Source organism: Bradyrhizobium sp. USDA 3650, assembly GCF_054057395.1.
In genome coordinates this window covers 7229053-8128840 of sequence record NZ_JBSRZG010000001.1, presented here as the reverse complement: position 1 = coordinate 8128840, position 899788 = coordinate 7229053, and the positions used below count along the sequence as shown (strand labels likewise).

Genomic DNA, 899788 nt, shown 5'->3' with positions numbered 1-899788 from the left:
GCAGCGGCTCTATGAAGGCATCGACATCGGCGGCGAGACCACCGGACTCATTACTTATATGCGTACCGACGGTGTGCAGATCGACCCGTCCGCGATCACCCAGGCCCGCAAGGTGATCGGCGAGGATTACGGCAACGCCTATGTGCCGGACGCGCCGCGCCAGTACCAGGCCAAGGCCAAGAACGCCCAGGAAGCCCACGAAGCGATCCGGCCGACCGACATGTCCCGCCGCCCCGACAGCATGAGCCGCAAGCTCGAGTCCGACCAGGCGAGACTCTATGAACTGATCTGGAAGCGCACCATCGCGAGCCAGATGGAATCGGCCGAGCTGGAACGCACCACCGTCGACATCACGGCGAAGGTCGGCGGCCGCACGCTCGACCTGCGCGCCACCGGCCAGGTCGTCAAGTTCGACGGCTTCCTCGCACTTTATCAGGAAGGCCGCGACGACGAGGAGGACGAGGACTCCCGCCGCCTGCCCGCGATGAGCCCGAATGACGCGCTGAAGCGGCAGTCGCTCGCCGTCACCCAGCACTTCACCGAGCCGCCGCCGCGCTTCTCCGAAGCCTCGCTGGTCAAGCGCATGGAAGAGCTCGGTATCGGCCGGCCCTCGACCTATGCCTCGATCCTCCAGGTCCTCAAGGACCGCGGCTACGTCAAGCTCGAGAAGAAGCGCCTGCACGGCGAGGACAAGGGCCGGGTCGTGGTCGCGTTCCTCGAAAGCTTCTTTGCCCGCTACGTCGAATACGACTTCACCGCCAATCTGGAAGAGCAGCTCGACCGCATCTCCAACAACGAGATCTCCTGGCAGCAGGTGCTGAAGGATTTCTGGACCGGCTTCATCGGCGCGGTCGACGAGATCAAGGATCTGCGCGTAGCCCGAGTGCTCGACGTGCTCGACGACATGCTGGGACAGCACATCTATCCGGCCCGCACCGATGGCGGCGACATCAGGCAATGCCCGAGCTGCGGCAACGGACGGCTCAATCTGAAGGCCGGCAAGTTCGGCGCTTTCGTCGGCTGCTCGAACTATCCGGAATGCCGCTACACCCGTCAGCTTGCCGCCGACGGCGAGGCCACGGCCGATCGTTCGCTCGGCCAGGACCCCGATACGGGTCGCGATGTCTGGGTCAAGGCCGGCCGGTTCGGCCCCTACATCCAGCTCGGCGAGCAGAAGGATTATGCGGAAGGCGAGAAGCCGAAGCGCGCAGGCATTCCGAAGGGGACTTCCCCTGGAGATGTCGAGCTCGACCTCGCGCTCAAGCTGCTGTCGCTGCCGCGCGAGATCGGCAAGCATCCGGAAACGGGTGAGCCCATCACCGCAGGCCTCGGCCGCTTCGGGCCGTTCGTGAAGCACGAGAAGACCTATGCCAGTCTCGAGGCCGGCGACGAAGTGTTCGACATCGGCATCAATCGGGCGGTGACGCTGATCGCGGAGAAGATCGCCAAGGGCCCGAGCCGCCGCTTCGGCGCCGATCCCGGCAAGGCGATCGGCGATCATCCCAGCCTCGGCACCGTCACGGTGAAGGGCGGCCGCTATGGCGCCTATGTCACGGCGGGCGGCGTCAACGCGACGATCCCGAGCGACATCGAGAAAGACGCCATCACGCTGCCGCAGGCGATCGCGCTGATCGACGAGCGCGCGGCCAAGGGCGGCGGCAAGAAGCCGAAGAAGGCAGCCAAGCCGGCCAAGGCCAAGAAGGCTGCGGCGAAAGCCGCCGACGGCGATGACGCCGCGCCAAAAACCAAAAAGCCGGCCGCGAAGAAGGCGGCCAAACCCAAATCCGAATCCACCAGCAAGGCGCGCGCCGCCGTGTCGTCGACGGCCGAGACTTCGGCCATCAAGACGTCGCCGACCAAGGCAGCTGGCGCCAAAGCTCCGGCCAAGAAAAGTGCCGGCACCAAATAGAGGCTAAGTGAAACGCAAGAATGACCGTGGCTTTCCCGACAGGGCAGCCATCGTCGCCTTCATCAAGGCAAATCCCGGAAAGGTCGGAACCCGCGAAATTGCGCGCGAGTTCGGCCTGAAGAACGCCGACCGCATCGAGCTCAAGCGCATGCTGCGCGAGCTCGCCGACGACGGGCTCGTCAAGAAAAAGCGCCATACGATTTCGGAGCCGGACAGCCTGCCGCCGACGCTGGTCGCCGACATCACCGGCCGCGACGCCGACGGCGAGCTGGTCGCCTCCCCGACCGAATGGGACGAGGTCGAAAGCGGCGAACCGCCAAAGATTCTCATCACGATGCCGCGCCGGCCGAAACCCGGCACCGCGGCCGGCGTTGGCGATCGCGCGCTGCTGCGCGTCGAGCGCTCCGACGAGACCGAAGGCCCGGCCTATCGCGGCCACATCATCAAGGTCTTCGACAAGACCAAGAGCCGCATCCTCGGCGTCTTCCGCAGCCTGCCCGAAGGCGGCGGACGGATCATCCCCGTCGACAAGAAGGCCGCCGACCGCGAGCTGAACATCGCGCCGACCGAGACACACGGCGCGCAGGATGGCGATCTCGTCAGCGTCGACATCATCCGCTCGCGCGGCTTTGGGCTAGCGTCAGGCCGCGTCAAGGAGAAGCTCGGCTCGGTCAAGTCGGAGAAGGCGATCAGCCTGATCGCGATCTACGCGCACGACATTCCGATGCAATTCCGCCCCGCGGCGGAGCGCGAGGCCGAAGCGGCGGAGCCGGCCAATCTGAAGGGGCGCGAGGACTGGCGCGACGTGCCGCTCGTCACCATCGATCCGCCGGATGCCAAGGATCACGACGACGCGGTGCACGCGCAGCCGGATCCTGATCCCAACAACAGAGGCGGCTTCATCGTCGATGTCGCCATCGCCGACGTGAGCTTCTACGTGCGGCCGGGCACCGCGCTCGACCGCGACGCGCTCGATCGCGGCAACTCGGTCTATTTCCCCGACCGCGTCGTGCCGATGCTGCCGGAGCGCATCTCCAACGATCTGTGCTCGCTGGTACCGGGCGAGCCGCGCGGCGCGCTCGCGGTGCGGATGATCATCGCTCCCGACGGCCGCAAGCGTTCGCACAGCTTCCATCGCATCCTGATGCGCTCCGCAGCCAAGCTGAACTACGCCCAGGCGCAGGCCGCGATCGACGGCCGGCCGGACGACACCACCGGGCCCCTCCTCGATCCGATCCTGCGGCCGCTCTATGCCGCCTATGCCTGCGTCAAGCGCGCGCGAGACGAGCGCGATCCGCTCAATCTCGATCTGCCCGAGCGCAAGATCTTGTTGAAGAGCGACGGCACGGTCGATCGCGTCGTCGTGCCCGACAGGCTCGACGCGCACAAATTGATCGAGGAGTTCATGATCCTCGCCAACGTCGCGGCAGCCGAGATGCTCGAGAAGAAATCGCTGCCGCTGATCTACCGCGTGCATGACGAGCCGACCCTGGAAAAGGTCCACGCGCTCGCGGAGTTTTTGCAGACGCTCGACGTTCCGTTCGCGAAAGGTGGCGCGCTGCGTCCCGCTTTGTTCAACCGCGTGCTGGCGCAGCTCGAAGGCCACGACCATTTTCCGCTGGTGAGCGAGGTCGTGCTGCGCGCCCAGGCGCAGGCCGAATATTCCTCGGAGAATTACGGTCATTTCGGCCTGAACCTGCGCCGCTACGCGCATTTCACCTCGCCGATCCGCCGCTATGCCGACCTCGTCGTGCACCGTGCGCTTGTTCGCGCGCTCGGGCTTGGCGAAGGCGCGCTGCCCGACACCGAGACGCCGGAAACCCTGAGCGAGGTCGCAGCCCACATCTCGGTGACCGAGCGGCGGGCGATGAAGGCGGAGCGCGAGACCGTCGACCGCCTGATCGCGCACCATCTCGCCGACCGCATCGGTTCGAGCTTCCAGGGCCGCGTCTCCGGCGTCACGCGCGCCGGCCTGTTCGTCAAGCTCGCTGAAACCGGCGCCGACGGCCTGATCCCGATCCGATCCCTCGGCACGGAATATTTCAACTATGACGAGGGCCGCCACGCCCTGGTTGGCACGCGCAGCGGCACCATGCATCAGCTCGGTGATGTCGTCGACGTCCGCCTGATCGAGGCAGCTCCGATCGCGGGCGCGCTACGATTCGAGCTGTTGTCATCGTCCGGCGAGACCGCGCCGCGCGGCCGCAGGGGATCCGGTCCGCAACGCCGCCCCTCGTTCAAGGCGCATCCCGGCCGCAGTCCCGACAAGAAGCGCAAGCCGGACAAGCCGAAGCCCGGCAAGGGGAAAAAGGTCAAAGGAAAAAGCAAGGGCAAGGGTCGGAAGGGTAAGGCATGGTGAGCACAGCCCCGAAGATCTGGACCCGCGAGACTGGCCTCGTCGAGAAGCGCGACGTCTTTGCTGCCATGAAGCGCGGCTTTCGCGGCCGCTGCCCCCGCTGCGGCGACGGAAAACTGTTCCGCGCCTTCCTGAAGACCGCGGACAATTGCTCGGTCTGCGGCCTCGATTTCACCCCGCATCGGGCCGACGATTTGCCCGCCTATCTCGTCATCGTCATCGTCGGCCACATCGTGGTGCCGGCTGTTCTGTGGATCGAGACCAATTACACCACGCCGGTCTGGATCAGCTTCGCGGCCTATCTGCCCTTCACCTTCGTCGCCTCGCTGGCACTGCTCCAGCCGGTGAAGGGAGCCGTGGTCGGATTGCAATGGGCTCTGCGCATGCACGGGTTTGACGAGAACCCGACGGATGGTATTCCGCCTGTGTAAGCAAAATAAGCAAAAGTAGCTCGGGTGAGGACATGACGGATACGGCGCAGGCGGAAAAGGCAAAAATCCACGAGGGCAAGGAAGCCGACCATCATCCCTATTTCCGCCCGCGGGATGCGGCGACACTGATCCTGGTCGATCGCAGCGGAGCCATTCCAAAGGTCCTGGTCGGCAAGCGCCACGACAAGGTGGTGTTCATGCCCGGAAAGTTCGTTTTCCCCGGCGGCCGCGTCGACAAGGACGATTATCGGGTGCCATGCGCGGCGCCTGTAACCGCCGAGCTTGAAGCCAATCTCGCCAAGGGCAGCCCGAAGACGCCGGCCTCGCGCGCCAAGTCGCTGGCGATTGCCGCGATCCGCGAGGCCTGCGAGGAAACGGGTCTCTGCCTCGGGCGCAAGGCCGAAGGCAGGGCGAAACTCGAGGGCCCCTGGAAGCCGTTCGCCGATGCGGGCCTGTTGCCCGATCCCTCCAGCCTGTTCCTGATCGCGCGGGCGATCACCCCGCCCGGCCGCGTCAAGCGGTTCGACACGCGCTTCTTCACGGCGGACGCCTCCGCGATCGCCCATCGCGTCGACGGCGTGATCCATGCCGATGCCGAGCTTGTCGAACTGGTCTGGGTCGAGCTCGGCTCGAAGCCGCTCGCCGATCTGCATCCGATGACACGCAACGTGCTCAACGAGCTCGACGCGCGCCTCGCGACCGGCCCGCTCCGCCATGATGCACCGGTGCCGTTCTTCCATTTCTATGGCGGCAAGATGCAGAAGGATATTTTGAGCTGATCAGTTCGTGACGTCCGCATCGTCCGCATCAGGCTCGGTGCCGACATAGTCGCGCGCGGGAACGTTCAGCACTCGCCCGAGCTCGCTGGCGAACCGACTGGCTTCCTCGCGCTTGGTGAAGCTCATCAGCGTGATCGGCTCGGTCCCTTTGTTGCCGCAGAGATTGACATCGTATGTCGTCAGCTCCGGATCGTCCTCGTCGGTAATGCTGATGAAATGATAATCGGCGAGATCGCGATGGTTGCGAAAATTCAGCGGGCCGAACTGCCTGGTGATGACGATCTGGCGCAGCGTCTCGTTCAGCACGACGAAGGTGCGGAAGGTGAGCAGGATGATTCCGGGGATGCCGACGAGCAACCCGAGTCCCGTGAACACCAGCACCGGCATGAGATCATCGGCGAGCCGGCCAAAACCGGAGAAATCCTGCCGCAGGCCGAGCGCGACATTCCACAGCAGATAGAAGCTCGCCGCCAGCAGCGGCAATGACAGCAGCCGCCCGACCCAGGGCATGGGCCGGTCGATGCGGACGATGCGCCCGTCCACGGTCATTGCACCTGCCATCGAAGATCTCCTTGGGAGCGAAAGTCATGGCTTGGTCGGAGTGAGCCGTGGATCGGTTCGATGGGACTCCTGCGTCATTCCGGGCGCGGCCCGGGATGACGCGAATGTGCTGAGAGCGTCGCGAAAAACAAAATAATCTTCCCGCCTCCCCCAATGGCGGAGTTCCGCGGCATGCCTATGTCTTCCGGAACGACACCAAGAACGGACACCGGGCGATGGCACAACGGCAACTCAAGCTTGGCGCGTTCATGCGCCCGATCAGCATCCACACCGGCGCCTGGCGTTATCCCGGGGCCTGGCCCGACGCCAATTTCAACTTCGGCCACATCAAGACGCTGATCCAGAAGCTCGAGGCCGGCAAGTTCGACGCCTTCTTCATGGCCGATCACCTCGCCGTGCTGAACATGCCGGTCAATGCGCTCAAGCGCAGCCACACGGTCACCTCGTTCGAGCCGTTCACGCTGTTGTCGGCGCTGTCGGCCGTGACCGAGCGGATCGGCCTGATCGCGACGGGCTCGACCACGTTCGACGAGCCCTATCACGTCGCGCGGCGCTTCGCCTCGCTCGACCATCTCAGCGGCGGCCGTGCGGGCTGGAACATCGTCACCACCTCGAACCCGGATGCGGCACTGAATTTCGGTCTCGACGACCACATGGAGCACGCCGAGCGCTACAAGCGCGCCCGCGAGTTCTACGACGTGGTCACCGGCCTCTGGGATTCCTTTGCCGACGACGCCTTCGTGCGCGATGTCGACAGCGGCGTGTTCGTCGATCCCGCGAAGATGCATGTGCTCGACCATCAGGGCAAATATCTGAAGGTGCGCGGTCCCCTCAACATCGCCCGCCCGGTCCAGGGCTGGCCGGTGATCGTGCAGGCCGGCGCCTCCGAGGACGGCAGGCAGCTCGCGGCCGAGACCGCGGAAGCCGTCTTCACCGGCGGCGGCAGCCTTGCCGACAGCCAGAAACTCTATGCCGACATCAAGGGCCGCATGGAGAAGGTCGGCCGCGACCCTGAGCACCTCAAGATCCTGCCCGGCGCCTTCGTCGTGGTCGGCGATAGCGTCGACGAGGCCAAGGAGAAGCGCGCGCTGCTCGACAGTCGCGTGCATTACGACAGCGCCATCGCCTCGCTCTCGGTCGTGCTCGGCACGGATGCCTCCGGCTTCGATCCGGATGGACCGCTTCCCGAAATCCCCGAGACCAATGCCAGCAAGAGCGGCCGCCAGCGCATGGTCGACCTCGCCGCGCGCGACAAGCTCACCGTGCGCCAGCTCGCCCAGCGCGTCGGCGGCTACGGCGGTCTATCGTTCGTCGGCACGGCCAAAACCATCGCCGACCAGATGGAGGAATGGCTGGTCGGGCGCGGCTCCGACGGCTTCAACATCATGTTCCCGTTCCTGCCCGCCGGCCTCGACGATTTCGTCGACAAGGTGGTGCCGGAGCTGCAGCGCCGCGGGATTTTCCGGAAAGAGTATGAAGGGCCCACTTTGAGGGAGAATCTGGGCCTGCCGCGGCCCAAAAACCGGTTCTTCGAGGCCTGATCGGGCCGATTTGAGCGGTTTTCGACCCCTAAAATCTTGACATCAGGCCGTTTCTGGCTAGGTTGCCGGCCAACGCGGGCCATTTGGCCGGCTCCAGATTCCCTTCATTCCTGAGGTACTGAACATGGCCAAAGCGGTCACCATCAAGGTCAAGCTCGTGTCCTCGGCCGACACCGGCTTCTACTACGTCGCCAAGAAGAATTCGCGCACTATGACCGACAAGCTGGTCAAGAAGAAGTACGATCCGGTCGCGCGCAAGCACGTCGAATTCCGCGAATCCAAGATCAAGTAAGAAGATCAAATCAGATCGCGGAACGTAGAAGACTTTTGCGGGGCCCTTTCGGGCCCCGTTTTATTTTGGCCCCTCTCTCGTGTCCCGGACGCGCAGCGCCCCGTGGACGTGACGCTACGCTGCGACCTGGGCACGAGGGCTGAGCTCGGCACAGCGAGTCATCGCCAGATATTCTCTCAACCCCCGGTTGCTCGCTTCCGAATGTATGTTACCGTGCACTTGCCGGGCGGAATGTCCGTGCCGGATTTGGAAGGACATGGTCATGAGATTCTCATCAAGCCTTGTCGTGCCTTCAACCATCGCTGCCTTGTCAACAATCTTGCTGTGCGCGCCGGCAGCGTCGCAGATCCCAACCGGCTCCGCCGCCACGATTCCCCCCGTCACGGTCGACGCGCCGAAACAGGTCGCAAGGCCACACGTGTCGGAGCGGGGAGCAAACACAATTGCGCCGCGTCGGACTGCGTCAACAGCTCCAACGTCAACCGCGCGCACGCCTTCGTATGCGCCGGGTTCTGTGATGGGGAGAATTGCCAGCCTGGAGAAAGTCGCAAGCAGCTGCAACGGTGGCTGTGCATCAAGCTTCCCAAGCGGCAAGGATCCCTGGGTGGGATGCAGCCTGTCGGGCGGCAACATCGACTACGGTCCTTTCTCGCCAACCTGCCGCGACACCATCACCCACAAATCCTACCTGGATTGCGTCGACACCAGAACGTTCCTGGGCGACAACCGAAACAAGGCCCACTGGTTGTGCAGCAGCCTGGCCGCCGGCAACAGGTTTAAGGTCGCCGATCTCAAGCGGTCAGGACGCACGCGTTAGTCCATCCTCTCCGCAGTCCTTCTGTTGCGATCGAGCTTCAGCTCACTCGTGTCCAGACCCGGACGCAGCGCGTGGCGTTGCGTCCGGACATGAGAGCAGGGTTACGTGACTAACTCAAAGATCCCGCGCATTTCGACCACGACGGACCAAGTGTGACCCACCTCGCAGAGCGCCTTCACCGGCTCCAATATCTCCAGCGGGATCGTTGCATGAACCTGGTCCATTCGCGTGAAGAGCCATTTGCCGTTGCTGGATCCGCTGCGCTTCGCCGCCGCCCTCGGCGTCGCCATGTTCCACCAGATGTTCTGGTCCTGGGCCTGGACCTCGATCGGCGTCCCGGGTTTCGAGCGCACCGTCGCCGCCGATGTTCTCTACCCGTCCGCCGCGCCTTACACGTGGTTCGGCTGGGTCGGCGTCGAAATCTTCTTTGTCATTTCCGGTTTCGTCATCGCGAATTCCGCGAGCACATCGTCGCCGGGCGAGTTTCTTCTTGGCCGCGCCCTCAGGATTTATCCGGCGGTCTGGGTTTGCGCGACCGCGACCTTCCTCGTTCTGCTCCTCTTCGGGAGCGGACCGGCATCCGAACTCATTCTGCCCTACATCCACGCCATGCTGATGGTCCCCAAGGGAGTCACTGGTCAGTGGCTTGACGAGGTCTATTGGACGCTGGCAGCCGAGACCGCATTTTATGGTCTGGTGTTTTGCGCGATGCTCACCAAGAAGGTCACCCTGCGGCACCTGGCCTGGGGCCTCACCATCTACAGCGCAATATTCAATGCCGTCGCGCTGCTCGTGCTGTCTTGCACGACGCCGTCCGACTTGCCCTATCTTATCGTCCTGATGTTTCGGGTGCCGTGCGCGGCATTCCTGCTGACGCATGGCTGCTTCTTTGCGCTGGGGATCTGGCTGTTCATTTCCGCGAACAGACAATTGACGGCGCTCGAACAGCTCGCAATCGCCATCACTTGTCTTTCGGGCGCAGCGGAAATCTACTTTTTCGCCTCGTTCTTCTTGACGTCCATCCCCGCCATCGCGGATCAATCGGCCCTCATGCCGATCATGGTCTGGGCGGCGGCAGTGCTCCTCATTGCCATTGCCGCGAACCGGAGCAGGCGCTCTGCGGGCAAAGCTTCTCCTGAAACGCCAGCCTATTTGAGAACGCTCGGACTGATCACCTATCCGCTCTATCTCACGCATAACGTCATCGGCACCGCGATCATTCGTGCCCTGGTCGACGCCGGCTGGGATGCCACCTCGGCCGTCTGGATCGCGCTGGGCCTGCTTGTTCTGGTCTGCTGGTTCATTTGCGCCAAGACCGAGCCCGCCGTCAGATCCGCGCTGATGCAGGCCCTCTCGCATTTCGGAAAGCTGCCGAAGAGACAGCCGGCATCGCGCTATCAGGCTTCGGCCCGCGAGCTGCGCCTTCCGCTGCCCGTGTCGGTCAAGGTGAATGTCGCGGTGCCCTTGAGCGCGATGAGATCGGAATGAACCGTCCCCGCGCTTTGGCGTCTGCTCGCTATTGCAGTCCCAGCCCGCTGCAATACCATGCCATGTCTTCGTGTCTCCAGCCGCGCTTGACGCCTGATTCCTTGCATTCGTTGTAGCTCTTGAAGTTTGCGCCGTTTCGGCAGCCTGCCGGATAGGTCCCGAAGCCTCCACCAGACGTGGAACACGCGACCGAGCTGACCTTCGTTTCGGAGATCGAAGCGGAAGCGCCCTTAGGGGCAGCGCTGGCTGCGCTGACCGACAGAATGGTCAAACCCGCAAGAAGAGAAACCGAAGCTCTCATCGTCTTCTCCCCAATAGTGGATCGCTTCAATGCTATCTCAGGATGCACGATAGCAAATACTACAACCATTGCCAATGCGTCACCCCCGGTCGGCGCGAGATCAGCGTCATCCTCTGGACTTGACTCCGGCGAGCACACCCTCGCCTACGCCGTCCGCAACACCGGCGCCGGTGGTTGCGATGGTCGGATCAGCGCGAACGCTGTCGAAGGTCCCTGCAGGTTGAAACGCGATCATGATCTCCGGCTGCCCTTCGCGACGTGAAGGGTTCCTTTTTTCTCGCCGCCGGTGTTTCATCTGCACGGCGGAGAACGGGCATGCGGGGATCGCTGGGGGAAAAGATCGGTGAAGGCGCCTTCTCCGAGGCCTACGCCTGGGCGCCCGGTCAGGTCGTGAAGCTGTTCAAGGCCGGCGTCTCTCATCTGCTCGGCCGACACGAGGTACGCATGATCCGCGCCGTGCGGGCCGCCGGCGCCCCGGTGCCGGTGGTATTCGGCGAGGTGACGCTGGATGGGCGCTTCGGCATCGTGCTGGAGCGCCTCGACGGACCGACCCTGTTGCACCTCTCGCGGACCGGCGCGGTGACGTTCGAACAGGCGGGCGCGATCGTCGCGGCGCTGGCCATGACTCTTCACAAGACGTCCGCGCCGCCGGAGCTCCTCTCCATGCGCGCGTATATGGAGAGCGAGTTGCGGCACGACGACGGCAAGGTCCCGAAGCACATCGCCACCGATATCCTCGCCCTGATCGATCGCCTGCCGACCGGCGACGGGATCTGCCATTGCGACCTTAGCCCCGGCAACGTGATCATGACGGCGGAAGGCCCAAAGCTCGTCGACTGGACCTTCGCGATGCGGGGGCCCGCCGCCCTCGATCTTGGGTTCTTGCATGTCATCCTGTCCGAGCTCGCCCCGGAAATAGCCGACAATCCGGAGCGGCCGCGCGCGACCAATGCGGCGGCGCAATCCGAATATGCGCGGCTGGCCGGCATGTCTCTGGCGGAGCTGAGGGCGGCAATGGAGCCTTATCTGCCTATCGTCCGCACCTTCGTCGTCCTCGGAAACGTGGTGCCTGCGCTGCGGGAGCAACTGATCCAGCGCATCGAAGCGGGGCTGCGCTCGAAAGACTGAACCGTCCGCAATCCAGAATCCTGTTCGCCCCTCTCAAGGCGCTCTCGATCACCGAGCAAATCTCGGCAGCCAATGGAGCCGTTTGGCACAATCGAGTTGTATCGGGAGGCGGCCGTCGCGCTTGGTACAGCCAAAATCGGCATTCTTGGTACTGTTTTATAGCCGGGCGCAACGCATCTAATCGCTGACACCAGCGACCGGAGCGATCCCGATCCATCAGGATGAGTGGGAGCCCCGGTCAATGCGGACAGCGGAGATTGCGGACACGGAGACAGGCGTTCCACACGGCCCGGCATTCTGTGGATAGCCGCTGCGTCCCCGCTCTCTGCATTATTCGACCAAGAGACAAATGACCGAGGAGATAATTCCCATGAAGGCGATCGTTGTAACGGACCAGGCCGCAGGAACGGCCGGGATGAAGCTCATGGACCGGCCCGAGCCGCAGGCAGCGATAAACGACGTCGTCGTTCAGGTTCATGCGTCGGGATTTGTACCGACTGAGCTGGCGTGGCCATCGACCTGGACCGATCGCCTCGAACGTGACCGAACACCGTCGATCCCTGGGCACGAGCTAGCCGGAGTGGTCTCCGCCCTCGGATATGGCACGACGGGGCTGTCAGTGGGACAGCGGGTGTTCGGCCTCGCGGACTGGTATCGCGACGGCACACTGGCCGAGTATGTGGGGATCGAGGCACGCAACCTTGCACCGCTGCCGGGCGACGTCGACTTTACGGTGGGTGCGAGTCTGCCGATCTCGGGCCTGACGGCGTGGCAAGGGCTGTTCCAACACGGCCGCCTTCAGGCGGGGCAAAGCGTCCTCGCACACGGCGCGGCCGGCGCAGTCGGGTCGATGGTGACGCAACTCGCACGAGAGGCCGGCGCCTACGTCATCGGCTCTGGACGCGCCGCCGACCGTCAGACAGTGCTCGACTTCGGCGCGAAGGAGTTCGTCGACCTCGACAACGACACCTTGGGGGACGTGGGCAAAGTCGATCTGGTGTTCGATGTCATCGGCGGTGACATCCAGAAGCGATCCGCAGCACGGATCCGAGCCGGAGGAACATTGGTGACAATCGTGGGGCCGGCCGAGACGCGGCCCTCCGATGGCCTGGCGGTCGACTTCGTCGTCGAGTCCGATCGTGCCCAACTGAGTGAGATCGTCCAGCGGGTGCGGGACGGACGACTGCGGACGAACATCGGCAACGTCGCGAATCTCGACGATGCCGTCGCCGCATTAAATCCGACCAAGCGACGCAAGGGGAATACGATTATCAACATTCGTCCCTGAGAGACGCACGCTCATCGATGCACGCCGCCAGCCGGCGGTCACGCCAAGCAAGCGCAGCGTCCGCTGTAGACTCCAAAGCGGACGCTCATGAGCATACGTCCAGCGCGCCGACCATCTCGCCGAAAGGCGCTCTCTATCGGCCGCGACCGAGACGCTCGACTGTCGGGCTGAATATCCGAAGCGGCTGCCGACCTTAACCACAAACCTCCAGCATTGCCTTAGGCCTACCATCGCCAGAAGGCAGACTCGAGCCGCCGGGAACCAGCTTGCAGCCGGACCGTACGGGCCTGCACCCTGCTCCGTTGCAAAACATCTGGCCGGTCGCCTGCGGCTTGGCCGGGGCGGACTCGACCTGCTTGCGCTGCTCGTCTCGCCTGTTCGAGTCATCTCTTGTAGCAACGGGCTTTTTCTCCGGAATCTTCTCGCATTCGTTGTCGTCGTTGACGCGATAGCCAGAGCGACACGCGATTTTCACGCAGGCATCGCCGTCGGCCTTGAAGCCGCGATCGCACACCAGAGGACAGACCCGACCCGGCTTCGCCTTGATCGCGTCCAGGGCGTCGAAGCTTGCAAGCTTGGCGTCGAACTTGGTGCCGGCGTACTTGTTGAACAATGTCAGCGAGCGCTGCGACGATGCACTCCAGTCTCCATCGGCAGCCGCTGCGAAGCATCCTACCCGGCGCAATTCCGATTGCAGCAACTTCGCCGTCTCCTGCGCAGACATGCCGGGCTGCGATGCGGCCGGGGCGAGAGCGGCGATCTTCTGTTCACCGTCTGCCTGCGTTTTCCTTTCCGCCGCCTGTTTGGCGGCGAGCTCGGCCGCAGCCTTGTCGGATGCAATCTTCTCGGCAAGCGCCTTTTCGGCGGCGAGCTTGTCGGCCAGCGCCTTGGCAACAGCAGCCTCGGCTTCCTTGCGCCGCTGCTCGGCAGCGGTCGCCTTCACTTCCTCGGCCTGTTTGGCCTTCTCTGCGGCGAGTTTGGCATCCTCGGCCGCCTTGGCTGCGGCCGCCGCCTTGTCCTGCTCGGCCTTCCTGCCGCGCTCCGTAGCAAGCCGGGCCTTCTCGTCCTCGGCCTGCCGAGCCTTGTCGGCCGCGGCGGCGCGCGCTTCCTCGGCCGCAACCCTGCTCAACTGTCCGTTGGCAAGGCTGGCATAAAACCCATCGGGATACTGAGCCAGGAAAGCCGTCCAGACCTCTCGGGTGCCGATCTGCATCGCCAGCTCATAGTCCCGGCGGATCGCGTCCTGCGGGTTCGGCTGCGGTCCAACCGTGACCGGCTTGGCGGGGACCAATGAGACATCGTTGCCACCCAGCGAGCCGTACACGTAAGGCTCCTGCTTGTAGCCGGTGCTCTTGAGAACGTCGTCGCGGACGAATCCGAAGGCCTTGCGCAGATCGAGCCCCGGCGTCGGCAGCCGCTCGACCAGAGCTGCGGCAAACGGGCTGTTTTTGGCGTCACCATCCGAGGCCGTCGAGCCCGCCTTTGCGGCAAACGCGATCATGGTGTTGGGGCTCGTCGGCTCGATCTTGGCCAAACCACGACCGACGGCGCGCGAAGCCACAGTGCGCTTCATCGTCCTAGCAAACGGATTGTCGCGGCAGGCGTCGAGTATGACAAGCCGAAGCTGCTTCGCAGACTCGACGGCAAACAGCGCACGATCAAGCGCTACCGTCTCGTCGAGCACATCGCCGTCCGTTTCGAGCGTCGCATCGATCGGGATCAGATAGTTGTTTCCGTCCAGCTCGATACCGTGCCCGGCATAGTAGATGACGGCGACATCCGCATCGCGCGTTCGGTTGGCAAACTCGCGCAACGACCTGCGCATCTCGGCAGCACTTACATCAAGCTTGACGTCGATGCTGTCGAAGCCGGCCTTCTTGAACATGCCGCCGACCAGCGTCGCATCGTTCACGGGATTGGAGAGAAGCGGCGCGCTCTTGTAGGCCGAATTGCCAATGACCAGGGCGACGCGACGTTCGGCGTGCGCGACTCCGCCCAACCCAAGCAAAAGGATCAGACATGTGACGAGTCTGAATGCGCCCATCGTAGCCCCGCGAAAGCACCGGGATAAAGTAGTATCCAGAACGTTCGCGAAGGCAATACAGCTCTGTGACTTGGGTCACTCGGCGTTCGAACAAAGAGGCCGACGAGATTCGCAGTGATGCCCTCGACGCGCCCTGTGCCGCGGCCGACAACCGACCCGTCGTGTTCCGACAGGATCCGAAAAAAGCCAGCGCCTCTGAGGTCGGTACCCCGCTACGCCGTCCGCAACACCGGCGCCGGCGGCTGCGACGGCCGGATCAGCGCGAAGGCGACCTGGATGATGCCGCCGGCCAGCCCCAGTGCGACGCCGATGCGCCAGGCCATCGTGTACGAGCCGAGCGCGTCGTAGAGCACGCCACCTCCGTAGGCGCCGAGGAAGCTGCCGATCTGGTGGCTCATGAAGGCGAGGCCCTGGATCATCGCCTGCCAGCGCAGGCCGAACATCTCGGCCACCGCGCCCGCGACCAGCGGGCCGACACCCATCCACAGGAAGCCCATGATCGCGCCGAACAGCAAGGTCGAGGCGGGTGTGGCCGGCAGCGTAAAGTACCAGGCGAGCGCGAGTGAGCGGAAGACGTAGATGCCGCCGAGCAGTGCGAGCTTGTTCCAGCGCTGGCCGGCCCAGCCGAAGAACAGCGAGCCGAGCACGTTGAAGCCGCCGATCATGCCCAGCGTCTGCGCGCTCAGCATCGGATCGAGGCCGCAGATCGCGAGATAGGACGGCAGGTGCGTGGTGAGAAACACGAGCTGCATGCCGCAAACGAGATAGGCGCAGGTCATCACCACGAACGACGCGTTGCCGAAGGCGGTCTTCGCGGCAATCATCGCCGTGGCATCGACGATCTCGTCAGTCGCGGGCTTCGGCAGCGGGACCGCGTCGACGCGTCCGGCATACCAGGCCGCCGGGATCATCAGCACCGACATCACGACGAAGCCGGCAAGCCCGACGCGCCAGCCAAAACCCTCGTTGAGCATCTGCCCGATCGGCGCCGACAGCAGCGCGCCGAGCGAGCCTGCGCCGGAGACGATGCCGAGCACGGTGGAGCGCACCGTCGCGGGCACCGCGCGCGCCGCCACCGACATCGCGATCGCAGCCGCCGTGCAGGCCAGCGACGTCCCGATCAGCACGCCGGCGCCGATCATGATGGCGACGAGACCGTTCGCGGTTGCCATCAACACGAGGCCCGCGATGTACATGAACGAGCCCGCGATCATGATCGGACGGAAGCCGTAGCGCGTGGTCATCGCGCCGGCGAGCGGCTGGAGAAAGCCCCAGGCGAGGTTTTGCACGGCGAGCGCCAGTGTGAAGTCGGAGATCGACAGATGGATGTCGTGGGTCAGCGGCTGCATGAAGATGCCGAGGCTCTGCCGCAGCCCCATGCTCAGCGTCAGCATGATCGAGGCGCCGATCAGGATGGGCAATGTCGGGCGCAGGATCTGCAACAGGGGCATTTTTCTTCTCCCTCATCGGCGCGGCGCGGGCGCCGTCGTCTGCAATATCAGTTGATTTTGGTTACACAGACCTGTGCACTTAGGCTATGGTTAGCGCGCGCTGTCAAGCGAACAGGACATTCACCGCCGCATGGCTCCCCCGCCCGCCCCACAGACGATGAAAGAGCGGATCCTCGAGACCGCCGACAAGCTGTTCTATCTGCAGGGCATTCGCGCCATCGGCGTCGACACCATCGCGGCCGAGATCGGCATCTCCAAGCGCACGCTCTACAATCACTTTCCCTCCAAGGACGCGCTGATCGCGGCCTATCTGGACCGCCGCTTCGTGCAGCCCCGCCCATCGGACAAGCCCGCGGCGGAGCAGATCCTCGCCACCTTCGATTCGCTGGAGCGCCGCTTCGCCGCCAAAGACTTTCGCGGCTGCCCGTTCGTGAATGCCGTCGCCGAGCTTGGCCCGGCGGACCGCGCCGTGAAGAAGATCGCCATCGCCTTCAAGGAAAGCCGCCGCATCTGGTTTCGCGACCGCCTGAACGAGCTCGGCGTTGCGAACGCGGAGGCGCTCGCAACGCAGCTCGTGCTGCTGGTCGACGGCTCGATCGCCCAGGACCTCGTCCGCGACGACCCCGCAATGGCGCGTGCCGCGAAGGAGGCGGCGACGGTGTTGTTGCGGAATGCGGGGGTGGACGTGGGAGACGAGGCTGCGGTGAAGCGAGGCAAGCGGTCGGCCCGGCATCCCTGACGCAGCTGAAGGGTCAACGCGATTCCGCTCGCCGCAAGAGGGCGGATGGGAGAGCACGCACCGCAGTCTCCACCCCAGTTTGCCATGCTTCACCTTCGACCTCTCCAAGAGAGCGCGCCGATATCGCTGAGGGAGTGCACGCGGCGCAGGTTTCCATGCGGGAACTTTTGTGCACTTTTACACTTATCTGTACTGTCGCGATGGTGCGCGACAGAGGGTGGGGCCGGTGCAAGATAGCCAATTGTTGCTAGTCCTCATTGTAGAGGACGAAGCTCTCATCCAAGAGATGGTGGGCGAGGCCCTCGTAGACGGTGGATTTCAGACCGAGATTGTTTCATCAGGCGAGGACGCGGTTGCCCTGCTGAAAGGCGACCCCACCAAATACCGCGCGTTGCTCACCGATGTTCATTTGGCCGGTAAGCTCACCGGCTGGGACGTTGCAAAGCAAGCCCGAGAGATCAATCCAGAGATGCCGGTGGTCTATATGACCGGCGCTGGAGCCGATCAGTGGCCCTCTCACGGCGTGCCCAATAGCGTTCTGCTGAGCAAGCCCTTCGCGCCCGCCCAGGTCGTTACGGCAGTATCGCAGCTGCTCAACCAAGTCCCACCTTCGCATTGATCTAGTCTTGATCAAAGTCGGCTGCCGAGGGACAGCTGGGGTGACGCATGAGCGATGATCCACCGACGTCCGAGCCAGAAGTGAAAGTGCGCGAGAGGGATGAGAACCATCGAAGAGTATGCCGCGAACGTCCGCGAATTGATCAGGAAGCTCCGCTAGAAGCTGAACTCCTGAAGCGAGTGGAGGAAAAGGAACCATCGTCATTTCGGCGTAGTTGACCTTCTTTACACTGGAGAAGGTCATGAATCGAAAATCGCTTCTTCTTACTGCCGTCCTGTCCTTCGCTGTTGCCGCTCCCGTCTTCGCACAAGGCGGCGGAGGTGGTGGTGGTGGTGCCGGCGGAGGCGCGGGTGGCGCGGCCGCGAGCGGCGGAGCGTCCGGATCATCCGCGAGCTCAGGCGCAGGCACTGGCACGTCTGGCGCCGCTAGTGGAGGCCCCTCGGCGCCATCAGGCATGGGCACAAACGGAACCTCGACTGGCGCTCACACCAACAACTCTCCAACCAATCCGAACGTTCAGCCCCCGACGCCGAACGGCAACACCGCGAGCACACCGGCCGCACCGGGCAGCTCGGGCGCGGGCAACACCGCGTCCGGGTCGACGCAGACGGGCACGCCAAACGGGACCGACAGGTCCGGCATCACGGCCACCAACGGTGCCAACAGCGACAACAAGGGGCAGATGAGCCCCGCGGAACAAGCAAGAACCGGGGTCAAGACGCTTCCACAGGATCAAACTCCAGGAGCGGTCAGTGCGCCCGGCGTTGGCGTCGGTCATGCGGCGAATGGTTTGCCGATCGGCACGCCCGGCTCGGGGACCAGCAACGTCGATCAGAAGTGACCCGGACTTTCTCCATCTCCACAGGGCCCGCTACGGCGGGCCATTTTTGTGACGTCCCGAAGAGGGCTGCGAGAGCGAAAAACGGGTAAACTTGGCATCAGGCGGCCCTGCCGATACACTGGTTTCTTTTTGGGGCGTGCCCATGATTAGATTGTCGTCGTTGCTGCTAATTTCATTCCCGATCATCTGCACCCCGGCCGCGGCTGACGAGATGAAGATCCAATTCACGTTTGGACCTCCGCGGCCCTGCACCACCGTCTTTCCAAATCCCGAAATCAAGATGAAAAGTGTTCCGCCCGGCACGCGCACGATCGTCGTCAAGTTTCGCAGAGAGAAGAACTACGAGATGGGCGGCCAGGAGATCCCATTTCCTTCAGACAACATCGTGAAGCCGGAGAGCTTACGAACCTGGGGCCCCTGCAATTCCGGCCTGTACACTTACGAGATCATCGCAAAGTCCAGCACCGGCGCGGCCCTGGCCAAGGCAGAATGGTCGGAGCCGTATCCTCCCTGACTTGAAGAATGGATGCCCGCTGGTCCGCCGTGGCGTGCCGGATTCCTCGCCTGCGCGATGACAGCGAAGTTCGTGGGATGTTCGGGATGCTAGCAGGATGCTCCTGTTTTGCCCGACGAGTCAAACGGCATTGCCGTCTGCATCAGCCGTTTTGCGGCCGACGTAAGCTATTGATCCGACTAGTGTCGGCTACTGTGCATGGGGTTGTTTTCGCGTTTTTTTTTGCGCCGGCCTGTGCAATCGGCCTCACGCCGCGTGCGACACCACGCGATTGCGGCCGTCGTGCTTGGCGCGGTAGAGCGCGGTGTCGGCGCGCTTGAGGACGTCGCCAACCGCCTCGCCCTTCTGCTCCAGCGTGGTCAGGCCGATCGAGATCGTGACCTCGATGCGCTTGGTGCCCTTGTGGATCGCAAAGGGCTCGCCGGCGATCGAGCGGCGCAGGCGCTCGGCGACCATGCCGGCGACGTGGAGATCGGTCTCCGGCATCACGATGACGAATTCCTCGCCGCCGTAGCGGCAGGCAAGGTCGATGCCGCGGATCGACTTGCGCACCCGCACGGCGAATTCGCGCAGCACGTCGTCGCCGGCGTCGTGGCCGTAATTGTCGTTGATCGACTTGAAGTAGTCGATGTCCAGGATCATCAGCGCCAGCGGCTTGCCGCGGGTTGCGGCCTGCTCGGCCAGCGTCGCGAGATGGCTTTCCATGTAGCGGCGATTGTGCAGCCCGGTGAGCGCGTCCGTGATCGCCATCTCGATCGAATTCTGCACGTTGTCGCGCAGATGGTCGGTGTAGCGGCGGCGGCGGATCTGGGTGCGGGCACGCGCCAGCAGCTCGATCTTGTCGATGGGACGCAGCAGATAGTCGTTGACGCCGATCTCGAGCCCACGCAGCAGCCGCGTCGCGTTCTCGGGGTCGGCGATCGCCAGGATCGGCACATGCCGCGTGCGCTCCAGCGAGCGCGCCTGGCTGCACAGCCTGAGGCCGTCGAAATTGTTGAGGTCGAGCGAGACGATCAGCAGATCGTAATTGCCCTCGGCGGCGTGGAACAGCGCCTCCGTCGGGTTCGGCTCGACGTCGATAGTGTGCTCGGCGGCAAGGATCGTCGCCAGCCGCTCATAGGAGGACTGGCGGTCGTCGACCAGCAGGATGCGGCCGCCCTTGCCGGTGTCGGAGATTGCACTGCGCTCGGGCGCCTGCATGCCGATCTCGAGCGAGGTGATGGCGCGCATGCGCAGCTCGTCGGTCATCATCTTCAGCCGCGTCAGCGAGCGCACGCGCGCGATCAGCACGACGTCGGAGACGGGCTTTGTCAGGAAATCATCGGCGCCGGCTTCCAGCCCGCGGTTGCGGTCGGCCGGGCTGTCGAGCGCGGTGACCATCACGACGGGAATGTGGTGCGTGGCCGGATTGGTCTTGAAGCGGCGGCAGACCTCGAAACCATCCATGTCAGGCATCATGACGTCGAGCAGGATGATGTCGCATTCGGCGCGGGCGCAGATCGCCAGCGCCTCGGTGCCGTTCGCGGCGGTCATCACGTCGAAATATTCGGCGGACAGGCGAGCTTCGAGCAGCTTGACGTTGGCAGGGACGTCATCGACGACGAGGATACGCGCGGACACTGTAAACTCACTTCCTATCCGATGAAACGTCGGACCGTCTCAATGAATTTGCCGACCGAGATCGGCTTGGACAAATAGGCCTCGCAGCCGCCCTCGCGGATGCGCTCTTCGTCGCCCTTCATCGCGAACGCCGTGACGGCGACGACGGGAATATTGCGCAGCTCCGGATCGTCCTTGATCCAGCGCGTCACCTCCAGGCCCGAGACCTGCGGCAATTGGATATCCATCAGCACGAGGTCGGGCCGCATCTTGCGAACGAGGTCGAGCGCCTCGTAGCCGTTGCTGGTGCCGGTGGTCTGGTAGCCGTGCGCCTCCAACAGGTCGCGGAAGAGCTTCATGTTGAGCTCGTTGTCTTCCACGATCAGGACGGTCTTAGCCATCCCGCCCTCCTGATTGGTCCGCAGACCGATGCATGTGACGCCTCAGGCGCCGGTCGCCGGCGCTTCGAAAACTGGATTCAAACTAGCCTCGAATTCGCTTGAGTTTCGTTAAACCCGAGGGCCAACTTTCTGCGATGTGGTTTCCAGTTGCTTGTCGGGGGTCGCAAGACTTGAGCAAGAGACTTGGGCAAGAGACTTAGGAACGAGACTCGGGCATGGTGGCCCCAAAGTAGACACCTAAAGTTAACGGAAAGGCAAACCGGCCACGTGAAAAAGCCTGTTCACAACCCGCGCGAAGTCGCTGAAATCGTTGCGCTTCAGGCGCTGTCTTTCGTCGCGGGCGAGCCGGAGCGGCTGGGCCTGTTCCTGGCCGAGACAGGTGTCGGCCCGGAGATGCTGCGCAAGGCCGCCTCGGACCCCAATTTCCTGCTCAGCGTGCTCGATTTCGTGATGCGCGATGACGCCACCGTGAAGGCCTTCGCCAGCACTGCGGAACTGCATCCGACCAACGTTGCCGCAGCGCGGCAGGTTCTCGGCGACGCGCTCGGCGACCCCAATTGGGAGCGCGACGTGCCGTGACCTCCCTGGAGACGGCCGGACCCCGCTGCTTCTGCCGGGATTGTTCGGCCGATCTGGATATGGGCGTGCGGCGCTGTTCCGCCTGCGGTTCCCCCCGCCTCGCCCGCCACCGCGCGCTCGCAAGCCTGACCATCGCCCATATCGACTGCGACGCCTTCTACGCGACCGTCGAGAAGCGCGACAACCCCGACATCGCCGACAAGCCCGTCATCATCGGCGGAGGCAAGCGCGGCGTGGTGTCGGCCGCCTGCTACATCGCGCGCACCTACGGCGTGCGCTCGGCTATGCCGATGTACAAGGCGCTGGAAGCCTGCCCGCATGCGGCCGTGATCCCGCCAAACATGACGAAATATGTCCGGGTCGGGCGCGAGGTGCGCCAGGCCATGCAGGCGCTGACGCCGCTGGTCGAGCCGCTCTCGATCGACGAGGCTTTCCTCGACCTCTCCGGCACCGAGCGGGTGCACGGCATGATCCCGGCCAAGGTGCTGGCGCGGTTCGCACGCAACATCGAGCGCGACATCGGCATCAGCGTCTCGGTCGGCCTCTCCTGCAACAAGTTCCTGGCCAAGATCGCCTCCGACCTCGACAAGCCGCGCGGGTTTGCCGCGCTCGACCAGGAGGAAGCGCGCGAGATGCTGGCCGACAAGCCGGTCGGTTTCATTTTCGGCGTTGGGCCTGCGACCCAGGAGCGTCTGGTGCAACGCGGCTTCCGCATCATCGCCGACCTGCAGAAGGCCGACGAGATCGAGATGATGCGGCAGTTTCCGAGCGACGGTCGCAGGCTGTGGCGGCTCGCGCGCGGCATCGACGACCGCCGCGTCGAGCCCGATCGGGGCGCCAAGACGATTTCGAGCGAGACGACGTTTGAGACCGACATCCGCGACTTCGCGGCGCTGGAGAAGATCCTGTGGCGGCTGTGCGAGAAGACGTCGTCTCGCCTCAAGAGCAGTGAGCTCGCCGGCCTGACCGTCACGCTGAAGCTGAAGACCGCCGATTTCCGCCAACGCACGCGCTCGCAGTCGATCACGGCCCCGACGCAGCTTGCCGCAAAGATCTTTTCGATCTGCCGCGAGATGCTGGCGAAAGAGATCGACGGCACCGCCTTCCGCCTGATGGGTGCCGGAGTCAGCGCCCTGCGCGAAGGCTCGGTTGCCGATGACACCGACATGCTCGACCGCCGCGCCGCCCACGCCGAGCGCGCGGTGGACAGCTTGCGCAAGAAATTCGGCAGCGCCGCCGTGATCCGCGGCATCGCCTACGAGGGGCCGGAAAAGGCGCAGGAGTGATGACAGGCGAACGCGATCTCGACGCCCTGCTGAGAGGCATGAAGCCGGATCGGCGGCCAGGCATCTTCGTGTTCTGCACGATCCCGACAGGCCAGTCGATTCCCGCAGCGCTCAGCCCCTTGCTGACGTTCCGCGAGCAGGAAGGAACGACACTCGTGATCCCTCGCGACGAGGCCGAAGCGGCGGGACTACGCTACGCATTTGCATCGTGCCTGATCACCCTGACGGTCCACTCCGCACTCGATGCGGTCGGTTTCCTGGCGGCGATCACGGCACGTCTCGCTGGAGCCGGCATCAGCGTGAACGCCGTTTCGGCGTTCCACCACGATCATCTGTTTGTGCCGGCTGACAGGGCGGACGACGCGATGGTTCTTCTGCAAGAGATGTCCAAGGCTGCGCACTTGTAGCCCGGATGGAGCGCAGCGCAATCCGGGACTGCACATCTGCGGACACAGCTTCCCGGATTGCGCTTCGCTCCATCCGGGCTACGGGATTAATCCGCGACCGCCACCGCCTCGATCTCGATCATCCATTCCGGCGCGGCGAGCGCCGAGACGCCGACGAGCGTGCTGGCCGGCGGCTCCATGCCTTCGAAGAAGGCCGAGCGGGCCTTGCCGATGATCGGGCGCAGCTCCGGCTTGTAGTTCACGACGAAGGTCGTGATCTTCACGATGTTGGCGTAGCTCGCCCCGGCTGCTTTCAGCGCGTGCCCGAGATTCTGCATCACCTGCGTGGTCTGCGCGGCGATGTCGCCCTCGCCGACGATCCGCCCCTCCTCATCCACCGACACCTGGCCGGAGATGTAGATCGTCCGCGCCCCCGTGGCGGTGACGACATGCGAATAGGCGGGATTGTGATGCAGGCCGCTGGGGCGAAGATGATCGAGCTTGGGCATGGTGAGCCTCCCGGATGTTTGTGGTTGGGAGGAGCGTAGCCAGAGACCGCGTTGCAGGCCAGCCCTCAATTGCAGGGCTTGCTGTCCTTCGCGTCGAACTTGCCCATCGCGCCCGAAATCACAAAGTCGTTGTAATCGAGCACAAGCTGGCGCGAGACACCGTTCTCGTAGAGCTCGAACGCCATCGCGTAGACCGGCGTTTGCTCGCCTTCCTTCTGCTGGGCCTCGCGGTCGAAATAGCTGACGGTGACGGGCCAGCGCTTGAGCGACTTCATGTGTTCATCGGATGTTGAGGGATCGGGCGAACCTTCGCGCTCGGCCGGGATCGGCTGGCCGATCACGGTCAGCGTGTTGTAGACCTTCTGGCCATCGTCGGAGCCGTCATAGACGGAGAGTTCGAGCAGCGACTTGCCGTCCTTCGCGGCGGAAATGATGCGCTGGATCTGTTCGGTCGGAAACACGATCTTGCCGTCGAGCGTAAAGCTCTTCGGTGCCGGCAGCTTCAGCTTAACGTTGATGTGGTCGCCGTCGCGCTCCGCCGAACCGTCGACCCGGCCGGCGTCAGCCTCGTTCATCCGCGTCTCGATCTTGAAGCGGTAGCTTTTACCGCCGGCGTCCTCCCAGGAATTGGAGCGGAGGTCGCTGAGCGTGACCTTGCCCTCCCCGCTGTCGAGCTCGGAGACCTGGCGGAATTCGGACGTGTAGCCCTCGCACGAACTTCCGGTGAAATTGTAGAGGATGCGGCCGCGCGCGCTGTTGATCGAATTGGAGCGCGATTTCACCAGGCTCAAATCATAGAGCGCCTGGTGCGCGAGGAACGGACCGTTCGCGGCCAACGCCCCGCCTCTGGGGGCGAGAGCGGCCGCCGCGAGCGCCGTCACACCGAGCGAAGTCCGGAAAAGGTGCAGCATGTCTGGTCCCTTGGGGAAAGCGCAGATTCGACATTTTAATGAACGTTCCATTGCGTCGCAACTGAGGCCGTTTCACGTAAAGTTGCGGCCCCCGCGTTGAACCTCCTGCCCTGCCTCAACAAAATCCCACCCCGAGGGTTGCTTGCATGTGGCGGCACGATGGGCGAAACAGGGCCCGCCCCCGGCTGCATCGGATGCGCCGGGGCGGATGGATTTTTGGACAACGAGGTCGGACATGGCGGGAACGGTCGAGCAGAAGCTGGCGGAGCAGGGCATCAAGCTGCACGAGGCCCCCACCCCCGTGGCCAATTACGTTCCGTTCGTGCGCACCGGTAATCTGCTGTTCGTCTCGGGGCAGGTTTGCTTCGATCCCGCCGGCAAGCTGATCGCCAAGGGCAAGCTCGGCGCCGGCGTGACCATCGAAGAGGGCGCGGCGGCCGCCCGCGGCTGCGCCGTCAACCTGCTGGCCCAGGTCAAGGCGGCGCTTGGCGACCTCGACAAGGTCGTGCGCGTGGTGCGCCTCGGCGGCTTCATCAACTCGGCGCCGGACTTCCTGGACGGGCCTAAGGTGCTCAATGGCGCCTCTGACCTGATGGTCGCCGCCTTCGGTGACAAGGGCCGTCATGCCCGCACCACCGTCGGCGTCGCCTCCCTGCCCGCGGATGCGGCGGTCGAGGTCGAAGGCGTGTTCGAGGTCGCCTGAGGCGAATGCGCGCTCCTGATTGGCTGACAGCCCGCCCGGTCGCCCATCGCGGCCTGCACGACATTTCCCGCGGCATCGTCGAGAACATGCCGGGCGCGGTACAGGCTGCGATTGCGGGCAATTTCTCGATCGAGGTCGACATCCAGCTCTCCGCCGACGGCGAGGCCATGGTGCATCACGACCATGCGCTCGGCCGTCTTACCGAGGCTACCGGCCCGCTGGTCGAGAAAACCGCCACCGAGCTGAAAGCGCTCACGTTCAAGGACACCGCCGAGCGGATGATGTCGCTCAGCGACCTCTGCGCCCTTGTTGGCGGCCGCGTGCCGCTGGTGATCGAGGTCAAGAGCCATTTTGACGGCGACCGCAAGCTGGTGAGGCGGATGGCCGAGGTCCTGGCGTCCTATGATGGCCCAGCCGTCGGCATGTCCTTCGACCCGGACCAGGTGCTGGCGCTGCGCGAGCTGTTGCCCTCCCGTCCCCGCGGCATCGTCGCGCAGCGGAGCTATGGGGACGAATACTGGGCCTACCTGACCCAGGAGCAGCGCGACAGCATGCTGTACCTGCGCCACGGCTTCCAGACCCAGCCGCATTTCGTCGCCTTCAGGGTCGACGACCTGCCCGCCCCCGCCCCCTGGATCGCCCGCAATGTGTTCGGCTGCGCCCTGCTTGGCTGGACCGTGCGTACGACCGAGCAGCGGACGCGGGTCGCGCAACATGCGGATCAGATGATCTTCGAAGGCTTCGTACCGTAGGCTTGATGTTTCCCACTCTTGAAGTCGCTGCTGCAATGCACGATCTTGGGCATGATGGCACCATCCGAAATCACCCTTGAGGCCGTACCTTCCATTGGCGAAGTATCGCCGGACGACTGGGACGCCTGCGCCAATCCCGGCAAGTCTTGCAACGGGCATGACAGGGGAACCGCATCCGGGCTTCCAGGCGATTCTCTCGGCCTCTCAAAGCCTGCCTATAACCCCTTCGTCTCCCACGCGTTTTTATCGGCCGTTGAGAAATCAGGTTCGGCCACGATCCGTACCGGCTGGGGGCCGCGGCATCTCGTGGCCAAGATCGACGGCCGCGTCGCCGGCGTCGTGCCCTGCTATCTGAAATCGCACTCGCAAGGCGAGTATGTCTTCGACCGCGGCTGGGCCGATGCCTATGAGCGCGCAGGCGGGCGCTACTATCCGAAGCTGCAAGTTTCGGTTCCCTTCACGCCGGCCACGGGACCGCGGCTGCTGGTCCGCGACGGCGTCGACCGCGAGCGCATCATGGAGGCACTGGCGAGCGGGCTGGTGGCGCTGTGCGGCGTCAGCAAGGCTTCCTCGGTCCACGTCACCTTCGCCCGCGAGGCGGAGTGGAAGCTGCTGGCCGAGCACGGCTTCCTCCAGCGCACCGACCAGCAGTTCCACTGGCACAACGAGGGTTTTGCAAGTTTCGACGATTTCCTGGCGACGCTGAACTCCCGTCACCGCAAATCGATCAAGCGCGAGCGGCGCGATGCGCTGGCAGCCGGGATCACCATCCACTGCCTCACGGGCAAGGACATCACCGAAGATGCCTGGGACGCCTTCTTTCAATTCTACATGGAGACCGGCTCACGCAAATGGGGCCGGCCTTATCTGACGCGGGAATTCTTTTCGCTAATCGGCGAGACCATGAGCCAGGACGTGCTGCTGGTGATGGCCCGTCGCAACGATCGCTGGATCGCGGGCGCCATCAACTTCATCGGCTCGGACACGCTGTTCGGCCGCAACTGGGGTGCGGTCGAGCATCATCCATTCCTGCATTTCGAGGTCTGCTATTATCAGGCGATCGACCTCGCCATCAAACGCGGCCTGGGGAATGTCGAGGCCGGCGCGCAGGGCGAGCACAAGATCGCACGCGGCTACCTGCCGCGAACCACCCACTCCGCTCACTTCATCGCCGATCCGGGCTTGCGCCGCGCCATCGATGATTACCTCAAGCGCGAGCGCGCCTATGTCGCGGAAGCCGGACGGGAGCTGGCCGAGCTCGGACCGTTCCGCAAAGGCGCCGACGAGGCGCCTTGACGGTTCGTTGCGGCTGGTGACAGTAAGCGAAAATTCCAGGGAGCCGCCGCCATGACCGCCTACGACCCCAACAACATTTTCGCGAAGATCCTGCGCGGTGAATTCTCCTGCCACAAGGTTTACGAGGATGAGCACGTCCTCGCCTTCCTCGATATCATGCCGCGGGTACCGGGCCACACCCTGGTGATTCCAAAAGCCCCTGCCCGCAACATCCTCGACATCAAGCCTGACGACTACGCCCATGTCGCCCGCGGCGCGCACAAGATCGCTGCCGCAGCGATGACGGCGTTCAAGGCCGACGGCATCACCGTGCAGCAGTTCAACGAGGCCGCCGGCGGACAGGTGGTGTTTCATCTCCACATGCACGTGATGCCACGCCACGACGGCGTGGCGATGCTTCCGCCCGCCAGCCGCAAGGAAGACGTCAAGGTGCTGGAAGAGAACGCGACCAAGCTGATCGCGGCGTTGAAGGCGGGCTGAGTCTCAGCTGCCGTAGCCCGGATGGAGCGAAGCGCAATCCGGGATCGTTCCCGCATTCCGCTGCGCTCCATGCGGGCTACGATGGCCGCCTCTCACTCCGTCTGGAAATCCCCCGGCTGCGGCGCAGCCAGCGGCGTGAACTCGCAACGATCCGGCTTGATGTCGATCAGCGGCGTGTTGTCGAGACAATCGAGCCCTCGCACCAGAATCGCGTTGCCCTCGATACCGACCAGCTTCACGATCGACGTGCCGATCGGATTGGGGCGCACCGGCGAGCGCAGCGAAAACGTGCCGCGGGTCTTCTCGTTGTTCTTTGGGCTTTGCAGGACGATGTCGCGGCGCGACTTGTCGAGCCAGTAGAGCACTTCGAGATTGCTGTAGAAGTCGACGCCCTTGATCGCCGGCACGAACGGCTCGAAGATCTCGAGGCGGCATATCGGGCCGTCATGCCGGCCCTGGCGCGGGGTCTCCAGCCGCGAGCTCCAGGGCGTGCGGATGCGCCCGATGAAGACGAGGCCGGCATCCTGCGTCGGCGGCAGCTCGATGGAGACTTCACCCTCGCGGAGCTCGTTTTCGCGAACCATATTTCCAATTCCCTGCTGTTCGCCGGCGGTTTTAGCCCAACCACCACTTGCCGGCCAGCATGAAGACTTCGCCCGCGACCACGCCCGCGAAGATCGAGCGGCGGGTCAATAGGAAGACGACGAGGCCGGCGCCGACCGCACCGTAGCGCAAGGCATCCGGCACGCTCGCAAGCGCCCCGGGCGGCTCGACCACGATCTGGGCGATGACGCCGGCCAGGATCGCGGTGGCGACCGCCCGTACCCAGACCAGAAGCTCGGAGCCCTCGTCGATGCCGCCGCCGAACCACAGGCCGAGCATGCGCCATATCTGGTTGGGAACAACGCCGGCCACGAACAGCACCGCCAGCGCGTGCCAGTCGCCAATGAGCTGCGCAAAGCTCATGCGCGCACCTCCCGCCACCAATGCACGCCATAGGCAATCGTGCCGGCCACGAGGCCGCTGACGAGGATGTCGAGGCCGGAGTTTATCTTCGCGGCCAGCGGATAAAGCAGAACCCCGAGCGCGAGTGCGACGACATCGGCGACCTCGCGGCTGTTGCGTGCGGTCGAGAACAGGAAGGACAGCGGCGTCAGCAGCAGGATCGCCGCCCCAAGCGTCTGGGTCAGATTCGCGGCAAGGAAATAGCCGACCGTGTTGGCGGTGAGACACACCGAGACAAGACCGAAGCCAAGTCCGTTGACAAAGGCGATCCGGCGTTCACGCGGCACCTGCGGCAGGAAGCGATGGCATTCGACCCACAGCGTCACGGCCGTGAGGTGTGCGGCGAAAAACAGCTCGCGCCGTTTCGTCGTCGGCGTGCGCATCAAGGGCAGCACCGAGACCACCATCGGAAACAGCCGGATCGCACTGACGGTGACCGCGATCGCCGACTGGATGATCGTCGCGCCGGAGCCGAGCGTGGTGATCAGGATGATCTGCGCCGGCCCCGCCCAGACGAACAGCGTCGAGCAGAGCGCCCAGAGCAGGCTGAAATGGGTGTCGTGGGCGAGCGCGCCGATGCCGAGATAGGTCGCGAACAGCACGAGGGTGAGGATCGTCTGCGTGATCGAGCTCAGTCCCCACGCAAAGGCGCGCCAGGGACTTTGCCATTGAGGTGAATCGAGCGGAGGAAGCGCCACGGGAGTCTTGGCCGGATGAGGAATCGTGCCTGCATAACGGGCAATGCGGCGCCTCGCGTCAAGGAAGCGCGCGGCGGGGCTGGCATGCACGCTGGGACAGATGCCCTATCCGCTCACACCGCGATTCTTCAGCACGAAGCATGCCCCGCCGGCCTTGCGGATGCGACCGCAGAGTTCATCCGCCTCGCTCCGCGTATCGGCGCCGATGCGCACCTGGTAGAAGGCGCGCGTGCCGCGGCTGCGCATCACTGAGCTCAGCAGGCTCGGATCACGTTCGCCGATCACGGCGCTCAGCCGCGTGACCGCGCGGGAATACATCGCCAACGCCCGGTTGCGGTCAAAGCCCGCGGCGAGCTGCACGCCCCAGATCTTTGCAGCCGCAAGCTCCACATGCTGCTCGAGCTCGGCGACGAAGGCATTCGGCGCACGCTTCAACAGCGCCATCAGATCGCGGCAGCTCGTCGGCGGCGCGCTCGGCGGCCCCTTGCCGGTCGCGCCTGCCTTAGCCCACGCATCGACGCTCGTTCCAGTGATGGCAAGAACGTAATTGCGAGTCTGCTCCGGCATGCCGCCGGTGCCGGCGAGCCATTCCTGCACCCGGCGCGGCCCGGCATTGTAGGCGGCGGCGGCCAGCCCGAGATTGCCAAACTGGTTGCGCAGCTCGTTCAGGAATTCCGCCGACTTCGGCAGCGCCTGCACCGGATTGAAGGGATTGAGCAGCCCGCGCTCGCTCGCGGTGCCCGGCATGAACTGCGCGATCCCCTGCGCGTGTTCGCCGCTGCGCGTCATGGGCCCCACCGCATCGGCCTGGAAGCGGCTCTCCTGCCAGATCACGCGGGCGAAGAACTCCAGCGGCAGATTGGCATCGCGCGCCGCGGCCTCGACGATCAGGCAGATCGATTCCCGCGTGTCGCTCTCGCGCGCATCCGCGGGCTTCGCCGGCGGCGTCGCGAGCTCTTCGACGCTGGGGACGGCGACATCGGTCTTAGCGGGCGAACTATCCCCCGCCGCGGCCTGGGTCGCCGAGACGAGCAGCGCGGAGATGATGCACATCGCAATCTGCACCCATCGCGTGCAGGCATGGCGGTGGCGCGCCGCAGCGCGGCATGCGACAGTGTGATCTGCCATGTTGTGGCATCGTGCCATGGTTCGACGAGTCGCCAATATTATGCTGCCTACCCTGCTTCTCCCAATGCGTTACCCCGCCAAACGGATCCGCGCGATCCTTGTCCTCGCCGCGCTCATCCTGAGCGTCGCGCCAGCCGCCGCGCAGGTGGCGTCTCAGGACGCGTCTCAAGTCACATCCCAGGTCACTTGGCGGATGACCACGGAATACCCCGAGAATAACATCTCCGGGATTGGACTCGCGACTTTCGCCAGCCGCGTCTCCGACCGTACCCACGGTTTCGTGACCGTGACCAACGCCTTCGACAACCAGCTCAAGATCAACTCGGGCGAGATGCCGCGCGCGGCGCTGGACGGCCGGATCGCGGGCGGCGATGCCTTCGCGGGCGCGCTCTCGGGCCTCGATCCCGTGCTCGGGCTGTCCACCCTGCCCTTCCTGGTGCAATCGGTGGATCTCGCTCGCGCCACCAATCTGCGGGCGCGCCCGCTCTACGAGAAGGCGCTCGCGGCGCGCGGCCTCAAGCTGCTCTATGTGACGATCTGGCCGGCCACGGGCCTCTGGTCGGAGCGGTCGCTTGAAGGTGCCGACGATCTGCCGAAACTGAACTTGCGAACCTACGATGCCAATTCCACCGAGGTCATGCGCGCGGCCGGCGCGAACGCGCAATTCCTGCCGATGGACGCGGCGCTTGCCGGCCTGAAGGAACACCGGCTGAATGCCTTCCTCACCTCCGGCGACGGCGGCGCGGGGCGCAAATTGTGGGACTTCCTGCCGCATTTCACGGCCATCAACTACGCGATGCCAATCTCGATCGCCTTCGTCCGCAGCGACGCCTTTGCCGAGCTGTCCGAACCGATGCAGCGCGAGGTGCTGGCCGCGGCGGCCGAGACAGAACAGAGCCAACTCGCGCTACTGACCCACCGCACCATCGAGAACTATGCGCGCATGCGCGACAATGGCGTCCATATCGCCGAGCCGGCGCCAGCGTTCCTTGTCACGGAGTTGCGGAAGGCAGCAACGAACGCGGTCACCGCCTGGGAAACCCGGGCAGGCGCGGAGGCGACCGCCATCGTCGAATGGGCGAGACAGCAATGAGGGAGCGCTAGCGGCATCAGCAATGAACGCTCCGCTGGTGTCGCTGCCTACTGCCTTAGTTTTTGACCGGAACCGGGATTTCGCCTCGGATGGCGCGGTCGAGGGCATCGATCAGCGCCTGGATCTCGATAAACTTGTTGCGCGCGCGCTCGGCCGTGTCGCGCACAAAGGGAGCGGCCAGCACTTTCGCATGCGCGTCCCTGTCCTCGATCATGCGATCACGGGCCTTCTTCAGAGTTTCAAGTCGCTCGCTCATCCGGCCTCTCCTGGAAAATTGTTTCGATCCTAGTCCGGGTTCGCCGATCAACGAGAACGCGGCGGACGAGCACCTCTCAACAGCCGCGACAGATGTTCTTCAGCTTCGCTGCGGTTCTGGCCTCTTCCACTACGAACGGGTCCTTGTAAGCGGCACGGGACCCATCGTTCTCCGCAGCAGCGGGCTTTTTTTCCTTCGGAGGAAACGCAGCATCGTAGCAGGCGAGACGTCCGCTCGTGCTTTCGATCGCCCGGCAGTCCGGTCCTGCCGCGACAGCGCCTTGCGACAGTGGGCCAAGTATCAATGTGCCAAGTATCAATGCGACAAGAACCGCTCTCCGGCGGATCCAGTCGACCAGACGAAATCGAGTCATGCACGCTCCTGCTCAGTCGGCGGGAGCGCTGGTGACCCTCAGTCACCGGTCGATGCCAATGGAAGGCGGTGATGGCGCGACTCTACGCTTCCCTCCCGCAAATAGCGAGCTTTAAGGAATCCGCCGTATCGGGAAGGCGATTTTCGGCGTGGCAATGGTTGCGCGTTTGCCTTGGTCCACGGCCTCGTTTAGGTCTGGCATAGACGGCGGTAGCAACACAGGCGCGGCAACATGGTGACGATCTATTTCGACCTCGACGGCACACTGACCGACCCGAAGCCCGGGATCACGCGCTCGATCCAGTACGCCCTTGAGCGGCTCAACGTCGCGGTGCCGAGCGAGGACGAGCTGACCTGGTGCATCGGCCCGCCGCTGCATGCCAGCCTGCAAAAGCTCACGGGCAGCGCGGAACTCGCCGACCGGGCGCTGCTGCTCTATCGCGAGCGCTTCAGCGATGTCGGCCTGTTCGAGAACGAAGCCTATGCCGGTATCGTGGACACGCTGACAACGCTTGCCGCGACAACACCGCGCATGTTCGTGGCGACCAGCAAGCCAGCGGTCTACGCCACCCGTATCGTCGAGCATTTCGGCCTGAAACCGTATTTCGAACGCGTGTTCGGCTCCGAGCTTGACGGCACGCGTGTCGACAAGCGCGACCTGCTGCGCTACGCGCTCGACGAAGCCAAGGTCGATCCCGCCAGCGCGATCATGATCGGCGACCGCAGCCATGATGTGGTCGGCGCCCGCACCAACGGCATGACCGCGATCGGCGTGCTCTATGGCTACGGCAGCGAGGCCGAGCTGCGTGACGCCGGGGCGCATCACATCTGCGCCGCGCATCCCGAGCTGCTCGGTCATTGCGTGATCTAGCCGATCAAGCGCTGACGGTCTCCACCGCCGCCAGCATGCCGGTCCTGGCGTGACAGTTCAGATATTCGAAGAACTGCTCGTCGGCAGCCGCCACGGTGACCTCGTGGTAGAGCCGCAATTTTGCCGAGGGGCCGAGCGTCGAGAGGTACTTCATTGCGGCGCCGAATATCCTGACATGGGTCGGATGCGATTCCGCCCACCGCTCCAGCGCTGCCAGGCTCTTCCACCAGCTTTGACCGTAGGACTTTTCACTCGCGTCCCCGTCGGCTGCAAGCACGCGCATGTAACGGTTGGCGTAGCAGCCGATGCCGAGGCCGTCATCGCGCAGGAAATCCATGCCCTCGCGCAACACCGGTTCGACGTCGTCGAGATAGAGCTTTCGCTCCGAGGTCTCGGTATCGCTCCAATCCTGGCCTGATCGGATCAGGCAGAGATTGTCGTGCGCCTTCACGCGCAGCCGCGCGCCGTCGCGGATCAATTCGGGATTGCCCCCCGGCGACATCGGATCGGTCTGCGACAGCGGGATGCGGTCGCGCATGCCGCCCCAATAGGCGTGCTCCTGCACCTCGCCGCTCATGCCCTGCGCAATCACCGCGACGCCCTCGGGCCGGTCGAGCGAGGAAAACAGCGTCTCGTGCCGCGCCACAATGGGGCGCAGCACCTCGATGAACGTGCCAATGCCCTCGCGCTGCGTTCCGGTCCAGGCCTCGCGCGCCGGTGCAAACCATTGGTCGAACCGCGCAATGTCGTCCCAATAGGCCACCGAGACGACGTTCTCATAGCCGGCCTGATCAACATATTGGGCGCGATCCCAATGCGAGGGCCCGCCTTCCGCGGCAAACCGCGCCGCGATGTCGGCGAGCGCATCCGTCGCAGCCGCCGGCGCCGTGCCGCGACATTGCAGGCCGAAATAGGCCATCACGACGCGGTTCACGGCGGGCTTTTAGCGCGCCACGAAGGACGGGTATGGCGGCTGGTAATCGTCCGGCACGCGCTTGTGGCGCGTGCGTGGGGTCTCGAGATGCAGAGGAATTGCGGATTCCATGAGCGTGCCTCCCCTCAATTCCGGCGATCAGCTCGCCGCCGCGGCAATGTCCGTGGGCTCGACAGTGTCGACCGGCAGCGCAAACTGCTCGACGCGCTGGTATCGCTTCTTGTTGAGCAGCAGCCGCGTCACGTCGGGGCGCGAATAGTGCCCGGCTGGATCAGCGGCGTTCTTGGCGACGCCGATGGCGCCAAGATCGATCTCGGCGATCAAGAGGCCCTCCTGGTCCGGCGCGAGCTTGTCGCCGATCTGGCTGCCATCGGGGCCGTAGATCGCAGCGAAGCCACCGCCGGCATGCAGCAGCGCATGCTTGTCCGGCCGATCACAGAGTTCGTCGATCATCGCCTGCGAGACCGTTGCGCAAGGCGCCAGCACGAAGCAGGAGCCCTCGACCGCATAGACGCGCGAGGCGGCGTTGTTCACCTCGGCGCCGAGCGCCGGCGCGAAGGGATCGTAGAGCGAAAAGCTCGGCCAGGCCGCGACATGGACCTGCTCGTTCTGGGCGTACATCGCGTATTTCGACAGCGGTTGGAGATGCTCCCAGCAGCACAGTGCGCCGATGCGGCCGATGTCGGACCGCGCGTGCACGGCGAGATCGCTGCCGTCGCCCTCGCCATAGACCGTGCGCTCGGCATGGGTCGGCCGCAGCTTGCGGCGCTTTGCGATGGTCTCGCCGTCAGGCCCGATCAGCCATTGCGCCAGATAGAGACTGCCGCCATCGCGCTCGGACAGACCGAGCACGGCAGTGAGCTTGGCCTTGCGCACGGCGACGCGCAGCCGCTCGGCCTGCGGACTGTCATAGGACAGCGAATTGTCGAAATAGCGCTGCACGAAGCCGCGGCCGATCGCCCAGGCCGGCGAATCCATCCAGATGTGCCAGGGGTAGCCGGGGATGAAGGCTTCCGGAAAGGCGATCAGCTTGGCGCCCTTCTCGGCGGCCTCCCTGATCAAGGCGATCGACTTGTCGATCGAGGCATCGAGATCGAGCCAGGCGGGCGCCGCCTGCACCACCGCGACCTTGTATTTCGGATGTTCGATGCCCATTGCCACCTCCCTTGCCGGTTGATCGGAAGCCAGGTCCGATGCAGTCTATTTGCCCAAGCCGGGCGGCGGGCGCTCGACCACGGCGGAACAAAAACTCGACCGGACGGAATCGCCGGCCCGGTACGGGATTTGCCTCCGTCAGTGGGGACCTGCGCCGACACGCGATGTTGCGGGATGTGAAAGGGAGGCTCTGCAGATGCCAATCCAGTTCACCACGGACGACAGCCCAGGCCACCGTCGGCTTGCGCTCTGGCAGGATATCGTCTGCGACGTCTTCGTCGGACTCGACTGCAGGTCAGATCTTGGCAGCGCCTTTCGCGGCTCGGTCACCCGGGCGCCGCTGGGCAAGGCGGAATGCTCCGAGGTCTGCTCCGACCGTCAACATGTGTTGCGCACGCCCTCGCGCATCGCGCGCTCGGACCAGGATTTCATCCTGATCGCGCTCGGCAATCGCGGCGCCGGCGCCGTGGTGCAGGACGGCCGCGAGGCCGTGGTCAATCCGGGAGAATTTGCGCTCTATGACACCACCCGTCCCTACGAGCTGAAATTCGATGGCATCTTTACGCAGACCATCTTCAAGGTGCCGCGCGAGATGCTGCAGCGCCGGCTCGGCGCGACTGAAACCCTGACCGCCAGCGCTTTCGGACCAGACTCGCCGCTGCAGAGGATCGCCTACGATTTCATCTACCGGCTCTGCCAGAGCGCGGATCAGATCGATCCGCACCACGCCGCCGCTCTGTCGGAACAGGCCGTCGATGTCCTGGCGATGGCACTAGGCGAGCGGCTGGGCAAGACGCCGCTGCCGTCCTCGACCCATCGCTCTGCCCTGCTCTACCGGCTGAAGGCGCATATCCGGGCTCATCTTGCCGATCCCGATCTCTCGCTGTCCGAGACCGCAGCGGCGCTCGGCATCTCGTCCCGCTATGTCAACGATCTCCTCGCCGACGAGGACACGTCGTTCCAGCGCTACGTCCTCAGTGAGCGCCTCGCTCAATGCAGGCGCGACCTCGCCTCCCCCGTGCTCGCTCACCGCCACATCAGCGAGATCGCCTTCGCCTGGGGCTTCAACGACCTCTCGCATTTCGGCCGCGTCTTCCGCGAGCATTTCGGGATGTCGCCGCGCGATTTCCGGCAGAGCCAGTCGCGGCATTGACGCAAGGTCTGCCGAGAGCGTCGCCTACGGCACAAGCGCATCGCTGGGAGATGCGACGCGGGCCTTCATCGCTTCGCTCATCGGAAGCTGGAGGTTCTGCCCTTTCGGCGGAATCGGCGACTCGAACCACTTCGCGTAGAGCCTCCCGAATTCACCGGATACCATCTTCTCCTTGATCACGGCATCGACGACGGCCTTGAACTCGGGATCTTCCCTGCGGGTCACTAGCCCATAGTAAGAAGGCGCATAGGTGGCCGCCAACATCCGGAAAGCCCTGGGATCGGAGGCGTTCGCGACGAGACCGGCAACCAGGATATCGTCCTCGAACCACGCCGTGGCGCGACCCGTTCCCAGCATGAGGAGCGACTCGGCGTGGTCCTTGGCCTGCACGATCGTCACATTCAGCTTCTGGTCATCGAGGAGCTTCTTGGCGACCCCGAAATTCAGCGAGCCCTGCGTGATGACGACCGTCTGCCCGTCAAGTCCTTTCGGCTCCATCAGCTGCGACGAGGCCGACACCAGCCAGCGCGGCGATGCCACATAGGTCGCAACGGAGAATGCCACCTGCTTTTGCCGTTCGGCCGTATTGGTCGTGCTGCCGCACTCGACGTCGATGGTACTGTTCTGGAGCAGCGGGATGCGATTGGACGCATTCACCGGAACATATTCGACCTCCAGCTCAAGCCGCTGCAACATGACCTTGACCTTGTCGGCCACTGCGGCACAGAGGTCGAGTGAGAGCCCGGTCGGTTTCTGATCTGCGCCGAGATAGGCGAACGGAATCGACGCCTCGCGGTAGCCGAAGGTGATCTTGCCGACCTCCCTGATCTTTTCCAAAGTCTGACTCGCCGCTTGCGCGGCCCCCATCTCGAGCAGCGCAAGTGATGCGGCGGCAATGGCGAGCTTCGGCGCGTGTACGCGGATCATGTCAGCCTCCAACCAGTTGCTAAGCAGTGGGATTTCGCGACAGCTCGTCGAGACTTTCTCTCAAAGCCCGATCAAGGATCTCAACGGCGCGGTCGATCTCCTCGGTCGAGACGGTCAACGGCGGCGCGATACGCCACACCGATCCGCGCTCGGGGCGGCGGCGGATGTTCATGCTCAGCCCGTACTCGAAGCACTTCTTCGTGGTGAGGCCGCCAAGCTGGTGGGCTGGGCGTCGGCTGTTGCGATCACTGACCAGCTCGACGCCAAGCAGAAGGCCCATGCCCCTGATGTCGCCGATCTGCTCGTATTTCTGCTGGAGCCCTTCGAACCGACCTCGCAGGTAGGCACCCATCTCGTTGGCGCGTGCGACAAGTTTGTCCTCAGTGATTACGCGCAGCACCGCGAGCCCGACCTCGGCTAGCAAGGGATCGGAGACGTGGCTGGTGTAATAAGTAAAGTGATCCTCGTGGAGCTTGCTCTCGATCGCCTCGGTGGTCGACACCGCCGCAAGCGGAAGCCCACCGCCGAGCGTCTTCGACATGGTCATGATATCCGGAACGACCCCGAAATATTCGGATCCGGTCTTCCTTCCGATACGCCCGAAAGCGGTCTGGGCCTCGTCGAAGATCAGCAGCATGCCGCGCTCATCGGCCGCCTTTCGCAGGGCCTCCATGAACGCCTTCGGCGGCACCAGCACGCCGCCGGCGCTGATCACGGGCTCCGCGATGATCGCAGCACCCCTCCCGCTCGACTGCATGTCGAACATCTTCAGGGCGAGTTCGAGATTGGCGAGCGCAGACTCGTCCTCGCTGCCCTTTGCGATGTAGGGCCGGTAGGCGTTCGGCTCCGGGATGACGAACACGCCGGGCGGTGGCACGCCATATCCCTTGCGGTCGCTCGCCATCGAGACCGATGCGGCACCGCCGGTGATGCCGTGCCACGAGCCGCCGAGAACGAGCACCTCGTAGCCGCCGGTGTACATCTTGGCCATCCGGAGCGCGACTTCGGTTGCTTCCGAACCGGTATTGATGAAGATCGAGCGTTTGAGATTGCCGGGCAGCCAATCCCTCGCCAGCACCTGGGCGAGCTCGGCGACCACTTCGGGGATCATCCCGCTGAAGAGATGGAAGGCCTTCTTCCCCGCACTCTCCACCGCCGCGACGATAGCCGGATGGTTGTGGCCGATGGTCGCGCACATCTGGCCCGAGGTGAAATCGAGATAATCGCGCCCGTCGCTGTCGGTCACGATCGTCCCCTTCGCCGAGGTGAAGAGGTTCGGAAACACGTCTCCGCCATAGCGGACGAGGAATTCGTCGGCGGCCTGCATCAGCGCTGAAGTCATGGGTTCTCCTCGGGCAAGCGGCATCCGCCGCACAGCCGTGCGGTGTGGCGATGCACTCGCCGTTGTCGGGTCGGTCTTTTGGGGCACGAAGCTGTTGCTTCAGGGCGTTTGCGGTACAAGAATTGCCTGAGCAACGGATAAATTCGTACCGGGCAGACATGATGGGCGCCAGTTCAAAAAACTCAGCAGCCGATGAGGTGGAGTCAACACCGCGGTCGCGAATGCCGCCGCTCAAGGCGCTGTCGGCATTCGAAGCCGCTTCGCGCCACGGCAGCTTCAGCCGCGCCGCAGAGGAGCTCGGGGTCACGCCCTCCGCGATCAGCCACCACGTCCAGAAGTTGGAGGACTTCCTCGGCGTTCGTGTTTTTTCGCGGCACGCCGGCCGCGCGGTGCTCACCAATGCCGGCCGCGTCTATGCCGCCGAGATCGAGCGCGCCTTCGGAATGATCATGGGCGCGACGCGGCTGGTCGCGCCGCAGTCGCAGCGCAATCATCTGTTCATCGCGAGCGGCCCGAGCTTTGCCGCCAAATGGCTTCAGCCGCGGATCGGGAATTTCATCGGCGAGCATCCGGAGATCGGGATCAGGCTATCAACTATCGCCGACTTGCGCGACCTCGATACCATTCGCTTCGATCTCGCTATCGCCTATGGACGCCCGCCCGTCGTCAACGACCGGCAGATCGAGCCGCTTCTGGCTGAGCGTCTGCGTCCGCTCTGTAGCCCGCTTCTGATCGAGCAACTCGGACTTCACGAGCCCGGCGATCTTGCCCGCGCCACGTTGATTCATTCGTCGAACGCGCTGACCTGGACCGACTATCTGCGAAAGGTCGTCGGCACGACGATCAAGGCACACCACGAATTGTGGTTCGATCGGTCCACTATGGCCATCGACGCCGCTGTCGAAGGTCTCGGCGTCGTCCTGGAGAGCGAGATCCTCGCCGCCGACGAGCTGGAAAAGGGCACCTTAGTCGCGCCGTTCCATCAGCCCCAATTCGAGGTCGAGACCGTGTCTTATTATCTCGTGCGATCCTCCGAGGCCAAAGGCCGCAGCCATGTCGACGCGTTCGAAGCCTGGCTGCGCGCGAAGATCACGGCTGCGAATTTGAAGGGGACAATCGTGGCGTAACGCGTGCGGCGCCGGCAGAGCCGCTATGTGAGCACGCAATAGGACACGGCGCGTGCTTGCTCTACCATCCGGCACCGGGTCGCGGGGATCAATCAGCGGCCAGCCGAGGAGCAAATCGATGGAATACCGACGCTTGGGCCGCTCGGGCCTGATGGTGCCCGCCTTGAGTCTTGGGACCGGTACCTTCGGCGGCGTTGGCCGCCTCGCTGCGTGGGGCACCACTGATGCGACCGAAGCGCGGTGCCTTCTGGATATCTGCCTCGATGCCGGCGTGTCGATGTTCGATACCGCGAACGTCTATTCGCTCGGCGAATCCGAGCGCGTTCTCGGCGAGGCCATCAAGGGCCGCCGCGACAAGGTCTTGGTCTCGACCAAGGCGACGTTCCGCTTCGGCGACGGCCCCAACGACATCGGGTCGTCGCGACAGCATCTGCTCACAGCCATCGATGCTTCGCTGAGCCGGCTCGGCACCGATTACATCGACCTGTTCCAGCTTCACGGCTTCGACGCCTTCACCCCGCCTGAAGAGGTGCTCGCGACACTCGACGTGCTCGTGCGCGCCGGCAAGATCCGCTACGTCGGCGTCTCGAATTTTTCGGGCTGGCACCTGATGAAATCGCTTGGCGTTGCCGACAAGCACGGCTTCCCCCGCTACGTCGCCAACCAGACCTACTATTCACTGATCGGGCGCGACTACGAATGGGAGCTGATGCCGCTCGGCCTCGACCAGGGCCTCGGCGCGGTGGTCTGGTCGCCGCTCGGATGGGGACGCCTCACCGGAAAGATTCGCCGCGGCCAGCCAAAGCCTGAATTGAGCCGCCTGCCCAAGACGGCCGAGTTCGGCCCACCCGTGCCGGACGAGCACGTCTATCGCGTCGTCGATGCGATCGACGAGGTCGCCAAGGAAACGGGCAAGAGCGTCTCGCAGATCGCGCTGAACTGGCTGCTACAGCGTCCGACCGTCTCGACCTTGATCATCGGCGCGCGCAACGAGACGCAGCTGCGCGAAAATCTCGGCGCGGTCGGCTGGTCGTTGACCAAGGACCAGATCGCAAAGCTCGATGCGGCGAGCAAGGTGACGCTGCCTTATCCCTACTGGCACCAGCGCACGGCCTTCACCGACCGCAATCCGCCGCCAGTGTAGCGACCGCGCGCGGCGCAGTCCGGCTTGAGCTGCATCAAGCCGGCCCGCGCCGACAGTGGCATCGTGCGCTCCCGCGAGGCTCCCGATGCGCCGATTTGCGATGAAGGCCCTGTTCACCGCTCTCAATCTCAACCGCGCCGAGCGGAGCGGAATCGATTGGGACCGCACCATCCTGATCGTCTCGACCGCGGTGACGATTGGGCTCGTCGCGCTCTATGTGTTTGGGAAGTCGACCTCGCGCTGGTGAGCCCCGCGAATGCCGTCCCGACCCATGCCCGCGGTGCCAGGAGACCCGCGCCCGGCGCAGGAACCGTCCGTATCCTGCCGGGTTGCGATGCATCTCGCAATTTCCTAATCCGGAGACGAACCACGGCTCGAATCAAGCACGCCGCCATCATGTCGCCAGCCCTCATGGAGCACGCCGACGGCCTGCCGCAGCCGCAGCGGGGCCAGGCGGTCCTGACCATTGCGCTCGGCATCATCATGGCAGTGGTCGACAGCGCCATCGCCAACGTCGCGCTGCCGACGATCGCGGCGGACCTCGACGCGAGCCCGGCGTTCTCGATCTGGATCGTCAACGGCTACCAGCTCGCGATCACGATCTCGCTGCTGCCGCTGGCTTCGCTCGGCGAGATCGTCGGTTATCGCCGCGTCTATCTGGTCGGGCTGGTGCTGTTCACGCTTGCCTCCGCATTCTGCGCGCTGGCGCACACGCTGCTGCTGCTCACGATTGCACGCATCGTGCAGGGGTTCGGCGCGGCCGGCATCATGAGCGTCAACGCAGCGCTGGTGCGTTTCACTTACCCCCGCAGCCAGCTCGGCCGCGGCATCGGGCTCAATGCCCTCGTCGTCGCCTTCTCGGCCGCGGTCGGTCCGACGCTGGCCGCCGGCATCCTCGCGTTCGGCAGCTGGCCCTGGCTGTTCGCCATCAACGTTCCGCTCGGCGTGGTGACACTGGTGCTGGGCCTGCGCAGCCTGCCGCACACCAGGCCTGCGAGCCGTTCCTTCGACTGGCAGAGCGCGGGGCTGTCCGCGATCACTTTCGGCGTCGGCATCGCGGCCGTCGATAGCGTCGGTCATGGCGAAGCCGCGATCACCTGCCTCGTGCAGTTCGCCGTAGCTCTCGTCGCCGGCGCGCTGCTGATCTACCGCGAGACCCACATGGCCTCGCCGCTGCTGCCGATCGACCTGTTGCGCATCCCGGTGTTCGCCCTGTCGATTGCGACCTCGATCGCCTCGTTCTGCGGGCAGATGCTGGCCTTCGTTGCGATCCCCTTCTATCTCCAGAGCCGCTTCGGCTATTCGGCGGTGCATATGGGCCTCTTGATCACGCCGTGGCCGATCGCGGTGGCGTTCGCAGCCCCCCTCGCCGGCCGCCTGGTCGAGCATTATCCGGCCGGCCTGCTCGGCGGCATCGGGCTCACGCTGTTCGCAAGCGGCCTCGCTGCACTCGCCTTGCTGCCGGCGGCGCCGACGCCGCTCGACGTGATCTGGCGAATGGCGCTGGCCGGCGCCGGCTTCGGCCTGTTCCAGACCCCCAACAACCGCACCATGATCGCAGCCGCTCCGCGCGAGCGTGCCGGCGGCGCCAGCGGCATGCTGGGGACGGCGCGACTGCTTGGGCAGACCACTGGCGCAGCGCTGGTCGCGCTGTTCCTCGGCCGCTATCCGATCGAGGGAACCAGGATCGCGTTGCTGACAGGCGTCGGCTTCGCGCTCTGCGGCGCGGCGCTGAGCATGTTGCGGCTGTCGCCCGCGGGCGCGCGCGGCGCCGAGCATGTTCGGGTGCAGGACGACCAGCGCCTGCGCGGCGAATAGCGCGTGACCATTTGGGGAGGCCGATTTCGGCTGCGTCCGCCCCTCCTCACATCTTCACCATCTCGGTGCGATATTTCGGCAGCAGTGCTGCAATCAGCTTGCCTTTCTCGGCCATCTCTTCCGGGGTCGGCTTCGGTGGTGGCGACGCGCGGCCTTCGACGGGAAAGCCAACCGCCAGGAAGAATTCGTCCTGTCCCGCTGGCGTGCACATGCAGAGCATACGGGCCGTCTTGCCGGACACGTTCTTGAACGCGTGCGGCGCGTTGGCCGGAACGTTGACGGTCGACCCCGCACTTACGGTGTGGGACTTACCGCGAAAGGTGAATTCAAGTTCGCCTTCGAGCAGCGTGAACATTTCCTCGAAGTCGTGGCGGTGTGGCGGGGGCCCGCCGCCGGCGGGCACCAGCATGTCGACCAGGCAATAGCGTCCTGCGGTCTGTGCGCCCGACACCAGGACCGTGTAGGTGCCGCCGGCCACAGAGATATGCGGCACGTCAACGCCGTCGGGATCGGCGACCGTCAGGGCGCGTGCGGGATCGTCGGCGGGGATCGAGGAAGCTGACGACGAGTTTGCAGAAGGCGTGTTGGTCATGTCGGATCTTCTTGCTTATATTTGGCTGCCAATAAGAAAGGCCGGCTTTTCAGCCGGCCTTTTCAATTCATCGCGTGCGGATCAAGCCTTGACCAGCGGGCTCTTGGTCGGCCCCTTCGAGCCGCCGGGGCCACCGGGTTTGGACTTGCCCGGCGGGCGCTTGCGGGCCCCCGGGAGCTTCTCCTGCTTCGGTGTGACCGGACCCTCGACGAACTCGAAGCCGATCTTGTCCTTGGTCTCGTCGGCCTCGTCCTTGACCAGAACGACGCGGACATGGCCGCCGCCCTTGAGCTTGCCGAACAGCACCTCGTCGGCCAACGGCTTCTTGATGTGCTCCTGGATCACGCGAGCCATCGGACGTGCGCCCATCTGCTCGTCGTAACCATGCTTCACCAGCCAGGTCTTGGCGGGGTCGGACAGTTCGATGGTGACATCGCGATCGCCGAGTTGCGCTTCGAGCTGAAGCACGAACTTCTCGACCACCGTACCGATCACCTCGACGCTGAGATGGCCGAACGACACGACGGCATCGAGACGGTTGCGGAATTCCGGCGCGAACTGCCGGTTGATCGCCTCGTGGTCGTCGCCTTCCCGCTTCGAGCGCGTGAAGCCGAACGCCTGCTTGGCGAGATCGGACGCGCCCGCATTCGTGGTCATGATCAGGATCACGTTGCGGAAGTTGACCTGCTTGCCGTTGTGGTCGGTGAGCCGGCCGTGATCCATGATCTGGAGCAGCACGTTGTAGAGATCGGGATGCGCCTTCTCGATCTCGTCCAGCAGCACCACGCAATGCGGATGCTGGTCGACGCCGTCGGTGAGCAGGCCGCCCTGATCGAAGCCGACATAGCCGGGAGGCGCGCCGATCAGGCGCGACACGGTGTGCCGCTCCATGTATTCGGACATGTCGAAGCGCAACAGCTCGACGCCGAGCGACGCCGCGAGCTGTTTCGCGACCTCGGTCTTGCCGACGCCGGTCGGACCCGAGAACAGATAGCAGCCGATCGGCTTCTCCGGCTCGCGCAGGCCGGCACGCGCCAGCTTGATCGAAGCGGCGAGCGACTCGATTGCCTTGTCCTGACCGAACACGGTGCGCTTCAGGGTCTGCTCGAGATGCTTGAGCACCTCGGCGTCGTCCTTCGACACGCTCTTCGGCGGGATCCGCGCCATCGAGGCGATCGTGGTCTCGATCTCCTTGATGCCGATGGTCTTCTTGCGCTTGTTCTCGGCGACCAGCATCTGCGCCGCGCCGGATTCGTCGATCACGTCGATCGCCTTATCCGGCAGCTTGCGGTCGTGGATGTAGCGCGAAGAGAGCTGCACCGCAGCCTCGATCGCCTCATTGGTGTATTTCAGCCGGTGATAGTCTTCGAAGTACGGCTTGAGGCCCTTGAGGATCGCGATCGCGTCCTCGACCGTCGGCTCGTTGACGTCGATCTTCTGGAAGCGCCGCACCAGCGCGCGGTCCTTCTCGAAGTGCTGCCGGTATTCCTTGTAGGTGGTCGAGCCCATGCAGCGGATGGTGCCGGAAGCGAGCGCGGGCTTGAGCAGGTTCGAGGCATCCATCGCCCCGCCCGAGGTCGCGCCCGCACCGATCACGGTGTGGATCTCGTCGATGAACAGGATGGCGTTGGGATGCGCCTCGAGCTCCTTCAGCACCTGCTTCAGGCGTTCCTCGAAGTCGCCGCGATAGCGCGTACCGGCGAGCAGCGTGCCCATGTCGAGCGAGAACACGGTTGCAGCAGCCAGCACCTCCGGCACCTCGCTGTCGACGATGCGCTTGGCCAGGCCCTCCGCGATCGCGGTCTTGCCGACGCCGGCCTCGCCCACGAACAGCGGATTGTTCTTCTGCCGGCGGCACAGCACCTGGATCGCGCGGTTGATCTCGGAATTGCGTCCGATCACCGGATCGATCTTGCCGTCGCGCGCCTTTTTGTTGAGGTTGACGCAATAGGTCTCGAGCGCCTCGCCCTTCTTCTTGGCGTCCTCGCTGCCCTTGGTCTCGGTCTCCTCGTCGACGCCGCGCACCGGCCGCGCCTCGGAGACGCCCGGCCGCTTGGCGATGCCGTGGCTGATGTAGTTGACGGCGTCGTAGCGCGTCATGTCCTGCTCCTGCAGGAAATACGCGGCATGACTCTCGCGCTCGGCAAAGATCGCGATCAGCACGTTGGCGCCGGTCACCTCTTCGCGACCGGACGACTGCACGTGGATCACCGCGCGCTGGATCACGCGCTGGAAGCCTGCAGTCGGCTTGGCGTCGTCGGCGCCGTCCGTCACCAGGTTCTCGAATTCGGTCTCAAGATAATTGACCAGGCTCGTACGGAGCTTGTCGAGGTCGACGCTACAGGCGCGCATGACGGCGGCTGCATCGGAGTCGTCGATCAGGGAGAGCAAAAGATGCTCGAGCGTCGCGTATTGGTGATGACGCTCGTTTGCGATCGCCAGTGCACGATGCAGGGATTGTTCAAGGCTTTGGGAAAAAGTCGGCATTCGCGTCCTCTATGGCCCCCACCATCATGATCGCCATCGCCCGGTCAGGCAACAACAACCTTTGTCACATATAGTTATACAAGATCGCGGCGAAAGACCGGTTCCGCGACTCAGGCGGCTGCACAGCTGCGGTATTTTTCGATGCAAAACCCGTTCCGGTTTGGGTACGATCGGCACCGGTCCGAAATTCCGTAGTTTTGCCGTCTGCAACGAACATCGCGCGCAGACATCACGCGGCAATCACACTGCGGCATGCACAAGCCGGCTTCGAACGCGCCGTAACGTGTCGTGTCTTACTTCTTTTCCATCACGCATTGCAGCGGATGCTGGTGCTTGCGAGCGAAATCCATCACCTGCGTCACCTTGGTCTCGGCGATCTCGTAGGTGAACACGCCGCACTCCCCGATCCCGTGATGATGAACGTGCAACATGATCTTGGTTGCCGCCTCGGCGTCCTTCTGGAAGAATTTCTCCAGCACATGAACGACGAATTCCATCGGCGTGTAGTCGTCGTTCAGGATCAGCACACGGTACAGGTTCGGCCGTTTGGTCTTCGGCTTGACCTTGGTGATGACGGACGTGTTTGGCGCGGAGGGACCGCCGGAACGGTTCTCGTCGTTGCTCATCTGGGCAGCGTGGGCGGCGGCGGCCGCGGACGGATCTGGTCTGGAAGACAGTTGCGGCATGGCTCAGGCGTTCAAATTCCCCACGGAAGCGTATGACGGTTTGCCGCGCGGCCCCGGCCTTTGGAGCTTCGCACAGGCGCACCGCCTTGTTGGATCGCCGCTTCCAGCCGGTCCGGTCCAAGCCGGATCGACCTCACCGAATATGGGCCTGCCCCCGGCTCGCCGCAAGCGTGCGACAGCTCGGCCGAGGCGGCCATGGCGGTCCCGATTCCCGGTCCGGGCGATCCTTGCCAAGGTTAATCAATCCGGACTGATTTGACAAAAGCTTCCGCCCCGCCCGTTTAGAAGATGTTGACCAGGAACCCGGCCGGTAACGCGGCTGCGGCGGTTTCGCGCGGGCTATCTCCGGTTTTCTACGGACCGATTTACCCTGCGTTCAATGGCGTGGCGCGAAAACGGGCAAAGTCACAGATTTCCGGGAATCGTCATGTCTCGCCTGCCATTCGCCAGCCGTATTGGTCGACACCTCGCCCGGTTTGCTGCGGCCGAACAAGGCAATATCGCCGTGATCTTCGCCATCGCGCTGCTCCCGGTTCTAGGCTTCGTCGGAGCTGCAATCGATTACAGCCGCGCGGCCCAGGCTCGTTCCGCAATGCAGGCGGCCCTCGATTCGACCTCGCTGATGGTCTCCAAGGATCTGTCGTCCGGCACCATCACGACGTCGCAGATCGGCATCAAGGCGCAGGCTTATTTCAACGCCCTGTTCACCGCCGCCAATGCCCTGCCGTCGGTCAACATCGCGGCCACTTACACCGCAAGCACCAGCATGGGCTCCACCATCCAGGTCACCGGCACCGGCACCTACACGACGACCTTCATGAAGGTCGCAGGTTTCCCGACACTCGACGTCGGCGCCAATTCCACCAGCGCCTGGGGCCTGGTGCGCATGCGCGTGGCCTTGGTGCTCGACAACACGGGGTCGATGGCCGACGACGGCAAGATGGCGGCGATGCAGACGGCCGCGAAGAGCCTGGTCGACCAGCTCAGCCCACTCGCCAAGACCAATGGCGACGTCTACATCTCGATTGTTCCGTTTGCCAAGGACGTCAACGTCGGCGCCAGCAACTTCAGCAAGTACTGGGTCGATTTCAGCGATTGGGACGCGGCCCGCGGCACCAGGTCCGCCAACCACAACACATGGACGGGATGCGTGGTCGACCGCGACCAGGACTACGACACGAAGAACACGACGCCCACGAGCGGCAACGCGGGAACGCAGTTCCCGGCCGAACAGTACTCCTACTGCGACCCCGGCAGTTCGTCCTTTCTGCAGCCAATCATGCCGCTGAGCTACGACTGGAGCTTACTCAAGAGCCGGATCGACGCCATGAAGCCCACCGGCAACACCAACCAGGGCATTGGCCTCGCCTGGGGCTGGATGACGCTGTCGGGTGGCGATCCCATGAACGCGCCGGCCAAGGACCCCAACTACACCTACAAGGATGCGATCGTGCTGCTCTCCGACGGTCTCAACACGCAGAACCGCTGGTACAGCAACGCCTGGCAAATCGACGCGCGGCAGAAGAAGCTGTGCGACAACGCCAGGGCGGCGAACATCACGATCTATACGGTGCAGGTGAACACCGGCAGCGATCCGACGTCCAGCGTGCTGCAATATTGCGCGAGCGGAACCGACAAGTTCTACCTGGTGACGAAGGCAGATCAGACCGTCTCGGTGTTCAAGGACATCGGCACGTCGTTGTCAAAGCTGCGCGTAGCGCGCTGAGATCGACACGCCACGACAAACAAAAGCCCGGCTGCTTCAGCCGGGCTTTTGATTCCAGGACGTCGGGAAACGTTAGCTGGCGGCCGGAGTGAACTTCGACACGATGGTCTCGACCGGCTTGAAGGCCTGCTTGGCGAGGTCGCCGTAAAGGCCGGCGATCTTCTGCGATTCCGCGACGAAGGACTCGTAGGCGGAACGGGCGAATTCGGTCTGCGCTTCGACGGCCTTGTCCAGCGACTTCACGCCGGAAAGCTTCTCGACGAAGGACTTGGTGTCTTCGAACGACTTCTTGGTGTAGTCGCCATAGGCGCTGGCGATCGCCTGAAGGCCGTGCTGCATCGAGGTCGCGGAGGCGACGTACTGCTCGAAGTGCTCTTTCCCGTAGCCTTGAAAGTCTTCAACCTTGAACATTCGGAATCCTTTTCCCTAGCTCTCGTCGGGAAGCCCCGGCTCCCTGACTCTGCTCACAATTAGTGCAACGCACAAAAAAGTCAACAATTTTGTGCGTCGCACAATAATGCACGCGAATTTACCGAGATTCCCGGGTTTTCCCGCAAGGGTTCCTTAAGCTTTTGGAAACCGCAGCGCCCTACCTTGATTCCCTGGACGTGTTCAACTTCCACAAGCGGCCAAAAGCCGTTGGAGAACATCACCTTAGCCAGAACAGCGGCTCAGGCCCAACGTCCCCCGCGGCGAACACCTGCGGAGGGACAGCCTGAGCAGGTAATGATCCCGGGTCCGTTGGGCACAATTTCGCCTCACGAGCCGGTGATCAAGTCAGAAACGGGGACGGGGTTTCATGCTTCGTAAAAACTTGTCTTCCTCGCGCTTGGCGCGGGTTGGCGTTTTTGGGCTTCTTGCGGTCACCAGTGCGGTCATCTTCACCACAGATGCTGCCGAGGCGCGGCGCCACCGTCGTCACTACGCGCACCACCGCGTGCAGCGCGATGTGTCCGAGAGTTCCAGCCCGAAATTCGCGTCGATCATCGTCGATGGCAATTCCGGCTCCGTGCTTCAGGCCACGAGTCCCGACGGGATCCGCCATCCGGCCTCACTGACCAAGATCATGACGCTCTATCTGCTTTTCGAGCGTCTCGAGTCAGGGAAGATGAAGCTCGACACCGAGATGCCGGTGTCGCAGCACGCCGCCGATCAGGATCCGACCAAGCTGAACCTGCGTGCCGGCCAGACCATTCGCGTCGAGGACGCAATCAAGGGTCTCGTCACCCGCTCCGCCAACGACGCAGCCGTTGTGATCGCGGAAGCGATTGGCGGCGACGAGGACGACTTCGCCCAGATGATGACGCGCAAGGCGCGTTCGCTCGGCATGTCCAGGACGGTTTACCGCAACGCCAACGGTCTTCCCAACGACGAGCAGGTCACGACCGCGCGCGACCAAGCCACGCTCGGCCGCGCCATCCAGGAGCGCTTCCCGCGCTACTATCGCTATTTCGCGACCTCGACGTTCAACTGGCGCGGACAGTCGATCCGGAACCACAATCATCTGCTCGGGAATGTCGAGGGCGTGGACGGCATCAAGACTGGCTACACCCGCGCCTCCGGCTTCAATCTCGTGACCTCGATGCGCCGCGGCAACCGCCACCTGATCGGCGTGGTGCTGGGCGGCCGCAGCGGCGGCTCGCGCGACGCCATCATGCGCAACCTGCTCGCGGAGAACCTCGACAGGGCCGCGACCACCCACACCGTCGCCGCGGTCACCGAGCGCAACGGCTCCGACGCCGCTGCCGAAGTCGCTGATGCGTCGGATACCCCGGCCCGCTCCGCTCCGCAGGTTCAGGCTGCCCCTGCTCCCGAAGCAGCCCCGTCGCGTCTCGCCGCGCGCCTGTCGACGCTTGCGGCTGCGACTGCCGCGGTGCCGCCGGCTCAGCCCAGATCTGAAGCCAACAAGCCTGAAGTTCGGTCGATTGAATCCAAGATCGAGCCTGCGCCGCTCACCAATGGCGTGATCTCGAGCCAGCCCCTCTCGATCATTCCCGGCTCGTCCGAGCCGATGAAGCCGGTCCGGGTCAAGACCGTGCAGGTCAAGGCCGGCGCCGTGAAGGTCGCCTCCGCCGCCCCGGCTCAGATCGCACCGCAGGTCACGAGCACGATCGCGTCGCGCTCCGACGTCGCCGAAACCTCCGGCGCCGTCGTGGCCCGGGCAGACCTCATCAACAAGCCCGAGGTCGCCAGCCAACCGGAGGCGCCGAAGGCCGAGATCGCCCGTACCGAGCTGCCGCGTCAGCCGGCGGGCTTCGGCACCGGCAATGGCATCCTCGGCGTATTGCCGGCCGCCACCGCCGCCGCACCCGCCCCGGCTGCTACGAAGCTTGCGTCAGCCGACCCGGCGCTGCAGCCGGTCCAGATGAGCGCCACCACGAAGCCGGTCGTCACCCACAGCGGCTGGATCGTCCAGGTCGGCGCGCTCGAGAGCGAGAACGAAGCCCAGCAGCGCATCGACGCGGCGCGCAGCTCGGCTCGCGGTCTGCTCAGCAAGGCCGATCCGTTCACCGAGCCGGTCGTCGCGAAAGACAATCGCAAGCTCTACCGCGCCCGCTTCGCCGGGCTCGACCGCGACCAGGCGGAAGCCGTCTGCCGCACCCTGAAGCGCGCCGATATCTCCTGCATGACCGTCCGCAACTGATCTTTTCGCGCCGTTCCAATCAAATGCCCGCGCCTTGCGCGGGCATTTTCATTTTCGGGACGCGGTGACCGACGAGGCTGTTCCACGACAACCTCTCGTCAAGGATTTACGGTTAAAACTTTACGCAAGGGATCGACCACGCCGACAATGGCGGGCATCGGGGCGACGGCAAACAGAGCAAGCGGGGCTCACACGGGACGAGCGTTTGTAGCGTGGTGCCGGAGTTAGCCGTTATGCGTGCGAAGCAGAGTATCCTTGGCCTCGTTTACCCGGGCAGCGAGATACGTCGAGCCCCCCTGGTCGGGATGCAGTTTCTTCATCAGGGACTTGTGAGCCCGGCTGATGTCGTCACGCCCCGCCCCCGGCTGCAAGCCAAGGATCTGATAGGCCTCCTCCGTCGTCATTTTGCCGGTCGCCACCGTGCGGCGCTGCCCCCCTGCCGCGTCGCCCTGCGCGTTCTGACGCCAAGCGGGAAACCGGCGGTCCAGATAGCTTTCAAGTAGGGCCACGCTCTCGGCGTCGAACGCCGGGACCATTGCCAGCAGAGCCGCGAGATCGAACTCATCGAGATCGCGCCCGGCGTGAGGCCCGGCGACGATCCGGCCTCCGAGCTGGCCGGAATCGTGATCGAGCCGCATGTCCAGAAATTGCGAGCGCACGCGCGAGGCCTGACCGGTCGGGCGCGTCGCGCCGGCACCGAACAGCCCGCCGATATTGCCGAAGCCGGCGTTTGCCATCGGTGTCCAGCCCAGGAGCCCGGCGCCGAACATCCCGAGCGGGATCGCCACCACCAGTTCGCCCTTCAATCCCGTGAACGCTGCGACAGCCAGCGCGACCACGCCGCCACCGAACCTGATCGCGCGTGCCAGCACGGCCGGATTGGCCGAACGGAACATCTGGAGCAGCAGATAAAGGGTGATAACAGCGATAGCACCGGCAATCAGGGTCATGGCCGGAATATAGTCGGCCTATCGCCAAAAAGCATCGAGTCCTTGCGCCTCCGCCGACCGCGCGCCACCGCTACTTCATCTGGCCGATCAGCCTGGCCGCCCCACTGGCGGTCTTCGCCAATTGCAACAGCGCCTCGCGTCCGCCGGCCGCGTAGGCGGCGGCTGCGCGCAACAGCTCGCGCAACTGCGCCGCCGCGCCCGGATCGAACCGGCACCAGGCGCCGCCGGTCAGGCGCGCGATCTCGCGAAAGGCCTGCTCGGCCACCGCGTCATGGCCTTCCTGAAATACGAACACAGGCACCTTGAGCATGCCGAGCTCGCCGGCCTTGGCGCAGAGCTCGTCGACGTTCTCCTCCATGGCGTCGCCCACGAAGACAACGGCGCGCACGCCGGATGCGACCGCCTCGCGCCGCGCCTCGCTCAGCACCTTGCCGATCTGGGTATCGCCGCCACGGCAATCGATCTTGCCCATTAGCGTCGCAAGCCTGGCGCTGTCGGAGATCCATCCCGTGGCGCGGCACTCGTTGAAGCCGCGATAGTAGACGAGCCGGATGTCGAGACTGCCGAGTGCGGCGGTCTCACGGAACATGTCGGCCTGAAGCGCGCAGGCCATGTCCCAGGTCGGCTGCCGACTCATCGTCGCATCCAGCGCGAAGATCAGCCGTCCCTTCGCACCGGGCGCATGCGGTGACAGCGCGCGCGCGTTTGCGACGAAGGCGGCGATGTCGTCCGAGGTCGAGGTCCCCGCCTGCGGCACAGCGCCGCCTGGTTGCGTCGAGACGGCATCGCGGCCGCGCGGTTTGATGGGTTCGCCCGACATTCCTTGACCTTAGCGTGAACGGCTAATGTGGTCAGCCCCTGCAGCCCGGTCAATGTGCAAAGCCCCCGCAGGCGGAAGCCGGCGGAGGCTTTGATAATCGGTATCGACGACGAGGACGGCGTCAGCTCTTGGCAGGCGCCATCAACGCGACCGGCCCGGGCTCGAGAATTTTTGGCGGGGACGATTGCGTGTCGACCGGCGCCACTTCACTGTCGGTCGCGCTCAGGAACTTGTCGAGCATGCCCTGGATCGAGTTCTTGGCCGCGTCCGGACCGGTGTCGCGCATGTCGTTGTGCTGGAATTCGGTCTTCACGACCTGGATGCCGGCCTTCTCGCATTCCTCGTCGGTCGGGATCACGCCCGCATCGGCCTTGAACTGCGGATCGGTGGAGCGGAACGACAGGATCTTGAACTTGCCGGCGGTGACGAAGGGCACGCGAAGATTGTCGAGTGTGACGACCTTCTTGACCTCATCCGGATACTGCTTGGCGAAATACATCGTGATGTCGCCGCCCATGGAATGGCCGACCATCGTCACCTTGTCGTAGTCGGCGTTGGGCTGAACCTTCCTCATCTCCTGCATGGCGAGATGTATATTGGCGACGCCGCGCAGGATCTGCGGCAGCCGGCCGACATAGATCTCGCCGGGCTTGGTCACCATCGGAGGATCGGTCGGCAAATCATGCTGCGGGCTGACGACGAGGTAGCCGCGCGCAGCGAAAATGTTGGCGAGGAAGCCGTACTCGGTGTTCTTGACGGTGTTGCCGTGGTTGATCACGGCGACCGGCATCGTGATCATGCCGGCATTGGCCTGCATTTCCTTGTCACGACGGATCGCGATATCGACGGGCACCGCACGGTTGTCGCGCGAGGCATCGTAGAAGGTGATGGTCTCGTGCCTGATTGCCCACTTGCTCGCCGTGAAATAGGCGACGCCACAGAGGGCACTGACCGAAACCAGAACGGCAATTCCACGCTTCATTTTCGTCCTCAGCCTCAGGCTCTTGCGGCCTGAATCCCTGTTGAAAATCGTGTTCTTCCGAGGCTCTTCGGCCCCTGGTCGCCTATTCCCTAATATATGTCACAGCCGCGTGACAGGAAGGCTAAATATTGTGAACCATCAGCCCTTTCATTGTGCGGCGCACACGTTTGTTGGGCACCTCGCTCTCATACGGCTACGTCAGGGTGCACGTCACCTTCCGACGCAACCTGTCTCGATCGGGTTCAATTTCGCAGTAAACGCGGGGTGAAAACGGTTCAGCGCGGGCTCGGTTCCCACGGGAACCGGCCGCTTTGATCGACCGGAAGTAGCGCTATACCGCCGCCTCAGGCGCCGAGGATGTCGTGGACCTCGAGCGGCTTGTCGACCTGGTTGAACCACTCGGCGCGGTTGGCCGCGCGGCGGCGTCCGCGCTCGTCGAGCGGAAGCTTGAGCTGGCGGAGCAGGCTCGTCACCTCCTCCCGCGCGGTGAGATGGCCGAGATTGGGCCGCATGCCGAGGGTGGCCTCATCGATCTCGTCCAGCGCGGTCAGGCCGCGCGGGAAGAACTCGCGATAGACGACGCGTTCGGCGAAGCCGTCGACGTAGCGGAAGCCGAGCCGCAGCGACAAATCCTTCAACCCCTCGGCAACGAGTTGCTTGTTGCGGGAGCCGAGCATCGACAGTCGGTTGCGCACGACGATCCAGTCGGTGGTCGCGCCGTCGAGCTGGCGGCGCTTGCGCCTGACATCCCGCACCATCTCGGCGTAGTGGCTCTCGCCCGTCACCGCGTAATTGGCGGGGTCGACGGTGCCGAGCACATCGAAATCGAGGAAGCTGTCGTTGATCGGGGTCACCAGCGTGTCGGCCATCGAGTGCGCAAGCCGCATCAAATAGCTGTCGGTGCCGGGCGTATCGATGACGATGAAGTCGAAGCTGCTCTCGACCGCCGAGACCGCTTCCATGAACTGAAGGAACTCCGAATTCTCGTTCTCGGCGACCTGCATGGTTTCGCCGAGCTTGATGCAGCGATGCAGCGGCAGTTCGAGGTCGAGCTTGGTACGGCGCGCCCAGGCGGAACGGTTGTTGATGTAGTGAGTAAAGCTCTGCTGACGGCAGTCGAGGTCGATGGTGGCGACACGCTGGCCGGCTTTCAGAAGCGCGACTGCGATGTGCAGGGCGGTCGTCGACTTGCCGGAGCCGCCCTTCTCATTGCCGAGCACGACAACATGCGCCGAGCCGGACTGGCCTTGGCTAGCTTGCACAAGCATCGCGATCCTCAACACCCCTAACGAATATCTTCGAGTTGGCCGCGTCTGCGGTCAAGTGAAATGCGTGACAGGCAATACAAATCGCGGCGCGCCGTCCTTCATCATGAATCGCCGCGCCGCTTCGCGTCTGTGATCCAGCCCACAATGTCGCGACCTCTTGCGCGGCTTTGCGCGGGTGCTGTGCCGCATCCGGATGCGTGGCGTCCATGGTCGCCGCTTGTTAAGGTTAGCCCGCCGGGCGCCGGGACGTGCCCGCCGATTCCCAACCCCGTCGAGTTCTGATGTCACGCAGCCCCTTGATCGCCCGCACGGTCCCCACCTTGCGACGCGCCGTCGACAATCTTCGCAAGCGAAAGGCCACGATCGCGCTGGTCCCGACCATGGGAGCGCTCCATGACGGCCATGTGTCGCTGGTGCGCCTGGCCAGGCGGCGCGCGAGCCGCGTCGTGGTGTCGATCTTCGTCAACCCGACCCAGTTCGCGCCGACCGAGGATTTTGGCGCCTATCCGCGAACCTGGAAGGCCGATCTTGCCAAGCTCGCCGCCGAGGACGTCGATATCGTCTGGCATCCCGGCGCCGAGGTCATGTATCCGGAGGGCTTTGCCACCCGCATCGTGCCGGAGGGACCGGCGCTGGCCGGCCTCGAGGACCGCTTCCGCCCGCATTTCTTCGGCGGCGTCGCCACCGTCGTCGGCAAGCTGTTCACGCAGTGCCGGCCTGATGTCGCGATCTTCGGCGAGAAGGATTTTCAGCAGTTGCGGGTGGTGGCGCAGATGGCTCGCGACCTCGACCTCGGGGTCAAGGTGATCGGTTCCCGCACCGTGCGCGAGCGCGACGGGCTCGCGATGTCCTCGCGCAACGTCTATTTGTCACCACAGGAGCGGCAGACAGCAACCACGCTGTACCGCGCCATGAAGGAGAGCGCCGGGCGCATCCGCGCCGGCGAAGCGGTCGCGGCCGCAATGGCGCGCGGTGCCGCGATCATCACGGCGGCCGGCTTTGAGCTCGACTATTTCGAGGTGCGCCATGCAGCGACCCTGGCGCCTGTCACCTCGCGCAAGGACGGCCCGTTGCGGATCCTGGTCGCGGCCAAGCTCGGCACGACCCGACTGATCGACAATATCGCGGTGTAACCGCCAAGGTTGATCTTGCACCTTTGCTCGCCCGGATGGATGATCGGCGCGAGGAAGCGAGCCGACTGGCGGGGCATGTCGTCCATCAGCGTGAGGATCGTGAGCTGCGTGCTGGCGCTTGTTGCCGCAGGCGCCGTACAGGCACAACAGCGTCCGCCGATCGGCGCCTTCGGCTCGCCGCCCGACGCCATGATCTTCTACGTCGCCCATGGCCCGGCCGATGCCTGCGGTCCGGGGTGTTCGGACTGGATTGCCGCCGAAGGGGCTGTGCAGTGGGACAGCTACAAGCGGCTGATCGCGATCCTCGACCGTCAGACGGGCCGCAAGCTGCCTGTCGTGATCCATAGCTGGGGCGTATCCAATCTCAAGGTCGCAAGCAGCCTCGGCCGCATCCTGCGTGACCGCGGCCTCGACGCCACGGCCGGGACGACCGAGGTCACAGCCTGCGCCGGAAAGCCGGACGCCGAATGCTTCACGCTGAAGCGTCCGGGCGGACCGCTCGATGCAAGATTGTCAGTGTCGAATCTGATTTGCGATTTTGCCTGCGTGCTCGCGCTGGCGGGCGGCGTGCATCGCAGCCTGCCGCCGGGCACGAAGGTTGTGCTGGGCAGCCGCTCCGTCCGTAACCGGCTCGCGCCCAACATCCCGGCTGAGCAGCGCGAGAGCCTCACGGAGTATTTCGGCGAGCAACACCGGAAATATCTGAACGAGATGGGCATTGCGCCCGATCTCATCGACATCGTGGATGGCATCGGCGAAGGCGGGCGCCCCGTCGTCATACCGCCGTCCGACTGGGCGCGGCTGCACATCGTGACGCCTTCGCAGTGACGCCTTCGGAGTAGCGGCTACAACAGCCCGAGATCGCGCAGCTCGCGCCGCATCGGCTCCGGCATCGCCGCGATCGAGCCGGCGGCGGACTTGCCGAGATCGGGCGGCACCGAATCGTCGGCGAGATAGCGCCAGCCCTGGAACGGGCGCATCGGCCGCGGCGACACCGGGATTACCTTCGGCTGCATCACGATCCGGCAGCGTCCGATGCCGTCCTTGTCGCGGAACGGCTCGATGCCGATGATCTTTTCGCGCGCGGCGACCTCGCCCTTGATCACCCAATAGAGCGACCCGCCCGACAGGATCTCGGAGTCGCGCTTGGGCACCAGGCGGGTGATGTGGATGTGATGTTGCGGCAGACCCTTCTTCTTGGCGGTCTGCATCCGTTCGGCGGTCCACTCCTTCAATTCCTTGACGGATTCGCAGCCGACGGCGAGCTTGATCAGATGTAGTGGCATGCCCCCAGCATTAGCCGGGCAGCCACGCATTTGGAATGCCGATCTACTCGTTATCCGCAGCCGGGGGAGCCGCGGCCGGCGGCGTGAGCGGAACCGGTGCTGCCGCCGGCGCCCGCGCAGCCTTCGGCGCAGGCGGCTTCTTCGCGGCGGGGGCTGCGGCCTGTGCCGAGGCCGCTGCCGGGGCGCGCGGAGCCGCTGCGTTCGCGGCGGGCGCAGCCTGGCGCGTCGGCGGCTCCGGATTCATGATGCTGACCGGCGGCGTCGACGAGGCACTCGGGAACTCCGCACTGGTCGGCTTGCCCGTCGGCATCGACGGCGGCAGTCCGGCAAGCGCGGCAGTGGCCGGCAACGATTGCGCCGTTGCAGGCGCATTCCAGGTCGGCGCGTGGCGCGCGACCAGCGTGTCGTAGAGATGGGAATCCATGTTGGCGGCGACCTGCTGCTGGTCGGTCAGCGAGCGGAAGGCCGCACAGTCGAACTGCGTGCAGCCGTCGCGCACGACCAGCACCTGCGCGACCAGGCCGTAGCGATCACGCTCCAGCGACTTGCGCAGCACCTTGATGTCGGGCGTCAGGCTCTTCTCGGCGGTCGCGGCATCGCCGAGCGCCGTCAGCCGGTCGATCCTGGCCGCAATGGTGGAGACGGCCGCAGCCGCCACGTCAGGCGCGCCGAACAGCGCCTTCTCGCAGCCAATGGCCACGGCATCGCCGGCGAGATCGTCGAGACAGGAGAACGCCGGCAGGCTCGCGGTCATCGCGGCCTGCGCGCGCGCCTCGGTCGGCGTGGTCTGCCCCGCCGGTCCATCGACGCGCACGACGGCAGCCAGCGCGATGGCAATGGCGAGCAGCGTAACGACGGCCAGCGCACCGTTGGCGACCGATCGCTCGGCGCGCAGCAGCGTGACCAGGAGGATCAGTCCGAAGAAGCCGGCAGCCGCCAGCATCATCCACATTGGAAAGGCCGGCGAGCGCCAGATTTGGTCGAGCGACGAGGCCCATGGCCAGTTCATGCGCGACGTCCCCTCACGCGAGCAGAGAGCGAATGGTCAAAGCGAGCACCGAGAGTCGGCAACTGCCCCCGGTCCCCCTTTTGAAGGTGAAGCGGGCCTTTTGACGGCGGCAGAATACAAATTCCCGGGAACGCGCCAATGCGCGGGTAGCGTCGGCCTTCAGGACAGCGCGAGCTGGCTTTCCTTGGCGACGCGTTCGAAGGCTTCGGTCGAGCTCTTGATCCGGTACTGACAGTCGTCACCATCCGTCGGCAGGAGGCGGATGACCTCATACGAGCCGCTGGCAGCGGGGCGTGCGACATTGCTGGCGGTGAACAATACGCGCGCGCCAATAGGGAATTTGTGCTTCAACACCCTCTCCATCACTCAAACAACGCCTGCCACGCCCATGGTCCCACTGCGTCGGCCGGCCGGAAACCCGGGCGTGGTATAGCATGCGGCGGGCGTTTTTGGCCAGCAGTATGCAACATGGCAAACGTGCGAATTTTGCAGTTATTTCAGAGTGATGCCGCCAGCCGATGATACCGCTGGAACCGGTCCTTCAGGCGCTATGGGGCAAACGGCCGTCGGGCTTGCGTGATCCACCGCCTTGGGCGGTTCCCGGGCCGTGAGGTCCCTCTCCTTGCCGACCACTCGGGCGATCGAGCGCCGCCGGCTTGCTGCGAGAAGCGAGGCCCGATCGCAACCACAGATTACACGGCCTCGAACTTTTCGATGACGAGCGTTTCGGCGAGCCCGTCCCGGGTCCATTCCTGGAACGCCGGCAGCGCCAGCATCGTGTCCATGTAGGCCCGGGTCTCCGGCGTGACCTCGATCGCGTAGGTGCGGAAGCGGTGCACGACCGGGGCATACATCGCATCCGGCGCGCCGAAGCGCCCGAACAGGAACGGTCCATTGGCGCCATACCGGGTCCGGCATTCGCGCCAGATCTCCTGCACGCGCGCGATATTGGCCTCGGCGTCCGCCGACAGCGTCACGGGACGCACCGGGCGGTGCAGGTTCATGCCGCATTCGTTGCGAAGGGCCATGAAGCCGGAATGCATCTCGGCGCACACCGAACGGGCATGGGCGCGGGCGGCGGCGTCGTCCGGCCACAGCTTCACTTCCGGGTAGCGCTCGGCGACGTATTCGATGATGCTAAGCGAATCCCACACCGTGATGTCGCCGTCGACCAGCACCGGCACCTTGCCGGCGCGGCTGAACGAGATGATCTGCTCCTTGTCCGCGGGATTGTCGGTGTAGAGCGGGATCAGGGTCTCCACGAACGGGATGTCGTTGGCACGGAGCGCGAGCCACGGCCGCATCGACCATGACGAGTAATTCTTGTTGCCGATTGCGAGTTTCAGCGCAGCCATGTCATCAGTCCTTCTCGATCCGCCTTGAAGCGAGCCGCTTTTAACGCCATCGCCTGCCGCCAATCAATCGTTGCTGCACCTCGCCATGCGTGGCAAGCGTTGCGATCCTCGCCAGGAGACAGACATGAGCAGGCATTGGGTCGACATCACCGCCGTCGGCTTCTTCATCATCGAGTGGCTGGTCTACGCGCTGACGCTGGAGCATTCGGCCTATGGCCGCGACAGCCTGTCGGCGCGCATGAACCGCTACCGCGAAGTGTGGGTGCGCCGGCTGCTCGACCGCGACGCGCGCATGGTCGATATGCAGATCATGGCCTCGCTGCAGAACGGCACTGCCTTCTTCGCCTCCACCAGCCTGATCGCGCTCGGCGGCGCCCTGGCGCTGCTGCACGCGACCAATGACGCGATCACGATCTTGAGCAAGCTGCCGATCGATCTCAGCACCTCGCCGGCCATGTGGGAGCTGAAATGCGTCGGCCTTGTCCTGATCTGCGTCTACGCCTTCTTCAAATTCGCCTGGTCGTATCGCCTGTTCAACTATGTCGCGATCCTGTTCGGTGGCATGCCTGCGGCCTCGCAGCGTGACACGCCGGAGGCCGAAGCCCATGTGATCCGCACCTCGCGCCTGTTCGAATCCGCCGGCCGCCATTTCAACCGCGGCCAGCGCGCCTTCTTCTTCGCACTGGGCTATCTCGGCTGGTTCGTCAGCCCCTGGGTGTTGTTCGTGACCACGGCCGCCGTGGTGATCGTGACCTGGCGGCGGCAATTCGCCTCAAGCGCGTGGGAGGCCATGGCGCCGGAGGTGGTGGATGGCGAGGAGATGCGGAAGCGCGGTCGTTGACGCGCTTGTGTCCCAGACGAGTTGCAGCGCTCTTGCGCTGCGTCCGGTACGAGAGCGGAGTGTGGCGGACAAGTCGCTGCGCTCGCATTGACGCAGTATGAGGCGGCAGCGCCACTTTTCCAGCTCGCATTTTGAATTGCAGACATAGCTTCGCACTCTCGCGGCGCATTTCGCCCGTATCTTTGCCTGGTCACTTCCCCCCTTATCCAAGGGCACAGGGAAGCCTGCGATCATAATCCTAAGCCGGCGTCTCGGCCTGTGCAGCGATTGCCTCATGGGAACTCCTGAAGTCGCTTTGATCTATCTCAATTCTCTGACTTGAGCGGGCATCAGTTTGAGGGAGTCGCGTCCATCGCTTCGCCGCGCCGGCCGGGCGGTTGGGCGCTTCCAGGGAGCTCGATATGATCAAGTCGCTCGGAATTGCCACGTCCGCCTTCTTCTTCGCAGTATCGGCTCAGGCGATGACACCTGCCCCGATTGCACAGCCCGAAAGCCTGATTACGGAAGTCGCTGCTGCCTGCGGCGTCGGTAGGACACGTATCAACGGCGTGTGCGTGGCACGGACCACCGTCCGGCATACCCGTCGGGCGGTTCGCAGGTGTGTGAGAGGGACGACGTGCTGATTGGTTGTCCTCAAGGACAATACGCAGATTGGTGCGTCGCGATTAGAGTTCTGGAGTACCGACCCCAACGGTACATCGACGCCCCCACCGGCCTCAGTCTTTCCAGACTGAGGCCGTCTTGCGCCTGAAAGGTTGGACGGACCTGGTCACCTTGTGGGATTTATCGACGCGGGGAACAACTCCAACTGCAAAGCTGATGCCGGCACGCCAACAATCAGCCTTCGAGAGCCGGTCATCGTCAACCGACGAAGCCGACGATGCAGATGAATAGCGCAGACACAAAAAGCAAATGTTTACGCAATTTACCCCGCGACCATCAACGCGATGGTCTTCATTTTCCCGTCTGATAATTGCCTTGCGCGCCTTGTTTGGTCGGATGCTCGGAGTGGTCCTGTCGTAGCGGAGATGGCCGGCATGTCCGAAATGGTGGAAGTCCTCGCCGGAACGAGTTTATTTCTACTCGCCTTCTCGCTGCTGATATTCGACATACCCCGCTACACCTTATCGTTGGTGTCTCTTGCTCTGTTCAGCTCGAAGCGGCGAAGCGCCGGTGGGACGGTTTGCCAAGCGACGGTAAGCGTGATTATCCCGACGTTCAACGGCGGCTCCGGGCTTGCTCCTTCGATCAGCTCGCTGCGCCGGCAAACCCTGCGACCTGTCGAAATCATCGTCGTCGACGACGGCTCCACCGACGCAACACGCGCGGTCGCGGAGCGGGCGAGAGCGCAGGGCCTGGTTGACATGGTCATCTGCCATGGGACCCGCTGCGGCCGCAGCGCTGCCATCAACGCTGCAGCACGGTTTGCCCGCGGCGATCTTCTCTTGACCGTAGATGCCGACACTGTCTTCGAACCGAACGCGGTTGAGCGCCTCGCGGCTGCGTTCGGCGATCCGCTCGTCGCCGGCGCAAGTTGCAGCATCGCGATCAGCAACGAGCGCGACTCGATATGGACAGGACTTCAAAGCGTCGAATACCTGATGTCGATCACCGCGGGGCGGTCGATCCTAGACGTGGTGGATGCGATCGCGTGCCTGTCCGGCGCCTGTTCCATGTATCGCCGGGATATTTTCGCGCAGCAGGGCGGGCTCGACGTCGGCCCGGGAGAGGATATGGAGTACACCTTGCGGCTCCGGAGACTCGGCTATGTCATTCGGTTCGTTTCCGACGCCTGGGCGGAAACAGCCGGCCCCGCAAGCGGCATAAGTCTGTTGCGCCAGCGCGCACGCTGGGATCGCGATGCTCTGCGCATCCGCTTCATGATGTATGGCGAGCTGAGTTTTCGCCATCCGCTAGAGCGTTTACCGGACACGATCCAACGGCTGGACTTCATCGTCTTTGATCTCGTTCCGACGCTCAGCCTGCCATTCTACTTGGCCTACATTGTGCTGTTGTTCGGCTCGGATGCCGTGTTGTTTCTTTCGGCGATATACGTGCTGCTGCTCTGGATCTCGGTCTTCAATATGGCGCTTGTGTTCGCCCTGTTCCATCGATCCGTCGGAACCTTGGGCTGGAAGATGGCTCTTATCTTTCCCTTTTACCAGGGTGTCTATCTGAAGTGCGCGCGGTTCTTTTCCTACACTTCGGAAATCATTTTTGCCTCGTCGCGGAACGATGATTTCGTGCCGCCGCGCGTTCGCCGTGCACTATTCGGCGATCGGACGAAGGAAGTGGCCAAATGACCGTCACCCTAACACGACTCGATCCCCATATCCCCGATCCCATCGAGAGCCGTCGGCGTGCGGCCGGACGGGTCGTCCGCGCCGCCTATGCGACAATCGTATTCGGCATACTCGCATTCTTTGTCATCTATTTCGGGAGGCCAATTCTTTATCTCGGCGGCCCGGGCAGCGTGTCCTCACCAAGATATTTGGTTTCAATGCCTTACATCGTGCAGATCAACAGCATCACCGTGCTGAGAGGTGCATCGGTCAAGGCCGGCGACGAAATCGGAAGGGTTCGGTCTCCGCAGCACGATGAAATAGTCGCCACCTATATGCGCTCGCTCGCGGACATCGCCGGTCGCAAAGCGGAACTGCGCGTCAAGGCCCGGGTTGCGCGCGAATCTCTCGACGCGGCGCGCTCACATCTGCGGCTTGCTGAGGAAGCTGTCGAACTTATCGCAAACTCATCGGCCGCGAGCCTGAATTACCGCATAGACATGTCCCGGGAGCGCGCCCTGGCTAACAAAGCCGTGGTCTCGCAGGAGGCGGAAGCCGCCGAGGCCAGCACTCAATTGGCCGCTCTCGACGAATTCGGCCGGCAACTCGGTGACCGCCTCGAAAAGGTTGAAAGCAGCTTTGCAGACGGGAGAGTCTTCGCACCCATAGCTGGAATAGTCGCGAACAATCCTGCGCGCGCCGGCCAATCGCTGGTGGCGGGCACTCCGATCGCAGAAATTCTCGACCCCACGGATGTCTTCGTCGACTGGTACGTTCCCAACGAACGCCTGTCCGATCCAAAAGTCGGCAACGAAGTCTTTGTGCTGTTCGGCAACCGACGAATTCTGGGCAAGATCGCGGAAATCCTGCCGGTGTCAGATGTGTACCCGGGACCGGGCTCGTCAGTGATGCGCGAGCGTACTGCCTCGCAAATCGCGCGAATCAGGTTCAGCCCAGGCGCGCATTCCCCCGCGCTGAACTCGGCCGTCGACGTTCACATGCACTACACGCAACTCAGCGCGCGGATCGCTTCCATGCTGGTGGGACTATTCGGGCTCGACGAGCTGTGAGAGGGAGCGAAGTGCAGCATGCAGATCGAAGGGACTCAAACGAATTGCCCGGCTTGCGGCTCATCCGCTCTGATCTCGTTTCCGGTATTCCACCACATGATCTGCGCCTATGTTGGTCCGGAGTATGACTTCGCACCGAACATCGCGGGATATACGTGCCCGAAGTGCTGCCGCGACATTGTGTCGGCTGACCCAGCTTGCGAGATCGTGGGCACTAGCGCGCGGTGCACAAGGTGTTGGGTTGAGATGGTGGTGTCTCCAGCGTGTGCTCCGGCTGGTTTGTAAGGATTGGCGGCGATCTCGACTTGTCCGTCGCCAGACGCAAAGTTGGACGTACGGTCATTCTATGCGCTGAGCAGCAAGTCCGGATGGAGCGCAGCGGCGTAATCCGGGAAGGTGCCGAATGCCGGGCGAGCGCTCCTGGATTGCGCTTCGCTCCATCCGGGCTACATGATGACCTGCTACCCGCCAAAATCCCGTGGGCTGAACGGCAGGTCCATCACCTTCCATTCCCCGTATTTGTCGGCCGGCAGCATCTTGTAGGGCTGGCAGGCCTGAAGCGCGCTCATGGCGGACTTCACGAGCGCCACGCCCTTCGCGGACGGCGGGGCTTCGATCAGGATCGGCTCGCGCGCCAGCGTGCCGTCGGTCGCGAGCACGGTGCGCAGCTTGATGTTGACGTTGTCGGTCGGCGCGACCCCAGCCGGCAGTTTGGCGCAGCTTCGCAAATGGCGACGCAGCTCGGCGATGATTTCAGCCGGCAGCTTGGCCGCGATTGAATCCTTGGCATCGCCGCCATCGTCCTTGGGGGCGTCCTTCGGCAGCTCCGTCGGCAATTCCGGCGGCAGGCCCAGCATGACGCCGTACTTGACGGTGACGTCGGGCTCCGGCGCCTGATAGGCCGGCGGCGGCGCGGCCTCTGGCTGCTGCATCGCTTGTGGCAGGAGCTGCGGCGCCGGAGGCTGCTGCGTCGCCTGAGGCGGCGGCGACTGCGATGGCTGAGGCTGTGGCTGTTGAGGCTGCGGTTGCGTTTGAGCATTTGCCTCGCGCTGCTGCTGCTGCGTCGGTGAAGGCTGCGGCTGCTGCGGCTGTTCGGGCGAGGCCTGCTGCTTCGAGGCCTGCTGCTTCGAAGACGGCGCTGCGGTCTGCTGCTTCGCCTCGGGCTTCGGCGCGGCGGCCGCCTTGTCCTTGTCGGTGAAATCCAGCTTCGGCAGTTTCAGGTCAGGGGTCGGCTCCGGCGGCTTCGCCTTGAGTTTTTCCTCGGCCTTCTCCTCGGCCTTGGCCTCCTCCTGTTTCACCTGCTCCGGCGTCACGATGCTGACGGAAACCGATTCGGGCGGGCTGGCGTGAAACGGATGGACTTCGCTGATCACGATGATCAGCGCGACCAGCGTCAGATGGGCGATCGCCGACGCTGCAATGTCCGTCCGTATGATCTTCCGCAGTTCCATCGCCTGACTTCAGGTTGCCAAGCTGGTCCTAGCATACGGCAGCCCCCTCTCAATCCCATTTTGGCGCGAAGCCGAAATCGGTCAGGCGGCCCCTGGGACTGGCCAGCGCGGCGATTTGGGCCATCTCGTCGTCCGAAAGCTCGAAATCGAATATCTCGATGTTTTCCGACAGGCGTTCGACGCGCGAGGTGCGCGGGATCGCAGCGACATTCTGTTGCACCAGCCAGCGCAGGCAGATCTGCGCCGGCGTCTTGTGATGCAGACGCCCGATCTCGGCGAGCGTCTGGTCGCTCTTGATCCGCCCCCTGGCGATCGGGCTGTAGGCGACCAGGGCGAGCCCGTGCTGATCGCACGCCGCCCTCACCTTCGCCTGGTCGAGATAAGGGTGGTATTCGACCTGGTTGCAGGCCAGCGGCTCCGGCGACAACGCCCCCGCCTGCTCGATCAGCGCGACGGTGAAATTGGAGACGCCGATGTGGCGGGTCAGGCCCATGCGCTTGGCATGCGACAGCGCGCCCAACGTCTCCTCCAGCGGCACGTGCGAATTGGGCCAGTGCAACAGCAAGAGATCGACGGAGGGAAGCCGCATGCGCACCAGACTCTCCTTGACCGAGCGTTCGAGATCGTGGGGCGCGAAATGGTTGGTCCAGACCTTCGTCGTCAGGAAGATGTCGTCGCGGCGCACGCCGGAGGCGCGCAGGCCGTCGCCGACCTCGCGCTCATTGTCGTAGACCTGTGCGGTATCGATGTGGCGATAGCCGAGCCGCAGTGCCTGCTCGACCACACGGGCGCACATGCGCCCGCTCAGCTCCCAGGTTCCCAGCCCGATCGCCGGTATCCTTGCGCCATTGGTCTCGACGAACAGCATGAGGAATCCTCTCTGTCGCGGTCGCCCCAAATCATCATCCAGGCGTCATTATGAACCCGGCTGGCGACACTGCCAACGGGCGACACCGGCCGCCGAGCCGGATCTTGCGCGCAATGCTAACGGGAGGTTCGCGCCAAGCCCTGACGTCAAGCCGTGACGTCAGGCTTTGAGCTCAGGCTTTGGCGAGCGCCTGGAACACGGTGTCGGGCGCATGCGCGATCACGGCGAGCAGCGCGCGGGCGGGTCCCCGCGGGGCCCGCTTGCCCTGCTCCCAGTTGCGGATGGTCTCGACGGGAACGCCGAGCTTGGCCGCGAATTCCATCTGGGTCAGGCAGGCGCGGCGACGCAAATCGCGCACGGCGAGCGAGCTGGCTTCGGCCGGCGCTGCGTTAGGTACGGGCTGGATTGGAAACGGCTGGACCGGAAACTCCTGCCCATCCCGCAACTCGACGATCCGTCCGTCCGACTTCAGCCGCACACGCATGCTCATTCCCCCAAGCAAGGCGATGATGCGGCAGCTCGCTTAAGTTCGGATTAAAGATGATGCCAGTAGCCCGGATGGAGCGCAGCGCAATCCGGCGCGTCTCTGGAGCCGACGCAGCGGCCCCAGATTACGCTTCGCTCCATCCGGGCTACGGATTTCGACAGCTTCTACCTGAGCCCGAACCACAAGGTCGCAATTCCCAGGAAGGAGAAGAAGCCGACGACGTCGGTAACCGTTGTCACGAACGTGCCTGACGCCACCGCCGGATCGGCTCGCACACGTTCGAGCGCCATCGGGATCAGGATGCCGCCGAGCGCGCCGGCGAACAGGTTCACGATGATGGCGAGCCCGATGACGAGGCCGAGGCCCGGGATCCTGAACCAGGCCACCGCGGCAACGCCCGTGATCACGGCAAAGGCGAGACCGTTGACGAGGCCGACCAGACCCTCGCGCACCACCACGCGCCAGGCGTTGGAGGAGCCGAGCTCGCGCGTCGCCAGCGCGCGCACCGCGACCGTCATGGTCTGCGTCGCGGCATTGCCGCCCTGGCTTGCGACGATCGGCGCCAGCACGGCGAGCGCCACCATCTTCTCGAGCTGGCCCTCAAACAGGCCGAGCACGGAGGATGCCAGAAAGGCGGTGGCGAGATTGACCAGCAGCCAGTTGAACCGCGCGCGTGCAATAGTGAACACGGTGTCGGACAGCTCTTCGTCGCTGTTGACGCCGCCGAGCGCCTTGAGGTCCTCGTCCGCCTCTTCCTCGATGACGTCGACGACGTCGTCGACGGTGATGACGCCGACGAGGCGGTCCTGGGTGTCGAGCACCGGGGCTGCGACGAGGTTGTACTTGCCGAACATGCGCGCCACCTCCTCCTGGTCCTCCAGGACGGAGACGCGGCGGCGATCCTCATCGGTCAGCTCGGCAAGCGCCACCGGGCGGCGGGCACGCAGCAGCACGTCGAGCGAGACCGCGCCCTGCCAGTGCTGCTCCTTGTCGACGACGTAGATCTCGTAGAAGCGGTCGGGCAGATCCGGCGTCTCGCGCATGTAGTCGATCGCCTGTCCCACGGTGAAATCCTGCGGCACGGCGATGAACTCGGTCTGCATCCGGCGGCCGGCGGAGTTCTCCGGGTAAAGCAGGCTGCGCTCGAGCACGACGCGCTCCTTGAGCGGCAGCTTCTCGAGGATCTCCTCCTGATCGGCCTGATCGAGGGTTTCCAGCAGTTCGACCGCGTCGTCGGATTCGAGCTCGCGCACACCTTCCGCGACCGTCTGCGGCGGCAGTTCCTCGAGGATCTCCTCGCGCACGCCCTCGTCGAGCTCGTTCAGCGCGGAGAAGTCGAAATCGCGCCCGGTCAGTTCGACCAGGCGGACCCGATCGTCAGGCTCGAGAGCCCCAATGAGATCGCCGAGATCGGCCTCGTGCAGCTCGGCAACGCAGGCGCGCAGCGCGGCGCTGTCGCCGGCCTCGATCGCATGGGCAATTTCCGCGACGAATTCGTGACGAATTTCGCCGTCTTCATTGCGCATCGGCACGTGGTCGAGTACCGATTCCGCGGCAAACGCGGCACCGTCCAGATGTTCATCCATGGCGCGCCTCGCCGTCCGACAGGTTGGAACGAGTGGTCTGAGCTGTTGGTTCAGGCAATACCCACAAGGCGACTCCGAGCGCAATGACAAAGATGCTTCGACTGAGGTGGACCTCGATGTCGGCAGGCGCAGCCCTCGCCGCCCTCACCGGCATCGCCTCGACTGAAGCCGCCGAGTGCCCGCGCAAGGACGCGCTCGGCACCTCCCGCATTCTGAGCGTCGACGCCAAGACCACGCCGCGCGTCGGCCTGAAGAGCTTTCCGCAGACATTGGCGCTCGCCGATCGCGAGGTCGTGCTGACCTTCGACGACGGACCGCATCCGCCGACGACGTCGAAGGTATTGGCGGCGCTGGCGCAGGAATGCGTGCGCGCGACCTTCTTCCTGATCGGCCTGCACGCCTCCGAACACCCTGACATGGTCAAGCGCATCGCGCGCGAGGGCCACAGCATCGGCCACCACACCTTCTCGCACCCGTTCATGGCGCGGATCCCGCTCGACAAGGCGAAGAGCGAGATCGACCGAGGCATTGCCGCCGACGAGATGGCGCTGCACGGCACCTCCACGACGACACCCTCGACGCCGTTTTTCCGGTTTCCCTATTTCGAGGCCACGCAAGCCGAACTCGACCTGCTCCAGTCCCGCGGCATCGTGGTGTTCGGGGCTGACCTGTGGGCCAGCGACTGGAACGAGATGACGCCGGAGCAAGAATTGAAGCTCGTCACCGAGCGGCTCGCCGCCGCCGGAAAGGGTATCATCCTGTTCCACGATCCCAAGGCGCGGACGGCCGCGATCATGCCGGCCTTCCTGCGGTATCTGAGGGAGAACGGCTATCGGGTGGTTCACGTCGTCCCGGCGGGCACATCACAGAAGAACGCCGATACCCGTTGATGCCGGAATGTCACGCCGGCGCAAAATGGGGTGATTTGGGTCCTATTAACAATCCGTTCATGATACGCCGTGCAAGTACTGAGGCGGGCTCGTCATGGGAAGGTTCCGGTAGCCTGAACCCTTTCCTGATGTCTCCGACCTACTATGGCGGTCATCGCATCTGAGGGCAGACGGGATTCATGATCGGAAGTAGCGTTGTTGTCCGGACGCGATCGTGGATCGTCCTCTGTTTGGGATTGCTGACCGTTGGCGCGCCGGCGGCCATGGCGGCCGAGTGCCCCGGCCATCCGGACGCGCTCGGGACCTCCCGCACGCTCGTGGTCGACCCGCACGAGCATCCCCGCATCGGCACCATGCAGTACCGCGAGACACTGCCGCTGAAGGACCATGAAGTCGTCCTGACCTTCGACGACGGTCCGTTGCCGAAATATTCCAACCAAGTGCTGCAGATCCTCGCCGAGGAGTGCATCAAGGCGACCTTCTTCATCATCGGCGAACAGGCCAAGGCGAACCCGGAAGGCGTGCGCAAGCTGGTGGCGGCGGGCCATACCGTCGGCACCCACAGCATGAACCATCCGCTCACAATGGACCGGATGCCGCTCGACAAGGCCGAGGCGCAGATCAATGGCGGCATCGAGTGGACATCGGCCGCGATGACCGATCCGTCCAAGCTCGCGCCGTTCTTCCGCATTCCCGGCCTGATGCGCGCCGACGGCGTCGAGAACGTTCTGATCTCGCGCGGGATCCAGGTCTGGAGCGCCGATTTCCCGGCCGACGACTGGCGCCATGTGTCGTCCGATCGCGTCTATCAGCTCGCGATCCAGCGGCTTGAGGCCAAGGGCAAGGGCATCCTGCTGCTGCACGACATCCAGGCCCGCACGGTGGCGGCGCTGCCGAAGATCATCCGCGACCTCAAGGCGCGCGGCTATCGCATCGTGCACGTGGTGCCCGCGACCCCCGAGCAGCCGGCGACGCCGACAACGCCAGTGGAATGGCTGCTGCATCCGCCGACCGAGACCACACCGATCGCGCGCTGGCCGGCCGTGCCGAACTTCGTGTTCGCGCAGACCAAAACGCTTCCGGCACCCTCGCTGGCCGACCTCAATGCGCAGACCGCGCATCAACCGCTGCTGCCGCGCAAGACCATGGCACTCGCCAATGTCGCGGCCACCCTGCCCGTGCCCGCCCGCGATCTCTTTGCGATCCCCGAGGGCTCGGTCGAGGTGCTGCTGTCGACGTCCTTGTCGCGGCGCGCCGCGACGCGCCTGGCAATGGCGGCCGAGACGCCCCGTGCGGCCAAGGGCAAAGCCGGCAAGTCGCACGCGCCCCGCACCGCGCGCGCTGCTCATGGCACACCGAAGCATGCCGCGGAGACCGAGGGCACTGCAGCCAAGGGCGCTAAGAGCGCCGCGCCCAAGAGCACTGCGCCGCGCCCGACCCGTGTGGCGAGCCTGAAGAAGCGCGCGTAGCGGAGCCTATTGTCGCATGATGTTGGCGACGCAGAGCAAGACGATCAGCGCCAGGAAGAACAGGTCCATATAGGACTTGACCTCGCCGTCACGCCGCAGCCGGGCGACGTCAACCACGACCTGCTTGCGCACACTCGTTCCGCCAGCGCCGTCATTGAGCGGAGCCTGAAGGCGCTTGGTCTCGGCTTCCAGCTTCTCGATCTTCTGGTAAAAGTAGAACGCCCGCAGCGTCGAAGCTGCGCGCATGCCGGTATAGACCAGCACCAGGATCGCGATAATCGCCCGGTTCTGGTACTTCTCCATGAAATTGAGGCTGAAATAGACCATCGCCATGAATGCGAAGTTGGTCACGAAGCGATAGACGAAGCTTAAAAAGACCATGCGGGCTCAAGCCTTGAAGGGTGGCGCAACCGGACCGTGTTGCAAATGCGGGGATCAGGAGCCCAGACCGGAACAGCCGGCCTGAATGCCATGCCGGCCCGTCTACGCCAACTTTGTTTCAACAAAGATACTATTGCCCCTGCAATGCCGCCTTTTAGCCACGCCCGGCCATAATGCAAGCCGGAGCACGGCCGCCGGTCCGGTCCGCGTGCCGCCCGGCTGGAACGGCTCCTTGGAGATTTGGCGGAAGTCCCGATAGACTGGGTTACCACATCTGGGGTCTGCCGATGCCGAAGAAGGGAATCACCGGCCACGACGACTGGGTTCTGACCGAGGCGCTGGCGACTGCCTTGGTCGCGCTGGAACAGCTCGACACCAAGCACCAGCCGAGCGCGCATATGGACGACATCCGCAAGATGCTCTCGAACGGCAAGGAGCCGGCGGCGGTGAGCCTGCATCTCGCCCAGGCCAAATGCCGGCTGTTTCCCGACCTCGATCCGCTGGAGATCTACCGGGAATACGGCATCGGCGAAGAGTATGGCTGAGAGCGCCGTTGACGGCCGGACCTAAGGCCCGCCGGCGACCGATCCAGCGATCACCATGACCAGCGCGGCCAAGTCGATCTTGCCGTTGACGATCAGCTCCTCCGAGGCTTTCGCGTCGTCCGCCCGTTCGACCTTCAGCGATTGCGGCCGGTTCGCCGCCTGCCGCTTCAGCTCCTCGACGATGGCTTCCGTGAGTTTCTCTTCCAGCATGGGCTTGTCCTCAGGCCGCCATCGCACGGCAGGATTGTGCGCAGGAGCGGCACATGGCGACGCACTCGTCCATGCCACCGACCCGCTCGCAATCCTCGGCGCATTCGCTGCAGATTTCGGCGCATTCGCCGCATGTGTGCCGGTGATGCGGCGTGTTGATCAGCATGAAATGCGCCGCCGTCCGGCACATTTCGGCGCACGCCATCATCAGGCGGAAATGCTTGGGCTCGACGTGCTTGCCGCCGGTCTCGAGGCAATGGTTCATCGCGGTGCCGAGGCAGGTCTGGTAGCAGCTCATGCAGAGCGCGATGCAGCGCGTCATGTCTTCGGATTGAGCCATCCGGTTTCTCCAATGCTCGCCCCCTGCACCGGTCAACCAGGGGGATGTTGTGATCGTTCCTGCCCTCGTGCCGATTATGACGTCCAGGGAACCTCGCAAAGCTAGCCGTAACGCCTCGCGCGCACCGCCCGGTAGCGAGCATCGGTCTGCGGCTTGATGAACAGCGCCGCCACGCTTGGATGGCGTTTGCGTATCTCGTTCTCGATCGCAACGACGCATCGCTCGATGTCGTCGGCGCGCTTGTCATCCGCAAATTCGATGCTGAGGGCCGCAACGATTTCGACCGGCGACAGCTGCACCGTCAGCAGGCCGTTGGCCCTGAGCACGCCGGGCGACCGCCTTGCGATGTCGAGGATCGATCGCGCAAGCTCCGGATCGGCAGGCTCGCCGATCAGCAGGCTCTTGCTCTCGCGCGCGAGACCGATCGACACGATCGCCAGCAAGATCCCGATCAGGATCGAACCGATCCCGTCCCAGACCGGCTGGCGCAGCCATACGGCGGCCGCAGTGGCCGCCGCGGCAATGGCGATGCCGACCAGCGCCGCGCTATCCTCGAGCAGCACCATAAATGCCGGAGGATCCTTGCTGCGAACGAAAGCCTGGTAATATCCGAACCGTCGGCCGTCCGACCGGAAGCGCCGCAGCGCAACCAGCCAGGAGCCGCCTTCAAACAGGAACGACAGCCCGAGCACCACGAAGCTGACGATCGGACTTTCGATCGGCTCGGGTGCGGCGACATGCAGAATGCCCTGATACAGCGAGACGCCGGCGCCCAGCGCGAAGATCAGCAGCGCAACGATGAAGCTCCAGAAATACAGCTCGCGCCCATAGCCGAGCGGATGGGATTCGTCGGGCGAACGGCTCGCGCGCCGGTAGCCGTAGAGCAGCAGGATCTCGTTGGTCGTGTCGACGAGCGAATGCACCGCTTCGCTCGTCATGGCCGAACTTCCCGTCCAGGCGGCGGCGCCGATCTTCGTGACCGCGACCAGGACATTGCCGAAGAGCGCCGCATAGACCGCGGTCTTCGAGGATGATTCTGTTGCCAATGTCCGATACCCCATTCCTCATGCCAGCCGCCGCGGAAGGCTGTTATGGATCGTGCAGGCGGCGAGCGCGGCGTGGCCGAACGCGACCGAGATCTGGTGCAGGTCGGTGACGACGTCGCCGATCCCGTAGAGCCCGTCGACCGAGCTGCGCTGATGGTCGTCGACTTTCAGATGGCCGTCTGCGGTGTGTTCGGCCCCCAGCGTCACCGCGAGATGCGAGCGCACCTCCGCACCCATCACCGGGTAGACCATCTCGAATTGCGCCGTCCGGCCATCGGCGAAGACGGCTTCGACGCCGTGGTCTTTCCGCCTCAGGCGCAGGCCGGGCGCGACGACGATCTCGACGCCCGCTTCATTCAGCTCCGGTGCCGCGGCCTTCCCGTCATCCTCGCCCGTTGCCAGCAACGTCACGTCGCGCGAGTAGCCGCGCATGAAGAGCGCCTTGCCGGCGGCGCGGTCAAGCGGACCGACGATGCCGATACGGCGGTCGATCGCCTCGAAGGCATCGCAGACGGGGCAGTAGCGCAACAGCCCGTCCGCGACCGCTGCGCGCCATTCGTCGAATGGCGGATGGGTGTCGACGATGCCGCAGGCAAGGATGACGGTGGCGGCCGTATGCGCGCCGCCGTTCCAGATCGCCTGAAAACCGTGATCGTGTCGTCGCAAGCCGGTGACCTCGGCATCAACGCGCGTGACCGCGAGCTCGCCCAGTTGCGCGGACATGCGCGCCAGCAGGTCGGTACCGGACAGGCCGTGGACGAAGCCCGGCACATTGTGACTGCGCGGGATCAGCGCCGCCCGGCTCGCGCCGGCGTCCACGACACAGACGCGGCGCCGAAATCGCGCGAGGTAGATCGCAGCCATCAGCCCGGCCGGGCCGCCGCCGACGATCAGGCAATCATACGGCTGATCAATCGCCGTCATTTGGGGTTTGGATCCGACAGGCCCGCACCGGGCTCGCCAAGCTTCCCGCTCCGCGCCAGGCGGACCGCATTGCCGAGCGCGCGCGCGACGTTCTGCACTTCTGTCTGGAATGCCCTGTCGTCATCGAGGTCGCGGTGCGAGGTGGCGTATGGCTCCATGTAGCCGACATAGCCATCGAGCTCGGCGAAGCGGCCCGCCGAGATCAGCTGCATGTCGGTCAACCAATCCGACAAGGCCCGGCGCACGCCCTCGGCACCGACCGCATCGCCGTGAACGACAAGGCCGAAATGACGGCCGGCGAGATGGCGGGGATAAGACCAGCCCTTCAACTCCAGCGCCTTGGCTTCGTCCGCCTTCTTGCCGTGGGTCGAGGTCGGATCGGGATTGCCGCCGTCGGCGCAGACCATGCGATCCATCATCGCCTTCAGTCCGGCGGGCACGTGATACCAGTTCACCGGCGTCACGATCAGGATGCCGTGCGCGGCGACCCACAGCGGATAAATATCGTTCATCCAGTCGTCGGTCTGCCCCAGCGAATAGTTCGGATAGCAGCTGCACGGCCAGTGGCAGAGCGGCATCGCGGTTCCGACGCAGGATTTGCAGGGATGGATCGTCTTGCCGAACTCGGAAGTCAGACGCGACAGATCGAGGATGTCGACGGCAAAGCCAAGCTCGGCAAACACCGGCTCGGCGAGCTCGACCAAGCGCCAGGTCTTGGACATCTCGCCGGGACAGGTGTGCTCGCTGCGGGCCGAGCCGTTGATGATGAGGATGCGCGGCGTCTCGTCCGCGTCGTCATGGCGTCGCTGCGCTGCCAGGATCTTCGCGCGCGCATCGAGCCAGTCGATGGCGATGTCGTAGTCGGGATCGGAGAATCCCACGCCCGCCTTTCGCGTCAGCGGGGCCTTGCGTGAATTGCTGTAGGCATCCCAGGCCGCGCCGACGATGGCGTCGAGCTCGCGCTGGAGCGGTGCAAAGGCGGGATCGACGAACCGGCTCCGGTAGCGGCGCTCGAAGGCCTCGCGCGAGAGCTTGACGGGCGGCATCCCCTTGCGAATGTCGGCTTCCGTCATGCTGGCTCCTCGCGAGGTCGGTACAGTCCGACCAACCCGGGGCGCCGCGCGCGGTTCCTTCTCGCTCTCGTCTCCCTGCTCTACTGGCGGACAACTTCCGGAGGCACATCGAACTGCGCGATGCGCTGGTCCAGCCGCCACAATTCGATGCGGTGCACCAGCACGAGCGAGGCGGCCTCGCGCTTGGCCTGCTCATCATCGTCGCAGACCAGGTTGATGCATCCAAACACATGCCCGTCCGGATCGATCTGGAACGCGCGGTAGTGCTTGATGCTCCGCATCGTCACCCTCCCCGTCTCGGGTAGACAGGTTCGCTCAGCCAGTCCGTCAGGTTCGAGGTCACCTCGTTCTGCATGGCGCGCTGAAGCAGCATGTCGCGCTCCTTGCCGGGCGGCAGGCTGCGCGCACGCTCGCGAGCGGTTTGGGCGAATGCCGCCAACCGCTCCTGGAGCGATTGGGTCTGTTTCCTGCGGTTGCGTTTCGCGGTCATTGTACTTTCACAAAGCCCTTCAGATGGAAGGAATTGGGATGGGAGGAATTGGCCCCGGCGGGAGGTCGGCGCCGGGGCCAGAGTTTCGTGCCGGTTGGGGCGGCCCAGCCCGGCAGTGTTGGCAGCTTCGGCCGCAACCGCAGGTTCCGGCATTTCAATAAGTTAACGGTGCGTGATTTTGCCGGTGCGAAACGAAACGGCCGAGCAGCGACGGATGCGCGCCTTCCCTTCGCGCCGGCGCAGCTTCGACTACGCCGGAACCGAAATGCTGATTCGCTGATTGATGAAGGACTTGAAGGAGGATCATCATGGCGAAAGCAGCATGGAAACGGCCGGGTTCACCGATCGGCCGCAAAGGCCCGCGCAAGGCTAATCCCGCGTACAAGCGCCGGGCGCGCGAACGGTGGACACCTGCGGATGTGAGCAAGCTGAAGCAGCTCGCGAAAGGAAACACGCCCACGGGCGTCATGAGCATCAAGCTGCAGCGCCCGGTCGCGGCCATTCGCAGCAAGGCGCAGCGCGAAGGCATTTCGCTCAAGCCCGTCAACCGCTCGCCTTACAACAGGCGATCCAAAGCAGCGAAGCGGCGTTAAGTGGGACGCCCATCCCGGCGCATGCTGCACGTTGGTGTCGTCGGCTCTAGTCCGGCGGCACGCGGTGTCTGAGACCCTGCTCTTCCCGGTCGTCGCGAAGGGCCTTGAGCTCCGAGCGCAGCATCGCGCTTTCCATCACCACACGGCGCACCTCGCGCGTGGCGTCATCAAGCTGATCCGCGACCGCTCTGCGCTGCGCCCGGAGGGCGCGGCTTGCTTCGATCGCGCGCTCAGCGCGGGCAAGCAGGACGTCGTTCATGGAGCGATGATAGAAGATTCGGGACGAAACTGCCTTTACGTAAGTTACGTCGATTACTCAAAACCAGCCATCCGCTCAAAAAACATTCGCGAACGCTAACCTGGATCAAGTACGGCGTTCCGCAAGCCGAGCAAACGCTTAGCTCCGTCGATAGAGTTGCAGATAGCTCGGCGAGAACAGCGCCGCATCCTTGAGCGCATCGAGATCGGTGATGGTCAACGTGCGATCGCGCAGCACGATCAGGCCGGAGGCACGCAACTCCTGAACCGTGCGGTTGAGATGGACCACCGACAGGCCGGTGGCGTCCGCAAGATCCATTTGCGTCACCGGCATCACGCAAGAATTGCCCTCGACCATGCCGACGGGACGCAGCCGCTCGATGATCTCGCAGAACAGATGGGCCACGCGTTCGAAGGCCACCCGGCGGCCGAGATTGATGGCCCATTCGCGCTGGATCGCGTTGTTGACGAGCGTCTCGCACAAGAAAGCTTCCGCCAGCGAGTGGTCGCCAGCCACCAGACTCTCGAACCGCGCGCGCTTGATTTCGGTGTAGACGACCGGCGTCATCGCCGCGATGGAATGATCCATCACCGGCAGCAGGAACGCGTGCGCGTCGCAACTCTCGCCGGGAAAAAGGAAATTGACGATCTGGCGTCGGCCGTCCTCGAGCGTCTTGTAACGGCAGAGCCAGCCCGACAAGACCAGGCGGACGCTGTCGACCGGATCGCCTTCCGAGATCAGATCCTCGCCCGACCCTGCGCGCTGGAGTCCCTCGAGCATTGCGTATTCGAGCGAGGTGCGGGCCTCAGTCGACAACGGCCTCAGCACGTTCAGCCGGCGAATGACCGGGTCCACTTGGCTGCGATCTAGCGTCGACAAGGGCATCAGTTGGCCACCGCCGGTGTATGAAACGCCCGCTTGCTGAGAGGAATGGTGATCGTGCATTCCAATCCCCTGGGATTGAACGCCATCGTGGTCTGCCCCTTGAACTCGAACGCGAGTGTGCGCTCCAGGAGCTCGGTCCCAAATCCTTTATGCGGCGGCGGCGCAACCGGCGGCCCGCCGCGCTCCCGCCACTCGAACACCAGCTCCGCCGGGTCGGTGCCCTGCTCGAGGCGCCAGGAAATCTCGATGCGACCGGTCGGCCGGCTCAGGGCGCCGTATTTGAGCGCGTTGGTTGCGAGCTCGTGAATGGCAAGCGCAAAGGTTTCCGCGGCCTTCGAATGGAAACGCACCGTGGGGCCGCTGACACGTACCTGCTCGCCTTCCCTGGCATTATAGGCCAGCAGCTCCTCGACGGCGAGATATTCGAGATCCACGCCGCCTTCGGGATCGCGGGTCACCAGCGCCTGGGTACGGGCGAAAGCGTTGAGCCGGCCATCGAGATGGGAGGCAAACTCCTCGACCGTCGAGCTCGTATCGGCCGTGCGACGAGCGATCGAGCGCACCACGCCGAGCGTGTTACGGACCCGATGCTGGAGCTCCGCCAGCAGCAGGCGCTGCCGCTCCTCGGCGCGGGTAATGGCAGTGACGTCGACGAACGTGATCACGACGCCGGCGATGAAGTTGTCGATGCTGCGATAGGGCAGGATGCGCACAATGTAGCGCGTGCCGCTGTCCGGCGCCCTCAGCTCGCGCTCGGCGATAACGAGCGTCCGCAGCACGCCGCGAATGTCGTCATAGAGGTCCTCGATCGGGATGCGCGCCTTGATGTGCGCGATGGGGCGGCCTCTGTCGGTTTCGACGAGATGCAGGACCTGCGTAATCGCCGGCGTGAAGTTCATCACGCGCAAATCGTTGTCGAGGAACACGGTCGCGATCTGCGTGCTCTCCAGGAAGTTCTCGAGGTCGCTGGTGGCGCGCGTCAATTCCTGGACGCGGTGAGCCAGCTCGCCGTTTACGGTGGTCAATTCCTCGTTGACCGACTGCAGTTCCTCGCGTGAGGTTTCGAGCTCTTCGTTCGCGGACTGAAGCTCTTCATTGAGCGACTGATATTCCTCGTTCGAGGATTTCAGCTCCTCGTTGGTGCTTTCGAGCTCTTCGATGGTTGCCTGAAGGCGCTCCCGCGTCGCCCGCAACTCGCCTTCGATACGCTCGACATGCTCGGTCTGCACCAACGCATTGGGCTTGCCTGCGTCGGCATCGATGGCGCGCACCGGACCGTCCTTGAACAGGACGACAAAATTGCGATCGCCGCTGCCGCCCTCCTGGATCGGCTCCACCGTGATGTCGACGGGAATGTGCTGGCCGTTGGCGCCGAGCTGCACCTGCTCGGCATGGGCCGGCTCGTTGGTCTCTGACGCGCGGCTGAGCACTGCGCGCAGGTCGAGGCGGAGATCGCGGTGGACGAGTTGGAGCAGATCGAGGGTGGCGGCGCCCGCCGTCGGCTCGATGTAGCGGCCGGTGCGCCCGGAGAAGTGCAGGACCTGAAAGTTGCTGTCGGCGATGACATAAGCGGGCGCATAGCGCTCCGCGATCCGTTGCGCGCGGCGCTCCAGCCCGATGTCGGGGCGGAAGGAGCGCGCCGGCGCCACCTCGAGGTTTGCCCTCCCTGCGGAGGTCGTGATCGGAAATTCCGGCGGCAGCCGCGTTCCGGTCTCGAGCTTCTTGAAGATACGGGCGCGGCGGTCGATCGGCACGAACAGTTTTGGATGCCGCGTCACGTTCTCGGAATTGCCGAGGAACAGGAACCGATCCGGCAGAAGCGCGAAGTGGAATAGCGGAATCACCCGGTTCTGCAATTCGGCATTCAGGTAGATCAGCAGGTTGCGGCAGGAGACGAGATCGAGCTTCGAGAACGGTGCGTCCTTGATGACATTGTGCTGCGAGAAGATGCACATCTCGCGCAGCTCCTTGACCACGCAATAGGTATCACCCTCGCGCACGAACCAGCGCGCCAGGCGCTCGCTGGTCATGTCCGCCTCGATCTTGGTGCGGTAGCGGCCGACGCGCGCGGTCGCCAGCGCCCGTCCGTCGATGTCGGTCGCGAAGATCTGAACCTGCGGCGCGGAGTCCATTTTGGCCATGTGCTCGCGCAGGAGGATACCGATCGAATAGGCCTCCTCTCCGGTGGCGCAGCCGAGCACCCAGACCCGAACCTGCTGGCCGGCATCCTTGCCTTCGAAGAGCCTCGGGACGATGTGGCTCTCCAGCACGTCGAATTCGCGCTTGTCGCGGAAGAATTCGGTGACGCCGATCAAGAGGTCGTTGAAGAGGTGCTGGGCCTCGTCCTCGTCGTTGCGCAGGAAATCGACATAAGCCGAAATCTCGGCGATCTGAACCACCTGCATCCGCCGCTGCACGCGACGCAGGAAGGTGTTCTGCTTGTAGCCGTGGAAATCATTGCCGGTCCTGCTGCGCAGGATGTCGGCGATGCGCGACAGCGAGGTCGCCGCAGCGGCCAGCACCTCGTCGAACCCCTGCTTCTCCTCCAGCCGGCGCAGATGACGGGCATAGACCTGGATGTGCTCGGCGATGTCTTCCGCGGTCAGCACGTAGTCGGCGATCGCGGCCGGCGTGTCGGCGTCCTTCAGATGATCCGCCTCGTCGCTCGCGCCTTTTTCTGCGATGGCAAGGCCACCGTGATCCTTCAGTGTCGCGGTACCCAGCGTGCCATCGCCGCCGATGCCGGACAGGATCACGCCGATCGACTGCTCGGCGCGTTCTTCCGCCAGCGACACCAGGAAGCTGTCGATCGTAGCCCGTTCTCCGGGCGCCTGCTCGGCCTCGCGGACCGCGAAGCGACCGTCCTGGATCGTCGTGATCATCGCCGGCGGGCACAGATAAATCGTGCCACCCTCGATGGTCTGGCCGTTACCGACGTCGGAAATCTTGCCACCGTGGGAATTTCGCACGATCTCGCGCAGCCGCGGCTCGTCGAGGGCCTCATGATGCTGGAACGCGAGCACGACGGCTTGGTCGGCACTTACGGTCAGCCTGGAAAAGAACCGCTCGACACTATCCAGAGCTGTCGGCGCGGCACCCACCCCGATGATCAGCGGAGACCTGGTCTGGCGCTCTCTTTCGACCGACTGGTCGCCGATTTCATGCATGGTCTCGGTAGCTCTCATTCATCGGCGTGAAGCGGGACGCCCGCTCGCGGCAATAGCAGAAATGATGTTATCCCAATAGATGGAAGGCGGAAACGTCGCGCTGCGTTCCATACGGCGAACATCGTTGTCAATTGCCGGCCAGAGATGTAGGAGCTCGCGATGGAGCTCAGGCGGCGGCTACCCCCGGATCACTCCGGACCGACTTGCTGCCGGAGATAGCTAATCCGCTGCTCGATCAGGATGCGGTGGCGGAGCCATTCCGTCAGGGTCTGCTTCAGCACCTCGACCAACCGCTCCGCCTGGCCTGCGTCGTGGCCACCGGCACTGAGTTCGCGGATCCGATCCTCCTGATCGCGGATGCGCTGGCAACCCTCCTCGATATCCCGATCAGCCTTTATCAGATGGCGGCGCTCGGTATCGAGCTGCTCGGTCCATTCGGCGAGGGAAATGGTCATGGCGACCCTCAAGTCTCCCGTTTGCGAACCGGAGGATCGAGCGATTTTAGCACAACGCGCCGGATCCTGTCGGCATATTCGCGATATTCGGCAGCGCGCGCCTGGTACATCTCGGCCACCGCAGGCCGGCCGTTGCGCCGGCCGTCGGCGGCCATGCGCTGCACCAGCTCGGCCCGCTCCTCGATAATGCGCAGTGCGACCCGCAGGGCTTCATCCACTTGCCCCTCCTGCTCTTTTGCGAGGACGTCGGCGGCAAAGGCGTGGCCGACCTGGCACCGGAAGCGCATCGGGTGCGATTCCTTCATCTCGGACAGTACGCCCCCGCAGGCGGGACAGGTCAGCGCAACCGGATCGGCCATCGAGACGAGACTGTCACTGCCGATCCGTTCGCCGGCCGCGATCTCGACCTCGAGCCGGATCTCCGGCGGGACCGGCAGTGCAGCACCCGCAATCTCCCTGGCGAGATCGGACAGCACGTCGCCCATTCCGGCGCCGGGGACGCAAAGATCGATGATGGTCGCCTCAAGGGCGCTCCTTGGCATTTCATCGGCGATGGCGTCCAAGGGGTCCTGAACCACCGAAATCCCGCCGCAACGCTTGATGGCGTTGAGACCAGCCGAACCGTCGGACAACAGGCCGCTGAGGAGCACACCGATCACGCGCGGGCCGTAATTGATGGCGGCCGAGCGGAACAAGGCGTCGATGGCCGGCCGGACCATGTTCTCGCGCGGGCCGCGCCCGAGGAACACGCGATCGTCGGACAGCAGCAGATGATGGTCCGGTGCGGCCAGATAAACCTGGCCGGGCTCGATTTTCATGCCGTTCTCGGCCTGCCGGACCGGCAGCGGACCGGCGCTGCTGGCCACCGTCGAGAGAATGCCGATGCCCTGCGCCGGGATGTGCAGCACGATGAACACCGCCGCGGGCAGATCCGGCGGCAGCCGGCCGAGGATCTGCTTCAGCGGTGCGGTCGCGCCGGCCGAGCCACCTATGACGATGATATCGCGGTTGCTCATGGAACCCGCTTTCGGTTGTATGGTTATACCAAGGCCAGTCACCGCCTGATGTTCCTAGGGACCGGAAGGAAGCCACGGAAGCGCCATGGCGATAGCGCCCACATTGTCAGATCCGCAGTCGCCGCTCACGGGGCGCCGGATCTTCGTCGTCGAGGACGAATATTTTCTCGCCGATGACATTGGCAAGGCATGTCAGGCGCTCGGTGCCGAGGTCGCGGGGCCAGTCGGCGATCTCAATGAAGCACTCAGGATCCTGCATGACGGCGGCATCCTGGATGCCGCCGTGCTGGACGTGAATCTCCACAGCGAGATGATCTTTCCGGTGGCACGCGAGCTGAAGGCACGGAACATACCCTTCCTCTTCACCACCGGATACGACAAGGTCACGATCAGTCCGGAATTCCACGACGTGCCGATCCTGGAGAAACCGATCGATCTGCCGGCGATGGCCCACAGGCTGGCCGCACTGATCGCCGATCCGCACGGTTGAGCCGGACGGCGATCAGAGCAGATGTGCGAAAGCGAGCCAGGCGGTCACCGCCAGGCACAGGAGCACCGCAGCATAGGGCAACGCGATCCGCATCAGCAGCCCTCCCCGCCGTCAGCCCATCATCATCCAGACGATCGCCGCCATCATGATGAGAAAGCCCGTGATCGCCGTTGCGACAAAGGCCTGTTCGACGCGATCCATCGGCATCACAAGCCCCCTTTTCTCCAGCCCAACCAGTCTGAGGGCTCGGGGAGCTTTGCGCATTAGGCTATGTGAATCGGCGTGCTCCTTTGTCGGTCCGCGGGATCGGCCGCACCGCCCAGCAGAGATTGCGAGGGCATTGTCCTACGACTTCGCCGTGCCCGGCTCCGCCATCTTGCGATGCTGCTTGGCCAGCATCTCGTTCGGCGTGACGTTGGCGATGGTGGTCTGAAGCTTGTTCTTCATTCCGGTTACGATGTCGGACTCGCCGCGCAACATGGCGTCGAAGCCGGCCTTCGCGACGTCGTAGGCACTGTCCTTAGGCTCGGTGCCGACCTTGGTGTCCATCATGTCGGCGCGGCGGAAGAACTCGGTTTCGGTGGCGCCCGGCATCAGACAGGTGACGGTGACGCCGCTGTCGCGCAGCTCCTCGCGGAGCGCGAACGAGAATGAATCGAGGAAGGCCTTGCTGGCGTTGTACACCGCCTGAAAACTGCCAGGCGTGAATCCCGCGATCGAGCCCGTGATCAGGATGCGCCCCGAATTGCGGCGGAGCATCTCGTTGCCGGCGCGATGGATCAGATACAGCGTACCGGTGATGTTGGTGTCGACCAAGTGCTTGATCCTGGCAAAATCCTGGTCGAGGAAGGCCTTGCCGAGGCCGACGCCGGCATTGGCCAGCAGCGCGTCGATCGGCCGGTCGCCGACGGCGGCGCAGAGCTTGTCGACGCCTTGCGTGGTGGCGAGATCGGCCTGGACCGGCTCGACGCTGGCACCGAGCCTGCGGAGATCGACAGCAACCCTCTCGATCTCGGGCTCATCCGCCGCGATGACTAGGTTGAACCCTCCTTGGGCGCAACATCTGGCGAGTTCCAGGCCGATGCCGGTGGAGGCGCCGGTGACGACGGCGAGTTGATTGGCGGCCATGAGCGTATCCTTCGCTTGTCCTTGAGATGGGATTGATGACGCTCCAATCGCCGCGGTGGCCGCTCGTTCCTATCGGGCCGCACGCCGCTGCGGCGCAAAGATTTTGCACCGCGCGATAGCAACCATCGTTCGTTGTTCGACTTGGATGCCTCGTAGCTCGCGGGAGAACTGAGATGAAGGCGCTAGTTTGGCACGGCAAGGAAGACATACGCTGCGACACCGTCACCGATCCTGAGATTCAGGACCCGCGCGACGCCATCATTAAAGTCACGAGTTGCGCCATCTGCGGCTCGGACCTGCACCTCTTTCACAACTACATTCCGGGCATGCTGCCCGGCGACATCATGGGCCACGAGACCATGGGTGAAGTGGTCGAGGTCGGCTCCGGCGTCGACGGCAAGCTGAAGAAGGGCGACCGCATCGTCGTGCCCTTCACGATCATTTGCGGCGAATGCGATCAGTGCAAACGCGGCAATTTCTCGGTCTGCGAAACCACCAATCGCAAGCGCCATTTGGCAGACAAGGCGTTCGGACACACGACAGCCGGCCTGTTCGGCTACACGCATCTGACCGGCGGATATCCCGGCGGCCAGGCCGAATATCTACGCGTGCCGTTCGCCGACGCCACCCATATCAAGGTGCCCGACGGCATACCCGACGAGCAATTGCTGTTTCTCAGCGACATCTTCCCGACCGGCTGGCAGGCCGCCGCGCAATGCGACATCGAGCCGACCGACACGGTCGCGATCTGGGGCTGCGGGCCCGTGGGACAGATGGCGATCCGCAGTGCCATTTTGCTCGGCGCAAACCAGGTGATCGCGGTCGACTGCCTGCCCGAGCGGCTCAGCATGGCGGAAGCCGGCGGCGCCACCACCATCAACTTCGAAACCGAAAGCGTCCTGGAGCGGCTCGAGGAGCTCACCGACGGCAGAGGCCCCGAAAAATGTATCGATTGCGTCGGGATGGAGTCGCATGTGATGGCCTCCCTGCCCGACACGCTGCTCGACCGCGCCAAGCAGATGGTGATGGTGGAGAGCGACCGACCGCACGTGCTGCGCGAGATGATCTATGTCTGCCGCCCCGGCGGCATCATCTCGGTGCCGGGCGTGTATAGCGGATTCTCCGACATGCTGCCGATGGGCGCCTTCATGAACAAGGGCCTGCAGATGCGCACCGGCCAGACCCACGTCAACCGCTGGACCGACGACCTGCTCCGCCGCATCGAGGAAGGCCAGATCGATCCGTCCTTCGTCATCACCCACACCGTCCCGCTTAGCCAAGGCCCCGAGATGTATCAGGTGTTTCGCGACAAGCGCGACTCCTGCGTCAAGGTCGTGTTGAAGCCCTGAGGAGCAAAACCATGTTTCATTTCTCCAACATCGTTCGCACCAAGGGCGACCCCAAGATCGTCGCGGGCGGCCCGAGCCTGAAGGGACCCGCAGACCAGCTCGCGCGTGCGCTCGGCTGGTTCAGCATCGGTCTTGGCGTCGTGGAATTCTTTGCGCCGCGGCGCGTCACGGAAACGCTGGGCATGGAAGGCCATGAGACGCTGGTCCGCGCCTTTGGGCTGCGGGAGATCCTGGCGGGGATCACGACGCTCTCGGTCGAGAAGAACGCCGGCTTGTGGGCCCGCGTCGGCGGCGACGGCCTCGATGCCGCCGCGCTGCTCTCGGGGCTGACCGCGGACAATCCCAAAAAGGGCAATATTGCACTGGCGCTGCTGATGGTCGGCGGAATTGCAATGCTCGACTACCGCGCCGCGCAGGACACCAAGCCGCGGCGGCCGCCGCGCGACGCACGGCGCAAGCTGTATCCGAACCGCAGCGGCTTTCCCAAGGGCATCGAGAGCGCCCGAACCGCGGCCAAGCAGATTGCAGCGCACGCCACGGCGGGGCGGACCTGAGGAAGCACGACGAGGTAATGCAAAGCAATGAACGAGGCGTCCCGTAACGAAGGTGCGTGGTGGGAATCCGCCGTCATCTACGAAATCGCACTGATCTCGTTCCAGGACTCGGACGGCGACGGCAAGGGTGATCTCGCCGGCCTGACATCACGGATCGACTATCTGAAATGGCTCGGCGTCGACGCTGTGTGGCTGACGCCTATCTACAAGAGCCCGTTCCGCGATCTCGGCTATGACATCTCCGACTACTGCTCCATCGACCCTGCGTTCGGCAGCCTCGAGGCGTTCGACCGCCTGCTCAAAGCCCTGCACGCGGCCGAGATCCGCCTCATCCTTGATCTCGTGCCCAACCATACTGCGAACGATCACGCATGGTTCGTCGAGAGCAGCAGCTCACGGAACAGCGCGAAGGCCGATTGGTATATCTGGGCCGACGCGGCCGAGAATGGCGGCCCGCCCAACAATTGGCTGAGCCGCTTCGGCGGCAGCGGCTGGGAATGGTGCGAGGCGCGACGGCAATATTACTATCATTCCTTCCTGGTCGAGCAGCCCGATCTGAACTGGCGCAACCCACAGCTGCGCGCCGCAATTGCCGATGTCATGCGCTTCTGGCTCGATCGCGGCGTCGACGGCTTTCGCGTCGACGCCAGCGCCGTCCTGATCAAGGACGCGCTGCTGCGCGACAATCCGCATAACCCGCAAGCGAAAGGCAAGCCGCCGCCGCAGCGCCAGACGCCCATCTTTACCGACGATCGGCCGGAGACGATGGATTGCATCGAATTCATCCGCGAGGTGATCGACTTCTATCCAGGGCGGATGTTGTGCGGCGAAGTCCAGGGCAAGACCGACCGCATCGGCCACTTCTACGGCAACGACCGGCCGCGCCTGCATCTGCCGCTCAATTTCGCGCTGCTGGACTCGCAATGGGACGCGCTGTCCCTGCAAGCAACGATCGACGCGTATTACAACGCCATCCCGGATCATGCATGGCCGGTCTGGGTGGTCGGTGGCCACGACAAGCAGCGGATCGCGAGCAAAATCGGGGACGCGCAGATGCGGGTGCTGGCGATGCTGCTGATGACGCTGCGGGGAACGCCGTTCTTCTTCATGGGCGACGAGATCGGCCGCAAGCGCGTTCCCATTCCGCCCGACCGCGTCCGCGATCCCTTCGAGAAGCTCGTGCCAGGGTATGGCCTTTGCCGCGATCCCGAACGCGCGCCGATGCGATGGGATGACAGCAGCAACGGCGGCTTTACCACCGGCGATCCATGGCTGCCGCTGGAGCCTCCCGACGGCGCGGCCAACGTGGCCACGCAGCAGCGCGACGGGCGTTCGATCCTGGCGCTGTTTCGCGCGCTGATGACACTGCGGCGCGAGCAGGCGTGTCTGCGCCACGGCGGTTACGCGCTGCTACGCTCGCAGAATGACGTTCTTGCCTACAGGCGGACGGATGGCGGCAGCGACATTCTGGTCGCGCTCAACATCGCCGGCGAGCCGCGGAAATGGCACTGGCAAGGTCGCGGCCGCCTGCTGATGTCCACCCATCTCGACCGGTCGTCCGAGCCGTTGCCGGACGCCTCCATCCTGCTCCGCGGCAATGAAGGCGTGATCATTGCACTCGAGCCACGATGACGGCCGAGGAACCATCCGCGCGTCAGAGAGTCTCATTCAACGCTTCCGACGCCCCCTGCCGGAGGCTGAATAGACGAAACCGCGGCCCTGGCGCTCATCCCCCTTCAAGCGCCGGGGTCACGGCGTGAGCCTGGAGGCGGACCATGAGCAAGACCAAGGGCCTCGGTCAGCGGATCGCTGGCAAGGCGAAACAGGCCGTCGGCGAGATCGTCGGCGATCAGGATCTCCATGAGGAAGGCAAGGAGCAAGCGGAGCGCGGCCGGGACGAACAGAGCAAGCCGAGCGAGCTCAATCCGTTGAAGAAACTCAATCAGCTGACGTGAACGCCGCCGCGCCGTCAAGCATTTCCAGTCCAATTCGCCCCGGTGATGAAGGCGCCTCACGGCGACGCTCGCGCTGGGTCGCCGCTGCCGAACTCGGCCTGATCAGCAGCACCTTCTCGACGATCGTCAGCCAGCTCTTCGCCGCGCGCATCGGACGCGATGCCGCCGTCGACTGGATGACGGTCGCCGCCATCCCGGCGCGCGACTGGGCGATCAGCGCAGAGCCGTCGTGGAGTGCGATCCTTGCAGGGATCGCCTTCCACCAATGGGCCGACTTCTCCTGGGCGCTGGTGTTCTTCGGTGTGCTCGGGCGCTGGACCGCCGACCTGCGTCCGCTGACGATCCTGCTGCTCGCGCTGCCCTGGGCCGTGTTCTCGTCGAGCATGGAATGGTTCGTGCTGGTGCCGCTGTTTCCGTTCTGGCAGCCGCTGTTCACGCTGCAGCAACCCTACTGGATCGGCCTGCTCGTCCACGGCTCCTCGGCCGTGATGTACCCCCTGTTCGCCCGGTTGCGCTGGAGGCGAGGCGCGGCACCCGCGCGCGATGTTCGCTTCACCAATGCCTGGATCACCGGCGCGCTGGCTTTGATCGCACTGCTCGGCGCGACCGCGTTGTTCGGCAGCCATGGTTACGAGCCGCCATGGATGGGCCGCGACAGGGACGCGGACCAGACTTACATCCGTCACATGACCGCGCACCACGCCCAGGGCATCGCGCTGGCGCGGATCGCCGCGGAACGCGCACAGGACCCGCATCTGCGAAAGCTGGCGATGCTGATGGTCGCAAGCCAGACCGGCGAGAACCGGATTTTCGAGACGTGGTGGCTGAGCTGGTTCGACACCGAGATGCCCGATTGCAGCACGGACGAACGTGCCGCCATGCCGGGCTTCCTGACACAGGCCGAGATGCGGCAGGTCAAGGCCGCGCCGGCGGATCAATTCGACACGCTGTTCGTCGAAACGATGAGCAAGCATCACGCCGGCGCCGTCAGGATGGCCGACCAGATGTGGCATAGCGGCGGCGATCTGCGCCTGCGTGTGATGGCCCACGCCATCCGTCACGAGCAGCAGGGCGAGATCGCGCTGATGCACGGCGCCAGCGGCATTGCCGCCGTCGCCACCGCCTTCCACAACATGCTCGGCGACAATGTCAATTGAGCGGATCGTCCCCTACTCCCGCCAGAACTCCGCCAATTCCTCGGCGGTCATCAGGTCGACCTGGCCGTGAAAGCGGGTGCGGTACATCGTCATCAGCGCATCATGGCCGACGTCGGACGAGCTGCACAGCGCATCCTCGACGATGACGACCCGAAAGCCGAGATCGACGGCGCTCAGGACCGTCGAGAGCACGCAAACGTCGGTCTCTGCGCCCGTGATCACGACCGTACCGACGTTCTTGTCGATCAGCAGGCCGGCGAGGCCGGGATTGCTGAACGCCGAATAGGCCGGCTTGTCGATGACGGCAGCCGGCGGAACGAACTGGCTCAGGGCCGGCACGAGTTCAAGACCGGATGGCGGCAGATGTTTGCGGGTCGCTTCGCGCCAGCGACGAAAATAGCTCTGCCATTGCCCCGGACGATCTTCCGGGTCCTCGGGTGTGATGAATCGCGTGAAGATCGTTCTGGCCTGATGGCGCGAAACGATCGAGGCGATCGTCGGCAAGACTCTCGCCATCCATGGCGTCTCCCAGAGACCGCCCGGAGCGAAGATGTTCTGCATGTCGATGCACAAGTGAACGGCGTCGCTGATGTCGGTCACTTCCGACGCGCTGTCTCTCATCGTCCTTCACTCCTGTGGGCGTGATCGACGGCGCTCACGACGCCGAGATCGGAGTCTCTCCGCTCTCGACGATCTCTGGAAGAATGTCCTTGAACAAACGCACCGGAATGGATTTCGCCGCAGGGACCTTGCTGCCCTCAGCCTGATGCCAGAGCGGAATGAGCACGTTGCACTCCGGATAGTAAGCCGCAATGCTCCTGCGTGGGATGCCATAGGGGACGATTTGGAGCTCGCTCAAGCTGCGCATGACGCCATCGCCCGCCTCCGTCACCAGCGTGACGGTATCTCCTGCTTTCAACCCGTCTTCCTCCATGTCAGCGGGATTCATGAACACGACGTAGCGGCCCCCTTCGATGCCGCGAAAGCGATCGCCTTCGGCGTAGATCGTCGTATTGAACTGTCCGTCGGCGCGCAGTGTCATCAGCTCATAGACCCCGTCGGTCTCGCGGGGTGGCGCGAAGGCCGACTTTGGAACGGTGAAGTTCGCCTTGCCGTTCGGGGTCTTCCACTTCCGCTCGCGCGCCGCGAGCGGCCGCGCAAAACCGCCAGGCTGAAACATGCGCGCATTGAAGTCCTTGAATTGTTCGGGATAGGTGCGCTCAATGGCGTCCCGAACCCGCGAATAATCGGCGACCCAGGCGTCCCAATCGATCTTGGGATTGGGCTTCAACGTCGCCTTCGCCAGGGCGGCGACGATCGCCGGCTCCGACAGGAGGTGGTCGGCCACCGGTTTACGCTGGCCGCGCGATCCGTGAATGCAGGTGGTGGAATCCTCCATCGACACCGCTTGTTCGCCGCTGGCCTGCCAGTCGATCTCGATCCGGCCGAGACACGGCAGCAGATAGCTGACCTCGCCGGGCACGAGGTGAGTCCGGTTGAGCTTGGTCGCGATCTGCACCGACAGGCGCAGGCCCGACCACGCGGGCTCCATCAGGGACCGCTCCGGAACGGCGCGCAGGAAATTGCCGCCGAGGCTGACGAAGCCGCGAACGTCGCCCTTCAGAATGCCGTCGCAGGCGTCGACGGTGGACAGTCCGTCCCACCGCGGCGGCTCGAAGCCGTAAAGCTCCGCAAGCTTGTCGAGCGGCACCAGCTTGGTCTTCTCGGAAATGCCGACGGTGCGCTGGCCCTGCACGTTGGAGTGGCCCCGGATCGGCGAAATGCCCGCGCCGGGCTTGCCGATATTGCCGCGGAGCAGCAGCAGGTTGACGATCATCTTGTTCGTCTCGACGCCGTGCTTGTGCTGGGTGATGCCCATGCCGTAATTGGCGATCACGGCCTTGGCCTCCATATAGGTGTTCGCGGCCTCGCGCAGGGCCCCGCGCGAAAGCCCCGAGGCTCGTTCGATCTCGTCCCAATCCTGCGCGCGGCAGAATGCGGCGAACTCCTCGAAGCCCGCGGTGTGCTGCCGGATGAATTCGACATCCACCACGCGCGGACTTTCATTCTCCCGCGCGAGGTCGTCCGCCTCGATCACCCATTTGCAAATCCCGATGATCGCCGCCGCGTCGCCGCCGACCCGCACCTGATAATATTGCGAGCTGATGCGCGTGCCGCCAGCGATCATCTGGACCGGATTTTGCGGATTGACGAAACGCTCGAGGCCGCGCTCGCGCAGCGGGTTGAAGGTTATGATCGGCACGCCGCGCTGCGCCGCCTCCTGGAGCGGATGCAGCATGCGCGGCGCGTTGGTGGTGGTGTTGTGGCCGAAGAAGAAGATGCAATCGGTGGTCTCGAAATCCTCCAGCAGCACCGTGCCGACCGGAACTCCGATCACCTCCGGCAGCGCCACCGACGTGGTCTCGTGGCACATGTTCGAGCTGTCGGGGAAATTGTTGGTGCCGTACATGCGGCCGAACAATTGGTACATGTAGCTGGTTTCGAGCGAGGCACGTCCGGACGTGTACATCACGACAGAATGGGGATCGAGCCGGTTCAGCTCGGCGCCGATATCCGCAAAGGCCTCGTCCCAGTCGACCGCTCGATATTTGTCGCTTGCCCGGTCGTAACGCATCGGCGTCGTCAGGCGCCCCTGCTCCTCCAGTTGATGATCGGACCAGGTTCGTAGTTCAGCCAGCGTATGTTGCGCAAAGAACTCCGGTGGCACGGTCTTGCGCGTAATCTCCCAGGCGGTCGCCTTGGCGCCGTTCTCGCAGAACTCGAATGGACGTGGCTTGGCCGGCTTGGCCCAGGAGCAGCTCACGCACATGAATCCGTCGGGCTTGTTCTGCTTGAGCAGGATCTCGCTGCCGAGAATGGCGACCTCTTCCTGCGTCAGGATGCTTGCAACGGCTTTGAGTGAGCCCCAGCCACCTGCTGGCGCATCATTGTTCTCGACCTTTGCCTTTTGCCTCATGGCGTTTCCTTCAACCGCAAGCCCCGCACGCAAAACCCAAGATGCGATGGCAAGTTCCAAGCGTTGGGAACCTTGCTCCGGTTTGTGCGTCGATGAATCGACGTAGGACGAACACCCATGCACGGCTCTCGATCCGGCGCACCCGATCGCGCATCCATGCCCACGGCATCCGTGAGAATGCCCCGGCTCACGTCGAGCGGGACGCAGGATGAGCGGATGCTGGCCGAGGAATGTCCCGTGGCACTCGTCTACGACGGAACGACCGTCGCCGTTGTGATGGCCACTCCCGCCGATCTGACCGACCTTGCTGTGGGATTCAGTCTGACCGAAGGGATCATCGGCGACATCGGCGAGATCGAGGAGCTCACGGTCGTTCCCGGCCCCGACGGGATCGAACTGCGGCTATGGCTGCGACCGAACGCCGGGCGACGGCTGAAGGAGCGACGGCGACATCTGGTCGGGCCGACGGGTTGCGGCCTGTGCGGCATCGACAGCCTGCGCGAAGCCGGCCGGATCGCTCAGTGCGTCGAGCAACCGGCGAGCCTCACGCCGGAGCAGATCAGCACGGCCATCGCGGCCCTCACCGAGTCACAGATCCTCAACCACAAGACACGTGCCGCTCACGCCGCGGGTTTTTTCCGGCCAGGCAGCAAGACCATGATGGTGCGCGAGGACGTGGGGCGCCACAACGCCCTCGACAAGCTTGCCGGCGCTCTCGCCATCGAAGGCGCATCCGGCGGCGCCGGCGCCGTCATCCTCACCAGCCGGATATCGGTCGAGATGGTGCAAAAAACCGCCGCGATCGGCGCCGGCATCGTCGTTGCCATGTCTGCACCGACCGCGCTTGCGGTCCGAACGGCGGAGGCCAGTGGCATCACGCTCGTCGGGATCGCACGGGGCGACGAATTCGAGATCTTCAGCCATCCGGCGCGGGTGTTTATGCCCGCGGCCACCCAGATCGAGCCGGAGTTTCGACCGCAGGCAAACTAAGGGAACCCGGGCGTGAGGATAGCAAACTTCGCCACGCTCACCTTGCTTGACGTATGTCGATGGTGGAATCGGCTTGCGGTGCTTCCTCACGAAGCGTAATTTTCAACTCTACGTAGCTCATTCGAAAGCATCTATCGGGTTCGGCCAAGCGGGAGACAGCAATGGCGGATGTCCCATGGCACCTTTCCGGTGACTATTTCGAGAATTGCAATTGCAGCATCGTGTGCCCCTGCCTGGTGTCGGCGGCGCCGCCGTTGACCGCGCGACCGACCGAGGGCTTCTGCAACGTACCGCTGATCTTCCACATCGAGACCGGCCGCTATGGCGATATCGCGCTCGATGAGCTGAATGTGCTCGTCATCCTCCACGCACCTGGCGTCATGGCAGACGGAGACTGGTCGGTGGCCGCCTATATCGATGAGCGCGCCAACGATGACCAGACCGGGGCCCTGGCTGCAATCTTCACCGGCGGTGCCGGCGGTCCCATGGCCGCGTTCGCGCCGCTGATCAGCAAGAACCTTGGGGTGCGCAAGGTCCCGATCACGTTCCGGATCGAGGGCAAGACGCGGTCCGCGGAAATCCCGGGCATCCTGCACATGTCCGTCGATCCACTACCGACCATGCATCCGAGCGGCGAGATGTGGGTGAACATCGGCCATCCGGTCAGCCCCGACGCCATGGTGATGGCCGTCGGCGCCGCCGGCAATACCTTCAGCGATCATGGCATGCGCTGGGATAATTCCGGCAGAAACGGCCTCTATGCGCCGATCCGCTGGTCGAACCAGGCGTGACGTAAACTCCAGATACCGGCCTGGATCGGCGGCCGGCAACATCGATCGCACAACATCGATCGCAAATGACGGACAGCCCCCTGGAAGCCGTGCTGCGGCGCGATCGCTGGATCGTCGGCGGCACGATCGTCCTCATGGTCGCGCTGGCGTGGAGCTATGTGCTCTGGCTCGCCAACGACATGGACATGGGCGGCATGGACATGACCGAGTTCCGCATGATCCCGGCTGGGATCGGAATCATGCTGCCAGCCGACGAGCCGTGGCAAACAATCGAGTTCGCCTATGTGTTCCTGATGTGGGCGGTGATGATGGTCGGAATGATGGCCCCTTCGGCCGCGCCCATGATCCTGATGTACGCCCGCGTAGGTCGACAGGGCAAAGCGCAAGGCAAACTATTCGCAGCGACCGGCTGGTTTGCCGCCGGCTATCTCCTGGCCTGGTGCGGCTTTTCGCTGGCAGCCACCCTGCTCCAATGGGCGATCGAGCGGGCCGCCCTGCTGGATTCCCGGATGGCGATCGCGAGCAACCTGCTCGGCGGCATCGTGCTGATCGCGGCGGGCGTCTATCAATGGACACGGCTCAAAGACATCTGTCTCGCCCAATGCCAGTCGCCGTTTCTGTTCCTGATGCGCCACGGCGGCTTTCGCAGCGACCTGCGAGGCTGCTTGCTGCTGGGTTTTCGGCATGGAGGCTATTGTGTCGGCTGCTGCTGGGTCTTGATGGCGCTGTTGTTCGTGGGCGGCGTGATGAACGTGCTCTGGATTGCGCTTTTGTCGTTGCTTGTACTTTTGGAGAAAGTCACGCCGGTGGGACGCTGGCTCGCGCGCGCTGCCGGCATCGCCTGTGTGGCCGCGGGCGCGTGGCTTCTGCTGACCTTGCCGAAGTGATTGCGAGGCGCGGACGACAATCGCGCCGACTCTCGGCCGCGAGATCGAACATCGAAGGCTTGGGGATGCCTCGTTCCAGGGTCCGCAGCGCGAACACGGCGGGCACCGAAAATCGCGAAACAATCTTTCGCGTGTCTGTTTGCTTGGTGCGCTCGGAGGGACTCGAACCCCCACGATTTTACTCACTGCCACCTCAAGGCAGCGCGTCTACCAATTCCGCCACGAGCGCTTTTGGGGATGCCGGCTTGAGGCTTTGAAGGCCAACCGGATCAACGGCGCCGATCTAACAAATCCATCAGAGGGGTACAAGCCTCCAAGGGCCCTGAATTCCACAAGCTTGGCGGGAAAGTTCCGGCTCCTTGCGCCGGGATCGGGCTTTTCCGCCTGCCCGGGCCGCTACCGCGTGCCCAGGCCGCTACCGCGTGCCCGGGATACGGGGCAGCATCTGCTTGACCTCGACCGCGATCCGGTTGCGGTCGACCAGCACGACGCCGGAGGCGACCGGCAGATTATTGGCCAAAACCTTGACCTCGTCGGCCTCGGTTGCGTCCAGCTCGATGATGGCGCCGCGGGAAAGACGTAATACTTGATGGATCGGCATGGTTGTCGTCCCGAGGACGACCATGAGATCCACGGTGACTTTGTCGAGAGTCGGCACTTCAGCACCACCGCAACTTGGGACTAGGACTAGGGACTTGGTATTTGCGCCTGGGATCATCACCCGGTTATGGTTAGCCAATGGTTAATTCACCCCAAAACCCCCGCCAAGAGCTCGATTTGACGTCGTTTTCCGCCTCCTCCGGCGAGCCCGTGGAGTGGCGGATTTCGGACGCGCCCGTGCCCTATCCGGAGGCCGTGGCCGAAATGGAGGCGCGCGTCGCGGCGATTGCGGCGGATGAAGCTCCGGAGCTGGTCTGGCTGCTGGAGCACCCCCCGCTCTACACGTCCGGCACCTCCGGCAAGGCCACCGACCTGCTCGATGCCCGATTCCCGACCTTTGCCACCGGGCGCGGCGGCCAGCTCACTTATCACGGGCCCGGCCAGCGCGTGGCCTACGTCATGCTCGACCTGAAGCGCCGCCGGCCGGACGTGCGGGCCTATGTCGCGAGCCTGGAGGAGCTGATTCTGCGGACGCTCGCCGCGTTCAACATCCGTGGCGAGCGGCGCGAGGACCGGGTCGGCGTCTGGGTCAAGCGGCCCGACAAGGGACCCGAACACGAGGACAAGATCGCGGCGATCGGCGTCCGGCTGAAGCGCTGGGTCTCGTTCCACGGCATCGCCATCAATGTCGAGCCGGAGCTGTCGCATTTCGACGGCATCGTGCCCTGCGGCGTCGCCGATCCCCGCTACGGCGTCACCTCGCTGGTCGACCTCGGCCAGCTCGTGACGATGAGCGATGTCGACGTCGCGCTTCGGCAAGCCTTCGAGGAGCTGTTCGGGCCGACCCGGGCGCTGATGCCGGAAGCAGCGGCCTAGGCGGGCGCCGGTGCGTTCGCCGTCAAGTCCTGGCTATCCGATTCAAGGCCGCAGTCATGCGGCCTTCTAGATAGCTTTTGGCGACGCTCAATGGAGTGAACACAGCTGCATCGGTCACCGACTTGTCGTGCTCAGACCGCCAGTCGAACCTCGGTCGCTCGCTGTCGGGTACCGCGAGTTTGGCTACCCCCCAATCTTCCTGTTTCAACTCACTCTGCTCAAAGATACCTCGATACAAGCAGGCTTGGGTCACGAGAATTCGCCAGAATATGGGCCGTGAACGCGGATGGAACTCGTCGATAAGGAAGCTGATCTCATCGAACTGCTTTCGCACACTGCTTGCTTTCTTCGCGTAGGCCGCCTCGCATTCCGAATAGGACAGCAGACGCATCTTGCCGTCCTCCGCAATGAGAAGAGCTTCGATTGCGCCCTCGATGGCCCCGAGCGGCAGACCTTGTCGGTAGTATTTTTCAGGATTTGCCCTGGCCTTTTGATCCGCGTCCTCGTCGAAAGGATTGTAGTCGAGCGTCGGATCGAGCTTTGCCAGCGAAAACTCTGCGCCGAATGCAAAGAAGGCTTGTCGCGCGAGGGCATACTGCCGCCAGATCAATGCATCCAAAGACAGATCCACAGACGTGATACTGCGCTGCAATAACTTCAGCGTCGCGGAGGGAGCCAAGAGCCGATAGAGTGTGGACGTATGATAGTATTCGTCACGCAAAAACGAATCCTCATCGTTGGGCTCTAGGTTGCCGGACTTCGCCGTCTCGGCAAGACCAACGATCCTGAAATATGCCGCCTCGCAATGCTCGACCAATTGAAAAAGGATCGGGCCACATTGCTCGTAAAGCCGTTTGCGCGCCTCATATTCGTAGTCGCGCTTGGCGTCTCTTTCGGCTTTTTCGCTGCCAATCTTATCCCGAAGCTCCTCGATGGCGACCTGGTTCCTGCGAGTGAAAAACTGTGAGATCACCGCAATGACGAGTGATGCTGTAGCGGCAACCAACGCAACAACTATCGATGGCTCGATCTTCACACCTATTATCCCCAAGCAATGCGTTACCGCTCAAATCATCAATCGCAGGCTGGATGGGCCGGCGCTTAGTGTCAATCAGTCGGGCCGGCGAACTTTTGGCCTCGCCCGCGAAATAGCGCCGCAGGTTAGGACGGTACGATCGCCTCGCTGTTCGACTCACCCGGCTCGTGACTATGGTCGATTTTGACACCGCGGTAAGGCCTTTGAGGAGCTGTTCGGGCGGACCCGGGCGCTTGTGCCGGAAGCAGCGGCCTAACTTCCGGTCTCCCTCATTCTCCGCAAACCCGGAATCAGCTACGCTTGATCTTGGTGTCGCCCACGCCTCCCCCCTCCGCCGGGAAAGTAGATGTCATGCCGGGCGAATTGACCGTCGGACCGACTGTTCGAGCGCCAGGCATAAGGAGGGGTTGCGTTTCAGCTCGCAATGGGAGGTTTTTGCGATGAGACTGTCTGCGCCCATTTATCATCTGAAGCGAAGAGCGAAGCGCCTGTCCCGCGAGGAAGGCATTCCGCTGCACGATGCGCTCGACCGCATCGCCGCGACGGAAGGCTTTTCCGCATGGAGCATGCTCGCGGCGAAAGCTGCCGCAGCGACGCCGGCTAACCGGCTTTTCCCGCAATTCCAACCGGGTGATCTTGTGCTGGTTGGCGCGCGTCCCGGCCAGGGCAAGACCCTGATGAGCCTCGAGCTTGCCGTGGAGGCGATGCGGTCGGGCCATCACGCGGCGTTCTTCTCGCTGGAATACACCGAGAAAGACGTCTTCGATCGCTTTCGGGCGATCGGCGTGGACCTGGCGCAATTCGAAAAGCTGTTCGAGGTCGATTGCTCTGACGCCATCAGCGCCGATTACGTCGTCAAGCAGATGGCCGCGGCACCGCGCGGCACGGTCGTGGTGATCGACTATCTGCAACTGCTCGACCAGCGGCGGGAAAATCCCGACCTCACCCTTCAGGTGCGCGCGTTGAAATCTTTCGCGCGCGACAAGGGATTGATCGTCGTCTTCATCTCGCAGATCGACCGTTCCTATGATCCCTCGCTCAAGCCTTGCCCTGACCTGGACGATGTCAGGCTGCCGAACCCGCTCGACCTGAAGCTGTTCGACAAGACTTGTTTCCTGAACAAGGACGAAGTTCAGTTTCGAATAGCGGGCTGACGATCAGGAGGCCCAACCGGTTCAGGCCGCGGGTGCGGTTATTCACCCGCGGCCTCCCTCCTCACGCCTTCTCGGGCGAAACCTCGAGCTTGCCGGCGATGTAGCGCCGCTCCTGGGTCAGGCCGCCAAAACCGTAGGCATCGCCCTTGACCTCGTCGACATGCAGATAGGTCTCGTGATGCAGCGGGCCCAGGATCCCGGCCATGCGCTGGAACATCGCGGCGAGATAGGCGGCCTTCTCGTCCTTGGTGTTGGTGCCTTCGCTGACATGGATGTCGATCCAGTAGCTCGCGAGCTTTTGCTCTGCGAGCGACTTGCCGCCGGCGAACCAGTCGGCCGCCTCCACCGACTTCACGATGATGGCGGTGACCTCGGGGTCCTTGTGCAGGATTTTTGCGGTGAGCTCGGACACGGCGCTCGCGATGTCGGCCTTCAGCGAGGGCGACTGGCGGGAGGTGGTGTAAGACACGGTGATCAGCGGCATGGTCGTTCTCCTCGGATGTCGCGCAGGTGTTGCGCGGCGTTGGGGAGAAGCTAGACCCACCCTCGACATTTTGGTATCTTATCTCTGTTGATACCAGTGATAAGATATCATAATGACAGCAACGCTCGACATCGCCACTGTCCAGGCCTTCCTGCTGGTCGCCGACCTCCAGAGCTTTACGCGGACCGCCGAAGCGCTTGGCACGACCCAGGCGGCGGTCAGTCTGAAGCTGCAACGGCTGGAAACGCTGCTCGGCAAGCGCCTCGTCGAGCGCTCGCCGCGCGCGGTCCGGCTCACCGCAGACGGCGCGACATTCCTCGAGCGCGCCCGCGCGCTGATCGCGGCGCATGATCGCGCGCTGTCGGGCGAGGCCTCAGTCGCGCAGTCGCTCTCGCTCGGCATCTCCGACCATGCCGCGGGCGCCGAATTGGTACCCCTGCTCGAACGCCTGCATGCGATGTCGTCGAACCTCACGCTCGCCGTCACCATCGGCTTCTCGCGCGAGATGCAGGAGGCCTATGATTCGGGCCAACTGGATGCGGTGATCGTGCGCCAGGAAGGCAGCCGGCGCGGCGGCGAGAAGCTGGCCGAGGACGAGTTCGGCTGGTTCGCGTCACGACGCTTCACGGTGCCAAAGGGGCAGCCTTTGCCGCTCGCGACGCTCGCCCCGCCCTGTGGGGTCCGCGCCATCGCCGTGCGCGCGCTCGACAAAGCCGGCCTGAAATGGCGTGAGCGCTTCGTCGGCGGCGGCGTCACCGCCGTGGTTGCAGCCGCGCTCGCCGGACTTGCAATCGCGCCGCTGGCGCGACGGATCGCGCCCCCCGGGCTGGTCGACATCGGGCCGACCCACAAGCTGCCGAAACTCGGCAGCTCGAAGGTGATGCTACATTCGAAGGTCAGCGATCCCGCCAAGCTGGCGGCGCTGCGCGCGGTGGCAGCGACGTTTCGGAGTGCGGCGGCGGTCTGACGCCGCACGGCCCTACAAGATCGCTTCAAACGCGCTGCGCAGCGTCTCGTGCCGGAACACAAAACCGCGGCTCAGCGCCTTGTTGGGCAGCACGCGCTGACCGCCGAGCAGGAGCTCGTCGGCGAAACCGCCGCCGATCCGGCGCAGCAGGCCGCCGGGAATCCGGAACACCGCAGGCCGATGCAGGCGGCGGCCTAGCTCCTCGCTGAACTTTGCGTTGGTGACGGGGATCGGCGCGGTGGCGTTGACGGGACCGGCGAGATCGGGCGTCGCCATCACATAGGCGATCAGCCGGATCAAATCGTCGCGCTCGATCCAGGACATCCACTGCCGCCCGTTGCCGATGGGACCGCCGAGCCCGAACTCGAACGGCGTCAGCAAGCGCGTGATGAAGCCGCCTTCGGTGCCGAGCACGAGGCCGATGCGCAGATTGACCACGCGAACGCCGAGCTCCTCCGCCGGCCGCGCCGCCGCCTCCCAGGCCGCACACAGCTCGTGGCTGAAGCAGGCGTGCGACTTCGCCGATTCCGTCAGCACCTGGTCGGCCCACAGGCCATACCAGCCGATCGCAGAGCCGCTGACGAGCACCTCGGGCTTGCGTTCGAGCCGCGCGATCAGCTTGACGATCTCGCCGGTCATGTCGATGCGCGAGCCGAGAATCTTCGCGCGCTTCGCCTCGGTCCACAGGCCGTTGCCGATGGGCTCGCCGGCGAGATTGACGATGGCATCGATAGGCGTGTCCGAGGCGAGCTGATCGAGGCTCGTGATCAGCGTGACCGGCGGCGGCAGCATCTCGGCCTTCGCGGGATTGCGGATCAGCGCGATGACGTGATGCCCTGCTCCGCTGAGGCTCGCTGCGAGGCGGCTGCCGATGAAGCCGGTGGCGCCTGATATCAGCACCGTCTTGCGGCCGGACAGCTTTTCGACGAGCCCATGCGCGGGAACGCTTTTCATGCGGCTGAGCCGGCGCATCGCCGCAAAATCCCTGACACCGCACAGTGCCGCGCCGACCGCACACGCCGTCGCGGCAATGCTGAGCAGGCCCTGATACACGACCATCACGCCGAGGGGCTGCGCGGCCCAATCGATCAGCACCGGCAACAGCAACACCAGGATGGCGCCGTAATTGATCGCGAGCAGCGTGTGATTGATCCGCTCGCTCGGCGGCAGTTTTCGGCTGAGATCCTCCTCGACGAAATCCATCAGCGTGATGACGATCTCGGCAACCAGCACCGCGACGATCAGCAGCGCCAGCGCGCCATGGACTTCGAGCCAGCCGAGCACGAGGAACAGCAGCGCATAAAGCATGTTGCGAATGCCGTGCAGCTTCAATTCGAAACGCTGTGACGGACGCCAGGCCAGGCGCTCGGTGAATTCGTGGTGATAGAAGGTGTCGAACACGCCCATCACGATCTGGATGGCGATGAGCGTCCACATGAGCTGTGTCATGACACGGCCTCCCTGAACATGGCGGACTGGTGGATCAGCGCGCCGTAACGCGGATGAATGACATCGAGGGTAAAGCGGAAGGCGCCCTCGCCGAGATCGCTGTGTGTCACCGTGAGATCACCCGGCGTCAGCCATCGCGGCAGCGGAATCCACACGCGTCCAAACTGGAGCCCGTAGCCGGCGCTGCGAAACGTCAGCGCTTGGTCCTCGACGGTGATGCGGAGCGCCATCGAGACGCCGAAGCCGACATATTCTTCCAGCCCGGTCGGGCCGGCAAAACGTTTGGCGGAATGGATCACTTGCGGAAAGCCGCGCTTGCGCGCGCAGATGCGGGTCCAGGTCTGGCCGCCGCCGCCGGCGTCTTCGGTCACCGTGACGATGATGGGGACGCCGGTGTCGCGGCCGGTCGGCAGCGGACCGCCGATCAGGCGCGCGGCTTGGGCGAACCACCAGCCGATGTCGCTGAAGCCGATCTCGTCGACCACACCGACATAGACGACGCTGTCGCCGTCGGCAACGCGTTTCGAAAAACGTCGCCACGTCGCCAGCGGCAGCCGGCCCCAATCCTCGTCCGACAGCAGCGCGCGGAAACGGCGATCGTCGAGCAGTTTCGTGTGAGCGAAGGTCGATGCGTTGGAGCCTGATAATCTTGCCGACGTCATCGCACCCTCCTCAAACCTATTTGGCCTTGCCCAGCGGCAGCAGATTGGCGATCTTCTCACCAAGCCGCATCAAGGCGGCCAGCCGCGGCCGCGGCACCTTCAGCATTTGCATGAACCAGTGGTCGGCGAGCTCTGTGAAGGCGAGCATCTCCTTCAGCCGTTTGCTCGCGACCGGATTGATGGTCGGATCGTCCGCGGCATCGGACACGCAGGCTCTGAGCGCTGTGATCGCCGGATCAAGCTCCCGCTCCTTGCGCCGCGCCGCGATCCTGGCCGCGACCTCCCAGATGTCGGTCTCGGCCTCGTAATGGTCGCGGCGATCGCCGAGAATCGGGACGCGCCGGATCAGGTTCCAGGCGAGCAGCTCCTTCAGCGAGTTGGAGACGTTGGAGCGGGCCATACCGAGGGTGTCGGCGATGTCCTCGGCCGTCATCGGCGCCTCGGCCAGATAGAGCAGCCCGTGGATCTGGCTGACCGAGCGATTGACGCCCCACTCGTCTCCCATGTCACCCCAATGCAGGATGAAGCGCTCGACGGCGGCCGGGAGTTTCTTTCTTCCGGTTGTTTCTGTCATAACAGAAACATCTGACGGACAGGATCGGGTGTCAAGAGCCTTTGCTTGCTGCGTACGGGCTCGCAATATTGCCTAAAAAGGTTCCAAACTCCCGGGAACAATCCGCCACGTGCTGCGTTTGCCCCCGTTGAGGCAGGGTCCGGGAATGGTCGAGAAGTCTAGTCAGCAGAGGGACTTGTTCGAAAGCGAACGGAGTTTCCGCCTGTTAGTTGAAGGAGTTGCCGACTACGCGCTCTACATGCTGGATCCCACCGGGATCATCACCAGCTGGAACATCGGCGGCGAGCGCATCAAGGGCTATTCGCCCGGGGAGATCCTCGGCCAGCATTTTTCCCGTTTCTACACCGAGACCGACCGCGCCAACGGCAAGCCCGCCCGTGCGCTCGGCATCGCGCGGGACAAGGGCCGCTACGAGGAGGAAGGCTGGCGCGTCCGCAAGGACGGCACCTTCTTCTGGGCCAGCGTCGTGATCGATCCGATCTACGAGGACGGCAAGCTGGTCGGCTTCGCCAAAATCACCCGCGACATCACCGAGCGCCGCAATACCCAGATCAAGCTCGAGGCGATGCAGAAGCAGCTCGCCGAATCCCAGAAATTCGACGCGCTCGGCCAACTCACCGGCGGGGTCGCCCACGATTTCAACAACCTCCTGATGATCATCAGCGGCAGCCTCCACATGCTGAAGCGAGGGGCCCGACGACGAAGCCAAGCTTCAGCGCGCGATCTCGGCCATCGAGACCGCCACCAGGCGTGGCGCCGCGCTGACCAACCAGCTCCTCACCTTCGCACGGCGGCAGAGCGTCAATCCGCAGGCGATCGACTTCGCCGATCGCATCGCGGCGATCCGCGAGGTGCTCGATGCCGGCGTCGGCAGCTCCGTGCGCCTGGCTTTCGACGTCAGCGGCGACGTCTGGCCGATCAGGACCGACGTTTCCGAGCTCGAGACCGCCCTGCTCAACCTCGTCATCAATGCCCGTGACGCGATGCCCGACGGCGGCACGGTGACGATCGCAGCGCGCAATCTCGTGCTCGACGAGGATCCCCTCGTGGGCGAATTCATCGCGATCGACGTCAGCGATACCGGCCTCGGCATTCCCTCCGACGTTCTCGACAAGATCTTCGAGCCGTTCTTCACGACCAAGCCGATCGGAAAGGGCACCGGCCTCGGTCTCTCCCAGGTGCACGGCTTCGCCCATCAGGCCGGCGGCACGATCCGGGTCGCGAGCGCGCTCGGCAAGGGCACGACGTTCACCATCCTCCTGCCGCGCGGAGAAGACGAACCATCGCGCGAGGCGGCAGGAGAACCGGCGTTCCAAGGCAGCGGCACGGTACTGCTGGTCGAGGACAATCCGGACGTGGCCGCCGTCAGCATCGGCCTTCTGGAGCAGCTCGGCTATCAGGTGCGCCGGGTCGCGGACGCCGAAGCCGCCTTGAGCGAGATCGAGAAGAACGGCGTCGACTTCGTCTTTTCGGATATCGTCATGCCTGGCAAGATGGACGGGCTCAGCCTCGCCCATCACCTTCGCCAGATCCGCCCCGGCCTGCCGATCCTGCTCGCCACCGGCTACAGCGAAGTCGCCGCAGGCGTGCGCGGCGATTTCCCGATCCTGCGCAAGCCCTACGAGATCCACGAATTGAGCGAAGCGATCGCCAAGCTGCCGCGGTAATTCTTCAGCTACACCGTCGGCAACACCGAAAACGCCTCCCCTGCCCGGCGCAAGTTCAGCTCATCGACGTCGGCCGTCTCGCTGGTGACGCTGTCGACGCGCGAGGACGGCGGGCCGTGGCGGCACAGCGCCACCATGTCGGCGACGTGCTTCGGCGATCCCGCGAACAGCGCTTCGACGCTGCCGTCGCGGCGGTTGCGGACCCAGCCTTCGAGACCGCATGTCGTCGCCTGATGCTCGAGCCAGGCCCGGTAGCCGACGCCCTGTACGCGGCCGCGGATCACGACCTGGAGGATCGCCCGGCTCATTGTTTCAGTCCGAGGACAAGGGCGCTGCGCGCCTTGACGTCGGCCTCGCGCGTGAGGCGGCTGGTCAAGTCCGATGACGGGAGGCCTTTGAGATTCTTCGGCGCGATGCCGTCGCGCAACGCCTTGTGCGTCTCGTAGACGGCCTGCGTTGCGGCCGCGATCGGCGCGTGGCCCTGAAGCGCGATGCGCACGCGCTGGCCAGCGAGGTATTCGAGCACGTTCAACTCCTCCGGCGCGCCGCCGAGCACAATCGGCAGGCGCGTGGCGGATGCGACCGCCTCGAGCTCGGTGCGCGACTTGATGCCGGTGAAGAACAGCGCATCGACGCCGGTAGCCTCATAAGCTCTGGCGCGGCGGATCGCATCCTCGATCGAGGTGATCGAGGCCGCACCGGTGCGGCCCATGATGACGAGCGAAGGATCGCCGCGGCCGTCGAGTGCCGCCTTCATCTTGCCGACGCCCTCCTCCAGCGAGATCAGCTGCGTCTTCGCTTCGCCGAAGCCAGCCGGCAGCAGCGTGTCCTCGATGGTGAGTCCGGCGGCACCCGCCATCTCCAGCTCCTGCACCGTGCGGCGCACGTTGAGCGCGTTGCCATAGCCGTGATCGGCATCGACCAGCACCGGAAGTGCCGCCGCACGCGACATCCGCCGCATCTGTTCGGCAAGCTCAGTGAGCGTGATCAGCGTGATGTCGGGATCGCCGAGCACCGCGAGCGAAGCCACCGAGCCGCCGAACATGCCGAGCGGGAAACCGAGATCCTCGGCGATGCGGATCGAGATGGCGTCGTAGACCGAGCCGGGATGGACGCAAGTCCCGCCCGACAGGATCGAGCGCAGTTTTTCGCGGCGGGAACGAAAGGCCATGGTGATGTCTCGGTTAGTGCGAATTGCGTCCCCGCCGTCGTCCTGGCGAAAGCCAGGACCCATTACCAAATTGGATATGGTGGCAGAAAATGACGGCCACCATCGCCGTCAACAACTACTCCCTGGGGTAATGGGTCCTGGCTTTCGCCAGGACGACATTGGGTCCTAAGCAAACTCCAAAATCAGCGCATCCACCGCGAGCGTCGCGCCAGCGCTGGCGTGGATCTTCTTTACGGTGCCGTCCTGCTCGGCGCGCAGAACGTTCTGCATCTTCATGGCTTCGACCACCGCGAGCGTCTCGCCGGCCTTGACCTCCTGCCCTTCCGTCACCGCGATCGAGACCACGAGACCGGGCATCGGACAAAGCAGCTTCTTGCCGGTGTCGGCAGCCGTGGTCACCGGCATCAGTCGCGCCGAGGCTGCTTCCGCTTCGGTCCAGACATAGACCGGCACCTCGACGCCTTGATGCGCGAGGCGGATGCCGTTCGCGATCGGGCGCACCTGCACCGCGACGACGTGGCCGTCGATGGTGCCCTGCCAGACCGGATCGCCCGGCTTCCACGGCGACTGCAACAGATGCGCATTGCCGGCCTTGCCGTCGGCATCGACGAAACGCACCGCGACCGCCTCGCCCTCGCGCGCGATCTCCAGCAGGATTTCCTGGCGGTCGAGCCAGACCGCACGGCGACGCTCGCGCTGCACGATGCGGCCGCCCATCTGACCCGAGATCTGCCGCTTGCGCTCGCCCAGCACGTGATCGATGGCGGCGCCGACCGCGGCAAGCCGCCGTGCGATCTCGCCTTCCGGCACGCGCACGGCAAAGCCCTTGGGGAACTCCTCGGCGATGAAGCCGGTGGAGAGCCGGCCTTCGCGCCAGCGCGGATGATGCATCAGCGCCGACAGGAACGGGATGTTGTGGCGGATACCGTCCACGTAGAACGAATCCAGCGCGGTGGCCTGCGCCTCGATCGCGGCCGCGCGCGACGGCGCGTGGGTGACGAGCTTGGCGATCATCGGATCGTAATGGATCGAGATCTCGCCGCCCTCCTGCACGCCGGTGTCGTTGCGCACGGTGATGCCGTCCTGGCTCGCTTCCGCCGGCGGTCGGTATTTCACCAGGCGCCCGATCGAGGGCAGGAAGTTGCGGAACGGGTCCTCGGCGTAGAGGCGCGACTCCACTGCCCAGCCGGTCAGCGTGACGTCCTTCTGCGTGATCGCGAGCTTCTCGCCGGCGGCGACGCGGAGCATCTGCTCGACGAGGTCGACGCCGGTGACAAGCTCGGTGACCGGATGCTCGACCTGGAGGCGCGTGTTCATCTCCAGGAAGTAGAAGCTCTTGTCCTGCCCGGCGACGAATTCGACGGTGCCGGCGGAGTCGTAATTCACCGCCTTGGCGAGTGCGACCGCCTGCTCGCCCATCTTGCGGCGGGTGGCTTCGTCGAGCAGCGGCGACGGCGCTTCCTCGATGACCTTCTGGTTGCGGCGCTGGATCGAGCATTCGCGCTCGCCGAGATAGATCACGTTGCCGTGCTTGTCGCCCAGCAGCTGGATCTCGATGTGGCGGGGGTCGACGATGAACTTCTCGATGAAGACCCGGTCGTCGCCGAATGAGGCCTTGGCCTCGGCCTTGGCGAGGTTGAAACCCTCTGCGACCTCGGAGGTCGAATGCGCGATGCGCATGCCCTTGCCGCCGCCGCCGGCGGAGGCCTTGATCATCACGGGATAACCGATCTCGTCGGCGATCTTGACCGCGTGCGTGGCGTCCTCGATGACGCCGAGATAGCCGGGCACGGTCGAGACTTTTGCCTTCGCGGCGGCCTTCTTGGATTCGATTTTGTCGCCCATCGCTGCGATCGCGCCCGGGTTGGGGCCGATGAAGACGATGCCGGCCGCCTCCAGCGCGCGCGGAAACGCCTCGCGCTCGGACAGGAAGCCGTAACCGGGATGCACGGCCTCGGCGCCCGTCTTACGGCAGGCCTCCACGATCTTCTCGATCACCAGATAGCTCTCGGCCGCAGCTGGCGGCCCGATCAGCACGGCCTCGTCGGCCATCTCGACATGGAGGGCGTCGCGGTCGGCCTCGGAATAGACCGCGACCGTCTGAACTCCCATGCGGCGAGCGGTCTTGATGACCCGGCAGGCGATTTCGCCGCGATTGGCGATCAGAATGCGTTTGAACATGCTTTTCTTGAGTCTCGACCTTGGGCGGGACCCTTCCCTGGCCGTTGGAGCCTATGGGAGGGCCGTGTGGCTCCCGTGGTACATCAAAATAGGCCGGAGGCAACGGTCAAAATCCGGGTCCTCTGGCGTACCAGCGCAAGACCGAAGCAAGACCAAAACGGCCCTGGCAGGCCCGCCGACGGCCTACGGCTTCCCGGCCTTGCCCACGTCCCGGACCAGGCCGTGAATGAAGCCGAGCTTCGCGACGACGACCGGCGAGAGGATGAACGGATAGAGGTCGCGCATGCCCATGGCGCGGTTGACGCTGTTCATGGCGAAGGTGAAGGGCAGCCATGCGTTGACGATCGCCTCGACGTCCCTCGCTTCGTAGGGGTTGAAGCGGATGCGCGCCGTCAACTCCCCGTCGCGATCCACCTTGGGCCGCACCTCCATGCCGAACTCGCTGGCCATCTCCAGGGTGTCGACGATGTGAAGATAGTGCGCCCAGGTCTCGGCGAAATCCTCCCACGGATGCGTCGTCGCGTAGGCAGAAACGTAGTTCTGCTGCCAGTCCGGCGGGGCGCCTTCGGCATAGTGGCGCTGCAAGGCCTGGCCGTAATCGGCGGAATCGTCGCCGAACACGGCACGGCATTCGTCGAGCTTGCCGCCGTCGCGCACCAGTACGTCCCAGAAATAGTGCCCGACCTCGTGGCGGAAATGCCCGAGCAGCGTCCGGTAGGGCTCGCCCATCTCCAGCCTGCGCCGCTCGCGCTCGATGTCGTCGGCCTCGGTCAGCGCGATCGTGATCAGGCCGTTGTCGTGGCCGGTCAGCACCTTCTGCCCGCTCTGCGGATCGTCGGCGAGGAAATTGAAGATCAGGCCATGTTCGGGATTGTCCTGCCGGGTCTGGAGCGGCAGCTTCCAGCGGATCAGGGAATAGAACAGCCGGTGCTTCGCCATCTCCAGCTCGCGCCAGCCAGCGAGTTGCGCCTGATCCGACAGGTCCGGCACGACGCCGTTATGGCGGCAGGCGCGGCAATAGCCGGTAGTGTCGCCCGCGTCCGTCAGCCAGTTGCAGGCATCATGCTCGGCATTGCTGCACAGCATGCGGCTTTCGCCCTCGGTGGCCAACGTCCGCCAGGTCCCGCCTTGAGCCTCTCCGTCGGGTTCGATCGCCGACATGGTCTCCTTCTCGGGCAGGAACGCGACACGATGGCCGCAGCGTTCGCAGGCGCGGTTCTCGAAATAGATGACGTTGCCGCAGGCCTGGCAGACAAAAAGCTTCAAGATTTAGCCTCTTCGGAAAGCGAGTTTTTATGAATGAAAGTTGTGGCGCCTCGCGGATACGCGCGCGGAGGGCTCATCGTTCCAAGGTTCGGAACAAATAGCCAGACCCGGCGTTCTTTCATGCCCGCCACACTGCATTCGGCGGCGCCTTTCTCTCCATATACCCTTTGGGCAATGGCCATCACGCTTCGTCTGTGTGAATATCCGTCCGCCACGTGCGCTCTCGCATCACCCCGGCCAATGCCTTGAACGATCCTTTGCCCGAGACCATCGCCGCCGAAAGGCTGCGCCAGCACCTGGAAGACGTCGCGCGCGAGCGCGACAACGCCTATCGCGCGCTCCAGGAACGCGAAGCCGAGCTTGCGCGCATCCAGCGCATCGGCAAGGTCGGCGGTCTCGAGGTCGACTTCCGCGAAGGCTTCAAGAACCGCCGTTCGCCGGAATATCTGATGCTCCACGGCCTGCCGCCGGAAGCCGCCGACGAGTCGCACGAGGACTGGATCAATCGCATTCATCCCGACGACCGCGACGCTACGGTGAAGCACTTCATCGATGCGCTGTCCGGCTGCAGCGAGGACTACACCGCCGAATACCGCATCATCCGCCCCAGCGACGGCGAGACCCGCTGGATCCGCGTCGTTGCCAAGATCGAGCGCGACGGTGGCGGCCGCGCCCTGCGCCTCATGGGCGCCCATATTGACGTCACCGACCAGATGCTGGTGCGCGAGACCCTGCGCGAGAGCGAGGAGCGCTTCCGGCTGATCGCCGACAGCGCGCCGGTGCCGATCTGGGTCACCAAACTCGACCGCACACGGTCCTTCGCCAACCAAGCCTATGTCGATTTCGTCGGCCTGCCTTACGACCAGGCCATCTCCTTCGACTGGCGCAAGGTGCTGCATCCGGACGACCTGCCGCATGTGCTGCAGCAATCCGTTCAGGGCGAAGCATCGCTCAAACCGTTCGTGCTGGAAGCCCGCTACAAGAATGCCGACGGCGAATGGCGCTGGCTACGTTCGGAATCGCAGCCGCGCTGGGATCCGACCGGCAGGCATATCGGCTTCATCGGTGTTGCCCATGACATCACGGTGGCCAAGCAGGCCGAGATCGAGCTGCGGCAGCTCAACGAGACGCTGGAAGAACGCATCGTCGAGCGCACCGCCGAGCTCGAATCCAACGAGGCGCGGCTGCGCGCGATCCTGGAGACCAGCAACCAGTACCAGGGCCTCGTCAATCTCAGGGGCGAGCTGCTTTACGCCAACACGACCGTGCTCGACGCCATCAAGGCGAGCCCTGCGGACGTGATTGGAAAGCCGTTGTGGCAGACGCCCTGGTTCAGCACGACGGAGGGCATGAGCGCGCGGGTGCGCGAGGCCTTCGACACCGTGCTCAAGGGCGAAGCCGTGCGGCTGGAGATGCGCCTGCGCCTTCCCATCGGCGAGCGCGATTTCGAGTTCGGCATGCGCCCGGTGCTCGACCGCCATGGCAACATCACCGGCGCAGTGCCCGAGGCTGTCGACATCACCGAGCGCCGCCGCGGCGAGGAAGCGTTGCGGCAATCGCAGAAGATGGAGGCGATCGGCCAGCTCACCGGCGGCGTCGCGCACGATTTCAACAATCTGCTCACCATCATCCGCTCGGCTACCGATTTCCTGCGCCGCCGCGAGCTGCCGGAGGAGCGGCGCCGCCGCTATGTCGATGCCATCTCCGACACCGTCGAGCGTGCCTCCAAGCTGACCGCCCAGTTGCTGGCGTTTGCGCGCCGGCAGCCGCTCAAACCGCAGATCTTCAACGTCGGCAGCCAGGTTGAAGGCGTCGCGCAACTGGTCCGGCCGCTGGTCGGTGGCCGCATCGAAATCGCGGTCGAGGTTCACGATGGCGACTGCTTCACGGTCGCCGATATCGCGCAATTCGAGACCGCGCTGATCAACCTCGCCATCAACGCCCGCGACGCCATGGGCGGCGAAGGCCGCCTCACGATAGCGGTCCGGAAAGTCCAGGGCATCCCTAACCTGCGCGCGCAATCGGCGCGCGGCGGCGACTATGTCGCGATCTCGGTCGCCGACACAGGCAGTGGCATCGCGCCGGAAAACATCGAGGCCATCTTCGAGCCGTTCTTCACCACCAAGGAGGTCGGCAAGGGTACCGGCCTCGGCCTGAGCCAGGCCTTCGGCTTCGCAAAGCAGTCGGAGGGCGACATCGCCGTGACGAGCACGCATGGTGAAGGCGCGACCTTCACCATCTATCTGCCGCGGGCGCATAGCCCCGCGACAGCTCAAGAAGCCGCGGCGCTGACCTATGAGGCCGCGGCCACCGGGCGCGGCTATCGCGTGCTCGTGGTGGAAGATGACGACGAGGTCGGCCGCTTCTCCACGGAGCTGCTGGAAGACCTCGGCTATGTCGTCCGCCGCGCCGCCAACGCCAATGCGGCGCTCGCCATCCTCGGCGAGAACGAGTTCGCGGTCGACCTCGTCTTCTCCGACGTCATCATGCCCGGCATGAACGGCGTCGAGCTCGCCGGCATCATCCGCGAACGCTATCCGGGCCTGCCCGTCGTGCTCACCTCTGGTTACAGCAACGTTCTCGCCGAGAACGCCGATCGCGGTTTCGAGCTGATCCAGAAGCCGTATTCGGTGGAATTGCTGTCGCGCATCCTGCGCAAGGCGATCACGGCAAAGCCGTCGGTGACGCGGTGAGTGCTATGATTGCACGAAGCTGGCACAAACTCCGTCATTGCGAGCGCAGCGAAGCAATCTATCTTTCCGCGGGAACAGTCTGGATTGCATCGTCACTGCGCTCCTCGCAATGACGGCGCTCGCGCCCCCTCCAGCCCAACAGGCTTTTGAACAAATTGTGGACTGAAGCTCGGGCCCGAGACGCGGCAAATCACAGATGGCGGTCCGCGCCCGCAGGGGAAGACATCGGCAACGGCTTCCGCTATCGCTGCCGAATGAACCGACACATCTCAGGGATCGAACGTGCCGTCTGACGCCATCCTGGCCTGGAGCATCATCGTCGCCGCGACAGCAGGTGTCATCATCCGGCCCTTTCGCCTGCCGGAGGCGATCTGGGCTGTCATCGGCGCCAGCGCACTGGTGCTGCTCGGCTTGCTGCCGTGGCGGGATGCGCTCACGGGCATCGAGAAAGGCGTCGATGTCTATCTCTTCCTGATCGGCATGATGCTGATCGCCGAGCTGGCGCGGCTCGAAGGCTTGTTCGACTATCTCGCGGCGCTCGCCGTGGAATATGCCAGCGGTTCGCCGCAGCGGCTGTTCCTGCTGATCTATATCGTCGGCACGCTCGTCACCGTCCTGCTCTCGAACGACGCCACCGCGATCGTGCTGACGCCCGCCGTCTACGCCGCGACGCGCGCCGCCGGCGCCAAGCCGCTGCCTTATCTCTTCGTCTGCGCCTTCATCGCCAACGCCGCAAGCTTCGTGCTGCCGATCTCCAACCCGGCCAATCTCGTCGTGTTCGGGGCGCATATGCCCGAGCTCACCGAATGGCTGCGCCTGTTCGCCCTGCCCTCGGCGGCCTCGATCCTGCTGACATACGTCGTGCTGCGGCTGACCCAACACCGCGCCCTCAAGGAAGAGACGATCGCGCGCAGCGTGCCGCATCCAAAGCTCGGCCGCGGCGGCAAGCTGGCGGCTATCGGCATCGTGGCGATCGGCGTCGTGCTGGTCACGGCCTCCGCGCTGGACAAGCAATTGGGCCTGCCGACCTTCGTCTGCGGCGTGGCGACGGCCGCCATCGTGCTGCTGCTCAGCCGGCAATCGCCGCTCCCCGTGCTGCGCGGCGTCTCCTGGAGCGTGCTACCGCTGGTCGGCGGGTTGTTCGTGATGGTGGAAGCGCTGATCAAGACCGGCGTGATCGGGCAGCTCAGCGCGCTGCTGCACGAAGCTGTCGGGCAATCCGTGACGAAGGCGGCCTGGAGCGTCGGCATCGCCACCGCGATCGCCGACAATATCGCCAACAATCTTCCCGTCGGCCTCATTGCAGGCTCGGTCGCCGCCAGCGATCATTTGCCCGCACCGGTCGTCAGCGCCATCCTGATCGGCGTCGACCTCGGGCCGAATCTGTCGGTGACCGGTTCGCTCGCCACCATCCTGTGGCTGGTGGCGCTGCGGCGGGAGAAGATCGAAGTCGGCGCCTGGCCGTTCCTGAAGCTCGGACTGCTGGTGACCCCGCCAGCCCTGATCGCAGCATTGGCTGCCGCGATCAGGTAACTCGCGAGATCAATCGTTCTCGTAGCCATAGACTTCCGGCAGGATGAAGATCGCGGCGAGCAATCCGATCAGCGGGAAGATCGCCACCATCAGCGTGGCATTCGCCTGCCCGATCGCAGCGAACACCGTCGGGAACAGGAAGATCGCCAGGAACGACGGCAGCTTCACGAACATGTAGGCGAAGCCGCTGGCGGTGCCGCGATATTTCGGCTTGGCGACCATGGTCGGGATCGTCATGCAGTTCGACGCATCCCAATAATGGCCCCACAGCATCGCGGCAGCCGCGAACGGCAGCAGGATCTTGTTATCGGTGTAGAGCGCGAAGGCCGCGACCAGCAGCGAGACCAGCACGATCGAGAAGCCCGCGATCGAGATACCGCGATGGCCGATCTTCGGCGTCAACAGCGGACCGACCCAGCCCGACACGGCGGCGAACGAGAACAGCGCCATCGTCACCAGATTGATGCCGAGCACGCTCGACACGCCGACCATCACAAAGAGCACCGGCAGGTAGAACGCGAAAGTCGAGAACTCGCTGGCTTGCGCGAAGCAGGCGATCCAGCCGTAGATCGTGGCGCGCCAGCGGATCGGATCCTTCTTGAGGTCGGCGAGGAACGCGCGGGTGGAGACCTTGGGCACCTCCACGTCATGGTCCGGCAGCATGGCGAGATCGTCGTTGAACATCTCGCGCGCCACCTGCTTGGCCTCGCGGTAGCGTCCCTTCTGCACCAGCCACACCGCCGTCTCAGGCACGTCGTGGCGCATCACCAGGATGATCAGCGCCGGAAGCGCGCCGAGGCCGAGCGTCACCCGCCACAGCGTCTCGTGGTGAATGTCGAGCAGCAGGAAGATCACGATGACGCCGATCGTCAGGACCTCGCCGACCGCGAACATGAACTGCCAGCGGTTGCCCATGACTTCGCGCTCACCCTTGGCCATGGATTCCATGATGTAGGTGTAGCCGGTCGAGATGTCCGAACCGAGCGGAATGCCGAGCAGGAAGCGGATCACGACGAGCCAGCCGACGCTGGGCACGAAGGCCTGCGCCAGCGCCAGCACGATGAACAGCACCATCGTCACCAGGAACATGACGCGGCGGCCGATCTTGTCGGAGAGCCAGCCGCCGAGCAGTGCGCCGATCATGGCGCCGCCTTGCGTTCCAGCCGCGGCCAGGCCCAGCATCAGCGGATCGGGATTGAACTGCTCCTTGATGAAGATCAGCACGAAAGCGATCGAATAGAGGTCCCAGGCTTCGACCAGGATCGAGGCCATCATCAGCCAGCCGACCTTGTTGCCCTTGGGACTGTAGTTCGTGATGAGGTAGCGGACCGCGGCTTCGCTCGCGGTCGGTTGTGGCATCGCCATCGTCGACATCTTTGGTCCTCTCTTCAAAACTCTCTAAAGCGCGATGAGATCAGGATCGTCAACGCGCTTTGGCTTCATTGTTTGAGCATGATCTCTTCGGAAAACCGCTACACACTTTTCCGGATCATGCTCTACGTGCCAAGCAGCGGCTCGATGCTGCAATCGAGCAGGCGCGGGTCGATCCCCACCTCCATGCCGGTGAACATCTCGCCCATGTAGTCGATCAGTGCATCGCTCGCCTTCACCCCATCCTCGACACGACGATTGGCAACCGCATTAAGAATAGCCAGATGATGGTCGATTGTTCCTGACAGTTCGGCCTGTCCGGGCATGAACCGGTGGTGGATGTAGCCGATGCGCCGGTACAGCGTGTGCAACGGCCGCAGCGTGTGCACCAGAAACGGTTCGCCTGCAGCCTCCAGTACCAGCGCGTCGATGCGGCGGTCGATATGATTGAACTCATCGAGGGTCAGAGTGGTGCGGCGCTCGCGCAAGAGTCGCTCGATATGCAGCGCCTGATTGCGATGCGAGAGGCTGGCGCGATCGGCCGCAAGCCGGATCACGAAGCGCTCCATGTCGCGGCGCAAGGCCAGCAGCATGCGCTCGCGTGCCAGATCGATCGGCGCAATGCGCAGACCGTGGCGCGGACGGATGATGATCAATGTATCGGCGGAGAGACGATTGACGGCGTGATGAACCGGCGTACGGCCGAAGCCGGTGATGTGCTGCAATTCCAGCATCGTCATGAACTGGCCGGGCTTGAGCTCGCAATGGACGAGCAGCTCTTCGATCCTCTGATAGGCGAGCTCAAAGAAGTTGAGACGATTGCGCCGGGAGGGCTTGCCCTCGCCGTCGTCGTTCCTCACCACCTCGAGCGCGCGCTTGCGCGTTGCCATCTCGTCTCTCCCCTCAGCCCGCGCCGTCGTTGAAGGGCGCGCCTTGTTGGTGATATCCCTAAAACATGTTGTGATATATTACAAGCGGGCGTAAGACTCCGCCCGTGCCCGCACCATGCTGCGGTGCAGAATGACAACAAGACGGCGCTGCGCGCGCCTGCGATTGGAGGAGTATTGCCGTGAAGATCACGTCGATCGAAACGCTGCGCACCGAAGAATTCTCCAACGTCATCTGGGTGCGCGTCCACACCGACACGGGCATGATCGGTCTCGGCGAAACCTTTTACGGCGCCGGCGCAGTCGAAGCCCAGATTCACGACACCTTTGCCGGCCGCCTGCTCGGCCGCAATCCGCTGCACATCGAGGCGATCCATCGCGACATGCTGAACCTGCCGATGGCGCAGTCGTCCACCGGCGTCGAATATCGCGCGGCTTCGGCAATCGACATCGCGCTATGGGACCTGTTCGGCAAGGTCTGCAATCAGCCGGTACACCAGATGCTCGGCGGCCTCTGCCGCGACAAGCAGCGCATCTACAACACCTGCGCCGGCACGCAATATGTCCGCTCGACCAATATCAGCCCGGTCGCGAATTGGAATCTCGGTGGCTCCAAGGGGCCCTACGAAGACCTCGACGGCTTCATGAACAACGCCGATGCGCTCGCCGAAAACCTGCTGGAGAGCGGCATCTCCGCCATGAAGATCTGGCCGTTCGATCCGGCGGCCCAAGAGAACAAGGGTCTCTACATCTCGGCCGCGCAGATGAAGCAGGCGATCGAGCCGTTCGAGAAGATCCGAAAAGCGGTCGGCGACAAGATGGAGATCATGGTCGAGCTTCACTCGCTCTGGAACCTGCCGACCGCCAAACAGATCGCGCGCGCGCTCGAGCCCTACAAGCCGACCTGGTACGAAGATCCGATCCGGATGAACTCGCCGCAGGCGCTGGCCGAATACGCCCGCTGCACCGACGTCTGGGTCTGCGCCAGCGAGACGCTCGGCTCGCGCTTCCCGTACAAGGACATGCTCGACCGCGACGCCATGCACGTGGTGATGGCGGATCTGTGCTGGACCGGCGGCCTCACCGAGGGTCGCAAGATCGCGGCGATGGCCGAGACCTATCACCGGCCCTTCGCGCCCCACGACTGCATCGGCCCGATCGGCTTCATCGCCGCCATCCACATGTCGTTCAGCCAGCCCAACACGCTGATCCAGGAATCGGTGCGCGCCTTCTACAAGGGCTGGTACAATGAGCTCGTGACCACCATGCCCACGATCAAGGACGGTTTTGTCTATCCGATGGAAGGCCCCGGCCTGGGCGTCGACCTTCTGCCTGCCGTCTTCGACCGCTCCGATCTGACCGTGCGCCGTTCCAACGTCTGAGGATTCTTGAGATGAGCACCGCCCTCTTCGACCTTTCCGGCCGCACCGCGCTCGTGACCGGCTCCTCCCGCGGTCTCGGCCGCGCCATCGCCGAAGGCATGGCCAAGGCCGGCGCCAGGATCATCGTCAACGGCGTCGATCCCAAGCGCGTCGAGCAGGCCGTCGCCGAGTTTCGCGCCGCCGGACATCAGGCCGAAGGCGCCGCTTTCAACGTCACCGACGAGCCCGCGATCGTCGCCGCCTTCAACGACTTCGACAACAAGGGCATTGCGGTCGACATCCTCGTCAACAATGCCGGCATCCAGCACCGCAAGCCGCTGGTGGAGTTCACCACCGACGAGTGGCGCAAGGTGATCGAGACCAACCTCACCAGCGCCTTCGTGATCGGTCGCGAGGCGGCCAAGCGCATGATCCCGCGCAAGCACGGCAAGATCATCAATATCGGCTCGCTCGGCAGCGAGCTCGCGCGTCCCACGATTGCGCCCTACACTGCCGCCAAGGGCGGCATCAAGAACCTGACCCGCTCGATGGCGGTGGAATGGGCCCAGCACGGCATCCAGGCCAACGCGATCGGCCCCGGCTATATGTTGACCGACATGAACGAGGCGCTGGTCAACAACACCGATTTCAACACCTGGCTGATGGGCCGCGTTCCCTCCAAGCGCTGGGGCCGACCGGACGAGCTGGTGGGCGCTGCGATCTTCCTGGCGTCGGAGGCCTCGACCTATGTCAACGGCCAGATCATCTATGTCGATGGCGGCATGATCGCTGCGATGTAAGCCGCGAAACGCTGAGGGAGCCAACCATGCGCGCCGTCGTCATTCACGCACCGAAAGATCTGCGGATCGATCTCTATCCGGATGCAGCGCCCGGCCCGGGTGAAGTCCGCGTCAAGATCGCGAACGGCGGCATCTGCGGGTCCGATCTGCACTACTATCATCACGGCGGCTTCGGTGTCGTGCGCATCCAGCAACCGATGGCGCTGGGGCACGAGATCGCCGGCGTGGTCGCAGCCGCCGGTGACGGCGTCACGAACGTGAAGCCGGGCACCCGCGTCGCCGTCAATCCGAGCAAGCCGTGCGGCCGCTGCCTGCATTGCCAGGAGGGTATGCGCAACCAGTGCCTCGACATGCGCTTCCTCGGCAGCGCCATGCGCTTTCCCCATGTGCAGGGCGGCTTTCGCGAATTCATCACGGTCGATGCGGCGCAGGCCGTTCCGATCGCCGACAAGCTGTCGCTGGCGGAAGCCGCGGTCGCCGAACCGCTCGCGGTGTGCCTGCATGCCGGCAAGCAGGCCGGGCCTCTGCTCGGCAAGCGCGTGCTGATCACCGGCTGCGGTCCGATCGGCGCGCTGATGATTTTGGTCTCGCGCTTCGGCGGCGCGGCCGAGATCGTGGTCACCGACGTCGCGGAGGCGCCGCTTGCCGTCGCCAGGAAGCTCGGCGCCACTCACGCCATCAATGTCGCGGCCGACGCCACGGCGCTCGATCCGTGGCGCACCGGCAAAGGTGTGTTCGACACGCTGTTCGAAGCCTCGGGCAACCAGGCCGCACTGCGCACCGCACTCGACGTGCTCAGGCCCGGCGCCATACTGGTGCAGCTCGGCCTCGGCGGCGAGATGACGCTGCCGATCAACTCCATCGTCGCCAAGGAATTGCAGCTCCGCGGCACATTCCGCTTCGATCCCGAATTCGAGCTGGCGGTGCGGCTGATGGGCGAAGGCCTGATCGACGTGAAGCCGCTGATCACGGCGACCATGCCGTTCGAGAACGCGGTCGCGGCGTTCGAGCTCGCCAGCGACCGCTCGCAGTCGATGAAGGTGCAGCTGACGTTCTGAGCCAGGTGACGTTCTGACTGAGGCCGTTGCTATTGGTTCTCGATCAACCGGTCGCTGACCAACCGCACCGCGCCCCGTTTCCACGAATAGTCCGCGCCCAGGCGCAGGCCGCTGTCGCCGCGTGCCAGCACCGCGCCGGTCCTGGCGTCGCGCACCTGGAAGCCCAGCGTGTATTCGGTGCGGCTGACCCGCCGCACCACGCCGATCAGCGACTGGTCCGCGCCGAGCTTCTGTGCAATCGCCGCCTCGCAGCCGTCGCAGTCGCGCAACGCACGCGCCTTCAGCGCCTCGCCGCCGACATCGACGATGCGGTAACGGCCGGATCGACCCAGCGCCTCGCGCACGCTGCCGGTGGCCTCGGCCAGATATGACGCATCCGATGTGGCCGACGCGCCAGCCGAAGCGGCGGTCGTATCCTCCAGCTCGAAATCGAAGACGGCCATTGCAATCGGCGCAGGCGTGGCGAGTGCGGCCATGATCTCCCGCGACACGAAGATCTCGGCGCGCTCCCATGATTCATCATTGTCGCCGCGGAAGGTGTAGAGCTTGTCCATCACGACCTTCCTGGCGCCGACGTCGATCACGGCGATCTTGGCCCATTGCACCAGCGTGCTCGTCTTCTGGATGCCGCCGATCACCTTGAACGCCGCGCCGTCCTGGGCCGACGGCACCAGCCGGTAGCGCCGATCTCCGCCGATAATTTGCCGGAGCGCGGCCATGAAGGCCGCCAGCCGTCGCTCGTGGGCGGCGGTCTGGTTGGCGGGTTCAGCCGACGTATCGGTATAACTGAAATCGTCCATGGCGATGCCGATGGCGGTCTCGGCGCCGCCCAGCGCGTGAGACGCCGGGAGAAGGAGGAGGAGACAAGCAGACAAGATCAACCGGCGCAGGTGCATAATGTGCCTCGTATGACGGAGCGGCGCGCCAATCTGGACGGCGCAATCAGGGCTCGCAGCAGCGCCGGTCCCGGCGATGACCGGGAAATTTTCACGACGGTGCACCGCACTCACGCATGGCGGCTTTGCGCCGGATGCGTTCTGCCGTTTAATGCGGTCGCGACAACCCGTTCGCACCAGGTGCCCGCCGATGTGGAACCGCCCGAGGTTCGATCTCAAAGTCCGTCTGACGTTGCGCGTGGCCGCGATATCGGCCGCCTGCTTCGCCGCGATCTCCGCCTATTTCCTGATTACGGCCGACCGCGCGGCGCATGCGCGCCTCGACGATATCGCCGCCATCGTGGCCAAGACGCTGGAGCTTCAGCAGGGCAAGATCCAGTGGGTCGCCAGCCCGCGCTCGGACTTTCCCAACCTCGACCCCGTTTCGGCTTATGTGATGACGCCCGGCCTGTGCCTGGCGTTCCGCGGCACCAGCGGCGACGTCCTCCAGCGCTTCTGCAGCGGCGCGCCCGTTCCGGCGAACCCGCCGCCGCAAGCGTTCACGGCCTTCTATCGCGGCTTGTTCGACCCCGGCCGAGAAGCGGCACGGCCGGTAATCGTGCGCGGGACGAAGCTCGGCGAGGCCGTGGTCTCGGTCGAGCCGGCCGTGCAGACTGCGGAGGCCTGGCACGAGGCCGGCCGCCTGATGCTCGCGCTGGCGATCGCGCTGCCGCTGCTCTGCGCGCTGGTCTACGCCGCGCTGGCACGCGCGCTGCGCCCCACCCGTATGATCCGCACCGGCCTCGAGCGGATTGCCGCCAACGATCTCACCACGCGGCTGCCGCCGTTCGACCTTGCCGAGCTCTCCGCGATCCGCGACGGCTTCAACCATCTCGCCGAGAGCCTCGAGACCGCGCTTGCCGAACGCAGCGAGCTGACGCGGAAGCTGATCGCGCTCCAGGATGAGGAGCGCCGCCATCTCGCGCGCGAGCTGCATGACGAGTTCGGCCAGTCGCTCGCCGCCATCCGCGCGCTCGCCTCCTCCGCCCGCCAGACCGCCGCGCAGGACTGCCCTTCCCTGCTTGGCGAATGCGACGGCATCGCACGGACCGCAACCGGCATGATGGAGACATTGCGCGGCACGCTATTCCGGCTGCGGCCGCCCGATGTCGAGGAGCTCGGGCTCGTCGCCAGCCTCGAAGGCCTCGTCGCGGGCTGGAACGGGCGCAGCCGCGGCGAGACGCGCTTCTCGATCCGGTTCGACGGCGCATTCGAGACCCTGCCGGCCACGATCAGCGCCAGCCTCTACCGGATCGTGCAGGAGGCGCTCACCAATGCTGCCAAGCATGCCGTCGCCACGCGAGTCAGCCTGGAATTGACGATGGGGGCGAGCGAGATCGCGCTTGCGATCGACGATGACGGACGCGCGACCGATTCCGTCGCGAAATCGGGAATGGGCCTGCTCGGCATGCGCGAGCGCGTCGCGGCTTTGCGCGGCCAATTGAGCTTCGAGGCCGCGCCGAACGGCGGTTCCGCACTGCGCGTGGTCATTCCGCTCGCAGCCGCCGATCGGCCGCCGCTGGAGCACGCCGCATGAGCGCGGCCGATGCCACCATTCTGCTGGTCGACGACCATTCCGTCGTCCGCGAGGGCTACCGCTCCGTGCTCCAGAAGCAGCCGGGACTACGCGTCATCGCCGAAGCCGCCGACGGCGCGGAGGCCTACCGTCTCTACAAATCGGAGGCGCCCGACCTCGTCATCATGGATCTGAGCATGCCCGGCATCGGCGGCATCGAGGCGGTCAGGCGCATCAGGCAGTGGGACAAGGGCGCGAGAATCCTCGTCTTCACCATGCATGAAAACGCCGGCTTTGCCGTGCAGGCGATCCGCGCCGGTGCCAGGGGCTACGTCACCAAGACCAGTCCGCCAGAGACGCTGGTGCGCGCCGTGATGGACGTGCTCGCCGGCAAGATCGCGATCAGCCCCGACATCGACCATGAGCTGGCGCTGAGCCGGCTCGCCGGCGAAAGCTCTGCCGCCGACGTCCTCACGCCGCGCGAGTTCGAGGTGCTGCGGCTGCTGCTCGCCGAGAACACGACAGAGGAGATCGCCGAGACGCTCCATGTCAGCCCCAAGACGGTGGCGAACCTGCATTCCATGATCAAGGACAAGCTCGGTGTCGGCTCCGACATCGAGCTGGTCCGGCTGGCGCTGCGTCAGGGAATATTGACGGAGGTCGATCTCGGCGAGGCCTGATCGCTCAGGCCAGATAGCGCGTGAGATAGCCTTCCATCGCGTAGAGCGCACAGAGGGCGAGGCTCGACCACACGGCGGCGGTGAAATACAGGAACATCCAGGTCAGCTCGCCCTTCCAGTGCGCAATGTCGTGGGTCACAACCCAGCGCGTCGAAACGTCATGCAGGCCTTCGAGGAAGCCGAGCAATCTGTTGCCCTCTTCATGCCCTGCCCGCCAGCGGCTGAGATACATCGGCACGTCGACGGTGACGAGGAAGGCCAGGAAGCAGGCGATGCCGACGATGCCGGCAATCAGCGCCCAACGCACCGGCCCCTGGAATTCCGGCATCAGCCGGCACAGCGCGATGCCCGCAAGGAAGAATGTCACCGCCCACAGCGAGTTCTCGATCGCGTTGAAGAGGAAGTTGGTCGTCACCACCGCATACCAGGAGAAGCACTCCGCGATGATGATGATGGGCACGATCACCCACGCGATGTTCACGACCGTCTCGGCGCCCGTCATGGTCCCGAGCTGATGCAGGATGACCGCCCATTGCGCGGCGAAGCACAGTTCGGCCACGGTCGCGACGGTGCGGCCGACGAAGACGCTGGAGAGCCAGGTGTCGAACAGACAGATGCGCTGCACGTCGGCGCGCGGCAGGAACGAGCGGAAGGCGCAGCCGAAGACATAGCCGGCGCAGAGCAGGAACATCAGCCCGATGTCGGAGCCGCCGCTGATGCTGCCTGAAGGCGTCGGGTAGAACTCGCGGTACAGCATGAACCAGACGAGAATGTTGGCAGCACTGACCAGCGTCAGGGACCCCCACCACCACGCGAGGGGATTTGTCCGCGCCTGCCACTGCAACATGAATCGCTCCGCTGTAATCGATATGACATTCAGTCGTAATAATCCTGTCACAACAAGCCACGGAATCACGACGAAAATCTGTGTGCGGCGGAGCTCTTCGCGCATATTTTATTCCCCTCCGCCAAGCGGCCGTACGTCCGGATAGTGGACATAAAAGTCCGTTTCCTGAATCTATTGGACAACGGGCGGGACCAGGTTCATTAAAAGCCTGCATGGCCAAAACCGCGTCCAAACCGATCCGCGCCTCCTCGTCCGCCGCCGCCGTGCTGGCGGACAGCGTCGACGACGCTGCGTTCGCGACGACGCTCGCAAAAGGCCTCGTGGTGCTGGAAGCGTTCAAGGCGGGGGCGACGCAGCTCGGCAACATGGAGCTGTCGACGCTGACCGGGATTCCGCGCCCGACGGTGGCGCGGCTGACGCATACGCTCGCCGAGCTCGGCTACCTCCGCTACGATGCTGAACGCGCCAAATATCGCGTCGGCGCGCGCGCACTCCGCATGGCGCATCCGCTGCTCGCCGACATGCAGTTCCGCCAGGTCGCGCGTCCGATGATGCAGGAGCTGGCACAAAGCGTGCGCGGCACGGTCTCGATCGGCCTGCTCGATGCGACCTCCATGATCTATGTCGAGACCGCGCGCTCCGGCGACGTCGGCCCGCACGTCCCCGACATCGGCATGCCCATTTCCGTGGTGATGACGGCCATGGGCCGTGCCGCGGCGGCGACCTTGCCGCAGGCCGATGCCGCGCTGCTCGAAGAGCGCATTGCAAGCGAGGATACCGAGCTGTGGTCGGCCTTCCGCGAGACCTACCGCGCCGGCCTCGCACAATGCGCCAGCCGCGGCTTCTGCACCTGCTTCGGCGAGTACATCGCCTCGATCCATGCCGTCGCGGCGCCGCTGTTTCATGCGCGTGAGGCGAAGCAGGCCTTTTCGATCAATTGCGGCATTCCTGCGTTCCGGCTCCAGCCCGGCCAGCTGGAGGGCGAGATCGGCCCGCGCATTGCCGCTCTTGCCGACAGCATCCGCACCATGATTGGGGCGGCGCCGGCCACCGAAACACAAAAGCAAAACAAGAAGAGCGCCAGGCGATGAACAAGACAATCGGCGCTCCGCCACCGGGAGGCCACCATGACCGTCACACGGCGAACATTTTTGGGCACCCTCGCCCTTTCGCTATCCGGACTTCCATTCGCCGCACGCGCTGAGGACGCCTGGCCGTCGCGCATGGTGCGGCTGATCTCGCCTTACGGGCCCGGCGGCTCCAACGACATCTCGCTGCGGCTGCTCGCCGAAGAGTTCGGCCGCAGCCTGCACCAACAGTTCATCGTCGAGAACAAGCCGGGCGCCGGCACCCGCATCGCCAACGACACGGTCGCGCATGCGCCGGGCGACGGCTACACGCTCCTCTATGTCGCGGCGCCCTACGCCACCGCCGAAGCCCTGTTCGGCAAGCTGACCTATGAGCGCAAGGACCTGCAGCCGGTCGCGATGACGGTGATCGCGCCGCTGTTCCTGATCATCAGCGCGGACGCGGCGTTCAAGACGCTCCCCGAATTGATCGCCTACGGCAAATCGAAGCCGGATGGCCTGACCTTCGCCTCGCCCGGCGCCGGCTCGCAGCCGCATCTTGCCGGCGAACTCCTGTTCAGGGATGCCGGCGTCAAGGGGCTCAACATTCCCTTCCGTGGCGATGCGGCGTCCTACACCGAGCTGCTCGCCGGCCGCGTCGATGCCACGCTGACGGCACTGCCGACCGCACTGCCCTACATCCAGAGCGGCAAGTTCATCGTGCTCGGCGTCGCATCAGCCGAACGCAGCGCGCTCTATCCCCAAGCGCCGACCCTGCGCGAGCAGGGTTTTCCCAACGTGGCCGCGGCCGGCTGGTACGGCTTCATGGCGCCTTCGACGACGCCGCGCGCCATCGTCGACAAGCTGCAGGCCGAAGTCTTGCGCGCGCTGGCCGAGCCGGCGATCAAGGACAAGCTGACCGCCCAGGGCCTCGAAGTGCGCGCCGGCACCGCGGCCGAATTCGGCCAGTTCATCGACAACGAAACAAAAAAGTGGACCGGGCTGATCCGCGAGGCCGGCCTCAAGGGCGAGTGACAGTCACGAACAGGGAATGGGAATGAAAAAACTACGTCTCAAACGTGTCGCGGCAGCCGCGATTACTCTCGCGCTATCAATCCCGGCGGCACAGGCGCAGAAGAAATACGATCCCGGCGCTTCCGACACCGAGATCAAGGTCGGCCAGACAGTCCCGCTCAGCGGGCCGGCCTCGGCCTATGCCATCATCGGCAAGACCCAGGCCGCCTACATGAAGATGATCAACGATCAGGGCGGCGTCAACGGCCGCAAGGTCAATCTGATCCAGTATGACGATGCCTATTCGCCTCCGAAGACGGTTGAGCAGACCCGCAAGCTGGTCGAAAGCGACGAGGTGCTGCTGACCTTTCAAATCATCGGCACGGCGCCCAATGTCGCCGTGCAAAAATATCTCAACGCCAAGAAGGTCCCGCAGCTCTTCGCGGCAACGGGCGCGGCGCGTTTCACCGATCCGAAGAACTTCCCCTGGACCATGGGCTTCAACCCGTCCTACCTCGTCGAGGGCCGGATCTACGCGCAATATCTTCTGAAGAACCATCCGAACGCCAAGGTCGGCGTGCTCTATCAGAACGACGATCTCGGCAAGGATTACCTCGCCGGCTTCAAGGCAGGTCTCGGTGACAAGTCGAAGATGATCGTCGCCGAGACGTCCTACGAGATCACCGAGCCGACCATCGACTCGCAGATCCTGCGGTTGAAGGATGCCGGTGCCGACGTGCTGTTCAGCGCCACGACGCCGAAACAGGCCGCGCAGGCGATCAAGAAGGTCGCCGAGATCGGCTGGAAGCCGCTGCACATCATCGACATCAACGCCTCCTCAGTCAGCGCGGTGCTGAAACCCGCCGGACTCGATAACGCCAAGGGCGTCGTCAGCGTCGGATATGTCAAGGATTCAGCCGATCCGGAATGGAAGGACGATCCCGGCATGAAGCGATATCTCGCTTTCATGGCCCAATACTACCCGGAGGGCGACAAGGATTCGAACCTGAACGTCTACGGCTATATCACCGCACAGCTGCTGGTGCAGGTGCTGAAACAATGCGGCGACGATCTCACGCGCGAGAACGTGATGCGCCAGGCCGCCAGCCTGAACAACATCACACTCGACCTGACGCTGCCGGGCATCTCGGTGACGACGACGCCGACCGACTACCGCGTCAACAAGCAGTTCCAGATGGTGCAGTTCGACGGCCAGCGTTGGCAGAAACTCGGCGACATCGTCACGGACGAGGCGAAGGAATGAAGCCGCCCCTCGTCCTGAGGGGCGCGCGCCTTGAAGAAAAAGGCCTCACCGATGGTCCTCGTGCATCGAGGCGGCCGCTCCGCGGCCTCCTCGATATGAAGGAGGAAGGTAGCTGCCCGCCCTACCTCTTCATCCCGCCCACATAGGCCGCGAGCTTGTCGAGCGTCTGGTAGCCGTATTCGACGGCACCGAAGCTGATCATGCCGTCGCGCTGCGCCGTGCTCGAGGCCAGCTGCCGCATCATCAGAACCGTCTTGCCGTTGCTCTGTTCGGCAAAGGTGATTGTGAAACGGAACATTCCGGGATCCTCATCCTGGTCGTCGCCGTGATCCATCTCCATCAGCGACGGTCGCTCGATGCGGCGGAAGCGCATGCGGTTCGGGTAGACCGTGCCGTCCGGGCCGATCATGTTGAAGCGCCAGACGCCGCCGACCCGCACGTCGATCTCGAAGGTCTCGAGCTTGAAACCCTTCGGCCCGAACCATTGCGGCAGGTGCTTCGGGTCGGACCACGCTTCGAACACCAGATCGCGCGGCGCGTCGATCACGCGCGACATCACGATCTCGCGGTCGAGCGACCATTGCGACAAAGCGGGATTGGCAGAATTCGTCATCGTCAGGAACCTTTCCGTTTGGTTGTCTTGCCGGTCGTCTTGTTACTTGTCTTGGACGGCCGCTTGGCAGCCGCCCTGTCTTTCTTCAGCTTCATCACATAGGCTTCGAAGCGATCAAGCCGCGCCTCCCAGATCGCGCGCTGATGCTGGAACCAGTCCTCCGCAGTGAGGAGCGCGTCAGGACTGAGGCGGCAGGTGCGCACGCGCCCCGATTTCTCAGATAGGAGGAGACCGCTCATCTCCAGCACGTGGATGTGTTTCATGAAGCTCGGCAGCGCCATCTCGAAAGGATCGGCAAGCTCGCCGACCGACGCCTCGCCGGCGCAGAGCCGCATCACGATCGCCCGCCGGGTGGGATCGGCAAGCGCCGCGAAAACCTGATCGAGTCGGGATAATTGGTTAGCCATGGAGCTAACTATAGGGTTGCCGCCATCCGGCGTCAATAATTGTTAGCCAATTAGCTAAGTTAAATTTTGCCGACGGGTAGCCTGGATGGAGCGAAGCGTAATCCAGGAATCTCTCCGTGAGGCGGTAACCCGGATTGCGCTTCGCTCCATCCAGGCTACGAACCATTCGCGCGGAACCCACCACGCGCAATCGTGAATAGGGAGGCACCGCCCTTCCCGCTACAAGAGACCGGGGGCGCATCGAATCCTGCGCCAGAGCCGTGCCGTCTGTTGTCACCTCATCATACCTCACCCGACGGGCGCTCGCCCGGGCTGCGCTCGTTCCCCTCGCGCTTGCCTGGCCGCGCGGCGCCGCGGCGGATTCCGACATGATCGCGCAGATGCGCGACATCGTCGCGACCGAGTTGGCGCCGACTGCGACGCCGGACCAGCCGGGCGGTCTCGCCGCCGCGCTTTATGCCGGCAGCCATGTCGAGTTCTTCAACTACGGCTTTGCCGACGACGCCACGCAAAGGCCGGTCACGCCGGACACCCTGTTCAACCTCGGTTCGCTACGCAAGCCGTTCGAGGCGACGCTGGTCGCGCTCGGCACCCTCCGCGGCGAGCTACGGCTCGACGATCGTCTGGCGAAATATCTCCCGGAGCTCACCGGCGACTATGTCCGCCGCATCACCGTCGGCGAACTCGTCACGCACACCTCAGGCATGCTGCTGCCGACCGACCATCCGCCCTGGCCAAGCGACATTTTTTCCCGCGCGCAGCTCATCGACATGTTCAACAGCTGGAGACCGCAAGCCGGCGAAGCGCCCGGCAAGCAGCGCGTCTACAGCCACGCCGGCTACGTGCTGCTTCAACTCGTGCTCGAGCGCTGTTACGGCGCTCCGATCTCGACCCTGTTCGAACAACGCATCTTCAAGCCGATCGGCATGAATGCGACCTCCGTGCCCGAACGCGGCGAAGACAGCCGTGCCGTCATGGACGAGGCCTGGATGCAGCGCGCGGTCCAGGGCTACTCGGATCAGGGCATGGCGATCGGCCCCATCGGCAACCAGCAGAGCTATTTTGATTTCCCCGGCACCGGCCAGATGTTTTCCCCGCCGCGGGATCTCGCCGCATTCGTTGCTGCGTGCGTTGACGGGCGGTCGATCGAGCCTCACTTGCGCGAGGCGTTGCGGATGACGCAGCACGAGATCTTCCGCGTGGACGACAAGTTCGGCCAGGGAATGGCCTGGGAGACGGTGCGTCTTCCAGGCGTCGCCGTCGTCGACAAACCGGGCGGGCTCAACAATGCCTCCGGTTATATCGGCCTCGTGCCGGCGCAGCGGATCGGGATCGTGCTGCTCGCCAATCGCGGCGAATATCCCCACGAGATCGCGCGCTACAGGATCCTGCCGGCGTTGGCGAAGCTCATGGGCCCGCACTGAACGCATCCTTGAAAACAGAAAGCCCCAGCTGAGCCGGGGCTTTCCACGCCAGATCAGGAATGAAGCTCAGTACCTGGCGACGATGGGTCCGCCAAACTTGTAGTTCACGCCCACGCGCGCGATGTTCGATTTGAGATCGACCGAATGGGTGAAGACGTTGGTCGGAAACGCGCCGCCAAGCAAATTGGTGCTGGTCACGGTGCTACGTCCGAGATCGACGTAGAGATATTCCGCCTTGAGCGACCAGCCGCCGCCGACGGCATATTCGGTGCCCACACCTGCGGTCCAGCCGAGCCGCGTGTCGCGGATCGCGGCCGACTCGGTCGCGGCGGCGAATGTATCGGTGAAATTGAAATTGCCCTTCACCTCGGCGATGGCCGCGCCGCCGGTGGCGTAGAGCAGCCAGGTCGGAGCCGCGAGGAAGCCGATGCGGCCGCGGATGGTGGCGAGCCAGTCGGCCGAGACCGAAGATGACACCGTGAAGCCGGTCGGGGCGCAACAGGGATAGAGCGCCGACCCGGACGCGCTGCCCTTGAAGCCGAAATGGTTGATGTCGCCCTCTAGGCCGAGCACGGCATTGTTGACCTGCCAGTTGTAGCCGGCGGTGAGACCGCCCGTGACGCTGGAGCTGTTGACGCGCTGGGCGCCGACCGCAGCAATCGCAGTGACACTAGTGTCCGCGAAATAGCCGAAGGGAGCAACCGCGGTCGAGCTGGCGGGATTGGCGCTGCCCCATTGTCCGCCGACATTGCCGCCGACGTAAAAGCCGGTCCAGTTGTAGGCCGTCGCCATCATCGGCGCCTTGGTGTAGTGCGCCGCGAGGTCGGCCGCCTGCACGGATGCGGAGCCCAAGACAACCGCGGCAACCGCCAGCAAAAACTTCTTCATTCCAGTCTCCTTGCCTCACGCGATTGATCTCGCGTTTCGAATGCGCGCGGGCGGAAGTTGTCCGGCGCAGATCGGGCATAGGGCGTGGACTGCTTGCCGTCTTGGGCTGCAGCGAAGTTCATAGGGACTGTGACGTAGTGCGGGCCGTGCGGCGCGCGAACGCGCGACGGGTGTGACCGAGGGGCCACGCGTCATCCCTGCTCCGTGGCGCACGACGCACGTCCGCGTCGCATCGCGACAAGGGCGCGAAACGCGATTCGAATCCCTGCCTCTCAGACCGAACGCGTCAGTCCGCCGTCGACACGGATGTTCTGTCCCGTGATGTAGGCCGCGCCGTCGGACGCCAGGAACGAGATCGTCGCGGCGATCTCCTCGACCTTGCCGTAGCGCCGCATCGGCACGCTGTCGCGGCGTGCATCCAGCTGCGGCAGGCTGTCGATCCAGCCCGGCAGCACATTGTTCATGCGGATGTTGTCGGCGGCATGGGTGTCGGTGAATATCTTCGTGAAGGCGGCAAGGCCAGCGCGGAACACTGCAGAGGTCGGAAACATCGCGCTCGGCTCGAATGCCCAGGCGGTCGAGATGTTGATGATGGCGCCGCCCTTTTGCGTTTGCATGATTGGCATCACCAGCCGGGTCGGACGGATCACGTTGAGCAGATAGGTATCGAGGCCGGTGTGCCATTGCTCGTCGGTAATCTCTGTGATCGCCGCGCGGGGGCCATGGCCCGCGCTGTTGACGAGCACGTCGATGCATCCCCATTTGGCCATCGCCCCGTCGACAAGTCGCCTCAGATCATCGTTCGACTGGTTGGAACCGGTGACCCCCAATCCGCCCAGCTCGGCTGCCAGCGCCTCGCCCTTGCCTGAGGAGGACAGGATGGCGACGCGAAAGCCGTCGGCTGCGAGCCGGCGCGCAGCCCCTGCCCCCATGCCGCTGCCGCCGGCGGTCACGAGCGCGACCTTCTCTGCTGCCATCTCTGCTGCCATGACCGATCATCCTCTGTGATATCGTGGAGGCGAGCCGCGCGCCCGGCCTATCATGAGGCCTTCTACCGCCGGACCGGCCGGAAGGTCCACCGTCGAAAGCGACTTGAAACATGAGCGATTTGCAGATCCGCAATTTGCGCCCCGAGGAGATCGCCATCGCCGTCGAGTGGGCCGCGGCGGAAGGGTGGAATCCGGGCCTGTCCGACGCGGACTGTTTCTCGATTCCGGACGCGCATGGCTTCTTTGTCGGCGAGATCGACGGCGAGCCGGTCGCGACCGTCTCCTGCGTCAACTATGACGATCGCTTCGCCTTTCTCGGCTTCTACATCGTGCGATCGGGTTTACGCGACAGAGGCCACGGCCTGCGCATCTGGAACGCGGCGATCGCGCATGCTGGCACGCGCGTGATCGGCCTCGACGGCGTGGTGGCGCAGCAGGACAATTACAGGAAGTCCGGCTTCCAGCTGGCTTACGCCAATATCCGCTATGGCGGCAACGTCGCCGCCCCACCGAGGCCGCCCGCCGATGTCGTTGCGCTCGACACGATCCCGTTCGCGCTCGTTGAAGCCGACGATGCAACGCTGTTCCCGGCTCCGCGCAGTGCCTTCCTGCGTGCCTGGATCGGCACATCAGGACATATCGGTCGCGCGCTGCTGCGCGACGGCAAGCTCGCCGCATGGGGCGTGATCCGGCCGTGCCGGGCCGGCCGCAAGATCGGCCCGCTCGTCGCCGACGACCGCGCGGCGGCGGAGGCGATCGTGCAGGCCTTGCTGGAAAGCGCAAACGGCGAGATCTTCCTCGACGTCCCCGCCGTCAATCGCGAGGCGATTGCACTTGCGGAATCGCTGGGGCTGAAGCCGGTGTTCGAGACGGCGCGGATGTACACGGGACCGATCGCGCCGCTGCGGATCGACCGCGTCTTCGGCGTGACCAGTTTCGAGCTGGGCTAGCTCAGTAGCAGCGCATGATGTTGACGGTGTGCTCGCCGCCGCCGCGGCCGGGCACAGTCACCTGCTCCGTCGGACAGCTCGGCACGTAGGGCCGGTCGGACGGCACCACGTTCGGCGGGAAGCGATGCGTCCAGTCCCAGGGAACGTCGTACGTATAGGTGTAGCGCACGTCGTTCGAGACGGGCTGGGCGGTCTCGGCGAAAGGCTGACCGTAACCTGCATTGTCGTAGTAGAACCCGCCGCCGCCCGGCCAGTAGACCCAGGGCGTGTTGCGACCACGGAACCTGGCCCCCGGCGCAATCGGCGGACGCGCCGCCGAACCGGAAGGCGTGGCGGCATGCGCGACGGCGCCGCCGGGTCGGGCAAAACTATCGCCGGGGGCAAGGAGCAGCGCGGCTGCGCTGAGCGAGGCGAGCAACGCCCCAAATGATCTGGACATCATGATACGCACCAACTCGTTTGGCTTCGCGGATAGCGGCTCCCCACGACACGCTAGGCCGGGCTGTCGCCCACCCGCAAACGTATAATTAATTATTGGTTAAGGCACGGGTTTAACAGGGAACAGGCTGCGGCAAGACGCCCGGTATTCCGGCTGATGTCGCCTTGTTCCGTGGACGACGGACCTCATAACCAGTTGATCGGAGTTGATCGCTTCGGCCGATAACGCCCGGAACGCTCCCGCACTGCGGTCGTTGGCTCCCGACACAAGCAAGGAGCATCTCCAATGCAGAACAAATCGAAACTCCTCTGCCTGATCACGGCTTCACTCGTCGCGGGCACGACGGCCGCCTCGGCCCAGGGCTATGATTGGAACGGATCGCGCGCGGGCTGGGACCGCACCGCCCCCGCTTACCAACCGGTTCAGCCCCGCGCGTACTATCCGGATGTCGCTGGACCATACGGTGCACTCAACGGCACCAACCATCCTGCGCCGAGCTCAACGCAGGGCGATGTCGGCCCGGAGGGCAACAACAACGGCACGCTGACCGGCGTCTATCGCAGCTGGTAACGCCCGCTCACGATCTGGCCCATCGTCCATCGCGGACGGTGGGCCTTCGTGCGTCAACGGCCCTGCTGCTTGCGCAGCCAATCCAGCATGTCCTGCGCATTTCCGGTGCCCTGCGTCACGATGGCGGTGTTGCCACCGCTGCGGCGATAGACCGTGGTGCGCCCAGGCTCTTTCTCGATCTTGACCTCGGCCTGCGCCGGATCGCCGCTCTGGGTGATGACGGACGTGCCGTTCTCGTCCTGAACTACGGTCGTGTGGCCGTCACCTGACTCGCCGGCTCCGGCCGGCCCCGCTGCCATTGCCATCATGATGCTCATTCCTGCTGCGAGCGCGATGAACCTCATATTGCACCTCACCTTCTCGATCACCGGCTGAACTGAAATATCGACAGCCAGTTGAAGCGCCCGAATTGTCGCACCGTTCCCGTGTTCATATCTCCGATCTGGAGCAGGAGAGCGTTGGTGGAATTGCCGACCTGGGTGATGTCGGCAATGTTGCTCACGCCCGACTGACCGATCGCCACATTGGTTGTGCCACCCACCTGGATCACATCGACGTAATTTCGCGTGCCGTTCTGGATGATCGTCGCATCGACCGTCCCCGTGCCGCCGATCTGGATGACACGCGCGATATTGATGCGGCTGTTCTCTTCGATCGTGACCGGCTGGACATTGTTGCCGAACTGCACGACCGTTTCGATGCTCACGTTCCGGTTCGTTACGCCGCGCTGGACGGATCCGGCGGATGCCTCGGACGCGACGCTGACGGCGAACAATGCCGCCAATGCCAGGAGTAGCCTAGCGCATTTCATCGCTTGCCCCCATTACATTTCTGACGACGAGGTCGCGCCCGGCTCAATGGCTATTCTGGACAACAGTCGCCGAGTTGAACGCACCGAACTGGGACAGGAAACTGCTGGTCGACTGGCCGGCCTGGCCGACAAACGCAAGATTATTCACGCCCGTCTGCCCGACCGATGCCGACGTCGTCCCGCCGAATTGCAGGATACCGGTCGCGTTGTTCGTGCCGTTTTGAGTGACGGTCGCGCTGGTGCTGCCGCCGATCATGAACACGCCCGCCATGTTGAGCTGGCTGTTCTGGTTCAGCACGACGGGCGGGCCGCCGAGCGACACGATGGTCTTGATGTCGGCGGTCTGGGCACCGGCCGATCCGGCGCCTATGCAACACAAGGTGAGGAATGCGCCACAAGCGGCGCCGGAAACATGTCTCATGACTTGCCTCGCGACTGAAAATGGATTTGCGATCAAGGAGTCTGCTGCAAAATCGTCGATCCGTTCAGGATTCCGAGCTGTCCGACGGCCGCCGCGTTGTTCGCGCCGATCTGGCCGATCAGGCTCGAATTGGAGCCACCGGCCTGGCCGAGTAACGCGGTGTTGGACGCCGTCGCGGTCGTGCCGCCCTGTCCGATCACCGAGGTGTTGACGGTGAGGAGCGAGCCCGTCTGCAACGTGGTCGCAGTATTGGTCGCGCCGAATTGCATTGTGGTGGCGCTGTTGTTGGTGCCGCCACTCTGCGAGATGTAGGAGTTGTTGGTGGTGCCGAATTGCAGCACGCTGGCCGAGTTGCCGGCCTGGGCATCGACGGCGGTCAGCAAGCTGAACGCGACGATCGTGGCAACGAGATATTTTTGATGCATGACATTTCCTCCGCGAAAGTCGGCGGACAAGCTCTCACCGAGTCGTCCGGCCCGAGGCGGTGCTTTCAAGGATGGCGCGGACGCGCCGCAGTTGACGCGTCCGGCCAAACGGGGCTGGCTTAGTGCGCCGTCTGCGAGACGGTGCTGCCGTTGACGCCGAACACGCTGAGCTGTCCGACGGCGGCGGCGTTGTTCTGGAGCGGGGCAGGCCCGAACGAGTTCTGGGTGATCGCGCTGCCGTTGTTGCCGAACGCCACCTGGCCGGTCGTCGCCGAGTTCTGCACGCCGACCTGGTTGACCGTGCTGCCGTTGTTGAGCGAGGCCGCGCTGGTGCCCTGCATCGTGGTCGCGCTGTTGATGATGCCGAGCTGGCTGGTCGACGAGGTGTCGTTGGTGAGGCCCTGCTGCGAGACGCTGGAACCGTTCACGACACCCACTTGCACCGTGGTCGAGGTGTTGGCGGCCTGCGCGGCGGAGGACAGGGCGAGCACTGCAACGGAAGCAAAAAACAATTTGCGCATGGAATATCCTTTCTGGCTAAGATCTCTGACTGGGGTTCGGATGCCGTCTTGGAGGAGGCCGACATCGCAGGACAGACTTTGAACCGATCGTGCTGCGTGCGACAGACTGCAGTTCATGCTAATCGGTACGGACTAGACGTTGCGCGATGCCTTGGTGCCCACGGCACTAGCTGTAAGGTTGTCCCGTGCCGGTTCGTGCCGTCTCTTCTTCGCGTCCCATGCTGTCGACCAACCGCACCACCTCGATCGGCGAGCGAAGCTCCAGTTTTCGCATCATCCTGGTGCGATGGACCTTGGCGGTCACTTCGCTCACTCCAAGCCTCGCCGCGATCTGCTTGGCGACGAGACCTTCGGCCATCAACAGCATGATCTCGCGCTCCCTCGCCGTCAGCGTCTCGACGCGCTGGCGCGCTTCGCGCACACTGTCTTCGCGTTCGAGCCGCCTGCGGTCGCGCTCGATGCCGTGTCTGATCGCGTCGAGGATCTCCTGCTCGCGAAAGGGTTTTGGAAGAAATTCGACTGCGCCGCGCTTCATGGCCTCGACCGAGACGCGGACGTCGGAATGGCCGCTGATGAACACGATCGGGATGAGCACGCCCGTCTCGGCGAGCCGGCGCTGAAGCTCGAGGCCGGTCGGCGCCGTGCCGGGAAAGCGGACGTCGAGCACGAGGCATGAAGGTCCGCTCGAAATACTGTCAGCGACGAACTCGTCGGTCGATGCAAACAATTTTACCTGATGCCCGGTCTCCTCGCAGAGACTTCCTATCGCAGTTCGAATCTGAATTTCGTCGTCAATGATATAAACTGTAGCTTGACCTGAACTCATGGCAACGGGCTCCCCGGCTTGGGGCTCGATGAACAAGCAACGAGCCATCCATTCTTCTTGCAAGCGAGATCAAGGTGCTTGGATGAATTCGCGGGGACCGGGCGAGTCGCTCCGATCCGCCGCTTCGACGTCTTAGGGCCAACACCCGTTCAAGACGAGTGAAGGTGTTCACACATCGGGTTTCGTGATTACGGGGATTCGCCCTCGCGAGCTGCGGCATCATGGCGAGGCGCGATATCGACAATGCGGCGATCGGGAATACGACGACCGGGAATACGACGATCTGGCGTCGGAACTTCGGTATCGCTGGCTGCGTCATGGCGTCGCCACCCACGTGCCGACTTGAACGCCAGGCGCTGGCCGCTTCGGCCAGAGCAGACGGGACGTTCAGTCAGCTTGTCGAGTTCGATACCGCGCGCATCATATCGATACGCTTCGTATGCATTTCCGGCAAGTCACGAAAGATAGCACCCCGCAGACTTTACTTCTGGATCATCAAGCGCGCCCGACCGTCGCCCCGGCAACAGCGACACACTGACGATCGACTGCGTTTTCTGAGATTTACAACCATAGCGCGATCTTTCTCCGTGCCGCCAACGATGCCATTTCAAGAGGCGGAGTTTTTGATATGCGATTTGTGCCAGTTATTGCCTTGCTCGGAACTGCATGTGGCCTCGCCACGGTCTACGCCGCGGGGCCGGCCGTCATCGGCGACACGGCCGGGGCCGCGGCGCAGAAAGCGGCCCGCGCCTACGAATCGACCCAACGGCTGCTCAAACCTGTCGGGCCGGAAGCACGAAGCTTCGGATCGGACGCCCCCGTATTCCGCTATGCCTCGATTCAGCGCGGCAGCATCGAGCAGACCATCACCGTCACCGGCGCCCTGCAGCCGGTCAAGACGATCGAGGTGGGTTCCCAGCTGTCCGGGCAGCTCGCCCGGGTCTATGTCGATTTCAACGACACCGTCACCAAGGATCAACCGCTCGCCCTGATCGATCCGCGCAGCTTTGCGGCCAAGGTCGACGAAGCCAGGGCGGCGGTGGCGGTGGCGAACTCCTTTGTCGACATCGAGCGGGCCAAGCTCGATCGCGCCAGGATCGATCTGCAAAACGCCAGGGGCAGCAAAGACGTCCTCGTGGCCAAGCTCGACAGCGCGCAGGCGGTCAAGGCGTCGGCGCAGAAGACCTTGCAGCGAAAGCTGGCTCTCCAGTCACAAAACGTCGTGGCGGTAACGGCGGTGGATGACGCCCAGACGGAGTTCACCGCGAGGCTTGCCCAAGAGCGCGAGGCCGAAGTCCTCATGTCCCTGAACGCCTACTCAGTCGAGGGCGCGCAGGCCGATATCCGCCGGATCGAGGCGGAATTGCAGCAGGCACGAATGGCCGTGCCGGAGAAGGCGGCCGTTCTCGCTGCGGCCCAGGCCGATCTCGACCGCACCGTGATCCGCTCGCCGATCGACGGCGTCGTCGTCGGCAGGTTCGTCAACGAGGGCCAGACGCTCGCGGTCGGACTGGAATCGCGCACCACGTTCGTGGTCGCGCACCGACTCGAGGACATGGAAATTCACGCCCAGGTCGACGAAGCCGATATCGGGCGCATCGCCCCCGACCAGCGCGCCCATTTCACGGTGGACGCCTACCCGGACCGCCGTTTCGAGGCGGTGGTGCGGCAGGTGCGCAAGGCGCCGCAGAACCAGCAGCACGTCGTGACCTACACCGTTGTCCTGGCGACTTCCAATCTCGACGGCGCGCTGCTGCCCGGCATGACGGCCCTGGTGAAGATCGTGATCGAGCGGCAGGACGACGTGCTGAAAGTGCCGCTTGCCGCTTTGCGCTTCCAGCCCTCCGGCACGCAGCCGGATGCCGCGGCGCGCAGCGGAGTGTGGGCACGCACCGCAAGCGGCTCACTCCGGCGTATTCCCGTCACCGTCGGCGCAGCCGGCACCGAACAGGTCGCTCTCAGGAGCGGAGACCTCGTCGAGGGCAGCCAGGTCGCCGTGGGTCAGGCCATCCGGCCGGCCGGCATGGAATTTCTCGGCATCAGGTTCGGATCATGACAGCCCACCCGCCCCTCATCAGCCTGCAGTCGGTCTCCAGGACCTATCGCGCCGACGGCGTGGCGGTGGCCGCGGTGCGCAATGTCAGCTTCGACATCGAACGAGGCGAGATCGTCGCGGTGATGGGACCATCCGGCTCGGGAAAATCGACGCTGATGAACATGATCGGGCTGCTCGACCTGCCGAGCGAGGGCGCGCTCTATCTCGAGGGAGCGGACGTCGCCGATCTCTCGGAAGACCACCGGTCGTCCCTGCGCGCCCGCAGCATCGGCTTCGTATTCCAGTCCTACAATCTGCTCGCGCGCCACAATGCGATTGAGAACGTCGCGCTGCCCCTGGTCTATTGCGGCATCGGCCGCAAGGAACGTCTGGCCCGCGCCGAACAGAGCCTGGAGGCCGTCGGCATGGTGCACCGGGCCCACCACTTCCCGCGGCAGCTCTCGGGCGGCGAGCAGCAGCGCGTCGCGATCGCGCGGGCACTGATCGCCTCCCCGCTGATCGTGCTCGCCGACGAGCCGACCGGCGCGCTCGACAGCCGTACCGGCGCCGAGATCCTGGCCCTGTTCGCCGCGCTCAACCGGACCGGCCAGACCATCGTGATGATCACGCATGATCCTGGGATCGCGACCCACTGCCGGCGCACGATTCGCCTGCACGACGGCGAGCTCGTCGCTGACGAAACGCCGGCCCCGATCCTGCCGAAACGGAGCGCTGCGCCATGACGATGCTCCAGGGCTTTCAGATCGCTTTGCACGCCTTGCGCCTCAATCCATTGCGCAGCATCCTCACCATGCTCGGCATCGTGATCGGCGTCGCCTCCATCGTGACCGTGTTTGCGATCGGATCCGGCGCGCAGCTTCGCCTCCAGGAGCAGATCCGCTCGATCGGCGCCAATGTGCTGATGATCAACCCCGGCGCGGTGTACCAGGGCGGCGTGCGTCTCAAGGATGGCAGCAAGCTGACCATGACCGAGAGCGACGTGCAGGCGATCCTCGAGCAGATCCCCGAGATCCAGGCCGCGGCCGGCTCGATTGCCGGAACGGCCCAAATCATCCACGAGAGCAAGAACTGGAACACGACGATCAACGGGACGACGACCGGGCACTTCATGGTGCGCGACTGGCAGCTTGCGACCGGGCGCTATTTTTCCGGCACCGAGGAGGCCGGCGCCGGCAAGGTCGTGATCCTCGGCAGCACGGTGGCGCATGAGCTGTTCGCGCCCGGCGAGGACCCGATCGGCGCACAGATCAGGATCATGAAGGTGCCGCTCGAAGTGGTCGGCGTTCTCGATCGCAAGGGACCGGCGCAGGATGACGTCGCCTTCGTGCCGCTCACCACCGCCAAGCTGCGCTTCCTCGGCAGTGCAAGCAACATCAACCGGGATTCGGTCGCCTACATCATCGCCAAGGTGGCTGCGGACGGACAGATGGCCGGGGCGCGAACCGAGATCGAAAACCTGCTGCGGCAGCGCCACCGTATCCCCGCTGGGCAGGAGGACGACTTCAAGGTCCAGGATCCCGCCGCCGCCATGGAAGCGCAGCAAGGAGCGATCCGCACCGTCGCGCTCCTGCTCGTCGCCATCGCCTCGGTCTCGCTGCTCGTTGGCGGCATCAGCATCATGAACGTCATGATCGTGTCGGTCACAGAGCGCACGCGCGAAATCGGCATCCGCCGCGCGCTTGGCGGGCGGATGCGGGACATCCGTCTTCAGTTTCTCTGCGAGGCGCTCGTGCTCTGCCTGCTCGGCGGCGCGATCGGCGTCGGTGCCGGCGTCACGCTCTCGATGACGGTCGCTCGCATGGCAGGATGGATCACCTCGATCGACGGCCAGGCGATCGGCCTTGCCCTCGCCTTCTCGATCGCGACCGGCCTGATCTTCGGTTTTTATCCTGCACACAAGGCATCCAAGCTCAGTCCGATCGAGGCACTCAAGACGGAGTGAGAACATGCTGGAGTGTTCGCATCGACCAAAGGCCACGGAGGAGCAGTCATGAGTCCGGATCCGAAAAATTCGATCACACCAACGCCACGCGAGCGTGACCTGATGATGCTGATCGCACGCGGAATGCAGAACAAGAACATCGCCTACGAGCTCAAGATCTCGGAGAACACGGTGCGGGCGCATATCGGCAACATCATGCGCAAATACCGCCTCCAGAACCGGACCCAGATCGCGATCATCTTTGCGCTGCAGGCGGCGCCGCCATCGCTTCGCCGCAACCTGGCCAATGGCGGCCGCAATCCCGCGACGACCGCGCCGGCCAAGGCAGTCGTGCAGAATACGCCGGTGCCGACGTCGCCGGATTGACCGCGCCCGCCACAATCCCTTGCGTCATTTCGGGCGAAACACCCAAGTCCGGGGTCAACGGACCGGCGACAAAATATTTCTCTTTATTAGAATTCGGATTTTTGTTAGCAATTCCTCACTCCGGCCCAAGGAAGAGAGGCGTATCGCGATCGTCACGAACGCGGGCCGGACGGCGGTGGACGTTAGTCACATCGGCGCGAAGGCTTCGCAGGGCGGGCAACCGTGAGCGAGAGTGTCGCGCACACGACCGGTGTGATCGGCGTACGGCAAAATCGTGTGGTCCTGACGCCCGGGGTCTGTGCGTCAAGCGTTGCGGTGATGTGATGGCTCAAACGGGCCCGCGCGTCAGCCATCCGCAAGGCGACGGGGGCAATAGTGCATCGCTCCCCGGGGAGAGCGCGACATAAGCCGTAAAGCCACTGCGCAGGGAAGGCCGTGTGTTGGGCTTCACCTGTATGCCGCTGTGCATTGTTCTTACGACAATCTCGCACAGTGGACCGTGGGTGCCAGCCGGCACCCGGTCTTCCCTGCGCCCTCTTTCAATTGAGGGTGAGACGACGAAGCAAAGCTCGGGCGAACAAGCCGCGAGATGGCGAAGGTGTGTCTGCGAGTGAGATGCGAATTTAAAGAGCGACGCGCTTGCCTACACTCCGTCATTGCGAGCGCAGCGAAGCAATCCAGTCTGCCGCCGCGGAAAGATTTTGGATTGCTTCGCTGCGCTCGCAATGACGATGCTGAAGCAGCTGCCCGCCAAAACTCCTGTCTCGTGCCCCGGACGCTGCGCAACGACTCTTGGCCGTGCGCTGCAGCGCGTCCGGGACACGCGGACCGCCCCTGCCCTTCTTTGCATGGCGCTCCGCTCTTGTAACAAAACCGTCATGCAGCGAAACTAAACGGAGCCGGGGGCCGCGGTTGGCGGCCAAGCCGCTCGCAGGGAGAGATTTTGATGCGCCGTTCACTAGTGTTGCTGTCAGCCGGACTGACAGTGTTGTCCGCCGGACTCTCGACCGGACCTGCCTCCGCCGAGAACAACACGCCCCGCAACCTGATCCTGTTCATTCCGGACGGTCTGCGGGCGCTGAAGGTCACCCCCGAGACCGCTCCCGCAATGGCCGAAATCCGCGACAAGGGCGTCAATTTCAAGAATTCGCACTCGCTGTTCCCGACCTTCACCATGGCCAACGGCTCGGCGATGTCGACCGGCCATTATCTCGGTGACACCGGCGTGTTCTCCAACACGATCTGGACCAACTACACCTCGGTGCCCGCAGGCGACACCGTGGTCCCCTTCATCGAGAACGACGCCGTGCTCGGCGACATCGACGAGCATTTCAAGGGCAACTATCTCACTGAGGACACGATCCTGAGGCTGGCCCGCGACAAGGGCTACAGCACCGCCGCGCTCGGCAAGCATGGTCCGACCTATCAGTTCGACCACACCGACAAGCCCGAAAAGGCCGGCCTGCATTCGGTCGTGTTCGACGACGCCACCGGCGGCAAGAACGGCGTGGCGCTGTCGGACGAGATCAAGGCCGCTCTCACCAAGGCCGGCCTGCCCCTCGCCACGCCGCCGCGCGGCGACAACTCCAAGGCGGGCGATGCCAAGACGCCCGGCACCACGGCGGCCAACGTCGCGCAGCAGGCCTATTTCGCCGACGTCGCCGCCAAGGTCGTGCTGCCGATGTTCAAGGCGCGCAACAAGCCGTTCGTGCTGGTGTTCTGGTCGCGCGACCCCGACGGCAGTCAGCACAACACCGGCGACAGCCTCAACCAGATCATGCCCGGCATCAACGGGCCGACCTCGATGGCCGGCATCAAGAATGCCGACAATAACCTCGCCCAGCTCCGCAAGGCACTGGACGAGCTCGGCCTTGCCGCCAACACCAACATCATGGTTCAGGCCGACCATGGCTTCTCGACCATCTCCAAGGAAAGCAAGACCAGCCCCTCGGCCAAGCTCAGCTATGACGACACCCCGAAGGACTTTTTGCCGATGGGCTTTCTGGCGCTCGACCTCGCCAAGGCGCTCGACCTGCCGCTGTTCGATCCCAACGACAAGAACGCCAAGGTCGAGGGCAACAAGCATCCCAAGGCCGGCAACGGCGTGCTCGGCAAGGATCCGGAAAAGCCCGATCTCGTCGTCGCCACCAATGGCGGCTCCGATCTGATCTATCTGCCGAACAAGGACAAGAAGCTGGCGGCCAAGACCGTCAAGCTGCTGCTCGAGCAGGATTACGTCTCCGGCCTGTTCGTCGATGACTCGCTCGGCCGCTTCCCCGGCACCCTGCCGCTGTCGAGCATCAACCTGCGCGGCAAGGCGGCGACGCCGACACCGGCGATCGTCGTCAACTTCCGCTCCTATGCCAGCGATTGCGGCGAGGCGCCGACCAACTGCTCGGTGCAGGTCGCCGACACCGTGCTGCGCCAGGGCCAGGGCATGCATGGCAGCTTCAGCCGCGGCGACACCATGAACTTCATGGCGGTGATCGGCCCGGACTTCAAAGCCGGCTATGTCAGCAATATTCCGGTCAGCAATGCCGACGTCGGCATGACGGCCGCCCAGCTCCTCGGCCTGCGCAGTTCGCAGAACGGCGGCCTCGTCGGCCGCGTGATGTCGGAGGCCTTGCCCAACGGCGTCGTGCCGAAGGCGTACAAGGGGGTCGAGAAGTCGAAGAAGTCCGAGAACGGCCTGCAGACTGTGCTGAACTTCCAGCGCGTCGGCAGCCAGCGCTATTTCGACACCGCCGGTTTCCCGGGCCGCACGCTCGGGCTGGCGCCGGATGCCGGCAAACAAAAAACGGCGGGGAAATAACCCCGCCGTTCAAATGCGTCCTCGTGAGAGGCGCAGAATTTTACATGCCCAAAATCTTACATGCCCAAAATCTTACATGCCGATGTCGAACACGTTCGGCAATTGGCCCGCCAGAGGCAGCGCGGTGGCGCCCAGGAAGGTCGCCACCATCGCCATCAGGCGACGGTTGTTGTGGCGCTTGCCGCGCATCTGGCCGGCGATCCACTCCAGCATTTCGCTGTTGACCTTGGAGGCATAGGACGGCGCCCAGCCCTCGATATCGGACTCGGCCGACAGCGCGACGCTGCGCGGCGGCACCTTCAGGCCGGAGGCGCTCGCCGCATAATGGGCGACCGCCTTGGCCAGCAAATCGTCGAACCGGCCACCATCGGTGCGTTCGGTCGCGGCTTCGTTGATCTCGAACAGCACTTCGGCTTCAGCACGGCTGACCGGCTGGTCGTTCACGGCTGTGGCGGTGAGAATGCGGGCGCACCACGCGGTGTCATCGGCATCGAGCGAGCGGGAGAAATGCACCCTTCCCTTGGTGGTCGGGCCTTCGCCCGTGATGACGCCGTCGCGCACGATGGTCAGTGCATGGGCCGAGGTATCGCGGCAGGACGGTTCGAGGGACGGCGACTCAACAGACTTATGCGCAGCGGCAGACATAGTTCACTTCCAGATTTCTTCTGATCGGCCAGCATTTTCATGCCGGCGTAAAGGGGTGGTTAATGATTCGGTACGGGGAGCGCGACTTTTTGAGATAGTTGCCAATTGGTCGCTGTCAGGACCATTTCGGTTCTGGGAAGCGACGGGCGAGCGTGATGGAAGTCATAAAAGGCTTTCTCGGGGCAATCGCGCCCGTATAGCCCCGGTGGAGATGTTTCGCCGCAGGCGCGGCTGTAACAAAAAGGTGCTAGGAAATCAGGCCTTCAAAGAAGGAATTCACATTTTACTTGAAGCGGTTCAGTTAGCGTTCACTTGGGATCGCGGAGACCCTATAATGGTCACGACGGTCAAAGATGAATTCGCAAGTAAATTCAATAACATGAGGTAGAACCATGACACTTCCGATCGGCGCCACCGCCCCCGACTTCGAAGCCGAGACCACCGAAGGGAAGATCAAGTTCCACGATTGGATCGGCAATAGCTGGGCGCTGCTGTTCTCGCACCCGAAGGACTTCACGCCGGTTTGCACGACCGAGCTCGGTGCGCTCGCCAAGCTCAAGCCGGAATTCGACAAGCGCGGCGTCAAGCTGATGGGCCTCTCGGTAGATCCGGTCGATCGCCATTCGAAATGGTCGGAGGACATTAAGGAGACGCAAGGCGCAGCGCCGAACTTCCCGATGATTGCTGATACCGACTACAACGTCTCCAAGCTTTACGGCATGCTGCCGGCTGCCATCTCAGGCGATCCCCTTGTCCGCACCGCCGCCGACAACCAGACCGTCCGCAACGTCTTCGTCATCGGGCCGGACAAGAAGATCAAGCTGGTGCTGGTCTATCCGATGACGACGGGCCGGAACTTCCAGGAGATCCTGCGCGTGATCGACTCGCTCCAGCTCACCGCCAAGCACCGCGTCGCAACCCCGGCCGACTGGTCGCAGGGTGACGACGTCATCATCGCGGGCTCGGTCTCCAACGACGAGGCCAAGACGATCTATCCGCAAGGCTGGAAGGAGCCGAAGCCCTACATCCGGATTGTGCCGCAGCCGAAATAACGGAACTGTCATTCCGGGCGATGCGTCAGCGCCGCCCGGGATGACGATGTTAGCTCTTACGCCGCGCGCACGCGTTCGAGGAAGCCCTCGACCTCGGCCTTCAGGTGCAGGCTATCGCCCGACAACGCCTGGGCGGAGGCAAACATCCGGCTGGACGTCTCACCCGTCTCGTTCGCACCCTCGGCGGCCTGACGGACGTTGACGGCGACATCGGCCGTGCCCGATACCGCCGCGCGAACGCTGGCGACGATGTTCTGGGTCGCGCTCTTCTGCTGCTCGACCGCCGCCGAGATCGAGCCCGCGATGCCGCTGATGCGCTCGATGGTCTGGCTGATCGCCTTGATGGCGACAACCGATTCCTCGGTCGCAAGCTGCATGCTGGCGATCTGGTTCGATATCTCGTCGGTCGCCTTCGCGGTCTGGCCGGCGAGCGTCTTGACCTCCTGAGCCACCACCGCAAAACCGCGGCCGGCATCGCCCGCGCGCGCGGCCTCGATGGTCGCGTTCAGTGCCAGCAGGTTGGTCTGCTCGGCGATCGAGGTGATCAGCTTGACGACATCGCCGATGCGCGCGCCCGCCTCGGAGAGCTGGGCGATGCGCTGATCGGTTGCCTCGGCCTGCCGCACGGCCTCGGCGGAAATGACGTTCGATTCCTGAACCCGCCGGGTGATTTCGGAGATCGATTGAGACAGTTCGTCCGAGGCCGACGCCGCCGAACGCACGTGCTCGGAGGCGTTTTCGGAAGCTCCCGCCGACCGCGCCGACAGATCGGCGGTCGAGCGCGCGGTGTCGGTGAGCTGCCGCGCCGCGCGCTCGAATTCGCCTGACGATGTCAGCACCTTGTCGAGAATGCCGCCGACACCGCCGCGGAACTCCTCGACGAAATTGCGCAGGTCGGATTTGCGCTGCTCGGCGGCTGCGGCCGAAGCCGCCGCCTGCTCGCTGCGCATCCGCGCCCGCTCCTGCGAATTGCTCCTGAACACAGCGACCGTGCGGGCGATCTCGCCGATCTCGTCGGCGCGATCCTCGCAATCGATCTCGACGTCGCTCTGGCCTTCGGCGAGCGCCGTCAGCGAGCGGGTGACCGAGGTGAGCGGTTTGGTGACACGGCGGACGACCAGCAAGGTCAGGACCAGCACCAGCAGCGCGGCGAGCCCGGCGGCGATCGCCATACTTTCGATGGTGTGGGCCAGCATGCTCTCGAACTGCGCCATCGGGATGCCGACATAGAGGATGCCGGCGACCTTGCCGCTGGCGTCGGCGACCGGGAAATAGGCGGTCATGAAGGACTTGCCGAACAGGGTGGCCGGGCCCTTGTAGGCCTCGCCACGACGCAGCAGCGCCTGCGCCGGATGATCGGCGGCAAGCTGGGTTCCGACGGCGCGGTCGCCATTTTCCTTTTTCACATTGGTCGAGCGCCGCACGAACTGCCCGCTCGCATCGTCGAATACGAACAGGGTGGCGTTGCCGCCGACATAGGACACCGCGCGATCGACGATGGCGTGATCCCTAAACTCCGGCATCTTGGGAATGTCGGCGCGCGCCACCGCGCCATCCCGCATCGTGATCTTCGCATCGGGAACGATCTCGGCGAAGGCCAGCGCCAGCGTGCGCAAGCTCACCTCGATGTCGCGCAGCGCACGATCGTTGAAAGCGGAGCTGAGCGACCAATAGCCGGCGCCGACCACGAGCGCCGTATTCATGGCGATCAGCAGCACCGCGCACAGGAGCGCCTTGGTGCCAAGTTTGAATTGCGGCAGAAACTTCGCCGTTGCTCGTCCGTACATGAATGGAATGACTCCTGTAATTCCTGCATATTCGTGCAATCGGCTTACGGCCGCATTAACGCGGTTCCCATCGCGGCATGCTTTCCAAATCGTTAACGAGGACACCCCTGACCACGCCCAGAACGACGCCAAGGACCACGCCAAGCGCTCCGCCCATCATCGTCTGGTTTCGCGATGACCTCCGCCTGTCCGACCACCCCGCCCTCCACGCTGCCGCCAAGAACGCTGCGGAGACCGGCGCGCCGGTGATATGCCTCTATGTGCTGGACGAGGCGGCCGGGCGAGCGCCGGGCGCCGCGGCGCGCTGGTGGCTGGCGCAGTCGCTGCGGGCGCTCGGCGCCGACATTGCCACGCGCGGCGGATCGCTGATCCTGCGCAAGGGGTCGGCGGCCAGGGTGATCGCGGAGGTGGCGCGTGAGAGCGGAGCGCGTTCGGTCTACTGGAACGGGATCGCACAGGCGCCGCATCAGGCGATCGAGCGGCAGCTCGAAGCGGCACTGGCAAAGAGCGGCGTGGACTCGCAAAGTTTCCCGGGCGACTTGCTCGTTCCGCCTGCGGCAATCCGCAACAAGGAAGGCCGCGGCTTGCGCGTGTTCACGCCGTTTTGGCGGCGCGTGCTGGCGCTCGGCGATCCGCCGAAGCCCCTGCCGGTACCGAAGGAGCTGCGTCCTGCGCCGACGGTCGCCAGCGAGGCGCTGGAGACCTGGAAGCTCGAGCCGGGCAAGCCCGATTGGGCCGGCGGCCTGCGCGAGACATGGATGCCCGGCGAAGCCTCCGCCCGCACCCGCCTGCGCGACTTCCTCAAGCACAGCGCACAAGGCTATGTCGGCGATCGCGACCGCCCGGAACGCGAGGGCACCTCACATTTGTCACCGCATTTGAGGTTCGGCGAGCTCAGCCCGCGCCAAGTCTGGCACGCCGCGCGATTCGCCGCGGCGGAAAATCCCGCGATCGGATCCGGCATCGACAAGTTCCTGAGCGAGCTCGGCTGGCGTGAGTTCTGCCGGCACCTGCTGCACGACCATCCCAACCTCGCCACCGAAAACCTGCAAGCGAACTTCGATGGCTTTCCATGGAAGCCCGACGTCAAGGCGCTCGCAGCCTGGCAGCGCGGGCGCACCGGCTATCCCATCGTCGACGCCGGCCTCCGCGAGCTCTGGCACACCGGCGTGATGCACAACCGGGTGCGAATGGTGGTCGCCTCGTTCCTGGTCAAGCACCTCCTGATCGACTGGCGCGACGGCGAGAGCTGGTTCTGGGACACACTGGTCGATGCGGATGCCGGCAGCAATCCCGCCAACTGGCAGTGGGTGGCCGGCTGCGGCGCCGACGCGGCGCCCTATTTCCGCGTGTTCAATCCGGTGCTCCAGGGCGAGAAGTTCGACCCGGATGGAGCCTATGTGCGGCGCTGGGTGCCCGAGCTAAAGGACGTGCCGGCCAAGTTGATCCACAAGCCCTGGGAGGCCACGCCGATCGAGCTTGCGAGCGCCGGCGTCACGCTCGGCAAGAGCTATCCGCAGCCGATCGTCGATCATGCCAAGGGACGAGAGCGCGCGCTCGCCGCCTACGCCAAGATCCGCAAAGGTTGAGCGTTGCTTTGACACAATTATGAAACGCGCTATCGTCATCGCTCCATGCAAACCGTGGGGGACACTATGGACGACGACAAGCCGATCACCGAACAGGCGATGGACACGATCACCACCGCCGTGGAAGCGACCAAGGACGCCGCTGTCACTGCGGTGAAGAAGGTCAGGAAAGCCGCCAAGAAGGTCGCGAAGAAAGTAGCGCCGAAGAAGGCTTCCAAGAAGAAAGCCAAGAAGGCTGCGAAGAAAACTTCGAAGAAGGCCGCCAAGAAGACTTCGAAGAAAGCTGCAAAGAAGTCGTCGAAGAAGGCGGCCAAGAAGACCGCAAAGAAGGCGACGAAGAAAGCTGCCAAGTCGAAAAAGAAGGCCAAGCGCTGATCGGAACGCCGAGATCTCCGGGGGCGGACGCGCCCGGAGACCTCCAGCGATGCCCTACCCCCGCCGCTTGGCTGCGCGCCGGCCCGGGTGATGCTCGCCCTGCGGATCGCGAAATTCGCTGCGATGGCCGCGCCGGTCCTCGGCGTCGAAGCGCCGCCGTTTCTCGGCCGAGCCGAACGCCTTGATCACCTTCCTGCCGTTGACCTTCTTGATGACGTAGCCGCCCTCGGTCATCGAGAACGGCTCTTTCAGCGTTCCCTTGTGGTCGAACTTGGTGCCCGGGCGGTGCTTGAACGGTTCGAACCAGGACGGATAGACGAAGTTCGACATCTCAAAGCCGGCCACGAAGAAGGTGTCCTCTTCCACGGCGTCGCAGACCTCATAGGCATATTGGGTGTTCCGGTTTTGGTCGGCCCAGAGATTGGCCATGGGATCGAGCACCATCTCGAACAGCTCGTGCGAGGCCGCCACGCTGACCGGCTCGTCGCCCAGCGCCTTGACGAAGATCTTTGAGATCGGCTGGCGGCGATGCGTCAGCTCATGGCGGCCGAGCATGTTCTTGTGGGAGGCCTCGTCAAAATAGACCAGCTGCCACTCGCCCGGCTTCGGCTTTTCGCTGACATAGAGGTCGACCGGATAGCCCCACACCGGCAGGAAGTGCTTGTCGTAGCATTTCTGGAGCGCCGCTGTGAGCCTGGCCATCTTGCGGCCGCTGATCGTCGGCTCCGCGTAGTTGATGCAGGCAATCCGGACCGGCTTCAAGGACCTGCCAAGCAATGCGCGTCTCGCCTTTTTCATGGAAATCACCTGTGAAAGGGCCACTGAAATGCGCCGACCCTAGCACGATCTTGCCGCGCACGTCAGGGATGTATTCCGGCGGCCCGGCTCGCCGGTCCTAGAAGCGCCGGTTGACCACGAACACCGCGGCCGCGCACATCACCATGCCGGCGATCGCCAGCGCATCGAGCTTTTCTCCAAACAGCAGATAAGCCATCAGCGCCGTCACGGCGGGCACCAGATAGAACAGGCTTGCAACAGACGTGGCGGCGGCATGGCGGATCAGCCAGTACAGCAGCCCGATCGACCCGATCGAGAGGGCCACGGCGAGCCAGGCCAGCGCGAGCATGAACTCGCGCGTCCAGTGCACCACGCGGTCCTCGAACAGGAAGGCGCCGATCGCGAAGAAGATCGTGACGGACACGTACTGCACGAGATTGCCGGCGCGCCAGTCGATGTGGTTGCAGTAGCGGCGCTGATAGAGCGTGCCGAGCGTGATGCTGATCAGCGAGACCACGGAGGCGAGCCAGCCGAGCCCGGCTTCGCCGGTCATGGGACGGCCGTGCAGGATCAGCACGACGCCGCCGAGGCCAAGGACGAGCCCCGCCCATTGCACCGGCGTCACCTTCTCCCCGAGCCAGCGGTTGGCGATGGTCGAGGTCAGGATCGGCTGAAGGCCCGGAATGAGCGCGGAGAGCCCGGCCGGAATCGAGTGTGCGATCGCGATTGCGGTGCCGCCGAGATAGAAGCCATGGACGAGTATGCCCGCGACCGCGCTGTGCGCGATGCCGATACGGTCCGGCCATTTCGGTCGCGCAATCGCGACGATGATCGCCATCAGACCGACCACGAACGCCATGCGGATGGCGAGGTAGGTCAAGGGATCGGCATTGTTGACGACGTATTTGGTGCCGATGAAGCCCGTGCTCCAGAGCAGGACGAACAGGATCGGCGCGGCGCGGGCGGTCAGGGTTTCTTGATTATGGTTCATTGCCGCCTCATTGCCCCACCGGGGGCCAATGCGGCAATGCGAATTTCGGCCAATGTCGTCCGGGCGATGTTGCGCTGCGACGGACCGGGCGGCTCAGCTGCTCACCATTCGTCCGGACAGGGATCAATGATCTTCCAGAGCTCGACGCCGTTCTTGATCTTTTTCATGTCGGTGGTGAGCCCGCCATTGCGGCGGATCCAGTCCTTCACCGTGTCGGGGTAATAGGCCATCAGGTCGGACGTCCCCTCCGCGCTGGTGACCTTAATGCCGAAGGTGAAGGCCTTGTCGTAGTAGGCTTGGTGGAAGCCGAGGCTGGCGCGCGGCGTCACGCAGATCTTGTTCATCGGCACGATGCCGAGCACCAGGGTGCAGGCCGAGTTGCAGATGCCGTCGATGATGACGCGCTCGCCCTTCTCGCGGACGCGCTTGTACTTGGCCTTGTACTCCTCGACATAGCCGCCGTGGTCGCGGGTAATGTGCAGCTCGGCCCGCGCCGGCATGGCGGCGACGACCGAGAGCAACAGCAGGCTCAGAAGCGTGATGCGCATGGCGAGGTGACGGCGAAAGCCTTCAGGAATGGACCGGCCTATGGACCCCAAGAAGCCGGCAACAGGAGTCTTGAGCTAATTCTCTTTGGTCACACTTGTGTGGGGAATTCGTTAAGCATCTCGAAAAGGCCAAAAATGGGCAAGTCCGGACCACAGAACCGGCAATTCTGTCACACCCACCCGGGAATCTGCGGGATTGGCCCCGATTTCCGGGCTGCAGACGGGTGTTCCGGCCGCCCGAACTGGCTATAAACGGCTGACCTATTCGTGCGGGTTCCGGAGATTCGAGATGAGCAAGTTGAAGCTTGTAGCCGCGATTGCTGCCCTGTCGGCCGCAATCCTTGCCCCTGGCCTCGCGGAGGCACGGGGACATCACCGGTACCACCGCTATACCACGAACCCGCTGCCCTACCCGATCAGCTATCTCCACAATTACGGGCCCGGCATGACTCCCGGGACGTTCGCCTTTTACGACGGCCCGTCGACCAACCATTGCTACCAGAGCGCAGCCGCCTATGTCGGCCAGGACCGCCGCCGGCACCCCTGCTACTGAGTGGCGCAGGCGCGTCCCGGGGGCCGCTAATTGGCGGCGCCCGACAGCAGCAATTGCTTCTCGATTTCGTAGACTGGCAGTTTGACGAGGTCCTTGCCGACCTCGCCCTGGAGTGCCTTGCGCACCACATCCGAATAGTCGGCGCGGATCATCCCAAGCGCACGCGGCGAGGCTACCATGGTCAAGGCCGAGGTCTCGCCTGAGCTGACGGCGGCATCGAGCCGTCCGGCCAGGCTGCGCAGGAAGGCGCGCTCGGCCTCGTCGTGCCAATCAGTCTGCTCCACCGAGCTGCGCGCGGTGCCGGCCGCGCCATGGAGCCTGCCCGGCGCGTCGCTCCCTTGCGCGCTGGTCGACGGATTAGGCTGCTCGTGCACCTCCCTGGTGTGGAGGTTCGGAAACATCTCGTCGCCGAGGTTTTCCAGAATGAGCGCCTTGCGCCCGTCGCACACGACCAGCCAGTCACCCTTTTCGATTCTCATTTTGTCCATTTGCACAGCTCCAAAGCGACCTCGCGAGCCTGCTCTTCGAATTGCTCGAAAGGCTGGCCACAAGGCTAGCTTAGGGACGAAGCCGCGTCGGAGAATTGCGCGGGATCAAGGATGGCGGCGATGTCCTGCGGGGCGCAAACGCAAGCACAGCATTAGTCAAGAGCGCGAACCTGGGATAGTCTGGCGGAGCTAAAGGTCAGGCCTGCGGCGGGCTGGCTGAAGACCTGTTCATCAGCATTACATTTCGCCCCCGCCACAATTTGATCAGAACAAACTTCGATATCCCTGTATTGCGTAAGCGGAGAAAGACATCATGAAGCTTAGAATTGGCCTCGTCGCCGCGTCCCTGCTGGGTGCGTTGGTCGCATCACCGGCGGCGTTCGCCATGCCCATCGCGCCTGCTCCTGCGACGCCGCAGGTTTCCGACGTCGAGCAGGTCCGCATGGTCTGTGACGCCTGGGGACGCTGTTTCTGGCGCCCGAACTACTATGGATACTACGCGCCGCGGCCCTACTACGGTCCCCGGTATGCACCGCGCTTTTATGGCGGGCCTCGCTATTACGGACCACGCTATCGCCGCTGGTGATTCTAAAGGGGCCCTCCGGGGCCCCTTCGCTTTTGCGAGATCAAGGATGTTGGTCTGGAGTCATTCCAAAACTGATCTAGATCAAAGACGAAATCCGCCACGCCGTCATTCTCCGATGATGGTCGATTTGATCGTTTTTCGATGTCCCCAGACGGGCATGAATGTGCAGACACATTTGGAGAAGCAACAGAGACAGGAGGCACAGAGCTTTGCCTCCTTCGCCTGTCCCGCCTGCACGCGGCTGCATTTCATCGATCTCGCCTCCGGCCAGCCGATGACTCGAGACCGTTGACGACGACATCGATCCGCCGGCTTGATGCCATGATGTCCGCAATACTACGGCCCGGAATCCGGTTTACTGAAGCGCGATGTTTCGCCATTGATGGCGATGTACTGACGTTCATTTGATTGTCACATTGCGACAGCCGGCCACACGTATGTTGTTCGACGCCCTCGCCCCTTCCTCGGCGCTTCAATTGATCGGCTTTGCCGACGTCGATGCGTTTCGGCCGATCGAGTCGATGGAGGATGCGAGAAGCATTCCGCTCGACGTCCGGAATTTCGCGGCGGCTCGCGCTATCGTCTCCCTGCCCGGCTGCCGCATCGTCATGATGCGCTCGTTCGCGCGCATCCTCGACGGCGCCTATCGGATGCCGGGCGGGATGGTGATCCTGCCCATGACGGACGACCTTCAGGTCAATTCCAAGGGCATGGATCTGGACGCGCGTTTCTTCATCGCGCTCCGCGGCAGCGATGAATGCCATTTCGTCGAGCGCCGGACCAATCATCATGCGATGATCATCTTCTCACCCGGCATGAGCGACCGGGGCTGGTTCGATCGGGCGGACGATTTGCGAGCCTATGGCGCGAACCGCCCCGCTTTGCTCCACATACGGCAGCTCCTGCTCGACATTCTGCGAACCGCGTCGGTGCAGCCGGCCCTGTTCGAAACGACCGAGGTCGCCGCCCATCTCCAGGAAGGCCTGCTGCTCGCGCTCGACGATCTGTTTCGTATCGATTCGCTCTCGGACCGGAGTGCCTCCGTCCGGGGCGAGCGGTCGATCAAACTTGTGCAACGGATCGACGATTACGTCGCAGCACATCCGACTGCTCCGATCTATACCGCCGATCTCGCCGGCGAGTTTGGCGTCTCGATCCGGACGCTCGGCGGCGCCGTCAGCAAAGTGCGTGGCATGAGCCTGCACCAGTACATTCGCCTGAAAAAATTGTGGGAGACCCGGTCTCGCCTTCTCAAGGGCAGCGGCGCCACCGTCGCCACATGCGCGCGCGCCCAAGGCTTTCACCATTTGGGAGAGTTTTCCGCAGCTTACCGCGCGATCTTCCACGAAGCGCCGTCCGACACGCTGGCACGAGGCCGGCAAGCCGGTCCGACGGCTAGCTGACGGGGGCAGGCCGCTGCGGCGGTCGTTGTTGTCAGCGCCCTCTTCGGAACATTTCCGGAATTGGCGCGCTCGGAGAGATTCGAACTCCCGACCCTCGGAATCGAAATCCGATGCTCTATCCAGCTGAGCTACGAGCGCCCTGGCCCAGACGATGGGCCGCAACCGAGACGCCCCCGATCGCTGCTGGCGGGCCAGCAGGCCGGACGACGTTCGGATGGGTTCGAATTAGCAGAGAGGCCGTCCAATAAAAAGCCCTTCCCGCCCCAATTCGAGCCGGGTCAGACCCGCCCTCACCAGGTGCTGTTGAAGAAGCCGAAATGCGGCTGCTGCGCCATCACCATCATCGGGCGACCCTGCTGCGGCACCGGATGCGTTCTGGCGACCTTGCGCTTGGGCTGCTGCGCCGAGATCTGGGAGGATTGGGTCTGAGCGGGCTGGGCCTGCAGAATCTGGGCTTGCACCTGAATCTGCGTCCTGGCTTCGGTCTTCTTGACCGCAGCGGTATCGGCCTTCGCAGCCGGCGTGAATTGGGCGAACGTCTCGCGGACCCGCGCCTTGGCTGATATCTCGGCCAAAGCGGGTGACATGCCCTCCACGGGCGGCTGGGGAGCCGCGACGGCGGCGACCTTCACCGCAGGGGCGGCAAGCGTCGGCTGACTGGTGTCGAGTACGACACGCTCCGGCAGGTGGCGATCGGACCGGATCCGAATCAACGGCTGTTCGTTGCTTGCGGTTGCGATAGCCTGCGTCACAGGCGAAGTCGGCAGAACGTAGTTCGCCGCGAACAGCAGTGCGAGCAAAGCTCCACCGACAAAGAAGAAATACCGAAAGATGGGCATTGGCCACGCTCCGCCCGCCGCATCCCCGCGTGGGCTCTCCGCCTTAACAGGCGATCATTTAATTGGTTCCTGGCCCAGCCGTTCGGTTCAAATGGCGACGCCAAGTTTTTCGGCCAAGCCCCCAGGACAGTAACTTTTCCGCTACCCGGCACTGCCGGCCTTATGTCCGATGTGCTGCCACAAGCGAGCACTTTGCCTGATCGGCATTCACGTTGACGAAGCCGACAGGAATGCGCGCAAAAGTCTTGCGGCTCTTCATGCTGACCGGATCCGCCAGAACGCGGGCGCGGTCGGTGAGATGACTGCCATCGCGCCGCGCAAAAGCGCAGACGATCTCGACATCCTTTACGGCATAGTCGTTGTCGTTGCGCAGCGTGAGCGTCACCAGCGCCTTCGAGCCAAGGCCGCCGCGGCGCCAGGTCTGAGATGAAATCCTGATCCGGCCGAGTTCTGCCATTGTCGGAATCGAAGCTTCGGAAGGCGGCGACACGGCGGTCGCATCGGCCGAAGGCGCCGTCTCCACCGCTGCCACGTCAGATCTCACCGGTTCGGCGCTGTTGCCTTTGGCAAGAGGGAGCAGCATCCAGATGCCGCAACCGACGATGATGGCCGCCAACAGCCACAGCAGGCCTCGCCCAAATGAAACGCTCGCGATCGTCACCGCCCTCGCCAGTCGCTCGCCGGTTCCGGCGAGACGCCCTATCCCGATGCGGTCAAACCCAGCGCTCATGGTTGCCTCACCGATCGCGGCGGAAGCACGTTCGACAACGGATTCGGCCACTGCTTACCTTAATCCGGAAGGCGAACTAAGGTTCCCGCGCAGCTGCCGAGTCGGCAAGAGCGGTGGCGGTCACGGGCCGAGGCCGCTAACATGCGCTGCAACATCAAGATCCGTCGGGAGAACACGAAATGCCAGTCGTCACTTGGGATCACGTCCATCTGCGCAGCCCCGATCCGGAGGCCACGGCGGCCTGGCTGCGGGACATCCTCGGTGGCGAGATCGTGCAAGCGCCCGGACGGATCGACGTGAATCTCGGCGGCGCAAGGATCTTCATTGCGCCACTCGAGGGCGACAATGCGGTCAACCCGCCGCCGCCGCACCCGCATCAAGGCCTCGACCATTTCGGTCTCACGGTGAAGGACATCGACGCCGTCGCCGCCGAGATCAAGGCCAAGGGCGTCACCTTCACGCGCGAGCCGACCACGATCCGCCCCGGCGTGCGCATCTGCTTCATCCGCGGCCCCGAAGGCATCTCCATCGAGCTGCTCGAGCGCGACAAGAAATACACCTGACACGGCACGCGCCGCATTGGTTCGCCGGGCGACGTGCCGCCCGGCGTGCCTAAGTCATGCTGCCGGGCATGAAGCAGCGGACGGCGACGCCCATGTAGCCGTAGATCGGCCAGACCATGGTGCGCCCCACCCGGTTCGGCTCCGAGATCACGGCCTCCTCGGGCACGTCGACCCAGACGAGCTCCTGCGGTCGGCCGTCGATCACGTAGCCATAACGCGGGACGCGGACCCGATAGTGCCCGTCCTTGCTGTCCCAGTCGGTGTCCGAGAGCGCCGAGCCGTCGGCATCGGAGCAACAAGGCCCCTTGCCGCTTCGCAGTCCGTCGAACCAGGCCTTCAATTCGGCATTGGTGTTGACGAACTGGCCGCGGTCGCGCGCGTGGCCGAAGGGGGCCGCGAGTGCGATCAGGGCCAGGACGCATGCGAGGCTCGCCACGGTTCGCCAGCGTGCTGCGCCGCCGATCCGCCGTTGTCGTGTTTCGCAAATCGTGGGACGCACACTGTACAGACGCGGCTTCTCGCCGCCGGAATCGATCCAGTTGCTCACGTTTGTCTTGCTCCAGCACCCCGCGGCCAGTGCAACAATGGTTATGCATTTCGCGGGCCAACTTGATTCGCAACGACTGGCCTCGCTTCATGATCAGACCGTCATGGCGGTGTCACAGACAAGCCGGGACAACTACGGCTCACGGGCAGGCTCGCAAGGTCGGCGGCCAAACTGCCGCGTTGCGTGGGCGCATGCGCTTTGGCATAAATGCCCTACCGGTTACGCCATTGGGCGATGGCGGCCGGCCTCGGGACGTTATGAAGAACGGCCTCTATTCGATTCACGTGAACCTGCTCGATGGTCGGGTCGGCAAGGGCAGCGGCGTGATTCTGTTTCGCGACGGCAAGATTCTTGGCGGCGATGCCTACCTCTATTACACCGGCAGCTACACGGTGAAGGACAACACCTTCAAGGGCGAGGTGCTGGTCCAGCGTCACACCTCGCCGCGGGGGTGACGACAATCCGCTGTTCGGCGGCCCTGCCGCGGTCGGCATCGGCCTCAGCGGCACCTTCACGGAAACGCGCGGCGACATGACGGGCACCGCACTGGTTGGAAAGGCCAGCCAGATTTTCGGCGCGACGCTGCACAAGCTCGCAGAGGCCGACTAGAGCTTCGGTTCTGATTGAATCAGAACTGAAGCTCTCAATTGTTGTTTCGACGCATTTTCTTCACGCGAAGCCGGCATCCACTTCGCTCGAAAACGCGTGAGCTATTCCGCGGCCTGCTCGAGCGGCGCCACGCGCGGCAGGATGATCTGGATACGTGTGCCGCTGCCCGGTTCGGAATCCAGATCGAGCCGTCCGCCAAGCCTGTTCGTGACGATGCTGTAGACGATGTGCAGCCCGAGACCGGTGCCGCCCTGGTCGCGCCGCGTCGTGAAGAACGGATCGAAGGCACGGCGGCGGACATCGAGCGACATGCCGCAGCCATTGTCGGAGAAGATGATCTCGACATTGTCCTTGCCGGACTCGCGCACCTGGATGTCGATGGTCCCCGGGCGGCCGTCCGGAAAGGCGTGCGCCACCGCGTTGAGAAACAGATTGGTCAGCACCTGGCCGTACGGTCCGGGATAGCTGTTCATGGTCAGATCAGGCTGGCACTCGACATTGAGCGTGAGATTGTGTTTGCGAAGGCCCGGCCGCAGACTCATCACCACCTGCTCGGTGAGGTCACCGAGATCAAAGCTGCGCTGGTCCGAATAGTTGCGGTCGGCGGCGACCTGCTTGAACGACTGGATCAGCTCGGCGGCGCGATTGAGATTGGAGACGAGCTGCGAGGACGCATCGCGACTGGTGTGGAGAAAGTCGTTGAGCGCAGAGCGGCGCAGCTCGCCACGCTCGACCTCGGCGGTGAACATCGCGGTCTTGCGTTCCAGTGCGGAGGCGACCGTGAGGCTGATGCCGACAGGATTGTTGACTTCGTGCGCGACGCCGGCGACGAGGCGTCCGAGCGCCGCCAGCTTCTCCGCCTCGATCAGCGAGGCCTGGGTCTCGCGCAGATTACGCAGCGCGGTCTCGGCGGATTCCTTGGCTTTCCGCATCTCCTGCTCGCCGCGCTTGCGCTCGCCGATGTCGAGCGCCACGGTGACGATCCGCTCGATCTCGCCTTCGGCATCGAGCAGCGGCAGCTTGTTGACGAGCCATTGCCGCATGTGGCCGGACGAATCAATGTACTCCTCTTCGTAGAAGCCGAGACCTTTTCGCAGCGTCAGCACGCGCTTGTCGCTCTCGTCGGACTTGGCCGCGCCGTAGCGCGACATCAGGTCGGCCGTGGTGCGGCCGAGCGCATCGCCGGGCTCGATGCCGAAGATGCCGGCCATGTAGCGGTTCATCAGCACGTAGCGCAGGTCGCGGTCCTTGACGTTGATGACCGCGGGCACGGTGTCGATGACCTGCTGGAGCAGGCGCCGCCCTTCGGCGATGGCGTCTTCCGCCCGCTTCTGGTCGGTGATGTCGCGCAGCGTGCCCTCGTAGCGGACGATGTTGCCCGCCTCGTCGCGGACGCCGGTGGCACTGTCGGACAGCCACAGGATGTCGCCGCCGCGCTGGCGCACCTGGTATTCGAACTCGCGCACCATGCCGTCGCGGGCCATCAGCCGCTGATATTCGACGCGCGCCTCGGGATTGAGATAGATGGTGTGGGCGATGTCGTTGATGCTGTCGATCAGCTGCTGCGGACTGTCATAGCCCATCATCCGCGCCAGCGCCGGATTGGCGTTGAGGAGGTCGCCGGCCGGCGTCGTGACATAGATGCCGTCGACCGAGCCCTCGAACAGTTTCCGATAGCTCTCTTCGGCGAGGCGCTGCTCGGTCAATGCGCGCACCGCCGCCTCGCGTGCCGTGTCGGCCTCCTCCAGCGCGCGGCGGAACACTTCGGCTGCGCGTGCGATATCGCCGATCTCATTGTCGAGGTCGGCGGACGGGATCGAGGTGTTCTTCTCGCCGGCTGCGAGCGCGCGGATCGATCGCGCGATCTGGGCGAGCGGACGGACTGTCCGCCGCACCACGAAGCCAGCCGCGAGAATGCCGATCAGTACGCCGATGGTGCCAAGCACGATGCTCTGCCAACGCGCCTCCGTCAGCGTGCGGGCAAAGTCGCGCGACAGCACGTGACCGCGCCGGGCACTGACCTCGCGCAGCAATTCGGTGACGCGGCCAATCAGCCGGCCCTCGGTTCCCAGCACCTCGCGATCGATATCGGCGATCTGCCGTTCACGGACCGCGACCGCGATGATCGCCTCGGCGTAATTGTTGACGGCCGATCTGAGATTGGGATCGGCGACGCCCATCGCCCGCATGCTTTGCGCCGCCTGCTCGGCCGCGGACGGGTTGCGCGCAAGCAAACCGAGCGCGATCCGGCTCTGCGCTTCCGACAGGCGGGACGCCAGCTCTCGGTCCCCGGTGCCGGAGACAGCCGCGTCGAACTGGTCGCGGAGCGGCGGCAGGCCGGCAAGCAGCTCGGCGCGGCGGTCGATCAAGGTCGAGATCCGCTCCAGGCCGCTGCGATAGGTCGCAAGCCGCTCGCTGACCCCGTCGATCATGTCCTGCTGCTCGGGCACGAGCTCGATGCGGGTCTTCTTCAGGATGTCACTGAGCGTCGAGGCCGCCTCGCCCACCTGCTTGAACTGGATGCCGGCGCCGGGATCGGTGACGAAGTCGCGCGCGGCGAGCCGCAGCTCGTTCATACGGCGGTCGATGTCCTCGGCGAGGTCGCCGACGCTCTGGAGCCGCTGCAGCTCGGCAAAGGTCGTGTCGATGTGCCGGATCGCGATCACGCTCGCGGTCGAGGTGACGATGATCACCGCCAGCACCAGAAGGAAGCTGCCGAACGTGAGCTGGCCGATGGAGAGCGAGAATGTTCGCTTTTTCTCAGGGGTCGGCGTCAATTCGGCGGACATTGGTGATGTGAGGACCGGGCTATTGGAGCTCCAATATACGACGTATTGCGGTCCCGGGGGAACATGCGTCTGGTCGCCGAATATCCTTAATATCTGCCCTCCTTGGCTCCGGTTTTATGACGTTTTGACGCCGGCCGGCCGCCGGGACGGGATGGTCATGGCGGCGACGCCGAGGACGACGCAGGCAAGCCCGATCCAGGCGGTCCGGCTCAGGCTCTCGCCGAGGAAGGCGACGCTGATGGCAACCCCGATCGGCACGCGGAGATAGGCCTGCGCGGTGGTGCCGACCGAGCCCAGGGTCTGGATCAGGCGGAAATAGATCACGAAGGCCGCGGCGGTCGAGAAGGTCGCCAGCGCGAGCAGCGCCAGCACGGAACTCAGCGAGGGCGACAGTGTCCAGGGCTGCTCGACGATGAGCGAGGCCGGGATCAGCGCCGCCGCCCCCGCCAGCAGCGAGCCGGCCGCGGGCGCCATGGGATCGAGGCCCTTGAAGCCGCGACCGAAGATCGCGGCGCAGGCGTAGCAGATGGTGGCGGCAACGATGGCGGCCTCCGCGACGAGGCCGCTTCCGACATCATGGACGGCATCGACGCCGACGATCAGCAGGATGCCGGCCATGCCGGCAACCACGCCGACCAGCTTGCGCGGTGTCGTCGCCTCGTGACGCGTCACGACCGCCGTGAGCAGGAAGGTGAAGATCGGGCCTGCCGAGTTGAGGATGGTCGCAAGCGCGGCATCGACGTGGCGCTCACCCCAGGCGATCAATGTCCAGGGGATCACGCTGTTGAGCACGGCCTGGAATGCGAAGCGTTGCCAGGTCGCGGCATCATTCGGCATCCTGATGCCGCGCGCCCACATGATCGCGAGCAGCAGCAGGCCCGCAATCGTGGTGCGCGCCGCGATCAGCGTGATCGGCGGAATGGTGGCGACGCCGAGCTTGATGAAGGTGTAGGAGCCGCCCCAGAGCGTTGCGAGTGCGAGCAGCAGCGCCAGCTCGACGGCGACGTTGTTGTCCTGCCGGTTGTCCATGTCGCGCGCCTCGTCCTGTTGTCAGGGACGGAACCTAGCGCGTCTACCCTCGCCGATACTTCGTTGTGTGTCGAAGTGTCCTAGCCGACCGCCCCGACCTCGAACACTTCGCCGTCATAGCCGGCCTCGCGGGGAATGCGGAGCTGACGGCCGGTTTCGGTCTTGGTCATGACAGGCATCACCGTCACGACGGACATGCCGCGGGCGTGCTCCAGCGCGGCACTCACGCTCGACTGCTTGGCGAGCCGGATCAGATTGCGCGTGGTCGGGAACGGCAGCTTGAAGCGGCCGTTCTCGCCGCCCTCCACCGCCTCGCGCGGTGAGACCCAGATCGAATCGGTGGATTCCCGGCCGTCATGCGCGCCGAGCTGGTCGGGCGGTGCCGCCGCAAGGAAGAACCAGGTATCGAAACGTTTTGGCATGCCCTCGGGCGTGATCCAGTGCGCGTAAGGTACCAGCGTATCGAGCGCGAGCTGGAGGCCGTTATCGGCCAGAATGCTCAGGAAGCTGATCTTGTGCTCGTTGAGCGCGACGCGATGCGCACCGGCGATCTCGCCGGCGCGCCTGGCATCAACAGGCGTGCCCGAATCCCTCGACCGCGCCAGCAGGATGCCGCTTTCCTCAAAGGTCTCGCGGATCGCAGCGATCCGAAAACCGCGGTCCGCTTCGCTCAAGCCCTCGCCGCCCGAATACAGATCGGAGCGGGCGACGATCTCCTGATCGCCGGCATCGACGCTGCCGCCGGGAAACACCAGCGCGCCCGAGTTGAACTCGATCTGATGATGGCGCACCATCATGAAGACTTCGATTTCCTTTGCGGCGCCGTCGCGCAGCAGAAGGATCGTCGACGCAGGGCGTGATGCTGATGCCTCGGCCATTCAACTAACCTGCGGCGCTGGATTGCGGGCCGAGATTGGCGCGCTTGTCGACGCGGGCCACGCGCGACAGCAGGTACTCGACCTCCGCCTTCGCCGTCGGCGTGATGGTGGCGCCGGGCTTGCGCTGGGCGCTGGAGGCGATGATGCCGCGCTTCTGCAGCACGTATTTGCGCACGGCAAGGCCAGCGCCGGGCTGCTGCTCGTAGCGGATCAGCGGCAGATGCGCGTCGAACAGATCGTGGGCGGCGTCGCGCTTGCCTTCCTTCGAAAGTCGCACGACGTCGATCAGAAGCTCGGGGAAGGCATAGCCGGTCATGGCGCCGTCGGCGCCGCGCTCCATCTCGAAGTCCAGAAAGAGCCCGCCATTGCCGCAGAGGATCGAGAGCGGCCGCAGCGAGCCGTCCTTCTGGAAGTTGCGCAGCGTCGAGATCTTCTCCAGCCCCGGCCAGTCCTCGTGCTTGAGCATCACGCAGTTCGGATTGTCGGTGACGATCTTGCGGATCACGGCGGGAGTGAACACCACCGACAAGGTCAGCGGATAGTCCTGGAGCACCCAGGGTACGTCGGGGCCAATCGCCTCGGCCGCTTGCTTGTAATAGCCGATAATCTGGTCGTCGGTCCGCAACGACGGCGGCGGTGCGATCATCACACCGGCCGCGCCTGCCTCCATGGATGCCTTCGCCAGCGAGCGCATGGTGGCGAAACCGGGCGCGGAGACGCCGACGATCACCTGCATTGTCTTGGCGCGCTTGACGAAGCGTACCGCCACCTGCTCGGCCTCGGCGGCATCGAGCTTCGGCGCCTCGCCAAGAATGCCGAGCACCGTGACGCCGTCGCAGCCGACCTCCTCGTAGAAATCGGTCAGGCGGTCGATCGAGCGCTCGTCGATCCGGCCGTCGTCGTGGAACGGCGTCGGCGCGATTGCGAAGGTGCCCTTGGCGTCGGCGGTGAGTTTCATCGTTGTCCTTGTTTCTCTCTGTCGATGGCTAAAACCGCCGCGCTCCCATCTTGATCTGCTCTTCGGAGAAGAAGATCTCCTTGGCATGATCGGCGATGTCCTGGGCCTTCCAGCCCGTGTGCGGCGGCTTCCAGCCGTCCATTTCCATCATCCGCATCTCGCGCACGCCGCGGGGCCCGGACACGCCCAGCACCTTGCCGGTCTGGTCGCCGGACAAGTCGCTGACCATGTATAGCACGGCCGGCGCGATGCCGTCCGGCCCCAGCGCCGCACCGGGGTTCTCCTTATAGCGGGGCAGGTCTGCGGTCATGCGGGTCAGCGCGCCCGGCGCAAGCGTCCAGATCCGGATGTTGTATTTGCGGCCCTCGATCGCCAGCACGTTGGACAGGCCCCAGATGCCGCCCTTGGCCGCGCCGTAATTGCTCTGGCCGAAATTGCCGATCAGGCCCGAGGTCGAGGAGGTGTTGACGATGACGCCGCCGCCATTTTCCCGCATCCAGCGAAACACCGGCATGGTGCAACAAAAGGTGCCCTTCAGGTGCACCTTGATGACCTTGTCCCAGTCCGACTCGCTAGCCTTGGCGAAGGTCTGGTCGCGCAGAATGCCGGCATTGTTGACGAGGATGTCGGCGCGGCCGAAATGCTTGATGGCGTCGTCGAACACCGACTGGCCGCCTTCCATGGTGGAGATGTCGGCGCCGTTGGCGACCGCCTTGCCGCCTTCGGCCTTGATCGCATCCACCACGAGCTGCGCCATCGATGTGTCGGCGCCGGAGCCGTCACGGGGGCCGCCGAGGTCGTTGACGACGACGGACGCCCCTTCCCGCGCGAACAGCTTTGCGTAGGCCTCACCAAGCCCCCCGCCCGCGCCGGTGATCAGCGCAACCTTGCCATCGAGTAGTCCCATGGTGGCGTCTCCCTGTTTTGTTTTTTACTCGCCCCGCTTGCGGGGAGAGGTCGGATCGCCCTTGCGATCCGGATGAGGGGTACAGGTCCCTATACCGTCTCGGCTCGTGGTGAGAGCCCCTCACCCCACCCTCTCCCCGCAAGTGCGGGGCGAGGGAGACCACGGCCGTCGCGCGTTGCTAACCCAGCACCGTCTTGCCGTTCTTGATCACGGTGACGCCGCGCGACTTCACCTTGGCCTCGAACGAGATCGTGTTGCCGTCCTTCCAGAGGTCCATGGTCACGGTCTCGCCGGGATAGACCGGCGAGGAAAACCGCGCGACGTGCTGGCGGAAGGCCGAGGCGTCGTAGTCGGCATAGGTCTGCAGTACGCCGCGGCAGGTGATGCCGTAGGTGCACATGCCGTGCAGGATCGGACGCGGAAAGCCGGCTTTCTTCGCGAACTCGGGATCGGAGTGCAGCGGGTTGCGGTCGCCGCAGAGACGATAGACCAGCGCCTGGTCGGGGCGCGTGACGATGTCGATGGTCGTGTCGGGTGCGCGCGAAGGGATCTTGTGGGGATCCGGCTGGGTCAGGTTCGGCCCGCCAAAGCCGCCATCGCCGCGGGCGAAGCGGGAGGCGACCAGTGTTGCCAGCTTCTCGCCCTTCTCGTTCTTGAGCACGGTCTGGTGGCTGATGACGACGCCCTTGTCCTTGCCCTTGTCGTAGACTTCGACAACGGAGGAATCGGCGGTGATGTGCGCAGCCACCGGCAGCGGCTGGTGGAAGGTGATGTCGCGCTCGCCGTCGACCACCATCACCCGGTTGAGGTTCATCTCGCCCGGACCCGCGCCCCACGCCGCGACGGAGGCGAAGGTCGGCACCACCTTGAGCGGCCGCGGCGTCAACGTGCCCTCGTTGACGAAAGCGAGCTCGTTCTCGTCCATCGGATCGGCGCCGAGGCCGATACCGTAGGCGTAGAGCATCACTTCGCGATCGGTGTAGGAATATTTCTGGCCGAGGTTTTTGAGGCCTTTGAGTTCGTCGTATCTGGCGGACATTTTTGTTGTTTCCTCCCGGCAGTTTCAGCGGATGGCGGCGCCCATTGATGCGCCCTCTCCCCTTGCGGGAGAGGGCTACAAGGTGCTCGCAATGCACTCGTTTGGGTGAGGGGTTCGCTCCGCATCGAACAATCTCTCTGCGGAGCGATACCCCTCATCCGGCGCTTCGCGCCACCTTCCCCCACAAGGGGGGAAGGGAAGAACTCGCCGTGCCCACTAAGCCGGCGTAAAAAACGGCAGCGGCGCGCCATCGGTTGGCTTGAACACCACTTTCACCTTCTGGCCGATCTTCAACGTCGTCAAATCGCAATCGACGAAATTGGTCTGCAGCGACGGCCCCTCCTTCAGCGTGACGTAGCCGATCGCGTAGGGGCCGGTCGGCGACTTCCGCATCAAGCTGTACGTGTAGATCGTGCCCTCGCCCGAAGACTCCTCCCACACCGTCTTGTCGGAGTAGCAGAACGGGCAGATCGCGCGCGGGAAGTAATGCGCCTCGCCGCAGGCGGTGCAGCGCTTGATCATGAACTTGCCCTGCTTGGCCGCGTCCCAGAACGCGGCCGTCTCAGGGTTGGTCACCGGGGCCGGATATTTCTTCGCTTCGCTCATCACACGCGCTCCAGAATCGCAGTCGAAGCGGCGTGGCGAACACCCAAAAGCCCGCCGGTGCCGTGGGCGATGGCGAGATCGCAGTTTTGCACCTGCACCTTCGGATGCGCCTCGCCGCGCAGTTGCCGCACGGCTTCGAGGATCTTGGTCATGCCGCCGCGGTTGACGGGATGGTTGCTGCAGAGACCACCGCCATCGGTGTTGAACGGCAGCTTGCCGACGCCCGAGATCAGATTGCCGTCGGCGACGAACTTGCCGCCCTCGCCCTTCTTGCAGAAGCCGAGGTCCTCGAGCTGCATCAGGACGGTGATGGTGAAGCTGTCGTAGATCGAGGCGTATTTGATGTCCTTCGGCGTGATGCCGGCTTCCTCGAACGCACGCGGGCCGGACCAGATGCCGGCGGAGTATGTGAGGTCGAGGTCCTTGCCGCCGCGCGGACCCTTCATCGCCTCGCCGTGGCCGATCAGTCTGACCAGCGGCTTGTTCAGGCTCCTGGCGATCTCGGGCGTGGTCACGATCAGCGCACCGCCGCCGTCGGAGACGACGCAGCAATCCATGCGGTGCAAGGGATCGGAGATCATCGGGGAGTTCAGGACGTCCTCGACGGTAACGACGTCCTTGAGCATCGCATGCGGATTGTATTGCGCGTGGTGCGAGGCCGCGACCTTGATCCAGGCGAGCTGCTCGCTGGTGGTGCCATAGTCGTGCATGTGGCGCATGGCACACATGCCGTAGGCATTGTGCGTGGTCGCACCGTAAGCCGTCTCGAAATCGGCCTCGGCGCCGGCCGCGCGCGGCGGCATCGTCCCGGTGCGCGGCTTGCCGGCCAGCGTGATCAGCGCGATCGAGCACTTGCCCGCGGCGATGGCTTCGGCGGCATGGCCGAGATGGATGATGTAGGAGCAGCCGCCGGTCTCGGTGGAATCGACATGGCGGAGTTTCTTGGTGTTGAGGCCCAGATAATCGACCATCGGCCAGGCGCCGCCCGGAGCGTCGCCCGCGCAGAAATAGCCGTCGACATCGTCCTTGCTGAGCCCGGCATCCTCGATCGCGCCCTTGGCGACCTCGGCATGGAGCTGCGCGGTGGATTTGTCCGGCGCGTGCCGGGTCGGGTGTTCGTAGATCCCGGCAATGTAGGCCTTGCCCTTGATGGTCAAATAAGGTCTCCGCTGGCGTTTCTCACTTCCGGTTTTTTCTGAACCGCTGCCGCCCTGTTGGCAAGCGCGGAAATATTCCGCCGGGCGAGAGGGCAGCGGGTTCGCGCAAATCGCCGAGGTGCGGTGGGAGTGCCTCTGCTTCCGGAATCGTCATTGCGAGCGCAGCGAAGCAATCCAAGAATCTTTCCGCGGACGCATTTCTGGATTGCTTCGCTGCGCTCGCAATGACCGGGGCGACGGGCAGAACCCTAAAGGTGTTTTGCCCGACGGCACAAGCGGTTTCGTTTTATCGAAAAACCCTTTTCTGCGAAAACAACCCCATGCACAGTAGACCGATGGTTGATTTCAAACAGGAATTTGGTGGGTGGATTAGCGAACCCCACCCAACAAATTCTACTCCGCCGCGATCTGCCTTGGTGCCGGCGGCGGGTTGGCCAGATCGGCGGCGAACTGGGCGTAGCGGGCCTTGGCGTCCGCGACGGCCTTCTCCTTCACCGGGCCGTAGCCGCGGATGCGATCGGGCAACGACAGCAGCTCCACCGCGGTGTCGATCGTGAGCGGCGACAGCAGGCCGAGCACGGTGGCGACGTCCTTCTCGTAGCCGGCGATCAGATCGCGTTCGAGCTTGCGGTCGGCGCTGCGACCGAAGATATCGAGCGGCGTACCGCGCAGGAATTTGAATTTTGCCAGCACGCGAAATACCGGAAGCATCCACGGGCCGAACGCGCGCTTCTTCGGGCGGCCGAGCGCATCAACGCCCCTGCTGAGGATCGGCGGTGCCAGGTTGAAGTTGAACTTGAACTCGCCCTCGAACTGATCGCGGAGCTGCTTTTCGAACCCGCCGTCGGTGTAAAGGCGCGCAACCTCGTATTCGTCCTTGTAGGCCAGCAGTTTTGCGTAGTTGACCGCAACGGCGCGCGTCAGCGCCTCGTCATAGCCGCCCTGCCTGGCGGCGTCGCTGACCTGGTCCACCAGCTTCCGGTAGCGCTTGGCCAGCCGGCCGTTCTGATAGGCCGTAAGATGCTTGGCGCGGTGCTCGATGAGTTCGTCGAGCGTCATCGCCTCCAGCGTCTTCGGTGCGACGACCTCGTCGGTCCCCTTCAGCATGTCTACCAGGCGCTGGGGGTCGGCGACCGCGAGCCGGCCGAGACGGAAGGCTTCCTTGTTCATCTTGATCGAGACGCCGTTGACCTCGATCGCCTGCTCGATCGACTCCGCCGACAACGGCAAGAGGCCCTTCTGATAGGCGTAGCCCATCATCATCATGTTGGTTGCGATGCTGTCGCCGAGCAGCTGCTCGGCCGGCTTGGTGAAGTCGAAGAACACCGAGTCCTTGTGCAGCGCGGTTTCCAGCAACCCGTTCAGCTTGCGGGTCTGGAAGTTGAAATCGCGGTTGAGAACGAAGTCGGCGGTGGGAATGACGTGGCTGTTGATGATGCCGTGGGTGCGGCTGCTGTCGCAGAGCGAGATGGTGTCCTTGGCAACCGCGACCACCTCATCGGCTGCGAGCACCACATCGGCCGTGCCGGTGACGATGCGCGAGCATGTCACCTCCGCCGGATGGTCGGACAGGCGGACGTGGCTCAGCACCGCCCCACCCTTTTGCGCCAGGCCCGACATGTCGAGGATCATCGAGGCCTTGCCTTCGATATGGGCGGCCATGCCGAGCAGCGCGCCGATGGTCAGCACGCCGGTGCCGCCGACGCCGCCGACGGCGATGTTGTAGGGCTTGTCCAAATTGGGGCGCGACGCCGGTTCGGGCAGCGCGCCAATATCGCCGACGCCGGCCGGCGCGCGCTTGCGCATCTTGCCGCCGTCCACGGTGACGAAGGACGGGCAAAAGCCTTTGACGCAGGAATAATCCTTGTTGCAGGTCGACTGGTTGATGGCCCGCTTGCGGCCGAACTCGGTCTCCAGCGGCTCGACCGAAATGCAGTTCGATTGCACCGAGCAATCGCCGCAGCCTTCACACACCGCGGGATTGATGAGCACACGGCGCGCCGGATCCTCCATCGTGCCACGCTTGCGGCGGCGGCGCTTCTCGGCGGCGCAAGTCTGCACGAACACGATCGCGGACGCGCCCTTGACCTTGCGCAGCGTTTTCTGGACCGCGTCGAGCTCGTCACGATGCGCTGTCTTGACGCCGGGCGCGATCTCGTTCGCGGGATAGGCGTCGGGATTTTCGGAGACCAGATAGATCTCGCGGATGCCTTCGCTGTGGAGCTGGAAGGTGATCTGCTGCGGCGACAATTCGCCGTCGACATGCTGACCGCCGGTCATCGCGGTCGCGTCGTTATAGAGGATCTTGTAGGTGATGTTGGCGCCGGAGGCGATCGCCTGGCGGATCGCGAGGCTGCCGGAGTGGAAATACGTGCCGTCGCCGAGATTGGCGAACACGTGCTCTTCCTTGGTGAAGGGGGCAACGCCGACCCACGGCACCCCCTCGCCGCCCATGTGGGTGAAGGTCTCGGTGGAGCGGTCCATCCACAGCGCCATGAAGTGGCAACCGATGCCGGCAAAGGCGCGACTGCCTTCGGGCACCTTGGTCGATGTGTTGTGCGGGCAGCCGGAGCAGAAATACGGGGTGCGGGCGACAGGCGCGGTCGCCTGCATTTGCGACGCCTGGCGACCGTTGAACCAATCGGCCTTGGCGCGCAGCATCGTTGCAATTTCGGGATTGAGATCAAGTCGAAGCAGGCGCTCGGTGAGCGAACTGGCCAGCGAGGCGACGCTGAGCTCTTCGGCAAAGGGGAGGAAGCGCTTGTCGTGGTCGTCCATCTTGCCGATGATCCGGGGACGGACATCGTCGCGCCAATTGAACAGCTCCTGCTTCACCTGATTTTCGACGATCTCGCGGCGCTCTTCGATGATGAAGATTTCCTCGAGGCCCACGGCGAACTGCCTGACGCCTTCCGGCTCCAGAGGCCAGGGCATGCCGATCTTGTACAATCGAAGTCCGATCTTGGCGGCGACCTCGGGCGTGATACCAAGCTCGCGCAGCGCCTGACGGATATCCTCGTAGCTCTTGCCGGACGCCATGATGCCATAGCGGGCATTCGGCGAGTCCATGGTGATCCGATTGACCTTGTTGGCGCGCGCAAAGGCGATCGCGGCAAAGCCCTTGTAGTCCTGCAAGCGGCGGTCCTGGGCGAAGCGGTCGTCGGGCCAGCGCAGATTGAGGCCGCCTTCGGGCATCTCGAAATCGGTCGGGATCACGAACGGCGTCATCTCGTCGGTGAGGTCGATCTCGGCGGTGGTCTCCACGGTCTCGGTGATCACCTTCATGCCGACCCAGCAGCCCGAGTAGCGCGACATCGCGATACCGAGAAGGCCCATCTCGATCATTTCGTGGACGCTCGAGGGGTAGAGATAGGGCATCAGCGCCGACATGAAGGCGTGGTCGGACTGATGCGGGACCGTCGAGGATTTTGCGCCGTGGTCGTCGCCGGCGAGACACAAGACGCCGCCGTTTTTGGCGGAGCCGGCGGCATTGCCGTGGCGGAAGACGTCGCCGCAGCGATCGACGCCGGGGCCCTTGCCGTACCAGATGCCGACCACGCCGTCATACTTGGCGCCGGGCGAGAGGTTGAGCTGCTGCGAGCCCCAGACCGCGGTCGCGGCCAGGTCCTCGTTCACGCCGGGCTGGAACTTGATATTGTACTGCTCGAGATGTTTTCGCGCGGCGAACAACTGCTGGTCGTAGCCGCCGAGCGGCGAGCCGCGATAGCCGGAGATGAAGCCGGCGGTGTTCAACCCCGCCGCACGGTCGCGCCGGATCTGGGCCATCGGCAGCCGGACCAGGGCCTGAATGCCCGTCGTGAAAATATGTCCGGTGTCCTGGGTGTATTTCTGATCGAGACTGATCGGACCCTGGTTGATGCCCATTATGTCCTCTTCCGCCCTTTTTGAGCGCTTGGCTGCTTAAGCCGTTGCCTGCCCGTTGTTTTTAGCTAGGGCGCGCCGACCATTTCCGCCACTCTATGTCGGATATTTCACGCTCCGCATCACAATTCTGGACCAAAGCCAGCGCCGGGTAAAAATCGCAATTTCGTGGCTGCATTGGCATCCGCGATTTTCATTTTGTGTCACCATACCCCCGCCGTCGCGCAACGAATTGACGCCTGGTCATGCGGGACGGCGTCGATGGGTCGCAGGAGAGGCTTTCGATGCGGACGATTCTGGCTGGCCTGGCTCTCGTGGGTCTGGCGTTGTGCAGTGCGGTTGCGAACGCGGCCGTCGCTGCCGAGCCGTCGCCGGAGCTGATCGCCACCGGCAGGTCGCTGGTGGAGGCCGGCGACTGTGGCGGCTGCCACACCGCCGATCCCGCCAAACCGTTCGCGGGCGGAAAGCGTATCGACACGCCGTTCGGCGCGATCTACGCGCCGAACCTGACGCCGGACCGCGACACCGGCATCGGCGCCTGGACCGATGCCGACTTCACCCGCGCCGTGCGCACCGGCGTCGCGCCCGACGGCTCCAATTATTACCCGGCGTTTCCCTATCCCTACTTCACGCGAATGACGAAGGACGACACGCTGGCGATCCGGGCTTATCTCGGAACGCTCGCGGCCGTCACGAGCCGCAACAAGCCGCCGGAACTGCGCTGGCCCTTTAGCTATCGCGGCCTGATGCGGATCTGGAACATGGTGTATTTCAAGCCCGGCCTGTTCGAGCCGGACCAGAGCCAGAGCGCGGCGTGGAATCGGGGCGGTTACCTCGTCACCGGGCTCGGTCATTGCGGCGCCTGCCATACGCCGAAGAACTACTTTGGCGCGGACAAGCAGGCGCAGGCCCTCGCGGGCAACGAGGTCGGCGGCTGGTACGCGCCACGGCTCGATGGCGCCACTCGCACCGGGCTGAAATCGTGGAGCGTCGAGGACGTCACGGAATATCTTCAGAGCGGACGCAACGCCAGGAGCCATGCCAGCGGGCTGATGGCGGAGGTCGTCGTCAACTCGACCTCGAAGATGAGCGATGCCGACGTGCGCGCGATCGCAGTTTACCTGAAGAACCTGCCGCCGGCGCGGCGTGAGACGATCGTGACGCCGCCTGACGATGCCGAGATGAAGGCTGGCCAGGCCGTCTACGCCAAGCTCTGTATCGCCTGCCATGAGGCCGACGGCACAGGTGCACCGCGCATCTATCCGCCGCTGCCGGCCAACGCGCTGCTGCAATCGGTCAATCCGTCCTCGACCTTGCGCATCATCCTCGACGGCGCCCACACCATGACGACGCCGCGCGCGCCCAACACCGGCGAGATGCCGGCCTATTCCAACCAGCTCTCCGACCAAGAGGTCGCGGCGGTGACGAACTACATCCGCAATTCCTGGGGCAATGCCGCGCCGCTGGTGACGCCGGCGCAGGTGGCAAGGGCGCGGAAGCAGGCGCCGTAAAGAACGAACCTAGCGCCGCGGCGACGGTACGCTCCCTCGCTCCGTTCTTACGGGGAGAGGGTTGGGGTGAGGGGCTGCTTCGGCGAAAATCGTGAGAGTTGGACTCGCGGAGAGCCCCCCTCACCCGCCACGCTTCGCGCGTCGACCTCTCCCCGCAAGCGGGGCGAGGTAAGAAAGAAGATCTACCGCTCCTCCTCTTCCGTGAAGACGAATTTCGGCATCTCCCATTTGTAGCGCACCGCGAGAAGACGGAAGCTGATGCCGAGGACGAACGTCAAAATGGTCCAGAGCTCGGCGTTCAGCTTGAGGCCAAAGGCGGTCGCATAGAACAGTCCCGTCATTACCGAGACGCTGGCGTAGAGTTCGGAGCGGAACAGCAGCGGCACGTCGTTGCAGAGCACGTCGCGCAACACGCCGCCGGCGCAACCGGTCACCATGCCGGAGACGATGACGATCGGCAGCGTGGCATCCATCTGCCAGGCGATGTCGCAGCCGGTCATGGTGAAGACGACGAGGCCGATGGCGTCGAGCACGATGAAGGCCAGTTTCAGCCGATGCACCAGCCGCGCCATCAGAATGGTGAGGAAGGCGGCGCCCCCGGCCATTGCGAGGTAGATGGGGTTTTGCACCCAGGCCAGCGGATAGTGCCCCAGGAAGAGATCGCGCAAGGTGCCGCCGCCGAGCGCCGTGATGCAGCCGAGGAAGCAGACGCCGAGCCAATCCATGCTGCGGCGACCGGCAGCGAGCGCCGCGGTCATGCCTTGCGCCGCGACTGCGACCAGCGACAACAGATGCAGCACGCTGTCGCTCGGCGGCAAGCTCCACATCGCTTTGTTCCCTTCCGTCAGCGGAGCTTACGCTTCAGGTTCCCCAGCGAACAGGTTCCCGATTCCCGCCGCGGGCGCAACATACGACGAAAGCAGTAAGGAGGGCGGAACAGAAGCTCTCATCTATGGGTTGTCCAGCCGCAATAATCGAGGAGAACCAATCGATGGCTGACGACCGTTTTACCAACGATCCGTACCGCCCGAATCTCGCCGATGATGAGTATCGTAATGCGGCGCGACGGGATGCCCAGCTTCAGGTCGACCCTGAGCTTGGCGAAGGCCCCGCCTCCAGCGGCAAAGTAGCCCTGTTCGCAGTGGCCATTGCCTTGGTGCTGGGTGCCGTATTCTACGGCCTGAACAACACCGGCACCAGCAACCAGGCCAGCACTACGCCGGCGACGCAGACCGCGCAGCAGGCACCGGCTACCAATCCGGCCGCACCTCCCGGCATGCGCGACGTGACGCCGCGCACCAACACCGGACCGGGCGTGACCACGGGCGCCGCGCCGAGCAAGCCGGCACCGGACACGCCGGCACCTGCTGACGGCGCGAAGTAACGAATTGCAACAATATGCGACAGCGGCGGGACTCCCATCCCGCCGCTTTCGTTTGTCTTAGCTGAACATCTTGTTGAGCTCGCCGCCGGGATAGCCGCTTGCGAGTTCCGCGAAGGTGCCCTTCTCCGCCATTTCCTTCGCGGCCCGCATGAAGCCGCCCCAGGCGGCGCGAGCGAGTGAACCGCCGACGCTGATCCGGCGCACGCCGAGATCGGCAGCTTCCTGCAATGACAGCCCGGAACCGCCGATCAACAGGTTGAACGGTTTGGGTGCGACAGCCTTCACCACCGCGGCGATGTCCTCGCGGCTCTTCAGGCCCGGCGCGTAAAGGCAATCGGCGCCGGCATCGGCGTAAGCGGCGAGCCGGTCGATGACGAGCTTGAGGTCGGTCACGCCCCACAGATAGGCCTCGCAGCGGCCGACCAAGAGCACGCCGCTATCGCCGATCGCCTTGCGCGACGCCTGGATGCGCTCGACTGCGAGCGCGCGCTCGTAGATCGGCTTGTCCTTGTCGCCGGTGGAATCCTCGATCGACAGGCCCGCAACGCCGGTGCGCACACAGCGCTCGACGTTGTCCGCGACCTTGTCCGGCTCGACCGCAAAGCCGCCCTCGAAATCCGCGTTCACGGGGATGTCGACGGACGTGCTCAATGCCGCCAGATGCTGACAGACGTCCTCGACGGTGACGTGGTTGTCGGCTTTGCCGATGGTCCAGGCAAAGCCCGCACTCGACGACGCGAGTGCCTTGAAACCGAGATGCTGCAACGCTTTCGCGCTGCCGACGTCGACCGGATTGGGCAGGATGAAGCAGCCGCTCTCGTGCAGCTTCCTGAAGGTCGCGCGCTTGTCAGCAGTTGTCACGTGCATGTTTCTCTCCCTTGTTGGCCGCGCAGAGATGGGGACGTGCCGCCGCGCGCGCTAGTGCGCGTCGTGCACCGCGCGGCTGTCCTTTGGCGCCTGCTCGCGATCATTCATGCTGTAGTCGCGGATGACGCTGGCGATACGCAAGTGATAATCGGCGAAGATTTTTGCGCGGCCCTTGGCCTGGGTGCGGCGGTGCTCCATCGTGTTGCGCCAGGCTTGCACGGCCAACTCGTCCCGCCAGAACGACAGCGACAAGATCTTGCCCTTGTCGGTCAGGCTCTCGAAACGCTCGACCGAGATGAAGCCGTCGATGGTTTGCAGGATCGGCTTGAGGTCGGCCGCGAGGTCGAAATAATCCTGGCGGTGTTCCGGCTTCGGCCAGACCTCGAAGATCACGGCGATCATGGGCATCTCTCCTGTCGTTGATGGCTACGATACCACTTACAAAACCACTTGGCGCAGAAACGTGCGCTCTTCCGCGAGGATGAATTTGTGCTCCTCGGCGAAGTGGAAGTTCGCCATGCCTTCCGTATCCTGACGCAGCCGGGCGCGATAGGCCTCATACGCAGCCAGACTCTCGAAGGTGATCAACGCAAACGCGATATTGTTGGTGCCCTCGTGCGGCATGAAATAGCCGATCAGATCGCCGCCGCATTTCGGGATGATGGTGAGCCAGCGCTTTGAATACTCCTCGAACTGCGCGCGCTTGAAGGGATCGAGCTGGTAGCGGATGAAGACGGTGATGGGCATGATGGGCTCCTGATTTATCGTTGCGAAACGCGTGAGCGACACCGCCGCCGCTAAAGCACTGGATTGCTTCGCTTCGCTCGCAATGACGTGTTTACGGGAGACACGGTACGCGCTTGCCCCACCGCGATGCTTCGGCTACCATCGAAGCATGAAATCAGGTCCTGACATCGCCATGATCGCCTCGCTCGTCGGCGATCCCGCACGCGCCAACATGCTCACGGCGCTGATGAACGGCCGCGCGCTCACCGCAAGCGAGCTGGCGCAGGAGGCCGGCATCACACCGCAGACCGCGAGCTCGCATCTTTCCAAGCTCGAGGCCGGTGGCCTGATCGAGCCGGAGAAGCAGGGCCGCCACCGCTACTACCGCCTCACCGACGACGATGTCGCCGGGGTGCTGGAGGGCCTTGCGGGCCTCGCCGCGCGGACCGGCCATATGCGCGTGCGCACCGGGCCGAAGGATCCCGCGCTGCGGCGTGCCCGGATCTGCTACGACCATCTCGCCGGTGATCTCGGCGTGCAGATGCTCGACACCCTGCGCGCGCAAAACCTGATCAGGCAGAAGAAGCAGGAAATCGAGCTGACGGCCGAGGGCGAGCGCTTCCTGGCCAAGCATTTGCAGATCTCGCCCGACATGCTCGCCCATCCGCGCCGGCCGGTCTGCAAGGCCTGCCTCGACTGGAGCGAGCGGCGCCACCATCTCGCCGGCACGCTGGGCGCTGCGATGATGCAGCGTTTCGCCGAGCTGAAATGGGCCGCCCGCGACGCCACGCCCGGCAGCCGCGTGGTGAATTTCACCCGCACCGGCGAGAAGCAGTTCGCCGCGTTGTTCGGTGACGGGCGGGACTAAACACAACTCCGTGTGAACGACGTCTCTCGCTTGACCCGGCCGTCCACGCGTTTATGGCCACGGTTGTCACACACAGAGACCCCCATGATCCGCCTCCTCCCGACCGTGCTCGCCGCCGTCCTCATCGCCTCTCCGCTCACCTCCACGCGCGCCGCCGACGCCGCCCCGCGCGAGCCTTACGGCATCGCACTCGAAGGCTTTGCCTATCCCTATCCCGTGCACCTGCTGCCTCTGACCAATGACGGCGAGCAGCTCAGCATGGCCTACATGGACGTGCCGCCTGCGCAGCCGAACGGCCGCACCGTGGTGCTGCTGCACGGGCGCAACTTCCCGTCGAGCTACTGGGCGCCTGTTATCAAGATGCTGAGCGAGGCCGGCTTCCGCGTCGTGGTGCCGGACCAGATCGGCTTCGGCAAATCCTCCAAGCCGATCGGCGAATTGCATTTCGACAATCTGGCGCGCAACACCATCGCTCTGCTCGATCACCTCAAGATCGACAAGGCCGAGATCGTCGCCCATTCGCTCGGCGGCATGCTGGGCGTCCGCATCGCCCGCACCTTTCCCGACCGCGTCGCCCACCTTGTTCTGACGGCCCCGATCGGGCTGGAAGACTACCGCCTCTATGTGCCGCCGACGCCCACCGAGAGGATCATCGAGACCGAGGACAAGCTCACGGCCGATGGCTATCGCAAGCAGCTCCAGACCAATTACGCCATCAAGCTGCCGCCGGACGCGATCACGCCGTTCATCGACGCCCGCTTCAACATCAAGGGCAGCCCTGATTATTCGCGCTGGCTGCGCGCCTTCGTCAGTTCCGGCCAGATGATCTATCGCGAGCCGGTGGCGCACGAGATCGCACTGATCACCGAGCCGACGCTGTTCATCATGGGCGCCGACGACCACAACGCGCCGGGCCGGCCGAACGCACCGGAGGCGCTGCGCGCGAAAATGGGGCAGAACGCCGAGCTCGCGAAAGCACTGGCCGCAAAGATGCCGAATGCGCACGCCGAGGTGATCCCGGACACCGGCCATCTCGTCTTCCTGGAGGCGCCTGAGAAGTACAAGGAGCTGGTCCTGGGCTTTCTCGGCCGCTAGCGACATTGCTGTCGCTCCGAGCCGCGTGCGGGGAATGTTCATGCCGCATTCAGGTCATGATTGGCAGATTTGGCTGGCGTCGTGTCGGCAGGTTGCGATTTTAACGTGTCGAATCGTGTCTTTTGATTCATGGTGCGCCGAAAGCGCCAAGCCCTCCTAGAACCCGCCCCAAAGCCTACCCCCCAAGGACAAGAAGGAAGATCAAATGAAATACCTGTTCGCCGCCGTGATGCTCGCCAGCGCGGTCGTTGGTTTCAGCGAGGCGGCCAGCGCCGCCGGCGGTTGCGGTCCCGGCTGGTATCGCGGCGCCTATGGCGGCTGCCGCCCGATGCGCGGTCCGGTCGTTGTCCGCCCGGGTCCGATCGTGGTTGCGCCGGCCCCTGTCGTGGTCGTGCCGCGCGCGCGCGTGTGCCCCTACGGCTTCCGCTGGTACGCCGGCCGCTGCCGCCCGTTCTGATCTCGTTTTTCGCATAGCGAAATGGCCGCGCGGCGAAAGCCTGCGCGGCCATTTTCTTTTGAGCGCCTGACGTCGCACCGGGATGTTTCGAATCAGAACGGGGACCGTGATCGCGGTCCCCGTTTGAGCCTCGCTTAGCGCGACGCTTACCAATGGCGGCGGTGCCAGCGCCGGCGATGCCAGCCCCAGTGACGGCGGCGCCAACCCCAATGACGGTGATGGCCGTGCCAGTGCACCTGCTCCGGCTTCAACTGCGCGGCTTCATCGCTGCTCGTGACTGCGGGATGAGCGTCGGGATTGCCTTGCGGCTTCCTGGGATCACCGAGCGGCTGCGGCGCCAGCGGCGCGGCCTGTGCGGCGGTCGTGAACGCGGCAGCTCCGGCCGCGACACCGATTGCAAATTTCAAAAAGTTCCGGCGCTCCATGACTTCTTTCCTCTTGGATGGTCGTGCCAGTGATGCAGAGGCGAGTGTCGCGGTGACGATATGAACCGAAGCTGAATCGCGCGTTCAGCTTCGTTGCGCAGGTGACAGGAGAATTCGCAGCGCAGTAAGCCCGGTGCTCTATTTCCCGAACTCCTGCGCCAGCACCAGCAACTCGCGCGTGCGCGTCACGTCGGGCCAATCGCGCTTGAAATCCGCCACCAGCTGCGTCAGCGCATCGCCCTTCAGCATGGCGTGCAGCGCAGCCTCGCTCTCGAACTGATACATCGCCTGATGCAGTGACGGATCGTCGAGGCTCCAGAACCGCCAGGCCTTAGCCGCACCGAACGCCTTCATCGCGTCGGGCAGATGTTCCGTCTCGTACCACCTGTCGAAGGCGGCGCGCCTGCCGGCATCGGTGACGATGGCGCGGACGACGAAGAAGGCTGACGGCATCGGATTTCCTCCTGTTGTTTGGGGGTGAGACTAGCCGGTGACGTCGCGGACAACAAAAAAGAGTGGCACTGGTGTCGGAATGTGCGCCCTTCGCTCGTCCTTTGCTTCGAACCAGGACACGGAGACAGCAAATGGCCGACCTCACCCTGACCACTTTCAATTGGGTTCCCGAACCACCGCGAGGCTGGGTGCGCGATCTTCGCGTGCGCTGGGCCCTGGAAGAAGCCGCCTTGCCCTATCGCGTCGCCAGCGTGCCGTTTGACGATCGCGGCGCTGCGCATCTCGCGCACCAGCCGTTCGGCCAGGTGCCATGGCTGACCGACGGCGACATCTCCATCTTCGAGACCGGCGCGATCCTGCTGCATCTTGGCGACCGCAGCGCGAAGCTGATGCCCAAAGACCCGCGCGGCCGCGCCGAGACGACGAAATGGGTATTCGCGGCGCTCAATTCGGTGGAGATGGCCAGCCTGCCTTGGGGAATGTCGAAGTTCATGGGACATCCGACCGACACGGCGGCCTGGAAATTCGTGGACGACTTCCTCAAGCTTCGGCTCAAGCATCTCGAGCCGGTGCTGGCGGCGCGCGAGTGGCTCACGGGCTCCTTCTCCGTCGCCGACATCCTGATGGCCGACGTGCTGCGCCTCGTCGATCATTTTGACGGTCTCACGGAGCATCCGGCCTGCCGCGCCTACGTCGCGCGCGCCACCGCCCGCCCGGCCTTCGCCAAGGCCCACGCCGACCAGATGGCGCATTTCGCTGCGGCGGACGCGGCCCGCTGACGCCGCGCCCGCGTGAGGTGTGACGTGCCTCACATAATGAATCCGGCGATGGCCGTAGGGTCACGGCCATCAAATCAACCCTGCGGAAGGTGACACATGGCCCGCATCGCATATCTCAGAGACCAGCTTGCCCGCGCCGAACGGCTGGCAAAAGCGATCCTCGACCGGCAAACCGCGGAGCAGCTTCAGGCGTTCGCAGCCGAATGCCGCGAGGAGCTGCAGGTGCTGTCGCGCAGGGCTGCGGCGTAAGGCTGCTCGGTTACACGAGCTTCATCGGCGTATCGGCGACCACACGAAGGTCGATGCGGCTGATCATTTGAGACCGAAGCGCCTCCGCATCACCGATCGCGCTCTCCGTCTGTCGCAGCGTGCTGACGTTCGAACCGAGCGAGACGATCCCGCCGAGCACCAGAGCGATCGATCCGAGCGCGGCGGTCTGGCCCATCCCGAGCAAGCCGAGGATCGTGATCAGCAACAGCGCAGCCCCGCCGCCGATCGCGAGCTTGGATGCCAGGATGTACTTCCGACATCGCTCGGCGATCTCGGCCAAAGCCTCGATACGCGCTTCGATGTCTGAAATCTCGTCAGTCGGATCGCTGTCGGTCATTCGATTTGGATCGAGGATGCCAAGTCAGAAACAGAATCTGTAGCCCGCATGAGCGAAGTGACATGCGGGAGTTGGATGGAAAACCCGGATGTCGCTACGCTCATCCGGGCTACAAGTCCGCTTACAACGGCAAATTGTCGTGCTTCTTCGCCGGTGTTTCCACCTTCTTGTCCTTGAGCATCGACAGCGCCCGCGCGATCCGCTTCCGCGTCGAGTGCGGCATGATGACGTCGTCGATGTAGCCGCGCTCGGCGGCGATGAAGGGGGAAAGGAAACGGTCTTCGTATTCCTTGGTGCGGGCGGCGATCTTGTCGGGGTCGCCGATGTCGGCGCGGAAGATGATCTCGACCGCGCCCTTGGCGCCCATCACCGCGATCTGGGCGGTCGGCCATGCGTAGTTCATGTCGGCGCCGATCTCCTTGGAGGCCATGACGTCGAAGGCGCCGCCATAGGCCTTGCGGGTGATGATGGTGACCAGCGGCACGGTGCACTGCGAGTACGCAAACAGCAGCTTGGCGCCGTGCTTGATCAGCCCGCCATATTCCTGCGCGGTGCCCGGCAGGAAGCCCGGCACGTCGACGAAGGTGACGATCGGGATGTTGAAGGCATCGCAGAAACGCACGAAGCGCGCCGCCTTGCGCGAAGCGTCAGAGTCGAGCACGCCGGCGAGCACCATCGGCTGGTTGGCGACGAAGCCGACGGTGCGGCCCGCGATGCGGCCGAAGCCGGTGACGATGTTCTTGGCAAAAGCGTCCGCGATCTCGAAGAAGTCGCCCTCGTCCACGACCTTCAGGATCAGCTCCTTCATGTCATAAGGCTTGTTCGGATTGTCGGGGATCAGTGTGTCCAAGGACATGTCGACGCGGCCGATATCATCGAAGCTCGGCCATTCCGGCACACCGTCGGTGTTGTTGGACGGCAGGAAGTCGATCAGGCGCCGCATCTGCAACAGCGTCTCGACGTCGTTCTCGAAGGCGCCGTCGGCGATCGAGGAGCGCGTGGCATGCACCGAGGCGCCGCCGAGCTCTTCGGCCGTGACGACCTCGTTGGTGACGGTCTTCACCACGTCGGGGCCGGTGACGAACATGTAGCTGGTGTTCTTCACCATGAAGATGAAGTCGGTCATCGCAGGCGAATAGACGTCGCCGCCGGCGCAGGGGCCCATGATCACCGAGATCTGCGGGATCACGCCCGAGGCGAGCACGTTGCGGCGGAACACGTAGGAATAGCCGGCGAGCGCTGCGACGCCTTCCTGGATGCGGGCACCACCCGCGTCATAGAGGCCGATGATGGGCGCCCGCGCCTTCATCGCCATGTCCTGAAGCTTTGTGATCTTCAGCGCGTGTGTTTCCGACAGCGAGCCGCCGAACACGGTGAAGTCCTTGGCAAAGACAAACGTCTTGCGGCCGTTGACGGTGCCCCAGCCGGTGACGACGCCGTCGCCGGGCACCTTGTTCTTCTCCATGCTGAATTCGGTGGAGCGGTGCTCGACGAACATGTCGAATTCCTCGAACGATCCCTTGTCGAGCAAGAGCTCGATGCGTTCACGTGCGGTCAGCTTGCCGCGAGCGTGCTGCGCCTCGATGCGCTTCTCCCCGCCGCCGAGCTTTGCGCCGGCGCGACGGTCTTCAAGGGCGTCCAGGATATTCTTCATTTGCTCCCGCCAGTTCCTAGCCTAAATGCGATTGCCGGGGTTCTAACACGGCATTTTGCGGGCCGGGAAGCGGCTTTCCGCGCCGCAGGGCTGCCTTGCCGCAGCGGGAAAGCGCAAGGAATTTCAAAGTTTTGCCTGGGAGACGAGCATGACCGAAGGAACGGCCGAGACCGGCGCTGCGACCGGCGGCGTCAACATCCTGCTGCGGCTGGAGGGCCTGACCCTGTTTGTGGGGATGGTGATGCTCTACTGGACCTGGGACGGCTCGTGGCGTGGTCTTTGCTCTGCTGTTCCTCGTCCCTGATCTGAGCTTCCTGGCATACCTGTCGGACGCAAAACTCGGCGCCATGGTCTACAACGCCGCCCACAGCTACATGGCGCCGGTCGCGCTGCTGACGCTCGGCTTCGGCCTCGCCTCGCCGCTCACCCTGTCCATCGCCTTGATCTGGCTCGCCCATATCGGCGTCGACCGGGCGCTGGGCTATGGCTTGAAATATTCGGCCGGGTTCGGCTTCACCCATCTCGGCCGGATCGGCCGGCAGAAGGATACCTGACGCAGTTGCAAATCTGGCCCTGCCCGGTTGACCGGGCGCGGCGATTCAGGCTTGCTCCAAGCTTGCGATCAGGCGCCGAATGTTGCGTGAGCTCAGTCGGTACGGCGGCGGTCATCATTTCCGGCTGCAAGCATCACCCCATGTCCGCGACGGTCGTTCCCCTGCCGCCGAACTCGTCGTCCGAAACCACCGACTTCCTGCGGCGCATGGCCAGCATGGTGTCGGGGCGGAACGGCGAAATGCTGCTGCGCGCCGCCGCGCTGATCGAGTCGCTGGCGCAACGGGCGATGTCGGCGGAACGCCTCTATCACCGGGAGCACGAAGAGAACACGCGCAACAGCGAGCTGCGCGAGGCCGGTGAGATGGCGTCCGACGCCATGGTCAAGCAAATTGACGCGCTGCGCAGCCAGCTTGCCGAGGTCACCGCGGCCGCGGCGGCCGAGCGCGCGGCGTTCGATGCCGAGCGCGGCAAGCTGCTCGGCCTGATGCAGCACGCCGAGAGCCATATCGGCCAGCTCACAAGCGAGCTGGAGACGCTGCACGCCTCGGTCGACAGCTTCAACGAGACCGCCATCTCCGTGCCGATCGAGGTGCTGCGGCTGGCGCGCACCCAGTTCGATTTCCTCTCGGCCGGCTTTGCCCGCAAGGGCGACGTGATTTCGCAGGCGATGAGCGAGATTGGCGGTTTTGCGATCGACCAGGCGCTGACGGTGAAGAAGGCCGATCCCGCCTGAGGCGAACCGCCGGCTTGCGTCAATTTGACAGCGCGCAGGCCTGTTGTTCTACTCACTGAAAATCACGGGGGAGGATCCGATGCCGACGGCATTCCGCGTCGCCATGGCGCTCTGCATTTCAACGCTGTTCGTCGGCATTTGCGCCAACGCGCAATCGCTTCCCAGGGAAGTCGCTACCCGCGCCGAGATCTACCCGATCCCCTCGCTCACCCTCTCCGACCAGCAATTCCTCAGCGGCGACGCCGCGGCCGGAAAGCCGGTGACGGTCGCCGGCGAACTCCGCGTGGCGCAAGGCAGCGGAAAACTCCCCGTCGTGGTGCTGATGCACGGCTCGAGCGGCGTCGGCGCCACCACCGAAGCCTGGGTGCACGCGTTCAACGCCATGGGCATCTCGACCTTCGTGATCGACGGCTTTACCGGCCGCGGGCTGACGGTGGTGGGGCCGAACCAGGCCCTGCTCGGCCGGCTCAACCTCGTCATCGACATCTACCGTTCGCTGGAGATCCTCGCGAAACATCCCCGCGTCGATCCTGATCGTATCGTGCTGATGGGCTTTTCACGCGGCGGACAGGCGACGCTCTATGCGAGTCTCGACCGCTTCCACAAGCTTTGGAACAAGTCCGGCATCCAGTTCGCCGCCTACATTCCCTTCTACCCCGACTGCTCGACGACCTATCAGAACGACACGGACATCGCCGCGCGCCCGATCCGCATCTTCCACGGCACGCCCGACGACTACAATCCCGTCAAGAGCTGCAAGGCTTTCGTCGAGCGACTCAAGACGGCCGGCCGCGACGTGGTGCTGACCGAATACCCCGACAGCGCGCACGGTTTTGACAGTGGGCTACTCGGCGTCAGTACCGTCGCCGTGTCCACGGGTTCGCAGACCGTGCGCAACTGCCAGATCCGCGAAGGCGACGGCGGCGTGCTGATGAACGCCGATACGAAAGCGCCGTTCACCTACCAGGATGCCTGCGTCGAGCTCAATCCGCATGTCGGCGGCAATCCAACGACAGCCGCCCAGTCGCGCAAGGCCGTGGAGGAGTTTTTGCAAGTGTTGTTCAAGCTGGCTTAGGCCAGCGCGACATACTCCGTCATTGCGAGCGCAGCGAAGCAATCCAGAATCTTTCGGCCGAGGCAGTCTGGATTGCGTCGTCGCAAGGGCTCCTCGCAATGACGGAGGCTACGGCTCGCCCGGCTTGAACGGCTCCTGCTTGTCCGGCGGCACGGTCTCCTCCGCCATTGCCAGCAGCATCGCGACCATCACGTAATTGCCGGCGACCGCGGTGAGGTCCACGATCTGCTGATCGTTGAACACCTTCTTCGCGCGCGCATAGGTTTCGTCGCCGACCTTCCTGGTCGTGGTGAGCTCGGTGACGAAGTCGTACACGACGGCCTCGTCCTCGGCCATGTTCGCAGGCCGCTTATTGGCCTTCAGCTCCGCGATGATGTCGGGCGACAGGCCCGCCTTCGCCGCCAGCGGCGCATGGGCGTACCACTCGACCTGCGAGCGCCATTGCCGCCCGATGATCAGGATCGCAAACTCGTTGAGTTTTGTCGGGACCGAAGTTTCCCAGCGCAGATAGTGGAACAGGTCGAACAGGCGCTGGCCGAGCACCGGGCTGCGGATCATCGGATTGTAGGGACCGCCGATGCCGACGCTCGAGACCTTCATGATCTGCTCGCCGAGCGGTTTCTGCTTGGCGTCGAGCTGGTCCATGGTGAGCTGCGGAAAGCGCGGCTCCTTGCTGGTGGCGGGGCCGGCAAACATCGTGGCGGCGAGCCAGCCGCCTGCGGCGGCGAGCGTCAACGACGACAGCCAGAGTGGCGTTGAGTTCATGTTGTCCCTCCGGTTTTTCTTGACCGGAGGATGCTAGTCGAGCAACGCCAGCGTGATAGCGCTAGATCGCGCCGATCTCGGCAAGGCAGGCTTGCGTCAGGGGCATGCGCTCGCCGACCAGACGCGGCTCCTTGCAGTCCATATTGAGCGCGAACACGGTGTGCGCTTCGCCCTTCTCGGCCCAGCCCACCATCCAGCCCAGCGACGGCTCGCCGCGCTCGGCGCCAAGCAGCCCGGACTTGGCGCGAATGACGCTATCGCCGACCTTGGTCACCGGCAGGATGTCAGCGACGAGATCCTGACTGCGCTTCGAAATCGGCAGCGCGCGGCGGCGCAGCCTGTCGACGAAATCGACCTGCTCGACCGGATCGATGCGCAAGGCGCCAGTGAGCCAGAACTGGTCGATGCCGCCGCCGATGTCGCGATTGCCATAGTCGAACAGATCGACATACTTCTGCATGCGCTCTTGCCCGATCCGACGCGCAATCTCCTGATAGACCGGCACCGCGCTGACGAGAATCGCGCTGCGCAGCGTGTGGTCCTTGTTCCAGGCCTCGATCGGACGCTTCACGCCATCCCAGGGAAATACATCCTTGTCGGGGTCAGTGACGACGCCAGTTTCGAGCGCGATCAGCGAGTTCGGTATCTTGAAGGTCGAAGCCGGCAGCTTGGCCTCGCCCGAACGTTCCTTGTCGCTGGCGACGATCAGATAATCCTCGACCTTGTAGCCGACGAAGGTGCCTGATGTGCCGAGGTCGGTGAAGCGCTTTGCCAGGCTGTCACGGATTTCATTTCGCGGTGGCGCGACGTGAGCGAGTGTGCGCGACGGCAGGATCGCGGTTGCGGCGAGAAGACCGAGAGTCGAACGGCGGGTGAGCAAGAGCGATGTCCGTTGAATGATAAAATGGATCCGACCATGAAGCCGTTATCGTGGTGAAACGATGACAGCTACCGCCTGCCCGACAGCCGCAGCACGAACACCAGCACTTCGGCGACGGCCTTGTAGAGGTCGGGTGGGATCTCCTCGCCGAGTTCGACCTTGGAGAGCGCACCGGCCAGGATTTCGTTCTCCTCGATCGGGATGTCGTTGGCCTTGGCGATCTCGACGATTTTTTCGCCGATCGTACCCTTGCCCTTGGCGACGACGACCGGCGCGTTGCTGCCCTTCTCGTAATGGAGCGCAATCGCAAGCTTCGACGGGTCGCTCATGTGGCGCGATCCAGGAAGTGGCCGGCGCGGGCCGGAGTGGGCTGCGGCGGGGTGCCATCGCGGACCAGGATGTCGCCGGGCTTGAGCTCGGCCCTGGTCAGGGCCTGGTTGAGCTCACCGATTCCGGCGCGAAGCTGCTGTGCGGTCGCCGGCCGCTCCGCCCACATCCGCACGAAGGTCTTGTCACCGTTGAGCGTAATCAAAGCGTGCACGGGGCCGGTCGGCTCGACATTGAGTGTGAAGCGCGCACGCCAGGCGCGCCTGGCGGGATCGGCGGATTCATTGCCGCCGTCGCGCGAGATCTCGAAATGCGCCATTGCCGTACCCTGCGGCGTTGCGAATGGAATCTCGAAATTCCACTGCGGCACAGTCGGATCGATCCTGTGACCGCTGGCGTCAGTGCGATCGGGGAGCGAAGCGACCTGGAGCAAAGTCTGGCGCGCGAGGGCGGCATCGGTGTCGTCGAGCAGGCGATGCACGGTCGCGGCAAGCGGCGTATCCGGTGCGAGTGACGGCGAGGCGATGGATTGCGGCGACGGCAGCGCGCCGCGAACCGGTGGTGGCGTCGCGCGCGCGGCGGCATCGAAAATATGTCCGTCGGGCACGGCCTTGTTCGAGCCCGGTACGTTCCCCGTCATGCGCGGCAGGTTTTGTGTGATCTCTTGCAGGAGGCTCACAGCAAGGCCCGCAGATATGGTTCGCGGCATCGCAGGTTGCGGCGCACCGCCAGCGATGTCCGCCAGCACAGCGGCCGCGAGATTGGCGCTGCGCGGCATTTGCGGTGATTGGGCGATCTCGGGTTCGGTTGCGGGCAATGCGGCCTGTGCAGCCTGCGTCTGCGCGGTCGTGACCTGCGGTGTTGCCCCGGTACCGGCTGGAAGGGTGGCACCTTGCGTCTGTGGCGCCGTATCGAGCGTTGCCAGCGTCTGCCGCAGCACCAGCAGCGCGGCTTTCAAATCCGGCATCGTGCCGGAGGACGGAGTCGCGCCTGCGGCGAGCGAGGCCTCGAGGAGCAGCCCGGACTTCTGGAAAGCGGACTCGATGTCGCCGCCTTCGAGTCCGGTGTTGAGCGGCGTCTGCTGCGCCAGCACGCCCAGCATCGCCTGCTTCAGCCCCGCCGGAAGATCGCTGCCGGTGACCACCGCGGCCAGATTGGCGAACAGCGGCGCCTGGCTGCCCTGCTTCGTCACAGCCTCGGCCGATGCTTCTGTGACGGCGACCTGCTCGGTCGGTGTGAGGGCATTGCGGGCCGCGCTCGCTGACGGCACTAGCGACGGGCTGTCCACCAGCGAGGCCGCAGCCGGCGTTAGCGTGACCTGATCGGCGGCCGCCTCGCCTGCGCCGCCCATGACGGCCAGCCGGATGGTGCCGCCGTTCTGCGACACCGCAAGCTGGAGATTTTGGCCCGGTGTCAGCGCCACCTCGGACATCACATCCATCGAGAGGCTGGCGATCGCGATCCGCACCAGATTGTCGGCGAGCACGCTGACGACTCTTGCGTCGACGACGCTGCCGGCCTGTAGCACAAGATCGGGCGTCGCCGCGTCAGCAACAGGGCTGGCGGCACTGACGGGAAGGATCGAGCTTATCGGCGTCGGCATCGCGAGGGGCCCAGGAGCGCGGGCCACCCTAACGCCTGCGTCGTAAACCTCTCGTTAAGGACCTCCGACCGCGGGTGGCTTCACCGCGGTCAAAACCGCCACGGCAGCCTCGAAATCCCGCAGGCGGGCGGCGCGGCGGCCGGCCGCTTCCTCGTCCACGCCCCATTTCTCGGCGTTCCAGTCCTCATCGACATAGGCTGCCGCCCAGACCTGGGCGGCGTCGCGCACGCCATGGGCAAGCGCCAGCGCCAGCAGCGCCGAGCCGGTCAGGGTGGTGATCACGTGGAGGGCGGCGACCGACCAGGCGTCATGGGGCAGCGCGGCGCGCGCGGCTCGGACAGCCTCATCCGGCTGCGTCACATGCATGATGCCTTCGGACAGGATGAAATGCGCCCCCAGCGTCTCCGCGGCCCAGAACAGCACGGGGTCCCAATGCGCGGCCTCGCGGGCGACAAGTCCCTCGGGATGGCCGGCGCGATAGAACAGCAGATCGGACTGGAGGTATTTTGCAAGGTCGTCCGTGACGAGATCGACGCGGTCGACGACGCCCTCGACCACACTGTTGGCGATCCGCGTCAGCGGCATGGTCATGGGCTTGATCGTCTCGTCCTGATCCGCCCACTCCGCAGCCACTGCGTCGGCCAGCGCGCGCGAAGGGATGATCACCTGGCGGCCGGACGGCGTGCGGATCGCCTTCCCGTCGAGCATGATGGCAAAACCGCCCTCAGCCTCGGCCACCCCCACCTCCTTGTAGAAGCGCTTGCGCAACGGCACGCGCGCGGCCTGGCGCACCAATTCCTGCGGATCAAGCGGGGATCGCCCCGCAGCTTCATCGAACAATTCGCGCATCTGGTTTTCGGCCCTGATCACTCAATGCTAGGCTTGTAAGGTAAGAGCGGCGACCGATAAAGCGAGCGGCAGGTATGAGGGAACTTGCGGGCATTTTGGCTCTGTTCGCCGGGTTTTGGCTGGCCGCTGCGCAGGCCGGCTTTCGGACTCCGGAATCGGTCGTCCGGAACGTCTACGCCCATTACGGCCAGGGCGCGCCGGAGCTCTCCAACGGCCTACCGCGGGATGCCGCCACCGCCCGGCAATTCTTCGACCCCTCCTTGCGCAAGGTGTGGTCCGCGCCGCGGGTCGCGCCCTACGATTTCCTGGTGCAGAGCCCGAGCTGGAAGCTCGGCCCCGTCGCGATCGCGGTCATTCGGAGGCAATACGACAAGACCTATGTCGCGGCGAATTTCGACAACCGCGGCCGGCCGGTGACTCTGAACTTTATCCTGATCAGCGGGCCCGAAGGGTGGTTGATCACGGATGTCGAGAGCCCGCACGATAGCCTGCGGATGTTTCTGGAGCAGTTTCGGAATTGAGGTAGTCTAGCCGATCTGGCGTTTCGTTCGCCGGCCGTGGATTTGCAGGAGGCAGCAATGGCTACATGCGACCATTGCAGTGGGACTTATAGAGGCTGGGCGATAAAGGACGGGCCGTATCGCTATTGTAACGGGCTTTGTCACTCAAGAGGGAAAGCATTGCTCAGCTGCCTCGACGGGTTTTCCTCCGACAAGTTGGATGCAATCATTGCGCAGGAGCACGCGGGACCGTGCCCGAATTGCGGTCAGAACCGTACTGTCGATATCCATGACTCCCACAAGATAAAGTCCTTCTTCGTATATTCATCATGGCAAACAAGTTCTTTTGTTGCTTGCCAGACCTGTGCCCGTCAGCGGCAAAGGGGAGATTTGTTGTGCTGCCTCTTGATGGGATGGTGGTCTCCAAGAGGAATTCTCACAACCCCGTTCTTTCTAGTATTCAACATTGTCGCGATGTTTCGTCGTCAGAATCCCGCAGTGGCGTCTGACCGGTTTCGTAAATTGATAAGAATGAACCTGGCCCGCCAGGTGGCAAGCCGATAGCAAACCAACTACTCTTCAGGCGCGTTCTCGATCGGATCAAACCGGCTCGCATCGAGCCCGAGCAGGTTCCATGACTGCTGCATGTGCTGCGGCAGCGGCGCGGTGGCATCGATGAAGCCGCCGCGCGGATGCGGGATGACGATACGGCGCGCGAGCAGATGCAGCCGGTTTTGCAGGCCGCCCGGCAATTGCCAGTTCTCGATGTTGAAATATTTGGGATCGCCGACGATGGGGTGGCCAATATGTTCCATGTGGGCGCGCAGCTGGTGGGTGCGCCCGGTCACCGGCTTCAGCGACACCCAGGTCAGCTTGTTGCCGGCGGTTTCGACAACCGCATAGTATGTCACAGCGTGGCTTGCGCCCTCGTCGCCATGCTGGGCGATGCGCATGATGGTGTCGTCCTCGCTCTCCTCTTTCGCCAGGAAAGTCGAGATGCGGCCCTGCTTCGGCTTCGGTAGGCCCGGCACCAGCGCCCAATAGGTTTTTCGCGCCGACCGCGAACGGAATGCGCCGGTGAGATGCGAGGCGGCAAAGCGGGTCTTGGCGACCAGGAGACAGCCCGAAGTCTCCCTGTCGATGCGGTGCACGAGGCGCGGCTTCTGGCCCTTGGAATCGCGCATCACCTCCAGCATCTGGTCGATGTGTCGCGTCATGCCCGAGCCGCCCTGCACGGCAAGTCCGGCCGGCTTGTTCAGCACGAGAACGTCGTCGTCCTCGTAAATCGTCATTTCCTTCAGCGCGGCAAGCGTCTTTTGCGCCGCCTCCGACTGCGGGTTGGGTGCCTTCGGCGTGTCGAGCTTCAGCGGCGGAATGCGCACGCTCTGGCCCTCCTCCAGCCGGTCCTTGCTGTCGACGCGCTTGCCGTCGACGCGCAGCTCGCCTTTACGAACGACGCGCTGGATGTGGGAGAACGACAGGCCGGGAAAGTGCGCTTCAAGGAAGCGGTCGACGCGCATATTGTTCTCGTCGGCCGTCACCTTGACGGTCTGCACCTTGGTCGGCAGCAATGCCTCGACGGGGGGCTTTGCCGGCGCAGCCTTTTCCGGTTCGGCTTTGGCCACACGCCGCTCGACGCGCTCGCTCGCGAAGCGCGGCGACTTCGCGCCGGGCTTGCCGCCCGGCCGCGGCCCAGCCGTCTTCGCGCTACGCGCCTTGAACGGGCGCGCCTCCTTGCGCTCGTCGCGCTCGCGGGGTTTCGGGTTCATTCTCTTGATGCGGCGGCTCATGCGGTTTTTCCAAACTTTGGTGTCGACTGCGCCGTCGCGCGGCGCGGCAGCGACGCAACCTGCGCCCCCACCTCTTTTTCCGCGAGGCGCAGCTCATATTGCTGCTGCAGGTTCATCCAGAACTGCGGGCTGGTGTCGAACCAGTGACCAAGACGCAACGCCGTATCGGCCGTGATGCCGCGCTGTCCATTGATGATGCCGGTGATCCGGTTCACGGGTACATCGACCTGACGCGCGAGTTCTGCGGCGGAGATGCCGAGTTGTCGCAGTTCTTCGGCAAGATGTTCACCGGGATGTATGGGCGTGCGGGGCATGGCGATTTCTTGGCCGGACTAGCGTGAATTACGCGTTACGTAAACCGTAAATCGAACCCTACAGCAAGCCCGAAAGGGTTAGGCCCCACCCCGCTCCTTCCGCAACTTCGCCCAATAATCCAGTCGCTTCCTGATCTCCCGCTCGAACCCGCGGTCGGGCGGGTCGTAGAAGGTCTGGCGGCCCAGCGCTTCCGGGAAGTAATCCTGTCCGGAGAAGGCGTCGGGGGCGTCATGGTCGTATTCGTAAGATGCGCCGTAGCCTTCCGACTTCATCAGCTTGGTCGGCGAGTTCAGGATATGTTTCGGCGGCAGCAGCGAGCCGGCCTGCTTTGCGACCTGCATCGCCTTGCCGAAGGCGGTGTAGACGGCGTTCGATTTTGGCGCGGTGGCGAGATAGACCACGGCTTGGGCGATCGCGAGCTCGCCCTCGGGATGACCGAGGAAGTCGAAGGTGTCCTTGGCGGCATTGGCAATGACCAGCGCCTGCGGATCGGCAAGGCCGATATCCTCGACCGCCATGCGCACGACGCGGCGGGCCAAAAACAGCGGGTCCTCGCCGGCGTCGAGCATGCGCGCGAGATAATACAGCGCGGCATCGGGATCGGAGCCCCGCACCGACTTATGCAGCGCCGAGATCAAATTGTAATGGCCGTCGGCCGACTTGTCGTAGATGGGCGCGCGGCGCTGCAATATCTCCTGCAACTGCGCGGCGTCGAAAATTTCGTCCTTGCGCGCGGCGCGCCAGACTTCCTCGACGAGCGTCAGCGACGCGCGGCCGTCGCCATCGGCCATGCGCACCAGCACGGCGCGCGCTTCCTCGTCAAGCGGCAGCTTGCGGCCCTCGACCTCCTCGGCATGCGCAAACAGCTTTTCGATCGCGGCCGCGTCGAGCGAGCGAAACACCAGCACGCGCGCCCGGGACAGAAGCGCCGCGTTGAGCTCGAAGGACGGATTTTCCGTGGTGGCGCCGACCATCACCACCGTGCCGTCTTCCATGACGGGCAGAAACGAATCCTGCTGGGCGCGGTTGAAGCGATGCACCTCGTCGACGAACAGCAGCGTGCCCTTGCCCATCTCGCGGCGTGCGCGCGCGGCCTCAAAGGCCTTCTTCAAATCGGCGACGCCGGAGAACACCGCGGAGATCTGCTCGAAATGCAGATCGGTGGCGTCCGCAAGCAGCCGCGCGACCGTGGTCTTGCCGGTGCCGGGCGGACCCCAGAACACCAGCGAGCCCAGCGTGCGCGTCTCCAGCATGCGCGTCAGCGCGCCGTCGGGACCCAGGATGTGATCCTGGCCGACGACCTCCGAGAGCGCGCGCGGCCGCAGCCGATCCGGCAGCGGATGCGGAGCCTCGTGTTCGAGCCCCGCCGCGGCGAAGAGAGTCGGCGTCTCCTGTGGTCGCTTCGGACTCATCCGCCCAGCGTGACGTTGATCTGCTGGCCGCCGCGCACCAGCGTGATGCGCCAGATGCGCTGGCGCTCGGCCGCCGCCTTTTCGAGATCGCTGGTCTTGCTGATCTTTTGGTTGTTGACGGCCAGGATGACATCGCCCTTCTGGAAGCCGACATTCGCGGCCGCGCTGTCGCCGCCGAGATCGGTGACCACGACGCCTTCTGTATCGGCGTCCAGATGCAGCTCATCGGCGAGCGCCGGGGTGATGGTCGAGACCTTCGCGCCCTGGAGAGGCGAGCGCGCGGTGATGACGAGCTCGTTGCGGCCGGCATCGGGCGCGGCGTCCAGCGCCACAGTCAGCTTGACCGGCTTGCCGCCGCGCTGCACGTCGATCTGCGCCGTGCCGCCAAGCGGCCGTGTGGCGAAACGATAGTCGAAGGCGTTGGGATCATCCACGGTCTGGCCGTCGATCGACACGATCAGGTCGGAGGATTTCAGCCCGGCCTTGGCCGCCGGTCCGTTCGGAACGACGCTTGCGACCAGCGCACCGGTCGGCGAACGCAGACCGAGGCTCTCGGCGATCTCGGGCGTCACCGCCTGCAATTTCGCGCCGAGCCAGGGCCGCTTGACCGCCTTGCCGCCACCCTTGGCGGAGGCGACGACGACGCGCACCATGTTGGCGGGGATCGCGAAGCCGATGCCCTGCGAGCCGCCGGAGCGCGAATAGATCGCGGTGTTGATGCCCGCGAGCCGGCCGTTCATGTCGACCAACGCGCCGCCGGAATTGCCAGGATTGATCGCCGCGTCGGTCTGGATGAAGAACTGGTAGTCGGTGATACCGACCTGCGTGCGCGCCAGGGCCGAGATGATGCCGTGAGTCACGGTCTGGCCGACGCCGAAGGGATTGCCGATCGCCAACACGACGTCCCCCACCAGCAGCTCGTCCGAATTGGTGAATTCGAGAGCCGGAAACTTCTCCTTGGTGTCCTTCAGCCGCAGCACGGCCAGATCGCTGCGAGAGTCCTTCAGCACGATCTCGGCCTCGAACTCACGCTTGTCCGACAGCGACACCTTGACCTGGTCGGCGCCTTCGATGACGTGGACGTTGGTGACAACGAGCCCGGAGGCATCGACGATCACGCCCGAACCAAGCGAGCGCTGCACCTGCTCCTGCTGCTGGCCGGGCACGCCGAAGAAGCGGCGGAAGATCGGGTCGTCGAGCAGCGGGTTGCGGTTCTGCACCACCTTGGCGGCATAGACGTTGACGACCGCCGGCTGCACCCGCTGCACGATCGGCGCGTAGGACAGCCGCAGTTCGGCGGGCGAGGACGGCACACGGCGGTCCTGCGCGGCGGCCGGATTGAAGTTGGCCGAAAAGGCTATGCACAGTGCCGTGACGACGGCGGTCCAGGTCGATCGAAACATTCCTACCTCTTGGAAAAGACGCCGGAATATAGGCGCGTTCGCCCCCCAATAGAAGAGCGCCGGGCGGCCTATTCGGCCCCCTTTTTGGTGTGTCCGGCCTGCAAGCTCTGCGTGCGAAATAGCAATTTGCCAAGCCTGCCGATTGGCATGATGTGCGTCATCTTGCATGGTGGTGCAAGGCGGATTCGGTTGCGGCGAATTTACACCAGTGGGAACCGCGCAACCGGGCGCAGCGTCGCGGGGCAGTCATCGATCACACCTAGGCTCTCCGCCAGCGACTTGGGGACGTTCGTCAAACGATGGAGTCATGACGTGAGCAGGACAAGAATTGCAGCCACGGCGATGGGTCTCGCCGCCGCACTGGCAGCCTCGCAGGCCCAGGCCCAATCGGCGAGCAGCAGCGACCAGGAGATCGCGCTCCTGAAGCAGCAGCTGAAGATGCTGGAGCAGAAGCTCGACAAGCTCCAGAGCCAGACCGCCGCGAATACTGCGGCCACGGCGAAGGCCAGGCTTGAGGCGAAGGCGGAGGCGAAAGCCGAAGCCCGGTCCGAAGCGAAGGCCGCCGTCGCCAACGCCAACGCGGCGATCCCGCTCAAGGGACCGGCGCCTGCCTCCGGCGTCGTCGTGACGATGCCGAACAACCGGCCGACCATCTGCACTGCCGATGGAGCAAACTGCGTCGGGATCACAGGCCGCGTGCATTGGGATGTCGGCGGCTACGACTATCGGCCCAACACGGCGGCAACCGTGCCGCAAAAACTCGACAGCGGCGAGAACGTCCGCCGCGCGCGCATCGGTCTCGCCGGCAAGTTCTTCAACGACTGGAATTTCGCGCTGGTCTACGACTTCGGCGGCTCCTCCGACGGGTTTGGCGGCGCAGCTCCGGGTTCGCTGCCCGGCGGCGGCGTCTCCGGCATCGAGAACGCCTATCTCAGCTATACCGGCCTGAAACCGTTCGGCGGCAAGATGGCCATCGAAGGCGGCATCATGGACCTGCCCTACACCCTCGATGAGGCCACGAGCTCCAACGACATCATGTTCATGGAGCGCGCCTCGGCCGGCATCGTCGCCACCAGCATCGCTGCGGGCGACTTCCGTTCGGCGGTCGGCACGCGCTGGTACAACGACGTGTTCTGGGCTGGCGCCTATGTCACCGGTCCCGCCACCGGTGCGATCCACTCAGCGTCGAGCGTTGCGCCGAACGGCACCACGGAACAATACGGCGCGGTCGCGCGTGTCGCCGGCCAGGTCGTCAGCGGCAAAGACTACTCGGTCCATCTCGGCGGCAATGCCGAATGGCTGATCCAGCCGACGCGCAATCTGGTGACGGGCGCACAGACGGTGACGCTGAGCGATCGTCCGGAACTGCGCATCGATCCCACGGCGCTGGCTACGACCGGCGCAATCGCCAATGCCTCCGGCGCGCAGGTCTACAGCGTCGAAGCCGCCGCCACCTATGGACCACTGATCCTGCAAGGCGAGTATTTCTGGTACAACATCGATCGCAGCGCCAATACCGGCCTGCCACCGCTGGGTGCGCCGAGCCTCAAATTCCAGGGCGGCTACGCCCAGGCCGGTTACGTGCTGACCGGCGAGGGTCGCAGCTATAATGCGGCGAATGCGGCCTATGGCGGCGTCAAGCCGGCGCACCCGTTCTCGCTCGAGGGCGGCGGCTGGGGCGCGTGGGAAGTCGCGGGACGCTTCTCCACGATCGACCTCAACGATCAGCTCGGGACCGCCACCGGCATCGCAGGCGGCCGGCAGACCGTCTACACGGCAGCGCTGAACTGGTATGTCAACGGCAACGTCCGTTTCATGCTGGACTATCTGCATGGCACGGTGTCGAGGCAGGCCACGCCGATCTCGAACGCCGATGTCGGCTCGAAGTTCGATGCGGTCGCGATGCGGACGCAGTTCGCGTTCTAGCTCTCGCCTGTCGTCCCGGGGCGCGCGAAAACGCGAACCCGGGACCCAGCATCTGCAACGCTATCCGAAGGAGACAAGCCATGAAGGCCGTCGGCTACAAGAAATCGCTTCCGATCGAGGATCAGGACGCGCTGTTCGATTTCGAGACCGCAAAGCCCGAGCCCGGCGGGCGCGACATCCGCGTCGCCGTGAAGGCGATCTCGGCCAATCCAGTCGATTACAAGGTGCGCAAGCGCGCCGCTCCACCCGAGGGCGAGACCAAGATTCTAGGCTATGACGCGGCCGGCGTGGTCGACGCCGTCGGTCCCGACGTCACGCTGTTCAAGCCGGGCGACGAGGTGTTTTACGCCGGCTCGATCCTGCGCCAGGGCACCAATTCCGAATTCCATCTCGTTGACGAGCGTATCGTCGGCAATAAGCCGAAGAGCCTGTCGTTTGCGCAGGCCGCCGCCCTTCCCCTCACCTCCATCACCGCCTGGGAGCTGTTGTTCGATCGGCTGGGTGCGGTGCCCGGCAAGAGTGTCGATCCACGTACGCTGCTGATCACGGGCGGCGCCGGCGGCGTCGGCTCGATCCTGATCCAGCTCGCTCGCCGCCTCACCGGGCTGACCGTGGTTGCGACCGCGACGCGACCGGAATCACAAAAATGGTGCCTCGATCTCGGCGGGCATGCGGTGATCGACCACGGCCAACCGATGAAGGAGCAGATCGAGAAGCTCAAGCTGCCGCCGGTCGCGCTGGTGGCGAGCCTCACCTTCACCGACCAGCATTACAAGGCGATCGCCGATTTGATGGCGCCGCAGGGGAAGTTCGGCCTGATCGACGATCCCCCGGAATTCACGGTTGCCGCGTTCAAGGGCAAGGCCATCTCGGTGCATTGGGAATCGATGTTCACGCGCTCCTCGTTCCAGACCGCCGACATGATCGCGCAACATCATCTGCTGAACGACGTCGCCGACCTCATCGACAAGGGTGTCTTGCGTACCACGCTGGACCAGACCTTTGGCACGATCAACGCGGCTAATCTCAAACGCGCCCACGCGCTGCTCGAGAGCGGCAAGTCGCGCGGCAAGATCGTGCTGGAGGGGTGGTAGGTCTTAGCTCGAAGCGGGCGCCGCTTTCGTCTCCGGCGGACGCGTCGCCCGCTCGATAAAGCCCTTGGCGAGCGCGTGGTAGATCCCTTCCTCGCAGATCAGCCGCGAGGTGGCATGTGCAATCAGGGCGGCGGCCATTAACGGCACCACCATGGCGTGGTTGTCGGTCATCTCGGTCACGATGACGAAGGCGGTGATCGGCGCCTGCACCACACCTGCAAAATACGACACCATGCCGAGCAACATGATCGCGCCGAGCGGAGCTTCGTGGAAGAAGGACGCGATATTGCTGCCTAGGCCGGCTCCAACGGCGAGTGACGGCGAAAAAATTCCGCCGGGTATGCCACTGATCGCCGCGAAGGTGGTGGCAAGGAGCTTGAGGATGCCGAAGTCCTGCGGCAGCGGTGCGCCCTGCTCCAGGGCCGTCTTTACCTGCTGGTAGCCTGTGCCATAGATCGTATCGCCGGAGACAAGGCCGCAGATCGCGACCGCCAATCCGCACGCGAGTGCGAACCATAAAGGGTGGCCCTTCACCGTGCGCCCGAGCGGGTGGGCGAAGCCGCGCGCCATAACGATGACGATGCGGCTGAAGACGCCGCCGGCCAAACCACCAACCACGCCGCACACCGGAACCGCTAGCCAGTCGGCACCAGGAGCCAGCGCCGTCGCACTGCTGCCGAAATAGGCGTAATTGCCCGTCAGCGCGAGCGAGGTCAGGCCGGCCGCGATCACCGCCGCGATGATGAGACTGCTGGTACGTGTCTCGAAAGCACGGCTCATCTCCTCGATGCCGAAGACGATCCCTGCCAGCGGCGTGTTGAAGGCGGCCGCGACGCCGGCGGCCGCGCCGGCCAGGATCAATCCGGGCTGACGGCGTGGCGAGACGCGTCCGAGCGCGAACATGATCGAAGCGCCGACTTGAACGCTCGGTCCTTCCCGGCCGACGGAGCCGCCGCACAGGAGGCCGAACAAGGTGAGGATCACCTTTCCGATCGCGATCCGGATCGAGACCAGGCTCTCGCGCGCCGTCTGGTCGGTCAGATGCCGCGCGGCGATCGCCTGGGGAATGCCGCTGCCCTGTGCGTTCGGGAACAACCGGGTGGTCAGATAGGCCGAGAGCATGAAGCCGAGAGGTGTCACCGCGAGCACGGCGTAGCGCGACTTGGCCAGCAGCAGCGCAAAGGCGTGCTGGGCGAGATCGGCAAGCTGCGCCAGCGCCACCGCCGCGGCGCCAACCCCGATCCCACCAAGCACAAAGATCGCCCGCCGCTGCCATCGCGCGGATGTCAGCCTGAAGAGGCGTTTATGGCGGGTCGAGAGGGGCCAGAGCATAAAGCCGAGGTTTAGCCGGTCCCGCCGCGAATTGAAGAGGCAAGCGAGCAGACCAGCTAGACTGGAACCACGCCCTCGACGAACATCAGCCGTCGCTCCAGTGCCGTCTGCCGCAGCTTTAGCGCCTCGGCGTACTCGGCCGAGGCATACCATTCGTGCGCCCGCGCCATCGATGGGAACTCCACGATGATGATGGTCTCGGGCGGCGGGCCGCCCTCCACCACCTCAGTGGCGCCGCCGCGGACGAGATAGCGGCCGCCATATTGCGCGATGGTTGCGGCAGCCAGCGTCCGATAGGCCTCCATCGCGGCTCTGTCGCGTACCTCGACCTCGGAGATCACATAGGCCGACATGCGCAGGCCTCAGGCAATCGTGTTGACGATGCCGCCTTCCGCGCGCAGCGCCGCACCGTTGGTCGCGGACGCTTCCTTCGAGGCGACATAGACGACCATGTTGGCGATCTCGTCGACGCTGGCAAAGCGCTGGAGCAGCGAGCTTGGGCGATGCTGCTTGACGAAATTGGCCGCGGCCTCATCCAGCGACTGGCCGTTCTGCTTGGCGAGATCCTTCACGAAGGTCTCGACGCCTTCCGACATGGTCGGGCCTGGCAGCACGGAATTGACGGTGACGCCGGTGCCGCGGGTGAGCTGCGCCAGGCCTCGCGCAACCGAGAGCTGCGCCGTCTTGCTCATGCCGTAGTGGATCATCTCGACGGGAATGTTGAGCCCGGATTCCGAGGAGATGAAGACGACACGGCCCCAGTTGCGCTTGAGCATGCCCTTCATATACGCGCGCGAGAGACGCACGCCGCTCATCACGTTGACCTCGAAGAAGCGGCTCCAGTCCTCGTCCGGAATGTCGAAGAAGTCTTTCGGCTCGAAGATGCCGGCATTGTTGATGAGGATGTCGACGTCTGGCAGCGCCGCCGCCAATGCCTTGCAGCCGGCGGCGGTCGAGACGTCGGCGGCGATGCCGCGGACCTTTCCGCCCGCCCCTTCCAGCTTGCGCACGGCCGCATCGACCTTGTCCTGGCCGCGTCCGTTGATCACGACGCTCGCACCCGAGCCGGCAAGACCCTTGGCGATGCCGTGGCCGATGCCGGCGGTCGAGCCGGTGACGAGGGCGGTCTTTCCGGAAAGGTCGATGTTCATGCGATGTCTCCATTGAAGCTGACGGAAATATCGTGCGCTGCGCGGGCGGGTGCAATCGCCCCTCACCGACGCGTGAGGATTTAGTTGCGAGGCGGAAGCGTCCTGAGAAACGCGACGATGGCATCGAGATCCTGAGCCGTCATGCTGGCATAAGCAGCATAGGCCATCGGCGGCTTCAGTTTATGGCCGTCGCGCGCGATGCCTTGCGTAATCGCACGTTTGATTTCGTCGTCGCTCCACCCGCCGATGCCCGCGGTTGAATCCGCGGTGATGTTGGGAGAGACGGATTCGCCCCACGGCCCCTTGAATGTCCGGCCGCCCTTGCCGCTCGCTGCGGCGAAATCGTGCACGACGGACGGGCCGTCCGGCGTGTGGCATTCCAAGCAATGGGCGATGGTCAGGAGATAGCGGCCGCGCGCAAGCCTGTCGGAAAGCTCAGCCTCGTTCGCCTGCTTGCCGGCGTAGATCGGCGTCTCCGGCTTCGGCGCGCTTCTGTATTCCGGCGGCGGCGTCGCGTGGCGTACGGCCGGCACTGAGCGCAAATAAGCTGCAAGCGCGTCGAGATCGCGGGCCGTGAGCACGGTGTAGAACGCGGTCGGCATGATCGGCGCGACCCTGGTTCCGTCCGGCCTGACGCCGCTGACGAGAAACCGCTTCAGCTCCGCGTCGGTCCAGTTGCCGATGCCGGTGTCCTTATCCGGTGTGATGTTGGAGCCAGAGACCTTGAAGGCGGGCTCGTCAAATACCTGGCTGCCGCCGGAGAGCGCGCGCAAGAGATCGAGCCCTTGCGGCCCTCGCGGCGTGTGGCAGTTGTGGCAAACCATCACGCTGTTGACGAGATAGGCGCCGCGCTCCACCAGCGTCTCACCAGAGGCCGGCGACATCAGCAGCGCCAGCGCAATCCCTGACACAATCCTCATCGAGAGCCCCCCGGTCGGAATCGCGTTCAACGAAACGATGCGCGGTATGAGATGCCGCCGCGCCATACAAAAAAGCGGCGCCTGCAGGCGCCGCTTTCTGAAAACTCTCTGCCGGTCGGCTTACGCCGCCTCGGCTTCCTTTTCCTGCACCGGACCGGAGTCCTGGCCCTTGGCATCGACATCACGATCGACGAACTCGATCACGGCCATCGGGGCGTTGTCGCCGTAGCGGAAGCCGGCCTTGATGATGCGGGTGTAGCCACCCTGGCGATCCTTGTAGCGGGGCGCGAGCGTGTCGAACAGCTTCCTGACCTGATCCTTGTCGCGCATCTCGGAGATGGCCTGGCGACGCATGGACAGGCCGCCCTTCTTGCCGAGGGTGATCAGCTTCTCGACGATCGGACGCAATTCCTTCGCCTTCGGCAGCGTGGTGACGATCTGCTCGTGCTTGATCAGCGCGGCGCACATGTTGGCGAACATCGCGCGGCGATGCTCGGCGGTGCGGTTGAGCTTGCGATGAACCTTGCCGTGACGCATTTTATCTATTCCTTGAATTTCATTCGTCGCGACGGTTCGTCGGACAGTTGCTCAGGTGGGCTGCCTGCGTTCGCCCGCTAAGGCGCGATGAATTCGCGCCTCAGCCTGTCGTCGTTCGGATCAGTAGTGATCCTCGAAGCGCTTGGCGAGCTCGTCGATGTTCTCCGGCGGCCAGCCCGGCACTTCCATGCCGAGGTGCAGACCCATCTGGGCCAGCACTTCCTTGATCTCGTTCAGCGACTTGCGGCCGAAGTTCGGAGTGCGGAGCATTTCCGCTTCGCTCTTCTGCACGAGGTCGCCGATGTAGACGATGTTGTCGTTCTTCAAGCAGTTGGCCGAACGCACCGACAGCTCGAGCTCGTCCACCTTCTTGAGGAAGGCCGGGTTGAAGGCGAGGTCCGGGATGATCTCCTGGGCGACTTCCTTGCGCGGCTCTTCGAAGTTGACGAACACGTTGAGCTGATCCTGCAGGATGCGCGCAGCGTAGGCGACGGAATCATCAGGCGTCAGCGCGCCGTTGGTCTCGATCGTCATGGTCAGCTTGTCGTAGTCGAGGATCTGGCCCTCGCGGGTGTTCTCGACCTTGTAGGAGACCTTGCGGACCGGCGAGTACAGGCTGTCGACCGGGATCAGGCCGATCGGCGCGTCCTCGGGACGGTTGCGCTCGGCGGGCACGTAGCCCTTGCCGGTTGCGACAGTGAACTCCATGCGGATCTCGGCGCCCTCGTCGAGCGTGCAGATCTGCAGGTCCGGGTTGAGCACGACGACATCGCCCACGGTCTGGATGTCGCCAGCGGTGACGACGCCCGGGCCGGACTTCTTGACGACCATGCGCTTGGGGCCTTCGCCCTGCATCTTGATCGAGATGTCCTTGATGTTGAGCACGATGTCGGTGACGTCCTCACGGACGCCCGCGATCGAGGAGAACTCGTGCAGCACGCCGTCGATGTGCACCGACTGCACCGCCGCGCCCTGGAGCGAGGACAGCAGGATGCGGCGCAGCGCGTTGCCGAGCGTCTGGCCGAAGCCGCGCTCGAGCGGCTCGGCGACGATGGTCGCGAAACGGGTCGGATCGCTGCCGGGCTGTACCTGCAGCTTGTTCGGCCGAATCAGTTCTTGCCAATTTTTCTGGATCGTCACTGTTTCACCCATACAGGCCAGTCAGACTGCTGTTGCAGGCACTGGCGTTGGAGAAAGGCCGCAGATCATTTCCGCGGCTTTGCAAAAAGTCATTGCGGGCGCCGATGCGCCCGCAATCTGGTATCAAACGCGCCGACGCTTGCGGGGACGGCAACCGTTGTGCGGGATCGTGGTCACGTCGCGGATCGAGGTGACGGTGAAGCCCGCGGCCTGGAGCGCCCGGAGCGCCGATTCGCGGCCCGAACCGGGACCGGCGACTTCGACTTCGAGCGTGCGCATGCCGTGCTCCTGCGCCTTCTTCGACACGTCCTCGGCGGCAACCTGTGCGGCATACGGGGTCGACTTGCGCGAGCCCTTGAAGCCCATCGTGCCGGCGGAGGACCAGGCAATCGTGTTGCCCTGCGCGTCGGTGATGGTGATGGTCGTGTTATTGAACGACGAGTTCACGTGCGCGACGCCGGAGGCGATGTTCTTGCGCTCACGACGACGAACGCGGGTGGCTTCCTTGCCCATAGACTACCTTTCCTGAAGATCTCAAACGCCGCCGTAATGCCAGCGGCTACACCTGTGGAACGAAAGGCGTGTGGCGAACGGGTCATCCCCGGGTCGCCACACGCCGTGATTGGATGCGAAAGCTTACTTCTTCTTGCCGGCGATGGCCTTGGCCGGACCCTTGCGCGTGCGCGCATTGGTGTGGGTACGCTGACCGCGCACCGGCAGACCGCGACGATGACGCAGGCCGCGATAGCAGCCGAGGTCCATCAGACGCTTGATGTTGATGCCGACTTCACGACGCAGATCGCCCTCGACCATATAGTCGCGGTCGATCACTTCGCGGATCTGGAGCACTTCGGCGTCGCTGAGCTGATTGACGCGACGATCCACCGGGATCTTCACCTTGTCCAGAATCTCACCGGCGATCTTCTGGCCGATGCCATGGATGTACTGGAGCGCGATCAGCACGCGCTTGTTGGTCGGGATGTTCACGCCGGCAATACGGGCCACGGCCTTCTCTCCTGTCGCCGATCCCTCGTCAGGAATCGCGCTTTAAGTGCTTGGTTTCTCGGGCAGGTGTTCACAAACGCGAACACGACGCCCACCCCTGGTCTTCCTGGGGCCCGGCATCGTTTGAAACTATCCGACTTGGATGCGGGGCTTATTAGGGGATTCAGGGGGCTTTCGTCAACCGCTGCTAGCGCTTAGCTCGCCTTTTCGTGACCTTTTTTGCGGCCTTTTTGGCACCTTTCTTGACAGCCTTCCTAGCGGTCTTTTCGGCTGCCTTTTTCTTCACGGTTTTCTTGACGGCCTTCTTGGGACCCTTCACGGCCTTCTTGGCCGCTTTCCTGGATTTGGCGGCCTTTTTGGCCGCCTTCGCCGGCTTTTTGGCCGATTTCTTCGCCGCTTTGGCTTTTTTGGACGGGGCCGCCTTGGCCGCGCGCCGGGCGGGGGCCTTCTTGCCGTGCGTCTTGGGCTCTACCGCCCCAAGCGCCAGGAGGAGGCGATGGATGGCGCGGGTGACCTCGTCGATGGCCATCATGCCGTCGATGGTCGAGAGCTTCCGCCGCTCGGAATAGTAGTGAATCAGCGGTTCCGTCTGGTTGCGGTAGCTGGCTAACCGCTTGGTCAGGACCTCCGGGGTGTCGTCGAGTCGGACCTCCTCCCCGCGCTCGCGCATCTGCGCGACGCGAGTCTCGACGCGGTTCAGGAGCGCGCTCTCGTTGACGCGGAGCTCGATCACGGCATCGAGCTTGAGGTGCTTGTGCTTGAGCAGCTCATCCAGCGCCTCGGCCTGCGGCACGGTGCGCGGGAAACCGTCGAGGATGAAACCGTTTTTGGCATCCGGCTGATCGATTCGATCGGAGATGATTCCGACCACGACATCGTCGGGCACGAGACCGCCGCTGGCCATGATCTCCTTGGCCTTGAGCCCGACCGGCGTTCCGGCCGCCACCGCCGCACGCAACATCTCGCCGGTCGAGAGCTGGACGATGCCATAGCGCTGCACCAGCAGCTGCGCCTGGGTGCCCTTGCCCGATCCCGGTGGCCCCAGAAGTATAATTCTCATCGGCGTACGCCCCCCCGATTGGTGCGCGATACGACGCGCACCTGTGTTTTGAAGTCCAGTTACAGTGCAAATCATAATCAGCGCCGCACCGCTACCCATATCATAGGGGAGCAAATGGCCGGACGCCAAGAAGCCTTTGAGATCAGTGATCGCGCTTCAGTGCGAGTGGCTCTGCCGATGCCACCGGATGGCTGGCCGGCCGCGCCCGTAGGCGCCGCGCGTTACTCGCGCGGCGAATCGGCGGCGCAATTGCGCCGCCTGAGAGGACAACGCGCTTAGCGGCGCCGGCCGCGCAGCTTCGACTTCCGGATCAGACCTTCGTACTGATGCGCCAGCAGATAGCCCTGCACCTGCGCCACCGTGTCCATGGTGACGCTGACGACGATCAGCAGCGACGTGCCGCCAAAGTAGAACGGCACCGAGGCGTAGGAGATCAGGATTTCCGGAATCAAGCAGACGATCGCCAGATAGACCGCGCCGAGCACGGTAATGCGCGACAGCACGTAGTCGATATATTCCGCGGTGCGCTCGCCCGGACGGATACCCGGAATGAAGCCGCCGTGCTTCTTCAGATTGTCCGCAGTCTCGGTCGGATTGAACACGATCGCGGTGTAGAAGAAGGCGAAGAACACGATCAGTGCCAGATACATGATCAGGAACAGCGGGCGGCCGTGGCCGAGCTGGGTGTTGATCCACTGGAACCATTCCGGCCCGCTGCCCGCGTTGAAGTTCGCAACTGTGGTCGGCAGCAGCAGCAACGAGGACGCGAAGATCGGCGGGATCACGCCCGAGGTGTTGAGCTTGAGCGGCAGATGCGAGGACTGCCCCTCGAACATCTTGTTGCCGACCTGGCGCTTCGGATACTGGATCAAGAGCCGGCGCTGGGCGCGCTCCACGAACACGATGAACGCGATCACAGCCACCGCCATCACGATCACGACGAGAATCAGGCCGGTCGACATCGCACCCTGACGGCCGAGCTCGAGCATGTTGGCGAGCGCCGCGGGCAGCTCGGCGACGATGCCGGAGAGAATGATCAGGGAAATGCCGTTGCCGATGCCGCGCGAGGTGATCTGCTCCCCTAGCCACATCAGGAACATGGTGCCGCCGGTCAGCGTGATCGCCGTGGACAGACGGAAGAACATGCCGGGGTCGCTGACGACGTTGCCGGCGCCTTCGAGACCCACCGCGATGCCGTAGGATTGGAATGCGGCCAGGATCACCGTGAGATAACGGGTGTACTGGTTCAGCAGCTTGCGGCCGGACTCGCCTTCCTTCTTCAGCGCCTCGAGCTGCGGCGAGACGGTGGTCAGGAGCTGGATGATGATGGAGGCCGAGATGTACGGCATGATGTTCAGCGCAAAGATCGCCATGCGGTGAATGCCGCCGCCGGCGAACATGTTGAACATGCCGAGGATGCCGCCCGCCTGGGAGCGGAATACCTGCTCCCAGATGTTGGGATCGATGCCGGGCAGCGGGATGTAGGTCCCGAGCCGATAAACGAGCAGCGCACCCAGGGTGAACCAGATGCGCTTCTTCAGTTCGTCGGCCTTGGCAAACGCACCGAAATTGAGATTGGCTGCCAGTTGTTCCGCTGCAGAGGCCATCTTGGACTTTCTCCCGCCGCTTATTGCGCCGTCATGCCCGCGGCCGGGCTACATTATACCGGACACCGGACATTATCTGGGGCTACGGCTTCGATAAGTCCATCGTCCCGCATGCGTAAAGGCCCGCGAGCTGCGGGCCGATGACGCAGTTGTTACGCCGCCTCGCCTTCTTCCTTGGCAGGCGCGAGGATCTTCACCGAGCCGCCGGCCTTCTCGACTGCCGCGATCGCGGTCTTCGAGGCGCCGTGCACTTCGATGTTGAGCTTGGCCTTGAACTCGCCGCGGCCGAGCAGCCGCAGGCCACCCTTGGCGCGGCGCAGCACGCCGGCCTTGACCAGGGATTCGACGTTCACGACGCTGCCGGCATCGATCTTCTTGGCATCGACCGCGTCCTGGAGCCGGTCGAGATTGATCTCGGCGAACTCGATGCGGAAGATGTTGTTGAAGCCACGCTTGGGCAGACGGCGATGCAAGGGCATCTGACCGCCTTCGAAACCCTTGATGCGCACGCCCGAACGCGCGGTCTGGCCCTTGCCACCGCGGCCGGCCTGCTTGCCCTTGCCCGAACCAATGCCGCGGCCGACGCGCATACGCTTCTTGCGCGAGCCGGCATTGTCGGCGATATCGCTGAGCTTCATCGCCCTGCTCCTTGTTTCTTGCGCATGACCTTCACCGAAAACGGGTCCCCGCTTCGGGATCGTGCGCCTTTGCTTACTTCTCGTCGACGATGCGAACGAGATGGTGAACCTTCAAGATCATGCCGCGCACCGCCGGGGTGTCCGGCAGTTCGCTGGTGCGGCCGATCTTGTTGAGCTTGAGCCCGATCAGCGTCGAGCGCTGCGAGTGATGGCGGCGGATCGCGCTGCCGGTCTGCTCGATCTTGATCGTCTTTGCGGTCGTAACGGCACTCTTGGCCATGGGCGTCTACTCCGAAAAGCTTCCGTTATTCGGCAACCGCCTCGGCGTCGCCACCGATACGGCGGGACTGGAGGGTGGACACCTTGATGTTGCGGCGGGCAGCGACCGAGCGCGGCGAATCCTGATGCTTCAGCGCATCGAAGGTCGCGCGAACCATGTTGTACGGGTTCGACGAGCCGATCGACTTCGCAACCACGTCCTGGACGCCGAGCGTCTCGAACACGGCGCGCATCGGACCGCCGGCGATGATCCCGGTACCGGCCGGAGCTGCGCGCAGGTAAACACGGCCCGCGCCATGACGGCCGGCGATGTCGTGATGCAGCGTGCGGCCCTCGCGCAACGACACGCGGGTCAGGTTGCGCTTGGCGGATTCGGTTGCCTTGCGGATCGCCTCGGGCACTTCGCGCGCCTTGCCGTGACCGAAGCCGGCGCGGCCCTTCTGGTCGCCGATCACGACCAGCGCTGCGAAACCGAAGCGCTTGCCGCCCTTGACGACCTTGGCGACGCGATTGATGTGGACGAGCTTGTCGACGAACTCGCTGTCGCGCTCTTCCCTGCGTTCACGTCCGCCGCCGCGTTGATCGCGTCCACCACGTTGTTCGCGTTCTGCCATGGTTTTTCCAGTCCTTCAGAGGCTTACGCCTCAATCCTCAAATTCTGTTAGAAGCTCAGCCCACTCTCACGCGCCGCGTCGGCAAGAGCCTTGACGCGCCCGTGATAGAGATAGCTGCCGCGATCGAACACGACTTCCTTGACACCCTTCTCCGCGGCGCGCTCGGCCAGCAGCTTGCCGACCGCCTTCGCCGCATCGATGTCGGCGCCGGTCTTGCCGCCGTCGCGCATCGACTTCTCGAGCGACGAGGCAGAGGCCAGCGTCTCGCCCTTCAGGTCGTCGATGACCTGGGCGTAGATGTGCTTGGACGAGCGGAACACCGACAGGCGCGGACGGCCGCCACCCGAGCGGCGCAGCTTCAGACGTACACTGCGCTTGCGCCGGGCATTCGTAACCTTGGCTTTCGACATGACCGGCTCCGTTACTTCTTCTTGCCTTCCTTGCGGAAGATGAATTCGCCAACATACTTCACGCCCTTGCCCTTGTAGGGCTCCGGCGGACGATAGGAGCGAATCTCGGCGGCGACCTGGCCGACGCGCTGAATGTCGCTGCCGGTCACCGTGATCTCGGTCGGCTTCGGCACGGTGATCGTGATCCCTTCCGGGATCGCGTAGACCACATCGTGGCTGTAGCCGAGCGCGAGCTGCAGGTTCTTGCCCTGCAGCGCGGCGCGGTAACCGACGCCGGTGATTTCGAGCTTCTTCTCGAAACCCTTGGTGACGCCTTCGACCAGATTCGCGACCTGGGCGCGAGCGGTCCCGCTACAGGGCCCGCGCGCGATTGGTCTCGACCCGCGGGTTCACCTTAACTTGGCCGTTGTCGAGCTTCACCTCGACGTCGTTATGGACGACGAACTGAAGCTGGCCCTTCGGCCCTTTCATCTTGACGGTCTGCCCGTCGACGGTTGCGGTCACACCCGACGGCACCGCTACCGGCCTTTTGCCAACACGTGACATGGATCAAAAATCCTTCTCAGAACACCGTGAAGAGAACTTCGCCGCCCACGTTCGCTTCACGCGCACTGTGGTCAGCCATGATTCCCTTCGGCGTCGACAACACCGAAATGCCGAGTCCGTTATTGACCCGCGGCAGGTTCTTCACCGAGGCGTAAACGCGACGCCCGGGCTTGGAGACACGCTCGATCTCGCGGATGACGGGCTCGCCGTCGAAATACTTCAGCTCGATCTCGATCTCGCTGCGGCCCGAGGAGTGCTCGAGCGTGGCGTAACCGCGGATGTAGCCTTCGCTCTTCAGCACCTCGAGCACGTTCTCGCGCATCTTCGAGCCAGGCGTGGAGACCTTGTTCTTGGAGCGCATCTGCGCGTTGCGGATGCGGGTGATCAGATCGCTGATTGGATCGTGCGTAGACATCTAAACGACCCTCCTTACCAGCTGGACTTCACGAGGCCCGGGACCATGCCCTTGGAGCCAAGGTCCCGCATTGCGATGCGGGACAGTTTGGTCAAGCGATAGTTCGAGCGCGAACGGCCCGACAGCTCGCAACGCAGACGGATGCGGGTCGCCGACGAGTTGCGCGGCATTTCCGCCAGCTTCAGGGTCGCGGCGAACCGCTCCTCCATCGGCAACGTCTTGTCGGCGATGATCGCCTTCAACCGCTCGCGCTTCGGGGCGGCGTTCTTCGTCATCCGCTTGCGCCGGTTGTTCTTCTCGACTGAACTCTTCTTTGCCATGTTTGGCTCCTGGGTATCCGCGTTTGAGAGGCTTTAGGTCAGCGTCTCACTGCCGGAACGGGAAATTGAAAGCGGTCAACAAGGCCCTCGCCTCGTCGTCGGTCTTGGCCGTGGTGCAGACGGTGATGTCCATACCGCGGGATTCCGTGACCTTGTCGAAGTCGATCTCGGGGAAAATGATGTGTTCCTTGAGGCCGAGCGAGTAGTTGCCGCGGCCGTCGAAGCTCTTCGGGTTCAAGCCGCGGAAGTCGCGGACGCGCGGCAGCGCGACCGTCACCAGACGATCGATGAACTCGTACATGCGGGCCTTCCGCAGCGTGACCTTGCAGCCGATCGGCTGGTTCTCACGCAACTTGAAGGTCGCGATCGCGACGCGCGAATAGGTCACGATCGCCTTCTGGCCGGCGATCTGGGTCAATTCCGCAGCGGCGTTCTCGGCCTTCTTGCGGTCGTTGACGGAATCGCCAACGCCCATGTTCAGCACGACCTTGTCCAGGCGCGGAACCTGCATGACGTTCTCATAACCGAACTTCTCGGTCATTTCCGTCCGGATCTTCGCGTCGTATTCCGCGCGCAGGCGCGGCGTGTAAGCGGCCTCAGCCATCGATCTCAGCTCCCGAGCTCTTGGCGATGCGGACCTTCTTGCCGTCCGCCAGAATCTTGAATCCGACGCGGGTCGGCTTCCCGTCCTTGCCGACATACGCGATGTTGGACAGTTGGATCGGCGACTCTTTCGAGATGATGCCGCCCTCCTGGGCCTGCGTCTGCTTCTGGTGACGCTTGACCATGTTGATGCCGCGCACCAGCGCCGTACCGGCGTCGGGACGCACTTCGAACACCTCGCCGGTGCGGCCCTTGTCGCGGCCGGTCAGCACGACGACCTTGTCGCCCTTGCGGATCTTCGCAGCCATCACAGCACCTCCGGCGCGAGCGAGATGATCTTCATGTGGTTCTTGGCGCGCAGCTCGCGCGGCACGGGCCCGAAGATGCGGGTACCGACCGGCTCGGACTGATTGTTGATCAGAACGGCGGCGTTGCGGTCGAAGCGGATGACCGAACCGTCGGCGCGGCGGATGTCCTTGCGGACGCGCACCACGACGGCCTTCATCACGTCGCCCTTCTTCACCTTGCCACGCGGAATTGCTTCCTTGATCGAGACAACGATGATGTCGCCGATCGTGGCGTAGCGGCGCTTGGAGCCCCCGAGCACCTTGATACACATGACACGGCGTGCGCCAGAATTATCGGCCACGTCGAGGTTGGTCTGCATCTGAATCATTGATGCACCTCGTCCTCTTCTCTTTGCGCCAGCCCAGCCGGCGCTCAACATTTACCTGAAGTCAGTCGGCTAAAGCCAACAGATCAGGCGCTTTTCTTGTGTTCGCCCCGGATCACGACCCAGCGCTTCAACTTCGAAATCGGCTTCGATTCCTCGATCCACACCATGTCGCCCGGCTTGAACTCGCTGCTCTCGTCGTGCGCGTGGTAGTTTTTCGAACGGCGGATCGTCTTCTTGTAGATCGGGTGCGTGAAGCGGCGATCGACGCGCACCACGATGGTCTTGGCTTGCTTGTCGCTGACGACCACGCCCTGCAAAGTACGTTTCGGCATCTTCGTAAGCCTCTTACTTCTTCTTCGCGCGCGTCTGCGCGGCGACGGTCTTGATCCGGGCGATGTCACGGCGGGCCTCGCGCAGGCGCGAGGTGTTCTCGAGCTGCCCGGTGGCGCGCTGGAAGCGCAGGTTGAAGCGCTCCTTCTTCAGGTTCAGGATGGCGTCATCCTGCTGATCGGGGCTCAATGCGCGGATGTCTTCGATTTTCATCTGGGCCATGGCCATTACTCCGCAATGCGCTCGACGAAGCGCGTCTTGATCGGCAGCTTGGCTGCCGCCAGGGTCAGCGCTTCACGCGCCGTCTGGGTGTTGACGCCGTCGATCTCGAACAGCACCCGGCCCGGCTTGACGCGCGCGACCCACAATTCCGGCGCACCCTTGCCGGAACCCATGCGGACTTCGGCAGGCTTCTTCGACACGGGAACGTCGGGGAATATGCGGATCCAGACGCGGCCGGCGCGCGCTTCATGTGGCGGGTCAGCGCACGGCGAGCGGCTTCGATCTGGCGCGCGGTGACGCGCTCAGGCTCGGTCGCCTTCAGACCGAACTGGCCGAAGGCCAACGTCGCGCCCGAAGACGCAACGCCGTGGATACGGCCCTTATGCGCCTTCCGGAACTTCGTTTTCTTAGGTTGCATCATGGCTTCAAGCCCTCAAATTCTCTGTGCTGGCGTCAGGCCGCAGCGTTGTCACGGCGCTGCCGGCCGCCGCGATCGCCGCCGCCACCAGTCTCACCTTCGGCCATTCTCTTGTCCTGGGCCATCGGATCGTGCTCGAGGATCTCGCCCTTGAAGATCCAGACCTTGACACCGCAGGTGCCGAAGGTCGTGAACGCGGTCGCAACGCCGTAGTCGATGTCTGCGCGCAACGTGTGCAGCGGCACGCGACCTTCGCGATACCACTCCATGCGCGCGATTTCCGCACCGCCCAGACGTCCCGAGCAGTTGATGCGGATGCCTTCCGCGCCGAGACGCATCGCCGACTGCACGGCGCGCTTCATGGCTCGGCGGAACGCCACGCGGCGCTCCAGCTGCTGCGCGATCGATTCGGCCACCAGCGTCGCATCGAGCTCCGGCTTGCGGATTTCGACGATGTTGATGACGACGTCGGACGCGGTGATGTCCGCGACCTTCTTGCGCAGCTTGTCGATGTCGGCGCCCTTCTTGCCGATCACCACGCCCGGACGAGCCGAGTGAATGGTGACGCGGCACTTCTTGTGCGGACGCTCGATCACGATGCGGGCGACGGCCGCCTGCTTGAGCTCCTTGTGCAGGATCTCGCGGATCTTGACGTCCTCGTGCAGCAGCTTGCCGTATTCCTGCTTGCCCGCGTACCAGCGGGAATCCCAGGTCCGGTTGATGCCGAGACGCAGACCGATCGGATTGATCTTTTGACCCATCGTGTTCTCCTGCGTCCCTTAAGCCGCTGCTGCGGCTTCGACCTGACGAACGATGATCGTCAGCTGTGAAAATGGTTTGTAGACACGGCCCGAACGGCCACGGCCGCGGGCGGCAAAGCGCTTCATCACGAGGCCGTTGCCGACGAAGGCCTGCGCCACGACGAGATCGTCGACGTCGAGGTCATGGTTGTTCTCGGCGTTGGCAATAGCCGATTCCAGGCACTTCTTCACGTCAACCGCGATCCGCTTGCGCGAAAACTGCAGGTCGGCGAGCGCAGCAGCCGCCTTCCGGCCGCGAATGAGCTGGGCGACCAGGTTGAGCTTCTGCGGGCTCACCCGCAGCATCCGGGCGACCGCCTTGGCCTCGTTCTCGGCGAGGCTCCGTTCGCGCTTAGGTTTGCTCATCGTTTAATCCTCAAGCCTTCTTGGCTTTCTTGTCCCCGGAGTGGCCATGGAAGGTCCGGGTCGGCGAGAACTCGCCGAACTTGTGACCGACCATTTCCTCGTTGACGGCCACCGGCACGTGCTTCTGACCGTTGTAGACGCCGAAGGTCAGACCGACGAACTGCGGCAGGATCGTCGAGCGACGGCTCCAGATCTTGATGACGTCGTGACGGCCGGACGAGCGCGCGGCATCTGCCTTCTTGAGCAGAGAACCCTCGACGAACGGGCCTTTCCAGACTGAACGAACCATGTCCGGCGTTCCTTACTTCTTCCGCTTGTGGCGGCTTAGGAGAATGAATTTGTTGGTCGACTTGTTGGAACGGGTCTTCTTGCCCTTGGTCGGCTTGCCCCACGGAGTAACCGGGTGGCGACCGCCCGAGGTACGACCTTCACCACCGCCGTGCGGATGGTCGATCGGGTTCATCGAAACACCGCGGTTGTGCGGCTTGCGGCCCAGCCAACGGTTGCGGCCGGCCTTGCCGATCGACGTGTTCATGTGATCCGGGTTCGACACCGCGCCGATCGTGGCGCGGCAACGGCCGTGCACCAGGCGTTGTTCGCCCGAGTTCAGGCGGACGATCACGTAGTCCTGGTCGCGACCGACGAGCTGGGCGTAGGTGCCCGCGGAACGGGCGAGCTGGCCGCCCTTCCCGATCTTGACCTCGATGTTGTGGATGATCGTGCCGACCGGCATGTTGCCGAGCGGCATGACGTTGCCCGGCTTCACGTCTACGTAGTTGCCGGCGACGACGGAATCACCGACGGCCAAACGCTGCGGCGCCAGGATATAGGCCTGGGTGCCGTCTTCGTACTTGACCAGCGCGATGAACGCGGTGCGGTTCGGATCGTATTCCAGCCGCTCGACCGTCGCGGGCGCATCGACCTTGTCACGCTTGAAATCGACGGTACGCAACGTCCGCTTATGACCACCACCGCGGAATCGCACGGTGATGCGACCGGTGTTGTTGCGGCCGCCAGAGGAGTGCTTGCCTTCGGTGAGCGCCTTGACCGGCTTGCCCTTGTAGAGGGCCGAACGATCGACCATGACCAGCTGGCGCTGGCCCGGCGTCGTGGGATTGAATGTCTTCAGTGCCATCGTCGTACGACCTTACAGACCGGTGGTCACGTCGATCCGGTGACCCTCTTCGAGAGTCACGATCGCGCGCTTGGAGTTCGACTGCGAGCCGAGATTGCCGCGGAAGATCTTGGTCTTGCCCTTGCGGACCAGCGTGTTGACGCTCTTGACCTTGACGTCGAACAACTTCTCGATCGCTTCCTTGATCTGCGGCTTGGTCGCCTTCGCGGCCACCTTGAACAGCACCTTGTTGTGCTCCGAGGCGATCGTGGCCTTTTCGGTCACGACCGGCGACAGGATCACGTCGTAGTGGCGAGGCTCGATGTTCTTCGTCATTTGAAGCGCGCCTCCAGCGCATCGATGGCGGCCTTGGTCAGAACAAGCTTCCGACGGCGCAGGATGTCATAGACGTTGATGCCCTGGATCGGCAGCACGTCCATGTTCGGGATGTTGCGGGCCGCAGCGGCGAAGCCGTTGTTGAGCTCGGCGCCGTCGATGATCAGCGCGTTGGTCAAACCCAGACCGGAGAAATGACCGAGCAGCGCCTTGGTCTTTGCGGCTTCCAGCGCGGCCTTGTCGATCACGATGAGATCGCCGTCCTTGGCCTTGGCCGAGAGCGCATGCTTGAGGGCGAGCGCACGGACCTTCTTCGGCAGGTCGGTGGCGTGCGAACGCACCACCGGACCGAAGGCACGGCCACCGCCGCGGAACTGGGGCACGCGAGCCGAGCCGTGACGAGCACCACCGGTGCCCTTCTGCTTGTACATCTTCTTGCCGGTGCGCCAGATCTCGGCGCGGCCCTTGGCCTTGTGCGTACCGGCCTGGCGCTTGTTGAGCTGCCACTGCACGCAACGTGCAATGATGTCCTGGCGCGGCTCGAGGCCGAAAATGGTGTCGGAAAGCTGGACCGAGCCTGCTTCCTTACCTTCGAGGGTGGTGACCTTCAATTCCATCTCACGCCTCCTGCGCAGCCGGAGCAGCGTCCGCTTCGCCAGCAACCTTGAACTTGCCGGGCTTCGGAGCTTCCTTAGGCAGCGGCTTCTTGACGGCGTCGCGCACGCGGATCCAGCCGCCCTTGGAACCGGGAACGGCGCCTTCGACGAGGATCAGGCCGCGCTCGACGTCGAGCTGGACGACCCGAAGGTTGAGCGTGGTGATGCGGTCGACGCCCATGTGACCGGGCATCTTCTTGTTCTTCCAGGTCTTGCCCGGATCCTGACGGCCACCGGTCGAACCGATCGAACGGTGCGAGACTGAGACGCCGTGGGTGGCGCGCAGACCGCCGAAGTTCCAGCGCTTCATACCGCCGGCAAAACCCTTACCGACCGAAGTACCGGTGACGTCGACGAACTGACCGACGACGAAGTGGTCGGCCAGGATCTCGGCACCGACGGGGATCATCTGATCCGCGGAGACGCGGAATTCCTCGACCTGCCGCTTCGGCTCGACCTTGGCGACCGCGAACTGGCCGCGCTCCGCCTTGGGCATGTACACGGTCTTGCGGCTGCCAGAACCAAGCTGGAGCGCGACATAACCGTTTTTCTCTTCGGTGCGGTGGCCTACGACCTGGCAATTGCCGAGCTTCAGCACGGTCACGGGGATATGTTCGCCGGCCTCTGTAAAGACCCGCGTCATCCCGACCTTTTGTGCGATCACTCCGGAGCGCATCGGCGTGCTTCCTGTTCTTTCTGTCCGCTAGTGGCGAACGTGATCCAAAAATCTTAGAGCTTGATCTCGACGTCGACACCGGCGGCCAAGTCGAGCTTCATCAAAGCATCGACGGTCTGCGGGGTCGGATCGACGATGTCGAGCAGGCGCTTGTGAGTGCGCATCTCGAACTGCTCGCGGCTCTTCTTGTCGACGTGCGGCGAACGGTTGACGGTGAACTTCTCGATGCGGGTGGGCAGCGGAATGGGTCCGCGGACCTGCGCGCCGGTGCGCTTCGCCGTGTTCACGATCTCGCGGGTCGACGTATCGAGGATACGATGGTCGAACGCCTTGAGACGGATACGAATGTTTTGGCCGTTCATTGCCGTGGTCTTTCTTCAGTGGGGTGGCGAATAGCGAATAGCGAATGTCACATTCGCTATTCGCCGATCCCTATTCTCGTAATTACTCGATGATCGAGGCGACGACGCCGGCGCCGACGGTGCGGCCACCTTCGCGGATCGCGAAGCGGAGCTTCTCTTCCATCGCGATCGGCACGATCAGGTGCACTTCCATCGCGATGTTGTCGCCCGGCATCACCATCTCGGTGCCTTCCGGCAGATGCACGACACCGGTCACGTCGGTGGTGCGGAAGTAGAACTGCGGACGGTAGTTGGTGAAGAACGGGGTGTGACGACCGCCCTCTTCCTTGGTGAGGATGTAAGCCTCAGCCTTGAACTTGGTGTGCGGCTTGACCGAACCCGGCTTGCACAGCACCTGGCCGCGCTCGACGTCCTCGCGCTTGGTACCGCGAAGCAGCGCACCGATGTTGTCGCCGGCCTGGCCCTGATCGAGCAGCTTGCGGAACATTTCGACGCCAGTGACCGTGGTCTTCTGCGTGGCGCGCAGACCGACGATCTCGATTTCCTCGCCGACCTTGACGATACCGCGCTCGACACGGCCGGTCACGACGGTGCCGCGGCCCGAGATCGAGAACACGTCTTCAACCGGCATCAGGAACGGAAGGTCGACCGGACGCTCCGGCTGCGGAATGTAAGCGTCGACCTGCTTCATCAGCTCGAGGATCGCGTCATGGCCGAGCGTCTTGTCGGAATCCTCGAGGGCGGCGAGCGCCGAGCCCTTGATGATCGGGATGGTGTCGCCCGGGAATTCGTACTTCGAGAGCAGCTCGCGAACCTCGAGCTCGACGAGCTCGAGCAGTTCCGGATCGTCGACCATGTCGCACTTGTTGAGGAACACGACGAGCGCGGGAACGCCGACCTGGCGGGCGAGCAGGATGTGCTCGCGGGTCTGCGGCATCGGACCGTCAGCGGCCGACACGACCAGGATCGCACCGTCCATCTGGGCGGCGCCGGTGATCATGTTCTTCACGTAGTCGGCGTGGCCGGGGCAGTCGACGTGCGCGTAGTGGCGGTTCTTGGTCTCGTATTCGACGTGCGCCGTCGAGATCGTGATGCCGCGCGCCTTCTCTTCCGGCGCCTTGTCGATCTGGTCGTACGCCGTGAACGTCGCGCCGCCGGCTTCGGCGAGGACCTTGGTGATCGCCGCGGTCAGCGACGTCTTGCCATGGTCGACGTGACCGATGGTGCCGATGTTGCAGTGCGGCTTGTTACGTTCAAACTTTGCTTTGGCCATTTGACTCTCCGTTCAATCGTCAGTTCGAGACCGACGACAATCAGGCAAACTTCTTCTGGACTTCTGCCGACACGTTGGCCGGCGCTTCTGCGTAGTGGTCGAACTGCATGGTAAAGGTCGCGCGACCCTGGCTCATCGAGCGCAGGTTATTCACGTAACCAAACATGTTCATGAGCGGCACCATCGCGTTGATGACGTTGGCGTTGCCGCGCATGTCCTGACCCTGGATCTGACCGCGCCGGGAATTCAGGTCGCCGATGACGGAGCCGGTGTAATCTTCCGGGGTCACCACTTCGACCTTCATGATCGGCTCGAGCAGGACGGACTTGCCCTTCTGCAAGGCTTCGCGGAATGCAGCACGCGATGCGATTTCGAAGGCGAGCGCCGACGAGTCGACGTCGTGATACTTACCGTCGACGAGCTGAACCTTGACGTCGACCACGGGGAAGCCCGCGACGACACCAGAGCCCATCACGCTGTTGAGGCCCTTTTCGACGCCGGGGATGTATTCCTTCGGAACCGCACCGCCGACGATCTTGGACTCGAACTCGTAGCCCTTGCCGGGCTCGTTCGGCTCGACCACGATCGACACTTCCGCGAACTGACCGGTACCGCCGGTCTGCTTCTTGTGAGTGTACTTGACCTCGGCCCTCTTGGTGACGCGCTCACGGAACGCCACCTGCGGCGCGCCGATGTTGGCGTCGACCTTGTAGGTGCGGCGGAGAATGTCGACCTTGATGTCGAGATGGAGTTCGCCCATGCCCTTGAGGATGGTCTGGCCGGACTCCTGGTCGGTCGACACGCGGAAGGACGGATCCTCCGCAGCGAGCTTCGCCAGCGCCACGCCGAGCTTTTCCTGGTCGGCCTTGGACTTGGGTTCGATCGCGATCTCGATGACCGGCTCGGGGAATTCCATCTTTTCGAGGATCACCGCCTTGTCGGGATCGCACAGCGTGTCACCGGTGCGCGCTTCCTTCAGGCCAGCCAGCGCGACGATGTCGCCGGCATAGGCTTCCTTGATGTCTTCGCGGTTGTTCGCATGCATCAGCAACATGCGCCCGATGCGCTCCTTGCGGTCGCGCGTCGAATTGATGACGCCGGTGCCCGACAGCAGCGTGCCGGAATAGATGCGGCAGAAGGTGATGGTGCCGACGAACGGGTCGTCCATGATCTTGAAGGCCAACAGAGCCAGCGGTTCCTTGTCGTCCGGCAGGCGAACGACCTCGTTGCCGTCTTCATCGACGCCCTTGATGGCGGGCACGTCAACCGGCGACGGCAGATAATCCACGACCGCGTCGAGCAAAGGCTGCACGCCCTTGTTCTTGAACGCCGAACCGCACAATACCGGGAAGAACGCGCCAGTCAGCACGGCCTTGCGGATCAAGCGCTTCAACGTCGCCTCGTCCGGCTCCTTGCCGTCAAGGTAAGCGGCGAGAACTTCGTCGTCGAGCTCGACGGCGGCTTCCAACAGCTTCTCGCGATATTCCTTGGCCTTCTCGACCATGTCCTCGGGAATGTCGATGTCGACGAACTTGGCGTCGAGCTTCTCTTCTTCCCAGACCACGCCCTTCATACGAACGAGATCGACCAGACCCTTGAAGTTGTTCTCGGAGCCGATCGGAAGCTGGATCGCGATCGGCTTCGCGCCGAGGCGGTCGACGATATCCTGCATGCACTTGTAGAAGTCGGCGCCGGTCTTATCCATCTTATTGGCGAAGACGATGCGCGGAACTTTGTACTTGTCGCCCTGGCGCCAGACCGTCTCGGTCTGGGGCTCGACGCCCTGGTTCGAGTCGAGCACGCACACGGCGCCGTCGAGCACGCGCAGGCTGCGCTCGACCTCGATGGTGAAGTCGACGTGGCCGGGAGTGTCGATGATGTTGAGACGCTTGCCTTCCCAGAACGCGGTGGTCGCGGCCGAGGTAATCGTAATGCCGCGCTCCTGCTCCTGCTCCATCCAGTCCATCGTCGCGGCACCTTCGTGCACTTCGCCGATCTTGTGGCTCTTGCCGGTGTAATAGAGGATGCGCTCGGTGGTCGTGGTCTTGCCGGCATCGATATGCGCCATGATACCGAAGTTACGGTAGTTCTCTATGGCATGAACGCGGGGCATGGAGTGTTCCTTAGATTCCGTGTGTCGCCGTTACCAGCGATAGTGCGAGAAGGCGCGGTTGGCTTCCGCCATCCGGTGCACGTCTTCGCGCTTCTTGACGGCGTTACCCCGGTTGTTCGACGCGTCCAGGAGCTCCGCAGAGAGCCGCTCGGTCATCGTCTTCTCGTTGCGATCGCGCGCAGCCGAGATCAGCCAGCGAATGCCCAGCGCCTGACGGCGCACCGAGCGAACTTCGACCGGAACCTGATAGGTCGCGCCGCCGACGCGGCGGGAGCGCACTTCGATCGTCGGCATGACGTTCTCGAGTGCCTGCTCGAACACGCCGAGCGGGTTCTGCTTGGTCTTGCTTTCGATGAGGCCGAACGCGCCGTAGACGATGCCTTCGGCGACCGACTTCTTTCCGGCGTACATCACCGAATTCATGAACTTCGTGACGATGATGTTCCCGAACTTCGGATCGGGAAGGACTTCGCGCTTTTCGGCAGAATGGCGACGAGACATGGACCTGGTTCCCGCTTACTTCGGACGCTTGGCGCCGTACTTCGAACGGCGCTGCTTACGGTTCTTGACGCCCTGGGTATCCAGAACGCCGCGGAGGATGTGGTAGCGCACGCCGGGCAAGTCCTTGACGCGACCGCCGCGGATCATGACCACCGAGTGCTCCTGGAGGTTATGGCCCTCACCGGGGATGTAGCCGATCACCTCGAAGCCGTTGGTCAGGCGCACCTTGGCAACCTTACGAAGCGCCGAGTTCGGCTTCTTCGGGGTCGTGGTGTAAACGCGCGTGCAAACACCGCGCTTCTGCGGCGACTGCTGCAGTGCCGGCACCTTCTTGCGCGACTTCTGCACTTCCCGCGGTTGAGCGATCAGCTGGTTGATCGTCGGCATCCTGGCATTACCCTTTGTGTTCTGCCGCGGCCCGTCACCGGGTCCGCAAATTCTTTCGAGCTACCCGCCCGACGAGGCCGCCTTGCGCGGAACAATCCGCACAAAGCGAAATCGCGCCAACCACCCATCAACGGGCGGAAAGCGCTTCGACGCCACAGAGGACCGCAGTAGTTGAACCGGTCAGCTTGAAGCTGCGGTCCGCGCACCGAGGTCATGCATCCGAATTCGATCTCGAGAGAACATGCTCACGAGACCTAAAATCGCACTGGCATTGCCTAGCTATGATCGACAGCGTTTGAGCGGCATTCGTCGAGGTTGGTGCCTGTCTTGGCGATCCCAGGGGATCAAACAGGTGGCCCGTTCCGACGTTGGCGATGCTCACCGCCTGTCGTTAAGTGAGGGGGTTCTATAAGTGGGAGTCGGTCAAGTCAAGGCGAAACGTCAGTCAGAAGCGCTTCCCGCGCCTGCCGAAATCGCTTCACGGGCCGCTCGCTGCACGTTCGCGATATGGAAACGAAGAGCGCGTTCCGCCACCTCGAATCCAATTTATACCCGGGTTAAATATACTTTTGTAACCTTTGGCTAAGGCTTTCTTTCCGGTTGGAGCGCCAATGTGCCGCCTTGGGCAGAGATTAGCACCATGCGGTACACCGACATTGCCATTATCGGCGGGGGATTGTCCGGCTCGACCGCCGCCGCGATGCTCGGCCGTAGCGGCATTTCGACCATCCTGATCGATCCGCATGAGAGCTATTCGGCGGACTTTCGAGTCGAAAAACTCAGTGGTCACGTGCAGGTCGGGCGATTCCTGCAGACGGGAATCGCCGAATCGGTGCTGCGCCGCGCGACCTTTGTGGGCGAGAACTGGATCGCGCGCTTCGGCCGCCTTCTCGACAAGGCGCCAAGCCGGCAGTTCAACATCCTCTACGATTCCCTCGTCAACGCTGTCCGCGACGAAATTCCTGCCGGCGTCGAGCGCATCTGCGCCAAGGCCGTCTTGGTCGAGACAAGTGCGGAGCGGCAGAAGGTCACTCTCTCCAACGACGAGATGGTCTCCGCCCGGCTGGTCGTGCTCGCCAACGGCCTCAACGTCGGCCTGCGCCACCAGCTGGGAATTTCGCGAAAAGTCGTCAGTGCCTGCCATTCGATTTCGGTCGGGTTCGACGTGGTGCCCGCGGGACGGGACTCGTTCGACTTCCCGGCGCTGACCTATTTCTCGGAACGGCCGAGCGACCGCATTCCCTACCTCACACTTTTTCCGATCGGGATGCGGATGCGCGCCAATCTGTTCGTCTACCGCAGCTTCGACGATCCCTGGCTGCTTGAGCTGCGCCGCGCGCCCGCCGAGACGTTGAACGCCGCGCTGCCACGGCTCAAGCGCATCACCGGACCATTCGACATTCCCGGTGAGCTGAAGATCCGCCCGGTCGATCTCTACGTGAACGACCCAAGTGGCCAACCCGGCCTCGTGCTAGTGGGCGACGCCTTCTCGACCTCCTGCCCGGCCGCCGGCACCGGCTGCGACAAGGTCTTCACCGACGTCGAGCGGCTCTGCAACCTCTACATCCCGCGATGGCTGGCCTCCGACGGGATGGATACAAGCAAGATCGCCACCTTCTACGCAGATCCGGTCAAGCGGGCGTGCGACGATTGGTCGGCGGCGAAGGCATTCGACTTCCGCTCAGTCTCCATTGCGACCAGCCCCTATTGGACGGCGCAGCGCTGGGCACGCTTCATTGCCTGGTCGATTCAGGGGCTATTGCGGCCGCTTGGAGGAGCCTTCGATCTGGAGCCGAACTTTCTCGGTCATTCCTCCTCATCGCCCTCGTCGAGCTCGGCTTCATCCTCGTCGTCATCGTCGCTGTCCTCGTCGACGTGAGCCGGCGCGCCATGCGGTTGGTGGATCTGGTCGTTCCACAGCTTGCGATAGGTGCCGTTCTTGGCGAGCAGTTCCGCATGAGAGCCGCGCTCGATCGCCCTGCCCCCTGAAATCACGATGATCTCGTCCATCTCGACCACCGAGGTCAGGCGGTGGGTCGACCAGATCATGGTGCGGCCCTTGGCAACCTTCAGCAGCGTGCGGTTGATCGCGGCTTCCGTGGTCTGGTCGAGCGCCGAAGTGGCTTCGTCCAGCAGCAGCACGGAGGGATTACGGATGACCGCGCGCGCGATCGCGATACGCTGGCGCTGGCCGCCCGACAAGGTATCGCCGCGCTCGCCCACCGGCGTGTCGTATCTTTGCGGCAGGCTCATGATGTAACGGTGGATCTCGGCCTTCTTGGCCGCCTCCTCCACCTCCTCGTCGGTCGCGCCCTCCTTGCCGAGCCGGATGTTCTCCCGGATCGACATGTTGAAGAGCATGTTCTCCTGGAACACCACCGCCATGCTCCGGCGCAGCGAATCCAGCGTCACCTTGCGGACGTCGACGCCGTCGATGGCGACGCGCCCCTCGTCCGGCACATAGAGCCGCAGGATCAGATTCAGCAGCGTGCTCTTGCCGGAGCCCGAGGGACCGACGATGGCAATGCGCTTGCCGACACTGAGCTTGAGACTGAGATTGTCCAGCACCGGCGTCTGGCTGCCTTCGTACTGGAAGGTCACGTGGTCGAAGGTGATGTCGTTGGTGATGCGCGGCAGATCGGGCGCGCCGGCACGATCGGCGCTGCGCGTGGGCTCGTCGAGCAACTCCTGCATGTGACGAATCGCGGCTGCCGAGGAGATCGACACCGGGATGAAATGCATCACATGGGCGATATTGTAGGACACCTCCCAGAACGCGCTCTCGAAGGTGACGAAGGTGCCGATGGTGATCTGACCCTTGGTCGCCAGATACGCGCCGATCGCGAGCACGACGAGATGCAGGAGCAGCACCGAGATGGTGACCGTCCGCTCCACCATGGTCGACAGGAACGCCGCCGAGGCCATCTTGTTTCGCGTCTCGTCGTTGCGGAATTTGAAGAACCCGAACATCCGGCGTTGCAGGCTGAACGCCTTGATCACGGCCTGCGCCGCCACGTTCTCCTGCACCATGCCGAGCAGCGCGGACTCATTGAGCTTCTGCTCGTAATTCGCCTGAACGGCCTTCGGCGTAAGCATGCGGGGACCGATCAGCGTGATCGGGAACACCAGCAGCGCAACCGCCGCGAGCTGCCAGTTCAGGAACACCATCAGGATGATGCCGGCGATCAACTCCAGGAACGGCAGTGCCGCACTGTTGGCGAAGGTCTTGACCGACCCCTCGAAGGCCGCGAGGTCGACTGAGAAGCGCGACAGGATCTCGCCGCGCTTGGTGCGGCCGAAATAGGCCGCCGGCAGGTCCTGGACGTGCTCGAACAGCCGTTTGCGGACGTCGGAGATGATGCACGCCGCGAGCCGCGCATCCCAGCGCTCGTACCAGACCGCGACGATCGAGGTGAAGATGCCCGCGACCGCGAGCACGCCGAGGATCTTGTACAGCGCCTGAAAATCCTCCTCGCCGAGCGCGTCGTCGATCAGGTACTTCAGGCTGAGCGGCATGATGACGTTGAAGAGCGTCTCGACGAAGACGCCGAACGCCACGAAGGACAGCATCTGCTTGTAATTGACCAGGAAGGGTTTGACGAAGCCCAGGATGGTCGCGAGCGCGCCGGCGGCCTCGCGCGCGGTAAAGACGACGAGGTCCTCGTCCTCATCGTCGTCATCGAGCTCCAGCCCGCCATCCTCCTCGTCTTCGTCGTCCTCGTCGTCCTCGTCGTCTTCGAGGGCCGGCTTGGCGATAGGGGCGAGCTTGTCGTCGAGCTCGGCCGCCTCTTCCGCGGCGAGCTTCTGTTTGTCGGGCGGGAGGGGCTTGGACGCCATGAAACCAACCGATGCTGACGGCCGGCATGACCGTAGAGAAAGAAGGAAATAGCGGAAACCGCTATTGCATCGATTCTATGCGATCAGGATGAATTCGGCAAAACAATTGGCGAAGGCGCCCGTTTCAGGCGGCTAGTCGTCTTCCTCGTCCTCGACCTTGTCGAAAAAGGAATAGCGCAGGGAATCGGCGTCGGCGTACCACTGGCCCGGCCCCTTGTTGGCGGCGAGCGTCGCCTCCCAGAGCGCATCGGTGCAGTCCTTGCGGTGCATCGACAGCTCGAAGCCGTTGCCGAAGAACAGTTCGGACCATTCCCACCAGGTGCCGAGCTTCTTGACCCCACGCAGGAGGTCGTAGCGGTCGATCAGTGCCGGCGCCATGTCCGAGGTGACCGAGCCGAACACGAGGCCGGTCTTGACCACACGGTTCAGCTCCCTGATCGCACGGACCACCTGCTTCGGGGAAACGTGGCAGAGGCTGGTCTCGAACACGAAGTCGAACGCACCGTCCTTGAACGGCATGTCGGTGATCGAACCGAGCTTGTTGTACTTCTTCAGCGCCTTCGGCGTTCTGGCGTGAATGGCGCGGTTATTCTCGATGCCGAAGGCATCGATGCCGCGGTCGCGCAGCGCGCCGACAAGTTCGCCGCTGGCCGAGCCCGCGATCAAGAGCTTCGTGCCTTTGGCCTTGCCCCAGACAATGCCGATCAGTTTTGTGAGATAGTCGGGATCGGTGAAGTGTTGCCACACTTCGCTGTAGGGACCCTGGCCGCGATAATTGTCGAAATAGTCGCGATCGATCTTGTCCGAGAGCGGCTTGTCGTCCTGCGAACGCTCGCGGCGCAGGCGCATCATCTCGGTCAAGATGATGTCGGTCGCCGCGTCCGAGGAATCGAGCAGGCCGTTCAGCGTCGAGTCGAACAGATAGTCGCCGACCACCACGATTCCGGGATGTTCCTTCGGCTCCGGCCGGTGATTGGTCATGACATCGCGCACGGGCAAGCCGCCCGGAATCGCGTTCACCGACGACAGCCAGCGGTGGATCTTGCCTTCCAAGAAATGGGCGCGCGCATCGCCGAGCGATGCCGGCAGCGATTTCAGCGCGGCATCGATCAGCTCCTGGTCGGAGAGATTCGCAAAGGCCAGCGCGTCGGAGCCCGGAATCAGCCAGTTCAGTACGCCGTGCTTGCCCACATCATGGCGCGCACCCTCGTTGTAGACACAGCAACCGCCAAAGGCTTCCGACATGAACCAGGCGCCGGCGATCTTGTCGCCCCAGAAGGGCGTGTCGAACAGGATCGAGACACGCAAATAGTGCGCGGGGCGATCGAAGTACGAGACGTGCTTGACCATCGACTTGCGGAGCTGTTCGCCCTCCCAGCCGACGGTCCCGAGCCAGGAATGCGGCAAGCAGACCAGCACAAGGTCGAAGTCGCGCGTCTCCGGCCCCTTGCCGTTCATCATCTTGAGCTGATAGCGGCCGGTCGGCGCCTTCCCGACCGTGAGGATGCGGTGATTGAGCTGGATGTCGGCATTGACCTCCGACTGGAGGCACTCGATGAGCTGCTCGTTGCCGTTCTGGATGGAATAAAGGCCGATGTAGCCGTCGACATCCATCAGGTAGTTCTTGAGCGCGTTGAGCCCGTTGGTGTTGTGGCTCTCGGTCGCGAGGTCCGAGCGTGCCATCACCTTGAAGAATCGCTTTGCGGTCTCGTCCTCGACCTCCTCGTCGAGCACCTGTTCGGCGGTCTTGTAGGCCCAGGGATTCTCGTTGTCGTGCGCGCCGACGCCCTCGTAATATTCGATCGGCGTCATCGCCTCGGCGCAGCGCTTACGGAACGCCTCGATTGCGGCTGCGGTCTTGGCGCCGTATTTGCGGCGCATCCCCGCGACGTCGTTGAGGAGCTCGCCGCCGAACTGGACTTGCTCGGCATCCATCGGAATGGTCTGCAAGCCGAAATGCTGGATCAACTCGCGCAACGGATCCGGCCCGGTCATCGAGTAGTCGTAGATCTCGGCAACGCCGGCCTCGTACATCGCGGGCGCGGAATCGAATTTGCGCGTGACGATCTTGCCGCCGAGCCGGTCGGATGCCTCGTAGATGGTGACGCGGCAGAGGTCGCCGAGCTTGCGCTTCAGATACCAAGCGCTCATCAGCCCGCCGGGGCCGCCGCCTACGATTGCGAGATCAAGCATGAGAATTCCGTGGTCTCCGGCCCGCCCCCTTCACGGGACCACCGGTCTAAGCTCTCCTAGCAGAAGCGCTTTTGCGCCTGAAGGAAAGATGAACAAAGGTTGATCCTGCACCGCAACAGGGAAACAAAGCAGCAAAAAGGCCGGCTTTCGCCGGCCTTTTCAGTGTCCTCGGTATTCCTACGGATGAACGATCATTCCGCGGGTGGCAGCGCCATCGGCTCCACTTCCGGCGCCGGCGGCACGACGGCCGCCTGCTTCTCGCGCTCGTCGAGGATCATCTTGTCGCGCTTCACGGCGACTTCGCGGATCTTCGCCATGGAGGCGCCGGTGCCTGCCGGAATCAGCCGGCCGACGATGACGTTCTCCTTGAGGCCTTCGAGCGGATCGACCTTGCCGTTGACCGCCGCTTCCGTGAGGACGCGGGTGGTCTCCTGGAACGAGGCCGCCGAGAAGAAGGAGCGGGTCTGAAGGCTCGCCTTGGTGATGCCGAGCAGAACCGGCGTTCCCGTGGCGATCTTCTTGCCCTCTTCCTTGGCCTTCGCGTTGATCTGGTCGAACTCGATCTTGTCGATCTGCTCGCCCGAGATCATGTCCGTGTCGCCCTGGTCGGTGACTTCCACCTTCTGGAGCATCTGACGGACGATCACCTCGATGTGCTTGTCGTTGATGAGCACGCCCTGGAGCCGGTAGACCTCCTGGATCTCGTTGACCAGATAGGCCGCGAGTTCCTCGATGCCCTTGACCGCCAGAATGTCGTGCGGCGCCGGGTTGCCTTCCACGATGAAGTCGCCCTTTTCGACGACGTCGCCGTCCTGAAGGTGGATGTGCTTGCCCTTCGGGATCAGGTACTCGCGCGCTTCGTCGGTCTTGTCCATCGGCTCGATCGAGATGCGACGCTTGTTCTTGTAGTCGCGCCCAAACCGGATGGTGCCCGCGATTTCGGCGATGATCGCCGCATCCTTCGGACGCCGAGCCTCGAACAATTCCGCCACCCGCGGCAGACCGCCGGTGATGTCGCGCGTCTTCGCGCTTTCGGTCGAGACACGGGCGAGAATGTCGCCCGCCTGGACCTTGGCTCCGACATCGACCGACAGAATGCCGTCGACCGACAGCATGTAGCGAGCATCGCCGCCACGGGCGAGCTTGAGCACCTTGCCGTCCTTGCCCTTGATCACGATGGCGGGACGCAGGTCCCCGCCGCCGCGCATCGAGCGCCAGTCGATGACCACGCGCTTGGCAATACCGGTGGCCTCGTCGAGCGTTTCCGAGATCGACTGTCCCTCGACCAGATCCTCGAAGCCGATGGTGCCTTCGACCTCGGTGAGGAGCGGACGGGTGTAGGGATCCCATTCGACGATACGCTGGCCGCGCTTGACCATATCGCCCTCGTCGACGTGCAGGCGCGAACCGTACTGAATACGGTGCGTCGCACGCTCGGTGCCGTCGGCATCGACGATCGCGATCACCATGTTGCGAACCATCGCGACCAGGTGGCCGTCGCTGTTGCGGGCGATGGCCTTGTTCCTGATCACGATCTTGCCGTCGAAGTTGGATTCGACGAAAGATTGCTCGTTCAGCTGCGCCGCACCGCCGATGTGGAAGGTACGCATGGTGAGCTGGGTACCAGGCTCGCCGATCGACTGCGCCGCGATGACGCCGACCGCTTCGCCGTGGTTGACCGGCGTGCCGCGAGCGAGATCGCGGCCGTAGCACTTGCCGCAGATGCCGTTGACGAGCTCGCAGGTCAGCGCCGAGCGGATCTTCACCTCCTGGACGCCGCCCTGATGGATGGCATCCAGATGGCTCTCTTCCATCAGCGTACCGCGCTTGAAGATCACCTTGCCCGTGCTATCACGCACGTCTTCGCAGGCCGTGCGTCCGAGGATGCGCGAGCCGAGCGAAGCGACCACGGTGCCGGCATCGACGATGGCGCGCATCTTGATGCCGAGCTTGGTGCCGCAATCGTCCTGCGTGATGATGCAGTCCTGCGCGACGTCGACGAGACGACGGGTCAGGTAGCCGGAGTTCGCGGTCTTCAACGCGGTGTCCGCGAGGCCCTTGCGGGCGCCGTGGGTCGAGTTGAAGTACTCGAGCACCGAGAGGCCTTCCTTGAAGTTCGAGATGATCGGCGTCTCGATGATCTCGCCCGACGGCTTGGCCATCAGGCCGCGCATGCCGGCGAGCTGGCGCATCTGGGCCGGCGAACCGCGGGCACCGGAGTGAGCCATCATGTAGATCGAGTTGATGTCGGCATCCGCCCCGCTCGCCGTCTTCTTGGTCGAGGAGATCTCCTTCATCATCGCCTTGGCGATTTCTTCCGTGGCCTTCGACCAGGCGTCGACGACCTTGTTGTACTTCTCGCCATGGGTGATCAGACCGTCGTTGTACTGCTGCTCGAAATCCTTCGCCAGCGTACGGGTGGTCTCGACGATCTTCCACTTGGAGTGCGGCACGACCATGTCGTCCTTGCCGAACGAGATGCCGGCCTTGAACGCGTTGTAGAAGCCGAGCGCCATGATGCGGTCGCAGAAGATCACCGTCTCCTTCTGACCGCAGTGGCGGTAGACCTGGTCGATGACGCCGGAGATCTCGCGCTTGGTCATCAGCTTGTTGATGATCTCGTAGGGAACACGCGGATTCTTCGGCAGCAAATTGCCCAGCATGACGCGGCCAGCGGTGGTCTCGATCCAGCGCTTGGAGATCTTGCCGGTATCGTCGATGCCTTCCCACCGGTACTTGATCTTGGTGTGGAGGTGGATGACCTTCGCGTGCAGCGCGTGCTCGAGCTCCGCCATCTCGCCGAAGATCTTGCCCTCGCCGGGCAGGCCTTCGCGCATGATGGAGACGTAATAGAGACCGAGCACGATGTCCTGCGACGGCACGATGATCGGCTGGCCGTTCGCCGGATGCAGGATGTTGTTGGTCGACATCATCAGGACGCGCGCTTCCAGCTGCGCTTCCAGCGACAGCGGGACGTGCACGGCCATCTGGTCGCCGTCGAAGTCGGCGTTGAACGCGGCGCAGACCAGCGGGTGGAGCTGGATCGCCTTGCCCTCGATCAGCACGGGCTCGAACGCCTGGATGCCGAGGCGATGCAGCGTCGGTGCGCGGTTGAGCAGCACCGGATGCTCGCGGATGACCTCGTCCAGGATGTCCCAGACCTCGGGCCGCTCCTTCTCGACCAGCTTCTTCGCCTGCTTCACGGTGGTGGACAGGCCCTTGGCGTCAAGCCGCGAGTAGATGAACGGCTTGAACAGCTCGAGCGCCATCTTCTTCGGCAGGCCGCACTGATGCAGGCGCAGCTCGGGACCGACCACGATCACCGAACGGCCCGAATAGTCGACGCGCTTGCCGAGCAGGTTCTGACGGAACCGGCCCTGCTTGCCCTTGAGCATGTCGGCGAGCGACTTCAGCGGACGCTTGTTGGCACCGGTGATGACGCGGCCGCGGCGGCCGTTGTCGAACAGCGCGTCGACGGCCTCCTGAAGCATGCGCTTCTCGTTGCGGATGATGATGTCCGGCGCGCGCAGCTCCATCAGCCGCTTCAAGCGGTTGTTGCGGTTGATGACGCGGCGGTAGAGGTCGTTGAGGTCCGAGGTCGCGAAGCGGCCGCCGTCCAGCGGCACCAGCGGACGCAGGTCCGGCGGAATCACCGGGACCACGGTCATGATCATCCATTCCGGCTTGTTGCCGGAGTGGCGGAACGCTTCCACGATCTTCAGGCGCTTGGCGAGCTTCTTGTGCTTGATGTCGGAGTCGGTCTCCTGCATCTCCGCGCGCAAGGTCAGCTCGAGCTTCTCGAGATCCATGCCCTTGAGCAGCTCGCGGATCGCTTCCGCGCCGATCATGGCGGTAAAGGAATCCTGGCCATACTCGTCCTGCGCCTTCAGATACTCGTCTTCCGACAAGAGCTGACGGTCCTTCAGCGCGGTGAGGCCGGGCTCGAGCACGACGTAATATTCGAAGTAGAGGATCCGCTCGAGATCCTTCAACGTCATGTCGAGCAGGAGGCCGATGCGCGAGGGCAGCGACTTCAGGAACCAGATGTGGGCGACGGGAGCTGCGAGCTCGATATGGCCCATGCGCTCGCGCCGGACGCGCGACAGCGTGACCTCGACCGAGCACTTCTCGCAGATGATGCCCTTGTACTTCATGCGCTTGTACTTGCCGCACAAGCACTCGTAGTCCTTGATCGGCCCGAAGATGCGGGCGCAGAACAGGCCGTCGCGCTCGGGCTTGAAGGTACGGTAGTTGATGGTTTCCGGCTTCTTGATCTCGCCGTACGACCAGGACAGAATCTTCTCGGGGCTCGCGATCGAGATCCGGATCTGGTCGAAGACCTGAGCCGGCGTCGTCGGATTAAAGAGATTCATAATTTCTTGGTTCATCGTCTTCTCCTCGCGTGCCGGTCGCCTCCGGCAGCAAATTCGAAAATCACTATGCGGGGCGCCCTGCCCTCGCGATTCGAGGACTGGGCGCCGATGCCCGGCCATTCAGGCCGGGCATGAGGGTCGTATTACTCGGCCGCTTCCGCCGTCCCCGGTCCGACCTTGGAATTGTGCAAGTCGACGTTGAGGCCGAGCGAGCGCATTTCCTTGACCAGCACGTTGAACGATTCCGGAATACCGGCCTCGAAGGTGTCGTCGCCACGCACGATCGCCTCGTACACCTTGGTACGGCCGGCGACGTCGTCCGACTTCACGGTCAGCATCTCCTGGAGCGTGTACGCCGCGCCGTAAGCCTCGAGCGCCCACACTTCCATTTCGCCGAAACGCTGGCCACCGAACTGCGCCTTGCCGCCCAGCGGCTGCTGGGTAACGAGCGAGTACGGACCGATCGAACGCGCGTGGATCTTGTCGTCGACGAGATGGTGCAGCTTGAGCATGTAGATGTAGCCCACCGTCACCTTGCGGTCGAAGGCGTCGCCGGTGCGACCGTCATAGACGGTCGACTGGCCCGAAGCGTCCAGACCGGCAAGCTTCAGCATCTCCTCGATGTCGGCTTCCTTGGCGCCGTCGAACACCGGCGTCGCGATCGGAACGCCGCGGCTCAGATTGTGGCCGAGCTCGATCAACTCGTTGTCGTTGAGCGACTTGATCGTCTCGTCCTCGCCGTAGACCTTCTTCAAGGTTTCCTTCAGCGGCCGGATGTCCTGCTTCGACAAATAGGCATCGACCGTCTGGCCGATACGCTTGCCGAGGCCGGCACAGGCCCAGCCGAGATGGGTCTCGAGGATCTGTCCGACGTTCATGCGCGAGGGCACGCCGAGCGGATTGAGCACGATGTCGGCATGCGTACCGTCTTCGAGGAACGGCATGTCCTCGATCGGCACGATCTTCGACACCACGCCCTTGTTGCCGTGGCGGCCGGCCATCTTGTCGCCGGGCTGGATCTTGCGCTTCACCGCGACGAAGACCTTGACCATCTTCATCACGCCGGGCGGCAATTCGTCACCGCGCTGAAGCTTTTCGACCTTGTCGAGGAAGCGCTGTTCCAGCCCCTTCTTCGACTCGTCGTACTGCTTCCGCATGGCCTCGATCTCGGCCATCAGCTTGTCGTTCGGCGAAGCGAACAGCCACCACTGCGACTTCGGGTACTCCTCGAGCACCGCACGGGTGATCTTGGTGTCCTTCTTGAAGCCCTTCGGACCGGCGATGCCCTGCCGTCCCTCGAGCAGCTCGGCAAGACGGTTGTAGACGTTGCGGTCCAGGATCGCCTGCTCGTCGTCGCGGTCCTTGGCCAGACGCTCGATCTCTTCCCGCTCGATCGCCAGCGCACGCTCGTCCTTGTCGACGCCGTGCCGGTTGAACACGCGCACTTCGACGATGGTGCCCTGCACGCCCGGAGGAACGCGCAGCGAGGTGTCGCGGACGTCGGAAGCCTTCTCGCCGAAGATGGCGCGCAGGAGCTTTTCTTCCGGCGTCATCGGGCTTTCGCCCTTCGGCGTGATCTTGCCGACCAGGATGTCGCCAGCGCGCACTTCCGCGCCGATGTACACGATGCCGGCTTCGTCGAGGTTCTTCAGCGCTTCTTCCGAGACGTTCGGAATGTCGCGGGTGATTTCCTCGGGTCCGAGCTTGGTGTCACGGGCCATCACCTCGAATTCTTCGATATGAATTGAGGTAAACACGTCTTCCTTCACGATCCGCTCGGAGAGCAGGATCGAGTCTTCGAAGTTGTAGCCGTTCCACGGCATGAACGCGACGAGCACGTTTCGACCGAGCGCGAGCTCGCCGAGATCGGTCGACGGACCGTCGGCGATGATGTCGCCCTTCTTGACGATGTCGCCGACCTTCACCAGCGGACGCTGGTTGATGCAGGTCGACTGGTTGGAGCGCTGGTACTTCATCAGCCGGTAGATATCGACGCCCGACTTGGTCGGATCGAGATCTTCCGTGGCGCGGATGACGACGCGGGTTGCGTCGATCTGGTCGATCACGCCCGAACGGCGCGCCGCGATCGCAGCACCCGAGTCACGCGCAACCACGCCTTCCATGCCGGTGCCGACGAACGGCGCTTCGGCACGAACCAGCGGCACCGCCTGGCGCTGCATGTTCGAGCCCATCAGCGCGCGATTGGCGTCGTCGTTCTCGAGGAACGGGATCAGCGCGGCTGCGACCGAAACGAGCTGCTTCGGCGACACGTCCATGTAGTCGACCTTGTCCGGGGTCACCGGCAAGACTTCGCCGGCGTGACGGCAGACCACGAGATCTTCGGTGAAGCGGCCCTTCGGGTCGAGCGGCACGTTGGCCTGCGCGACCGTGTAGCGGCCCTCTTCCATTGCCGAGAGGTACACGACCTCGTCGGTGACACGCCCGTCCTTGACCTTGCGGTAAGGCGTCTCGACGAAGCCGTACTTGTTCACGCGCGCGAAGGTCGCGAGCGAGTTGATCAGGCCGATGTTCGGGCCTTCCGGCGTCTCGATCGGGCAGATGCGGCCGTAATGCGTCGGATGCACGTCGCGCACCTCGAAGCCGGCGCGCTCGCGGGTCAGACCGCCCGGTCCAAGTGCCGACAGGCGGCGCTTGTGGGTGATCTCCGACAGCGGGTTGGTCTGGTCCATGAACTGCGAGAGCTGCGAGGAGCCGAAGAACTCGCGCACGGCGGCGGCCGCCGGCTTGGCGTTGATCAGGTCCTGCGGCATGACCGTGTCGATGTCGACCGAAGACATGCGCTCCTTGATCGCGCGCTCCATGCGGAGCAAGCCGATGCGGTACTGGTTCTCCATGAGCTCGCCGACCGAACGCACACGGCGGTTGCCGAGATGGTCGATGTCGTCGATCTCGCCCTTGCCGTCGCGCAAATCCACCAGCGTCTTGATGACCGAGAGGATGTCTTCCTTGCGCAGCGTGCGCTGGGTGTCGGGCGCATCGAGGTCGAGGCGCATGTTCATCTTGACGCGGCCGACCGCAGAGAGGTCGTAGCGCTCGGCGTCGAAGAACAGCGACTGGAACATCGCCTGGGCCGAATCCAGCGTCGGCGGCTCGCCCGGACGCATCACGCGGTAGATGTCGAACAGCGCGTCCTCACGCGTCATGTTCTTGTCGGCCGAGAGCGTGTTGCGGATGTAGGCGCCGACATTGACGTGGTCGATGTCGAGCAGCGGCAGTTCCTTGTAGCCCTGCTCGTTGAGAGCCTTCATCGACTTGTCGGTGATCTCTTCACCGGCTTCCGCGTGGATCTCGCCGGTCTTGGGATTGACGAGGTCCTCGGCGATGTAGTTGCCGACGAGCTCCGCATCCGACAGGCGCAGCGCCTTCAGGCCCTTCTCCTGCATCTGACGCGCACCGCGCACGGTGAGCTTCTTGCCGGCTTCGAGCACGACCTTGCCGGTATCGGCGTCGATCAGGTCGTTGATGGTCGAGTAGCCGCGGAAACGATTGGCGTCGAACGGAACACGCCAGCCCTCCTTGATCCGCTTGTACTGGATCTTCTTGTAGAAGGTGCTGAGGATCGCCTCGCCGTCAAGACCGAGCGCGAACATCAGCGACGTCACCGGAAGCTTGCGGCGACGGTCGATACGCGCATAGACGATGTCCTTGGCGTCGAACTCGATGTCGAGCCAGGAGCCGCGATACGGGATCACGCGGGCGGCGAACAGCAGCTTGCCCGACGAATGGGTCTTGCCCTTGTCGTGATCGAAGAACACGCCCGGCGAACGGTGCATCTGCGAGACGATGACGCGCTCGGTGCCGTTGACGATGAAGGTGCCGTTCATCGTCATGAGCGGGATGTCGCCCATGTAGACGTCCTGCTCCTTGATGTCCTTGACCGACTTCGCGCCGGTTTCCTCGTCGATATCGAACACGATGAGGCGCAGCGTCACCTTGAGGGGGGCCGCGAAGGTCATGCCGCGCTGGCGGCACTCGTCGACGTCGTATTTCGGCGGCTCGAACTCGTAGCGGACGAATTCCAGCATCGAGGTGCCCGAGAAGTCCGAGATCGGGAACACCGAGCGGAACACCGCCTGCAAGCCCTCGTCCGACCGCCCGCCCTGGGGCTCGTCGACCATCAGGAACTGGTCATAGGACGCCTTCTGAACCTCGATGAGGTTCGGCATCTCGGCCACTTCCTTGATGTGTCCGAAGAACTTGCGAACGCGTTTGCGACCGGTGAATGTCTGCTGCGCCATCGTGGCCTCTCATTTTCGTCGCCCGATTTGGGCGCGCCCTCCGGAACGCGGCGACCGCCGCTCCCCGGGTTGAATTTTTCGAACCCGTCTTGGGGGCCGGAGACTCAGTTTCAGGCAGGAATGTCCTGAATCTGTTCTTCAGACCTTCAAAACGCAAAACGACGCGCGGGGCGCAGGAGCGCGCCCGCCCGTCACAACCAACCTCTTCACGGACTGCAAAAGCCCGAAATAGCTTGCTCTCCCAACGGCTTACAGGGAATGCGGCATCCCTGCCCACCGCGCTTTCGTGCTGCCGACCCGATATGGGGCGACATTAGTGCAGATTCGAGGGACAAACCCTCAAATCCCCACACTTTTTCGTGTTCGGCCTGCGTCGGGTCGTTCCGTCGCACGCCTTTTGCATCTGGCCCACCCCTTCAGGGAGTGGACCGAGATCCCGGTTGCGATGATGCTGACCGGGATCTCGTGCCAGTAAGCGCTGCTTACTTGAGCTCGACCTTCGCGCCAGCCTTCTCGAGCTGGGCCTTGAGCTTCTCGGCTTCGTCCTTGTTCACGCCTTCCTTGACAGGCTTCGGCGCGCCCTCGACGAGGTCCTTTGCTTCCTTCAGGCCCAGGCCGGTGATGGCGCGGACTTCCTTGATGACCTCGATCTTCTTGTCGCCGGCGGCGGCAAGAACGACCGTGAACTCGGTCTTCTCTTCGGCCGGAGCGGCGGCGGCGCCACCACCAGCCGGGCCGGCCACGGCGACAGCCGCGGCAGCCGAAACGCCCCACTTCTCTTCGAGGAGCTTCGCGAGTTCGGCAGCTTCGAGCACGGTGAGGCTCGAGAGGTCGTCAACGATCTTCTGCAGGTCAGCCATTGTTCAGTTTCCTTGAATGTAAGTCTGGTTCGGGTTTGAGTTTTGCGAAGGGCGTCAGGCCGCTTCGCCCTTTGAGGCATAAGCCTGGATGACGCGCGCGAGCTTGCCCGCGGGCGCGTTGGCGAGCTGAGCGATCTTGGTCGCCGGGGCCACAAGCAGGCCGACGATCTTGGCGCGCAGTTCGTCAAGCGACGGCAGCGAGGCAAGAGCCTTCACGCCGTCGACATTCAGGACGGTCGTTCCCATCGAGCCACCAATGATGACGAACTTTTCGTTCGCCTTGGCGAATTCGACGGCGACCTTTGGCGCCGCTACCGGATCGTCCGAAGTGGCGATCACGGTCGGTCCCTTCAGCATGGGGCCGATGGCAACGACGTCAGTGCCTTCAAGAGCAATTTTGGCGAGACGGTTCTTCGAGACCTTCACCGAGGCGCCAGCCTGCTTCATCTGCGAGCGCAGCTTCTGCATCTGGGCAACGGTCAGGCCGGAATATTGGGCAACGACCGCGACGCTCGTGGTCTTGAAGACCCCATTGAGCTGTTCGACCGCTTCCTTTTTTGCCGCTCGTTCCACAGCAAGCTCTTTCCGGTTGGCGGTCATCGCGAAAGCGGGACCGCCGGGTTGCACCCATCGTCCCGCCCAAACCTGAACCTCAGGGCCAAACCCATCGGACACGCCGGGCAAGACGACAATTCAAAGCCTGCCCTCCGGGAGCTCGTTGGAGCCCACGGCGTGTCGAGGTCCGAACCAAACCCATTCCGCAACCGACCTTAAGGCGGCCACGACGTGAAATCCGGTCTTCACCCGTCTATGCAGGCCATGCAATTAAGCCGTTGAGAAATCGAAATTCCCCGCGGGCGCCTGCAGTCTTGGACAGGACAAGGTCAGCCGGCGAACCGCCCGACCTCTGCCCGCATCCCACACCCGACGGGTTTCCCTCCTTTTCCGGCAAATCCTCACGGACGCCCTGAAAAGGAATGATCTCCATCGCTTGTTTTCGGAATGCGTGCACGAACGCGCCAGCCGAGGCCGGCACGTCCGGAAGCGGTTCTTTAACCGCTCGGGGCCTGCTTGCCAAGAGCAAAATTCACACCAGTTCCACTCCGTTGCCGCAGGCGCTTGACCCGGGCCGACAAGGGCCGATTCAGGCTCATTTGACCCTGTAAGGCAGTGGCTTGCCTTCGAAAAACGCGGTCAGGTTCGCCAGCACGCAGCTCTGCATGGCGACGTGCGATTCGAGGGTGTGGCCGCCGATATGGGGGGCGAACACGACATTTGGGAGCGCCGTCAGCGCGTCGGGGGCGTGCGGTTCCTTGTCGTAGACGTCGAGACCCGCGCCGGCGATGGTCCTCTCGGTGAGCGCCGCCACCAGAGCTTTCTCGTCGATCACCGAGCCGCGGGAGATGTTGACGACATAGCCGTCCGCCCCGAGGCGCTTGAGGATGTCGGCGCTGACGGCATGCTGGGTCTCGGCTCCTGCCCGGACCGCAATCATCAGCACGCTGCACCAGTCGGCCAGCGCCTCCAGCGTCGGGAAATATTGATAGGGCAGATCGGATTTGCTGCGGCTGAAATAGCCGATCTCGCACTCGAAAGCGGCGCAGCGCGCTGCGATCTTGCGGCCGATCTCGCCCATGCCGTAGACGCCGATGCGGCGGCCCGGCATCCCGGCCTGCGGGCGCATCATCGGCGAGGGCTTTGACGCGGCCCAATCGCCGCTGCGGACGTACTGGTCGGCAACCAGGATTCGCCGCGTCGTCGCGAGCATCAGGGTCATCGCGATGTCGGCGACCGAGGCCGCATTGGCGCCCGGGCTATGTCCGACCGCGATGTTGCGGGCAGCCGCGGCCTTCAGGTCAACACCGTCATAGCCAGTGCCGTAGCAGACGATGGCGCCGAGCTTCGGAAACAGGTCCATCGCCTCCGCGCCCAGCGGCGTGCCGCCGGCGGTGAGCACCGCGCGGATGCCGCCGAGCTCATCGGCCGAAAACATCTCCCGCGCCGGCTTGCCGCCGGTGTCGAGCAGCTCGAACCGCTCGGCGAAGCGCGCCATCATCGTCTTGGGAAAGCGCGAGTAGATCAGGACCTTGTCAGTCATTGTTCTTGTTTCCGGTGAACGCCGTCACAAACGACGAGGGGCGGAATCGGTTGCCCAATTCCGCCCCTCGCCTCATGTCGTTTCCAAACCTTAGCCGAGAATGGTGCCCGGCTCGACCTTCACGCCGGGACCCATCGACGAGGACACCGCAACGCGCTGGATGTAGGTGCCCTTGGAACCGGCCGGCTTGGCCTTGGAGACAGCGTCAGCGAGAGCCTTGATGTTCTCGACCAGTTTTTCCTCGGTGAACGAGGCCTTGCCGACGCCAGCCTGCAGGATGCCGGCCTTTTCGACGCGGAACTCGACCGAGCCGCCCTTGGCGCCCTTCACGGCGCCGGTGACGTCCATGGTCACGGTGCCGATCTTCGGGTTCGGCATCAGGCCGCGCGGGCCGAGCACCTTACCAAGGCGGCCGACCAGCGGCATCATGTCGGGGGTTGCGATACAGCGGTCGAAATCGATCGTACCGTTCTGCACTTTCTCGACCAGGTCCTCGGCGCCGACGACATCGGCTCCGGCAGCCTTGGCTTCGTCGGCCTTGGCGCCGCGGGCGAACACGCCGACGCGGAGCGTACGGCCGGTGCCGTTCGGCAGGGTCACGACACCGCGGACCATCTGGTCGGCGTGACGCGGATCGACGCCGAGATTGATCGCAACCTCGATGGTCTCGTCGAACTTCGCTTTCGCGCGTTCCTTGACCATCTTGATGGCGTCCGCGAGCGGGTAAAGCTTTTCGCGATCAATACCTTCGCGGGCTTTGTTCAAACGCTTTCCGATTGCCATGAGCCCTTACCCCGCCACTTCCAGACCCATCGAACGGGCAGAGCCCTCGACCATCTTCATGGCCGACTCGATCGAGTCGCAATTGAGATCCTTCATCTTCTTCTCGGCGATCTCGCGCACCTGCGCTTTGGTCACCGCGCCCGCCTTGTCACGGCCCGGCGCCTTGGAGCCGGACTGGATCTTGGCAGCCTGCTTGAGGAAGAAGGACATCGGCGGCGTCTTCATCTCGAACGTGAACGAACGATCGGCGTAGATCGTGATCACGACGGGAATCGGGGTATTCTTCTCTTCCTTCTGGGTCTGGGCGTTGAACGCTTTGCAGAACTCCATGATGTTGAGACCGCGCTGACCGAGCGCGGGACCGATCGGGGGCGAAGGATTCGCCGCACCGGCCGGGACCTGAAGCTTCAGGTATCCGGTCACTTTCTTTGCCATGTATCACTCCTGTTGGGCCGGCCTGGGCCGGCGGTTTCAGGTTCGTGGTCTGGGTCGGATGCGGCTGGCAACCGCCCTCTCCCTCCCACGGCCTCTTGTTGCGCGAGACCGAAGCCTCACGCCTACCCGATCAGACCTTCTCGACCTGACCGAATTCCAGTTCGACCGGCGTGGCACGACCGAAGATCGACACCGCGACCTTCACGCGCGACCGCGCCTCGTCGATTTCCTCGACCACACCCGAGAACGAGGCAAACGGGCCGTCGGCCACGCGCACGTTCTCACCGATCTCGAACGACACCGACGCCTTCGGCCGTTCCACGCCCTCCTGCACCTGGTGCAGAATGCGCATGGCCTCGGCTTCCGAGATCGGCATCGGCTTGTTTTCCGCGCCGAGGAAGCCGGTCACCTTCGGCGTATTCTTGATCAGATGAAACGCCTCGTCGGTCAGCTTCATCTTAACCAGCACGTAGCCCGGGAAGAACTTGCGCTCGGCGTCGATCTTGCGGCCGCGGCGCACTTCCGTGACCTTCTCGGTCGGGACCAACACCAGCTCGAACAGCTCCTCGAGCCCGCGCTGCTTGGCCTGCTCGCGGATCGATTCGGCGACCTTCTTCTCGAAGTTCGAATAGGCGTGGACGATGTACCAGCGCTTGTCAGACAATTGAGCCGTTGCTGTTGCCATCAGTGAATGCCCAGAAGGAAGGTGATGAGGACGCGGATGATCTGGTCGGCGGCGAAGAAGAAGATCGAGGCCACGGCGACCATGACGAACACCATGATGGTGGTGATCGTGGTCTCGCGGCGGGTCGGCCAGGTGACCTTGGCGGTCTCCGAGCGCACTTCCTGCAAGAACTTGAACGGGCTGACTGCCATCGTTTGATGTCCAACGTCCGTCGACAGACGCGAATGAATTTCAGGGATCCGAACAGCCGCCGTTGGCCCAGCCCTCTGTCGAAGGATGAGCCGGAAATCGGGCTCGATTGTTCGGGGATTTCAAAGCCGCGCCGGAAATCCGCGTCTAACGGGCCGGCTGCGAGTGCGCGGTATCTACTGCGGATGGGACCAAAGGTCAAGATAGAGAGGCCCGCGCGGGTAAACCGACCTCCGCGGGCGACCGATTAGAGATCAGGCCGATCAAGGGCTTATCTGCCGCCTGCAAAGCGCCGCCCCAGGGCCTCAGCCGGTTCCGCGCAGAACGAGACCACCGGGGGCCCCCCTCACCTGCAGCCCCTTTCGCGACCCCTCAAGTCAGTCGGCCCGGTCGATCGTCGAAATGCCTGGCAACGGCACGACGAACTTTCCGCCCTCGGCGAAATAGCCTGCATGCTTGGCCCGGATCGGATCCACATAGCGCCAAGCGAAGACGACGACGAACGCCGGCTTGCGCTCGTAAAGGGCGGCGGGCGGCAGGATCGGGATGTCGTACCCCGGGCCGGCCATCACGTTCCCCTTCTTGGGGTCGTCGTCCACCAGGAAGTCGATCTTGGTCTCCAGGCCGAACTGCGGCAGCAGGGTCGTGGTCCCGACTGAGACGCCGTAGCCGGCCACGAGCTGGCCGCGCGCATGGGCGGCATCGGCCATTGCGACCAGCTCGTCGCGGATGGCGGCGATTCTCTTCGCATAGGGCACATAGTAGGCCGGCCGGTCGACGCCGAGCCGGTCTTCCTCGGCAATGAAGCGCGCGACCTCCGCGGACGGCTTCTTCGCGCCGCCGGCACGCTGCACGGTCACCCGGATCGAGCCGCCCTTGGTCTCGATGTGCTGGACGTCGATCAATTCCATGCCGAGCCGCGCGAAGAAGCGCGTCAGCGGCTTGATGTTAAAATACGACAGATGCTCGTGATAGACGGTGTCGAGAAGGTTCTTCTCGGTGACGTCGACGCCATACTGCGTTTCGAAAACGAACAGCCCGTCCGGCGCAAGCACGTCGCGAACCCCGATCACCAGCGGGTCGAGATTGTCGACATTGGCGATCATGTTGTTGGCGATCACGACACTGGCCGCGCCGTGGCTTTGCAGGATGCGGCGACCGATGGCATCGGTGAAGAAATCGCCGATGGTCTCGATTCCCGCTTCCGTCGCACGCCCCGCGATGTCGACGGCGGGATCGACGCCCAGCACCCGCATGCCGCGCTCCCTAAAGAAACCGAGCAACGATCCGTCGTTGCTGCCGAGCTCGACGACCAGCGAGCCCGGCGCGATGGCAAATCGGCTGACGACGTCGTTGGCATAGCCCGCGAAGTGCTCCCGCAGGCCAAGCGAGAGCGAGGTGGTATAGACGTAGTTTCGGTATTGGATCTCTGGATTGCCGACGTGGAGAATCTGCAAATGGCCGCAGTCCGCGCACAGGTGCAGCGCCATCGGCACCGCGGCCCGAAAGACGGGATCGTCGACGCTTGCGTCCGGCACCTGAAAGTTCGGCGTGCCGATGGGCATGCCTGCCATCGGGACGACAAGCTCTTGCTTGTCCGAATGACAGAGACGGCAGGTATGGCGGACGTAAAACAGGTTTTTCATCGTAGGACCGTAAGACGGAGACATGCGAGCGGGTGAGGTAATCCCACCCCGTGGTGATCAGATCGACGGCACCGCCTCAGGACGCCGGATACTCCGCGCGACCAATGATGAGGTCGATCGCGGCCATCATCCAGAACTGATGCGTGGTCTCGACGATGTTGTAGCTGCGGCTGTCGACGTAATAATTGACGTCGCCGAGATTGCGCAGCGGATTCTCCGCGTTCATGCCCGACAGCGTGATCACATCGAGCTTCATCGTCCGCGCCTGCGCGACCGCATTGAGAATGTTCTTCGAGCGTCCCGACGAGCTGATCGCGACGAGGCAATCGCCGGCGCGGGCGCTCAGCCTCACAGCGTGCGCAAGCCAGTCCTCGAAACCATAATCATTGGCAAGGCACGACATCATGCTGGCATCGCTGAAGCAGAGTGCGGGCACTGATGCGTTCTTCGCCAGATCGATTGCGAGATGCGAGGCGATGCCGGCCGAGCCTCCATTGCCGATGAAGATAACGCGGCCGCCCTGCTCGCGCGCGCGCAACCAAGCCGTGCGGGTGGCGGAAATCCTGGCGAAAACCCCGTCGTCAATCGCCGTCGCGCGATGGAGGCGTCCTACGTAGTCGTCAAGGAAAGCCTTGTGATCGGGATCGACGGACTCGGCAGGCATGGGCTCGCGGCTCGACGGCGACATGACGCCCTGATACCGGCTATCACCAGCGATTGCAAAGGTATATTACCTTCGAAGTTGACCAGCAGCCGATTCGGTTTCCACCTTCACTCAACATTGGCGGGCCTGTTTCGCTGGGCATTCGCATCACGGATGTTCCTATGAAATGCATCGTTACCGGTGGCGCGGGCTTCATCGGCAGTCACCTCGTCGACCGCCTCCTCGACGACGGCCACGAGGTCGTCGCGCTCGACAATTTCGTGATCGGACGCCCCGAAAATCTGGCCTCGCGCATCGATTCTGATCGACTGAAGATCGTGCGGGCCGACGTCACCGAGCTCGAATCGATCAAGCCGCATTTCGACGGCATCGACTGGGTATTCCATCTCGCAGCGCTGGCAGACATCGTTCCCTCGATCGAGTCCCCGATCCCGTATCACCGCGCCAATGTCGACGGCACGGTCAACGTTCTCGAGGCTGCACGGCAGGCGGGCGTCAGCCGCTTCGTTTATGCCGCGTCGTCTTCCTGCTACGGAATTCCCGACGTCTACCCGACGCCGGAGAGCGCCGAGATCCGGCCGATGTATCCCTATGCCCTCACCAAGAATCTCGGCGAGCAGTGCGTCATGCACTGGTGCCAGGTCTACAAGCTGCCCGCGGTCGCGCTGCGCCTGTTCAACGTGTACGGGCCGCGCCATCGCACCACGGGAACCTACGGTGCGGTGTTCGGCGTGTTCATGGCGCAGAAGCTCGCCGGCAAGCCCTTCACGGTGGTCGGCGACGGCGAGCAGACCCGCGACTTCACCTTCGTCAGCGATGTCGCCGACGCTTTCGTGACCGCCGCGCGCTCCGAGGTTTCGAACGAGATTTTCAACGTCGGCTCCGACAACACCTACAGTGTCAACCGGCTGGTCGAGCTTCTCGGCGGCGACAAGGTCCACATTCCCAAACGTCCCGGCGAGCCCGACTGCACCTATGCCGACATCACCAAGATCAAGCGGATCCTGAAATGGACGCCGAAGGTAAAATTTGAGGACGGGGTCGCGACGATGCTGAAGTCGATGGATCAGTACAAGGACGCCCCCCTGTGGACGGTGGACAAGATCGCGGACGCGACGAAGGACTGGTTCAAATATCTCGGGGACAACAACGACGCGGCGTCCGGCGCGCCGCAGAAGGCAAGCCAGTGAACAGGTTAGCCGGGTATCGTTGCCGCGAATCGATCAATTCCGGGCCGCCCGGCTGAGGCCGGCCGGCGCTTTGGGTTATTCATGGGCAATATTCCGACCGACACTCCCGCGTTGAACGACCAACTGGCGGCGCACGAAAAGATCAAGACGGTCGAGGAATTGGGCGAGATCGCGCGGTCCGCGCAAGCGCGGGGCCGGAAGGTTGCACTCTGCCACGGCGTCTTCGACCTCGTGCATCTCGGCCATATCAGACACATCCAGGCGGCGCGCAACGAGGGCGACGTCGTCATGGTGACGATCACCGCCGACCGTTACGTCAATAAGGGACCCGGTCGGCCGATCTTCCCCGAAAACATGCGGGCCGAGATGCTAGCCTCGCTCGCGACCGTGGATTGGGTCGGCATCAATCACACCTCCAGCGCCGAGCCGATCCTGGATACGGTTCGGCCGGACATCTATGTGAAGGGGTCCGACTACGAAAACCCCGAAGACGACGTGACCGGCAAGATCCGGAGCGAGCGCGACGTCGTCGAGCGTCACGGCGGACGCATCGTGTTCACGCGCGACGTGACATTCAGCTCCTCGTCGCTGGTGAACCGGTATTTCGACATCTACGATCCGCCGCTCCGCGACTACCTGCAAAAGGTCCGTGAAGGTGGCGGCGCCGATCGCCTGCTGAAACTGATCGACAAGGTGCAGGACATGCACGTCGTGCTGGTCGGCGACACCATCATCGACGAATACCAGTACGTCACGGCGCTCGGAAAGGCCTCGAAGGAAAATATCGTCGCCACGCTGTTCAAGAGCGGCGAGCAATTTGCCGGCGGCGTCATCGCCGCGGCGAATCATGTCGCGAGCTTCTGCAAGTCGGTGGAGGTCGTCACGACGCTGGGTGGCAACGACTACCCTGAGGAGTTCATTCGGGCGCATGTCCGCCCGAACGTCACGTTGACGCCGATCCGCCTTCAGGGCCGTCCGACGACCCGCAAATCGCGGTACGTCGAGCTGGGATATCTGCACAAGCTCTTCGAAGTCTACACCATGGACGACACGCCGCTCGACGAGGCCGATCGGAAGGAAATCGACCGTATCACGACGGAGCGTGTGCGTGGCGCGGACGTGGTGATCGCCACCGATTTCGGTCACGGGATGATCGCGTCGAGCACGATCGACGCCCTGATCGCCAACTCCAGATTCCTGGCGGTCAATGCCCAGAGCAACAGCGGCAATCACGGCTACAATTTGATCACGAGGTATCCGCGGGCCGACTACATCTGCATCGACGCGCCGGAGGCGCGCCTGGCTGCAACCGACAAGTTCAGCGACATCGCGTCCGTGATCGAGGCCGGCCTGCACGGCAAGATCGATTGCGACAACATGATCATCACGCACGGCTCCTTCGGCTGCTACCCCTTCTCGGCGAAAACCGGCGTCACGCGCGTCCCCGCCTTTACCAAGACCGTCGTCGACACCGTCGGCGCGGGGGACGCCTTCCTGACGATCACCGCGCCGCTGGTCGCCGCCGGCGGCAATATCGAGGACGTCGCCTTCATCGGCAACGCGGCCGGCGCGATCAAGGTCGGGATCGTCGGCCACCGCAGCTCGGTCGAAAAGGTGCCGCTGGTCAAGTTCGTCACCGCGTTGCTGAAGTAGCGCGACGGCAGATACTGGAGAACGACAGTGATTGGTCAAAAATGGAATGTGATGGTCACCGGTGGTGCCGGCTATGTCGGTAGCGTGCTGGTTCCCCAGTTGCTCGCTGCGGGCCACAAGGTCACCGTGCTCGACCTGTTCATGTATGGCGAGGACGTGTTCGATGCCGTCCGCAGCAATCCCAATTTGCGCCTGATCAAGGGCGACATCCGTGATGAAGCCGCGATCAACGAGGCCCTGCGCGGCAACAACGCCGTGATTCACCTCGCCTGCATCTCCAACGACCCGTCGTTCGAGCTGGACCCGGGGCTCGGCAAGTCGATCAATTACGACTGCTTCCGGCCGATGGTGCGCGCCGCCAAGAAGGCGGGCATCAAGCGCTTCATCTATGCCTCCTCGTCCAGCGTCTACGGCATCAAGGACGAAGCCGAGGTGACCGAGGACCTGTCCTGCGAGCCGCTCACGGACTACTCGAAGTTCAAGGCGATGTGCGAGACCGACCTTGCCGACGAAGCCGCGTCCGGTTTCGTCACCTGCACGGTTCGTCCCGCCACCGTCTGCGGCTACGCACCGCGGCAGCGGCTCGACGTCGTCGTCAACATCCTGACAAATCTCGCGGTCAACACCGGCCGCATCCGCGTGTTCGGCGGAACGCAGCGCCGGCCCAATTTGCACATCGAGGACATGTCAGCGGCCTATCTGTTCCTGCTTCAGCAGGATGACGCAAAAATCGACGGCAAGACCTACAATATCGGTTACGAGAACCACTCGCTGATGAAGATCGCCGACATCGTCAAGTCGGTGGTCGGCAGCAATGTCGACGTCGTCGTCGAGCCGACCGACGATCTCCGCTCCTACCACGTCTCGTCGGAGAAGATCCGCCGCGAGCTCGGCTTTGCGCCGACCCACACGATCGAGCAGGCCGTGTCCGGCCTCGTCAACGCCTTCAAGGGCGGCCGCCTGCCGAACTCGCTCAACGACCCCCGGTACTTCAACATCAAGATGATGCAGAACATCAGCCTGAAGTGAGCGGCGTGCGGATCGGCATCGATTTCGACAACACGATCATCTGCTACGACAAGGTCTTTGCCGCCGTCGCACGTGAGCGTGGGCTGGTGCCGGAAGGGTGGGAGGGGCTTAAGACCGACCTACGGGCTGATCTCCGGTCCCGTGCGGGCGGCGAGCTCGCCTGGCAAGGACTGCAAGGCTTCGTCTACGGCAAGGGAATTGGCGGCGCCGAAATCTATCCGGGAGTGCGGGAATTCCTGGCGGCGTGCAAGCAGGCCGGCTCGAAGGTCTGCATCGTCAGCCACAAGACCCGATTCGGTCATCAGGACCCCGACCGCACCGATCTGCGTGACGCCGCGCGCAGCTGGCTGCGGGGGGCCAACCTGGTCGACGCTGCGGATGCGGCGCTGGCTATCGGCGATGTCTATTTCGAGGACACACTGCCCGCCAAGGTCGAGAGGCTCGTGAGCCTGAAGCTCGACGTCTTCATCGATGACCTCGTCGACGTCTTCGAGCAACCGCATTTTCCGAAGGCCACGCGATCGATCCTGTTCACGCAGTCGCAGCCGCCCCACCCCGAACACTGCAAGCCGATCGCGACATGGGCCGATATCCGCCGCGAGGTGTTTGCGGCATGAGCGAGACCGACATCACCGCGCCGGAGGCGATGGCGATCGGCAGCCGCCTGGCCGGTGCGCGTGTTGCGTCCGCCCAGCCGGCACGATCCGGCGGCAACAACAGGGTGTTTCGGCTGGAGATGGCGGATGGACCGCCCCTCGCCCTCAAGCATTATCCGTCCGACGGACGCGATCGCCTGGGACAGGAGTATGATGCACTCTCGTTCCTGACGCGCCACGGCATCACGTCGACACCGCAGCCGGTCGCGAAGGACACAGATGCGTTCTGCGCGCTGTATCAATGGTTCGACGGCGAGGCCGCGGTGCTGCGCCCCCAAGGCGACGACGCCGATCAGCTCGCCGATTTCCTGATCGCGCTGCAGAAGCTGCGCGACGCCGAAGGCGCGCAGAATCTGCGAAACGCCTCAGCCAGCATCTTCTCGCCCGAGGCGGCCGTCGCCCAGTACGAGCAGCGCCTGGACGCACTGAGACGGGCCTCGGATGATCATCCCGATCTGTGCGCGTTCATGGAAGGCAGCCTGGTTCCCAGCATTGACGTCGCGATTCGGCAGCTCCGTCGGCGCTACGCGGAACTCGGCCGGGATCCCGCAGCGGACCTTGCGCCCATCCATCGCGCGCTAAGTCCGTCCGATTTCGGACTGCACAACGCGTTGCGCGCCGAAGACGGGCGCTTGCGATTCATCGACTTCGAATATTTTGGCTGGGACGACCCGGTCAAGCTCGTCTCCGACACCGCCATTCACCCCGGCAGCGACCTGCCGGAAGCGAGCGCGAATCGCTTGATCGAACGGCTGTCGCGCGCCTTCGAGGCGAACGATGACGCGTTTGCGATCCGACGTGACGTACTGTATCCTGTGTTCAAGGGAATCTGGTGCCTGATTGTCCTGAACGCCTATTTGCCGGACAGCCGCTCCCGGCGCGCAATCGCTGCGCAAGGTGGCGATGTTAGGATCCGCCTCGCCGGTCAGCTCGACAAAGCCCGCCGGCTTCACCAGACGATTCGCCCAACCGATTTACCGAAGTGACCCAAATCTCGCCCCACGCTGAAGCCGCCCTCACCTGCACGCTGGACGAGCGTAGCCTTTATCTGCGCCGACTGGTGCTCGGTTCTGTCCGCTCCGCGGGACGCGGACATGTCGGTCCGGCATTGTCGCTGATCGAGATGGTCCGCGTGCTCTACGATGACGTGCTGCGGATCGATCCGAACAACCCGCGCGATCCGGCCCGCGACCGCGCGATCCTCAGCAAGGGACACGGGTGTCTGGCACTCTATGCGCTCTTGGCCGATCGCGGCTTCTTTCCCTTGTCGGAGCTGGACGGCTTCTGCGGCCCTGACAGCATTCTGGGCGGACATCCCGAATACGGAATGGTGCCGGGGGTCGAGGCCTCGACGGGCGCGCTCGGACACGGCCTGTCGATCGGTGTCGGCCTCGCGCTCGCCGCGCGCATGCGCGAGCGCAGCTACCGCACCTTCGTCCTGCTCGGCGACGGCGAGATCAACGAAGGATCGGTGTGGGAAGCCGCCATGGGCGCGGCCAAGCACGGGCTCGACAATCTTGTCGCGCTGATCGACTACAACAAGCTGCAGAGCTACGGGCCCACCGATTACGTCCTGCCGCTGGAGCCGCTCGCGGACAAATGGCGCAGCTTCGGCTTTGCCGTCCAGGAGCTCAACGGCCACGACGTCGGCGCCCTGCGCAACGTCCTGAAGCAGGTCCCAGCCGTTCCGGGAAAACCCACCGCGATCATCTGCCATACCGTCAAGGGCAAGGGTCTGCCGGCCGCAGAATCCAACGCCGATTGGCATCACAAGAACAAGCTCACCGACAGCGAGCTCCACGCCATCCGCGTCGCCGTCGGGGATTTTTGATCGGGTCCTCATGCGCAACACCGCGATGAACATGGTCCACAAGCTCGCCGCGCGCGACGAGCGTGTGCTCTACATCGGCTCCGATCCCGGCGCAGGTACCCTGCGCGCGATGAGCAAGGAGTTTCCCAAGCGCCACCTGATCGAAGGCATTTCGGAAGCACACATTATCGGCATGTCAGCCGGCCTCGCGATGGAAGGCTTCGTGCCCTACGTCAACACCATCGCCACATTCCTCACCCGCCGCTGTTACGAGCAGGTCGCCGTCGATCTGTGCCTGCACAATCTGCCGGTGCGGCTGATCGCCAATGGCGGCGGGCTGGTCTACGCGCCGCTCGGCCCCACCCACCAGGCGATCGAGGACATCGCTATCATGCGGGCGCTGCCGAACATGACGGTGGTCTGCCCGTGCGATGCCGACGAGGCGGCGCGGCTGATGGAGCAAACGCTCGACTGGACCGGGCCGATCTACATCCGGCTCGGCAAGGGTGGCGACGCCGTGGTCTCGAAGGGCGAGCACGGCTTTGAGATCGGCAAGGCCATCCTGATGCGCCCGCCCGGCGACGTCGTCATGGTCACGACAGGCGTCATGCTCCAGCGCGCACTCGCTGCGGCCGACCTGCTGGCCGCGCAAGGCATTCGCGCCGGCATCCTGCACATGCACACCGTCAAGCCGCTCGACACCGAGGCGCTGCTGCAAGCGATCCGGGGCACCAGGCTGGTAGCGACGCTGGAGGAGCACGTGCCATCCGGCGGCCTCGGCGGCGCGGTCGCGGAGACGCTGATCGACAATCTCGGCTCTGGCCTGCCCGCGATGCTGCGGTTGTCGCTGCCGGACCGGTTCATGCACAATTACGGATCGCAGGACTCGCTGCTGAAGAAGCACGGACTTTCCGCCGACGCCATTGCGACCTCGATCGCGCGCGCGCTCCCCGCCTCGCACACCTCCTCTCCGCAACTTCATTCCACCTGACGGGCCCCATGCACGACGTTCGATATTCCTATCTGCTCGAGCAATTCTCCGACCCGGCACCGATCCTGGCCGAGATCGGCCGACTGGTGGCGACCGGTGACTTCACCCTGGGCAAGCCAGTCGCGGAATTCGAACGGCGCTTTGCCGAGCTGATCGGCGTGCGTCACGCCATCGGCGTCGGATCGGGCACCGATGCGCTCAAGCTGCCGCTCAAAGCGCTCGGCATCGGCCATGGCGACGAGGTCGTCACGGCCGCCAACACCTTCATCGCCACCGTCGGCGCCATCGCGGAGACCGGCGCGACGCCGGTGCTGGTCGACTGCGACGACTCCTTCTGCATGAACGTCGACTACGTCGAAGCCGCGATCACCGAGAAGACCAAGGCGATCATGCCGGTTCAGTTGACCGGCGAGGTCACCGACATGGGCAAGCTGATGGCGATCGCTCAGCGTCACAACATCCCCGTCGTCGAGGATTCCTGCCAGGGCATCCTGTCGGAGTTCGCGGGAAAACGGTCCGGCACCCACGGTATCGCTGCCGGCTTCTCCCTGCATCCGCTCAAGAACCTCAACGTCTGGGGCGATGCCGGTGTCGTCGTCACCAATGACGACGGGATGAACGAGCGGCTTCGCCTGATCCGCAACCACGGCATGAAGAATCGCGACGAGATCGCGATTCTCGGCTGCAATTCGCGGCTCGATTCCCTCCAGGCGGTCGTCGGCAACTGGCTGATCGGCCAGACCAGCGAGATCACGCGCCGCCGGATCGAGAACGCGGCCTATTACGATTCGGGGCTTGCCGGCCTGCCCGGCCTGCGGATTCCGCCGCGCCGGCCCAACGTGAAGCACGTCTACCATCTCTACATGGTGTTCGCCGAGCGGCGCGACGAGCTCTACAAATACTGCCTGGACAACGGCATCGAAGCGAAGATCCACTATCCCATCCCGCTGTACCAGCAGGAAGGCCTCAAGCACCTCGGCTACGCGCCGGGCACCTTCCCGGTCACCGACCGCCATGCCCAGGAAGTCATCAGCTTCCCCGTCGACCAGCATCTGACGCGCGCCCAGCAGGACCGCGTCATCGAGATCGTTCGGAAGTTCTGCCATGGACGCTGACACCGGCCGCCGGCGCATCGGTTACGTCAATCTTCCCGCGCAATTCGAGGAAGAGCGCGTTGAGATCATGCAGGCGGTCGAGGGCGTGTTCCGGCGCGGCGATTTCATCGGCGGCGCGGCCGTTGCGAAACTCGAAGAGGAGCTCGCCACCTATCTCGGCTCGCCGCATGTGGTGACGCTGAATTCCGGCACCGATGCGCTGATCCTGTCGTTGCGGGTGCTCAACATCGGTCCCGGGGACGAGGTGATCACCCCGCCGAATTCGTTCGTGGCGTCGACCGCCGCCATCATCGCCGTCGGCGCCACGCCAGTATTTGCGGACGTGCTGCCGGACCAGAATATCGATCCGGCCGCGGTCGAGGCCGCCGTCACGTCGCGGACCAGGGCAATCATGCCGGTGCACCTGACCGGGCGTATGGCCGACATGAACCCGCTGATGGCGATTGCGGCCAAGCACGCTCTCGCCGTGATCGAGGACAGCGCACAGGCCGTCGGCTCGACCTATGACGGACGGATGAGCGGGACCATCGGTACGTTCGGCTGCTTCTCCGCCCACCCGCTGAAGAACCTCAATGCCGCGGGCGACGCCGGCTTCGTCGTCACTGCAGACGCCGAGCTTGCCGCGAGAATTCGCCGCCTGCGCAATCACGGCCTGATCAATCGCAGTGACGTTCAGGAATGGGGCATCGTGTCACGCCTCGACACGGTCCAGGCCGAGGTGCTCCGGATTCGCTTGCGTCACCTGCCCTCCGTCATCGAACGCCGGCGCCGCAACGCCGCGCAATACCGCGCCGAGCTCGCCGGCCTTCCCCTGTTCATCCCGGTTTGCCGCAACATCGAGTTCAACACCTTCCACACCTTCGTCGTGCAGACGGACCGTCGCGACGACTTCCAGAAATATCTTGCCGACAAGGGCATCGAGACCGCGATCCACTACCCGGTACCGATCCACCTCCAGGAGGCGGCAGCGCATCTGGGTCACGGTCGCGGCGCGTTCCCGGTGACCGAGCGGCAGGCGGATCAGATCCTCACGCTCCCCATCAACCAGTTCCTCTCGGCCTCCGATATCAGCTATGTTTGCGCGACGGCCCGGGAGTATTTTGCATGACGGACACGGCTTTCCTCGAGGCCGATGAGCAGGCACTGGCGCAACGCTTCATCGACGATGGCTTCGTCACCACGCCGGCCGACGATCGCGCCGGGCTCGACCGGATCCAGCGGCGCGCCGCCGAGCTCGCGGCGGACTATCTGAAGCTGCCACACGGCAACGACCCGTACGCGATGCTCGACACCATCCACACGCGGGTGAGCGTCGATGATCTCAACGGCCTGCGGCTGCACGTCTTCAACGGTCTCAACGCCGAGCCCTGGTTCCGGCCGACCTATTTCCGTCTGGCGCGCTCGACGATCGAGACCATCGTCGGCAACGAGCTCTGCATGCAGCGCCGCGTCAATCTCAGCATCCAGCTGCCCGGAGACGATTCGTCGCTCCTCGCCACCCATTCCGACGTCTGGTCGGGCGACTCGCCGTTCGAGGTCGTGGTGTGGGTACCGCTGGTCGACGTCCACCGCACCAAATCGATGTATCTGCTGCCGCCGTCGCTGAACGGCGACATGCAGGACCGGATGGCCAGCCTGCGCAGCGCCGAGGAACTCTACCAGACCATCAAGCCGCACGCGACTTTCATCGAGATTCCCTACGGTCACGTGATGCTGTTCAACCAGACCCTGATGCACGGCAATCGCATCAACGAGGAAGCCGGCTCGCGCTGGAGCATGAACTGCCGCTTCAAGAGCATCATGTCGCCCTACGCGGACAAGCGATTCGGCGAATTCTTCGAACCGATCTTGCTGCGTCCGGCGACACGCGTCGGCATGCAATACAAGCTCCCGGGAGGCTTCCATGGCTGAGCGAGCCGGCCATCGCGGCTATATCGGCGCCCGGCCGCTGAACGGCAGCCGCACCCCGCAGCACGTCCAGAACATCGTGATCCGCGACTATGCGCGGCGGAAGAATCTGCATTATCTGCTCAGCGCCGCCGAGCACACCATGCCCGGCAGCTACATGGTGCTCGAGGACATCCTGGACGAGCTGCCGCGGTTGCGCGGCCTGATTCTCTACAGCATCTTCATGCTGCCGCCCGACGAGGCACGGCGGCGGGAGATCTATGACCGCGTGCTGAGCGAGGGCTGCGATCTGCACGCGGCCGTCGAGGAGATCACGCTGTCCTCGCGCGACAACATCCAGGCCGTCGAGGACATCCTGCTCGTCAACAAATTCGCCACCATCCTGTGACGATGCCGCGGACCGGTTGAGGACAATGGCCGAGATCAACCTGCTCCAACCGATGCACGCATCGACCAAGCGGAACTACGTTCAGCGGGTCGTCGAGCACGACAAGGCGGAATCCGCCACCGTCGCGCGGCAATGGGGACACGACTACTGGGACGGCGATCGCCGCTATGGCTATGGCGGTTACCGCTACGACGGACGATGGCGCCCGCTCGCGCAGACCCTGATCGACCGCTATGGCATCAAATCCGGGATGAGCGTGCTCGATGTCGGCTGCGGCAAGGGCTATCTGCTCTACGAATTCACCCAGCTCGTCCCCGGCCTCACCGTCGCCGGCATCGACATCTCCGACTATGGCATCGCCAACGCCAAGGAGGAGGTGCGGCCGCAATTGAAGGTCGGCAGCGCCGTCGAGCTCCCCTACCCCGATCACAGCTTCGATCTCGTGGTGTCGCTCGGCGTGCTCCACAATCTTCCGCTCGAGGACGTCTTCCGCGCCGTGTCGGAGATCGAGCGCGTGGGGCGCGGCGCCTCGAAATATCTGATGGTGGAATCGTTCCGCAACGAGCGCGAGAAGGCGAACCTGCTCTACTGGCAGCTCACCTGCCTGAGTTTCCATGGTCCGGAGACGTGGGCCTGGATCTACGACAAATGCGGCTACCGGGGCGACCATGGGTTCATCTTCTTCGAATGAAGCAACGGGCCTGCGCCGGCCGGCCTCGCTACGTGCGCAAAATCCCGAAGTGTATTATTCGGACGACGCCATCGTCACGGCAGACGACGCCACGATCGCGGAGCTGAAGCGCATCGCCGCAGGCAATCCGCGTCTGCGCAGCCGGCTGTGCACGCATCCCGATCCTTCGTCCAGCCTGCACGAGATGCTGATCGTGCATCACTGCGAGGCCTATGTGCGGCCTCACAAGCATTTTGGCAAACCTGAATCGTTTCACCTGATCGAAGGCACTGCACAGGTCGTGATCTTCCAGGACGACGGCCGCATTCGCGACGTGCTCGAGATGGCGCCGTACGGCCGGGGCGCGCTTTGCTATTACCGGATGCCCGAGCAGGTTTTTCACTCGATCCTGATCACCTCGGAGTGGCTGGTGTTTCACGAAACCACCGCCGGTCCGTTCGATCCCTCCCGCACGGCGTTTCCCGACTGGGCACCGGATGGCGGCGATGCCGCGGAAGTTCAGGTCTATGTCACTAGGACCGGTGCGCTCGCCGCGGAGCATCTGGCCCATCGCCATGCTTCACGAGCCATTCCAGCAGAGGTTCCTATTCGATGACTGATCATTGCCGCCTCTGCCATTCGACCAATTTGCGCCCGGTCATCGACCTCGGACAGATGCCGATTGCGCATCGGCTTCGGCACAGCCGCGACGAACAGGACGAACGGTATCCGTTCGAGGTGTTCGCCTGCGGCGAATGCGGCCTGCCCCAGATCGTCAAGCCGATCGATCCCGACATCCTGTACCGGCAGTTCAACTACAATTTCAGCAGCTGGAAGCCGGAGCCGCACCAGGTCGACGAACTCGATACCATCGCCAAATTCTCGGCCCACCAATCCGTGTTCGAGATCGGATGCAACGATGGCCTGTTCATGGACAGGCTTCGCGAACGCGGTGCGAAGGTTTTGGTGGGCGTCGAGCCCAACCCGGTGTCCGGCAAGATCGCCCGCGAACGCGGCATCAAGGTCTATGCCGACATGATCAGCCCGGCGCTGTGTCACGATGCGGTCGCGGAGGCCGGCAAGTTCGACCTCGTCGTCTCGCGCCAGGTGCTGGAGCACATCGTCGATTTCGAGAACTTTTTCGACTGCGTGAAAATCGCCCTGCGCGATGACGGCCTGCTGTTCATCGACGTGCCTGATTTCGCACCCGGCTCGACGGCGGGCGACCTCTCGGTCCTGTGGGAGGAGCACGTCAGCTATTTCACCGAGCCGACGCTGCTCGCGCTGCTGGCGCGCCACGGCTTCGAGGCGGTCTCGGTGAAGAAATACAATTTCAGCGGCGGCAGCCTCGCGATCGCAGCGCGACGCGCCGCGCACGACGTGACGGCCCCGCCCGCGCCGTCCGGCGTCGGCGAGAAATTCGGTCGGCGCGCCAGGGAGTACGGCGCGCGTCTTCGCCCGATCCTCGCCAAGGCCCGCGCCAACGGTGCCGAGATCGCCATCTACGGCGCCGGCTGCCGCGCCTGCACCTTCACCAATGCCCATGAACTCGTGGATCTCGTCGACCTCTCGGTCGACGACCAGAAGGAGCGCCAGGGCTTGTTCCTGCCCGGCAGCGGCATTCCGATCCGCCCGCCGGAGGACCTCGCCGGCAAGTCGGAGCCGCTCGTCTGTCTTCTGGCGGTGAACCAGGAGAACGAAGACAAGGTCGGCAGCCGGCTGCGCGAAAACGTGAAGCGTCCGCTCCACATCGTTTCGATCTTCGCGCCCTCCGATATCTGGAGCGAGCTCGATCGCCTCGGGGCCGCCGCAGGGTCGCGGCATGGCTGAGGACAAGCTCTTCAACTATTACGAACGTCAGGACGTCCTGCCGACGTTCGGCAATTTCAAATCCGTCGCCGAACTCGAAGCCTATGCCGGCCTGCGGCGCGAGTTGTTTTCCGACAAGCTGGTGCTGCCGCCGCGGTTGTTCCGCGACGCAGACGTGCTCGAATTCGGCCCTGATTCCGGCGAGAACGCGCTCGTGTTTGCGAGCTGGGGCGCAAACATGACGCTCGCCGAGCCGAACCGGCATGCGCACGCAAAAATCCAGGCTTACTTCGCGCATTTCAGCCAAGCGGAACGTCTGCGTGAACTCGTGTCGTTCCATGTCGAAGGATTTCGCAGCGATCACCGTTTCGACATCATCGATGCCGAGGGATTCATCTACACGGTGCAGCCGACCGAAAATTGGCTCGGCATCTTTCACCGGCTGCTCAATCCGGACGGTTACGCCGTCGTTTCCTACTACGAGCGCTACGGCGGCTTCTTCGAGCTCGCGCTCAAGGCGATTCATGCGGCCGGCAAGGTGCTGACGGGCCGTCCCGGACTCGAAACGGCGAAGCTGCTGTTCGACGCGAAATGGAACAGCATTCCGCACACGCGCAGCTTCGAATCCTGGCTGATGGACGTGCTCGAAAATCCTTTCGTCCGGCACCGCTACTTCCTCGACGCGGGCGCCTTGTGCACGGCGGCGCACGAGCAGGGATTCGATATCCATTCGGCGTGGCCCGCTTATCGCGACAGCCTGGACGTCTACTGGCACAAGAAGGTCCTGTCCGATGACGAGAAGCTGAGGCGCACGACGCGCCACCTCGGCCGCAGCCGTCTGAGCTTTCTCGGCGGACGGAAGCTCTATCTGGCCGGCAAGACCGAAGCGGTCGACGCGATTTCGGCTTCGATCGAGAAACTGGTTCTCGATGTCGATGCGATGATCGACGATCCCTTCGGCGACAGCCTGCCCCGTGCGATCGCGAGCCTTGCGTCGCTGCGCGAGACGATATCGGCGACAGATGTTCTCGCCGACGATGCGTCCGATATCGACGCCATCATGGCGACCCTCGACAGTTTCCATCGTATCTTTGTCGCGATCGGGCGACGGGACATGTCCACAGTCACCGCCCTCACCCAGTCCGACCAGGCGTTCATCAACACCTGGGGACAGCCGGCGCATTTCCTCGTTCTCCGGAAACGCTTCGAGGGGTCCTAGCAAGTGAGGCCAGGCATTGGCATCATCGGAACGGGCATGGTCGGCCAGATGTGCCACCTCGCCAATTTCGCCGCCAACCCCGCCTGCCAAGTTGTCGCGATCGCGGATCTCAGGCCTGATCTCGCCGCCGCAGCGGCGCAGAAATTCGACATCGCGCGGGTCTACGGCACGCACCGGGAACTGCTGGCGGATAGCGAGGTGTCGGCCGTCGTCGTCGTGACGAAGCGTCGCGCCACCGGCCCGATCGTGCTGGATGCGTTGAACAGCGGCCGCCATGTGCTGTCGGAAAAGCCGATGGCCTACACCACGGCTCAGGCCGTCTCACTGGCCGAGGCGGCGCGACGGCACAACCTCGTCTACAGCATCGGCTATATGAAGCGTCACGACGCCGGGGTGGCGCGCGCGATGGCCGAGTTGGCGCGCCTGCGAGCGGATCAATCGCTTGGACGCATTGTCGGCGCGCGCGGCTGGTGCTTCGGCGGCAACACTGGCCGGTCGCAGGACAATTTCGTCATGACCGGCGAAGTGCGGCCGGACGGGCTCGAGCTCTGGCAGGACGGCCCCGACTGGATGCCGGGCGCGATGCGACCCGGCTACGACAATTTTCTGAACGTGTTCAGCCATATCATCAACCTCGCGCGCTACGTGCTCGGATCGTCACCGACAGTTGCGGAAAGCACCGTCGAGACCTCGGGCGCGGCGACCGTGACACTCGACTTCCACGGCGTCGCCTGCACGCTGCAACTCGCGAATGGATCCGAAGGCGTCTGGCGCGAGGGGCTGAGCATCGAATTCGAGCGGGGCAAGCTGACCATCGAACTGCCCCCGCCTTTTGCCGAGCAAGAGGCGGAGGTCATCCTCGATCAGCAAGGACAACGCACGCAATTGCCGCGCGACACGAGCTGGGCGTTTCGGCGTCAAGCCGATGCATTCGTCGCCGATATGGTGGAACAGAGGACGCCGCTGGCGTCCGGCGCAGAGTCCGTGGCCGACATCGCCCTTGCGGAGGCGATCTGGCAACGGCAGATCATCGCCTAGGGCTCACGCCATCCAGCAATATCCGGCCGATGGCTGATCGCCCGTGTCCTGGGTTAAGTGATTGATTTCGCTGGCAGGAGTGGCAGGGCTCGAACCTGCGACCCCCGGTTTTGGAGACCGGTGCTCTACCAATTGAGCTACACTCCTACGGACCCTGCGTTGCCGCCCGGATCAGGCCGCTTTGAAGCACAGGGGGCGGCCGGATTGCAAGGCCGGATTGCAAGGGTGAAGCGCGCTGGCTTCGCTTGTTTGTGCCGCGCCTTCTGGGCCACAGTCTGCTCCGAACAATAATAAGCCACCGGGAGTGCCCATGACTGCCCAAGCCTCTGCGACTGCCCAATCGTCCGCGACAACCGCCCACCGCCCCCCGACCGCGCCGAAAACCCCGCCTCTGCCGGAATCCCGCCCCGAGACGCTCGGGCTGTCGCGCCCTCGCCTCCAGGCCATGTCTGAGGCCTTCAAGCGCGAGATCGACAAGGGAACCGTGCCGGGCGTCACCGTGCTGGTGGCACGGCACGGCCAGGTCGGCTGGTTCGAGGCGCTCGGCAGACAGAGCCCGACGGGCGCAGCGCCGATGGCGCATGATTCGATCTTCCGCATCTTCTCGATGACCAAGCCGATCGTGTCGGTCGGCATCATGACGCTGGTCGAGGACGGCCACCTGATTCTTGCCGATCCCGTCGCGAAATTCATTCCGGAGTTCGCCGACCAAAAGGTCGGCGTAGTCAGCGGCGGCAAGCTGGAACTGGTTCCGCCAAAACGCCCGATGACGGTGCAGGACCTGCTCCGCCACACCTCCGGCCTGACCTACGAGCACCAGGGCGACGGCCCCGTGCACAAGATCTACCAGGACTCGCGGGTGCGCAGCCGCAAGATCACCAATGCCGAGCACGCCGCCCTGGTGGCGAGCTTCCCGCTGGTCTGCCATCCCGGCGACGAGTTCAACTACAGCCGCTCCACCGACATCCTCGGGCGCATCATCGAAATCGTCAGTGGCAAGTCGCTCGGCACTTACCTCACTGAGCGCATTCTTACCCCCTTGCAGATGGCCGAGACTGGCTTTGCGACAGCCGATGCCAATGTCGGCCGGCTCGCCGAGCCGTTCGCGGCCGATCCCTGGACCGGCGACAAGGTCGCGCTGTTCAACATGCTCGAGCAGCCAATCATGGAGTCCGGCGGCGGCGGTCTCGTCTCCACCACCATGGACTACGCCCGTTTCGCGCTGATGCTGCGCAATGGCGGCACGCTCGACGGCAACAGGATCATCGGCCGCAAGACGCTGGAGCTGATGGCCTCCGATCATCTCGGACCTCACGTCGTGACCAACGGCACGCTGCTGTCGCCCGGCCATGGTTTCGGGCTCGGCTTCGCGGTGCGCCGCGAGGCCGGCATCGCGCCCTTCCCCGGCAGCGTCGGCCAGTTTTTCTGGAGCGGCATCGCGGGGACGTTCTTCTGGATCGATCCGAAGGAGGATCTGTTCGTCGTGTTCATGAGCCAGGGCCCGGGGCAGCGCGATTTTACGCGAACGCTGGTGCGGGATCTGGTGTACGCGGCGGTCGATTAAGGGCTTCGCCTGGTCGCAGCGTCGCACCTCCACACTTGCTGTCATGCCCCGGCTTGCCGGGGCATCCAGTACTCCGTGGCGGATGTGGTGAGAGCGAGCTCTCCAACGAAGGCCGCGGAGTACTGGATCGTCCGCCTTCGCGGACGATGACACCTACTGGGGCGTCAACTGATCGTCGCGCCGCCGTCGATCACCATGGTCTGGCCGGTCATGAAGTCGCCGGCCTTCGAGCCCAGGAACACCGCGGCGCCCGCGATCTCGTCGGGGATGCCGATGCGCAGCAGCGGCGAACGCGCGGTCGAGGCTTTCAAATTCTCCGGATTGTCCCACAGCGCTTTCGCGAAATCGGTCTTGATCAGGCCGGGCGCGATGCAGTTCACGCGGATGTTGTGTGGGCCGTATTCGCAGGCCAAATTGCGCGCGAGCTGCATGTCTGCGGCTTTCGAGATCGCGTAGGCGCCGAGGATGGTCGAGCCCTTCAGGCCGCCGATCGAGGAGACGATGATGATCGAGCCGTCCTTGCGCTCGATCATCTGCGGCACCACCATCGAGATCAGCCAGTTGTTGGCGACGATGTTGTTGTCCAGAATTTTCCTGAACTGATCGTCGGAGATGCCGGCGAGCGGGCCGTAATACGGGTTCGACGCGGCGTTGCAGACCAGCACGTCGATCTTGCCGAAGGCGCGGTTGCTCTCGTCGATCAGGTTTTGCAGGTTTTCCTTCGAGGAGATGTTGGCGGCGATCGCCACCGCCGTGCCCTTGCCGAACTTGTCGTTGATGCTCTTCGCGACCTGGTCGCAAACGTCGGCCTTGCGCGAGGAGATCACCACCTTGGCGCCGTGCTCGGCCATGCGCTCGGCGATCGCAAGCCCGATGCCGCGTGTCGAGCCGGTGATGACGGCGACTTTCCCCTTCATGTCGAACAAGGTCATGTTTCTCTCCCAGAGTACGTTTTGATTTCTTGAAGCTTACGCCGCATCCGCGCGACCGGGCAATTGCTCAGGCGAGCTTCTTGACTTCCGGTCCCGCGGGTTGATGCATCGCCGCATGCGCGTCGTCCGCGATCCACGGCTGCTGGTTCACCATTGGCAGCCGCCAGACGCTGCGCTCGGGGCTTGCGAAATAGTCGAGCCGCGTCACCGAGCAATTGTCGATATCGAACGCGAGCCCCCGCTCCGGCTGATTGTCGAGCGCCAGCCCCAGCGCTGCCTTGATGGTGCCGCCATGTGCGACTGCGATCACGTCCTGCCCGGCTGCCTCATTGTTGATCCGCTCGATGATGCGGCGGGCGCGATTGTAGAGGTCCATGAAGCTTTCGCCGCCCGGCGCAGGTTCGTTGATGTCGGCAAACCAGCTCGAGCCGACGGGACGGCTGGCGATGAACTCGGCGCGGTTCATGCCCTGCCAGCGACCGAGATTTTGTTCGGCGAGGTCGGATTCCCATGTCATCGATGCAGGCCTCGGGAAGCCCGCCGCCCAGATCGCTTCGGCGGTCTGATGCGTGCGCATCAGATTGCTCGAATACCAGACCGCCTTGCGTGGCAGTACCTTGGCAACAGCATTGAAGACGTAGGTATCGCTGGTGTCGCAGGCGAGATCGGACTGACCGTAGATGTTGCCGCCGTCATTGCGCACGGGCGCGTGACGGACCCACCACCAGCGTGTCGTGACCACTTTGGGCTTGTCTGCACCTGCCATCGAAACCCTTCCATCCCGTCTGATGTCGCTGTACGTCAGTAGCGAACGTGTCTCAAGACACTTTACCGTTTGAAATCTTGTTTGAAATTCCGTCGCGCGGCAAGCGTCGCGTGCGAACCAAAGGGAGAAACCGCATGGGCCGTCTGCAAGGCAAATCCGTCATCATCACCGGTGCCGGCAGCGGCATCGGCCGCGCGGCCGCGCTGCTGTTCACCAAAGAAGGCGCCAAGCTGATCGCGGTCGATCGCACCGAGGCAGTGAAGGAGACAGTCGAGGAAGTGAAGAAGGCCGGCGGTGTCGCGGAAGCCATGATGGCGGACGCCGGCTCCGAACAGGACGTCATCGCCGTGATCGACAAGGCGGTGAAGACGCACGGCCGGCTCGACGTGATCTGGGCCAATGCCGGTGTCTCCGGCGGACTCGTTCCGCTCGGCGAGCAGACCGTCGAGCAATGGCAGGAGGTTTTGCGCATCAATCTGATCGGGCCCTTTCTCGCGGTGAAGCATGCGATGCCGCACATGGTGAAGCAGCAGTCCGGCGCGATCGTGCTGACCGCGTCCGTCGCGGGCCTCAAGGCCGGCGCCAGCGGACATCCCTATGCCGCGAGCAAGGCCGGCGTCATCTCCCTGGTGCAGACCACCGCCTATTCGCTCACCGGCACCGGCGTGCGCATCAACGCGGTGTGCCCGGGCCTGATCGAGACCGGCATGACCAAGCCGATCTTCGACCGCGCCAAGGAGCGCGGCACCGCCGACAAGATCGGCCAGCTCAATCCGCTCAAGCGCCCCGGCCAGCCGCACGAGCTCGCCGCGATGGGACTGTTTCTGGCCAGCGACGAGGCGTCGTATGTCAATGGCCAGGCCTTCCCGGTGGACGGTGGCCTCACGGCGTCGATGCCGTATACGGGGAAGCCGGTTTAGCTGAGGGCGTAGTCCCGGCGAAGGCTGCGAGATCGCGAGCCCGGCTGCATCGATACCGTCATTGCGAGCGCAGCGAAGCAATCCAGAGTCTTTCCGCGGCGCGAGGCGTCCGCTCAGGTTGCCCGCCCTGCAAAAGCTGTTCGCGCCGATGTGGCCCACGTCCACCGCTGTCCGGCCCGCGTTCGGGACGATCGCGAAATATATTTGACGAGGCTCGTTGACCGACCATTTGGGTGTTTTGCCCAACGGCAACTCAAGGTCTTGTAGCCCGGATGAGCGAAGCGACATCCGGGATTCCTACACGCGCTGCCCCGGGTCTCGCTTCGCTCACCCGGGCTACGGGACCGACATGTTGATTTGCTCACAGGAGCACGACATTGGTATGGTTCGTGCAAGCATCTCAGCTTCCATCCCCCTGACAAGAACGTGACAATGCCAAGCTCAAGACCCGACCGTATTCGCAAGCTGCTCGCCGACCTCGTCGGCTTCGACACGATCAGCAATCGCTCCAACCTGCCCCTGATCGCGCATATCGAGAGCTATCTCGCCGCGCTCGGCATTAAGGGCGAACGCTTCGTCGACGAGACCGGGCAGAAGGCCTCGCTCTGGGTTACGATCGGGCCGGAGGACCGCCCCGGCCTGGTGCTGTCGGGACATACCGACGTGGTGCCCGTCGTCGGCCAGGACTGGAGCCACGATCCGTTCAAACTCGTCGAGCGCGACGGCAGGCTCTATGGCCGCGGCACCACCGACATGAAGGGATTCGTCGCGGTGTGCCTCGCCATGGTGCCGGAGATGCTGGAAGCGAAGCTCGCAACACCGATCCATCTCGCCATCTCCTATGACGAAGAGATCGGCTGCGTCGGCGTGCGGCCGATGCTGCGCGAGGTCGCGAAGAAACGGATCAAACCGCTCGGCGCCTTCATCGGCGAGCCGACCGAGATGAAGGTCATCATCGGCCACAAGGGCAAGCATGGCGTGCGCGCGACGTTCAAGGGGCTCGCCCGCCACTCCTCGATCGCGCCTGACGGCGTGAATGCGATCGAATATGCGGCCGAGCTGATCGTCGAGATTCGACGGCGCGCCGTGGCGCTCGCAGCCGTGCGAGCGGCCGACAGCCTCTATGACGTCCCGCACTCGACGCTGCTCACCAGCATCGTCCATGGCGGCGCCGCGCTGAACATCGTGCCCGACACCTGCACGGTCGATTTCGAATGCCGCGGCATCGGCATCACCGAGTCCAGGGAGGTGACGGATGCGATCGTCGCCTGGACCAAGACCGAGATCGAGCCGGCGATGAAGAAGCAGCATCCGGAGTGCGGCATCGATTTCGAGGAGATCCTCGACTACCCCGCGCTCGACACGGCGGCCGATGCGCCTATCGTCACGCTGGTCAAGAGCCTTGCGGGGCGCAACGACCACGCCAAGGTCGCGTTCGGCACGGAGGCAAGCCTGTTCGCCAGCATGGCCGATATCCCGTCCGTCGTGATCGGCCCCGGCTCGATCGCGCAGGCGCACACGCCGGACGAGTTCGTGGAAATGGCGGAGCTGCAGAAATGCGCAGGCTTCGTGGAGAAGCTGATCGCGCATTGCGTGAAGGGGTGAGGTGTTTCCGCGTCATTGCGAGGAGCTCTTGCGACGAAGCAATCCAGACGGCCACCGTGCGAAGATTCTGGATTGCTTCGCTTCGCTCGCAATGACGAGCGTCTGGAGACACCCGTAGCCCGCATGAGCGCAGCGACATGCGGGACCGGTGTCCCGGATATCGCTACGCTCATCCGGGCTACGAACCACCTACAATGGAGCGCCCATGGTTACGGCAAAACTGAGGTCTCTAGACAGCACTGATGCGGATCCGCTCGAGGCGTTTGCGCCAAGCGGGCCATTTGGGATTTTGGTAACGGCTATGGTCGGCCCCGCTGATGGGCCAGGACAAGAGTCTTTCGACTTCATGCTCTGCACCCCCGACTGGTACAGCTCCAATATGAACCAGGACATCACGATCGGACGGCATCATGTGTTCGTAAGGCAATTTAACTATGCTCGACTGCGAGATTTTGTCGAAGCTTATTGCGCTGAATGCTCGGGAACGTCCTGGAAGGAAGCGGCAGAAAAAATGGCCCGCCTCGGGAAGTGGGAATTTGAAGACTACATTCCCTAGAACTGAACACCTTCGCGACGTGACTGGATCCCGGCACTGCAGAGCAACGCTGCGCGCTGCGCCGCGTCCGGGACACGAGAGCGGCGGATACCGCTCATCGCTCCTGCAAGGCCAGCCGCACGCCGACGGCGCAGTAGATCGTTCCGACCACCTGGCCCTGCCATTTCACGACGGCTGGATGGCGGCGTAGCAAATTGCCGAGGCGGCCGGCGCCGATGGCGAAGATGACGGTACTAAGCAGGCCGAGCAGCACGAAAACGATGCCGAGGGTCGCGAGCTGAAGTGCGATCGAGCCGTGCTCCGGCTTCACGAACTGCGGCAGGAACGCGAGGAAGAACAGCGCGGTCTTGGGATTGAGCACCTCGGTCAGCACGGCCTGCCGGAATGCCCGCGCAGCGCTGATCGCGGGCGCGCCGCCGTTCACCTCGAGCGGTGTCTTGTCGAGCATGGCGCGAATGCCGAGGTAGATCAGAAAGCCTGCGCCCGCGTATTTGACGACGCTGAACAGCAGCGCCGACGTTGCGATGATCGCAGAGAGACCGACGATCGCCAGGGTGGTGTGGACCACGTCACCAGCCGCAATTCCCGCGCCCGTCGCGATGCCGACCCTGGTGCCCGAGCTCGCGGCGCGCGCCATAGTGAGGAGTGTCGCCGGTCCGGGAATGAAGACGAAGCCGAGGACGATGAGGATGTAGGTGACGAGGGTGGTGTGGTCGATCATGCGGGTATCTCTCTCGTCATTCTGTCCCGTGTCCGGGACACGAGAGGAACGCAAGCAAAGGCGCGGCCGTCAGCGCGCCTTCGGAGTCCTTAAACCGCGCCGGCCTTCTGCGCGTATTCCCATGACGCCTTCGACAACGGCACGGTGCGCTTGGCGGATTCGAGCGCCTTCGCATTCGCCGCGGTGCCATCGCGGACGCGGCCAGCGATGCCTTGCGTGATGCCGGCGAGGCGGAACAGGTTGTAGGCAAAATACCAGTTGAGGTCAGGCACCGTCATCTTGGTGACGTTGCAATAGATCTGCGCGGCCTCTTCCACGCTCGGAATGTTGAGCGCCTTGAGGTCGGCACCGTCCAGGCCGGGCATCACCCACTGCATCAGCAGATAGGTGAAGTCGGCCATGGGATCGCCGAGCGTCGACAATTCCCAATCGAGCACGGCTTGCACGCGCGGTTCCGTCGCATGGAAAATCATGTTGTCGAGGCGATAGTCGCCGTGGACGATGGAGACGCGCGCCTGCTCCGGCACGGTCTTCGGCAACCATTCCGCGACCTTCTCGAACTCCGGAATGGTCTGGGTCTCGGACGCGCGGTACTGCTTGGTCCAGCGGTCGATCTGGCGCGCGAAATAATTGCCGGGCTTGCCGAAGTCGCCAAGACCGATCGCGATGGGATCGAACATATGGAGCTTGGCCAGCGTCTCGATCTTGCTGGTGAAGATTTTTCGACGATCATCCGGCGTCTGGCTCGGCAGCGTCGGATCCCAGAACACCCGGCCGTCTTCCATCGACATGATGTAAAAGGCTGAACCGATGATGCTGTCGTCCTGGCACAGCGCATAGGCCTTCGCGACCGGAAAACCCTGCTTTCCCAGCGCCGCGATCACCCGATATTCGCGATCGACCGCGTGCGCCGACGGCAACAATTTGCCGAACGGCTTTCGGCGCATCACGTAGGAGCGGTTCGGCGTATCGAGCCGGTAGGTCGGGTTGGACTGGCCACCCCTAAACTGGAGCACGACCAGCGGGCCCTCATAGCCTTCGACGTTGTCGCGCATCCAGGCTTCGAGCCGCATCTCGTCGATACGATGACGCTCCTCGACCGGTTTGGTGCCCGAGAATTCTTCGTCTTTCCTGACGCCGTCAGCCACGATGACGCTCCCTCTTCAGTCCGAACATGATCCTAATCGGTAACCCCCGGCGCACTTGCGTCAAGCGGTCATCCGATCACGGATCATGCCCTGTCGTTTCTTCAAATCGGGAGCGCCAGCATGCTCTCCCGCTTAATGACTGGAAGAGTTTGCATACTTCCGAACCTCGAGCCTGGCAATGGCGCGATTGTGCACCTCGTCCGGGCCGTCGGCGAGACGGAGTGTGCGGATGTGGGCGTAGTCCTTGGCAAGGCCGGCTTCGTCCGAGACGCCTGCACCGCCGAAAGCCTGGATCGCCTCGTCGATGATCTTCAGCGCCATGTTGGGAGCGGCGACCTTGATCATGGCGATCTCGGCCTGTGCGGTCTTGTTGCCGACCTTGTCCATCATGTCGGCGGCCTTGAGGCACAACAGCCGCGTCATCTCGATATTGGTGCGGGCTTCGCCGATGCGCTGCTCCCACACCGAATGCTCGACGATCCGCTTGCCGAAGGCTGTGCGCGAGGTGAGCCGCTTCACCATTTTCTCCAGCGCCTCCTCGGCCTTGCCGATGGTGCGCATGCAGTGATGGATACGGCCGGGACCAAGACGGCCCTGCGCGATCTCGAAGCCGCGGCCTTCGCCGAGCAGGATGTTCTCCTTCGGCACCCGCACGTTCTCGAGCAGCACCTGGGCGTGGCCATGCGGCGCGTCGTCGAAGCCGAACACCGGCAGCATCTTCTCGACCTTGATGCCGGGGGTGTCGAGCGGAACCAGGATCTGCGACTGCTGCTGGTGCTTGGCCGCCTTGAAATCGGTCTTGCCCATCAAGATCGCGATCTTGCAGCGGGGATCGCCGACGCCGGACGACCACCATTTGCGGCCGTTGATGACGTAATGATCGCCGTCGCGCGCGATGCTGGTCTCGATGTTGGTGGCGTCAGACGAGGCCACCGCCGGCTCCGTCATCAGGAAGGCGGAGCGGATCTCGCCATCCATCAGCGGACGCAGCCATTTGCGCTTCTGCTCCTTGGAGCCGTAGCGCATGAACACTTCCATGTTGCCGGTGTCGGGCGCGGAACAGTTGAAGACTTCCGAAGCCCAGGAGATGTGGCCCATCTGCTCGGAAAGCAGCGCGTACTCGAGATTGGTCAGTCCCGCGCCGCGGAATTCGTCATCCTCATGCTCGTTGGGCGGCATGAACATGTTCCAGAGACCTTCGGCCTTCGCCTTCTTTTTGAGATCCTCGAGCACCGGGATCACCTTCCAGCGTTCGCCGCTGCGATCCTGCTCATCATAGACCGGCACCGCCGGGCGCACGTGCTTGGCCATGAAGGACTGCACGCGGTCGAGCCATTCCTTCTGCTTCGGCGACAGATCGAAATCCATGGGACGCTCCTCGTCTTTGCCAACTCGTTTTGGCGAATTTGTTTTGGCGAACTTGTTTTGCGCCGGACTGTCCACCCGCATTGTGCGACCCGCAAGTGCGAATGCGCGGCTTGCGGCTCCGGAACCCATTCGCGCGTTTGCGAATGACTCCTGATTGCGGATTGACTTTCCCGGCCTTCAAACGATAGTTTCATACAACTGTTTGAATTGCAACTCCCTCCCCGAGGGGCTCCCATGGCCAGCGATCATACCCGGACTGCCATTCTCGCCGCCGCCGAACGGCTCTATGCCGATCGGGGGTTCGGCGACGTGACGCTGCGCGACATCGTCGCGGAGGCCAATGTCAACCTCGCGGCGGTGAACTATCATTTCGGCTCGAAGGACGAGTTGATCGCGGAGCTGTTCGTGACACGCTCGATCGCCACCAACCGCGAGCGTCTGCGCGAGCTGAAGGCGGCGGAAGAACAAGGCGGCGGCCGCGCGCCGATCGAGGTGATCCTGCATGCCCTGGTCGGCCCAACGCTGCGCGGCTGCCTTGGCCCGGAGAACCAGCGCTCGAGCGCGGCGCGCTTCATGATCCGCGCCTCGATCGAATCCGTGCCGCCGATCCGCCGCATCAAGAACCGCGAGATCGACCATTTGCGGAAATTCGCCGGCGCGATGCGCCGCGCCCTGCCCGACCGCAGCGACGTCGATATTTATTGGGGTCTGAATTTCGCGCTCGCCATGGCGCACCACACCATCCGCGAGAGCGAACGGCTGACGAAATTATCGGAAGGCAAATGCGATCTCGACGACGTCGAAGACGTAGTCGCCCGCGTCGTCACCGTGGCGACGATGGCGCTGACGGCGGGACGGACAGAGGCGAAGGCGCCGTCAAAGGTGGCGGCGCGCTAGCACAACTCGTTGCCGCACTGACGGTGCGCTCCCTCGCCCCGTTCTTACGGGGAGAGGGTTGGGGTGAGGGCCTCTCTCCGCGTATGAGATCGTCGAGGGACCTCTACCCCCTCACCCGGATCGCACCGGACGATGCTTCGCATCGCCGAGGCGATCCGACCTCTCCCCGCAAGCGGGGCGAGGTAAGTAAGCGCGCTCACATCATTGCGATGCAGTCGATCTCGACGTCGAAGGGGCCGAACCATTCCGGCGTGCAGACGAAGATCCGCGCCGGCGGATCGTGCGGGAAATAGCGCGCATAGACGGCGTTGAACGCGGCGAAGTGTTTTGTCGAGGTGCAGTAGACGTTGCACTTCATGACGTTGTCGAGGCTCGCGCCCGCCGTCTGAAGGCACAGCTTCATCTGCTCCATGACGAGCTCGCTCTGCCGTTCGATCGGCACGTCCGCGATCTCGCCCGTCTCGGGGTCGAACGGCGGCAGGCCGGCGACGAAGATCATGTTGCCGGCGCGCGTGACCGGCGAGACCGGGGCGTTCCGGCGATCGAGGAATGTCGAGATCGGTTCGACGCGGAGCGCTTCACGTTGCATGGGCGGCCACCTTCGGTTCAAGCGAGATGACGGCTTGCTACATCATCTTGCAGCCGCCATGCTTCGCTTCCGATCGAAGTGTGTCGCGGAGCCGCCTAGGCGTGCTGCGGCATCTCCTCGGCCTCTTCCTTGGCAAGCAGCAGCAGCATCTCGATGCCCATGTCGCCTTCCTGCGGCGACCGGATGAACTTTATTTCGTCGGCGCTTTGCCGCAACGCGGCAACGATCGCGACGGCCTGATTGGCCGTTGCCGCCTCGGTCGCCAGAATTGCCTTCTGGTTCTTGGCCTGAAACCCGATCGTGTAGGACATGCGTTCCCTCCCGGACTGAGTGGACCGATCGAATCTGAGTCGCGCGCGGAGCGGAAGCCTGTGTGAGTACGGACCGGGATTATCTGGGGATTGTCCGCAAGCCTCAGGCAAGCCCGAGCATCGCGCGCGCCTCGGCGGCGGTCGCGACGCTCGCACCCAAGCTCTTCAGGATGCCGCCGGCACGCGCAACCAGCTCGGCATTGGTCTTCGCCAGCACGCCCTTGGACATATAGAGATTGTCCTCCATCCCGACGCGGACGTGGCCGCCGAGCAAATAGGCTTGCGCGACCATCGGGAATTCAGCGCGGCCGATACCGAAGCCCGACCAGATCGCGCCCGGCGGCAACAGGCTGCGGGCATAGAACATCGTCTCGGGCGTGGCGGAGAAGCCGTACTTGACGCCGAGCACGAGCGAAAACAGGCCCGGTCCCTTCAGCGTGCCGTCGGCAAGGAGATCGCGGGCCAGATGGCAGTCGCCGGAATCGAACAGCTCGATCTCCGGCAGCACGCCGGCCGCCTTCATCCGCTCGGCCATGATGCGGACGTTGCGCGGGGTGTTGATCACGACCTCGCCACCCGAGTTCATGGTGTTGAGATCGAGCGTGCAGATGTCGGGCTTGAGCAGCTCGATATGCTCGACGCGCTTTTCGGGTTGCAGCAGCGTGGTACCTGCAGCGGCGACGCGAGGGTCTTCGACCGAAGGCACAAAGCGCCCGCCGGGACCGGTCGTGAGGTTGATGACGAGAGACGTGTTGCGGGCGCGAATGCGATCCACCACATCGCGATAGAGATCGATCTCCATCGAAGGCCGCCCCGTTGCGGGATCGCGGACATGGATATGGGCAATCGCGGCGCCGGCTTCGGCCGCTTCCAGCGCCGATGTCGCGATCTGCTCGGGTGTGATCGGCAGATGCGGCGATTGCTCGGGCTTTGTCAGGTTGCCGGTGATGGCGCAGGTGATGATGGTTTTGGTGGCGGTCATGCGTGCTGTCCCTTTTCGTAAAACGCGCCACGAGCACCGGACCTCTTCCTTCTCCCCTTGCGGGAGAAGGTGGCGCGAAGCGCCGGATGAGGGGTTCTGTCCCCGCGCTCAAGTAAGAGTTCGACTCGCGGAGAGAACCCCTCACCCGTCTCGCCGCGACGCGGCGAGCCACCCTCTCCCGCAAGGGGCGAGGGGAGGAAAGTCAGATGATACCCTGCTGCTTCAGTGCCTCGATCTTGCCGGCATCATAGCCGAGCTTGCCGGCGAGCACCTCCCGGGTGTGCTCACCGAGCAACGGCGGGGCGCGGTAATCCTTGATCGGCGTTTCCGAGAGCGTCAGCGCGTTGCGGATCAGCGAGAGATCGGGCTGGAAGGGATGGTCGACCTTCACCCGCATGCCGCGCGACTGGACGTGGGGATCGGAAAACACCTGCTCGAAATTGTTGATCGGGCCGGAGGGCACGCCGGCCTCCTCCAGTCTGTCCAGCCAATAGGCCACCGGCTGCTTCAGGAACAGGCCGGCGAAGATCGCCATGATCTCCTTGCCATGTACGACGCGGTCGTTGTTCTTGACGAAGCGCTTGTCGTTCGCGAGCTCGGGCGCGCCGAGCACGGCGCAGGTGCGCTGGAACTGGCCGTCATTGCCGACCACCAGCATCAGCTCGCCGTCGGTGCAGCGGAACACGCCGGCCGGCATGCCGCCATTGCCCCAGGTGCCGCGGCGCGGCGGCGTCTTGCCGTTGACGAGATAGATCTGCAGCCAGTGCGACAACGACGCGATGACGGTGTCGAACAGGCAGACGTCGATATGCTGTCCCACGCCATCGTTGGCGTCGCGATGGTAGAGCGCCGAGAGAATCCCGATCGAGGTGTTCATGCCGGTCATGTAGTCGACGATCGACGGGCCGACCTTCATCGGGCCCTCACCGGGCTCGCCGTCGATATGGCCGGTGACGCTCATCAGGCCGCCCATCGCCTGCAGGATAGCGTCATAGCCGGCGCGCGGCGCGTAAGGCCCCGTCTGACCGAAGCCGGTCACCGAGCAATAGATAATGCCGGGATTGATCGCCTTGATGGTCTCGTAGTCGAGGCCGTAGCGCTTGAGATCGCCGACCTTGTAGTTCTCCATGAAGACGTCGACGTCCTTGGCGAGCTCGCGGATGATCGCCTGCCCTTCGGGCTTGGCGATGTTGACCGTGACCGACTTCTTGTTGCGGTTGGCGCAGAGGTAAAACGAATTGTTGTTGTTGGCCTTGCCCTCGGGGTCGGTCAAATAGGGCGGGCCGAAGGCGCGCGCGTCGTCACCGGTGCCCGGCCGCTCGATCTTGATCACCTCCGCGCCCAAATCGCCCAGCATCTGGGCCGACAGAGGCCCGGCAAGCACGCGGGTGAGGTCAAGGATCTTGATGCCTGAGAGCGGCAGGGCCGACATGTCGAATTCCTCCGGGAACTGGATCTTAGAGCTGATCTTGGCGCGGCGGCGAGATCGCGGGCCGCGCTCCCTGCGGATACACCATTTTGGCGGTCCGAGCACTGCACTGTGGGCATACGGCTATCCGCCTGCCCGCCCGGCGCAGGTCATCCGCGCGGTGAATTTCCGCAGCGCGAATATTCTCAGGTCACGGCCGCTGCGGCCACCTGCGGCCGCCGCCGGCTGAGCAGGACCAGGATCAGCACCGTGGCGCAGGAGCAGACGAAGGTGAGACCGAGCGCGCCGCGGCTGCCGAACTGGGTGAGCAGGCCGACAAGGAGCGGGGGCGAAACCGCGGAGGCGAGATTGAGCGGCAGCGCGATCATCGACATCGCCTTGGCGAATTCGGTCTGATCGTAGAACACGAGCGGGATCGTCGCCCGCGCCACCGCCATCGCGCCGCTGCCGGCGCCGTAGAGCAGGATGAAGGCCGCAACCGCCCAGGTCGCGCCCTCGCTCGTCATCAGCAGCAGCATGGCGATCGGCAGCGCCGTGCCGGCGACGAGCCCGGTCGTGATTCCATCCCACCGCCCTCCGCCGAGAAAATCGAGCCCGCGCGCGCTGACCTGGATCACGCCCAGCATCGAGCCGAACGCAAGTGCCTGCGCCGGGGGAAGCCCCTCCGCTCTCAACAATTCGATCATGATGGCGCCGATGCCGAAATTGACGAAGGCATTGAGCGTGATCGCGGCGACGACGAGGCTGAAGGTGCTCCTGGGAATCGCCGGCGGCGGCGACGACTTCACCGGCTCACCGCCATGACCCGCGGCGATTTTCCGGCGCGGTGCGAGAAACGCGTAGAGCGGAAGGTTGATGACGATCATCATCGCCGCATAGACGAGGCACGTCCCGCGCCAGCCGAGCAGACCGCTGAGGAACGACGTCGTCGGCCAGAAGATGCTGCTCGACAGGCCCGTCACCAGCATCAGCGCGCCGATCGCATTCTTGGCCTGCCGCCCGGCGACCTCGTTCAGCATGATATAGGCGCCGGTCGAAAGCGTGGCGCTGCCGGCGATGCCGAGGACGATCCAGGCGGCGAAATACAGCATCGGCTCGCGCGCGAGGGACAGCAGGATGAAGCCTGGCACGGTGAGGACCGTGCCTGAGATCATCACCTTTCGTGCGCCGTGCCGCGCAAACGACTTGGCGAGCCAGGGCGCGCACAGCCCCATCGACACATAGAGCACGGACGTCCCGGCGAACACCGCCGGCAAGCTCATGCCGAGATCGGCCGCGAGATCGCGTCCGACGATGGCGGGAAGACCTATCGTACCCCACCCGACAAGCTGGGAGACCGCGAGCACCAGCAGGACCCCGATGAGCCTGCTGTCAGATTTCAGAAACCGCATTCCAACCGTCGCCTGCCCGCCAGGCGCAGATCACGCCTGTGATGGCAGTCTTACCCGGAGACTCGGCGCACGGAAACGCCGGCTGTCGAATGGCAGCAGGCGGCCGGGAGCATGTCAGGAGGCGGCAGGAGCTCCCTGCCCCGCGATCCCGAGCAGGGATCGCGCCTCGGCCGCAGTCGCCACGCGCCGGCCGTGGTGCGCGACAGCCTCACCAGCGATGGTCACCAGTTCGGCGTTGCTGGCCGCGAGGCGCGCCTTGTCGATCCTGATATTGTCCTCGAGTCCGGTGCGGACCGCATCGGCGCCCCGCGCGAGCGCCCAGCCCATGACCTCGGCCTGGTGGCGTCCGATCCCGGCGGCCGTCCACGTCGCCTTCGGGATCAGCCGCCTGAGTTCGCCCAGCAGAATGTCGAGGACATGCTCGTCCGCGGGCATGGCGTTCTTGACGCCCATGACGAACTGCACGTGCGGACGCGCGTCGATCAGCCCAGCCTCGATCAAGCGGCGGGCCCCGTGCAGATGCGACAAATCGAAGATCTCGATTTCCGGCCGGATGCCATTCGCCTTCATCCCGGTGGCGAGAGTCTCGACCAGGGCGGCGCTGTTCTCGTAGACGATGGTCGGAAAGTTCACCGATCCCGTGGACAGCGAGGCCATGTCCGGCTTCAGATAGAGCGACGATCCGCGCGCCGAGGGATCGCGGCCCCGCCCGCCGGTCGAGAACTGAACGATCATGTCAGGACAGTGCTTCCTGATCCCCGCCTGCACCACGGCGAAACGCTCGGGATCGGAGGACGGCGTCTCGTCGTCGTTGCGAACATGGATGTGGGCGAGCGTGGCACCGGCTTCGAAGGCCTGGTGCGTCGACTCGATCTGCTCGGACGGCAGGATCGGGACCGCGGGATTGTCCTTCTTGCGCGGAACGGAGCCGGTGATGGCGACAGCGACGACGACGGGGTTCATCTTGCAACCTCATATTGATTGCGCTCACGCGCACCAAGTTTGAATCGGCAACCTGACTCTGCAGTGAGGCCCTGCCGCCGCGAACATCGTCGATCGCGGCGGCAGTTGCCTCTATTATACCCGTCAGGTCCGAACCGTGGCAGCCCCGCTCACCGCATCGCCGGCGCGCTGGCGGTCATAATCTGCCCGCGGCATCGGAACGGCATTGGGGTTGCCGAGATCGTCGATCCTGATCCGATAGGTTTCCCGCGCGGTCAGGGCCGCCAGCGCGGCGATGATCGTGATCGCGAAGGCAATCGCCCCCACCGTCAAGGGAATGTTGTTCGAGCCGGGCGGCGCGACGGTCGCAAACAGGGCGGGAAGCAATGCGGTGATGGTGGTTCCAATGTTCTGCGATATCGCCATCGCCGAGACGCGGGTGCGGGTCGGAAACAGCTCCGGGTAAAAGCTCGGGAAGATCGCGTTGTAGCCCTGATAGACGACGCCCCACATCAGCAGCGACACCAATATTGCCAGCGGCACATTCCTGATGCTGATGGCATAGAGATAGCAAAAGGCGAGCAAGCCGGAGAGAAGCGCGCCTACGATGATCGGAGGCTTGCGACCGACCTTGTCGGAGAGATTGCCGACGAAGGGAATGACGAACACCGCCAGCATGTTTCCGAGCACGGGGATCCAGAGATAGACGTCCTTGGCAAAACCGATCCCGTAGGCCGGCTGCACCGCATAGGCCGCGCCGAAGATGGTCGCAACGACAGGAATGACATTCATCAGCGCCATGCAGATGACCCTGAGCATGTCGCGCCAGCTCAGCTTGATGGCCTGAACGATGGGCGCGCGCGGCGTTTCTCCCCGTTCGCCCTCGCGGGCAAAGGCAGGGGTCTCGTCGACTTCGCGACGGATGATGTAGCCCGCGACGATGACGAAGAAGCTGAGCAGGAAGGGAATCCGCCAGCCCCAGCTGTTGAAGGCCTCGGTCGGCATATAGGCCGCCAAGGGCAGGAAGATTGCTGCGGCGAGGATCTGTCCGGCCTGCACCCCCTGAAGGGCGAAGCTGGCATAGAAGCCCCGCCGACCGAACGGCGCGTGCTCCAGGATCATCGAGCTTGCGCCTGAGATTTCGCCGGCAACGGCAAATCCCTGCACGAGGCGCAGAATGACGAGCAGAATTGGCGCCAAGATGCCAACCTGCTGGTAGGTCGGCAGGATACCCACGGCCATCGTCGAGATACCCATCAGGAACATGCAGATGATGAGAACCGTCTTGCGGCCATGGGTGTCGCCCCAGTGCCCGAGCACGAAGGCACCGATCGGCCGGGCCACATACCCGACGCCATAGGTCGCCAGCGACGCAACGATCGCGACGGTGGGGTTCTCCGACGGGAAGAAGATTTGCGGGAAGATCAGTGACGCGGCGGTCGCGTAGATGAAGAAGTCATAATATTCGAGAGCCGACCCGATCCAGCCGCTGGCAGCGGCTTTCCTGGACTGACTCATCTGATTGGTCGCGGTCATCTCAAGATTCCTCCCTTGGGTTTTTGACTGACGTCCCGTTGACGGGCTTCGCTCAAAATTGGGCAGCACTCTCCGGCCGCTCTGCGGAGTTTCGCGAGCGCTTGTCATTGCCGATGGGTGTCTGCTTGGTGGCGACGATAGGCTTTCGCCGGGCTAACACAATTACCCTGTTATGCGACAAACCTAACGTGATGTTATTTTGTGCGGGAGAACCCGCGTCCCGGCGACACCGCCGGTAGGCTCATGCCGAGATCGGCCGCGAGATCGCGTCCGACGATGGCGGGTGGGAGGTAGTTGACATTGGACCATTGCATGGTCCAATTTATGAAACTTGAGGAAGGACAATGAGATGCGGGTCTCCGTTACCGACGCAAAAGGACAATTGACCGATCTTGTCCGCCGCGCAGAGGCCGGCGACGAGGTGATCCTGACGCGGCATGGACATCCCGCGGTGCGGCTCGTTCCGGTCAAGGTTCCGCCGGACCGCGCCGCCCGCCGGACCCTGCTCGAGGCGGCACGAAGGACCGGCGGGGCCAAAGCTATTCCCGGACCGAGCGCCGCGCGCAGTCAGGACTTTCTTTTCGGCGATGACGGACTGCCGGAATGATCGCAGTCGACACTTCCGCGCTGATGGCGATCGTGCTCGACGAACCGCAAGCCGATGCTTGCATCACCGCGCTGGAGACCGCCGACGAAATCCTGATCTCGGCCGCCTCCGTTGCAGAAAGCCTGATCGTCGCGGCACGGCGGGGCGTCGACGAAGAGATGAACAAGCTGATTAGCGATCTCGGTTTGAACGTGATCTCGGTGACCCAAGCTTCGGCCGAACGCGTGGCGCAGATCTACTCGCGTTGGGGCAAAGGCATTCGTCCTGCCGGTCTCAACTTTGGTGACTGCTTCGCCTACGATGTCGCCAAGGAGCATGGCTGCGCCCTTCTTTACGTCGGCGACGACTTTGCCAAAACGGATATCGTTGCGGCGGCGTAGTCGACCACCGTCGGGGGCGGCGACTTACCGGCCGAACAGAAAAGCCGCGGGGCAGCCGTCAGGCTGTATGGCCGGGATCGACCTGCTTCGGCGTTTTCTTGTCGCGTTGGGGTGTCATCTTGGCCGGATCCGGCGCATTCGGCACGCCGCGCGGCCCGAGCTGGTCGCGCTGAATGTCGTCTTCGGAGCGGGAGGGTTCAACGCCGTTCGGCTCGCGGGGCTTGGTCATCGCAGCCTCCTGAAGTGTGTCGCTCGGAGTGTCCGTCAAATTCCCAGCGCGTTCTCGCCGGCTTCGCGGCCGGGTACGCTGACATGGACTTCGTGTCCCTCGCGAAGCGCCAGCGAGGCTGCGGCAACAGCCGACTCGAAGGCCGCTTCCTTGGTGGAGTATCGGTTCTTGACGTCGCCGTCGTGCAGCACGCCCCATTCGTCCTGCACCGGCACGATCGTGTATTGAGCAAGGCCCATGGTGTAACTCCTCGAGATCTATCGCTGCGTGAGCTGCGGGTGCGCCGCCGTCACGCGCCACACCGTGTTGCCGCTGTCATCGGCGACCAGCAGCGCGCCGGTCTTGTCGATGGCAACGCCGACGGGCCGCCCGCGCGCCTGGTTGTCGCTGTTGAGGAAGCCGGTGACGACGTCCTGCGGCGGGCCGCTCGGCTTACCGTCCGTGAACGGCACGAACACCACCTTGTAGCCGTTCAAGACCTGCCTGTTCCAACTGCCGTGCTCGCCGACGAAGGCACCGCCGCGATAAGCGGCCGGCAGACTCGCGCTGGTGTTGAAGGCCATTCCGAGCGGCGCGACATGCGAGCTCAGCGCGTAGTCAGGCACGATCGCCTTGGCGACGAGATCAGGACGCTCCGGCTTGACGCGAGGATCGACGTGCTGGCCGTAATAGCTGTAGGGCCAGCCATAGAAGCCGCCGTCCTTCACCGATGTCAGGTAGTCCGGCACGAGATCGGGGCCGAGCTCGTCGCGCTCGTTCACCACTGTCCACAGCGCCCCCGTCTGCGGCTCGAAGCTGAGGCCGTTGGGATTGCGCAAGCCGCTTGCGAAGATGCGCCAGCGGCCGCTGGCACGGTCGATCTCGAGGATGGCGGCGCGATTGTGCTCGGCCTCCATGCCGTTCTCGGTGATGTTGCTGTTGGAGCCGACGCCTGCATAGAGCTTCGAGCCGTCGGGGCTCGCGACCAGGCTCTTGGTCCAGTGATGGTCGATCGGTCCGCCCGGCAGCGGCGTCAGCACCGTGCCCCGCGCGGTGATCTTGGTATCGCCTTCGGTATAGGGATATTTGACGATCGCATCGGTGTTGGCGACATAGAGATCGTTGCCGACCAGCGCGACGCCGAACGGCGAGTTGAGATGGTCGAGAAAGACGCTTTGCGTGTCCGGGACGCCGTCGCCGTCGCTGTCGCGCAGCAGCGTGATGCGGTTGCTCTCGCCGGTGTCGCCGCCTGATGTCGCCCAGGACTCGATGTATCCCATCACGATTTCCTTGGGCCGCTTGATCGGAGCGCCCTTCGGCGCCTTGGATTCCACCACCAGCACGTCGCCGTTGGGAAGCACGTAGAGAAATCTGGGGTGCTGCAAGCCGGTCGCGAAGGCCTTGGCCTGCAAGCCCTGCGCAACGGCCGGGGTCTCGTCCTTCTTCCAGCCGACGATGCGGGCGATGTGCATCGGCGGCAGCAGATATTGCTGGATGTCGGGCAGCGTCGGATTGGCGCCGGTTTGCGCCTTCGGATCGCCGCTGCCGTCATTGCAGCCGGCGAGAGACAGCAGCGAGGCGCACAACAGCGCCCGAGCGATTGCGGAGTTCATCGCGCAACTCCTACGCCGTGGCGGTACACCATGGCCCAGCCGAGCCAGCCGGTGACCGGCAGGATCAATACGGTGATGGCTGAAAGAAGGAGCCCAGTCGGCCACACCGAGGTCCAGGCATCGCGCGTATGGATCAACGCATTGACGGTGGCGAGGACCAGCGCCAGCGCATTGCCGATCAGATGCGGCCACGCCGGCGGCTGCGCCCGCACCAAGCGGTTGCCGAGAAAATCGGTCAGGCCGGCGATCGCGGCCAGCACGCCGAAGATGACGCCGACCACCAGAAGCCAGGCGGAAAAATCCGCCCACATGATCTCGGCACTGACGACATAGGCGATGTCGGTCAGCAGCGCCCCGATGAAGCAAACGATCGGGATCGGCACCAGCATCGGATGAATCGGATGGCCCGCGATTTGCGCGGTCGAGCGCACACGCAAATTGTCTTGCACGGTTGACCTCTTGTCAGATCGCCACCCCTCCCCGTTGGAAAACACCCGCTTCCAGCGAAGGTTCCTGATCGTCGGCCTCAGCGCCGCCGCTCCTCAACAGCGCTGCGGCGGCGAAGCACTCACGAGGAACCCCTTGCCGGTGCGGGCCTTGACCCGGGCATTGAGATGAACCTGCCCTTCAGGAGACTGCGGAGTGGACCAGCCTGGCGACGGCGCCTCCTTTAATCCAGCCTCGAAGCTCGACGGCGTTTCGCGGCGCCAGACCGAGCAGATCGAATCCCAAAGCCGGCCGAACGCCGCACTCATCCACGAGACGATCCGCGCCGAGGGTGAGCAGGAACTGGAGCGGCGATGGTGGGCCATCGTGCTGTCCGGCCTCGCCGCCGGTCTTTCGATGGGATTGTCCCTGATCGTCCAGGGCGAGTTTCACGCGCTGATCTCCGACGAGGCCACCCGGCGCCTGGTGGCTCCGCTCGGCTACACGGTCGGTTTCCTGGTCGTGGTGCTGGGACGGCAGCAGCTCTTCACCGAGAACACGCTGACACCGATCCTGCCGCTGTTGCACAACAGGGATCTCGCCACGCTGTGGAGCGTGATCAAACTGTGGGGCCTGGTGCTCGCCTCCAACATCGCGGGAACCTGGGCGGTCGGATCCGTGCTCGCGCACACCAGCATCTTCGAACCACGCATCGTGGACGCCTTCGTGGATCTCAGCCGCCACACCATCGAGGGCACGTTCACGACGACCCTTGTCCGGGCGATCTTTGCCGGCTGGCTGATCGCCTTGATGGCGTGGCTACTGCCTGCCGTGAAGGGATCGCGCCCGCACCTCGTCGTCGTGATGACCTATGTGGTCGCGCTCGGCCAGTTCGCGCACATCATCGCGGGCTCGGTCGAGTGCGCCTTCCTGGTCCAGAGCGGCCGGGCATCGCTCTCACAATATGCCTCGGACTTCTTCGTACCGACACTCCTCGGCAATATTCTGGGCGGAACGACACTGGTGGCCCTGCTGAACTACGGACAGGTCGCCCCCGAAATCGACGACCACAGGGAATAAAGAGGCTGCACAAGAGCTGCCGCCTCGACAGGAACGATGGGCGCGAGCCGCGCTTGCCTCAACAAATCAACGTGCGGCGACAAGCAGGATCAGTCATGAGCACCAACATCAAGAGCCCATTCGACAAGGAACCGGCAGAAGGATCACGCGACATCATCGATCGCGAATTGCAGCGTGCCGAAGATGCCGCCAATAAGGTCGATCATCTCCCCGGCGTGAAGGTCAGCGGGCAGCCCGAGGGCGGCGCAGTCGATCGTGCCCGGAAGCAGCGCGAGGAGAAGGATAGCGAACAGCAATAGAGTCGCTCTGCCGACCCGAAACGCCAAGTCGGTCAAGCGAGACGCATCAATTTGTTCGGGACTGGCAATGACTGACAGCCCATCGTTCTGAGGAAACGTGGTTCTGGGTAAACGTGGAACTTTTCAGCCCCCGCGTATGTTGTGGGCGTGAGTGATGCGGCGGCCAGCACAAGGCGGGGGCGCCATTTCTTGCACAGGATTGCCCATCATCGAACTCAGGAGCCCGAAATGAGCCGCGGAATGCCATCGATGACCGCCCTCTTGGGTATGCTCGCAATCGCCGGCTATCAAAATCGGGACAAGCTCGCCGACATGTTTCGCAATGCTACCTCCGGTCAGCCGTCGGGTACCAAGGATTCCCTGAGCGGCATGCTCGGCAATCTTGGCGGCCTTGTGGGAGGCGGCGGTGTCGGTTCGCTGCTGAACGGCGGGATCGGCGAGTTGCTCGAACACTTCAGGCAGAACGGGCAAGGCGATGCGGCTCAATCCTGGATCAATCAGGGGCCAAACCGCGAAGTCACCCCGCCCGAACTCCAACAGGCGATCGGTCCGGACGTTCTTCAAAAACTGGAGCAGCAGACCGGCCTGTCTCAGCAGGAGATCCTCGACCGATTGTCGCGCGAGCTTCCGGCAGCGGTGGACAAATACACGCCGGACGGACGTCTTCCGGCGCAATCCGCGGGATAACACTCCTCAAGACTCGAGAAAAGCTATGAGCATCATCTGGACGATCATCATCGGTTTCATCGCAGGCGTCATCGCGAAGTTCATCATGCCCGGTGACAACGAGCCCTCGGGTTTCATCCTGACCACGATCCTGGGAATAGTGGGCGCGTTCGTTGCGACCTATCTTGGCCAATCGCTCGGCTGGTACCGGCCAGGAGAAGGCGCAGGACTGGTGGGGGCAGTGGTAGGCGCCATCATCGTGCTTTTCGTGTACGGTTTTGTAGCCGGTCGCAGCCGTCGGGCCATCTAACCACAGTGAACGGAATTCCGCGCGTTAGCAGCGAATTCGCCCGGCGCGAAAGGCGATCGGCAAGATGAAATGGATGCTCGTTGTCCTGGTAGGAGGCATGACCCCGGTCAACACCGACCTGGTTTTCGACAAGTTTGCCGATTGCCTTGCCGCCGAGGAGCAGATGCGAAAGCACTATACGGACGCTTTCGAGGCCTGGGACCGATGGGCCGCGGCCAATATCGAGCGACGACGCGAATACTCAAAGGTGCGCGACCTCCAGGCCAAACGGCTGCTCAGCAACATCGGTACGTGCGTTCCTCACGCAGGGGGAGAGGCCGCAGCGCCTCAGCAACTGAGCAATCCGACACCTTCCCCGCAAGCCACACCTGCGCCGCAGCCAAGTCCGAAAACGTGACGTTTGAGCCCCTAAGAGCCCCTTGGCACCGCCGCTAACCCGGCACTTTTTGAGGAGATCAGCATTGAGCGACAGGACGGGCAATGAACCTGCACCCTTGGTGCTTGTGGGCGTGGCAATCATCCCGATCATTGCAGTATTGGCGTGGTTCGCTTTTTAGCTTTGAACCTTCTTCGCGATCGCGCGTCATACAGTCGAAGCGTCCCTAAGCTTCACCAGAAAGCCCCGCTTCCCCCAGGCGGGGTTTTTGCTGTCGGCGCTGCATCAACGCACCGATCTTTTCAAGCGCCCTTTTGGCTTGACCACTTTTTCCCGATGCAGCAGCCTAGATATGGGCAGGGTTTTGAGGAGGCACAATTGCCGAAAACCCTAGTGGAATTCAGAGCGCAGAACCTTCGTTTACTTGAGCAGCTTTGTCCGGACGATCCGGGCTACATTCAATCGTGGATCAGGAAGTTCGACCAGCAGAATGGGATCGAACCTGAAGCTCCTGCGAAGTCCCGCCGGGAGCGAGGTGTTGCTTCACCCAAGAAGGCAAGGTCCGGCGACCGAACCAATTGAGCGCGTGGTTTCCTTCGCTCGGCGCCGGACGCTACGGGCCAAGAGGCGCTGGGCTTAGGCAGCTCGCTGCCCTTTCCGGGGAGCGCTCGCCTTTGCCTTCAACTTACCGCTCCCGGTATTCGACACACGAGCCACCCCTCCGAGCGCAGCTGCAAGGACCTCGCGCTGAGCGAGGGCATTTGGCCCGTCAGCTTCATGCATTACGATCTGAGATACTTCGACCTCGAGCAGAAAACCCTGCAACCTCTCGACAACCCGTTCGGCACGAGACTGTCACCCACGTCTCAGGTACGTTCCGTGACCCATGTCTTCGGGCTAGCATCGAAAGCCTTGGAGCGGGTGAAGGGAATCGAACCCTCGTATTCAGCTTGGAAGGCTGCTGCTCTACCATTGAGCTACACCCGCGACAGGGGCTCCCTAACACGGCCGGGCGGCGGTCTCAACTGCCCAGGATCAACTGCCCAAGACAAGATCAACTGCCCAAGAGAGTCTTTCCAGCGCCTTCCCGGCTTGCGAACCGCCGCTGGTTCCTCCGGACACCGCCTCCCCTTAACAACACCGGAATTGCCGCCTATATTGAAATCTTCCGCAACCAACGAAAGGAGGTGATCCAGTGTCTCTTACCAAGCGCTGTCACCTCGCTGGGATCGCCCGCTAAGCTTTGAATAAAGGCTTGGCATCGGGGCGCTCTCAGCCCTGGACCAGCGAGCAAGAAATCGGGCGCGACGGGGCCTCCCCGCCGCGCCTTTTTTGTAGGTCACGCGCCGGCTGCTCAGGCGGGCGGCTCGCCGGCGAGCACCTCGCGGATCCTCACTGACAGGTCCGCCTTCCGGTACGGCTTCCTCAGCAACGCAACGCCGGGACCGAGATGACCCTCGTGGTCGAGGGCGTTGTCGGTATAGCCGGACGTATAGAGCACCCTCATCCCCGGGCGGAGGCGCCGCACGGCCTCGGCCAGTTCCTGCCCGTTCATGCCGCCGGGCATGATGATGTCGGTGAACAGCAGATCGAATTGGGCGCCCTGCTGCACCAGCGCAAGCGCGGTTGCGCCGTCGCCGGCTGCGAGGGTGCGATAGCCGAGGCTGCCGAGCTGGGCGATGACATAGCCTTGCACCAGCGGATCGTCCTCGACGACGAGAATCGTCTCGTGCCCGCGTGCCGCCGCGGGCGCCTGCAGTGGCCCGGTCCTGGCCCGCGCTCCGCCCGCAGAGCGCGGCAGAAACAGCCGAATCACGGTGCCGCGGCCTTCCTCACTCTCGATCGCAACACTGCCGCCGCTCTGCTTGGCGAAGCCGTAGACCATGCTGAGGCCGAGCCCGGTGCCGCGACCGACCCCTTTGGTGGTAAAGAACGGCTCGAACACGCGGTCGCGGAGATCGGCGGGGATGCCACGGCCGGTGTCGGCCACCGCGACCATGATGAAGGCGCCGCGCGTGGCGTCGCCGTCACCGGCACCATTCGCGCCATCGAATTCGCGGTTCGCGGTCTCGAGCGTCAGCGTGCCGCCGCCAGGCATCGCATCGCGCGCATTGACCGCGAGATTGATGATCGCCGACGACAGCTGCGACGGATCGGCCATCGCCGGCCAGGCGTCATCCGCGAGGCGGGTCACGATTTCGACGTTTCCGCCCAGGGTCGGCTTCAACAGCTTCGCCGTCTCGAGCACGAGGCCGTTGACGTCAATCTCGCGCGGCTCCAGCGGCTGGCGACGCGCAAAGGTCAGGAGCTGCGAGGTGATCTCCGCGCCTCGCGCCGACGCATCGTCGATGAGCTGGGCGATGGCGGCGAGGTCGGGCTTGTCCGCCAGCCCCTCCCGGATGATCTCGATGGTGCCGATGATGACGGTGAGCACGTTGTTGAAGTCATGCGCGACGCCGCCGGTGAGCTGACCGATCGCATCCATCTTCTGCGACTGGCGAAGCCGCTCCTCCGTCTCGTGCTGCTTGGTCAGGTCGGTGGCCGAACCACGATACCCCATGAAGCGCCCGTCGGCGTCGAACACCGGCTGGCCGTTGACGCTGAAATGGCGCGCGCGCCCAGCCGCATCGCGGCCGCGATACTCGAACTTCCGGAACGGCTCGTGGCGATCCAGCGTCGCCAGGTGACCGCGCCATTTCTGCGGCTCGGCATCGCGGTCGAAGGCGGCATCTGAACGGCGCCTGCCGATCAGCGCCGTGTGGTCCATGCCGAAAGCATCGGCCCGATCTGAAATGTAGGTGAACACGTGATCCGGGCCGGTCTCCCAGAACCAGTCGGATGCGGTCTCGGCATAGTCACGGAAGCGCTGCTCGCTCGCGCGGGCGTTCTCCTCGGCATGCCGCCGGATCTTCAGGTCGCGCTCGAGATTCCCATTGGCCTCGCGCAGCTCGCCATAGGCATGTTCGAGGTTGGCGCACATGGCGTTGAAAGCAACGACCACCTTGTCCAGCTCGTCGGCCTCGTAAGGCGGCCGGCGCTCCAGGCGCAGCGGCGGCGGCGGCCGTCCGAGGCTGTACTTGCCGACGTACTCGGCGATGGCGACGAGATGCCGCGTCACCAGCAGATGAAACATGTAGATGATGAACAACGAGACGAGGAACGTCTTTGCCGCCTGGCTTGCCAGAATGACGAGGGCCCTGTTCAGCAATTGCTGATAGACGTCGGTCAGCGTCGCCTCGACCCGGAGCGTGCCGATGGCACGCGAGGTCCCCTGCACCATCGTGCCCAGCGGAAATTCCCGGGTCATGATCGAACGGGTGTTTCGCTCGCCGACTTCGACCCGGATCGGATTGGGTCGATCGGCGATCTCGCGGACCTCCGCCGCACGGATGTCGGGCAGCCGCAGAATGCCATCGAGCTGCAGCTTGAGCTGGTTCTGGTCGAGATTCCACAGGCTCTCTCCGAGGCTGCCCGTGGTGCTGCGGCCGATCTCGTCCAGCCGCGTCTCGATCAGTCCGACCTCACGATTGTAATCCAGATAGAGCTGAAGCGCGGTCAGGGTCAACGTCACGACCGACGAGAACAGCAGCACGGCGGCCAGCAGCCGGGGCCCGACGCCGCTGCGCGACCAGTTGAAGATCCGCGACAGGAGCGCCGCGAACATCGCAGGCGCGAGCGCGGCGCCGATGCCGGTCAAATCCTGCTTCGCAGCCGCCGGCGCAATGGCGCGGCCACGCTTGGTCTCATCGTCACCTGCGTTGCCCATGCACCACGTCCCCGAAATGGCGGCACCTGCTCAGCCTACCGGCCGCAGCCGCGCGCAAAGCGAACGGTGAGGCTTTGCCGCGTCACGCGATACACGTGGCGATCCTGTCGGCCCTTGATCCTGTCGGCCCATGGGCGGCCTGAGTTCGACGGGGTCATATCTTGCGCCCAGCAGCAGGATTCCCGGGCAAACTACCACCTCGCGTGCTAGAATGACATCAGTGAAAGTCCGGAGCCGCCCGCACAGCGGGAAGGCGCTGCAAACGTTGCGGACCGGCGCAGCTGCCATCTCCGGTAGATCGCGCGGCACCGGAATCCGATGGTAGCAGAGCACGCCAAAAGGCATGGCCAGGGAGATGCGTCATGAGGCGGATAGTCGTGGTCTGCCTGTTGCTGCTCGCGGCAGGCCCGTCGCAGGCGCAAGAGGTCATCCGGCTGGCACGCATCGCCGATATCCCCGATCAATATGTCGGCGGCGAGATGCTCCGTGCGGTCTATGCCAGGCTGAACATCAAGCTCGAATTCGAGGATGTCCCCGGCAAGCGCGCGCTCACGCTGTCGAGTACCGGCGAGGTCGACGGCGAGGTCCAGCGGATCGGAACGCTCTCTCGCGACTACCCGACGCTGATCCAGGTGACACCTGCGATCAATTACATCGAGCCTGCTGTCTTCACCACAAAACTGCAGTTCAACGTCGCCGGCTGGAATTCAATCAGGGACTACAGCATCGGCATCGTACGCGGCGTCGGCTCGTCGGAAGCCGGCACGCGCGGCATGACCCGGGTCACGGCGACCACAAGCCTCGACAACATGGTCAAGATGCTCGATGCCGACCGCTTCGACGTGATGGTCACCGACCTCTTCAGCGGGTTGGCTGCGGTAAAGAAACTTAATCTCCAGGCCAGGATCCATCCGCTCTCACCGCCACTCGAGCGCATCAGCATCTACCACCATCTGCATGAACGGCATCGCGATCTCGTGCCGAAGGTCGGAAGGATGATCGCGCAGATGGAGGCGAGCGGCGACCTCGCCCGGTTGCGGGAAACCCTGATCGAGCAGGTGCTGAGCGGGATGTGACACGCAGTCAGTTCGTGCGAGGCCGCTCCCGCACCGCTGCCGCGGCGGCTTAGAAGCCGCAAACGCTCATTGCGGGCGGGCGCTTGCCGCGCCGGCTTTCGACGATGCGCTCGCCGCCGCTCTCGGCCGAGCTGCCGTAATAGCGATGGTGGCCGCTCTGGTCGTGCAGATCCGCAAGCTCCGACTTTCCCGCCCGACGCGCGTCGCAGATGATCTTGCAGATGATCTTGATGGTCGACATGGCCGCCTCCGAAGTGTTCTTGGTGGCAATCAGTCGCGCCGATTTCGCGCGGCGTTCACACCTTTTCGGCCGCAATCGGGTTTCGGGAAGGTTTCGTCGCCGCACCCCGCGACGCAATAATTTCTACAGCCCTATTGTCGGCCGCGGCGGTGGTGATACGTCCTTCGGACGCGCGCAGCGAAAACAACGAGGTGACGATGCTTTACGCTATCCTGGCCTATCACGTGGAAGACGAGATCTTGTCCTGGACGCCCGAGAAGGACGCCGCGGTCGTGGCCAAAGTCATCGAGGTCCAGGCGCCCCTCCGGGCAAGCGGGCATCTCGGCCCGGCCGCCCGCCTGGATGAGACCCGAAAGGCCCGCACCTTGCGCGGCCCTGGTGGGGGCATCGTGCTGGACGGCCCGTTTGCCGAGACCAAGGAGCAGCTTCTGGGCTTCCACCTCGTCGAATACGACACGGACGAGGAGGCGATTGCGGCCGCACGGACGCTGCGCCAGGTCAATCCGTCAGCGGTCTACGAAATCCGCCCGGTCAAGCTTTACGTGCCGGCCGACGGGTTCGGCGCGACGCCCTCCGGCGAATGAGCGGCAGGCCTATTTGTCCGTCCCGGTCGGCCCGACATAGAAGCGCTGGATCAGCAGGCCGCCGAAGGCGATGAACCACACGAACGGCGCGACTTGCGGCGCGAACGCCGCAACGACCGTGCCCGGGATAAACACCAGCAGCGGAAACAGCGAGGCCATGATCTCGTGGCGCCAGCCGCCCAGGATCCGCCACCACAGCCAGGCATTGAGGCCGGCGATCGCAGTCAGGTGCAGGCCGTAGAGCACGGCGACCGCACTGCTCATGGGGTGGTTGGTGTAGAGGCCGTTGGTCACCGGCAGCAGCACGATCGACAGCAGGAAGAACAGATTGAGGATCACCGCGCCGCGGCTGCCGACGGGCTGGCGCGCCAGCCGCCGGTGATGGCTGATCCAGAACACGCCGGCGATGATGAAGCTGAGCGCAAGACCCGCAAGCTTGCCGGAATAGACCCGGGCCAGATCGTTCCAGTCCGGCGCGGTGCTGAAGACCGCGGCCCTGGGCAGGTCATAGGCGAGCAGCGTCATGGCAACGCCAAAGATGGTGTTGCTGAGCGATTCCAGCCGGCGCATCTCGAACTGGTCGGGCTTGAGCTCGGTCATGCCAGGTGCGCGCTTTCGGGCTGGAACTTCGGGCCGCCTTGTCCCTAGGTCTTAACATCGGTTCCGTCCAGCCGCATTGCGATTCGCAGCGGGATGGCCGACTCTCGGCGTTTCACCGGGGCGATTCGTGGCGACATATCTGGACACGCTCAATGCGGAGCAGCGCCGCGCCGTGGAGCATGGCGTGGCCGACGGTGCGACCGTGGGAGCGCCCCTGCTCGTCATCGCCGGTGCAGGCTCCGGCAAGACCAACACGCTGGCCCACCGCGTCGCCCATCTGATCGTCGCCGGCGCCGATCCGCGCCGCATCCTCTTGATGACGTTTTCGCGCCGCGCCGCGGCCGAGATGGCCAGCCGGGTCGAGCGCATCGCCCGAAAAGTGCTCGGCGAGAACAATGCCGCGATCATGCGCGACGCGCTCGCCTGGGCCGGCACCTTCCATGGCATCGGCGCACGGTTGCTGCGGGAATATGCCGAGCGGATCGGTGTCGATCCTGCCTTCACCATCCACGACCGCGAGGATTCCGCCGACCTGATGAACCTGGTCCGGCACGAGCGTGGATTGTCGAAGACGGAAAGCCGCTTTCCCGCCAAAGGCACCTGCCTGTCGATCTACTCGCGCTGCGTCAATGCCGAGATGGAGATCGAGAAGGTGTTGGGGGCGCACTATCCCTGGTGCGCAGGCTGGGCGGCCGAGCTGAAGGGCCTGTTCGCGGCCTATGTCGAGGCCAAGCAGGCCCAGCACGTGCTCGATTACGACGACCTGCTGCTCTACTGGTCGCAGATGATGAGCGATGCGCTGATCGCGGAAGAAATCGGCGGCCGCTTCGATCACGTCTTGGTCGACGAATATCAGGACACCAACCGCCTGCAATCCTCGATCCTGCTGGCGCTGAAGCCCGACGGGCGCGGTCTCACCGTCGTCGGCGACGACGCGCAGTCGATCTATTCGTTCCGCGCCGCCACTGTCCGCAACATCCTCGATTTTCCGCAGAGCTTCTCGCCCCGCGCCGAGATGATTACGCTCGACCGCAATTACCGCTCGACGCAACCCGTGCTGGCGGCGGCCAACGGCGTCATCGGCCTGGCGCGCGAGCGCTTCACAAAAAACCTCTGGACCGACCGCAGCTCCACGCAAAAGCCGCAGCTCGTCACCGTGCACGACGAGACCGACCAGGCCCGCTACATCGTCGAGGAAGTGCTGGCCAACCGCGAGCAAGGCGCGCTCTTGAAGCACCAGGCCGTGCTGTTCCGGACCTCCTCGCATTCGGGCCCGCTGGAGATCGAGCTCACCCGCCGCAACATTCCCTTCGTCAAGTTCGGCGGGCTCAAGTTTCTCGATGCCGCGCATGTCAAGGACGTGCTGGCGCTGCTGCGCTTCACCGAGAATCCGCGCGACCGCGTCGCCGGCTTTCGCATCCTGCATCTGTTGCCGGGCATCGGTCCGGCGACTGCCCAGCGCGTGCTCGACCAGATGGCGGAGAGCTCCGATCCGCTCGCCGCGCTCGGCCAGCTCCCGGTGCCCCCGCGCACCGGCGCGGACTGGACCGACTTCGTCCGCACCATCGAAAATTTGCGCTATTCGGAATGGCCGGCCGATCTCGAACGCGTGCGGCTCTGGTACGAACCGCATCTCGATCGCCTGCACGAGGATTCCGAGACCCGCCGCGCCGATCTGATGCAGCTCGAGCAGATCGCGAGCGGCTACGCCTCGCGCGAGAAATTCCTGACCGAGCTCACGCTCGACCCGCCGGATGCGACCAGCGACAAATCCGGGCCGCCCTTGCGCGACGAGGACTACCTGATCCTCTCCACCATCCACTCCGCCAAGGGCCAGGAGTGGAAATCGGTCTTCGTGCTCAACGTCGTCGACGGCTGCATGCCGTCGGATCTCGGCGCCGGCACCAGCGCCGAGCTCGAGGAGGAGCGCCGCCTGCTCTATGTCGCGATGACGCGCGCCAAGGACGATCTGCACCTCGTGGTGCCGCAACGCTTCTTCACCCACGGCCAGGCCGCCAAGGGCGACCGCCACGCTACGCCTCGCGCACCCGCTTCATCCCGGAGCAGCTCGTCTATCTGTTCGAGCGCACCGCCTGGCCGAAAGCCGGGGCAAGCGCAGCGCGCACCGCCGCGCAAGGGCCAAAGGTCGACATCGGGGCAAAGATGCGCGGCATGTGGCGGTAGACGCAAGAGGCCGGTCCAGGGACCTGTTAGAATAACGGGACCAATGGGGATCCGACATGAAAGCCGTCGTCGTCGAGCAATACGCGCCCATCGATCAAATCGCGCTGAAGGACGTTCCGTCTCCGCGCATCGAGCCGGGACAACTGCGCATCCGGGTAGAGGCCGCAGGAATCGGATTTGTTGACGGCTTGAAGATCGAGGGGCGCTATCAGACCAAGGATCCCCTGCCGTTCATTCCCGGAACTGAATTCGCAGGGATCGTGGACGAAGCACCCGGGGCACCGGGCGGCTATCAACCCGGGATGCGCGTCATGGGGATGACGCGCTCGGGCGCGCTTGCCGAAGAGATCGTCGTCACCCCCGAAGCGCTCTATCCCCTGCCGGACGGCGTCGCGGCGGAGGTCGCCGCCTCGTTTCGTGCCAATTACCTGACCGCCCTCTATGCGCTGAGTGCGCGCGCGTCGCTCGGCGCAGGCGAACAGCTTCTGGTGTTGGGCGCAGCGGGCGGCACGGGAATCGCGGCCGTCCAGATTGGCAGGCTGCTCGGCGCCCGCGTAATCGCAGCGGCATCGACACCAGACAAGCGCGAGTTCGCGCGACAGCACGGCGCCGATGCCGTGGTTGACTACACGCAGACCAACTGGCGCGACACATTGAAGGAATTGACGGGAGGACACGGCGCCGACGTGATCTTCGACCCCGTCGGCGGCGAAGTCTCGGTGCAGGCCTTTCGCTCCATCGCCTGGCGCGGCCGTCATCTCGTGGTCGGTTTTGCCGCCGGCGCGATCCCTGCATTGCCGTTCAACCTGCCACTGCTGAAGGGTGGTGCCCTGCTCGGCGTCGACCTCGCGCAGCTTCCAATCCGCGAGCCCGAGGTGCAGAAGCGCCTGATGTCGGAGCTGACGGCTTGGTTGGTCGAGGGCCAGCTGAAGCCTGTGGTCGGTCGCGTCTTCGCGCTGGATGATTTCCGGGAAGCGTTCAGGACCATGCAGACGCGCGGGGCGCTCGGCAAGATGGTCGTGCGTATCTCGAAATAGGACGCACCGGCGCGCGGGATGTGGCGGCAGCTAAGCATTGAGCCGGTCGAACTGGACCTTGCCTGCCTTCATCACCATCGGGATGTGCTCGCCCTGGCCGAGCAGGCAGGCCACATCGCGCAGCGGATTGCCATCGACCACCAGCAGGTCCGCGATGGCTTCGGGCATGATGCGCCCGAGCTTGCCTTCCATGCCGAGCACCTCGGCGCCGACCAATGTCGCGCTGGCGATGACGGCGCGCGGCCCGAGAATTTCGGCGCGGATGCGGAATTCGTCGCTCTGCAGACGCTGCGACGGTCCGAGCAGGTCGCTGCCGAACCCCATCTTCACGCCGGCGTCGCGGTAGATCGTGAGCGAACGCAGGCCGGCGTCGCGGACATCGGCGATCTTGGCCACGCTCTCCGGCGGCAGGCCGTACTGGGCGCCCTCGTTAGCCAGCGCCTCGTAGGTGACGAGCGTCGGCACCACATAGGCGCCCTTCTCGGCCATCAGTTGCGCGGTCGGAGCATCGACCAGATTGCCGTGCTCGATGGTGCGCACGCCGCAGCGCACCGCGCGCTCGATCGCGGCAGCGGTGTAGGCGTGGGCGAGCACATAAGTCTGACGCCCGCGCGCCTCCTCGACGATGGCGCGGATCTCGTCCTCGGAGTAGCCGAAGGCGCCGACCGGATCGGTCGGTGAAGCGACGCCGCCGGAGGCCATGATCTTGATCTGGTCGGCTCCCATCTGCAGCTCCTCGCGCGCGGCCCTGCGTACGCCGTCGACACCATCGGCAACGCGCGCCAGCGCGCCGACACGCACGCAACAGGGGCACGGTGCGTCGCTGGCGAGGTAATCGGAGCGGGCCCGCATGTCGCCGTGGCCGCCGGTCTGGCTCAGCGCACGTCCCGAGACGAACAGCCGCGGACCGTCGGTGAGACCGGTCTCGATCGCCTGCTTCAGCGCATGGCCGGCGCCGCCGGCGTCGCGCACGGTGGTGAAGCCCCGCCGCAGCATGCCGCGCAGCAGCAGCGTCGAGCGCAGCGTCACCAGCACGTTCGGCATGTGCACCTGCTGCGCCAGGTTGAGCTCGACGGCGATCGCATGCACATGCAGGTCGATCAGGCCGGGCATCAGCGTCTTGCCCTTCAGATCGACGGTACGGTCGGCTTCCACCTGGAGCGGCCGATCGGAGACCTCCTTGATCAGATTGTCCTCGACCAGCACGTGATGTCCCTCGAGGAGGTCCGGCTGAAGCGGATCGAGCAGAGCGGCGTTCTTGAAGAGCACACGGGACATGACGACTTCCTGTCTGATCAGGACTGGGTGAGCAGCGCGGGCAGAGCGAGCTGGGCGAATGGGAGACACGCGGCGATATCGTCCTCGCCGTACCAGCCTGCCTCATGGAGCAGATTGAGCGAGCCGAGCGTGCGCCCGCGCCAGCGCACGGGCATGTTGAGCACGCTTTCGCAGCCGAGCGAAGCGATCAGCTCGTGATCGGAAAACACCTCGCGCAGATCGTCCCGGTTGCGGCCGATATAGGCCTCGCCGCGGTCGAGCACGGCCTCGGTCCACGGCCCCGCCGCCAGGCGTTTGCGTCCGCCCGCGGGGTAAGGTCCGGGAAGATTGGAATACACCCGCGCCGCTTCCCTCGTGTCGGCGTCATAGGTCAGGATCGTGAACAGCTTGTGCCCGATCGCCGACTTCAAGGCGTCGTCCAGCGCCGAGTACAGCGCATCCGGCTGATCCGGCCTGCCCTGCGCGGCCGCGACGGCGCAGAGCAGCGGATCGGATCGATGTTTCGTCTCCCTCATGCGACTTCGCCCGCCGCAATCTCTTCCAGCGAACGGCCGCGCGTCGGCACGCCCATCAGCACCACGGTGAGCGCGCCTAACAGCAGGACGCTCGTGGTGAGGCCGAACACGCCGGCGAAGCCGAAATTGGGATAGAGATATCCGACCAGGATCGGCGAGACGATCGCACCGATGCGGCCGATTGCGGAGGCGAGCCCGGCGCCGGTGGTTCTGACCGCCGTCGGAAAGACCTCGGCGGTATAGGCATAGACACCGGCATAGGTGCCGTTCATGAAGAAGGACAGTAGAATTCCCGCCACCATGATGTGCTGGTCGCTCTGCGCGAATGCAAGTCCAAGCGCGCTGGCGCCGCCGAGCACCATGTAGGAGGCAATCGTCGCCTGCCGGCCGATGCGCTCGTTGAAGTACGCGGCGCTGAAATAGCCGGGAATCTGCGCGCAGTAGATCGCGATCGAATAGGCGAAGCTCTTGGTGATGCTCATGCCGTTCTGGACCAGAAGGCCGGGGATCCAGACGAAGAAGGAATAGTAGCTGAACGTGATCGTCAGCCACATGATCCAGGTCATGATGGTGATGCGCGCCTGGCGGCCGGCGAGCAGCGCGGCGAAATTGGCAAGCAGCGTCCCACCAGTCACGGCAGGCGCCGTGATTTCGACGACCGGTTGCGGCAGGACATGGCCTTGGCTCGCAAAGCCGGCCTCGATCCTGTCCAGCACCGCTGCGGCTTCCTTCTCCCGGCCCCGGCTTTCCAGCCAGCGCGGCGATTCCGGCAGCGCCCTGCGCCACCACAGCAGCATGACGACCGGCACGGCGGTGATGACCAGAACGATGCGCCAGCCGTTCTCATAGGCGGGCACGATGAAATAGCCGAGCAAGGCCGCCGCGACGAAGCCGAAGGAGAAGAAGCCGGCCAGCGCGCCGGTAAAGCTGCCGCGGTAACGCCGTGCGACGAATTCCGCCAGATAGGGCGCAATGATAGCGCTCTCCGCGCCGGTGCCCATGCCCGCGACGACCCGGGCGGCGAAGAAGGACGACCAATCGTTCACCGCCGCGCTGACGATGGATGCGACGCAATAGAGCGCCAGCGCCGACATCATCACCGCACGACGGCCGATCAGGTCACCCAGCGTGCCCGCCAGCAGCGCGCCGAACAGGAAGCCGATATAGGTGCTGCTGCCGAGCACGCCGATCTGCACGCTCGACAGATTCCAAGTCGTGCGCAGCACCGGCAGGATGAACGCCAGCACGGCTGCGTCCATCGCGTCGAACATGTAGCCGAGCCCGCCCATCAGCAGCAGATGCCCGTGGAAGCGTGCGAATGGAAGGCGCTCGATGCGCGCCGAGATCATCGACATGAAAGTCCCCTCTGTCTGGCGGCCCGGCACTCCGCTCATTCCCGGGGGAAGCATAGACAAGGATATATTATCGTCATAATTTATAATCATGATCTAGTACATCACTGTGGTGAATGTTCTGTCGTTCCGAAAGCTCGACCTCAACCTGCTGAAAGTGTTCGAGGCCCTGATGACCGAGGGCAGCGTCACGCGCGCCGCCAACGCGCTTCTGATGACGCAGCCGGCGGTCAGCAACGCGCTCGCACGCCTGCGGGACGCGCTCGGCGATCCCCTGTTCGTCAGGTCCGGCACCGGCATCCGTCCGACCCAGCGCGCCGTGGTGCTGTGGGAGCCGATCGGCGAAGCGCTCGAAACCGTCCGCGGCGCGCTTGACGAGCAGGTGTTCGATCCGCGCCGTGCGCAGACCGAGTTCAGCCTGTCGATGTCGGATTATGTCGCCTCGCTGGTGATGCCGAACCTGCTGAACCATTTCGGCAAGGTCGCGCCCAAGGCGCGCATCCACACCGTCCCCAACACGGTCGTGGAGATCGCCGACCAGCTCGAGGACAATCGCGTTGATTGCGTGCTCAGCGTCTATGTCAACGAGGCGCAGCAGCCGGCCGCCATCCGCTCGCGCTCGCTGTGGACCGTCGACTACGCCTGCTTCATGCGGCGCGGCCATCCGCTCGCGGCGATGAAGCGGCTGAGCACGCGCAGCTTCCTTAACGCGGGGCATGTCGATGTGAGTCTCGCCGGCAAGACCCTGCCGTCCTACGACCTCTTCCTCGCCTCGCGCGGGCTGTCGCGCAACCTGGTCGCGACCGTCAATCACTACAGCGCCGCCTATGAGGTCGTGCGCCAGTCCGACCTGATCGCCGTGCTGCCGAGCGATTTGCGCTCGCAATCCCGGCACGCGCCGTTCCTGCACGCGATGCCGCTTCCGCTCAAGGCGCCGCCGCGCATCGTCAGCCTGTTCTGGCACCAGCGCAACGACACCGTACCGGCGCAGCGCTGGCTGCGCGAGACCCTGGTCGAGATGTTCGCCAGGTCCGACTGAAGCCGCGGGCCCCCGACACCCGAAAAAGGGAAACAATGGGTTTCTCGAAGCAGCATTGTGTTCCAGTCCCCGCTGCTTAGCTTCAACCGAAGCAAATCCACTCCCCCAGTGACAGGCGCGCAAAGCCGCGCCCGCAGAGACCTCATCAATGACCGCACCGCTCGAATTCGGACTGGACACCTTTGGCGACGTCACCAAGGACGCCGCCGGCGCGATGCTTCCGCACGCGCAAGCGATCCGCAACGTCGTCGACGAAGCGGTGCTGGCCGACGAGCTCGGCCTCGACTTCATCGGCCTCGGCGAGCATCACCGCGCCGACTTCGCGATCTCCTCCCCTGAGACCGTGCTGGCGGCAATCGCATCGCGGACCAGCCGCATCCATCTCGGCTCGGCCGTGACGGTGCTGAGCTCGGACGATCCGATCCGCGTCTTCCAGCGCTTTGCCACCCTGGACGCGCTCTCGAACGGGCGCGCCGAGGTGATCCTCGGCCGCGGCTCGTTCACCGAATCCTTCCCGCTGTTCGGCTTTGATTTGCGCAAGTACGAAGAGCTGTTCGAGGAGAAGCTCGATCTGTTCGCCGCACTGCTGTCGCAGAAGCCGGTGACCTGGGAAGGCAAGCTGCGTCCGCCGCTGAAGGATCAGCTGGTCTATCCCCCGGTCGAGAACGGCACGCTCAAGACCTGGATCGGCGTCGGCGGCAGTCCGCAATCGGTGGTGCGCGCCGCACATTACGACCTGCCCCTGATGCTCGCGATCATCGGCGGCGATCCCGCGCGCTTCGCGCCTTTCGTCGATCTCTATCACCGCGCCTTTAGGGAGTTCGGCCGCCCGGCACAGCCGATCGGCGTGCACTCGCCCGGCTATGTCGCCGAGACCGACGACCAGGCGCGCGAGGAGCTGTGGCCCGACTACAAGGCGATGCGCGACCGCATCGGCAAGGAACGCGGCTGGCCACCGATGGGCCGCGACGAGTTCGTCAATGAGGCCGAGCACGGCTCGCTCTATGTCGGCTCGCCGGAGACGGTCGCGCGCAAGATCGCCAAGACGGCAAAGGCACTCGGCATTTCGCGGTTTCAGCTGAAGTATTCGGCGGGCCCGTTGCCGCATGAGAAGCTGATGAAGAGCATCGAGCTCTACGGGGGCAAGGTGGTGCCGATGGTGCGGGAGATGATGGGGTGACTTGCGCGCTGCGAAAGCCCGCCTGTGCCCTACGGGCTACGGCGCGACAGCCTTCGCTCACTTCGCGCCATGACCATCGGTGCCGGCTTGCCAAGCCGTAGCTCGCGAAGCGAGCGAAGGCTGGTGGGGGAGGCAGGACTCGAACCTGCGAAGCCATAAGGCGGCTGATTTACAGTCAGCTCCCTTTGCCACTCGGGACACTCCCCCGCTCGACGGCAGCACAATCGGGCCGGACCTTGCCGGCGACCGAAGACGGCCATGGAACGTGAAGGCCGCGACAGCCCGGATGGGGGCGCGACCGGGCGCGGTTATCGGCGAAGCGATGGGGTAAAGTCAACCGAGGCGAACAGCTAAAATCGCCCCCGAAGCCACCCAAATTGCCATATTCCGGGACCCGTGACACAAGCGAGCCCATGAAGGATCGAAAATTCAACCCGAGGGGCCCCCGTGGCGGGTCTAAGCCCTTCAACAGGCCCGGAAAATCGGCCGGTCGCCCGCCTCGGCGCGAGCGCGATTCGGACACCGACGGTCCCGTCATCCTCTACGGCTGGCACACCGTCACCATGGCGCTCGCCAACCCCCAGCGGCAGATCCGCAAGCTGACGCTGACCGAGAACGCCGCAAGGCGTCTGGCGGACGAGAACATCGCGATCCCGGTCACGCCCGAGATCGTCCGGCCCCAGGAGATCGACCGGCTGCTGTCGCCCGACGCCGTGCACCAGGGCCTGCTCGCCGAGGCCGACCCCCTGCCCTCGCCAGACATCGAGGATCTGGAGCAGGACGGCATCGTGCTGGTGCTCGACCAGATCACCGACCCGCACAATGTCGGCGCGATCCTGCGCTCGGCGGCGGCGTTTGCGGTGAAGGCGATCGTCACCACCGCCCGCCACAGTCCGGAAGCGACCGGCGTGCTGGCCAAGGCCGCCTCCGGCGCGCTGGAGCTGGTCCCGATGGTGACGGTGCAAAACCTCGCCCGCGCATTGACCACGCTGAACGAGCTCGGCTTCCAGACCGTCGGGCTGGACAGTGAAGGCAGCGCGGATCTTTCAGAGGTCACCCTGCGCGAGCCGCTCGCGCTGGTGCTGGGCGCGGAAGGCAAGGGCCTGCGGCAATTGACGCGCGAGACCTGCAGCGTCGTGGCGCGGCTCGACATGCCCGGCGAGATCAAGAGCCTCAACGTCTCGAATGCCGCCGTGCTCTCGCTCTATGTCGGCGCCAGCCGGCTCGGGCTGATGAAGCGCTAAGAGCGTTTTCGAGCGAAGTGGATACCGGTTCGCGTAAAGAAAACGCGTCAAATAGAATCTAGAGCCATGTTCCGATTTCATCGGAACTGGCTCTAACAAAACAAAACGCCCGTCCGCATCGCGGACGGGCGTCTCGTTGACTCAACCGATCAAGCGATCAGTAATAGCGGCGCAGCACGCGGTGGCCGCCATAGTACGGCGCATGGCGCGGAGCGTAGCCGTAGCGCGGACCGTAGCCGTAATGCGTGCGCGGCAGATAGCCGGCGCGCGGGCCGTAGCCGTAGCGATACGGACGGTAATACGGGCGGCGATAGGGATAGGCGGCCGGCGCTTCGACCGCGGCGGCGCGATAGCCATAGCCGTGCCCATAACCATAGCCACGGCCGTAGCCGTAATTGGCGGGCGCAACCACCGCGTCCTCACGGTAGGTCGGATACGGCGCGAAGGCACCTGGGCCGGTGTAGGTCGGGCCCTGGTTGACGTGATAATATTGCGTGGTGGGCTCGGCGAGACGCTCATAGGCGCCGTAGCCGTAGCCGTAGCCGGCCCCGTAACCGCCACAACCGGTGTTGCAGCCGGAATAGACCGGCGCGACCGGCTGGCACGGATTGAAGCCGCAGGCCGCGGCGGGCGCGGTGGCAGCGAACATCACGGCAGCCGCCGCGACCAGTCCCGAAATCATCTGACGCATTACTCTCTCCTGTTGATTGTCGTTTGTTGTTTTCGTTTCTTAACCCGGCGGCCGGCCGGGTATCTCGGCACGCGGCCGCGGCCGAGGACGCCGCGGCTGGTCGTTGATCTCAGGCGCGAGGATCACCGGCGGCGGATTGACGGGCACGTCCATCTGCGGCGGCAGCGGCGCCGATTGCGCGCCCCAGCTCTGGTAATAGCCCTCGGCGGGCTTGGGCAATTTGCGGTTCACGGGCGGCTCGACCTCGAGCCGGCCGTAGCCGGGCCGCAGGCCCAGCGTCGGATAGTAGTGGCCGACATCGGTGGGCTGGCGCTCGGCGACATAGCGCCCGCCATAGATCGTGGGCTGCACCTGGACGTTCTTCCCCAGGCCCCAGGTCCCCTCGATCACGCTATAGGACGCGTCGATATTGTTGATGATGATGGGCACGCCGGGGCGACCGGGAACGACGATATCGAAGCCGCCGCCGGCAAACGCCGTCGCGGGCAGTCCGATCAGAAAGGCAGCGAGCGCAGATGCGCGCATGAGGGGATCCCATTTATCCGGCGACAAACCTACCCGATAGCGTTGCAGAGAGGGTTAAGGCCCTCTCACCAATTGCTGGTAAGCCTAATGTGTAAGGATTGCGCGCCGCTCAAATCCTCTAAAGCGAACTAGTGAAGCATTAACGCCGGCGGCCCCTGCAGTCCGGAACCGTGGCGCGTGCTCACTTCCGTTTGACCGTCGCACACGAAAATCCGCCGGTTTCAGCGGAACGTCCGGCGTCCTCGGCGTTTAGCCCCCGTCAACAAAACGGGAGCCAAACAATCATGAATATCAAACTTCTCGGAGCCACGGCGATTGCGGCGACCCTGGTGACGGGCTCTGCCATGGCGCAGGCCGTGATCACCAATCCAGGCCGCTGCGCGGCGCAATTCCCCAACGCCAACTGCCAGAACGTCGGACCGGGAAATCCGTATACCGATAGCGGCTATCGGCATCGTCGCGTGTCCTATCGCCAGACCACCAACGGCGACTGGGATAACGACTGGAACAGGAGCCGCACCGGCTTCTGGCCGACCGACGTCGCCACCGGCGCGGTCGGAGCAGCCGCTGGCGTAGCCGGCGCAGCCATCGGGACTGCGGGCGCGATCGCAACCGCCCCGTTCCGTGCCCCGCACGACGCCTACGCCTACGACAATGGTTGGGATAATTCGTGGAATAATTCTTGGGACAACCGCGGCTGGGACACCCGCACCTACGCCCAGCGCAACGGTTTCGTCTGCACGCCCGGCACCTGGTTCAAGGGCGAAGACGGCCGCCGGCACATCTGCCAGTAAAGCGGTTTGAACCGACGTGACAGATCAGGCGGCTTTCGGGCCGCCTGATTCATGTCTGCATCAGGGATCGCGGGTTCTGGCACTTTCCGATCAAGTCTGGTATTGCGGCGCGCACGGGCGGACAGCCCCGGCATACGCCGGCCCCGCCCCGCTTCTCCAGGCGTCGCCGGCTTAGCTCAGCGGTAGAGCAGCGGTTTTGTAAACCGAAGGTCGGGGGTTCAATCCCCTCAGCCGGCACCACCGATTTAGCCGACACCACGGCCTTATAGATCGGGGCACTCCTCCGTCTGACGACGGCCAGAATCGATCTCCAAGGCAAATCACGTCAGAGATTTCCGAGCGACCGTTACACTCAACTCGAGCAGCGGGTGCTTCTCGTTCCTGACTGTAATGAGGACCTGCGCCCCCTTTGCCGACGCGACGTCTCTGGCAATCGAGGTCGCCATTGCGATCGCCTCTTTTTCGGCGGCTTCCGGGCCGGGCAAATCCACCCCATCCTCGTCGACCGCAGCGAAAAAATCGTCCTTGATGTCGAAGTAGAACTTCATGGCTCAGAGCGACGGATTGAGATGAAGGTAAAGCACGTCGAAGTCTGCTATTTCGCGCAATCTGGCTTCATCAAGGATCGATATTCTTCCCCGCTCCAGGTCCAACACGCGCTGAGCACGCAGCTGCTGAACGACGCGATTCATGTGAACCACACTCGTGCCGACGGCGTCGGCGAGGAGTGCCTGAGAGGCCGGAAAATCGAAGGACAGGCCGTCCGCTCGGCCGATTGCCTTCAATCTGGTGTAAAGCTCAAGCACGAGATGCGCCACGCGGCTTGTGGCTTCGCGTTGACCGACGTTGCAAATCCACTCCCGGAAGATCGCGGCGTCGGTCAGTGTATCGCGCCAAAGCGCTTCGGCCACGTTGGGCCGCTTTCTTATCAGTGAGCGCACCGCTGCATGCGGAATGAAGCCGAGAACGCTATCGCCCAGCGTGCTGACGTCATGGTCCATCACATGTAGAAAGAGGCCCTGCAGATCGGGAATGTCGCCGGGTTGGTGAAAGGCCATGATTTGGCGGTGGCCATTGCCGACGATCTTCGATCTCAGGATAAAGCCATCAACGACAAGGCAGCATGCCGAAGGTCGATCTCCAAGAGAAACGACCGGTTGACCGCCAGCCATCCGTTTCACCGTGATTGGCAGATCACGGATAGCGACCTCGTCCTCTTCGTCAATTTCGGTGCTGACCCGCAACCGCTTCAAGAAAGGTTCAAAAATTTCCGCGTTATTCATCGTTAGCTCCGGTCGGCAAACGAGTTTTTGTCAAGTTCGTTCCAAACCCGGACCGCTAGCTATTGTCTCACGCGAAGCAGAGGGACTGCCGCAAATTCCAACCCTCGGCGGAACCACGGGAACGGCGTCAATTCATCACGTCACGAAGCCTTGGCGCGAAATTTGACGCGCAACGCTCACTTCGAATGCTTCGGCGCGCTGCTCTGCTGGAAGTGCTCAGCGCCTGATATTTCCACCCAGGCATGTTTCGACTGTTCGAAAACCGAGCGGATGGGCGCCGGGAAATTCGGATCCGCGATGGCGCCGACGGCAACGCCGATCATCGCCGGCAGATTGTCCGCCTTCCAATAGACCGTCGAACCGCACGCGGGGCAAAAATAGCTGCGGACCTTGCCGCCGCTTGCGGCTGTCCGGACGTATTCGTTCGACGTCCCTGAGATCGTGACGCCCTCCGCCGGATAGAACGCACCGACGCCGAACGGCGCACCGGTTCGACGCTGGCAGTCAAAGCAGTGGCAGGCGACGACGAGGCTGGAAGGTCCTGGAAGCGACAGCGCCAGAGCGCCGCAACGACATCTCGCGCCGATCATCGAAACTCCTTCGTCCTCAGTTGGCTGACGGGTTCTGTCGCTCGGCTGGGGCGCAGGGCGATCCAGGACGGACCCTCACTCCTTCGCAACCTCGAACGCCAGCAATGCGTTGCCGGCGACGCCGCCCCACTGGCCGTAGCCGGAATTGGTGTAGAGCATGCCGCCGGCGATGATTGGCCCGGGGCCGTCGATCGCGCCGCCGTGAGCAGGGGCGCCGTTCACCGTCGTATAGTCTCGCGCCGTGTCGTACTCCCACAACAGCTTTCCGTCGGCTGTCGCGTACGCGCGCAGGAAGCCGCTGACGCCGCCGGAAAACACGACACCGGGGATCAGGCTCACGGCAGCCGACAGCGCAGGGCTGCATTGGAGGCGATCGCCACAAGCGACAGGAGGTACTTCCATCGCAATTTTTCCACTGGCGAGGTCGAGGCCGAAGAGACCACCGCCTTGGGTGGAATCGAGCCGCCGCGTGCCATCGCGCAGGAACCGCACGTCGGAGTTCGCGACATAGATGCGATCCTGGTCGGCGGCCGAGCCCCACTCGCTGCCGCCGAGCGCACCGCCCTTCCCGATCCGCGTCTGCCACAGAATCTTGCCGCCATCATCAGGATCGAGCGCGTGCACGACGCCGGACTTCTGCGCGATGGCAAGAACGCGCCTGCCATCGCGCAAGGTCACGAGAATCGGCGACTGGCCAAAATCGTGGTCAGGCCCGTGATCTTCAGGACAATTGGTCTTATCCGTGCCAAAGCACGCGACAATGAAGGCGTCGCTCGGGGTCGCCTGCTGCTTCCAGAGCAGCTTACCGGTCGCAAGCTCGAAAGCGAGGACCGCATCGGCAGTTGCGGCCGGCGGATTCGAATAGGAATTGCTGGTCGCGACGTAGACGGCGTTGCGTTTCGGATCAATCGTCGGTGCCGACCACACCGCCGCGCCGGACGGGCCGAACAGTTGCGTGCCTCTTGCATTCTTGCCAGTCGGGTGCGGCACCTCCGGAATCGTGTAGGCCTGCCACACCTGCTTGCCGGTCACAGCCTCGAGCGCGACCACGCTGCCGCGGAAAGTACAGCATTCGTAACTGGCCTGCGAACCGGAGGCCTCCTCGAGCGAGGAGACCGGGACGTAGAGCACGCCGGAATGTAGCGTCGGCGCTCCGGTGATGCGCGCTGCCGGATGCTCCTCGATCTTCGTCTTCCAGATCAGCGCGCCAGTCAGTGCGTTCACCGCATAGGCATTGGCGCGCAAGTCACCGAAGAAGATCGCGAACTGATCGGTGCCGGGAAGCGGCCCGAAGCTGATCGCCGCGCGCACGGCAGCATCAGTCGGCAGCGTCCACAGCGTGCAGCCGCTTCGCGCATCGAGCGCGTGCACCTTGCGGTCAGTGCCGCCGATGAACAGCAGACCGCCCACGATCGTCGGCGGCGCAAACGACACCGAGGCGCCAGGAAAGGCATAAGCCCATTTCAGCCGCAGGCGCGGCACCTCTTCCGCGGTCAGGCCGGCCATGTCGGCCGGCTGGAAGCGGCTGTTGCCAGCGTCGACACCCCACCCATTCCAGCGCGGACCATCGAGTGGTTGCGGAAAGAAGTTGACCTGCTGCGTGCAGCGTCCCTCCGCATCGACTACTTTGTCGCCCACCGCGGCCTTGCCGGTGACGAAGGCAGCAATCGCGCGCCGTTCCGATTCGCTGCGGTCCTTCGCCATCGCCGCCATGCTGCCGGAAGTCAGCGTTCCCAGCACATGGTCGAACGACATCCCCTGCATGGCGCCGCGGCCTGGCACACGGCTCTGGCCATCGCCGCCATCGTGGCATTGCGCGCAGTGGCTTGCGTAGAGCACAGCGCCGTCCTGCTGCGCCAGCGCGGGCGCGCAGCACCAGACCAGGATGGCGAGGACCACAACACTCGGTCTCATGGCGTGCTCCGGCATCGTCCCCGCAATACGAGACGGCATCATGCAACCCAAAGTATAGCGCGACGGCAATCACTGACGCAACGGACGTTCCGCTCGCGTCCGTCACATCTCCGGGGCAGTGAGGACACGATCGGGCAGTTCATTCATTGCCCACAGCCCGAGGCTCTTGTCGCGCCAGCCGCCACCGCCCTCTTCGCAATGCTCGTTGATCAGCTCGCGCGGCGCCGGCCAATCGAACGGCGCCTTCTCCATGTTCAGCGCGCGCCAGTCGCCGTCCTCGCAATCGCGATTGCCGTCCCATTCTGGAAATGTCGTGACCAGCAGGAAATGCGCGCCGCTGGCGCGGAAGTTCGCGACGGCGCGAACGATGTTGTCGAAGCTCAAATGCACCAGGCAGTCCCGGCACAGAACGACATCCGCGCGCGGCAGTGCATCGCGCGTGATGTCGGTAACGAGAAATCGGTCGGACAACTCGCCGGCCGCGACGCGCTGGCGATTGGCCGCGATCAGCGACGGCACGACGTCGATGCCGGTGTAGTCGAGATGCAGCTTCATGCGGCCGATCCAGCCCGCGTCCCCGCAGGGCGCGTCGAGCAGCGAGCGCGCGCCGAGCCGTTGCAACAGGAGGGGAAGCGCCTTGCGGACCGCGGCGGTCGCGGGATCCTCGGAGCCGAGGCCCGAGACCGAGGTGGCCGCGCCCCACAGGTTGGTCTTTTCGATCCGCTCGAACCGCGCGGCGAGATCGAGGCCCGCGAAATTATCGCGGTCGGCGGCGAAGCGCTCATGGGCGAGCACGGGTGGACGGTTGGAGATCATGGACGGGATGTGAATTCCGGCGCAGCCGCACTATACAGGCAAAGCGAGCGGTCCGAAACGGTCCGCAAGCGAACCTGCTTACATCATCTGTCGCCTCTGGCCCACATGCGCTCCACCACAACCAAAGAGAAGGCCAGGATCGCCGCCGGTGCGGCGACGGCCGTCGTCATGACGGCCGTTCTGTTCGCGATCGCAATGGGATTTCTGCTGGCGCTGTAACCGCTAACGGCGCGATCGACGAAAGCCGCCGCGCAGACCTACGCGGCGCGCACCGTCTGCAAGAACTTCCCGACTTCGTCCTTCAGCCGGTTGCTATCGGTCGCCAGCATCTTGGCGGTGGAAAGCACCTGCGAGGAGGCCGAGCCGGTCTCGGCTGCACCGCGCTGCACGTCGGCGATGTTGGTGGAGACCTGCTGGGTGCCGTGGGCGGCCTGCTGCACGTTGCGCGAGATCTCCTGGGTCGCAGCGCCCTGCTCCTCGACGGCCGCGGCAATGGTCGACGACACTTCGGAGAGCCGCTCGATCGTCGCGGAGATGTCGCGGATCGCGTTGACGGATTCCTGCGTCGCGGTCTGGATGCCGGAAATCTGCTGGCTGATCTCGCCGGTCGCCTTGGCGGTCTGCTCGGCCAGCGTCTTCACCTCGGAGGCGACGACGGCGAAGCCGCGGCCGGCCTCGCCGGCGCGTGCCGCCTCGATCGTGGCGTTGAGCGCCAGGAGGTTGGTCTGGCCGGCAATGGTGTTGATCAGCTCGACGACGTCGCCGATGCGCGTCGCCGCAACCGAGAGCTCGCTGACGCGCACCGTCGTGGTGCGGGCCTGGGTGACGGCCTCGCCCGCCATCCGTGCCGATTCCTGCACCTGGCGACTGATCTCGTTGACCGAGGAAGACAGCTCCTCCGTGGCGGTCGCAACGGACTGCACGTTGCTGGTGGCTTCACCAGAGGCGATTGCGACGACCGAGGTCAGCTCCTGCGCACGCTGCGCGGTGGTGGCCAGCGTCGAGGACGACGCTTCGAGCTCGGTGGACGCCGAGCCTACTGTCTCGATGATCTCGCCGACCGCGCGCTCAAAGCCGTCGGCAAGGTTGACCATGTCGCGCTTGCGCTGATCGGAGGCCTGCTTCTCCACTTCGACCTGCGAAGCCTTGAGGCGCTCGACCTCGATCCCGTTGGTTTTGAAGATTTCGACCGTCTTCGCCATGTCGCCGATCTCGTCGCGGCGGTCCTTCTCGGGCACCTCGGTCTTGAGATCGTTGCGGGCAAGGCCCTCCATGGCGAGCTTGAGGCGGGCAATCGGCCGGGACATCGCATTGAGGCCGATGAACAGTGCGATCGCGATCCCCAGGATCAGGCCGCCGGCGCTGACGCCGATCACAGTCCAGGTCGCGGATTTGGCGTCGCGGTTGATGGCGTCCTTGCGTTTGGCGACCGCCTCTGCGGTCTCGCCCACGAACTTTGCAATGCGCCCCAGGGCCGCATCCATCACCGGGTCGCACTCCTTGTGCGCGCGTTCGGATGCCTTGGCGTTCTCTTCCGGACTGCTTGCGAGCGAGCCTGCCTTCAGCACCGGATCGCAGCCGGCGAACACCGCCTTCAACTGATCGCCGATGCTCTTGATCTGGCTCGCGCGCGCGGGATCGTCCTGCTCGGCTGCATCGAGGTATTGGCGGATCTCGTCGCGGTTCTGGGTCGCGGTCTTGAGACGGTTGGCGTTGCCCGCCTCCGTCGCCTCGGTGAAGACCGCATAGAGCGCTGCATGATAGGTCTCTGCGCGGCGCTGGGCCCGCGTCAGGTTGAGCGCCGAGGATTGTGCTGCGGAAAGCTCGGCGAAGCCGTCGACCGTTGCCGAGAGCTCGCGCGTGCCGAAGCCCGCGACGGCGACCATGGCAAAGCCCATCACGGCGACGATCAGCGCGACCTTCCACACGATTTTCAGATTGTTCAAAACGCTCATTGCAGCCGCCCCAGTGATTTTCTGCCGATGCATATTCCCAGCACCGTGCATTGGAACCGGCCGACGTTAAGATTTGATGCCGAATGTTCCGGGTAGTTTTACGGAAAACTAACTATTTGGGCTTCCGCCGTAAGCTTGGTGTAAGCTTCAGCCTATTCCGGGGTGCGAGCCGGGCTTGGGGTGTGAGCCGGGCTTGGAAAACCGGAACCGGTCGCCGGCGTCGTCCGTTGTCGGCCCATGCGGATCAGGGAAGAAAACCGAAACATGTTTCTGCTGGCGACGGTGACGCTGTGCTGTAGCGCCTTGGCAGGAGCAATTGCGCTGTTCGAAACGGCTCCGGCAAAGCAGCAGGCCCAACGGGCAGTGATCGATGTGACCGCTCCGACGCCGGTTCGGGTGGTCGGGGCTCCGTTCGAGCCCAACCTCAATCCGCGGGAGCGCTAGCCCTCACCCCGGCGAGACGTCGGCGCCCTCCTCGGGACGGCGTTTGGCGCGGGCCAACTCCTCAACGAACGCGATCACCTCCGCCCGTTTGTCGGGCGGCAGCGACAGGAACGCGCGGACGAGCCTCAAGCCCTCGGCTTCGGCTGAATGGTCTGCTTTGGCATCCATTCCCCACTGTCGGGCGGCCGGGAAAAATATGCAATCCCCCACCCAACACCTTCTTGATTCGGCCGGCCAGCTTTGCTGGAATGACCCCGACAGGGGTGCACCATGAAGTGGATCACGGAACGCGACGCGCTGATCGCGCAGACAATGGCCTTCGTCCAATCGGTAACCGGCAAAAAGGATGACTTGCATCCACCGGAGATCCCGACGGCGACAGTGGCCGCGTCGGTGCAGATCGTCCCCGTCAACACCGTCGTCGAGAGCAAGCCACTTCCGCCGCAGTCCTTGCCTCTCCCGCCGCAGCGCGCGGCGAGCCACGACGTCCGCACCGAGATGCAGGCCCGCATCGCCAATTTCCGCAAGCATCAGGAGCGGTTCGAGCGCGAGCGCGAGGAATATTGCGCGGCCACCCTGACCAAACTGCGCGCCGCCATTCGCGACGCCTCCCCCCGGCCACCGGCTGAAAAGTAAAGCCGGGGCCTCCCGTCGCGGGCTACAGCCAGGACCACACCAGCCAGAGATTGGCCGCGCAGGCGCCGAACAGGGCCAGCGTGAGGGGCAGCAGCATGTGCCCGCAAGAGGTTTTCAGGTCGGTCGTCATGGCCGAAAACATCCCCTGATTCCGCCAAATGAGTCCCAGGGATTCTTTTTTTCGGGATTCAGGACTCGTTAAGGACTCAGGCCCCGGCGACCCTGATCACGGCCGCGTGATCGACCGGCAATCGGAACCCCTCCCCCGCAAAGTCGTTAACGCGCTTTCCGGGAGCGGGAAGAATGCCCTACGCCCTGTTCTGCAACGACGCCCAGATCAGCAAGGCCTATCCTGATGAGTCCGACGTCTGGAGGCTTGCGCAGCGAAGTGGTCTTGTCGTGGACGTATCCGCGGATGACAACCGCCCCGGGCCACGCCGGGTGCTCGACAATGATTACCAGATCAAGCCGTGCCGGGCCGCACAGGGCGAGGACCCGGCCCGAAACAAGGCCGAGGCCGATCGCCAGGCGAGGATGGAGCTTGAGCTGAATTCCTAAAGACGGATGAAAGGTGGGAAGCCGGAGCTCAGGAAAAGCTCAGGGCGTCGCGGTCGCGAGCGAGGCCTGCTCGCCCGCCAGAGCCACGCAGGCCTTCCGGCGATGCAGCCCACGGATCGCGCCGGTGACCTTCAGCACCTTGCCGGAGGAGCACGAGGCGTCCTTGACGAAGGCCACCTCATAGGGAGCCAGCATCAGAGGCTCGGATTTGAGGATTGTTTGGGCAGCGCACGGCAAAGTGACGAAGCACGAGAGCACCACAGCCGACACCAAGATACGCATGTCCGTCGTCCCACCAGCCCGGTAATTCTCATATAACGCGTTCCGGCGCGCGAGTTCCCTAAGCTGCAAAAATTATTTTTGCTTTACCCGAGCTCCATGACGCCCGTGAGAAAGCGCGCGCCAAAACGTTTGCTTGCAAATGACGCGCCAGATGGTTGACGCAATGCAAACGACAGAAGGCTGGCAACCGGAGCCGGCAAACGAAAGGCCGGCGGGAGCCGGCCTTTGTCAGATCGTGATCGTTGGTGGCGCGTCAGTAGCGCGAGGCTGCCGGACCGCCCCAGCCGAAGCGATAGTTCACGCCGACCTTGACGGTATGCTCGTCCTCCCGGCCGCGAACGCCCACGACCTCAGCCGGACCGGAGGTGATCGTCGTGCTGCCGAAATTGTAGTACTGGTACTCGGCCTTGGCCGACCAGTTCGGCGCGAACATGTATTCGAGGCCAGCGCCGACAGTGTAGCCGTCCTTGCTGTTGCCGGTCGCGGTGAAGGGCTGCGGCACGCCGGCGACATTCACGCCAAGGCCGCCATTGCGCCAGGCATAACCGCCCTTGGCGTAAAGCAGCGCCGGTCCCCAGGTGTAGCCGATGCGACCGGTCACCGAGCCGAGCTGATCGGTGTTGGAAGTCACCTGCGTGCCCAGCGGGAACGTAGCGCCGCCATTGTTGGTCGGCAGCCAGGAATACTGGGCCTCGACACCCATGACCCAATTGGGCGCGAACTGGTAGTCGAAGCCGCCCTGGACACCGCCGAGGAAGCGCGCGTCGCTCGACTGGAAGCTGCTGTCGCCGGCAAAGGCGCCGCCGACATGGCCGCCGATGTAGAAGCCGGTCCAGTTGTAGATCACCTGCGGCGGCGTGTAGGCCGGAGCCTTGGTGTAGGTGCGCGCCTGCATGTCGGCTGCGGCAGCCGGCGCGGCCAGCGCAAGCAGGGCAACTGCACCCAGCAAAATCCTTTTCATGGTCATCCCCGTTCTTTCAAATTCGACACTCAGGAAACAACGTGGCGTGAATTGGGTTGCTTCGCGGCGATGCCGGAACGTTGATCGTTCGTGACTGTGACGGAGCGGCAACAGCGCGATTTTGTTCCGTCCCGCAGGCTCGTACCGACGGTTTTTTTCCGCCGGAAACAGAACCTGCCGTAACGATTAGTCGCAACGCAAAACCCCGCCGTTCAAAGCTCCCCGAAATGTGATCCGGCAGCTCCGGCGGGCTCTGTCCTATCACCAAGCGATGAAGGTGGGCTTTGCGCTACCGCGTCATCTTTTCAAGTTCTGGAAAGGGTACGTAAACCGCGCCCGCGCACAGCTCGCTGGCGCGATCGACGACGCGGTCCGCCCGGCCGTTGACGAAAATCACGGCGCGCTCCCTCATGGCCTTGTAAGTGCCGTCGGTCTCGCGTGGGGTGAAGTGCAGGCAGCTGACAAAGAACTGCCGACCGCCGACCTCGCGCTGCACCGGCTCGGCCATGCTGGCGTCACGCACGCCGACGGGGTTGTTCAGATAGCTGCGCATCAAGGCCAGCGTATCGCCGCGGAAATTATCCGGGAACGGTTGTGGACCTCCGGCCTGTGTCCCGTCCATCAGGGTCGGACGGTCACCGTCGCTGCCGAAGCATCCCGTGAGCGCCAGCGGCAGTGCCAGCATCAACGCCAAGCTCACTGCGCGTTCCGCTAGCCGCCGCACCGCTTACGCTCTCCGCTCGATCAGTCTCGGAGACGTTCAGCCCCAAGGTTGCAATGATGCATGTCTACAGGTGTTTTGCCCGACGAGTCAAACGGATTCGTAAAATCCGCAGATGAGCCACCGCTTAAACCATTGATTTATCTACGACCCGCTACTGTGCATGGGGTTGTTTTCGAGGTTTTGTTTGCGGCCGCCAAATCTGGGACGTTGCTCGCGGGCTTCAGCATGGTCGTACCGGCCCGTCGCCAGCACCTCGAGCTTTCGCGCAAGGCGTGACGAACGGGCCGGCCTGAATTCCTCACGCGGCGGCTGGGCAATGCTAGAACGCCGCCGCGCAGGATCAGTCGTTAGCTGCGCTTCTCCATCGTCGCCGGCTTGGTCACGTCCGGCGGCGTCGTCAGCGACTTCTTCGCGGACAGATGCTTGTGGTGGTGGCGATGCGTGCGCACGGTCTTGTGCGCGTCCGGTGTGACCGCGGCGTTGGCGTTCATCGCCTTCGACTTGGTATCCACCTTGGCGTCGGCCTTGACGTCCGAAGCCTTGACGTCTGAAGCCTTGGCACCGGACGCCTTGACATCCGAAGTCTTGGCATCGGCCTTGAGGCCGGCGTCGGGTTTCGCGGCGGTGGTCGACACTTTGGTCTGGCTCTGGTCCGCCTTGATCACCGGCGTGGTCGTGGTGGTCTTGCCGGCCTCGGCTGCGAAGGCCGGGGCTGCGATCACGGAAGCTGCAAGCAAGGCTGCGGAAATGGTCTTCAACATGGTTGGTCTCCTCTTGGAAGGATCTTGAGGCGGGCGCCCTCTCGCCAACCCTTTGATCGTAGGTTGGAGCCTAGGGGGCACGCACTGAACCCAATCTGAAGCCCGCAGCAGGCTCCCGTTCATCTGGATGACAAGTTTGTCATCTGCCCGCAGGGCGAATAGGCCGGGATGCCGGGAATGTTTTCGCCTGATGGGTGTTCCGGTCTTTGGGCAATCGTGTAGGATCGCCACGTTCCATACGGGAGAACTTAGATGCGAAAACTCTCAACGCTTCTTGTGCCGGGACTTGTCGCCATGACATTGGCGGCCGGACCGGCTCTGACCAGCGCCTATGCCGCAGGTGGCGACACCCCCTCGTCTCCGCCATCGTCGGACACCTCGACCAAGAAGGGCAAGAAGAAGAGCTCCTCCGTCAACGATCCCAAATTCCTCGCCGCCTATCGCACCGCCTACACCACGATCTACGACAATCACGACTACACCGGCGCGATCGGCCAGCTGAAGTCGCTCAAGCGCGACGACGTCGCCGACGTCGCCAATTTGATCGGCTACTCCTATCGCAAACTCGGCGACTACCAGTCGTCGAAGGTCTATTACGAGCTGGCGCTGAAGGACGATCCGAACCACGTCCGCACCTGGCAGTATTACGGCCTCTGGCAGCTCGAGCAGGGCAACCGCGAGCAGGCGCAGTATCATCTGAACAAGCTCGCCTCGCTCGCCGGCACCGACAGCTCCGAATATCGTTCGCTCGCCACCGCGCTCGACAAGCCGACCGGGGCAACCCTCGTTTATTAAGAACATCGCATCTTTGAACGAAGCGAACGGGCACAACCTCAGGGCTGTGCCCGTTCTGCGTTCTCGGCTAGCCTCACGATCAAATCCTCTCCTCGCTAATCGGTGCGCAATGGACAAATGGCTGCGATCCGCGATCGACTACATCGGCTCCTGGATCGAATTCCAGCACACCACAATCCAGCAGCCGGGCGTGATCGTCGCATTCGCCCATCGCGGCGAAATCGTCGCCGAGCACGCGTTCGGCCTCGCCAATCTCGACACCGGTGAGAAGCTCACCCCGCGCCACCGCTTCCGCATCGCCTCGCACTCGAAGAGCTTCACCTCGGCCGGCATCATGAAGCTGCGCGAGCAGCGCAAGCTCCGGCTCGACGATCCCATTGGCCAATATGTCGCCGGCCTGCATCCGCGCGTCGCCGAGACGACGATTGGGCAAGTGCTCTCGCACAGCGCAGGACTGACGCGCGACGGCGCCGATTCCGGCCAGTTCATCGACAGCCGTCCCTATCTCGACGCGAGCGAGCTGCTCGCGGAATTGAAGCTGCCGACCGCGATCGAGCCAGGCACACGCTTCAAATATTCCAATCACGGCTTTGGACTGATCGGTCTCGTCATCGAGGCCGTGACGAAAGAGCCCTACCCGGTCTGGATGAAGCGCGAGATCATCGAACCGGCGGGCCTGCGCGAGACCGCGCCGGACGCGCCGCTTCCCAAGGGCGCGTCGTTCGCGCGCGGCCACACCCGCAAGCTGCCGTACGGGGAGCGATGCGTGATCCCCGGCGATAATCCCGCGCACGCGATGGCCTCCGCCGCCGGCTTCATCGCGACCGCCGCCGATACCGCCCGCTTCTACGCGCAGCTCGCGCCCAATGCGAAAAAGAGCGTGCTATCGGTTGCGAGCCGCCGCGAGATGACGCGAAACCATTGGCGCGTGCCGCAAAGCTTCGAGGCCTATTACGGTCTCGGCGTCAACGCCGGCAAAACCGACGGCTGGGATTGGTTCGGCCATGGCGGCGGCTTTCAAGGTTACATCTCCAGGACCTGCACCATCCCCGCTTGCGAGCTCGCGATCAGCATCCTCAGCAACTCCATCGACGGCGCGGCGCCGTTCTGGATGGACGGCGCGATGCAGATCCTGCGCGTCTTCCAGTCCCGTGGTGCACCCGACCGGCGCGTGCGCGACTGGACCGGCCGCTGGTGGACGATCTGGGGCGCGAACGACCTCGTGCCGGTCGGCAACCGCGTGCTGGTCGCCAATCCCCAGTTCAACAACCCGTTCATGGATGCCGCCGAGATCGAGGTGACCGGTCGCGACACCGGCAAGCTCGCCTGGGCCGCTGGCTACTCCAGCCACGGCGAGCCGGTGCGCCGCGTCCGCGACAAGCGCGGCAGGATCAGCGACATCTGGATTGCGGGCGCCAACATCAAGCCTGCGGCCGTCGTGGCGCGTGAGATCGCGCGGAGATACAAGCCGCGCAAGCGACGGCCTACTCCCGAATGAGCGCCTCGACCTCGCTCCGAAGCGCCTGCCGCGAGCCGTCGCGCGAATAGAACATGTGGCCGCCGGGATAGACCACGAACTTGACCCGCTGTGCTGCGAAGGCCGGCAACTGGTCGAGCACCCGCTTCGATCCAAAATAGGGCGTGGCGAGATCGAACAGGCCGTGCGCGACCAGCACGTTCAGCTTCGCATCCGTGGCGAGGATCTGGCGCAGCTCGGAGACCGACTGCGGCGGGTTGATGCCGCGGCCGAAATCCCAGTGACCCTCGACGGCGCCGTTCAACACCTCGTAGGAGCCATCGGGCCGCCAGTTGAGCTTGTGTGTCAACAGGTCAACCGCGGCACTCGTCAGCGGCGCCTGCAGCGCATTGCCGGAGGGATCACCGAACCGCGAGCTGCTCGAATCCGGATAGGGATCGAAGCCGCGCACCGAGGCGTCGTAGCGTCCCGTGATCTTGCCGTTCTTGCGGTCGAATTCGCGGCGGAATTCGCCGACGTCGAAGCGGCCGGCAAGCCGGCGGCTCACCGCCTGGTCGATGCCGGTGAGCTCAGCGACCTTGTCGGCAAGACGATTGGTCGCCTCCTTGTCCGCCTCGCCCTTGACGAGGTCGGCCAGGAATTCGCCGCGCGCGTAGGCCTCGACGTCGGCGAGATCGGCGCGCTTGACCGGGCCTTTCGCCTCGCGCGTCACCGCGACATAGCTCGGCAGCGTCGCGACATATTGCAGGAGGCTGGTGCCGGTGAACTCGCGGAAATCCAGCAGCGGCGACACCAGGATCAATCCCCTGACGCCGACGCCGTGCTGGAGCTGCAACTGACGCACCACCTTCGGCCCGCGAATGCCGCCATAGCTTTCGCCGGCGACGTATTTGGGCGAGGTCAACCGGTCGTGCTTCTCGAGCCAGCGGCGGATCACCAACGCGATCGAATTGACGTCGCCGTCGACGGAGTAGAACGATTTGCGCGCGTCATCGCTGCTCGCGACAAAGCGGCTGTAGCCGGTGCTGACGGGATCGATGAAGACGAGATCGGTGAAATCGAGCCAGGTCTCCGCGTTCGGCTTCACCTCGGGCGAGGCGGACGGCGACAGCGCTTCGCCATCGAGCGGCAGCCGCCACGGCCCCGCCGCGCCGAACTGGAGCCATGCCGAGGACGCACCGGGCCCGCCGTTGAACAGGAACGTCACGGGGCGCGTCGCACGGTCGGCGCCGTCGAGCTCATAGGATGTATAGGCGATGTCGGCCAGCGGCTCGCCCTTGCCGTCGAACACGCGGATCGATCCGGCGGTCGCTGCGAAATTGAGGGTACGGCCGGGAAGATCGAGCGTCTGCTTCGTGGTCGAATCCGACGGAAGACGGTGCGGCTCGGCGGATGACGACGCATTCTGCGACGCGCTTTGTGCGCCGCCGCGACTGCCCTTCTGTCCGGCTGCTGCCGCCGCATCAGCGCGCGGCTGCGGCGGATCGTCGGCGCGCGCAAATCCTGCGAGCGCGAATGCGGACACCGCCAGCACCAGGGTCGCACGGCGGAGCGCCGGCATGTTCGTGGCCATGATCGTTCTCCCTGCCCGGCGACGCCCACCGGTGCGGACCGCAAGGCTAGCGCGGAATTGCGACGGTTTGGGGGATCATGGCTCCAGCGGCGCCTGAAGAGCCCTGTTGGGCACAAATCGAGCCGGTTTCGTGCTCAAATCGAAATGGGCAGTTGCCGGTCTGGTGTGAAGGGCGGTCATCCTCGACAATCGGGGTCGAGATCGTTAGACGAGCCCGGCGGAACTTTCTCCAGCCAGCGGCCCTGCCCGGAAGCCATGACCAAGCCAGCGCGATACGACCGGATCGCCTTCGTCGCCAGCCCGAGCAGTGAGGCGCAAGCCGCCTTTGGCCAGCTCACCAGAGACTTCGGCAATTGCGATCCGAAGGACGCCGACATCGTGGTCGCACTCGGCGGCGACGGGCTCATGCTCCAGACGCTGCATCAGCACATGCATACGGGCAAGCCGATCTACGGCATGCACCGCGGCACCGTCGGCTTCCTGATGAACGAGTACTCGACGGTCGATCTTCGGGCCCGTCTCGAGGCCGCGCAGGAATCCGAGATCCATCCGCTCCTGATGCGCGCGACCGACGCCAACGACCGCGTTCACCTGCATCACGCCATCAACGAGGTCGCCCTGTTCCGGCAGACCTACCAGGCCGCGCGCCTGCGGATCCTGATCGATGAGCGCGAGCGCATGTCCGAGCTGATCGCCGACGGCATCATGGTGGCAACGCCGGCCGGCTCGACCGCCTACAATCTGTCCGCCCAGGGACCGATCCTGCCGATCAATGCCGCGCTGCTGGCGCTGACGCCGATCAGCGCCTTCCGCCCGCGACGCTGGCGCGGCGCGCTGCTGCCGAACACGGCTTACGTCGTGATCGAGGTGCTCGAGGGCGACAAGCGCCCCGTGGCGGCGGTCGCCGACCATGACGAGGTGCGCGACGTCCGCCGCGTCGAGGTGCTGTCCGACAGGACCATCTCGATGCGCATGCTGTTCGACCCCGGTCACAGCCTGGAAGAGCGCATTCTGCGCGAGCAGTTCGGCTCCTGAGCCGCCTCGCCGGACTGCCGATCGCAACCCTTCATTAACCCCCGGCGAGATATGGTTAACGAAAGTTGACCGCTCCGGCCCGGGCTCCATGTTCCGCATCGATTTCAACAAGCTGCGTTTCCTCGTCTGCGACGACAATCCGCACATGCGCCGCATCCTCCGGACGCTGCTGCATTCCTTTGGCGCGCGTGAAGTCTACGAGGCCGAGGACGGCGCCACAGCGCTGGAAATGTACAGCCATTACGTGCCCGATATCGTCATCACCGACTGGGCGATGCCGATCTTCGACGGGCTCGAACTGGCGCAGATGATCCGGCAGCCGGAATCCAAGGGCAATCCCTACGCGCCGATCATCATGCTGACCGGCCATTCCGAGAAGCGCCGCGTCACGGTGGCGCGCGATGCCGGCGTCACCGAATTCCTGGCCAAGCCGATCTCGGCCAAGGGGCTCTACCAGCGCATCCTCAACGTGGTCGCCAGTCCCCGCCCCTTCATCAAGACCAAGACCTATTTCGGCCCGGATCGCCGCCGCAACATCAACTCCGCCTATATGGGTCCCGAGCGCCGCGTCGGCGAAAAGCACGAGGTGCTGCAGCAGCCCTCGCTGCTCGACAAGGCCCGCTCCTCCATCTAGCGCAACGTCTCTCACGATCGAGGCCGATATCATGGCGAAGAACAGCGCAAGAGACATCGAGATCACGGCCTTCGCCACGCATCAAATCATCACGCAGCCCAACCCGCTGCGGTCGGTCCTGCGCCGCGTCGAAGACAAGGACATGGACGATCCGATCGGCCGCGCTGAACAGGCGCTCGCGGGCCTCGCCGGCGAGTTCAAGGACTGGATGGCGACCGAGATCAACCGGCTGTCCGCCGCCTACGTTGCCATCCGGCACGACGGCTTCACCAAGGACAGGCGCGACGAGTTGTTTCGCGCCGCGCACGACATCAAGGGCGATGCCGCGACCTTCGGCTATCCGGCGGCGGCGGGCGTAGCCGAGAGCCTGTGCCGCGTCATCGAGCACGCGCCCGACCTCGAAAAGGTGCCGGCCGAGCTGTTCACGCACCACATCAACGCCATCCTCGCCATCGTGCACGAGAACACCAAGCTCGACAGCATCAGCGTCTCCGCCGAGCTCAGCCGGCGCCTGCGCAAGGTCGCCGACGACTATCTCGCCGACGCCAACCGCGATCGCCCCGAGCATCTCGAGGTGATCCTGGCGCCGAGCATCGCGCCGGCGGGGTAGCTGCGCCGTTCGCGAGGTGTGGTAGGGTGGGCAAAGCGAAGCGTGCCCACCAGTCGCCATGAATTGTGCGGAGAGACGGTGGGCACGGCGCAATGCGCCTTTGCCCACCCTACGGCGTCTCGTTACGCTGCAATCAGATCGCCATACACCGGATCAACTGTCTCCTCCGCGACCAGCTCGTCGCAGAACAGTCTTGCCTCTTCGCGCGCGGATTCGGTGGCGAAGCGGCGCAGCAGGACCATCAGCGGCTCGGTCGCGCCGCGGTCGGTCTCGCAATGGGTGAGCACGCGCTCGACCATGCGGCGGCGCAGCCGCACCGCATTGTCGTCGCTGTCGACGAAGCCTTGCTCGTGGCAGGCATCGAGCGCGACCTGGAAGGCCGCAAACGTCGCCTCGGGAAGTCCGGCGCGGCGGAGCAGCGCGTGCAGGCTGTTGCCGCTGCGATCGTGCAGCAGCGCGGACACGCGCGCCAGCGGCAGCTCGGCGAGCTCGGCCAGCGCCGCATCGAACAGGTCGAGATTGCTCGACAGCAGCGCGCGCAGAATGAGACCCGCGGTGAGCTGGCCGGTGATGCGCAGGTGCCGAACAAGACCTTCCATGTCTTCGCCGCGCGAGCGCGCCGCAATGTTCATGGTGGAGCGGTCGCGCGCCTCGGTCGCGATCCGCTCGGCGCGGTCGGCACTCAGCCAGTTCCGGGCCACGACGAATTGAGCCAGCGTCTCCGAGAGTTTTGCCACAAGCGCAGCGCGCGTTGCGGACGGCAGATCCTCCAGCACCAGCATTGCCTCGCGGATCGCGGCGAGATGGCCGTGACGCTCGACGATGCGATCCCAGGAGAACGGCGCAAGCTCGGCATGAGAATTTTCGATCAGCTCGAGCGCTGCCGCCGCGCAGCCGACTTCGGCAATGGCGGCGCAGACCGATACCGGCAGCGCGATGCGGCGCGCGACCGCGCACTGCACCTCGTCGTTGCCGGTCGCGACGATGTCGACGAGATCGGCGTCGATCAGCAGCGGAGAATGTTCGAGCACGGGCAACGCGACGGTCGGCTGGTCCGCCGACAGCGCCCGCACGATCGACGCCGGCGCCTCGGTGCTGCGCGCAAACGCCTCGGCCATCGCCTGCCGCACCAGCGGCGAGGGATCGTCCAGCAGCATCAAAAGCGCGCCTTCAGCGGCAATACGGTCGTCAGGAGAAAGGTCTGAGATCAGCCAGGCCCGGGCCAGCGCCCGCGTCGCCTCGGCCCGCTCGCCAGCGGGCGCCGTCCTGATCCAATTGATGAACTGCCGAACAATCATGGTGCTTCCGGCTTACGCAACGAAGACGAAGCGGTGACGGCTTGTCACCTGCAACACAAAATAAACCACGACGCTTAACAAAGCGTTCACCATAACTGGCTGGTTTTATTGACGTTTTGTTAAGGGAACAAAGGCGACCCGTTCACGCGCCGGGACCTGCGCGCAGCGTTCACGCTGCGACGTGTCCGAGACACCGGCGCGCGAATTAGCTTGAGAACGTGCCGCTGCGATCGCTGAAGAGATCAAGAGGCTGCGGCGGCCGGACGTCGGGCGTCGCCGATGCGGCCGAGGTCGCTGGTGCGACCGAGGTCGCGGGTGCGACCGAAGTGAGCGAGGCATTGTTGCCCCACAATTTCTGCACGGTCGTCGAGACCGGCTGGGTGGTGTCGCCGGGCTGATAGATCGAGCGAAACACCGGCGTGCTCGGTGCATTGTCCGCCACCGTCGTCGGCGCCGTCGCGCTAATGGGCGTCACCGCGCGAGTGTTCGGAAAGGACTGGAGATACGCGGCATTGTCGATTAGCGGCGCGGCAGGCTGTACGCCGTTGGCGCTCGCGACCTGCGTGGTCGACGGCGTGCCGCCATACATCGCCATCGCGCTGCGGGTGGTTTTCGAATTTGCCGCGCCGGCGTAGCGTGCATCCAGCACGGAATAGACCTCGGAGACGCTGCGCGCGCGGCCGTCCCTGGCGTAGAAGATCGAGCGATTGGCGGACGCCGCGTTGGGAAACAACCGCGCGCCGACCGCTTGCGGATTGTCCTCGGCATTCGCGATCAGCTTCGCGGCGCCGCCGACGCCCATGAAATGCGCCATGTAGAGTTCGCTGTCGCTTGGCCTGCGGCCGAGCAGGCCGGTGAGCTTGAAGCTGTTCGACTGCGTCAGCGCAGCCGCCATGCTGGAGGCGGCCTCCGGATCGTCGCGCAGCTTCATGATCGACCGCTTCATCGCGGGATCATCGACGGTGTAGGTGCCCGACGACGTCCTGGTGATGGCGTCGGAATAATTGCCATAGCCGAGCTGGGTGCCCGCTTCCTTCACCGTGCCGAGCCAGGTCTGGTCGATGAACTGGTAGAGCCCGTGCGCGGATGACGTAGTCGCCCCCGCCGAGGGATCAAAATCCGATTCCATCTTGGCGGTGGTCAGCATGTACTGAAAGCTGACGCCAGCGACGTTCGAGGCCTGCTTGATCGCACCGGCGACGCGTGCCCGCGACGGATCGAGAACCGCCGTCTGAGAGGCACTGGAATTGTCGACCGACATGATGAAGTGCCCGCACCGCACGGCGTTGAGTGGCGCCGGCAATTCAGCGCCCTGTCGTCTCACCGTGGGACAGGTATGGTTAATGCGGGGTTAATTCGGATCGCCAGCTCCGCCCTACGCGCGACGGCAGGACTACTTCTTGTACACCGCGGCCGGATCGAACAGCCTATCCGCATCGACGAAGACGAGCCTGGCGCCGCCGTCTTGGGCCTCGACCTTGCGGTAGAAGCAGGACCGGCGGCCGGTGTGACACGCCGCGCCGATCTGCTCGACGCGGATCCAGACCGCATCCTGATCGCAATCGGTGCGGATCTCGACCACGCGCTGGGTCTGACCTGAGGTCTCACCTTTTCGCCACAAGGCATTGCGCGAGCGGCTGAAGTACCAGGCCTCGCCGGTCGCGACGGTCTTGCGCAGCGCCTCGTCATTCATGTGCGCGACCATCAGCACGTCGCCGGTGGCGACGTCAGTCGCGACGACCGTCACGAGACCGGCCGCGTCGAACCTGGGAAGGAAGGCGAGACCTTCCTCGGTTTCATGGGAGTGAGCGGACACAGTGCCCTCGCCGGTCTATTCGCGAGGTCAGCGCTGCAGGCCTCGCACCAGGGACAGAAAACGAGCCTGTTCCGCCGGATTGTCGCGGAACACGCCGGTGAAGCGGCTGGTGAAGGTGGAGGCGCCATGTTTGGCGACGCCGCGCACCGACATGCAGGTATGCTCGGCCTCGATCAGCACGGCAACGCCGCGCGGCTTGAGGCTCTCGTCGATCGCCGCCGCGATCTGCGCGGTCATGTGCTCCTGGGTCTGGAGCCGGCGCGCGAAGATGTCGGTGAGGCGCGCAAGCTTCGACAGGCCGACCACGCGTTCCACCGGCGTGTAGGCGATGTGCGCCTTGCCGTAGAACGGCATCATGTGATGCTCGCATTGCGAGGTGAACTCGATGTCCCGCACAAGGACGAAATCATCATAGCCGGCGGTCTCGCCGAAGGTGCGATCGAGCACCTCGGCCGGGCACTGGTGGTAGCCCTGGTAGAGTTCGTCGAAAGCCTCGACCACGCGGCGCGGCGTGTCGAGCAAGCCCTCGCGGTTGGTATTCTCGCCGATATAGGCGAGCAGCGTCTTCACCGCCTGCTCGGCCTCGGCGCGCGCCGGGCGCGGCTGGTCGGCGCGGACGGCAGCGGCGAGGAATTCGGAAGGATCAAGCTCCGCCGGACGGCCATCGGGCTGCCGGTCGGAGGGCTTGTTGGGGCGGATGGATTTGATGGTAGCGTCCATGTCTACTCCGTTCGACGGCCTTGCGGCCGGAGTGTCACCGGCAGACGGGGCGGCGAGCCGCCGGACGCCTGAGAGAACAGTTTCGGCGAAAAGGTCTTCAAATTAACGCCGGCAGCACGGTTCTGGATCACACCATCGCTGCAGCGCTGGACTGTTTTTCCGCCAGTTCCGACCCTATATAGGGCCGTGGACGGCGCACGCCAAGGCCGATCCTGCTGGACTCCATCACATGCTGAACGACATTTATAACAAGCGGATCATCGAACTGGCCGGGAATATTCCGCGGCTCGGACGGCTGTCGAATCCCGATGCCACCGCGACCGCCCACTCCAAGCTGTGCGGCTCCACCGTCAAGATCGACCTCAAGATGGAGGGCGACAAGGTCACCGACTTCGCCCACGACGTGAAGGCTTGCGCGCTGGGACAGGCTTCCTCATCCATCATGGCAAGTCAGATCGTCGGATCGACTGCGAGCGAACTCCGTGAGTTACGCGAAACTGTTCGCAAGATGCTGAAGGAGAACGGCGCGCCTCCTGAAGGCAAATGGGAAGAGATCAAGTTCCTCGAGCCGGTCCGCGACTACAAGGCGCGCCACGCCTCGACGCTCCTGACCTTCGATGCCGTGGTCGATGCCATTGGCCAGATCGAGGCGAAGGCGAAGCAGCCGGCTGCGGCGCAAGGCTGAGTCCGGAGGCTGATCCCGGGCTCTTCGCTGGGCCCGGAAATAAGATCAGAAATTCGAGGCTACTTCTGCGCCGCCGCAACCGGCGTGGCGACGCCGCCCGTCGGCACCAGAGCTTCCGCCGTCTTGGTCGACTTGGCGGGCTGCTCCGGCTCCGCACCGAATCTCGCCTGGGTCTTCGGTGCAAGCTCCGCCATTGCCGGCGCGGAGATGTCGACATGCGGCAGCACGTCGGCCACGAGATCCGTCGTCACGAGATTGGTGAGCTTGAGCTCGCCTGCATCGAGCTCGTGCAGATCTTCCCAGGGCGGGACGCTGAGCGCGAGCGATAGCAGATCGCCGGCACCGCCCATGTCGAACGTGTATTTGGCGAGCCGGCCGATGTCGCGCTCCACGATCATCAAATCCTGCGCGCTGTAGCTCGCAGCCTTGGCATCGTCGGCGCGATCGCCCATCCAGATCTGGTGGACCCGCACATGGGCCGCTTCCGGCACGTAGCGCTTCTTGCCGGCCAGCAGCAGGAACACGCACATGGATTCGCAATAGGCCTCAGGCGCGACCGCCGGACGGACCGACTGCCCGCCGCGGTTCTGAAGGCTGATGCCGACCGTGGTCAGAAGTCCGAGATTGCGGAAGCGCCGGCCGAGCGTGATCGCGTCGTTGACGGAACCACCGCTGGAATCCAGCACTACGGTGGCGCCGCCGAGCTGGCGTCCGCGGGAAAACTCTTCGAAGTCCTTGGGCGTATCGGCGGTGATGATGCCGACCGCGCTGACCCACCCGCGGCAATTCGGCTCGCAGGCGACCCAGCCGAACTTCATCGGCAGCTTGCGCTCTTCGAGGGCGGCACCGGCCCGGGCCGACGACCCGAGCGTCGCGACGGCGCCAGCCAACACGACTCCACAAGCAGCGGTTCCCACCAGCAACCAGCCGCGAAGTTTGAGCGCCTTCAGAAGTTTCAAACTGGTCCCTTCCCCAAGTCCCAAGCTTTAGCCCAAGCCTTACGGCGAGCCGACTCAGCCAAGCCCCGTTCTGACGTTCCAATGAGTCTCACATGAACGTCACAAAAATGGTATCCGGGGGAATACAGCTCGTCCATAGGCACTTGCTGCACTGCTCCCAAAAAGCATGCAAAATATGACGTACAAACAACAGCTTATAGTTCCCTGCGCCGGAACCGCGCAGAACCTCGCCCACGATCTCGGCAAAGCGCCCATGAAGCAATCAGCCTGCGAGCACTGTTCCAATCCCGTCGCGGGCGCACTCCGGCTTCCGCGCAGATTCGGCCGCGCGCTGATCTGGATCTATCGCCACACGCTCTCGCCGCTGGTTGGCTACAATTGCCGGCACCTGCCGACCTGCTCCGCCTATGGCGACGAAGCGATTGAAAGATTCGGGCTGTGGGCCGGCGGCTGGATGACGCTGGCGCGCCTGCTCCGTTGCAACCCTTTCGGCACCTCGGGCATCGACAACGTGCCCCTCACCGCGCCGCAAGCTTCGCGCTGGTATCTGCCCTGGCGATACGCCCGCTGGCGCGGTGTCAACGCATCCTGAGCACGACGCGGCGCCTCACGCGCCGCTACCTTGAGTGGAACCGAAATTCTCCCCTCGCGTTGATGTGATGCTCCCGCGGGAGGAAAAACAATGCGCTGGAAAATCAGCCCTCATTTTCACTTCAGGTCAGGACCGGATTCGGGGGTTGGTTCGCGAGGCCACGATCCCAGAACCCTCGACATGCTCGCCATCATCGTCCTCCTGACGCTCGCGGTCGGCTCCGGCTGGTATCTGGCGACGAGCACTGCCACGCCGCCCAGTACGACGGCGTTCATCGTGCCGAGCCAGAGCGTGCACTGGTAGGCTGGACTTAGAGGTCCAGCACCAGCCGGTCGGCGTCCGATCCGGCGACACAGATCATGAGAAAGCGTTCGCGCTCATACGGCGACAGGACGCGATCGCGGTGCACGGGCTTGCCCTCGATCCAGCCAACCTTGCAGGCGCCGCAAATGCCGCCGCAGCAGGACGTCGATATATCGATGCCTCCTTCCTGCAAGGCGGCCAGCATGGTCTGGCCGGCGCGAACCTGGATTTCCGTCCCCGTACACGCCAGCGACAGCGTGAAGGCCTTTGCGTCAGGGTCGATCACCGGTGGCGGCGCGACGAAACGCTCGATGTGAACATTGGCTGCGGGCCAGGCTGCGGTCAGGCGCTCGAACTCGTCGGTCATGCCTTCCGGCCCGCAACAGGCGACCATCGTCTGCACCCCGACCTCTCCGACCAGCGACGCCAGATCCGGACGCCCGGCCGAGGAGGTGCGGTGCACGACGACACGCCCCGCTTCGATCAGCGGCGCGAGGCGGGCGGCAAGCGGCACCTCCTCGCGCACGATGAGGTGCAGCACAAAGTCTGCATTGCCAATCTGCAGGAGGTGACGTGCCATCGACAGGAACGGCGTCACGCCGATGCCACCCGCGACGAACACATGGCGCGCAATGTCCCCACCCGGCTCCAGCCCGCCGCGCGGCAGTGACACGCCGATGACATCGCCTATGCCAATCTCGTCGTGAAGCGCGCGCGAACCGCCGCGCCCATCGACCTCGCGTTTGACCGCGATGACGTAACGCGAGTTGTCGGCGGGCTCATTGCACAGCGAATAGGTCCGCACGAGACCGTTCGGCAGATGCAGGTCGATGTGGGCGCCAGGCTTGAACGGCGGCAGGTCCCAATGGTCGGGATCGGCCAGCGTGAACACCTTGATCCCCGTACCAGCCCCTTCGATGCCGACGACAACCGTCTTGATCGTCGTTATGGGCCGCGCACTCATGGCGCGTTCCGCACGGTGTCGCCGACCCTGACGATGCCGCCTTGCAATATCCTGCAGTTGAGGCCCGAGCGGTTGATGAGCGGATCGAAGATTGCCTTGCCGGTGATCTCCTCGATATGCCGGCATGGAATCGATAATCGGGTTGCTTCCAGCAAGGTCTCACCTAACCAGAAGCGGCGGCCGACCAGATGATTCAAGGGCACGCCCTCTACCGTCACATTGCGGCGATGCTCCTCGGGACCGAGTTCGATTCCCGCGTCGCGCTTGAGCGCGATCAAGGTTTCGAGCTCGAACAGGGTGACCTGCCGGCCCTCTTCGGGCTTGTGCGAATAAAATCCCTCCTCGCGCCCGATCATGTAGCGGTCGCCCTCGATCCCTTGGCCGGCGACGAGAGCGAGTTGCTCCATCGCGCGCATTGGCAGGAACGCGCGCGGGGCGAGATGGAGGAAGCGGACCACGCCAGTCCAGCCAAGACGTGCTGTGCTATCGGCCGAGCCGGCGTCTATCTCATCGAGCATGACAAAATCCTTGTGAGAAGCGATGGCGCGCCGCCAGCAGCGGCGCGCCGCGGGATCAGGTCAGTTCCTTGTTCGCCGTTTCCGGCGCGAACGTGGTCGCGGTCGCCGTGATGGCGGCGCAGCCAATCAGCAGCAGCGAAACCGGCCAGGTGGCGCCGCCACTCCAGGCCATCAGAGCCGCCGCAATCAGCGGCGTCAATCCGCCACTGATGGCAGCACCGACCTGAAACCCGAGCGAGGCGCCGCTATAGCGCAGCCGCGCAGAAAACAGCTCGGAGTACCAGGGCGCGCCGATGCCGAACATCACCATCTGCCCGAAAGTAATCGCGACCACGATGGTGCAGATGACGATGGTGGGATCGCGGGTGTTGAGCAGCCAGAACAGCGGAAAGGCAAACAGCGCCGAAAACAGACAGCTTGCATAGAACATCTTTTTGCGGCCGACGATATCGGACAGCCAGCCGAACAGCGGAATAGCGAGCAGCGCGACCAGCGATGCCGCGAAGGCGCCGTTCAACACCACCGTACGAGACAAGCCAAGGTTTGCCGTGGCGTAGGACATCACGAACACGCCGCCGATGCTGGCATAGGCGATCTCCGAGATCTTCAGCCCGACCGCGGTAAAGAAAGGCCGGCGGTGGTGCCTGAAGATCTCGACCAGCGGCAGAGTTGCGACCTCCTTTTTGGCCTGGACCTGACGGAAGGCCACAGTCTCTTCCATGTTAAGGCGGATGTAGAGACCGACGCCGACCAGGAGGATCGAGATCAGGAACGGAATGCGCCAGCCATAGGACATGAACTCACTTTCCGGCAGGCTCGCCACCAGCGCAAACATGCCGATCGCGGCGAGATTGCCGATGGGATTGCCGACCTGCACCATGCTGCCGAGCAGGCCGCGGCGGTGGGTCGGGCAATTCTCCACCACCATCAGCACTGCACCACCCCATTCGCCGCCGAGGCCAATGCCCTGGAGGAATCGCAGGCCGATCAAGAGCAGCGGCGCGGCGATCCCGATCTGCTGATAGGTCGGAAGCAGGCCGATCAGGAAGGTGCCGATGCCCATCACCATGATCGTGATCGCGAGCATCGCCTTGCGGCCCACCCGGTCGCCGTAGTGACCGAAGATCGCGGCGCCAAGCGGTCGCGCCAGAAAGCCGACCGCATAAGTGCCGAAGGCCGCGATCGTGGCGAGCGTGGGATTGCCGGCAGCGAAGAAGACCTTGTTGAAGACCAGCGCTGTCGCCGTGCCGTAGATGAGGAAGTCGTACCATTCGACCGCGGTGCCGATCACGCTCGACCACACGATCCGCCGCAAGCTCGCCGCCTCGTCCGGGGCTACGTTCAGGGTTACGTCGTCTGCTACGGTCATCGATGTCTCCAAAAGGTACCGGCGCCAGGGAAAGCAGTTGGCTCTGTCCGCGGAGGCCATCGGCATCCCGGACGGTAAAATCGATCATGTTTACTGTTGGAAATCAACGACGCGGAACGCGGCAAATGCCATCCGGAGCGGCAAAGCACGCCAATTGCACTGTAATTGAGCTGATTCAAGCGATATACCAGAGTCTCTGCTTACAATATCTGCGCCCTTGCTCTAAATTTCTGCGCATATGTTTTCCGCTGGAATACACCCGGCGCGTACACGGAAGGGACAGCGCGCACCCGCCGGACTGGCAGTCGGGCGACATCTGTTGCAAAAGAGACGTCACCAGTTCGGGAGACTCATGCGTGCTTGACGTCAGCAAAGCGGCAGCCGTCGGGGCCAATATTCGCCAGGCGCGGATCGCCAAGGGCCTGACACTGGACCAGCTTGCCAGGCAGAGTGATCTCACGCGCGGCTATATCTCGCTGGTCGAACGCGACCTGAAGATCCCTTCGCTCGCCGCCCTGCTACGGATGGCAGCCGCGCTCGAGGTCAACGTCGCGACTTTCTTCGACCCGAACGCCGAACCGGCGCCGCGCTACACGCTGTTCCGCCGTGAAGGCGGCAACGTCCCGCTGTTTCAGGACACCTTTGGCGTGGTGCCATTGGCAACCGGCCGCACCCGCAAGATGATGGAGCCGTTCCTCCTGAGCCCGCCGCACAAATCGGCGACGCGCGCCTCGCATGCGGGCGAGGAGTTGCTGTTCGTTATCAACGGCAAGATCGCGATCAAGCTCGACGGCGAAGAACTCGTCCTCGGCAAGGGCGATTGCCTGTATTTTTCAGGCGAGACACCGCACGAGGTCAGGAGCCTCGGCCGGCAGAAGGCGGAGGTCCTGGTCGTCGTCGCCCAGAGCCCGGCGGCGTAGCTCCGGCCCTGGCACCAGGCTTAACGGGACCAGAAAAAGCGCGCGGGCGGCGGCGGGACCGGCTCGGGCGGACGTGGCCGCTTCGGACGCGGCGGTCTCGGCGGCGGCTCGGCGGACGAGGTGGTCTCCGCGCCCGGCGCTGTCTCGCTTCCCGGCACCTTCACCGCCAGCAGCAAGTTCGACTCGTGCATCCGCCAGCGGTAACCGACGCCGAAATCGATCGGTTGGGCCCGCGTGAACAATGCGGCGTAGCGCTCCTGATAGCGACCGGGAAATTCGCCGATCGGTCCGAGATAGCGGCCGAACGGGAAGAACCGCCATTGCCGCGAATTGTAGCTCGAAAGCGGAATGCCGGAATCGTCCTGGACGATGGTCGCGCTGTTGGCGAGCAACCAATCGCGCGCGACGGTGAAGTTGCCGGAGTGCAGCAGATAGGACGCACTCTTGATCAGGCTGTTGCCGGGGCCGAGCGTCTCGCAGAATTTCAGGAAGCCGGCGGCGCGCGCGCCTGAATTGGAGAGATCGGTCGAGAAATAGTACAGCGTGCGCGCCTCGCCGTCGGGGCCTGCAAAGGTGATGCGGGCGCCGCGCGTCGCATTCGGTCCGGGATTGTCGTTTCCGACATGCATCCCGCCCTTGTCGTCGAGTGCGACCATCTCGACATTTCGGATGGTCTTGCCGGAGCGGACGAGGAAGACGTAGAGGATCGGCAAGGTGCCGTTGACCTGGTTGGTGTGCAGGTCGACCTTCATCTGCTTGGTGATGAAGAAGGAAAAACTCAGGATCGAGCCGAGCGAGCGCTCGACATTGTAGAGCGCGGCGCCGACCGAGCCGCGCGGCAAGCGCGTCAGATCAGCCACCGCACCGACCGGCTCCAGCGCGCCGAGCACGTAAGTGCTGGCCTTGGGATAGAAGGCGTTGGCGTAGAGGAAGTCGGGGCCGCTGAACAAATAAAACATGGTCGGCCTGGGCGCCGCCAGATTGACGTCGGCCCAGTTGCGGATCTTCGAGAGCTGGCGCTGCTCGAGCTGGGCAAAGGCGCCGTCGAAGAACTTTGCGTGGCGCTGCCAAGCCGGGTCCTTTGTAAGCGGCACCAGCGGCGAATCCGCCGAAGGCTGCATGCCCGCGAGGAAGCGCGCGGTGTCGTCGAAAGTTGCCTCGGCGGCACGTGCGGACGAGACGGCCGCAGCCAGCAAGGCGAGAGCGACGGCCGCAATTCTCATGGGTCGAAACATGTCTATTCGCGATTGTGTGACGTGCCAGCGGCGACCGGCCGCCTGCGGAAAACAGCATAAATCAACAGGCCCGAGAGCATGACGAGCATCCCCGACAGCGATTGCACGGGCCGCTCGGTCAACAAATAGTACATCATGAACCCTGTCACGAGCAGGAAAACGAGCGGCGTGAACGGGTATCCCCAGGCACGATAGGGCCGTGGCAAATCGGGATCCGTGATGCGCAGCTTGATGACGCCGGCGACCGTAAAGAACGAGCAGAACAGCAGTGCGAACTGGATGAAGTCGAGCACGGCCTCGAAGCTGCGCGTGAACAGCAGCAGATTGGCGACGGCGAGCTGAAACAGGATGGCATAGGCGGGCGCGCCGCGGACCGATCTCCGCGAGAACACGCGCAGCGCCGGAATGTCCTCCCCCATCGTCATCATCACGCGCGGGCCGATCCACATCATCGCGCTGATCGATGAGATCAGGCCGAAGCAGATCATCGCGCCGACGATCCGGCCCCCGAGCTTGCCGAAGATCGCGCTGCCGGCGACGCTGGCGACGTCGAGCTGACCCGCGAGCGCGCCGACCGGGGTCGAATGGAGAAACACCGCATTCAGCGCGACGTACAGCACGAGCACGACCAGCGTGCCCGCGAGCAGCGCGCGCGGCAGGTCCCGCTGGGGCATGTTCATCTCGCCGATGATGTAGGTCGCGGCATTCCAGCCCGAGAACGAATACATCACGAATACGAGCCCGATCGCGAAGGGCGCGCTGACGATATGCGCGAGATCGCCCGCCTGCGGCGAGAAGGCAATCGGCTGCGGCACGCCGACGATGAAGCCGGCAACCAGGAAGGCCACGATCAGCACGACCTTCAGGATGGTCGAGATCAACTGGAAGGTCGAGGAGTGCCTGACGCCGGTCAGTTGCACGAGCGAGACCAGCCACACCACGGCGATGGCAAGCGGGATCGGCGGCACACCGGGGACGACCGATTTAGCGTATTCGCCGAACGCCATTGCGGCCAGCGCAACGGGTGCTGCAAAGCCAACCGTCGCCGACACCCAGCCGGCGAGAAAGCCGAAGGCGGGATGATAGGCACGGCTGAGGAAATTGTATTCGCCGCTCGAGCGCGGAAACATCGCGCCGAGCTCGCTGTAGGAGAACACCCCGCACAGCGCGACGATCCCGCCGACCGTCCAAAGCAAGAGGATCGAGAAGCCCGAGGGAATGTCCTTGACCTGGAAGCCGAGGCTGGTGAAGACGCCGACCCCGATCATGTCGGCCACGACGATGGCGGTTGCGACCAGAACGGAGACCCCCGACCCGCTTCCGGTCAGCCGGCCGGTCCAGGGTGCAGTACCCGCGTCTGATGCCGTCATCGCCGTCCTCAACCTCAGGCGTCACGCCTCGTGGGAAGCATCGTGCAGCTCGGTCCAGTCAATTCAAGCAGGGTTAACAAGGGTTAAATGAGGCGGGGCCACTTCGGTACTCTAGCACCATTAATCCACGATCCGGGCAATAAAGCTTCGTAAACACCGGGACATCCCGCCTCCCTCCCCCACAATCACGACACGATTGCGTGGTCCCTTTGAGCGTTCCGGATGTGGGGAAGTTTCTCCGGACACTTAACGTCGCCTAAACGCCCATCGGCTCAATTGCCTTAATGATTGCCGATGGACTTGTGGTCATGACTTGGGGTCATGGGTGAATGGTCGGGGCCGTTCCGAAATCGAGAGCTGACATCCGCGCCGACCGGACCACGTCCGGCGTGAGCGGTCGTGCGCTTCGGATCGCTCTGATCTCAGTCTTGGTGCCGTTGTCGCTGACCCTGGTTCAATGCGGCAAGGCACCCAATCCGGCAGCGCTCGCGGCGAACTCGCAAGCCAACGTCCAAGGCAACGTCCCAGCCAACGTGCAGGTCGTTGCGAAGACAAACCAGCAAGTCGCAAGCAGCGACTCGTTCGAGGATCGCTTCCCGGCCCCCCAGTTCAGGGAGCGCTTCCCATCCGCGAGCGAGGGTTTTCTGCAACGGCAGATGTCGGACTTCTCACCCAAGCGCGCCGCGCAGCAGCAGCCGGAGCAGGCGCCCTACAAGGTCGCTTCGCTCGCGCCGCAGGCCCCCTACCAGCGTCCGCCGCGCGAGGATCTGACGACGCTCGTCAGCATGAAATCGTCAGCTTTCCCTTATTTCGGCAACAACCCCGCCTCCGACGCGCCGTTCCTCAACATCTCCAAGGGCGACCGCCGCGGCCACCGTAGCTATTCCGGGCGCGTCTTCTGGCAGGACGAGACCTACAGCGATAACCGCGTCTTGATGCACGTGCCCGAGCATTTCGACGTGCGGAAGCCGGGCGTGATCGTGGTGTTCTTCCACGGCAATGGCGCGACACTCGAGCGCGATGTGCGCGACCGCCAGCTGGTGCCGCAACAGATCACCGATTCCGGCGCCAATGCCATCCTGCTCGCACCGCAGATGGCAGTCGATGCCGCCGATTCCAGCGCAGGAAAATTCTGGCAGGCCGGGGGCCTCAAGCGCTTCATCGACGAGTCGGCGAACCATCTCGCTCGCCTCACCGGCGATCCCAACAGCGCCCGCGCCTTCGCCAATATGCCGATCGTGATCGTCGGCTATAGCGGCGGCTTCCTGCCGACGGCCTGGAGCCTCGAGGTCGGCGGGATCAGCGACCGCGTCCGCGGCGTCGTGCTGCTCGACGCCGTCTATGGCGAGATGGACAAGTTCGCCTCATGGATCGAGAGCCACCGCTCCGGCTTCTTCGTCAGCTCCTACACCCACTACACCGCGCGGCGCGACCGCGAGCTGATGAGCACGCTGCGGCAGAAGGGCATCACCGTCTCCGAAGACATGGACGGCCCCTTACGTCCGGGCAGCGTGGTGTTCGTCGAAACCGGGGACGGCATCACCCATCGTGACTATGTGACCCGCGCCTGGACGCGGGACCCGCTCAAGGACGTCCTGGTGAAGATGTCAGCGACGCCATCACTCGCGCTCACGCGCGTGGCCTCCACCAATCCATCCGCATCGAGCCGGTAGCGATATTGCGCCCGTCGGCATCTGGCTGCACGGCCCGCAATTCTCTCGAACCTTGATCAAAATGTGATGTTGATGGCCGACGGTCCCGGTGCCGACCGGATTGCTTCCACTGGCAACAATCATACTTTGCCGGCCAAGTTGTATTTGGGATTCTGCGGGGACATGCAGTGCGTCAGGGACTCTACAAGGTCAACTTCCACACGGTTCACGGGACGGGTTGTGGTGTCGTCTATGTGACCGAGGGCAAGATGCGCGGCGGCAATTCCGCTTTCGCGTTCATCGGCACCTGCACGGGCGAAGGCGACAGCATCAGGGTCAAGATCTCGACCGAGCGCCACAATGACGACCCGTGCTTCAAGGCACTGTTCGGTCTCGACCGGATCACGCTGACGCTCGCTGGCCGGGAGGATGGCGACAGTGCGGAATTCGAAGGCACCGCACTGCAACTGCCGGGCGTTGCCTTCAGGGCCGTGCTAAGCCGGATCAGCGACTAGCCGCCCGGCTGCTGGCCATCGGCCTCAGGTCTTGGGCGTCAGGTTTTTGGCAGCTTCGGAATGCTCTCGGCAAAGCCGTTGAAGCAGGCCAGCCGCTCGTCCTCCTCCTTGAAGAAACGGCAATCGGCGTAGCCCTTGGCCTTCGCCGGCTTCGGCTTCGGCGTCGGCGCAATCACGGCGTCGTAGCAATTGAGCCGGTCCTTGGTGCCGTCGTCGAGATCGAGGCAGGCCTGGAGCCGCGCTGCGATGGATTGCGGCTTGCCCTTCGGCGCCGCAGCCGGCTTGGCCGCAGCCTCCTTGGTCCCTGCCTTGGTGCCCTTGGGCTTGACCTGCACCAACGGCTTGTCCCCGATCATTGGTGGCTTGTCGGCTTGCGCGAAAGCGGAAGCTGAATAGAGCACCGCGGCAACCGCCAGAATCATCCTCATCTCAGTCAACCCTCTTTGGTCCCCATGACCGGCCTTCTAGCCTCCCGGCGCGCGGTTTGCCAAGCACCTTGCGCATACGGACACGCTTCCGCTCAGGCCGGGGCGGCAGTTGCCGGCCGGGGCCGGGTCAGGACCACCAGGATCAGCGCCAGCACGACGAAACCGACCGCGACGAAGCCGAGCGTATGCAGGAGCTCGCGGGCAAACAGCAGTCCGCCGACGGCAGAGCCGACCGCCTGGCCGATATAGAGGACGGAGGTGTTGAGTGCGACGGTCGCCGATGCCAGCGACGGTGCGGCCGAGACCAGCCGCACCTGCTGCATCGAATTGGTCGAGGCAAAGCCGAGGCCCCAGATCGCGACCGCACCCGCCATCAACGCGAGCGTGCCGGCGCCGAGCGCCCAGCCCGTGATTCCTGCAAGCAACAGGCAGGTGAACAACAGCGAGGTGCGATAGGGCCCTGATGTGTCGACGATGCGGGTCGCGATGACAACGCCGAGGAAGCCGCAAACGCCATAGAGGGCGAACACCAGGCCGATCGCATCGGGCCCTGCGCCGGTCAGCTTGTTGAGCAGCGGTCCCATGAAGGTGAACACCACGAACTGCCCCGACATCTGCAACATCGTGATCGCAAGCAGCAGCAGGATCGTTCTGTTGCGACCGACCGCGCTCCAGGTCTTCAAATCCACCGGCGACCCCTTCAAGCCCGCGGGCAGCCGCATCAGCAACAGCAGCAAGCTGACGCAGCCGAGCGCGCCGATCCCGCCATAGGCCGCGCGCCAGCCATAGCGGCTGGCGATGAAGGTGATCAGCGGCAGGCCGACGGCGGCAGCGAGCGACCAGCCGAGAAAGATGTAGGCAATCGTGCTGCCGCGACGCTCCACCGGTACGATCAACGCCGCCGTACCGGCGGCCTGCGGCGTGTAGAGCGCGCCGACCGCGAGCATCACCAGGCGGATGACGAGGAGGCTTACATAGTCGGGCGCAACGGCAGAGGCGAGATTGCCAAAAGCGAGCACCGCGAGCGTCGTGGTGAGCAGCGTCCGGCGTTCGATCCGGCTGGTGAGCCAGGCCGTTAGCGGCGAGCCGATGCACAGGATGACAGCCCCGAAGGTGATCAGGAGCGCGGCCGCATGGATGCTGACGTCGAGCCCCGTCGCCAATTCCGGCAGCATGCCCGCCGGTGCCAAGACCGAGCAGCCGGTGACGAGATTGCCGAGCATCAGGGCGGTTGGCGCGAAACGGCCGGCGCAAGCATTTTCCATGCAAACGCATGTAGAGCCGCCTTGCGACCAGTTAAAGGGCGTTGCCCGGAATAGTTCGTGCAGCGCCCCCGCTTTGGCGCGCCGGTTTCTTGGAAATGCCGGATTGCGCAGGCCGAATCGCCTGATATATCGCTCGTTCCCGCTTACCTGCGCTCGTTCGCAGGAGTGAGCCTCAGGAGACACGCCATGACCGACCAGCCCAACGACCAATCCAAGGACCAGTCCAAGGACCAATCCAAATCCGAACAGCCCAAATCCGAATCCGGCTTTCAGTACAGCCTCAGCAATTTGAGACCCGTGACCCCACCGGAAAAAATCACCCTCACCTTCCCGGACGGCGCCCGGCGCGAATACGCCAAGAGCATCACCGGTCTCGAACTCGCCAAGGGCATTTCGCCGTCGCTGGCCAAGCGCACGGTCGCGATGGCGCTCGACGGCGTGGTCTCCGACCTCGACGACGCAATCGAAGCCGATGCCAGGATCGAGCTGATCAACCGCGACGATCCGCGCGCGCTCGAGCTGATCCGCCATGACTGCGCCCACGTACTTGCCGAAGCCGTGCAGACGCTGTGGCCGGGCACCCAGGTCACCATCGGTCCCGTGATCGAGAACGGCTTCTATTACGATTTCTTCCGCAACGAGCCGTTCACGCCGGAAGACTTTGCCGCGATCGAGAAAAAGATGCGCGAGCTCATCGCGCGCGACAAACCTTTCACGAAAGAGGTTTGGGATCGCGAAAAGACCAAACAGGTGTTCCGCGACAAGGGCGAAGCGTTCAAGGTCGAGCTGGTCGACGCCATTCCCGGCAACGAGCCGATCAAGATCTATTACCAGGGCGACTGGTTCGATCTCTGCCGTGGCCCGCACATGACTTCGACCGGCAAGGTTGGCAACGCCTTCAAGCTGATGAAGGTGGCCGGCGCGTACTGGCGCGGCGACAGCAACAACCCGATGCTGACCCGCATCTACGGCACGGCATTCGCCAAGCAGGAGGACCTCGACGCTTATCTGAAGCAGATCGAGGAAGCGGAAAAGCGCGACCATCGCAAGCTCGGGCGCGAGCTCGACCTCTTCCACTTCCAGGAGGAAGGCCCGGGCGTCGTGTTCTGGCACGCCAAGGGCTGGACCATCTTCCAGCAGCTGATCGCCTATATGCGGCGGCGCCTGGCCGGCGACTACAGCGAGGTCAACGCCCCGCAGATCCTCGACAAGTCGCTGTGGGAGACCTCCGGCCATTGGGGCTGGTACCGCGAGAACATGTTCGCGGCGCAGTCGGCCGGCGAGGAGGCCGAGGACAAGCGCTGGTTCGCGCTGAAGCCGATGAACTGCCCGGGCCACGTGCAGATCTTCAAGCATGGCCTGAAGAGCTACCGCGACCTGCCGCTGCGGCTTGCCGAATTCGGCGTGGTGCACCGCTACGAACCATCCGGCGCGATGCACGGATTGATGCGCGTGCGCGGCTTCACCCAGGACGACGCGCACATCTTCTGCATGGAGGATCAGCTCGCCGACGAGTGCCTGAAGATCAACGAGCTGATCCTGTCGACCTATGCCGATTTCGGCTTCACCGGCGATCTCACCGTAAAGCTGTCGACCCGGCCGGAGAAACGCGTCGGCACCGACGCGATGTGGGATCACGCCGAGCGCGTGATGGCGACGGTGCTGCGTGAGATCCAGTCGCAGAACAATCACATCAAGACCGAGATCAATCCGGGCGAAGGCGCCTTCTACGGGCCGAAGTTCGAATATGTGCTGCGCGACGCTATCGGCCGCGACTGGCAGTGCGGCACCACGCAGGTCGACTTCAACCTGCCGGAACGGTTCGGTGCGTTCTACATCGACCACGACAGCAGCAAGAAGCCGCCGGTGATGGTGCACCGCGCGATCTGCGGTTCGATGGAACGCTTCATCGGCATCCTGATCGAGCACTATGCCGGCAACTTCCCGCTCTGGCTGTCGCCGGTGCAGGTGGTGGTCACCACCATCACGTCGGAAGCCGACGAGTATGCCAAGCAGGTGCTGGAGCAGGTCCGGCGTGCGGGACTTCGGGCCGAGATCGACCTGCGCAACGAAAAAATCAACTACAAGGTCCGCGAGCATTCGCTGGCCAAGATTCCGGCACTGCTCGTGGTCGGCAAGAAAGAGGCCGAGACGCAGTCGGTCTCGATCCGCCGGCTCGGCAGCGACGGGCAGAACGTCATGACGACGGCGGAGGCGATCGCGGCCCTCGTCGACGAGGCAACCCCGCCGGATGTGAAGCGGGCGCGCGGCGCGGTCTGACATCTGAAATCGGTCTAAACTCGCTTTCGGTTGCGGGCGTGCATTCCTATGTGGGGATTGCACGCCCGACGACCAGCCGAAGAGGAAACCGCAGTGCCCGACGCCATCGAACTCCTGAAGACCCGCCGCTCGGTCAAGCCGCGCGAGATGTCCGGACCCGGCCCCTCCCCGGCCGAGCTCGAGACCATCCTCACCATCGGCGCGCGCGTACCCGACCATGGCAAGCTCGCGCCCTGGCGCTTCATCATCTTCGAGGGCGATGCGCGTCAGCGCGCCGGCGAGGTGATCGCGAAGGTGTTTGCCCGGAAGAATCCCGGCGCGCCGGCGGCCGATGTCGAGACCGAGCGCAAACGACTCACGGATGCGCCGCTGGTGATCGGCATCGTCAGCTTCACCAAGCCGCATCCGAAGGTGCCGGCCTTCGAGCAGGAATTGTCGGCCGGCGCCAGCGTCATGAACATCGTCACGGCCGCGACCGCGCTCGGCTACGGCGCCTGCTGGCTGACCGGCTGGTTCTCGTTCGATCGCGACGTGCTGGACGGCCTCGGCCTCAAGCCGGACGAGAAACTCGCCGGCTTCGTCCATATCGGCAAACCGACGAAGCCGAGCGAAGACCGTCCGCGACCGGTCCTTTCCGAAATCGTGACGCGATTTTAATCGAAGGCGTGTTGACGCCTTCGACGTCTTGCGGCTTTGATCCCGGCAAGGGAGGAAGCCCGGATGAAGCGTCGTGAATTTCTGGTCGGAGCCGCGCTGCTGGCCGGCACGATGGCGCGAAGCCGCGCCGCCGACATCCCCGCGCCGTCGTCCGACGGGCTCGACCGTATCACCGCGTATTTCGACAACGAGGTGACGAGCGGCCGGCTGCCGGGCGCCGTGGTGCTGGTCCAGCAGCACGGCAAGCCGGTCTATCTGAAGACTTTTGGCGTGCGCGACACCAGGACGGGCCTCGCGATGACGCCCGACACGATCTTCGCCATCCACTCCATGACCAAGCCGGTCACGTGTCTTGGCGCGATGATGCTGATCAACGACGGCAAGCTTGCGCTCGCCGATCCCGTGTCGAAATACATTCCCCTCTTTGCCGACACCAAGGTGGGACTGGAGGTCACCAATCCCGACGGCACGTTGCATCTGGATCTCGTGGCCCCGATCCGTCCCGTCAACATCGAGGATCTGCTGCGGCACACCTCCGGCATCAGCTACGACTATATCGGCGGCAAATGGGTCGAGCAGGCCTACAAGGCCGCCAATATCTTCGAAGGTCAGTTCAACAACAGGGAATTCGCCCAACGCATCGCGAGGCTGCCGCTGGCGCGGCAACCTGGAACGCTGTGGCGCTACGGTCATTCCACCGACGTGCTCGGCAGCGTCATCGAGATCATCTCGGGCCAGACGCTGTACGCATTCCTCAAGCAGCGCATCTTCGATCCGCTCGGCATGAGCAGCACCAAATTCGCGCTGACGACCGAGGACGAGCTCGCGCGGATGGCACGGCCGCTGCCGAACGACAACATCCTGCTCGCCGCCGAGCGCGAGCGCCTGGACCATCCCGAATGGCAGTCCGGCGGCGGAGGACTGCTCTCGACCATCACCGACTATCAGCGCTTCTCGCAGATGCTGCTCAATGGCGGCGAGTTCGACGGCAAGCGCTATCTGAGCCCCGCCGCGTTCAAGGCCATGACGACCGATCACGTCGGGCCGGGCTCGGGCGTCGGACGCGATTACTTCTATTTTCCGGGTGACGGCTTCGGGTACGGGTATGGCCTCGCGGTGCGGACCGATCCCGGCAACGCCAGACCGCCGCCGCCGGGCTCGCTCGGCGAGTTGAAATGGGACAGTGGCAGCGGCACCTATTTCGGCGTCGATCCCAAGCTCGACATGGTCTACCTGCTGATGCAGCAGACCCAGAACGAGCGCAGCCGCATCACGCCCGCCTTCAAAGCGCTGGTCTATGATTGTTATCCGCCCGAGTTACGCCGCCCGTGAAGCACGCTGGCCGAAATCGGCGAGCAGCTTTGCGATCTCGGCGGCGGGCCGCGCCGCGCTGAACAAGAAGCCCTGCACTTCGTTGCAGCCTTCGGCGCGCAACCACGCGAGCTGATCCTCGGTCTCGACGCCTTCCGCGGTCGTGGTGATGTTGAGGCTGCGGCCAAGCCCCGAGATCGCGCGAACGATCGCGACGCAATCGGGCCGCCCTGCCAAATCCTTGACGAAGGAGCGGTCGATCTTGATCTTGTCGAAGGGGAAGCTGCGGAGATAGCTGAGGCTGGAATAACCGGTGCCGAAATCATCCATGGAGATGCTGACGCCGAGTTCGCGCAACTGATGCAGGATGGCGAGATTGGCGTCGGTCTCGGCCAGGAAGATCGACTCGGTGATCTCGAGCTCGAGCCGCTTCGGCGACAGGCCGGACTGCGCCAGTGCCGAGATCACGACCTGAACCAGATTGCGGCTTCGGAACTGCGCCGGCGACAGATTAACCGCGACCTTGACGTCGGCGGGCCATTTCACTGCCTCGGAGCAAGCCACGCGCAGCACCCACTCGCCGAGCTGGGTGATCAGGCCGATGTCCTCGGCGACCGGAATGAACTCCGCCGGCGAGATCATGCCCTTGTCGGGGTGATGCCAGCGCAGCAGCGACTCGAAGCCGGAGATGCGGTCGGAGGCGATCGAGACCAGCGGCTGGTAGTGCAGCTCGAACTCGCCATTGGCAAACGCGCGGCGCAGATCGAGCTCCATGTCACGGCGCTTCTGCGCCTGCAGATCCATCTCGCGCTCGAAGAAATGATGCACGCCGCCGCCGTCCGACTTCGCCCGGTACAGCGCCATGTCGGCGTTGCGCATCAACTCTTCCGACGTCGTACCGTCGCCCGGCGATAGCGCGATGCCGATGCTGGCGCCGATCACCATCTCCTGACCGTCGATCTCGTAGGGCGCCTTCAGCAGGTCGATCAGCAAGCCCGCGCAGGCGCTGGCCTCGTTGGGCCTGACGTCGGCCGCCAGGATCACCGCGAACTCGTCACCGCCGAGCCGGGCCGCGAGATTGGCGCCGCGGACCGCGGTGCTCAGACGGGCGGCAACCTCCTTCAACAGGCGGTCGCCCACCGGATGGCCGAAGGAATCGTTGACGTTCTTGAACAGGTCGAGATCGAGGTAGAGCACCCCGACCCGCTTTCCGCTGGCCTGGTCGAGCGCCTGCTTCAAGCGCTCCTGGAAGTATTCGCGGTTCGGCAGATCGGTGAGCCCGTCATGGTGCGCCATGTGGGCGATCCGCGCCTCGGCCTTGCGCCGTTCGGTGATGTCGACCACCGCGACCAGATAGCCGTCGCGATCGTCGAAGGCGACGCGGCGGCCGAAGGTCAACACCTCGATCTCGCTGCCGTCGGCGCGCAGATGCCGCCAGTTGCGCGAGGAGTGATAGGCGTCGCCGATGCGTTCGAGCGCCTCGGCATGGCTGTCCCACTCGTCCTGCGGCCAGATCTCGTGCAACTTCATGCGCAGGAAGGTGGCGCGGCTGTAGCCGTAATGCTGGACCGCGGCGTCGTTGACGCTGAGAAACTGCTTGCTCGCGGCGTCGAACACCCACATCGGCATCGGGTTGTTGTCGAACAGCAGGCGGAAAGAGGCGTCGCGCCGCTTCAACACAGTGACATCCGAGATCGTCAGCGAGACCACGTCGGCGAACGCGGTGGCGCTCAGCCGGAGATGCCGTCCGTCGCTCTCGATCTCGAGCTGCTCGCCGCGACCGCCGGAGACGGCTTTGAGCAAGAATTCCATGACTTCAACCGAGGCCAGCAGCGTGTCCCCCTCGCCGATCCGGCGCCAGAGCAGGCTCGCGCCTTCGGCCTTCAGCAGCAGCGCCGCACTCTTGTTGTGGTGCACGATCTGGAGATCGAACGGCTTGCCACCCGCGTCGCGCAGCGTCGCCAGCGAGACCACCGCGTCGTCGGTCGACGCGAAGATCGCGTCCAGGAGATTGTATTGCGCGCCGCGTTCGTTGATGTAGGCGCCGACCAGCGTCGCGCCCCAGCGCGATGCGGTCGGCAGCGCCAGCACATCAAATGTCCTGACCATGCCGTCGCGCACGCAATGGGCGCTGGCCAGGTGTGGCCGCCCGTTGGCGAGCGCGCTCGCCGCGGCTTCCGACAGCGCGGTAGCGCAATCGGGCGAGAGCGCGGCGAGCGGGATGTCCCAGCGCTCTTCGCCGAGCCATTTCTGCACGTAGCGTCCGCTGCGCGACAGTTCGAGCGCGCCGTCGCCCTTGAGCAGCGCGATGTGGTCGGCGAGCCGTCCCAGGCTGCCGAGCATCACGTCCTCGTAGCGCGGCAGCCGTTCGCCCGGCTTCAACGCGGCACGCCATTTGCGCTGAAGCACCGGGATGTCGTCGAACATTTCGGCGGCCGGTTTTCCCGACACTTTCTTCACGGCACTCATGGCAGTCCCCAACGCACTTTCCCGGCGCATCCAATGCAGCCGCGCTTAACGGTGTGTAAAGAGCGCACGAGCGCGGGTTCCGTTCGGCGATTATGACAGTTTAAAGTCGGGCGTTGGTTAGTGGGCGTTAGAGACTATGACAGTTGTGCGAAGGCGTTGCGGAGGCGGCGCGTGAGACCGAAGCTTTGGCGCACCGCTGCATCAGCAGTGTCGTTGCGAGCGCAGCGAAGCAATCCAGAATCTTTCCGCGGCGGCAGACTGGATTGCTTCGCTGCGCTCGCAATGACGGAATCTGTGGGTGGCAGCGTCGCTCTTTAAATTCGCATCTCACTCGCAGACACACCTTCGCCATCTCGCGGCTTGTTCGCCCGAGCTTTGCTTTGTCGTCTCACCCTCAAAATGAAAGAGGGCGCAGGGAAGACCGGGTGCCGGCTGGCACCCGCGGTCCACTGTGCGAGGTTGTCGTAAACAAGATTGCACAGCGGCATACAGGTGAAGCCAAAACATCCGGCCTTCCCTGCGCAGTGGCTTTACGGCTTATGTCGTGCTCTCCCCGGGGAGCGATGCACTATTGCCCCCGTCGCGTTGCGGATGGCTGATGCGTGTGCCCGGTTGGGCAACCCACATCACCGCAACGCTTGACGCACAGACCCCGGGCGTCAGGACCACACGATTTTGCCGTACGCCGATCACACCGGTCGTGTGCGCGAGGCCTTCACTCACGGTTGCCCGCCCTGCGAAGCCGTTCGCGCCGATGTGACCAACGTCCACCGCCATCCGGCCCGCGTTCGTGACGATCGCGATACGCCCCTCTTCCTTGGGCCGGAGTGAGGCGATGGATACGCCGTTTCCGAATTTCGGTAAAGTGGAATATTTTGGACGACGCGGGTTGACCGACAATTGGGGCGTTTTGCCCGACGGGCAACGCAAGGGATTGTAGCCCGGATGAGCGAAGCGACATCCGGGATTCCGACCACGAGCTGTCCCGGGTATCGCTTCGCTCACCCGGGCTACGGGACCTACCGAGCTGCACGCGCAGTCGCGACTAATCCTCGCTGGACGTCGCCAAGCGATTGCGCAAATGGGCCTGCGACAACAAAAAGAACAATGCGCGCTCGCCATGATATTTGGCGGACGGCCGGGTGCGCTCGAAGCCATCGGCGAATTTCTTGCCGGATTGGTCGCACACCTGCCACCGCCAGCCGAACCGCTTACGCCTGGTGAGGATCACTTCAAACATGCCGACGAGCTTGGTCCCCTGCCCTTGCCGGTCTCGCAGACGCACAAGCCTGCTCCGGCCTCCTCCGTTGGAGGGATGCCCGACATATAACGCAGCAGGATGGAAAGCGAATAAAATTGATTATCGGAAATAGGTATCTTGCACCGGCTGTGAGGAAGTCGCGGCGCCGCTGGAATAAGCCGGCGATGCCGGTGTCGATCGGTCCTGCTTGGTAGCGCTGCCAGAGCTGTTCAAATCGAAACACCAACCAAATCGCAACATCAAACGGAGCAGCGGAGAGCATCCGCGTTCGCACACGAGACTGGCGGTAATAAGATATGGGAGATTTGTGCGCTGAATGAGAAGTGTTCACCAGACACGAAGACCAGCGTCGGGCCGCATGCGGCATCACCGCTCAAGCACTACCGCGCGACGACTTCCACTTCGCCGTCGACGCCGTTGACGACGTTGAAGCCGCGCTCGTAGACCTTGCCCTCGTTCTTGGCGATGGCGCGGTATTCGCCTTCGGAGAGCACGACGCGCGGGAAGGCGCCGATCGATTCCTTGATGACGTCGCCGCCGGGGGTCAGCACCGACCAAGCGGTGTTGGCGAGCGCCTCGCCGCCCCTGTCGCTGACGAGCTTGAGCGTGATGACAGCGGCGCGGTGGGTGATGGTGACGTCGGTGAGCTTGCTGGCCTGGACGCGGATGTCCGAGCGCACCACCGAATTGGCATCGCCGTAATTCGAGATGATGTAGTAGGTGCCTTCCGGCAGCAGCACGACGTCACCGGCGGCGACGTTCGGCACCAGGGAGGCGCGCTCGCCGGATTCGAACTGGCTGCCCTTGTAGATCGCGAACGAGATCTGGTTCTGCGGAATGCGGCTGGTACCGACGCGGCCCTCGATGCGCAAGCCGCCGGCAGGCAGCACGAAGGACTCCCGGTCGGTCTCGGCCTTCAGGCTGACGGTGCGCACCGCGCTGACGAGGCCAAAGGCGACGTGCACGACGTAATTGCCGGGCGGCAGCACGATGTTCGGCGTGGCATTGCGGTCCTCGCGGATCAGCTTGAAGGTGCCGTTCTCGTCGGGACGATCGGCAAACACGCGCCAGACCAGGCCGCTGGTGATCGGGGGGGTGTCCTTGCCGTATTTCGCCGTCAGCGACAGCACGCCCTGTCCGGGCACGGCTGCGTTGAGCGGCGCGGCGGACGGCACGGTCGTGACCGCGGGCGGCGGCATGCTGGGCGTGGTCGGCTGCAACAGGGTCGGCGGCAGGCTCGGCGGTCCGGCCCCCGGGCCGGAGGGCGGCGCCAGACTGACCGCGCCGCCGGGATCCGGCACCGAAGCGGGCGGCACCGGCGGTGGACGATCGGAGAAAAGCTGCGCCTGCGCAGCATTTTGGCCAAGGGTATAGAGGCAGGCAGCAAGGATCAGCGCCGGCAGCAGCGATGCGCTGCGCCGCCATCCGATGATGCCGTCACCCCCGAGAGTCATGCCACCTGCTTTTCACCGAAAACGCGGCAAATTCAAGCCTCTGGACCCCTGAGAAATACGGCCCGACAGGTTTTGGAACCCGGTTGACGCCTGCGTGATTACTCGAGAGGCAGCCGCGCCTCGCCATACTCCTGCCCCGTGCGCTTCCCAAACCGGCATAAACCATGCTTCGGCCCGGTTCTGGCGGAGCGCGAGTGCGGTGCCTAGTCTGATGGCGGGTCCCGGCGTAGGAGAGTTTCGGTGCTGGACATATTGAAGGGTCGGGGTGCGAACAGCGATAAGGTCGCCGAGAAAGTCGGCCTGGGCAGCATCCGCCGGCCGGTCATCGGCCTTGCGCTTGGCGGCGGCGCGGCGCGCGGCTTCGCCCATATCGGCATTATCCGGACCCTGCTCGCCAACGGAATCGTGCCCGACGTCGTGGTCGGCACCTCGATCGGCGCGGTGGTCGGCGGCCTCTATGCGGCCGGCCGGCTCGATACGCTGGAAGAATGGGGCCGCAGCCTGCAAGGGATGCGCAACATCCTCGGCTACCTCGACATCCGCCTCAACGGCTCCGGCCTGATCGGCGGCGAGAAGCTGGCGACCCGGCTCGAGGCCGCCTGCGGCCAGAGCCAGATCGAGGATCTCCCGGTCAAGTTCGCCGCCGTCGCGACCGAGGTCCGCACCGGCCACGAGATCTGGCTGACGCGCGGCCGCGTGGTCGACGCGATGCGCGCCTCCTATGCGCTGCCCGGCATCTTCTCTCCGGTCCTGATCGGCGATCGCTGGCTGGTCGACGGCGCATTGGTGAACCCGGTGCCGGTCTCGGCCGCGCGCGCGCTCGGCGCGGAAATCGTCATCGCCGCAAATCTTTCCAGCGACATCTTCACCTATTCGACGACGGTCTATTCGCACGGCGCGATACCCGAGCCGGTGATCCCCGCTGCGGAAGAGCCGGCGTCAAAGCGGCGCTTCCCGAGATTTTTCTCGCCCGAGAAGACGGTGAAGCGCGAGTTCTTCGGCGGCGGCAGCGCCCGGCCCGGCCTTTCTTCGGTGATGGTCGACGCCTTCAACATCATGCAGGACCGCATCACCCGTGCCCGCCTCGCCGGCGATCCGCCCGATATGCTGATCACGCCGCGGATCGGTCAGTTCGGCTGGTTCGATTTCCACCGCTCCGAGGATCTCATCGCCCTGGGCACCCGCGCGGCCGAGCGTGCGCTGGAGTCGATCCAGGAGGCCATCCACGAGCTGGCGCCTGCGCCCGAGGCCGACCAGCAGGCCTGATCAGGCGGTCTTACTGATCAGGCGGTCTTGATGTAGTCGCGCAGAGCTTCCTGCTCGGATTCGTATTCCTGCACCCGGCGCTTGACGATGTCGCCGATCGAGATCAGGCCGACCACCTTGCCGTTGTCGACCACGGGCAGATGGCGGAACTTGCCGGTGGTCATCATCTCCATCAGTTCGGCGACCGTGTCGGCCTCCTTGCAGGTGACCACCTTGCGGGTCATGACCTGAGAGACCGGTTCCTCCAGCGCACCGGCGCCGCGCTCGCCGATCACCCGCACGATGTCGCGCTCCGACAGGATGCCTTCCAGCCGGCTCTGGTTCATCACCAGCACAGCGCCGATCTTCTTCTCACCGAGCAGTTTGACCGCGACCGCCAGCTTCGCGTCAGGCTCGACGCTCATGATCTGGTGGCCCTTGGTGTTGAGAATCGAACGTACCGTCATTGTCGCCTCCCTGAATCGAAACCGTCCGCTGTTCGCGGTCCGGACTTGTTCTTCGAGTCTTCAACTAACAGTTTCAGCGCCGGTTTCACGCTCAGGCGCTTTGCGAAGCATCGCCGCGAACGGCCTGTCGCTTCGGAACATTCTTCTCGGGAATGATGGATGAATTCGGGCGGCGCCGCAAGCGCCGCTTCAAATACGGTCTGAAATGTCCTGTGATGACGCATCCGCAGCATCGCTTCGCGCGCGCGGCACGGGATCGAACAGCGCGAACAGCAACAGGCCGGCAAGGAAGCCGCCGATATGCGCCTGCCAGGCAACGCTCGTGGTCTCGCTGTCGACGCCGATCGCGCCGACGCCGAAGACGATGTTGACGCCAAACCACACCGCGAGGAAACCGAGCACCCGCCCGTCGCGCAACGCGCGCGACAGCGGCAGCGCCGGAACTCTTGCGGCGGTATCGGCATCCGATCGGCTGAACGACAGGAAGCTGCCGCGAACGAAGGCGAAGCGGATCGCCGCCGCCATCGCGCCGGACACCGAGGCCGAGGCGCCGATCATCGGCGCCACCGCGTGTTCATGGGTGACGAGATGGGCGAGCGCGCCGGCCGCCGCCGTCACCGCGAGGAACAGGAAGAACCTGATGGTGCCAAAGCGCCGCGCCAGCGCGCTGCCGAACGGCAACAGCCACAGCACGTTGAAGCCGAGATGGGTGAGATTGGCGTGCAGCAGCGAATAGGTGACGAAGGTCCAGACCTTGGCGCCGGCCCCGCCGGGAATCTCCAGATTGAGCAGCGAGGAATCGTAGCGCTTGGGGATGAAGCCGAAGACGTCGATGGTCCAGTTCTCGAGCTCCGGCGGCAGCAGCACCCGCAGATGGATCACTGCGAGCAGGAGAATATAGGCAGTCAGCGCCACGGGCAGCGTCAGGATCGGCTCGCGCGGAGCCTCCTCAACGACGGCCGGCACCCCAAGCGAGGCATCTTGCGACGGAGGATCTTGCGGCGGAGAATTTGGCGGGGAATCCAAGGCGGCTTCGCTTTCAGGCGCGATCGGAGCGACAGTCTTGACCACAAGTCTTGGAGATAGTCGCCTTTGCCCGCCCTGCGCAAGTGCACAAAAGGAAAAGGCAGGGCCCCTGGGAAAGCCCTGCCTATCCGTGTCGGACTTCCGGTACCCAGAGAGACGGGAGTATCCCCACCCCTCCCCGCGGCCGGTGACCAAACTGTTTGACGCCTGTGTACAGGCCTCGCCGAGAACCTGGAGAAAAGCGGCGAGGCTTACGACCGCGGTCACCATAGCAGCGGGGCGGCGCACGGAAAGCGCATAGTTAATTTAACGTTAACGACGCAAAGGCAGCGCCAAGGGCGCCGAAAACGCCGCGGCGGCATGGACGCTGCAAAGCCCCTCCTGCACAACAACACAGGGATCGCGGCTGCACTGAAGCGGGACAGGTTTGTCCCGCAAGGTTGCGCCCCGGGGTAAGCGTTCAGTCATGAAACATCCGTCGAGCCGCGAGTTCTTCGCATATTGGAACGAGAAGCGCGGCACTGCGCGGGCGCCAGACCGGGCCGATATCGATCCGGCCGCCGTGCGCGGCCTACTCGGAGACATCTTCGTGCTGTCCTGCGAGCCCCATCTCGGCTTTCCGTTCCGCGTCGCCGGCACGCGCGTCTGCGCGCTCGCAGGCTGCGACCTCAAGGATTCCCGCTTTGCGGCGCTGTTCGACGAGGCCAGCCGCCGCGAGATCGAGGAGATCACGACCATCGTCGCCGACGAGAGCCTCGGCGCAATCGCCGGCGTCACCGCCGCGCGCGAGGACGGCAGCAAGGCCTATCTCGAGCTGCTGCTGCTGCCGTTCAACGCCCGCCCGCATACACCTGTGAGCGTGACAGGCGTGCTCGCGCCGTTCGACGACGAATGCGGCGCGCTGGGCCCGTTCGCCCTCACCTCCTGGCGCTATCTGCACCAGCCGGAAAAATTGCTGCCGCGCGCGATCCGCAAGCTGCAGATCGCACGCGGGCTGATGGTGTATGAGGGGCTGCGCTAGCAGTGCACCCTGCTCACGGCATCGCCAGATGCCAGGCGCCGTTCAAAAAGCCGTCGCCGGTGACGTCGCCGGGCTTGGCGTCCTTGGCGAAGGTGTAGAGCGGCTTGCCCTTGTAGGCCCATTGCTTGGAGCCGTCGTCGCGCGTGATGACGGTGTAGCCGTCGGCGGCGGCATCGCTGGCCTCGGCTTTCAGCACCGGCCAGTTGGTCGCACACGGACCATTGCAGGCCGACTTGCCGTCAGCATCCTTGTCGAACGTATAGAGCGACATGCCCTTGGCGTCGGTGAGCACATTGCCTTTGTCGGTCTTGCCGGTCTTGGTCGGCGGTGCCGCGAAAGCGGCGGGAATCAGCGCCAGCGATATTGCGAGCGTGAGCGCGAGGCGGATCGAGGATGTCGTCATGGTCTCTCCTGTCATGCAATGGGCTTGCATGGATAGGACGCCGCGCGAGCCGCCGTATTCCTGAGATGGCGGCAAGGATTTTTTTCGCTGCACGCATCGTCACATCGGAATAAACTGGGATGATGGAGACGGAACGACGGGTGGACACGAGCAAGCCGCATTGGCGTCCCGCGCACGCCTCCGATCTGCCGGCGATCAGCACGATCGCAGCGCGGATCCATCCTGATCTGCCTGAGCGGCCTGAGGTGTTCGCGGAAAAGATGCGGCTCTATCCCGATGGCTGCCGCGTGCTCGTCGCGGACGACGGGATCGTCGGCTACGGTCTCGCGCATCCCTGGATGCAGCACCGGATTCCGCCGCTCGACGGCTTGCTCGAGCAATTGCCCGGCGATGCGGATTGCCTCTATTTGCATGACGTCGCGGTGCTGCCCGACTTTCGCGGCGGCGTCGCGCGCGACTATGTCATCGCGATCGAACAGCTCGCGCGCGCATCAGGAATCGCGACGCTCGCATTGGTGTCGGTCTACGCCACGCGGCCGCTGTGGGAGCGTCTCGGCTTTGGGCCCGTCACGTGGGATGCGGAGCTGCGGCCAAAGCTTGCGACCTACGGCGACAGCGCAACCTACATGCTGCGCGACCTCGCTGCGACGTAACGCCCCTCCCCGGCGACGCCGGAAGGCGGCCGTCAGGCGCGATGCTTCTTTTTCGGTTTCGGCTTCTTTCCGGCGGCGCCCTTCTCAGACCACGACGTGACCGAGGGCTCAGCGTAGCCCGGCTTGTTCTTGTGCTTTTTCTTCTTTGCGAAGGAAGGCGCATCGTCGAATTTCGGTGTGCGCTCGCCGTACGGCTTTTCGTGCGGCTTGCCGTGTGGCTTGCCTTGAGGTTTGCCTTGGGGTTTGAACCCGCTCGGCTCGCGCGCGCGTTCGCCCTGGCGTTCACGATGATCGCTGTCGCCGCTATCGCGCCGCGGCGCGTGGGACCGCTCCTCCGAAGCCGCTTGCCGCTGCGGCGCATCCGCCAGCGGCTCGAGGCGGATATTGTCTTCCTTGTCCGGGCGCTTGATCTTCATGGCGAAGGATTCCGCGACCCGCTCGGAAATTTCGAACTCGGTCGTGGTGTCCATGATCTTGATCGCGCCGATATCGTTCTTGTCGATGCCGCCACGACGGCAGATCATCGGCAACAGCCAGCGCGCTTCCGCGTTCTTTTTTCGTCCGATGTTGGCCCGGAACCAGACGCTGCCATCTGCCATGCCATGTTTCGACGACGATTTGCCCGCTTTGGGACGAGCCCTTTCGGGCCGATCATCGCCACGCGAAGCGCGGACATCGTCACGCGGAGCGCGCGTATCGCTGCGGCCGCGATCCTCGCGCGGCCGGCCAGCTCGCTCGCCGGGATCCATGATGTCTTCGGGCGACGGCAGCCGCGCGCGATAGAGCCGTGCGAGTGAGGCGGCGATCTCCTCGGCCGACCGCTCGGCCAATAGCGCCTGCGCCAGCGCCAGATCGTCGACGGTCGTCTCCTCCGTGAACAGCACGTCCTTCATGCGCTCGTGATCGAGTTTGCGGATCTCATCCGGCTGCGGCGCCGTCCCCCAGACCGCGTCGATGCCCGAGACGTTCAGCAGCATTTCCGCACGCCGCCGCCGCACGGGCGGCACCAGCATGACGCTCGTCCCCTTGCGGCCCGCGCGGCCGGTGCGGCCGGAGCGATGCTGCATGACCTCGGCGTCGTTGGGCAGGTCCGCATGAATGACGAGATCGAGGCTCGGCAGATCGATGCCGCGTGCGGCGACGTCGGTCGCCACGCAGACGCGCGAGCGTCCGTCCCGCAGCGACTGCAGCGCCGTGGTCCGCTCGTTCTGCGTCAATTCACCGGACAGAGCGACGACGGAGAAGCCGCGCTCCAGCAGCGCCGCCTGCAAATGCCGGACGCCATCGCGCGTGCTGCAGAATACCAGCGCGCTCGGCGCCTCGTAGAATCGCAGCACGTTGACGACCGCGTGCTCGGCATCGCCGGGCGCGATCCGGATCGCGCGGTATTCGATATCGGCATGACCGCCTTCGTCGCCGGCGACTTCGATCCGGAACGCCCGCTGCTGATACTGCTTGGCCAGCGCGACGATGCCGCGCGGGAACGTCGCCGAGAACATCAGGGTGCGGCGCGTGTCCGGCGTGGTCTTGAGGATGAACTCCATGTCCTCGCGAAAGCCGAGATTGAGCATCTCGTCGGCCTCGTCGAGCACGACCACCTTCAACTCCGAAATATCGAGACGGCCGCGGCGCAAATGATCGCACAACCGGCCGGGCGTACCGACGACGATGTGAGCGCCAGCCGCAAGCTCGCGCTGCTCGCGCCTGGGGTCCATGCCGCCGACGCAGGAGACGACGCGTCCGCTCGCATGCTCGTACAGCCACGCCAGCTCGCGATGGACCTGCAAGGCTAGCTCGCGGGTCGGCGCCACGATCAGGGCAAGCGGTGCACCCGCCCGCTCGAACCGCTCGGCGTCGCCCAACAGGTCCTTGGCCATCGCCAGCCCATAGGCCAGGGTCTTGCCGGAGCCGGTCTGGGCCGAAACCAAGAGGTCGCGGTCAGCGGCCTCGTCCGTGAGCACGGCGAGCTGAACGGGGGTCGGACGGTCGTAATTGCGCTCAGCCAAAGCTCGGGCGAGCGGCGCACTCATGGTCGGAAAAGACACGGGATAAACCTTGGTTGGTCCAGGCGCGGAACGTCGAGCCGCGCGACCTGAAGCTGCGTAGGCGGCAAATGGTCCAGCCGCACGCGTGGTGATTTGATTTGGACGCTCTTTACGCCAAGTGCGGGCAAATCACCATGCCTATGACGCATGGCTTTGGTGATGCCGAGAATAAGCTTACCGGCCAGCTCGACCCACTACATCCAGCGTTTTCGGGCCGTTTTGCTCCATCTAGCGGGATTTTGCGCCGAAGCCCCCGCCGCGGCCCGCAAGCTCGCATAGCGAGCGATGCGCGGGCCCTAATCCCTGGAGGTCACGAGCCTGCCGAATCCACCGGCCAGCCTGGCTCTGGCCCGCGCAACGGTGTCCCTCGCCGCGCGGCCCAGGGCGCGGACCGCGCGCCAGGCTTCGGTTGCCTGCAGCCATGCCCTTACCTCGGTGAACTTCCCATACACCCAGGCAAAAGCCGGAATCCGCATCAGCTTGTCACGGGTGAGATGAAACAGGCGCTCGACCAGCACCAGCTTGAGCAGCTCGCCGACGATGAACGTCACGGCCCCGCTCAGGACCTGGCCGGTTGCGGCGAGATAGGCCGCCACGGGCTTGACCGGCTCCAAGATAATGACGGGTACGGAGAACAGGGCGAGCGAGCAATAAGGCGACAGCGATCTGATCCAGCCGCGCAATCGCTTCAATTGGAGATGCCGCCCGATCCAGCGCGAGATCGGCCTCGCCACGGCCATGAAGACCGCATCCACCAGGAAGTAGATGGCGGCGAGGATGTAAGTGACGGGTTTCAGGATCCGCTTCACGATGAACTCTCCCGTGAACTGAAAGCCGAAACCCCAGTCTAGGTTTCACCCCGGCCTGAATAACTCGCGGGTTTCCGATGGAACTTTTCGTGCACAGGCCCGGAGCTTCGCGGTCAGATCTCCGCATAGACCTCCAAAAGATTGCCGTCGGGGTCGCGGAAGAACAACGTCCGATGCCCGAACGACTGGTTGGTCGGCGGCGACAGCAACGCAACGCGATGCCGCACCAGTTCGTCGGCACACGCATCGACTTCGGCCGCGGACACCTTGAAGGCCAGTTGCAGCGAGGCACTCCCGTGCGGCGTCGGCGCGTCAGTCGCGGTCCGGCCCGGTGTAGCGAGAGCCAGCGTGTTGGGGCCCAAGCCGTACTCGATCCAGTTCGGCGACAGCTCCCGCAGCAGCGGAAACGCGAGGACGTCTTCATAGAAGCGGCGCATCGCCACCATGTCGCGCACGAAGACGACGGTGTAGTCGATCGCGCGGATGGCGCGGAAGGGTGAGCGGGTGGGTTGGGTCGGCTCGTTTGTCATCTCGTCCTTCATTCCAAACGCCGGCCCGTAGCCCGTATGGAGCGTAGCGGAATACGGGACCGGCGGCCCCGGATTGCGCTACGCTCCATCCGGGCTACGGATCATCTAACGCAGCAGCCCGCCACCATAGCGCAGCTCGTAAAGCAGCGCGCCATCCTCCTGCGCAATCGTCTCGATGCCGTGGAAGCGATCGAGTGAGCCTTCGGCCTCGTTGCGGTAAACCATGCCGTGCTGCTCAAACAGATGCGGCCCCCGGTACGGCTCCTCCACGGATACGGCCAGTAGTGCCTGGCGCAGGAATTTGTAGATCGCAAGGAAGGTGTCTCGCCCCGTGATCTCCGCGCGGACGCCACCGCTGTAGCTCATCGACCAGATGACGCGGTCATCCCGGGACACGGTCTCTTGGCCAACGAAGAACCCCATCCCGAAATAGATATCGCGATAGGCATAGGGTGCCGCGCGATGCTCGAGCTGCTTGGAGCCTCTGAGCAGTGGAGCGGCCACGGTGGCGTCGTCGTCCATCCCGCATAGGTGCGGCGCTTGGCTTCGACCAGAAACGCTGCGAGGTCGTGCGGGATTGATGCCATCGCCTACTCCACCAATTCCGGCCACGGCACGATCGTCGACTTCACCGTCTTCATCGCCATCGCATCCCTCACCGCCTGCGCGACGCCCGCTTCCGTGAACGGATAGATCGTCTGCATTTTCAGCCAGGGATATTTGTCCGCCGTGCGGTAGAGCATGTCGACGCCGAGCGGCAGATCATTGCCGGTAAAACCCCAGGAGCCCAGCACATTGAGGTCCTTGGTGCAGATGCGGTGCCAGGAGGTCTCGATCGAGCCGGCGTCGGTGAACTGGCCCATCTCGACATAGGTGCCGCCGTCACGCAGCATCTCGATGCCTTCGGGGCCGGCTGAGGGATGACCCGAACAATCCATCACCAGATCGGCGCCGAAGCCGCCGACGATGTCGCGCACGCGCGCGATACGTGCCTCGGGCGATTTGATCTCCTCGATATTCACCGTCGCCTCGGCGCCGAACTCGCGCGCGAGCTTGAGCCGCGGCTCCTCCGGCGCACCGACGCAGATGACGCGCCCGGCCCCCATCTCCTGCGCGGCGGCGACCGCGAGAATGCCGATCGGGCCCGAGCCCTGGATCACCACCGTGTCGCCCCAGGAAAAACCGCCGGCGCGGCTGGCGCGATTGAAGGCGCGGATGCAGGAGGTCAGCGGCTCCGACAGCGCCCCCAGCCGCAGCGACATGTCGTCAGGCAATTTGTAGATCTTGGTGCCCGGCAGCATGTCGAGATCGACATAGACATATTCGGCCCAGCCGCCCCACATGTGAGGTGCCTTGTCGAAGCCGAGATAGCGGCCGTAATAGACCGGCGTCAGGCACTTGTTGGCGGTCTGCGGATAATGGATGCAGTAATAGCAGCGGCCGCAGGGCATCAGCGGCGGGATCATCACTTTTGATCCGACCTTGAGCGGCTTGCTCATGAAGTCCTCGGTGAACTCGTCGCCGCATTCGACGATGATTCCGCCGAGCTCGTGGCCGAGCGTGAACGGCCACGGCAGCGGTTTTGGCCAATGTCCCTTCAGAATGTGCAGATCGGTGCCGCAGACGCCGCACGCGCCGACCTTGATCAGCGCAGCCTTCTTGCCGACCTTCGGCCACGGCACGGTGCGGATGACGGGCTCGCTGCCCGGCCCTGCGTGGGTGCAGACGCGGATCTGGTCCATGGAAGTTTCCTCGATGCCCGTCTGTTATGATTGATTGGTGCGGGCTGAGGTGAAGCGTATGTGAGATGCGCGCTGGTGCCAAGCCGCGGTCTCGTAGCCCGCATGAGCGAAGCGACATGCGGGACCAGCGTTCCCGGATATCGCTGCGCTCATCCGGGCTACGGGATCGTGGTCCACACACCCCCAAGTGTCTTGAGCGCTCGACGGCGAACGTGTAGGCACGGCGCGAAAGTCCCACCCAGGTGCCCGCTTGAACCCCCTCCCCCAAAATCCCGTGGTCGCGTCCGGCTCGTTCGCGGCGATGAAGTCGGTGCCGTACCGGCTCCAGTTCATCGCTTACGTGCTGGCAATGATGGCCGACAATATCGAGCATGTGATCAGCTATTGGGTGGTGTTCCAGAAATTCCATTCGCCGGCGCTGGCGGGTTTTGCCGTGCTGTCGCACTGGCTGCCGTTCCTGCTGTTCTCGGTCGCGGTCGGCGGGCTGGCCGACCGGGTCGATCCGCGCCGCATCATTCAATGCGGCATGCTGCTGTTCATCGTGGCCTCGGCTGGATGGGGTTTCTTCTTCATCACCGATACCATCGAGATGTGGCACGCCATGCTGCTGCTGGTGATCCATGGCTGCGCCGGCGTGTTGTGGCAGACGCCCAACCAGCTGCTGCTCTATGATCTCGTCGGCCCCGCCGACCTTCCGAGCGCGGTGCGGCTGAACGCGATGGCGCGCTATCTCGGCATTCTGGTCGGACCTGCCGTCGGCGGCATTATCATGCTCACGCTCGGCACCTCGCACGGCATCATCTTCAACACGCTGTTCTATCTGCCGATGCTGCTGTGGCTGTTCTGGGCGCCGGTGCGGGACAAGAGTGTCGCGGTGCGGCGCTTCGCCGTGCGCGGCCTTGCCGACATCATGCTGACCATCCGCGCCATCGGCACCCGGCCGGTGCTGACGGCGATGACTTGGCTTGCCGGCCTCACCTCCTTCATGATCGGCAACGCCTATCACGCCCAGATGCCGGGCTTTGCCGGCGATCTCGGCCATGGCGATCCCGGAATCTCGTACAGCGTGCTGCTCGCGGCTGATGCGGCGGGCGCGCTGCTCGCCGGCATCGCGCTGGAATCCTGGGGACGGCTCAAGGGCACGCCGCGCACCGCGATCATGCTCGCGATGCTGTGGAGCGTGGCGCTGCTCGGCTTCGCCTCGGTGCGGATCTATCCGGTCGCGATCGTGCTGCTGTTCTTTGCAGGCTTCTTCGAGCTGTCGTTCAACACCATGGCGCAGGCGCTGGTGCAGTTGAACGCACCGTCAGACATTCGCGGCCGCGTCGTCGGCCTCTACAACATGGCCGGGCTCGGGATGCGGGCCTTCAGCGGCATCACGGTCGGACTGTTCGGCGCGGCGATCGGCATTCACTGGTCGCTCGGGCTCTCGGCCGCGGTGCTGCTGGCACTGCTATGTTTTCTCTATGGGCGCGCGACGAGGAAGTCGTAAGCTCAGAGCTTGCGGTTGACTCCGGCGTCTCCCCACCGCACGCTCGATACAGGGTTTGGGGAGATGAAGCGTTGCGCAATCGCTGGGGCATACTTGCGATCCTGTTCGTCGTTCGCCTCACCATCGCGTTCCAGTTCCAGAGCGTGGCCGCGGTCGCGCCGCTGCTGCAGCAGAGCTTCGGCGTCGGACTCGCCGATATCGGCATCCTGATCGGACTCTATTTCACACCGGGCATCGTGCTGGCGCTGCCGGGCGGCGCGATCGGCCGGACGCTTGGCGACAAGCCCACCACGATCGTGGCGCTGCTGCTGATGACGGCGGGCAGTCTCGTCATGGCCACCACCGACGTCTGGGGCTGGCAGATGGCGGGCCGGCTCGCCTCGGGCGCCGGCGGCGTGCTGCTGACCGTACAGCTCACCAAGATGGGCACCGACTGGTTTGCGGGTAAGGAGATCGCCACCGCGATGGCGATCTTCGTCAACTCCTGGCCGGCCGGCGTTGCGATCTCGCTGCTGGTGCTGCCGGCGATCGGCACGGCGTATGGCGCGGGCGCCGTGTTTCTCGTGGCCGGCGCGCTGACCGCGATCGGCATTGCGTTGATCATTTTCTACCAAGCGCCGCCGGGAGCAACCGCCAGCGCGGCCGGCTCCGGGCGGCTTGATCCGCTCGCGCTTCTGGCGGTGATCGTCGCGGGTGCGATCTGGGGCCTTTATAATATCGGCTTCGCCATGATTTTCTCGTTCGGCCCCTCATTGCTCGTCGAGCGCGGCTGGAGCATTGCGGCGGCAGGCTCGGCGATCAGCCTCGTGATGTGGCTGTCGGTGATCTCGGTGCCATCAGGCGGATATCTCGCCGATCGCACCAAGCGCCCCTTTGTCGTGGCGATCGCGGCGAGCCTCGTGGTGGCCGGTCTGCTCGCCTGGCTGACCCGGTCCGACGCTGTGATCGCGATCCTCGTCCTGGGCGGCTTGATCGGCGGCCTTCCCGCCGGCCCGATCATGAGCCTGGCCGCCCGCGTACTCGCGCCGGAAACCAGGGCGATCGGGATGGGCGTGTTCTACACTCTCTTCTATGCCGCGATGATGCTGGGGCCGGCGGTGGCGGGCCGGCTCGCCAAATCGGCCGGCACGGCCGCCGTCGCGCTCGACCTCGGCGCGCTGACGGTGCTGGCCTGCCCGCCCCTGATGTGGCTTTTCGAACGCATTGTGTCTGTTCGTCATCGCCGCGGCCGATCCTAACGCGGCATTAACCCTGTGCACCTTAGGGTCGTCCCGGACTCCGCCAGGCGGGGGGTCGGGTTGTGAAAATGGCGTTGGCGCACAAAAAATTTCTTCCGGCCGCCGAGGAACGTCGGCGTTTCCAGCGGGTGAAGGTTCACCTGCTCGGCCGCTACATGCTGCCGGACCGCCGTGAATTCCCCTGCCAGGTGATCAACATGTCGCCGGGTGGGCTGGCACTGCTGGCCCCCGGCATCGGCAATGTCGGTGACCGCGTGGTCGCCTATCTCGACCATATCGGCCGCGTCGAGGGCAAGATCACCCGCATCATCGACAATGGCTTCGCCATGACGGTCGGCGCGACGCCGCGAAAGCGTGACAAGCTGGCGGCACAGCTGACCTGGCTCGCCAACCGCGACATCCTCAATTTGCCGGAAGACCGCCGCCACGATCGTATCGTGCCGCGCAATCCGATCGCGGTGCTGACGCTCGAGGACGGCACCAAGATGACCTGCCGCATCATCGACCTCTCGCTGTCGGGCGCAGCCATCGCCGCCGAGAACCGCCCCCCGCTGAAATCGACGGTTCTGCTCGGCCGGGTGCAGGGCCGTGTGGTCCGAAACCTCGAAGACGGCTTCGCGCTCGAGTTCATGCATTCGCAGCCGATTGAAACTCTCGAAGAGAGCGTTACCGCGCGGTAAAGCGCGAAGGCACCAAAACCACTGCATTCCAGCACTGAAGGCGGCCTCCGCGATGCGGACGCCGCCTTTTTGATGGGTCGTGACGGGCCTCGCGCGGGTTAATGCGGGAGCCGCGGGTGCGTGCAAACAACGGTTCCGCCAGCGTTTCCGCGTTAATCGATAAAATTTGAATCAATTGCAGTCATATCGCATTTTATTCAAGTTTGACTCAAGTATAGATCGAATTCGCCGCGCCTTTTACTTGTATTCGTCTCGACTTGACTTGACTGACTTAGCGGCAACTCAAAAGCTGCCTGCGCAATGTGGTCCCAACAAGAAACGGGGGCCGCAATGTTTGATTTCAGGGGACAGGGGAAGGGAATGGCGCTGGCCGCCATGCTCTTCGGAATGAGCGCGGCAGCGCAGGCCGGCGAAGGCCGTTTGCTCTACGCAAGCCTCGGCGACACCACGCGTGCGCCGATCGGCTGGGTCGAGTTCTGTGCGGACAATGCCGCCCAGTGCCAGGGCGCACCGACGCAACCGCGTGACATCGTGATGTCGCAGGCTGCATGGCGCGACCTCGTCAAGGTCAATCGCTGGGTCAACGAGACCGTCAAGCCTTTGACCGACCAGGAGCACTGGGGCGTGATCGAAAAGTGGTCGCTGCCGTCGGACGGTTACGGCGACTGTGAAGACTACGTGCTGTTGAAGCGCAAGATGCTGATCGATGCCGGATGGCCGCGCGAGGCCCTGCTCATCACCGTCGTGCGCGACAAGAAGGGCGAAGGACACGCGGTCCTGACGGTGAAGACCGACAAGGGCGAGTTCGTTCTCGACAATCAGAACGAGAACGTCGTTGCCTGGACGGAGACCGGCTACCGCTTCGTCAAGCGCCAGTCGCAGAGCGATCCCAACGTCTGGGTCTCGCTCGGCGACACCAAGCCGGCGGTCTCCACCGCCAGCGCGAGAGATCAGTAGAGACAAACGAAAGAGATACGCGACCCGGTCACATCCCCACCCCTCCCCGTCCCAGACCGGTTCGCGCGCGGCCAGCCATCCCCCAATGGCTGGCCGCAACTTTTTTGGGGGATGTGCTTTGCTTAGTCCGGCGGTGTCTGCCCCGACCAAGGCACGCGCGGGGCGGTGAAATCGCGCCATGTGCTTTGCAGGGCGGGCTGCACCCCGACCGACGCGCGCGCCTGCCAGCCGGCGATCGCCGCCGCGGCGATGGCGCAGTCGGGCTCGGCATCAAGCCCGTCGAGCAATGATGCCGTGACCGCCATGTCGTTGAAGGCGCCAAGCTGCTCCTGCAGGCCGGCCAGCCTGCGCGCGAATTTTCGCGCGGATTTGCGATCTGCGAACAGCGGCAGCAGAAACTCGCTGAGATAACGCAGCCGCTTGGTCGCGAGCCGCACGCGGTGCAGACCTTCGGCGGAAAGCGACTTGAAGCGGCGGCCACGCTTGAGCACCTTGGCGTATTGCGCCGACAGAATGCGCTGCGCGAAGTTGACGGCGGGTTCGGCGAGCTGGCCGAGATCCTGCGCGGCGACGTCGTTGCGCCAACCCCGCGCCTCGATCCACCCGCCGAGGCTGATCAGGAACATGGCGCAGCGGCGATCGTCGAGCGCATCGTGCGCCTTGCGATAGGCATCGGACTGGCGCCCGGCCGCAACCCGGCCCAGCGCATCGAAGCCCGCGACCGACGGACAGGCTGTTGCGATCGTCGGCAAGGTCTCGATCTGGAACACATCCCAGTCGCGCGCGGCGGACAAATCCTGCGCCAGCCATTTGGCTTCTGTTCGCAGCGTATCGACGTTGCTCGACACGCCCGCCGAACGCATCAGATCCAGCACCGACCGCAGCCGGCGCAGCGAGACGCGCAGCTGATGGATTCCTTCCGGATGGCGGCCATCCTCGGCAGCCGGTAGCGACTGAAGCAAATGGAGGAAGCAGGAGCGCAGGATTGTCGCGAACGCCTCGTCCAATGTCACTGACGGATCGAGACGAAGTTTTCGCGGACGCCGCGCCGAGGGCGGCTTGTCGGCGGCAAGATCGAACCCGCGCGCCGATTTGGTGCGGATCGACGGCTTTACGTCGCCGTGCTCCGCGAGCCGCAGCGCGAGCTCGTAGATTGCGCTGGCGCTGCCGCTCTTGAGCTCCAGCTCGATCTCGCTCACGGGCAGTGAACGGTCGCCGGCCGTCAACTCGCCCCGGTCGAAGGCGATTTCGACCGTGCCTGACGGCAGGTCAATCATCCGCGCATGACGATGGACATCGGCGGTGAAGACCGCCTCAAGCGGCCGCGCTTCCACTCGGCCGCGAAGCTTCTCCGGAATGAAGGGCATCGCGAGAGCCAGATCAGGCGCAAGCGACGGTACCCTCACCTCCCACTCGCCGCGGCGGAGCGGATCGTCCGCCGCATCGGTCTTCACGGTTTGCACGAAGCGCGCACCGCTCTGACGAACGCGCAGGCTCAAGCCGTTGCGACGCAACGTCCGCTCCGGCGTGTCGTAATAGACGGACTTGAGATGTTTGCGCGCGCCCTTGTTGCGCGCGTTCGCCGCGATCACGGGCGCAGCGTTGAAATACGCCATGCGATCGGCATCGACCAGAAGCTTGAGCTCGATCTCACCGGCATGCGCGGCAGCGCTCGACGGGATTGGTTCCGTTGCCGGTTCCGCATCTTGCGATGGCGTCTGATCGATCACAGCGCCCTCGACGATCACAGGTTCCGTGACGAGCTCGGCGGGTTCACGCTGCCTGAAGAAGCCGGCGACGACTTGCGTTCTCTTGTCCTTCGCAACAGGATTGCCATCCCGCGCGCTCGGGTGCTTGCGAACCGGCGTTGCGTCTGACTTCAGCATTTACAGGTACATGACAGTTCAATGACAGAGCGTCATCGTATAGCCGGTGCGGCTCGCGAGCACTAGTCACGTGACGTCGCAGCGCCCGACTTCCACACGAGACTGCGAGCGACTTGACCACAGGAACTAAATTGCCGCCGGGCGCAGCATGCGATCGAATTGTCTGCGAATCCCGCCCTTCTCGAAACCGAGATGAACGCGTCAGCGAGCTTGACTCATGCCAACCTTCCCGCAATCGGTGACGATGGCGTCGAGCGCGCTGCCCTGTCCCTCCGGCGGTTGCTCCACCGGGTAGCGGCACAGGCAATCACAAGGAGCTGCCATGACGTCGTTCCGTCCCGTCATCGCGTTGTCCAGGGGTCTCGAGGTCCTGCGGGTGATCAATCAGGAACGGCAGTCGACCGTCGGCTCGCTGCACAAGGCGACGGGGCTGAACAAGTCAACGATCGTCCGCATGCTCGAGACGCTGGAGCATGAAGGTTATGTAATGCGCCGGACCGAGCCGGCCAGCTACGCGCCGACGGGACGGGCGCTGCTGCTCAGCGCAGGCTATGACGAGCCGACCTGGATTGGCGGCATCGCCGAACCCATCCTCAACAAATTCCGCAAGCAGATCCATTGGCCGTCAGACATTGCCGTGCTCGATCAGGAGTCCATGGTCATCGCCCACACAACGCGGGTGGACGGATCGCTGCTGTTCAGCCGCCCGCCGGGTTTTCGCTTTCCCGTCCTCGGCACCTCGATGGGGCGTGCCTATCTCGCCTTCTGCGAGCCCGCCGAGCAGGAGCGCATTGCCGCACGGCTTGCCCTCGGTCCCGAGCCCTGGAACGATCTGGCGCGCAATCCCGACAAGCTCACCAAGGCGCTGCGCACGATCCGCAAAGCCGGGTTCGCGGTGATGGACGACAGCTACAGCCGCAGTATCTTCGGCGGCGCAGTGTGGGCGCTTGGCGTTCCCGTCGCGCTTCAGAACCGGCTGTTCGGCAGCATGAACGTGATGATGCTCCGCGAAGCGGTCAGTCCGGAGGAAGGCATACGCCGCTTCGTACCTCCGATGAAGAAGGTCGCTTCCGCACTTGCCGAGGCGCTCGGCGCCAAGCTTGCCGCGCCGGGTTCTCCTGCAGGTCGGCGATGATCATTTCACACAGTGAAACGATATTTTGATTTCTTGACCCTCCTCCTTGCCCGTGTGACACCTCGTTGCGGTGGCTGCCGGCTGCCCAATGACACAGGGAAAAGAGGGAGGCCGAAGTGCGGACATCCGCGAGAATTTGGGCTGCCGCGATTGCATGCCTGACGATAGCCGCTTCTGAAACGGCTTGGGCCGAAGCCTGGCCGACCCGGGCAATCAAGATCGTCGTCTCCACGCCGGCAGGCGGCATCACCGATGCCTTCGCGCGCGCCTATGGCGACTACATCTCGCAGAAGCTCGGCCAGCCGGTCATTGTGGAAAACAAAACCGGAGCCAGCGGTGCGCTGGCAGCACAGTCGGTGAAGGATTCCCCGGCGGACGGTTACACGCTGATGTACACGATCTCGTCTACCTTGCTCGGTAACCGGCTGCTGCTGAAATCGCTGGCCTATGATCCGGACAAGGATTTCACGATCGTCGCGGTGACGCCTTCGGGGCATCTGCCGTTGGTGGTCCATTCCGCTACCAATGCCAAGACGATCGAAGAGTTCGTCGCCTATGCGCGTGGCAACAAGGTCACGGCCGGCTCGTACGGGATCGGCTCGTTCGCGCACATTGCGATCGCCGAGCTCAACCGGCAATTCGGCCTCGACATTTCCATCGTGCATTACCGCGGCGAAGCGCCGATGTGGCAGGATCTTGCAGCCGGGGTCATCCAGGCGGCGGTCGGCAGCTATCAGGCTGCGCTTCCGGTGCTCGATACCGGCATCGGCCGCCCGATTGCCGTGCCGACCCCGGTGCGCATGAAGAAGCTGCCCGAGACCAAGACATTTGCCGAGCAAGGGGTCACCGGCAATGTCTTCCAGCTCATCAGCTTTACCGCGCTGGTGGCGCCCGCTGCGATGCCGGCAGACCGGATCGACATGCTCGCCAAGCTGATGGTCGAAGGCGGCAAGACCGAGCGCGTGCAGAAGTTGCTCGATGCCTTCGGCGTCGACCAGCCGCCCATGGACCGCGCATCCTCGCTTGCACTCTACGAAAAGGAAGGGCCGGTCTGGCTCGAGTCGATCAAAACTCTCGGGTTGGAGCCGCAATAGCCGCCGCCGCGCTCGCCCGGGTGCGGACACCTCCTGGAGGTCAGTCCCCGAGCACGTCCGCGAGACGCAACTCGTCGGCTGGATCCTTCAGGAACAGCTCGGCCTCGATCTCGTTCAGATGCGACAACATCTGCGCGCGCGCGGCCTCCCTGTCGCATTTGCGGATCGCGGCGACGATTCCGGCGTGATGATCGGTGCCGCAGGCCGGCGTGTCGTGCCGGCGGTAGAGCAGGATGATCAGCGAGGAGCGCGCAATCAGCTCCTTGAGAAAACCGAGATAGATGCTGTGGCCACTCATCTCGGCGACGAGCCGATGGAAGTCGCCGGAGAGGCGGACCGAAGCACGCGCGTCGCCACGCAGCTCCGCCTCGCGTTCCTCGGCAAGATGGCGCTGGAGACGCCCGATCCAGACGGGCGACACCGCGTCAACGGCGTGATCGACGATCGTCGGCTCGATCAGGCGGCGCGCCTCGAACACTTCGCGGGCGTCCGCAGGCGTCGGCCTCGCGACGAAGGCGCCGCGGTTCTTCTCGATGTTGACGATGCCCTCATGCGCGAGCTGTTGCAGCGCGGTGCGAACCAGCGTTCGGCTTGCTCCGTAGATCTCGCCGATCTCGTCCTCACCGAGTTTCGTGCCGGGCAGCAGGCGATGCTCGAGGATCGCCGCGGTCACGCCTTCCCGGATGCGGCTGACGCGATCGCTCGCATCGGGCGCGTCGGATTTCGGTCGGGACTTGGCGGCCATGGGGGTGAGGACTCGATCGCCGAAGATGGCGTCGAATCCTAATCGACCAGCTGTATCCAATCACAGGCGAAACTTTATACAATCCGCGCCTGTTTTGTGTGCACGCAACTGCGAAGGCGACTAGCCGGCCAGACCCATGGAATTCGATCTAACGATCTGAGTCCGCTGCACTGTTTTGAAATTCGGCCGGCAGAGAACGATTCAAGCACGATTGGCATGGACCTTGCGGAGAGAGGCGCAGCATCGCCCTCGCCCCGGACACGCCATGGCCACTCCCGCCGCCCTCGAACTGGTCGCCGTCACCAAGCGCTACGACACGACGCTGGCGGTCGACACCGTCAATTTGAAGATCCCGGCCGGCACCTATTGCTGCCTGCTCGGCCCATCCGGCTGCGGCAAAACCTCGACCTTGCGCATGATCGCCGGCCACGAGGCGGTCAGCGAAGGCGACATCATCCTGGGTCCGCAGAACGTCACCGATCTCGAACCCGCCAAGCGCGGCACGGCGATGATGTTCCAGTCTTACGCGCTGTTTCCGCACCTCACCGTGATCGACAATGTGGCGTTTGCCCTGAAAATGCGCGGCATCGACCGGGCGACGCGGCACAAGCGCGCCGGCGAGTTGCTCGAGCTGGTCGCGATGACGCCCTACGCGGCCCGCCTCCCCGCACAGCTGTCCGGCGGCCAGCAGCAGCGCGTCGCGCTCGCTCGCGCGCTGATCACCGAGCCGCAGATCCTGTTGCTCGACGAGCCGCTCTCTGCGCTCGACCCGTTCCTGCGGGTGAAGATGCGGGGCGAACTGAAGCGGCTGCAGCGCGAGCTCGGCATCAGCTTCGTTCAGGTCACGCACGGCCAGGAAGAGGCGATGGCGCTCGCCGACCACATCGTGGTGATGAACCAGGGCAGGATCGAACAGCAGGGAAGTGCCCGCGACATCTTCCATCATCCCCGCACCGAATTCGTGGCGCGCTTCATCGGCGGTCACAACGTCCTCAGCGACGCAGGCAAACTCATCGCCGTGCGCGCCGATCAGCTCGGCATCGTGCCGATCGCCGACGGCGCGGTCGGCGCGCCGGCGCTGCTGACCCAGACCGAGTACCAGGGCTCCTACATCGCCGTCTCGCTCACGCTCGAAGACGGGACCGCCCTATTCTCCCACCTTCCCGAGGCTGCCTTCGACGTCCACCAGTTCCGGCCAGGCGATCGCGTGCTGGCCACCTGGGATCCCGCCAAGGCGCAACGTCTGCAATAGCGCCGATCAATCACCGGAATGCGCAACAGAGGAGTGAGTGATATGACCGAAACGACCAGGAAGAAGGGCCTTAGCCGCCGCACGCTACTGAAGAGCACCGCGGGTCTCGCCGGCCTTGCCGCCGGCTCCGGCGCCATCACCGGCTTCCCCTATGTGAACTCGGCCGAGCCGAAGGTGCTGCGCTATCTCGGCACCGCCGTGAACGAGGGCGACGAGATCTCCAAGCAGTGCCTGAAGGACACCGGCATCAAGATCGAATACATCACCGCGACCACCGACGACGTCACCAAGCGCGTGATGACCCAGCCGAACTCCTTCGACGTGCTGGACACCGAATATTTCGCGCTGAAGAAGATCGTGCCCTCGGGCAACATCCTTGCCCTCGACGCCAGGAAGATCAAGGAATTCGACAACATCACGCCCGTCTTCACCAAGGGCCAGACGCCCGGCGGCAAGAAGATCGGCGGCCAGGGCACCGCGCCCTGGAAGGTGCTCTATCTCGAAGGCAAAGACTCCAAGAAGTTCGCGACGTCCGCGACCGAATTCGTCACCCTGATCCCGACCGTCTACAACGCCGACACGCTCGGCATCCGTCCTGATATCATCAAGCGTCCGATCAGCTCGTGGGCCGAGCTGCTCAATCCTGAGTTCAAGGGCAAGGCCTCGATCCTCAACATCCCTTCGATCGGCATCATGGATGCCGCGATGGTCGTGGAAGCCACCGGCAAGTACAAATATGCCGACAAGGGCAACATGACCAAGGAAGAGATCGATCTCACCATGAAGGTGATGACAGAGGCCAAGAAGGCCGGTCAGTTCCGCGCCTTCTGGAAAGACTTCAACGAGAGCGTCAACCTGATGGCCTCGGGCGAGACCGTCATCCAGTCGATGTGGTCGCCGGCGGTGACGAAGGTCCGCTCGATGGGGATTGCCTGCACCTTCCAGCCGCTCAAGGAGGGCTATCGCTCCTGGGCCTCCGGCTTCTGCGTCTCCAAGGGCGTCTCGGGTGCGAAGCTCGAATGGGCCTACGAGTTCGTCAACTGGTTCCTGTCCGGCTATGCCGGCGCCTATCTCAACCGCCAGGGCTACTACTCGGCGGTGCTCTCCACCGCGAAGGCGCATATGGAGCCTTACGAGTGGGCCTATTGGATGGAGGGCAAGGCGGCCGAAAAGGACATCAAGGCGCCCGACGGCTCGCTGCTCGAAAAGGCCGGCGCCGTGCGCGACGGCGGCTCCTACGAGGACCGCATGGGCGGCGTCGCGTGCTGGAACGCCGTGATGGACGAGAACGACTACATGGTCCGCAAGTGGAACGAGTTCATCGCGGCGTAATCTGATGGACACGTCGGAGGACATCCTGCAACAGGCATCCCCGGACCTGGTCCGGGGATCGGAGGCGGCGCGCCGCAGCAAAGCGGCGCGGCTGTCGCCCTCCTTCATCTCCTGGCTCCAGGCCGGGCCGATGATGCTGGTGTTCCTCGCCTTCTTCCTGATCCCGCTCGTCTTCGTCGTCATCGTCTCGTTCTGGGACTACAACGAATACCAGTTGCTGCCGGCCTTCTCGGGCCGCGGTTACACCGACACGTTCGAAGGCTGCATCGCGCAGTTCCCTGATCTCTGCACCATCGCCAAGACTTATCTGAAGACGCTGAAGCTGTGCTTCCTCGTGTGGGTCATCACCCTCTTCATCGGCTTCTGGGTCGCCTACTTCCTCGCCTTTCACGTCAAGTCAAAAACGTGGCAGATGGGGCTGTCTCTGCTTTGCACGATCCCGTTCTGGACCTCCAACGTGATCCGCATGATCGCCTGGATTCCGCTGCTCGGGCGCAACGGCCTTGTCAACTCAGGCTTGGTGAAGACGGGGCTGATCAACCATCCCGTTGAATGGCTGCTGTTCTCCGAATTCTCCGTGGTGCTGGCGCTGGTGCACCTCTTCACCTTCTTCATGGTGGTGCCGATCTTCAACTCGATGGTTCGCATCGACAAATCGCTGATCGAGGCCGCCTATGACGCCGGCGCGACCGGTTTCCAGACGCTCGTCAACGTCATCATTCCCCTGTCAAAACCCGGCATCGTGATCGGCTCGATCTTCGTCATCACCATCGTGATGGGCGACTTCATCACCATCGGCGTGATGGGCGGGCAGCAGATCGCGGCCGCCGGCAAGATCATCGAGACGCGGGTGAACGCACTGCAATTCCCGGCAGCGGCGGCCAACGCCGTCATCCTGCTCGTCATCACGTTCCTGATCATCACCATGATGTCGCGCATCGTCGACATCAAGAAGGAGCTCTAGAGCATGAAGGAAGGACGCCCGCGCTCTTTCTACGTGCTCGCGATCTTCTTCGCAGCCTATACGCTGTTTCTCTACGGCCCGATGATCGCGATCTACGTGCTGTCGTTCCAGGGGCCGCAGGGCGGCCTCACCTTCCCGATGAACGGTGTGTCGACTTTCTGGATCGCAAAACTGTTCCAGGGCACCGGCATCGTCGATCTCGGCGCGGCCTTTCGCCGTTCGCTGCTGCTTGGCATTATCGTGATGATCGTCACCGTCGTGCTGTCGGTCGCGGCGGGCATGGGGTTTCGCCGCAAGTTCAAGGCGCAGAGCATTTTGTTTTATTCGGCGATCGCGAGCCTGATCGTGCCCTCGATCATCACATCGCTCGGCATCTCGCTCGAATTCCGCATCATCGACGATCTGATCAAGGCGCATTGGAACGAGAATTTCGAGACCTCGATGGGCCTGCTCACCTCGGGCCTCGGTGCACATTTGACCTGGACACTGCCGTTCGGCCTGCTCATCATGTTCGCGATCTTCAACCGCTTCGACCCGCGCCTCGAGGAAGCCGCGCGCGATCTCGGCGCGACGCCGTGGCAGGCCTTCCGTCATGTCGTGCTGCCGATCATCCTGCCTTCGGTGATTGGCATTGGACTGTTCGGCTTCACGCTGTCCTGGGACGAACTCGCGCGTTCCAGTCAGGCGATCGGTGCGGTGAACACGCTGCCTCTGGATCTCCAGGGCCTCACCACCACTGTGACGAACCCCGACATCTATGCGCTTGGCACCGTGATCTCCGCCGTCTCGTTCACGGTGATCAGCCTTGCGCTCGGCACCATCCACGTGTTGAACAGGCGGCAGGCGGCCAAAGGCTCGGACGCCGGCAAAGGGCTTGTCTGATCTGATGCGACTCCACGTCGTCAATCCCAACACCACGGCGTCGATGACGGCGAAGATCGCCGCCGCGGCGCGCAGCATCGCCCTGCCCGACACATTGATCGACGCGCGCCAGCCGGCGATGGGTCCGGTTTCGATCGAGGGATTTTACGACGAGGCCTTCGCCGTCCCCGGCATGCTCGGCTGCATCCGTGACGCCGATCGCGATGGCGCGGACGCGCATATCATCGCCTGCTTCGACGACACCGGCCTCGACGCCGCGCGCGCCGCGGCAAAGGCACCCGTGATCGGCATTGGCGAGGCGGGCTTTCACATGGCGAGCCTGATCGCCGCGCGCTTCGCCGTGGTGACGACGCTCGGTGTCTCCGTCGTGCCGATCGAGCATAATTTGCGAAAATACGGCCTCGCCGAACGCTGCGCCCGCGTCCGCGCCGCCGAGGTGCCGGTGCTCGCGTTGGAGGAGCGCAACACCGACGCGCTCGCAAAAATCTCCATGGAAATCACAGCCACGATCCGCGACGACCGCGCGGAGGCCATCGTGCTCGGTTGCGCCGGCATGGCCGATCTCGCCAATGAACTCGCCGCCGCGCACGGCCTGCCCGTGATCGACGGCGTCGCCGCCGCGGTGACCTTGGCGGAATCACTGGTGCGACTGGGACTGAAAACCTCCCGGCTCGGACCCTACGCGGCGCCCCGCTCGAAGACCTATTCAGGTCCGTTTTCGCCGTTTCAGCCCTGATCTCTGCCCCTGACGGGCGTTCGGAGGCGTCAAGGCCTCATGATTGTTGGTTTTTTTGCTCTTAGCCTCTTTTTGGTCCCATTCCTTGCCGAAACGTAACGCTTTCGGGACACCCGGCGGCCTCAGGGTTGCCGGTCTTCGCCACTCACCAAGTTTCAATTTGGGTTTTGTCAGCGATGATCGATCTCGCAGAGGACGCACCGTCCAACCCGCTTCTTCGCCTCGGCGCCCAGCCTATCGCGCTGACCGCCGCCGCCCTCCTCCTGCTGATCGCCGGTGTGACCTCGATCGCGATCTGGCGCGCCTATACCGGCTCAGCTCCTGAGACCGACCGGGTGGTGGCGTCGCGGCAGCTTCAGGCTCGCACCGCACAGGCGTCCGAGCAGCTGGTCGAGAAGACCAAGGGGCTGGAGGCAACGCAGCAGGAATCGATTGACCAGCTTCAGGTCGTGCAGGACCAGCTTCAGAGTGTGAAGCGCTTGCTCGCATTCCAGCAGGCCGACACCAAGCGTCTGTCCGAGCAGGTCACGACACTGAACGAATCCATCGACGGCCTGCGGCAATCCTTCGCCAGTGCCCGGGCGAGCGAGGCGGAGACTCCCTCGGTTACCCGCAGGAAACCTGCACGGCATCGTGTCCATGCCAGTGCACGCAAGCGCTCGCGCGGCTGAGCAGCCGGCGCCGCCTAAATTTTTGGACTTGTGAACTGGATCACATTCGCCCGTGTGATTCCAAGCGATGCTCGCCGTTACCGGATGGCGTGAGCCGATTTCAATGTCCGGGGCTGGCAAGGTCGTTGACGGTATATTGCGTCAGCGACCTTGTTTTTTAACGGGTACCGCCGCCTATTCGCAGACATCCACGGGGCGGATGCGCCAGCCCGACGGCGTCATGACGCGCTTGCGCACGACGTAGCAGCCGCCATAGCCACCATCGTCGTAGCCGGTACCATAGTAATAGGGATCGCCGTAATACGGTCGGCCATAGCCGTAATAGCTGCCGTAATAACCCGCGCCGGCGATACCCGCCCCGATGGCGATTCCCGGCCAGAAGCCGCCGCCGCGCCAGTGGCCGCCGTGGCCCCAGCCTCCGCCATGGCCCCAACCGCCGCCACCGTGGCCGAAACCGCCCCGCGCCTGGGCCGCCTGTGGGGCCGACAGCCCGACTGCCGCGACGGCGAGCGCCGCCATCATCATCTTGCGTAACATCACTCGATCCTCCGCGTGGAGACGCTCCACGCTTCAAAGCAGGATCAAGCTAATCGGCTTGCGGCGTTCCTGACAGCCTCACTGTCTCACTTCCCCGCGAGCATCAGCAGCCGCGGCAGATGCTCTTGAGCTTCTTGTCGAGCAGCCGGTCCTCGGCGTTGACGGCGGCGTCGGTCCCCCTACCCCCGCCTGCGCCGGTGGTGCCTCCGGATGCAGCATTCGCACCGGACGATTGGGCGGTGCCCAGACTGTTGGTGCCGGGCGCAGTCGCCGGAGAATTGGCCACACCTCCGGCCGATCCCGCCGAGCCGCCGGTGGCTTGCGCGAACGATACCGCGGGCATGGCGCCAAGGGCGAAGATCACGATCACGGTCTTGATTGAACGGGTTGTGGGCAATCTGGCCATTGAATTCTCCTTCGCCGGTCAACCGCCGCAGCAATGACCGGTTCCGGAACAAATGCCGTCGCATCAGCTTGAAACCGGGAGGGCGGGCACGATCACGCTCAGGCTGATCTTCGGCTCCGGAAACAGGAAGGCGCAGTCACGATGAACGATCGCGATGCTTTTGCAGAAGGCGAACGCGCGGCGCGTAAGAACATTCCGGCGGAAGCCAATCCGTACCAGGACGGCAGCGACGAGCATGCCCTTTGGTCCGCGGGGCACGAAAAGGTCGCAAGCGCAATAGAAGCGCGCGAGTCCGAAGGAAGCTGAGCTCACCCGATCCGCTTGAGGCCCTTCGTGAAGCGCGGGCCGTTCGCGACGTAGAACTTCGCCGCGCTGCCCATCTTCTGCACCTGGGCGTCGTCGAGCGTGCGGATCACCCGCGCCGGCGAGCCGATGATCAGGGACCGTTCGGGGAATTCCTTGCCCTCGGTGATGACGGAGCCGGCGCCGACGATGCTGTTGCGGCCGATCCTGGCGCCGTTCATCACGATGGAGCCCATGCCGACGAGTGCGCCCTCCTCGATGGTGCAGCCGTGCAGGATGACGTTGTGGCCGACCGTACAGTTCCTGCCGATGTGAAGCGGAAAACCGAGATCGGTGTGGCAGGTCGAGCCGTCCTGCACGTTGGCGCCCTCGCCAATCTCGATCCACTCGTTGTCGCCGCGCAGCACCGCGCCGAACCAGACGCTCGCGCCCGGCTTCAGGCGCACGCGGCCGATCACGGTGGCGGTCTCCGCGATGAAGTAATTGCCGTCGGCGGGAAGGTCGGGCGCCTGCCCGTCGAGCTCGTAGATCGCCATGAGGGTCTCCTGTCGGGTCAACCCCAGCCATAGCGAAACGGCAGCCTTGACGCAAAGGGCCGCCGCGCAGGCAGCCCTACAGCGCGCGCATCAGACCAGAACGCCGGCCGCGCGGAGCGTCATCAGAAAGAAGGTGCCGCTCATCATGCTCCAGAAGCCGGCGATGACGGTGGCCATCATCACGAATTCGACGCGACGGCTCTCCAGCTGCCTGCCGCGCAGGGTGTTGCGCATGATGATGAAAGGCGCCGCGAACACCAGGAACGGAACCGCCGCGAAGGTCTTCGGCGCCACGCCGTCCTGCAACAGACCGAAGCCGGCGGGCCGCTGTGCGACCGTCTGGTATCCGCTCACGAGCGCGCCCGCGAGCGCGAAACCGATGCCGATCGAGAAGAATGTATTGAGAGCTTCAGGTGTCATCGGAAGGTCCGCCCTTACGCAACGCGAGGTGCCTTCCTGTGACAAAGAGTGCCGGTTAACGCTACATTATCCTTAAGGGAAGGTTAACGCCGCCGGCCGTCCCACGCAGGCCTCTCTCCCTTCCCTGCAGCCGGTGAACGCTCCGCGAAATCGCCACCACGTGGCATATTCGCCGCTGATTCGTCGGCCATCGGCCGACTTCCGGCTCATTCGCGCCGGCTCATGACGGTGTTTTCGGCAATTTCCCCTCAGTCTCCCCGGGCGCGCACCCGGGGCCACGTGATCCCGATCGTGCTCGGCGGCATTGCCGCGGTGTGCGCCGTCGCGCTCGTCGCCTATTTGTTGTGGCCGACCTGGGGCTCGAGCGGCGCGAGCGCCCCGGACAAGCTGCCGGTGAGCGTCGGCGGCACGCTGTTCAACCTGCCGACCAACGCGATCCGCATGAAGATCCAGCGCCACTCCGGGCCGCAGGAGCGGATCGATCTCGACTTCCTCTATCCTTCGCTGGAGCCGCCGGGCGCACCGAAGCACGTCACCGCCGATAGCGTGGATGCGGCGATGCAGCCGATCGACCGCATCTTCCTGTCGATCGCCGCGCATCGCGATGCGCTCTCGCCCGAGCAGCGCACCGCCACGATCTATCCGCGCTATCTCGACCAAGCCGTGGCAATGCCCCAGGACGGGCTGACGATGCGGATGTTCCGCGCCGATACCCCTTACGGCAGCGAGGATCTCTATTCTGCCGCAAGCCCCGCGCTGACCGCGCGCTGCACCCGCGATGGAGCCACGCCCGGCATGTGCCTCGCCGAACGCCGCGTCGGCGGCGCCGACCTCACCTTCCGCTTTCCGCGCAGCTGGCTATCGCAATGGCGCGATGCGGCGGAAGCGATGGAGAAGCTGACGGCGCAGTTGCGGGGCCCGAAGGGGTAAGCGGCCCCGAGCCTCCAAAACAAAAACTGCGAAAACAACCCCATGCACAGTAGCCAAGTGCCTGGCATGACTTCGTATTTTCGAAGCCGGCTTTGGGAAAACTCGCCCCCTCCGACAACTCGTCTTTTCGAAAAAATTCAATGCCGCGGGCTATTCAAGCGCCGATCTCCTTGTGATCGCGCCAGCGATAAGTCGGCAGATCCAGCTTGTCGGCAAGGTCTCGGCCAATGGCGAGTCTCGCCGCGCCCGGCAACGAGAACGCCCTCACGACCTGATTGCGAAACCACAATCCCCATGACGTCCGCGGCGCAAATGCCGCGGCGAAGCGCTCCGCTCCGCGCTGCTTGGCGCCGATATAGCTGCGAAGGCGAGTCTCATAGGCGCTGAATGCTTCCTCGTGGCGCCCCTCGGCGCGCGCGAGCTCTCCCGCAAGCACATAGGCAGAGATCATGGCCAGAGCCGAGCCCTGCCCGGCGACGAGCGAGACGCAGAACGCAGCGTCTCCAATCAGCACGACGCGGCCCCGCGACCAGCCGTCCATCCTGATCTGGCTGACCCGGTCGCAATACAAATCGTCTGCGCGCTCGAGTTCGTTCAGAATGTCTGGGCATTCCCAGCCGGCGTCGCGATAGAGATCACGCAGCTGTGCCTTTGCGGCAAGCCCGCCTGCATCGCCGCGAAACACGAAGAGGAACAAGGTGCGATCATCGCGCAGCGCGAAACGGCCAATCATCAGGCCCGGCCGGTTGTGCATCAGATACACATTCTCGTCGCGACGACGATAGCCGCGGGTTTCGAATGCCGCGACGCCATAGCCGAGATTTCTTTCGAACGTCCCGATGGAGCCGAACGCAAGGCGGCGCACTTGCGAATTCAGGCCGTCAGCACCGACGACGAGATCGAAACGTCGGCTCCCGCCGCGCCGCAACTGGACGTCGACCCATTCAGGCTGCTGCTGCAGGCCAACGATCTCCTCATCGAAGATCGTTTCAACACCAGCGCGGACCGTACCGTACAGCAGGCGCGACAGATCGCTTCGTGCCAGAGTGACGTAACGCCCGCCTGTGAGATCGTCGAGGACGTTCGTACCAAATCCGGCGACACGCCGGCCGCGATCGTCAACGATCCGCATTTCCCTGACGTGATAACCGGCGCTTTCGATCGCCGGCAACAGCCCCGTCCGTTCGGCGATGTCGTAGCCCAGTCCCCAGAAATCGATCACGTAGCCGCCATGACGAAGCGCGGGCGCGCGTTCCACCAGCGTCGGCTCGTAGCCTCCGGCACGCAGCCAATACGCAAGCGTAGGCCCGGCGATCCCCGCCCCGGAGATCAGCACTGTTCGCATGGACGGAATGTGGGAGGAGCGCCGGCCGATCGCACCGCCGCGTCAGACACTAAATGGTGAGGGCGGGAAGTTCCGCCTCACCAATCGGGTCGCATCACTCCTGGTCGACCAGATCGTCCTCGAGGATCGCCATCTGGAACTGGAACGAGCGATCATCATCCTCGTCGTCGACGAAGAGCACACCGATGAATTCCTCGCCGATATAGACTTCGGCGGAATCATCCTTCTTCGGCCGCGGCACGACGCGGATCTTGGGATTGCCGAATACGCGCTTCAGATACGCGTCGAGCTTCCTAACTTCCTTGACGTCCACGGCAAGTCTCCAATCGAAATCTGGGTTGGCGCGGGTTTTAGGACGAGACGCGACCAACCGCCAGCATGAATTGCCAAAGAATTTTTGGGGCGAAGGGGGCGGAAAATCCGCCCCTTCCAACAAGCTCGATGTCCCCTCTCAGAGACATCTCAAAGTCCCACCTCAGAGTCCCATGGCGTTGATCATCTGATCCATGGTGCGCGACGGCTCGGCGCAGCCGGCTTCGCCGACGACCTTGGCGGGCACGCCTGCGACCGTCACGTTGTGCGGCACGGGCTTGACCACGACCGAGCCCGCCGCGATGCGCGCGCAATGACCGATCTCGATATTGCCGAGGATCTTTGCGCCCGCGCCGATCAGGACCCCGTGACGGATTTTCGGATGACGGTCCTCGTTCTCCTTGCCGGTGCCGCCGAGGGTGACGCCATGCAGGATCGAGACGTCGTCCTCGATCAGCGCCGTCTCACCGCAGACGAAGCCGGTGGCGTGGTCGAGGAAGATGCCGCGGCCGATGCGCGCGGCGGGATTGATGTCGGTCTGGAATACCGCAGACGCCCGGCTCTGCAGATAATACGCAAAATCCTTGCGGCCCTTCAGATACAGCCAATGCGCGAGGCGGTGGGTCTGGATGGCGTGAAAGCCCTTGAAATAGAGCAAGGGATCGATGAAGCGCGAGGTCGCGGGGTCACGGTCGTAGACGGCGACGAGATCGGCGCGGAAGGCGTTGCCGAGATCGGGATCGTCGCGCAGCGCCTCGTCATAGGTCTGGCGCACGAGATCGCCCGACAGCGCGGAGTGATCGAGCCGGTCGGCGACGCGATGGATCACCGCATCTTCCAGGCGGCTGTGATGCAGCACCGTCGAATAGATGAAGGTCGCAAGCTCCGGCTCGCGATGGACGATGTCCTCCGCTTCGCCGCGGATCCGATCCCAGATCGGATCAAGCGTTGCGAGCTTTCCTCCCGGATTGACCTGATGCACTGCCATGAGATCTGCTCTTTCGAATTGGCTCGTTTGGGTGGTTCTATAACACAGTCTAGGCGACAAAGTCCTGACGGGCTTGCCTGAGAGTGAACAGTGCGTTGCCCCGCACGGGCAAGCCAACACGTTGAATCACAACAGTTTCTTCCGACGCCCCCGGCGACAAGGTCGGCTCAAAATGGTCAGGGTTTCGCCAAATTCAAGCCGGGCGGCGTCAAACTATTGGTGAATTCCGCCTCAACGGTGATTGCGGGCATGGTCCGAGTGAGGACGGAGCGGATTTGACCATCACCACTGATCATGCGCGCGCGGGCGCCGCTGATACCCTCTGGCTGCGGCTCGCCGCGGTCGCCCTGCCGCTCCTGTTGATCGCGCCGGCGTTCTGGAACGGCTATCCGCTGTTGCAATGGGATACCGGAGGCTATTTGGCGCGCTGGTACGAGGGCTATCTCGTCCCGAGCCGCTCCACCGTGTTCGGCATCTACCTGCACTATGGCGAGAGTTCTGGTTTCTGGGTCAACCTTGCGGTCCAGTCGCTGGCGACGCTGTGGCTGTTGCAGCTCACCTTGCGCGTGCTCTCGATGATGCAGACGGTCCGTTTCGTCGCGATCAGCCTGCTCCTGATCCTGTCGACCGCGCTGCCCTGGCTTGCGAGCATGCTGCTCACCGACATTTTTGCAGGCCTGTCGGTGCTGTCGCTATTCCTGCTGGTCATCGGTGGGCAGCGGACCTCGGTGCTCGAAAAAATCTCGCTGTTCGTCTTCACCGCCTTTGCCGCCGCGACCCACAGCGCCACGCTCGGCGTGCTGCTCGGTCTCTGCGTCGCCGGCTGGGTGATCCGGCCGTGGCTGGGGCGCCGGCTTCCGACCGCCGGATTGGTCCAAGCGAGCCTCACCGTCGTCGCCGGGGGCCTGATGCTGGTGTCGGCGAACCATGCCTTGTCAGGCAAATGGGCCTGGACCCCCGGCGGCACCGGCGTCGCCTTCGGCCGCATGATGCAGGACGGCATCGTTGCGCGTTATCTCAACGACCATTGCCCGCGCGAAAGACTCAAGCTCTGCCCCTATCGCGACCAATTGCCGGCGACCGCCGACGAATTCCTGTGGGGCAAGAGCATGTTCAACACGCTCGGCCGCTTCGAAGGCATGAACGAGGAGATGGGCACCATCGTCGTGGGTTCGCTCGCCGACTATCCGGCCTGGCAGGCCGGCGCGGCGTTGCGGGCGCTGGGTCAGCAATTGCTGCATGTCGCGACCGGCGAAGGCACCAATGGCTGGATCCCGCACACCCGCGGCATCATCGAACGCTATATCCCCTCACAGGCCGCGCCTATGCGGGCGGCGCGCCAGCAGCACTGGGCGCTCGACTTCGACACCATCAACTGGCTGCATGTGCCCGTCGCGCTGGCCTCGATGCTGGCGCTCGTTGTGCTGCTCGGCCACGCGCTCATACATCGCCAGCTGGACGATCTGACGCTGCTGGCGGCGACGGTGACTCTGGCGCTGCTCGGCAACGCCTTCGTCTGCGGCGTCATCTCCGGCCCCCATGATCGCTACGGCGCGCGGATGGTGTGGGTTGCCACCTTCGTGGTGTTGATGGCGCTGGCGCGACGGTTTGGTGAGGACACTAGAGCGCGATGAGATCGGCCGCTTCGCGGTCGACCACCTGCCGACGGCGCCGAGAAAGGGAGCAGCTTGCCGGTGAGCAGGAGCTGCTCGAGGTCGCCGTCGGTTGCATTGGTCGCCAGTCTGATAACAGCCCTTAGCGGGCTCCAGCACCGCGCCCGCCGCCTGGCAGTCAGGTCCGCAAGTGACCCAATGCGGACGTGGGGCAAGTAGCAGGGACTGCCGGCGTCACAGGTAACTTTTTCACGCGCGTATCAAAATTGGCATGAGCGCGAATACGAACCACAAGCCGACAAAAGCCCCCAATCCATACATTGCCCGTCGTCGGTGGGCAGCCCCATCGGGCACCACGCCGGGGCTAGCAATCATCCAAACAATATCCATGCGCGACGCCTGTAGACTGACCGGAATTCTTCCGTCCATCCGGGCCTGCTCAAGCTTTTGGAGGAAAGCCCAGTAGTGGTACCCGCCATACGCAAACGCGATGGCGCAAGCTATCCAAATTGCGATGCCAATCGTGTGCATATTGAAACCACGGTTCAGGCAGCCTCAGTTGGTTACCCTTTTATATCAAACAAGCCGGCCATGTCGCCTATTGGCCGATTTTGTTGCAAAAGTCGGTTGAGACAAGTCACGAACCGTGATTCCGTTGTGTTGACGCGAATCTCGGCGAGGTCGATCCATGATGGGCCGTCTGAAGAGTGACCAAGGTCAACTGTTCTACGAGTTTCGTCTTGGCGACGCGATACCCGAAGATCATCTGGTGCGGAAGATCGATGCTGCTCTCGATCTGTCCTGGCTTCGCGGTGAACTAGCATCTCACTATTCGTCGATGGGGCGCCCGTCGATTGATCCGGAACTGATGATCCGGATGCTGGTCGTGGGGTATGTCTTTGCGATCCGCTCGGAACGGCTGATCTGCCGTGAAGTGCAGGTGAACCTCGCCTATCGCTGGTTCTGCAAGCTTGGTATCGAGGACGCTGTCCCGGATCATTCGGCATTTTCGCGCGCCCGCAACGAGCGCTTCCGTGATGGAGATGTTCTCCGCCGCGTGTTCGAACGGATTGTCGAGACATGCATTGCCGCCGGTCTGGTTGGTGGCGAAGGATTTGCAGTCGATGCGAGCCTGATTGCGGCCGACGCGAACAAGCAGCGCTCGATCGCAGGTCAGGACTGGCGCAGGGATCGCGATCCGGCCAGGTCCAGCCGCGCGGTGAAGGAGTATTTGGCAACCCTCGACGATCCGGCGTGGGGCGCCGCCAGCGATGTCATCCCGAAGTTTGTCTCGCCATCCGATCCGGCAGCGCAGTGGACCGGCGCTCACAAGGGGCCGGCATTCTTCGCGTACTCCGACAACTATCTCATCGACGTGAAGTTCGGCGTCATCGTGGATGTCGAGGCCTCCCGCGCCATTCGCCAGGCCGAGGTCGGTGCAGCAAAAACCATGATCGAACGAACCGAGGAGCGCTTTGGTCTCAAGCCAGAGCGACTTGTCGGGGATACCGCTTACGGAGCGGCTCCGATGCTGAACTGGCTGGTCGAGGAGAAGGGCATCGCGCCGCATATCCCTGTGTTCGATAAGTCGAAGCGGGATGATGGCACCTTCTCGCGGAGCGACTTTCGATATGACCCAACCGGGGACGTTTACCACTGCCCGGGTGGTAAGCGGCTTGGGACGAGCGGTACCGTGCACGAGGGCAAGACCCTTCTGTATCGTGCCAGCAAGCTCGACTGCGATGTATGCCCGCTCAAACCGCAGTGCTGCCCAAAGGAACCATCACGCAAGATCCCGCGCGATATCCATGAGCATGCCCGAGACGTTGCCCGGTCGTTCGCTGGCACCGAGGGCTTCGAGCTCTCTCGGCGTCAGCGCAAGAAGATCGAGATGAGGTTCGCACACTTGAAGCGCATCCTGAAGCTTGGTCGGCTCCGATTGCGAGGCCCGCAAGGTGCCCAGGATGAGTTTGTTCTAGCCGCCATCGCTCAGAATCTGAGGCGGTTTGCATCGCTGGTCGCACGACCGCCGCCGGCTCAGGTTCTGCGCATCGCGTAGCGTAGCGTCAAAGTTGCGTAAAATGCGTCAGGGCCAGCGCTTCAAAGCGCGGCTCAACAAAAGGCCCAGCGGCCAAATCCATTGCAGCCAACTTTTGCAACAAAATCGGCCCTGAGCGGACATGCTGGGCGACCTGGTTCTGACGTCCGATAACCGGCGTTAGCGGACTCAAGGAATATGCCGCTTTTAGCCGCGACGTGAGAGAAAATCGAGCACGCCCGTCTTGTAGACCTTGTCGCCGACGGCACGCATGTGATCGCGGCCGGGAATGTCGAGCACTTCCGAACCGGGGATGATGGCGCCGAGTGCGCTGGCCGAACCCGCGACGTCGTCGGTGCTGCCGACCGCGATCAGCACGGGCACGTCGATGCGCGCGGCTTCGTCCTTGGTCATGAGATCGCGCGTGCCGCGCAGGCAGGCAGCCAGCGCCTTGCGGTCGGAACGGGTCTGGTCTGCAAAAGCACGAAACGTGCGGCCGACGGGATCGGTGACGTCGTCGAGCGAGGGCGCTTCCAGCGCCTTCGCGACGTTCTCGCCCGGCCCGGTGCCCTCGATCAGGCCTCCTATGCCGATGCCGCCGAGGATTGCCGAACGCAGGCGCTGCGGCTCGTTGAGGGAGAGCCAGGCCGTCATCCGTCCGCCCATCGAATAGCCCATGAGATCGGCCTGCGGGATGGCGAGGTGATCCATCAGCGCGAGCACGTCGCCGGCCATGGTCGGGATCGAGTACTGCGCGGGCTCGTAGAGCTTTGCACTCTCGCCATGGCCGCGATTGTCGAGCGCGATGACGCGGCGGCCATTCTTGCGCAGCTCCGAGACCCAGGTCGGATAGACCCAGTTCACGTTCTTGCTGGAGGCAAAGCCGTGCACCAGGATGATCGGATCGCCCTCGCCTTCGTCGAGATAGGCAATTTCAACGGCGCCGTTGTGAAAGCTCGGCATCATCAGTTCCGCAATCTTGAGGGGAAGAGGTATCTTAGGCCGTGACGGCGGCGCTTGCCAGAACGGCGTCGGCGGCGATCCGGGCCTGCCGAAGTCGCCGCGCCCGTCTGCGATCGCACCAGGCCTGGGTCAGGCGCTCCGTCGTCGCCTTGATCGAGGACAACAGGCCGAACAGCGTCAAGGCCGCACCGAACAGCCAGAGCGCGAGATTGAACGCCCCGCCGATCAGCAGCAGCGCGCCGCGGCCGAGCAGCTTCAGGATCGCGCGCGTCTTGCCGCCCTGCGCTTCCGCGAGCCGCGCCGCGCGTGCGACGTCCTTCGGGCCTTCGGCGATGCGCAAGCTATCCATCGCGCCGCGCGTGCCGGTCTTCTCGACGACGCGCGTGACATCCTTGCCGAGCCGAACCAGCGCGCCGGCCTTCTCGGCGCGGAACGCCGCCTTGATCGCGCTCAAGGTCTGGCCCGGCCGCAGCACCGAGCCGGAGGCAACCGCGTTCTGGAGCATCGGCGTATCGACGACCTCGCGCGCGGACCGGCCGGCCCATGCCGCCAGTCCCTCGCCGAGCCGGCCCACCTTGCGCGCGTCCTTCACCAGCGTCAGCCCGGCGCGAACCGGCGCGGCGCCGCCGACGGAGACGTAGGTCACGGCCGTGACCGCGAGACCCGCGGCCGCAAGGCCCAGCACCAGGCGATCGGTGTCCTCGCCCATCGCGAGGTGCTTGCCCTCCCGGACGACGTCCCGGATATCGCCGATGACGAAGAGATCGCCGGCCACGGTCCCGGACAGGCTCGCAACATCGTCCGCGTTGCCGGTGACCAGACCGGTGGCAAACCGCTTTGCGAAATGCGAGGTGGAATTTTCGGCTTTGACCGCGTCGCCGACACGGCTCAGGAGGTCGTCAGGCAGCGCGATGTTGCGGTCGCGCGCCAACGCGACAAAACTGTCGGCAAGATCGGCATCGCCCGATGCGAGCGCGATGTCGATGTTGTCCTGAATCAGGCGGTCGTTGTGCCGCAGCAGCGCGTCAAGCTTGATCTCGGAGAGCGCGGCGGGATCGTCCTGGGCGGCCAGAATCGCGCCGGCCTCGCGGGCATGGGGTGCTACCTGCGCGAGCATGAAGCCGCAAGCCACGATACCGGTCAACGCTGTGCTGATTCGCAACCACTTCATGCGGAGAGCCTGGACGGTCCTGAGATCGTTGACGCCTAACGGTTCGTCTTTCGTCGCAATTACGCTCGTCCACAGACATAGTATGCCAAAATTGCGACACAACGTCCCCGACGAAAGAAGGGCTTCTCTCAGGCCGTAAGATTGTGTCGAATTTGCATGAGCAAATGAGCATGGGGCATTGCGGGGCTTTCGGTTCCGCTGGGCTAGCAATCATCCACACCCACCAGTATGGTCCGCGGCGCCTTAATAATGCCGCGTCAGTCGTGATTGTGTCTGCCGCCATTGCCACTCCAGGATGAGTACGATGTCCGACCATGTCGTCCCGCACTTCCACAACGATGCCGGTGTCCCCGTCATCGAAATCGGCTCGCAAGAGTTCATGTGCGTGGGCGCCAACCCTCCGTTCGATCATCCGCACGTCTTCCTCGACCTCGGCAACGACAACGAGATCATCTGCCCCTACTGCTCGACGCTGTACCGTTTCGCCGCCGACCTGAAGGCGGGCGAAGCCCGTCCGCCGGAGTGCGTCCTGAAGGACAAGGTGGCCTGATCGCTGCCATCGGTCAGGGGTGGCGCTCTCCCGAACGATTGTCATCGCCGGTGCCGGCATAGGTGGACTGACGGCTGCGCTTGCGCTCGCGGCCCGCGGCTTCCGCATCGTCGTACTGGAAAAGGCCGAGCGGCTCGAGGAAGTCGGCGCCGGTCTGCAACTCTCTCCCAATGCCAGCCGCGTGCTGGTCGAGCTCGGCCTCACCGAGCGCCTCAAGCTGCGTGCCGTGATCCCGGAGGCGGTCTCGATCATGAGCGCGCGGGCCGGCGGCGAACTCTTGCGCATGCCGCTCGGAGAAGCCGCCGCCGCGCGCGCCGGCGCCCCCTATTGGGTGGTGCACCGCGCCGACCTGCAATCCGCCCTCGCCGGCGCAGTCTCCGACCATCCCGATATCGACCTGAAACTCGGCGCGACTTTCGAAGACGTCGCGCCTCACGCCAAGGGGCTGACGGTCGTCCATCGCAGCGGCACGATCCGGCGCAGCGATCTCGCCAGTGCGCTGATCGGCGCGGACGGCATCTGGTCGACGGTGCGCCAGCATCTGTTTCCCGAGGTGCAGCCGCGCTTCTCCGGGCTGATCGCCTGGCGCGGCACGCTCGATGCCACGCAGCTGCCGAAGGACTACACCGCGCGCCGGGTCCAGCTCTGGATGGGCCCGAATGCCCATCTCGTCGCCTACCCGATTGCGGGCGGACGCCAGATCAACGTGGTCGCGGTGCTGCCAGGCACCTGGAACAGACCCGGCTGGAGCACGCCCGGCGATCCCCTCGAGGTGATGGACGCCTTCGCCGCGCCGCGCTGGCCGCCCGCGGCGCGCATGATGCTCGCCACGGTCGATAGCTGGCGGAAATGGGCGCTGTTCGGCGTGCCCGACGACTGCCCCTGGAGCAAAGGCCCGGTCGCGCTGCTCGGCGACGCCGTGCATGCGATGCTGCCGTTTGCGGCGCAGGGCGCCGGCATGGCGATCGAGGACGCCGCGGTGCTCGCGCAGCATTTGAGCCTTGAGGTCGCCGAGAGCACCGCGGGCATCACGGCTGCGCTGAAACAATACGGCCGGACGCGCCAGACGCGCGTGCGGCGGGTGCAGCGGACCGCGCGGCAGCAAGGCCGCATCTATCATTTCACTGGGCCGCTCGCCTACGCGCGCGATCTTGCGGTCCGCGCCCTCGGCCCGGAGCGTATGCTGGCACGGCAGGACTGGATTTACGGCTGGCGACCCTGATGCGAGGCGCTGGTTTCAGCGCACTGCTCTTGTCGATTTCGCGCCAGGCCTGATCGGGCCAGGATCGGCTGCGGGCGCCGGCGCAGCGGCCGGCTTCGCTTCGGGCGGCGTTTCCCGGCACTTGTTGCGGCGCCAAGCGTCGTCGGCCATCTGCGCCCGCCCGCGGACCCCGACGTAGTCGTTGCGATAGGCAAGCTCCGACACGACGGCGCCGCCCGCGCCGGTCTCTGCCTTGTCCATCAGCCGCTGCAACTCCATGGTGCGGCTGGCGAGCGACTTGCGCTCGCCTTCGAGCTGCTTGCAATCGTACAATTCGTACCTGCCGGGATCGGCAAACGCCGGAGCGACCGTCTCGCTCATGCCGGCGCAGCCGGACTGCGCGAAGCCGGCCGCGAGCAGCGCAGCGGCCACGCAGCACGTGCGCAGGCGATGTTGGATCAAAGCAGACATCGAATCAAAGCTGGCATGTCGGATGAATAGTCCCCGTCGATTGAGAATGCCTAAAGCAACAACACATGTCCGGATTGAGGCTTTGCCTTGTGCCGCCGGCTCGCCTAAGGAAGAACCGCCCCTCCGGCCTGCAAACGCCAATTCCAGACCGCCGGCAAGGGACTTAAGTGATTGATCTCGTTGGATCAAGCGGGCATGGCGGAATTGGTAGACGCAAGGGACTTAAAATCCCTCGGCGCGCAAGCGCTGTGCCGGTTCGACCCCGGCTGCCCGCACCACGAGAGCTCCGCGGACGATCCCACCGACCGCCGCGGCCGCGAGCGCTGATACCTCATCAATTCCTGTCTGCTCCTGCACCGCCTGCCAGCCATCCCGAATCATCGCTTGTGCAACGCAGCATCGGGGTTAGACAAGGGCCTCAAATCAGAGGTGAGCTACTTGTCCGACGTCAATGCCGACGATTGGGTGTCCTCGGGACACCGCCCCATGGGTTTCCCCGAATTCGTCATCGTGATCGCGTCGATCATGGCGCTGAATCCGCTTGCGATGGACATGATGCTCCCGGCGCTTCCCAACATTGGGTCGGCCTTCAACATCCCCGTCGCCAACCATCTTCAGCTGGTGCTGTCGACCTTCCTGATCGGCTTTGGCGCGGGCCAGTTCGTCATGGGACCGCTGTCGGATCGCTTCGGCCGCCGCCCGGTGCTGCTCGGCGGGATGGCGGTCTATGCGGTGGCGAGCGTGCTGGCGATTGCCGCGCCGTCGTTCGAGACACTGCTGCTGGCGCGCGCACTGCAGGGCTTCGGTACCTCGGCGACGCGCGTGATCGCGACCTCGATCGTGCGCGATTGTTACGTCGGCCGCCGCATGGCGAGCGTGATGTCGCTTGCGATGATGATCTTCATCGCCGTCCCCGTCATCGCCCCCTCGTTCGGACAGGCGGTGCTGCTGGTGACGGCGTGGCGCGGCATCTTCGTCGTGCTGATGCTCTACGGCCTGCTCGCGCTTGCATGGTCCGTGCTGCGGCTTCCGGAGACCCTGCCTGAGAGCGAACGCAGGTCGCTCGCGCCGGCCGACGTGCTCACGGCCTACTGGCAGACCGTGACCCATCGCCAAACCCTCGGCTACGCGCTCGCCGCCGGCAGCGTCATGGGGGCATTGTTTGCCTACGTCTTCTCGGCCCAGCAAGTTTTTGTCGGCATCTATCACCTCGGCCATTATTTTCCGCTCGCCTTCGCCGCCATCGCGGCCGGCACCGCCATTGCCGGCTTCCTCAATGCAAGATTCGTCGGAACCCTCGGCATGCGCGTGATCTCGCACGGCGCGCTGACGCTTTACACCGCCGTGGCGGGTGTGATGCTGCTGACCGAAAGCCTGGGCGCGTTGCCGCTTCCCCTCTTCATGGTGCTCTCGGCGCTGATGATGTTCTCGTTCGGCATGATGGTCGCCAACTTCACCGCACTCGCCATGGAGCCGCAGGGCCACATCGCCGGCACGGCGTCCTCGCTCTACGGCTCGATCACGACGCTGATCGGCATCGCCGTTGGCATGGCGATCGGACAAAGCTTCGACGGCACGCTGCTGCCGTTCTCGGTCGGCTTCTTCGTGTCGTCACTCGCCGCGCTCGCGATCGTGCTGGTGGTGGAGAGAGGACGGCTGTTCAAGCCGCATCATCGCGCCATCGGGTGAGGAACTTCGCGGCGCTCTCGATGTTGTACTGCAACAATTTGAAAAGGCGCTTCAATGGAACCGAAACACCGTAAAGACCACGACGCGGCGGAGCGGGCAAAGACGGAACGCACGCCGTCGAGCACCGAAACGACCGCCTTCACCGTGCCATTCGCGAGTGAAGGGCTCGAGCGGGTCCGCGACAGCCATTGCTGAGCAAGACCTCTATTCCGTTGCGCGCCTGCTGGCGCTGAAATCGTCCGCAACGCCCTCGGGTGCCGCGCCGCTTCCACGGGGCGGCACCATCAGCACAACCACTTCCCGCGTGAGACCGGGCCGGCCCCATAGCTGCGCCTGGACGATAAATTCCCGCTTGACGAAGTGCCCGGCGCGCCCGGCCACCCCGTCCATCCACCGGCTGCAATCATCCTGATCGCGGAAACAGAGCGCGGCCCAGCCGCGGTCCAGCGTCGTCTTGCGCGGCAAGCCCCCGGGATCTTGATCCTCGAACGGCAGCACGTAGTGCGGGTGGTCCGGGCTGTAGAAGGCCAACGCGAAGGCCAGCGAATCGTCGCCGCTGACGGCGGCGAGCGGCTCGCCCGTCAGTTCGCGCCACTCGCGTGTCAATTCTCTGGCCGCCTCCGCGTAGAAATTACGCCCCTCCTCGTAGCCGTGATCGTTGCGATAGACGGCATGGATCGGCGCGGCGACGAGGACGGCCGTGAGCGCAACGCCGGCCACGACCAAAGTGAGGTTGACGGTGTAAAAGCGCTCGATCGGATAATTCGTGCCGCAGACCACGAGAATGGCGAACAGAAACAATCCCTGCAAAGCCCAGAGCGACGGGAGATCGGTGCCTATCGCGAGCGAGACCAGAACCGGCAGCGCGATCGTGCCGACGGCAACGTAAAAGAGGAGCCGCAGGCCCGGATTCATCGCCGCGAAATCGTCCGGAAACTGCTTCAGCCGCGTGCCAGCGATGAACATCCAGCTGACGGCTGACACACTGATGGCCGCCAACAGCCCCAGAAGGAAGTTCCTGGCCTCACCGAGCGAGCTCACCGCAGTGCCGTTGGCATGGTTCAGCGCGTAGGTGAAGGTCGGTGCCCCCGTCGTGGCGAGCCAATGAACATGCGGTGACAGCGCCGCAAGCCCGACGACGACCGAGATCCAGGGCGAGGCGGACGTGAAATAGGCGCGTCGCGCCGGATGCGCCAGCGCGGCAAACGTGAAGCTCGCGATAAGGAAGATCGAATAATATTTGCCGGCCATGGCCAGCGCCGTCGTGACTCCCACCGCGATCGCCCACGACGCCGCGCGGGTCTCGAATGCGCGCAGGAAGCACCACGTCGCCAGCGGCCAGACGGCTAGCAGCACCGCATTGGCATTGAAGCGCTGGGCATGGAATTGATAGGCCGGCGTCAGCATCAGGAGCAACAGCACCAGGACGCGCTTGTGCCCCGTCACGAATTGCCGCGCGATCCGGTCGACGAAGACCAGCGCAAGCCCGGCATTGGTCATCGCCATCAATTGCAGCGACCACTCGCTGAGCGGAAAGATGGCGCTCCAGCTCGCGGCAACCCAGCCCGTCAATGGCGGATGCTTGGGGTAGCCCCACGCGAAATGCCGCCCCAGCGTCCAGGCCTCCAGCGTATCGGGGTGCAGACCGCCGCCGGCATAGGCGACCGCCAGATACAGTGTCCAGATCGCGACGAAGCAGGCGATGAGAAGCGGCACGGCCCAGCCCGTCTCGACGCCATCGAGCCAACGCAGGAATGGCCGGCGCCATCGCGCCGGCGCGCGATCGGACCGTTCGGCCATCGCCTGGAATGCAAAATCGATCGGCACTGGAATCAAATGGAGGAAGGAAGATGATGCGCAAGGACGTCACATCTAGTTCAGTACGGAAACAAATAGCAATGATTGGAAACTGGAAAAGTTTGAATTCACCGCCTTCTCAGCCGGCACAAGGTCGACAGAAGTCCAAGATCGACAAACGACAACGGCGCCGCTGATGACAGCGGCGCCGCATGATGATCCGGACGAAAGGAAAAGCCTTCGCCCTACTCCGACTTGTCGACGTTCCAGAACAGCGGGGTCGCGGGACCGTCGAGCACGCCGGTCAGCGATTTGCGCCAGCCGCTCGGCAGGAGATACTGTCCCAGCGGGATGTAAATCACCTGCTCATAGGCTTCCTTCTGGATGTCAGCGGCGATCTTCTTCTGATCGTCGAGCGAGGCGGCGCGAACGAAGTCGTCCTTGAGCTTTTCGATCTTGGCGTTCTCGGCCCAGCCGAACCAGCCCTTCTTGCCCTGGCCGCCGATCGAGAGATTGGCGATCGGGTTGGAGACGTCGGCCGCGACCCAGTTGGTGAAGAACATGTTCCAGCCGCCCTCCTTCGGAGGCTTCTGGCTGGCGCGGCGGCTCACCACCGTCTGCCAATCGGTCGCTTGCAGGTCGACCTTGAAGCCGGCCTCGCGCAGCAACTGAGCCGCAACGATCGGCTGCGCCTTCAGCGTCGTGACATCGCCGGGGGCCATGATCACGATCGGGGTGCCATCATAGCCGGATTCGGCGAGCGCCTTCTTGGCTTCGGCCATGCCGTTGCCCTTCACCAGGGTCTCGGCACCAGCCTCGGTCGCGAACGGCGTATCGCACACGAAGAAGGCGCCGCAGACCTTCTGATATTTGGCGTTGCCGACGAGCGCGTCGAGAACGTCCTTCTGGTTTATCGCCAGAAAGGCAGCACGGCGCACTTTGACATTATCGAACGGCGGATAAAGGAAGTTCATCCGGCCGAGCGTCTGGAAACCGAACTTGTTCGAGACCTCGATCGTGATCTCCTTGTTCGCTTCCAGCAACGGGAGCATGTCGTAAGGCAGGTTTTCCACGAAGTCGATGTCGCCCGACTGCAAGGCGTTCACCGCGGTCTGCGAGTCCGGCATGGTGATCCACTCGACGCGGTCGACCTTCACCACCTTGCCGCCGGAGGTCCAGCTCGACGGCTCCTTGCGCGGCACGTAGTCGGTGTTCTTGACATAGACCGCCTTCACGCCCGGCTGGAATTCCGACTGCACGAACTTGAAAGGACCCGAGCCGATCTGCTCGGGGATCTGCTTGTCCGGCGGCGTCTCGGCGAGGCGCTTCGGCATCATGAAGGCAACGCGGGAGGACGGCTTGCCGATCGAGTCGAGCACGAGTCCGTAGGGCTCCTTCAGCTTCAGCGTGATGGTCTTGGCATCGGTCGCCTCGATGCTCGCGGTGAAGTCGAGCAGCTTCTGGCCCATGCCGTCGACTGCGGCCCAGCGCTTGAGCGAGGCAACGCAGTCCTCCGCTGTCACCGGCGCACCGTCATGCCACTTCAGGCCGTCGCGCAGCGTGAACGTGTAGGTGAGCTTGTCGTCGGAGATCTTCCAGTCCGCCATCTGCGGCTGGATCTTGAAGTTCGAATCGGGCGCCACGAGCGTGTCGTAGATCATGTAGCCATGGTCGCGCGTGATGTAGGCCGTGGTGAAGATCGGATCGATGATGCGCAGATCCGAGTGCATCACCGCCGTGATGGTCTTGCCGGCCGCAAGCACCGGCGAGGCCAGTGCGGTCGAAAGCGCGACGACCGACAGCGCAAGTTTGGAGGCGAACGCGCGAGGCCCCCGGCGCATCAACTTAAACATAAAAAGTTCTCCTGACGTGAAACTGTTCAAAGGCAGGTTATTGATTGAGCATCCGGTTCGTTCTTTAGGCGAACTAACCTCATGCAATGCCTTTATCTTTTCGAGACTTGCAGACAGTGCCGAGCGCGTCAATCCGGTTTCGCTGCAAGCCCAAGCGGCGCGCGCACGGGCTCCACAAGGATCGGTTTGGCTCTACAACGCTCTCCGCCTGTCCTGCCCGCGCCAATGCAATGCGCGTTCCATGTTCCGAAGCCCAAGAGACATTCAAGAGACATTCGAGAGACATTGAGATGAATCCAGCCAATCTTCCCTTCGATTCCGAAGCGATGCTCCAGGGCCTGCGCGGCTGGGTGGAATGCGAAAGCCCGACCTGGGACGCGAGCGCCGTGAACCGCATGCTCGATATCGCAGCGCGGGAGATGGCGATCATGGGTGCGACGATCGAGCGCATCGCCGGTCGTCAGGGCTTTGGCGGCGTGATCCGCGCACGCTTTCCGCATCCGAAGCAAGGCGAGCCCGGTATCCTGATTGCCGGACACATGGATACCGTCCACCCCACGGGCACCATTGAGAAGCTGAAATGGCGCCGCGACGGCAGCAAGTGCTACGGACCCGGCATCTACGACATGAAGGGCGGCAATTATCTTTCGCTGGAAGCGATCCGCCAACTGGCCCGCGCCTCGTTCACGACGCCTCTGCCGATCACCGTGCTGTTCACGCCCGACGAGGAAGTCGGCACACCATCCACGCGCGATATCATCGAGGCGGAGGCCGCGCGCAACAAATACGTGCTGGTGCCGGAGCCCGGCCGCGCCGACAACGGCGTCACTACCGGACGTTACGCCATCGCGCGTTTCAATCTCGAGGCGACCGGCCGGCCCAGCCACGCCGGCGCGACCTTGTCGGCGGGCCGCTCTGCTATCCGCGAGATGGCGCGGCAAATCCTCACCATCGACGCGATGACGGGCGAGGACTGCACGTTCTCCGTCGGCGTCGTGCACGGGGGTCAATGGGTCAATTGCGTTGCCACGACCGCCACCGGCGAAGCGCTTTCGATGGCCAAGCGCCAGGCCGACCTCGATCGCGGCGTTGAGAGGATGCTGGCGCTCTCCGGTACAACCAATGATGTCACCTTCAAGGTGACGCGCGGCGTGACACGTCCGGTCTGGGAGCCCGATGCCGGCACCATCGCGCTTTATGAAAAGGCGCGCGGGATCGCCAAGTCACTCGGCGCAGAACTGCCGCATGCGAGCGCCGGCGGCGGCTCCGACGGCAATTTTACCGGCGCAATGGGCATCCCGACTCTCGACGGCCTGGGCGTGCGTGGCGGCAACGGCCACACGCTCGAAGAGTATATCGAGGTTGAAAGTCTGGTCGAACGCGGCCGGCTGATGGCGGGGCTGCTCGCGACTCTGGAGTAACGGTGCGAGCCACATCGCCAAAACCGGGCCAGATCACCGAAACAAGTTGACCGCACTGCAAAAACGGTGGCCCGGATGGCATGGGAATTGCTGAAATGTTAGGCTGGTGGCAGAACCCCAGGCAGCCGCTGTCTCTGATTTGACTCTAATCTGACGGGATCCAATTTGCTCGGATATCTCCTTCGCCGAATTCTCGCCGCCGTGCCCGTGATGGGCGTGGTGGCGCTGTTCGTCTTCCTCCTGCTCCGCCTCACCCCGGGCGATCCCGCCGCGATTCTTGCCGGCGACAACGCCACGCCGGAGCGGCTCGAGCGCATCCGGACCTCGCTCGGCCTCAACGAGCCGCTGATCGTGCAGTTCATCACCTGGCTGAACAAGCTGCTGCATGGCGATCTCGGAACTTCACTCATCTCCAACCTTCCAGTGATGAAGATGATCGGCCAGCGGGTCGAGCCGTCGATCTCGATTGCGCTGTCGACCATCATCCTCGCCGTCATCGTCGCTGTTCCCCTGGGCGTGATCGCGGCCTGGAAGCACGGCACCTGGATCGACCGCTTCGTGATGGGCCTGTCCGTGCTCGGCTTCTCGGTGCCGGTTTTCGTGGTCGGCTACATCCTGATCGAGGTCTTCGCGATCGATCTGCGCTGGGTGCCGGTGCAGGGCTTCCGCAGCATCTCGAACGGTTTTGGGCCGTTCTTCGAGCGCATCATCCTGCCCACCTGCGCGCTGTCCTTCATCTACATCGCGTTGATCGCGCGCATGACGCGCGCGGCGATGCTCGACGTGCTCGGCGAGGACTACGTCCGCACCGCGCGCGCAAAAGGCATCAACGAAGTCGCCGTGATGATGCGCCATGCGCTGCGCAACGCCGCCGTTCCCGTGATCACCGTGATCGGGACCGGCTTTGCGCTTCTGATCTCCGGGGTCGTCGTCACCGAGAGCGTGTTCAACATCCCCGGCATCGGCCGCCTCACGGTGGATGCGGTGCTGGCGCGCGACTATCCGGTGATCCAGGCGATGATCTTGCTGACGTCGTTGATCTATGTCGTCGTCAATCTCCTGATCGACGTCGCCTACACGCTGCTCGATCCCCGGATCCGGTACTAGGGCTAAGGATAACAACAAGAATGTCTGTAGATACCCTTCCCCAGTCCTCCATCCCGATCACGTCGCCGCTGCGGCCGCGCTTCGGATTCCTGACTTCGACGCCGATCATCGCGGCAGCGACCATCTGTTTGGCGTTGGTCGTGCTGATCTCGATCCTGGCGCCGTTGATCGCGCCGTATGATCCGATCCAGCTTGCGCCCTCGCAGCGGCTGAAGCCCTCTTCGGCGCAATTCCTGCTCGGCACCGACGCCTATGGCCGCGACCTGCTGTCGCGCGTCATGTATGGCGGACGCATTTCGCTTCTGATCGGCATCGGCTCAGCGATCATGTCGATCGTCATTGGGTTGGCGATCGGCCTCGTCTCCGGCTTCTTCAAGCTGGTCGATTCCGTCATGATGCGGATCATGGACGGCCTGATGGCAATGCCGAGCATCCTGCTGGCAATCGCCGTGGTGTCGCTGTCCGGCGCCAGCCTCTGGACCGTGCTGATCGCGATCACGATCCCCGAAGTTCCGCGGGTGGCACGCCTGGTGCGCTCGGTCGTGCTATCGGCGCGCGAAGAGCCCTATGTTGAAGCGGCGATCTCGGTCGGCACATCCCTGCCAAAGATCATGTGGCGGCATTTGATGCCGAACACGATCGCACCTCTGATCGTGCAGGGCAGTTACGTCTGCGCGTCCGCGATCCTCACCGAGGCCATCCTCTCCTTCCTCGGCGCAGGCATCTCGCCGGAAACGCCGACCTGGGGCAACATCATGGCCGAGGGCCGTCAGTACTTCCAGCTCAAGCCGACGCTGATCTTCTGGCCGGGCCTGCTGCTCTCGATCGCCATCCTCAGCATCAATTTGATCGGCGACGCCGCCCGCGACGCACTCGATCCGCGCATGAAGCAGCGGGAAGGCAAATGATGACCGATCAAGTGATGACCAGCCCGATCCTCGACATCAACAACCTCGTCGTCTCCATCGGCAAGAAGCCGAATGCTGCAAACATCATCGACGGCATCTCGATCCAGGTGCACGAGCGCGAGACGCTGTGCCTCGTCGGCGAAAGCGGCTCGGGCAAGTCGGTGACCTCGCTGACCACGATGGGTCTGCTGCCGAAGGGCACGCTGATTCCGACCGGCGGCAGCGTCAAGCTGGTCGGCGAGGAGATTCTCACCGCGACCGACCGCCGCCTGCGGCAGCTCCGCGCGACCCGGATGGCGATGATCTTCCAGGAGCCGATGACGGCACTCAATCCGGTGATGCCAGTTGGCCGCCAGATCGACGAGGTTCTCCGCGCGCACACCAAACTCGATGCGAAGGCGCGCAAGAAGCGCATCCTCGACATGATGGAGCAGGTGCGCCTGCCCCAGGTCGAGCGTATCTTTGCCTCCTACCCTCACCGACTCTCCGGCGGTCAACGCCAGCGCATCATGATCGCGATGGCGCTCGTGCTCGAACCGAAGCTTCTCATCGCCGACGAGCCGACCACCGCGCTCGACGTCACCACGCAGAAGCAGATTTTGACCCTGATCCGCGACCTCCAGCGCGATCACGGCACCGCCGTGCTGTTCATTACCCATGACATGGGCGTGGTCGCCGAGATCGCCGACCGCGTCGCGGTGATGCGGCAGGGCCGACTGGTCGAGACCGGAACGCTGGATTCCATCCTGCGCAATCCGACCATGGAGTACACCCGCAACCTGCTCTCGGCAGTGCCGAGCCTGGTGCCGCGCGCGGCACGGCCTGAGACCAAGGAACCGGTGGTGCTGGAGGCCAACGAGCTCGGCAAGGTCTATCGCGAGCGCGCGTTCTTCGGTAAAGGCCGCGAAGTCGTCGCCGCCGACAAGGTCACGCTGACGCTGCGCAAGGGCCGCACGCTCGGCATCGTCGGCGAGAGCGGTTCGGGCAAATCGACCGTGGCGCGCTGCATCGTCCGCCTGATCGACCCGACCTCCGGCGGCGTCCGCCTCTCCGGCCGCGAGATCTCGGACATCTCGCGGCGGCTGTTGCAGCCGCATCGCAAGAAGATCCAGATCGTATTCCAGGACCCCTACCGCTCGCTCAACCCGCGCGTCACCGTCGGCGAAAGCATTGCGGAAGGCCCGATCAATTATGGCGTGTCGCATGCCGACGCAATGAAGCGTGCGCGCGAATTGCTCGAGCTGGTCGGCCTGCCCGCCGATGCGGTCGCGCGCTATCCGCACCAATTCTCCGGCGGCCAGCGTCAGCGCATTGCGATCGCCCGCGCGCTCGCGCTCGACCCCGACGTGCTGGTTGCGGACGAGGCGGTCTCCGCGCTCGACGTCTCCGTGCAGGCGCAGGTGCTGGAACTGTTCGACGAGATCCAGAAGCGGCTCGGCATCGCCATCCTGTTCATCACTCACGATCTGCGCGTCGCCGCGCAGATCTGCGACGAGGTCGTGGTGATGCAACACGGCCGCGTCGTCGAGCAGGGCCCGGCCGCCGAAGTGCTGACGCATCCGAAGGAAGCGTACACCAGAGCCCTGCTCGAGGCAGCGCCGGGCCGCGGCTGGGATTTTGCGAACTTCCGGCCGGTGTCGGAGGGCGTGGCGGCCAGCGCCTAGTTTCTCTCCTCGTCATTGCGAGCGCAGCGAAGCAATCCAGAATCCCTCCGCGGGGACAACCTGGATTGCTTCGCCGCGTTCGCAATGACGGCGGTTGCGACAAGCATTCCTAAAACGATCTGACGCCATGCGCGGCGCGATTGCTTCCCGGCTTGCTCTCGCCGCAAGCACAGGGCTAACGTCGCGCACTTTCAATTGCTGGACTTGAGTTGATGACACGTATCGCCGTCGGCGGCTTCCTGCACGAGACCAACACCTTCGCTCCGACGAAGGCGACGTTCGCGGACTTCCAGCACGGCGGCGGCTGGCCGGCGATGACGCAAGGACCCGACGTGCTGAAGGTGATGCGCCGCATCAATGTCGGCCTCGCCGGTTTCGTCGACAGCGCCGAGGCCCTCGGCTGGGAACTCATCCCGACCATTGCTTGCGGCGCCAGCCCCTCGGCGCATGTCACCAGGGACGCCTTCGAGCGCATCGTCAGTGTCATGGTCGACGGCATCGCAGCCGCCGGCCCGATCGACGCCGTCTATCTCGATCTGCACGGCGCGATGGTCACGGAACATCTCGACGACGGCGAAGGCGAGATTCTGGCCCGCGTGCGCCGCGTCATCGGCAAGGACATTCCGCTGGTCGCGAGCCTCGACCTGCACGCCAACGTCACGCCCGAGATGATGGAGCATGCGGACGCGCTGATCGCCTACCGCACCTACCCCCATATCGACATGGCCGAGACCGGCCGTGCCTGCGCGCGACACCTCGCATTGCTCTTGAAGACAAAGCAGCGTTTCGCAAAATCCTTTCGGCAATTGCCGTTCCTGATCCCGATCAGCTGGCAGTGCACCAACGACCAGCCGACCAAGGGCATCTACGAAAAGCTTGCGGCGCTCGAGAGCGACGCGGTTCCGACGCTGTCCTTCGCCCCCGGCTTCCCCGCCGCCGATTTCCGCGATTGCGGGCCGAGCGTGTTTGCCTATGGCAAGACCCAAGCCGATGCCGACCGCGCGGCGGATGCGATCGTGAAGCTGATCGAAAGCCATGAGGACGATTTCGACGGCAAGATCTGGTCACCCGATGACGGCGTGCGCCACGCGATGGAACTCTCGAAGGGCGCGAACAAGCCGATCATCATCGCCGACACCCAGGACAATCCCGGCGCCGGCGGCGATTCCGACACCACCGGCATGCTGCGCGCGCTGGTCCGCAACAAGGCGAGTGCCGCGACCGGCGCGATCTACGATCCGGCATCGGCGAAAGCCGCGCATGAAGCCGGCGTCGGCGCCACCGTGACGCTGTCGCTCGGCGGCAAATCCGGCATTCCCGGCGACGAGCCCTATCGTGAGGCCTTCGTCGTCGAAAAACTCTCCGACGGCCGCTTCATCGCGCCCGGTCCCTACTACGGCGGCCGCGAGATGGAGATGGGCCCGTCGGCCTGCCTTCGGATCGGCGACGTCCGAATCGTCGTGAGCTCGCACAAGGCGCAGCTCGCCGATCAGGCCATGTACCGCTATGTCGGCATCGAGCCGACTGAACAGAAGATTTTGGTCAACAAGAGCTCGGTGCACTTCCGCGCCGATTTCGAACCGATCGCGGAAAAGCTGATGATCTGCGCTGCCCCCGGCGCGATGCCCGCTGACACAGCCACGCTGCCGTGGACGCGCCTCCGGCCGGGGATCCGCATCAAGCCGAACGGCCCGGTTTTCACTCCCTCCTCACGCTAACTGGACAGAACACATGCCCACGATCGACCGCATCGACGGCTATGCCGACCAACTCACAGCCATCAGGCGCGACCTCCACGCCCATCCGGAAATCGGCTTCGAGGAAGTGCGCACCTCCGGCATCGTCGCGGACAAGCTGAAGAGCTGGGGCATCGAGGTGCATCGCGGTCTCGGCGGCACCGGCGTGATCGGCGTCATCAAAGGCAAGGGCTCGGGCGGCAAGCGTATCGGGCTTCGCGCCGACATGGACGCGCTGCCCATGGAGGAGAACACCAATCTGAAATGGAGCTCGAAAATCCCCGGCCGCTTCCACGGCTGTGGCCATGACGGCCACACCACCATGCTGCTCGGCACCGCGCGCTACCTCGCCGAAACCAAGAACTTCGACGGCACAGTGCACCTGATCTTCCAGCCGGCAGAGGAAGGCCTCGGCGGCGCCCGCGCGATGATCAAGGATGGCCTGTTCGAGAAGTTTCCCTGCGACGAGCTCTACGGCCTGCACAACGCGCCCGACCTGAACCATGGCGAGATCGCGATCCTGCCCGGCCCCGCGATGGCTAGCGCCGACTTCTTCGATCTCCGCATCACCGGCTACGGCGCCCATGGCGCGATGCCGGAGCGCTCCAAGGACGCGGTGATCATCGCGACCACGCTGGCGCAGGCGATCCAGACCATCGTCAGCCGCAATGTCGAGCCGCTGCAGGCCGCAGTCGTCTCGATTACGCAGATCCACGCTGGCTCGGCGTACAACGTCATCCCCGGCGAAGCGCATCTTTGCGGCACCATCCGCACTTTCTCGAAAGAAGTCCGCACCCTGATCAGCGAACGCATCCGCACGATCTGCGCCGGCATCGCGAGCGCCTATCAGTGCGCGATCGACGTCGACATCCGCGACACGTTCGATGTGCTGGTCAACCAGGTCGAGCAGTCCAAGGTGGTCGAGGAGGTCGCGCGCACCATCGTCGACCCCGCCAACGTGATCACCCGCGCCCAGCCGAAGATGGGCAGCGAGGATTTTGCCGACATGCTGCAAACCATTCCCGGCGCCTATTTCTGGGTCGGCCACGACGGCTCGGTGCCCGTGCACAATCCCGGCTTCGTGCTCGACGACAAGATCCTGCCGATCGGTGCCAGCATGTTCGCCCGGATCATCGAGACCCGTATGCCGGTCGGTGCCCATGCATAAAAAGGGTGTCGAAGAGGAAGTCACCTCGCTGCACGATCTCTCCGCGGTCGACCTGATCGCGGGCTATCGCGCCAAGCAGTTCTCGCCGAGCGAGGTGCTGGAAGACGTGCTCGCGCACGTCGCCGCGTGGGAGCCGCACCTCAAGGCGCTTTATGCATGCGATCCAGACGGCGCGCGCGAGGCCGCGAAGGCCTCGACCGCGCGCTGGTCCGGAGGCGAGCCCTCCGGGGCGCTCGACGGCGTGCCGGTGACGGTGAAGGACAACATCGCGACCAAAGGCGTGCCGGTGCCGCTGGGGGCTGCCAGCGTCAAGCTCGTGCCGGCGGAGAAGGACGCACCACCCGCCGCGCGCCTGCGCGAAGCCGGTGCGATCATCTTCGCCAAGACCACCATGCCCGATTACGGCATGCTGTCTTCGGGGCTGTCCTCTTTCCATGCGCTCGCGCGCAATCCCTGGGACCTCTCCAAAAATCCCGGCGGCTCCAGTGCTGGCGCGGGCGCCGCTGCGGCGGCCGGCTATGGCCCGCTGCATCTCGGGACCGATATCGGCGGCTCGGTCCGCCTGCCCGCGGGCTGGTGCGGCCTCGTCGGACTGAAGCCGAGCTTTGGCCGCGTGCCGATCGATCCCGCCTATGTCGGCCGCGTCGCCGGTCCCATGACCCGCACCGTCGACGATTGCGCGCTGATGATGAGCGCGATCGCGAAACCCGACCGGCGCGATGGCACGAGCCTGCCCGCGGAGCCCCTCAACTGGAAGGGGCTGGAGAAATCCCCGCGCAAACTCCGCATCGGATTGATGCTCGATCCCGGCGTTGGCCTAGCGCTGGAGAAACCGGTGCGCGAGGTCGCTGTGAAGGCGGCGAAAGCGTTCGAATCCGCAGGGGCCGTCGTCACCGAAGTCGACGGCATCCTCACGCGCGAGATGCTCGACGGCCTCGACAACTTTTGGCGCGCACGGATGTGGGATGATCTGTCGAAGCTGACGCCCGCCGAACAGGCAAAGGTGCTGCCCTACATTTTCAAGTGGGGCGAGTCCGGCGCGAAGCTCTCGGGTGTCGACGTCATCAGGGGCTTCAACCAGACCATGGCAATCCGGTTGGCGGCATCAAAGCTGTTCTGCGAGCTCGACTATGTGATCTCGCCGACTGCGCCGAACGTGAACTATCCAGCGGAGTGGGCCTCGCCGACCAACGATCCCATGAAGCCGTTCGAGCATATCGCCTATACCGTGCCGTGGAATATGTCGGAGAACCCTGCCGTCTCCATCAATGGCGGCTTCGACGCCAAGGGTTTTCCCATCGGCGTGCAGATCGTCGGCCGCCGCTTCGACGATATCGGCGTGCTCGGCATGGCCAAGGCGTTCGAGAGCCTGCGCGGGCCGCAGAAGCCCTGGCCCAGCCCGCCGGCGAAGTAATCTACATACTCCGTCATGGCCGGGCTTGTCCCGGCCATCCACGTCTATACGCTTGCACTGAAGCAAGTACGTGGAAGCCCGGGCATGACGGCAGGCTGCGTAGAAACACCAATAACAAAGAAAAGGAAGGAAACCACCATGGCGTATGAGACGATCAAATACGAGGTCGCCGAGCAGATCCTCACCATCACGCTGAACCGGCCCGACAAGCTCAACGCCTTCAACGCGCAGATGCAAGGAGAGCTGATCGACGCGTTCGACGCCGCCGACAAGGACGACGACGTCCGCGCCATCATCGTGACAGGCGCCGGCCGCGGTTTTTGCGCGGGCGCAGATCTGTCGTCGGGCGCCGACACCTTCGATCGCGACGCCCGGCGCGGGCCGGTAAAGCGCTTTGCCGATGGCAAGGTCGACTACAGCGATTCCCAGGTGCGCGACGGTGGTGGCCAGGTGACGTTGCGTATCTTCAAATGCCTCAAGCCTGTCATCGCGGCGGTGAACGGTCCCGCGGTCGGCATTGGCGTCACCATGCAGCTCGCGATGGACATCCGCATCGCGTCCGAGGCCGCGCGCTTCGGCTTCGTGTTCTCCCAGCGCGGCATCGTGCCCGAGGCCGCCTCGAGCTGGTTCCTGCCGCGCATCGTCGGCATTTCGCAGGCGCTGGAATGGTGCTATTCGGGCCGCGTCTTCCCGGCGCAGGAAGCCCTCGCCGGTCGCCTCGTCAGCAAGGTCGTGGCCCCCGATGATCTGCTGCCGACCGCCCGTGCGCTCGCCAAGGAATTTGCGGCCAAGACCGCACCGGTGTCGGTGGCGCTGATCCGCCAGATGATGTGGCGCATGATGGGCGCCGACGATCCGATGGAGGCCCACAAGGTCGACAGCCGTGGCATCTACGCCCGCGGGCGCTCCGACGACGTGAAGGAAGGCGTAACGTCGTTCCTGGAAAAGCGCCCTGCGCAGTTCAAGAACAAGGTATCGAGCGACATGCCGGATTATTTCCCGTGGTGGACGGAGCGGGAGTATAAGTGAGGCATCGTAGGGTGGGTTAGCCGAAGGCGTAACCCACCTCTTTCGTATCCGCGGACACAGAAGGGGTGGGTTACGCTTCGCTAACCCACCCTACGATCCAACGGCACCGTCACTCCATCAACAACGCCACGCGCCCGATCGCCTTACGGTCGAGCAACAGCCGCATCGCCTTCGCAAAATCCTCCAGCGGCAGGCGGTGCGAGACGTTCGGGCGCAGCTTGCCCTGCTCGGCCCATTGGAGCAACGCCTTCAGCCTGATCTCGCCGAGCGCGGGATTTTTCCGTACCGCTTCGCCCGCTCGCACGCCGAGCACGCTCGCACCCTTGATCAGCAGGAGATTGGTTTTCGCCGAGCCGATGCCGCCGGTGAAGCCGATCACCAGCAGCCGTGCGCCCCAGGCGATGCAACGCATCGAATTCTCGAACACTTCGCCGCCGACGGGATCGAACACGACGTCGGCACCGCGACCGTCGGTGATCCGTTTGACGGCATCACGAAACGGCTCGCGGTCGTAGCGCACGAGATGATCGGCGCCCCGCGCCCTGGCGATCGCGAGCTTTTCGTCGCTGGACGCGGTCGCGATCACGGTCGCACCCAGCATCTTGCCGATCTCGACCGCGGCAAGGCCCACGCCGCCGCCGGCGCCATGCACCAGCAGCACCTCGCCCGGCTCGAGCCGGCCGCGGTCGATCAGGGCGTGATAGGCGGTGCCGTGCCCGGCGAGATAGGTCGCAGCTTCCGCATAGTCGAACGTCGATGGCATCGGCGTGAGCTGCGACGGGATCACCACTGCTTCGTCCGTGAAAGCGCCGTGTCGCATCTTGACGATGACCTTGTCGCCGACGGCGACGCCGCTGGCCTCTGCGCCGACCTCGGTCACGTCGCCGGCCGCCTCCATCCCCGGCGTAAACGGCAGCTCCGGCTTGAGCTGGTACTCGCCGGCCGCCATCAGCACGTCCGGAAAATTCAAGCCAGCGGCACGGATCGCGACGCGCACTTCGCCCGGCTTCAGCTCGCGCGACGGAAACTCTTCGAGCTGCAATTTTTCAGGCGCGCCGAGTGTGCGGCAAACGACAGCCCGCACCATCAGGCCGCGCTCGCCTTGCCGCGCAGCAGCGCCTCGCGGATCAGCGGCAGGCGATCGTTGCCGAAATACATGTCGGTCTTGCCGACGAAGATCGTCGGCGAGCCGAAGCCGCCGCGGGCGACGACCTCTTCGGTGTTGGCCTTGAGCTGATCCTTGACCTCCTGCCCGGAAATGCCCGCGAAGAATTTCTGCTCGTCGACGCCGACCTTCCTGCAGATCTCGGCGAGCACTGAATCCTGCGAGATGTCCTTGTCCTCGCCCCCAATAGGTCTCGAACACCGCCGTGGCGAAAGGCACCGAGTCCTGCCCGAGCCAGATGCAGCCGCGCATCGCTTTCACGCTGTTGACCGGAAATACCGTCGGCGGCATCTTGATCGCGAGACCGGCCGAGCGCGACCAGTCGGCGAGGTCCTTTTTCATGTAGCGCGCCTTCAGCGGCACCGGTGTCTCACGTTGCGCATAGACACTTGGGTTGACCGTATTGAAGATGCCGCCCACCAGGATCGGCCGCCAGATGATCTCCGCGCCAACCTCCCTGGCCAGCGGCTGGATGTTGTGGAAGGCGAGATAGGTCCAGGGGCTGGAACAGTCGAAGAAGAATTCGATCATGGCGTTTCCGGTCCGGCGCCGCCGGTTTCGAGGCGACTTTTGTTGTTCTGTACCTCGACGTTAAGACATGGCAGGAAGGGGCGCAATCACAACCCGCCGAGAGGGCCGCCATGCTGTTTCCAACCACGATCGCCGGCTCCTTGCCGAAGCCGGAGTGGCTCGCCGAACCCAACATGCTCTGGGCGCCCTGGAAGTCGCAAGGCGACGAGCTCGTCCGCGCCAAGCGCGATGCGACGATGCTTGCCGTCAAGGTCCAGGAGGATGCCGGCATCGACATCGTCACCGAGGGCGAGCAGGCCCGGCAGCATTTCGTCCACGGTTTCCTGGAGAAGATCGAGGGCATCGACTTCGCCCACAAGGTCGAGATGGGCATCCGCAAGGATCGCTACAAGGCGATGGTGCCGCAGGTCGTCGCCCCACTTCGGCTGAAGAGCCGCGTCCACGCCGACGAGGCGCGCGTCGCTCGCGCGCACACGAGGAAGAAGCTGAAATTCACCCTGCCGGGCCCGATGACGATCATCGACACCATTGCCGATCGCTACTATGGCGACCGCGTCAAGATGGCCTTTGCGTTCGCCGAACTCCTGAACGAGGAAGCCAAGGCGCTGCAGGCCGACGGCGTCGATCTCGTGCAGTTCGACGAGCCCGCGTTCAACGTCTACATGGACGAGGTCAACGACTGGGGCATCAAGGCGCTGGAGCGCGCCGCGCAGGGCCTGACCTGCGCCACCGCCGTGCATATTTGCTACGGCTACGGTATCAAGGCCAACACCGACTGGAAGGAAACGCTCGGCACGCAATGGCGGCAGTACGAGCAGATCTTTCCCGCGATCGACGCCAGCCCGATCCAGCAGGTCGCGATCGAGTGCCGCAACTCGAAGGTGCCGCTCGACCTGCTTGCCCTGCTCAAGTCCAAGATCGTGCAGGCCGGCGTGATCGACGTCGCCAGCGACACGGTCGAGACCGCCGAGGATGTCGTGCAGGTGATCGACGCGGTGTCGAAATTCGTGCCCAAGAGCAACATCATCGCCACCACCAATTGCGGCATGGCGCCGATGCGGCGCGAGATCGCCGAAGCCAAGCTGATGGCGCTCGGCGCCGGTGCCGCGCTGGCACGCGAGAAGCTGGGATGATCACGACGCGCGTGTCTTAGTCCAGCGCCGTCGGATGCAGCACGGGCCGGTAGCCGGCCTCGAGCGCGCGCAGCGTTGAGGGCGGCGTCAGCAACTTCATGTCGTCGAGCTGACGCGCGTCCTTGGCATAGCCCGCCGGCGACCACAGCAGGGCCCTCCCCTGCATTATCAAAAAGCTCTTCTCGCCCTGTTGGACCATCGCGCCATCCGGCAATTCCGCGAGCGGCCTCGGCAGCGCATGCAGCCGTTTCTTGCCGCGATCGAGCCGTTCCCGATGCAGTACGGCATCCATCGCCTTGGCGCTGATGCCGCTTGCACCATTCCCTGCTTCCCATGCAACGCGAAAGCGTTTGGCATCATCGCGGCGGCAGAAGAAGCAGGGACGGTGGCCTGCGGCAAAGGCCGTGGCTTCGTCAAGAAAGAACAGCTCGGTCCAGCTCCGCCGCGCCATCACCGGCCGCCGCCAGCCGCGGAATTCACACAGGCAAACGATCCAGGCCGGCGACGACCAACGCTTCTTCAGCAGCGTCTTCGTCGCGGGATCATGGATGATGCCGCGATTGCCGGTGAACAGGCCGCGGTGCGGCGTCGCGATGATCTCGCCAGTCGGCGTGACGCGGTTTTGCAGGGGCATGGTCGCCTCCGCCCGTCATTGCGAGGAGCGAAGCGACGAAGCAATCCAGACTATTTCCGCGGGCACATTTCTGGATTGCTTCGCTGCGCTCGCAATGACGGCGATGATCACGCCGCCCCGTCGCGCAGCGGCGGGTGATAGGACAGCGCGGTGTCCCAGGGGAAGAAGATCCAGGTGTCCTGCGAGACTTCGGTGATGAAGGTATCGACCAGTGGACGTCCCTTCGGCTTGGCGTAGACGGTGGCGAAATGCGCATCGGGCAGCATCGCGCGCACCAGCTTGCCGGTCTTGCCGGTATCGACGAGATCGTCGACGATCAAAAGCCCCTTGCCGGTGCCGCCGCCGAGCTTCATCACGTCTTCGGAAATGCCCTTCAGCACTTTGAGGTCGCCCTGCTTGTCGTGGTCGTAGCTGGCGATGCAGACCGTATCGATCACGCGCACGCCCAACTCGCGCGCCACGATCGCCGCCGGCACAAGGCCGCCGCGGGTGATCGCGATCACCGCATGAAACGGACCAACCTCGTTGAGCCGCCAGGTCAGTGCCCGGCAATCCCGGTGGAACTGGTCCCACGACACCGGAAAGGGGCGGCCCGCCCGTTCTTCCGCACTCAGTTCCGGTGCTTCACCAGCCATCGTCGTCTCCTGCTTTCGTCTGCCGGCAGCTAGGTTGCTAGCGGGTGATGTTCAATCCCGCCAGCATTTCCTTCACCGCCGCCATTGCGGCTGCGAGCTTGTCCGCATCGCGCGAGCGCACCACCAGATTGGTGTTCGGCTTCTGCTCTTCATCCATGAAGGGATAGCTGCCGATGATGGTGTCGGGATGTTGGGCGGCAATCGCCCGCAGCGGGCTGCCGATGTCGCCTTCCCGCGCATTGGCGCGGACCGATTCGGAGAGCATGCGCACGCCCGATTTCAGCTTGGGCGAGACGATGTCCATCATCGCCTGCATGATCGAGGGCACGCCCGCCATCACGATGACATTGCCGATCTTGAAGCCGGGGGCGAGGATGGTCGCGCTCTGGATCAGCTCGGCACCATCAGGGATGCGGGCCATGCGCAGGCGGGCCTCGTTGAGATCCTGCTCGCTCCAGCGCTCGCGGAAACGGGCGACCACCTCCGGATGATGGTCGATGCCGACGCCGAACGCCTTGGCGACGCTATCAGCAGTGATGTCGTCATGGGTCGGCCCGATGCCGCCGGTGGTGAAGACATAGGTGTAGCGATGCCGCAGCGCATCCAGCGCGGCAATGATGTCGGGCTCGTCGTCGGAGACGACCCGGACCTCCTTCAGGTCGATGCCGATATTGGTCAGGTATTCGGCGATGAAGCCGATGTTCTTGTCCTTGGTCCGGCCGGACAGGATTTCGTCCCCAATGACCAGAATACCCGCCGTGACGATCTCGCTCATACCTCAAGTCCCTCACCTATCGGCCCGACTTTGCCGAGGTAACGCGTTGAAGTCACGCGCTTTTGCTGCCGAAATAAGCACTCCTCAGCCATTTTTTCAGGCAAGCCGCCGGCCATCCCCGGCAAATGTCCTCTCCCCATGCTTATCGCGCTGGCCCGGCCCTTGCTACCGCATGAAAGTCATGCACTCTTGCCGCATGGCCAGGACGTTGCGGTCTTCCCCAAGGCCTCGCGGCCTGTCGAATGGCGCAACGCCTTGCGGAGACAAGTCGGGATCTATGGCAGTCGCGTTTGATGAAATGAACATTCCCGGTGGGGACCTTCGCCCCGCCTATCAGGAGCTGGCGCGCTGGCTCAAGGAGACGCCTCCCGAGGCGCTCGAATATCGCCGCCAGGAGGCCGAGCTCCTCTTCCGCCGCATCGGCATTACCTTCGCGGTCTATGGGGACACCGAGTCCACGGAGCGCCTGATCCCCTTCGACGTGATCCCGCGGATCATGTCCGGCAAGGAATGGTCGCTGCTGGAGAAGGGCCTGAAGCAGCGCGTGCGCGCGCTCAACATGTTCCTGCGCGACATCTATCACGGCCGCGACATCCTCCGCGCCGAGATCGTGCCCGACGACCTCATCTTTCAGAACCCGGTCTTCCGTCCCGAGATGAACGGACAGCAGGTGCCGCACGACGTCTACGTGCACATCGCCGGAATCGACATCGTCCGGGTCGATTCCGAGGACTTCATCGTGCTGGAGGACAATGCGCGTACGCCTTCGGGCGTGTCCTACATGCTGGAAAACCGCGAGATCATGATGCGGCTGTTTCCGGACCTGTTCGCCCGCCACAGGGTGGCCCCGGTCGAACGCTATCCGGACGAGCTGCTGTCCGCCCTGCGCTCGGTGGCGCCGCAAAGCGCCTCCGGCGAGCCGACCGTCGCATTGCTCACGCCGGGCGTCTACAACTCGGCCTATTACGAGCACTCCTTCCTCGCCGACAAGCTCGGTATCGAGCTGGTCGAGGGCCGCGACCTCATCGTCAAGAACAACGAAGTGTTCATGCGGACGACCGAGGGCGTGAAACGGGTCGACGTGATCTACCGCCGCGTCGACGACGACTACCTCGATCCCCTCACCTTCCGGCCCGACTCCGCGCTCGGCGTGCCCGGGCTGATGTCGGCCTATGCGGCCGGTAACATCACGCTCGCCAACGCCGTCGGCACCGGCATCGCCGACGACAAGGCGATCTACTCCTACATGCCGGACATCGTAAAATTCTATCTCGGCGAGGAGCCGATTCTGAAGAACGTGCAGACCTGGCGCTGCCGCGAGCCGAAGGACCTCGCCTATGTGCTGGACCATCTGAGCGAACTCGTCGTGAAGGAGGTGCACGGCTCCGGCGGCTACGGCATGCTGATCGGACCTGCCGCGACCAAAGCGACGATTGAAGCCTTCCGCGAAAAGCTCAAGCGCGAGCCCGAAGGCTTCATTGCGCAGCCCACGCTGGCGCTCTCGACCTGCCCGACCTGCACGGCATCCGGCCTTGCGCCGCGCCACGTGGACCTGAGGCCGTTCGTGCTCACCGGCAGCAAGAGCACCACGATCGTGCCCGGCGGGTTGACACGCGTTGCCCTGAAGGAAGGCTCCCTGGTGGTGAATTCGAGCCAGGGCGGCGGCACCAAAGATACCTGGATCCTGGACGAGTAGAGAGATGCTGTCGCGTACCGCCGAAAACCTCTATTGGCTCGCCCGTTACGTCGAACGGGCCGAGTATCTCGCGCGCACCATCGATGCGACGCTGCGCGTCACCGCGCTTCCCGCCGCCTATATCGGCAAGACCAACGAATGGGACTCGGCACTTTTGACCGCCGGCGTTGCCGCAAGCTTCTATCAGACCTACGAGGAAGCCAACGAGCACAACGTCGTCGAGTACCTCTCGTTCTCGCCGAACAACCCGTCCTCGATCAGGAATTGCATCGAGGCGGCGCGGCTGAATTCGCGCTCGGTGCGCACAGCGCTGACGAGCGAGATGTGGGACACCATCAACTCAGCCTGGATCGAATTGCAGGAAGTCTGGAGCAGAGGGACCTCCACGCGCGAGGACCTCGCAAAATTCCTGCGCTTCGTGCAGGAGACCTCGCTGCGCTTCGACGGCTCGGCCTACCGGACCATGTTGCGCAACGACGCTTATTGGTTCTCGCGGATGGGCCTGCATCTCGAACGCGCCGACAACACCGCGCGCATTCTCGACGTGAAATACCATGTGCTGCTGCCCGAGGAGGAGCACGTCGGCGGCCCGCTCGATTTCTACCAGTGGACCTCGATCCTGCGCTCGGTCTCGGCGCTGACGGCCTATCACTGGGTCTATCGCGAGACGCTGAAACCCTGGCTGATCGCGGACCTCTTGATCCTCAACGACACGCTGCCGCGTTCACTGGCGAGCTGCTACGGCAACCTCGTGCGCAATCTCGATCAGATCGGGGTCGCCTATGGCCGCCAGGGTCCGGCCCAGCGCCATGCCCGCGGCATCCGCAACCGGCTGGAACACAGCAATATGAACGACATTTTCCAGCATGGCGTGCATGAATTCATTCAGGAATTCATCTCCGACAATTCCAGGCTGGGCGAAATCATCACGAAGCAGTATTTGATCTGATCTTCTGTCATTCCGGGATGGTCCGTAGGACCAGACCCGGAATCTCGAGATTCCGGGTTCGATGCTGACGCATCGCCCCGGAATGACCACTTAGAAATCACGGTCCCCCATGCGCCTGCGAATCCTGCACACCACGACCTATCGCTACGAGCCGCAGGCCACGAGCGTGATCCAGATCCTGCGCATGACGCCCGGCAGCCATGACGGGCAATATGTGGCGGAGTGGCAGATCGACGTGTCGACCGACACCAAGCTCGACACCCACGAGGACGCGTTCGGCAACGTCACCCATGTCCTGTCCTGCGGACCCGTCGGCGACATCAAGATCACCGCCGAGGGCCTGATCGAGACCCACGACACCGGCGGCGTTCTGCGCGGCGCCGACGAGCGCTTTCCGGCCGGCATGTTCTTGCGCGCCACCGACCTCACCACGGTCAATCCGGCGATGAATGCGGTCGCGCGCCAGCTGCGCAGCGAGGCCGAAAGCGACACGCTCGGCTTCCTGCACACGCTGATGACGCAAATCAGCGATCACATGACCTTCGACGAGGACCCGACCAACAGCGGCACATCGGCGGCGGAAGCGTTCACGCTCAAGCGCGGCGTCTGCCAGGACTACGCGCACATCTTCATCGCCTGCGCCCGCAGCGGCGGCGTGCCGGCGCGATTCGTCTCCGGCCACTTCCTGCGCTCCGACGGCACGGTGCATCAGGACGCGGGCCATGCCTGGGCGGAGGCCTATGTCGACGGTCTCGGCTGGGTCGGCTTCGATCCCGCCAACAGCATCTGCGCCACCGACGCCCATGTCCGCGTCGCGATCGGGCTCGATTATCTCGGCGCCGCCCCCGTGCGCGGCACCCGCTATGGCGGCGGCGCGGAGACGCTGTCAGTGGCGGTCAAGGTCGAGCAGGCCGGCCGCGGCGGCCAGTCGCAATCGCAATCCCAGCGGCAGAGCTGAACCGCGCCACGCACGCCCCCCGCCCGCGCACAGCTTCACCCTGCCGCCCCGCGGCAATCGGGGGTTGGAGCGGCCGTTGAAATTGGCTAGTAATTCCGCGCAAACGCGTTCGGGGACTGGAAATGACCTATTGTTGCGGAATTCTGGTTCGGGACGGTCTGGTGATGATCGCCGACACCCGCACCAATGCCGGCCTCGACAACGTCTCGACCTTCCGCAAGCTTCACATCTTCTCCAAGCCCGGCGACCGCATCATGGCGATCGCCAGCGCCGGCAACCTCGCGATCAGCCAGTCGGTGCTCTCGACGCTGACCGAGGGCCTCGAAGACCCCAACACGGGTGAGATCGAGACGCTGATGAACGCGCCGACCATGTTCCAGGCCGCCCAGCGCATCGGCCGGGCGATCCGGGCCGTGCACACGACCGAAGGGCCGGCGCTCAAATCAGAGGACGTGTCATTCGACGTGTCCTTCCTGTTCGGCGGCCAGATCAACGGCGCGCGCATGCGTCTGTTCATGGTCTACACCGCCGGCAATTTCATCGAATGCACCACCGACACACCCTATTTGCAGATCGGCGAGCACAAATACGGCAAGCCGGTGCTCGACCGCGCCATGCATTACGACGTCGAGCTCTACGAGGCGCTGAAGACCGGGCTGATCTCGATGGATTCGACCATGCGCTCGAATCTCGGCGTCGGCCTGCCGATCGACGTGCTGGTGGTGCGCGCCGACGCCTGCGAGGCCGATCTCAACCACCGCATCGAGGCGGGCGAACCCTATTTCCACGATTTGCGCTCGCGCTGGTCGGCGGCCTTGCGAGCCGCGCATCAGAACATTCCGCGGCCGCCCTACAAGAACGAAAAAGAATCCAAAACCTGACAGCTCAAGAGAAAAGGCAGGAAACAATGAGTGAAGCGAAAAAGATCGCAGTGGTGACGGGCGCCGGCACTGGAGTCGGGCGCGCGGCGTCACTGGCGCTGATGAACACAGGCTTCACCGTGGTGCTGGTCGGGCGCCGGCCCGACATGCTCGAGGAGACGGCCAAGCTCGGCCCCGCCGGAAAGAGCCTCTGCGTCACCGCCGACATGACCAAGCCGGACTCGATCGCCGCGCTGTTCGACAAGGTCAAGGCCACCTACGGCCGGCTCGACGTGCTCTTCAACAATGCCGGCATGGGCGCACCGCCGGTGAACTTCGAGGATCTCAGCCTCGAGCAGTGGCAGGCGGTGGTGAACACCAACCTCACCGGCCCGTTCCTGTGCACCCAGCACGCCTTCCGCATCATGAAGGACCAGAGCCCCCGCGGCGGCCGCATCATCAACAACGGCTCGATCTCGGCGCATGCGCCGCGGCCGTTCTCTGCCGCCTATACCTCGACCAAGCACGCTATCACCGGCCTCACCAAGGCCTCCAACCTCGATGGCCGCATGTACGACATCGCGGTCGGCCAGGTCGACATCGGCAACGCCGCAACGCCCATGACCGACCGCATGGTCAACGGCCCCGGCGTGCTGCAGCCCGACGGCACCTCGAAGCAGGAGCCGCGCATGGACGCGAAGGCGGTCGGCGATGCCGTTGCCTACATGGCCGGCCTGCCGCTCGACGCCAACGTGCTGACCATGACCGTCATGGCAACCAAGATGCCGTTCGTGGGACGGGGCTGAATAAAAAACGCGAAAACAACCCCATGCACAGTAGGCGGCCCATTGATTCGTCTACGGTATTTCCGCAGTCGTCATTGCGCGCGAAGCTCTCTCCTTCTCCCTCTCCCCGTTCTTACGGGGAGAGGGTTGGGGTGAGGGGCTGTTTCAGCAAATCACGGTAGCAATCGAATCGCGGAGAGTCCCCCTCACCCGGAATCCGCGCTACGCGCGAATTCCGGCCTCTCCCCGCAAGCGGGGAGAGGCGAAGAGTCCCTATTCCAGCCTCTCCACCTGCCGCAGGCTCGGGAACAGCTTCATCCACAACAGCGCCACCGCGACCGTGCAGACGCCGCCCAGCACGGCAGCTGGCATGGCACCGAATAATGCGGCAGCCACTCCGCTCTCGAACTGGCCGAGCTGGTTCGAGGCGTTGATGAAGAGGAAGTTCACCGCACCGACCCGGCCGCGCATCTCGTCAGGGGTCGCGAGCTGCACCAGCGAGAAGCGGATCACGACGCTGATCGTGTCGGCCGCGCCGAGAACGGCGAGCGCGAGCACCGACAGCCACATCCAGGACGACAGTGCGAACACGATCGTTGCGACGCCGAAGACGATCACGGCCTGAAACATGCGCAGGCCCACGTGCCGCGAAATGGCGTGACGGGCCAGCACCATTGTCATCAGCAGCGCGCCGACCGCGGGCGCGGCGCGCAGGATCCCGAGCCCCATCGGACCAGTCTGGAGGATGTCGCGGGCATAGATTGGCAGAAGCGCGGTGACGCCGCCGAACAGCACCGCGAACAGATCGAGCGAGATGGTGCCGAGGATCGCGGGATTGCTGCGGATGAAGCGGACGCCGGCGAAGATATTGTCGGCGCCCGCCATGTCCTTGGCGATCGCTTGTGGGCGCGGCCGGATGAAGCCGGTCAGGATCATCCCGAAGATCCAGAACAGCACCATCACGGTGTAGGCGAGATGCGGTGCGACCGCGTAGGCAAAACCGCCGAGCGCCGGACCTGTAATGGTCGCGACCTGCGCCGCGCCGCTGGAGACGGCGGTGGCACGCTGGAGCGAGCCCTGCGGCGCGATCGCGGGCAGTAGCGCGGCAGTGGTCGGACTTTCGAAGGCCCCGGCAATGCCCAGCACGAAGGTCGCCACGAAAATCTGAACTTCGCTGACCGAGCCGAGATAGGTGATGATTCCGAGATAGAGCGCCGTCGCCGCTTCCACGAACTGGCAGAGCTGGACCACGCGCTTGCGCTCGTAGCGGTCGGCGGCATGGCCGGCGACGAACACCAGCAGCGCGGTGGGCAGGAATTGCACGAGGCCGACCATGCCGAGGTCGAAGGCCGAGCCGGTGAGATCGTAGATCTGCCAGCCGATCGCGACCGCCGCAATCTGGCTGGAGAAACGCGACAGGCTGCGCGAGAGCAGAAAGAACAGGAAGGCGCGGTGGGAGAGGAGCGCGCGGGCACTGACCGGCGGGTTTCCCGATATTGGCTGGTCTGGCATCGCCTGTTCGGTCACGCTCGGACTATCCGGCTCCTGATGTCGACGTGCTCCGCGTGGCTGACGCGGACCTGCTTGTCAACAGCGGGACGCTCCGACAATCTCCCGGCATTGCGTTTGCAACGCAGGGGTGGCCATAATCATCGGGGTTTGGGGACATCATGCTGCGGCTGCAATCGGCACTCGGCGTTTTCGCATTGCTGTTGATCGCCTTGGTCCTGAGCGAGAACCGCCGCGCGGCCTCGCTGCGCCAGGCGGCGATCGGCCTCGTCGCCACCTTCGTCACCGCGATCGTTCTCCTGAAGGTGCCTGTCGTCGCGCGCGCCTTCGGTGCCATCAACGACGCCGTGGGCGCGATCTCGGCGGCCTCGCGCGCCGGCTCCTCCTTCGTGTTCGGCTATGTCGGCGGCGGTCCCCTGCCCTTCGACCTGAAAGCACCGGGTGCCGATTTCGTCCTGGCGTTCCAGGCGCTGCCGATCGTGCTGGTCATGAGCGTGCTGACGACGCTCTTGTTCTATTGGCGCGTGCTGCCGCCGGTCGTGCGCGGCATGGCCTGGCTGCTGGAGCGCACGCTCGGCGTCGGCGGCGCGGTCGGGCTCTCGACCGCAGCCAACATCTTTCTCGGCATGGTCGAGGCGCCGCTGTTCGTGCGGCCTTATCTGACGCAGATGACCCGCAGCGAGTTGTTCCTGGTGATGACCGGCGGCATGGCCGGCATCGCCGGCACGGTGCTGGTGCTGTACGCGACGCTCCTTGCTCCCCTCATTCCCGACGCAGCCGCGCATTTCGTCATCGCCTCGGTGCTGGGCGCGCCGGCCGCGATCCTGGTCAGCCTCATCATGGTGCCGGAGACATCCGCCAAGCACACCGGCGGCGCGCTGGAGGCTCCCGAGATGGAGGTCTCCGGCACCATGGACGCGATCGTGAAAGGGACCGGCGCGGGGATCGAGCTGCTGATCAACATCGTCGCAATGCTGCTGGTGCTGGTGGCGCTGGTCTATCTCGTCAATGCCATTCTCGGCCTGCTGCCTGATATCGGCGGCGCTGCGATCTCGTTGCAGCGCCTGCTCGGCCTCGTGATGGCGCCGGTGTGCTGGCTGATGGGATTGCCGTGGGACCAGGCCATCACCGCCGGCAGCCTGATGGGCACGAAAACCGTGCTGAACGAATTGATCGCCTATGTCGACTTCTCCAAGCTGCCGCCCGGCACGCTCGATCCGCGCTCGCGCCTGATCATGCTCTATGCGATGTGCGGCTTCGCCAATTTCGCCAGCCTTGGCATCATGATCGGCGGTCTCGGCGTGATGGCGCCGGAACGGCGCGAGGAAATCAACGCGCTCGGGCTGAAGTCGATCGTGTCGGGAACGCTGACGACGTGTCTGATGGGAGCAGTGGTGGGGGTGTTGAGCTAGCTCTCTCCGCTCGTCACTCCGGTCGACCGCACAACTTCGACTTCTGCAATATACGCCGCACCTCAGGCAGCTTGGCACGGCACGGCTCGACCGCCATGGCCTTCGCCTCACTGTTTCGTCCCTGCGCCCATAGCAACACCGCCATCAAGCCCTGCGCCCCGATGCGCACCGGTCCACCCGCTACATCCGAAGCGGCGAGCGACATGGCAGTTCGCGCTTCTGTTTCAGCGGCACTGAGGTTCGCTTTTTCAAGGAAGAAGACCGCACGGAACAGATGAGCCCGCGGGTCTTTCGGATAGCGGGTGACGAGATCTGAAGACCGGCTCGTCATCTCGCCAGCGTTCGGCGGCACTTCCGATGCGCGGATATACTGCACGGCATCAGCCATGTAGGACGAATAATGAGCGGCGGCGAAGCCGGCGCAGATCAGAGATCCGACGAATCCTCCGAGCAACACCATGCCGGTGCTCCGCGGCAGGCTGTCATAGGACCAGAAGGCGAGCCACGGCACGATGGCAAGCGCACCGCCGGCCAGCGCACCACCTGCATGGGCAAAATAGTTGACATTGCCGGAGGCTCCAAAGGCAAGCGGCAGCAGAGCGGGAACACCAAAGAAGAGCGACGTCTTCAGTCTCGACATTGTTTGCTCGGCGTCCGCTTCTGGCTCGAAGCTCGCGATGAACAGCGCCGCGATGAGCCCGGTAATGGCACCGGACGCACCGACGCTCACCGTGCCGGGGCCATTGCCCAGAAGCGAGCCGGCCTCCCCAGCCAGGGCACTGGCGACGAAGATCAGCGAAAACCAGCCACGACCGATCAGGCTCTCCAGCCTGACGCCGACGATGAACAGCGCAACGCAGTTGCCTATGAGGTGCCCATTGCTGCCATGCAGAAGCGGCGCAAGGCCGATCCGCCACCACTCGTTCCTTCCGACAACCAGATCGTAGCCAGACGCGCCCTGAGCGATCAGCGAACGGACATCGAGCGAGCCGTCCGGCCCAATGTCCATGGCGAGACTGCGTTGCAGAGCGTAGATCAGGAGCAGACAGAAAATCAGGCCGATGGTGAGGAAAGGGATATCGACCAGAAGCTTGTTGTCGCCCAAAAGCGTCCCCTCACTGGGCAGGGGCCGGGGAGCGATCGGTGCGGCGACGGGTTGAAGCGGCGCGGGTTGAAATGATCCTCTTGGAGAAGGCGCTACGACGCCGCGTCGGCCAAAAGTGTTGGTCGCCATGAAAACATGTCCCGCATTTTCACAGCCTTGAGTTGACGCGAGAGGTATTTTCGACTGGTTACCGCCCGCCCTGCGGACGGCTGAAACCATCCGATTGGTAACTGCCCGGTTTCACGGATCGGGCGCCTTCTAACGATCGGCTGATCGTGGGAGTGCTGAGTAAGCCCTCTCTAAGCCAAAGCTCCAGCCACGGTGCGAAATGCCATGACCGCGCGATCAATATCCGCATCATCGATATGGCGATGGGTCACGCAGCGCAAGCGACGCCTGCCCCAGGGCCTCGCCCTCAGGCCCGCCCTTTCGAGAGCCCCGGACCACGTGGCGCTGTCGCGTCCGGAGAGAGAGACATCAACCTGCACGATATTCGTCTGCGGGATTGTCGCGCTGATCTTTGGATGCATCCCGTTCAACGCATCACTCAGCGCTCGCGCACGCCGGTGATCCTCCGCCAGACGCGTCCCCATGACCTGAACCGCCTCCAGGCCGGCCGCGGCCAGGACGCCGATCTGACGCTGCGTGCCTCCCAGCATGCGGCGAAACCTGCGGCTGCTGTCGATCACTGCGCGTGGCCCCGCGAGCACGGCACCGGCGGGTGCGCTCAGGCCCTTCGACAAACACAGAGAAACCGTGTCGCAATGTCTCGCAATTTCGGCCGGCGCCGTTTCAAGGGCGACGGCGGCGTTGAACAGCCGCGCGCCGTCGAGATGCACCGGGACACCCCGGGCCGAGGCCATGGCGTGCACGGCCTGCATATGATCCAGCGGCAATACGGCGCCGCTCGCGTTGTTGTGCGAGGTTTCCATTGCGACAAGAGCGGTCCCGAGCTTGAGCCCTTCGCCCTGCAGGGCGTCCTCCAGCAAATTCAGATCCATTGCGCCGGCGGTGCCGGCAATGGCGAGGTAGAACTGCCCCGTAAACGTCGCCGCCCCTCGTTCCGAGGTGTACATATGGGCATTCGATTCCAGCACGATCTGTTCGCTGCGCTGCGACTGCGCCAGCGTCGCCAGCAAATTGGCCATGGTGCAGCTCGGCACAAACAGGCCGGCGTCCTTGCCCAACGCCGCAGCCGCGACGGCCTCCAGCTCCTGCACCGTGGGGTCACCGTCCAACCCGTCATCGCCGAGCGGCGCAGAGGCCATGCGGGCATACATCGCCTCGGTCGGCTTGGTGACGGTATCGCTGCGCAGATCGATGGGTGGCAACCCGGCGCCTGCCGGACTCGTGTCGTTTTGATGTGCCATTGCGAGACCTCTAGAGCGCTTGTCGCGTCATTCGTAGACTGCCGGGTCGCCGGAATCGGTCGGGTTGGCGAGCGCCCGCTTGAGGGCGGCGCTCATCGGGAATTTCAGGTTGAGGCCATGCGGTGGAATTGGTGAATTGAAATATTTATCGTAGAGCGCCGCAATCTGTCCGCTCTTCATCAGGTCGATCACGGCATCGTCGACCATCTTCTTGAAAGCAGGATCGTCCTTGGGTTGGACGATGCCATAGGGCGCCGTCTCGAGGCTCTTGCTACCGATCAGGAAGTCATCCGGCGTTCTGGACGAGGCGACCGTGGCATAGGCAAGACCGTCATCGTTGGCGGTGCCGGCTACCCGGCCCGTCGACACCAACAAGAAGGTCTCGGCGGTGTCCTTGGCCGGCACCACCGTTGCTGAGATTGTCCCTGGCATTGATCAGCGTAATCACCTTGAACGTCTGGCCGCCGGCCTGGGCGGCGATGGCCTTGCCGCGAAACGAAGCCGGGTCGTTGACATCGACCCCGCCATCCTTGCGCGCGACGAGGACGACCTGCGCAACGAAGGTGGTGGGAGCAAAGGCAACGAGTTTATGCCGCTCGATGTTATTGGTCGTGTTGCCGCATTCGAGATCGATCGTGCCGTTGGCGAGCAGCTGAATGCGTGTCGCCGAGGTGATGGGGTTGTAGCGAACCTCGAGCTTGGGAAGCTTGAGGGCCGTCTTGATCGCCTGCACCACCTGTTCACAGATTTCCACGGTGTAACCGATCGGCTTCTGGTTGCCGTCGAGATAGGCGAAGGGCACCGAGGTCTCGGGGTACCCCAATGTGATCGAGCCGCTCTCACGGATCTTGTCCAGCCTGCCCGCGCCCTGGGCCATGGCCTCGCTGGAAAGAAGAACACCAGCGACGGTCGCCGCGGCCAGTGCCTTGATCATCGTCGCTTTCATATGTCCCTCTTGTCGCGAATCTCGGTGACGCCGTCCACGGTGGGTGAGCAACCCCAAGACAGCTCCGTGCGAACAGCTCCGTGCCCTGGACTATCGTCCAAAAGCCCGATCTGATGAAATTCCAGTTTCATACTCTCCTATACGGATTTGATATGGCGACCAGACGCATGGGCCTGAAGCATGTGGAGGCTTTTCGGGCGGTCTTCGTGACGGGATCGATGACGCAGGCGGCTCAGCGCATGCATACCTCGCAGCCCCAGATCAGCCGCCTGATCGGACAGCTGGAGGCGATCACACAATTCCCGCTGTTCGACCGCAGTGGCGGCCGCCTCCGCCCGACGGTGGATGGATCGCGCTTTTTCCAGGAGGTCGAGAAGACTTTCATCGGCCTGGCGGGACTGGAGGCCAGCGCAGCCAGCATCCGCTCGTTCGGTATGGGTCGGTTAAGTGTTGCGGCGATGCCGCGCCTGGCTGGCGGCCTGCTGACGCGCATCGCGGCACGCTTCAAGGTGGACTATCCGCATGTGATGATCTCGATCCGATCCGGCACGGCGAGCGCCGTGCACGACTGGGTCAGTTCCGGGCTTTGCGACACCGGATTGGCAATGCTCTACGGCGAGGCTGCGGGGGTGCATGTCGAGCCGGTGCTCAAGACCCGTTGCGTCGCGATCATGCCGAAGGCGCATCGTCTTGCGCAGAAGAAGACGCTGCGCCCTGCCGATTTCGCCGACGAGGCCTTCATTTCGTTCGCCACGGGGAGTCCACTCTACGATCGCATCGATACGATCTTCGCGCAGGCCGGCGTCACGCGCCGCATTGTTGCGGAGACCGATCTGGGCGCATCGGTCTGCGCCCTGGTCGCCGCGGGCCTCGGCATCAGCATTATCAACCCGATTGCCGCGCATGACGAAAGCTCCGGTGCGGCCCTGATCACGCGCCCCTTCAACCCGGCCGTCCCCGTTACGATCGCACTGCTCTATCCACCTTATGCCGCGCGCGCCCGGTTGATCGATGCCTTCAGCGAATATGCTCGCAAGGTCATGAGCACGGAATTGGGCTATCTCGAGCGGTAACGGGTCGATCCGCGGCGAGGCTTGCGTGAGGCTGGCGCCCTGGTAGCTCCGATGGAGCGCAGCGCAATCGCGACAATCCTTCCATGTTAATCTCGTCAGGAGATTCGGGTGGAATTGATTCATGAGCGACAGCGTCGGCCAGCGTGCATTTCAAAATTCCCGGCTTCAGAAACGGCAAAAAGCCGAGGTCGGGCCGTTGCTCGCGCGCGCCCTCCAGCTCCACAAAGCGGGACTTCTCCGCGAGGCAAAGACGGCCTATCGCGAACTCCTGGAGCTCGCGCCCAACCATTTCATCGCGCTTCATTTGCTGGGCGCTTTGGAGGCTGAAGCCAAAAACTATCAGCAGGCGCAAGTTCTGCTGAGCCGAGCGGTGGCCGTGGATCCGCGATCTGCCGAAGCTCATATGAGCCTGGGTGTCGCGCTCAACGGGCTAAAACGTCACAATGAGGCCCGCGAGAGCTATCGAAAGGCCCTCGCCCTCCGACCTAACTACGCCTTGGCCCTGTCTAATCTCGGGAACGCAAGCGCGGCCCTTGAACTCTATCAGGAAGCGCTCGAGAGCTACGACAAGGCGCTCGCAATCGACGGAAGACTTTCCGAAGCCCATAACGGCCGGGGTTGGGCGCTCTGCCGTCTGCGCGCCTATGACGAGGCTGTCGCAAGCTTAAACCGCGCGTTATCGATCAAGCCTGACTATGCCTCGGCGCTGTCGAGCCGCGCCGTTGCATTGCGGGAGCTTCAGCGATTCGACGAAGCCATGGCGGATTGCAATCGCGCAATCGCCCTGGCACCCGACGACGCGAATGGGTGGCTCTGGCGGGCCAGCATCTTGCTCCTGACCCGGCAAGTTGCCGAAGCATTGTCCGATTGCGAGAAGGCTCTCGCGGCCGATCCCGGCTTCTCTCAGGCCCACAGCCTGCTCGGCCAATGTCTCGCAGCACTTGGCCGGGTCGACGAAGCGCTCGCCAGTTTCGACAGAGCTCTCGACATCGAGCCGGATCAGAGCACGATCTCCAGCAAGATATTCACCCTCGACTTTATGGCCGACGCCAGCGTTGCGCAGCATCAGCAAGCGCGACGTGTATGGTGGGAGCAGATCGGTGCGAAGATCGCCTCGGCAGCGGCGGGACCACATGACAACAGCCGCGATCCGGATCGCCGTCTGGTGCTGGGTTATGTCTCGTCGGATTTTCATGCACATTCGGCGGCGTTCATTTTCAAGCCGGTCCTGCAGCACCATGATCGGGCACAGTTCGAGATCGTGTGCTACGCTTGTTCACCGAAAACGGATGCGACGACCCGCGAATTTCAGGGCATCGCCGATCGCTGGCGGGACGCCTCGCAATGGTCCGACGATCGCCTCGCCGCCCAGATTCGCGCCGATGGCGTCGATATCCTGATCGATCTGTCCGGCCATACCAGCGGAAACCGCCTCGGTGTGTTTGCGCGCAAGCCGGCACCAGTTCAGGTGCATGGCTGGGGCCACGGCACCGGCACCGGGCTGCCAACGATCGATTATCTGTTCTCGGACCCGGTCGCGATTCCGGTTGCGGTTCGGCATCTGTTTGCGGAGACCGTCGTTGACCTGCCGTGCTTTGTGACGCTGGCGCCGCTGCCGGACGGGATTGCGCGGGCGCCGACGCCGGCGATCGCGAACGGCTTCATCACATTCGGTGTCTTCAACCGCATCAGCAAGATTTCGAACGAGGCGGTGGGCGTCTGGTCCAGGATTCTCGAGCGGGTGCCGGGGTCGCGACTGCTGATCAAGGATACTGCGCTGGACGCTCAGCTGGTCCGCGACAATCTGCTGGCGCGGTTTGCAGCTGGCCGGTTGCCGGCCGAACGCGTCGATCTGCTCGGAGCCACGTCGCGAGACGAGCATCTGGCAGCGTTCAATCGCGTCGATATTGGCCTCGACCCATTCCCGCAGAATGGCGGCGTCAGCACGTGGGAAGCCTTGCAGATGGGCGTGCCGGTGGTGGCGAAGCTCGGTCACAGCCTGCCGAGCCGTGCTGCCGGCTCCATCCTCGCCGCACTGGGCCTGCCGGACTGGGTCGCGGAAAGCGATGAGGCCTATGTCGAGATCGCAGCGAGCCGTGGGGCACAGATCGGCGACCTCGATAAGTTGCGCCGCGAACTGCCCGGACAGATCAGGGCTGCGGCCGCCGGCAACCCCGTCTCATACGCGCAAGCGGTGGACGATGCCTATCGCGCGATGTGGAAACGCTATTGCAACGACGGCGGCTGATCTCCGCTTCGCCTACGCCTTCAATTCCACCGTCCTGAACTCCGCCGGCAGGATCACCTCCAGCAGCTCGACGTCGTCCGAATAGTCCAGGATCATGTGCTTGATCTTCGGCGGCTGGGTCCAGGCGCTGCCTTCTTTCATCAGCGTCTCGCCCTCTCCGTCCATATAGGTCTTCACCCAGCCCTTGAGCACGTACACCATCTGGAATTCGACGTCGTGGAAGTGCAGCTTCGACACCTCGTCCGGGTTGCAGGGGCCTTGCAGCCGGATCACGTGCGCTTGCGCCAGCCCGTGGCTCGCAGCGGCGATGCCGAGATCGCGATATTTCGCGTAGGTGCGCAGACCGTCGGCCTTGAAGTCTTCCTCACGGTGATGGCTGATCGCGATGCGCTGCTTGGGCCGCGCCGGTTTCTTGACGGATGACTTGGCCGGTGTCGCGCGAGCTTTCGCCTTCACCGCCTTGCGCGCCGTGGGTCGTGCTGCGGGTTTGGCCCCGCTTCGCTTCTTCGCCGCCGCCTGCGATGCGCTACGCGATTTTGCTTTCTTGGCCATGGCGATCTCCCCTGTTGTTATGGGGGAGAGGTTAGCACGGAATGCGAAATCGTAGGATGGGTTAGCGTCAGTGTAACCCACCACTTCGCTCCGCCAGCGTGGAAGCATGGCGGGTTACGCTGACGCTAACCCACCCTACAGCACCGCGCTCGCCTTCAATGCAGCCGGAATACGCCGTCGACCGCGCGCAGCTCGGCCGGCTTAATCAGCTTGGAATGCGCGACCGTGACCGAGAACAGCGGACCGTCGAGCTTCTTCTGCCAGAACGCCAGGAAATCCGTCAGCGCGGGAAATTTCGGAAACATGTCGTAGTTCTGCCAGACATAGGTCTGGAGCAGCGAGCGATGATCCGGCATCCGGTAAAGAATTTCGGCCGTCGTCAGCCCGTAACCCAGCACCTGTTTCCGGAAGTCGTCGGAAACAACCCCAACTCGCGAGACCATGCCAACCTCCTTTGCAGGAGCGCATATTCAAGGGGTGGCTTTCCGGTACGCGCCCTACGAGCCACCCGGTGGAGATGCGCTCACATGAGTGAAATGTGACGCAAACTGACAATCCATCTCAAGCCCAAAAGTTTAACAAGCTGTTGAAATTCAATGCGTTAGCAGCAGATGTCGCTCCGTGCTAATACGGGCGCCGAGCGCGATTAACGATGGAAAGAGATTTTGGCAGGCGGCGCTTCCGAGTGCTATTTATCTGCTACAAGCCCTTGCTCCCGCCAAAATCCTGCCTTATCTGAGCTGTGCCTGTGCTAGCACTCGCGGGCGCAGACTGCTAACAATCCAAAATTCCCAACTCGTGCAAAAGCTTAGGAGAACTGCATGAAATTCCGTCCGCTTCACGACCGCGTCGTGGTCAAGCGCATCGACGCAGAAGAGAAGACCGCTGGCGGCATCATCATTCCCGACACGGCCAAGGAAAAGCCCTCGCAGGGCGAAATCGTCGCCGTGGGCCCGGGTGGCCGCGACGAAGCAGGCAAGCTGATCCCGATCGACCTGAAGGTCGGCGACCGCGTGCTGTTCGGCAAGTGGTCCGGCACTGAGGTCAAGATCGACAACGTCGATCTGCTGATCATGAAGGAAAGCGACATCATGGGCGTCCTCGACGTCCCCGCTTCCAAGAAGAAGGCGGCCTAAGCGCCCCTCTCTTATCCAGCTAAACACCTAAGGAAAAAATCCAGATGGCAGCAAAAGAAGTTAAATTCTCGGTCGATGCGCGCGACAAGATGCTTCGCGGCGTCGACATTCTCGCCAACGCGGTGAAGGTCACGCTCGGTCCGAAGGGCCGCAACGTCGTGCTCGACAAGTCGTTCGGCGCTCCCCGCATCACCAAGGACGGCGTCACCGTCGCCAAGGAGATCGAGCTCGAGGACAAGTTCGAGAACATGGGCGCGCAGATGGTGCGCGAAGTCGCCTCCAAGTCCGCTGACGCGGCCGGCGACGGCACCACCACCGCCACCGTGCTGGCCCAAGCGATCGTGCGCGAAGGCGCCAAGTCGGTTGCCGCCGGCATGAACCCGATGGACCTCAAGCGCGGTATCGACCTCGCGGTCGAAGCCGTCGTTGCGGACCTCGTCAAGAACTCCAAGAAGGTCACCTCGAACGACGAGATCGCCCAGGTCGGCACCATCTCGGCCAACGGTGACGCGGAGATCGGCAAGTTCCTCGCCGACGCCATGAAGAAGGTCGGCAACGAGGGTGTCATCACCGTCGAGGAAGCCAAGTCGCTCGAGACCGAGCTCGACGTCGTCGAGGGCATGCAGTTCGACCGCGGCTACATCTCGCCCTACTTCGTCACCAACGCCGACAAGATGCGCGTTGAGATGGACGACGCCTACATCCTGATCAACGAGAAGAAGCTCTCCTCGCTGAACGAGCTGCTTCCGCTGCTCGAGGCCGTGGTGCAGACCGGCAAGCCGCTGGTCATCGTCGCCGAGGACGTCGAAGGCGAAGCGCTTGCGACTCTGGTCGTGAACCGTCTGCGTGGCGGCCTGAAGGTTGCGGCCGTCAAGGCTCCGGGCTTCGGCGATCGCCGTAAGGCCATGCTGCAGGACATCGCGATCCTGACCGGCGGCCAGGCGATCTCGGAAGATCTCGGCATCAAGCTCGAGAACGTGACGCTCAACATGCTCGGTCGCGCCAAGAAGGTGATGATCGACAAGGAGAACACCACGATCGTCAACGGCGCCGGCAAGAAGGCCGACATCGAAGCGCGCGTGGCTCAGATCAAGGCGCAGATCGAGGAAACCACCTCGGACTACGACCGTGAGAAGCTCCAGGAGCGTCTTGCCAAGCTCGCAGGCGGCGTCGCGGTGATCCGCGTCGGCGGCGCGACCGAGGTCGAGGTGAAGGAGCGCAAGGATCGCGTTGATGACGCGATGCATGCGACCCGCGCCGCGGTCGAGGAAGGCATCGTTCCGGGCGGCGGCGTCGCCCTGCTCCGTGCCTCCGAGCAGCTCAAGGGCCTGCGCACCAAGAACGACGACCAGAAGACCGGCGTCGAGATCGTGCGCAAGGCGCTCTCCGCGCCCGCTCGCCAGATCGCGATCAACGCCGGTGAAGACGGCTCCGTGATCGTCGGCAAGGTCCTCGAGAACAAGTCGTACGCCTACGGCTTCGACTCCCAGACCGGCGAATATGTCGATCTCGTCAAGAAGGGCATCATCGACCCGACCAAGGTGGTCCGTACCGCGATCCAGAACGCAGCCTCGGTTGCGGCTCTCTTGATCACCACGGAAGCCATGGTCGCCGAGCTGCCCAAGAAGGGCGGCGCCGGTCCGGCGATGCCCCCGGGCGGCGGCATGGGCGGCATGGATTTCTGATCCAGCCATTTCGGCAAACGACAAAATGCGAAACCCCGGCAGCGATGCCGGGGTTTTTGTTTTTGGAGGATCGCTTCGCGCACCCCATGATCACAGCCCGTAGCTCGGATGGAGCGGAAGCGAAATCCGGGGCCCCGTATCCGACGCGAGCAGTTCTCCTGGATTGCGCTGCGCTCCATCCAGGCTACGAACTCAGTTCATGCAGGCGCCGCGCACTGCTCCCGGAATGACGGTGGGCCTCACCACACCTTCCCCAGCCGCTCCATGTGCGGCTCGCCGTGTTGGTCGAGCGACCAGAATATCCGCGTCACCTTGCCGACCAGATTGTCCATCGGCACGAATCCAATCGACGACATCACGCGGCTGTCGCTCGAGTTGTCTCTGTTATCACCGAGCACGAAGAAATGGCCCGGCGGCACGGTGTAGACGTCGGTGTTGTCGTAGTAGCCGTTGTCGACGCAGTCCTGCGTCACGTAGGAGGCGCCGTTCGGCAGCGTCTCGCGCCAGCGCTTGGCCTTCGCACTGTCATCCGCGCCGCAGGTGGAGCCGGCAACCACCGCCTTCAGGGCGACGCGCGTCACCGGGCGGTCGTTGAGGATGAGTTGGCCCTGCCGCATCTGGATCCGATCACCGGGCAGCCCGACCACGCGCTTGACATAGTCGACCGAGGTGTCCTTTGGCGTCCGGAATACGACGACGTCGCCATGCTCGGGCTCGGCGGCCCGGACACGCCCGGAGATCCACGACGGCGCGAAGGGAAACGAATAGCGGCCGTAGCCATAGGCATATTTTGCGGCAAAGACGTAATCGCCGACGACCAGCGTCGGCGTCATCGAGCCGGACGGGATGTTGAACGGCTGGAACAGGAAGATGCGAAACAGAAACGGCGGCGACCACAGCACCGGAATCAGGAGGATCAGGATGACGATCGCCTTCCATTCCCGCACTTTGGCCTGCGGGTGGATGGTTTCCTGAAGAGTGGTCATGCGCTGCCCTGATCAAGCCCGTCACGAGATTACGCAACCTTCGCGCGCACGCAATCCCATAACTTGGTCGCGCCGCGCACGGATCGCGTTCACGCCCGCAATCAGCCGCGCGCGAGATCGCTAAAGCAGCGGCGGATCCATTCGATGGTGAGCCGCGTCGCCGGATCGCGCTTGAGATGGTTCTGCACCAGCAGCCAGACGTCGCGGCGCCCGGGCAGCAGTGTGGCGCGCAGGCGGCGATCGCCGAGCAAGTCCGCGCAGACATGCTCCGGCAACACGCCGGCGGCCTGATGCGCGCGGATCAGGTTACGGATGACGCGAACGTTGTCGGTGACGCAGCGCGCGTGGGCTTGCTTCATACGCAGGAATTGCATCTCGGGAATGGCACCGAGTTCGTCCGGATAGGCGCACAGCACCGGCTCGCCCTCGGTCGCAACAGGCTCGAAATAATAGAGCTTGACGTCACCGAGCCTGGAGATCGCGAAGTCTCCCTTGTCGGGTTTGCGCAGACGGATAGCGAGATCGGCTTCCCAGCGCGAGAACTTGACGTTCTCGCTCGAGGTGAGGAATTGCAGCGTCAGGCCGGGATTGGCGCGCAGGAAGTCGCTCGCCCGCGGCGACAGAACCTCCTCGGCGACCGTATTGGTGGAGGCGATACGCAGGCGTCCCACCGGGCCCGCCAGACTCTCGCCGACGCGACCGATCTCGGCGGCATGAGCGGCCATCGCCTCGACATGCGCCAGCACCGCCTCGCAATGGCGCGTCGGCCGGCGCTGGCCGTCCACCGCATCGAACAGAGGCACGCCGAGATCGCGCTGGATGCGTGCAAGCCTGCGGCCGACCGTGGTCTCGTCGATGCGCAGCCGCGCGCTGGCGCCGGCATAGGTGCCCTCGTCCCTGACCGCGGCGATGATGCGCAGATCGTCCCAGTTCATGCGATGAGCCTAGCAGGTGCCACCGGCTCCTGCAAATTTGCAGCCATATGCTGCAATAGTCCTGCACATTGGCAGGCTGCCGCCGCGCTAGTGTCGCGCCATCCGATACCGCCAGGAAAGCCCGACCCGCATGACCGCCCCAAAAACCCTGCTTGAATTATCCGGCGCAGATCTCAATCCGCCCAGACTCGCCGATTCCTGCCTCGTGCTGATCGACATCCAGAACGAATATTGCGCCGGCCCGCTCGCCTTGCCGGATGCGGAGCCCGCGATCGCCGCCGCCGCGCGCCTGCTCGCCCGCGCGAGGGCGAGCGGCGCTGCGATCTTCCATATCGCGCACAAGGGACGTGCCGGCAGCCTGTTCGACCGCGAGGTCGCGCGCGGCGCGATCGTCAGGAACGTGGCGCCGCTCGCCAGCGAAGCCGTGATCGAAAAGGCGCTGCCGAATGCTTTTGCCGACACCGACCTTCAGGCCCGGCTGGCCGCAACCGGACGCACGAACATCGTGCTGGCCGGTTTCATGACCCATATGTGCATCAGTTCGACCGCCCGCGCCGCGCTCGACCTCGGCCTGCGCACGACGATCGCAGCCGATGCCTGCGCCACACGCGATCTTCCCGACGGCCGCGGCGGAGCGCTCTCCGCAAGGACCATCCACGAGGTCGCCCTGGCCGAATTGTCGGATCGGTTTGCGATCATCGCGCAAACCGAGGCGCTGACCTGAAGGAACGTGGGCGATGCTGCAACTCTATTTCTCCCCGATGGCCTGCTCGCTTGCGAGCCGCATCGCGCTGATGGAAGCGGGCCTCGATGCGCGCTATCATCTCGTCCATCTCGAGACCAAGCAGGTCGTGGAAAACAGCAGCGACTTCTTCGGCGTTTCGCCGAAGGGCGCGGTGCCGGTCCTGGTGCTGGAGAATGGCGAACGGCTGACCGAAAGCGCGGCGGTGCTGCAATACATCGCCGATTTGAAGCCGCAGGCGGGCCTTGCACCCGCGTTCGGAGATCCCGACCGGTATCGGCTCCAGGAATGGCTCAGCTTCGTCGGGGCCGAGATCCACAAGGCGTTCCTGTTTCCGACCTTCTGGTACAAGGACGACGCCTCGCTCGCCAAGCCGCGGGCACGGATAGCGCAGACATTATCGGTGCCATCCGCGCACCTTGAGGGCCGCGAATTCCTCGTCGGCAACAGTTTTACAATCGCGGATGCCCACCTCACCTGGGCTTTGCTGCTGCTCCGTCCGGCAGGCGTCGACATCGCGCAATGGCCATCCTTGTCGGCCTATCTGGCGCGCATGCAGGCCCGGCCAGCCGTGCGGGACGCGATTGCGACCGAAATGGCCGTGCGCAAGACGATGGCGGCGAGCCCTACGTGACAGGATGTCACGGCCGGGAAATCCCAGCGTTTTCTCTGGCGGGGCATTGATGTCGGAGCGGCATGCGCTAATCTGGAGGGATATTTTTCGACATTTCATTGGAAGGCATTCATGCGTGCTCTTTCCAGATTTCGCCTCGCCAGATTTTGCCTCGCCAGATTTTGCCCGGCCGGACTTTGCCTCGCCCTCCTCGCCTGCTGGCTTTCCCTTGCGCCGGCATCGGCGGAAACCCGCGTCGCGCTGGTGATCGGCAATGGCGCCTATGCCAGTACGGCGAAGCTTCCCAATCCGTCGCACGATGCCGAAGACGTCGCCGCCTCGCTCAAGCGCAGCGGCTTCGAGGTGCTCCAGGGCATCGACCTGCGCCAGGCCGACATGCAGGACCTGACCATCCGCTTCGCGCGCGCCGCGAGCAAAGCCGACGTCGCCATGTTCTACTACAGCGGCCATGCGATGCAGTACAACGGCGTGAACTATCTGATGCCTGTCGACGCCGTGCTGAGCGACGAAGCGGATCTGAAGCGCTTCGTGCGGGTCGACGATATCGTGAACGATCTGCAGCAGGCCAAGAACCTGCGCATCCTCATCCTTGATTCCTGCCGCGACAATCCGCTGGCCGAAAGCTTGAAACGCTCCGCCGGCATGACGCGCGCCGCCTCGATCGGGCGGGGCTTGTCGAAAGTCGAGGCACCACGCGGCACGATCGTATCGTTCTCAACCCAGTCCGGGCAGACCGCGGCCGACGGCAGCGGCCGCAACAGCCCCTATACGACGGCGTTCCTGAAGCACATCGAGGAGCCCCAGGAGATCGGCGAGGTCTTTCGCGACATCAGCAGCGACGTCTACGATTCCAGCGGCAAGACCCAGCTCCCGGAGCTGTCGCTGTCGATCATCGGCAAGTTCTACCTGAACGGGCCGGTGTCGATCACGGTGGCGCCGGCGGCGCCGCAAGCCGCCCCCCGGGCTGATCCCTGCGCGGCAGCAGAGGCGCACTGGAAGGCCGCGGACGGCATCGGCACGCTTGGCGCCTACGAGGACCATCTCACGAGATTCCCGAATTGCATCTTCGCCACGCTTGCCAAGGCCCGAATTGAAGGTCTGAAGCAGAAGGTGGCGCTCGCGCCGGCAAGCGGCAACGCCCGTAGCGCGAAGGACTTCGACGGCAATTGGGACGTGACGTTGAACTGCCCGCCGACCGGTAAGGCGCAGGGCTTCACCCGGGCCCTGTCTGCCACGGTTGCGAACGGCGTCTTTCATGCCGACGCCCAGAGCCAGGGCGCCGTCAACCGCCTGGAGATCGATGGCCAGATCCCCGCGGACGGCAAGACGACTTTGAGCGCGCGCGGAACGACGGGGGCGAGCACCTATACCCTCAACAATCTCGCGCCCGGCTCGCCCTACGCCTTTACGGTGGATGCGCAGTTCGATCGCGCCCGCGGCACCGGCAAGCGCAACGAGGCACGCGCCTGCGGCCTGGTCTTCGTCAAACGCTGATCGTGCATCGTCCAGCGTTCAGACGCCGGTCTGACTGATGAACTTGGTGTTGAAATAGCCCTCCATCGCCTCGGTGCCGCCTTCCGAGCCGTAGCCGGAATCCTTGATGCCGCCGAACGGCACTTCGGGCAGCGCGAGACCAAAACTGTTGATCGACATCATGCCGGCTTCGATCGCCGAGCCGATCGCGGCCGCCGTCTTGGCCGAGCTGGTGAAGGCGTAGGACGCCAGCCCAAAAGGCAGCCGGTTGGCCTCCTCGACCACCTCGTCGAACGACGAGAAGCGCGAAATCAGTGCGAGCGGGCCGAACGGCTCCTCGTTCATGGCGCGCGCATCCTTCGGCACGTCGCTCACCACGGTCGGCTCGAAGAAATGCCCCTTGTTGCCGACGCGTTTGCCGCCGGTCTCGAGTTTTGCACCCTTGCCGACGGCATCCTGCACCATACCTTCGATGGCGGTGACGCGGCGAGGGTTGGCGAGCGAACCCATTTTGGAGTCGGGATCGAGGCCGTTGCCGACCTTGAAGGTCTTGGCGCTGTCGACAAATGTGTCGACGAATTCACGGAACACGTCATCCTGCACCAGCATCCGCGTCGGCGAGATGCAAACCTGCCCGGCATTGCGATATTTTGCTGCCGCCAGAATCTTGGCCGCCGATGCGACGTCGGCGTCCTTGAAAACGATCGCCGGCGCATGACCGCCGAGCTCCATGGTGGCGCGCTTCATGTGCAGGCCGGCGAGCGCATTGAGCTGCTTGCCGACATGAGTCGAGCCCGTGAACGAAATCTTGCGGATCACCGGATGCGGAATGAGATATTCGGAGATCTCGGCAGGAACACCGTAGACCAAGTTGATGACGCCATCGGGCACGCCGGCATCCGCAAAGGCGCGGATCAGCTGTGCGGGCGAGGCCGGCGTCTCCTCCGGGGCCTTGACGATGATCGAGCAGCCGGCGCCGAGTGCGGCGGAGAGCTTGCGCACGACCTGATTGATCGGAAAATTCCAGGGCGTGAACGCAGCGACCGGGCCAACCGGCTCCTTGATCGCGAGCTGGTAGATGCCCGCCCCCCGCGCGGGGATCAACCGGCCATAGGCGCGCTTGGATTCTTCCGCAAACCACTCGATCACATCGGCGGCGGCCATCGCCTCCATTTTGGCCTCACCGAGAGTCTTGCCCTGCTCCATCGTGAGCAGCGGCGCGATCTCGTCATTGCGCTCGCGCATGATCGCGGCGGCCTTGCGCATAATCCGGCAGCGCTCGAAGGGGGCAATGTTTCGCCAGATCTTGAAGCCGGCGCTGGCTGCGGCGAGTGCCTCGTCGAGGTCGGACCGTCCGGCATGGGCGACGGTGCCGATCACCTCTTCGGTCGCGGGATTGCGCACCTCGATCACCTTGCCCGAATGGGCCGGTCGCCATTTGCCGCCAATGAAAAGCTGGGTGTTCGAATAGGCCAACGGATTCTCCTTTTAGGTCGAGCTATGAACGGCGCCGTGACAAATCGCGTCCGCCGCCTTTGTCATTTCCGGCCCGAGATAAGCGCGACAGCGCGGATCTGCGACGAGAGCGCCGAAATTCGCCATGGGTGTTACGCCGCCGCCCGCCACGAACAGGAATCGCCCGGCGATCTCGGCGAGGATGTCGAGGTGCCAGGCGGCCGTCGGATGCATGCAGAGCACGACCAGCCGGCCCTCGTCGCGCAGCTTGCGGAAGAAATCGAGCATGAAGCCGATATAACCATCCTGCAGGTTGAACTGCGGTTCGTCGAACAGGTGAACCAGTGGCGTCCGGGTCGGCGACGGCGCCAGGAAGGCGGACGGAATGCGCTTGCGAAAGCGCCTGACCTGATACGACTGGTGATAGTGGATCGCGAGCCGGTCGCGCTCACGATATTTGACGCCATGGATATCGGTGCCCGCGACCAGCACGCGCCCCGAGGTCGGCGCATTCGAGCCCGTCATCATCTCGAACAAGGTCGTCTTGCCGGCCCCATTCGGGCCGACGACACCGACGATGTCAGGTTCGTCCAGCGACAGGTTTGCCTGCAGCGTGAATGACGGTCGGCGGATCACGCGGCCCCGCGTATAGACCTTCCGAACGTCGTCGAGAACGAGCAGCGGTGCGGCCACTTATTGTACTCCCAGCAAGCGCTGACGAAGCCCGCGATCATCCCGCAAGGCCGCGGCCTCCCCGGTCCAGACGATCCGGCCGCGATCGATCACCGCGGCATGATCTGCGACCGATAGTGCGATCTCGGCGTTCTGCTCCACAACCAGCGAGGCGATGCCCTCGTCCTTCATGCGCAGGATCGTCGCAAGCACGTCGCCGACGATTTTCGGCGCCAGTCCCTGGCTCGGCTCGTCGAACAGCACCAGTCCCGGCGAGCCGACCAGCGCGCGGGCGATCGCCACCATCTGCATTTCGCCACCCGACAGATTTTCGCAGTCGCGCTCCATGAGATATTCGAGCGGCGAGAAGATCGCAGCGGCCTCCTTGAGGCTCCAGTGGCGAAAGCGCGTGCGCTTCTGCGCGATCGACAGATTGCGCGCGACCGTCAATGTCGGACACAGCCGGCGGTCGTCGGGCACCCAGCCGATGCCGGCGCGCGCAATCTCGTGGGTCGGATCGCGCGTGACGTCGTGACCGTCGAAACAAACGGAGCCGCGGCGCGGACGCGTCAGCCCGAGAATCGACCGGAGCATTGTCGTCTTGCCCGCGCCGTTGGGGCCGAGCAGCGCAAACACCTTGGCGTGCTCGATCGCGAGCGAGGCGCCGAACAGCGCCTGGGTCTCGCCGTAGAAGGTATCGACCGCGTCCACTTCGAGGATCATGCGAACTTCCCGAGATTGGAGCGCCGCACCCATTCGTTCTGCTGCAGTTCGTGTGGGGTTCCGCGCGCCACCACCTGGCCCCAATGGATGACCGAGATGCGGTCAGCCAACGAGAACAGGAACTCCATATCGTGCTCGATGGCGACGATGGTCAGCCGCCCCTTCAGGCGAGCAATCAGGGCTGCGAGCCGCTGCACCCCGTCGGAGCCGAGGCCGGAGGTCGGCTCGTCCAGGCACAACACCCGGGGCGCCTGCGCCAGGGCGACCGCGATCTCCAGCGCGCGCCGGTCGCCGTAGGACAGGTCCTTGGCGCGGATGTCGCCCTTGTCGGCAAGCCCGACTGCCGCCAGCGCTTCGGAAGACTTCGCGGCAAACCGACTGTCGCCCGCGGCGGCGTGCGCGACATCGTGGCCACGGGCGCGAAACTCGGGCAATCCCATCATGACGTTGTCACGCGCGGAGAATTCGTCGAACAATGTCATGATCTGAAACGAGCGCGCGATGCCCTTGGCGGCGATGCGGTGCGGGCTGAGGCCCGTGACATCCTCGCCGCCGAGCAGGACTCGGCCCCGGTTCGGTTTCACCCGGCCGGTAAGGACGTTGAAGAACGTGGTCTTGCCGGCGCCGTTCGGACCCATCACGCCGTGAAACTCGCCCTCCGCGACCGCGAGATCGACGCTTTCCAGCACGACGCGATCGCCGAAGCGAACATGAACGGCCGCGGCCTCGATCATGTTCATCGCCCGCTCCCGAACAGCAGCCGCATCGCCGAGGTCCCGCGCTGCCGTAACGCGCCGAGTGAGTGCTGCTGCACGGCAGCCGATATCGCGCCGGCAATGCCTTCGGGGCGAAACAGCACGATCGCGATGAACAGCAGACCAAAATAGAGCATCCAGGCATTGGTCAGCGCGCCGATCACGTCGCGGGCGGTGAGGAAGAGAAACACGCCGATCACCGGTCCCCAGAAGCTGACAAGCCCACCGCCGACGAGCGTCATCATCACGACGTAGCCGGATTGATGCAGGCTCATGACGTCGGGGAATGCGGCGAGCTGAGCCATGGCGAACAATCCGCCGGCAAAGCCCGAGACGGCGGCCGACAGCGCAAAGACCGCGACCTTGTAGAGCCAGACATTATAGCCGAGATGGCTTGCACGAACTTCGCTCTGCCTGATCGCAGCGACCACGCGGCCGTACGGAGAGTGCACCAGCCGCCACAATGCAGCGGTGCCGACCGCAAAGACGGCGAGCACGAAATAGTAGAACGCAACATTGTCGGTGAGATCGAAAGACACCAGCCCGAAATCGGCCGGCAGCCGTTTGATCTTGAGTAGGCCGTCCTCGCCGCCGGTGATCCGGTGCGATTTGATCGCCAGCGTCCAGAAGATCTGGCCGAAGGCAATCGTCATGAAGGCATAATAGATGCCGCGCCTGTGCGAGATGAACAGCGCCACCAGCACGCCGGCGAGGCCCGCCACCGCGGCCGCGGCAAGCAGACATATCCAGAGATTTGCAACGATTTCGAGCTGGCAGAGACCGAACGCATAAGCGCCGATGCCGAAATAGGCGCCATGACCGAACGACGGAAGTCCGGCAGTGCCCAGCACCAGGTTGAACGCGAGCGCATAGAGCGACCAGATCAGGATCTCGATCCCCAGATAAGGATAGAGCCCGATCCGCGTGATCCAGAGCGGCACCGTTGCGAGCACGAGCCAGAGCACCAGCATCGTCGGCGTCACGAGGCGCGCGGCGTCCGGTGAAGATTTTGATTCCACAATCATTCCCTTTAGGCTTCGAGCACGCTCTTCTTGCCCCAGAGGCCACGCGCGCGGAACGTCACGACGGCAACGAGCAAGATGTACATCGACAACAGCGACCATTCGGACGCGTAGGCACCGGCGAGGCCGACACACAGTCCGACCAAAAGACCCGCCACGACCGCACCCCAAAAGCTGCCGACACCCCCGAGCACGATCACCAGGAACGCAGGAATGACCGCATCGACGCCCATATGCGGGCGAATGCCCCAGATCGGCGCGACGATGATGCCCGCGATCGCGGCCAGCATCGTGCCGAACACGAACACCAGCAGCCGCAATCGTGACAGGTTGATGCCGAGCGCACGGACGATCTCGCTGTCATGCGCGCCGGCCTTGACCGTCGCGCCGAAGGAGGTCTTTTCGATCAACAGCCAGACCAGGCCGATGATTCCGGCGGCGATACCCGCTGCATAGAAGCGATAGGTCGACCAGATCAAATCGCCGAACAGGAAGCCGCCATTGATGGCGGACGGCACCTGCAGCACGTAGTCGCGCGTGCCCCAGACCAGGCGGATCATCTCCTCGATCACCATCGCGGCGCCGAAGGTCAGGAGCAGCCCGTACAACGGATCCTTGCCGTAAGTCCGCCGCATGCAGAGCTCGATCAGCATGCCGACCAGACTCACGACCACGGGCGCGATGATCAATGTGGCCGCGTAGCGCCAACCGAGCGGCAGCGCCAGCCACGCTTTCGCAAGCTCCGCCGGCAATGGCGGGCGCGGCCCCGTAAGCTGCATGGCGACATAAGCCCCGAGCGCGAACAGGGAGCCGTGCGCGAGGTTGATCTGCTCCATCAGCCCGACGATGAGCATGAAGCCGAGCGCGATCAGCGCGAACAACAGGCCGAGCGTCAGGCCGTTGAGGAGATGCGGAAGAAGGTCGAACAAAGTTTGGGCTCTCGCAACTGGCATGTCTCACCCAGGACGCCGATGGTCCCGGTGCGCGGCGCACGAGATCGCGCGCCGCTCGTTCTGCGACGTGACGCGCCGTCTCTAGGAGTCGACGGTCGGCACCTGCTCGTAGGGCGTGAGCTTGCACTTGCCGGGTGCCGCATCGTCGGCGGCGGATTTCGGCTCCGTCCAGCTGATGATCTCGAACAGATCGGTATTATCGGCCGGCTTGGCGTTGCGTCGCGCCAGGTAGATCGTCTGCTGCATCTGGTGCGTCATCGGATCCATGTAGGCGTCGAAATGCTGCATGCGGTCGGTCGCCGAGACCTTCAGGCTCTCGAGCTCCTTGATGATCTTGACGTTGTTGGTCGACCCTGCCCGCTCGATCGCACGAAGCAGTTCGCGCGTGGACATGTAGCCGTTGTAGGAAACATTGCCCGGCACCGGGATCGGGCCGTCCTTGTTGGCGGCTTGCCACTTCTTGACGAATTCGGCGACACCGGGCAGCGGCAGCTTGTGATACCAGGTCGTGCCGAACACGCCAAACAGGCTGTCGGGCGCGCCCCACACATCGGGCCAGTCCTGTTGGTTGTTGATCCAGGCCGGCTTGCCGTCGAGCTTGAGCTGCGCCACTTGCTCGCGCAATGCCTTGATATCGTCGCCGCCAACCGCGGTCGCCACCACGTCGGGTTTTGCTTGCTGGATCTTCAAGAGATAGGCGGTGAAGTCGCGGGTGTTCTGCGGCACCAGCAGATTGTCGATGATCTTGCCGCCGGCAGCCTCGACCTGCGTCCTGGTCGCGGCAGACGTCGTGTGACCCCAGACATAATCGTTGGTCAGCAGCATCCAGTTCTTGCCGATGGAGTCCACCGCGTTCTTGACCGACGCCTTGGAAAAATTGGTGCCGTTGCCGTCCCAGACGAATTTCACGCGTGAGCAGTTCTCCCCGGCTTCGCTCGGCGCCGAGGAATTGGTGTTCATGTAGATCACACCGTATTTGCTGGCGACCTGCGTGATGGCGTTGGCGACGCCCGAATGCAGCGCGCCGATCAGGATGGTGCAGTCCTCGCGGGTGATGAAGCGTTCGGCGACGCGGCTGCCGGTGGCTGGCGTCGTCTCGGTGTCCGCCGTGATGAAAGTGACCTGGCGCCCGAGTACGCCACCTTTGGCGTTGATCTCGTCGATCGCCATCTTGATGCCGCGGAAGTCATCCTGGCCGCTGTTGCCGTATTGACCGCTGGCATCGCAGGTCAGGCCAAGCTTGATCGGTTTCGCGCCTTGCGCCCAGGCATGATTCTCCCGCCACGGCCCAAAGAAGCTGCCGGTGCCGCCGATGACGCTCGCCATCAAGCTGCCCTTCAGAACGCTTCGCCGTGAGATCTGACGCCCTCTCATCGTGTCCTCCCGTTTTCGAAGTCTTTTGCTTTTTTGTGAGATTAGAATATTCATTCCATATGTTATGTAAAGTAGAATATTTGATCCAAACGATGAAATGCCGTTAAACAGGCGACCGATCCGGAGATCCGACTCGATGAACAAGGCGGCTGCCGCCATGAGTTATGACGAGCTGCGCGGCGCGATTGCGCAGCGGCACCGGGCGCTGTCCGGTCGGCTGCAGCAGATCGCGGAGTTCGTGCTCGACCATCCGACCGATGTCGCGCTCGGCACCGTGGCGGAGGTGGCGCAGCGCTCAGGGGTGCCGCCGTCGGCGATCGTTCGCTTCGCGCATGCGCTCGGGTTCGGCGGCTTCACCGAGATGCAGCAGGTGTTCCGCTCACGCCTCGTTGCCGGCGTCGCGCCAAGCTACAAGGCGCGCCTCGCCCGCATGAAGAGCCAGGAGAAGTCAGTGCTCGGCCGCCAGCCGGCCGCGGTATTGTCGCGTTTCGTGTCCGAAGCGCAATCATCGCTGGTCGCGCTCAGCCAATCGGTCCATGCGCGCGAACTCGACGCCGCAACCGCGATCCTTGCCAAGGCACGTGACATCTATCTGCTCGGCCTGGGCGGCTCGTTCCCGGTTGCGATCCACCTCGCCTACGTGCTGCGCAAGCTCGGACGGCGTGTCGTCCTGCTCGACGGTCTTGGCGGCAGCATCCACGAGCAGTCGCACGCGGCGACATCAGACGACGCGCTGGTCGCGATCAGCTTCCGAAATTACTATCCGGATACGGCGCGGTTGTTTCCTGAACTCGTCGCGCGGGGCGTGCCCACGATTTCCATCACCGACAGTCTTTTGAGCCCGATCGTCGAGGGCGCGAGCGTCGTGTTCGAGATCCAGGATATGCCTGAGCCTGCGCTGCGTACGCTTGTCGCACCGATGTGCCTCGTGCAGGCGTTGGCGATCGGCCTCGATCTCGCAGCAGACTGACATTCACAACAGGAACAAGATCATGACATCGCATGACACCAACAAGCTTCTGGCGGGCAAAGTTGCGCTGGTGACCGGCGCGGGGCGCGGGCTCGGCCGCGCTTTTGCAGAGAAGCTTGCCGCGCTTGGCGCTGACGTCGCCATCCACGGCATGCGCGAGAACGGGCCGGCCGAATATGGCGAGGGCACCACCCTCACCGCGGTCGCCGCCGAGATCGGCCGCGAATTCGGCGTTCGCAGCCAGCGCGTGCTCGGCGATCTCACCAAGGGCGAGGACATCGCACGCGTCATCGCGGAGACCGAAGCGGCACTCGGCCCGATCGACATTCTCGTGCACAATGCCGGCGGCGATATCGCGGCCGGCGGCGGCAAGCCCGATCCGAACGATGCGGTGAATATCAAGGAGGCCGATGTGCGCGCGGTGCTGGAGCGCAATCTGCTCTCCACCATCCTGACGTGCCAGGCGGTCGCGCGCGGCATGATGGAGCGCCGATGCGGCCGCATCGTCACGCTTGGCTCCGTCGCCGCTTTCAAGGGACGTACCCAGGGCTCGATCTATGCGGTCTCGAAGGCCGGCGTGACCCACTACACGCGATGCCTGGCCGACCAGCTCCGCCCCTACGATGTCGCCGTCAACTGCATCGCGCCCGGAGATACCCGCACCGGCCGCTTCCTCGGAACGCGCGCAGTCGATCCCGACAGAATGGTCGAGACCGGCACGCTCGACCGGATCGCAACCGTCGACGAGGTCGCGCGCGTTGTCGAATTCTTCGCAGGGCCCATGGGCGCCTTCGTTTCCGGTCAGGTGCTGCGGATCGACGGCGGCGGGCAGTGCTGGCCGGGCTAAAACGCACGCGCGAAGCGAAACAGAAAAGGGCCGCTGCAAGCGGCCCTTTTGCGTGATCTCGAATTGGCTGAGCCTAGTCCACCCGCGCCAGCACCGCGAGCTTGCGGATGCCTTTGTTGCGGTAGGCGTCGAGGAACGCGTAATAATCCTTGAACGACACGCAGCCGTTGGAATCGCCATTCGGCCCGAGCATGAAGGTGTGCGCGAGCAGGCCGTCGCGGCCGTAGATCGCGCTCTCGCCGCCGATCGGGGTCAGGCGCAGCGCCGGCACGCCGTGGAACAGCGCTTCGCGCGGCTTCAGGTCGTAGATGTGCGGCGGCGTCACGCCACGCATGCGGATGCGCGAGGAACGGGGATCGTCGAGATTGGAGCCGAGGCCGGAATGTGCCTCAAGCTTGGTGCCGTCAGGCAGATACACCGTCTTCGCGCTGATGTCGTAAACCGCGGTGGAGCGGTCGTAGGGCGCCGAACCACCGAGCATGGGATTCTGCTCCCTCGGCGCGATGGATGCGGTCACGCTGGCGTCGGCCGAGGCATAGGCGAGCAGCCCGCCGGACGGCTCGCGCTTGCCCCAGAGCTTTTCCACCATCGACTGACGCGGTCCGGTGATCGACATCACCGCAGCCTTGGCGCGATCGGCAATCGATTTCGGCTTCGCCTCAGGCGCCGGCACGATCTCGGCCGGATCTGCCGAGGCAAGCTGCACCGGCGCGTCAGCGCCGCGCTTGGACTTCGCAGCGTCAGCGATCTTGGCGGGACCTGGCTTCAGGACTTCCGCGACCCTCGCGATCACGCTCGGCTTCGGCGCGTCCTTGGCTTCGGCGACCTTGGTTGCGGGCGCGGCGCTGGCCGCATTCGATGTCACGCCCTGGGTCGCAGCCGCGGCAAAGCGATCGTTGAACATCTCGCGCGAGATCGGCGCTGCCACCTGCAACCGGTCGGGCAAGAGCGCAAAGGCTTCCTTGACGGCCTCACCGGCCTCGCGCAACGCGACCTTGGGCGCCCGCTTGATCACGGGCTCGTCGTAGCCGCTGCTGCCGACGGTCGGATAGACGCTGGCGGCAAAGATGTTGCTGTAGATGGTCCAGCCGGCGCCAAGCACGACGCAGCCGATCACGGCGGCGCCAAGCACGTTTTGCGTGGTCATTTTCCGGGAAGGCTTCCGATAAGAAGTGCTCGAGAATCCTTTGGACTTTCGTGCCGCGATGCTTTGCGCAGCGATACTCGTACTCATTCGCCTTGCGTCCAGAACGGTGTCACTCAGTCCCCCTTCGAAGCGCCGCTGGTCACGATCCGGGAACAGCATCTCGCAGAGGGTCGGAGCGTCATTAAGGCCACTTTTAGTTAAATGCGGATTAAGTTCGGGCGGATGTGGGGCAACCCGTTCGGGTGTCCCATTTCGAGAAAAAAACCCGCAGAATTACGGACTTAAGCGCGTCTGTTAACCATGATTCTCGGCGGGATTTGGCGTTGCCGGCGACCGTCTCCGGCCGCATCTCTAAGGCCATCCAACCAAGTCGTTTTCGTGGTCTTCAATACCCGGAAGATAGCGGGGAAACGTTGCGCGAGGCTGGTGCGCACAGCCCCCTCTCGTCCGCAGCCGCAGCGCGGTTATCAGCAGCCACATCACACACCGCGCGCGAGCCGGTGCCCTGACCGAAAGTTGATCGCACCGCACTGGAAATGGCCGCAGCGACAAAATAGCTACGGCAACCGGCACTTTTCAGCAGCCTCTGCGTGTGATACGGTACCGTATCAAGATCGCCTTGAACTGTGCCGAGCACGCAAACGGAGGCTGGCATGAGAGAGTTCGTGCGCGCAGGGTTTTTCGCTCTGGCGGGGTCGTTTCTGTTGATCGGGTCTGCGAGTGCACAGCCTGCCGCCAATGCGGGCTGCACGGCATCGCCATCCGCTGCCGGCACGCAGACCTGGCGTTGCGACAACGGCATCACCATCGTTGCGGAAAACGGCGCCAGATTTGAACTTAAGGACGCTAACCGCGACGGACATATAGACTCCGTGGAGTTGAGCAGCAAAGCGCTGCTGGTCGAGGTGCCCAAGAAACCCGGCGGCAATCCCTTCAAGGTGCTGACGCCGCAGGCGATCGCCGCGGTGCGCGGCACGAAATGGGCAGTTGATGTCGCAGAGGCCAAGACCTCCGTCTTCGTCGCCGACGGCCGTGTCGGCGTGAACCGCAGGAGCGGCGGGCGCGGCGTGGTATTAGCCCGCGGCCAAGGCGTCGACGTGGAAGCGACAGGCCCGTTGACGGTGAAGACATGGGGTCAGCCGCGCGTCGACGCCTTGATGACAAGACTAGGTCAATAGACTAGGCCGATAAGTTCGGGTCACCGGGGCTCGGCCAACAGTATTTGGACGATAGAGAGAATTGCAAAACGACCACATGAGTAGCCGACGCATTCAGATCCTGGTGGCACTCGTCCTCACCGCGCTGTGGGGCGCGGGCATCTATGCCGGCCACGCCAACGGTCATCTGCGTTTTCTCGATCGCCTCGAGGCGACGCTGACGGATTGGCGGACGCAGGTGCGCGGCGTGCGGGTTCCGCCCGATCTCGTCACCATCGTCGCCATCGACGACACCGTCGTGAAGCGCGGCGGCAGCTATCCGCTGCCACGGGCCGATCTCGCGCGCGTCGTCGACACCATCGTGCAGTTCAAGCCGAAGGTCGTCGCGATCGACCTGCTGCTGGTCGACCGCAGCGCTGCGATCGGCGACGCCACGCTGGCAAATACGCTGGCGACCGGTCCCATGGTCCTTGCCGCCGCGGCGATCTTCCCGTCCGCCAGCGAGACCGTGGAGACCAACGGCCAAGGCCCCCTCGCCGCCCTGCCGCAGGCCGAGCGCTTCCTGCTGCCCTTGCCGGCGTTCGCCGATCATGCCGAGGTCGGCGTCGTCAACGTTGCGACCGGCCAGTCTGGCTCGCCGCTCTCGGTGCCGATGCTGTTCCGGACCAGCGACAAGGTCGAGCTGTCCTTCCCGTTGCGGGTCGCGACGCGCGCGCTCGACAAGTCGCTGACGATCGCGCCGGACCATCTGATGCTCGGCGACCGCGCGGTGCCGACCGATACCGACTTCGCGCTACCGATCACTTATTACGGCCCGCGCCGGACCATCCGCACCATCAGCGCACAGAGCATCTTCGACGGCACGCTCAATCGCGCGGCGATCGAGAACCGGATCGTCGTGATCGGCGCCTCGGTCGCCGGCGGCGGTGATTTCTACCCAACGCCATTCGATTCTCTGATGCCCGGCGTCGAAGTGGTCTCCACCGCGATCACCCATCTCGTCGCCGGCGACAGCATCGTGCGCGACCGCAAGGTCCACATCGCCGACGCGCTCATCGCGATCCTGTTGCCGATGCTGCTGGTGGGTCTGCTCGCCTGGCGGCGCAGCGCGCTTGGCATCGTCGCCGCGGCCGCGGTAATGATCGCCTGGGCCGGCTTCAATCTGTTCGCGTTCACGCATGGCGTCTGGCTGAACGCCGCGACCACGCTCGCTGCGGCAGTGCCGCCTGTTGCGGTCTTTGCCGGCGTGCAATTGTGGGCGGGAGGCCGCCGCACGCAATATTTCGCGGCCAAGAGCCGGTCGCTCGCGCAATTCCAGGCGCCGGCCGTGCAGGAGTGGCTGGCGCGCGACCCGAATTTCCTGTCGACACCCGTCCGGCAGGACGCGGCCGTGGTCTTCATCGATCTCTCCGGCTTCACGGCGCTGAGCGAGCGGATCGATCCGGGCGAACTCCAGGACATTCTGAAGGCGTTTCACGCGCTGATCGAGAAGACCGCGGTCGATTGCGGCGGCATGATCAGCGGCTTTCTCGGCGACGGCGCCATGATCCTGTTCGGCCTGCCCGGCGCGATGCCCGACGACGCCGCACGCGCGCTGAAATGCGCGATCGACCTGCACCGTGGCGTCGAACGCTGGATCGCATCGTTGCCGCCTGCGATGCGGGATCAGCTCGGCTTCAAGATCGGCGCGCATTTCGGCCCGATCGTCGCCTCCCGCCTCGGCGAAAATCATCAGCACATCACGGCGACGGGCGACACCGTCAACGTCGCGAGCCGGTTGATGGAGGTCGCTGTCCAAAACGGCGCGCGGCTCGCGCTCAGCGATACGCTGCTGGATGCGGCCGACTTCCAGGGCGCTCCCGACGGCGTATTGTCGGGCCCCCTGCTCACGCAGGTCCGCGGCCGCTCCGGCGTCGTGACCGTCTGGTTCTGGCGCGACCAGGACAGGCCGAACCAGGCCGCGACCAAGGCCGAGATGATCAACTGAACCTTCGCCGTCGTCCCGAGGAAGAACTACCGCGCTTCCGGCGGTGGCGAGCGGTCCAGCACGTCGCCCTTGGCGGCTTCGAGCAGATCGATGCTGTAAGTCTCGATCACGAGCGGGCCGCGCTTGCGCTGCAATTGCGCAACCTGCGTCACCTTGGCAAAGAAGTCGTGGACGGCGGGATGGCCGTCAGAGCGCAGCTCGTCGACATAGATCAGCTTACCCGCAAGCAGCTTTGGATCCGGCTCGGGCATGTTGGCCCAGCGGATGCGCTGGTTCTGCTGCGCCACGCAGCTGCCGCGCGGCAGATAGAAGGCGAGCCAGCCCGTCGTGCCGTAGTCCGGGGCAAGTACGCAGGTCGCACCATTGTGGGCGCGCACCGCTTCGATTTCGGCAGCGAGCTCGCGCCAGCCGACGCCGACGCTGCGCACGGTCGCATCGCGGCGATAGCCGGACAGCCAGCCGGTATTGGCCTGCACGATCAGCGCGGCAAACATCACGATGCCGGTGGGTGCGGCCCAGCGCAGGCAGAAATCCACCAGGCGGCGCTGGCGCGGCTTCCACTGCACGAGATTGGCGGCGGCCGCCGCCGCGACGACGAAAGGCGGGTAGACCGGCGCGAACCAGTTGGCCTCGACGCGGGCATGCAGCGAATGCCAGACGAAATAGGCGACGATGGTCCAGAACATCGTCTCGATCAGCACGCGCGAGGCCAGCGCGCCGGCCCGACGCCAGGTCAGCGCGTGCAGCCCCATCGCGCCGAGGATGAACACCAGCGGGGTTGCGAACGCGATTTGGGTCGGGATCAGCTCGGCAATGAACACCGGACGAAAATCCTCGATCCTGGCGCGCCCGAGCTGCTTTGCGAACGAGACCCATTGATGATCGGCATTCCAAAGGATCACCGGCGAGAACAGCGCGAGCGCAACGAAACCGCCGAGATACGGCCAGGGCGAGAGAAACCAGTGCCGCAGTTTCGGCACGGCCGCGATCCAGATCAGGATCGCCAGCCCAAAGAACATCGCGGTGTATTTCGACAGGAGCGCCGCGCCGACGGCTGCGCCGACCGCGAGCCACCAGACGCCGCGGCCGCTCTCCAGCACCTTGGCGAGAAAGAACAGCACGAAGCTCGAGGCAACCAGAAGCGGCGCATCGGGCGTGACGATCAGCGTGCCGACCGAGGCCAGCAGCGTCACGTTGAGCAGGATGGCGCTGGTCGCCGCCACCCGCGCGCCGCCGAACAGGATGGAGGCGGAGCGATAGATCGCGTAACTCATCGGCAGCGCGAGCAGGATCGAGACCAGGCGGACGCCGAGTTCGGTGTCGCCGGCGATCAGAGTGCCGGCGCGGATGACGTAGGCAACCATCGGCGGGTGGTCGTAGTACCCCCCGGCGAGGTTCTGCGACCACATCCAGTAATAGGCTTCGTCGAAGGTGATCGGCGTGAAGGCGGCTGCGACGAGCCGCAAGCCGACCAGCGCAAGGATCACCAGCGCCGTATTGCGGACGATCCGCGCGTCAGCCCCGCCCATCGTGAGCTATTTCTTGCGCCAGACGAACAGTCCGGACATCGCGTAGTTCCACACCACGCCCATCAGCGCCCCGGCCGCACCCGCAAGCCACCAGATCGGCTCCTGGTCGTAGACCGAGAAGGCGACGCCGACATTGGCGAGCAGGCCGACGCTGCACACGATGTAGAACGCGATCAGGCCGCGCAGTAGCGCAAAGCCCTTCAGCCGCTGGTCGCGATAGGTGAGGAAGTTGTTGAGGACGAAATTGCTGGTCATCGCGACGATGGCGCCGGAGGCCTGCGCTTCCGCGAACGGCTCCTTGAACAGCTCGAGCGATATGAACAGGGTGGTAAGATGCACCACGAGGCCGATCCCGCCGACCATCGCGAACAGCAGGAAGCGCAACGAGACGGCATCGTTGGTGAACTTCGCCAGCACCAGGCCGAGAAAATCCAACGCGACCATGGAATCGAGCTTGCTTTCGCCGTGCTGGCGCTCACCGAACGTGTAGGGAATTTCGATGGCGCGCAAGCTGCCGTTGGCGCTTGCGACGAGGTCGAGCAGGATCTTGAAGCCGTGCACGGAAAGTTTCGGCGCCAGCTGCTCGAAGCGGTCGCGGCGAACCATGAAGAAGCCGCTCATGGGGTCGGCGATCTCGACCCGCAGCGCTTTCCTGGCGAGTTCCGTTGCCAGCGCGCTGGCGCCGGCGCGCTGCTTGTTGAAGCCTTCGCTCTTGTAGCCCTCGATGTAGCGGCTGCCGACCACGAGCTCGGCCTGCCCGCTCGCGAGCAGCGACAGCATCTTCGGCAGTTGCGTCTCGTCGTGCTGAAGATCGGCGTCGATCACGGCCGCATAGGGCGCGCTGGAGGCCAGGATGCCCTCGATGCAGGCCCCCGACAGGCCGCGGCGGCCGATGCGGCGGACACAGCGCACGCGGCTGTCGCGCTGGGCCAGTGCGCGCACGACGTCCCAGGTGCCATCAGGCGAATTGTCGTCGACGAACACGACTTCCCAGGCGATGCCGGCGAGCGCTGCCTCCAGCCGCCGGTACAGCACCGTGACATTGTCGCGCTCGTTGAAGGTCGGGACGACGACCGACAATTCCGGCGCCGGCGAAGCCGCCTGTTGGATCTCGGAGCCCGGTCTGATCGCTTCATTCATGACGGCAGCGTATATCCGCCGCGTCCTGTGCTGCCAAGAACTTGTGCTGCCAAGAACTTGTCCTGCCAAGAACTTGCGCTCGCAAGCCGGGGTTTCTCTGGGGAGCGGCCCAAAAGGGGCCCAAAAATGCCAACGACCCCGGAACGGCGGGCCGCGCGTACATCCGGCGCAGCCTGTGCTATTCCAAGGTCGTTCCAGCGCCGGAGTTTTTCGCTCAACGTCGCCGTTATAAGCTAAATGGGAACGGCAACGCCGCTTTACAAGGGGCGAAAGAGGCCTTTTCACGCCCTTATTGGTTCGGGACTTCCTTGATCACCGGCCCTCGCGGCACGGGCGCTGCAGGGGCCGCCGGCGCCGTAACGGCGGCCGGGTCGACTTTCGCGGGCCTGGGCGGCTTGCCGTATTGGCCGATCGGCCCGAAGACGACGGCCACCGCAAGCACGATCGCCGCGACGATCGCGCCCAAAATGCCCCCCACCGACTCAGACGACATGGAAACCCATCCTTGTTCCAGATGCGCTCAATAATACCACGGATGAGCGCGCTGCCGGAAGGGCTTGCCGGAGGCACCGGTCCATGGGCTATTTCTGCGGCGGCTTGTGCTTGACGAAGGCCGTCACGATGTCCTTTTGCGCCGCCTCCACCGCCCTGTTCGCGGTCGCGAGATGGGCGCCGGCATCAATGTCGGGATATTGCGTAGTGAGATAATCGAGCAGTGCCACCCGGTAGTATTGTCGCTCCGACGGACAGGCTCCGGCGACGGAGCGGCCAAAATCCTGTTCCGACAGGCCCTGATTGCCGTCGCGCGAATATTCCCGCGCCAGGCAATGCCAATAATCGTCGCGGCCCTGCATAGCGAGCTTCTGCGCACCCTTGGCGTCGTCATCGTCGGCCATGACTTGAGATATCATGGCAGCAGATGTCATCATGACGAGCGCCGCTCCCACCATCAGCATCCGCATCTTGTTCTCCTTTTTTCGCAGATCCTGTCGCGAGCTTAGACGGGACGTCGCAACTGGCCAATCACAAGTGGTTTGATTAGGATGAAGGCCCTCCTCCCGTCATCCGAGATCCTCCCGTGGCCAAAGCAAAAACCGCGTCTAAAAAATCCGGCAACATCTTCATCGGCATCGGCGGCTGGACTTTCGAGCCCTGGCGCGGCGTGTTCTATCCGGAGAAGCTCACGCAAGCCAAGGAGCTGTCCTACGCCGCCTCGAAACTGACCTCGATCGAGATCAACGGCACCTATTACGGCTCGCAGAAACCGGAGAGCTTTCGCAAATGGGCGAGCGAGGTGCCTGATGGTTTCGTGTTCTCGGTCAAGGGGCCGCGCTTCGCCACCAACCGGCGCGTGCTGGCCGAGGCTGGGGATTCGATCAAACGTTTCTATGATTCCGGCGTGCTGGAACTCGGCGATCATCTTGGGCCGGTGCTGTGGCAGTTCGCGCCGACCAAAAAATTCGACGGCGCCGATTTCGGCGAATTCCTCGAGCTGTTGCCGCGCAAGATCGAGGGACGCGCGCTGCGCCATGTCGTCGAGGTCCGTCACGACAGTTTCTGCACGCCGGACTTCGTCGCGCTGATCCGCGAATTCGAGACGCCCGTCGTGTTCGCCGAGCACGGCAAATATCCCGCGATCGCCGACGTCGCCGGCGATTTCGTCTATGCTCGGCTGCAGAAAGGCAATGACGAGATCAAGACCTGCTATCCGCCGAAGCAGCTCGATGCCTGGGCCAAGCGCTTTCAGGACTGGGCCGAGGGAAGCGAACCCGACGACCTGCCGAAGGTCGACAAGGCCAAGCCGAAGAAGGAGCCGCGCGACGTGTTCGCCTATGTCATTCACGAGGGCAAGGTGCGCGCGCCGGCCGGCGCCATGGAACTGATCGCGCGGGTGAGCTGACGTATTTCACTAAAGGTGTCTCATGGCAAAGGCCAAAAAGCTCTTCACCATCGGCTATGAGCAGACGCCGCCCAAGGCAGTGCTCGACGAGTTGGAGCAATCCGGCGTCAAGCTCGTCGTCGACGTGCGCGCGGTGACGTCATCGCGCCGGCCCGGCTTTTCCAAGAGGCAGCTCGCCGCAGGCCTCGATGAACGCGGCATCGCCTATGTCCACCTCGCCGCGCTCGGAACGCCCAAGGAAGGCCGCCTCGCCGCCCGCAGCGGGCAATACGATGTGCTGGAGAAGGTTTTCTCAAAGCACCTGAAGACGCCGGAGGCCAGGGAGCAGATGGACGAGCTCTCGGCGCTGGTGAAGAAAGCAGGTCCCGTCTGTCTGCTTTGCTACGAGCGCGATCACACCCACTGCCACCGCCAGATGATCGCTGAGATCATCGAGGAGCGCGATGGGGTGGCAGTGAAGAATCTGGCGGGAAGGCAGGCCTGAACGACTCTCTCCGTCCTAGCCGGGAATAGAGAGCTACCCTTCTCCCGCCAGCTTAAACGTCCCTTCCATCATCTGCACGCATTGCCCGCCGACATGGGCCGAGACGATCTTGCCGTCCTGCTTGCGCACGCGCGTCTGCAGGATACTGGGCCGGCCCATGTCAAAACCCTGGCCGACCGTGAGCTTCAACTCGCCCTCGCGGATAGGATCGAGATCGGCGAACAGCGCGGCGGCCGCGACCGTTGCGCTGCCGGTGGCGGGGTCCTCGGTGAGGCCGCTGGCGCCGCGCATGAACATCCGCGCCTGCCGCTCGCACGGCGCCTCCGCCGCGGGCACGTCGCGGGTATAGAACCATACAGAGCGGGCGCCATCGCGCGGCAACATCTTGCCATAGGCCGCAGCATCCGGCCGGGCCCGCTTCAGCGCCTCGCGCGAATGCAGCTCCATCACCAGAAACGCGTTTCCGACGGTGACGACATGCGGTGCGTGGTTGTCGGTCTTGACATCATCCGCGCCGAGCGAGATGCAACTCGCGGCTTCAGCAGGTGACAGCGGCGCATACCGTGCGAGCGGCTGCGGCGCGGTCAGCTCGGTTCTGACCACCCGGCCCTGCTCCCGCACGATCTCCACCGGCACGAGCCCGGCCTTCTCCTCGAACAGCAGGCGCGGTTTCGGCTCCTTCGTCAACGACGCCAGCACGAAGGCTGTGCCGACATTGGGATGACCGGCAAAGGCGATCTCCAGCACCGGCGTGAAGATGCGCACCTCGGCATCATTCGCCTTGTCACGCGGCGGCAGCACGAAGGTCGTCTCGGAATAGTTGAACTCGGTCGCGATCGACTGCATTTGCGTGGTCGACAACCCGCCGGCATCGAGCACCACGGCGAGCTGGTTGCCGCCGAAGGCGCGGTCGGTGAACACGTCGACGGTGATGTAGCGGCGCTGCATCTTCATTCCCTTACGCAATCGCAGCCGCAATCGGCCGCGTCGCCGGCACTCTACAAGCCGGCGATATCGTCCGTCATGCCCCAAAATTGAGTGCAATCGGAGCAATCGCGGTGACGCGTCGGAAGTCGAGAAGCGGCTTCCACAATGCAAGGCCCGAAAGCGAGCGGAGATATTTCATCACGCGCCTTCAACGAAACGCGACCCGCTTCAACGAAGCGCGACTCACATTTGAAGACGCAGGAGGCGGCCCTTACCCCAATTGAAACACCGCCACCTTCTGCTCATAGCCGCGCACCTCGACCTCGCCGAGCGCGACGGCATCGCTGCCGTCCTCGCCCAGCACCTCGCGGACGGCCGCGGAGATCAGGAGCTGCGAGCCGAACTCCTTGTTCAGCGCTTCGAGGCGGGAGGCAAAGTTCACGGTGTCGCCGATGACGGTGTATTCCTTGCGCCGAGGCGAGCCGATATTGCCGGCGACGACCTCGCCGAAATGGATGCCGATGCCGATTCTGAGCGGCCAGCTCGTCTGCGCGTTGATGCGCTCCATCGCGGTCAGCATCTCGCGGCCCGCGGCGACCGCACGGTGCGCGGCGTCGGAAGTCTCCAGCGGCGCACCGAACAGGGCGAGAAAGCCGTCGCCCAAAAACTTGTTCACGATGCCACCCTCGCGGTCGAGAATGTCGACCAGAACGGCGAAGGCGCCGTCGAGCCGGTCGACCACCTCCTGCGGAGTTCGCGACTGCGCGCCCGCGGTGAAGCCGCGAAAATCGACGAACATCACGGCAACGCGACGGAGGTCGCCGGCGGCGCTCGTCCCCGCCGCCATCAGCCGCTCCACCACCTGCGGCGAAACGTGCTGACCGAACAGGTTGGTCACCCGGTCGCGCGCGGTCGCTGCGGCAATGCTCGCGGCGAACTGGCGGCGGAGCTGCGCACCGACCGCGCCTGCAAGCACGCCGCAGATCAGGATGATGGTGCTTCGCACCGCGTGGAAATAGATCTGCGGCTCGCCGCTCCCGCTGGCGGGATCGAAGATCAGCGCCACAATGAGCAACTCACCCGCAGCGACGAAGCCGGTGAAGGTGGACAGCCAGAAGTCCAGCCGCAGGGTCGAAAGGATAACGAAAATGAAATAGATCAGCGGCACGACGAAGCCGAGCGCCTGGCTCGCGCCCATGCTGCGGATCTGCAGGATCAGGATGACGGTCGGCAGCGACGTCTCGATCAGCGCGCCGATATAGCGCCGGATCACCGGCAGATCGCGGTCGAGCTTGAGGTTTCGCCTGATCTGGCTGTGAACCCAGACTTCGAACAGGATGAAGCCGGTCAGGAGACCATAGACCTCGGCAAGCCCCTCCGTGCCGCGCCAGACCCGCTGCACCACGGAGGAATCGACCAGATAGATCGCGGTGAGGAACACGACGATGACGCAGCCCGTCGTGATCAGCGCCCTCACCCGCACGAGCTCGGTGCGCAGCACTTCGCGCGTCAGCTCGCGCTCGAAGTCTTCGGACACCACGGCATGCTGCCGGGCCTTCCTGCTCGCAAAACTGACCATTCCGCCCCCTTGATTCCGGGGCATCTTGCCTCAATCCAGCGTGCGGCGGAAGCGCGTCACGGCGATGGTCATGGCGAGCAGCATCAAGACCGCCAGCGCCAACGCGTCGAAACGCAAATTTTGCATGCTCGCGCCCTTCAGCATGATGGCGCGGACGATGCGCAGATAATGCGTCAATGGCAGGCACTCGCCGACATATTGCGCCCAGGCCGGCATCCCGGCAAACGGGAACATGAAGCCGGACAGCAAGATGCTCGGCAGGAAGAACATCATCGACATCTGCATCGCCTGGAGCTGGTTCTGCACCAGCGTCGAGATCGTATACCCGATCGCCAGATTGGTCGTGATGAACAGCGTCGAGAGCAGCGCCAGCAGGAACAGATTACCGAGCACCGGCACGCCGAACAGGCCGACCTCGATGCCGATGATGAGGAACGCCTGCACGAACCCGACCAGCACGTAAGGGATGATCTTGCCGAACATCACCTCGACCGGCCTGATCGGCATCGACAGCAGGCTCTCCATCGTGCCGCGCTCGACCTCGCGCGTGACCGAGAGCGCGGTGAAGATCAGCATGGTCATGGTGAGGATGGTGCCGACGAGGCCCGGCACGATGTTGAGGCTCGATGCGGCGGCGGGGTTGTAGCGGGCGTGCGCGCGGATCTCGAACGGCATCTCCGGAGGATCTCCGATGTAGAGATCGTGCTTGAGCGCGGTCTGCACGACCATGCCGAGCGAGCCGATCGCCGCGCTCGCCGCCACTGGATCGGTGGCGTCGGCCGCGACCAGCAGCGCCGGTCTATCGCCGCGCCGCACTGCCCGCTCGAAGCCGCGCGGGATCTCGACGCCGAACAGAACCTTGCCTGACTTCAGGAGATTGTCGAAATCGTCGACGTCGTGCACTTCGTAGATGAAACGAAAATAGGCGGTGTTCTCCAGCGCCTTCAGGATCGAGCGGGCGAGATCGGAGTCCTCCTGGAGCAGCACCGCGCTCGGCAGATTGTGCGGCGTGGTGTTGATGGCATAGCCGAACAGGAGCAGCTGCATCACCGGCAGCATTACGATCATCGCAAACGACACCCGGTCGCGCCTGAGCTGAATGAACTCCTTGATCAGCATCGCATAGGAGCGCCTCCAGAAGCCGAAGCGCTCCCGGATCGCGTGCTGGGGCTCGGGACGATCGACGGCCGTCATTGGAAATTATCCTTGGAACGGCCCATCAATTCGATGAACACGTCTTCCAGTGACGGCGATGATTGATGCCAGTGCAGCCCGCTTTTCTCGCGCCACGGCGCGATGCTGGCTTCGAGCGCGGCGACGTCGCGGCCGGAGACGTGCAGCGACGTGCCGAACGGCGCCACCATGTCAATTCCCGGCTTGCCGGTGAGCGCAGCGGTGAGTTCGTTCAGGTCCTCGCCCGTCACGGTGTAGGTCGTCAACGCGGATTTCGCGATCACCTCGTCGACGGTGCCGTGCACGAGCAGATGGCCATAGGCGATGTAGGCGATCTCGTGGCAGCGCTCGGCCTCGTCCATGTAGTGTGTCGAGACCAGCACGGTGAGACCGTCTGCCGCCAGTGCATGAATCTCGTTCCAGAAATCGCGCCGCGCCTTCGGGTCGACGCCGGCGGTCGGCTCGTCCAGCAGCAGCAGTTTAGGACTGGGCAATGTGCAGGCGCCCAACGCCAGCCGCTGCTTCCAGCCGCCGGAGAGTTCGCCGGCGAGCTGTTCCTCGCGCCCCGAGAGCCCGATCCGCTTGATCATGTCGCGCGCGGCGCCGCGCGCATCGGCAAGACCATAAAGCCGCGCGACGAATTCGAGATTCTCGCGCACCGACAGGTCCTGATAAAGGCTGAAGCGCTGAGTCATGTAACCGACCTGGCGCTTGATCTTTTCCGCGTCCTTCAGGATGTCGTAGCCGAGGCAGGTGCCCTCACCGCTGTCGGGCGTGAGCAGGCCGCAGAGGATGCGGATGGTCGTCGTCTTGCCCGAGCCGTTCGGGCCGAGGAAGCCGTAGATCGAGCCGCGCTTCACCTGCATCGACAGATCGTGCACGACCTCGCGGCCGCCGAACGACTTGGTCAGGCCCTTGACGTCGATCGCAATGCCATTGCCGCCGTTCATCGCTTGTCCGCCACGGGAGTTTTTGGATTGAGATGGACGTCGATGGGTTGTCCGACACGCAGCGCATCGGGGCGCGACGGCCGCGCCTGGATCAGGTAGACGAGCTTGTTGCGCTCCTCGAGGCTGTAGATGACAGGCGGGGTGTATTCGGCAGAAGTCGCGATGAAGTAGATCTTTGCCGTGAGATCGGCGGCGCAATTGTCGCACGCGATCCGCACCGTGTCGCCGATCGCGAGCTTCGGCAGCTCGGTCTCCGGCACGAAGAAGCGCAGCTTCATATTGCCAGGCGGCATGATCGAGAGCACCGGCCGCTGCGCTGCCACCATCTCGCCCTCGCGAAAATAGATCTGCTGGATGGTACCAGCCACGGGCGCAAAGCCCTTGCGCCGCGACAAGCGCGTCTCCGACGTCGCCACCCGGGCCTCCGCGACGCGCAAGGCGGAGACGGCCGAGTCGAGATTGGCCTGCGTGCCCGAGCCGGTCTTGCTCAGCGAGGCCGCGCGGTCATAGGTCTGCTGCGCGTTGGCAAGCGTCGCCTTGTTCTGGTTGAGATCGGCAAGCTGGAGATCGTCGTCGACGGAATAGAGGTGATCGCCGACCTTGACCTCGTCGCCCTCGCGGATGTTCAGCTTGGTCACGCGGCCCGCCTCGTCCGGGCTGACGAAGATCATGTCAGCCTCAACCCAGCCCTGGAAGCCGGGCTCGCGCTTCTCCTTGCAGCCGGCAAGACCGGTCGCGAGGACCGCGATCAATGTGAATACAGAAATTGCTTGCGACGACCTCATGTCGTCCTCCGTTCGCCAAAAATCAAATCGAGATGAACGCGCAGCATGTCCTGGGCGTCGAGCGGCGCGTGCCGCGCAAACAGGCTCTGCCAGATCACCGCGATCATCGCGGGTGCGACCAGGATCTGCGGGTAATGCGCCAGGTTCTTCTGGCGGATTTCGCCGCGGGCAATGCCGAGCTCGATCAGGGCGCGCATGGCGGCCAACCCGCGCGAGACGACCTCGCGGTAGTAGAAATCGGCCACGGACGGAAAGCGCGGTCCCTCGGCCACGATCAGGCGCACGAGATCGCCGCGTCTGGTGCCGATCACCTCCTTGAGGAAGTTGCTGGCAAACGTCTCGACGAGATCACGCACCGAGCCCGCCGGCGGCGGCAATGCCGTCAACCGCGCCACAACAGGCACGATCACGGTCCGCACCAGCTCCTCGAACATCGATTCCTTGTCCTTGAAGTGCAGGTAGATGGTGCCCTTGGCGACACCCGCGCGCTTCGCGATGTCGTCGAGCCGCGTGGCGGCAAAGCCCCGCGCGATGAATTCCTCCATCGCGGCATCCACGATCGCCGCGCGCCGCTCCGCCGCGCGGGTGGCGCGGCTCGGCGCGGGCGCCGCGTCGTTGCCAGCGCTTGCAGAGGCCTTTGCGTTGGCGCGATCTGTGGACGGAGCGGCGGGTTTGGTCGGCTTCCTGGTCATTTTGACGATATGACTGACCGGTCAGTCACTGTCAAGACAGGACTACAGACCCAATCAGACCAATAAATTAGCCTTGACTAATTCATTAGTATATACTAATCTAATCCCCATGATCGAAGCCGCCCCAAATCCCGTCACCACCGTGATGCGCGCTCTCGCCGATCCCACCCGGCGCGCGGTGTTCGAGCGCGTCTTCGAGAGCAAAGAGATCAGCGTCGCCGAGCTCACGCGCGGAAGCGGCGTGACGCAAGGCGCGATCTCGCAACACTTGAAGTCCCTCAAGCAGGCCGGCCTCGTCGCCGAGCGTGCCGAGGGCCGCAACGTCTATTACCGTGCCGCGCCGCAAGGCCTCGAACCGTTGGTCTCCTGGATGGACCATTACGGCGTGTTCTGGCGCGAGCGCTTCCAGAACCTGCGTGACCTCTTGAAGGAGATCGATCCGTGAGTGCTCTTGAATTGAAAGCCGAGACAAAAGACATCGTCCTCGACGAGGTGCTCCCTCACGCGCCGGAGACGATCTGGAAGGCGCTGACCAGTGCCCAGCTCATCGCGCGCTGGCTGATGCCGCCGACCGGTTTCGAGGCGGTCGAAGGCAACACTTTCACCTACCAGACCACGCCGGGCGGCGCCTGGGATGGCGTCATCCATTGTCGCGTCCTTGAAGTCATGCCGAACCGGCGCCTCGTCTACGCTTGGAAGGGCGGCGATGAGCGCAACACCGGCTACGGCGCGCCGCTCGACACTGTCGTGACGTGGTCCCTCACCCCGGTCGAGGCCGGCACGCGGATCCGTCTGGTTCATGCGGGCTTCGTCATACCCAGGAACGAGTCGGCCTACACGGGCATGAGCGGCGGCTGGAAGAAGGTCGTCCGCCAGCTCGACGAGATCAGCGGCGAAGACAAGTAAGGAGTTATCGCATGACCAAGCCCTTTACCGGCGGCTGCGCCTGCGGCGCGATCCGCTATTCGATCGCCAGCGAGCCCCTATTCAGCAATCACTGCCAATGCGGGGACTGCCAGCGCGAAAGCGGCAGCGGCCACGGCTCGTACATGACCTTCGCGCGCGCCGGCGTCACGCTTACCGGCGAGGCGAAGCATTGGGACATGGTCGGCGACAGCGGCAACGTGAAAACACGCGGTTTCTGCGCCCAGTGCGGCTTGCCTGTTTATCTGACCTTCGCGGCCATGCCCGACATCTTCACCATCCGCGCCGCAAGCCTCGACGAACCCGCCCGCTACGCGCCGCAAGTGGTGACTTACGCCGCGCGCGGACATGCCTGGGATCGTCTTGACCCGGACTTGCCGAAATTCGCTGGCATGCCGCCGGGGTAAGGCATCGCAAGTGGAAGCGCGCGCAAGACCGCGCGCGTTCACGTCAACTATGAAACTTCAGCCCATCAACGATCTTGTCGATCACCTTGCGCTCGGCGCGCACGGCAAGACCGACGAGGTTGAGATCGGGCCGCGCAACCGCCCTCACCGCTTCGCGATTGGCGGCATCATGCGTGGTCTTGAACATGTCCTCGGTATAGACCGCCGGCTTGACGCTGCGCGTCAGGGCTCGATCGAGCGCGCGCGTCAATGCGGGACCGTCGGCGCCATAGATCAGGATCGGTTGGCCGATCAGCGCGTGATATCTCGTGCCTGACGCATCCTCATAGGGCTCGCCGATGCAGTCGGGAAACGCAGCCGCGATGCCGCTGGTCAGGAACGAGGCAACGTTGAGCTTCTGCCAGGGCTGAAGATCAGAGCGGATCACAACGGCGATTTTAGTGTCGAATTGCATTGAATTCCCCAACTGTCATTCCGGACTCGATGCTACGCACCATCGGAATGACCGCAAGAGGAATCAACCCTTAGCGTCGCAGGCCCATGCGCGGATCACGCATTCCTTGCCGCCGTATTTGTAGCATTCGCGCGTCGCGGCATTGAGCGTGGCCGAGATCTTCGGCTTGACGGCATAGCCATAGGCGCCGCAGGGATTGGACAGATCGACCGACATCGCGGCGCAGGCGCGCTTCATCGTCACGGTCGTGCAATCGCCCTTGCACTGCTTCTGCGCCGCCGCACGCGCTTCGTGCTCGGCTCCATAATCAAAGGCCTGGCCATAGGCGCCGCACTTGCCGACCGCAAATGCGCCGGCGGCGTGAGCATCCGTGATATGGCGAGCGCCCGCGACGCAGACGGACAGCGCAAAGAAAAACATCGCGCAACGGCGCGCGACGACGTTCGAAGCCATGGAAAAACCCCTCCCCCCAAGGCAGGTGAAGGCGACTCTAAGCGTCGGTCGTTTCCACTTGGTGAACGCGTGATTGAAAAGCCGCATCGGAATCGCGGCATGAACATACACTTTATAGTTGTGTTTTTCAATCGCGTCATTTAAGGTCGTGAAGCTCCAAGCAGAGAGCCGGAGGAAGCGACCATGCGCCACATCAATGCAATGCTGTTCGGAATGCTCGCGTCGGCCTGTCTCATCGGGCTTTCGCCCGCGCAGGCGCAGGCGGTGAACTGGACCTGGACCAACCAGTATGGCTCGACCCTGGCCATCACCAACTTCAACACGACGACAGGTGCCATCACGGGGACCTATACCAACAACGCGGCGAACAGCTGCGACGAGGGCAAGCCGCAAGGCGTGACGGGTTGGCTGGCCTACGGCAACACAGGTACCGCAATCAGCTTCTCGGTGAATTTCCTCGGCTGTGGATCGACCACCGTGTGGACCGGACAATTGAACAATTCAACGGGATTCCAGGGATTGTGGTATCTGTCCCTCGGGGAAACCGTCGCGTGGAACGGCATCAGCGCGGGCGCCGACACGTTTACGTTCAACAGCGGCGACAAGACCCTGTTGACGAAGAGCGGTGTCGAGCTGAAGGCCGGGGTCGAGAAGCTATCGAACACCAAGAAGTAGGCGAGCCGCGGACATCGGCTTCTCGAGTGGCCAAGGCGACTTGTCCGCCGTAGCTCGAAGAGCGTAGGCGGGAGCGTGCCCACCAAACGCAGATCACCTCGTAGCAAGATGGTGGGCACAGCGCCGTGCGCCTTTGCCCACCCTACCGCAGCCTCACCCGCGTCTTGCAGCTTCCAACGCCTGCGGCGTGTCGATGTCGAGGAAGGCGCTCTCGCCGTCGACCGGCACTTCGGCGACCGCCTCGGTGTGCTTCGCGATCAGGTGACGCGCGCCGACATCGCCGTCGAGCGTCATCAACTCCTTGAAGAAGCGGCGCGACCACAGCACTGGGTTGCCGCGGCGGCCCTCGCTGACGGGCACGACGATGAGATTGCCGCGGTCCGGTGCGAACGCGTCGATGAGACGGTCAATCAGGCCGGCATCGATCAGCGGCATGTCGCCGAGGCAGACCACAGCGCCGTCGCAAGCTTCTGGAACGGCCGCGATACCGGCCTTGACCGAGCTTGCGATGCCGCCGGCAAAATCCGGATTTTTGACGAAACGCACCTTCAGGCCCTGCAAGGCTTGCTCGATCAGCTCGGTCTGATGGCCGGTGACGACGATGACCTCCGATGCTTTCGAGGCCAGCGCCTGCTCGGTCGCAATCCGCACCAGCTTCTTGCCGTCGAGCTCGGCGAGAAGCTTGTTCGGCCCACCCATCCGGGTCGAACGGCCCGCCGCGAGTACGATGACCGCGACGTGGTTGTTGCCCTCGATCTCCGGTTTTGCGCGCGGCTGCGGACGCGTGACGATCTCCATCAGGAGGCCGCCGACGCCCATGCCCATCAGCTCGGACCGCGTCACCTCGATGCCGGCCAGCAGCCGCATCAGCACCCAGTCAAAGCCGTTCTCGACCGGCGAGCGCGCGCAGCCGGGCGCGCCCAGCACCGGCACGGTGCCGGCCCGGGCAATCAGCAGCAGATTGCCCGGATCGACCGGCATGCCGAAATGCTCGATCTCGCCGCCGATGCCGGTCACGGCCGCAGGGATCACGTCGCGACGATCGGCGATCGCGGATGCCCCGAACACGATCACGAGCTCGGCGCCGAGCCCGAGCAATTCCTTGATCGCCGCCGAGAGCGCCTGCTCCTCATGCGGAACCCGCCGCTCGGCGATGATGCCGGCGCCGGCTGGCGCCAGCCGCTCGGCGGTGACGCGCAACGTCTTGTCGATCACCTTGGAGGACAGGCCGGGCAGCAGCGTCGAGACCACGCCGACGCGCTTGATGACGTAAGGCGCGATCTTCAGAACGTCGCGACCCGCGGCCTTCACCGCGGCATCACGCAGGTTTTCTTCGACGCCGAACGGGATGATCTTGACCGTGCCGACCATCTCGCCCTCGACCACCGGCTTGAAGGCGGAGAGCGTGGCAAAGGTAATGGCCTCGTCGATATTGTTGATGCGGTCCACCGCGGCGCGATCGATCACCAGCACGCCCGGGCGCGCGGCGAACAGATTGGCGCGACCGGTGAAGGCGCGCTCGACATGAATGCCATCGCCGCCGACGGCGAGCGCGATGCTGGCGGCGGCGATGTCCTCGGAGACATCGCCCGCCTCCATCCGCACGACCACGACGTCCTTGATGCCGGCGCGCTCCAGCGCCTCGACCTCGGCAGGGCCGATCGTCGTGCCCTTCTTCAGCACCAGCGGTCCCTGACGCAGGGTGTGCACGGTCACCCCGCCGATCGCATCCCTGGGGCTCGCCGGGCCGAACTTCATGCGGCTTCTTCTTTTTCTTTGGGCGGCAGGCGAAGCACCGCCGTGATCTCGGCCATGATCGACACCGCGATCTCGGACGGCGAGACCGCACCGATCGCAAGCCCGATCGGCGCATGGATGCGCGCGATATCAGCCTCCTTGGCGCCCTGCGCCCGCAGCCGGTCGCCGCGTTTGGCGTGCGTCTTCCGCGAGCCGAGCGCGCCGATATAGAAGCAGTTGCGCTCGAAGGCGTGCAGCAGCGCGGGATCGTCGATCTTGGGATCGTGCGTCACCGCGACGAAAGCAGTGTAGGCATCGACGTTGAGTGGCGGCAGCGCCGTGTCGGGCCATTCCGCGACCAAGGGAACGTCGGGGAAGCGCTCGGGGCTGGCAAAGGCCGTGCGCGGATCGACCACGGTGACGTCGTAGCCGAGCGAGCGCGCCAGCGGCGCCAGCGCCTGACTGATATGGACGGCGCCGACGATGACGAGCTTGGCGGTCGGCGCATGGACGTTGAGGAACAGCTTCTTGCCGCCGGCCTCGACACTGGCGCTTTTGCCCATGCGGAGCTGCTTGTCCAGCTCGGCGCGCAAAGGATCCTTACTGAAGTCCTCGGCCTTCACCAGGCGCTGCTCGCCGCTCTCGGTGTCGGTCACCAGGATCACCGGGCGGCGCGCGGCGCGCTCAGCGTTGAGTTCGTGCAGGATTGCGAGCTTCACGGCTAGCCGACTTTCTCGACGAAGACGCGGATGGTGCCGCCGCAGGACAGCCCGACATTCCAGGCAGTCTCGTCGGCAACGCCAAACTCCAGCATCCTGGGCTTGCCGCTCTGGATCACATCCATGGCCTCGGTGACCACGGCGCCCTCGACGCAGCCGCCGGAGACGGACCCCAGGAACGTGCCCTCGTCGTTGATGACGAGGCTCGAGCCGGCCGGGCGCGGTGCCGAGCCCCAGGTCTCCACCACGGTGGCGAGCGCGACGCCACGGCCGGCCTTCTGCCAGTCCTCCGCCGCCTTCAGAATATCCTCGTCGCGATCGAGCATGGCTACCTCTCAGGCTGCGGAGCGGATCAGGCTGCGGTGATGCGGCGGCAGCGGCCGGGAGAGCGTGGTGATCAGCTCCTGGATCGAGCTCAAATTATGTACGGGGCGGAATTCGTCAACGTGCGGCAGCATCATTTTGATACCCTGGGCCTTGGCCTCGAAGCCGCCAAACCGCAGCAGCGGGTTGAGCCAGATCAGCCGCCGGCAGGAACGGTGCAGCCGGTCCATCTCGAAGGCGAGCTTGGAATCGGCTTCCCGCTCCAGCCCGTCGGAGATCAGCAGCACGATGGCGCCCTGGCTCAGCACGCGCCGCGCCCACAATTTGTTGAAATTGTGCAGGGAGGCCGAGATCCGCGTGCCACCGGCCCAGTCCTCGACCGAGGCCGAGCAGCTCGCCAGCGCCTCGTCGGGATCGCGCTGGCGCAGCGCCCGGGTCACGTTGGTGAGGCGGGTGCCGAACAGGAACACCGAGACACGTTTTCGCGCGTCCCCTATGGCATGCAGGAAATGCAGGAACAGGCGGGTGTACTCGCTCATCGAACCCGAGATGTCGAGCAGCGCGACGATCGGCGCCGGTTTCTCGATCCGCCCGAGGCGATGGATGTCGATGATGTCGCCGCCGGTGCGCAAGGACGCGCGTAAGGTACGGCGCAAATCGAGACGAAGCCCGCGCGCATCGGGCCGGTGCCGGCGCGTCAGAAGCTCGGCCTGCGGCAATCGCATCCGCTCGACGGCGCGGAGCGCTTCGGTGATCTCGGCCGCGCTCATCTGCGCAAAATCCTTCTTCTGAAGGATTTCCTTGTCGGAGACCGACAGGCGCAAATCCTGCTCCTGGTGCTGCGGCGTCTCCGTCATGCGCGGCTGCGACATCGCCTCCTGGACGCGGCGGGAGCCGGCCTGCGGCTTCTTCTTGGCCTGCTCCGGCAACGGTACCGAATCCAGCATGTGCTTCCACTCTTCCGATGCACGGAAGAACAGGTTGAAGGCCTGCTTGAAGATCAGCGCATGCTCGTGGCGCTTGACGAAGATCGCCTCCAGGGTGGTGAAGACGTCGGCGCGTTTGCCGATGTCGATCACCTCAAGCGCGCTCATGGCATCGATGACCGCACCCGGCCCGACCGGCATGCCCGTCGAACGCAGCGCACGGGCGAAGCCGACGATGTTATCGGCGAATTGCTCGGTTTGCTCAGGCGCAAGGTGGTTGATGGCCATGCTTCATCACTCTCAGCCGTCATTCCGGGGCGCGCCTCTTGGCGCGAGCCCGGAATCCATTCATCTACTCACTCTGCGCACCAATGGATTCCGGGTTCGCGCTACGCGGGCCCGGAATGACGAGCTCAGTTATGACGCGCCCGCGTCAATTCTCGCTCGTCGCGTCCTTCAGTACCTTCTGCAAGGTGTCGCCCTGCATCCGCGTGATGTCGTCCTGGTATTTGAGCAGCGCGCCCAGCGTGTCGCCGACCACTTGCGGGGTCAGCGAGCGGGCGTCGAGCTCCGACAGCGCGGTGGCCCAATCGATGGTCTCGGCGACGCCCGGCGACTTGTAGAAATCCTGATTGCGCAGCGCCTGGACGAAACGCACGACCTGCTGCGACAATTTTGCGGAGATGCCGGGCACGCGCGACTTGACGATCGCGAGCTCGCGATCGGCGTCGGGATAATCGACCCAGTGATAGAGACAGCGCCGCTTCAGCGCGTCGTGGATCTCGCGGGTGCGGTTGGAGGTGATGATGACGATCGGCGGGCTCGGCGCCTTCACGGTGCCGAATTCGGGAATCGTCACCTGGAAGTCGCTGAGGATTTCGAGCAGATACGCCTCGAACGCCTCGTCGGCGCGGTCGAGCTCGTCGATCAGCAGCACCGGCGGCCCGGCGACGTCGGGCTCGAGCGCCTGGAGCAGCGGTCGCTTGATCATGTAACGATCGGCGAAAATGTCGGACGACAATTGATCGCGATCGGTGTCGCCGGCGGCTTCCGCCATCCGGATCGCGATCATCTGCGCCGCGCTATTCCACTCGTAGACCGCCGAGGAGACGTCGAGGCCTTCGTAACACTGCAGGCGGATCAGCTTCCGCCCCAGGGCCGCCGACAGCACTTTTGCGATCTCGGTCTTGCCGACGCCGGCCTCGCCTTCCAGAAACAGCGGCCGGCCCATGCGCAGCGACAGATAGGTCACCGTAGCCAGCGATCGCTCGGCGAGATAGCCGCGCGACGTCAGGAGTTCGAGCATCGAATCGACCGATGCCGGCAATACAACTGAAGTATTGGCACCGGGCGTATTGGCCGCTGAGGTCATGAAAAAGCCAGTCTCGCTACGCCCTCACCGGGGACAAGTTTGGGCCGAGGCGTGAGGATCGCTCACTCCTTGGCGTTGGCGGCGTCGAGGGCACGCCGCGTCAGCACGCCGATGAGGTGCGCGCGGTATTCGGCGCTGCCATGGATATCGCTGTTGAGGCCGTCCGCCGGCACCTCGATGCCGTCAAGCGCTTTCGCGGCGAAGCGCTTCTTCAGGGCTTCCTCGAACGCGGTGACGCGGAATACGCCTTCGGAGCCGGCGCCGGTGACCGCGACCCGCACGTCGGAAGGACGCCGCGCCACGAACACACCGACCAGCGCGTAACGCGAGGCCTGGTTGCGGAATTTGATATAGGCCGCCTTCTTCGGCAGCGGGAACATCACCTTGGTGATGATCTCGTCGGCTTCGAGCGCCGTCGTGAACAGGCCCTGGAAAAACTCCTCCGCCTTGAGGCGGCGCTTGTTGGTGACGATGGTGGCGCCGAGCGCGAGCACCGCAGCCGGATAGTCCGCCGTCGGGTCGTTGTTGGCGAGCGAGCCGCCGATCGTGCCCTTGTGACGCACGGCGGGATCGCCGATCTGGCTGGCAAGGTTCGCGAGCGCCGGGATCGCCTCGCCGACGATGGCCGAGCTTGCGACCTCGGCATGCCTGGCGGTGGCACCGATCACGAGCGCGCGGCCCTTCATCTCGATCGTATTGAGCCCATCGATATGGGAGAGGTCGACCAGATGCGGCGGGCTGGCGAGGCGCTGCTTCATGACGGGAATCAGCGTGTGGCCGCCGGCGATCACCTTGGCGTCTTCGTTCTTGACCAGGATGTTGGCGGCCTGCCTAACGGTCCCGGGGCGATGGTATTTGAAGTCGTACATCTGAATGTCCTGATCGCGGAGTGCGCGCGAGGTTTACGCGAGATCGGATTTCGCCATCGCCTTGGCGCCGGCGGAGATCGAGGTGACGATGTTCTGATAGCCGGTGCAGCGGCAGAGATTGCCTTCCAGCTCCTCGCGGATGGTGTGGTCGTCGAGCTCGTTGCCCTTGCGATGGACGATGTCGATCGCGGTCATGATCATGCCGGGCGTGCAGAAGCCGCACTGCAGGCCATGGTGTTCGCGGAAGGCCTCCTGCATCGGATGTAGCGGGGCGCCGTCGGCGGCCAACCCCTCGATCGTCTTGACCTCGTGCCCGTCGGCCATGACGGCGAGCGTGGTGCAGGACTTCACGGCCTTGCCGTCCAGATGCACAACGCAGGCGCCGCATTGCGAGGTGTCGCAGCCGACATGGGTGCCGGTGAGCCGCAGATTCTCGCGCAGGAACTGCACCAGCAGGGTGCGGGGATCGACATTGGCCGTAACAGGATTGCCGTTCACGATGAGGGAGATTTTTGCCATAAGCACTCTCTATCAGCGCCCCGACGGGTCCCGTCGAAGCGGTTCTTATAATTATTCCAGGCCATCATATGGGCCATTATGCCCCGGGGCAACATCACCGGGAATGCAAGGCGCCATGCCGAAAGGCGATAGCGTTCAGCCCTGTACCGCCTTGGCGAAGTTCGCGAAAAATTCGTCGGCCAGTTTCTTGGCGGCGCCGTTGATCAGGCGCTGGCCGAGCTGCGCCAACTTGCCGCCGATCTGCGCCTCGACCTCGTAGGATAAAAGAGTGCCGCCGTCCTTCTCCGCAAGCTTGACCACGGCGCCACCCTTGGCGAAGCCGGCCACCCCGCCCTCGCCTTCGCCGGAGATCTTGTAGCCGTTCGGCGGGTCGAGATCGGACAGCGTGACCTTGCCCTTGAAGCGCGCCGACACCGGACCGACCTTCATTTTCGCCGTCGCACGAAAGCCGCCATCCTCGGTCTTCTCCAGCTCCTCGCAGCCGGGGATGCAGGCTTTCAGCACCTCGGCATCGTTGAGCTTGGCCCACACGGCCTCGCGCGGCGCCGCAAGCTGGACTTCGCCGTTCATCGTCATGGCCATTGGGTGCCTCCCGGGATATCGAACTTGGATCGCGCAACTATAGGGCTGCTCAAGTACCGCAGGGAGGCGGCAAAAGAAAGGGTGCCCCTCGGTCACGTGCATTGCATATTCGCAACTGCAAAAAGCTTGCGCCGCCGGTTTGGGATTGGCACAGGCGGGCCATGGTGGTTAGGTCCCGCACAATATGAGCACATCCCTCTCCCCCCTGCTCGCGCCGATGCTGTCGAGCGTGGCCATGCGCGCGGTCTGCGACGACCGGTCGACCCTCCAGAACATGCTCGATTTCGAGGCAGCCCTGGCCCGAGCCGAGGCGGCCACGGGTGTGATTCCCGCGTCCGCGGTGGGCCCGATCGAAGCCGCGTGCAAGGTCGATACCTTTGACATGGCTGCGCTGGCCGAGGCCGCGACACGATCCGGCAATCTCGCGATCCCCCTGGTCAAGACGCTGACCGCCAATGTCGGCAGGGCCGACGCAGAGGCCGCCCGCTACGTGCATTGGGGCGCGACCAGCCAGGACGTCATCGACACCGCGACCATGCTCACGCTTCGCGCCGGCATCGATGCGTTGGACGCCGATCTCAGCCGCGCCATCAAGGGCTTTGCCGCACTGGCGCGCAATCATCGCAACACGGCGATGGTGGCGCGGACCTGGCTCCAGCACGCGCTGCCGATGCCGTTCGGCCTGAAGGCCGCCGAATACGCCGCAAGCCTTGCCCGCGCCCGCTGCCGCCTGAGGCGGCTCTCCCGCGAGGGCCTCGCACTGCAATTCGGCGGCGCGGCCGGCACGCTTGCAGCCCTTGGCGATAAGGGGCTCGTGGTTTCCGAACGGCTGGCGCGGGAGCTGAACCTGCCGCTGCCCGAAGCGCCCTGGCACACCCATCGCGACCGCATCGCGGAAGCCGCATCAGCCTTTGCGATTCTCGCCGGCAGCTGCGGCAAGATCGCCCGCGACGTCTCGCTGCTGATGCAGACCGATGTCGGCGAAGCGTTCGAGCCTGCTGGCGAAGGCCGCGGCGGCTCCTCGACCATGCCGCACAAGCGCAACCCGGTCGCGGCCGCAAGTGCGCTGGGCTGTGCGACCATGGCGCCTCAGCTCGCAGCGACGATTTTTGCCGCACAGGTGCAGGACCACGAACGCAGCGCCGGTCCTTGGCACGCGGAATGGCCGACGCTGCCGCAATTGATGCTGGTCACCTCCGGCGCGCTTGCCGCCATCGTCGACATCGCCGAGGGTCTCGATGTCGATGCCGCGCGCATGCGCAGCAATCTCGATGCGACCCACGGGCTGATCATGGCGGAAGCGGTCACTTTTGCGCTGGCCGAGGCGATCGGCAAGAGCGATGCGCATCATCTGATCGAGGCCGCGAGCAAGCGCGCGGTCGCTGAGAAGAAGCATCTGCGCGAGGTGCTCGCAGCCGATTCGCAGGTCACTGCGCATCTTTCGTCGGAAAAAATTGCGGCGTTGTTCGAGCCGATGGCCTATCAAGGCGCTTCCCAAGCCCTGATCGACCGCCTGCTCGACAGCCTCGAACGCGAATAGAGCAGCCTTGAGCGGACATAAAACGGAGACGCCAGCATGCCCATGATCGATGCCGACGGTTGCCTGATCAACGTCTCCGTCGAGGGCCGCGACGGCGGGCCGACGCTGATGCTGTCGAACTCGCTCGGCTGCACTCTGCAGATGTGGGAGCCGCAGATGAAAGCGCTGACGCAGATATTCCGCGTCATCCGCTACGACCGCCGCGGCCACGGCAAGTCCAACGTTCCGCCCGGCCCCTATACGATGGAGCGTTTCGGCCGCGACGTGCTCGCGATCCTCGACGACCTCAATATCGAGAAAGTGCACTGGTGTGGCCTGTCGATGGGCGGCATGGTCGGGCAATGGCTGGGCGCGAACGCGCCGGAGCGCTTCGGCAAGCTCATCCTCGCCAACACCTCCTGCTACTATGCCGAGCCGACCAAATGGCTCGAGCGCATCGACGCCGTGAAGAAGGGCGGCATCGCCGCCGTCGCCGATGCCGTTATTGCCGGCTGGCTCACCCCGGATTTCCGCGAGCGCGCACCCGACATCGCCGCCAGGATGAAGGCGATGCTGCTGGCCTCGCCGGTCGAAGGCTATCTCGCCTGCTGCGAGGCGCTGTCGACGCTCGACGAGCGCGCGCTGCTGCCGAAGATCAAGAGCCCGACGCTGGTGATCGCTGGCCGCCACGACGTGGCGACGCCGATTTCGGCGGGTGAATTGATCCGCTCAAGCATTCCCGGCGCGAGCATGACCATCATCGACGCCGCCCATATTTCCAATGTCGAGCAGCCGCACGCGTTCACCGACGCGGTCGTGGGCTTCTTGACGCAGCGTTAGTCGCAACCGTCATTGCGAGCGCAGCGAAGCAATCCAGAAATGCCTCCGTGGTGACTGACTGGCAATGACGAAGGAGGAGAACAGCATGGACGATCAGAAACGCCGCGATGCCGGCATGAACGTGCGCCGAAAAGTGCTGGGCAATGCCTGGGTCGACAAGTCGATCGCGGGTCGCAATGCATTCAACACCGATTTCCAGGACATGATCACGCGCTACGCCTGGGGCGAGATCTGGACGCGGCCGCATTTCGACGAGCGCACGCGGCGGGTGCTGGTGATCGGCACCATGGTAGCGCTTGGCCAATGGGACGAATTCCGCCTGCATGTGCGCGCGGCCCTCGCCGAGGGCGGCTTCACGCCCGACGACATCAAGGAAATCCTGCTGCAGCAGGCGATTTATTGCGGCGTGCCGGCGGCGAACCACGCCGTCAAGGAAGCCTCAGCGATTGTGCAGGAGCTCGGCCTGCTCAAGACCTAGCGGCGGGGCGGCCTCAACGGTCTTCTGAACGATCTTGGGCGCCGCCTCGGGCCGTTCGATCACCACCACGATGGCGGCACCGAGCAGAAGCAGCAGTTCGGTGGCGTGCAGCCGCAGCGCGGCCATCTCGCCGACCTTCGAGGCCATGATCATGCTCGCAAACGAGATCAGGCTGCCGATCGCAAGCGCAATGCCGAGCGCTTCGTCGCTGCCGCCGTTCTTGCGGATGCGCGGGATGCAGAGCAGCGCAAGGTAGATCGCAAAGAACGCCACCACCGTCAGTCGGCCCAGTGCCAGCAGCCAGGCGGCGCGCACCGTGTCCATCCCCGCCATCTGGAGATGGTCACTGAGGAAAAGCGCCACTGCGACGCTCGGCCGCTCATAGAGGCCGTGCACCGGCGCCACCATGATGTTGAAGGCAACGAGGGTCCAGGCCGGGATGAAATAGGCCGCCAGAAGTGCGCCGTTGACCGAACCGATCCGCCAGTTTCCGAACATGCCGCTTCCCGCTTCGTTTGGTCCGCGCCTTCGATGGAAGGCTTTGCCGGGAGCTAACTCGCATCAGACTGTGGCGGCAATTTAAACCCTTTGTTTACCTTAACTGCCTCCCGACAGGCATCCAATTGGGCGCAGGCGGCGCCGGTTCCGCCCATTGCGGGGAACCGGAGCGCCCAAATGATCTCTGTAAAAGCCTTGATGCGGAGGCAGGGCCGGTTGCAGCCGCCAGTTCCCTCCTGTTACAAAACGAGAATGCTTAAGGGCTGCCGGGGCCCGAGAAGAAACCAGCACTCTCTCTCGAAGAGCTCCCTTTGAGCCGCGTCAGATTTGGGTACGGCAGCCTATGGATTATTTCGCCCAGCAGCTCATCAACGGCCTCGTGCTCGGCTCGATCTACGGGCTGATCGCGATCGGCTACACGATGGTCTACGGCATCGTCGGCATGATCAACTTCGCCCATGGCGATGTTTTCATGATCGGCGGCTTCATCGCCCTGATCACGTTCCTTCTCCTGGTCTCGACCGGCCTGACTGCGGTCCCGGTGATCCTTTTGATCGTGATCCTGGTCTCGATGGCGGTCACCGCCTTGTATGGCTGGACCATCGAGCGCATCGCCTACCGTCCGCTGCGCCACTCGTTCCGCCTCGCGCCGATGCTGTCGGCGATCGGCATGTCGTTCGTGCTGACCAACTATTCGCAGGTGGCGCAAGGCGCACGGGTGAAGCCAGTGCCGCCAGTGATCACCGGCGGATATACGCTGCACGAGAGCGCCGATGGCTTCGTCATCCAGCTCTCCAACATCCAGATCGTGGTGGTCATCACCACCATCGTGCTGCTGGCGATCTTCACCTGGCTGGTGTCGCGCACCCGGCTCGGGCGCGACATGCGCGCCTGCGAGCAGGACCAGACCATGGCGGCGCTGCTCGGCGTCAACGTCGACCGCACCATCTCCATGACCTTCGTGATCGGCGCTGCGCTCGCCGCGGTGGCCGGGCTGATGTACCTGCTCTATTACGGACTGGTCGATTTCTTCATGGGCTTCGTCGCCGGCATCAAGGCGTTCACGGCGGCCGTGCTCGGCGGCATCGGCTCGCTGCCCGGCGCCATGCTCGGGGGGCTCGCGATCGGGCTGATTGAGACGTTCTGGTCGGCCTATTTCTCGGTCGAGTACAAGGACGTCGCCGCGTTCTCGATCCTGATCGTCGTGCTGATCTTCATGCCGACCGGCCTGCTCGGCCGCCCCGAAGTCGAAAAAGTCTGACGGTCGCGCGCGTGAAAACTCCATCGAGCAATACGGCCAAAACTGCATCGGGCATCCCCGCTCTCCTGAAGACCGCCTGCGTCAACGCACTGATCGCGCTGGTGCTGTTCTCGCTGATGGTCGGCGTCCGCACCGAAGCTGGTTCCGACGGCCAGCTCACCTATTGGACGCGCTTCGGCGAGGTTGCCTCCCTCGTCGCCGCGGTATTCGGCGGCTCGATCGTGCTCGAGCTGCTCAAGCAATGGATCGGTCCGACCGGCGCCGACAAGCTGGTGCCGCCAGCGGTGCAGAGCGGAATGTCGTTCCTCGGCCGCTATCTCGCACCGGCGCTCCTGATCTTCACGCTGCTGGTGCCCGTGATCTTCTATGACCAGCGCTACATCCTCGACCTCGCAATCCTCGTGCTCACCTATGTCATGCTGGGCTGGGGATTGAACGTCGTGGTTGGCCTCGCCGGCCTGCTCGATCTCGGCTACGTCGCCTTCTATGCGGTCGGCGCCTATTCCTACGCTTTGCTTGCGACCAATTTCGGCTGGTCATTCTGGATCTGCCTGCCGCTAGCGGGCGTCCTCGCCGCATTCTGGGGCGTGCTGCTCGGCTTTCCCGTGCTGCGCCTGCGCGGCGACTATCTCGCGATCGTGACGCTCGCCTTCGGCGAGATCATCCGCCTCGTCATCATCAATTGGCAGGATCTGACCGGCGGTCCCAACGGCGTCTCCAGCATTCCCCGCCCCTCCTTCTTCGGCATCCCGCTCGACAACAGCGACAACGGGCTCGCCGCCAGGCTCGGCATCGAATATTCGCCGACCCACCGCATCGTCTTCCTGTTCTACCTCATCCTGGCGCTCGCGCTGCTCACCAACTGGGTGACGATCCGGCTGCGCCGGCTGCCGATCGGCCGCGCCTGGGAAGCCTTGCGCGAGGATGAAGTCGCCTGCCGCGCGCTCGGCATCAACACCACGACAACCAAGCTCACGGCATTCGCGACCGGTGCGATGTTCGGCGGCTTTGCCGGCGCGTTCTTCGCGACCCGCCAAGGCTTCATCAGCCCGGAATCCTTCACCTTCCAGGAATCGGCGCTGGTGCTCGCCATCGTCGTGCTCGGCGGCATGGGCTCGCAGCTTGGCGTGGCGCTCTCCGCGCTCGCCATGATCGGCGGATTCGAGCTGTTCCGCAGCCTCGAGAGCTATCGCATGCTGGTGTTCGGCATGGCCATGGTGCTGATCATGATCTGGCGGCCGCGCGGCCTGATCGGCCATCGCGCGCCGACCGTGTATCTGACCAAGGCCCACGCGATCTCATCCGACCTCGTCAAGGAGGGACACGGATGAGCCGCGACCAGATTCTCGAGGTCGACCGGCTCACCATGCGCTTCGGCGGCATCGTCGCGGTGCAGGACCTGTCGTTTGCTGCCGAGCGGAACAAGATCACCGCGCTGATCGGACCCAACGGCGCCGGTAAGACGACGGTGTTCAACTGCATCACCGGCTTCTACAAGCCGAGCGGCGGCGCCATCCGCCTCAGCCATGACGACGGCAAGGTGATCGCGCTGGAGCGGCTGAACGATTTCCGCATCGCCAAGCAGGCCAAGGTCGCCCGCACCTTCCAGAACATCCGTCTGTTTCCCGGCATGACCGCGCTGGAAAACCTGATGGTGGCGCAGCACAACGCGCTGATGCGCGCCTCCGGCTTCACCTTGCTCGGGCTCATTGGCGCGCCTGTCTACCGCGACGCCGAGAAGCGCGCGATCGATCTCGCCACCGACTGGCTCAAGCGGGTCAATTTGCTCGATCGCGCCGACGATGCCGCCGGTAATTTTGCCTATGGCGACCAGCGACGGCTCGAGATCGCACGTGCGATGTGCACCGAGCCCGCGCTCTTGTGCCTGGACGAACCCGCCGCCGGCCTCAATGCGCGCGAGAGTGCCGCCCTGAGCGAGCTGCTGCTGTCGATCCGCAACGAGCTCGGCACCTCGATCCTGCTGATCGAGCACGACATGTCTGTGGTGATGGAGATCTCCGACCACATCGTTGTGATGGACCACGGCGTGAAGATCTCTGAAGGCTCCCCGCGCGAGGTTCGCGACGACCCAAAGGTGATCGCCGCCTATCTCGGCACCGATGAGGAAGAGGCGGCGGCCGTGATGGAGGGCGGGTCGTGACGTCGCCCACTGCCTTGCTCGCGATCCGCGGCCTTCGCGCCGCCTACGGCAAGATCGAGGCGCTGAAGGGCGTCGACCTCGAGATCAATGCCGGCGAGATCGTGGCGCTGATCGGCGCCAACGGTGCCGGCAAGTCGACGCTGATGATGACGATCTTCGGCAAGCCCCGCGCCCGCGCCGGCCAGATCCTGTACGAAGGCCGCGACATCACCGAAGTGCCTACCCACGAGATCGCGCATTTGCGTATCGCGCAATCGCCGGAAGGCCGCCGCATCTTCCCGCGCATGAGCGTGGCGGAAAACCTCCAGATGGGGGCGGATGCCACCGAGTGCACTGACGCCGAACGCGAGGCGACGCTACAACGCGTGTTCACGCTGTTTCCGCGGCTGAAGGAACGCTACGCCCAGCGTGGCGGAACCCTGTCCGGCGGCGAGCAGCAGATGCTGGCCATCGGTCGCGCCTTGATGAGCCGTCCTCGCCTGCTCCTGCTCGACGAGCCCTCGCTTGGTCTGGCGCCTCTGATCGCGCGCCAGATTTTTGATGCGATCCGCACCCTGAACCGCCAGGACGGCCTGACCGTGCTGATCGTCGAGCAGAACGCCAACCATGCGCTCAAGCTCGCCCATCGCGGCTATGTCATGGTCAATGGCCTGATCACGCTGGCCGGGACCGGTGCCGAGTTGTTGCAGCGCCCCGAGATTCGCGCCGCCTACCTGGAAGGCGGCCGGCACGGTTGAGGCCGCCCAAGGCGAACCCGTGCTGCCGAATGTGGCGAGATATCTCTGTCCATGCCCGTATTTTGCCGGTGACTTCTCCTCGAATTCATTCAAGAATGGCGCCGGTTTGAACCGGGCATGCCCGGTAACTCCCACAGGCGACCACCCTCGAGGTATCTCATGAAATCACTGAAGCTCATCGGTCTGGCATTCGGCGCGTCGATCGCGCTGTCGAGCGCGGCATTCGCGCAGGATGTCACCGTCGCAGTCGCAGGTCCGATGACCGGCGGCGAGTCCGCTTTCGGCCGCCAAATGAAGAACGGCGCCGAGATGGCCGTAGCCGACATCAACGCCGCCGGCGGCCTCAACGGCAAGAAGCTCGCGCTGTCCGTCGAGGACGACGCTTGCGATCCGAAGCAGGCGCGCTCGATCGCCGAGAAGATCGCCGGCGCGAAGATTCCCTTCGTGGCCGGGCATTATTGCTCGTCGTCGTCGATCCCGGCTTCGGAAGCCTATGCCGACGGCAACGTGCTCCAGATTACTCCCGCCTCCACCAATCCGAAGTTCACCGATAGCGGACTGTGGAACGTGGCGCGCGTCTGCGGCCGTGACGACCAGCAGGGCCTGGTCGCCGCCCAGTACATCGCCAAGAACTACAAGGGCAAGAACATCGCCATCCTCAACGACAAGACCACCTACGGCAAGGGTCTTGCGGACGAGACCAAGAAGGCGCTCAACAAGGCCGGCGTCACCGAGAAGATGTACGAGTCCTACAACAAGGGCGACAAGGACTTCAACGCGATCGTCTCGCGGCTAAAGCGCGACAACATCGATCTCGTCTATGTCGGGGGCTACCATCAGGAGAGCGGCCTGATCCTGCGCCAGATGCGCGACCAGGGCCTCAAGACCGTGCTGATGGCCGGCGACGCGCTCGCCGACAAGGAATATGCCTCCATCACCGGCCCGGCCGGCGAAGGCACGCTGTTCACCTTCGGCCCCGATCCGCGCAATAAGCCGACCGCGAAGAAGATCGTCGAGGCCTTCAAGGCCAAGAACATCGACCCCGAGGGCTACACGCTCTACACCTATGCGGCGATGCAGGTCTGGTCGCAGGCGGCCAAGAAGGCCGGCACCACCGATGCCAAGAAGGTCATGGCGGCCATCAAGGCCGGCAAGTGGGACACCGTGATCGGGCCGATCGAGTATGACGCCAAGGGCGACATCAAGCAGCTCGACTACGTCGTCTACAAATGGGACGCCAAGGGCGGCTACGCCGCGATTAGCGGCAACGGCACCTAAGCACGGTTGCCGGGGGCCTTGGAGGCCTCATCCAATCATCGTCGCGCCCCGGCTTGCCCCGGGGCGTTTCTTCCCGCGTCAGGGTCAGACGGCTGCAGGCAGCGCGCCGTCCGCCGCGGCTTGGGCGTTCCTTAGTGCTTGAAGAAGATCGTTCGGTCGAAACGGCTTTTGCAGGCAGACCACGTTGGCGAGGTGGGGCGATTGTTCCATGAAGTCCAGCGCCGTCATCCCCGACACGGCAACGACCGGGAGGCTCGGTGCAAGCTCGCGCAGCGTCGTGATGACCTCGACGCCGCTGGTATCGCCAAGGAAAATGTCCACGATTGCCGCGTCGAAGCAGGCCTCGGTGAAGGCTTTCACCCCGGCTGCGCCGCTATCGGCCTCAACGACGTCGTAACGGTTGACGCGCAGCACGATCGCGACCATCGCACGGACGTCCTTCTGGTCGTCGATGATGAGAACACGGGGCATTGGGAACAACTCCCGGATCGTGAAATCAAAATGCCTGATTCAAACCTGGAACCCGTAGCAGCGGGAGAGCATTATGGCACCGTCCAGTAAAGCGCATCTTACCCGATCCCCCGTGCGCGTTCCCCACAAAATTAAGTAAACTGTAACCTTCGGTTGAGTCGCGGTGGGTTTTGTCATGATGCGTGCCCAGAACCCGCTACCATGGACCAAAATTGATTAGGCCAAATGAGATTGGCGAAGATGCTCAAGACCGATCTGCGAGAGCTGCACGTGTCCGCAACGACCGATCGGAACACATTCCTTTCGACGCTGCCGGCTACCCCGAAAGACCGCACCGCAGCATTGGCGATCGTGGGCGTCTCGTCGATTCTGTTCGCAGTGGCCGTGCCCTTCGCAGGTATCCCGCTGCTCCCGGTGCCAGCCTTTGTCGCGAGCTATCAATCCGCGCTCGTCGTCGCGGACATCGTCACCGCGGTCCTGCTGTTGTCGCAGTTTGCGGTGCTCAGGACCCGCGCGCTGCTCGTGCTCGCGACGGGCTACCTGTTCACCGCTGCCGCGGCCGTGGTCCATGCCCTTACCTTCCCCGGACTTTTTTCGCCGACCGGGCTGCTGGGGGCCAACCAGCAGACCACGGTCTGGCTTTACATGATCTGGCACGGCGGCTTTCCGCTCTGCGTGCTGGGCTACGCCTGGCTGAAGGAGGCCGACGGCGGTGCCCGGATCGCGGGCTCGGCAAGCAAGGCGATCTACGCCAGCGTGGTCGGCGTCGCCGCGGTCATGATCGTCTTGACCTGGATCGTCACTGCCCAGCACGACCTGCTTCCGGTCCTGCTGCGCGACGGCCGTTACACGCAGATCATGATCGGCGTGGTGGCCTTTGTCTGGTCCTTGAGCTTTGCCGCGCTGGTCTCGCTGTGGTTCCGCCGTCCGCATTCGGTCATCGACGTCTGGCTCATGGTGGTGATGTGCGCGTGGCTGTTCGACATCGCGCTGTCGGCGATCGTCAACGTCGCGCGCTTCGATCTCGGCTTCTACGCCGGCCGCGTCTACGGCCTCTGCGCGGCGACCTTCGTGCTCGCAGTGCTTTTGATCGAAAATGTCCGCCTCCAGGCGCACACGCTGGGACTCGTCGGCAGGTTGCGCCAGCAGTCGGCATTGGATCGCGACTACTATGGCAAGCGCCTTGCGCTGTACGGGGCCGTCGTCGAATCCGCCAATGATGCCATCATTACGAAGACCCTCGACGGTGTCATCACGGGCTGGAACAAGGCCGCCGAACATCTGTTCGGCTATGCCGCCGCGGAGGCCATCGGCCAACCGATCGACATCATCGTGCCGGAGGACCGCAAGGCCGAGGTCAGGGGTATCCTGAACAGGGTCGGCGGCAATGAAACGATCGCCCAGCATGAAACGGTCCGGATCCGAAAGGACGGCCGGCCGCTCGACGTCGTTCTCAATGTTTCTCCGCTCAAATCAGCCACCGGACAGATCATCGGCGCTTCCAAGATCGCCCACGACATCACGGAAGAGAAGCAGGCACGAGAAAAACTGCGCCGCGAGGTCGAGGAGCGGCAGCGGATCTTCGAGACTTCGCAGGACCTGATCCTGGTCACCGACGGTTTTGGCAATTTCATCCAGGTCAGCCCCAGCGTGAAGACCATTCTGGGCTTGAGTCCGGACGACATGATCGGGCACAGCGCCACCGAGTTCATTCATCCCGACGACCTACAGAAGACGCGCGACGAGATGCGCGCGGCGCGGCGTGGCGCGGTCAAGCGCAGCTTCGAGGCGCGCTACTACCACTACGATGGTCACGAGGTCACGCTGAACTGGATGGGCACCTGGTCCGATCCGGTCAAGCGCCATTTCTTCATCGGTCGCGACCTCACCGAGAAGCAGGCCGCCGAGGCGCAGTTCAGGCACGTCCAGAAGATGGATTCCATCGGTCAATTGACCGGCGGTGTCGCGCACGACTTCAACAATGTGCTGACCGTCATCACCGGCACGATCGGCATTCTGGCGGACGCGGTCGCTGACCGTCCCGAGCTCGCCGCCATCACCAAGCTGATCGATGACGCCGCCGAACGTGGCGCGCAACTGACCAAGCATCTGCTCGCCTTCGCCCGCAAGCAGCCGCTCCAACCGCGCGAAATCGACGTCAACGCATTGACGCTCGAGGCCGCAAAGCTCCTGCATCCCACGCTCGGCGAGCAGATCACCATCATGCCGCAGCTCACCGAGGATGCGTGGCCGGCACTGATCGACCCGGGCCAGCTTTCCACCGCGATCCTCAATCTCGCGCTCAACGCGCGCGATGCCATGCCCAACGGCGGCACGCTGGTGCTGGAGACGCGCAACATCTTCCTCGACGACGGTTATGCCAGCATGAATCCCGACGTGGTGGCCGGCAATTACGTCATGATCGCCGTCAGCGACACCGGCTCCGGAATCCCGCCGGAGTTGATCGACCGGGTGTTCGATCCCTTCTTCACCACCAAGGAAGTCGGCAAGGGCACCGGCCTCGGGCTCAGCATGGTGTTCGGCTTCGTCAAGCAGTCCGGCGGACACATCAAGATCTACAGCGAGGAAGGCCACGGCACGAGCGTGAAGATCTACCTGCCGCGCTCGAGCGGCGTGCAGGAGACCGAATTCGAGGTGCTCCAGAACGCGCCAGTCACCGGCGGCCACGAAAAAATCCTGATCGTCGAGGACGACGCGCTGGTGCGCCAATATGTCGTGACCCAGATCAAGAGCCTCGGCTATACAGCCCTCGAAGCCGCTAACGCGGCCGAGGCCCTCGTCATTATCGACGCCGACAAGGACATCGACCTGCTGTTCACGGACGTCATCATGCCCGGCAACATGAACGGACGCCAGCTCGCCGACGAGGCGGCTCGCCGCCGCCCCGACCTGAAGACGCTGTTCACCTCGGGCTACACCGAGAACGCCATCGTCCATCACGGGCGGCTCGATTCCGGCGTGCTGCTGCTGGCGAAGCCCTACCGCAAGTCCGAGCTCGCCAAGATGCTGAGGACCGCCCTCGCGGGTTGAGCCTGCGGCATCCCTGCGATATCGCTGAAGCGAACGCCTTTCAGCCTGCGGAGCCGCCTTGAAAAACCTTCTCACCGATATCGCCGGCGTCCGCGTCGGCCACGCCGAGGATGCGAAAATCGCCACCGGCACGACCGCGATCATCTTCGACGCCCCCGCGGTCGCGGCCATCGATGTTCGCGGCGGCGGACCCGGCACGCGCGAAGACGCGTTGCTCGACCTCGCCAGCACCGTCGATCGCGTTGATGCGATTGCGCTGTCCGGCGGCTCCGCCTTTGGAATCGACGCCGGCGGCGGCATCCAGGCCTGGCTCGCCGAACAAGGCCGCGGCTTGCGGATTCGCGAGGCGGTGATTCCGATCGTCCCGGGCGCGATCGTTTTCGACCTGCTCAACGGTGGCGACAAGGCCTGGGGACGCTTCGCGCCCTATCGCGATCTCGGCTACGCCGCAGCGTTGGCTGCCAGCGACGATTTCGCACTGGGCAGCGTTGGGGCCGGCCTTGGAGCCACCACCGCAACCTTCAAGGGCGGACTGGGGTCGGCCTCCGCGGTCCTGGCCAATGGTATCAAGGTTGCCGCGATCATGGTCGTCAACGCGGTCGGCAGCACAACCGTTGGCGATGGGCCTTGGTTCTGGGCTGCGCCGTTCGAGGAGAACGGCGAGTTCGGCGGGCGCGGCCTGCCGTCCGCTTTCACACCGGACATGCTGGCGATGCGCATCAAGGGCGGACCCGCTGCGAGCGCGCGTGAGAACACCACGATCGGCCTCGTCGTCACCGATGCCACGCTGACCAAGGCCCAGGCCAAGCGGCTTGCGATGATCGCGCATACCGGGTTCGCCCGTGCGATTTATCCGGTGCATGCCCCAACCGATGGCGACGTGCTGTTCGCCGCCGCAACGGGCGAGAAGCCGATCGAGCCGCTGGTCGGCCTCACCGAGCTCGGAACCGTCGCCGCCAACGTGGTCGCACGCGCAATCGCACGCGGCGTCTACAATGCGACAGCCCTGCCATTTGCCGGCGCGATGCCGGCATGGAAGGATCGGTTCGGCTAGAAACGAAACGGCGGGCACGGCGTTACCCTGACGGGCCAAGGTGCACCGCCATGCCGTCTTCCGTGATCCGGTTTTTCCGTTATGCGCCCGAGACGCGCGAGCTGAAAGTGACTTTCGTCAGCGGGCGCCTCTATGTCTACGAGGACGTTCCGCCCGAGGTCGCCGCGGCGTTCAGGAATGCGCGCTCAAAGGGTACATTCTTCAATCACGAAATCCGCGACCGTTATCTCTACCGTGACATCACTCACGAATATGCAGGCTAGCCGTGAGCGAGGTTACACGCTCATCGACATCGATGAACCGGCAGCCGCTGAGGCGCCTTGTCCCTGCCCGCCCTGCCGCTGCATCAACTGCGCGAACAGATCGTACGCTGAATTACGGGGGCTGGAGGCGCCCGGGACCGTCGTCGACATCTTGAAGCCGTCGGCGTAGGTGACGGTGGTGGTGGTCGAGCCGTCGGCGCCGGTCGTCGAAGTCGAGGTCGAGCCGCCCTTGGCCTGCGAGGAGGAATCCGAGCCGCTGCCGGAGGCATCGCTCGCACCCTGCGCGTGATGGTGGCCGCGGTGGCCGCTCTTCAGCGCCTTCGACATCTCATCGAGGCTGACGCTGCCGTCGGTATTCGAGTCCAGCTTTGAGAAAACGTCGTCGGCCCGCGCGAGGTTGGTGCCGCCGGCACCGAGCGCATTCTCGAATTCCGACTTGGTGATCTTGCCGTCGCCATCGCCATCGATCTGCGAGAACAGATCCTTCAGGGCGGCGTCGCGGCGCGTCGGGGACGAGGATGTCGAGCTCGACGAGGTCGAGTTGGCGCTGCCGGTGCTGTCCGTCGACTGGCTCTGCGCTGCGAACAGCGCGTTCATCGTCTCCGACGAGATCTGCGGGGTTTTGCCCGCATTGACCGACGAGGTCGCGCCGGTCGTGCTGTTGCTGCCGCTGTCGATCGCGAACGGATTGGTCGCCGGCTTTTGCGAGGACCCCGTCTTCTGCGTCGACGAGGACGATTTCGAATTCGTCAGCGACTGGATCGCGTCGAGCGCACTCGATACGGCCCCAAGAGCGAACAACATTGCACAACTCCAACCGATGCGGCATGCCGCGGCCAATGTTCTGTTGAGATGAAGTCAGCAAGCGCCGTGCCAGCGCAAAAAACTCAATGAAATCCGCTCTCACCGCACGTTGCATGGCCCGGGAACACCGGCAATTCATGCCGGTCGCGGCAGAAATTTCCGCCCACAGGAAGCACGCCGCCCCTGCATTGCCCGGCTGAGAGGCCCATGTTAGGCGAGTCCATCTTTCACGGCCGCCACGGGAAACCGCCATGACCCAAGCCTTCGCTCCCCGCCCCCTGGCAATCGCGCCCTCGATCCTGGCCTCGGACTTCTCCAGGCTCGGCGAGGAGGTGCGCGCCGTGGACGCCGCCGGAGCCGACTGGATCCATCTCGACGTCATGGACGGGCACTTCGTTCCCAACATCTCGTATGGCCCCGACGTCATCAAGGCGATGCGCCCGCACACCAGGAAGATCTTCGACGCGCATCTGATGATCTCGCCCTGCGACCCCTATCTCGAGGCCTTTGCGAAAGCCGGCTGCGACCACATCACCGTGCATGCTGAGGCCGGTCCCCATCTGCACCGCTCGCTTCAGGCGATCCGCGCTCTCGGCAAGAAGGCCGGCGTTTCGCTCAATCCGGGCACGCCGATCAGCGCGCTCGAATACGTTCTGGACCTGGTCGACCTCGTGCTGGTGATGTCGGTCAATCCCGGCTTCGGCGGCCAGGCCTTCATCCCCTCCACGATCGGCAAGATCCGCGATATCCGCGCGATGACGGCGGGCCGTCCGATCGACATCGAAGTCGATGGCGGCGTCGGCTCCGACGTCGCAGGTCCCCTGGCCGCAGCCGGCGCCAACGCCTTCGTCGCCGGCACGTCCGTGTTCAGGGGCGGCACGCAGGACGCCTACAAGACCAACATCGCCGCAATCCGCAACGCCGCCGCGGCTGCACGCGGCGAGGCGATCTGAGGGCTCGCGCGGCTCCGCAGATGTGCGGCTTCTACGGGTGTTGCAGCGCGCAGTGCCTAAATTTGCAACCTTGATCCGTACTCCTCCGGGCTTCCCTGATTCGCGCAAATCACCGCTAGTGATTCTTGCCTGTTTTCGCGGGAGCACATCATGACGACGACCCTGGTTTGGACTGGCGTGGCGTTGTGGCTTGGTTTTTCTGCGTTTGTTGTGTTTGGTCCATCGGCTGGACCGGTGAAGGTCTCGGCTCGCTCGACCCGCATCGCTCGTCGCGACTGGTATCGGGCCTGACCCCATGCAGATCGCGCTCGTAAAGCGTCAGCCGAAGCGCCGGTGCCGCATCCCGCGGCGCCCGCATCCTGACCTCGATTTCTTCTTCGGTCGGCTCGAACGCACTGAAGGCGAGATGCGCGACGACACCGGGCCCGAGACGGACCTGGATCACCCGCTCCGGTCACCGCGCCGGCATTGAATTCTTTTCTGGACCAAGCTCATGAAGCCGCATTGCCCGAATTGCCTAAAGGAAATGACCAAGGCGTCCGCGTCGCGTAACCTGTTCAACTGCGAGCCCTGCCGCGAGATCATCCAGTTCTTCGGCGGCAGCGCGGATCACGGCGAGCCTGGCCCGCAATTCTCCTGGCCGATCCGCCGCAAGCGCTCCGTCCACACCGCTCACGCGGCCTGAACCTCCAGATCCAGAGCGCGGCTCTATCCCACCTCCTCGCCCGCATCCGCAGCCATTCGCGGCGGCCGTACCACGGTGACGGTGCAGGCCGCTTCCGAGGCCACCTTGGCCGAGACGCTGCCGAGCAGCGTGCGCCTGAACGAGCCCTGCCGCGCGCCGATGATGACGTGGTCGACGTGGTTGACCTCGCAAAACTCCAGGATGGCCGCCGCGGGATCGACGGCTTCCAGCACGTGAGCCGACAGCCGGCTCTCATCGAGCTTGAGCGGAGTGGCCCAGTGCCTGAGCGCCACCAACCGGTCGATATGCTTGTTGGAGCCCTGCTCATCCAGCGTCCTGTCGATCGCGATGCGGTTGAGCTTCAACACGTTGAGACATGCGAGCCGCGCCGACGGCAGCGTGGCGAGAATGCGTTCCGTCGTCATGCGCAGAGCCTCGTTCAACTCCGGCTCGCCTTCCGCCGTATCGAGCGCGACCGCAACGATCGGGCTCGATGCGAGCTGGGCTGCGACATCCGATTTCGCGCGGGGCGCCATGACACCCTGGTTGAACCGGCGGCGCCAGGCGGCGCTGAGCGGATCGCGCTTCATTCGCTCCGAGCGCATCGTGAGCCTGATCTGGTCCGGATGGGTCAGATCGAAGGCGAGCTGCGACGCCGTCGGATAGCGCCGCACCGGCTCGATCTCGAGGCACCGCAGCACCACCTCCTGGAGCCAGGGCGGATAATCGGCGCGCAAGCCGCGCGGCGGGTGCGGATCGCGCCACAGCCGGCGCCGCATCGCACGCAGCGTCTCGCCCTCGCCGAACGGCCGCTCGCCGGTCGTGAAGAAATAGAGCAGGACGCCAAGCGAGAACAGATCGCTGCGCGGATCGTCGCGCACCCCTGACAGCCGTTCCGGCGCCATATAGGGCGCGGTGCCGTAAGGCAGGCGGAATTCCTCCTGCAACAGGTCCGGCAGATGGTTGTGATGCGACAGGCCATAGTCGATCAGCACCGCCTCGCCGCTCTCGCGGAACATGATGCTGCTCGGCTTGATGTCGTGATGGATCACGTTCTGCCGGTGCAAATCCGCGAGCCCCGTCGCAATCCTGGCGACAAGCTGCCGCACCTCGTCATACGGCAGCGGCAGGTCGGGCAACCGCTTGTAGAGCGTGGTCCCGGTGATGCGCTCGATGACGACATAGGCCTGGTGGGCGAAATCGCCGGTACCGAAGCTTGAGGGTACATGCGGCCCGGCCAGCCGCGGCAGGATCATCATCTCCATTTCGAAGGAGACGATCGCCGCGGGGTCCTCGCCCTCCGACACCCGCGGAATCTTCATCAGCAGCGGCACCTCGATGCCGGGATGGGTGACCGTCCACAGCGTCGCCATTCCGCCGGCATGGACGCATTCGCCGATCGTGTAGCCGTCGATCTCTGCGCCCGATTTGACGAGGGGTTTCGGCATCGGCCTCTAGCGCCCCTGCGACAGCCGGTCGGCGAGCCAATGCGGCAGGCCGTTCTCACGGATCCGGTTCGCGGCCGTTTCGACATCGTAGGGCGCGCGGCAATAGGTGATCAGGCATGAGACCGTGTCGAACAGCGCGAAAGCCGCGGATGGATCGCTATCGCGCGGCTGGCCGACCGAGCCGAGCACCGCAAGCCATTGCCGCCCGCGCAGCAGCGGTACGGAGACGTCGGTCTTGGGCACGAGTCCCGACATCTTCGCCGTCACCGACATCGAATAGATCGCCGGGCGGTGGATGTGGCCGCAGAACGTGACATGAGCGGGCGTCGCGATCAGGCTTTTGGCGGCGTCGGCGGTCGATCGGACATAGTGCCAGCTTCGGGGGCTGGAGGCTTCCGAATGCACGAACAGGCGATCGCTGTCCTCCACCAGCATCGGCAATTCCGCCAGGAACCGCCGCTGCGCGGTGTCGAGCCGGCCGCGGGTCCATTCGATCGCGACTTGCGCCTCGGCATTCATGGTCTCGGCCGAGGAATTCACCGCCTGGTCATGATTGCCGCGCACCGCGACGGCGCCCTGGGCAACCAGCTCCATCGCGGTATCCACCACCCATTCCGGATCGGCGCCATAGCCCACGAAGTCGCCAAGCAGGATGAACCGCTCGGCGCCACGCGCCCGCGCGGCTTTCAGGCACGCCTCGAACGCCTGCCGGTTGCCGTGGATATCCGAGAAAACCGCGAGAAGCACGCACCCTCCACCCTCGAACCTTATTGGGAGCCGATAAGGCCAAATTGAGGGAGGTCAAGAACATGCGCCAGCGGCGCGCGGTTTGCCAGCGCTGCCCTGTCGCGATGGTGAAGAGCCTATTGCTCGTCTTTCGGTGGCATCCGGGGCGGCGGAATCGGGGTGAACACGGCGCCCTGCGCGCCGGCCGGTGGCGCCAGGAATTCGCCGGTCGAGGAATCGCCTCCGCTCGTCTCCAGGATGGTCTTGGGCGTCACATATTCCCGCACCATGTCGATCAGGCTGCCATCGCCGCCGCCGAAATCGGCGGCACGGCCGCCTTGCGGATGTCCCAGCGCGATCTCGTTCTCCGCCGCGTGGGTCTTGTCGGCCAGCCTGTCATTGTAGGGCACACGAAAGGCGCGCGGGATGCCGCTCGGCCGATTGTCCTCGTCGAGCTGCTCGACCCACAGATAGATCGAGCCGGGATCGCCCTCCAACGAATGCGGCTCGACGATGCGGGCCTTCAGCAGCTTGAAGGAGGCCGGCAGCCGATCGGCGCTGGCCCAGCCGAGCAGCCCGCGCATTTCCGTGAAGCTGACGACATAGAAGGCGCTGGTCACGACCACCGCAACGGCCTTGATCGACCAGTGCAGCCGCGCATAGACCAACACGACCAGCAGCAGCGCGCCGATGACGGCGTAAGCTATCGATAGCGTGAGGATGACCGTCTGCAGGCTAGTCACGGCGCACCCTCACAGCGTTCTTGCTCACGCCGGTGTTCGGGTCGAGATCGGCGCCGTTGCGCCAGCCGCTGCGGAACGTCTCCAGCAGCGATTTCGGCCGCTGATCCACATTGACGACCTTGCCCTCGGCATCGAGCCGGAACCGCACCGCGGTCTTCTCGTCGCCGGTGTGATCGACCGTGAACTTGTTGTCGAAGACCACCTGCGCCGTGGGATTGAGCTTCTGCACCTTCACATTGGCTGTGACGGGTTCGCCGGTCGTGGCCACGAAATGTGAGACATTGACGGTGTATTCGCCGGGAATGATGCCCCGCACCGTGACGATCTCCTCGCGGATCGGCGAGGCGATCTTCTTGCCGTTGACCACGATGAAATCGTTGGCTCCGCCGCGGTCGTCGCGATCGAGCGTGAGGAAACCGGCCTCGCGGTGGCGATACCAGGCGATGTTGCCCACGGGATCCTGCACGAACAGGTCGAGATCGTCGGGATGGCTGTCGGGCCAGTCCAGCGTGATCATGAACTCGGCCTTGGAGTCGATCTTGCCGTCCTTGGCGTCCGGCGAGACCGCGAGCAACGCAAGGAAGAACAGAAAAGCGATCACCTGGAGCGCCTTGAACAGCATCACGCCCAAGGGATCGAACGGCTCCTCGCGCGGATAGAGACCGAAATCATCCATCATGTCGCGATTCCAGCGCCCTTGCGCTCCAGCACCGGCGTCACATAAGTCTCGGTCAGCACCACCGCATCCGAGAACACCTTCTGGGTCGCGGCATCCAGCATGTAATACTGGATGCGGACCAGGATCGAACCGACCAGGCCCGCCAGCGTCGTGTACATCGCGACCGCCATGCCGTCGCTCATCAGCCCCATCGAGGATCGCATCGCGACCTTGTCGGCGGCATCCAGCCCCGCGATCGGCGCCAGCATGATGATGAAGCCGACGATGGTGCCGAGCAGGCCGAGCTTCATCAGCGTGTCCGAGACGAAGGCGCCGAAGCCGTTGGAGCCGCGCAGGCGGTCGGCGAGCGTCCGCAGCAGCAGCGTCTGGTCCATCGGGCGGTAGTCCTGCGCGGCCGCCTTTGTCACCAGGCTGTCGATATGGTCGCGAACCAGGCCGCGCGGCAATGCGGTCGCGCTCGCATCGAGCACTTTGCCGCCCTCGGGCGCCGCGAGCACCGCGCGGCAGCGCCGGGCCGCCGCCCCCTCACGGGCAATGGCCCGCGTACGCAGGAAGCAGTGACCGCAAGTGAGGACATAGAGCAGTGCGATCACGCTGGAAATGTAGGTCCGATCCGAGGTCAACATGAGACGGATCAGGCCGAACCGCCACAGCAGCACCACGGCGAAGATCGAAAGCCCGGTGAAGATCATCCAGAACAGGAGCGCACTGCGCTCGGATGGGTCGGCAGCAGACCCCGCGATCGGCCCAATCGTCATCGAACTCATGCTGCACCGCTCCTGGCCGTGAATTCCGCCCATTAGATCAAAGCCGCCGCGCCCGGTCCAAAGAGCCATGCCCAATCCGGCTTGGGAAATTTGCCCGAGCTGCCATCCTGCCGATCCCCGCAATTGGCAAGGCGCGGCGGCGTTGTTAGGCTGACCTTACCAAACTTTGGGGTGATCGCATGCGCCTTGTGCTTCAGCTTGTCGCCCGTCTGTTTCTCATCGTCGTGCTCTGCCTTGGCGCGGCGACCATCTGGGCCACGTTCGACGCCTATCGCAGCGTCGACCGGGCGACTGCGGCCTCGGCGCAGCGGGTCGCCCAGGCGCTTCAGGCCCTGTACTGGCACGAATTCTTGTTGCGTAGCAGCAGAACACGCGAGCAGCTTCTGCCGGTTCCGGAGTGGCGCACGCTGGAGACGATGAAGCTGATCTCACCCGGCGTCTGCGTCGAATTCCAACCGGCCATTGCATTCGAAAAGCCGCTCTGCGGCCAGAGCGAGGGGCTCGGCAAGACGCCGCCGCGCTGGTTCGCCTCGATTGTGCCGACCTTCCTTGGCAGCCATGCCGAAGTGATACGGCCCGTCAGTCCCCGCGCGGCGACCGCCGGAACGGTGGTCGCGACGCCGGATGAAACGGCCGCCATCTCGCTCGCCTGGGAGTACATCCTCAACGTGATCGACGTCGCGCTTTTGATGGCGGCAGCGATCGCGCTACTGGCTTCGCTCGCGATCGCGCATGCGCTGGCGCCGGCGCGCACGATCGTGATCGCCTTGCAGCGCATGGCCCGCGGTCAGTATCGCACGAAACTGCCGCGCTTCCGCTCGATGGAGCTGGCGATGATCGGCAGCGCCGTCGGCGAGCTCGGCGGCCGACTGGAGGAAGCGACCGAGCAACGCGCGGCGCTGACGCGGCGCCTGATCGAGATCCGCGACGACGAACGCCGCGCGCTCGCCCGCGAGCTGCACGACGAGTTCGGACAAAATCTCTCGGCCATCCTCGCCTTCGCCAACACCATCGAGACGGCGAGCACGAAGGCAGACAAGCACAACGATATCGTGCAGGACGCGCGGATGATCTCGCAGGCCACGCATCATCTGATGGCCTCGCTGCGCGACGCGCTGAAGCGTCTGCGCAATCCCCTGCCCGCCGAGCTTGGGTTGGAGGCGAGCCTCGTGAATTTGGTGGATAGCTGGCGCTCGCAGAGCGCGGCGCGGCCCACGATCCAGCTCGATCTCAAGGGCGACCTCACCGACATCAGCGGCCCGGCCGCCACCACCGCCTATCGCGTCGCGCAGGAATGCCTGACCAACGCCTTGCGCCACGGCGCGGCACGCGAGATTTCGCTCAGCGTGGAACGGCGCGCGGGCGACGACGATGCATTGCTGATCCGTGTCGAGGACGATGGTGGCGGCGACGCGGCACGCGTCAAGCAGTCGGCCGGTTTCGGCCTCACGGGCATCCGCGAGCGCGTCGCAGCGGCCGGCGGCTCATTCTCGATCCTGCCCGCCCGAGGCGGACTCAGCGTCGCCGCCACCATCCCGCTCGCCGCGTGAGGCCGGCATGAACGAGATTACGACAACAGGCATCTCCGTGCTGCTGGTCGACGACCATCCGATCGTGCGGCAAGGCTACCGGCGCGTGCTGGAAAGCCAGGGCGATCTGCATGTCGTGGCGGAAGCCGACAACGCCGCGGATGCCTACAGCGCCTTCAAGGCGCGCGATCCCGACGTGGTCTTGCTGGATATCTCGATGCCCGGCGCGAGCGGGCTGGAAGCCATCCGCAACATCCGCGCGCGCAGCCCGCGGGCGCGAATCCTCGTTTTTCACCATGCACAACGAGGCCGTGATGGTGAAGGCAGCCTTCAGTGCCGGCGCCAGCGGCTTCGTCACCAAGAGCAGCGAGCCGTCCGCGGTCGTGTCCGCGATCCGCAGCGTGGCGCGCGGCGAACGCGCCATGAGCGACGACATCGCGCACATCCTGGCCGAGGACAGCTTGTCGGCGGGCTCGGCGCTCGATCAACTGGGCGAACGCGAGATCGAGATCCTGCGCCAGTTCGCCGGCGGCGCCACGACCGAACAGATCGCGGCGCATCTCAATCTCAGCGTCAAGACAGTGCAGAACTATCACTATCTGATCAAGACCAAGACCGGCGCGCGCACGGACGCGCAGCTGGTGCGGTTGGCAGCCAATTGTGGACTGACGAAGATCTAGAGGGTGACGGCGTGCCGTTTGCTGCGACCACAATATCTGGTTCCCGACTGGCCACCCCCAACGAAGGTCTCCAAGTCTCTCTTAGATTGTGCTAGGCTCCACCACAGGCACGCGCATCAAGCGGCCAGCGGATGTGTGTCCGGCTCCGATCTTTTGTCGAGAGCCAATTTGGACGGCTCTCGAGAGCCGCCCTCGTTCCCGTTGTATGTCTTGCACGACAACAGGAGACGCTTTCATGAACATCAGGGACAGTCTTCTTGCAGCACTGATCGCCTTCAGCGCTTTCGCGGCCGGGCTCACCGAAAGCGCGGCAGCTGACGCGAAAAACCAGATCACGATTCTCTATGACGCCTTCGGCACAGATGAGGCGATGACGAAGGACTGGGGTTTCTCCGCCCTTGTCGAAATCGCGGGAAAACGCATCCTGTTCGATACGGGTAACGATCCCGAAATCTTCGCGGCGAACGTGAAGGCCAAGGGAGTTGATCTCTCGGACCTCGACTTTGTCGTTCTTTCGCACCGCCACTCCGATCACATGGCGGGCTTGTCCTACCTCCTGAGCATCAATCCAACCGTCAAGATCTACGCGCCGAAGGAAGGATTTGGCATCTACGGCTCGTCTCTGCCTTCCTCCTTCTACCGGAAAGACGAGGCCTTGCCGCCGGAGATGCGGTACTATGCAGGCAAGCCGCCCGCGGTGATGAAGTTCGGCACCGCGTGGGCCCACGCGAACTTCGAACTGATCGATCAGACCACCGAGATCGCTCCTGGTATCACACTCATCTCGCTGATTTCCGACGCACCGGGGACGAGAGAACTCAAGGAGCTGTCCTTGGCCGTCAACACGGCCGACGGCATGGTCCTTCTGGTCGGTTGCTCGCACCCCGGGATCGAGCGCATCGTCGAAGCGGCGACGGGTATCAATCCCAGGATTCATCTCATCGCGGGAGGATTTCATCTGGTCGTCGCACCTGATGAAGCTATCGCAAAAGTCGTTACCGCCCTGAAGGACAGGTTCAAGGTCGACAGCGTAGCCCCGGGACATTGCACCGGTGAGCCGACTTTTACCGCGCTCAAGAAAGCTTTCGGCGACAACTATCTCTACGCAGGCCTCGGCACGTCGATTCCGGTTGCAACGGTTGCGGGCGTGAATGTCAGACGCGGGGAAGGTCCGACACTTGACGACCTTGCGACCTATCGCAAACTCGCTGGGCGCGAAGACCCGTTCGGCATATTGCGCTTGCGCAGCTCGCATTTGGCACCCGCGCTTTAGGGCGCTGGCGCGCGGCTCGCACCTTTAGATCATGTGTGGCCGGGTGGGATTGGAACTGACGCCGTCGCGCCGTGGTTAGTAGCGGAGTGAGGGAGTTGCGCCATGAGTAAGGCTATCCGCGAAGCCATCCATCATCCCCCGATCATCACTGTCGGCGAGCTCATCGATGAGCTCTGCCGTCTGCCAGACACAGCGACGATCCAATTCCACTGCCCTGTTCTCGAACAGGAACTTGCGTTCTACCGCCTTCGAAAGCGGTCAAAGGACGTGGTCGAGATCGAAGTCAATACCTATCCGGAAAGCCCGTCGGTCGTGCCATCGGCCAACGCCGCCTTACGTGCGCGGAAAAAGACCCATCATCAGCGCTCGCTCGGCAATGGCAGCGTTGCCCATAAGGTCTGAGACAGAACCGCGACAGGTCACGTCAGGTGTGACGGCTTCGGAACGCGTGAAGGAAGTTGGCCTACGCCTTCAGCCCGCGCAATACCAGCGCCAGCGTCGCATCGACGCGCGCCGAGAGATCGGCGTCCTTCCATTCGTCGGCATGAGCCGGATGGTGGAAGCGGACGGTGGCATCGAAGATCGCACGCGCGGTGGTCTTGACATCGTCCACCTCGAATACGCCCTGCGTCACGCCATCGGACAGGATCGCCGCGATCTGGTCGATCATGGTGTCCTTGTGACACTTGACGGCTGCACAGGCCTCGCGCGCCAGGGTCAGATAGGTGTCGAACATCTCGGGGTCGTCGAGCACGCGCGAACGCTTGGCGGCGAACAGCGTGCGCAGCCAGCGGTCGAGCCGCGCCGGAGCCGGGCCCTGCTCTTCAGCGAGCTGGCGTAAGGGCGCGTCGATGCGGTCAAGCCAGCGTTTGGCGACCGCCTCGCGCAGCGAGGCCTTGCTCGGGAAATGGCGGTAGACGCTGCCGTGGCTCACATCGAGCGCACGGGCCACATCGACCACGGTGGCCTTGGCGAGTCCGTAACGCCGCAGCACGTCCTCGGTGACTTCGAGGATCCGCTCCGGCGTCAAGATAACGGCTTCGTTCATGCCAGCACCATGTTCCCGTTGAGGGTTCAGTTACCCGCCGACGGAGCTGCTTCCGAAGCGCCCGTGCCGGTCGTTTCGGAAAGCTCTCGCCTTAATGAGGCAGTTTTGCAGCCTGCGCCGCGATCTGGCGCGCCACCAGTAAATTGAGCCAGTGCCCAATCGTCCCGGTCAAATTGATGATTTCGGTCGTCATTGTCGTAAGTCTCCAATCAATTGGCGGTCCCCGTTGTTCAATTGCGACCCTCAATCCCCCATTTGCTTGGGACGTCGGGCTCCCGGGATGCCGCCAGACGCCCAATCGGAGCGTCCGAGAATGGATATACACGTCTCGCTGACAGATTTCAATATCTGTCAGTCAATGATCCGTGATTGACAGTTAATATCTGCGGGCATCCCTCTTGAGACCGGCCACCCATCGCCCCACCGCCGCCGGGCCGATGATCCTGTCCAGCCCAATCATCCCCCGCTACGTTGCCGGTGCCGTTTGTTTCGCCCTCCCCGCTCTGCTAGATCACGGCGTAAAAAACATTTTGGCAGGTCGCGCCCTTCCGGGTCGCCCGCCCACCTTCCTGGAGCAGTCCAATGATCCCCCGCTATACCCGCCCGGAAATGGCCTCGATCTGGGAGCCGCAGACCCGGTTCAAGATCTGGTTCGAGATCGAGGCGCATGCGGCGGACGCCCTTGCCGAGCTCGGCACGATTCCCAAGGAGGCCGCTAAAACGGTCTGGGCCAAGGCCAAGGACGCCACTTTCGACGTCGCCCGCATCGACGAGATCGAGCGCGAGACCAAGCACGACGTCATCGCCTTCCTCACCCACCTCGCCGAGATCGTCGGCCCCGAAGCGCGCTTCGTGCATCAGGGCATGACCTCCTCCGACGTGCTCGACACTTGCCTCAACGTCCAGCTCACCCGCGCCGCCGACCTGCTGCTCGCCGACCTCGACAAGGTGCTTGCAGCGCTGAAGAAGCGCGCCCTCGAGCACAAGATGACGCCGACCATCGGCCGCAGCCACGGCATCCACGCCGAACCCGTGACCTTCGGCCTCAAGCTCGCTTATGCCTATGCGGAATTCTCGCGCGCTAGGGAACGCCTGATCGCGGCGCGGAAGGAAGTCGCGACTTGCGCCATCTCCGGCGCGGTCGGCACTTTTGCGCAGATCGATCCGCGCGTCGAACAGCATGTTGCCAAGGCCATGGGCCTCGTGCCCGAGCCGATCTCCACGCAGGTCATCCCCCGCGACCGCCACGCGATGTATTTCTCAACGCTCGGCGTGATCGCCGCCTCGGTCGAGCGTTTCGCGGTGGAGATCCGCCACATGCAGCGCACCGAAGTGCTGGAAGCCGAGGAGTTCTTCTCCGAAGGGCAGAAGGGTTCGTCGGCGATGCCGCACAAGCGCAACCCGGTGCTGTCGGAAAACCTCACCGGCCTGTCGCGCATGGTGCGCGCCTATGTGACGCCGGCGCTGGAGAACGTCGTGCTCTGGCACGAGCGCGACATCTCGCACTCTTCCGCCGAGCGCATGATGGGTCCCGACGCGACCGTGACTCTCGACTTCGCGCTGGTGCGCCTCGCCGGCCTGATCGACAAGCTGCTGGTGTACCCCGCCAACATGCAGAAGAACCTCGACCGCCTCGGTGGCCTCGTGCATTCGCAGCGCGTGCTGCTGGCGCTGACCCAGAAGGGCGCAAGCCGCGAGGACGCCTACAAGCTCGTGCAGCGCAACGCCATGCCGGTCTGGCGCGGCGAAGGCGACTTCCTCCAGCTCCTGAAGAACGACGCTGAAGTGAAGAAGTATCTCACCGACGCCGAGATCGAGGAGCAGTTCGACCTCGGCTATCACTTCAAGCATGTCGACACGATCTTCAAGCGCGTGTTCGGCGAAAGCTGAGCGTCATTCGTAGCCCGGGTGAGCGCAGCGATACCCGGGACTTCCCTCACAAAGATCCCGGATGTCGCTTCGCTCATCCGGGCTACAAATCAAGGCGGACCTTCCTCATGCCCATCGTCAATCGCGTTGCCGCCCTCTCAGACGAAATGGCCGCCTGGCGCCATGACTTCCACGAGAACCCGGAGCTGCAATACGACGTCCACCGCACCGCCGGCATCGTCGCCGACCGCTTGCGCGAGTTCGGCTGCGACGAGGTGGTGACGGGCATCGGCCGCACCGGCGTCGTCGGTGTGATCCGCGGCCGCAAGTCGGCCTCCGGCAAGACCATTGGCCTGCGCGCCGACATGGACGCGCTGCCGATCATGGAAACGTCGGGCGTCGCCTACGCCTCCAAGGTCCCCGGCAAGATGCACGCCTGCGGCCATGACGGCCACACCGCCATGCTGCTCGGCGCCGCCAAATATCTCGCCGAGACCCGCAATTTCGACGGCACGGCCGTGGTGATCTTCCAGCCCGCGGAGGAAGGCGGCGGCGGCGGCAAGGCGATGGTCGAGGACGGGCTGATGACGCGCTGGAACATCCAGGAGGTCTATGGCATGCACAACATGCCGGGCTTGCCCGAAGGACATTTCGCGACCACGCCCGGCGCGATGCTCGCCTCCTCCGACAACATCCAGATCACGGTCCACGGCAAGGGCGGCCATGCCGGCGCGGGTCCGCACAAGTCCATCGACAGCGTGCTGATCGGCGCGCAGATCGTCAATGCGCTGCAATCGATCGTCGCGCGCAACGTCGATCCGCTGAAGTCCGCCGTCATCTCGATCACGCAATTCCACTCCGGCACCGCCTTCAACATCATCCCGGAGATCGCCGAGCTCGGCGGCACCGTGCGCACGCTCGACCCTGAAGTGCGCGATCTCGTCGAGCGCCGCATCGGCGAAGTCGCCGACAGCGTCGCGCGCGCCTATGGCGGTTCGGCCGAGACGAAGTACACGCGGATGTATCCGGTGACGATGAACCACGCGCGCGAGGCTGGCCTTGCCGCCGACGTCGCCCGCGGCATCGTCGGCGCCGAGCGCGTCAACGATAAGTTCATTCCGATGATGGGCGCCGAAGATTTTTCCTTCATGCTGGAAGCGCGCCCCGGCGCGATGATCCTGGTCGGCATGGGCGACGGCAACGAGTGCCATCACCCCAGCTACATCTTCAACGACAACATCCTCGGCCACGGCGCGTCATATTGGGCGCGACTCGTCGAAACGCGGATGCCGGCAGAGTGAAGCTGCAATCGCCGCACTCGTAGCCCGGGTGAGCGAAGCGACACCCGGGACAGCTCTCACCAGATTTGCAGCAAGGTCCCGGATATCGCTGCGCTCATCCGGGCTACGATTCCCCGTCTCATGACGTGAACAGAGCCTCCTGCCCATCGCTCATCCCTGATACTGCAGCACGTGCATGCCGGCGTTCCAGTCGGAGACGAACATCAGCCCTTCCGGCCGGACATAGGCGTCACAGGCCTTGGCCGCGAGCGCGACGTTCGGGCGCGGATCGATAAGCTTTTTCGGTGTCGGCGGCACCCAATATGCGATCTCTTTCGGTGCGAAGGCGTCCCTGATGTCGAATACCCTGACGCCGGCATTGTTGTAGGTCGCGAAGATCGTCTCCTCGCTCTGGAACGAGCCCGGGCGGTTCTCGTGCAGATTATGCGGCCCGAAGGTGCCGTTCGTGCAGAAGTCGCGGTCGCGCGGGGTCGGCAGGGTTGCGATCGGCACCGGGTTTCCAGGCGCGCGCACGTCGATAACGAACGTATGGAACAGGCCTTTGGCGCACTGATCCGCATTGGCTTCGTCCGCGACGATCGCAAGCTGTCGCTTGGGCAGCGGCAGCGGCGTATGCGTGCCCCCAGCGAAGGGCGGCGACCAATTGATGTGGGACAGCAGCTTTGGATTCACGGGATCGCTGATGTCATGAATGGTGAAGCCGCCATCGCGCCAGGCAGCATAGCCGCGATCACCCGCCGTGATCATGTGATGGAGCGCAAAGCGCTTGCCCTTCGGCGTTGCCGGCTCGCCGGCCGCGCGGTTCATGCCCGGCAGCCACCATTTCGCGACGATCTCCGGCTTCGTGATGGTCTTGAGATCGACCACGCAAAGAATGTGGTCGGTGAACCCGTCAAGATGCGCCGACACATAGGCATAGCGGCCGCCCGGCCACCACAGACGGTTGATGCCGAAGCCAGGCATTTCGAGGAACGCGATCTCGCGCATCTCGCCCGGTTTCGATATGTCGTGGATCGAGAGACCGCAGCGGAATTTCTTGGCCTTGGTGATGCTGTCGACCAGCGTGTTCTCGAAATAGCCGCGCATGTTGTCGTAGGACTGCATCGCGACGATGTTGGCGCCGTTCGCAAGCAGCAGCAAATCTTCGGCCACCTGTAAATGGTGCGTGCGGGTGTATTGTCCTGCGGTGAAGAAGTTGACCGGCTTCAGCGCACGCGGGTCGGAGGCGTCCAGGATCGTCACGCCGTCGCTGAACATGTGTCCGACATAGACGTGCTGCCGGTTAAACATCACCTGCACACTGTCGGGCCGTCCGCCGATGTCGCTGTAGGAGATGTGTTTGATGCCCTTGCCGATGCCCTCGGGGGGAATGTCTGCCTCCGAAGCCTCTGCCGGCCTCGACCATCCTGACAACGCGGCGGATCCGACCACGGCCGACAATTGCTGAAGATGGCGGCGGCGAGAGAGTTGTGGCATCGGTTTCCCCTATTTTTTTTGGGGGATGATGCTCGCTTGCGGGGAGGCATGCAAGCTTGGTCACGCTCCTCCTCTACTAGTTGCAAACTTCCTTGACGCCTACCGTAGATGTCCCATAGCCGGTCCCGGCGCCGATCGCACCTGAATGCTGAACGAGCCGGCATCCCCGCGCGACCGGCCGACAGCCAGCGTTGTTGCAAACCATCTGGCCGCTGGCCTCCGGCTTGGATGGCGCGGCCTCGATTTGCTTCCGGTCCGTATCCCGCCTCCGCGTGTCATCGCGCGTCGCCACCGGCTTCTTCTCCGGCACCTTCTCGCATTCGTTGTCGTCGCCGACGCGATAGCCGGCGCGGCAGGTGATCTTCGCGCATTGATCGCCGTCGGCCTTAAAGCCGAAATTACACACCAGCGGGCAGACGCGGCCCGGCTTCGCCTTCAGCGCATCGAGCGCGTCGATGCTCGCAAGCTTCGCGTCGAACTGGGTGCCGGCATATTTGTTGAACAGCGTCAGCGAGCGCTGCGTTGCGGCGTTCCAGTCGCCGTCGGGGGCGGCCGAAAGACAGCCGACCCGGCGCAGTTCGCTCTGCAAGGATTTCGCGAGGTCGCCGGGCGACAGGGAGCTTGGCGGCGGCGACAGCGCGGCGACCTTCCTGCTTTCGGCATCAGCCGCCTGCTTGTCCGTGGCCTGCTTCACTGCCGCCTCAGCCGCCGTCTTCTCCATCGCCCGTTTCTCCGCGAGCGAATTGGCCGCGGCAGCTTCCGCCGCCTTGCGATCTCGTTCGGCCGCCTCCGCCTTGGCCTGCTCGATCTGCTTGGCTTTCTCGGCCGCGATCCTTGCCTCTTCGGCGGCTTTCGCAGCGGCGGCCGCTTTCTCCAGCTCGGCCTTCTGAGCTCGTTCGGTCGCGAGCCTCGCCTTCTCCTGTTCGGCCAGACGCGCCTTCTCGGTCGCCAGCGTGCGATCTTCCTCGGCAGCGATCTTCTTCAACTGCACGCGAGCGAGGTTGGCGTAAAAGCCGTCCGGATAGGTCTGGAGGAATGCCTCCCAGGCTTCACGCAGGCCGGCCTGGAGGGCAAGCTCGTAGTCTTTGCGCACGCTGTCCTGTGGGTTTGCCTGCGGACCGGCTGTGGCGGCCGGCCTTGCCGGCACCAGCGGCACGTCGCTGCCACCCAGGGAGCCATAGACATACGGCTCCTGCTTGTTGCCTGTCTTCCTCAAGACGTCGTCACGGACAAACCCGAACGCCTTGCGCAGGTCGAGCCCGGGCTTCGGCAGATGATCGGTCAACGCGACCGCGAACGGGCTATTCCGGGAGTCGCCATCCGACGCCGTCGATCCCGCCTTGGCCGCAAACGCGATCATCGTGTTCGGACTGGTCGGCTCGACCTTGGCAAGCCCGCCACCAATCGCGCGCGAGGCCATGGTGCGCTTCATCGTCTTGGCGAAAGGGTTGTCGCGACAGGCATCGAGGATGACGAGACGGAGTTGTTTGGCCGGTTCGACCGCATACAGCGCGCGGTCCAGCGCGATCGTCTCGTCGAGGACGTCGCCGTCGGTTTCCAGCATGGCATCGGTCGGAACGAGATAGTTGCTGCCGTCCAGCTCGATGCCGTGGCCCGCATAGTAGATCACCGCCATGTCGGCATCGCGCGTCCTGGCCGCGAACTCGCGTAGCGATCGCCGCATTTCGCTGGCATTGAGGTCCAGCCTGATCTCGACCGTATCGAAGCCCGCATTCCTGAACATGCCGCCGACCAGCCCGGCGTCGTTCACCGGGTTCGCGAGCCGGGGCGCGTTCTTGTAGGCGGAATTGCCGATGACGAGCGCAACGCGCTTCTCGGCCTGCGCCGGCGTGCAGGTGCAAAGAGTCACAAATATGAATAGGAAGAGATATCGAGCGATGTTCACGCAATTCATCCGCGGGTTTTGGATTGACTTTGCGATCAGTTGCAGACCTCTGCACCAGATATCCGTGCCTCCGCCGAACCAGCTAGGGAAGTACTAGCTTGCAGACGACAACCCGGTCGAACGGGACGGCAGCCAGCGCTGTTGCAGTAAATTTGTCCCGATGACTTGGCTTGAGGCGATGGCGGCGAGGAGTCGCCCTGCTTACGCTCAGCATCCCGCTTCTTCGCGTCATCCCGCGTCGCGACCGGCTTCTTCTCCTGGACCTTCTCGCAGTCGTTGTCGTCGCCGACGCGGTAGCCGGCGCGGCAGGTGATCTTCACGCATTGATCGCCATCCGCCTTGAAGCCGAAATTGCAAACCAGCGGGCAAACCCGTCCGGGCTTCGCTTTCAGGGCATCGAGCGCGTCGACGCTTGCGAGCTTGGCGTCGAATTGGGTGCCGGCATATTTGTTGAACAGGGTCAGCGAACGCTGCGATGCTGCGCTCCAGTCGCCGTCGGCGGTGGCGGACAGGCAGCCGACGCGGCGCAATTCACTCTGCACGGATTTTGTCAGATCAGCCGCCGACAAGGTGGATGCCGGCGCCGGTGAAAGGGCTGCGACTTTTTGCTCGACCTCAGGCATCTGCCGATCGGCCACAGGCTTTGCCGCCTGTTCCGCCTTCGCGACGGCCTGCTTGGCGGCAAGCTCGGCCTTCGCTTTCTCCGCCGCCTGCTTCTCGGCCTGTGCTTTCGCCGCGGCAGCTTCGGCCAGCTTGCGCTGGTGCTCCGCTGCCTCCGTCCTCGCCTGCTCGATCTGCTTCTGTTTCTCCGCCGCGATCCGGGCCTCTTCGGCCGCCTTGGCCGCCGCGGTCGCCTTGTCCTGCTCGGCCTTCTGGGCGCGTTCGGCAATGAGCCTTGCCTTCTGCTGCTCGGCCGCGTTCGCTTTTTGCTCGGCCGAGGCGCGCGTCTCTTCGGCGGCGATCTTGTTCATCTGGCCCTTGGCGAGATTCGCGTAGAACCCCTCGGGATATTGCGCCAGGAACGCTTCCCAACCGTCGCGCGTGGCAAGCTGCAGCGCGAGCTCGTAATCCCTGCGAATAGAATCCTGCGGATTGGCCTGCGGACCGGTCGCTGCCGGCTTGGTCGCGACCAGCGGCACATCGTCGCCGCCAAGCGAGCCATAGACATAAGGCTCCTGCTTATAGCCCGTGCTCTTGAGCACGTCGTCGCGCACGAAGCCGAACGCCTTGCGCAAATCGAGGCCCGGCTTGGGCAAGTGCTCGACTAAAGCGACGGCGAACGGGCTGTTCCTGGAGTCACCGTCAGACGCGGTCGAACCGGCCTTTGCGGCGAAGGCGATCATGGTGTTGGGGCTGGTCGGCTCGACCTTGGCAAGCCCGCGACCGATCGCGCGCGAGGCCAGCGTCCGCTTCATGGTCTTGGAAAATGGGTTGTCGCGGCAGGCATCAAGGATGATCAGGCGCAGCTGCTTGGCCGGCTCGACTGCGAACAGCGCGCGCTCGACCGGGATGGTTTCGTCCAGCACGTCGCCATCGGTCTCCAGCGTCGCGTCAATCGGAATGAGATAGTTGGTGCCTTCCAGCTCGATGCCGTGACCGGCGTAATAGATCACCGCCATGTCGGCATCGCGGGTCCTGCCGGCGAACTCACGCAACATGCGCCGCATCTCGCTCGCACTGAGATCCAGCCTGACGTCGACGGAATCAAATCCCGCCTTCTTGAACATGCCACCGACCAGAGTGGCATCGTTGACGGGGTTGCCGAGCTTGGGCGCGCTCTTGTAGGCGGAATTGCCGATGACAAGCGCAACCCGCCGGTCCGCATGGGCCGGTCCGCAGGCGAGGCCAATGGCCAAAATCAACAAAGCAAATAGCCGAAACGGAATCACTTGCGTCCCCCCGGATGCAATTCCACGAGACTATTCGGACCATCGCTCAATTACCAATTCTTCCTATGTGATATTTGTCACATAAGAGGCTCTCTCAGGGGTATGGATAATGCGGCGAAGCGTCGCCCTGCCTTCGAGCTGACGCCAAAGCCTCTGTTGAGTCCGTTACATTTGCACCACCTCGTGGCGCATCACGAACGGCGCAAGCAGTGCGTGCACCTCGCTTGCAACCGCCTCGCGCTGATCCGCCGGCAGGCCCGCCAGCGTTACGGTGGCGATCGAGCCGTGGCTGCCGTGAGCGCCGACCCGGACCTTGCAGTCGATGCCACGCTCAATGAGCGGCGTCAGCACCTTCGTGAACACGCGCTGGGCTGCGTCCCAGCGCAGCTGCGGCTTGAACACTTTGCCGACGCCGGTCACCGGCATCGGATCGATCGGGATGACCTGCACCGGGACAGCCGCGCGCTCCGGCGTCCGCTCGCGCACCCATGTCTCCAGCTCGCCGGGTTCGACGGTCGCGCCGGGCTTCAGCTGCACATACCCCACCGGCAGTTCGCCGGCATAGGCGTCGGGCTGACCGACCACCGCGGCAAAGCCGACCGCGGGATGCCGGAACATGATCTCCTCGATCGGTGCCGGATCGATGTTGTGGCCGCCGCGGATCACGAGATCCTTGGCGCGGCCGGTGATCCAGAGATAGCCGTCGGCATCGAGCCGGCCAAGATCGCCGGAATTGACCCAGACCTCGTCGACGAAGGCACCCTTGTTGTGCTCGTCGTTGAGATAGCCGCCGAACACGCCGGGCCCGGCCATGATGACGACACCGATCTCGTCCGGCGCGCAGTCGCGGATCAGCTTGCCCTCGCCATCGAGCTGGACGATGCGGACTCGCGCATAGGGCATCGGAAGGCCGACCGAGCCGAGCCGGATCGGGCGCGACGGATAGGCCAGCGTGTGAACGCTCGAGGTCTCGGTCATGCCATAGACCTCGACAACCGGCAGCTTGAGCTTGTCCTGGATCGCAGACCCCACCGCGACCGGGATCGCGGAGCCACCACCGGCTGCATATTTCAGGCTGGAGATGTCGGCATTCCCAGGCGGCACCGCGAGCGTTGCGGCGAGCACCGTCGGCACGCTCGACAGCGCTTCGGGCCTGAAGCGCTCGACCAATTGCCAGATGTTCTTGACCGCATTCGGATTGCGCCATCCGCTCGGCGACAGCACGACCAGCGAGCCGCCGGCCGACAACGTCGTCAGCACCTGCGTCAACGAGCCCCCGACGTGAAACAGCGGCATGCCGAACAGCATGTTGGCGCCCGGCTTCGACTCCAGCAGCAGATTGAGCGCCCAGGCTTGATACACTTGGTTGGCATGCGTGTGCCGCACCAGCTTTGGCGTGCCGGTGGTGCCGCCGGTGTGGAAATAGGCGGCGATGTCGCTGCCCAGAATCTTGCGCTCGCTGATAAGGCGGTCCGAAGGCTGCTGCCTGATCAGGTCGTTGAAGGCAAGGATTCCCGTGGCCGGATCGCCAGCACCGAACACCTGCACAATCGCCTTGAGGTGCTTGAGTTGCGGCCTGATCTGCTCGACTTTCTGCCAGATGTCGGTGCCCGGCATCGGCCCGAGCGCCACCAGGACTTTTGTATTCGCGGCCTCCAGAATTTCCGCGATCTGGTGCGGCTCCAGGAGCGGATTGACGGGATTGGCGATGCCGGCGGCCTCCGCCCCGAACAGCGTTACGAAGGCGTCCGGCACCAGCGGCAGCATGAAGCTGACGACGTCGCCCTTCTCGACGCCGAGCGCGTGAAACATGTTGGCGGCCTGTGTGACGCGCGCGATGAAGTCGCGGTACGTCACCACGACCGGCGTGTCGGCGGGATCGGCGTTTTGCAGGAACTGGAGCGCCGGCCCGTCGGGGTTACGGGCCGCACCCAGCCTGATGGCGTCGTAAGTGCTCTCGGCCGCGACGCGATCGACGTAAGGGACCTGCTCGAAGGCTCGAACCTCTGCGTCCGTTGCCAGGTCCGGATAGTCGTTACCGATGAAGCGATCGAGCGCGTGGATGCCCGCCATGGAATTGCGTCCTCCCTCAGATGCATGTCCCCGCGCCCTGTCTTTTGACTTTTTGGGTTGGCGAGACCTCGACCGATGGCCGGCCGAGCACGGGCAGAATGATCGATGATTTGGCGTTCGTCCATGACCTAGCGGCCGCCGTAATCGGGCTCTGGTGAGAGGCTTTTGAACCTGCGCGCCAGATCCGGGGACCAAGAACTGGCATTGGACTCACATGCCGGTGTCCTTGCCAGCGCCCTGGCGCAAGACTTGAGGTGATCATGACTACGCTCCCGCGGGATTGCGCTACCCGGCTGTTCATCGCGCTCGCCGTGACAGCAGGGATCATGACATCGATGCTCGCCCTGCCCCGCGCGGCACACGCCCAGGACGGCCAGATCGACAAGATGCGCGCCAAGATCTCGGCCTTCATCAGCGACAAGATGGAGAAGCTCGGTGGGTCACGCATCGTCTACAAGGTGGACACCGATGGCCTGCGCGAGAGCGTCGTCACGGATTTGCGCGACGACGTCTACAAGAACCTGCGCGAGGGCAAGATCGCCTTCTCCGGTCTTGCGATCCGCGACGGCGGCGTCGAGTTGAAGATTGCCGACGTCAAGGGCCGCGAGCAACTCGCACGCAAGCTCGCGTCGGCCGCGGAAGGATTGCCGTCGCATGCGCTGGCCGTGACCGACGGCGGCGACGGACTGGTCAGGCTCGCGCCGACCAATGCGGCATCCGCCACGCGGTTGCACGAACTCGTCGAAGATGCCATCGCCATGATCGAGCAGCGTCTGAAGGAGGCTGGCGTCCAGCTCGCCAGCGTCCAGCCCGATGGCACCGACCGCATCCGAATCTTCCTGCCCGGTGTGATGGAGCCCGAGCGCGTCACCGCAGTCTTCGCCCGAAGGGTCAAGGTCGGCTTCCGCCTGATCGACCTCTCGATGCCGCCGGAGCAGGCGCAATCCGGCACGCCGCCGACAGGCACGGAAGTCCTGCCCGGCTTCAAGGACAAGAGCCTTTATCTGGTCGCCAAGGACAGCGTGCTCGACGGCGACGACATCAGCTATGCGGGCCCGGGGTTTGCAAGCGCCACGAAAGAGCCGATCGCCTCGTTCCGCTTCAATGGCCGCGGCACGCGGCGCTTTGCCCACATCACCGAAGAGAACATAGCAAAGCCCTTCGCCATCGTGCTCGATGGCAAGGTGATCTCCGCCCCCGTGATCCGCGAGCCCATCACCGGCGGCTCGGGCCAGATCTCCGGCAATTTCACCCTGGAGGAAGCAAACAGCGTCGCCATGCTGCTGCGCGCCGGTTCGCTGCCGGGGCACCTCAGCCTGGTCGAGCAGCAGGTCGTGCCGCCCGCCAAGCCCTGAGGCGGGGGATCACCCCACGCCCTGGTCCCGCCCCGCCCCGTCGGCCGCCGAGGTCCAGCACGCCGAGGCTCGTACCCGGCGGCCCCCGAATCGCGGGCGCGCCACGGCCATACGCACCGCCAAACAGGCAATTGCCGAAACGCCCGATCAGGCTAAAATTTGCCTCTTGCGGCACGGCGGCCGAAAGCCTCATTCAAGCGGTCGTCGTTCGATTTCGGCTATAGGTGTCGAGAAGACCGACCGTGACTGAAGGCCTTACGCGGGGATAGTACCATGCCGTCCGGCAGCGCAGACATTTCGTCGATCCTCGACCGCATTCTCGAGGCGGCGACGGATAACCTCAGGATCGCGAAGATCCTGGTCCAGATGGGCCTCGATCCGAACAACGTCACCTATGACTCGATCTTCAATCGGATGCTGGAGATCTTCGTCCAGAACATCACGCTGGCCAATATGTTTGCCGCGGTCGGCGCCGGCTTCTTCGTCGCCACCCTCCTGATGCGGACGATGGTTCCGTTGCGCGTCGCCAATATGGTCGGCTGTGCGTTCTTCGCCGTCTTCGGCGCGCTCTCTGCCAACGTCTCGACCTTCTTGCTCTATCTCCTGCTGCTACCGATCAACGCCTTGCGCCTGCGACAGATGCTCAAGCTCGTCAAGAAGGCGCGCCATGCCGCCGAAGGCGACATGTCGATCGAATGGCTCAAGCCGTTCATGACCGAACGCAAATATCGCCGCGGCGACACGCTGTTCAAACTGGGCGACCCAGCCAAGGAGATGCTCCTTACGGTCACCGGCAAGTTCCTGGTCAAGGAGATCAATATCGAGATCATGCCGGGCGCGCTGATGGGCGAGCTCGGCTTCCTCACGCCGGGCAACCGGCGCACCGGAACGATCGAATGCATCGAAGACGGGCAGGTGCTGACGATTACCTATGACCGGTTGCTTGAGATCTACTTCCAGGATCCGCAGTTCGGCTACTACTTCCTGGTGCTGACCAGCCAGCGGCTACTGCAGAACATCGAGCGCCTCCAGGCGCAGCTGGCGTCGGAACGGGCGGCCACCACGAACAGGATCGCGTGATCGAGTGCGCGCCGCCGTTCAGTTCAAGAGCAACGCCATGCCCGGATCGCCGTTCTCCATCGCACGCCGATAGCCCGCCCGCGCGCCGATGCGGCCGAGATATTTGACCACGTTGGGACAGCGCGACACGTCATAGGGCTGGAAGTAGCGCATGGTGGTGAGCGAGAACACCGTCATGATGTCGGCGGTCGTGAAGGCGCTGCCTGCAAGATATTCCGCCTCGCGAAGCCTTGCGTCGAGAAGATCGTAGGCCCGATCGAGACGCCCCTTCATCGCGAGCAGGGTCGGATTGTCCTTGGCGAGATCGAGCCGGCTCAGGATCATCATCCGCCCCATACCGGGTTGCAGGGTGCCATTGGCGAAATGAAGCCAATACAGAAACTGCGCGAAGGCGGGATCAGTGGGCCCGAGCACGAGCCGGCCGTTGCCATATTTTGCAACGATGTAGTCGACGACCGCTCCGGATTCCGCGAGCACCAGCTCGCCGTCGGTGATCACCGGCGCCGCCCCGATCGGATGCAGCGCCTTGTACTCGGCCGGGGCCAGCATGGTGACGGGATCGCGCGTATAGCGCTTCAGCTCGTAGGGAATCGCCAGCTCCTCGCACAGCCAGACGATTCGCTCGGACTGCGACTTGCCGAGATGATGGACGGTGAGCATGAGGCCTCCTGAAGACATGAAGCAGAACGTGGGATGTGCCACGAGAACGCATAGGTGTGGTTGCGACTACGCCTCGTCCGCCACCATCCGCGCCACGACGCGGTCGCGGCGGATGAAGTGGTGCCAGAGGGCGGCGATCACGTGAACCGCGATCAAGGCGAGCAGTACATAGGCAAAGAGGATGTGGCGGTCTTCATAGGCGCCCGCCGCCGCGCGGTCGGGAGCGGTGAATTGCGGCACGTGAAACAAGCCGAAGAAGTCCGAATAATCAGGTGCGTGCGCACCGGAATGCGCCCAGCCGAGCATGGTGACGACGATGATTGCGAGGTAGAGCGCGCCGTGGCTGACATGGGCCGCGACCTTCTGCCAGCGCGAGGTCTCGGCCGGCAGGGCGGGCGTCGGGTTGACGAGGCGCCAGACCAGGCGCAGCACCGTGAGCAGCAGGATCACATAGCCGATATCAGCGTGGATCGAGCGATAGAAGAAGCGGTCGGGACGCGCCGGGACGTGGTTCATCCACCACCCAAAGCCGATCATGCCGATGATGGTCAGCGCCAGACTCCAGTGCAGCCATCGGGAAATGCTGCCCCAGCCGTGACTGGTATTTCTGATCATGTCGGCTCTCCGGAGTTTTGCGGGCCTGTCCCGATCCGCGCCGCAGTCCGGCAGCTGATATCGGACCATGCGGCAATCGCGAAATCGAATCGGTCCAAATTAGCCCTCAACGCCCCTGCCGCAAAACCGCCCCAAAAACCGAATGGTAACCATGTCCGGCTAGAGTGATCACGTGACCAATTCCCCGACGATTCTGGTGTTCGATTCCGGCCTTGGAGGGCTCACGGTCCTGCGTGAGGTCGTGGCCGCGCGCTCCGACGCGCATTACGTCTACGTCGCGGACGACGCCTTCTTCCCCTACGGCCACCACAGCGAAGACGAGATCATCGCCCGCGTGGTGCCGCTGATGGGGGAATTGATCGGCACGCACGAGCCTGACCTCGTCGTCATCGCCTGCAACACGGCGTCCACCCTGGTCCTATCGCATCTGCGCGCCGCATATTCCCTGCCCTTCGTCGGCACTGTGCCGGCGATCAAGCCGGCCTGCGCGCAGTCGAGGAGCCGGCGCGTGTCGGTGCTCGGCACCAAGGGCACCGTGAAGCGCGAATATACCAAGGCGCTGATCCGCGATTTCGCACAAGGCTGCGAGGTGACGCTGGTGGGTTCGCCCGAGCTGGCCGCGCTGGCTGAAGCCGAGCTCAGCGGCTCTCCCGTCAGCGACGACGCCATTCTCGCCGAGCTCGCCCCGTGTTTCGTCGGCGATGTCGGAGACGCAGGCGCACGCACCGACACCGTGGTGCTCGCCTGCACGCATTACCCGCTGCTGCTCGACCGGCTGAAAAAGCTCGCCCCCTGGCCGGTCGACTGGATCGATCCGGCGCCCGCGATCGCCCGCCGCGTCTCGGATCTGCTCGGCGCGCACACCGGTGGTATCGCGCAATCCGGCGCCGAGATGATCTTCACCTCGAACCGCGTCCATCGCCTTTCGGCCACGCTGATGCCGTTCTTCGGCGGCCGCATTCCAGCCTGACCTTGCGCCTCGACGGCGCGCTGCTAGGCTCCGCCGTCGTCGTTTCCTGCAGGTTCTTCCCATGTCGGTCCCCGCAACGCCGCTCAACCGTCTCCGCCAGCTCTGGCGCGAGGGTCGTCCCGCCTTCGGCGCGATCGCGACGATCCCGAGCGTGCAGACCGTCCAGATCATGGCGCGCTCACTCGATTGGATCATCGTCGATCTCGAGCATGGGCCGATTGGACTGACCGAAGCACATGCAATGATCGCGGCCACCACCGGCACACCGTGCACACCGCTGGTGCGGATCGCGGCGAACGAGCCATGGCTTGCGAAGGCACCGATGGACATCGGCGCCTTCGGCATCAATTTCCCGATGATCACCAATCGCGCGGAGGCCGAGAAAGCGGTGCGCAGCGTGCGCTATCCACCACGCGGCGATCGGCTCTGGGGTCCGTTCCATGCACCATTCCGCTGGGGCCAGTCGATGCCGGACTACATGGCCAGCGCCGACGACGAGATGATCTGCATGATCACCATCGAGCACGTCGACGCCGTCAACCGAATCGACGAGATCATGGCCACGCCCGGAATCGACGTCGCCGTAATCGGCCCCGGCGATCTCGCCACCTCCATCAACAAACGCGGACAGATGGACGATCCGGAATTGCTGGAGCTGGTGGCGCGGGCCGAGGCCGGCATCCTCAGAAGCGGCGTGCCGATCGGCGGCGTGGCGCGGACCGCAGACCAGGCCAACGCCCTGGTCGACCGCGGCTACCGCGCGATCGCGCTCGGCTTCGACTGGTCGCTATTCCAGCGCGGCATCATGGCGGCGTTCGAGGGGATCAAGCGCTGACGGCAAAGCCGATTGCCACCTTGCCGGGAACTGCTGCGCTGCTAGGCTCAGTCGTTCCAGGGAGGAAAAAAACCATGCTCAAAAAGACCTTGCTCGCTCTCGCCTTCACCGGCCTCGCCGTTGCCGCCTTCGCCCAGCAGCCCGGCATCAAGCGCACCCCGCTCCAGAAGGTCGAATTTCCGGATGGCTACAACACCATCACCGCCATCGCGGAAGTCCCGGCGGGCGGCTCGGCCGGACGCCATACCCATCCGGGCATCGAGACCGGCTATGTGCTCGAAGGCGAGCTCAATCTCCTCATCGACGGGCAGCCGGAAAAGACGCTGAAAGCCGGCGATTCCTACCAGATCCCGGCAGGCGTCGTGCATGACGCCAAAGCCCACGGCGACAAGGCTATGAAAGTGCTTGGAGTTTACATCGTCGACAAGACCAAGCCGCTGGCCTCCCCGGCGCCCTGATGCGGCGAACCGACCGGCCCTGAGCTCGTTGGTTCGTGCTAGAGCAGGCGGCGAGCGGGAACCCGCTCGCTGCACAAATTTTAATCAGGGGAAACCTAAGAGCGATGCGCGGGACGTCCAAGACCATTTCGCTGCCGCGTCGCCTGATTATCGACCTCATGCACGCCTCGATGGGCGTGCCCTTCGTGTCGCTGTCCCGTTCGCTCGGCATCGGCCCCCTGCTGGAGGCCCGCGCGGGCGCGATGGCGCCAGCCGGCTGGGCGGCCATGTTCGTCAAGGCTTTTGCCCTCGTCGCCAAGGACGAGCCGGTCCTGCGTACCGTCTATGCCAAATGGCCCTGGCCGTCGCTTTACGAGCTGCCGAAGAGCGTGGCGTCGGTGGCCATCGCCCGGGTCGAGGGTGGCGAGGAATGCGTGATCCCGCAGCGAATCGTGGCTCCCGAGGCCATGACCCTGGCTGCGGTCGACGCCGAGATCCGGCGCGCCAAGACCGCCCCGATCGACGAGATTCCCATGTTTCGCAAGATCATGCGGGTGACCCGTCTGCCGCTGCCGCTGCGGCGGTTGTCCTGGGCGACAGGACTGAATTTTGGCCGGCAGCGCGGCAACTGGTTCGGCAGCTTCGCGGTGAGCTCGGTGGCCGCCTACGGTGGCGGCGAGCTTCACCCGATCACGCCCGGCCCCTTCATCGTCAGCTATGGGGTGGTCGGGCCTGACCAGACCATCCATGTCGTGATCCGCTGGGATCACCGGGTCACCGACGCCGCCCCAATCGCCCGGGTCCTGACCCGGCTGGAACAGGTCCTGAACACTGAAATCGCTGCCGAATTGCGTGCGGCCGGGTCAAAGCCGATCCGGGCGGTCGGAACGTGAGTCCGGCCATTCGCATTGACAGCGAGCCCCAAATCCTCCTAAAAGCCGCTTGCTCGCGGGCCGATTTCGGCCCGCGAAGCGTTTCGCGACCCGTGGTCCTGTCCCTTAAGCTTTGGGATTGGACCTGTCAGTGCCGGGCTAGCCCGTCACACAGGAGGGCGCGTTTCCTCAAACCATGTACCTGAAGAGGACGCGATGACTAAGCGCAGTGAGGCGAAGTACAAACTCGATCGCCGTATGGGCCAGAACATCTGGGGCCGCCCGAAGAGCCCCGTGAACCGCCGCGAGTACGGCCCCGGCCAGCACGGCCAGCGCCGCAAGGGCAAGCTCTCCGACTTCGGCGTGCAGCTGCGCGCCAAGCAGAAGCTGAAGGGTTACTACGCCAACATCTCCGAGCGTCAGTTCCACAGCATCTATGTCGAGGCCAGCCGCCTCAAAGGTGATACCGGCGAGAACCTGATCGGCCTGCTCGAGCGCCGTCTCGACGCGGTCGTGTACCGTGCCAAGTTCGTCTCGACGATCTTCGCCGCGCGCCAGTTCATCAATCACGGCCACGTCAAGGTGAACGGCCGCAAGGTCAACATCTCGAGCTATCTGGTCAAGCTCGGCGACGTGATCGAGGTCAAGGAATCCTCCAAGCAGCTCGCTCACGTCCTCGAAGCCAGCCAGCTCTCCGAGCGTGACACCCCCGACTATCTCGAAGTCGACCACGGCAAGATGACCGCGAAATACATTCGCATCCCGCACCTCTCCGACGTGCCGTTCCCGGTGCAGATGGAGCCGCATCTGGTCGTCGAATTCTATTCGCGCTGATAGCTAGGCAGATCAATCGCTCAAAGGCCCCGGTTTTCCGGGGCCTTTTTGTTTGGGCCGCTACTCCATGTCGCGATCCTCGCGTGCTACAGTCGCCATCGATGGAGATTGATCATGACGCGTCCTCTCGACGAAGCCTTCGACAAGGTTGATGATCGACCTCCGCTACGACTAACATTGATGGAAGAGGCCGAACTCATAGAGGCAGAAGCTGAGATCGCCCGTGGCGAGTTAGCCAGTGCCGACGAAGTTCGCGCCATGTGGAAGAAACACGGTTTGTGATGCTCTACACCCCTCCCCCGATTGATCCCAAGGCGCCGCCGGTTCGCATCAACCTGCTGTCGGACACGCAGACAAAGCCGACACCCGCAATGCGCGAGGCGATGGCGCGGGCGGAGGTCGGCGACGAGCAGGTCGGCGACGATCCGACCGTGAACGCCCTGTGCGAGCGCGTCGCCGAGCTGCTCGGCAAGGAGGCAGCCGTGTACATGCCGTCAGGCACGATGTGCAACGTCACCGCGACGCTGGTGCATTGCCGTCCCGGCGACGAGATCCTGGCGCACGAGAGCGCGCACATCATCGCGCGCGAAGGCGGCGCGCATGCCGCGATCGGCGGCTTTCAAGTCACGCAATTGAAGGGACCCGACGGCCAGTTCACGCCGGAGACCTTTCGCAGAGCGCTGCATCCGCGCACCCGCTACCAGCCGCCGCAGACGGTGGTCAGCGTCGAGCAGACCGCCAATATCGGCGGCGGCACGGTCTGGAAGAAGGCCGCGCTCGACGAGATCGTCGCGATCGCGAAACAACATGGCCTCGTCACCCACATGGACGGCGCGCGCCTGCTCAACGCCACCGTCGCGAGCGGCATCTCCCCGCGTGACATGACCGCGGGGTGGGATTCGGCCTGGATCGACTTCTCGAAGGGCTTGGGCGCGCCGATCGGCGGCGTGCTGGCGGGCTCGCGCGCCTTCATCGATGCGGTCTGGCAGTGGAAGCAGCGGCTCGGCGGCTCGATGCGACAGGCCGGAATCTGCGCGGCGGCTTGCATCTACGCGCTCGACCATCATGTCGATCGGCTCGCCGACGATCACGCCAATGCGCGTGCGCTCGCCCGCGGACTGTCGCAGATCGCAGGCGTCGAGGTGCAGGAGCCCGAAACCAACCTGGTGTTCTTCAAGCCCGATGGTGCCGGCATTCCCGGCGACAAGATGGTCGCGGCGCTGCGCCAGCGCGGTGTGACGCTTGCGATGATGGACGGCCGCATCCGCGCCTGCACCCATCTCGACGTCAATGCGAGCCAGATCGAGGAGACGATCGGATATATCCGCGAGATCGTGCGCGGAGCGTAAACCGAGCAGTCCCGTAGCCCGGGTGAGCGCAGCGATACCCGGGGACTTCACTCGCAGGGATCCCGGATGTCGCTGCGCTCATCCGGGCTACTGCTCTTATCCGGCTGCAAAACAACGGCGGTTCACCGCCCCATCGCCTGGTAGATCAGCGTCTTCAGCGCCAGTTGAATCCGGCCGCGCTGCGTCGGGGTCTGCACCATGAAGATCCCGAACAGATCGTCCTCGGGATCGATGAAGAAGAACGTGCCGCCGACGCCGTCCCAGCGATATTCGCCGAGCGGCCACGCTGTGCCTGATGGCACCGAGGTGCGCACGGCGAAGCCGAGGCCGAAGCCGGAAGACCCGCCCGGATAATAGTTCTGGTCGCGCGCGATCTTCGTCTCCGGCCCGATATGATCCGAGGCCATCAGCGCGATGGTCTCCGGTTTGAGATAGCGCCGGCCGTCATAAGTGCCGCCGTTGAGCAGCATCTGGGCGAAGCGGGCGTAGTCGCCGACCGTGCCGACCATGCCGCCGCCGCCCGATTCCCATGTCGCGGACCGCCTGATATCGCGGACCTGCGTCGTCGGATTGATGTTGCGATCGTCCGGCATCGGCTCGGCGATGCGTGGGAATTTGGCGGGATCGGCGACGAAGAAAGCCGTCTCGGTCATGCCGAGCGGATCGAGCAGCCGCTCCTTCTCGAACTGCAGCAGCGTCTTTCCCGCGATGATTTCGACGACGCGGCCAAGCACGTCGGTGGAATAGCCGTAATCCCACACCGTGCCGGGCTGCTCGACCAGCGGCAGCGTGGCGATCTTGGCGGCGAATTCGGCGTTGGTCAGATTGCTGTTGAAGAGATTGGCGTCCGCGTAGAGCTCGCGCACCATACCGCCGCCGTAGTAGCCGTAAGGCAGCCCGGAGGTGTGGCGCAGCAGATCCTTGACCGTGATGGGTCGCTCCAGCGGCTCCAGCGCCAGGGCGACCTTGCCGTCCTCGGCCTTCTTTTCGATGCCGACCTTCATGCCGGCGAAGGCCGGAATGTATTTCGAGACGGGATCGTCGAGCGACAGCTTGCCCTCCTCAACCAGCATCATCGCCATGACTGAGGTAACCGGCTTCGACATCGAGTAGAGGCGGAAGATCGTGTCCGCGCTCATCGAGAGTTCAGTCGCGACGTCGCGGACGCCGAAATTCTGATAGTAGACCGGCTTGCCGTGCTGCTGAAGCAGCAGGATGGCTCCGGGGATCTTGCCGGTGGCGACCTCATTGCGGATGTAATCGGAAACCTTCGCCAGCCCCGCGGGCGAGAGCGTGTGGACCGCACGTCCCTCGGAACCCGCCTTCGCAACGATGCCGCCGGCGAGAAGAACGAGCGCCGCGATCAATGCGCAGCGCCCGAACATGTCAATTCTCCAACGCTTCATAGACCAGCTGCTTCAATGTCCGCTGCACGCGCTGGCGCTCGGTCGGGGTCTGCTCGAGCAGCACGAAGAACATGTCCTGCTTGGGATCGATCACGAAATAGCAGCCGGAGGCGCCGTCCCATTTCAATTCGCCGAGATCGCCGGGAGGCGGCGGTTTTGCGTTGCCGGGGTCGGTGCGCACCGCAAGTCCGAGACCGAAGCCGAAACCATCGCCGGGGAAGTAGAAATAATCGCGATCGACGCCCGACTTGGGGCCGATCTGGTCGGTCACCATCAGCTTGAACGTCTCGGGCTTGAGAATGGTCTTGCCGTCGAGGCTGCCGCCGTTGAGCAGCATCTGCGTAAAGCGCTCATAATCGGCCATGGTCGTGACCATACCGCCGCTGGCGAACTGGATTTTCTTGACGACCGTCGGATCGTTGATCCTCCCGACCCGGAAATCGCTGTCGTTCGGCACCGGCTGCGCCAGCAGCTTCTGCTTTACGGGATCGGTGACGAAGAACCCGGTGTCGACCATGCCGAGGGGGTCGAGCAGCTTCTCCCGCTCGATCTCGATGAGCGGCTTGCCGGCAGCGACTTCCATGACCCGCGCCAGGATGTCGGTGGAATGGCCGTATTGCCACAGCGCGCCCGGCTGGTTGTGCAGCGGAAGTTTCGCGATTCGCTCGGCGAACTCCGCGAGGTCGAAATCGCCGGCATAGATATTGGCGTCGCGATAGGCCTTGCGGACCAGGCTGTCGCCATAGAAGCCGTAGGTGACGCCCGAAGTGTGCGTCATCAAATCGTGCACCGTCATCGGCCGGTTCGGCGGCACGAGCTCGAGCGACTTGGTGCCGTCCTCGGCCTTCTTCTCGACGCCGACCTTCACATTGGCAAAGGACGGAATGTATTTCGAGACGGGATCGTCGAGCTTGATCGTACCTTCCTCGATCAGCTTCACTGCGGCGACGGACGTGATCGCCTTGCTCATCGAGAACAGGCGGAAGATCGTCTTGTCGGTGATCGGTGCCTTGCTGACCGCGTCCTGCACGCCGAAGACTTCGTGGTACACCGGCTTGCCATGTTGCTTGATGAGCACGTTTGCGCCGGCGATCTTGCCGGTCGCGACCTCGTTCTTGAAGAACTCGGTGATCCTCGCGAGCTTGTCCGGATTGAAATGCGCGCCGGCCGGAATCTCGTAGGTGCCCTCCGCCCGCGCGAGCGACATCGTACCCAACGACACAAGCGCGGCGCAGACCAGCGCGCGCAGTCCAGACTGTGAAATCATATCCCCTCCCCGGAACATGGCCCGGCGGAGTGTACCGACCACGTCATCAGGCACAAGGGCCGCCATACCGCGCCAGAACGTCCGCGTGCAGAGCCGCGCTCTTTTCCGAGAAACAACAAAATATGACGTCGACGACCAGCGGCGCGGCCGGCAGGGCTTCAATGGTCGCATAGACCGCAATCTTCGCGGCCTGGTCGGCCGGAAAGCCGTAAACCCCGGTCGAAATCGCGGAGAACGCCACGGAGGTCAGCTGATTGGCCTCACAGAGCTCGAGCGCACGGCGATAACAGGAGCCCAGCGCCTCTGCCTCGCCGCGAATGCCGCCGTGCCAGACCGGGCCGACCGCATGGATCACATGGCGCGCAGGGAGAAGGTAGCCCTTGGTGATCTTGGCATCGCCGGTCGGGCATCCTCTGAGCTTCCGACACTCGGCCAAAAGCTCGGGCCCGGCAGCGTCATGGATCGCGCCATCGACGCCGCCCCCACCCAGGAGCGACGTGTTGGCCGCGTTGACGATGGCGTCAACGCTCAGCGTGGTGATGTCAGCAACGATAACCTTGAGCTCCGCGCCGCCGATCCGGCGCGTCAGCTGGGTCACCTATCAGGCCGCGACAGCGACGCCCTTTTCGGAGAAGAGCTGCTGCAATTCACCAGCCTGGAACATCTCGCGGACAATGTCGCAGCCGCCGACGAACTCGCCCTTCACATAGAGCTGCGGGATGGTCGGCCAGTTCGAAAAGTCCTTGATGCCGTTGCGCAGTTCGGCGGATTCGAGAACGTTGAGGCCCTTATAGCCGACGCCGATGTGGTCGAGGATCTGGACGACCTGGCCTGAGAACCCGCACTGCGGAAACTGCGGTGTGCCCTTCATGAACAGAACCACGTCGTTCGACTTCACTTCGTTGGCGATGAATTCCTCGATGCTCATATCCGTGTCCTTCTGGGGCGGAGCCCACTCCAATCGCTTCGGGCTGGCTCAGCCGATTTAACCCGATCCCTGCCCATATATGTAGCCCAAACCGTTGTGCATCCAAAGTAAAATGGCGGCGAGCGGCCCCTGGGTGGACCGCTCTCGGCTGCACCTGCCCATTGCATGATGCCACGAATATCATCGTCAGGGAGGACTTTCATACCGTCACGGAGCCCCTATCTAGGACGAACCCGGCGTTTTGGAACCCGACAACGCCAACAACGTTCTCTTGTCCTGTCTGGAGAAAAACGTGACGAAACAAGCCTCCGCTACGGCCCCCGCTCCGTCACCGTCGGCCGATTTGGGCGGCCTTGCCCAGAGGCTGGAAGACGCGTTTCTCGCCGTCCGCGACGAGACCGAGCGCCGGGCCGCGCCGCTGTCGCCGGAGGACCAGCAGATCCAGTCCATGCCGGATGCGAGCCCGACGAAATGGCACCGGGCGCACACCACCTGGTTTTGGGAGCAGTTCGTGCTCGGCCAGCACTGTGCGGGCTACCAGCCCTTTCACCCTGACTTCGCCTTCCTGTTCAATTCCTATTACGTCAGCGCCGGCCCACGCCATTCCCGCAATCACCGCGGCGATATCACCCGCCCGAGCGCCGATCAGGTCGGCGCCTATCGAAAACATGTCGACGCTGCCGTCGTGACATTCTTCCGCGATGCTGGCGAGGACAAGCTGCGCGAGATCGCGCCGCTGGTCGAGGTCGGCCTCAACCACGAGCAGCAGCATCAGGAATTGATGTTCACCGACATCCTGCACGCCTTCGCGCAGAACCCGATCCCGCCGGCCTATGATCCGGACTGGCGCTTCCCGACTGCGACGCCGGCCAGCGAGGATTGGCTGACGCTGAACGAAGGCATCCACACCGTCGGTCACGTCGACGAGAGTTTTCATTTCGACAACGAGAAGCCGGCGCATCGCGCCCTCGTCGGCCCGGTCAAGCTCGCACGCAATCTCGTCACCAATGGCGAATGGCTCGCCTTCATGCGCGACGGTGGCTACCGGACCGCAACGCTGTGGCTGATGGACGGTTTTGCAGCCGTCAACAACGAAGGCTGGGACGCTCCCGGCCATTGGCGCGAGATCGACGGCCAGTGGCATGTCATGACGCTGGCCGGCCTCAAGCCGGTCGATCCCGACGCGCCCGTCTGCCACGTCAGCTATTACGAGGCTGACGCCTTTGCGCGCTGGGCCGGAAAACATCTGCCCACCGAGATGGAATGGGAGGTCGCGGCCCGCGCGGGCCAGCTCAACGATGCGTTCGGCATCGTCTGGCAGTGGACGCGATCGTCCTACTCGCCGTACCCCGGCTATCGTGCGATCGAAGGCGCGCTCGGCGAATACAACGGCAAGTTCATGGTCAACCAGCTGGTGCTGCGCGGCTCTTCGCTTGCAACCCCGGAGGGGCACAGCCGTATCACCTATCGTAACTTCTTTTATCCGCACCACCGCTGGCAATTCACGGGACTGCGGCTCGCCGACTACGAGTAAAATTCTCATCCGACGACAAATGCGCGCCGGACAGCGCGTTCAGGAGAGTATCATGAATGTGCACGCCAGCGCTTTGGCCGAAGCCCATCTTCCCGACGAACAAACCACCGCCTTTGCGCGCGAGGCCATCGAGGACCTCTCGCAGCAGCCCAAAAAGCTGTCGCCGAAGTATTTCTATGATGCAGCCGGATCGGAATTGTTCGAAGCGATCACACGGCTGCCGGAATATTACCCGACGCGCACGGAGCTTGCGATCCTGAAGGAGCGCGGCAGCGAAATCGCGAAAATCATTCCGGAGCACGCGGCGCTGGTCGAATTCGGCGCAGGCGCGACCACAAAGGTCCGCCTGCTGCTCAACCACTGCAAGTTCGCGGCCTATGTGCCCGTCGACATCTCCGGCGACTTCCTGACGGCGCAGGCAAACGGCCTGAAGCGGGATTTTCCGTCGCTCGGCATCTACCCGGTGGCGGCCGACTTCACCACGCCGTTCGAGCTTCCCAAGGCGGTGGCGGCCATGCCCAAGGTCGGGTTCTTCCCGGGCTCGACCATCGGCAATTTCGAGCCGCATGAAGCGCAGGCCTTCCTGAAGAGCGCACGCGCTATTCTGGGCCGGGGCGCGCAGATGATCATCGGCGCCGATCTCGAGAAGGAGGAGCGCCTGCTCCACGACGCCTATAACGATGCCGCCGGCGTCACCGCGCGCTTCAACCTCAATGTGCTGGTGCGGATCAACCGCGAGCTCGGCGGCAATTTCGACCTCTCCGCCTTCACCCATCGCGCGATCTACAATCGCGAGCGGCACCGCATCGAGATGCACCTGATCAGCAAGAAGAGCCAGACCGTGCGCCTGCTCGGCACCAGCTTCTCGTTCCGCGCGGGCGAGAGCATCCATACCGAGAGCAGCTACAAATACAGCATCGAGCGCTTCGCGACGCTGGCGCAAGGCGCGGGTTGGCGGGTGCGCGAGAGCTGGACGGATGCCGCGAAGATGTTCTCGGTGCACGCGCTGGAGGCGGCGGAGTAAGCGCTCCGGCGCCGATGGCGCCGGTTCAATGCTCCTCGGCTTCTTCCGGCGCCGATCCCAGCGAGACCGACTCCCATACCGCAACAACGATCATGATCACCGTCGCGGCGACCGACAGCCATAGCGGCGACAGCTCGGCAGCGAACCACCACAGCACAACAAGCAGGATGATGCCAATGCCGTGCGAGAGCTGGAGGAAGCCGCGGATCGCGTGCTTGAACAGGATGGTGCCGACCAGGAACAGCAAGGGACCGCCGATCGTGCTCACAATGGTCCTGACATCTGAATGCCCGACCGGATGCTTCAGCACCAGCTCGTCGGCGACCGCGGTCAGGATGATGCCGGCGACGATCGGCATGTGCAGATAGGTGTAGGCGAGCCGCGCCAATCGGCCGGATTCCGCGGATTTCGAGATGCGCTCGGCGCCGGCCTCGGCACCCCTGTGGAAATAGACCCACCACATCGCGATGCTGCCGACCAGCGCGGAGACGAAGGCCAGCATGTTGTCCGCGGTCCAGTCCAGCTCGGCGAACGTCGCACCGTTGACGACGACGGCCTCGCCAAGCGCGATGATGACGAAGAGCGAGCAGCGCTCGGCCATGTGGCCGCCCTCGACGGCCCAGGCCTCGACCGACGAGAAGCCAAGCTTCGGGACCCAGAAGCGCACCGCCGGCGAGATGTATTCGATCGTCAGTGCCACGATCCAGAACCACAGCCGCGCCTCGTCATGGGCGAGGCCGCCGAGGATCCAGAAGATCGCGGACACCGAGAGCCACGTCAGGATCCGGACCGCATTGTGCCGGACCGCAGTTCGATGCCGCGGCGTTGCAAACATCCAGAAGGCGGTGCGCCCGACCTGCATCGTTGCGTAGGCGATCGCGAACCACAGGCCCCGCCCCTCGAACGCGGTCGGGATAGTCGTGGACAGCACGAGGCCGCCCAGCATCATCAGGAAGATCAGGATCCGAACCGGCGTCAGTTCCGGATCGAGCCAGTTGGTGACCCAGGCGGTGTAGACCCACACCCACCATACCGCGAGAAACAGCACTGCGACGTGCACCGCACCGAGCGGCGTGAAATGGTGCAGCAGTGTGTGCGAGACCTGCGTGATCGCGAAAACGAAGACCAGGTCGAAGAACAGCTCGGCATTGGTGACGCGGCTGTGCTGGTTCGGCAGGATGACGCGAAACATCGCGCCGCGAGGATTGTCCGCAGCCATCGTCATGCCCCCGTCACGATCGGATCAGGCGCCCGGCACCCCGGTTTGCAGCGCCAGCGCATGCAGCACGCCGCCCATTTGGCCGCGCAGGGACTGATAGACGATCTGGTGCTGCTGGACGCGGGACTTGCCGCGGAAGGTTTCCGAGATCACGGTCGCGGCATAGTGATCGCCGTCCCCCGCGAGGTCACGGATGGTCACCTCGGCATCGGGGATCGCCGCCTTGATCATCGCCTCGATATCGTGGGCGTCCATAGGCATTCGGGTCGTGCTCCTGTCTCGGCTGCAATCAGCCTTTGTCGTCGAATCGCTGCCGGGGTCCGGATCTGCAAAGCCAAGCATGCCAGCGGGGCCAAACTTAGCGTGAACGGCCTTCTACGTCACGCCTTCCGGCACTATATCGGTGATCCGATCTGGATAAAGCCACGACAAAGTGCCGCGCACGGCAGAGTGATCGAAAAAGGCGTGAAATCATGAAGCTTCCAGGGCCCGACCACCCCATCACCATCACCCCAAATCCCCGGCGCATCCGCGTCACGGCCGGCGATATCGTGATCGCCGAGACCACCAAGGCGCTGACGCTGAAAGAGGCGAAATATCCGGCGGTGCAATATGTACCGCGACAGAACGCCAACATGGCGCTGCTGGAGCGCACCGACCGCGTCACCCACTGCCCCTATAAGGGGGATGCGAGCTATTACAGCGTCAAGGCCAACGGCCAGACGCTGGACAACGCGATCTGGACCTATGAGGCGCCCTTCCCCGCGATGACCGAGATTTCGGGCCATCTCGCCTTCTATCCCGACAAGGTGAAGATCGAGGAAGTGGGGTAGCTGCCGAGAGTTCGTCATGCCCGGGCTTGTCCCGGGCATCCACGTTCTTGGTCATGCGGGAGGCGAGGCGTGGATGGCCGGGACAAGCCCGGCCATGACGGCAGCGATGGCCGACGCGAGCCCCGCTACGCCCTGAATATCGTGAGCCCCAGGATCAGCAGCACCAGGAAGATCGCGACGAACACGTAGAACAGGAAGCGGGCGATGTCGGCGGAGGCGGCCGAGATGCCGGTGAAGCCGAGCACGCCGGCCACGATCGAGACAAGTAAGAAGATCAGCGCCCATTTCAGGATCGTCATCGCCAGCTCCGAAATTGTACCGCCTGTCGCGGCCCTCAAGCCCTTTTGGCGAACGCTAACTTTGTCGCAGGGAACTGGTTCCTAGCGGCAGCGGGACCTGCGGGCGTCCCAAACGACCCTTGCTGAATCCGGTTCCCGGCGGCAAAGTCCGGCCGGGACGGAAAGCGCGACCGGGGCGGCCACGATGACGATGTCACATTCAGCGACGATCGGAGCAGAGGCGCATGCGGCGCCGAAGGCAAGGGCGCGCAATCTGTCGCTCGATCGCGCCCGCACCTTCCTCACGCTGGTGGTGCTGCTGCACCACGCCGTCATTCCCTACACCTATTTCGGGCACACCGATCCGGCGTCCTGGGCCGGTTTCGACGTGGTCGTGCTGGCCACCGACAGCTTCTTCATGGCGATGTTCTTCTTCCTGTCGGGACTGTTCACCTGGCCCGGCATCGCGCGCAAGGCGCCGTCCGTCTTTCTCCGCGATCGCCTGTTGCGGCTCGGGCTGCCGTTCGCGATCGCGGCGTTCACCGTCATCCCCCTCGCCTATTACGCAATCGCGCTGCGGCACGATCCCGGGCTGAGCTTCACGGCATTCTGGTGGAAGACGATCACGGTTGGCCCGTGGCCGAGCGGCCCGATCTGGTTCGTGTGGGTGCTGCTGGCGTTCGACCTGACCGCGAGCCTACTCTACCGGGTCTCCGCGCATCTGGTCGATCCGGGCAACCGCGTGTCGCTGCGCGGATTCGACCAGCCGACCGCGTTCTGGCTGCTGCTCGTCGTCGTCACGACAATCGCCTACGTGCCGGCGCTGCTCTATTTCGGCGGCAGCAAATGGTTCGAGCTCGGGCCGTTCTCGGTGCAGGCGAGCCGCATCCTGCTCTACTTCGCGTATTTCTTCATCGGCGTCAGCGTTGGAGCGGCGAATTTCGATCGCGGCATCCTCAGCGCCGGCGGCCAGTTGCCGAAACAGCGCTGGCTCTGGGTGATCGCCACGCTGATCCCCTACTGCCTGATGTGGGTCATGATCTACATCAAGCGCGAAGTTCTCGGCAATCCCGACCCGCAGCCGCACTGGTACCAGGCCATCTACGGTACGTTCTTCGTGCTGTTCTCAGGCTCGATCCTGCTCGCGATCCTGGCCTTCTTCCTGCACCAGAAGTCGCCGGGACCGAACCTGCTCGACCGCATGCAGGCGGATGCCTACGGCATCTTCCTGGTACACTACCCGATCGCGTTGTGGATCCAGTACGCGCTGTTCGATTACAGCTGGCCTGCGATCGTGAAAGCCACGATCGGCTTCGTGCTCACGGTGATGTTGAGCTGGGGACTGACGGCGGGCTTGCGGAAGATTCCGGGGGCCTCGCACGTGTTGTGAGGCACGACGCTCGTAGCCCGGATGAGCGCAGCGACATCCGGGAAACCTCTCGACAAAGACCCGGATATCGCTTCGCTCATCCGGGCTACGGGTTCAGCGCCTTACGCCGCCTTGCCACCCATATACTCCGGCAGCCAGCGCTCGAACGATGCCCTGAGCGCCTCGATCGTTACAGGCGCCTCGCCCGCGATCGCGACGGCGTCGCCGCCGGTGGTGCCGATCCGCACGCAGGGCACCTCGCAGCCGCGCATCTTGGCGAGTACACGGCCTGCCTCGGTTTCGGGCACGGTGACGAGATAGCGCGCCTGGTCCTCGCCGAACCAATAGGCCTGAGGCACCAGCGCGGTCGGCGCCGCGAGCAGCTTTGCGCCGATGCCGCTCGCCATCGCCATCTCGGCAAGCGCGATCAGCAGGCCGCCGTCGGAGAGATCGTGCACGGCGGTCGCGGTGCCCGCATGGATCATGCCGCGCACGCAGTCGCCGTTGCGCTTCTCGGCTGCGAGGTCAACCGGCGGCGGCGCGCCCTCCTCGCGACCGCAGATGTCGCGCAGGTAAACCGACTGGCCGAGCCAGCCATGAGTGTCGCCGATCAGGAGGATCGCCTCGCCTTCGGCCTTGAAGGCGAGCGACGCCGATTTGGTGAAGTCATCGAGCAAACCGACGCCGCCGATCGAGGGCGTCGGCAGGATCGCGCGACCATTGGTCTCGTTGTAGAGCGAGACATTGCCTGAGACGACCGGGAAGTCGAGCGTGCGGCAGGCTTCCGAGATGCCCTTCAGGCAGCCGACGAACTGGCCCATGATCTCGGGCCGCTCGGGGTTGCCGAAATTGAGATTGTCGGTGATCGCTAGCGGCTTGCCGCCGACCGCAGTGATGTTGCGCCAGGCTTCCGCCACGGCCTGCATGCCGCCCTGATAGGGATCGGCCTCGCAATAGCGCGGCGTCACGTCGACGGTCAGCGCCAGGCCCTTCGGGCCGTCCTGGACGCGCACCACGGCGGCATCGCCGCCGGGACGCTGCATGGTATTGCCGAGAATGACGTGGTCGTACTGCTCCCAGACCCAGCGCTTGCTGCACATATCGGGCGTGCCGATCAGCTTTTCGAGCGCGGCACCAAGCCCCATCGGGGCCGCCACTTCGCGCGCATGCACGACCGGCAAAGCGGCGGAGGGGACATGCGGGCGATCATAGAGCGGCGCCTCGTCGCCGAGCTCCTTGATCGGCAAATCGGCCATGACGTCGCCGCCATGCTTGACCACAAAGCGCTTGCTTGGCGTGGTGTAGCCGACCACGGCGAAATCGAGGCCCCACTTTTTGAAGATCGCCTCGGCCTCTTTCTCCTTCTCGGGCTTGAGCACCATGAGCATGCGCTCCTGGCTCTCCGAGAGCATCATCTCGTAAGCGCTCATGCCGATCTCGCGCGTCGGCACCGCATCGAGATCGAGATCGACGCCGAGGTCGCCCTTGGCGCCCATCTCGACCGCCGAACACGTCAGCCCCGCCGCGCCCATGTCCTGGATCGCGATGACGCAGCCCTTCTCCATGATCTCGAGACAAGCCTCTAGCAGCAGCTTCTCGGCGAAGGGATCGCCGACCTGGACGGTCGGACGCTTCTCTTCGGACTTGTCGTCGAACTCGGCCGAAGCCATCGAGGCGCCGTGGATGCCGTCGCGACCGGTCTTGGACCCCAAATAGACGATCGGCATGTTCACGCCGGAGGCGGCCGCATAGAAGATCTTGTCGGTATCGGCGAGGCCGACCGCCATCGCGTTGACGAGAATGTTGCCATCATAGCGGGTGTGGAAACGGACCTGGCCGCCGACCGTCGGAACGCCGAAGGAATTGCCGTAGCCGCCGACCCCGGCGACGACGCCGGAGACGAGATGCCTGGTTCTGGCATGTTCGGGCGCGCCAAAACTCAGCGCGTTGAGGCAGGCGATCGGACGCGCGCCCATGGTGAAGACGTCGCGCAAGATGCCGCCGACGCCGGTGGTGGCGCCCTGGTACGGCTCGATGTAGCTCGGGTGGTTGTGGCTCTCCATCTTGAAGACCACGGCCTGGCCGTCGCCGATGTCGATCACGCCGGCGTTCTCGCCAGGACCCTGGATCACCCAGGGCGCCTTGGTCGGCAGACCCTTCAGATGGAGGCGCGAGGATTTGTACGAGCAGTGCTCGTTCCACATCGCCGAGAAGATGCCGAGCTCGGTGAAGGTCGGCTCCCGCCCGATCAGCTTCAGAATGCGCTCATACTCGTCGGGCTTGAGCCCGTGGGCGGCAATCAGCTCGGGGGTGATCTTGGGTTCATTCTTCATGGATTCGAGGCTTTCGACGGCGGTGGGCCGTTCTTAGGAACATCGGACGGCTTGGAAAAGCCCTTTATGGCGCATTTTCCCGCTGTCCCACGTTTTGCGGCCGGGGGCTGCGGGAACAGGAATTGCACAGCGCGGACAGATCGGATTTAAGGGCAAACGACCCGCAATTGAAGGCCCATTTCCTTGCACGAATTGACCAAAGCGCCCCCGCCTCGCCGTCCCGACCTCCACATCGCCACCGATGGGGAATTCCAGGGCTGGCGAACCTGGATTCGCGACAGTTTTGAGAGCCATATCGGCCCGTTCTGGCACAAGATCGAGGACGACGGCAGCATCCGCTCGGCGTTCCGGGTCGAGAAAAAGCACCTCAACGGCTCCGGAAACGTCCATGGCGGCTGCTTCATGGCGTTTTCCGACTATTGCCTGTTCGCGATCGCCACCCACGAACTGGATGGGCCGGCGGTGACCACCAATTTCGCATGCGACTTCCTCGACGCGGCGCGCGAAGGCGAGCTGATCGAATGCGTCGGCGAAGTCTCCCGCGCCGGCGGCTCGCTGATCTTCCTGCGCGGCAAGCTGACATCGGGCGGGCGCCCGCTGTTCACCTTCTCCGGCACGATCAAGCGGGTGAAGCGGAAGCCGGCACCGCAGCCAAACGCATAGCTCGCCGCCTTCCCTTTTGGCGCCCCCTCGCCCAGACTTGTGTCGAGCGCTGTCGCGCCGGGGAGCAATATCAAGGTGCCGCAGAGCACACCGCCGACGGCTCGCGCCACGGCCTCGCAATTGCCGTCCATGCACGCCACAGGCGCGCGCAACTGGCGTGACTATGCGCTCCTGGTCGCGCTCGCCTGCTGCTGGAGCTCAACCTATCCGCTCGCCAAGCTCGCGCTGGATACGATCCCGCCCGTGACCTTCATCTCGGCGCGCTCGCTGATCGCGGCCGCCTTCCTGTTCGCGATCCTGTGGATGCGCGGCGTCAGGATCGCGACCGATGCGAAGGCCTGGAAGCTGTTCGCGACCCAGCAATTGATCAACTCGACCTTTCCGTTCCTGATCATCACCTGGTCGCAGCAATATGTGCCGGCGTCGAACACGGTGGTGTTGGCTTCGACCACGCCGATCTTCGCCTTCCTGATCACCTCGCTGATCACGCGGCACGAGCCGGCAACGCTGTTGAAGCTGTTGGGCGCGCTCCTCGGCCTTGCCGGCACAATCGTCATCGTCGGCCTTGATGCGCTGCGCGGCTTCGGGAGCGAGATCGTGGCGGAGATCGCCATCCTGCTCGCCACCATCTCCTTTGCCTGTGCCACGATCTTCGGCCTGCGGCTGTCCGAATACGACCCGATGGTGGTGGCGGCCGGTTCGCTGCTGTTCGGCGGCCTGGTGCTGCTGCCGTCTTCGCTGATCATCGACCAGCCCTGGACGCTGCACCCGACGCCGACGGCGATCATAGCCACCATCGTCATGGGCATCGTCTCCAGCGCCCTGGGGCTGATGCTGTTCTACATGTGCCTGGGACGGCTCGGCACGCTGACGACGAACGCGCAAGGCTATTTGCGCATCCCGATCGGCGTCGGCCTCTCCGTGCTGCTGCTCGGCGAGAGCGTACCGTCGAACCTGGCGCTGGGACTGGTGCTGGTCATGGCGGGCGTCGCCGCGATGACGGTGCCGACGGAGCGGCTGAAACGACGCTAGCTATTACTTGGCGTCGTCGGCCAGCATCTTGCGATACTTCTCGACGTCGCGCGTCACGAGCTTTTGCAGGACCTCGGGCGTGTGCTCGTCGGGATCGGGGGCCACGGTCGAGAGATCGGCGAACCGTTTCTTCACCGCGTCGGTTTCGACCGCCGTGCGTGCAGCGGCATTCAGCTTGGCGATGATTGCCGGCGGGGTGCCTTTCGGCGCGAACAGGCCGTTCCAGCCCTGCGCTTCGAATTCGGGCAGGCCGGATTCGGCCGACGTCGGCAGGTCGGGTACCGTGGCGAGCCGGACGGTCGAGCCGACCACGAGTCCGCGCGCCAGCTTCTCGTTGATCGACTGCGAGACCGAGGCTGCCGCATCGCAGACGCCGTCGATCTGGCCGCCGATCGCATCGGTGAGCGCGGGCGCGGCGCCGCGATAGCCGACCAGCGTCGCGTCGATCCCCGCGGCCGTAACGAAGCTCTTGCAGATCAGGTAGTTCGAGGAGCCGACGCCGGCATGGCCGAGATTGATTTTGCCGGGGTTGGCCTTGGCGTAGGCGATGAACTCCTTCAGATCCTTCGCCGGAAAATCCTTGCGCACGGCGATGATGCCGAACGTTTTCGCCACCATGGCGATCGGCACGAAGGAGTCCGGCGTGAACGGCAGTTTGGGATAGATGGTATAGGTCGCGGCATTGGTGCCGGCATTGCCGATCGCAATGGTGTAGCCGTCGGGCTCGGCGCGGGAGGCGCGCGCCAGCGCGGTCGAGCCGCCGGCGCCGGCAACGTTCTCGATCACGATGGTCTGGCCGAGCGCGATGCCCATCTGCTCGGCAACGGTGCGCGCGATCACGTCGGACGTGCCGCCGGCCGCGAACGGCACGATCATGGTGACGGGACGCTTGGGGAAATCCTGCGCGAACGCGACCGTCGCGAACGCAACGACGGCGACAGCGGTCGGCAGCCGCTTCAGCACGAACGCAATCACGCGGCTTTTTCCAGATGCGCAGTGAGGCCGGCGAACAGGCCGCGGCCGTCGGTGCAGCCCATGATGTCTTCGACGTGGTTTTCCGGATGCGGCATCATCCCGAGCACGTTGCCCTTGTCGTTGACGATGCCGGCGATGGATTGCGCGGCGCCATTGATGTTGCTGATATCGTCGATCGCGCCGTCGGCCGAGCAATAGCGGTACAGCACGCGACCGTCGCCTTCGAGCCGCTTGATGGTCTCCGCGTCCGCCGCATAATTGCCCTCGCCATGCGCGATGGGCACGCGGATCACCTGCCCGGCATTGTAGCCGCGGGTGAACGGCGTGTCGGAGCGCTCGACGCGGAGATGCACGTCGTGACAGATGAATTTCAGCCGCGCATTGCGCATCAGGACGCCAGGCAAGAGGCCGGATTCGCAGAGGATCTGAAAGCCGTTGCAGACGCCGAGCACGAGGCCGCCCTTGGCCGCATAGTCGCGCACCGCGTCCATCACCGGTGCCCGCGCCGCAATCGCGCCGCAGCGCAGATAATCGCCATAGGAGAACCCACCGGGCACCACCACGAGGTCGGTGCCGTCGGGCAGCGACGTCTCGGCATGCCAGACCATCGCGGGCTCGCTGCCCGAGATCAGCCTCAAGGCGCGCGCCATGTCGCGCTCACGGTTGATTCCGGGAAAGACGAGGATGGCGGCTTTCATGGCAGAGGTTCCGAACGAGGATTGGAATGGGGCTGGCACGGCTGCCAAATCGCCAGCAGACATATCCATTTGACGGGGATTTTACCAGTGCTAGCCTTGCCCGCGAGCGTTGTGCACAGGCCATAGCCCGCCATTCGCCCGGGATTAAAGCCATGAATGTCCCGTCGCTGCCCACCATTCCCCTCCGAGCCGGTGTCCACCGAGGGCGTCATCGCCGCCGGTGCCTATGTCGATGGCCGGCGCGTCGCCAATATCGCCATCAGCGAGGCTTCGAGCTGGCGGGCGAAACCCGGCCACGTGGTCTGGATCGGGCTGCACGAGCCCGACATGGCGCTGCTCAGCGCGGTGCAGAAGCAGTTCGACCTACACGAGCTCGCCATCGAGGATGCCAACCACGCCCATCAGCGACCGAAGATCGAGCAATATGGCGAGGCCCTGTTCATCGTGGCGCGCACCGCGCAACTGATCGAGGGCCGGATCGCCTTCGGCGAGACGCACATCTTCGTCGGCGAAGGCTATCTGGTCTCGGTGCGTCACGGCGCTTCGACGTCCTACACGCCGGTGCGCGAACGCTGCGAAAGCTGCCCGCGCGCGCTCGCGCGCGGCGAGGACTACATCCTCTACGCCATCCTCGATTTCATCGTCGACAACTACTCGCCCGTGCTCGAGAGCATTCACGAAGAGGTCGAGAGCATCGAGGATGACGTGCTCTCCAAGGCGATCAGCAAGGCGCAGATCGAGCGGCTCTACATGCTGCGCCGCGACCTGCTGCGGCTCAGGACTGCAATCGGACCGCTGGTGGAGGTCTGCCGCCGGCTCGAGCATGACGAACTGGCGATGGTGCGCGCGACGATGCAGCCGCTGTTCCGCGACGTCACCGACCACGTCCGCAACATCCAGGAGCGGATCGATTCGATGCGTGAGGTGCTGGCCTTCGCCTTCGAAGCGAGCCTGCTGGTCGGCCAGGCCCAGGAGACGGCGGTCTCCAAGAAACTCGCCTCCTGGCTCGCGATCATCGCGATCCCGACCGCGCTTGCCGGCATCTACGGCATGAACTTCAAGCACATGCCGGAGCTGGACTGGGAGTACGGCTATTACACGCTGCTGGGCGTGATGCTGACGGCGTGCGGCGCGCTGTACTGGCGTTTTCGTCGGGTTGGATGGCTGTGAGCCATCCTGTTCACCCGATCAGCTCAACCCGATAATTCTCGATCACGGTGTTCGCCAGCAGCTTGTCGGCGGCGTCCTTCAACGCCGCCTCCGCCTTCGCCTTGTCCGCGCCGGCGAGCTCGATGTCGAACACCTTGCCTTGGCGAACGCTGGCGACGCCGTCGACGCCGAGCGACTTCAACGCACCCTCGATCGCCTTACCCTGCGGATCGAGGATGCCCGTTTTCAACGTCACGGTAACACGTGCCTTCACGTCAGATTCCTCTTAGCTCTTCACCAGCACCGGGCCGGAACCGGCCGGACGCTCGTTCTCCATGAGAATCCCGAGACGCTTGGCGACTTCGGTATAGGCCTCGAGCAGCCCACCGAGATCCCTGCGGAAACGGTCCTTGTCGAGCTTCTCGTTCGACTTGATGTCCCACAGACGGCAGCTATCCGGCGAGATCTCGTCGGCGACGATGATCCGCATCATGTCGTTCTCGAACAGTCGGCCCGCACTCCATCTTGAAGTCGACGAGGCGGATGCCGATGCCGAGGAAGAGACCGGTGAGGAAGTCGTTGACACGGATGGCAAGCGCCATGATGTCGTCGATCTCCTGCGGTGTCGCCCAGCCGAAAGCGGTGATGTGCTCTTCCGACACCATGGGGTCGTTGAGCTGGTCGTTCTTGTAATAGAACTCGATGATCGAGCGGGGCAGCTGCGTACCCTCCTCGATGCCGAGGCGCTGCGACAGCGAGCCGGCGGCAACGTTCCGCACCACCACTTCCAGCGGCACGATCTCGACTTCGCGGATCAACTGCTCGCGCATGTTGAGACGGCGGATGAAATGGGTCGGCACCCCGATGTCGTTGAGGTGCTGAAACAGGTACTCCGAGATCCGGTTGTTGAGGACACCCTTGCCCTCGATCACCTGATGCTTTTTCGCATTGAACGCGGTGGCGTCGTCCTTGAAGTGCTGGATCAGGGTACCGGGCTCCGGGCCTTCGTAAAGAACCTTTGCCTTGCCTTCATAAATGCGACGCCGACGGCTCATGGGGATGTACCGTGTTTTGTTGAAATCCATGTATTTGGTGTGCTCCGGTTGACGAGACTACGACCCACAGCGGAGCTGCCGTGAACGGCCCGGAACCCCTGGAAACAGAACGGGAACCCAGCCTTAGGCAACCTATCCGATTGGCCGTCCCAGCACAATCGATCCGGCCGTCCGGCATCAAACTTATACCGTCTTGCCTGCGGCTTAACGGCTCGTTGTTTTGCCGATTCGTGCCCCCTATCTAGGCATGCACCGGGGCTCTCGCAACGAGGGCCAGCCGGGTCCAGTCAGCAGGGAATTGGAAAAGGCATGAGCACGTTGGACAAGCGCGAGGAAGGCTTCGAGAAGAAGTTCGCCCTCGACGAGGAGCAGAAATTCAAGGCGGAAGCCCGCCGCAACCGCCTGCTCGGGGTGTGGGCGGCCGAAAAGCTCGGCATTACCGGCGATGCCGCCACGGCCTATGCCAAGGAGGTGGTCGCGGCCGATTTCGAGGAAGCCGGTGACGCCGACGTCCTGCGCAAGGTCATGGCCGATTTCGCCGCCAAGAACGTCGCCGTCACCGAACAGGTGATTCGCGCCAAGATGAACGAGCTGATCGCGGTGGCGGCGGCCGAGGTGAAGGCCGGGAAATAAGGCGAAGCATCATTCCGGGGCCACGTCTGCGACGCACCCCGGAATGCCAACCAGCTATCCCTCTTTGAACCCATATTCCGGCACGTTGCCGCTGGCGCCGTAATATTTGTACGGCAGGAATTTGCCGCTCATGGTGATCTTGACGCGGTCGCCCTTCGGATTGGGCAGGCGCTCCATCACCATGTCGAAATCGATCGCCGACATGATGCCGTCGCCGTACTCCTCCTCGATCAGCGCCTTCCACGCCGGACCGTTGACCATGACCAGCTCGTAGAAACGATAGATCAAGGGATCGGTCGGCGGCATCGGCATGCCGCGCATCGGCGTCTCGTTCAGCATCGTGGTCTCGGCCTTCGTCAGGCCGAACAGTTCAGCGGCGTTTGCTGCCTGCGGCTTGGTCAATTTCATCTGGCCGAGGATCGCGCCTGTTATCAGCACCTCGGAATAGCCACCGATCTGCTCGCAGATATATTTCCAGCTCCAGCCCTTCTCGCGCTTGATGTCGAGCAGCTTCTCGGTGAGGTCTTCGCGTTTCATGTCAGGGTCTCCTTTTTCAAGCAGTCAGCCCGGGACTGGTCCCAGGTATCCAGGTCTGTCGTTGCTCGTCGCCACCGGACGCGACGGTCAGTCCGGGCTTGCCGATACGCACCACCGGCACATTGCGCGGATCGTGGCCGGGCGTCTCGGCCGCGAAAGTCTTGCTGCGCGTCACCAGGAAATCGACGATGTGGTTGCGCAGCGCGTAGTACAGCGGGTGGCGGTGCAAATCGGTGCGGCCGCGGTCCCGCGGCAACGGGTTCTCGACCACTTCGGCCAGCACCGCGCCGGGACCGTTGGTCATCAGGAATATCTTGTCGGCGAGATAGATCGCCTCGTCGACGTCATGGGTGATCATGAACGCGGTCTGCCCGGTCTCCAGACAGATGCGCCGCACCTCGTCCTGCAGCGTGCCGCGCGTCAGCGCATCGAGTGCCGAGAACGGCTCGTCCATCAGCATCATCTTTGGCGTGATGGAGAGCGCACGCGCGATGCCGACGCGCTGCTTCATCCCGCCGGAGAGCTCGGAAGGTCGCTTGTGTTCCGAACCCGTCAGGCCAACGAGGTCGATAAATTTCTGCGCATGCGCCTTCACCTTGGCGCGATCCCAGCTCCGCCATTTCGAGCTCACGGCGTAGGCAACGTTGCCGAGCACGGTGCGCCAGGGCAGCAGCGCATGGCTCTGGAAGATCACGGCGCGGTCGAGGCTCGTCCCTGAAATGGCCTGCCCGTCAACGATCACCGCTCCCTCGCTCGGCGCATCGAGGCCGGCGAGGATGTTGAGCACCGTGGTCTTGCCGCAGCCGGAATGGCCGATCACGCAGCAGAACTCGCCACGCGCCATCGACAGCCAGAGATTCTCGAAGACCGCCGTCGTCGCGCCGTCCGCGCCCGGATAGCGCTTTGCGATGGCTTCGATGGAGATGAATTTTTCGGTCACAGCCCCTACTCCGGAAACGTGACCATGCGCGTGAAACGCGCGAGGATTTGGTCGAGCAGCATGCCGACGATCCCGATCAGCAGGATCGCGATGATCACGTTGGTGATCGACAAGTTATTCCACTCGTTCCAGACGAAATAGCCGATGCCGGTGCCGCCGACGAGCATTTCGGCGGCGACGATCACGAGCCAGGCGATGCCGATCGAGATGCGCATGCCGGTCAAAATCGTCGGCGCCGCCGCCGGCAGGATCATGGTGAAGGCGCGCCTGATGGTTCCGACCTCGAGCGTTCGCGCGACGTTGATCCATTCCTTGCGTACGCTCGCGACCCCGAACACGGTGTTGAGCAGCATCGGCCAGATCGAGCAGATGAAGATGACGAAGATCGCGGAGATCGAGGAATCCTTGATGGTGTAGAGCGCGAGCGGCATCCACGCCAGCGGCGAGATCGGCTTCAGCACCTGGATGAAGGGATCGAGCGCCTTACTGAGCAGCGGCGACATGCCGATCAGGAAACCGAGCGGGATGGCGACCAGCACGGCGAGCAGATAGCCGGTGCCGACGCGCGCGATCGAGTAGCCGAGCTGGATGCCGAGCCCCTTGTCGTTAGGTCCGTTGTCGTAGAACGGCCTCCTCACATGCTCCCAGAGCTTTGCGCCGACGTCGAGCGGCCCGGGCATGGCGGATTTGCCCTGCGTCGCGGTCAGGCCCATCAGCTTGGCATATTCCGGGCTCATCGTAGCCACCGGTGCGGTCGAGCGCACGGCGAGGTGCCAGACGCCGAGGAACGCGACGAGCAGCACGATCGAGACGAGGCCAGCGCGGAGACGGAGGGAGCTGGTGGTCATCTCCCTCTCCCCGTTCTTACGGGGAGAGGGTTGGGGTGAGGGGCATGCTTCCGCATATTCGGTGAGAGACGAACTCGCGGAGAGTCCCCCTCACCCGGATCGCATCTAACGATGCAATCCGACCTCTCCCCGCAAGCGGGGCGAGGTGGAAAGAGAGGGCGGCCGCTCACGACGCCTTCCTGATCTTGAAGCCCGCCAAATAATCCTCGGGCTTGGCCGGATCGAAAGTCTTGCCCATCACCGCGAACGATTTGTAGCTGCCGGCTGGCGGCGCGAGACCCATCTCGGTCATCAGCTTCCTGGTGTCGGTGGCAAGATACACCTGCTCGGCGACCGCCTTGTAGTCGACATCGCCCTTGATCTGGCCCCAGCGCTTCATCTGCGTCAGCATCCACACCGCAAAGGACTGCCAGGGGAACGGGTCGAAATCGACGCGTTTTTCATCCGTCTTCACGCCGCCGAGGCCGTCGGCATAGGTGCCGGTCAAGACCTGCTCCAGCACCGTGACCGGCGCATTGATGTAGTTCGCCGGCGCGATCGCCTCGGCGATCTGCTTGCGGTTCTCCGCCTTCGACGCATAGGCGGTGGCATCGACAATCGCGCGCGTCAGCGCGGCAAAGCTGTTCGGCGCCGTGGTGATGAACTCGCGGCTGGCCGCGAAGCTGCAGCAGGGATGGCCGTCCCAGATTTCCTTGGACAACAGATGCATGAAGCCGACGCCGTCATAGATCGCGCGCTGGCAGATGTTGTCGGGCGCGAGGAAACCGTCGATGTTGTCGGCGCGCAGGTTTGCCACCATTTCCGGCGGCGGTACCGAACGCAGCTGCACGTCGGTGTCGGGGTCGATCCCGTGTTCGGCGAGATAGTAGCGCAGCAGATAATTGTGCATGGAATAATCGAACGGAATGGCGAATTTCATGCCCTTCCAGTCCTTCGGGTCGCGCTTGTCCTTGTGCTTGCTCGCTAGCACGATGCCCTGGCCGTTGATGTTCTCGATCGCGGGCACCGCGAACGGAATGGCGTTGGCACCGAGGCCCAGCGAGATCGCGAGCGGCATCGGCGCCAGCATGTGCGCGGCGTCGTATTCCTTGTTGATGGTCTTGTCGCGGATCACGGCCCAGCCGGCGGTCTTGACCACGTCGACGTTGAGGCCGTGCTTGGCATAGAAGCCCAGCGGCGCCGCCATGATGATCGGCGTGGCGCAGGTGATCGGGATGAAGCCGACCTTGAGATCCTTCTTTTCCGGCGTGCCAGCCTGCGCAAAGACTTCCGTGGCGGTCTGAAGCGGGAAGAACTGCGACAGCGCGGCCAGCGCGGTGGAGGCACCGACCGATTTCAGAAAGGCGCGCCGCGCCAGATCCTGCGGAAACATCGCGCGCATCACGGCAGAGGCGACCACGCCCTCGTAGCGCTTCTCCTCGCTCTCGACGGGATCACAGCGCAGCGCGGTGGCCTGCTCATGCTCGGCCGCGGATTGATGCTGACCACAGGCACAGCCGGCTCGCAGGTTGCGATCGGGATCAAACGGATTGTCGAAAGTGGACATCGGACCTCCTGCGCGTCATTTGCGAGGAGAATTACGCAAGGAGCATGCCATCACCTCCAGGCCGGCCAGTGCCTTGATGACGCAGCACTTTCGCTCGCACTTGGTCATTACGAAAATTCGTGATAAACGACATTTCGTAGTTGAATAACGAGATTTCGTAATGGCAACGACGCCAATACTCGCCCACGACGATGTGGCCCCGACCATCGATCCGCGCGTCGCGGCCTTCGAATCCTCGGTCGAAGCGACGCTGCTGGTCGATCCCTTCGGCGACCAGATCGTCGATGCCAATCCTGCCGCCTGCGCCCTGCTCGGCTACGACCGCGCGCTGCTGCGCCAGACCAGGCCGAGCACGCTGCATGCCGGCGAGCTTCCGGCGTTGACCGTGTTCACCCAGGCCGTGCTGCACAAAGGCGCCTATTGGACCACGGCGCTGAACCCACGCCATGCCACCGGGCAAAATCTCCGGCTCGAATATGCCGGCTGCGCCCTGCCCCATGACGGACGCACGCTGGTCCAGCTCACCCTGACCGATCTCGACGCGCGCCGCCGCCGCAATGTCGATGCCGCGGCTGAAGACCACATGCGCAGCGGCATCTCGACCTGGCAGCGGGTCGAGCGCGTGTTCCAGGACATCGAGCGCGAGAACCAGCTGATCCTGCGCGCCGCCGGCGAAGGCATTTACGGCGTCAACGCGGAAGGAAAGACCACCTTCGTGAACCCCGCCGCCGAGCGGATGCTGGGCTGGACGGCCGAGGAGCTGGTCGGCAAGGAAATCCATCCCATCATGCATCACACCCACCATGACGGGCGGCACTATCACAACCATGACTGCCCGATCTACGCGGCGTTCCGCGACGGCGCGGTGCACCAGGTCGACGGCGAGGTATTCTGGCGCAAGGACGGCTCGCCGGCCTGGGTCGAATACACCTCCACCCCGATCCGCGACCGCGGCGTGGTGGTCGGCGCTGTCGTGGTGTTTCGCGACGTCAGCCAGCGGCGCGAGGCCGACGAGAAGCTGCACGCCGCGCTCGCCGAGGTCGATCGCCTCCGCGAACGGCTCGAGCTCGAAAACGCCTACCTCCAGGAAGAAATCCGCATCGAGACCAATCCGCGCGGCATCATCGGTGGCAGCGAGGCGATCCAGACGACGCTGCGCCAAGTCAAGCTGGTGGCGCCGACCAGCGCGGCGGTGATGATCACCGGCGAGTCCGGCACCGGCAAGGAGTTGATCGCGCGCGCCATTCACGAGGATTCCACCCGCAGCGACCGGCCGCTGATCCGCGTCAATTGCGCCGCGATCCCGCGCGAATTGTTCGAGAGCGAGTTCTTCGGCCATGTCCGCGGCGCCTTCACCGGCGCGACGCGCGACCGCATCGGCCGGTTCGAGCTTGCTGATGGCGGCACGCTGTTCCTCGACGAGGTCGGCGAGATTCCACTCGAATTACAGGGCAAGCTGCTGCGCGTATTGCAGGAGGGCAATTTCGAGCGCGTCGGCCAGGAGCGCACCCGCGCGGTCGACGTCCGCGTCATCGCCGCGACCAACCGCGACCTCAAGCAGGAAGTGCAGCGCGGGCGTTTTCGCGAGGACCTCTATTTCCGCCTCAACGTGTTTCCGATCGAGACGGTGCCCCTGCGCGAACGGCGCGAGGACATTGCGCTGCTCGCGCAGCATTTTCTGACGCGCGAGAGCAAGGCGCTGAAATCGAATCTGCGCTTGTCGGAAGGCGACGCGCGTCGGCTGACGCGCTATGACTGGCCGGGCAATGTCCGCGAACTACAGAACGTGATCGAGCGCGCTGCGATCCTGTCGCAGAACGGCCGTTTGCGGATCGATCTGCCCGATCCCTCCGGCACACAGGCCCCAGCCGGCGCCGCGCGGCAGAAGGCTGACGCACGGCCCGCTGTGATGACGTCATCTGAAATGCGCGACCACGAGCGCGCCAACATCCTGGCCGCGCTCGAGGGCTGCGCCGGAAAAGTGTTCGGCCCCGGCGGCGCGGCCGAGATGCTGGATATCAAGCCGACCACGCTGGCCTCGCGGATCAAGGCGCTGGGAATCGCGCCCCGTCCGCGGGCTGGCGGCTAGCGGCGATCACGCCGCCTTGGTCGTCACCTCCGATGCGATCGGCAGTCCCTGCTCGATCGGCAGCGACGGATCGCGCGACCATTCGTTCCAGGAGCCGAAATACATCCGCACGTCCTTCACGCCGGCGTTCTTCAGCGCCAGGAACGTGTTCGAGGCGCGCGCGCCCTTGAAGCAGTAGAGATAGACCGGCGTGGACGGCGAGATGCCGACAGTGGCGCATTCCGCCAAAATCTCGTCCTTGGACTTGAAGCGCGGGCCCTCGGCGGTCGGCTTCATCATGCGATACCATTCCAGCCACACCGCGCCGGGGATGCGGCCTTTGCGCGGGCAGAAATCCTTCCCATACGGAGAAGAGCTGTCGCCGATCCATTCGTCGACGTCGCGCACGTCGAGAATGGCGACGCCCGGCTTGCCGACCGCCCCCAGCATGGTCTTGGCGTCGATCAGGATATCGCCCGCTTCGGGCACGATTCCGAACGACGCCTTCGCCGGCGCCGGCACATCCTTCGTCACCGGAAGACCTGCGGCCGCCCAGGCATCGAAGCCGCCATGCAGCACCTTGATCTTGGGATAACCGAGCATGGTGAGCAGGTAGTAGCCGCGGCAGGATTGGCCGAAGCCGGAGTTCATCGACTGCTCGTAGATCACGGCCGTCTCCTTGCCGGACAGGCCGGCTCCGCCAAAGGCATCGGCGAACTTGGTCTTCAGCTCGCTCATGCCTTCCGGCGTCGAGGTCGCAAGAAACGTGAATATCTCATGCACGTTCACGGCGTTGGGAAGGTGCCCGGCGCCATAGGCGTCGGGGTTGCGGGTGTCGATCACGACACAGGGCTCGGTTTTCAAGAGATCGGCAAGTTCGCTGGCAGAGATCAGAACGTCCGTCATTGGCAGCCTCTCCGTTGAGGTTAGATGGTGGGTGGGCTCGTAAAACTCAGGAATCGGCGAGCATCTTGCGCAGCTGCTTGGTGGCAGGCGTGACGATCGCGACGAAATAGGCCTCGCGCAGGCGGCGCTGCGCGCGGTGGGACTTGAGGTAGCCGCGCGCGCCACAATGCAGCATCGCCGCATGCGCCGCCGCGACGCTGGCCTCGCCGGCGCGAAGCCTGAGCGCAATCACCTTGCGCCAGTAGGTCTCCTCTTCATTGTAGGGATCGCGCGCCAGCGCCATGGTCTCGGCCTCGAGCTCGGCGGCGAGATCGCGGAAGTGCACCGGCTGTTGCGGCAAATAGCGGTTGATGTGACCGAGAGGATTGTCGACCTCGTCCATGATGTTGATGCAGTCCTTGATGAGCCCCAGCGCCATGCCGGCCTGAAGCAGGATGAAACCGGCGCGGATCCTCTTCACGAAGGGGCCGGCGGGATCGGCCAGGATCAGCTCGTCGGGCACGAAGGCGTCACGGAACTGCACGCCATAGGTCCCGGTGCCGTCCATGGCGAGGAACGGCTTGCACGGCGTCAGCGTGATCGCGGGGTCCGAGCAGTCGGCCAGGAACATGACAGTGCCCGGCTCGTCCTCGCGCTCGAAGATGGTGCCGAAATAATGGTCGGGGCCGAGATTGGAGACCCAGGGCAGCGCGCCGCGCACGATGTAGCCGCCCTCGACCTTGCGCCCCTTCAGCTTGAGCTTTTCGATGCCGAAAAAGCTCTTCATCGGATTGGACAGCCCGGTGCCGCCGAGCACGCGGCCGGTGGAGAACGCATCGCCGAAGCGCTTTGCCAGCTTCATGTTGGTCGAGTTGGCGGCGTACCAGACCAGTGTGTTCTGGCACCATGCCATGAAGGCGGTACTGCCGCAGACCTCACCGATCGCCGCCATCGCCTGAATGGCACAGCGCAGATCGGCAGGCCCTTCGTGCGGCACGTGACTGCCCCAGGCGCCGACCTCGCCGAACTTGCGCAGCACATCGGCGGGATAGACGGTGCCGTCGTCGATGCCGGCGGCGAGCGGCGCGAGCTGCTCCCGCGCGATCCGCGCCACCTCTCCTGCAATGGACGGTGCGGGCTGATCCAAAATCTCGGCCCGTGATAAAGCCAGTGAACCCATGATCGTCTCCCGCACCTTGTCCTGTTGCCGTCTACGAGATGCCGACCTCGAGATTGACCGGGCGGGTGAAGGTGTTGGCGACCGGCGACCATTGCTTCACATGGGCGACCAGCGCATTGATCTCGTCCGGCGAGATCCCCTCACATTCCATGTCGACCTTGACGCGGACGTCGGTGAAGCCGACCGGCTTGTCGGAGACATCGCCGGTGCCCCAGACGGCGGTGATGTTGAGATCGCCCTCGAGCTCGAGCTCGAGCTTGTTGACGATCCAGCCGCGATGCACGGCGTTGGCGTGCAGGCCGACGGCGAGGCAGGAGCCCAGCGCGGCGAGCGAGGCCTCGGACGGATTGGGCGCAGTGTCGTCGCCGAGCAGACCGGGCGGCTCGTCGACGATGTAGGGCTGCAAATTGCGGATGTAGTTGGCGTGGCGGAATTTGCCTTCCGCGACCGTCTTGCACTTCAAGGTCTTGATGACCTTCGGATTGGCCTTACCGTTGGCGATCAGTTGCTCGAGGCCATTCTTGTCGATGGGCGCGAGGCAACCCGTCAGCACTGTCTTCTGAACGACGGCAGTCATCATCTTCTCCCTGGCAGAAGTGGAAATCGGTAGGATACCGAACGGTCTGTTTCCTTGCATGGAGCGTGCCAGAGCCAGCCAAAATCAAAAGGCGAAGCATTGGAGCCGCTTAGCGAACACTGCCTGCGGATTGATCAGCCGCCGTTTGCTCAAAGGCGATGCAGACGGGCTTTCCCGTGCGAATCTTTTCAGCGCGGACAGATGCGGCTTGCTGATGCGGCGCGGCTGCGGGTAAGTTTGGACTCATGGCCAAGCCCTCACCGAACAAGACGTCAAAGAAGAAGTCTCATTCGCCGCACGGCGGCGCCAGTGACGACGAGTCCGCGCGCGGACGCCTGCTCAGCGCCGCGACGCATCTGTTCTGCAAGAACGGGATCAACGCCACCGGTATCGACGCGATCATCGCGGAAGCCGGCACCGCGAAGACCACGCTCTATAAATTGTTCGGCTCCAAGACCAATCTGGTCAACGCGGTGCTGGAGAGCGAAGGCAAGCAGTGGCGCGAATGGTTCATCGGCGCCATGGAAGAAGGCGGCGGCGATGCGCAAGCCAAACTCACGCGCATCTTCCCGGCCCTGAAGAGCTGGTTCGCCGAAGAGCGCTTCTACGGCTGCCCCTTCATCAATGCGGTCGGCGAGCACGACAAGGACGCCAAGCAGTTCCGCAACATCGCGATGAAGCACAAGAAGATCGTGCTCGGCCACATCGAGAAGCTCGCCGGCGAGCTCGGTTCGAACGAGCCCCTCGTGCTCGCACATCAGCTCGGGCTGTTGATCGACGGCGCCATCGTCGCGGCGATGGTGTCGCGCGATCCGGGCGTGGCCGATACGGCGGCGCTGACGGCAGGCCCCCTGCTCAGCCAGTCGAAGGCGAAGAAGAAGCGCGCGGCGGATCAGTTAGAGGCGGTGTGATCGCTCCCATCCCGTAGCCCGCATGAGCGCAGCGACATGCGGGACCACCGTCCCCGGACGTCGCTGCGCTCATCCGGGCTACAGCACTCGCAGCCGCTCCCTCGGTAACGCAGCAATGAACCGCCTGATCGCCTCCAGCACCGGCCCCTGATCACCCGCAAAGAACCAATGATCATTGCCGTCGAGCTCGACGAATTGCGCACCTTTGATCCGGCTCGCCACATCGCGGCCGGCCGCGATCCGTACGGCCTTGTCGTCCCGACGATGCAGCACCAGTGTCGGCATGGCAATCTGCGGCAAAAGCTGCCGCACGTCGGCGTCGCGAAACGCCTCGAGCACCGCCGAGATGCCGCCGGGACTGGACGCCGCGCGCAATAGCCCGGCCCACCAGGCGCGGGCCTGGGGATCGCCGGCAAGGCTGGGCGCAAAGGTCTCAATCTCCACCGGACCTCCCCATTGCGCGATGAGGTGCTTGCTCCAGGCGTCGTACTGGCTGGCCCGCAACGCGTGCGGATAGTCCTGCGACCAGCAGCCCTTGGCCAGTGCACCGAACAGGATGAGTCCGGCCACGAGACGCGGTTCATCGACCGCAAATTTGATGCAGGCTGGTCCACACTCGGATGCGCCGAACAGCACGACGCGGCGCGAGCCGGTCGCGCGGAGCACCGTGCCGATATCCTCCGCGGTGCCGTCGATATCGGGCGCCGATCCGACCCGGTCGGACAACCCGATGCCGCGACGATCGAACACGATCAGTCGCCCCAACTTCATCAATGACGCCAGAAACGTCCGGCTCGCGGGATGCTCCCAGGCGCGTTCCACATGCGACACGAAGCCGGGCATGACCAGGATATCGAGCGGACCGCTGCCATAGGTCTGATATGCCAGATGCACGCCGGCGCCCTTGACGTAGCGCGTCGCTGGAACGGCGTATGCCGCCGCAGGACTCATCAACGACTCGGTCTCGGCCTCGGGCGCAACGCCAAGCTCGTCCTTGAGCCGCTGCGTCAGTGCCGCGTGGTGCCGTTCTGCCGCGCTGCGGTCACCCGCCAGCAGCAGGCTGCGGAGCAGATGCCGACCGTAGACCTCGCTCAAAGGATCGAGCTCGACCAGACGGGTCGCATGGGTGGCCGCGGAAAAGTAGTCGCTGGCGGCGGTCTTGTCCTGCACCAGGCGCTCCAGCGCGTGCATCAACCGTCCCCGCAGCGCCTCGCGGCGGAAGAACGCCCAGTCGTCGAATTCCGGACAGTCCTCCGGCGAGAAGCCTGCGAGGAAATCTCCCCGATAGATCTGGCAGGCTTCGTCAAAGTCACCGCGATCGCAGGCGCTCTCGAACAGATGTGCATCGACCTGCAACGCGACTGCCGGAGACCATCGCAGACTGGTCCGGTCGGTCTCGAACACCTGCTGACCGAGTGTCAGCTCGATGCGGTGAAGCAGGCGCCGCAATCGCGCAAGCCCGGTCTCGCGGTCAGTTTCAGGCCACAGCAGCGTGGCCACGATTTCGCGGGCCACAGCGCCCTTGGCTTCCGCCAGATAGACCAGCAGCGCGAGGCCCTTGCGCAGGGCCAATTTGATCGGGCGGCCGTCGGCGTGGACCTCCGGGAACCCGAACGTCCCCAGCGAGAAAGCCGTCATGAAAGTCCTCCCTCCCCTTGCGGCGCCCCCGGGGGACGCACAGGGGACGGTCCAGCAATAGCAGTCGGGGCAGATCGAGCCTGCTCGCGGGCGAGCAATTCAGGCTCATCCATGCGGCACGGCTGCATCAGGCACAATAGGAAAAAACATGATCTCGCGCCTCCTGATCCTGCTCTACGCCATCGTGAGCTACGTGATCTTCACGGTCTCATTTCTCTATGCGCTCGGTTTCGTCGGCAATTATGTCGTGCCCAAGTCGATCGACATGTCGATCGGTAAGTCGATCGATCTCGGCACCTCCACCGACCTAAGCGTGGCCGTCGTCGTCAACCTGCTGCTGATGAGCCTGTTTGCGATCCAGCACAGCGTGATGGCACGGCCGGCTTTCAAACGATGGTCGGCCAAATTCCTGCCCCTCGCCTGCCAGCGCAGCACCTATGTGCTGCTCTCCAGCCTGATCCTGCTGCTGCTGTTCTGGCAGTGGCGTCCGATCCCGGCACCGATCTGGCAGACCACTGGCATAGCGGCCTGGTTGCTGATCGGGGTGCATTGGCTCGGCTGGCTGATCGCGTTCGCCTCGACCCACATGATCGATCATTTCGATCTGTTCGGCCTGCGCCAGGCTTTCGTCGCGTTCCGCGGGAGCGAGATACCAGGTCAATCGTTCAGAACACCGCTGCTCTACAAGATCGTGCGCCATCCCATCATGCTCGGCTTCCTGCTCGCGTTCTGGGCCACGCCCGAGATGACCGTTGGCCACCTTCTGTTTGCGCTCGCAAACACCGCCTACATCCTGGCCGCGCTTCAGTTCGAGGAGCGCGACCTGATCGCCGAGTTCGGCGCGACCTACCAGGACTATCGCCGACGTGTTCCCATGCTGCTGCCACGGCTTTTCGGCCGCCGCACGGAAGATCGCCAGCCGCCTCGGCCTGCCGGAGCGTCGCAATGAATGCAATATCAGCTATTCCCCGGATGTCGGCGGAAGCCGCCACGTTTGCCGATACGCTGGATGGGCTTGACGTCGGCCTTTATCTCGTTGACGCGGATGCCCGTCTCATCCACGCCAATACTGCCGGGCAGGACATGATCGAAGCGCGCGACATCCTGTTTGAGATCCGCGGGCATCTCGCGGCTTGCGATCCGACGATCAACCGGACCCTGCAGCATTTTTTCGCAGCCGCCGGGCAGGAAAACGCGTTCCTCGGCGCCGACGGGATCGCGGTGCCGATGATCGGGCGGGATGGGAAGCGCCACGTCGCCCATGCTCTGCCGTTGACTTCCGGCGCACGCCGACGTGGGGGTGTCGCCTACAGCGCCGTCGCAGCGCTGTTCGTCCGCAGGGCGGCGCTGATGCTACCGTCTCGTTCCGAAGTGATCGGCAGGGCATTCAAACTGACGCCGACCGAGTTGCGTGTGATGCTCGCGATTGTCGAACTCGGCGGCGTTCCCGAAGTGGCGGCGGCGCTCGGCGTCGCCAACACGACAATCAAGACGCATGTCCGGCGCCTGTTTGAAAAAACCGGTGCAGCGCGACAGGCAGATTTCGTCAAACTCGTCGCGGGATATGCGACGCCGTTAAGAGAACCTGCCAAATATGGACAATGCGCTGGAGTGACGCGATGAGAGCAGTTCTATGCAGCTCATTCACTGGCCCCGCCGATTTGCGCCTTAGTGAAATCGACGAGCCGAAGCCCTCCGGCGACGAGATCCTGATCGACGTCCATGCGGCCTCCGTCAGCTTCATGGACCAGTTGATGGTCTCGGGCCTCTACCAGATGCGGCCGCCGACGCCCTTCGTGCCCGGCACGGAAGCATCCGGCATCGTCGTCGCGGTCGGCGACGAGGTCACGGCATTCGCGCCCGGCGACCGCGTGGCATGCAGCGCCTGGACCGGCAGCTACGCCGAACGGATGATAGCGAAGGACTCAAAGTGCGTGCTTCTGCCGGAAGGCGTCGCGTTCGAGGCCGCGGCGACGGTCCTGCACAATTACGGCACGGCCTATTATGCGCTGGTCGAGCGGGCCAGGGCGCAGCGCGGCGAAACGCTGTTCGTCACCGGTGCGGCCGGCGGAGTTGGCCTTGCCGCCGTCGATCTCGGCCGCCATCTGGGCCTGCGCGTCGTCGCCGGTATCGGCTCCGATGACAAGGGTGCCCTCGTCCGCAATTATGGGGCTGGCGAAATCGTCAACTATCGCAGCGAGGATCTGCGCGACCGGATCAAGGCGATCACCGGCGGCGAAGGCATCGATATCGGCTTCGACAATCTCGGCGGCGCGATATTCCAGCAGATGGCCCGGTCGATGAAATGGGGCGGACGGCTGATGCCGATCGGCTTCACCAGCGGCGAAATTCCCCAGCTCCCGATGAACCTTCCGCTGCTGAAGAACTATTCCATCCTCGGGGTCTTCCTCGGCGCCTGGGCGGAGAAATTTCCCGCGGACGCTGCGCGTATGAATGCCACGCTGATGCAATTGCTGGCCGGCGGAAAAATCCGCCCGCATATCGATCGCGTCCTCCCTTTGGAGGAGGCCGGCGAAGCCATGCGTGCCGTGGCCAACCGAACGGTTCAGGGGCGAATTGTCCTCAAGATCAGGTAAAGTGCACGGGGAAGAGAGAACAAAACCGATGACACAGATCATCATCGACAAACGCTTTTGCGGTCCTCCGAACTCCGGCAACGGCGGCTATGTCTGCGGCCGGCTGGCCCGCCACATTCCCGGCGCCGCGGAGATAACGCTGCGCGCACCGCCGCCGCTGGACACGCCGCTTGATGCGGTCGCGACGAACGACGGCACATGGGAGCTTCGCGACGGCGACAAGATCGTCGCGACCGGGCGGCCGGCAAGCGTCGAGCTTGCGCGCGTGGAAACAGCCAGCTTCGAGGAGGCCCGCGCCGCCGAATTGCTGACGCCGGTCAAACCGCACGAACACCCCCTGCCGACATGTTTCGTGTGCGGTCCTTCAAGGGCAAAAGGCGACGGCCTGCGCATTTTTGCCGGCTCGCTCCGTGGTCACAACGCCGTTCTCGCGGCAAGCTGGACGCCGGATCAGAATCTCGCCGCCGAGGACGGCCTGATCGCCCCCGAATTTCTCTGGTCGGCGCTCGATTGTCCGACCGGCTTCGCCTGCAACTGCGATCAGCAGAGCGGCAGCTTCGACAAGGCACCGCTGCTGCTGGGGCGGATGTCAGCGCGGATCGAGGCCCGCCCGCGCCGCAGAGAGCGTTGCATCATCACCGCCTGGCCCATCGGCCGCGACGGCCGCAAACGCACGGCCGAGGCGGCGGTGCATGATGGAGCCGGAAAGTTGCTGGCGGTGGCGCGCACGACATGGATTGCGGTCGACCGCGACGTACAGCTCGGGCGCACTTCGTAGGGTGGATTAGCGAAGCGTAATCCACCACTTTGGCCGCGGCACGAGAAGAGGTGGATTACGCTTCGCTAATCCACCCTACGAGACCTACATGCTCTGCTCGATCATCCCCTGCAGCCGCGCCAGCTCCGCCTCGATATCCCGCTCCACATCCGCAGCCCGCATCTCGATCACCCGATAATCCCGCGCCTCGAGCCACGTCCGCCGCGATGCCCGATCCGCGACGATCGCCTCGTTCTCACCCGCGTTCACCAGCTCGATCGCGATCCGGTGCGGGAACGAGACGAAGTCCGGGATGTGCCGCCCCACAGGGGTCTGGCGCTTGAACCCTCCTGCGAAACGGCGGTCACGGGTGAGCGCCTGCCAGAGCAGGCGCTCGGCATCGGTCGGGTTGCGGCGGAGCAGGCGGGCGAGGCCGCGCACGGTCGAGCCGCTGTCGGGCACACCGCCGCCCTGCCCGTGCTCGGCCAGCAGCGCGCGCAGCCGCGTGGCCTGCTCGCCGTCGAGCACGCCGCCCTTGGCCGGGCCTTTGCGCCCTTCAGCGATGGCCATCACCACCCCGTGCAGGGTGTGCATGTCCTGCTTGGTCGGCTCCATCCGGGTGAAGATGTTGCGCAGGTTCACCAGCATGGTGTCGCGCTTCTCGGCCGGGCGCAGAAATTCGACCCGGTCGAGCTCGCGGATGAGATTGTCGAAGAATGCCTGCATCTGGTGCTGCGAGGCGCGCTCGGAGCGCTCCGGCATGGCGTGCGGCAGCTCGCCGGAGGTCGCCCGCTTGAACCATTCGTAGCCGACCAAGAGCACGGCCTGGGCGAGGTTGAGCGAGGCAAAGCCTGGATTGACCGGGAAGGTGATGATGCGGTTGGCGAGCCCGACCTCCTCGTTGGTCAGGCCCCAGCGCTCGCGGCCGAACAGGATACCGGCCTTGCCGCCCGCCGCGACGTGCCCGGAAATCTCGCTAGCTGCGGCTTCCGGTCCCACCACCGGCTTGGCCTGGTCGTGAGGGCGCGCGGTGGTGGCGAACAGCAGGTCGAGGTCGGCGACGGCCTCCCCGACCGTGTCGAACAATTCGACCTTGTCCAGAATATAGTCGGCCCCGGCTGCGGCGCGCTGGGCGGCGATGTTGGGCCAGCCGTCGCGAGGATTGACGATGCGCAATCGGCTCAGTGCGAAGTTGCCCATGGCGCGCGCGGCCATGCCGATGTTTTCGCCAAGCTGCGGCTCGACCAGGATGACGATGGGACCGTCGAGGGAAAGGCCCGCTTTGCTTTTGTCAGTCCCGGACATCTCGCTTCGCTTTCACACTGGTTCTCAAGGTCTTGGACAGGCGCTCTGATGAATTGATTCAAGGCCGGTCCTGACCTGGTCTCGACCCGGATTTGACCCAGTCTTGGGCCGGCTGCCCGTCCGCCTGTCGTTTGCCTGTCCTGACGAAATTCTCAAGGGAAATAATGGGTTGGATTCGACTTTTGAATCTCGCCTGAAACCTCAGCCCGGTCCCCGCGGCAGGGCTGCTCCCGCCCCCCATCTGCGGAGGCTGGATGAGCTAAAAGTGCATAATCCCTTGGCTTTCGCCCGCTGCTATCAGGTGCTAAGAGGCGGCGGATATTCCCGTGGCGCGCCAAAGCGCCGTTCCCAAGAGGCTTCCCCGATCATGGCAAAAATCAAGGTGTCCAACCCCGTCGTCGAACTCGATGGCGACGAGATGACCCGGATCATCTGGCAGTACATCAAGGACAAGCTGATCAACCCGTTCCTGGATGTCGAGCTGCAATATTTCGACCTGGGAATGGAGTACCGCGACCACACCAACGATCAGGTCACCATCGACGCCGCCGAGGCGATCAAGAAGGTCGGCGTCGGCGTCAAGTGCGCCACCATCACCCCGGACGAAGCGCGGGTGAAGGAGTTCAACCTCAAGCAAATGTGGAAGTCGCCGAACGGCACCATCCGCAACATCCTCGGCGGCGTGATCTTCCGCGAGCCGATCATCTGCAAGAACGTGCCGCGCCTGGTTCCCGGCTGGACCAAGCCGATCATCATCGGCCGCCACGCCTATGGCGACCAGTACCGCGCCACCGACATCAAGTTCCCCGGCAAGGGCACGCTGACGATGAAGTTCGTCGGCGAGGACGGCACCGTCATCGAGAAGGAAGTGTTCAAGACCCCGGGCGCCGGCGTCGCGATGCAGATGTACAATCTCGACGATTCCATCATCGACTTCGCCCGCGCTTCGTTGAACTACGGCCTGCTGCGCAACTACCCGGTCTATCTCTCGACCAAGAACACGATCATGAAGGTCTATGACGGCCGCTTCAAGGACATCTTCCAGGACATCTACGAGCGCGAGTTCAAGAAGGAATTCGACGCGAAGGGCCTGACCTACGAGCACCGCCTGATCGACGACATGGTCGCCTCGGCGCTGAAATGGTCCGGCGGCTATGTCTGGGCCTGCAAGAACTACGACGGCGACGTGCAGTCCGACACGGTGGCACAGGGCTACGGCTCGCTCGGCCTGATGACCTCGGTCCTCCTCACACCCGACGGCAAGACGGTGGAAGCCGAAGCCGCCCACGGCACGGTGACCCGCCACTACCGCGAGCACCAGAAGGGCAAGGAGACCTCGACCAACTCGATCGCGTCGATCTTCGCCTGGACCCGCGGCCTGTCGCACCGCGCCAAGCTCGACAACAATGCCGAGCTCGCCAAGTTCGCGAACACCCTGGAGAAGGTCTGCGTCGACACCGTCGAGGAAGGCTACATGACCAAGGACCTCGCGCTCCTGGTCGGCGCCGACCAGCGCTGGCTCTCGACCACCGGCTTCCTCGACAAGGTCGCCGAGAACCTCGGGAAGGCGCTGGCGGCGTAAGCCGACCGCAATTTCGCCGGACTGGGCCGGACATCATCACGGGCCGCGCCGCAAGCGCGGCCCGTTCTTTTTGAGACCTTTCGTGGAGATGCGACCATGTCGATCAAGCTTGCCGTCCCCTGCCTGTTGCTGCTCGCTGGACCGGCTGTGGCCGCTGACCCGCTCCCCGACGCCATCGCAGCGCCCGGCGAGAGCGTCGTGCTCAGCGTCCACGCCGAGGGCGCGCAGGTCTATGAGTGCAAGACCGGCACCGACGGCAAGCTCGCCTGGGCTTTTCGCGAACCGATCGCGACGCTGCTGTCCGAGGGCAAGACGGTCGGCCGGCATTATGCCGGGCCGAACTGGGAGCACGCCGACGGCAGCGCCGTGGCCGCCAAGGTCGCCGGCAACGCGCCGGGCGCGACCGCGGCCGACATTCCCTGGCTGAAACTGGAAGTGACGACCCACCGGGGCAGCGGCGTCCTCACGCCCGTCACCACGGTTCAGCGCATCAACACCCATGGCGGCAAGCTCGAGGGTTCTTGCGACAAGGCCGGCGACTTCAAGAGTGCGCCCTACTCGGCCGAGTATGTCTTCCTGAAGAAGGGCTGAGCCCTCAGCGGTCGGTGCCGTCGCGCTCCGCCTGCGCCAGCTCCGCCACCGCAAGATCGCCGCTCCCCTCCAGCCGCGCCTTTGCGGTCTTGTGGACGTGCGCGGCAAGCGTCGGCATGCGTTCGATCAGGGCGTGAAAATCCTGGGCGTCGAGCACCAGCAGCCGGGTCTTGCGTGTCGCCGTCACCGTGCCGCTGCGTTTTGTCTTATGCAGCAGCGCGATCTCGCCGAAGAAGGTGCCGTCCGCGAGCCGCACCTGCTGGTTCGGCAGCGCGATCTCGACCTCGCCGGCGGTGATGAAATACATCGATGAAGCCGCATCGCCTCGCCGCACCAGGATCTCGCCCTGCTCGATCGTGCGCGCCCGCAGCAGCCGCATGATGTCGGCGATTTCGGATGCGCTGAGGTGCGAGAACAGGGGCACCCGCGCCAGCATGCCCCAGGTGACCACAAAGTCCCGCCGCTTCACCTCTTCCGCAAAGGCCGTCGAGATGATCGCGACCGGCAGCGCAATCATGGCGAATCCGCTGATGATGGTGAAGACGGAGATGAACTTGCCGAGCGCCGTCACCGGCACGACGTCGCCGTAGCCGACGGTGCCGAGCGTCACGATCGCCCACCACATCGCCTGCGGAATGGTGCCGAGCTTGTCCGGCTGCACGTCGCGCTCGATGGCGTAGAGTAGCGAGGCAAACGTCAGAACCGCGCCGATCAGGATGACGATGCAGCCGATCAGCGCCCGCCGCTCGGCGTGCACGGCGGCGAGCAGCGAGCGCATCGCCGGCGAGTAGCGCACCAGCTTGAAGAACGGCAGCACGCCGAGCGCCGCCAGCGTCGCATGCCGGCCCGTGGCCAGCACGATCGCAGCCGGCAGGAACGCGAGGAGATCGATGATGCCGAGTGCGGAGAAGACATAACTGAGCCGATCCGACAGCGCGGACGCCGGGCGCTGGGTATGGCCCGCCACCGTCCACAGCCGCGCGGCATATTCCAGCGCGAACACGATCACGGACAGGATGGAGATGCCCGCGAACAGCGCGCCGAATTGCGCATCCAGCTCCGGCACCGAGGCAAGGATCATCGCGGCGACGTCGAGTACGATGACGCCGATGACCAGCTGGATGAAGCGCGATCCGACCGAGTAGGCCAGCGGATCGTGCTCCAGCAATTCGTAGAGGCGATCCCTCAGATCGGGATCGCGAAGCCCACGTCCTCGCGGAACGGGGCGCACCTGCTTACGCGCCGGCCGATTTTTGTTCGATCATGGCTTTTTCGATCGCCGTGAGCGCCGCGGCCGCATTCGCGCCATCGGGACCGCCGGCCTGGGCCATGTCGGGTCGCCCGCCGCCGCCCTTGCCGCCAAGCGCTTCGGAGGCGACCTTCACCAGATTCACCGCATTGAAGCGCGAGGTGAGGTCGGCGGTGACGCCGACGACCACGCCGGCCTTGCCGTCCTCGGTGACGCCGACGATGGCGACGACGCCGGAGCCGATCTGCTTCTTGCCGTCGTCGGCAAGGCTCTTGAGATCCTTCATCTCGACGCCCTCGACCGCGCGCGCCATCAGCTTGACGTCGCCGACCTCGCGCACGCCGGAGGCCGCGCCGTTGCTCGAAGCTGCACCGCCGCCCATCGCCAGCTTCTTGCGGGCGTCGGAGAGCTCGCGCTCGAGCTTCTTGCGCTCCTCCATCAGCGCGGCAATGCGCGCCGGAACGTCGTCGATCGAGGTGCGCAGCTCGTGGGCCGCGGTCTTTGCCAGCGCCATGGTGTCGTTGGCGTGTTTTCGCGCGTAGTTGCCGGTTAAAGCCTCGATGCGGCGCACGCCGGAGGCAACCGCGCTCTCGCCCGTCAGCGTGATCAGCCCGATGTCGCCGGTGCGCCTGACATGCGTGCCACCGCACAGCTCGACCGACCAGCCGAGTGCGTTGGTGCCGCGCTCGCGCGCGGTCCGGCCCATCGAGACGACGCGAACCTCGTCGCCATATTTCTCGCCGAACAGCGCACGCGCTCCGGCCTCGCGAGCCTCCTCCACGCCCATGACGCGGGTCGAGACTTCGTCATTCTCCAGCACCACGTCGTTGGCGATGTCCTCGACGCGCGCAAGTTCTTCTGCCGTGATCGGCTTCGGATGCACGAAGTCGAAACGCAGTCGATCCGGCGCAACCATCGAGCCGCGCTGGGCGATGTGGTCGCCGAGCACCTGGCGCAGCGCCTCGTGGATGAGATGCGTGGCCGAATGGTGCGCGCGGATCGAAAAGCGCCTGCCGTGATCCACTTCGAGCTGCAGCGCGGTGCCGAGCTTCAGCTCGCCGCTCTCGACCGTGCCGACATGAACGAAGAAATCGCCGAGCTTTTTCTGCGTATCGGTGACGCGGAACTTGATGCCGCCCTCGCCGGTCAATATGCCGGTGTCCCCGACCTGGCCGCCGGACTCCGCGTAGAACGGCGTCTGGTTCAGCACGATCGCGCCGGTGTCGCCGGCCTTGAGGCTGGTGGCTTCCTTGCCGTCCTTGACCAGCGCAGTCACAACGCCTTCGGCGCTCTCGGTCTCGTAACCCAGAAATTCGGTTGCCCCCAGCTTCTCACGCAGCGGGAACCAGATCGCCTCGGAAGCAGCTTCGCCAGACCCCTTCCAGGATTCGCGCGCCTTGGCCTTCTGGCGCTCCATCGCATCGGTGAAGGAAGCCTGGTCGACGCTGATGCCGCGCGACTTCAGCGCGTCCTGCGTCAAATCGAGCGGGAAGCCGTAGGTGTCGTACAGCGTGAAGGCGACGTCGCCGTCGAACATGTCGCCCTTCTTCAAGGATGCGCTCTTCTCGTCGAGAATGGCGAGGCCGCGCGTCAGCGTCTTGCGGAATCGGGTCTCTTCCAGCCGCAGCGTTTCCTCGATCAAATTTTCCGCGCGCATCAAATCCGGATAGGCCTGGCCCATCTCGCGCACCAGCGCCCAGACCAGGCGATGCATCAGCGGCTCTTGCGCACCTAACAGCTGCGCATGGCGCATCGCGCGGCGCATGATCCGGCGCAGCACATAGCCGCGGCCCTCGTTCGAGGGCAGCACGCCGTCGGCGACGAGGAAGGCCGAGGAACGCAGATGGTCGGCGATGACGCGGAACGAGGCCACGGTCTTCTCGTCCGGTCCGCTTCCCAGAGCAGACGCCGTCGCATCGATCAAATGACGGAACAGGTCGGTCTCGAACACGCTGTCGACGCCCTGCATGATGGAGGCCATGCGCTCCAGCCCCATGCCGGTGTCGATCGAGGGACGCGGCAGCGCCACGCGCTCCTCCTTCGTCACCTGCTCGTACTGCATGAACACCAAATTCCAGAATTCGAGGAAGCGATCGCCGTCCTCCTCCGGGGAGCCCGGCGGCCCGCCCCAGATGTGCTCGCCGCGATCGATGAAGATCTCCGAGCACGGCCCGCACGGACCGGTGTCGCCCATCGCCCAGAAATTGTCCGAGGTCGGAATGCGGATGATGCGATCCTCGGAGAAGCCCGCGATCTTCTTCCAGAGGTCCGCCGCCTCGTCGTCGGTGTGGTAGACGGTGACGAGCAGCTTGTCCTTCTTGAGCCCGTATTCCTTGGTGATCAGCTTCCACGCCAGCTCGATCGCGCGCTCCTTGAAATAGTCGCCGAACGAGAAGTTGCCGAGCATCTCGAAGAAAGTGAGATGGCGCGCGGTGTAGCCGACATTGTCGAGATCATTGTGCTTGCCGCCGGCGCGCACGCATTTCTGCGACGTGGTGGCGCGCTGATAAGGCCGCTTCTCGACGCCGGTGAAAACGTTCTTGAACTGCACCATGCCGGCATTGGTGAACATCAACGTCGGATCGTTGCGCGGCACCAATGGCGAGGACGACACGATCTCGTGGCCGTTCTCGGCAAAGAAGTTCAGAAAGGTCGACCTGATCTCGTTGACGCCGCTCATGTTCATCCAATCGGGTGTGCTTGCACCCGCCTTCCAGCCATCCAAACCGCAAGTTTGGGCTGATATCTGCGGGTCAAAGCGCTTTTAGACAAGGCCAGCTTCGCTGTCCAGAAACTGTGCAGCCAGATCAAGGCGTTGCCGCAGTCGCGTAATCCGTTGGAAAGCTGCTTGAGCCGCGTTGACAGGCTTGGCCGGCCTGTGGTCTTTACCCATCTGTATCGTACGGCCACGTCGGGAGAGACCGGCACTGGTGCCGGCGCCGAAGGAGCAACCGCCCCGGAAACTCTCAGGCAAAAGGACCGCGTGGCTTTGACAGCATCTGGAAAGAGGCGCCGACGGGTTTAGGCCCGGACAGCGTCCGCCGACGGGATAATACTCTCAGGCACAGCGACAGATGGGGCTTCGACTGGTGTCCACGGGAAATCGTTCCCGGGGAACCGCCGAGGGCCCCCCGATGCTTGCGCGTGACGACAAAGACTCCCTGAAACGTACCCCCCTTTACGATCTGCATGTCTCGCTCGGCGGCAAGATGGTGCCGTTCGCGGGCTATGACATGCCGGTGCAATATCCGGCCGGAGTCCTGAAGGAGCACCTTCATACCCGCAACGCAGCCGGCCTGTTCGACGTCTCCCACATGGGCCAGATCGCACTCCGGCCGAAGTCGGGCAAGGTCGAGGACGCCGCCCGCGCGCTGGAACGGCTGGTGCCGCAGGATATTTTGGCGATTGCGCCGGGCCGGCAGCGCTACGCCCAGTTCACCAATGCCGAGGGCGGGATTCTGGACGATCTGATGGTCGCCAATTTCGGCGATCACCTCTTCCTGGTCGTCAATGCCGCCTGCAAGGCCGAGGACGAGGCGCATCTGCGCGCGAATCTCTCGGACGACTGCATCATCGAGCAGCTTGCCGACCGCGCGCTGATCGCGCTGCAGGGGCCGAAGGCGGAATCGGCGCTGGCGAAATTATGTGCAGAGGCGCCCGCCATGAAGTTCATGGATTCCGGCCCGCACCGGGTTGCCGGCCTCGACTGCTTCGTCTCGCGCTCCGGCTATACCGGCGAGGACGGCTTCGAGATTTCGGTCCCCGCCGGCGATGCCGAACGGCTCGCCAAGGCGCTGCTGGACAACGCCGACGTCATGCCGATCGGGCTCGGCGCCCGTGACAGCCTGCGGCTCGAGGGCGGGCTTTGTCTTTACGGCCACGACATCGATACCGCGACCACGCCGGTCGAGGCCGCACTGGAATGGTCGGTGCAGAAGAGCCGCCGCACCGGCGGCGCGCGTGCCGGCGGCTTCCCCGGCGCGGCAAAGATTCTGGCCCATTTCGACCACGGCGCATCCCGCCGCCGCGTCGGCCTGCGCACCGAGGGCCGCGCGCCGGTGCGCGAGGGCGCGCTGCTGTTTGCGGACGCAACCTCCGGCGAGCCGATCGGAAAGGTCACCTCGGGCGGTTTCGGCCCGAGCCTGAATGCACCGGTCGCAATGGGCTATGTGCCCACCGGATCAAGCGCGATCGACACAAAACTCTTCGCCGAGGTGCGCGGCCAACGCCTGGCCGTGCAAATCGCCGCCATGCCCTTCGTGAAAAACACCTACAAACGCTGAGGACTGAGAAAATGACCACGACGCTCTACACCTCCGACCACGAATGGCTCGCGATCGACGGCGATGTCGCCACCGTCGGGATCACCGACTACGCGCAGTCGCAGCTCGGCGACGTCGTGTTCGTCGAATTGCCCAAGCTCGGCCGCACGCTGAAGAAGGCGGAAGCCGCCGCCGTCGTGGAATCGGTCAAGGCCGCATCAGACGTCTACGCGCCTGTTACGGGCGAAGTGCTCGAGACCAACCCCGAGCTCGCGAGCGAGCCGGCGCTCGTAAACTCGGACGCGCAAGGCAAGGCGTGGTTCTTCAAGATCAAGATGGCCGACAAGAGCGAGCTCGGCGGTCTCATGGACGAAGAGGCGTACAAGGCCCACACGGCGTGAGATGAAGCAGACCCAACCGATCGTCATGCCCCGCGAAGGCTCAGGACTATCGCATGAGAGTGTACGCGATGTTCCCACAACGTCATGGCCGGGCTTGTCCCGGCCATCCACGGCCTTCGCGCGGCACCAAGAACGTGGATGCCCGGGACAAGCCCGGGCATGACGAGTTTGTGGCACGGACGTGCAGAAGCAATGTGATCTGATCCCCTTATGCGATTGCCCCTGCGCCTGCGGGCATGACGGCGACAAGAACATCTAAAGCGAGGACCCATGATGACCGCGCACCGCAAATCCAATGGCGACACCACCGGCTTCGTACGCCGCCACATCGGCCCCTCGGCACGCGATGTCACCGCGATGCTCGAGGCAGTCGGCGCAAACAGCGTCGATGCGCTGATGGCGCAGACGCTGCCCGCTTCGATCCGGCAGACGACTCCACTCGATCTCGGCAAGCCGCTCAGCGAGACCGAGGCGATCGCGCATATGGCCGAGCTCGCCGCCCAGAACCAGGTCTTCACCTCGCTGATCGGTCAAGGCTATTCCGGCACGATCCTGCCGGCGGTGATCCAGCGCAACATCTTGGAGAGCCCGGCCTGGTACACGGCGTACACGCCCTACCAGCCCGAGATCAGCCAGGGCCGGCTCGAGGCGCTGCTCAACTTCCAGACCATGATCTGCGATCTCACCGGGCTCGACGTCGCCAACGCCTCGCTGCTCGACGAAGCAACCGCGGCCGCCGAAGCGATGGCGCTCGCGGAGCGGCACTCGAAAGTTGAAGCAAAGGCCTTCTTCGTCGACAAGGACGTGCATCCGCAGACGCTTGCGGTGATGCGCACGCGCGCGGAGCCCCTGGGCTGGACCCTGGTCGTCGGCGATCCCCTTACCGATCTCGACAAGACCGACGTGCTTGGTGCGCTGCTGCAATATCCGGGCAGTTCAGGCGCCGTGCGCGACCTCAGGCCCGCGATCGCCAGCCTGAAGGCCAGGGGCGCGCTCGCGATCGTCGCGGCCGACCTGCTGGCGCTGACACTGCTCGCCTCGCCCGGCGAGCTCGGCGCGGACATCGCCATCGGCTCGGCACAACGTTTTGGCGTGCCGATGGGTTATGGCGGACCGCACGCGGCCTATATGGCGGTGCGCGATGCACTGAAGCGTTCGCTGCCCGGCCGCATCGTCGGCCTGTCCGTGGATTCGCGCGGGATGCCGGCCTATCGCCTCGCGCTGCAGACCCGCGAGCAGCACATCCGTCGCGAAAAGGCGACCTCCAACATCTGCACCGCGCAGGTGCTGCTCGCAGTGATCGCCTCGATGTATGCGGTCTATCACGGCCCCGAAGGCTTGACCCAGATCGCACGCAACGTGCATCGCCGCACGGCGGTGCTGGCCGCCGGCCTGCGCAAGCTCGGCTTTGTTCTACAATCCGACAGCTTCTTCGACACGCTCAGCGTGGGTTACAGGCGCGAAGCGTGCCGAGATCGTCGCGCGCGCGGCCGCCGAGAAGATCAATCTCGGCGTTGGCGACGACAGCTTGCGCATCGCGCTCGACGAGACCACGACGCCCGCGACGGTGGAAGCGGTCTGGCGCGCTTTCGGCGGCCAGCTTGCCTACGCCGAGATCGACGCGACCACACGCGAGGCGCTGCCGGAGGCGCTCAAGCGCGCGACCTCCTTCCTCACTCATCCCGTGTACCACGCGCATCGCTCGGAGACCGAGATGCTGCGTTACATGCGCAAGCTCAGTGATCGCGACCTTGCGCTCGACCGCGCGATGATCCCGCTCGGCTCATGCACCATGAAGCTGAACGCGACCACCGAGATGATGCCGCTGACCTGGCCGGAATTCGGCTCGTTGCATCCCTTCGCCCCGCGCGAGCAGGCCCGCGGCTATCACGCGCTGTTCGCGCGCCTGGAGAAGTGGCTGTGCGACATCACCGGTTATGACGCGATCTCGTTGCAGCCGAATTCGGGCGCGCAAGGCGAATATGCCGGGCTTTTGGCCATCCGCGGCTATCACGCGGCGCGTGGCGAGACCCACCGCAAGATCTGCCTGATCCCCTCCTCCGCCCACGGCACAAATCCGGCCTCGGCCGCGATGGTCGGCATGGACGTGGTGGTGGTCGCCTGCGAGAAGAACGGCGACGTCGACGTCAACGATCTCCGCGCCAAGGCCGAGAAGCATTCGAACGACCTCGCCGCCGTCATGATCACCTATCCCTCGACCCATGGCGTGTTCGAGGAGCATATCCGCGAGATCTGCGACATCGTGCATGGCCATGGCGGCCAGGTCTATCTCGACGGCGCCAACCTCAACGCGCAGGTCGGCCTTAGCAGGCCCGGCGATTACGGCGCCGATGTCAGCCATCTCAACCTGCACAAGACCTTCTGCATCCCGCATGGCGGCGGCGGCCCGGGCATGGGCCCGATCGGCGTCAAGGCGCACCTTAAGCCGTTCCTGCCGGGTCATCCCGCGACGGATGGGAATGCGCCGGTCGGCCCAGTCTCGGCCGCGCCGTTCGGCTCAGCCTCGATCCTGACCATCTCCTACATCTACATCCTGATGATGGGCGGCGAAGGCCTCAAGCGCGCCACCGAGATCGCGATCCTCAACGCCAACTACGTCGCAGCCAGGCTCGATGCGCATTTCCCGGTGCTCTACAAGAACGAAAAGGGCCGCGTCGCGCATGAGTGCATCGTCGATCCCCGCGCGCTGAAGACGACCTCAGGCGTCACCGTCGACGACATCGCAAAGCGCCTGATCGACTACGGCTTCCACGCGCCGACCATGAGCTTCCCGGTGCCGGGCACGCTGATGATCGAGCCGACCGAATCGGAATCCAAGGCGGAGCTCGATCGTTTCTGCGATGCCATGATCGCGATTCGGAAGGAGATCGCCGAGGTTGAAGCGGGTCGCTTCAAGATCGAGGCGTCGCCGCTCCGGCACGCCCCGCACAACCGTGCACGACATCGCGGACGACGATTGGAAGCGCGCTTACACCCGCGCCGAGGGCTGCTTCCCCGCAGGCACCTCGCGCACCGACAAATACTGGAGCCCGGTCGGCCGCGTCGACAACGTCTATGGCGACCGCAACCTGGTGTGCTCGTGTCCGCCGGTGAGCGATTATGCGGAGGCGGCGGAGTAACACGATGCGTAGGATTGGTAGAGCGTAGCGAAACCCATCCCTGCATTCCGGTCTAAGGATGGAAGTGCGATGGGTTTCGCTTCGCTCCACCCATCTTACAGCCTACGGCACACGATTTTATTTATCTAAGGCGCAACCAGCAATCGGCTTTCGCGATCCCATCGCCAAAGCCGTTCGTTGGTCAGCTCCGTGCCACCCCACCAGCGATAGATCCGGTTGTGGCGCCACATGTCGTCTTCGCGCGCAAAAATTGAACGCCCGAGTGCGGTCAGCGTGACCTTCCACTCGCTCTTGCCGAAGTAGCGGGCCTCATTGTCGAACGCCGGATCGCCCAAGAGGACCGCCGGCGCCGAATGTGCCCCCAATTCGAGCAAAGCATCGCGCGCGTCGTTTTCGTCGAACACATCTCGCATCCACCACGCTTCGGTGACACGCCTCGGGTCCGTGTGCCCGTCGTTCACAAAATCCAGAATATCCATTTCGCTGGCACCTAGGCCCGTGACGCTGTCCGGAAGCTCTTCAAGCAACGCAATGAGCGCTGGTCGAAGTCTCGGCAGCATCGTCATATCCGTCATCAGAAGATCGAAACAGGGCTTTGGCGTTTCAGCCCGATAGGCCTGCCAGGCGCGGCTGGCCGTAACCAAATGGTTGTCGGTCACCTTGAAGGCCGGCAGCTTCCATTTTGCGACAGACTCTGGAGCATAGTTGGCGACCTTGTCATCCGTATGCACCAGGCTGAGCTTCGTCGTGATCTCCTTGTAAGGGCGAAGCAGGTCGAGCAGCCAGACGAGTACGAGCTGATCGTTTGGTCGAGGATCAACCCACAATTCGATTGAGTCAAACTTCGTGCAGAGTTCGAAGAAACCGATATCGCGCGTGCCGAAACCTTCCAGCCAGTCTCGACAAACGTCGTCGAGCCAATGATCGCCTGGATTGCAGTGCTTTGCCGACCGCCGCTCCAGCCCCATTAAAAGCTGCTCTGCGGAAGGCAATTTCCTCCAGACGAAGCGCGTGTAGAAGCCGAGCGCGATATTCGCCAGTTTGGACTGGCGAAGCGTGTCTGCCGCAAGATGGTTCGTGGTCAAAATCAGATGTGACACGATCAGCTCTCAAAGGAGTCCGGCGCGCTGTGTGGCGCCGGCAACGGTCAAATCTGTCGTCGAAACAAGGTGTGTCATGCCAATGACTTCACGATGGCGTCGTCAAAACAGACCCGTAACGCCACAGCCGATCATTGGTCAGATGCGTGCCACCCCACCAGCGGTCGATCGGATTGTGGCGACTGAAATCCTCCTGGTGAGCCAGAACAGCCTCCCCGAACTCGGTCAGTGACAACCGGCTGCGGAGATAGACCTCGTGCCGAGCTCTTAAATTTTCGCGATCGATTGTGCGCAGTTCGTCGCCCAGCCCGGCCACTACGGGCCTGGGGCCGAGCGCGAGCCCCTCGAGCAACGAACCCAACTCAAATTCTCCGAACACATATGTTCGCCGATGCGAGCGCAGGTGAAACAACGAACCCGTGTTCGCAAACCCTCTGGCAAGCATCTCCAAGAACCGCATCTCGGTCGCACCGAGTCCCGTCGAAGGCGACGGGAGTTCTGCCAAGAGATCGAGCAAGGCCGGGCGCAGCATCAGCAATGCACTGAGATCCTGGTAAAGGAGATCGACGCACGCCTCAGGGGTCATTGCGCGGTAGGCCGACCACGCCAACCGGGCAGTCTCGAACTCCTGGGCCCTAACAGGCACGACATGAATGTGCGGCTCGGATGCAGCGAGATCCTCACCGTGTGCTGTCGTCAGCTCGGATGCCACAAGTCGAAGTTTAAGCTTTCCCACCAGCGAGGAGCAGGAGCTGAGGTGGTCCAGCAGGCAGACGAGCTGCAATTGATCCCGGGGAGCTGGGTCGAACCAAAGTTCAACCACGTCATATTGCTCGCAGAAGTCCGCAAGCGACAAGTCTTTGCGATCCTTGATGCTCTTGGGCCACCGGATGCCCCAATCAGACCAATGATCACCCGGCCCGAGATTCGCCGAACGCGGCGCGAAATAGGCTGCGAGCTTCTCGGGCGAGGGCAGCGGTCCCCACTCAAAGTGAAACGAGGACGAGATGACAAGCTCCGCCAACCCGGATCGTGCGAGCTGGCCTCCGGACGAACTGGTCAAGATCAGACGCTTCATCGCACCACCCGGTGCCCCCACGCAAAACGAAACAGGCGCCGAAGACGTCGGCAACTCAACGTCCTCAGCGCCCGCTCCTCGCGAAAAACTCTACTGTTGAAGCTTACTCGTCGCCCGGCTCTTCGCCGTCGGCGTCACGCTCGGGGCTGCCGGCGAGAATCTGCTCGGCGATCAGACCGGAGTTCTGACGGATCGAGGTCTCGATCTTGGCGGTGATGTCCGGGTTGGCCTTCAGGAATGCTTTCGAATTCTCGCGGCCCTGGCCAAGACGCTGGCTGTCATAGGAGAACCATGCGCCGGATTTCTCGACGATGCCGGCCTTGACGCCGAGATCGAGGATCTCGCCCATCTTGGAGACGCCCTCGCCGTACATGATGTCGAATTCAACCTGCTTGAACGGCGGCGCCAGCTTGTTCTTGACGACCTTGACGCGCGTGGTGTTGCCGACCACTTCGTCGCGCTCCTTGATCGCGCCGATGCGGCGGATATCGAGGCGGACGGAGGCATAGAATTTCAGCGCGTTGCCGCCGGTGGTGGTTTCCGGCGAGCCGTACATCACACCGATCTTCATGCGGATCTGGTTGATGAAGATCACCATGGTATTGGACTTGTTGATGGACGCCGTCAGCTTGCGCAGCGCCTGGCTCATCAGGCGGGCCTGCAGACCCGGCAGTGCATCGCCCATCTCGCCCTCGAGCTCGGCCTTCGGCACCAGGGCCGCGACCGAATCGATCACCAGCACGTCGACCGCGCCGGAGCGCACCAGCGTGTCGCAGATTTCCAGCGCCTGCTCGCCGGTGTCCGGCTGCGAGATCAGGAGCTCGTCGATGTTGACGCCCAGCTTGCGCGCATAGACCGGGTCGAGCGCGTGCTCGGCGTCGATGAAGGCGCAGATGCCGCCCTTCTTCTGCCCTTCCGCCACCGTGTGCAGCGCCAGCGTGGTCTTGCCCGAGGATTCCGGCCCGTAGATCTCCACGACGCGCCCCTTCGGCAGGCCGCCGATCCCGAGCGCGATGTCGAGCCCGAGCGAGCCCGAGGAGACCGCCTCGACGTCCATCGAACGGTCGTTCTTGCCGAGCTTCATCACCGAGCCCTTGCCGAACTGCCGCTCGATCTGGGAGAGCGCGGCGGCCAGAGCTTTACTCTTGTCCATGGAAGATCCTTCGACGATACGCAGGGCAGTGGTGGACATTGGGTCGTGCTCCTTATGGCGAGGATTCGCTAGAGGGACAAACGGCTGGCGAGGCGGCGCGGCGATAAAATCAATGTACCCCATTTGTTCTAGGTTCGCAATATGTTCTTTTGCGGATTTGCGCGTTAAATGACGCGCATCAAAGACGGATGCCCCGCGCGCCGTCAGAATTCCGTAATCCTGCGGCACCGAACCTTTTCGCGGTCTGCGGCCTTCTCTTGCATGGGAGTCTTGGACGGGACCGCAACTCTGGGGACCTCAGTCATGACGAACAACACGCATCACGATACGAGCCGGCGCAATCCACTGCTGGAGGCGGCGCAGGAGGAGATGCGCAAGTTCGAGCGCAAGGAAAACGAGTTCCGCAAGAAGGACCGCGAAGAGCGTGCCGCCGAGCTCCGTTTGCCGCTGGACGCGATCAAGGTTCACTAAAGCGGCCACGACGAGGGCTTAGGAGCTGACCGAGCAGGCCTACCGACTCGGCAGGCGGCGGTGTTTGGCGCCGGGACCGCGCTGGCGACGGTGCCCGAGCGACCGCCATTGATCTCACGGAGATCGACACGGGAATGGGGATTCGCAGGGCCTTGGAGGTGAAATCCGAGGCGATAAGGTACCTGAATACTACCACTAACTCATTGATTGAACGACGGAATTTTCCGGCAGGCTACTGTGCATGGGGTTGTTTTCGTGTTTTTTAAAAAGGCGCGCACGGGCCTTTCCACCCCCGGAGCCGTCCCGGCACCCAACATCGCCTACAGCAGAACCAGCAACCCGATGCCGATCACCAGCACTACGAAGCCAGCCGCCGTCGCGGCGGCGAATGACCGCTCTACGTTGTCCATGATGCCACCCCGTTGCCGGTGCGCCACGTTTCCCCCATGGCACCACCGTCGCTGCGGAATCTCGCCTGCGGTTGTGTCCTGAGTTGTGCGAACGGATGTCGAAATTGGGACCGGTGCGGGGCCAGTCTGCGGCCCCCGCGCCCTGGCTTTCGCTGCCACCGTCGGGCCTTGTCAGGCTGTCGTAAGCTGAGCCGGCTAGGGTCGCCTGGCTATGGTGTTGCAGCCCAGCACCTCAGCCTCCAATAACCTTCTCCCCGCTTGGTTCTTCCAAGCGGGGTTTTTTCATGCTGATTTCCTTGCCGATTTCTTTGCCGATTTTCATGCCGATTTTCATGCCGGCCGGCCGGTTTGCGAGCCGGCCTCCTCCTGCGTCAGACGCAGCGAGAAGGCGCGGATCGCCGGCGCCGCGAGCAGCACGATCGGCAGCATCGCCGCCCATGCGATCAGCCACGACACCATCCAGTGCGCGAGGAAGTCCAGCGCGTTCCCTGCGGGAAAGCTGGCGATGCCCGCGGCGACCAGCGAGGTCAGTCCGGACTGGATGATTCCGAACACGAAATGAGAATAGCGGCGGGGAATGCCCAGCATGACGCGCCCATGTTGCTGACCGTCATCGGACCAAGCAAGGCACATGCCGCCGCGTTCCGGAAGGCGCCCTTACCCATCCCAGGAACTCTGTTCATGGCCGGAGAACCACGGAGAGGTCTCGCGCCGCCGCCGGCGGCGGTAGCGCGTGCGTTTGCGGGATAGCCGTGCGCTATCCGGGGCTTACCGACAGATTAGCTTTCCCAGGAATATTATGCCGCCCAGCATGTTCTCAGTGATGGAAGTGAATCGTGGGAGAAGGCCATGAATCACAGGGGCGTCGAGTTCACCGTCGCCAAGACGGCACTTCCCGGCATCTGGCAGTGGCAGTTCCGGATCGGCGAGCAGATCAAGACCGGCCGGACCGAGACCAAGATCGATCTGTTGGCGATCCGGCGGGTGCAGCTGCGCATCGATCGCGAGCTGAAGGCGATCGGGCGCGACACGGCCTGAGCGGCAAGCCTAAACGGCAGGACCGAGATCGGCGGCGGCTGGCGCGCCCCGGCGCGCCGCAGCCGTCATGGCCTATAGGACGCAGCGGCGCCCATGGGGCTATTCCGTAGCCGACCGGAATTGATCTGCCGACGGTTTGGGATTGGACTGCCCGCGATTATGGCCGTGGGGACGGAGCCATCAGGCGCGATCGGTGCGAACCATGCCGCTCTACTTCTTTCGAATCCGGAACGGCCGCTATTCCGGCTGTGCCGACCAGGCGTCGGAATTTGCCGATCGCGATCTGGCCTGGAAGGAGATGACCAGCGTCTGCGCCGACATGGCCGCCGGCATCGCCCGCAAGCTCCAGGAAAATTCCGAATGGCACATGGAGCTGCTGGACGAGGCCAAGGAGCCCGTGTTCCGGATCCGCATCACATCGGAAACCTTCGAATAGGGGCCGGCCCTAATCCGCGCTGGGCAGCCGCCGCATCGTGAATTCGATGTCCCCGCCGGGCAGCTCGCGCCAGGTCTCGACCGCGCTCATATAGCCGGCCTTGGGGTAGCGGGCGAAGAAAGCCTGCGCCCTCTCCCGTGCCGCCGCGCGTGGCAGCGTGAAGGTCTCGCGCAGATAACCGTCGCCGGCCGTCGCGCCGGGTGTGCCGCCCATCTTGCGCCGGCGCGCCATCCGCTCGGCGAGATCTCGCGGACGATCGGCCATGTCCCGCCTCCGTTACGCAATACGCTCTCGCGCAATGTAGGAAGCAGGCCGGCCGAAGTGGAGTCCCGGCCGGAGGCCGGCCGCCTCCGATCGGGCGGAAGGTCAATTGGCAGTCGTGCCGGATTTCTTCTTCGGCGCACCGGTCGCGGCCGACGCCTTTGGCGCCGCCGACGGCTTCGGCGGGTCGGAGCGCATGCCGCCCCAGGGATCGTTGGAGGCCTTGGAATCCGGAATCTTCTTCAGCGTTTCCTTGTAGGCCCTGTCACGCTCCGCTTCCGCAGCCTTCTCCTCGGGTGTCTTGCCAGGCCCCTCCTGCAGCAAATTGAGATTGGGCATCTGCGCATAGGCCGGTCCCGCCAGCACGGTCGGTCCCGCCAGAACAGCCAGCACCGCGGCCATACGGAAAAGCTTCATCATCGACTCCTTGATCATCCATGGCGGCGCGGGTCGCCCGCGCCTTGTCACCCCTGGCACAACCGCAGGGGCCGCTCGGCCCGCTAGAGCCGGTCCGATTTGCACGATTTCGGCGCGTGGAGCCAGTCGTCCCAGATCGGGCCGCACTTGGTGCACCCGTTCAGCAACAGGCCGAGACCGGCCAGACAAAACACGAGGACATACCGACGCAACATCACCCACCCATACCCACTCCGTGGCATCATACCGGGCGAAGTCAGGCATTTTCAAGCCGACGGGACCCGCGGCAGTCCGGGTGACTTTGCCGCGCCGGTCCGCTCGGAATGCCGAACATCCGGCAACACGGAGGAAACGACAGCAATGCCATCGCAGCCAGAAGCCGAGTTCGGCATCACTGAAGCCAGACGCATCCTCGGCGAGGTCTTTGCGCCCTGGGTCCAGGATCTCAACCTGTCGGTCGAGCGCATCGAGCACCTGCCGCCGCCGGACGTGCCGGACTGGCAGCCGGCAGCGCTCCTGCGCATGCCGTTCTCGGAGCGCCTGTGCCGCAACGGCGGCGTGGTCTGCGGCCAGGCGCTGATGGCGCTCGCCGATACCGCCATGGTGATTGCGAACCTCGCCGCCAACCGCGGCTATCGTCCGATGACGACGGTCGACCAGACCACGCATTTCATGCGCGCGGTCTCCTCGTCGGACGTGCTGGCCGACGCCCGCGTGGTGCGACTCGGGCGCACCATGAGCTTTGGCCGGGTCACGCTGCTCTCGGCCACCGACAACAAGCCGGTGGCGATGGTGTCGAGCGCGTTCGCGATGCTGCCGGGGTGAGCATCAAAGAAGAAAGCCGCGTGAGCGCACAGCGCACCGCGGCTCTCGATGGCGTCATGTCGAGACAGGAAGCGCGATCGCGCTTCGCGCCGTCACGCGGGAGAAGTTACTTGCCGAGCACTTCGTCAGCCGCCGTGACGATGCTGACGTTCGGATTTTTTCCGCAATAGCTGCCGAACTGCTTGGCGTTCTCGACGAACACGTCGGTGTCGATGATCGCGTTCTCTTCATCGCCCTTGTACCAGCCATCCATCCAGGTCAGCACCATCTTGATGGTGTCGTCGCCGCTCTCCAGGAACTGCTTGCAGCTCATGGTCGCGAGATCGAGCTTGGTGGCGTGGGCGGGCATGGACGACAGCGAGAGCGCTACGGCGAACAGAAGCGAGAACGTGGTCTTCATCAATATCTCCATCGGCGCGTAGCGCCACAAAGGAACGGCTTGGGGGAAAATCCGCGGAGTGACTTCCGCTTCGACGTCGTAAACGAAATCTGAAGCGCTGTGCAAGTAGCGCCAGTATTGAATTTAGTTCAACGTAATTTCTATGCACTACTTCACAAATATCATTATGGATTAACGCGGATGATCGAGAAGCGTGCAGCGCAGCGTTACCGTGTTTTCAAGGGTGGAACGATCACCTTTGAAAATTGCGGCATCACGTGCACGGTGCGAAACATGTCGGCGAACGGCGCCGCAATCGACCTCGATGCCCTCGTCACAGTGCCGCAATCGTTCACGCTCGCAATCGCGCGCGACAATTTCGTGCGCAAATGCCGCCCCGTCTGGCGCAGCGAGAGGCGCATCGGCGTCGCTTTCGAACAGTAGTGCGCATGATGTGAACGATCGTTCGCATCGCGCGCGCGATGCTGCGTCATGTTCGCGCGATACGACGTCGGCGACGCCAGCGCAGGCTTACAACCACGAGCGCGACAATCGCGAGCGCGATCGCCGATGATGCTGCAAAAAATCGTCCACCGGGACGATCGATGGTACGCGACCATAACGACGGCCCCTCGCCCGGCCGCGCCAGGCGAAACGCAACGACGCTGTCGCCAATCGAGGTGCCTGCCTCGGAGTGGCCGCCGGCGCCGATGGCAACATACTGCTCGCCCTTCCAGAGATAGGTCATCGGATTGGCGACTCCGGGCACCGGCAGCCGGCCTTGCCACAGCTCCCTTCCGCTTCGCGCATCGAAGGCGCGCAAATAGGCGTCCATCGCGCCGGTGAAAACGAGCCCGCCTGCCGTGACCGCGAGCCCGTTGACGAGCGGCGCACCCCATGGCAGCGGCACGCCGAGCGGGGCGAGATCCTCGGTGGTGCCCACCGTCGAACGCCAGAGGATCTTGCCGGCCTTCAGATCGACCGCGACCATCTCGCCCCAGGGCGGCTTGTTGCAAAGAAGCCCGAGCGGCGACATTGCCACCGCACGTGACATCGCAAACGGCGCACCATTCTGCTGGCCGAAATCATGACCGGGCGGAGGCTCGAATCCGGCCGCCTCCGCCCGCGGAATCAGCTTGATGAGATGAACGGCCCGGCTGGTGTTGGCATAAAGGATCTGGTTGACGGGATCGAAGGCCGCACTACCCCAGTTGACGCCGCCGCCGGTGAAGGGAAACTCCAGCGTGCCTTGCGTTGAGGGTGGCGTGTACAGGCCCTCGTTGCGCGCCTCTGCGAACTGCTTCTCGCAAGCTGAGCGACGCAGGCCCGGAACGAGCGAGAGCGCATCCTCAGCCGAGATTTTTTGCGACATCAGCGGTGGCACATGCGTCGGGAATGGCTGCGTGGGCGACAGCCGTTCACCTTTCGCGGCCCCCTGCGGAACGCTGCGCTCCTCGACCGGCCACACCGGCTTGCCGGTGTCGCGATCGAGCACGAAGACAAAGCCCTGCTTGGTCGGCTGGATCACGACATCGCGCTGACCTTCGCCGGTGTCGATGCGCGTGAGCGTCGGCTGCGCCGGCAGATCGTAATCCCAGACGTCGTGATGCACGGTCTGGAATGCCCATACGAGCGCGCCGGTCTCGATGCGCAACGCGACCACCGAATTGGCATGCTCGTTATCGCCAGGCCGCATGCCGCCCCAGAAATCCGGCGACGGCGAGGACGTCGGCAGGAATACCAGTCCGCGCGCCGCGTCGACCGACATCGGCGCCCAGACATTGGCGTGACCGGCTTCGATGCCATCGCGCTTGAGCGGCTCGAAGGTCCAGCGTGGCTGACCGCTGCGCGCGTCGAACGCGCGCACGATTCCGCTCGGTGCGTCGACGCGGCGGTTGTCGCCGATCGCGGAGCCGACCACGATCACACCCCGGCCGACTGCCGGCGGCGAGGTGATCTGGAATTCGCCGGGCCATTCCAGCTTCATGCCTATATCGGGCCTGACCTCACCGCCCTTGCCGAAGTCGGCACAGGGGATTCCCGTCTTCGCATCGAGCGCGATCAGGCGGACATCGTTGGTGCCCATGAAGATGCGCGATCGACATGAGGCATCTACAGGCGCCTCGTCGTCGAGCCAGTAGGTGACGCCGCGGCAGACGTAGCGGTTGGCGGGACGCTGGTTGATCGCGATCTTCGGATCGTAGCGCCATTTCTGCGCGCCCGTGCCGGGATCGAGCGCGATCACCTCGTTGAAAGGCGAGCAGAAGATCAGACTGTCCTCGACGAACAGCGGCGTCGCCTGGAATTTGGTTCGCCGCATCACCCCGGGCGGCCGCGCCGCGAGATCGCCCGTGTGGAATTCGAAGGCCCGAACCAGGTTGCCGACATTGTCGGGCGTGATCTCTCGCAATGGCGAGAAGCGCGAGCCGCCGGGATCGCCACCCCAGCTCTCCCAGGCGATGCCTGGCCGCGACGAAAACAAGAGGAACGTGATGAGAGCTGCCAAATACCGGGGGCAGGTCGCCAGCGCCCGCCTCACCTATTTCGGCTTCTTGGCAGGTTCAGGCGGACGCGCCCCGCTCCACGGATCGTACTTCTCCTTGGATTCCGGAATGCGCTCGAGCGCGGCCTTGTAGGCCTTCTCGTCGACCTTGGGCTTGTTGTCCGCCTTCTGGCCGCCCTCGTTAGGCTGACGCCTGCCGCCGCCCATCTGCGCCTGCGCGGAGGCAACCGCCAGCGCCAGCACCGCGGCCGCTATGACCAAAATCCTCATGGGCGCAATCCCCCTCGTCTGGGGCACAAACTAGCCGGCAATTATGGAATAGCCAATGCTGCGGGCTCCAGGGCCTGAGGAAATCTTGGCTTCGGGAAATGCTGGCTTCAGCAAATCTTGATCGGCCGGGTCTTCGTCGGATCGCATTCGTGCCTATTTTGGCCCGCAGGGGACCTTCACGGATGTTGCGGATCATTGTTCATGCCGCGCTGCTGGCCAGCGCGCTCGCGCTCGGGGCCTGCGGCTTTGCCGACAGCCGCGCACCGGTGCCCGAGTTCATGCGCATGAAGGAGGCCGAGCAGCCGCCGCCCGAAGCGCCCCCCGACGTCAAACGCGTCGTGCGCGAGCAGATCGAATTCGTCTTCCTCAGCACGTCCTATCCGCGTGAGGTGCATGTCGCCACGCCCCATCGTGAGGTGCGGGGACCAGGCTGGACAGCTTGCGTCCGCGCCCAGCTCACCTCGGCGACCGGATCGCCGCTCGGCCCACAGACTTACATCGTGACCATATCAGGCGGAAAGGTGGTCGATCGCCGCCGCGCCGAGGCGGACGATATCTGCGGATCGGAAAGCTACGAGCCGATCTAGGGAACGGATCAAGTCGACAAGCGGTCCGGTTCCGGGAAAAACCTGTAGTTCTGCCGGAACGATCGCCGCCTCCCCTTCTTGTTACCGCCGAGGGCAGTTTCGAGGAGGACATGATGAGGACATTCACGATCGCATTGCTGGCTGGCGTCGGAGCCTTGGCAGCGGTGAGCGGCGCGAAGGCCGCCGACGTCTACACGACCAGCGAATACACCAGCCCCGATCTCGTCCAGCAAGTGCGGCTGGTCTGCGACGATTCCGGCAATTGCTATCGGACCCGCGGCGGTTCGCGCGTGATCGTGCGCGACTCCTACGCGACCATGCCGCGCGACCGTTACTACGAGCGCCGCACCTATCGTGACTGGGACGATGGTCCGCGCGGCGGCGGTCGGCATCCGCGCGCCCGGCGTCAGTGTTGGCGTCGGTGTCGGCGATCGCTGGTAGTCGATGAAGCCATGACAGGCAGGACATGACAGGCAGGACCGGACGAGACAACTCGCCCGGTCCTGTCCATGTCAGGTTTCGAGCGGATCTGCCGGCGTGACGACACGCGTTGCCGACGGAAGCTGCGCGATGAAGCGGGCGAGCACCATGCCAGCACACATCGCGGCGACGAAGATGAATGCGGAGGCGGAACCAAATCCGAGCGCGGTCAACGCCGGGCCTGGACAAAAGCCTACAAGGCCCCAGCCGATACCGAAGATGGCGGGACCGGCGATAATTCTCGGATCGATATCCTTTCGCGTTGGGACATAGAAGCGATCGGCGAAGACAGGCCGCGCCAGTTTCAAGACGCGGCTGAAGCCGATGAAGGTCACCGCGACCGCGCCAGCCATCACGAAAGCGAGGCTTGCATCCCACGTTCCTGCCGGGATGCCGCCAACGTCCAGGAAATTCAGGACCTTTGCCGGGTTCGACATACCTGAGACGATGAGGCCAAGGCCAAAGACCACACCGATCCCGAATTGAATGAGGATTGTCATCGCGGTCAGCTCCAGTGCCGCATCACGAACACGGTCGCCATGCCGGCCGCCATGAAGGTCATGGTCGCGACCAGCGATCGCACCGACAACCGCGACAAGCCACAGACGCCGTGGCCGGAGGTGCAACCGCTACCCCACACCGCGCCAAAGCCGGTGAGCAGTCCCGCGACAATCAGAAGCGGCGTTCCGGCGGCGATCGTTTGCGCCGGCAGGCTTCCGGTGACAAGGCGCACCAGGACGGGCGCGATGACGAGGCCCGCGACGAAGGCGAGCCGGCCGGCGAATTGCCGATCCTCGTAAGGCGGAAACAGCCGCGCCGCGATTCCGCTGACTCCCGCGATTCGCCCCGTCATCCACATCAGCAGCACGGCGGACAGGCCGATCAACGCGCCGCCAAAGAGCGACGCAATCGGCGTAAAAGGTGTGACGACCATGATGATCCTCCGGGTCGAGAGCAATTCTGTCGTATCCATCGGCACATCCGGCGGATGCTCAACGAGACGTTAATATTACCACTCGAATTGAAGCGGCGTCCCAACGGTATTTTCCAATCTTTGCGCTAAGCATGGCCTCCTGAACGGGGACGACGGGACGTGGTCGATATCGCGCACCAGGCTGCGATCAATCCGGCATCGGCAAAGCCTGCCGCGGCGGCGCGCGCGCGTGTCCCGCTTACGGCGATCGAACCCGGCCAGTGGCGCGCACTCGCGCAGCGCGCGATCGAGCCGAACGGATATTACCTGCCGGGCTGGGAGCTCGCTGTCAGTGCAACCGCGCGCGGCCGCACCGATGCCTCGGCGCTTACCGCATACGATGGATCGCGGCTGATCGGGCTTATGCCGGTGATCTCGCTCTGGCGGGCATGGAAGATCCCCCTGCCCGCGCTGGTGAGCGCCCATCCCTACGGCACGCTGTGCAGCCCGCTGATCGACCGCGATGCCCCGATCGAGGCAGCGACGCGCCTGTTGCAGCAGGCCCGCGCAACCGGAGCGCATGCGCTCGTGCTGAACGATGTGGCGCTCGATGGGGCGGCAATGACCGCCCTCAACCAGATTCTGAATCGCGACGGCCTGAAGCCGCGCCTCCTGAGCTCCTACATCCGCGCCAGCCTCGACGCGACCCAGAACGCTGAGACGCTGCTACGCGACGCGCTCGGCACCAAAAAGCTCAAGGAGCTGCGCCGCCAGCGCCATCGTCTCGAAGACCACGGCGCCGTCGTATTCGACGTCGCGCACAGCTCCGACGAGATCGGACCGGCGCTCGAAACATTCCTGCAGCTCGAAGCCAGTGGCTGGAAGGGCAAGCGCGGAACCGCGCTGGTCCAGCATGCCGGCGATGCAACCTTCATCCGCCGCGCCGTTCGCGCGCTGGCAGAAACCGCGCAATGCGAGATCGTCACCCTTCGCGCCGGCGCAACGCCGGTGGCCGCCGGCATCGTACTGCGCCATCAGGATCGCGCTTTCTTCTTCAAGCTCGGTATCGACGAGCGCTTTGCCAGATATTCGCCGGGCGTGCAGCTCACGATCGAGCTCACCCGCCGCCTTTGCGCCGATCCGGCCATCGCCAGCGCGGATTCCACGGCGAGCGCCGATCACCCCATGATCAACCCGATCTGGCGCGGGCGCTTCGCCGTCGGCGACGTGCTGATACCGTTGCGGCGGAACGATCCCATCGTCGCGCTCGTTCATGGAGCGCTCGCGGCGTGTTATGCCGCGCGCAAAGCGATGCGAACCGCGGTGCACTTGATCAGGAGGTGACGGGCTACAAATCCGCGTCAGACAGCTCAGCTATTTTGATGAGATGACGCAGTAATCCGGCCTTCAGCGGCTTGTTGCCGTGAATGGGGACCGAGAGCCGCACGATGCTGCCGGGTTTACCGTAGATGTGGTGACTGCCGCTGATCCGAAGCAAACTCCAGCCGTGACGCTCGACAATTCGTGCGAACTCCCGACCAGAAATTGACTTCACGCAGGCAATTCCAGAATCTGCTCAACGCCGCCCGGTTCGGGTGGCGCGACTTCCACGGATAAGCAGCCCTCGATCGCATCTCGGAGGTTGGCCATCAGCTCATCCATTGTATCGCCTTCGGTGGCACAACCAGGAATCGCCGGGACCTCAGCCCAAAAGCCCCCCTCTTCAGCTTCGTGAACAACTATCTTGATCTTCATGGCGACCTCACAACCTCGATAGTCGCCCAAGCCGAAGACATATTCAACCTCAACAGATTACTCCGCCGCCTGGGCGTTGATCTCCGCCGAGACCTCGCGGATGGCGCGCGCGAGCATGTTGGGATCCTGCGCGCCGGAGACGGCGTATTTTTGCGCGAACACGTAGGTCGGCACGCCGGAGATGCCCTTCTCGGCGGCTTCCTGCGCGTCCGCCGATACGCGGGCGACGTCCTCGTCGGTCGCGAGGCGCTTGCGCATGTCGGCGGCATCGAGGCCGACATCGGCAGCCGCCTGCACCAGCACGTTCAAATCGGTGAGGTCGCCGCCGTCGCGGAAGTAGAGCTCCATCAGGCGCTGCTTCATCTCGGGCGCCTTGCCGATCGCCTCGGCCCAGAGGATCAGGCGGTGGCAGTCGGTGGTGTTGGGCTGACGCGCGACAAGCTCGGGCCGATAGACGAGCCCCTCTTCGCCCGCGGCCGCAACGACGCGTCCCGCAATGCCCTTATAGGCCTCGACCGAGCCGAACTTCTTGGTGAGATACTCCTCCCGGCTGATGCCCTCGGACGGCACCCACGGGTTAAGGAAGAAGGGACGGAAATTGAGCTTGACCGGAACGTCGGGCACCAGCGCCAGCGCACTCTCGATCCGGTGCTTGCCGATATAGCACCAGGGGCATACCACGTCGGAAACGACGTCGATCTGGAGCGGCTTTAGGGTGCTCATGAGCGCCTCCTTCGGGCGTTGCGGGTTCGTGGTCAAAGATAAGCCGAACCCATGCCGAGGCAAGGCCGCTAGCCCATGGCTGCTGCCATTTGTCGGAGCCGCTCGGCAGTGCGCTCGTCGGCCGGGAAGAAGGTTTCCAGAGCCAGCTCCGACAGCGTGATGTCGACGGGCGTGCCAAACACCATGGTGGTGGAGAAGAAACTGAGTATCTCCCCGTCGTGGCGCAGCTTGAAGGGGATCGCGACATTGTCGCTCGACAGCGGCGCCGCGCGCGCCGGGATCGGATAGCTCTTCAGGTCGTTGTACAGCTTGATCAGCTCGGGATCAGCGGTCGCCTCGCATTGCCTGTGCAGCCGCTCCAAAAGATGCCCGCACCATTCCGCGAGATTGACCGTGCGCGGCGCCAGCGCCTCCGGATGGAAGGCGAGCCGCAGCACGTTGAAGGGCTGGCCGAGCAGTCGCTGCGGAATGCCGGCGAGCAGCGGCGCCAGCATGCGATTGGCCGAGACCAGATTCCAGTGCCGGTCATAGGCCAGCGCCGGATTGGGCTCGTGCGCCCTGAGGACGAGGTCGATCGCCTGGCGAGCTGATTTCAATGCGGGATCCTCCAGCGGGCGCTGCGGAAAGGCGGGGGCATAGCCGGCGGCGACCAGCAGCACGTTGCGTTCGCGCAAGGGCACGTCGAGCCGCTCGGCGAGTCTGAGCACCATGTCGCGAGAGGGTGCGGCACGGCCGGTCTCGACGAAGCTCAAATGCCGCGCCGAGATTTCGGCCTCGCCGGCAAGATCGAGCTGGCTCATGCGGCGGCGCTGCCGCCATTCGCGCAAATGGTCGCCGATATGAATCGGTTGGCTGCGTTCGGCCTGTGCCGTGGCTGCATGTGCGTTCATGGTCGAGAACCTACCACGCAGATTTCGGCCCTTCCATTACGTCGGAGGTAATCGAATTGGTCCTCGGGCCGGCGCATCTTGGGTCGCAACAGGAGACGACCATGATCGCACTGCTGCTCTACCGGACCGTCACAGACCAGCTAGTTCCCTGGGCCATGGCGCTCGCAACCCGGATGCTGGCGCGCAGCCTCAACATGCCCGAGCCGCTGGTGCATTCGACCGGCGACTACGTCGTCGCGCAGGTCACGGCCTTCGAGCACAGCGTCGGCAGGAGCCTCTGCCCGTTCCGCCTCGCCCGCCTGCTTCGGGCCTGGTGGCGCGGATTGCACTGAGTTTCACCTCGAGCCCACCCCAACCATGGAGACCCACGATGATCGACGCATCCACCTTCCTTCGCCGCGCGCTTCTTGCCGACGCGATCTTCAGCGGCGTCGCCGCTCTCGGCTTCACGTTCGGCGCCAGCGCGTTCGCCTCGCTGTTCAACCTGCCCGAAGCGCTGCTGCGCGAGACCGGCCTGTTCCTGATCGCCTACACGGCGCTCGTCGGCTGGCTCGCCTCACGCGCCTCCGTGGCAAAGCCGCTCGTGCTGCTGGTCGTCGTCGGCAACGCGGCCTGGACGGTCGGCAGCATTGCGCTGCTGCTCTCGGGCGCGGTGTCGCCGAACCTTGCCGGCGAGCTCATGGTCGTGGCACAGGCGATCGCGACCGGCGTGTTTGCCGAACTGCAATATGTGGGATTGCGCAGGAGCGGGAGTGTGCTGGCTGCCTGAGGCCACATCACTCGCTGTCGTCGCCCGGCTTGACCGAGCGACCCAGTATTCCAGAGGCAGTCGTCGCATACGGAAAGGCCCCGGCGTACTGGATGCCCCGCTTTCGCGGGGCATGACAGTTGTGCCGGAAGCTCGAACTTAGGCTACGCCCGCGCGCGGCCGTTCGCCTTGCCAACAGCGACGCCGTTGAGCTTCTTCTTTTTGGCGGCCTTCGCCCCCGCCTTCTGCGCTTTGCCCTCCGTGCGCGCCTTCACCTTGGCGCGTTCGGCCCGCGCCTCGGCGCGCAGTTTCTTGCGCTTCCTCTCGCAAGATTCGCACTTGCAGCCGATCGGCTTCAGGTAGGCTTTGAAATAATCGGTGCCGTAGTCGTAATTGATCTCGTCGCCCGGCTCGATGTTCTTGATGGCGCGGATGAAGACCTTGCGCTCGCGCGGCCGGACGTCGGATTCGGCGTTGGGCCGGCACGAATGGTTGATGTAGCGCGCGAGGTTCTTGCGCACCGAGCCGTCGATGGTCCAGCGGCCGTTGAGCTCGAACAGGTATTTGTTCTCGATGTCGTCGTGCGCGGGAATCCGGGAGTCCAGGATCGGTCCGTAATAACGGATGATCCGGGTGCCCTTCTTGATGGGCTTGGTGGCGAAGAGGCCGAGCCCGGTTTTCGAGCGGCCGACGCGATAAGGTTTGTTGGACGAGGTGGCTGGCATGATCACGAAAAACGAGGACGCGAACGAGGCTGAAAGAGCCCAAGCGAAGCCGCTCTTCTAGAACGATTCCGCGCCGCTGTCAGGTGTCTGTCGAGCCTGTTTGAACCTTGCCCACAATCAAGACGTCTGACGGTACGGAGTTCCCGCTCGATCAAAGGCATCGTCATGTTCCGCATCACCACCGCAACCTTGGCCATATTGCTCCTGGCCATGTTGCTGATCTGCAGCGGTCTCGACCGCGCCGACGCCCAATCCGTGGGCAGCCAATATAGCTCGACGGCCTCGAAGGATTGCCGCCAGATCGGCAAGCCCAGCGAGCTCGACGGCAGCACCACGCGGGTCTGCAAGGGCAAGGATGGCCTCGTGGTCCTGATCGCCGAGGATGATCTTCGTGAGGTCGTCTCCGTCGGCCGCAATCGCAAGGCCGCGGCCGAGGAACCGGCGGCAAAAGTCTGGTTCGCTCCGTTCAACTCGTCCGACACCACCGTCGAATGGCGGACCGCGGGGGCCAAGCCGTTTGCGATGATCCAGCGCTGGCACATCGCCGATGGCACCGATCCCGACAAGCAGGGGCGGCCGAACACCAAGGCCATGCTCATCGTGACGCGGCTGCCACCCGGCCCCGTCTGCCACGTCGCCTATGTCGATGCGATCGCCAACCGGAACGCCAATGAGCTGGCGCGCAAGGCGGCAGACGAGTTCGCCCGCAGCTTTACCTGCGGCAAGGACGAGGTGAAGATCATCGGCGCGCGCGGCCGCGCCGTCGAACTCGCGACGATGCGGTAGGCGCTCGCTGGCAATCAATCAGGGACCCGGCAACTTCCCCGTCACCGGCGACATCAGCATCGCCTCGAGCAGGCGTTCGGGAGTCGTGCCCTCAGGCAGGCGCCCCAGAATATCCTCCAGCCGCCCATCGAGCAGCAGCATGGTAAAACCGTGCACCATCGACCAGGCACGCGCGATCGCGGCGCCCTGATTGAGCGTCAGCGCGTCGCCGCTGATCTGCTCCTGCCGCATCATGCCGACGGCATTGGCGAGCCCGGCGAAGGACGCCTCGGCGGCCTCGTGCAGCGACGGCCTGGAATAGTCCAGGCGCTCGGTGCGGAACATGATGCCGTACATGCCGGGATGAGCCTGGGCGTAGGCGACATAGGCTTTCGGCCGCGCCAGCGCGCGCTCGAGCGGGGTGGTGGCGCTGTCAGAGGACGAGGCCATCGCCGCATTGAACTGGCGGAAGCCGACCGCCGCGAGCTCACTGAGAAGCCCGGTGAGGTCGCCGAAATGATGGGTGGGCGCGGCATGCGAGACCCCCGCCTCGCGCGCCACCGCACGCAAAGTCAGGCCGGCGAGCCCGTCACGCTCCAGCACCCGTTCGGCGGCCTGGAGCAGCGCCTCGCGCAGGGCGCCGTGATGATAGGGCGCCTCGGACTTGACGCTCGCCGGGCGTCGCGCGGAACGCGCCAGCGCACTCGCCTTCTTTGGGGCGCGCGCGCCGCGCGCGGTTTCTGTCCTGATTTCGCTCTTGCCCATCGGCCAGCTATAGGACGCCATATTGACAGTGTAAAGATTTCCCTTGACCAAGCCTCCTCGCACGGCTATTTAATCTTTACGATGTAAAGATTAGGAGAGATGCCCCGTGCAGCAGGACGCCGTTGCCGAACGCCGCCACAACCTCGGCCCGATCCCGTTCGAGGCCGACGCGCCCTTCCTGAAAATCATCGGTGAATTGCCGCGCGACCTGAACGGCACGCTCTATCGCAACGGCCCCAATCCGCAATTCGAGTCGCCCGGCGCGCACTGGTTCGTCGGCGACGGCATGCTGCACGCCTTTCACCTCGAGAACGGGCGCGCCAGCTATCGCAACCGCTGGATTCGTACGCCGAAATGGCTGGCCGAGCACGATGCCGGCCGCGCGCAGTTCGGCGGCTTCGGCCGCAAGCTGCCGGATGCGCCGGCGAACCTGACTGATGGCGGCGTTGCGAATACCAACATCATCTTCCATGCCGGTAAGCTGCTTGCGCTGGAGGAAGCGCATCTCCCGACCGAGATCGAACCGGGCACGCTCGCAACGCGCGGCTATCACAATTATCACGGCCGCGTCGCCGGCAGCTTCACGGCGCATCCCAAGATCGATCCCGTCACGGGCGAGCTGGTGTTCTTCGGCTACAACGCCGCGGGACCGCTGACGCCCACCCTCTCCTACGGCTCGATCGATGCGTCCGGCAAGGCGACGCGCTTCGAACGCTTCGAGGCGCCCTATGCCAGCATGGTGCACGACTTCATCGTCACCGAGAACCACGTGCTGTTTCCGATCCTGCCCCTCACCGGCAGCATGGAGCGGGCGATGACCGGACGGCCTCCCTACGCCTGGGAGCCGGACAAGGGCGCCTATGTCGGCGTGATCAAGCGCAAGGGCAGCGCGAAGGACATCGTCTGGTTTCGCGCTGAAGCCTGCTATGTCTTCCACGTCATGAATGCGTGGGAGGACGGCAATCAGATCATCGCCGACGTCATGCAATTCGAGGAAGCACCACTATTTACGCATCCCGACGGCACGCCCACCAATCCCGAGAAATCGTTTGCGCGTCATTGCCGCTGGACCTTCGATCTCTCGGGAAATACAGACCGCTTCCAGCAGACCTATCTCGATGATCTCACCGGCGAATTCCCGCGCATCGACGACCGCCGCGCCGGATTGAGGAGCCGTCACGGCTGGTACGCCTGCGCCAATCCGAAGCTGCCGATGTTCGGCGCGCTCTCCGGCGTCGTCCATGTCGACGGCAATGGAAAGCGCCTCGGCCAGTATCTGCTGCCGGCCGGCGACACCATTTCCGAACCGGTCTTCGTCGAGCGGTCGAAAGATGCGGCGGAAGGCGATGGCTGGCTGCTGGCGGTGGTCTGGCGCGCGCGGGAGAACCGCAGCGACCTCGCCGTGTTCAACGCCGGAGATGTCGAGGCCGGCCCCGTCGCGCTGGTGCAGCTCGGCCATCGCGTGCCCGACGGTTTTCACGGCAATTGGGTCGGCGCGCGCTAGCTCCTCTCGACATCGCTGATGTCACCAAAAGGTCTCTCATGCATATGCCCTCGATCGCCGCGGACCGCCTCGCCGTCCTGATCTTGTTCCTGATCTGCGCCGGGATCACGCTCCAGATGATTCGGCCGCGGCGGAGCGGCCTAACCGTCTTCAACGGCGGTATCCTGCTCGCCTTCGTCCTCTCGACCGCCTGTGCGTTACCTGTGCTGTCGCACCTGCCCTGGGCCGGCTTCATCGACGAAATGGCAGACCAAGCCGTTGCAGCAATTCAAGTTTTGGAAGTCGCTTACGTCATTTTGACACTGTAAAGATTTTGCTTGACCCCGGCTCGCTCCTGACCTATTGATCTTTACATCGTAAAGATATGACCTGATCGAGGCGAACCATGGCGATTTTCCTGATCCTCGCGCCCTACGGCGCCTTCACTTTCCTGATGCTGATAACCTCGGCCACGATCAGCGTCTTCGTAGCCTCGGCAATCTGTCTCGCGACCGTCGCGATCGATGTCATGCGCGGCCGCTCGGTGAAGATCCTGGCTATGGGCTCGGCGTTGCTGTTCGCCGCAATCGGCCTCCACCTCGCGCTGTTCGACCCAGCGCTCGGCACACTCGGTGTCAAGCTGTCGGTCGACATCGGCATCTTCGTCATCTCGCTCGGCTCGATGCTGGTCCGCCGTCCCTTCACGCTGCAATACGCGCTCGAATCCGTGCCGGCCGAGATCGCGGCAATGCCCGGCTTCCACTATGCCAACTACGTCATCACCGGCGCATGGACCGCGGCTGCACTGCTGATGGCGGCCGCCAATCTCCTGCTGCTCTATGTCCCCGGCCTGCCGCTCTGGTCGAGCCTTGCGGTCGCCTTCGCCGCCCGCAACAGCGCGATCTATTTCACAAAATGGTATCCCGAATATCGCCAGATCAAGTACGGTACACCGCCCGACGCACTGTCCAACGCTCGCTGAACAGGATCGACGATGAAGGACGTATTCGCCCGCCTCGCCTCCGACTTCCTCTCCGCCATCGTCTTCCTGGTCATCTATCTCATCACCGACAACGTCGTGCTGGCAACGTCGTTGGCGATCGCCGGCGCGATCGCACAAGTGATCTACGCGCGGGTCAAGGGGCAGCAGCTGAGCTTCATGACCTATGCGAGTCTGGGACTCGTCATCGTGCTCGGCGCGGTCACGCTGCTCACACATGATCCCCGCTTCATGCTGGCAAAGCCGGCGATCGCGCATTTCGCGATCGGCGTCATCATGCTCAAGCGCGGCTGGATGCTGCGCTATATGCCGCCGATCGTCACCGAGACCGTTCCTGAATATGTAACTGCCGCGGGTTATGCCTGGGCCGTGTTGATGTTCGTGATCGGGGCGGGCACGATCGCAGTCGCCTCGACCGGCGATCTGAAGCTGTGGGCGTTCTATATCTCCGTCGTCGCGGGCGGTGCCAAGATCCTCGCCTTCGCCGTGCAATATGTCGTTCTGCGGCTCATCGTCACCAGCCGCCGGCGCGCCGCCGCCCGCGCCTGATTGCCGCTCACGCGACGTTGGTCAGCCGCCATGAGTTGCGCTATACGCTCGCCCCAGGACTGGCTGCGGATCGTCGCGGCCTGCCTGGATCTGTTCGGGAGACGGGAATGGCGGTAGACGGCAACTGGAATCTGACCATGACGACGCCGATGGGCGAGCGTCAGGCAACGCTTACGCTCCTGAGCTCCGGCGGAACGCTGACGGGCACGCAGGGCGCCGAAGGTCAAACCACCGAGATCTTCGACGGCACCGTCAGCGGCGATGCGGTCAACTGGAAGGTCTCGATCACCAATCCGATGCCGTTGACGCTCGAATTCATCGGAACCGTCTCCGGCGACAGCATGAGCGGGGAGATGGGCATCGGCCCGATGGGCAGCTTCCCGTTCACCGGCACGCGCGCCTAAGCCGCGCGGCAACCGTGCGCGCGCTCGCTCTCATCGCGGCGACGATCCTGTGTGTCGCGACCCAAGCGGCGCGCGCGGACGATGCCGAACCGGCGTGGCGCGCAAGCGCGCTCGCCATGCTACCGGCAGGCTATGTCGCCGGCACGGCCTATCGAACCGAAGGTTCGACGGGCTACATCGCCGTCTATCCGGCCTCCTCGAACGATCCGAAGTCACCTGCAAGCGTGTTCGTCGCGCGCCAGGCTCTCGTGGTCGCGCTGACGCCGGATGCAGCGCGCGCAGTCTCGGCCGAATTGAAGCCACGTAGCGGGCCGGATCCTGACAACGACGACACTGATTTCGCAAAGCTGCACGCCGATCTCGCCGCCAAGCGCTCAACGCTTCCCGACGGCACCGAGCCCTGCGATTTCGGCGCCTGGTCCGTCGACAAGGATCCCGATGGCCTCAACGTGCGTGCCGAGCCATCGATCAAGGCGCGTGTGCTCGGAACGCTTCCGCCGCCCTACCGGCTCAAGCTCGGCGGCAGCGAGAACACGCCCGATGGCGGCTGGCTCACCGAATTCCGCATCATCGGCTTCAAGAGCGGCTGGTTTCTGATCGAAGGCGCCAAGCCGCCGGGCAAGGACTACGAGGACGACAAGAAATATCCGCGCAGCGCGCCAAAGCCCTATGCCGGACGCGGCTGGGTCGCCTCCAACAAGGTCGGCGCGTCCTACGCCAATGGCGCGACACGCATGGGCGGCCTGTTCCAGGCGCCCTTCGTCGATGCGAGATGGATGCCGGCCCAGCGCGAGCTCGGCGGTCCGATCGACACCGACGGTGGGCCGAAGCACATCTTTGCTTGCAGCGGCCTCTGGGGCCTTGTCGAGAGCCAGGACGGCGTTCGCGGCTGGTGGCGCGGACTGTGCTCCAACCAGGTCACGAATTGTAGCTGAGTGAGTCTTGTGTCCCGGACGCGATGCAGCGCGAAGCGGTGCGTCGCAGAGCCGGAGACCCATGCCGCCACGTGGACCCCAGATCAGCAGCGCATTTCATGCTGCGCAGCGTCCGGGGAACGCGGCCTCAACCCAGGTTCAACTCCTTGAAGAAGTCGTTGCCCTTGTCGTCGATGATGATGAACGCCGGGAAGTCGACGACCTCGATGCGCCAAATCGCTTCCATGCCGAGCTCGGGATATTCGAGCACCTCGACCTTCTTGATGCAGTGCTCGGCGAGATTCGCCGCGGCGCCGCCGATCGAGCCGAGATAGAAGCCGCCATATTTCTTGCAGGCCTCACGCACGGCCGGCGCCCGGTTGCCCTTGGCGACCATCACCATCGAGCCGCCGGCGGCCTGGAACTGATCGACAAAGGAATCCATGCGGCCAGCGGTGGTCGGGCCGAACGCACCGGAGGCATAGCCCTCCGGCGTCTTGGCGGGGCCGGCATAATAGACCGGATGGTTCTTGAAATAGTCCGGCAGCGGCTCGCCCTTGTCGAGCCGCTCGCGCAGCTTGGCATGCGCGGAATCCCGCGCAACGATCATAGTGCCGCTCATCGAGACCCGCGTCTTGGTCGGGTACTTCGAGAACGTGGCAAGGATATCCTTCATCGGCTGGTTGAGGTCGATCTTGACGACCTCGCCGCCCAGCGACTGCTCGACCTCAGGCAGATACTGCGCCGGGTTGTGCTCGAGCTCTTCGAGATAGACGCCGTCCTTGGTGATCTTGCCGAGCACCTGGCGGTCGGCCGAGCATGACACGCCGAGCCCGATCGGGAGCGAGGCACCGTGACGCGGCATGCGGATCACGCGCACGTCGTGGCAGAAATATTTTCCGCCGAACTGCGCGCCGACGCCGAGCGACTGCGTCATCTTCAGGATTTCCTGCTCCATCTCGAGATCGCGAAACGCGTTGCCGTCGGGCGAGCCGTGGGTCGGCAGCGCGTCGAGATAGCGAGCCGACGCCAGCTTCACCGTCTTCATGCAGAGCTCGGCCGAGGTACCGCCGATCACGATGGCGAGGTGATAAGGCGGGCACGCCGCGGTGCCCAGCGTCAACACTTTCTCCTTGAGGAAGGCGAGCAGCCGGTCCTTGGTCAGCACCGAAGGCGTCGCCTGGAACAGAAAACTCTTGTTGGCGCTGCCGCCGCCCTTCGCCATGAACATGAACTTGTAGGCGTCATCACCTTCGGCATAGATCTCGCACTGCGCCGGCATGTTGTTGGCGGTGTTCTTCTCCTCGTACATCGACAAGGGCGCGACCTGCGAGTAGCGCAGATTGCGGCGCAGGTAAGCATCGCGCGCGCCTTCCGACAGTGCCGCCTCGTCGTCACCGTCGGTGATGACGTTGCAGCCCTTTTTGCCCATGATGATCGCGGTGCCGGTGTCCTGGCACATCGGCAGCACGCCGCCGGCGGCGATGTTGGCGTTCTTGAGAAAGTCCAGCGCGACGAACTTGTCGTTCGGGCTCGCCTCGCCGTCCTCCAGGATCGCGCGGAGCTGCTTCAGATGACCCGGCCGCAGATAATGGTTGATGTCGCCAAAGGCGGCTTCCGACAGGTCCCGCAGCGCCTCGCGCGACACCACCAGCATGTCTTTCCCCAGCACCTTCTCGACCCGCACGCCCTCGGCTGTGATCTTCTTGTAGGGCGTCTCGTCCTTGCCCAGCGGAAACAGCGGCGTGTGCTTATAAGGCGGAACGGGCTTTGCGGGGTCGGGGAAGGCGGTGGGAGCGTTCATGGGCTGGAATCTCGGGGTTTTGGAGCCCTCGCATGGGCCCCTTTCATAGAAGCGTTCTAAGCTTTTTTGTCGCAAAGGGAAGGCGCTCTGATGCGGTCGGGGCATCCCGATTCGGCGCATGGCGAGCTATTTTCGGCGGCTGTCGGCGGACACGAGGCCCTCATGACGCCAGTGAAGACCCTGGATGCACCCCTTGCGCTACGCGCCCGACGACGGTTGAATGCGCCCGCTAAGGGGCTTTTCATCATGACATTGAACTTGCACGTCCGCGGAGCGATCCTGGTCGCCGCCGCCATCACCGGCCTTGTGACCTTCGCCGCACCCGCGCGCGCGGACCGCTGCGATGACAGCGCCAAGGAGCTGGCGAACCAGGTCGATCGCCTCAAGGTGAATTTCCGCGCCGCGAATGTCGTCTACCTGACGCACCCCGCGGCCAAGGAATTGTCCGTGGCTTGCCGTGGCGACAAATATTCGATCGAGCTCTATGCCAAGGGCGATCGCAAACCGAAACCGGAGTTCTTTGCGCTGGTGGGGTCGATGGCGGCGATCGTCTTCACCGTGACCAAGGACGATACGACGACGGGCGCGACACGCTGCCTGAAGCGGATGGGGCTGTTGCGCGGCGACAAGATCAGCATGCGTTATCGGCGTCTCAACATGGAATGCACCCGCACCAAGACGGATGCGTCCATCGCGATCACGCGCGGCAAAGACGAATAGGCGGCTCCCGCGCGGTGTGCGTCTGACAGCACACCGCCCACTACAGACTCCGTCATTGCGAGCGCAGCGAAGCAATCCAGAATCCCTCCGCGGAGACAGACTGGATTGCTTCGCTGCGCTCGCAATGACGAGGAGAGGTCCGAGAGCGCATCCCACCGCACCGAATCCCTCGCATTTTAACGATTGGCTTGAAGGAAATTTCGCTCCTCGCGGCGCAGTGTCAATGTTTCCATGTGCGAGGATTTCTGGATGAGCGTTTCCACCGTTTCGCCGCCGCCGATCGCGATCGTGGTGCCGAGCTACGACACGACCAAGCAGCAGGACGATCAGATCAAGACCAAGGACAACGACCCGACCTATAAGCCGCCGCCGCCTGCGCCGCTGCCGCCGGGTCAGGGTACGCGGATCGATCAGCTCGCCTGATCAGCCGCGTCGAAGATGAAATGCCCGATCCTGTCGATCGGGCTTTTCGCGTGTCCGGCCGCATCTTCGCCGGATAGCAGGACCAATACGTGCGCGGCTACCCTGAGACCTGCGCATGATCGCAAGACTGCTGTTGCAGAGCACGATCACCACCGCCGCCATGGGCGCGCTGCTGTTCGCGTCCGCGAGCACCCTGCATTGGCCGTCGGCCTGGGTGTTCCTCGCGACCTCCGCCCTGCTCGGCCCGCTCTGCGGCTGGTGGCTTTACCGGGTCGACCCGGCCCTGCTCGCCGAACGCCTGCGGCCGGTCCTGCAAAAGGACCAGCCCGCTGCCGACAAGGTGTTCATGACCGTCTTCGTCGTCGCGATGCTGGTCTGGCTGGCGGCGATGGGGCTCGACCGGCGTACGCTGTCCTCCGACATGCCGATGGCGCTGCAGATGCTCGGCCTCTTCCTGTTCCTGCTCTCGACGCTGTTCATCCTCTGGGTCTTCCGCGAGAACTCGTTCGCGGCGCCCGTGGTGAAGCTGCAAGCCGAGCGCGCGCAGCGCGTGATCTCGACGGGGCCTTATGCCCATGTGCGCCATCCCATGTACAGCGGCATGATCCTGTTCTTCGCCGGCGTGCCGCTGCTTCTGGGCTCATGGTGGGGACTTATGATGGTGCCGCTGTTCCTCCTATTGTTTGCCATCCGCATTCGCATCGAGGAGCGCACGCTGCGCGAGGGCCTGCCGGGCTATGCCGACTATGTGACGCGCGTGCGCTATCGGCTGCTGCCTGGCGTGTGGTGAGCGCGCGCGTCACTCTGCTGTGCACGTCCCGCCGGACCGGCTAACCATCCAATTCGCGGTAGCGGCGGAAGATGCCCTGCTCGTTGAAGGCAATGCGGCGGCGGCTTTCGAGATAAGCCTTGATGTTCGGCCGCGCCGCGACGCGGTCGTGCAAGCCGACGAGGCCCGGGATATCGGCCTCGAACGCCTTCATCCGCTTCGGAAACGCATAGCGCAACCCCGCGACGAGCTGGAACAGCGAGAGATCGACATAGGTCAGCTTGCGGCCGGTGGCATAGGCGCCGCCATTGTCTTCAAGGAGCTGCTCGAAATAGCCGAGATATTTCGGCACGCGCTCGCCCCAGAAGTCGGCGGTGCGCTTCTTTGCCGGCGGTTTCTGATCTTCGTAGTAGAGCGAGGGCCCGAGCGGGTGATGGGTGTCGTGAATCTCGACCACGAAATCGGTGATCGTCAGCTGGAGCTGATGCACCCAGAGTTGACCCGCTTCCGACTTCGGGGCGAGGGCGTGGCGGGCGCCGAGATAGAGCAGGATGTTCGCGGTCTGGCCGACAACGAGCTTGCCGGCTTTGAGGAACGGCGGCGCAAAGGGCGGCGTGCCCTTGTGCGCGTCCATCATCTTCATCATCGCAGCTGTGCCGCGTGGGCCACGCGCCACGTCGACGTATGCCGCGCCCGCCTCCTCCAGCGCCAGCCGCACATATTCACCGCGGCCCTGGATCTCGGGCCAATAATAGAGCTCGTATTTCATGGAAACTGTCCGTGATTGCGTGGTGGCAAGTGTAGCACGCAACCACGAACGCCATGACGGCGGAGCGAGTTCCGCGTCTCAATTCGACGCGAAGCAATATAGCAGCCCGTCGCCGCCGGTGCTCTTCAGATCGGCCTGCGAGCAGCCGCCGTCGGGACCGCGCGAGGGATGCGAGCTGTTCCACGATTTCGACGGCTCGTCATCGCGCAGGCCTTGACGGTCGGCGTGGCCGACAACCGCCGCGCCTTGCGTGCTCGACGTCCAGTTCTTGCAGGTTTTGTCGTCACCCGCAGGGAATGCGGTGCCGTCGGCTTGCGAACCGGTGAGGATGTCGTGCCGGTTCGGCGTGTCGCCGCGGCCGTTGATGACCTCGCCCTTCTCGCTCAGCGCGGTCTGCTTGGTGAGGTTGTTGGCCGCGCCGTGCAAGTCGGCAACGTCCTTGGCGATTGCAGCGCCCTTGGCGTTCTGCCACGGTCCCTTGCCGATGCGGTCGCGCGCGTTGACGGCCGGCTTGCCGTCGGCGGCCTGGGTCGAAAGATAAGCGCGCCAGGTCTTACTGCCGGCGCCGCCGGCCTGGGCCAGCTTCTGGCACTGCGCATCGGCCCCCTCCAGGCCGCCGAGATCGGCGCCCTTGCCAGGACCGTTGGACGTCACGAAGAACGTCATGTCGGCCGACTGCGCCTGCGCCGATGGCGCTGCCAGCAAGGCCGCGGCGAGCGCGAGCCCTGAAATCGTCACGGTTCTCTCAATGCGGATCATCCTGTCCTCCCTTTGTGTTGTCGTTGGCCGCCAGATTTCAACCCGACGCAGCCCCGCTTATTCCGATGCCGCGATGCGAGACCCCCAAAAGAAAAAGGCTCCGTGCAAGAAGCACGATGCCCTGGTTATTTCATGTCGCCTGCGATCAGTTGGTCGGCGGGATCGCCGACGATTCCCAGCCGCTTCCCGACTGCCATGTCGATTAATTGCTTCCCGGAACAATGGTGCCGGGCGAGCATACCAAATGGGCCGGTCCGCAAGTGATCGTCCAGGGGAGGACGCGGGGGGACTGTGGCGGGACCGTTCAGGGCGGTATCCGCGATCACATCGGGGCTGCGCAGGGCGCGGCGAAGGGGAGATCGTCATGCACCGGACCACCATCCGCCCAATCACGGCAATTGCCGGCCGTGCCATGCTTTGCTGCCTTGCCGTCGGTCTTGCCATCGGTCCGAACTGCGCCTCGGCCGCGGAATTGCTCAAGGCCCGGCTTGCGCAAAACCTCGGGCCGATCTCCGGCCTTGCGATCGTCGCCAAATCGAAGGGAATTTTCGAAAAGAACGGACTGGACATCACGGTCTCGAACTTCACGTCCGGCAAGCAGTGCCTGGACACCGTGATCGGGGGCGGCGCCGACATCGCGACGACGGCCGAGGCGCCGGTCACCGCTTCGGCGATGGCAAACCAGCCCATCGCCTTCGTCGCCGGCATGGAATATTCCGATCTCAAGACGCTGGTCGCGGCCAAGGCCGGCATCAAGACCAAGGAAGATCTTCGCGGCAAGCGAATAGCCTTCACTGCCGGCACCGGCAGCGAGGTTTACACGGCGACCTTGCTGAAGTCGGTGGGATTGACGCCCAAGGATGTCACCCTCGTCAATCTGCGGCCGCAGGAGATGCTGCCGGCACTTGCAGCCGGAAGCATCGACGCGTTCGACACCTGGGAGCCCCACGTCGCCAACGCGAAGAAGGCCCTGGGCGAAGCCGTTACTGAGGTCGATACAAAGGGCACCTACTCCGAGACGTTCAATATCGTCGTCATGAAGTCCTATCTGGACGCCAACCCCGTGCTGGTCGAGAAATTCATCGCCGCACTGATCGATGCCGAGATCTGGATGAAGGCACACCCGGATGAAGCAATTACGACAGTGGCGGACGCAGTCGGAATGAAGCGGGACGAACTCGCCCCGATCTGGGCCGACTATGTTTACCGGGTGCGTCTCGATGACCGGCTGATCGAGATTCTGAAGACCCATTCCGCATGGCGCCTCGAGAGCGGCAACCATCCTCCGGGAGCGGCGATGCCCGACTTCAGCAAGGTCGTTGTCACCGAGCCACTGAAAAAGGTCGATCCCGCACGCGTCACCCTGTCGTGGAAATAGGCACCCGCGCGGCCATGCAGGAAGCCACGTCAGCAGGACGCGATATTGCCATCCGCACTGGCGGTCGCGCTCGGCCGAATTCAGTTCGGCTTCGCCGCATCAATATTCTGGTCGGGGCGCTTTCGCTCCCCTTGTTCATTGGACTCTGGGAACTGATCTCCCGTTCCGGGACCGTCAACATGGTGCTGTTTCCACCGCCGACGGTGGTTGCTGCGGCCGTGCTTGAGTGGATACGAAGTGGACAGTTCTTTAGCGATCTGTTGGCCAGCCTCTTTCGCGTCACCACGGGATTCATCATAGGCGGCGCGCTCGGCATCCTGCTCGGTGTTCTCACCGGCCAATTCCCCGTTATCTCGAGCTTGCTGTCCCCGCTATTCCATATCTTGCGGCCGATTCCGCCGATTGCGTTCGTGCCGATCGTCATCCTCTGGTTCGGCCTGTCGGAGGCGGGAAAATTATTCCTCGTCGTATGGGGCGTGTTCTTCACGGTATGGCTTTCGACTCACATCGGCGTGCAGAAGGTCGACCGTGGCCTGATACGGGCGGCGTTGATGCTCGGCACGCCCCAACGGCAGATGCTGCAGGAGATCGTACTGCTGGGCGCGCTTCCCTACATCGTGGTCGGGTTGCGCACCGCCGTCAGCATCTCCTTCTACACGCTCGTCGCGGCTGAACTGGCCGGCGCTTTCGCCGGCATTGTCTACAGGATCGAGATTGCGCAGCAGAATTTGCAAACGGGCCAGGTCATGGGTGGACTCGCAGCGCTCGGGTTGATGTCGTTCATAGCCGACCGGCTGTTTGCGGCTCTTGCCGAACGTATCGTCTGGTGGCGCTAATGTCGGGACCTCGATCGAGCATGAAACTGGCTCTGGCAAGTTCGTCGGCCTCCGTCGAATCGGCGCGGAAACAACCGGCCATTCAAGTCTCGAACCTGAGCATCGTTTTCGACACCAAGCGCGGGCAGATGATCGCAGTCGATCGCGTTTCCTTTGACGTGGCGCCTGGCGAGTTCGTTTGCATCGCCGGGCCCTCCGGCTGCGGCAAATCGACGGTGCTCAATACGATCGCCGGGCTGGAAGTGCCGTTCGAAGGCGAGATCCTGGTCGAGGGCGCGCCCGTCTACAGTCCGCGTCCCGATGTCGGCATGGTGTTCCAGCAGCCGCATCTCTTCCCCTGGAAGTCGGTCCGCAGCAACATCGCCCACGGTCCCAGGATGCTCGGGAAGTCCAGGACGGAAGCGTATGCCATCGCCGACGATCTGATCGCGATGGTTGGCCTCAAGCGTTTCGCCGACGCTTATCCGAACACGCTGTCCGGCGGCATGCAACAGCGCGTGGCGATCGCACGAGCGCTGGCCAATCAGCCCCGTGTGCTGCTGATGGACGAGCCCTTCGGGGCGCTCGACGCGCAGACCCGTGCGGTGATGCAGGACAATCTGCTGGCGCTGCGCGACCGGATCAAGGCGACAATCGTATTCGTGACGCATGACATCGATGAAGCCATCGTGCTGGCCGACCGCGTTCTCATCATGAGCGCGGGACCCGGCCGCATCCTGCGCGAAGTCGCGGTCAAGCTGCCGCGCCCACGGTCGAGTTCTGTCATGGTCGAGCCAGCTTATCTGTCGCTCAAGAAGGATTGTCTCGACGTCATCCGCGCGGAAGGGTTGCGGGCGTTCAATCAGTCGGACGCGGACTGACGACGCGGAGCCCGCGGGTCTGAGGCGACGCAGCGGGCTGGCATGGTTCTTGAATAGTCGATGCCGGGTCTCACCTGCGGAGCCGGCCATGCACAGGGCGAACAGCGCGATAGCGGCAGGTGTGATGCTCGCGGAGTCTGACGATCTCGTCAGACCGCTGCCCGGCTTGCTGGATGGTCTCAACCGGGCTGATTGCAATCGCTTGCGTGCGATCGGACGCGAAAAGATCCTGGAAGCCGGCCAACTGGTTTGGTCTCAGGGCGACGCACAGGCCGGGATCTACCTGATCAGCGAGGGGCGCATACGCAGCTACTATGCCGCACCGTCGGGGCGCGAAGTCACGCTCGCCTATTGGTTTCCCGGCAACTTCGTCGGCGGGCCCGACATATTCGGGACGGGCCCGCACATGTGGACATCGGTTGCGGCCGAGCACAGCCGGTTGACGTTCATGCCCGGACCGGCGCTGCGGCGGCTTGCGCTGGAATCGCCGACGATTGCCGTCGCCTTGCTGGATGCCCTCGCATTCAAGGCGCGATGCTATTCGGCGATGGCCCAGATGCTGGGGACGCGCTCGGTCACCGAGCGGCTGCACAGCCTGCTGATCTTCCTGTCGCACGTCTACGGCGTGAAGCGCGACAACGAGGTCGTCGTCGGCATGCCGTTCACCCACGGTGATCTCGCCAATCTCATCGGATCCACCCGCCAATGGGTGACCGTGCAACTCGCGCGGCTCCAGGACGAAGGCGTGATCAGATACGAAAGATCCGTGATTTCGATCCTGGATATTTCTACGCTCGGGCAGGCGATCGGATAATGTCCGCCCTTTAGCCGCCAGACTTCAACTCGAACGCCGATCCGTCTGGGCCGGCCTCGAACCGCCGCGCCAGTCCGATCAGCGCGCGATCGTGCCAGGCCGGCGCCAGCAGGGTCACGCCCATGGGCATGCCGTTCGGCAATTTCGCATTCGGAACGGCGACGCCGCAGAGATCGAGTAGATTGGCAAAGTACGAGTAGTAGCCCAGACGATTGTTGAGGGTGATCGGATCACGATGCATCTCCTCCAGTGTGAACGGCCGCGGTGCAGTCGGAACCACCAGGGCATCGATGCCGGCAAAGATTGCTTCGGCGTCGCGGCGAAGCCGGTGCAGCCGGTGAATGGCGCCAAACGTGTCGATCGCCGAATAGCCGGCGGCTGAGCCCAGCACGGTTCTCGTGACATCAAGCAAGGAGCCGGATTCGACGTCGATGAGAGAAGCGATGGCAGAGTGCCGCTCCGCGACCCAGGGACCGCTGAACATCAACTCCCCGGCCTGGCGGAATGGGGAGAAGTCCACCTCGATCGCCGTTCCTCCGATATGAGCAAGACGTTCGCAGGTGCTCTCGTAGAGTTCGCCGCATTCCGACATGCCGAAGCATTCGAGATCTGCTGGCGGAACGCGGCCGAACCGGAATGATGGCGCCGCCCCGTTGGCGGTGAAAGAGGTTCTGGGTAGGCGGCTGTAGGGATCTTCGAAATCAAACCCTTCGATGATGTCGAGGATTGCCTCGCCGTCGCTGACAGTATTGCAGAATACGGACACGCAATCGATCGTCGGACAATTCGGCACCAAGCCACGTGATGATACCAGCCCAACGGTCGGCTTGATTCCGACAATGTTATTGAACCCGGCAGGTATGCGCCCCGAGCCGCCGGTATCGGTGCCCAGCGCAAATGCGACGTGCCCGGCCGCCACGGCGACCGCGGACCCGGAACTGGAGCCGCCCGCAACATAGCGCGCATCAGCAACCGACGCGCAGGGGCCATGGGGCGAGCGCACGCCCGACAGGCCTGTGGCGAACTGATCGAGATTGGTCTTTCCGAGGCAAATTGCGCCGGCTGCGGTGAGGCGTTCGACGCTATGCGCGGAATGCCAGGGCGTGTAGCTGAAGGCCGGATATGCGGCAGTGGTCGGCATGCCCGCAACGTCGATGTTGTCCTTCACACCAAAGGGAATGCCGAGCAGCGGAAGATTTTCGCCCGTCCGCGCGCGCGCCACCAGCTTATGGCATTCTTCGAGTGCCTCCTGCCGTGGGCGAAGATAGATCCAGCAATTGCGGTCGCGCTCGGCCTCGATCCGGTCATACGCCGTTCCGATCGCCTCCAGCAGCAGGGACGAACTCCTGGCAACGCCTTCGTAGTTTGCCCTGAGGCGCGCGACACACTGGCTCACGGAATATCTCCTCATCCAACCGGCAGGCGCGAAATTGCGGCAGCTCTGCGCGGCCAACAAGCAATTAAGTGCTTCGCCAAATGGCCGCCTGACCGGAAACCTGCCGCTCAAACAAAAAGGGCGCCGTGCCGAAGCACGACGCCCTTGTTTGTCGCGATACGCGCGATCAGATCAGTTGGTCTGCTGGATCGCCGACAATTCCCAGGCGCCGCCCGGACGTCGGGCAAAGGTCCAGACTTCGGTGGCCTCGCCCGGCTGCTCGCTGCCGGCGACAATTGCGCCGGTGTTGCGGTCGAGCGTCTTGTCGGTGAGCGCGAAGCGCAGCGCCACAGTCGCGTAATCGGTCTCGCCTTCGCGCCAGGATTCCGCGAGATCGCCCTGCAACAGCTTCACGCCGCTGACCTTGTTGACGACGTTGCGGGCGCGGTTCTGGCCGAGGTCCTGCTCGAAATAGGAGACCATTTCCGGCGTAGCCAGCGTGTGCAGCTTGGCCACGTCCTCGTTGGACCAGGCGGACTGGACGTCGCCGAGCAGGCGCTCGAACGCTTCATAGTCGTCCGGCTTGATCTCGAGCGGTGCGTTGTTGGCGCCGAATCCGAAGCCACCGCCAAGACCGCCACCAAGACCACTACGATTGTTCGCCTGCGGTCCCGGACCGGCACCGGCGTCAGCGTTGGCATAGGCCGCCTGCGGGGTGTGGCGGCGCTGCCACCAGGACATCGCCAGCCGAACCACGAGCACCACGAGCACGATCTGGATGATCAGACCGATGATCGACGATAGGCCGCCGAGCCCGCCGAACAGGCCACCGCCGAACAGCATGCCGAGCAGACCTGCGCCGAGGAAGCCGGCCGCAAGGCCGCCCATGAAGCCGCCGGCCCGGCCGAACAGGCCGCCGCGCGCGGGTGCGGCGGCAGCCGAATTCATGCCTGCGCCCGGCTGGGTATAGGTCCGATTGAACTGCGAGGTCGAGCCCGGCGCGGTCGTGGTCGACGGCGGGGCCGAATAGGTGCGCGAACCGCGCGAACCCGACGACATGCCGCCACCGACGCGCGCGTCGGCGGACGAGATCGCCAGCGCAGTCGGCAGCGCAAGCGCCAGCACGACGGCAATCGTCTTGAAGATGCTGCGGGAGCGTTGCGAGAAATTCATGTTGGTTTCCCAGATCCCCGGCATGGGGACGTGCCCCTAAGATGGGCAGCCTTCCGTAAAAAGGAAGCCACTATCGGAACTTATGGCTGCGGCCCTCAGTCGCGGGGATGTGGCAAAAGCCCATATTTGGCGGCAGCTTGGCCGGGTGAGCCAAGGAGCCGCGGTCGCGGGCTACCGGTGGCTGTTGAGAGCTTTTTTCCCGTCATTGCGAGCGAAGCGAAGCAATCCAGGCTGTTTCCGCGGAGGCAACTGGATTGCTTCGTCGCTTCGCTCCTCGCAATGACGGAGAACGTGGAGCCCGCGCCCTCACCCCGCCTTCGCCATCGTCTCCTTCACGGCCGCCACGAGCTGGCTCAGCGTGAACGGCTTGGGCAGGAAGTCGAACTGCTGGCCTTCGGGCAGGCTCTTCTCGAAGGCGTCTTCCGCGTAGCCGGAGACGAAGATGAACTTGATGTCGGGGTTCTTCTCGCGCATCGCCTTGAGCAGCGTCGGGCCGTCCATCTCCGGCATCACGACATCGGACACGACGAGATCGATTCCGCCGCTCTGCTCTTCCAGCACCTCCAGCGCCTCGACGCCATTCTCGGCCTCGACCACGGTGTAGCCGCGCGAGCGCAGACCGCGTGCGTTGAGCGCGCGCAGGCCCTCTTCGTCCTCGACCAGCAGGATAGTGCCCTGTCCGGTGAGATCGGTGCGGGGCTTGGCGTCCGCCGTGGACCCGGCTTCCTTCGCGGCACCATTGCTGGCGCCAACGACCGGCGCCGGCTGCTCGACCTGCACCTCCGGCTCGGCATGATGGCGCGGCAGGAAGATCTGGAACGAGGTGCCCTGCCCCGGCTCGGAGTCCACGTAAATGAAGCCACCGGTCTGCTTGACGATGCCGTAGACGGTGGAGAGCCCGAGACCGGTGCCCTTGCCGACTTCCTTGGTCGAGAAGAACGGTTCGAAGATCTTGTCGCGGATATCGGCGGGGATGCCGGTACCGGTGTCGGCGACCTCGATCCGCACGTAGTCCGCTGCCGGCATGCCCTTGTAGGCCAGCCTGGCCGCCTCCTCGGCGGTGACGTTGGCGGTCCGGATGATCAGCTTGCCGCCGTCGGGCATGGCATCGCGCGCGTTGACCGCGAGATTGACGATGACCTGCTCGAACTGGGAGACGTCGACCTTGACCGGCCAGAGATCGCGGCCGTGGATGGTCTCGTGCTTGACCTTCTCGCCGATCAGGCGGCGCAGCAGCATGGCGAGGTCGGAGAGCGCATCGCCGAGGTCGAGCACCTGCGGCCGCAGCGTCTGCCGCCGCGAGAACGCCAGCAACTGCCGCACCAGCGTCGCGGCCCGCGTCGCGTTCTGCTTGATCTGCATGATGTCCTGGAACGACGGGTCGGTCGGCTTGTGCGCGTTCAGCAGGAAGTCGTTCGCCATCATGATGGCGGAGAGCACGTTGTTGAAGTCGTGGGCGATGCCGCCGGCGAGCTGGCCGACGGTCTCCATCTTCTGCGACTGGTTGATCTGGTTCTCCAGCGCGCGCCGCTCGGTGGTCTCGAGCATGTGCACGATGGCGGCTTCCGCGTCGTTCTCACCCCCGTCGACCGGCGTGACGAAGAACTGGCCCCAGCGCTCCTTGGTTCCTTCCAGCGCGACCTCGACCGGCGCGATGTCGGCCTGATTCTCGGCGGCCTGGTTGATGGCCGCGATCAGCAAATGACGGTCGCGCGAATTGACCGCGCGGAAGATCGACTTGCTGGCGCTGTCGAGCCCCAGCGCCTGCCCGAGCTTGGCGTAGCGCGCATTGGCGCGCACGACGTTGCCCCCGCGGTCGACGGTGGCGATCGCCATCGGCGTATGGTCGAAGAAGCGCATGAAGCGCACTTCGGCGGCGCGGTCCGGATCGCTGCGCTCGTCGCGGGCGCGGCTGATCACCAGCGTGCGCGACGGGCCTGGCGCACCGTCGGCGCCGAAGGCGAGCTTGTGATAGAGCCGTACCGGCATGGTCTTGCCGGTACGCATGCGCAGGTCGATGTCGAAGACTTCCGTCTTGACCTCGCCCGGGACCGCCACGATCGCGGTCAGAAGCGAAGCGCCGTCGCCGGAGACGATGTCGGTGAGCTTCAGCCCGCCCGAGCCGATCTCGGCAAGGTCGTAGTCGAGCCAGTTCGCCAGCGTCGCGTTGACGTAAGCGAGCTCGCCGGCTGGATTGACCGAGAAGAAACCACAGGGCGCGTGATCGAGATATTCGATCGCGTGCTGGAGTTCCTGGAACACGTCTTCCTGGCGCTCGCGATCGCGGGTGATGTCGGCGATCGACCACACCGCATATCTCGTCTCGCGCTTGCCGGTGCCGAGGGGCCGCACCCGCATACGCAGCCAGCGGCCCTGGCTTCCGTCATGGCCGGAGATGCGCACCTCTTCCTGCTGCCGCTTGCCTTCGCGCGCGGCTTTCAACAGGCGGAACACCGCTTCGGAGACGTCGGGGTTGCCGATGAAGACGCGCTCCACGGGGCGCACGTCCTGCGGGCCGGCGGCGCCGGTCAGCGTCAGATAGGCCGCATTGGAATAGACCACATGGCCGCGCGGGTCGGTCACGGCGAGGCCGTCGAAGGCGTGGTCGGCGATACGCCCCATCACGGGATCGTCGAGATTGCGATCGACGAAGCGGATGATGCCGGCGGCAAAGGCGAACAGGTTGAACAGGCCGACCATCGCCAGCACGGCGAGGATGCCGAGAATATAGGGCTGGGCTTGCGCGCGCCCGAGCGTCATCAAGCCGACGGCAACGGCGACGAGCCCGGCGGCCACCAGCAACACCAGGGCAATGCTGCCCGAGCGCGGCGACGGCTCTTGCGCCGCAACGGGCTCGCGTGTGAGGTCGTGGTCGGTCTCGGCAGTCATCTCAAGCTGGCACAGCCTGTCGGCAGAGAATCAACGCGCTACAGGGCGCGCAGGGTCCTCCCTGCCTGAATCGGACCCGCAGGCGCAAGGGCAGCAGGGGCGAAAGGTACGCGGATTCCCAGATTACGGCCATTTCCAGTACTTTTCAGGGGTTTTATTGCCGGCCGGCACCGAATCCGCTCTTCAGACGCATGACGTAGCCGATGACTTCGGCGACCGCATGGTAGTGCTCGGTCGGGATTTCCTCGTCGATCTCGACGGTGGCGTAGAGCGCGCGGGCGAGCGGCACGTTCTCGACGATCGGGATATCGTGCTCGCGCGCGATCTCCCGGATCTTGAAAGCGAGGTTGTCGACGCCCTTGGCGACGCAGATCGGCGCCGACATGCCGCGCTCGTAGGACAGCGCGATCGAATAGTGGGTCGGGTTGGTGATGATCACGGAGGCCTTGGGAACCGCCGCCATCATGCGCTTCTTGGAGCGCTGCTGGCGCAACTGCCTCAGCTTGCCCTTGATGTGCGGGTCGCCTTCGGACTGCTTGTACTCTTCCTTGATCTCCTGGAGCGACATCTTCTGCCGCTGGAACCAGCTGCGATACTGGAAGAAATAGTCGCCGATGGCGATGATGGCGAGCGCTGCGACCACCGCGGCGAGCAGATGAATGGTCAGGCTGGTGGAGGCGCCGAGCAGGGCGGCCGGATCGAGCCTGACCATCGCCTCCATGCGATGCCGCTCCGGCCACAGGATCACGGTCATGACCGCGCCGAGCACGATCAGCTTGCCGAGACCCTTGAGGAAGTTCGCCGCCGCTTGCTTGCCGAAGATGCGCTTGAGGCCTTCGGCAGGCGACAGCTTGCTGAACTTGGGCTTGAGGGATTCAGCCGACCAGACCAGGCGGTGCTGCAGCACGTTGCCGGCAATTGCCGCGAGTACCAGCATCAGCAGCGGCACGCCCACCGCCGCGAGCACCGCGACTTCGATCTGCTGCATCAGGGCGAGCAGAGCCCTGCCGTCGGTCTTGATCATCCAGGAATTGGCGAGCAGGTTGCGCATCGACGCCAACAGCCCGCTGCCGACCGATCCCGAGAAGCTTGAGACCACGAGCGTGGCGCCCGCGATCATGAACCAGGTGTTGATCTCCTGGCTCTTGGCGACGTCACCGCGTTCGAGCGCCTCTTCGAGACGTTTTTGCGTCGGGTCTTCTGTTTGACTCTCTGGATCGTTGTCTTCCGCCATCGATCACCCGGTCACTTGAGTGGCATCATCTGGTGCATGACACCGATGAAATAGTCGAGATAGGTGCCCATCATCGCCGTGAGCACCACGGCGAGCACCAGGAAGCCGGCGAAGATCGAGAGCGGCACGCCGACGAAATAGACCTGCATCTGCGGCATCAGCCGCGCCAGCACACCGAGCCCGATGTTGAAGACGAGGCCGAACACCAGGAACGGGCCGGAAAGTTGCAAGCCCAGGCGGAACGCTGCGGCAAAGGCGCGCGTCGCCAGCGCGGCGACATCGGCGCTCGACACGGTCTCGCCCGGCGCGAAGATCGTATAGCTGTCGTTCAGTGCCGCGATCACCAGATGATGACTGTCGGTGGCGAACAGCAGCGTGACCCCCAGTATCGTCAGGAAGTTGCCGACCAGCACGCCCTGCTGTCCCTGCGTCGGATCGACCGAGGTGACGAAGCCGAGCCCCATCTGCTGCGCGATCACGGAACCGGCAACCTGCAGCGCCGACAACGTCACCCGCGCGGTCGCTCCCAGCACGATGCCGATCACGATCTCATGCAGCATCAGGACCAGCAGCGGCGCGATCGAGCCCATGTCGACCTGATAGGCGTTGCGATGCAGCGGCAGGATGATCAGCGTGAGCAGCAGCGCGATCGACAGTTTGATCCGTGTCGGGATATTGGTCTCGCCCAGGCCCGGCAACAGCATCACCATCGCGCCGACCCGGGCAAAGGCGAGCATGAAGGAGGCGGCAAGCGCCGGCAGCAGCGAGACGTCGATGCGCATGACGGGCGCATAGTGCCTCAGCCGCCGATGATTCGCGACGATATCCGCAGCATGTGGGAATGCAGCGCGTCGGCCATGAACGGCAAGGCCAACAGCATTGTGGCAAAGATCGCCAGGATCTTCGGCACGTAGATCAGCGTCTGCTCCTGGATCTGCGTCAGCGCCTGGAACAGCGACACGACGACGCCGACCACGAGGCCGACCACCATCAGGGGCGACGACACGATCACGATGGTCCAGATCGCATCACGCGCGACGTCGAGGGTTTCCGGTCCGGTCATTTCGCAGTTCCTTTGTCTTATTCCTCGCCTCCCACCGCTCTTGCGAGCGATGCGAAGGCCTATCCCCCGTCATTGCGAGCGTAGCGAAGCAATCCAGATTGCCACCGCGGAAAGATTCTGGATTGCTTCGCTGCGCTCGCAATGACGGTTGGGGCAGGCGCGAGCGCCAAAAATCAGATCGGCATCTTCATGATGTCTTCATAGGCAGCGATCACGCGGTCGCGGACCGAGACCAGCGTGGACACGGCGACGTCGGTGTCTGCGACCGCCGTCACCACGTCCATCACGTTGGCCTTGCCGGCGGCCATCGCCACCGTCTGCGCATCGGATTTGCGGCCGGACTCCAGGACGCTGCCGACAGTGTCTTTCAGAAGAGAGGCGAAGGACTGCCCGCTCGGCTCGCTGCCCTTGCCGGCACCGCTGTTCTCCAGCACGCGGGCAAGGTTTGCATAGGCGTTGGCGGCAATTGTCGGTGTTGCCATGGTTCAAATGTCCTGTTCAGCTCTTGAGGATGTCGAGGGTGCGCTGGATCATCCGGCGCGTCGCGCTGATGATGTTGAGATTGGCCTCGTACGACCGCTGCGCGTCGCGCATGTCGGTCATCTCGACCACCGAGTTCACGTTGGGATATTTGACGTTGCCGGTCGCATCCGCTGCCGGATTGTTCGGCTCGTATTTGGTGCGGAAATTGGACTGGTCGGGCTTGATCCTGCCGAGGGTGACGACCTGCGCGTCGAGCGTGCGGTCGAGCGCGGAGGAGAAGGTCGGCACCTTGCGCCGGTAAGGATCGCCGCCGGCGCTCTGCGACGTCGAATCCGCATTCGCGATGTTTTCCGAGATCACCCGCATGCGCCCGGCCTGCGCCCGCAGACCGGAGGTCGCGATCGCCATCGAACGGGCAAAGTCGCTGCTGTCATTCGCCATGATCTATCTCCAGCCCTAGCCTTTGCCGATCGCGGTCTTGAGCAGGTGCAGGCTCTTCGAATAGAGCGAGGTCGCCGCCGCATAATCCATCTGGTTGCTGGCGGCCTTCATCATCTCCTCTTCGAGATTGACGGCGTTGCCGGCGGGGCGGGTCTCAAAACCCGCATTCTTGTTCTGGTCGAATCCGGAGGCCGCGCCTGAGGGCGCCATGTGGGAACCGCTGGTGCGGGTAAGCGCCAAGGGGCCCATCGAACCCGTGACGGCGCCAGCCTTGTCCAGTTTTGGCTCGACCAGGTCGCGCGGCCGGAATTTGGGCGTATCGGAATTGGAGACGTTCTCGGACAGGACGCGCTGGCGCTCCTGGTGCCATTGCATCTTGGTGCGAAGCGCCGAGAGCACCGGAAGATCGTTGATGGACATCGTTGCGGCTCCTTCCGCCCCTCGGACCAGATCCGAAGCTAGGCAGAATTTGCCGCCTGTATGGTTAACAGCTGGTTAAGGAGGTCGCAGGCAGTTGTCCCCCGCCGGGACATGGATGCGCGCGCCCCGTGATTCTACGCCTCCAAAAGCGGCATTAACCCAACCGTTTGGCGGCGCGTGCACAGGCCAAGAAGTCGTTTTGGATCGAGCGATTCATGGGTTATTAAGAGTTGGGGACGGCAAAACTTGCCGTGGGACGTTAAGAAATCGCAGTTTGGGGCAACGTAAGCCGGTGGTTGGCGCATCTGACCACGGGCCCGAGACGAGCGCCATTTGTCGGGGACAAGTATGCAAGGCAGCCCTATCACCTTCATCGTCGCGTTCATCGTCGTTCTGGCGTTGATCGGCGTCGCTGCATGGCTGGTTCGCCGATTCGCCACCAGCCGGCTCGGCGCCAACACCCAGCGCGGCCGGATGCCCCGGCTCGCCGTGATCGATGCCGCCGCGGTCGACGGCCGCCGCCGCCTGGTGCTGGTCCGGCGCGACAATGTCGAGCATCTGCTGATGATCGGCGGCCCCACCGACATCGTCGTCGAACCCAACATCGTGCGCGCGGCGCCCGGCCGCGACCAGCTCCCGCAGCGTCCCAATGCCGCCGAGCCGCCGCGTCTTGCGCCGATGCATGATACCAGCAGCTGGGCCGACGAAGCACCGCGGCCCGAGCTGCTCGATCATCCCGAGCCGCACATGCCCGAGCCGCCACCGCGGCCCACGCGCCCCTCCTTCGCCGACGAAGTGCGCCGGCCGACTCCCGCGATGGCCGAACGCCGCAACGAGCCGCCATTGGGCGGCTTCACCTCCGAGCCGATCGCGCCGCGCCCCGAGCGCGAACTGCGTCCCGAACCTGTTCCGCCGCGCGTTGCGCGCAACGAACCCCCTCTGATGCCGCGTCCGCCGCGCCAGAGCGAGCCGGTGAAGGCGCCTCCGGTGCGCGCCGAGCGCGTCGCCGCGCCTCCTCCGCCTGTGCCGCAGGCTCCGCCCGTTCCGCCGCCGGCGCCCGCTCCCGCGGCGCCATCGAGCGCCGAGCAGAATCTCGCCGAGATGGCGCAGCGGCTCGAAGCTGCGCTGCGCCGCCCCGCCGGCGAGACGCTTGCCCCTCCGGTCGCCCCGGAGCCCCCGGCCGCTCCCCCGCGTGTGGCCCGCAGCGAGCCGCCGGCACCACCGGCCCCTGCCGCAAAGCCGGCCCCGGAAAAGACCAGCTTTGAAAATCTCGAAGACGAGATGGCCTCGTTGCTCGGCCGTCCGAAGCCGTCTTCGTGAGGCTGCCGGCCCTCCCGCGTAGAGTTTTTCTTCTTTCTGTCCTGATCGGCGCGGCTTCGCTCGCGATGCCGGCGCATGCGCAGGACATCAGCATCAATCTCGGCGGCGGAGGCGCTGGCGGCGGCGGCGTCACCGAGCGTGCGATCCAGCTGATCGCGCTGCTGACGGTGCTGTCGATCGCCCCGTCGATCCTGATCATGATGACGTCGTTCACGCGCATCGTGGTCGTGCTGTCGCTGCTGCGCACCGCGATGGGCACCGCGACCGCCCCGCCGAACTCGGTGATCATCGCGTTGGCGATGTTCCTCACCTTCTTCGTGATGGGACCCGTCCTGCAAAAATCCTACGACGAAGGCATCCGTCCGCTGGTCGCCAATCAGCTCGGCGTCGAGGACGCGCTTCAGCGCGCCTCCGTCCCCCTGCGCGGCTTCATGCAGAAGAACGTGCGCGAGAAGGACCTCAAGCTGTTCCTGGATCTCTCCGGCGAGCCGCCGCCCGCCACTCCCGACGACCTCGGCTTACGCATCCTTGTCCCCGCCTTCATGATCTCGGAGCTGAAGCGCGCCTTCGAGATCGGCTTTCTGCTCTTCCTTCCGTTCCTGATCATCGATCTCGTCGTCGCCTCCGTGCTGATGTCGATGGGCATGATGATGCTGCCGCCGGCAACCATCTCGCTGCCGTTCAAGCTGATCTTCTTCGTGCTCGTCGACGGCTGGTCGCTGGTGGCAGGGAGCCTGGTGCAGAGTTACGGGGGCTAGCGGGCCCGGGGACCGGCCACCGCCCCCATCCTCTGTGACCCAAGGCTTGTAGGCGTGCACTTGAGCTTACCAGCGCAAGGCGGACCGTGAGCGCGTTCGGCGGTTCGTGACATACCGGAATATGCTCAGGTTGCGCATTCAATGGGTCGTTGATATGATGGTTATCATTCATTGATCCGAAGCGGCTTATGACCAGCAACGTCGAAGACCGTCCGCTCGCTCGAGACGTGCCGCTTGGTCTTCAGGTCGCCGTTCTTGCTGCGTTGTCTGCGAGTGGCACGTTGGCCACCAACATTCTGTTGCCTTCGCTACCGAGTATCGCCGTCGCGGTAGGCGTCTCCAGCGCTCAGGTAACGTCAGCTATCACCATATTCCTCGCCATGTTCGCGGTCGGACAACTTGTTGTCGGTCCGTTGTCGGATCGTTTCGGCCGGCGCGTACCCGTGATGATCGGATTTGCTGTATTTTTCGCAGGTAGCATATGGTGCGCGTTAGCCAATGATTTGGCGGCACTATTGATTGGTCGCGTTGTGCAGGCCGGTGGCGCATGTGCCACGTCTGTCCTTTCGCGAGCTATCGCAAGAGATCTTTTTCAGGGCGAAAAGCTAGCGCGCGTGCTCACCTTTGTTATGGTTGCGATGGCAGCAGCGCCCGGATTCTCGCCACTGGTCGGTGGCGCGCTGGATCATTTTTTTGGCTGGCGTTCAGCATTTGTGTTCGTCGGAATCTTCGCTGTCGTCGCCGCTTCGGCATTTCTTGCGGCTTTCGGAGAAACGCACCACGCGCCACGCGCCGAGTTCGATTTCTCGACGATCGCCAAGAATTACTGGTCGCTATCGACTGACCGCCGTTTCGTGGTTCCTGCCGCAACTGTTAGCCTCATCTTAGGTGCGCTGTTTGCAATGTTTTCGGCGTTGCCGCGTGTCTTGATAGAAGGCCTCGACTTCACGCCCATGCAACTCGGCCTGTTCTTCGCAGGCACTGTCATGATCGTCTTTAGCGCTGGCATTATCGCTACAAAAATCGTTCCGCACCTTGGTCTCGACCGATCGATTTGCATCGGCCTCGCGCTGGCCTGTGTCGGTGGCGGCATGGTGTTGCTATTCGCTCTTTTCGACGGGCGCTTTCTGCCATTTCTTGTCGGCGCATGCGTATTCCTGCTAGGCATGGGCATGGTCAATCCGCTCTGCAGCGCGCAAGCTCTTTCGCCGTTCGGCGATCGCGCCGGTGCTGCCTCGGCCCTGTTGGGTTTCTGGCAGATGTTGGCCGCTGCGCTGGGCGTATCGCTTGCGGCGGCGATCGCAAGGAACCCTATGATCGGGCTTGGTCTTGTGCTTGTGCTTGCGTCGACTTTGGGCTCGGCAATTTATCAGGTGCGGGTAAAGCTCCATTAAGCCCGTTAACGTCGCTTGCTGGCCTTAGCTGCTTCGCTGTTTCTCCACGCGGGCTGATCAGGTTGATGAGTACGCGCTCCTGGGCGATCGTCTTCGGCCCCTGCCCGTCACTTCGAGGAGCTTGCTCACGGACACCTCTCGCGAGGCCCAGAAGGAGCAGCGATCCTACCGCGTCATCTTGATCTGCCGCACGACGGGAATCGTGGGCAGCGAGCCGGTGTGATCAGATTCGTCCTTGGCCTGCGGCGAGGCCGGCGCGCGGGCGGTGGCATCGGGGAAGCGCTGCTTCATCTCGCGCAGGAAGCCATCGAGCGTGTCGACGCTGGCAGCCAGCTTGGCGATATCGGCAAATTCGGCGCTGGAGGCGCCGGTCGGTTTGCTCGCGATGTCGAACGCGAGCCGATCGGCGCTCTCGCTCATCAGGGGCGCATATTTCTCGCGGAAGCGCGACATGCCGATCGAGTCGTCGGCGAGCGCATAACCGACGGCCGCGCGGATGATGTCGCTTTTCTCCACCGCGTTGAGCGGCTTGAAGTCGCGGAAACGCTCGCCGTAATAAAGCTCGATCTGCTCGGCCGATTCACGCCAGCGCCGCGCCGCCCAGAAGATGTCCGAGCGTAGCCGCAGCACCTCGCGTCCTGTAACGTTGGAGACGATGTCGAGCGCGAGATCGTGGCGGCCGACGTCGCTTTGCGCACGCGCCTCCAGCAGCAGCCGTTGCTGCCTGAGTTCGCCCGAGAGGTCGCTGATACGGCTCGCGCGCAACGCCGTGATCGCCATGTCGGGTCTGCGGTTGGCGAGATAGATCATGGACAGGCGTGCGGCGACTTGTGCACGCGCCGCGCCTTCAAGGCGGTGGTCCACCTGGTATTGCAGGAGCTCGGCGGCCTGGTCGAGCAGATCGATCGAGGCGAGACGGTCGGAGAGGCGTCGGATCAGTTCGTCGCCGCGGCGGCCGATCGGCGTCAGCTCGCGGAACTCGTAGAACATCCCCAGCGCTTCGATCGGCGGCAGCTCGTCGCCCTTGGGCCCCAGGAAGATCTGCGTGAATAGGTCGGAGGCGAGGTCCTGCGCCTGGCGCGAGGCTTCCGCGTTCGGCTGCAGCTTTGTCGCGGTGCGCGCCGCGGTGAGCGCGTCCCGGTAGCGCCCGTTCTCGGCAAACATCTGCGACAGCATCTGGAGCGTCTTGACCTCGATCGAGTCGCCGCGCCAGGTCATCGAGAGCGTTTCGAGCTCGCGCAGCGCGTCTTCCTTGCCGATCTCGTCGCGCTTCTGCCGCAGCGCGACCTCGAGCTGCTTGGCCTCGGCCGCAGCCGGGCGGTCCGACGAGCCGACCGCGAACTTGTAGTCGTCGAGCGCGTCCTTGTCGTGGCCGAGCGCCTCGGCGAGCCGGCCGCGCAGCACGGCAAAGCCGGGCGCGGCCTCGGGCGAGACGCCGACCACCTCGAGCTCGCTGCGGCGCTTGGAGGCGCCGGCATAGTCCTTCACCTCGAGCGAAGCGCGCATCGCCTCCATCGTCACGATGCGCTGGATGTCGAGCGGCAGCGAGGCGATGGCGAACTCGACGTTCTTGAACTTCTCGCGTGCGTCCGCCCATTTGCCCTGGCGCGCATAGGCAAGCGCCTTCCAGAGCTGGGAATCGTGACTGTTGCCGATCACGGGGTTGGCGAGGTCCTTCAGGCCCTGTGCCGGCCGGCCGATCAGGATGCTCGCGATCGCATGCATGATCAGCGCACCGCTCTCCTCCTTGTTGAGAGGATCGGCCAGCATCAATTCGGTGACGGCCTTGGCCTCATGATACATCGCGCGCGACATGTAGAATTGCGCGAGGTCGAGCCGCGGCAGCGAACGCATCGCCGGTTCGACGTTGGAGATCGCCGTGATCAGCTCGTTCTGGCGCGCTATGAAATTTTCCGACTGGCCCTTGCGCCAGCCTTCGGGGCTGAAGACCGGCCGCACCGCGGTCGGCGCGCGCTCGGCCGAGATGTCGACCGGCGACAGGGTCAGCCCACCCTTCTTGCCGAGGATGACCTTGTCGGCCCCGACTTCGACGCCGACCTCGTCGGAATTCGGCCGGATCGCGATGCCATGCGCGGATTCCAGCAGCGCGAGATCGACGAGGTCCTGCCGCTTGATGAAACCGCGCACCGGCCGCTGTGCGGTGATGACATAGAGCGTGTCGCCGGCATCGGGATCGGTGAGCTTGTGCAGGAGCCCCGGATTGGCGAAGGGGATCGCGATGTTGGCAAGCGCCGGGTCGGTGATGTTGCGCGAGATCATCAGCGGCAGCGGCGTCGCCTGGATCTTGTCGGCGAGGGTCAAGAGCCAGTTGGTCTGCTTGCCGACCTCCTCGCTCGTCAGCGAATAGACCAGCGGCCGGGTGAGACGGATGCGCACCGCCTGTCCCTTCTCGAGCGGGACCCGGCCGACTTCCCCGATCATCGCACCGCCTTTGGTGCGGATCGCCTCGACGTCGATCGGCTTCGCCGTATCGAACACCAGCCAGACGGTATCACCACGGCGGAACGCCGCCGCAGGCGTTGCGACCTGAAGCGGGAAGGTCACGCGCAGGCCGTCGCTGTCGCGGCGGACATCGACGCTGGCACCACTCGGCTGCGGAGCTGCGAGCGCCTCTGCTGGAGCAGCCTTGACGGCCTCCGTGGGCGGCTCCTTGACGGGTTCCTTGGCAGCTTCCTTCACGACCTCTTGAGGCGCTTCGGCCATGACCGGCTTGGCGGGCGCGACCGCAATTTCTGCAACTGGCGCGACCGCCTTTGCAACTTCCTTGACCGCTTCCTTGGGCGCTTGCGCAGCGTGCGCAGCTTCGACCGCAGGAGCCGGCAGCGATTTCGGCGCTTCAGCGGGCGGCATGGCGGCGGGCGCTTCCACCTTCACCTCGGGCTTGACGTCGATCCTGGCTTCGCGCGCGATCGTCTCGGACGTCGGCGGCGCGATCTCGCGATGCGCGTCCTTCGGCTTCTCGACCGCCGGCTTTTCAGGCGCAGGCGCAGGTCCATGAGCGGCGGGCTTGGCCTGCGCGATCGCCGCCTCGGCCGAATTGGCCATCTTGCCCTTGTCCGGCTGGAAGGAGATGTCGACGACGTAGTTCTTCTCGTCGCGGAACGAATGCACGTCGGAATCGCCGATCAGCGCGATCTCGACACTGGTCTGGTCGATGTCGGCCTTCTGCTTGATCGACGCGACGTTCGGCGGCGCTGCGACGACCGCGTCCGCCAGATCGAAATTGAGGTTGGCGTTGAAGGCGAGCGTGAGCTTCTGCTCGTTGAGCACGGAGGACACACCGACGCCGTCGGGCATCTCGAACACGAAGCGGACGAAGGTCGGCTGCACCGAGGCGCGTACGCGGATCTGTGGACGCTTCTTGCTCTCCGCCGCGGCGCGCTGGGCGCGCAGCGCGCGTTCGGCGACGCGCGCACGCTCGGCGAGTTCCTTGACCACGTCCATCGGCAGGCTCGGCGGTGGCCCCTTCCAACCCTCCGGCAAGAGGTCGATGAAGGTTCGTTCGCCGGCATTCATGGTGTTGACGGTGACGCGCCGCGCCAGCGACAGCCGGATGGCGCCGCCGTCGGGATCGCGGCGGGCGGAGTTGACGTAGTCGGGCGCGCCTTCCGGGACGCGGTCGACGGGCACGTCGACCGCCCGGTCGAAGCGGATGACGAGAATGGAGCCGGCCGTCGTCACCTCGGAGGGGACGTCCTCTCCGAGCTTGATCACGAGACGGGCAAAGCCGCCGCCGGCCGAGAAAGTCGCCTCGCCCCTGACAGCATCGGCCGCCCGGACAGGCGCCGTGAAGCCGATCAGCAGGCCGGCTGCCAGCAGCGGCGCCGCGCGGACATGACGCGACAGTCGCCGCGCCAGGGCGCGGGCTCGCGACACAAATCCAGCGGCAGCCTCTCGCGCCATTGGCGGCATTTCTTCCGGTTCGACGGTCTACGCCGGCATTGGTGCCGGCCCCTGCCCCAGACTGTAGATTTTGGCAATTAAGGACTTCTTAAGTATGAGCCCTCAATTCGGCTTTTGCGTCGGCTTGCCGTCGATCTTGGGCAGCTCGCCGGCCCAGGCGGACTGATCGCCGCCGCCATTGGCCCGGCGGGCCATCTCGACCGTCAGCCGCTCGGCGGCCTCCGGCGACATCAATCCCATGATGTCCGACATTTTTCGCGGCGCGATCTGCGAGGCGATCTCGATCAGCACGCCCATTTCGAGCCGGTCAAAGACCCGCGCGGCGTCCTTGGGCTTCATGCCCTCATACATGGTCACGAGACCCTTCATGCGCTGGGCTTCGGCGGCCTTCTGCTCGGCCTGCGTCGCGGAGATACGGGTTTCTACCGCCTTCATCTCCTCGACCTTGTTTTCGATGCGCTTCTCGGCGGATTTCAACAGGCTCTCGCGGATGTCGATCTCGCGCTGGCGGGCCTCGATCTCCTGACGGCGCGACTGCAGGCGTTCCAGGATCGCGCGCTCCGAGGCGGAGATCTGCGGCTGGGCTTCCTCCTTGACCGCCGCGCCTTCGGACTTGGTGTCCGGTGCGGCCGGCTTCGGCGCCTCCTTCGGCGCGCCATGGGTCGAGCCGGTGATATCGGGATCTTCGCGGCTCGCCGGGAAGTTCAGATTCTCCTGCGCCCAGGACTTCTTGGTCGGGCTCGGCTTGTAGTCAAAGACATAGCCGCCATTGATCACAAGACCCGTGACCTTCAGCGTGGCGAGGCCAGCGACGGCAACCAGCACGATCGGAATGACGCGGATGTTGCGAAAAGACTTCATACCCTGACTTTATGCGGCAAGACCGTTGGATCGTCGGCGTTCGGAGAAGGCTTCGGCCGCAGCCGCCACCGCCTTCGCCGACGAGGGCTTGGCTGCGGGCGCGGCGACCATTTCCGGGTTCGTGACGGGGCGCGCGGCGATCGCGATCTTGGACAGCCGCCGCACCACGTTGTCGGCTTCGCCGAGCTGCTTGTAGAGCTGCTCGGACATCTGGGTCGCCGACGCGAGCTGGCTGCCGAGGTTCTCGTTGACGTCTCGCACGGCGAGCTTCAGCCCGCCGATCGCGCGCTCGGCGATCTCGGTTGCGGTGATCAGCTCGCCGATGACCGCCTTCAGCGAATGCTCGTCCGCCTTCAGCCGCGTCAGTCGCTTGTTGAGCGTGACGCAGTAGACGATGGTCAGCATCAGCAGGATAGCCACCAGCGTCTCGATCGCCATTCCTAGGGAGTGGTTCATGGGGCCTCCATCATCTTGTTCTGCTCGTCGACCTTTTCGAACATCGCAAGTGTCGTACTTGGCTTGCGCAAGGGTTTCGTCACCCGTATCGCGACGCGGTCGCCGACCCGGCCCATGCGTCCTTCGGTGATGGTGACGTCGCCGCAGCGAACGGTGACGTTGGCATCCGCGCGCATGTCCAGCGGCAGCGTGTCACCGACCTTCAGTCGCATCAACTGCTTGAGCGGAATGTCGGCTTCGTAGAGCACGGCGTCGACGGAGATCTCGGCCTGGACGATCTCGGTGGCGAAATGACCTTCCCAGATCTGGTCGCGGCCGAACTTTTCGCCCATGAACATCTGGAGCAGGACGCCCCGGATCGGCTCGATGGTCGCGTAAGGCAGCAGGAGCTCGATGTTGCCGCCGCGATCTTCCATGTCGATGCGCAGGCGCACCAGGATCGCGGCGTTGGCAGGACGGCTAATCGCGGCGAAACGCGGGTTGGTCTCGAGCCGGTCGATGGTGAAGGTCACCGGCGACAGCGGCCGGAACGCCTGTTCGGCATCGGTCATGACGACTTCGACGAGCCGCTTGACAAGCTCAGTCTCGATCGTGGTGTAGGGCCGGCCCTCGATGCGCAGCTGGCTCGAGCCGCGGCGGCCGCCGAGCAGCACGTCGATCATCGAGTAGATCAGGCTGGAATCGACCACGGCCATGCCGAAATTGTCCCACTCTTCGGCCTTGAAGACGGTGAGGACGGCGGGCAGCGGGATCGAGTTCATGTAGTCGCCGAAGCGCACCGAGGTGATGCGGTCGAGCGAGACTTCGACGTTGTCGGAGGTGAAATTGCGCAAGGAGGTCGTCAGCAATCGCACCAGGCGGTCGAAGACGATTTCGAGCATCGGCAGACGCTCGTATGAAACCATCGCCGAATCGATGATGGCGCGAATGCCGGAATGATCGTCGAGCGTGACGTCGCCGACCGCGAAGCCCAGGAGGTTGTCGATCTCCTCCTGCGACAGCACCCGTTCGCCGGAATTCTTGCCGGCGCCGAGATCGCGGCTGCCATCCTCGACCATGGCCGCCCATTGCAGGGCCATGGTCTCCGATAGTTCGTTTTCGGCAGCAGCCTTCGCGGCCTCGGCGGGATCCTCGGAATCGAGCGAGGCCTCCCATTGGGCGGCAATTGCATCCTGGTCTGGTTGGTCGGTGCCTGCCATGATCCCTAGCCCGTCATGCTCACTGGATCACGACTTCCTTGAACAGCACCGCGCTGACCTGGACCGGCGCGACCGCGGCGTTGACGCGCTTGGTCAGCTCTTCCTTGAGGCGGAAGATGCCGGCGGAACCGTTGAGGTCGGAGGAGCGCAGCTCGCGCGCATAGGTCTGGAAGATATCGGTGATGCGCGGCATCGTCGGCTTGATCGCCTCGACCTGCTTCTCTTCCTTCAGCTCCAGCACGATCTTGAGCTTCAGATATTGCACGCGCTCGCCCGGCGCGCCGGCGAGGTTGACCATGATATCGGGAACCTCGACGAAAGACGGCGGCTTCGGCGGAGGCGCCGCCTCGGCGTGATGCTCGTCGTCGCCGTGACGGAAAAAGAAGAACCAGGTCGCGGCGCCGCCGCCGAGAACGGCGAGCAGGCCCACCGCCATGATCATCAGCTTGAACTTGTTCTTGGGCGGAGCGGCTTGCGCGCCCTCAGCGGCTGCGCCGCCATCCGCTTCATTCTCTGCCATGATCGCCGCGCTCGCTCATCTCTCAAAGGGGTCGAAAGAGCGAAGCTCCTGGCAGACAGTGACGCGATACAAATGCCCCAGCGCAGTGCTCCTCTTACGCCCAAACGCTACGGTAATAATGGTTAACGGAACCTTTCGATCGGGCCTTCGCTAGGAAAAATCTGCCGGGCAAACATGGCTAACAGACCCTTTCTGCCGCCTCCCCGTGCCCTCGAAAAACAGTCAACACATTGAAATTGAAAAGTTTTCCAGCTTGGCACGAGTTTCGCTGAGAAAGGATCGAGACCCAGGGTTTGGGAGAACCCGAGGTCTCGTTCACGGGATCGGCCACTGCGCTTGGGAGAGCGAGCTGGCGGATCTCACTCAGGGGAGATTTCCGATGCAGAACGCGCTTCTGATCGGCTTGTCACGACAGATGACGTTGGAACGGCAGATGGATGTCATCGCCAACAACGTCGCCAACGCCAACACCAACGGCTTCAAGGCCGACCATTCGCTGTTCGAGGAGTACCTCAACTCGAACGCGCGTGAGGACAATTTCGTCGGCTCCGACCGCCGGGTCTCCTATGTGCAGGATCGCGGCACCTTCCGCGACGTCGGCCAGGGGCCGATGGAGCCGACCAAGAATCCGCTCGACATGGCGATCAGCGGTAACGCCTATTTCGCCGTGCAGGCCAATGGCGCCGAGCGCTACACCCGCGACGGCAAATTCTCGCTCAACAGCACCGGCCAGCTCGTCACCTCCGACGGCAACCTCGTGCTGGGCACCAGCGGCCCGATCACCTTCCAGCCGACCGATCACGACATCAACGTCGCGCCGGACGGCACCGTCACGGTGCTCGAGGGCACGGCCAAGAACGACTCGATCCGCGGCAAGATCCGCATGGCCTCGTTCGACGATCCGGCCAAGCTGACCAAGCTCGGCGCCAACCTTTACAACATCGGCTCCGCGGTCCCGCAGACCGACACCAAGTCGACCGTGCAGCAAGGCTATGTCGAGAAGTCGAACGTGAACTCGGTCGGCGAGATGAGCCGCATGGTCGAGGTCATGCGCAGCTACACCGCCATGGCCACCCTGCTCCAGCAGCAGAGTGACATGCACAAATCGGCGATCGAGAAGCTCGCCGACGTTCCGGCCTGATTGAGGGAGAACTGACATGCAGGCGCTTCACACCGCAGCAACCGGAATGGCGGCACAGGAACTCAACGTTCAGGTGATCTCCAACAACATCGCGAACCTGCGCACCACCGGCTTCAAGAAGCAGACCGCGGCGTTCCAGGACCTGATCTACGAACACGTCCGCCGGGTCGGCGCCCAGTCGTCCGACCAGGGCACCATCCTGCCCGTCGGCGTCGACATCGGCGGCGGCGTCAAGACCGTCGGCACGCCGCGCAGCATGACCCAGGGCACGCTGTCGCAGACCGGCAACGACCTCGACATGGCCATCACGGGCGAAGGCTTCTTCAAGATCCTGATGCCCGACGGCAGCTACCAGTACACCCGCGACGGCACCTTCCAGATGGACAATCAGGGGCGCATCGTCACGGCGCAGGGCAACCCGGTGCAACCGACGATCACGATCCCGAACAACGCCTCGGGCCTCACCATCAACGTGCAGGGCCAGGTCTCGGTGACGCTGCCGGGTTCATCGACCTCGGCCGTCCAGGGCCAGATCGGCCTGACCCGATTCATCAACAAGGCGGGCCTTCAGCCGGTCGGCAACAATCAGTTCACCGAGACGCCCTCCTCCGGCCCGCCGCAGGACGGCACCGCGAGCTCCGAAGGTTTCGGCAACATCACCCAGAGCAGCCTCGAGCAGGCCAATGTCGACGTCGTCTCGGAAATGAGCGACCTGATCGCCGCCCAGCGCGCCTACGAGATGAACGCCAAGGTGATCAGCGCCGCCGACCAGATGATGCAGTCGACCACGGCGCTGTTCCGCTGAGGTGATGACGATGATCCGCACCGCCCTCGCCACCATCTCCGCTCTCCTCGTGCTGGCGCTGCCCGCACGGGCCGCCGACGATTTCATCGCGACGCCGACGCTGCGCGCGAGCATCACCGTGACCTCGGACGTGGTGCGGGTCGGCGATCTCATCGACAATGCCGGCTCGGCCGCGCTGATCCCGGTCTACCGCTCGCCCGATCTCGGCACCACCGGTGCGCTGCCGGTCGCGCAAGTGCTGGCGGTGTTGCGCGCAAAGCAGGTGATCGGCGTGATGACCGGCGACCTCAAGGAGGTCCAGGTCACCCGTCTCGCCCGCACGCTCGTGAACAAGGACCTCGAAACCGCGGTCGCCGCGGCGCTCGAGCGCCGCTTCGGACTTGGCGACGCCGCCAACATCACCGTCACGTTCGACCGCGGCATCGCCGACATGCGGTTGGATGCCTCCAACACCGGCGTGCTGCAGCCAGTCGCAACCCGCTACGACGCCCGCAGCGGCCGTTTCGACATCGCCTTCGAGATCAACAACGACAACAATCCGGCGCCGACCAAGCTGCGTTTCACCGGCAACGCGATCGAGACGGTGGAAGTAGCCGTGCTGACGCGCGACATCGATCGCGTCGATCTCCTGAAGGCCTCCGACGTCGCCATGGAACGCCGGCCGAAGGCCGAGGTCACGGGTGAGGCCGCCTCGCGCGATCGCACGCTCGGCATGCAGCTCCGCCGGCCGATGCGGGCGGGGACGCCGATCCGCGTCGCCGACATCGTCAAGCCCGACTTCGTGCAGCGCGACCAGAACGTCACCGTCATCTATCAGGTCCCCGGAATCTATCTCACCACGCGCGGCAAGGCGATCGAGAGCGGCGCCGAGGGCGACACCATCAGCGTGCTCAACCTGCAGACCAAGCGCACGCTGAGCGGCGTCGTCACCGGCCGCGGCCAGGTGACGGTCCAGGGCGCCAGCCAGGCCGCGCCGATGCCGGCCGCGGTCGAGCAGACCTCGTCGCTCAAGCGCGACGAGGCGCCCGCCCCCGTCGATACCGCAGCCCTCGTCCGGAACCTGGTCCAGGCCCCGGCATCGCCGGCCCAGATCGCGCAAGCCCAGATCCCGCAAGTTCGCGTCTCGCAAGCTCCAGCCAAGTCAGAGTAAGTCATGTCCACGTTCAGTTCGGCTTTTCGGCCCCGTCGCATCGCGATCTCTGCCCTGCTGCTGGCGACTTGCACGCTGGCGAGCGGCTGCTCCTCGATCGACCGTTTGTCGCAGATCGGCGAGCAGCCGAAATTGTCGGCGATCGACAATCCGACGACGCAGCCCGGCTACAAGCCAGTGCAGATGCCGATGCCGAAGCCGGAAGTCGCCTCCTACAATCCGAACTCGCTGTGGCGGAACGGCAGCCGCGCCTTCTTCAAGGACCAACGCGCCCATCAGGTCGGCGATCTCCTGACGGTGGCCGTGAACATCACCGACAAGGCCAATATCGAAAACGACACCCAGCGCAGCCGCACCAACAAGGAAGATTCCGGGATCACCGACTTCATCGGCGCCAAGACATTGGGCGCCCAAGCACAGAAGGTCTTGCCCGGCCGTATCCTCACCGCCGACTCGACCGCGTCCAGCGAGGGCAAAGGAAGCGTGGACCGCAAGGAAGCGTTGCAGACCAACGTCGCGGCCGTCGTCACCCAGGTCCTGCCCAACGGCAACCTCGTGGTCGAAGGCAAGCAGGAGATCCGCGTCAACTACGAAATCCGCGAGCTCATCGTCGCCGGCATCGTCCGTCCCGAAGACATCCAGAGCGACAACACCATCGATTCCACCAAGATCGCGCAGGCCCGCATCGCCTACGGCGGCCGCGGCCAGATCATGGACGTGCAGCAACCGCGCTACGGCCAGCAAGTCATGGACGTGCTGCTGCCCTTCTAGCCTTCTCCCGAGCTCCCACATCGTGTTCGCGAACCTAGGCGCGGACGACGATGTACAACGCGGCCCTCGCTAGCTCCCCTGGCGAGGGCCGCATGTATTTTGGCGATGGTGCCGCTGCGTACAGCCGGCCAGGTGCACGATCGTAGCGACGCCGCGGCCCCAACCTCCGTCATTGCGAGCGCAGCGAAGCAATCCAGAGCCTCTCCGCGGAGGGACTCTTGATTGCTTTGCTTCGCTCGCAAGGACGCGGAGAGATCACGTAAACTCCGCCTCCACCGTCCCCAGCCCGTCCAGTTCCATCCGCACCTTGTCGCCGGCCTTCAGCCACAGCGTCTTGACCAGGCTCCCCGTCAGCACCAGCTGTCCCGCGTGAAGACCCTTGCCCTCGGCGGCGAGATGGTTGGCGAGCCAGGCGAGTGCGTTGTGGGGATGGCCGAGCACGTCGGCGCCGGTGCCGTGGCTGACCTCTTCTCCGTTGACGATGGCGCGGCCTTTGATGGCCTTCAGGTCCGGCACCGACGAGCGCGGCACGACCTCGCCCAGCACGCAGCCGGCGGCGAAGAAATCGTCGGCGATCAACGTCGGCGCGCCCATCGTCTCCCACTTCACATAGCGGTCGTCGACGATCTCGATCGCGGGATGATAGGCCTCGACGGCTTCGCCGACCCATTCGGCCGTGAACGGCGCCTCGCCGGCGGCGAGATTGCGCTTCAGCCGCACCGCGATCTCGCATTCGACGCCGACGCGGACATAGTCGGCAGCCGCGAGCTGCACGCCGCTGTCGTGCACGCCTTTCTGGAACACGCCGCCGCCGCAAGGGTGTGGAATGCCGATGTAATCCTGCATCACCTGGCTGGTGCAGCCGATCTTGTAGCCGACCAGCGGGCCGGCATGCGGCAGCAGCAGATCGTGCAGCGCGCGCTGGACCTGATAGCCCTCGGCTTCATCGGCAGGAGGAACTTCGAGCGCCGCGAGCGGCGCATGGTTGCGGCGCGCCAGCGCGATCGCCTTTGCGGCTGCGAGAATTGTGTCCATCGGCGCCCGCTCCTACACACCACAATCGAGGGCGGTACTTCAGCATCCCCGCCGGGGCGTGACAAGCGCGGGGCCGCGCGGCCGCACGTCATTGCCAGCCCGAGCTGGAATGAGCTGCGGGCGCTGATCGGCCACATCACGGCAAGCCTCATCGGCTGCGCCGGCGTTTAAGGAAATATTGAGCTGGTCCGGGCTATATGGGGATGCGCACCTTGCAGCGTCGCACCAGGCCTGATTGCAGCAATGCCTGAAGCTGCTGGACCAGTGCCTCAGCATTCGAGTCGATGTCCTTGATGCGATTCGCAAAACCTCCCGCACTTGAAGTGAAGGCTGTTTCTCATCTGAACTCACGTGAGCTCGGAGGAGTTGAGTCTAGCCCATTGATCGCGATTCACTTTTCGTGATTCCGCTCGCGCGCCGAACGCACGGTTGCAAGCGACAGGCAAAATGCTGATCACGACGCGAAAAGGCGCGCCTTGCGTTCAAAAACAAAGAGCCGCATCGCTGCGGCTCGGACTCTATTCGTCGCGATAGACCTTCTCGCGTTTCTCGTGGCGCTCCTGCGCCTCCACCGAGAGCGTCGCGATGGGACGGGCCTCGAGCCGCTTCAACGAGATCGGCTCGCCGGTGTCCTCGCAATAGCCATAGGTGTTGTCCTCGATACGCTGGAGCGCGGCGTCGATCTTGGCGATCAACTTGCGCTGGCGGTCGCGGGCACGGAGTTCGATGGCGCGGTCGGTTTCGGACGATGCCCGATCGGCGAGATCGGGGTGGTTCACGTTCTCCTCCTGCAGCGCTTGCAGGGTGAGCTTGGACTCTTTGAGGATCTCATCCTTCCAGGCGAGGAGCTTCAAGCGGAAGTACTCCTTCTGCCTGTCGTTCATGAAAGGCTCTTTTTCGGTCGGTCGGTAGTTTTTCAACTTTTCCAAGGGCGGCCTATCTGTCTAAGCAACGACTCGTACGCGGAACGGGGTCCGCTGAGCGGGGCGTTATATAGCGGCCTCCTGTGACAGACAATGTTTCCCTGATCGCCCGACCGGCGCCCCCAAGCCCTTGCACAGGAAAGGTTTATCCTGAAGGGCCCGGGAGCGGCCGTAGACCTAGTAGCCGACCGTGAAACGTTGCCTCTCATGGGCCGGCCGCTCGATCTCGTCGGCGAGCGCGATGGCGTAATCCGCGAAGGTGATCCAGCTTTTGCCGTTCGCATCTGCGAGAAGCTGATCGCTGCCAAGCCGGAACTTGCCGGTGCGCTCCCCCTCGATGAACAGGGCCGACGGCGAGATGAAGGTCCAGTTCAGCTCCTTTTCCTGCCGCAGCAGGTCGAGAAAGGCCGAACCGGCCTCCGCCTCAGCCTTGTACTGAGCCGGAAAACCGGGAGTTGTCACCAGCTTAACGCCCGGAGCGACCTCCAGGCTGCCGGCCCCGCCGACGACGAGGTAACGGCCGACCTTGGAGTCCCTGGCCGCACCGATCAGCTTGAGCGCGTCGCTGGCCAGGAAGTGCACGGAACTCACGGCGACGTCGTGCCCGGCCCACAGCTTGGCAAGGCCTGACTGGTCGAGCACATCTCCCTTGCTGGGGGTGACGTTCGGCAGGACCGCGATCTTCTCGGGGTTGCGGGCGATCGCCGTGACCGCGTGGCCGCGGCGGGACAGTTCCTTGGTGATCTCCGACCCGGCCCGGCCCGAGGCGCCGGCAACTGCGATTTTCATGGAAGGCTCCTTTGCTTTTGTGGTAACTAACAGTGACTAGATATCGTAAAGAATGCTGGTGTTAAGAGAGCACTTTGTGCTTACCTGATTACACAGGAGTAACCGGCGCCGGCCGCCAAATAAGCGGAATGGATCGTGAGGACCCGACGATGAAGCCAGACGTCTATGCAGCGAACTGCCCCACGCGACAGATCCTCGACCGCGTCGGTGACAAATGGGCGGTGCTGATCCTGCTGCTCCTGCGCGAGGAGCCGATGCGCTTCAATCAGTTGCGCCGGACGATCGAAGGCATTTCGCAGAAGATGTTGAGCCAGGTTCTCAAGTCGCTCGAGCGCGACGGATTGCTCAAGCGTCACGCCATCGCAACCGTGCCGGTGACCGTGGAATACTCGATCACGCAGCTCGGCGTGACGCTCGCTGCAGCCGTCGATCCCCTGCGCGATTGGGCCGAGCAGAATCTGAAAGACGTGCTCGCCGCCCAGCGCCGCTACGATTCGCAGTTGAAGGATGAAGCGGCGTAAGGCGCTATGCCTGCCCGGCCTTGGCGAGCTCGACCTCGACGCGCAGCTCGATCTCGGACAGCACCGAATCCAGGCCGGGGTCGCCGGAGGACGATTTGAGGTTCGCCGCAGCGTCACGCAGCCGCATCACGGTCGAGGCGTCGAGCTTGCCCGAGAGAAGTCCCATCTTGAGATCGTCGAGCACGTCGAGCGCGGTCTTTCCGCGCACGACCGAGCGCTTGCGACGCTCGACGGGATCCTCCTCGATGCCTTGCAGCGCGAGCAGCCCGTCGATGTTGGCGGCCGCCTTCGGTGCGGCGGCGCCCCGCGTCTCCGGCGCCGACGAGGCGTCGGGCAGCACGAAGCCGCCGGAGCTCGTCCGCCTGGCCTGGCTGGCCGGCGTTCCAAGCGTGGTGCCGTTCGGTCCGTAGATGCGCATCGGAAGCAATCCGGGTGATCGATGCGCCACATTCGCCGTTTTATGGTTAACGGCCCGTAAACAGCCCGGCAAAATCTGCCGACAGGCGGCAGTTTCGCTCCTCAGGGACAACACAGGCTGGGGTCGCTCGAAACAGATTTATACAACCTATTCAGCGACCTACCCCCGCTGCCCCGAGTTGGCACAGCGCTCGCAAGGACAGCGTCGGACCAGCTCGTCATGGGAGTGTCGTGATGGTCCTTTGATTTGAGGAGCCTCGGGGAGCAGAGGATGCCAAGCGTTCGTTGGGTGAGACTTGTGGGGGTGGCCTGCGCCGCGCTGTCAGCGCTGGTGCTCTCGGTCAATTCTGCAAGCGCGACATCGCGCATCAAGGATCTCGCCAACATCGAAGGCGTGCGGCAGAACCAGCTCATCGGCTACGGCCTCGTCGTCGGCCTCAACGGCACCGGCGACACCCTCAACAACATCCCCTTCACCAAGCAGTCGCTGCAAGCGATGCTCGAGCGCATGGGCGTCAACATCCGCGGCGCCACCATCCGCACCGGCAACGTCGCCGCCGTGATGGTGACGGGCAATCTGCCGGCCTTCGCCACCCAGGGCACGCGCATGGACGTCACCGTCTCCGCGCTCGGCGACGCCAAGAATCTCCAGGGCGGCACCCTGCTCGTCACCCCACTCCTCGGCGCCGACGGCAACGTCTATTCGGTCGCACAGGGCTCGCTCGCGATCTCCGGCTTCCAGGCCGAGGGTGAGGCGGCGAAAATCGTGCGTGGCGTGCCGACCGTCGGACGCATTGTCAACGGTGCCATCATCGAGCGCGAGATCGAGTTCGCGCTCAATCGCCTGCCGAACGTCCGCCTTGCGCTGCGCAATGCCGACTTCACCACGGCCAAGCGGATCGCGGCCGCGATCAACGACTATCTCGGCGTCAAGACCGCCGAGCCGATCGACCCATCGACCGTGCAGCTTGCGATCCCGCCGGAGTTCAAGGGCAACGTCGTCGCCTTTCTCACCGAGATCGAGCAGCTCCAGGTCGATCCGGATCTCGCCGCCAAGATCATCATCGACGAACGCAGCGGCATCATCGTGATGGGCCGCGACGTTCGCGTCGCCACCGTTGCGGTCGCACAGGGCAACCTCACCGTCACGATCTCCGAGAGCCCGCAGGTCAGCCAGCCCAACCCGCTGTCGCGGGGCCGGACCGTGGTCGCACCCCGCAGCAGCGTCAGCGTCACCGAGGACGGCAAGAAGTTCGCCGTCGTCAAGGACGGCGTCTCGCTTCAGCAGCTCGTCGACGGCCTCAACGGTCTCGGCATCGGCCCGCGCGATCTCATCAGCATCCTGCAGGCGATCAAGGCCGCCGGTGCGATCGAAGCCGACATCGAGGTGATGTGATGCAGACCGGCATGGTCAACACCGCACGGGTCGCCAGCTCCGCCTTCTCGGTGGAGAGCCGCAACGGCCGGCCGGACTTCGATCTCGCGGCGGCACTGCAAAAGGTCTCGCCGAAGCAGCAGGCCAAGGCGCAGAAGATCGCCACCGACTTCGAGGCGATGTTCCTCAACAGCATGTTCTCGCAGATGACCTCGGGCCTGAAGGGCGAAGGCCCGTTCGGCGACACCCCTGGCACCGGCGTGTGGCGCTCGATGCTGACCGAGCAATATTCCAAGAATTTCGCCAACGCCGGCGGCGTCGGCATCGCCACCGACGTCTATCGCACCCTGATCATGCAGCAGGCAAAAACGATCCGCACGGCATAAGGTCAAACGAGATGAACCACTTCAACGCCTCGCGTCAGCCGGTGCAAGCGCAGCGCCCGAACACCGCACCCGGCAGCGCCGAGGCGCGCAAGATCGCCGAGCAATTGATGGATGCGATGAGTGCGCTGCTCGGCCTGATCGAGCGCGAGACCGAGCTGGTACGTGCCGGCCAGGTCCGCGAGGCGATGACCCTCGAGAGCAAGAAGCAGGAGCTGTCGCGAAACTATGTCGGCGCCGTCACCCAGTTGAAGGCGAACCAGGCCCAGCTCGCCAAATCCGCGCCCGAGCTGCTCTCGACGCTGCATCGGCACCATGATGCATTCCGCGCGATGCTCCAGGTCAATCTCACCGTTCTCGCAACCGCTCACGCGGTGTCGGAGAGCGTCGTGCGCGGCGTCAACGCCGAGATCCAGAAGCGCAACGTGCCGAACACCTACACGGCCGCGGGACGCCGCGCCACGCCGGGCCCACGCCACATCACGCCGCTCGCGGTCAGCCGCTCGCTCTGAGCGCGCGCAATAACAAACGACAATTTTACGAAAAGCCGCGCGGCAACATCGTCGCGCGGTTAGGCACGTTTCCTTACCGGGTGTTCAATCCTGGTGTTCCATGGTTGCGTATTGAGAGGGGTTGGGATTTGACTCACGTGAGGCAACCAGGAGGCTGCCATGAGTACAGATTTCAGCATCAGGCCGGTGGGGATACCGGTCGCCGTGCAAATCGTAACGACGTCCAATGCGGCGGCGAACGAGGCCGTGCAAACCGATCTGCCCGTGAGCCAGACAGTGGCCGCTGGCGAGGCGAGCGCGCCTGCACGCAATGATTTGCGAAGCAACGAGAACGTCTCACGCCAGGTCGTGTTCGACCAGGCGGCGGCGTCGTTCGTCTTCCAGGTCGTCAACGACAGGACCGACGCGGTGGTCAACCAGTTCCCCGACGAAGCAATGCTGCGCCGGCGGGCCTATTTCCATGCGCAGGATTTGAAATCCGAGCCCTCGCGTCCGGCCAGCACGGACCGCAGCGCCTGATAATCAGGCGCCGAGCCTCGCAACGGCAACATCGAGATCGCTCGAACCGGTCGCGGGACCGGTGACGACGTTCCTGATCTGCGTCTTGCCGTTATCCGTCAGCATGAATTTGGTGTTGCCGAAGCGGAACGAGCCGTGCTCGATCACGGACGGCCGGACAGACCAGCGGCGATATTGCGGTTGATTTCGATCAGCGGACGGAAATGATCGAACTGCGGGCTCATCTGCAGCGCGGCGGTCTGGCTCAGCACGAACACGCTGATGTTGGCGATCTTCTGCCGGACGTCGATCGGCTGCGGATTGTTCTCGCGCATGGCCTCGCTCAGGAAAATCGTCCAGAGCTTGCGATTGAACATCAGGGCCTGCGTGGTCTGCTCGCTGAACGGCTCGGCGCTGTTGATCGCATCCTGAAGCTTGTTCGCGGCCTTGAGCAGGGTCTGCGCTTCGATGTCGCGAGGAGAAGCGGTGGTCGTTGCAACACGCGCGTAGGCCGAGGCAGCGGAATTCGACATCAATCACACCCTGGAGGTTACCTAGCGCGTTGAACGCGCTTAAGGAATTCTTTCCTGACCCTAGGCAGCACCGCTTAAGATTTGCTTACATGTGTGCTTGGAAGCACTCCGGATTATTACGGGTCTCGGGAGTTCTTCGTCATCGTGAAGCTAGACGCGCATGTGCACGCTGTAAACACGTCACGCGTGGTGCGCGTCGATCTCAGCTAATCCTGCCTTAGCGATCTCCGTAAAATGAACGGCGGAGCGTTAGCCCCGCCGCGAAATCGATGAGTGATCTTGCGCCGCGAAATTAGCGGAGCAGCTGCAACACGCTCTGTTGCGACTGGTTGGCCAGCGACAGCGCGGACACCGCGATCGACTGGCGGGTCGACAGCGCCTGGCTGTTCGCCGCTTCCTCGTTGGTGTCGGCCAGCGTCAGGTTAGCCGAGCCGGTCTGCAGAACGTTGATCAGGTTCTTGGAGAAGTCCTGACGCACCTGCACGATCGACAGATTCGAACCGAGCGAAGAACCCTCGGAGCGCAACGTGCTCGAGGCGGCATTCAGGCTGGCCAGCACCTTGTTGGTGGCACCGTTGTCGATGAAGTCCGTGCCTGGAACGAGATTGCTGAGACCGAGGCCGGCCGCGTTGAACACGACGCCGTTGATGCCGAGCGTCGAGCTGCCGTTCTCGTTGAAGACCAGCTTCAGCGTGTCGCCGTTGAGCAGGTTGACGCCGTTGAAGGACGAGTCCTGCGAGGTCGTGTCGATCTGCGCCAGGATGTTGTTGAACTGACTGACCAGGCCGGAGCGCGCGGTCTGCGCGACGGGATCCTGAATCGGTGGCTGCGCGGTGGTAAAGGCCAGCACGCCGGTGAGCGTACCGCCGACCGTACCGCCGGCGGTACTCGAGCCGAGGGTCGAGGATGCGTACTCGTTGACGGTGGTGACTGTCAGCACGCCATTGGCGTCGATCGTCGCCGTCAGGTGGTTGGCCTGAAGCTGCACATTGAGCTGGTCGAGCGTCTTGACGGTGCCGTTGGTGCCGTCGCCGAAGGTGACGTTGACCGGCGTGCCGCCGTTGAAGGAGGTGAAGGTCAGCGTCTTGCCGGCGACGCCACCAACACCGGAGTTGCGCGCCGCGGCGAAAGCGGTCGCCGTTCCGGTATTGCCGCTGAGACCGAACGCGTTGAGCGCATTGCCTGTGCCGGTGATCGACAGGTCGGCGTTGATGCCGGTGGAGAGCGCAAGCTGACCGCTGCTGTTGACCGACGAGGGGATCTGGCCCGCGGTGGTCGACAGCGTCGCCGAGCCGTTGAAGATGCTGGCGGTCTTGACGCCGGTGGCAAGGTCGATCGAGTTGAGCAGATCGGAGAGCGTCGCGCTCTGGAGGTAGACGGTCGAATTACCATTGCCGTCGGTGACGATGTTGCCGTTGACGCCGCCGGAGGTCACGCTCAATGCCGATTGGGGCGACTGGGCGTTCTTGAAAGTGATGGTGTGGCCGTCGATGTTCAGCGTCGAGCCGTCCTGAACGAGCGAACCGAGCGAGCCCGCGGTGGTCGATCGGTCCGCGGTCACGCTCGCATTGCCCGCGCCAGTCGCCGCGGTCAGACCGAGCTTGTTGAGGAAGTCGGCCTTGCCGGTCAGGCTCAGATCGGCGCCGGTCGAACTCTTCAGCGTGACTTGGCCACCCGTGACGGACGATGCCACCTGCAGCGTGCCGATCGGACCGCTCGAGCCGCTGACCGTAATGGTTGCCGCGCCTGCACTGATTGCCGCGGTCTTGACGCCGCTGGCGAGGTCGATCGCGCTGAGGACGTCGTTGATAGTTGCGCCGGGCGCAGCCGGCGTTCCCTCGTAGACGATCGAATTGCCGTTACCATCCGTTGCGATGTGCCCGCTGGGGTTGAGGCCCCAGCCGGTCGGCTGCGTCGTCGGGGCGATACCAGTGCGGAAGGTGATGGTCTTGCCGTTGACCGTGATGGTGTCGCCGTCCGCGGGCGGCGCGCCGAAGGTGGTGGATGTCGTGGTGCCGACCAGCGTGGTGGTACCGGACAGTGCCGTCGTGCCGTCGGCCGCGGTCGCGGCAAACCCGACATTCGTGCCGGCGTTCGAGCCCAGCGAGGCGCCGAGCGCGGCGGTTCCCGTGACCGGGGTTACGCCACCGGCTGCGCCGGTATAGAGCACGTTGCTCTTGGCGGTCGCGCTCGCATAGGAGGTCGTGCCGCGGAGGTCGGCGGGTGTCGCACCCGGAATCGTGGTGGAGACGTTCGATTTGGTGGAGTAGCCGACCGTGGTCTGGAGCGCCTGGTTGGCGATCGACTTGGCGCTGTCGATCAGCTTCTGCAGCGAGGTGATGCCGGTGTTGGCGGCCTGGAGCACCTGCACACCGTTGTTGATGCCATCCAGCAAGTTGCCGATGTCGCTCGCCCGGTTGTCCAACCCCTGGGCCGTGAAGAAGTTGGTGGGATTGTCGAGCGCCGTGTTGACCTTCTTACCGGTCGACAGCCGCTCCTGCGTCGTGGCCAGCAAGTCGGCCGTCGACTGCAGCGACAACAGGTTCTGGCGAACGGACGCCGAGAGAACGATGTTGGACATTGGCGAGTCTTCCTCTTGAACCGGGTACGAATCGGCCGCGCGGTCTTGAAAGCGGGCTTTTGTCCAGTCTTAGAGGCTGTCCTTTAAAGTATGGTTAACGCCGGTTTAAGGGATAGGGTTAATGCGCGGTGAACGTCCCTGCCCGCCTCCGGACGCAAAAATGCGGCGGGGCAAATGGCCCCGCCGCCCTGATTTTATTTAGCGATATTAGATACTTAGCGGAGCAGCTGGAGCACGCTCTGCTGCGAAGTGTTGGCCAGCGACAGCGCGGAGACCGCGATCGACTGGCGGGTCGACAGCGCCTGGCTGTTGGCCGCCTCGACGTTGGTGTCGGACAGGGTCAGGTTGGACGAACCGGTCTGCAGCACGTTGATCAGGTTCTTGTTGAAGTCCTGACGCACCTGCACCACCGAGAGGTTCGAACCGAGCGCCGAGGCTTCCGAGCGCAGCGTGCTCGACGCGGCGTTCAGGTTGGTCAGCACGCGGTTGGACGCGGCGTTGTCGATGAAGTCGACACCGACGGTCAAGGCAGCGAGGCCCAGACCCTTGGAGTTGTAGGTCACGCCGGTGATGTTGAGGCTCGACTTGCCGGTCTCGTCGAACACCAGCTTGAGCTGATCACCGTTCAGCAAATTGACGCCGTTGAACGAGGAGTCCTGCGAGGTCGTGTCGATCTGGTTCAGGATGTTGTTGTACTGAGACACCAGGTTCGCACGGGCCGTCTGTGCAACCGCATCCTGGACGGGGCTGGACGCCGTCGAGAAGGTCAGCGCCGAAGTCAGCGTGCCGCCGATGCCACCGCCTGCGACGGTCGAACCGATCGTCGAGGACGCGTAGTCGTTGGACGCAGTGATGGTCAGCCGGCCGTTGGCGTCGATCGTCGCAGCCAGGTTGTTGGCCAGAAGCTGCGTGTTGAGCTGATCGAGCGTCTTGACCGTGCCGTTGGTGCCGTCGCCGAAGGTGACGTTGACCGCCGTGCCGCCGTTGAAAGCGGAGAAGGTCAAGGTCTTGCCGGCAATGCCGCCGACACCGGAGGTGCGCGCCGCAGTGAATGCCGACGCGCTGCCGGTGTTGCCGGCCAGCCCGAACACATTCAGCGCGTTGCCTGAGCCCGTGATCGTCAGATCGGCATTGATGCCGGTCGAGAGCTTGAGCTGACCGGACGTATTGATCGTCGAGTTCGACTGGCCTGTGGCGGTCGCAAGCGTCGCGGTGCCGTTGGCGTTGATCGTCGCGGTCTGCACGCCGGTGGCAAGGTCGATTGCCTTGAGCACGTCGTTGACCGTGCCAGCTTGCAGATAGACCGTCGAGTTGCCATTGCCGTCGGTAAGGATGTTACCGCTGGTACCGAAGCCGCTCGGAACGCTCGGAGCACCGGTCGATCCCGGGATCGGCGCGTTCTTGAAGGTGATGGTGTGACCATCGACGTTGAGCGACGAACCGTCCGTAAGGGTCGCACCCAGTGAGGCCGCGCTGGTGGTCCGCTGGACATTGATGGTGGCATTCCCAGCACCAGTCGACGTGGTCAGGCCGAGAGCTTTGAGCAGGTCGGCCTTGCCGGTGACGCTCAGATCCGCACCCGTCGAGCTCTTCAGCGTGACGGCGCCGCCTGCAGCGGTCGAGACGGCAGCACCTGGCTGGCTGGCGCTCGTGGAGATCGTCGCAGCGCCGGAGCTGATGGACACCGTCTTGACGCCGCTGGCCAGATCGATCGCGGACAAGAGATCATTGACGGTCGCGGTGGCGAGATAGACGGTGGTGTTGCCGCTGCCGTCGGTGACGAGATTGCCGCTGACGCCCGAACCGCTCGGAACGGCGGTCGACGCCGGAGCCGCACCGCTGCGGAACGTGATGGTCTTGCCGTTCACGGTCACCGTGTCGCCATCGGCAGGCTGGGCGTTGCCGGCCAGGCCGGTCGCGGTCGTGCCGTTGGTGGCGATCAGGGTGATGGCGCCGGTCAGGGCCGTGGTGCCGTCACCAGCCGTCGCGCCCGTGCTTGCAAAGGAGCCGATGGTGGCGCCGAGCGTCGTGGTGCCGGTCGCCGCCGTGGTGCCGCCGGCCGTGCCGTTATACAGCACATTGCTGCTCGCGGTCGCGCTGGCGAAGCTCGTGGTGCCACGCAGGTCAGCCGCGGTCGCACCAGAGATCGTGGTGGAGACGTTGGACTTGGTGGAGTAGCCGACCGTGGTCTGCAGCGCCTGGTTGGCGATCGACTTCGCAGAGTCGATCAGCTTCTGCAGCGAGGTCAGGCCGGTGTTGGCAGCCTGCAGCACCTGCACGCCGTTGGCGATGCCGTCGAGCAGATTGTTGATGTCGCTGGCGCGGTTGTCGAGCGACTGTGCGGTGAAGAAGTTGGTGGGATTGTCCAGGGCCGAGTTGACGCTCTTGCCGGTCGACAGACGGTTCTGTGTGGTGGCGAGAAGATCAGCGGTGGACTGGAGAGACAGCAGGTTCTGACGAACCGACGCAGAGAGAACAATACCGGACATGACTCTTACCCTTCTGGTTTACGCGTCTTCGTTCGATCGCTTCGGATCGAGTGACGGGGACAGCGTGCCGCGACATGGCTAACAAAGGGTGAAACAACACGCGCCCGCATTAAGCGCGGGTTCACCATAAGCGCGCGGAAGGCGTGGTCGCGGCCGGCAATCCGGCTGAAATCATTGGCATTTATCCGCGCTTACTCTCCATTAACCATAACCGCTGGTTACTTTTCAGAGCGTCGCACGGCTGTTCGAATGACGGCTGACGCGCAAAAAAAGCGGCGGGGCCGAAGCCCCGCCGCCAGATATTGCTTGCGATGTCGTCCGCTTGTTAGCGGAGCAGCTGCAGCACGCTCTGCTGCGACTGGTTGGCCAGCGACAGCGCGGAGACCGCGATCGACTGGCGGGTCGACAGCGCCTGGCTGTTGGCCGCCTCGACGTTGGTGTCGGCCAGGGTCAGGTTGGACGAACCGGTCTGCAGCACGTTGATCAGGTTCTTGTTGAAGTCCTGACGAACCTGCACGATCGTGAGGTTCGAACCAAGGCTCGATGCTTCCGAGCGCAGCGTGCTCGACGCCGAGTTCAGGTTGGTCAGCACCTTGTTGGTGGCAGCGTTGTCGATGAAGTCGACACCGCTGGTCAGCGAGGCCAGGCCGAGGCCCTTGGAGTTATAGGTCACGCCGGTGATGCTAAGGTTCGACTTGCCGGTCTCGTCGAACACCAGCTTGAGCTGGTCGCCGTTCAGCAGGTTGACGCCGTTGAACGAGGAGTCCTGCGAGGTCGAGTCGATCTGCGCAAGGATGTTGTTGTACTGGCCGACCAGGTTCGAACGCGAGGTCTGGGCAACCGTGTCCTGGACGGGGCTGGAAGCCGTCGAGAACGTCAGAGATGAGGTCAGCGTGCCGCCGATCGCACCACCCGCGGCGCTCGAACCGATGGTCGAGGACGCGTAGTCGTTGGTGGTCGAGACCGTCAGCAGGCCGTTGGCGTCGATCGTCGCCGTCAGGTTGTTGGCCTGAAGCTTCGTGTTGAGCTGATCGAGCGTCTTGACCGTGCCGTTGGTGCCGTCGCCGAAGGTGACGTTGACCGCCGTGCCGCCGTTGAAGGAGGAGAAGGTCAAGGTCTTGCCGGTGAGGCCGCCGACGCCGGAGGTGCGCGCGGCGGTGAAGGCGCTCGAGGTCCCGGTGTTGCCGGCGAAGCCAAGCGCGTTCAGCGCGTTGCCGGTGCCGGTGATCGAGAGGTCGGCATTGACGCCGGTCGAGATCTTGAGCTGACCCGAGGCATTGATCGACGAGTTGGTCTGGCCGGCCGCAGTCGCAACCGTCGCGGTGCCGTTGGCATTGACCGTCGCGGTCTGCACGCCACTGGCAAGGTCGATCGCCTTGAGCACGTCGTTGATCGTGCCAGCCTGCAGATAGACCGTCGAGTTGCCGGCGCCGTCGGTGAGGACGTTACCGCTCGTACCATAACCGCTGGGAACGCTCGGAGCACCGGTCGAGCCCGGGATCGGCGCGTTCTTGAAGGTAATGACGTGACCGTCGACATTCAGCGTCGAACCGTCGGCGATCGTCGCCCCCAGCGAGCCCGAGCTCGTGGTCCGGTTGACGTTGACGGTGGCGTTGCCGCCACCCACGGCCGTCGTCAGGCCGAGAGCCTTGAGCAGGTCGGCCTTGCCGGTGACGCTCAGATCCGCACCCGTCGAGCTCTTCAGCGTGACGGCGCCGCCTGCAGCGGTCGAGACGGCAGCACCTGGCTGGCTGGCGCTCGTGGAGATCGTCGCAGCGCCGGAGCTGATGGACACCGTCTTGACGCCGCTGGCCAGATCGATCGCGGACAAGAGATCGTTGACGGTCGCGGTGGCGAGATAAACGGTGGTGTTGCCGCTGCCGTCGGTGACGAGATTGCCGCTGACGCCCGAACCGCTCGGAACGGCGGTCGACGCCGGAGCCGCACCGCTGCGGAACGTGATGGTCTTGCCGTTCACGGTCACCGTGTCGCCATCGGCAGGCTGGGCGTTGCCGGCCAGGCCGGTCGCGGTCGTGCCGTTGGTGGCGATCAGGGTGATGGCGCCGGTCAGGGCCGTGGTGCCGTCACCAGCCGTCGCGCCCGTGCTTGCAAAGGAGCCGATGGTGGCGCCGAGCGTCGTGGTGCCGGTCGCCGCCGTGATGCCGCCGGCCGTGCCGTTATACACGACGTTGCTGCTTGCGGTCGCGCTGGCGAAGCTCGTGGTGCCGCGCAGATCGGCCGATGTCGCACCGGCGATCGTGGTGGAGACGTTGGACTTGGTGGAGTAGCCGACCGTGGTCTGCAGCGCCTGGTTGGCGATCGACTTGGCAGAGTCGATCAGCTTCTGCAGCGAGGTGATGCCGGTGTTGGCGGCCTGCAGCACCTGCACGCCGTTGGCGATGCCGTCGAGCAGATTGTTGATGTCGCTGGCGCGGTTGTCGAGCGACTGTGCGGTGAAGAAGTTGGTGGGATTGTCCAGGGCCGAGTTGACGCTCTTGCCGGTCGACAGACGGCTCTGTGTGGTGGCGAGAAGATCAGCGGTGGACTGGAGGGAGAGCAGGTTCTGACGAACCGACGAGGAGAGAACGATACCGGACATTGAGTGTTACCCTTCTGGTACGCAACGCAACAAACTTCGATTAGGATTAATCGATGCCGGGACGGTGAATGCAGACGGCTAACAAAGCATGAAGCGTGTCGCGCCAGTCCTTGCGCGGATTCACCATACGAACGATCGGAGCCATATCAGGCTCATCCATATCGTCATGATAGCATGATGCTTTTTCGCGCAACGACCCGGCGTTTGCGACTTGTCAACCATAACTCAGAGTAAGCAATCGGCTGCATCCGAATGCAGTTGCACTTCGTCAAGCGGCACTCTGATGCCGCCGTAAAAAGAAAGCGGCGGAGCCGAAGCCCCGCCGCCGTAGTCGTCTTATGATGTCGTCCGCTTGTTAACGGAGCAGCTGCAGCACGCTCTGCTGCGACTGATTGGCCAGCGACAGCGCGGAGACCGCGATCGACTGACGGGTCGACAGCGCCTGGCTGTTGGCCGCTTCGGTGTTGGTGTCGGCCAGGGTCAGGTTGGACGAACCGGTCTGCAGCACGTTGATCAGGCTCTTGTTGAAGTCCTGACGCACCTGCACCACCGAGAGGTTCGAACCGAGGCTCGACGCTTCCGAGCGCAGCGTGCTCGACGCGGCGTTCAGGTTCGACAGCACCTTGTTGGTCGCGGAGTTGTCGATGAAGTCGACACCGCTGGTCAGCGCAGCAAGGCCGAGGCCCTTGGAGTTGTAGGTCACGCCGGTGATGCTGAGGTTCGACTTGCCGGTCTCGTCGAACACCAGCTTGAGCTGGTCGCCGTTCAAGAGGTTGACGCCGTTGAACGAGGAGTCCTGCGAGGTCGTGTCGATCTGGTTCAGGATGTTGTTGTACTGAGACACCAGGTTCGAACGCGAGGTCTGGGCAACCGTGTCCTGGACGGGGCTGGAAGCCGTCGAGAACGTCAGCGCCGAAGTCAGCGTGCCGCCGATCGCACCACCCGCGGCGCTCGAACCGATGGTCGAGGACGCGTAGTCGTTGGTGGTCGAGACCGTCAGCAGGCCGTTGGCGTCGATCGTCGCCGTCAGGTTGTTGGCCTGAAGCTTCGTGTTGAGCTGATCGAGCGTCTTGACCGTGCCGCTGGTGCCGTCGCCGAAGGTGACGTTGACCGCCGTGCCGCCGTTGAAGGAGGAGAAGGTCAAGGTCTTGCCGCTGAGGCCGCCGACGCCGGAGGTGCGGGCCGCGGTGAACGCCGTCGAAGTCCCGGTGTTGCCGGCGAAGCCAAGCGCATTCAGCGCATTGCCGGTGCCGGTGATCGAGAGGTCGGCATTGACGCCGGTCGAGAGCTTGAGCTGGCCCGAGGCGTTGATCGACGAGTTGGTCTGGCCCGTGGCGGTCGCAAGCGTCGCGGTGCCGTTGGCGTTGACCGTCGCGGTCTGCACGCCGGTGGCAAGGTCGATCGCCTTGAGCACGTCGTTGACCGTGCCGGCCTGCAGATAGACCGTCGAGTTGCCGGCGCCGTCGGTGAGGACGTTACCGCTCGTACCATAACCGCTGGGAACGCTCGGAGCACCGGTCGAGCCCGGGATCGGCGCGTTCTTGAAGGTAATGACGTGACCGTCGACATTCAGCGTCGAACCGTCGGCGATCGTCGCCCCCAGCGAGCCCGAGCTCGTGGTCCGGTTGACGTTGACGGTGGCGTTGCCGCCACCCACGGCCGTCGTCAGGCCGAGAGCTTTGAGCAGGTCGGCCTTGCCGGTGACGCTCAGATCCGCACCCGTCGAGCTCTTCAGCGTGACGGCGCCGCCTGCAGCGGTCGAGACGGCAGCACCTGGCTGGCTGGCGCTCGTGGAGATCGTCGCAGCGCCGGAGCTGATGGACACCGTCTTGACGCCGCTGGCCAGATCGATCGCGGACAAGAGATCGTTGACGGTCGCGGTGGCGAGATAAACGGTGGTGTTGCCGCTGCCGTCGGTGACGAGATTGCCGCTGACGCCCGAACCGCTCGGAACGGCGGTCGACGCCGGAGCCGCACCGCTGCGGAACGTGATGGTCTTGCCGTTCACGGTCACCGTGTCGCCATCGGCAGGCTGGGCGTTGCCGGCCAGGCCGGTCGCGGTCGTGCCGTTGGTGGCGATCAGGGTGATGGCGCCGGTCAGGGCCGTGGTGCCGTCACCAGCCGTCGCGCCCGTGCTTGCAAAGGAGCCGATGGTGGCGCCGAGCGTCGTGGTGCCGGTCGCCGCCGTGGTGCCGCCCGCTGCGCCGCTAAACACGACGTTGCTGCTTGCCGTCGCGCTGGCGAAGCTCGTGGTGCCGCGCAAATCGGCCGCCGTCGCACCCGCGATCGTGGCGGAGACGTTGGACTTGGTGGAGTAGCCGACAGTGGTCTGCAGCGCCTGGTTGGCGATCGACTTGGCAGAGTCGATCAGCTTCTGCAGCGAGGTGATGCCGGTGTTGGCGGCCTGCAGCACCTGCACGCCGTTGGCGATGCCGTCGAGCAGATTGTTGATGTCGCTGGCGCGGTTGTCGAGCGACTGCGCGGTGAAGAAGTTGGTGGGATTGTCCAGGGCCGAGTTGACGCTCTTGCCGGTCGACAGACGGTTCTGCGTGGTGGCGAGAAGATCAGCGGTGGACTGGAGGGAGAGGAGGTTCTGACGAACCGAGGAGGAGAGAACGATACCGGACATTGGGTGTTACCTTTCTGGTAAACGACGCTTACTGTTACGCGTCTGCATGGATCGAGTGACCCAGCGACCGGCGGACCGTGGGGCGGAGTCCTCTAACGAAACATGAAATGAAATCGGCACTTTTGCTGAGTCGGCGCGCGATTCGGCCCATTCGCACACTCGCGACGCCACGCAGCTGGGCGATTTCGGCCTTGATATGATTGAGCTTTTCCGCGGCATCGGCCGGGATTTACAACTCGTTAACTAGTCTTGATGGAGTATTGCGCCCTGATCCGCCGCAACACACGCTCGGTTACGAAAGCGTTGATGGAGAACAGGCATGGCCCTCAAGGTCGAGCTCAGACCGCACGAACGCATCATCGTCGGTAACTGCGTAATAACCAACACCGACCAGCGCGCCCGCCTTCTGATCGACGGCGACAACGTGCCGATCCTGCGCGAGCGCGACATCCTCACACCGGAGACCGCCGACTCGCCTGCCAAGCTCGTCTATCTGGCGGTCCAGCTCATGTACATCTCGCCGGATCCGCAGACCCAGCACGGCACTTATTTCAACCTGGTGCGCGACATCGTCACCGCGGTGCCGAGCTCCTGGCCGATCATCGAGGGCATCAACAACAACATCCTCAACGGCGACCTCTATCGCGCCCTGAAGGATGCTCGCAAGCTGATCGCCTATGAGGAGAAGCTGCGCGGCCAGTTCGAGGCCACCCATCCCAAGGCCGAAGCGGACAAGGACGACGTCAGCACCGCCGCCTGATCCCACGCGTTCGCGGGCCCACGCCGCGCGAACGACCGGCCTGAATCAAGGCTACTGTGCCGCGAGCGGCGGCGCCTCGACCTCGATCACTCCCCCGCTCCGTCGTCCGCCGAATTCCAGCACGGCCGCGACTAGCGCGTCGATGTCGCTCTCGTCGGTACGGTGATTGACGATCGCGGCGCGGATCGCAAACCTGCCGTCGAGCGTCGTGCTCGACGGCGCCGCGATACCGGACTCCTGGATGTCGGCAACGATCTCGCGATTGACCTCGTCGGCAGCGCGGTAACGGAAGCAGACGATGTTGAGATTGACCGGTGCCAGCAATTCCAGCCGCGGCTCGGCAAGAACGCGCGTCTCCAGATATTTCGCCAGCGCACAGCTTCGCGCGATCACCGCACCGAGCCGATTTGTGCCGAACGTCTTCAGCGTGAACCACGTCTTCAGCGCACGGAAGCCGCGCGACAGATCGGGGCCGAGATCGCAGGGCCAGATCGCGCCGGCCGCAAGTCCCCTCGCCTCGCGACGCAGATAGGCCGCGGGCTGCGCAAAGGCCTGCCGATGCTGCTCGCCGTCGCGCACCAGCAGGAAGCCGGCGTCATAAGGCACTTGTCCCCATTTGTGGAAATCCAGCGCAATGGAATCCGCAAGCTCGATGCCGCCCAGCAGCGGCGCAAGTTCGGGCGACAGGATCGCGAGCGCACCGAAGGCGCCATCGACGTGAAACCAGATTCCCTCCTCGCGGCACAGCTGCGCGATCGCCTTGAGATCGTCGACCGCGCCGATATCGACCGTACCGGCGGATGCGACGACCAGGAACGGTTTGAAGCCGACCTCGCGATCGATCGCGATCTGCGCACGTAGCGCGGCAACGTCCATGCGATGATCGGCATCGACGCCGATCTTGCGCAGCGCGTCGGTGCCGAGCCCGGCGATGTCCATCGCCCTCGAGACGCAGCCATGCGCGGCCTGCGACGTATAGGCGGTGAGAAGCGCACCGTCATTGCCGATGCCGTACTGCCGCGCCAGCGTGCCGAGCGCGCTCGTACGTGCCACCAGCACCGCCATCAGATTGGCCATCGAAGTACCCGTGACGAAGATGCCGCTCGCGCTTTCCGGGAAGGCGAACAGGCTGCGCATCCAGTCGACGATCTGGCGCTCGACTTCGATCGGCATATGGTCGCGGCCGCCGAGATTGGCGTTGAGGCCTGCCGCTAGCATTTCCGCGACCATGCCGACCGCGGTGCCGCCGCCATGCACCCAGCCCATGAAACCGGGATGGACATTCCCGGTCGCATAGGGCGCGACATGTTCGGAGAAGTCGCGATAGACATCGGCGAGATCGCTCGCCTCGCGCGGCACGTCGGCCTTGAATGCCGCACGGACGCCGTCGGGGATCGGCTGCCACACCGGACGCGCGCGAATGTTGGCGATGCCGTCGATCGTCTCGTCGAGCATGCGATGGGCTAGCGCGCGAAACTCGCTCCAGTCCTGCGGATCGAGTGAGGTGTGCGTGACGGAACTTTGCGGGTTGCGGATGATCTCGTTCATGCTGCACTCTCCTCGTCCGCTCTTGCATGCCGCGACAGCATCGCCGTGAACGCCGCGAATATCTTGCGCATCTGCGGCGGCTTGTACGGAAACACGGCCGGCGGATCCATGTTGTGCACGACGGCGGTGTTGTCCGCTTCGAAGACCAGCAGCTCGCGGTTCTGGTTCTCGGCGCAATCGACGATGAAGTAATCGAGACCGACGCGCCTGCTCATTTCGTCCAGCGCGATTTTGTGGCGCGCCGCGAACGCATGGTCGAAGTCGAGCATGAAGACGGCTTCCTCGGCCCGCTTCTCCTCGCTGAACGCCATGAAGGCGTTGAGATACCAGATGTCCCAGCGATCGGCGATCGCCATGTGACAGGCATAGGGTTTGCCGTCGACCATGGCGAGACGATATTTGCGGTAGAGTCCGTCGGAACTCGCATAGTCGACGAAGCGCGCGACGAAGAAGTCCTGCTCTTGCCGCTCGGCAAGATAAGCCGCGAGCGCCACCGCGTCGTCGAGCTTGGCAAGTCCGACGCCGGCATGCGTGCCGCGCGGCCGGACGATCATCGGAAAGCGCAGTTCGCCCGTGATCGCCTCGCAGACGATCTTGCCTTGCGAAAGCTCCGACAATTGCGCGCGCGTCGTGGGGGCGGTCACTGGAATGTCGAGACCGGGGACGCCCGCCAGCAGACGATACAGCTTGTCGCGATCGAGATTGCCGATGAGATCGGGACGATTGAGCAGCGGCCTCGGCCAGTGCGGTGCGGCCTTCTCGATCAGCGCGAGCGCCTCCCGGCACTCCTCGGAATCCGACGCGATCACGATGGCGACGTCGTGCTCGGGCAGAGTCTCCGGCAGGCCGATGCCCTTGACCACGTAGAGCGTCAACAGCTCGATGTCGGAGTCTTCAAGCAGGAAGTCGATCGGCGTGTTGCCGCCCATGTCGATATCGGCGGCGAGCGCGAGCACGCGCAGCCGGGGTTTTGCAGCAGCGCAAGGCGTCCGAAACAATTGGTGGAAGGAGAGCACCTCGGTCTGGATTACCAGCCCGGCCTCCTTCTCGCCGAGAAGCTGGGCAATCAGCGAGAGATCGAGGCCTTCGCCGGCTTCGGCCGTCCCCTCCTCGATCCGCGCCAGCAGCCGCTCGCGCAACGGATGCAGGTCGCCGCCCTCGAAGGCGCGGCGCGTCAACTGCGCAAAGCCGATGCGGTCGGCATGGTTCGGCACGGTCACACCGCTCGTCGCGGAAACTGGATGTTGCATCTCACACCTCGAACGCGGACTTTGCCGGCACGGCCGCAACCGCGCCACGGTCAAGCAGCAGCTCGATCTTCACCAGCACATGGGCGATGCGATCGAGAACCTGCTGCACATTGCGTTGCGCCTGCATTGTATCCGGCGACCACGCCTCGGTCACCAATCGTGCGCCGACGCAGAGGCGCAACACGGCCTGCGGCGCGCCGTCCTGCCGCTCCAGTCGGACCGGCTGGCCGACGAGACAGCGCTGCGCGGCCACTTGCCGGTCCGCCGCGCTGCCGCTGATCTCCTCGGCCATGTCGCGCGCCAGCGCCCGATGCACGGCGCTGGTCTCAGCGATCGAGACCGGCTTGCCGCCGCGCAGCAGCGTGAACGGAAAGATCGTGGCTTGTGCGAATTCCTCGTCGTCCGCGCCTGACTTCTCGATCGCGCTGGGAACGGCGCGAAGCGACGGCGACAACGCGATCATGCTGTCGATGCCGGCTGCAAGCTCGGCCAGCATCCTGGCGCGGAAAGCCCCGGGCACGGCGTAGTAGCTGCCGATCTCGACCAGCGCGGCCTCCCAACGCAGCCATTGACCGAAATTCGGCCGGCGCTCGAAGCGCGAGCGTAGCGTCGTCCACGCCACCGGCCAATCGCAGCGGCCGGCATAATCGAAGATGCCCGGCGCGATCGCGCTCATCCGGTCGATCGACCGCGACAGGCCTTTCGGCAGCAGCAGCGCACCGCTGAAGGCCGGTCCACCGAAGAATTTCGAGCCGGTGATCAGCACCATATAACCGCGGTCGAGATAGGCGCGCAGCCGCCGGCGGCCGAGCCGCGCCTGACAGGCATCGACGACGATTTGAACCTTGCGCGGCCAGCGCCGCGCGATCTCATCGAGACAGGCCTCGCTTGGGGCGCGCCAACCGAGTTTTGACGAATCCATGATCTGCAACAAAACGCGGCGGCCTTGCGCGAGGCTGGTCTCGACCGCGCGCAGCACCGCGGCATCGGCATCGGTGCGCATCGCAATGCCGGCCGCCATGTCGATCAGCGGCACAGCAATGCTGTCGCCGGCGAGCCCCGTCACGGCGCCGTCCTTGCGCACGGCCATGCCGCCTGCGGTCATCGTGCTGAAATGGTGGCCACGTGCAGTATGCGGCGTCCCGCTTCCGGTCTGGTCGGCGCCGACCACGATCGTCACCGGCGCCGCGCCGAGCACGGCACGCGCCACGAACAGGGCGTGAAGCTGGGAGTCCGTGCCGGACGGTGAGAACACGACGTCGATGCGCGACGAGAGCGCAAGGTGACCGCGCAGCTCCTCGCGCATGTCCTCGCAGCGGGCATCGAAGGCGATTTCGACCTCGTCGAACAGGCACTTGTGCATCAGCTCTTCGCGCGCCAACGCGGCACGGTCATAGGCCATCTGCGAGATCGTCGACGCGGTCGCGGAAGCGAAATTCCAGAGCTCCGGCTCCGGCGACGCCGCGCAGCCATAGGCGTTGACACGGTCGTTCGGATCGAGCGCCAGCCGCGGATCTCCGCCGGAGGCGAGCAGCGTATCCAGCGGTGTGAAGAGATCGCGCAGGCGATAGCGCGAACCGCCGTCGGACGCGCGCTCGCTGGCTGAGAGAGGGGATGCGCCGGCGCTCATCCCGAAAGGCTCACGCCGCATCGGCCGCCGCCGCGGGCGCCGGTGCGAATTGCGAGGTAATGTCGCCGTGGAACACCGACGGTCCGACGTGATCGAGCGAGCTTTCGATGTCGGCCCAGATCTCGCCGCCGATGTCGGTCCAGCGCTTGCAGAACGCGAAATCCTCGGACAGATAGGTGCCGGTCGCCGGGTCGATCATGCATTCGAACAAGGCAAACCGGTTCTGGCTCGCCACGAGCGTATCGTGCGAATGCTCGTGGAAGAATTGCAAGGCCGCGTAGTCCGGATGGCGGCACATCGCCTCGAGCACGGAGCGCCGGATCATCAGGAAGCCGGTGCCGGCGTAGCGCACACGGGTGAATCCGTTCACCACCACGATGCGGTCGGGGTCCTCGATCTCGAGCACGTAGTCGAGCGATGCGGCCGGCACGTCGGCGCGGCCGGACTGGATCGCCCGCGCGGCCTTGTCCCAGTTGATCCGCTTGATCGGATAGCAGCCGGCGACGACGTCCGCGCCGCACTCGATCAGCCGGAACACCTGCTCCGGCTTGAAGCCGATGTCGGCATCGATGAACAGGAAATGCGTCGCTTCGGGATCGTCCAGGAACATCGCGGCCAGATTGGCCCGCGCGCGCGTGATCAGCGCATCGCCGTCGCGCAGCAGCACCTTGAGCTCGAGATTGGCCATGCCGTGCACGGCGCGCTGGAGCGCGAAGATCGAGCTCGCATAGATGCTCGTCACCTGCCCGCCGAAACATGGCGTGGCCACCACCAGTTTCATCTTCTCCGACATCGTCAGCTCCGCCCCGCTGCAATCCTCACCAAGAGGTAAAGAGGCATGGTTAACGGCGCCTTAACGCCCGCTTACAGGAACTTGACGAGCGAGAGCTGCGCGAGGTTCGAGGTCACCTGGTAGGACGCCTGGAGCGCGTTCTGGAGCGACAGGATCTCGCTCGCGACCTGGTCCGGCGGCGCCGATTCCGCCTGGTCGATGATGGTCTGGAGCTGCGCCTTGGCCTGGGTCTGGCGCGTGCCCGCGTCCTTCATGGTGTTCTGGGCCATCGCGATGTCGGTCTGGATGTCCTCAATGCGCTGCTGGCCGGGCTGCTTGGTCAGGGCCTGCGTCACCCGCAGGCTCAGTGCAGCGACCTGCCCGCCCGCATACTGCCCGGTCGGCGAGGTCGAGAACGTCCCGAACACGGCGACTGCCTGCAGCTCCTTGCGGATCGCGTCCTCGTTGGCCTGCGCGCCATACTGCACCGTGACGGAATCGTCGACCCGGGCCATCGCGGTGGAGCGCGGCGAGCCGGGCCCGTCATTGCCCAGGTACCATTGCACGGTGGTGGCCGAGCCGTTCACCAGCGTCGTCGCTGAGCCGAGGGGCGAAGAGCCGACGCGCAGCGGAGCCTTTGCCGCCGTGACCGGGGAGGTCGTGAAGCCGAGCGCCGCGAACGCCGTGCTGTTCGAGCTCGTGATGTTGAGGCTCCCGGGATCGTCCGTGTTGATCGTGATCACGCCGCCATGGATGGTCGACGGCTTCGTGGTGCCGGTGATCTGATCGATCTTGCCAAGGAGAGTTGTGATGTCGTCGGTAATGTTGATCTGGTTTGGGCCGGCGGCACCCGAGGCGACAAAAGTCAGCGTCTGACCGTTCACCGTGATCGTATCGGGCGCCTGGAACGCCGCTGAGAGGACTTCCGGGCCGCCCGTGGTCGCAGTGCCGCTCAGCACAGTTGAACCGGTGATCTGAGGCGTCGACGCCACGCTGCCGCGCGTCACGTTGCTGAGACCGAGCGCCGTGGCCGCCGCGCCGCCGGTGACCGCCACGTCGGTGCCGGTGCCGGTCGCGATCTGGATATTGCCGCCGGCGCTCAGAGTCACGTTGGCGGCGGGGATGCCGGCGGCCGTCGCGATTGCATTCAAGATATCAGACACCTTCGCGGCGCTGCCCGAAGCCAATCCGATCGTGGTATTCCCGCTGGCCGTCGTGACGGTGGTGACGGTAGGGTCGAAGGTGATCGTGTGGGCGCCGCTCGCGCCGGTGATGGTCAGGGTGGTACCGGTCGGAGAGTTGGCGAGCGCGGTGAGAATGGTCCCGTTGAGATGGGGTGTCGCCGAAGAATCGAGCGACGTGGTCGTAGACGCAAACGCCAATGCGCTGTCCTGCAACGCGACCGAGCCCGTCCCGGTCGTCGAGGTATAGGAGCGCAGATTGCCGGTGGCCGCCACATTCGCGGTGGCGGATCCCGCCGTGTTGAAGAAATTGTCACCGGCGGTGACAGCGGACGCCGCCACCAGCGAGGTGCCGGCAAGCTTCTTGATCGCGGTGTTCAGCGCGGTGTTGAGGTTCGTCGCCGTGTTGTTCGGGTTGACCGGGACGCTTGCATCGATCGCAAAGCTGCCGACGGGCGTCGGTGTCGCGGTGGACGCCGTCAGGTCGATCTGCTCGGTCGAGCCATCGGGCAGCGTGAACTGCACGCTGAGCTTGTCGCCATTTTTCGGGTTGACGCCGTTGAGGTCGACCGAGAACGACACCGGCGAGCCGCTCGGGCCGCTGACCGTCGCGCCGGTCAGCGTCGAGGAGACTGCGGCGATCTTCAGGCCGAATGGCGATGAGGCCGCGTCTTCCGATACCATCACCGAGCTCGGCGTCGGTTGTGGCGTCGCCAGCACCAGCCGGCCCATGCCGTTGGCGCCGAGGTCGGCGGCCTGGCGCTCCGCCATGACGGTCTTGAAGCCCGCCTGCGTCGTGGTGCCGTTGATGATGTCGCCGGCATTCGCGACGGACGGCGTGTCGAAGGCGGTGCCGGAGAACAGATAGCGGTTGCCGGATTGCGTATTGAGAACGCCGACCATCGAGCCGAATTGCGCAGCCGCAGTGTTCTGCGCAACCGTCTGGCCGTTGACGTTGAGATCCTGCGCGGTGTTGGCCGAACCCGTCTGCACCGTGTTGCGGATCGTGGTCAGCGACTGCAACGCGGTATTGGCGAGGTTGATGCTGACGTTGACGTTGGTCATCGTGTCCGTATAGGCGGCAATGTTGGAGAGCTGCGCGCGCCCGGCGATCGCAAAGCCCTCGTTGGTGCCCATCCCGGAATAGTTCTGCGACAGCTTGCCGGTCGAGAGCTGCGTCGACAGGTCGGTGAGCTGCTGGTTGATGTTGCGGATCTGCGAGCCGAGAACCGACGAGGAATAGTTGATGCTGCTGATCGACATGTTTCAGAGCCCTGTTACTTGTTACACTTGAGCCTGGAGCAGCGTATTCATCATGCTCTGCACCACCGACATGACATGAGCGTTGGCGGCATAGGCATTCTGGAGCTGGATCAGGTTCGACATCTCCGAGTCCAGGTTGACGCTGGCGGTCGAGTTGAACTTGGCCTGCAGCGTCGAGACCACGACGCTCTGGCCCTGCTGGAGCTGGGTCGCCTGGGTCGCGGCATTGCCCTGAACGCTCAGGAACTGCTGGAGGTAGTTCGAGACGCTGCCGGTGAAGGGCTGGCTCGCCGAGCCCAGACCGGATTGCGGCGAATAGGAGAACACCGCCGAGGTGAGCTGCGAATAGAGATAGTCCGAGCGCGCGGTGTCGCCGGTGGGCGTCACCGGCGAGGTGTTGTAGATCGACAGCCTGGTCGGGTCGGTCGCGAGCTGCGTGTTCACGGCGATGCGTCCGGCAAGACCGGTCATCTGCAAACCCGATGCCGTAATCGCGCCGGTGTAGAGCGCCTGCCCGCCATCGGTGAACAGCGGCAGTTGCGGATTGCCCGAGGTCAGCGACGAGATCGTCTTGGTGATCGAGGCCGAATTGACCTTGGCGAGGCCGCTGTTGTCGTCGGTCACCCGCAATGTGGTGGCCGTCGCCGGCGACGGGGCGGCGGCGAACGACAGATGCGAGCCGGAAAGTGCGGTGTTGAGCGCCGAGGCGATCGCGCTCATGCCGCCGGAGAAGTTCACCCCGATCTGCATCGGATTGGCGTTGGTGGGGTTCTGCAGCGGCAGCGCCGCCGGATCGGTCACGTTGACCAGCGTGACCTGTCGCTTCGTGTTGGTGGTCGTGTCGGTGTAGCTGAAGTTGACGCTGTTGCCCGGCGCTGCCCCGGCAAGGTCGAGATCGAAGCCGGCCGGCGGGCCGGTGACCGTGCTGCCGGCCGTGGTCTTGTCCGACAATGCGCTCGACATCGTTGCGGCGAACTGGTCGATCTGGTTCTGCGCCTGCACCAGCGTCTGGTCGCGCAGCTTCAGATCGGCCGCGATCTGGCCTGAAGACACCACGTTGTTGGCGATGACGTCGACCGAGGATCCGTTCGGGAGCTTGATGTTGAACGCGCCGACGCCGGATTTGGCCGGATCGATGTTGTAGAGCGAAGTCGCCGACAGCGCACCGGCGGACGCAAAGGTGAATTGCGAGGCCAGCCCGGCGCCGACCAGCTGGATACCGGTGGTGGTGTAGATGTTGGCCTGATTGGACCCGTCGGTGGTGACGTGGACGTCGACATATTTCGACAGCGTGTTGATGGCCTGGTCGCGCTGGTCCATCAGTGTCGCAGCCGAGGGGTCGTGTTCCGACAGGCCCTGCAGCCTTCCGTTGATGTCGGCGACCTGCTGCATCGCCGCGTTGGCCTGCTGCGCCGAGGTGCTGAGATCCTGCTCGACGTTGGAGCGCAGCGACTGGATGCCCTTGGTGGTGAGGTTGAGCTGCTGCGCCAGCGTCTGCGCGGCGCCGAGCGCAACCGTTTGTGCCGACGACGAGCCCGCGTTGGTCGACAACGCCTGCAGCGCCGTGGTGAAACTGTTCAGCGCGGTTTCGAGCGTACCGCTGTTGCCGGGCGTGCCATAGACATTCTGAAGCTGCTTCAGAATGTTGGCCATCTGGTCGGCGTAGCCGCCGCCACCGGTCTCGGTGCGCAGCTGCTTCTGCACATAGGTGTCGAGCTCGCGGCTGACGCCGGTCGTCGTCACCGTCGAGCCGAAGTCGCCGGTGGTGACCTCGATCTGGTTCGGCGTCTGGACGACGTAACCCGGCGTCTGCGAGTTGGCGACGTTCGAGGAAACGATCGAGAGCGCAGCCTGATTGGCACGCAGACCGCTCATCGCACTGGCGAGGGCTGAACTCAAACCCATGTTGACTTGCCGCCTTTGGTTACGTCACGCCCCAATCAGCGCAACACGTTCAAGAGGTCCTGCACCATCGTATTCGCCGTCGTGATCACCTTGGTGTTGGCCGAATAGGCCTGCTGGGTCACGATCAGCTTGGTGAATTCGTCGGCGATGTCGGTGTTCGAGCCTTCCAGCGACGAGCCGCTGATCGAACCGGAAGCGCCATCGATCGCGGCGCCCGACTGTTCGGTCGCTGAGTAAGCGCCGCCGTCCTGCGCCTTCAGGTAGTTGGTGCCGTTGAAGTGCGACAACGAGACCTGTGCGAGATCGAGGTTCTGGCCGTTCGAGAAGGTCCCAACCACGAGGCCGTTGTTGTTGACGGCGACCGAGCGAAGCTGACCGGCGGCATAGCCGTTCTGGGTGATGGTGTTGATGGTGACCGCGCCGCTGGTGCTGGCATATTGCGTCAGCCCGCCCGAGGAGATGTTGAAAGAGACCGAGCCCAGCGATTGGCCGCTGACGCTGACGTTGTTGATGGTGATCCCCGAACCGCTCGGCGAGGTCAGCGAGCCGTCGGCGGCAAAGGTGAAGGCCTGGCCGGTATTGACCCAGCCGACCGTCGTGCCGGTCGCATTCGGGTCGGTCTGGTAGAACATGTTCCAGCTATCGGCATGGCCCGCGCCCAGCGAGGCGCTGTCGGTCTTGGCCCAGCGCAGTTGCAGGTTCACCGGCGTGCCGGCCGCGTTGTAGGCGGTCACCGCGCCACCGCTGATCGATTCCTTGGTGAAGGTGGCGATGTCATTGCCGATCACGCCGCCGGTACCGGCAACGCCACCACCGTCACGATTCTTGGTGATGGTCGAGGTGAAGCCGAGCGCGGCGAAGGCCGCGCTGTTGGAGCTCGCCACCGACAGGTTGGAAGATGTGCCGGTGTTCAGCGTGATCACGCCGCCACTGCTGACCGACGACCCCGTTGCACCGGAGAGCGCGTCGATCTTGCCGAGCAGCATCGTGATGTTGTCGGTGACGTTGATTTGGTTCGGGCCTGACGCGCCGGCGGCCATGAAGGTCAGCGGCTGACCATTGACCGTGATGACGTCGCCGGCGGAGAAGCCCGATGTGATCACCTCGGCGCCGCCGGCCGCCGCCGCGCCGCTCAGCACCGTGGCGCCCGAGATCGCTGGGGAGGACAGCACGTTGCCGCCGCGCGTTACGCTGCTGATGCCGAGCGCCGTGGCCGCCTGGCCGCTACCAACCGGTACGTCGGTGCTGGTGCCGCTGGAGATCACGATGTTGCCGCTGGGATTGAGCGATGCGGTAACGCCGGCGCCGCCGGCCAACTGGATGGCGGAGATAATGCTGGCCACCGTGGCCGTCGTGCCCGCGCCGAGACCGATCGTGGTGTTGCTGCCGGCCGTCACGACGGTGGTGCCGCCGTTGAACGTGATCGTGTTGCCGTTGATGGTCAGCACCTGGCCGCTGAGCGCGGTGAGGGTGGTGGAGGCGAGATGCGTACCCAGGGCGTTGTCGAGCGAAGTTGTGGTCGATGCCACCGCTGCAGAGTTATTCTGGAGCGCCGTTGTGCCGGTCGTAGTGGTCGACGAGTACGGCGAGCGGATATTGCCGGTTGCGGCAGCGCCGGACGTTGTGGCGTTTGCATACGGTGGAGGCGGCGTGCCGACCGGCAGCGGGTTGGCCGCAAAGTCCGACGGGTTCAGTCCGCCGGCCGCCAGCAGCGTCTTGGTCGCCGCCGTCGTGCTCGCCACGGTGTTCGGCTGGGTCGGCAGGTTGGCCGCGTACTGGATCGATGTGGTCGCCTGCGCCGGAATGAAGTTGTTCTGGAATTTCAGGACTGTCGCGACGTTGCCTTGCGGGTTGCCGGTCTTCGGGTCGACCGTGACACCCATCAAATAGTAGCCGGCGCCGTTGACCAGATTGCCGTTGGCATTGAGCTGGAAGTCGCCACGCCGCGTGTAATAAGTGACGCCGCTGAACACCGGCGCGTTGTCGACGACGCCCGTGGCCTTCTGGATCGAGAAGAAGCCATCACCGGTGATCGCCATGTTGGTGGCGACGCTGGAGCCCGAGATTGTGCCCTGCGTGGTGATGGTGGCCTTGGCGTTGGCGGTTACGCCGCCCGCGACCTGCTTGCTCGGGACCGACGAGTCGGGAATGAGATCGACGAAGCTGGTGCCGATGCCCTTGTACGCGGTGGTGGATGAGTTCGCGATGTTGCCGGAAATGTTCTGCAGCGCGTAGGACTGCGCCTGCAGGCCACCCACCGAGGTGTTCATTGCATCGAAGATACCCATAACTTTGTCTCCAGATCCGATCTCGGCGGCCGGTCGACCATGGCCGCAGTCGGAGGAGACTGTCGCAAGGGCTATGCCAATGCGGGTTTTCTCATGAAATCAATCGTTTAACGAAAAAGCCCCGGTCTGATGACCGGGGCACATTTGCCGGGACCGGCAACATTTGCCGGGACGAAACCTAGGTTGCGGACGCCGCCGCGGGATGGAAGACCAGCCCGAAACCGTCGATGCAGTAGCGCAATCCGGTCGGCTTGGGACCGTCGTCGAAGACGTGGCCGAGATGGCCGCCGCAGCGCCGGCAATGCACCTCGGTGCGGAGCATGCCAAAGGTGCGATCCTCGGTCTTGCCGACATTGCCCTCGATCGGCTGGTAGAAGCTCGGCCAGCCCGTGCCGCTCTCGAATTTGGTGTCGGAGGCGAACAGCGGCAGGTCGCAGCCGGCGCAGGCGAAGAAGCCCTTGCGGTGCTCCTTGAGCAGCGGGCTGGAGCCCGGCCGCTCGGTGCCTTCCTTGCGCAGGATCTCATATTGCTGCGGCGTGAGCTGGGCACGCCATTCGGCGTCCGTCTTCTCGATCTCGAATTTCTGCGCGGCTTTCTCTCCAGCCTCCGCGGGCGATGCTCTGAGCCAGCGGAAGGCCGCAAGGCCGAACAGGCCGGCGACGGTCGTCAATAGGATGCGGCGATCAAACATCTCATTCTCCATGCGGGAGGTCTACGCCCTGAGATACGGGCTCTAACCGGCGACGTTACACTTCCGGGCCGAGTTTTTCTCACCTTATCGCGAGGCGCTCTCGTCCTGCGGGACCGGTTCCACGGCTTCTGCCACAGGCTTCGGCGGTGGGGCCGGCCGGGGCCGAACCCCGGGCGCCGGACGGCGCGGTCCGGTGCCGGCGGCCCGGTTGGCTTCGGCGAGGCGTGTCTCGCGTTCCCGGTCCTTGACCCTGGCGCGCTCCCGATAGCGGGCAAGCGAGCCTGCGGCAGCGGAACTCGCCCTGCCCCAGATTCCGACCAGTTGGCCGGCAACCCGCCCCGTCGTTCCCCCCGCCCAGACCAGCTCGAACGGTGAGAACAGCTTCCAGCGCTCGTCGCCCCACAGGATGCTGCGCGCGATCATCTGCCCGGCCATGGCCGAGGTGTTCATGCCCTGGCGGCCGAACCCGCTGGCCACCCACAGGCCTTTGCGCAACTGGCCGATCTGCGGCATGCCATGCACGGTCTGGCCGGTGGCGCCGCCGAAGGTCTCGGTGATCTCGACATTGCCGAGTTGGGGAAAGATCGACCGGATCCGCCGCCTGACGGCGCCCGCAAAGCGTTGCGGGCGCGCCGCCCAGGTGGTCTCCGGGCTCTCCCACATCAGGCGGTCGCCATCGACGATCCGGAAATGATCGACGCCGTCGGAATCCATCACCGATCCTTTGAAGGCGATGATCTCGTGCACGCGCTCGCCGAGCGGCGCGGTGATGCCGGCATAGCGCCAGACCGGCAGCAGCGTTTCCGACAGGCGCCGCAACGGCGCGCCGAGATGGATGTTGCCGGCGAGCACGATATGGGTGGCGCGCAGCCGCGCCGAGGGTGTGACGATCCGCTTGCGGATGCCGGAATGATCGATGCTGACGACCGGCGTATCCTCGAAGATGCGCGCCCCCGCCCGCCGCGCCAGCGCTGCGAGGCCGTGCACATATTTGCGGCCGTCGACCTGGAACGCCTTCGGATAATACACGCCATGAAAGTAGTGATCGGTCTTGAGCACCTCGCGGACGCGATCGACCTGCCAGCCCTCGGCCTCGGTGTCGAAATCCTCGTTCAGCATCTGCAAGCGGCTGATCAGCCGGTCGCCGGCATCGACGTTGGAGACCTCGAGCACGCCGTCGGTCGGGCCGATCCCGGGCATGTTCTCTTCCGTGGCGTTGGCCCGGACGAACTCGGCGCCCGCTTTCGACAGCGTCCACAATTCCCGCGCGTCCTCGAAGCCGATGCGCTCGATCAGCTCGGCGAGCGGCAGCGCGAAGCCCGGCATGACGGTGCCGAGTTGATTGCCGGAAGCGTTCCAGCCGATGTGGCGGCCCTCGAGCACCGCGACGCTGGCCCCCAGCCGGGCCGCCTCGAGCGCGATGGACAGTCCGGCAAGCCCGGCCCCGATGACGCAAATGTCCGCATCGAGGTCGAACGACAGCCGCGCCCGGTCGCGAAAGCCGGCTTCTTCCTGGGACACGCTTGTGAAAGTCTCGCTCATGTCGTTTCTTAAAGGACTGAGCGGCCGCTTGTCACCTTGTCCTCGACCAGCGCCTGTAGATTATCCTGGTCGTGTAACGATTCGAGAATGCCATGCGCCGTTTGCTGCTGCTGCGTCACGCCAAGACCGAGACCGACGCGCCGAGCGGCCGCGACCAGGACCGCAGGCTCGACGACCGCGGCCACAAGGATGCCGCCGAGATCGGCGACTGGATGGCCTCCCATCCCCCCTTTCCCGAGGCCGTGCTGGTGTCGCATGCTGTCCGGGCCCGGCAGACCTGGGACATCGCCTGGGAGACCATGAAGGACCGCGTCGCCGCGCCGCAGGTGGAGGTCCTGCCGGAACTCTACGGCGCCGATCCCGGCCAGATCCTGGAATCCATTCGCACTGCAACCGTCCCGGCCGACCCGAAGCAGTTGCTGCTGGTCGGCCACAATCCGGGCATGCATGAGATCGCCTTGATGCTGATGGGTAGCGGCGATCCGGCCGGCGCCAAGGCGCTCGCCGACAACCTGCCCACGTCGGGGCTTGCGATCTTCGACTTTGACGTCAAGGATTGGGGCGACGTAGCCTACCGTCGCGGCAAGCTGGTGCTGTTCGTCAGTCCGAGGTTGCTTCGAAGCTAAGGCTGCTTCGAGCGGGTTGATCGCGCGACGTGCCGGCAAGACGTCCCGACTGGAAATTTGGAGGCGCAGATGTTCAAGTCCATCCTCGTGCCCATCGACCTCGCCGACACCGACCTGGCCAAGCCGGCGATCGCGACCGCGGCAACGCTGTCACAGACCTGGAGCGGCGTGGTGCGCCTGCTCAACGTGCTGCCGATGACGCCGGTGATGCTGGCCGAATACGTGCCGGCCGATTTCGACGAACAGCAGCGCCAGACCTCGGAAGAAGCCCTCGCCATCGTCGCACGCGAGTCCGGCATCGAGCCGTCCCGCATCTCCAGCGTGGTGCGCCAGGGCGGCATCTATCACGAGATCCTGGAGGAAGCGGTGCACATGAAGGCCGAGCTGATCGTGATGACCTCGCACCGGCCGGCGATGCGCACCTATTTCCTCGGCTCCAATGCCGGGCATGTCGTGCGCTACGCCAAATGCTCCGTGCTGGTGGTGAGGCACTGAGGGTTGCGGCGAAACTCAGCATTGCAAGCAGCCAGCTCGTAGCCGGGGTGAGCGAAGCGATACCCGGGATAGCTCATGTCACGATTCCCGGATATCGCTTCGCTCATCCGGGCTACAAGCCCTTGCGTTGCCCGTCGGGCAAAATACCCAAACTGCAGGTCAACGCCCGCCGCTGAAAATATTCCACTTTACCGAAATTCGGAAACGGCGTATCTGTCGCGGCAACCCGGCCCAAGAAAGAGGGGCGTATCGCGATCGTCACGAACGCGGGCCGGACAGCGGCGGACGCTAGTCACACCGGCGCGAATGGTTTCGCAGGGCGGGCAACCGTGAGCGAAGGCGTCGCGCATACGACCGGTGTGATCAGCGTACGGCAAAACCGTGTCGTCCTGACGCCCGGGGTCTGTGCGTCAAGTCTTGTGGTGATGTGGCGGCCCGACCGGGTTCGCGCATCAGCCATCCGCAAGGCGACGGGGGCAATAGTGCATCGCTCCCCGGGGAGAGCACGGCATAAGCCGTAAAACCGCTGCGCAGGGAAGGCCGGACGTTTTGGCTTCACCTGTATGCCGCTGTGCAGATTTTCCTACTGCAATTTCGCACAGTGGACCGCGGGTGCCAGCCGGCGCCCGGTCTTCCCTGCGCCCTCTTTCATTTGAGGGTGAGACGGCGAAGCAAAGCTCGGGCGAAATGCGCCGCGAGGATGCGAAGGTGTGTCTGCGAGCGAGATGCGAGCTCAAGGAGCGACAGTGCTACCCACAAACGCCGTCATTGCGAGCGCAGCGACTTGTCCGCCGAAGCTTTAGCGAAGGCGGAAGCAATCCTGAGTCTTTCCGGGGTGGGATTCTGGATTGCTTCGCTGCACTCGCAATGACGATGTCGAAGCAGGTGTGCCCGAAGCTCCAGTCCCGGCTCTGCGCAGCAACGCGAAGAGGCGTTGCAGCGCGTCCGGGACAAGAGCGAAGCGCTTTACAGAAACCGAGTCAGCTCTGCTTTGGCCTGACCGTAGACCGCGTCCTCGATCTGGCTGCGCGTGATGCCGATGTCGCGCAAGGCGCGGTCATCGAGGTCGTTCAGCGTCTTGACGGCGGAGCGTTGCTCCAGGCGGTCGAACAGCGCATAGGCGCCGTTGGCCAGCTTGCGGAAAAATCCGTCTGACGAGGATGAGCGTAAACTCCGCCCGGCGGTCTGCGAGATCGTGGTCATTGTCCTTCTCCGGCCTGTTGTCCACGCGGCGAAGCGGATGCCGTTGGCGCAAGCGCCCGAGCGCCTGCACCTCATTTGCGTCGGATTGCTCTCGCTCTCCTCGGCTCAATCGTGAAGCTTGATGGAACTTAAATGCTCCAGTACACTACTCGGAGCAAGTGAAACATTGCTCTCGGTGCAATAATGTCCAAGTTCGAATACGTGAAGCTTGCCGATGCCATTGCTCTCGATATCTCTAACGGCACGTTAAGGCCCGGCGACCGGCTGCCGCCGCAGCGCAATTTTGCCTATGACCGTGGCATTGCGGTCTCGACCGCGAGCCGGGTTTATACGGAGTTGCTCCGCCGCGGCCTCGTCGTCGGCGAGGTCGGCCGCGGCACCTTCATCTCCGGCGCCATCAGGCGCGAGGTCGAGGCGCTGAGCGAGCCGCGCGACGCGCGGATCGATTTCGAGGTCAATTACCCGCTGCTGCCGCAGCAATGGGCGATGATCGCCAAGAGCCTTGCAGGCCTCGAGCGCGTCGACGCGCTCGAATCCGCGCTGCGCGTCTCCACCAGCACCGGCACCAAGAGCGCGCGCAATGCAGCCGCCGCCTATCTCGCACGCAAAGATTTCGCGCCGCAGGCCGAGCAGATCGTCTTCACCGCCAACGGCAAGCAGTCGCTCGCGGCCGCCCTCGCAGCCCTCGTTCCCACCGGCGGCCGCTGCGGCGTCGAGGCGCTGACCTATCCTTACGTCAAGAGCATCGCCGCGCGGCTCGGCGTGACGCTGGTCCCGATTCCGATCGACGAATTTGGCGCGCGCCCCGACGCCATCCAGAAGGCGCATCGCGAGGCGCATCTGTCGGCGCTGTATCTCCAGCCCATCATCCAGAACCCGCTCGGCGTGACCATGAACGCGACGCGGCGCGCGGACATCATGCGCGTCGCCGAGAAGCTCGATCTCACCATCATCGAGGACGCCGTCTACGGCTTCCTGGCCGACGACACGCCGCTGGCCGCGCTCGACCCCGACCGCTGCATCGTGATCGACAGCCTGTCCAAGAAGGTCGCGCCGGGCCTCGCGCTCGGCATCCTCGTCGCGCCGCCGCGATTGCGTGAGAGCGTGATGAGCGCGGTCCGCACCGGCGGCTGGATCGCGTCCGGCCACGCGCTGGCGTCCGGGCAGCGGCTGATGGCAGACGGCACCGTCGCCGAGCTGACGCGGCTGAAACGCGTCGACGCCGCGCGCCGCCAGCAGGCCGCGGCAAGGCTGCTCGCCGGCTACCAGCTCTCCGCCGATCCACGCTCCTATCACCTCTGGCTCACGCTGCCGGCACACTGGCGCTCGCAGACCTTCGTCGCCGCAGCAGCCCGGCGCGGCATCGCACTGACACCGTCCTCGACCTTCGCGATCGCCCATGGCCACGCACCGAACGCAGTGCGGCTCGCGCTCGCCCCGCCCTCGTTCGAGCAGCTCGATTCCGGCCTGCGCACGATCGCATCGCTGCTCGGCACCAAGGAAGAGGATTTCGACTCGACGGAGTAACCAAGCGTTTTCGAGCGAAGCGGATACCGGTTCGCGTCAAGAAAACGCGTCAAGCATCTGATGCCTTTTGCCCCGCTCAGACCTCCGGCCATTCCGCGATGAAGCCCTTCGCCTTGTAAGGCTCGATCTTGTCCCATTCATGCAGCATGCGGCGGCGAAATTCGGGGTCGGTGTGCCAGAGCACGCGCGGCGTCGCAAAGCTGTCGACCGTGAGCAGCATTTTCTCGACCTCCGGCCGGTGCCGGTGCAGCGTCATCGGATAACGCCGCGCGGTCCAGGTGTTGCCGAGGCATATCACGCTGCGGACATTGTGCAGCCCGAGTGTCGCGTCAATAATCGGCAGCGAGAGAATCACGTTCTCGCCAGTGTTCAAGGCACAATGTTCCTCGAGGATTCGGTCAGCCGGAATGCCCGCTTTGACCATCGCCGCCTTGATGATCGTGCACTCGGATTGCTCCGAGCCGGGCGTCACACCGCCGCTGACAATCGACCAGCGGAACAAACCCTCGCGCCACAGCCGGGCCGCCGTGTCGGCCCGCAGCGTGACGTCCTCGCGGGTGCCGAACATGAACAACAGGTCGGCCGGCCGCAGCGGCGTATCGATCAGGTGCGCGCGGTTGATCCTGGCGATCTCATCAGTCGAAGGCCTATGCGTACTGCGATCCTTGGTTGACATGGCAGCACGATGCGACACTCGCCCAAGGGCGCGAAGTCACGTTTGATTGCGGCCCTTTGCACCCAAGGCAGCAAGGCCATTTAGGGCAGCAAAGCTCTCGGCACGTGATCGAAGCTGTAGCTCCGGGGCTGGTTACGCCGGACGAAGCCGCCGACCTGCCAGGCGAACAGCGCGGCAAAGCCGACGATGAACAGCGCCCCGGCGAACTCGCCGATCAGCAGCGCGCGGATCAGGAGCCCCGTCATCGCCACTGCAAGCACCGCAAGAAAAGCCAGCATTATCGCGTAGGTCCTTCGGCCGAGGCCCGCGGTCAACTCAGCGTGGCTGCCGGCCTGCGCCATGCGCGCGTGCAACGCGACGATGAAATTGCGAAAACCATTGTCCTGCGGCGCCATCAGGGCCGCGGTCTGCCAGCTCGTCGACAGGATCGCGATACGGCCGCCGCCGGTGTGGCTGATATCGGCGCGAAAGCGGTGCTGCTGCATCGACACCGGGCGGAACGACAGCCGGATTGCACTGATCTCGTCGTAACGCCACAGGCCCGAACGGCCGCCGATGTGCCAGCACAGCCCCTCCTCCGTCAGCTCGAAGCGATGCGCCGAGCCGATCAGCGACGCCTTGTAGGCGTAGCTCGCACCCGCAGCCGCCTCAGCTCCCGAATCCTGCATCTTCACGATCAGTCCAATCCGGGCGAGCCCATCTGCGATCCGCTTGCGCGAGCGCCCTGCCCCATCCTACAAGCGAGACATGGCTGAGACGATTTTTTTTCCGCGCCGCCTGATTCTCGGCGCCGCCGTGATCTCCGGCGTGCTGCTTGCGCTCGCCGTGCACATGCTGGGCGCGCGCTACGGGCTCGACCTCGGCGGCCTCTGGCACTCGGACACGCACGAGTTCATACCGGCGGGCGCGGCGATCGCCTGGTGGCTGATCGCCTCCGTCGGCTTCTCGGGCGGCTATTTCACGGCGACATTGATGCAGAGCGCCGTCTCGGGCCAGATCCCGCAACGGATGCGGCAATTCCTGATCGCGGTCGGCGTGCTGCTGCTTGCCGGCGCGGGCCAGGTGGCCTCGGCGCCGAGCCCGGTGCCGACGGTCTCGGGCGTGCTGGCGGGGATCGCCGCGCTGGGCCTCGGCGCCGTGATGGCGTTCTGCGGCGCGCATTTCGCGCTGCGCCGCGGCTAACCTCAGGCGGTCGCGCGCAACGGCGGTCGGTCCAGCATGATCGCGACATCGGAAGCGGGCCGCGGCTTGCTGAACAGATAGCCCTGCGCCTGGGTGCAGCCTTCGCGCCGGAGCAGCTCGAGCTGCGCGTCGTTCTCGACCCCCTCTGCCGTGGTGACGATGCCGAGGCTGCGGCCGAGGCCAGTCACGGCGCGGATGATCGCCATGGAATCCTCACGCGTCGCGAGTTCCGACACGAAGGAGCGGTCGATCTTGATCTTGTCGAAGGGGAAGCTGCGCAGATAACTCAGCGATGAATAGCCGGTGCCGAAATCGTCGAGCGAGATGCGTACGCCCATGGCGCGGAGGTCATGCAGCGTGGCCAGCGTCGCCTCGCTGTTCTGGAGCAGCACGGATTCGGTGATCTCGAGCTCGAGACGGCGCGCGTCGAGTCCGGACGCGACCAGCGCCTCGGTCACGGATGCGATCAGGTTCGGATTCTTGAACTGCACCGGCGACAGGTTGACGGCGACGTCGACGTCGTCGGGCCAGGTGGCCGCGTCGGTGCAGGCGGAGCGCAGCACGAACTCGCCGAGCTGGATGATCAGTCCGGTCTCTTCGGCCAGCGGAATGAAGTTCATCGGCGCGATCAGGCCACGCTCCGGATGGTTCCAGCGCAGCAGCGCCTCGAACGCGACGACGCGACCGCTGACGACGTCGCGGATCGGCTGATAGTAAGCCTCGAACTCGTCGCGTTGCAGGGCGGCGCGCAGGTCCATCTCCAGCAGACGCCGCGCCTGCGCGCGCGCATCCATGCCGGTCTCGAAGAACCGATAGGTGCCGCGGCCGTCAGCCTTGGCACGATACAGCGCGAGGTCGGCGTTCTTCAACAGCTCGTCGGGATTGCTGCCGTCCTGCGGCGACAGCGAGATGCCGATCGAGACGCCGATGATGATCTGATGGTCGTCGATCTCGTAGGGCGCCGAGATCACCTCGACCAGGCGGCCGGCAAGGGACCTTGCCGCGGTTTCCTCCGAACGTCCGATCTGGACCACGGCGAACTCGTCGCCACCGAGCCGCGCCACCGTGTCGCTTTCGCCGACGGTGGCCTTCAGCCTGCGCCCGACCTCCTTGAGCAGCGCGTCGCCGATGGGATGGCCGAGCGAGTCGTTGATGTCCTTGAAGTGATCGAGATCGAGACAAAGCACCGCGAGCTGGTCGCCCGATCTGGTCCGGCGCAGTCCCTGCACGAGCTGCTCGTGGAACAGCACGCGGTTCGGCAGGCTGGTCAGCGCGTCATGGCGGGCCATGTGCGAGATCTTGGCCTGGGCCTCCAGCCATTCGGTAATATCCTCGAAGGTCGCGACCCAGCCGCCACCCTGCATCGGCTGGTTGACGACCCGGATGGAGCGGCCGAACCTGGTCACGACGTCCGTCGTGGTGCGGCTCTCGCGCGCGTCGGCGACGAGGCGGGCGAAGAATTCGCCGGCATCGCCCTGCCACTGACCCTTCGCCTGCTCCTCCCGCAGCACGTCGACCAGCAGTCGGCCGGTGAGCAGGATGTCGGTGCGGCCAAGCATCGCGGCATAACGCTCGTTGAACAGGATGATCTTGCCGTCCGCATCGAACATGCACAGTCCCTGCGACATGTTCTCGAGCGCGGTATCCAGCACGACCTGCTGGCGGCCCAATTCGCCCTTGGCGCGGCGATCGAGCAGCGCGGCCACCAGCGCAATCGCGATGATCGCAACTGCGGCACCCGCGGTGAAGAAGGACAACGAGGCCGGCGGGATCGATAACCCGCTGATCGCGAGCGTCGGATCCGGCGTCAGAACGACAGCGCCCATTGCGGTGAAATGATGTGCGACGATGGCGACCGTCAGCAGTGTGCTCGCGGTCAGCGCATGGAAGAGGTCGTCGCGCCGCGCAGCGACGAACAGCGCGAGCGCCGCGAAAAAAATTCCGAACAGCACCGAGGCGGCAACCGTGCTCCCGATCCAGTCGACCCGGGCCGGCATCTCCAGCGCCGCCATTCCGGTATAATGCATCGTCGCGACCGCGGTGCCGACGATGGCGCCGCCGAGCACGATCCACGGCGCGCGCGCGGAGGATGCCGCAAGACTCAACCCCACGAACGTTAAGGAGATCGCGAAGATCAGGGAAAGGATCGTCACCGGGATGTTGTAGGCGCCGGCGCCCCCCGGCCCATAGGCGAGCATCGCGATGAAATGCGTCGCCCAGATGCCGCATCCGCTGACGGCGGCATCCAGGGCGATCCAGACCAGGCGCCCCGAGCCGTGCGTCGCGCGCGCCCGGTGAAACAGGCTGATCGCCGCCGCGCTTGCGAGCAGGCACACCGCGCCGCCAAGCGCGACGAGCCGCCAGTCGTGCTCCTCGGTGAGACAGTAGAGAACTTGATGCATTGCGGGCCCCTATCGACCCACACTTGAACCGACAGAGATGGACAGTCGGTAACCGGCTACGTGCCTGTTTCGGGGATGGTGAACGGAAGCTATGTTCAATCGCTCGGATTGTTCATCCGCGCGAAGGTGCGCCGAGGCCGATCACGGCGGCGGCGAGCAGCAGCACGGCCGCCGACACGACCAGCGACAGGTGCAGGCCCGTCATGAACGCGCCCTCCGAGGCTACCAGCGAGCCGAACAGCGCGACGCCGAGGACGCTCCCGGTTTGTCGCGTCGCGTTCAGGACGCCCGCCGCGATGCCGGAGCGTGCCTTCTCGACGCTGCCCAGCAAGGTCGAGGTCAGCGGCGGCACCAGCAGCCCAAGTCCGCTGCTGATCGCGATCATCTGCGCAAAGATCGCCCAATAGCTCGTGCCGGCTTCGATCCACAGCAGGCCGACGCAACCGAGCGCCGAGACGCAGGCGCCGACGACGATGGTCGGGCACGGGCCGATACGCTCGGCGAGGCGCGGCGCCAGCAGATTGACCGGCAGCACCAACCCCCATCATCGGCACGAAGGCGAGACCGGTCCACCATGCCGACAGCCCGTTGATCCTCTGGAAATACAGGCTGAGCACGAAGATCAGGCCGTAGATCGCGATGTTGACGAGCAGGCCGACGAGCGAAGTCAGCGCGAACAGCCGGTGGCCGAACAGCGACAGCGGCAACATCGGCTGCGCCGCACGGCTCTCGCGCCAGACGAAGAGCACGGCGAGAATTGCGGCTGCGACAAAGGCCGCGACCACGGCTGGGTGGTCCCAGCCAAGCGCGCCGCCTTCGATGATCGCGCCGGCGAGTGCTCCCAGCGCGCCGATCGCGGTAAGCTGGCCGGGCAGATCGATCTCGCGCGAGCGCGCCCGCGTGGTTTCGCCGGCGTAACGCCAGCTTAACCACAGGCCGACGAGCCCGACCGGCAGATTGACCAGGAAGATCGCACGCCAGCCGACCAGCGTGATCAGCGCGCCGCCGACGAAGGGGCCGGCAGTGAGTGCGGGGCTCGCACCGGCGGCCCAGATTGCAACGGCGCGGCCGCGCTCGCGGTCGTCCGGATAGGCATGATTGAGCAGCGCAAGAGAATTCGGCACCAGGATCGCCGCCGCCAGCCCCTGGACCAGCCGCGCTGCGATCAACACGGTCGCATTGGGCGACAACGCGCAGGCAAGCGAGGCCGCGGTGAAGATGGCGAATCCCGCCATGAAGACGCGCTTGGCCCCGATGCGGTCGCCGAGCGCGCCGGCCGTCAGGATGAATGCGGCAAACGCGATGGTGTAGGCGCTGACCACCCATTGCAGCTCGGCGACGCCGCCTCCGAGCGTCCTGCCCATCGCATCGAGCGCGGTGTTGACGATGGTGACGTCAAGCTGCACCACGCCATAACCAAGGCTCATCGCGGCAAGGGTGAGGGATGTTGCAAGGCGGGAGCCGGTATGCGGCGCGCCGGCTCCGAAGGCTTCGTATTTGACGGTGCTTACTCGCATGCTGCCATCTCGGTTGCAGCCCCATGCGAACGATACGCTTCCAATTCGCTGTCATGTTACGACAACGATCGAATGATGGACGTGATGGATATGCGCGAGCGTCGCGCGAACGGCCGCGCGACGCTCTATCCTGATCCTGGCTGGGCCTGGCCCTAGCTCGCTGCGCGCAGGTTCACCTTGCTCTCGGCGAGCGTGGTCAGCTTTTTGTCGGTCGCCTTCTCTTCTTCCAGCGTCTTGGCGAGCACGCTGGCGCAGTCGTTGCGGCCGAGCTGCTTGGCCCAGGCGATCAGGCTGCCGTAGCGGACGATCTCGTAGTGCTCCGCCGCCTGTGCCGCGTTGATCAGCGCGGCGTCGAGCACCGCCTTGTCGGCGACTTCGCCGGCGGTCTCGTCGGCCTCCTCGATGATGCCATCGATCGCCGGGCAATCGACGGCCTTCACCTGCGCACCGTGCATCTTGAACACTTCCTCGAGGCGCTTGACGTGCTCCCTGGTTTCTTCGAGGTGCGTCAAAAAGCCCTGCTTCAGCTGCGGATCGGTCGCCTTATCCGCCATTTTCGGCAGAGCCTTGGTGAGCTGCTGCTCGGCGTAATAGATGTCCTGGAGCTGATGCACGAACAGGTCGTTCATGGTTTTGATGTCTTTTGTGAACAATCCCATCGGTCCGATCCTCTCGGGTTGTGGGAACACGGAGGCACCGGCTTGCAGGAGAAGCCGGTTATTCCGCCATGTTCGATTGCTGATGCGGCACTAACCAGCGCAGGGCATCGTCGTTCCAAAAAAGCCCGCATCCCTTGCGCTGGAACAATGCTGCCCGTGCAGGATCTGAGACCATGTCACGGACGGACGCGACCGATCCCACGACTCATATGCTTAACGCGCGCCCGATGTGAACCGCGTATGACAAAGTGGCTGGTCCAAGCTGGTCCAAGGCAGAACCTATCCTTGTCAAGGGCTGCACAAGTCACTGTTTTTGCCTTAAATGAGCTACATCATGCCTAGCGATCCAAGCCCACATCGGGCACTGATCGCATCCGACCGGCCAATGTCTGGCCTGGTCGGTCTTGCCCCCCGCCGGGAGGATGAATGCACGGACTGCTGACCGCGCTGAAGCGCGGCTTCAAGAGATGGATCGGCTGGCGGCGACTCGGCGTTGCGGCGAGCGTCTTCATCATCACGTTCGCGATCACCACGCTGGTACGTACGCTCAAGGGCATCGACACCGGGGTCATCCTGACGGCGTTGACCGAGATTCCCCGCGGTAACATCGGGCTGGCGGCGATCTGCGTATGCTTCGCGTTCTGTACGCTGACCTTCTACGATTTTTTTGCACTGCGAACGATCGGCAAGAAGCACGTGCCCTATCGCATCGCAGCGCTCTCCAGCTTCACGTCCTATTCGATTGGCCACAATATCGGCGCCACCGTCTTCACCGGCGGCGCGATCCGCTTCCGGATCTATTCGGATTACGGGCTGAATGCGATCGACGTCGCAAAGATCTGCTTCCTGTCGGGCCTGACCTTCTGGCTCGGTAACATCTTCGTGCTCTCGATCGGCATGGCCATCCATCCGGATGCCGCCTCCTACATGGATCAGCTGCCGTCGTCGATCAACCGGCTGATTGCGCTCGGCGGCCTCGCCTCGATCGGCGCGTATCTGGTCTGGCTGTGCATGGGCGAGAAGCGCCGCGAGCTTGGCCAGAAGGGCTGGAAGGTGGTGCTGCCGTCAGCGCCGCTGACGCTGGTGCAGATCCTGATCGGCGTCGTCGATCTCGGATTCTGCGCGCTCGCGATGTACCTTCTGGTGCCGGCCACGCCGCAGATCGACTTCCTGTCGCTCTCCGTGGTGTTCATTTTGGCGACATTGCTCGGCTTTGCCAGCCACGCCCCCGGTTCGCTCGGCGTGTTCGACGCCGCCATGCTGGTGGCGCTGCCGGAGTTCGGCCGCGAGCAGCTTCTGGCCACGCTCCTTGTCTTCCGCATCCTCTATTTCGTGATCCCGTTCGGACTGGCCATCTCCATCATGGGCACACGCGAGCTCTGGATGAATGTGGTGGAGCCCTGGCAGGAGCGCCGAAGGCTGGCAGAGGCCTGCGCGCAGGCCAACCTGCCCAAGCAGGTGGCAGCGATGGAGCGCGAGCGGTCGCTGCGGCAGGCCAGCAAACGCTGAGCATGATCCGGAAAAGTGCGAAGCGGTTTTCCGGAAAGGTCATGCTCTAACGATGGTCCGCTAGACGACGGGCAGCAAAACCGTCAGACCAATGTTGCAGGCGGAGAGCAGCTCTCTTATTTCCGCCTCAACTTTGCCGTTGAAAATGCGGGCCATGATCCCTGTATCCCTTCGCCGTTTCCTCGCCGGTACCCTGCTGCTCGCCGGGCTCCTCACCGCCTTGCCGCTGAAACAGGCGGCCGCGCAGGACGCGGGCGCCATGCAGATCAGCTGGGAGGTGCGCAACCGCTTCCGGCTGTTCCGCGAGGAGCGCGACTTCCTGCTCCACGTCGAGAACGCGCGTAACCGCAGCATCCTCGCCGCCGAGCAATCGCTGGAGCTCCAGAGCGAGGGCCGCGGCTGGGCCCGCAACATGGTCAACCGGCTCTGCATCGACCTCCAGGGCCGGGTCAACCAGCCCTGCACCCGCGACAACACGAAGGAAAACTACCTCACCCCCCTCGACCATCCCGTCACTGTGCGCCTCGCCGGCGCGGTGCCGGTTGGCGCCACCTGCGCCTGGTCGTTCGACGACGGCGACGGGCCACAACAATCCACCTTCGACTGCGCCGAGCCGATCAATCTGCGGGTCCGCTACGGCAAGCAGACGGTCGCGAGCGTCGACGTCTCCTCCGGCTCCGATCCGACCCAGCGGGTCCAGACCGAGATCCAGGTCCGCGACATCTTCGTCGCTGGCCTCGGAGACAGCATCGCCTCGGGCGAAGGCAATCCGGACCGGCCGCTGGCGCTGTCCGACGAAGGTTTTTGCTTCCGCTCCTATCTCGGCACCGCCGGCGCGCAGTATTACCGGCCGAGCCGCGCCGGCTTCAAGGGCGGCCGCGCCTGCGAAGCTCCGGATACGCTTGCCAACTGGCAGCGCTACAGCGCGCTCTGGTTCAACTCGCCCTGCCACCGATCGCTCTACAGCTACCAGGCCCGCACCGCGCTGGCGCTCGCGGTACGCTACACCCACGTCGCGGTAACCTTTCTGCCGCTCGCCTGCACTGGCGCCAGCATCAGCGACGGGCTGCTCGGCTCGCAGCGTGCCCGTGAATGCCCGCCCGGCAAGACCGGCGTCTGCAACATCAGCGTGAACGCGCAGGTCGCCGAGCTGCGCGAGGCGCTGACCGCCGCTAAGAAACGGCAGCCAGAGCGCACGCTCGACCTCGTGCTGCTCTCGGTCGGCGCCAACGACGTCTATTTCTCCGGCCTCGTCGCCGACGTTATCGTCGAGACGGCAACCGAGCGCGCGATATTCCGGCGCTCCGGCGTGATGGCGAGCGTCGATGATTCCCGCGATGCGCTGGCGCGCGAGCTGCCGCAGAATTTCGTCAAGCTGCGCGAGGCCCTGAAGCCGCTGGTCGGCGGCGACCTCTCGCATGTGGTCTACGTTTCCTACGCCAACCCGGCGCTCGCCGATGGCGGCGTGCCCTGCCGCGGCGGCCGCGCCGGCTTCGACATCCATCCGTCCTTCAACGCCGATCCGCAGCGCCTCGCCCGCGTTTCGACCTTCGTCGACACCGAATTCCTGCCGCAACTGAAGGGGCTCGCCACCTGCACCCGCGGCGCGCTGTGCCGCGATCCAGAGGCCGACCGCATGACCTTCGTGGATTCGCATCAGGCGGCGTTCGCCGATCACGGCTTCTGCGCGCATTCGGGCAACGACCCCGAATTCGACCGCACCTGCTTTGCCGAGAACGGCCAGAGCTTCAATCCCGACATCGTGAGCGCGGCGAGCCAGCCGATGCTGTGCGGCCGCGGCGCCTCCGAATTCCGCGCCTATCTGCCGCGCGCGCGCTGGATCCGCGACGCCAATGACAGCTATTTCGCCGCGATGACCTATCCGCAAGGCCTGCCGGCAGCCAGCCAGCCGACCGACATCCACGACGCCACCTGGGGCGTGCTCTCCGCCGTCTATGGCGGCGCCGTGCATCCGAGCGCCGAAGGCCACGCCGCGATGGCGGACGCGGCACTACCGGCCGCAAGCGCCGTGCTCGGTCTGGATGCGGCACCGCCGGGCGTGACACGCGGGCTGCTCGCGCCGCTGCTGCCGGGCGCGCGGCAGTAGGCGCAAAGCGGGCTCTCTCCACATCGTCATTGCGAGCGCAGCGAAGCAATCCAGAGTCTTTCCACGGTGGAATTCTGGATTGCTTCGCTGCGCTCGCAATGACGAGATTGGGGCTCACGTCTCGGCAGTCTCTCACAATCGTTCCTCCCACCAGCCGTTCCATCAATCCAAAATCGGCATCGATCGATACTGCCTTGAACTTGGACACTCTGCCGCGCGCACCTCTAGGAGTCGAAGGGGGAAACGTTTCGAGTTCTAAGGAGGCGCGCAATGAGCGCAGTGATGTCCGCAGCGGACGTGAGAAGGTCTCGCGTCAGGCTGTTCATCGTGACCATGTTGTTCCTGGTCACGACCGTCAATTATGCCGATCGCGCCACGCTGTCGATCGCGGGCCCCGCGCTCTCCAAGGAGCTGCATCTCGATCCGGTTGCGATGGGCTACATCTTCTCGGCGTTCGGATGGTCCTATGTGATCGCGCAGGTGCCGGGCGGCTGGCTGCTCGACCGCTACGGCTCCCGCCTCGTCTATGCCTTCAGCATCATCGTCTGGTCGCTGTTCACGACGCTGCAGGGCTGGGTCGGCTTCTTCAGCGCCGGCACCGCGATCACCGTGCTGTTCGGCCTGCGCTTCCTTGTCGGTATCGCCGAAGCGCCGTCTTTCCCCGCCAATGCTCGCATCGTCGCGGCCTGGTTTCCGAGCAACGAGCGCGGCACCGCCTCTGCCTTCTTCAATTCCGGACAGTATTTCGCGACCGTGATCTTCGCGCCGCTGATGGGTTGGATCGCGCACGACTACGGCTGGCGCTACGTGTTCTTCGTGATGGGCGCACTCGGAATCATCATGGGCCTGGTCTGGATCAAGACGATCTATGGCCCGAAGGAGCACCCCGGCATCAACGAGGCTGAATTCGACTACATCAAGGACGGGGGCGCGCTGGTCGATCTCGACGCTCCCAAGGACGATCTGAAGCAAGAGCGCGCGCCCGAGGCCGGCTCCGGGTGGGACCATATCCGCCAGCTGCTTTCCAACCGCATGATGCTCGGCGTCTATCTCGGCCAGTACTGCATCAACACGCTGACCTATTTCTTCCTGACCTGGTTCCCGGTCTACCTGGTCAAGGAGCGCGGCCTCTCGATCCTGCAAGCCGGCTTCGTCGCGACGCTGCCGGCGCTGTGCGGCTTCATCGGCGGCGTGCTCGGCGGCGTCATCTCCGACGCGATCCTGCGCAAGACCGGCTCGTTGACGATGGCGCGCAAGATCCCGATCGTCGGCGGCATGCTGCTGTCGATGTCGATCATCGCCTGCAACTATGTCGACGGCCAGGCGCTGGTGGTCGGCTTCATGGCGCTCGCCTTCTTCGGCAAGGGCATCGGCGCGCTCGGCTGGGCTGTCGTCTCCGACACCTCGCCGAAGGAAGCCGGCGGCGTCTCGGGCGGCCTGTTCAACACCTTCGGCAACCTCTCCTCGATCAGCACCCCGATCGTGATCGGCTACATCCTGGCCGCGACCGGCTCGTTCAACGGGGCGCTGATATTCGTCGGTGCCAATGCGCTGGTGGCCGCATTCGCCTATCTCGTGGTCGTCGGCAAGATCGAGCGCGTGGTGCTCAAACGTTCCTCCTGAGGGCTCCCATGGGAGCTTGACCAGGCAACTTAACGGCGGCTTCACGGCCGCCGTCTTTGTTTTGGGAGTAATCGATGCTAGAAGCGCCGGGGAAACGCCTTATCCATCTAAGGCATGTATCGATGTTCGACCTCAACCAGCTCCGCTGTTTCGTCACGGTGGCGGAGGAACTGCATTTCGGCCGCGCCGCCGCGCGACTGAACATGACCCAGCCGCCGCTGTCCCGGCAGATCCAGGTGCTCGAGCACATCATCGATGCGCCGCTGCTAGAGCGTACCAGCCGCTCGGTACGCCTGACGCCGGCCGGACGCAGCTTCCTGCCGGAAGCGCGGCGTATCCTGAAGCTTGCGGAAAGCGCCTCGCAGGTGGCACGCCGTATCGCGCTCGGCAAGTCCGGCTCGCTCAAAATCGGCTTCACCGCGGCCGCGGCCTACGGCTTCCTCCCCGAGCTCGTCGCCGCCTGCCGCGCCAAGCTGCCCGAGGTGGACTTCTCGCTGAAAGAGATGGTGTCGGGCGACCAGTTCGAGGCGCTGACCTCGGGCCAGATCGATGCCGGCCTGCTCAGGCCCCCGATCGCGCGCCCCGAAATCGCCAGCCGCCGCGTCGTGGCCGAGCCCCTGCTCGCCGCGATCCCGAAAAAGCATCCGCTGGCGAATGCCGAGACCATCACGATCAAGGATTTCGACAACCAGCCCTTCGTGATGTATTCGCCCTACGAGAGCCGCTACTTTCACGACGTGCTGGTGGCGCTGTTCACCCGCGCCGACATCCTGCCGCGCTATGTCCAGCACCTGAGCCAGATCCACTCGATCCTCGCCATGGTGCGCGCCGGCCTTGGCCTTGCCATCGTGCCGGCGGCGGCGGCGAGCCTGAAGATCGCGGACGTCCGCCTGCGGCCGCTGAAGCTGCGCACCCGCGTCCCGGTCGAGCTGTTCATGGTCTGGCGCCGCGACGACGAGAATCCGCTGCTGTCGGCGCTCGTAAAAATCGCGAGCGAATTGTCCTCGACGGAGGTGATGGAAGATTGATGCTGATTTCGCATCGGTCGATATAGGCTTTGGCTTGGACCCGCATCGAACGGTCTCCTAAACCACGGCGCATGGACGCGCAGCCTTTGCGTCCTCCACAACACGAGACCAGGGAGCAGCGCCCATGAGCAAGATGACCCCGCAGGAAATGGCCCAGAAGATCGGATCCGGCCTCCTGTCTTTCCCCGTCACCCCGTTCAAGGCGGACTACTCCTTCGACGAGACGACCTACCGCGCCAACATGGACTGGCTCTGCGGCTATGACGTCGCAGGCCTGTTCGCCGCCGGCGGCACCGGCGAGTTCTTCTCGCTGACGGCGGCCGAGGTTCCGCAGGTCGTCAAGATCGCCGTGGACGAGACCAAGGGCCGCGTGCCCGTGCTCGCCGGCACCGGCTACGGCACCGCCACCGCGCGCGAGATCGCGATCGGTGCTGAGAAGGCCGGCGCCGACGGCTTGTTGCTGCTGCCGCCTTATCTCACCCATGCCGAGCAGGACGGCCTTGCTGCCCACGTGGAAGCGATCTGCGCCTCCGTGAAGATCGGCGTCATCGTCTACAACCGCGACAACGCCATCCTCCAGCCCGATACGCTCGCCCGCCTCGCGGAGCGCTGCCCGAACCTCGTCGGCTACAAGGACGGCATCGGCGACATCGAGCTGATGACCCGCGTCTACACCAAGCTCGGCGACCGCCTGACCTATATCGGCGGCCTGCCGACCGCGGAGACCTTCGCGCTGCCCTATCTCGACATGGGCGTGACCACCTACTCCTCGGCGGTGTTCAACTTCGTTCCGGAATTCGCCACCAATTTCTATGCCGCCGTGCGCAAGCGCGATCACGCGACGATCCACGCCGGGCTGAAGGACTTCATCCTGCCGCTGATCGCGATCCGCAACCGCAAGAAGGGCTATGCGGTCTCGATCATCAAGGCCGGCATGAAGGTGATCGGACGCGATTCCGGCCCGGTTCGCCCGCCGCTGACCGACCTCACCGAGCAGGAGATCGCGGAAGTCACGGCGCTCGTGAAGAATCTGCCCGCCATCCGATCGTCACAACAGGCTGCAGAATAACAAACGACACAGGGAGGAGCCTGCGATGGCCAAGACCGAGATCACTGGCGCACCGGTCGTCACCGCGATGCAGGTGATCCCGGTCGCAGGCCGTGACAGCATGCTCCTCAATCTGAGCGGCGCGCATGCGCCGTTCTTCACCCGCAACATCGTCATCCTCACCGACAATGCCGGTCACACCGGCGTCGGCGAGGTGCCCGGCGGGCAGAAGATCTGGCAGACGCTGCAGGACGCCCGTGATCTCGTGATCGGCAAGACCGTCGGTGCGATGAACAACATCCTCGCCGATATCAGGACCGCATTCGCCGATCGCGATGCTGGCGGCCGCGGCAAGCAGACTTTTGATCTCCGCGTCATGATCCACGCCGTCACGGCCGTGGAGTCGGCGCTGCTCGATCTGCTCGGTCAACATCTCAACCTGCCGGTCGCAGCCCTGCTCGGCGAGGGCCAGCAGCGCAACAGCGTCGAGACGCTGGGCTATCTCTTCTTCGTCGGCGACCGGCGCAAATCCAAGCTGGACTACGTCAGCGGCGAGACCGGCAAGAGCGAATGGTTCAACCTCCGTCATCAGCAGGCGATGACGCCGGAAACCGTGGTGCGGCTCGCGGAATCGACCCACGACCATTACGGCTTCGCCGATTTCAAGCTCAAAGGCGGCGTGCTGCGCGGCGAGCAGGAGATCGAGGCCGTCACCGCGATCGCCAGGCGCTTTCCGAATGCGCGGGTGACCCTGGATCCGAACGGCGCATGGTCGCTCGACGAGGCCGTCAGCCTCTGCAAGGACATGCACGGGATCCTCGCCTATGCCGAGGATCCCTGCGGCGCCGAAGGCGGCTTCTCCGGCCGTGAGATCATGGCCGAGTTCCGCCGTGCGACGGGCCTGCCGACCGCGACCAACATGATCGCGATCGACTGGCGGCAATTGTCCCATGCATTGCGCCTCGGCGCGGTGGACATTCCGCTGGCCGATCCCCATTTCTGGACCATGCAAGGCTCGGTGCGCGTGGCCCAGACCTGCCGCGACAACGGCCTGACCTGGGGTTCGCACTCCAACAACCATTTCGACATCTCGCTCGCCATGTTCACCCATGTCGGCGCCGCTGCCCCCGGCAAGGTCACCGCGATCGACACGCATTGGATCTGGCAGGACGGCCAGGCCCTGACCAAGGAGCCACTCCAGATCAAGGGCGGCAAGATCGCCGTGCCTGAGAGGCCGGGCCTGGGTATCGAAATCGACAGGGCCGCCATCGACGCCGCGCATGACCTTTACAAGCAGCATGGACTCGGCGCCCGCGATGACGCTATTGCCATGCAGGACCTGATCCCCGGCTGGACCTTCGACGACAAGCGTCCCTGCCTCGTGCGTTAGAAAATTCGGAGGAAGAGATATGACTGCGATCCTGAAGAACTTCATCGGCGGCGAATGGGTCGACGGCTCCGGCGTCACCAAGAACATCAATCCCTCCAACACCAATGATCTCGTCGGCGAATACGCCAAGGCCGACAAGGCGCAGACCGAGAAGGCCATCGCCGCCGCCAAGGCCGCCTTCCCCGGCTGGGCGCAGTCGACGCCGCAGGCGCGCTACGACGCGCTGAACAAGATTTCCCTCGAGATCATCGCCCGCAAGGAAGAGCTCGGCCGCCTGCTCGCCCGCGAGGAAGGCAAGACGCTGCCCGAGGGCATCGGCGAGGTCGCGCGCGCCGGCCAGATCTTCGCATTCTTTGCCGGCGAGGCGCTGCGCATGATCGGCGAGAAGGGTGCTTCCGTCCGTCCCGGCATCGACGTCGAACTCACCCGTGAGCCGATGGGCGTCGTCGGCATGATCACGCCCTGGAATTTCCCGATCGCGATCCCCGCCTGGAAGATCGCCCCGGCGCTCTGCTATGGCAACACCGTGGTGTTCAAGCCTGCCGAGCTGGTGCCGGGCTCGGCGCATGCGCTGTCCGAGATCATCACCCGCTCCGGCATCCCGTCCGGCGTGTTCAACCTCGTGGTCGGCTCGGGCTCCGTGGTCGGCCAGACCGTGATCGAGCATCCCGACGTCGCCGCGATCACCTTCACCGGCTCGGTGCAGACCGGCCGCAAGATCGCGCAGGCCTGCGTGACCTCGAGCAACATGAAGAAATTCCAGCTCGAGATGGGCGGCAAGAACCCGCTGGTGGTGCTCGACGACGCCGATCTCAAGACCGCCGTCGAAGTCGCCGTCAACGGCGCCTATTTCTCCACCGGCCAGCGCTGCACCGCCTCCTCGCGCCTGATCGTCACCGAAGGTATTCACGACCGTTTCGTTGCGGCGATGACCGAGCGCCTGAAAGGCCTGACGGTCGACGACGCGCTCAAGGCCGGCGTGCATATCGGCCCGGTGGTTGACCAGAGCCAGCTCGACCAGGACCTGCGCTACATCAAGATCGGCCAGGACGAGGGTGCCAAGCTCGCCTGGGGCGGCGAGTTGCTCAAGCGCGAAACGCCCGGCCACTACTTGCAGCCGGCGCTGTTCACGGAAGCCAACAACAACATGCGGATCGCGCGCGAAGAAATCTTCGGGCCGGTCGCGACCGTCATTCGCGCCAAGAACTACGAGGAGGCGCTGGCGATCTCCAACGACACCGAGTTCGGCCTCGCTTCCGGCATCTGCACCACCAGCCTGAAATACGCCTCGCACTACAAGCGCAACAGCGAGTCCGGCATGGTGATGGTCAATCTGCCGACCGCCGGCGTCGACTATCACGTGCCGTTCGGCGGCCGGAAGGGTTCGAGCTACGGCGCCCGCGAGCAGGGCTCCTATGCCCGCGAGTTCTACACGACGGTGAAGACTGCCTATACCTTTCCCGGCTGATGGATCGTAGGTGTCGTAGGGTGGATTAGCGCAGCGTAACCCACCTCTTGTGGTTCGACGGATGCAGACGGTGGTGGGTTACGCTGCGCTAACCCACCCTACACTTCGGAGTCCTTCCATGGACCAGTCAGTCGCAGCGAAAGAGCAGCCCCGCTACATCAAGCTCAACGAGCGCGACAACGTCGCGATCGTTGTCAATGATTTCGGGCTACCCGCCGGCTCCCGCTTCGCCAGCGGCCTGACGCTGCGCGCCTTCGTGCCGCAAGGCCACAAGACGGCGCTGGTCGACATCCCGCAGGACGCCCCGATCATCCGCTACGGCGAGGTGATCGGCCATGCGCTCGCGCCGATCCTGGCCGGCGAATGGGTGGACGAAGCGCGCATCCGCATGCCGGAGGCCCCTGCCCTCGACAAGCTGGAAATCTCGACCGCCGTGCCCGCGCCGCTGCCGCCGCTCGATGGTTTCACGTTCGAAGGCTTTCGCAATTCCGACGGCTCGGTCGGCACCAAGAACATCCTCGGCATCTCCTCCTCCGTGCAATGCGTCAAGGGCACGATGGAATATGCGGTGAAGCGCATCCGCGCCGAGCTGCTGCCGAAATATCCGAATGTCGACGACGTGGTGCCGCTGACGCATGCCTATGGCTGTGGCGTCGCCATCAACGCGCCTGATGCTGTGATTCCGATCCGCACGCTGCAAAACATCGCGCAGAACCCGAATTTCGGCGGCGAGATCCTGGTCATCAGCCTCGGTTGCGAGAAGCTCGCGCCCGAGCGTCTGGTGCCGGAAGGCGTCAGCAATGCCATCGTGCGCATGCAGGACGAAGCCTTCGACGGTTTTGGCGCCATCGTCGACGCGATCATGACCCAGGCAGAGGCCCGCCTGAAGATCCTCAACAAGCGCACCCGCGAGACCTGCCCGGCCGCCGATCTCGTCATCGGCCTGCAATGCGGTGGCAGCGACGCCTTCTCCGGCGTCACCGCGAACCCTGCGGTCGGCTTCGCCGCCGACCTGCTCGTGCGTGCCGGCGCCACCGTGATGTTCTCGGAAGTCACCGAAGTGCGCGACGCGATCCAGCTGCTCACGCGGCGCGCCATCAACGAGGACGTCGGCCGCGCGCTCGTTCGCGAGATGGCCTGGTACGATTCCTATCTGGCCCGCGGCGGCGCGGACCGCAGCGCCAACACCACGCCGGGCAACAAGAAGGGCGGCTTGGCGAATATCGTCGAGAAATCGCTCGGCTCGATCGTCAAGTCCGGATCAAGCGCGATCACCGGCGTCCTCTCGCCCGGCGAGAAGGCGACGCAGAAGGGCATGCTGTTTGCGGCAACGCCGGCGTCCGACTTCATCTGCGGCACGCTCCAGCTCGCCTCCGGCATGACGCTGCAGGTGTTCACCACCGGCCGCGGCACGCCCTATGGCCTTGCGGCTGCGCCCGTGATCAAGGTCGCGACCCGCAGCGAGCTCGCGCGACGCTGGAAGGACCTGATCGATTTCGACGCGGGCGGCATCGCCACCGGCGAGAAGACCATCGAGGAGACCGGCTGGGACCTGTTCCGCCTGATCCTCGACGTCGCCAGCGGCCGCACGCAACCCTGGTCGGATCGCTGGGGCATCCACAACGATTTGACGCTGTTCAATCCGGCGCCGGTGACCTGAGGGCTGCGCGCGGATGCTGCCTCGCCGCGTGGATGCGTTGGTGCGAGAGTCTCGTTTCGGCGCGACGCATCGCCCGTGATCACGCTGCAGTCTACGTCATGCTGCCCGGCATGAAGCAGCGCACGCGCGGATGACCGTCGATGTAGTGCTTCCACACCATGGTGCGGCCGATCTTGTTCGGCACGGTAATGACGGCGCCGTCGGGCACGATGACCCATTCGCCCTCGAGCTGCACGCGATAGCGGCCCTTGTCGGATTCCCAGTCGACATCGGCGACCACATAGCCGTCGGCATCCGAGCAGCATTGGCCGTATTCGCTGTGCAGGCTCTCGAACCAGGGTTTTAACGGCGAGTTGGCGTAGCGGCCGTCATCACGCGCCAAGGTCGGGGCGGTCAGCAGCACCGTCGGGACCAGCAGCATGGCGGCACGCGATATTGCACGTCTCATGTCGTCTCCGCGGATCGAGGTCACCGCCGCGGGGCGATAATTGCCGTCCGCCTCCGCGACTCGGCGAAGGCGTCAAGGACGGCGACTCATCCCCCAACAGCTTTGCGGATAGCTATGCAAATCCGGCGCCAGCGCGCATTCCGGGGAACTACTGGCGCGCGTCCGGCACCCGTTCGTCTTTCGAGGGGTATTGACCGCTACGCGCGCGCCAAGATCTCCGCTGTCTCAGCCGGCCGCATGCGCGATTGCGCACGGGGGGAGACCGGCAACAACGCGGAGAGGCTGCGGCGTACTGGAGTCCCCCGCCTTGGCGGGCAATGACGGCAATGTGTGGAGTGGAGCTACGGAAGTACGGGCGCCATGGCGCGCGACGTAGACCCTACTGCTTCGGCGCCGGCGCCATCATCGCGCCGCCCTTCTTCGCCGCGGGCACAGGCACGGGCTTGGTCGCGGCGGTCGTTGGCGCCGGGAGATATTTCGCGACGATGGCGGGATCGACCTGCGCGATGTTGGCGTCGGGAAGACGCGTCCAGGTTTCGTCCTTGCCGAACAGGGAAATGCCGAGGAAGCCGCGCATCGTCAGCGTCTGCCCATCCGGACTGACCGTCATCTTGGCCTTCCAGATGTTGCCGTCGCGCGGATTGACCACGTTGCCGCCGTCATACTTCAGGCCGTCGCGCTTCATGTCGCGGATGAAAGAAAGCCCGAGCACCGGCGCGTTCTTGCGATCGTCCGTGCATTTCGCGCAGATCTCGTTCGGGTCGTCGCCGGGCCGCGGAAAGGTTTTCGCGATGACGCCTTCGAAGATGCCGTTGTGGTCGATGAAGAGAAACCAGCCCACCGTCTTGCCGTCTTCGACCTTCTGCCACAGGCCCGCGGCGGTCGGCTGCTGCACTTGCGCCACAACGGGGCTCACCGCACCGAGCGCCATCGCGAGCGCGAGGAATGAGAACAGCCGAAAGCTGGAAAAGAGAGTCCGCATTATCATCACCTTGCTGAGCCAATCGCCTTGCTAAGCCGCCTACCGCAATGGCCGCAGACTACGGCGATTTCGCGAACTGTTCCAGCACCAGAAACATGGGGCATCGCCCGCCGCCGTCAGTTGACGCCGAGCTTCTTTTGCAGGCTGGAGGACGAGGTCGTATACTGGAACACGAGCCGCTTCTCCGGATAAACGTAGCGATGGGCTTTTTGCGACATCAGCGCACCCTCGTGGAAGCCGCACAGGATCAGCTTGATCTTGCCGGGATAGGTGTTGATGTCGCCGATCGCGAAGATGCCTGGCACGTTGGTCTCGAACGCGGACGTCTCGACCGGCACCAGATTGTTCTCCAGCGCGATGCCCCAGTTCGCGACCGGCCCGAGCTTCATGGTCAAGCCGAAGAACGGCAGCATGGTGTCGCAGGTGATTTCGCTGACGCTGTTGTCGTTGCCCTTCACGGTGGCGCCGCTCAGCTTGCCCTCGTTGCCTGACAGCGCGGTGACCTGGCCGAGGCGCAGATCCATCTTGCCGGCCGCGACCAGCGCGCGCATCTGCTCGACGCTGTGGGGGGCGGCGCGAAAATCGTCGCGACGGTGCAAGAGCGTGATGCGCTTGGCGATCGGATGCAGATTGAGCGTCCAGTCGAGCGCGGAATCGCCGCCGCCCACGATCAGCACGTTCTTGTCGCGGAACGTCTCCATCTTGCGCACGGCGTAGTGCACCGAGCTTCCTTCATAGGCTTCGATCCCCGGCACCGGTGGACGCTTGGGCTGAAACGAGCCGCCCCCAGCAGCGATCACCAGCACCTTGCATTCGAACACCTTGCCGGCGTCCGTCGTGCAGCGGAACAGAGGATCGCCGATCTTCTCCACAGTCTCGATCATCTCGCCGAGATGGAAGGTCGGATGGAACGGCTTGATCTGCTCCATCAGCGCATCGGTGAGGCCCTGCCCCGAAACCTGCGGAATGCCGGGAATGTCGTAGATCGGCTTTTCCGGATAGAGTTCTGCGCACTGGCCGCCGACCTTGTCGAGGATGTCGACGAAATGCGTCTTCATGTCGAGAAGGCCCAGCTCGAAGGCGGCGAACAGACCGCAGGGGCCGGCGCCAATAATCAGCACATCGGTTTTGATCGCGTCGCTCATGTCGTCTCTTTGTCGGTCGTTCGGTGGGACGGCGCCCTTTGGGCCGAGGTGACCCTGCCTGTCTAGCCAACGGGGATGGATCAGGGAAGGCATAAAAGCGGGAGCGCCCCGCAGCCGGCCCCACTTGCCGGGTCAGGATAACTGGGCTGTAACGAGCAACGATATGACGGAGATCAATCGGTGAACGCACCAAGCCGCCTCGATACGACGCCGCGCCTGGAGGACTATCCTTTTCGCCTTGGCGACAATGTCCGCTTCGGCGATCTCGACCCCAACCAGCACGTCAACAACGCGGTCTACGCCACCTATTTCGAGACCGGCCGTGTCACGCTGATGAAGCTCCCGGAATACGGCCTGACGCCGCCCGGACTTGCCTGGATCATGGTGCGGCTCGACATCCATTTTCGCGCGGAGCTGCACTGGCCGAACACGATCGAGCTCGGCCTCGGCGTCGTGAAGCTGGGACGAACGTCGGTGACGTTCGAGCAGGTGGTGTTTTCGGAAGGGAAGTACATTGCATCGGCGACATCGGTCGCCGTGATGATCGACGAAGCGTCGCGCCGGCCAACGCCGCTGATCGCGGAAGTGCTCGAGAAGCTCAGGCCCTGGCACAAGCGCGGCATCGAGGTCGCGCCGCCCAGCACATGATAGCTAAGAGCGTTAGGCCTGCCGTTCCGGCGTTGCCACCACCAGGCCGTCGAGATCGTCGGAGACCTTGATCTGGCAGGACAGGCGCGAGTTCGGGCGCACGTCGAAGCCGAAGTCGAGCATGTCCTCTTCCATCGGCGTCGGGCTGCCGACCTTCTCGCGCCACGCTTCGTCGACATAGACATGACAGGTGGCGCAGGCGCAGGCGCCGCCGCATTCGGCCTCGATGCCAGGAATGCTGTTGCGGATGGCGGCTTCCATCACAGTCGCGCCGTTCTCGACGTCCACCGTACGGGTTTCGCCCTTGTGATCGACAAAGTGAATTTTGGCCATGTGTGCTCGTGCTGCCGCGATCTAGGGAATGAAGGAGGGTCCGGGCTGTCCTATAACGGGTCGATCAGCCCGGCGCCATAGCGTTTTGATTCAGTCGCGAATACCGTTGCGCGGGAAGAAAACCCGTCAAAACAAAGACTAGAGCACGGGTCTGGTGTTGTCGCCCTAAGTGTTGAGGATCGCCTCGATGGCGGCGCGCGCCTCGGTCACCGCCTCTTTCAGCGCGGCAAAGGCGTGAGGCCGGCCCTGGCCGGTCTGAATCGCGGTCTCCAGGCTGGCTGCGGCATCCGCCACCGCAAAGGCGCCGATCCCGCGCGCCGAGCCCTTGAGCTTGTGGGCGAGTGCGCCGGCCTCGGCCGGCAGCGCGGCCATCGCCGCCATCAGGCGCACCGCCTGCTCGGCAAACATCGCCAGCACTTCCTGTTCCAGCTCGGAATCACCGAGCGTCATGCGGGAGAGATGATCGAGGTCTAGCGGGCTGTCGATGGGTGCAAGCGGGGGCGAGGGCATCCAGTCCATCCGTTGCAGTTCAGGTATCATGGCGCAGGCCCCGGCATCGCGCGATGTCCGCCGGTCCGGCGGTCAAGTTCCCTCCACCCAAGCACGGAAATGGTTAACGAAATGTTCCGGCCGTTTGGCGCAAATCTGCCGATTTATTGACGAAAAGTTGCCGCAATCCGGCGAGTCCGGTGGAGAATTGCATTTATTGCTAAGGCCTTACGGCGCGATCCTGTTAACGATGATTAAGAATGTCTTAATCGCGGGCATTTCATTCGCGACGCTCTGCCAATAGGATGTTGGAGAAATTGGCGGACAAGCCGTCCGGGTGGGGATGGCTCGGAGATCCGCGCAAGCGGCATGATCCGGACTGTGGGCTTGCGTAGCGCGCAGAGCTCGCGGGGGGACGCGTACAAGTAACGAGGGCTCGGACTGAACATGGCAAACACTCCGAAAAAGGTCAAAGACCCCACAGAAGATGCGCTTTCTGCAATCCAGGAAGCCCTGAACATCAGCGACACGGCGGCGGACACCAGCCGCAACGCCGCGATGCGCAGCGAAACGCCGCCTCCGGTCGCGCCACCGGCTCCCCCGATGTTCGACGAACCGAGCTTCGACCCGCGTCCTGCTGCGAACGAACGCGCGATGTTCGACCAGATCGAGGAGCCGCGCTCCTCGCGCCGCGCCGCCAATGACGACCGTGCGACCATCGGCCAGCTCTTGCAGACGTTGCAGACGGGACGCCCGACCCGCAACATCTACACCGGCGCGACAATCTTCACCGTCATCTGGCTGGCGGCCTGCGCCGCGCTGACGGTCGGCTTCCTGCCTTCGATCCAGGCGGCGATGGGCCAGAGCGGCGGCGTGTTGGCCATTGCCGGCCTCGTCACGATGTTCTTCGCGCCGATCATGCTGTTCTTCTTCCTGGCGAGCCTCGTCTGGCGCGGCCAGCAAATGAGCTCGGTCGCGCAGGCTATGGCCCAGGTTGCGATCCGCTTCTCCGAGCCGGAAGGCTCGGCTTCGGATTCGATGGTGACCGTCGGCCAGGCCATCCGCCGCGAGGTCGCGGCAATGGGCGACGGCATCGAGCGCGCCATCGCGCGCGCCGGCGAGCTCGAGACGCTGGTCGCCAACGAGGTCGCGGCGCTCGAACGCGCCTATTCCGACAACGAAGTGCGCATCCGCGCCCTGCTCCAGGACATCGCGCATCAGCGCGACAATCTGGTCGGCCAGGCCGAGCAGGTCCGCAGCGCCATCTCCGGCGTGCAGATCGATTTGCGCCATGACATCGCGCTGATCTCGGACGCGATCGCCTCGCGCGTCGACGAGGTCGCCAAGTCCATCACGGGCGCGCTCGAAGAGCGCGGCGCCCACATCACCGGTGCGCTCAGCAACGCCGGCGACAACATGATCCTCGCGCTCGGCGAGCGCGGCGGCGACCTGCTCGACCGCCTCGAGGAGGCCAGCAACGAGACCACGCGCGCCGTGCTCGATGCCAGCGAGCGGCTGACCACCAGCCTGAATTTCAAGACCGGCCACGTTCACGACGAGTTCGTCGATCTCGCCGACCGCGTCCACGAAATGCTCAACGAGCGCATCGACCGCATCACCGGCGAGTTCGAGCAGCGCTCCGCCGCGATCGTCGACGGCATCTCCGAGCGCACCGAGCAGGTGCACGACAGCCTGAAGAATTCGTCGGACTCGCTGCTGCTCGAGCTCGAGCTGCGCTCCAACGACCTCTCCGCCAAGATCGACGACGCCGGCAACCGCCTCGCCGGCCACATCATGACCTCCGGCGACAAGGCGAGCGAAGCGCTCGACGCCACCGTCAACACGCTGGTCGCCAAGGTCGTCAGCCAGACCGAGACCGCGCACGACTCGCTCTCGCTCCAGATGAGCGCCTTCGACGAGCTGGTGAAGAACCAGGGCACCGAGCTGGTCGAGAAATTCGCCCGCGACTCCGGCACGCTGGGCGCGCTGATCACCCGCCACATTTCCGAGTTCGACCGCACCGTGAAGACCTTCGGCGGCGAGATCGTCGATCGTATGGGCCAGCGCACGCAGGACATCCATGAGTCGCTGAAGACCTATGTCGACAATTTCGACACCCGCTTCACCTCCAACGGCGGCGCGATCACGGCGGTGCTCGACCAGCGCCTGGTCCAGTTCGAGACCACGATCGGCGAACGTGTCAGCAACCTCGATGCCTCGCTGAACGGCAAGATCTCGGGCCTCGACTCGACGATCGACGGTCACATCAAGACCTTCGACGAGCAGCTCGTCGGCCGCGTTGCCGCGCTCGAACAGTCGTTCGATACCCGTGCGAAGTCGGTCACCGAGACCATCGACGGACGGCTCAACACGCTCGCCTCGTCGCTGACCGACGGTGCCGCGCAGGCGATCCAGTCGATCGACTCCCGCCTCACCCACCTCACGACGTCGCTGACCGATGGCGCATCGCAGACCATCCAGTCGATCGACACGCGCCTCACGCATCTGACGACGACGCTCACCGGCGGCGCGTCGCAGGCGCTCGAATCCATCGACACGCGCCTCACCTACCTGACCACCGCGGTGACGAACGGCGCCTCGCAGGCCGTGCAGTCGATCGACACCCGCCTCACCCTCCTGACCTCGACGCTCACGGACGGCACCGCGCAGGCAATCGAGGCGGTCGACCGCCGCATCACCGGCGTCACCGAGATCATCGACGGCCGCAGCATGCACCTGACCGACACGGTCACGGCGCGCTTCCAGGACATCCAGCAGGCCATCGAGACCAAGGTCGGCTCGGTCGCCAGCGACATCGACGTGCGCGTGGCGCAGTTCGAGGACCTGCTCGGCTCGCGTGTCGAGGCCGTCGCCGGCCGCATCGAGAGCAGCGGACGCCAGGCCAGCGAGGACATGATGTCCCGCGCCGAGATGATCTCGACCGCGATCCGCTCGCATGTCGAAGACGCCGAGCGCTCGCTCACCAACCTCGTGGTCAACACCAGCGAGACCATCCAGACCGGTGCGCGCACCGCGCAGCAGTCGCTGATGACGGTCTCCTCCGACGTCAACGCCCAGCTCAAGATGACCTCCGCCGAGGTCGAGCGCGCGCTGACCGCGGTCGGCACCGGTGCCGCGAACTCGATCCTGACCAGCGCCCGCGAAGCGCAGTCGACGCTGGTCGCCGCGTCGGGCGATGCCTCTAACCAGATCAAGGGGCTCGCGGCCGACGTCGAACGCACGCTGTCATCGGCGGGCTCGGCGACCGCCGCCTCGATCCTGGCCGGTGCCCGCGAGGTGCAGACCACGCTCGTCACGGCGTCCTCGGACGCGGCCAACCACGTCAAGACCCTCACCGCCGACGTGCAGCGCTCGCTGTCCATGGCCGGCACCACCACGGCGGAATCGATCACCGCCGGCGCCCGCGATGCGCAGAGCGCGCTGATCGCGGCCTCGAGCGAGACCGCCAACCAGATCAAGGCGCTGTCCTCGGACGTGCAGCGCTCGCTCTCGATGGCGGGAACCGCGACGGCAGAGACCATCATGACCGGCGCCCGCGAAGCTCAGAGCACGCTCGTCAACGCGTCCTCGGATGCGGCGAGCCAGGTCAAGTCCCTCGCAGCCGAAGTGCATCGGTCGCTCTCGCAGGTCGGCCAGTCGACGGCCGAGACGATCACGACCAGCGCCCGCGATGCCCAGAGCACCCTGCTGGCGGTCTCCGCCGAACAGACCGGCCAGGTCCGTTCGCTGGCGGCCGAGATGCAGCGCGCGCTGGCGACCGCCGGCGGCGCCACCATCGAGGCGCTCACCAGCGGCGTACGCGAAGCCCAGGGCACGCTGATCTCCGCCTCGACGGACGCAGCAGGCCAGATCAAGTCGCTGACCATCGACATCGAGCGCACGCTGACCTCGGTCGGCGCCGACACCGCCTCGACCATCCTCAACAGCGCGCGTGAGGCGCAGACCTCGCTGACCTCGACCTCGGCGGATGCCGCAAGCCAGATCCGCACGATCTCGAGCGAGATCGAGCGTACGCTGAGCACGGCCACAGCGAACGCGACCAACGACATCCAGACCAGCGCGCTCAACGCCCAGAACGCGTTGATCAACGCCTCCAACGAGGCGAGCTCGCGGGTGAAGTCGAGCTCGGCGGACGTCGAGCGCTCGGTGCTCGCCGCCAGCAGCAGCTTCGGCCAGGCCATGACCGGCAAGACCGACGAGATCGTCACCTACGTGCAGCAGCAGTCCGACCGTCTCGCCAACATGATCGACGCCAAGCGCGGCTCGCTCGTGGACGCGATCGGCTCCAAGACCAGCCAGCTCACGCTCGACATCGACCGCGTCACGTCCGACGCGCTGAAGTCGATCGAGACGCGCGGCCACGCGTTCTCCCAGACCATGATGGGCAACGGCTCCGAGGTGGCGCGGACCATCAACTCGGCGAGCGAGATGGCGACGGGTGCCGTCAACAAATCGCTCAAGGACCTCGAGCAGGCCTCGCGCGCGGCGATCGACCAGTCGCGCCAGGTCTCGATCGCGGCCGTCACCGAGATGCAGGAGACCAGCAAGATCCTGCGCACCGACACCGTCGCCCTGTTCGAGCGCCTGCGCGAAGGCAACATCCTGCTCCAGGAGGTGCTGACCGGTGCGCACGACAACCTCAACTCGCTCGAGCGGGCGCTGGTGACGCGCGTCGCCGACTTCGTCTCGGCGATGAACGACGTCACCTCGCGCAACGGCGCTGCGACGCAGAACCTGGAAGACCAGCTCAACGTCTTCAACAGCAAGACCACGCGGGCGCTCCAGGATCTCGGCGAGCTGTCGACCCAGTTCGACGCGCACGGCAAGGCACTGGTCGAGGCCGCGCAGGTCGTCGAGCAGAGCAACAAGAACACCACCGCCTCGCTCGCCGAACGCAAGGAGGCGCTGGAATCGCTCGTCACCACGATCGACCTGCGCACCGCCGATCTCGACCAGCGCCTGTCGCGCTTCACCGGCCTGCTCGATGAATCGCTGGCGGCCGCCGAAGAGCGTGCCCGCGACATCGCCCGCGTCGTCGCGGAGACCGCCGGCGCCGGTTCCGCCGCGATCACCCGCCAGTTCGAGGCGGTGCGGTCGGCCTCCGAAGAGGAGCACCGGCAGACCGTCGAGGCCATGCACGACATCTACCGCCAGACCACCGACGAGGCGGATGCGATGTTCAAGCAGTCGACCGAGAAGTTCACCAACCTCGTCTCCAGCATGAAGCAGATGGCGTTCGAGATGCACAACGAGCTCGAAGCCACCCGGAACGAGTTGCGCCGCGGCGTGCTCGAGATGCCCCAGGAGGCCGCCGAGAGCACTGCGCAGATGCGCAAGGTGATCGTCGACCAGATCGAGGCGCTCGCCGAGCTCAACCGCATCGTGGCCCAGCATGGCCGTGGTCTCGACGTCTCTACGACGGGCCGTGCCAGCGTGCAGCGCCAGGAAGAGCCGATGCTGGCGGCCGTCGGCGCGCGCAGCACCGAGACGCGCATGCGCGAGAGCGCCAGCGCCTCGACCCTGCCGCCGCCGGATCTCGGCATGCCGGCCTCCTCGCGCCGCACCGAAGCGCCGCCGGTGGCACCCGCGGGCAACGACCAGGGCCGCGACGGCTGGCTGTCGGACCTCTTGAGCCGCACGGACGCCAACCAGGGTGCGCCCACCGGACGTGAGCCCCAGCGCGGCCGCCAGGCTGCACCGGCGCCGCAGCCGCAGGCTCCGCAAGGTGGCGGCAATCCGCTGGAATCCTTGTCGCTCGACATCGGCCGGCTGATGGACCGCAACCTCGCGTCCGAGATGTGGGACCGCTACCAGCGCGGCGAGAACAAGGCCTTCACCAAGCGCCTCTACACGCCCGCCGGCCAGAAGGCCTTCGACGAGGTCGCCCGCAAGTATCGCTCCGACCGCAACTTCAAGGCCACGGTCGACCGCTATGTCGCCGAGTTCGAACGCCTGCTCGACGAAGTCGCCCGCGACGGCCGCGGCCCGCAGGAGCTGCGCAACCACCTGACCTCGGAGACGGGCCTGGTGTACACGCTGCTTGCGCACGCAGCGGGCCGGCTGGGGTAGGCGGTCAGTCGCCAAGACGCATGACGAAAGAAAACGGAGGCCTCACGGCCTCCGTTTTGTTTTGGGCGTCATTAGGAACGAAGCGTTCGACCAAGCACTCAGCGTCGTCCTGGCGAAAGCCAGGACCCATACCGCGAGGTCTGTCGATTGCCGCCGGTGGAAGTACCGAACGACTGCTCTTCGCCAAACTCCTCCCTGGGGTAATGGGTCCTGGCTTTCGCCAGGACGACATCGGGGACCCCTACTGCCGCCGGCGCTCCGGCACGGCGGGCTTCGGCGGCTCGGGCGGTGGTGGCGGCGCGGCCGGCGGCGCGTTGTTGCTGGCGCCGAACAGGACGCGGGTCGGGTTGCGGTCGAAATTGTTGACGGCGCGGCTGATGTCGCCGAGCGTGCGGCGGCCGTCGGTCATCAATGCGCCGGAGCGCTTGTCGAAATCGTCGGCCAGTTCGCGGATCGACTTCACCGCCAGAAACAGCTCGCCGCCGTCCTTGCCGCCGGCGAGCGTGTTGAGGCCGAGCATGAGGCTATCAGCCTTGAGCATGACGCCGTCGACCTTGGCCATCACGCCGTCGATCTTCTCCGAGTTGCGCGCGAGCGAGTTGGTGAAGGTCTCGAGATTCTTCAGCGAGTTCTTCACCGACTCCTGATTGTCGGCGACGATCTTGTTGATGTTCTGCAGCGTGCCCCGGATCGCCTCGGTGACGTCCTGCAGCTTGTTGGGATCGGCCGTCAGCGTGGGGATGCCGTCCTCGTCGAGCGGCGGCGACGGCGCGGCCTCCTCGCCGCCCTTGAGCGAGATCGCGGCGACGCCGGTCAGGCCCTGGAATTCGAGGCCGACCAGGGTGTCCTTGCGGATCGGGGCGTTGTTCTCGACCATGGCGAGTGCGACAACCCGCCGCGGATTGTCGAGCTTCACCGAGACCACCTCGCCCACCCGGATACCGTTGAAATTGACACTGCCGCCGTTGCGCAGGCCCGCGGCCGGGCCCTCGAACACGACGCGCAGGGGGCTGCGCTGCTTGGTCGTATGCAACGACTGAAACCACAGCACGAAGCCGATCGCGGCGGCGATCACCGCCAGCGTGAACGACCCGATCAGCACGTAATTTGCGCGCGTTTCCATCAGCTACTCCGGCACCTCAGCCCATCACCGCGCGAGCGCGCTTGCCATGGAAATATTGCCTCAGCCAGGGATGCTGCGAGGCCTGCATGTCGGCGATCGACCCTGCCGCAATGATCTTACCGTTCCCTAAAACGGCGATGCGGTCACATGCTGTGTAAAGGCTATCGAGGTCGTGGGTTACCATGAAAACGGTCAGCCCCAAAGTACGCTGCAGCGTCCTGACCAGCTCGTCGAAGTCGCCGGCGCCGATCGGGTCCAGGCCCGATGTCGGCTCGTCCAGGAAGACGAGATCCGGGTCGAGCGACAGCGCGCGCGCCAGCGCCACGCGCTTGATCATGCCGCCCGACAGTTCCGAGGGAAAGCGATCGGCGACTTCGGGCTTGAGACCCACCATGGTGAGCTTGGCGATGGTGATCTCGTCCATCAGCCGCTGCGACACCCGCAGATATTCGCGCATGGGAAACTGGATGTTCTGCCGCACCGTGAGCGAGGAGAACAGCGCCCCCTGCTGAAACAGCACGCCCCAGCGCCGCTCCACATTGCGACGCTGCGACGTATTGGAGGCATCGAGATCGACGCCGAACACCTCGATGCTGCCTGCGACCTTCGGCACGAGGCCGATGATCGTGCGTGTCAGCACGGACTTGCCCGCGCCGGAAGGCCCGACGAAGCCAAGAATCTCGCCGCGCTTGACGTCGAGGTCCAGCCCGTCGAGCACGCGCGTCGCGCCGAACTGCACGGTGATGTCGCGGACGCGGATGATGGGGTTCTGGATCTCGGGAGCCATCGTCACATCCCGATCGAGGCGAAGAAGATGGCGAATACGCCGTCCATGACGATGACGAAAAAGATGCCCTTCACCACCGACGCCGTCGTGTGCTGGCCGAGCGATTCCGCGCTGCCCTGCACGGCGAGGCCCTCGACGCAGGCGACGATGCCGATCACCGCAGCCATCACCGGTGCCTTGACGATGCCGACGATGAAATGGTCGATCGAGATGGCGTCGCGCAGGCGCAAGAGGAAGGCTTCGGGATCGACGCCGCCATAGAGCCAGGCGACGAGACCGCCGCCATAGAGCGCGGCCATCGCGCCGAGGAAGGCCAGGATCGGCAACGCCAGCACCAGCGCCAGCATGCGCGGCAGCACCAGCACCTCGATGGGATCGAACCCCATGGTGCGCAGCGCGTCGATCTCTTCGCGCATCTTCATCGAGCCGAGCTCGGCCGTGTAGGCGCTGCCCGAGCGGCCGGCGACCATGATCGCGACCAGCAGCACGCCGATCTCGCGCAACACCAGCACGCCGAGCATGTCGACGACGAAGATGTCGGCGCCGAACCTGCGGAAATGGAAGATGCCCTGCTGGGCGATGATGCAGCCGATCAGAAAGGTGATCAGCACGACGATCGGCACCGCGCGCCAGCAGACCTGCTCGAGATGATGCACGGTCGAGGTCAAACGGAACGAGCGCGGGTGAATCAGGGTGCGCGCGCCCGCTGCGAGCACCGCGCCGAGCATGTCGATCAGGCCTGCCACGGTGCCGGCAACCCCGGCCACGGTCCGGCCGATCTGCTCCAGCATGCCGGTGATGGTGATCGTGCTGGTGTCGATGACGGGCGTCGCCCTGACCCGTCGCACCTCGTCCACGAGGCTCGAATAATTGGCGGACAGGCCCGCGATCTGCGCCTCGACGGCGCCCTGCGTCAGGCTGCGGCGCAGCCGCTCGATCAGCCAGGCGCCGAAGGTGTCGAGCTTGGAGACCTCGGAAACGTCGATGAAGATGCTTTGCGGGCCGCCGGCGAGCTTCTCGGCGTCAGCCACCATCCGCTCCAGGACCGGCGCGAAGCTCGCGGTCCAGGTTCCGGTGGCGCAGAGTGCCAGCGCATTGCCCTTTGCAATCCGTTCCAGCTTCGGATCGCCGTTCAAGATGTCCGCTCCCGTGCCGGGGCGCGAGAAACGGTTGAAATCAGATGGTTGCGCACGCGCCCTTACCCGGAGAAGGTATCCCCAACTGGTTAACCTTAGTTGCTAGAGGTAACCAGCAGGTTCAGATTTCGCCAGAGTTCAAAATGACTTCCAGCAAAGTTCCTGCCCTCGCCGCGCGAATCGAGCGCTTTCCTATCGCGGGCAGTTTCACGATCAGCCGGGGCGCCAAGACCGAAGCCGTGACCGTCGTGGCCGAGGTCAGCCGGGAGGGCCTGACCGGCCGCGGCGAATGCGTGCCCTATCCCCGTTATGGCGAGACGCCCGAGGCGACCCTTGCCGCCATCGAGGCCATGCGGGAGGCCGTGGCCCGCGGCCTCACCCGTCAGGCCCTGCAAGCGGCCATGCAGCCCGGGGCGGCCCGCAACGCGCTGGATTGCGCCCTGATCGATCTGGAAGCCAAGACGGCCGGCTTGCGGGCCTGGAGCCTGCTCGACCGCCCCGCGCCGGGCGAGCGCACCACGGCCTACACCATCTCGCTGGGCACGCCCGAGGCCATGGCGGCGGCGACCGCCAAAGCGGCGTACCGGCCGCTGCTCAAGATCAAGCTCGGCGGCGACGGCGATCCGGAGCGGATCACGGCGGTGCGCGAGGCGGCGCCCGAATCCGAGTTGATCGTGGATGCCAACGAGGCCTGGACCGAGGCCAATCTGGAGCACAATCTTGCGGCCTGCGAGGCGGTCGGCGTCACCCTGGTCGAGCAGCCGCTGCCGGCCGGAAAGGACGACGCGCTGGCCCGGATCAAGCGGCCACTGGTGGTCTGCGCCGACGAAAGCGTGCACGACCGCTCTTCGCTGGCGTCGCTCCGCGAGCGCTACGATGCCGTGAACATCAAGCTCGACAAGACCGGCGGCCTCACCGAGGCGCTGGCGATGGCCGATGCCGCTCAGGCGCTCGGCTTCGAGATCATGATCGGCTGCATGGTCGCAACCTCGCTGTCGATGGCGCCGGCGATGCTGGTGACGCCGCAGGCGCGCTTCGTCGATCTCGACGGCCCGCTGCTGCTGGCGCACGACCGCGATCATGGGCTTCGCTACGACGACAGCCTGGTCTATCCGCCGGACTCGTCGCTCTGGGGCTGAGCTTTCAGCCGGTGCCGCGCCGACCAGATCAGAAGCGCACCCACACCGGCCATCGCGGCCATGACGTAATAGAGGCCGTCGCCGATGCGGGCGTAGATCGCGCCTGACGCGATCGAGGTGGTCGCACCCAGCAGCCCGTTGCACGCGGCGTAATAGCCCTGCCCCCGCGCGATCTGATGCGACGGCACGCGCTGCACCAGCAGACTCATCGTGCCGAGAATGGTCATCCCGAAGGTCAGGCCGTGGCCGAGCTGCACGACCGCGAGCAGCGCGAGCGGCGGATCGTATGCGATGACGACCCACCGCACGACCGCGCTCGCGCCTCCGATCGCCATGAGCGCGGACGGATGCAGCGAGAAGCGCGGCGACAGCGCGAACACGACGATCTCGGCGATCACCCCCAACGTCCAGAGGCCCGCGATCGTCAGCCCGCCGAGGCCCTGGGCCTGCCAGTTAATGGCCGAGAATGTATAATACGCGACGTGACTGCCCTGGATCAGCGCGGCCGAAACGATGATGGCCCAGAAGCCGGCATCGCGCAGCAGCGCCTTGCTGGCGCGCACCGCCGTCGTCCTTCGCCTGACATCGTCGAGCGGCTGCAGCAGCATGCCGGCGGCGACCGCAACAACAGCCCAGGCGACGATGATCCAGATCAGATCGCGCGCCGCGATGTGGTCCACGAGATAGCCGCAGGCGAGCGAGCCGGCCGCGAAGGCTGCCGAGCCCCACAGCCGCACCGGCCCGTAATCGAGGCCGTAGCGGGCGACGCCGCGCAGCGCATAGGCGTCGGTCAGCGGCATGGTCGGCGTCCACATCATGCAGGTCAGCGCATAGATCAGGAACAGCGCCAGCGGCTGCTGCTGCAAGCCGACCGCCGTGAACCCGACCGCCGTCGCCAGCACGGACACCATCATGCCGGCGCGAATCGCATGTCGCTTTTCGGCAAAGGCGGTGATCTGCGGCAGCGTGGTGAAACGTGTGATCGCCGGCAGCGCGTTGATGAGGCCGATCCAGGCCGCGTCGATGCCGATCGCCTTCAGCCAGACCGGAAAGAACGGCAGATGCGTTCCCGACACCGCGAACACGGCCGAATAGAACAGCGCGAGGCTCACGGCGAATCGCCGCTTCCGAGCTGCTGCGATGGGGATTTGTGATTCGGGCGCCATCAAACCAATTGCGATTCGGTCGATATCGTGATGATCGTTACTGTAACGCGCGGTGATTTGCGCGACGAGATTGACATGGCCAACGAAGCATTCGCCCTCTCGCCTATGTCTGCCCGCGCGGCCGAGCCGAACGAGCAGGATTACGACGCGATCCGCGAAGCCTTCCTGGAGACCGCGCGCGGCCGCTGGTTCCTCGGCGAATATGCCAAGCGCAACCGCAATGCCGATACCCGCATGGTGCTCGACGCGGTCGCTAAAATCGAAGAAACCCTTGCGGCACAGCGCCAACCCGTGGTCGAGGACCGCCTGCCCGAGGCGCTGGTCGCGATCCGGCACGCGATCCGCGAAGCCGAGACGATTGCGATCGCCGCGTTCGATCCCGGGGCGATCGAGGCGAGCCTCGCACCGATCCCGCGCGGCCTGCGCATCATCAAGGAGATCTCCTGGCGCTGGCGCGAGATCGGCGCCGACGGGCGAATCTGCGACCTGATTGATTCGCAGCTCGCCTCCATCGAGGCGGCCTGCGCGCAGGTTGCGACCGTCGATCCCCGCGCCGACCTCAAGGCCGCATTCGATCTGCTCAAGGAGCGGATCGACCAGACCGACGCTGACGCAACCCTGCAGGCCGCGCGCCCCTCGCCGGCTCCGGTGCAGGAGGCACCCTCGCCCGTTGCGGAAGCTCCGCTGGCGGAGGCCGCACCTGCGATGGCCAGCGAAGCAGCCGTGGCTTTTACGGAGCCGCAGGATGTCGCAGAGGCGATCGAGCCCGAAACCACCATGGAAGCGGCCGACGTTGTCGCCGAGGCCTTCTCCGTTGCGGAACAGGCGATGGACGCCGTCCTGGAGCCGGAGCCCCTCGCGGAGAGCCGGGCCGCGCCTGAAGCCGCCGCTTTTGAAGAGCCGGCCGCTGAGCCCGCCGCTTTCGCCGAAGTGACGGACGAATTTTCGTTCGATGCCGCCGCCGAAGCCGAGGACGAAGCCATCCTCGAGGCCATCGCCCTGGAGATGGCCGCGCCCGATCCGGAATTCGACGAGATCATCGAACCGGTCGAGATGGAAGCGACGGTTCCGGAGCCGGTGGTTGCGGAGGCCGCAGCGCCCATCGCAGCCGAGATACCGGAGCCGATCGCACCAGAGCCGCTCAGACCCGAGCCAGTCGCCGCCGCAGCGGTCGTGGATGAGCCCATAGAGGAAGCGCCGATCGCGATGGAATCGCTGGCGCGCCTCACCAACGCCATTGCGGAAGCCGCCGCCGAAGTGATGGAGCAGCCAGCGCCGGTGATGGCCGCGACCGCGACCTTCGGCGCGGCGCAGGCCGCGACATTGCCGATGCCCTCGCCGGTCCCGGAAGCTTCACTCGGCGCCACCATCCTCGCCAGCGGCATCCTGCAAAAGCCCCGCGCCGCCGCCAACGACCCCATGGCGCCAATTCGCCGCATGACCCAGGCCGAGAAGATCGCATTCTTCTCGTAAGGGGGACGCCTGCTCGAGTATCCCGGCCGAGCGAAGCGCAGATCCGGGACCCAGGAGCCACAGCCCTCCGTCGCAACATGGGCCCCGGCTCTGCAGCGCACTGTCGAAGAGACGCTGCGCTGCGTCCAGGGCACAAGAGCGGGTGAGGAAAACACTCTCTCCTCGACGTCATTGCGAGCGCAGCGAAGCAATCCAGAATTTGTCCGCGGAGGCACTCTGGATTGCTTCGCTACGCTCGCAATGACGGAGGCTCAGCCGATCATCCGCAATTCCAGACCGCACCGATCGGCGTCCGGGTCCAGCATGGCCCAAAACTGCCGCCATTGTAGCGGCCGCCGCCGAAGCCGGGCCGGCCGAAATAGCGCCACTCACCATCCCAGCCGTAATATTGCGGGACCGGATCGATGTACCAATGGCGCCGGTCGCTAGGCGACATCCGCCGCATCGCTTCCTTCTGCTTGTAGAGCGGAATGCTGTTGCTCAGCGGCTGGCGATAGCCCGGCAGGAAGCCGTAGCCATGCCAGGCTTGCTTGGGACGCTTTTGGATTGAAGCAGCCGGCGCGACAGCCGGCAGCAGCGATAGGACGATAGCGACAGATAGACACATAAGGCGGGACATGGACCGACCATAAACAGTCGGATGCCGGCAGGCCATTCAAATTCGGGTGGGCGATGTAACAAAGCCCATCGCGAAACCGAAGAGATCGGGAACGGAAATCCATCACCGAGGGGCAAGGAAACATGATTGGTGAAGTGATTGTCATTGGCGATCTGCAATTGCGTGACGGCGCCTCTGTCGACGAACACGACCGACTCGGCGAGCGCATGTACGACATCGTCAGCCGTCTTCCCGGCTTTGTGTCGGTCAAGTCGTTCAAAGCCGACGACGGCGAGGAGCTCACCGTGTTCCGTTTTGCCTCGGAGGAAGCGCTCGAAGCCTGGCGGACCCACCCCGAACATGTCGAGACGATGAAGCGGGGACATGCCGAGTTCTACGCCAGCGGCTTCCTGCAGATCTGCAAGGTGATCCGCGAGGTCGGACCGTTCGAGCACGCGTGACGCAGTCCCGCATCATTCGATCGTGCGGTTCTAGTTGATCACACCCTTCCTGATCAGGAAGCATCCGTACCCCCGGCTGTCGCCGACCTGCACGACGCCAAAACTCGCCGCCGCCGCGCGGTAAAAATCAGGCCTGGAGAGTTTTCCGGGCGTGACGGGGCCGCCGACGGCGCGTTCGATCTCGGCGAGAACCGCGCGCTGCACGTCGGGGACGCGATCGGGATCATCGACCGGCATCATCACGCGCACCGGATCGGGATCGAAATCGTCGAGCGGATAGACCGACATGATGGCGCGGATCGCGGTCTCCATGCTCATGCCCGGCAACTGGATCAGGCGCCGCGAATGCGTGCTCTGCGCGATGCGTGCCGCAGGGTGGTTGGCATCGACGAAAACGAGGTCGTCGCCATGGCCCATGCACGCCAGCAGCCAGAGCAGGTCGGGCGTGAGGATCGGATCGATCGATTTCAGCATGTGAGGGACTGTCCTCCCATTGTGCACCCACCTTGGCAGGTTCCAAACGTGATTCAGATCACGCAGCCTACCATGGTGATGGCGATCACGGACCTCAAACTCGAACGCGGCCAAGCTCCCCGGCAACCAATCTCGTATCGAGATCAGTGCCAAAGGAGCACGCCATGTTCCGCCTAAAACCCTTCCTGATGACGGCCAGCCTGCTGGGAAGCCTGTTCGGCTTCGCCTGCGGCCCAGTTTCCGCGCAAGTCGCCCCGGTGGAGCCCGCCCCCACCGCGCTGCAAGGCCCGGAGCAGCGCGTCGCGCTGGTGATCGGCAATTCGAACTACCAGAACGCGCCGCAGCTCGCCAACCCCGACAATGACGCGGAGTCGATGGCGAAGTTCCTGAACTCCGCCGGGTTCGAAGTGGTCGCCGCGACCGACCTGACCCAGAACGACATGCTTCGGGTGGTGCAGGACTTCTCGGCCAAAGTGTCAGCGCGCGGTCCGAACACGGTGGCGATGGTCTACTACGCCGGTCACGGCGTGCAGCTCGCCGGCGAGAACTACCTCGTTCCCGTGGACGCCAAGGTCTCGAGCCAGACCGAGCTCGTCAACAACTCCGTCCGCCTGGTCGACGTGATGTCGACGCTGGAGACGATCCCGAGCCGCATGCGCATCGTCATCCTCGATGCCTGCCGCAACAACCCGTTCCCGAACGTGAATGATGCCGGTCGCGGCTTGGCCATCGTCGATGCCCCGAACGGTTCGATCGTCGGTTACTCGACCGCACCGGGCGCGGAAGCGCAGGACGGCACCGGCGGCCACAGCCCCTACACGCAGGCCTTCCTGAACGTCGCGCGCGAGCCCAACGTCCCGATCGAGCAGCTGTTCAAGCGCGTGCGCCTCGAAGTGAACCAGACCACCAGCGGCGCGCAGATCCCGTGGGAGAGCTCGTCGCTGACGTCCGACTTCACCTTCTTCGGCGACACCGCTGTTGCCGCCAACCGCGCGCCGGTGAATGCGCCTGTGGTGCAGATGGCCTCCAACCTGCCGAGCCGCTCGACCCGCCAGGCCTATGACTACGTGGTGTCCGAAGCGAGGCCGGAGTACTATCAGGAGTTCATCACGATGTATCCGCACGACCCGCTGTGCGATCACGTCCGCTGGCTGCTCAACAACCTGCTGCTCACGCAGGCCTGGCACAAGACGGTGCTCGCGAACTCGCCGGTCGCCTACAAGTCCTTCTACGACAGCTACGGCAACACGCCCTATGCGCAGGTCGCGCTGAAGCTCCAGATGCAGCCGAAGCAGATCCCCTTGATGCAGGCGACCAAGTTCCTGGCGCCGCAGAATATCGCCCCGACCTTCAAGATCGGCAATCTCGGCCAGCCCAAATACATGCCGCTGCAGCAGGGCAGTGGCGGATCGCAGATAAATGGCAACCTGCCGATCATGCAGAAGTCGGGCGACAACAACGGCATCGGCAAGCTCGGCAATGGCGGCCAGATCGTCAACCTGCCGGCGGGCAACAACCAGCCCAACCAGCAGACCGGCACGCCGTCGCAGACCCCGGGCAAGATCGTCACCCTGCCCGCGCCGACCAACACCACCAACAACAATGGCGGCATCGGCAAGATCGTGACGCTGCCTGCGACCAACAAGACGCCGAACGGCGGCAACAATGGCGGCATTGCCAACGGCACCACCAGCGGCAATCCTGGCAAGATCGTGAGCATGCCGGTGAATGTCGGCAAGGGCGGCACGACCATCGAGACGAAGCCCATCAACGTTCAGACCCAGAACAACCCGATCCGCATCAACAACGGCGCGAAGATCAACAACAACCCGGTGAACAAGGTGCAGGTGCAGAACAACACCCGCCCGCAGTTCAATGAGACCAATCGCATGGTCAACAATGGCGGCAACAACTTCCGCCAGTCGATGAACCAGAGCCAGAGTGGCAACGGCGGCAACAACCACCGCGGCTTCATGCACTGATCGCGGTCGGCCACACACGATAAAGGGCAGAGCGGTGACGCTCTGCCCTTCTTCATGTCAGAAGATTAGATGATCAGGCCACCAGCTCGGCAAACAGATCGGCGTCGACATTGCCGCCGGAGAGCACGATGACGACATTCTTGCCGGCAACATCAAGTCGTCCCGCAAGCAGCGCGGCCAGGCCCACCGCTCCGCCCGGCTCCACCACGAGCTTCAGCTCGCGATAGGCAAACGCGACGGCCGCGCCGACTTCCTTGTCCGATGCGGTCACGCCGCGCGCGAGCAGCTTGCTGTTGATCGCAAACGTCATCTCGCCGGGGATCAGGGCCATCAGCGCGTCACAGATGGTGCGGCCTGCCGGGCCGTGCGGCTCGCGATGACCTGCGGTCAGCGACAGGCCGTGATCGTCGAACGCCTCGGGCTCTGCGACGACGATTTGCGCCAGCGGATAGCGCGCCTTCACAGCCGTCGCGACGCCCGCGATCAGGCCTCCGCCGGAGGCCGGCGCCACCACGATGTCGGGGCTGAGGCCGAGCGCCGCCATGTCCTCGGCGATCTCGCGGCCGGCGGTGCCTTGGCCGGCGATGACGAAGGGATCGTCATAGGGCCTGACCAGCGTCGCACCGCGCTTCTCGGCGATGCCGCGCGAGATCGCCTCGCGGTCGTCGCGGTCGCGGTCGTACAGCACGACCTCGGCACCGTAGGATTTGGTGCGCTCGCGCTTCGACAACGGCGCATCCGCGGGCATCACGATGGTCGCCTGCATGTCGAGGATCTTGGCCGCCGCCGCCACGCCCTGGGCGTGGTTGCCGGAGGAGAACGCGACCACGCCACCGGCGCGCTTGTGCTGCGGGATCGAGGCGACCTTGTTGAAGGCACCGCGGAACTTGAACGAACCGGTGCGCTGGAGCATCTCCGGCTTGAGATAGACCTTTGCGCCGACACGTTCGTTGAGCACGGGAAAGGACAACAGCGGGGTGCGGACGGCGAAGGGTGCGATCACGCGCGCTGCGGCATCGATATCGGCAGGGCCGATCGGAAGGAGCTGTTCTGTCATGCCTGATGTTATCGCGGCGGATGAGGCGCGGGCAAGGCATCTCCGCGGGAGCATTCTGGGCTCTCAGGCGACGAATCGCGCCGGCTCCGCCCCGTTCCGGCCCGGCAGCACCGCGCCGACCGCCAAAATGCTGTCGACAAAAGCCCGGGCCGAGGCCTCCCAGGTGTAATTGGCGGCGAATTCGACGCAATCCTGCCGGGAGATGTCCAGCGCGGCGAAGCAGGCGCTGCGCAGATCGTGATCGAGCGCGCCGACCGGGGCATCGCCGATCACGTCGCGGGGCCCCTTCACCGGAAACGCCGCGACCGGCAGGCCGCTCGCCAGCGCTTCGAGCAGGACCAGGCCGAACGTGTCGGTCTTGCTCGGAAACACGAAGACGTCAGCGGCAGCATAGATGTCCGCCAGTTCCTCGCCGTGCTTCTCGCCAAGGAAGATCGCGTCCGGATAGGCCTGCTCCAGCGCGACACGCGCCGGACCGTCGCCGACGATCACCTTGGTGCCGGGCAGGTCGAGATCGAGGAACGCCTCGAGATTCTTCTCCACCGCGACTCGGCCGACCGAGAGGAACACCGGCGTCGGCAGGCAGAGATCAATCGCGCGGGGATGGAACAGATGGGTGTCGACGCCGCGCGGCCACAGCACGACATTGTCGAAGCCGCGCTCGGTCAGCTCGCTGGCGAGCGCCGGGGTTGCCGCCATCACAGCGCGGCTGGGGCTGTGGAATCGGCGCAGCGCCCGCCAGATCAGCGAGCCCGGCACCGGCACGCGTGCGCGGACATATTCGGGAAAGCGGGTGTGGAAGCTGGTCGTGAAGGGCAGCTTGCGCTGGCGGCAATAGCGGCGGACCATCAGGCCGATCGGCCCCTCCGTCGCGATGTGGATGCTATCAGGGTGTGCCTCTTCGATCAGCTTCGCGATTCTGCCCGGCCGCGGCATGGCCAGCCGCACGTCGCGATAGCTCGGCATCGCAAAGGTGCGGAACGATTGCGGCGTCAGGAACGAGAATTCGACGTCGAGGCTTTTGGCACCGTCAGCAAGTTTGGTCAGCGTCCGAACCACACCGTTGACTTGCGGGTGCCAGGCGTCGGTCGCGACCAGGATGCGCATCAGGCTAGCCTTGTCATGCAGCTCTGGCTGCGACCTGCGGGACCTGTGCCGGCTTCTCGGCCTGGTCCGCCCAGGTGATGATCTCGAAATGGCCGTCGTCGTGCTCGACCAGCGCCGTGCAGCTCTCGACCCAGTCGCCGCAATTCATGTAGCGGATGCCGCCCTCGTCGCGGATCACCGCGTAATGGATGTGGCCGCAGATCACGCCGTCGGCGTCGTGGCGCCGCGCTTCGGCGGCGAGCGCCTGCTCGAACGCGCCGATATAGTTCACCGCGTTCTTGACCTTCTGCTTGGCCCATTGCGACAGCGACCAATAGGGCACCTTGAACATGCGCCGGAAGAAGTTGACGAAGCGATTGAGCTGGATCGCGAAGTCGTAGGCCTTGTCGCCGAGATGAGCGAGCCAGCGTGCGTTCTGCACCACGAGGTCGAAGATGTCGCCATGGATGACGAGATAGCGCTTGCCGTCCGCGCCGGTGTGGACGGTGTTCTCGACCACGTCGATGCCGCCGAAATGCGTGCCGTAATAGTTGCGCAGGAACTCGTCGTGATTACCGGGGATGTAGATGACCTTGGCGCCCTTGCGCGCCTTGCGCAAAAGCTTCTGGACGAGGTCGTTATGCGATTGCGGCCAATGCCAGCTCGATTTCAGCGCCCAGCCGTCGACGATATCGCCGACGAGATAGATCGTGTCGGCATCATGGAAACGCAGGAAGTCGAGCAGAAGGTCGGCTTGTGAACCGCGGGCTCCGAGATGAACGTCGGAGATGAACAACGTGCGAAAGCGCCGCTCCGGGCTCTCGTCACTCACATCGTAACTTCCCATGCGCCAGCCTGTAACAATGTCCCGTGACAGGGGGATGACCAATTGAACCTTTGAGGCACCTTCGGATACGAATCGCGCTTGCCTCGCCCAACCCCGCGAATATCAGTCGCATGCGACAATCAGGCGACATGGCGTCGCAGCGGCCTCCGCAAGAACCCGGAACTGCATGGGTTCGATGGGTGAACCGCGGCGCGCTCGCGACCGGCGTCAGTAGAACTTGTGAAAATGATGGATCGGGCCGTGGCCGTGGCCGACGCTGAAGCGGTCGGCGGCCGCGATCGCGGCGCTGATCCAGGCCTTGGCGTTGCGCACGGCGCGCTCGAGATCCTCGCCTCTGGCGAGCCCCGCGGCGACCGCCGAGGACAGCGAGCAGCCGGTGCCATGGGTGTTGCGAGTGGCAACGCGCGGCGCGGCGAGCGCGATCGTGGTGCTGGCATCGACGAGATAGTCGATGCTCTCGGCGCCCTCGCCGTGCCCGCCCTTGATCAGGACCGCCCGGCAACCGAGCACCAGCAATCGGCGCCCCTGGCTCTCGATCTCGGCCTCGCTGGCCGCGACCGGTTCGCCGAGCAGAGCCGCGGCCTCGGGCAGATTGGGTGTGATCACCGAGGCCAGCGGCATCAGTTTGATCCGCAGGGCGTCGACGGCTTCGGAGGCGAGCAGGCGATCACCCGATGTCGCCACCATTACGGGATCGAGCACAATATGCCGGGGCGCCCAGCGCGACAGCGCGGCCGCGATCGCATCGATGCTGGCGGCTTGCGCCACCATGCCGATCTTGACCGCGCCGACCTCGAGATCGGAAAACACCGCGTCGATCTGCGCGGTGACGAATTCGGCGGGCACTGCATGAATGCCGGTGACGCCGCGCGTATTCTGCGCCGTCAGCGCCGTGATGGCGGACGCGCCAAAAACGCCCAGCGCGGCAAAGGTCTTCAGGTCGGCCTGGATGCCGGCGCCGCCGCTCGAATCGGAGCCGGCAATGGTCAGCGCGACGGGCGTCGTCATGGGGCGATCTTCAGCGTTTTCGAAGCCATGGCCCGTCCTAGCGCGCCTTTCCCAGCCCAGCAAGTTCGCTTGCTAAATCCGGCCGGGTTTGGCCTATTAGCCGCCAGATATGCTTTCGGAGTGACCGCGATGGTTCCCTTTTTCGTCCAGATCAAATGCAAGCTCGGCCAATCCTATGTGGTCGCCAATGCGCTTGCCGAAGCCGAGATCGCCTCCGAGATCTATTCCACGGCCGGGCAATACGACCTGCTGGTGAAGTTCTACGTCGACAACGACACCGATATCGGCCACTTCGTCAACGAGAAGGTGCAGGTGCTACCCGGCATCCAGGACACCCTCACCATCATCACCTTCAAGGCATTTGGCGCGAGTTGACGGTCCGGAAAAGGGGGCGGGCCTGATCAGGCGCCGCCCTCCTTGCGCTTGGGGCGGGGCGGACCGTCCACCGGCGGCAGCGATTTGAGATAGTCCGCCATCGCCGCGAGATCGTCGTCCGGCAATTGCGAGGTGTTCTTGATCACCCGCGTCATCGCGCCGCCGACGCTGTCGCCGTCCGGCAATTCGCCGGTCTTCAGGAAATACGCAATATCCTTCGCGCTCCACTCGCCAAGGCCCTTCTGGGTGATGTTGGGCACCCACCCCTCGCCTTCCGGATTGGGACCGCCGGCGAAGCGTTGCCCGGCGATGATGCCGCCAAGCGCGTTGCGCGGGCTGTGACATTCCGCGCAATGGCCAAAGCTGTTGACGAGATAGGCGCCGCGATTCCACTGCGGCGACTTCGCGCTGTCGGCGACGAAGGGCTTGCCGTCCAGAAATAAAAATTTCCAGATGCCGACGTTGCGCCGGATATTGAACGGAAAGCGCACGTCGTGGTCGCGCACCTTGCCTGCAACGGCCGGCAGCGTTTTCAGGTACGCAAAGAGATCGAGCACGTCCTCGCGCCTGGCGTGCTGATAGGACGTGTAGGGAAAGGCCGGAAAATAATGCCGGCCGTCCGGCGAGACCCCGTGCATCACCGCATTGACGAATTCGGCCTCGTTCCATTTGCCGATGCCGTCGGTCGGATCGGAGGAGATGTTCGGCGCGTAGAATGTTCCGAACGGCGACTTGATCGCGACGCCGCCGCCGAGCCTGAGACGATCCGGCTGGTCGGGGACGGCATGGCATGAGGCGCAGCCGCCGGCGTTGAACATCACCTCGCCATTGGCAAGATCAGGGGCGCGGGCGGGCGCGGTGCCGGCGGCCGCCACCTCCGGCGCGCTGAGCCACCAATAGACGCCCACTGCAGCGAGCACGGCGAGCAACGCCACGGAGATTGTTCGTCGCAACATACGGTCCTTTCGTCGTCGCGGCGAAGCTTATGACCGATGTCCTCGCGGCTCCAGCCACGAAGAATTTAGCCCACCGCGGCCAGAAACGGGAATAAACTGAAATGCCGGCTGTTGGAAGTTTGGCAGCCCAAACGGGTTCAGCAGGGAGAAAAACATGAACAAGATCGTCATTGCCATGTCAGTGCTTGGCGCCGTTGCTTTTGCGGGTTCGGCCAGCGCCGAAAAGCTGAAAGCAACGCTCGACGCCAAGTCCGAGGTCCCCGCAACGACCAGCAGCGGCACCGGAACGGCCGATCTGGATTACGACGCCGCCAGCAAGAAGCTGTCCTGGAAGCTCACCTATTCCGGCCTGTCCGGCCCCGCCACCGCCGCGCATTTCCACGGACCCGCCGAGGCCGGCAAGAACGCTGGCGTCGCGGTCGCGATTCCAGGCGCCGCCACCAGCCCGGCCGAGGGCTCGGCGACCCTGACCGACGCGCAGGCCGCCGATCTGCTCGGCGGCAAGCTCTACGTCAACATCCACACCGCGGCCAATCCGGGCGGCGAGATCCGCGGTCAGGTGACGAAGTAAACTTCGCACAGACCAGCAAAAAAGGGCGGCTGCCATCGCAGCCGCCCTTTTCGATTCCCGTAGCGCTGGCGCAGGCGTCACACCTCAGGTTCGGCTGCGTTCAGCGCCTGTGCGAGGTCGGCGATCAAATCCGACGGGTGTTCGATGCCGATCGACAGCCGGATCGTGGAATCGAGCACGCCGATCTTGCGGCGGATGTCGGCGGGAACGCCGGAATGAGTCATGGTGGCGGGCAGGCTCGCAAGCGACTCCGTCCCACCAAGGCTCACCGCCAGCTTGAGGATCTGCAGCGCGTTGAGGAATTTCATGGCCGCGGCCTTGCCGCCGACGATGTCGAACGAGAACGTGGACCCCGCCCCCGTGCATTGCCGCGCGAACACAAGTCCGTCCGGCGACGCCGCCTCGTGATGACCGAGATAGTGCACCTTGGCCACCTTGGGATGATCGCGCAGATAGTCCGCCACGAGGCGCGCATTCGCATCGGCTTTTTCCATGCGCAGGCTCAGCGTCTCGAGCGAGCGGTTGATCATCCAGCAGGAATGCGGATCGAGCTGGGTGCCGATGGCGCCCCGCAGCGCCTTGATGCCTTTCACCACCGCCTTCGCACCGAGCGCGGCGCCCGCGATCAGGTCTGAATGACCGCCGACATATTTCGTGAGCGAGTACAGCGAAATATCCGCGCCGTGCTCGATCGGCCGCTGAAACACCGGCCCGAGCAAGGTATTGTCGCAGGCGATGATCGGAACGTGGCCTTGGGTCTTTCCGATGGTCTCGGCGACACGCCGCATCATCGCGATGTCGACCAGCCCGTTGGTGGGGTTGGCCGGAGTTTCGATCAGGATCATCGAGACCCTTCCCTTGCGCATGGCCTCCTCCGCGGCCTGGCTGACCACGGCTTCGTCAACGCCATCGGCGAAGCCGACGGCGCCGATCGACAGACGCGCAAGCGTATTCGTCAGCAGGGTTTCCGTCCCGCCATAGAGCGGCTGGGAGTGCAGAATGACATCGCCGGGGCGGACGAAGGCCAGGATCGTGGTTGCGATGGCCGCCATGCCGGACGAGAACAGCGCGCAGCTCTCGGTGCGCTCGTAGATCGCGAGCCTGTCCTCGACGATTTCGCTGTTGGGGTGATTGAAGCGTGAATAGACCAGGCCCGCGCCCATCCCTTCCGGCGGCTCGCGCCGGCCGGAGACGAAATCGAAGAAGTCCTGCCCGTCCTCGGCGGTCTTGAACACGAAGGTCGAGGTCAGGAACACCGGCGGCTTGACCGCGCCTTCCGACAATTGCGGATCATAGCCATAGGTCAGCATCAGCGTTTCCGGATGCAGCATATGGTTGCCGATGTGCGTCTTCGACGGGAACGGTTTGACCATGGCTTGTCTCGCTGTTGCTGATTGAGCTGCTCGCCGCGGGTTGGAACTCCTGATGTCATGACGCAGTCAGGAGCAAGATGCGTCAGCGTCAAAAGCTCACGCCAATGCCGCGGCGGCTGGAGCAAAGATAACCGCTCCGGCAGCGATCCGTCAGGCCTTGCGGACAGAATTTCCAGCGGCGACACGCGACGCAATAAAAAGGGCGGCTGCTTTCGCAGGCCGCCCTTCTTCATTCCCAGTAGCCCGGATGGAGCGCAGCGCAATCCGGGGCAGTCAGTCAGCTCGGATGGATTCCCGGATTGCGCTGCGCTCCATCCGGGCTACGAATCTTTTTCTTGCCTCAGCCGTTCTTCACGCGAAACGTCTCGTGGCAGCCGCCGCATTCCTTGCCGACCGCGGGGAAATTCGCCTTGAGCGAGTCGAGATCCTTGATCTTGCCCTTAGCCTCGCCAACGACCTTGGCGAAGCTCGCGACCTTGGCATCGAAGCCGGCCTTGTCCTCCCACACTTTCGGCGAGGCGCTGTAGTCGCCCTCGGGCTTCATGCCCTTGGCGCTCGCCGGAAACAGGTTCGGAAGCTTCTTGGCGGTGTCCTCGAACTGCGCCAGCGCGCTGTCCACCGTGGCCTGGTCGTAGGGCTTTTCGCCCTTGACCATCGCCGCCACGGCGCCGGCGTTCTTGCCGTTGCCCTTCATCAGGGTCTGGACCTCCTTGACGGAGTCCTGTTGTGCCCAAACCGCGCCCATGCCGAGCAGGAGCGCGCCCCCAACCACCAACATTCGCTTCATTCGCAAAGTCCCTTTCCTTGATGCAGGATTGCCTTGATGCAGGATCGCAGTGCTGCACGATCGTGCTGACCCCTCAATGGGGCCAACACCGCTCGGCAGATTTCATTCCAGTGGAAGATTGTCACAGGCTGTGACGGCGATGGTGCTCGTTGACGGCGATCCACACCCGCTCCGGGGTCGCCGGCATGTCGATGTGGTCGATCTTGTACTCGCGCCAGAGCCCGTCGACGATGGCGTTGACGACGGCCGGGCAGGACCCGATCGCGCCGGCCTCGCCCGCGCCCTTCACCCCCAGCGGATTGGTCTTGCAGGGAACGTTGGCGGTCTCGAACACGAAGTCCGGCCCGTCCGCCGCGCGCGGCAGCGCGTAGTCCATGAAGGTCGCGGTGACGAGCTGGCCGTCGCCCGCGCCATAGACCACCTGCTCCATCAGCGCCTGGCCGATGCCCTGCATGGCGCCGCCATGGACCTGCCCGGCCAGCAGCAGCGGATTGAGCGTCATGCCGAAATCGTCGACGATCACGTAGTTGACGATTTTGATGATGCCGGTGGCCGGATCGATCTCGACCTCCGCGACATGGGTGCCGTTCGGATAGGTGCCGTCGGCGCTGGCAAAGGTCGCGCTCGCGTTGAACTTCGATGGATCGACGCCAGGACGCTTGGCGAGGTCGGCGAACGAGATCGAACGGTCGGTGCCGGCGATGCGCACCAGGCCATCGGTGATTTCGAGGTCGCCGGCACTGGCTTCCAGCGCCTGCGCTGCGATCTCCTTGAGCCGCGCGCCGAGTTCGCGGGTCGCACGCTCGACGCTGACACCGCCCGACGGGATCGAAGCCGAGCCGCCGGTGCCGAGTCCGGTGGCGATCATGTCGGTGTCGCCCTGGTGGACGTGCACGCGCTCGGGCGCCACGCCGAACTGCTCGGCAACGATCTGTGCATAGGCGGTCTGGTGGCCCTGCCCGCTCGACTGGGTGCCGATCAGGACAGTGATATCGCCATTGGGATCCATCCGCACATTGGCGGTCTCCTCGCCCATGGTGCCGCAGACCTCGACATAGCTCGCAAGTCCGATGCCGCGGATCAGGCCGTTCTTCTTGGCCGCCTTGGCGCGCTTGCCAAACTCCTTCCACTCGGCGATCTCCATCGCGCGCTTCAGATGCGCGGCGAAGTCGCCCGAATCGTAGACCTTGCCGGTCGCGGTCTTGTAAGGCAGCGCCTTCGGCTGGATGAAATTCTTGCGGCGGATGGCATCCACCGTCATGTCGAGTTTTCGCGCGCAGGCGTCCACGAGACGTTCGATGACGTAAGCAGCCTCGGGCCGCCCGGCGCCGCGATAGGCATCCACCGGCACGCTGTTGGTGAAGATGGTGCGCACCCGGCAGTGAAACGCCTGGATGTCGTAGAGGCCCGGCAGCATGCCGGCGCCGCCATGCGGAATGTAAGGCCCGAAGGTCGACAGATACGCGCCCATGTCGCCCATCAGGTCGCAATCCATCGCGAGGAACTTGCCGTCCTCGGCCAGCGCCATCTTCGCGGTGGTGACGTTGTCCCGGCCCTGCGCGTCACCCACGAAATGCTCGGTGCGATCGGCCGCCCATTTCACCGCCTTCTTCAGCTTTCGCGCGGCGACTGCCAGGAGGGCGTATTCCCGATAGGGAAACAGTTTGGTGCCGAAGCCGCCGCCGACGTCGGGGCAGATCACCCGCATCTTGTCGGTCGGGATGTTGAGCACGTTCTGGCAGAGGATATCGCGCAGGCGATGGCTGCCTTGGCTGCCGACCGTCAGCGTCAGATGGTCGCGCTTGGCGTCGTATTCGCACACTGCCGCGCGCGTCTCCATGAAGTTCGCGACCACGCGCGGATTGACGATCGAGATCTCGGCCACCGCGTGCGCTTTGGCAAAGGCAGCCTCGGTCGCTTTCTTGTCACCGATCGAGACGTCGAACAGCACGTTGCCGGGCTTGTCCGGCCAGACCAAGGCTGCGCCCTTCTTCACGGCGTTGACGACGCCGGTCACTGCCGGCAGCGGGCTCCATTTGACCTCGATCGCCTCGATCGCGTCGCGGGCCTGGTCGATGGTCTCGGCGACGACGAAGGCGATGGAATCGCCGACATGGCGCACCTCGTCCTTGGCGAGAATCGGGTAAGGCGGCCCGGTGAAGGGATCTGTCTCGAGATTGAACAGGCAGGGCAGATTGCCGAGATCCCCAACGTCATCGGCGGTGAGGATCAGCGCGACGCCGGGAAGGGTGCGGGCGCGACTTGCGTCGATGGTGTATTTGGCATGCGCATGCGGCGAGCGCAGCATCAGGCAGCGCAAAGCGGCCTGCGGCGCATAATCGTCGGTATAGCGGCCCTTGCCGCGGATGAGCGCGTCATCCTCCTTGCGCAACACGCTTTGGCCAACGCCGAACTTGATGGGAGCCGCCATTTTCTCGTCCCGTTTCTCATGGTTGTTTTGCCGGCATATTGCCGTGGAAAAACTGGCAAGGCAAACGGGTTTAGGCGGGCCGCGCCTGTCAAGGCCGATGATTCGAAGCCGCCCTCGGGGGCTTCGGGCGACCCCGCCCCTCAATTGCTGAATTTCCTGACCATAAGATATTTGTCATACGTGATATGACCTATGCGGACCGCAGCGGGATCCGTGCCGTAGACCTCGAATCCGTTGCGCTTGTAGGTCCTGATTGCAGCGGTTGCTTCGAGCAGGACCTCAAGATGTACCTGCTCGACGCGTGCCTCGGCATGGTCAAGAAGCTCCTTGATGAGTCGATCTCCGATTCCTTTACCTCGGCCATCTTCCCTCACGTAAACCGTGAAGATGTGACCCCTGTGCTGCGACCGAAGAGCTGGCGACACGTAGAAGCCCGCGACTCCGATCAGATTTCCCCGCCAGAAGGCACCAAGGATCGCTCCGCTGAGCCAGTGCCGATAGGCAGTCAGCATCGCCTCTCCGCCCTCGTCCTCTTCAGCAGAACCAAACGTTTGAGGGTGCGTCCGAAGCGCCTCCGCGCGAATGTCGCGAAAGATCTCCAGGTCGTCGACAGTCAATCGTCGGATGTCCGCGTCCACTTGGGCAGCGGCCGAATGTGGCGTCATGATCGCCGTCCTTCTAGTGCCTCAGCTAGGATTTATCGTCATTTACATCACACCACGGCTCCACGGCTGCGACGCGCGATCTCTCAGCGCATCGATAGCCCGTTCCGGCGTGAAGTAGTCGATCTCGCCGCGCGTCAGGCCGATATCCATCAGCTCCCGGTCACTCAGGTCCCGCAAGGCGATTTGTGGGCCCTGCCGCCAGCGCCAGTCCTGGAGCGCACGCCAGTATCGCGCGAGCAAGCCTAGAATGCTGCGCGTCGATGCAAGTTCGAGGGGGAGCCCCTCGGCCTCGGATGTGATGTTCGTCTGTTGGGGTGGCATCGCATGCTCCTGCTGTTGTGCCGGCAGGGAGCGTGGCCAAACAAAAAGGCCCCGTCCGATGCCGGCGGGGCCTGGTGGAAAAGATGTCGTCGTCGAATTCTTAGCGCGCGACTCCTTCCACGGCCCAGCCGAAGCGGGTCATGTGAATGCAGTTGAGTTTGCGCACTGATTTGATCATGCGCTGCGATTACCACAGCAATCGCGCAAAATCAAGAGATGTGTGGAGGTTCGCTGCGTCCTGGAGGCGAGTCCCCACCTGAGGGTGCCGGGCGCCGAAGCCGACGACGCCCGTCAAAGCCCTTCACGACTTCGTCTGCTTCGCTTCCACGTATCGTGCGAAGCTGTCGAGGATGGCCTGCCAACCGCCTTGCTGCTGCTCGACCGAGTGCGTCGACTCGCCATCGAAGACAACCCGGACCAGAACGCCCTTCGGGCCAGGCACAAACTCGACTTCGGCTTTTCGCTCGCCGAACGCGTATTCGATCCGCTTGTGCTCGATGATTTTCGTGTAGGTACCGGCGAAGTCAAAACCCATGCTGCCGTCCTTGGCCTCCATGCGAGATGAGAAGACACCGCCTTCTCGCAGGTCGACGGTCGCCTTGGTCGTATGCCAGTCGTCGGACGCGGCGTTCCACTTCATGATGTCGGCCGGCGTCGTATAAGCGCGCCAGACCTGATCGATGGGGGCTGCTACGTTGGTTTCGACGGTGATCCTCATAAACAGTGCTCCTGGTTCGGTTTTTGCCGGCTCGAGGTGACGGCATCACGTCAATTGTGCAGGGTCCATCCGCCGCACTTCCGAGATGTGTCCATCCAAGGACGATCGAGACTGGCCCGTGCCGACACGGTCGAGCCGTCAATGCGTTGAAAATATGAAAAAGCTAGCCCCGCACCAGCGAGACCAACCAGCGGCGGCCGAACAGCGCAAGGATGGCGAGCGCATAGACGATCGTGCCCCCGACGGCCAGCAGAAGCAGCGTCAATTCGTCCCGGAAGTGCATCGCGCTCAACGAAGGACCGCCAAAGCGCGCGATGAGCCAGAAGGCGGCGGCCAGGATGATCCCGGTCAGCAGGAATTTGGCGAGCGACAACAGCCAGGCGCGGTCCAGCACGAGAAAGCCCCGCCGCACCGCGAAGAACAGCACCAGCAGAAGGTTGGTCCAGACGCCGACGGCAGTGGCCAGCGCAAGCCCGATCTGAGCCAGCGATCCCATCAAGGCGACCTTGAGGGCGACGTTGACCGCGATGCCGGTCAGGGAGGCGCGTACCGGCGTCGCCGTATCCTTGCGCGCATAGAAGGTTGCGACCGCGCTGCGGATCAGCACGAAAGGAATGAGGCCGATGGCATAGGCCGCGAGCGTGGCGCCGGCAGCGGCGGCATCGGCTTTCGAGAACGCACCGCGGGCGAACAGCGCGCGCATGATCGCGTCGGGCACGGTGAGGAAGGCGGCGACGAACGGGACCGAGAACAGCAGCGTGAAATCGAAGGCACGGCGCTGCGCCTTCATCGCGCCGTCATGGTCGTTGGCCGTGATCCGCCGCGACATCTCCGGCAGCAGCACCGTGCCGATGGCAATGCCGATCACGCCGATCGGGAGCTGGTTGAGGCGGTCGGCATAATAGAGCGCTGACAACGCGCCGGCGGGCAAGAAGGTCGCGATGATGGTGTCGGCGAACAGCGCGAGTTGCGTGCCCATCGAGCCCAGCGTCGCAGGCCCAAGTGCCCTAAAGAATGCGCGGACGTCTTCATCGAGCTTGAGCGGCGCAAAGCGCGGCAGGCCGCCATGGCGGGCGAGATCGCCTGCGAGCAGGAAATACTGTAGGAAGCCAGAGATGAGGACGCCCCAGGCGGCGGCGTGGCCCGCGCTGGGAAACCAGGCGGCGAGCGCCAGCGTCATCATCATCGAGATGTTGAGGAAGATCGACGCCGCCGCAGCGCTGGCGAAGCGCTGCATTACGTTGAGCATGCCGCCATAGAGCGTCACCAGCGTGATCAGCAGCAGATAGGGAAAGGTGATCCGGGTCAGCTCGATCGCGAGCTTGCGCTGTTCGGCGTCCTCGGAAAAGCCGGGCGCCAGAATGCTCATGGCCTGCGGCATGAACAGCCAGGCGACGATCAGCAACACCACCTGCGAGGCCAGCAGCAGCGTGAAGATGCGGTCGGCGAACAATCTTGCCGCCCCCTCCCCGCGCTCGCCACGGACGTGCGCGTAAGCCGGCACCCAGGCAGCATTGAAGGCGCCCTCGGCGAAGATCGCACGGAAATGGTTGGGCAGCCGCAGCGCCACGAAAAAGGCGTCGGCCACGGGGCCGGCGCCGAGGATCGCCGCGAGCATGATGTCGCGGGCAAACCCCGTCAGCCGCGAGAGCAGCGTGTAGCCACCAACCGTGAAGATACGTCCGAGCATGCGCCTGTTTTAGAGACTTATCGAACAGAGGTCGATTGCATCTTGCGATGCGCATTGCTGCGCCCTCTCCCCTTGTGGGAGAGGGCAGCGCCGCAAGTAGACACAAACTCGATAGGGTGAGGGGTCTCTCTCCGCGCATTCCGTGCGGACAGAGACCCCTCACCCGTCTCGCCGCTTTGCGGCGAGCCACCCTCTCCCACAGGGGGAGAGGGTAAGAACAGCGGGATCAGCCCGCGATTGCGCCGCGCACGGCGGCGATGATTCGCTCCTGATCGGCTTCGGTCAGGTAGGCGTGCATCGGCAGGCTGATGACGTCCTGCGACAGGCTCTCGCAGCCCGGCAGGCCGCCCTCGGCAACCGGGTACTGCTTGTAGGCCGTCTGCTGATGCATCGACTTGCCGTAGTAGATCGCCGTCGGCACGCCCTGGGCCTTCAGCGCGGCGGCAAAACCATCGCGGTCGGTGCCCTCAGGAAGGCGGATCGTGTACTGCGCCCAGACCGACGTATTGCCGGGAGCCACGCGCGGCACGGTGACCACATTGCTGAGACCGCGCGCGTAGCGCTCAGCGACCTTGTTGCGGGCGGCGATCTCGTCGTCGAAGATCTTCAGCTTCTCGATCAGGATTGCAGCCTGCATGGTGTCGAGCCGGCCGGTCAGGCCGAGGCGGACGTTGTCGTATTTGTCGACGCCCTGCCCGTGCACGCGGATGCTGCGCAGCGTCACCGCGAGTTCGTCGTCATCGGTGAAGATCGCGCCGCCGTCGCCGAAGCAGCCGAGCGGTTTTGCGGGGAAGAAGCTGGTCGCGGTGGCGAGCGCCAGGGTGCCGAGCTTGCGGCCCTTGTAGCTTGCGCCAAAGCCTTGCGCTGCGTCGTCGAGCACGAACAGGCCTTCGGCCTTGGCGATCTCGGCGATGGCGTCGTGATCGGCGGGCTGGCCGAACAAATCGACCGGAATGATCGCGACCGGCTTGAGACCGGCCTTGCGGGCGGTCGCGATGCCGCGCTTGAGCGATTCCGGGCTCATGTTGAAAGTGGCTTCGTCGACGTCGACATACACCGGCGTCGCACCGGTCCGCGCCACCGGCGACGCGGTCGCGATGAAGGTGAATGACGGACACAGCACGGCGTCGCCCGGCCCGACATTCTTCGCCATCATCACCATCAGGATCGCATCGGTGCCGCTAGCGCAGCCGATGACGTGCTTGGCGCCGCTATAGGCCGCAAGCTGCTTCTCGAGCTCGGCGACTTCAGGCCCGTTGACGAACTGACAATGATCGAGAACGCGCTTCACGGCGGCATCGAGCGAATCGCCGAGCCGGCGGCGCTGCGAGGCGACGTCGATGAAGGGAATGGGTTCGGAACGCAGATGCTGGTTCATGGCGCCTTCTTGGCTAGTCGACATGGAAAGAGTTCAGCCCGCGACGCGGCGCGGACCCTTGCGGGCCGACGACGTGGCCGCGGGCCGCGACGGCGTTTCCAGACACTGCGTCGCGATCTCGAGGCTGGCGACGCCTTCGTCGCCGGTGACCGCCGGCGTCTCGCCGTTGCGCACGGCCTTGAGGAAGGCGATCAGCTCGGCGCGGAGCGGCTCGTCATGCCCAACCGGCAGATGGCGCATCGAATAGCTGCCGTCAGGCTTGAAGCCGAAGCATTCGGTGACCTGGCGCGTCAGGAGATCGCCCATCACGTATTTGCCGCGGGTCGCGACCGTGACGCTGCGCGCCTTGAATGGCGTCAGCCAGTTGGTGTTGATGTGCGCGAGCACGCCGTTGGCGGTGCGGAACTGCAACAGCGCGATGTCCTCGCGCTCGGCGACCGCACTCGACAATTGCGGCTGCACCTCGACGATGTCGGATTCGGTGAACCAGCGGATCAGATCGATGTCGTGCACGGCGAGATCGATGACGACGCCGACATTGGACATGCGCGGCGGGAACGGGCCGACGCGCGTGATCGCGATCGACAGAATATCCTCGCCCGCGATCGCCTGCTTGACGGCGGCGACCGCCGGATTGAAGCGCTCGACATGGCCGACCATCAGCGTCACGCCGGCTTTTTGCGCAGCCGTGACGATCTCGCGGCCTTCCGCGACCGTGGACGCAATCGGCTTCTCGACCATCACGTGGATGTTCTTGGCGATGCAGGCAAGCGAGACCTCGTGATGCAGATGGGTCGGCGCCGCGATGGTGACGGCATCGACGCCTTCGGCCAGCAGCTGGTCGAGCGTCTCGAAGCTCGCGCAATTGGCAAGCTCCATCGCCCGGGTGCGATGTGCCGGCGAAGGATCGACGACGCCGACGAGGTTGACGCCGGGAAGACCCGCGAGCACGCGCGCGTGGTTGCTGCCCATCACGCCGGCGCCAATGACGCCGACGCGCAAGCCGGCCTTTGCCGGTGCCGATCCTGTGGAACTCATTTGAGCAAACCCCGATTCAACGCAAATCCCCGGGGCGCTTCTAGCACGGACGCCACATTTGTGGCGAATGCGGAGCTAGCGGTCCGGACACGATTTGATTCAAAAAGTTACACGTTTCCCGGGCCTTAAGCCTCTGAAAGAGACCACTCTTTTGGCCCGGGTCGCGTGATTCGGAGTGTGCTGGTTACGACCTTTGATAGTCGTCTTCAATCCGGATGATGTCGTCTTCCCCGAGATAGCTTCCCGTCTGGACCTCGATCAGCTCCAGCATGATTTTACCGGGGTTCTCCATCCGGTGCACCGCGCCCATCGGGATGTAGATGGACTCGTTCTCGTGCACGCTTTTGACGGTCTCGTTGACGGTGACGCGGGCTGTGCCGCGGACCACGATCCAGTGCTCCGCGCGATGATGGTGCTTCTGCAGCGACAGCCGCCCGCCGGGCTTGACCACGATGCGCTTGACCTGGTGACGCTCGCCATTGTCGACCGATTGGTAGCTGCCCCAGGGCCGATGCACCTTGAGGTGCTCCTCGGTGACCTTCGGTGCGACCGCCTTGAGTTTTGTGACCAGCCGCTTGAGCCCGTTGGCATCTTTCTGGCGCGAGACCAGAACCGCATCGGCAGTCGCAACCACGATGAGATCGTCGACGCCTTCGAGTGCGACCAGCGCAGCATCGGTGGTGACGTTGCAATTGCGGCTATCCTCGAACACGGCGGCGCCGTGCGACGCATTGCCTTGCGCGTCCTTGTCCGACAATTCCCACACCGCGTGCCAGGAGCCGACGTCGGACCAGCCGCAGGACACCGGCACGACCGCGGCGCGCGCGGTCTTCTCCATCACCGCATAATCGATCGAGATCGCCTTGGCCGCGCCGAACGCCTCCGGCTCCAGCGTCACGAAGCCGAGATCGCGGCCGGCATTGGCGACCGCATTGGAGATCGCCTCCACGCTCGCCGCATCGACCTTGCGGTATTCGTCGAGCAGGACGCTGGCCGGAAACATGAAGTTGCCGCTGTTCCAGAGATAGCCGGAATTGACGTAGTCGGCGGCCTTCACCGCATCGGGCTTCTCGACGAAGCGCGCGACCGCGTGCACCTCGCCGGAGATGACCTCGCCCGGGCTGATATAGCCGTATTCGGTCGCCGGCCGCTCCGGCTTGACGCCGAAGGTGACGATGCGCCCGGCGCTCGCGGCGGTGAGGCCCTGGCGGCAGGCCGCGACGAAGGCGGCATTGTCCTGCACGACGTGGTCGGCGGCGAGCGCGAGCACGATCGCCTCACTCGAACGGTTCTGCGCGAACACCGCACCGGCTGCGATCGCGGGGCCGGAATCGCGCCGCATCGGCTCGAGGATTACGTCGGCCTCGATGCCGATCTCGGCGAGCTGCTCCAGCACCATGAAGCGGTAGGACGCATTGGTGATGACGATCGGGCGATCGAACAGCGAGGCCTCCGAGACGCGGAGCAGCGTGTCCTGGAAGGTCGAGCGGGTGCCGAACAGCGGCAGGAATTGCTTGGGGCGCACCTCGCGCGAAGCCGGCCACAGCCGCGTTCCGGCACCGCCGCACATGATCAGGGGGATAATGCGTTTGTCCATCGTCATCTCAAACCTTGAAGTCGTTCCGATACCAGGTGACAAAATTACGAATTCCGTGTGCGATCGGCGTTGACGGTGCAAAGCCGGTATCGCGCATCAGATCCTCGACATCCGCGAACGTTTCCAAAAGGTCTCTCGGCAGCAATTCTTTGATCGCCGTCCGACCCAGCCCCTGCTCCAGAATCCGACGACATGCATCAGCTCTTCCGGATGGTGGTTGCCGACATTGTAGACCTTAGACGGCGCATTTGCGGCAGCCGGGTCATCGGCGGGCATCAAGCCGATGAAATCGGCGGCGCCCGTGCCCAAAATCGCCTGATCCCTCATCCTGTTCCCAAGGTCTGCTTCACCCGATCCGCGCTCGATCTTTCGCCGCGGCGCCTCTTTAGCCTCCGCATCGACGGGGTCGCAATAGCTCCGCTGCCCTGCATGAGGGCTCTCGATCACCGCTATTGCAAGATCGACGCCAAAACCATACCAAAGCGGCCGAATTCGGCGCCTTGCGTCGGGTTGCTTCAACCCTTGTTCATGCGGACGAAATGCGCCGAATCCTGCTGTCGACGGCCAAGATCCTGATTTCCGGAGCGCTGCTCTACCTGGCGCTGCGCAAGGTCGATCTGTCCGAACTGTTTTCGCGCTTCACCGTGACCAGCCTGTTCTGGATCGGCTTGGCGATCGCGGTCACATTCCTGCAAATCTTCGTCGGCGTGTTGCGCTGGCGCGAGGTCAGCGCCGCATGCGGCGCCCCGCTCGAGCTCGCCCGGGCCATGCGCTACAACGTGATCGGATCGTTCTTCAACCAGACCCTGCCCTCGGCGATCGGCGGCGATGCGGTCCGGTTGTGGCTCGTCGCGCGCGCCGGCGCCGGCTGGCGCGCTGCGACCTACTCGATCTTCGTCGATCGCGCGATCGGTTTGATCGCGCTCGCGATCGTCATCGTCGCGAGCCTGCCCTGGAGCTACAGCCTCATCGCCGATCCACACGGGCGCTCGGCGCTGCTGCTCGTCGACCTCGCGGCGCTCGCGGGTGGTCTCGGTTTCCTGGTCTTCGGCGCACTGAAATGGCACTGGCTGAGAACCTGGTGGGCCACGCATCACATCCACGCCTGTGCCGTGATCGCCAACCGCGTGATCTTCAGCCGCTCGCGCGGACCAGCCGTCGTGATCCTGTCGCTCGCCGTGCATGTGCTGGCCGTCGTGGTCGCCTGGTGCGTCGTGCAGTCGATCGCGGCGCCGGTCGGCTTCAGCGACGTCTTTATGCTCGTGCCGCCGGTGATGCTGATCACGATGATGCCGATCTCGATCGCCGGTTGGGGCGTGCGTGAAGCCACCATGAGCCTCGCGTTCGGCTTCGCGGGGCTGGCCGCCAACGAGGGGGTCAACGTCTCGCTGCTGTTCGGCGCCGTGTACTTCATCGTCGGCGCGATCGGCGGCCTGGTCTGGATCCTCAGCGCGGAGAAAGCCGCGCAGGGATCGGCGCCGCTCGGGGTGCCGGAGTGAACGCGGCCGTCGACGCGCTCGGCGCCGTACCCTCGCTGCTTGCCGTTGCGATTGCCGCGCTGGTGTCGGGTGTCATCACCTGGACCAGCCGTCCCCTGCTCCAGCGTTACGCATTGGCGCGGCCCAACGCGCGGTCCTCTCATCGCATCCCGACCCCGCAGGGTGCGGGCATCGCCGTGATATCAGCGACGCTGCTGGTCGCATCAGCCTGGGCAGCCTGGGCGAACATCGCGATTCCGCCGGCGCTGATCGCTGCAACGGTCTTGATCGCCGTGGTCGGATTTGCCGACGACATCAAGTCGCTGCCGGTGCTCGTTCGCCTCGTGCTGCAGGCCGCAGCTGTCGGCGCCGTGGTGTTCACCACGCCCGAGACCGCGCGCATCGTGCCGGCGTTGCCGCTCGCGCTGGAGCGCGGACTCATCCTGCTGGCGGGCGTGTGGTTCGTGAACCTCGTCAACTTCATGGACGGGCTCGACCTGATGACGGTGGCGGAAGTGGTGCCCGTCACCGCCGCGCTGCTGCTGCTGGGACTGCTCGGCGATGTGTCGTGGCCGGCCGCGCTGATCGCCGCGGCGCTGTGCGGCGCCATGCTCGGCTTTGCGCCGTTCAACAAGCCGGTCGCGAAACTCTTCCTGGGCGATGTCGGCAGCCTGCCGATCGGCCTTTTGCTCGGCTGGTGCCTGCTCGAGCTCGCCTGGCGCGGGCAGCCCGCCGCGGCGCTGTTGCTGCCGGCCTATTACCTCGTCGATTCCACCATCACGCTGTTCCGGCGCATCGCAAGGCGCGAGCAATTCTGGTCGGCGCATCGCTCGCATTTCTACCAGCGTGCCACCGACCATGGTTTCACGGTCTCCCGCGTGATCGGGGAGGTGTTCGCGCTCAATCTCGTGCTCGCGGGGCTTGCCATCGTCACCGCTCGCGCCGGCTCGATGCTGATCACGCTGACCGCGCTGTCGGCGGGCGCAATCGCGATCGGCATCGTGCTGCGGCGGTTCTCCCGCCCTCAGGCGTCCTGAGCCACCAGCGCCAGCCGCAGCCCCTCGTCGAGAGACACCGGTGGCTGCCACCCGGTCGCGGTCGCCTTGGCGAGGTTGAGCTCGAGCGAGCCGATCAGGCTGTCATGCGTATCCTGCCGGCCCAACACGCTCAGCAACGTCCCGAGCAGGTCCTGGGGCATGCCGAACAGCCGCGAGCTCTTGCCGGCGGCCTTGGCCAGCCGCTCGATGAACTCGGGCGTCGAGACCTGCTCCCTGTCGGCCACCAGGAAGATCTCGAAATTGCTCGCGGGATCTGGATGAGAGAGCCGGCGCAGGATGAACGACGACAGGTTCTGCACGGCAAGGAAGGCGCGGTGATTGCGGATCGCGGCAAAGGGCAGCGGCAGCCCGAGGTTCACTGCACGCGTCAGCAGCGCGAAATTGCCCTTGGCGCCCGCACCATAGACCAGCGGCGGCCTGATCACCGAGACCTTCATGGCGCTGTCGCGCGCCAGCGTCTTCAAGCCCGCTTCGGCCGCGGCCTTGGACATGCCGTAGAGACCGCGCGGCGTCAGGACATCGTCCTCGCTGAACGGCCCGCGGCCCTCATTGCTGCGACCGTGCACGAGAACAGTGCTGATGAAAATGAACTGCCGCACGCCGGCCGTCGCCGCGCTGCGCGCCAGGTGCAGCGTGCCGGCAATGTTGACGTTGCGGTAGAGCTGGACCGCATGCTCTTCGTGCTTGTGATGCACCCGTGCGGCGAGATGAACGACGGCGTCGACGCCTTGAAGCGCGGCCTGCCAGGCGGTTTCGGGGCCGATCGTTTCGATCACGACCTCGTCGTCCATGCCTTCCGGTTTGCGGACCGCGCGGCGGATCGACCATCCCTCGCGCGCCAGTGCGGGCACGACATGACGGCCGACGAAACCGCTCGCCCCCGTCACCAGCACGACTGGCTTGCGTTCGTTCATCGTTGCTCCGGCAGTTCGGGGTTGCGCAACAATTCGTCGGCCAGGGCCGCATAGGCGTTCATCGCGGTGACGCGATCGAATTTCGCCGCCGCCTTCACCGCGCGCTCCGCAATGGCGACACCGTCGGAGCGAGACGCCGCGCGGATCGCCTCGGCCAATTGATCGGCGCGGCCGGGCGTCACGACCCAGCCCAGCCCGTTCTCCACCACGGTCAACGCGGCCTCGGCCTCCGGTTCGGAGACCAGCACCACGGGACGGCCGACCGCCAGCAGATTGTAGAACCGGCTCGGCACCGACACCCCCGCAACGTCCTTCCGGTACGGAATGATCCAGAGATTGGCAGCCGCCAGGAACGGTTCGAGCTCGGCATCCTCGACCCGCCCCACAAAGGAGACATTGGGCAAGTTCGCGTCAGTCTGCAACTGCTTCAACCGCTCGAAGCCGATGCCCCAGCCTGAGAGCAGGAAGTGGATGTCAGGCTCGTCCCTCAAAAGACGCGCCGCCTCGAACACGATCTCCGGATCATGGGTGAAGCCGAGATTGCCCGACAGGCCGACAACGAAACCCGCCGAGAGCGCTTTGCGGAACGGATTATCCGCCGTCACCGGCCGGGGTGCGGCCACGAGCGTCGCCCAGTTCGGGATGAAGCGGATCTTGTTTCGCGTCATGCCGGAATAGCTCAGCAGCGGCCGTTCCGCATCGCGGCCGATGGTGATGACGGCATTGAGCGTGCGGAACATCAGGCCGTTGGCGGCGCGCATCGTCATGGTGATAATCGAACCGGGCTTCAGCAGGCCCGCCATCACCAGCACGTCCGGGAAGAGGTCGTGCATGATCAGCGCCGAGCGCGCGCCCTTCAGCCTCGCCGCCGCCGCGACTGCGTAAGGCAGCATGAACGGTGCGGTAACGGTGAGCACGACGTCGCCTCGCCTCAACTCCCGTGTCAACGCCAGGAACGTGCGCGCCGCGAACAGCAGCTCGGAGGCGCCGCGCCGCACCAGCGCCGCCTTGCCCGCCATGCGGTTCTTGACGGCGACGACCCGCGGCTTGCCCGGGCCGGTCTGCGAGGCCGGCAACGCGCCTGATGAGCCCGACAGCACCACGACCTCGTGATCCCCGGCGATGCGGCAGGCGATCTCGGCCATGATCGCCGCCGTCGTGCTCGGATCAGGCGGGTAGTGCTGGCTCGCCACGACGATCTTGCCTCGAGGCTGCATGATCAGGCCGCGGTGGACCCGAATTCCGGAATCGCGTCCTTCAGGATGGTCCTGATGGTGGCCCGATCGTCGCGGGCGATCGCCTGCTCCAGCGCCGCAATCCATTTGCGCAGCGTCTGCATCGGCGGCTCGTTCGGCTGCGCGGCCATGATGCCGGCGACGCCGATCTCGCGGGTCGGCTCCTCGGAGGCGAACAGGATTTCGTGCAGGCGTTCACCGGGCCTCATGCCCGTGAACACGATTTCGATGTCGTAGCCGGGTTGCAGGCCCGAGAGACGGATCATGCGCTCGGCGAGATCGACGATCTTCACCGGCTGGCCCATGTTGAGTACGTAGACCGACACGTCCGAACGCTGCGTTCCGAGCGCATGCGTTGCCGCCGTGATGACGAGATCGCAGGCTTCGCGGATGGTCATGAAGTAGCGGACCATGTCGGGATGCGTGACGGTCACGGGACCGCCGGCATCGATCTGGGCCTTGAACTTCGGCACCACCGAGCCGTTCGACGCCAGCACGTTGCCGAACCGAACCGAGATCAGCCGCATCGACCGCCTGGCGCCGCCGTGACCCGCCGCAAGATCATGGTCGAGCGCCTGGCAATACATCTCGGCGAAGCGCTTGGTCAGGCCGAGCATCGACACCGGCTCGATCGCCTTGTCGGTCGAGATCATCACCATGGCTTCGGCGCCGGCACTGTGCGCGGCATCGGCAACGTTGATCGAGCCGAAGATGTTGGTCTTGACGCCCTCGCTCCAGTCGCGCTCGAGGATCGGCACGTGCTTGAGCGCGGCGGCATGGAACACGATGTCCGGCTTGAACTCGGCCATCAGGCGCATGATGCGCTCACGGTCGCGGATGTCGGCGATCCGCCCTTCGATCGAAGCAGCGGTGCCGAGCGCAGCGAGTGTTTCCGTGATCGCGTAGAGCGCCGGTTCGGAATTTTCCACGATCAGAAGACGCGCGGCGCCGAACGCGACGACACGCTCGCAGATCTCGGAACCGATCGAGCCGCCCCCGCCGGTGACGATCACCGCCTTGCCCTCGATCAGGGCCTCGAGCCGCGCATAGTCGATCTTTTCGCTCGGCCGCAGCAGCAGGTCCTCGACGGCGACGGCCGTGAGTCGTGGCGTATCGCCGCTCTCGAGCGAGGGCATGCGGCTCACGATCACGCCGAGCTTGCGCGCCCGCATCAGGATCGATTCGGGATGGGCCTCCGGCTCGAATGCCGTCGGCGTCATCACGACGCGCGCGATCCCCTTGCCGCGCTTGGTGAAGTCGGCGACGACATCCTCGATATCGTCGACGCCGCCCAGGACAGGGACGTTGCGGATGGACTGGCCGCGATCGGAACTCGACGGCGAGAGCACACCGACCGGCCAGATGTGCTTGATCGCCCCGCTCTCGATTCCGCGCAACAGCACCTCGGCGTCCGCGGCGCGGCCGATCAGCAGCGTCGGCGCGGCATCTCCGGTGCGGGCGTGACGCCGCACCCGCGTATAGCGGAAATAGCGGTAGGCCATGCGCAACGCGCTGAGGAAGGAGATCTCGAGGAACCAATAGAGGACGATGGTCACCTTGCCGAGGAAGAAGGCGCCGCGGACGTTGGGGGCGACGAAGATGTAGTCGAGCGCCAGGAGTGCAACCGTCAGCACGGTCGCGACGCGGATGATGTTCAGCGCGTCGGGCAGCGAGATGAAGCGCCATTTCGTCGTGGTCAGGTTGAAGACGAAGAACACGACCACGCTGAAGGCGAGGAAATAGGGCAGGATCTGTATCAGCAGCGGCAGGCGATCGAAGAAGCCGTCGCCGCCCTCGAAGCGCAGATAGAAGGCGGCGAACAGCGCCGCCGTGGTCGCGAGCAGGTCGTGGAGCGCGATCATGAAATTGCGCAAGGTGAGATGCGAAAGACGCGTCATCCGCTGACCGAAAATCCAGTTAAATGCAACCTGATCGCGCTGATAACCCATCTCGGCGGGACATGCCAGTCAAGGCTTTCCAGTCAAGGTTTGCCAGTCAAGGTTTGCCGGTCAAGCTTTGCGATCCAGGCGGCCGTTCAGGAACCGGCTACTGTCGCCTTCGCCTCGGCCTGCTGGGCCCGGATCACCATGCCGCCGGCTACGCCGACACCGATGACGTACATCCAGCCCTCGTGGAAGTCGAACAGGTGGGAGTTGAACAGCGAGGTGAAGACGTTCTGAACCACGACCAGAAGGCCGACCCAGTTTGCGAGCCCGTCGCCGCGAAACAACAGCAGATGCAGGATCCAGATGGCGTAGAGAACGGCGACGCCGATGATGCCCCATTGCACGGCCACGTTCAGCGTCTGGTTATGCGGGTTGCCGATCACCTCGGCGGACGCCAGGTTCTGATTGCCGGGCGTCGCGGTCCGCTCGAACAATCCACGCGTCGAGCCGGTACCGTGCCCCTTGATCGGCGCCTCCGCGAAGAAGCCGAGTGATTTCCGCCAGAATTCGAGCCGCAAGCCGGCCGAGGTCGGCGCGCCTGTTTCCACATAGCGGGTATAGTCGCTGGCAAAGCTGTCGGCGGTCTTGCGCAATTGCGGCGAGGCCTGCCAGGCGAGAACCGCGCCCACGAGCAGGGCCGCGGAGATGATCGCGATGCTGCGCCATCTCAGATGAAGCAAGGCAAACACACCGAACAGGATCGGAATGGTGAGGAGCGCGGTGCGCGACACCACCACGAACACCATGTTGAGGAAGAAGGCGAGCGCAAGCGCCGTGAGCAGCCCGGCGATCGAGTAGCGCTTCTGACGCAGCAACTGCACGATCGGATAGGCGAGCGCGACCGCGCAGAGCGCAAACTCCTGGCTCTGGTCGATGTAGTTCTTGACGAAAATCCCGCGCTCGACGCGGTCGGATTTGAGCGCGAGGTCGGGGTAGAAGGCGACGACCCAGGACATCACCGACAGCAGCGCGCAGGACACCAGGAAGGCGACGAACACCCAATGTCCGCGCGGCGAGCGCGCAAAATGATAGAGCAGGACCGGCAGCACCAGCAGCTTGACGGTCGGATTGACCGCATAGAAGCGCGCCCCCCAGGCCGCGTCCGACCACAGCGTCCCGACCAGCGCGAGCACGACCAGAGCAATCGGCGCCGCGCAGATCGGACGCCTGAGCGATTGCAGGAACTCGCGGACATCGAGGAACGGCACCATGCAGAGCAGCATCAGAACATTGAAGATCGCCGCAAGCGACGTGGACCATGGCAGCGAAGCCGCGGTCAGGATCGCGAACAGATCGACCGTCTCGGACCAGGCCGCCGGACTGCGCAGACGCCGCCACAGCACCTGGCCGGTCGTCTCCCCGGCGAGTGTCGTCACTTGCCCTCTCCCCGCGCGCGATGAACCAGCGCCGTCGTGCTGAAGCCCTGGAGAATGTCGACCAGCACCACCGTCCCGCCGGCGGCCTCGACGACCTCGTGGCCGACCACCTGCTCGCGGGTGTAATCGCCCCCTTTGATCAGCGCGCTCGGCTTGATGCGGCTGATCAGGTCGATCGGCGTGTCCTCGTCGAAAATAACCACGAGATCGACGGCTTCGAGCGCCGCCAGCACCTCCGCACGCGCTCGCTCGTCCTGAACGGGGCGGTCGGCGCCCTTCAGCCGCCGCACCGAGGCGTCGCTGTTGAGGCCCACGATCAGGCGGTCGCAGGCGGAGCGCGCCGCTGTCAGCACCTTGACGTGGCCGGGATGCAGGATGTCAAAGCAGCCATTGGTGAAGCCGACGCGTTGGCCTTGCTTTTTCCATTCCGCGAGCTGCGCGTCGAGCGCACCGGGCTCGAGCACGATCTTCTCCTCGGCCGCGAGATAGGCATGCGGCAATATCTTTCGCTTCAGCTCGGCCGCACTCACGCTGGCGGTGCCCTGCTTGCCGACGGCGACGGCGGCCGCGGCACTGGCCATGCGAAGCGCCGTGTCCCAGTCCGCGCCGGTGGCGAGCGAGACCGCGAGCGCCGCCGCAACGGTGTCGCCCGCACCGGAGACGTCGCGCACCTTGACGGGAAACGCCGGAACGTGAACGGCTTCGCCGTTGCGCGGCACCAGCGTCATGCCGTGCTCGCCTTGGGTGACCAGGATCGCTTCGCAATCGGCGAGCCGCATCACGTCCTCGCTGGCGTCGACGATGCTCTGCGGCGTGTCGGCGCGGCTTCGGGTCGCTTCCGAAAATTCCTTGCGATTGGGCGTGAGCAGCGTCGCGCCGCGATAGATCGCCCAGTTCAGGCTTTTGGGATCGACGATCACGGGCTTGCCGAGTTTTCGCGCGGCGTCGATGGTGTGGCGGATGACGCGGGCGGTCAGCACGCCCTTGGCGTAGTCGGACAGCAGCACGACGTCGGCGCGCACGATCTGCGGCAGGATCGCTTCGATCAGCTTGGTCTCGATCGTATCGGAAGCAGGCTGTGCCTGCTCCCAATCCGCACGCAGCATGTGCGTGGAAAAATGCTCGGAGACGAAACGGACTTTTCGCGTGGTCGGACGCGAGGGATCGCACACCAGCAGGCTTTCGATTGCGCCCTGCTCCGCAAGCGTCGAGGCGAGCTGCCTGCCCGCATCGTCCTCGCCGACGAGGCCGACGAAGATGCAGCGCGCGCCGAGCGCGGCGACGTTGCGCGCGACGTTGCCGGCACCGCCGATATGGATCTCGCTGCGCTGTGCCGCGATGACCGGCGCCGGCGCTTCCGGCGATATCCGCGACACCTCGCCATAGACGAACTCGTCCAGCATGATGTCGCCGATGCACAGGACCGTGCGGCCCGAGATGGCTTGCGCGAGAGCATCGAAATCGAGAATGGGCGTCGGCATGGTGATGGGCCTCAGCGGAAGCGGTCGGGCCGGTCGAGATAATCCCCGACATAGGCCTTCACCGCGTCCTCGAGCGTCGTGAAGCCGCCACTATAGCCGGCGCGGTGGAGGCGATCGACCTCGCTCTGGGTGAAGTACTGGTAGCTGCCGCGGATCTGCTCGGGCATGTCGATGTATTCGATGTTGGGGCTGGCGCCGAGCGCGGCATAAGCTGCCAGCATCAGATCCCTGAAGCTGCGCGCCTTGCCGGTGCCGACGTTGAAGATGCCGGACACCGAGGGCGTTGCCAGCAGCCACATGATCACGCGCACGACGTCGTCGACATAGATGAAATCGCGGCGCTGGTCGCCGTCCGCGATGCCCTCGCGATGCGACTTGAACAATTGCACGACGCGGCCCGCTTTGACGTCGTCGAAGCGCCGCGCCAGCACGCTCATCATCGAGCCCTTGTGGTATTCGTTGGGGCCGAACACGTTGAAGAATTTCAGTCCGGCCCATTGCGGCGGCAGCTTCTCGCCCTTCGCTGCGCGCTCGGCGACGGCGAGATCGAACAGGTGCTTGCTCCAGCCGTAGAGGTTCATCGGCCGCAATTTCTTCAACGCAGCGATCGAAGCATCGTCGTCAAATCCTGCCTCGCCGTCGCCATAGGTCGCCGCCGAGGAGGCGTAAATCAACGGCACCGCATTTGCCGTGCACCAGTCCAGGAGGCGCATCGACAGGCGGAAATTGGTCTCGAACACCAGGTCGCCGTCGGTCGCCGTGGTCGCTGATATCGCCCCGAGATGGATCACGGCATCGAGCTTGCGGCCCTTCAGCCAGTCCGGCAGCTCAGCCGGCGGCACGATATCCACAAGCTGCCGCTTGGCGAGGTTGCGCCATTTGCCCTCGTTGCCAAGGAGATCGCAGACCACGACGTCGCTGCGGCCAGCCTCGTTCAGCGCGGCGACGACATTCGATCCGATAAAACCGGCCCCGCCGGTCACCAGCAACATTTCACCTAGCCTGCCCGATGTTTTGCGACCCGATCTTGCCCTAGCGCATGATCCTCCAAAGTGTAAGCGGTTTTGGGATAGCCGCTCAGCCGGCTTTACCTGCCGGCCCGGAGCGGCTAACCGAACCGCCACATCAGCGCACCCCGGCTCTATTAACGAATGAACCTAGATTCGCAACTTAGTGGCGAGACAGATCGGGGCGACACGCGCCCGATCCTGATCGTCCCCTACATGTGGATCGGCGATTTCGTCCGGAATCACACCGTCGTGCGGGTCCTGAATGAGCGCTGGCCGAACCGGCCGGTCGATTTGCTCACGACCTCCCTGTGTGCGCCCCTGGTCGATTACATGCCCGGCGTGCGCGATGGGATTGTCTGGGACCTGCCGCGCGGCCGGCTCGCCGTGGGCCGCCAGCTCGGCCTGGCGAAGCTCCTGCGCGAGCGAAACTACGGCACCGCCCTGGTGCTGCCCCGGACCTGGAAGGCCGCCATCGCGCCCGCTTTGGCCGGGATTCCGGAAAGGGTCGGCTTCGTCGGCGAATTCCGGTTCGGCCTGCTCAACCGCTGGCGCTGGGGTGAAAAGAAACTGCCCCGCTTCATCGACAAGAACGCCGCCCTCGCCCAGCCCGATGGCGCCCCGCTGCCGCCGGAATGGCCGGTGCCGCAGTTGCGGGTCCCGGCCGAGGACATCGTCCGCTGGCGGCAGGCCAATGGCCTCAGCGCGGGCGCTGCCGTAGCCCTCGCCCCCGGCTCGGTCGGAGTGTCAAAACGCTGGACCTACTATCCCGAGGCTGCCCGCCTGCTCGCCGAGCGCGGCCTCGAGGTCTGGGTGATCGGGGGCCCCGGGGAAAAGGGCCTGGCCCAGGAGATCGTCGCGGCCGGCGGCGCTGGGGTGCAGGACCTTACCAGCAATGATCTGCGCAACGGCGTGCTGGCCATGGCCGCGGCCGGCGTCGCGATCTCCAACGATTCCGGCCTGATGCACATCGCAGCCGCCTTGGGCACGCCGACCATGGGGATCTTCGGTCCGACCAGCCCCTATCTCTGGGCCCCCCTCAACGGCCTCGCCGCGACCGTGGTGCAGGACAAAAGCGTGCTGTCCTGCCAGCCCTGCCAGAGCACGATCTGCAAGATGAACGACCACCGCTGCATGCGAGATATCGCGGCGAGCGAGGTGGTCGAGATTGCGCAGCGGGTGCTGGGTGAGGCGGGGATGCGGGCTTCGACCTGAAGGCCGTCGAGGCTGCGCCGATAATGACAGCATACCGGTGTTTTGCCCGACGAGTCAAATCGACTTCGTAAAATCAGCAGAACATCGCCCCCCGCCAAGCCATTGATTTCGTTGGCCCGGCTACTGTGCATGGGGTTGTTTTCGCGGTTTTGTTTTTGGGGATGCGAGGGCAGCGGCTCAAAGCAGCGGCCGATACAGCTCGCCGATCCGTGCCGCCTCGGCATCGAGGCTGAACTGCGCGAGCACCCGTGCCCGCCCGCGCTCGCCCATAGCGATCGCGGCGGCCACGTCACGCATCAGCGGTTCGACCGCTGCGGCCAGCGCATCCGCGTCACCGGTCGGGACCAGCACGCCGGTCACGCCATCCTCCACCACGAGCTCGGCCGCGCCGGCGCGCGCGGCGACCAGCGCGCTGCCGGCCGCCATCGCCTCGATCAAGGTCAGGCCAAAACCTTCGTTGCGCGAGGTGAAGGCGTAGATCGTCAGCCGCTGATACCAGCGCTGCACGTCTTCGATCGGCAGCTCGCCAGTGATGACGATGCGCGATTGCAGGCCGGCGGCCTCGATCCGTTTCTTCAGGTCGTTTGCAAAAGCGGTTTGCTCGGGTGTGACCTGGCCGACGATGATTGCGGTGAAATCCGGATAGCGCGGCAGCAGGCGGCACATCGCATCGACGAACACATCAGTGCCCTTCTGCGCGCGCACCCGGCCGAAGCAACCGATCGCGTAGCGGCCCGGCAGCGCAGTTTCCGCGAAGGCGGCAGTGCGGTCGAGCGGCGGCGCATAGACGGCAGTGTCGACCCCGTGCGGAATCACGGTCGCCTGCACTTTCAGGAACGAGGCCGAAAGATCTGACGTCGCGATTATCGCGTCCATGCGCCGGATCAGCCAGCGCGTGATCCAGCTATGATGGCGCTGTGCCGCCGAGGTGAAGACGAGCTTGAGCGGCCAACCGAGCGCGCGCAACAGCACGCCCGCGATCATCTCGTTGTTGCGGCGCGCGTGCCAGATCACCGGCGCCTTGCGGCGCCACAATCTCAGCAGATCGGCACCGCCCAGGCGCGCGATGCCCTCCGGCGCGTCGGAGCCGAACCACGCGGCGCGATAGAGCTTTGCCAGCCGCGGCGCCACCATCCGGTTGGTCGCGGTGACCCCGGAATAGCGCCTGTGCAGATTTGGCACGATCACTTCGAGATCGCTTGGGGAATTCGCCACGCCACGCTCCGTTTCGAAAGTCCCTATACGCAACATTAAGCATAGTGACCAGTTCAGCCGCGCCGATACCCACTCTTCACCACGTAAACGTTAGCTTGGAGCGTTGATCGAAGACGGGTGAGATCATGACTGTGCTTGTCACCGGCGGTGCCGGCTATATCGGAAGCCACACGGTTCTGGCGCTGGCGGAAGCCGGCGAGGACGTCGTCGTGATCGACGATCTCTCGACCGGTTTCTCCGCCTATCTGCCCGAAGGCGTGCCGCTGTTCATTGGCGATGCCGGCGACGAGAACCTGCTCGAAGGCGTGATCGCCCAGCACAACATCGAGAGCATCATCCATTTCGCGGGCTCGGTGGTCGTGCCGGATTCGATGCGCGATCCGCTCGGCTATTACCGCAATAATTTCACGACCGCGCGCAACCTGCTCAATGTCGCGGTCAAGCGCGGCATCGACCGCTTCATCTTCTCCTCGACCGCGGCGGTCTACGGCGATCCGGACCAGGTGCCGGTGCCCGAGCATGCGCCGACACGGCCGCTGTCACCCTACGGTTCGTCGAAGCTGATGACCGAGATCATGCTGCACGACGTCGCTGCCGCCTACGGCATGCAGTACGTGACCCTGCGCTATTTCAACGTTGCGGGTGCCGATCCGCAGGCCCGCATCGGCCTTGCCACCGTCGGCGCCACGCACCTGCTCAAGATCGCGGTGGAAGCGGCCACCGGCCAGCGCGCCAAGATCGACGTGTTCGGCACCGACTATCCGACCCAGGACGGCAGCTGCATCCGCGACTTCATCCATGTCACGGACCTGTCGCAGGCGCATCGCTCGGCGCTCGCCTATTTGCGCAACGGCGGCGCCTCGACGACGCTCAATTGCGGCTATGGCCGCGGCTACTCGGTGCTGGAGACCATCGACGCGGTACGCCGTGTGTCGGGCCGCAGCTTCGCCGTGCAATACGCCCCGCGCCGGCCCGGCGACATCATGACCATGGTCGCCGACACCAGCCGCATCCGCGGCCTGCTCGACTGGAAGCCGCAATACGACGACCTCGAGACCATCGCAGCCCATGCGCTGGCCTGGGAGGACAAGCTGTTCCGCGAGCGTCACGGCGAGCTCCGCCACGCCGCCTCGGCCTAGATTCCATTCCAGCGCAAGCCCTTAATTGGGCTTGAAAAGCGCTGGCTTAGCGGGCACAGAGGCCATTCGATCCCTGACGCGCGGGCAGGCTTTTTTCCTGTGCCGTCAATGGACTGCGGATGGCTCAGTTTCCAAAGAAAATCACCGACGATCCCTATGCGGCAGCGGTCCTGATTCGCCGCCTGGTCACGGAACAGGGGATCCTCTACTGGCGGCGCTACCTCGTCGCCTTCGCGCTGATGGCGCTTGCCGCCGGATCGACCGCGGGCGCGACCTACGTGCTCGGCCAGGTCATCAACCAGGCCTATGTCGACAAGAACATCCCGGGCATCGCGATGTTCTCGGGCATCACCGTGATCCTGCTCTTCATCAAGGGCGTGGCGACCTACGGCCACATGGTGATCCTGACCAAGATCTCCAACGCGATCCTCGCCACCAACCAGCGCCAGCTGTTCGCCAAGCTGATGCGCGAGAGCGTCGGATTCTTCTCCGAGCGGCATTCGTCGGAATTCCTGGCGCGGCTGACGGCCGGCGCAAAGTCCATCACCGATGTCCTCAACATGCTGGTCAATGCGGTCGGGCGCGACCTCATGATGCTGCTCGCCATGATCGGCGTGATGGTGTGGCAGGATCCGGTGATGTCGTTCATCGGCCTCGTCGCCGTGCCGCCGGCGATGCTGGTGCTGCGCAAGCTGGTCAAGCGCATCAAGGGCCTCGCCTACAACCAGTTCACCGGCACCGCCGACATCCTGGAGACGATGCAGGAATCGCTGCAGGGCATCCGCACCGTGAAAGCATTCACGCTCGAAGACACCATGCAGAACCGCATCGACGAGAACATCGCGATCGTCGAGCGCAACGCCAACAAGATGGCCCGCGTCGCCAATCGCTCCAATCCGCTGATGGAGATGCTCGGCGGCTTCGCAGTCGCCGGCTGTTTGCTTTACGGCGGCTATAGCGTGGTCGCGCTCAACGCCACGCCCGGCGCGTTCTTTTCCTTCATGACCGCGTTCCTGATGGCGACCGAGCCGGCCAAGCGGCTGGCGCGGCTCAACATCGACCTCAACAGCCAGTTGGTCGGCGCCCGCATGCTGCTCGAAGTCGTCGACAGCCCCGCGAGCGAGCATTCCGACGATGACAAGCCGGCGCTGAAACTCTCGAACGGACGCATCGAGCTGCGCGACGTCAGCTTCTCCTATCGCAACGGTGAGACCGTCCTCAACCGCATGAGCTTTGTTGCCGAGCCCGGCAAGGTCACCGCGCTGGTCGGCCCCTCCGGCGGCGGCAAATCGACCGTGCTGGGGTTGCTGCTGCGCTTCTACGAGGTGACGCAAGGCGACATCGTGATCGACGGCCAGTCGATCGGCGCCGTCTCGCGAAAATCGCTGCGGGCTCAGACCGCCTATGTCGGCCAGGACGTCTATCTGTTCCGCGACACCATCCGCAACAACATCGCCTTCGGCCGGGCGGGCGCGACCGAAGAACACATCATCGATGCTGCGAAAGCAGCCTGCGCGCATGATTTCATCATGGGCTTCCCGCTCGGCTACGACACGCCCGTCGGCGAGCACGGTACGCAATTGTCCGGCGGCCAGCGCCAGCGCATCGCGGTCGCGCGCGCGCTGATCAAGAACGCGCCGATCATCCTGCTCGACGAAGCCACCGCCGCGCTCGATTCGGAATCCGAGCGGCAGGTGCAGGAGGCGATCGAGCATCTCTGCCGGAACCGCACCACCATCGTGATCGCGCATCGCCTGCACACCATCATGCACGCCGATGCGATCCTGGTGGTCGAGGGCGGCGAGATCGTCGAGCAGGGCCGGCATGACGAGCTGTTCCGCCGCGGCGGGCGCTACGCCTCGTTCTTCCGCCTGCAACATCACGACGCCGGCGCTCTGGCGCCGATCAGCGCAACCGCATAGAGTTCCCTTCACCTCAAGAGCAGCGAGATCGCACCATGAACGCCGCCTCCTACGTCATCCCGCTTCCGACCCAGGCCTCGCTTCCCGTCGTCGGGGAAAGCGGCCGTTATCCCGTGCGCCGCATCTGGTGCGTCGGCCGCAACTATCTCGAGCACATCCGCGAGATGGGCAATGACGAGCGCGCCCCGCCGTTCTTCTTCGCCAAGCACGCCGACATGTTGGTGCCCGACGGCGCCACCATTCCCTATCCGCCCCTGACCAAGGATTTGCATCACGAGGTCGAGCTGATCGTCGCAATGAAGAGCGGCGGCCTCAACATTCCCGCCGACAAGGCGCTCGACCATGTCTACGGCTATGCCGTCGGCATCGACCTGACCCGCCGCGACCTGCAGATCGCCTCGCGCAAGAAGGAGCGTCCGTGGGAGGTCGGCAAGTCGTTCGACTATTCGGCGCCTTGTTCCGCGGTGCAGCCGGCATCGAAGATCGGCCATCCCGCCAAGGGCAAGATCTGGCTCACGGTCAACGGCAAGGAAGCGCAGAAAGGCGACCTCACCGAGCTGATCTGGAACGTGCCCGAGATCATCTGGCAGCTCTCGCAGCAGGTGAAGCTCGCCGCCGGCGACATCATCATGACGGGCACGCCGGCCGGCGTGTCGCAGCTCCAGCCCGGCGACAAGCTCGAATGCGGCGTCGACGGCGTCGGCACGCTGAAGGTCTCGATCGGCCAGCCCGAGTAAGGCTCACGGCGGCTCTACCTAAGAAGGCCTCGGGCATGTCCGGGGCCTTTTTCATTTCGCTGGCGGACGATGCCGATCTACCAGGCCTTCACCGGCCGATCGGCGTGGCTTGTCTGCGGCACACCGCGATTGAGCGACATGTGGGAATGCACGCACAGCCAACCATCGCCATGTCTTGAAAACACCATCGTGGCCCGGCCGGGGCGCGGAAACGCGCTGCCGTCGGGATGATAGCCCGTGCTCGTCCACGGCACGATCACGGTCGCCATCGTGCCATCGGACGATGCCAGGATCGAGGCCTGGTCGATGACGAAACGGAAGTCGGCCGTCTTGGGCCAGACGTTGTCCCATTGCGTGGTGACCCATTGGTCGAGGCCGGGAATGACGTCGTTGTGTGTTCCGAAGGCCAGCACATCCGGATGGAAGAGCGGCCGCGCCGAAGCGTAGTCGACCTCGCGGACATAACTTGCGAAGGTCTCCAGCCATTGGCGAAAGAACTGCGTGATCTCGGCATTCGCGGTCGGCAAGGAGGCCATCGCCTGCTCCATGTTCGGCAACTCAATCGCGGCAATCTTTGTTGCCATGAGGCGAACCGTCCAGCAAGATATGTGGAGAGCACCGGTGGAGATCGATCGACGAGCCGGGCCGATTTCATGGAGCCAGACTCATGAGACGCCTTCTCCTGCTTGCGGCCGCACTTGTCGTTTCGTGCAATGCAGCCAGCGCGCAGTCCGGTCAGCCCTATGCCGGCCTTGAGCAGCGCCCCATCAAGGCGCTGTCGCACCAGCAGATCGACGATCTTCGAGCCGGACGTGGCATGGGCCTGGCGCTTGCCGCCGAACTCAATGGATATCCCGGTCCGAGCCATGTTCTTGAGTTCGGTGACCGGCTTGACTTGACCGCGGATCAGCGCATCCGGGTTCAGCGCCTGTTCGAGGCCATGAAGCAAGAGGCGGTCCCGCTGGGTAACAAGCTGGTCGAGCAGGAAACGGAGTTGGACCGGCTCTTCTCTGCCCGCGTCGTGACATCGGAGTCACTCAAGGCGACCCTCGTTGCCATTTCGGAAACCCAGGCATTGCTCCGCGAAAGCCACCTCAAATATCATCTGTCGACAACCGCCTTGCTCGACCAGAGCCAGATGCAGCGATACGCGGAGCTGCGAGGTTACCAACGCCCCGATAGCTCCGAAGCACACAAGCACCATCATTAGACGCGGTCATCGCAGCGCCGACAGCACGATGAGGCCGAGGATCAGCGCCGTCAGCGAATATTTCAGCGTGTAGTAGACGTCGCAATTCCATTCCTTGACCTTGCGGCTCGCAAGATTGATCTCGTAGAGCTTGCCGAATAGCTTGTTGAGCAGGCCGACGCTCTCTCCGTCGATGTTCTGCGTTGCAACCACATCAATCTCGGCGACAGCACCGAGAAGCTGATGGCGCAGTTCGGCGGCCCCTTCCATGTCGGGCCGAGCGGGCTGGAGAAGACCGAGCTCTGGACCTATCACCCATGGCCCTTCTCATTCGAAGTGCAGGCGGACCGTGTCACGTCAATCCGGATCAGCGATCCGACCGTCCAGTAATAGATTGTACGGGGCCCTGGTCACGCCCGTGACAGGGCCTGGAGACCCTTGAAGGTCAGGCGCTTGGGGTCGGTGACGCCGGCGAGATACAGGCGGCGGATAAACGCGATGACGGCGTCGCGGTCGCAATCGGTCAACGCGACGACGGCGTCGACCGCGATTCTCTGGGCTTCCATTGGGCTCACCTCGGCCTTGCAAGTAACCCCGGCCGAGACAGGCTAGGACTCCGCGGTTAATCCGGCGTTAACCGTTCGGGCAACATGGCCGATTCACCCGAGCGGCCGTATACGCAAAACAACGCATTGCCCGTGCACGCAGCGGCTCACCGGGCACTGATGCCCTTCTTGAGCTGAGCAAACTGCTTCTTCAGCCGCGGCACCGCGAAGTCCGTGAAGGTCCGGACCTTCGGCACCGAGAGCCGGCCCTGAGGACAGATCAAATGCGCGGGCATCTCGGGATCCTCGTCGCCGGGCAGCACGATCTCGAGCTCGCCGCGCGCGACCTGCTCACCCACCTGGTACGAATACATTCGCGCCACACCGCGGCCGGCGACGGCCGAGGCCACCGCCGCATAGGTGCTGTTGACGACAAGGCGCGGCGTGAACTGTACCGTGCGGGCTGCCGACGACCCGGCCTGCGGTGCAAAGGTCCACGAATTGGGAAGATGGGCCATCGCGACGATCTGGTGCTTGGCGAGATCGCCGGGCTCGGTGATGCGCGGGTGCTGCTTCAGATAGCGCGGTGATGCCACCACGACGCGGCTGATCTCGCCGACCCGCATCGCGACCATCGCTGAATCCGCGAGATGACCGATGCGGAGCGCGACGTCGACCCCCTCCTCGATCAGATTGACCGCGCGATCGAACAGCAGGAGTTTTGCCGACACAGTCGGATAGGCATCGAGAAACGCATCGAGGATCGGCCGCAGCACCATCTCACCCGACACCACCGGGGCAGTGATCGTGAGCAAGCCCCGGGGCGCCGTGCGCGGTCCGGCCGCGATGTCGTCGGCCTCCTCCAACTCGGTCAGCACGCGCCTGCAGACCGCGACATAGCGCTCGCCCTCCTCGCTCAGCTTGATGGAACGTGTGGTCCGGTGCAGCAGCTCGGCACCGACCCGCTGCTCCAGGAAAGCAATGGCGCGGCTGACCGCCGCCGGCGAACGGCCAAGCTTGCGGCCCGCAGCCGCAAGGCTGCCCTCGTCGACCGCAAGGACAAAGACCTTCATCGCATCCAGACGATCCATACGTTTCCCGCCAGCCCATCGAGCTCCGAATGCAAGCTAGGCGTTCGCTCCCGTTGCGACAACCACCGCCGGGCGCCGGTCCGGCATTCGTTCGCGCGGCGAAAGAGTGTCTGCCGGACAGCGCATATTCGCAACCGGCCCGCTGCGGCGTACCTCATCCGCGAAGCCAGCCGTCGCTGGCACAGGTTCTGAAAGCCAACAACAGGAGCCCATCATGGGTATCGAACAGAAGGTTGCCATTATCACCGGTGCTTCGCAGGGCATCGGTGCCACCCTGGTCCAGGGTTTTCGCGATCGAAACTATCGCGTTGTCGCGACAGCGCGCTCCATCAAGCCGTCGGGCGATGACGATGTCCTCGCCATTGCCGGCGACATCGCCGACCGGAACACCGCCGAGCGGGTGGTCTCGCAAGCCGTCGCCCGCTTCGGCCGCGTCGACACGCTGGTCAACAACGCCGGCATTTTCGTCGCAAAGCCGTTCACGCAGTACACGGCGGAGGACTATGCGGCGGTGATGGGTACCAACGTCGCGGGCTTCTTCCACGTCACGCAGCTCGCTATCGCCGAGATGGAGAAGCAGGGGTCCGGCCACGTTGTCCAGATCACAACCACGCTGGTCGACCAGGCCAATTCGAACGTGCCCTCGGTGCTGGCCTCGCTGAGCAAGGGCGGGTTGAGCGCCGCGACCAAGTCGCTCGCGATCGAATATGCCAAGCGCGGTATCCGCGTGAACGCGGTGTCGCCCGGCATCATCAAGTCGCCGATGCATCCCGTCGCAACGCACGCCCAGCTCAATGCGCTGCATCCCGTCGGCCATATGGGCGAGATGTCCGACATCGTCGACGCCGTGCTCTATCTCGAGGGCGCCTCCTTCGTCACCGGCGAAATCCTGCATGTCGACGGCGGCCAGAGCGCGGGGCACTGAACGCTAGCGCCTTCGCGCGCACGAGGATGACATGACAGACGCAGATGCCAAGCAGCAAGTTCATCCCCGACCGCATCAGCGGTCGGGTTCGACATCAGAGATTCCTTCACAGCAAACCTGGCGATATGCGGTAGCCGGATTGTCAGCATCGCTGGTCGGACTTGGCCTCGCGCGCTTTTCCTACACGCCGCTGATCCCGGCCCTGATCGCCGCAAAATGGTTCGACCCGTCCGACGTCGTCTATCTCGGTGCAGCGAACCTGGCCGGCTATCTCGCCGGCGCGCTCGCGGCGCGGACCGTGGCCGCGCGCATCGGCACCGTTCGCGCTCTGCGGGCGATGATGTTGCTCGCGAGCCTCTCTTTTTTTGCCAACTCAACCCCGGTGTCGTTCACCTGGTTTTTCGCCTGGCGCTTCCTATCGGGGCTCACCGGCGGAATCATCATGGTGCTGGCGGCCTCCGTCATTCTGCCCCATACCTCGGCAGCGAAGCGCGGCGTGGTCGGCGGTGTGATCTTTGCCGGTGTCGGGCTCGGTGTCGCCGCATCGGGCACGCTGGTGCCGCTATTGCTGCAGCAAGGCTTGCAACAGAGTTGGTATGGTCTTGGCGTGGTCTCGGGCACTCTCACGCTGGTGAGCTGGTGGAACTGGCCTGCCCAGGCCAAGACCGATACCGTGTCATCGCAGCGGGCGAAGCACGCTTCGCCCGCCGTTCGCGGCTTGCTCGTCCAATACGGCCTCAACGCGGTGGCGCTGGTGCCGCACATGGTCTTCATCGTCGATTTCGTCGCGCGCGGCCTCGGCCAAGGTATTGCCGCGGGATCGCACTACTGGGTGCTCTACGGCCTTGGCGCAATCGTCGGCCCCCTGGTCACCGGTCATCTCGGCGATCGCGCCGGGTTTGGACCCGCGCTACGCGCCGCCTTCCTGATCGAAGCGGCCGCCGTGTTGCTCCCGACCGTCAGTACCGCGCCTCTCTCGCTGATCGTGTCGAGCGTGGTGGTCGGCGGGTTCACACCCGGCATCGTACCGCTCGTGCTCGGACGTATCCATGAGGTGGTCCCCCATTCTGCCGAGCAGCAGCGCAGGACGTGGAGCCATGCCACCACCAGCTTTGCGCTGTTCCAGGCGGCCGCGGCCTACGGCTTCTCCTGGATCTACGCGCAGACCGGCGGTGATTATCTCGTGCTGTTCGCGCTGGGCGGCGGCGCCATCGTTCTCGCACTCGCGATTGATCTTGCGCTGCCGCTTGCCACCCGCAAGGCTTAGGTCGTCGCGATCAGGAATATTGCATCACGCCGTCGTCGATCCGGCCGAACCGCAAGGAGACGATGTCGAGCGCGTAGTTCTGGTAGAGCCGCCACGGCTGCTTCGAGCCTTGCTTCGGCATCTTTGCGACCGAGCGCTGCACATAACCCGAGGTGAAATCGAGCGATGGCTGCGCCGTGATCGTGGGATCGTCATTATGCGGCATGCACTGCCGGAAATTGTGCCGGTCCATATAGTTGATGAGGCGGCAGACATACTCGCAGGTGAGGTCGCATTTCAGCGTCCATGATGCGTTGGTGTAGCCGAAGGCGGAGGCCATGTTGGGCACGTCGGCATACATCATGCCTTTGTAGGTCAGCGTATTGGCGAAATCGACGGTGCGGCCGTCGACGCTCACCTCCAACCCGCCGACGACCTGGAGCACCAGTCCCGTCGCGGTCACGATGATGTCCGCCGCAAGCTCGCTGCCGTCCTTCAGGCGGATACCGCCGTGCGTAAACGTGTCGATCTCTTTGGTGACCACGGAGGCGCGCTGCTCGCGGATCGCCTTGAACAGGTCGCCATCCGGCACGAGGCAGAGCCGCTGGTCCCACGGATTGTAGCGCGGCGTGAAATGAGTCGCGACGTCGTAGTCGGGGCCGAGCGCCATCTGCACGCCCTTGAGAACCAGCTCCTTGACTTTCGCAGGGCGGCGCCGACTGAGCTGGAAGAAGAACATCCCCCACATCACGTTGCGCCAGCGGATCAAATGATAGGCAAGCCGCGTCGGCAGATTGCGCCGCAATTTGTTGGCGACGGGATCCTGCGCCGGCCGTGACACCACATAGGTCGGCGAGCGCTGCAGCATGGTGACCTGCGCGGCCGTCTTGGCGAGCTCCGGCACCAGCGTCACCGCGGTCGCGCCCGAGCCGATCACGACGACGCGCTTGCCCGCGCAGTCGATGTCGGCGGTCCATTTCTGCGGATGCACGATGCGGCCGGCGAAATCCGCGACGCCCGGAAACTCCGGCGTGTACCCTGCCTCGTATTTGTAATAGCCCGAACACATGAACAGGAAATTGCAGGTGAAGCGCACGGTTTCGATAGCGCCCTCGCCAGTGATGCGCTCGGCCTCGACAGTCCAGCGCGCCTCACTCGTCGACCACGCCGCACGTTTGACGTGATGGCGGAAGCGGATGTGCTTCTCGATGCCGTTCTCAGCCGCGGTTTCGCGAACGTAGTTGAGGATTTGCGCGCCGTCGGCGATCGCCTTCGGATCGGTCCACGGCTTGAAGGAATAGCCGAGCGTGAACATGTCGCTGTCGGAGCGGACGCCGGGATAGCGGAACAGGTCCCAGGTGCCGCCGATGCAGTCGCGGCCCTCGAGGATGACGTAGCTCTTGCCCGGACATTTGGTCTTCAGGTGGAAGCCCGCGCCGATGCCGGACAGGCCGGCACCGACGATCAGCACGTCGAAATGGTCTTGAGCCATTGTTTCCTCCGCAGCCGAAGATTGTCTGACCGGGATCGTCGCTCGTCAACTGGCAATCGGCCTGACACAACCGCGAGGAAACACGTGCGTCGCGCTTAAGACAACAAAGCCCCGGATCGCTCCGGGGCTTTGCATCGAAAATAGATACGATCAGCGATCAGTAGCGGTAATGGTCCGACTTGTACGGACCTTCCTGCTTGACGCCGATGTAATCGGCCTGGTCCTTGCGCAGCTCGGTGAGCTTGACGCCGATCTTGGCGAGGTGCAGGCGCGCGACCTTTTCGTCGAGCGACTTCGGCAGCACGTACACTTCCTTCTTGTACTTGCCGTCCTTGTTGTTGGCGAAAAGCTCGATCTGCGCCAGCGTCTGGTTGGTGAAGGAGGCCGACATCACGAAGGACGGATGGCCCATCGCATTGCCGAGGTTCACGAGGCGGCCTTCCGACAGCATGATGATGCGATGCTTGTCGGGGAATTCGATCTCGTCGACCTGCGGCTTGATGTTGGTCCACTTCAGGTTACGCAGACCCGCGATCTGGATCTCGTTGTCGAAGTGACCGATGTTGCAGACGATGGCGCGATCCTTCATCGCGCGCATGTGCTCGATCGTGATGATGTCCTTGTTGCCGGTCGCGGTGACGAAGATGTCTGCGCGGGGCGCGGCGTCTTCCATGGTCACGACTTCATAACCTTCCATCGCCGCCTGCAGCGCGCAGATCGGATCGACTTCGGAGACCAAGACGCGGCAGCCGGCCTGGCGCAGCGAGGCGGCCGAACCCTTGCCGACGTCGCCGAAGCCCGCGACCATCGCGACCTTGCCCGACATCATCACGTCGGTGCCGCGGCGGATGCCATCGACCAGCGATTCACGGCAGCCATAGAGGTTGTCGAACTTCGACTTGGTGACGCTGTCGTTGACGTTGATGGCCGGCCATAGCAGCGTGCCGGCCTTCTGCATGTCATAGAGACGATGCACGCCCGTGGTGGTCTCTTCGGAAACGCCCTTGATGCTCTTGGCGATCTCGGCGAAGTAGCCCTTCGGCTTCTCCTTGAGCTGCTTCTTCAGAAGCGCGAAGAAGACCTCCTCTTCTTCCGAGCCCGGCTTGTCCAGGAATTTGGTGTCGCCGTTCTCGGCGCGCAGACCGAGATGGACGTACATGGTGGCGTCGCCGCCATCGTCGAGGATCATGTTCGGGTGACCGCCGCCGTGCCAGTCGAACAGCTTGGCGGTGTAGTCCCAGTACTCGGTAAGGCTCTCACCCTTGACGGCGAACACCGGAATGCCGGCGGCTGCGATCGCCGCCGCGGCGTGGTCCTGCGTCGAATAGATGTTGCAGGAGACCCAGCGGATGTCGGCGCCGAGCGCGGCCAGCGTCTCGATCAGCACGCCGGTCTGGATTGTCATGTGCAGCGAGCCGGCGATGCGCGCGCCCTTCAGCGGCTGCTTCGGGCCATACTCTTCGCGGGTGGCCATCAGGCCGGGCATCTCGGTCTCGGCGAGGGAGAGCTCCTTGCGGCCGAAATCGGCGAGCGAAATGTCCTTGACGATGTAATCGGTGAAGCCGGGCTTCGCGTTCATGTCTGTTTCCTAGTGGTGGGTCTGGCGTGTCAGTAACGAAGCAAACGAAGCGCCTTGCGGCACAGTCTTCTCCCTCTTCCCGTTTTTACGGGGAGAGGGCTGGGGTGAGGGGCTCCATCCGCGCACTGAGCCAGTGGAGAGTCCCCCTCACCCGCCGCTTCGCGGCGACCTCTCCCCGCAAGCGGGGCGAGGTAAGAGCGTTTAGACGGCGCGCTTGAGCGCTTCGACGAGATCGGTCTTCTCCCAGGAGAAGCCGCCCTCGTTGTCGGGGGTACGGCCGAAATGACCGTAGGCGGAGGTGCGCGCGTAGATCGGGCGGTTGAGATCGAGATGGCTGCGGATGCCACGCGGGGTGAGATCCATCGCCTTGGCGGCGGCCTTCTCGAGCTGTTCCTCCGACACCTTACCGGTGCCGTGGGTGTCGATGTAGATCGACAGCGGACGCGCCACACCGATGGCGTAGGCGAGCTGTAATGTGCAGCGATCCGCAAGACCGGCCGCGACGATGTTCTTGGCGACGTAGCGGGCAGCGTAAGCCGCGGAGCGGTCGACCTTGGTCGGATCCTTGCCGGAGAACGCGCCGCCGCCGTGCGGGGCCGCGCCACCATAGGTGTCGACGATGATCTTGCGGCCGGTCAGGCCGGAATCGCCGTCGGGACCGCCGATGTAGAACTTGCCGGTCGGGTTGATGTGCCAGATGGTCTTCGCAGTGATCCATTCCTTCGGCAGCGCCTCGCGCACGTAGGGCTCGACGATGTCGCGAATTTGCTTGGACGAGATGTCCTCGACGAGATGCTGATGCGACACCACGATCTCGCGCACGCCGACCGGCTTGCCGTTCTCGTACTGCACGGTGACCTGGCTCTTGGAGTCCGGGCCCAACACCTTCTCGCGGCCGGAGTGGCGCGCTTCCGAGATGAGGCGCAGGATCTTATGGGCGTAGAAGATCGGCGCCGGCATCAGATCCGGCGTCTCGTTGGTGGCGTAGCCGAACATGATGCCCTGGTCGCCCGCGCCCTCTTCCTTGACTTCGCCCGGCTGCAGCGCATCCACGCCCTGCGCGATGTCGGCGGACTGCGGATGCAGCAGGATCTCGATGTCGGCCTTCTGCCAGTGGAAACCTTCCTGCTCGTAGCCGATGTCCTTGATCGCGGCGCGCACGACGCCTTCGATCTGCTCGTTGGTGACGGATGCAGGACCGCGGGTCTCACCGGCGATCACGACCTTGTTGGTGGTCGCGAGCGTTTCGCAGGCGGCGCGAATTTGCCAGGGATCGATGCCGGCTTTCGGTCCTTCGCGGTAGAACAGATCGACGATCTCGTCGGAGATCCGGTCGCACACCTTGTCCGGATGGCCTTCGGACACGGACTCGCTGGTGAAGAGATAGGACGCGCGCATCAGTAACCCCTTGTTCCGCCGCTAGCTGGCGGGCGTTGCGATATTTAGCTTTGAATGATGTCAATCACGCCGGCGCGAGATGACGTAGGATTCGTCGAGAAACCAGAGCCCATTGTACTTTCGCAGCACGTCCCTGGCGGCATCCAGAGTGCGGCCGTTTTGAGTCATTTCCGTCAACCGGTCGTCCTCAATCTGAGCGACGTACACCGCCGCATTCCACGCTGCAAAGGCCGTCGAGGTGCCGATAGAGCCTGTCACCTCGTTGGGCAGAGCTTCCATATCATACCTGAAGATCGAGCGGTTATCCGCATAAGCATTAAAATTTAAGTCGCGGCCCACCGAGCCGAGCTCGTACTTCACCGCGCGCAATAGCTCATGACGGCTCACAGAGAAAGGGTTTTCTCCGGGCCAGATCGCCTGGATCATCTCCATGCCCGGATCCTGGCCATGGGAGTGGATACCGATCAGGCGGCCGCCTGCCCTCAAGGCCCGCGCCAAGGGGGCAATGATCCGTTTTGCCCGGAAATTGACCGAGGAGAGCGCGCGGTATGGCTGGGATGCGATAACCAGGTCGAAATTGGCCTCGGCCTGGCCCGGCCGCGGAATGGTCGAATCGAGCAAAAAACGCTGATCTTCACGGTAGAGCACCAGCACGACAGGCCGCTCATAGAGCGGCATCCCCGTGCGCGGGCTGACCGCTGCGCGCCAGTTCTGCTCCAAAAACGGCTTCAGCTCCGCGATTTGCGTCTCGAACTCGCCCGAGGAAGCCCCTCGCAGGGGAACCTCGTGCCAGACTGTCGCGGCTGCCGCCGCAGGCGATGCGGGCGTGAGCCAGGGCGCCTCCGCGTAAAGCATGTTGGTAAAAACGAACACCGAGGCCGGATGCTCGAAAATGCGATCCGGCACCTTGTCCAGCGTCAGGCGGAGGTCCTCGAGACTGAGCTCCTTGCCGGCGACATAGAACGGCATGTGCGGAAAGCGCTGATGCATCGCGCGCAGCACGCGGGCCAGCACCGTGCCGTCGCCAACGCCGGCATCGAACACGCGCAGCGCCGGGGGCCGGGGATGGATGCTGGCAAGCTCCAGCGCCACGCGCTCAGCGACCACCCGCTTCTCACTGCAAGTGTGGACGAACAGCAGGTATTTCTGCCGGTTCTCAAAAAAGCGGAAATTGCCGCGCGGATCGCGCTTTTCCGGGGGCACCTGAAGTCCCCGCGGGGGAGGCACGCCGCCGGCCATCGATGCGGCCATGTAGGCCTGGATTCGGTCCAGCGTGTCGATCGTGATGCGCTTGCCCTCGCGCAGGCGGTGCACGAGCTTCCCATCGTTCACCGCGCGCCGGCCAAACGTCGACTCCGCCATGTCCGCCTTACGGCAGAACTCGGTGATTTGGCTCAGGATTTCGTCATTCTTCATGAAGTGGGACGCGGTGGGCAGGAGGGTTGGGTAGCGCCTCCTAGCAAAATCTGCCCACTAAGGGAATAGGGATAGAGCCGCCCCCGTCGCCGTGTGCACAACAGCCAGGCCGTGAACCACCATGCCCTGCCGGGCAACAAACAGACGCCTCTCCTCAACGGGACCACCACCGATGCGTCGCCTGCTCGTCGCGCTTTGCCTGCTCGCCGCAACGCTGTGGTCGGCGCCCGCTTTTGCGCAGGCGCGCAACCAGCTTGGGCCGCTCTGCACCACCGACACCACGCCGGCGGACCAGATGATCGACGCATGCAGCAAGATCATCACGCTGAAGGTGTTCAAAGGCGAGCAGCTCGCAACGGTCTACTTCTGGCGCGCGGTGGGTTGGAACAAAAAGGGCGATTACGCCAAGGTCATCACCGACGCCACGGAAGCGATCAGGCTCCAGCCGAACCAGGCAGTCTATAATCTCAGGGGATCGGCCTATTACGACAGAGGCGAGTACGAGATCGCGATCGCCGATTTCGACGATGCGCTGAATCTGGGCCCGCCGAGCGGTACCATCTTCCATAATCGCGGCAATGCCTGGCGCGGCAAGGGCGACTACGCCAAGGCCATTGCCGATTACGATATGTCGATCAAGGCCGATCCCAGATCGGCATTCTCGTTCCAGAACCGCGGCATCGCGAAGGAGGCCCTTGGCGATCTCGACGGCGCGTTGGCCGATATCAACCAGGCGATCCGGCTCGACCCGACGCTGCCGCAGCCGCTGATCAACCGGACCGCGATCTGGCGTGTCAGAGGCGACTACGATCGCGCGATTGCCGACGGCAGCGAAGCGATTCGGCTCGCGAAGGACAAGCCGCCCGTCAACATCATGACGCCGCCGAACAGCGTTCTGGTCTCGGGCTACACCCATCGCGCGCTGGCCTATGAGGCGAAAGGCGATTACGCGCACGCGAGGGACGACTACAAGGCGACGCTGGCGATCACGGCTTCAGATGCCGGCAGCAAGGCCAATCAAGCCACCGCAAAGGTGCGGCTGTCGCTGATCACCGACGCAAGCGCACCGATCCCGCGCGATGCGCCGTCACCGACGACCGAGCCGGCACAGGCACCGGCTCCCCAGCAGACGGGTGCCGCGCCGCCCCCCTCGCCTGCTCCGGCCGCGCGCGGCACGCGCATGGCGCTGATCATCGGCAACGGCGCCTATGCGCATGTCAAGGCGCTGCCCAATCCGCCCAATGACGCGCGCGCCGTTGCCAGGGCCTTGCGCGATATCGGCTTCACCGTGTCGGAAGGCGTCGATCTCGACCGCGCGGCGATGCAGAAGATGACGCGTGACTTCTTGCGGGAGGCGGCGCGGGCGCAGGTCGTGGTGGTCTACTATGCCGGCCACGGCGTGCAGGTCGACGGCCGCAACTATCTCATTCCCGTCGACGTCGAGCTCAAGCCGGGCGCGAGGATGACGGACGCGATGATCGACATGGACACGATCATGGCCGGCCTCGACGACCAGGTCCGCACCAACATTTTGATCTTCGATGCCTGCCGCAACAATCCGATGGCACAGCAGGTCGCATCGGCCGGCACCAGCCGCGCCATCGAAGCTGCCTCGGGCCTCGCGGCGCCAACGAGTCTCGGAGCCGGTGCGACGCTCGGCGCCGGCACGCTGATCGCTTTCGCCACTGCGCCGGGCCAGGTGGCGCTCGACGGTGAAGGCGCCAACTCGCCGTTCTCCGCTGCGCTCTCCCGCCATCTCGGCACGCCCGGTCTGGAAGTGCAGCAGATGCTGACGCGCGTGCGGGCCGAGGTGGTGTCGACCACGAAGAGCAAGCAGGTGCCGTGGTCGAACTCGTCGCTGCTGGGCGAAGTTTATCTGGCCGAGAAGTGAAGGGCGCGTTTGCGCCCCGCTTGTCAGGAGCGCGATGCCACCCGCCACTCGCTCGGTGTCATCGCCCGGCTTGACCGTGCGATCCAGTAGTCCGAGATAGCGAGAGATACGGAAAAGCTGCAGCGTACTGGATTCCCCGCTTTCGCGGGGAATGACAATGAGCGAGTGGAGCCTTATTGGCCCCACACTTCCTTCGCGATCTCCACGGCGAGACTGAGCTTGGCCCACTGCTCCTCTTCGGAGAGGACGTTGCCCTCCTCCGTCGAGGCAAAACCGCACTGCGGGGAGAGTGCGAGCTGCTCCAGCGGGGCAAACTTGGCGGCTTCCTCGAGACGGCGCTTGATGGCGTCCTTGTTCTCGAGCTCACCGAACTTCGAGGTGATGACGCCGACCACGACGACCTTGTTGCCCTTGGGCAGGAAGCGCAGCGGCTCGAAGCCACCGGCGCGGTCGCTGTCGTATTCGAGGAAATAACCGTCGTAATTGGTGCCGGCGAGCATGGTCTCGGCAACCGGCTCGTAGCCGCCTGAGGAAATCCAGGTCGAACGGAAATTGCCGCGGCAGACATGCGTCGTCACCACCATGTCAGCGGGCTTCTCGGCCAGCGCGTAGTTGATGACGCGCGCATAGATCTGCTGGAGGCCTTCCGGATTGTCGCCGCGCTCGCGCGCCTTCTGCAATTCGTCCGGCGAGCAGAGATAGGCCCACACGGTGTCGTCGAACTGGAGATAGCGGCAGCCGGCGTCATAGAACGCCTTCACGGCCTTGCGGTAGGTCTTGCCGAGGTCCTCGTAGAAGGCGTCGAGATCGGGATAGACGTCCTTGGAGATCGCCTTGCGGCCGCCACGGAAGTGCAACACCGCCGGCGACGGGATCGTCATCTTCGCGGTGACGTGGGCCTGGTCGGCGACCTTCTTAAGGAAGCGGAAGTGATCCAGCATCGGGTGGTCATCGGGGAAATCGAGCTTGCCGATCACGCGCACTGCGTCGTGCCGGGTCTCGACGCCCGCGAACTGGATGCCGGTGTCGGGGTGGAACATTTCGCAGCCGGTGAGCTTGGCCAGGAAATCGAAATGCCACCAGGAGCGGCGGAATTCGCCGTCGGTTGCGAGCTTCAGGCCGAGCGAGGCCTGCTTATGCACGACCTTCTCGATCTCCATGTCCTCGATCTTGCGCAGATCGTCGGCCGAGATCTCGCCCTTCTCCAGCCTGGCGCGGGCTTCCTTGATCTTGGCGGGGCGCAGGAGGCTGCCGACCTCGTCGGCGCGGAAGGGGGCTTTGGTTCGCTGCATTTCTTACTCCCAGTTATTTTAGTGGGCCGCCGCCCCTGCGACGCCGAGGTGGCGCTCGAGGACCGACGGGTCGGCCTTCAGCGCGGCGCTCGGGGCGTCGTGGACGATCGTTCCGCGCTCCAATATCACAACACGGTCGGCCAGCCCCAGAATCTTTTGGGCATTCTGCTCGACGATAATCGAGCAGATGCCGCCCGCCCGCGTGATGGTCCCGATCGCCTTCAAAAGCTCCTCGACGATGATGGGGGCAAGGCCCTCGGTCGGCTCGTCCAAGAGAAGCACCTTCGGATTAATGGTCAGCGCGCGGCCGATCGCCAGCATCTGCTGCTCACCACCGGAGAGCTGGTTGCCAAAATTGCTCCGCCGCTCCTTCAGCCGCGGGAACATCTCGTAGACCCTCTCGACCGTCCAGGGGCCGGGCTGGGCCACTGCGGACATGTTCTCCTCCACCGTGAGCGAGCGGAAGATGTTGCGCTCCTGCGGCACCCAGCCGATCCCGGCGCGCGCCCGCTGGTCCGGCCGCAAGGTCGTGACGTCGGTACCGGCGAGCCCGACGGTGCCGGAGAAGCGACGGGTGACGCCGACGATCGAGTTGATCAGCGTGGTCTTGCCGGTGCCGTTGCGCCCCAACAGCGCCAGCACCTGGCCTTCGGCGAGACGCAGGGACATGTTCGGCAGCACCACGGCCTCGCCGTAGCCGGCGCGGAGCGAGTCGATCGCAAGCAGGTCAGACATTGACCGCCTCCTCGCCGAGATAGACCGCCTTGACCTGCGGGTCGCGCGCGACCTGCTCTGGCGGGCCTTCGGTGAGCAGCGCGCCGGAGACCAGGACAGAGATGCGGTCGGCGAAGGAGAACACGAGGTCCATGTCGTGCTCGATCAGCAGCACGGTGACGTCGCGCGGCAGGCTGCCGACGACCGCGAGAATGTCATGGCGCTCGCTCTCGGGCACGCCGGCGGCGGGCTCGTCGAGCAGCAGCACGCGCGGCTTGGCGGCGATCGCGACCGCGATCTCGAGCAGGCGCTGCTTGCCGTAAGGCAGCGTCACGGTCTGCTCGTTCATGACGTCGAGCAGGTGGAAGCGTGTCAGGAGGTCGGCGATCTCGCCGTTGACGTCGCTGCGCGTACCCATCCGCCGCCACCAGTCACCGCCATGGCCGAGGCGCTCGGAGACAGCGAGACCGATGGTCTCGAGCGGGGTCAGGTCGGGATAGAGCTGGTTGATCTGGAAGGTACGCGACAAGCCGCGCAACACGCGCTTGTGCACGGGCAGATCGGTGATGTCCTGGCCTTCGAGCAGGATGCGGCCCGAGTTCGGTTTGAGCACGCCGGTGAGCTGGTTGATGACCGTGGTCTTGCCGGCGCCGTTCGGGCCGATCAGCGCGTGGCGGGCGCCTTGTTCGATTTTTAGCGACAAGTCGCGGGTGACGCGCAGGCCGCCGAACTGCTTCTCGAGATTCTGGGTTTCGAGCGCGATGGTCATGCGTCGCTCTCCGGCACGGCGACGACGGCCTTGCGCCCGGCTATCTGCTTGATGACCAGATTGGGCACATACAGCATCCAGCGATGCAGGCGCTGCCGACCGACCAGGACGATCACGACCAGCACGAGGCCGATCCAGAACTGCCAGTATTGCGGGGTGATGGTGGAGAACAATTCCTGCAGCATGCGGAACAGCACCGCGCCGATCAGCCCGCCATAGAGATAGCCGGTGCCGCCGATCACGAGCACCAGCATCAGGTCCGCCGAGCGCTCGAAGGCGAACACGTCGAGCGAGGCGATCGCGGTGGTCTGGGTGAACAGCGCGCCTGCGATGCCGGCATAGAACGCCGCAAGCGTGTAGATCGCAATCAGGCGGCGGTTGACGGGAATGCCGATCGCGGCCGCGCGCAGCGGATTGTTCTTGATCGCGCGCAATGACAGCCCGAACGGCGAATGCACGACGCGGCGGGCGAACAGGAACAACAGGAACAGAACGGCGAGCGAATAGAAAAAGCCGGTCTTGCCGAACATATCGAACGGGATCTCACCGAAGATCGGCTGCATCTCGATACCCTGCAGTCCGTCGGTGCCGCCGGTGATGTTGGAGAAGCGTTCGGCCAGCGCCTCGAGCAACAACGCGATGCCGAGTGTCACCATCAGCCGCGTCAGGTCGACGCCGCGGATCACCAGGAAGCTGGTGGCGAAGCCGAGCACCATCGCGACAAGGCCTGCGACGACGAGCGCAAGCACGGGCTCGTTGATGATCCCATGCAGCGCGAGAAGCCCCGCCGCGTAAGCACCGGCGCCGAAGAAGGCGGCATGGCCCAGCGAGACGATGCCGGCATAGCCGAGGACGAGATCCAGCGACATCGCGAACAGCGCGAGCCGCAGGATGTCGGTCATGATCAGGTAGCGCGTGGGAAATACGAAGCCGCAGCCCAGCACGATCAGCCAGAAAGCAGCCTCGCCATAATGCCAGCGTGCCTGGCGCTGGGCGTGATAGCCGACGTCGGAGGAGGCGCTCATCGGCGAACTCAACGCGCGGCCGTGCGGCCGAACAGGCCGTTCGGGCGCCAGATCAGGATCACGATCATCATGGTGTAGATCACGAAAGGTCCCATCTTCGGGACGTAATATTTGCCGGCGACGTCGCCGATGCCGAGCAGCAGCGAGGCCAGAAACGGGCCGGTGATCGAGGACGAGCCGCCGACGGTGACCACGATCAGGAAGTAGATCATGAACTTCAGCGGAAAATACGGGTCGAGGCCGAGGATCTCGGCGCTCAGCGCGCCGCCGAGACCGGCCAGGCCGCAACCAAAAGCAAATGTGAAGGCGAACACCTGCGGCACGTTGATGCCGAGGCCGCTCGCGGCGCGGGGATCATCGACCGCGGCGCGCAGACGGCTGCCGAACCGCGTCTTCGCGAGCACCATCTGGAGAGCAATGGTGAGCAGCCCGCAGATCACGATGATCATCAGCCGGTAGCGGCCGACGCCGACGCCGAACACGTCGAACTGGCCCTGGAGCGCCGCCGGCAAATTGATGAAGACCCGCGACGAGCCCTGGATGTAGTCGACGGCTGCGACCGACATGAACGTGAGGCCGATCGTGAACAGCACCTGGTCGAGATGGCTGCGCGCATAGAGGTGTCGGTACAGCGTGCGCTCGAGCACGATGCCGATCGCAGCAGAGGAGACGAAGGCAAGCGGCAATGCAGCGAAGAATGGCCAGCCCATCCGGTTGACCAGCACCATGCAGACATAGCCGCCGGCCATGGCGAAGGCGCCATGGGCGAGATTGACGAAGTTCATCAAGCCGAGCGTGACCGCGAGCCCGCAAGCCAGCACGAACAGCAGCATGCCGTAGGCAACGCCATCGAACAGGTTGGTGAGGATTGAGGTCATCGTCTCAGCTTGGAGTTGGGCGTCATGGCCGGGCTTGTCCCGGCCATCCACGTTCTTGGTTCGGCTCTCGCGTGGATGCCCGGGTCAAGCCCGGGCATGACGAGAGTGGTGGGCGAGATCCCCGATGCGCGCTAATGCGCGCGGGGATGACGCGCTTTCGCGCGTCACTTCTTGGTCTTGCCGAGATCCTTGACGGCCTCGAAGGTCGCGAACTCGACGTTGTAGAGCTCGCCGTCGACCTTCTCGACCTTCCGGATGTAGATGTTCTGCACGATGTCGCGGGTCTCGGGGTCGATCGAGATCGGGCCGCGCGGGCTCTCCCACTTCTGGCCCTTCATGGCTTCGACCAGCTTGGTGCCGTCGGTGTCGCCATTGGTCTTCTTCAGCGCTTCGTAGATCAGGTGAATGCCGTCATAGCCGCTCACCGCCATGAAGCCCGGCCGGTTTCCGTACGCCTTCTTGTAGGCCGCGACGAAATCCTTGTTCATCTGCGAGGGATGCGCCGCGGAATAGAGGTGCGCGGTGACCGTGCCCAGCACGGCGTCGCCCATGTTGTTGAGGAGGTCGTCGTCGGTCACGTCACCCGGTCCGATCACCTTGATGCCGGCTTTGTCGAGCCCGCGTTCGGCATACTGCTTCATGAAGTTGCCGCCCTGACCGGCCGGCACGAACACGAAGATCGCGTCGGGCTTGGCATCCTTCATACGCTGGAGGAACGGTGCGAAATCCGGATTGGCAAGCGGCGTCTTCACCTCTTCGACCACCTCGCCGCCACCGGCGGTGAAGTTCTGCTTGAAGAAGTTGAGCGCGTCATTGCCCGGCGCGTAGTCCGAGGTCAGCGTCGCCACCTTCTTGATGCCGTTTTTCACCGCCCAGTCGGCGATGATGGTGGAGGACTGCGCCAGCGTGAAGCTGGTGCGCACGATATAGGGCGAGCGCTCGGTGATGATGGAGGTGCCCGCCGCCATCACGACCTCCGGGATCTTGGCTTGCGTGGCCAGCGGCGCCGCCGCGAGCGCGGCCGGCGTCACGCCGAAACCGGCAATGAAATGGACCTTGTCGTTGACGATCAGCTCCTGCGCGGCAGTCTTGGTCTTGTCGGGAATCGCAGCATCGTCCTTGAGGATGATCTCGATTTTCTTGCCGGCGACGGTGTCGCCCTTCTGCTGCATGTAGAGCTTGATCGCGTTCTCGATCTGCTTGCCGGTCGAGGCCTGGCCGCCGGTCATCGGCAGGATCAGGCCGACCTTGACGCTGTCCTCGGCCTTGGCCGGAGCGATGGCCACCAGGCCCGCGATGGCGGTAGCTGCTGCGGCCCAAACAGTCGTACGAGACAGTTGTTTGCGTTCGAACATCAGATGTCCCTCCCCTTCATTCCTGATCTCTTGTGCGCCGGACCGAGTGCCCGGTCCTTGCCTTAAGTCGAGCTCACGCACGCGTGATGTCGCGCGCCACATGGCGTCTTTCGCGCCCTTATTGTCAATCGGACGTTTGGCGACCATTCGGCGCAAGCCGAGCCTTCCGATTGCCGACGGCAGAAGCGATATCGGGTCACGTCCGGGTAACCCCGGCATCGTGACTGTGGCCGCCATCATTTGTACGATTGTACAAACAAAATGGACCTGTCAACGAAAAAGCCTCTTTGCTGATCAAGCCACTTTGTCGCGAGCTCTTGCCGCAGTCTAGAAACGCTGTCAGCCGGGTGGATGGAGGATTTCGTCTTTTGTTTGCAGAATTTGAACATCGGCAAGGCTTGGGTCCGCGCACTCCGGTATTAAATTACCCACCTCGAATAAGTCTATTTTACCTGTTGAAGGCTACTCTTCCGGCGACAGCCTGACCTGGCGTCCAACACGACTGACCTCGCGCCCCCGTACAATGCCCAGATCCTGTTGTTCCCTCCTGATCCTCCTCGCGCTCTCCGCGGGTCTGTCCGGCTGCGGCACCGTCAACGAAAAGCTCTCGTCCGGCATGGGCGACTACGTCCCGCAATGGGCCGGCGGCTTGCCGGCGGACGCCCCGCCGCGGGCGGGCACGCCGCAATACGATGCCTTCATGAAGGAGCGCGAGCGCAAGCGGCTGATGCCTGCAGCGGATCGCGAAAAGGAAGAGCAGGCGCAAAAGGGCGCAACGGGCTCAGCGTCCGGCGCTGCGGTGCGTTAAGTCGCGCCCCCTCGCCGCTTGCGGCGAGAGGTGGGGACAAATCAATCCACGAACACCACGGTCTTGCGGCCGTTGAGGATGACGCGGTCGTTGAGATGGTAGCGGATCGCGCGCGCCAGCACGCGGCGCTCGATGTCGCGGCCCTTGCGGACGAGATCCTCAGGCGTGTCGCGATGGCTGATGCGCTCGACGTCCTGGTCGATGATCGGGCCCTCGTCGAGGTCGCGCGTGACGTAATGCGCGGTGGCGCCGATCAGCTTGACGCCACGCTCATGAGCCTGGTGATAGGGTTTTGCGCCCTTGAAACCCGGCAGGAACGAGTGGTGGATGTTGATGCAGCGTCCCGACAGATTTGCCGAGAGATCGTCGGACAATATCTGCATATAGCGGGCGAGCACGACGAGATCGGTCCCGGTCTTGGCGACGAGATCGAGGATCTGCGCCTCCTGCTCGCGCTTGGTCTCTCTCGTAACAGGCAGATAGTGGAACGGAACCCCGCCGAAATCGAGCCCGTCATAGACCTCGCGCGGATGGTTGGAGACGATTGCGGCCAAAGTCATCGGCAGCTCGCCGGTGCGCCAGCGATAGAGGATGTCGACCAGGCAATGGTCGGACTTCGACACCAGCAGCATCACCTTGCGATGCGCGGCCCGATCGCGCATCTGCCATTCCATGCCGAAACGCTCGGCGATCGCCGTAAAGCCGGTCTGGAGCGCCGACAGCTCCACCGCGAGATCGGCGGCGGTGAACACCACCCGCATGAAGAACTTGTTGGTCTCGGTGTCGTCGAACTGTTGGGCGTCGAGGATGTTCTGTCCGGAATTCGCCAGGAAGGTCGACACCGCCGAGACGATGCCGGGACGATCCGGACAGGACAGGGTCAGGACATATTGATGATCTGGCATGGTGTTTGAAACAATGGGCCTTGATGAAGGTTTGGGCAACGGCTGCGGAACGCCCCGCGATTTGCGCCTGCTCTATCACCGACCCCACCTTGCGCCAATCCCGACCGTGGAGTCAGGATGAACGCACCATTGCTTTGACTGACCGGAGTAGGCTCATGGCCGACCGCTTGAACGGCACCCGCATCCTGATCCTGGAAACGCGCGAGGAGGCGCAGTTTTCGAAGCTGCTGGCCGAGCAAGGCGCCGAGGTCGTGCAATGCCCGATGTTCACCATCCAGGATGCACCGGACCCCGCCCCGGTCGACGCCTGGATCCGCCGCGCCATCGACAAGCCCTTCGACGATCTCGTGCTGATGACCGGCGAAGGGCTGCGGCGGATCATGAAGCTCGCCATCGCGCGAGGGCTCGACCAGGCTCTCGTGGCGGCGCTTGCCAGATCACGAAAATTCACCCGCGGCCCAAAGCCCGGCAAGGCATTGCGCGAAGTCGGGCTCGAGGCGCAGCAGACCACGGAGAAGCCGACCACCGAGGGCGTGATCGAGATGCTCGGCAAGCTCGATTTGAAGGGGCACCGCCTCGGCCTCCAGCTCTATCCCGACAAGGATCACAGCGCGCTGACCTGTGCGCTTGCCGCACAAGGTGCCGATGTCGATAGAGTGCTGCCCTATGTCTACGATTCCAAGGCGGCGGATGCCAACATCGTCGCCGCCATCGACGACATGGCCGAAGGGCGGATCGATTCGATCGCGCTGACCAATCTTGGCCAGGTGCGCCGCCTGATTGAGGCCGCAAAGGCGCATGGCAGCGAAGCGAAGCTGCGCGCCGGCCTCGAGCGGACGCTGATCGCGTCGGTAGGGCCGGCGGTCTCGGGCGAGCTTACCGCGCTTGGTCTGCGCACGGACGTCTCGCCGGCCGACGAAGCCTATTTCATGCGGCCCCTGATCTCGGCCATGGCGACGGCGCTGGCGGAGCGGAAGCCAAGGCCTGCGGCGAGGTAAGAGCCGAGCGCGGGGGCGGCCTGCGGCGGCTGCGATTGACACGAGCACCGTCAGCGCTAGGTTGCCGCACAGCAAGAAGAAACAACGAGGCAAGGGAATCGCCGTGATACGCGCCATCGCGCCTTGAGCACACCCGCACGCCCCTCCGCGCTCGCGCCATTTCGCATCCGCAATTATCGTTTCCAGTGGCCCTCCGATCTGCTCACCTCCTGGGCGTTCGAGATCGAGACGCTGGTGCTCGGCTGGTACATCATGGTCGAGACCGGCTCGGTGCTGCTGCTCACCGTGCTTGCATCGCTCCAGTTCGTCGGGACATTGGTGGCGCCGGTGTTCGGCATGATCGGCGACCGCATGGGTCATCGCGATCTCCTGGTCGCGATGCGTCTTGCCTATATGGTGCTCGCGTCGACCATCATGACTCTGGCGCTGACCGGTCACCTGACCCCGCCAGGCGTCATGATCATCGTCGCAATCATGGGCCTGATTCGCCCCTCGGACCTCGGCGTTCGCGGCGCGCTGCTTGCCGAGATCATGCCGGCCGAGCAACTGGTGGGCGCCATCAGCGTTGCGCGCACGACCCAGGACAGCGCGCGCATCGCCGGCGCGTTGACAGGCGCCGGACTGTTCGCGGTCCTCGGCATTGGCCTCGTCTACGTGGTGATCGTCTGCCTCTATCTCGCGGCCGCCCTGCTCATGCTCTGCCTGACCCGGCCGGAACGGACCATTGCCACAACTCATCTTCCGGCAGACAGCCGCGCCGTTTCGAGATTGCTGGGCGATCTGAAGGAAGGGATCGTCTACGCCTGGAATGGCGCGGGGATGCGCGCGGCGCTGTGCGTCGCCTTCCTGGCCAACCTGACCGCCTTTCCTTTCACCGGCGGATTGCTGCCCTACATCGCGCGGGACATCTTTCACACCGATCAGACCGGTCTCGGTTATCTTTCGGCGAGCTTCGCCGTCGGCTCGCTGATCGGCTCCATCACGCTCAGCCTGGTCGGCGGACTGCGCATTGCCCGGCTCCTGATCGGCGCGACGCTGGCCTGGTACACGATGCTGCTGGTGTTCGTCGAGATCAGGACCATGCCCGTCGCCATGGCCTGCCTCGTTCTCGCCGGCATCGCCCAGAGCATGTCGATGATATCAGCTGCCGTGATCCTGATGCGGACGGCCAGCGCACACCTTCGCGGCCGCGTCATGGGCGTGCGCATGATGGTGATCTACGGCCTGCCGATTGGGCTCCTCGCGGCCGGCAGCCTGATCGACGTCATCGGCTATTCCGCGACGGGGTCGCTCTATGCCGTCTCGGGGTTCATCGCAATGATGGCAATCGCCGTGCGCTGGCGCGCCGACCTCTGGCCGGTGCACGCCCCCGCCAATACGCGATGACGAACGAGGAACTTTAGTCTCCGTAACCGCGCAACCGCTCGATATCGAGAATGGTGACGCCGCCATATTCGAGCCGCAGCAGCCCCTCTTTCTCCAGCCGGTTCAGCGCGCGGTTGGCGTTCTGGCGGGACATGCCGGAAAGAGCGCCGATCTCCTCCTGGGTGATCTCCAGATGCGCGGTCGATTCCGGATAGAGGATCGGATTGAACAGCGAGGCGATGCTGCGGGCAAGCCGCGCGGTGGCATCCAGCGTGCGGTTGACCTCGAGCATGCCGATGAACTGGCCGAGCCGTTCGTTGAGCTGGCGCACCAGGAAGCGGTTGAAGCCGACGCTGTTCTCGAACAGCCACATGAAGGCGCTGCGTTCCATCAGCGCGACGCGGCTGTTGCGCAGCGCGACGACGTCATAGCGGCGCGGCTCGTTCTTGAGCACGCTGCCTTCGCCGAACCAGGCTCCTGCCGTCAACCCCGCCAGGCTCGTCTCCTTGCCGTCGCGCGAGACCCCGCCCATCCGGGCAAGCCCAAAGACCATGCCGGCCCAATAGTCGAACGTGTCGCCGCGCATGAAGACGGTCTCGCCGGTGCCGTAGGACCGCTCCGTGATCCCGGCGCGAGCGACCTCGATCTCCGCTGGCGTGAGCTCGCGCGACCAGGCAGCGACGCGCTTCAGTTGATCCTCTGAAATCATGAACCCGAAGCCCGCCGCACCGTTCGTCACTCCTGTTCTGCTGCAATGCAGCATGACCGTTTCGATCACCATCCGACCAAAGATGGAGATTGCTCCCATCCGAAAACTTTGTCGCAGAATTGTCAGGCGGGAGACATTTCAAAATAGCGCTTTCCCCTATTGAGGACCACCTCGGGCGATGCGGCTTTTGATCCCAAACGGGAACGAGAGTGGCGCGGCTCCGGTCGAGACCATCTGCTGCATGGCCTCACCGGCACGGCCGTACTAGGATCGCCCGACAGAACGGACGAAGAGCGCCACTGAATGCGCCATCACCGGGAGGGATCTGTTTGGTGGCTACCAGTCTTGAAGTGCGCGGCGTGTCCTTGCGATTCGGCGGCGTTCGTGCGCTGACCGATGTCGGCTTCGCCATCAGGGAAGGCGAGCTGTTCTCGATCATCGGCCCCAACGGCGCCGGCAAGACCTCGATCGTGAACTGTATTTCCGGCCGCTACAAGCCGACCGAAGGCCAGCTGTTCTACCAGGGCCGCGACATCACCGGCCTGACGCCCAACGCGCGCGCGTCGCTCGGCATCGGCCGCACCTTCCAGAACCTGGCGCTGTTCCACCACATGAGCGTGCTCGACAACGTCATGGTCGGCCGCCATCACCTCCTGAAGAACAATTTTCTCACGGGCTCGCTGTACTGGCTCACCGGCGCGCGCAAGGAAGAGCTCGAGCACCGCCGCAAGGTCGAAGAAATCATCGATTTCCTCGATCTCCAGTCGGTACGAAAGGCGCCGGCCGGCACTCTCTCCTACGGCTTGCGCAAGCGCGTCGAGCTCGCCCGCGCCATGGCGCTGGAGCCGCGCCTCATTCTCCTCGACGAGCCGATGGCCGGCATGAACTTCGAGGAGAAGGAGGATATGGCCCGCTACATCGTCGATCTCAACGAGGAGTTCGGCATGACCGTGGTGATGATCGAGCACGACATGGGCGTGGTAATGGACATCTCCCACCGCGTCATGGTGCTGGATTTCGGCCGCAAGATCGCCGAGGGCGATCCGGCCGCCGTGCTCGCTGATCCCCACGTCAGGCGCGCCTATCTCGGCGAAGAGGACGAGGTGCTGGTCGACCCTGACGATGCTCCGCCGGCGCAGGAGAGCGCGGCATGATGGATTACGCAGGCCGCGTCGCGCAGGCCGACACCTATCCGAAGATGCTCCGGCTCAATGCGAAGGAGTACGGCAACGAGATCGCGTTGCGCGAGAAGGATCTCGGGCTGTGGCGCCCGTTCACCTGGAACGCCTACCAGGCACGGGTGCGCGACTTCGCGCTCGGCCTCGTCGAACTGGGCCTTGGACGCCAAGACGTCATCGGCATCATCGGCGACAACCGGCCGGACTGGGTCGCGGCGGAAATCGCCACTCATGCGGTTGGAGGCTTGAGCCTCGGGCTCTACCGCGACGTGCTCGACGAAGAAGCTTCCTATCTCCTCAATTATGGCGAGGCGCAGCTCGTTTTCGCCGAGGACGAGGAGCAGGTCGACAAGCTGCTCACCCTGGCCGACCGCGTCCCAAAGCTGAAGCACATCATCTATTCCGATCCGCGCGGCATGCGGAAATACGACGATCCGCGCTTGATGTCGGCGGAGACGTTTGCCGAACTCGGCCGGGCGCGGGCTACGCGCGAGCCGGAACTTTACGACCGGCTGGTGGACGCGACCAAGGGCGAGGACGTCGCGATCCTCTGCACGACGTCTGGCACCACCTCGCATCCAAAGCTCGCGATGCTCGCCGCCGGCCGCGTGCTCGGCCACTGCGCGACATATCTCGCTTTCGATCCGAAAGGGCCGGACGACGAATACGTGTCAGTGCTGCCGCTGCCCTGGATCATGGAACAGGTCTATGTACTCGGCAAAGGCCTCTTGTGCCGGATGAAGATCAACTTCGTCGAAGAGCCCGAGACCATGATGAACGATCTGCGCGAGATCGCACCGACGTTTGTCCTGTTTGCGCCGCGCGTTTGGGAATCGATCGCCGCCGACGTTCGCGCCAGGGTGATGGACGCAACGCCGTTCAAGCAGCGCCTGTTCGACATCGGCATGAAGAGCGGGCTTGCCGCGCTCGAACAGGGCGAGCGTTCCGGCTTTGCCGACGCGATCCTGTTCCGTGCATTGCGCGACCGCCTCGGCTTCACCCGCCTGCGTTCAGCTGCAACCGGCGGCGCGGCACTCGGGCCCGAGACCTTCAAGTTCTTCCAGGCCATGGGCGTCCCGCTGCGCACCCTCTACGGCCAGACCGAGCTGCTGGGGGCCTACACGCTGCATCCCGAGGGCAAGGTCGACCCCGACACGACAGGCGTGCCGATGGCCGACAGCGTCGAGATCCGCATCGACAATGCCGACGTCCACGGCGTCGGCGAGATCGTGGTGCGGCATCCCAACATGTTCCTCGGCTACTACAAGAACCCGGAGGCGAGCGTCGCCGACATCAAGGACGGCTGGATGCTGTCGGGCGATGCCGGCTATTTCAACGACGACAAGCAGCTCGTGGTGATCGACCGCATCAAGGATCTCGCCGCGACCTCGCGCGGCGAGCGCTTCTCGCCGCAATTCATCGAGAACAAGTTGAAGTTCTCACCCTATATCGCGGAAGCCGTGGTGCTGGGCTCGGGGCGCGACGCGCTCACGGCAATGATCTGCATCCGCTACTCCATCATCTCCAAATGGGCGGAGAAGAACCGGCTCTCGTTCACGACTTACAGCGACCTGGCCTCGCGGCCCGAGGTTTATGCGCTGCTCAAGAAGGAAGTCGAGACCGTCAACGCGACGCTGCCGCCGGCACAGCGCATCTCCCGCTTCCTATTGCTCTACAAGGAGCTCGACGCCGACGACGGCGAGCTCACCCGCACGCGGAAAGTGCGCCGCAGCGTCATCAACGAGAAGTACGCAGGCATCATCGACGCGATCTACCGCGGCGAAGCCGACATCCCTGTCGACACCGTGATCCGCTTCCAGGACGGCACCACGCAAAGGGTGCGGACAACGCTGCGAGTGGTGGATCTCGGCGGACCGGGGCATTTGGCGGAGGCCGCGGAGTGAGCTTCGTGGCAATCACAGGTGCAATGCGTATTGCTGCGCCCTCTCCCCTTGCGGGAGAGGGCACCTCCGCAGCCCGCTCCACCCTCACTTCGGTGAGGGGTCCTCTCTCCGCGCGTTCATTGCGGAGACAACCCCTCACCCGTCTTCGCTTCGCGAAGCCACCCTCTCCCACAAGGGGAGAGGGGAAGAGCGCGCCGGATTTGTCAGCGAGCACCACTTCATGAACACCGCCTTCCTCATTCAACTCCTGGTCAACGGCCTCGTGGTCGGCACGCTCTATGGCGTGGTCGCGATGTCGTTCGTGCTGATCTACAAGGCTAGCCAGGTCGTCAACTTCGCGCAGGGCGAGCTCTTGCTGGTCGGCGCCTGGGTGTGCTGGACCTTGCTCGCGAAATACCAGGTGCCGTTCTGGATCGGCATGCCGATGACGCTGGTGTTCATGTTCGTGTTCGGCATCGCGGTGCAGGTCCTGATCCTGCGACCGATGATCGGCGAACCCATCATCTCGGTCATCATGGTGACGATCGGCCTGTCCACCGTGCTGCAGGCGACGCTGAAATGGATGTTCGGCGTCAATCCGCAGCCGTTCCCGCGCGTGTTCGAGAGCCAGTCGGTCAGCCTGCTCGGGCTGCAGATCCAGACCGTCTATGTCATGAGCCTCGTCGTCTCGATCGCGATGATGATCGGCATGGCCTGGTTCTTCCGCGCGTCAAAGTACGGCCTTGCGATGCGCGCCACCGCGTTCAACCAGCAGGTCGCGCAATCGCTCGGCATTTCCGTGAAAAGCGTGTTTGCGATGGCCTGGGCGATCTCCGCAACGGTGTCGGCGGTTGCAGGCGTCGTGGTCGCGGTCGTGAACGGCGTATCCTCGGGCCTTGCCGCCTATGGGATTAAAGTGTTTCCGGCCGCGATCCTCGGCGGGCTCGATTCCGTCGGCGGCGCCGTGCTCGGCGGCATCATCATCGGGCTGCTCGAAAACATCGCGCAATATGTCGACAGCGAATACCTTCATTGGGGCAATCTCTACGAGATCGCGCCGTTCTACGTCCTCATCATCGTGCTGATGATCAAGCCCTACGGCCTGTTCGGCACCCACGACATCGAACGGATCTGATCTATGGCCGGCCCCGCCCTCATCCCTGCTGGTGATTTCCGCACCTCTTACGCGGCCGACACCACGATCTTCCCGACCACGACCAGCCGCAATTTTGCGATCGCCGGCGTGCTGGCGCTGTGTCTCGTGCCGCAATTCCTCGGCGGCTATTGGCTCAGCATCCTGATCCAAATCGGCATCTTCTCGATCGCGGCGCTTGGCCTCAACATCCTAGTCGGCTTCACAGGCCAGATTTCGATCGGCCACGCCGCCTTCTTCCTGCTCGGCGCCTTCACCTCTGCCTACATCTCCAACAGCGCATCGATCCCGGTGTTCTTCGCGATCCCCCTCGCGGGCGTCGTCACTGCGCTGGTCGGGCTGATCTTCGGCATCCCGGCGGCACGACTGAAGGGGCTTTATCTCGTGATCGCGACACTCGCGGCACAATACATCCTGCTCGACTTCTTCTCACGCGCGGAGTGGTTCACCGGCGGCTCGGTGCCGGCCAGCGCCAATCCGTTCTCGATCTTCGGCTACACCCTGCGCGGCGACAGGCAATATTTCTATGTCGTGCTCGCCTATGTGATCGCGAGCTACGTCCTCGTCACCAATCTGATGCGCACCCGCGATGGCCGTGCGCTGGTGGCAATCCGCGACCATTATCTCTCCGCGGAGATCATGGGGATCAATCTCACCAAGTATCGCACGTTGTCATTTGGGCTCGCCGCCTTCTTCGCCGGCATCGCCGGCGCGCTCTATGCGCACTACCAGCTCGTGGTATCGCAAGAGGGTTTCGGCATCGAACGTTCGATCCTGTTCCTCGCCATGATCATCATCGGCGGTACCGGTTCGATCATGGGCACGCTGATGGGTACTGCGTTCGTGGTGCTGCTGCCCGAGACGATGGAGTTCCTCAGCTTGACGCTGAAGGGCGGCGCGATCGACAAGGCGCTGTCGCTCAACAACAACATCACCTTCCTGCGCGAGATCGCGATCGGGGTGATCATCATCGCGTTCCTGATGTTCGAGCCCGACGGGCTCGCGCATCGCTGGCGACAGATCAAGGCATACTGGAAACTCTACCCGTTCTCCCATTGAGTGCGGGCAACTCGCAAACCAACAAATAAACAGGAGGAGGCAACCAATGAAGACAAAATCCTTTTTGAGCACCGCGTCACTTGCGCTGGCGATCGCCGCATTCTCGTCAGGCGCGCAGGCGCAGATCGCGATCGGGCATCTCGCCGATTATTCCGGCGGCACGTCCGACGTCGGCACGCCCTACGGCCAGGCCGTCGCCGACACCTTCGCCTGGGTCAACAAGAACGGCGGCGTCGGCGGCAAGCAGCTCAACGTCGACACCAATGACTATGGCTACCAGGTGCCGCGCGCGATCGCGCTCTACAAGAAGTGGTCAGCGCCGGACTCCAAGGTCGCGGCGATCATGGGCTGGGGCACGGCAGACACCGAGGCGCTGACCGGCTTCCTCGCACAAGACAAGATCCCCGATCTCTCCGGCTCCTACGCCGCCGCCCTCACCGATCCCGAAGGCGTCAGCGGCAAGGCCAAGCCCGCGCCCTATAATTTCTTCTATGGTCCGAGCTATTCGGACTCGCTGCGCGCGATGCTGATGTGGGCGGCCGAAGACTGGAAGGCCAAGGGCAAGTCCGGCAAGCCGAAATTCGTCCACATGGGCGCCAACCACCCCTATCCGAACGCGCCGAAGGCCGCCGGCGAAGCCATGGCGCAGGAGCTCGGCTTCGAGGTGCTGCCGCCGCTGGTGTTCGCGCTCGCGCCGGGCGATTACAGCGCGCAGTGCCTGAGCCTGAAATCCTCGGGCGCCAACTACGCCTATCTCGGCAACACCGCCGCGTCCAACATCTCGGTGATGAAGGCCTGCAAGACCGCCGGCGTCGACATCCAGTTCATGGGCAATGTCTGGGGCATGGACGAGAACGCCGCCAAGACCGCAGGCGATGCCGCCGACGGCGTGATCTTCCCGCTGCGCACCGCGGTGAGCTGGGGCGGCGATGCGCTCGGCATGAAGACGGTGATGGAGATCTCGAAGATGTCCGACCCGACCGGCAAGGTCTATCGGCCCGTGCACTACATCGCGGCGGTCTGCTCGGCGCTCTACATGAAGGAGGCGATCGATTGGGCCGCCAAGAACGGCGGCGCCACCGGCGAGAACGTCGCCAAGGGCTTCTACCAGAAGAAGGACTGGGTGCCGGCCGGGATGGAAGGTGTCTGCAATCCCTCGACCTGGACCGACAAGGACCACCGCGGCACGCTGAAGGTCGACCTCTACCGCACCAAGATTGCGGGCGCGACCGACGGCGACCTCAACGACCTCATGGCCAAGGGCGCGATCAAGCTCGAGAAGGTTAAGACCGTCGAGCTGCCGCGCAAGCCGGAATTGCTGGGCTGGTGAGCTTGGCGCTCACCTCACACACAAAGGTCATCCCCCGCCTTGTGCGCAGCGCGCACTGGAGCGGGGGATCCAGTACGCCGGGGCCTCGCCGTGAGTCTCAGGCGTCTCTGGAATACTGGGTCGCCCGGTCAAGCCGGGCGACGACAGCGGAGTATGAGGTATGACCGAAATTCACGAAGCAGCAGATCGTCCCTCCCCCGGCATCGTACCCGCGCCGCCTCTGCTTGCCGTGCGCAACATCGAGGTCGTCTATGACGACGTCATCCTGGTGCTGCGCGGTCTCAGCCTCGACGTGCCCAAGGGCGCGATCGTGGCGCTGCTCGGCGCCAACGGCGCCGGCAAGTCGACGACGCTGAAGGCGATCTCAGGACTACTCAAAACCGAGGACGGCGAAGTCACGCGTGGCGAAATCTTGTTCGAAGGCGAGCGGATCAATGGCATCGACCCCGACAAGATCGTCCGCCGCGGCATCTTCCAGGTGATGGAGGGCCGGCGCATCGTCGCCGACATGACCTCGCTGGAAAACCTCAAGCTCGGCGCCTTCACCCGCAGGGACCGCGAGGTCGGCGCCGATCTCGATATGGTCTTCAATTATTTCCCGCGTCTGAAAGAGCGCACCGGACTTGCCGGTTATCTCTCCGGCGGCGAACAGCAGATGCTCGCGATCGGCCGCGCGCTGATGGCGCGCCCGAAGATGATCCTGATGGACGAGCCCTCGATGGGCCTGTCGCCGCTGCTGGTGAAAGAGGTGTTCTCGATCATCCAGAAGATCAACCGTGACCTCGGCGTCACCATTCTCCTGGTCGAGCAGAACGCCCGCGCCGCGCTGTCGGTAGCAAGCCACGGCTACATCATGGAGCAGGGCAAGGTCGTGCTCGACGGCACCGCGGACGAATTGCGCGACAACGAGGACGTCAAGGAATTCTACCTCGGCGGCGCCGGCGACCAGCGCAAGAGCTTCAAGAACCTTAAAAGCTTCAAGCGGCGCAAGCGCTGGCTTTAACCTTCCAATACCTGTTCCGCTTCCGTGACTGCGCAGAGAACATGATAGAACGACGACGCAGGAATGGTGTCGATCAGCGATTTGCCGTCGCGCTCGAACTGGTCGTACCAGCCGCCCCGCACGGGATGGTTGAGATAATGCCGTTCGAGCCGCGCCAGCGCCATGCGCGCCTCGTCCGCCGCACCCGCCTCGCCGGATTCGGCCTGCGCGATCCACGCCTTCGCGATCTCGGTCTGTGGCCACAGCCGGCGCGTAGTGCGGCGAATCTTGCCAGCGTCGTCACCCTCGTCGATCAGGCAGCCGGTGGCCTCGTCGCGATAGCGCAGCGCGGTTTCCAGCAGCTCGGCGCGCCGCTGTCCGGTCGGGCAGCCCGTGATGCGTTCGAATCCCTTCAGCAACCAGACCCATTCCGCCTGGTGGCCGGGCTCGACGCTGACCGGCGCGATCTTCGACCAGTCCTCTTCGAAATATTCGCCGAGCGCGCGCGTCCGCTTGTCGTAGAGATTGGCGAGGAACAGCGCGAAGAACTCGCCGGCGCGGTTCTGGAACGACAAATCGTGGGTCGCGTCGAAGCACGCGATCATCGCCTCGAACAGATGCATATGCGGGTTCTGCCGGCGCGGCAGCGAGACCGGAAGGCCTTCGTGGACGCCGCCGTGCGGCGAGCGCAGATGGCCATCGAGGAAGGCGAGCAGCGCGTCGATCTCGGTGCGAATTTGTGCGTCCTGGTCGAGCGCATAGACGGCCGCGAGCGCAAACAGGATGAAGGCGTGGTCGTAGGCGTCGCGCCGGCCGTCCAGCACCGCGCCCTCCGGCGTCAGCCGGTGCACGTAGCCGGGCCGGCCGTCGGGCGTCTTTGCCTTGGCGAGCAGATGCTCGAGGCCCTTCAGTGCGATGGCGCGCCCCTCACGGTACCAGCCCATCTGCGCGGCCTTGGCGTAGCACCAGATCTGACGTGCCTGCACGAACACCCGGCGCGGCGCGGCGCTGTCCGCCGTGCCGTCACGATGCAGCCGATCGATGAAACCACCCGCGCCATGGTCCCAGCCGACCGTCGACCACAACGGCAGCGCCTCGTCGATCATGCGGCGCTTCAGGCGCGGCACGACGTCCGACGCCTCGTCCGCCGCACTGATTCCCTCGTCCGCCATCGCGTCCTCTTTAAACCTCGTCCATGGCCGTCTGATACCCATGCCGGCGGCGGCACGCAACGGATGCCAACACGGAAAGATCAGCCATGACCGCCCATTACGACGCCCTCGAGACGCGCGAGCAAGCCGCGCGCGAGGCCGATCTGTTCGCCCGCCTGCCCGGCGTGCTGCGCTCTGCGATGACCGCGCCCGCCTATGCCGATCGGCTGAAAGGCCTGGATCCGGCCGCCGTGACCTCCAGGGCGGCCCTGGCGGGCCTCCCAGTGCTGCGCAAGTCGGAACTGCCGGCCCTGCACAAGGCCTCCACGCCTTTCGGAGGGTTCGTCGCGGCGGCGCCCGGCTCGTTCGCCCGCCTCTTCACCTCCCCCGGGCCGATTTTCGAGCCGGAGGGGCGGCAGGCCGATCCGTGGCGCGGCGCACGGGCGCTGTTCGCGGCCGGGTTCCGGCCCGACGACATCGTGCTCAACACCTTCAGCTATCATCTCACTCCTGGCGGCTTCATCTTCGATGCGTCGGCCCGCGCGCTCGGTTGCGCCGTGATCCCGGCCGGTCCAGGGAATACCGAGCAGCAATTCGAGCTGATCGAGGCCTACCGTCCCGTCGGCTACAGCGGCACGCCGGACTTCCTGAAGATCTTGCTCGATGCTGCCGCAAGCTCAGGACGCGACGTCTCCTCGATCAAGCGCGCGCTGGTCTCGGGCGCGGCCTTCCCGCCCTCGCTCCAGGCGGAGATCAAGGCGCGCGGCATCGACGCCTACCAGGCCTTCGGCACCGCCGATCTCGGCCTCATCGCCTTCGAGACCGTTGCGCGCGACGGCATGGTCGTGAACGAGGATCTGATCATGGAGATCGTCAAGCCCGGCACCGGCGATCCCGTGGCACCCGGCGACGTCGGCGAGATCGTCGTGACCTCGCTCGACCCGCACCATCCCTGGATCCGGCTCGCTCTCGGCGATCTCACCGCGGCACTGCCCGGGACCAGCCCCTGCGGGCGTACCAACATGCGCATCAAGGGTTGGATGGGCCGCGCCGACCAAACCACCAAGGTCAAGGGCATGTTCGTCCGCCCCGAGCAGGTCGCCGAGATCGGCAAGCGACATTCCGCGCTCGGAAGACTACGCCTCGTCGTCGCGCGCCGGGGCGAGACCGATGCAATGACGCTGAAAGCAGAGACGGCGACCGCGAACGATGCGTTGCGCGAGGAGATTGCAGGCACGTTGCGCGCAGTGACGAAGCTCGGAGGCGAGGTTGAATTGGTGAGGCCCGGCGCGCTGCCGAACGACGGCAAGGTGATCGCGGACGAGCGGTAGATTGATTGGGACACCATCGGGAATTAACAGGGCAGATTTCACGAAAGACGTGCTTGATCGATGTGAATTCGCGAAAGAAGCAATGGAAACAAAGCTTTGGGCGCAGAATTCCCGTCAAAACGATCGCGGGAATTCGCTTTTTCGTTTGCGGGAACGCTACGGCTGTCACGCGAAGAAGCGCCACTCCGACCTGCTCATCTCCTCTGCATCAATGCAGGTTCGCATACGGCCAAATATGTTTGACGACTGAGATTTTGATGACTAGATAAGCGGTAGCGATAGGGTTCAACGGACCTGAAGTCGCCGCTCAGAAACACCAGAGAAATTCGACATGAACCAGATGCGCGCAAACAGCGCCGCGGTGTGTTGCGTCTTTGCGTAGCTTTCTGCTGCACGAGAGGTCTCACTCCGCGGCTCCGATGCCAGAGTGGAGTTGAGACGATGGGATTCGATGAAAACGATGGCGGCAAGCGCGGCACCCCACCCGTGCAAGCCGAGCGGCGTCCGTACGATGTCGGTTACGGCAAGCCGCCGAAGGCCACTCAATTCGGAGTACGCCCGCAGCCCTCGCGGCATAGCGAGGCAACCGGCGCTCGTTCAGGACGAACGTCAGATCTCGCAAGGTTTCTAGACCAGCCCATCGAGGTCAAACTCAACGGGCGGACGACCAAGCTGCACCCGCACGAGGCCACTCTTCACGGCCTATTTGCCAGAACGATCAAGGGGCAACTTCGGCCGATCAAGCAATTCCTGCGCGAGTGCGAACGCGCCGGGCTGCTCGACCCCGAGGTCCTGCAGCATTCGGCCGTGATTCATGCCCCGAAAGACATACCATTCGATCTTGCATGTTACGTTCTGATACGCGAGGGCCCGCCTCCGTGGAGCAAGGAGACGTTAAGGCCGTATTTGGCCGAATATGAGCGCGATCTTGCTCGTCTGAAAACGCTCAAAGAGGACGCGCTCCGTCAGGCCCGCGCTGGAGGCGAGAATGTCTACTGACGAGCCGAACCGAAACGGCGCGGCAGGTCGGCGCAGGCTGCCGCCTCAGGCCTCACAATTCAAGAAAGGCCAATCGGGCAATCCGGCCGGCCGGCCAAAAGGAGCCGTCAGTCCGACCGTCATCACCCGAAAATTCGCACTCAAAAAGGTCCCCGTCACAATCAGGAGCAAACGGCAGCTGATGACGCGGCTTGACGTCGCTTTCCTTAAACTTAAAGCGCTTGCCGCCGACGGCTCCGCCACAGCAGCCGAAGAGTTGAGCAAGCTCCGGGCGCGCATCACACCGAACGCAACCGACCAAGCCAGGGCTTACCTCGTCGTTCCGGAGCCGATATCGATGGAGGAATTCATCGCGCGAGAGGAGGAGCGAAACAGAGACAAGGTTGAGCCCAGCAGCGCAATCAACCTCGATGCGGAGGAATTCATCAAGGCCGCGCGCGGCGAGCCGACGATCTACGGTCAGGCCTTGCTGGCGTACCATAGGAAATACAGCAACCGACATGAGTAACCAGGACCCTACGCTATACGATCTTTTTGACGAAACCAGGTTCGAGTATTGGAGGCGGCAAATTCAAGATGGCGTTTTGCCAACGCCGGAGCAGCTTGCATGTCTGCTAGAGGCGAACCTGGAGGAACCCCTGCCTGCTTGGCTCAGACCACTGGTGATCATGGGCGTGCGCGGCCGGCTGACGGGCAGGCGCGGGCGCCCGCCAAAAAGCGCCTTCGCGCAGTTGTGTTTATTGGCGGCCATTGGCGAATACCGAGACGTTCTTTCCCCGCCTCGCAGAAGAACAAAAAGAGGAACGCCAAGCACGGCCGAAAGGAAGCAAGAAGGGCGCGGATCATAAGCCGGCACACCAAATGGCTGCTGAGCAAATCGTCCGAGAATGGCACCTTGCGATGGACTGGCGTTCATTCCTGAATGAGGTTCATTCAGAAAAATAGCGGCGGTTTATTCTGAATGAGCCTGCATTAGCGGGCCGATAAACCCTCCTTGTTGCCCCCCAAAACAAGGAGCTGCCCACATGCAAGACCGACTAAAACGAGAGCAATTGTCTATCCACTATCAGGATCCGGCCTCGCTCAACCCTCGCGCCACAAACCCCCGCACCCACTCGAAGAAGCAGATCGAGCAAATCGCCAGCGCCATCCGGCAGTTCGGCTTTACCAATCCAATCTTGATTGATCAGGACAATGGCGTCATCGCCGGCCACGGCCGTCTTGCCGCGGCAAAGTTGCTCGGTCTCCCCGAAGTCGCGACCGTTCGTCTCACCGATATGAGCGAGGCGGAAATCCGTGCTTACGTGATCGCGGACAACAAGCTTGCGGAGAACGCGGGCTGGGACAAGCGCCTGTTAGGGCTCGAACTGCAATATCTATCCGAGATCGAAATCGACCTTGACGTCACCGTAACAGGATTCGACATCACCGAAATCGACATCCTCATCGGCGAGGTCGCAGAAGCCGAGCACGCGAGCGATGACGCTCCCGACGAAGTTGTTGAACCTGCTGCAGGACCGCCTATCAGCCAAACCGGAGATCTATGGCGCATAGGAGAGCACCGCCTGATTTGCGGCGATTCAACTGAAGCGAAGACCTATCAAGCCCTGCTCGGGACCAAGCGGCCTCAGATGGTCTTTTCCGATCCGCCTTACAACGTGCCGATCGCCGGCAACGTTTCCTGTCATGGCCAGATCATTCACCCCGAGTTCGCCATGGCCTCGGGAGAGATGTCGAAAGGCGAGTTCACCGCTTTTCTCAACGCGGTGTTCCGTCACCTGGTCGCCCACACGGTGAACGGCGCGATTCACTTCCAGTGCATCGACTGGCGACACATCCAGGACATGCTGGCAGCCGCCGAGGGCGTCTACAGTGAGTTGAAGAACCTCTGCGTCTGGACCAAAAACAACGCCGGCATGGGCTCGTTTTACCGGTCGCAACACGAACTCGTCTGCGTGTTCAAGTCCGGCTCGGCGCCGCACATCAACAATATCGAGCTCGGCAAGTTCGGACGTAACCGCACCAATGTATGGAATTACGCGGGCGTGAACGCCTTCGGGAACGACCGCGCGGACCTTCAACTTCATCCAACCGTGAAGCCCGTCGCCATGGTCGAGGATGCGATCCGCGACTGTTCACGCAGGAAGGGCCTGGTCCTTGATCCCTTCCTCGGCTCGGGTACGACCTTGATAGCGGCAGAGCGCGCCGGCCGCATCGGATACGGCATCGAGATTGATCCGCGCTATTGCGACGTCACCTTGCGGCGTCTTCAGACCGTCTGCGGACTTGATGCGGTCTTCGAGGCGACCGGAGAGCCCTTCGGGGCGGTCGCCGCACGGCGCCAATGCGGAGAGGCTTTCATGAGGGAGGCTGCCGAATAATCGGCGCAATGCGCTCGGCTGGTCCCGCCCGCGGGCTGGCCGAGGCGCGCGACGTGCTCGCTAGATCTCGCCTAGAGAATGCGCTCGCTGACCCAGCGGAACAGGCCGGCTTCGACCGCAGCGTCCGCGATCTTGTCCGCCGACCAAATGTAGACGTTAGGCATCTCGGTCCTCATCCGGATCGGCCGATTCGCGGAGTGATAGACGAAGAAGAAGGCGCTGGCGCCGGCCTCCCGACGAAAGCGCCCAAGATAGTCCTCGAAGATTGCCTGCGTCGCGTGTGACTTGATCTGTACCCAGGCACTGTCCCCCGTGAGCGGCTGCCGGGCGACAAAATCTACATCCGGCTGGGCTCCTCCGAGCGCGGTTTGCCGCTTATACCCGCTGTGGGCGAAGATCAGATCGACCAGGGTCTCGAAGTCCCGCCAATCCAGGCGACGAACCAGATCCGCAGCGATCGTCGTCACCTCGCCGATCAACCCATTGGCCTTGACACGAAGCGGCTCATCCTCGCCTCGAATCCGCCGCAGCAAATAATCGGCTTCTCGTACCTCGCAAATCGTTCGCTGATAGCTCGCAATGCTGCTCAGTGCAGAGCTGAAACTGCGCTCCGTTAGTAAACTCCCTGTCAGGCTTGTATTCCGCCAAGGTGTTCGCACGGGACGAAACCTCGGGGGCGCATCGACATCGTCGCTATCGCGTCCAAATATTCTATTTTGCGCGAAGGTCCACCAAACATACCCATGGGCGATGGTGAACCAGAGCGTGTTCGCCCCGAGGCAATAAAAGTCCTTCAGTTCGCGCACATCGTCTTTCAACGCGCGCTCTTTTCGGCCGATCGCAATCAATTGTCTACGGACGTCGTCCCAATCTCCGTTGGCGCAGGCGTCGTGGCCCACACCGCGGAAGTCAAGGGGAACGATACCGCGCCTGATAGCGTCACCGGCCCATTTGCGGCCGGGACCCAGCTTGATGTAGCGCACCGCCTCCACCTCTAGAGATGCAACGTTCAGCTCAAGCCCCCGCTCCTCTACGGTGTGATCCACCTTATCTCGTTTGTTCATCGTGGACACCTCCGCTCACGTTAACAAGCTGTGCGGACTTCGCTCCATCCGCGCCGGAAGTCGAGCGGCCTCGAGGACGGATAGCAGAACAGAGTTAATCTAATCCTATTTTGGGATAATCCTGACTCGGGATCAAATTCATCGCCGTCGAATCAATGCGTCCGGCGGTAAATGGAAAAATCCCTCAAATCCGCCGAATATGCCCGCTTCGTCGGCGTGCTTGTCGCAACGCGACATAAGGCCGGTATGCGTCAGCAAGCCTTGGCTAAAAAGCTCGGCAAGCCGCAGTCTTTTGTCGCCAAATATGAGGGCCAAGAGCGACGTCTGGATGTGGTCGAATTCATCGCCATTGCCCAAGCATTGGGCGCCGATCCAATCAAGCTGCTCCGCCGGTTCGTGCAAGCCAAGACAAGATAGTCGACGCTGGCTGAGAGCATACAATTCTGCAGAGCTGATAGACATCGCGGCGACTAGATGCTCACGACGTCCGGCCCGGGCTCAAGCCACAAATCTATACACTGGTAGTCCGTTCTTACGATCTACGCCATCGGGGCGCGTTTGCTGGTATCCATTCGGCGTAGGCCGCAGGGCTACCGCCTGAGTAGTCCAGGGTTCTCTTTATAGAACTTGATGAGCTCGATCAGGTTGTCGATGCCGAAGTCGGTGAACGCCTGAACGCCGTCTTCTCCGACGCCATAGACCCAGATGACGCCATCCTCGATCTCCATCTCGTTGGCGATGTCCCACAGCCAATCTTCGTCTTCGCCGAGGTCTTTGGCGACCTTGGTGATGGTGGTGACGTGATGGACCTTGTTGACCTGGGTGGTCATGCCGCCGCTCGAGCGGAGAGCGCAGACGCTGACGTCCAATTCCAGGGCAGAAGTTCGTCCAGCCGATGAGCCGGATGAGCGGCGATGCGGGCGAGGACATTCGTGAGCCACGCCTGCGGATCGATGCCGTTGATTTTGGCTGTGACGATCAGGCTGTACATAGCTGCGGCGCGCCGCCCTCCGCGATCAGATCCGCAGAACAGCCAGGACTTCCGCCCAAGAGCGATGCCTCGCAAGCCCCGTTCGGCGGCATTGTTGGAGAGACACACGCGGCCGTCCTCGAGTAATAGGGTGAAGCTCGCCCAGCGCTTCAGGATATAGTTGAACGCCTTAGCCAGGTCGTGCCCCCGAGACAGTTTGGCAAGCTGCTCCCGCATATAGACCTGGAGGTCCTCGACCAGAGGCCGGCTCAGCGTCTGCCGAACCCGAAGGCGCTCCTCGGCACTCTTGCCGTTGATGGACCGTTCGATCTCGAACAGCGCATCGATCCGCCGCACGACCTCGATCGCGATCGGCGAGAGCGGGATTTCCTTTTTGCCGGTGGCCCTGCGCCGGGCATTCTCTTCGATGTCGGCCATCGCGAAGAACGGGCGCCGGCCATGCGACCAGCAGGCAGCCTCCCGGATTGGCCCGGCCTGGCGTCCCGGCAGATAGAGCTGGTTGTACCCGTCATAGGCGTCGGCCTGCAGGATGCCGGCATACCGGGCCAGATGCGCTTGGGGATGCTCGCCCTTGCGGTCGCGCGAGTAGTAGAACATCGCCGCCGGCGGGTCCGTGCCCCCAAATGGCCGATCGTCGCGGATGTAGATCCAGCACCGTCCGGTGTCGGTCTTGCCCTTGGCCAGGACCGGTACCGTCGTATCGTCAGCATGAAGGCGCTCGGCCGCCATGACGTGGGCTTCCACCAAGCGCAGCAGAGGATCCAGCGAGGCACAGACCGCCCCAACGGCATCTGCCATGGTCGACAGTGCGATCGGCACGCCTTCCAGAGCGTAGCGCTCCGCCTGGCGGTTGAGCGGCTGATGCTGGCCGAACTTCTCAAACATAATCATGGCCAAGAGGCTCGGACCAGCCCACCCCCGAGCAACGGCATGGAACGGCGCTGGCGCCTGGCTGATCTTCTCGCAGTCGCGGCAGGAGAACTTCTCGCGGACCGTCTCGATCACCTTCCACTGGCGCGGCACCACTTCTAGCGTGCGGGTCACGTCCTCGCCGAGCTTGCGAAGACGATTGCTGCCGCAGCATTCACAAGCCGTAGGGATTCCCCAAAATGCAAAAAGCTACAGATTCGGCGCTCAGCCCGCGCTTTGTGGCCGCCAGCTCAGTTGCGGATTCCGCCAGTCGATGCCTTCTAGCATGTAAGCCATCTGGGCCGCCGAGATCGACACCGCACCGTCGGACGCCGAGGGCCAGATGAACTTGCCACGGTCCAGGCGCTCGGCATACAGCGACATGCCCAACCCGTCATGCCAAAGAATCTTCACCAGATCACCGCGGCGGCCCCGGAAGATGTAGAGATCGCCGGCATGAGGATCGCGCTTCAAGCTCTCCTGAACCGTGAGAGCCAAGCTTTGCATGCCACGACGCATGTCGGTGTGGCCAGTGGCGATCCAGACCCTGACGCCGCTTGGGATCGGGATCATCGTCGTCTCAAAACTTCAAGAACCCGCTGCAGCGTCTCGGTGTCTACGTCCCGGTCAACGCGCACGCGACAGCCGCCGCCAAACTCGATCTCGATGATTCCAGTCCTTGCGCGCTGCGCCGGCGGGGAAGAGGCCGGTTGTGGCGCGTCACTCGAGATCGGAGACGCCACCGGCGTGATCTCGACGGGAACGAGAGCTGGCACGGAATCTCCGCCCAGCCGACCCTGGCGCGCTTGTCGACGCCACGTGAACAGCAGGCTGTGAGCCATCCCGTGCCGGCGCGCGACGCCGCAGACTGTCTCACCAGCCTGCAAGGTCTCTTCGACAAGGCGGACCTTCTCGTCGTAACTCCATCGCCGCCGACGTTCGGCGCCCAACACATTGACCTGCATTCGCCACGTGACCTTAAAGCTAGACTTAAGGTCAAATCCTCGGGCCGCCTCCCAAACTAAACAAGGCGGCCGCCGCCGGAGGGATACGTTTGCTGCTGCACTGAACGCGGTGTTCAGCTCATCGGCAGCTGAGCAGGTGTGACGGGTATGTAGGGTTTGGTCATCCACCGCACCAACGATAAAGGCCGGCTCCAAGAGCCGGCCTCTATTTCTCGAACAACTCTGCTTAGTACCTCGGGATGGCCGCACCACCAAAGCGGTAATTTACGCGGACAGTCGCAAGATCAACGTCGCCGCCAGAATTGTACGTCGCCGCGAGAGGCAAGCCAGTCGCCGTAGAAACGAAGGTCATGTCATGGCGGTTGAGGAAGATATGATCGTACTCAACGCCGACCGACCAATTAGGAGCGAAGCCGTACTCAAGACCTGCCCCCACAGTGCCGCCCCAGCGCGTGTTGTAATTGGCCGATGCCACTGCAAGGCCGGTAGCGTTCGAGATAAAGTCAAAGCGCCGATCGACAACGGCGGCGCCACCCTTTGCGTAAAACAACACATTGTTCCAAGCATAACCGACTTGTCCGGTGAAGAGACCGAAGGCATCAATCTTGGTGGAGAGCGAGTTCGCGGGATTGCCCAGATTTTGAGTCGTGGCGTGAATGTCAGCCCAATCACCCTGGGCCTCAAGGCCGAACACCCACTGCGCCGACTGCCAGCGATAGCCAATCTGACCACCAGCTACTGCACCGCTCGGGTCGTAGCAGCCAAGGAAGGTCACCGTGGTGACGTTGTTACGGCAGTCGCGCGCCCAACCACCGCCGCCATTTGCACCGATGTAGAAGCCGGTCCAGTCATAGACCGCTGCGACCATCGGCGGAGCCTTAGTGTAGGGACGTGCGGCCAGATCTGCTGCACTGGCTGGCACCGACAGCCCCAAGGCAAGCATTCCGGCTGTTGCAAACAAAAATTTTGTTCATGAGTGTCTCCCCAGAAAAACGACTTCGATTAAATCGGGACTATCGCCCGCCCATGCATAAACATACTTGGTTCGCACGTACGTTGCTGTAGCAGGCCCGCAACACTGGTCCAGAAAGGAGGCGGAATTTCCTAATGCTCGGTGGTGGTTGGGCGGAATTATAAGCTCGCCAGAGTGCTTTCGACCCTTATCGCGGGCGCGGGCCCATTGGTGGGTTTCCAAGTGGCGACACAGACCCGCCAACCTTTGTTAGCTAGCGGGAGTGGAGCTGGAGACTTTAGACCGGCGGCTCGGTCGCTTAGGAATCAGACCTGGAGGGCGCCGCTAACAAAGCCCATCACCCAAAATTCGAAAGCTCCTTCTGGACAGGATTTTGTTGCTGCTCGTCCAGGCGGTGCAGACTGAGAGCTAGCGCCGACTATCGTTGATCCGGCCTCCGGGGACGTTATCGCAGATCAACATGGCAATGGCGGCCAGCGCTCATTTCATCATTGCTCAGATCTACAACAGGCGACTAACCTAACGAAACCTCGCTTTGACTTGGACGCTCTCTATGTGCCAGCGCCAAGAACCCGTCGTCTGCCTCACTCAGGTTGAGCTACCGCCGCCCTGCTTGCCGCAAAGGTTAGCAGTACGGTTACATACTTCCCTCAGATCCAGAGCACACGCTTCAAACGACAAAAAAGCCCCGGACCATGCCGGGGCTTTGCCGTCTGAGCTTGGCGTTCGGATCAGTACTTCGCCACAACCGGACCGGTCCAGTTGAAGCGGTAGACCAGCGAGGTCGAGATCGTCTGGTTCCAGGTGTTGGCCCGGATGTCGCGACCGACAAGAGTGTTGGTCGCATCGAACAGCTCGTTCGAAGTCTTGGTATCGTAGAACGCCGAGCGGTATTCGGTCTTCATGAACCATCCGGGCGACTGAATGCCGAAGATGTTCAGGTTGTTCTCGACGCCGCCGCCGACGAACCAGCCGTTGCGGTTGTAGCTGTTGAGGTGGACACCAGCGGGAACGCCGCCCAGCGTCATGAAGTTGGTCTGACCGAAGTGGGCGCCTGAGTAACCGCCGTTGACGTAGGAGAGAACGTTTGGCGCAACGAGATAGCCGAGACGCAAACCTGCGGCCCAGGAATCTTCCAGCTTCTGGGTGCCGGTGATACCGACGATCGGATCCTGAATGGTGGCGCGAATGCTGCCGAACTGACCGTCAGCGAATACGCCGGCGACCCAAGTGCCGCTGAACTGCCAGTCATAGCCGAGACCGACGGTGCCGAACCAACCCGAGCCGCCCTGGCGCTGGTCGATTGTCAGCGGGAGGCCACTGACCGTACCCTGCACGTGCTGGTCGGAAGCGGAGAGACCGCCGCCACCGCCGCCGAAGATGTAGAACCCGGTCCAGTTTGCAACCGGGGCCGCCATGGGGGCCTTCACGTAGGGACGGGCGCCAAGATCAGCTGCCGAAGCTGAACCCGTCATCGCCGCGATCGCGGTGAGAGCAAACAAAATCTTCTTCATCACAAAAATCCCCAAGCGGTGTGCGTCGATGTCTTGGATAATCTATCCCAAGCGGCCCAAAATGCTGTAACCCGAGGGCCACAGTGACGGGCAATCGATGGGCGATGCTGGCTAGCAACAAGGCAATCCTGGCCGACTTTTTCCGCGACAATCCAGCGGCCATAGCCAATTATCTCACTGAAAAGATGAAGGAAAACGACTTTGATGCCGCGCGGACGGGTCTCAGCCTGGTTATGCAAGCCCAAAATGTGCAGATGCTGGCGCGGGACGCTGGTCTAAGACGGGATGCCCTGTACAGGACATTCGGGGGGCGAATCGACCCTCAGCTCAGCCGAATCTTGAGACTTTTTGATGCGCTCAACGTGCGGGCCTGCGTGGTGCGAGCGGATCCGTCTGAGGTGCAGAATGCACCGAGCTGGACGGCCCCCGCTGCATCCGAAGGGTTCGCAAAGCGACTAACGCGAGGCTTCGCCAACAATCGCTTCGAGGAGGCCGTCCTCGCATTGAAAGAAGCCGTGCTGTCCCAGAATGTCTCCGCCCTGGCGCGGGAGGCCGGGATCGAGCGAAGAACAATGTACAAGACATTCGGCGGCGCCGTGGATCCGCATCTCAGCCGAATCTTGAAAGTCCTCGCGGCGATGCAGCTTCGGCTCCTCATCGTCGCCCTTCCAATTAGATCAGGGCTGCCGCGACCCAAACTTGGTCGACCGTCAAAGGCTGCAAAAAACCTTTGCTAACTAGCTTTCAATCTTCGGAGCGGAACTGATGCGGCCATCATCGCGCAACACAGGGCCAAGCCGACGAATTGCGTGCGCGGTCGACCATAAATCTCCGAAGGGTCGAGAACATTCGCGAAGAACAATGTACAAGACATTCGGCGGCGCCGTGGATCCGCATCTCAGCCGAATCTTGAAAGTCCTCGCGGCGATGCAGCTTCGGCTCCTCATCGTCGCCCTTCCAATTAGATCAGGGCTGCCGCGACCCAAACTTGGTCGACCGTCAAAGGGACGCTGCAAAAAACCTTTGCTAACTAGCTTTCAATCTTCGGAGCGGAACTGATGCGGCCATCATCGCGCAACACAGGGCCAAGCCGACGAATTGCGTGCGCGGTCGACCATAAATCTCCGAAGGGTCGAGAAAGAACCGGTAGACCGGGGGAGCGGCTTATCTCGGTTCATGCGAACCGCGTGCGGGTAATATGTGGCAATTTGTACTGTTCTGATCGAAGCCAATCGGGAAGCAGCTCCCCTCGCGCGGCCCGGCCGCTGCCTAAAGGGTCAGCCATACGGGCTGGCCCTTTCTCATAATCCGGAATGGCTGGCGCGAGGATTGCGTGTCGGCCAAAATACTCACCGCGACTGAACCCGATCGAACAGGTCTTTGCCAAGCTCAAACACTGCTCCGGTCTGCGCTGCCATTGGCGCGCCAGAAGAATGCGCGAACTGCCTCAAAACTCAAGCTATCGAAGCTATTGCCATCACGCTTCAGTTTCCTTGCGGCGGGAGCTGCGTTTGTCATCAATCACAGCCGTCACGCCATCGATGAACGCTTGACACTCAGCGTGGGTCTTGAAAGTGCCCTTGTACTTCCCGAATAGGAAGACGGTCCGGCCGTGACCCTTTCCAAAAAAGTATTGGCCGACGTGTCCGCCGCCTTCGTCTTTGAGCTCAATGCTACCAAGGCTTTGCACCGACTTGAGGTCTGTCTCGGGTAGCTTGATGCGCACATGTGTCTCCGTGATTCACGGCCGGCTCCGCCGGGCTAAGGACGTTAGCGGCCTCAGCGTCAACTTGCGTGGCTAGCAGTTAGCGCTTCGCCGCGTTACCAGCCAATTCCATCGCTAAGTCCAGAGCTGCAACTCCAATTTGATCTGAAGAATTAGATTTGCAGCGCCGGTCCATCCAAGCAACGATCGCGGAGAAATCGCCGCCGCCGACAATGTCCCTCTCGGCACTAACGTTTAGTCCGCTGACGAAACCCACCACCCAGGATTCAAAGGCTGCCTTTACGACTAAGTTCTTCTTCCTATTCAACCAAGCGGTACAAGATTGCGAGCCCGCCCCCACGATCGTTGATCCGGCATTCAGCGACGTCGGCAAGAGTAGCATCATCACTATGGCAAGCGCTCGTCTCATCTCTTCCTCGACCGAAAACGGCTACTTCCAAGGAGGCTCCATCTGTTGCTTTGCCCGACGGCGCAAGCTCAGTTTCCGTTTTTCGATGCGCCTGCGTATGTCGAATGGACGCTTCTACGGCCGATCGCTATCTCAGGCTCGAATCCGGCCAGTGACAAACCTCATTGGCGCGGCGGGATCGACGCAAGTTCTGCCGCACCATTGCGTAGAGCACAAACAGGCCGATGCTGATCGCGACAGCCAGCAGTGGGAAAACGAAGTTCATGCAGCCTCCAAGACTTTGAAATACTACAGCCCGTCCACTCGGCGCGACGCTCCCCGGCCTGAGATCCTACACTGCCAATGTCCTACTCAGCTCGTGGTTCTCATCCGGCATTCCGCTTCAAATGTTTGAGCCCCCGCCTTTGCCGCGAGAGAGCGGCCTTCTCATACCGTTCCAAGCTCGACAAATATCTCATTTGCTTCGGTTCCGCGCCCTCGATCACCGCCAAGATCAGAATTAGCCTAAGAGCTCGCAGGCGATCCTGGCGACTCCTAGCTTGAGCCAAATCTTGGACTGCGACATCCATGTCCGTACCTTTGAAGTCTTCCGCAAGGACTGCATCGAAGCCAGCGAAATCAGAACCAGCGGGTTCGTCCCAACGAGATAAGCCATGCCGATAGGCGTTGCGGCTCGATGCTGCTTTGCCGACGCTTGTTTGCGGCCCGGTACTCCTCGCTGCGTTTGCGCGATTGGCTTCGATTTGTCGCTTTGACGCCAACTTGCCTCCTTGATTTCACTATCTCGCAATCGAGCGATCCGCTGTATCGCGAAGACCACGGCCTCAATCCTCGGTTACCGCGCCTCGGCGATGCGACGGAGGATACGACGGATCCGGCAACAACGGCGCAATGAACGTATGTAGGTTTGATCCATCAAACAGATAGGCGGCTATTCCGGCCGCTTGTGCCGCAGCAAGATCGCTCTGCTTGTCGCCGACCATGAAGCTAGCATCGATATCCACCGAATACCGCTCAAGGAGGGCTCTGATCATCCCCGGCTGCGGCTTACGACAGCTACAGAGGACACGGTAACGCTCAACCAGACCATCGGGGTGATGGGGGCAGAATTCGAACGCATCGATACGGGCACCAACCATAGCAAGTTCACGCAACATCCATTCGTGCAGATTGCGAACATGCCGCTCCTCGTAAAACCCCCTCGCGATTCCTGATTGGTTCGTCACGACAAACGCAAGATACCCGGCGTCATTGACTGCTTTGACCGCCTGCTGGGCTCCTTCCACCCACCGGATCTGGCCGGGATCGAAAGCGTAGCCGTCGTCCTCATTGAGGACGCCATCACGATCGAAAAATACCGCCGGACGCTTCAAATCTCGTAGGCCCAAGTCGGAGGGGACACCCTCCGATCTTCCGACAATCACGGCTTCATTTCAACATGTCATGCGACCGGACAACATCGTTCGCTGCGAGCGCGCCCTTTTGCATCCACGTCTTTGCTGTTCATGCGTGAATTGGCTTCGTTTTGTCGGGATTATACCGGTCAGCCTCGTCCCGTCCCCGCCCTAAGCGCGTGAGAACAAGAGCCATTCCTGCCGCTAAAACGAGCAAGATTGTTGCTGCAGAAAGGACTGGCCTTCATCCGCGATTGGAGCGTTACTGATTCGACTGGGCGCCACCTTCGATCGTAGCGCCGGTATCTCGCCTCGCGGAAGCGGGGCTTCAGGCAGTGCGGCATGTAAAGCCGCTTGTTTTTGCGTAGGAGATACCGGTGACAACAGTTCAATCAAACGGCGCTGATGCGCCCAATCACATTATCAGATTTAACCCCAATGACCGCCGCCACTTCATCGGCGGCTCGGATGCGCGTGTCATCATGGGCGACGATCAGGACAAGCTCATTCGCCTGTGGCACGAGAAAAGTGGAGAGGTCGCACCAGAAGATCTCTCGGATAATCTCATCGTCCAGCTCGGCACGATAACAGAAGTCCTCAACCGCGCCTGGTACCAGCGCTCGACCGGACAAACCATTTCGGACATCCAGAAGCGCGTTCGGCATCCCGTGCACAAATGGATGGCGGCAACACTCGATGGCATGGTCGAGCAGACTGGAGCGGTGTTCGAGGCCAAGTTCATGCTGCCCTGGGCGTTCACGGAGGAGGCCGCCGCCGAAAAGCACATGGCCCAACTGCAGCATAATATGTGGGTGGTCGCCGCTCGCTCGTCCGTACTCTCGATCATCACCGGCGGTGGCAAATGGGTTGAGATCAAAATCCACGCCGATCCGCTCTATCAGCATTTGCTCCTCACGGCCGAGAAGAAGTTTTGGCGCTGCGTTCAGAGTGGCGAACCGCCTCTGCTCTTCAACATCGAAAACGCCGCGACCAAGGCTGGAGGCCGTTAAGGTCGTCGATATGTCTTCGTCCAATGCCTGGGGCGAGTTCGCAGCAACCTATCTCCGCACCAAGGACGCCCACGGGGAGCACGAGCTCTCCAAAGCTGAGTTGAAGAAGCTCGTGCCCGACGATGCCAAGGAGGCAAGCGGGCACGGGATCAAGGCCAAGCGCTCCAAGTCCGGCGCCATCAGCTTCGACGCTCTCGCCTTGGAGGCTTCCGATGCATCAATCCAGTGAGCGGATCGGGGCGATCGCGGGTGCCCTCGCCCGGGCGCAGGCCGAGCTAACCAACCCGGAAAAGACCCTCACCGCGATCATCCGCTCCCCCTTCCCGCGAGAGGACGACCGGACCTTCCGCTACGCCTCCTTGGCCTCGGGCCTGGACATCGTCCGCAAGACGCTAAGCCAGCAGGAGATTGCAACCGTCCAGACTACACGGATCGACCCCGCGAGCGGGCAGGTGCATCTCACGACCCTGTTGGCCCATGCCTCCGGCGAATGGATTTCCTCCGATTGGCCGGTCTGCGCCGCAAAGGAGGTTGAAGCCCCCCATCGTATGGGCGCCTCGTTGACCTATGCCCGCCGATATGCCCTGTTCGCTCTTGTTGGAATTGCCGGTGAGGACGATCTGGATGCGCCCGATGCGGTCGCTGGCCCTCAGAGTGCCATCCAACGTCAAGCCGCTCCAGCTGCCCAGCGGAGGACGTCCAAGGGCACTTTGAACCGCCCTGCGGTTCTATCAACGGAACGCTCGGCCGAGTTATTGGACCGGCTTTTGAACGAGCTTGCCGTTCTGGATGCCGGCGACGGCCTACTCGCATGGGCCAGGACGAGCCTCCCTCTCAAGAACACCCTACTAGAGGCGGACGCTCACGTTCTAGAAGCTGCCTTCCAGATGAGGTTCGAGCAAGCTGTTGTCAGCGAACGCGAACAGCAGGCGAATGCAGGATCCTGTATCGGGACCGACAGGGACCATCCACAGATCCTCAACAGTGACGACCGCCAAGGTACCGACGCTAAAACCGACAACTCGCAATTAGTCGGCCTCGCGTTTCCGAAAGAGTTGCCACGGAAGAGAAGCAAAGGCCACCTCGCGTTCGTTCGCAGTCAGGGGTGCCTGGTCTGTAACAGGAGTCCTTCGGATGCACATCACCTGAAGTTCGCGCAATCACGCACGCTGGGACGCAAGGTCAGCGATGAATTCACTGTTCCACTCTGCCGGTCACATCACCAAGCCCTCCACCGACACGGCGACGAGAAGGCGTGGTGGGCGAACCTACAGATCGCACCGCTATCAATTGCAAAGGAGCTATGGATTGTCAGTCCGGTCCATCCGACGGACGCAGCAAACATCACCTTGCCTGTGCCCGCCCCCATTTCCTGAGACGCCTCGGCGATGAACGCTGAACTTGAACAACTTCAGACGCAGACTGTGGCTGCGATGCCAACCGAGATAGAGGCCATGCGCCCGCCGCCCCAGCTTCTTCCGGGAGAGAGTATCGACCACTATCATAACCTTCAGGCCGCGGTCTTGCGCGATATCAATCCTCGATCAGCAATTGAGTGGCTCCTGGCTTTCGACATCGCCGAATTGTCTTGGGAGATGCTGCGGTATCGCGTTTTGCGCAACAGGCTTCTCAGCACCTACCGGCAAAAGGCGATCGAAACAATGCTTCGTCGTGTGGACGTAGCCGGCATCGCGCCCGCCCTGCAAGACCTTGCCGAGATCTACACCATAAAGAACGCCCTGGATTGGCGACTCGACCCATCCGCTGCGCTCGACATCGAAGCCCGACTCGGAACTCAAGGTTACGACCAATACGCCATCAGCATGGAGGTCTACGTTCAAGCACGTGAGACCCTTCCCCTATTCGATTCTCTGTTGAACGGAGCACAACTTCGCCGCCTGCTGTTGTTGAAGGAGCTAAACAATCTGCGCCGAACTAGGGTGGATGTTAGGGTTGCCGCCGAGCGCCAGCGCCGATCGAAATCTACTGGGTTGGCGCGAACTCCAGGCAGATGAGGCCTGACCTTAATCCAGTTTGAAGTTCGATCTGACCCAAGACGAGGTCCAGAGCATGAAGCGCAAGCGGTTTGCGGAAGAACATATCATCGGGGTTTTGAAGGAGCACGAAGCGGTGGTTCCGGTCGCCGATCTCTGCGGCAGCATGGTGTCAGAGAGGCCAACATCCACATGGTGTCAATCGGCGTTCGACTGGGACCCCCTATCGGCATCCAAAAGGGACCCCTTTGATCGGCGTGCTCTGCTGGTAGCGCTCGGGTCGTCGGAGCTGGTCGGGGTTGCGGAGACGGCGCGAGCGCGGGTTGTTTGAACATCGTCGCGGCTTTTGAATCGCCAGCTGTCGTTGCCGGTCTCGACGATGTCGCAGTGATGGGTCAATCGGTCGAGTAGCGCGGTGGTCATTTTGGCGTCGCCGAACACGCTCGGCCATTCGCCGAACGCAAGATTGGTGGTGACAATGATGGAGGTGCGCTCGTAGAGCCGGCTGATGAGATGGAACAGGAGCTGACCGCCGGATTGTGCGAACGGCAGATAGCCCAGCTCGTCGAGAACGATGAAGTCCATGCGGGTCAGATGCTCGGCGAGCCGTCCCTGCCGACCGTTGCGGGTCTCGGTCTCGAGCCGGTTGACGAGGTCGACGACGTTGTAGAAGCGTCCTCTGGCGCCATCGCGGATGCAACTTCTGGCGATGGCAATGGCCAGGTGTGTTTTGCCTGTGCCGGTGCCGCCAACCAGCACGACGTTGCGTTGTTGGGCGATGAAGCCGCCGCCAGCGAGATCATTGACGAGAGTCTGATTGATCGGCGTGCCGTCGAACTGGAAGTCGGCGATGTCCTTGGCGAGCGGCAGCTTGGCAATGGTGAGCTGGTATTTGATCGACCTGGCTTGCTTCTCGTTGATCTCGGCGTTGAGCAGGTCGCCGACAATGCGTTGAGGCTCGTGCTGGCGCTTGACGGCAGTTGCCATGATCTCGTCGAAGGCAGCCTTCATGCCGTAGAGCTTAAGTTCGCCCATGAGGTCGAAGATTTGGGTTCGTTCCATCAGATGGTCCTCCGGAGGTTGTCGTAGCGGGCACAATCGGCGATCGGTGCATGACGGAGCGTCAGTGCGGCCGGCGTCATGATGTTGGCCGGTGGGGCGGGTTCACGTTGACGGGCCATATTGAGAACGACATCGGCGGAATGGACGCTGTGACTGAGCGCTTCGGCACAAGCCGCTTCCACCGCGGACAGACCGTCAGTCAGCACCGCGTTGAGGATGTCGACCATCTGCCGATTGCCATCGTCGATGCTGGCCAGCTTGCGCCGGATCCGCTCGATCGCGGCCGGCAGCACCCAGTCTTTGAAGGGAGCACCGTTGCGCAAGGCGCCGGGTTTGCGGGCGAGCACCGGCACATAATGCCAGGGGTCGTAGACGGTATCGCCGCGGCCAAAGGATCGCGGGTGCTCGGCAACAATACGTCCATCCTGACGGATCACGATGCGATCGGCATAGGCTTGAACCTCGACCGGTCGTCCGACTGCACTGGCTGCGACCGAGTACTTGTTGTTATCGAAGCGCACCAGGCAGGTCTTCGAGACCGATGCCGTCACCGCATGGAAGCCGTCGAAGCGGCCGGCATAGGGAACGAGTTTGGGGCGTTCGGCTTCGAACACGTCCCAGATCGTCTGATCGGCCAGCTCCGGATGGCGATGAGCCTTGGCGTAGGCGATGCACTTGTCGAGCAGCCAGGCGTTTAACTCGTCGAGGTTTTTGAACCGCAGCCGCGGCGTGAAGAAGCGCTCCCGGACCAGCCCAACCTGGTTCTCGACCTGCCCCTTCTCCCAGCCCGACGCTGGCGTACAGGCGACCGGATCGACCAGATAGTGGCTGCACATCTGCAGGAAGCGGCGATTGTAGAGACGGCCTTTACCGACGAAGATCGTCTCTACGGCGGTCTTCATGTTGTCGTAGATGCCGCGGCTGCAGGTGCCCTTGAACAGGGCGAACGCCCGGTCGTGGGCGTCGAACACCATCTCCTGCGTCTCCCGCGGATAGGCCCGCACGAACAGCATGCGGCTGTGACAGAGCCGGACATGGGCAGCCTTCACCATCACCGTGGTGCCGCTCAGCAGGACGACCTCGTGGCTCCAGTCGAACTGGTAGGCTTCGCCTGGTGCAAAGCTCAGCGGCACATACGCCGACGCTGTCGAGCTGCCGCGTTCCTTGCTCCACCGTCGTGCGTATCGACGAACCGCATCATAGCCGCCGGCATAACCGAGGCCGCGAAGCTCTTCGAATAGCCGGATCAGCGTCAGCCGTTCCCGCGCCGCCTTGCTCTCATTCCCTGCCAGCAACCGGTCAAGCTCGGCACTCCAGGGACCCATCTTCGGGAGCGGCTGCGTCTCGCGCTCATACCGGAACTCCGTCGCTTGAGAACGAATGACCTTGCGAACCACCTTCCGCGATACGCCAAGTTCTCGGCAGATCGCCTTGATCGGACGACCATCAACAAAGTAGGCGCGACGGATCTTACCAATCGTCTCCACCACCAGCATCCCAACCTCGGCTTCCATGACTCGATGGAAGCCACTGTGGACCCTTATCCCGGGGTCCCGATTGGATGCGATCACCCCGAAAACGGGGTCCTTATTCCATGCCGAAACACACACATGGAAGGCCGGGTTCGCAGGATGGTCGTCTCGGAGGCCAAGCGACTGCGGTCGCTGGAGGACGAGAACACGAAGCTGAAGCGCGTTCTCACGCCATCTTGGACAATGCGGCGCTGAAGGATCCCCGACCACCTTGAAGCCGGCGCCCCTTTGCGCCGCACCCAGCTCGCTAACGGGTGGCGGCCGTGAAAGACGGCATCATGAGCGCGATTCGCTCAAAGATCCGCGCGTTTTGAATCAAAAGATTAGGTTATCTCAAACCGCCAAACCTCACGTGCGGCACTGGATCGCCGGTCGCCTAGCCGGCCTTTACAAGAAACTGCTTTTTCTTCCCAACGAAATCCCACTGAAACAGACTAGGTCGATGCTGGCCGGATCGAAACCCGGCGTACGAACATGCCAGCCCTGATGAACCTGATCTGGCGGCGCGTTGCCTACACGATGCTGATCGGCATGCGGTCCAAGTTAGTTAGGCAATGACCGAGGAGGTCGCGCGAGTGCGAGCGGCAGCGAGTCCGAAACAGGAACGAAATTGAACCTTCTGATCTTATTCCCGCGCACGGAGGATACAGTGATGACTGCAACGATTGTTTTGGTTCTATTGGGGATTGTCGGTATTGACGTCGCACTCGGGTACGCTTTGGCCCGCTGGAACATCGATCTTTGATGGATATCCGGGAGCCGAAAGAGGCCGCAGCTAGTACTGCGCCAATAGTTCGGCGTAAATGCCCAAGATTGCGGCCGTGAAATAGACGTAGACACACCACATCATCCATGTGCGGGGAATGAGCTTAGCTCCTTTGGGCGACGCGACATCCAATATCTAAGCTACCCAGGGGCGCCGCGCCAGTGTGAGCGCGGGCGTTTGTTGCGGGGCCAAATCCCGATTCAGTGTAGCAGTTCGGCAACAGCACTTAGCGCGGAGCGCTGCTAAAGCACGCCGGCAATTCGCGGAGTTGAGCATGTCAATCGATCGCAAACAGACAGTCGAATGGAACGGCGAGACCTTGACTGGGTGGATGGCCATCAATGGAACGCCAAAGAAAGTCTCGGCAGATCGTGCAACGATCCACGCTCAAGCTCCCGGGTTCAGTGATGCGTTAAGTAGGGAAATCGACCGGCACCGGGTCGAGATTTTCGAGAAGCTGCTGCCTTACTTCCGGCGGCACGGCTAGCTCCCAGAAGATTTAGCCCACCGGGTCGGGCAAAGAAAACCCGCCGACCTTGTGAGCGAGCGGGAGTGGGTCGCAAGATATTAGATGGGTGGGCACCCGATCTCTTTGGAATCAGACATATCATGATCGCCCGCCAGCGTGAACCGGCGGCCTCAGTGTGTGGGAGCTTCGCCTATAGTCTCAGATTACCTGCTGACTCCTTTCCGCGATCGCTCACGATTTCGTAGCTCACCTTTGCACCTTCCGCCAAACTACTGAACCCGGCCTTCTCCACCGCTGAAATGTGCACGAAGACGTCCTTACCGCCGCCGTCGGGCTGAATGAAGCCATAGCCTTTGCTCGCGTTGAACCATTTCACAATACCTGTCGCCACGGACGTCTCTCCTGAAAAATGAACGTCATAACATGACAGAAGCTGAGAAAAACGGAAAGCCAGCATCTCACGATTCTAATGCACTTTTATTCTCGGCGTTGACGGCATCTCAGACTTCAACGCGCTGCACTCCCGAAAGCACGACTAGGAGGCGCAGCTCTACGCCTTCGACGTGCTGGCGCTGGCCGGTGACGATCTTCGCGACCTGCCGCTCCACCCGCGCAAGGCCAACCTCCAGAGACTGCTAGCGCGACGGCCGGACGGGATCACCGTGGCGCCGTTTGCGCGGGGCGAGATCGGTCCTGACCTGTACGATGCCGCTTGCCGCATGGGCTTGGAGGGGCTGGTCTCCAAACACTGCGATCGGCCGTACCGCGGCGGCCGACAGAAACATTGGGTCAAGGTCAAGAACCGGAGCCATCCGGCGATGACACGCTTGATGGAGGCCTCCAGATCAGAGAGCTTGGTCAGGATTTTGATCGCCGAGGGATGCGGAGCACTGATTCGAGACGCCCGGGGCATGTTGGGTTGATGAGCGGTGCCGAACTGAATCAGCTAGTAGTCCGCCGAAACCGATCGTATATCGTGCGACGATATCCCACCGCGCGAAATCGATAAGTGATGCGTTACACCCTTTGTTGTGCTTGCTCCTGACTGCCTGCTCTTCAATGTGGGCCGACACGTCGGGGCCCGTGCCGGAGTTACAGCCAGTGCAGGCACCCACCCAGGAAGCGATAAAAGAGGGCGTTCAGATTGCCGCCAAAGCAGCAAAGCTATCTACGCCGGTTGAGGTCTCAGCCCTACGGAAGGCTGACAACGGACCAGGAGATTACTTTGTCTGCCTGAGAGAGGCGAGCCCGTTGCCTGACCAGCCACGCCCGACGTATTCCGTGTTCTTCGATGACGGGTACAAGGACTTTAGAATGTCCGTCATTCTAGAAAAGTGCGAGCAGCAGTCGTATTCGGCGACCAACTGAGACCTGAGGACGGAGGCTCGCCGGCAGTCCCTATGGCTCGCCCTGTCCGACGCCACACGCCTACCCACGTCCTCTAATATCGAGCCGCCGCGCTTGGTGTGCGCCGAATGCGGCAACCGAGGGGCTCAGGTCAGACCGGATTGTAGCACCGGCAATCCGCCGCAGTTTGCGGGATCTAACGCGGCTTCGCCAGCCGCGGTCGCGCTTTCGCTCAGCCTAAAACGATACTTTCAACTCTTATGTTCGCTTGTCTGATATCGAGCCACGCTTCGTTTGCGGCGGATGCGGCAATCGAAGGGCTGACGTCAGGCTGGATTTCAGCAGTGGCAGGCCGCCTCAATTTGCGGCCTCGAGCGCCCGTTGGCTACCCATAGATCTCAGGCTCGAGTGAGTTGTTGGGCAGAAGACACCACCCCGGCAACAAGGCGAATGGCCAAGGCACCGTCTGATGTGTGCTGATAACCCGGCGCGGTGGAGGCGTTGTCAGCAAGCTGCTGCCGTTTTTCGACATGCCCGACCATTAACGCCGGATCTGGTGCCATCCTCCGCGCCCGGTTTCACCTTGACAAGCTTTGAGCATTACCGAGCGCGGCGGTATCGCCCGGGCACCTTACGCCTGAGGCGGCAAATTGGCAGAAATACGCACTTGCTTCACCGCCTTGAATTACCTTCGTAGGCGAAACTATCGTGCCGATCATCGCCGCCAAAAGCGGAAGAAAAAGACCGACAGTCGTGGCAGCAGTTGCAGTTATGAAACCTGCAGCAATTGCAGATTGCTCTTTCATATCGACTCCCTGAAATCGGCCAGCCGGATCACCCGCGTGCTGTGACCTTCGAAACGGTTTGCTAGATTTCCGGGTCTCCAGGCGATAGAAGGTAAAGTCTCATGGTTAAATAATTGCTTACAGCTCCCCCTTAGACTAATCAGGTAAACGACCTTGGTCAGCATTCCCAATCGGCGCGAGGATGGACGTCTCAGAGGCCAAGCGACTGCGGTCGCTGGAGGACGAGAACACGAAGCTGAAGCGGCTTCTGGCTGACGCCACGTTGGACAATGCGGCGCTGAAGGATCTCCTGGGAAAGAAGTGGTGACGCTCGCAAGGAAGCGGAAAGCTGTCGCTCATCTGGTGGATGCCCGTAGGATGACCGAACGGCGGGCGTGTAAAGTCATGGGCTGCTGCCGTATGACGATGAGATACCGGATGACCCGTGCCGACGATATCGGTCTTCGCCAGCGCATGAGGGCGATCGCCCAGCAGCGCCGCCGCTTCGCTACCGGCTGCATGTTCTGCTCAGGCGGAGGGGTATCTGGTCAACCACAAGAAGCTCTTCCGGCTCTATCGGAAGAGAAGCTAACGTGCGTCGCCCAGCATGGTGGTCAGCGACAACGGCAGCGAGCTCACCAGCAACGCGATTCTCGCATGGGCCGACCAGGGCCGTGTCGCGTGGCACGACATCGCGCCGGGCAAACCCATACAGAACGCCTTCATCGAGAGCTTCAAAGGTCGGCTGCGGGATGAGTTTTTGAACGAGACGCTGTTCACGTCATTGGCCCAAGCCCGCGTCGCGCTTGGATGCTGGCGGGCCGACTACAACGATACGCGACCCCACTCGCAGCTCGGATGGAGAACCCCGTCCGAGTTCGCGATGACCTGTCACTCACCGCCCAGCAGGCAAATCCAACGGCAAGGACGAACTCAGAACTGGATAAAACCTAGGGGCAAGGTCACTCTTAAGGTCTGCGCTGATCTTCAATCACTGGCTCAATTCTGCCTTAACCGGACGCAACATTTCAGGCTGCTTGGTCAACCGAGACTTAGCTCCTGTTCTCGCTCCGACAGCCTAAGATGGGAGCACCGCGATCTCGAGGAGCCCACGGCTAACGCGCGCAAAAAGCAAGGAAAAACCGTACCAATCTGCTTTTTGCAACCTGGTGCGCGGCGCTCGGTTGTTCTCTTGCGGAACGAACAGCTCCGTCATTCTCGTTCCGCTCTCCGGTAGCACAGTCGCACACAGGCCGATGTTCGTGGCAAATACACGCTAGCGATCCATCGCCATTAAGAATGGTCATAATGCAATTCCCGACCAATAAACCCATCACTGGACGCAATGTCCCTCGCAACACTGCAGGACGAACGCGGCCTCAGCTTGGAACTATAAGCTAAGGCACTCTGTGTCTAGACAGGTGGACCACGGAACCTGGCGGTCCCACACAACTTGCTTTCGGGGCCCGACCTTGCGATGGTCCGTGCGGCGAGAACGGCAGATTCTCGCAATCTTGAGCTGCCCCTCTGTTGCAATTATGGCGACGGGCAAGAGCGGCGGAGGCGGCTAAATTGAAGGCGTACGATGCGAACTTTTGAACCATGCTGGATGAATGCTGTCCCGCTGGCAGTTAACTGAGTCATGCAACGGATATCCCAACTCACTCGACGCAACATTTTTATTGCGCTGCACGATCTGCTAGCCACCGGCTTAGCACTATTCGGCGCGGTCTATCTTCGATTCGAAGGGCGTGATGGTTTTTCTGCAAGCCTGCCCCTGCTGCTTGAAATCCTTCCTTACTTCCTGACTTTGACGGCGGTTGTTTGCCTCAGCTTCGGACTAACTGCAACGAAGTGGCGGTTCTTTTCCCTACCGGACGCCATCAATGTCGTGCAAGTATCTACCGTTCTCACCGTAGCTCTCCTCGCTGTTGATTACATACTTGTGGCCCCCAATGTACTAGGCACATACTTCATCGGTAAGATAACTCTGGTACTATTCTGGTTTCTTGAAGTTTTCTTTCTCAGTTTTCTACGAGTCGCTTACCGTTATTTTCGCTATACGCGAGTTCGTCGGCATGCACGGATTGGCAAAGCCACGCCAACGCTTTTGATCGGCCGTGCCGCGGATGCCGAAGTTGTCCTACGTGGGATCGAGAGCGGAGCAATAAAAGGCATCTGGCCGGCCGCCATCCTTTCGCCCTCAAACACCGATCAAGGACAATTAGTTCGCGGTTTGCCAGTCCTAGGCAATACAGAAGACCTCGAGGAGGTCACGAACGATTTTGCGCTGCGTAAGAAGCCGATCGGACGCATTGTCATGACGCCTTCGGCCTTTGAAGCGGAGGCGCAGCCAGAGGCGACTATTATGCGAGCTCGCCGCCTCGGCTTGATAGTCAACCGACTGCCTTCGCTGGAGAGCGGAGACGTACCGCGTCTTACGAACGTTGCTGTCGAAGATTTACTGCTCCGCTCTAGCGCGCAGGTTGATTACACCTCTCTGGAGAAGACAATAGCTGGCACCTCTGTTATTGTTACAGGCGGGGGAGGCTCGATTGGTTCGCAGATATGCGAGCGGGTTTTAGCATTCGGGGCCGCGCGGCTGTTAATCGTCGAAAATTCCGAACCGGCTCTGTACGCGGTTTCGGAAGCTCTGGAAGCTCTCCATAGCGGTGCTACTATCGAGGGACGCGTCGCTGATATCCGTGACCGCGAGCGCATGATGCAGCTGATGGCTGCGTTCAAGCCTGATCTTGTCTTTCATGCCGCGGCATTAAAACATGTCCCTATCCTCGAACGCGACCCTGGTGAAGGCGTTAAAACCAACATTTTTGGGTCGATCAATGTGGCTGATGCAGCTGTTGCGGCCGGCGCCAAGGCAATGGTGATGGTTTCTACCGACAAAGCCATTGAGCCGGTTTCAATGCTGGGCATGACCAAGCGCTTCGCTGAAATGTATTGTCAGGCGCTCGATCATGAGCTGGCCCTAGAAGAACACCCCGGAAGACTGCCTACACGGCTTATATCTGTCAGATTCGGTAATGTTCTGGCCTCGAATGGATCAGTTGTGCCGAAATTCAAAGCGCAAATTGAGGCAGGCGGCCCCGTCACGGTTACGCATCCTGACATGGTAAGATATTTTATGACGATTCGAGAGGCCTGCGATCTCGTCGCCACAGCGGCCGCACATGCGCTCCTTACAAAGCGATCGAAGGTTTCGGTTTACGTACTGAACATGGGCCGACCGGTTAGGATCTTGGACCTTGCCGAACGCATGATCAGTCTCTCAGGCCTTCAGCCGGGCCGCGATATTGAGATTATCTTTACTGGTATGCGTCCTGGGGAACGCCTGAACGAGATCTTGTTTGCTTCCGAAGAACCCGCGGTCGAAATAGGGATAGCGGGTGTCTTGGCCGCTAAACCGAACCAACCTCCTATGCATGAGTTGCGCAAGTGGATCACGTTGCTCAGGCGGGCGATTGAGCAGGATGACTCGCTGACGCTTCGGACCGTCCTCACGGCAGCCGTACCGGAGTTTAATCGTCTAGATAGTCGCATTGCCTCACCGGAAGTTCGTCCTTCGGAATAAAGAAGCTCGCCGGTAGACTGACGGGATTGTCGGTAACGGAAAGGTCGATGCCTTGGCAAATAGATAGCCCGCGACTATTGAGCGGCTCGACGCGATCGACGATGCAAGGAGTAGGTACAGGCCAACTCGATCGCGCCAAATCGAGCTGATCCGACCCTGTTTGTGGTCTTGGTCCAATGAGATCTTACGACCCGGGCCGACATCACATCAGCATTGGTACGCCTTTGAAAGCGCTGCGGCGGCAGAAGCTCGATAGGGCAGAGCGCCCTTTTCCTTAGCGCGTTCGAATGCCTCAAACGCTTACGGGAGGGTAGAGAGTTTGGACAACTTCGTTCATGCCCGGCGGCGGAAAGGCCGGCAGCGGCTTGTCCCGGCGCGACACGTCGATCAGCTTTGGATCCGCGCCGTTCGTCGCGAGGATTCGATGAACGCCGTCCAGCGCCAGCGGCTTGTTAGCGATCGCGATGATGGTCAGGAGGATCAGCTCTAGATTCAGGACCAGGCTGCGCTTTTCAACATAGAAAAGGCCAAGACGACTTTTCCATGGACGAATGATCTGCTCGTAAAGCAGGTCAGGATCGGAAGAACCGCGCAAGATCTCACCTTCATCGGAGAATACGATCGAAGCGAGATCGGTAATTCCAGGTCGCACAGTCAACAGCTTTTTCTCGTCCGAGCTGTAACCACCAACGGCTTGGAGAACGTTCGGACGGGGGCCAACGAGGCTCATGTCTCCCTTCAGCACGTTCCAAAGCTGCGTGATTTCGTCAAGCTTATATCGTCGGATTAAATGCCCGACACGCGTGATCCGCATGTCAGTATTGGAGGTCGAAGCAACGCCGGTGCGATCGGCATTCTTGACCATCGAACGCAGCTTGACCATCTCGAAAGCCCGCCCGCCGCGTCCGGCACGTTCGGCGACGTAGAACGGAGAAGAGCCATCTTGCCACCAAACCGCTATCATCGCCGCCAGAATGACAGGCGAAAAGACGATCAGGCCGATCAGCGAGAGAACGATGTCGCATGCGCGCATCGAGACGGAATACATGACCTCCAACCGGCCTCTCTGGCCGCTCCCTAACCAAATAACTCGCGAACTGCCTCACAAATCGCCGACGCATCGACCTTGTAGTAATTGCGCAGAAACTGCTGATCTCCGACTACTGCGGAATATACACCGGCCAAACCCAGACGTCTGAATTTGACACCGATTCCAGTCTCGACGCAGACTTCGGCCACCGCACCGCCCAGTCCACCACTCACTTGATTTTCCTCGACGGTGACAATCGCCTTCGTCGTCGCGATAGCATCACGAATTTCTTCAGCGTCAACAGGGGTCAATGTGTGCATGCTCACGACCCTCGCAGAGATATTCTGTTTCGACAATTCATCGGCTGCGCCAAGTGCATCGGCCACAACGCCGCCCGCGCCGATAATCGTCACGTCTCGCCCCTCGCGTACACGCCGCGCTTTCCCAAGCTTGTAGGGAATGCCCGAGACGGATGTATCGATTGGAACCTGCTTTTCGATACGGAGATAGCCGACGCCCGGCGCAGCAACAAGGGCACGCACGGCGTGGCGGGTTTCGAACCGGTCGCAAGGCGCGACTACAGTCACCCCCGGAAGCGCGCGCATGATCGAGATATCCTCGGTCGCGTGGTGCGACATACCGAGATTCCCATAGGTGAATCCACCACCGCTGCATATAACGTTAACGTTTGCGCCGTGATAAGCCGCATCGTTCCGGATCTGCTCAAGACAGCGAAGCGTGGAGAAATTGCCAATGGAATAAGCGAATATCTTCCAACCATCCAGCGCAAGACCAGTACTGATCCCGATCATATTTTGCTCAGCAACGCCGACATTAATAAAACGATCCGGAAACCGCGCGATAAATTCGTCGAAGATACCAAAGCCGAGATCGGCAGTCACGAGCATGACGCGCTCGTCCTCTCCAGCAAGCTCAACTAACGTATCAATAAAGCCGTCTCTCATGGCTAGGGGCGCGCCCTTTCAAGCTCCGCTACCGCGGCCACATACTCGTCACCCTGCGGGGTGCGATAGTGCCAAAGCACGGAATTTTCCATAAAACTAACGCCGCGTCCCTTGATTGTGTGGGCGATGAGAAGGCTCGGCTTGCCGCTCTCGAACGGGACACGGGCAAGCTGGCGCACCAGTGCCGCGTGATCGTGACCGTCGATCTCCTCCACGGCCCAGTTGCAGGCCACCAGTTTGTCTCGCAGCGGCTCGAGCCGCAGCGTATCGTCGACTGAACGCAGACTCTGGAGCTTGTTGTAGTCCACGATCGCGACGAGATTGTCGAGCTTGTGATGCGCCGCGAACAGGAACGCTTCCCAGTTCGAACCTTCATCGCATTCGCCGTCGCTCATTAAAACGAAGGCACGATGCGATGCCTTGCGCTTCTTTGCGCTCAGCGCCATTCCGGTTGCGACCGACAGCCCGTGCCCCAGAGAACCGGTCGAGAGTTCTATTCCCGGAATGCCTTTGTGCGAGATGTGGCCCGATAAAAGCGAACCGTTGATGCAGTATTTCTTCAGCTCTTCGGTCGAAAAGAACTGCATCTCGGCCAGCGCTGCGTAGAGAGCGCAACCCGCGTGGCCTTTGCTCAGTACAAAACGGTCGCGTGCAGGGTCACTTGGATTGAGCGGATCGACGGACAGAATGGAATCGTACAGCACCGCAACGATATCGGAGATCGAAAAAATCGAGCCGATGTGAGATGTCTTTGCGCGATTGACCATATCGACGGCATGACGGCGAATTCGCCACGCAAGCTCAGCCGAGGACTCCCAGCGATTAGCCTGTTCGGGATGTGTGCTAGCGATCATGGTCCGAAGGTCCTCAGTATCGCGCCGCCGAGCCTTGACAGCCGGACTAGTCTATTACCGCATAAGCAATATAGGGATCGAAGGAAAGACGCCTCAACTGCAGCTTCTGGCGCTGACAGAATTCAACCATGGCCAGCGTCTCGCCTGGCCACAGTGGATTGTCCAGTTCGTCGAACGCTATGATGGCCCCCTTCGGCATTCGTGGAACGAAACTTTCCAACGCTACCTTAGTCCCCTCGTATAGATCGAAGTCGAGGAACAGCAGCGATACCACAAGGTGCGGATGCTCGTTAACGAACTGCGGGATGGTTTTGGCGCCATCGCCCTTGATCAGCTTGACCTTTGGGATGTGTCCGATGAAGCGCGTGGAATCGTGAATCGCACTGAGTTGCATGATTTCGTCGTAGCTGTCGGCGGCGAGATCACCTGCCTTCACATGTTTGCTGGCATCCGCGATATCCTTCGAGTCGAGATCGGGAAATCCGCCGAAAGTATCGAAGCCGTAGATTCTGCGCGTCAGATTGACCGGCTCCATGATGGCCGAAAGCTTGGCCCAGGTCATGATTCCGAACCCCTGATGCACGCCACATTCGATAATCGAGCCCTTGACCTCAACGACTTGCTTGAAAATCTCGTAAAGTGCGAGGAAACGAGTCAGGTTCTGCCGCCGGACATACTTCGGGAAGTTCTCGATCTTCTTTTCCCACGGCAGCGCATTGGCTTCGAACAACAGCTTGTTGCCCGCAGCCTCGTGCTGCTCCGCCTCGGTACGAAAGCCGCCGGCCACCGCGGGCTCGTTGTGAGTCATATTAAGCTCTCGAATACAGGATCAGCGTTCAGGCGTTCCACGCCGATAGAATTCTGCAATGGCGCTGCTGATATATGCCACGGCCTCGTCATCCACTGACACATTCATGGGCAAAAGCAAATACCGTTGTGTCATGCTCTCGGTGTACGGCACATTGCCGCTGAGCCCCAGCTTCTCGAACTGGTGAATGGTATAGCCGCCCCACTGGATGATTGTGCCGACGCCCCGGTCCTGAAGATACGCCTTAAGTTCGTCGCGATCTTCCGCCTCGATCTCGTAGTTCTGGAAAATGTCATAATGGTCCGGCTCGGAATCAGGAGGCGGCGGCAGCCTGAGTTTCTCGATAGTCTTGAGACGCTCGTGATATTGCCGCGCAATCGAGCGGCGACGTTCGACTTCCTTGTCGTAGTAGCGGAATTTGACGTTGAGAAGTGCAGCCTGAATGTTGTCGAGCCGCGAATTATAGCCCCAGGCCTCGACCTTGCCGGATTTTCCGCGGCCATGATCGCGCAGCATACGGGCGTTATCTGCGATGGAATCGTCGTCCGTGATGATGGCACCGCCATCTCCGAAGCAGCCGAGCGTCTTCGACGGGTAGAACGAAAAAGCCCCCATTGCGCCGAACCGGCCGGCCTGTTTACCTCGGAATTTCGCACCCAAGGCCTGGCAACTGTCCTCAATAACCTTGAGGCCATGTTTCGCCGCAACTTCGCAAATCGCGTCCATGTTGGCCACGCGACCATTCAGCTGGACCGGCATGATCGCGCTAGTTCGGTTCGTGATCGCCTTCTCTGCGGAGGCCACGTCCATCAGGTGATCCGGGCCGCAGTCGACGAGAACAGGTACCGCACCCGCGTGATGTGCCGCAGCCGCGCTTGCCACGAAGGTATGCGACGGCACCAGAACTTCATCCCCCGGCCGGATCCCGGCAGACCTAAGCCCGATCAAGAGCGCCATCGTTCCGTCGGCGACTCCGATCGCATGCTTCGCGCCGGTATATTCGGCGAGCGTCCTCTCGAAGTCATCCAGATCCTTCTGCATAATGAAGGCGCCGCGCCCGCTCGCATTCCGAAATGCCTCGACGAACTCGGCCTCATAAAGACGGAACAGTGCCGGATAGTCAAAAAACGGTATCTTCTTCATTTGTGATCCGTGCCGAGGCACACTCCTGACATTCAATGACGCTGGGCTGCGCAGTAGACTACCCTGTGCCGCCGGTCGGGAACGCCAGCCGGAATTGGCACCGCCCGCTCATATTCGATCATCCCTTCGCTAATTTCGATCGGCATGCGTACAAGGGAGCCGAACACGATCCGCTTCAAGAACTTCTTCCCGTTCATCGTCTTCGGCATCAAATTCAAGCCCACAACCGCTCTCTTCACTGGAACCAGCGCCCGCTGCCATAGAGGCGCGGCTTCATAGGTCCAGTAGCCGAAAAAGGTTGTCGTAAACGCGTCCGGATCGAACAAGCGGCCGAGTTCCTGTACGCCATGGTAGGTGTGCGAATAGGGGCTCGGATTGAAATCCGGCATGTCTTTATTAGAATTCGTAACCAGGACATAGCCGCCTGAGCGAAGCACGCGGCGGCATTCAGCAACGAACGCTGAAGGGTCCGGCAAGTAGTACAGCGCTTCGAAAATAACGATCACGTCGAGCGAGTTGTCCCCGAAAGGCAGCGCCTGTGCGTCGATCACTTGGGTCGGAACCCGGCGGCCATAATGGGCAGTCACCCGTGCCACCAATGTGGGATTGATATCGCCAGCATAGATAGTTCGGGCCCGCTGCGCCAGGTAGCCCAGCCCGAAACCGCTACCGCAAGCGACTTCCAACACATCCTTCTCTTCGCAATATGCTGCCGCCCAATAATAGCGATGACAAGCGCTCGCAACCTGCTGTCGAGTCACCTCATCGCCAGCAAGTTCCGTGATCGTGCTGAAATCCGCAGCCGTTTGCATGCGACTATCAAATCAACTGTTGTTCGAATGGGTTACAGGGTGCGGGGCAGCGACGACACCAGCGCCCTACGCGTCTTAAAGCAACTGTCCCCGATTTGCAACAAGCCCAATTCCGGCGACTTTTGGTAATATGCAGAGATCATTGCGCTTTCACCGCGAGTGCCATATGGCTCCCACAGATTGATCTCCGGATCCGAGATGGAATCAGAACGCGCTCCATGACACTTCACTCGCTCCCTGGGTACGCGCATGGCGCGTTCTGGAAAGTTCTCGCGCTTCTGGCAAAGGCGGCATTCGTCTTCCTAATCATTCCGCGGTTAGCAGATGGCGTTTTCGGTGGATATAGCCTCGCCTCGACTATTACGATGCTTGTGGCAGTCGGGTTGTCCCTCGGGGCACTCGATGCGCTTCCGGTGTTCACGCGCGGCCGGAAGGCTATCGAGCGGAGCTTGGCCCCGCTCTTTCATATGGTCCTGATCGCTGCAGGCCTTTGTCTCGCGGCTTATGCGATTGTAGGCGGCATCGTGTCGATCGCTGCTGCTGTGGCGGCCGCCAATCTCAGCTACTTGATCTTATCGGGCATCCTGCGTTCAAGCCGGCCCCATTACTATGAACTGCTGATTAACTTGCCCATTCCTCTTTTCGTTGGACTTTGCGCATTTCTTCTGGCTCCCGATCTCGAACGACTCCTTTTGCAGTTTGCATTGGCACACCTGGCGGTTGTGATTGCGATTGGCGCCTGCGGCGGCCTTCTATCCCCAAGCAGCCATAGGCAACGCATCTACTCGATCTCGATCGCGCGTCGCCTGCTGAAGACGGGCAACATCAAGAGCGTGTCGGCGATCCTCCTTCTCGTTGACTTTAGAGCTCTGATTTTGGTGCCCGGGATCCTGTTTGCCACCGTGCCCGCCGACACGCTGGCCATGGCCCTCACGCTAGCGGAGGCTGTTTGGCAGCTTGGCATGGTCGTTGTGAACCGAAATTATTCGCTCTACTGCAAGGGGGTGGGAACTCTTAGAGATTCGGTCAGGACTGCCTGTTTGCTCCTTACCTGTTTTGTCCTTTTAGGATGTGCGTTCATCTTGCTCCCGATACCGTTCACCATCCGCCGCTTCGACTGGCACTTGATCGGCTGGGCGCTTCTGTTTTTCGCTGCAATGATTAGTCTGCTAGAATTACGTTACTTTTTTTGGTCTCGCGGCCAGTACGACTATCAAATTGTGCTGGCGCAAGTTGTGATCGCGAGCGTTCAGGTTGTCGTTGTCGCAACTCTGCCGGAACAATTCTGGCTTCCTGCCTCAGCTCTGATGGCTCTGGCGGGAACCGTGGCATTGTTGGCTCACCTCCTGCGAACCAAACTTGGCCTCTCAACACCAGCGGGGTCTCCAAAAACCACCCATTGCTAGTCTCACCTACTCCTGTTGACCCGTCTAACTTTTGTGTGCGATTTGAAAGCACCCTTGCAGAAGTGATTTCTCCAGCTTCTTTGACGTTGGCCGTTTGCACCGGCGCACCTCGGTGGGACCGAAATGCTGCACAACATCTCCTTGCCTAAACTGCTTGAACGGCGAGACCTCCTTGGGGCATTCGCCTTCGCGGTCGCAGCAATCTCCGGCAAGCTTTCTGCAACGAGGTTCATGGGCGAGGTATTCCCTCCGTGGCTTCTTGAAGTGCGGCTATGGACCACCATCGTGGCCGTAATTCTCCTGCTCCCGTTCGCGCGCTTGATCGACTGGAATCGCTGGAATAGCTTCTCTTTCTGCGGTGTTTTCGTCCTGATTGTCTATCTGATCCTACGCGCACCATTCGGCGCCGCCGACCTCACGGCCCGGAAAGTTGTCGACCTGATCTATCTGATCATTCTCTGCTACTTGGCTGTAATCGTCGCTTCGGATGCAGCCAGATACAAGATTTGCGGCGCGACGGTTTTGATCGTCAGCGGAGCCCTCTTTCTGCTTGCTCTGACGGGCGTCGCAGCGAACCCGGAATTGAATGGGTTGGGTTGGGCCGCAGTCGGAGGTCCTTTGACATTTTACCGGCTCGAATTCCTGGGTTTCAGTTGTGCTTTGTGGATGATTTTGCACAACAAATGCCATCTAGCTTTCGGAAGTATGCTCCTTGGCGTTTTTCTGTTTGCGACTTTGGCCTCGCTGTCGAAGGCTGCTTATGGAGCGGCCGCGATTGCTATTCTGGTGCTGACGGCAGGACTGATCGCACAACGTAATTGGCGCACCCTCACGATGCTTGTGACGATCTCCATTTTTGTTTTTCTCGGTTGGCATGAATTTCTGGCAAGCAAATTCTACATGCGCGCCAATACTGCGTTCGCCTCCCAGCAAACCGCTCCAACCGAAAGTGATCTCGCACAAATAGAAAAGCGCTATCAATTGGTAGTTCCTTCAAACAAGACCAAGAGCGCCCTTCATGAGCCTGGGATCACAGAATCCGAAAAAGGAGCCGCTGCAGGCCACTTTCTTGCTCCTGGTTTCAGTTTCTCGACTGAATTTCGCTGGTGTGTCTTGGACGATCAGAACGGCGGCGAGAAAGCCAGAGTGACTTGCCATGAGAGGACATTGATCGACCAATCTCAGCGCCTGTTCTTCCTATTTAAGGCCCTAGAGCAGCCCACACTGTTCGGTCACGGAATCGCGAACTTTCGTGTGCTAGCGCTGAATCCCGGCGCGGGGTACAGGCTTGAGCAGTACAACTACCCGCACAACATCATCCTTGAACTACTCTACGATTCTGGAATCGTGGGTGTCGGTCTTCTTGTCGTTGCGCTAGTTTTCGCGCTTGCAGGGTTCTTTCGGTTTGTCGGGCGCGAGCCCGCCTTGCTTGCCATCGGGGGTTTTGGATTGTTTATGTTCATTTCTGCCTTGGCAGGCGGCGATTTCTACGATTTTCGGCTGTTCTGGTTGGTTGCATTGATGTGGAGTACATACGCTGGCGCTTGGAGTCAGGATGCACTGCTGATGCAGGCTACGAATAAAGAACATCTCGCCAGACAGCCGCTTTAGGCAGAGACGATATGAGTTCCAATCAATCCTCGCTTGCCGCAAGCGTTGCGCGTATCGACCACAAGACGCGCCCACTTGACCAGCGCTGCATAATCGACGTCGTCGTGATCAGTGGCGATCAGCACCGCATCATATGAATCGATTTCCGGACCGAACGCGATAGATTTCCTGTTGGCCAGGTCTCCGTGTTCTCGCGTCGGAGGAATAATCCGAACATGGGGGTCATAGAACTCGACAGTTGCTCCGCGCGCTTCAAGTAACTCGATCAAGACGAGAGATGGGCTCTCCCGGATGTCATCGATATTCTTCTTGTAAGCCAGCCCCAGCACTAGAATGCGCGAGCCATTCAACCCCTTCCGGAACTCACGATCGAGCGCGATCGCCAGCTCGCTGATAACGTGGCTAGGCATGTTGGAATTGATTTCGCCGGCCAGTTCGATAAACCGCGTCGCGATTCCGAACTCTCGAGCTTTCCAGGTGAGATAGAAAGGGTCGATCGGGATGCAGTGACCGCCGAGACCCGGGCCGGGATAGAATGGCATGAAGCCAAACGGCTTGGTCTTGGCCGCTTCGATCACTTCCCAGATGTCGATTCCCATTTTTTTGTATATTATCTTCAGCTCATTTACGAGGGCAATATTGACGGCGCGGAAAATGTTCTCGGTAATCTTTACCGCTTCAGCGGTTGCAGCTGACGATACTGGAACTGTCTTCGCAATGAAGCCGTCGTAAAGGGCGACCGCCAGTTCGCGTGCGAGTAGATCATCGCTCCCAATGACTTTTGGAATCCGAGTGGTGCTGAAATCCGGATTGCCGGGGTCCTCGCGCTCGGGAGAAAATGCTAGAAAGAAATCGACACCGTTGCGGAGTCCGCTTTTTTCGAGGATGGGCTGCAACACCTCACGAGTTGTCCCGGGAAACGTTGTCGATTCCAGAACTACCAACTGGCCTGCACGCAAATTCGCGGAAACCACAGCCGCCGTGGACTCTACAAACGACAGATCAGGCTCGAGATGCGCCGTCAAAGGAGTCGGAACGCAGATGAGGATGGCGTCGGCTTCGCGTAGGCGGGAAAAGTTTGATGTTGCTTGGAAACGGCCGCTCTGGTTGGCCAACGCGATCTTGCTGGCTTCGATGTGTTTGATATAGCTTTGTCCATTTGCCAGTAGCTCCGGCTTTTCAGGATCAATGTCAAAGCCAATCACGCGCGAACCAGATTCGGCTATAGCGATGCAGAGCGGAAGGCCGACGTAACCAAGCCCTATAACGCCGACAATGGCCTTCCGGCTGCGAAATCTGCCCACGAGATTATCAACTGACATGTTCAGCTTTCTTTCGTATGTAAGTGCCGCTAGGTACACACTAAGGGCTTGGCCAAGAACATAAATCGTCTGTGGAATAGCCTATAAAGCCATCGGACGATGGGACGCAACATCCTTCTGAGGGGACGCCGTAGCGGCAATGTGCTCAAGATGCAGGCAAAAGCTGTCGTAGATTCTTTCAGGATCGAAGAGTTCTTTGTAAACCTCTAGCGCCTTCTGTTTTTTCATCCCGAAGGAAAGACGGTCGGCCGATATAAGCTGCAAGCACTTGGCGACCGAAGTCTCATCGCCCTCACTGTAGAAGTACCCCAAACCGCGCATCTCCAACAGCGAACGGACCAGCCCCGTTAGACCGGTCATGATCGGCAGCCCTGCACCGAGGTACTCACCCACCTTGTTAGGATAATGCACGACAAAATCTGCCGTCGAAAAATAGGGTACGATACCATAGTGGCACCGCCGCAGTAGGACATGGATTTCGGCGGCTGTTCTCCAGCCTGCGAAAAGGATGTGCTTTTCGTTCCGGCCCAATCTGCGCAATTCCTCGTCCTGATCCCCCTTACCGCAAATGACGAGTTTCGCCCTTTGCTTTTCGGCCACCGGAAGCTGGACCGCCCCCTGTACCAAAGTTTTCAGGTCCAGCCGATGACTTAGTGTCCCGGCGAAACATCCAATGATATGGTCACTGCTGGATGCAATGCCCATCTCATCCCAGAACCGTTCTGCATCGCGGATATCCGACTTCGCCGGCGGAGTTGGATTGATTGCTAGGTGAAAGGCTCGATCGAGGGGGCCGCGCCGACGACTGCCTCGCTGCAACGCCCAATCCACGAAGCCATCAGTCACACCGAGAACCGCAGTCGCATTCCGAACGGTATAGCGAAGCGAACGGTTCCAATAGGCCAAAGCCGGAATCGCCGCAAGGCGGGTAAGGCCGGACGTGTGATCGGCGATGATGTCCGGCCACATATCTCTGAAGTCGATAGCGATAGGAATATTTTGCGATACGGCAAACCGAACAGCGGCTTCGGCCAGTTCGATTGGAGGATATCCGCAAAGAATGATGTCAGGACACGGCAGCGTCGGCGCAAGGCGAGCGAATTCGCGAGCATTCTGAATTTGACTTACGATACGACCGAATGAGACATTCTTTGCGTAGAGTCGACCGTACAGCAGCACTAACTTGTAACCTTCCGGTCTGTCCGCAATCGACGTTGTCGAAGCGCGTTGCTCCTTTCTCTGGTGATTGACCGTGGAATTCCACCATGTCACTTCGTGCCCACGGAGAGCCAATCGTTCCGCCATAATACCGGTTCTCAGGAGACGCGGCTTACCGGCATCCGAGGGTATTTCCTCTCCTGTGTTGACTAACCATATTCGCATGTAAAATCACCTACGGAGGATTGCTAAATTCGCGGTGTCGGTCGCCGCGACCGGAAGATCGTTGCTACAAGGAACCCTAATGTAAGTTTTGGCCATCAACGTAATTCGACGGCCGATGCAAATCTATTTGAGGATCGGCTTCCAGAGAATATGAGTTTCATCTTCGTATTCTGTGTGGCTCTCCACTACCTCCGTATAGGCGGACGGAAAGTTCAGGCCCAGGGCTCTCATGACCGTGTCGGGAATCGACCGATGGCCCTTTGGAGCTGTTAATACCCATGCGCCACTGAGTTGATCGCGCGGCACAGTTTCAAGCGCCCGTCTCGTGAATTCTTCACTGTTAGGATAACCACCCAACAGCCAAGCGGAGCCGATCGGCAATCCGTCTAAAACGAATATTGTAGTGGGAGCGGTTCCCGTCAGGTCGATGATCGGTGTCAACCTTTCAAAGCCCGCCGCAATCGCTGCCTTTTCAATTCGTTGGAAATAGCTAGCGGAGGCGGGGTCGAGACAGATCGGGAGACTTGAATGTCTGATAGAAACGCACTCACTTTGCTCCCACAGCGGATGCATCAAACGATAGGGGTGCGATGCCGCGCCGACCAGTGCCGCAAACGTGGCGAAAACGTATCCCACCCCTATCCATTCGACGAGTCGAGCATACGTAGTCGGAAACAGAGCGATTGCTATTAGGAATGCAGCTCCGATCCAGAACACCGAAGCAAGCCCGCTCATTAGATCAATCGCGTTTCCGCTTCCAAATCCGAAGGCGATCGGAATCCAACAAAGCAGCAGCGCCGTCCAGCACGCTGCCGCTCTGGCGTCATCATAGAGGGATCGGCCGATTAAAGCTAGCAGCGAACTGGCCAAAATCACCATCGCTAGAACAGACGATAAGCCCTGCCAGACAAGCATCGAAATTAGAAAAAGAACGGTGATGAAAGCGAGATTAGCCTTCGATGTTCGAAGGATGTAGGCCGCCAGAACCGCGATGACCGTAGTCAAAGGTATTAGGCGCGCGACCGATCGATTACCCTCGTCAGCAGCAATTGTTACTCCGATGCAGATGGAGACTGCAATGAGAGCAAGCGCGACGAACAGATGGACGAATGGCCCCGCTTTGTTCATGCCTCCCAATTGAACGACCACAACAGCAATTGCGGTCGCACCGAGAAAGAAAGCCCAGTCGAAATACGAAAACGTGTACCAAAACTGATCCTTGACCGAAGGCAAGAACGGAGGCCTCAACAGACTAATTAGGTCAAAACCCAGGCCGTAGCGCGCGATCAAACCTTGGAAAGACCCGCCAATCACGTGCGCGATCGCCGCGCTGAAAATGAAGGTCAGGAAGGCCGCCCACATCACCGACACAAAAGCTTCGCGCCGCTTATGAACAGCCAGAAAAATCATGGCGAACAGCGCCATTGGGAAGACAGTCGAAGGCCTTGCCATCCAGATCGCAATCGCGCCGAAGCTGGTTAAGGCAGCACTCGACAACATGCGAGGGCTATAACTGCGGCCAGCAGCGCCGACGCTAAACAACAAACCGGACGCGAACAACAGGCATCCTGCAAAATTCAGGAGATTGTATCCAGGCGAAGGCAGCCACCAGCTGTAAAAAAAAAGCGCGACGATCGACAGAAAAAACAGAGCAGACACCGGCAGATTCGGGCCCTTGGGTAGCAACCTGTACGCATAAGATCCGACGCCGCAACCGAAAACAAAGCCAGATCCCAAGACCATCACGCCCGCGACTAAGCGCCACGCGACGATGTCGTCTGGAAAAATTAGCGCGAGAGGATGAAAGAAAAACCCGGTCGCAGTGAGAAAAAAAGTGTATTCCCAGGGATGCTTGGTCCAGTTCAGGTAAAAACCTTCGTCGGTCAGATCAAGCCCCCGCATTAGCAATGCTGCAAAGAGGACGAGAGTCAGTGCTGCAAAGATACATCCAGCAATGCGCCACCAGTTCCAGGCCCGCTGTACTTTGATGATATCTGACTTCGAACCCACGCAGCATCCTTGTCGCAATTGGCTCCGCCACGGCCGGCGACAGCAATCTGGGCTCTGATTAGGCCGGAATGCAACAAATTGCAAAATGTTCCACACGGCAGGATTTTATGGTATCCGGGGCAACTTACTCCGAACGCATCAGTCGAAGCGACGGCAGCTTACGAAACAGTGAAATTGAACGTGTTGCGATTGATAGGTACGGCAGACAGCCAACGGAATGCCCGACTAGCAAAGGTGCGTGGAGCACTCTGCTGTCCTGCATGTCGCGCGGATCTCCTCGACTTCCCTTCTTTCCTGCGCTGCTCTTCATGCTCCGCAGAGTATCCCGTCAGGGACGGAAAAATTTACTTCATCGAGGTTCCCAATGCGACCGACGAACTTGACAGCGTCAAGTACCGGCTCAAGAAGGCCCTTGGGAAGGCCTACTACTCTGTGGGCATTGCAGTGTTCGCGCCGACGTTTCCGTTCAACTATCGGGCCGCCGTTCTGCGGTTCGTAGAGCCGGACAAACAGCTCGTCATCGATATCGGAGCCGGCAATCACCGTATAGATCAGCGGATCGTTACTATCGATCTGTTCGATTACGTAGCGACGGACATTGTCTGCGATCTGAGCAGCCTGCCGTTCCGGGATGAATCCGTCGACGCTTTCATATCGAGGTCCGTTCTTGAGCACGTCCCCCGACTGACGCAGATTTGCAAGAATCTTGCGCGAGCGACGCGCAAGAACGGTTTGGCCGCGCACCTGATCCCTTTCATGTTTCCGTTTCACGCATCCCCACATGATTATCAGCGGCTCACCCATATCGGCGCCGCCACTCTCTTTCCAGGTTTTGAGCTGCTTGAGCAACGTAACGCAACGGGACCCTTTACCCTACTTACTCTGCTATTGACCGAACTTTTTGCCGTGATTTTCTCGCTCGGCAACGAGCGCCCAAAGGCTTTTCTTTACCTCACTTTCTGTTTGATCTTTTTTCCAATTAAGTTTCTGGATTTTCCGTTCGTCGGACGACCGTCCATGCTGGGAATTGCGCCGACAATTTTCACCGTGACACGCAAGACAAGAAGTCAAACGCCATGCCCCCTGTGACGACGGTGCGAGAGCACACTCAAACCGCGGAGACGCCGCTTGCGGATCTGATCTTCAACTATGCGAGACAAGATGCAGATGCACCGCGCGGTCGCAATCTCACTTCGCACCTCCGGCGGCTGGAAGCGGAGTCGATCGAGATCATGCGCGAAGTCATTGCCGAAATGGCCAACCCTGTCTTCCTGTATTCCATCGGCAAGGACTCGACGGTGATGCTTCACCTCGCTCGAAAAGCCTTCTTCCCGGACAAGCCGCCGTTTCCCTTTCTTCATATCGCAACGACCTGGGACTTTCAGGACATGATTACATTCCGCGATCTAATAGCGATCGCGCTTGGTATCGAACTGAGGGTCCATACCAACGAAGATGGCTTGCGACGCGGCATAAATCCCATCGCTTCCGGTGCAAGCACGCATGCGCAGGTCATGTGCACGGAAGGTTTGCGCCAAGCCTTTGACAAGTGGAAGTTCGACGCTGCCTTCGGCGGCGCCCGCCGCGACGAAGAAAAAAGCCGCGCCAAGGAACGGGTATTTTCGTTCCGCAACACTTCTCATGCGTGGGATCCCCGCAACCAACGTCCCGAACTCTGGAATCTATACAATACGAGACTTAAGGATGGGGAATCGCTCAGGATTTTTCCCTTGTCAAACTGGACCGAGCTGGATGTCTGGACTTACATCAAGCTGGAAAAAATCCCGGTTGTACCGCTATACTTCTCCCGCGTAAGACCCATACTCCATCGCTCGGGCGCTCTCATCATGCGAGACGACGAACGCATGCCCTTAAATTTAGGCGAAACGCCTGACATGATGCCCGTTCGATTTCGGACTCTTGGATGCTATCCGCTCACTGGCGCAATGGAATCGCGAGCTGTGAACGTCGACGAGATCATTTTGGAAATGCAGACCTCGGCGATGTCGGAGCGTCAAGGACGCCTGATCGACTATGATGAGGCAGCATCGATGGAACGGAAGAAGCGAGAGGGGTACTTCTGATTACCGGGCCTTCCAACGAGACATTCGATCGCGAACCGACGCGCGAAGGCGGACTGCTCCGCCTTCTGACCTGCGGATCGGTCGATGACGGCAAATCGACCCTGATCGGCCGCCTTCTTCTCGATTCGCAATCGATCTTTCAGGATCAGTTGTCCGCCGTCGAGCGAGACTCGGCCCGCCATGGAACGAATGGAGAGGACGTCGATCTCGCGCTGCTTCTCGATGGCCTCGAAGCGGAGCGTGAACAGGGCATCACGATCGACGTCGCCTACCGGTTTTTCACGACCCGAAACCGCAGCTTCATTGTCGCGGATACGCCGGGGCACGAACAATATACGCGCAATATGGCGACCGGCGCCTCGACCGCCGATCTTGCGATCATTTTGGTCGATGCCCGCAAAGGCCTCCTCACCCAGACAAAACGGCACAGTTTCATCTGCGCACTGCTCGGCATCCGGCACGTCGTTCTCGCCGTCAACAAGATGGACCTCGTCGGCTATTCGCAAGAGGCATTCGACCGGATCGTCGAAGCCTATCGTACGTTCGCCCAGCCCCTGGAGTTTCGCTCGGTCGCGGCGATTCCGATATCCGGCCGTTTCGGCGTGAATGTCGTCAGCCGTTCGCCGTTGACCCGATGGTATGAAGGTCCCACCCTCGTGGACCATCTTGAACATGTCGATGTCTCCGCGCATGCCGACGTCCAGCCGTTCCGGTTTCCGGTCCAGCTTGTAAGCCGCCCGCATTCGGATTTCCGCGGCTATGCCGGCACCGTGGCGAGCGGATCGGTGAGCCGTGGCGACGACGTCGTCGTGGCGAGATCGGGACGCAAAACCGTCGTCTCAAAGATCGTCACGTTCGACGGCGAACGTGAGCAGGCCAAGGCAGGCGACTCGGTCACGCTCGTGCTTGGCGACGAAATCGATATCGCGCGCGGGGACGTTTTGGTCGACCCTCAGAACAGGCCAGCAGTCGCTGATCAATTCGCGTGCAAGCTGATCTGGATGGATGACAATCCGATGCTGCCGGGACGATCCTATCTCCTGAAATCCGGCACCCAAAAGATTCCGGCGCGGATCACGACGCTGAAGCATCAGGTCGATGTCAACACGCTCGACCAGAGGGCCGCCCGGACGTTGAGCCTCAACGAAATCGGAATCTGCAATATCGCGACATCGGCGCCGCTGGTCTTTGATCCCTACGCGGACAACCGGCGCACGGGATCATTCATCCTGATCGACCGGTTCACCAACACCACGGCCGGCGCCGGCATGATATCTTTTCCGCTTCGCCGCGCCACCAACATTCACCATCATGATCACCTGATCAGCAAGACGCAACATGCGGCGCTGAAACAGCAAAAACCCACCATCCTTTGGTTCACGGGATTGTCGGGTTCCGGCAAATCCACGATCGCCAATCAGCTCGAGAAGACGCTTCACGATCGCGGCTATCACACGTTCCTTCTCGACGGCGACAACATCCGTCACGGCCTCAACCGCGACCTCGGGTTCACCGACGCCGACCGCGTTGAAAACATCCGACGCGTCGGAGAGGTCGCCAAGCTTCTGCTGAACGCCGGGCTGATCGTCATTTGCTGCTTCATTTCACCGTTCCGGGCCGAGCGGGACAGCTTGCGCGAGTTGGTCGGCGCAGACGAATTCCTTGAGATATTCGTCGATACGCCGCTCGAGGAATGCATCCGGCGCGACCCGAAAGGGCTCTACGCGGCGGCCCTTGCCGGCAAGATCAAGAACTTTACGGGTGTCGATTCGCCCTACGAACCTCCGGAAAAGCCGGACATTCACATCAGGGATACTGAGGAAGCGACCGATGCCGCCTCTCGCGTCGCAGCATGGCTGCTCCCCCGGATCAAGAGCGTCTAGTCCACAACTATGCCCTTCCGGCCATGGACTTGGTCCGGGATGAAAGTTAAGCAGAGGTTCATTCCAGAGGCCAGCAGGCACATTCCGTACGGTTCGAGATGACCAGCGAGAGACCACGTCCAGCGCGGCTGACCTTGATTACTCCGGTATTCAATGAATCGCCGAATATCGAAGCGTGCGCCGAGGCGGTCAACCGGGTGATCTTCGCCGATCGCGACATCGACGGCCGCGTGATTTTCGTCGACGATGGATCATCCGACGACAGTTGGGCCAGGATCGAAGCGCTGGCCCGGACATCACCTCGTTTTTCCGGGGTTCGACTGTCGCGGAATTTCGGCGCCCATTACGCACTGACGGCTGGCTTCGATCATGTCGAGCCGGATCAGGACATTGTGGCCACGCTGGCTTGCGACCTGCAGGATTCCCCCGAAACAGTTCTCGATTTCATCCGGGAATGGCGCAACGGCGCCGACATCGTCTGGGGCGCACGCCGCGAACGGGCCGATAGCTGGCCGCGCAAAACCGCGTCGCATATCCTGAACTACGTGCTAAAGCGCTATGCGATGCCGAAGAACTCGAGGTTCAGAACCGGCAGCTTCCTCCTGTTGGATCGCACCGCGTTCGACTGCTTTCTGCTATATCGTGAACATAACCGCGTCACGTTCGCGCTCGTCGCCTGGACGGGTTTCAATCAGGCGACAGTTCCTTACGATCGGAAAGCGCGCGTCCACGGCACCACGCGATGGTCGTTCGGTCAGATGCTGAACACGGCCTACGACGTCTTTATCGGCTTCTCGCCAGTTCCTGCGAAGTTCGTCGCGATGCTCGGCTTCAGCGTCTTCACTGGCAGCATACTGTTCCTGCTCTATCTCTTGATAAGCTGGTCGATCACCGACGTGGAACCCGGCTGGACCGGAATCATGACCATGATGACCGTGCTGTTCGGATTGCTGTTCATGATGGTCGGCATGCTTGCCGAATATCTCTATCGCATCTTCATCGAGACAAAGAAGCGCCCGCTCTATTTCGTTTCGAAGCGAACCAAGCCGTCACCGATAAGGCCGGCAGGCGATGTCTGAGACCTCGCTGACCAAGGTACGGCTAAGCGGCCAGGACCTACCGGCGGCGGCGTCCTGGGCCGACGGGCTCGATATCATGTTGCCGGCCCAGATGGCCGCGCTGATCGGCCATGGCCACGTCGACTGGAGCGACTTCACCGTGCAGGCGCAAGCGCAGGCCAGCGCGGTGCACCTCCGGGAACGTAATGCCTACCTGTCGAGGCCGCCGGCATCGGCACGGCTGCCGGTGAACTATCGAACTATTCCGGGGCCACTCCGCCGCGCCATCGGGCGCGGCATCGGACGGATGCAGCGCTATCGGCAATCCCGGTGGGCCAGTTTCCCGGGCTGGCCGGTGGACCTTTCGGCGGATGCCGCGGCAGATCTCGGTGGCGTGCCGTTTCCAAGGCCGGCGCGAACGCCGGTTCTGCTCACCCACGACATCGATAGCGCGGAAGGACTGACCAATCTGGTCAAATGGTTCCTGCCGATCGAAGAAGCCAGCGGCGCACACTCGGCTAACTATATCGTGCCCTGCGCCTGGCCGATCGACAGACGCCTAACCTCGGAGATTGACAGTCGCGGTCATGAAATCGGCATTCATGGCTACGATCATTCGAACCGGACGCCCTTCGCGCCTGCGGCAGAACGGCACGCGCGCCTCGCAGCCGGTGCACAGGTCGGAGCTGAATTCAAAACAGCCGGGTATCGCGCCCCATCGCTGGTGCGCACGAAGGTCATGATCGAGGAGCTTGCGTCGCACTATCGCTATGACAGCAGCATTCCGACGTCCGGCGGGCTGTTTCCGGTTCCCAACAACGGGTGCGCCAGCGCCCGTCCCTGGAAGATCGGCACTATGTGGGAGCTTCCGCTCTCGATGCCGCGCGACGGCAGCTTGCAATTCCTTGGCTATAGCCCTGCCCGGATCCTGTCGACATGGATCAGAGCCGCTCACCTGATCGCCAGCAGCGGCGGCATCGTATGCCTCCTGACGCACTGCGAGCGCGGCTTTTCCGGAAATTCGCCGATGCTCAAGATGTATCGGGACTTCATCGAGACAGTCGCGGCCGATGACAGCTTCGAATTCCTGCGGCCGATCGATCTCGTCGAACGCCTGGATCGGCAATCCGCGTGACCGGCGAAGCGGGCCGACCGTTTGAAAAGGCGGCCTTCTCCGGGCGCAAGGATAGCATTCGCCTGTTCCTCGATGCCGCGCTTGCGCGCATGCCTGAGAGCGACGCGCTTCGCGTTCTGGATCTCGGGTGCGGGGCCGGCGATCTCCTTCTCGCGGTTCGCCGATACAGACCCCGCGCATCCCTGACCGGCGTCGATATCTCGCCTCTCAACATCCAGGCCGCTGTTGCGCGCGCCAAAGCCGACCCCTACGGCCTTGAGAGTGTAACATTCGAGGCTGCTGATTATTTACGAGCTCAGTTCGAAACGTTCGGCGTCATCCTGGCGGAAAGTGTGCTCCACCTCATCGCCGATGATCATGATGGGCTTGCCGCCAAGCTTGCGGCGGATCTGGCTCCGGGCGGCCTCCTTATCGCAACAATGCCGCAGGATAATTTGACGAACCGGATACTGATCGGTCAGCGACGTCTGTGGCGGGCGATGCCGCCGGCCGCCGACTCCCTTGCCGTCAAAATCGCTCGGACAATCCATCCGACTGAGCCCGCGCATATCATCGCGGAACGCGTTCGTTATCTGCGGATCATCCCTGAACGTCTGCACGGACCGCAATGGATTAGGCAAATGCAAATGGCAGGCCTCGATCTGGTGGAAGATTCAAACTGGCCGCGGGCAACAATCCTCAAGCCAATCCATCGCCTGCTGGTTTTCAAGCGACAGATGTCGGCAGGTGAAAACTAAACCGTCGGCACCGAACACACGCGCCGCGATCGCGACCTCAATCGGCGAAAAACGAGAGGACTTCGAGAACCCGTTCCACGTCCGCATTCGTCATGCCGGGGAAAATCGGCAACTGCAGCGACGACGAAGCCACGGCTTCTGTATGGGGCAGCTTGGCATTCATATGACGATAGGGTTCTTCAAGGTGCGAGGCCATTACACCACGACGCGTCGCCACGCCATGCCGATAGAAGTGCTCCATTAGCGCATTTCTCGTCGATAACTGGCCGTCGCGCACCCTGACCTGGAACGATTGCCAGTTGGGCGTGACATGCTGCGGTACGGTCGGCGCGACGACGACCGCGTGATTCTTCAAACCATCGAGGTACGCCTGTGCAATCGCACGGCGGCGCGCAAGAAAGGCATCGAGTTTCCCGATCTGCGCGACTCCGACCGCAGCCTGAATGTCCGTAATGCGAAAATTATAGCCGATCTCCGGATAGGATTCGAACGTGGTCGGCGAACTCGCATGCCGCTGATAATCGCTGAGCGACATCCCCTGATGGCGCAAGCGGCGCAATTTCGCCGAGAGCTCGCCATCTTTGGTGACAATCATGCCACCCTCGCCAGTCGTAATCACTTTTCGGGCATGAAGGCTGAAAACCGAATGCGGCGCCTGCGAGCCGACCGGTGCCCCGCGGAATTTGCTCCCGAACGAACAGGCGGCGTCCTGAATAAGGATAAGGTTGTTGGCCGCCGCGAGCGCCTGGAAGCGGTCGATATCGCAAGGCAAACCTAGCTGATCGACCGGCAGAATGGCATGCGTCTTTGGCGTGATCTTCCGCTCAGCGTCATCCGGATCGATATTGAATGTCACCGGATCAATATCCGCGAAAACGGGCGTGGCGCCCGCGTGCACGATGACGTTGACGGAGGCGATAAACGTCAGAGAAGGTACGATGACCTCATCGCCTGGACCGACTCCCAGCGCCTTCAGCAACAGAAATGCTCCTGTCGTCCACGACGAAACCCCGACAGCAGCTTCGGCGCCGCAGGCTTCGGCAAACCGGTTCTCGAACTCGGCCAGCCTGGGTCCGCCAACCACCCATCGGCTACGGATCGCCTGCGCCGCAGCCTCTTCTTCCTCGAGGCCGAAGCAAGGCTGGCTGAATGCAACGTCAGGAGACGACGACATCGACATCGCCTTCCATCACCCAGTTTTCGATCTTTTCTTCCAACAGATCCTTCGGATCGATCGTTCCGCGAACCCAATCGATGTAATCGCGCACCCCCTCGCGAAGCTCGATTTCGGCACGATAGCCGAGCAAGGTCTTTGCCTTTACGGTGTCGGCGTGCAGATAAGCTACATCGCCCGGGCGGTCGCCACGATATTCAATCGTTAGATCATTTCGCGAGAGAGCCGTCAGGACTTCCCGGGCTAGGTCACTCACCGTGACCGGCATCCCGCGGGCGATGTTGACGCGGTGGCCGATGACGGCATCCGTTTCGCCAGCAAGCCTGATCCCACGGGCGATTTCGGTCACATAGGTAAAGTCGCGCGCGTTGGTGCCATCGCCGAATACAACCGGGCGAAGCCCGTTCAGAACTCGTCCGACGAAGCGCGGCAATACCTCGGCACGAACCCCAGTCTGGTACGCCCGGGGGCCATATGCATTGAAGGGCCGCACAACGGTCGTAGGCAGCCCGTAGGTTCTCAGGTAAGCTTCGGTGTACAACTCGCCCGCCAGCTTCGACGCGCCGTAAGCCGTCATCGGGCAGCAGACTGTGAGGTCTTCGTGCAGCTCCGCGCGTGACGCATTGCCATACACCTCCGAGCTGGAGCAATACACGAAGCGACCGATGCGGCGGCGTCGCGCTTCCTCCAAAAGGGTGATCGTTCCGGTCGCATTCACATCGTGAGATTCCATTGGGCGCGTGAGAGACCGGCGCACACATTGAGTCGCAAGATGATAGACTATCTCGCAGTTCTCGAACGCATCCGCCACCGCCCGGGGATCTGTCACCGACCCGCTCAGGATGCGAACGTCACCATTTCCGTTCGCCTCAACGAGGTTGCTTTCAGAGCCGACAGAGAAATCGTCCAGAACGGTTACTGGTCTTCCCTGTTCGATAAGCTGATCGACCAGGTGACTACCAATGAATCCGGCGCCGCCGGTTACGAGAATTCGCGCCGTCATCGCGGCTCTTCCCGCTGCGACCGCACGCGCTTCAAATTGCTGTCCAGGCGCGCCTGGGCCAATTCCAGGGTCCGCACGATCTTCAATCCTTCGCTCCCATCCATGATGGACGATGCCTTGCCCTTAATGACGTCGGCAAAGTGCTGGGTGACGCCAATGAGCGCCTCCATCTTCCGCAGCCGCGGTGAATGGATATCGCCGATCCGGTATTGCGGAATGATCATCGAGCGCTGCTCTTCAGGCTGAAAATGGATGCCGGAACTGTAGATCTTGATCTTCTGGTCTTCGTCAAGATCGTCCCACACGAGCATCTTGTCGGTTCCGCCAATCGTGAAGCGGCGGATCTTGACCGGGGACATCCAGCTCAGATTCAGATGCGCAATGCAGTTCTTCCGGAAATGCAATGTGAGATACGCCATATCCGGCGCATCCTGATTCACGTGGCAATAGCCCGAGGCCTCGACGTCAATCAGTTCGTCATCGATTAGATGATTAATGATCGAAAGATCGTGCGGCGCCAGATCCCAGAGGCAGTTCACGTCCGGCTGGAACAGACCGAGGTTCACGCGCAACGAATCGAAGTAGCAGACTTTACCGAGCGCTGAACGCGCAACCAGTTCCTTGATCATCTGGACTGCGCCGGTGAACAGAAACGTGTGGTCGACCATCAGAACGAGAGAATTCCGCTTGGCCCGCTCGACGAGATCGCGAGCCTCATCCGACGTTGCACACATCGGCTTCTCAACCAGCACATGTTTTCCAGCATCGAGCGCACGGCGCGCGATGTCGTAGTGACTTGCGACAGGAGTCGCTATGACCACTGCATCAACCTCAGGAAGGGCGATGAGCGTTTCAGGGTCGTGGAATGTGCGGATATCGGGAGATGAGGCCGAGATGCGATCGCGGGTCTCGAGCTTTTTATCGGCAACTCCGATGACGCGGCAATCCGTATTGCTGCGAAAATTTCGAAGCAGGTTTGGTCCCCAGTAGCCATAGCCCACCAATCCAATTCCGATAGTCATTGTGCCGCCATCCACCTCAGCGCGCGATGCGCAGATCCCGCATATATATCAGACAAACTGTTCGCTACGGGCCTGCCGGCGGCCACAGGGCTGTCAGGTTAGCTAGCTAAACTCCCCAACCGGAGACATCAACGCCGGTCAGATCGTGAAAATCCCGGATTTCAGGAGCGAAATGCTCACGAAGCCGCTCCGCGGTTCGGGGATCGATGGGCTTATCGGCTTCCGTCGCGTTGACGCGACCTGTCTGCAGAACGGACCACGGCAGTTGTTCCAACCCTGCAAATGCCTGGATACCAGCAACGAAGCGCTCCGGACTGCTGAGGATATCTTCAAAAATGAAAAACCCGATGCGCTCGCGGCCCAAGGCGTCGATCCAGGCTCTCGCAAAGCGCCCATATCGCCCGCGCGTGGTGTAGTCGAACGGCCGTGCGGCTTCCCTTCCTGGTGGCAGCGGACTGGGCCGCTTGCCCTCGAGATTCAATGCTTCCTCGAAGTCCAGCGTCTCAAGACCATTCTTTCGCGACCAGAGCCAGTTGGAATAAGCACGATCGACGGGATTACGCAGCAAGATGATCAGCTTGGTTTTTGGCAACAATCGCGCGAACCGCACCCGCGCATCTTCATTCTCAAAATAGTTGGTGGTCTTCTCGATCTTCACCGAGTTCGGCGCGGAATTGGCGAAATAGTTATCGTACCTTTTTAGAATCCCGGCATCGCCATCCAGATGCCCCGTCAGCAGAACTTTCGGCTCCGGGGCGATCGGCTTCGCCAGATGCACCCGGGGATGCTTGTCGAGGACTTCGCACAGGAACGTCGTGCCCGAACGCGGCGCTCCGCCAATGACGACGTCGGGCAAAATCGGCATATAAAATCATCTCCTGCGGATCGCGGCCGCCCGCGTTCCGGATCAACGATAGAACGTCGCGACGGTCTTGACGACGTAATCAAGCTGCTCATCCGTCATTCCGACAAACAACGGCAACGAAAGACCTTCGTCTGCCCACCTGTCGGACACGGGATAGGCTGTACCGGGTTTCACATAGGCCGACATAGCGGGCTGTCGGTGCAATGGCACCGGATAATGCAGGCCCGTCTCGATCCCGGATTTCGACAGCGCGTCACGGAGCAAACTTCGCGACGGCGTGCGCACGACGAAAAGATGCCAGCAGTGCGTCTGATGCCGAACAAACGGGATTTCGAGCGGGAGCCCCTCAAGCTTTGCAATATACTGATTGGCGAGTTCGGTCCGCCGCTTCGTCCAGGCGGACAACAGCGGCAGCTTGTGCGTCAGAACGACGGCTTGCAGCCCGTCCATCCGATAGTTGAACCCGAGTTCCGCATGTACATATCGATCGGTCTGCGCATGATTGCGCAAGGAGCGTAAGCGGCCCGCGTATCTATCATCTGAGGTCACGATCAATCCGGCTTCGCCCGCGGCCCCGAGATTCTTGCCCGGATAGAAGCTGATGCAACCCAATTCCCCCAGCGAGCCAGTCGAACGCCCGTTCCAGGTTGCTCCGATCGACTGCGCGGCGTCTTCGATTACCTTCAGGTCGTAGTCAAGGGCGAAGCTGAGAACCGCATCCATGTTCGCCGGCTGACCGTATAGATGGACAGGAACAACGGCGCGCGTCCGCGGAGTTACAAGTCGACGGGCGACCTCGACGTCGATTGTTCCGGTCTCGTCATCGACATCGCAGAAGACGGGGATTGCGCCAATGTACAGGATACCCCAGGCGCTGCCGATAAACGTGTGAGCAGGCAGCAGGACCTCATCGCCGCTCCTTACGCCGGCGGAGAGAAGCGCGAGATGAAGCGCCGACGTTCCGGAATTGACGCCGATCGCGTGCGGAACCCCCAGCCATTCCGCGATCTGACGCTCGAAGGCTTCGACGAACGGGCCCGACGAGAACTGGCTGCTGGCAAACACCCGGTCAAAATCAGACCTGACGCCCTCTTCGATATGACGCCACTGCCATGTCAAATCGTTGAAAGGTACTTTCACAAGTTATCCAGTATGGCTAGCGTATATTGCGCTTATCGCGGATATCGCCGATCACCCGCGCAGGGTTTCCAGCCACGATGGCGAATGGCGGGACATCATTCGTCACGACGGAGCCGGCGCCGATCAATGAAGAGGCCCCGATTCTGACAGGCAGGATGACAGCCCCGCTGCCGATTGACGCGCGGAGCTCCACCGAGGTGCGTGACATCACCCACTCGTCCGTTATTCGCCGCCCGCACTCGTCTGTAGCACGGGGCAGAAGATCATTGGTGAACACAACGCCATGACCGACGAAAACCTCATGCCCGATGTCGACGCCTTCACAAACGAAAGAATGAGACTGAATCTTGCAGAGACGGCCGATCACCGCCCCCGCTTGAATTTCGACGAAGGGACCAATGAACGTGTCGTCTCCTATGCAACATCCATAGAGATTTACTAGATCTGGTAAAGGAATCCGCGTCCTTTCTCCCAGTTGAACATTGGCAGCAATGGGCAAGCGACCGCTCCTTCTTCGGCCTTCAAATGCCAAGTTCGCTAAGCCCGGTCAACCAAATACAACTGTCGCGTTCAGATATCCGTCGGGCTTGATGGGTACGTTCTCTTTTCGTTCCAGTTGCAATAGTCCTAAGATTGTGAGGTTCTGAACTTAGATTGGGCAAGTCGATGAAGCGGCACGTTCTGTTTTTATGCACTGGGAACTATTATCGAAGCCGCTTTGCGGAAGAGGTGTTCAATCACTGCGCCAAGCTAAATGGCTTGGATTGGATCGCATACTCGCGCGGCCTAGCACTGGAAAGGGGCGCCTCGAACGTAGGTCCCCTGTCCCCGCATACCCAAGGTGCGCTCAAGGACCGCGGCATCCTTCCTCGGGGTAAGGATCGCCTCCCCAAAGCATGCACAATAGACGACCTGCATCGTGCGCACATGGTTGTGGCGCTGGATGAGACCGAACATCGCGAGTTGGTTCATGCACGGTTTCCGGAGTGGGAGAGTCGCGTCAACTACTGGAACATTCACGATGTAGATCTCAGCGAACCAGTGAATGCCCTCGCATTGATTGATCTCGAAATCGCGCAGCTCATCGACCGTCTCCAGGGTGGACTCACCTCATAACACTGCCTTAAGCGTCTCAAACTCTTCAACACCTACTTGGACCTTAATTTGTTGAGCCTGACACAAAAAACGCAGTCTTTGAATCGACTAGGGCGCGATTGGAACTGCATTTCAAACCGATCTAGGATCGTAGATTATCTTACAATCTTGATGGCGGCGTCCCTGCCTTGGTCGACAACGATCTTTGGCATCTTTACGACACTTTGGCTGATCGCGGTCGCCACCGTAATCGACATGTCTCATTTTTTGAAGCACCTCCGCCGTCCCGCCTGCTGGCTCCCAATCTCATTGTGTAGCCTTGCAGTGGTCGGGATGTCATGGGCCGACGCTCCGTGGGAGGCGCGGTTTCATGCTACAGGATCAATGACGAAGCTAGTGGCTATTCCGCTCCTTATTTATCACTTCGAGCGCTCGGAAGGCGGAATGAAAGTGCTCCTCGCCTTTCTCGCCTCGTGTACAGTTCTGCTTGCGCTGTCATGGCTTAACTGGTTCGAGCCACGGACCATCCTCCTGTCGGTTAGAACGGTTGGTGTTCCCGTCAAGAACTGGATCACGCAGGGCGTCGAATTCACGCTTTGCATTTTCGGTGCCACCGCTCTGGCCGCGACGATGTGGAGGGATCGTCGACCGTATCTCGCGCTTGGCTTCCTCGCTTTGGCGCTCGCGTTTCTGCTTAATCTCGCTTTTGTGGCATCATCCCGAACTTCGCTGATTTCGCTTCCTATCTTGCTGTTGATTTCGACCGTCAGATATTTGGACTGGCGTCGCGCCCTCCTCCTGTACCTAGCGGCTTTTGCCGTTGCGATACTCACCTGGTGCCTTGCCTCGAATCTTCGGTTGCGCATCGAAAGTCTCCAGCAGCAATACACATCAACAAACGGCCAACCGACCTCCGTAGGTATACGATTGCTGTATTGGTCCAAGGCGCTGACGTTCATCCGCACTGCCCCACTGGCTGGTCACGGCACGGGCTCTATACGCACGATGTTCGAGCGCGATGCAGCTGGAAAGACGGTAGTCGACGAGCAGATCGTCGCGAATCCGCATAACCAGAGTCTCTATTTCGGCATCGAGTGGGGCCTGATTGGAGTGGTCCTGCTGTACTGGATGTGGATCGTGCACTTTATGACGTTCACAGGAGCGCGCTGGATCTCCTGGCTCGGAATGATCGTGGTGAGCCAAAATATCTTCGACTCGCTCTTCAATTCGCACATTTCGGACTACGTGGAGGGCTGGATCTACGTGCTTGGAGTGGGCACTGCCGGTGGTATGATTTCGAAGCTCAGCAAACCACACCCGGATGCCGTTTCCGCCAAGTGATGGATGATCAGTAACTCCAATCCCATCGATCAATCGCCCTAAGGACAACCGGCCGCAAGCCGTTCGAAGGTCATCACCGGCCTGTGCCGAGCTCGCGCCGAAATTTACCTATGTTCTCGGCGAGATCCGCGCCGCAACTATGGAAAACCATGACCATCATCCTTGGTTATGCTTGTATATGCGTGGCATGTTTCGCGTGAAAGAGAATCTGGTTCTCGTCTCCACAACATCTTGCTCCTCCAGTTACCCCTTGAACTATCGAAGTTGTGCCTCTCCGATCGCCACCTGCCGCCAATGCAGCACCGGCAGGAGCATCCGCGAACTCATTTTTAGGTCTTCCTAGCTGCGCTCTCTTCCTAAGCGAGGCTGACTGGCGTTGTCCCGGCACCTCATAGTAACCCTCCCGTTGATGTTCGCGCGAATGGCCTGGAACGCACTTCAGCGAAGATGGCGGCATCGGACTCGACAACGCTGAGGTCGAACGATCAATCCGTGTTGTCAATCTCGGCCCGCACGCGCTGTTTGCGCGATCCTACGGCGACGCTGAACACTGGCTCTAATCTCGTCGCTGATGTGAGCTGCAGACTCCACGAGGTCGATCCGCTCGCCCATCTGGCCGAGATCCTGACCGGGACTCCACGACTATCCAAATCACATCCGCCAGCTACTACCTGGCACCTACGCCTGAAGCCCTCAAAACCCGTCGCCCGAGAACGACACTTACTCTGACTTAAGATGGAAAGTCGACAAGAACTCCGTTCATTATCGCCCGCCCGTTTATCACCGCGCTCGGCGTTCAGCTAAGGAAGAAGCCGTCGCTCGATACGAGATGATCGACGTGACTATCAGCCTGGTGGTGCACCGTCGTATCAGGTCGGGCATCCGAACGAAAAACTATTGTTGTTTGTGGACTATCATGGATGTCCTGGTTCGAGTGATCGTATGGAGCCGCCGGTGGATATACCGCTAATTCAGGTGAGCGACTGTTGTTGAGAGGCGGAGCTCCCCAATCTTCCCATGGGGAGAAATTAGAGCCTGTCGAAAGCGCCACATACGCGGTCCCTCTGTTGAATTGAAGTAGATCAAATTTGCCATCCCCATTAAGGTCTGAGAACTTATCGCCAGAAGTGGCACCGATGGCCCAGTCTTTCCAAGGGCCGAATTTTGTACCGTCTGACGTCGCCACAACCTCTCGCCCATTATAAAATTGTACTAGGTCCGCCTTGCCATCTCCATTGACGTCGACGAACTTGTCACTAGAGGTTGCTCCGCCGGTCCAGTCACGCCACGGCCCAAACTTCGTGCCGTCCGATAGTGCAACTACCTCTCGCCCATTATAGCACTGCACGAGGTCGGCCTTGCCATCACCATTGACGTCCGCGAACTTGTCGGCTTCCGTCGTCCCACTCGCCCAATTCGCCCAGGAAAGAAACTTGGTACCGTCCGAGAGAGCGACGGTCTCCTGACCGTTGTAGAACTGCACGAGATCCGCTTTTCCGTCCCCATTAACGTCGACCAGCTTGTCGGCCGCAGTTGCGCCACCTGTCCACCCCTGCCAAGGTCCGAACTTAGTTCCGTCGGACAAGGCGACGACCTCTCGGCCGCCGTAGAACTGCACGAGGTCAACCTTACCATCGCCGTTGACGTCCACGAACTTATCGGTCGCAGTCGCCCCTGTGGCCCAGTCCACCCAGGGACCGAACTTGCTGCCTTCGGACAACGCAACCACTTCTCGACCATTATAGAACTGTATGAGATCTGCCTTGCCGTCTCCGTTGGCATCAGCCCGAACATCCGAAGAAGTTAGCCCCGTTCCCCATGGACTTTCAGCGGAAAAAGCCGACCCTGTCGACAGTGCTATGAAGCCAGTCTGGCCAACAAGATGAAGAAGGTCCGCTCTTTGGTCGCCGTTAAAGTCAGCAATGAACATGTTATCCGGGTCAAACGAAGTCACAGAAAGGGTACTGGTGCCATCACCGAACTGAAAATTCTCCACGCCCGTCACCGTATCTGTCCCATCGGGCGAGCCGGAACGCTGGTCCACAATGGTGAAAGTCTGCGTCATCGAATTGTAGGAGATGGCGTAGTTGGCTTCGTTGCCCGAATAGACTGCCGTGTCGGTGCCCGAGCCTCCATCGATTGTGTCGTTCCCTCCCCCGCCGGTGATCGTGTCATTTCCGCCACCGCCCTTCAGCGTGTTGGCGATGGCGTTGCCCAGGATCGTGTCGTTGCCTGACCCGCCCGTGGCGTTGTCGATGTAGGACCGCGCGTCGTTGTTGTAGAGATAGGAATTGTAGACGTTACCCGACGCGTAATGGCCGTTTCCGAGATTGGCGAGTTGAACCGACGAGAACACGGACGACGCACCTGGATTGAGATTGATGCTCAGGTTCGTCGTGTAGTTCGAAAGGTCATAGGTATCGACGCCGCCACCATCCCAGATGGTCTCGTAGATGCGATTGGCCGAGCCACCGGCACCGCCGTTGTCGGCCGGCTGGCCAGCGCCGTTGATGAACTCCTGCCCGGTGGTCGGGCTCCATGTATAGACGGTGGTCCCGCCCTGGGTGGCGTAGTCTGCGCCGTACATCGTCTGCAGCGCGAGGATATCGTTGGCCATATAGGTCTGCGGATATCCAAAGGCTTCATTGGTGTAGCCGCTCGTGGTCGAAGCGCCGACATAGCTGCGATAGCTCATGACGGTGTATTCGCTGTCGTCATGCGCGCTCGGCACTGCGACATTGGCGGGGCCGCCTGCCTCCTGACTGTGCTTGAGGCCCAACGCGTGTCCGAGCTCGTGCAACGCAGTCGTAAAATAGTAGTTGCCGAGCGCAGCCAGCGAATAGTTGTAGGCGGTTCCGAACCACACGTCGCCGCCAGGCGCGTAGTTACCGGGGTAATAGGCGTAGGAGGTCGGATTGGCCGCTGGCGACTGCGCGACCATGATGTCGGCGCCGTTCGTCCCGGCGTACTGGATGCTGGCGTTGGTGTAGCCGAGGATCAGTCCGATCGCGTAATTGATCGCCGCCTGCATCTGACTCGGCGCCGAGGCAAAACCCGAGGTCGTCGGCTCACTGCTGCCGCCGCTGTAGGGACTGGCGTAGTCGCTTGCAGCGTCCGGAAAGCTGTAGGTGATCGTGCCGGACCATTTGTAGCCCGACAGCAGGCCGTCGATTTCGGCGTTATTGGTCGCACTGACGTTGACGGCGGTAGCCAAGGGAATCTCCGAAGCAGCAAACCCCGTTCGATTCGGGGCGCGTCAGGTGATTCTAGCTTGAGAGTTAAACGTTTGGTTTAATTTTGGCGAGCCGGTCCGGAGTCCTTCCCTAAGACCGTGTTAGCCATCAATTCCCGTAGTCATACGGGCCAGGACGAGGATGCCGGTTCCGGCTAGCTGCCGTGTTGCGAGTGAAATCATGAAACCACGTTCCCTGTCGGCCGGTCTGTTCGGCGCCCTGATGGCGCTCGCCGGGCCGGGCCATCTGCCCTTCGGAGGACTACCTGTCATGGTCGGAAAAGCCAATGCGGATGAGGACGGCAAGCAAGGCGGCACAGCCGGGCGCGCCCCCTCCGTTCCAATGGCCCGCGATCCCTCGGCTGCGGTCGCGGAGGAGTACGATTCCGCCCGTCGCAAGGGGACGCGGGAGGCGTTCGAGCTGTTCATTGCGCGCCACGGCGATGACCCGCTGGCCGAGCAGGCGCGCGCCGAGCTGAAACAGCTGGCGCGCTGATCCTTCGCGGGCGCCCCTCAGGCATCGCACTTTGACAGGCGGCATCCCCGCGGCCCTGACCTGCCGCGTGATGTCTTGCCGCATGGTCATTCGGCACTATGGTAGGCCCGCAATTTGTCCCGGAGCCCACCAAGATGCCCTTTCCGCATGCCTCGGAAGCCCTGTCACGCTTCACCGTGCTCGATCTGACCCGCGTCCGGTCCGGGCCCACCTGCGTGCGGCAGCTCGCGGACTGGGGCGCCAACGTAATCAAGATCGACGCGCTCACCGCGGATGCCGGCGGCGAGCAGCCGGGCGGGCCGCGGCGGGGCTCCGACTTCCAGAATTTGCATCGCAACAAGCGGGCGATGACGCTTAACCTGAAGGACGAGCGCGGGCTCGCCGTATTCAAGCGCCTCGCCGCCAAAGCCGACGTCGTGGTGGAGAATTTCCGTCCCGACGTGAAAAAGAAGCTGGGCATCGACTACGAGGGCCTCGCCAGGATCAATCCGCGCATCGTCTACGGCAGCATCTCCGGCTTCGGCCAGGACGGGCCTTACCACAAGCGGCCGGGCTTCGATCAGATCGCGCAAGGCATGGGCGGATTGATGTCGATCACGGGCGCGCCGGGCGAAGGCCCGATGCGGGTCGGCATTCCGGTCGCCGACCTCACCGCCGGTCTGTTCTGTGCCATGGGCATCCTCACCGCACTGCTGGAGCGCGAGGTCTCGGGCAAGGGCCAGTGGGTGCAGACCTCGCTGCTGCAGGCCCAGATCTTCATGCTCGACTTCCAGGCCGCGCGCTGGCTGATGGAGAACGAAGTGGCCAAGCAGGCCGGCAACAATCACCCGACCAGCATTCCGACCGGCGTGTTCAAGACCTCGGACGGCTACATCAACATCGCCACCACGGGCGGCCGGATCTGGGAGCGCTGCGCCCAGGCGATCGGCGCGCCGGAACTCTACAGCCATCCCGACTATCTGACCGCGCCGACCCGCTCCAAGAACCGCGACGCGCTCAATGCCGAGATCGAGAAGCGTACCTTGACGAAGTCCACCGAGACCTGGGTCCGTGAACTCAACGAGGCCGGCGTGCCCTGCGGGCCGATCTACGCCATCGACCAGATGTTCGAAGACGAGCAGGTCAAACATCTCGGCATTGCGCAGGAGGTGCCGAATGACGAGGGTCGCGACATCCGTCTGGTCGGCCAGCCCGTGACGCTGTCGCGCACGCCGAGCAGGATGGTGGCGCGGCCGCCGGAATTCGGCGAGCAGACCGACGAAGTGCTCGCAGAATTCGGTTTTGATCAAGACGAAATCGTAGCTCTCAGGGCGGCGAGGGTCGTGTAGATTCAAAGTGAGCGCGCAGAAAGCGACATGAAAAAGCACGCGAAAGCACGCTCGTCTCAGGTCGCCTAGTGTACGCGCTCGCGCACAGTCCGGTACCCGGCGCGTGTCGCCTTGGAACAAGGTGGTCAGCGAACGGAAGACGCTCGTTCAGCCTGCGTTTACTAACCAGCTCCTCGTTAAAGGTCGCGAGTTCACAATTGTGTCTGCCGGGCGCACCCTGGGGACGGCCTTGTGCTTATGGGTGAGGCCGTGCTTTTGTGGGGCGGATGCTCGAGCGGTACGGTCCGGTATGATTCTAAGTACACACGCGATTGTTGGCGGCGCCATCGCTTTTATGTTGCCCTCCCATCCAATCGTGCTCGCTGTCGCAGGATTTGCGAGCCATTTTGTGATCGATGCAATTCCACATTGGGACTACCCCCTTCAAGCAATCTCAGTTCGGAAGAATGCCGATAACCGACTGTTGAAGGTGGATTATCGGTTGTGGATGGACCTGCTCACGATTGCTACCGATGCGTCGACTGGATTCGCCCTGGCGATCCTTCTATTTTACCCAGGCGCGCCGATTTGGGTGATCGCACTGGGGGCAGCCGCCGGCATGCTGCCCGACCCGCTCCAGTTCGTGCATAGCCTCTACAAGCGAGAACCGCTCGCGACGCTTCAACGCTTCCATGTCTGGATACACACTAAACGTAGGCTGAACTGGCAGATTGGTATCGTGTCGCAGGCCGCCTTCGCCGCACTCGTTGCGGCAACCGCGCTAGTCGCAAAGCAATAAGCGAATAGAATACCATGCGGTTTTCTATCGCCTCCTCGATTTTAGCTGTCCGAGGAGACGATCGAGTACCGGCCAAAACAGCAGCACGATCGCCAAGGTCGTGATCGAGCCGACCAGGCCATTCGACCAGAACACCTTGAGGTCGCCGCCGGCGCCGATCATCGACAGGCGGAAGGCATCCTCGGCGCGGTTGCCGAGCACGAGCGCCAGCGTGAACGGCGCCAGCGGAATGCCGATCTTCTTGAAGACGTAGCCGACGACTCCGAAGCCCAGCATCAGCCAGATGTCGAACATCGCGTTCTGGATCGCATAGGCGCCGATCGCGCAGGACACCACGATCATCGGCGCCACTGCGGCGAACGGCACGCGCAGGATCGAGGCGAAGATCGGCACCGTCGTCAGCACCAGCACGAGGCCGACGACATTGCCGAGATACATCGAGGCGATCAGGCCCCAGACGAAATCCTTGTGCTCGACGAACAGCAGCGGTCCGGGATTGAGCCCCCACACCATCAATCCGCCGAGCAGGATCGCGGCGGTGCCGGAGCCGGGAATGCCGAGCGCCAGCATCGGCAGCAGCGCCGCGGTGCCGGAGGCATGCGCCGCCGTCTCCGGCGCGAACACGCCCTCGATGCGGCCCTTGCCGAAGCTCTCGGGGTCCTTGGAGAAACGCTTTGCCAGGTTGTAGCCCATGAAGGAGGCCGCGATCGCGCCGCCCGGGGTAATGCCGAGCCAGCAGCCGATGAAGGAGGAGCGCAGCAGCGTCACCCAGTATTTCGGCAGGTCCTTCCACACACTCATCACGACGCGCAACGAAATGCTTGCCGCGTGTCCGCGCAGCGCCAGGCGCTCCTCCATCGTCAGCAGGATCTCGCTGATGCCGAACAGGCCGATGACGGCGACGAGGAAGTTGATGCCGCGCAAAAGCTCGGACGAGCCGAAGGTCATGCGCAGATTGCCTGACACTGTGTCCATGCCGATGCCGGCGAGCAACAGCCCCAGCGACATCGAGATGACGGTCTTGTGCTTGGCCTCGCGCCCGAGACCGACGAAGGAGCAGAAGGTCAAAAGATACACCGCGAAGAACTCGGGCGGGCCGAACTTCAGCGCAAAGGACGAGATCATCGGGGCAAGGAAGGTGATCAGCAGCACCGCGACCAGCGAGCCGATGAAAGAGGACGTGAACGCCGCCGTCAGCGCCTCCGCCGCCCTGCCCTGCTGCGCCATCGGATAGCCGTCGAAAGTGGTCGCGACTGACCAGGCTTCGCCGGGGATGTTGAACAGGATCGAGGTGATCGCGCCGCCGAACAGCGCGCCCCAGTAGATGCAGGACAGCATCACGATCGCCGAGGTCGGATCCATCGTGAAGGTGAGCGGCAGCAGGATCGCGACGCCGTTGGGTCCGCCGAGCCCGGGCAGGACGCCGACGAAGATGCCGAGCACCAGCCCGACCATCATCAGCGCGAGCGTCTTCCACGTCAGCAGGACGGCGAAACCGTGAAGCAACAGGCCGAGAGCTTCCATCGCGGGCTCGCCTTAGTGGCCGAAGGCCGCTTCGAGCGGCCCTTTCGGCATGATGACGTCGAAGGCGATGTCGAAGGTAACGAACATGATCGCCGTGAATACGACAGCGGTGAGCAGCGACTTCCACAGCGCGATCTTGCCGACCAGGCGCATGAAGCTCGCGATCAGCAGGAAGCTCGCGACATAGAGGCCGAGAAACTGCGTCGCCAGGCAGAACAGCAGCGTCGGCCCGAACACCGCCATCACGCGACGGGCTTGCGCACGGGTGACGAAGGTCTCGGGCGCCGCGCGGTGCGCGACCAGCGCCATGATCAGGCCGTAGAGGCTGGCACCACCGAGAATGACGGAGAGATAGAACGGGAAATAGCCGGGCTCTGGCCCGGTCGAATCCCAGGAGGCGCCGGTGCGCCAATTGTCGTAGCCGAGCGTAGCGGCCAGCGCGAGCAGCAGGAGGCAGACGAATATCTCGATCGTGCCGGAGGAGACGACGGAAGGCGAGTCGTCTTCGGGCGCGGTCGGATCGTCGACGACGATTTCAAGATCGGTTTGGGGCATGAACGAACAACAATCGCTGTGGCCAATCCGCTCTCCCGTCTGCGGGGAGAGGGTTAGGGTGAGGGGAGTCTCCACGAGGACGGTGATAGACGGACTCGCGGAGAGTCCCCCTCACCCGCATCGCTTCTTCGATGCGATGCGACCTCCGCAAGCGGGGCGAGGTGAAGACGGCTACTTCGCGACGAATCCGGCTTCCGTCATCAGCGACTTGTTGACTGCATCGTCCTCCTCGAGGAATTGCACCATGTCCTTGCCGGTCAGGAAGATCGGCTTGAGCGCCTGCTTTTCCATGTAGTCCTTGTATTCCGCGGTCTGCGTTACCTTGTGGAACAGATCGACATAGAACGCCTGCTGTTCCGCCGTGACCTTGCCGGGCAGGAACATCGCGCGCAGCATCAGGTACTGGACGTCGACGCCCTCCTCCTTGCAGGTGGGGATGTCGGCCCAGGACTGCGTCTCCGTCACCTTGCCGGTGTAGGAGATTCGCTCCTTGTCGAACACGCAGAGCGGACGCACCTGGCCCGCGCGCCAGACTTCGAGATTTTCGGATGGATTGTTGACGTTGGATTCGGTGTGGTTGCCGACCAGCTGGGTCGCCGCCTCGCCGCCGGACTTGTAGGGCAGATAGGAGAATTTCGCGCCGGTCTTCTGCTCGAGGAAGACGGTCAGCACGTGATCCTCGCGCTTCGAGCCGGTGCCGCCCATCTTGAACGGGGCACTTGCGGCCTTCGCGGCTGCAACGAACTCCTTCACCGTCTTCGGACCGGCGCTGTTGTCCCACAGCACGAACTGGTCGAGCGCGATCACCGAAACCGGAGTCAGCTCACGCCAGTTGAACGGAATCTTGGCCGACAGCGGCAGCATGTAGATCAGTGAATAGGCGATCAGCACCTTGTTGGGGTCGCCCTCGCTGGATTTCATGTACATCAGCGCTTCCGCCCCCGAAGCGCCGCCCTTGAGCGAGACCACGATCGGCTGCTTCATCAGATTGTTCTTCTGGATCGCGGCCTGCATCATCCGCGCCATCTGGTCGGAGGCGCCGCCCGCGCCCGCCGCGACCACGATCTCGACCGGCTTGGTCGGTTCCCAACCGGCAAAGGCCGGCGTGCCGCAAAGTGCCGCCGCAAGCGTCACCGCGGCCCTCATTCCATGTCCCACGCGCGTCTTCCCCCAGGGTTTTGCCTATGTTCTTGTTCGGATTAGAAATTCAGAGGCGAATTCACCACCCATTGTGCTGGCGAATGCGGCCGAGTTCAAGCCGCGCCATGCGTTCTGCTTTAGACTTTGGAATGAGGCGGCCCGCGACAGCGTTCCAAGCGTCGAACTTGGAGAGGCTCTAGCGCGCCGTACCACTATACAACAGAAAAGGGTCCAGCGAGACCTGCGACCGTCGCCCGATCTGCGGAGTGTCGACGTCCGAGGGGGCGAGGACGACGGTCGCTACGGGCGAGCAGCCAACCATTAGGCCTAGGATGCGCAGAATTGATGACAGGCTTCGCCCTCATAGTTCGGATTCGTGCCTCCTAGAAGCAAGGAGCGGATCGATTTGGATGGAGCAACCGGTTGCGCGTTCATCCTGGCTTTGGGATAAGAGCGACTGGTTCGTCCTGATAGGATGAAGCCAGGCGGCCCGCGTCTATCGCATTCGCGTGCTATGAGTGACCACATAATAGTTGTATGCGCGTGATCCACCCAAAAGGGCGGCCCATATTCTGCGTCAAGAAAGAGCTTGTGAATTTAGATGCCGCGCCTTCTCTATACCAACGAGAGATTTGGCCACGACGCGACGATAATCCTGGACAGCGGAGACGCCTGTTGGATCTCCGTGGGCAAGAAGGGCGTCCTGGTACGCTCCCATAAGCACAGCTTCTGGGGCGGATTGCTGGGAAGCTTCTTTGGACCGAAGCTCTATCAGGAACGGGATGTCTACCAAGCTCTTCGTGTCAGTCAGACTATTGCGGCAACGTTTCGGCCCGTACCGCAAATTGGCTGCAAGGACGTGATCCTGAAGGCGTTCTGCACAGCAGTTTGGCACTGCTCTTCACCCGAGCGCGTCGAGATTGTTTTGAATGAGCTTACGCAGCTTGAGGAATGACGTTGCGGCTCGGCGCAATTCCATCACGCGGACACGCTTCCGCCGGGAAGGTCGGGTCAGCTTCTCTAGCTAGACGTGCGACAGATCACACCCTTGAAATTTTCCGATGCAGGCACGAAGAATGAAGATGAGAGTAAAGCACGGGTCCAAGCGCAAGGGAGTGCCATGGGGAGTTCCCGCTCGAGCCGCCGGCGGCATTGCGAGGGCAGCTGCGCTATCAAACGATAAGCGGAAGGACATCGCTCGCAGAGCCGCCAAAGCCCGTTGGGCGAAGCACTTGCCGCAGGCAACCCATGAAGGCACCATTCGGTTGGCAGACGTCGAAGATGGACCTTCGCCCCTTCGATGATGGCAGCGCCTGATCACTCAGGCTGGATTCATGGTCGGGCCGCCCAAGCCTGTTCGCCCGAAGCGCCACCGCCAAGCGTAGCTCCAATTCGACCGGCCGCGGTGACCTGCGACAAAACCCAACAATTGAAATCGGCGAAAGAACCGCCGCCTCACATCGTTCGAGCTGGCCTCTGAGCCAAAGTGCATGTTTCTCGACAAAGTGCCGGGGTTATCGAAAGCGGCCTGCGCAAGCAGCCGTTCTGCAAACCGATCTGACGCGCTATTTGCCCTTCCAGTTCGGCGTGCGCTTGTTGAGGAAGGCGTCCATTCCCTCGCGGAAATCTTCGCTCATATAGGCCTTGAGGATCAGATCCTCGCCCTCTTCGCGCGACAACGTGCGGCGGATGCGGCGCACTGCCTCCTTAGTCGCTTCAAGTGTCAGCGGAGCGTGGCTCGCCACGAGCCTGGCGGTCTCGTCGGCGCGGCGCTGCAGCGTCTCGACATCAGGAACGATCTCGTTGAGGAGGCCAAGCGCCAGAGCTTCCGGCGCCTCGACGAGGCGCGCCTTGAAGATCAGATCCTTGGTGCGGGCGGGGCCAACCAGCGAGACGACGCGGCTGATGTTCGACATCGAGAGGCAGTTGCCGAGCGTGCGCGCGATCGGAAATCCGATGCGCGTCGTTTCAGTCCCGATGCGGAGGTCGCAGCACGCCGCAATTCCGGCGCCGCCGCCGGTGCATGCCCCCGCGATCGCCGCGATCACGGGCACGCGGCACTGCTCCAGCGTGCCGAGCACGCGGTCGATGCGGGCCTCATAGTCGAGCGCGTCCTGCGCGGTTTTGAACGCACGGAATTGAGAAATGTCGGTGCCGGAGGCAAACGCCTTGTCGCCGGCGCCGGTCAGGATCAGCGCCTTGATCGAGCGGTCGACGTTGATCTCCTGGCAGATCTCCGCCATGCGCTCGTACATGGCGAAGGTCAGTGCGTTGCGCGCCTGCGGGCGATTGAAAGTGATCCGCGCGATGCCGTCCGTGACGGAGTAGAGCAGGTCTTCGTTGGCGGTCGTTGGTGCGTTCATCGCGCGCTCTCTTTTCTCTAAGTTAGTTCAAGCCACCTGAGCTTTGGTCATCGGCACCACGTCGCGTCCCTTCAGGACGTCCATGGCCGCCAACACGCCGCCGCTCCGGTGCGGGATCTTTGCAAGATCGAGGCCCATCTCGACGCCGGCGAGCGTGCCCATCAGCATCAGGTCGTTGAAATGGCCGATGTGGCCGATGCGGAACACCTTGCCCTTGACCTTGTTCAGGCCGGTGCCGAGCGACATGTCGAAGGCTTCCAGCACCACCTTGCGGAAGGCGTCGGCGTCATGTCCGTCCGGCACGCGCACGCCGGTCAGCGCCGGCGAATGCGCGGCAGGATCGGCGCACTGCGTCTCCAGGCCCCAGACCTTGATCGCGGCACGCGTCGCCGCGCTGTGGCGCTTGTGGCGGGTCCAGACGTTCTCGAGCCCCTCCTCTTCCAGCATCTTGATCGCCTCGCGAAGGCCGTAGAGCAAATTGGTCGCGGGCGTATAGGGGAAGGTGCCGAGCTTGTTGAAGGAGATGACCTCCTGCCAGTCCCAATAGGAGCGCATGCCGGGGTTGGCCTTGGCCACCGCGAGCGCCTTCTCCGAGACGGCATTGAAGCCGAGGCCCGGCGGCAGCATCAGGCCCTTCTGCGAACCGGCGACCGAGACGTCGATGCCCCATGCATCGTGTTCGTACTCCATCGAGCCGAGGCCGGAGATGGTGTCGACCATCAGCAGCGCGGGATGCTTGACCCGGTCGAGCAGCTTGCGCACCTCCAGCGGCGGCGTCACGCAGCCGGTCGAGGTCTCGTTGTGAACGACGCAGACGGCCTTGATCGTGTGCTGCTTGTCGGCCGCCAGGCGCTTCTCCATCTCCGCGAGGTCGGCACCGTGGCGCCAATCGCTCGGGATGAAGTCGACCTCGAGCTTGAACTTGTCGGCGATGCCCCGCCACAGCACGGCGAACTGGCCGGTCTCGCACATCAGGACCTTGTCGCCGGGCGCGAGCACGTTGACCATCGCAGCTTCCCAGGCGCCGGTGCCGGACGAGGGGAAGATGATCACGGGCTGCTTGGTGCGGAACACCCGCTGCATGCCGGCGAGGACGGCGAAACCGAGTTCGGCGAACTCCGGACCGCGATGGTCCAGCGTCGGCATGTCCATCGCCCGCAGCACGCGGTCGGGGACGTTGGTCGGTCCTGGAATCTGGAGAAAATGCCTTCCAGTATGCACGGTCATCGGCGTCCTTCCCGGTCTTGCCTTGATTTTGATGGCCGCCGAATAGCACCATTTGACCGGCTTGTCCCCTCTCCTAAAGGCGCCTCACATGCATAACGGGCTGGCTGCCGCCCCCTACTCCGCGGCCAGCACCTTGCCGGACGGCAGGCCCCCCTCGGCCTCCGTGAACGGGCGCTCCGGATGCATCAGGAAGGCGGAGAAGCCACCGAGCAGCAACAGGCCCATCGACATCAGGAACGGCAGGTACCAATTGCCGGTCGCGTCGATCACGAAGCCCGCCACCAGCGGGGATACGATGGCGGCAAAGGCCGAGCCGGTGTTCATGAGTCCCGAGGCGGTACCGGAATGTTTCGGGGCGATGTCCATCGGGATCGACCACATCGGGCCGATCACCAGCTCGGCGGCAGAAGAAGCCGGCCGACAGGCACAGCGCGACGATCGTAATGTCGTGGACGAACAGGATCGGAAACAGCGAGAGCAGCGCCCCCGCAAATCCCGTAACGGTGACGCTCAGCCGCGCCAGGCGGACATTGCCGGTGCGGTCGAGGATCTTGTCGGACAGCACGCCGCCGACGCTGTCGCCGATCACGCCGGCAAAGAACACGCCGGAAGCGAACAGCGCCGAATTCTTGATGTCGAGATTGTAGTTGTTCTTGAAGAACAGCGGCAGCCAGTTGAGATAGAGCCACAAGCACCAGCCGTAGCAAAAATAGGTCAGCGTCACCGGCCACATCCGCCCCAGTAGCGGGCCCCATGGCACCTGCGGCCGCTCGCCGGTCGGGCGCGGCGGCAGTGCGGCGAGCTCGGCCTCGGTAATGAAGGCGTGCTCCTTCGGCTCGTTGCGGAAATACCAGACCCAGATGACGCCCCAGATCAGGCTGACGAAGCCGAGCACGACGAACGCGCCGCGCCAGGTCAGCCAGAGGATCAGCAGCGCCACCACCGGCGGCGTCACGGCATTGCCGAGCCGCGCGAAGGAATGGGTCAGCCCTTGCGCAAAACCGCGGCGGTTCGCAGGCGTCCAATATTGCATCGCACGCGTCGCGGTCGGAAAGGTCGCGCCCTCACCGAAGCCGAGCGCGAAACGCGCGACGAACAGCGCGGCAAGGCCATGCACGAAGCCGGTCGAGATGGTGGCCACCGCCCAGATCATGCCGCACCAGAACAGCGTCTTGCGCGGCCCGAAACGATCGCCGACCCAGCCCCCGATCACCTGGAACAGCAGATAGGGATAAGCGAAGGCGGAGAACACGAGGCCAAGCTGAGTGTTCGACAGACCCAGCTCCTTCTGGATCTCGCTCGCCGCGGTGCCGATGTTCACCCGGTCGACATAGGTGATGAAATACATCGCGCAGAGCATCGCCAGCACGACATGCGTGGCCTTGAACCGAATTTTCATCTCCACCCCTCCCTGACTATCTTTTGTGGTCGTCGACCGCGTGTCCCCGCGCGGTTTAAGTGCCGACCACTTTCAGATGCGGCGACGTATTGCCCTGCGGGCGCTGCTCCAGCAGCTTCATCGCGGCATCGACGCCGCCAGAACGGTGCGGCACGCCCGCGACCGAAAGGCCCATCTCCACGCCGGTGAGCGCGCCGAGCAACGTCAGCGCGTTGCATTCGCCGAGATGGCCGATGCGGAAGACTTTTCCGGCGACCTTCGACAGGCCCGAGCCGAGCGACATGTTGTAATTGTCGAGCGCGATCTTGCGGAACTGGTCGGCGTCATGGCCCGGCGGCATCAGCACTGCCGTGAGCACGGGAGAGAATTCGGCAGGCTCCTGGCAGAGGATCTCGAGGCCCCAATGATTGACGGCGGCACGGGTCGCAGCCGCCAGCCGCTGATGCCGCGCGAACACGTTGTCGAGCCCCTCTTCGAGCAGCATCGCGATCGCCTCGCGCAGACCGTAGAGCAGGTTGGTCGCCGGCGTGTAGGGGAAGAAGCCGTTTGCGTTAGGCTTGAGCATCTCCTCCCAGTCGAAATAGGAGCGCGGCATCCTGTTGGTCTTCGAAGCAGTGCGCGCCTTCTCCGAGATCGCGTTGAAGCCGAGGCCGGGCGGCAGCATGAAACCCTTCTGCGAGCAGCTGACACTGACATCGACCTTCCATTCGTCGTGGCGGTAGTCGACCGAGCCGAGCGAGGAGATGGTGTCGACCATCAGCAGCGCCGGATGGCCCGTGCGATCGATCGCAGCGCGGATCTCGGCGATGCGGCTGGTCGCCCCGGTGGAGGTCTCGTTGTGCACGACCATCACGGCCTTGATCGCGCGCGCGGTGTCATCGGTCAGTCTTGCTTCGATCACGGCCGGATCGGCGCCGCGGCGCCAGTCACCGGGAACGAAATCGACCTCGATGCCGAACCGTCCCGCCATTTGCCGCCACAGGGTGGCGAAATGACCGGTCTCGACCATCAGCACCTTGTCGCCCGGCGACAGCGTGTTGACGATCGCCGCCTCCCAGGCGCCGGTCCCCGACGAGGGGAAGATCACCACCGGGCCGGCGGTCTGGAAGATTTTCTGGCTGCCCTCGAGCACGGCCCGACCGAGCTCGCCGAATTCCGCGCTCCGGTGGTCGATGACAGGCATGTCCATGGCGCGCAGGACGCGCTCGGGGACCGGGCTTGGGCCCGGAATCTGAAGGAAATGGCGTCCCTGATGCATGAAAACCTCCCGGTCGCGATTCTGGCCAGCTGTGCGGTCTATTTTGCATTCATTTTTTGTACTTTCAATCGATTTTTGGTATTCGATTGTGGAGATCGACGCAACCAAACGGGCAAACTACTGTGCTGCAAATGAAGTCCACGATTCCCGACAACGGGGCTCCGATTGCCCCGCCCGCCGGCCCTGGCGGCGAGCGCCAGGAGGCCTCGCTTCATGGCGAGATTCTGCTGCGGCTGCGCGACTACGTGGTCGAGGGCAACATTCCCGACGGCGCGCGCGTTCCCGAGCGGCAGCTCTGCGAGATGCTCGGCATCTCCCGCACACCGCTGCGCGAGGCACTCAAAGTGCTCGCCGCCGAGGGCCTGATCGAGCTCCTGCCCAACCGCGGCGCGCGGGTCCGCCAGCTCAGCCAGCGCGACCTCGAGGAGCTGTTCGACGTGATGGCGGGGCTGGAAAGCCTGGCCGGGCGGCTTGCCTGCGAAGCCATTACGGATGCGGAAATCACCGCGATCGAGCAGCTGCATTACGAGATGTACGGCCACTATCTGCATCGCGACATGCACGGCTATTTCCAGATCAACCAGCGCATCCACGAGAGCATCGTGGCGGCCGCGCGCAACGAGACGCTGAAGACCGCCTACGCCAATTTTGCGGGCCGCATCCGCCGCGTCCGCTACTCCGCCAATTTCGCCCGCAAGCGGCAGCGCTGGGCGGAAGCGATGCGCGAGCACGAGGCCATCCTCGATGCGCTGCGCCGCCGTGCCGAAAGCGAGCTCAGCGACATCCTGTTCCAGCACCTGCGCAACAAGCGGACGGCCGCGATCGAGCACCTGACCGAGCCCCAAGAGGACGCTCCGGCCTCCCCTTGAGGGCAGCCGGCTTGCTCATTTTGAATTCATAACATAATCGGCTAGAAACAAGAATGAATACTCCAGTCCGGCCACACGCCTCGCTGGATCAGTCCGGGACCAAGGATGACAAACGCCTCCTCGCTCGAACGGCGCCTGCGCGCGGAAATGACCGGCGACGTCCTGTTCGATCCCTTCAGCCGCGGCCGCTACGCCACCGACGCCTCGTTCTATCAGATCGTGCCCGCGGGCGTGGTCGTGCCCCGGACCATGGACGAGGCCTTGCGGGCGCTGGCGATCGCCCGGGACGACGGACGGAAAGTTACCCCGCGCGGCGGCGGCACCTCGCAATGCGGCCAGACCGTCAATGACGGCCTCGTGGTCGATCTCTCGAAGCACCTGAACCGGATCCTCTCGCTCGACGTAGCAAACCGCACCTGCGTGGTCGAGCCGGGCATCGTGCTCGACGACCTCAACCGCCAGCTGAAAAAGCACGGCCTCTGGTTTCCGGTCGACGTCTCCACGGCCTCGCGCGCAACCATCGGCGGCATGGCGGGCAATAATTCCTGCGGCGGCCGTAGCCTGCGATACGGCACCATGCGCGACAACACGCTGTCGATGGAGGCCGCGCTCGCCGATGGCAGGCTGAGCCATTACGGCGAGGTGTCGCGCGATCTCTCCGACCTCGATGCGAACGACGGCGCCCGCGCCCTGTTCCGCGACATGCTCGATCTCGGCGCCCGCGAGGCCGGGGAGATCGCCGCGCGCTTCCCAAAGGTGCAGCGCCGTGTCGGCGGCTACAATCTCGATGCGCTGGTGCCGCGCAATGCCCGCAACAACATGGCACACCTTCTCGTCGGCTCCGAGGGCACTCTCGCCTTCACCACCAAGGTCGAGCTGAAGCTGTGGCCTGTGATCCGCAACAAGGTGCTCGGCATCTGCCATTTCGGCCGTTTCTACGAGGCGATGGACGCGGCCCAGCATCTGGTCAAGCTGAAGCCGATCGCGGTCGAGCTGGTTGACCGCACCATGCTCGCACTCGGCCGCGACATCGCGATGTTCCGGCCCATCATCTCCACCGCGATCAAGGGCGATCCCGACGCCGTGCTGGTGGTCGAATTCGCCGAAGAGAACCAGGCGGACAATCTTCTGCGCCTCAAGCAGCTCGGCGAGCTGATGGGCGATCTCGGCTTCGGCTGGAACAATGACAAGCGCAAATGGGGCGGCGTGGTGGAAATCACCGAGCCCGCGCTGCAGAGCGGGATCGCCGATTTCCGCGCCGCCGGCCTCAACGTCATGATGTCGATGAAGCAGGAGGGCAAGCCGGTCTCCTTCGTCGAGGACTGCGCCGTGCCGCTGCCGCATCTCGCCGACTACACCGCGCGGCTGAGCGAGGTGTTTGCCAGGCACGGCACCAGCGGCACGATGTATGCTCACGCCTCCGAAGGCTGCCTGCATGTGCGGCCGGTGCTGAATTTGAAGCTGGAGAAGGACGTCAAGGCGATGCGGGCCATCGCCGAGGAAGCCTTCGAACTGGTGCGCGAATACAAGGGCTCGCATTCCGGCGAGCACGGCGATGGCCTGGTGCGCTCCGAATTCCACGCAACGATGTTCGGCGAGCGCCTCGTCGCCGACTTCCGCGAGGTGAAGCAACGCTTCGATCCCGATGGCGTGCTCAATCCCGGCAAGATCGTCGACGCTCCCAGGATGGACGACCGCTCGCTGTTTCGCTTCAAACCGGACTATCGCGTCGCTGAGCTCAAGACCAAACTCGACTGGTCGGCTTATCCCGGGGCCGGCGGCGGCTTTCAGGGCGCGATCGAGATGTGCAACAACAACGGCGCCTGCCGCAAGCTCGAGGGCGGTGTGATGTGTCCGTCCTACCGCGCGACGCGCAACGAGAAGGACGTGACGCGAGGCCGCGCCAACACATTGCGCCTCGCGATCTCCGGCCAGCTTGGCGCGGGCGCGCTCTCCTCTGACGAGATGATGGAGACGCTAAAGCTTTGCGTGTCCTGCAAGGCCTGCCGCCACGAATGCCCAACCGGCGTCGACATGGCCAAGATGAAGATCGAGGTGCTCGCCGCGCGCGCGGCCTCGCACGGCCTGACCTTGCGTGACCGCATGGTCGGCTACCTCCCACGCTATGCCGACCTCGCGTCGCGCTTTGCGCCGCTGGCAAATTTGCGCAACCGCAGCCCGTTGCTGCGAAAGCTGTTCGAGCGCTTTGCCGGCATCAGCGCGCGACGGGCCCTGCCCGCCTTCCGCAGCGATGTGTTCGTGCCGCCCGCGGACAGCGTTGGGCCGGAAACCGGCCGCGAGGTCGTGCTGTTCGCCGACACCTTCAACCGCATCTATGAGCGCGAAAATCTCGAGGCCGCGCTGCGCGTGCTTTCGGCCGGCGGCTATCGCGTGCATCTGCCGAAGCCGGCAAGCGGTGGCCGCCCGCTGTGTTGCGGCAGGACCTTCCTGTCCGCTGGTCTCGTCGACGAAGCCAGGTCCGAGCTCGATCGTCTTGTCGCTGCCTTCGCGCCGTTCGCCGCGCGCGGCGTGCCGATCGTCGGGCTTGAGCCAAGCTGCCTTTTGACCTTGCGCGACGAGCTCGCCTCGCTGCGCAAGGACGATGATGCCAAGGCCGTCGGCGCCCACGCGCTGACCTTCGAGGAATTCCTGGTGCGCGAGGCCGAGGCCGGCCGGCTGCAACTGCCGCTCGGCGCGATCGCCGACAAAGCCCTGGTGCACGGCCATTGCCATCAAAAATCCTTCGGCGCGCACAAGCCGGTCGAGCAGGTGCTGCGCCTCGTTCCCGGCCTGAAGGTCGAGACCATCGAGTCGAGCTGCTGCGGCATGGCCGGCGCCTTCGGTTATGGCGCGGACACCTACGATGCCTCGATCGAAATGGCCGAGCTCTCGCTGCTACCCGCGGTGCGGCGCGCAGATCAGAATACGCTGCTCGTCGCCGATGGCACCTCCTGCCGACACCAGATCCACGACGGCACCCAGCGCGAGGCGCTTCACGTCGCGCGCGTGCTGGCGATGAGCATTGATCGTGCGAAGACCCAATCCACAACCACTCCCCTTGCAAAGGAAACCAGCCATGGCTGACCTCACCCTCGACACCGCCCGCAAAATCCTCGACGCCGCCTTCGCGAAATCCACCGAGCTGAAGCTGAAGCCGCTCGTCGTCACCGTCCTCGACGCCCGCGGCGTGCTCAAGATCGCCGCGGCGCAGGACGGCACCAGCCTGATGCGCGCCGAGATCGCGCACGGCAAGGCCTATGGCGCGCTCGCATTGGGCATGGGCTCACGCGCCCTGTTTCAGCGCGCGCAGGAGCAGGCCTATTTCATCGACGCCGTGAACACCATGGCCAAGGGCGCGCTGGTGCCGGTCCCCGGCGGCGTGCTGATCATGGACGGCACGACACTGTTTGGCGCTGTCGGCGTCTCCGGCGACACGTCGGACAATGACGAGGCGTGCGCGATAGCGGGCATCCAGGCCTCGGGGTTGAAGGCTAACGCGGGATAACGATCATCCACGAACCGAAGCTCCCACGACCGACGAAGATACCAACGCGATGGCGGTGTACTTGAAGAGCATCGCCGAACCAGCGTCGCGGCCGCCGACAGCGTTTGCGACTTTGCCGACCACCGAGAGCAGTCTCCTGATCAGCCTCGGCAAGACGGTCTACGACGCGCGCTGCGCGAGCTGTCACGGCGCTCAAGGCGAGGGCAAGCCGCCACACTGGCACCGCTCGCTAACAACCAGTCGATCAAGATGGAGTCCGCCGTCAACGCGATCCGGATGGTGCTGAAATATCCGCCGGGCACGGAAGGCAATCCTCGCCCCTACGGCATGCCGCCATTTTGCCGGGCTTCTCTCGGACAACGAGGTCGCCGGCGTGGTCTCCTACATCCGCACCGCATGGGGCAATCGCGGCGCCCGGTCAGCGTGCGCGACGCCAACGAACTACGCTCCGCGCCCTGAACTGAGGCCCAGATGATCAACACGGAGCTCCCCGAGCAGACCGAGACTACCGCTGATGAGCGGGTCAATCGCATCGTGGCGGCCGGACCAGGCGGGGCACTGACGGTGGCCGGGATAGCTACGGCACTGGTCGTCGGGATGTGGTTCGCGTTTTACCTCTTCGTCTTTCTCCCTCGCGGGGCCCTGCAATGACCATCCATGATGCCCCTCGCGGCGCCGAGGTCGCCGCGCGCACGGAGCGCCGCTGGGCGACCATCTCGGTGATCATCATCGTGGTGCTTGCTGTACTGGCGGCCTTCGCCGGCATCCACCAGGTCACGGTGCCGCAGCCGCGCGTCGAGACCATCGATCCGACGCGGCTGCGCCTCTCAGGCGAGTTCGTCGAATCCAATCTCGGCAGCGTGCTGGAGCCGAACGGCGCGCTGACGGTCCGTGCCATCGGCCAGCAGTATTCCTTTACGCCGGGCTGCATCCTGGTGCCGGCCCAAACGCCGATCACGTTGCGCGCAACCAGCGCCGACGTGGTCCATGGGATCATCGTCCAGGGCACCAACGTCAACACCATGCTGGTGCCAGGCTACGTCTCCGAGCAATTGATGCGCTTCGAGAAACCCGGCGACTATCTGATGCCGTCCCAGGGAATTCTGCAGCTTCGGCACGAAGGCACGTAGGGCAAGGTCAAGGTGATCGGCAAAGAGGAATTCGCCGCCAAGGCGAAGAGCGGCGGGAGGCTGAGCTGTGTTGGTGAATAGAAGGCTCGTCCTCGCGCATTTCTGGCTAGCGTTGGCCGTGTTCGGGCTCGCACTCTTCCTCGGGGCCTGGCAGATGTTCGTGCGCAGCCCGCTGTACACCTGGACCAGCAACCCGGAATGGTACTACCCAGTCAACCCAGGGAGAGGGATAAAGTCCGCCAATTGCGGGCGGTGGTGCGGAGGGTTCGGGAAAGATACCGGTACGCCACCGTTAGAGGTTTGTGGACACGTTCACTACGTTAAATGCTGGCGAGATACATTAGGCGAAGAGCCCGAATTGACTGCCTCGAAAATCGGAGACGTGGATCAGCCTCGTTGTTCACTAGCACCGGCCCAAATCTCTGAGGCGTGTTGTCGCAAGACCGTCGCCTCCCATTGCAAGCAGATTGCTGGGCGAGGGACTTGCGACAGCCTTGGTCCAACTCACCGGCTTGTCGCATATCAGCAATGGGACGGGACTAACTGGCGGGCGCTTGTCAAACTCCATGACCCGGTACCCCAAATGGGAAGACGGCGTTGAGTTGAGGCACATTGCGCCGCTATGGCAGCTTCGTGCAGACACTTTACCGATTGCTCCGTGGTGTCGGGCCAGCTAGCTGAGGAGACGGCTCAGCGGGGCTGCTATAGGCCTTCGCATTGACAGCACCAGGGAGGGGAGCCGGCCGACGTTGACAGCATTATACAGGAACCCAGCTAAAGGGATGCTGACATGCCGCGCCGCCTGACGTCAGTTTGGGGATCACAACGCTGCTGCAGAATATCTGACCTGACGATTGCGGTTTTGGCGGCGTAGACTCGACCTTTTTACGTTCGACGTCTCGTTTAGATTCTAACGGCGGAGCAAGCTTTTCGTCGTGCACCTTCTCGCACTCATTGTCGTCATTGACGCGGAGGCCCGCGTGGAAAGTGATCTTGACGCAGGCGTCGCCGTCGGCTCGGAAGCCGTGGTCGCAGACTAGCGGGCCAGGAGATCGCACTTGAACTAGGCGGGACGTCGGCGCCACGTAGAGTCATTTCACCGCGCCCGTTGAAGACGGCGGTGAAGGTATCGGCGCAGGCAACGGTTGGGCCGTCGTCGGCTCTGTGGTCACCCCCGCCACATACTGGATGCTGATGCCGATGATCACGCATCCGTTGCCTGCCGTGGGCATCAGAACCCGGTGTTCATTGGCGCCGCTCCGGTACAAGGGAAGTCCTGAAAGTTTGCCGATCAAAGCGGACGATTTCAGGATGTCCTTCTCCACGTCGCTGCAGGTACGCGCCGACGGAAACACCTGAACGGCGGTCGCATCGCAACCATTGGCGGAAGGGCTCGCCAAAATCACCGATGTCGCGCGCGGCGCAACCGCGCTCGGATATGCTTGGATGGCGATGGATTCGAAGACATGCAGGTTGGGCGCGCCGGCATTCCAGTTCGAAAAGGCGCGGTGTGGCGCCTCGATTGCAGACCTCGATCCGCGCTCGACGGCGCCGACGCATGGACCGAGACCGGCCTTCCTGGCGTGAAGCACAGGCTCCGGCTTGTCTGGCAGACTGAGACTCCCGACATCGGGATTGACCGGGATTGATGCTGCGGGACGCGGTGCCGCTGGCGCGGGGTGCGACGCCGCTTTCGGCGGCGCCTTTGACTGCGGCTTCGGTACCGCTTCCGCGAGCGGCCATGGGCCGTTCGGGCCTGGCGGCCGTTCCGGCTGAGTTGGCGCTTGCACGAGCAGAGTGCGCCCGATCGGCCTGGCCTCAACCCGCGCCAGTGTGCCGCAATGGACGACGCACACCAGGACTCCGACGGCTCCCCGCCACCGGCGTGCAGTATGAAGATGCACTATTCCCAACCTTGATCTCGCGGCTAGTTCAACGTCAACGAACTGGATACGACACCGCCGTAGGCGTTTTGATCGGGCGAGCCGGAGAACGTTGCATTGAACCGCCAACGGTCCGTGACGGCGTATCCGACGCCGACGGCAAGGCCTGACGAACCCTTGAAGTAGCCGTACGACCCCGCGACCGAGACTTTTCCGGGCCGCTGATCGAATTGCAGCGCGCCTGCCGCCAGCGCCAGGGCGATGCCCGCGCGCGCCTCGCGCAGATTGTCCGTGACCTGACTCTGTAAGTTGGTGATCTGGCTCTGGAAGCCGGTGGTGATGCCGGAGAGCTGGCTGACGTTCACGGCATCGGTCGGGTTGATTCCCGCGGCAACATTGGTGATACGACGCTCGGCTCCCGCCGAGCCGACCGAAACCGTGTTGGCGGCGGTGGCGACCGATCCGGCGCCAAGTGCGACCGAGTTGGTTCCCGATGCAACGGCGCCCGTGCCCAGGGCGGTACTGTTTGTCGAAGACGCGACCGCGCCGTTGCCGAAGGCGGAGCTGCCGGCGGCCGCGCTCGCGGTGGCGCCATCGCCGATCGCGGTGTTGCCGAGCCCCGCCGCTGAACCCGCGCCGATCGCGGTGGAACCGGTGGCGACGGCGCCGGTTCCGATGGCGATGGCATTCGCGCCAGTGCCGGCGGTCGCGCCGTCGCCGATTGCGACGCCGCTTGCCCCCGTCGCGCTGGAGTTGTTGCCGGCCGCGAAGGAATTCGTGCCGCTGGCGTTCACGCTGCTGCCGATGGCCGTCGATGACGCGCCCGCCGCTGAACTGCTGAGACCGATCGCGATGGACTGAGCGCCGCTGGCGTGGGCGCCAACACCAGCAGTTCCGCTCCCGCCACCTCCAATCGCTACGCTATAAGCGCCGGACGCCTGAGGTCCAGGACCCCCAGCAAGGGCCGCGCCCCCGCCAATAGCTGTGCTGGCAAGGCCGGTGGCCTCCGAGAGGGACCCATACGCGCTGCTATAGTCTCCGCTCGCGGAGCTGGAGAAGCCGGCCGCCGTGCTTGACGCGCCACTTGCAGTGCTGAACACGCTCACCGCCGTGCTGCCGAGGCCATTTGCGGTGCCTCCACAGGCTAAGCTTGCCACGCCTGTCGCGGAACCGAGGGGGCTTCCCGTCCCGGCCTGGCCGCAGACCGCCTGCGCAGCGACCGGCGCCGGAGCGAGCGCCAGGATGGACATCGAGACAGCAGCGGAGAGAGTCGCAACCGCGATGACGATGGATGATCGCCTTGACCGCGGAGACGTGGCGGCGCGTGCGCAAGGTCTGACCAGATTGAATGTCGCTTGAGTGACGAGGCTAGGCATTTGTGCTCACAGCTTTAGAAGGTCATTGGCCGGCAGTGACCCGTCGGTTGGCATGCCGGACGAATAACGTCTTGCTCATCTCGTTCGTCCGACGTTGCGCGAAGCTGGAGCAAGAGCGCCGATCGCACATCAACCGTTCGGTTGAAGTCGGAGGGTCTTTCACCCGTGCCGCCGTTTTCCCGTTCGCTGTTGCCGAATTACATCCCCTGCGAGAAGTCGATCTGTCTCTGGCTTGGAACATGGTCCCGACGCTGGTTCTCGCATGTCACATCGTCAGCGTCGAAATATCGCCATGCGCGAGGCATTGCATTCGTGCTGCCGCGGAGGCAGCACATGAGCGTAATCGATTTTATTCCCGCATGGGTCGTTGCGAAATTCGCAATGCATTCGCGTGATACAGAATGCCCAATGCATGTTCGATACGGTACGAGCCGGCCATGACCTTCGAAGCATCGGAGCTTTCAGAACTGATCGGCGATATTTATGACGCCGCACTGGAGCCCGCACTATGGAGGGTGGCGCTCGGCCGTTCCTGCGCGTTCCTGGGCGCCTCTTCGGCGTTGCTCCATTGGCATGACGTTGCCGGCGAAAATTCGGCCGCACTGCATCCCTTCAACGATGACCCGTACTACACCCGGCTCTATGTCGAGAAATACTGGTCGATGAATCCGGTGTTTCCGGCTGCGACATTCGTGGAGCGCGGCGTCGTCTACACGCCCAGCGAAATGATCCCGCAGGCCGAACTCACCGAGACCCGGTTTTACAAGGAGTGGCTGAGGCCTCAGGGGATCGTTGGCTGTGTCGCCTCGAATCTTGAAAAAGGTGCGGCGAGTTCCACGGTGCTGACGATCCGAAGAAACGAGGAGCAAGGGAACGTCGATCAGGAGATGCGACGCCGCGCCGCATTAATCGTTCCTCATTTTCAGCGTGCGGCCTCGATCGGCCGACTGTTTGATCAGACGAGGGCAACCCAGGCGGTGCTTACGGAAACGCTCGAAAACATCGAGGCTGGGATATTTCTGGTTGGCCCGAACGGCCATATCGTCTTCGCCAACGCACCTGGTCGAGTCATGCTCGACGAGGGTACGCTGCTGCGCGAGAGCCGAAACGCGCTTGCGGCGGTCGAACCCGCGGCGCAGCGCATGCTGCGGGACATATTCCTGGCCGCAGAAAATGCTGACACGCCGGCCGGCCGGAGAGGCATGTCGATTCCGCTTTCGACGTCTCCGCGCGGACGCTGGTTCGCGCATGTCCTGCCGCTGACATCGGGTGATCGCCAGAAGAAGGTCGGCTCGCTCCATTCCGCCGTCGCCGCCGTATTCGTTCGCAAGACGTCACCCGCGAGTCCGCTGCCGCTGGAAGCGCTGACAAGGTTCTACAAGCTCACGACGAGTGAGGTCCGCGTCCTCGACGGTGTCATGAGGGTCAGCGGCGTGCGGGGGCTGGCTGATCTGCTGGGACTGTCGCAAGCGACGGTGAAGACGCATCTCCATAACGTCTTTCGCAAGACCGGCACCAGCCGCCAAAGCGAACTGGTGAAATTGGTCGCCGGCTTCGAGCCGCGGCAGGCCTCAGCAGTGGATACCAGATTGTCGTGACGCCCGAATCCCCCGCCCCTGTCGAACCTGATCGAAGATATCTGTGATCCGGCACCTGATCCGAGCTTGGGGATCAACACCCTTGAGCATTCCACACGACGTCCGAAGTTCGCACTTTCAAGGCTGATCAGCGACGTCTACGACGCCGCGCTTGATCCGACATTGTGGACGCGCGCTGGAAAATTCCTGCAGGTTCGTCGGAGGGATTTCCTCGCCCTGTTCTGGCACGACGCCGCAAGTGAAAGCTCTGTGCTTAATCTGTTCAATGAGGACCCGCACTACACGCTGCTGTATTTCGACTTATACATGCCGCTGAATCCGCGTTTCCGGTCGCCACTTTCGTCGATGCGGGGGTGGTGTACTGCTCGGACGACCTCATCCCGAGGGACGAATTCCTCAAGACGCGCTTCTACAAGGAGTGGGCCGGGCCGCAGGGCATCATCGACGCCCTCTTCGGTCTAAATCTAACGCGCTGGCCCCAGGTCCGCTATGGGGTCAAAAGCGGCGGTAGACACCAAGCCTGATCGGCGTCCGGTTTGCCTCTCACAGCAGACCTGAAACCCTCGGCGGCCGAGAAGCGCGGCACGCACCGCGCAGGTCCGCTCGGGTGATAGTGAAGGTTTGCCGCCGGGGTTAGCGGTAGGGCTTCTTAACAAGGCGCCAGAGCTCATGCCGGCCCCCCTGGGGCCGAATGCATGTATGGCAGGCTCGTTCGGAGGTCTGTCGGGACTTAGGCGGTCGGCTAGCTGACATAGCACGAGAAAGGCTCAGCAAGGCAGCCATAGAGCCACAATTCGCGCGCATGTTCCTGTAGGAGCTGCCAGCTCGCGACTACCGTCCTCGGTGTACTCAGGTCTCTCGTTTGCGGCACCTTAGGTGAACCCATGAGACGGGCGGGCGCGCTGGTTGTCATTCGGAGCCGATCACTTCTCGTAATTGACGCGATGGTGATCAGCCTGTCATTCGGCCTGCAATATTGCCCCCCTAAGCCGGGGGATCGGCGTCCAAAATTGACCCCCTACAGGTTGGTCTGTTGCGCTGCCTGCTTCGTCATGAAGCAGGTGGTTGGGGATGCTGATCGTGGAGACGATTGCCCGGATAAGGCGCGAGCACTTCATCAAGGGCAAGACGATCAAGGAGATCGCCCGTGACCTGAAGGTGTCGCGGAACACGGTCCGTAAAGTGCTGAGGTCGGGAGAGACCTCGTTCGAGTACGAGCGTGTCATCCAGCCGCGACCGAAGCTGGGACGGTGGGCTGCAGAACTCGACGGATTGTTGGCAGGGAACGCAGGCAAGTCGGCTCGCGAGCAGCTGACGTTGATCCGGATCTTCGAGGAGCTCCGCGGCCGCGGCTATGACGGCGGTTACGACGCCGTGCGACGTTACGCCAGGCGATGGGGCAAGGAACGCGGACAATCGACGGCTGCGGCCTACGTCCCGCTGAGCTTTGCGCCGGGAGAAGCCTATCAGTTCGACTGGAGCCATGAGGTCGTTTTGCTCAATGGCGTGACGGTGATGGTAAAGGCCGCCCACGTCCGGCTCTGCCACAGCCGGATGCTGTTCGTGCGGTGCTATCCGCGCGAGACGCAGGAGATGGTGTTCGACGCCCACGATCGGGCGTTCGCCCTGTTCAAAGGCACCTGCGTGCGCGGCATCTACGACAACATGAAGACCGCCGTGGAGACGATCTTCGTCGGCAAAGGGCGTCTCTACAATCGCCGCTTCATGCAGATGTGCAGTCACTACCTGGTCGATCCGGTGGCCTGCACGCCAGCGTCGGGCTGGGAGAAAGGCCAGGTCGAGAACCAGGTTGGGCTTGTCCGGGAACGCTTCTTCACGCCACGGCTGCGGTTCAAGAACCTCGACGAGTTGAACGCCTGGCTGCTGGACAAGTGCATCGCCTACACCAAAGCGCACCGGCATCCGGAACTGACCGAGCAAACGGTCTGGCAGGTGTTCGAAGCCGAGCGACCAATGCTCGTTCCCTATGCCGGCCGGTTCGACGGATTCCACGCGGTGCTGGCATCGGTCTCGAAGACCTGCCTGGTGCGCTTCGATAACAACAAATACTCGGTCACGGCCAGTGCCGTTGGGCGGCCTGTCGAGGTTCACGCCTACGCCGATCGCATTGTGATCCGCCAGGACGGACGCATCGTTGCCGAGCATGCTCGCTCGTTCGGCCGCGGTGATACCGTCTACGATCCCTGGCATTACGTGCCGGTGCTGGCTCGCAAACCCGGTGCCTTGCGCAACGGCGCTCCCTTCAAGGACTGGGTGCTGCCGGCTGCGATCGAACGTGTGCGGCGCAAGCTCGCCGGTGCCGACGACGGCAACCGGCAGATGGTCGACATCCTCAACGCGGTTCTGACCGACGGCTTGCCGGCCGTCGAAGCAGCCTGCGCCGAGGCGACCGCTCACGGCGTTCATTCCGCCGATGTCGTGCTCAACATCCTGGCCCGCCAGCGTGATCCTGCCCCGCCGGCCAACATCCTCACCCCGGCTGCGCTGACATTGCGCCATGCCCCGATCGCCGACTGTGCCCGCTACGACAACCTCAGGAGAACCATCTGATGGAGCGTACTCAACTGTTCGACCTCATGGGTGAGCTCAAGCTCTACGGCATGAAGGCCGCCTTCGACGAGATCATGGCGACCGCCATCAAGCGCCAGCACGAACCCCAACGCATTGTCGGCGACCTGCTCAATGCCGAGATCAACGAGAAGCAGGCCCGCTCGATCAAGTACCAGCTCACCATCGCCAAGCTGCCGCTTGCCAAGGACCTTGAGGACTTCCAGTTCGAAGGCACCCCCATCAACCAGAGCCTGGTCAATGATCTCGCCGGCGGCGGCTTTATCGCCCAGCAACGTAACGCCGTTCTGGTCGGCGGTACCGGCACCGGCAAAACACATATGGCCATCGCCATCGCCAGAAGCTGCATCCGATCTGGTGCCCGCGGTCGCTTCTACAACGTGGTCGACCTCGTCAACCGCCTGGAGATCGAGACCCGCAACGGACGGCAGGGCCGCATCGCCGAGCATCTGACCCGGCTCGACTTCATCGTCCTCGACGAACTTGGCTACCTGCCGTTCGCCCAGTCCGGCGGCCAGCTGCTGTTCCATCTCGTCAGCCGGCTCTACGAGCGCACCTCGATTGTCGTCACCACCAACCTTGCCTTCGGTGAATGGCCCAGCGTGTTCGGCGACGCCAAAATGACTACCGCGCTGCTCGACCGCCTGACCCACCATTGCGACATCGTCGAGAGTGGCAACGACAGTTGGCGCTTCAAAAGCCGCGACGACGATCACACAACCCGCGCTCGCCTCGTCTCCGCAACCCCGGCCAGCTCCGACGAGGCGAGCGCTACCGTCAAGACTCGTCGCTCAAAGGGGTCAAAATTGGACGCCGATACGGGGTCAAATTTGAACGCCGATTGACAGGCGAAGATCTACTTGCGCGACGTCGAGGGCGCCTGCAGACGCTTACGGCATTCACACGTTTTTCAAACCGTGTCTGACGAGCCTGTTTAACCGTTCCTCTCAGCGCGCGAGGCGCTTCTCGACGCGCTTGCGGCTATTGCCGACCTTCTTCACGGCCTTCTTCACCGCCGACGCCGAGCGGCCAGTCTTCTTGGCTTCGTATTGCACTTCGTAGTCCTGCCCTTTAGCCACGCGTGCGCGGTCCTGTTTGCGTCCACGTGCGCTCTTCTTCTTCGCGGCCATCTGCTCCTCCTTCTGCGAATCTGATGGTGGTGCAACGCTGCAAGGATTCGAGGGGTTCCTTCAAAGACTCTTTGCGGGCCCTAGCCGAAACAGGCGGCGATCAGATCGCGATGGTGCGGCAACTCGGGTTCATCTTCGAGAGGCGAGATGGATGGCACGGTCTAGACTGACTAGTCGTCAGTGGGCGCTTGGGTGCTCATGCACGATGGGAGCCCATCCGTCGAGCAACAGGCCGTCCCAAGCCACGACCCCAACGGCCCCTTGTCGCCACGTACTCGCGAAACGTCGATGCCCATTGAGAATTCTATTCGAAGATCTGGTCATTGACCTGGTCGTGGACGCGACAGGGCGTATCGGGATTGAACGTATCCATCGAGTTCATGCAGCATGTTCAGGGTCGACGTCCTTCGGCGTCTTCTTCTCTCACTGAGGCGTCATCTTCGCCGGACTTTCCTTTCCGGGGAGACCGCGGGGACCGAGCTCGTCGCGCTGGATGTCATCTTCGGCGCGCTTCGGGCTCAACGCCATTCATCGGTTGGTCAGGCATCATTCCATCCTTGCCTTGTCCTTCAGGTCGCGGATCCGGATCTCGGCCCCGTTCTTCGAGGGCACGATCTCGGATTCATCGGGCACCCGCGCTATCGCGCTGAGCCTTCTGAGTTCGCCAAGTTGTTCTGCGGTGGGCTTTTCATTTTCGATTCCTCGACCGCCTGCACGACGGCTTCGTCGTCGAGCACGTCAAGCAGCTGATTTATGGTTTGCAACTCGAACGCGAAGTAGATCAGGCGGTCCTGGTCGCCCCTGCCTAGGTCCGCCTGCAACTCGGAGGAATTCGTACGTCCCTCATTCATGACCAAAACCTCGCTGTCGACGGGCCTGTCCTTCGATATCGAAGGCGGCGGCAATCCTTGAGAACTTGCTGATCCAATTGTAGCGGTTGCGCGTGTGTGCTCGCCGGTCATCCCCGTCGATGCGAAGCTAGATGCGGTAGCCATCGTAGTTGATTTCGTGAATCCACTGCGCTCCCGAAGGCGCCTTCACCTTTAGGGTGGCCAATTGGAGGCTGATGAACCCCGGCATCTGAGCGGCTTCCGGCTTCGCGGCCGCTGTCTGGGTACGCCTCGCCACGCTACGCAACTCACAAAAAAGCCCACCGCCGGGGTTTTTGCCGACGGCGGGCTACCTACCTCACTCAGTCTGTAACCTCGAGAGCGTGGGGTGTTCCGACTAGGGTCCTTTCTCCGCCTCTCGGCGTGGACCCCCAAGGTTCCTAAAGAGACGCACCCAGCACGCCTTCCTGACCGATGCCGACCGAACCATACGCAATTGTCCGCGTTTACCGTCATCATGTCGGACGCTTTTGATTACTTCCGCGCCTACGCCGTCCGGGCTCTTTGCAAGCCCCGATCGATGCCGCGGGGCAGGATGAAGCATCTGCAACGGGTGGCGGGCCGAATGTACAATCTCGTCAAGAAGGAGGCCGCTTACAGCCCGGACGTACAGCACCTTGAGGACTTCCCGGCAGCGCAGAGACTTGAGGCATCTCTCGATCGCCGGCGCGACGACCGACCCTTTGCTCCGGTGAGGCCGGGCGCGGAACAGGAGGCTCGTTGAGTGGCTTCCGTCGAGGTTCGCACCGTAGCAAGTCTCCTGCGAGAATACGCGCAGCGGACCGCATTGCGTGGCGGCAATCCTTATAGGGCGAAAGCCTATGCTCGGGCCGCCGACAGCCTGGCAGCCCTCGCAGTCCCTCTCGACGTGCTCATCGCCGAAGACCGGCTCACCGAGATTCCCGGCGTCGGCGATGCGATCGCCGACATCATCGCCAAGCTTCACAAGACGGGCTCTCATCCGAGCCTTGAGAAGCTGCGGAAGGAGATCCCGGAGGGCGTGCTCGAGATGCTCGCCGTTCCCGGCCTCCGCCCCGAGAAGGTGCTGCGGCTCTACAGGGATCTCGGCATCACTTCGCTCGCCGAGTTGGAGGCCGCCGCCAAGGACGACCGCATCAAGAAGGCCAAAGGCCTCGGCGCGGCGCTGCAGACCAAGATCCTGCAGAACCTGGCCATCGCGAAAAGCGGAGAAGGTCGCCTCCATCTGCACCGTGCCGCCGCCCTGCTCGCGCACGCCAAGGATGCGCTGCGGATGGTTCGGCCGGAGCTTAAACGCGTGACGATCGCAGGCGACTTCCGCCGCGGCTGCGAACTCGTCGGCGACCTCACGATCGTCGCGGAGGCTGCCAAGATCGAGAAGGCAGCGAATGCTTCGGCGGCGGAAGGACTGCAGATCCGCCTGTCCGACCGCAAGCACTTCGGCGCCGCCCTTCTTTTCGGCACCGGTTCAGCCGCTCACATCAAGAGGCTCCAGGCGTTGGCGGCGGAGAAAGGAATGCGGCTGGACACGGACGGCTTGCACAAGGGTCGCACCCTGATCGCCGGCGACGAAACCCAGATCTATAGCGCCCTCGACCTGCCGTTCATCGATCCGGAGCTCCGGGAGGGCCGCGGCGAAATCGAGCTGGCCCTGAAGGGCAAGTTGCCCCAGCTAATCACCGACGAGGATCTGCGCGGTATCCTTCACTGCCACACCGATGCCTCCGACGGCACCGAGACCCTGGAGACGATGGCCAAGGCGACGCGCCAGCGTGGTTTCGAGTATTTCGGGGTCGCCGATCACTCCAAGTCCGCGCACTATGCGGGCGGTCTCTCGGAGGACGAGATCGCGCAGCAGCACCGGGACGCCGACCGGTTGAACAAGCGCTTCGGCAAGGATTTCCGAATCCTCAAAGGCATCGAGTCCGACATTCTGGCCGACGGCTCGCTGGACTATGCGGAGGACGTGCTGCAGCGCTTCGACTTCGTGGTCGCCAGCATCCACGGCCGCTTCAAACTCGACCGCAAGGCGCAGACGCAGCGGCTGCTGCGCGCCATCTCCGATCCCCACACCACCATCATCGGCCACATGACCGGGCGCCAGCTCCAGAGGCGGCCAGGCTACGAAATCGATGTCGACAAGGTGCTGCGCGCCTGTGCCAAGCATGACGTCGTGGTGGAGATCAACGCCCATCCATGGCGCCTCGACCTGGATTGGCGCTGGCACCAGGCCGCCCTTGAGTTCGGCTGCTTGATGAGCATCAATCCGGACGCGCACTCGATCCCCGAGCTCGACCACATGCACTGGGGCGTCGAGATGGCTCGGAAGGGCGGTGTCCCCGCCGACCGGGTCCTGAACGCGATGGCTCTTCCGGAGATCACGCGCTACCTCCGCCAGAAGCGGCGCTCGTTCGCCCGGGCGGCCTGATGCAGCAAGGGCACGGCTTCTCGCTGGAGGGCACCGCGGTCGCAGTTGCCGCCGATCGCGATCACCACTTCAGCAAACCGCCGCAGGACCGGATCATGCTGGTGGAAGGCCATGGCGTCGAAGGCGACGCCCACGCCGGCGCGTTCGTCAAGCACCGGTATCTCGCCCGCCGGCAGCCGCGCCTACCCAATCTCCGGCATCCCTTTCGGATGCCGGCTTCACGGTCGCAGCGGGGGACCTGGGCGAGAATATCACCACTGCCGGTCTGGACCTTGAGAGGATGCCTCTCCGGACGCTCATCGAGCTTGGACCAACGGCGATCGTGGAGATGACCGGCCTCCGGACGCCTTGCGTTCTGATCGACCGCTTCCAGCCCGGCCTTAAGCAACAGGTGCTCTCGTCGGCGGAAACGGGCCCTCCGTTCAAATCTGGGGTGCTGGGCGTGGTACGGGCCGGCGGGATGGTCGCGGCTGGTGCGCGGGCTCGCCCTCCGTCCTCCTCGTTTCGGCCTCTGCCGGCCGTGTAGAAAGAGCCTACATGGCCCGCAAATCGACCCTGCCTTATCGCCTGCAGCCCATGTTGGCCACGCTCACGGATGCGCCGTTCGACGATCCCGATTGGGTTTTCGAGGACAAATTCGATGGTTTCCGCATGGTCGCGGAAATCCGGCGTGGTCGGGTCGCGCTCTACAGCCGCAACGGGAAGATCATCAGCCACTCCTATGTCGAGGTCGCGAAAGCACTTGAGGGAGTGAAGGCGGACGCCGTGATCGATGGCGAGCTCGTTGCGATCGGGAAGGACGGCGTATCCCATTTCCAGTTGCTTCAAAACGCCCTGCGTCACGAGGCCAAGCTTTTGTACTGCGCGTTCGACCTCATGTTCGCAGCGGGCGAGGACCTGCGCGCGCTGCCGCTTCTCGAGCGCAAGAAGCGGCTCAAGGCCCTCCTGCCGCGCCACAAGCTGATCGCGTTCAGCAACCACCGCAAAGGCAGCGGCACAAAGTTCTTTGCACAAGCCGAGCTGAGACATCTCGAAGGCATCATGGCCAAGCGCGCCGACAGCCCGTACGCGTCCGGACGCCGGACCGCCGATTGGCTGAAGGTGAAGACCGCGCAGCGTCAGGAGGTAGTGATCGCCGGCTTCACCGCGCCGAGGCGAACCCGGCCCTTCTTTGGCGCCCTCGTGCTGGCGGTACGCGACGCCGATGCATGGCGGTACATTGGCCACGTCGGCACCGGCTTCAGCCACCAAGTTCTCGAAGAGCTTCACCGCAAGCTCGTGAGGCTGAAGACAGCCAAGTCGCCCTTCCCTGGCAAGGTGAAAAATGAGCGGGTTACGACCTGGGTGCGTCCTTCCTTGGTCGCGGAAGTGAAATTCGCGGAGTGGACCAGCAAGGGCGAGCTGCGCCAGCCGGTCTATCTCGGCCTGAGGTCCGACAAAAACGCCAAGGACGTTGTTCGCGAAAAGAAGTGGTCGCGAAAATAATGCAGCCGAGACGAAGCGCTCGATCTGGAGTTCAGCTCGCGGCGCGCTCGGATGCCGAAGGCCACGGCGGCAGGGGCGGCAATCCGAGGGCCTTGCGTACAGGTCCAAACGACCTCCGGTGAGCTGCGCATGCACCAAGCCTGGCGAGCGCCTCATAATGAGCCGGCACCGGGTAGCCCTTGTGATCCGCGAAACCGTAGCCGGGGTGACGCACGTCGAGTGTCCGCATGACCGTATCGCGCTCGACTTTGGCGAGGATGGAGGCGGCGGCAATGCTGGCGGACTTGGCGTCCCCTTTAATGATCGACTGCTGAGGGATGTCGATTTCCTTCAAACGCTTCGCATCGATCAGCAAGTGCTGCGGCGTCAACCCTAGGCCCCGGACCGCACGTTGCATCGCCTGGATGCCTGCCCAATAGATGTTGATTTCGTCGATCTCCTCGACCTCGACGAATGCTACACACCAACTCTCTGCCTTTTCCTTGATTTCCTTCGCGAGTTCTTCGCGAGCCGCGGCGTCGAGTTTTTTCGAGTCGTCAATTCCAATTATCCGTGTGCCGGGCTTCAGGATCACGGCGCCAGCGGAGACTGGCCCGGCGAGAGGGCTCATTCCCGCCTCGTCCACGCCTGCCCGGCATGATGGCCGCTTTCCCAGAGAGAGCTCTCGAAGCGCAGCATCTTTCGCAGGCGCTGCCCCTCGGACCTGTTTTCGAAGCGCCGTTTATCGATTGAGGCCAGGATGGCACGGGCTCCCGCGCGGGCGTCGGCCCGCAAGATCTGCTCGACGTCGGCCTCGAGCGGTCTTTTCTCGACGACATAGCGCCGACGCAATACATCGAGTGAATACTGGGTCATAGCGGCCTTCGTGAAGACTGAATGTGGGGAGCGTGTTGGTGAAATTTGTGGCGATTGTCTGAAGCTAGACCATGCCGTCATCAACTGCGCAGCGGTTTGTCGAAAGGAACCGGACCGGCTCGCCATCTGAGGTCCCGCTATTTCGGAGAGCCACTGATCCAGACCTCGCGCCGACGACCTCAGAGCGGAACCAACAGGTGTCTTCATCCCTTGAGAAAGAGTGGAGCCTCGATCCCAGGGGGCATCCCAAGGGACAGGCCCATGCTCCGAGAGACCGGCAACGAAGAACAGGCTCTGGACCGCACCGCCCAGGTCGCGGCCACCATCGCGGACGAAGGCCTCCGGTACGTCAGCGACTCCGCGCCGGGGTACACGCGCAAGCGGACAGGAACCACTTTCAGCTACTACAACAAGGACGGCGAGCGCATCACCGATGCCGCCGTCATCCGACGCATCAAATCAATCGGCATCCCGCCGGCCTACGAGTCCGTGTGGATCTGCCCGTCCTCGAACGGGCACATCCAAGCAACCGGGCTCGATGCGCGGGGTCGCAAGCAGTATCGCTACCATCCGAAGTGGCGCGAACTCCGAGACCAGAACAAGTATGAGCATATCATCCTGTTCGCTGCCACGCTGCCCGCGCTGCGGGAGCGGGTCGCCGCCGACATGAAGCGGGACGGACTGCCCCGCGACAAGGTGCTGGCCACGATCGTTAGTCTTCTGGAGAAGACTTTGATCCGGGTCGGCAATGCCGAGTATGCCGAGAAAAACAAGTCCTACGGGCTCACGACCATGCGCCGCAAGCACATCGCGGTCGGGCGCGGCGTCCTTCGGTTCGACTTCACGGGCAAGTCCGGCAAACAATGGAAGCTTCGCGTCGAGGACAAGCGGATAGCCGCGATCGTGAAGCGTTGCGCGGAGATCCCCGGACATGAGCTCTTCAAGTACCTCGACGACGACGGACAGCCCCGCACGGTCGATTCCGGCGACGTCAACGCCTACATCAAGGACATCACGGGCGAGGACTTCAGTGCCAAGGATTTTCGGACTTGGGCGGGAACGGTTCTGGCGGCGTTGGCGCTGGCCGAATTCAAGAAGCACGACAGCCAGGCCGAGGCGAAGCGCAACGTCGTCGCCGCGATCGAAAGCGTCTCGAAGCAGCTCGGCAACACACCGGCCATCTGCCGAAAGTGCTACGTGCACCCGGAAGTCCTGAACGCCTACATGTCAGGTGACCTCGTGAAGATGATTGAAGCCAAGATCGCGCAAAAGTTCAAGCGCCAGCACGCCAAGCTCACTTCCGACGAGATCATGGTGCTGGCATTTCTGCGCAGGCGTCTCGATGCTCTGAGGGTGCTCGTCTAGCCTTGCGTACGCGGTCTCCAGACCCTGCGTCCTCCTGGACCCTGCGGGCGCCCCTCGCCGACGGCCGGCGAGGCGCTTTCCTTGCCCTGATCTTAGGACCACTCCCTGCAACCACAATCACGATTCCGACGTGCTGATGCTGGTAGCTTCGGTCCGGGGCGCCGTCACCGGGCTGACGTCCGAACTGCTCGAGGATCACATCCGCAATCACGTCACCCGCCAGTCGCCGTGCCATGTCGGGCACGGTAATGCTTACCGGCTAATCTCGATACCGGCAGAACTCGTCGCCGTTTTCATACTCGATGCAGGTCTTAACCCGAGCGTAAGACCGCATTTCCCTACTAAACCCGCCTTCATACCGGCCTTCGCCGCGGCCCGGCGACCGGTATCCAGAACCGCGATCCATATCATCATCGTCGCGACGCCAGTTTCGTCCCGTGGTTCGATGATCCTCATCTTGGTCCATCATACGGCCCATCTGCCGATGCATCTGACGCATGCGATCCATATCCATGCGGTCGTCTCCACGATCCTGCCGGGTAGTCCAATCGCGATTAATGCGCGTGCCCTCGGCGCTCTGACGATCTCGGTCGCGCGCTTGATCTGATTGCTGCGGTGATCGCTCCGGCTGGACTGGAGCCTTTTGCAATTGGACTTGGTCCGGCTGTTGCGGGGTTACCTCCGGCCGAGCTTGGGGAGAGGCTTGATTAGCATCTGGCCCTGTTTGCTGAGCGAAGGCCGCAACGGGAATGAAACTGGAGACTACAAAAAGGATTGCGGCCATGTCTGATCGACGCATGATCTCACCTCGCGAGTTTGCTCTCTAACCTCGTGAGGCGGTTTTTGTTCTTATCTTTTTTGAAACGTCAGGAACGGTGACGCTTGTAAGCTTGGGCGCCATGGCAGTGCCGCCATGCCGGTTTTCGAATGTTAGAACTCGCTGTTGGGTTCTCTAGCAGTGCCGAGTGAGCGAGCGAGACGCGGGAGCCGAACTGTCTAGGTGTCCAAGGCTCACCTCGCCACACACCGGCGCCGTAGCGGCCGCTGCGGATCAATCCTAGACTGGGCTCCGCGGTTCGGGTTGACCCGTCTCAACTGATTCATTGCGTCGGCGGTTCGGGGCTGCACGTGGCTCCACTTCGTCAATAGCACGAATGGTAAGATGCTGGGCGATGTCCACCGCCACGTCCTGCTCAAGACCCGACCTGATCCGTCAGGTCCTGACCTAGTGCAGCAGGAACGTCATCACCTGCGCGGCGTGATGGATGAAAGACGCGAAGTAGAGGTATTCGCGGCCGCCGCATCGACTCGGTAGCCAGTATTCCCAGAAGTCGGTCGCGAGACGGCCCTACTGGTCCTCTTGCTCTAATTTTTCGGCAAGTCCGTCATATTCTTCAGTGAGATCCTTGAGCTTTTCAGCGAACTGCGGGTGAGCCGTCCCTTCGGCTAGTTGATGCAACCACAGCGCCCTCTTGCGCGACCTTTCCGCGTCACGATCGATACAAGCCGTTAGATGCATTTGCCTTTCCTCCTAACCTCCTGGAAAGGCCGCCCTGAAGAGCGGCCTCTCCATGCTGATGTAATTTTGTGCGGCGTTCAAGCGCCCGTCTTTGGCACACGCTGAAGCATGCTCCCACTCCTCGCACGATTCCCATCGTGCAGCGCACCAGGCGCTTCGTGCTGCCGCACATCCACCGGCAGTGTTGCACTAGGCTCGCGGAGACTGTGTGCTTCCCTAGTCTGATCACCGACGGACACTACGAATGTGCCAAGCCATGGTTGCGGCATAGGCAAGTAGAGTAATGCAGATGCCCGCGGCCAGTCGAGGTTTTGACACAGAGCCACATTCACGACCAAACCTTTCCGCCCGAATGGGTGTGTTGATAGTCAGGATTTTCCCGACAGTCGAAAAGCAATCTCCAGACTGCCTGGCGAGCTGCAATCACTGTATTCGGTTGCGCCTGAAGTGATCGTTCGTGGAGACTCCCGTGAAAACGTAGGTTTTCGAGGGGCCGAACCGGCAACTTTTTGCGCAGCATTAGAAACTACCCGGCCGTAGAGCCGAGAAACTTCGCGTGTAGATGCCGGCAAGCCTCGGGCTGCAGGCATAGGCTTGTAATAAGAGCTGATGCCCGGGAGGCCCCTCATCTTCGGTTGTGTACTAACCGGTCAGCAGCCCTGAAAATAGAAGTGCGGCGCCAAGTCCAATGAACGACAGAATTGAGGCCAGCACAACTTCGAGGCGCAACATCTTGCGCCGCCCGTCCCTAGGATTGGGTATCCCGATGAAGATGAGGACGCCCGCAGCCCCGAGCAAGGCAGCTCCGACTAGGATCTTCATGTTCGCCTTCCTTCATTTAAAGAGAGCAATAGCCAACCCCAGCCGGCGACTGGGGCCGACCCGCTTTCCCTTAAAAGGGTGACATGTGTGCTTGTCCAGCAGTACCGATGGAAGCCGGGGATGGCGCGCAACCGTACCCAGCTCGATAAAGCGGCTATATCCCAAAGGGTCGGAAACTATTCGCAAATCCGCTTGCGGACCGTAACACGCTCGCCATATCGATTCATTCGGTGACGGACAACAATTCGGCAATCGCGATCTCGGTTATAGGAATCGTAGAGGTGACGGCGATGATGATTTGGCCCGACACGCAGGCCGTTTGGACCGACACCGAATTCGACGGCGTTCGAAGTTCCGGCACTCGTGGCTAACGCGGCGATCAGCAATGCCGCCGCGATAATCGCTTTCTGCATCTGCAATCTCCTACCGGGCTAAACTTCTGAAGCTCGCGGCTTCTCAATTCGTCCCCACGTATGCAAAACACGTTCGAATGCAAAATGATCGATCCGTCGGTACGTATTTGTACCGAATTTCGATCTGCTTAACGGCGCTGCATTCGCCGTCGCGACGTCAGTTTGCGCGCGTATGACAACCTATAACCTCGCAGCAAATCGTGCTGAACAGCACGACAGCATAGGTTGGAGCCAAGTCCGGCGTTTTGGTCGGGCTGTCCGGCAGTGAGAGCAAGCGACACGGATGTGCCGCCACGCACGCGCGCCCATTCCGCACTACAAATAGAAGCGCACTTGCTGGTGCGCTCCTCTTATGCGACGACGCTGTCGGAACACGACTATCAGTGTGTAACCAGCGGACACGCCGAGTCGGATAATTTCCCGAATGCTTCTTCGCCCGACATAGTGTGAACCAGCTTGTAGTAGTCCCAAGGTTGTTTGGACTCATCGGGTTTCTTGACCTGCATGATGTACATCTCATGCTCCATCAAGCCATCGGCACGGATCTTGCCATTGCTGGTGAACATGTCGTCGATCTTCATCTTCTTGAGCTCCGCCATGACCTTCTCTGAATTTGTGGAGCCGGCAGCCTTGACCGCGTTGAGGTAGCTCATGGTCGCCGAATAGTAGCCCGCCTGATTCATGGTGGGCTCGCGCTTCGTCTTCTCATAATAGCGTTTGGCGAAGGCGCGGGTCTTCTCGTTGAGATCCCAATACCAGCCGGTGGTGAGGTACAGGCCCTGTGCGGTCTTGAGGCCGAGGCTGTGAATGTCGCTGATGAAGGCGAGCAATGCGGCCGGCTTCATTGTCCTGGCGATGCCGAACTCGTCGGCAGCCTTGATCGAGTTAGTGAAGTCGTTGCCGGCATTGGCGAGTCCAAGCACCTGCGCACCCGCGTTTTGCGCCTGGAGCAGATAGCTCGAGAAGTCCGACGTGGAGAGCGGGACGCGCACGGCGCCAGTGACCTTGCCGCCATTGGCCTCGACCACCTTCGACGCCGACTCCTGCAACTGGGTGCCGAAGGCGTAGTCGGCCGTGAGGAAGAACCAGGTTTTACCGCCCTGCTTCACCATGGTCTTGGCGGTACCGTTGCCGAGCGCAGTCGTGTCGTAGACGTAGTGGACCGTATACGGCGTGCAGTCCTTGCCGGTCAGTGATGCGCCGGCTGCGCCGATAGCGATGAACGGAATTTTCTTCTCCTTGGCGACATTGTTCATCGCCAGGCTAACTCCCGTGTTCGATCCGCCGAGAATCATCGTAATGCCGTCCCGGTCAGCCCATTCCCGGAATTTTTGCGCTCCAACATCGGGCTTGTTCTGGTGATCGGAGACCATGAACTCGATCTTGTTACCCAGAACGCTGCCGCCAAAATCCTCAATTGCCATCTTGGCCGCCTCGACACCGCCGGGGCCGATAACGTCGGCATAGAGGCCGGACATGTCGTCGATATCGCCGATCACGACCTTGTTTTCGGCCGCGTGTGCAGTCGTCACCGCCATTGACGCTGTGAGCAGCAGTTGAACCGTTCTTACCGCAATGTATTTCATTTGACGTGTTCCTCCTTTTCGATTTCAGCGCGAGGTCGTCAGGACTTCGCGTCGTCACGTCGCGCTGGGTCAAATCAACTAGACGCCGAGATAGCGCTGGAGCAGCTCCGGTTGTGCCTTGAGCTCCCGAGCTGGCCCGTCGTGCACGATGTGTCCGTTGTTGATGATGTAGATCCGGCTCGCCAGGGCCAGCGTCGCCGCCAAATTCTGCTCGACCAGCACGATGGTCTGGCCGGCGGCGGCGAGCTCGCGGCAGGCCTTGACGAGATCGTGGACGATGACGGGCGCGAGCCCCTCGAACGGCTCGTCCAGCAGCACGATCTTGGGATCGCGCACCAGCGCCCGCGCGATAGCGAGCATCTGCTGTTCGCCGCCCGACAGCTCGGTGCCGCGGTTGCTACGCCGCTCCTTCAGTCGCGGAAACATCTCGTAGATGCGGTCGAGAGGCCAGCGTTTGGGCGCCGTGATCCCGGCGAGCAGGATATTCTCTTCCACCGACAGGCTGCCGAAAATGCGGCGCTCCTCGTGCACGAGCTGCATGCCCGCCTGCGCGATTCTGTGGCTTTTTCGGCCGGCGATATCGATGCCGTCGAACTTCACGCTGCCGCTACGCGGAGTCACGACACCCATCAGGCTCTTCAGCGTGGTGCTCTTGCCGGCGCCGTTTCGGCCGAGCAGTGCCACCACCTCGTGACGCTCGACATGCATGGCGACGTCGAACAGGATGTGGGAGTCCCCGTAGTAGCTGTTCAGGCCGTTGACCTCGATCAGGCTCATGCGGCGATCTCTCCGTGAACTCCGCCGAGATAGGCTTCCTGCACGGCGGCGTTGGACTTGATTTCCTCCGGCGTGCCGTCGAGCAGAACCTTGCCTTCCTGTAGCACCGTCACGCGCTCGACCAGCTCGAACAGCGAATCCATGTCGTGGTCGATGATGATCATGGTGCGCCCGCGCGCGATCGATTTGAGCAGCTTGACGGTCTCGACCCGCTCGCGTGGGCTCATGCCCGCAAGCGGCTCGTCGAGCAGCAGCAGGCGTGGCGAGGTGGCGAGCGCGAGCCCGATTTCCAGTCTCCGCTTCTCGCCATAGGCGAGCTCGGATACCGGCGTATCGGCCCGGCGGCTCAAATTGACGAGGGCAAGCGTGTGCTCCACTTGCTCGGTCAGGCCCTTGACGCTGGAGAGCTTACGGAACAGGTCGAGCCGAAATTTCCCGCGCAGCTCGGCCAGCGCGGCGATCGTCAGGTTCTGACGCACCGTCAATCCGGTGAAGAGCTGGTTGACCTGATAGCTCTTGGTGAGGCCGAGCTGGCAGACCTCGGTGACCTTCAATCCGGTGATGTCGCGCCCCTCGAACACGATCTGACCAGAGCTCGGCGCGATCTCGCAGGTCAGCATCTTGAAGAAGGTCGATTTGCCGGCGCCGTTGGGGCCGATGATCCCGCGCAGCTCGCCCTGATTGACGCTGAAATCGATGTCGCTGTTGGCGACCAGGCCGCCATAGCGCTTGGTGAGGCCGCTGGCTTTGAGGATCGGCCCGGAATAGACGGGATGCGCGACCCTCTTCGCCTGCATCGGCGCGGGCGGGAGTTGCTGCGCGGCCTCGCTGTCAGCGGCCTCTTGCCCCACTTCCGCTTCCCCCCGCTTCCGCCCGTCCGAGACAAGGCGATATAGATCGGCAAGACCGCCGATGATGCCGCCGCGCAGGAAGCAGACCAGCAGCACGAATACGACACCCAGCACCAGCTTCCAGGCCGCGCCGAGGCCCAGCGCGGATTGGAGGAAATCCTGCAGGAACAGCCAGACGGTCGCGCCGACCAGCGGCCCGAACAACGTGCCCCTGCCGCCGATGGCCGTCTGCATCACGAGCTGGCCCGAGGTGTCGAAGGTGAAGGCGTCGGGCGGCATGAAGGCCTGGAGCACGCCGAGCAGGCCGCCGGCGAGACCGGCGTAAGCCGCCGCGATCACGAAAGCCGTCAGCTTGTAGCCGTGGATGTTGTGGCCGACGGCCGTGGCGCGCAGCGGATTGTCGCGGATCGCACTCAGAATCGCGCCGACCGGCGAGCGCACGATCCTGAGGGCGATGACGACGCCGACGAAGTAGCACAGCGCGATGAACTGATAGAGCGACCAGCCATTGGTGAAGTGGATGGAGGTGAAGCCGAGATCGAAGCTCGGCGTCGGTACCCCCGGCAGTCCATTCTCGCCGCCGGTGAAATCGGAAAGTGGATTGAACTCGACGAAGAAGAACACCTCCGCGATCGCCACGGTGATCATCGCGAAATAGATGCCGGTGCGGCGCAATGCGATCAGGCCGATCAGGTAGCCGGTCGCGGCGGCCGCGATCATGCCGATGATCAGCGCGCCCAGCACGTTGCCGAAGCCCGCGCGGGTCAGCAGGTAGGCGGCGACGAAGCCGCCGGTGCCGTAGAAGGCGGACTGGCCGAACGAGAGCAGGCCGGTGAAGCCGAACAGGATGTCGAAGCCGAGCCCGAAAAGGCCCCAGACCAGGATCCTGTTCACGGTGTTCGGCGCGAAGCCGAGACGAGGAAGCACGAAAGGAGCTGCGATCAAGCCGATCGCAGTCAGGGCTTCGATCAGGTAGGGGCGTTGCTTGAGCATCAGGAGATCGCTTACTCGCGGCCCTGGACGCCGAGCAGGCCATGCGGTCGTACCACGAGTACGAGCGTCATCGCTGCAAACAGCATCACATAGGCATAGCCGGGGTTGAACATGGAGGTGACGCTGATGATCTCGCCGGCGATCAGGCCGCCGAGAATTGCGCCCGGGAACGAACCGACGCCGCCGATCACCACCACCACGAAGGTCTGGACCAGGATGTCGTCACCGATGCCCGGTGTCAGCGACACCACCGGCGCGTTGACGATGCCGGCAAAGCCGGCTGCCATTGCGCCGATGCCGAACACGATCATGAAGACGCGGTAGACGTTGATGCCGAGCGAATCGACCATCACCGAATCCTCGATGCCGGCGCGCACAATCATGCCCAGCCGGGTCCGGTAGAGGACGATGAACAACGCGCCGAGCGCGACAGCGACGATCCCGACCACGGCGAGGCGATAGGTCGGATAGAACATGAACCCCAGATTGGTGATGCCCTGGAATAGCGCCGGCGGCGGCACCAGCTGCGACTGGCTCGAGAAGATCAGGCGCACGAGCTCGACGAAACAGATGCCGAGCCCGAAGGTTACCAGCAGCTGATCCTCGTGGGGCCGATGATAGAAATGGCGGATGATGACGCGTTCGATGAGAACGCCGAGCAGCATCACGAACAGGGAGCCCGCGATCACGGCGAGGATGAACGACTCCGTGTACTGGTAGGCGACAAAGCCGGCATAGCCGCCGATCATGAACATCGCGCCGTGCGCGAGGTTCAGCACGCCGAGCGTGCCGTAGATGATGGTCAGGCCGGAGCTGATCAGCGCGAGCAAGGCCCCGAGCGCGAGCCCGTTGAAAAGCTGTGAAACGAGGTTGGGCCAACTTATCATGCGACAATCGCTGTTGCGGCGCGCGATCGTGCGCGTCCAAAAAAGGTGACGCCGCAGGTCCTGAGTAAGGCCTACGGCGCCACAGGGGTTAGTTCGGCATCAGCTGTAGTCGCCGAGATGGCAGCCGAAGGCGTCCGGCTTCTGCATCAGGCCGTCGCCCGGGACGATCTCGACGACGTCGTACCAGTCTTCCTTGTTCTTCATGTCCTTCTGCTGCTTGCCCTTGACGATGATCACCGGGCGAACGCACTGATGGTCCTCGGGACGGTAATGCACGTCGCCCACCAGGGAGGGGATCGTCTCGCCTTTCTCGTAGGCCTTGATCACGTCGGGCGGATTGAAGCTGCCGGCCTGCTCGCACATGTGCGCCCAATGGGCGAAGCTGACATAGGCGTTCTCGGCGCCCCATTCGGGCTTGTAGCCGTACTTCTTCTCGAAGGCTTCGTTGAACATCTTGGCGAGCGGGAATTTGTCTTCGATGGTCCACCAATAATCGGTGGCGGCGTAGACGCCCTGCATCAGGCCGCCGGTCTCGCGCGCGATAAAAGGCACCTGGTAGGGGACGACCAGCTTCATCTTGTCGAGCACGCCGAACTGCTTGGCCTGTTGTGTCGACAGCACGGCGTCGTGCCCCCAGTTGACGTTGATGAGCACGTCGGCGCCTGAATTCGCGACGTTCAGCAAATAGGAGGAGTAGTCGGGTGCGCCGAGGGGCGCCACCTGGTTGGTGGTCGTCGTCCAGCCCGCTGTTGCGAGGAAATCCTGCATGGATTTGGTGACGGTGTGGCCGTAGGTGTAATCAGGCGTGAGATACGCCGCCTTCTTGCCCTTGCCGAACTCACGTACCATCACCGGGCCTATCGCTGCAGCCGCAGTCTGGCCGTAGAAGTTCTGGCGAAAGCCGTAGCGGACGCAATCCTTTCCGGTAGTATCGTTCGAGCCGGAAATGCCGCACACGAAAATGACGTGTTCGCGCTGGGCGAGTTTGTTCAGCGCCACCGCAACGGCGCTCGACGTGCCGCCGGTGATCATGATCGCCTTGTTCTCGCTGATGAAGCGCTGCTGCGCCTGCACCGCCTCGTTCGGCTTGGCCGCGGAATCGGCGACGCCGAACTTCAGCTCCTTGCCGAGCACGCCCTTGCTGGTCTTGGGCGAGATCTTCTTGATCAGCTCGTGGCCTTCATTGATGTGCTCGATCGCGAGCTGGTAGCCCTTGAGCTCGTCTTCACCTTGTACGGCATAGGTGCCGGTGCGCGGCACGGAGATGCCGATGAAGGCGGTGGAACCCGACACGCCCGCGGGATAGGTGCCGATCGCCGGCTCCTCGGCAAACGCCGGCATCGCGGGCAGCATCGAGCCGCCGATGAGGCCCGCGGTGGTCTGAAGCAAGCCACGGCGCGAGAGGCCGCGGCGGATGAGATTGTCAGTCATCGTTTCCTCCGAACATCGTTCTTGTTTGCAGGGAAGGCACGACCTGTCCGGCGGCAGCCGGTCTCCAGGGCCTGCCCGCGCCGGGCACGTCACATCCGCGTGTAGCTCTTGGGCGTAAGCATTGCTTGTGAACGCCTTCTGTCAATTTCGTCTTTGGTCGAACGCCGAAAATTATCTCGTGAAAACATATCGGATCACGATATATATTAGCCTTTGTGAGTACGAGACTGGCGGGTTCGGCGAGAGAAATGGCGCGGCGAACGAGAGTGGCGGGTACCCGGAAGCGACGGTCATGGCCGCAAGGTGCGGAGCGGCCGGACCCCGCGCGGTCGGTGGAAGAGGTGAACGGGCAGCGGGCCACACCGCAGTCCGGCGACGCCTCGCGCATGCCCGAGCTTCGAAATCGACCGACCGGTGGGCGGGGACCGGCAGTCGGCTCTGTTCAGGGGAAGCATGTGCCCGGGCCGATGAAGCGGCTGAGCGTGCGTGCCCAGAACGTCCTGAAGGAGCTTGCAGTCGAGCTCAACGGCGAGCGACCGCCGAAGGGGAATTGGTCGCCGTCGCGCGAATTGCTGCGGGCGCTCACGGCCGAGCGCCTCTCGACCGCGCGCAATTGCGGGCCGCATACGATGCGGGAAATCGTGGACTGGGCGCAGGCCTGCGGCGTGACCATCAAGCCGGTAATCCCGCCCGGCGGTTCGCTGTCGCAGATGTGGAGCGAGCTGATCGCCAATGCCTCGGCAGGCAACCTGACCGGCGCCGAGATCGCCGGCGCGCTGCAGCGCTCGATCCGGCGGAAGAGCGTCCGCATTCCGATCGCCCTCCAGGTCATCCTGGTGAAGATCCTGCTGTCCAGCTTCGAATAGAGCGACGGATAGCTGTGCATCCGGAATTCCTGCTGGTTGGTCCCGGCGCTGCTGCTTGCTACTTTTGGCTGCGCTGCCGGTGTTGCCGAGTGGCAAGGAGGGAGGGGCACGGCATGGTTCAGGCGAAGAAGGCGCAACGGTCGACGGCGGCGGTAGCTGAGCGGGCTTCACGCCGCCGCACGATGCGCGACTCCGACTATGCTGGGCTGGCGCAGTTCCGCTTTCAGATCCGAAGCTTTCTGGCGTTCAGCGAGGCAGCCGCAGCACAGCAGGGATTGACGCCGACGCAGCATCAGGCGCTGCTTGGGATCAAGGGCTTTGTGCGGCCGGGTCCCGCTACAGTCGGTGATGTCGCGCGATTTCTGCTGATCCGGCATCACTCCGCTGTGGAACTGATCAATCGCCTCTCGAAGCTTGAGCTGGTCAGCCGCATTGCCGACCCTGAAGACGCCAGACGCGTTCATCTCAAGCTGACGAAAAAGGGTGAGCAGAAGCTCCAGGCGCTCTCGCGCAAGAACCTCGAGGAGCTCCGCCGCGCCGCAAGCCCGGCGCTCAGTCGTCTGCTGAGCTCGTTCCGGAAGTCCAGCCACACTTGAACACTCGTGGGACCGCCCTTTTCGATACGGAAAAACAGAGTGGGGCTGGCCACTAGAGGCGGCCAGCGGACAGCTCAGCCGAAGTCGAAGTGTCCGCGCCGGTCAGGCCCTGCACGCCTGCTGGATGGTCAACAGGTCAAAGCGCTTTCAGAACACAGTGCCGAGGCCGAACTCGAACGGGGATGGAGATGGGAGTTCGCGGTGGGTAATAAGGATAGTAGTACGGCAACCCATAGTAGGCTGGATGATAGCAGTCATACCAACGCCACGGATACTGCGGACGGTATGCAGGCCGGTAGGTTGCGAACACGGCATGATAGGAGTGTCGGAAGGGTCTGGAGTGCAATGGTGATAACCCTCCGGATGGAAGCCGAACGCCAGTAGGCAGTGCCTGCCCATGTCGAAAGCGGTAGTGGTGTCGGGGGAGAGCACTAAATTCGTTGGCATTAGGACCGGGTTGTCTCTGGCAGTCAACGCCACCAAGTGCAGCCGCCTCAATCGCAAGTCTCACGGCAGACTTTCCTATCGCAAATGGCCCCTGGGCCCAACTGAAGGGCCGTTGTCAAGCGATCCCGGCGCAAGGGCGCCGAGTGATCATACATCGGGCAGCCTAGAAGACGCAGACGCGGTCGTGAACGGGCCGGCCATTCTGCGATCTACTTCCATTCAGGTTGTTGTCTCCGGTCGACCGCAACATCAGCGCTGAGCGGACCACCGGACCCGTGCTCCGCACCTTTCTCAGAAGCAAGCACAGGCCCAAATGTTAATCGAGGTGATCTCGAAGTTTCTTCTCGTAGGCTTTACTGGGCTTTTTGCCGAGGTTCGCGAATCCTCAGCGTTCGTCCTTATGGGCCTCGGCGACTAGGCTGGCGCGTGCTCCCCTTTTGTACGGTAGCGCACCAGATATTGTCGGCTGAGACTCCTGCCAGACCTGTCGACAGCGCAACTGCGACCCTCTGACGCTTGCCCTCCAAAAGGCTCATCGGAACGCAACCTGACGAGATGCCGTTGCACTCGTACTCAACCTCAACGAAGGAGACATGCATGAGCTTGCGAAGTCCTTTTCCGTCCTCACTACCGCTGTCGCGATTTCTCTTGGCTCTAGCTCCGCATTGCTCGCAGCACCGATGACGCCTGCGTCGATCGCGCCAACGTTGGCATCCGTTGAGCAGGTGCAGTACCGGCATTGGCATCATGGCTGGGATCGTCCGCACTGGCATCGCCACTACGGGCCTGGTGCTGCCGCGATTGGAGGTCTCGCCGCCGGAGCTCTCATCGGGAGCGCAATTGCGAACAGCGAGGCGAGAGCCGACAGCAGCGCCTACTGCGCGCAACGCTACAAATCGTATGCATCCGGGACCTACCTCGGTTATGACAGCGCGCGGCATCCGTGCCCCTGATTGCCACTGCGGCCGGGCGTTCCGTTCTCAAACCGGCTGGCCGGCTTGTCGAGGGACTTAGCTGAATGGAGATAGGCGAGTTCACGAAACGCGTCGCGATCGCGGTCACGATCGCGACCGTACCTTTCCTTTTGTGGTATCTCCGCTCGGTGCTGCTGGTTGCGATCGGCGCTATCCTCTTGTCGGTCGTCCTTGACCTTCTATGCCAGCCCCTGCAGTGGTGCCGAGTCCCGAGAGCGGGCTCAGTTGGCCTTACGATGCTTCTTCTGTTCGGTTCCCTCGGCGCGATCGCGTATTTGTTCGGCACCACGCTGTCGAGCGAGATGGAAGACGTGCTGAAGCGCGCGGATATCGCAGCCAAAACAATCGCAGACGCCTTACAGAAATCCGCGTGGGGCCCCTCGCTCCTGCAGCACATGGACGCCAGCCAACTCTCGCTCACAAGTTGGGCCGGCAACATCGTCAGCGTGAGCAGTAGCGTTTTCGCGTCGTTGGTCGTCATGATCGCGATGGGAGCGTATATGGCCGCTCAACCAGGAGTATATCGAAGGGAAGTCCGCAAGCTGCTTCCTGGTAGATGGGCCAAGCCGCTCGAAGCCGTAACCAAGCACATCATCCAGTCACTCCAGCTCTGGAGTATCGGTCAGGCCATCCAGATGGTGCTGGTGGGAGCGCTCACGACAGCGGCAGTCTGGCTGATCGGCTTGCCGTCGCCGCTGGCTCTGGGCATCATCGCGGGGCTTGCCGAATTCATCCCGTACGCAGGGCCTTTCATCGCCGCGGTCCCTGCGCTGCTCGTCGCGACAGCGCAAGGATGGTCCCCCCTGCTTTGGACCGTGCTGGCCTACGTTGCGATTCAGCAAATCGAGGGGAATGTGCTGCTCCCGATGATCCAACGGCGGCTCATCGCCATTCCACCAGCCATGATTCTTTTCAGCATCTTGGCTGTCAGCAGCTTTTTCGGGGCGGCGGGAGTCATTTTCGCGGCTCCGATCAGCGTCATGATCTATGCAGTGCTGGAGACAATAGCCCGAAGCAGAAAACTGCGAACGCTAGTGCCAGAGCGAACGCAAACGACTCCACCATCAAGGGCGTGATCACTGCTGTGGGAGGTAGACACCATGAACAGGGATGTCGGACCGTCAATGGTGCTCCTGCTGTTGCTCGCTCTGATCCCGCTCTCCCTCGGCGCCGCCTACATGGACGCGCCTCCGGTGCTGCGTTTTGCGACCAGCGCCGCGGCGAGCGCTATTCTGGCGGAGTGGATCCGCCGCGGGACGGAGCAGCTCGCGCGGCACGCAGGACCTACCATCGGCGGCCTGATTATGGTGACGTTCGGCAGCGTCGCGGAACTCGTTTGGCCCTATTCATACTTGCGAGCGGCGAAACGGCCGTCGTTCAGGCCCAGGTCACCGGCTCGATTATCGGCACGAGCCTTTTTGGCTTGGGCATTGCGATCCTGATCGGCGGTCTTTCACGGCAGCGTCAAACGTTTAACCCCGCCAAGGCCGGGCTGCTATCGACGCTACTGATCCTATCGGTTATCGCACTGCTGCTGCCGGCGGTGTTCGACTATACGGGTCGGCAGGTCCACTTGCACAACATCGGCCTCACCGATGAGGAACTGAGCCTAGGTGCATCGTTGATCTTGCTTCTGCTCTATGCAGGAAACATCGTTTACACGTTGATCACTCATCGAGACGCCTTCGCCGACGGCGAAGCTGACGGCAAGCCTGCGTGGGGTTTGGCATTGTCGATCGGTATCGTAATTGGTTGCACCGCGATCATCGCGATCGAAGCCGAAATCCTCTCTGACGTGCTGACCCAGACGGCCACAGCTCTGAGGATCTCGCCGACTTTTCTTGGCGTGGTCGTACTTGCCCTGGTCGGGGACAAGCGCCGACATCTTCGCGGCGAGCTGGTTCGCTCACCGCAACAACATGACCGCCGCGTTGAATATCTGCGTTGGATCCGGCCATCCAGCTCGTGCTGGTGGTTGCGCCGCTTTTGGTCCTTATCTCGGCGTTCATGGAAAGACCGATGAGCTTCGTGTTCGGCAATCCGCCATATCTTTTGCAATCGCGAGCACGGCATTCGTCGTGAACGCGATCGCACGCGACGGCGAGACGACCTGGTTCGAGGGCCTGCTTCTGGTGGGCGTGTATATGCTGTTCGGGCTCGGTTTCTTCTTCATCGGTCCGGCGTGACCGGCCCTCGCCGATGCAGGTCTTATCGGACCTCGAAACCAAGCCGTGGCCGGCGGTGCCTTGCGGCCTTCAGCATGGTGTGCGCTGCTCGTAGGCACCGCAGACCGAAGCGCTCGAGAGCCTTGCCCTCCTAACGGGCGTAAGTTGCGTGCCGGTCAAGACGCGCCCGCTTTTCCCGCTCGCTGTGGAGGATGTGCCGGGTAATCTTTCGATCACGCCTGAAGGCGCCTTGTGTAGCGTGGTATGCGGCCATTCCCGGCGTCTCCTTGGATTTGTCTCGCCCAGCGTAAGCCGGACCTGCCGCCACGAGCGTGACGGCGCAGATCAGTGCGCCGAACCAGTTCTTAGACCTCATTGGTTCTCTCCTCGGGATGCAGAACACTTATCGGCCACTGAGCTCCCGGGGAGTTGAGTGACGCAACTCTCCCACCTGGGATGCGGCTACTTGACTTGCTGAATTGCCCCAAGCGTTCCTGACGTAAGTAGCGAGATCTGCAATCTGCTGGTCCGAAAGCTTCCAGTCGAAGGCCGGCATCGATACCTGCGTCGGCCGCGCATCAGTCGTCGCCGCGTGCGCACCATTCAGGATCAACCTGATGATAGTGGTCGGGTCACGGTCCTGCGCGGCGCTGCTTCCCTGAAGCCGCGGAAACATAGCCGGCGCGCCCCGGCCATCAGCCTGGTGGCATCCCGAACAATTGTCGACGTAGAGCGCCCCTCCGGCGGCCATAACCTTCGGATCTGGCCCAGCAACTTTGTTGTCCTCGGGAGCTGCTGGAATATCCTTGAGGTAAGTCGCCATAGCCTTGAGGTCGTCATCGTTCAGCTTCGAGGTGGAGAAGGTGATCACCTCCGACATGGGACCGTAAGCGACGGTTCGGTCGTTCCGACCTGTCTTGAGAAACGTGACGATCTCGTCAACGCTCCATTGCCCCAATCCCGACCGAACGTCAGCCGTCAAATTCGGCGCGTACCAATCATGCAGCTTGCCGCCGCGTAAGGCGGACTGCTTCTCGGCGGAGCCCAGAACATTGCTGGGCGTGTGGCAGGCGCCGCAATGTCCCAAGCCCTCGACCAGATAAGCTCCGCGATTCCATTCGGGCGACTTTTGGCCGTTGGGCTTGAATGTTCCTTCCCGGAAGAACAGCTCGTTCCACCCCTTCATGACGAACCGGTCATTCAGCGGCCAAACAAGATCGTTCGGCGGAGGGGACTTTGATGCCGGCTCGAGCGAGCTCAAGAAGGCGTGGAGCGCATCTGAATCCTGGCGCGTCACCTTGGTGTACCAGGGATATGGGAACGCGGGGTAGAGATAGCTTCCGTCCGCAGCAATCCCCTGATGTAGCGCCCGATAGAACTTATCATCGGACCAAGTGCCGATCCCGGTCTTTCGGTCCGGCGTGATGTTCGCCGAGTAGATCGTGCCGAACGGGGTCGGAATCGCGCGGCCGCCGGCAAATGGCTTGCCTCCGGGTGCGGTGTGGCAAGCCTCGCAGTCTCCGGCCGCGGCCAGATAGCGTCCTCTCTCTACTTGGCCGAATGACAACTGCTCGCAGCGAGCGGGCGAAGCGAAAAAAGCAAAGGCGCAGGAAGAAGCAAGCAATACGAGTCTCAGAGCACTGGATGACATCTTCCCGATCTCCTTACGCCTGAACCAACGGGCCGGGATTCTTGAGATACTGCGTTCTGATGGCCTGCGCGGACCAAAGCGCCAGCGCAGCAACAGTCCCTGTCGGATTGTAGCCCGGGTTCTGGGGGAAAGCGGACGACCCCATCACAAACAGATTTGAGACATCCCAATGCTGCAGATACGGGTTGAGAACGCTCTCCCGCGGGTTTAAGCCCATGATCGCGCCGCCAGTGTTGTGCGTCGTCTGGTAGGGCGTGATGTCGTAGTGACCCTTCCGGGGATTGCTCCTGATCTCCCGCGGCTTCATGGCCTGCGCGATCTGCTCTGCCTTGCCGGTCAAAAAATCCGACATTCTGTGCTCGTTGTCGGTGTAGTCGAAGGTCATCCGCATTAACGGCCTGCCGAGGAAATCGCGGTAGGTCGGGTCCAGATCGAGATGATTTCCTCGGTGGCTCATGACGGCGCCGTGCGTGGCGACGGACATCGACCTGAGATAGTCGTTGACGACGGCCCTCTTCCATTTGGCGCCCCATTTCGGCGTCCCATCAGGCACCAAGTGGGTCTCGATCGGCCGCCCGTTCGTGTTCCAGCAGGCGATATAGCCGCCTCCTAAGAACCCGAGATTGGAATGATCGAAGTTGTCTCCGTTGAATTCGTCGACCACCATTCCCAGCGCGCCGGCGCCGATGAACGGGTTCAGTATCTTGTCGTCGTAGAATACGTCGACACTGGACACGATCTGGTAGGCGTAGTTCTTCCCGAGCGTACCTGCTCCAGTGCTCGGGTCGTAGGGTGTGCCGATCCCCGATAGCAGCAGCAGATGTACGTTGTGCAGAACGAACGCGCTGAGAACGATCAAATCAGCTGGCTGCTCGTACTCTTCACCTTGGGTATCGACATATGTGACGCTGACCGCCCGTTTCCTGTCGCTGTCGAGGTTGATCTTGATGACCTCGCACTCCGTCTTGAGCGCAAAGTTCTTCTTGCGAAGCAGAACCGGCAGAATCGTGGTTTGCGGGCTTGCCTTGGAGTAATTCCCGCAGCCGAACTTCTCGCAGAACCCGCAATAGGTGCATGGGCCGAGTTGCACCCCGAGTGGATTGGTATAAGCGCGAGACATGTTGGCGGAGGGAGCCGGGAAAGGCTTTAGCCCGATGTCATTCGCGGCCTGCGCGAAGAGTGTCGGGCCGTAAGTCATCTCCATAGGCGGGTTCGGATAGTCTCTGGCGCGTGGGCCTTCGAACGGGTTTCCGCCGGACTGGATCTGACCTTTGATATTCCCTGCCTTGCCCGAGATGCCGCAGAGGTACTCCCACTTGTCGTAGTAGGGTTCCAGGTCGCCGTACGTGACGCCCCAATCTTGGACAGTCATGTCCTGTGGTATTGCTGCCGCGCCATAGCGATCCGTGTTGTGGCTCCGGGCGAGGAAATCGCTCGGCAGGAAACGCCAGTTCTGTCCATTCCAATGAATTCCGGCCCCGCCGACGCCCGTCCCTGGGAGAAAGGAGCCGAGTTGGCGCATTGGTAGAGCTGTCTCGCTCGTCGAGTTTCGGAAGCTCAGCGTCTCACGCGCGGGCTCTTGGAAGAGTGTATGGCGATAGTAATAGCGAAGCTCGTCTTGAATGAACGTGGTGGCGAAGTCGGTCGTCGTATCCCGCCAGCCACCGCGCTCGAGTGCCAAGACGTTCAGCCCGGCATCACTCAGTTCCTGACCGAGCAGCGCACCGGTCCAGCCGAACCCTACGAGGAGCGCATCCACGGGAGGGAGCTTGGTAGCCATCTTGAGGTCTCCCTATCCTTTCGGAGTCCAATCGGGACGGCCATAGAGTGACACAGGCGGTAATGGGTAGCGCTGGCCGTGCTTACTGACAAAGTCACGGTAATCGTATCGTGCGCCCGGAAAGCCGATCATCTTCCAGGCTCCCATATCCCTGTTTCCGCCGTACAAGGGATCTGCGAAGAATCCTTCCTGGGTATTGAGGAGGAGCTGCTTGAAGAATGCCTTCCCGTCGACCTGCTCGAGCTTTGCTTTTCCCTCCTCAAGGTCTCCGAGCACTTTGTCCTGCTGCTCCGCGCCGAGGTCCACGAAAGCTTTTCCACCGAACTCGGTTCGACAATAGCCATCGACTGCTTTGATTGCCGCTCGATACAATTGGGCTGGCGCCATCCGTGATTGATAACCCTGAGTTTCCGTGCCCTTTGCCCACGGACCCCCCATATACCAGCGCTCGGCTCGCCCGTACGCTCCTGCAAGCTGCCGGTCGATAAAGACCGTGACGCCAAGCTCGCGCGCGCCGGGCCCTAGCTCGTCCTTGGGTATCAATCGGGAAACAACTGCATCCACCCAGGCAACTTCGTCCGGGGCGAAAAACTCGTAGCCGCCCTTGAAAACCGCCCCCGGCTTGTTGGCTTCGCCCGGCCCCCAGGGGACCTGCTGCGAGATCGTGTCAGCCGCCGCGCTGCCGGAAGAAATCGCCAGGGAGGATCCGGCGACAATTCCGGCAGTGAGTAGCTCGCGGCGGCTGACGCCAGGAGTCGCGGATCGTTCGGTCTTCGCCATCGCCGGCCCCTTCTGCTTGTGAAGGCAACAACAACTTACAATAATCGCGGGTTCGCCCGGCAGGGCGCGGTCTTGGAAAGCTGGTACGGTCCCGCGCCATCTGACAAGGTCGCGGTTACCGCTGCAGCAAACGAACAAGCTCGAGGACGTTCTCTGCTTGAACTTCTTTTAGGAGACAGCTTTCCCGCTCTTTTCCGGGTGGGAGCTCAACAGCAGCCCGCTTGGCTCGATCCGACAGTTGCTTCAGCCTTTCTAGAAGCGGCACGACTTGTTCATCACTGCCGCGACGCCGGCTCTTCCGTCTGGCCTTCTTGGCAGTTCGCCACGCCAATGGCTTCATATCGTGTCCCATCGGAACGAGCACTCCGGTCCGTGCCTCTATTTGGAGGTGCCCTGCCGCGACGAGTTGGAGCCAGTCGTGCCTTGAGAGGAGCTGCCTGAATTCGAACCGGAAGGATTCACATTCACGGCTTCAAACAGGGACATTCCATGGGGACCGATCGTCATTACCACCGGATCGCCGTCCTTGCTCTTGGCCTGCACGACGAAGGATTCGGCGACGACCTTTACGTCGCTGAAGCCGGCATTCTTCAGATCATCTTGAATTTTTTGCACAGCGGAGTTCTGCCTAGAAGTGTCGGCAGACTGCGGCGCCTTCGGAGAATTGGATCCGGTTTGAGCAAGAGCTGGGCTCGAAGCAGTCGCTGCGAGCAAGAGGGCTGCCAGAAGTGTGGTCTTCATCGTCTGTCCTTTCGTGTGGAACGCTGGATCAGGATAATACTGACGCCAGCCACAAGCGTTCCGGTTGAAAGAACTCGCGCTCCCTTGCAGTCGGTACGAAAGCGAACGGACCCTCAGCTACGAATGCCCACTCGTCGCATCACTTTGCGCGCGTGTCGCAGAACTTAGCGCGGCAACCCTGCAGGACCATGCTGGCGAGGTGTAGCGGAGTGAAGTTCTACTCCGAAGATCAGACGATCCGCATGGCTGAATATCTCGTAGCCGTCGTCACGCGCGACAGCCACTAGCGTGATACCGGCTTGTTCGGCTGTTTCGATTGCGAGCGAGGTCGGCGCCGAGACGGCCACCAGGAGCGGCACTCCCATTCTCGCGGTCTTCTGTACCAATTCAACCGAAACTCGGCTGGTGAGGAGCACGGCTCCTGCTGCAGTATGTAGACCCGAGCGGGCGATAGCACCGGCCAATTTGTCCAGCGCGTTATGCCGCCCGACATCCTCCCTCACCAGCCGGATACCTTGGTCGTCCCAAAACGCCGCCGCATGCATCGCCCGCGTCGTCTCGTTGTGGCGCTGGAGCGGCCGCAGCGCTCGCATCGCGTTCAAAAGGTCCAAGGCGGGAAATCGGGCCTCACTGACAACACGGCGCAAAGGGCGACAGGCCTGCTCCAAACTTTCGATGCCGCAAAGGCCACAGCCGACCGGACCGACCATCGCCCGCCGCCTCTTGGAAATGAGATCGGCGCTCGCCCTATCGAGCCACATCCGGACCTCGCAGCCCTGCTCCAGCTCGATCACCTCGATGCTGCTGATCTCGCCGCTGTGCTCCACGGCGCCTTCGTTCAGGCTGAAACCGACGCCGAAGTCGTGGAGGTCGACGGGCGAAGCCATCATGACCGCGTAGGTCGAGCCGTTGTAGGTGAGCGCAACCCGCCGTTCCTCTGCCACAATGCGCGAGGACGGGATGGGCTCCGCCCCTCGCCAGACCAGATCCGGTTTGCCGAGTGCGCAACGGTCTTGCATCTGCTGCTCCTGGATGTTTGCGACTTGAGCAAACCTCCGCGACTGAGGCACGTTCCCCGAACGGCTCGGTACGATTTTCACCATGGCCGCCGGATTGAGCTCCGACGCCGAATCCTTTGTACGGCAGCGTGCACAATTGCTTGCGTGCGCTGCACCCATTTGCTGCAGATGTTAGATGCCATTGTTGTTGCAGCTTTTTCCGCCCGCCACGTCGGCCGGATCAGGCTGCTGTACCGTGATCTCCTCAGGAACCGTGAGCATCAATGTACGTTGGGGATCCCGAGGGCTGGCAGTTCCGGAAGCGCAACATGGCGCAAGCAAGCAATGGCGAGCACGAAACACACGAAACCGTTGAATATGACGGCCCGGCAGGCGGCTGGGGCTCACTCAAGGGTATCGCGCACATCTTCGGCAAGGAGTGGGACTCGCCTGCGGCGCTTGAGACGCTGCGCCGGCAGAACAAGCCGAAGGGCTTCATGTGCGTCTCCTGCTCATGGGCGAAGCCAGCCGACTATCACACCTTCGAATTCTGCGAGAACGGCGCCAAGGCTACTCTCTGGGAGTTGACCTCGCGCCGGTGCACGCCGGATTTCTTCGCCCAGCACACGTTGACCGAACTCCGCTCCTGGAGGGACTACGATCTCGAACAGCAGGGTCGCCTGACGGAGCCGCTTCGTTATGACAACGTGACTGACCGTTACGTACCATGCAGTTGGGAGGAAGCGTTCGCGGCGATCGGCTCGCAGCTGAAAACGCTCGATCCGAAATCCGTCATCTTCTATTCCTCAGGCCGCGCCAGCCTGGAAACCTCTTATTTATACGCCCTCTTTGCGCGCGTGTACGGCAACAATAATCTGCCTGATAGCTCGAACATGTGCCACGAAACGACCTCCGTTGCCTTAAAGAAATTGATCGGTGCAGGCGTCGGGACTGTGGTGTTTGACGACCTCGCCAATTGTGACGCGATGTTCTTCTTCGGACAGAACACCGGCTCGAACAGCCCGCGCTTTCTGCATCCCTTGCAAGACGCCGCAAAACGCGGCGTGCAGATCATTACCTTCAATCCGGTCCGCGAGAAGGGACTTGAGACCTTCGTTAATCCGCAGAACCCGATGGAGATGCTGACTGGCAAGGCCACCCAGATCAGTAGCCAGTATCATCAGGTGAAAGTCGGCGGCGACATCGCCGTCATCGTCGGCATCTGCAAACATGTCTTCGCCGCTGACGACGAGGCTAAGCAAACAGGCAAGCGCGTGATCGATGCGGATTTCATCGAGCAGCACACGACTGGCTTCGATGCCTTCGAAGCCGAAGTCCGAGCAACTTCGTGGGAGGACATCGAGGCTGCATCAGGCCTCGGCAGGGCGACGATTGAAGGCGCTGCCCAAGTCTATGTCGATGCGGGCCGCGTCATCGGCATCTACGGCATGGGCCTCACGCAGCACGTTCACGGATTCCAAAACGTCGGCATGCTCCTCAACATGCTCCTTCTCAAGGGCAATATTGGCCGCGACGGCACCGGCATCTCCCCGGTGCGAGGGCATTCCAACGTTCAGGGCCAGCGGACGGTCGGCATCTCGGAAAAGCCCGAACTCGTCCCGCTGGACAAGCTTGCAAAGCAGTTCGGATTCGAGCCGCCGCGCGAGAAGGGGATGAATACGGTCGAGACCTGCGAAGGCGTACTTTCAGGCAAGGTCAAAGCCTTCTTCGGACTTGGAGGCAACTTCGTGCGCGCGATCCCCGAGCGCGCCAAGATGGAAGAGGCGTGGCGCGGGCTCGAACTCACGGTGCAGATCGCCACCAAGCTCAATCGAAGTCATCTCATCCAGGGCAAGACAGCTTATCTGCTGCCCTGTCTCGGGCGCACCGAACACGACGTCCAGGCAAGCGGCCCGCAGGCCGTCAGCATGGAAGACACATTCAGCTGCATCCAGGGTTCGATAGGACTCCGCAAGCCGGCGAGCGAGCACCTCAGATCGGAGGTGGCCATCGTTGCGGGCCTCGCAAAGGCGACCCTGTCGCCCAACCCGAAACTGAAATGGGACGAATGGGTCGCCGACTACGGGCTGATCCGCGATCAGATCGCGGAGACTTACCCTGACGAGTTCTACGATTTCAATGCGCGGATGTTCACTCCAGGTGGCTTCTATCGGGGCAATTCCGCCCGAGAGCGGATCTGGAAGACCGAAAGCGGAAAGGCCGAGTTCACCGTGCCGGATACTCTGAGCTCGACCGGCTTCGACGATGCACCCGGACGTTACCGGCTCCTCACAATGCGCAGCAACGACCAGTTCAACACGACCATCTACGGCTACAGCGATCGTCTACGCGGCATCGAGGGAACGAGGGACGTGCTGCTGATAAGTCCCGAGGAAATCGCGCGCGCCGGTCTGAAGGAAGGCCAGATGGTGTCGCTCGTCAGCGATGCCGGGGACGGCATTCACCGCGAGGTCGGACCGCTGAAGGTGACGCCGTTCGGGCTGCCCGACGGATGCGTCGGTGCCTACTATCCGGAAATGAATCCACTGATCCCGCTGTCGCACCACGACGTCAAGTCCAAGACGCCGGCTGCCAAATCAGTGCCGGTCCGCATTCGTAGCTGAGCGACAAAGGAGCAAAGTGTCTTGAAGGGGGGCGGATGAATGCAGCTGTTCCGCCCGGGCGCAAATACGATCGCGACGCTCGTTATCGCTGCGATCGGTGCCGCGCCCGTTCTCGCCGTCGGTTTGTCCTACGAGCTAATGCGCTCGCCCTATGTCACGGACCAGAACGTTACTCGCAATCAACCGGTGCCCTTCAGTCATGAGCATCATGTGTCCGGGCTCGGCCTCGACTGCCGCTATTGCCACACCTCGGTCGAGAAGGCGCGCTTCGCCGGCGTTCCCCCGACGGAAACCTGCATGACCTGCCATTCGCAGATCTGGACCAACGCGCAGATGCTCGCCCCGGTACGGGAGAGCCTCGCCAAGAACCAGCCGATTGCGTGGCAGCGCGTCCACCGGCTTCCCGATTACGTGTATTTCGATCATTCGGTCCATATCGCCAATGGCGTCGGCTGCACAACCTGCCACGGCGACGTCGGGCAGATGCGGCTGATGCGGCAGGCCGCACCCCTCACCATGCAATGGTGCCTGGACTGCCATCGCGCGCCCGAACCTTACCTGCGTTCCCAAGAGGCCGTATTCGATCCGAAGTGGCAGCCGCCGCAGAACCAGGCCGACATCGGACACAAGCTCGCAGCGAGCTATCACATCAAAACCGCTCACCTGACGGACTGCACCGTATGCCATCGCTAAAGGAATTGCCCACGCGCCCGGCCCCGGCCGGGCGCAGCAAGCTCAACCGCCGACAGGCGCTTGGCCTGCTCGCGACCGGCATGGCCAGCGGGCTCGCGGCCTGCAGCAAACCGAGCGAGCAGATCATTCCCTATGTCGAGATGCCGGAACGGATCGTCCCGGGCGAACCGCTGAAATTCGCGACGACGCTCGCCCTGGCAGGGATCGGGCGCGGCGTGATCGTGACATCGATCGACGGCCGCCCGACCAAGGTGGAGGGCAACCCCCGTCACCCCGGCAGCCTCGGCGCCACCGACGTCTTCGCCGAGGCGGCCGTGCTGTCGCTTTACGATCCGGACCGTTCGCGCACCATCCTTCACAATGGCGCCATCGCTCCGCGTGAAACCTTGCATCGGGCCCTAATGGCCGAGCTTACCGACGCGCGCAGCCGCAAGGGCGACGGCCTGCGGTTATTGACGGGCCGTACCACCTCGCCCACGCTGCTGCGCCAGATCGACGGCTTGCTTCAGGCATTGCCCGCTGCGAATTGGCACGCCTACGACCCGACCGATGACGCGAACGCACGCGAAAAGGTGCGCAACTTGCCTACGGTCAGCCGCTGTGCAGCGTGCCTGACTTCGCAAAGGCGCGTGTGATCGTTGCGCTCGATGCCGATCCGCTGGGCCATGGGCCGGACCAGATACGGATCGGCCGCGGGTTCGCCACGCGGCGCGGCGACGCGAACGGGTTCTCGCGTCTCTATTGTATCGAGAGCGCCCTTACCGTCACGGGCGCGAAGGCGGACGAACGTCTTGCGCTCCGTCCCGAGGCAATCGAGCGGTTCGCGGCTGCACTCGCCCGGCAGCTAGGAGTTCCAGCCGGCGCAGCCGAACTCCCGGAGCCCGAGCGCGTGCTGCTGCGGAAGATCACGGCGGACCTGACTGGCCACAAAGGCGAGGCGCTCCTCGTTGCGGGCCCAACACTATCGAAAGAGGGGCACGCGCTGGTGCATTGGATCAACGCTCAGGTGAATGCGCCCGTTCAACTGATCAGCCCGCTCGATCAAACCCCGTCCGGCAGGCAGGCCGGAACGCTGGAGCAACTCGCGGACGACCTTGGGGCCGGACGTGTGCGCCAGCTCATCATGATCGGTGCCAATCCGGTTTATGACGCGCCGGCCGACCTGCAGTTCGAAGCGCGGGCGCAGAAGGCGACCTTCCGGCTCCATATGGGCGGTTACGCCGACGAGACCGCGGCGGTCGCGACCTGGCACGTGCCCCAACGTCACCCCCTGGAGGCCTGGTCGGACTTGCGCGCCATCGACGGGACGGCAAGCATCGTCCAGCCGCTGATCAAGCCGCTCTACGACAGCTTTGGCGATCACGAGCTTGCCGCCTGGCTCGCCGGAGAATGGGATGCAAGCGCTCATAATCTCGTACGGGCGACATGGCGGAGCGCCGCGTCCGGCGATTTCGAGGCGTGGTGGCGGCGTGTGCTGCACGACGGCGTCATCGCCGGAAGCGCTCCAGCGCCGGCCGTGCCGTCTGCACCGTTACTGCCGTCTCTCCCGGATTTGAAATCTGACAACAACCACGACAATGAGATCAGGCTGGTTTTGCGCCCTGATCCTAGCGTCTGGGACGGCTCATTCGCCAACAATGCCTGGCTACAGGAGTGCCCGAAACCACTGACGAAGCAGGTCTGGGGCAATGCGCTTGCGCTGCATCCGGACGCGGCGGCCCGCCTTGGGCTATCGCCGGGGGATGTGGTCACGCTTGGTGCGAACGGCCGATCCGTGGAGGTACCGGTGCTGGCCGAACCCGGAATGGCCGTCGGCGTCTGCGCGCTCACGCTGGGCGGAGGCCGGCAGAAGGCGGGCGCGATCGGCAACGGAGTCGGTGCCAACGCCTATGCCATCCGGACATCCGCAAACCGATGGCATTTGCCGCAGGTTTCGATTAAGCCGACGGGGCGCCATGAGCCGGTCCTTACGACTCAGAACATCGTCCGGACGCCGGAAGATGTGCGCGAACTCTATCCGCTGTATCAGCTCGGCCAGCCGCTGCCACGGCCAGTCGACCCGGATCCACCCAGCCTGATGCCGCCGAGCGTGAAGCCCGGCGACGGGCATGCCTGGGCGATGGTGATCGATACTTCAGTCTGCATCGGCTGCAATGCCTGCGTGGTCTCCTGCCAGGCCGAGAACAACGTCCCTGTGGTGGGTCCCGAGCAGGTTGCGATGGGGCGCGACATGCACTGGATGCGCGTCGATGGCTACGATCATGGCTCGGCGAACAGTCCCCAGATCGGCTTTCAGCCGGTACCCTGCATGCATTGCGAGCACGCCCCGTGCGAGCCCGTCTGCCCTGTCGCCGCATCCGTCCACGACAGTGAGGGCCTAAACGCGCAGGTCTATAATCGTTGCATCGGCACCCGCTTCTGCGAGGCGAACTGCCCTTACAAGGTTCGTCGCTTCAACTTCTTCGGTTATGCCGACGGCGATGAATACGGTAATCTCGGCGCGGAATCCTATCGCGGCCAGAAGAACCCGGAGGTGACCGTCCGCGCCCGCGGCGTCATGGAAAAATGCACATACTGTGTCCAGCGCATCAGCGGCGCACGTCGCGCCTCGGAACGTGAGGACCGGCCGCTCGGTCCAGACGAGGTGCAGACAGCCTGCCAGAACGCATGCCCGACCCGTGCCATCAGCTTCGGAGACCTGAACCAGGCTAACGCAGAGATCAACCACAGGAAAGCCGACCCGCGCCACTATGCCTTGCTCGGCCACCTCGGCACGCGGCCGCGCACCACCTACCTTGCCGATGTGCGCAATCCCGCACCTTCCGAGCCGGAGGGGCGGACATGAGCGAAGTTCTCCTTCCGCAGCATCCTCCGGCGCACCGCTGGATCTCGGCCGCGCGGGCAGGAGACCCCGCAGTCACCCAGGCCGTAGCTGATCCGCTCTTCACCGGGTTCGGTAAAACATGGTGGCTGGCGCTGCTTATCACCGTGCCCTTCGTGCTCTGGCTGTTCGTGGCAATCGCCTGGCTGTTCTACCGGGGCATCGGCATTTGGGGCATCAACTCCACTGTGGTCTGGGGGGTCGCGATCGCCAACTATGTCTGGTGGATTGGCATCGGCAATGCCGGCACGCTGATTTCGGCGATGCTGCTGTTAACTCGGCAAAGATGGCGCGCCTCGATCAACCGCTTCGCGGAAGCCATGACGCTGTTTGCGGTTGCGATCGCCGGGCTGATGCCTATCGTTCACCTCGGACGACCGATCTACGCTTATTGGCTCGCACCTTATCCGAACACCATGGCGCTTTGGCCGCAATGGCGCAGTGCCCTGGTGTGGGACTTCTGGGCCATCGTCAGCTACCTGCTGTTCTCCATTCTGTTCTGGTATGTCAGCCTGATCCCGGACCTTGCGACCATGCGCGACCGCACGCCATACCGTGCCGGCCAGCTGCTCTACGGCGCATTTGCGCTGGGATGGCGCGGCTCGTCGCGCGAGTGGTCGCGCCTGCAGACGCTGCATACCACGATGGCCGCCCTCGGCGTGCCTCTGGTCTGCTCGGTGCACTCGATCGTCGGTCTCGACTTCGCGGCGAGCCTGATGCCCGGTTGGCAGGAGAGCATCTTCCCACCCTATTTCGTGGTCGGCGCGATGTATTCCGGATTCGCGATGGTCGTGGTGCTGGCGGCGGCGATCCGCTGGGGCCTCAGCCTTCAGGCGATCATCACGCGACGCCATTTCGACGCGATTGCCCGCATCCTGCTGATGGCCTCGATCATCATGTTCTATTCCTACGCGACGGAATGGTTCATGGGCTGGTATGGCGGCGAGCACAGTGAGCGCGAACTGGTGCGGTTTGAGTTCACCGGCACCTACGCGCCCCTGTTCTGGGCGTTGCTGGCCTGCAATTGCCTGATCCCGCAGCTACTCTGGTGGCCGTTCGCGCGCCGATCGCTGCTCATTCTGATTCCGATCGCGATTGCGATCAACATCGGAATGTGGCTGGAGCGGATCCTCATCGTCTGGAATACGCTTTCGCACGGTTACATGCCGTCCCTGTGGCGCACGTTTCACTTCACGTTCTGGGACTGGAGCTTTCTTGTCGCGCCGCTCGGCTTTTTCGCCTTCCTGTTCCTGATCTTCGTGAGGCTGGTCCCGAGCATATCAATGTTCGACGTGCGCGAGCTCGCTCATGAGGAGGCCGCGGCATGACGGCCAAGCTTGTGGCGGAATTCCTCGACGGTGAGGCGCTGAAGGCGGCCCTGCAGCGCGTGCGTACCGTCGGACACGCCGCCCTCGAAACGTTCGCGCCGTATCCGATCGAAGGCCTAGCCGAACAGCTTGGGCAGAGCCGATCCGCAATTCGAGGTGTGATGCTCGCCGGGGGCCTCGGAACTGCAGCATTCGCCTTCGGACTGCAATGGTACAGCGCGGTGATCAACTATCCCATCAACAGCGGCGGACGTCCACTGAACTCCTGGCAGGTGTTCCTGCTGGTGCCGTTTGAGGTCGGAGTCTTCGCCGCCGCGCTCGCCGGCGTCATCGCCTTTCTTTGGTCGTGCCGCCTGCCGCGCCTGCACGACGCTCTGTTCGAGATTCCGGGCTTCGAACGCGCGACGCAAGATCGCTACTTCCTGCTAACCGCCTCGGACGGCGACCCGAACGAGCTGAGGAGGGTCCTCTGGGAGGCCGGCGCCGTGGCGGTCACGGAGCTGCGCACGCCATGACCGCCCGCGCGCTGCCATGGCTGCTGTTGCTGTCATCGGCGCTCGCCGGCTGCGGCGACTATTCCATGTCTCAGCAGAATCGCTATCGGACGTTCTCGAAGGCAGGGCTGTTCAAGGATGGCACCGAAGCGCAGGCCTTGCCGCAAGGGGTCGTTGCACAGGGCGATCTCGACCGCTTGCAGCAGGCCACCAAGCCACCGGCGGTCGACATGGTGCTGCTGTCCCGCGGCCGCGAGCGCTACGACATCTATTGCTCACCGTGTCACGGGTTCTCCGGCCACGGCGACGGCATGATCGTGCAGCGCGGCTTTCCCGCACCGCCCTCCTACCATTCCGCCCGCCTCCGCTCGGCCGATACTCAGTACTTCTTCGACGTGATCACCAACGGCTACGGCGCGATGTATTCCTACGCCGCGCGCATCGAGCCACGTGACCGCTGGGCCATCGTTGCCTATATCCGCGCGCTGCAGCAGTCCCAGCACACAGACGTCGCCAACGTCCCGGAGCTGAGGAGCAAGCTGCCGTGACCGCCGTGCTCCGCAGACCTGCCCTGAGAGCAATCAGGACGCCGCGAACAGCCGCGGGCCTCGTATTGGTCTTGCTCGCATCTGGGCTCGTGCTCGCGGCCGGGAGACTCGGCCCTTATCCGAGCCTGCTCCAGGGCTGGCTCGTGGGATTTGCGATCTGGAGCTGCGCGCCGATCGGCAGCATGACGCTGCTGCTCATTCATCGCTTGACCGGCGGCCGCTGGGGCTTCGCGGCCGGACCGGTGCTACGACCCCTAGCAGTCATGATGCCCCTCGTCGCAATCGCCTTCGTCCCGATACTGGCCGCGCTGCCTTACATCTATCCATGGGCGGCGGATCCCGGGCAGATCAGGCCGGATGTCGCACGCTGGTATCTGACCCAGCCCTCGTTCCTTGCGCGCGCCGTTATCGCATTGATCGGATGGTCCGTGCTCGGCGTGACCTTTGCTGCCGGCGCCGGCGCGCGACTGTTGGCCGCGCTCGGCCTCGCGTTCTTTGGGTTCATGATCAGTATGGTTGCGGTCGACTGGTTCCTCTCCATCGAACCGCATTACGTCGCCACCGCGTTCGCATCGATGATCGCGATGCAGCAGTTGCTGGTTGCGCTAGCCGTGGTCGCCGTCATTGGAACACCGGAGCTCGAGGGCAAGGTCGCAGGCGATATCGGCGGCCTGCTCATCGCAACATTGCTGGGCGTGGTCTATCTCGAATACATGACGTTCGTCGTCGCATGGTACGGCGATCTGCCCGACAAAGCCGGCTGGTTCCTCAAGCGTGGCACCGGCGCATGGAAAATGATGCTGGTCGCAAGCTTTGGGTTCGGCGCGGTGCTCCCGCTGACGATGCTGCTGTTCCAGGCCATCCGACGCAGCCGCGCAGGCCTACGCATTGTCGGCCTGCTGCTGCTGATCGGGACGGCCCTGCACCTGGCTTGGTTGATCGTTCCGGCCTTTGCGGCGCAAGCTTCCGTTGCCGCGACAGGCGCTGGCGCGCTCATCGTCTTGATCGTCGCTTCGATGCTTTTTTCTGATCGCTTCGTCCCCACGGAGCCGCCCCATGCCGAATGAAGAGATGGGCAGCCGCGCACTGCCGCAGCCCGCCGAGATCAATAACCGCATCGTCCTAATCGCTGTCGGCGGATTCCTACTGTTCGTCGCCGTCGCGATTGCGGGACTGCTGCTGTTCCTGAAGGCCCAGGCGCCGGCCGCGCTCGCGCCGAGAACAGAGCAGCGGTTTCCCCAGCCTGAGCTGCAGAAGGCACCGCAGAACGATCTCAGCCGGTTCGAGGCCGCGCAGCACGATGCGCTTTCCTCTTATGGCTGGGTCGATCGCGATCATGGCATCGCCCGTATCCCGATCGAGCAGGCGATGCGGCTGATCGCCGGGCGCGGCGAGCACGCCTATGACCCCCCTGAGGCCAGTGCAAGCTCCCGCTCCAATGAGGGTGGAGGCAGCCAATGAGGCAGGCACTCTTCGTCATCATCGCACTGGCACTTTGGCCCGAACTGGCCTGCGCGGGTTTGACGGAACAACAGATCGGACGGGTCGCGTTCGATCCTCCTCCAGGCGCACGCGTGCCCATGGCCTTGCAGTTCAAGGAGCTCAGGGGCGACACCGTCTCCCTCGCCAACGCGATTGGCGAACGGCCGACGCTGCTGATTCCGGCGGACTTTACCTGCAAGCAGATTTGCGGCCCGGCGCTAACCATCGCAAGCTCCGCCCTGCAGCAGACGGGGCTTGCCGCGGGACGCGACTATAGTGTGGTGGTGGTCGGGATTGATCCGCGCGACGCGATCGATGACGCACGCCAGTTCACTCAGGGTCAGATCGAGGGAGCGGGAATGTCGGTCTTGACGGGGTCGAGCGACAGCGTCGGCGCCTTGCTCGGTGCGATCGGGTATCATACCGAGTCCGACAGCAGCCATGATGCGATTGCGCATCCGGCCGCTTTCGTCACCCTCGCGGCGGACGGACATGTGGTCCGAACGCTGTCGAGCCTGGCTTTGCAGCCGCGTGACCTCCGCCTGGCGTTGCTAGAAGCGGGCAACGGTCGCATCGGCGGCCTTTCCGGGCGGATTGCGCTGCTCTGCTACGGCTTTGACGCGGTGCACGGCATCTATACCCGCCGGATCACCGCCATCCTGCAGATCGCCGGTGCCTCGACGGTGACCATACTCGCCGGCTTCATCGGCGGGATGCTGGTGCGCAGCAGGCGACGCGGAGCCTCAGTATGAACTCGCCGTTCAGGCTCCCGGAAGCGAGTACCCACGCCGTCACGGTGGACCATATCTTCTATCTCTTGCTGTTCCTGTCCGGCGCCACCGTCGTGCTGGTGTTCGGGCTCATCCTGCTGTTTGCCGTCCGCTATCGCCGCGGGTCATCCGCCAAACGCGGCCCGATGCCGGACGTCCTCAGCCGCGAGTTCGAGATCGGCTGGACTCTTGCCACACTGCTCACCTTCGCTTTTCTGTTCTGGTGGGCCTCCTCTGCCGACCTCAGCAGCCTCGCCGCGCCCTCCGGCTCACTCGAGATCCACGTCGTTGCCAAGCAATGGATGTGGAAGACACAGCACGCGAATGGCGCGCGCGAAATCAACGCCTTGCATGTGCCGCTGGGCCAGCCGGTCCATCTTCTGATGAGTTCGCAGGACGTCATCCATTCCTTCTTCGTCCCCGCGTTTCGGGTCAAGAAGGACGTGCTGCCTGGCCGCGACACCGACATCTGGTTTCAGGCCAGCAAGACCGGCACCTTCCCGCTGCTGTGCGCCGAATATTGCGGCACCGATCACTCCATGATGCGCGGCAAGATCGTCGTCATGCGCCAAGACGAGTATGCCAAATGGCTGGTCCAGCAGCCCGAAGGCGACGATCTTGCTCATGATGGAGCCAAGCTGTTCGTGTCGCAAGGCTGCTCGGGCTGTCACGCCGGCTCCTCAAACGTCCACGCACCGCGCCTCGCAGGCATCTATGGCCGCGCAGTGCAGCTTGCCGACGGGCGTACCGTCACTGCCGACGAGGCCTACATCCGCGACTCGATCTTGCAGCCGAAGCGCGACATCGTCGCCGGCTATGAGCCCATCATGCCGAGCTTCAAGGGACTGCTCGACGACGGTGAGATCCAGAGCCTGACCGCCTATATCCGCACACTCGGGGAGGAGCAAAATGACTGATGCCTTGCTCGCCGGAAACCTGCCACTGCCGCCGCGCCCCGATTATCTGCGCCATGGCTCGACGATTTCGTCCTGGCTCACCACTACCGACCACAAGCGCATCGCAATTCTCTACGCCATCACCATCACGTTCTTCTTCTTCCTGGGCGGGGGCCGCCATCACCCTTGTCCGGCTTGAACTGTTCGAGCCAAACGGCTGGCTGTTGACGTCGGACACCTACAACAAGCTGTTCTCGTTCCACGGCATCATCATGGTCTGGTTCTTCCTGGTGCCGTCCATACCGAATACTTTTGGTAACTTTCTGCTGCCGCTGATGATCGGCGCTCCGGACGTGGCCTTTCCGCGACTCAATCTGTTCAGCTGGTACCTGACGGTCGCGGCTGGCGCGTTCACGGTCTATGCGCTGGTCGCCGGTGGCGTCGACACCGGCTGGACGTTCTACACGCCCTATTCGTCGATGTTCTCAAACAGCCACGTCTTCGCGGCAGCGGCCGGCGTCTTCGTCGTCGGGTTTGCCAGCATCGCGACTGGTGTGAATTTCATCGCTACCACACACATGCTTCGCGCTCCCGGCATGACATGGTTTCGGCTGCCATTATTCGTATGGGCGATCTATGCAACCGCGCTGATCATGGTGCTCGCCACTCCGGTGTTGGCGATCTCCCTTCTGCTCGTGATCGCCGAGCGCGTGCTGGGATTGCCGATCTTTGATCCCGCTCGTGGCGGAGATCCGATCCTGTTCCAGCACTTGTTCTGGTTCTACTCGCATCCCGCCGTCTACATTATGGTTCTGCCGGCCATGGGGGTCGTTTCCGAGATCATTCCCTGCTTCGCGCGGAGGCGCATTTTTGGATACGATTTCATGGTGTACGCGATGCTAGCGATCGCTGGCATCGGCTTCTTCGTGTGGGGGCACCACATGTTCGTGTCCGGACAATCGGCACTGGCGAGCTTGGTGTTCTCCTTCCTCTCCTTCATCATCGCGGTCCCTTCCGCCATCAAAGTCTTCAACTGGACCGCGTCGCTGTATCGGGGCCAGATCAGCTTCGAATCCCCGATGCTCTATGCGCTCGGCTTCGTCGGGCTGTTCACGACCGGCGGTCTCTCAGGGCTGTTCCTGGCCTCCATCCCCGTGGACATTCATGTCACCGACACCTACTTTGTCGTCGCGCACTTCCACTACATCATGGTGGGCGGCTCGGTCTCCGCGTTCTTCGCCGGCTTGCATTTCTGGTGGCCGAAGGTCACGGGCAAGCTCTACCCGGAGGCTTGGGCAAAGTTTGCCGCCATCGTGATGTATTCAGGCTTCAACATGACGTTCCTGCCGCAGTTCTTCGCGGGCTATCTCGGGATGCCGCGCCGCTATCACACCTATCCGGCAGAGTTTCAGATCTACAATGTCATGTCATCGGCCGGCGCAGCGGTGCTGGCCGCGGCCTATCTGCTGCCGCTCGGCTATTTGACTTGGTCGCTGTTCTACGGCGGAAAGGCCACCAAGAATCCGTGGGGAGCCACGGGCCTGGAGTGGACCACCACGTCTCCACCTCCGCCGAAGAACTTCGACCGGCAACCCCGCGTCGATCGCGCGCCCTACGACTACCACGCCGAAGGCATGTCCGCCGGGACCGATCCTCCCGAAGTGCAGAACGCGAGGGAAACGCAATGAGCGACGACAGTGCACTGTTGCGAGAGCCCTGGTTCGACTTCGCTCGGCAGCGCGAGGCCGGCAAGTTCGGCATCTGGGTCTTCCTTGCCAGCGAGATGCTGTTCTTCGGCGCCCTGCTGCTCACCTACACGATCTGCCGGATCGAGCATCCGGGCGCATTCGCCGCGGCTGGGCGCGAGACGAACATCTGGTATGGCACGGTCAACACCGCGGTCTTGTTGACCAGCAGCCTGACAATGGCCATGGCGTCGCAGGCGGCGGAAGCGCCAGCGCAGCTGCGCAGGCTCGTGCTTGCTTGCCTGTTGACCACCGCCTTGCTCGGTGTCGCCTTCATTGTCATCAAAGGATTTGAGTACAAGGAGGACATTGATAAGCACCTCGTGCCTGGTGCCGACTTCGCGCTGCCTCAGCCGGGAGCGCAACTGTTCTATGGGATTTATTGGCTGATCACGGGTGTGCACGCGATTCACCTGTCGATCGGTATTGCACTGGTCAGCCGCTTGTTCTGGGTGCTGTACCGGCGCGAGCTTCCCACGCGGGACAATCCCGAGCTCGAGGTCACAGCGTTGTACTGGCACCTCGTCGATATCATCTGGATTTTCCTCTACCCGCTGATCTACCTGCCGGGACGCGCATCATGAGGGGCGCAGAAAGACAACCTGTCACTGCTCGCCGGTTATGGCAAAAAAATCTTGTGATCTGGGTTGCGCTGCTCGCGCTTCTCCTGCTTAGCCTCGCCCTTGCTTACGTCCCGATGGGAAGGATCACGACAGCTGCCGGCATCATCATCGCAGCGGTGAAATCTGGCCTTGTCGTCCTGCTATTCATGGAACTCGTCGCATGGAAGCCGCTGCTTCGGATCACGGCGATGTCAGGTCTGGTTTTCCTGATCGCGATGTTTGCATTAACGCTCGCTGACGTACTCGCGCGGCCTTAACACTGCGCCTGTACGGCTCACTTCGTGCCGAATATCAGTTCACATCTCGCCGATCTGGTATTCGGCTGCTCCAGTGATAGCGGTACTCGCTGAAACGGATCCCTGCGATCACGACCAACTCTCCTCACACACCGGTCCGCCCTGGGGCCGCATCGAGCATCCGGCAGGCTTCAGGTCGTGCGAATTGCTGCGGCTGCGCTGCCGGTCATCCTGCCAACAGCAGTTCTCGGATCTGGGACACCCGACCATTCGCGACAAAGCCAGCCAGCCTGCTCGCCGGTAGGCAGCTGGTACCTCCCAGGCGAGACGATCGTAAAAAAGTGGGAGATCGGGCAATAGCTACGAAAATTGTCCACCGGCGAGCTGGCGGATGTACTCCCGATGGATCATCTGGAAGCAGCCGCAAGAAGTTTGTCGAAGAAGGTCTGGGTTCGTGATTTCGATGTGCCCGCGGCAGGTGCTGATTACGGCCTGGTCCTCAAGATCGCTCAAGCATTCAGTTACACTTGCGCGCCTCACTCCAAGTAACCTGCTGAGGACATCGTGTGTGAGCGGCACATTATGGTCGTCTAAGCCTTGGCAGGCTACCAGTAGCCAGCGCGCCAACCGCTGCTTAAGCGAATGAACTGCATTGCAAACGCTGGCCTGGGACGTCTGCACCAAGACCACCGCGAGATAGCGATGTAGAGTTTGACGGAACGTCGGAAGGCGATCCGCGAGTTCAAGGAAATCGGAAGAGGATAGCCGCAATGCCGAACCGCCAACCTGTACCACCCGCCGGTGCGGTGGTGCGTGCGCTTGGCCTGTCAGCAGAAGTAGGGCGCCGACCGCGCCTTCACTGCCGATGAGCCAAGCCTCTACGTATTCGTTCTCCCCGACCTTCCCACCCACAGATACCAGACCGTCTGTAAGGAAATAGACGTGCTCCAGAGGGGAGCGCCAGTGGTGAAGGATTTGGCGAGGGCGAAGCTGCACCTGCTCGCCCATGGACGTGATCGATACGAGCTCCTCTTCGGGCAGTAACCGGAGCAATCGGTTCTGCCTCACGGGCGCGGTTACCTGGACGCACATTGCGACTTCGTTCAAGGCCGCGGCTCCGACGCACAATTGAAAGAACTCTGCCGATGATTCCCCACATTGTATCGGGGCGCAAGTTACGTTTTGTCAACTGCCGGGCATATTGGCTCCGACTCTGCTGTTAACGTGGTAGCTGCACTAACCTGTGTCCAGGCAAGCGTCCCATTTCGCCCACTCTCCCCGGCCTGTTTCGGCATCGCGATATCAATCTCTTACTACTACTTGGCACATCCGGTGGAGTTGACCGTAAGGCCGGCGAAGGTTCGGACGTGCTCGAGCATCTCCACCGACCCACAAGTGCTGCCCCTCGGAATCTAAGAAACCGCCCCCTCTCGAGCGAGCCCCTGGCATATCTCCAGCATGACCGTTGCATGCACGGTGTCGTACCAATTCGCAGCAAAAGGGCAAGAATTAGCCCCGTTCAGAACTATATTGTAGTTCAGGGGAATGGGGACCAGCGGTGGCGTCACACCTGAGCTGAAGGCGTGACGGGTCCAAGGTCCAGAGCGAGGCTACGATGTTGATCGACACCCAAATGGCCAATCGGATGGAGGAGGCAATTGATGGGACGTTTCGATCTCTGCCTCACATCTATAGGACCGACGAAATCAAGCTGGAGATCGCGCGCGCCGTTGCGTACAGCGGACTTCCATACCATGCGGCCGCACGAGACGCCGTTATTCAGATGTTCGCAACCCTTGATCGCGCGGTGAGAAATCGCAGGAAGTTGGCCAACCATCAGAACTAGTTAGACCCGACATACGGCCAATATGACCAGAGAGCCGGTCGAGAGTTCAACAAGTGGCGCGTGCGGGAGAAGTGCTGATGCGCTATGCTGACTAGCGCATGCACGTCCGGACGGGCTCTCTTCCGACCTAGTCAGGCAAGCTCCAGGAAACTGGCGCGCTGCTTTCGCTAGTTGACCGACCCGCGCGCACTGCAAGCACTGAGACAATTCCCGGTCAGCTCAAGCGTGCGGTCTCGATACTGATCTCAAAAAGCGGACCACGAGGACCGCGCACCGAAAGGCGCCAATGCTGCCCAGGGTCGAGGTTGCTCTCGAGTGTCTTTAGAGTCCGCAGCGCCTCGCGCCATGCAGCGCTATCGTCCGGCAGATCTTCTCCATCGTAGTCCCTAAAGCATTTGTGATTGTGGATGTGGAAGAAGTATCGCGGCACCATGCTGTCCCCGTCGTCAGGTCGTTAGAACATCATAGCTGCAGATTCGCGCGGCAGAGGTTCAGTGGCTCGCATTTTGGTACGCTCCCGCACAAGCCATAAACTCTCAATGTGCGTGCCGCCGATGTTCCGGTTACAGACATGCGCCCATGACGAGAAAATTCAGGCTCACCGGCAGAATCCCTGCTGCAGCGTACAGTTCAACCAACGACTTGCTCCCCTTCGGCGTTGTAGGTGCAACACCCCAGCCTCGGTCCCTCGCTGGGCGAAAAAGCACCGCAAGAGCCCGCGATCATCGAACAGCTTTCAAGGAAGGGGTCAATGAGGACGCGCGGCGTCCGGTCTCTGTTCCACGTTGCCAGCGCTCTAAACGAAAGTACATGCTGGGGACGAGCTGAGTGCGGAACCGGAAGCGCGGCTTTCCATTGACCATTAAGGGTGTCCTGATGGCTCGGATCGAAGACTACGCGCTTATTGGTGATTGCGAGACCGGCGCACTAGTCGGGCGCGACGGCTCAATCGATTGGCTCTGTTTCCCGCGGTTCGATTCCGACAGCTGCTTCGGGCGGCTGCTGGGGGACGAGAAGAACGGATATTGGAGTCTTCGCCCGATCGGCCGATATACGACCGAGCGTCGCTACCTGCCAGGCACGTTGATCCTGGAGACCGTCTTCGCGACGGAGACCGGCCGTGCACGTCTCGTGGACTTCATGCCGCCCAAGACGGGCGTGTCGAACCTCGTCAGGATCGTTGAGGGCCTGGAAGGATCCGTCGAGATGCGAACCGAGCTGGTCGCGCGGTTCGACTATGGGGTCAGTGTACCCTGGGTGAGCCGCCTAAAGGATGGTGCGGTCAGCTTGGTCGCGGGAGCGTCCATGCTGGTGCTAAGAACGGCGGTGCCGCTGCACGGCAAATCGATGAAGACAGTCGGCGCGTTCTCCGTCGAACCGGGCCAACGCGCTGCCTTTGTTCTCTCCTACCAAACATCGTATGAAGATCCAGCCTCCCCTGACGATCCGTCGCTTCTCCTCGATCGTACAGAAAGTTTCTGGCGCGCTTGGTCAGCCCGCTGTGAAGCGGCGGGGCCATATTCAGACCAGGTTCTGAGATCTCTCATTACTCTCAAGGCACTGACGTTCGCCCCAAGCGGCGGCATTGTCGCTGCGGCGACAACCTCCCTTCCGGAGCAAATTGGCGGGTCTCGCAATTGGGATTATCGCTTCTGCTGGGTCCGGGATGCCACCCTGACGCTGTTGGCTCTTATGGGGGCTGGCTACTACGACGAGGCGCGGGCCTGGCGAGACTGGCTCATCCGCGCCGTGGCAGGAAGTCCGAACCAGTTGCAGATCATGTACGCCGTCACGGGTGAGCGCAGGCTGACCGAGTGGGAGGTGCCCTGGCTGTCGGGATACGAAAACTCAAAACCGGTGCGTATCGGCAACGCGGCGCACAACCAGCTCCAGCTTGATGTCTATGGCGAGCTGATGGACGCATTATACCAGGCCCGTCGAGGCGGCCTCCCCGAGAACAAGCGAGCATGGGCGATCCAATGTGCCCTCCTCGATCATCTCAAAGGAATTTGGACAGAGCCTGATGAAGGTATTTGGGAAGTGCGAGGTGGAGCCAAGCATTTCACCTATTCGAAGATCATGGCGTGGGTGGCTTTCGACCGAGCCATCAAATCGACCGACGAGTTCGGGATGCGCGGTCCCGTGGACGATTGGAAAGCGCAACGCGCCGCCATTCAGAAAGATGTCTGTCAGCGCGGCTACGATGAACAGCGAAAGACCTTTGTTCAGGTCTACGGAGAGTCCCAACTCGACGCATCCCTGCTGCTGATCCCGGCGGTAGGTTTCTTGCCGCCCGAAGATCCGCGGGTGATATCGACCATTGAAGCTGTCGAACGCGAGTTGCTCAAGGACGGCTTTGTGCAGCGATACGATACGAAGGCGACCAAGGACGGCCTGCCGCCTGGCGAAGGGATGTTTCTGGCCTGCAGCTTCTGGTTGGCCGATGCCTATCACCTGATCGGCCGCGATGCTGACGCCAAAGCAATGTTCGAGCGTCTTCTTGCTCTGCGCAATGACGTCGGGCTGCTGTCGGAAGAGTACGACACCGGGCGGAATCGGTTGGTCGGCAACTTTCCCCAGGCCTTTTCTCATATCGCTCTGGTGAACACAGCGCACAATCTCACTCACCGCCAAAAGCCTTCGGAGCACCGCGGTAGCAAGAAAGCGCTCCCGAGCAAGGGACAAGAAAGTATGGGCACCACGAGGAGACCCGTATGACAGAGAGGCCGATCGATCCTGCTGCCTCACCGGCTCCGGAGGCGCGACCTCAAGGGCCGGTTCGCTTTCCGATCGCGCTGGAAGGACAGCCCGCGCTAGTGACGGGGGCAAACTCGGGAATCGGGCGCGCAGTGGCCCTTGGGCTCGCGGCCTCTGGCGCTGATGTGGTGGTCAACTACGTCGCTGACCCGCAAGCAGCGGACGACGTGGCGCATCAAGTCGAGGCGCTTGGCCGGAAGGCGATCACGATCAAGGCCGACGTCAGCGACGAAGAAGACGTCCGGGCGATGTTCGGCAAGGCGATAGATCACTTTGGAACTCTGCACATCGTAGTGAACAATGCCGGATTGCAGCGTGATGCGCCGTTTCACGAGATGACGTTCGAACAGTGGAACACAGTCATCGGCGTCAATCTCACCGGCCAGTTCCTCTGCGCCAGAGAAGCGATCCGTGAGTTCAAGAGACGAGGTGTAGTGAAGAACATCTCCGCCGCAGCGGGCAAACTCCTCTGCATGAGCTCCGTCCATCAGGAGATCCCCTGGGCGGGTCATGCGAACTATGCGGCCTCAAAGGGAGGCGTCATGCAGATGATGCGAAGCTTGGCGCAAGAGGTTGCTCCGCTGGGGATCCGGGTCAATGGCGTCGCGCCTGGAGCGATCCGTACACCGATCAACCGACCCGCCTGGGAAACCAAGGAAGCCTACGACAGCCTGATGACACTGGTCCCCTATCGGCGCATCGGTGAGCCAAACGATATCGCGCAGGCGGTCGCGTGGCTGGTTTCAGATGCGGCCGACTACGTGGTTGGCACCACCTTGTTCATCGACGGCGGCATGATGCTTTTCCCGGGCTTTGCGAGCGGGGGATAGTCACAGCCGCACACCACCATTCTCAACCAAGTGTAAGGGGCTTAAATCGGAACGGCCAAAGCATGCGGGTGTTGCGGCATGGGGTCTTCCGGCAAAAAGGAGGAATGAACATTGCCAAATGGCGCACGGGCAGTGGCCGCAGGCAAGGTCGCCCACGAGGTAGCGAGAGCATTGGCGTCCGCTCTGAAGCGCCATTCCGTCACCTCTCCGAAGAAGGGCCATGGAAAAGAGGAAAAAGCACCTCGCCAGACCTCGTCCTCGCTACGTCCCGAAAAGTAGCGGAGGCCCCCATGCCCGTCTGGCTTGCTGCGGGTCTTTGGGGGCTGCTTGGGGCCTCATCGTTGCTCCTGGGAGCCGCCGTCGCATTCGTCTTCAGGCTGCCTCGGTACGTTACTGCAGGGGTCATGTCTTTCGGCTGCGGCGTGCTGATTTCGGCCGTGGCCTATGACCTTCTGGAGGACGGATACCAGGAAGGCGGCATCTGGCCCATCGTTGCGGGTGCGATGGCAGGCTCTGCCACCTATGCTCTTGCCGATTGGGCGATCTCCCGAGAAGGAGCGCACTCCCGCAAGCGGTCAGGGGACCAGCAGGTCAACGCCAGCGAAGGCGGAGGCCTGGCGATTGCCGTCGGCTCACTTCTCGACGGTATTCCGGAAAGCGTTGTCCTGGGTCTGGGGCTGTTGAGCGGCAAGGGCATTAGCATCGCGATGCTCGCCGCTATCTTTCTATCCAATTTCCCAGAAGGCCTTTCGAGTGCGCTCGGCATGCGAGCGGCTGGCCGTTCCGCGACCTATATCTTTGGCCTTTGGACCGCGATCACCGTCCTTTCGGGACTTGCCGCCTCCTTAGGAGCAGCCTTCTTGGGCGGTGCTGCCCCTCAGGTCGTTGCTACCGTGAGTGCCGTAGCTGCGGGCGCTCTTCTCACGATGGTGGTGAACACCATGGTGCCGGAAGCTGTCGAAGGCGAACAGAAGCTGGCCGGCGTGCTTGTTGTTGTCGGTTTGCTTGCCGCCTTCGCAATTTCTAACCTCGGCCAAACGTAAAAGGCATTGGACGCCTTCTGAATCAATCACGTGTTGTCGGCCCACCTGCCAGAGCAAATTAATTCGGCGGCGGCGTCAGCCGCCGCCGCGTTCATCGTGGCGTGCCATTCTTTTTGTTTGACCGAGTTCGGACGTATCGCCACGTAGTGGACCTCTAGATCTAGGAAGCCAGCCCCTTGCAACGACAACTCTTTAGTAGCTTCACCATTCCTCTATTCCGAAAGTTCGATTGCAATGGGTTGGTGATCGGAAGCATCGGTCGCTTCGTTGACCTCGATGCTGCGAAGGTAGCGGGTCAAATTTTCCGTTACAAAAATGAAGTCGCGGCAGTCGGGCCCGTCGGCCCACTGCGCGCGGTCGTAGATTCCGCAAGTCGGCGCACGCGCTCGGCCGGGACGATTGGCGGTCCATGCATCCCGATACGTCAGGCCAGGCCGGCCGGATCGAGCAATCAATGCGTGCAGAGGGTCGGCAACGTCAAAATTGAAATCGCCACACAGCAGGCTCGATGCAGCGACGGTCTGACTTCCATACGGCTCATGGTGCCGGGAGCCGGCCTGTTTCGGGCTCATCGACGCCTCCTCCTGCAAATCCAGCAGCCGCGCGATTTGTGCCTCGCGCTGGCCGGCCGAATGAAACTCGAGATGCGTGTTGACGACGCGGATCGCGCCAAACGAGGCCTGAACCGTCACCTCCAGGGCGTGACGGCGCATGCTGCGCACCGTGGCTGCACCCGGCCACGGCAGCAGGTGGTTGGCAATCTGCAGCACTGGCAACCGCGACAGCGTCATGTTGCCGAAACGATGGAGGTTGCCATGACGATCGACAGTTTCGACTGCAGGTCGGAATATTGCGGAGTAGCCGGGCAACAGGGCTGCAAGCTGTACGCTCTGATCCGCTCCATCACCAAATCTCGGGAAATTCGCGCTCACCTCCTGGAAACAGAACACGTCCGCGTCGAGCGTCTGCCGGGCGACGGCAACGATCCTAGCCAGATCGGTCACGCCGTCGCAGCCTTTTCCGCACTGTATGTTCCAGGTGAGAAGTCTCATTACCGGATGCCTGCACGCATGAACGACTGGACGAACTGACGCTGGAACAGCAGAAACGCGATCAGCAGCGGCGCCATCGTCATCACGGTTGCCGCCGTGATCACCGACCAATCCACACCGGTCTCAGGCGCGCCGAACACGGCAAGCCCCACCGTGAGCGGCCGCGCTTCCACCGAATTCGTGACGATCAACGGCCACAGGAAATTGTTCCAGTGATAGCTGACGGAGACGAGGCCAAAGGCGACGTAGGTCGGGCGAGCCAGCGGGACATAGACCCGCCACAGGATTCCGAGCGGACCCGCTCCCTCGACCCGGGCGGCTTCCACCAACTCCTGGGGCACACCCTTGAAAGTCTGCCGCAGCAGGAAGATGCCGAAGGCGCTCGCGAGATAGGGCAGCGCGATCGCAGGGATCGTATCGAGCAATCCCAACCTTGCGATCGCGCGGTAGTTCTCGACGATCAGGACGTCGGGCATGATCATCAGCTGGAGCAGAACGAGGGCGAAAGCGATGCCGCTGCCCCTGAACCTGAAGCGCGCAAAGGCGTAGGCCGCCAGCGTCGACAGGATGAGCTGACCGACCAGGATCAGTGTCACCAGCACGACCGTGTTGAGATAGTACCGCGCGAACGGCGCCTGGTTCCAGGCCCGAGCAAAATTCTCCAGCGTCCAGGGCGCGGACAGGCTGAACGACGTGGCGTAAGCGGCCGGATGCAGCGCGCTCCAAAAGGCATAGGCCAATGGGGCGAGCCAGATCAAAGCCAGGAGCCATGCTGCGACGGCTTCAATGGGGCGTGTCCGGCCTTTCATTGATAGTGGATCCTGCGATCGAGATAACCGAACTTGATCAGCGCAACCGAGCTCAGCAGCATCAGAAGCACAACCGTCAGTGTTGCCGCGTAAGAGGAATCCTGGAAGGTGAAGGCAACTTCATAAATGTAGTAGAGCAGCAGCGTGCTGGCGTTATTGGGACCTCCTTTGGTCATGATGACCAGATGATCCACCAACTTGAAGGAGTTGATGACTGCGTTGATCGCCACGAACAGCGTGGTCGGCATCAGCAGCGGGAACGTGATCCGGCGAAACGTGTACCACCGGCTCGCGCCTTCGATGGAAGCGGCCTCCTCGAGGTCCGGCGAGAGCTGCTGCAGCGCCGCCAGGTAGAAGATCATGAAGAAGCCGGCCTCCTTCCAGATCACCATCACGACCAGACAGCTCATCACCGTCGAGGGATCGCCCAGCCAGTTCCAGCCACCGAGACCGAAAAGGCCGCGCAACTGATCGAGCAGCCCATAGTCCGGCGTGTAGAAGAACAGCCAAATGTTGGCGACGGCGATCATCGGCAGCACGGTCGGCGTGAAGTAGGCCAGTCGCAGACAGCCGCGGCCGCGCATGTTGCGATTGACCCAGATCGCCATCACCAGAGCCAAGGCGATCGAGGTCGGGATCGTGCCGAGCGCGAACCAGAAATTATTGACCAGCGCCTTCCAGAAGATCGGATCGGCCGCCATGGACCGATAGCTGTCAAGCCCGACGAAGGCCTCCGTGCCATTCCGGCGCGTGACGAACAGCGAATGCCGGATCGTCGCCAGAATCGGAAAGTGCGTGAATGCGATCAGCAGGACGGCCGCCGGCAACAGCAGCAGCCAGGCGTTCACGGTGTTCCACCACGCCTGCGATCGGGCGCGGGGCGGGGCGATTGGCGATGAGGCGACCTGGTCGGACATCTGTGAGCCGGCGGGGATGGCAGCGGCGCGCCATCCCGCCACGTCCTTATTTGTAGGCGCGCAAGACGCGGTCAGACTGCTGCTGCGCGGCAGCCAACGCCTCCTGCGGCTTCTGCGCGCCCGTGATCGCAGCCTGCACGGCATCGCCGACAAACTTGTAGATGCGGCCGTTCTCATGGACGGAGAGCTCCGGCACCGCATGTTCCAACTGATCGCGCGCAACTGTGGCCTGCGGGAAGCCCTTTGCGTAGGCCTCCATCCCCGGCGTCTTGTAGGCGGCCGGCAACACCGCCACGTAGCCGGTCTTCATGCTCCATTCCGCCGCGCGTTCCGGAGCCGTCATCCATTGAATGAACTTGACGGCCGCCTTCTGCTGGTCGGGAGACGCACTCTTGAAGATGTAGAAATTGCCGCCGCCGGTCGGTGATCCGCGCCGCTCCCTGGCCGGCAGCATGGCCACACCGAACTGGAATTTCGCGGCGTCCTTGACCGCCGTCAGATTGCCGGTGGTGTGCCACATCATCGCCGTCTTGCCTTCGAGGAAATCGTTGCGCAGCGTCGCCCAATCGATGCTGCCGGCCGGGGCGACGTTGTGCTTGCGCGACAGGTCGACCCAGTACTCGAGGGCGGCGACCGTCTTCGGAGCGGTCAGATAGACCTCGTTGCCGGGCTCGTTCATCATCTTCTGGCCGTTCTCGATCGCCAGCGCCTGCAGCATCCAGTAGGCATAACCGGTCGAGGGAATTTCGATGCCCCAGCGTGTCGTGTTGCCGCCATCCTTCTTGACCAGCTTCTTCGACATCTCGACCAATTCGTCCCATGACGCCGGCGCCTTCTCGGGATCGAGGCCCGCCTCCTTGAAGGCGTCCTTGTTCCAGTACAGCACGATGGTCGAACGCTGGAACGGCACGCTCCAGGTCTTGCCGTCGATCTGCCCGTTCGCCATGAACGCCGGATAGAACTCCCTGAACCAGGCCTTGTCGCCGACGAGGCCGTCAAACGGCACGATCGCGTTCTCGTCCACCAGCGTGAACACGTCGGTCGACAGCAACACCGACAGTTGCGGCGGCTGCCCGCCCTTCATCGCGGTCATCGCCTTGGTCATCGTATCGGTGTAGTTGCCGGCATAGACCGCCGTCACCTTGATGTCGGGATTGTCCTTCTCGAAGCGCGAGACCATGTCGTCGATAATCTTGGTGACGGGACCACCGACCGCGACCGGATAGTACATGGTCAGATCCACCGCAGCGGCCGGGCGTGCAGCCATCGAGAGTACGGCAAGTGCCGCTGCCATCAACATCGTTCGTCGCGCAAACATGTGACAATCTCCTTCGTTACTGCGTTTGAAACAGCCGCTGCTATCGACCGGTTATCGCCCGCTGGCCCTCTGTGACGATGGTCTCCAAGCGAGCTTCCGAATTCGAATCGAACCGATGCTCGAGCCCGGGTTCCCACGCGATCCGGACATCCTCGCCCGGCCGAACCTTGCAGAAACCTTCGAGCCGCACAGAGATCGGCTGACCATCGACCTCGCACAGAACGATGCTGTCGGCCCCAAGATGCTCGATCGCCCTTACGCGCGCTAAATGATCTCCGCTCGACACGATGCGGACATGCTCCGGCCGGATGCCGATGAGATGATCGCCGTGGCGCAACAGATTCATCGGCGGCGTGCCGATGAACCTCGCCGTGAACGCCGTCGCTGGCCGATTGTATAGCTCCTCCGGTGTGCCATTCTGCTCGATACGACCATCGCGCATCAGCACGACGCGATCCGCCATCGTCATGGCTTCGGTCTGGTCGTGGGTCACGTAGACCATCGTCATTCCGAGCCGCTGTTGCAGGGCGCGGATCTCCGTCCGCATCTCATGCCGCAGCTTGGCATCTAAATTTGAAAGCGGCTCGTCCATGAGGCAGACCCGCGCTTCCGCAATGATGGCTCGCCCCAGTGCAACCCGCTGGCGCTGGCCGCCGGACAGCTGCGACGGCTTTCGTTCAAGCAGCTGCGCAAGGCCAACGATCTCGGCCACACGCCGGAGCCGTTCGTCTCGTTCGGCGCGCGACACGCGCCGCACACGCAGGCCGAAGACGATGTTCTCGGCTACACTCAAATGCGGAAACAGCGCGTACGACTGGAAGACCATGGAGATCTTCCGTTGCGCCGGAGTCAGATGGGTCACGTCGACGCCGCCGATGGCGATCGCGCCGGCGTCAGCATCCTCAAGGCCGGCGATTAGCCGCAGCGTGGTCGACTTGCCGCAGCCGGACGGTCCCAGCAGCACCAGCAGCGAGCCCTCGTCCGCCGTCAGACTGACGTCATCGACGGCGCGCATCGCGCCCCAGAACTTGGAGACATGACTCAGCGTGATCGCTGACATGGCCCGTTCGCTCTCAGTTGCAGAGCTCTGCGCCGCGCGCAGACATAGTTTGGCATGCTCGCAGCATCCTGCTCGCGCGGAGCAGCCCAAAGCTGGTCGCCATGAGCAGACCGATCCATGCCGTCCCTCCCGATGGCCACGCAACGCTCGCCGGCGCGGCGAGCTATTTTGTTCATATGAACATATTGGAGCAGCATATGAAACAGAAAATTGCGCCTTAAACGTTCGGATGATAGTTTGCTTTGAACGGACAGCCCTATGCTCAAGACAGTCTCGTCACGTCAGGCCTACATACTGGAGATCGTGCGCGACGAAGGCTTCGCTTCGATCGAGCAGCTTGCAACGCGTTTTGACGTCACCCAGCAGACCATTCGCCGCGTCGTGAACGGGCTCTGCGATCAAGGGCTACTCCGGCGAATGCACGGCGGCGTCAGCCTGCCCGTTCAAAACCAGAATCTCGCTTATGGAAGCAGACAGGGATTGAACGCCGACGCCAAACGGCGCATCGCACACGCGACTGCGAGCTTCATTCCCGACGGGGCGTCGCTTATGATCGGGCTGGGTACAACACCTGAATATGTCGCGCAGGCGCTATCCCGCCGCCGCGATCTGCGGGTGATCACCAACAGCTTGAACGTGGCCGCAGCATTCACGCACAATCCGGACGTTGAGATCAGCATCGCGGGCGGCACGCTGCGGCAACTCGATCGCGATATCATTGGCGAGGCGGCTGCGCGCTTCTTCGCGGGTTTCCGCGCCGACTTTGGTATATTCGGCGTCGGGGGGATTGATGAGGACGGCACGCTGCTCGATTTCCATGCCGATGAAGTCAAGGCACGTCAATCCATTGCGGCCAATTCGCGAACGTCCGTGCTAGTGGCCGACATCACCAAGTTCGGCCGCAATGCGACGGTCCGGGGCGGCCATCTCGACGACTGCCACCATTTCGTCATCGATGATCGATTGCCTGGATCGTTTAAGCCAATCGCGGACAGGTATGGCGGTCTGATCCATACGGCCCCCGACGCCCGCGCAGATTTCGAACGCCTTGGCCACACCTAGCGGACAACATAGACCCCTTACGCAGATCGATCGCGGACTTCAACGCACGGCCGACAATCCGCGCCGCAATCGGCACTGAGCCAGTCCCACGTGCCGCACACCTACGGGCGAGCTCGAGCGGTGGTGGAGCTGTTTTCCCGGTAACTGCCTTGAGGTCGGGCACGGATATTATCGGAAATCCGTTTCACCTTCTTTCGGATCACCCCGATAGGTAGCTTCACCAAGATAGATCACTGTATGGTCCCCGGTCGTGAGGATATGGCGGATCCGGCCACCGGGGCGCAGCAGCCGCACCGCCTCGATAGCCGCTATCAGCAATTTTGATATAGCTCCAGCAACTAAGCGGTCAGCTCGAAGCGCAAGCTGTGGAGGCTTCTTCAAAGTAACAGATACGCTCCTCGGCTCCTCAGGGTGCCGACATTGAGGCTAAGAAGCGCCTCTAATCGCCCGACCGACCTTTTGCAGGGCCTCAAAGGCTGCAAAGCGCCGATCGGCCCAGCCTGCCAAACTGGCCTGAGGCCGATGGATGTCTCCCAAAACCGACATCGCCTGCATCGCCTCACTGAGGTCGGCATGGTCGCCCGAGGCAACTGATCCAAGCATCGCGGAGCCGAGCAGGACGGCCTCCGGAGAGGCCGACGCAGCGACCGTTGTCAATCGGCGTTCAAATTTGACCCCGTATCGGCGTCCAATTTTGACCCCTTTGAGCGACGAGTCTTGACGGTAGCGCTCGCCTCGTCGGAGCTGGCCGGGGTTGCGGAGACGAGGCGAGCGCGGGTTGTGTGATCGTCGTCGCGGCTTTTGAAGCGCCAACTGTCGTTGCCACTCTCGACGATGTCGCAATGGTGGGTCAGGCGGTCGAGCAGCGCGGTAGTCATTTTGGCGTCGCCGAACACGCTGGGCCATTCACCGAAGGCAAGGTTGGTGGTGACGACAATCGAGGTGCGCTCGTAGAGCCGGCTGACGAGATGGAACAGCAGCTGGCCGCCGGACTGGGCGAACGGCAGGTAGCCAAGTTCGTCGAGGACGATGAAGTCGAGCCGGGTCAGATGCTCGGCGATGCGGCCCTGCCGTCCGTTGCGGGTCTCGATCTCCAGGCGGTTGACGAGGTCGACCACGTTGTAGAAGCGACCGCGGGCACCAGATCGGATGCAGCTTCTGGCGATGGCGATGGCCATATGTGTTTTGCCGGTGCCGGTACCGCCGACCAGAACGGCGTTACGTTGCTGGGCGATAAAGCCGCCGCCGGCGAGATCATTGACCAGGCTCTGGTTGATGGGGGTGCCTTCGAACTGGAAGTCCTCAAGGTCCTTGGCAAGCGGCAGCTTGGCGATGGTGAGCTGGTACTTGATCGAGCGGGCCTGCTTCTCGTTGATCTCGGCATTGAGCAGGTCGCCGACAATGCGTTGGGGTTCGTGCTGGCGCTTGATGGCGGTCGCCATGATCTCGTCGAAGGCGGCCTTCATGCCGTAGAGCTTGAGCTCACCCATGAGGTCGAACAGTTGAGTACGCTCCATCAGATGGTTCTCCTGAGGTTGTCGTAGCGGGCACAGTCGGCGATCGGGGCATGGCGCAATGTCAGCGCAGCCGGGGTGAGGATGTTGGCCGGCGGGGCAGGATCACGCTGGCGGGCCAGGATGTTGAGCACGACATCGGCGGAATGAACGCCGTGAGCGGTCGCCTCGGCGCAGGCTGCTTCGACGGCCGGCAAGCCGTCGGTCAGAACCGCGTTGAGGATGTCGACCATCTGCCGGTTGCCGTCGTCGGCACCGGCGAGCTTGCGCCGCACACGTTCGATCGCAGCCGGCAGCACCCAGTCCTTGAAGGGAGCGCCGTTGCGCAAGGCACCGGGTTTGCGAGCCAGCACCGGCACGTAATGCCAGGGATCGTAGACGGTATCACCGCGGCCGAACGAGCGAGCATGCTCGGCAACGATGCGTCCGTCCTGGCGGATCACAATGCGATCGGCGTAGGCGTGAACCTCGACAGGCCGCCCAACGGCACTGGCCGTGACCGAGTATTTGTTGTTATCGAAGCGCACCAGGCAGGTCTTCGAGACCGATGCCAGCACCGCGTGGAATCCGTCGAACCGGCCGGCATAGGGAACGAGCATTGGTCGCTCGGCTTCGAACACCTGCCAGACCGTTTGCTCGGTCAGTTCCGGATGCCGGTGCGCTTTGGTGTAGGCGATGCACTTGTCCAGCAGCCAGGCGTTCAACTCGTCGAGGTTCTTGAACCGCAGCCGTGGCGTGAAGAAGCGTTCCCGGACAAGCCCAACCTGGTTCTCGACCTGGCCTTTCTCCCAGCCCGACGCTGGCGTGCAGGCCACCGGATCGACCAGGTAGTGACTGCACATCTGCATGAAGCGGCGATTGTAGAGACGCCCTTTGCCGACGAAGATCGTCTCCACGGCGGTCTTCATGTTGTCGTAGATGCCGCGCACGCAGGTGCCTTTGAACAGGGCGAACGCCCGATCGTGGGCGTCGAACACCATCTCCTGCGTCTCGCGCGGATAGCACCGCACGAACAGCATCCGGCTGTGGCAGAGCCGGACGTGGGCGGCCTTTACCATCACCGTCACGCCATTGAGCAAAACGACCTCATGGCTCCAGTCGAACTGATAGGCTTCTCCCGGCGCAAAGCTCAGCGGGACGTAGGCCGCAGCCGTCGATTGTCCGCGTTCCTTGCCCCATCGCCTGGCGTAACGTCGCACGGCGTCGTAACCGCCGTCATAGCCGCGGCCGCGGAGCTCCTCGAAGATCCGGATCAACGTCAGCTGCTCGCGAGCCGACTTGCCTGCGTTCCCTGCCAACAATCCGTCGAGTTCTGCAGCCCACCGTCCCAGCTTCGGTCGCGGCTGGATGACACGCTCGTACTCGAACGAGGTCTCTCCCGACCTCAGCACTTTACGGACCGTGTTCCGCGACACCTTCAGGTCACGGGCGATCTCCTTGATCGTCTTGCCCTTGATGAAGTGCTCGCGCCTTATCCGGGCAATCGTCTCCACGATCAGCATCCCCAACCACCTGCTTCATGACGAAGCAGGCAGCGCAACAGACCAACCTGTAGGGGGTCAATTTTGGACGCCGATCCCCCGGCTTAGGGGGGCAATATTGCAGGCCGAATGACACTTCGCAGTAGAGGTGCAAACTCTTTGGCCGTAACACTCCGCTTAATCCGCGATCCGAACTCTCGCTCCCCCGATCAGGGGCGAAGAGCAATCTGGATCGACCAGATCCCGTCTCGCTCGTCAGTGAAATCAGCACATGTTACACCACGGGCATTCAGCAGTGAGATCAAACCGCTTAGGCTCGCCGCGCACCGCACGACCTGCCCGCTACCCTCTCGCTAGAACCTGGCCCACGATGATGAGGGCGGACATGGCCGCCGCCTACCTTGACTTTGTAGACACGAGCGAACTCATGCGCGCGATCAGTCGAGGAGACGCACCCCCACCAATCGGCTTTCGCGGAACAGGGCGCCAGCGCCAGCCAGTTTGGTCGAAGGCGACTATGGATCACTTCGCAGCGTCGATCGGAAAAGGAGATCTTAAGCAGGGGGAAGATCTCTTATGCCTGGTGTGATATCGCTTGGGAAGGCACCGCGTCTGCCTCGGTATTGTCGCCGCAAAATATTGACGAAGAATAGAATAGCCTACTATTTCGAACCCCCAACTTGGGCCCGTCGACAGGGCTGCGATTTAAACCCTGAAGCTCTGGGCTGCGATTACGCAAGTGCCGTCGAGCGGGTAGAGAAAGTTCTCTTGCCGGCGTTCGACAGTTGGCACTCACGGGGTCTAAGCGACATCGTGCCGGCGACTATCGAACCCGGCACGTTCGATTGGCTCGTCGGCGTCTTCCAAGCTCACCAGAAGTGGACAGAAATCGAAAGCGCTACACAGCGGCACTACACAAAAAGTCTCGCGCTGTTCGCCAATCACGAGCTGAAAGATGGAAGTCGCGTTGGGTCTAAGCAGCTGTCCGATTTCACCAAAGCGTTCGTCGACGCAGTTTATCGAAAATTATTGTTCGTGACGAAAGTCGGAAACAGTGGAGAGGTCGTCGTTCGCGAGCGCCGTCGCTATGTAAATATGGCTATGGCGTCCTGCCGCCGGGCTTGGTTCGTTGGTCAGCGTGCTCAAGAAAGGATTGTACCGGCGACCAATCCGTTTTCCCGGATGGGATTAAAATCTCATCCGCCCGGGCGGCCGATAGAGCCCACACCGACCGCAACTTGGGATGAACTCGTCGCCTTCAGAGCTGCCGCGAGAAGACTTGATTACCGCTCGATCGCAACAGCTGCTCTACTGTCGTGGGAGTGGCTGCAACGAGAGCAGCACGTTTTTGGCGCCTTCGACATTTCGCACTATCGCCCCAGCGAGCGGCCAAATAGCGTCAGAATCGTGCATCCGAAGAATGGAGAGGAGGCCTGGTGGCCCCTAACGGACGAAACTGGCGCCCCTCTCTTCCCTGAACTTATGGAGGAACTTGACGAGATCAAAAGGACCACCCTCTCCGGCCTGGTATTCCGGCGTGACCATGCGCATCGTCAGTCGGCAATCCCGCTACCATGGATTACCCCGCGCAAGGATCTCCGCTATCTACGTAGCGTGGTAAAAACAATTATCACAGAGGCTGGCCTACGTCAGGAGCTTTCTTTTCGGTCCTTCCGACACGGAGGATTTACTGAAGGCGCCGACAGCGATCTCACGGATGCAGAGTTGCGCGCGGCTGGCCGTCATAGATCAAGTCGCCAACTGCCAACCTATGCTAAGCGGACTGGCAGGCAGTTGATCATTGCCACAAAAAAGCGTCGCGAGGAGCGGGCAAGATCTCTGCTTATTCGGCTCAACGCCAATCTCTCCTCGGAATAAAGGCACGTCGGCCGACGGCAGCGCCGACGAATGCGCTGAAAGGATCGCCTATTTTCCCGTCCATACCGGCTTGCGCTTCTCGCTGAACGCTTTCAGGCCTTCCTTGGCATCCTCGGTCATGGCAAGCAGCGCGATCTGGCTTTCGGTGTAGGCGATGCTCTCGTCGAACGACATCGAGGCGATGGCGCGCATCGCGTATTTGCCGCGGCGGATCGCGGTCGGGGATTTATCGACGATGCGGCCGATCAGCCAGTCGACCTTGGCGTCCAGCTCCGCCGCGGGCACGACGTAGTTCAGCAGGCCCGCTCCCAGCGCTGCCCTCGCGTCGAACGGCTCGCCGGTCAGCGCCCATTCGTTGACGAGTCGCGGTAAAGCGATGGACTGCAACAGGCTCAACACCTGCATCGGGAACACGCCGACCTTGACCTCCGGAAGACCGAAGATGACATGATCGGCGGCGACGGCCATGTCGGTCATGCAGAGCAGGCCCATGCCGCCGGCCATGCAGACGCCGCCAACGCGCGCAATCGCGGGCTTGGTGGCGTTCTGCGACAAGCGCAACAGATCGGCATAGTCGACATTCGGTCTGGAATGATCCATCGCGAAAGCCGCGCCGGAGTTCTGCAGATCCGCACCGGCGCAGAACGCCTTGTCGCCCGCACCGGTCAGAACGATGACTCGGACGTCCTTGTCGTCATGGGCGTCGCGATAGCCCCGTGCGATTCCGGCGATGACCTCGTCATTCAGCGCGTTGCGTTTCTCGGGCCGGTTGATGGTGATCCAGAGCGCCTGCCCGCGCTTCTCGGTGATCACGGCTATGGTGTCGGTCATGGCACGCTCGCTTCCTTGGCTCCCGTTTAGCGGCCATTTGCGGCAGCTCGGGCGGAAGGTGCAAGGGCAAACTGCGGCGCGGCGCCGCTTTAGCGCCTCGACACAAACCTGCAGGGGATCGAAGCGCCTGTGCGGCTCAGGCCGCGACCGCTTTCCTGACCCAGACCTTGTTGTCGTGGAAAGCGGCGCCGCCGATCGGCGCGATGGTGTCCGCGCCGGTCAACATGTTGATGCCGCGCTCACCGATATGGTTCTTGTTGGGATGCACGGATTCCGCGATCAGCACGCCGCGGCGCACGCCTTCGAACAGTTTGGCGATCAGCGTGGTCTCGCCGCGGGTATTGCCGAGCGTCACGGCATCGCCATCGGCGATGTCGAGCGCGGCCGCATCCAGGGGATGGATCATCACGCTGGCCTTGCCCTCGCGCGCCTGAGAGGACGGCGTCTCGTTGAAGGTGGTGTTGAGGAAGCTGCGCGAGGGGCTGGTGGCAAGCCGGAACGGATGGGCCTGGTCGGAATGCTCGATCACCGCCCAATGGTCCGGCAGCGACGGCATCTTGTCGAAGTCACCCATCTTCTGGCCGAACGGCGGATGCGCCCAATCGGCTTTGAAATGGAATTTCTTGTCGGGATGGGCGAAGCCGTCCAGATAATGCGACGTGCGGAAGTCCGGCTGCAGGTCGCGCCAGAGGTCGGCTTCGAGGCCGGCAATGTCGCCGTGGTCGCTCAGCTTCAGCGTCGCGTCGATCAACTCGCGCGGCGTCAGCTCGAACCCCGGGTGCCTGGCGCCAAGCCGCGGCGCCAGCGCCTGCAACACCTCGTGATTGGAGCGGCATTCTCCGGGCGGGTCGATCAGCTTCGGCCCGACCGAGATGTGCTGGTGGCCGCCGCCGTAATAGAGATCGTCATGCTCCATGAACATCGTCGCCGGCAGCACGATGTCGGCCATCTCGGCCGTCTCGGTCATGAACTGCTCGTGCACCGCGACGAACAGATCCTCGCGGGCAAAGCCCTGACGGACCAGCGCCTGCTCCGGCGCCACCGTCATCGGATTGGTGTTCTGGATCAGCAGCGCCTTGACCGGCCCCTTGCCGAGCAGGGCCTTGGAATCGCCGGTGAGGATGCGGCCGATCTGCGACTGGTCGAGCGCGCGGATGGTTGGGTCGATGGCGCGTCGTGGCCCTCGATGATGGATTCGTTGAAGTGCCACAGCGCGTAATTGTTGAAGAAGGCGCCGCCGCCTTCATATTGCCAGGCGCCTGTTACCGCGGGAATGCAGTTCGCGGCATGCATCTGCGCCGCACCGTTGCGCGAGCGGGTGAAGCCGTAGCCGAGCCGAAAGAAGGTCCGCTTGGTCTCGCCGACCAATTTGGCAAAAGCCTCGATCTCCGCCACCGGCACGCCTGAGATCGCGGATGCCCATTCGGGCGTGCGCGTCTTCAGATGCGCCTCGAGCTCATCAGGGCAATCGGTGTATTTGTCCATATAGGCGCGATCGGCATGGCCGTCGCGGAACAGGACATGCATCACGCCGCAGGCGAACGCGCCGTCGGTACCGGGCCGCAGGATAATCTTGATATCCGCCTGCTTCATGGTCTCGTTGTCGTAGACGTCGACGGCTGCGATCTTGGCGCCACGCTCCTTGCGCGCACGGGCGGCGTGCGTCATCACGTTGACCTGCGTGTTGACGGGGTTGGTGCCCCAGATCACCACGAGATCGGACAACGCCATCTCGCGCGGATCGACGCCGGCGATCTTGCCGGTGCCGATCGCGAATCCGATGCGGCCGACGTTGGCGCAGATGGTCTGATAGAACCGCGAATATTTCTTCACATGCGTGAGGCGGTTGAGGCCGTCGCGCATCACCAGCCCCATCGTGCCGGCGTAATAATAGGGCCAGATTGAGTCCGCGCCGAATTCGCGCTCGGCTTGGCTGAAGCGATCCGCGATCTCGTCCAGCGCCTCGTCCCAGGTGATCCGCGCAAATTGGCCGGAGCCCTTCGCACCCGTGCGGCGCAGCGGATACATCAGCCTTTCAGGATGATGGATGCGCTCGGCATAACGGGCAACCTTGGCGCAGACCACGCCGGCCGTATAAGTCTGCTTTTTTGAACCGCGGACACGGCCGATGCTGCGTCCTTCGACCACCTCGATGTCGAGGGCACAGGCCGACGGGCAATCATGCGGACAGGTCGAATGGCGGATTTCGATCTTGGCGTGCTGGTTCATGTCCAATTTGGTAACACCAAAATACCTGTCAGCCGAGGGTATTTATCCGGCAACGCCCATGCGATTTGCTCAGACCGCGTGCGCCGCCGGTTCCTGCCGCGACCGCGAAGAGCGGCGCCGCCACACCGACAACCGCCCGATATTCCAGGCGCCATGGGCCTTGTGAGGCGTCGACAGTCCGCCTCCCCTGCCGCTACAGTGCCGGCCAACAAGAACGACATCAGGGAGGTGGGTGTGACGGCCCGACAATTCATGCTGGCGCTGGCCGCCGGCCTGCTCAGCGCATGCTCCGCAGCCCCGTCCCTGGCGCAGGACTATCCCAACCATGCGGTCCGGATCGTCGTGCCCTTTGGCGCCGGCGGTCCGGCCGATGTCGCAGCCCGGCAGATCGGCAATGCGCTCCAGGAGAGTTTTGGCCAGCCCTTCGTGATCGAGAATCGCACCGGCGCGGGCGGCGTCATCGGCACGGTCGAAGCGGCGAAGTCGCCCGCCGACGGCTACACGCTGCTGATGATGTCCAACACCCAGACCGCGAACGAATCCCTGCTGACGCCGGATAAACGCAAATACGAGCTGATGCGCGACCTCGCGCCGATCGCACCGGTGAACTCTTCCGATCTCGTCATCGTGGTGAACCCGCAAGTCGCAGCGAAGACGCTGCAGGAGTTCGTCGCGCTCGCCAAGTCGCAGCCGGGCAAACTGAACTACGCCTCCTCCGGCCAGGGCACGCCCTATCACATGGCCGGCGAGCTGTTCAAAGCCATGGCCGGCATCGACCTTGTCCACGTCCCCTATCGCAACAGCGGCGAGGCGCGCAGCGGCGTGATCGGCGGGCAGGTGCAGATGATGATCGACGCCGTGCCGGCGATGGCGCCGAACATCGGCGAGAACCAGGTCCGCGCGCTCGCGACCACCGGCAAGCAGCGCTCAGCGGTGCTACAGAGCGTGCCGACCGCGATCGAGGCGGGGGTCGCAGGCTACGAAGCCACGATCTGGCTCGGCCTGATGGCGCCAGCCGGCACGCCGAAACCCGTGATCGACAAGCTCAATGCCGCCGTGAACGCAATGGTGAAGCGGCCCGACATCATCAAGCTCTGGACTGCGCAGGGCGCGGTGCCGATGTCAATGACGCCGGAGGAATTCGACAAGTTCCTGCGGGGCGACATCGAGAAATGGGCCGACGTGGTCAAGAAGTTCGACAAGTCCTGAGGCTGTAGAGCGACAATGCCTACCATTCAATTCCAGCTCAACGGCACGGCCGCGGCCGTGGATGCCGATCCGGATCAGACGCTGCTCGATCTGCTGCGCGGCCGGCTCGGCGTCACAAGTCCGCATTTCGGCTGCGGGGCCGGCGAGTGCGGCGCCTGCCATGTCATGGTCGGCGACCGCGCAATGGCTTCCTGCGACATGCCGATGTGGTCGGTCGCGGACAAGGACGTCGTCACGGTGGAAGGCCTCGGCACAGTGGACGCACCGCATCCGCTGCAACGCGCCTTCATCTCCGAGCAGGCGATGCAGTGCGGCTATTGCGTCTCGGGAATCCTGATCAGCGCGGCGGCGCTGCTGAAGCGCAATCCGTCGCCGACGGAGGCCGAGGTGAAAGCGGCGCTTGATCGCAATCTGTGCCGCTGCGGATCGCACAACCGCATGGTCCGCGCCGTGCTGCGGGCGGCGTCGGAGATGGCGGGATCATGAGTGCGCTGTCCCCTGCCCCGACACTGCCGGTCAGCCTTGCGGCCAATCCCAAGCTGTCATCCTGGGTGAAGATCGTCGGCGATGGCCGTGTCGCGATCTCGCCCGGCAAGGTCGAGATCGGCCAGGGCATCGTCACGGCCCTGGCGCAGATCGCAGCCGACGAGCTCGACGTCGATATTGGCCGCATCGAGATGATCCGCGCCTCCACGGCGGCAAGTCCGAACGAGGGCGTCACCTCGGGCAGCCTTTCGGTCCAGCAATCCGGCCGCGCGCTGCGCCACGCCTGTGCCGAGGTCCGCCAGCGCTTCCTCACCGCGGCATCGGAGCGTCTGGGTGTCGATGCGTCGCTGCTCGGGATCGATGACGGCACGATCTCGGGCCCCGGCAATGTCAGGACCAGCTATTGGGAGTTGGCTGGTGACGTCTCGCTCGAGCGCGACGCCAAAGCGGGCGCAACGGCGAAAATTGTCGCCAAACGCACTGTGGCCGGACATTCGGTCCAGCGCGTCGACATTCCCGATAAGGTGTTCGCACGGCCGCGCTTCATTCATGACTGTCCGCTGCCGGACTTGCTGCACGGACGCGTGCTGCGGCCGGACATCTCGGGCGCCAGGCTGATCGCGCTCGACGAAACGGCGACGCAAACCGTTCCCGGCCTCGTCGCGATCGTCCGCGACGGCGGCTTTGCCGGCGTGGTTGCCGACAGCGAGGCAGCGGCGGAGGCCGCGCTGAAAGCCTTGCGCAGGGGCGCGACATGGTCGGCTGGTGAGCCGCTGCCCGATGAAGCTGATCTGGCCGGATTCCTGAAGAGCCAACCGGTCGAGACCACTGTCATCGACACCAGGACCACGGCGGCAACGATAAAGAAGGCTGCTCGCACCCTCCGTCGGCAATACATCCGTCCCTACATCGCGCATGCCTCGATCGCACCGTCCTGTGCGATGGCGCGATGGGACGGCGATCGTGTCCATGTCTGGACCCACAGCCAGGGCGTCTATTTGCTGCGCGCCGACCTCGCGATCGTGCTCAAGCTCCCGGCAGAGAACATCGTCGTCGAGCACATGGAAGGCGCGGGCTGCTACGGACACAACGCGGCCGACGACGTCGCGCTCGATGCCGTGCTGCTGGCGAAAGGGGCCGGCGGCCGTCCGGTGCGGGTGCAATGGTCGCGCCACGACGAGCTGTCTCACGCGCCGTTCGGCGCGGCGATGGCGATCGAGATCGAGGCCGATCTCGATGCGGACAACGAGATCGTCGGTTGGCGCCACGCGATCTGGAGCAACGGCCACGCGGCGCGGCCGGGGCGCGCAGCACAGCCCGCGCTGCTTGCCGCAACCGAGATTACCAACCCCTACCCGCGGATGGTCTCGACCAATCCGCCCGCGGCCAATGGCGGCGGCGGCGACCGCAACTCCGTTCCGCTCTACGACCTCAAGGCCTGGACGATCACGAGCCACCGGCTGCTGACGATGCCGGTGCGGACCTCGGCGCTGCGGACCCTTGGCGGACAAGGCAATGTGTTCGCCATCGAGTCCCTGCTCGACGAGATCGCCGCCCTGCGCGGCGAAGACCCGATCGCGTTCCGCCTGCGCCATCTGCGCGACGAACGGGCAAAGGAGGTCATTCGCGCGGTGGCACGACGCGCGCAGTGGAAACCGCAGAAGCAGGCGGGCATCGGTCATGGCGTCGGCTTCGCCCGCTACAAGAACACGGGGGCCTATTGCGCCGCGATTGCGGAGATCGAAGGCACTGATGACATCCGCGTCAAGCGGCTGACGCTTGCGGTCGATGTCGGCGAGGCCATCAATCCCGACGGCGTCATCAACCAGATCGAGGGCGGCGCGATCCAGGCGACGAGCTGGGTACTGAGGGAACGTGTCCGCTTCGACCGCACGCGCATTACGTCGACGTCCTGGACCGACTATCCGATCCTCACCTTCAGCGAGGTGCCAATGGTGGATGTCGAGATCGTCCAGCGACCGGAGATCGAGCCGGTCGGCGCCGGCGAGGCCGCCCACGGCCCGGTGACGGCGGCGATCGCGAATGCCGTTTACGATTGCCTCGGCGTGCGCGTGCGCGACCTGCCGATCACCCGCGACAAGATCATTGCAGCCATGGAGCTGGCATCGTGACGACAGTGAGCATTTTGAGTGGAGGCGCGGCGCAAGGCCTGGTGCGCGGCCTCAGCGATCCCTTCAAGGCACAGACCGGCTTCGGCATCGACGGCGAGTTCGGCGCGGTCGGCATCATGGCCGACAGGCTGCGGGCGGGAACGGCCGCCGATCTGGTGATCCTGACGCAGGCGCTGCTTGCAAAGCTTGTCGAAGAGAAGCTCGTCGTCCCCTCCTCGATCTCGGATGTCGGGCGGGTCGAGACCGCGCTGGCAGTCCGGGGCCGCGATCCGAAGGTGACCGTGAAGACCGAGGCCGATTTGCGCGAGGTGCTGCGCAGCGCCGATGCGATCTACGTGCCTGATACGAAAGCCTCGACGGCGGGACAGCACGTTGCAAAGGTGCTTGATCAGCTCGGCATCGCCTACGAGGTCGCTTGGCGCCTCAAGATCTTTCCCAACGGCGCGACTGCGATGCGGGAGCTTGCGGCGTCCACCGCCAAGCATCCGATTGGCTGCACGCAAGCGACCGAGATCATCGCAACCGACGGCATCGCGCTGTCAGGAGCGCTGCCGCCGGGCTGCGAGCTCGTGACGATGTACACGGCCGGCGTGACCACGCGGGCGGCACATCCACAAGAGGCGGCCGCGCTGATCGCGTTGCTGACCAGCGCAGACCGCCGGGATCTGCGCCAGCGCGCCGGTTTTACCGGCTAGATAACCACCCTATGTGTGCAACTGGGTGAGGCCGGTCGGCGGCCCGTCAACGGCGGTCCAGCCGCCATCGACGAACAGCGTGCTGCCGCTGACATAGCTCGCGGCGTCCGAGGCGAGATAGGCGACGGCGGTGGCGACCTCGTCGGCGCTGCTCCAGCGGTTGAACACGGTATGGCCGGCGTAGAGATTGTAGATATCGGGACGCTGCTTGAACGGGCCGGTCAGCGCGGTCTCGGCGATACTCGGCGCGATCGCGTTGACGCGCACGCCGGAGCGTCCAACTTCGGAGGCAAAGCCTTTCACCAGCAGGCCGATCGCGGCCTTGGTCGAGCCGTAGACGCCGAGGCCCGGCTCGATGGTCACCGCCCGCACCGAGGAGCAGGCAATGATGCTGCCGCCCTTCTGCTCGACCATGATGCGGCCGAACGCCTGGAAGAACCAGACCGTGCCCTTGATATTGAGATTGAGGACGCGGTCGAGATCCTCCTCGGTGTAGTCGAGGATGGTCTTGCGGATGTTGAGCCCGGGCGTCGTCACCGCGATGTCGAGCCGCGAGAATTTCTGCATCACGGTCTTGGCCAGCGCATTGACGTCCGCAGCGCTCGCCGCGTCACAGGCAGCCTCCTCGGCCCAGCCGCCCTTTTCACGAATGCCGGCGGCGGTTGCTTCGGCACCGTCAAGCGCACGATCGGCGCAGACGACACGGGCGCCGAGCCCAGCCAGCGCCTCGGCCGCCGACTTGCCGATGCCCGACGCGGCGCCCAGCACCACGGCCGTCTTGCCGGTGAGATCGAAGAGCTTGCGATAGTCAGTCACGGATAGATTCTCCCTGCGTTGCTGCTAGCCCTTGTAGCCCATCAGCAGACGGGGCAGCCACAGCGAGAAGGCGGGGACGTAGGTTACGAACATCAGAGCTGCGATCAGGGCGGCGTAGAACGGCAGGATGGTGCGCATCACCGCGCCCACCGAGATGCCGCCGATGGCGCAACCGACGAACTGCGTGGTTCCGACCGGCGGGGTGTTCAGTCCCAGCGCGCAGTTGATCAGCATCAGCATACCGAACTGCACCGGATCCATGCCCGCCTTCATCGCGATCGGCAGGAAGATCGGCGTGCAGATCAGGATAGTCGCGGCCATGTCCATGAACGTGCCCAGCACGAACAGGATGACGTTGATGAGCAGGAAGATGACCCAGGGCTGCGTCGAGACCTTGCCCATCATCTCGCCGGCGAAGTCGGCGACCTCGTAAAGCCCCATCAAATACTGGAACATGGTGGAGACGCCGATCAGCAGCAGCACCACGCCCGTCGTCTTCACCGCCTTGGCCGCAGCGCGCAGGAAGTTCGGCAAGGTCATGGTGCGGTAGATGAAGAACGTCAGCAGGATCGTATAGGTGACCGCGACGGCCGCGGATTCGGTTGCCGTGAACACGCCGGACAGGATGCCCGACAGGATGATGCCCACGATCAGAAGGCCGGGCAGAGCGGCCGCGAACGAGCGAAAAACTGCGGGCCAGCCCGGGAACTTGCCGGCCGGATAGCCGCGCTTCACCGCAACCGCGTAAGCGGCGACCAGCATGCACACCATCAGCACCAGTGCCGGCAGGAGGCCGGCGGCGATCAGCGCGCCGATCGAGACCTTGCCGCCGGCGGCGAGCGCATAGATGATCATGTTGTGACTGGTCGGCATCAGTGCTCCGACGAGCGAAGCATGGGTCGTGACGTTAACGGCGTAGTCGGTGTCGAAACCTTCCTTCTTCATCATGGGGATCATCACGGCCCCCATCGCCGACACGTCGGCCACGGGCGAGCCGGACACGCCGCCGAACAGCGTGCAGGCGACCACGTTCGACATGCCGAGCCCGCCGCGGATGTGTCCGACGAGATTCTTGGCGAGCTGCACGATCTTGTCGGCGACGCCGCCATGCAGCATCAACTCACCGCTGAAGACGAAGAACGGGATGGCGAGGAAGGAGAAGATGTTCATCCCCGACATCATCTGCTGGAAGATGACGGCGACCGGCAGACCTTCGTAGAGGATGGTGCAAATCGCCGAGAGGCCGATCGCGAAGGCGACGGGGACGCCGAGGACGAGGAAGCCGAAGAAAGTGGCGCCGAGAATGATCAGTTCCATGAGGGGACGACCTCTTCGCCGCGCAGGAGAGCGATGATGTGCTCGATTGAAAAGGAGACGATCAGGACACCGGAGGCGATCAGCGGTACGTAGCGGATGACTTCGGGCAGCCCGAGATTGGGGATCTTCACGGTTCCGACCGACGCCCCGAGGATCCAGCCGTTATAGGCCATGGCGACGCCGAACCCGGCGACCAGGACGTGGATCACAAGCTCGATTTTCTCGCGCGCGTGATCCGGCAGCATCACCAGCAAGCTGTCCATGCCGATATGCCCGGCATCGCGCACGCCCGACAGCGGCGCCGATCAATGTGACATACAGGATCAGAACCAACGCAAGGTTCTCCGTCCAGGTCGGGCTGGAATTGAGCACGTAGCGTCCGAACACCTGGTAGAAGACGATGGTGACGATGACGAGCAGCCCGGTCACCGACAGATACATGCCCAGCCGAGCGACGGGAGCATTGATCCGGGACAGCAAGCCGGTGGACGGGCGTCCGGCTACGTCCAGTTCGTGGTCTGCGACGTGAGGATCTGTCATCCAAATCTCCTTGCAAGTCTCCTTGCGCGCCTCCAACGCGTCGGTCCGGCGTCGCCAGTCGGCGCGCCGGACCGACGCTATGGTCTTACTTCGTGTCCTGGATACGCTTGACGAGGCCCTTCAGCTTCTCGTCACCGGCGAACTTGTCGTACACCGGCTTCATCGCGTCGACGAATTCCGCTTTGTTGGCGATCGTCACGACCTGAACACCGGCCGCTTCGACGGTCTTGCGGGACGCCTGCTCACGCTCGTCCCAGAGCTTGCGCATGACAGGAACCGATTCCTTCGCCGCCTTGCGGACCATCGCCTGGTCTTCCTTGCTCAGCGTGTCCCAGACCGTCTTGGACATCACGAGAACTTCGGGCGCCAGGGAGTGCTCGGTGACGTTGTAGAACTTGGCGGCCTCGAAATGGCGCGAGGACTCGTAAGACGGCCAGTTGTTCTCGGCAGCGTCCACCAGACCCGTCTTCAGAGCGGTATAGACTTCGCCATACGGCATCGGGGTCGGATTGGCCCCGAGGCTCTGGATCATGCCGACCCACAGATCGGATTGCTGGACGCGAATTTTCAGACCCTTGACGTCCGCGAGCGACTTGATCGGTGCCTTGACGGTGTAGATGGACCGGGCGCCGCTGTCGTAATAGGCGAGGCCAACCAGGCCTGCGGGCGCCATGGCCGCCAGGATCTCGTCGCCGATCGGCCCGTCAAGGACGGTGCGCATGTGCTGCGTGTCCCGGAAGATGAAGGGCAGGCACAACGCGATGGTTTCCGGCACGAAGTTGTTCAAGGGCGATGCGTTGATCCGCATCATGTCGAGTGCGCCGATCTTCAGCTGCTCGATGGTGTCCTTCTCGGAGCCCAGCGCACCGTTGGGGAACACCTTCACGCCAAGCTTGCCGCCGCTCGCCGCGGCGAGCTGCTTGCCCATGAACTTGACGGCCTCGACGGTCGGATAATCGGCGGGGTGGATGTCGGCGGAACGGAAATCGCGTGCGGTCGCCAAGGGGGCTGAGACCGCCAGCAGAGCGGCTGTGATGACGCCGGTAAGTATCTTCATCTGGGCTTCCTCCTGAGTTGATTATATCGTTGGGCAGATGCTGCGGGCCGCCTTTGGGTCGCTCCACTTCCGGTGTGAAGTCAAGCGCCATTGTCGTCCCTAGGGCGCGCGGCATTCTCTGTCCAAGCCAAATCCGGCATCGATCAATGCTAGAGTTGCATCGATGGATCAGACCGGCTTTGGGCGGACAACCGGCTCGTAGCCCGCTTTTTCCGAAATCATCTGTCCGTCTGCCGCGGAAAGCGTTTATGCGCGTTGCTTGACGCCGCCGGTGCGGCCCCCTCAAGATGCTGCGAAACAAAACGGACCATCCCGAGGAATGCCCATGCCGCGGAAGCTGATCGACATCTCCGTGCCGCTCAGAAACGACGTGACGGCGGATCCGCCGGGCAATCACCCGACGATCCAGTACATCGATCACCAGCAGGG

858 protein-coding genes, 7 tRNA genes, 33 pseudogenes and 1 riboswitch (2 of these 899 running past the window's edge) are annotated in these 899788 nt (G+C 63.7%); of the genes and pseudogenes, 398 read left to right on the top strand and 500 right to left on the bottom strand.

Features of this window, described 5'->3' with window-relative positions:
• The 4 genes in view from topA to ACVIN2_RS38500 are tightly spaced (at most 32 nt apart) and all read left to right on the top strand, a layout consistent with a single transcriptional unit that may run on beyond the window.
• Positions 1-1909, top strand: partial view of a type I DNA topoisomerase gene (gene topA / locus ACVIN2_RS38515; protein ID WP_456769594.1) — the 3' portion only. The gene continues 851 nt to the left of window position 1, outside the view; only the last 1909 of its 2760 coding nucleotides appear in the window; its start codon lies off the left edge, out of view; it ends in the stop codon at positions 1907-1909.
• A gap of 7 nt (positions 1910-1916) precedes the next feature.
• A complete protein-coding gene (gene rnr, locus ACVIN2_RS38510) occupies positions 1917-4268 on the top strand; it encodes a ribonuclease R (RefSeq protein ID WP_456769593.1) in 2352 nt (783 codons plus the stop codon).
• The gene (locus ACVIN2_RS38505) at positions 4262-4696 is read left to right on the top strand and encodes a DUF983 domain-containing protein (protein WP_456769592.1); all 435 of its coding nucleotides are present in this window, start codon (positions 4262-4264) and stop codon (positions 4694-4696) included. The genes rnr and ACVIN2_RS38505 overlap by 7 nt, the downstream gene beginning before the upstream one ends.
• Before the next feature lie 32 nt (positions 4697-4728).
• Positions 4729-5475 (top strand): NUDIX hydrolase, encoded by a 747-nt coding sequence (locus ACVIN2_RS38500; protein WP_456769591.1) that lies wholly within the window; start codon positions 4729-4731, stop codon positions 5473-5475.
• On the opposite strand, the gene ACVIN2_RS38495 is transcribed toward ACVIN2_RS38500, so the two are convergent.
• Complete coding sequence (locus tag ACVIN2_RS38495) at positions 5476-6036, bottom strand: hypothetical protein (protein ID WP_456769590.1); 561 nt, start codon at positions 6034-6036, stop codon at positions 5476-5478.
• A 215-nt stretch (positions 6037-6251) separates the two neighbouring features.
• Between ACVIN2_RS38495 and ACVIN2_RS38490 the strand changes: the two genes are divergently transcribed.
• The 4 genes from ACVIN2_RS38490 to ACVIN2_RS38475 all read left to right on the top strand — a co-directional run bounded on the left by ACVIN2_RS38490 (position 6252) and on the right by ACVIN2_RS38475 (position 10174).
• Positions 6252-7577, top strand: coding sequence for an LLM class flavin-dependent oxidoreductase (locus tag ACVIN2_RS38490; protein WP_456769589.1), 1326 nt, complete (start codon positions 6252-6254; stop codon positions 7575-7577).
• Positions 7578-7701: 124 nt separating this feature from the next.
• On the top strand, positions 7702-7869 hold the full coding sequence (rpmG, locus tag ACVIN2_RS38485) for a 50S ribosomal protein L33 (RefSeq protein WP_045008041.1): 168 nt from the start codon (positions 7702-7704) through the stop codon (positions 7867-7869).
• Between the two features lie 517 nt (positions 7870-8386).
• Complete coding sequence (locus ACVIN2_RS38480) at positions 8387-8686, top strand: hypothetical protein (RefSeq protein ID WP_456769588.1); 300 nt, start codon at positions 8387-8389, stop codon at positions 8684-8686.
• Between the two features lie 228 nt (positions 8687-8914).
• On the top strand, positions 8915-10174 hold the full coding sequence (locus ACVIN2_RS38475; RefSeq protein WP_456769587.1) for an acyltransferase family protein: 1260 nt from the start codon (positions 8915-8917) through the stop codon (positions 10172-10174).
• A 28-nt stretch (positions 10175-10202) separates the two neighbouring features.
• On the opposite strand, the gene ACVIN2_RS38470 is transcribed toward ACVIN2_RS38475, so the two are convergent.
• Complete coding sequence (locus ACVIN2_RS38470) at positions 10203-10475, bottom strand: hypothetical protein (RefSeq protein ID WP_456769586.1); 273 nt, start codon at positions 10473-10475, stop codon at positions 10203-10205.
• Between the two features lie 315 nt (positions 10476-10790).
• Here ACVIN2_RS38470 and ACVIN2_RS38465 point away from each other — a divergent pair, with 315 nt between their 5' ends.
• A complete protein-coding gene (locus ACVIN2_RS38465; protein ID WP_456769585.1) occupies positions 10791-11603 on the top strand; it encodes an aminoglycoside phosphotransferase family protein in 813 nt (270 codons plus the stop codon).
• Between the two features lie 370 nt (positions 11604-11973).
• A complete protein-coding gene (locus ACVIN2_RS38460) occupies positions 11974-12891 on the top strand; it encodes an NADP-dependent oxidoreductase (protein ID WP_456769584.1) in 918 nt (305 codons plus the stop codon).
• Between the two features lie 193 nt (positions 12892-13084).
• On the opposite strand, the gene ACVIN2_RS38455 is transcribed toward ACVIN2_RS38460, so the two are convergent.
• Both ACVIN2_RS38455 and ACVIN2_RS38450 read right to left on the bottom strand, forming a co-directional pair.
• The gene (locus ACVIN2_RS38455; RefSeq protein ID WP_456769583.1) at positions 13085-14935 is read right to left on the bottom strand and encodes a caspase family protein; all 1851 of its coding nucleotides are present in this window, start codon (positions 14933-14935) and stop codon (positions 13085-13087) included.
• Positions 14936-15147: 212 nt separating this feature from the next.
• Entirely contained in the window at positions 15148-16386 is a 1239-nt protein-coding gene (locus ACVIN2_RS38450; RefSeq protein WP_456769582.1) for an MFS transporter, read from the bottom strand.
• A gap of 130 nt (positions 16387-16516) precedes the next feature.
• Here ACVIN2_RS38450 and ACVIN2_RS38445 point away from each other — a divergent pair, with 130 nt between their 5' ends.
• Positions 16517-17125, top strand: a complete 609-nt coding sequence (locus ACVIN2_RS38445) for a TetR/AcrR family transcriptional regulator (protein ID WP_456769581.1) — start codon at positions 16517-16519, stop codon at positions 17123-17125.
• A gap of 226 nt (positions 17126-17351) precedes the next feature.
• Positions 17352-17744, top strand: coding sequence for a response regulator (locus ACVIN2_RS38440; protein WP_245286272.1), 393 nt, complete (start codon positions 17352-17354; stop codon positions 17742-17744).
• Positions 17745-18260: 516 nt separating this feature from the next.
• On the opposite strand, the gene ACVIN2_RS38435 is transcribed toward ACVIN2_RS38440, so the two are convergent.
• Both ACVIN2_RS38435 and ACVIN2_RS38430 read right to left on the bottom strand, forming a co-directional pair.
• A complete protein-coding gene (locus tag ACVIN2_RS38435) occupies positions 18261-18461 on the bottom strand; it encodes a hypothetical protein (protein ID WP_456769580.1) in 201 nt (66 codons plus the stop codon).
• Between the two features lie 154 nt (positions 18462-18615).
• The gene (locus tag ACVIN2_RS38430) at positions 18616-18813 is read right to left on the bottom strand and encodes a hypothetical protein (RefSeq protein WP_456769579.1); all 198 of its coding nucleotides are present in this window, start codon (positions 18811-18813) and stop codon (positions 18616-18618) included.
• Positions 18814-18865: 52 nt separating this feature from the next.
• Here ACVIN2_RS38430 and ACVIN2_RS38425 point away from each other — a divergent pair, with 52 nt between their 5' ends.
• Positions 18866-19099 carry a hypothetical protein gene (locus tag ACVIN2_RS38425; protein ID WP_245313367.1) on the top strand — a complete coding sequence of 78 codons (234 nt, stop codon included), beginning with the start codon at positions 18866-18868 and terminating at the stop codon, positions 19097-19099.
• A 246-nt stretch (positions 19100-19345) separates the two neighbouring features.
• Here ACVIN2_RS38425 and ACVIN2_RS38420 read toward each other — a convergent pair whose 3' ends face one another.
• Entirely contained in the window at positions 19346-20719 is a 1374-nt protein-coding gene (locus ACVIN2_RS38420; protein ID WP_456769578.1) for a PleD family two-component system response regulator, read from the bottom strand.
• 14 nt (positions 20720-20733) lie between these two features.
• Positions 20734-21099 carry a response regulator gene (locus ACVIN2_RS38415; RefSeq protein ID WP_007611272.1) on the bottom strand — a complete coding sequence of 122 codons (366 nt, stop codon included), beginning with the start codon at positions 21097-21099 and terminating at the stop codon, positions 20734-20736.
• Positions 21100-21366: 267 nt separating this feature from the next.
• On the opposite strand from ACVIN2_RS38415, the gene ACVIN2_RS38410 reads away from it, so the two are divergent.
• The 3 genes from ACVIN2_RS38410 to ACVIN2_RS38400 are packed head-to-tail and all read left to right on the top strand — an operon-like array spanning position 21367 to position 23371.
• Complete coding sequence (locus ACVIN2_RS38410) at positions 21367-21678, top strand: DUF3572 domain-containing protein (RefSeq protein WP_456769577.1); 312 nt, start codon at positions 21367-21369, stop codon at positions 21676-21678.
• On the top strand, positions 21675-22964 hold the full coding sequence (locus tag ACVIN2_RS38405; RefSeq protein WP_456769576.1) for a DNA polymerase IV: 1290 nt from the start codon (positions 21675-21677) through the stop codon (positions 22962-22964). The genes ACVIN2_RS38410 and ACVIN2_RS38405 overlap by 4 nt, the downstream gene beginning before the upstream one ends.
• Positions 22964-23371, top strand: coding sequence for an ACT domain-containing protein (locus tag ACVIN2_RS38400; RefSeq protein ID WP_456769575.1), 408 nt, complete (start codon positions 22964-22966; stop codon positions 23369-23371). The genes ACVIN2_RS38405 and ACVIN2_RS38400 overlap by 1 nt, the downstream gene beginning before the upstream one ends.
• An 86-nt stretch (positions 23372-23457) precedes the next feature.
• Here ACVIN2_RS38400 and ACVIN2_RS38395 read toward each other — a convergent pair whose 3' ends face one another.
• On the bottom strand, positions 23458-23859 hold the full coding sequence (locus ACVIN2_RS38395; RefSeq protein ID WP_085351382.1) for a RidA family protein: 402 nt from the start codon (positions 23857-23859) through the stop codon (positions 23458-23460).
• Between the two features lie 65 nt (positions 23860-23924).
• Complete coding sequence (locus ACVIN2_RS38390; RefSeq protein WP_456769574.1) at positions 23925-24770, bottom strand: cell envelope integrity EipB family protein; 846 nt, start codon at positions 24768-24770, stop codon at positions 23925-23927.
• A gap of 235 nt (positions 24771-25005) precedes the next feature.
• Between ACVIN2_RS38390 and ACVIN2_RS38385 the strand changes: the two genes are divergently transcribed.
• From ACVIN2_RS38385 to ACVIN2_RS38370, 4 genes are read left to right on the top strand one after another with little or no spacing between them, the layout of a single operon-like run.
• Positions 25006-25473, top strand: coding sequence for a RidA family protein (locus ACVIN2_RS38385; protein ID WP_007603263.1), 468 nt, complete (start codon positions 25006-25008; stop codon positions 25471-25473).
• A gap of 5 nt (positions 25474-25478) precedes the next feature.
• Positions 25479-26225, top strand: a complete 747-nt coding sequence (locus ACVIN2_RS38380; RefSeq protein ID WP_456769573.1) for a glycerophosphodiester phosphodiesterase — start codon at positions 25479-25481, stop codon at positions 26223-26225.
• 54 nt (positions 26226-26279) lie between these two features.
• The gene (locus tag ACVIN2_RS38375) at positions 26280-27521 is read left to right on the top strand and encodes a GNAT family N-acetyltransferase (RefSeq protein WP_456769877.1); all 1242 of its coding nucleotides are present in this window, start codon (positions 26280-26282) and stop codon (positions 27519-27521) included.
• Positions 27522-27572: 51 nt separating this feature from the next.
• Complete coding sequence (locus tag ACVIN2_RS38370; protein ID WP_027518417.1) at positions 27573-28001, top strand: HIT family protein; 429 nt, start codon at positions 27573-27575, stop codon at positions 27999-28001.
• 92 nt (positions 28002-28093) lie between these two features.
• Here the strand turns inward: ACVIN2_RS38370 and tsaA are convergent, their stop codons facing one another.
• The 4 genes from tsaA to ACVIN2_RS38350 form a co-directional block, all read right to left on the bottom strand.
• Positions 28094-28585 (bottom strand): tRNA (N6-threonylcarbamoyladenosine(37)-N6)-methyltransferase TrmO, encoded by a 492-nt coding sequence (tsaA, locus tag ACVIN2_RS38365; RefSeq protein WP_354158402.1) that lies wholly within the window; start codon positions 28583-28585, stop codon positions 28094-28096.
• A gap of 31 nt (positions 28586-28616) precedes the next feature.
• Complete coding sequence (locus ACVIN2_RS38360) at positions 28617-28967, bottom strand: AzlD domain-containing protein (protein ID WP_007603256.1); 351 nt, start codon at positions 28965-28967, stop codon at positions 28617-28619.
• Entirely contained in the window at positions 28964-29704 is a 741-nt protein-coding gene (locus ACVIN2_RS38355; protein WP_456769572.1) for an AzlC family ABC transporter permease, read from the bottom strand. Before ACVIN2_RS38355 ends, ACVIN2_RS38360 begins: the two co-directional genes overlap by 4 nt.
• A 105-nt stretch (positions 29705-29809) precedes the next feature.
• Positions 29810-30757 (bottom strand): transglycosylase SLT domain-containing protein, encoded by a 948-nt coding sequence (locus ACVIN2_RS38350; RefSeq protein ID WP_456769876.1) that lies wholly within the window; start codon positions 30755-30757, stop codon positions 29810-29812.
• Positions 30758-30872: 115 nt separating this feature from the next.
• Between ACVIN2_RS38350 and ACVIN2_RS38345 the strand changes: the two genes are divergently transcribed.
• Positions 30873-31925 carry a TRAP transporter substrate-binding protein gene (locus tag ACVIN2_RS38345; RefSeq protein ID WP_456769875.1) on the top strand — a complete coding sequence of 351 codons (1053 nt, stop codon included), beginning with the start codon at positions 30873-30875 and terminating at the stop codon, positions 31923-31925.
• A gap of 55 nt (positions 31926-31980) precedes the next feature.
• On the opposite strand, the gene ACVIN2_RS38340 is transcribed toward ACVIN2_RS38345, so the two are convergent.
• On the bottom strand, positions 31981-32181 hold the full coding sequence (locus tag ACVIN2_RS38340; RefSeq protein WP_106944186.1) for a hypothetical protein: 201 nt from the start codon (positions 32179-32181) through the stop codon (positions 31981-31983).
• A gap of 76 nt (positions 32182-32257) precedes the next feature.
• Complete coding sequence (locus tag ACVIN2_RS38335; RefSeq protein WP_456769571.1) at positions 32258-32554, bottom strand: hypothetical protein; 297 nt, start codon at positions 32552-32554, stop codon at positions 32258-32260.
• Positions 32555-32785: 231 nt separating this feature from the next.
• Between ACVIN2_RS38335 and ACVIN2_RS38330 the strand changes: the two genes are divergently transcribed.
• Positions 32786-33424: an HAD family hydrolase gene (locus tag ACVIN2_RS38330; RefSeq protein ID WP_456769570.1), complete on the top strand. Its 639-nt coding sequence runs from the start codon at positions 32786-32788 to the stop codon at positions 33422-33424.
• Positions 33425-33428: 4 nt separating this feature from the next.
• Here ACVIN2_RS38330 and ACVIN2_RS38325 read toward each other — a convergent pair whose 3' ends face one another.
• A complete protein-coding gene (locus ACVIN2_RS38325) occupies positions 33429-34358 on the bottom strand; it encodes a phenylacetaldoxime dehydratase family protein (protein WP_456769569.1) in 930 nt (309 codons plus the stop codon).
• A 138-nt stretch (positions 34359-34496) separates the two neighbouring features.
• Entirely contained in the window at positions 34497-35513 is a 1017-nt protein-coding gene (locus ACVIN2_RS38320) for a carbon-nitrogen hydrolase family protein (RefSeq protein ID WP_456769568.1), read from the bottom strand.
• Positions 35514-35709: 196 nt separating this feature from the next.
• On the opposite strand from ACVIN2_RS38320, the gene ACVIN2_RS38315 reads away from it, so the two are divergent.
• The gene (locus tag ACVIN2_RS38315) at positions 35710-36666 is read left to right on the top strand and encodes an AraC-like ligand-binding domain-containing protein (RefSeq protein WP_456769567.1); all 957 of its coding nucleotides are present in this window, start codon (positions 35710-35712) and stop codon (positions 36664-36666) included.
• A gap of 24 nt (positions 36667-36690) precedes the next feature.
• On the opposite strand, the gene ACVIN2_RS38310 is transcribed toward ACVIN2_RS38315, so the two are convergent.
• A complete protein-coding gene (locus ACVIN2_RS38310; protein ID WP_456769566.1) occupies positions 36691-37593 on the bottom strand; it encodes an amino acid ABC transporter substrate-binding protein in 903 nt (300 codons plus the stop codon).
• Positions 37594-37612: 19 nt separating this feature from the next.
• Positions 37613-38935 (bottom strand): aspartate aminotransferase family protein, encoded by a 1323-nt coding sequence (locus ACVIN2_RS38305; protein WP_456769565.1) that lies wholly within the window; start codon positions 38933-38935, stop codon positions 37613-37615.
• 221 nt (positions 38936-39156) lie between these two features.
• On the opposite strand from ACVIN2_RS38305, the gene ACVIN2_RS38300 reads away from it, so the two are divergent.
• The 4 genes from ACVIN2_RS38300 to ACVIN2_RS38285 all read left to right on the top strand — a co-directional run bounded on the left by ACVIN2_RS38300 (position 39157) and on the right by ACVIN2_RS38285 (position 43024).
• On the top strand, positions 39157-40062 hold the full coding sequence (locus ACVIN2_RS38300; protein ID WP_456769564.1) for a LysR substrate-binding domain-containing protein: 906 nt from the start codon (positions 39157-39159) through the stop codon (positions 40060-40062).
• Positions 40063-40180: 118 nt separating this feature from the next.
• Complete coding sequence (locus ACVIN2_RS38295; protein WP_456769563.1) at positions 40181-41206, top strand: aldo/keto reductase; 1026 nt, start codon at positions 40181-40183, stop codon at positions 41204-41206.
• Positions 41207-41291: 85 nt separating this feature from the next.
• Positions 41292-41453 (top strand): hypothetical protein, encoded by a 162-nt coding sequence (locus ACVIN2_RS38290; protein WP_456769562.1) that lies wholly within the window; start codon positions 41292-41294, stop codon positions 41451-41453.
• A 149-nt stretch (positions 41454-41602) separates the two neighbouring features.
• Entirely contained in the window at positions 41603-43024 is a 1422-nt protein-coding gene (locus tag ACVIN2_RS38285) for an MFS transporter (protein WP_456769561.1), read from the top strand.
• A 46-nt stretch (positions 43025-43070) separates the two neighbouring features.
• Here ACVIN2_RS38285 and ACVIN2_RS38280 read toward each other — a convergent pair whose 3' ends face one another.
• From ACVIN2_RS38280 to clpS, 3 genes are all read right to left on the bottom strand, one after another.
• Positions 43071-43616, bottom strand: coding sequence for a cupin domain-containing protein (locus ACVIN2_RS38280; protein WP_456769560.1), 546 nt, complete (start codon positions 43614-43616; stop codon positions 43071-43073).
• 81 nt (positions 43617-43697) lie between these two features.
• The gene (clpA, locus tag ACVIN2_RS38275) at positions 43698-46103 is read right to left on the bottom strand and encodes an ATP-dependent Clp protease ATP-binding subunit ClpA (protein ID WP_018455181.1); all 2406 of its coding nucleotides are present in this window, start codon (positions 46101-46103) and stop codon (positions 43698-43700) included.
• A gap of 293 nt (positions 46104-46396) precedes the next feature.
• Positions 46397-46729 carry an ATP-dependent Clp protease adapter ClpS gene (clpS, locus tag ACVIN2_RS38270; protein WP_018455182.1) on the bottom strand — a complete coding sequence of 111 codons (333 nt, stop codon included), beginning with the start codon at positions 46727-46729 and terminating at the stop codon, positions 46397-46399.
• 487 nt (positions 46730-47216) lie between these two features.
• Here clpS and ACVIN2_RS38265 point away from each other — a divergent pair, with 487 nt between their 5' ends.
• Positions 47217-48515 carry a vWA domain-containing protein gene (locus ACVIN2_RS38265; protein ID WP_456769559.1) on the top strand — a complete coding sequence of 433 codons (1299 nt, stop codon included), beginning with the start codon at positions 47217-47219 and terminating at the stop codon, positions 48513-48515.
• Positions 48516-48587: 72 nt separating this feature from the next.
• Here ACVIN2_RS38265 and ACVIN2_RS38260 read toward each other — a convergent pair whose 3' ends face one another.
• The gene (locus ACVIN2_RS38260) at positions 48588-48926 is read right to left on the bottom strand and encodes a phasin family protein (RefSeq protein ID WP_219684910.1); all 339 of its coding nucleotides are present in this window, start codon (positions 48924-48926) and stop codon (positions 48588-48590) included.
• A gap of 388 nt (positions 48927-49314) precedes the next feature.
• On the opposite strand from ACVIN2_RS38260, the gene ACVIN2_RS38255 reads away from it, so the two are divergent.
• Positions 49315-51159, top strand: a complete 1845-nt coding sequence (locus ACVIN2_RS38255; RefSeq protein ID WP_456769558.1) for a serine hydrolase — start codon at positions 49315-49317, stop codon at positions 51157-51159.
• A 224-nt stretch (positions 51160-51383) separates the two neighbouring features.
• On the opposite strand, the gene ACVIN2_RS38250 is transcribed toward ACVIN2_RS38255, so the two are convergent.
• The 4 genes from ACVIN2_RS38250 to ACVIN2_RS38235 all read right to left on the bottom strand — a co-directional run bounded on the left by ACVIN2_RS38250 (position 51384) and on the right by ACVIN2_RS38235 (position 55179).
• Entirely contained in the window at positions 51384-52109 is a 726-nt protein-coding gene (locus ACVIN2_RS38250) for a DnaJ domain-containing protein (RefSeq protein ID WP_456769557.1), read from the bottom strand.
• 70 nt (positions 52110-52179) lie between these two features.
• Positions 52180-52929, bottom strand: a complete 750-nt coding sequence (locus ACVIN2_RS38245) for a VWA domain-containing protein (RefSeq protein WP_456769556.1) — start codon at positions 52927-52929, stop codon at positions 52180-52182.
• Positions 52930-53050: 121 nt separating this feature from the next.
• A complete protein-coding gene (locus ACVIN2_RS38240) occupies positions 53051-53911 on the bottom strand; it encodes an alpha/beta fold hydrolase (RefSeq protein ID WP_247462698.1) in 861 nt (286 codons plus the stop codon).
• Positions 53912-54255: 344 nt separating this feature from the next.
• The gene (locus tag ACVIN2_RS38235) at positions 54256-55179 is read right to left on the bottom strand and encodes a division plane positioning ATPase MipZ (protein WP_007603231.1); all 924 of its coding nucleotides are present in this window, start codon (positions 55177-55179) and stop codon (positions 54256-54258) included.
• Between the two features lie 281 nt (positions 55180-55460).
• On the opposite strand from ACVIN2_RS38235, the gene panC reads away from it, so the two are divergent.
• Both panC and ACVIN2_RS38225 read left to right on the top strand, forming a co-directional pair.
• A complete protein-coding gene (gene panC, locus ACVIN2_RS38230) occupies positions 55461-56312 on the top strand; it encodes a pantoate--beta-alanine ligase (RefSeq protein WP_456769555.1) in 852 nt (283 codons plus the stop codon).
• A gap of 75 nt (positions 56313-56387) precedes the next feature.
• A complete protein-coding gene (locus tag ACVIN2_RS38225; RefSeq protein WP_456769554.1) occupies positions 56388-57140 on the top strand; it encodes a hypothetical protein in 753 nt (250 codons plus the stop codon).
• Positions 57141-57157: 17 nt separating this feature from the next.
• Here the strand turns inward: ACVIN2_RS38225 and ACVIN2_RS38220 are convergent, their stop codons facing one another.
• From ACVIN2_RS38220 to ACVIN2_RS38205, 4 genes are all read right to left on the bottom strand, one after another.
• The gene (locus ACVIN2_RS38220) at positions 57158-57598 is read right to left on the bottom strand and encodes a DUF1489 family protein (RefSeq protein WP_456769553.1); all 441 of its coding nucleotides are present in this window, start codon (positions 57596-57598) and stop codon (positions 57158-57160) included.
• Positions 57599-57641: 43 nt separating this feature from the next.
• Complete coding sequence (locus tag ACVIN2_RS38215) at positions 57642-58607, bottom strand: hypothetical protein (protein WP_456769552.1); 966 nt, start codon at positions 58605-58607, stop codon at positions 57642-57644.
• A 159-nt stretch (positions 58608-58766) separates the two neighbouring features.
• Positions 58767-58970: a hypothetical protein gene (locus ACVIN2_RS38210; protein WP_007611353.1), complete on the bottom strand. Its 204-nt coding sequence runs from the start codon at positions 58968-58970 to the stop codon at positions 58767-58769.
• Between the two features lie 329 nt (positions 58971-59299).
• Positions 59300-59962, bottom strand: a complete 663-nt coding sequence (locus ACVIN2_RS38205; RefSeq protein ID WP_456769551.1) for a glutathione S-transferase family protein — start codon at positions 59960-59962, stop codon at positions 59300-59302.
• Between the two features lie 124 nt (positions 59963-60086).
• Here ACVIN2_RS38205 and ACVIN2_RS38200 point away from each other — a divergent pair, with 124 nt between their 5' ends.
• The 3 genes from ACVIN2_RS38200 (at position 60087) to ACVIN2_RS38190 (ending at position 64155) form a co-directional block, all read left to right on the top strand.
• A complete protein-coding gene (locus tag ACVIN2_RS38200) occupies positions 60087-60803 on the top strand; it encodes a DUF599 domain-containing protein (protein ID WP_275167969.1) in 717 nt (238 codons plus the stop codon).
• 1037 nt (positions 60804-61840) lie between these two features.
• On the top strand, positions 61841-63106 hold the full coding sequence (locus ACVIN2_RS38195) for a glycosyltransferase family 2 protein (RefSeq protein WP_456769550.1): 1266 nt from the start codon (positions 61841-61843) through the stop codon (positions 63104-63106).
• Positions 63103-64155: an HlyD family secretion protein gene (locus ACVIN2_RS38190; RefSeq protein ID WP_456769549.1), complete on the top strand. Its 1053-nt coding sequence runs from the start codon at positions 63103-63105 to the stop codon at positions 64153-64155. Before ACVIN2_RS38195 ends, ACVIN2_RS38190 begins: the two co-directional genes overlap by 4 nt.
• A gap of 461 nt (positions 64156-64616) precedes the next feature.
• Here ACVIN2_RS38190 and ACVIN2_RS38185 read toward each other — a convergent pair whose 3' ends face one another.
• The 4 genes from ACVIN2_RS38185 to mgtE form a co-directional block, all read right to left on the bottom strand.
• The gene (locus ACVIN2_RS38185) at positions 64617-65606 is read right to left on the bottom strand and encodes a hypothetical protein (protein ID WP_456769548.1); all 990 of its coding nucleotides are present in this window, start codon (positions 65604-65606) and stop codon (positions 64617-64619) included.
• A gap of 49 nt (positions 65607-65655) precedes the next feature.
• Positions 65656-66474, bottom strand: coding sequence for an aldo/keto reductase (locus tag ACVIN2_RS38180; RefSeq protein ID WP_456769547.1), 819 nt, complete (start codon positions 66472-66474; stop codon positions 65656-65658).
• Between the two features lie 172 nt (positions 66475-66646).
• Positions 66647-66964, bottom strand: coding sequence for a helix-turn-helix domain-containing protein (locus tag ACVIN2_RS38175; protein WP_456769546.1), 318 nt, complete (start codon positions 66962-66964; stop codon positions 66647-66649).
• Between the two features lie 161 nt (positions 66965-67125).
• On the bottom strand, positions 67126-68547 hold the full coding sequence (gene mgtE, locus ACVIN2_RS38170; protein WP_007611360.1) for a magnesium transporter: 1422 nt from the start codon (positions 68545-68547) through the stop codon (positions 67126-67128).
• 83 nt (positions 68548-68630) lie between these two features.
• Here mgtE and ACVIN2_RS38165 point away from each other — a divergent pair, with 83 nt between their 5' ends.
• Both ACVIN2_RS38165 and ACVIN2_RS38160 read left to right on the top strand, forming a co-directional pair.
• A complete protein-coding gene (locus ACVIN2_RS38165) occupies positions 68631-69437 on the top strand; it encodes a polysaccharide deacetylase family protein (RefSeq protein ID WP_456769545.1) in 807 nt (268 codons plus the stop codon).
• Between the two features lie 179 nt (positions 69438-69616).
• A complete protein-coding gene (locus ACVIN2_RS38160) occupies positions 69617-70906 on the top strand; it encodes a polysaccharide deacetylase family protein (protein WP_456769544.1) in 1290 nt (429 codons plus the stop codon).
• Between the two features lie 6 nt (positions 70907-70912).
• Here ACVIN2_RS38160 and ACVIN2_RS38155 read toward each other — a convergent pair whose 3' ends face one another.
• Positions 70913-71287, bottom strand: coding sequence for a hypothetical protein (locus tag ACVIN2_RS38155; RefSeq protein WP_456769543.1), 375 nt, complete (start codon positions 71285-71287; stop codon positions 70913-70915).
• Positions 71288-71574: 287 nt separating this feature from the next.
• On the opposite strand from ACVIN2_RS38155, the gene ACVIN2_RS38150 reads away from it, so the two are divergent.
• Positions 71575-71832 carry a hypothetical protein gene (locus ACVIN2_RS38150; protein ID WP_007603214.1) on the top strand — a complete coding sequence of 86 codons (258 nt, stop codon included), beginning with the start codon at positions 71575-71577 and terminating at the stop codon, positions 71830-71832.
• 21 nt (positions 71833-71853) lie between these two features.
• Here the strand turns inward: ACVIN2_RS38150 and ACVIN2_RS38145 are convergent, their stop codons facing one another.
• From ACVIN2_RS38145 to ACVIN2_RS38115, 7 genes are all read right to left on the bottom strand, one after another.
• Positions 71854-72042 carry a hypothetical protein gene (locus ACVIN2_RS38145; RefSeq protein WP_247286900.1) on the bottom strand — a complete coding sequence of 63 codons (189 nt, stop codon included), beginning with the start codon at positions 72040-72042 and terminating at the stop codon, positions 71854-71856.
• Positions 72043-72052: 10 nt separating this feature from the next.
• Positions 72053-72382, bottom strand: a complete 330-nt coding sequence (locus ACVIN2_RS38140) for a four-helix bundle copper-binding protein (RefSeq protein ID WP_007611368.1) — start codon at positions 72380-72382, stop codon at positions 72053-72055.
• A 101-nt stretch (positions 72383-72483) separates the two neighbouring features.
• Complete coding sequence (locus tag ACVIN2_RS38135) at positions 72484-73428, bottom strand: cation diffusion facilitator family transporter (protein ID WP_456769542.1); 945 nt, start codon at positions 73426-73428, stop codon at positions 72484-72486.
• Between the two features lie 18 nt (positions 73429-73446).
• Entirely contained in the window at positions 73447-74352 is a 906-nt protein-coding gene (locus ACVIN2_RS38130; protein ID WP_456769541.1) for an NAD(P)/FAD-dependent oxidoreductase, read from the bottom strand.
• Positions 74349-75425, bottom strand: coding sequence for a flavodoxin family protein (locus ACVIN2_RS38125; RefSeq protein ID WP_456769540.1), 1077 nt, complete (start codon positions 75423-75425; stop codon positions 74349-74351). Before ACVIN2_RS38125 ends, ACVIN2_RS38130 begins: the two co-directional genes overlap by 4 nt.
• Before the next feature lie 80 nt (positions 75426-75505).
• The gene (locus ACVIN2_RS38120) at positions 75506-75706 is read right to left on the bottom strand and encodes a hypothetical protein (protein WP_026232903.1); all 201 of its coding nucleotides are present in this window, start codon (positions 75704-75706) and stop codon (positions 75506-75508) included.
• Positions 75707-75708: 2 nt separating this feature from the next.
• Positions 75709-75915 carry a hypothetical protein gene (locus tag ACVIN2_RS38115; RefSeq protein WP_456769539.1) on the bottom strand — a complete coding sequence of 69 codons (207 nt, stop codon included), beginning with the start codon at positions 75913-75915 and terminating at the stop codon, positions 75709-75711.
• A 308-nt stretch (positions 75916-76223) separates the two neighbouring features.
• On the opposite strand from ACVIN2_RS38115, the gene ACVIN2_RS38110 reads away from it, so the two are divergent.
• A complete protein-coding gene (locus tag ACVIN2_RS38110; protein ID WP_007611375.1) occupies positions 76224-76508 on the top strand; it encodes a hypothetical protein in 285 nt (94 codons plus the stop codon).
• Positions 76509-76554: 46 nt separating this feature from the next.
• Here the strand turns inward: ACVIN2_RS38110 and ACVIN2_RS38105 are convergent, their stop codons facing one another.
• From ACVIN2_RS38105 to ACVIN2_RS38085, 5 genes are all read right to left on the bottom strand, one after another.
• Positions 76555-76767: a hypothetical protein gene (locus ACVIN2_RS38105; protein ID WP_456769538.1), complete on the bottom strand. Its 213-nt coding sequence runs from the start codon at positions 76765-76767 to the stop codon at positions 76555-76557.
• 138 nt (positions 76768-76905) lie between these two features.
• Entirely contained in the window at positions 76906-77652 is a 747-nt protein-coding gene (locus ACVIN2_RS38100) for a Crp/Fnr family transcriptional regulator (RefSeq protein WP_456769537.1), read from the bottom strand.
• On the bottom strand, positions 77652-80819 hold the full coding sequence (locus tag ACVIN2_RS38095; protein ID WP_456769536.1) for a CheR family methyltransferase: 3168 nt from the start codon (positions 80817-80819) through the stop codon (positions 77652-77654). Before ACVIN2_RS38095 ends, ACVIN2_RS38100 begins: the two co-directional genes overlap by 1 nt.
• 188 nt (positions 80820-81007) lie before the next feature.
• Positions 81008-81274: a hypothetical protein gene (locus ACVIN2_RS38090; protein ID WP_456769535.1), complete on the bottom strand. Its 267-nt coding sequence runs from the start codon at positions 81272-81274 to the stop codon at positions 81008-81010.
• 8 nt (positions 81275-81282) lie between these two features.
• The gene (locus ACVIN2_RS38085) at positions 81283-82290 is read right to left on the bottom strand and encodes a chemotaxis protein CheB (protein WP_456769534.1); all 1008 of its coding nucleotides are present in this window, start codon (positions 82288-82290) and stop codon (positions 81283-81285) included.
• A gap of 85 nt (positions 82291-82375) precedes the next feature.
• Between ACVIN2_RS38085 and ACVIN2_RS38080 the strand changes: the two genes are divergently transcribed.
• Positions 82376-82780, top strand: coding sequence for a response regulator (locus ACVIN2_RS38080; protein ID WP_456769533.1), 405 nt, complete (start codon positions 82376-82378; stop codon positions 82778-82780).
• A 345-nt stretch (positions 82781-83125) separates the two neighbouring features.
• On the opposite strand, the gene ACVIN2_RS38075 is transcribed toward ACVIN2_RS38080, so the two are convergent.
• Positions 83126-83908 carry an SDR family NAD(P)-dependent oxidoreductase gene (locus tag ACVIN2_RS38075; RefSeq protein WP_456769532.1) on the bottom strand — a complete coding sequence of 261 codons (783 nt, stop codon included), beginning with the start codon at positions 83906-83908 and terminating at the stop codon, positions 83126-83128.
• A 173-nt stretch (positions 83909-84081) separates the two neighbouring features.
• Between ACVIN2_RS38075 and ACVIN2_RS38070 the strand changes: the two genes are divergently transcribed.
• The 5 genes from ACVIN2_RS38070 (at position 84082) to ACVIN2_RS38050 (ending at position 88923) form a co-directional block, all read left to right on the top strand.
• Entirely contained in the window at positions 84082-85257 is a 1176-nt protein-coding gene (locus ACVIN2_RS38070) for a zinc-dependent alcohol dehydrogenase (protein WP_456769531.1), read from the top strand.
• 11 nt (positions 85258-85268) lie between these two features.
• Complete coding sequence (locus ACVIN2_RS38065) at positions 85269-85811, top strand: hypothetical protein (protein WP_456769530.1); 543 nt, start codon at positions 85269-85271, stop codon at positions 85809-85811.
• Between the two features lie 27 nt (positions 85812-85838).
• On the top strand, positions 85839-87443 hold the full coding sequence (locus ACVIN2_RS38060) for an alpha-amylase family glycosyl hydrolase (RefSeq protein ID WP_456769529.1): 1605 nt from the start codon (positions 85839-85841) through the stop codon (positions 87441-87443).
• A gap of 143 nt (positions 87444-87586) precedes the next feature.
• Positions 87587-87766, top strand: coding sequence for a CsbD family protein (locus ACVIN2_RS38055; RefSeq protein ID WP_007603181.1), 180 nt, complete (start codon positions 87587-87589; stop codon positions 87764-87766).
• Positions 87763-88923: a DUF305 domain-containing protein gene (locus ACVIN2_RS38050; RefSeq protein WP_456769528.1), complete on the top strand. Its 1161-nt coding sequence runs from the start codon at positions 87763-87765 to the stop codon at positions 88921-88923. The genes ACVIN2_RS38055 and ACVIN2_RS38050 overlap by 4 nt, the downstream gene beginning before the upstream one ends.
• 12 nt (positions 88924-88935) lie before the next feature.
• On the opposite strand, the gene ACVIN2_RS38045 is transcribed toward ACVIN2_RS38050, so the two are convergent.
• Entirely contained in the window at positions 88936-89544 is a 609-nt protein-coding gene (locus tag ACVIN2_RS38045; RefSeq protein WP_456769527.1) for a cysteine hydrolase family protein, read from the bottom strand.
• Positions 89545-89578: 34 nt separating this feature from the next.
• Positions 89579-91900, bottom strand: coding sequence for an FdhF/YdeP family oxidoreductase (locus tag ACVIN2_RS38040; protein ID WP_456769526.1), 2322 nt, complete (start codon positions 91898-91900; stop codon positions 89579-89581).
• Between the two features lie 216 nt (positions 91901-92116).
• Here ACVIN2_RS38040 and fdhD (ACVIN2_RS38035) point away from each other — a divergent pair, with 216 nt between their 5' ends.
• The 3 genes from fdhD (ACVIN2_RS38035) to ACVIN2_RS38025 all read left to right on the top strand — a co-directional run bounded on the left by fdhD (ACVIN2_RS38035) (position 92117) and on the right by ACVIN2_RS38025 (position 94568).
• Positions 92117-92890 (top strand): formate dehydrogenase accessory sulfurtransferase FdhD, encoded by a 774-nt coding sequence (fdhD, locus tag ACVIN2_RS38035; RefSeq protein WP_456769525.1) that lies wholly within the window; start codon positions 92117-92119, stop codon positions 92888-92890.
• A gap of 161 nt (positions 92891-93051) precedes the next feature.
• Entirely contained in the window at positions 93052-93681 is a 630-nt protein-coding gene (locus ACVIN2_RS38030; RefSeq protein ID WP_456769524.1) for a DUF1326 domain-containing protein, read from the top strand.
• 65 nt (positions 93682-93746) lie between these two features.
• On the top strand, positions 93747-94568 hold the full coding sequence (locus ACVIN2_RS38025) for a DUF2182 domain-containing protein (RefSeq protein ID WP_456769523.1): 822 nt from the start codon (positions 93747-93749) through the stop codon (positions 94566-94568).
• 144 nt (positions 94569-94712) lie between these two features.
• Here ACVIN2_RS38025 and ACVIN2_RS38020 read toward each other — a convergent pair.
• Positions 94713-94797, bottom strand: a tRNA-Leu gene (locus ACVIN2_RS38020).
• 186 nt (positions 94798-94983) lie between these two features.
• Positions 94984-95226: a FliM/FliN family flagellar motor switch protein gene (locus ACVIN2_RS38015; protein WP_007603171.1), complete on the bottom strand. Its 243-nt coding sequence runs from the start codon at positions 95224-95226 to the stop codon at positions 94984-94986.
• Positions 95227-95306: 80 nt separating this feature from the next.
• On the opposite strand from ACVIN2_RS38015, the gene lipB reads away from it, so the two are divergent.
• Positions 95307-96044, top strand: coding sequence for a lipoyl(octanoyl) transferase LipB (gene lipB, locus ACVIN2_RS38010; protein WP_456769522.1), 738 nt, complete (start codon positions 95307-95309; stop codon positions 96042-96044).
• A 22-nt stretch (positions 96045-96066) separates the two neighbouring features.
• Here lipB and ACVIN2_RS38005 read toward each other — a convergent pair whose 3' ends face one another.
• The gene (locus ACVIN2_RS38005; protein WP_456769521.1) at positions 96067-97080 is read right to left on the bottom strand and encodes a hypothetical protein; all 1014 of its coding nucleotides are present in this window, start codon (positions 97078-97080) and stop codon (positions 96067-96069) included.
• 149 nt (positions 97081-97229) lie between these two features.
• Between ACVIN2_RS38005 and ACVIN2_RS38000 the strand changes: the two are divergent.
• Together ACVIN2_RS38000 and ACVIN2_RS37995 are read left to right on the top strand one after the other, a co-directional pair.
• A pseudogene (locus tag ACVIN2_RS38000) lies at positions 97230-97336 on the top strand (lipoyl(octanoyl) transferase LipB); the annotation flags it as partial.
• Positions 97337-97520: 184 nt separating this feature from the next.
• A complete protein-coding gene (locus ACVIN2_RS37995) occupies positions 97521-98234 on the top strand; it encodes a DNA helicase (RefSeq protein WP_456769520.1) in 714 nt (237 codons plus the stop codon).
• A 61-nt stretch (positions 98235-98295) separates the two neighbouring features.
• Here the strand turns inward: ACVIN2_RS37995 and ACVIN2_RS37990 are convergent, their stop codons facing one another.
• Positions 98296-98718, bottom strand: a complete 423-nt coding sequence (locus ACVIN2_RS37990; RefSeq protein ID WP_456769519.1) for a tautomerase family protein — start codon at positions 98716-98718, stop codon at positions 98296-98298.
• Between the two features lie 112 nt (positions 98719-98830).
• Here ACVIN2_RS37990 and ACVIN2_RS37985 point away from each other — a divergent pair, with 112 nt between their 5' ends.
• Positions 98831-99685, top strand: a complete 855-nt coding sequence (locus ACVIN2_RS37985; RefSeq protein ID WP_456769518.1) for a LysR family transcriptional regulator — start codon at positions 98831-98833, stop codon at positions 99683-99685.
• A 12-nt stretch (positions 99686-99697) separates the two neighbouring features.
• On the opposite strand, the gene ACVIN2_RS37980 is transcribed toward ACVIN2_RS37985, so the two are convergent.
• Genes ACVIN2_RS37980 through ACVIN2_RS37970 form a run of 3 tightly spaced genes read right to left on the bottom strand, consistent with a single transcriptional unit; the run spans position 99698 to position 102370 of the window.
• Complete coding sequence (locus ACVIN2_RS37980) at positions 99698-101134, bottom strand: TIGR01777 family oxidoreductase (protein ID WP_456769517.1); 1437 nt, start codon at positions 101132-101134, stop codon at positions 99698-99700.
• Positions 101131-101796, bottom strand: coding sequence for a DUF4166 domain-containing protein (locus ACVIN2_RS37975; RefSeq protein WP_456769516.1), 666 nt, complete (start codon positions 101794-101796; stop codon positions 101131-101133). The genes ACVIN2_RS37980 and ACVIN2_RS37975 overlap by 4 nt, the downstream gene beginning before the upstream one ends.
• 16 nt (positions 101797-101812) lie before the next feature.
• Positions 101813-102370, bottom strand: coding sequence for a GbsR/MarR family transcriptional regulator (locus ACVIN2_RS37970; RefSeq protein WP_247286936.1), 558 nt, complete (start codon positions 102368-102370; stop codon positions 101813-101815).
• Positions 102371-102515: 145 nt separating this feature from the next.
• Between ACVIN2_RS37970 and ACVIN2_RS37965 the strand changes: the two are divergent.
• Positions 102516-104037 (top strand): annotated as a pseudogene (locus tag ACVIN2_RS37965) (ATP-binding protein).
• A gap of 8 nt (positions 104038-104045) precedes the next feature.
• Here the strand turns inward: ACVIN2_RS37965 and ACVIN2_RS37960 are convergent.
• From ACVIN2_RS37960 to ACVIN2_RS37945, 4 genes are all read right to left on the bottom strand, one after another.
• On the bottom strand, positions 104046-104345 hold the full coding sequence (locus ACVIN2_RS37960) for an acylphosphatase (protein ID WP_456769515.1): 300 nt from the start codon (positions 104343-104345) through the stop codon (positions 104046-104048).
• Complete coding sequence (locus tag ACVIN2_RS37955) at positions 104342-105208, bottom strand: isocitrate lyase/PEP mutase family protein (protein WP_456769514.1); 867 nt, start codon at positions 105206-105208, stop codon at positions 104342-104344. The genes ACVIN2_RS37960 and ACVIN2_RS37955 overlap by 4 nt, the downstream gene beginning before the upstream one ends.
• A gap of 165 nt (positions 105209-105373) precedes the next feature.
• A complete protein-coding gene (locus ACVIN2_RS37950) occupies positions 105374-107389 on the bottom strand; it encodes an acetyl-CoA carboxylase biotin carboxylase subunit (RefSeq protein ID WP_456769513.1) in 2016 nt (671 codons plus the stop codon).
• Between the two features lie 183 nt (positions 107390-107572).
• Positions 107573-108655: a zinc-binding metallopeptidase family protein gene (locus ACVIN2_RS37945; RefSeq protein WP_456769512.1), complete on the bottom strand. Its 1083-nt coding sequence runs from the start codon at positions 108653-108655 to the stop codon at positions 107573-107575.
• A 215-nt stretch (positions 108656-108870) separates the two neighbouring features.
• Here ACVIN2_RS37945 and ACVIN2_RS37940 point away from each other — a divergent pair, with 215 nt between their 5' ends.
• Both ACVIN2_RS37940 and ACVIN2_RS37935 read left to right on the top strand, forming a co-directional pair.
• The gene (locus tag ACVIN2_RS37940; RefSeq protein ID WP_456769511.1) at positions 108871-111348 is read left to right on the top strand and encodes a PAS domain S-box protein; all 2478 of its coding nucleotides are present in this window, start codon (positions 108871-108873) and stop codon (positions 111346-111348) included.
• Between the two features lie 282 nt (positions 111349-111630).
• Entirely contained in the window at positions 111631-112881 is a 1251-nt protein-coding gene (locus ACVIN2_RS37935) for an arsenic transporter (protein ID WP_456769510.1), read from the top strand.
• 9 nt (positions 112882-112890) lie between these two features.
• Here the strand turns inward: ACVIN2_RS37935 and ACVIN2_RS37930 are convergent, their stop codons facing one another.
• Positions 112891-114255 carry an MFS transporter gene (locus tag ACVIN2_RS37930; protein ID WP_027518502.1) on the bottom strand — a complete coding sequence of 455 codons (1365 nt, stop codon included), beginning with the start codon at positions 114253-114255 and terminating at the stop codon, positions 112891-112893.
• 122 nt (positions 114256-114377) lie between these two features.
• On the bottom strand, positions 114378-115142 hold the full coding sequence (locus ACVIN2_RS37925; RefSeq protein ID WP_456769509.1) for a GntR family transcriptional regulator: 765 nt from the start codon (positions 115140-115142) through the stop codon (positions 114378-114380).
• A gap of 179 nt (positions 115143-115321) precedes the next feature.
• Here ACVIN2_RS37925 and ACVIN2_RS37920 point away from each other — a divergent pair, with 179 nt between their 5' ends.
• The 3 genes from ACVIN2_RS37920 to ACVIN2_RS37910 are packed head-to-tail and all read left to right on the top strand — an operon-like array spanning position 115322 to position 118358.
• Positions 115322-116521 (top strand): mandelate racemase/muconate lactonizing enzyme family protein, encoded by a 1200-nt coding sequence (locus ACVIN2_RS37920; RefSeq protein WP_007603145.1) that lies wholly within the window; start codon positions 115322-115324, stop codon positions 116519-116521.
• Between the two features lie 11 nt (positions 116522-116532).
• Positions 116533-117300 carry an SDR family oxidoreductase gene (locus ACVIN2_RS37915; RefSeq protein WP_456769508.1) on the top strand — a complete coding sequence of 256 codons (768 nt, stop codon included), beginning with the start codon at positions 116533-116535 and terminating at the stop codon, positions 117298-117300.
• A 26-nt stretch (positions 117301-117326) separates the two neighbouring features.
• Complete coding sequence (locus ACVIN2_RS37910; RefSeq protein WP_456769507.1) at positions 117327-118358, top strand: L-idonate 5-dehydrogenase; 1032 nt, start codon at positions 117327-117329, stop codon at positions 118356-118358.
• A gap of 29 nt (positions 118359-118387) precedes the next feature.
• Here the strand turns inward: ACVIN2_RS37910 and ACVIN2_RS37905 are convergent, their stop codons facing one another.
• A complete protein-coding gene (locus tag ACVIN2_RS37905) occupies positions 118388-119254 on the bottom strand; it encodes a DUF2380 domain-containing protein (RefSeq protein ID WP_456769874.1) in 867 nt (288 codons plus the stop codon).
• Between the two features lie 190 nt (positions 119255-119444).
• Here ACVIN2_RS37905 and ACVIN2_RS37900 point away from each other — a divergent pair, with 190 nt between their 5' ends.
• Together ACVIN2_RS37900 and ACVIN2_RS37895 are read left to right on the top strand one after the other, a co-directional pair.
• Positions 119445-120830 (top strand): HAMP domain-containing sensor histidine kinase, encoded by a 1386-nt coding sequence (locus ACVIN2_RS37900; protein ID WP_456769506.1) that lies wholly within the window; start codon positions 119445-119447, stop codon positions 120828-120830.
• Positions 120827-121489 carry a response regulator gene (locus ACVIN2_RS37895; protein ID WP_007611428.1) on the top strand — a complete coding sequence of 221 codons (663 nt, stop codon included), beginning with the start codon at positions 120827-120829 and terminating at the stop codon, positions 121487-121489. The genes ACVIN2_RS37900 and ACVIN2_RS37895 overlap by 4 nt, the downstream gene beginning before the upstream one ends.
• Positions 121490-121493: 4 nt before the next feature.
• On the opposite strand, the gene ACVIN2_RS37890 is transcribed toward ACVIN2_RS37895, so the two are convergent.
• On the bottom strand, positions 121494-122336 hold the full coding sequence (locus tag ACVIN2_RS37890; protein WP_456769505.1) for a hypothetical protein: 843 nt from the start codon (positions 122334-122336) through the stop codon (positions 121494-121496).
• A gap of 212 nt (positions 122337-122548) precedes the next feature.
• Between ACVIN2_RS37890 and ACVIN2_RS37885 the strand changes: the two genes are divergently transcribed.
• The 3 genes from ACVIN2_RS37885 to ACVIN2_RS37875 are packed head-to-tail and all read left to right on the top strand — an operon-like array spanning position 122549 to position 125681.
• Positions 122549-123427, top strand: coding sequence for an IclR family transcriptional regulator (locus ACVIN2_RS37885; RefSeq protein WP_456769504.1), 879 nt, complete (start codon positions 122549-122551; stop codon positions 123425-123427).
• A 36-nt stretch (positions 123428-123463) separates the two neighbouring features.
• On the top strand, positions 123464-124438 hold the full coding sequence (locus ACVIN2_RS37880) for a Bug family tripartite tricarboxylate transporter substrate binding protein (protein ID WP_456769503.1): 975 nt from the start codon (positions 123464-123466) through the stop codon (positions 124436-124438).
• A 22-nt stretch (positions 124439-124460) separates the two neighbouring features.
• Positions 124461-125681, top strand: coding sequence for an ABC transporter substrate-binding protein (locus ACVIN2_RS37875; protein WP_456769502.1), 1221 nt, complete (start codon positions 124461-124463; stop codon positions 125679-125681).
• A gap of 121 nt (positions 125682-125802) precedes the next feature.
• Here ACVIN2_RS37875 and ACVIN2_RS37870 read toward each other — a convergent pair whose 3' ends face one another.
• Both ACVIN2_RS37870 and ACVIN2_RS37865 read right to left on the bottom strand, forming a co-directional pair.
• Entirely contained in the window at positions 125803-126294 is a 492-nt protein-coding gene (locus ACVIN2_RS37870) for an SRPBCC family protein (RefSeq protein WP_456769501.1), read from the bottom strand.
• A gap of 2 nt (positions 126295-126296) precedes the next feature.
• On the bottom strand, positions 126297-126701 hold the full coding sequence (locus ACVIN2_RS37865) for an ArsR/SmtB family transcription factor (protein WP_456769873.1): 405 nt from the start codon (positions 126699-126701) through the stop codon (positions 126297-126299).
• Positions 126702-126961: 260 nt separating this feature from the next.
• On the opposite strand from ACVIN2_RS37865, the gene ACVIN2_RS37860 reads away from it, so the two are divergent.
• Entirely contained in the window at positions 126962-128125 is a 1164-nt protein-coding gene (locus ACVIN2_RS37860; RefSeq protein ID WP_456769500.1) for a serine hydrolase, read from the top strand.
• 66 nt (positions 128126-128191) lie between these two features.
• Here ACVIN2_RS37860 and ACVIN2_RS37855 read toward each other — a convergent pair whose 3' ends face one another.
• Complete coding sequence (locus ACVIN2_RS37855; protein WP_456769499.1) at positions 128192-129013, bottom strand: outer membrane protein; 822 nt, start codon at positions 129011-129013, stop codon at positions 128192-128194.
• Positions 129014-129285: 272 nt separating this feature from the next.
• Positions 129286-129990 carry an SDR family oxidoreductase gene (locus ACVIN2_RS37850; protein WP_456769872.1) on the bottom strand — a complete coding sequence of 235 codons (705 nt, stop codon included), beginning with the start codon at positions 129988-129990 and terminating at the stop codon, positions 129286-129288.
• Positions 129991-130112: 122 nt separating this feature from the next.
• Between ACVIN2_RS37850 and ACVIN2_RS37845 the strand changes: the two genes are divergently transcribed.
• Positions 130113-130952, top strand: coding sequence for a GNAT family N-acetyltransferase (locus ACVIN2_RS37845; protein WP_456769498.1), 840 nt, complete (start codon positions 130113-130115; stop codon positions 130950-130952).
• 1 nt (position 130953) lies between these two features.
• Here ACVIN2_RS37845 and ACVIN2_RS37840 read toward each other — a convergent pair whose 3' ends face one another.
• Entirely contained in the window at positions 130954-131394 is a 441-nt protein-coding gene (locus tag ACVIN2_RS37840) for a hypothetical protein (RefSeq protein WP_456769497.1), read from the bottom strand.
• 282 nt (positions 131395-131676) lie between these two features.
• Between ACVIN2_RS37840 and ACVIN2_RS37835 the strand changes: the two genes are divergently transcribed.
• Positions 131677-131961: a hypothetical protein gene (locus ACVIN2_RS37835; RefSeq protein ID WP_377830111.1), complete on the top strand. Its 285-nt coding sequence runs from the start codon at positions 131677-131679 to the stop codon at positions 131959-131961.
• Between the two features lie 53 nt (positions 131962-132014).
• On the opposite strand, the gene ACVIN2_RS37830 is transcribed toward ACVIN2_RS37835, so the two are convergent.
• The 6 genes from ACVIN2_RS37830 to ACVIN2_RS37805 form a co-directional block, all read right to left on the bottom strand.
• Positions 132015-132305: a hypothetical protein gene (locus tag ACVIN2_RS37830; RefSeq protein WP_247462783.1), complete on the bottom strand. Its 291-nt coding sequence runs from the start codon at positions 132303-132305 to the stop codon at positions 132015-132017.
• Positions 132306-132325: 20 nt separating this feature from the next.
• A complete protein-coding gene (locus ACVIN2_RS37825) occupies positions 132326-132667 on the bottom strand; it encodes a curlin (protein ID WP_456769496.1) in 342 nt (113 codons plus the stop codon).
• 148 nt (positions 132668-132815) lie between these two features.
• The gene (locus ACVIN2_RS37820; RefSeq protein ID WP_456769495.1) at positions 132816-133193 is read right to left on the bottom strand and encodes a curlin; all 378 of its coding nucleotides are present in this window, start codon (positions 133191-133193) and stop codon (positions 132816-132818) included.
• Between the two features lie 32 nt (positions 133194-133225).
• A complete protein-coding gene (locus ACVIN2_RS37815; protein ID WP_456769494.1) occupies positions 133226-133618 on the bottom strand; it encodes a curlin in 393 nt (130 codons plus the stop codon).
• A 119-nt stretch (positions 133619-133737) separates the two neighbouring features.
• Positions 133738-134139 carry a curlin subunit CsgB gene (locus tag ACVIN2_RS37810; protein ID WP_456769493.1) on the bottom strand — a complete coding sequence of 134 codons (402 nt, stop codon included), beginning with the start codon at positions 134137-134139 and terminating at the stop codon, positions 133738-133740.
• A gap of 166 nt (positions 134140-134305) precedes the next feature.
• Positions 134306-134965: a response regulator transcription factor gene (locus ACVIN2_RS37805; RefSeq protein ID WP_456769492.1), complete on the bottom strand. Its 660-nt coding sequence runs from the start codon at positions 134963-134965 to the stop codon at positions 134306-134308.
• Positions 134966-135593: 628 nt separating this feature from the next.
• Here ACVIN2_RS37805 and ACVIN2_RS37800 point away from each other — a divergent pair.
• The 5 genes from ACVIN2_RS37800 to ACVIN2_RS37780 all read left to right on the top strand — a co-directional run bounded on the left by ACVIN2_RS37800 (position 135594) and on the right by ACVIN2_RS37780 (position 142141).
• Positions 135594-137021, top strand: a complete 1428-nt coding sequence (locus ACVIN2_RS37800) for an efflux RND transporter periplasmic adaptor subunit (RefSeq protein WP_456769491.1) — start codon at positions 135594-135596, stop codon at positions 137019-137021.
• The gene (locus ACVIN2_RS37795; protein ID WP_456769490.1) at positions 137018-137743 is read left to right on the top strand and encodes an ABC transporter ATP-binding protein; all 726 of its coding nucleotides are present in this window, start codon (positions 137018-137020) and stop codon (positions 137741-137743) included. Before ACVIN2_RS37800 ends, ACVIN2_RS37795 begins: the two co-directional genes overlap by 4 nt.
• On the top strand, positions 137740-138963 hold the full coding sequence (locus tag ACVIN2_RS37790; RefSeq protein ID WP_456769489.1) for an ABC transporter permease: 1224 nt from the start codon (positions 137740-137742) through the stop codon (positions 138961-138963). Before ACVIN2_RS37795 ends, ACVIN2_RS37790 begins: the two co-directional genes overlap by 4 nt.
• A gap of 48 nt (positions 138964-139011) precedes the next feature.
• Complete coding sequence (locus ACVIN2_RS37785) at positions 139012-139329, top strand: response regulator transcription factor (protein WP_456769488.1); 318 nt, start codon at positions 139012-139014, stop codon at positions 139327-139329.
• 946 nt (positions 139330-140275) lie between these two features.
• On the top strand, positions 140276-142141 hold the full coding sequence (locus tag ACVIN2_RS37780; protein ID WP_456769487.1) for an alkaline phosphatase family protein: 1866 nt from the start codon (positions 140276-140278) through the stop codon (positions 142139-142141).
• A gap of 72 nt (positions 142142-142213) precedes the next feature.
• Here ACVIN2_RS37780 and ACVIN2_RS37775 read toward each other — a convergent pair whose 3' ends face one another.
• The gene (locus ACVIN2_RS37775; RefSeq protein WP_456769486.1) at positions 142214-142786 is read right to left on the bottom strand and encodes a hypothetical protein; all 573 of its coding nucleotides are present in this window, start codon (positions 142784-142786) and stop codon (positions 142214-142216) included.
• Between the two features lie 392 nt (positions 142787-143178).
• On the opposite strand from ACVIN2_RS37775, the gene ACVIN2_RS37770 reads away from it, so the two are divergent.
• Entirely contained in the window at positions 143179-143838 is a 660-nt protein-coding gene (locus tag ACVIN2_RS37770; RefSeq protein WP_456769485.1) for a peroxiredoxin, read from the top strand.
• Between the two features lie 56 nt (positions 143839-143894).
• On the opposite strand, the gene ACVIN2_RS37765 is transcribed toward ACVIN2_RS37770, so the two are convergent.
• Positions 143895-145625 (bottom strand): methyl-accepting chemotaxis protein, encoded by a 1731-nt coding sequence (locus ACVIN2_RS37765; RefSeq protein WP_456769484.1) that lies wholly within the window; start codon positions 145623-145625, stop codon positions 143895-143897.
• A 77-nt stretch (positions 145626-145702) separates the two neighbouring features.
• On the opposite strand from ACVIN2_RS37765, the gene ACVIN2_RS37760 reads away from it, so the two are divergent.
• Positions 145703-147214, top strand: a complete 1512-nt coding sequence (locus ACVIN2_RS37760; RefSeq protein ID WP_456769483.1) for a cryptochrome/photolyase family protein — start codon at positions 145703-145705, stop codon at positions 147212-147214.
• Between the two features lie 66 nt (positions 147215-147280).
• Complete coding sequence (locus tag ACVIN2_RS37755) at positions 147281-147589, top strand: histone (RefSeq protein ID WP_456769482.1); 309 nt, start codon at positions 147281-147283, stop codon at positions 147587-147589.
• A gap of 54 nt (positions 147590-147643) precedes the next feature.
• On the opposite strand, the gene ACVIN2_RS37750 is transcribed toward ACVIN2_RS37755, so the two are convergent.
• From ACVIN2_RS37750 to ACVIN2_RS37740, 3 genes are all read right to left on the bottom strand, one after another.
• On the bottom strand, positions 147644-148387 hold the full coding sequence (locus tag ACVIN2_RS37750; protein WP_456769481.1) for a hypothetical protein: 744 nt from the start codon (positions 148385-148387) through the stop codon (positions 147644-147646).
• A 97-nt stretch (positions 148388-148484) separates the two neighbouring features.
• A complete protein-coding gene (locus ACVIN2_RS37745) occupies positions 148485-149357 on the bottom strand; it encodes a DMT family transporter (protein ID WP_456769480.1) in 873 nt (290 codons plus the stop codon).
• A 101-nt stretch (positions 149358-149458) separates the two neighbouring features.
• Positions 149459-149905: a hypothetical protein gene (locus tag ACVIN2_RS37740; RefSeq protein ID WP_456769479.1), complete on the bottom strand. Its 447-nt coding sequence runs from the start codon at positions 149903-149905 to the stop codon at positions 149459-149461.
• 289 nt (positions 149906-150194) lie between these two features.
• Here ACVIN2_RS37740 and ACVIN2_RS37735 point away from each other — a divergent pair, with 289 nt between their 5' ends.
• A complete protein-coding gene (locus tag ACVIN2_RS37735) occupies positions 150195-150458 on the top strand; it encodes a hypothetical protein (protein WP_027567447.1) in 264 nt (87 codons plus the stop codon).
• A 26-nt stretch (positions 150459-150484) separates the two neighbouring features.
• Here ACVIN2_RS37735 and ACVIN2_RS37730 read toward each other — a convergent pair whose 3' ends face one another.
• Entirely contained in the window at positions 150485-150946 is a 462-nt protein-coding gene (locus tag ACVIN2_RS37730; RefSeq protein ID WP_456769478.1) for a host attachment protein, read from the bottom strand.
• Between the two features lie 313 nt (positions 150947-151259).
• Here ACVIN2_RS37730 and ACVIN2_RS37725 point away from each other — a divergent pair, with 313 nt between their 5' ends.
• On the top strand, positions 151260-151532 hold the full coding sequence (locus ACVIN2_RS37725) for a hypothetical protein (RefSeq protein ID WP_456769477.1): 273 nt from the start codon (positions 151260-151262) through the stop codon (positions 151530-151532).
• 437 nt (positions 151533-151969) lie between these two features.
• Positions 151970-152935, top strand: coding sequence for a helix-turn-helix domain-containing protein (locus ACVIN2_RS37720; RefSeq protein WP_456769476.1), 966 nt, complete (start codon positions 151970-151972; stop codon positions 152933-152935).
• 61 nt (positions 152936-152996) lie between these two features.
• Here ACVIN2_RS37720 and ACVIN2_RS37715 read toward each other — a convergent pair.
• The 3 genes from ACVIN2_RS37715 to ACVIN2_RS37705 all read right to left on the bottom strand — a co-directional run bounded on the left by ACVIN2_RS37715 (position 152997) and on the right by ACVIN2_RS37705 (position 154504).
• Positions 152997-153073, bottom strand: a tRNA-Arg gene (locus ACVIN2_RS37715).
• Positions 153074-153225: 152 nt separating this feature from the next.
• Complete coding sequence (locus tag ACVIN2_RS37710; RefSeq protein WP_456769475.1) at positions 153226-153774, bottom strand: hypothetical protein; 549 nt, start codon at positions 153772-153774, stop codon at positions 153226-153228.
• A 160-nt stretch (positions 153775-153934) separates the two neighbouring features.
• Complete coding sequence (locus ACVIN2_RS37705; RefSeq protein ID WP_456769474.1) at positions 153935-154504, bottom strand: hypothetical protein; 570 nt, start codon at positions 154502-154504, stop codon at positions 153935-153937.
• Between the two features lie 179 nt (positions 154505-154683).
• Here ACVIN2_RS37705 and ACVIN2_RS37700 point away from each other — a divergent pair, with 179 nt between their 5' ends.
• Positions 154684-155067, top strand: a complete 384-nt coding sequence (locus tag ACVIN2_RS37700; RefSeq protein ID WP_007603095.1) for a VOC family protein — start codon at positions 154684-154686, stop codon at positions 155065-155067.
• Between the two features lie 49 nt (positions 155068-155116).
• Here the strand turns inward: ACVIN2_RS37700 and ACVIN2_RS37695 are convergent, their stop codons facing one another.
• Positions 155117-155614: a hypothetical protein gene (locus ACVIN2_RS37695; RefSeq protein ID WP_456769473.1), complete on the bottom strand. Its 498-nt coding sequence runs from the start codon at positions 155612-155614 to the stop codon at positions 155117-155119.
• Positions 155615-155871: 257 nt separating this feature from the next.
• On the opposite strand from ACVIN2_RS37695, the pseudogene ACVIN2_RS37690 reads away from it, so the two are divergent.
• Positions 155872-156223 (top strand): annotated as a pseudogene (locus ACVIN2_RS37690) (GrlR family regulatory protein).
• A gap of 101 nt (positions 156224-156324) precedes the next feature.
• Here the strand turns inward: ACVIN2_RS37690 and ACVIN2_RS37685 are convergent.
• The 9 genes from ACVIN2_RS37685 to ACVIN2_RS37645 all read right to left on the bottom strand — a co-directional run bounded on the left by ACVIN2_RS37685 (position 156325) and on the right by ACVIN2_RS37645 (position 169471).
• Complete coding sequence (locus ACVIN2_RS37685; RefSeq protein WP_456769472.1) at positions 156325-159012, bottom strand: PAS domain S-box protein; 2688 nt, start codon at positions 159010-159012, stop codon at positions 156325-156327.
• A gap of 114 nt (positions 159013-159126) precedes the next feature.
• Positions 159127-160041 (bottom strand): DMT family transporter, encoded by a 915-nt coding sequence (locus ACVIN2_RS37680; protein WP_456769471.1) that lies wholly within the window; start codon positions 160039-160041, stop codon positions 159127-159129.
• Positions 160042-160121: 80 nt separating this feature from the next.
• The gene (locus ACVIN2_RS37675; protein ID WP_456769470.1) at positions 160122-160919 is read right to left on the bottom strand and encodes an NUDIX hydrolase; all 798 of its coding nucleotides are present in this window, start codon (positions 160917-160919) and stop codon (positions 160122-160124) included.
• Positions 160920-160923: 4 nt separating this feature from the next.
• Complete coding sequence (locus tag ACVIN2_RS37670; protein WP_456769469.1) at positions 160924-161877, bottom strand: dihydrodipicolinate synthase family protein; 954 nt, start codon at positions 161875-161877, stop codon at positions 160924-160926.
• A 28-nt stretch (positions 161878-161905) separates the two neighbouring features.
• Entirely contained in the window at positions 161906-162784 is an 879-nt protein-coding gene (locus tag ACVIN2_RS37665) for an SDR family oxidoreductase (protein WP_018455294.1), read from the bottom strand.
• 178 nt (positions 162785-162962) lie between these two features.
• Positions 162963-163823: a MaoC/PaaZ C-terminal domain-containing protein gene (locus ACVIN2_RS37660; protein WP_456769468.1), complete on the bottom strand. Its 861-nt coding sequence runs from the start codon at positions 163821-163823 to the stop codon at positions 162963-162965.
• A gap of 216 nt (positions 163824-164039) precedes the next feature.
• Entirely contained in the window at positions 164040-164429 is a 390-nt protein-coding gene (locus ACVIN2_RS37655; RefSeq protein WP_007611535.1) for a Zn-ribbon domain-containing OB-fold protein, read from the bottom strand.
• Positions 164429-165586 (bottom strand): thiolase domain-containing protein, encoded by a 1158-nt coding sequence (locus ACVIN2_RS37650; protein WP_456769467.1) that lies wholly within the window; start codon positions 165584-165586, stop codon positions 164429-164431. The genes ACVIN2_RS37655 and ACVIN2_RS37650 overlap by 1 nt, the downstream gene beginning before the upstream one ends.
• Before the next feature lie 393 nt (positions 165587-165979).
• Entirely contained in the window at positions 165980-169471 is a 3492-nt protein-coding gene (locus ACVIN2_RS37645; protein ID WP_456769466.1) for an indolepyruvate ferredoxin oxidoreductase family protein, read from the bottom strand.
• A gap of 281 nt (positions 169472-169752) precedes the next feature.
• Here ACVIN2_RS37645 and ACVIN2_RS37640 point away from each other — a divergent pair, with 281 nt between their 5' ends.
• A complete protein-coding gene (locus ACVIN2_RS37640; protein WP_456769465.1) occupies positions 169753-170979 on the top strand; it encodes a c-type cytochrome in 1227 nt (408 codons plus the stop codon).
• 182 nt (positions 170980-171161) lie between these two features.
• Here the strand turns inward: ACVIN2_RS37640 and ACVIN2_RS37635 are convergent, their stop codons facing one another.
• Positions 171162-171806, bottom strand: a complete 645-nt coding sequence (locus ACVIN2_RS37635; RefSeq protein WP_456769464.1) for a trimeric intracellular cation channel family protein — start codon at positions 171804-171806, stop codon at positions 171162-171164.
• A gap of 164 nt (positions 171807-171970) precedes the next feature.
• Here ACVIN2_RS37635 and ACVIN2_RS37630 point away from each other — a divergent pair, with 164 nt between their 5' ends.
• Complete coding sequence (locus tag ACVIN2_RS37630; protein WP_456769463.1) at positions 171971-172363, top strand: hypothetical protein; 393 nt, start codon at positions 171971-171973, stop codon at positions 172361-172363.
• 57 nt (positions 172364-172420) lie between these two features.
• On the opposite strand, the gene ACVIN2_RS37625 is transcribed toward ACVIN2_RS37630, so the two are convergent.
• Genes ACVIN2_RS37625 through ACVIN2_RS37615 form a run of 3 tightly spaced genes read right to left on the bottom strand, consistent with a single transcriptional unit; the run spans position 172421 to position 173977 of the window.
• On the bottom strand, positions 172421-173230 hold the full coding sequence (locus ACVIN2_RS37625) for an isocitrate lyase/PEP mutase family protein (protein ID WP_456769462.1): 810 nt from the start codon (positions 173228-173230) through the stop codon (positions 172421-172423).
• A gap of 51 nt (positions 173231-173281) precedes the next feature.
• Complete coding sequence (locus ACVIN2_RS37620; protein WP_456769461.1) at positions 173282-173632, bottom strand: antibiotic biosynthesis monooxygenase family protein; 351 nt, start codon at positions 173630-173632, stop codon at positions 173282-173284.
• Between the two features lie 36 nt (positions 173633-173668).
• Positions 173669-173977 carry an NIPSNAP family protein gene (locus tag ACVIN2_RS37615; RefSeq protein WP_456769460.1) on the bottom strand — a complete coding sequence of 103 codons (309 nt, stop codon included), beginning with the start codon at positions 173975-173977 and terminating at the stop codon, positions 173669-173671.
• Positions 173978-174125: 148 nt separating this feature from the next.
• Between ACVIN2_RS37615 and ACVIN2_RS37610 the strand changes: the two genes are divergently transcribed.
• The 3 genes from ACVIN2_RS37610 (at position 174126) to ACVIN2_RS37600 (ending at position 176376) form a co-directional block, all read left to right on the top strand.
• The gene (locus tag ACVIN2_RS37610; RefSeq protein WP_456769459.1) at positions 174126-174824 is read left to right on the top strand and encodes a metalloregulator ArsR/SmtB family transcription factor; all 699 of its coding nucleotides are present in this window, start codon (positions 174126-174128) and stop codon (positions 174822-174824) included.
• 84 nt (positions 174825-174908) lie between these two features.
• A complete protein-coding gene (locus ACVIN2_RS37605) occupies positions 174909-175919 on the top strand; it encodes an alpha/beta fold hydrolase (protein WP_456769458.1) in 1011 nt (336 codons plus the stop codon).
• A gap of 205 nt (positions 175920-176124) precedes the next feature.
• Positions 176125-176376 carry a GCG_CRPN prefix-to-repeats domain-containing protein gene (locus ACVIN2_RS37600; RefSeq protein ID WP_007603074.1) on the top strand — a complete coding sequence of 84 codons (252 nt, stop codon included), beginning with the start codon at positions 176125-176127 and terminating at the stop codon, positions 176374-176376.
• Positions 176377-176522: 146 nt separating this feature from the next.
• Here the strand turns inward: ACVIN2_RS37600 and ACVIN2_RS37595 are convergent, their stop codons facing one another.
• Positions 176523-176801, bottom strand: a complete 279-nt coding sequence (locus tag ACVIN2_RS37595) for a twin-arginine translocation signal domain-containing protein (RefSeq protein ID WP_456769457.1) — start codon at positions 176799-176801, stop codon at positions 176523-176525.
• Between the two features lie 138 nt (positions 176802-176939).
• Entirely contained in the window at positions 176940-177254 is a 315-nt protein-coding gene (locus ACVIN2_RS37590) for a hypothetical protein (RefSeq protein ID WP_456769456.1), read from the bottom strand.
• A gap of 131 nt (positions 177255-177385) precedes the next feature.
• On the opposite strand from ACVIN2_RS37590, the gene ACVIN2_RS37585 reads away from it, so the two are divergent.
• Complete coding sequence (locus tag ACVIN2_RS37585) at positions 177386-178033, top strand: glutathione S-transferase family protein (protein ID WP_456769455.1); 648 nt, start codon at positions 177386-177388, stop codon at positions 178031-178033.
• Between the two features lie 96 nt (positions 178034-178129).
• Positions 178130-178282, top strand: a complete 153-nt coding sequence (locus ACVIN2_RS37580; protein ID WP_018456483.1) for a hypothetical protein — start codon at positions 178130-178132, stop codon at positions 178280-178282.
• Between the two features lie 10 nt (positions 178283-178292).
• Here the strand turns inward: ACVIN2_RS37580 and ACVIN2_RS37575 are convergent, their stop codons facing one another.
• Positions 178293-178640, bottom strand: coding sequence for a hypothetical protein (locus tag ACVIN2_RS37575; RefSeq protein WP_456769454.1), 348 nt, complete (start codon positions 178638-178640; stop codon positions 178293-178295).
• A gap of 121 nt (positions 178641-178761) precedes the next feature.
• Positions 178762-180294: an acyl-CoA carboxylase subunit beta gene (locus ACVIN2_RS37570; RefSeq protein ID WP_456769453.1), complete on the bottom strand. Its 1533-nt coding sequence runs from the start codon at positions 180292-180294 to the stop codon at positions 178762-178764.
• 148 nt (positions 180295-180442) lie between these two features.
• On the opposite strand from ACVIN2_RS37570, the pseudogene ACVIN2_RS37565 reads away from it, so the two are divergent.
• The 3 genes and pseudogenes from ACVIN2_RS37565 (at position 180443) to ACVIN2_RS37555 (ending at position 182657) form a co-directional block, all read left to right on the top strand.
• Positions 180443-180848, top strand: a pseudogene (locus ACVIN2_RS37565) (DUF4260 domain-containing protein).
• A 140-nt stretch (positions 180849-180988) separates the two neighbouring features.
• A complete protein-coding gene (locus ACVIN2_RS37560; RefSeq protein WP_456769452.1) occupies positions 180989-181582 on the top strand; it encodes a hypothetical protein in 594 nt (197 codons plus the stop codon).
• Positions 181583-181661: 79 nt separating this feature from the next.
• Complete coding sequence (locus ACVIN2_RS37555) at positions 181662-182657, top strand: dienelactone hydrolase family protein (RefSeq protein WP_456769451.1); 996 nt, start codon at positions 181662-181664, stop codon at positions 182655-182657.
• 108 nt (positions 182658-182765) lie between these two features.
• On the opposite strand, the gene ACVIN2_RS37550 is transcribed toward ACVIN2_RS37555, so the two are convergent.
• The 5 genes from ACVIN2_RS37550 to ACVIN2_RS37530 form a co-directional block, all read right to left on the bottom strand.
• Positions 182766-183422 carry a carboxymuconolactone decarboxylase family protein gene (locus ACVIN2_RS37550; protein ID WP_456769450.1) on the bottom strand — a complete coding sequence of 219 codons (657 nt, stop codon included), beginning with the start codon at positions 183420-183422 and terminating at the stop codon, positions 182766-182768.
• A 61-nt stretch (positions 183423-183483) separates the two neighbouring features.
• Positions 183484-184302, bottom strand: coding sequence for a class D beta-lactamase (gene blaOXA / locus ACVIN2_RS37545; protein WP_456769449.1), 819 nt, complete (start codon positions 184300-184302; stop codon positions 183484-183486).
• Positions 184303-184370: 68 nt separating this feature from the next.
• Positions 184371-184631 carry an EscU/YscU/HrcU family type III secretion system export apparatus switch protein gene (locus ACVIN2_RS37540; protein WP_007603059.1) on the bottom strand — a complete coding sequence of 87 codons (261 nt, stop codon included), beginning with the start codon at positions 184629-184631 and terminating at the stop codon, positions 184371-184373.
• Positions 184628-186232, bottom strand: coding sequence for a flagellar hook-length control protein FliK (fliK, locus tag ACVIN2_RS37535; protein WP_456769448.1), 1605 nt, complete (start codon positions 186230-186232; stop codon positions 184628-184630). The genes ACVIN2_RS37540 and fliK overlap by 4 nt, the downstream gene beginning before the upstream one ends.
• Positions 186233-186286: 54 nt before the next feature.
• Positions 186287-187081: an ATP12 family chaperone protein gene (locus tag ACVIN2_RS37530; protein ID WP_456769447.1), complete on the bottom strand. Its 795-nt coding sequence runs from the start codon at positions 187079-187081 to the stop codon at positions 186287-186289.
• A gap of 74 nt (positions 187082-187155) precedes the next feature.
• On the opposite strand from ACVIN2_RS37530, the gene ACVIN2_RS37525 reads away from it, so the two are divergent.
• Entirely contained in the window at positions 187156-187602 is a 447-nt protein-coding gene (locus ACVIN2_RS37525; RefSeq protein WP_456769446.1) for a hypothetical protein, read from the top strand.
• 551 nt (positions 187603-188153) lie between these two features.
• Here ACVIN2_RS37525 and ACVIN2_RS37520 read toward each other — a convergent pair.
• The 4 genes from ACVIN2_RS37520 to ACVIN2_RS37505 all read right to left on the bottom strand — a co-directional run bounded on the left by ACVIN2_RS37520 (position 188154) and on the right by ACVIN2_RS37505 (position 192501).
• A complete protein-coding gene (locus ACVIN2_RS37520; RefSeq protein WP_456769445.1) occupies positions 188154-189371 on the bottom strand; it encodes an RluA family pseudouridine synthase in 1218 nt (405 codons plus the stop codon).
• Entirely contained in the window at positions 189368-189685 is a 318-nt protein-coding gene (locus ACVIN2_RS37515; RefSeq protein ID WP_456769444.1) for a HigA family addiction module antitoxin, read from the bottom strand. The genes ACVIN2_RS37520 and ACVIN2_RS37515 overlap by 4 nt, the downstream gene beginning before the upstream one ends.
• A gap of 78 nt (positions 189686-189763) precedes the next feature.
• Positions 189764-191098, bottom strand: a complete 1335-nt coding sequence (locus ACVIN2_RS37510; RefSeq protein WP_456769443.1) for a replication-associated recombination protein A — start codon at positions 191096-191098, stop codon at positions 189764-189766.
• Positions 191095-192501 carry a DegQ family serine endoprotease gene (locus ACVIN2_RS37505; RefSeq protein ID WP_456769442.1) on the bottom strand — a complete coding sequence of 469 codons (1407 nt, stop codon included), beginning with the start codon at positions 192499-192501 and terminating at the stop codon, positions 191095-191097. Before ACVIN2_RS37505 ends, ACVIN2_RS37510 begins: the two co-directional genes overlap by 4 nt.
• A 312-nt stretch (positions 192502-192813) precedes the next feature.
• Here ACVIN2_RS37505 and ACVIN2_RS37500 point away from each other — a divergent pair, with 312 nt between their 5' ends.
• Both ACVIN2_RS37500 and ACVIN2_RS37495 read left to right on the top strand, forming a co-directional pair.
• On the top strand, positions 192814-194427 hold the full coding sequence (locus tag ACVIN2_RS37500; RefSeq protein ID WP_456769441.1) for an OprO/OprP family phosphate-selective porin: 1614 nt from the start codon (positions 192814-192816) through the stop codon (positions 194425-194427).
• 80 nt (positions 194428-194507) lie between these two features.
• On the top strand, positions 194508-195521 hold the full coding sequence (locus ACVIN2_RS37495; protein ID WP_456769440.1) for a zinc-binding alcohol dehydrogenase family protein: 1014 nt from the start codon (positions 194508-194510) through the stop codon (positions 195519-195521).
• Positions 195522-195524: 3 nt separating this feature from the next.
• Here ACVIN2_RS37495 and ACVIN2_RS37490 read toward each other — a convergent pair whose 3' ends face one another.
• The 35 genes and pseudogenes from ACVIN2_RS37490 to rpsL all read right to left on the bottom strand — a co-directional run bounded on the left by ACVIN2_RS37490 (position 195525) and on the right by rpsL (position 218328).
• A complete protein-coding gene (locus tag ACVIN2_RS37490; protein WP_456769439.1) occupies positions 195525-196853 on the bottom strand; it encodes a chloride channel protein in 1329 nt (442 codons plus the stop codon).
• 56 nt (positions 196854-196909) lie between these two features.
• Positions 196910-197206, bottom strand: coding sequence for a DUF1330 domain-containing protein (locus ACVIN2_RS37485; protein WP_456769438.1), 297 nt, complete (start codon positions 197204-197206; stop codon positions 196910-196912).
• Positions 197207-197215: 9 nt separating this feature from the next.
• The gene (locus tag ACVIN2_RS37480; protein WP_456769437.1) at positions 197216-198004 is read right to left on the bottom strand and encodes an SDR family NAD(P)-dependent oxidoreductase; all 789 of its coding nucleotides are present in this window, start codon (positions 198002-198004) and stop codon (positions 197216-197218) included.
• A gap of 80 nt (positions 198005-198084) precedes the next feature.
• Entirely contained in the window at positions 198085-198924 is an 840-nt protein-coding gene (locus tag ACVIN2_RS37475) for a c-type cytochrome (RefSeq protein ID WP_456769436.1), read from the bottom strand.
• 120 nt (positions 198925-199044) lie between these two features.
• Positions 199045-199461: a 50S ribosomal protein L17 gene (gene rplQ / locus ACVIN2_RS37470; protein WP_456769435.1), complete on the bottom strand. Its 417-nt coding sequence runs from the start codon at positions 199459-199461 to the stop codon at positions 199045-199047.
• Between the two features lie 120 nt (positions 199462-199581).
• A complete protein-coding gene (locus ACVIN2_RS37465; RefSeq protein WP_007603046.1) occupies positions 199582-200613 on the bottom strand; it encodes a DNA-directed RNA polymerase subunit alpha in 1032 nt (343 codons plus the stop codon).
• Between the two features lie 111 nt (positions 200614-200724).
• Positions 200725-201114, bottom strand: a complete 390-nt coding sequence (rpsK, locus tag ACVIN2_RS37460; protein ID WP_007603045.1) for a 30S ribosomal protein S11 — start codon at positions 201112-201114, stop codon at positions 200725-200727.
• A 123-nt stretch (positions 201115-201237) separates the two neighbouring features.
• A complete protein-coding gene (rpsM, locus tag ACVIN2_RS37455; protein ID WP_027518583.1) occupies positions 201238-201606 on the bottom strand; it encodes a 30S ribosomal protein S13 in 369 nt (122 codons plus the stop codon).
• A 187-nt stretch (positions 201607-201793) separates the two neighbouring features.
• Complete coding sequence (locus tag ACVIN2_RS37450; RefSeq protein WP_456769871.1) at positions 201794-202666, bottom strand: adenylate kinase; 873 nt, start codon at positions 202664-202666, stop codon at positions 201794-201796.
• A gap of 275 nt (positions 202667-202941) precedes the next feature.
• Positions 202942-204273 carry a preprotein translocase subunit SecY gene (secY, locus tag ACVIN2_RS37445; RefSeq protein WP_027518585.1) on the bottom strand — a complete coding sequence of 444 codons (1332 nt, stop codon included), beginning with the start codon at positions 204271-204273 and terminating at the stop codon, positions 202942-202944.
• Between the two features lie 152 nt (positions 204274-204425).
• Positions 204426-204911, bottom strand: a complete 486-nt coding sequence (rplO, locus tag ACVIN2_RS37440) for a 50S ribosomal protein L15 (RefSeq protein WP_007611602.1) — start codon at positions 204909-204911, stop codon at positions 204426-204428.
• Positions 204912-204984: 73 nt separating this feature from the next.
• Complete coding sequence (gene rpmD, locus ACVIN2_RS37435) at positions 204985-205191, bottom strand: 50S ribosomal protein L30 (protein WP_007603038.1); 207 nt, start codon at positions 205189-205191, stop codon at positions 204985-204987.
• A gap of 25 nt (positions 205192-205216) precedes the next feature.
• Positions 205217-205804, bottom strand: a complete 588-nt coding sequence (gene rpsE, locus ACVIN2_RS37430) for a 30S ribosomal protein S5 (protein ID WP_007603037.1) — start codon at positions 205802-205804, stop codon at positions 205217-205219.
• 47 nt (positions 205805-205851) lie between these two features.
• On the bottom strand, positions 205852-206214 hold the full coding sequence (rplR, locus tag ACVIN2_RS37425; RefSeq protein WP_007603036.1) for a 50S ribosomal protein L18: 363 nt from the start codon (positions 206212-206214) through the stop codon (positions 205852-205854).
• 11 nt (positions 206215-206225) lie between these two features.
• Positions 206226-206760, bottom strand: a pseudogene (gene rplF / locus ACVIN2_RS37420) (50S ribosomal protein L6).
• A gap of 16 nt (positions 206761-206776) precedes the next feature.
• A complete protein-coding gene (gene rpsH, locus ACVIN2_RS37415; RefSeq protein ID WP_007603034.1) occupies positions 206777-207175 on the bottom strand; it encodes a 30S ribosomal protein S8 in 399 nt (132 codons plus the stop codon).
• Positions 207176-207189: 14 nt separating this feature from the next.
• Complete coding sequence (gene rpsN / locus ACVIN2_RS37410; protein WP_456769434.1) at positions 207190-207495, bottom strand: 30S ribosomal protein S14; 306 nt, start codon at positions 207493-207495, stop codon at positions 207190-207192.
• Positions 207496-207541: 46 nt separating this feature from the next.
• On the bottom strand, positions 207542-208099 hold the full coding sequence (rplE, locus tag ACVIN2_RS37405) for a 50S ribosomal protein L5 (protein WP_007611607.1): 558 nt from the start codon (positions 208097-208099) through the stop codon (positions 207542-207544).
• Positions 208092-208406, bottom strand: coding sequence for a 50S ribosomal protein L24 (gene rplX, locus ACVIN2_RS37400; RefSeq protein ID WP_007603031.1), 315 nt, complete (start codon positions 208404-208406; stop codon positions 208092-208094). Before rplX ends, rplE begins: the two co-directional genes overlap by 8 nt.
• Positions 208406-208774, bottom strand: coding sequence for a 50S ribosomal protein L14 (rplN, locus tag ACVIN2_RS37395; RefSeq protein ID WP_007603030.1), 369 nt, complete (start codon positions 208772-208774; stop codon positions 208406-208408). Before rplN ends, rplX begins: the two co-directional genes overlap by 1 nt.
• 83 nt (positions 208775-208857) lie before the next feature.
• Positions 208858-209106, bottom strand: coding sequence for a 30S ribosomal protein S17 (gene rpsQ, locus ACVIN2_RS37390; RefSeq protein ID WP_279662106.1), 249 nt, complete (start codon positions 209104-209106; stop codon positions 208858-208860).
• A gap of 13 nt (positions 209107-209119) precedes the next feature.
• Positions 209120-209326: a 50S ribosomal protein L29 gene (gene rpmC / locus ACVIN2_RS37385; protein WP_007603026.1), complete on the bottom strand. Its 207-nt coding sequence runs from the start codon at positions 209324-209326 to the stop codon at positions 209120-209122.
• 5 nt (positions 209327-209331) lie between these two features.
• Positions 209332-209747, bottom strand: a pseudogene (gene rplP / locus ACVIN2_RS37380) (50S ribosomal protein L16).
• A gap of 32 nt (positions 209748-209779) precedes the next feature.
• Positions 209780-210505: a 30S ribosomal protein S3 gene (gene rpsC, locus ACVIN2_RS37375; protein ID WP_007603023.1), complete on the bottom strand. Its 726-nt coding sequence runs from the start codon at positions 210503-210505 to the stop codon at positions 209780-209782.
• Positions 210506-210523: 18 nt separating this feature from the next.
• The gene (rplV, locus tag ACVIN2_RS37370; RefSeq protein WP_007603022.1) at positions 210524-210910 is read right to left on the bottom strand and encodes a 50S ribosomal protein L22; all 387 of its coding nucleotides are present in this window, start codon (positions 210908-210910) and stop codon (positions 210524-210526) included.
• Positions 210911-210920: 10 nt separating this feature from the next.
• Positions 210921-211199, bottom strand: coding sequence for a 30S ribosomal protein S19 (rpsS, locus tag ACVIN2_RS37365; protein ID WP_007603021.1), 279 nt, complete (start codon positions 211197-211199; stop codon positions 210921-210923).
• Positions 211200-211211: 12 nt separating this feature from the next.
• Positions 211212-212045, bottom strand: coding sequence for a 50S ribosomal protein L2 (rplB, locus tag ACVIN2_RS37360; protein ID WP_007603020.1), 834 nt, complete (start codon positions 212043-212045; stop codon positions 211212-211214).
• A 12-nt stretch (positions 212046-212057) separates the two neighbouring features.
• Complete coding sequence (locus ACVIN2_RS37355; protein ID WP_007603019.1) at positions 212058-212360, bottom strand: 50S ribosomal protein L23; 303 nt, start codon at positions 212358-212360, stop codon at positions 212058-212060.
• Positions 212357-212977 carry a 50S ribosomal protein L4 gene (gene rplD / locus ACVIN2_RS37350; protein WP_007603018.1) on the bottom strand — a complete coding sequence of 207 codons (621 nt, stop codon included), beginning with the start codon at positions 212975-212977 and terminating at the stop codon, positions 212357-212359. Before rplD ends, ACVIN2_RS37355 begins: the two co-directional genes overlap by 4 nt.
• Position 212978: 1 nt before the next feature.
• Entirely contained in the window at positions 212979-213692 is a 714-nt protein-coding gene (gene rplC / locus ACVIN2_RS37345; protein ID WP_007603016.1) for a 50S ribosomal protein L3, read from the bottom strand.
• 53 nt (positions 213693-213745) lie between these two features.
• Positions 213746-214054 carry a 30S ribosomal protein S10 gene (gene rpsJ / locus ACVIN2_RS37340; protein ID WP_002712302.1) on the bottom strand — a complete coding sequence of 103 codons (309 nt, stop codon included), beginning with the start codon at positions 214052-214054 and terminating at the stop codon, positions 213746-213748.
• A gap of 82 nt (positions 214055-214136) precedes the next feature.
• Positions 214137-215327 (bottom strand): elongation factor Tu, encoded by a 1191-nt coding sequence (tuf, locus tag ACVIN2_RS37335; protein WP_018456453.1) that lies wholly within the window; start codon positions 215325-215327, stop codon positions 214137-214139.
• Positions 215328-215367: 40 nt separating this feature from the next.
• On the bottom strand, positions 215368-217440 hold the full coding sequence (fusA, locus tag ACVIN2_RS37330) for an elongation factor G (RefSeq protein WP_027518591.1): 2073 nt from the start codon (positions 217438-217440) through the stop codon (positions 215368-215370).
• 30 nt (positions 217441-217470) lie between these two features.
• Positions 217471-217941: a 30S ribosomal protein S7 gene (gene rpsG, locus ACVIN2_RS37325; RefSeq protein ID WP_007603009.1), complete on the bottom strand. Its 471-nt coding sequence runs from the start codon at positions 217939-217941 to the stop codon at positions 217471-217473.
• A 15-nt stretch (positions 217942-217956) separates the two neighbouring features.
• A complete protein-coding gene (rpsL, locus tag ACVIN2_RS37320; protein WP_007603006.1) occupies positions 217957-218328 on the bottom strand; it encodes a 30S ribosomal protein S12 in 372 nt (123 codons plus the stop codon).
• 640 nt (positions 218329-218968) lie between these two features.
• Here rpsL and ACVIN2_RS37315 point away from each other — a divergent pair.
• A complete protein-coding gene (locus ACVIN2_RS37315) occupies positions 218969-220207 on the top strand; it encodes an FAD-dependent oxidoreductase (protein ID WP_456769433.1) in 1239 nt (412 codons plus the stop codon).
• Here ACVIN2_RS37315 and ACVIN2_RS37310 read toward each other — a convergent pair.
• The 13 genes from ACVIN2_RS37310 to ACVIN2_RS37250 all read right to left on the bottom strand — a co-directional run bounded on the left by ACVIN2_RS37310 (position 220135) and on the right by ACVIN2_RS37250 (position 240350).
• Positions 220135-222165 (bottom strand): ABC transporter ATP-binding protein, encoded by a 2031-nt coding sequence (locus tag ACVIN2_RS37310; protein ID WP_456769432.1) that lies wholly within the window; start codon positions 222163-222165, stop codon positions 220135-220137. The genes ACVIN2_RS37315 and ACVIN2_RS37310 overlap by 73 nt on opposite strands.
• A gap of 132 nt (positions 222166-222297) precedes the next feature.
• Complete coding sequence (locus ACVIN2_RS37305) at positions 222298-224358, bottom strand: FAD-dependent oxidoreductase (RefSeq protein WP_456769431.1); 2061 nt, start codon at positions 224356-224358, stop codon at positions 222298-222300.
• A gap of 191 nt (positions 224359-224549) precedes the next feature.
• On the bottom strand, positions 224550-228746 hold the full coding sequence (gene rpoC / locus ACVIN2_RS37300) for a DNA-directed RNA polymerase subunit beta' (protein WP_456769430.1): 4197 nt from the start codon (positions 228744-228746) through the stop codon (positions 224550-224552).
• A 128-nt stretch (positions 228747-228874) separates the two neighbouring features.
• Positions 228875-232990, bottom strand: coding sequence for a DNA-directed RNA polymerase subunit beta (gene rpoB, locus ACVIN2_RS37295; protein ID WP_007602996.1), 4116 nt, complete (start codon positions 232988-232990; stop codon positions 228875-228877).
• Between the two features lie 482 nt (positions 232991-233472).
• Positions 233473-233850, bottom strand: coding sequence for a 50S ribosomal protein L7/L12 (gene rplL, locus ACVIN2_RS37290; protein WP_007602994.1), 378 nt, complete (start codon positions 233848-233850; stop codon positions 233473-233475).
• A gap of 54 nt (positions 233851-233904) precedes the next feature.
• Positions 233905-234423, bottom strand: coding sequence for a 50S ribosomal protein L10 (gene rplJ, locus ACVIN2_RS37285; protein ID WP_027567495.1), 519 nt, complete (start codon positions 234421-234423; stop codon positions 233905-233907).
• Between the two features lie 577 nt (positions 234424-235000).
• Positions 235001-235948: a 2-hydroxyacid dehydrogenase gene (locus ACVIN2_RS37280; RefSeq protein WP_456769429.1), complete on the bottom strand. Its 948-nt coding sequence runs from the start codon at positions 235946-235948 to the stop codon at positions 235001-235003.
• A 90-nt stretch (positions 235949-236038) separates the two neighbouring features.
• Complete coding sequence (rplA, locus tag ACVIN2_RS37275) at positions 236039-236731, bottom strand: 50S ribosomal protein L1 (protein WP_007602988.1); 693 nt, start codon at positions 236729-236731, stop codon at positions 236039-236041.
• A 6-nt stretch (positions 236732-236737) separates the two neighbouring features.
• Complete coding sequence (gene rplK, locus ACVIN2_RS37270) at positions 236738-237166, bottom strand: 50S ribosomal protein L11 (RefSeq protein WP_007602986.1); 429 nt, start codon at positions 237164-237166, stop codon at positions 236738-236740.
• A 130-nt stretch (positions 237167-237296) separates the two neighbouring features.
• Positions 237297-237851, bottom strand: a complete 555-nt coding sequence (gene nusG / locus ACVIN2_RS37265) for a transcription termination/antitermination protein NusG (RefSeq protein WP_007602985.1) — start codon at positions 237849-237851, stop codon at positions 237297-237299.
• On the bottom strand, positions 237851-238042 hold the full coding sequence (gene secE, locus ACVIN2_RS37260; RefSeq protein WP_007602984.1) for a preprotein translocase subunit SecE: 192 nt from the start codon (positions 238040-238042) through the stop codon (positions 237851-237853). Before secE ends, nusG begins: the two co-directional genes overlap by 1 nt.
• A 375-nt stretch (positions 238043-238417) precedes the next feature.
• Positions 238418-239686, bottom strand: coding sequence for a methyltransferase domain-containing protein (locus ACVIN2_RS37255; protein WP_456769428.1), 1269 nt, complete (start codon positions 239684-239686; stop codon positions 238418-238420).
• Positions 239687-239762: 76 nt separating this feature from the next.
• Entirely contained in the window at positions 239763-240350 is a 588-nt protein-coding gene (locus ACVIN2_RS37250) for an SIS domain-containing protein (protein WP_245446597.1), read from the bottom strand.
• Positions 240351-240511: 161 nt separating this feature from the next.
• On the opposite strand from ACVIN2_RS37250, the gene ACVIN2_RS37245 reads away from it, so the two are divergent.
• The 16 genes from ACVIN2_RS37245 to ACVIN2_RS37170 all read left to right on the top strand — a co-directional run bounded on the left by ACVIN2_RS37245 (position 240512) and on the right by ACVIN2_RS37170 (position 255826).
• Complete coding sequence (locus tag ACVIN2_RS37245) at positions 240512-241540, top strand: SDR family oxidoreductase (protein ID WP_456769427.1); 1029 nt, start codon at positions 240512-240514, stop codon at positions 241538-241540.
• An 81-nt stretch (positions 241541-241621) separates the two neighbouring features.
• Positions 241622-243193, top strand: a complete 1572-nt coding sequence (locus ACVIN2_RS37240; protein ID WP_456769426.1) for a PfkB family carbohydrate kinase — start codon at positions 241622-241624, stop codon at positions 243191-243193.
• A gap of 27 nt (positions 243194-243220) precedes the next feature.
• Entirely contained in the window at positions 243221-244222 is a 1002-nt protein-coding gene (locus tag ACVIN2_RS37235; protein WP_456769425.1) for an NAD-dependent epimerase/dehydratase family protein, read from the top strand.
• Between the two features lie 5 nt (positions 244223-244227).
• Entirely contained in the window at positions 244228-244839 is a 612-nt protein-coding gene (locus ACVIN2_RS37230) for a hypothetical protein (RefSeq protein ID WP_456769424.1), read from the top strand.
• A gap of 29 nt (positions 244840-244868) precedes the next feature.
• Positions 244869-245864, top strand: coding sequence for an aminoglycoside phosphotransferase family protein (locus tag ACVIN2_RS37225; protein ID WP_456769423.1), 996 nt, complete (start codon positions 244869-244871; stop codon positions 245862-245864).
• A complete protein-coding gene (locus tag ACVIN2_RS37220) occupies positions 245861-246709 on the top strand; it encodes a transketolase (protein WP_456769422.1) in 849 nt (282 codons plus the stop codon). The genes ACVIN2_RS37225 and ACVIN2_RS37220 overlap by 4 nt, the downstream gene beginning before the upstream one ends.
• A gap of 10 nt (positions 246710-246719) precedes the next feature.
• Positions 246720-247679, top strand: coding sequence for a transketolase family protein (locus ACVIN2_RS37215; protein ID WP_456769421.1), 960 nt, complete (start codon positions 246720-246722; stop codon positions 247677-247679).
• An 8-nt stretch (positions 247680-247687) separates the two neighbouring features.
• Positions 247688-248794, top strand: a complete 1107-nt coding sequence (locus tag ACVIN2_RS37210; RefSeq protein ID WP_456769420.1) for a DegT/DnrJ/EryC1/StrS family aminotransferase — start codon at positions 247688-247690, stop codon at positions 248792-248794.
• Positions 248784-249902, top strand: coding sequence for a DegT/DnrJ/EryC1/StrS family aminotransferase (locus tag ACVIN2_RS37205; RefSeq protein WP_456769419.1), 1119 nt, complete (start codon positions 248784-248786; stop codon positions 249900-249902). Before ACVIN2_RS37210 ends, ACVIN2_RS37205 begins: the two co-directional genes overlap by 11 nt.
• A complete protein-coding gene (locus ACVIN2_RS37200; protein ID WP_456769418.1) occupies positions 249899-250705 on the top strand; it encodes a sporadic carbohydrate cluster 2OG-Fe(II) oxygenase in 807 nt (268 codons plus the stop codon). The genes ACVIN2_RS37205 and ACVIN2_RS37200 overlap by 4 nt, the downstream gene beginning before the upstream one ends.
• Complete coding sequence (locus tag ACVIN2_RS37195) at positions 250698-251090, top strand: LIC12192 family sporadic carbohydrate cluster protein (protein ID WP_247396583.1); 393 nt, start codon at positions 250698-250700, stop codon at positions 251088-251090. The genes ACVIN2_RS37200 and ACVIN2_RS37195 overlap by 8 nt, the downstream gene beginning before the upstream one ends.
• Positions 251091-251115: 25 nt before the next feature.
• On the top strand, positions 251116-251781 hold the full coding sequence (locus ACVIN2_RS37190) for a class I SAM-dependent methyltransferase (RefSeq protein WP_456769417.1): 666 nt from the start codon (positions 251116-251118) through the stop codon (positions 251779-251781).
• Complete coding sequence (locus ACVIN2_RS37185) at positions 251759-252376, top strand: WbuC family cupin fold metalloprotein (protein ID WP_456769416.1); 618 nt, start codon at positions 251759-251761, stop codon at positions 252374-252376. The genes ACVIN2_RS37190 and ACVIN2_RS37185 overlap by 23 nt, the downstream gene beginning before the upstream one ends.
• On the top strand, positions 252373-253590 hold the full coding sequence (locus ACVIN2_RS37180) for a class I SAM-dependent methyltransferase (protein WP_456769415.1): 1218 nt from the start codon (positions 252373-252375) through the stop codon (positions 253588-253590). The genes ACVIN2_RS37185 and ACVIN2_RS37180 overlap by 4 nt, the downstream gene beginning before the upstream one ends.
• A complete protein-coding gene (locus ACVIN2_RS37175; RefSeq protein ID WP_456769414.1) occupies positions 253583-254788 on the top strand; it encodes a class I SAM-dependent methyltransferase in 1206 nt (401 codons plus the stop codon). Before ACVIN2_RS37180 ends, ACVIN2_RS37175 begins: the two co-directional genes overlap by 8 nt.
• A gap of 3 nt (positions 254789-254791) precedes the next feature.
• On the top strand, positions 254792-255826 hold the full coding sequence (locus ACVIN2_RS37170; protein WP_456769413.1) for a Gfo/Idh/MocA family protein: 1035 nt from the start codon (positions 254792-254794) through the stop codon (positions 255824-255826).
• A gap of 71 nt (positions 255827-255897) precedes the next feature.
• On the opposite strand, the gene ACVIN2_RS37165 is transcribed toward ACVIN2_RS37170, so the two are convergent.
• A tRNA-Trp gene (locus tag ACVIN2_RS37165) sits at positions 255898-255973 on the bottom strand.
• A gap of 163 nt (positions 255974-256136) precedes the next feature.
• On the opposite strand from ACVIN2_RS37165, the gene ACVIN2_RS37160 reads away from it, so the two are divergent.
• Positions 256137-257390 carry a serine hydrolase domain-containing protein gene (locus ACVIN2_RS37160; protein ID WP_456769412.1) on the top strand — a complete coding sequence of 418 codons (1254 nt, stop codon included), beginning with the start codon at positions 256137-256139 and terminating at the stop codon, positions 257388-257390.
• A 164-nt stretch (positions 257391-257554) separates the two neighbouring features.
• Here ACVIN2_RS37160 and ACVIN2_RS37155 read toward each other — a convergent pair whose 3' ends face one another.
• Both ACVIN2_RS37155 and ACVIN2_RS37150 read right to left on the bottom strand, forming a co-directional pair.
• Positions 257555-258322 carry an SDR family NAD(P)-dependent oxidoreductase gene (locus ACVIN2_RS37155; RefSeq protein ID WP_085395575.1) on the bottom strand — a complete coding sequence of 256 codons (768 nt, stop codon included), beginning with the start codon at positions 258320-258322 and terminating at the stop codon, positions 257555-257557.
• Positions 258323-258389: 67 nt separating this feature from the next.
• Complete coding sequence (locus ACVIN2_RS37150; protein ID WP_456769411.1) at positions 258390-259088, bottom strand: histidine phosphatase family protein; 699 nt, start codon at positions 259086-259088, stop codon at positions 258390-258392.
• Positions 259089-259222: 134 nt separating this feature from the next.
• Here ACVIN2_RS37150 and ACVIN2_RS37145 point away from each other — a divergent pair, with 134 nt between their 5' ends.
• The 3 genes from ACVIN2_RS37145 to ACVIN2_RS37135 all read left to right on the top strand — a co-directional run bounded on the left by ACVIN2_RS37145 (position 259223) and on the right by ACVIN2_RS37135 (position 262169).
• Positions 259223-260008: an SDR family NAD(P)-dependent oxidoreductase gene (locus ACVIN2_RS37145; protein ID WP_456769410.1), complete on the top strand. Its 786-nt coding sequence runs from the start codon at positions 259223-259225 to the stop codon at positions 260006-260008.
• 432 nt (positions 260009-260440) lie between these two features.
• Positions 260441-261613, top strand: a complete 1173-nt coding sequence (argE, locus tag ACVIN2_RS37140) for an acetylornithine deacetylase (protein ID WP_456769409.1) — start codon at positions 260441-260443, stop codon at positions 261611-261613.
• 205 nt (positions 261614-261818) lie between these two features.
• Entirely contained in the window at positions 261819-262169 is a 351-nt protein-coding gene (locus tag ACVIN2_RS37135; RefSeq protein ID WP_456769408.1) for an immunity 8 family protein, read from the top strand.
• Positions 262170-262263: 94 nt separating this feature from the next.
• Here ACVIN2_RS37135 and ACVIN2_RS37130 read toward each other — a convergent pair whose 3' ends face one another.
• The 3 genes from ACVIN2_RS37130 to ACVIN2_RS37120 all read right to left on the bottom strand — a co-directional run bounded on the left by ACVIN2_RS37130 (position 262264) and on the right by ACVIN2_RS37120 (position 265406).
• Entirely contained in the window at positions 262264-262890 is a 627-nt protein-coding gene (locus ACVIN2_RS37130) for a LysE family translocator (protein WP_456769407.1), read from the bottom strand.
• 89 nt (positions 262891-262979) lie between these two features.
• On the bottom strand, positions 262980-264038 hold the full coding sequence (locus ACVIN2_RS37125; protein WP_456769406.1) for a phosphotransferase family protein: 1059 nt from the start codon (positions 264036-264038) through the stop codon (positions 262980-262982).
• A 132-nt stretch (positions 264039-264170) separates the two neighbouring features.
• The gene (locus tag ACVIN2_RS37120) at positions 264171-265406 is read right to left on the bottom strand and encodes an acyl-CoA dehydrogenase family protein (protein WP_275168169.1); all 1236 of its coding nucleotides are present in this window, start codon (positions 265404-265406) and stop codon (positions 264171-264173) included.
• Between the two features lie 234 nt (positions 265407-265640).
• On the opposite strand from ACVIN2_RS37120, the gene ACVIN2_RS37115 reads away from it, so the two are divergent.
• Positions 265641-266303, top strand: a complete 663-nt coding sequence (locus tag ACVIN2_RS37115) for a TetR/AcrR family transcriptional regulator (RefSeq protein WP_456769405.1) — start codon at positions 265641-265643, stop codon at positions 266301-266303.
• A 196-nt stretch (positions 266304-266499) separates the two neighbouring features.
• Here the strand turns inward: ACVIN2_RS37115 and ACVIN2_RS37110 are convergent, their stop codons facing one another.
• The 7 genes from ACVIN2_RS37110 to ACVIN2_RS37080 all read right to left on the bottom strand — a co-directional run bounded on the left by ACVIN2_RS37110 (position 266500) and on the right by ACVIN2_RS37080 (position 273483).
• Positions 266500-266892 (bottom strand): RidA family protein, encoded by a 393-nt coding sequence (locus ACVIN2_RS37110; protein ID WP_456769404.1) that lies wholly within the window; start codon positions 266890-266892, stop codon positions 266500-266502.
• A gap of 95 nt (positions 266893-266987) precedes the next feature.
• Positions 266988-267203, bottom strand: a complete 216-nt coding sequence (locus ACVIN2_RS37105; RefSeq protein ID WP_007602925.1) for a hypothetical protein — start codon at positions 267201-267203, stop codon at positions 266988-266990.
• Positions 267204-267306: 103 nt separating this feature from the next.
• The gene (locus ACVIN2_RS37100; RefSeq protein WP_456769403.1) at positions 267307-268185 is read right to left on the bottom strand and encodes a 3-keto-5-aminohexanoate cleavage protein; all 879 of its coding nucleotides are present in this window, start codon (positions 268183-268185) and stop codon (positions 267307-267309) included.
• Positions 268186-268387: 202 nt separating this feature from the next.
• Positions 268388-269617, bottom strand: a complete 1230-nt coding sequence (locus ACVIN2_RS37095) for a CaiB/BaiF CoA transferase family protein (protein WP_456769402.1) — start codon at positions 269615-269617, stop codon at positions 268388-268390.
• A 182-nt stretch (positions 269618-269799) separates the two neighbouring features.
• Positions 269800-271005, bottom strand: coding sequence for an MFS transporter (locus ACVIN2_RS37090; RefSeq protein WP_456769401.1), 1206 nt, complete (start codon positions 271003-271005; stop codon positions 269800-269802).
• Positions 271006-271119: 114 nt separating this feature from the next.
• A complete protein-coding gene (locus tag ACVIN2_RS37085; protein ID WP_456769400.1) occupies positions 271120-271968 on the bottom strand; it encodes a 3-keto-5-aminohexanoate cleavage protein in 849 nt (282 codons plus the stop codon).
• 123 nt (positions 271969-272091) lie between these two features.
• Entirely contained in the window at positions 272092-273483 is a 1392-nt protein-coding gene (locus tag ACVIN2_RS37080) for an MFS transporter (RefSeq protein WP_456769399.1), read from the bottom strand.
• A 349-nt stretch (positions 273484-273832) separates the two neighbouring features.
• Here ACVIN2_RS37080 and ACVIN2_RS37075 point away from each other — a divergent pair, with 349 nt between their 5' ends.
• Together ACVIN2_RS37075 and ACVIN2_RS37070 are read left to right on the top strand one after the other, a co-directional pair.
• A complete protein-coding gene (locus tag ACVIN2_RS37075; RefSeq protein ID WP_456769398.1) occupies positions 273833-274090 on the top strand; it encodes a type II toxin-antitoxin system Phd/YefM family antitoxin in 258 nt (85 codons plus the stop codon).
• A complete protein-coding gene (locus ACVIN2_RS37070; protein WP_456769397.1) occupies positions 274087-274470 on the top strand; it encodes a type II toxin-antitoxin system VapC family toxin in 384 nt (127 codons plus the stop codon). Before ACVIN2_RS37075 ends, ACVIN2_RS37070 begins: the two co-directional genes overlap by 4 nt.
• Positions 274471-274528: 58 nt before the next feature.
• Here ACVIN2_RS37070 and ACVIN2_RS37065 read toward each other — a convergent pair whose 3' ends face one another.
• The 4 genes from ACVIN2_RS37065 to ACVIN2_RS37050 are packed head-to-tail and all read right to left on the bottom strand — an operon-like array spanning position 274529 to position 276740.
• On the bottom strand, positions 274529-274699 hold the full coding sequence (locus ACVIN2_RS37065; protein ID WP_456769396.1) for a hypothetical protein: 171 nt from the start codon (positions 274697-274699) through the stop codon (positions 274529-274531).
• A gap of 35 nt (positions 274700-274734) precedes the next feature.
• Positions 274735-274938, bottom strand: coding sequence for a hypothetical protein (locus ACVIN2_RS37060; protein WP_007611681.1), 204 nt, complete (start codon positions 274936-274938; stop codon positions 274735-274737).
• An 18-nt stretch (positions 274939-274956) separates the two neighbouring features.
• Entirely contained in the window at positions 274957-276291 is a 1335-nt protein-coding gene (locus ACVIN2_RS37055) for a PQQ-dependent sugar dehydrogenase (RefSeq protein WP_456769395.1), read from the bottom strand.
• Positions 276288-276740 (bottom strand): DUF2231 domain-containing protein, encoded by a 453-nt coding sequence (locus ACVIN2_RS37050; RefSeq protein WP_456769394.1) that lies wholly within the window; start codon positions 276738-276740, stop codon positions 276288-276290. The genes ACVIN2_RS37055 and ACVIN2_RS37050 overlap by 4 nt, the downstream gene beginning before the upstream one ends.
• A 193-nt stretch (positions 276741-276933) precedes the next feature.
• Between ACVIN2_RS37050 and ACVIN2_RS37045 the strand changes: the two genes are divergently transcribed.
• From ACVIN2_RS37045 to ACVIN2_RS37025, 5 genes are all read left to right on the top strand, one after another.
• The gene (locus ACVIN2_RS37045) at positions 276934-277797 is read left to right on the top strand and encodes a formate/nitrite transporter family protein (RefSeq protein ID WP_456769393.1); all 864 of its coding nucleotides are present in this window, start codon (positions 276934-276936) and stop codon (positions 277795-277797) included.
• Between the two features lie 95 nt (positions 277798-277892).
• On the top strand, positions 277893-278096 hold the full coding sequence (locus ACVIN2_RS37040; RefSeq protein WP_456769392.1) for a hypothetical protein: 204 nt from the start codon (positions 277893-277895) through the stop codon (positions 278094-278096).
• Between the two features lie 228 nt (positions 278097-278324).
• A complete protein-coding gene (locus ACVIN2_RS37035) occupies positions 278325-278783 on the top strand; it encodes a YidB family protein (protein WP_456769870.1) in 459 nt (152 codons plus the stop codon).
• Positions 278784-278808: 25 nt separating this feature from the next.
• On the top strand, positions 278809-279072 hold the full coding sequence (locus ACVIN2_RS37030; RefSeq protein ID WP_018459399.1) for a GlsB/YeaQ/YmgE family stress response membrane protein: 264 nt from the start codon (positions 278809-278811) through the stop codon (positions 279070-279072).
• A gap of 64 nt (positions 279073-279136) precedes the next feature.
• Complete coding sequence (locus ACVIN2_RS37025; RefSeq protein WP_456769391.1) at positions 279137-279469, top strand: hypothetical protein; 333 nt, start codon at positions 279137-279139, stop codon at positions 279467-279469.
• A gap of 892 nt (positions 279470-280361) precedes the next feature.
• On the opposite strand, the gene ACVIN2_RS37020 is transcribed toward ACVIN2_RS37025, so the two are convergent.
• Both ACVIN2_RS37020 and ACVIN2_RS37015 read right to left on the bottom strand, forming a co-directional pair.
• A tRNA-Gly gene (locus tag ACVIN2_RS37020) sits at positions 280362-280435 on the bottom strand.
• A 367-nt stretch (positions 280436-280802) separates the two neighbouring features.
• Positions 280803-283214 carry an ATP-binding protein gene (locus ACVIN2_RS37015; protein WP_456769390.1) on the bottom strand — a complete coding sequence of 804 codons (2412 nt, stop codon included), beginning with the start codon at positions 283212-283214 and terminating at the stop codon, positions 280803-280805.
• A 362-nt stretch (positions 283215-283576) separates the two neighbouring features.
• Here ACVIN2_RS37015 and ACVIN2_RS37010 point away from each other — a divergent pair, with 362 nt between their 5' ends.
• Positions 283577-284290 carry a substrate-binding periplasmic protein gene (locus ACVIN2_RS37010; protein ID WP_456769389.1) on the top strand — a complete coding sequence of 238 codons (714 nt, stop codon included), beginning with the start codon at positions 283577-283579 and terminating at the stop codon, positions 284288-284290.
• Positions 284291-284339: 49 nt separating this feature from the next.
• Here the strand turns inward: ACVIN2_RS37010 and ACVIN2_RS37005 are convergent, their stop codons facing one another.
• The gene (locus tag ACVIN2_RS37005) at positions 284340-284531 is read right to left on the bottom strand and encodes a hypothetical protein (protein ID WP_027518643.1); all 192 of its coding nucleotides are present in this window, start codon (positions 284529-284531) and stop codon (positions 284340-284342) included.
• Between the two features lie 197 nt (positions 284532-284728).
• On the opposite strand from ACVIN2_RS37005, the gene ACVIN2_RS37000 reads away from it, so the two are divergent.
• Complete coding sequence (locus ACVIN2_RS37000) at positions 284729-285115, top strand: YciI family protein (RefSeq protein ID WP_456769388.1); 387 nt, start codon at positions 284729-284731, stop codon at positions 285113-285115.
• A 9-nt stretch (positions 285116-285124) separates the two neighbouring features.
• Here ACVIN2_RS37000 and ACVIN2_RS36995 read toward each other — a convergent pair whose 3' ends face one another.
• Positions 285125-285715 carry a TMEM175 family protein gene (locus ACVIN2_RS36995; protein ID WP_456769387.1) on the bottom strand — a complete coding sequence of 197 codons (591 nt, stop codon included), beginning with the start codon at positions 285713-285715 and terminating at the stop codon, positions 285125-285127.
• Between the two features lie 127 nt (positions 285716-285842).
• On the opposite strand from ACVIN2_RS36995, the pseudogene ACVIN2_RS36990 reads away from it, so the two are divergent.
• Together ACVIN2_RS36990 and ACVIN2_RS36985 are read left to right on the top strand one after the other, a co-directional pair.
• Positions 285843-287899 (top strand): annotated as a pseudogene (locus ACVIN2_RS36990) (ATP-dependent helicase).
• A 56-nt stretch (positions 287900-287955) separates the two neighbouring features.
• Positions 287956-288936 (top strand): NADPH:quinone oxidoreductase family protein, encoded by a 981-nt coding sequence (locus tag ACVIN2_RS36985; RefSeq protein ID WP_456769386.1) that lies wholly within the window; start codon positions 287956-287958, stop codon positions 288934-288936.
• Between the two features lie 30 nt (positions 288937-288966).
• On the opposite strand, the gene ACVIN2_RS36980 is transcribed toward ACVIN2_RS36985, so the two are convergent.
• Genes ACVIN2_RS36980 through ACVIN2_RS36970 form a run of 3 tightly spaced genes read right to left on the bottom strand, consistent with a single transcriptional unit; the run spans position 288967 to position 292084 of the window.
• Entirely contained in the window at positions 288967-290214 is a 1248-nt protein-coding gene (locus tag ACVIN2_RS36980) for an amidohydrolase family protein (protein WP_456769385.1), read from the bottom strand.
• Positions 290215-290231: 17 nt separating this feature from the next.
• Complete coding sequence (locus tag ACVIN2_RS36975) at positions 290232-290729, bottom strand: GAF domain-containing protein (protein ID WP_456769384.1); 498 nt, start codon at positions 290727-290729, stop codon at positions 290232-290234.
• A complete protein-coding gene (locus ACVIN2_RS36970) occupies positions 290726-292084 on the bottom strand; it encodes an MFS transporter (protein WP_456769383.1) in 1359 nt (452 codons plus the stop codon). Before ACVIN2_RS36970 ends, ACVIN2_RS36975 begins: the two co-directional genes overlap by 4 nt.
• A gap of 106 nt (positions 292085-292190) precedes the next feature.
• Here ACVIN2_RS36970 and ACVIN2_RS36965 point away from each other — a divergent pair, with 106 nt between their 5' ends.
• Complete coding sequence (locus ACVIN2_RS36965; RefSeq protein WP_456769382.1) at positions 292191-293120, top strand: LysR family transcriptional regulator; 930 nt, start codon at positions 292191-292193, stop codon at positions 293118-293120.
• A gap of 148 nt (positions 293121-293268) precedes the next feature.
• On the top strand, positions 293269-294300 hold the full coding sequence (locus tag ACVIN2_RS36960) for an LLM class flavin-dependent oxidoreductase (protein WP_456769381.1): 1032 nt from the start codon (positions 293269-293271) through the stop codon (positions 294298-294300).
• A gap of 121 nt (positions 294301-294421) precedes the next feature.
• Here ACVIN2_RS36960 and ACVIN2_RS36955 read toward each other — a convergent pair.
• Positions 294422-294507 (bottom strand) — tRNA-Tyr (locus tag ACVIN2_RS36955).
• Positions 294508-294713: 206 nt separating this feature from the next.
• Here ACVIN2_RS36955 and rlmB point away from each other — a divergent pair.
• Positions 294714-295544 carry a 23S rRNA (guanosine(2251)-2'-O)-methyltransferase RlmB gene (gene rlmB, locus ACVIN2_RS36950; protein ID WP_456769380.1) on the top strand — a complete coding sequence of 277 codons (831 nt, stop codon included), beginning with the start codon at positions 294714-294716 and terminating at the stop codon, positions 295542-295544.
• A gap of 157 nt (positions 295545-295701) precedes the next feature.
• Here the strand turns inward: rlmB and ACVIN2_RS36945 are convergent, their stop codons facing one another.
• Both ACVIN2_RS36945 and ACVIN2_RS36940 read right to left on the bottom strand, forming a co-directional pair.
• A complete protein-coding gene (locus ACVIN2_RS36945; protein ID WP_247819142.1) occupies positions 295702-296235 on the bottom strand; it encodes a hypothetical protein in 534 nt (177 codons plus the stop codon).
• 39 nt (positions 296236-296274) lie between these two features.
• Entirely contained in the window at positions 296275-296760 is a 486-nt protein-coding gene (locus tag ACVIN2_RS36940) for a hypothetical protein (RefSeq protein WP_456769379.1), read from the bottom strand.
• A 284-nt stretch (positions 296761-297044) separates the two neighbouring features.
• On the opposite strand from ACVIN2_RS36940, the gene ACVIN2_RS36935 reads away from it, so the two are divergent.
• Positions 297045-297554: a hypothetical protein gene (locus ACVIN2_RS36935; protein ID WP_456769378.1), complete on the top strand. Its 510-nt coding sequence runs from the start codon at positions 297045-297047 to the stop codon at positions 297552-297554.
• A gap of 165 nt (positions 297555-297719) precedes the next feature.
• Positions 297720-297794: transfer RNA gene (locus ACVIN2_RS36930), tRNA-Thr, on the top strand.
• An 80-nt stretch (positions 297795-297874) separates the two neighbouring features.
• On the opposite strand, the gene ACVIN2_RS36925 is transcribed toward ACVIN2_RS36930, so the two are convergent.
• The 6 genes from ACVIN2_RS36925 to ACVIN2_RS36900 all read right to left on the bottom strand — a co-directional run bounded on the left by ACVIN2_RS36925 (position 297875) and on the right by ACVIN2_RS36900 (position 304112).
• A complete protein-coding gene (locus ACVIN2_RS36925; protein ID WP_456769377.1) occupies positions 297875-298102 on the bottom strand; it encodes a DUF6894 family protein in 228 nt (75 codons plus the stop codon).
• A 3-nt stretch (positions 298103-298105) separates the two neighbouring features.
• The gene (locus ACVIN2_RS36920; RefSeq protein WP_456769376.1) at positions 298106-298837 is read right to left on the bottom strand and encodes a Crp/Fnr family transcriptional regulator; all 732 of its coding nucleotides are present in this window, start codon (positions 298835-298837) and stop codon (positions 298106-298108) included.
• A gap of 176 nt (positions 298838-299013) precedes the next feature.
• On the bottom strand, positions 299014-299427 hold the full coding sequence (locus ACVIN2_RS36915; RefSeq protein WP_456769375.1) for a GFA family protein: 414 nt from the start codon (positions 299425-299427) through the stop codon (positions 299014-299016).
• Between the two features lie 75 nt (positions 299428-299502).
• The gene (locus tag ACVIN2_RS36910; protein ID WP_456769374.1) at positions 299503-301341 is read right to left on the bottom strand and encodes an outer membrane protein assembly factor BamB family protein; all 1839 of its coding nucleotides are present in this window, start codon (positions 301339-301341) and stop codon (positions 299503-299505) included.
• 102 nt (positions 301342-301443) lie between these two features.
• A complete protein-coding gene (locus ACVIN2_RS36905; protein ID WP_456769373.1) occupies positions 301444-302157 on the bottom strand; it encodes a class I SAM-dependent methyltransferase in 714 nt (237 codons plus the stop codon).
• 257 nt (positions 302158-302414) lie between these two features.
• Positions 302415-304112, bottom strand: coding sequence for a methyl-accepting chemotaxis protein (locus ACVIN2_RS36900; protein WP_456769372.1), 1698 nt, complete (start codon positions 304110-304112; stop codon positions 302415-302417).
• A 264-nt stretch (positions 304113-304376) separates the two neighbouring features.
• Between ACVIN2_RS36900 and ACVIN2_RS36895 the strand changes: the two genes are divergently transcribed.
• Complete coding sequence (locus ACVIN2_RS36895) at positions 304377-304556, top strand: hypothetical protein (protein WP_456769371.1); 180 nt, start codon at positions 304377-304379, stop codon at positions 304554-304556.
• Between the two features lie 3 nt (positions 304557-304559).
• On the opposite strand, the gene ACVIN2_RS36890 is transcribed toward ACVIN2_RS36895, so the two are convergent.
• Positions 304560-304724 (bottom strand): hypothetical protein, encoded by a 165-nt coding sequence (locus ACVIN2_RS36890; protein WP_007602663.1) that lies wholly within the window; start codon positions 304722-304724, stop codon positions 304560-304562.
• 102 nt (positions 304725-304826) lie between these two features.
• On the opposite strand from ACVIN2_RS36890, the gene ACVIN2_RS36885 reads away from it, so the two are divergent.
• Together ACVIN2_RS36885 and ACVIN2_RS36880 are read left to right on the top strand one after the other, a co-directional pair.
• Positions 304827-305192 carry a hypothetical protein gene (locus ACVIN2_RS36885; protein WP_456769370.1) on the top strand — a complete coding sequence of 122 codons (366 nt, stop codon included), beginning with the start codon at positions 304827-304829 and terminating at the stop codon, positions 305190-305192.
• Positions 305193-305495: 303 nt separating this feature from the next.
• A complete protein-coding gene (locus ACVIN2_RS36880) occupies positions 305496-305750 on the top strand; it encodes a hypothetical protein (RefSeq protein ID WP_456769369.1) in 255 nt (84 codons plus the stop codon).
• A 39-nt stretch (positions 305751-305789) separates the two neighbouring features.
• Here ACVIN2_RS36880 and ACVIN2_RS36875 read toward each other — a convergent pair whose 3' ends face one another.
• The 4 genes from ACVIN2_RS36875 to ACVIN2_RS36860 form a co-directional block, all read right to left on the bottom strand.
• Entirely contained in the window at positions 305790-306032 is a 243-nt protein-coding gene (locus tag ACVIN2_RS36875) for a hypothetical protein (RefSeq protein ID WP_456769368.1), read from the bottom strand.
• A gap of 253 nt (positions 306033-306285) precedes the next feature.
• On the bottom strand, positions 306286-306993 hold the full coding sequence (locus tag ACVIN2_RS36870; protein ID WP_456769367.1) for an outer membrane protein: 708 nt from the start codon (positions 306991-306993) through the stop codon (positions 306286-306288).
• 289 nt (positions 306994-307282) lie between these two features.
• Entirely contained in the window at positions 307283-307678 is a 396-nt protein-coding gene (locus ACVIN2_RS36865) for a hypothetical protein (protein ID WP_456769869.1), read from the bottom strand.
• 386 nt (positions 307679-308064) lie between these two features.
• Positions 308065-308478: a His-rich protein BRANT gene (locus tag ACVIN2_RS36860; protein WP_456769366.1), complete on the bottom strand. Its 414-nt coding sequence runs from the start codon at positions 308476-308478 to the stop codon at positions 308065-308067.
• 252 nt (positions 308479-308730) lie between these two features.
• Here ACVIN2_RS36860 and ACVIN2_RS36855 point away from each other — a divergent pair, with 252 nt between their 5' ends.
• Together ACVIN2_RS36855 and ACVIN2_RS36850 are read left to right on the top strand one after the other, a co-directional pair.
• Entirely contained in the window at positions 308731-309273 is a 543-nt protein-coding gene (locus ACVIN2_RS36855) for a tetratricopeptide repeat protein (protein WP_456769365.1), read from the top strand.
• 109 nt (positions 309274-309382) lie between these two features.
• Positions 309383-310771: a serine hydrolase domain-containing protein gene (locus ACVIN2_RS36850; RefSeq protein WP_456769364.1), complete on the top strand. Its 1389-nt coding sequence runs from the start codon at positions 309383-309385 to the stop codon at positions 310769-310771.
• Here ACVIN2_RS36850 and ACVIN2_RS36845 read toward each other — a convergent pair.
• Positions 310758-312323: a S10 family peptidase gene (locus ACVIN2_RS36845; protein WP_456769363.1), complete on the bottom strand. Its 1566-nt coding sequence runs from the start codon at positions 312321-312323 to the stop codon at positions 310758-310760. The two genes, ACVIN2_RS36850 and ACVIN2_RS36845, sit on opposite strands and share 14 nt — an antisense overlap.
• 255 nt (positions 312324-312578) lie before the next feature.
• Here ACVIN2_RS36845 and ACVIN2_RS36840 point away from each other — a divergent pair, with 255 nt between their 5' ends.
• From ACVIN2_RS36840 to ACVIN2_RS36830, 3 genes are all read left to right on the top strand, one after another.
• On the top strand, positions 312579-313358 hold the full coding sequence (locus ACVIN2_RS36840; protein ID WP_007602648.1) for an NAD kinase: 780 nt from the start codon (positions 312579-312581) through the stop codon (positions 313356-313358).
• A gap of 88 nt (positions 313359-313446) precedes the next feature.
• Positions 313447-313992 carry a response regulator gene (locus ACVIN2_RS36835; RefSeq protein ID WP_007611745.1) on the top strand — a complete coding sequence of 182 codons (546 nt, stop codon included), beginning with the start codon at positions 313447-313449 and terminating at the stop codon, positions 313990-313992.
• Between the two features lie 31 nt (positions 313993-314023).
• Positions 314024-314602, top strand: a complete 579-nt coding sequence (locus tag ACVIN2_RS36830) for an Hpt domain-containing protein (RefSeq protein ID WP_456769362.1) — start codon at positions 314024-314026, stop codon at positions 314600-314602.
• A gap of 122 nt (positions 314603-314724) precedes the next feature.
• Here the strand turns inward: ACVIN2_RS36830 and ACVIN2_RS36825 are convergent, their stop codons facing one another.
• From ACVIN2_RS36825 to folE, 4 genes are all read right to left on the bottom strand, one after another.
• Entirely contained in the window at positions 314725-315900 is a 1176-nt protein-coding gene (locus ACVIN2_RS36825; protein WP_456769361.1) for a DUF2336 domain-containing protein, read from the bottom strand.
• A gap of 205 nt (positions 315901-316105) precedes the next feature.
• Positions 316106-317203, bottom strand: coding sequence for a lytic transglycosylase domain-containing protein (locus tag ACVIN2_RS36820; RefSeq protein ID WP_456769360.1), 1098 nt, complete (start codon positions 317201-317203; stop codon positions 316106-316108).
• Between the two features lie 90 nt (positions 317204-317293).
• Positions 317294-317716 carry a phosphoribosyl-AMP cyclohydrolase gene (gene hisI / locus ACVIN2_RS36815; protein WP_456769359.1) on the bottom strand — a complete coding sequence of 141 codons (423 nt, stop codon included), beginning with the start codon at positions 317714-317716 and terminating at the stop codon, positions 317294-317296.
• Between the two features lie 27 nt (positions 317717-317743).
• Entirely contained in the window at positions 317744-318436 is a 693-nt protein-coding gene (gene folE, locus ACVIN2_RS36810; protein ID WP_456769358.1) for a GTP cyclohydrolase I FolE, read from the bottom strand.
• Between the two features lie 229 nt (positions 318437-318665).
• Between folE and ACVIN2_RS36805 the strand changes: the two genes are divergently transcribed.
• The gene (locus ACVIN2_RS36805) at positions 318666-319121 is read left to right on the top strand and encodes an iron-sulfur cluster assembly scaffold protein (protein WP_085361750.1); all 456 of its coding nucleotides are present in this window, start codon (positions 318666-318668) and stop codon (positions 319119-319121) included.
• Positions 319122-319180: 59 nt separating this feature from the next.
• Here ACVIN2_RS36805 and ACVIN2_RS36800 read toward each other — a convergent pair whose 3' ends face one another.
• A complete protein-coding gene (locus ACVIN2_RS36800) occupies positions 319181-320080 on the bottom strand; it encodes a hypothetical protein (protein WP_456769357.1) in 900 nt (299 codons plus the stop codon).
• Positions 320081-320333: 253 nt separating this feature from the next.
• Between ACVIN2_RS36800 and yidD the strand changes: the two genes are divergently transcribed.
• Together yidD and ACVIN2_RS36790 are read left to right on the top strand one after the other, a co-directional pair.
• Complete coding sequence (gene yidD, locus ACVIN2_RS36795; RefSeq protein ID WP_456769868.1) at positions 320334-320672, top strand: membrane protein insertion efficiency factor YidD; 339 nt, start codon at positions 320334-320336, stop codon at positions 320670-320672.
• A gap of 90 nt (positions 320673-320762) precedes the next feature.
• Positions 320763-320975, top strand: coding sequence for a hypothetical protein (locus ACVIN2_RS36790; protein WP_456769356.1), 213 nt, complete (start codon positions 320763-320765; stop codon positions 320973-320975).
• A gap of 7 nt (positions 320976-320982) precedes the next feature.
• Here the strand turns inward: ACVIN2_RS36790 and ACVIN2_RS36785 are convergent, their stop codons facing one another.
• From ACVIN2_RS36785 to ACVIN2_RS36775, 3 genes are read right to left on the bottom strand one after another with little or no spacing between them, the layout of a single operon-like run.
• On the bottom strand, positions 320983-321939 hold the full coding sequence (locus ACVIN2_RS36785; protein ID WP_456769355.1) for a PDR/VanB family oxidoreductase: 957 nt from the start codon (positions 321937-321939) through the stop codon (positions 320983-320985).
• Complete coding sequence (locus tag ACVIN2_RS36780; RefSeq protein ID WP_456769354.1) at positions 321936-322457, bottom strand: MOSC domain-containing protein; 522 nt, start codon at positions 322455-322457, stop codon at positions 321936-321938. The genes ACVIN2_RS36785 and ACVIN2_RS36780 overlap by 4 nt, the downstream gene beginning before the upstream one ends.
• A 55-nt stretch (positions 322458-322512) precedes the next feature.
• Complete coding sequence (locus ACVIN2_RS36775; RefSeq protein ID WP_456769353.1) at positions 322513-323826, bottom strand: MFS transporter; 1314 nt, start codon at positions 323824-323826, stop codon at positions 322513-322515.
• 356 nt (positions 323827-324182) lie between these two features.
• On the opposite strand from ACVIN2_RS36775, the gene ACVIN2_RS36770 reads away from it, so the two are divergent.
• Positions 324183-324746 (top strand): helix-turn-helix domain-containing protein, encoded by a 564-nt coding sequence (locus ACVIN2_RS36770; RefSeq protein WP_354058532.1) that lies wholly within the window; start codon positions 324183-324185, stop codon positions 324744-324746.
• 20 nt (positions 324747-324766) lie between these two features.
• Here the strand turns inward: ACVIN2_RS36770 and ACVIN2_RS36765 are convergent, their stop codons facing one another.
• Both ACVIN2_RS36765 and ACVIN2_RS36760 read right to left on the bottom strand, forming a co-directional pair.
• Positions 324767-325981, bottom strand: a complete 1215-nt coding sequence (locus ACVIN2_RS36765) for a hypothetical protein (protein ID WP_456769352.1) — start codon at positions 325979-325981, stop codon at positions 324767-324769.
• Positions 325982-325983: 2 nt separating this feature from the next.
• Positions 325984-327351, bottom strand: coding sequence for an APC family permease (locus ACVIN2_RS36760; RefSeq protein ID WP_456769351.1), 1368 nt, complete (start codon positions 327349-327351; stop codon positions 325984-325986).
• A 329-nt stretch (positions 327352-327680) separates the two neighbouring features.
• Here ACVIN2_RS36760 and ACVIN2_RS36755 point away from each other — a divergent pair, with 329 nt between their 5' ends.
• Both ACVIN2_RS36755 and ACVIN2_RS36750 read left to right on the top strand, forming a co-directional pair.
• Complete coding sequence (locus ACVIN2_RS36755) at positions 327681-329024, top strand: alpha/beta hydrolase (protein ID WP_456769350.1); 1344 nt, start codon at positions 327681-327683, stop codon at positions 329022-329024.
• A gap of 167 nt (positions 329025-329191) precedes the next feature.
• Positions 329192-329518: a hypothetical protein gene (locus ACVIN2_RS36750; RefSeq protein ID WP_456769349.1), complete on the top strand. Its 327-nt coding sequence runs from the start codon at positions 329192-329194 to the stop codon at positions 329516-329518.
• 38 nt (positions 329519-329556) lie between these two features.
• Here the strand turns inward: ACVIN2_RS36750 and ACVIN2_RS36745 are convergent, their stop codons facing one another.
• Positions 329557-329946, bottom strand: a complete 390-nt coding sequence (locus ACVIN2_RS36745) for a hypothetical protein (protein ID WP_027567818.1) — start codon at positions 329944-329946, stop codon at positions 329557-329559.
• 92 nt (positions 329947-330038) lie between these two features.
• A complete protein-coding gene (locus ACVIN2_RS36740; RefSeq protein WP_456769348.1) occupies positions 330039-331211 on the bottom strand; it encodes an MFS transporter in 1173 nt (390 codons plus the stop codon).
• Positions 331212-331397: 186 nt separating this feature from the next.
• Between ACVIN2_RS36740 and thrS the strand changes: the two genes are divergently transcribed.
• The 3 genes from thrS to ACVIN2_RS36725 all read left to right on the top strand — a co-directional run bounded on the left by thrS (position 331398) and on the right by ACVIN2_RS36725 (position 335480).
• Positions 331398-333491: a threonine--tRNA ligase gene (gene thrS, locus ACVIN2_RS36735; protein WP_456769347.1), complete on the top strand. Its 2094-nt coding sequence runs from the start codon at positions 331398-331400 to the stop codon at positions 333489-333491.
• Positions 333492-333584: 93 nt separating this feature from the next.
• Positions 333585-334148, top strand: a complete 564-nt coding sequence (locus ACVIN2_RS36730; protein ID WP_456769346.1) for a nitroreductase family protein — start codon at positions 333585-333587, stop codon at positions 334146-334148.
• 63 nt (positions 334149-334211) lie between these two features.
• Positions 334212-335480: a serine hydrolase domain-containing protein gene (locus ACVIN2_RS36725; protein WP_456769345.1), complete on the top strand. Its 1269-nt coding sequence runs from the start codon at positions 334212-334214 to the stop codon at positions 335478-335480.
• Here ACVIN2_RS36725 and ACVIN2_RS36720 read toward each other — a convergent pair.
• The 3 genes from ACVIN2_RS36720 to ACVIN2_RS36710 all read right to left on the bottom strand — a co-directional run bounded on the left by ACVIN2_RS36720 (position 335466) and on the right by ACVIN2_RS36710 (position 340643).
• Entirely contained in the window at positions 335466-337928 is a 2463-nt protein-coding gene (locus ACVIN2_RS36720) for a putative bifunctional diguanylate cyclase/phosphodiesterase (protein ID WP_456769344.1), read from the bottom strand. The genes ACVIN2_RS36725 and ACVIN2_RS36720 overlap by 15 nt on opposite strands.
• A 1045-nt stretch (positions 337929-338973) precedes the next feature.
• Complete coding sequence (locus ACVIN2_RS36715; RefSeq protein ID WP_456769343.1) at positions 338974-339213, bottom strand: hypothetical protein; 240 nt, start codon at positions 339211-339213, stop codon at positions 338974-338976.
• A 356-nt stretch (positions 339214-339569) separates the two neighbouring features.
• The gene (locus tag ACVIN2_RS36710; protein ID WP_456769342.1) at positions 339570-340643 is read right to left on the bottom strand and encodes a hypothetical protein; all 1074 of its coding nucleotides are present in this window, start codon (positions 340641-340643) and stop codon (positions 339570-339572) included.
• A 240-nt stretch (positions 340644-340883) separates the two neighbouring features.
• Between ACVIN2_RS36710 and ACVIN2_RS36705 the strand changes: the two genes are divergently transcribed.
• Positions 340884-341909 (top strand): patatin-like phospholipase family protein, encoded by a 1026-nt coding sequence (locus ACVIN2_RS36705; protein ID WP_456769341.1) that lies wholly within the window; start codon positions 340884-340886, stop codon positions 341907-341909.
• Positions 341910-341926: 17 nt separating this feature from the next.
• On the opposite strand, the gene ACVIN2_RS36700 is transcribed toward ACVIN2_RS36705, so the two are convergent.
• Both ACVIN2_RS36700 and ACVIN2_RS36695 read right to left on the bottom strand, forming a co-directional pair.
• Positions 341927-342355 (bottom strand): CBS domain-containing protein, encoded by a 429-nt coding sequence (locus tag ACVIN2_RS36700; RefSeq protein WP_456769340.1) that lies wholly within the window; start codon positions 342353-342355, stop codon positions 341927-341929.
• 189 nt (positions 342356-342544) lie between these two features.
• The gene (locus ACVIN2_RS36695) at positions 342545-343381 is read right to left on the bottom strand and encodes a rhomboid family intramembrane serine protease (protein WP_456769339.1); all 837 of its coding nucleotides are present in this window, start codon (positions 343379-343381) and stop codon (positions 342545-342547) included.
• 466 nt (positions 343382-343847) lie between these two features.
• Between ACVIN2_RS36695 and ACVIN2_RS36690 the strand changes: the two genes are divergently transcribed.
• Positions 343848-344402: a PAS domain-containing protein gene (locus ACVIN2_RS36690; RefSeq protein ID WP_456769338.1), complete on the top strand. Its 555-nt coding sequence runs from the start codon at positions 343848-343850 to the stop codon at positions 344400-344402.
• A 13-nt stretch (positions 344403-344415) separates the two neighbouring features.
• Here ACVIN2_RS36690 and ACVIN2_RS36685 read toward each other — a convergent pair whose 3' ends face one another.
• Positions 344416-344805, bottom strand: a complete 390-nt coding sequence (locus ACVIN2_RS36685; protein WP_456769337.1) for a COG4315 family predicted lipoprotein — start codon at positions 344803-344805, stop codon at positions 344416-344418.
• Between the two features lie 119 nt (positions 344806-344924).
• Here ACVIN2_RS36685 and ACVIN2_RS36680 point away from each other — a divergent pair, with 119 nt between their 5' ends.
• Positions 344925-345458 carry a GNAT family N-acetyltransferase gene (locus tag ACVIN2_RS36680; protein WP_456769336.1) on the top strand — a complete coding sequence of 178 codons (534 nt, stop codon included), beginning with the start codon at positions 344925-344927 and terminating at the stop codon, positions 345456-345458.
• 32 nt (positions 345459-345490) lie between these two features.
• Here ACVIN2_RS36680 and ACVIN2_RS36675 read toward each other — a convergent pair whose 3' ends face one another.
• The 5 genes from ACVIN2_RS36675 to ACVIN2_RS36655 form a co-directional block, all read right to left on the bottom strand.
• The gene (locus ACVIN2_RS36675) at positions 345491-347488 is read right to left on the bottom strand and encodes a DEAD/DEAH box helicase (protein WP_456769867.1); all 1998 of its coding nucleotides are present in this window, start codon (positions 347486-347488) and stop codon (positions 345491-345493) included.
• Between the two features lie 311 nt (positions 347489-347799).
• A complete protein-coding gene (locus tag ACVIN2_RS36670) occupies positions 347800-348312 on the bottom strand; it encodes a hypothetical protein (RefSeq protein WP_456769335.1) in 513 nt (170 codons plus the stop codon).
• Positions 348313-348425: 113 nt separating this feature from the next.
• On the bottom strand, positions 348426-348854 hold the full coding sequence (locus tag ACVIN2_RS36665) for a VOC family protein (protein ID WP_456769334.1): 429 nt from the start codon (positions 348852-348854) through the stop codon (positions 348426-348428).
• Between the two features lie 93 nt (positions 348855-348947).
• Positions 348948-349364, bottom strand: coding sequence for a DUF5680 domain-containing protein (locus tag ACVIN2_RS36660; RefSeq protein WP_456769333.1), 417 nt, complete (start codon positions 349362-349364; stop codon positions 348948-348950).
• 68 nt (positions 349365-349432) lie between these two features.
• Positions 349433-350584 (bottom strand): zinc-binding dehydrogenase, encoded by a 1152-nt coding sequence (locus tag ACVIN2_RS36655; RefSeq protein WP_456769332.1) that lies wholly within the window; start codon positions 350582-350584, stop codon positions 349433-349435.
• Positions 350585-350834: 250 nt separating this feature from the next.
• Between ACVIN2_RS36655 and ACVIN2_RS36650 the strand changes: the two genes are divergently transcribed.
• The 4 genes from ACVIN2_RS36650 (at position 350835) to ACVIN2_RS36635 (ending at position 354951) form a co-directional block, all read left to right on the top strand.
• Positions 350835-352076, top strand: a complete 1242-nt coding sequence (locus tag ACVIN2_RS36650; protein ID WP_456769331.1) for an MFS transporter — start codon at positions 350835-350837, stop codon at positions 352074-352076.
• A gap of 71 nt (positions 352077-352147) precedes the next feature.
• Positions 352148-353314, top strand: coding sequence for an MFS transporter (locus ACVIN2_RS36645; RefSeq protein ID WP_456769330.1), 1167 nt, complete (start codon positions 352148-352150; stop codon positions 353312-353314).
• 68 nt (positions 353315-353382) lie between these two features.
• Positions 353383-353994, top strand: a complete 612-nt coding sequence (locus ACVIN2_RS36640) for a PilZ domain-containing protein (protein WP_007602573.1) — start codon at positions 353383-353385, stop codon at positions 353992-353994.
• Positions 353995-354324: 330 nt separating this feature from the next.
• Positions 354325-354951, top strand: a complete 627-nt coding sequence (locus tag ACVIN2_RS36635; RefSeq protein WP_247287143.1) for a transglutaminase-like cysteine peptidase — start codon at positions 354325-354327, stop codon at positions 354949-354951.
• A 122-nt stretch (positions 354952-355073) separates the two neighbouring features.
• On the opposite strand, the gene ACVIN2_RS36630 is transcribed toward ACVIN2_RS36635, so the two are convergent.
• The gene (locus ACVIN2_RS36630) at positions 355074-356837 is read right to left on the bottom strand and encodes a CYTH and CHAD domain-containing protein (RefSeq protein ID WP_456769329.1); all 1764 of its coding nucleotides are present in this window, start codon (positions 356835-356837) and stop codon (positions 355074-355076) included.
• A gap of 322 nt (positions 356838-357159) precedes the next feature.
• Between ACVIN2_RS36630 and ACVIN2_RS36625 the strand changes: the two genes are divergently transcribed.
• Complete coding sequence (locus tag ACVIN2_RS36625; RefSeq protein WP_456769328.1) at positions 357160-357972, top strand: helix-turn-helix domain-containing protein; 813 nt, start codon at positions 357160-357162, stop codon at positions 357970-357972.
• Positions 357973-358088: 116 nt separating this feature from the next.
• Complete coding sequence (locus tag ACVIN2_RS36620) at positions 358089-359066, top strand: Bug family tripartite tricarboxylate transporter substrate binding protein (protein ID WP_456769327.1); 978 nt, start codon at positions 358089-358091, stop codon at positions 359064-359066.
• Positions 359067-359106: 40 nt separating this feature from the next.
• Here ACVIN2_RS36620 and ACVIN2_RS36615 read toward each other — a convergent pair whose 3' ends face one another.
• Positions 359107-359811 carry a GntR family transcriptional regulator gene (locus ACVIN2_RS36615; protein WP_456769326.1) on the bottom strand — a complete coding sequence of 235 codons (705 nt, stop codon included), beginning with the start codon at positions 359809-359811 and terminating at the stop codon, positions 359107-359109.
• 265 nt (positions 359812-360076) lie between these two features.
• Here ACVIN2_RS36615 and ACVIN2_RS36610 point away from each other — a divergent pair, with 265 nt between their 5' ends.
• The 6 genes from ACVIN2_RS36610 to ACVIN2_RS36585 all read left to right on the top strand — a co-directional run bounded on the left by ACVIN2_RS36610 (position 360077) and on the right by ACVIN2_RS36585 (position 365648).
• On the top strand, positions 360077-361063 hold the full coding sequence (locus tag ACVIN2_RS36610) for an ABC transporter ATP-binding protein (protein WP_027567792.1): 987 nt from the start codon (positions 360077-360079) through the stop codon (positions 361061-361063).
• Between the two features lie 42 nt (positions 361064-361105).
• The gene (locus ACVIN2_RS36605; protein WP_456769325.1) at positions 361106-362395 is read left to right on the top strand and encodes an ABC transporter substrate-binding protein; all 1290 of its coding nucleotides are present in this window, start codon (positions 361106-361108) and stop codon (positions 362393-362395) included.
• Positions 362396-362399: 4 nt separating this feature from the next.
• Positions 362400-363359 carry an ABC transporter permease gene (locus ACVIN2_RS36600; protein WP_456769324.1) on the top strand — a complete coding sequence of 320 codons (960 nt, stop codon included), beginning with the start codon at positions 362400-362402 and terminating at the stop codon, positions 363357-363359.
• A gap of 3 nt (positions 363360-363362) precedes the next feature.
• Entirely contained in the window at positions 363363-364241 is an 879-nt protein-coding gene (locus tag ACVIN2_RS36595) for an ABC transporter permease (protein WP_456769323.1), read from the top strand.
• A gap of 4 nt (positions 364242-364245) precedes the next feature.
• The gene (locus ACVIN2_RS36590) at positions 364246-364977 is read left to right on the top strand and encodes an aspartate/glutamate racemase family protein (RefSeq protein ID WP_456769322.1); all 732 of its coding nucleotides are present in this window, start codon (positions 364246-364248) and stop codon (positions 364975-364977) included.
• A 176-nt stretch (positions 364978-365153) separates the two neighbouring features.
• Positions 365154-365648: a hypothetical protein gene (locus tag ACVIN2_RS36585; protein WP_247362229.1), complete on the top strand. Its 495-nt coding sequence runs from the start codon at positions 365154-365156 to the stop codon at positions 365646-365648.
• Between the two features lie 174 nt (positions 365649-365822).
• Here ACVIN2_RS36585 and ACVIN2_RS36580 read toward each other — a convergent pair whose 3' ends face one another.
• A complete protein-coding gene (locus tag ACVIN2_RS36580) occupies positions 365823-366185 on the bottom strand; it encodes a hypothetical protein (protein ID WP_456769866.1) in 363 nt (120 codons plus the stop codon).
• A gap of 103 nt (positions 366186-366288) precedes the next feature.
• Positions 366289-366591, bottom strand: coding sequence for a hypothetical protein (locus ACVIN2_RS36575; RefSeq protein ID WP_456769321.1), 303 nt, complete (start codon positions 366589-366591; stop codon positions 366289-366291).
• Between the two features lie 141 nt (positions 366592-366732).
• On the opposite strand from ACVIN2_RS36575, the gene ACVIN2_RS36570 reads away from it, so the two are divergent.
• Positions 366733-366897 (top strand): ribosome modulation factor, encoded by a 165-nt coding sequence (locus ACVIN2_RS36570; protein ID WP_247371639.1) that lies wholly within the window; start codon positions 366733-366735, stop codon positions 366895-366897.
• 2 nt (positions 366898-366899) lie between these two features.
• Here ACVIN2_RS36570 and ACVIN2_RS36565 read toward each other — a convergent pair whose 3' ends face one another.
• A complete protein-coding gene (locus tag ACVIN2_RS36565) occupies positions 366900-367430 on the bottom strand; it encodes a gamma carbonic anhydrase family protein (protein ID WP_027567784.1) in 531 nt (176 codons plus the stop codon).
• A 90-nt stretch (positions 367431-367520) separates the two neighbouring features.
• Entirely contained in the window at positions 367521-367850 is a 330-nt protein-coding gene (locus ACVIN2_RS36560; protein ID WP_007611845.1) for a DUF6949 family protein, read from the bottom strand.
• Between the two features lie 222 nt (positions 367851-368072).
• On the opposite strand from ACVIN2_RS36560, the gene ACVIN2_RS36555 reads away from it, so the two are divergent.
• Complete coding sequence (locus tag ACVIN2_RS36555; RefSeq protein WP_456769320.1) at positions 368073-368780, top strand: hypothetical protein; 708 nt, start codon at positions 368073-368075, stop codon at positions 368778-368780.
• Between the two features lie 154 nt (positions 368781-368934).
• Here ACVIN2_RS36555 and ACVIN2_RS36550 read toward each other — a convergent pair whose 3' ends face one another.
• The 3 genes from ACVIN2_RS36550 to cysE form a co-directional block, all read right to left on the bottom strand.
• Positions 368935-370125 (bottom strand): FAD-binding domain, encoded by a 1191-nt coding sequence (locus ACVIN2_RS36550; protein WP_456769319.1) that lies wholly within the window; start codon positions 370123-370125, stop codon positions 368935-368937.
• A 94-nt stretch (positions 370126-370219) separates the two neighbouring features.
• On the bottom strand, positions 370220-370438 hold the full coding sequence (locus ACVIN2_RS36545; RefSeq protein WP_007602550.1) for a DUF3126 family protein: 219 nt from the start codon (positions 370436-370438) through the stop codon (positions 370220-370222).
• A 162-nt stretch (positions 370439-370600) separates the two neighbouring features.
• Positions 370601-371425: a serine O-acetyltransferase gene (gene cysE, locus ACVIN2_RS36540; RefSeq protein ID WP_007602549.1), complete on the bottom strand. Its 825-nt coding sequence runs from the start codon at positions 371423-371425 to the stop codon at positions 370601-370603.
• Positions 371426-371700: 275 nt separating this feature from the next.
• Between cysE and ACVIN2_RS36535 the strand changes: the two genes are divergently transcribed.
• Together ACVIN2_RS36535 and ACVIN2_RS36530 are read left to right on the top strand one after the other, a co-directional pair.
• Positions 371701-373059: a hypothetical protein gene (locus tag ACVIN2_RS36535; RefSeq protein ID WP_456769318.1), complete on the top strand. Its 1359-nt coding sequence runs from the start codon at positions 371701-371703 to the stop codon at positions 373057-373059.
• Between the two features lie 667 nt (positions 373060-373726).
• The gene (locus ACVIN2_RS36530) at positions 373727-375097 is read left to right on the top strand and encodes an IS1182 family transposase (protein ID WP_026233905.1); all 1371 of its coding nucleotides are present in this window, start codon (positions 373727-373729) and stop codon (positions 375095-375097) included.
• Positions 375098-375283: 186 nt separating this feature from the next.
• On the opposite strand, the gene ACVIN2_RS36525 is transcribed toward ACVIN2_RS36530, so the two are convergent.
• Both ACVIN2_RS36525 and ACVIN2_RS36520 read right to left on the bottom strand, forming a co-directional pair.
• Positions 375284-376039 (bottom strand): alpha/beta fold hydrolase, encoded by a 756-nt coding sequence (locus ACVIN2_RS36525; RefSeq protein WP_456769317.1) that lies wholly within the window; start codon positions 376037-376039, stop codon positions 375284-375286.
• 34 nt (positions 376040-376073) lie between these two features.
• Positions 376074-377210, bottom strand: coding sequence for a hypothetical protein (locus ACVIN2_RS36520; protein WP_456769316.1), 1137 nt, complete (start codon positions 377208-377210; stop codon positions 376074-376076).
• Positions 377211-377514: 304 nt separating this feature from the next.
• Between ACVIN2_RS36520 and ACVIN2_RS36515 the strand changes: the two genes are divergently transcribed.
• Positions 377515-377760 (top strand): zinc-finger domain-containing protein, encoded by a 246-nt coding sequence (locus tag ACVIN2_RS36515; RefSeq protein WP_007602543.1) that lies wholly within the window; start codon positions 377515-377517, stop codon positions 377758-377760.
• A gap of 19 nt (positions 377761-377779) precedes the next feature.
• Positions 377780-378982, top strand: a complete 1203-nt coding sequence (locus ACVIN2_RS36510; RefSeq protein ID WP_456769315.1) for an FAD-dependent monooxygenase — start codon at positions 377780-377782, stop codon at positions 378980-378982.
• Between the two features lie 15 nt (positions 378983-378997).
• Here the strand turns inward: ACVIN2_RS36510 and ACVIN2_RS36505 are convergent, their stop codons facing one another.
• The gene (locus ACVIN2_RS36505) at positions 378998-379432 is read right to left on the bottom strand and encodes a twin-arginine translocation pathway signal (RefSeq protein WP_456769314.1); all 435 of its coding nucleotides are present in this window, start codon (positions 379430-379432) and stop codon (positions 378998-379000) included.
• Positions 379433-379621: 189 nt separating this feature from the next.
• Between ACVIN2_RS36505 and ACVIN2_RS36500 the strand changes: the two genes are divergently transcribed.
• Together ACVIN2_RS36500 and ACVIN2_RS36495 are read left to right on the top strand one after the other, a co-directional pair.
• Positions 379622-379710: transfer RNA gene (locus tag ACVIN2_RS36500), tRNA-Leu, on the top strand.
• A 160-nt stretch (positions 379711-379870) separates the two neighbouring features.
• On the top strand, positions 379871-381121 hold the full coding sequence (locus ACVIN2_RS36495; RefSeq protein ID WP_456769313.1) for a multidrug effflux MFS transporter: 1251 nt from the start codon (positions 379871-379873) through the stop codon (positions 381119-381121).
• 204 nt (positions 381122-381325) lie between these two features.
• On the opposite strand, the gene ACVIN2_RS36490 is transcribed toward ACVIN2_RS36495, so the two are convergent.
• Complete coding sequence (locus ACVIN2_RS36490; protein WP_456769312.1) at positions 381326-382957, bottom strand: glycosyltransferase family 39 protein; 1632 nt, start codon at positions 382955-382957, stop codon at positions 381326-381328.
• Positions 382958-383163: 206 nt separating this feature from the next.
• Positions 383164-384771: an ABC transporter substrate-binding protein gene (locus tag ACVIN2_RS36485; protein ID WP_456769311.1), complete on the bottom strand. Its 1608-nt coding sequence runs from the start codon at positions 384769-384771 to the stop codon at positions 383164-383166.
• A gap of 290 nt (positions 384772-385061) precedes the next feature.
• Between ACVIN2_RS36485 and ACVIN2_RS36480 the strand changes: the two genes are divergently transcribed.
• The 8 genes from ACVIN2_RS36480 to ACVIN2_RS36445 all read left to right on the top strand — a co-directional run bounded on the left by ACVIN2_RS36480 (position 385062) and on the right by ACVIN2_RS36445 (position 395218).
• Entirely contained in the window at positions 385062-386192 is a 1131-nt protein-coding gene (locus tag ACVIN2_RS36480; RefSeq protein ID WP_456769310.1) for a M20/M25/M40 family metallo-hydrolase, read from the top strand.
• Positions 386193-386357: 165 nt separating this feature from the next.
• Positions 386358-387299, top strand: a complete 942-nt coding sequence (locus ACVIN2_RS36475; protein ID WP_007602533.1) for an ABC transporter permease — start codon at positions 386358-386360, stop codon at positions 387297-387299.
• 20 nt (positions 387300-387319) lie between these two features.
• Positions 387320-388207: an ABC transporter permease gene (locus tag ACVIN2_RS36470; RefSeq protein ID WP_007611875.1), complete on the top strand. Its 888-nt coding sequence runs from the start codon at positions 387320-387322 to the stop codon at positions 388205-388207.
• 14 nt (positions 388208-388221) lie between these two features.
• The gene (locus ACVIN2_RS36465; protein WP_456769865.1) at positions 388222-389871 is read left to right on the top strand and encodes an ABC transporter ATP-binding protein; all 1650 of its coding nucleotides are present in this window, start codon (positions 388222-388224) and stop codon (positions 389869-389871) included.
• 212 nt (positions 389872-390083) lie between these two features.
• Complete coding sequence (locus tag ACVIN2_RS36460; RefSeq protein ID WP_456769309.1) at positions 390084-391589, top strand: M81 family metallopeptidase; 1506 nt, start codon at positions 390084-390086, stop codon at positions 391587-391589.
• 13 nt (positions 391590-391602) lie between these two features.
• Positions 391603-392775 carry a M20 aminoacylase family protein gene (locus ACVIN2_RS36455; protein ID WP_456769308.1) on the top strand — a complete coding sequence of 391 codons (1173 nt, stop codon included), beginning with the start codon at positions 391603-391605 and terminating at the stop codon, positions 392773-392775.
• Complete coding sequence (locus tag ACVIN2_RS36450) at positions 392768-394189, top strand: amidase (protein WP_456769307.1); 1422 nt, start codon at positions 392768-392770, stop codon at positions 394187-394189. The genes ACVIN2_RS36455 and ACVIN2_RS36450 overlap by 8 nt, the downstream gene beginning before the upstream one ends.
• A 138-nt stretch (positions 394190-394327) precedes the next feature.
• Complete coding sequence (locus ACVIN2_RS36445; RefSeq protein ID WP_456769306.1) at positions 394328-395218, top strand: crotonase/enoyl-CoA hydratase family protein; 891 nt, start codon at positions 394328-394330, stop codon at positions 395216-395218.
• A gap of 109 nt (positions 395219-395327) precedes the next feature.
• Here ACVIN2_RS36445 and ACVIN2_RS36440 read toward each other — a convergent pair whose 3' ends face one another.
• Both ACVIN2_RS36440 and ACVIN2_RS36435 read right to left on the bottom strand, forming a co-directional pair.
• Positions 395328-396305 carry an NADPH:quinone oxidoreductase family protein gene (locus tag ACVIN2_RS36440; protein ID WP_456769305.1) on the bottom strand — a complete coding sequence of 326 codons (978 nt, stop codon included), beginning with the start codon at positions 396303-396305 and terminating at the stop codon, positions 395328-395330.
• Positions 396305-396914: pseudogene (locus ACVIN2_RS36435) on the bottom strand (DsbA family protein). Before ACVIN2_RS36435 ends, ACVIN2_RS36440 begins: the two are co-directional and overlap by 1 nt.
• A 110-nt stretch (positions 396915-397024) precedes the next feature.
• Between ACVIN2_RS36435 and ACVIN2_RS36430 the strand changes: the two are divergent.
• Entirely contained in the window at positions 397025-398047 is a 1023-nt protein-coding gene (locus ACVIN2_RS36430) for a methionine synthase (protein WP_456769304.1), read from the top strand.
• A 16-nt stretch (positions 398048-398063) separates the two neighbouring features.
• Here ACVIN2_RS36430 and ACVIN2_RS36425 read toward each other — a convergent pair whose 3' ends face one another.
• The 3 genes from ACVIN2_RS36425 to ACVIN2_RS36415 form a co-directional block, all read right to left on the bottom strand.
• Complete coding sequence (locus tag ACVIN2_RS36425) at positions 398064-398681, bottom strand: hypothetical protein (protein WP_456769303.1); 618 nt, start codon at positions 398679-398681, stop codon at positions 398064-398066.
• Positions 398682-398788: 107 nt separating this feature from the next.
• On the bottom strand, positions 398789-399316 hold the full coding sequence (gene gpt, locus ACVIN2_RS36420) for a xanthine phosphoribosyltransferase (RefSeq protein WP_007602504.1): 528 nt from the start codon (positions 399314-399316) through the stop codon (positions 398789-398791).
• 37 nt (positions 399317-399353) lie between these two features.
• A complete protein-coding gene (locus ACVIN2_RS36415) occupies positions 399354-400091 on the bottom strand; it encodes a competence/damage-inducible protein A (RefSeq protein ID WP_027567758.1) in 738 nt (245 codons plus the stop codon).
• A 277-nt stretch (positions 400092-400368) separates the two neighbouring features.
• Between ACVIN2_RS36415 and ACVIN2_RS36410 the strand changes: the two genes are divergently transcribed.
• The 5 genes from ACVIN2_RS36410 (at position 400369) to ACVIN2_RS36390 (ending at position 405360) form a co-directional block, all read left to right on the top strand.
• Complete coding sequence (locus tag ACVIN2_RS36410; RefSeq protein WP_456769302.1) at positions 400369-401787, top strand: circularly permuted type 2 ATP-grasp protein; 1419 nt, start codon at positions 400369-400371, stop codon at positions 401785-401787.
• 4 nt (positions 401788-401791) lie between these two features.
• Positions 401792-402736, top strand: coding sequence for an alpha-E domain-containing protein (locus tag ACVIN2_RS36405; protein ID WP_456769301.1), 945 nt, complete (start codon positions 401792-401794; stop codon positions 402734-402736).
• Positions 402737-402845: 109 nt separating this feature from the next.
• On the top strand, positions 402846-403694 hold the full coding sequence (locus ACVIN2_RS36400; RefSeq protein WP_007611900.1) for a transglutaminase family protein: 849 nt from the start codon (positions 402846-402848) through the stop codon (positions 403692-403694).
• Between the two features lie 122 nt (positions 403695-403816).
• On the top strand, positions 403817-404575 hold the full coding sequence (locus tag ACVIN2_RS36395; RefSeq protein ID WP_106944555.1) for a proteasome-type protease: 759 nt from the start codon (positions 403817-403819) through the stop codon (positions 404573-404575).
• A gap of 26 nt (positions 404576-404601) precedes the next feature.
• Entirely contained in the window at positions 404602-405360 is a 759-nt protein-coding gene (locus tag ACVIN2_RS36390) for an SDR family oxidoreductase (protein WP_007602492.1), read from the top strand.
• A gap of 252 nt (positions 405361-405612) precedes the next feature.
• Here the strand turns inward: ACVIN2_RS36390 and ACVIN2_RS36385 are convergent, their stop codons facing one another.
• Positions 405613-406851, bottom strand: coding sequence for an MFS transporter (locus ACVIN2_RS36385; RefSeq protein ID WP_456769300.1), 1239 nt, complete (start codon positions 406849-406851; stop codon positions 405613-405615).
• Positions 406852-407009: 158 nt separating this feature from the next.
• Between ACVIN2_RS36385 and ACVIN2_RS36380 the strand changes: the two genes are divergently transcribed.
• On the top strand, positions 407010-408260 hold the full coding sequence (locus tag ACVIN2_RS36380) for a NupC/NupG family nucleoside CNT transporter (RefSeq protein WP_456769299.1): 1251 nt from the start codon (positions 407010-407012) through the stop codon (positions 408258-408260).
• Between the two features lie 13 nt (positions 408261-408273).
• Here the strand turns inward: ACVIN2_RS36380 and ACVIN2_RS36375 are convergent, their stop codons facing one another.
• The 4 genes from ACVIN2_RS36375 to ACVIN2_RS36360 form a co-directional block, all read right to left on the bottom strand.
• A complete protein-coding gene (locus ACVIN2_RS36375; protein ID WP_456769298.1) occupies positions 408274-409365 on the bottom strand; it encodes a rhomboid family intramembrane serine protease in 1092 nt (363 codons plus the stop codon).
• 299 nt (positions 409366-409664) lie between these two features.
• The gene (locus tag ACVIN2_RS36370; RefSeq protein ID WP_456769297.1) at positions 409665-410735 is read right to left on the bottom strand and encodes a threonine aldolase family protein; all 1071 of its coding nucleotides are present in this window, start codon (positions 410733-410735) and stop codon (positions 409665-409667) included.
• 27 nt (positions 410736-410762) lie between these two features.
• On the bottom strand, positions 410763-411110 hold the full coding sequence (locus ACVIN2_RS36365) for a hypothetical protein (protein ID WP_456769296.1): 348 nt from the start codon (positions 411108-411110) through the stop codon (positions 410763-410765).
• Positions 411067-411681, bottom strand: coding sequence for a transporter substrate-binding domain-containing protein (locus ACVIN2_RS36360; protein ID WP_456769295.1), 615 nt, complete (start codon positions 411679-411681; stop codon positions 411067-411069). The genes ACVIN2_RS36365 and ACVIN2_RS36360 overlap by 44 nt, the downstream gene beginning before the upstream one ends.
• A 152-nt stretch (positions 411682-411833) precedes the next feature.
• On the opposite strand from ACVIN2_RS36360, the gene ACVIN2_RS36355 reads away from it, so the two are divergent.
• Together ACVIN2_RS36355 and ACVIN2_RS36350 are read left to right on the top strand one after the other, a co-directional pair.
• Positions 411834-412754: a LysR substrate-binding domain-containing protein gene (locus tag ACVIN2_RS36355; RefSeq protein WP_456769294.1), complete on the top strand. Its 921-nt coding sequence runs from the start codon at positions 411834-411836 to the stop codon at positions 412752-412754.
• A gap of 121 nt (positions 412755-412875) precedes the next feature.
• Positions 412876-415002 carry an O-linked N-acetylglucosamine transferase, SPINDLY family protein gene (locus ACVIN2_RS36350; protein WP_456769293.1) on the top strand — a complete coding sequence of 709 codons (2127 nt, stop codon included), beginning with the start codon at positions 412876-412878 and terminating at the stop codon, positions 415000-415002.
• A gap of 12 nt (positions 415003-415014) precedes the next feature.
• Here ACVIN2_RS36350 and ACVIN2_RS36345 read toward each other — a convergent pair whose 3' ends face one another.
• The gene (locus ACVIN2_RS36345; RefSeq protein ID WP_456769292.1) at positions 415015-415554 is read right to left on the bottom strand and encodes a cupin domain-containing protein; all 540 of its coding nucleotides are present in this window, start codon (positions 415552-415554) and stop codon (positions 415015-415017) included.
• A 155-nt stretch (positions 415555-415709) separates the two neighbouring features.
• A complete protein-coding gene (locus tag ACVIN2_RS36340; RefSeq protein ID WP_007602477.1) occupies positions 415710-415997 on the bottom strand; it encodes an usg protein in 288 nt (95 codons plus the stop codon).
• 378 nt (positions 415998-416375) lie between these two features.
• On the opposite strand from ACVIN2_RS36340, the gene ACVIN2_RS36335 reads away from it, so the two are divergent.
• Positions 416376-416690, top strand: a complete 315-nt coding sequence (locus ACVIN2_RS36335) for a co-chaperone GroES (protein WP_027518760.1) — start codon at positions 416376-416378, stop codon at positions 416688-416690.
• Positions 416691-416734: 44 nt separating this feature from the next.
• Positions 416735-418375, top strand: a complete 1641-nt coding sequence (groL, locus tag ACVIN2_RS36330; RefSeq protein WP_007602475.1) for a chaperonin GroEL — start codon at positions 416735-416737, stop codon at positions 418373-418375.
• Positions 418376-418614: 239 nt separating this feature from the next.
• Here the strand turns inward: groL and lepB are convergent, their stop codons facing one another.
• Entirely contained in the window at positions 418615-419361 is a 747-nt protein-coding gene (gene lepB / locus ACVIN2_RS36325; protein WP_456769291.1) for a signal peptidase I, read from the bottom strand.
• Positions 419362-419462: 101 nt separating this feature from the next.
• Positions 419463-420296 carry a LysR family transcriptional regulator gene (locus ACVIN2_RS36320; protein ID WP_027518763.1) on the bottom strand — a complete coding sequence of 278 codons (834 nt, stop codon included), beginning with the start codon at positions 420294-420296 and terminating at the stop codon, positions 419463-419465.
• Positions 420297-420426: 130 nt separating this feature from the next.
• Between ACVIN2_RS36320 and ACVIN2_RS36315 the strand changes: the two genes are divergently transcribed.
• The 3 genes from ACVIN2_RS36315 to ACVIN2_RS36305 all read left to right on the top strand — a co-directional run bounded on the left by ACVIN2_RS36315 (position 420427) and on the right by ACVIN2_RS36305 (position 423166).
• Positions 420427-421020 carry a cysteine hydrolase family protein gene (locus ACVIN2_RS36315; protein WP_456769290.1) on the top strand — a complete coding sequence of 198 codons (594 nt, stop codon included), beginning with the start codon at positions 420427-420429 and terminating at the stop codon, positions 421018-421020.
• 13 nt (positions 421021-421033) lie between these two features.
• The gene (locus ACVIN2_RS36310; RefSeq protein WP_456769289.1) at positions 421034-421672 is read left to right on the top strand and encodes a glutathione binding-like protein; all 639 of its coding nucleotides are present in this window, start codon (positions 421034-421036) and stop codon (positions 421670-421672) included.
• Positions 421673-421783: 111 nt separating this feature from the next.
• Complete coding sequence (locus ACVIN2_RS36305) at positions 421784-423166, top strand: caspase family protein (protein ID WP_456769288.1); 1383 nt, start codon at positions 421784-421786, stop codon at positions 423164-423166.
• A gap of 18 nt (positions 423167-423184) precedes the next feature.
• On the opposite strand, the gene ACVIN2_RS36300 is transcribed toward ACVIN2_RS36305, so the two are convergent.
• The 7 genes from ACVIN2_RS36300 to ACVIN2_RS36270 all read right to left on the bottom strand — a co-directional run bounded on the left by ACVIN2_RS36300 (position 423185) and on the right by ACVIN2_RS36270 (position 430099).
• A complete protein-coding gene (locus ACVIN2_RS36300) occupies positions 423185-424621 on the bottom strand; it encodes an NAD-dependent succinate-semialdehyde dehydrogenase (protein WP_456769287.1) in 1437 nt (478 codons plus the stop codon).
• A 12-nt stretch (positions 424622-424633) separates the two neighbouring features.
• Positions 424634-425293, bottom strand: coding sequence for an ATP-binding cassette domain-containing protein (locus ACVIN2_RS36295; RefSeq protein ID WP_456769286.1), 660 nt, complete (start codon positions 425291-425293; stop codon positions 424634-424636).
• Positions 425294-425995: an ABC transporter ATP-binding protein gene (locus ACVIN2_RS36290; RefSeq protein ID WP_247287198.1), complete on the bottom strand. Its 702-nt coding sequence runs from the start codon at positions 425993-425995 to the stop codon at positions 425294-425296.
• Positions 425992-426735, bottom strand: coding sequence for an ABC transporter ATP-binding protein (locus ACVIN2_RS36285; RefSeq protein ID WP_456769285.1), 744 nt, complete (start codon positions 426733-426735; stop codon positions 425992-425994). The genes ACVIN2_RS36290 and ACVIN2_RS36285 overlap by 4 nt, the downstream gene beginning before the upstream one ends.
• Positions 426732-427775, bottom strand: a complete 1044-nt coding sequence (locus ACVIN2_RS36280; RefSeq protein ID WP_456769284.1) for a branched-chain amino acid ABC transporter permease — start codon at positions 427773-427775, stop codon at positions 426732-426734. The genes ACVIN2_RS36285 and ACVIN2_RS36280 overlap by 4 nt, the downstream gene beginning before the upstream one ends.
• Positions 427776-427780: 5 nt before the next feature.
• On the bottom strand, positions 427781-428701 hold the full coding sequence (locus ACVIN2_RS36275) for a branched-chain amino acid ABC transporter permease (RefSeq protein WP_456769283.1): 921 nt from the start codon (positions 428699-428701) through the stop codon (positions 427781-427783).
• A gap of 105 nt (positions 428702-428806) precedes the next feature.
• The gene (locus ACVIN2_RS36270; RefSeq protein ID WP_456769282.1) at positions 428807-430099 is read right to left on the bottom strand and encodes an ABC transporter substrate-binding protein; all 1293 of its coding nucleotides are present in this window, start codon (positions 430097-430099) and stop codon (positions 428807-428809) included.
• 136 nt (positions 430100-430235) lie between these two features.
• Here ACVIN2_RS36270 and ACVIN2_RS36265 point away from each other — a divergent pair, with 136 nt between their 5' ends.
• Together ACVIN2_RS36265 and ACVIN2_RS36260 are read left to right on the top strand one after the other, a co-directional pair.
• The gene (locus tag ACVIN2_RS36265) at positions 430236-431069 is read left to right on the top strand and encodes a MurR/RpiR family transcriptional regulator (protein ID WP_456769281.1); all 834 of its coding nucleotides are present in this window, start codon (positions 430236-430238) and stop codon (positions 431067-431069) included.
• A 22-nt stretch (positions 431070-431091) separates the two neighbouring features.
• Entirely contained in the window at positions 431092-431916 is an 825-nt protein-coding gene (locus ACVIN2_RS36260) for an SDR family NAD(P)-dependent oxidoreductase (RefSeq protein WP_456769280.1), read from the top strand.
• A 73-nt stretch (positions 431917-431989) separates the two neighbouring features.
• Here ACVIN2_RS36260 and ACVIN2_RS36255 read toward each other — a convergent pair whose 3' ends face one another.
• Positions 431990-433063 carry a tlde1 domain-containing protein gene (locus ACVIN2_RS36255; RefSeq protein WP_456769279.1) on the bottom strand — a complete coding sequence of 358 codons (1074 nt, stop codon included), beginning with the start codon at positions 433061-433063 and terminating at the stop codon, positions 431990-431992.
• A 653-nt stretch (positions 433064-433716) separates the two neighbouring features.
• On the opposite strand from ACVIN2_RS36255, the gene ACVIN2_RS36250 reads away from it, so the two are divergent.
• Both ACVIN2_RS36250 and ACVIN2_RS36245 read left to right on the top strand, forming a co-directional pair.
• On the top strand, positions 433717-434241 hold the full coding sequence (locus tag ACVIN2_RS36250; RefSeq protein WP_456769278.1) for a FecR domain-containing protein: 525 nt from the start codon (positions 433717-433719) through the stop codon (positions 434239-434241).
• A 76-nt stretch (positions 434242-434317) separates the two neighbouring features.
• Positions 434318-436207 carry a CHASE2 domain-containing protein gene (locus tag ACVIN2_RS36245; protein WP_456769277.1) on the top strand — a complete coding sequence of 630 codons (1890 nt, stop codon included), beginning with the start codon at positions 434318-434320 and terminating at the stop codon, positions 436205-436207.
• A 26-nt stretch (positions 436208-436233) separates the two neighbouring features.
• Here ACVIN2_RS36245 and ACVIN2_RS36240 read toward each other — a convergent pair whose 3' ends face one another.
• The 4 genes from ACVIN2_RS36240 to ACVIN2_RS36225 all read right to left on the bottom strand — a co-directional run bounded on the left by ACVIN2_RS36240 (position 436234) and on the right by ACVIN2_RS36225 (position 439838).
• On the bottom strand, positions 436234-437736 hold the full coding sequence (locus tag ACVIN2_RS36240) for a glycosyltransferase family 39 protein (protein WP_456769276.1): 1503 nt from the start codon (positions 437734-437736) through the stop codon (positions 436234-436236).
• A 6-nt stretch (positions 437737-437742) separates the two neighbouring features.
• Complete coding sequence (locus ACVIN2_RS36235) at positions 437743-438876, bottom strand: glycosyltransferase family 2 protein (RefSeq protein WP_456769275.1); 1134 nt, start codon at positions 438874-438876, stop codon at positions 437743-437745.
• Positions 438877-439165: 289 nt separating this feature from the next.
• Positions 439166-439369, bottom strand: coding sequence for a hypothetical protein (locus tag ACVIN2_RS36230; protein WP_027518781.1), 204 nt, complete (start codon positions 439367-439369; stop codon positions 439166-439168).
• A gap of 88 nt (positions 439370-439457) precedes the next feature.
• Positions 439458-439838, bottom strand: coding sequence for a hypothetical protein (locus tag ACVIN2_RS36225; RefSeq protein WP_456769274.1), 381 nt, complete (start codon positions 439836-439838; stop codon positions 439458-439460).
• A gap of 116 nt (positions 439839-439954) precedes the next feature.
• On the opposite strand from ACVIN2_RS36225, the gene ACVIN2_RS36220 reads away from it, so the two are divergent.
• Positions 439955-440776: a DUF72 domain-containing protein gene (locus ACVIN2_RS36220; protein ID WP_456769273.1), complete on the top strand. Its 822-nt coding sequence runs from the start codon at positions 439955-439957 to the stop codon at positions 440774-440776.
• A 22-nt stretch (positions 440777-440798) separates the two neighbouring features.
• Positions 440799-441260, top strand: a complete 462-nt coding sequence (locus ACVIN2_RS36215; RefSeq protein WP_247362341.1) for a DUF488 domain-containing protein — start codon at positions 440799-440801, stop codon at positions 441258-441260.
• 33 nt (positions 441261-441293) lie between these two features.
• Here ACVIN2_RS36215 and ACVIN2_RS36210 read toward each other — a convergent pair whose 3' ends face one another.
• The 6 genes from ACVIN2_RS36210 to ACVIN2_RS36185 form a co-directional block, all read right to left on the bottom strand.
• On the bottom strand, positions 441294-442208 hold the full coding sequence (locus tag ACVIN2_RS36210; protein ID WP_456769272.1) for a PhzF family phenazine biosynthesis protein: 915 nt from the start codon (positions 442206-442208) through the stop codon (positions 441294-441296).
• Between the two features lie 250 nt (positions 442209-442458).
• A complete protein-coding gene (locus ACVIN2_RS36205; RefSeq protein ID WP_456769271.1) occupies positions 442459-443766 on the bottom strand; it encodes an adenylate/guanylate cyclase domain-containing protein in 1308 nt (435 codons plus the stop codon).
• 30 nt (positions 443767-443796) lie between these two features.
• Positions 443797-444960, bottom strand: coding sequence for an ABC transporter permease (locus ACVIN2_RS36200; RefSeq protein WP_456769270.1), 1164 nt, complete (start codon positions 444958-444960; stop codon positions 443797-443799).
• Positions 444957-445889 carry an ABC transporter ATP-binding protein gene (locus ACVIN2_RS36195; RefSeq protein WP_456769269.1) on the bottom strand — a complete coding sequence of 311 codons (933 nt, stop codon included), beginning with the start codon at positions 445887-445889 and terminating at the stop codon, positions 444957-444959. The genes ACVIN2_RS36200 and ACVIN2_RS36195 overlap by 4 nt, the downstream gene beginning before the upstream one ends.
• Entirely contained in the window at positions 445886-446674 is a 789-nt protein-coding gene (locus tag ACVIN2_RS36190; protein ID WP_456769268.1) for an HlyD family secretion protein, read from the bottom strand. The genes ACVIN2_RS36195 and ACVIN2_RS36190 overlap by 4 nt, the downstream gene beginning before the upstream one ends.
• Positions 446671-447366 carry a TetR/AcrR family transcriptional regulator gene (locus ACVIN2_RS36185; RefSeq protein WP_456769267.1) on the bottom strand — a complete coding sequence of 232 codons (696 nt, stop codon included), beginning with the start codon at positions 447364-447366 and terminating at the stop codon, positions 446671-446673. The genes ACVIN2_RS36190 and ACVIN2_RS36185 overlap by 4 nt, the downstream gene beginning before the upstream one ends.
• Positions 447367-447475: 109 nt before the next feature.
• Between ACVIN2_RS36185 and ACVIN2_RS36180 the strand changes: the two genes are divergently transcribed.
• From ACVIN2_RS36180 to ACVIN2_RS36170, 3 genes are read left to right on the top strand one after another with little or no spacing between them, the layout of a single operon-like run.
• On the top strand, positions 447476-447811 hold the full coding sequence (locus tag ACVIN2_RS36180; protein WP_007611986.1) for an ArsR/SmtB family transcription factor: 336 nt from the start codon (positions 447476-447478) through the stop codon (positions 447809-447811).
• A complete protein-coding gene (locus tag ACVIN2_RS36175) occupies positions 447808-448272 on the top strand; it encodes an SRPBCC family protein (RefSeq protein ID WP_247437540.1) in 465 nt (154 codons plus the stop codon). Before ACVIN2_RS36180 ends, ACVIN2_RS36175 begins: the two co-directional genes overlap by 4 nt.
• 11 nt (positions 448273-448283) lie before the next feature.
• Positions 448284-448697 carry a GFA family protein gene (locus tag ACVIN2_RS36170; protein ID WP_456769266.1) on the top strand — a complete coding sequence of 138 codons (414 nt, stop codon included), beginning with the start codon at positions 448284-448286 and terminating at the stop codon, positions 448695-448697.
• A 43-nt stretch (positions 448698-448740) separates the two neighbouring features.
• Here the strand turns inward: ACVIN2_RS36170 and ACVIN2_RS36165 are convergent, their stop codons facing one another.
• On the bottom strand, positions 448741-449151 hold the full coding sequence (locus ACVIN2_RS36165) for a DUF2000 family protein (protein ID WP_456769265.1): 411 nt from the start codon (positions 449149-449151) through the stop codon (positions 448741-448743).
• 63 nt (positions 449152-449214) lie between these two features.
• Positions 449215-449604, bottom strand: a complete 390-nt coding sequence (locus tag ACVIN2_RS36160) for a DUF4189 domain-containing protein (protein ID WP_007611990.1) — start codon at positions 449602-449604, stop codon at positions 449215-449217.
• Positions 449605-449787: 183 nt separating this feature from the next.
• On the opposite strand from ACVIN2_RS36160, the gene ACVIN2_RS36155 reads away from it, so the two are divergent.
• Positions 449788-450279 carry an avidin/streptavidin family protein gene (locus tag ACVIN2_RS36155; RefSeq protein WP_456769264.1) on the top strand — a complete coding sequence of 164 codons (492 nt, stop codon included), beginning with the start codon at positions 449788-449790 and terminating at the stop codon, positions 450277-450279.
• A gap of 153 nt (positions 450280-450432) precedes the next feature.
• Here the strand turns inward: ACVIN2_RS36155 and ACVIN2_RS36150 are convergent, their stop codons facing one another.
• The 8 genes from ACVIN2_RS36150 to ACVIN2_RS36115 all read right to left on the bottom strand — a co-directional run bounded on the left by ACVIN2_RS36150 (position 450433) and on the right by ACVIN2_RS36115 (position 457327).
• On the bottom strand, positions 450433-452037 hold the full coding sequence (locus tag ACVIN2_RS36150) for an NTP transferase domain-containing protein (protein WP_456769263.1): 1605 nt from the start codon (positions 452035-452037) through the stop codon (positions 450433-450435).
• On the bottom strand, positions 452034-452735 hold the full coding sequence (locus tag ACVIN2_RS36145) for an XdhC family protein (protein WP_456769262.1): 702 nt from the start codon (positions 452733-452735) through the stop codon (positions 452034-452036). Before ACVIN2_RS36145 ends, ACVIN2_RS36150 begins: the two co-directional genes overlap by 4 nt.
• Positions 452736-452737: 2 nt before the next feature.
• Positions 452738-453061: an XdhC family protein gene (locus tag ACVIN2_RS36140; RefSeq protein WP_007602422.1), complete on the bottom strand. Its 324-nt coding sequence runs from the start codon at positions 453059-453061 to the stop codon at positions 452738-452740.
• 9 nt (positions 453062-453070) lie between these two features.
• Positions 453071-454273, bottom strand: coding sequence for a vWA domain-containing protein (locus ACVIN2_RS36135; RefSeq protein WP_456769261.1), 1203 nt, complete (start codon positions 454271-454273; stop codon positions 453071-453073).
• Positions 454274-454418: 145 nt separating this feature from the next.
• Positions 454419-455357: an AAA family ATPase gene (locus ACVIN2_RS36130; RefSeq protein ID WP_456769260.1), complete on the bottom strand. Its 939-nt coding sequence runs from the start codon at positions 455355-455357 to the stop codon at positions 454419-454421.
• A gap of 62 nt (positions 455358-455419) precedes the next feature.
• Positions 455420-456226 (bottom strand): FAD binding domain-containing protein, encoded by an 807-nt coding sequence (locus ACVIN2_RS36125; RefSeq protein WP_027567711.1) that lies wholly within the window; start codon positions 456224-456226, stop codon positions 455420-455422.
• Positions 456227-456259: 33 nt separating this feature from the next.
• Positions 456260-456745, bottom strand: coding sequence for a (2Fe-2S)-binding protein (locus tag ACVIN2_RS36120; RefSeq protein WP_007602418.1), 486 nt, complete (start codon positions 456743-456745; stop codon positions 456260-456262).
• A 135-nt stretch (positions 456746-456880) separates the two neighbouring features.
• Positions 456881-457327, bottom strand: coding sequence for an SRPBCC family protein (locus ACVIN2_RS36115; protein WP_007602417.1), 447 nt, complete (start codon positions 457325-457327; stop codon positions 456881-456883).
• A 184-nt stretch (positions 457328-457511) separates the two neighbouring features.
• On the opposite strand from ACVIN2_RS36115, the gene ACVIN2_RS36110 reads away from it, so the two are divergent.
• The 3 genes from ACVIN2_RS36110 to ACVIN2_RS36100 all read left to right on the top strand — a co-directional run bounded on the left by ACVIN2_RS36110 (position 457512) and on the right by ACVIN2_RS36100 (position 460164).
• Positions 457512-458867: a 3-carboxy-cis,cis-muconate cycloisomerase gene (locus ACVIN2_RS36110; protein WP_456769259.1), complete on the top strand. Its 1356-nt coding sequence runs from the start codon at positions 457512-457514 to the stop codon at positions 458865-458867.
• Positions 458868-458903: 36 nt separating this feature from the next.
• A complete protein-coding gene (gene pcaD / locus ACVIN2_RS36105) occupies positions 458904-459686 on the top strand; it encodes a 3-oxoadipate enol-lactonase (RefSeq protein WP_456769258.1) in 783 nt (260 codons plus the stop codon).
• Positions 459687-459771: 85 nt separating this feature from the next.
• Complete coding sequence (locus ACVIN2_RS36100) at positions 459772-460164, top strand: carboxymuconolactone decarboxylase family protein (protein WP_027567707.1); 393 nt, start codon at positions 459772-459774, stop codon at positions 460162-460164.
• Here ACVIN2_RS36100 and ACVIN2_RS36095 read toward each other — a convergent pair.
• Positions 460126-460662, bottom strand: a complete 537-nt coding sequence (locus ACVIN2_RS36095; protein WP_456769257.1) for a hypothetical protein — start codon at positions 460660-460662, stop codon at positions 460126-460128. The two genes, ACVIN2_RS36100 and ACVIN2_RS36095, sit on opposite strands and share 39 nt — an antisense overlap.
• A gap of 343 nt (positions 460663-461005) precedes the next feature.
• Between ACVIN2_RS36095 and ACVIN2_RS36090 the strand changes: the two genes are divergently transcribed.
• The 5 genes from ACVIN2_RS36090 to ACVIN2_RS36070 all read left to right on the top strand — a co-directional run bounded on the left by ACVIN2_RS36090 (position 461006) and on the right by ACVIN2_RS36070 (position 466099).
• Positions 461006-461923 carry an ABC transporter permease subunit gene (locus ACVIN2_RS36090; protein WP_007602412.1) on the top strand — a complete coding sequence of 306 codons (918 nt, stop codon included), beginning with the start codon at positions 461006-461008 and terminating at the stop codon, positions 461921-461923.
• An 11-nt stretch (positions 461924-461934) separates the two neighbouring features.
• Positions 461935-463254: a high-affinity branched-chain amino acid ABC transporter permease LivM gene (livM, locus tag ACVIN2_RS36085; protein ID WP_456769256.1), complete on the top strand. Its 1320-nt coding sequence runs from the start codon at positions 461935-461937 to the stop codon at positions 463252-463254.
• Positions 463251-464084, top strand: a complete 834-nt coding sequence (locus ACVIN2_RS36080; protein WP_456769255.1) for an ABC transporter ATP-binding protein — start codon at positions 463251-463253, stop codon at positions 464082-464084. Before livM ends, ACVIN2_RS36080 begins: the two co-directional genes overlap by 4 nt.
• Positions 464081-464821, top strand: a complete 741-nt coding sequence (locus ACVIN2_RS36075) for an ABC transporter ATP-binding protein (protein ID WP_456769254.1) — start codon at positions 464081-464083, stop codon at positions 464819-464821. The genes ACVIN2_RS36080 and ACVIN2_RS36075 overlap by 4 nt, the downstream gene beginning before the upstream one ends.
• Positions 464822-464980: 159 nt before the next feature.
• Entirely contained in the window at positions 464981-466099 is a 1119-nt protein-coding gene (locus ACVIN2_RS36070; RefSeq protein ID WP_007602405.1) for a branched-chain amino acid ABC transporter substrate-binding protein, read from the top strand.
• Positions 466100-466183: 84 nt separating this feature from the next.
• On the opposite strand, the gene ACVIN2_RS36065 is transcribed toward ACVIN2_RS36070, so the two are convergent.
• The gene (locus ACVIN2_RS36065) at positions 466184-466570 is read right to left on the bottom strand and encodes a response regulator (RefSeq protein WP_456769253.1); all 387 of its coding nucleotides are present in this window, start codon (positions 466568-466570) and stop codon (positions 466184-466186) included.
• Between the two features lie 240 nt (positions 466571-466810).
• Here ACVIN2_RS36065 and ACVIN2_RS36060 point away from each other — a divergent pair, with 240 nt between their 5' ends.
• Genes ACVIN2_RS36060 through ACVIN2_RS36050 form a run of 3 tightly spaced genes read left to right on the top strand, consistent with a single transcriptional unit; the run spans position 466811 to position 470938 of the window.
• Positions 466811-469621: a PAS domain S-box protein gene (locus ACVIN2_RS36060; RefSeq protein ID WP_456769252.1), complete on the top strand. Its 2811-nt coding sequence runs from the start codon at positions 466811-466813 to the stop codon at positions 469619-469621.
• Positions 469622-469679: 58 nt separating this feature from the next.
• A complete protein-coding gene (locus ACVIN2_RS36055; protein WP_456769251.1) occupies positions 469680-470675 on the top strand; it encodes a P1 family peptidase in 996 nt (331 codons plus the stop codon).
• Positions 470676-470725: 50 nt separating this feature from the next.
• Positions 470726-470938 (top strand): KTSC domain-containing protein, encoded by a 213-nt coding sequence (locus ACVIN2_RS36050; RefSeq protein ID WP_456769250.1) that lies wholly within the window; start codon positions 470726-470728, stop codon positions 470936-470938.
• A gap of 12 nt (positions 470939-470950) precedes the next feature.
• Here ACVIN2_RS36050 and ACVIN2_RS36045 read toward each other — a convergent pair whose 3' ends face one another.
• Positions 470951-471742, bottom strand: a complete 792-nt coding sequence (locus tag ACVIN2_RS36045; RefSeq protein WP_456769249.1) for an EF-hand domain-containing protein — start codon at positions 471740-471742, stop codon at positions 470951-470953.
• 251 nt (positions 471743-471993) lie between these two features.
• Here ACVIN2_RS36045 and rpe point away from each other — a divergent pair, with 251 nt between their 5' ends.
• The 4 genes from rpe (at position 471994) to ACVIN2_RS36025 (ending at position 473380) form a co-directional block, all read left to right on the top strand.
• The gene (gene rpe / locus ACVIN2_RS36040) at positions 471994-472695 is read left to right on the top strand and encodes a ribulose-phosphate 3-epimerase (protein ID WP_456769248.1); all 702 of its coding nucleotides are present in this window, start codon (positions 471994-471996) and stop codon (positions 472693-472695) included.
• 150 nt (positions 472696-472845) lie between these two features.
• Positions 472846-472986, top strand: coding sequence for a hypothetical protein (locus tag ACVIN2_RS36035; protein ID WP_456769247.1), 141 nt, complete (start codon positions 472846-472848; stop codon positions 472984-472986).
• Positions 472987-472990: 4 nt separating this feature from the next.
• Positions 472991-473167, top strand: coding sequence for a hypothetical protein (locus ACVIN2_RS36030; RefSeq protein WP_198034867.1), 177 nt, complete (start codon positions 472991-472993; stop codon positions 473165-473167).
• Between the two features lie 54 nt (positions 473168-473221).
• Positions 473222-473380 (top strand): hypothetical protein, encoded by a 159-nt coding sequence (locus ACVIN2_RS36025; RefSeq protein ID WP_456769246.1) that lies wholly within the window; start codon positions 473222-473224, stop codon positions 473378-473380.
• A 23-nt stretch (positions 473381-473403) separates the two neighbouring features.
• Here ACVIN2_RS36025 and ACVIN2_RS36020 read toward each other — a convergent pair whose 3' ends face one another.
• The 5 genes from ACVIN2_RS36020 to ACVIN2_RS36000 form a co-directional block, all read right to left on the bottom strand.
• Complete coding sequence (locus tag ACVIN2_RS36020; RefSeq protein WP_456769245.1) at positions 473404-474828, bottom strand: protein kinase domain-containing protein; 1425 nt, start codon at positions 474826-474828, stop codon at positions 473404-473406.
• A 6-nt stretch (positions 474829-474834) separates the two neighbouring features.
• Complete coding sequence (locus ACVIN2_RS36015) at positions 474835-475575, bottom strand: metallophosphoesterase family protein (protein ID WP_456769244.1); 741 nt, start codon at positions 475573-475575, stop codon at positions 474835-474837.
• Positions 475576-475691: 116 nt separating this feature from the next.
• Positions 475692-476297: a hypothetical protein gene (locus ACVIN2_RS36010; RefSeq protein WP_027567695.1), complete on the bottom strand. Its 606-nt coding sequence runs from the start codon at positions 476295-476297 to the stop codon at positions 475692-475694.
• A complete protein-coding gene (locus ACVIN2_RS36005) occupies positions 476290-476976 on the bottom strand; it encodes a hypothetical protein (protein ID WP_456769243.1) in 687 nt (228 codons plus the stop codon). The genes ACVIN2_RS36010 and ACVIN2_RS36005 overlap by 8 nt, the downstream gene beginning before the upstream one ends.
• The gene (locus ACVIN2_RS36000) at positions 476973-477743 is read right to left on the bottom strand and encodes a MotA/TolQ/ExbB proton channel family protein (RefSeq protein WP_456769242.1); all 771 of its coding nucleotides are present in this window, start codon (positions 477741-477743) and stop codon (positions 476973-476975) included. The genes ACVIN2_RS36005 and ACVIN2_RS36000 overlap by 4 nt, the downstream gene beginning before the upstream one ends.
• Before the next feature lie 179 nt (positions 477744-477922).
• Between ACVIN2_RS36000 and ACVIN2_RS35995 the strand changes: the two genes are divergently transcribed.
• The 4 genes and pseudogenes from ACVIN2_RS35995 (at position 477923) to ACVIN2_RS35980 (ending at position 481627) form a co-directional block, all read left to right on the top strand.
• Entirely contained in the window at positions 477923-479293 is a 1371-nt protein-coding gene (locus ACVIN2_RS35995; protein WP_456769241.1) for a sensor histidine kinase, read from the top strand.
• Between the two features lie 7 nt (positions 479294-479300).
• Positions 479301-479952, top strand: a pseudogene (locus ACVIN2_RS35990) (response regulator).
• 235 nt (positions 479953-480187) lie between these two features.
• Entirely contained in the window at positions 480188-481225 is a 1038-nt protein-coding gene (locus tag ACVIN2_RS35985; RefSeq protein WP_456769240.1) for an MBL fold metallo-hydrolase, read from the top strand.
• 102 nt (positions 481226-481327) lie between these two features.
• Positions 481328-481627 carry a hypothetical protein gene (locus tag ACVIN2_RS35980; RefSeq protein WP_456769239.1) on the top strand — a complete coding sequence of 100 codons (300 nt, stop codon included), beginning with the start codon at positions 481328-481330 and terminating at the stop codon, positions 481625-481627.
• Positions 481628-481688: 61 nt separating this feature from the next.
• Here the strand turns inward: ACVIN2_RS35980 and ACVIN2_RS35975 are convergent, their stop codons facing one another.
• Positions 481689-482273 (bottom strand): TetR family transcriptional regulator, encoded by a 585-nt coding sequence (locus tag ACVIN2_RS35975; protein WP_456769238.1) that lies wholly within the window; start codon positions 482271-482273, stop codon positions 481689-481691.
• Positions 482274-482855: 582 nt separating this feature from the next.
• Between ACVIN2_RS35975 and purB the strand changes: the two genes are divergently transcribed.
• Complete coding sequence (purB, locus tag ACVIN2_RS35970; protein ID WP_456769237.1) at positions 482856-484163, top strand: adenylosuccinate lyase; 1308 nt, start codon at positions 482856-482858, stop codon at positions 484161-484163.
• 107 nt (positions 484164-484270) lie between these two features.
• Positions 484271-485443: a M20 aminoacylase family protein gene (locus ACVIN2_RS35965; RefSeq protein WP_456769236.1), complete on the top strand. Its 1173-nt coding sequence runs from the start codon at positions 484271-484273 to the stop codon at positions 485441-485443.
• A 150-nt stretch (positions 485444-485593) separates the two neighbouring features.
• Here ACVIN2_RS35965 and ACVIN2_RS35960 read toward each other — a convergent pair whose 3' ends face one another.
• The 4 genes from ACVIN2_RS35960 to ACVIN2_RS35945 all read right to left on the bottom strand — a co-directional run bounded on the left by ACVIN2_RS35960 (position 485594) and on the right by ACVIN2_RS35945 (position 492787).
• Positions 485594-486919, bottom strand: coding sequence for an LVIVD repeat-containing protein (locus ACVIN2_RS35960; RefSeq protein WP_456769235.1), 1326 nt, complete (start codon positions 486917-486919; stop codon positions 485594-485596).
• Between the two features lie 76 nt (positions 486920-486995).
• A complete protein-coding gene (locus tag ACVIN2_RS35955; protein WP_456769234.1) occupies positions 486996-488834 on the bottom strand; it encodes a caspase family protein in 1839 nt (612 codons plus the stop codon).
• Between the two features lie 26 nt (positions 488835-488860).
• The gene (locus tag ACVIN2_RS35950) at positions 488861-490714 is read right to left on the bottom strand and encodes a caspase family protein (RefSeq protein ID WP_456769233.1); all 1854 of its coding nucleotides are present in this window, start codon (positions 490712-490714) and stop codon (positions 488861-488863) included.
• Positions 490715-490879: 165 nt separating this feature from the next.
• The gene (locus ACVIN2_RS35945; protein WP_456769232.1) at positions 490880-492787 is read right to left on the bottom strand and encodes an acyl-CoA synthetase; all 1908 of its coding nucleotides are present in this window, start codon (positions 492785-492787) and stop codon (positions 490880-490882) included.
• 260 nt (positions 492788-493047) lie between these two features.
• On the opposite strand from ACVIN2_RS35945, the gene ACVIN2_RS35940 reads away from it, so the two are divergent.
• Complete coding sequence (locus ACVIN2_RS35940) at positions 493048-494142, top strand: SecDF P1 head subdomain-containing protein (protein WP_456769231.1); 1095 nt, start codon at positions 493048-493050, stop codon at positions 494140-494142.
• A 273-nt stretch (positions 494143-494415) separates the two neighbouring features.
• Positions 494416-495222 (top strand): Crp/Fnr family transcriptional regulator, encoded by an 807-nt coding sequence (locus tag ACVIN2_RS35935; protein ID WP_456769230.1) that lies wholly within the window; start codon positions 494416-494418, stop codon positions 495220-495222.
• A gap of 18 nt (positions 495223-495240) precedes the next feature.
• On the opposite strand, the gene ACVIN2_RS35930 is transcribed toward ACVIN2_RS35935, so the two are convergent.
• Together ACVIN2_RS35930 and ACVIN2_RS35925 are read right to left on the bottom strand one after the other, a co-directional pair.
• Positions 495241-495882, bottom strand: a complete 642-nt coding sequence (locus ACVIN2_RS35930) for a glutathione S-transferase family protein (protein ID WP_456769229.1) — start codon at positions 495880-495882, stop codon at positions 495241-495243.
• Positions 495883-495948: 66 nt separating this feature from the next.
• Positions 495949-496497, bottom strand: coding sequence for a cytochrome b (locus tag ACVIN2_RS35925; RefSeq protein ID WP_456769228.1), 549 nt, complete (start codon positions 496495-496497; stop codon positions 495949-495951).
• Positions 496498-496669: 172 nt separating this feature from the next.
• On the opposite strand from ACVIN2_RS35925, the gene murI reads away from it, so the two are divergent.
• From murI to ACVIN2_RS35890, 7 genes are all read left to right on the top strand, one after another.
• Positions 496670-497467 carry a glutamate racemase gene (gene murI, locus ACVIN2_RS35920; protein ID WP_456769227.1) on the top strand — a complete coding sequence of 266 codons (798 nt, stop codon included), beginning with the start codon at positions 496670-496672 and terminating at the stop codon, positions 497465-497467.
• 61 nt (positions 497468-497528) lie between these two features.
• Positions 497529-498302 (top strand): HpcH/HpaI aldolase family protein, encoded by a 774-nt coding sequence (locus ACVIN2_RS35915; protein ID WP_106944481.1) that lies wholly within the window; start codon positions 497529-497531, stop codon positions 498300-498302.
• Positions 498303-498376: 74 nt separating this feature from the next.
• On the top strand, positions 498377-498760 hold the full coding sequence (locus ACVIN2_RS35910; RefSeq protein WP_456769226.1) for a cupin domain-containing protein: 384 nt from the start codon (positions 498377-498379) through the stop codon (positions 498758-498760).
• A 104-nt stretch (positions 498761-498864) separates the two neighbouring features.
• Positions 498865-499632 carry an acyltransferase gene (locus tag ACVIN2_RS35905; RefSeq protein ID WP_456769225.1) on the top strand — a complete coding sequence of 256 codons (768 nt, stop codon included), beginning with the start codon at positions 498865-498867 and terminating at the stop codon, positions 499630-499632.
• A 195-nt stretch (positions 499633-499827) separates the two neighbouring features.
• Positions 499828-500445 carry a 30S ribosomal protein S4 gene (rpsD, locus tag ACVIN2_RS35900; RefSeq protein ID WP_007602315.1) on the top strand — a complete coding sequence of 206 codons (618 nt, stop codon included), beginning with the start codon at positions 499828-499830 and terminating at the stop codon, positions 500443-500445.
• Between the two features lie 114 nt (positions 500446-500559).
• On the top strand, positions 500560-500727 hold the full coding sequence (locus tag ACVIN2_RS35895; protein ID WP_456769224.1) for a hypothetical protein: 168 nt from the start codon (positions 500560-500562) through the stop codon (positions 500725-500727).
• On the top strand, positions 500727-501794 hold the full coding sequence (locus ACVIN2_RS35890) for a threonine aldolase family protein (protein WP_456769223.1): 1068 nt from the start codon (positions 500727-500729) through the stop codon (positions 501792-501794). Before ACVIN2_RS35895 ends, ACVIN2_RS35890 begins: the two co-directional genes overlap by 1 nt.
• Before the next feature lie 122 nt (positions 501795-501916).
• Here ACVIN2_RS35890 and ACVIN2_RS35885 read toward each other — a convergent pair whose 3' ends face one another.
• The 4 genes from ACVIN2_RS35885 to grxD are packed head-to-tail and all read right to left on the bottom strand — an operon-like array spanning position 501917 to position 505395.
• Complete coding sequence (locus tag ACVIN2_RS35885) at positions 501917-503179, bottom strand: serine hydrolase domain-containing protein (RefSeq protein ID WP_456769222.1); 1263 nt, start codon at positions 503177-503179, stop codon at positions 501917-501919.
• Between the two features lies 1 nt (position 503180).
• Positions 503181-504467 carry a serine hydrolase domain-containing protein gene (locus ACVIN2_RS35880; protein ID WP_456769221.1) on the bottom strand — a complete coding sequence of 429 codons (1287 nt, stop codon included), beginning with the start codon at positions 504465-504467 and terminating at the stop codon, positions 503181-503183.
• 46 nt (positions 504468-504513) lie between these two features.
• The gene (locus ACVIN2_RS35875; protein ID WP_456769220.1) at positions 504514-505065 is read right to left on the bottom strand and encodes an O-acetyl-ADP-ribose deacetylase; all 552 of its coding nucleotides are present in this window, start codon (positions 505063-505065) and stop codon (positions 504514-504516) included.
• 3 nt (positions 505066-505068) lie between these two features.
• Positions 505069-505395 carry a Grx4 family monothiol glutaredoxin gene (gene grxD, locus ACVIN2_RS35870; RefSeq protein WP_063995769.1) on the bottom strand — a complete coding sequence of 109 codons (327 nt, stop codon included), beginning with the start codon at positions 505393-505395 and terminating at the stop codon, positions 505069-505071.
• Between the two features lie 241 nt (positions 505396-505636).
• On the opposite strand from grxD, the gene egtB reads away from it, so the two are divergent.
• Together egtB and egtD are read left to right on the top strand one after the other, a co-directional pair.
• On the top strand, positions 505637-506929 hold the full coding sequence (gene egtB / locus ACVIN2_RS35865; RefSeq protein WP_456769219.1) for an ergothioneine biosynthesis protein EgtB: 1293 nt from the start codon (positions 505637-505639) through the stop codon (positions 506927-506929).
• A 52-nt stretch (positions 506930-506981) separates the two neighbouring features.
• Positions 506982-507953 (top strand): L-histidine N(alpha)-methyltransferase, encoded by a 972-nt coding sequence (egtD, locus tag ACVIN2_RS35860; protein ID WP_456769218.1) that lies wholly within the window; start codon positions 506982-506984, stop codon positions 507951-507953.
• A 25-nt stretch (positions 507954-507978) separates the two neighbouring features.
• Here the strand turns inward: egtD and ACVIN2_RS35855 are convergent, their stop codons facing one another.
• Positions 507979-509172 carry a low temperature requirement protein A gene (locus tag ACVIN2_RS35855; RefSeq protein WP_456769864.1) on the bottom strand — a complete coding sequence of 398 codons (1194 nt, stop codon included), beginning with the start codon at positions 509170-509172 and terminating at the stop codon, positions 507979-507981.
• Positions 509173-509196: 24 nt separating this feature from the next.
• A complete protein-coding gene (locus ACVIN2_RS35850) occupies positions 509197-509433 on the bottom strand; it encodes a BolA/IbaG family iron-sulfur metabolism protein (RefSeq protein ID WP_007602284.1) in 237 nt (78 codons plus the stop codon).
• A 212-nt stretch (positions 509434-509645) separates the two neighbouring features.
• Here ACVIN2_RS35850 and ACVIN2_RS35845 point away from each other — a divergent pair, with 212 nt between their 5' ends.
• Positions 509646-510005, top strand: a complete 360-nt coding sequence (locus ACVIN2_RS35845) for a DUF427 domain-containing protein (protein WP_456769217.1) — start codon at positions 509646-509648, stop codon at positions 510003-510005.
• Positions 510006-510130: 125 nt separating this feature from the next.
• On the opposite strand, the gene ACVIN2_RS35840 is transcribed toward ACVIN2_RS35845, so the two are convergent.
• Positions 510131-510304, bottom strand: coding sequence for a DUF1328 domain-containing protein (locus ACVIN2_RS35840; protein ID WP_007602280.1), 174 nt, complete (start codon positions 510302-510304; stop codon positions 510131-510133).
• Between the two features lie 190 nt (positions 510305-510494).
• On the opposite strand from ACVIN2_RS35840, the gene ACVIN2_RS35835 reads away from it, so the two are divergent.
• The gene (locus ACVIN2_RS35835) at positions 510495-511673 is read left to right on the top strand and encodes an acyltransferase family protein (RefSeq protein WP_456769863.1); all 1179 of its coding nucleotides are present in this window, start codon (positions 510495-510497) and stop codon (positions 511671-511673) included.
• Between the two features lie 101 nt (positions 511674-511774).
• On the opposite strand, the gene purL is transcribed toward ACVIN2_RS35835, so the two are convergent.
• Positions 511775-513985 carry a phosphoribosylformylglycinamidine synthase subunit PurL gene (gene purL, locus ACVIN2_RS35830; protein WP_456769216.1) on the bottom strand — a complete coding sequence of 737 codons (2211 nt, stop codon included), beginning with the start codon at positions 513983-513985 and terminating at the stop codon, positions 511775-511777.
• 183 nt (positions 513986-514168) lie between these two features.
• Between purL and ACVIN2_RS35825 the strand changes: the two genes are divergently transcribed.
• Together ACVIN2_RS35825 and ACVIN2_RS35820 are read left to right on the top strand one after the other, a co-directional pair.
• Positions 514169-514648, top strand: coding sequence for a PaaI family thioesterase (locus tag ACVIN2_RS35825; RefSeq protein ID WP_456769215.1), 480 nt, complete (start codon positions 514169-514171; stop codon positions 514646-514648).
• Positions 514649-514723: 75 nt separating this feature from the next.
• Positions 514724-515680 carry a DMT family transporter gene (locus ACVIN2_RS35820; RefSeq protein ID WP_456769214.1) on the top strand — a complete coding sequence of 319 codons (957 nt, stop codon included), beginning with the start codon at positions 514724-514726 and terminating at the stop codon, positions 515678-515680.
• 3 nt (positions 515681-515683) lie between these two features.
• Here ACVIN2_RS35820 and ACVIN2_RS35815 read toward each other — a convergent pair whose 3' ends face one another.
• A complete protein-coding gene (locus ACVIN2_RS35815) occupies positions 515684-516655 on the bottom strand; it encodes a tripartite tricarboxylate transporter substrate binding protein BugD (protein ID WP_456769213.1) in 972 nt (323 codons plus the stop codon).
• A complete protein-coding gene (purQ, locus tag ACVIN2_RS35810) occupies positions 516652-517353 on the bottom strand; it encodes a phosphoribosylformylglycinamidine synthase subunit PurQ (protein WP_247362452.1) in 702 nt (233 codons plus the stop codon). The genes ACVIN2_RS35815 and purQ overlap by 4 nt, the downstream gene beginning before the upstream one ends.
• A gap of 156 nt (positions 517354-517509) precedes the next feature.
• Between purQ and ACVIN2_RS35805 the strand changes: the two genes are divergently transcribed.
• Positions 517510-518523 carry a magnesium and cobalt transport protein CorA gene (locus ACVIN2_RS35805; protein ID WP_456769212.1) on the top strand — a complete coding sequence of 338 codons (1014 nt, stop codon included), beginning with the start codon at positions 517510-517512 and terminating at the stop codon, positions 518521-518523.
• A 10-nt stretch (positions 518524-518533) separates the two neighbouring features.
• Here the strand turns inward: ACVIN2_RS35805 and purS are convergent, their stop codons facing one another.
• Together purS and purC are read right to left on the bottom strand one after the other, a co-directional pair.
• Positions 518534-518776: a phosphoribosylformylglycinamidine synthase subunit PurS gene (purS, locus tag ACVIN2_RS35800; RefSeq protein ID WP_007602264.1), complete on the bottom strand. Its 243-nt coding sequence runs from the start codon at positions 518774-518776 to the stop codon at positions 518534-518536.
• Between the two features lie 12 nt (positions 518777-518788).
• Positions 518789-519557: pseudogene (gene purC / locus ACVIN2_RS35795) on the bottom strand (phosphoribosylaminoimidazolesuccinocarboxamide synthase).
• Positions 519558-519866: 309 nt separating this feature from the next.
• Here purC and ACVIN2_RS35790 point away from each other — a divergent pair.
• Positions 519867-520190: a DUF1476 domain-containing protein gene (locus tag ACVIN2_RS35790; protein WP_456769211.1), complete on the top strand. Its 324-nt coding sequence runs from the start codon at positions 519867-519869 to the stop codon at positions 520188-520190.
• Positions 520191-520244: 54 nt separating this feature from the next.
• Here ACVIN2_RS35790 and cynS read toward each other — a convergent pair whose 3' ends face one another.
• From cynS to ACVIN2_RS35770, 4 genes are all read right to left on the bottom strand, one after another.
• Complete coding sequence (cynS, locus tag ACVIN2_RS35785) at positions 520245-520727, bottom strand: cyanase (protein WP_456769210.1); 483 nt, start codon at positions 520725-520727, stop codon at positions 520245-520247.
• Positions 520728-520743: 16 nt separating this feature from the next.
• Positions 520744-521667, bottom strand: coding sequence for an ABC transporter ATP-binding protein (locus tag ACVIN2_RS35780; RefSeq protein WP_456769209.1), 924 nt, complete (start codon positions 521665-521667; stop codon positions 520744-520746).
• Positions 521668-521672: 5 nt separating this feature from the next.
• A complete protein-coding gene (ntrB, locus tag ACVIN2_RS35775; RefSeq protein WP_456769208.1) occupies positions 521673-522515 on the bottom strand; it encodes a nitrate ABC transporter permease in 843 nt (280 codons plus the stop codon).
• A gap of 166 nt (positions 522516-522681) precedes the next feature.
• Positions 522682-524061 carry a CmpA/NrtA family ABC transporter substrate-binding protein gene (locus ACVIN2_RS35770; protein WP_456769207.1) on the bottom strand — a complete coding sequence of 460 codons (1380 nt, stop codon included), beginning with the start codon at positions 524059-524061 and terminating at the stop codon, positions 522682-522684.
• Positions 524062-524221: 160 nt separating this feature from the next.
• Between ACVIN2_RS35770 and ACVIN2_RS35765 the strand changes: the two genes are divergently transcribed.
• Positions 524222-526150 carry a sigma 54-interacting transcriptional regulator gene (locus tag ACVIN2_RS35765; protein ID WP_456769206.1) on the top strand — a complete coding sequence of 643 codons (1929 nt, stop codon included), beginning with the start codon at positions 524222-524224 and terminating at the stop codon, positions 526148-526150.
• A 6-nt stretch (positions 526151-526156) separates the two neighbouring features.
• Here the strand turns inward: ACVIN2_RS35765 and ACVIN2_RS35760 are convergent, their stop codons facing one another.
• From ACVIN2_RS35760 to ACVIN2_RS35750, 3 genes are read right to left on the bottom strand one after another with little or no spacing between them, the layout of a single operon-like run.
• Entirely contained in the window at positions 526157-527035 is an 879-nt protein-coding gene (locus ACVIN2_RS35760; protein WP_456769205.1) for a sulfurtransferase, read from the bottom strand.
• 46 nt (positions 527036-527081) lie between these two features.
• Entirely contained in the window at positions 527082-528194 is a 1113-nt protein-coding gene (locus tag ACVIN2_RS35755) for an acyl-CoA dehydrogenase family protein (RefSeq protein WP_456769204.1), read from the bottom strand.
• Positions 528195-528225: 31 nt separating this feature from the next.
• Positions 528226-528771: an OsmC family protein gene (locus tag ACVIN2_RS35750; RefSeq protein WP_456769203.1), complete on the bottom strand. Its 546-nt coding sequence runs from the start codon at positions 528769-528771 to the stop codon at positions 528226-528228.
• 245 nt (positions 528772-529016) lie between these two features.
• Between ACVIN2_RS35750 and ACVIN2_RS35745 the strand changes: the two genes are divergently transcribed.
• Positions 529017-529682, top strand: a complete 666-nt coding sequence (locus ACVIN2_RS35745) for a TetR/AcrR family transcriptional regulator (protein ID WP_456769202.1) — start codon at positions 529017-529019, stop codon at positions 529680-529682.
• Positions 529683-529760: 78 nt separating this feature from the next.
• Here ACVIN2_RS35745 and ACVIN2_RS35740 read toward each other — a convergent pair whose 3' ends face one another.
• The gene (locus ACVIN2_RS35740; RefSeq protein WP_456769201.1) at positions 529761-531320 is read right to left on the bottom strand and encodes an alpha/beta fold hydrolase; all 1560 of its coding nucleotides are present in this window, start codon (positions 531318-531320) and stop codon (positions 529761-529763) included.
• A 148-nt stretch (positions 531321-531468) separates the two neighbouring features.
• On the opposite strand from ACVIN2_RS35740, the gene mddA reads away from it, so the two are divergent.
• Genes mddA through ACVIN2_RS35720 form a run of 4 tightly spaced genes read left to right on the top strand, consistent with a single transcriptional unit; the run spans position 531469 to position 534695 of the window.
• Positions 531469-532269, top strand: coding sequence for a methanethiol S-methyltransferase (gene mddA, locus ACVIN2_RS35735; protein WP_456769200.1), 801 nt, complete (start codon positions 531469-531471; stop codon positions 532267-532269).
• A 23-nt stretch (positions 532270-532292) separates the two neighbouring features.
• Positions 532293-532943, top strand: coding sequence for a helix-turn-helix transcriptional regulator (locus tag ACVIN2_RS35730; RefSeq protein WP_456769199.1), 651 nt, complete (start codon positions 532293-532295; stop codon positions 532941-532943).
• Positions 532940-533917 (top strand): NADPH:quinone oxidoreductase family protein, encoded by a 978-nt coding sequence (locus ACVIN2_RS35725; protein WP_456769198.1) that lies wholly within the window; start codon positions 532940-532942, stop codon positions 533915-533917. Before ACVIN2_RS35730 ends, ACVIN2_RS35725 begins: the two co-directional genes overlap by 4 nt.
• 28 nt (positions 533918-533945) lie before the next feature.
• The gene (locus ACVIN2_RS35720; protein ID WP_456769197.1) at positions 533946-534695 is read left to right on the top strand and encodes a hypothetical protein; all 750 of its coding nucleotides are present in this window, start codon (positions 533946-533948) and stop codon (positions 534693-534695) included.
• 84 nt (positions 534696-534779) lie between these two features.
• On the opposite strand, the gene ACVIN2_RS35715 is transcribed toward ACVIN2_RS35720, so the two are convergent.
• Positions 534780-535979: a TrmJ/YjtD family RNA methyltransferase gene (locus ACVIN2_RS35715; protein WP_456769196.1), complete on the bottom strand. Its 1200-nt coding sequence runs from the start codon at positions 535977-535979 to the stop codon at positions 534780-534782.
• Between the two features lie 367 nt (positions 535980-536346).
• Between ACVIN2_RS35715 and ACVIN2_RS35710 the strand changes: the two genes are divergently transcribed.
• Together ACVIN2_RS35710 and ACVIN2_RS35705 are read left to right on the top strand one after the other, a co-directional pair.
• Positions 536347-537561 (top strand): NADP-dependent isocitrate dehydrogenase, encoded by a 1215-nt coding sequence (locus ACVIN2_RS35710; RefSeq protein WP_018456365.1) that lies wholly within the window; start codon positions 536347-536349, stop codon positions 537559-537561.
• Between the two features lie 96 nt (positions 537562-537657).
• Positions 537658-538152, top strand: coding sequence for a DUF3455 domain-containing protein (locus ACVIN2_RS35705; protein ID WP_456769195.1), 495 nt, complete (start codon positions 537658-537660; stop codon positions 538150-538152).
• 4 nt (positions 538153-538156) lie between these two features.
• Here the strand turns inward: ACVIN2_RS35705 and ACVIN2_RS35700 are convergent, their stop codons facing one another.
• On the bottom strand, positions 538157-539383 hold the full coding sequence (locus tag ACVIN2_RS35700) for a cyclic nucleotide-gated ion channel (protein ID WP_456769194.1): 1227 nt from the start codon (positions 539381-539383) through the stop codon (positions 538157-538159).
• A 4-nt stretch (positions 539384-539387) separates the two neighbouring features.
• A complete protein-coding gene (alaS, locus tag ACVIN2_RS35695; RefSeq protein WP_456769193.1) occupies positions 539388-542081 on the bottom strand; it encodes an alanine--tRNA ligase in 2694 nt (897 codons plus the stop codon).
• 222 nt (positions 542082-542303) lie between these two features.
• A riboswitch (glycine riboswitch) is annotated at positions 542304-542392 on the top strand.
• A gap of 143 nt (positions 542393-542535) precedes the next feature.
• Between alaS and gcvT the strand changes: the two genes are divergently transcribed.
• From gcvT to gcvP, 3 genes and pseudogenes are all read left to right on the top strand, one after another.
• Positions 542536-543684 (top strand): glycine cleavage system aminomethyltransferase GcvT, encoded by a 1149-nt coding sequence (gcvT, locus tag ACVIN2_RS35690; RefSeq protein WP_456769192.1) that lies wholly within the window; start codon positions 542536-542538, stop codon positions 543682-543684.
• An 11-nt stretch (positions 543685-543695) separates the two neighbouring features.
• Complete coding sequence (gene gcvH, locus ACVIN2_RS35685) at positions 543696-544064, top strand: glycine cleavage system protein GcvH (RefSeq protein WP_456769191.1); 369 nt, start codon at positions 543696-543698, stop codon at positions 544062-544064.
• Between the two features lie 273 nt (positions 544065-544337).
• Positions 544338-547204, top strand: a pseudogene (gene gcvP / locus ACVIN2_RS35680) (aminomethyl-transferring glycine dehydrogenase).
• A 125-nt stretch (positions 547205-547329) separates the two neighbouring features.
• Here the strand turns inward: gcvP and ACVIN2_RS35675 are convergent.
• From ACVIN2_RS35675 to recA, 3 genes are all read right to left on the bottom strand, one after another.
• Positions 547330-548304 (bottom strand): hypothetical protein, encoded by a 975-nt coding sequence (locus tag ACVIN2_RS35675; RefSeq protein WP_456769190.1) that lies wholly within the window; start codon positions 548302-548304, stop codon positions 547330-547332.
• Positions 548305-548392: 88 nt separating this feature from the next.
• A complete protein-coding gene (locus ACVIN2_RS35670; protein WP_456769189.1) occupies positions 548393-549382 on the bottom strand; it encodes a hypothetical protein in 990 nt (329 codons plus the stop codon).
• 103 nt (positions 549383-549485) lie between these two features.
• Positions 549486-550574 (bottom strand): recombinase RecA, encoded by a 1089-nt coding sequence (gene recA / locus ACVIN2_RS35665; RefSeq protein ID WP_007602214.1) that lies wholly within the window; start codon positions 550572-550574, stop codon positions 549486-549488.
• 264 nt (positions 550575-550838) lie between these two features.
• Between recA and ACVIN2_RS35660 the strand changes: the two genes are divergently transcribed.
• The gene (locus ACVIN2_RS35660) at positions 550839-551006 is read left to right on the top strand and encodes a hypothetical protein (protein WP_456769188.1); all 168 of its coding nucleotides are present in this window, start codon (positions 550839-550841) and stop codon (positions 551004-551006) included.
• A 740-nt stretch (positions 551007-551746) separates the two neighbouring features.
• Here the strand turns inward: ACVIN2_RS35660 and ACVIN2_RS35655 are convergent.
• Positions 551747-552004 (bottom strand): DUF2798 domain-containing protein, encoded by a 258-nt coding sequence (locus tag ACVIN2_RS35655; RefSeq protein WP_456769187.1) that lies wholly within the window; start codon positions 552002-552004, stop codon positions 551747-551749.
• Between the two features lie 261 nt (positions 552005-552265).
• On the opposite strand from ACVIN2_RS35655, the gene ACVIN2_RS35650 reads away from it, so the two are divergent.
• Complete coding sequence (locus ACVIN2_RS35650; protein ID WP_456769186.1) at positions 552266-552454, top strand: hypothetical protein; 189 nt, start codon at positions 552266-552268, stop codon at positions 552452-552454.
• Positions 552455-552656: 202 nt separating this feature from the next.
• A complete protein-coding gene (locus ACVIN2_RS35645; RefSeq protein WP_247351877.1) occupies positions 552657-552890 on the top strand; it encodes a DUF6894 family protein in 234 nt (77 codons plus the stop codon).
• Positions 552891-552899: 9 nt separating this feature from the next.
• Here the strand turns inward: ACVIN2_RS35645 and ACVIN2_RS35640 are convergent, their stop codons facing one another.
• Entirely contained in the window at positions 552900-553154 is a 255-nt protein-coding gene (locus tag ACVIN2_RS35640; protein WP_456769185.1) for a hypothetical protein, read from the bottom strand.
• A gap of 102 nt (positions 553155-553256) precedes the next feature.
• Positions 553257-553568 (bottom strand): hypothetical protein, encoded by a 312-nt coding sequence (locus tag ACVIN2_RS35635; RefSeq protein WP_026233159.1) that lies wholly within the window; start codon positions 553566-553568, stop codon positions 553257-553259.
• A 360-nt stretch (positions 553569-553928) separates the two neighbouring features.
• Here ACVIN2_RS35635 and ACVIN2_RS35630 point away from each other — a divergent pair, with 360 nt between their 5' ends.
• Positions 553929-554393: a PaaI family thioesterase gene (locus ACVIN2_RS35630; RefSeq protein WP_007612196.1), complete on the top strand. Its 465-nt coding sequence runs from the start codon at positions 553929-553931 to the stop codon at positions 554391-554393.
• A 106-nt stretch (positions 554394-554499) separates the two neighbouring features.
• Here the strand turns inward: ACVIN2_RS35630 and ACVIN2_RS35625 are convergent, their stop codons facing one another.
• On the bottom strand, positions 554500-554793 hold the full coding sequence (locus ACVIN2_RS35625) for an HdeA/HdeB family chaperone (RefSeq protein WP_456769184.1): 294 nt from the start codon (positions 554791-554793) through the stop codon (positions 554500-554502).
• 180 nt (positions 554794-554973) lie between these two features.
• Between ACVIN2_RS35625 and ACVIN2_RS35620 the strand changes: the two genes are divergently transcribed.
• Positions 554974-555216, top strand: a complete 243-nt coding sequence (locus ACVIN2_RS35620) for a PilZ domain-containing protein (protein ID WP_456769183.1) — start codon at positions 554974-554976, stop codon at positions 555214-555216.
• Between the two features lie 46 nt (positions 555217-555262).
• On the opposite strand, the gene ACVIN2_RS35615 is transcribed toward ACVIN2_RS35620, so the two are convergent.
• Positions 555263-557278 (bottom strand): pyrroloquinoline quinone-dependent dehydrogenase, encoded by a 2016-nt coding sequence (locus ACVIN2_RS35615; protein WP_456769182.1) that lies wholly within the window; start codon positions 557276-557278, stop codon positions 555263-555265.
• A 33-nt stretch (positions 557279-557311) separates the two neighbouring features.
• Positions 557312-557545, bottom strand: coding sequence for a hypothetical protein (locus tag ACVIN2_RS35610; RefSeq protein ID WP_007602200.1), 234 nt, complete (start codon positions 557543-557545; stop codon positions 557312-557314).
• Between the two features lie 182 nt (positions 557546-557727).
• On the opposite strand from ACVIN2_RS35610, the gene ACVIN2_RS35605 reads away from it, so the two are divergent.
• Both ACVIN2_RS35605 and ACVIN2_RS35600 read left to right on the top strand, forming a co-directional pair.
• Positions 557728-558132 (top strand): hypothetical protein, encoded by a 405-nt coding sequence (locus ACVIN2_RS35605; protein ID WP_456769181.1) that lies wholly within the window; start codon positions 557728-557730, stop codon positions 558130-558132.
• Between the two features lie 110 nt (positions 558133-558242).
• Positions 558243-558573 (top strand): annotated as a pseudogene (locus ACVIN2_RS35600) (hypothetical protein).
• Positions 558574-558644: 71 nt separating this feature from the next.
• On the opposite strand, the gene ACVIN2_RS35595 reads toward ACVIN2_RS35600, so the two are convergent.
• Together ACVIN2_RS35595 and ACVIN2_RS35590 are read right to left on the bottom strand one after the other, a co-directional pair.
• The gene (locus ACVIN2_RS35595) at positions 558645-559112 is read right to left on the bottom strand and encodes a DUF6691 family protein (protein WP_456769180.1); all 468 of its coding nucleotides are present in this window, start codon (positions 559110-559112) and stop codon (positions 558645-558647) included.
• 5 nt (positions 559113-559117) lie between these two features.
• Positions 559118-559546: a YeeE/YedE family protein gene (locus ACVIN2_RS35590; RefSeq protein WP_456769862.1), complete on the bottom strand. Its 429-nt coding sequence runs from the start codon at positions 559544-559546 to the stop codon at positions 559118-559120.
• Between the two features lie 159 nt (positions 559547-559705).
• On the opposite strand from ACVIN2_RS35590, the gene ACVIN2_RS35585 reads away from it, so the two are divergent.
• Positions 559706-560869: a GNAT family N-acetyltransferase gene (locus ACVIN2_RS35585; RefSeq protein ID WP_456769179.1), complete on the top strand. Its 1164-nt coding sequence runs from the start codon at positions 559706-559708 to the stop codon at positions 560867-560869.
• Positions 560870-560873: 4 nt separating this feature from the next.
• Here ACVIN2_RS35585 and ACVIN2_RS35580 read toward each other — a convergent pair whose 3' ends face one another.
• From ACVIN2_RS35580 to ACVIN2_RS35565, 4 genes are all read right to left on the bottom strand, one after another.
• Positions 560874-561080, bottom strand: a complete 207-nt coding sequence (locus tag ACVIN2_RS35580; protein WP_456769178.1) for a type II toxin-antitoxin system HicA family toxin — start codon at positions 561078-561080, stop codon at positions 560874-560876.
• Complete coding sequence (locus ACVIN2_RS35575; RefSeq protein ID WP_456769177.1) at positions 561077-561280, bottom strand: type II toxin-antitoxin system HicB family antitoxin; 204 nt, start codon at positions 561278-561280, stop codon at positions 561077-561079. The genes ACVIN2_RS35580 and ACVIN2_RS35575 overlap by 4 nt, the downstream gene beginning before the upstream one ends.
• Before the next feature lie 57 nt (positions 561281-561337).
• Complete coding sequence (locus tag ACVIN2_RS35570) at positions 561338-562003, bottom strand: DsbA family oxidoreductase (protein ID WP_456769176.1); 666 nt, start codon at positions 562001-562003, stop codon at positions 561338-561340.
• Positions 562004-562071: 68 nt separating this feature from the next.
• Positions 562072-562893 carry a helix-turn-helix domain-containing protein gene (locus tag ACVIN2_RS35565; RefSeq protein ID WP_456769175.1) on the bottom strand — a complete coding sequence of 274 codons (822 nt, stop codon included), beginning with the start codon at positions 562891-562893 and terminating at the stop codon, positions 562072-562074.
• Positions 562894-562994: 101 nt separating this feature from the next.
• Between ACVIN2_RS35565 and ACVIN2_RS35560 the strand changes: the two genes are divergently transcribed.
• Positions 562995-563225 carry a hypothetical protein gene (locus ACVIN2_RS35560; protein ID WP_026233166.1) on the top strand — a complete coding sequence of 77 codons (231 nt, stop codon included), beginning with the start codon at positions 562995-562997 and terminating at the stop codon, positions 563223-563225.
• Between the two features lie 38 nt (positions 563226-563263).
• The gene (locus ACVIN2_RS35555) at positions 563264-563662 is read left to right on the top strand and encodes a hypothetical protein (protein WP_018456396.1); all 399 of its coding nucleotides are present in this window, start codon (positions 563264-563266) and stop codon (positions 563660-563662) included.
• A 143-nt stretch (positions 563663-563805) separates the two neighbouring features.
• On the opposite strand, the gene ACVIN2_RS35550 is transcribed toward ACVIN2_RS35555, so the two are convergent.
• Entirely contained in the window at positions 563806-564366 is a 561-nt protein-coding gene (locus ACVIN2_RS35550; RefSeq protein ID WP_456769861.1) for an SET domain-containing protein, read from the bottom strand.
• Positions 564367-564531: 165 nt separating this feature from the next.
• On the opposite strand from ACVIN2_RS35550, the gene ACVIN2_RS35545 reads away from it, so the two are divergent.
• Complete coding sequence (locus ACVIN2_RS35545) at positions 564532-565152, top strand: hypothetical protein (protein WP_456769174.1); 621 nt, start codon at positions 564532-564534, stop codon at positions 565150-565152.
• Between the two features lie 18 nt (positions 565153-565170).
• Here the strand turns inward: ACVIN2_RS35545 and ACVIN2_RS35540 are convergent, their stop codons facing one another.
• On the bottom strand, positions 565171-565896 hold the full coding sequence (locus ACVIN2_RS35540) for a TetR/AcrR family transcriptional regulator (protein WP_456769860.1): 726 nt from the start codon (positions 565894-565896) through the stop codon (positions 565171-565173).
• A 106-nt stretch (positions 565897-566002) separates the two neighbouring features.
• On the opposite strand from ACVIN2_RS35540, the gene ACVIN2_RS35535 reads away from it, so the two are divergent.
• The 6 genes from ACVIN2_RS35535 (at position 566003) to ACVIN2_RS35510 (ending at position 570267) form a co-directional block, all read left to right on the top strand.
• Positions 566003-567400, top strand: a complete 1398-nt coding sequence (locus tag ACVIN2_RS35535; RefSeq protein ID WP_456769173.1) for a carotenoid oxygenase family protein — start codon at positions 566003-566005, stop codon at positions 567398-567400.
• Between the two features lie 38 nt (positions 567401-567438).
• A complete protein-coding gene (locus tag ACVIN2_RS35530; RefSeq protein WP_456769172.1) occupies positions 567439-567708 on the top strand; it encodes a hypothetical protein in 270 nt (89 codons plus the stop codon).
• A gap of 77 nt (positions 567709-567785) precedes the next feature.
• Positions 567786-568361, top strand: a complete 576-nt coding sequence (locus ACVIN2_RS35525; RefSeq protein WP_456769171.1) for a hypothetical protein — start codon at positions 567786-567788, stop codon at positions 568359-568361.
• A 12-nt stretch (positions 568362-568373) separates the two neighbouring features.
• On the top strand, positions 568374-568928 hold the full coding sequence (locus ACVIN2_RS35520; protein WP_456769170.1) for an inner membrane-spanning protein YciB: 555 nt from the start codon (positions 568374-568376) through the stop codon (positions 568926-568928).
• A gap of 107 nt (positions 568929-569035) precedes the next feature.
• Positions 569036-569332, top strand: coding sequence for a hypothetical protein (locus ACVIN2_RS35515; protein WP_007612254.1), 297 nt, complete (start codon positions 569036-569038; stop codon positions 569330-569332).
• 14 nt (positions 569333-569346) lie between these two features.
• Entirely contained in the window at positions 569347-570267 is a 921-nt protein-coding gene (locus tag ACVIN2_RS35510; RefSeq protein WP_456769169.1) for an SH3 domain-containing protein, read from the top strand.
• Positions 570268-570394: 127 nt separating this feature from the next.
• Here the strand turns inward: ACVIN2_RS35510 and ACVIN2_RS35505 are convergent, their stop codons facing one another.
• On the bottom strand, positions 570395-572050 hold the full coding sequence (locus ACVIN2_RS35505; RefSeq protein ID WP_456769168.1) for a fumarate hydratase: 1656 nt from the start codon (positions 572048-572050) through the stop codon (positions 570395-570397).
• Positions 572051-572296: 246 nt separating this feature from the next.
• Between ACVIN2_RS35505 and ACVIN2_RS35500 the strand changes: the two genes are divergently transcribed.
• From ACVIN2_RS35500 to ACVIN2_RS35490, 3 genes are all read left to right on the top strand, one after another.
• Positions 572297-572770 (top strand): hypothetical protein, encoded by a 474-nt coding sequence (locus tag ACVIN2_RS35500; RefSeq protein ID WP_456769167.1) that lies wholly within the window; start codon positions 572297-572299, stop codon positions 572768-572770.
• A 249-nt stretch (positions 572771-573019) separates the two neighbouring features.
• A complete protein-coding gene (locus tag ACVIN2_RS35495) occupies positions 573020-573193 on the top strand; it encodes a hypothetical protein (RefSeq protein ID WP_007612258.1) in 174 nt (57 codons plus the stop codon).
• A 115-nt stretch (positions 573194-573308) separates the two neighbouring features.
• Positions 573309-573983, top strand: a complete 675-nt coding sequence (locus tag ACVIN2_RS35490; RefSeq protein WP_456769166.1) for a methyltransferase family protein — start codon at positions 573309-573311, stop codon at positions 573981-573983.
• Between the two features lie 40 nt (positions 573984-574023).
• Here ACVIN2_RS35490 and ACVIN2_RS35485 read toward each other — a convergent pair whose 3' ends face one another.
• Together ACVIN2_RS35485 and ACVIN2_RS35480 are read right to left on the bottom strand one after the other, a co-directional pair.
• Positions 574024-574731, bottom strand: a complete 708-nt coding sequence (locus ACVIN2_RS35485; protein ID WP_456769165.1) for a glutathione S-transferase — start codon at positions 574729-574731, stop codon at positions 574024-574026.
• Between the two features lie 78 nt (positions 574732-574809).
• On the bottom strand, positions 574810-575490 hold the full coding sequence (locus tag ACVIN2_RS35480; RefSeq protein WP_456769164.1) for a lectin: 681 nt from the start codon (positions 575488-575490) through the stop codon (positions 574810-574812).
• Positions 575491-575854: 364 nt separating this feature from the next.
• On the opposite strand from ACVIN2_RS35480, the gene ACVIN2_RS35475 reads away from it, so the two are divergent.
• From ACVIN2_RS35475 to ACVIN2_RS35460, 4 genes are all read left to right on the top strand, one after another.
• A complete protein-coding gene (locus ACVIN2_RS35475; protein ID WP_456769163.1) occupies positions 575855-576868 on the top strand; it encodes an NrtA/SsuA/CpmA family ABC transporter substrate-binding protein in 1014 nt (337 codons plus the stop codon).
• 14 nt (positions 576869-576882) lie between these two features.
• On the top strand, positions 576883-577704 hold the full coding sequence (locus ACVIN2_RS35470) for an ABC transporter permease (protein ID WP_456769162.1): 822 nt from the start codon (positions 576883-576885) through the stop codon (positions 577702-577704).
• A 20-nt stretch (positions 577705-577724) separates the two neighbouring features.
• On the top strand, positions 577725-578564 hold the full coding sequence (locus ACVIN2_RS35465) for an ABC transporter ATP-binding protein (RefSeq protein WP_456769161.1): 840 nt from the start codon (positions 577725-577727) through the stop codon (positions 578562-578564).
• A gap of 88 nt (positions 578565-578652) precedes the next feature.
• On the top strand, positions 578653-579378 hold the full coding sequence (locus ACVIN2_RS35460) for a Crp/Fnr family transcriptional regulator (protein ID WP_456769160.1): 726 nt from the start codon (positions 578653-578655) through the stop codon (positions 579376-579378).
• A gap of 10 nt (positions 579379-579388) precedes the next feature.
• Here the strand turns inward: ACVIN2_RS35460 and atzF are convergent, their stop codons facing one another.
• From atzF to flgB, 9 genes are all read right to left on the bottom strand, one after another.
• Positions 579389-580831, bottom strand: a complete 1443-nt coding sequence (atzF, locus tag ACVIN2_RS35455; RefSeq protein WP_456769159.1) for an allophanate hydrolase — start codon at positions 580829-580831, stop codon at positions 579389-579391.
• Between the two features lie 114 nt (positions 580832-580945).
• Positions 580946-581950, bottom strand: a complete 1005-nt coding sequence (locus ACVIN2_RS35450) for a Tim44 domain-containing protein (protein ID WP_456769158.1) — start codon at positions 581948-581950, stop codon at positions 580946-580948.
• A gap of 282 nt (positions 581951-582232) precedes the next feature.
• Positions 582233-584815, bottom strand: coding sequence for a cell cycle histidine kinase CckA (gene cckA, locus ACVIN2_RS35445; RefSeq protein ID WP_456769157.1), 2583 nt, complete (start codon positions 584813-584815; stop codon positions 582233-582235).
• Between the two features lie 154 nt (positions 584816-584969).
• Positions 584970-586049 (bottom strand): flagellar biosynthesis protein FlhB, encoded by a 1080-nt coding sequence (flhB, locus tag ACVIN2_RS35440; RefSeq protein WP_456769156.1) that lies wholly within the window; start codon positions 586047-586049, stop codon positions 584970-584972.
• An 11-nt stretch (positions 586050-586060) separates the two neighbouring features.
• Entirely contained in the window at positions 586061-586831 is a 771-nt protein-coding gene (gene fliR, locus ACVIN2_RS35435; RefSeq protein WP_456769155.1) for a flagellar biosynthetic protein FliR, read from the bottom strand.
• 17 nt (positions 586832-586848) lie between these two features.
• Positions 586849-587112, bottom strand: coding sequence for a flagellar biosynthesis protein FliQ (fliQ, locus tag ACVIN2_RS35430; RefSeq protein ID WP_007612284.1), 264 nt, complete (start codon positions 587110-587112; stop codon positions 586849-586851).
• A 173-nt stretch (positions 587113-587285) separates the two neighbouring features.
• Positions 587286-587594: a flagellar hook-basal body complex protein FliE gene (fliE, locus tag ACVIN2_RS35425; protein ID WP_007612285.1), complete on the bottom strand. Its 309-nt coding sequence runs from the start codon at positions 587592-587594 to the stop codon at positions 587286-587288.
• Between the two features lie 16 nt (positions 587595-587610).
• Entirely contained in the window at positions 587611-588036 is a 426-nt protein-coding gene (gene flgC / locus ACVIN2_RS35420; protein ID WP_027567607.1) for a flagellar basal body rod protein FlgC, read from the bottom strand.
• Between the two features lie 15 nt (positions 588037-588051).
• On the bottom strand, positions 588052-588456 hold the full coding sequence (gene flgB, locus ACVIN2_RS35415) for a flagellar basal body rod protein FlgB (protein WP_027518914.1): 405 nt from the start codon (positions 588454-588456) through the stop codon (positions 588052-588054).
• A gap of 348 nt (positions 588457-588804) precedes the next feature.
• Between flgB and ACVIN2_RS35410 the strand changes: the two genes are divergently transcribed.
• From ACVIN2_RS35410 to ACVIN2_RS35400, 3 genes are all read left to right on the top strand, one after another.
• Positions 588805-589776: a flagellar biosynthetic protein FliO gene (locus ACVIN2_RS35410; protein ID WP_456769154.1), complete on the top strand. Its 972-nt coding sequence runs from the start codon at positions 588805-588807 to the stop codon at positions 589774-589776.
• A complete protein-coding gene (gene fliP, locus ACVIN2_RS35405; RefSeq protein WP_026233171.1) occupies positions 589773-590534 on the top strand; it encodes a flagellar type III secretion system pore protein FliP in 762 nt (253 codons plus the stop codon). The genes ACVIN2_RS35410 and fliP overlap by 4 nt, the downstream gene beginning before the upstream one ends.
• Before the next feature lie 188 nt (positions 590535-590722).
• Positions 590723-591928: a multidrug effflux MFS transporter gene (locus ACVIN2_RS35400; RefSeq protein WP_456769153.1), complete on the top strand. Its 1206-nt coding sequence runs from the start codon at positions 590723-590725 to the stop codon at positions 591926-591928.
• 165 nt (positions 591929-592093) lie between these two features.
• On the opposite strand, the gene ACVIN2_RS35395 is transcribed toward ACVIN2_RS35400, so the two are convergent.
• The 5 genes from ACVIN2_RS35395 to fliL all read right to left on the bottom strand — a co-directional run bounded on the left by ACVIN2_RS35395 (position 592094) and on the right by fliL (position 598888).
• On the bottom strand, positions 592094-595852 hold the full coding sequence (locus ACVIN2_RS35395) for a tetratricopeptide repeat protein (RefSeq protein WP_456769152.1): 3759 nt from the start codon (positions 595850-595852) through the stop codon (positions 592094-592096).
• A 102-nt stretch (positions 595853-595954) separates the two neighbouring features.
• Positions 595955-596713 carry a MotE family protein gene (locus ACVIN2_RS35390; protein ID WP_456769151.1) on the bottom strand — a complete coding sequence of 253 codons (759 nt, stop codon included), beginning with the start codon at positions 596711-596713 and terminating at the stop codon, positions 595955-595957.
• 9 nt (positions 596714-596722) lie between these two features.
• Entirely contained in the window at positions 596723-597169 is a 447-nt protein-coding gene (locus ACVIN2_RS35385; RefSeq protein ID WP_106944397.1) for a DUF6468 domain-containing protein, read from the bottom strand.
• Positions 597166-598368, bottom strand: a complete 1203-nt coding sequence (fliM, locus tag ACVIN2_RS35380) for a flagellar motor switch protein FliM (protein WP_007602134.1) — start codon at positions 598366-598368, stop codon at positions 597166-597168. Before fliM ends, ACVIN2_RS35385 begins: the two co-directional genes overlap by 4 nt.
• Before the next feature lie 19 nt (positions 598369-598387).
• The gene (gene fliL, locus ACVIN2_RS35375) at positions 598388-598888 is read right to left on the bottom strand and encodes a flagellar basal body-associated protein FliL (protein ID WP_456769150.1); all 501 of its coding nucleotides are present in this window, start codon (positions 598886-598888) and stop codon (positions 598388-598390) included.
• A gap of 379 nt (positions 598889-599267) precedes the next feature.
• Here fliL and flgF point away from each other — a divergent pair, with 379 nt between their 5' ends.
• Genes flgF through flgH form a run of 4 tightly spaced genes read left to right on the top strand, consistent with a single transcriptional unit; the run spans position 599268 to position 602755 of the window.
• Positions 599268-600029, top strand: coding sequence for a flagellar basal-body rod protein FlgF (flgF, locus tag ACVIN2_RS35370; RefSeq protein ID WP_456769149.1), 762 nt, complete (start codon positions 599268-599270; stop codon positions 600027-600029).
• A 16-nt stretch (positions 600030-600045) separates the two neighbouring features.
• Positions 600046-600834: a flagellar basal-body rod protein FlgG gene (gene flgG, locus ACVIN2_RS35365; protein ID WP_007602131.1), complete on the top strand. Its 789-nt coding sequence runs from the start codon at positions 600046-600048 to the stop codon at positions 600832-600834.
• Positions 600835-600844: 10 nt separating this feature from the next.
• Entirely contained in the window at positions 600845-601984 is a 1140-nt protein-coding gene (gene flgA / locus ACVIN2_RS35360) for a flagellar basal body P-ring formation chaperone FlgA (RefSeq protein ID WP_456769148.1), read from the top strand.
• A 3-nt stretch (positions 601985-601987) separates the two neighbouring features.
• Positions 601988-602755, top strand: a complete 768-nt coding sequence (gene flgH, locus ACVIN2_RS35355) for a flagellar basal body L-ring protein FlgH (protein ID WP_456769147.1) — start codon at positions 601988-601990, stop codon at positions 602753-602755.
• Positions 602756-603010: 255 nt separating this feature from the next.
• On the opposite strand, the gene ACVIN2_RS35350 is transcribed toward flgH, so the two are convergent.
• From ACVIN2_RS35350 to ACVIN2_RS35340, 3 genes are all read right to left on the bottom strand, one after another.
• Positions 603011-603790, bottom strand: coding sequence for a 2-keto-4-pentenoate hydratase (locus tag ACVIN2_RS35350; protein ID WP_456769146.1), 780 nt, complete (start codon positions 603788-603790; stop codon positions 603011-603013).
• 518 nt (positions 603791-604308) lie between these two features.
• The gene (gene dksA / locus ACVIN2_RS35345; RefSeq protein ID WP_008554760.1) at positions 604309-604674 is read right to left on the bottom strand and encodes an RNA polymerase-binding protein DksA; all 366 of its coding nucleotides are present in this window, start codon (positions 604672-604674) and stop codon (positions 604309-604311) included.
• A gap of 216 nt (positions 604675-604890) precedes the next feature.
• Positions 604891-605502 (bottom strand): NAD(P)-dependent oxidoreductase, encoded by a 612-nt coding sequence (locus ACVIN2_RS35340; protein ID WP_456769145.1) that lies wholly within the window; start codon positions 605500-605502, stop codon positions 604891-604893.
• A 149-nt stretch (positions 605503-605651) separates the two neighbouring features.
• Here ACVIN2_RS35340 and ACVIN2_RS35335 point away from each other — a divergent pair, with 149 nt between their 5' ends.
• Positions 605652-606023 (top strand): winged helix-turn-helix transcriptional regulator, encoded by a 372-nt coding sequence (locus tag ACVIN2_RS35335; protein ID WP_007602122.1) that lies wholly within the window; start codon positions 605652-605654, stop codon positions 606021-606023.
• Positions 606024-606027: 4 nt separating this feature from the next.
• On the opposite strand, the gene ACVIN2_RS35330 is transcribed toward ACVIN2_RS35335, so the two are convergent.
• Complete coding sequence (locus tag ACVIN2_RS35330; protein WP_456769144.1) at positions 606028-606441, bottom strand: flagellar assembly protein FliX; 414 nt, start codon at positions 606439-606441, stop codon at positions 606028-606030.
• Positions 606442-606711: 270 nt separating this feature from the next.
• On the opposite strand from ACVIN2_RS35330, the gene ACVIN2_RS35325 reads away from it, so the two are divergent.
• The 4 genes from ACVIN2_RS35325 (at position 606712) to ACVIN2_RS35310 (ending at position 609229) form a co-directional block, all read left to right on the top strand.
• Positions 606712-607836 carry a flagellar basal body P-ring protein FlgI gene (locus tag ACVIN2_RS35325; RefSeq protein WP_007602120.1) on the top strand — a complete coding sequence of 375 codons (1125 nt, stop codon included), beginning with the start codon at positions 606712-606714 and terminating at the stop codon, positions 607834-607836.
• The gene (gene flgJ / locus ACVIN2_RS35320) at positions 607836-608201 is read left to right on the top strand and encodes a flagellar assembly peptidoglycan hydrolase FlgJ (protein WP_063995718.1); all 366 of its coding nucleotides are present in this window, start codon (positions 607836-607838) and stop codon (positions 608199-608201) included. Before ACVIN2_RS35325 ends, flgJ begins: the two co-directional genes overlap by 1 nt.
• Before the next feature lie 11 nt (positions 608202-608212).
• Positions 608213-608710, top strand: coding sequence for a hypothetical protein (locus ACVIN2_RS35315; RefSeq protein ID WP_027518929.1), 498 nt, complete (start codon positions 608213-608215; stop codon positions 608708-608710).
• Between the two features lie 159 nt (positions 608711-608869).
• The gene (locus ACVIN2_RS35310) at positions 608870-609229 is read left to right on the top strand and encodes a hypothetical protein (protein ID WP_247406883.1); all 360 of its coding nucleotides are present in this window, start codon (positions 608870-608872) and stop codon (positions 609227-609229) included.
• Positions 609230-609232: 3 nt separating this feature from the next.
• Here the strand turns inward: ACVIN2_RS35310 and ACVIN2_RS35305 are convergent, their stop codons facing one another.
• From ACVIN2_RS35305 to ACVIN2_RS35280, 6 genes are all read right to left on the bottom strand, one after another.
• Entirely contained in the window at positions 609233-609376 is a 144-nt protein-coding gene (locus tag ACVIN2_RS35305) for a hypothetical protein (protein WP_456769143.1), read from the bottom strand.
• The gene (gene flaF, locus ACVIN2_RS35300; RefSeq protein WP_007612319.1) at positions 609373-609741 is read right to left on the bottom strand and encodes a flagellar biosynthesis regulator FlaF; all 369 of its coding nucleotides are present in this window, start codon (positions 609739-609741) and stop codon (positions 609373-609375) included. Before flaF ends, ACVIN2_RS35305 begins: the two co-directional genes overlap by 4 nt.
• Positions 609742-610033: 292 nt before the next feature.
• Positions 610034-612322, bottom strand: coding sequence for a DUF1522 domain-containing protein (locus ACVIN2_RS35295; RefSeq protein ID WP_456769142.1), 2289 nt, complete (start codon positions 612320-612322; stop codon positions 610034-610036).
• A 215-nt stretch (positions 612323-612537) separates the two neighbouring features.
• Positions 612538-614811 (bottom strand): DUF1522 domain-containing protein, encoded by a 2274-nt coding sequence (locus ACVIN2_RS35290; RefSeq protein ID WP_456769141.1) that lies wholly within the window; start codon positions 614809-614811, stop codon positions 612538-612540.
• A 325-nt stretch (positions 614812-615136) separates the two neighbouring features.
• The gene (locus ACVIN2_RS35285) at positions 615137-617410 is read right to left on the bottom strand and encodes a DUF1522 domain-containing protein (protein WP_456769140.1); all 2274 of its coding nucleotides are present in this window, start codon (positions 617408-617410) and stop codon (positions 615137-615139) included.
• Positions 617411-617765: 355 nt separating this feature from the next.
• Positions 617766-620039: a DUF1522 domain-containing protein gene (locus ACVIN2_RS35280; protein ID WP_456769139.1), complete on the bottom strand. Its 2274-nt coding sequence runs from the start codon at positions 620037-620039 to the stop codon at positions 617766-617768.
• 319 nt (positions 620040-620358) lie between these two features.
• Between ACVIN2_RS35280 and flbT the strand changes: the two genes are divergently transcribed.
• Positions 620359-620799 (top strand): flagellar biosynthesis repressor FlbT, encoded by a 441-nt coding sequence (flbT, locus tag ACVIN2_RS35275; protein WP_027566886.1) that lies wholly within the window; start codon positions 620359-620361, stop codon positions 620797-620799.
• A 51-nt stretch (positions 620800-620850) separates the two neighbouring features.
• On the opposite strand, the gene ACVIN2_RS35270 is transcribed toward flbT, so the two are convergent.
• From ACVIN2_RS35270 to ACVIN2_RS35230, 9 genes are all read right to left on the bottom strand, one after another.
• Entirely contained in the window at positions 620851-622347 is a 1497-nt protein-coding gene (locus ACVIN2_RS35270) for a pyridoxal phosphate-dependent decarboxylase family protein (protein WP_456769138.1), read from the bottom strand.
• Entirely contained in the window at positions 622344-623597 is a 1254-nt protein-coding gene (locus tag ACVIN2_RS35265; protein ID WP_456769137.1) for an ATP-grasp domain-containing protein, read from the bottom strand. Before ACVIN2_RS35265 ends, ACVIN2_RS35270 begins: the two co-directional genes overlap by 4 nt.
• Before the next feature lies 1 nt (position 623598).
• A complete protein-coding gene (locus ACVIN2_RS35260) occupies positions 623599-625248 on the bottom strand; it encodes a hypothetical protein (RefSeq protein ID WP_456769136.1) in 1650 nt (549 codons plus the stop codon).
• Positions 625238-626020 carry a hypothetical protein gene (locus ACVIN2_RS35255; protein ID WP_456769135.1) on the bottom strand — a complete coding sequence of 261 codons (783 nt, stop codon included), beginning with the start codon at positions 626018-626020 and terminating at the stop codon, positions 625238-625240. The genes ACVIN2_RS35260 and ACVIN2_RS35255 overlap by 11 nt, the downstream gene beginning before the upstream one ends.
• Positions 626021-626091: 71 nt before the next feature.
• A complete protein-coding gene (locus tag ACVIN2_RS35250) occupies positions 626092-628443 on the bottom strand; it encodes a flagellar hook associated protein (RefSeq protein WP_456769134.1) in 2352 nt (783 codons plus the stop codon).
• Between the two features lie 21 nt (positions 628444-628464).
• Entirely contained in the window at positions 628465-630348 is a 1884-nt protein-coding gene (gene flgK, locus ACVIN2_RS35245) for a flagellar hook-associated protein FlgK (RefSeq protein ID WP_456769133.1), read from the bottom strand.
• 35 nt (positions 630349-630383) lie between these two features.
• A complete protein-coding gene (locus tag ACVIN2_RS35240) occupies positions 630384-632636 on the bottom strand; it encodes a flagellar hook-basal body complex protein (RefSeq protein WP_456769132.1) in 2253 nt (750 codons plus the stop codon).
• 178 nt (positions 632637-632814) lie between these two features.
• Complete coding sequence (msrB, locus tag ACVIN2_RS35235) at positions 632815-633327, bottom strand: peptide-methionine (R)-S-oxide reductase MsrB (protein WP_456769131.1); 513 nt, start codon at positions 633325-633327, stop codon at positions 632815-632817.
• Positions 633328-633411: 84 nt separating this feature from the next.
• Positions 633412-634869, bottom strand: coding sequence for an NAD(P)/FAD-dependent oxidoreductase (locus ACVIN2_RS35230; RefSeq protein WP_456769130.1), 1458 nt, complete (start codon positions 634867-634869; stop codon positions 633412-633414).
• 92 nt (positions 634870-634961) lie between these two features.
• On the opposite strand from ACVIN2_RS35230, the gene ACVIN2_RS35225 reads away from it, so the two are divergent.
• Both ACVIN2_RS35225 and ACVIN2_RS35220 read left to right on the top strand, forming a co-directional pair.
• A complete protein-coding gene (locus ACVIN2_RS35225) occupies positions 634962-635495 on the top strand; it encodes a SixA phosphatase family protein (RefSeq protein WP_456769129.1) in 534 nt (177 codons plus the stop codon).
• A 69-nt stretch (positions 635496-635564) separates the two neighbouring features.
• On the top strand, positions 635565-635990 hold the full coding sequence (locus ACVIN2_RS35220) for a universal stress protein (protein ID WP_007602088.1): 426 nt from the start codon (positions 635565-635567) through the stop codon (positions 635988-635990).
• A 966-nt stretch (positions 635991-636956) separates the two neighbouring features.
• Here the strand turns inward: ACVIN2_RS35220 and ACVIN2_RS35215 are convergent.
• A complete protein-coding gene (locus ACVIN2_RS35215; RefSeq protein ID WP_456769128.1) occupies positions 636957-637193 on the bottom strand; it encodes a DUF1127 domain-containing protein in 237 nt (78 codons plus the stop codon).
• Positions 637194-637376: 183 nt separating this feature from the next.
• Here ACVIN2_RS35215 and ACVIN2_RS35210 point away from each other — a divergent pair, with 183 nt between their 5' ends.
• Entirely contained in the window at positions 637377-638720 is a 1344-nt protein-coding gene (locus ACVIN2_RS35210; RefSeq protein ID WP_456769127.1) for an aminotransferase-like domain-containing protein, read from the top strand.
• A 76-nt stretch (positions 638721-638796) separates the two neighbouring features.
• Here ACVIN2_RS35210 and ACVIN2_RS35205 read toward each other — a convergent pair whose 3' ends face one another.
• Both ACVIN2_RS35205 and ACVIN2_RS35200 read right to left on the bottom strand, forming a co-directional pair.
• Positions 638797-639396: a YdcF family protein gene (locus ACVIN2_RS35205; protein ID WP_456769126.1), complete on the bottom strand. Its 600-nt coding sequence runs from the start codon at positions 639394-639396 to the stop codon at positions 638797-638799.
• A gap of 80 nt (positions 639397-639476) precedes the next feature.
• Positions 639477-640064: a hypothetical protein gene (locus ACVIN2_RS35200; RefSeq protein ID WP_456769859.1), complete on the bottom strand. Its 588-nt coding sequence runs from the start codon at positions 640062-640064 to the stop codon at positions 639477-639479.
• A 79-nt stretch (positions 640065-640143) separates the two neighbouring features.
• Here ACVIN2_RS35200 and ACVIN2_RS35195 point away from each other — a divergent pair, with 79 nt between their 5' ends.
• Entirely contained in the window at positions 640144-640578 is a 435-nt protein-coding gene (locus ACVIN2_RS35195; RefSeq protein WP_027566871.1) for a hypothetical protein, read from the top strand.
• 2 nt (positions 640579-640580) lie between these two features.
• Here ACVIN2_RS35195 and ACVIN2_RS35190 read toward each other — a convergent pair whose 3' ends face one another.
• The 3 genes and pseudogenes from ACVIN2_RS35190 to ACVIN2_RS35180 all read right to left on the bottom strand — a co-directional run bounded on the left by ACVIN2_RS35190 (position 640581) and on the right by ACVIN2_RS35180 (position 645156).
• Entirely contained in the window at positions 640581-642980 is a 2400-nt protein-coding gene (locus ACVIN2_RS35190; RefSeq protein ID WP_456769125.1) for a bifunctional diguanylate cyclase/phosphodiesterase, read from the bottom strand.
• Between the two features lie 112 nt (positions 642981-643092).
• A pseudogene (locus ACVIN2_RS35185) lies at positions 643093-644497 on the bottom strand (MFS transporter).
• A gap of 152 nt (positions 644498-644649) precedes the next feature.
• Positions 644650-645156: a YciE/YciF ferroxidase family protein gene (locus ACVIN2_RS35180; protein ID WP_027566868.1), complete on the bottom strand. Its 507-nt coding sequence runs from the start codon at positions 645154-645156 to the stop codon at positions 644650-644652.
• Between the two features lie 426 nt (positions 645157-645582).
• On the opposite strand from ACVIN2_RS35180, the gene ACVIN2_RS35175 reads away from it, so the two are divergent.
• The 8 genes from ACVIN2_RS35175 to garD all read left to right on the top strand — a co-directional run bounded on the left by ACVIN2_RS35175 (position 645583) and on the right by garD (position 656989).
• Complete coding sequence (locus ACVIN2_RS35175) at positions 645583-646665, top strand: lysylphosphatidylglycerol synthase transmembrane domain-containing protein (protein WP_456769124.1); 1083 nt, start codon at positions 645583-645585, stop codon at positions 646663-646665.
• Between the two features lie 154 nt (positions 646666-646819).
• Entirely contained in the window at positions 646820-648772 is a 1953-nt protein-coding gene (locus ACVIN2_RS35170; protein WP_456769123.1) for a hypothetical protein, read from the top strand.
• Positions 648773-649042: 270 nt separating this feature from the next.
• Positions 649043-650395, top strand: a complete 1353-nt coding sequence (locus tag ACVIN2_RS35165; protein ID WP_456769122.1) for an MFS transporter — start codon at positions 649043-649045, stop codon at positions 650393-650395.
• 122 nt (positions 650396-650517) lie between these two features.
• Positions 650518-651423, top strand: a complete 906-nt coding sequence (locus ACVIN2_RS35160; protein ID WP_456769121.1) for a LysR substrate-binding domain-containing protein — start codon at positions 650518-650520, stop codon at positions 651421-651423.
• A 124-nt stretch (positions 651424-651547) separates the two neighbouring features.
• Positions 651548-652492: a 5-dehydro-4-deoxyglucarate dehydratase gene (gene kdgD, locus ACVIN2_RS35155; protein ID WP_027518956.1), complete on the top strand. Its 945-nt coding sequence runs from the start codon at positions 651548-651550 to the stop codon at positions 652490-652492.
• A gap of 25 nt (positions 652493-652517) precedes the next feature.
• Positions 652518-653861: a glucarate dehydratase gene (gene gudD, locus ACVIN2_RS35150; protein ID WP_456769120.1), complete on the top strand. Its 1344-nt coding sequence runs from the start codon at positions 652518-652520 to the stop codon at positions 653859-653861.
• A gap of 19 nt (positions 653862-653880) precedes the next feature.
• The gene (locus tag ACVIN2_RS35145; RefSeq protein ID WP_456769119.1) at positions 653881-655329 is read left to right on the top strand and encodes an aldehyde dehydrogenase family protein; all 1449 of its coding nucleotides are present in this window, start codon (positions 653881-653883) and stop codon (positions 655327-655329) included.
• Between the two features lie 118 nt (positions 655330-655447).
• Positions 655448-656989 (top strand): galactarate dehydratase, encoded by a 1542-nt coding sequence (gene garD / locus ACVIN2_RS35140; protein ID WP_456769118.1) that lies wholly within the window; start codon positions 655448-655450, stop codon positions 656987-656989.
• A 91-nt stretch (positions 656990-657080) separates the two neighbouring features.
• Here the strand turns inward: garD and ACVIN2_RS35135 are convergent, their stop codons facing one another.
• The 3 genes from ACVIN2_RS35135 to ACVIN2_RS35125 all read right to left on the bottom strand — a co-directional run bounded on the left by ACVIN2_RS35135 (position 657081) and on the right by ACVIN2_RS35125 (position 659564).
• Positions 657081-657437, bottom strand: coding sequence for a hypothetical protein (locus ACVIN2_RS35135; RefSeq protein ID WP_456769117.1), 357 nt, complete (start codon positions 657435-657437; stop codon positions 657081-657083).
• A 379-nt stretch (positions 657438-657816) separates the two neighbouring features.
• Complete coding sequence (locus ACVIN2_RS35130; protein ID WP_456769116.1) at positions 657817-658419, bottom strand: DUF2147 domain-containing protein; 603 nt, start codon at positions 658417-658419, stop codon at positions 657817-657819.
• 116 nt (positions 658420-658535) lie between these two features.
• Entirely contained in the window at positions 658536-659564 is a 1029-nt protein-coding gene (locus tag ACVIN2_RS35125; RefSeq protein ID WP_456769115.1) for an NAD(P)/FAD-dependent oxidoreductase, read from the bottom strand.
• 180 nt (positions 659565-659744) lie between these two features.
• On the opposite strand from ACVIN2_RS35125, the gene ACVIN2_RS35120 reads away from it, so the two are divergent.
• Positions 659745-660212 carry an acyl-CoA thioesterase gene (locus tag ACVIN2_RS35120; RefSeq protein ID WP_456769114.1) on the top strand — a complete coding sequence of 156 codons (468 nt, stop codon included), beginning with the start codon at positions 659745-659747 and terminating at the stop codon, positions 660210-660212.
• A 12-nt stretch (positions 660213-660224) separates the two neighbouring features.
• On the opposite strand, the gene ACVIN2_RS35115 is transcribed toward ACVIN2_RS35120, so the two are convergent.
• Both ACVIN2_RS35115 and ACVIN2_RS35110 read right to left on the bottom strand, forming a co-directional pair.
• Positions 660225-660545, bottom strand: coding sequence for a 2Fe-2S iron-sulfur cluster-binding protein (locus tag ACVIN2_RS35115; protein WP_007602043.1), 321 nt, complete (start codon positions 660543-660545; stop codon positions 660225-660227).
• A 165-nt stretch (positions 660546-660710) separates the two neighbouring features.
• A complete protein-coding gene (locus ACVIN2_RS35110; RefSeq protein WP_456769113.1) occupies positions 660711-661085 on the bottom strand; it encodes an Hpt domain-containing protein in 375 nt (124 codons plus the stop codon).
• Between the two features lie 396 nt (positions 661086-661481).
• On the opposite strand from ACVIN2_RS35110, the gene ACVIN2_RS35105 reads away from it, so the two are divergent.
• On the top strand, positions 661482-667124 hold the full coding sequence (locus ACVIN2_RS35105) for an apolipoprotein A-IV repeat region-like domain-containing protein (protein WP_456769112.1): 5643 nt from the start codon (positions 661482-661484) through the stop codon (positions 667122-667124).
• 241 nt (positions 667125-667365) lie between these two features.
• Here the strand turns inward: ACVIN2_RS35105 and ACVIN2_RS35100 are convergent, their stop codons facing one another.
• From ACVIN2_RS35100 to ACVIN2_RS35090, 3 genes are read right to left on the bottom strand one after another with little or no spacing between them, the layout of a single operon-like run.
• Positions 667366-668247: an MlaD family protein gene (locus tag ACVIN2_RS35100; RefSeq protein WP_456769111.1), complete on the bottom strand. Its 882-nt coding sequence runs from the start codon at positions 668245-668247 to the stop codon at positions 667366-667368.
• Between the two features lie 16 nt (positions 668248-668263).
• Positions 668264-669034, bottom strand: a complete 771-nt coding sequence (locus ACVIN2_RS35095; RefSeq protein WP_247400481.1) for an ABC transporter ATP-binding protein — start codon at positions 669032-669034, stop codon at positions 668264-668266.
• Positions 669035-669036: 2 nt separating this feature from the next.
• Positions 669037-670170, bottom strand: coding sequence for an MlaE family ABC transporter permease (locus ACVIN2_RS35090; RefSeq protein ID WP_456769110.1), 1134 nt, complete (start codon positions 670168-670170; stop codon positions 669037-669039).
• A gap of 143 nt (positions 670171-670313) precedes the next feature.
• On the opposite strand from ACVIN2_RS35090, the gene dgcA reads away from it, so the two are divergent.
• Positions 670314-671309, top strand: a complete 996-nt coding sequence (gene dgcA, locus ACVIN2_RS35085; protein WP_456769109.1) for an N-acetyl-D-Glu racemase DgcA — start codon at positions 670314-670316, stop codon at positions 671307-671309.
• Here the strand turns inward: dgcA and ACVIN2_RS35080 are convergent.
• A complete protein-coding gene (locus tag ACVIN2_RS35080) occupies positions 671279-672475 on the bottom strand; it encodes an MFS transporter (protein ID WP_456769108.1) in 1197 nt (398 codons plus the stop codon). The genes dgcA and ACVIN2_RS35080 overlap by 31 nt on opposite strands.
• A gap of 75 nt (positions 672476-672550) precedes the next feature.
• Here ACVIN2_RS35080 and ACVIN2_RS35075 point away from each other — a divergent pair, with 75 nt between their 5' ends.
• Positions 672551-673948: a hypothetical protein gene (locus ACVIN2_RS35075; protein ID WP_456769107.1), complete on the top strand. Its 1398-nt coding sequence runs from the start codon at positions 672551-672553 to the stop codon at positions 673946-673948.
• A 259-nt stretch (positions 673949-674207) separates the two neighbouring features.
• On the opposite strand, the gene ACVIN2_RS35070 is transcribed toward ACVIN2_RS35075, so the two are convergent.
• Positions 674208-674567 carry a hypothetical protein gene (locus tag ACVIN2_RS35070; protein ID WP_007612410.1) on the bottom strand — a complete coding sequence of 120 codons (360 nt, stop codon included), beginning with the start codon at positions 674565-674567 and terminating at the stop codon, positions 674208-674210.
• A gap of 122 nt (positions 674568-674689) precedes the next feature.
• Here ACVIN2_RS35070 and ACVIN2_RS35065 point away from each other — a divergent pair, with 122 nt between their 5' ends.
• Positions 674690-675007 carry an antibiotic biosynthesis monooxygenase family protein gene (locus ACVIN2_RS35065; protein ID WP_456769106.1) on the top strand — a complete coding sequence of 106 codons (318 nt, stop codon included), beginning with the start codon at positions 674690-674692 and terminating at the stop codon, positions 675005-675007.
• Positions 675008-675037: 30 nt separating this feature from the next.
• Here ACVIN2_RS35065 and ACVIN2_RS35060 read toward each other — a convergent pair whose 3' ends face one another.
• Positions 675038-675481 (bottom strand): RbsD/FucU family protein, encoded by a 444-nt coding sequence (locus ACVIN2_RS35060; RefSeq protein WP_456769105.1) that lies wholly within the window; start codon positions 675479-675481, stop codon positions 675038-675040.
• A gap of 164 nt (positions 675482-675645) precedes the next feature.
• Here ACVIN2_RS35060 and ACVIN2_RS35055 point away from each other — a divergent pair, with 164 nt between their 5' ends.
• Entirely contained in the window at positions 675646-677463 is a 1818-nt protein-coding gene (locus tag ACVIN2_RS35055; RefSeq protein WP_456769104.1) for a caspase family protein, read from the top strand.
• Between the two features lie 73 nt (positions 677464-677536).
• Here the strand turns inward: ACVIN2_RS35055 and ACVIN2_RS35050 are convergent, their stop codons facing one another.
• The 4 genes from ACVIN2_RS35050 to thiD form a co-directional block, all read right to left on the bottom strand.
• Entirely contained in the window at positions 677537-678520 is a 984-nt protein-coding gene (locus ACVIN2_RS35050; RefSeq protein ID WP_456769103.1) for a threonine/serine dehydratase, read from the bottom strand.
• Positions 678521-678583: 63 nt separating this feature from the next.
• Entirely contained in the window at positions 678584-679627 is a 1044-nt protein-coding gene (locus tag ACVIN2_RS35045; RefSeq protein ID WP_456769102.1) for a glycosyltransferase family 4 protein, read from the bottom strand.
• Positions 679628-679640: 13 nt separating this feature from the next.
• Complete coding sequence (locus ACVIN2_RS35040; protein WP_007602023.1) at positions 679641-680453, bottom strand: UDP-2,3-diacylglucosamine diphosphatase; 813 nt, start codon at positions 680451-680453, stop codon at positions 679641-679643.
• 207 nt (positions 680454-680660) lie between these two features.
• Positions 680661-681461 (bottom strand): bifunctional hydroxymethylpyrimidine kinase/phosphomethylpyrimidine kinase, encoded by an 801-nt coding sequence (gene thiD, locus ACVIN2_RS35035; protein WP_456769101.1) that lies wholly within the window; start codon positions 681459-681461, stop codon positions 680661-680663.
• 129 nt (positions 681462-681590) lie between these two features.
• Here thiD and ACVIN2_RS35030 point away from each other — a divergent pair, with 129 nt between their 5' ends.
• A complete protein-coding gene (locus ACVIN2_RS35030) occupies positions 681591-681836 on the top strand; it encodes an Lrp/AsnC ligand binding domain-containing protein (protein ID WP_007602021.1) in 246 nt (81 codons plus the stop codon).
• A 26-nt stretch (positions 681837-681862) separates the two neighbouring features.
• Here the strand turns inward: ACVIN2_RS35030 and ACVIN2_RS35025 are convergent, their stop codons facing one another.
• Positions 681863-682792: a c-type cytochrome gene (locus ACVIN2_RS35025; RefSeq protein ID WP_456769100.1), complete on the bottom strand. Its 930-nt coding sequence runs from the start codon at positions 682790-682792 to the stop codon at positions 681863-681865.
• 154 nt (positions 682793-682946) lie between these two features.
• On the opposite strand from ACVIN2_RS35025, the gene ACVIN2_RS35020 reads away from it, so the two are divergent.
• Positions 682947-683363: a CHRD domain-containing protein gene (locus tag ACVIN2_RS35020; protein ID WP_456769099.1), complete on the top strand. Its 417-nt coding sequence runs from the start codon at positions 682947-682949 to the stop codon at positions 683361-683363.
• 77 nt (positions 683364-683440) lie between these two features.
• Here the strand turns inward: ACVIN2_RS35020 and ACVIN2_RS35015 are convergent, their stop codons facing one another.
• The 11 genes and pseudogenes from ACVIN2_RS35015 to ACVIN2_RS34965 all read right to left on the bottom strand — a co-directional run.
• Positions 683441-684736, bottom strand: a complete 1296-nt coding sequence (locus ACVIN2_RS35015; protein ID WP_007602018.1) for a cystathionine gamma-synthase family protein — start codon at positions 684734-684736, stop codon at positions 683441-683443.
• 340 nt (positions 684737-685076) lie between these two features.
• On the bottom strand, positions 685077-685523 hold the full coding sequence (locus ACVIN2_RS35010; RefSeq protein WP_456769098.1) for a c-type cytochrome: 447 nt from the start codon (positions 685521-685523) through the stop codon (positions 685077-685079).
• A gap of 121 nt (positions 685524-685644) precedes the next feature.
• Entirely contained in the window at positions 685645-687954 is a 2310-nt protein-coding gene (locus ACVIN2_RS35005; RefSeq protein WP_456769097.1) for a xanthine dehydrogenase family protein molybdopterin-binding subunit, read from the bottom strand.
• A gap of 140 nt (positions 687955-688094) precedes the next feature.
• Entirely contained in the window at positions 688095-688619 is a 525-nt protein-coding gene (locus ACVIN2_RS35000) for an N-acetyltransferase family protein (protein WP_456769096.1), read from the bottom strand.
• A 42-nt stretch (positions 688620-688661) separates the two neighbouring features.
• Complete coding sequence (locus tag ACVIN2_RS34995) at positions 688662-688940, bottom strand: DUF1127 domain-containing protein (protein WP_456769095.1); 279 nt, start codon at positions 688938-688940, stop codon at positions 688662-688664.
• Between the two features lie 301 nt (positions 688941-689241).
• On the bottom strand, positions 689242-689658 hold the full coding sequence (locus ACVIN2_RS34990) for an SRPBCC family protein (RefSeq protein ID WP_456769094.1): 417 nt from the start codon (positions 689656-689658) through the stop codon (positions 689242-689244).
• A gap of 163 nt (positions 689659-689821) precedes the next feature.
• Positions 689822-691348 (bottom strand): murein biosynthesis integral membrane protein MurJ, encoded by a 1527-nt coding sequence (murJ, locus tag ACVIN2_RS34985; protein ID WP_456769093.1) that lies wholly within the window; start codon positions 691346-691348, stop codon positions 689822-689824.
• A gap of 226 nt (positions 691349-691574) precedes the next feature.
• Positions 691575-692726: a DegT/DnrJ/EryC1/StrS family aminotransferase gene (locus ACVIN2_RS34980; RefSeq protein WP_456769092.1), complete on the bottom strand. Its 1152-nt coding sequence runs from the start codon at positions 692724-692726 to the stop codon at positions 691575-691577.
• Between the two features lie 33 nt (positions 692727-692759).
• Positions 692760-693764, bottom strand: a complete 1005-nt coding sequence (locus ACVIN2_RS34975) for a Gfo/Idh/MocA family protein (RefSeq protein WP_247287417.1) — start codon at positions 693762-693764, stop codon at positions 692760-692762.
• 184 nt (positions 693765-693948) lie between these two features.
• Positions 693949-695361, bottom strand: coding sequence for a mannose-1-phosphate guanylyltransferase/mannose-6-phosphate isomerase (locus ACVIN2_RS34970; protein ID WP_456769091.1), 1413 nt, complete (start codon positions 695359-695361; stop codon positions 693949-693951).
• A gap of 7 nt (positions 695362-695368) precedes the next feature.
• Positions 695369-695646 (bottom strand): annotated as a pseudogene (locus ACVIN2_RS34965) (UDP-glucuronate 5-epimerase); the annotation flags it as partial.
• A gap of 254 nt (positions 695647-695900) precedes the next feature.
• On the opposite strand from ACVIN2_RS34965, the gene ACVIN2_RS34960 reads away from it, so the two are divergent.
• Positions 695901-696860 (top strand): lysylphosphatidylglycerol synthase transmembrane domain-containing protein, encoded by a 960-nt coding sequence (locus ACVIN2_RS34960; RefSeq protein ID WP_456769090.1) that lies wholly within the window; start codon positions 695901-695903, stop codon positions 696858-696860.
• Positions 696857-697876: an MraY family glycosyltransferase gene (locus ACVIN2_RS34955; protein ID WP_456769089.1), complete on the top strand. Its 1020-nt coding sequence runs from the start codon at positions 696857-696859 to the stop codon at positions 697874-697876. Before ACVIN2_RS34960 ends, ACVIN2_RS34955 begins: the two co-directional genes overlap by 4 nt.
• Here ACVIN2_RS34955 and ACVIN2_RS34950 read toward each other — a convergent pair.
• From ACVIN2_RS34950 to rfaD, 6 genes are all read right to left on the bottom strand, one after another.
• The gene (locus ACVIN2_RS34950; protein ID WP_456769088.1) at positions 697864-698811 is read right to left on the bottom strand and encodes an NAD-dependent epimerase/dehydratase family protein; all 948 of its coding nucleotides are present in this window, start codon (positions 698809-698811) and stop codon (positions 697864-697866) included. The genes ACVIN2_RS34955 and ACVIN2_RS34950 overlap by 13 nt on opposite strands.
• Entirely contained in the window at positions 698808-700028 is a 1221-nt protein-coding gene (locus ACVIN2_RS34945) for a glycosyltransferase family 4 protein (RefSeq protein ID WP_456769087.1), read from the bottom strand. Before ACVIN2_RS34945 ends, ACVIN2_RS34950 begins: the two co-directional genes overlap by 4 nt.
• Before the next feature lie 2 nt (positions 700029-700030).
• On the bottom strand, positions 700031-701944 hold the full coding sequence (locus ACVIN2_RS34940) for an SDR family NAD(P)-dependent oxidoreductase (protein WP_456769086.1): 1914 nt from the start codon (positions 701942-701944) through the stop codon (positions 700031-700033).
• Between the two features lie 137 nt (positions 701945-702081).
• The gene (locus tag ACVIN2_RS34935; protein WP_456769085.1) at positions 702082-703368 is read right to left on the bottom strand and encodes an O-antigen ligase family protein; all 1287 of its coding nucleotides are present in this window, start codon (positions 703366-703368) and stop codon (positions 702082-702084) included.
• The gene (gene rfaE1 / locus ACVIN2_RS34930) at positions 703365-704849 is read right to left on the bottom strand and encodes a D-glycero-beta-D-manno-heptose-7-phosphate kinase (protein ID WP_456769084.1); all 1485 of its coding nucleotides are present in this window, start codon (positions 704847-704849) and stop codon (positions 703365-703367) included. Before rfaE1 ends, ACVIN2_RS34935 begins: the two co-directional genes overlap by 4 nt.
• A gap of 11 nt (positions 704850-704860) precedes the next feature.
• The gene (gene rfaD / locus ACVIN2_RS34925; protein ID WP_456769083.1) at positions 704861-705841 is read right to left on the bottom strand and encodes an ADP-glyceromanno-heptose 6-epimerase; all 981 of its coding nucleotides are present in this window, start codon (positions 705839-705841) and stop codon (positions 704861-704863) included.
• A gap of 159 nt (positions 705842-706000) precedes the next feature.
• On the opposite strand from rfaD, the gene waaF reads away from it, so the two are divergent.
• On the top strand, positions 706001-707071 hold the full coding sequence (gene waaF / locus ACVIN2_RS34920; RefSeq protein ID WP_456769082.1) for a lipopolysaccharide heptosyltransferase II: 1071 nt from the start codon (positions 706001-706003) through the stop codon (positions 707069-707071).
• A gap of 177 nt (positions 707072-707248) precedes the next feature.
• On the opposite strand, the gene ACVIN2_RS34915 is transcribed toward waaF, so the two are convergent.
• The gene (locus tag ACVIN2_RS34915; RefSeq protein ID WP_456769081.1) at positions 707249-708286 is read right to left on the bottom strand and encodes a glycosyltransferase family 4 protein; all 1038 of its coding nucleotides are present in this window, start codon (positions 708284-708286) and stop codon (positions 707249-707251) included.
• Between the two features lie 125 nt (positions 708287-708411).
• Between ACVIN2_RS34915 and galE the strand changes: the two genes are divergently transcribed.
• The 3 genes from galE to ACVIN2_RS34900 all read left to right on the top strand — a co-directional run bounded on the left by galE (position 708412) and on the right by ACVIN2_RS34900 (position 712084).
• Entirely contained in the window at positions 708412-709425 is a 1014-nt protein-coding gene (gene galE, locus ACVIN2_RS34910) for a UDP-glucose 4-epimerase GalE (RefSeq protein ID WP_007612473.1), read from the top strand.
• Between the two features lie 119 nt (positions 709426-709544).
• Positions 709545-711347 (top strand): ABC transporter ATP-binding protein, encoded by a 1803-nt coding sequence (locus ACVIN2_RS34905; RefSeq protein ID WP_456769080.1) that lies wholly within the window; start codon positions 709545-709547, stop codon positions 711345-711347.
• Positions 711348-711382: 35 nt separating this feature from the next.
• Positions 711383-712084 (top strand): fumarylacetoacetate hydrolase family protein, encoded by a 702-nt coding sequence (locus ACVIN2_RS34900; RefSeq protein ID WP_085383345.1) that lies wholly within the window; start codon positions 711383-711385, stop codon positions 712082-712084.
• Between the two features lie 77 nt (positions 712085-712161).
• Here ACVIN2_RS34900 and ACVIN2_RS34895 read toward each other — a convergent pair whose 3' ends face one another.
• Positions 712162-712620 (bottom strand): YybH family protein, encoded by a 459-nt coding sequence (locus ACVIN2_RS34895; RefSeq protein WP_456769858.1) that lies wholly within the window; start codon positions 712618-712620, stop codon positions 712162-712164.
• Between the two features lie 131 nt (positions 712621-712751).
• Here ACVIN2_RS34895 and ACVIN2_RS34890 point away from each other — a divergent pair, with 131 nt between their 5' ends.
• Positions 712752-713294: a hypothetical protein gene (locus ACVIN2_RS34890; protein ID WP_456769079.1), complete on the top strand. Its 543-nt coding sequence runs from the start codon at positions 712752-712754 to the stop codon at positions 713292-713294.
• Positions 713295-713300: 6 nt separating this feature from the next.
• Here the strand turns inward: ACVIN2_RS34890 and ACVIN2_RS34885 are convergent.
• The 3 genes and pseudogenes from ACVIN2_RS34885 to ACVIN2_RS34875 form a co-directional block, all read right to left on the bottom strand.
• Positions 713301-713480: pseudogene (locus ACVIN2_RS34885) on the bottom strand (lipid A hydroxylase LpxO); the annotation flags it as partial.
• A 203-nt stretch (positions 713481-713683) separates the two neighbouring features.
• Positions 713684-713839: a hypothetical protein gene (locus ACVIN2_RS34880; protein ID WP_007612486.1), complete on the bottom strand. Its 156-nt coding sequence runs from the start codon at positions 713837-713839 to the stop codon at positions 713684-713686.
• A 146-nt stretch (positions 713840-713985) separates the two neighbouring features.
• Positions 713986-714909 carry a LysR family transcriptional regulator gene (locus ACVIN2_RS34875; RefSeq protein WP_456769078.1) on the bottom strand — a complete coding sequence of 308 codons (924 nt, stop codon included), beginning with the start codon at positions 714907-714909 and terminating at the stop codon, positions 713986-713988.
• 214 nt (positions 714910-715123) lie between these two features.
• Between ACVIN2_RS34875 and ACVIN2_RS34870 the strand changes: the two genes are divergently transcribed.
• Both ACVIN2_RS34870 and ACVIN2_RS34865 read left to right on the top strand, forming a co-directional pair.
• Positions 715124-715834 carry an SDR family NAD(P)-dependent oxidoreductase gene (locus ACVIN2_RS34870; protein WP_456769077.1) on the top strand — a complete coding sequence of 237 codons (711 nt, stop codon included), beginning with the start codon at positions 715124-715126 and terminating at the stop codon, positions 715832-715834.
• A 31-nt stretch (positions 715835-715865) separates the two neighbouring features.
• Entirely contained in the window at positions 715866-717101 is a 1236-nt protein-coding gene (locus ACVIN2_RS34865) for a YbfB/YjiJ family MFS transporter (protein ID WP_456769076.1), read from the top strand.
• A gap of 10 nt (positions 717102-717111) precedes the next feature.
• Here the strand turns inward: ACVIN2_RS34865 and ACVIN2_RS34860 are convergent, their stop codons facing one another.
• The 4 genes from ACVIN2_RS34860 to ACVIN2_RS34845 all read right to left on the bottom strand — a co-directional run bounded on the left by ACVIN2_RS34860 (position 717112) and on the right by ACVIN2_RS34845 (position 722965).
• A complete protein-coding gene (locus ACVIN2_RS34860) occupies positions 717112-718572 on the bottom strand; it encodes a flavin-containing monooxygenase (RefSeq protein ID WP_456769075.1) in 1461 nt (486 codons plus the stop codon).
• Positions 718573-718729: 157 nt separating this feature from the next.
• Positions 718730-720151: an adenosylhomocysteinase gene (gene ahcY / locus ACVIN2_RS34855; protein ID WP_027566812.1), complete on the bottom strand. Its 1422-nt coding sequence runs from the start codon at positions 720149-720151 to the stop codon at positions 718730-718732.
• 201 nt (positions 720152-720352) lie between these two features.
• Positions 720353-721549, bottom strand: a complete 1197-nt coding sequence (gene metK, locus ACVIN2_RS34850; protein ID WP_007601978.1) for a methionine adenosyltransferase — start codon at positions 721547-721549, stop codon at positions 720353-720355.
• Positions 721550-721609: 60 nt separating this feature from the next.
• Positions 721610-722965: a hypothetical protein gene (locus ACVIN2_RS34845; RefSeq protein ID WP_456769074.1), complete on the bottom strand. Its 1356-nt coding sequence runs from the start codon at positions 722963-722965 to the stop codon at positions 721610-721612.
• A gap of 172 nt (positions 722966-723137) precedes the next feature.
• Here ACVIN2_RS34845 and ACVIN2_RS34840 point away from each other — a divergent pair, with 172 nt between their 5' ends.
• The gene (locus tag ACVIN2_RS34840; protein WP_456769073.1) at positions 723138-724856 is read left to right on the top strand and encodes a caspase family protein; all 1719 of its coding nucleotides are present in this window, start codon (positions 723138-723140) and stop codon (positions 724854-724856) included.
• A 173-nt stretch (positions 724857-725029) separates the two neighbouring features.
• On the opposite strand, the gene ACVIN2_RS34835 is transcribed toward ACVIN2_RS34840, so the two are convergent.
• The 6 genes from ACVIN2_RS34835 to ACVIN2_RS34810 form a co-directional block, all read right to left on the bottom strand.
• Positions 725030-726148 carry a cobalamin-independent methionine synthase II family protein gene (locus tag ACVIN2_RS34835; protein WP_354202104.1) on the bottom strand — a complete coding sequence of 373 codons (1119 nt, stop codon included), beginning with the start codon at positions 726146-726148 and terminating at the stop codon, positions 725030-725032.
• Positions 726149-726166: 18 nt separating this feature from the next.
• Positions 726167-726883 carry an ABC transporter ATP-binding protein gene (locus ACVIN2_RS34830; RefSeq protein ID WP_456769072.1) on the bottom strand — a complete coding sequence of 239 codons (717 nt, stop codon included), beginning with the start codon at positions 726881-726883 and terminating at the stop codon, positions 726167-726169.
• On the bottom strand, positions 726876-727631 hold the full coding sequence (locus ACVIN2_RS34825) for an ABC transporter ATP-binding protein (protein WP_007612502.1): 756 nt from the start codon (positions 727629-727631) through the stop codon (positions 726876-726878). Before ACVIN2_RS34825 ends, ACVIN2_RS34830 begins: the two co-directional genes overlap by 8 nt.
• Positions 727628-728656 (bottom strand): branched-chain amino acid ABC transporter permease, encoded by a 1029-nt coding sequence (locus ACVIN2_RS34820; protein WP_456769071.1) that lies wholly within the window; start codon positions 728654-728656, stop codon positions 727628-727630. Before ACVIN2_RS34820 ends, ACVIN2_RS34825 begins: the two co-directional genes overlap by 4 nt.
• A gap of 8 nt (positions 728657-728664) precedes the next feature.
• Positions 728665-729534, bottom strand: coding sequence for a branched-chain amino acid ABC transporter permease (locus ACVIN2_RS34815; RefSeq protein ID WP_027566805.1), 870 nt, complete (start codon positions 729532-729534; stop codon positions 728665-728667).
• A 164-nt stretch (positions 729535-729698) separates the two neighbouring features.
• Entirely contained in the window at positions 729699-730889 is a 1191-nt protein-coding gene (locus ACVIN2_RS34810) for an ABC transporter substrate-binding protein (protein WP_456769070.1), read from the bottom strand.
• 523 nt (positions 730890-731412) lie between these two features.
• On the opposite strand from ACVIN2_RS34810, the gene ACVIN2_RS34805 reads away from it, so the two are divergent.
• Complete coding sequence (locus tag ACVIN2_RS34805) at positions 731413-731697, top strand: hypothetical protein (RefSeq protein WP_456769069.1); 285 nt, start codon at positions 731413-731415, stop codon at positions 731695-731697.
• A 41-nt stretch (positions 731698-731738) separates the two neighbouring features.
• On the opposite strand, the gene purU is transcribed toward ACVIN2_RS34805, so the two are convergent.
• Positions 731739-732602, bottom strand: coding sequence for a formyltetrahydrofolate deformylase (purU, locus tag ACVIN2_RS34800; protein WP_456769068.1), 864 nt, complete (start codon positions 732600-732602; stop codon positions 731739-731741).
• 155 nt (positions 732603-732757) lie between these two features.
• Here purU and ACVIN2_RS34795 point away from each other — a divergent pair, with 155 nt between their 5' ends.
• The gene (locus tag ACVIN2_RS34795; RefSeq protein ID WP_456769067.1) at positions 732758-733600 is read left to right on the top strand and encodes a uroporphyrinogen-III synthase; all 843 of its coding nucleotides are present in this window, start codon (positions 732758-732760) and stop codon (positions 733598-733600) included.
• Between the two features lie 123 nt (positions 733601-733723).
• Positions 733724-734986, top strand: a complete 1263-nt coding sequence (locus ACVIN2_RS34790) for an MFS transporter (protein WP_456769066.1) — start codon at positions 733724-733726, stop codon at positions 734984-734986.
• Positions 734987-734999: 13 nt separating this feature from the next.
• Here the strand turns inward: ACVIN2_RS34790 and ACVIN2_RS34785 are convergent, their stop codons facing one another.
• A complete protein-coding gene (locus tag ACVIN2_RS34785; RefSeq protein ID WP_456769857.1) occupies positions 735000-735674 on the bottom strand; it encodes a Crp/Fnr family transcriptional regulator in 675 nt (224 codons plus the stop codon).
• Positions 735675-736006: 332 nt separating this feature from the next.
• Here ACVIN2_RS34785 and ACVIN2_RS34780 point away from each other — a divergent pair, with 332 nt between their 5' ends.
• From ACVIN2_RS34780 to ACVIN2_RS34755, 6 genes are all read left to right on the top strand, one after another.
• Complete coding sequence (locus tag ACVIN2_RS34780) at positions 736007-736828, top strand: ABC transporter ATP-binding protein (protein ID WP_456769065.1); 822 nt, start codon at positions 736007-736009, stop codon at positions 736826-736828.
• Positions 736825-738756 carry an AMP-binding protein gene (locus tag ACVIN2_RS34775; RefSeq protein WP_456769064.1) on the top strand — a complete coding sequence of 644 codons (1932 nt, stop codon included), beginning with the start codon at positions 736825-736827 and terminating at the stop codon, positions 738754-738756. Before ACVIN2_RS34780 ends, ACVIN2_RS34775 begins: the two co-directional genes overlap by 4 nt.
• 220 nt (positions 738757-738976) lie before the next feature.
• Positions 738977-739870 (top strand): branched-chain amino acid ABC transporter permease, encoded by an 894-nt coding sequence (locus ACVIN2_RS34770; protein WP_027519025.1) that lies wholly within the window; start codon positions 738977-738979, stop codon positions 739868-739870.
• 3 nt (positions 739871-739873) lie between these two features.
• Positions 739874-740947, top strand: a complete 1074-nt coding sequence (locus tag ACVIN2_RS34765; RefSeq protein WP_456769063.1) for a branched-chain amino acid ABC transporter permease — start codon at positions 739874-739876, stop codon at positions 740945-740947.
• A 46-nt stretch (positions 740948-740993) separates the two neighbouring features.
• Positions 740994-742277: an ABC transporter substrate-binding protein gene (locus ACVIN2_RS34760; RefSeq protein WP_456769062.1), complete on the top strand. Its 1284-nt coding sequence runs from the start codon at positions 740994-740996 to the stop codon at positions 742275-742277.
• Between the two features lie 160 nt (positions 742278-742437).
• Entirely contained in the window at positions 742438-743280 is an 843-nt protein-coding gene (locus tag ACVIN2_RS34755) for an ABC transporter ATP-binding protein (RefSeq protein ID WP_456769061.1), read from the top strand.
• On the opposite strand, the gene ACVIN2_RS34750 is transcribed toward ACVIN2_RS34755, so the two are convergent.
• A complete protein-coding gene (locus ACVIN2_RS34750) occupies positions 743277-744431 on the bottom strand; it encodes an AGE family epimerase/isomerase (RefSeq protein ID WP_456769060.1) in 1155 nt (384 codons plus the stop codon). The two genes, ACVIN2_RS34755 and ACVIN2_RS34750, sit on opposite strands and share 4 nt — an antisense overlap.
• 86 nt (positions 744432-744517) lie before the next feature.
• Here ACVIN2_RS34750 and ACVIN2_RS34745 point away from each other — a divergent pair, with 86 nt between their 5' ends.
• The 4 genes from ACVIN2_RS34745 (at position 744518) to ACVIN2_RS34730 (ending at position 749121) form a co-directional block, all read left to right on the top strand.
• Positions 744518-745741 carry a phenylacetate--CoA ligase family protein gene (locus ACVIN2_RS34745; RefSeq protein WP_456769059.1) on the top strand — a complete coding sequence of 408 codons (1224 nt, stop codon included), beginning with the start codon at positions 744518-744520 and terminating at the stop codon, positions 745739-745741.
• A gap of 441 nt (positions 745742-746182) precedes the next feature.
• On the top strand, positions 746183-746740 hold the full coding sequence (locus tag ACVIN2_RS34740; RefSeq protein ID WP_456769058.1) for a hypothetical protein: 558 nt from the start codon (positions 746183-746185) through the stop codon (positions 746738-746740).
• Positions 746730-747248, top strand: a complete 519-nt coding sequence (locus ACVIN2_RS34735; RefSeq protein ID WP_456769057.1) for a DUF5681 domain-containing protein — start codon at positions 746730-746732, stop codon at positions 747246-747248. Before ACVIN2_RS34740 ends, ACVIN2_RS34735 begins: the two co-directional genes overlap by 11 nt.
• A 517-nt stretch (positions 747249-747765) precedes the next feature.
• Complete coding sequence (locus ACVIN2_RS34730; protein ID WP_456769056.1) at positions 747766-749121, top strand: site-specific DNA-methyltransferase; 1356 nt, start codon at positions 747766-747768, stop codon at positions 749119-749121.
• A gap of 71 nt (positions 749122-749192) precedes the next feature.
• On the opposite strand, the gene ACVIN2_RS34725 is transcribed toward ACVIN2_RS34730, so the two are convergent.
• Positions 749193-750185, bottom strand: coding sequence for a restriction endonuclease (locus ACVIN2_RS34725; RefSeq protein ID WP_456769055.1), 993 nt, complete (start codon positions 750183-750185; stop codon positions 749193-749195).
• Positions 750186-750356: 171 nt separating this feature from the next.
• Here ACVIN2_RS34725 and ACVIN2_RS34720 point away from each other — a divergent pair, with 171 nt between their 5' ends.
• Positions 750357-750602 (top strand): helix-turn-helix domain-containing protein, encoded by a 246-nt coding sequence (locus ACVIN2_RS34720; RefSeq protein WP_456769054.1) that lies wholly within the window; start codon positions 750357-750359, stop codon positions 750600-750602.
• A 173-nt stretch (positions 750603-750775) separates the two neighbouring features.
• On the opposite strand, the gene ACVIN2_RS34715 is transcribed toward ACVIN2_RS34720, so the two are convergent.
• From ACVIN2_RS34715 to ACVIN2_RS34690, 6 genes and pseudogenes are all read right to left on the bottom strand, one after another.
• Positions 750776-751015: a hypothetical protein gene (locus ACVIN2_RS34715; protein ID WP_456769053.1), complete on the bottom strand. Its 240-nt coding sequence runs from the start codon at positions 751013-751015 to the stop codon at positions 750776-750778.
• Positions 751012-752274 (bottom strand): annotated as a pseudogene (gene tnpC / locus ACVIN2_RS34710) (IS66 family transposase); the annotation flags it as partial. The gene ACVIN2_RS34715 and the pseudogene tnpC, both read right to left, overlap by 4 nt.
• A 36-nt stretch (positions 752275-752310) precedes the next feature.
• Entirely contained in the window at positions 752311-752658 is a 348-nt protein-coding gene (gene tnpB / locus ACVIN2_RS34705; protein WP_456769052.1) for an IS66 family insertion sequence element accessory protein TnpB, read from the bottom strand.
• Positions 752655-753050 carry an IS66-like element accessory protein TnpA gene (gene tnpA / locus ACVIN2_RS34700; RefSeq protein WP_456769051.1) on the bottom strand — a complete coding sequence of 132 codons (396 nt, stop codon included), beginning with the start codon at positions 753048-753050 and terminating at the stop codon, positions 752655-752657. The genes tnpB and tnpA overlap by 4 nt, the downstream gene beginning before the upstream one ends.
• A gap of 226 nt (positions 753051-753276) precedes the next feature.
• A complete protein-coding gene (locus tag ACVIN2_RS34695) occupies positions 753277-753918 on the bottom strand; it encodes an outer membrane protein (protein ID WP_456769050.1) in 642 nt (213 codons plus the stop codon).
• Positions 753919-754754: 836 nt separating this feature from the next.
• Positions 754755-755537 (bottom strand): outer membrane protein, encoded by a 783-nt coding sequence (locus tag ACVIN2_RS34690; RefSeq protein ID WP_456769049.1) that lies wholly within the window; start codon positions 755535-755537, stop codon positions 754755-754757.
• Between the two features lie 104 nt (positions 755538-755641).
• Between ACVIN2_RS34690 and ACVIN2_RS34685 the strand changes: the two genes are divergently transcribed.
• Positions 755642-756274: a helix-turn-helix domain-containing transcriptional regulator gene (locus ACVIN2_RS34685; protein ID WP_456769048.1), complete on the top strand. Its 633-nt coding sequence runs from the start codon at positions 755642-755644 to the stop codon at positions 756272-756274.
• Positions 756275-757014: 740 nt separating this feature from the next.
• Here the strand turns inward: ACVIN2_RS34685 and ACVIN2_RS34680 are convergent.
• The 4 genes from ACVIN2_RS34680 to ACVIN2_RS34665 form a co-directional block, all read right to left on the bottom strand.
• Positions 757015-757263, bottom strand: coding sequence for a hypothetical protein (locus tag ACVIN2_RS34680; protein WP_456769047.1), 249 nt, complete (start codon positions 757261-757263; stop codon positions 757015-757017).
• 79 nt (positions 757264-757342) lie between these two features.
• Positions 757343-757672, bottom strand: coding sequence for a hypothetical protein (locus tag ACVIN2_RS34675; RefSeq protein WP_247338221.1), 330 nt, complete (start codon positions 757670-757672; stop codon positions 757343-757345).
• A 127-nt stretch (positions 757673-757799) separates the two neighbouring features.
• Positions 757800-757937, bottom strand: a complete 138-nt coding sequence (locus ACVIN2_RS34670) for a hypothetical protein (RefSeq protein ID WP_456769046.1) — start codon at positions 757935-757937, stop codon at positions 757800-757802.
• 559 nt (positions 757938-758496) lie between these two features.
• Positions 758497-759045, bottom strand: a complete 549-nt coding sequence (locus ACVIN2_RS34665; protein WP_456769045.1) for a D-glycero-alpha-D-manno-heptose-1,7-bisphosphate 7-phosphatase — start codon at positions 759043-759045, stop codon at positions 758497-758499.
• Between the two features lie 503 nt (positions 759046-759548).
• On the opposite strand from ACVIN2_RS34665, the pseudogene ACVIN2_RS34660 reads away from it, so the two are divergent.
• From ACVIN2_RS34660 to ACVIN2_RS34650, 3 genes and pseudogenes are all read left to right on the top strand, one after another.
• A pseudogene (locus ACVIN2_RS34660) lies at positions 759549-760305 on the top strand (YqaJ viral recombinase family protein).
• A complete protein-coding gene (locus ACVIN2_RS34655; protein ID WP_456769044.1) occupies positions 760289-761452 on the top strand; it encodes an ERF family protein in 1164 nt (387 codons plus the stop codon). The pseudogene ACVIN2_RS34660 and the gene ACVIN2_RS34655 overlap by 17 nt, the downstream one beginning before the upstream one ends.
• A gap of 12 nt (positions 761453-761464) precedes the next feature.
• Positions 761465-762091 (top strand): hypothetical protein, encoded by a 627-nt coding sequence (locus ACVIN2_RS34650; RefSeq protein WP_456769043.1) that lies wholly within the window; start codon positions 761465-761467, stop codon positions 762089-762091.
• Positions 762092-762268: 177 nt separating this feature from the next.
• Here the strand turns inward: ACVIN2_RS34650 and istB (ACVIN2_RS34645) are convergent, their stop codons facing one another.
• Complete coding sequence (gene istB / locus ACVIN2_RS34645; RefSeq protein WP_166107168.1) at positions 762269-763132, bottom strand: IS21-like element helper ATPase IstB; 864 nt, start codon at positions 763130-763132, stop codon at positions 762269-762271.
• On the bottom strand, positions 763132-764628 hold the full coding sequence (gene istA, locus ACVIN2_RS34640; RefSeq protein WP_456769856.1) for an IS21 family transposase: 1497 nt from the start codon (positions 764626-764628) through the stop codon (positions 763132-763134). Before istA (ACVIN2_RS34640) ends, istB (ACVIN2_RS34645) begins: the two co-directional genes overlap by 1 nt.
• A gap of 79 nt (positions 764629-764707) precedes the next feature.
• On the opposite strand from istA (ACVIN2_RS34640), the pseudogene ACVIN2_RS34635 reads away from it, so the two are divergent.
• Both ACVIN2_RS34635 and ACVIN2_RS34630 read left to right on the top strand, forming a co-directional pair.
• Positions 764708-764864, top strand: a pseudogene (locus tag ACVIN2_RS34635) (IS3 family transposase); the annotation flags it as partial.
• Between the two features lie 840 nt (positions 764865-765704).
• Positions 765705-765917 (top strand): hypothetical protein, encoded by a 213-nt coding sequence (locus tag ACVIN2_RS34630; protein WP_456769042.1) that lies wholly within the window; start codon positions 765705-765707, stop codon positions 765915-765917.
• 172 nt (positions 765918-766089) lie between these two features.
• Here ACVIN2_RS34630 and ACVIN2_RS34625 read toward each other — a convergent pair whose 3' ends face one another.
• The gene (locus ACVIN2_RS34625; RefSeq protein WP_027519039.1) at positions 766090-766290 is read right to left on the bottom strand and encodes a cold-shock protein; all 201 of its coding nucleotides are present in this window, start codon (positions 766288-766290) and stop codon (positions 766090-766092) included.
• Between the two features lie 88 nt (positions 766291-766378).
• Here ACVIN2_RS34625 and ACVIN2_RS34620 point away from each other — a divergent pair.
• A pseudogene (locus ACVIN2_RS34620) lies at positions 766379-766822 on the top strand (ATP-dependent DNA ligase); the annotation flags it as partial.
• Positions 766823-767824: 1002 nt separating this feature from the next.
• Here the strand turns inward: ACVIN2_RS34620 and ACVIN2_RS34615 are convergent.
• The gene (locus ACVIN2_RS34615) at positions 767825-768052 is read right to left on the bottom strand and encodes a hypothetical protein (protein ID WP_156948988.1); all 228 of its coding nucleotides are present in this window, start codon (positions 768050-768052) and stop codon (positions 767825-767827) included.
• Positions 768053-768233: 181 nt separating this feature from the next.
• Between ACVIN2_RS34615 and ACVIN2_RS34610 the strand changes: the two are divergent.
• Both ACVIN2_RS34610 and ACVIN2_RS34605 read left to right on the top strand, forming a co-directional pair.
• Positions 768234-768926: pseudogene (locus ACVIN2_RS34610) on the top strand (integrase core domain-containing protein); the annotation flags it as partial.
• Between the two features lie 747 nt (positions 768927-769673).
• Entirely contained in the window at positions 769674-771620 is a 1947-nt protein-coding gene (locus ACVIN2_RS34605) for an SDR family NAD(P)-dependent oxidoreductase (protein ID WP_456769041.1), read from the top strand.
• A 292-nt stretch (positions 771621-771912) separates the two neighbouring features.
• Here ACVIN2_RS34605 and ACVIN2_RS34600 read toward each other — a convergent pair whose 3' ends face one another.
• The 6 genes from ACVIN2_RS34600 to ACVIN2_RS34575 are packed head-to-tail and all read right to left on the bottom strand — an operon-like array spanning position 771913 to position 777232.
• Positions 771913-772668, bottom strand: coding sequence for a sugar transferase (locus ACVIN2_RS34600; RefSeq protein WP_027519042.1), 756 nt, complete (start codon positions 772666-772668; stop codon positions 771913-771915).
• Between the two features lie 29 nt (positions 772669-772697).
• On the bottom strand, positions 772698-773615 hold the full coding sequence (locus ACVIN2_RS34595; RefSeq protein ID WP_456769040.1) for a transketolase family protein: 918 nt from the start codon (positions 773613-773615) through the stop codon (positions 772698-772700).
• A gap of 2 nt (positions 773616-773617) precedes the next feature.
• Positions 773618-774469, bottom strand: a complete 852-nt coding sequence (locus ACVIN2_RS34590; RefSeq protein WP_456769039.1) for a transketolase — start codon at positions 774467-774469, stop codon at positions 773618-773620.
• A gap of 46 nt (positions 774470-774515) precedes the next feature.
• Entirely contained in the window at positions 774516-775277 is a 762-nt protein-coding gene (locus ACVIN2_RS34585; RefSeq protein WP_027519045.1) for a TylF/MycF/NovP-related O-methyltransferase, read from the bottom strand.
• 21 nt (positions 775278-775298) lie between these two features.
• On the bottom strand, positions 775299-776420 hold the full coding sequence (locus ACVIN2_RS34580) for a DegT/DnrJ/EryC1/StrS family aminotransferase (RefSeq protein WP_456769038.1): 1122 nt from the start codon (positions 776418-776420) through the stop codon (positions 775299-775301).
• Positions 776421-776452: 32 nt separating this feature from the next.
• Positions 776453-777232 carry a class I SAM-dependent methyltransferase gene (locus ACVIN2_RS34575; protein ID WP_051448397.1) on the bottom strand — a complete coding sequence of 260 codons (780 nt, stop codon included), beginning with the start codon at positions 777230-777232 and terminating at the stop codon, positions 776453-776455.
• Between the two features lie 218 nt (positions 777233-777450).
• On the opposite strand from ACVIN2_RS34575, the gene ACVIN2_RS34570 reads away from it, so the two are divergent.
• Positions 777451-778638 carry a hypothetical protein gene (locus ACVIN2_RS34570; RefSeq protein ID WP_456769037.1) on the top strand — a complete coding sequence of 396 codons (1188 nt, stop codon included), beginning with the start codon at positions 777451-777453 and terminating at the stop codon, positions 778636-778638.
• A gap of 123 nt (positions 778639-778761) precedes the next feature.
• A complete protein-coding gene (locus ACVIN2_RS34565; RefSeq protein ID WP_456769036.1) occupies positions 778762-780249 on the top strand; it encodes an O-antigen ligase family protein in 1488 nt (495 codons plus the stop codon).
• Here the strand turns inward: ACVIN2_RS34565 and ACVIN2_RS34560 are convergent.
• The 3 genes from ACVIN2_RS34560 to ACVIN2_RS34550 all read right to left on the bottom strand — a co-directional run bounded on the left by ACVIN2_RS34560 (position 780246) and on the right by ACVIN2_RS34550 (position 784964).
• Positions 780246-781571, bottom strand: coding sequence for a nucleotide sugar dehydrogenase (locus ACVIN2_RS34560; RefSeq protein ID WP_051448511.1), 1326 nt, complete (start codon positions 781569-781571; stop codon positions 780246-780248). The two genes, ACVIN2_RS34565 and ACVIN2_RS34560, sit on opposite strands and share 4 nt — an antisense overlap.
• Before the next feature lie 81 nt (positions 781572-781652).
• Entirely contained in the window at positions 781653-782876 is a 1224-nt protein-coding gene (locus ACVIN2_RS34555) for a glycosyltransferase (protein WP_456769035.1), read from the bottom strand.
• Between the two features lie 201 nt (positions 782877-783077).
• A complete protein-coding gene (locus ACVIN2_RS34550) occupies positions 783078-784964 on the bottom strand; it encodes a hypothetical protein (RefSeq protein ID WP_456769034.1) in 1887 nt (628 codons plus the stop codon).
• 78 nt (positions 784965-785042) lie between these two features.
• Here ACVIN2_RS34550 and ACVIN2_RS34545 point away from each other — a divergent pair, with 78 nt between their 5' ends.
• The 6 genes from ACVIN2_RS34545 (at position 785043) to ACVIN2_RS34520 (ending at position 791861) form a co-directional block, all read left to right on the top strand.
• The gene (locus ACVIN2_RS34545) at positions 785043-786053 is read left to right on the top strand and encodes a methyltransferase domain-containing protein (RefSeq protein ID WP_456769033.1); all 1011 of its coding nucleotides are present in this window, start codon (positions 785043-785045) and stop codon (positions 786051-786053) included.
• A gap of 143 nt (positions 786054-786196) precedes the next feature.
• Positions 786197-787048 (top strand): sulfate adenylyltransferase subunit CysD, encoded by an 852-nt coding sequence (gene cysD, locus ACVIN2_RS34540; RefSeq protein ID WP_456769855.1) that lies wholly within the window; start codon positions 786197-786199, stop codon positions 787046-787048.
• Positions 787045-788931, top strand: a complete 1887-nt coding sequence (gene cysN, locus ACVIN2_RS34535; RefSeq protein ID WP_156948990.1) for a sulfate adenylyltransferase subunit CysN — start codon at positions 787045-787047, stop codon at positions 788929-788931. The genes cysD and cysN overlap by 4 nt, the downstream gene beginning before the upstream one ends.
• Before the next feature lie 98 nt (positions 788932-789029).
• The gene (locus ACVIN2_RS34530; protein WP_027519053.1) at positions 789030-790010 is read left to right on the top strand and encodes a glycosyltransferase family 2 protein; all 981 of its coding nucleotides are present in this window, start codon (positions 789030-789032) and stop codon (positions 790008-790010) included.
• Positions 790011-790101: 91 nt separating this feature from the next.
• Positions 790102-791124 (top strand): hypothetical protein, encoded by a 1023-nt coding sequence (locus ACVIN2_RS34525; protein WP_456769032.1) that lies wholly within the window; start codon positions 790102-790104, stop codon positions 791122-791124.
• Positions 791121-791861: a class I SAM-dependent methyltransferase gene (locus ACVIN2_RS34520; RefSeq protein ID WP_456769031.1), complete on the top strand. Its 741-nt coding sequence runs from the start codon at positions 791121-791123 to the stop codon at positions 791859-791861. Before ACVIN2_RS34525 ends, ACVIN2_RS34520 begins: the two co-directional genes overlap by 4 nt.
• A gap of 37 nt (positions 791862-791898) precedes the next feature.
• On the opposite strand, the gene ACVIN2_RS34515 is transcribed toward ACVIN2_RS34520, so the two are convergent.
• The 6 genes from ACVIN2_RS34515 to ACVIN2_RS34490 all read right to left on the bottom strand — a co-directional run bounded on the left by ACVIN2_RS34515 (position 791899) and on the right by ACVIN2_RS34490 (position 797564).
• The gene (locus ACVIN2_RS34515) at positions 791899-793041 is read right to left on the bottom strand and encodes a DegT/DnrJ/EryC1/StrS family aminotransferase (protein WP_456769030.1); all 1143 of its coding nucleotides are present in this window, start codon (positions 793039-793041) and stop codon (positions 791899-791901) included.
• Complete coding sequence (locus ACVIN2_RS34510; protein ID WP_027519057.1) at positions 793019-794038, bottom strand: NAD-dependent epimerase/dehydratase family protein; 1020 nt, start codon at positions 794036-794038, stop codon at positions 793019-793021. The genes ACVIN2_RS34515 and ACVIN2_RS34510 overlap by 23 nt, the downstream gene beginning before the upstream one ends.
• Positions 794035-795060, bottom strand: coding sequence for a Gfo/Idh/MocA family protein (locus tag ACVIN2_RS34505; RefSeq protein WP_456769029.1), 1026 nt, complete (start codon positions 795058-795060; stop codon positions 794035-794037). The genes ACVIN2_RS34510 and ACVIN2_RS34505 overlap by 4 nt, the downstream gene beginning before the upstream one ends.
• A 106-nt stretch (positions 795061-795166) precedes the next feature.
• A complete protein-coding gene (locus tag ACVIN2_RS34500; protein ID WP_456769028.1) occupies positions 795167-795925 on the bottom strand; it encodes a sulfotransferase family protein in 759 nt (252 codons plus the stop codon).
• 42 nt (positions 795926-795967) lie between these two features.
• Positions 795968-797065, bottom strand: a complete 1098-nt coding sequence (locus tag ACVIN2_RS34495; RefSeq protein WP_456769027.1) for a DegT/DnrJ/EryC1/StrS family aminotransferase — start codon at positions 797063-797065, stop codon at positions 795968-795970.
• Between the two features lie 16 nt (positions 797066-797081).
• Positions 797082-797564 carry an acyltransferase gene (locus tag ACVIN2_RS34490; RefSeq protein WP_027519060.1) on the bottom strand — a complete coding sequence of 161 codons (483 nt, stop codon included), beginning with the start codon at positions 797562-797564 and terminating at the stop codon, positions 797082-797084.
• Between the two features lie 167 nt (positions 797565-797731).
• Between ACVIN2_RS34490 and ACVIN2_RS34485 the strand changes: the two genes are divergently transcribed.
• On the top strand, positions 797732-798181 hold the full coding sequence (locus tag ACVIN2_RS34485; RefSeq protein WP_456769026.1) for an arsenate-mycothiol transferase ArsC: 450 nt from the start codon (positions 797732-797734) through the stop codon (positions 798179-798181).
• Between the two features lie 363 nt (positions 798182-798544).
• A complete protein-coding gene (locus ACVIN2_RS34480; RefSeq protein WP_456769025.1) occupies positions 798545-799501 on the top strand; it encodes an O-antigen ligase family protein in 957 nt (318 codons plus the stop codon).
• A gap of 796 nt (positions 799502-800297) precedes the next feature.
• Here the strand turns inward: ACVIN2_RS34480 and ACVIN2_RS34475 are convergent.
• Entirely contained in the window at positions 800298-802715 is a 2418-nt protein-coding gene (locus ACVIN2_RS34475) for an FG-GAP-like repeat-containing protein (protein ID WP_456769024.1), read from the bottom strand.
• 199 nt (positions 802716-802914) lie between these two features.
• Between ACVIN2_RS34475 and ACVIN2_RS34470 the strand changes: the two genes are divergently transcribed.
• From ACVIN2_RS34470 to ACVIN2_RS34460, 3 genes are all read left to right on the top strand, one after another.
• Positions 802915-803229 carry a hypothetical protein gene (locus ACVIN2_RS34470; protein WP_456769023.1) on the top strand — a complete coding sequence of 105 codons (315 nt, stop codon included), beginning with the start codon at positions 802915-802917 and terminating at the stop codon, positions 803227-803229.
• Between the two features lie 134 nt (positions 803230-803363).
• Positions 803364-804557, top strand: coding sequence for a CaiB/BaiF CoA transferase family protein (locus ACVIN2_RS34465; protein WP_456769022.1), 1194 nt, complete (start codon positions 803364-803366; stop codon positions 804555-804557).
• A 388-nt stretch (positions 804558-804945) separates the two neighbouring features.
• Entirely contained in the window at positions 804946-805335 is a 390-nt protein-coding gene (locus ACVIN2_RS34460) for a hypothetical protein (RefSeq protein WP_456769021.1), read from the top strand.
• 24 nt (positions 805336-805359) lie between these two features.
• On the opposite strand, the gene ACVIN2_RS34455 is transcribed toward ACVIN2_RS34460, so the two are convergent.
• From ACVIN2_RS34455 to ACVIN2_RS34445, 3 genes are all read right to left on the bottom strand, one after another.
• Positions 805360-806859, bottom strand: a complete 1500-nt coding sequence (locus ACVIN2_RS34455; RefSeq protein ID WP_456769020.1) for a tripartite tricarboxylate transporter permease — start codon at positions 806857-806859, stop codon at positions 805360-805362.
• 12 nt (positions 806860-806871) lie between these two features.
• Positions 806872-807414: a tripartite tricarboxylate transporter TctB family protein gene (locus tag ACVIN2_RS34450; protein WP_456769019.1), complete on the bottom strand. Its 543-nt coding sequence runs from the start codon at positions 807412-807414 to the stop codon at positions 806872-806874.
• 171 nt (positions 807415-807585) lie between these two features.
• Positions 807586-808560, bottom strand: a complete 975-nt coding sequence (locus ACVIN2_RS34445) for a Bug family tripartite tricarboxylate transporter substrate binding protein (RefSeq protein WP_456769018.1) — start codon at positions 808558-808560, stop codon at positions 807586-807588.
• 595 nt (positions 808561-809155) lie between these two features.
• Here ACVIN2_RS34445 and ACVIN2_RS34440 point away from each other — a divergent pair.
• Complete coding sequence (locus ACVIN2_RS34440; RefSeq protein ID WP_456769017.1) at positions 809156-809509, top strand: hypothetical protein; 354 nt, start codon at positions 809156-809158, stop codon at positions 809507-809509.
• Positions 809510-810119: 610 nt separating this feature from the next.
• On the opposite strand, the gene ACVIN2_RS34435 is transcribed toward ACVIN2_RS34440, so the two are convergent.
• The 4 genes and pseudogenes from ACVIN2_RS34435 to ACVIN2_RS34420 all read right to left on the bottom strand — a co-directional run bounded on the left by ACVIN2_RS34435 (position 810120) and on the right by ACVIN2_RS34420 (position 814801).
• On the bottom strand, positions 810120-810917 hold the full coding sequence (locus ACVIN2_RS34435) for an enoyl-CoA hydratase/isomerase family protein (RefSeq protein WP_456769016.1): 798 nt from the start codon (positions 810915-810917) through the stop codon (positions 810120-810122).
• A 27-nt stretch (positions 810918-810944) separates the two neighbouring features.
• The gene (locus tag ACVIN2_RS34430) at positions 810945-812144 is read right to left on the bottom strand and encodes a pyridoxal-phosphate-dependent aminotransferase family protein (protein WP_456769015.1); all 1200 of its coding nucleotides are present in this window, start codon (positions 812142-812144) and stop codon (positions 810945-810947) included.
• A gap of 114 nt (positions 812145-812258) precedes the next feature.
• Positions 812259-813543 (bottom strand): annotated as a pseudogene (locus tag ACVIN2_RS34425) (MFS transporter).
• A 55-nt stretch (positions 813544-813598) separates the two neighbouring features.
• Positions 813599-814801 (bottom strand): pyridoxal-phosphate-dependent aminotransferase family protein, encoded by a 1203-nt coding sequence (locus ACVIN2_RS34420; RefSeq protein WP_456769014.1) that lies wholly within the window; start codon positions 814799-814801, stop codon positions 813599-813601.
• 131 nt (positions 814802-814932) lie between these two features.
• On the opposite strand from ACVIN2_RS34420, the gene ACVIN2_RS34415 reads away from it, so the two are divergent.
• From ACVIN2_RS34415 to ACVIN2_RS34390, 6 genes and pseudogenes are all read left to right on the top strand, one after another.
• Positions 814933-815670 carry a GntR family transcriptional regulator gene (locus ACVIN2_RS34415; RefSeq protein ID WP_456769013.1) on the top strand — a complete coding sequence of 246 codons (738 nt, stop codon included), beginning with the start codon at positions 814933-814935 and terminating at the stop codon, positions 815668-815670.
• Between the two features lie 105 nt (positions 815671-815775).
• Positions 815776-818754, top strand: coding sequence for an FAD-binding and (Fe-S)-binding domain-containing protein (locus ACVIN2_RS34410; protein ID WP_456769012.1), 2979 nt, complete (start codon positions 815776-815778; stop codon positions 818752-818754).
• Positions 818747-819175 (top strand): GlcG/HbpS family heme-binding protein, encoded by a 429-nt coding sequence (locus tag ACVIN2_RS34405; protein ID WP_456769011.1) that lies wholly within the window; start codon positions 818747-818749, stop codon positions 819173-819175. Before ACVIN2_RS34410 ends, ACVIN2_RS34405 begins: the two co-directional genes overlap by 8 nt.
• Positions 819176-819203: 28 nt before the next feature.
• A pseudogene (locus tag ACVIN2_RS34400) lies at positions 819204-819634 on the top strand (c-type cytochrome); the annotation flags it as partial.
• 12 nt (positions 819635-819646) lie between these two features.
• The gene (locus ACVIN2_RS34395) at positions 819647-819826 is read left to right on the top strand and encodes a hypothetical protein (RefSeq protein ID WP_456769010.1); all 180 of its coding nucleotides are present in this window, start codon (positions 819647-819649) and stop codon (positions 819824-819826) included.
• Positions 819823-820386, top strand: a pseudogene (locus tag ACVIN2_RS34390) (cytochrome C oxidase subunit II). Before ACVIN2_RS34395 ends, ACVIN2_RS34390 begins: the two are co-directional and overlap by 4 nt.
• A 1010-nt stretch (positions 820387-821396) precedes the next feature.
• Here the strand turns inward: ACVIN2_RS34390 and ACVIN2_RS34385 are convergent.
• The 3 genes and pseudogenes from ACVIN2_RS34385 to ACVIN2_RS34375 all read right to left on the bottom strand — a co-directional run.
• On the bottom strand, positions 821397-821897 hold the full coding sequence (locus ACVIN2_RS34385; protein ID WP_456769009.1) for a hypothetical protein: 501 nt from the start codon (positions 821895-821897) through the stop codon (positions 821397-821399).
• A 335-nt stretch (positions 821898-822232) separates the two neighbouring features.
• On the bottom strand, positions 822233-822982 hold the full coding sequence (locus ACVIN2_RS34380; RefSeq protein WP_456769854.1) for a YadA family autotransporter adhesin: 750 nt from the start codon (positions 822980-822982) through the stop codon (positions 822233-822235).
• 12 nt (positions 822983-822994) lie between these two features.
• Positions 822995-823438, bottom strand: a pseudogene (locus ACVIN2_RS34375) (adhesin); the annotation flags it as partial.
• A 563-nt stretch (positions 823439-824001) separates the two neighbouring features.
• Here ACVIN2_RS34375 and ACVIN2_RS34370 point away from each other — a divergent pair.
• The 3 genes and pseudogenes from ACVIN2_RS34370 to istB (ACVIN2_RS34360) all read left to right on the top strand — a co-directional run bounded on the left by ACVIN2_RS34370 (position 824002) and on the right by istB (ACVIN2_RS34360) (position 828596).
• Entirely contained in the window at positions 824002-825162 is a 1161-nt protein-coding gene (locus ACVIN2_RS34370) for a helix-turn-helix transcriptional regulator (RefSeq protein ID WP_456769008.1), read from the top strand.
• A 1071-nt stretch (positions 825163-826233) separates the two neighbouring features.
• Positions 826234-827767, top strand: a pseudogene (gene istA / locus ACVIN2_RS34365) (IS21 family transposase).
• On the top strand, positions 827733-828596 hold the full coding sequence (istB, locus tag ACVIN2_RS34360) for an IS21-like element helper ATPase IstB (protein WP_456765735.1): 864 nt from the start codon (positions 827733-827735) through the stop codon (positions 828594-828596). The pseudogene istA (ACVIN2_RS34365) and the gene istB (ACVIN2_RS34360) overlap by 35 nt, the downstream one beginning before the upstream one ends.
• A gap of 102 nt (positions 828597-828698) precedes the next feature.
• Here the strand turns inward: istB (ACVIN2_RS34360) and ACVIN2_RS34355 are convergent, their stop codons facing one another.
• Entirely contained in the window at positions 828699-828881 is a 183-nt protein-coding gene (locus ACVIN2_RS34355) for a DUF3606 domain-containing protein (RefSeq protein ID WP_456769007.1), read from the bottom strand.
• A gap of 638 nt (positions 828882-829519) precedes the next feature.
• Positions 829520-829732: a hypothetical protein gene (locus tag ACVIN2_RS34350; RefSeq protein ID WP_456769006.1), complete on the bottom strand. Its 213-nt coding sequence runs from the start codon at positions 829730-829732 to the stop codon at positions 829520-829522.
• 763 nt (positions 829733-830495) lie between these two features.
• Here ACVIN2_RS34350 and ACVIN2_RS34345 point away from each other — a divergent pair.
• Positions 830496-832178 (top strand): PHP domain-containing protein, encoded by a 1683-nt coding sequence (locus tag ACVIN2_RS34345; protein ID WP_456769005.1) that lies wholly within the window; start codon positions 830496-830498, stop codon positions 832176-832178.
• Here ACVIN2_RS34345 and ACVIN2_RS34340 read toward each other — a convergent pair.
• On the bottom strand, positions 832136-832333 hold the full coding sequence (locus ACVIN2_RS34340) for a hypothetical protein (RefSeq protein ID WP_456769004.1): 198 nt from the start codon (positions 832331-832333) through the stop codon (positions 832136-832138). The genes ACVIN2_RS34345 and ACVIN2_RS34340 overlap by 43 nt on opposite strands.
• A 125-nt stretch (positions 832334-832458) precedes the next feature.
• Here ACVIN2_RS34340 and ACVIN2_RS34335 point away from each other — a divergent pair, with 125 nt between their 5' ends.
• Together ACVIN2_RS34335 and ligD are read left to right on the top strand one after the other, a co-directional pair.
• Positions 832459-832704: a hypothetical protein gene (locus ACVIN2_RS34335; protein WP_456769003.1), complete on the top strand. Its 246-nt coding sequence runs from the start codon at positions 832459-832461 to the stop codon at positions 832702-832704.
• Positions 832705-832715: 11 nt separating this feature from the next.
• Positions 832716-833663, top strand: coding sequence for a non-homologous end-joining DNA ligase (gene ligD / locus ACVIN2_RS34330; RefSeq protein WP_456769002.1), 948 nt, complete (start codon positions 832716-832718; stop codon positions 833661-833663).
• A 31-nt stretch (positions 833664-833694) separates the two neighbouring features.
• Here the strand turns inward: ligD and ACVIN2_RS34325 are convergent.
• Positions 833695-834518: pseudogene (locus ACVIN2_RS34325) on the bottom strand (ribonuclease HII).
• A 261-nt stretch (positions 834519-834779) separates the two neighbouring features.
• Between ACVIN2_RS34325 and ACVIN2_RS34320 the strand changes: the two are divergent.
• Positions 834780-835883, top strand: a complete 1104-nt coding sequence (locus ACVIN2_RS34320; RefSeq protein WP_456769001.1) for a DNA topoisomerase IB — start codon at positions 834780-834782, stop codon at positions 835881-835883.
• Positions 835884-836007: 124 nt separating this feature from the next.
• Positions 836008-836097: pseudogene (locus ACVIN2_RS34315) on the top strand (metal-sensing transcriptional repressor); the annotation flags it as partial.
• 1947 nt (positions 836098-838044) lie between these two features.
• Here ACVIN2_RS34315 and ACVIN2_RS34310 read toward each other — a convergent pair.
• From ACVIN2_RS34310 to ACVIN2_RS34280, 7 genes are all read right to left on the bottom strand, one after another.
• Positions 838045-838224, bottom strand: coding sequence for a hypothetical protein (locus ACVIN2_RS34310; protein ID WP_456769000.1), 180 nt, complete (start codon positions 838222-838224; stop codon positions 838045-838047).
• Between the two features lie 176 nt (positions 838225-838400).
• The gene (locus ACVIN2_RS34305) at positions 838401-838637 is read right to left on the bottom strand and encodes a hypothetical protein (protein WP_456768999.1); all 237 of its coding nucleotides are present in this window, start codon (positions 838635-838637) and stop codon (positions 838401-838403) included.
• A 380-nt stretch (positions 838638-839017) separates the two neighbouring features.
• Positions 839018-840223, bottom strand: coding sequence for an ABC transporter substrate-binding protein (locus ACVIN2_RS34300; protein WP_354161678.1), 1206 nt, complete (start codon positions 840221-840223; stop codon positions 839018-839020).
• A gap of 78 nt (positions 840224-840301) precedes the next feature.
• A complete protein-coding gene (locus ACVIN2_RS34295; RefSeq protein ID WP_007607511.1) occupies positions 840302-841000 on the bottom strand; it encodes an ABC transporter ATP-binding protein in 699 nt (232 codons plus the stop codon).
• Positions 840997-842844, bottom strand: coding sequence for a branched-chain amino acid ABC transporter ATP-binding protein/permease (locus ACVIN2_RS34290; protein ID WP_456768998.1), 1848 nt, complete (start codon positions 842842-842844; stop codon positions 840997-840999). The genes ACVIN2_RS34295 and ACVIN2_RS34290 overlap by 4 nt, the downstream gene beginning before the upstream one ends.
• An 11-nt stretch (positions 842845-842855) precedes the next feature.
• The gene (locus tag ACVIN2_RS34285) at positions 842856-843731 is read right to left on the bottom strand and encodes a branched-chain amino acid ABC transporter permease (protein ID WP_456768997.1); all 876 of its coding nucleotides are present in this window, start codon (positions 843729-843731) and stop codon (positions 842856-842858) included.
• A 99-nt stretch (positions 843732-843830) separates the two neighbouring features.
• A complete protein-coding gene (locus ACVIN2_RS34280) occupies positions 843831-845162 on the bottom strand; it encodes a substrate-binding protein (protein ID WP_456768996.1) in 1332 nt (443 codons plus the stop codon).
• Between the two features lie 455 nt (positions 845163-845617).
• Between ACVIN2_RS34280 and ACVIN2_RS34275 the strand changes: the two genes are divergently transcribed.
• The 6 genes and pseudogenes from ACVIN2_RS34275 (at position 845618) to ACVIN2_RS34250 (ending at position 850231) form a co-directional block, all read left to right on the top strand.
• Positions 845618-846028 carry a hypothetical protein gene (locus ACVIN2_RS34275; RefSeq protein ID WP_456768995.1) on the top strand — a complete coding sequence of 137 codons (411 nt, stop codon included), beginning with the start codon at positions 845618-845620 and terminating at the stop codon, positions 846026-846028.
• Between the two features lie 113 nt (positions 846029-846141).
• Complete coding sequence (locus tag ACVIN2_RS34270; RefSeq protein ID WP_456769853.1) at positions 846142-846624, top strand: MarR family winged helix-turn-helix transcriptional regulator; 483 nt, start codon at positions 846142-846144, stop codon at positions 846622-846624.
• Positions 846625-847664: 1040 nt separating this feature from the next.
• On the top strand, positions 847665-848024 hold the full coding sequence (locus ACVIN2_RS34265; RefSeq protein WP_456768994.1) for a BA14K family protein: 360 nt from the start codon (positions 847665-847667) through the stop codon (positions 848022-848024).
• Between the two features lie 65 nt (positions 848025-848089).
• On the top strand, positions 848090-849121 hold the full coding sequence (locus ACVIN2_RS34260; RefSeq protein ID WP_456768993.1) for an AI-2E family transporter: 1032 nt from the start codon (positions 848090-848092) through the stop codon (positions 849119-849121).
• Positions 849118-849696 (top strand): annotated as a pseudogene (locus tag ACVIN2_RS34255) (hypothetical protein); the annotation flags it as partial. The gene ACVIN2_RS34260 and the pseudogene ACVIN2_RS34255, both read left to right, overlap by 4 nt.
• Positions 849697-849886: 190 nt before the next feature.
• On the top strand, positions 849887-850231 hold the full coding sequence (locus ACVIN2_RS34250) for a hypothetical protein (RefSeq protein WP_456768992.1): 345 nt from the start codon (positions 849887-849889) through the stop codon (positions 850229-850231).
• A 382-nt stretch (positions 850232-850613) separates the two neighbouring features.
• On the opposite strand, the gene ACVIN2_RS34245 is transcribed toward ACVIN2_RS34250, so the two are convergent.
• From ACVIN2_RS34245 to fdhD (ACVIN2_RS34225), 5 genes are all read right to left on the bottom strand, one after another.
• Positions 850614-851861 carry a c-type cytochrome gene (locus ACVIN2_RS34245; RefSeq protein WP_456768991.1) on the bottom strand — a complete coding sequence of 416 codons (1248 nt, stop codon included), beginning with the start codon at positions 851859-851861 and terminating at the stop codon, positions 850614-850616.
• A 13-nt stretch (positions 851862-851874) separates the two neighbouring features.
• On the bottom strand, positions 851875-853641 hold the full coding sequence (locus ACVIN2_RS34240) for a GMC family oxidoreductase (RefSeq protein ID WP_456768990.1): 1767 nt from the start codon (positions 853639-853641) through the stop codon (positions 851875-851877).
• A gap of 12 nt (positions 853642-853653) precedes the next feature.
• Positions 853654-854421 (bottom strand): gluconate 2-dehydrogenase subunit 3 family protein, encoded by a 768-nt coding sequence (locus ACVIN2_RS34235; protein WP_456768989.1) that lies wholly within the window; start codon positions 854419-854421, stop codon positions 853654-853656.
• Between the two features lie 378 nt (positions 854422-854799).
• Positions 854800-855162: a hypothetical protein gene (locus tag ACVIN2_RS34230; RefSeq protein WP_456768988.1), complete on the bottom strand. Its 363-nt coding sequence runs from the start codon at positions 855160-855162 to the stop codon at positions 854800-854802.
• Positions 855163-855326: 164 nt separating this feature from the next.
• Positions 855327-856181: a formate dehydrogenase accessory sulfurtransferase FdhD gene (gene fdhD, locus ACVIN2_RS34225; RefSeq protein WP_456768987.1), complete on the bottom strand. Its 855-nt coding sequence runs from the start codon at positions 856179-856181 to the stop codon at positions 855327-855329.
• 308 nt (positions 856182-856489) lie between these two features.
• Between fdhD (ACVIN2_RS34225) and ACVIN2_RS34220 the strand changes: the two genes are divergently transcribed.
• The 13 genes and pseudogenes from ACVIN2_RS34220 (at position 856490) to ACVIN2_RS34160 (ending at position 870501) form a co-directional block, all read left to right on the top strand.
• On the top strand, positions 856490-858784 hold the full coding sequence (locus tag ACVIN2_RS34220) for an FdhF/YdeP family oxidoreductase (RefSeq protein ID WP_456768986.1): 2295 nt from the start codon (positions 856490-856492) through the stop codon (positions 858782-858784).
• Between the two features lie 39 nt (positions 858785-858823).
• Entirely contained in the window at positions 858824-859477 is a 654-nt protein-coding gene (locus ACVIN2_RS34215) for a cytochrome c3 family protein (RefSeq protein ID WP_456768985.1), read from the top strand.
• Positions 859465-862322 (top strand): annotated as a pseudogene (locus ACVIN2_RS34210) (4Fe-4S dicluster domain-containing protein). Before ACVIN2_RS34215 ends, ACVIN2_RS34210 begins: the two are co-directional and overlap by 13 nt.
• Positions 862319-863686: an NrfD/PsrC family molybdoenzyme membrane anchor subunit gene (gene nrfD, locus ACVIN2_RS34205; protein ID WP_456768984.1), complete on the top strand. Its 1368-nt coding sequence runs from the start codon at positions 862319-862321 to the stop codon at positions 863684-863686. Before ACVIN2_RS34210 ends, nrfD begins: the two are co-directional and overlap by 4 nt.
• The gene (locus ACVIN2_RS34200; RefSeq protein ID WP_456768983.1) at positions 863683-864201 is read left to right on the top strand and encodes a DUF3341 domain-containing protein; all 519 of its coding nucleotides are present in this window, start codon (positions 863683-863685) and stop codon (positions 864199-864201) included. The genes nrfD and ACVIN2_RS34200 overlap by 4 nt, the downstream gene beginning before the upstream one ends.
• The gene (locus ACVIN2_RS34195; protein WP_456768982.1) at positions 864198-864728 is read left to right on the top strand and encodes a c-type cytochrome; all 531 of its coding nucleotides are present in this window, start codon (positions 864198-864200) and stop codon (positions 864726-864728) included. The genes ACVIN2_RS34200 and ACVIN2_RS34195 overlap by 4 nt, the downstream gene beginning before the upstream one ends.
• A 182-nt stretch (positions 864729-864910) precedes the next feature.
• Entirely contained in the window at positions 864911-865795 is an 885-nt protein-coding gene (locus tag ACVIN2_RS34190) for a hypothetical protein (RefSeq protein ID WP_456768981.1), read from the top strand.
• Positions 865785-866189, top strand: coding sequence for a hypothetical protein (locus ACVIN2_RS34185; protein ID WP_456768980.1), 405 nt, complete (start codon positions 865785-865787; stop codon positions 866187-866189). Before ACVIN2_RS34190 ends, ACVIN2_RS34185 begins: the two co-directional genes overlap by 11 nt.
• Positions 866186-866962, top strand: coding sequence for an SCO family protein (locus ACVIN2_RS34180; protein WP_456768979.1), 777 nt, complete (start codon positions 866186-866188; stop codon positions 866960-866962). The genes ACVIN2_RS34185 and ACVIN2_RS34180 overlap by 4 nt, the downstream gene beginning before the upstream one ends.
• Positions 866959-867897, top strand: coding sequence for a cytochrome c oxidase subunit II (gene coxB, locus ACVIN2_RS34175; protein ID WP_456768978.1), 939 nt, complete (start codon positions 866959-866961; stop codon positions 867895-867897). Before ACVIN2_RS34180 ends, coxB begins: the two co-directional genes overlap by 4 nt.
• Positions 867890-869564, top strand: a pseudogene (locus ACVIN2_RS34170) (cytochrome c oxidase subunit I). Before coxB ends, ACVIN2_RS34170 begins: the two are co-directional and overlap by 8 nt.
• A complete protein-coding gene (locus ACVIN2_RS34165; RefSeq protein WP_456768977.1) occupies positions 869561-870205 on the top strand; it encodes a cytochrome c oxidase subunit 3 in 645 nt (214 codons plus the stop codon). Before ACVIN2_RS34170 ends, ACVIN2_RS34165 begins: the two are co-directional and overlap by 4 nt.
• The gene (locus ACVIN2_RS34160; RefSeq protein ID WP_456768976.1) at positions 870202-870501 is read left to right on the top strand and encodes a cytochrome C oxidase subunit IV family protein; all 300 of its coding nucleotides are present in this window, start codon (positions 870202-870204) and stop codon (positions 870499-870501) included. Before ACVIN2_RS34165 ends, ACVIN2_RS34160 begins: the two co-directional genes overlap by 4 nt.
• Positions 870502-870840: 339 nt before the next feature.
• Here the strand turns inward: ACVIN2_RS34160 and ACVIN2_RS34155 are convergent, their stop codons facing one another.
• Positions 870841-871587, bottom strand: a complete 747-nt coding sequence (locus ACVIN2_RS34155; protein WP_456768975.1) for a Crp/Fnr family transcriptional regulator — start codon at positions 871585-871587, stop codon at positions 870841-870843.
• A gap of 508 nt (positions 871588-872095) precedes the next feature.
• Between ACVIN2_RS34155 and ACVIN2_RS34150 the strand changes: the two genes are divergently transcribed.
• A complete protein-coding gene (locus ACVIN2_RS34150; protein ID WP_456768974.1) occupies positions 872096-872326 on the top strand; it encodes a hypothetical protein in 231 nt (76 codons plus the stop codon).
• A gap of 214 nt (positions 872327-872540) precedes the next feature.
• Here the strand turns inward: ACVIN2_RS34150 and ACVIN2_RS34145 are convergent, their stop codons facing one another.
• Positions 872541-872759, bottom strand: coding sequence for a DUF6894 family protein (locus ACVIN2_RS34145; RefSeq protein ID WP_456768973.1), 219 nt, complete (start codon positions 872757-872759; stop codon positions 872541-872543).
• Between the two features lie 443 nt (positions 872760-873202).
• Here ACVIN2_RS34145 and ACVIN2_RS34140 point away from each other — a divergent pair, with 443 nt between their 5' ends.
• The 3 genes from ACVIN2_RS34140 to ACVIN2_RS34130 all read left to right on the top strand — a co-directional run bounded on the left by ACVIN2_RS34140 (position 873203) and on the right by ACVIN2_RS34130 (position 876956).
• Positions 873203-875044, top strand: coding sequence for a glycoside hydrolase family 15 protein (locus tag ACVIN2_RS34140; protein ID WP_456768972.1), 1842 nt, complete (start codon positions 873203-873205; stop codon positions 875042-875044).
• Positions 875041-875913 (top strand): SDR family oxidoreductase, encoded by an 873-nt coding sequence (locus ACVIN2_RS34135; protein ID WP_456768971.1) that lies wholly within the window; start codon positions 875041-875043, stop codon positions 875911-875913. The genes ACVIN2_RS34140 and ACVIN2_RS34135 overlap by 4 nt, the downstream gene beginning before the upstream one ends.
• A 404-nt stretch (positions 875914-876317) precedes the next feature.
• Positions 876318-876956 (top strand): ZIP family metal transporter, encoded by a 639-nt coding sequence (locus ACVIN2_RS34130; RefSeq protein WP_456768970.1) that lies wholly within the window; start codon positions 876318-876320, stop codon positions 876954-876956.
• Between the two features lie 212 nt (positions 876957-877168).
• Here ACVIN2_RS34130 and ACVIN2_RS34125 read toward each other — a convergent pair whose 3' ends face one another.
• Genes ACVIN2_RS34125 through ACVIN2_RS34105 form a run of 5 tightly spaced genes read right to left on the bottom strand, consistent with a single transcriptional unit; the run spans position 877169 to position 882112 of the window.
• Positions 877169-878008 (bottom strand): endonuclease/exonuclease/phosphatase family protein, encoded by an 840-nt coding sequence (locus tag ACVIN2_RS34125; protein WP_456768969.1) that lies wholly within the window; start codon positions 878006-878008, stop codon positions 877169-877171.
• Positions 878008-878817, bottom strand: coding sequence for a carbohydrate ABC transporter permease (locus ACVIN2_RS34120; RefSeq protein WP_456768968.1), 810 nt, complete (start codon positions 878815-878817; stop codon positions 878008-878010). Before ACVIN2_RS34120 ends, ACVIN2_RS34125 begins: the two co-directional genes overlap by 1 nt.
• Positions 878814-879734 (bottom strand): carbohydrate ABC transporter permease, encoded by a 921-nt coding sequence (locus ACVIN2_RS34115; RefSeq protein ID WP_456768967.1) that lies wholly within the window; start codon positions 879732-879734, stop codon positions 878814-878816. The genes ACVIN2_RS34120 and ACVIN2_RS34115 overlap by 4 nt, the downstream gene beginning before the upstream one ends.
• Positions 879735-879780: 46 nt before the next feature.
• Positions 879781-881034 (bottom strand): ABC transporter substrate-binding protein, encoded by a 1254-nt coding sequence (locus tag ACVIN2_RS34110; RefSeq protein WP_456769852.1) that lies wholly within the window; start codon positions 881032-881034, stop codon positions 879781-879783.
• Positions 881035-881092: 58 nt separating this feature from the next.
• On the bottom strand, positions 881093-882112 hold the full coding sequence (locus ACVIN2_RS34105; RefSeq protein ID WP_456768966.1) for an ABC transporter ATP-binding protein: 1020 nt from the start codon (positions 882110-882112) through the stop codon (positions 881093-881095).
• Between the two features lie 258 nt (positions 882113-882370).
• On the opposite strand from ACVIN2_RS34105, the gene ACVIN2_RS34100 reads away from it, so the two are divergent.
• Positions 882371-883174, top strand: coding sequence for a DeoR/GlpR family DNA-binding transcription regulator (locus ACVIN2_RS34100; RefSeq protein ID WP_456768965.1), 804 nt, complete (start codon positions 882371-882373; stop codon positions 883172-883174).
• Positions 883175-883827: 653 nt separating this feature from the next.
• On the opposite strand, the gene istB (ACVIN2_RS34095) is transcribed toward ACVIN2_RS34100, so the two are convergent.
• Both istB (ACVIN2_RS34095) and istA (ACVIN2_RS34090) read right to left on the bottom strand, forming a co-directional pair.
• On the bottom strand, positions 883828-884691 hold the full coding sequence (gene istB / locus ACVIN2_RS34095) for an IS21-like element helper ATPase IstB (protein ID WP_456765735.1): 864 nt from the start codon (positions 884689-884691) through the stop codon (positions 883828-883830).
• Positions 884657-886190 (bottom strand): annotated as a pseudogene (gene istA, locus ACVIN2_RS34090) (IS21 family transposase). Before istA (ACVIN2_RS34090) ends, istB (ACVIN2_RS34095) begins: the two are co-directional and overlap by 35 nt.
• A 747-nt stretch (positions 886191-886937) precedes the next feature.
• On the opposite strand from istA (ACVIN2_RS34090), the gene ACVIN2_RS34085 reads away from it, so the two are divergent.
• Positions 886938-888047 (top strand): hypothetical protein, encoded by a 1110-nt coding sequence (locus tag ACVIN2_RS34085; protein ID WP_456768964.1) that lies wholly within the window; start codon positions 886938-886940, stop codon positions 888045-888047.
• A gap of 48 nt (positions 888048-888095) precedes the next feature.
• Here the strand turns inward: ACVIN2_RS34085 and ACVIN2_RS34080 are convergent, their stop codons facing one another.
• Positions 888096-888878, bottom strand: a complete 783-nt coding sequence (locus ACVIN2_RS34080; RefSeq protein WP_456768963.1) for an enoyl-CoA hydratase/isomerase family protein — start codon at positions 888876-888878, stop codon at positions 888096-888098.
• Positions 888879-889014: 136 nt separating this feature from the next.
• Positions 889015-891107, bottom strand: a pseudogene (locus tag ACVIN2_RS34075) (molybdopterin oxidoreductase family protein).
• Between the two features lie 252 nt (positions 891108-891359).
• Here ACVIN2_RS34075 and ACVIN2_RS34070 point away from each other — a divergent pair.
• Genes ACVIN2_RS34070 through ACVIN2_RS34055 form a run of 4 tightly spaced genes read left to right on the top strand, consistent with a single transcriptional unit; the run spans position 891360 to position 895629 of the window.
• Positions 891360-892316 (top strand): tripartite tricarboxylate transporter substrate binding protein, encoded by a 957-nt coding sequence (locus tag ACVIN2_RS34070; RefSeq protein ID WP_456769851.1) that lies wholly within the window; start codon positions 891360-891362, stop codon positions 892314-892316.
• A gap of 15 nt (positions 892317-892331) precedes the next feature.
• Positions 892332-892802 (top strand): (2Fe-2S)-binding protein, encoded by a 471-nt coding sequence (locus tag ACVIN2_RS34065; protein ID WP_456768962.1) that lies wholly within the window; start codon positions 892332-892334, stop codon positions 892800-892802.
• Positions 892799-894934 carry a molybdopterin cofactor-binding domain-containing protein gene (locus tag ACVIN2_RS34060; protein WP_456768961.1) on the top strand — a complete coding sequence of 712 codons (2136 nt, stop codon included), beginning with the start codon at positions 892799-892801 and terminating at the stop codon, positions 894932-894934. Before ACVIN2_RS34065 ends, ACVIN2_RS34060 begins: the two co-directional genes overlap by 4 nt.
• Positions 894931-895629 (top strand): molybdate ABC transporter substrate-binding protein, encoded by a 699-nt coding sequence (locus ACVIN2_RS34055; RefSeq protein WP_456768960.1) that lies wholly within the window; start codon positions 894931-894933, stop codon positions 895627-895629. Before ACVIN2_RS34060 ends, ACVIN2_RS34055 begins: the two co-directional genes overlap by 4 nt.
• A 9-nt stretch (positions 895630-895638) precedes the next feature.
• Here ACVIN2_RS34055 and ACVIN2_RS34050 read toward each other — a convergent pair whose 3' ends face one another.
• The 4 genes and pseudogenes from ACVIN2_RS34050 to ACVIN2_RS34035 form a co-directional block, all read right to left on the bottom strand.
• Complete coding sequence (locus ACVIN2_RS34050; protein ID WP_456768959.1) at positions 895639-896445, bottom strand: SDR family NAD(P)-dependent oxidoreductase; 807 nt, start codon at positions 896443-896445, stop codon at positions 895639-895641.
• Positions 896446-896469: 24 nt separating this feature from the next.
• Positions 896470-897762 (bottom strand): TRAP transporter large permease, encoded by a 1293-nt coding sequence (locus ACVIN2_RS34045; protein ID WP_456768958.1) that lies wholly within the window; start codon positions 897760-897762, stop codon positions 896470-896472.
• Positions 897753-898302 (bottom strand): annotated as a pseudogene (locus ACVIN2_RS34040) (TRAP transporter small permease). The gene ACVIN2_RS34045 and the pseudogene ACVIN2_RS34040 overlap by 10 nt, the downstream one beginning before the upstream one ends.
• Before the next feature lie 85 nt (positions 898303-898387).
• Positions 898388-899359, bottom strand: a complete 972-nt coding sequence (locus tag ACVIN2_RS34035) for a TRAP transporter substrate-binding protein (RefSeq protein ID WP_106946182.1) — start codon at positions 899357-899359, stop codon at positions 898388-898390.
• Between the two features lie 325 nt (positions 899360-899684).
• Between ACVIN2_RS34035 and ACVIN2_RS34030 the strand changes: the two genes are divergently transcribed.
• On the top strand, positions 899685-899788 hold the start of the coding sequence (locus ACVIN2_RS34030; protein ID WP_456768957.1) for a cyclase family protein. The gene runs 673 nt beyond the window's last position; 104 of the gene's 777 nt are visible here — the first part of the coding sequence; its start codon is at positions 899685-899687; the stop codon falls past the right edge of the window.

Bases quoted from the DNA above. Each gene is read 5' to 3' on its own strand.
- ACVIN2_RS37005 (WP_027518643.1), bottom strand. From the start codon at position 284,531: ATGTCGACCATCAAGATCATCTGCAAGATCATCTGCGACGCGCGTCGG.
- ACVIN2_RS37740 (WP_456769479.1), bottom strand. From the start codon at position 149,905: ATGCGCATCACGCTTCTGAGCCTGCTGTTGCTCTCGGTCGTCGCCGCC.
- ACVIN2_RS38490 (WP_456769589.1), top strand. From the start codon at position 6,252: ATGGCACAACGGCAACTCAAGCTTGGCGCGTTCATGCGCCCGATCAGC.
- ACVIN2_RS37180 (WP_456769415.1), top strand. From the start codon at position 252,373: ATGACTGATCATTGCCGCCTCTGCCATTCGACCAATTTGCGCCCGGTC.
- ACVIN2_RS37910 (WP_456769507.1), top strand. From the start codon at position 117,327: ATGCGCGCCGTCGTCATTCACGCACCGAAAGATCTGCGGATCGATCTC.
- ACVIN2_RS35095 (WP_247400481.1), bottom strand. From the start codon at position 669,034: ATGGCTCCCGAGATCCAGAACCCCATCATCCGCGTCCGCGACATCACC.
- ACVIN2_RS34355 (WP_456769007.1), bottom strand. From the start codon at position 828,881: ATGGCCGCGAAGAAGAAGAGCGCACGTGGACGCAAACAGGACCGCGCA.
- ACVIN2_RS37090 (WP_456769401.1), bottom strand. From the start codon at position 271,005: ATGCGGTTTCTGAAATCTGACAGCAGGCTCATCGGGGTCCTGCTGGTG.
- ACVIN2_RS36320 (WP_027518763.1), bottom strand. From the start codon at position 420,296: ATGAACTGGGACGATCTGCGCATCATCGCCGCGGTCAGGGACGAGGGC.
- ACVIN2_RS35720 (WP_456769197.1), top strand. From the start codon at position 533,946: ATGACACAGATCATCATCGACAAACGCTTTTGCGGTCCTCCGAACTCC.
- ACVIN2_RS34260 (WP_456768993.1), top strand. From the start codon at position 848,090: ATGGAGATAGGCGAGTTCACGAAACGCGTCGCGATCGCGGTCACGATC.
- ACVIN2_RS37615 (WP_456769460.1), bottom strand. From the start codon at position 173,977: ATGCCCATCACCGTCTTCATCCGCTACCAGCTCGATCCCTTCAAGCGC.
- ACVIN2_RS38330 (WP_456769570.1), top strand. From the start codon at position 32,786: ATGGTGACGATCTATTTCGACCTCGACGGCACACTGACCGACCCGAAG.
- ACVIN2_RS34630 (WP_456769042.1), top strand. From the start codon at position 765,705: ATGTCAATCGATCGCAAACAGACAGTCGAATGGAACGGCGAGACCTTG.
- ACVIN2_RS35285 (WP_456769140.1), bottom strand. From the start codon at position 617,410: ATGTCCGGTATCGTTCTCTCCTCGTCGGTTCGTCAGAACCTGCTCTCC.
- ACVIN2_RS37840 (WP_456769497.1), bottom strand. From the start codon at position 131,394: ATGATGTCCAGATCATTTGGGGCGTTGCTCGCCTCGCTCAGCGCAGCC.
- ACVIN2_RS34950 (WP_456769088.1), bottom strand. From the start codon at position 698,811: ATGAACGAACGCAAGCCAGTCGTGCTGGTGACGGGGGCGAGCGGTTTC.
- ACVIN2_RS35260 (WP_456769136.1), bottom strand. From the start codon at position 625,248: ATGCGGCGTGAGCCTTTCGGGATGAGCGCCGGCGCATCCCCTCTCTCA.
- ACVIN2_RS34795 (WP_456769067.1), top strand. From the start codon at position 732,758: ATGGCCGACCGCTTGAACGGCACCCGCATCCTGATCCTGGAAACGCGC.
- ACVIN2_RS35400 (WP_456769153.1), top strand. From the start codon at position 590,723: ATGACCAGCAACGTCGAAGACCGTCCGCTCGCTCGAGACGTGCCGCTT.
- ACVIN2_RS34445 (WP_456769018.1), bottom strand. From the start codon at position 808,560: ATGAGGGCCGCGGTGACGCTTGCGGCGGCACTTTGCGGCACGCCGGCC.
- ACVIN2_RS36685 (WP_456769337.1), bottom strand. From the start codon at position 344,805: ATGACGACATCCTCGATCCGCCTCGCGCTCACGCTCGCAATATCGCTG.
- ACVIN2_RS35390 (WP_456769151.1), bottom strand. From the start codon at position 596,713: ATGAAGTCTTTTCGCAACATCCGCGTCATTCCGATCGTGCTGGTTGCC.
- ACVIN2_RS37815 (WP_456769494.1), bottom strand. From the start codon at position 133,618: ATGCATCAAAAATATCTCGTTGCCACGATCGTCGCGTTCAGCTTGCTG.
- ACVIN2_RS37890 (WP_456769505.1), bottom strand. From the start codon at position 122,336: ATGTTGCAGTGGCAGGCGCGGACAAATCCCCTCGCGTGGTGGTGGGGG.
- ligD (WP_456769002.1), top strand. From the start codon at position 832,716: ATGGCCCGCAAATCGACCCTGCCTTATCGCCTGCAGCCCATGTTGGCC.
- ACVIN2_RS35160 (WP_456769121.1), top strand. From the start codon at position 650,518: ATGTTCGACCTCAACCAGCTCCGCTGTTTCGTCACGGTGGCGGAGGAA.
- ACVIN2_RS37680 (WP_456769471.1), bottom strand. From the start codon at position 160,041: ATGGACAACCGGCAGGACAACAACGTCGCCGTCGAGCTGGCGCTGCTG.
- ACVIN2_RS34605 (WP_456769041.1), top strand. From the start codon at position 769,674: ATGCAACGGATATCCCAACTCACTCGACGCAACATTTTTATTGCGCTG.
- ACVIN2_RS37100 (WP_456769403.1), bottom strand. From the start codon at position 268,185: ATGACCGCCACCAAAACCATCATCACCTGCGCCATCACCGGCAACCTG.
- ACVIN2_RS35880 (WP_456769221.1), bottom strand. From the start codon at position 504,467: ATGATTTCACAGTCTGGACTGCGCGCGCTGGTCTGCGCCGCGCTTGTG.
- ACVIN2_RS34370 (WP_456769008.1), top strand. From the start codon at position 824,002: ATGACCTTCGAAGCATCGGAGCTTTCAGAACTGATCGGCGATATTTAT.
- secE (WP_007602984.1), bottom strand. From the start codon at position 238,042: ATGGCAGTCAGCCCGTTCAAGTTCTTGCAGGAAGTGCGCTCGGAGACC.
- ACVIN2_RS36845 (WP_456769363.1), bottom strand. From the start codon at position 312,323: ATGGCCACGAACATGCCGGCGCTCCGCCGTGCGACCCTGGTGCTGGCG.
- ACVIN2_RS36460 (WP_456769309.1), top strand. From the start codon at position 390,084: ATGACACGTATCGCCGTCGGCGGCTTCCTGCACGAGACCAACACCTTC.
- ACVIN2_RS38060 (WP_456769529.1), top strand. From the start codon at position 85,839: ATGAACGAGGCGTCCCGTAACGAAGGTGCGTGGTGGGAATCCGCCGTC.
- ACVIN2_RS36380 (WP_456769299.1), top strand. From the start codon at position 407,010: ATGCTGCGGCTGCAATCGGCACTCGGCGTTTTCGCATTGCTGTTGATC.
- ACVIN2_RS34080 (WP_456768963.1), bottom strand. From the start codon at position 888,878: ATGACCGACACCATAGCCGTGATCACCGAGAAGCGCGGGCAGGCGCTC.
- ACVIN2_RS38150 (WP_007603214.1), top strand. From the start codon at position 71,575: ATGCCGAAGAAGGGAATCACCGGCCACGACGACTGGGTTCTGACCGAG.
- ACVIN2_RS35705 (WP_456769195.1), top strand. From the start codon at position 537,658: ATGTCGATCAAGCTTGCCGTCCCCTGCCTGTTGCTGCTCGCTGGACCG.
- ACVIN2_RS34975 (WP_247287417.1), bottom strand. From the start codon at position 693,764: ATGAGTTCCACAGGATCGGCACCGGCAAAGGCCGGCTTGCGCGTCGGC.
- ACVIN2_RS38495 (WP_456769590.1), bottom strand. From the start codon at position 6,036: ATGGCAGGTGCAATGACCGTGGACGGGCGCATCGTCCGCATCGACCGG.
- ACVIN2_RS34895 (WP_456769858.1), bottom strand. From the start codon at position 712,620: ATGGCCTCCTTGCCGACCGCGAATGCCGAGATCACGCAGTTCTTTCGC.
- ACVIN2_RS35290 (WP_456769141.1), bottom strand. From the start codon at position 614,811: ATGTCCGGTATTGTTCTCTCTGCGTCGGTTCGTCAGAACCTGCTGTCT.
- dksA (WP_008554760.1), bottom strand. From the start codon at position 604,674: ATGAACGACAGGCAGAAGGAGTACTTCCGCTTGAAGCTCCTCGCCTGG.
- ACVIN2_RS34405 (WP_456769011.1), top strand. From the start codon at position 818,747: ATGGCTGACCTCACCCTCGACACCGCCCGCAAAATCCTCGACGCCGCC.
- cysE (WP_007602549.1), bottom strand. From the start codon at position 371,425: ATGGCAGTGCATCAGGTCAATCCGGGAGGAAAGCTCGCAACGCTTGAT.
- ACVIN2_RS36655 (WP_456769332.1), bottom strand. From the start codon at position 350,584: ATGGACCAGATCCGCGTCTGCACCCACGCAGGGCCGGGCAGCGAGCCC.
- ACVIN2_RS34480 (WP_456769025.1), top strand. From the start codon at position 798,545: ATGACGAAGCTAGTGGCTATTCCGCTCCTTATTTATCACTTCGAGCGC.
- ACVIN2_RS36635 (WP_247287143.1), top strand. From the start codon at position 354,325: ATGTTTGATTTCAGGGGACAGGGGAAGGGAATGGCGCTGGCCGCCATG.
- ACVIN2_RS34230 (WP_456768988.1), bottom strand. From the start codon at position 855,162: ATGAAGACCACACTTCTGGCAGCCCTCTTGCTCGCAGCGACTGCTTCG.
- rpmG (WP_045008041.1), top strand. From the start codon at position 7,702: ATGGCCAAAGCGGTCACCATCAAGGTCAAGCTCGTGTCCTCGGCCGAC.
- ACVIN2_RS36370 (WP_456769297.1), bottom strand. From the start codon at position 410,735: ATGGCACATCAAAACGACACGAGTCCGGCAGGCGCCGGGTTGCCACCC.
- ACVIN2_RS37515 (WP_456769444.1), bottom strand. From the start codon at position 189,685: ATGCCCCGCACGCCCATACATCCCGGTGAACATCTTGCCGAAGAACTG.
- ACVIN2_RS38180 (WP_456769547.1), bottom strand. From the start codon at position 66,474: ATGCTGTTCGTCGAGACCAATGGCGCAAGGATACCGGCGATCGGGCTG.
- ACVIN2_RS34865 (WP_456769076.1), top strand. From the start codon at position 715,866: ATGACAGACGCAGATGCCAAGCAGCAAGTTCATCCCCGACCGCATCAG.
- ACVIN2_RS38090 (WP_456769535.1), bottom strand. From the start codon at position 81,274: ATGACCATTTCCCTCGCCGAATGGACCGAGCAGCTCGATACCGAGCGC.
- ACVIN2_RS34580 (WP_456769038.1), bottom strand. From the start codon at position 776,420: ATGAAGAAGATACCGTTTTTTGACTATCCGGCACTGTTCCGTCTTTAT.
- nrfD (WP_456768984.1), top strand. From the start codon at position 862,319: ATGAGCGAAGTTCTCCTTCCGCAGCATCCTCCGGCGCACCGCTGGATC.
- ACVIN2_RS35840 (WP_007602280.1), bottom strand. From the start codon at position 510,304: ATGACGATCCTGAAATGGGCGCTGATCTTCTTACTTGTCTCGATCGTG.
- ACVIN2_RS38315 (WP_456769567.1), top strand. From the start codon at position 35,710: ATGCCAATCCAGTTCACCACGGACGACAGCCCAGGCCACCGTCGGCTT.
- flgB (WP_027518914.1), bottom strand. From the start codon at position 588,456: ATGTCCATCAACGATCTTCCGGTGCTCTCGGCGCTTCGCACCAAGATG.
- ACVIN2_RS37475 (WP_456769436.1), bottom strand. From the start codon at position 198,924: ATGAGGATTGTGTCAGGGATTGCGCTGGCGCTGCTGATGTCGCCGGCC.
- ACVIN2_RS34940 (WP_456769086.1), bottom strand. From the start codon at position 701,944: ATGACGCGTCTTTCGCATCTCACCTTGCGCAATTTCATGATCGCGCTC.
- ACVIN2_RS35475 (WP_456769163.1), top strand. From the start codon at position 575,855: ATGCACCGGACCACCATCCGCCCAATCACGGCAATTGCCGGCCGTGCC.
- ACVIN2_RS34290 (WP_456768998.1), bottom strand. From the start codon at position 842,844: ATGCTCAAGCAACGCCCCTACCTGATCGAAGCCCTGACTGCGATCGGC.
- ACVIN2_RS36215 (WP_247362341.1), top strand. From the start codon at position 440,799: ATGGCAAAGGCCAAAAAGCTCTTCACCATCGGCTATGAGCAGACGCCG.
- fliL (WP_456769150.1), bottom strand. From the start codon at position 598,888: ATGGCAGAGAATGAAGCGGATGGCGGCGCAGCCGCTGAGGGCGCGCAA.
- ACVIN2_RS35640 (WP_456769185.1), bottom strand. From the start codon at position 553,154: ATGGCCGATCGTCCGCGAGATCTCGCCGAGCGGATGGCGCGCCGGCGC.
- ACVIN2_RS38205 (WP_456769551.1), bottom strand. From the start codon at position 59,962: ATGGCTGCGCTGAAACTCGCAATCGGCAACAAGAATTACTCGTCATGG.
- ACVIN2_RS34265 (WP_456768994.1), top strand. From the start codon at position 847,665: ATGCATGAGCTTGCGAAGTCCTTTTCCGTCCTCACTACCGCTGTCGCG.
- flgH (WP_456769147.1), top strand. From the start codon at position 601,988: ATGTCCACGTTCAGTTCGGCTTTTCGGCCCCGTCGCATCGCGATCTCT.
- ACVIN2_RS34145 (WP_456768973.1), bottom strand. From the start codon at position 872,759: ATGGTGCCGCGATACTTCTTCCACATCCACAATCACAAATGCTTTAGG.
- ACVIN2_RS35070 (WP_007612410.1), bottom strand. From the start codon at position 674,567: ATGTCCCGCCTTATGTGTCTATCTGTCGCTATCGTCCTATCGCTGCTG.
- ACVIN2_RS34105 (WP_456768966.1), bottom strand. From the start codon at position 882,112: ATGTCAGCGATCACGCTGAGTCATGTCTCCAAGTTCTGGGGCGCGATG.
- rpsK (WP_007603045.1), bottom strand. From the start codon at position 201,114: ATGGGCAAGGAAGCCACCCGCGTTCGTCGTCGTGAGCGCAAGAACATC.
- alaS (WP_456769193.1), bottom strand. From the start codon at position 542,081: ATGAGCGGCGTCAACGAGATCAGGTCGACCTTTCTGAACTTCTTTGCC.
- ACVIN2_RS37720 (WP_456769476.1), top strand. From the start codon at position 151,970: ATGTTGTTCGACGCCCTCGCCCCTTCCTCGGCGCTTCAATTGATCGGC.
- ACVIN2_RS36470 (WP_007611875.1), top strand. From the start codon at position 387,320: ATGTCTGTAGATACCCTTCCCCAGTCCTCCATCCCGATCACGTCGCCG.
- ACVIN2_RS36225 (WP_456769274.1), bottom strand. From the start codon at position 439,838: ATGCGGATGCTGATGGTGGGAGCGGCGCTCGTCATGATGACATCTGCT.
- ACVIN2_RS34720 (WP_456769054.1), top strand. From the start codon at position 750,357: ATGGAAAAATCCCTCAAATCCGCCGAATATGCCCGCTTCGTCGGCGTG.
- ACVIN2_RS36805 (WP_085361750.1), top strand. From the start codon at position 318,666: ATGCTGAACGACATTTATAACAAGCGGATCATCGAACTGGCCGGGAAT.
- ACVIN2_RS35965 (WP_456769236.1), top strand. From the start codon at position 484,271: ATGCCCATCGTCAATCGCGTTGCCGCCCTCTCAGACGAAATGGCCGCC.
- ACVIN2_RS34900 (WP_085383345.1), top strand. From the start codon at position 711,383: ATGAACGCCGCCTCCTACGTCATCCCGCTTCCGACCCAGGCCTCGCTT.
- ACVIN2_RS38175 (WP_456769546.1), bottom strand. From the start codon at position 66,964: ATGAGCATGCGTGTGCGGCTGAAGTCGGACGGACGGATCGTCGAGTTG.
- ACVIN2_RS37980 (WP_456769517.1), bottom strand. From the start codon at position 101,134: ATGACACAGCTCATGTGGACGCTCATCGCCATCCAGATCGTGATGGGC.
- ACVIN2_RS37795 (WP_456769490.1), top strand. From the start codon at position 137,018: ATGACAGCCCACCCGCCCCTCATCAGCCTGCAGTCGGTCTCCAGGACC.
- ACVIN2_RS36335 (WP_027518760.1), top strand. From the start codon at position 416,376: ATGAAATTCCGTCCGCTTCACGACCGCGTCGTGGTCAAGCGCATCGAC.
- istB (WP_456765735.1), bottom strand. From the start codon at position 884,691: ATGGAGCGTACTCAACTGTTCGACCTCATGGGTGAGCTCAAGCTCTAC.
- ACVIN2_RS34735 (WP_456769057.1), top strand. From the start codon at position 746,730: ATGTCTACTGACGAGCCGAACCGAAACGGCGCGGCAGGTCGGCGCAGG.
- ACVIN2_RS35670 (WP_456769189.1), bottom strand. From the start codon at position 549,382: ATGAAGCGTCTGATCTTGACCAGTTCGTCCGGAGGCCAGCTCGCACGA.
- ACVIN2_RS35570 (WP_456769176.1), bottom strand. From the start codon at position 562,003: ATGAGCACCCTAAAGCCGCTCCAGATCGACGTCGTTTCCGACGTGGTA.
- ACVIN2_RS38310 (WP_456769566.1), bottom strand. From the start codon at position 37,593: ATGATCCGCGTACACGCGCCGAAGCTCGCCATTGCCGCCGCATCACTT.
- ACVIN2_RS36830 (WP_456769362.1), top strand. From the start codon at position 314,024: ATGGCGAAGAACAGCGCAAGAGACATCGAGATCACGGCCTTCGCCACG.
- ACVIN2_RS34280 (WP_456768996.1), bottom strand. From the start codon at position 845,162: ATGACTGACAATCTCATCCGCCGCGGCCTCTCGCGCCGTGGCTTGCTT.
- ACVIN2_RS34070 (WP_456769851.1), top strand. From the start codon at position 891,360: ATGCTGGCGCTGGCCGCCGGCCTGCTCAGCGCATGCTCCGCAGCCCCG.
- ACVIN2_RS36615 (WP_456769326.1), bottom strand. From the start codon at position 359,811: ATGGCCGCCAAGTCCCGACCGAAATCCGACGCGCCCGATGCGAGCGAT.
- rpmC (WP_007603026.1), bottom strand. From the start codon at position 209,326: ATGGCCCAGATGAAAATCGAAGACATCCGCGCATTGAGCCCCGATCAG.
- ACVIN2_RS38360 (WP_007603256.1), bottom strand. From the start codon at position 28,967: ATGAGCTTTGCGCAGCTCATTGGCGACTGGCACGCGCTGGCGGTGCTG.
- tnpA (WP_456769051.1), bottom strand. From the start codon at position 753,050: ATGCAGGTCAATGTGTTGGGCGCCGAACGTCGGCGGCGATGGAGTTAC.
- ACVIN2_RS37530 (WP_456769447.1), bottom strand. From the start codon at position 187,081: ATGCGCGAATTGTTCGATGAAGCTGCGGGGCGATCCCCGCTTGATCCG.
- ACVIN2_RS34770 (WP_027519025.1), top strand. From the start codon at position 738,977: ATGAACACCGCCTTCCTCATTCAACTCCTGGTCAACGGCCTCGTGGTC.
- ACVIN2_RS36625 (WP_456769328.1), top strand. From the start codon at position 357,160: ATGACGTCGTTCCGTCCCGTCATCGCGTTGTCCAGGGGTCTCGAGGTC.
- ACVIN2_RS36565 (WP_027567784.1), bottom strand. From the start codon at position 367,430: ATGGCGATCTACGAGCTCGACGGGCAGGCGCCCGACCTTCCCGCCGAC.
- ACVIN2_RS35960 (WP_456769235.1), bottom strand. From the start codon at position 486,919: ATGCCACAACTCTCTCGCCGCCGCCATCTTCAGCAATTGTCGGCCGTG.
- ACVIN2_RS36945 (WP_247819142.1), bottom strand. From the start codon at position 296,235: ATGCGTCAGATGATTTCGGGACTGGTCGCGGCGGCTGCCGTGATGTTC.
- ACVIN2_RS35650 (WP_456769186.1), top strand. From the start codon at position 552,266: ATGAATCACAGGGGCGTCGAGTTCACCGTCGCCAAGACGGCACTTCCC.
- ACVIN2_RS38305 (WP_456769565.1), bottom strand. From the start codon at position 38,935: ATGACTTCAGCGCTGATGCAGGCCGCCGACGAATTCCTCGTCCGCTAT.
- ACVIN2_RS37010 (WP_456769389.1), top strand. From the start codon at position 283,577: ATGAGGCGGATAGTCGTGGTCTGCCTGTTGCTGCTCGCGGCAGGCCCG.
- ACVIN2_RS34395 (WP_456769010.1), top strand. From the start codon at position 819,647: ATGATCAACACGGAGCTCCCCGAGCAGACCGAGACTACCGCTGATGAG.
- ACVIN2_RS37215 (WP_456769421.1), top strand. From the start codon at position 246,720: ATGCGCAACACCGCGATGAACATGGTCCACAAGCTCGCCGCGCGCGAC.
- fliQ (WP_007612284.1), bottom strand. From the start codon at position 587,112: ATGACCGGACCGGAAACCCTCGACGTCGCGCGTGATGCGATCTGGACC.
- ACVIN2_RS36250 (WP_456769278.1), top strand. From the start codon at position 433,717: ATGAGAGAGTTCGTGCGCGCAGGGTTTTTCGCTCTGGCGGGGTCGTTT.
- ACVIN2_RS37765 (WP_456769484.1), bottom strand. From the start codon at position 145,625: ATGTACGGACGAGCAACGGCGAAGTTTCTGCCGCAATTCAAACTTGGC.
- ACVIN2_RS37975 (WP_456769516.1), bottom strand. From the start codon at position 101,796: ATGACGTCGGCAAGATTATCAGGCTCCAACGCATCGACCTTCGCTCAC.
- ACVIN2_RS38300 (WP_456769564.1), top strand. From the start codon at position 39,157: ATGCCGCCGCTCAAGGCGCTGTCGGCATTCGAAGCCGCTTCGCGCCAC.
- ACVIN2_RS36120 (WP_007602418.1), bottom strand. From the start codon at position 456,745: ATGGCAAAAATCTCCCTCATCGTGAACGGCAATCCTGTTACGGCCAAT.
- rpsH (WP_007603034.1), bottom strand. From the start codon at position 207,175: ATGTCTACGCACGATCCAATCAGCGATCTGATCACCCGCATCCGCAAC.
- ACVIN2_RS34295 (WP_007607511.1), bottom strand. From the start codon at position 841,000: ATGAGCCTGATCGAGGTCAACGGCCTGAACAGCTACTACGGGGACTCC.
- tnpB (WP_456769052.1), bottom strand. From the start codon at position 752,658: ATGATCCCGATCCCAAGCGGCGTCAGGGTCTGGATCGCCACTGGCCAC.
- ACVIN2_RS35265 (WP_456769137.1), bottom strand. From the start codon at position 623,597: ATGCAACATCCAGTTTCCGCGACGAGCGGTGTGACCGTGCCGAACCAT.
- rplX (WP_007603031.1), bottom strand. From the start codon at position 208,406: ATGGCTGCGAAGATCCGCAAGGGCGACAAGGTCGTCGTGCTGACCGGC.
- ACVIN2_RS35890 (WP_456769223.1), top strand. From the start codon at position 500,727: ATGCTCTACACCCCTCCCCCGATTGATCCCAAGGCGCCGCCGGTTCGC.
- ACVIN2_RS34880 (WP_007612486.1), bottom strand. From the start codon at position 713,839: ATGGAAGCCCAGAGAATCGCGGTCGACGCCGTCGTCGCGTTGACCGAT.
- ACVIN2_RS36850 (WP_456769364.1), top strand. From the start codon at position 309,383: ATGGACAAATGGCTGCGATCCGCGATCGACTACATCGGCTCCTGGATC.
- ACVIN2_RS38250 (WP_456769557.1), bottom strand. From the start codon at position 52,109: ATGACCCTGATTGCCGGTGCTATCGCTGTTATCACCCTTTATCTGCTG.
- ACVIN2_RS34945 (WP_456769087.1), bottom strand. From the start codon at position 700,028: ATGCAGCCTCGAGGCAAGATCGTCGTGGCGAGCCAGCACTACCCGCCT.
- ACVIN2_RS37835 (WP_377830111.1), top strand. From the start codon at position 131,677: ATGCAGAACAAATCGAAACTCCTCTGCCTGATCACGGCTTCACTCGTC.
- clpS (WP_018455182.1), bottom strand. From the start codon at position 46,729: ATGAGCAACGACGAGAACCGTTCCGGCGGTCCCTCCGCGCCAAACACG.
- ACVIN2_RS38025 (WP_456769523.1), top strand. From the start codon at position 93,747: ATGACGGACAGCCCCCTGGAAGCCGTGCTGCGGCGCGATCGCTGGATC.
- ACVIN2_RS37600 (WP_007603074.1), top strand. From the start codon at position 176,125: ATGAAATACCTGTTCGCCGCCGTGATGCTCGCCAGCGCGGTCGTTGGT.
- ACVIN2_RS36580 (WP_456769866.1), bottom strand. From the start codon at position 366,185: ATGTTACGCAAGATGATGATGGCGGCGCTCGCCGTCGCGGCAGTCGGG.
- ACVIN2_RS36530 (WP_026233905.1), top strand. From the start codon at position 373,727: ATGATGGGCCGTCTGAAGAGTGACCAAGGTCAACTGTTCTACGAGTTT.
- ACVIN2_RS38450 (WP_456769582.1), bottom strand. From the start codon at position 16,386: ATGCCCCTGTTGCAGATCCTGCGCCCGACATTGCCCATCCTGATCGGC.
- ACVIN2_RS35050 (WP_456769103.1), bottom strand. From the start codon at position 678,520: ATGACAGAACAGCTCCTTCCGATCGGCCCTGCCGATATCGATGCCGCA.
- clpA (WP_018455181.1), bottom strand. From the start codon at position 46,103: ATGCCGACTTTTTCCCAAAGCCTTGAACAATCCCTGCATCGTGCACTG.
- ACVIN2_RS35225 (WP_456769129.1), top strand. From the start codon at position 634,962: ATGCGCCGTTTGCTGCTGCTGCGTCACGCCAAGACCGAGACCGACGCG.
- ACVIN2_RS34675 (WP_247338221.1), bottom strand. From the start codon at position 757,672: ATGAGACGAGCGCTTGCCATAGTGATGATGCTACTCTTGCCGACGTCG.
- ACVIN2_RS36135 (WP_456769261.1), bottom strand. From the start codon at position 454,273: ATGGCCATCAACCACCTTGCGCCTGAGCAAACCGAGCAATTCGCCGAT.
- ACVIN2_RS35645 (WP_247351877.1), top strand. From the start codon at position 552,657: ATGCCGCTCTACTTCTTTCGAATCCGGAACGGCCGCTATTCCGGCTGT.
- ACVIN2_RS34035 (WP_106946182.1), bottom strand. From the start codon at position 899,359: ATGAAGATACTTACCGGCGTCATCACAGCCGCTCTGCTGGCGGTCTCA.
- ACVIN2_RS36515 (WP_007602543.1), top strand. From the start codon at position 377,515: ATGTCCGACCATGTCGTCCCGCACTTCCACAACGATGCCGGTGTCCCC.
- ACVIN2_RS36240 (WP_456769276.1), bottom strand. From the start codon at position 437,736: ATGGGCGGGGCTGACGCGCGGATCGTCCGCAATACGGCGCTGGTGATC.
- ACVIN2_RS37730 (WP_456769478.1), bottom strand. From the start codon at position 150,946: ATGGACAAAATGAGAATCGAAAAGGGTGACTGGCTGGTCGTGTGCGAC.
- ACVIN2_RS35500 (WP_456769167.1), top strand. From the start codon at position 572,297: ATGACATTGAACTTGCACGTCCGCGGAGCGATCCTGGTCGCCGCCGCC.
- ACVIN2_RS38100 (WP_456769537.1), bottom strand. From the start codon at position 77,652: ATGCCCTTGTCGACGCTAGATCGCAGCCAAGTGGACCCGGTCATTCGC.
- flaF (WP_007612319.1), bottom strand. From the start codon at position 609,741: ATGTCGAATTCCGCTGCCTCGGCCTACGCGCGTGTTGCAACGACCACC.
- ACVIN2_RS34135 (WP_456768971.1), top strand. From the start codon at position 875,041: ATGACAGAGAGGCCGATCGATCCTGCTGCCTCACCGGCTCCGGAGGCG.
- ACVIN2_RS37855 (WP_456769499.1), bottom strand. From the start codon at position 129,013: ATGAAGAAGTTTTTGCTGGCGGTTGCCGCGGTTGTCTTGGGCTCCGCA.
- ACVIN2_RS34745 (WP_456769059.1), top strand. From the start codon at position 744,518: ATGACCGCCCATTACGACGCCCTCGAGACGCGCGAGCAAGCCGCGCGC.
- ACVIN2_RS38160 (WP_456769544.1), top strand. From the start codon at position 69,617: ATGATCGGAAGTAGCGTTGTTGTCCGGACGCGATCGTGGATCGTCCTC.
- ACVIN2_RS36480 (WP_456769310.1), top strand. From the start codon at position 385,062: ATGAATCCAGCCAATCTTCCCTTCGATTCCGAAGCGATGCTCCAGGGC.
- ACVIN2_RS37750 (WP_456769481.1), bottom strand. From the start codon at position 148,387: ATGAAAAAGGCGAGACGCGCATTGCTTGGCAGGTCCTTGAAGCCGGTC.
- ACVIN2_RS36260 (WP_456769280.1), top strand. From the start codon at position 431,092: ATGACATCGCATGACACCAACAAGCTTCTGGCGGGCAAAGTTGCGCTG.
- ACVIN2_RS36760 (WP_456769351.1), bottom strand. From the start codon at position 327,351: ATGACGGCATCAGACGCGGGTACTGCACCCTGGACCGGCCGGCTGACC.
- ACVIN2_RS37315 (WP_456769433.1), top strand. From the start codon at position 218,969: ATGCGGTACACCGACATTGCCATTATCGGCGGGGGATTGTCCGGCTCG.
- ACVIN2_RS37605 (WP_456769458.1), top strand. From the start codon at position 174,909: ATGATCCGCCTCCTCCCGACCGTGCTCGCCGCCGTCCTCATCGCCTCT.
- ACVIN2_RS36155 (WP_456769264.1), top strand. From the start codon at position 449,788: ATGCGCCACATCAATGCAATGCTGTTCGGAATGCTCGCGTCGGCCTGT.
- ACVIN2_RS36430 (WP_456769304.1), top strand. From the start codon at position 397,025: ATGCTGTTTCCAACCACGATCGCCGGCTCCTTGCCGAAGCCGGAGTGG.
- ACVIN2_RS34115 (WP_456768967.1), bottom strand. From the start codon at position 879,734: ATGTCCGACCAGGTCGCCTCATCGCCAATCGCCCCGCCCCGCGCCCGA.
- ACVIN2_RS34570 (WP_456769037.1), top strand. From the start codon at position 777,451: ATGACACTTCACTCGCTCCCTGGGTACGCGCATGGCGCGTTCTGGAAA.
- ACVIN2_RS34820 (WP_456769071.1), bottom strand. From the start codon at position 728,656: ATGAGCGCCTCCTCCGACGTCGGCTATCACGCCCAGCGCCAGGCACGC.
- ACVIN2_RS34615 (WP_156948988.1), bottom strand. From the start codon at position 768,052: ATGAAAGAGCAATCTGCAATTGCTGCAGGTTTCATAACTGCAACTGCT.
- ACVIN2_RS38505 (WP_456769592.1), top strand. From the start codon at position 4,262: ATGGTGAGCACAGCCCCGAAGATCTGGACCCGCGAGACTGGCCTCGTC.
- rplA (WP_007602988.1), bottom strand. From the start codon at position 236,731: ATGGCAATCGGAAAGCGTTTGAACAAAGCCCGCGAAGGTATTGATCGC.
- ACVIN2_RS35465 (WP_456769161.1), top strand. From the start codon at position 577,725: ATGAAACTGGCTCTGGCAAGTTCGTCGGCCTCCGTCGAATCGGCGCGG.
- purU (WP_456769068.1), bottom strand. From the start codon at position 732,602: ATGCCAGATCATCAATATGTCCTGACCCTGTCCTGTCCGGATCGTCCC.
- ACVIN2_RS35460 (WP_456769160.1), top strand. From the start codon at position 578,653: ATGCACAGGGCGAACAGCGCGATAGCGGCAGGTGTGATGCTCGCGGAG.
- ACVIN2_RS35575 (WP_456769177.1), bottom strand. From the start codon at position 561,280: ATGAAGATCAAGATAGTTGTTCACGAAGCTGAAGAGGGGGGCTTTTGG.
- ACVIN2_RS35480 (WP_456769164.1), bottom strand. From the start codon at position 575,490: ATGATCCGCATTGAGAGAACCGTGACGATTTCAGGGCTCGCGCTCGCC.
- ACVIN2_RS35555 (WP_018456396.1), top strand. From the start codon at position 563,264: ATGATCGACGCATCCACCTTCCTTCGCCGCGCGCTTCTTGCCGACGCG.
- ACVIN2_RS35975 (WP_456769238.1), bottom strand. From the start codon at position 482,273: ATGAACGAAGCCGTTATCTTGACGCCGGAGCGGATCCTCGAAGTCACC.
- ACVIN2_RS34810 (WP_456769070.1), bottom strand. From the start codon at position 730,889: ATGTTCGAACGCAAACAACTGTCTCGTACGACTGTTTGGGCCGCAGCA.
- ACVIN2_RS36555 (WP_456769320.1), top strand. From the start codon at position 368,073: ATGACGGTGTTTTCGGCAATTTCCCCTCAGTCTCCCCGGGCGCGCACC.
- ACVIN2_RS36150 (WP_456769263.1), bottom strand. From the start codon at position 452,037: ATGAAGTTCGGCCCGGCGAGCCCCAGGGATGCGATCGGCGGGGTGACC.
- ACVIN2_RS36860 (WP_456769366.1), bottom strand. From the start codon at position 308,478: ATGTTGAAGACCATTTCCGCAGCCTTGCTTGCAGCTTCCGTGATCGCA.
- ACVIN2_RS36605 (WP_456769325.1), top strand. From the start codon at position 361,106: ATGACCGAAACGACCAGGAAGAAGGGCCTTAGCCGCCGCACGCTACTG.
- ACVIN2_RS34320 (WP_456769001.1), top strand. From the start codon at position 834,780: ATGCTCCGAGAGACCGGCAACGAAGAACAGGCTCTGGACCGCACCGCC.
- ACVIN2_RS38265 (WP_456769559.1), top strand. From the start codon at position 47,217: ATGTCTCGCCTGCCATTCGCCAGCCGTATTGGTCGACACCTCGCCCGG.
- rplE (WP_007611607.1), bottom strand. From the start codon at position 208,099: ATGGCTGAGGCCGCTTACACGCCGCGCCTGCGCGCGGAATACGACGCG.
- ACVIN2_RS34870 (WP_456769077.1), top strand. From the start codon at position 715,124: ATGGGTATCGAACAGAAGGTTGCCATTATCACCGGTGCTTCGCAGGGC.
- ACVIN2_RS36290 (WP_247287198.1), bottom strand. From the start codon at position 425,995: ATGATCCTCGAAGTGGACGCGGTCGATACCTTCTACGGCGAGACCCAG.
- ACVIN2_RS34165 (WP_456768977.1), top strand. From the start codon at position 869,561: ATGAGCGACGACAGTGCACTGTTGCGAGAGCCCTGGTTCGACTTCGCT.
- ACVIN2_RS36030 (WP_198034867.1), top strand. From the start codon at position 472,991: ATGCAGATCGCGCTCGTAAAGCGTCAGCCGAAGCGCCGGTGCCGCATC.
- ACVIN2_RS36230 (WP_027518781.1), bottom strand. From the start codon at position 439,369: ATGTCGTCTGAGTCGGTGGGGGGCATTTTGGGCGCGATCGTCGCGGCG.
- ACVIN2_RS37065 (WP_456769396.1), bottom strand. From the start codon at position 274,699: ATGACCAAGCCCCGCGAGCCGAACGGCGTTGAACCCTCCCGCTCCGAA.
- ACVIN2_RS36450 (WP_456769307.1), top strand. From the start codon at position 392,768: ATGCATAAAAAGGGTGTCGAAGAGGAAGTCACCTCGCTGCACGATCTC.
- ACVIN2_RS35765 (WP_456769206.1), top strand. From the start codon at position 524,222: ATGGCAACGACGCCAATACTCGCCCACGACGATGTGGCCCCGACCATC.
- ACVIN2_RS36415 (WP_027567758.1), bottom strand. From the start codon at position 400,091: ATGAGCGAGATCGTCACGGCGGGTATTCTGGTCATTGGGGACGAAATC.
- ACVIN2_RS35980 (WP_456769239.1), top strand. From the start codon at position 481,328: ATGAGTAAGGCTATCCGCGAAGCCATCCATCATCCCCCGATCATCACT.
- ACVIN2_RS36995 (WP_456769387.1), bottom strand. From the start codon at position 285,715: ATGACCGAGCTCAAGCCCGACCAGTTCGAGATGCGCCGGCTGGAATCG.
- ACVIN2_RS35125 (WP_456769115.1), bottom strand. From the start codon at position 659,564: ATGAGCGACGCGATCAAAACCGATGTGCTGATTATTGGCGCCGGCCCC.
- ACVIN2_RS34060 (WP_456768961.1), top strand. From the start codon at position 892,799: ATGAGTGCGCTGTCCCCTGCCCCGACACTGCCGGTCAGCCTTGCGGCC.
- ACVIN2_RS35395 (WP_456769152.1), bottom strand. From the start codon at position 595,852: ATGGCGCGAGAGGCTGCCGCTGGATTTGTGTCGCGAGCCCGCGCCCTG.
- ACVIN2_RS38140 (WP_007611368.1), bottom strand. From the start codon at position 72,382: ATGGCTCAATCCGAAGACATGACGCGCTGCATCGCGCTCTGCATGAGC.
- ACVIN2_RS37480 (WP_456769437.1), bottom strand. From the start codon at position 198,004: ATGAACATCGACCTTTCCGGAAAGACCGCCCTCGTCACCGGCTCGACC.
- ACVIN2_RS34590 (WP_456769039.1), bottom strand. From the start codon at position 774,469: ATGATCGCTAGCACACATCCCGAACAGGCTAATCGCTGGGAGTCCTCG.
- ACVIN2_RS38225 (WP_456769554.1), top strand. From the start codon at position 56,388: ATGTCGTCCATCAGCGTGAGGATCGTGAGCTGCGTGCTGGCGCTTGTT.
- ACVIN2_RS34670 (WP_456769046.1), bottom strand. From the start codon at position 757,937: ATGAACTTCGTTTTCCCACTGCTGGCTGTCGCGATCAGCATCGGCCTG.
- ACVIN2_RS35955 (WP_456769234.1), bottom strand. From the start codon at position 488,834: ATGAATTGCGTGAACATCGCTCGATATCTCTTCCTATTCATATTTGTG.
- ACVIN2_RS35885 (WP_456769222.1), bottom strand. From the start codon at position 503,179: ATGTTCGGGCGCTGCGCATTGATCGCGGCGCTCGTTCTTCTCGCCGGC.
- ACVIN2_RS36835 (WP_007611745.1), top strand. From the start codon at position 313,447: ATGTTCCGCATCGATTTCAACAAGCTGCGTTTCCTCGTCTGCGACGAC.
- ACVIN2_RS38375 (WP_456769877.1), top strand. From the start codon at position 26,280: ATGGCACCATCCGAAATCACCCTTGAGGCCGTACCTTCCATTGGCGAA.
- ACVIN2_RS37550 (WP_456769450.1), bottom strand. From the start codon at position 183,422: ATGAACTCAACGCCACTCTGGCTGTCGTCGTTGACGCTCGCCGCCGCA.
- istB (WP_456765735.1), top strand. From the start codon at position 827,733: ATGGAGCGTACTCAACTGTTCGACCTCATGGGTGAGCTCAAGCTCTAC.
- ACVIN2_RS38115 (WP_456769539.1), bottom strand. From the start codon at position 75,915: ATGACCGCGAAACGCAACCGCAGGAAACAGACCCAATCGCTCCAGGAG.
- ACVIN2_RS37240 (WP_456769426.1), top strand. From the start codon at position 241,622: ATGGGCAATATTCCGACCGACACTCCCGCGTTGAACGACCAACTGGCG.
- ACVIN2_RS35080 (WP_456769108.1), bottom strand. From the start codon at position 672,475: ATGGCGCCCGAATCACAAATCCCCATCGCAGCAGCTCGGAAGCGGCGA.
- ACVIN2_RS38125 (WP_456769540.1), bottom strand. From the start codon at position 75,425: ATGACGGAAGCCGACATTCGCAAGGGGATGCCGCCCGTCAAGCTCTCG.
- ACVIN2_RS37080 (WP_456769399.1), bottom strand. From the start codon at position 273,483: ATGACCGCGACCAATCAGATGAGTCAGTCCAGGAAAGCCGCTGCCAGC.
- ACVIN2_RS35940 (WP_456769231.1), top strand. From the start codon at position 493,048: ATGACTACGCTCCCGCGGGATTGCGCTACCCGGCTGTTCATCGCGCTC.
- ACVIN2_RS35660 (WP_456769188.1), top strand. From the start codon at position 550,839: ATGACGAACAACACGCATCACGATACGAGCCGGCGCAATCCACTGCTG.
- flgJ (WP_063995718.1), top strand. From the start codon at position 607,836: ATGCAGACCGGCATGGTCAACACCGCACGGGTCGCCAGCTCCGCCTTC.
- ACVIN2_RS37800 (WP_456769491.1), top strand. From the start codon at position 135,594: ATGCGATTTGTGCCAGTTATTGCCTTGCTCGGAACTGCATGTGGCCTC.
- ACVIN2_RS36165 (WP_456769265.1), bottom strand. From the start codon at position 449,151: ATGCAATTCGACACTAAAATCGCCGTTGTGATCCGCTCTGATCTTCAG.
- ACVIN2_RS36765 (WP_456769352.1), bottom strand. From the start codon at position 325,981: ATGTTTCGACCCATGAGAATTGCGGCCGTCGCTCTCGCCTTGCTGGCT.
- ACVIN2_RS37175 (WP_456769414.1), top strand. From the start codon at position 253,583: ATGGCTGAGGACAAGCTCTTCAACTATTACGAACGTCAGGACGTCCTG.
- ACVIN2_RS35620 (WP_456769183.1), top strand. From the start codon at position 554,974: ATGATCGAGAAGCGTGCAGCGCAGCGTTACCGTGTTTTCAAGGGTGGA.
- ACVIN2_RS34450 (WP_456769019.1), bottom strand. From the start codon at position 807,414: ATGCCCCAAACCGATCTTGAAATCGTCGTCGACGATCCGACCGCGCCC.
- lepB (WP_456769291.1), bottom strand. From the start codon at position 419,361: ATGACCACTCTTCAGGAAACCATCCACCCGCAGGCCAAAGTGCGGGAA.
- ACVIN2_RS35385 (WP_106944397.1), bottom strand. From the start codon at position 597,169: ATGAACCACTCCCTAGGAATGGCGATCGAGACGCTGGTGGCTATCCTG.
- ACVIN2_RS38070 (WP_456769531.1), top strand. From the start codon at position 84,082: ATGAAGGCGCTAGTTTGGCACGGCAAGGAAGACATACGCTGCGACACC.
- galE (WP_007612473.1), top strand. From the start codon at position 708,412: ATGACTGTGCTTGTCACCGGCGGTGCCGGCTATATCGGAAGCCACACG.
- ACVIN2_RS37760 (WP_456769483.1), top strand. From the start codon at position 145,703: ATGCTTTCCAAATCGTTAACGAGGACACCCCTGACCACGCCCAGAACG.
- ACVIN2_RS36690 (WP_456769338.1), top strand. From the start codon at position 343,848: ATGAAACATCCGTCGAGCCGCGAGTTCTTCGCATATTGGAACGAGAAG.
- ACVIN2_RS35745 (WP_456769202.1), top strand. From the start codon at position 529,017: ATGGCCAAGCCCTCACCGAACAAGACGTCAAAGAAGAAGTCTCATTCG.
- ACVIN2_RS34485 (WP_456769026.1), top strand. From the start codon at position 797,732: ATGAAGCGGCACGTTCTGTTTTTATGCACTGGGAACTATTATCGAAGC.
- ACVIN2_RS38390 (WP_456769574.1), bottom strand. From the start codon at position 24,770: ATGCTGCACCTTTTCCGGACTTCGCTCGGTGTGACGGCGCTCGCGGCG.
- ACVIN2_RS37245 (WP_456769427.1), top strand. From the start codon at position 240,512: ATGAAATGCATCGTTACCGGTGGCGCGGGCTTCATCGGCAGTCACCTC.
- purQ (WP_247362452.1), bottom strand. From the start codon at position 517,353: ATGAAAGCCGCCATCCTCGTCTTTCCCGGAATCAACCGTGAGCGCGAC.
- ACVIN2_RS35170 (WP_456769123.1), top strand. From the start codon at position 646,820: ATGATCCCTGTATCCCTTCGCCGTTTCCTCGCCGGTACCCTGCTGCTC.
- ACVIN2_RS36600 (WP_456769324.1), top strand. From the start codon at position 362,400: ATGGACACGTCGGAGGACATCCTGCAACAGGCATCCCCGGACCTGGTC.
- tuf (WP_018456453.1), bottom strand. From the start codon at position 215,327: ATGGCCAAAGCAAAGTTTGAACGTAACAAGCCGCACTGCAACATCGGC.
- rpsQ (WP_279662106.1), bottom strand. From the start codon at position 209,106: ATGCCGAAACGTACTTTGCAGGGCGTGGTCGTCAGCGACAAGCAAGCC.
- ACVIN2_RS35605 (WP_456769181.1), top strand. From the start codon at position 557,728: ATGTTGCGGATCATTGTTCATGCCGCGCTGCTGGCCAGCGCGCTCGCG.
- ACVIN2_RS38345 (WP_456769875.1), top strand. From the start codon at position 30,873: ATGCTGCCTACCCTGCTTCTCCCAATGCGTTACCCCGCCAAACGGATC.
- ACVIN2_RS37485 (WP_456769438.1), bottom strand. From the start codon at position 197,206: ATGTCGGCCTATGTGATCTCCGAGGTCGAGGTACGCGACAGAGCCGCG.
- ACVIN2_RS34160 (WP_456768976.1), top strand. From the start codon at position 870,202: ATGAGGGGCGCAGAAAGACAACCTGTCACTGCTCGCCGGTTATGGCAA.
- ACVIN2_RS38295 (WP_456769563.1), top strand. From the start codon at position 40,181: ATGGAATACCGACGCTTGGGCCGCTCGGGCCTGATGGTGCCCGCCTTG.
- ACVIN2_RS35995 (WP_456769241.1), top strand. From the start codon at position 477,923: ATGCGCCTTGTGCTTCAGCTTGTCGCCCGTCTGTTTCTCATCGTCGTG.
- ACVIN2_RS38065 (WP_456769530.1), top strand. From the start codon at position 85,269: ATGTTTCATTTCTCCAACATCGTTCGCACCAAGGGCGACCCCAAGATC.
- ACVIN2_RS34600 (WP_027519042.1), bottom strand. From the start codon at position 772,668: ATGTATTCCGTCTCGATGCGCGCATGCGACATCGTTCTCTCGCTGATC.
- ACVIN2_RS34245 (WP_456768991.1), bottom strand. From the start codon at position 851,861: ATGTCATCCAGTGCTCTGAGACTCGTATTGCTTGCTTCTTCCTGCGCC.
- ACVIN2_RS38350 (WP_456769876.1), bottom strand. From the start codon at position 30,757: ATGTGCATCATCTCCGCGCTGCTCGTCTCGGCGACCCAGGCCGCGGCG.
- flgG (WP_007602131.1), top strand. From the start codon at position 600,046: ATGCAGGCGCTTCACACCGCAGCAACCGGAATGGCGGCACAGGAACTC.
- cysD (WP_456769855.1), top strand. From the start codon at position 786,197: ATGCGCGAAGTCATTGCCGAAATGGCCAACCCTGTCTTCCTGTATTCC.
- gpt (WP_007602504.1), bottom strand. From the start codon at position 399,316: ATGGCTGGTGAAGCACCGGAACTGAGTGCGGAAGAACGGGCGGGCCGC.
- ACVIN2_RS34045 (WP_456768958.1), bottom strand. From the start codon at position 897,762: ATGGAACTGATCATTCTCGGCGCCACTTTCTTCGGCTTCCTCGTCCTC.
- ACVIN2_RS37560 (WP_456769452.1), top strand. From the start codon at position 180,989: ATGTCCGCGACGGTCGTTCCCCTGCCGCCGAACTCGTCGTCCGAAACC.
- ACVIN2_RS35845 (WP_456769217.1), top strand. From the start codon at position 509,646: ATGAAGCTTCCAGGGCCCGACCACCCCATCACCATCACCCCAAATCCC.
- ACVIN2_RS38045 (WP_456769527.1), bottom strand. From the start codon at position 89,544: ATGAGAGACAGCGCGTCGGAAGTGACCGACATCAGCGACGCCGTTCAC.
- ACVIN2_RS38465 (WP_456769585.1), top strand. From the start codon at position 10,791: ATGCGGGGATCGCTGGGGGAAAAGATCGGTGAAGGCGCCTTCTCCGAG.
- ACVIN2_RS38320 (WP_456769568.1), bottom strand. From the start codon at position 35,513: ATGGGCATCGAACATCCGAAATACAAGGTCGCGGTGGTGCAGGCGGCG.
- rplC (WP_007603016.1), bottom strand. From the start codon at position 213,692: ATGCGCTCCGGAGTGATCGCACAAAAGGTCGGGATGACGCGGGTCTTT.
- flgC (WP_027567607.1), bottom strand. From the start codon at position 588,036: ATGGCGAATGACAGCAGCGACTTTGCCCGTTCGATGGCGATCGCGACC.
- ACVIN2_RS34410 (WP_456769012.1), top strand. From the start codon at position 815,776: ATGACAAACGCCTCCTCGCTCGAACGGCGCCTGCGCGCGGAAATGACC.
- rplK (WP_007602986.1), bottom strand. From the start codon at position 237,166: ATGGCAAAGAAAGTGACCGGATACCTGAAGCTTCAGGTCCCGGCCGGT.
- rpsN (WP_456769434.1), bottom strand. From the start codon at position 207,495: ATGGCAAAGAAGAGTTCAGTCGAGAAGAACAACCGGCGCAAGCGGATG.
- ACVIN2_RS36400 (WP_007611900.1), top strand. From the start codon at position 402,846: ATGCGCCTGCGAATCCTGCACACCACGACCTATCGCTACGAGCCGCAG.
- ACVIN2_RS35175 (WP_456769124.1), top strand. From the start codon at position 645,583: ATGCACGGACTGCTGACCGCGCTGAAGCGCGGCTTCAAGAGATGGATC.
- ACVIN2_RS36395 (WP_106944555.1), top strand. From the start codon at position 403,817: ATGACCTATTGTTGCGGAATTCTGGTTCGGGACGGTCTGGTGATGATC.
- ACVIN2_RS37355 (WP_007603019.1), bottom strand. From the start codon at position 212,360: ATGACGAAGAACATCGAGCCTCGCCACTACGACGTGATCCTGTCGCCG.
- ACVIN2_RS34215 (WP_456768985.1), top strand. From the start codon at position 858,824: ATGCAGCTGTTCCGCCCGGGCGCAAATACGATCGCGACGCTCGTTATC.
- ACVIN2_RS36140 (WP_007602422.1), bottom strand. From the start codon at position 453,061: ATGCTCGATCGCGACGAGGATATTCTGAAGGCGGCGGAGGACTGGCAG.
- ACVIN2_RS38040 (WP_456769526.1), bottom strand. From the start codon at position 91,900: ATGAGGCAAAAGGCAAAGGTCGAGAACAATGATGCGCCAGCAGGTGGC.
- flbT (WP_027566886.1), top strand. From the start codon at position 620,359: ATGGCCCTCAAGGTCGAGCTCAGACCGCACGAACGCATCATCGTCGGT.
- ACVIN2_RS35925 (WP_456769228.1), bottom strand. From the start codon at position 496,497: ATGATCAGAAATACCAGTCACGGCTGGGGCAGCATTTCCCGATGGCTG.
- rfaE1 (WP_456769084.1), bottom strand. From the start codon at position 704,849: ATGCCGACGCCCATTCTCGATTTCGATGCTCTCGCGCAAGCCATCTCG.
- ACVIN2_RS36285 (WP_456769285.1), bottom strand. From the start codon at position 426,735: ATGAACATGATCGAGGCCGCGGCCGTTCATGTTCGCTTCGGCGATCGC.
- ACVIN2_RS35315 (WP_027518929.1), top strand. From the start codon at position 608,213: ATGAACCACTTCAACGCCTCGCGTCAGCCGGTGCAAGCGCAGCGCCCG.
- ACVIN2_RS34585 (WP_027519045.1), bottom strand. From the start codon at position 775,277: ATGACTCACAACGAGCCCGCGGTGGCCGGCGGCTTTCGTACCGAGGCG.
- ACVIN2_RS37060 (WP_007611681.1), bottom strand. From the start codon at position 274,938: ATGGGCCTTGCTCAATACACGATCGTGCCGGTGCAGGACGAATGGGGC.
- ACVIN2_RS35855 (WP_456769864.1), bottom strand. From the start codon at position 509,172: ATGGCTGCGGACAATCCTCGCGGCGCGATGTTTCGCGTCATCCTGCCG.
- mddA (WP_456769200.1), top strand. From the start codon at position 531,469: ATGATCTCGCGCCTCCTGATCCTGCTCTACGCCATCGTGAGCTACGTG.
- ACVIN2_RS37665 (WP_018455294.1), bottom strand. From the start codon at position 162,784: ATGGGACTACTCGATGGCAAGGTTGCGCTGATCACCGGCGCGGGCGGG.
- rpmD (WP_007603038.1), bottom strand. From the start codon at position 205,191: ATGGCCAAGAGTGCCGTTACGACCGCAAAGACGATCAAGATCGAGCAG.
- ACVIN2_RS37805 (WP_456769492.1), bottom strand. From the start codon at position 134,965: ATGAGTTCAGGTCAAGCTACAGTTTATATCATTGACGACGAAATTCAG.
- waaF (WP_456769082.1), top strand. From the start codon at position 706,001: ATGAACCTAGATTCGCAACTTAGTGGCGAGACAGATCGGGGCGACACG.
- ACVIN2_RS35075 (WP_456769107.1), top strand. From the start codon at position 672,551: ATGGCCAACGAAGCATTCGCCCTCTCGCCTATGTCTGCCCGCGCGGCC.
- ACVIN2_RS35895 (WP_456769224.1), top strand. From the start codon at position 500,560: ATGACGCGTCCTCTCGACGAAGCCTTCGACAAGGTTGATGATCGACCT.
- ACVIN2_RS36095 (WP_456769257.1), bottom strand. From the start codon at position 460,662: ATGTTCGGAAACTGGCGGATCGGTTCGGTCAACGGCGCACTTCTGGCG.
- ACVIN2_RS36825 (WP_456769361.1), bottom strand. From the start codon at position 315,900: ATGATTGTTCGGCAGTTCATCAATTGGATCAGGACGGCGCCCGCTGGC.
- ACVIN2_RS37255 (WP_456769428.1), bottom strand. From the start codon at position 239,686: ATGAAAAACCTGTTTTACGTCCGCCATACCTGCCGTCTCTGTCATTCG.
- rpsE (WP_007603037.1), bottom strand. From the start codon at position 205,804: ATGGCAGAACGCGAACAACGTGGTGGACGCGATCAACGCGGCGGCGGA.
- ACVIN2_RS37580 (WP_018456483.1), top strand. From the start codon at position 178,130: ATGGCCCGCATCGCATATCTCAGAGACCAGCTTGCCCGCGCCGAACGG.
- ACVIN2_RS36775 (WP_456769353.1), bottom strand. From the start codon at position 323,826: ATGACCGTAGCAGACGACGTAACCCTGAACGTAGCCCCGGACGAGGCG.
- ACVIN2_RS37110 (WP_456769404.1), bottom strand. From the start codon at position 266,892: ATGCAACGTGAAGCGCTCCGCGTCGAACCGATCTCGACATTCCTCGAT.
- ACVIN2_RS36980 (WP_456769385.1), bottom strand. From the start codon at position 290,214: ATGTCCCGTGTGCTCTTCAAGAACGCCGCTCTGCTCGATCCGCTTCAG.
- rpoB (WP_007602996.1), bottom strand. From the start codon at position 232,990: ATGGCGCAGCAGACATTCACCGGTCGCAAACGCGTTCGCAAGTTCTTC.
- ACVIN2_RS38260 (WP_219684910.1), bottom strand. From the start codon at position 48,926: ATGTTCAAGGTTGAAGACTTTCAAGGCTACGGGAAAGAGCACTTCGAG.
- ntrB (WP_456769208.1), bottom strand. From the start codon at position 522,515: ATGACCACCAGCTCCCTCCGTCTCCGCGCTGGCCTCGTCTCGATCGTG.
- ACVIN2_RS36280 (WP_456769284.1), bottom strand. From the start codon at position 427,775: ATGATTGTGGAATCAAAATCTTCACCGGACGCCGCGCGCCTCGTGACG.
- ACVIN2_RS36865 (WP_456769869.1), bottom strand. From the start codon at position 307,678: ATGCTGGCACTGCCGCTGGCGCTCACGGGATGCTTCGGCAGCGACGGT.
- ACVIN2_RS36905 (WP_456769373.1), bottom strand. From the start codon at position 302,157: ATGATCTCCAACCGTCCACCCGTGCTCGCCCATGAGCGCTTCGCCGCC.
- ACVIN2_RS36265 (WP_456769281.1), top strand. From the start codon at position 430,236: ATGAACAAGGCGGCTGCCGCCATGAGTTATGACGAGCTGCGCGGCGCG.
- ACVIN2_RS36020 (WP_456769245.1), bottom strand. From the start codon at position 474,828: ATGCCGAAACCCCTCGTCAAATCGGGCGCAGAGATCGACGGCTACACG.
- yidD (WP_456769868.1), top strand. From the start codon at position 320,334: ATGAAGCAATCAGCCTGCGAGCACTGTTCCAATCCCGTCGCGGGCGCA.
- ACVIN2_RS35730 (WP_456769199.1), top strand. From the start codon at position 532,293: ATGTCGGCGGAAGCCGCCACGTTTGCCGATACGCTGGATGGGCTTGAC.
- pcaD (WP_456769258.1), top strand. From the start codon at position 458,904: ATGCCCATGATCGATGCCGACGGTTGCCTGATCAACGTCTCCGTCGAG.
- ACVIN2_RS36465 (WP_456769865.1), top strand. From the start codon at position 388,222: ATGACCAGCCCGATCCTCGACATCAACAACCTCGTCGTCTCCATCGGC.
- ACVIN2_RS35630 (WP_007612196.1), top strand. From the start codon at position 553,929: ATGCCATCGCAGCCAGAAGCCGAGTTCGGCATCACTGAAGCCAGACGC.
- ACVIN2_RS34510 (WP_027519057.1), bottom strand. From the start codon at position 794,038: ATGACGGCGCGAATTCTCGTAACCGGCGGCGCCGGATTCATTGGTAGT.
- ACVIN2_RS35545 (WP_456769174.1), top strand. From the start codon at position 564,532: ATGTTCCGCATCACCACCGCAACCTTGGCCATATTGCTCCTGGCCATG.
- ACVIN2_RS34235 (WP_456768989.1), bottom strand. From the start codon at position 854,421: ATGGCGAAGACCGAACGATCCGCGACTCCTGGCGTCAGCCGCCGCGAG.
- ACVIN2_RS37700 (WP_007603095.1), top strand. From the start codon at position 154,684: ATGCCAGTCGTCACTTGGGATCACGTCCATCTGCGCAGCCCCGATCCG.
- ACVIN2_RS38215 (WP_456769552.1), bottom strand. From the start codon at position 58,607: ATGAACTGGCCATGGGCCTCGTCGCTCGACCAAATCTGGCGCTCGCCG.
- ACVIN2_RS35725 (WP_456769198.1), top strand. From the start codon at position 532,940: ATGAGAGCAGTTCTATGCAGCTCATTCACTGGCCCCGCCGATTTGCGC.
- ACVIN2_RS36900 (WP_456769372.1), bottom strand. From the start codon at position 304,112: ATGAGCGTTTTGAACAATCTGAAAATCGTGTGGAAGGTCGCGCTGATC.
- istA (WP_456769856.1), bottom strand. From the start codon at position 764,628: ATGCTGGTGGTGGAGACGATTGGTAAGATCCGTCGCGCCTACTTTGTT.
- ACVIN2_RS36180 (WP_007611986.1), top strand. From the start codon at position 447,476: ATGATCGAAGCCGCCCCAAATCCCGTCACCACCGTGATGCGCGCTCTC.
- ACVIN2_RS36505 (WP_456769314.1), bottom strand. From the start codon at position 379,432: ATGTCTGCTTTGATCCAACATCGCCTGCGCACGTGCTGCGTGGCCGCT.
- ACVIN2_RS35110 (WP_456769113.1), bottom strand. From the start codon at position 661,085: ATGATACCTGAACTGCAACGGATGGACTGGATGCCCTCGCCCCCGCTT.
- ACVIN2_RS37785 (WP_456769488.1), top strand. From the start codon at position 139,012: ATGAGTCCGGATCCGAAAAATTCGATCACACCAACGCCACGCGAGCGT.
- ACVIN2_RS36405 (WP_456769301.1), top strand. From the start codon at position 401,792: ATGCTGTCGCGTACCGCCGAAAACCTCTATTGGCTCGCCCGTTACGTC.
- ACVIN2_RS36310 (WP_456769289.1), top strand. From the start codon at position 421,034: ATGCTGCAACTCTATTTCTCCCCGATGGCCTGCTCGCTTGCGAGCCGC.
- ACVIN2_RS35515 (WP_007612254.1), top strand. From the start codon at position 569,036: ATGGCGGTAGACGGCAACTGGAATCTGACCATGACGACGCCGATGGGC.
- ACVIN2_RS34760 (WP_456769062.1), top strand. From the start codon at position 740,994: ATGAAGACAAAATCCTTTTTGAGCACCGCGTCACTTGCGCTGGCGATC.
- ACVIN2_RS36680 (WP_456769336.1), top strand. From the start codon at position 344,925: ATGATGGAGACGGAACGACGGGTGGACACGAGCAAGCCGCATTGGCGT.
- grxD (WP_063995769.1), bottom strand. From the start codon at position 505,395: ATGAGCATCGAGGAATTCATCGCCAACGAAGTGAAGTCGAACGACGTG.
- ACVIN2_RS37135 (WP_456769408.1), top strand. From the start codon at position 261,819: ATGGTTACGGCAAAACTGAGGTCTCTAGACAGCACTGATGCGGATCCG.
- fdhD (WP_456768987.1), bottom strand. From the start codon at position 856,181: ATGCAAGACCGTTGCGCACTCGGCAAACCGGATCTGGTCTGGCGAGGG.
- ACVIN2_RS36270 (WP_456769282.1), bottom strand. From the start codon at position 430,099: ATGAGAGGGCGTCAGATCTCACGGCGAAGCGTTCTGAAGGGCAGCTTG.
- egtD (WP_456769218.1), top strand. From the start codon at position 506,982: ATGAATGTGCACGCCAGCGCTTTGGCCGAAGCCCATCTTCCCGACGAA.
- ACVIN2_RS37000 (WP_456769388.1), top strand. From the start codon at position 284,729: ATGCTTTACGCTATCCTGGCCTATCACGTGGAAGACGAGATCTTGTCC.
- ACVIN2_RS36090 (WP_007602412.1), top strand. From the start codon at position 461,006: ATGGATTATTTCGCCCAGCAGCTCATCAACGGCCTCGTGCTCGGCTCG.
- ACVIN2_RS35190 (WP_456769125.1), bottom strand. From the start codon at position 642,980: ATGCATCAAGTTCTCTACTGTCTCACCGAGGAGCACGACTGGCGGCTC.
- ACVIN2_RS37095 (WP_456769402.1), bottom strand. From the start codon at position 269,617: ATGTCGGCCCTGCCGCTCTCAGGCATCAAGATCCTTGACCTCACCCGC.
- ACVIN2_RS35205 (WP_456769126.1), bottom strand. From the start codon at position 639,396: ATGTCAACCAAGGATCGCAGTACGCATAGGCCTTCGACTGATGAGATC.
- ACVIN2_RS36195 (WP_456769269.1), bottom strand. From the start codon at position 445,889: ATGAACGGCGGCAATGGCATTGCGATCGACGTCAAGGGCCTGACCAAG.
- ACVIN2_RS36410 (WP_456769302.1), top strand. From the start codon at position 400,369: ATGGCAGTCGCGTTTGATGAAATGAACATTCCCGGTGGGGACCTTCGC.
- ACVIN2_RS38145 (WP_247286900.1), bottom strand. From the start codon at position 72,042: ATGCTGGAAGAGAAACTCACGGAAGCCATCGTCGAGGAGCTGAAGCGG.
- ACVIN2_RS35550 (WP_456769861.1), bottom strand. From the start codon at position 564,366: ATGCCAGCCACCTCGTCCAACAAACCTTATCGCGTCGGCCGCTCGAAA.
- ACVIN2_RS35000 (WP_456769096.1), bottom strand. From the start codon at position 688,619: ATGACGCCACATTCGGCCGCTGCCCAAGTGGACGCGGACATCCGACGA.
- ACVIN2_RS37875 (WP_456769502.1), top strand. From the start codon at position 124,461: ATGAAAAAACTACGTCTCAAACGTGTCGCGGCAGCCGCGATTACTCTC.
- ACVIN2_RS35525 (WP_456769171.1), top strand. From the start codon at position 567,786: ATGGCGATTTTCCTGATCCTCGCGCCCTACGGCGCCTTCACTTTCCTG.
- ACVIN2_RS38370 (WP_027518417.1), top strand. From the start codon at position 27,573: ATGACCGCCTACGACCCCAACAACATTTTCGCGAAGATCCTGCGCGGT.
- ACVIN2_RS37770 (WP_456769485.1), top strand. From the start codon at position 143,179: ATGACACTTCCGATCGGCGCCACCGCCCCCGACTTCGAAGCCGAGACC.
- ACVIN2_RS34180 (WP_456768979.1), top strand. From the start codon at position 866,186: ATGAGGCAGGCACTCTTCGTCATCATCGCACTGGCACTTTGGCCCGAA.
- ACVIN2_RS37895 (WP_007611428.1), top strand. From the start codon at position 120,827: ATGAGCGCGGCCGATGCCACCATTCTGCTGGTCGACGACCATTCCGTC.
- ACVIN2_RS34435 (WP_456769016.1), bottom strand. From the start codon at position 810,917: ATGAACGCACCAACGACCGCCAACGAAGACCTGCTCTACTCCGTCACG.
- ACVIN2_RS35470 (WP_456769162.1), top strand. From the start codon at position 576,883: ATGCAGGAAGCCACGTCAGCAGGACGCGATATTGCCATCCGCACTGGC.
- ACVIN2_RS35030 (WP_007602021.1), top strand. From the start codon at position 681,591: ATGGTTCCCTTTTTCGTCCAGATCAAATGCAAGCTCGGCCAATCCTAT.
- ACVIN2_RS35930 (WP_456769229.1), bottom strand. From the start codon at position 495,882: ATGCTCACCGTCCATCATCTCGGCAAGTCGCAGTCCGAGCGAATCGTC.
- ACVIN2_RS38500 (WP_456769591.1), top strand. From the start codon at position 4,729: ATGACGGATACGGCGCAGGCGGAAAAGGCAAAAATCCACGAGGGCAAG.
- ACVIN2_RS34785 (WP_456769857.1), bottom strand. From the start codon at position 735,674: ATGATTTCAGAGGATCAACTGAAGCGCGTCGCTGCCTGGTCGCGCGAG.
- ACVIN2_RS34140 (WP_456768972.1), top strand. From the start codon at position 873,203: ATGGCTCGGATCGAAGACTACGCGCTTATTGGTGATTGCGAGACCGGC.
- fliK (WP_456769448.1), bottom strand. From the start codon at position 186,232: ATGCCGACGCCGATAAGCTCGATCCTTCCCGTCAGTGCCGCCAGCCCT.
- ACVIN2_RS37915 (WP_456769508.1), top strand. From the start codon at position 116,533: ATGAGCACCGCCCTCTTCGACCTTTCCGGCCGCACCGCGCTCGTGACC.
- ACVIN2_RS35335 (WP_007602122.1), top strand. From the start codon at position 605,652: ATGAAGCCAGACGTCTATGCAGCGAACTGCCCCACGCGACAGATCCTC.
- ACVIN2_RS37670 (WP_456769469.1), bottom strand. From the start codon at position 161,877: ATGAAACTCACCGCCGACGCCAAGGGCACCTTCGCAATCGCGCCGACG.
- ACVIN2_RS37850 (WP_456769872.1), bottom strand. From the start codon at position 129,990: ATGGCAGCAGAGAAGGTCGCGCTCGTGACCGCCGGCGGCAGCGGCATG.
- ACVIN2_RS37085 (WP_456769400.1), bottom strand. From the start codon at position 271,968: ATGAACCCCGTCGTCGTCGCTGTCGCCATCACCGGCTCCGTTCCGCGC.
- ACVIN2_RS34505 (WP_456769029.1), bottom strand. From the start codon at position 795,060: ATGACTATCGGAATTGGATTGGTGGGCTATGGCTACTGGGGACCAAAC.
- ACVIN2_RS34750 (WP_456769060.1), bottom strand. From the start codon at position 744,431: ATGGCGGACGAGGGAATCAGTGCGGCGGACGAGGCGTCGGACGTCGTG.
- ACVIN2_RS36895 (WP_456769371.1), top strand. From the start codon at position 304,377: ATGTTTCTGCTGGCGACGGTGACGCTGTGCTGTAGCGCCTTGGCAGGA.
- ACVIN2_RS35625 (WP_456769184.1), bottom strand. From the start codon at position 554,793: ATGAAGACCACGTTCTCGCTTCTGTTCGCCGTAGCGCTCTCGCTGTCG.
- ACVIN2_RS34455 (WP_456769020.1), bottom strand. From the start codon at position 806,859: ATGGAAGCTCTCGGCCTGTTGCTTCACGGTTTCGCCGTCCTGCTGACG.
- ACVIN2_RS38480 (WP_456769588.1), top strand. From the start codon at position 8,387: ATGGGGAGAATTGCCAGCCTGGAGAAAGTCGCAAGCAGCTGCAACGGT.
- ACVIN2_RS36665 (WP_456769334.1), bottom strand. From the start codon at position 348,854: ATGAAGGACGAGATGACAAACGAGCCGACCCAACCCACCCGCTCACCC.
- ACVIN2_RS35755 (WP_456769204.1), bottom strand. From the start codon at position 528,194: ATGGGTTCACTGGCTTTATCACGGGCCGAGATTTTGGATCAGCCCGCA.
- ACVIN2_RS34555 (WP_456769035.1), bottom strand. From the start codon at position 782,876: ATGGCGGAACGATTGGCTCTCCGTGGGCACGAAGTGACATGGTGGAAT.
- ACVIN2_RS37845 (WP_456769498.1), top strand. From the start codon at position 130,113: ATGAGCGATTTGCAGATCCGCAATTTGCGCCCCGAGGAGATCGCCATC.
- gcvT (WP_456769192.1), top strand. From the start codon at position 542,536: ATGCTTGCGCGTGACGACAAAGACTCCCTGAAACGTACCCCCCTTTAC.
- ACVIN2_RS34440 (WP_456769017.1), top strand. From the start codon at position 809,156: ATGCCGCGCCTTCTCTATACCAACGAGAGATTTGGCCACGACGCGACG.
- ACVIN2_RS36915 (WP_456769375.1), bottom strand. From the start codon at position 299,427: ATGATCGGCGCGAGATGTCGTTGCGGCGCTCTGGCGCTGTCGCTTCCA.
- ACVIN2_RS35715 (WP_456769196.1), bottom strand. From the start codon at position 535,979: ATGTCCGGGACTGACAAAAGCAAAGCGGGCCTTTCCCTCGACGGTCCC.
- ACVIN2_RS36350 (WP_456769293.1), top strand. From the start codon at position 412,876: ATGAGCGACAGCGTCGGCCAGCGTGCATTTCAAAATTCCCGGCTTCAG.
- ACVIN2_RS35240 (WP_456769132.1), bottom strand. From the start codon at position 632,636: ATGGGTATCTTCGATGCAATGAACACCTCGGTGGGTGGCCTGCAGGCG.
- ACVIN2_RS36385 (WP_456769300.1), bottom strand. From the start codon at position 406,851: ATGCCAGACCAGCCAATATCGGGAAACCCGCCGGTCAGTGCCCGCGCG.
- ACVIN2_RS36390 (WP_007602492.1), top strand. From the start codon at position 404,602: ATGAGTGAAGCGAAAAAGATCGCAGTGGTGACGGGCGCCGGCACTGGA.
- rpsL (WP_007603006.1), bottom strand. From the start codon at position 218,328: ATGCCGACGATCAACCAGCTGATCGCTCAACCGCGGGAAGTGCAGAAG.
- ACVIN2_RS35505 (WP_456769168.1), bottom strand. From the start codon at position 572,050: ATGAACGCTCCCACCGCCTTCCCCGACCCCGCAAAGCCCGTTCCGCCT.
- ACVIN2_RS36725 (WP_456769345.1), top strand. From the start codon at position 334,212: ATGAAGCGTCGTGAATTTCTGGTCGGAGCCGCGCTGCTGGCCGGCACG.
- ACVIN2_RS37995 (WP_456769520.1), top strand. From the start codon at position 97,521: ATGAGACTGTCTGCGCCCATTTATCATCTGAAGCGAAGAGCGAAGCGC.
- ACVIN2_RS38120 (WP_026232903.1), bottom strand. From the start codon at position 75,706: ATGCGGAGCATCAAGCACTACCGCGCGTTCCAGATCGATCCGGACGGG.
- ACVIN2_RS36050 (WP_456769250.1), top strand. From the start codon at position 470,726: ATGCCGTCTTCCGTGATCCGGTTTTTCCGTTATGCGCCCGAGACGCGC.
- ACVIN2_RS36640 (WP_007602573.1), top strand. From the start codon at position 353,383: ATGGCGTTGGCGCACAAAAAATTTCTTCCGGCCGCCGAGGAACGTCGG.
- ACVIN2_RS38085 (WP_456769534.1), bottom strand. From the start codon at position 82,290: ATGAGCAACCGCGATATCATCGTCATAGGTGGCTCGGCCGGCGCGACC.
- ACVIN2_RS34310 (WP_456769000.1), bottom strand. From the start codon at position 838,224: ATGAAGATCCTAGTCGGAGCTGCCTTGCTCGGGGCTGCGGGCGTCCTC.
- ACVIN2_RS36060 (WP_456769252.1), top strand. From the start codon at position 466,811: ATGCTCAAGACCGATCTGCGAGAGCTGCACGTGTCCGCAACGACCGAT.
- ACVIN2_RS35770 (WP_456769207.1), bottom strand. From the start codon at position 524,061: ATGTCCACTTTCGACAATCCGTTTGATCCCGATCGCAACCTGCGAGCC.
- ACVIN2_RS38165 (WP_456769545.1), top strand. From the start codon at position 68,631: ATGACAAAGATGCTTCGACTGAGGTGGACCTCGATGTCGGCAGGCGCA.
- ACVIN2_RS34995 (WP_456769095.1), bottom strand. From the start codon at position 688,940: ATGCCACCCCAACAGACGAACATCACATCCGAGGCCGAGGGGCTCCCC.
- ACVIN2_RS36880 (WP_456769369.1), top strand. From the start codon at position 305,496: ATGCCCTACGCCCTGTTCTGCAACGACGCCCAGATCAGCAAGGCCTAT.
- ACVIN2_RS38290 (WP_456769562.1), top strand. From the start codon at position 41,292: ATGCGCCGATTTGCGATGAAGGCCCTGTTCACCGCTCTCAATCTCAAC.
- ACVIN2_RS36785 (WP_456769355.1), bottom strand. From the start codon at position 321,939: ATGAGTGCGCGGCCCATAACGACGATCAAGACGGTTGTCGTCGGCATC.
- ACVIN2_RS38415 (WP_007611272.1), bottom strand. From the start codon at position 21,099: ATGGCTAAGACCGTCCTGATCGTGGAAGACAACGAGCTCAACATGAAG.
- ACVIN2_RS36755 (WP_456769350.1), top strand. From the start codon at position 327,681: ATGGTCGGGGCCGTTCCGAAATCGAGAGCTGACATCCGCGCCGACCGG.
- ACVIN2_RS35100 (WP_456769111.1), bottom strand. From the start codon at position 668,247: ATGGAAACGCGCGCAAATTACGTGCTGATCGGGTCGTTCACGCTGGCG.
- rpsD (WP_007602315.1), top strand. From the start codon at position 499,828: ATGACTAAGCGCAGTGAGGCGAAGTACAAACTCGATCGCCGTATGGGC.
- cynS (WP_456769210.1), bottom strand. From the start codon at position 520,727: ATGAAACGCGAAGACCTCACCGAGAAGCTGCTCGACATCAAGCGCGAG.
- ACVIN2_RS35145 (WP_456769119.1), top strand. From the start codon at position 653,881: ATGACTGCGATCCTGAAGAACTTCATCGGCGGCGAATGGGTCGACGGC.
- ACVIN2_RS36205 (WP_456769271.1), bottom strand. From the start codon at position 443,766: ATGGTCAGTTTTGCGAGCAGGAAGGCCCGGCAGCATGCCGTGGTGTCC.
- ACVIN2_RS37955 (WP_456769514.1), bottom strand. From the start codon at position 105,208: ATGGCCTTTCGTTCCCGCCGCGAAAAACTGCGCTCGATCCTGTCGGGC.
- ACVIN2_RS34185 (WP_456768980.1), top strand. From the start codon at position 865,785: ATGCCGAATGAAGAGATGGGCAGCCGCGCACTGCCGCAGCCCGCCGAG.
- ACVIN2_RS36840 (WP_007602648.1), top strand. From the start codon at position 312,579: ATGACCAAGCCAGCGCGATACGACCGGATCGCCTTCGTCGCCAGCCCG.
- ACVIN2_RS37205 (WP_456769419.1), top strand. From the start codon at position 248,784: ATGGACGCTGACACCGGCCGCCGGCGCATCGGTTACGTCAATCTTCCC.
- rplN (WP_007603030.1), bottom strand. From the start codon at position 208,774: ATGATTCAGATGCAGACCAACCTCGACGTGGCCGATAATTCTGGCGCA.
- ACVIN2_RS35270 (WP_456769138.1), bottom strand. From the start codon at position 622,347: ATGAACGAGATCATCCGCAACCCGCAAAGTTCCGTCACGCACACCTCA.
- rplO (WP_007611602.1), bottom strand. From the start codon at position 204,911: ATGAAGCTCAGCGATATCGCCGACAATGCCGGCTCGCGCAAGAAGCGT.
- ACVIN2_RS35325 (WP_007602120.1), top strand. From the start codon at position 606,712: ATGCCAAGCGTTCGTTGGGTGAGACTTGTGGGGGTGGCCTGCGCCGCG.
- ACVIN2_RS37790 (WP_456769489.1), top strand. From the start codon at position 137,740: ATGACGATGCTCCAGGGCTTTCAGATCGCTTTGCACGCCTTGCGCCTC.
- ACVIN2_RS37635 (WP_456769464.1), bottom strand. From the start codon at position 171,806: ATGTGGAGCTTGCCGCCGAGCGACAGCGTGCTGCATCTGTTGTCGCTG.
- ACVIN2_RS36355 (WP_456769294.1), top strand. From the start codon at position 411,834: ATGGCGACCAGACGCATGGGCCTGAAGCATGTGGAGGCTTTTCGGGCG.
- ACVIN2_RS35710 (WP_018456365.1), top strand. From the start codon at position 536,347: ATGGCAAAAATCAAGGTGTCCAACCCCGTCGTCGAACTCGATGGCGAC.
- ACVIN2_RS35485 (WP_456769165.1), bottom strand. From the start codon at position 574,731: ATGAAATACGAGCTCTATTATTGGCCCGAGATCCAGGGCCGCGGTGAA.
- ACVIN2_RS36710 (WP_456769342.1), bottom strand. From the start codon at position 340,643: ATGACTCTCGGGGGTGACGGCATCATCGGATGGCGGCGCAGCGCATCG.
- folE (WP_456769358.1), bottom strand. From the start codon at position 318,436: ATGGACGCTACCATCAAATCCATCCGCCCCAACAAGCCCTCCGACCGG.
- ACVIN2_RS34845 (WP_456769074.1), bottom strand. From the start codon at position 722,965: ATGAAGAATGACGAAATCCTGAGCCAAATCACCGAGTTCTGCCGTAAG.
- ACVIN2_RS37970 (WP_247286936.1), bottom strand. From the start codon at position 102,370: ATGACAGAAACAACCGGAAGAAAGAAACTCCCGGCCGCCGTCGAGCGC.
- ACVIN2_RS35805 (WP_456769212.1), top strand. From the start codon at position 517,510: ATGTCCCGTCGCTGCCCACCATTCCCCTCCGAGCCGGTGTCCACCGAG.
- ACVIN2_RS37210 (WP_456769420.1), top strand. From the start codon at position 247,688: ATGCACGACGTTCGATATTCCTATCTGCTCGAGCAATTCTCCGACCCG.
- ACVIN2_RS36005 (WP_456769243.1), bottom strand. From the start codon at position 476,976: ATGATGGATGATTTCGGTCTCTATCCGCGCGAGGAGCCGTTCGATCCC.
- ACVIN2_RS35610 (WP_007602200.1), bottom strand. From the start codon at position 557,545: ATGAGGATTTTGGTCATAGCGGCCGCGGTGCTGGCGCTGGCGGTTGCC.
- ACVIN2_RS35835 (WP_456769863.1), top strand. From the start codon at position 510,495: ATGTCACATTCAGCGACGATCGGAGCAGAGGCGCATGCGGCGCCGAAG.
- ACVIN2_RS36520 (WP_456769316.1), bottom strand. From the start codon at position 377,210: ATGAAGTGGTTGCGAATCAGCACAGCGTTGACCGGTATCGTGGCTTGC.
- ACVIN2_RS35495 (WP_007612258.1), top strand. From the start codon at position 573,020: ATGAGCGTTTCCACCGTTTCGCCGCCGCCGATCGCGATCGTGGTGCCG.
- ACVIN2_RS36590 (WP_456769322.1), top strand. From the start codon at position 364,246: ATGCGACTCCACGTCGTCAATCCCAACACCACGGCGTCGATGACGGCG.
- ACVIN2_RS36210 (WP_456769272.1), bottom strand. From the start codon at position 442,208: ATGCAGCGCCGCTACATCACCGTCGACGTGTTCACCGACCGCGCCTTC.
- garD (WP_456769118.1), top strand. From the start codon at position 655,448: ATGGACCAGTCAGTCGCAGCGAAAGAGCAGCCCCGCTACATCAAGCTC.
- fliE (WP_007612285.1), bottom strand. From the start codon at position 587,594: ATGGCAACACCGACAATTGCCGCCAACGCCTATGCAAACCTTGCCCGC.
- ACVIN2_RS37195 (WP_247396583.1), top strand. From the start codon at position 250,698: ATGGCTGAGCGAGCCGGCCATCGCGGCTATATCGGCGCCCGGCCGCTG.
- rlmB (WP_456769380.1), top strand. From the start codon at position 294,714: ATGAAGGATCGAAAATTCAACCCGAGGGGCCCCCGTGGCGGGTCTAAG.
- rplV (WP_007603022.1), bottom strand. From the start codon at position 210,910: ATGAGCAAACCTAAGCGCGAACGGAGCCTCGCCGAGAACGAGGCCAAG.
- ACVIN2_RS37525 (WP_456769446.1), top strand. From the start codon at position 187,156: ATGAGGGAACTTGCGGGCATTTTGGCTCTGTTCGCCGGGTTTTGGCTG.
- ACVIN2_RS34190 (WP_456768981.1), top strand. From the start codon at position 864,911: ATGACGCTGCTGCTCATTCATCGCTTGACCGGCGGCCGCTGGGGCTTC.
- ACVIN2_RS35450 (WP_456769158.1), bottom strand. From the start codon at position 581,950: ATGCCGGGGATCTGGGAAACCAACATGAATTTCTCGCAACGCTCCCGC.
- ACVIN2_RS35010 (WP_456769098.1), bottom strand. From the start codon at position 685,523: ATGAAGCGAATGTTGGTGGTTGGGGGCGCGCTCCTGCTCGGCATGGGC.
- ACVIN2_RS34875 (WP_456769078.1), bottom strand. From the start codon at position 714,909: ATGGATCGTCTGGATGCGATGAAGGTCTTTGTCCTTGCGGTCGACGAG.
- ACVIN2_RS36315 (WP_456769290.1), top strand. From the start codon at position 420,427: ATGACCGCCCCAAAAACCCTGCTTGAATTATCCGGCGCAGATCTCAAT.
- ACVIN2_RS34690 (WP_456769049.1), bottom strand. From the start codon at position 755,537: ATGAAGAAGATTTTGTTTGCTCTCACCGCGATCGCGGCGATGACGGGT.
- ACVIN2_RS37035 (WP_456769870.1), top strand. From the start codon at position 278,325: ATGAGCCGCGGAATGCCATCGATGACCGCCCTCTTGGGTATGCTCGCA.
- ACVIN2_RS37755 (WP_456769482.1), top strand. From the start codon at position 147,281: ATGGACGACGACAAGCCGATCACCGAACAGGCGATGGACACGATCACC.
- ACVIN2_RS36525 (WP_456769317.1), bottom strand. From the start codon at position 376,039: ATGCCGAGCTTTCACAACGGCGCCGTTGAAATTGCCTATCTCGACGAA.
- ACVIN2_RS34465 (WP_456769022.1), top strand. From the start codon at position 803,364: ATGCCCTTTCCGCATGCCTCGGAAGCCCTGTCACGCTTCACCGTGCTC.
- ACVIN2_RS37250 (WP_245446597.1), bottom strand. From the start codon at position 240,350: ATGCCTGCCGAGTCCGTCGATCCCGATCACAAGGCTTTCCTTGACGAC.
- mgtE (WP_007611360.1), bottom strand. From the start codon at position 68,547: ATGGATGAACATCTGGACGGTGCCGCGTTTGCCGCGGAATCGGTACTC.
- ACVIN2_RS37160 (WP_456769412.1), top strand. From the start codon at position 256,137: ATGACTGCCCAAGCCTCTGCGACTGCCCAATCGTCCGCGACAACCGCC.
- ACVIN2_RS35310 (WP_247406883.1), top strand. From the start codon at position 608,870: ATGAGTACAGATTTCAGCATCAGGCCGGTGGGGATACCGGTCGCCGTG.
- kdgD (WP_027518956.1), top strand. From the start codon at position 651,548: ATGAGCAAGATGACCCCGCAGGAAATGGCCCAGAAGATCGGATCCGGC.
- ACVIN2_RS34125 (WP_456768969.1), bottom strand. From the start codon at position 878,008: ATGAGACTTCTCACCTGGAACATACAGTGCGGAAAAGGCTGCGACGGC.
- ACVIN2_RS36675 (WP_456769867.1), bottom strand. From the start codon at position 347,488: ATGAGTGCGCCGCTCGCCCGAGCTTTGGCTGAGCGCAATTACGACCGT.
- ACVIN2_RS37025 (WP_456769391.1), top strand. From the start codon at position 279,137: ATGAAATGGATGCTCGTTGTCCTGGTAGGAGGCATGACCCCGGTCAAC.
- ACVIN2_RS36910 (WP_456769374.1), bottom strand. From the start codon at position 301,341: ATGAGACCGAGTGTTGTGGTCCTCGCCATCCTGGTCTGGTGCTGCGCG.
- ACVIN2_RS34240 (WP_456768990.1), bottom strand. From the start codon at position 853,641: ATGGCTACCAAGCTCCCTCCCGTGGATGCGCTCCTCGTAGGGTTCGGC.
- gudD (WP_456769120.1), top strand. From the start codon at position 652,518: ATGGCCAAGACCGAGATCACTGGCGCACCGGTCGTCACCGCGATGCAG.
- ACVIN2_RS37610 (WP_456769459.1), top strand. From the start codon at position 174,126: ATGAAATCAGGTCCTGACATCGCCATGATCGCCTCGCTCGTCGGCGAT.
- rpoC (WP_456769430.1), bottom strand. From the start codon at position 228,746: ATGAACCAAGAAATTATGAATCTCTTTAATCCGACGACGCCGGCTCAG.
- ACVIN2_RS35165 (WP_456769122.1), top strand. From the start codon at position 649,043: ATGAGCGCAGTGATGTCCGCAGCGGACGTGAGAAGGTCTCGCGTCAGG.
- ACVIN2_RS37465 (WP_007603046.1), bottom strand. From the start codon at position 200,613: ATGGGTGAAACAGTGACGATCCAGAAAAATTGGCAAGAACTGATTCGG.
- ACVIN2_RS37655 (WP_007611535.1), bottom strand. From the start codon at position 164,429: ATGAGCGAAGCGAAGAAATATCCGGCCCCGGTGACCAACCCTGAGACG.
- ACVIN2_RS36925 (WP_456769377.1), bottom strand. From the start codon at position 298,102: ATGAAGTTCTACTTCGACATCAAGGACGATTTTTTCGCTGCGGTCGAC.
- ACVIN2_RS36455 (WP_456769308.1), top strand. From the start codon at position 391,603: ATGCCCACGATCGACCGCATCGACGGCTATGCCGACCAACTCACAGCC.
- ACVIN2_RS37030 (WP_018459399.1), top strand. From the start codon at position 278,809: ATGAGCATCATCTGGACGATCATCATCGGTTTCATCGCAGGCGTCATC.
- ACVIN2_RS34980 (WP_456769092.1), bottom strand. From the start codon at position 692,726: ATGAACCAGCATCTGCGTTCCGAACCCATTCCCTTCATCGACGTCGCC.
- ACVIN2_RS37150 (WP_456769411.1), bottom strand. From the start codon at position 259,088: ATGGCAGGTGCAGACAAGCCCAAAGTGGTCACGACACGCTGGTGGTGG.
- ACVIN2_RS35490 (WP_456769166.1), top strand. From the start codon at position 573,309: ATGATCGCAAGACTGCTGTTGCAGAGCACGATCACCACCGCCGCCATG.
- ACVIN2_RS37055 (WP_456769395.1), bottom strand. From the start codon at position 276,291: ATGAACTCCGCAATCGCTCGGGCGCTGTTGTGCGCCTCGCTGCTGTCT.
- ACVIN2_RS38110 (WP_007611375.1), top strand. From the start codon at position 76,224: ATGGCGAAAGCAGCATGGAAACGGCCGGGTTCACCGATCGGCCGCAAA.
- ACVIN2_RS35250 (WP_456769134.1), bottom strand. From the start codon at position 628,443: ATGTCGATCAGCAGCATCAACTATTCCTCGTCGGTTCTCGGCTCGCAG.
- ACVIN2_RS34200 (WP_456768983.1), top strand. From the start codon at position 863,683: ATGACGGCCAAGCTTGTGGCGGAATTCCTCGACGGTGAGGCGCTGAAG.
- ACVIN2_RS37305 (WP_456769431.1), bottom strand. From the start codon at position 224,358: ATGCTTGATCTCGCAATCGTAGGCGGCGGCCCCGGCGGGCTGATGAGC.
- ACVIN2_RS38445 (WP_456769581.1), top strand. From the start codon at position 16,517: ATGGCTCCCCCGCCCGCCCCACAGACGATGAAAGAGCGGATCCTCGAG.
- ACVIN2_RS35340 (WP_456769145.1), bottom strand. From the start codon at position 605,502: ATGAAAATCGCAGTTGCCGGCGCCTCGGGCCGGGCCGGGTCGGAGATC.
- ACVIN2_RS37540 (WP_007603059.1), bottom strand. From the start codon at position 184,631: ATGAGCGACCCGTCGAAGCTTGCGATTGCGCTCCATTACGAGAAGGGC.
- ACVIN2_RS34065 (WP_456768962.1), top strand. From the start codon at position 892,332: ATGCCTACCATTCAATTCCAGCTCAACGGCACGGCCGCGGCCGTGGAT.
- ACVIN2_RS34815 (WP_027566805.1), bottom strand. From the start codon at position 729,534: ATGACCTCAATCCTCACCAACCTGTTCGATGGCGTTGCCTACGGCATG.
- ACVIN2_RS35330 (WP_456769144.1), bottom strand. From the start codon at position 606,441: ATGCGCATCTACGGACCGAACGGCACCACGCTTGGAACGCCGGCCAGC.
- ACVIN2_RS37155 (WP_085395575.1), bottom strand. From the start codon at position 258,322: ATGACCTTGTTCGACATGAAGGGGAAAGTCGCCGTCATCACCGGCTCG.
- ACVIN2_RS35060 (WP_456769105.1), bottom strand. From the start codon at position 675,481: ATGCTGAAATCGATCGATCCGATCCTCACGCCCGACCTGCTCTGGCTG.
- ACVIN2_RS38240 (WP_247462698.1), bottom strand. From the start codon at position 53,911: ATGAAGCGTGGAATTGCCGTTCTGGTTTCGGTCAGTGCCCTCTGTGGC.
- ACVIN2_RS35065 (WP_456769106.1), top strand. From the start codon at position 674,690: ATGATTGGTGAAGTGATTGTCATTGGCGATCTGCAATTGCGTGACGGC.
- ACVIN2_RS35195 (WP_027566871.1), top strand. From the start codon at position 640,144: ATGGCTGAGACGATTTTTTTTCCGCGCCGCCTGATTCTCGGCGCCGCC.
- ACVIN2_RS38190 (WP_456769549.1), top strand. From the start codon at position 63,103: ATGACCGTCACCCTAACACGACTCGATCCCCATATCCCCGATCCCATC.
- ACVIN2_RS34195 (WP_456768982.1), top strand. From the start codon at position 864,198: ATGACCGCCCGCGCGCTGCCATGGCTGCTGTTGCTGTCATCGGCGCTC.
- cckA (WP_456769157.1), bottom strand. From the start codon at position 584,815: ATGACTGCCGAGACCGACCACGACCTCACACGCGAGCCCGTTGCGGCG.
- ACVIN2_RS38470 (WP_456769586.1), bottom strand. From the start codon at position 10,475: ATGAGAGCTTCGGTTTCTCTTCTTGCGGGTTTGACCATTCTGTCGGTC.
- ACVIN2_RS37960 (WP_456769515.1), bottom strand. From the start codon at position 104,345: ATGAGCCGGGCGATCCTCCAGGTCGTGATCCGCGGCCGCGTACAGGGC.
- ACVIN2_RS35410 (WP_456769154.1), top strand. From the start codon at position 588,805: ATGCAAGGCAGCCCTATCACCTTCATCGTCGCGTTCATCGTCGTTCTG.
- ACVIN2_RS38395 (WP_085351382.1), bottom strand. From the start codon at position 23,859: ATGCCCAAGCTCGATCATCTTCGCCCCAGCGGCCTGCATCACAATCCC.
- ACVIN2_RS36920 (WP_456769376.1), bottom strand. From the start codon at position 298,837: ATGAATAACGCGGAAATTTTTGAACCTTTCTTGAAGCGGTTGCGGGTC.
- ACVIN2_RS35215 (WP_456769128.1), bottom strand. From the start codon at position 637,193: ATGACCACGATCTCGCAGACCGCCGGGCGGAGTTTACGCTCATCCTCG.
- ACVIN2_RS35560 (WP_026233166.1), top strand. From the start codon at position 562,995: ATGATCGCACTGCTGCTCTACCGGACCGTCACAGACCAGCTAGTTCCC.
- ACVIN2_RS34500 (WP_456769028.1), bottom strand. From the start codon at position 795,925: ATGCCGATTTTGCCCGACGTCGTCATTGGCGGAGCGCCGCGTTCGGGC.
- ACVIN2_RS35790 (WP_456769211.1), top strand. From the start codon at position 519,867: ATGAGCACGTTGGACAAGCGCGAGGAAGGCTTCGAGAAGAAGTTCGCC.
- ACVIN2_RS37120 (WP_275168169.1), bottom strand. From the start codon at position 265,406: ATGGATTTCGATCTGTCGCCGAAGCAGAAGGAATGGCTCGACCGCGTG.
- ACVIN2_RS36890 (WP_007602663.1), bottom strand. From the start codon at position 304,724: ATGGATGCCAAAGCAGACCATTCAGCCGAAGCCGAGGGCTTGAGGCTC.
- ACVIN2_RS36630 (WP_456769329.1), bottom strand. From the start codon at position 356,837: ATGCTGAAGTCAGACGCAACGCCGGTTCGCAAGCACCCGAGCGCGCGG.
- ACVIN2_RS36935 (WP_456769378.1), top strand. From the start codon at position 297,045: ATGAATATCAAACTTCTCGGAGCCACGGCGATTGCGGCGACCCTGGTG.
- ACVIN2_RS38075 (WP_456769532.1), bottom strand. From the start codon at position 83,908: ATGGCCGCCAATCAACTCGCCGTCGTCACCGGCGCCTCCACCGGCATC.
- ACVIN2_RS38210 (WP_007611353.1), bottom strand. From the start codon at position 58,970: ATGGAGAGGGTGTTGAAGCACAAATTCCCTATTGGCGCGCGCGTATTG.
- ACVIN2_RS36700 (WP_456769340.1), bottom strand. From the start codon at position 342,355: ATGACGGTACGTTCGATTCTCAACACCAAGGGCCACCAGATCATGAGC.
- ACVIN2_RS36035 (WP_456769247.1), top strand. From the start codon at position 472,846: ATGACGACGACCCTGGTTTGGACTGGCGTGGCGTTGTGGCTTGGTTTT.
- ACVIN2_RS36870 (WP_456769367.1), bottom strand. From the start codon at position 306,993: ATGAAAAGGATTTTGCTGGGTGCAGTTGCCCTGCTTGCGCTGGCCGCG.
- ACVIN2_RS35935 (WP_456769230.1), top strand. From the start codon at position 494,416: ATGCCGTCCGGCAGCGCAGACATTTCGTCGATCCTCGACCGCATTCTC.
- ACVIN2_RS37570 (WP_456769453.1), bottom strand. From the start codon at position 180,294: ATGAAGAATATCCTGGACGCCCTTGAAGACCGTCGCGCCGGCGCAAAG.
- fusA (WP_027518591.1), bottom strand. From the start codon at position 217,440: ATGCCCCGCGTTCATGCCATAGAGAACTACCGTAACTTCGGTATCATG.
- recA (WP_007602214.1), bottom strand. From the start codon at position 550,574: ATGTCCACCACTGCCCTGCGTATCGTCGAAGGATCTTCCATGGACAAG.
- ACVIN2_RS37310 (WP_456769432.1), bottom strand. From the start codon at position 222,165: ATGGCGTCCAAGCCCCTCCCGCCCGACAAACAGAAGCTCGCCGCGGAA.
- ACVIN2_RS36045 (WP_456769249.1), bottom strand. From the start codon at position 471,742: ATGTTGTTCGCTCTTGGGGCCGTATCGAGTGCGCTCGACGCGATCCAG.
- ACVIN2_RS37190 (WP_456769417.1), top strand. From the start codon at position 251,116: ATGGCCGAGATCAACCTGCTCCAACCGATGCACGCATCGACCAAGCGG.
- ACVIN2_RS37880 (WP_456769503.1), top strand. From the start codon at position 123,464: ATGACCGTCACACGGCGAACATTTTTGGGCACCCTCGCCCTTTCGCTA.
- ACVIN2_RS36885 (WP_456769370.1), top strand. From the start codon at position 304,827: ATGAAGTGGATCACGGAACGCGACGCGCTGATCGCGCAGACAATGGCC.
- ACVIN2_RS34430 (WP_456769015.1), bottom strand. From the start codon at position 812,144: ATGACCGTGCATACTGGAAGGCATTTTCTCCAGATTCCAGGACCGACC.
- ACVIN2_RS38425 (WP_245313367.1), top strand. From the start codon at position 18,866: ATGAAAAGTGTTCCGCCCGGCACGCGCACGATCGTCGTCAAGTTTCGC.
- ACVIN2_RS36855 (WP_456769365.1), top strand. From the start codon at position 308,731: ATGCGAAAACTCTCAACGCTTCTTGTGCCGGGACTTGTCGCCATGACA.
- purB (WP_456769237.1), top strand. From the start codon at position 482,856: ATGATCCCCCGCTATACCCGCCCGGAAATGGCCTCGATCTGGGAGCCG.
- nusG (WP_007602985.1), bottom strand. From the start codon at position 237,851: ATGGCAACAGCAACGGCTCAATTGTCTGACAAGCGCTGGTACATCGTC.
- ACVIN2_RS37070 (WP_456769397.1), top strand. From the start codon at position 274,087: ATGATCGCAGTCGACACTTCCGCGCTGATGGCGATCGTGCTCGACGAA.
- ACVIN2_RS36070 (WP_007602405.1), top strand. From the start codon at position 464,981: ATGAAATCACTGAAGCTCATCGGTCTGGCATTCGGCGCGTCGATCGCG.
- ACVIN2_RS35750 (WP_456769203.1), bottom strand. From the start codon at position 528,771: ATGACTGCCGTCGTTCAGAAGACAGTGCTGACGGGTTGCCTCGCGCCC.
- ACVIN2_RS37510 (WP_456769443.1), bottom strand. From the start codon at position 191,098: ATGAGTCCGAAGCGACCACAGGAGACGCCGACTCTCTTCGCCGCGGCG.
- ACVIN2_RS34530 (WP_027519053.1), top strand. From the start codon at position 789,030: ATGACCAGCGAGAGACCACGTCCAGCGCGGCTGACCTTGATTACTCCG.
- ACVIN2_RS34110 (WP_456769852.1), bottom strand. From the start codon at position 881,034: ATGTTGATGGCAGCGGCACTTGCCGTACTCTCGATGGCTGCACGCCCG.
- ACVIN2_RS38095 (WP_456769536.1), bottom strand. From the start codon at position 80,819: ATGCATGAAATCGGCGACCAGTCGGTCGAAAGAGAGCGCCAGACCAGG.
- purL (WP_456769216.1), bottom strand. From the start codon at position 513,985: ATGAAGAATGAACCCAAGATCACCCCCGAGCTGATTGCCGCCCACGGG.
- ACVIN2_RS38455 (WP_456769583.1), bottom strand. From the start codon at position 14,935: ATGGGCGCATTCAGACTCGTCACATGTCTGATCCTTTTGCTTGGGTTG.
- ACVIN2_RS36000 (WP_456769242.1), bottom strand. From the start codon at position 477,743: ATGAGTTCGATGACGATTGGGCCGATCGCGGGGTCTGCTGCCGACCCA.
- rpsJ (WP_002712302.1), bottom strand. From the start codon at position 214,054: ATGAACGGCCAAAACATTCGTATCCGTCTCAAGGCGTTCGACCATCGT.
- ACVIN2_RS37185 (WP_456769416.1), top strand. From the start codon at position 251,759: ATGGGTTCATCTTCTTCGAATGAAGCAACGGGCCTGCGCCGGCCGGCC.
- ACVIN2_RS34905 (WP_456769080.1), top strand. From the start codon at position 709,545: ATGGCTCAGTTTCCAAAGAAAATCACCGACGATCCCTATGCGGCAGCG.
- ACVIN2_RS36585 (WP_247362229.1), top strand. From the start codon at position 365,154: ATGATCGATCTCGCAGAGGACGCACCGTCCAACCCGCTTCTTCGCCTC.
- ACVIN2_RS36025 (WP_456769246.1), top strand. From the start codon at position 473,222: ATGACCAAGGCGTCCGCGTCGCGTAACCTGTTCAACTGCGAGCCCTGC.
- ACVIN2_RS38130 (WP_456769541.1), bottom strand. From the start codon at position 74,352: ATGACGGCGATTGATCAGCCGTATGATTGCCTGATCGTCGGCGGCGGC.
- ACVIN2_RS37585 (WP_456769455.1), top strand. From the start codon at position 177,386: ATGGCCGACCTCACCCTGACCACTTTCAATTGGGTTCCCGAACCACCG.
- coxB (WP_456768978.1), top strand. From the start codon at position 866,959: ATGAACTCGCCGTTCAGGCTCCCGGAAGCGAGTACCCACGCCGTCACG.
- ACVIN2_RS38385 (WP_007603263.1), top strand. From the start codon at position 25,006: ATGGCGGGAACGGTCGAGCAGAAGCTGGCGGAGCAGGGCATCAAGCTG.
- ACVIN2_RS34595 (WP_456769040.1), bottom strand. From the start codon at position 773,615: ATGAGAGACGGCTTTATTGATACGTTAGTTGAGCTTGCTGGAGAGGAC.
- ACVIN2_RS37145 (WP_456769410.1), top strand. From the start codon at position 259,223: ATGGGCCGTCTGCAAGGCAAATCCGTCATCATCACCGGTGCCGGCAGC.
- ACVIN2_RS37640 (WP_456769465.1), top strand. From the start codon at position 169,753: ATGCGGACGATTCTGGCTGGCCTGGCTCTCGTGGGTCTGGCGTTGTGC.
- rplD (WP_007603018.1), bottom strand. From the start codon at position 212,977: ATGGAATTGAAGGTCACCACCCTCGAAGGTAAGGAAGCAGGCTCGGTC.
- ACVIN2_RS34150 (WP_456768974.1), top strand. From the start codon at position 872,096: ATGTTGATCGACACCCAAATGGCCAATCGGATGGAGGAGGCAATTGAT.
- ACVIN2_RS36595 (WP_456769323.1), top strand. From the start codon at position 363,363: ATGAAGGAAGGACGCCCGCGCTCTTTCTACGTGCTCGCGATCTTCTTC.
- ACVIN2_RS36235 (WP_456769275.1), bottom strand. From the start codon at position 438,876: ATGAATGAAGCGATCAGACCGGGCTCCGAGATCCAACAGGCGGCTTCG.
- ACVIN2_RS37775 (WP_456769486.1), bottom strand. From the start codon at position 142,786: ATGTCTGCCGCTGCGCATAAGTCTGTTGAGTCGCCGTCCCTCGAACCG.
- ACVIN2_RS35130 (WP_456769116.1), bottom strand. From the start codon at position 658,419: ATGCGGACTCTCTTTTCCAGCTTTCGGCTGTTCTCATTCCTCGCGCTC.
- ACVIN2_RS38400 (WP_456769575.1), top strand. From the start codon at position 22,964: ATGACAGGCGAACGCGATCTCGACGCCCTGCTGAGAGGCATGAAGCCG.
- ACVIN2_RS37900 (WP_456769506.1), top strand. From the start codon at position 119,445: ATGTGGAACCGCCCGAGGTTCGATCTCAAAGTCCGTCTGACGTTGCGC.
- ACVIN2_RS36110 (WP_456769259.1), top strand. From the start codon at position 457,512: ATGAGCACATCCCTCTCCCCCCTGCTCGCGCCGATGCTGTCGAGCGTG.
- ACVIN2_RS35945 (WP_456769232.1), bottom strand. From the start codon at position 492,787: ATGGCGGGCATCCACGCGCTCGATCGCTTCATCGGTAACGACTATCCG.
- ACVIN2_RS38105 (WP_456769538.1), bottom strand. From the start codon at position 76,767: ATGAACGACGTCCTGCTTGCCCGCGCTGAGCGCGCGATCGAAGCAAGC.
- ACVIN2_RS35540 (WP_456769860.1), bottom strand. From the start codon at position 565,896: ATGGGCAAGAGCGAAATCAGGACAGAAACCGCGCGCGGCGCGCGCGCC.
- ACVIN2_RS37865 (WP_456769873.1), bottom strand. From the start codon at position 126,701: ATGGCTAACCAATTATCCCGACTCGATCAGGTTTTCGCGGCGCTTGCC.
- ACVIN2_RS34725 (WP_456769055.1), bottom strand. From the start codon at position 750,185: ATGAACAAACGAGATAAGGTGGATCACACCGTAGAGGAGCGGGGGCTT.
- ACVIN2_RS35230 (WP_456769130.1), bottom strand. From the start codon at position 634,869: ATGAGCGAGACTTTCACAAGCGTGTCCCAGGAAGAAGCCGGCTTTCGC.
- ACVIN2_RS38055 (WP_007603181.1), top strand. From the start codon at position 87,587: ATGAGCAAGACCAAGGGCCTCGGTCAGCGGATCGCTGGCAAGGCGAAA.
- gcvH (WP_456769191.1), top strand. From the start codon at position 543,696: ATGACCACGACGCTCTACACCTCCGACCACGAATGGCTCGCGATCGAC.
- ACVIN2_RS37575 (WP_456769454.1), bottom strand. From the start codon at position 178,640: ATGACCGACAGCGATCCGACTGACGAGATTTCAGACATCGAAGCGCGT.
- ACVIN2_RS38155 (WP_456769543.1), bottom strand. From the start codon at position 71,287: ATGGTCTTTTTAAGCTTCGTCTATCGCTTCGTGACCAACTTCGCATTC.
- ACVIN2_RS38280 (WP_456769560.1), bottom strand. From the start codon at position 43,616: ATGACCAACACGCCTTCTGCAAACTCGTCGTCAGCTTCCTCGATCCCC.
- ACVIN2_RS36740 (WP_456769348.1), bottom strand. From the start codon at position 331,211: ATGGAAAATGCTTGCGCCGGCCGTTTCGCGCCAACCGCCCTGATGCTC.
- rpsS (WP_007603021.1), bottom strand. From the start codon at position 211,199: ATGGTTCGTTCAGTCTGGAAAGGCCCGTTCGTCGAGGGTTCTCTGCTC.
- ACVIN2_RS38030 (WP_456769524.1), top strand. From the start codon at position 93,052: ATGGCGGATGTCCCATGGCACCTTTCCGGTGACTATTTCGAGAATTGC.
- secY (WP_027518585.1), bottom strand. From the start codon at position 204,273: ATGGCCTCTGCAGCGGAACAACTGGCAGCCAATCTCAATTTCGGTGCG.
- ACVIN2_RS34515 (WP_456769030.1), bottom strand. From the start codon at position 793,041: ATGTCGATGTCGTCGTCTCCTGACGTTGCATTCAGCCAGCCTTGCTTC.
- ACVIN2_RS34560 (WP_051448511.1), bottom strand. From the start codon at position 781,571: ATGTCAGTTGATAATCTCGTGGGCAGATTTCGCAGCCGGAAGGCCATT.
- ACVIN2_RS35105 (WP_456769112.1), top strand. From the start codon at position 661,482: ATGGCAAACACTCCGAAAAAGGTCAAAGACCCCACAGAAGATGCGCTT.
- ACVIN2_RS38235 (WP_007603231.1), bottom strand. From the start codon at position 55,179: ATGCTTGTGCAAGCTAGCCAAGGCCAGTCCGGCTCGGCGCATGTTGTC.
- ACVIN2_RS37280 (WP_456769429.1), bottom strand. From the start codon at position 235,948: ATGACTGACAAGGTCCTGATCTACTCGCGCTTTCCCAAGACGATGATG.
- groL (WP_007602475.1), top strand. From the start codon at position 416,735: ATGGCAGCAAAAGAAGTTAAATTCTCGGTCGATGCGCGCGACAAGATG.
- ACVIN2_RS37745 (WP_456769480.1), bottom strand. From the start codon at position 149,357: ATGAACCATAATCAAGAAACCCTGACCGCCCGCGCCGCGCCGATCCTG.
- ACVIN2_RS35740 (WP_456769201.1), bottom strand. From the start codon at position 531,320: ATGACGGCTTTCTCGCTGGGGACGTTCGGGTTCCCGGAGGTCCACGCC.
- ACVIN2_RS36560 (WP_007611845.1), bottom strand. From the start codon at position 367,850: ATGACACCTGAAGCTCTCAATACATTCTTCTCGATCGGCATCGGTTTC.
- ACVIN2_RS38080 (WP_456769533.1), top strand. From the start codon at position 82,376: ATGGCGATAGCGCCCACATTGTCAGATCCGCAGTCGCCGCTCACGGGG.
- ACVIN2_RS34305 (WP_456768999.1), bottom strand. From the start codon at position 838,637: ATGCAGAAAGCGATTATCGCGGCGGCATTGCTGATCGCCGCGTTAGCC.
- ACVIN2_RS37520 (WP_456769445.1), bottom strand. From the start codon at position 189,371: ATGAGCCGCCGCATCAAGAGAATGAACCCGAAACCCCGCGAGCGCGAC.
- ACVIN2_RS35200 (WP_456769859.1), bottom strand. From the start codon at position 640,064: ATGCAGGATTCGGGAGCTGAGGCGGCTGCGGGTGCGAGCTACGCCTAC.
- rplQ (WP_456769435.1), bottom strand. From the start codon at position 199,461: ATGCGTCACGGCAAGGTTCATCGCAAGCTCAACCGCACCGCCGAGCAT.
- ACVIN2_RS36130 (WP_456769260.1), bottom strand. From the start codon at position 455,357: ATGACCTCAGCGGCCAATACGCCCGGTGCCAATACTTCAGTTGTATTG.
- flhB (WP_456769156.1), bottom strand. From the start codon at position 586,049: ATGGCGGAAGACAACGATCCAGAGAGTCAAACAGAAGACCCGACGCAA.
- istB (WP_166107168.1), bottom strand. From the start codon at position 763,132: ATGGAACGAACCCAAATCTTCGACCTCATGGGCGAACTTAAGCTCTAC.
- rplR (WP_007603036.1), bottom strand. From the start codon at position 206,214: ATGTCGAAAGCCAAGGTTACGAATGCCCGGCGCAAGCGCAGTGTACGT.
- ACVIN2_RS36200 (WP_456769270.1), bottom strand. From the start codon at position 444,960: ATGACGGCCGTCGATCGTCCCGAGCCCCAGCACGCGATCCGGGAGCGC.
- ACVIN2_RS36245 (WP_456769277.1), top strand. From the start codon at position 434,318: ATGAGTAGCCGACGCATTCAGATCCTGGTGGCACTCGTCCTCACCGCG.
- murJ (WP_456769093.1), bottom strand. From the start codon at position 691,348: ATGCTCGGACGTATCTTCACGGTTGGTGGCTACACGCTGCTCTCGCGG.
- ACVIN2_RS34775 (WP_456769064.1), top strand. From the start codon at position 736,825: ATGATGGATTACGCAGGCCGCGTCGCGCAGGCCGACACCTATCCGAAG.
- ACVIN2_RS36550 (WP_456769319.1), bottom strand. From the start codon at position 370,125: ATGCGAACAGTGCTGATCTCCGGGGCGGGGATCGCCGGGCCTACGCTT.
- fdhD (WP_456769525.1), top strand. From the start codon at position 92,117: ATGCTGGCCGAGGAATGTCCCGTGGCACTCGTCTACGACGGAACGACC.
- ACVIN2_RS36360 (WP_456769295.1), bottom strand. From the start codon at position 411,681: ATGAAAGCGACGATGATCAAGGCACTGGCCGCGGCGACCGTCGCTGGT.
- ACVIN2_RS35910 (WP_456769226.1), top strand. From the start codon at position 498,377: ATGCTCAAAAAGACCTTGCTCGCTCTCGCCTTCACCGGCCTCGCCGTT.
- thrS (WP_456769347.1), top strand. From the start codon at position 331,398: ATGACCGACCAGCCCAACGACCAATCCAAGGACCAGTCCAAGGACCAA.
- ACVIN2_RS37725 (WP_456769477.1), top strand. From the start codon at position 151,260: ATGAAGCTTAGAATTGGCCTCGTCGCCGCGTCCCTGCTGGGTGCGTTG.
- ACVIN2_RS35985 (WP_456769240.1), top strand. From the start codon at position 480,188: ATGAACATCAGGGACAGTCTTCTTGCAGCACTGATCGCCTTCAGCGCT.
- ACVIN2_RS37495 (WP_456769440.1), top strand. From the start codon at position 194,508: ATGAAGGCCGTCGGCTACAAGAAATCGCTTCCGATCGAGGATCAGGAC.
- panC (WP_456769555.1), top strand. From the start codon at position 55,461: ATGTCACGCAGCCCCTTGATCGCCCGCACGGTCCCCACCTTGCGACGC.
- ACVIN2_RS37685 (WP_456769472.1), bottom strand. From the start codon at position 159,012: ATGTCCGCCGAATTGACGCCGACCCCTGAGAAAAAGCGAACATTCTCG.
- ACVIN2_RS35590 (WP_456769862.1), bottom strand. From the start codon at position 559,546: ATGGTCGTCACACCTTTTACGCCGATTGCGTCGCTCTTTGGCGGCGCG.
- ACVIN2_RS34765 (WP_456769063.1), top strand. From the start codon at position 739,874: ATGGCCGGCCCCGCCCTCATCCCTGCTGGTGATTTCCGCACCTCTTAC.
- ACVIN2_RS37810 (WP_456769493.1), bottom strand. From the start codon at position 134,139: ATGCGCAAATTGTTTTTTGCTTCCGTTGCAGTGCTCGCCCTGTCCTCC.
- ACVIN2_RS36125 (WP_027567711.1), bottom strand. From the start codon at position 456,226: ATGTACGACTTCAAATACCATCGCCCCGGGACCGTTAGGCAGGCCGCC.
- ACVIN2_RS35135 (WP_456769117.1), bottom strand. From the start codon at position 657,437: ATGAGACGTGCAATATCGCGTGCCGCCATGCTGCTGGTCCCGACGGTG.
- ACVIN2_RS37675 (WP_456769470.1), bottom strand. From the start codon at position 160,919: ATGGCCGAGGCATCAGCATCACGCCCTGCGTCGACGATCCTTCTGCTG.
- ACVIN2_RS35655 (WP_456769187.1), bottom strand. From the start codon at position 552,004: ATGCTGGGCATTCCCCGCCGCTATTCTCATTTCGTGTTCGGAATCATC.
- tsaA (WP_354158402.1), bottom strand. From the start codon at position 28,585: ATGGTTCGCGAAAACGAGCTCCGCGAGGGTGAAGTCTCCATCGAGCTG.
- ACVIN2_RS36440 (WP_456769305.1), bottom strand. From the start codon at position 396,305: ATGGTGCGGGCTGTCGTTTGCCGCACACTCGGCGCGCCTGAAAAATTG.
- rpe (WP_456769248.1), top strand. From the start codon at position 471,994: ATGACCCAAGCCTTCGCTCCCCGCCCCCTGGCAATCGCGCCCTCGATC.
- ACVIN2_RS37040 (WP_456769392.1), top strand. From the start codon at position 277,893: ATGAGCACCAACATCAAGAGCCCATTCGACAAGGAACCGGCAGAAGGA.
- ACVIN2_RS37950 (WP_456769513.1), bottom strand. From the start codon at position 107,389: ATGTTCAAACGCATTCTGATCGCCAATCGCGGCGAAATCGCCTGCCGG.
- ACVIN2_RS37930 (WP_027518502.1), bottom strand. From the start codon at position 114,255: ATGTCGACGATGGCGATGCCACAACCGACCGCGAGCGAAGCCGCGGTC.
- ACVIN2_RS37710 (WP_456769475.1), bottom strand. From the start codon at position 153,774: ATGCCCATCTTTCGGTATTTCTTCTTTGTCGGTGGAGCTTTGCTCGCA.
- ACVIN2_RS37990 (WP_456769519.1), bottom strand. From the start codon at position 98,718: ATGCCGCTGATCACCGTGTCTTACACCACCTCCCGCCAGTCGCCCTCG.
- ACVIN2_RS36345 (WP_456769292.1), bottom strand. From the start codon at position 415,554: ATGGCCAAGAAAGCAAAATCGCGTAGCGCATCGCAGGCGGCGGCGAAG.
- ACVIN2_RS38220 (WP_456769553.1), bottom strand. From the start codon at position 57,598: ATGCCACTACATCTGATCAAGCTCGCCGTCGGCTGCGAATCCGTCAAG.
- ACVIN2_RS34415 (WP_456769013.1), top strand. From the start codon at position 814,933: ATGAAGTCCACGATTCCCGACAACGGGGCTCCGATTGCCCCGCCCGCC.
- ACVIN2_RS37115 (WP_456769405.1), top strand. From the start codon at position 265,641: ATGGCCAGCGATCATACCCGGACTGCCATTCTCGCCGCCGCCGAACGG.
- lipB (WP_456769522.1), top strand. From the start codon at position 95,307: ATGGTTAATTCACCCCAAAACCCCCGCCAAGAGCTCGATTTGACGTCG.
- ACVIN2_RS37780 (WP_456769487.1), top strand. From the start codon at position 140,276: ATGCGCCGTTCACTAGTGTTGCTGTCAGCCGGACTGACAGTGTTGTCC.
- ACVIN2_RS37625 (WP_456769462.1), bottom strand. From the start codon at position 173,230: ATGCACGTGACAACTGCTGACAAGCGCGCGACCTTCAGGAAGCTGCAC.
- flgA (WP_456769148.1), top strand. From the start codon at position 600,845: ATGATCCGCACCGCCCTCGCCACCATCTCCGCTCTCCTCGTGCTGGCG.
- ACVIN2_RS36660 (WP_456769333.1), bottom strand. From the start codon at position 349,364: ATGGACGACGACGCCACCGTGGCCGCTCCACTGCTCAGAGGCTCCAAG.
- ACVIN2_RS35520 (WP_456769170.1), top strand. From the start codon at position 568,374: ATGAAGGACGTATTCGCCCGCCTCGCCTCCGACTTCCTCTCCGCCATC.
- ACVIN2_RS35565 (WP_456769175.1), bottom strand. From the start codon at position 562,893: ATGAACGCACATGCAGCCACGGCACAGGCCGAACGCAGCCAACCGATT.
- ACVIN2_RS34270 (WP_456769853.1), top strand. From the start codon at position 846,142: ATGGTTCAGGCGAAGAAGGCGCAACGGTCGACGGCGGCGGTAGCTGAG.
- ACVIN2_RS37630 (WP_456769463.1), top strand. From the start codon at position 171,971: ATGGCTGACGACCGTTTTACCAACGATCCGTACCGCCCGAATCTCGCC.
- ACVIN2_RS35005 (WP_456769097.1), bottom strand. From the start codon at position 687,954: ATGGCGGCTCCCATCAAGTTCGGCGTTGGCCAAAGCGTGTTGCGCAAG.
- ACVIN2_RS36875 (WP_456769368.1), bottom strand. From the start codon at position 306,032: ATGCGTATCTTGGTGTCGGCTGTGGTGCTCTCGTGCTTCGTCACTTTG.
- ACVIN2_RS37705 (WP_456769474.1), bottom strand. From the start codon at position 154,504: ATGAGCGCTGGGTTTGACCGCATCGGGATAGGGCGTCTCGCCGGAACC.
- ACVIN2_RS34805 (WP_456769069.1), top strand. From the start codon at position 731,413: ATGCCCAGATCCTGTTGTTCCCTCCTGATCCTCCTCGCGCTCTCCGCG.
- ACVIN2_RS36570 (WP_247371639.1), top strand. From the start codon at position 366,733: ATGAACGATCGCGATGCTTTTGCAGAAGGCGAACGCGCGGCGCGTAAG.
- ACVIN2_RS38185 (WP_456769548.1), bottom strand. From the start codon at position 65,606: ATGGAACTGCGGAAGATCATACGGACGGACATTGCAGCGTCGGCGATC.
- fliM (WP_007602134.1), bottom strand. From the start codon at position 598,368: ATGGCAGGCACCGACCAACCAGACCAGGATGCAATTGCCGCCCAATGG.
- ACVIN2_RS34755 (WP_456769061.1), top strand. From the start codon at position 742,438: ATGACCGAAATTCACGAAGCAGCAGATCGTCCCTCCCCCGGCATCGTA.
- ACVIN2_RS34825 (WP_007612502.1), bottom strand. From the start codon at position 727,631: ATGACCATCGCGCTCGAAACCCAGAATCTCGAGAAGCAGTTCGGCGGC.
- ACVIN2_RS37015 (WP_456769390.1), bottom strand. From the start codon at position 283,214: ATGGGCAACGCAGGTGACGATGAGACCAAGCGTGGCCGCGCCATTGCG.
- ACVIN2_RS37450 (WP_456769871.1), bottom strand. From the start codon at position 202,666: ATGAGAATTATACTTCTGGGGCCACCGGGATCGGGCAAGGGCACCCAG.
- ACVIN2_RS38380 (WP_456769573.1), top strand. From the start codon at position 25,479: ATGCGCGCTCCTGATTGGCTGACAGCCCGCCCGGTCGCCCATCGCGGC.
- ACVIN2_RS35295 (WP_456769142.1), bottom strand. From the start codon at position 612,322: ATGTCCAACATCGTTCTCTCGGCGTCCGTTCGCCAGAACCTGTTGTCG.
- ACVIN2_RS37595 (WP_456769457.1), bottom strand. From the start codon at position 176,801: ATGGAGCGCCGGAACTTTTTGAAATTTGCAATCGGTGTCGCGGCCGGA.
- metK (WP_007601978.1), bottom strand. From the start codon at position 721,549: ATGCGCGCGTCCTATCTCTTCACCAGCGAGTCCGTGTCCGAAGGCCAT.
- ACVIN2_RS34525 (WP_456769032.1), top strand. From the start codon at position 790,102: ATGGCCGCGCTGATCGGCCATGGCCACGTCGACTGGAGCGACTTCACC.
- ACVIN2_RS35180 (WP_027566868.1), bottom strand. From the start codon at position 645,156: ATGGGATTGTTCACAAAAGACATCAAAACCATGAACGACCTGTTCGTG.
- ACVIN2_RS36970 (WP_456769383.1), bottom strand. From the start codon at position 292,084: ATGTCGATGATCTCGGCGCGCATCGAGCGCCTTCCATTCGCACGCTTC.
- ACVIN2_RS36185 (WP_456769267.1), bottom strand. From the start codon at position 447,366: ATGACCAGGAAGCCGACCAAACCCGCCGCTCCGTCCACAGATCGCGCC.
- ACVIN2_RS37130 (WP_456769407.1), bottom strand. From the start codon at position 262,890: ATGATCGACCACACCACCCTCGTCACCTACATCCTCATCGTCCTCGGC.
- ACVIN2_RS34960 (WP_456769090.1), top strand. From the start codon at position 695,901: ATGCGCCGAATCCTGCTGTCGACGGCCAAGATCCTGATTTCCGGAGCG.
- ACVIN2_RS35020 (WP_456769099.1), top strand. From the start codon at position 682,947: ATGAACAAGATCGTCATTGCCATGTCAGTGCTTGGCGCCGTTGCTTTT.
- flgK (WP_456769133.1), bottom strand. From the start codon at position 630,348: ATGGGTTTGAGTTCAGCCCTCGCCAGTGCGATGAGCGGTCTGCGTGCC.
- ACVIN2_RS35760 (WP_456769205.1), bottom strand. From the start codon at position 527,035: ATGACGGACGTTCTGATCTCTGCCAGCGAACTTGCCGATCTCTTGAAA.
- ACVIN2_RS37830 (WP_247462783.1), bottom strand. From the start codon at position 132,305: ATGAGGTTCATCGCGCTCGCAGCAGGAATGAGCATCATGATGGCAATG.
- ACVIN2_RS37200 (WP_456769418.1), top strand. From the start codon at position 249,899: ATGACGGACACGGCTTTCCTCGAGGCCGATGAGCAGGCACTGGCGCAA.
- ACVIN2_RS38195 (WP_456769550.1), top strand. From the start codon at position 61,841: ATGTCCGAAATGGTGGAAGTCCTCGCCGGAACGAGTTTATTTCTACTC.
- ACVIN2_RS34830 (WP_456769072.1), bottom strand. From the start codon at position 726,883: ATGTCTGACCTGCTTGCGATCGACTCGCTCCGCGCCGGCTACGGCGAG.
- ACVIN2_RS35015 (WP_007602018.1), bottom strand. From the start codon at position 684,736: ATGGTCAAACCGTTCCCGTCGAAGACGCACATCGGCAACCATATGCTG.
- ACVIN2_RS36305 (WP_456769288.1), top strand. From the start codon at position 421,784: ATGCGTGCTCTTTCCAGATTTCGCCTCGCCAGATTTTGCCTCGCCAGA.
- thiD (WP_456769101.1), bottom strand. From the start codon at position 681,461: ATGACGACGCCCGTCGCGCTGACCATTGCCGGCTCCGATTCGAGCGGC.
- ACVIN2_RS34100 (WP_456768965.1), top strand. From the start codon at position 882,371: ATGCTCAAGACAGTCTCGTCACGTCAGGCCTACATACTGGAGATCGTG.
- ACVIN2_RS37905 (WP_456769874.1), bottom strand. From the start codon at position 119,254: ATGCACCTGCGCCGGTTGATCTTGTCTGCTTGTCTCCTCCTCCTTCTC.
- ACVIN2_RS36115 (WP_007602417.1), bottom strand. From the start codon at position 457,327: ATGGCCATGACGATGAACGGCGAAGTCCAGCTTGCGGCGCCGCGCGAG.
- ACVIN2_RS36340 (WP_007602477.1), bottom strand. From the start codon at position 415,997: ATGGTCTCGCGAGTTGGGGTTGTTTCCGACGACTTCCGGAAACAGGTG.
- ACVIN2_RS36985 (WP_456769386.1), top strand. From the start codon at position 287,956: ATGAAAGCCGTCGTCGTCGAGCAATACGCGCCCATCGATCAAATCGCG.
- ACVIN2_RS34220 (WP_456768986.1), top strand. From the start codon at position 856,490: ATGGCGCAAGCAAGCAATGGCGAGCACGAAACACACGAAACCGTTGAA.
- ACVIN2_RS37820 (WP_456769495.1), bottom strand. From the start codon at position 133,193: ATGAGACATGTTTCCGGCGCCGCTTGTGGCGCATTCCTCACCTTGTGT.
- ACVIN2_RS34655 (WP_456769044.1), top strand. From the start codon at position 760,289: ATGCATCAATCCAGTGAGCGGATCGGGGCGATCGCGGGTGCCCTCGCC.
- ACVIN2_RS34835 (WP_354202104.1), bottom strand. From the start codon at position 726,148: ATGCAGCGAACCAAAGCCCCCTTCCGCGCCGACGAGGTCGGCAGCCTC.
- ACVIN2_RS35115 (WP_007602043.1), bottom strand. From the start codon at position 660,545: ATGGCCAAAATTCACTTTGTCGATCACAAGGGCGAAACCCGTACGGTG.
- ACVIN2_RS36975 (WP_456769384.1), bottom strand. From the start codon at position 290,729: ATGAGGGAGACGAAACATCGATCCGATCCGCTGCTCTGCGCCGTCGCG.
- flgF (WP_456769149.1), top strand. From the start codon at position 599,268: ATGCAGAACGCGCTTCTGATCGGCTTGTCACGACAGATGACGTTGGAA.
- ACVIN2_RS35915 (WP_106944481.1), top strand. From the start codon at position 497,529: ATGTCGGTCCCCGCAACGCCGCTCAACCGTCTCCGCCAGCTCTGGCGC.
- ACVIN2_RS38285 (WP_456769561.1), top strand. From the start codon at position 41,603: ATGTCGCCAGCCCTCATGGAGCACGCCGACGGCCTGCCGCAGCCGCAG.
- ACVIN2_RS36940 (WP_456769379.1), bottom strand. From the start codon at position 296,760: ATGCGCGCATCTGCGCTCGCTGCCTTTCTGATCGGACTGCCCGCGACG.
- ACVIN2_RS37735 (WP_027567447.1), top strand. From the start codon at position 150,195: ATGAGCAAGTTGAAGCTTGTAGCCGCGATTGCTGCCCTGTCGGCCGCA.
- ACVIN2_RS34300 (WP_354161678.1), bottom strand. From the start codon at position 840,223: ATGAAATACATTGCGGTAAGAACGGTTCAACTGCTGCTCACAGCGTCA.
- ACVIN2_RS34650 (WP_456769043.1), top strand. From the start codon at position 761,465: ATGAACGCTGAACTTGAACAACTTCAGACGCAGACTGTGGCTGCGATG.
- ACVIN2_RS37225 (WP_456769423.1), top strand. From the start codon at position 244,869: ATGGCGATCGGCAGCCGCCTGGCCGGTGCGCGTGTTGCGTCCGCCCAG.
- ACVIN2_RS34285 (WP_456768997.1), bottom strand. From the start codon at position 843,731: ATGATAAGTTGGCCCAACCTCGTTTCACAGCTTTTCAACGGGCTCGCG.
- ACVIN2_RS34840 (WP_456769073.1), top strand. From the start codon at position 723,138: ATGCGTCGCCTGCTCGTCGCGCTTTGCCTGCTCGCCGCAACGCTGTGG.
- ACVIN2_RS34990 (WP_456769094.1), bottom strand. From the start codon at position 689,658: ATGAGGATCACCGTCGAAACCAACGTAGCAGCCCCCATCGATCAGGTC.
- ACVIN2_RS36100 (WP_027567707.1), top strand. From the start codon at position 459,772: ATGGACGATCAGAAACGCCGCGATGCCGGCATGAACGTGCGCCGAAAA.
- ACVIN2_RS35025 (WP_456769100.1), bottom strand. From the start codon at position 682,792: ATGTTGCGACGAACAATCTCCGTGGCGTTGCTCGCCGTGCTCGCTGCA.
- ACVIN2_RS34350 (WP_456769006.1), bottom strand. From the start codon at position 829,732: ATGAATGAGGGACGTACGAATTCCTCCGAGTTGCAGGCGGACCTAGGC.
- ACVIN2_RS38245 (WP_456769556.1), bottom strand. From the start codon at position 52,929: ATGTCGGGCGAACCCATCAAACCGCGCGGCCGCGATGCCGTCTCGACG.
- ACVIN2_RS36190 (WP_456769268.1), bottom strand. From the start codon at position 446,674: ATGAGGTCGTCGCAAGCAATTTCTGTATTCACATTGATCGCGGTCCTC.
- ACVIN2_RS34860 (WP_456769075.1), bottom strand. From the start codon at position 718,572: ATGGCTCAAGACCATTTCGACGTGCTGATCGTCGGTGCCGGCCTGTCC.
- rplL (WP_007602994.1), bottom strand. From the start codon at position 233,850: ATGGCTGACCTGCAGAAGATCGTTGACGACCTCTCGAGCCTCACCGTG.
- ACVIN2_RS37490 (WP_456769439.1), bottom strand. From the start codon at position 196,853: ATGCTCTGGCCCCTCTCGACCCGCCATAAACGCCTCTTCAGGCTGACA.
- ACVIN2_RS36960 (WP_456769381.1), top strand. From the start codon at position 293,269: ATGACCGCACCGCTCGAATTCGGACTGGACACCTTTGGCGACGTCACC.
- ACVIN2_RS35350 (WP_456769146.1), bottom strand. From the start codon at position 603,790: ATGGACACAATTCTCGCAGCCGCAAAGGCGATCGCGCTGGCGCGCCGC.
- ACVIN2_RS37925 (WP_456769509.1), bottom strand. From the start codon at position 115,142: ATGGCAACGCGCAAGCGCGCGCTCGAGGTGGTGAGGAACGACGACGGC.
- ACVIN2_RS34335 (WP_456769003.1), top strand. From the start codon at position 832,459: ATGCCTCTCCGGACGCTCATCGAGCTTGGACCAACGGCGATCGTGGAG.
- rfaD (WP_456769083.1), bottom strand. From the start codon at position 705,841: ATGTTGCTGGTGACCGGCGGGGCCGGTTTTATCGGATCGAATGTCGTC.
- ACVIN2_RS34130 (WP_456768970.1), top strand. From the start codon at position 876,318: ATGTCTTTCGGCTGCGGCGTGCTGATTTCGGCCGTGGCCTATGACCTT.
- ACVIN2_RS37985 (WP_456769518.1), top strand. From the start codon at position 98,831: ATGACAGCAACGCTCGACATCGCCACTGTCCAGGCCTTCCTGCTGGTC.
- ACVIN2_RS38460 (WP_456769584.1), top strand. From the start codon at position 11,974: ATGAAGGCGATCGTTGTAACGGACCAGGCCGCAGGAACGGCCGGGATG.
- ACVIN2_RS38255 (WP_456769558.1), top strand. From the start codon at position 49,315: ATGCTTCGTAAAAACTTGTCTTCCTCGCGCTTGGCGCGGGTTGGCGTT.
- ACVIN2_RS34575 (WP_051448397.1), bottom strand. From the start codon at position 777,232: ATGCAAACGGCTGCGGATTTCAGCACGATCACGGAACTTGCTGGCGAT.
- ACVIN2_RS37555 (WP_456769451.1), top strand. From the start codon at position 181,662: ATGCCGACGGCATTCCGCGTCGCCATGGCGCTCTGCATTTCAACGCTG.
- ACVIN2_RS34970 (WP_456769091.1), bottom strand. From the start codon at position 695,361: ATGGACAAACGCATTATCCCCCTGATCATGTGCGGCGGTGCCGGAACG.
- ACVIN2_RS37620 (WP_456769461.1), bottom strand. From the start codon at position 173,632: ATGATCGCCGTGATCTTCGAGGTCTGGCCGAAGCCGGAACACCGCCAG.
- ACVIN2_RS36065 (WP_456769253.1), bottom strand. From the start codon at position 466,570: ATGCCCCGTGTTCTCATCATCGACGACCAGAAGGACGTCCGTGCGATG.
- ACVIN2_RS34565 (WP_456769036.1), top strand. From the start codon at position 778,762: ATGCTGCACAACATCTCCTTGCCTAAACTGCTTGAACGGCGAGACCTC.
- ACVIN2_RS36720 (WP_456769344.1), bottom strand. From the start codon at position 337,928: ATGAGTGCCGTGAAGAAAGTGTCGGGAAAACCGGCCGCCGAAATGTTC.
- ACVIN2_RS37870 (WP_456769501.1), bottom strand. From the start codon at position 126,294: ATGACGAATTCTGCCAATCCCGCTTTGTCGCAATGGTCGCTCGACCGC.
- rpsC (WP_007603023.1), bottom strand. From the start codon at position 210,505: ATGGGTCAAAAGATCAATCCGATCGGTCTGCGTCTCGGCATCAACCGG.
- ACVIN2_RS34730 (WP_456769056.1), top strand. From the start codon at position 747,766: ATGCAAGACCGACTAAAACGAGAGCAATTGTCTATCCACTATCAGGAT.
- ACVIN2_RS34695 (WP_456769050.1), bottom strand. From the start codon at position 753,918: ATGGTCGCAGCGGTCTATGACTGGACCGGCTTCTACATCGGTGCAAAT.
- ACVIN2_RS35530 (WP_456769172.1), top strand. From the start codon at position 567,439: ATGCATATGCCCTCGATCGCCGCGGACCGCCTCGCCGTCCTGATCTTG.
- ACVIN2_RS35280 (WP_456769139.1), bottom strand. From the start codon at position 620,039: ATGTCCGGTATCGTTCTCTCCTCCTCGGTTCGTCAGAACCTCCTCTCC.
- dgcA (WP_456769109.1), top strand. From the start codon at position 670,314: ATGACTTCCAGCAAAGTTCCTGCCCTCGCCGCGCGAATCGAGCGCTTT.
- ACVIN2_RS36255 (WP_456769279.1), bottom strand. From the start codon at position 433,063: ATGACCACGCAAAACGTGCTTGGCGCCGCCGTGATCGGCTGCGTCGTG.
- ACVIN2_RS38335 (WP_456769571.1), bottom strand. From the start codon at position 32,554: ATGACTCGATTTCGTCTGGTCGACTGGATCCGCCGGAGAGCGGTTCTT.
- ACVIN2_RS36080 (WP_456769255.1), top strand. From the start codon at position 463,251: ATGAGCCGCGACCAGATTCTCGAGGTCGACCGGCTCACCATGCGCTTC.
- ACVIN2_RS35220 (WP_007602088.1), top strand. From the start codon at position 635,565: ATGTTCAAGTCCATCCTCGTGCCCATCGACCTCGCCGACACCGACCTG.
- ACVIN2_RS37645 (WP_456769466.1), bottom strand. From the start codon at position 169,471: ATGGGCATCAACCAGGGTCCGATCAGTCTCGATCAGAAATACACCCAG.
- ACVIN2_RS36160 (WP_007611990.1), bottom strand. From the start codon at position 449,604: ATGGCTTCGAACGTCGTCGCGCGCCGTTGCGCGATGTTTTTCTTTGCG.
- argE (WP_456769409.1), top strand. From the start codon at position 260,441: ATGCCAAGCTCAAGACCCGACCGTATTCGCAAGCTGCTCGCCGACCTC.
- ACVIN2_RS36485 (WP_456769311.1), bottom strand. From the start codon at position 384,771: ATGTTTAAGTTGATGCGCCGGGGGCCTCGCGCGTTCGCCTCCAAACTT.
- ACVIN2_RS37885 (WP_456769504.1), top strand. From the start codon at position 122,549: ATGGCCAAAACCGCGTCCAAACCGATCCGCGCCTCCTCGTCCGCCGCC.
- ACVIN2_RS36610 (WP_027567792.1), top strand. From the start codon at position 360,077: ATGGCCACTCCCGCCGCCCTCGAACTGGTCGCCGTCACCAAGCGCTAC.
- ahcY (WP_027566812.1), bottom strand. From the start codon at position 720,151: ATGAACGCGAAGCCCGGCTTCACCGATTACATCGTCAAGGACATTTCG.
- ACVIN2_RS38340 (WP_106944186.1), bottom strand. From the start codon at position 32,181: ATGAGCGAGCGACTTGAAACTCTGAAGAAGGCCCGTGATCGCATGATC.
- ACVIN2_RS36425 (WP_456769303.1), bottom strand. From the start codon at position 398,681: ATGCCCCTGCAAAACCGCGTCACGCCGACTGGCGAGATCATCGCGACG.
- ACVIN2_RS34470 (WP_456769023.1), top strand. From the start codon at position 802,915: ATGAAACCACGTTCCCTGTCGGCCGGTCTGTTCGGCGCCCTGATGGCG.
- ACVIN2_RS37660 (WP_456769468.1), bottom strand. From the start codon at position 163,823: ATGTCCGCCAGATACGACGAACTCAAAGGCCTCAAAAACCTCGGCCAG.
- rplB (WP_007603020.1), bottom strand. From the start codon at position 212,045: ATGGCACTGAAGACATTCAATCCCACGACGCCGGGCCAGCGCCAGCTG.
- ACVIN2_RS36575 (WP_456769321.1), bottom strand. From the start codon at position 366,591: ATGGCCAGATTGCCCACAACCCGTTCAATCAAGACCGTGATCGTGATC.
- ACVIN2_RS35255 (WP_456769135.1), bottom strand. From the start codon at position 626,020: ATGTCGGAGAAGATGAAACTGGTGGTGGCCACGCCATGTTTCGGCGGG.
- ACVIN2_RS37505 (WP_456769442.1), bottom strand. From the start codon at position 192,501: ATGTTTCGATCGACCTGGACCGCCGTCGTCACGGCACTGTGCATAGCC.
- ACVIN2_RS38200 (WP_275167969.1), top strand. From the start codon at position 60,087: ATGAGCAGGCATTGGGTCGACATCACCGCCGTCGGCTTCTTCATCATC.
- ACVIN2_RS34715 (WP_456769053.1), bottom strand. From the start codon at position 751,015: ATGACCACCCAGGTCAACAAGGTCCATCACGTCACCACCATCACCAAG.
- ACVIN2_RS37075 (WP_456769398.1), top strand. From the start codon at position 273,833: ATGCGGGTCTCCGTTACCGACGCAAAAGGACAATTGACCGATCTTGTC.
- ACVIN2_RS35595 (WP_456769180.1), bottom strand. From the start codon at position 559,112: ATGACAATCCTCATTCAATTCGGGATCGGTGTGGTCTTTGGCCTTGGC.
- ACVIN2_RS37105 (WP_007602925.1), bottom strand. From the start codon at position 267,203: ATGTCCTACACGATCGGGTTTCAGGCCAAGAACCAGAAGGCAATTCTG.
- ACVIN2_RS36170 (WP_456769266.1), top strand. From the start codon at position 448,284: ATGACCAAGCCCTTTACCGGCGGCTGCGCCTGCGGCGCGATCCGCTAT.
- ACVIN2_RS35045 (WP_456769102.1), bottom strand. From the start codon at position 679,627: ATGCGCATCCTGGTCGCGACCGACGCCTGGCACCCGCAAGTCAACGGT.
- ACVIN2_RS35905 (WP_456769225.1), top strand. From the start codon at position 498,865: ATGCGCGGGACGTCCAAGACCATTTCGCTGCCGCGTCGCCTGATTATC.
- ACVIN2_RS35210 (WP_456769127.1), top strand. From the start codon at position 637,377: ATGTCCAAGTTCGAATACGTGAAGCTTGCCGATGCCATTGCTCTCGAT.
- fliR (WP_456769155.1), bottom strand. From the start codon at position 586,831: ATGCGCATCGACGTCTCGCTGCTGCCGGCGCTTGCCGCCTCCTTCATG.
- rpsG (WP_007603009.1), bottom strand. From the start codon at position 217,941: ATGTCTCGTCGCCATTCTGCCGAAAAGCGCGAAGTCCTTCCCGATCCG.
- ACVIN2_RS36745 (WP_027567818.1), bottom strand. From the start codon at position 329,946: ATGAGGATGATTCTGGCGGTTGCCGCGGTGCTCTATTCAGCTTCCGCT.
- ACVIN2_RS34740 (WP_456769058.1), top strand. From the start codon at position 746,183: ATGGGATTCGATGAAAACGATGGCGGCAAGCGCGGCACCCCACCCGTG.
- ACVIN2_RS34120 (WP_456768968.1), bottom strand. From the start codon at position 878,817: ATGAAAGGCCGGACACGCCCCATTGAAGCCGTCGCAGCATGGCTCCTG.
- ACVIN2_RS35055 (WP_456769104.1), top strand. From the start codon at position 675,646: ATGTTCCGCCTAAAACCCTTCCTGATGACGGCCAGCCTGCTGGGAAGC.
- msrB (WP_456769131.1), bottom strand. From the start codon at position 633,327: ATGTTTGATCGCCGCATCCTATTGACGACCGTCGCCGGCCTGTTCGGC.
- ACVIN2_RS36780 (WP_456769354.1), bottom strand. From the start codon at position 322,457: ATGCTCGATGAGATAGACGCCGGCTCGGCCGATAGCACAGCACGTCTT.
- ACVIN2_RS36445 (WP_456769306.1), top strand. From the start codon at position 394,328: ATGGCGTATGAGACGATCAAATACGAGGTCGCCGAGCAGATCCTCACC.
- ACVIN2_RS34890 (WP_456769079.1), top strand. From the start codon at position 712,752: ATGAGACGCCTTCTCCTGCTTGCGGCCGCACTTGTCGTTTCGTGCAAT.
- ACVIN2_RS34420 (WP_456769014.1), bottom strand. From the start codon at position 814,801: ATGCATCAGGGACGCCATTTCCTTCAGATTCCGGGCCCAAGCCCGGTC.
- ACVIN2_RS35635 (WP_026233159.1), bottom strand. From the start codon at position 553,568: ATGAAGCTTTTCCGTATGGCCGCGGTGCTGGCTGTTCTGGCGGGACCG.
- ACVIN2_RS34685 (WP_456769048.1), top strand. From the start codon at position 755,642: ATGCTGGCTAGCAACAAGGCAATCCTGGCCGACTTTTTCCGCGACAAT.
- ACVIN2_RS36790 (WP_456769356.1), top strand. From the start codon at position 320,763: ATGCGCTGGAAAATCAGCCCTCATTTTCACTTCAGGTCAGGACCGGAT.
- ACVIN2_RS35040 (WP_007602023.1), bottom strand. From the start codon at position 680,453: ATGGGAAGTTACGATGTGAGTGACGAGAGCCCGGAGCGGCGCTTTCGC.
- ACVIN2_RS37590 (WP_456769456.1), bottom strand. From the start codon at position 177,254: ATGCCGTCAGCCTTCTTCGTCGTCCGCGCCATCGTCACCGATGCCGGC.
- ACVIN2_RS35850 (WP_007602284.1), bottom strand. From the start codon at position 509,433: ATGCCTATGGACGCCCACGATATCGAGGCGATGATCAAGGCGGCGATC.